Source organism: Erwinia sp. STN24 (genome assembly GCF_041320675.1).
Lineage (GTDB): Bacteria > Pseudomonadota > Gammaproteobacteria > Enterobacterales > Enterobacteriaceae > Erwinia > Erwinia aeris.
The window spans coordinates 688,671-1,604,134 of record NZ_JBGGPM010000001.1; the positions used below are offsets into that span (position 1 = coordinate 688,671).

Here is a 915,464-nt window from a genome sequence, read left to right on the forward strand (position 1 = left end):
ATTTTGGCGTCTGGCTGGGCCTGGTGAGCCTGCTGCCGCTGCTGATCCTGTGGCTCGCGCCGCTGCCGGAAGCGGCCCTGCGGCGGCGTAACGGTGGCGCTATCGCCCGGCGCATCGGCGTCATGCTGGCCGCAGGCCTCTGCTGCTGGCTGCCGCTGAAGGTGATGGGCGAGCACCAGGATAATCTGGATCGCCAGCATAACCGCATGATGGCCAGCTACGGCGGCGTGGTCGCCGGCACCTATTCGCCATCAAACTGGCTGTCGGGCATGGGGCTGCTGGCCTACAGCAGCTGGAGCCAGGCAGAAGACAGTCGTAAACTGTTCGATCCCGCCGCGCACTTTACCTATAAGCCGCCAAAAGATGCGGACAGCCTCTATATCGTGTTTGTGATTGGCGAAAGCGCGCGGCGCGATCATATGGGGGTTTACGGTTACCAGCGCGACAATACGCCTTACCTGGATAAAGAGCCTAATCTGGCTGCGCTCCAGGGTTACTCCTGCGACACCTCAACCAAACTCTCGCTGCGCTGCATGTTTGTGCGCGAGGGCGGCGCGTCGGAAGCGCCAGAGCGCACATTGAAAGAGATGAACGTGTTTTCCGTGCTGAAAAAGCAGGGCTTCTCCTCCGAGCTGTTTGCCATGCAGAGCGAGGCCTGGTTTTATAACAAAGCGCTGGCGGACGACTATGCGCTGCGGGAAACCATTCAGTCCGAAAAGCGCAACGTCGGCAAGCCTATCGACGATATGGCGCTGGTCAGCGAGCTGAAGGATTCTGTCGAGCGTCATCCGCAGGGCAAACACCTGGTTATTCTGCATACCAAAGGGTCGCACTATCTCTATACCGAGCGTTATCCGCGTAGCTTTGCGCGCTATCAGCCGGAATGCCTGGGCATTGACGACGACTGCACCACGCAGCAGATGGTTAACTCTTACGATAACAGCCTGCTTTATACCGATTACGTGCTGGAGCAGGTCTTTAACCAACTGCGCGATCGTAACGCTATTGTGTTTTATGCTTCCGATCACGGCGAGTCGATTTCGCAAAATATGCATTTCCACGGCACGCCGCGCAATCAGGCACCGATGGCGCAGCGCAGCGTGCCGATCATGGTCTGGGCATCCGACAAATTTTTACAGCACCCCGATCACGCGGCGGCCTTTAATCAGCTGAAAAAAATGGCGCAGGATAAAACGCCGGTATTCCACGAAAAGCTGTACGACAGCCTGTTAGGCTGCGCGGGCTTTACCTCGCCGGACGGCGGTATTAATCAGTTGCGTAACTGGTGTCACGTGCCCTGAGTCAGACTGTTAACAGGCAGACTCAGGACTGCCGTAAGATTGATGACAAACGCAATGGCCTGGCGGTGCACTGCCGTTTTTGGCAGCAATACCACCGCTTCATTACGGCAAAGGGCGAGCGGAAAGCAAACGCGCATGGACGCGCGCAACGAGCCGCCACGGATGGGTTCACGGCGTTTTCGGATTCCGCTGCCGCTTTTCACCCGCTCAGGCGCGAGCGGTTGTATAAAGACTGAATAAATAATATGCAAAGCGCTCGTGTTAAAAGCGTCTGTAGACGATAAGCTACTGTCAACTTTGCCTGAAACGCCACAAGCAGGTATTCTACGGGCCATATTTACTGAGACGGTTATTGAGGTCGACATGATTATTAAACCACGCATTCGTGGCTTCATCTGTGTTACCGCCCATCCGGCGGGTTGCAAAGCTAACGTTGAAAAACAAATTGATTACGTGACCCGCCAGGGCAAAATTGCCAACGGCCCTAAAAAGGTGCTGGTGATTGGCGCTTCTACGGGTTACGGCCTTGCTGCCCGCATCTCTGCCGCCTTTGGCTGCGAAGCCGATACGCTGGGCGTGTTCTTCGAGCGTCCGGGCGAAGAAAACAAACCGGCTACCGCTGGCTGGTATAACTCTGCGGCTTTTGAAGAGCTGGCGGAAGCGAAGGGCCTGTATGCAAAAAGCATCAACGGCGACGCTTACTCAGACGAAGTAAAGCAAAAGACCATTGAGCTGATTAAACAGGATCTGGGTCAGGTCGATCTGGTGGTATACAGCCTGGCTGCGCCGCGTCGTACCCATCCAAAAACCGGCGAAGTCTTTAACTCTACGCTGAAACCGGTTGGCAAAACGCTGCACACGCGCGGCTTGAACACCGATAAAGAAACCATTACCGATATCACGCTGGAACCGGCTTCTCAGGAAGAGATCGACGGCACCGTAGCGGTGATGGGCGGCGAAGACTGGCAGATGTGGATTGACGATCTGAACGCGGCCGGCGTGCTGGCTGAAGGCGCGAAAACCACCGCCTTTACCTATCTTGGCGAGCAGATCACCCACGATATCTACTGGAACGGTTCTATCGGCGAAGCCAAGAAAGACCTGGACAAGCGCGTCCTGACTATTCGCGACACGCTGGCGGAAAAGGGCGGCGACGCGCGTGTTTCCGTACTGAAAGCCGTGGTTACCCAGGCCAGCTCTGCTATTCCGGTGATGCCGCTTTACCTGTCGCTGCTGTTTAAAGTGATGAAGGAAAAGGGCACTCACGAAGGCTGCATCGAGCAGGTTTACGGCCTGTTCAAAGACAGCCTGTATAACGCCTCACCAATTCTTGACGATGTTGGCCGCCTGCGTGCCGACTACAAAGAGCTGCAGCCAGAAGTGCAGGATGAAGTGGTGAAGCTGTGGCCGACCGTCACTAACGAAAACCTGAACGAGCTGACCGACTTCGTTGGCTACAAAACAGAGTTTATGCACCTGTTCGGCTTTGGCCTGGACGGCGTGGATTACGACGCCGACGTCAACCCGGATGTGAAAATCAAAAATCTGGTGCAGATGTAAGCGTAAAGGCGTCCTGCGGGACGCCTTTCTTTCACGCCTGCTAAATTTTTAGCCGAATTTGCCAGAAAAAGTGATATAGCCTTTTTTAAGAAAAAACGGCGGAATATAATTATCCCATCCTTTACGCTGGCAATATTGAATAAGCGCGACTCCGTGCATTACGTTAGCTTTTTCACAGCAGCGGGCTATTCTGTTTCTTAACGTAAGTTTGCTAACGTTGAGCATAGCTGACATGCGATCTCTTTTCATCCCACATAAAAGCAGCAGGATAACTTCCCACTCCCGATTGGTAAAAAGCGGGGAAGGTGCCGTAAAAGTAAGAGGTTTACGAGAGTGCTGACACAGAAATGTTGAAAAGTAGACGTTTGTGATTTCAATATAATTACAAATTATGCCAGGTGATCCGTCAGGCAATCGCCAGAGCCGCTTTTCAACCAAATAAGCCTGTTTTCTGTTATTTCCTTCTTGATTAAATATCCTTAAAACTATGCTCATAGCGCCTGTGGCTATAATTTTTTTGTCATCCTTTGTGATTCTGTCGTGAAAATCACAGAGGTCGGGGAACAGGTCTTTATCCGTACAGCCTTTTATTTTTTCGAAAGGCTGGCTGAAATAACGGCAGGCTTTCTGATTGGCATATACGTAACGAGAAGAGGCGTCTTTTATCACCCACCCGAACAGGGAGTAGCTAAAGTAATAGTCCATTTTTATTATCCAGAAATAATAATGTGTCCTTTTTTCAAAAAGAAGGCAGGAACGTAGTTATCTATATTTTTCTCCCTACAAAATTCAATTAGCATGGAGGATGAGCTCACTTCCGCTTTGCGATAGCAGCTTCTCAGGCGTCCACTGACGGCATGGATAGAAATTCCCAGCACATGCGCTACTTCTTTCAGGCTTAAGTTACACTGTAACAGATAAACCACTTCCCACTCTTTTTCCGTAAAGACAGCCGAAGGCGGCTGAAGAGTGACATGCTGACAGAGTTTGCCGTTAAGCAGCGATCCCGGCGTGATAATATTGACATGCCTGACGCTTATCACCGTGCCGACGCACTGGCGCTGTTCGTTAAATAACGGCTCCTGGATATTATAAGCGGGCTGTAAAATTTTCTCTTTGCCCTGAATATGCGTGGTAATAGCACGTACCGCTTTGCCGGTTTGCTCAATCTCTCTTTCCTGCTGTGCAAATATATCAGCAAACTCGGCTACGGGAACAGGGACATCACGTATATTTAACCCTTCATAATCGAAGCGGGTTGAAATAGTTTGCCATATCTTAAAGGCATTGTTTACGTAAACAAAGTTGGAATTAATGTCTTTGACGGCCCATCCAGTAATCGGATCGTTTTCAAACATATTAATAAGATTTTTCGGAAGCGACTGAATTTTCATAGCGGTAACCCTACATAAAAAGAACCCTACATGAGATAAACCTTACATCAAACAGACCTTTTTTCACCTGCTATAAATAACGTAAAACAGGCTGGGGTGCCAATACCAGAGACACGATTAACAATATCAATTGATAAAAATTAAAAGCCTGAGCCGTATATCATCCGGATTATGCTATCCACTTAGCTCTACGGAAAGTAATGCGGCCTGCCCATTATAAGGGGATCCGATGAACAAAAATGATATCCACCCGGCAGATATTATTGCCTTATTGAAAAAGAAGGGCACAAACCTATCCGCTGTATCACGAGAAGCGGGGCTGGCCGCCTCTACTTTGGCTAATGCCTTACGAAGACCCTGGCCCAAAGGAGAGCGCCTGATAGCAAAGGCTCTGGAAATGCCGCCGGAAGACATATGGCCCTCAAGATATAAAAGCAGAAACGGGTGCGACCAGCGGCAACAGCTAACCAGGAAACGCTGACAGCCTGAAAAGAGCCGATGGCGCGAAGCGCATTGTCCTGTTGTTGAAAACAGTCTGATGGGATGAATAAAGGCTAATAAAAAAGCCGGTAACGGGCGTTACCGGCTTTGATCCGTACAGAACGGATAACTATGCGAGAGAAGCCGCCGTGCGCTCTACCAGCGCCAGCAGAAGCTTGATGTCTTCCAGCGTCACGGTTGGGTTCAGCAGCGTCATCTTCAGGCAGGTTACGCCGTTGTGTTCGGTCACGCCTACGTTGGCGCGCCCGGAATCCAGCAGCGCATCGCCGATCTTCTGGTTAAGCAGGGCGATTGCCGCATCGTCGCCCTGTTGCGGACGGAAGCGGAACAGCACGCTTGCCAGCTGTGGCTCCATCACCAGCTCCAGCGCAGGCTGTTCGGCAACCCAGGCCGCAACCTGCTGCGCCAGCGTTACGCCGTGATCGATGATCTCGGCATACTGCTTCTGGCCCAGCGCTTCCAGACCCATCCACATTTTCAGCGCGTCGAAACGGCGCGTGGTTTGCAGGGATTTGGAAACCAGATTCGGCACACCCTGAGCTTCATCGAACTCAGAGTTCAGGTAGGCCGCCTGGTAACGCATCAGCTCGTAGTGACGCGCTTCTTTCAGCAGAAACGCGCCGCAGCTGATGGTCTGGAAGAACTGCTTGTGGAAGTCCAGGGTGATGGAATCCACCAGCTCGATGCCGTCCAGATAATGACGATACTTTTCAGAAAGCAGCAGCGCGCCGCCCCATGCCGCATCAACGTGCAGCCAGGTCTCGTTTTCTGCCGCAATCTGCGCGATTTCACGCAAAGGATCGATAGCGCCCGCATCGGTGGTGCCCGCCGTTGCGACGATAGCCAGCACCTTCTCGCCGTTGGCTTTTGCCAGCGCCAGTTTGTCAGCCAGATCCGCCGTATCCATACGCGCAAAGCGATCGGTTTTCACCAGCGTCACGGAGCGGTAGCCCAGACCCATCAGCGCCATATTCTTCTGCACGGAGAAGTGGGCGTTTTCAGAGCAGAACACTTTGATCTTGCTGAGATCGCCCGGCAGACCATCCTGCTGGACAGAGTGGCCCTGACGCGCAAAGAACGCATCGCGCGCCAGCATCAGCCCCATCAGATTGCTCTGGGTGCCGCCGCTGGTAAAGACGCCCGCGTCGCCGGCCTGATAGCCGACCTGAGCGCGCAGCCATTCAATCAGCTTCATCTCAATGATGGTGGCTGAAGGGCTTTGATCCCAGGAGTCCATGCTCTGGTTGGTGGCGTTGATCAGCACTTCCGCCGCCTGGCTAATCACCAGGCTAGGGCAGTGCAGGTGCGCCACGCACTGCGGATGATGCACAGACAGACTGTCTTTCAGGAAGTACTCGATCGCACGCTCAATGGCGGCCTGGTTGCCCAGGCCCTCCGTGGTGAAATCCAGCGCGATACGCTCACGCAGCTCGGCTACGCTTTTGCCCTGATACATCTCAGGCTGTTGCAGCCACTGCACAACGGCCTGGCTGGTCTGGGCAATAGCCTGCTGGTAGGCTTCGGTGCTCTGCGCCGAAGCTGCCAGAATAGGGTTGGACCGGGACATCAACTTCACTCCGCAGAAACAGGTTTAACGCCGGCAGCAACCAGGGCGACTTCAAATTTATCCAGGAAAATACCCAGCTCTTCATTGCTAATCAGCAGCGAAGGCAGCAGGCGCAGCACGCAGCCGTGACGGCCGCCGCGCTCCAGGATCAGGCCAGCTTCAAAGCATTTCTTCTGCAACAGCGCGGAAAGCTCGCCATCGGCTGGGTAGCAACCCATATGATCCTGCGGCTCGTTCGGCTTGACGATCTCAATGCCCAGCATCAGGCCCAGGCCGCGCACGTGGCCGATGACCGGATAGCGCTTCTGCATCTCTGCCAGTTTCGCTTTCAGCCATTCGCCCTGTTCGGCAACTTTATCGGCGATATTGTTGTCTTTCAGGTGACGCAGGGTGGTCAGGCCGGTTGCCATCGCCAGCTGGTTGCCGCGGAAGGTGCCGGTGTGGTGGCCAGGTGCCCAGGCGTCGAACTGCTTTTTGATGCCCAGCACGGCCAGTGGCAGACCGCCGCCTACAGCTTTGGACATCACAATGATGTCCGGCTCGATGCCCGCGTGCTCGAAGGCGAAGAACTTACCGGTACGCGCGAAGCCAGCCTGCACTTCGTCCAGGATCAGCAGAATGCCGTGTTCCTGGGTCACTTTACGGATGCGCTGCAGCCACTCGACCGGAGCCGGGTTCACGCCGCCTTCGCCCTGAACCGCTTCCAGGATCACCGCCGCAGGTTTGCGCACGCCGCTTTCCACGTCGTTGATCAGGTTTTCAAAGTAGTAAGCCAGCGCCTGCTCGCCCGCCTTGCCGCCGATACCCAGCGGGCAGCGGTACAGATGCGGATAAGGCATAAACTGCACTTCCGGCATCATGCCGTTAACGGCTTCTTTCGGCGACAGGTTGCCCGTTACCGCCAGCGCGCCGTGGGTCATTCCGTGGTAGCCGCCGGAGAAGCTGATCACGCCGGTACGGCCGGTGTATTTTTTCGCCAGCTTCAGCGCGGCTTCAACGGCGTCAGCGCCGGAAGGGCCGGTAAACTGCAGGCAGTATTCTTTGCCCTGGCCCGGCAGTAAAGAGAGCAGGTAGGCAGAAAATTCATCTTTCAACGGCGTCGTCAAATCGAGCGTATGTAACGGCAAGCCACTGGTAATGACATTTTGGATGCTCTGCAGCATATCAGGATGGTTGTGGCCAAGCGCCAGCGTACCTGCACCGGCAAGACAATCAAGATATTGATTATTCTCAACATCTGTAATCCAGACTCCCTGTGCTTTAGCAATGGCGAACGGCAGCTTGCGCGGGTAGCTCCGCACGTTCGATTCATATTCAGCCTGACGGGCTAAAAACGCTTCATTGTTTCCTGATGAATTCGCACCAAAATTATCAATACGGACTTTATCCGTCATCATATCTCTCCTACAACCAGGGTTATAAATAACGCCGTAGTTGAAAAATAAATTAAAAGTGTGAGCGCTGTAAAAAAGCGCGGCCAATATAGGACTTTTCAGCCCCCGACTCAATCATTAATTTTGTTAAGATTACTTTAAGTTTTTCCTATAGTAATCAATATGTTGTTGGTTTTCTGACCCATTATCAGCCCGATGCGTTATTAACATCTCTACAACAAAGCACAAAAAAGGCCTTTTTGAACGCTTTGTGGCGCGCAAAAGGCGAGCAAGGCGTTGCTCTACCGAGGCAAAAACCGCTTTAACGGCCAACGAGCTGACATTTACCCGCGTGCTTAATAAGCGCAGCGGCAATAAAACCCCGCTTACCCCTGGGCTTATTAAGCGCAGCGGCCGTAACGCGCCGCTTCGTTTATAAATGCCCTGAGGAAAATCTTAAACAAAATAAAAGCAGACGGCTTAACCTGCTGTTTTTAATTATAGAGCAAGCAAAGCCTGCGCGATAATGAAACAATTTTCTCGCTCTGAGCTAAATCATAGGCTGTACTCAAATTAAATAACGCGGGCTTACAATTTGAAACGGGAGTGCGGAAATGAGCAATCTGTTAAATATCAACGCTGAGGAGATCCTTACCCTTTTCCGCAAACATTTTCCGCATCTGCCGGAGGATATGGAGAGCAGCGTTAACGCAATTTTAGTTACCGAGCCGCCTCAGGAGGTCAATGCCGAAGTCACGCTTTCAGGGCAGGGTGAAGAGCATCTTATTCACTGTCAGATCATTGAAGGCTATAGCAACACCTGCACCGGCAAGGCCGCTCCGGCTATTTTCCCCCTGCAGCTTGCCAGCACCGGCACGCTCAGCAGCGCGGACTATGCCTTGCTGTTCCGGGATACGGCCCATTTTTACCTGGCCGCCAGCCTGGCGCTCACCGGAATTTTGTTTTATGACGCCGAAAAACAGCAGCTGCTGGGACTTTATACGGGATCGGCCATCGCTTCTGACGACAGCGTATCGTTTCTGCTGGCAGGCGGCTGGCACTCGAAAACGATGGACTGACGAACGGGGCCGTGACGGCCGGATTGTGGAAGGAGACTGTCGTACATCTGCTTACAGGTAATTACGCAAATCTGACAAAATGCTGTAGCGCCGTGTCAATTTCTGTTAATTTGTGGCACTGCTTTTTACGATACAGGCATTATTACCGTGATTTACGACTGCTTTTTATACTATGACGAAGATATGCTGCTGGAAATCCGGCTTAATACGCTCCATAAACACGTAGATAAGTTTGTCGTCGTTGAGTCGCTTTATACGTTTACGGGCAAGAAACGTGAACGTCTGCATTTTGATATCGAAAAATTTGCGGCCTTCAGGGATCAAATTATTTATGTTGTTAACGATCGCGTGCCGGTTATTTATCAGCAGGCTTTTTATTCCAACAGTTCTCTGGTCAACGCAGGGGAGACCGATCCCTGGCAAAACGAAAGCCATGCGCGTAACGCAATTATGCAAGGCCTGACGGACGCGCGGGATGACGATATCATTATCATATCCGATGTGGATGAGATCCCCCATTCTCAGGCGCTGGCGCAGTTCAGCCACAGGCACCTTTGCACCACGCTCTATCAGCATTTCTATAATTTTAAATTTAATTTGCAGGTCATGAACGAAGACGGGACGCCGCGCCTGTGCAAGCTGCCTAAAATGGTGACCTATAAAAACCTGAAAGGCTTTTTTCACGGCCAGCCCGAGCTGCTGCGCAACGTGAAGCGTAAAGGTACGCCGATTAGGGACAGCTGGCTACGCTGGAACCTGCTGAAATTTCGCACCAAAATCGTTCAGCGGGGTGGCTGGCATTTCTCCTGGGTGATGACGGATGAACGCATCAGCGAAAAGATGTCGACTATTTCTCATATTGAGCACGATCGGCCGGAATTTAATAATCCCGACCATATTCGCCGCTGCGTCGAGAACAATATCGACATCTGGAACCGCCCGCGCAAAATGAAGATAGTGCCGGTCGATAACGAGCATTTGCCGGGCTGGCTGGTGGCTAACAAAGCGCGCTTTCAGGCGTTTTTGAAAGAGTAGCGCGCTCCGTGACCACCGGCGCTCTGCCTATGCTTCGCCGCCATATTGCTCATCGGTGACTTTTTCGAGCCACTCCACAACTTTGCCATCCTGCGCTTCCTGGATCGCGATATGGGTCAGCGCGGTTTTGGCGCTGGCGCCATGCCAGTGCTTCTCAAACGGTGGGATCCATACCACGTCGCCGGGACGGATTTCACGCGCCGGTTCGCCCCAGGTCTGCACATAGCCAAAGCCTGCGGTTACGATCAGCGTCTGGCCCAGCGGGTGCGTATGCCAGGCGGTACGGGCGCCTGGTTCAAAGGTGACGCTGCCGCCGCTGGCGCGTGCGGGTTCGTTGGCAGGAAAAAGCGGATCGACGCGCACGGTGCCGGTAAACCAATCTTCAGGGCCTGCATAAGAAGCCTGAGAACCGCATTGATAGATATCAGTCATTATTTTTTCCTTGCAGATGAAAGGCCGACTGCGCCGCAGAACAAGCGAAGAGGGCGGACGAAATGAGATTAACGATAAGCGTAGCGCAAAACGAAGGCGAGAATAAGCTGACTGAACCGAATAAGCTAATGAGTGGCGCTCATGAATAGAAATAATCAATTAATTATTAAGGCTTTATTCTTGTCCTGATCTTTATCGTAAAGCCAGATGCTGATTTTTGCAGTTATTTGCCACGAGAAGTTAAAGGTAACTATGGTTTACAACCTGAATATTATTTTTTAAAAACGCTGACGGGTAAAAACGGGATAAATAAATGCTCTGAATAATCAAAATCGGTGGGTAAAGTGTTCAGCGCTACGCAGCAAATAACCTGCTACAGCGCAAGAAATGTTCCATCAGCTGAACCATTAAGAGGCTTTTTTAGTACGTTACAGCGATCTGGCCTATAGCGTTTTGTCATTACTATAGTCTGTAGGGTAAAGCGTAAATTGAGATGCCGTATAATGCTTTATTATGAGAGGCTTATAAGGTAACAATACCTCGCTTAAAATAAGCCAAAGCAGAAAGGCTCTTCTTAAAACAGGGCAGCATCAAGGGCGGAACAGCCTGCCCGTGCCGCCCAACAAGAAACGCCGTTTAGCTATGCATCGCAAGGCCTTTAATCGCTTTATCGACCGCTTTCTTAGGGCCGCGAATCGCCAGCCCCACTAAATTAAGATTGTCCGGGTCTTCTGCCTGAAAAGCTTGTCGGTTGGCCTCGTCGTGACCGGTCGAAAACATCGCCTGGACATAAGGGATCAGGGTCAGCTCGCGCGCCAGTCCTTTGCAATGCGCAGCCTGTAAACCGGCGAGATCGGCGGCAAACACCAGCATCGGCTGCCCGGCCATACAACCGTAGCGCTGGCCTTTGGCGTCTATATAAGGTTCGCCCCTAATTTCCGGCGCGGCGTAAGCGATACCGCTGGCTAAAAAGGCCGTTACGTTCAGTCGCTGCCAGATGGCAAGATCCTCGCGCACAATCAGTGCGATTTTACTGTCAAACATGCTGCTCTCCGCTGAGTAAGTCAGCTTTTATCTTCAGCGGAGAGAGGACTGGCGGTATAGAACATTTGTGCACTGCTGCTGGTAAGCCGCAGGCGTAATGCGGTAAGCGCGACGGAACCAGCGGCCAAGATGACTTTGATCGGCGAAGCCCACCTGCGCGGCCGCCTGCGCCGGGTGGCATCCCTGCGCCAGCAGCGCGCGTGCGGTTTTCAGCCGTAGCCTGACCAGATAAGCGTGCGGCGACTGGCCGAACGCCTGCTTAAACTGGCGCGTCAGGCGAAAACGATCCAGGCCAACGGCAAGCGCTACATCGTCCAGTCCAATATCGCTGGTCATTGACTCATGCAGAAAATCCCTGACGCGCAGCATGCCGCACAGATCCTGCGCCGCAGAAGGGCGGCCGTGCAGATGACGCGACAGAAGATCCACCAGCCGATCGAGATTTTGATCGCGGGCGAGCCTGCCTTCGGCGCCATGAATAGTGCTGAAAGCCTGCTGGATCGTCAGGTTGAGCCGATCGTCCTGCATCAGGGTTGAGCGAAAAGCCGCTTCCAGCGCGGAAATCTCGCCCAGGCCGCGCCGCTGGAGCTGAGTATTCAGCCAGCTTTGCGGCAGATAAAGCATGCTGTAGGTAAAGCCTTCCGGATTTGGGGCGTGGCCGTCATGTACCGCGCCCGGCTCAATCAGCATAATCTGTCCCGGCGTGCTGGTATGCAGCCTGCGGTGACAGTTAAAACGCTGTACTCCCATATGCGTTACGCCGACCAGCATCTCGTCATGATCGTGCGGATCGTAGGCGTGCCCGCAAAAATGGGCGTGAACGCTTTCGATGCCGGTTTCATTATCCCGGCGCAAAGTCAGCCAGTCGCCGGTAAGAGAGTTTGACATGGATGCTTTTTCGCCTGTACACCGCTCAGCGGCTAAATAATTCAGGCGAGTAAACTAGCATCCACGCCAGCCGCGGCGCAAGGTGGCCTCAATAAGACGCAATCCTTATCGAAGCCGTTGCCGGGTGGCCGCAGAAAAAGTAAAACCGCACAAAAGGCGATAATTGATCTGGCGTAAATTTCGCCATTTTCCCGTTTTTTTCAGGTGATTTAAGCCGTTTTTGAACAGGTTTACTTGCTAAATCATTTAGTTAAGTCATTAATAATTTGTAGTACTAATTGACGGGCAGCGGCATCCGCCTTCTGGCAGGATACGCATCCACGCAATGTGCATCCGGTTCAATAATTTCCATGAAGTGGTTTACCCAAAACGCGGTACTCTTCTCCGCTAAAACCTGTCTGGCCGCCTTTCTGGCACTTTATATTTCGCTTGAACTTAATTTTGAAAAACCAGCCTGGTCGTTAACGACGGTCTTTGTGGCTTCACAGCTCTATTCCGCTGCCACTATCTCCAAGTCGATCTTTCGCCTGTTGGGCACGCTGCTGGGCGGGCTGTTTATTTTCCTGATTTACCCGGAAACCGTGCAGTATCCACTGCTGTTCAGCCTGTGCGTCTCGCTGTGGGTCGCCGTCTGCCTCTATCTCTCGCTGCACGACCGCACGCCAAAAAGCTATATCTTTATGCTGGCAGGCTACAGCGCCGCCATTATGGGATTTCCCGGCGTGGTGTCGCCGCTCTCCATCAGCGATATCGTTATTTCGCGCATTGAGGAGATTACGCTGGCGATTATCTGTAGCAGCCTGGTGCACCAGCTGATCCTGCCGGTTTCCATGCGCAGCCTGCTGGAGCAGAGCGTCAGCGTCTGGTATCTGAACGCGCAGAAGCTGTGCCACGAGCTGATTACGGTCAGGCCAAAAGATAAGTCGCTGGAGCGGGAGGATATTCTGATCCAGATGGCAAACTATCCGACCAATGTGGAAACGCTGATTGTACATTGCGTCTATGAAGGCGATGCGGCGCGCAAGCTGATCCGGCTGGTCAGCGTGCAGTACCAGCACCTGTCGTACCTGATCCCTACGCTGACCGCTATCGAAGCGCGGCTGAGCATTCTGGCCGAACAGCAAATCCGCTTTCCGCAGGAGGTCACGGACGTCTTTGCCGATTTTGTCGGCTGGCTTAATCGTGGCGAGATTGTAGAGACGGCGCAAATGCAGCAGCAGCTTGCCGCGACCCAGACGGCGCTGAAACAGCAGTGGCGGAGCGGGGCGCTCGCCACGGAGGAGAGCATTTTGCTGATGGGCCTGCTGGAACGGCTGGCGGATTTTGTACGCATCGCAGGCGCCTATCAGAGCGTCAGCGTGCTGGTCAGCGATCTCTCCGGCGACACCAGCCTGGCGAAGGAGACGCGAGCGGAGCGCCATATTGATAACGGCCTGCTGCTGCTTTCGGCCGCCACGGCTTTTCTGGCGACCTTTATTTCCAGCCTGTTCTGGATCGGCAGCGGCTGGGCCGACGGCGCGACGGCGCCGATGATGGCGGCGATTGTGGCGTCGTTCTTCGCCAGCATGGATACGCCGCTGGTGCCGATGAAAAGGTTTATCAAAGGCGTGTTTATCGCGCTGGCGATCAGCCTGTTCTACGTGGCCTTTTTGATCCCGCAGGCAACCACCTTCGAGGCGCTGCTGCTGATCCTGACGCCAGGGCTGCTGCTGCTGGGGCTGGTTATTGCCCGTCCCTCGACCAATCTGATCGGCATCAGCGTGGCGACGCAGATCCCGGCGTTTTTGGGCATGACTCACCACTTCACGCCAAATCTCACCGGCCTGATCAATACGGCCATCTCATCGATGGTCGGCATTATCGTGGCGGTGACCATTACGGCGCTGATCCGCAACAAGCGGCCTTCATGGACCGCCAAACGCACGCTGCGCAAAGGGCTGAGCGATTTGCTGCGGCTGGTGAAAGAGATTGAGCGCAACGGATCTTCGCTGCTGGCGCGGCAGCACTTTGTGGTGCGGATGCTGGATCGGGTCAATATTATCCTGCCGCGTATGCGTCTGGATCCGCATCCCGATCTGGTTTCCGGCGGCAATCTGCTGACGGAAGCCTGGCTGGGCGCTAACTGCTATGACTACTATGCCCGCCATCGCGAGCTGCTGGAAAGCTATCGCATTGACAGCGGCCAGATGTTTCACGAGCTGGCGCTGTTTTTAAAGCGGCGCATGAAATCGTTACAGACGCAGCCGCATCAGCATTTGCTGGAGGAGCTGGATCTGCTGTTGCTGAAGCTGGAAGCGTTGGCGGGCAAAGACGAGGCCGTGTTTGCGCCGCTGTTTTATCTGTTTAACGTTCGCCTGTCGCTTTTTCCGGGTCAGCGCTGGCCCGATATCGCCTTATTGAAAACTATCCGGCGCTGAGCGCGCGTTGGCCCGCCGCCAGATAAGCCTGCATCTCTTCTTCCGGCACCATGCCGCCGCCCGTGGCCCAGACCAGATGCGTGGCGCGGGCCATCGTCTCTGCATTAAGGCGATGCTGTGCCAGATAGTGGGCGCTCAGGCGTTGCGGCCCGGCCATTCCGGCCAGCGCGGAAGGTTCAAGGCGAAGATTTTCCGTGGCGGCCAGCGCGGCCAGCAGCTGGTACATCCTCTTATCGCTGAGCGTATAGCAGCCGTCGATCAGCTGCGCCATCGCCCGGCCGACAAAACCAGAAGGACGGCCGACCGCCAGGCCATCCGCCGCCGTTTTATTATCAAGCCCGATATCCGCGACGGCGACGGCCTCGTGCAGCCCGGTGCTCATCCCCAGCAGCATGCAGGGCGAATGCGTCGGTTCGGCAAAGAAGCAGTGCACGTCATCGCCAAAGGCAAGCTTCAGGCCAAAGGCCACGCCGCCCGGCCCGCCGCCCACGCCGCAGGGCAGATAAACAAACAGCGGGTGCGCGGCATCCACCGTTCTGCCTGCCGCCTCAAGCTGCGCGCGCAGGCGCAACCCCGCCACGGCGTAGCCCAGAAACAGCGTGCGGGAATTTTCATCATCGATAAAAAAACAGTGCGGATCCTGTTCCGCCTCGCGACGTCCCTGCGCCACGGCCACGCCGTAGTCTTCCGCGTATTCCACCACTTTTACGCCGTGCGAGCGCAACTTCTCTTTTTTCCACGCGCGGGCGTCGGCAGACATATGCACCGTGACGTCAAAACCCAGCGCGGCGCTGATAATGCCGATAGAAAGGCCGAGGTTGCCGGTTGAGCCTACGGCAATACGCTGCTGGCTGAAGAATGCCCGCAGGCGCGGCGACAGCAGGATGCGGTAATCCGCCTCGGTCGTCAGCAGGCCTGCGGTTATCGCCAGCCGTTCCGCGTGGGCAAGCACTTCATAAATACCGCCGCGTGCCTTAATAGAGCCGGAAACGGGCAGGTGGCTGTCTTTTTTCAGCCACAGCGCGCCGGGGATAGCGCCGTTTTCGGCCGCCAGCCATTGCTGCATGGCGGGGATAGCGATGACCGGCGATTCGATAATGCCGCCCGCCGTAGCGGTTTCCGGAAAGGCCTGCGCTAAAAGCGGCGCAAAGCGCTGGAGCCTGGCTTCGGCCTCTTGCGCATCCTGCCTGCTCAGGCCGACCTGCTTCAGGCCTTCTTCCACGCGGGCAAGATGGGGATTAAACCAGGTGGTGGCTTCCAGCGTCTGCAGCTGGCGGACAACGGGGTGTTGCAGAAGGCTATCTGACATGGCGGCTTGTCGCTCGGCAAAAAAAGAGGGCGCGCGACAGGCCGGACTCACCGACGCGCAGGGTGTCGGTGAGTGTAGCTTTCTCTTTCCTGATGGGAAAGGGCGACCGTTAGTATTCGTCTTCCTTGATATTGGCGACGGGCGCCAGAACCGTTTCCGCCAGCGGCCGCAGCGCCTGGCCCTGCTGGACGCGCTGCGGCCAGTCGTGGTTAGCCAGCGCGGCCTTGCCAATGGCGACAAAATCCGCATTAGCGAGCAGCTGCTCTTCAGCCCGTTCGCCGTCGTCCAGCCCGCCGTTGGCGATAATGACCGTATCCGGTGCGCCGACGCGTGCCAGCTCAACCAGCGAGCGATCGTTATTTTCAAATGCCGGCAGCCAGGCTTTGTATTCGGTGATATGGATATAATCGACGCCAGCTTCCTGCAACAGGGCAAATACTTTTAGCGCGCCCGCTTCGCCTTCCTGCCATTTGTGCTGGAAGTCGTTGACCTTACCCTGAGAAATACGCACGCCCAGCATCGCCTCGCGGCCAATTTTGTTGCGTACCGCGCGGATAACTTCCAGCGTCAGGCGCAGGCGATTTTCGATCGAACCGCCCCAGGCATCTTCACGCTGATTCTGATAGTCGGTAAAAAACTGATCGAGCAGGTAGCCGTTAGCGGCATGAATTTCCACGCCGTCGAAGCCGGCCCGCGTGATGGCACGTTCCGCGCTGTTGGCAAAGCTGGCGATGACCTCCTCAATTTGCTGTGCGGTCATCGCTTCCGGTACGGCGTAATCGCCTTTGCCGTGATAAAAAGCCAGCTGCTGGCCGCGCGGTTTGATAGCGGACGGGCCGATGGTGGTGGTGCGGTGAATATTCGCCTGGGAAAGCGCACCGCCGTGGATCAGCTGAGCGATAACCACCGAACCCGCTGCTTTTACCGCATCCGTAACCTTGCGCCATCCGGCTACCTGCTCGTCGCTGACGATGCCGGGCTGGTAAGCATAGGTCTGCGACCAGGCGCTATCGATATAGAGGCCTTCGGTGATGACGCCGCCGAAGCCGCCCTGCGCGAAGCTGGCGTAGTAGCGCTGTACAATCTCGCCGGGCACGCCCGTTTCAGAAGCGGAGATACGCGTCATCGGCGCGACGAGCGCCCGGTTTTTAAAAGCGATGCGGGCGATCTGACCCGCTTTAAACAGTAAAGGATGCATAATAGTTCCTGAAGATAAATGAATACAGGATCCAGTATAATGAACGCGATGCAACGGCAGAACCGCCGCAAACTGACTAGATGAATAACGGAAACCGTTATAATGAACCTGAAAGACGTTGAGGTTTTCTGCGCGATCGTAGCCGTGGGCAACCTGACCAGGGCCGCCCGAACGCTGGGATCGACCGCCATGACCGTTTCCCGCCGTCTGGCGCTGCTGGAAAGCGAGCTGGGCGTCAGGCTGCTGCAACGCACCACGCGCGCCGTCTCGTTGACCAGCGAGGGCGAAGAGTTTTTGCCCTATGCGCGGGCGATGGTTGAAGCAGAGCAGACGGCGAAAAATATGTTCAGCGCCGGGGCGACGGGCGCTTTCGGGTTGCTGCGCGTGACCGCGCCGTCCGGCTTTGGCAGGCGCAACGTTTTGCCACTGCTGCCTGAACTGATGGCCGCTAATCCGCAAATGAAGGTCGAGCTGAATTTAAGCGAAGATGCCGTCGATATCGTGGCGCAGGGCTATGACATCGCCATCCGCATCGCGCCGCTGCGGGATTCCCGGCTGGTGGCGCACAGGCTGGCGGATAACCCCAGAGTCCTTTGCGCCTCTCCGGCCTATTTGCAGCGTAACGGTACGCCAAAGCTGCTGGCGGATCTGAAAAACCACGCCTGCCTGCGGCTGTCCGCGCTGCCGTGGTGGCTGTTTGAAAATCAGGGCGGCGCGGTCAGCTACACGCCGGATGCCCGTTTCAGCTGTAGCAGCGTGGAAGGCGTGAGGGAAATGTGCGTGGCCGGGGCGGGCATTGCGCAGCTGACCGCGCTGGACATTCGGGAAGAAGCGGCGCGAGGCGAGCTGGTACCGCTGATGCTTGAGGATATGGCGATGCCCGCGCTGGCCGTCTGGGCGCTGCTGCCGACGCGGCGCTATACGCCGCGCAGAGTGACCGCCTTTCTGGCGGTGTTAAAACAATCGCTTGGCTGAGAACGGACTATGGTTAAGGTTCCGGATCGCAGGTCACAGAACGCAGGTGCAGGCCGTGCCGATCTGTCCCTTTATACGCTTTTTTGCGGAGAAAAAATGAAGCCAGTTCTGTTTGCTCTTTTGACGATCGTCACCGCCAGCGCATCGGCCAGCAACATAGTGATCAATCAGCGCGTTCCCGCTGCCGGCGTGGCCGTACAGGGTGAGCTAATCTGGCAGCAGCAGCAAATTTCTGCACGGCCCTGGAACAGCGCCCAGCTTGGTGGCAAAGTACGGGTGCTGCTGCATATGGCCGGAAGAATTTCGGCTAAAGATCAGAACGCCGCATTGATTGACGCGTTGAGCAAGGCGAACCTGCCGCACGATCGCTACCAGACCACCACCATTGTTAACACCGACGACGCCATTCCGGGCAGCGCGGTATTTGTCCGTGCCAGCCTGAAATCCGCAAAGGAGGCGTCGCCCTGGTCGCAGTTTATTATTGATGCTAACGGCGCGGTCAGGCGAGCCTGGCAGCTAAAAGCGGGCGGCTCGGCAGTCATGGTGCTGGACAGCGAAGGGCGGGTGCGTTTTGCCCGCGAGGGCGCACTGACGCCCGCCGAAAACCAGCAGGTGTTAGCGCTGCTGAAAAGTTTGCTGGAGCCGCAGACTTCCTGAGCCTTCTTGCCCGCTTTTGAGAGCGTTCGCGCAGAGTGAAAAACGGCCGCAACAGACAGCTTGAAGTAGCCTGTTAAGCGCGGTAGCCTGCCTGCATCGAATATAAATCTCTTTTTATGACAGGTAACATCGGCAATGGCTTTGATCCCCAAAAACTACGCGCGGCTGGAAAGCGGCTACCGCGAGAAAGCATTAAAAATCTACCCGTGGGTATGTGGACGCTGCTCGCGAGAGTTTGTTTACTCAAACCTGCGTGAACTCACCGTCCATCATATCGATCATGACCATACTAATAATCCGGCAGACGGCAGCAACTGGGAATTATTGTGCCTGTATTGTCACGATCACGAACACTCAAAATACACTGAGGCTGACCAGTACGGTACCAGCGTTGTGGCGGGGGAAGACGCGCAAGACGATGTGGGCGCCGCCACCTATAGCCCTTTCGCCGATTTAAAATCGCTGCTTAACAAGAAGAAATAGCGCCAGAAATAGCCGCTTCCTGCTCAGGGCAGCCGCTATGCGAGACGCCGGTCTGCTTTGCGCAATAAACGGATGTTGCAGTGCAGTTAAGCAGGGCAGGCCCGGCGCGCGGCCACCCGCAAGTCACCATAGCCAGCAACCACGGAAGACAGCACTTTTCCCCCGCCGTTGCTGGCTGCTCGCGCTTTACTTTATTTTTGCTGTTCGCTTTCGCCAATGACTTTGTTAATGGCTTCGGTTCCACACCGATCGTCGGACTCGGCGCCGCCGGTTCCCGCCATGCCGATAGCGCCAATCCACTGGCCGCGATATTTAATCGGTACGCCGCCGCCCAGCAGCAATAGCTCGTTAACGGTGTTCAGGTTAACGGTATCCGGCGAGGATTGAGCTTTACGGGTAAACTCTTTCGTTGGCGTTTTGGTAGACAGCGCCGTGAAGGCTTTGCGCCAGGCGGCCTGCGTATTATGCGGCCCCACGTTATCATCTCTCATCAGCGAAACCAGGTTTCCGCCACGATCCACGACGGCCACCACGCCCTGGCGATTCATACCGTGACATACGGACAGCGCTTCCGTGGCCAGCTTACTGCTGAGTTCCTGCGTCATGTCATAGACGGCTGCTGGCCCGGTAGCCAGAGCCATGCCTGGCGTCGTAGCGAGCGCAAGGGCAATCATAAAATGTTTCATTTGTGCTCAGCTCCCCCGATACCGCTTAACGGTTTTTTACTGGCAGCGAGAGGCAGGGCAGCGACAGACCTTTTCATGTTAATTCTCCTGTATTAATCACCCTGCTGTTATACCCGCGTGGCTGTCGTCATTACCTGTCAGAAAGATGACCATATTGTCATCTGGCGCGCCGCGGCCGCCTGGTGCTGGTGCTGGCGTAAGCCCCGGCAGAAGAGAGCGCAGGGTACGCGGACACCGGCAACGCCCGCAGTTTGCCGTTAACAGAAGACGCCGTTTTAACCATTAAAAATGGGTTTGCGCATAATGCGTATATAAGTCAATCAGTTGCAGAATAAAATATCCGCGCTACAGTTGATCTTTCCCGGTTTTGCCCTTATCGCACGCTGAGCGGTGCTGATAAGCCAGATGAACTCACGTTTAAGATGAAACCATCCACCTGAATGGAGAGAACAGATGAAGAAAAAATTGATGCTCACGGCTTTGCTTGCCGCACTAAGCAGCGGCGTCGCGGCCGCTGAAGGCGGATTTAAGGCGGGAGAAAAGGCTCCGCCGCCTGAAAAGGAAGATGCGGCACAGAAAGGCACAGAGGACACGCGCGCCACAAAAGCAAACCTGATCCGTGATTTCAGACAGGGCGGCTATACAACGCTTGAGGGATATATTGTCAAGGAGCAAAGACCGGGCAGCTATCTTTTTCGTGATGCCAGCGACGAGGTTCGGCTACAGGCTTCTGCCGATGCTTTTCTCGGCAAAACCTATCAGGCTGATGACAAGGTTCGCGTCAGCGGTCGCGTTTATGGCAGAGCGGATAACGCCTTTATGAAAGTGACCCGGATCGAAAAACCCTGAACGGCGCAACAGAGCCGGCGACCCTGTTTCTTTATAGCCTCGGCATCATTTTCCTTTATAAAAGCGGGAATGTATCAAGCCAGTTATGACGCCTGCTTTTTGAGCAGGGCGCAGTCATAACGTACGAGGAGCTGCATAACCGGCAGGCACAGGGCATAACGCGCTTTTTCAGGGCTGATCGCCACGCAAGCCTGCTACGCCCTGACGCGGGCGTCTGCTTCTGGCGCAAAACAGAAGCAGCGCGCGGCCGCAGGCGGCTTTCTACTTAAGTTGGGCTTTAACGGCGGCCGTCTTGACGTTTAAGGCATAGCGGGCGTCGGCGTCTTCTACCGCTTTGATGCGGGTAGAGATATCGTTCAGCACGATCCTGGCAGCACTCAGAGCGATCGCGCCGCTCCGGTAGTCCTGCAACAGCTTGTCCAGCTCGACGTCAAGCTGTTGAGCCAGGTCAGGCTGCGCCGCATCAGGCGCTTCGCCTACATAGAACTCATAGATGCGCAGTGCGGAGCGGTCGCCGGCAGGTTCTGTGTCAGCGCCCTGGTCGATCTGATTGTACACGCCAACATGCGGAACGTGTGGGCGAGCTAATCGTCCGGCAGTGAGCGTAAACTCTTTACGGCTGGCAGATTCGCCATGTCCACAAACCACGGTGAGCTTGTTCCCTCTGATGCGGTATTCCAGCTCCAGAAGCGCCGGGGTTGCGCCGACGTTGACGAGTTTGACTTTGTCGGGGTCTTTGGTTTCGTCATAGTCCCGCACGCCTACCTTGATCTCGCCATTGTCGTAGAAGCCCTTGATGGTAGGGTCATTGCCGTCGTCACAGTGTAGTTGCAGCACTACTACGTCACCGTCGTAGTTTACGGCCAGCAGCTCGCCCTTCAGGCGGATGAGCAGTTCGGTGTAGTCCTTCAGGAAGATCGGCGCCGGGAACTTGAACTCGGTGCGAGTGCGCTTCACGGAGCCGGTAGTGGCGCCAGTTGTAGGTGCGATCACGTCGAAGTAATCCGCACCGCGTCGGATCAGACCTTTGGCTTCCAGATCGGCCAGCACCGATTCGACAAGCTCAGCGGACTTGAAAGTCCGGGCGGTACTGGCGCCGGGCTTTTTCAAAGGGGTAGTCAGATCCAGTTTGAGCAGGGTATCCAGTGGTTCAGTCATGCTTACTCCGTGTTAACAAAATGCGTGAGGGATAAAAACGCTGTTTCTTATTTGGATAAATGAAATAGGTTAATTAAGCGCTTATCGGAATATAGCACCCTTTCTTCTTTTGCTCTGAGGGCAGGGATGTTTTGAGCGCAATCACCCATCGCTCGCGCCTGGGATCACGCCGTGTAAATTATTTTTTACGGGGGTTAAGCGTCTATCATTCGTCAGGAGGTGACAGTAAAGACTGGTCTTTAATAGAATGGCAGTAGTTAATGCTATTAAATTAATTTATGGCAATGAATTAATCTGGATTAAATACTACTAAGGACTTATAGAATGATCAGAACCCCTACGCTGGCTGTATGTTTGCTGATAACCGCCGGTTGCCTTTCAGCCAGCACTTTTGCTCAGCAACAGTCTTCAGATAATCTTGCCCCTTATCCCAAACCGGAAAAAGGCATAAGCCGACAAATAATACAGCTGCCAGAACGTAAACATGAAGAGTTATATAAAGTGGAACTGATGATTGGTCAGACACTGGAAGTTGACTGTAACCAGCATCTTCTCCTCGGCCAGCTGCACAGCAAGACAGTTGATGGTTGGGGCTATGATTATTATGTCTATGAGGCAGCGAAATCGCCAGACTCCGGCGCAATGCACATCTCGACCAGAATGGCCTGCCCGGCAGGTAAAAAGGAAAAGAAATTTGTGCCCGCCAACCTCGGGGCGGATGGCATGTTGAGGTATAACAGTAAACTTCCCGTCGTGGTTTATACGCCAGAGAATATTGAGGTTAAATATCGTATCTGGAAAGCCGATGATAAAATCAACGCTGCCGAAGTGAGATAATTGATTTACGGGTAAACTCTCTTGCTTGTATCTGACATTATGTGGTGATTAGCTACCACCACCGAAGCAGAGTGAGCCCGTCCTCGTCCTTCAGTTCATTACAACACTGAACCTTGATTTGCAGCACATGACCCTCCGCTTCACCTTCCACGCCAGCACATCAGGTGAGGGCTGGCAACCCGGCCGCGCAAGGGAACCGGAGGGCGCCTTCAGGATGTTGGCGTCTTTGATCTTCAGGAAGAGTAAAACAGTGTTGCACCAGCCGGATAGCTGAAGGAAACAGAGAGAATGTAAATCGCCATTTACAGCAGGAATTTTACTGCTGCTACTGTATTAACAATGAAAATTACCCTATGCAAAAAGGGCCTCATCTCCACACAGACGGGCCCTTTGCTTAATCATCGTTGGGGCTGATAATTACTTAGCCGCGTGCGGTCAGCCAGGCATATTCACTGCCAATCCAGGTGTAACCCTCTGCGTCCTGGCGCAGACGACCAATTCCCGGAAATGCCTGGTGCGCCGCGCCGATCCAGATACCCGTTGACGACGTTTCTTTCAGAGCCCACTCTCGTGAACTCACTGCTTTTTCCGGAATAATGTCCAGATTAATAGTCGCTTCAGCATGAGACAACTGCACTGCTGGTAAGTGAGTGATGTCACCCCAGAACAAAATAGTTTCACCAGCAGATTCAATACGGAAGCCGGAATGCCCTGGCGTGTGACCCGGCAGGCCAATCACTTTCACCAGACCATTTAGCAGGTCGTCTCCATTTTCAAAAGTCTGGAAACGGCCAGCTTTGATATAGGGCGCGGTAGCGTTTTGTGCAACATCGATGAACCAGTGCTGCATTTCCGGAATTTTTGCAGTCGTTGCTGAATCCAGCCAAAATTCAGCATCAGCTTCAGGCACCCAGACAGTTGCGTTCGGATAGGTTGCATTACCATTATCATCAGAAATGCCGCCAACGTGATCCGGATGCAGATGGGTAATCAGAACCGCATCAATGTCTTCAGGAGAATAACCAGAGGCTCTGATGCTACTTTCAAGACGGCCCATGGTCGGCCCGAATTTATTACCTGAGCCCGCGTCAATCAGAACGATTTTTGAACCGGTATCAACGATAAATGCATTAACCGAAGTATCAATTTCACCGGTTACAGGGTGCAACTGACGCTGCAGGGCGGCCTGGCGTTTATCATCAGTAACGCCTGCGAATGCTTCAGGATTAATTGCTACAATGCCGTCATAAACTGCGGTAATAGTGTAATCACCCAGAATACGACGCTGAAATCCAGCCGACTGCTCAAGGGAAGAAAAATCACGCGCAGGTTTTTTAATGATACTCATAATGTCTCTCTTATTTAGGGTCGGAATGATTTCCGTGCTGAGAAATATATCCGCTTGTCCTGAATGTCAGAAGACAGGATTTTGATTATACTAAGTTATTAAATTTAATACCAATCAACCCCGGAATGGGGTTGTGCATATCTTTTTGATTTAATTGGTTTTTTTCAGGAGAGGTTGGTTGGTTCCTGCCTGAGGTAAAGCTTAAAAAGCATTAGTGCTCTACGAATATTTGTCAAATAAAGGGAAGGGTCGATAAATAATAATGTTTAAGTGGTGATATTACTTTCATATCCCTTACCACATGTCATGTCTTTTATTAACTGGCGTGAATTTTTCATTTTCCTCTTGTATGATTTTTGAAACGATTTTTCCCACAAGTGCTGAAAGAAGTTAAAAACCTGTAGAATCGTTATGTTTTCATACTCTGAGGTTCCCTGTTAAATAATGGCTTTTCAAGCGTTGCTTTGGGGCTGCAATCAGTCATAATTTTACAGTCAGGAATTTGCAGGATCTCTGTCATCTGAGAGTATGCGGCGTCAGCCCGAAAAGAGAGTTAATCAGCATGCTGTTATTAGTCATTTTTAAAGTGAGGCAGCACATATTCAGCCAGTTCCTGAAGCACTTCTTCTGCTGGCCGCTGTAATGTTTTTAGGTTAAGTGCAACGTGGTTAACACCCGCTGACTCATGCTTTTTCCACATGGCAATTAACGCATTTCTGCCCGCACGGATCCCACCCCAGTTCTGGCGAACCGGCTCATTTGCATCTTCGGACAGATCAAAAAAAGTACCATATCCATAGGGCCGGAAATATTCATCCGGACGGTTCTGATGCCATGTATTTACAATTTCAGGTAACTGGTTAAAGCTTCCGCGATGCCATATCCATCCATCGCTATTCGCCGCCAGCCAGTCTATATCCTGCTGTGCACGACCAACAATCAGTGTAGGAATTCTTCCTGCCCGTGGGGAGGGAACAAGATTAAGCATGCCCTTTAATTTGCCGTAATGCTTCGTATCGATATGAGGGAAGCTTTCAGTCGTGACCCGATGTATGAGATTAACAGCCTCTCTGAACCTTTCAGCTCTGTTGTCAAAATCAGCGCCGAACGCCGGATATTCAGCGGGACGATCGCCGCTGGATAGCCCCAGGATTAGCCTGCCATGGCTCAATTGGTCTAATGACACTGCCTGCTTCGCTACAATCAGAGGCTCGCGCAACGGAAGGACTATGCCAGCAGTTCCTAACGCAATATTACGTGTGACAGCGGCAAGAAATCCAAGGTATACCATCGGGTCAAAAACCTGCCCGGTATCGCCGAAAGACGGATCATAGAAAGGAATATCTCGCATCCATAGCGCTGAAAATCCCAGTTTATCTGCCAGTTGAGCCATTTTCTGATGATCTTCCAGCAGCGGAAAGGGTGAGTCAGGATATCCCACAAGAGGCATGATAAAACCAAACGTGAGCTTGTCTGGCTGAAAGACCCGGCTAAACCCGGGATGTGTCTGGAGCTCAGGTTTCAATTTAAGACCGGAGACGTAATGCATTTTCATTTCCTTATCTGACAGGCTTTAAACGGAAGGTTTCCGGAGGCCAGCACCTGTTTCAGGTTTTTGAGTACCGCAGCATGGCGGCAGGAATGGCATTTTAATTCAGCAAATGAAGAGGAAAAATTACTCAAAGAGTACTTCACTTTTTCCTTAAAAATAACAATGCTGACTATGTTAAGGCCTGACAGCTTGTCGTATTAAAGCACAGGAGATCATGCCGTCTCTGACGCATGCCTTACACTACGCTCATGGAATAATCAGGTTTAAAATTCCGTGGATCAGTGAATATGACTGACGCAAGAACAACAATTTCAGGCGGTAATATGCGTTCAAAGATGATTGAATATATTAATATTTTTATGCAAGTCGTTGAGCAAGGGAGCTTCACCAAAGCGGCTGAATTTCTACAATTACATCGCCCTGCGGTGAGCAAAGCCATTCAACATCTTGAAGACGATCTTGGTGTTAAGTTAATCCACCGCACCACTCGAAAACTCAGCGTTACCGCAGAAGGCGAAGAATTCTACCATCGTTCAAAAACTATCCTTTCTGAAGTGAATGACATGATGGCCAGTTTTTCAACGACACTGCCTCCTCGTGGGCGTCTGAGGCTGGACGTGCCTCTTTCATTAGCGCATGCCATCCTGATTCCGCATCTGATAAAGTTCAAAGAAAAATACCCGGATATTGAAGTCGTTTTGCTTTCCTCCGACAAGAAAACGGACCTCATTACCGAAGGGGTGGATTGTGTGGTACGGCTGGGCGAGTTACAGGATTCGAGCTTTATCTCGAAACGACTCGGAGAGATCCGCATGGTGACCTGTGCTTCTCCGGCTTACCTTGAGGCCCATGGCAACCCTGAGTCATTAGACGATCTGCAAAACCATAAGGCAGTAAATTTCTTCAGTGACCATAGCCGTGAGGTTATGGAGTGGAAATTCATCGATAAAAATACCGTCGTTTCGCAACGTTCTGCCAGCAGTATGCTTGTAGACAACTCAGACATATTACTGAGCTGTGGCCTGTCCGGCCTGGGTATCATTCAGGCGACTTATCCTGCGCTTAAACCTCATATCGATGCGGGTGAGTTGGTCGAAATACTGACTCAGTATCCACCCGTCTCCAAGCCTGTCTCAGTCATGTATCCGGACAGGGAATATCTCTCTCCGAAGGTCAGGGTCTTCATCGATTGGTTCAGCGAACTGTTTTCTCAACAGGCCAGGTCAATGGTTGATTGTTACTGATTGGATAATACTGAAGTTCCTGAATACCTATTTTTATACGTTTTATAAGCGCGTAAATTATCGGCAGATGAAACGGGCGTGCTTTACCACACACGCCTGAAGCCGCCCCCCACTCACGAGGCCTGATTATGTCAAAAGTAGTAACGTTTAACCGTACAGGTGGACCGGAAGTTCTGGAAGTTGTCGATGTTCAGGTTCCGGCTCCGTCAGCCAATGAAGTCCAGATCCGCGTTAAGGCTATTGGCCTGAACCGGGCTGAGATCATGTATCGCAATGGTCAGTATGTTATCGAACCCGTGTTTCCAGCACGACTCGGTTATGAAGCAGCTGGTACCGTTGAGGCCGTAGGTGAAAATGTGAAAGACTTTGCCAAAGGCGATCCTGTCAGCGTGATCCCATCCTTTATGTTTAACGAATACGGTATGTATGGCGAGATCGTGAATGCGCCTGTTCATGCGGTTGTTAAGCACCCAGAAAATTTGTCATTTGAACAAGCCGCTGCAAGCTGGATGATGTATGTCACAGCGTTTGGCGCGCTGGTAGAATATGGCAACCTTCAGGCTGGTCAAAACGTGATCATTCGTGCTGCTTCCAGCAGCGTTGGCCTTGCAGCCATTCAGATTGCCAATATGTTGGGCGCTAAACCCATTGCACTGACCCGCACCAGCGAAAAACGCGATCTGCTTCTTAAGGCGGGCGCTGCAGCCGTCATTGCGACGGCTGAACAGGATATGGTCGCTGAGATTAATCGTGAGACAAATAACGTTGGTGCTCACATCGTCTTCGACCCCGTTGGTGGCCCGGACGTCGCTAAGCTGACCCAAGTGATGGCACCATTGGGGATGTTCTTCCAGTATGGCGCACTTGATAGCCGTGACATGCTTGTACCTGTTTTCGATATTCTGGGCAAACATCTCACCCTCCGTGGTTACGAACTTTTTGAGATCACCACAAACCCTGAAAAAATGGCTCGTGCTAAAGCATTTGTCACTGAAGGTTTGCGCTCAGGCAAACTTAAACCTGTCATCGATAAAACTTTTACTCTTGAAGATATTGCCGATGCACAGCGTTATATGGAAGCAAATGGTCAGGTAGGCAAAATTGTAGTAACTGTTAATTAATTTCCTCCACCCTGCATAAAAAAGAAGCGTATTATAACAAGTAAAGCAAGCGATAAATTGCCCGGAGACAGAAGGTCTTACGGGCTTTTTTTTAATATTAAAATCGATCAAAATTCGCGCCCGAAATCATTCAAATCAACACCAGGTTATAACTAACACAATCCGTAAGAATTTTAAAAGCCTATAAATACCGTTATCTTCATTCATTGTTTCTGAAACCCATAACTATGAATTTCTTTTTTACTTGTTTATATCATATGCATTACCTCATAAAATTATAACAACAAAAATAATTGAGGTAATACCATGAAACTCCGTAATTCAGTACTTGTATCACTGCTGGTCTCATCTGCATTTGCTACTGCTAATGCAGCAGAAAACATTAAAACTTCACCTGCTGGTCATGTATCTGCGTGGGGTACCACCCTTGATGAAATGACTGGCGCCCTTGAAACGGCAGCGACGAAAGCAGGCGCTAAGGATCTTAAAGTCACTTCTGCATACGGCGGAAATCGTTATTATGGAACGGCGATAATTTACAAATAGCATCTCCGGCCCGGCACAACTGCCGGGCTTTTTAATAATGTAAGCGCTTAACATAATTCCGCTATATTTAGCTGGGCGAAAGTTAATGCTCCTTAACCTGCTCTTAGCAGAGTACGGGTATTTTATTAAAGTTTTATTTTATTAATCCCTCAGTAAACCACCGCAATGACTTTTTGGCAGGACTGGTTTCCCCTGGCACGGACTTTCTGAATATCTGATGATTTATCCGCAGGATAAAAGGCTGGTAAGGGAATACCCTCAGTTGTCAATCAAAAGCAACTGACATTGCCAGGTAAAAATTAACAGGCAAAGGGACGAGTAATGGATATAAAGTCGCGCGCAGAGGGATCAGGACTGAGTAGTACAGAGGGAGTCTTTGCGACTCCCTGTTAAAATTTATTGTAAGCCCCGGAGCTTCAGTGCATCCAGGTCGCTTTTGATTTCTTCAGTACAGTGATGTGCATTAGCGCGGTTCCTCAGCTCTGTTGGCGTCATACCAAATGCCGAACGTATAACACGAGACATAGCCTGCTGACTGGTATATCCATAGTCACAGGCAATATCCATTAAGCGCCCAGCGGTATACATAATAGCCTCAGCGGCCCGGACCAAACGACGGATCCTGACATGCTCTGATATAGAGCGTCCTGTTATCTCTTTAAACTGACGCTGAAAATGCCAGCGGGTGTAGCCCGAGCGATCGGCCAGCTGAACTATATGAAGGTCATTATCAAGATTGGCTTCAATCCAGTTCAGCGTATCGCAGACAACTCCGCGCATTATGGCAGAGGAACGAAGGGAGTGAGGATTGGCGGTGGGCTTTAAGCCCTCTCTGCCACCCGTGGTACAAAATGCGTCAGGGTCACAATACAGAAGGTCAGAACCTATGCAGGATGAGTAGTTAACAGAATGAGCTGCAGTATGTAAGGACATTTAATCACCGTCTGAAATTAGCAGTAAATCAGGTTTACCTGCCACTGTGCCTTTCTGAGCAACGGGCAGTTTGATTTTTATTCTATTGATTCAGGCGGGACAGAAATATGCCTTTAAAGGAACCACTTTATTATCATTCTGGTACCAATAAACGCCAGGGCAGGCGTACAGGTTTTCCGCCCCGGCAACAGACTTTAACTGATGCTTACATGGATCACACCACGGATCATGATGCCAATCAGTGCGCCTGGCAAGGCGTAGCGGAATAACCGCACAAACCGGCTGGCAATCCCCAGGAAAATACCGATACCCGGTAAATCAAATGTCTGGATAAGAAATCCGGCAGAAGCATTAATTTGCTGTGTGGTCATCAGCCCCTTATGGATAATGTCAGTCATTACACCGTAATACGCCGTTCCGCCAGCAAGGAATTTCGTTAGCACAGGCATAACATAAATGTCAGATATGTTGAAAAGTGCCAGTACCGGCGCTACCAGCGTAGTTAACCCTTCAATAGCACCACTTGCTTTCAGTATGCCGACGACAGTCAAAGACAGAATAAGCATAGGTACAGAGCCCAGTGCCAATCTGATAGCATCTGATCCTGCGCTGTTAATCACGCCAATCAAACCCTGAGATGATTTTCTATGCTGAGTTTCAGCATCTTCACGTTTCACCTCCTTATCTGATAGCCTGCGGGCAGTCAGATGCCAGGTAAAGGCAGCAGCAGCAAGGCCCCCGACTACCGAAATAATCAGTGCTTGACCCCAGTGTAATCCTGCCGGGATAAGAGGATAAAATACGTTGCCCTGTCCCATAGCAAAAAGCATAGCCAGCGTGGCAGCAAGATGCCTGTCGGAAGTACCGCGTTTTTCCATGATAGCCAGGGCGGCCAGAGGGGCAGCGAAACTCACAAAGTTAAGCTGAATAAGCGCAAAGATTGCCAGCCCTGTTACACCAAATGGCTTAAGTATGGGAGTCATCAGGCGAACAATTGCGTCCAGTACTCCCTTCTGCTCCAGATACTTCATGATGATAAGCATCACCACCATGACAGGTATTAACGTATATAAAGCGACGTCAACGGAAGTTCTTCCCGCTGACATGATGATTCCGATGATGTCCATAACTGGCTCCGATAAAATAATAAAGGAACCTTACCTCAACTTACAGTGATGCATATTTCATAGTGTGCTGCGCTTTTAAAAACACCTCGATATTTTTACGTAAAATAATTATCTGGTGATTTTTATTATTAAAGGCAGGGGACTTGTCTTTTATTCATTTGTTAATAATCCCCTGAACCGATCAATGAGTAAAGAGATGAGCATTCAGAGCCTTTATCCGGCTAATAACTCTGTTAAACGCGGATGGTTCAAAAGGAGGTTGTTCTGCGTGAAGTGAATGCCCTCAGGCATGCTCCAGGCCTCCCCGTATGGAAACCAACGATAGCCTGCTTTTCGAAAGCATAATTTCAGCTTGTCATAATACTGGTTCCGGGCTCCACCTCGTGCAGGAAGCACTTTAGCTCACGTCAAAGACTACCTGATATCAACAGGCGTGAAACTTGCGCTTGTTCCTGAATCAACCCGGCCCCTCACTTCCCGCTGCCAATAGCGGCACCAGCACGTCGCTGATGGGCGTAGGAATACCATGGGTGCGGCCATAGCGCATTATCACGCCGTTGCGGATTTCCCATTCCAGCGGGCGGTTAGCCTGTCGGTCCGCAAGGATTGAGGTGCCTAAATCCGCAGGAGCATGATGAAAACCGTCCACAATTTCCTGGGGAACGCTGTCGTTCAGAATAGCTCCTTCCGCGCGAGCTACCTTCAGACATTCACGCAGATAAGCCAGCGCCAGCTCGGTGATATCTCTGCGCGAGAACATCCCGGCACGACGATTAGCAAGCACCATCAGACCGGCTACCGCGTTCTGTAGCAGCTTACGCCAGGCGATGGAAATAAAATCGCTAGACAGATCAACGACGCAGCGGGTTGCGCTCAGGCTGGCCGCTACTCTTTTTGCCTGTGGGCTATCCGGCAGCGTCAGGCGCGGTTTGGCTCGCAGCCAGACGGAGAAATCCGGCTCTCGCTGGGCCGGGAACCATACTACTGCAGGCACTACAGTGGCACCGTTGACCCAGGGCTCCAGAAGGGTTTTCTGTTCCACGCCGTTTTGCAATGCGCATACCACCGTGTTTTCATCACAGAGTGCGGCCAGCCAGTCCGCACAGTCGGCTACCTGGGTAGTTTTTACCGCCACGAACACCAAATCGAACGGCTGATGGACGGAGGCGCTATCAGTTAATACCGGCCCCGGTACGACAGTTTCTCTTTCATCATCACGAAGAATTAATTGCGCATGCGCGCTGCGCCCGCAAAGTACTGGCGTGCGGTTTGCCTCATGTAGTACCGCTGCGAGGGTCGTACCGATAGCGCCAGGGCCAAGCAGGGCAATGCCAGGACGGTCAGCCATTTTATCTTCTCCCTTGTTCGTCAACGATCGGCGCGCCGATTACCATCGCTACGCACGCCAGGGTTTTCTCAGCATACGCGCTTTGTCGGAAAATGGATCGCCCGAGCCAGCGCCAAACCAATAAAAGCCCGTTAAACAACACGGGCGTTTATTATCAGGCGGCGCTGTTATAGCTGGTGGAGGGGGGCAGGGTTTTACTTCCTTTTAGCGTAAACAGGGAAAGGACGGTAAAGCTTAAGGTGATTAACCCATGACTTAACCGTTATTGTTGAGTACGCAATATGAGCAGTCGCGATAAACTAAGCTTTATTTGAAATAACTTACCTGTAACTTCAATTCGGGGTGGCTGAATATTATTTCAGTCGGCAAGATTATTATCACATAGTATATCCTGGGCATTTAGTACGGTCTCCCGCTTATCGTTTAGCCGGGTTGCAGCATAAATATCGATGTTCAATTTCCGCGATTCATAGTCTGTTAGCGCGCGGTAGCAAAGCCCTTCCTGATTAAAGGTGCATTTGGACTGCGGCATCAGAGCAAACCCTTTTCCTCTTGCGATGTGAGTGAGCATAACGAGTGAATCGTCCGGCTCTTTCACTCTTTTTAATGGAGTTTTCAGTAGATCAAAATAACTTTCACATTTGTCGTAAAATGATGGGTTCGCGCTTCTTGCAAACCAGAAGAGCGGTAAATCACTGACGTCTTCGAGTGATACTTTTTGTTTCATACTGGCTGAGTGCATGGCTGGCATAGCCATCAGTAGGGGTTCACGGCAAACCCAGCGATACTGGACGGTATCTTCATGACCGATACCTTTTTCGCCCGTAAGCACGAGGTCAAGCGTATTTTTCGACAGGCACTGAAGCAGCTGCGCAGATGTCAGATTAGGCGTTTCAACGTCGTCTTTAGCATGCAGTTTAATAAGCTGCTTGCTGACGGGATCAATTAATTCAAAATTGAGCGTTCGGGTAAGGCCAATGCGCAGGCTCTCCTTCGAAGAAGGGGAATGTGTTTTCAGTTCATTAAGTTCCTGAAGGATCCTTTCTGCTTTTATTACCAATGCACGGCCAGCTTCCGTCAGGCTGACATCATGTGTACTGCGGCTGAATAGCTGCCTGTCCAGTACAGCTTCAAGGCGCTTAATCTGTCGGGTTAACGGCGGCTGGGTCATTTTGAGCCGTTCGGCAGCCCTGCGAAAGTTCAGCTCATGAGCAACAGCAAGAAAGCACTGGAGCTGTTTAACGCTGGGGAGGTTGTTGTTGATTAGGTGTCCTGCAGTGGCCATAGATTCCATCCTGTCAGTCAAAAAATTATTCTACACCCTTTTTATACAGCCAGATATAACACGAAACTCATATCACAAAAACGCGCCTTATAGCAATACAAAAACTATATTACACATTTAACAATTCCATTTGTGTCAAAGGCTGTTAGATTCCCCTCTAAATTAATCAAACATCATCAGGGAGATAAGAATGTCATCTAACTATGTGCTGGTGTCGCGCTTTCCGTTAAAAAATAATATTTATGATGATTTTTTCTCATCATTAAAAAGCACTAAAAGTACGCGCTATTTTCTTTGTGAAGAGCAGGGTGTGAATGAACTATTGGAACTCCGTTCGTTTAACGATATTAAAGAAAGCTCATGGACAGAAGAAGAAATGGAGTCAATGTTTTATCGCTTTGCTGACGTTCTTTCTGCAGATATTCGTAGGGAGCTTCTCAAGTTTGTTGAATCTCCTTTCGATAATAAAAAAGACCTCCCCGAAACAAAATATATTCAGCTGCGCCATGTTGAAGTTCCTGCGCATAATTATCAAAAATATCGGCAGTGGCGTGATGAAACCATTTTTAATGTCGTAAGGGATAATAAAGATAATTTACGTATCATTTTTCAATATCGCCATTGGTGTCGGAGCGTCTGCCAGTGCCTGGATGGTATCCGCTTTTTCAATCCAGCTACTTTGTATCGTAGCAGGTGCAGCTATCGGGCTTTCTGTTTTGCTCGTAGCCGCAATCCCAACGCGCGCTACGTCAGCACTAACCATCATGGAGAAACCTTATGAGTCAAATAAGTAATCTGACACATTATGGCAGAGATATTATGAACCGCCTTGAGCCCGGTCTTGCCGATAAAGTCACCGGACGACTGAATGAACTTGACGCCACCTTACCGGCTTTGATCACCGATTACGCTTTTGGCGCTGTGGTTGGCCGCCCCGGTCTGGAACTTAGAACAAGGGAAATGCTGACCGTTGCATCGCTTGTGACGCTGGGTAACGCTATGCCGCAGCTTGAGTTACACATGAGAGCCGCGCTTAACACTGGCGTCAGCCCTGAAGAGCTACTTGAAATTGTGATACAGATGGCCGTCTATGCCGGCGTACCGGCCTGTATGAACGGTTTGACGGCCTACCGCGCTGCTATGGCGGCGACAGGCCATACTTTGCCCGGCCTGAAAGAGGAAAACTCATAAGCGAAGTAGTCATTGTTTCTGCAAAACGCACGGCAACGGGCACGTTCCTGGGCTCCCTGTCGGATCATTCCGCCGCCGAGCCTGGAAGCCGCATCATTCGTGCGCTTCTTGAAGACCTGGACGTGAAAATTGGTGAAATTTCTCAGGTCATTATGGGGCAGGCCCTGACGGCTGGCTGCGGCCAGAATCCAGCACGTCAGGCCGCACTGAATGCCGGACTGCCTGTTACAACGCAATGCCTGACCATTAACAAAGAAGGTCTGTGGATCTACTGCTACGGCAAGAGGACTGCCGGTTCTGGCCTCACAGGGCGTGTTTGCTAACTCAGAAATTAAAACGGCATTTATGGTGGTGAAGGCATAGCGCTGAGCGTTTATCGCTAAAAATATCAGCTCTACAGCAGCTGCGCTGGTTAAGAACAAAAAACCGGCATGATCCGGTTTTTTGATTATAAGGGCTGATTTCAGGCGTTAACGCCTTTCATGCCTTCCTCTGAATACCGTTCGCCTTTGATCTCAATACGCTGGTGAATATTGTTCAGCAAGGCAATATCTGAGTTGTCCAGAACGATGTCGGCCGCGAGCGCATTTTCGGTCAGATAATTGATGTGCCTGGTGCCGGGAATCGGTACCAGCTTATCGTACTGCGCGAGCAGCCAGGCTAGCGCAATCTGACCTGTGGTGCAGCTGTATTTTTCAGCAAGCGGCTGCATAACGTCAAGAAGCTGGGCGTTATGATCGAGGCTGGACTGAATAAATCGCGCATTATTTTTACGGAAATCACCTTCCGCAAAATCGCTGTTTTTACGGTATTTCCCGGTCAGAAAGCCTCTGCCCAGCGGAGAATAAGGAACCAGACCAATACCCAGCTCTTTCACTGCCGGGAGAATTTCATCTTCAATATCGCGTGTCCACAATGAATATTCCGTCTGCAGGGCTGTGAGAGGATGTACAGCATGGGCGCGGCGCAGGGTTAAAGCGGAAACCTCGCAGAGTCCAATATGGTTGATCTTACCTTCTTTGACGAGACGGCTCAGGCATTCCATGCTCTCTTCAACAGGTGTAGCCTGACTGACCCTGTGAAGATAAAACAGATCGATCCGCTCAATGCCAAGTCTTTTAAGGGATTCATTACAGCAGCGGGTAATATAATTGGGTTGATTGTTAATGGTGCGGGCATAAGATTCGTCAGGGGAGCGATCGATCCCGCACTTTGTGGCAATTTTAAACTGCTGGCGTGTGGCCTTATCGAGCCCGGCAAGAAAGTGACCAATAAGTCGTTCATTGTGGCCTCGCCCGTACAGGTTAGCGGTATCAATTAACGTAATATTCAGGTCAATAAGGTTATAGAGCAGCTGTAGAGAAGCCTTGTCATCTGTCTGACCATAAAATTCGCTCAGGCCCATGGCCCCATAGCCGACAGCGCTGACTGTAAAATCCTGGGATAAATTTCGGGTATACATAATCTCTCCTTTTTCTGAATTTTTTAATTGTTCCACCTTGATTGCGGTTAATGAATTGTTATTTTGGTTATACAAAAAAAGTATCAGGTCAGAAGAACCACATGGCGGGTTAGCCACTGCAGTTAAATTCTCATAATCTGATTCTGTCTTTATTCGGATCGACAAGTTAAAAGCCCGTTAAACAACACGGGCGTTTATTATCAGGCGGCGCTGTTATAGCTGGTGGAGGGGAGCAGGGTTTTACTTCCTTTCAGCGTAAACAGGGAAAGGACGGTAAAGCTTAAGGTGAGACAGCCCAGCACAAGGTAAGCCTGATGGAAACCAACGGTGTCATACATCCGGCCTACCCATGCCGACAGCACCACGCCCGAGAGCTGTTTCGATAAATTAAAGCCTATCAGGAACAACGTTGCCGAAAGCTTTGGGTTAAATGCGGAGGAAATATATTTAAAAGTGCCCACCAGCAGGAACGGCAGTTCAAACATATGCAGCATTTTTAAGATAACAACTTCCACGGCCGATGAAGCAAAAGACGACCCCAGAATACGTGCCGACATAATAACGCCTGCGATCAGCAGGGCATTCTTCGCGCCAATGCGGTTCACAATGGCGGGGGCGAAGAACATAATCAAGGCGTTGAGCAATTCTCCACCGGTAGTCACGAAGCCAAACACTTCGGTGCCGCGTTGTGGGCTGGAGAAAAAGCCTTTGAAAAAATTGGCGAACTGCTGGTCGAAAACGTCATAGACGCTGGCGACGCCAACCACGTAAACAATAAAACCCCAGAAGCGCGGCATCCGCAGCAGCTCGGCGGCGGTGCGCAGCGAGAAGGCCTGGCGGTTGGCGCCCAGTGCCTCGATAACCCGCTCGCTGTTACTGCCTTCCGGGCGTGACACCCAGAGCAGTACGCCAAGCACCAGGGCAAAACCGGAGGCGATCCAGAAAGTAATATTAGGATCTATGCCAAAAAGAATGCCGGTGATGGAGGCACACAGCGCCCAGCCGATACAGCCGGAAACGCGAACTTTGCCGTACTCGAAACGGTTAGCGCGGCTGACGCGTTCAATATAGGCTTCTACCGCCCCGGAGCCACTGGAGAAAACAGCCCCCAAATAGATACCGCCAGCGAGCGCGCCGACGAAAATATTCATTTGCAGCAGAGGCGACAAAACAAAAATAAAGAAGGGCGCAAACAACACCAGTAAGACCGTGATTGTCCACAACAGGTGTTTACGTAACCCCAGCTTATCGGAAATCAGCCCAAATACCGGTTGGAAGACAATCGAAAACAGTGAAATAGAGGAAAAAACAATCCCCGTTTCTGTTTTGGTCAGATGGTTAACTTCCGCCAGCCAGACCGGAAAAAACGGGAAATACGCGGACATAATGAAATAGTAAAAGAAAAAGAACAGCATAAAGTAAATAAAATTATGACGTTCTCTTGGGGCGAGTGCAGAGAGTTTCATGGCGACTTTTCCATCTGGTTATACCGATAAGCCGGGGGCCTGCGCCCCCGATTATTATTGGAAATGCATCGTTAACTGGTAGTGCCATTTCGTTTCAAGCAACAGCCACTGCTGCAATACGCTGGGCGTCCAGGAGTCATCGCCGCCAACGCCCATATGCCGGCCGTCAAGGGTTATCCAGACGCCGTTTTCCGGCTGCATCCGGTGCCAGTGATCGGTCTTCATTAATTGCGCGGTGCTGTAGGGCTGTACGGAGAAGTGAAAATCGCCCGCCACATGCCAGCGCCCCCAGTCCAGGGCTTGGGTGTCGCAGCGCAGTCCGTTTTCGGTCGGGAAAATGTATGGCGTGCTCATCTCCTCCAGCGGCAGTTCCCAGCGAGAGAAGCAGGCGCTGGTACGACGATCCGGGTAGTTTTCATGCGGGCCGAATCCCAGCCATGAAACCGGTTTATTCTGATCCGACACCTGAAAAGTCAGCCCGACGCGCGGCAGCGGCGGCAGGGTGGCGGCACGTTCGCCGTCAATGGCCAGATGCAGCTTGCCCTGCGCATCAAAAGTCATCCGCCAATGGCTGATGATCACCACCTCGTTCCCGCTCAGGTAGTGCCAGTAGCTGTCGATGACCACCTCATGGGCCAGACGCTGCGCGTCACACTGTACGCAGCGAACGGTGAGATCGTACAGGCCAGCGCTTTTCCAGCGTTCAACCCAGGCGTTGGGATCGATACGCTCCACTTCGCTTACGCCAATATCGTTATCCAACGGCGCACGCACGAACTGGTCGCGCAGCGGAGTCAGCAGCTGCTCCACGCCGTTCACTTCCCAGTGCGTCAACAGTCCGCTTTGACGGTCAATCACCCACTGCTGTAAGCCGCTGCGCACCGTCCAGGCGCTGTCGCTGCGTGCAAGCTCTGGCGCATCGCCTGCTGGCTGAGGCGTACGCAACACCAGCGGGGCGGCGAGCGCAAACTGCTGCCAGGCAACGCGATGCCCGGCAGCGGACCAGGCGGTGGCCTGCGGCTGGATAACCTCCAGCGTCAGCCAGACCTCTTCGGCCCCGGCGGGCAACGTCAGTTCCTCCAGCAGCGTCAGCTCGCTCTGGCCTTCAGGCCGCAGCGCAAGCGTTGTGCTGCCCTGGCTAATAGTTTCACCGGCTGCCTGAACCTGCCAGTGCAGCTCCTCGTTATCCGTCGGACGGAACAGATACTCGCTGACAATGCTGATGCGCAGCGGATGTTGCGACAGCAGGGCAAACTGGAAGTATTGCTGCGCGTGTTTGGCCTCGATTAATGACGGGTGAGGGCGGCGGTCAGGGAACACCAGCCCGTTCATGCAAAACTGGCGATCGTTGGGCTTATCGCCAAAATCACCGCCGTAGGCCCAGCCGATGCTGCCGTCGTCAAAGGTTTTGCTAATCGCCTGATCGGCCCAGTCCCAGACAAAGCCGCCCTGCAGGCGTGGGTAATCACGAAACGCCTGCCAGTAGTCGGCATAGTTGCCCAGGCTGTTGCCCATGGCATGAGCGTATTCACAAAGGATTAGCGGGCGCTGCTCGCCGGGCAGACCGATCCACTTTTTAATGCCCCATTTCGGCACGGCCGGAATGAGCTGATCGTTTTCCACGCGGGCGTACATCGGGCAGATAATATCGGTGGTCGTGCTGTCCGCGCCGCCGCCTTCATACTGCACCGGGCGTGACGGATCGTTACGCTTGAGCCAGTGATACATGGCTTCGTGATTGCCGCCGCCGCCGGATTCGTTGCCCAGTGACCAGATAACGATCGACGGGTGGTGGCGATTGCTTTGCACCATCCGCGTGACGCGGGCGCTCCAGGCCGGCAGCCAGGCCGGATCGTCGGAAAGACGATTCATCGGCACCATGCCGTGGGTTTCGATATTGGCCTCGTCGACCACATACAGGCCATAGCGATTACAGAGTTCATACCAGTGCGGCGCGTTGGGATAGTGCGAGCAGCGAACGGCGTTAAAATTGTTCTGCTTCATCAGCAGAATGTCCTGCACCATATCCTCTTCTGTAACGACCTGGCCGCGCTGAGGGTGATGCTCGTGACGGTTAACGCCACGGATCAACAGCGGTTTACCGTTCAGCTTCAGCAGGCCATTGTCGATTTCAACCCGGCGAAAACCAATATCCCAGGCCTCGGCCTCGATCAGCTTATCGCCGTGCCACAGCGAGACGACGGCCCGATAGCAGTTCGGCGTTTCCGCGCTCCACAGGGCCGGACGCTCCACGGGAACGCGCATCATGGCGCGTTCCGCATAGTTGCCTCGCTCGTCAATGGCTGGCGAGCCGGGCTGCTGCTGGTGGCTGGCGACCCGCTGCGCGTCATGCCACAGCTCCACGTTGACCGTCAGTTTTTCAAGCAGCCGTTCCGGAGCAGCAACGGTGACATTCACCTCCAGCTCAGCGTCGCGATAAAGCGCATCAAGCTGCGGCGTAAGCTGAACATCGCTCAGGTGCAGCGACGGCTTATTCAGCAACCATACTGAACGGAAGATGCCGCTCATCCGCCACATATCCTGATCTTCAAGCCAGGTGCCCGCGCTCCAGCGCATCACCATAACGCAAAGGCGGTTCTCGCCCGGCTGAAGCGCGGCGCTGAGATCGAAGGCCGCAGGCAGGCGACTGTCCTGCGAGTAACCGATCCATTTGCCATTGCACCAAAGATGGAAGGCGGAGTTTACACCGTCGAAGATAATCTGCGTTTCACCTTCGTCCCGCCAGCTCTCCTCCACGTTAAACGTCAGCGAGTAGCAGCCGGTCGGATTCTCTTCCGGCACGCGCGGCGGCGTGGTATCGATGGGATAGCGCACGTTGGTATAGATTGGCGCGTCGTAACCCTCCATTTGCCAGTTCGAAGGCACGGGCGTAGGACGGCTCTCCGCCAGATCGCTTTCCAGCCAGCTGGCGTCCACCTCAAACGGGCTGCGCGCATAAGTGAATTGCCACTGGCCATCCAGCTGACGGCGGTGTGATGAGGTCTGGTTTTCCCTTGCAGCGCGAAGATCGCGCCAGCTGGAGAAAGGCGCATGGGCCGGTAAACGGTTCAGGTGCGTAATGGTCTGGTTTTGCCAGTCTTCACGTGCAAGCACGTCATGAAACGAAACGCTGTGGGGGGCATGGCCGTCGTGATTGCGCATAGGTCTACCTGATAGCTAAAAGTAAATGTCATTCGCCAGACAAGATGGAGTGTGTTATCAGATATTTTGTTAGTAGCCGCAATATTGTTGAGATTGAAACTCATTGGCGATCACGAAACAGAACAGAAACAGCCATTTTTTGTCGTATTTTAGACAATAAATGTTAGCGTAAGACATTGACGAGAGAGACCAAAGGAGAAGAAGATGCAGCGGCGTATGGCAACTCTGGAAGATGTGGCTCGTGAGGCCGGTGTATCACAACAGACGGTTTCGCGCGTGCTGAACAGGCCTGATGTGGTTTCTGAACGAACCCGTGACAAAGTCATCCACGCCATGCAGGCGTTGCATTACGTGCCTAACCGTTCGGCACAGTTGCTGGCGGGGAAATCGGCGCCGTCGATTGGGTTGATTACCGCGTCGTTAACGCTGCATGCTCCTTCGCAAATCGCCGCCGCGATAAAGAGTCACGCGGGCGCGCATCAGCTGGAGGTTGCTATCGCGATGCCGGTAACGGCCGATTACGCTTCTCTTCAGGCACGTTTGCATGAGTTTCGCGCGCAGAATATCCGTGGCGCCATCATCAATCTTCCCCTGGAAAGCAGCCTGGCGGAAAAGTTGGTCAGTGAGAACCCGGATATTAGCTGTCTGTTTTTAGATATTTCGCCGGAAACCGATGTCTGCTCGGTGCGGTTTAATCATCTGGACGGCTGCGGTGCCTGCGTCAACCATCTCTGGACGCTGGGGCATCGGGAGTTCGGTCTGCTTGCCGGGCCAGAGAGTTCCGTCTCGGCGCGAATGCGGTTAAGCAGCTGGCGCGAAGCCTTGCACCGGCTTGGGGTGAGCAACGCGGTGACGGTCTTTGGCGACTGGAGCGCGGCCAGCGGCTGGCACAAAGCCTTTGAGCTGTTGCATCAGCAGCCGCGCATTAGCGCGATCGTCGTCGCGAACGATCAAATGGCGCTCGGGGTGCTGAGCGCGCTGGCACAGCTTAATCGCACCGGCAGCAGGGCGGTTTCCGTTACCGGCTATGACGATACGGCGGACAGCCTCTATTTCCAGCCGCCGTTAACAACCGTTGCGCAGGATTTCGATAAGTTAGGGAAAAAAGCCGTTGAGCTGTTAGTTCAGAAGATGGCCGCACCGCAGATGCGCATCCGTGAGCTGCTGCCGACGCGTTTGATTGTCCGGCAGTCAACCTGGCCCTGCGGCGGAGAAAACGAGGATGAGAAGGGGGCAGTGATTGCCCAATTAAAAACGCTGGTGGAAAGGTTGTGAATTTTCCGCGTCTATTTAGCCTTGCAGCAGAAAGGCGTATTGGCCGGTTGCGGCAGCAAATTGTGCAAGAGCTGTATGGCGGCAAACTCCGAGCCGCCTGCAAAGTTCAGCCCCGTCATCAGCCCTGACTCAGGAGTGCTTAGCCCCTTTCGCGAGGCTTGAGCGCCCGGTATGACGGCATAAGGGGCGATAGCGAGTAGCAGGGGAATAAGAACGTTATGCCATCTGCGGGCGGGGTGTCCGAAATACCATCATGACACCAAGCAGAATAGCTCCCATGCCCACTACGGCAGACCACGGCAGAGTATTGCCCAGCAGCAGGTAATCCAGCACGGCCGTAATGACAGGTACCAGATAAAACAGGCTGGTGACGTTAACAATGCTCCCGGCGCTGAGCAGGCGGTAAAGCAGCAGCTGCGCAACCACGGAAATCAATACGCCCAAAAACAGCACTGAGGTGAAAAAGGCTGGCGTGAAGCTGACGTGAAAAATATCTGTGGGCAGCAGGCACACGCACAACACCAGGCTTACTCCATACTGCAGGGGAAGCACGTCGGCCGGAGACTGGCGGATTTTTTTCTGCATGATGGCACCAAACGTCATGAACAGCAGTGCAGCCAGGGCAAAGACAACGCCGGATACGGGCAGGTGTGACGCAGACAGGCTTCGCCAGACCAGCAGGATAAGCCCTGAAAGCGCCAGCATCAGTCCGGCCAGGCGGAGTCCCTGCATCCTGCGCTCAACGACGCAAAGCGTAAGGATAGGCTGAATACCCATAATGGTCGCAATCAGCCCGGGCGTGACGCCGTGCGCCATGGCCTGGAAGTAGCACACCGAATAGCCGCCAATGAGCATCAGGCCGGTCAGAACGACCTGCCGACAGGAGCCCTTTTCCGGCAACCAACGGCGGCGAAAAATGCCGATTATCAACAACGCGCCCAGTGCAATGGCAAAACGGAAAATAAGCAGTGCCAAGGGCGAGGCGTTATCCAGCCCCAGTCGGGTAAATATTGCGGCACAGCCCCAGAGCAGGACAAAGCCCGATGTTGCACCTTGTGAGGCGAAAGATGATTTACTCAGTTGCATTAACTTGTGTGTCCTTTATCAACCCCGGGCAGCGCCGGTTATGGCATTCACTTGCCGAAAAGTTATCACCTTAGTTGTTATTACAAAAACGAATGTTTAGCATGCAAAGCATGATGAATCCGGATGATGAAAACCGCTATGGATATAAATATTCAAAAGTACAAAGCCTTCCTGAAAGTAGTGGAGCTAGAGAGCTTTACCAGAGCGGCAGAAAAGCTTTTCTATTCACAGTCCGGTATCAGTCGGATGATTAGCGAGCTTGAAAAAGAGTGGGGCGTCACGCTGTTTGAACGCAGCCGGACGGGTGTGCGGCTGACTTCGGATGGCATCAAACTTCTGCCGTTTGCAAAAAAGGTCTGTGAGGCGTACCAGAAGCTCCAGGGTGAGGTCGATGCACTCAACGGGCTTCAGTCTGGGATTATTCGTATCGGTACTTTTTCCAGCGTGGCTACTCACTGGCTGCCTGGCATCTTAAAGGCCTTTCAGAAAGATTATCCCAACATCGATTTTGAGCTGCTGCTCGGGGACTATACAGAAATAGAAAGTTGGATAGCTGAAGGCCGGGTTGACTGCGGTTTCACCCGTTTACCTGCTTCGTCCGCATTAGAAACCCTTTTTCTGGAAAACGATGAGTATCTGGCTGTTCTCCCTGAAGGACATGCCTTATCAGAACATGATGTAATCCCACTTGCCTCATTATGTCAGGAGCCGTTCATACTGCTTGAAAAAGGGAAAAATAATGAAATATCGGAGGTATTCAGAGTGGCCGGTCTCATACCGCGCGTAAAATTTACCCTGTGGGATGACTACGCCGTTATGACCATGGTGGAGAAAAACCTTGGCGTTGGTATTCTGCCTTCACTTATTCTCAGAAAGATCCCCTACAGTATCATCACCAGAAAAATTGACGTATCGCCCTGTCGTGAGATTGGCCTCGCTTTCCGGAACAGAAAAAGCGCTTCACGGGCCGTGCAGCAATTCATTGAATATCTTGATTACAGACAGGAATAGTTTGTTCACGATGTCATTTTAAAAACAGCCTTATGGGCTAACGATTCTGGCGATTTGCTGACTGAAATTTTCCTGATTTTGCTGAAAAACAACGCAAGCTCACAGGCAAATCCGCAGTAAAGGCAATGATCTGTGGCTGCTCTGACACTGCGCCCAGTCAGCATACCCGCCATGATTTTCATCTGTTCCCGAGCTGAATTGTAATCCATTTCTAACCCCTTCTTTCTGCCGTTTTTCCATCTCTGTAAACAACACATTTCCCGCCCTCGCAGCAGAAAATGAAAGATTTTACCTTTCATTTTATCTTTTATTTTGAAAGATTTTATATTCACTTTGTGATGCGATCGTCTTTTATTGCTTCGTTTTCGATCTACCTTGTTGTCGCAGTGAATAAGAAAGTGAATCTGTTCTCTACACGAAGGGGTTTCTAAATGATTGAAAGCATCACGCACGGAGCCGAATGGTTTATCGGGCTCTTTCAGAAAGGGGGGGAGGTCTTTACCGGCATGGTAACCGGTATTCTTCCACTACTTATTAGCCTGCTGGTCGTCATGAATGCGCTGATTGTGTTCGTAGGGCAGCGACGTATTGAATCACTGGCGCAGCGCTGTGCCGGTAATCCGGTCTCACGCTATCTGTTACTTCCCGTTATCGGCACCTTTGTTTTCTGCAATCCCATGACGCATAGCCTGGGCAGGTTTATGCCGGAAAAATACAAGCCGAGCTATTACGCCGCCGCGTCCTACAGCTGTCACTCCATGAACGGGCTTTTTCCGCACATCAACCCGGGTGAACTCTTTGTCTATCTGGGCATAGCCAACGGCCTGACCACGCTTGGCCTGCCGCTGGGGCCGCTGGCTGTCAGTTATTTGCTGGTCGGCATGGTCACGAATTTCTTCAGGGGCTGGGTCACCGACCTCACCACGACCATCTTTGAAAAAAAGATGGGCGTGCAACTCGAACGTCAGGTTCGTTTATAAGAGCGGAGTAAAAGATGACTGACACCATTACCGTTAAAAAAGGCGAAAGTGGCTGGGGTGGCCCGCTCACCATCACCGTTACGCCCGGAAAAAAAATTGTTTACGTTACGGCTGGCACCCGGCCGGCGATTGTTGACCGTCTGAGAGAAGTCACCGGCTGGGAAGCCGTTGACGGCTTTAAAGAAGGCGAGCCACCGGCAGAAGAAATCGGCGTGGCGGTCATCGACTGCGGCGGTACGCTGCGCTGCGGCCTTTATCCCAAGCGACGTATACCCACCATCAACATTCATGCCACCGGAAAATCCGGCCCGCTGGCGCAGTACATCACGGAAGATATTTATGTATCCGGGGTACGCCCGCAGGACATTCAGGCCGGTAACGGTGCGTCTTCATCAGTGGTTGAACAGCAGCCTGATCCTGCATCCGCTGGCAAAGGCCGCGACTATGACACCAGTAAAAAAATCACCGAGCAGAGCGACGGACTGCTGGCGAAAGTCGGCATGGGGATGGGATCGGTCGTTGCAGTTTTCTTTCAGGCCGGTCGCGAAACCATTGACACAGTACTGAAAACCATTCTGCCCTTTATGGCATTTGTTTCAGCTCTCATCGGGATCATCATGGCCTCCGGGCTGGGCGATTTTATCGCGCACGGCCTGACGCCGCTGGCCAATAGCCCGATCGGACTGGTCACGCTGGCGCTTATCTGCTCTTTTCCGCTGCTTTCGCCGTTCCTCGGCCCCGGTGCCGTGATTGCGCAGGTTATTGGCGTGCTGGTAGGCGTACAGATTGGGCAGGGTACTATCCCGCCGCATCTGGCTTTGCCGGCACTGTTCGCCATTAACTCACAGGCCGCCTGTGACTTTATTCCCGTCGGACTGTCGATTGCGGAAGCCCGTCAGGAGACCGTTCGCGTAGGCGTGCCATCAGTGTTGGTTGGTCGCTTTCTTACCGGTGCGCCATCGGTTCTTCTTGCCTGGGCGGTGTCCGGGTTTATCTATCAGTAAAGGGTGGAGCAATTATGAAAACCGTTTATGAATCCACGTTTATTTCGGTCGGATCCAGTGCGAACGAATCCCTTGATGACAACTTCATCATCACCTTCGGAGAAGGGGCACCCCAGGACGTGGCGGAATACTGCTTTATTCACCGAACGGACGTGAACGACGGTGGGGCATTTGATACCGGCTCCGTGCTGGCTATCGGAGAGCAGGAATACCCGGTAACGGCCGTTGGCAGCGTGGCTCGTGAAAATTTGCGCGATCTCGGTCATATCACCGTGCGGTTTGACGGCGCCGGACAGGCTGAGTTTCCCGGCACGGTTCATGTTGCAGGCAGCGCGCCGGCCTCAATTGAACCGGGCCAGAAGTTTCGTATGTTGAGTGAATAATCAGGAGATAAAAATGGATCAGGTTGCTGTAGTCATCGGTGGTGGCCAGACGCTGGGTGCTTACCTGTGCGAAGGGCTGGCTGAAGCCGGCTATAAGGTGGCGGTTGCCGACCTCAATGAAGACAATGCGAAGAAGGTTGCGGACACAATCAATGAGCGTTATGGCGCTGGCTGTGCGATGCCCTTTCGTGTGGATGCTACAAACGAAGAGAGCGTCATCGCGTTGGCCCGTCAGGTTGATGCAGGTTTTGGCCGGGCTGATCTGCTGCTTTACAGCGCGGGCATTGCCAAAGCCGCACCGATTACGGAATTCGGGCTGAGTGATTTTGACCTGTCACTGCAGGTGAATCTGGTGGGATATTTCCTCTGCGCCCGCGAGTTTTCAAAGCTGATGATCAGGGAAGGGATCAAAGGCCGCATTATCCAGATCAACTCAAAGTCTGGCAAAGTGGGCAGTAAACACAATTCCGGTTACAGCGCGGCCAAGTTTGGCGGCGTAGGGCTAACGCAGTCACTGGCGCTGGATCTGGCCGAATACGGCATCACCGTTCATTCGCTGATGCTGGGTAATTTGCTGAAGTCCCCAATGTTTCAGTCGCTGCTGCCGCAGTATGCAGAAAAGCTGGGTATCCGTCCTGACGAAGTTGAACAGCATTATATCGACAAGGTGCCGCTGAAGCGGGGTTGTGACTATGAAGACGTGCTCAACGTAATGCTGTTCTATGCAAGCGATAAGGCAGCCTACTGCACCGGACAGTCCATCAACGTTACCGGCGGACAGGTAATGTTCTGACAGAAAAAGCCGGTGGCGCAGGCTGCCGGCTTCATGAGGAGAAAGTATGGATCCTGTAAATTCCCTGATATGTGTGGCCGCGCTGGCGTGGACGACACAAATAGTATTGGGCTGGCTGCAGATAAATCGGTTCAACCGGGCCCTGGCGTTGCTTTCCGAATGCGGCCGCGTTCGAATTGGCCGCTCGGCGGGGCGCTTTAAACCCCGGGTTGTTCTGGCACTGGCCATCGGTGATGAAGGCAGGATAACCGGTAATTTCGTTATAAAGGGATTGACCGTTTTTGCAAATCCTTATTCCGAGGAGCGACTGACCGGCGCTATGCTGGACGATATACGTCCTGAAGTCATATTTCCTGCAAATAAATCACTGCAGGAAGCCCTGGCATTAGCCATTTCAAATAAAAGATGATAGCTTTCATTCTGAAAGTTTATTCCTTTGCATCGCGAGTTAAGACGTCCGGGATGATGGGGAAGTTCAGAAACTGAAAGGATCTCTTTATGAAACCGATACAGCGTCAGGCACAAATCCTTGAATATCTGCAGCAAAACGGCCGTACCACTGTAGATGCGCTTATTGCCCACTTCAATACGACCGGGACCACTATTCGAAAAGATCTCACGCGGCTCCAGCAGGAAGGGGCAGTAATCCGGACTTACGGCGGCGTGATGCTAAACCGCGATGAAGGAGATCAGCCTATTGACAGAAAAACGCTCATCAACACGCAAAAGAAAAAGCGGATCGCCGCGTGCGCAGCGTCACTTATCAGCGAAGGTGACTCGCTTATCTTTGATGCCGGCAGTACGGTACTGCAGATGGTGCCGTATCTTACGCGCTTCAACAATATCACCGTGATGACAAACAGCCTGAGCATCGTGAATGAGCTGGTTGAGCTGGATAACGATCAGGTCATTCTTATGCCCGGTGGCACCTATCGCGGCACGTCAGCGTCATTCCATGGCAGCCTGGCAGAATCTGCCTTCAGTCACTTCAGTTTCGACACACTATTTATAGGCGCTGACGGCGTGGATATGACTGCTGGCGTGACGACGTTTAATGAGGTGTTTGCCGTCAGCCAGGCCATGTGCCGGGCCGCCAAGAAAATCGTATTGCTGGTGGATTCGTCCAAATTTGGCCGCCGCAGCCCGAACGTGGTGTGCAGCCTTGACGCTGTCGACGTGCTAATCACCGACAGCGATATTACTGATGACACCGTTGCGCAGCTTCAGGAAAAAGGCATCGAAGTTATCATCGCCGGAGAAGAGTAGTTCATGAATAACATAATACTGGATACTGCCCGCGAGACGATTGAAACGGAACTGCATGAAGCGTCCCGCCTGACAGAGCGACTGAATGATGACTTTTTGCAGGCCTGTGAGCGTATCCATGCCTGCAGCGGGAAAGTTATCGTCAGCGGGATGGGGAAGTCAGGGCATATCGGCCGTAAAATTGCGGCTACGCTGGCCAGCACGGGCACGCCGGCCTTTTATGTTCATCCCGCCGAGGCACTCTGCAGGCAGTCTTGGTACGCGGCTGCTGTGCCGGGTCGGCGATATTATGCGTACGGAGGCGAAGATCCCCCTGGTAAGTAAGTCTGCGACCGTTCATGACGCTCTGTTTGAGCTGACGCGTACCGGGCTGGGCCTTGTCGCTATAATAAACGAAGACCGCAGGCTGTCGGGAATATTTACTGACGGTGATTTGCGTCGATGGCTGCTGAAAGGCGGAACGCTCAGTGCGGCGGTTCAGGATGCAATGACCTCGCCCGGCTTTACATTATCGGCCGGTCAGTATGCGGCTGAAGCGCTGGCTTTATTTCAGGAACGTAAAATATCCGCTGCTCCTGTAATTTCTGCGACCGGCGAGGTTAATGGTGCAATCAACGCCCACGATATCAGGGATGCGGGCATCTGATTAAAAACAAAGCAAGTTGGCACCTGCCCAAACCTTCCCATCAAGCGCATCACACAAGTCAATAACGCAGTGCTCTCATCATTTCTATTATCGCTACGCTACCTTATAAAGGCTGCCGCACAGCCTTTATAATTTAACTGAAGCGCTTATTCCAGTGCAGCAAGGATCGCGGCTTCCATTTTCTCTGGGGTAGAGATCGGTGCAAAACGCTTAAGTGGTTTGCCGTCGCGTCCGATCAGGAACTTAGTAAAGTTCCATTTGATTCGCCCACCCAGCACGCCGGGCAATTCGGCTTTCAGGTAACGAAACACCGGGTGCGCCAGGGCGCCGTTGACCGCCACTTTCTCAAACATCGGAAAGCTCACGCCATAGTTGATGTGGCAGGTCTGCGCGATGTCGTCAGCACTGCCGGGTTCCTGCTTACCAAACTGATTGCAGGGAAAACCCAGCACCACCAGCCCTTGGGCGGCGTACCGCTTATAGAGCGATTCAAGGCCCGCGTACTGTGGCGTAAAGCCACAATGGCTGGCGGTATTGACCACGAGCACCAGCTTGCCAGCGTAGTCGGCCATAGGGATCGGCTGGCCACTCAGGCTGGTGGCGGTAAGTTGGTAAAACATGGTCATATCGACATCCTCAGAATACTCATATTGCAGATGGCTTGTGTAAGACAGGATAGTTGCCCGTCGAGCAGAATGGCATATTTTTCACGTCTGTTTCCGCCACGCAGGGGACGCAAGGCCCGCATCTGATATGCATATAGTGAACGCTGGGCGACACTATCCGCATTGATATCATGCTGCCCGCTGAACCCTCAGCCAGAGCCTGTCGGCAATATAAGCCCGGTTACGACAGAGCAGAAGTGGCAGCCAGCAGGCTGCCAGTATTGATTTACCAGTTCTGCTTCGTAGGGGAGACAATAAGATCGTTGACCGTGACATTCTCAGGCTGGTTAAGGGCGTAGACAACCGCATTTGCTACATCCTGCGGGCTGATAGCAATTTTGGTCAGTTCCTGTGCCGCCTTACGCCCCTGCGGATCGCTCACCTTGTCAGCCCATCCCGTGTTAATAACGCCCGGGCTGATGGTATTTACCCTGATGCCCTTATTCACGCCCAGATCCTTACGCATAGATTCCGTCATGGCGTGGACAAAGAATTTGGTCGAACTGTACACGCCCGCGCCGGCGTCAACCTGGTGGCCCGCGACAGAAGCCATGTTCAGGATCTGTCCGGCACTTTTGTCGAGCATAACCGGGAGGACGGACGCAATCGCGTTCAGATACCCTTTGATGTTTACGTCGACCATCTTGTTCCAGTCGTCCCACGCGATGTCGCTCCAGGCTGAAAACAGCATCAGTCCGGCGTTGTTAATCAGGATATCAACAGTACCGAAGGTTTCAGTAGCATGCTTGACCAGCGCCTTTGTATCTTCCAGACGTGTCACATCCGTCACCAGACCGGAAGCATGGCCGCCAGCGGACTCAATATCCTTTACCAGCTTATCAAGGCCGCTTTGATCCAGCGCGGCCGCAACAATATTCACGCCATGACGCGCAAGTTCCATCGCGGTTGCGGCGCCAATGCCCGATGACGCGCCAGTAATAACAGCCGTTTTGTTCTGCAAATAATTCATTTTCTTATCCTTCCCTGTCAGGAACAGGCAGCGGGAAGATCCCGCCGCTTTTATTGATCAGTAATTTCCTTGCGGCCAGTCGGTGTAACCTTTCGCGCCGCCGCCGTAATAGGCTTCTTTTGGCGCGATGGTCAGCCCGGCGCCATAACGCAGTCGCTTAACCAGGTCCGGGTTAGAAATGAACAGACGACCGAAAGCGACGGCATCGATAAGCCCGGCATTGCGGCGGCTGATGGCCATCTCCAGGTCATAGTTATTGTTCCCGATAAACAGACCGTCGAACTGCGCGCTCAGTGCATCCATATCCACGTCAGAAGGCACCTCGCGGGAGGTTGCCGTTGCACCTTCAACAAAGTGCAGATAGGCCAGCTTAAAGCGGTTCAGCTGCTGGATCAGATAGCCATACATTGCCATTACGTTACTGTCCGGCGGCGTGTTGCCTGCGTCAGGGGTAACCGGTGACAGGCGAATGCCCACGCGATCGTTGCCCCAGATATTAACAATCGCTTCAGTGACTTCCAGCGTCAGGCGCGCGCGGTTTTCAATCGAGCCGCCCCAGGCGTCGGTGCGATGATTAGTTGAATCACGCAGGAACTGATCGAGCAGGTAGCTGTTTGCAGAATGCACTTCCACGCCGTCAAACCCTGCGCGAAGGGCGTTTTTTGCGGCGTGTTTGTATTGCTCAATAATGCCCGGAATTTCGCTGGTTTCGAGCGCGCGCGGCGTCGAAACCGGCACGAAGCCATTGACGGTATACGTCTGGCCTTCAGCCTTGATAGCAGAAGGCGCAACCGGACGCTCGCCGTTGGGTTGCAGCTCAACGCTGGAAAAGCGGCCTACGTGCCAGAGCTGGCAGACAATTTTTCCACCTTCTGCATGAACGGCGTCAGTGACTTTTTTCCAGCCAGCCACCTGTTCTTCGCTCCAGATCCCTGGCGTTGCTGCATAGCCGCGGCCCTGAGCTGAGATGTTTGTGGCTTCTGAAATAATCAGTCCGGCACTGGCGCGCTGGGCGTAGTAGGTTGCATGTAACTCATTCGGTACGCCATCTTCACCGTAGCGGCTGCGGGTTACCGGCGCCATAATAATACGGTTAGCCAGCTGAAATTTCCCCATAGTCACGGGAGAGAAAAGATCGGTTCGGGTACTGTTGTCAGTCATGGTTACTCCTGAATAATTGACCGGTCGTCTAGTAAATTGGCAGAAAAAAAGGCGGCTACGCGAGCAGCCGCTTTGTTGCACTCATTGCTTTGTCGAACGCCTGTTCGGGCACGTGAATTTTTGCCATCAGCGAAGCGCCCAGCCAGAGCTGGTAAAGCTCTTCAGCAAGGGCCTCTGCATCCCTGTTGGCTGAGAGGGAGCCATCGTTTTGCCCCTGTTGTATGCACGCCGTAATCCTGCCGATAATTTCAAGGGTTCCTTTTGCCAGAACGCTTCGCATGCTGTCGTATTGATCGCAGACTTCTGCTCCAAGCTTGACGACAAGACATTTGCTTTCCGGCAGGTCAGCCCCCTGGGTCGCCTTCCAGAACGCAAAGTAGCGCAGCAGCCGTTCTCTGGCGGGTTCGCTGCCGCGTAGCTGCTCTTCAACCTGAACGAGATAATGGGTGAAGTAATGTTCCAGCAGGGCTTCAGCAAACTCTTCCTTGGACCGGAAGTAGTAATAGAACGAGCCTTTAGGAATGCCGGCGGCTTTGACGATCTCAGCCAGGCCGACGGCGCTGTAGCCTTTATGTGTGATAAGCGTCCGGGCAACATCAATGATGTGCTGACGCACGTTTGTCGCTTGTTTTTTCATAGTCCGATCAGCATAACGTTAAAATTGACCGGTCGTCTAGTGCGGCAGGGTACATTTTGTGCGATCGCTATTTTTGGCATGGCAACAAACGCGACGCATATTGCCCGGTCGCCCTGAGGCTTGCCGGTGTGGCACCGTCTTTCGCCTCGATCGACATGCCTTCCAGGAGCGTATTCAGGACAGTAGCCAGTGCAGCGGTGGCGGTATCGGTCGGCAGCTGTTGCTCACGTACGGCTCGGCGCAGTCGCTTTTCAAACAGGTCTTTCCCTTCCTGCCTGAGCACGCTCACGGCCTCTACAACGTCAGAGGATTCCTGAGAGACGTTGATGGCCGCAAGAACGACCATGCAGCCGCAGGGAGCGGAAGGCGAAAGCAGAATGTCAGCCGCTTCGCTGAAGAATTTATCAATTGCCTGCGTGATATCCGGCTCCTCTTCAAGCCGCTCCCAGGTTGCCTTCCAGTAAACCTTTTCATAATAGCTTACGGCCTCCAGAAAAAGTTTCGCCTTGTTACCAAAGGCGGAGTAAAGGCTGGGCGGATTGATTTCCATGGCAGCGCAGAGTTCGGCAACCGAGGCCGGCTCAAACCCTTTACGCCAGAAGATGTCCAGCGCCCTGAGCAGGGCCCTGTCACGATCGAAGCTGCGCGGGCGGCCTTTGGGCTTTTCACCACTGACACCTGCGTTTTTCGTTTTCACGTCGGGCATATAACCATTCTCTTGACATATTACATAGCGGTCACTATACAATAGGAATATTATATAGTGGTCACTACATAATTGTGTAGGGCCCATGTCAGAACTCGCTTTTGCAGCGACGCTGATTTTTTCCCGGCTTCCCGGCTGACCAGTAGGGCAGCTTCAGCGCCGAAGACTTTTTACAGCGCGGCGATGTGCTGACTGGCATGGCTATCATTGCTGCTGTTCGTCATAAAAAAGCGATTGAACCGAATCACGGGTATCCGTACGGATGACCGACACAACACTACCGGAGACAGATGCTATGACCGACGCAACCTACGTGCAGGAATATAACGCCATTGTGGACGTACTCAGCCAGTACAACGAAGGCGGAAAGCAGGCAAAAAGTGAGATCATGAAGCCCGCCTTCAGCGAGCGGGCCACGATTTTTGGCGTTGACGGCGATGCAAATCTTACAGGCGGGCCGATTCAGGGCCTTTTCGACACCATCGATAGCGCGTTCCGCCCTTCACCGGAGGCGAAGGCCGCCATCTTACGCGTTGACATCGTGGGCACGGCGGCAAGCGCGCGTATCGATACCGACGATATTTCAGGCTTTCGCTTCACGGACTTTTTCAACCTGCTGAAGGTCAACGGACGCTGGACGGTGGTGAGCAAAATTTACCATACCCACGCCGCTTCCTGATCTCAGCCAATCTTCCACATTCGTCGTGTCTGTCCGCCAGGCGCGGCGAAACCCATAAGGAAAAAACTGAGCCAGGATCTGTCGACAACCTCTATAAATTCGTCCGTGAAAACGGCAGTACGCCAGAGACAGAAAAGCATCTGAATGTGCTGACCATCCCCCCAACAGCTAATGTACTGCCGCATTAGTTTTCGCAGGTGACGCAGAACCTCAGGCTGCCTTACATAACGTAACGATGCCGGGAAAAGTCGAAAATCCCTACGCGTTGTATAATTCAGGCATAACGCGACAGTTGCAGGCTGTATGGCCGTTTAATCAAGCAATATTCATTAAAGGTTATGGGCGAATTAGCCGATAAACGCAGTCTACTGCTTCTGACCTTGAGTTTTGCCATAGATAATTTCCCGCTCCGGCAGGTGAAATGGCACCGTAGAAACTGCGGCATCAGCCAACAACGGATCCGACCACCATGAACACTGTGATCAAACCTACTCTTTCCGCCGTTTGGTCCACAGACGCCCAGGGCATTTGCATCACCAGTCAGGAAAGCCCTGCTGGCCTTATACCCACGCTGGAAGGCGTAACGCTAAGTGCATGGCTGAGGCTCGCACAGGCTGATGATGATGCGCAGATCGCGCTGCAGCTGACTGCGGCGTTGGAATGCGTCACGCCTTTTCATATCGAAGTGCCAATCCGTTGTCTGGATGGCACGACACGCTGTGTGATTGTTTCAGGCCTGCCTGACTGTCCACCCAATGTTCCTTGCCTGCAATATAGCGGCTTCATTTTTGATATAACCGGGCAGCGCAAAGCCCTGGAGGAAGCGCTGCGCACGGCGGCGGAATACCGTCTGTTAATTGAAAACAGCACTGACCTGATCGCCCATTGCGACGCAGACGGCAGGTACGTTTCAATCTCGCCTTCTTACAGCAAAATGATCGGTTGGTCAGCCGATGAGATGAAAGGTCAACCGGTGGTGGATTTCCTGCACCCCGATGACCGGGCATCCGCTACGGATGCACTGGTATTCCTTTTCAACGGTGGCGTGCGGTCGGATGTGGTCGAGGTGCGTAAGCGGCATCGCGACGGTCACTACATTACGCTTGGCACCAAGGCCTGCGGCGTCAGCGACCCTTCCACCGGCAAGAACATCGGTGCCGTGCTGGTTTCGCGGGATATTACTCATGATAAAGAGCGGATCCGCAAGCTCGAAAAACTGGCCACCCGCGACACGTTAACCGGGTTGCCTAATCGGGCCTGGATCAACGACCGGGTGAGCCACATGCTTGCGCAGGAAAAAGATCTGGCCTATACCACCGTCCTGTTTATCGATTTGAACGGGTTCAAGGCGGTCAATGATTCGATGGGGCATGCAGTAGGGGATGTTTTGCTACAGCTGGTAAGCGAGCGGCTACGGCGCTGTATGCGCCCTGGCGATGCGGTGGCGCGTCTGGGCGGGGATGAGTTTGTGGTAGCCGCGAAATGTACCAACCGCAAGGCGGCATCTGCCATCGCCCGGCGCATTATTAACAGCCTGAAAGAGCCATTTGCTATCAATAGCACAGAAGTACGCATTGGGGCGTCTGTTGGCATTAGCCTCGCACGGTTCGGGGCGGCATCGGCCAACATGCTGTTTGAAAATGCCGATAAAGCGATGTACCAGGCGAAAGCACGACAGGATGGGTCATATCAGTTTTTCGAGCCTGCGGCGCAGCCGTTACGTCATTAGCATAGCGTTGGCTCTGTTCTGCGATCTCTTGTGGTGTCTGCCTGGCATAAAGCCGGCGCCTGAAAGCGAGAAGCGGAAGCACAGCTGCCCGAATGCTTGTGCCGCGCCCTGACGGGCACTGTACGTCCAACTCTCTGTTTTCAGAAAAAAACGCAATTAGTTATCGACTTCCCGGGCCGTCAAGCAGCGGATCGGCCAGTGTTGCCCTGGTTTTAGGCAGGCACTGCGGATAGTTTTGCTGAATAAACTCAATCATCTTTTCCCGCACGTGGCAGCGTAAATCAAAGGCCATGGGGGAGTTTTGTGCCGTCATCAATAATCTGATGGTCATGGTTCTGTCATCAGTATCCGTTACCTGCAGCACCTGAGTTTCCTGATCCCAGAGCTTTGTTTCACTGAGGATTTTTTCGAAATGCTGACGCAGAGGTTCTAACGGCATGGAGTAGTCAAGGTAAAGGAAAACAGTGCCTAATATTTGGGCGTTGTTACGCGTCCAGTTCTGGAAGGCGTTTTCTGTAAAGTAGGTGATGGGCAGAACCAGCCGGCGCAGATCCCAGATACGCACCACCACATACGTCAGGTTTATCTCCTCAATCCAGCCCCATTCTTTTTCAACCACTACAGCATCATCAATTTTAATCGGTTGGGTGAAGGCTATCTGAATACCGGCAAACAGGTTAACGAGCGACTTTTGCAGGGCAAAGCCAATTATTATTCCGGCCACCCCGGCACCGGCCAGAATTGTGGTGCCGAATTTTCGCACGCCGGGGAAGCTGAGCAGGATCAGTGAAACACACAGCGTCACGAGCAGGACGATAGCGACCTTTTTTACATATATTATCTGCGTACGGATTTTACGGGCACGAAGATTATTAGAAAGATTAATGTCATAGCGGATAAAAAGCATATCCTGCACGACATTAGTCAAACGAATCAGGATAGAACAAAGCGAAAGTATAATGAAGGTATTAATAATCGTTGTAATAAGATCAAGATAGTGCGGGTGAATATTAATATAATTAAGCCCGACGTTGATTAACATCAGCGGGATGAAAAGAAAAATTGATCCGCGAAGATGCTTTTCAAGGGATTTAAATAATTTCCTGTCACGATTCTGCCAGTAGCGGATGAACCTGAGAATGATAAATCGCGCAACGGCCCCCGCAGCGAAAGAGAGCGTGACGAGCAATAAAGCAGGCACCCACGATGGCGCGCCAGATAACTCATCGAATAGTAATGGCATTCTTTTCCCTTATATCCAGCAACAACCACAGGCTGTCAGCGAAGTCATAAACATCCAGTAACCGCTGTCTTCACGGTTATCTGCAGCGTAAATGGTTTACGCAGATGAGTTTATGAAAAATTCTGTTAACTGACGCAGTAAACGTAAAAAAATCGGACAAAACCGATAATTCAGATGAGTTTTTTATTTAATTAATTGAAATTTATAATAATTTTTATTTATCAGCCAGTAAGCCGGGCGACCATGCCTGTATCGTATAGATCTTGAGCGGTGGCCTGACGGAAGGAGGCTCACCAGAAGCATAGCGTCAGATCGCCGCCGGATTCGATAAGCAAAACCAGCCTTCGCGATAATTCAGACGAGCGTGGCAGCCGTAGAGAAGGAAGAGCAGGTATGTCCGGGCAATACTGAAAGCGATGAAAGGGAATGATAATCAGCCGCTAGCATGTTCGGGCGTGAGCGTTCTCTGAATGTTCAGGCTTCGCTTTGCGCATAACCTGCCTGAACGCGCCGGGCGGCATACCGTACTGTCGGCTGAATGCCCGCGTAAACGTCTGCTGCGACTCAAAATCATAGCGCAGGGCGATAGTTATAATTCGCTGGTCGCCGCTGATAAGCTCATCAGCGGCGGCCTTCATCCTTTCCAGACGAATAAAAGCACCCAGGCTGATACCGGCGTAGCGCACAAAGCACCGGTTCAGATACCACTTTGAATAACCGTAGCGGGCCGCCACCTCCTGAACGGTGACTTTTCTGGTTAAGTTTTCTCTTATCCAACATACCAGCCCCGTAAAAAATACGTCGTCCGACAGCATATTGTTATTCCCGCTGGCTGCCCAGGTTTGATAAATATCGATACGAGCCTGCACGGGCAGGTACGCAATGAGGCACGGCATGGAAACGCTTATGCGCAGAAAGCATCAGAATGTATAGGTAAAGCCGACCGTGCCCGTTGCTTCATTGCGCCGGGAAACAACAGGGCTGTCGGCTACGCGATCGCCAAGCCAGGTATAGCCCGCGCTGATAAGCGTTCCCCAGTGAGGATCAAACTGGTGGCTCCAGATCAGAGAGGTTGCAATACCGTAAAAACCGCCCGGCGCGCGGTAGCGCGTAAACCTGCTGCGCTGGCTCTGCGCCTGACTGACGCCGTACCAGGTATTCATATAGCGGGCATCGCCAAATAATGCCGCGGTTTGCAACGCGACGGTATCGCTTTCACTCTGCACCGGCAGAAGGGTCAGGGATGCCTGATAATTGACGCCCTGATCGTCACTGAACGGCAGAACCGCTTTGCCCTCGGCGCTGAGCCATGGCGTGACCTGCCAGCCGATGGCCAGCGCTGTATTGACCGTGGGATCGATTTTGCCCATGCCCTTCAGCCTCTTACCGCCGTCACGCCAGTCTGAATTTTTGTCATCTCGTCCGAGGTTGTAGCCCAGCGTATGTTCCAGGTAGAGTCCACTGTTGCTTTGTAAATCGTAGCCAATGCCTTTTTGAGCATCCGCAAAGAAGGCACCGTGTCGGGCCTGGAAAACCGGAACCGGCTGAAGGCGGGTTTGATCCGAGCCGCTGTAGCGGGGCGCAGACTGTGCGCCGACGCCGACGGTCACGCTATTTTGGGCATCACCGCTGTCCGCGCGGGCCGTCGCTGAAGTTGTCAGGGCCAGACCGGCCATATACAGCAGTGCTTTTCTGGTTATCATCACCTTACCTCTTATGGGTTCATTCCACTTTGCCGATACACCCGTATCGACAACCCGGAGTATCCTGTGGGTGTGTCAATAAACGGCCAGGGAATTGTGAAGAAAGTGTCAAGGTGAACCATGCAAAACAAAAAAATTCTTATTATTGAGGACGACGCAGATGCGGTTGAGGTGCTTGAAGCCTATTTACGCCGCGAAAACTACGAAGTTCGCGCGGCCGGGGACGGGGTGTCGGGCCTGGAAATAGCCGGGCGCTGGCACCCTGATCTGATCCTGCTGGACGTGATGCTGCCGGGTCTTAACGGTACGGAGGTATTGGCAAAAATCAGGCGCAGCAGTGACGTTCCTGTGATTATGGTAACGGCCATCGGCGACATGCCCGATCGCATCGGCGCGCTGCGCTACGGTGCCGACGACTACGTGGTCAAGCCCTACCATCCCGGAGAGGTTGTGGCGCGCGTGCAGGCCGTGCTGCGGCGAAGTCAGCCAGCGGCTCAGCAAGAGGAGGTGCTGCGCTGGCAGGCGCTGGAGGTTCATACTTCGGCCATGACCGTAACCGTTACGCGCGGTATTGATGATCTAATCAACGTGGACGTGACCCCAACCGAGTTTTTATTACTGGTGACGATGATGCGCGCCCCGGTTCGTGCGCTCAGCCGTCAGTTTTTACTGGAGCGGTGCCTGCCTGAAAGCGACGCGCTTGAACGCGTGGTCGATACACATATCTACAACTTGCGCAAAAAACTTGAGGCGGCCGGCATGAAAGAGGTTCTTCTTAACGTACGCGGCGTCGGCTACAGGTTCCGGCAGCCATGAAAAATCCACAGCTGCAAACCCTGTGGCGTTGGATCTGCGTTCGCATTCTGACGCTTGCCATCGGTACCGTTGTCCTGATAGCGCTGTGCATGTGGCTGCGCTTTACGCTTCAGTATCTCTGGATCACCTGGCATATGCCCCACGCGATACTGCAGGAATTCCTGGTTCTGCGTGAAAACCCTAATCTTAATCCGGCGCGTTTTCATCAGATCATTGATAGCTGGTGGGGTATCGGCTATTCCGATCCCTCCATCGCCTCTTCGGACTGGATCACCGTCGGCGTCCTGGTGCTGGTGACGATTCCATTCATTGCCTGGTTCGGGCTGCGCCATGCCCGCCCGTTGTCGGCTCAGTTCAGCCAGCTCAGAGGCGCAGCTGAACAGGTAACGGAAGGTGACTTCGGTGCGCAGGCTGCGCTGACGCCGTCGGCACCAGCAGAACTGGTGCAGTTCGCACAAAACTTCAACGCCATGACGCGCCAGCTTGCGCGTTATGAAAAAGAGCTTCGCGCCTCACATGTCGCTATGGCGCATGAGCTGCGCTCCCCGCTGACCGCAGCCATGGTTCGGCTACAGGCGCTGCTTGACGGCGTGTTCAGCGCGGATGGGCGACAGCTTGCCATGATCATGGGCCAGCTGAACTGCCTGCGTAGGCTGATTGATGAACTGCAGCTGCTTTCACTGGCGGACGCCGGGCAGCTTAGCCTGGAAAGGGTTCGCTGCTGTCCGTCCGAGATCCTGCGCTATCGCCTGCAGTGGATAAAATCCCAGCTTGATGAAGCAGGCATTTATCCGGTTGCCGAACTGGCTGAAAAAACGCTGCTTAACGTCGATCCGTTTCGTCTGGGGCAGGTTTTTACCGTCCTGCTGGAAAATGCGCTGCGCTATGCGGGTTCCGGCACCAGCCTGTATCTGAGCAGCCGCAGCACAGACGGGCATTATGAGATTATTTTTCAGGACAAAGGGCCCGGCGTGCCGCCGGCGTTTCTTGAAGTCATGTTTGAGCGCTTTACGCGCGGAGAGGCCTCACGGGCACGGCATTCTGGCGGGAGCGGGCTGGGCCTTTCAATTGCACGCGCTATCTGTCAGGCGCACGGCGGAACGCTGGACGCCACGCTGCCGCCTGAGGGCGGATTAAGAATGCGGATCGTGCTGCCTCACGATGCATAACGGTTGCTGAGGGTCTTGACACTCCCTTGATGGAATGTGGCCGGGTTCTTGATAATGGCGAGGTTTAATGGCGCAAAACTCAATTGAGGAACTGCGCCATGTCAGACAACCTTCCAGGCCTGATAAAACAGGGGGCCTGGCAACTGCTGGATCTGCGACATCATAGTGTCTTACTGCTGCTCGGCCTTGTGCTGATGGCTGTTATGCTGACCGGCTGCGATCGGCAAAAACAACAAAATCCACCCGCACCGCGTCCGGTTGAATGGATGACGATCGGCCCGCGCACGGCTCCTGCTCAGCAGACGCTGACCGGTGAAGTCCGCGCGCATGATGAAACCTCCCTGAGTTTCAGGCTGGAGGGCCGCATACTGACGCGCAGTGCCGACGTCGGGAGCCGGTTCAGCCAGGGCGACACGCTGGCCGTGCTGGACAGTCCGGCGGCGCTGAACCAGGTTATCAGCGCGCAGGCTGATGTCAGCAGCAGCCGGGCCGCAGAAAAAGTGGCGCTGCTTAATCTGCATCGAATGCGTCTTCTGATGCCGTCCGGTGCTATCGCTCGTGCTCAGCTGGATACGGCCACGGCTGACTGGCAGGCGGCGCTTTCGCGCACGCAGAGCAGCGAGGCGGCGCTGAAAAATGCGAAGGAAAACCTGCGCTGGACGGCCCTTACCGCGCCTGCCAGCGGCGTAGTGACGGGCGTCAGCGCATCAGCAGGGCAGGTTGTCAGCGCCGGAGAGACGGTATTTACCGTTGCCGCTGGCAATGGCCGCGACGTCGTGTTTGACGTTGCCAGTCCCGCAATGGTATCCCGCCAGCCCGGTGCCGTTTTTCACCTTGCGCTGCTGCGGGATCCGACCGTAAGCGCGCTGGGGCATCTGCGCGATATCAGTCCGCAGGCCGATCCGCAAACGCGAAGCTGGCGAGTGCGGGTCACGCTGGATAATCCACCGCCCGATATGGCGATGGGCGCCAGCGTCACGGTCACGCTGCCAGCCGCAGAAACGGCAGCTGAGGCGGTTATGGTGCTTCCGGCGTCGGCCCTGACGCGCCAGGCAGGCGATCCCGCCGTATTTGTGCTGGATGCGGTTAACAACCGGGTCCGTCGGAGAGCCGTGCATATCGCAGGCTATTCGGCAGATTCCGTATTTATACGCGCCGGGATCGCGCCCGGGGAGCGGGTCGTTACGGCGGGCGTCAGAAGCCTGCGTGACGGCGAGCGCGTGGCCTGGAGCAAGGAGGATCAGGATGAAACAGAGCTTTAACCTTTCCGCCTGGGCGCTGAAGCAGCAGCAGTTAATTGCCTTCCTGATGCTGCTCATTATGGCTGCGGGCATCATAAGCTATGAGCAGCTTTCGCGGACTGAAGATCCCGCATTTACCATCAAAACGGCGGTGGTTTCTGCCCAATGGCCGGGCGCGAACCTCAGCGATACGGTCAGGCTGGTGACCGACACGCTGGAGAAAAAACTGCAGGAGATCCCCCGGCTTGACTACGTCCAGAGCGAGACGCACGCCGGGCGCAGCGTTATCTTTATAAACCTTCGCGATGATACGCCCCCTGCGCAGGTTGCCGACATCTGGTATCAGGTACGTAAAAAAATGCAGGATGCCGCCCCTTCTTTACCGCAGGGCGTGCAGGGGCCTGCCGTCAACGATGATTTTGAAGACACCTTCGGCACTATTTACGGGTTTACCGCAGAGGGTTTTTCCATGCGGGAATTAAGAGATCGGGTGGACAACATTCGCCGGGATCTGATGAGCCTGCCGGACGTGGGTAAAATTCAGCTGCTGGGCGAGCAGGAAGAGCAGCTGGTGGTGGCCTTTTCACCGCGTAAGCTGTCATCGATGGGGCTGGATTTACAGCAGGTCGCTGAGGCGCTTCGCGCGCAGAACGTGGTAGAGCCAGCGGGTACCGTGCGTACGGCCGATGACACTATAGCACTGCGAGTCAGCGGGGCTTTCAAAAACGAAGAGAGCCTGCGCACGGTGACGCTGCGGGTAAACGGACGCTATATCCCTCTTACAGCGATTGCCGCCGTCGTGCGCAGACCTACAGAGCCGCCTGCGCCGCTTTATCGCGTCAACGGACAGCCTGCGATCGGGCTCGCCGTCTCGATGGCGCAGACCGGGAATATGCTTGCTTTCGGCCAGGCGCTGCGCGCGCGCATGGCAGGCGAGGCCGAACGGCTGCCGCACGGTATTGAGATGACGCGTATTGCCGATCAGTCCGCCGTGGTGGATGAGGCCGTCAGCGGATTTATGCACGTGCTCGTAGAGGCAGTGATCATCGTGCTGGCCGTGTCTTTTGTTTCACTGGGCCTGCGTGCCGGCCTGGTGGTGGCGGCAGCAATCCCGCTGGTGCTGGCTATGACATTTATCTGTATGCACCTTGCCGGTATTGGGCTACAGCGGATCTCGCTCGGCGCGCTGATTATCGCCCTGGGGCTGCTGGTTGACGATGCAATGATAACGGTGGAAACCATGGTGGCCAGGCTTGAAGCCGGCGATTCACGCGCCAGCGCGGCAACCTATGCGTTCACCTCTACGGCGTTTCCGATGCTGACCGGTACGCTGGTCATGATTGCCGGTTTTATTCCGGTCGGCTTTGCCGCCTCAAGCGCGGGAGAATACTGCTATACCCTGTTTGCCGTGGTGCTGATTGCGCTTATCAGCTCATGGATAGTGGCCGTGCTGTTTTCACCGTTGACCGGCAGCTGGCTGCTGCCGGGCACCCGGCAGAAACACGCCGCCGGTCCTGGTCGCCTCGGCGGGCTTTATCGCCGCCTGCTCGCCCGCGTTCTGCAACACCGGCTTCTGACGCTTGGCCTCGCGCTACTGGCGCTGCTGCTGGCAGGTGCGGGTATGACCCGGATGCAGGGCGAGTTTTTCCCGGCCTCGGATCGGCCCGAGCTTCTGGTCAGCCTGTCTTTGCCAGCGAATGCCTCTCAGGAGGCGACCCTACGTCAGACAGAGCGGCTGGAACAAGCCGTATCAGCCAGCCGCGACGTTGACCACTACTCGTCTTACGTCGGCACCGGAGCAGTGCGCTTTTATCTGCCGATGGACGTTTTACTTGATGATGAAAATACCGCTCAGCTGGTGGTGGTGGCCAAAAGCCTGGCGGCCAGAGAAAGACTGCGGCGCTATCTTGATGGCGTGCTTGCGCGGGATTTTAGCGACATCACCACGCGGGTTGCTCCTCTTGAGCTGGGGCCGCCCATAGGCTGGCCCGTTCGCTACCGCGTCAGCGGGCCTGACTACCAGCAGGTCAGGGCGCAGGCAGAGCGACTGGCAGCAACGCTTGGCGCCTCTCCGCTGACGCGTGAGGTCAACCAGACGGCGGGCGAGCCTGAACGGGTTGTCACGCTGAAGGTGGATCAGTCGGCCGCGCGGGCAGCGGGCCTCTCTTCCGAGCTGATTGCCCGTTATCTGAACACGCTGTGGTCGGGAATGCTGATTACCACCGTGCGTGACAGGAACAGGCTGGTTGATGTCGTTCTCAAGGGCAACGATGAAGGGCGCCGTCTTGACAGCCTGTCCGGGTTGCTTCTGACAGCGCAAACGGGCGCGAAAATCCCGCTGGCGCAGGTGGCCACGCCGCAGTGGGGGCTTGAGGATCCCGTAATCTGGCGGCGTCAGCGCCTGCCGTTTATCACCGTGCAGACGGATCTTGCACCTGGTCTGCGCGCCGAAAGGGTATCGGCCGGGCTGAAGCCGGTTATTGACCGCTTCAGGGCCGGACTGCCGCTGGGTTACAGCCTCAGCGAGGACGGAGCCGTAGCCGAGTCCGACAAGGGCAACAGCTCTGTATTTGCTATTCTGCCGGTCACGCTGCTCTGTATGCTGGTGCTGCTGATGGTTCAGCTACAGCGCGTTTCCCGTATGCTTCTGGCGCTGCTGATGGCACCTTTTGGCCTGCCCGGAATCGTGCTGGCTATGCTGCCGACAGGCACGCCGATGGGCTTTGTGGCGCTGCTGGGCATCATTGCGCTTGCGGGCATGATTATCCGCAATGCGGTCATACTCATCACTGAGGCGGACAATAACCGGCGCTCAGGTATGCACTATAACGCCGCCATTCAGGCCGCTGCCTCTCACCGCGCCCGCCCAATCCTTCTGACGGCCAGCGCAGCCATCCTGGGCATGATCCCCATTTCCCGCCAGATTTTTTGGGGGCCAATGGCGCTGGCGATTATCGGCGGGCTGATCGTGGCGACGCTGGTGACGCTCACCGTTTTGCCGGCGGCCCTGAGTCTGGTGATGCAGACGGAAGCGCGCCGGGCCAGCCGGAAAAAATCTTCTGGCGCTGAAGCAGGATAGATAAAAGCTGGCCCTGTCCGGGCTTCTCTTTACGGACGGAGGCCAGCTTTCAGAACGGCGCTTTCCGGGAAACAGCGCTCTTCAGGGTCTGCAACTGACATCGGGTAATGCCCGAAACCCGATGGCGAATTTGGCTTATCGCAGCCTGTGCATGACGTACGCGCCACCGTTCAGGATCCCGATGCAGCTGAAGCCGGGCTTTTTGCCCGTTCGCTGTTCTTACCACTATGGCCGGGAGAAACGTCGACGACGGCATTCGCAGCGTTAGCGGGAAAGCGCAGCGTAAACCGATTGACGCCGTGCTCGCTGTTTACCTCACAGCTTCCCTGATGTAATCGCATAATGCTGCGCACGATAGACAATCCCAGCCCGCTGCTGCCCTGATGACGTGAGGTGTCAGCGCGCCAGAAACGGTCAAAAATGCGCGACTGGTACTCGGCGCTCAGCACCGGGCCATTGTTTTCCACTACCAGTTCGATGGCGTGCGGCTGCGCCTTGCTATAGACGTGGATTATGGTGTTACGCTCGCCATAGCTCAGCGCATTCGCTATCAGATTCGCCAGCGCGCGCTGCACCAGCAGCGGGTCGGCAGACAGTTCGCCATCCAGCCTTATCTCAAGCCGCATCGCCTTTTCTTCCGCCATATTGTCAAAATAGCTCTGCAATTTCTCACCAGGCTGCGCCAGATCGATGCGCTGAATAGCTATCGACTGGCTGGCATCCTCCGCCCTGGCAAGAAACAGCATGTTGTCGATCATCCTGGCGAGACGCTCCAGCTCTTCATAATTGGAGCCTAATAACGCCTGATAATCGCTGAGGCTGCGCGTCTGGCTCAGCGCCACTTCGGTCTGGCCGATCAGCGTACCGATCGGCGTGCGCAGCTCGTGCGCCATATCCGCAGCAACCTGGCTCAGCTGTTGGTAGCCGCCTTCAAGGCGACCGAGCATTTGGTTAAAAGCAGCGATAAGCGGCTGCAGTTCAGCCTGAGCCTGATCGGGCATACGGCGTGACAAATGACGCACATCGATCGCGTTCGCCTCGGTTGTCAGATGGCGGAGTGGGGATAAACCGCGCCGCACCAGCCAGACGCTTATGGCTGCCACCAGTAAAGCAGCCAACGATGTCGCCAGGATAATTTGATTACGGTAGCCGTGCAGCGTTTGCGTACGATTGCTCATCAGGCGACCGGTGACGATCTCAATCTGTCCGCTGCCGTCGCGCGTGGGCGTGAGTGCCGCCGCCGCGATAAAAGGCGTGCCGTCATCGCTGGCAAAGTGATGAACGGACGACAGCGTCAGCGGCTGGTCAGCGGCGACAGGCGTAATAACGGGAAGAGGACGCCGGCCGGGATTGACCGCAATCAGCGGTGGCTGGCCGGGAAAACGCAGCACCAGTAAAGACTCGGTGTTACCCAGCATATTGGCAAACAAACGCGGCTTCTGCTGGATTAGCGTAATGGCATCTTCATCGCGTAACAGCGTGCGGATCTGATCGATACGCGTCAGCAATGCGCCATCGTCGCGTAGCCCAATTTGTATGGCCAGCGAGTGATAAAGCGCAAGGCCAATAAGTGCAAAAATCGCCATCACCGTGGCGCTTAACATAAGCGACAGACGCGCCGCGAGAGAGTATTTTTTCACGGTTCTGCTTCGCAGCGATAGCCCACGCCGTGCACGGTATGGATCAACGGTTGGGCAAAGGGGCCATCAATTTTCTGCCGGAGGCGTTTTACCGCCACGTCCACCACGTTGGTATCGCTGTCAAAATTCATGTCCCACACGCGGGAAGCAATCAGGGTGCGGGTCAGCACTTCGCCAGGATGCAGCAGGAACAGATGCAGCAGGTTGAACTCCTTGTTGGTGAGATCGATACGCTGCCCGCCGCGCTCGACGCGGCGTTTAACAATATCGAGCTGCAAATCGGCCAGCGTCAGCACATCCGGCAGCTTTTGCAGGCTGCCGCGTCGCAGCTGCGTGCGGACGCGCGCCAGCAGCTCGGCGAACGAAAAGGGCTTGACCAGATAATCATCCGCGCCCAGCTCCAGTCCTTTAATACGGTCTTCCAACGTGCCTTTGGCCGTCAGGAAGATCACCGGCGTGTGGATCTGTTTATCGAGCGCCGTCATCACCTGCCAGCCATCCATACAGGGCATCATTACGTCGAGTAAAATCAAATCGTAATGATGCTCCTGCGCGTAAAACAGGCCGTCCTGGCCGTTTTCCGCCACGTCGACGATAAACCCCGCTTCCGTCAATCCTTTGCGCATGTATTCGCGTGCCTTGACTTCATCTTCAATCACTAAAATTTTCATGCGCTTCTCCCTGTGAACCCTGTTAAGGCAGTGCGTGCTGCGCGGCTTGCTCGATCAACCGCGCAACCTCATCAGGATGCGACTGATACACCGAGTGGCTGGCACCGGCAATTTCCACCGTATGGCTGTGTGCGCGTTTGGCGTACAGACGTTCCAGATCGGGGCTGATAATTTTGTCAGCTTTCGCCACCATGTACCAGCTGGGTCGCGTTTTCCATGCCGGATGGGGAATGTTGGCGGTGAACACTGCTGCGTTGGTCGGCATCTGCGCATGGGCTTCGAAATCGGCCTGGGCGGCAGGCAGGTCGGCAGCGAAATCGCCATGATAATATTCCGGGGCAATAGAGAGATAGCCATCGCTCGATTTTACAAACGGATGCGCGCTATTGGGGATTTTTTTGCCGTTATCGGCTTCGGTTTCGCCATTTTCCGGCACGTGCGCGGCAATATACACAAGACCAGCCACTTTATTGTCGTTGCCCACTTCACTGATAATCGCGCCGCCGTAGCTGTGGCCCACTAAAATCACCGGGCCGTTTTGCCGATCGAGAACGCGACGCGTCGCGGCCACGTCTTGCGCAAAGCTGGTCAGCGGTTCCTGCACCAGCGTCACGTTATAACCATCATGCGTCAGCCGATCGTACACCGCGCGCCAGCCCGCGCCGCCGACGAAAGCGCCGTGAACCAGCACAATATTCTTGACCGGCTGCGCCTGAGCCTGCGCCGTGCCGCCTGCGATTGCCACCAGCATACTCACTGCAAGAACAACTTTTTTCAGTTTCATGGTCGTGCTCCTGATTAGGAAAGTTCGTCTACAGGATAGGAAACCGGCGCTGACATCAGGGTGAGGGAGTGATGACAAAAAAATGACGCCGGAGGGAAGGGGATGTAGGTGATCTGGTACTGATTAACGGCAGAGGCAGATTCGCGCAAGGCTGAAATAGCGGTGACCTCTGACAGGCGTATGTCGCCGAAAGCCGTTGCGCTTATATAGCCTCGCGGGAAGCCGCATTTGCGGTGCGGCTCCCGTTAGCCTGCTGATAAAGACATAGCGAGTTTTCTTTGTCTGCTTTCATGCGACCCTTGGCCAGGTGAGGACGACTATCACTTAAAGCGGCCCCTTGACTTGCACACCAACGACCATCCTATAGAATTATTAATGATTCCTTTTAAAGTACATCCGTCTGATTAATTTTCATTCAAATATTTTCCGTATAACAATTAATTATTTAATACTTATCAATTGTTTATATCTCATCAGAGGATAGCCAGCCATGACTGAGCCAACCGCATCCGATCAATTGAAAAATCAGGACTTTGATACTTTCAGGGCAACCGTATTACCCCATCTCGATCAACTTCTTGCAGATAATCCGCCTCCCCCAGGGCAGACTTTTGACAGGGATAAAGCGGTGCATGACATGTACGATCTGGTAAATGGCCGCTATGACATTGAATCAGCAGAACCCGCCGCCGCCGCAGAGTTGGAACTTGACTCTGCACCAAATAAGACGGGCGTTAGTGAATGCACTATGTGGGAAATTACCGTCATCTGTGACGTCCTGTCTGTTGGGCTACAGTATTGCGGCATAGCGGGAGCACCGGCTCAACGGGCGGCGGCACAGATTGCCAGTCAGTTGAATGCAGCGCAGCTAAATGGCTTGCAGCTGTTACTTCAGGCGTTCCGTAATGCGCAGGGCGCGCGCGCGACAGGTCAGGCGGTTTTCAACCTGCTCAGCGCTATCTGGAAATTGACGGGTATTCGACAATTTCTCGGCGCGCTTGAAACAAATTTCGCCTGGTATAACTGGGTCATTATGGGCACTGTTATTTCAGCGCAGCTGGCCGCGCTTTTCTTAAGCGATGGGTTAGCATTTGTGGCAGAAATAGTCATCATGGGGGCATTTCTTACGCAGCTGGGACTGGATGTGGATCATATGTGTGAAGCTTGCGCCTGGGATTGATATAAAGCTGACGATGACATGCGCGCTTTAATCAGGTGGTGATGACCACTAAAGCGGCTTATACAGCCAATAAAACGACCGCCAGTATTAACCGGCGGTTCATCCCATTTATAGCCCGCAGGTTCAAGCCCACGATCCATACCGCTATGCACTTAACAGCACTTTACGGCTCGGCTGCCGCTAAACCTGTACGTACAGCACATATAACAAGCTCCGTGCCGATGGATTTTCCGCCAGCCCTGAGCACGGGGTTCCAATTTTTACCCATAAAGAACAATAGCCTTCGCTATCCTGTTAATTGAACTACACTAAAAAAGCCCGCCAGGCGGGTTTTTTTATGTCAACAGGCAGTAAAGAAGCTGTCTGTTTAGCTATTTTGTAGACATAAAAGCCAAAAATAGCGGGCCTTGCTGATTAATTACTTGTTTTTAAAAGTATTAATGCAATGTTTTTGTTTTTTCGCTAAGCATCATCCAGGCTTAACGGAAATAGCGTTAGCTCTTATGAGCATGACCGTCGTCGCCCCGACGACGAAAAAAGGGCGAGCGGGCCACGACGGTCTCTTAATTCACTCGTTATGACGGGAAAACCAGTGACGGCAACTATAACCAACGCGAAAGAATCACTGAGTCAGGAAAGCGAGCTGCGGGCGCTGCGCGACGCGCTGCATCAGCGTCTTGACCAGCTCCTGCCCGCGGGTGGCGAACGCGACCGGGTTGGCGCGGCGATGCGTGAAGGCGCACTGGCGCCAGGCAAACGTATTCGTCCTTTGCTGCTGCTGTTGGCGGCATACGACCTGGGCTGCGACAAAAATCATCCGGGACTGCTCGATCTCGCCTGTGCGGTGGAGATGGTTCATGCCGCTTCGCTGATGCTGGACGATATTCCCTGTATGGATAACGCGGCGCTGCGGCGCGGACGGCCCACTATCCATCGTCAGTTCGGCCAGGACGTGGCGATCCTCGCGGCAGTTGCGCTGCTCAGCAACGCTTTTGGCGTGGTGGCTGGCGCCGAAGGGCTGTCGGATGCCTGTCGTGCCCAGGCCGTGGCGGAGCTTTCCGCCGCCGTGGGTCTGCAAGGGCTGGTGCAGGGACAGTTCCGCGATCTTAACGAAGGCGCGACGGCGCGCAGCGAAGAAGCGATAGCCGATACCAACGACCTGAAAACCAGTATGCTATTTAGCGCCACGCTGCAAATAGCGGCGCTGGCGGCGGATGCAACGCCAGCCGTGCGCCAGAAGCTGGGCTGTTTCGCACGCGATCTGGGCCAGGCTTTTCAGCTGCTCGACGATCTGGCGGACGGCTGTAGCGGCACGGGGAAAGATATTAACAAGGACGCCGGAAAATCGACGCTGGTGGCGCTGCTGGGCGCCGAGGCGGTGCGCTCACGCCTGCACGAGCATCTGCACAGCGCCGATCAGCATCTCTCCGTCTGCCAGCATGGCCTGGCGACGCGGCGTTTTATGCATAGCTGGTTCAGCCAGCAGCTGGCGACCTTTAGCTAAGTATTCACAAACGGAGCGTGAATGAAGGACGCGAACCTTATACAGCGTAAGAACGATCATCTTGATATCGTACTCAACCCGGCTGCCGACGCCCGTAAAAGCCGCACCGGATTTGAACACTGGCACTTTGAGCACTGCGCGCTGCCCGAGCTGGATCTGGACAACATCGATCTCAGCACTACGCTGTTTGGCCGTCAGCTGCGCGCGCCGCTGCTGATCAGCTCGATGACCGGCGGCGCGGCCCGCGCCCGCGACATCAATCTTAATCTGGCTCGTACCGCGCAGACGCTGGGCCTGGCGATGGGCGTCGGCTCGCAGCGCGTGGCGCTGGAAAGCGACGTCAGCTTTGGCCTGACCAGCGAGCTGCGTGCGATAGCGCCGGATGTGCCGCTGTTGGCTAATCTTGGCGCGGCGCAGATCCACGGCCAGCGCGGGCTGGACTATGCCCGTCGCGCGGTGGATATGATCCAGGCGGATGCGCTGATTGTGCATCTTAACCCCTTGCAGGAAGCCCTACAGGAAGGCGGCGACCGCGACTGGCGCGGCGTGCTGGATGCTATCGCGCTGCTGGTGAAGCAGCTTGAGGTGCCGGTCGTGGTGAAAGAGGTCGGTGCGGGTATTTCACCCGCGGTGGCGCGCCGTCTGAGCGAGGCGGGCGTCGCGATGATTGACGTCGCGGGCGCTGGCGGCACCAGCTGGGCAGCGGTAGAGGCGGAAAGAGCGTCGCGCCCTGAAATGCGCGCCATGGCGATGGCGTTTGCCGACTGGGGCATTCCAACGGCCGACGCGCTGTGCAGCGTTCACGCCGCGCTGCCGACCCTGCCGCTGATCGCCTCCGGCGGTATCGCCAACGGTATCGACGTCGCAAAAGCGCTGGCGCTGGGCGCCGATCTGGTGGGGCAGGCAGCGGCGGTGCTCGCCAGCGCCAATGCCTCTTATGAGGCGACCGTCACGCACTTCCAGACCGTTATCGCCCAGCTCAGGATCGCCTGCTTCTGCACCGGCAGCGCCAGCCTGAGCGAACTGCGGCAGGCAAAGCTTTCCCGCAACAGGAGCGAAGCATGAGTCATTACGCCGTGGTTGCGCCGCCGCTGTACAGCCACTGGCAGGCTTTACAGGCGCTGGCGCAGGCGCTGATTGACCGGGGTCATCAGGTTACGTTTATTCATCAGGCGGAGGCGGGCGCGCTGCTCAACGATCCGCGCATCGCTTTTCAGCCCGTCGGTGAGGATTCCCATCCGCCCGGCAGCCTGGCCCGCACGCTCAGGCTGGCCGCTTCGCCTGCCGGCATGTCGCTGTTCGCGTTGATTAAAGATATGTCCCGCGCCACGGATATGCTGTGCCGCGAGCTGCCGCGCGTGTTAAAGCAGCTGCGGGTCGACGGGCTGATCGTCGATCAGATGGAGGCGGCTGGCGGACTGGTAGCGGAAGGCATGGCGCTGCCTTTTGTTTCCGTCGCCTGCGCGCTGCCGGTCAACCGCGAGCCGGGCATTCCGCTGCCGGTAATGTCGTTTGGCTACGGCACCGACCCGCGGGCGCAAAAGCTGTTTCGCACCAGCCAGCGCATCTATGACTGGATGATGCGCAGCCACGGCCGCGTGATTGCGCGCCACGCCGAGCGCTTTGGCCTGGCGCCGCGCACGGGGCTGCATGAATGTCTGTCGCCGCTGGCGCAGATTAGCCAGACCGTGCCCGCGCTGGATTTTCCGCGCCACGCGCTGCCGGCGCATTTTTACCAGGTCGGGCCGCTGCGTCCGACCACCACGGAACGGCGCTTCTGGCCGTTGCTCTCTTCGCGCCCCTTTGTTTTCGCCTCGCTGGGCACGTTACAGGGGCACCGCTTCCGCCTGTTCAAGACCATCGCTCGCGCCTGCCGTCGTCTGCATGTCCAGCTGCTGATCGCCCACTGCGGCGGCCTGACGCCCGGCCAGGAGGCGGAGCTGGAAGCCTGCGGCGCCTACTGGGTAACGGATTTTGCCGATCAGCTGAGCGTGTTGCAGCAGGCGCAGGCGGTGATCACTCACGGCGGCCTGAATACCGTGGCGGACGCCGTCAGCAGCTCGACGCCGATCCTGGCGGTGCCTGTCGCTTTCGATCAGCCCGGCGTTGCGTCTCGCGTTGTCTGGAATGGCCTGGGCCGTCGCGTTTCCCGTTTCGCCAGCAGCAAAACGATGGCGAAACAGCTGGCCGCGCTGCTGCAGGACAAAGGCTGTCACAGCAGGATGAAAGAGGCGCAGCGCCAGCTAAGTCAGGCAGGCGGCGCGCAAAGGGCGGCGGATATCGTAGAACAGGCGCTGGGTTCGCGTTCGGAAAGGATTAAGGCGACAGGATGACGAAATGGGATGTAATTCTGGTGGGCGGCGGGCTGGCCAACGGGCTGATAGCCTTGCGGCTGCGCCAGCGGCAGCCAGGGCTGAAGGTGCTGATGCTGGAGGCGGGCGCGCGCGCGGGCGGCAATCACACCTGGTCTTTTCATGAAGATGACTTAACGCCCGCGCAGCATGAATGGCTGCGTCCGCTGGTGGCGCACCGCTGGCAGGGCTACGAGGTGCGTTTTCCTCGCTACACGCGCACGCTGCCGGGCGACTACCTTAGCGTGACGGCGGAAAGCTTTGCGCAGGCGCTGGAAACGGCGCTGGGCGAAAATCTCTTAACGTCGTGCGAGGTAAGCGACATCACGCCACACGGCGTCACGCTGGCGGACGGCAGCACGCTGCACGCCGCTGCGGTGATTGACGGGCGCGGCTATCAGCCCAGCCCCTGGCTGACGGTAGGGCTACAGGCCTTTCTGGGACAGGAATGGCGGCTGGCGGCGCCGCACGGACTGACGCGGCCTGTGCTGATGGATGCCACCGTGGATCAGCAGCAGAGCTACCGTTTCGTCTATACGCTGCCGCTGTCGGCAGACACGCTGCTGATCGAGGACACACACTATCAGGACAGTACGGCGCTGGACGCCAACGAGGCGCGGCAGCGGATCGCCGACTATGCGCAGGATCAGGGCTGGACGCTGCAACATCTCCAGCGCGAAGAGCAGGGCGTTCTGCCGATCACGCTCCAGGGGCAGCCACGGGCTTTCCGTCAGGAACGGGAACAGCTTTGCAGCGGTCTGCGCGCGGGCCTCTTTCATGCCACTACCGGCTACTCGCTGCCGCTGGCGGCGACGCTGGCCGACCTGATTGCCGACAACGGCAGGCCGACGCACGAGCGGCTGCACCCGCTAATCGGGCAGTTTATGGCCCGGCAGTGGCGGCGTCAGCGCTTTTTTCGCATCCTCAACCGGATGCTGTTTCTGGCCGGACGGCCGGAGCGGCGTTGGCAGGTTATGCAGCGCTTCTATCAGTTAGACGATGGGCTGATCGCCAGATTTTACGCCGGTCGTCTCAAACCTTTAGATATGGCACGGATCCTTACAGGCAAGCCCCCGGTACCGGTCGGCGAGGCGTTGCTGGCCGTGTTAAAAAAATCTCCCCGGCTGCGAGCTTTCTGATGAAAAAAACACTTGTAATTGGCGCCGGTATTGGCGGCCTGGCTTTGGCTATCCGTTTACAGGCGGCGGGCGTGCCCGTGCTGCTGCTGGAAGCGCGTGATAAGCCCGGCGGCCGCGCTTATGTTTACGAAGATCAAGGATTTACTTTTGACGCCGGGCCAACGGTAATCACCGATCCTTCGGCGATTGAAGAGCTGTTTACGCTGGCCGGACGGCGCACCGCAGACTTTATCGATATGCTGCCGGTCAAGCCTTTTTACCGCCTCTGCTGGGAGTCGGGCGAGGTGATGGATTACGACAACGATCAGCAGCAGCTGGAAGAGGCGATCGCACGGTTCAATCCGGATGACGTAGAAGGCTATCGCCGCTTTCATGCCTACTCGCGCGAGGTCTTCAAAGAAGGCTACCTTAAGCTCGGCAGCGTGCCTTTTCTCTCGGTCGGCGACATGGTTAAAGTCTCGCCGCAGCTAATCCGCTTACAGGCGTGGCGCAGCGTTTACAGCATGGTGTCGAAGTTTATTAAAAACGAACATCTGCGCCAGGCGTTCTCTTTTCACTCGCTGCTGGTGGGCGGCAATCCTTTTGCGGCCTCGTCCATTTATACGCTGATCCACGCGCTGGAGCGCGAATGGGGCGTCTGGTTTGCGCGCGGCGGCACCGGCGCGATGATCCAGGGCCTGACCCGACTTTTTTGCGAGCTGGGCGGTCAACTTGAACTGAACACGCCGGTTAAAAAGCTGGAAACGGAAGGCGACCATATTACGGCGGCGATCACCGCCGACGGTCGACGGATTGAAGTCGCGGCCGTCGCTTCCAATGCCGATGTGGTGCAAACCTACGCCAAACTGCTTGGTCATCATCCTCACGGCGCTGCGCAGGCCGCCGCGCTGAAGAAAAAAAGCATGAGCAACTCGCTGTTTGTGATCTATTTTGGCCTGAACAATCCGCACAGCCAGCTGGCGCACCATACGGTCTGCTTCGGGCCGCGCTACAAAGAGCTGATTGAGGAGATTTTCCATCATGACAAGCTGGCGGATGACTTCTCTCTTTACCTGCACTCGCCGTGCGTAACCGATCCCTCGCTGGCGCCGCCGGGCTGCGGCAGCTTCTATGTGCTGGCGCCGGTGCCTAACTTAGGAACGGCAAACCTGGACTGGGACGTGGAGGGGCCGCGCCTGCGCGATCGCATCTTCGCCTATCTGGAGGAGCACTACATGCCAGGCCTGCGCGAGCAGCTGGTGACGCAGCGCATCTTTACGCCGTTTGATTTCCGCGACCAGCTGGACGCGCATCTGGGCTCCGCCTTCTCCGTAGAGCCGCTGCTGACGCAGAGCGCCTGGTTCCGGCCGCACAATCGCGACAGCAAAATCGATAACCTCTATGTGGTCGGCGCGGGCACTCATCCCGGCGCGGGCATTCCCGGCGTGATCGCTTCTGCGAAAGTGACCGCCAGCCTGATGCTGGAGGACAGGGCACGATGAATGAGGCGCTGCTCAGCCATGCCACGGAAACCATGGCGGCGGGATCGAAAAGCTTCGACACCGCCGCCAAACTGTTCGATCCGGCCACCCGGCGCAGCGCGCTGATGCTTTACGCGTGGTGCCGCCACTGCGACGACGTGATCGACGATCAGCAGCTGGGCTTTCAGGCCGCCGCCGCGCAAAGCACGCCGCTGCAAAGGCTGGAAACGCTGAAGGCGTTAACGCTGCGCGCCTGCGCGGGCGAGCCGATGAGCGATCCCGCTTTCGCCGCGTTTCAGGAGGTGGCGCTGGCCCATGCCATTCCGCAGCAGCAGGCGTTCGATCATCTGGAAGGCTACGCCATGGACGTGCGTGGCGATCTTTACCCCACGCTGGACGATACGCTGCGCTACTGCTATCACGTAGCGGGCGTGGTCGGCCTGATGATGGCGCGAGTGATGGGCGTGCGTGATGAAGCGGTGCTGGATCGGGCCTGCGATCTGGGGCTGGCTTTTCAGCTGACCAATATCGCCCGCGATATCGTTGAGGACGCCGGAAACGGCCGCTGCTATCTGCCAATTAACTGGCTGGCTGAAGAAGGACTCACGCTGGAGAACTATGCGCAACCGGCCAGTCGCGACCGGCTGGCGAAAGTGGCGCAGCGGCTGGTGGCGGCGGCTGAACCTTACTATGCGTCGGCCGAGGCGGGCCTGGCCGGTTTGCCGCTGCGCTCCGCCTGGGCTATCGCCACCGCGCGCGGCGTCTATCGGGAAATTGGCGTGAAGGTCGATCGCGCCGGCAGCAAAGCCTGGGATCGCCGCCAGGGCACCAGCAAGGCGGAAAAGCTGGGCCTGCTGGCGGGCGGGGCGGTCAGCGCGCTGGCTTCTCGCGGGAAGCAGGCTGCGCCGCCTCGTTCTGCGGCCCTGTGGCAGCGTCCCGGCGGCGGCGGCGACCGTGCCGCTGGCGCAGCGTAGCCTGAAGTTTATCTACCGGCGGCGCATAGAGAAAACCGAAAGAGACGCAGCCTTCCCGGCCGCGCACCGCGTGATGCAGACGATGCGCCATATACAGGCGTTTCAGATAGCCACGGCGGGGCACGTAGCGGAAAGGCCAGCGCTGGTGCACCAGACCGTCGTGCACCATAAAATAGAGCAGGCCATAGGCGGTCATGCCTGCGCCGATCCATTGCAGCGGCCAGTAGCCGATGCTGCCCAGATAGATCAGCACGATAGAGAGCACGGCGAACACCACGGCGTACAGATCGTTTACTTCAAACCAGCCCTTGCGCGGCTCGTGGTGGGAAAGGTGCCAGCCCCAGCCCCAGCCGTGCATAATATATTTGTGCGCCAGCGCCGCGATAATCTCCATCGCGGCGATAGTCGCCAGCACAATCAATGTGTTGTACAGCCACAACATAGTTTTTTCCATCCGGTATCAGGTGGGTTAAGCGTAGTTCAGCGCTATTACTCCTGCACGGCTTCTAACATCTTCACCATCGCCCGCAGATTGGCGGAGCCGCTGCCTTTGCGCCATACCAGCCAGATCGCCAGCTCGCCCATGCTGTCGCTCAGCGGCCAGGCGCTGACGCTGTCTCTGCCGGGCATATTCTCCAGCATACTTTTCGGGATCAGCGCCAGCCCGGCGCCCGCGCTGACGCAGGCAAGAATGCCATGATAGGACTCCATCTCGAAAATCTTGCCGGGCGACGCGTTTTCACGGGCGAACCAGTTCTCGAACAGACGGCGATAGGAGCAGTTGGCGCGGAAAGCGTAAATAGTGGCGCCTGAAATTTCCCTGGCGCAGGTGACCGGCGGATGGTTCAGCGAAGAGATCAGCACCATCTCCTCGTTAAAAACCGGGATCCCTTCCAGCTGCGGATGCTTCGGCGGCCCGTCGATAAACACCGCGCTGAACTCGCCCGCCAGCAGCCCGTCGGTCATCGCGCCGGACGGCCCGGTAGAGAGATCCAGCTCTACCTCCGGCCAGGCCTGATGATAGCGGGCAATCAGCGGCGGCAGCCGCACCGCGGCGGTGCTCTCAATCGCGCCAAGGGTAAAGACGCCGGCAGGATGCTGGCTGGAAACCTGAAGGCGCGCCTCCTCAGTCAGTGCCAGGATGCGGTTGGCGTAATCCAGCAGCGTGCGGCCCGCGTCGGTAATATGCAGGCGCAGCTTTTCGCGGCTGAACAGCGCCGTGCCCAGCTCGTCCTCCAGCTGGCGCAGGCGGGTAGAAATATTAGAAGGAACGCGGTGCAGTTTACCCGCTGCCGCCGTCACGCTGCCTTCTTCCGCGATGGCGCGGAACACTTCCAGCTGGGTCAGATCCATAAACATTCTCATTTTGAGCAGGATATTTTCATTATTATTCATTTTTCAGGAAGGATGCGCAAGGCTAAGATAGCGTCACTATCACCAACCGGCCTGAGAGGCCGACGGAGGATCTTATGACGACTTCATCAGCAGTTCAGGCGGGCGCCGTATCCCGTAACCCTTTTACCGGCGACATCATTCGCCAGACGCCTTTCGCTACCGCCGCCGAGGTGGAAACCGCGCTGGCGCAGGCCCACGGCGCGTTTCAGCACTGGCGTCACAGCGAGGTGGCGGAACGCAGCCAGCTGTTGCTGAACATGGCGGCCAGCCTGCGTAAACATGCTCGCGCGCTGGCGGAAATGATGACCGACGAAATGGGCAAGCCGATTACCCAGAGCCTGGCCGAAGTGGAAAAATGCGCGCGCCTGTGTGAATGGTATGCGGAACAGGGGCCAACAATCCTGGCGCCGGAAGCCACGCTGGTTGAAAACGAAAAAGCGCACGTCAACTATCTGCCGATTGGCCCGATCCTGGCCGTGATGCCGTGGAACTTCCCGGTATGGCAGGTGCTGCGCGGCGCGGTGCCGATTATTATGGCGGGCAACAGCTATCTGCTGAAACCGGCCCCGAGCATTATGGGCAGCGCGCTGCTGCTGCAATCCGTGCTGGCGGAAGCGGGTGTGCAGCAGGGACTGTTTAGCGTCCTGAATGCCGATAACGATGCCGTCGCTACTATTATCAAAGACTCACGCATCGCGGCCGTGACCCTGACCGGCAGCGTGCGCGCAGGCGCGGCTATTGCGGCGCTGGCGGGCGCGGCGGTGAAGAAAAGCGTGCTGGAGCTGGGCGGTTCCGATGCCTTTATCGTGCTGGCCGACGCCGATATCGATGCGGCGGTGAAAGGCGCGGTGGCGGGTCGCTTTATGAACGGCGGCCAGGTCTGTATGGCTGCTAAGCGGATTATCGTGGAGGAGGCCGTTTTTGCCGAGTTCCGCGACAAATTCGTGGCGGCGGTAAAAGAGCTGGTGGTGGGCGATCCGCGTGACGAGGCGACCTATATCGGCCCGATGGCCCGTTTCGATCTGCGCGACGAGCTGGATTCTCAGGTTCAGGCTACCATCGCCGAAGGCGCGGAGTGCCTGCTGGGTGGCCACGTGATGCAGGGCAAGGCGAACTTCTATGCGCCTACCGTACTGAGCAACGTCAAACCCGGCATGACCAGCTTTAAGCAGGAGCTGTTTGGCCCGGTTGCTTCGCTGATTGTGGCGAAGGACGCGGACGACGCGATTGCGCTGGCTAACGACTCCGAGTTCGGCCTGGGCGGCAGCCTGTGGAGCCGCGACGTCGCAAAAGCCCGCAAGCTTGCCGCGAAGGTGGAAACCGGCGGCATGTTTATCAATACGCCGAGCTTCTCCGACCCGCGCGTGCCGATTGGCGGCGTTAAGCACAGCGGCTACGGTCGCGAGCTGTCCCACTTTGGTATTCGGGAATTTACCAACGCGCAGACCGTCTGGGCAGAATCCTGATTGGATCCTTTGAGCAGGATGCTGAGCTGACCGTCTGCGCAGGCTCCTGATTTGACCCTTTGGGCTGCATCCTGAGCCGATCGTCTGCGCAGGCGCCTGATCTAAGGCGTTTTCCCGCTCTTAAGCCATTGCTCAACCCCTTCCGCCGGAAGGGGTTTACTGCAAAAGTAGCCCTGAATTTCATCACAGCCGAATCCGCGCAGCATCAGCAGCGTTTCCTCATCCTCCACGCCCTCCGCCAGCACAATATAGTTCAGCTCCTTAAGCATGGTTATCACGTGGCGCGCCACGATCTGGCTGCCGCCGTCGGCAGCAAGCGGCGCGATCAGCGAGCGATCCAGCTTGATGACGTCCATTGGAATGCGCTTCAGATAGTTAATATTGCTGTAGCCGCTGCCGAAATCGTCCAGTGCCAGCGTGAAGCCGCGCAGCTTGAGCTGATTCAGGCCGCGCATCGCATCCGGGCTTTCCAGCAGCTTTTCCGTTTCCAGGCACTCGATACTCAGCAAATCGCTGGAGAGGCCCGCCCGCAGCAGCATCCTTTCCAGCCAGTCGGCAAAGCCTTCACGGGCCAGATCGCTGACGCTGACGTTGACCGACACGGGCAGGTTAATGCCTTTTGCCCGCCAGAGCTTAAGCTGCGCCAGCACGCTGACGATCACCCAGTCGGTGACGCCAGCCATCAGGTTGGTTTGCTCCGCCAGCGGCAGAAACTGTAACGGCGGCAGGTTGCCGAGGCGGGGATGCTGCCAGCGCAGCAGCGCCTCCATGCCTACCGGCAGGCCGCTGTGCAACGAGATCTGCGGCTGATAAACCAGATAAAGCCCGCCTTCGCTGCGCAGCGCTTCCGCCAGATCGTGCAGCAGCAGAAAATCCAGCTTGCGGCGGTTATCGCTCTCCAGATCGAAAGCGGCGTAGGGCAGGCCCTGGCCGATAGCCTCATGCAGCGCGCTGACGCCGCGCCGCAGCGCTTCAACCGGCGGGCAGAGCGCAGGCGCAAAAGAGACTTCGCCCAGGTGAAGAGTCAGATCGATAGCAATCTCTTCGCCTATACGCGCGCGTACCTGACCCAGCTTTTCGCTCAGCTGTTTTGGCCAGCCGGACGTTTTACCGGCGGAAAGCAGCGCAAACCGGCCTTTCGACACGGTATAAAGCCGGTCATCGTCTCTGAGCTGCAGGCGCGTACGCAGCAGGGCGGCGATGTTTTGCAGCAGAGCTTCCAGCGCATACATCCCCAGCGCGCGGGCGATGTCGTAGGCGCGTGCCATATCAATGCAGTCAATCAGTACCAGGCTGTAGGGCTGAATAATGCCGCCATCCTCCAGCTGCTCCAAATCACGCAGCAGGCTCTGACGATTGGGCAAAAGAGTGACAACGTCACGCAGGCTGGTGTGATACCAGGCGTCCAGCCAGGCGGTCATGATCTCCGCCAGCAGCTCCAGCAGCTTCACCTGTTCCTCAGTGAAAATATGCGGCAGCACGTCCGTAACACACAGGGTGCCGACAATGGCGCCGTCGCGCATTTTCAGCGGCGCGCCCGCGTAAAAACGGATATAGGGCGAGTCTTTAATCAGCGGGTGCGCCTTAAACCGTTCGTCCAGATGGGTGTCGGGACAGACCATGACCTCGCCGCTGGCGAGCGTGTGCCGACAGAGCGCGTCTTCCAGCGAGCTTTGCTGTAGCGAGAAATTCCGCGCCGCCTTAATGTATTGCTGGTGCTCGTTCATAATCGACACGAAGCTACCGGGAATATTCAGCAGCTCGCTGGTGAGCCGGGTGAACTTGCTGAGAATTTCATCCCGTCCCGCGTCGTCTGCTGTCAGCATCTCTAACGCCAGCTGGTAGCGGGTTTCGCCTTGAGGAGTCGGCATTCTGGTGTTCCTGAAACGATTCAAAATGGATGTATGCCGCTTTTCAGGCCAGGCTTAAGGTCTGGTCGCATACAAGCGGCTTTTTATTTTTATCTGACTTTGGTGATGCTATGTCCGATACTGCTGAAACTCTGCCGTCGCAGGAGCGCATTGTGCTCTATGACGGCGTGTGCAAACTCTGTAACGGCTGGGTCAATTTTCTGCTGCGCTATGACAGGCGCCGCACCGTACGCCTGGCCGCGGTTCAGACTGAAAAAGGCAAATCCCTGCTGAAAGCCGCCGGTATGTCGCCTGACGAAATCAATACCATTGTGCTGCTTGAACGGGGGCAGGTTTATCTGCGCGCCGACGCTATTTTCCGCGTTATGCTTGGGCTGCCGTGGCCGTGGCGAGCGCTTTCGGTACTGCGCTTCTGTCCAAAGTTCATCAGCGACCGCTGCTACAATCTGATCGCACAAAACCGTTATCGGCTGTTTGGCCGATTTAATGAGCGACAAAAACCGCCGGCGGACTATCCGGGCCGGTTTATCGACAGGTAACAAACGCTACTGGCTTTCGTTGTGCGGCAGGTTATGCTGGAAAATCAACGTATTTATTGCCTGAGGTGAAAATTGTCCGTGCGATTAAATGAATTTCAACAGCCGGTTGGTGAACCGCTTCCCGAATGGACGCCGCGCCCTTTGCCTGAACGCATGGCGCTAGCGGGGCGCTTCTGCGTGCTGGAGCCGCTGGAAAGCGCCCGTCACTATGAGGATCTGCTGGCCGCGTGGCGCAGCGCCGAAGACGATCGGGACTGGACTTATTTGCCTGCCGGCCCTTTTAACGCGGAGGAGCTTCGTGACTATCTTGCCCGGGCCGAAGCCAGCCGCGATCCGCTGCATTTCGCCGTGATCGATCGACAAAGCGGCCGCGCGGTCGGCACGCTGGCGCTGATGAGAATTGAGCCAGCGCACGGCGTGATGGAGGTGGGGTACGTGACCTTTTCGCCCGCGCTGAAGCGCACGCCGCTCTCTACCGAAAGCCATTTTCTGTTGATGCGTTACGCCTTCGATCGGCTGGGCTATCGTCGATACGAATGGAAGTGCGACAGCCTCAACGCGCCTTCGCGGCGGGCAGCGGAGCGCCTCGGCTTTCGCTATGAAGGGCTGTTCCGTCAGGCCATCGTCTATAAGGGTCGCAGCCGCGATACCGCCTGGTTTTCCATTATTGATAAAGAATGGCCCGCGCTGCGCGAAGCCTTTGAGCGTTGGCTGGACGTCAGCAATTTTGACGCGGCAGGCGTGCAGCGGCATTCGCTGGCCGATTTACGCCAGCAGCGGGCATAATCCTAATTTTCTTCATATTATTAAACAAGAAGTCATTAACTTTACTAACCTTTTACAGTCTGCGCTGCCGCATTGCTTTCGGGCCGCGCGCATTTTCCCTGTTTAAGGAGCCGGTAAATGACTTCCCAGGTAACATCCCGCCATTCGACTTTTGCGGTGGCCGTCTATTCGCTGTTTCATCCTGTCCCGCTCGGCTTTTTTGTGGCGGGCTGGATCTTCGACATTATTTATCTCTACAGTACCGAAATCTTCTGGACGCAGGCGGCGAGCTGGCTGATCGCTATCGGGTTGATAATCGCGATTATTCCTCGCCTGATTAACCTTGTGCAGGTTTGGGTGGGCGTCTCTTATCCGCAGGGATCGGCGATAAAAGTGCATTTTTGGGCTTATCTTCTGGCTATTATCCTGGAAATCTTTAACGCCTTTATACACAGCCGCGACGCGTGGGCCGTGGTGCCTGCCGGCGTTATTCTCTCCACCCTGGCGGTGGTTCTGATGCTGTTCGCCAACGTGCAGCTCGCCGTGCGCGATCGCACCGCTTAAGGAGGAGTTATGAAAACGTCAACCACACTCTCACTGCTGGCCGTATCGGTTTCGCTGCTGCTCGCCGGCTGTGACGACGGCGCTAAAATCGATCCTGCAAAGCAAACCGGTGCAAATCCGGAGCTGCCGGCGGCAAAAAACTTCCTTGTCCCACCCATGAAGGTTCCGAACGGTACGCCATGGAAAGAGGGTGAAAAGCCCAAAGTCGCGGATGGCCTGAAGATAGAGAAAGTTGCGGACGGTTTTCAGCATCCGCGCCAGCTCTACACGTTGCCAAACGGCGATATCCTGGTGGTGGAAGGCAGCGCTCCGGCAGCGCCGACCAGCCAGCCGAAGCAGCTGGTGACCGGTCTGGTTCAAAAGGCCTCCGGCAAGGGCGGCGCCGGCGGCAATCGCATTACGCTGCTGCGCAGCAGCGACGGCAAAAGCTGGCAAAAATATCCTTTCCTGGAAAACCTGCGTTCGCCGTTTGGCGTGCAGCTGATCGGCGACACGCTGTATGTGGCGAATGCCGACTCGCTGATGAAATATCGGTATGAGAGCGGCGCGACGAAGATTACCGATCCCGGCACCGAGCTGACCGAGCTGCCGGGCGGGCCTATTAACCATCACTGGACCAAGTCGCTGCTGGCCAGCCCGGACGGCAGCAAACTCTATGTTGGCGTCGGCTCCAACAGTAATATCACTGAAAACGGCATCGGCGCGGAGTATCGTCGGGCCGACATCCTGGAAGTCGATGCGGCTAGCGGCGCCAGCCGGATCTACGCCAGCGGGCTGCGCAACCCCACCGGGATGCAGTGGGAGCCGCAAACCGGCAAGCTGTGGGCCATCGTTAACGAGCGCGATGAAATCGGTGCCGATCTGGTGCCGGACTACCTGACTTCGGTACAGGAAGGTGGCTTTTACGGCTGGCCTTACAGCTATTTCGGCCAGCACGTGGACGAACGCGTGCAGCCGCCGCGCCCGGATCTGGTGAAAAAAGCGATTAAGCCTGACTATGCGCTCAGCTCGCACGTGGCGCCGCTGGGACTGTGGTTCTATACCGGCACCAACCTGCCGGAGAAATACCGTGGCGGCGCTTTTGTCAGCGAGCACGGCAGCTGGAACCGCAAGCCGCTGAACGGCTATCAGGTGGTGTGGGTCGCCTTCCGCAACGGTATGCCGCAGGGTCAGCCAGAGCCGGTGGTCACCGGCTTCCTCACTGACGATCAAAAATCGGTTCGCGGCCTGCCGGTAGGCCTGACCATGGATAAACAGGGCGGCCTGATGATTGCCGACGATGCCGGAAACGTGGTCTGGCGCGTCACCGGCGCGACTGCGCCTTAACTTTATTATCAACCTCTGCCGCCGTGGCGGCGCTGTAAAAACGGCGGCGCGTCCTTTTAAATTTGTCATCACTATCAAGCCGCCCGGCATTCTGCCCGGCGGCTTTTTTTGCGCGGTTTTCCAGGGACTATTTGTGCGGGTGGTCAGACGCTGAGCAAATCTCCGCTTGCGGTTAAGATATATCATAGATATATTTTCCTCCGCTATTGAGAATAATTACGGTTTACTATTACGGGCCAGCCCCCGTCAGGAGAATTATTTTGACCGAAAAAACAGGTCGCGCTCCCCGTCGCGTAAGAAATGAACTGCGTTTTCGTCCGGTAGAAGTGATTGCGAAAACTTTCGTCGCCAACAGCTTTTACCGCATTGAGTTCGGCGGCGAAGCGCTGGCCGGTTTTAATTCGGCGGGCTTCGACGATCACGTTAAGGTCTTTTTCCCGGATCCCGCCACCGGCGAGCTTTATCTGCCCCAGGTCACGGAAGAGGGCATCGTCTGGAAAGACGGCATTCGTCCGCTGGCGCGCGACTACACGCCGCTGTACTTTAACGCGCAGAAAAACAGGCTGACGCTGGATTTTTATCTGCACGAGTCGGGCGTAGCCAGCGACTGGGCCGTTACGGCGCACCCTGGCGACAGGCTGGCCATCGGCGGCCCGCGCGGCTCGCTGATCGTGCCGGAGGATTACGCTTTCCAGCTTTACGTCTGCGATGAAACAGGGCTGCCCGCGTTCAAACGACGGCTGACCTCGCTTGGCGACAGGCCGGTAAGGCTTTATGCCTTTGTCGACGCAGCGCAGGGCAAAGCCTATCTTGGCGATCCGCCAAACGTGGAAATCGTCTGGCTGGGTAGCGGCAAAATGCAGGCTGGCGTCGGATCGCTTATCGCCGACCTGGATAAGGTTGCCTTACCGACGGACGACTACTTTATCTGGCTGACGGGCGAAGGCGCGGCGGTGAAGCAGCTCAGCGACTACTTTATCGGCAAGCGCGAGCGCGACGCCGATTTCGTCCGTGCAGTGGCTTACTGGCACGATAAGTAGGGTTGTTGTATTTTTCAGGGGGCTAACTTACTATCAATCCCCTTCAAACAGGCTCGGGCAGGCGATGAAATCACAGCGCAGTTCTCAATATGACTTATCCGGCGGCCCGGCCAGCGCCGCACGGAGAAAACGGCGTGAAAAGATGCTGGACGCCAGCGACGTTCGCCTGCTGCTTCTGCACTTTATCGCACAGGGCGCCGCACACGGCTATGAGCTAATCAAGACGATTGAAGAGCTATCCAAAGGCGAATACAGCCCCAGCCCCGGCATTATTTATCCCAACCTGACGCTGCTGGAGGAAATGGAATGCATTGAATCCCGCGATCCGCAGGCGGCGCGCAAGGCCTATAGCCTGACCCGGGAAGGAGAGCGCCAGCTGGCAGAAGGGCAGGAAACGCTGCATGATATCATTAACCGACTCAGCTCGATGGCGATCCTCGTCAATAACCGCAGCATTCCGGAAGTGGAGCGGGCCATCAACAATATGCGTATGGCGCTGAATATGCGCCTTTCCCAGTCGGCGTTGCCGCAGCAGACGCTGCACGACATCATTGATGCGCTGGATGAAGCCGCGCGTAAAATCGAGCGCAGCTGATACAGGGCCGTTTGGCTATCAACATAAATAATCACGTTTTTTTTCTAATGTTACCGGTAACTTTGCCGATATAAGTCGCTTCTGAAACAATAATCAGGTGTGGCTATGTCCGTTTTTTCCCGAATCAAAACCTCCTCGTTCTTGCTCAGCACGATCATTGCCTTCGGCACCCTACAGCTTGTCGCTGGCATCCTCTTCCTCAGCGCGCTGGATCACAATAAAGAGAGCTTCGAAACCGCCTCGACGGCCAGCGATCAGGTGACCGCGCTGACCAATGCCTGGTATGAACTTAACGCGGCGCGTGCGGACGTTAACCGCGTGGTGATCTGGCTGCAAAAAGAGGGGCCGACCAGCAGCGTAGTGGGCGGTATGGTCGCGCACGGCAAAGCGCAGCTGGCGCTGGCCGATCGCGATTTTAAAAACTACCAGAACGGGCCGGTTATTCCCGGACTCGATGCCACGCTTAACAGCAGGCTGGCGCAAAGCTACCAGGCGTACGCCGGACAGCTTAATCAGCTGATGGAAATCGCTTCACGCCGCGATTTAACCGGCCTGTTCAGCATTAACGTTGCGGGCAACCAGAAGATTATGCAGGGCGATTACGATCGCTGGCGCGCCGCCGTTGGCCAGCTGTCGAAGACCACCTCCGCTGAAAGCAAGCAGGTATTCACGCAGATGCTGTGGCTGATGGGCGCTATTTTGCTGGTGGTGCTGAGCGCTGTGATCGTGAGCTGGTCGGTGATCAAACGCGTGCTGATCCAGCCGCTGGCGCGCGCGCTGGGGCATATCAACGCTATTGAACAGGGCGATCTGACGGAGCAGATAGCGGTCGATCCGCGCGCCCGTAACGAGATGGGCCATCTGCTTTCCGGCCTGGCGGTAATGCAACAGTCGCTGGTGAAAACCGTGGGTAACGTGCGCAACGGCGCGGATACGATTTTAACCGGCGTCAGCGAAATTGCGGCGGGCAACAACGATCTCTCATCCCGTACGGAAGAGCAGGCAGCCTCGCTGGAGCAAACCGCCGCCAGCATGGAACAGATCACCGCCACGGTGAAGCAGAACGCGGACAATTCGCATCAGGCGGCGAAGCTGGCGCTTTCTGCCGCGCAAACGGCGGAGAAGGGCGGCGCTATCGTGGACGGTGTGATAAAAAGCATCTTTGGGCTACAGGAAAGCTCTAAAAAAATCGCGGAAATCACCGGCGTAATTGAAAGCATCGCTTTCCAGACCAATATTCTGGCGCTGAACGCGGCGGTAGAAGCCGCCCGCGCTGGCGAAAACGGCCGTGGCTTTGCGGTGGTGGCGGGAGAAGTGCGCAACCTGGCGCAGCGCAGCGCCGTAGCGGCGAAAGATATCAACGCGCTGATCGCTGAATCCTCGGCCCGCGTTGACAACGGTTCCCGGCTGGCCGGACAGGCGGAAGAGTCAATGAGCGGTATCCTTAGCTCGGTACAGCAGGTACGCGATATCATGGATGAAATTTCCTCCGCCTCTGAGGAGCAGAGCCGCGGCATCAGTCAGGTCGGCATCGCGGTGTCGGAACTCGATCAGGTGACGCAGCAGAACGCCGCGCTGGTAGAGCAATCTTCTTCAGCCGCCGCCTCGCTGGAAGAGCAGGCCGCTCGCCTGAACGAAGCGGTAGCCGTGTTTCGCCTGGCCGGCAGGAAAGAGGTAGCCCGTCGTTCTGGCGTGACAGCGCTGAAATCGCCGGTGCTGGCGACCGCCTCAACGGATAACTGGGAAGCCTTCTGACCGGCGTTTAAACGTTATTAATCAAAGGCCCGATCTGTCTTCGGGCCTTTGCGTTTGCCGTCAGATCTCGCTGTAGCGAACCGCCTCAACAAACTTCGCAAAGGCGGAGGTATGCTGGCGGCGGCTGGGGTAGTACAGGTAATAGCCCGGAAAAGGCGCGCACCACTCTTCCAGCACCTTTTCCAGCTGGCCTGCCTTAACCGCTTCCTCAACGGTATCCTCAGGCACCATCGCCAGGCCAATCCCTGCCACGGCAGCTTTAATTCGGGTTTGCAGATTATTCAGCGTCAGCTGGCCGTCCACCTTCACGCGGATTTCGCGCTGCGCTTTGGCAAACTCCCAGGCATAGATGCTGCCCATGGTCGGCAGGCGCATATTGATGCAGTTGTGCTGCTGCAGATCCTGTGGCGTAGCGGGCCTGCCGTAGCGAGCGAAATAAGCGGGCGAGCCCACTACAACCATCCGCCAGTCCGGCCCGATCCTGACGGCAATCATATCCTTTGCAACCTGTTCGCCCAGCCGTACGCCCGCGTCAAAACGGCCGCTGACGATATCCGTCAGGGAATTATCGGACATAATTTCGATATTCACTTCCGGCCACGCCTGTAAAAACTGTTCTACTGCGGGCCACAGGGCGAAGGTAAGGGCGTGCTCGCCCACGTTAAGGCGAATATTGCCTGAGGGCCTGTCGCGCAGTTCATGCAGGGCAGCCAGCTCGTTTTCAATCTCTTCAAGGTGCGGGCCAATGGTTTTTATCAGGCGTTCGCCCGCTTCGGTAGGGGCGACGCTGCGCGTGGTTCGGGTTAACAGACGCAGCTGCAGCCGCTCCTCCAGCCCGCGTATGGCATGGCTTAAAGCGGACTGGGAAACGCCCAGCCTGGCCGCCGCGCGGGTAAAGCTTCTCTCGCGAGCGATCACCATCAGCGAGATAAGGTCGTTAAAATTTTCTTTCAGCATGGCTATCTCAGAGGTGAACAAGGCAGGGAACCAAGTGTAACCTGGCTGGGGCCGGGGTGCGACGGCTTCCTGCCATTCACCTGAGTAATTCTAAATTAAATCAAAGCACTGCAAAAAAGGCAGGCTTATCTTTACGGCAAAAGCGGGCCAGGTTTTTGAATCCGTCGCGCGTGCGGCATTTTCGCTTTATTCTGGTCATTATTGGTACTTTTCAGGCGCTTTTTTCCGCTAATCTGAATGTTGCCCGGCGTTTTTTTAATCAGAAATTTCTTATTCAGTTACCTTGTTTTTTACCTCTCTTTTTGCCCGGGAAATTCGGCGCAATCCAGAAAGTGCTCTCGATGAAAACAGAACTATCTTAATTACAAAATCGCTACAAGCTATCTCAGGTGAGCAAATAAAAGCGGCAGTGGCGCAGATATTAACCGGACATCATTTTTACAAATACTAATACTTTAAATGTAGGGCAGAAGAAAAGTCCTGGTCCGGTTCGGGTCGACCAAATCTTATATAAGCGGCTGTTATATTTTTATTGATCTCACTCAATTTTGTTAACCTTTTGTTTACTTTTTTCTGATTAAGGCTGGCCTCTATTTTACGTGTCGGATAGAGTTGTTGTGTCAGAGAAGGAGGCCGCAATGCGCCAACAGGCCCGTGATGCCTGGCTTCTTACTTTTCAGAAAAAAATATGAGACGGTAAATGTAATATTTTATTTCATCTGGTGTCTTTATGTGTATATTGTTGCAGCCAGTATTAACCGGGGTGCTTCGCCAGATTGACGACAAATTTTAACTAAATATTAACTATTGCCTGCGTAAGCATCACCGCTTTTAGCAGCAACTATTTTGCCAGTTTTGATATTAAGAATATGCCTGTATTTACTTGCGACGGCCGATGTGATGGAGTACCGGGGCGTCATGGAATGAATACCAGGGCAAATTTGAATTCTAATAACATTACTCAGTGCGGTTAGCATTATTTTCTATGAGGTGGCGGTATGAGAGTCGGCGTATCTAACGATAACTACCCGGAGAAACGGACGATAATTGTTGATGCTGACGTGGAATATGTGAACTTCAAAAACAAGAATATTTATTCTTATATAAATCTTCTGAACATGAAGTTTCTTAAAAAAGACAAAATTTTCCTGTTTCGGCCGCTGGTCGGTTCGCAGAAAAAAAACATTGATGTCTTTCACGTTTTCAACGAGATAGCAATAACCGACCGTAAATGGGTGGCGACGTTTGAAACCGAGCTGCCACGCATCCTGCCGCCTAAAAACGGCAGCAAAGAGGACAATCGCGCAAAGCTGCAACGGCTCTCTTCAGCGCTGACAGCCAATAATTGTTTAGCGCTGATCGCGCTTTCCGGCGCGGCCTATAAGATGGAAATGAAGCTGTTCAACGACAGCCCGGAGCTGTCGCGCGTGCTGCGCGACAAGATGGTGGTTATGCATCCGCCGCAAAAGCTCTATATGACCGAGCGACCGGCGCGTAATGCCGCCGACCCGGTTCATTTTGTTTTTATTGGCAAAGACTTTTATCGCAAAGGCGGCGGCGAAATCGTGCAGGCCTTCGGCGAACTGCTGGCCACCAACGCTATCCAGCCGGAACAAATCAAAGTTACGCTGATAGGCGATCTTGAGAAAACGAACAACTACGCGTTCGGCCCTTATCAGGACGATCCGGCGTTTGCCCGTGAGACGGAAGCGACCATTGCCCGCTACGATCTTTTCGAGCATCACAGCGCCATGCCGAATGATAAAGTGATGCAGCTGTTGCAAAAAGCGGATGTCGGCCTGCTGCCAACCTGGGCTGAAACCTATGGGTTTTCCGTGCTGGAGATGCAGTCCTGCGGCTGTCCGGTGATCACCACTAACGTGCGTGCGCTGCCGGAAATCAATCCGCAAGAGGCGGGCTGGTTGATTAGTCATCCGCTGAACGACGATTGCGACTATGCCATTACTTCTCGGCAAGACCGCGATGCCCTGCGTCGTAAAACGGTCGACCGCATGAAAAACATTATTGAGGATATTATTCGCCATCCTGAACAGATCCACGATAAAGCCAATGCGGCTATCGCCAGGATCCAGTCTGAGCATAACGTAGAAGCGTATCAGGCCAGGCTGAAGAAGCTTTACAGCAAATAACCTCACCACGCTTAAACAACGCCGGGAGCATGCTCAGTCTCCCGGTCTGTACAACGCCGCCTTATCCCTTTTCAGCATGCGCAATAAACAAACGCTGACGATTTCCGCGCTTTAAATGCCTGCTTTATGCACTCAGTAATGCGTATCCGGAATGCCTGCTTTATGCACTCAGCAACGCATACCTGAATTGCCTGCTTTATGCACTCAGCAACGCATACCTGAATTGCCTGCTTTATGCACTCAATGATGCGTATCTGAAATGCCTGCTTTATGCACTGAGTAATGCGTACCCGGAATGCCCGCTTTATGCACTCAACAACGCATAACTGAACTACCCGCTTTATGCAGACAGCAATGCGTACGCGACATAATCCTTCCGCTCCTGAATTATCACCTAAAATACATTAATTAAATGGTATTTTCTTTTTGACTGAATTTGGTTAATTTTACGTTGCGTAATTGTAATTTGAAATCAACTATCCCTGTGGTTAATTCGAGAGACGAAAATGATAAAGCTAACGAGTATTGTTATAGCAATCGTCGGTATTGCTATGCTTTACATGGGTGGGAAATTGCTGCTGTTGGGCGGGTCGCCATTCTATGTGGTGATAGCGATTGGCCTGTTGCTGACGGCTATTGCGCTGTTCAAAAATAAAAAAATTGCGCTGTCGATTTATGCAATTTTAATGTGGCTGGTGGTCGCCTGGACCATTTATGAGGTTGGTTTTGATAAGTGGCAGTGGATCCCGCGCGGCGACATTATTGGCCTGCTCGGCGTCTGGCTGGCTTTACCCTGGATTGTACGCCCGCTGTCAAAAGCGCAGGGCGCAGCTAAACCTGCCGGCTTCCATCCTTTTCTCGGCACGACAGTTATCGTTATTATCGCTCTCGTTATCGGTCTGGCTTTCTATGACCCTTATCCGCAGGCAGGCAAGCTGACCAACAAACGCACCCCGGTTGATACCGCCGTGGCGAGCAATGACTGGACGGCCTACGGCGGCACCAGCAACGGCCTGCGCTTCTCCGATCTGAAGCAGATCACTAAGGATAACGTCAGTAATCTGGAAGTGGCCTGGACCTATCACACCGGCGATCTGCGCACCGAAAAGGATGCGACGGAGTACACTTTTGAAGCCACGCCGCTGAAGGTGAACAACACCGTTTATTTCTGTACGCCGCATAATGAAGTTCACGCGCTGAATCCGGAAACCGGCGAGCTGAAGTGGAAATATCAGCCTGCGAAAGATCGTTCTTATCTGCAGCAGCACCAGACCTGTCGCGGCGTCAGCTATTATGCGCCAGAAGCGCAGCCAGCGTCAGCAGCAGAAGCGCCGGCCATGTGCCGCAAGCGCATTTTTAACGCGACGACCGACGCTAAGCTGATCGCGCTGGATGCGGACAGCGGCAAGCCATGCGCTGACTTTGGCGAAAACGGCATCGTTGATTTGCGTGCGAATATGGGCAACATTCGTCCACACGCGCTGATGCAGACCGCTGCACCGCTGGTTGCAGGTAACCTGGTGATCGTTGGTGGCTCGGTGATGGATAACGGCTTTAACAGCGGTAACCCATCCGGCGTTATTCGTGCTTATGACGTCACCAGTGGTCGCCTGGTCTGGAACTTCGATCCGGCTAATCCGCAGCAGACGCAGCCGCTGCCGGCAGGCCAGACCTATCCTCAGGACACGCCGGTTGCGTGGGCTACGCTGAGCGCCGATTTGAAAAATGGCCTGGTGTACGTGCCGTTCGGCAACGCATCGCCAGACGAGCTGGGCAATCGCCGCGACGCTAACAGCAATACAGAGAAGTTCCGCGATACCCTGGTAGCGCTGGATTTAAAAACCGGTGCCTTTAAATGGCGCTTCCAGTCATCCAAAAACGACCTGTGGGATCGTGATAATCCTTCCCAGCCTTCGCTGCTGGATATCGACTATCAGGGCAGCCGTCAGCCAGTGGTGATCCTGCCAACCAAAACCGGCAACCTGTTTGTACTGAACCGGTTGACCGGTCAGGCCGTCTATCCTGTTAATCAGGTAGATGTTTCTACTACAGGCGGCGTGCAGGGCGAGAAGTTTTCGCCGACTCAGCCCGTTTCGGCGCTGAACTTTATCCCGGATCCGCTGAAAGAGAAGTCGATGTGGGGGCTGACGCCGTTCGATCAGATGGCCTGCCGCATCGAATTTAAATCTATGCGCTATGACGGCAACCCGTGGACGCCTTCTACCGAAGCGGGCACCATTGTCTTCCCCGGCAATATCGGCGTATTTAACTGGGGCTCGGTGGCCATCGATCCGGAACGTCAAATTCTGATCGCTTCGCCGGTACGTCTGGCTTACAAGTACAACCTGATCAAGCGTACCCCGGAAACGGAAAACAAACGTCTGTTTACTAAAGACGGCACGCCATACTGGAACGAGAACTTTGAAGGGGATTACGCGATCCATATTCAGCAGTTCGCCTCCAGCCTGGGGATCCCGTGCATTGCTCCGCCTTGGGGCCGTATGGTCGGTGTCGATCTGACTACCGGTAAAACCGAATGGCTGCGCCGCGTGGGCACTACCAAAAATCTGAAAACCACCTTCCTGCCGGGCCGCTTCCCGATTGGCTTCCCGATGGGCATGGTGGCGCACGGCGGGCCGCTGACTACGGCGGGCGATCTGGTGTTCCATGGCGCAACGGCGGATAACTTCTTCCGCGCTTACGACATCAATACGGGCGAGCTGCTGTGGCAAACCGAGCTGCCGGCAGGTGGTCAGGCGACGCCAGCCACCTATATGGGCGCGGATAACAAGCAGTATGTGATTATCGCCGCAGGCGGTCACGGTTCGCTGGGCACCAAAGCAGGGGACAGCGTTGTCGCCTGGCGCCTGAAGCAATAGTGGCGTAATAAAAACACGGACGGCAGGATGCCGTCCGTTATTCATTTGTTCATAACGATGTCGACATCACCGTCACACCAGCAAAAAACCGCAGCTTTACGTCCGCTCCGTCAGACAAAAATCAGCTTTGCAGCAGTCAGGCTCAGGATCGCTACCGTAAACATGCAGGCCGTCAGCCACTTAGTCTGTCCGGTTAGCGCTTTATACATCTCGACCCGCAACAGGTTCAGATCGTTCCTGACCTCAGCCAGCTCTTCACGCGTAGCCAGTCCGAGGATATCGCTTTTAGTGGCAAAGGTCTCCATACGTTCAGCCAGCACCTGCAGATCGCTCTTGGTAGCAAAGGTGTCGGCGCGTTTAGCCAGCACCTGCAGATCGCTTTTGGTGGCGAAGGTGTCGGCGCGTTCAGCCAGCACCTGCAGATCGCTTTTAGTGGCAAAGGTGTCGGCGCGTTCAGCCAGCACCTGCAGATCGCTCTTGGTAGCAAAGGTGTCGGCGCGTTTAGCCAGTACCTGCAGATCGCTTTTGACAGCGTGCATTTCGGCTCGCGTAGCCAGCTCGCGAATATCGCTTTTAGTCGCAAAGGTGTCGGCACGCGCAATCAGCGTCTGTAGGTCGCTTTTAATCGTATTCGTTTCGGCTTGCGAAGCCAGCTCGTGAATATCGCTTTTAGTGGCGAAGGTATCAGCACGCGAGGCCAGCGCGTTAAAATCGTTTTTAGTAACGAAAGTTTCGGCCCGCTCGGTTAATATCGCTAAATTGAGCTTTATCTGATGCGTATCCTGTTCCAGCCGGTCAAAACGGTTAACCTGCCTGCTCATCGGCTCTCCTCCCTGTGATTTTGCCCTTGCGCGCTCGTTTTTCCTTCCCGGACACGAGCGGCGATTTCCTTAACGCAACGCGATCGTAAAACATAGCAGAACTCCTTTTTCTGTCCCGCCGCTATATTATTGCGGCGAGAGGAGAATGAAAAAGGAATTTACTGCTGCCACGGAGTTTAACACTGGATATTCGAGATGGCTTCAGCTTTTTGCAACACTGCCATGAGATTTACATTTTTTTCTGAAGCAGCTTCATATTAATGCCCAAATGCCCAAACGCCCAAATGCTCAAATGGGCCGCACAGGAAATAACGGGCAGCCGGTATTAATGCTGCCCGTATAATAACGCTAACCCGTTAATTTAAACCTTAACGGTATTCAGCATATAGTCGGCCAGGCGCAGACTCAGCGCGGCGCCGGTCAGCGTCGGGTTCATGCAGGAGGCAGAAGGCATCACGCTGGTGCCGGCGATAAACAGGTTAGGGTGGTCGTGGCTCTGGCACTGTCTGTTAACCACGGAGTCAGCCGGATTATCGCCCATAATTGTGGTGCCCATAATATGCTGGCGATCCTGATAACCCGTATCAATTTTTGATATATCCGCATTTAGTAGCTGAGCAAATTTATCAAAATCCTTCAGGCCCTGTTCTTTTCCTGCGTGCCAGTAGTCGGTGACGCTGTAATATATTTCTGGTACAGGTATCCCTATTGCGTCCTTTTTGGTTTTGCTGGGGACGATACGATTTTCCGCCAGCGGCAGCGTCTCAAAGTCGATAGCGAAATTAAGCGAACGCGCCGACATCCTTTTTAATTCCTCATCCAGCTTTGAGCCGAGCACGCCTTTCTTAATCAGCGAGGCCGCATAGTCCGCCGTTGGCACCGTATTACGCACTTTTATTTTATAGCTGGGGAAATCCTTGCGAAAATCACCGTCGCGATTGTTGAGGTAAACCAGCAGTTCCGTTGGCCCCTGGCCTGGCCAGACATCCTCATTCATCATTACGTTCATGCTGATGCCGGTATGGCCCATCAAATTGCGACCCACCTGGTCGGAGCTGTTGGCAATGCCGTGCGGATAGCGTTCGGAAGCGGACATCAGCAGCAGCTTGGGCGACTCAATCCCGTAGGCGGCCAGCACAAAGTAGTTAGCGGTCAGGTGATGGTTGCTGCCATCGGGACGGCGATACCAGATGCCGCTGATGTTACCTTGCTCATCGGCTTCTATTTTATAAACGACCGAGTTATCCAGCAGCTTCGCGCCGTGACGCTCCGCCTCATCAATATGCATTGAGCCGTCATATTTTGCCGCGATTGGGCAAACCGGATTGCAGTTATTGTTGCCCGCGCAGGCCGGGCGCTGACCATAAGGCCGCGTGGCGCGACCGTTCGGCTCCATCACCGGATGATAGCCGCCTTTGCCCAGCAGGACGGAAAGCCGTTTAAAAAGATAGCTGGGCTCCAGCCCCTTCATCGGAAAAGGCGTGGAGCGCGGCGGCCAGGCTTCGCCGCCGTGTCCGCTCTCATCCTGGCCGTCCATGCCCGACACGCCCAGCTCTCGTTCGGCCTCGCCGTACCAGGGCTCCAGATCCTGATAGGCGATGGGCCAGTCGCGACCGCGGCCATACAGGCTTTGCAGTTTGAAATCGTTCGGGATCATGCGCCACAGCGCGGAGCCAAAATGCCAGGTGGTGCCGCCAACCACGCGCAGGTATTTGGTCGGGTATTTTACCGGGCCGGCCTGCTGTAAGTAGTCGCCATAGGTTGAAGGGACGTGGGGCAAATCGGGATAGGGTGAACCCACGCCCTGGAGTTTCATATTGGTGAGGGACATCTTAAAAGGCGAATTGCGAAAGCGCTCGACGATTTCCTGACGCTTAACGCGCGGGCCGGCTTCGACGATAATCACCGATTTTCCCGCCTTTGCCAGTTGGGTCGCGACCAGACCGCCCATGACGCCGGAGCCAATGACGATCACATCGGCATCGATATTTTTCATTGCTGACCTTCCATTTTAACCGTTTCGGGATTGCTGCCCCAGGAATCCGGGCCGCTGCCATAGGTCGGCACCACCAGAATGCCCTGCGTTGGCTGATACATCATGGCGTCGGCGTAGGCGATAAGTTCGCTTTTCGCACCTTCGCCGACCACGCCGGTGTACCAGCTGCCAATAATCAGCGAGGCGGTGCGAAAAAGCGGCGTATCGCTGGCCGTGGCCTGCAAAAAGTCATCAACGTGGGCAAAGCGCCGTTCGGCGAGATAATCCGCCAGCGCGGCGAAGCGGGACGGGAAATCCGCATAGTGACGCTCCAACGCGGCATAATAACGCTGGCTGAGAATGGCGCTGACCGGGCGGCTGACCAGAAAAGCGGACAGCGCGTTAAAATCGGCGGCAGCGGGCTGCGCGGCAAGCTGACGCGGAAAAAGAGTGGCGCAGCAGGCGCTGAGGGAGAGCGCGGCCATGCCTTTCAGCAGCCGGCGGCGGCCGGGATTAGTGGGCTGCATGTTGCCTCCTGTTTCGACGACGTAATACAAGGCCCGCGACGATAAGTACCACCACAAGCAGTAACCCCAGTAACGCGGCGGGACGGGTTAATTTGACCAGTAAAGGCGTATCGCCGCCTTCACGCAGCTGCTTCACCCGTTCAGGCGTAACGACTACCGCCGGATTGCCGAAGTTTTTCAGTACGTAGTTGCTGACGTCAGCAATCTGCCGATCGCTGAGGCGATTGGTAAATTCGGCATCAGGGCCGAAAGCGGGCATAGCGATATCATCCCGCCGAACGCCAAACAGGATGGCGGAAACCAGATTATCGGGCTGAGGCGCGCCGGTGGCCGTGTTGTGAAACAGGGAAGGGTAGCGATCGTTACCCTGACCCTGGGCCTGATGACAGTTGGCACAGCTGCCGCTGAAAACCTGCCAGCCGGCATCACTTTGCCCGCTCTGGCCGCGCAGCCGCTGTTCGGCATCCGAAGCCTGACCATAGCTGTCGCGCGCGCGGCCGGTGCCGCTGTTGACCGCCGGAACCTGGCGCAACCAGGCGGTAATCGCCTGGATGTCCCCATCGCTAAGATGCGCCAGACCGTGCTCAACCGCTTCCGCCATTGGCCCGGCGGCCTGGGCTTTGGCGATATGGCCGGTTTTCAGGTAGCGCGCCAGCTCGTCGTGGCTCCAGCTGCCGATGCCGGACTGCGCATCAGGCGTGATATTGGGCGCATACCAGCTACCCAGGCTGCTGCCGGAAAAGGCGCGATCGTTGTCCTGCGCCAGCAAAAAATTACGCGGCGTATGGCAGGTATCGCAGTGGGCCAGCGCGTTGACCAGATAGTCGCCGCGATTGATCTCCGGCGACTTATCCGGCTGCGGCACAAAGCGTTGGTTCTCCGCAAACAGCCAGTTCCAGACCAGCATTGACGCGCGGATGCTGAAGGGAAAAGGCAGGTGCGTCTGCGGCGCGGCGCGATCTACCGGCGCAACGCCGTGCATAAAATAGTGATACAGCGCGTGGATATCCTCGTCGCTGATTTTGTTGTAGGCGGTATAAGGCATAGCGGGATAGAGATGGCGCCCCTGTTTATCGATGCCTTCACGCACTGCCCGCGCAAACTCCGCCTCGCTGTATTCGCCGATGCCGTAACGGGTTGAAGGCGTAATATTACTGGCATAGATATCACCCAGCGGTGAGTGGATCGCATAGCCGCCCGCCATCGGCGCGCCCTGCTGTGGCGACGTGTGGCAGGCGCCGCAGTCGGCGGCCAGCGCAAGATATTTTCCCTTAGCGATAAGATCTTGATCACCCGAAGGCTGCACGGCGGCAGGCGTTATCCCGGTGAAAAGGATCAGGCTCATCGCCAAAGGCAGACTTAATCGTCTCACCTGACATGCTCCTGTAAAAAGAAAAATGCTGCCGCCCTGTAGCCGGGCGGTTCGTCATCATGGACAGGGGCAAACGGCCATGCCGCATGCCCTCAATCGGGTTAAAGCAGCTCGTAATCGTTAAAGATCAGCGGCGTTTCTCCGCCGTTGATCAGTTCTACCTGGCCTGGCTGGGTCAGGATGGCGTCGCCGCGATGCAGCCAGACCTCTTTATTGTGGTTAGGCTGACCGGGTACCGACTCCAGCAGGCGGCCTTCGGTAAAAAAGACGCGGACGCCCGGCCCGTGTTGGCTATAGAGCGTGGTGCTTTCGCCCGGTTGCAGAGTGACTTTCCAGCCCCTGACCGTTTTTTTATCCAGCACCTGCTGGAATTCGGGCAGCTCAGGCCGGGTCGCGCCGCCAAAGTTTTGCGGGCCGTTCTGTTTAATCTCAAAAGCCACCTGATGGTTCAGCGTGGTGCCGGTGTTGGTCACCTTATCGGTATCGGATTTGCCCTGATGCGCGCCGAACTTCACATTGCCGGTTTTCATCTCGGTATCTTTAGCCGGCTCGTTGGGATAGGAAATATGCACCAGGCTGCCGTTGATATGGGTGTTCACATAATCCAGGTGCTGTTCATGAAACAGCGTGGACTGGCCGGGGCGGATCATGACGCGCATCACGGTGACGTACTGATTTTCCAGGATCACGTGATGCAGCGGCTCCAGATCGGTGGCGACCACTTTTTCCGCAGCGTGTCCGGCTGGTACCGTCAGGGCGAACAGGCCCGTAGCGCACAGGGCGGAAAAGAAGGGATGTCTGCGTTTCATACTCTCTCCTGTTATGACTGCCATTCAGGCCCGTCCGGGCCCGTAGTAATTACTCTTCGACCAGCGATACCCAGTTGGCGCCTTTGCCCGTGGCATAACGGCCGTTCAGCGTCAGCGCGCCGGAGGTCGGATCGATAGAGTAGAGCGAAAGCTGGGTCGATTTTTGTCCGGACTCGATCAGAAAGCGCCCGCTGCTGTCGATAGCGAAGCCGCGCGGCTGCTGCTCGGTTTTAATGCTGGTGAGGTAAGTCAGATGCCCGTCATGGGGATCGACGGAAAAAGAGGACAGGGTGCTGCTGGTGCGCTCGGTGGAATAAAGAAAGCGACCGTCCGGCGTGATATGGATATCCGCCTGCCAGATGCGTGGCTTATGCGAAGGCGGCAGATCGTCGTCACCCGTTAGCGGTCGCGCTTCACCGCGCTGCATATCTTCTTTGGGCGAGACGGAATTTACCGTTGCAACCGGCGTCGTGGTGCCGTCGGCGTTCAGCGTCAGCTGGCTGATATTGCCCGCCATTTCGGTCAGCACGTAGAGGCTGCGCTTGCCCTGTTTGTCCACGTTGGGCGCAATAACAAAATGCCTTGGGCCGGTTGCCGCCTCGCTCTGAATATTGACGAAGGGCGGATCGTTGGGCGTTACCTTGCCGCTGGCGGCGTCAAAGCGGTATTGCAACAGCTGATCGGCACCCAGCAGCGTGACGAACAGGAAATGGTTGCCGGGATCGACCTGAATAGCGTGCGCGCGCTTGCCGGTGTGCACGACCTGTACCGGCTGCGCCTGCACCTGACCGTTGCTGTCGATGCGATTAATGCTGAACAAGTCGCCGCCGTAAGAGGCGCTCAGCAAAAAGCGCCCCTGCTTATCCAGCGAGATATAGGCCATGCTCTCCGGCAGCGGCGACTGGCTGGCCTTAACCAGCTGGCCATCGGGCTGGATATGATAAGCCACCACGCTGTAAGGCTTGCTGCGTACCGAGACATAAAGCATTTTCTTATCGGGTGAGACAACGGAAGACATCGCCTTTGCGCCCGCCGGGAAACTGCCGATCGGTACCAGCGCTTTTTTCGCTTTATCCAGCTGGTAGCCGGTAACGGTGCCGCTTTCGGCATTGGAAACATACACCAGGCTTTGCGCCTGAGCCGCGCCCGTCAGGGCTGCCAGAGAAAGCAGCACGCCTGCGTAAATTTTTTTCATTATTATTTCCTTGTAGGGTAAAAAGCCTTACCAGCGCGCGGCGAAAACTTCGCACAGTTCCGCGACGTCGCTGTCGCCGAGCGGCTGGGGTTTCACCGCTGCCTGCCGCCACAGGCGGGCGGTTTCTTCCAGCTCTTCCAGCGCGAAACAGGCGGAGAGCACCGAACGGCCCCAGACGACCGGGCCAAGCCGTTCCAGCATCACGCCGCGCACTTCGCAGGCGAGTTGAGCCACCTGTTCCGCCACCTGCGGCGCGCCGGGACGGCAGTAGCGGATCAGCGGAATGCGGCCGACCTTCATCACCTGGTAAGGCGTGATCGGCGGCAGAATGCATTCCGGCTGCCAGACCCCTTCCAGCGTCAGCCCGACCAGGTTAGTGGAATGCGTATGCACCACGCCCTGCACCTCCGGGTTACGGTCGTAAACCTGACGGTGCAGCAGCAGCGTTTTCGAAGGCTTATCGCCTGACAGCCATTCGCCTTCACGGCTGACCTTAGCGATCTGCTGCGGCACCAGGCGACCCAGGCAGGCATCGGTAGGGGTGATCAGCCAGCCATCTTCCAGACGAGCGCTGATATTTCCTGCGGTGCCGACGGTATAGCCGCGCTCGTAAAGGCTTCTGCCTGCCTGGCAGATCTCTTCGCGCAGCTGCTGTTCAGTAGTCATTGCTTCTCTCCGCATCCGGGTTAAATTTTGTGATCGGCCGTCATTACCTTACCGGCCGTTTCGTCTTTTTTTATCGCCAGCGGCTCCACTTTGCCCATGATGAACATAAAGTTAAGCGCGCCGAACAGGCAGATACCGCCCGCCACCAGCAGCGGCACCACGAAAGAGCCGTGGCTGAGGGTCAGCATCAGTCCGGTAAAGGAGGCGGTGACGATCCCGGCCAGATTGCCGGCAAAGTTTTGAATGCCGCCCAGGGTGCCGACATAGCCCGCGCTGGGCGCGACGTCGGCGGGCAGGGTCCAGATATTGGCGGCGGTAAAGGCCAGGCCTGCGTAGGTCAGTGAGAACAGCGTCAAAATCACAGGGATACTGTTGGTGAAAGCGGCGAAGGCGATCACCGAAGAAAGCAGCATGCCGCCAATCAGGCAGGATTTACGGGCGGTGGTCAGCGAAAAGCCCCGGCGATAGAGCCAGTCGGAGGTCAGGCCGCCCAGCAGGCTGCCGGGGATGCCCATCAGCGCCGGGATCGCGCCCAGCGTGCCCAGCTCCTTCAGCGAAAAGCCGTGCGCCATGGTCAGGTAGGTCGGAAACCAGGTGACGAAGAAGTAGGTAGCAAAGTTCATGCAGAAGAAACCGATCATCATTCCCCAGACGGTGCGGTAGCGGAACAGACCGGCGATATGCACTTTTTCGTTTTTCCCCAGCGTCTGTACGCTGCGGTCGGCCAGCAGATTCTGGCGCTCCTGCTCCTTCAGGCCTTTCATCTCCTCCGGTTCACGGTAGAAAACCAGCCAGATAGCTACCCAGATCAGCCCCAGCGCGCCGGTGACGATAAACGAGGTTTCCCAGTCCCAGGTGCTGATCAGCCAGGCGACCAGCGGCAGGGCGATGGCGCTGCCCGCGCGCGGGCCAGCATCGAAGATACCGCTGGCGGTGGCGCGCTCCTTTTTGGCGAACCAGGAGTAAACCACCTTGGCGCAGCCCGGATAGCCGCCCGATTCGCCCAGGCCCAGCATCAGACGCGAGGCGAAAATGGAGGTAAAGCCGCGGCCAAAAGCGGTAAACACGGTAAACAGCGACCACCAGCCTACGGCGATAGCCAGGCCGGTGCGCGCGCCCAGGCGGTCAATCAGTCGACCAGCCGGGATCTGCATCAGCGCATAGGTCCAGAAAAAAGCGCCAAGGATCAGCCCCATGCTGGTGTCGTCCAGCCCGAGATCTTTTTTGATATGTGGGGCGGCGATGGCTAAATTAATGCGATCTATGTAGTTGATGGCGATGGCGAAAAAGCAGAACGCGATCATCAGCCAGCGGATCCGCGGGTATCTACGCATGGTGAATTCCTTTATGATTTCGGGGCCGTAATGAACGAGCGCGCCCGCCTGAATGTTATGGTTAAGTAAAGTTCTTTCAGTATTTGATAATATGATGTTAAAAGTAAGCGATTACAAAATTCAGTCAAGCAAAAAGTAAGCGCTTTCAAATAGAGGTATTGGTTGTCTGTAAATTTTGTGGGCAACGTCACTAATTTCGCTCTGGAGTCTGAAGATGTCCGATAAGCCATCGCCATCCGCCCGCGTTTCGCTGGACGATGTCGCCCTGCGTGCGGGGGTATCCACCGCTACCGTTTCACGAGTGCTGAACGGCAGCGCCTCCGTCCGTCCGTCGCGCCGGGAGGCGGTTGAGCGCGCCTGCGAAGAGCTGGGCTATGTCATTAACCGCGCCGCCCGCACGCTGGCTTCTCGCCGCAGCATGACCATTGGTGCGGTAGTGCCGACGCTGGCGACGGAAACCTTTTCCCGGCCGCTGGCGGCTTTCCAGCAGCAGATCCACCAGTCCGGCTATACCATGTTGCTGGCCAGCTCCGATTTCGATCCCGATACCGAGCTGAAAGAGGTCAATAAGCTGGTGGAATACGGCATCGATGCGCTGATGCTGGTGGGCAACAGCCACCACCCGCGCCTGTGGGAGCGCATCACTCAACAGAATATTCCCTGTATCCAGACCTTTTCCGTGGACGCGCGCTATCCCAGCGTGGGCTACGACAACGAGCTGGCGGCAGGCGAGCTGACCGCGCACCTGCTGGCGCTGGGGCATAAAGTCTTTGCCGTGATCGTCGGGACGCCGCCGTCCAACGATCGCGTTTCCGATCGTATTACCGGCACGCGGCAGGCGCTGGCAGCGGCGGGGCTGACGCTGGACGAGGCCAATCTGATCAACAGTGCCTTTACCATGAACGAAGCGCGCGAGGCGATGTTCCGCCTGCTGGACGGGCCAAATCCGCCGACGGCGGTGATCTGCGGTAACGATCTGCTGGCCTTTGGCGCGATGCGGGCGGCCAGCGAGCGCTATCTGCGCATCCCGAACGATATTTCGATTACCGGCTTCAATGACTATGAATATGCCGAGCATCTGGAGCATCCGCTGACCACCATGCGCGTGGAGCTGGATCGCATCGGTGAGGTCGCGGCAGACTATCTGCTCGCCACGCTGAATGGCGAAACCGCGCCCGTGCAGACTCTGCTTAAACCCGAGCTGATCGTGCGCGGCAGCACCGGCTCCGCACCGCGCGCCGCCAAAGGCTAAACCGTGCGCCGCTTAGTTCCGCGCCGTCGGTGCGCAGGCCGAAAAAGTCTGCCAGGCGCCGCTCAGCCTCGTGCCGTTAGTGCGTAGACCGCTAAAGACTGCCAGGCGCCGCTTAGTTCCGCGCCGTCAGCCCATAGTCCGCAAAGGCCTGCATTGCCTCTTTTTCTCGTAAAAAATTGAGCAGGGCGGCGGCGGCCTCTGGCCTGGCCGCCCGGTTAAAAACGCCGCCGGAAAAGGAGAGCACCTTCTGCGCACCCGGCGGCAGCGGGCCAATGACCTTGATCCCTTTCACCATCAGCAGCTCGCTGATTTGCTGAACGGCGATATCCGCCGTGCCCTCCAGCAGCTGCGCGGCGGTAAAACCTTCTGCGATAGTGGTGGCGCGCGCGTTGATCGCCTCTTCAATCCCTAATTGTTTTAACAGCGCCTGAAAATAGATGCCGCTTGCGCCGCCCAGCGAATAAGCCACCGATTTCGCCGCCAGCAGCGCCCGGGTAAACGACGCCACGCTGCTGATATCGGGCGCAACGGCATCGGGCAGCATCGCCAGGCCAAGCGGCGAATCCACCAGCTCCACCCGGCTGTCGGCCGCCACCACGCCCTGGTCGATAAGCCTGTCCATCGCCTCTTTGGTCACGATGACCGCGTCCGCCGTTGCGCCGTCGGCAATATTTTTTTCAATAACCGAGGTTGGCTTCCAGTCAATAGTCAGCGGGTCGCCGTGGCTACGCAGCCAGGCCTGTTCCACGGCGGCGAAGGGCGCGCGAATAGCCAGCACGCTGAAAAGACGAAGTGTTCCGTTGCTCATAACCTGTTCCTTAGCCTGTTTTACGCAGATAGCTGCTGTCCAGCTCGCCGGGCGTGCGAACGCCGATCAGCGCCAGATCGCGATCAATTTCATCACGCAGAATATGCATGGCGTGCTCCACGCCCGCCTGGCCGCCGATGACGGCGCCGTAAAGGAACGGTCTGCCCAGGAAGACAAAATCCGCGCCCAGCGCCATCGCTTTCATTACGTCGGTGCCGCGCCGGATCCCGCTGTCGATAATGACCTTCATCGCGCCTTTTTTCGCCGCAATCTCCGGCAGAGTCAGCAGCGGCGGCACGGTATGATCCAGCTGGCGACCGCCGTGATTGGACAGGATCACCGCATCCGCGCCCAGATCGCGGGCGATAAAGGCGTCTTCCGGCGACATCAGGCCTTTGATTACCAGGTTGCCGCGCCATTTTTTGCGTATTGCCTCGACGTTTTTCCAGTTGAGTTTGTCGCGGGCGTGTGTATTGCGTACCTTGCTGGACATCATCGGCGGCCCGCGCTCGGCATCGGTATTTTCAAAATGCGGCGCGCCGTGGCGCAGAAAGGTTTGCGCAACCGTGCCCAGCAGCCAGCGTGGGTTCATGGCGCTTTGCAGCGCGACCTTCGGCGTAATTTTAATCGGCATACTGAAGCCGCTGCGCGTGTTGTGCTCGCGATTGCCCAGCATCGGCGTATCGCCGGTGACCACCAGTGTCTGGTAGCCCGCCGCGGCGACGCGATCCAGCAGCCTGTCGATACGTGGCTGATCGCCCGCCAGATAGGCCTGAAACCAGGCGTCCGGGTTGGCAGCGTGGACATCCTCCAGTTTGACTAGCGACGAGGCGCTAAGGATCATCGGCACGTTCATCGCCCTGGCCGCTTTCGCCAGCGCGATATCCGCCTGGTAAGCGACAAAAGAGGCGCCGCCAAGGGGCGCAACGCCGAAAGGATGGTGGTAGGTGTGGCCAAACAGGGTGGTGCGCTGATCGCGGCCGGAGACATCACGGAACATGCGCGGCACAAAAGTGTATTGACGGTAGGCCTCGAAATTACCGGCAATTCCACGGCCCGTTTCGACACCGCCCGCCACGTATTGATAAATCATATCCGGCAGGCGGCGCCGGGCGTGTCGTTCAAAATCATCCAGCGCCAGCAAATCGCGAAAATGACGGGGCACCTTCTTCAGCGCCGGATTGCCGACGGTAGGCGCCGCACCTGGCGGGACGACGGCGGCAGAAGGAGTATTAGCAGATGAAGTCATAAGCGTTCTCGGATCCAGGGGTTAGACGCACAGCGTCATAAACGGATAAAGGCAATTTATTTTGTAAGCGCTTTCAATTCTGGCTAATCATCTCTAACATTTCAATAACAGTCTGGCTGCATCATCGCCGATTTATGTGACGGAGTTCACTTTACAGCGACATTTGTAAGCCCTTACATTAAGTCATCGCCGTGCGCTCGGCCGACGCCTTCCAGGAGAAGCTCATGAACAGAATTGTTTTACTGCACGCCACACCGGTAGCGATGGCGCCTATTCATACCGCATTCAGCGAGGTCTGGCCGGAGGCGGAAACGGTCAACCTGCTTGATGACGGGCTTTCTCTCGATCGCGCCAGAGAAAGCGAGCTTTCCGCCGGGATGATCGACCGCTTTGTGCAGCTGGGAAAATATGGCTTTGCCCAGCAGGCGCAGGGCATTTTAATTACCTGTTCCGCGTTTGGCCCGGCCATCGACCGCTTAAGCGAAGAACTGCCGGTGCCGGTGCATAAACCTAATGAAGCAATGTTTATGGAGGCGGTGGCGCAGGGTAACCATATCGGCATGCTGGCGACTTTTGGCCCGGCGGTGAAAACCATGACCGATGAATTTACCGACTACGTGGCGCAGCAGGGCTCGAAAGCGAAGTTGACCACGGTGCTGGTGGAGGACGCCATCGACCTGCTGAAAAGAGGCGATGCGGAGAGTCATAACCGCCTGGTGGCGGCGCGAGCGAAAGAGCTGGCGCACTGCGACGTGATTATACTGGCGCATTTTTCCACTTCCCGCGCGGCCGAGAGCGTGCGTCAGCAGGTCACGATCCCGGTGCTGACCGCACCGCACGCCGCCGTTAAACGCATGAAGGCCAGCGTACTTGCTGCGGCTAAGGGGTAAAGGATGCTAATCGGCGTAATTGCAGATGATTTTACCGGCGCCAGCGATATCGCGGTAACGCTGGCGAAAGGGCTGGTCGGCGAGGGCGGACTTAACACCACGCAGTATTCCGGCGTACCGACGATGCCCGCCGACGCGGATGTAGAAGCGGGCGTGGTGGCGTTAAAAAGCCGCTCCGTTGCCGCCAACGAGGCCGTGGAGCAGTCGCTGGCGGCCTGTCGCTGGCTGCTGGATCAGGGCTGCGAACAGATCGTTTTCAAATATTGCTCTACTTTCGATTCTACGGATAGCGGCAACATCGGGCCGGTCACGGACGCGCTGGCGGCGCTGCTGGAAGTCCGCAGCGTGGTAATGTGCCCGGCTTTCCCGGCGCTGGGACGTACGGTTTATCAGGGGCATCTTTTTGTACAGGATAAGCTGCTGAACGAGTCCGGCATGGAGCATCATCCGCTGACGCCGATGACGGATGCGGATCTGCGGCGCGTGCTGCGGCGGCAAAGCGCCAACCCGGTTGCACATATTGCGTGGCAGACCGTAGTGCAGGGCAGCCAGGTTTTACAGCAGGCTATCAACGAGCCGCAGACGCGCACCCTACTGATTGTGGACGCGATTAGCGAGCACGATCTGACTACCCTCGGCCGCGCCTGCCAGGGCGCGAAACTCGTTACGGGCGGATCGGGGATTGCGCTGGCCTTGCCGCATAATTTCATCGCTCAGGGGCGGGCAAAAGGGAAACAGGCGCAGGCTCCCCTTATCGACGGGCCGGAAGCTATCCTGGTCGGCAGCTGTTCCGGCGCGACGCGTTTACAGATAGCCGAACATCAGAAAAACCATCCTGTAATGATGATTGAGGTCAAAGACGTGCTGAGCGGCGAAACGGGACCGGCGCAGCTGGTGGCCTTTATCACCGAGCATCAGGGCCGCGCGCCGTTGGTCTATTCCTCCGGCGATCCCGAGGCCGTAAAACGCGTGCAGGAGCAGTATGGTCGCGAGCGGGTAGCGGCCGCGCTGGACAGCCTGTTCGGCGAAACCGCGCAGCAGCTGGTGGCGGCCGGCACGCGACGGATTGTGGTCGGCGGCGGCGAGACGTCCGGGGCGGTGGTCAGCGCATTAGGGCTGGGCGCGTTGACTATCGGCGCAGAAATAGATACCGGCGTTCCATCAATGGTGTCGCGCGGCAGGCAGCCTGTAGCGCTGGTGCTGAAGTCGGGTAATTTTGGCGGCAGAGACTTCTTTGCCCGAGCCGTCGATGCGCTGCGGGGCGATGATTAGAGACAGATTTGCTATGTAAATATTGGCGGATGATTCTGGCGCTGGCGAAGAGGCCGATGGCGATATCTGTACGGGGGCCGTAGCTGGCCTAATCAGCGGTCGCCACGCACAAAAAAGCCGCCCGCAGGCGGCCATTATATCAGCTGTGACTATTACAGCGTGCCGGTACCGCCGTCGGAGCACCAGACCTGGCCGGACGTATAGCTGGTTTCCGTTGAGGCCAGCGTCACGTAAAGCGGGGCGATCTCCGCAGGCTGTCCCGGACGGCCCAGCGGCGCGCTGCCGCCAAACTGCTTCACTTTTTCCTGCGGCTGACCGCCGCTGGACTGCAACGGCGTCCAGTATGGACCAGGCGCAACCGCATTAACGCGGATGCCTTCTTCGCCCAGCTGCTGCGCCAGCGCTTTGGTAAAGGCGGCGATAGAGGCTTTGGTCTGCGCATAGTCCAGCAGGATAGCGCTTGGGCTATAGGCCTGCACGGAAGAGGTGTTAATAATGGCGCCACCGCGTGGAATATGATCCACCGCCGCTTTGGTGATCCAGAACATGGCGTAGACGTTGGTTTTGAACGTCGCATCAAAATCTTCGGTGCTCAGCGTGCGGATAGACTCGTTATACTGCTGGCGTCCGGCATTGTTCACCAGAATATCCAGGCCGCCCAGCTGGCTTACCGCGTCGCTGACCAGCTTTTTACAAAACTCTTCGGAACGAATATCGCCCGGCAGTGCAACCGCTTTACGGCCTTCCGCCTCGATAAGCTTAATCACTTCCGCCGCGTCGGATTCTTCTTCCGGCAGGTAACCGATGGCCACGTCTGCGCCTTCACGGGCATAGGCAATAGCAACGGCACGACCGATACCGGAATCACCGCCGGTAATAAGCGCTTTACGTCCCTGCAAACGGCCAGAGCCGCGATAGGTTTTTTCACCGTGATCGGGTTGTGGGATCATTTTGCTGGCAAGGCCTGGCGCCTGCTGAGGCTGTTCCGGGAATGGCGGGGTCGGATAGTCAACGGTCAGCAAGGACTTTTTAGTTTGTTCGCTCATGATGTACTCCTTCATCGGTGTTGATTCGAAAACATAAGCCTGGCACAAACGTGATGGTTGTCACGTTCAGCTGCAAAAATAATGGTAAAGGCGCGCGATTTTCGGGTTTGATTAAGAGGGTTTACGACAGTAAGTCATCTTTTTTGGTAAGGCATGATGTTGTATGAATTAAAAACAAAATTTTATTTTTAATTGCATTGAAATCTGCGCGGATGGGTTGTCAGGCCCGTTGTCAGAAGTACGCCTGCTGTCAAATGAGAGGATTATCCTTTAATAAAATTTATCATTGTATGTTTAATTTTACTTCATCTCCTCAGCTGAATATTGGAGTAAAGTAGGTGAATTCAGGTGCGTTTATTTTTCCTTTGATTTTTACAAATATCGCAGGGAAACCGAATGCTTTATCCTGCCATTTGCCATCATTAAGATTACGGTCGCTGTTGCGCTAATGCGGCTGGTATTTTTTCTGACCAATCTACAGCGGCCGGTAAAGCTACGGAGGATTATCCTTGCAGCTACGCCTTCCGTGCTGGTGGTTACTATTTTTATTTTATTACACGCCAGGGGTCAGTCTAATATTATATTTTACTGAACAATGTTAGCTGTGGCGGGTGAGTTTTTTTGTAGGATGGTAATTTTTTAATTTGATGTGCATATATATTATTTCATCGTGCTGAATATAAAATTACCGATAGCGTCGCTGGATATTCGGAATCATTGGCTATAGTTGCGCTGAGTTTTCAAAATTAAAGTATTTACATGCAGGCAAGAGCAGGGTGCAATATGTAACGCCAACGGTGAATGGCCCATCCAACGCCAGCCATCGGGCCAGCGTCAATAACCCGTGCAACGAAAACGAATAAGCCACTGGCAGCAGTCTGCCCAATAAAAACGCACAGGCCAATGAAAATACTCCGCTCAGCGTCAGTCTGTTCAATGGTAACAGGCAAGCCAGCGACGCTGCGGCCAGTGTCCCTGAAATGCTCTGACGACCTGTGGCGCAGCGTAAGCTGATGACCTGCCCAAAAATGAAATTGCCGATATAAGCGCCAAAAAGCGAGCAAAACCAGCACGACCTGTGCTTCTTTTGCTGCTAAAAACCATGCCTGTTTTTTTGACTACGGGGTACAACCGGGCCGGGTGCTTCACGCCAGTCCGGGTTTTCACCCGACATAATCGCGCCACGCTGTTGTTTAGTCGGTTTCGCCAGTGGTGAAGGCATAGTCGGTGCAGACGAGGGGTTTACCCCGTCAGGATTTAAGTTTTCGATGGCGCAGCCAGAAATAAAAAGAGTAACCAGTGTCAACGATATTAATAGCTTTCTCATTTACCATTCCCTGTTTAATTTTACGCTTTGTCATCAGTGACGATTACAGAAATATCGGCCTGAGCCAGTCCTTCGCTTATGCCTTCCGCCATTTTGCGCTCGATCGCCTGGCCGGCATTCAGTAGCAGCCTTGTAGATTCACTGGCCAGCAAAGAAGCGATTTCATCGTCGTTTAAATTGGTACATTGACGATAAATTTGCTCAAAAATAACATTGCCCTTGTTGCTTAACTGTTTTAACGATGCCAGCTCGTCAGGCTTGATATACTGGCGATTCAGGTTTTCTACCGCAGCCGGATGTAACAGGAAAGTCGCTAAAGGCATAGCCAGCCTTTTTTTTGCTGCGCAATACATCAGCGTAGCCGAAGAAGCGGTCATCGAAATATTAACGGCCGTAATGGGAATGGCCGCATTTTTTATCGCCTGATAAAGCAGGTAGCCGCTGTCCATATCACCGCCATAGCTGTTGATATACAGCGTAATCTCTTTCAGCCCTGGCGAGGCGTAATGCAGCTTGTCCAGAGCGTCGATAAACTCCAGCGATTTATTTGCCGTAATATCGCCGTTAAAAATAATGCGGGCGGATTTAAATTTTGCGGGCCTGATATCGGTGCGCTGGGTCACAGAAAGTGCCGCGTCGGCCGGAAGCATAAAAGCAGCCAGCCATCCGGCGAGGGTAACTGCCGTAGTAAATATCTTTTTCATCATTATCCTTAACAATGCATAACATCATTTAAGCGAATTGCTTTTGCAGGCTAACCTTCCTACGGATAATAAACTGTGAGGCAGGACGGATATTAATTTTCCGCCGCATAAAGGAATGTAACAAATTATGCTCAGAGCATAAATCGGTAGCCGACGCCGGTTTCCGTGCGCAGATGGCGAGGCCGGGCCGGATCTTCTTCCAGCTTCTGCCGAAGGTGGCCCATATAGATGCGCAGATAGTGACTGTGCTCCGAGGCGTTAGGCCCCCAAACCTGTACCAGCAGCTGCCGCTGCGTCATCACCTTGCCGTGATTGTTAAGCAGTACGGCAAGTAGCCTGAATTCGGTTGGCGTCAGATGGAGTTCCTCGCCCGCACGCGTAATGCGCCTTGCTGCCAGGTCGACCTGCACATCGGAAAAGGCGAAAACCGGATCGCTTTGCGTATCGTGCGTCGTGCGTCGCAGCGCTACCCGCAGGCGCGCCTCCAGCTCGCCGATGCCGAAAGGCTTGGTAAGATAGTCATCGGCTCCCGCATCCAGCGCGGCAATTTTATCTTCCTCTTCGCTGCGGGCGGAGAGCACAATTACCGGCTTCTGACTCCACTGGCGGAACTCTTTAAGAAAGGTCAGGCCGTCGCCGTCCGGCAGCCCTAAATCCAGGATCACCAGATCCGGTTTGCGGGTAGCGGCCTCCAGCAGGCCGCGCTGTAGCGTGCCGGCATCGAAGACGCGCAGGGCGCTGCCTTCCAGCGCGATGCGCAGAAAGCGGCTTATCTCTTTTTCATCTTCAATAATCAATACGGTTGTCACAGCGCTTCACCTGTTTCTGCTATGTCCGGCAGCGGCGCCTGCGGCAGGCTAATCCTGAAGCTCGCGCCGCCCTGCGGACGTTGATGGGCGGTAATCACGCCGTTATGCACCTCGACGATCGCCTGACAGATTGCCAGACCCAGCCCCACGCCGGGAATGGCCGATTCCCGATCGCCACGAGTGAATTTAGCAAAAAGCGCCTGCTCCTGACCAGCGGGCAAGCCGGGGCCGCTGTCCCAGACTTCGATCGTCAGCTCGCCCGGACGCGTCTGCGCCCTGATGCCGATTTGCGCCGCTGCGCCTGCATATTTCATGGCGTTTTCCAGCAGGTTGATCAGCACCCGTTCAAACAGCGGGCCGTCAACGTGAACCAGTGCCAGCGGATCGGCCATCTCCAGCGTAACGGGCTGCCTGCCGCCCGGATCCAGCGTCGCCAGCGCGCTGCCGATTACCTCTTCCAGCGTCAGCCATTCACGCTTCAGATGAAAGCCGCCGGTCTGTAGACGGGCCATATCCAGCAGATTATTCACCAGCCGCGTCAGCCGCAGCACATGCTGGCGGATTTCGCTTGCCTGGCGAGCCTGAGGCAGCCTGGCCGAGGCCAGATCCAGCGTCAGGATCTCCACCTGGCCGAAAAGCACGGTAAGCGGCGTGCGCAGATCGTGAGAAAGGGCGGCCAGCAGCGAATGGCGCAGCTGCTCACGCTCGCCGATTACGCGCGCCTGCTCTTCGCTGGCCGTCAGCTGTAAACGCTCCAGCGCGCTGGCGGTCAGTAGCAGCACCGTTTCCAGCAGCTGCTGCTGTTCAGGCAGCGCGGGCGGCGTTTGCTGCGCGATTACCATCACGCCAAGACTTTTCTCTGCGGCGCGCAGCGGCAGGATCTGATAAGGCACGCCGGGCAGCGTATCGGTTCCGGCGCCCGCCGGTTCACCCTGCACGAAACTCCAGCGGGCAATGCCTTCGTCCCAGCTCATTACGTTAGGTGCGGGCAGCTGCCGCACCAGCCTGTCGTTTTCGTCAGGCAGCAGCAGCGCGCTGTCGGCATGAAAAATAGTATAAACGGCGTGCTGGCTTGCCGCCGCTACTTCCTGCGCGCTGCGGGCCTTCGCCAGCGTGCTGGAAAGGGCGTAAAGCTGGCCGGTGCGTCTTTCACGATAGCGAGCAATGCGCGCCTGATAGCGCACGCCCGCCGTCAGGTTGCCAACCAGCAGCCCGACACTGAGCATCACGCCAAAGGTTAACAGATATTGCGCATCAGAAACCGCCAGCGTACCGCGCGGCGCGACAAAAAAGAGATCGAAGCTGACAACGTTGATTATTGTGGCGAACACCGAGGGCCAGCGTCCGGCCTGGAGCGCCACTACCACTACCCCCAGCAGATAGAGCATCACCAGGTTGGCGGGATCGAAAGCCAGCAGCCAGTGGCTGGCGATAAAAGTGATCAGCGCGCAGAGCGCCGTGGCGAGCAGACAGCCGCGTATGCCCTGACGCCAGCGTCGAGCCTGTCTTTGCGGCGGCGCGGCGGCGGCTGGCCTGTCGCCGGGCGCAACGATCACCAGGTCGAGTTCTGGCGCGCGGGCGGCAAGGCGATCGGCCAGCGAAGACGAGCGGAACAGATGACGACCCCTGCCGCGTCCCAGCACCACTTTGCCCAGATCGTGATCGCGAGCGTAGCGCGCAATCGCCTTATCCGCAGAGGCGTCGGCCAATACGGCGCTTTCCGCACCGAGCTGACGCGCCAGCCGCAGCGAAGCCAGCGCGGTGCGGCGCTGCTGCTGCGTCAGCCGCAGCCAGCCAGGCGTTTCCACGCAGACCGCGTGCCATTCGCTGCCCAGCCTGGCCGCCAGCCGCGCGGCGGTGCGCACCAGCTTTTCGCTGCCTTCGTCGTAGCCCACGCAAAGCAGCACCGCATCCCGCGTGTGCCACACTTTGTCCCGCCCGCGCCCGTCCCGCCAGGCCTGCATCTGGTTATCTACCCGATCGGCGGTGCGCCGCAGCGCCAGCTCGCGTAAAGCAATCAGGTTGCCCTTGCGGAAAAAGTGCTCGGCCGCCCGGTCAGCGCGGTCGCCGGTATACACCTTGCCCTGTTTAAGGCGCAGCAGCAGATCGTCCGGCGGCAAATCCACCAGGATTATCTCATCGGCGGCGTCGAAAAACGGGTCGGGCAGCGTCTCGCGCACCTGAATGCCGGTAACGCCGTTGACCACGTCGTTCAGGCTTTCCAGATGCTGCACGTTGACGGTGGTCAGCACGTCGATCCCGGCCGCCAGCAGCTCTTTCACATCCTGCCAGCGTTTGGGATGACGGGAGCCGGGCGCGTTACTGTGCGCCAGCTCGTCAATCAAAATCACGGCGGGATGACGCGCAAGCGCGGCGTCCAGATCGAACTCTTCAACCTGACGGCCCCGATGCTGGCGCTGCTGCGGCGGCAGGCGCGGCAGGCCCTGCAGCAGCGCCGCCGTCTCCTGCCTGCCGTGCGTTTCCACCACGCCTATCAGCACGTCCAGCTGGCGCGCATGCAGCCGCCGCGCCTCCTGAAGCATCGCCCAGGTTTTGCCTACCCCCGCGCAGGCGCCGAAGAAAATTTTCAGTTTGCCGCGCGGCCGCTCGCGGGTCTGTTGCAGTAAGCGATCGGGATCGGGGCGAAGCATATCGGCCATGCCGGTTCCTTATTTTGTGCGGAGCGCATCCAGAGCAAGATTCAGTTCGGGCACGTTAACATACGGCTGGCCGCTGAAGCTGAACAGCGGATAGCGGGTGTGCGCGGCGATAAGGCGGCTAATCGTTTCGGGCGACAGCTGGCGCGCTTTCGCCACGCGCGGCGTCTGCCAGCGCGCCGCCTCCGGTGAGATGCCGTTATCCAGTCCGCTGGCGGAGGCGGTCAGCAGATCGACCGGCACCCGACCGCTGGCGTCCGGGTTTTCTGCGCGGGCAGCCGCCAGCCGATCGGCAAACAGCTTATCCAGCGCGGGATTGCCGGGCGCGAGGTTGCTGCCGCCGCTCGCCAGCGGATTATAAGGGGTTTCCGCCGTCGCCGACGGTCGTCCCTGAAAATATTTTGCCTGGCTGAACGCCTGGCCCAGCAGCCGTGAGCCGCGAACCTCGCCGTCAAGCAACAGCAGCGAGCCGCCCGCCTGCTGCGGAAAGAGCCACTGGCCCAGCAGGGTGGTGACCATCGGGTAAACGCCGCCGGTCAGCAGCAGTAAAAAAGCCATCATAAAAAGCGCGGGACGCAGTTGCGACACGGTAAACCTCCTACAGCTGAAGAAGCAAATCGATAAGTTTGATGCCGATAAACGGCAGAGCCAGCCCGCCCAGGCCATACAGCCCCAGGTTGCGGCGCAGCAGCGCGGCGGCGCTGAGCGGCTTATAGCTGACGCCGCGCAGGGCCAGCGGGATCAGGAAGATAATGATCAGTGCGTTAAAGATCACCGCGCTTAAAATGGCCGACGAAGGCGAATGCAGATGCATCACGTTCAGCGCGCCGAACTGCGGGTAGCTGGCCGCAAACGCCGCCGGGATAATGGCAAAGTATTTCGCCACGTCGTTGGCGAGGCTGAAGGTAGTCAGCGAGCCGCGCGTCATCAGCATCTGTTTGCCGATATGCACGACCTCAATCAGCTTGGTCGGGCTGGAATCCAGATCCACCATGTTGCCCGCCTCTTTCGCCGCCTGGGTGCCGGAGTTCATCGCCACCGCCACGTCGGCCTGCGCCAGCGCGGGCGCGTCGTTGGTGCCGTCGCCGGTCATCGCCACCAGTCTGCCCTCGGCCTGATACTGGCGGATCAGCGCCAGCTTCGCTTCCGGCGTCGCTTCGGCAAGAAAGTCGTCCACGCCCGCCTCAGCGGCGATAGCGGCGGCGGTCAGCGGGTTATCGCCGGTGATCATCACGGTGCGGATGCCCATTTTGCGTAACTCGCCGAAGCGCTCTTTGATGCCGCCTTTAACGATATCCCGCAGCGCGATCACGCCCAGCACCTCAAGGTTTTCCGCCACTACCAGCGGCGTGCCGCCCTGGCGCGCGACTTCGTTGACCTTTTCATCCATCTCCGCCGGGAACTGACCGCCGCTGGCGACCACATGGCGACGGATCGCGTCGGCCGAGCCTTTGCGAATGCTGCGTTCCGGCAGGTTAATACCGCTCATTCGCGTCTGGGCGGTAAAGGGGATAAACGTCGCCTGTAGCTGCTGCAAATCGCGTTCACGCAGGTTAAAACGCTGCTTGGCGAGCACCACGATGCTGCGGCCTTCCGGCGTTTCATCGGCCAGCGAAGCCAGCTGCGCCGCATCCGCCAGCCGCTGCTCCGCAATGCCGCTGGCGGGCAGAAAGTCGGAAGCCTGACGGTTGCCGAGCGTAATAGTGCCGGTTTTGTCCAGCAGCAGGATATCGACGTCGCCCGCTGCCTCTACGGCGCGGCCGCTGGTGGCGATCACGTTGGCCGCCAGCATTCGGCTCATCCCGGCAACGCCAATGGCGGAGAGCAGGCCGCCGATGGTGGTGGGGATCAGGCAGACCAGCAGCGCAATCAGCACGGTCACGCTGACCGGCGTGCCGCTCCAGGCCGAGAAGGGCCAAAGGGTAGCGGTCGCCAGCAGAAAGACCAGCGTCAGCGCAATCAGCAGAATGGTCAGCGCGACCTCGTTAGGCGTTTTGCGGCGGCTGGCGCCTTCGACCATGGCGATCATGCTGTCGAGAAAGGTTTCGCCGGGATTGGCGGTACAGCGGATCACCAGCCAGTCGGAAAGCAGACGGGTGCCGCCGGTGACCGAAGCGAAATCGCCGCCCGACTCACGGATAACCGGCGCCGACTCGCCGGTAATGGCGCTTTCATCCACCGACGCGCCGCCCTCGATAACTTCGCCATCGCAGGGGATGATATCGCCCGCGCTGGCCAGCACGATGTCGCCTTTGCGCAGTTCGCTGGCGGCGATTTTTTCCGTTGGCGCATCGTGGCGGGCCTCTTTCAGCCGCAGAGCAAAAGCGGTTTTCTGCACGCTTTTCAGGCTGCTGGCCTGCGCCTTGCTGCGGCCTTCCGCCAGCGCCTCGGCAAAACAGGCGAACAGCACGGTAAACCAGAGCCACAGGCTGACGGCGGCGGTAAATCTGGCGTCGCCCGCCAGGCCGCAGGCCATCGCTATCGCCAGCAGCGTGGTCAGCACGCTGCCGATCCAGACCACAAACATCACCGGATTGCGCCACTGAGCCTGCGGCGACAGTTTTTTCACCGCGTCAACCAGCGCCTGGCGCAGCAGCGAAGGCTCAAACAGAGCCAATTGTTTACGGTTCATCGGGTACGCTCCATGTGCATCAGGTGGTCCGCTATCGGGCCGGAAGCCAGAGCGGGGATAAAGGTAAGCGCGCCGGTCAGCAGCACGGTGCCGATCAGCAGGCCGACAAACAGCGGGCCGTGCGTGGGCAGGGTGCCGCTGCTGACCGGCTGGATTTTTTTAGCTACCAGCGATCCGGCAATGGCCATGACCGGCACAATCACCAGAAAGCGGCCCGCCAACATGCAGAAGGCCAGCAGCAGGTTCCAGAACGGCGTATTGGCTGACAGACCGGCAAAGGCGCTGCCGTTGTTGTTGGCGGCGGACGAAAGGGCGTAAAGCACTTCGCTGAAGCCGTGCGCGCCGGGGTTCAGCATCGCCGCGCGTCCGGCGTCGCTCATCATCGCCAGCGCGCTGCCGAGCAGTACCAGCGCGGGCGTTACCAGGATCGCCAGCGCCGTCATTTTCATTTCGCGCACGTCGATCTTTTTGCCCAGGTATTCCGGCGTGCGGCCAATCATCAGCCCGGCGATAAACACCGCCAGCAGCACGAACAGCAGCATGCCGTAAAGCCCCGAACCCACGCCGCCGAAGATTACTTCGCCAATCTGCATCAGCCACATCGGGATCATGCCGCCCAGCGCGGTGAAAGAGTCGTGCATGGCGTTGACCGCGCCGCATGAGGCCGCCGTGGTGACCACCGCATACAGGCCGCTTGCCAACACGCCGAAACGGCTCTCTTTACCTTCCAGGTTGGTTCCGTCAACGCCCAGCGCCCGCAGCGTCGGGTTGCCCTGTAGCTCCGCCCAGAACATCGCGCTGGCGCAGAGCACAAAAATCAGCGTCATCGCTGCCAGGATCACCCGTCCCTGACGGGCGTCGCCGACCGCTTCGCCAAAGGCGAAACAGAGCGCCGCCGGGATCAGGAAAATAGCCAGCATCTGCGCAAAATTGCTGATATCGGTAGGGTTTTCAAACGGATGTGCCGAGTTGGCGTTAAAGAAACCGCCGCCGTTGGTGCCCAGCAGCTTGATCGCTTCCTGCGAGGCGACCGGCCCCATCGGCAGCAGCTGCTTCGCGCCTTCAAGGCTGGTGAAAGGCAGATAGGCGGAGAAGCTTTGCACCACGCCCTGTTGGATCAGCAGCAGCGCAAACAGCAGCGAAAGCGGCAGCAGCAGCCAGAGGACGATACGGCCGAGATCCTGCCAGGCGTTGCCCAACGTGGCCGAGGAGCGACGTGCAAACGCACGGATTAGAGCGAAAGCGACGGCCAGGCCGCTGGCGGCCGAGAGAAAGTTTTGCACCGTCAGCCCGGCCATCTGGCTGAAATAGCTCAGCGACGATTCGCCAGCGTAAGCCTGCCAGTCGGTATTGGTAACAAAAGAGACGGCGGTGTTTAACGCCAAATCCCAGCTCAGGCCGGGAAAATGCTGCGGATTTAAAGGCAGCGAGCCTTGTAACAGCAGGATCGCCAGCAGCAGGGCAAAGCCCATCGCATTAAACAGCAATATAGCCAGCAGATAGGTTTGCCAGCGCATTTCACCGCGCAGACCGGCCAGGCGCCAGAGGGCGGTTTCAACACCGCCGACAAAAGGTAAGGGACGGGGATCGATCAGGCGGGCTATCAGCCGACCCAGCGGCCAGGCCAGCAGCAGCAGCGCCGCCAGATAGCTCGCTATTAACAATGCGGAAGCCGCCATCAGAAGGCCTCCGCGTTAATCAGGGCATAAATCAGATAGCCCAGCAACAAAGCTACCAGCAGCACGCCGGTTATTACTGCAACACTCACGGTTCACCTCATTAAGAGAGTCATTTCGCCATGAGTGTAAAAAGTGGGCCGCAAAGATTTTGCAAAAATGCGGCGGGAAAATATAAAAAAAGTATAAAAATGCGCGAGGCCGCAGCGGGCCTCGCGCACAGGATCAGGAACGCACCAGTTCCTGGAGCACCGTCAGCTGCGCCACCGCTTTATGCATGGCGTCCAGACCGTCGGCAGCGTTTTTCAGCCGGTCGATATTCTCGACCATCCCGCTGCGCTCGGCGCTGTTTTGCTCGCTGAGGCTGGCGATCTGCCCACGTGCCGCGTGGCTTTTTTGCGCCATATCTTCCGTGGTGGCAACGGTTTTAGAAGCCGTCTTTTTAATCCGCGCGATGGTCGCTACCGTCTCGTTGATGCTTTCACGCGTGGCGTCGGCCTGTTCTTTAGAAGAGCGGGCCAGGCGGCGTACCTCTTCTGCTACCACGGCAAAGCCGCGACCGGCCGATCCGGCGCGGGCGGCTTCCACCGCGGCATTCAGCGCCAGCAGGTTGGTCTGGTCGGCAATGGTGCTGATGCCGCTGGTGATTTGCGTAATGCCCTGCGAAATTCTTTCCAGCTCGCCGATTTCAAGGCCCAGCTCATCCTGCGCCTGCAGCGTGACGGTTGCCGCCTCGCCGATCTCGCCGATATTCACGCCAGCCACATCCAGCGCTGCGCTCTGGCGGCTGGTGGCTTTTTCCAGCAGCGGGAAAGTTTGTACTACCGGCCCGATCTGCTGCTGATAGTCGATCACTTTATCAATAACGTCCGTTTGCAGCGTGTGCAGCGCTTCCCAACGACGCAGCGAGCGCTGGGCATAGTGGCCAGCGTAGTCGGCATATTCAATCGGGAAGCGGCTCATGGCTTTGACGTCGCGATCGAAAAAGGCGAGGGCGGACAGCGTCTGGTTGATCGGCACGCCGAATATTTCGCCAAAGCTGGAGAAGCCAGCGGCCGGCACGCCGTCGAACAGCTCCGCCGCAGGCAGGCTTTCCGGGTTGTTAAGGCGGCGCAGCAGGCAGTCGTTCAGCAGCAGCCCGGCCGGTTTGCCATGCGTGGCGACGAATCTGTCCCAGTCCTTACGCGTGGCGGAAACGAAATCGCCCGCCTCCAGCAGATAAAGACGGTCGCCAAACTCCAGATCGCAGAAGAACGTCAGGCTTTCCGCGTCGATTTTGGCTACGGAGCGAATAAAGTACTCATCCGCCACCTTCACGCCGAACGTTTTGCCCTTCAGCTTTTGCTCCAGCTGCTCAGGCTTACAGTGCAGCGCGTCGGCCAGCACTTTTACCGCAGGCTGCTGGCGACCCGTTGCGTCAAACAGCGAACTTACGGTGCGCGCGACGGGATCGGCTTCCGCCACCAGCCAGCTTTGCTGCGTGGGCTGGAAGTTCTGGCTTTTAAACGGCGCAAAGGATTTCCCTTTCGCCATGCGGCAGAACACGATCACCGCTTTGTTTTGCAGCAGCTGGCCGCTGGTGGCCATCCAGGTGTTCTGAAAATCGGTGCGGCCGCCCGCCGAGCCGCCGATAGCCAGGCAGGGGAAGCGTCCGCTGTCATACCAGGCCTGCATCATAAAGCCTTCGGCAGAGGAGAGGCCGTCGCAGTAGATCATCGCGAAGGTTTCTTCGGCAGAGAGCGACATATTGACCTGAAGGCGATCAAGCTGGGCGCGAATGCTGTCGATACGATCGGCAACGGTAGCGCCGCGTGGCACCTGCAGATCGATAGTGTGCACCTCATGACGGGCGACCGTCTGCTCGGGCAGCCACAGCCAGCTGCCCTGAGGGCCGTTGGTGGCACAGTAGGCGGAGCGGCCTTTCTGCGCGCACAGCGCGCCGGTAGAGGAGATAGCGAAGACGGTACGGCCCGGCGCGCTCATCTTTTGCCACGCGTCGTTCACGCGGGCGAAATCAGCTTCCGGCGGGACAAAAACCATCAGCAGGCCTTTGCCGCCGCCGGTACCCAGGCTGCCGAAAGCGGTCGGCAGGGCGCGACAGTCATAAGTGTTGCTGACCGGACGACCGGCCAGCGGATTAAGTTTTTTTGGAATCAGTGCGTTCCAGAATGCAGATAATTTTGCCATGGTGTTCTCATAAAAGTAGAGCGCCTGCGTGGGCGCATTAATGCTTATTGTTATAGTGAAACCCCGGCGGGATGCCGGGGGTAAGAAAATTACGCGTCGGACAGGCGGAAGGTAGAAACGGAGTGGTTAAGGAAGTGCACCTGCTCTTCCAGCGAGGCGGAAGCCGCTGCCGACTCCTGCACCAGCGCGGAGTTCTGCTGGGTCACGCTGTCCATCTCGGTTACCGCCTGTTCAATCTGGCTGATGCCGCGGCTCTGCTCGTCAGACGCGGTCGAGATATGATCCATCAGTACATCGACCTGGCTGACCGAGGCGATAATCGCGCCGATAGCGTCGCCGGTACGGCTGACCTGATCGGAACCGGCTTTGATATTGGCGACCGATTCGGCAATCAGGCTTTCAATCTCTTTTGCCGCTACCGCGCTGCGCTGCGCCAGGTTGCGAACTTCGCCCGCCACGACCGCGAAGCCGCGTCCCTGTTCACCCGCGCGCGCCGCTTCCACCGCGGCGTTCAGCGCCAGGATATTGGTCTGGAAAGCGATGCTGTTAATCACGCCGGTAATGTCTTCAATCTTCTTCGAGCTGCTGTTGATTTTGCCCATGGTGACGATGACTTCCTGCGAGACTTTTTCGCCGGTTTTCGCGTTCTTCACCGCTTCGCTGGTCAGACGGCTGGCTTCAAAGACGTTTTCGGTATTCTGTTTCACCGTGGCGCCCAGCTCTTCCATGCTGGCGGCAGTCTGCGTCAGCGCGGCGGCCTGCTGTTCGGTACGCGAAGCCAGGTCGACGTTACCGGCGGCAATTTCCTGCGAGGCGTGCGACACGGTTTGCGTGGAGTTACGCACCTGGCTGATGATATCGGTCAGCGAGCGGCGCATCTGCTCCATGGTGCCCATCAGATCCTGTATTTCGCTGCGGGAAGAGGCCACCACCGGCACCGGCGTATCCAGAATACCCTGAGCAATCTGGCTGCAATGCGCTTTGGCGCTGTCCAGCGGGCTAAGCACGTAGCGCTTCAGGAACATCAACACGCCTGCGATAACAACCAGGAACAGCACGCCGAAGGCGACAATCAGGCCGATACCAAAGGTGAAGTGATCCTGCGCGTCGCTGTTCAGGCGTTTCGCGTACTGCTCGTGCAGCGCAAGCACTTTGTCCAGCACCACTTCGTACTGGTGATCCAGACTGATGACGGTCGGCAGCTGCGCCTTAAAGCGCGCCTGGTCATTGGTTTTAGCCGCGTCCAGCAGCGGGTCGATACCCTGACGGCGGTAAGTTTCATAGGTGGTGCGATACTCATCGGCCAGGCTGGCTTCGCCATCCAGCTTCGGCGCGGCCAGATAGGCCTGGAAAGCCTTGTCCGCTTTGCCCAGCACTTCATTCAGCCCGCTAATCGTCTGCAGGCCGCCGCTGTTTTCCATCGTTTTCATATATTCCATCAGGCGCACGCGCAGGGTACGGCTGTGGTTAATAGGATCGATAATAGACAGCACTACACGGATCTCTCTATTCACCGCATCCAGCGACGTATTGCTGCGGGTCAGCAGCCAGACGTTAGCGATCATGCTGGTGAAAAAAATAATAAACAGGAACAGCAGAACCAAAAGCGACGATCTTTTCAGGGACATCTGATTAGCCTTAAAGGAAATAGGATGCTTTCTGTATCGGCAAATTGCGGTAAAGATTTAGTTTTATGGCCGGTAGGGTAGAGGAATATGTCGGCTATTATGCAAATCAAGGATTTATCTATGCGTGACGCTGTAACGCGAGGCTTTCGTATTCGTAGGGGGGGCATCTATAGCCTTCAAAAAGCAGGGTTATTACAGGACAACATTAAAAATTAGTGCTAATGCTGCTCGTTACGTTGTCACCTTTCAGGTTTGGATGCAATGCTATATTCACAGCCATCTGTTACGTTGTCACAAAAAAGGAACAGGCATCCAGGCGCTACGCAACACCAACGGTTTACCCTTTCTTCTCTTCCACTCTTTCAGGGCCACGGTTAGTTTGATCGCAATCACAATAACCCGTTTTCACGGCCGGTAAAGCCGATCGCCGTCACTCTTCTTTGTTAAAAAAATGATGATTTTTTATTACATATTATTATCAATATTCGGGTGGTACAGCCATAAAACAATAGCTTAACGCGACAGGCGGAAACGCCCGTCTTACTTTTTATACCCGCCCGGACCTGAACGATAACTTTTGCTGATGGCCGTCGTGCCGCAGCCTGCGATATGCATCCGAAAGAGGGGAAGTAATGTGCTGACCATACTGGGTTTTTCGATGGTGACCTGTTTCATGTACCTGATTATGACCAAAAGGATGTCGGCGCTGATCGCGCTGATTATCGTGCCGACGGTCTTTGCGCTGGCGGCGGGTTATTATCATGGGCTTGGCGAAATGATGTTGAATGGCGTAAAAGCGCTGGCGCCGACGGGCGTAATGCTGACCTTTTCCATTCTCTATTTTGGCCTGATGATCGACGCCGGGCTGTTTGACCCGCTGGTACGCTTTATCCTGAAAATCGTGCGCGGCGACCCGCTTAAGGTGCTGGTAGGCACGGCGGTACTGACGCTGCTGGTTTCACTGGACGGCGACAGCTCCACCACCTATATGATTGCCGTGGCGGCGTTTTTGCCGCTCTACCGCAAGCTGGGCATGAACGTGCTGGCAATGACCTGTCTGGTCAACCTTGCCAGCGGCATTATGAATCTGTCGCCGTGGGGCGGCCCAACGGCGCGCGCGGCGGCGGCCTTGCATATCGATGCGCTGGACATCTTTATTCCTATGCTGCCCGCCATGTTTCTGGGTTGCGTCACACTCGTTGGTATGGCGGTGCTGTTCGGCATCCGCGAGCGCAGAAGGCTGGGCGTGATGAAGCTCGATAACGATCATCTGGATAATATCGAGCTGGGTCTGGGCGACGCGCAGGAGTGCGCAGCGAACCGGCGGCCAAAAATGTTCTGGCCTAACTTTATTCTGACCACCGTGCTGCTGGTGCTGCTGGTGACCGGGCTGATGCCTATCCAGATCCTGTTTATGCTGGCTTTTGCCATTGCGGTAATGCTGAATTACCCTTCGCTGGAACAGCAAAAAGCGCGTATCAATACCCATGCAGGCAACGTGCTGGCGGTCACCTCGCTGATTTTCGCCGCCGGGGTGTTTACCGGCATTCTGTCCGGCACCGGCATGGTCGATGCAATGGCGAAAAGCCTGCTGGCGGTGATCCCGCATAGCTTTGGGCCTTATCTGGCGATCTTTACCGCGCTGGTCAGCCTGCCATTCACTTTCTTTATGTCTAACGATGCGTTCTATTTCGGCATCCTGCCGGTGATTGCCCAGACGGCCCTGAACTATGGTATCAGCGCAGAAGAAATCGCCAGGGCGTCAATCATCGGCCAGCCTTTCCATCTGCTCAGCCCGTTGGTGCCTTCGGTGTATCTGCTGGTTGGACTGGCGAAAGTGGATATCGGCGACCATCAGCGCTTTGCCATTAAGTGGGGGATCCTGGTCAGTATGGCGCTGCTGGTAGGCGGCCTGCTGTTTGGCGCCTTCCCGTTCTACAGCCGCTAACCCTCCGGGCACGTCGGCGATTTATTGTGATCGGTATCACAATAAGTCGCCCGCGCCAGGCGGCCCAATGGCGATACAACGTTTCAGGATTAATACTTTTGGTCGGCTTTTCCTTCAAGCCGGTTTAAAAAGTGAGGTCTTATGAAACGTGATGTATTGAGCGAAGAATATTATGACGAAGTCTGTCGGGTGATTGGCGACGCGGCCATTGTGCTGGCTGAAAGCGGACACAATACCAGCCGGGATATCCTGGCAAACCTGCTGGTCAGAACGCGCCATGAGCGAACGGATGCGGATCGGGACGAGCAGAAGGTGCTGGAACACGCGATTCGTCTGATAAAACCTGATTAATTCAGGTTTTTTTACACTTTGTACCTGAAAAGTAGCGGCTTTCTGCCAGGCTTAAGTTATGCAGAACCAAGATCGGACTTTTTAAACGAAAGGAGTGTTTATGAAAAAAGTGCTTACGCTGGCCGCGCTGCTTGCCCTTAGCCTGAACGTGATGGCCGAGGACAAAGGGGGATTTAAAGCGGGAGAAACGCCGCCACCGCCGCACAAGCAGGATGCAGGCTACAAAGGCTCGGAAGATACCAACGAGAGCCAGGTGAAGTCGGTCCGTACGCTGAAGGAAGGTTCCTGGGTGACGATGGAAGGGAATATCATCAAAAAGGTTTCTGGCAATATTTATACCTTCCAGGATAAATCAGGCAATATTAATCTGGTTATTCCCGAATCTGCCTGGGGCGGAGAGAAGTACGATGCCAAAGATCTGGTACGGGTGAGCGGTTTTGTAAAACATAAAAATAAGCAAACGGAAATCGCAGTAAAACAGATTGGCGATCCGTAACACTCTCAAGGGCGAACGCTAAGGTTCGCCCAATGCCGTTCAGCGTTGGCTTTGCAGCAGTTCAGTAAGGTGCTGCAGAGCAAACAGGGCGGCTTTTCTTACTACCTCTTCGCAATCCCCTGAAAAATGCTGCTTCAGCGCGCGTACCTCGCCATTTGGCAGGCCCCAGCCAAACCACACCGTACCCGCAGGCGTGCCATCCTCGCCGCCGTCCGGCCCGGCATAGCCGGTAACCGCAATGCTGGCTTTTTCGCCCGATACTTCTTTCGCGCCGGCTGCCATTTCGCGCGCGGTCGCCTCGCTTACCGCCGTGTGTTCCTGGAGCGTTTTTTCACTGACGTGCAGAATGCGGTGTTTGGCGCTGTCGGTATAGGTTACAAACCCGCTGGTGAAATAGCTGCTGCTGTCGCTTGCCGCGCCCAGTGCAGAGCTGACCAGACCTGACGTGCAGGATTCGGCGGCAGCCACTTTGGCCCCGGCCTGTAGTAAAACTTTGCCGAGTCTTTCGGCGGTATTAAGTAATTCCTTATCCATTGTGAGACTCCAGTTGCTGGTGGCCCCGCCGCGATGACGGGGCAGAGTTGTCAGCTTTGTGGCACGAGTTCGGTTTTAATCCAGCCTGGCTGGCGCTTGTCGAAGGCTTTATAAGCGTCAAGTACGTCGCTAAGCGGCTCTACTTTCGTTAATACCTTGACCGGATCGATGGCGCCGGTGCGTACCAGTTCCAGCAAGCCCGGAATAATAGTGTGATGGTTGCAGTTGCCCATCTTAAGGGTCAGATTCTTATTCATCGCCTTGCCGATAGGGAAAGTTTCCGCTTCCGGCGGATAAACGCCGATAATGCTTAAACGACCGGCCTTTTTCAGCGTGGCGATAGCCCATTCCAGCGCCTGAGTGGGCGCGTCGCCCGGCACCCAGTTGCCTGCCTGCGGGTGCGTTTCCGGTGCCACCTGATCCACTTCCGCCGCAAATTTTTCTGCTTTTTGCTGCGCCTCTTCCGCTGCCGGGCCGTGGTGCGCATGTTGGCTGTCTACGCCGACTGCATCAATAGCGCAGTCCGCGCCGACGCCGCCCGTCAGGCGATTAAGGGTTTCTACCGGATCTTCTTCTTCAAAATTTACCGTGAATGCACCCTGACAACGCGCCATAGCCAGGCGATCGACATGGCCGTCCACCGCAATCACGCGGGCGGCGCCCTTGAGGAAAGCGCTGGCGATAGCGAACTGGCCGACCGGCCCGCAGCCGAAGACCGCCACAACGTCGCCTTTTTTGATTTCGCCCGCTTCCGCGCCAAACCAGGCGGTGGGGAAAATATCGCTAACCATCAGCGCCTGCTCGTCGCTGACGTTATCGGGAATTTTTACCAGCGTATTGGCGGCATAGGGAATGCGCGCTTTTTCCGCCTGAAGCCCGTTTACCGGGCCGGTTGCGGCCGGGCCGCCGAAAAAGCAGGTGCCGGCGGCAGGCCCGTTGGGGTTGGCGTTGTCGCACTGGGCGGTATTGCCTTCCCGACAGGGCGGACAGGTGCCGCAGGAAACGGTCGAGCAAACCACCACGCGGTCGCCGACAGCGAAATTGCGAACATCGTCGCCGAGCGCTTCAATCACGCCGACGCCTTCGTGTCCCAGAATGGTGCCGGGCTGCATTTTACTGAAGGTGCCGCGAACAAAATGCAGATCGGTGCCGCAGATAGCGGAAGCCGTCAGGCGGATCACCGCATCGGTTGGTTTTTCTATCGCTGGCTCCGGGACGTCATCAAGACGAATGTCGCCGACAGCATGCCAGACTAGTGCTTTCATAGGCTCTCCCTTTTTTATCTACCGGGCCTGAGCGTCAGGCGTCCGCTGAAAAGTATAGATAAATTTTTACGGGAAGAAGGCGGCCACAGGCGTTTAACGTTCGGCGATAAGCGATGGCCGTAATGCAGCGCTATGCGGCGCGTCCGAAATTTCCGCTGGCAGCTCGTTCTCAAAAGCCCTGTCAAAGGGCGGCGGCAAACAGAAATCGGTGCCACGCTGTTGATGAAATTCCGCCAGCCATTGGCTGTAAATGGTCAGTAAGCCGTCATGGTTCTCGCTGCCGCCAAGGCGGCGGATAAACAGCCAGCGTGGTGGATCGGCGCGGTCACGCACGTAGAGTTCAGGCTGGATGCTGCCGCCGCAGGCGGTGATACACACTTCGGAAAACTGGATCTTCGGCCATTGTCCCAAACGGGTCAGAAAATGTTGTTTTTCCATGCTCCACCGTACTATGCACAGTTAAGGGGCTGATTGTGCGGCAGTCGTGCTGCGCGCTGAACCAGAATCGCTATTCCCTGAAGCCGTCCGGCCGTGGCCGAAGAAAAAAATGGTGTCCGCTCTTTACTGGCGCGGAGCCACTGGCGGTTCAACCGATTTTGTAAAAATTCGTTAATTAAGTCCATCTCTTTGTGTGGTTATTGGCATTATCAGGAATGCGCCTGGTCAGTATCCAGGCAGAAGCATCAGCAAAGCTGTTACGCAGAAGAAAGTAAAAAAAGAACGAAGCGGCAGTGGCTTATAACGAAGCGGCAGAAATTGATGAACGATTAATATTTATTTATTTGCTCAGTGGGTAAGCTAATAATTCCTGAAACGGGATAAGTATTTTTTAAATATAAAATTAAAATTGATTAAGATTTTTCCTGATTGTTGTTATTAATCAATGAGATAACCAGCCATAATTTTTACTTATTTTTATGCCTCCGTTTCCTTGCAATTATAAGCGTGGCTGCTAGATTTAACTACGTAGCACCTTCACTGATTTTTAATTCCCCCCGGGATTAAATAATTGAGAAAAAACCATTGAGTATTATTTAACACGAAGAGGACATTTGTATGACTCAGCATCGTGGTAATTCAAATTCGGGTAATTTCGCAGAAGATCGTGAAAAGGCGTCAGAAGCAGGCAAAAAAGGCGGACAGAGCAGTAGCGGCAGCGGCAGCTTTAAAAACGACCGTGAAAAAGCCTCTGAAGCCGGTAAAAAAGGTGGCGAGAAGAGCCGCCGCAGCTAAAAAGTAATGCGCCTGCCGCGCGCAGGCTCGCCGCCATCGGCCCTCCGGGCGGTGGCGGTTGTGCTTCCCCTCTGTTTCACTCCCTCTGATACTTCCGTCTCCTGATAACTCAGCCCTGAATATTCCTCTATACTGGTTAAAGAAGAAGAATAACCGCTATCGGCAGTAAGCTTGCAATAAGCGCTATCTGCAGATGCCCGCTCAGAAAAGGAGAGCCCGTGTTAAAAATGATCGCCAGCGTATTTACCAGCCCGGAAAGGTTGCTTAACGCCATGTCCCGCAATGATATGCAGGAAGCTAAAGATGACGGCGAACGTATTTTGATCGATGAAGACGGTGCGGCGTCGGTGAATTTACAAAGCAAAGAGGTTCATGAGGATTTCGCCCGCCACGTTGCCATGCTCAAACACACGCGCAAAACGCCGCCGGACGAGGAAGAACGCAAGAAAAAGCAAAGACATGTGCTGCTTCCGGAAGAGATATCCTGACCGCTAAAGCGCCTGGATGCAGGGACGAACTGAAAGAAACCCCACGATGCCGTGGGGTTTTTTATGCTTACTCTTTCGGTAGCGCGTACGCGACCAGCGCATCGCCGGAAGTGGTACCCAGTCCACCGTGCCCGCCTGCCGCAATCACCACATACTGACGACCGTCCTTACCGGTATAGGTCATTGGCGTCGCCTGGCCGCCCGCTGGCAGTTTGGCTTTCCACAGCTCGTGGCCCGTGGCTTCGTCAAAAGCGCGCAGGTAGTTATCCGCCGTAGCGCCCATAAATATCAGCCCGCTGCGGGTAATGATGTTGCCGCCCATCATAAAAATGCCGGTTGGCAACGGCGCGTTGGTATGAGTGCCGAAAATATTCATATTACGCGTGGTGCCCGCCGGTCTTTCCCAGGCGATTTTACGGGTGTTAAGATCGATGGCGATCAGCTTGCCCCACGGCGGCGCGCTGCAAGGTGCGCCCAGCGCCGTCAGCCAGGGTTTCACCACGGCCGCCCAGCCGGTGCCATACTGCGGCCCTACGGCGAACTCTTTCGGTTTCGGATAGGATTGCCCGCTGGCCCAGCCTGTCCACGGCTTCATCAGGCCCTGTTTGATCGCCTCGTCATGCTTCATCAGCTCCATGGTGAAAGGGATGTAGCTGGTGTTGGCAATCAGTAAATGCCGCTGCGGATCCACCGAAGCGCCGTACCAGTCCATCACGCCGTCAAACGCAGGATAGGCGATAGAGGTGCCTTCCGCAGGCGGCGTGTACTGGCCCTGATAGCGATAGCGGTGGAACTGAATGCGGCAGATCAGCTGATCGATCGGCGTCGCGCCCCACATATCGGTTTCTTTCAGATTCGGCGGTGCAAGGCTCGGCATGCCGACCGGATCCGGCTGCGTAGGCGACAAATGCTCGCCCGGCAGCGAGGGCGAGGTCGGCACCGGCTTCTCATCCACCTGCGCCAGCGGTTTGCCGTTGCGGCGATCCAGCAGGAACAGCTTGCCCATTTTGGTGGTCTGCACCAGCGCAGGCACGGTTTCGCCATTTTTGCCCGGCAGGTCAACCAGCGTTGGGCCAACCGGCACGTCGAAATCCCAGACGTCATGATGCACGGTCTGGAAATGCCAGCGCTCTTCACCCGTATGAATATCCAGTGCCACCAGCGCGCTGGAATACTTCTCGTCAAAAGGTCGCCGTTTGCCGCCGTAATAATCCGGCGTCGCGTTGCCCAGCGGAATATAAATCAGGCCCAGCTTTTCGTCCGCCGTATAGGTTCCCCAGCCGTTAGGCGTGCCGTGCGTATACTCTTCGCCAGGCTTCAGCGGCGCGTTCTGCGGCGTTCTGCCCAGGTCCCAGGCCCAGGAGAGCTGGCCGGTTTTTACGTCATAAGCGCGTACCACGCCGGAAGGTTCGCCGGTGGTCTGGTTATCGTATATCCAGCCGCCCAGCACGATGCGGCCTTCCATCACCATCGGCTGCGAGGTAATAAAATGGAAGCCCGGCGGCACCTGGCCCATATGGTCGGTCAGGCTGACATAGCCCTTGTTGCCAAACGAGGCGCAAGGTTCGCCGGTTTGCGCATTCAGCGCCACCATGCGGGCATCGCTGGTGGTGGTGATGATTTTTTCCGGGCAGGTGCTGTCATCCACCGCCTTGCTGTAAGCCACGCCGCGGCAGGCCAGATATTCATTGGCCGAGGTGTCTACTTTGGGATCAAACTTCCAGCGCTGTTTGCCGCTGGTGGCGTCAAGCGCAATCACCTGGCGATGCGGCGTACAGATAAAGAGCGTGTTGCCAACCTTAATCGGCGTCACTTCAAAGCTGAACTCGCGTCCCGCTTTATCTTCCCCTTTACGCAGGGTATCGCCGGTATGGAACTGCCAGGCGGGCTGCAGCTGGCTGACATTGGCGGGCGTAATCTGCGTCAGTGGCGAAAAGCGCTGGCCATCGCGCGTACGGCCATAATGCTGCCAGTCATTATCGTTATCGGTTGCGATCGCGGCCTGAGCTGCCGGCACGGGCTGATGATGCACAAAGCGCGTTGCCGTTACGTGCCAGCCTGACCAGAAGACCAGCACGATAGCGGCCAGATAGACCACGCCAACCAGCGTGCCCGCGCGGCGCTGCGTGTGCATCACCGGTCGGACGATCCACGGCAGGCTGCACCAGACGCCCAGTACGGCCAGCGCGAAAAGGCGCGGCATCAGCTTCCAGCCGTCCAGACCGACTTCATACAGCGACCAGGCTACGCAAATCAGAAAGGAGAGCAGGTAAAGCCAAAGACCGGCCGGACGGCGTTTAACGATAAAAATGCCGCTAAGGAAGAAACCGGCGCCGAAAATCAGGTACCAGGGCGTGCCGCCCAGCGTTGCCAGCCAGCCGCCGAGCACCAGGAAAGCCAGGCCGAACAGGCTAACGACGATCCCAGTGATGGCAGGTAGGGTGAACCAAAATTTTTTCTGCATAAGGTCTTGATAAGTGAGTAACAGGTAAGGCAAGCATAGAGGATGCAAAGTTTTGCAAAGATAGCGGGTGGAGAGAGCGGCGTGCTTGTCTTTAATAGTTCTATTTTTCAATTGATTAGCATGTAAAGATTATTGTCTCAAAATCTTACCGTTGGCTATTGGCAGCCAGGGAGGCTGCTTTTTGATCTGCGTTTCCCTCAAGAGGTGGTTGTTTATTGCGCGGTTGATAGCCATCCAGACGGCAATACCGGCAAATTGCATTAATAGCTGGTAACATTACGCTCCAGTTAATACTGTTAATAACCGGCTCGTTTGTTGAATAAAACCGCTGGAAAACGCCCTGACGGTAAAGTAGCTGTAACAATGATGATGAAACGGGCAGGCCGCCACGTTATGCCTTTTGGCTATATATCATGGTATTTGGGTCTTTGCTGACCCGCGACCGGCCTGACGCTATCCCGTATCATAAGCATCACCAATAACATATTAAAAATAGTCAGTTTATTGACCAGCCTGCGGGCTGCACAACACGGGATAAAACAGGCGACAAATGATAGTTTTGCGTAATGTTTCCAAAACCTTTCACGCCGCGGCTGGCCCGGTGACGGCGGTTGATGATGTGAATCTCAACGTCGAACAGGGGCAGATTTACGGCATTATCGGCTACAGCGGCGCGGGGAAAAGTACGCTGATCCGCCTGCTGAACGGACTGGAAAAACCGACTTCCGGCAGCGTCACTATTGCAGGTAAAGATATCGCGCAGGTGAAGGGCGAGGCGCTGCGTCAGGCGCGTCTGAAAATCAGCATGGTGTTTCAGCACTTCAACCTGCTCTGGTCGCGTACCGTCAGCGAAAATATTGCCTTTTCGCTGCAAATCGCCGGCGCGCCCAAAGCCGCCATCAAAACGCGCGTGCAGGAGCTGATCGAACTGGTCGGCCTGAAGGGTAAAGAGCACGCCTATCCTGCTCAGCTGAGCGGCGGGCAGAAGCAGCGCGTAGGTATCGCTCGCGCACTGGCCAATAATCCGGAAGTGTTGCTGTGCGATGAGGCGACTTCGGCGCTGGATCCACAGACAACCGACGCCATTCTCGATCTGCTGCTGGATATCAACCGCAAGCTAAAGCTGACTATCGTGCTGATTACGCATGAAATGCACGTAGTGCGTAAAATCTGTCACCGCGTGGCGGTGATGGAAGCGGGCAGAATCGTGGAAGAAGGCGAAGTGCTGTCGGTATTTACTCATCCGCAGCAGCCGATTACCCGACAGTTCGTCAAGCAAACGGCAGAGTACAGCAGCGCCGAGACGCCGTTTAACCCTGAACTGATTGACCGCACGGTGGGCAGCGTGCTGAAGCTGACCTTTGTCGGCCAGAACACGCAGCAGCCGATCGTAGGCGAACTGACGCTGAAATACGGCACGCCTTTTAATATTTTGCACGGCAAGATGACGCAAACCACCAACGGCACTTTCGGCGAGCTGTGGTTACAGGTTGCCGCCACCGGCAGCGCGCTGGAAAACATCCTGGCCGATTTACACGCCCACGCCATTACGACCGAGGTGGTTCATGACTGAGACTCTTTTCCCCCATCTGAAGCTTGATCAGCTTTGGGCGGCAACCTGTGAAACCCTGTATATGACCTCGCTGTCCGGCGTGGCGACCTTTGTGCTGGGCATTTTGTTCGGTCTGGCGCTGTTTCTGACCGCGCGCGGCGGCCTGTTTCAGAACCGCGCCGTTTATTCGGTGATTTCGGTACTGGTTAACGTCTTCCGCTCCATTCCTTTTATTATCCTGATTGTTTTGCTGATCCCGTTCACCAAAACGTTAATCGGCACCATTCTGGGCGCGGATGCGGCTTTGCCCGCGCTGATTGTTGGGGCGGCACCGTTCTATGCACGACTGGTCGAAATTGGCCTGCGCGAAGTGGATAAAGGCGTGATTGAGGCTTCCCGCTCAATGGGCGCGCGGCTGAGCACGCTGATCTTTCGCGTACTGCTGCCGGAATCTTCACCGGCGCTGGTTTCCGGTATGACGGTAACGCTGATTGCGCTGGTCAGCTACAGCGCGATGGCCGGGGTGATCGGCGCGGGCGGTTTAGGTAACCTGGCCTATCTGGAGGGCTTCCAGCGCAACCACAGCGATGTCACGCTGGTGGCGACGGTTATGATCCTGATTATCGTTTTTATTATTCAGTTTATTGGCGATTTCATCACAACACGGCTCGACAAACGCTAACTCACGAAGGAAGTAATAATGAAAAAGACACTGACGCTGCTGGCTGCGGCAACCCTGGGGGCGCTGAGCCTGAGCGCATGGGCAGACACCCTGACCATCGGCGCATCCAACGTGCCGCACGCGGAAATCCTGGAGCAGGCTAAGCCGATTCTGGCGAAGCAGGGCATCGATCTGGAAATCAAACCTTTCCAGGACTACATCCTGCCGAACACCGCGCTGGCCAGCCGCGATATCGATGCGAACTATTTCCAGCACGTACCTTATCTGAACAGCGTGCTGAAAGATCATGCCGACGACAAGAGCTATGATTTTGTCAGCGCGGGCGCAATCCATATCGAGCCGATTGGCATCTACTCTAAAAAGTACAAATCGCTGAAAGACCTGCCGCAGAACGGCAAAGTTATTATGCGCGACGCGGTATCGGAAGAAGGGCGTATCCTTTCTATCTTTGAGAAAGAAGGCGTCATCAAACTGAAGCCGGGCGTGAGCAAAGTTGACGCGCGCATCAGCGATATCGTGGAAAACCCGAAACATCTGAAGTTCCTGGCTAACGTGGAAGGCGCACTGCTGCCGCAAATGTATAATAACGACGAAGGCGATGCGGTAGTAATTAACGCTAACTACGCTATCGACGCAGGCCTGGATCCGGTAAAAGATCCGATTGCAGTTGAGAGCGGCGAAAATAACCCTTACGCCAATATTATTACCGTGCATCGCGGCGACGAAAACAAGCCGGATATTAAAGCGCTGGTGACGGTGCTGCATTCTAAGCAAATCCAGGACTGGATCCGCACCAAATATAAAGGCGCGGTTATTCCTGTTAATAACTGATTGCTGTTTAATAAAAAAGGCCGGGAAACCGGCCTTTTTTTGGCGCTCGCACACTTACAGAACCTCCATCAGTCAGCACAGAAAACGGGCAGTGCCTTTGTTGTATATGGCTAAAGGAACGACGATATTATAAATCAGGCTGCCGGATCTCCTGCAGCATAAAATTGCCTGCTTTATCTTTTTGCAGTCGGATAGTCTTGCTTAACCTGTATCTTTCAGCATCGTTATTCGTGGATATTCCCATAAGTATGGCGTAATCGCCCTCCTGCCAGTTAATGTCAGGATAAGAAACGCATTCGCCTGCCGGAATCACAGGCAAGGTAGACTGAGGTTCAGATTGCCAGAAGATTTGCCCTTTTTTTCCGGTGATTTTTGTTACGGATACGCCTCTGTTTTGGAGCAGGCGGCTTTTTTTTTGAATATTATAAGGCGCGGAAAAGCAAGGCATGTTTTCTTTTAGCGCGACATCCAGCGGGTAAAAGTAAGGCTTTTCAAGGTGACAGCCGCTTACCAGCAGCACGCAGGCTAGCGTTATTTTTATCATTGTAAATTCCTTTTAGCTGAAGGATCGCTCAGAAATCCCCGCATTACCCATTCATACTTAGCAAGAAGATCGGGCCCGATAAGACCCTCGAAGTTAGCTACCGCTTCAAAATTCGATCGGCCAAATGTTATTAGCCAGAAATAGTCGGCAATGATGCAGGCCTGAGCTTCTAACCTGAACTCAAGAGTATTGGCGGTGGCGAGGCAAGAATAAAGGAACAGCATAAAAACACCGTTTCAGGCAAAATACTCGCAACCTGGGGCGAGCAGTTTTGTGGTCTGTATTGATTTTTTGGATGTCACTGCTTTTTCTTTTATCTCCTTTTTTCTGATGGGGTTATAGCGTTTGCGACTACACCAGATCCGGCAAACGACGGGATTTATTTTATGATTTTATTAAAAAATACATCACATATTATATTTGAGGTGATGAAGAAAATAATTATTTTAATTAGTTCATAACCATCCCAAAAATTAAAAGCGATAAATGAAAATATAAAAGTCAAAAGTAACGGTAAGCGAAAGCAGAAAATATCCCATAAAATATCCTTCCATAGGAATTTAAATGCCTTTTTCATTTTATGAGCCTCACTATATCCGATGCGATTTGTTCGTCAGTTAATGCGTGCCGAAATTTATGATCTATTTTTGTGACAACGGGCTCTATCAGAAAATAGAGCATTTCTACTTCAGCATTATAAAATTTTGTGTACAGGATAGGGTTGATTAATTTTAGCCGGTCTGCAGCGTCAATAGCAATTTTTACGTAACCATAACCACCTAAAACGGTGATGCTTTTCCTGGATATGCTGGTCAATGTGCTTTCCAGCGTTGCCCTTAGTCCTGCGCTCATATAAATTGCAGACGCAATAGAGTAAGCAATAGAGCGATTTGTGAAATTCACAGTTGCATAATCGGCGCTAAGCTTTGTCAGGATTCTGTTTAAATTTAATCTCCTCTCATAATGAATCTCGCTAAATACGTCTTCAGTAAATATTTTTAGCATATATTTTATAACATTATCTTTGACCTGTACGTCGGAGTAATTATTTTTCTTTTCTCCGAATTCAAAGCCAATATGCGGTAATTTAAAATGAAAGGTCGGAATAATTTTCAAGATGGACCTAATAAACCTTACATCTTCTTTTCTGATTTTCTCACAAACATCCTGATAATTTTCTGTTAAACATGATGAATACCAACTTAGACGTTCGACTCCGTTGTATATCAATTCGCCTTGTTTTAACGCTTCTCTACCTACTTCCTTGACTCCTTTTTCCAGAACTAAAGCCAGATAGTTCTCGGCTTCCAGTTTATTTATTATTGCTGCGTTATAACTCATGCTCACTCCTGTGCGTTATCTCCTTTGAATGCCTCAGTTACTATGTGGTTTTTTGGTCATTATGTAAACATGGAACTCAGCGGCATTACTGTTTTGCTTGTCAGATTGCGATGGCAAAACTGCTGTGTATAAAAACAGTTCTTACAAGGGTGCAGCGTGGGCGGCAAAGAGAGCAATTAAGAAACCGGCGGCGGGTTCTGGCTCGGCCGAACTCGGACGGCTTCTGGCCGGAATTTGATGCGCCAGTGTCACTGTCGATGGGGATCCAGTATCTGATATAAGCTGAAGAACTCTATCATTCCCTGCTTTTACAGCAAAAGCAGAATCTTTCTTTTCGGGAGGGCGATCTCTCTTTTTTATGCACTGGTTTACGACTTATTTTTTGATAATTATGAAAAGTATCGTCGGCGGCTTTTATATGAAAGCGCAGCGCCATAATAATCTGGCGCTGCCGGCAACAAAATCAGATGCCGCTATTTAAACAGCCCGACCCAATCGTTTTTACCTCCGTCTGCACGCCCGGCATCATCAGCGTCAGGCCGCGGATCAGCTCATCACCCGCTTCCAGCAGCGCCTCATACGGCATTGACGGCAGGCTTTCCAGTACAAACCACATTTGCGTGGCCTGGGCATTCAGCCGGGTACGCACGCCCTGACGCCAGTTCCAGCGGCGACAGGTCACGCCCTGGTCGTCACGCCAGATAACTTCACCGACCTCCGGTGATTCCACGGCCGCGCTGCCTTCTTTAACTGTATCAAACAGCTCGCTGCCGTCGGCTATTACCAGGCGCGGCTGGCCCACATAGGCGGCAATATTCTCGCCGCCGACCGGAATGGCGTAGCGAAGGCTGATAGCGTTATACAGATCGACCACCGGATCGATGCCCGGCAGCGTGCCGTCGCGCTGCACGCGTTTCCTCAGCGCTTCCGCCGAACAGGGCGTGCGCTTGGGTTTGGCGCCGAACTTTTTAAACGTTTCCGCCCAGTCGGCCAGGTGCGCTGCCGCCCAGGCAGGCGAATCGGCAAGCACCGCCTCGCAGGCCTGGGTAAGAAACGCTTGTGCGATCGAGGGATCGGCCAGCGGCGCGGCTTTTACGGTGATACTCAGGGCGCGAAAGCCCGGTGCAAGGTCGGCAATAGCCGGGGCGATTGACGGGGTGACTGAAATCATTCCATAATCCTTCGGTGACTAATTTATCCTATAGTAATGACCGATGACCAAAAAAGTCAATAAAACGACCGAGGCAGGGGCCGATATCGACAGCGTCAGCGCTGCCGTCTCGCGCAGTATTAAAACCCATCGCAAGGCGCAAAAGCTTTCGCTGGACGAGCTCGCCCGCCGCGCGGGGGTCAGTAAAGGGATGCTGGTGGAAACCGAAAAGGGCACGGCGAACCCCAGTATCGGTATTTTATGTAAAATCGCCGCCGCGCTTGGCTTGTCGGTGGCGGATATCGTCAACGTTACCGATTCGCCTTCTGCATGGCTTATCACTCGCGAGGAGATCCCTACGCTATGGCAAGGTGAAAAGGGCGGTTCCGCGCGACTGCTGGCCGGCACGCGTGGGCCGGATATGATTGAGCTGTGGCGCTGGGAAATGCATCCGGGCGAAAGCTTTTCCTCTACGGGGCATCCGGCGGGCACGCTGGAGCTGCTGCATGTCGAAGAAGGCACGCTAAACCTGCAAACCGAAAGCGCCGCGCTGACGGTTAACGCGGGCTGCTCGGCCGTCGCCAGAACGGATATGGCGCACCGCTATGCCAACGAGACTCAGAACCTGCTGATCTTTACGATGACCGTGGCCGAGCTGCATCGGGGCTAAAAGAAAAAGGATATTTGCCTTTCGCCTACAGTACTTTTTCCAGAAAGCGGCGGGTACGCTGATGAACAGGGCGATTCAGCACCCGCTCGGCGCTGCCGCTTTCGACAATTTTGCCGTCCACCATAAACACCACGCGATCGGCGACCTGCCGCGCAAAGCCTATCTCATGCGTTACCACTACCAGGGTAACGCCCGAGCGTGCCAGCCTGTTAATCACTTCCAGCACTTCGCCCACCAGCTCAGGATCCAGCGCGGAAGTCGGCTCGTCAAACAGCATCACCTTTGGGTTCAGCGCCAGCGCGCGGGCAATGGCGATGCGCTGCTGCTGGCCGCCGGAAAGCTGTCGGGGCCAGGCGTGCGCCTTTTCGCGCAGGCCGACCGTATCCAGCAGCTCGTAAGCCCGCTCAATTGCCTCGCGGCGCTTCAGCAAACCATGCACGATGGGCGCTTCAATAATGTTGTCCAGCACGGTCATATGCGGAAACAGGTTAAAGTTCTGGAATACGTAACCGACCTGAATGCGTTGTTTCAGAATCGCTTTTTCCTTCAGCTCGTACAGCTTATCGCCCCTGCGGCGATAGCCTACGTAGTCGCCGTCGATCTGAATAAAGCCTTTATCGACGCGTTCCAGATGGTTAATGGTGCGCAAAAGCGTCGACTTACCGGAGCCGGATGGCCCGAGGATCACGGTGACGGTGCCGGGTTCGATAGTCAGGCTGACATCATCCAACGCTTTAAAGGCGCCGTAGCTTTTACTGATATTGGCGATCTCAATTTTTCCGGCCTGGGTTTGCGGGCGATCGCGCCAGCTGGCGGCGTTCTCGTCGCGATTTAGTTCAAGCGCTTCTGACATCAGAACTCTCCTTAAGCGTTGCCGAACGACGGAACAGCGTTAAGCGGGCGGGGCGCCTCTGCCGCACCACGCCGCGCGCAAAATAGTTTTCGACAAAGTGTTGCAGCACCGACAGGACGGTGGTGATGCACAGATACCAGACGCTCGCCACCATTAGCAGCGGGATGACCTGCTGCGTGCGGTTATAAATAACCTGCACGGTATAAAACAGTTCCGGCATCGACAGCACGTAAACGATAGAGGTGCCTTTCGCCAGGCTAATCACCTCGTTGAAGCCGGTTGGCAGAATAGCGCGCAGCGCCTGTGGCAAAATAATACGAAAGGTGCGGCGATACGGCGGCAGGCCCAGCGCGGCGGCGGCTTCGTGCTGGCCCTGATCGACGCCGACGATGCCGCCGCGAATGATCTCGGCGGTATAGGCGGCCTGCACCAGCGACAGCCCCAGCACCGCTACCGAAAACTGATCCAGCAGATCGGTGGTGGCGTGGGTAAAGAAGGTGATGGAGGTGAAAGGCACGCCCAGCGACAGGCTGTCATACAAATAAGCGAAGTTATAAAGAATAATCAGCACCAGCAGCAGGGGCAGCGAGCGGAACAGCCAGATATAGCTCCACGCCAGCGCGTTCAGCAGCCAGGACCTGGCGAGCCGCGCCAGCGCCAGGCCGGTGCCGAGAATCGAGCCGAACAGCGTGCCCAGCAGGGTCAGCAGCAGCGTTTTCCCCAGCCCGTTTAAAATGGCCGGATCGAAAAACCACTGCGCAAATACTCCCCACTCCCAGCGCGGATTGGTGGCAATGGACTGCACCACGCCGGTAATAATAAAGAGCGCGAACGCTGCGCCCGCCATGCGCCACGGGTAGCGGGCAGGCACAACTTTCAGGACGACATCGTTCGGCGCGTCGGCGTTGTCACGCCAGCCAGCATCCGGGTTTTTCATGGTAACTCCTCAGGCGCTGCGTCGGACAGGCTGGCTGAGCAGCGTTTTGGTAAAGGGCAGGCGGCCGTCAAAGGGCGGCAGCGCATAGCGTTCGGGATCGACCGCCGGATCGAACTGCGGCTGATAACCCTGCGACAGATAGAGCCTTACCGCTTCCGGCTGGCGAAAGCCGGTGGTCAGATACAGCGCGTCATATCCCTGCAGCGCCGCCAGCCGCTCCAGCTCCAGCAGAACCTTCTGCGCCAGGCCCTGACGCCGCATACTGCTGTGCGTCCAGATACGCTTCAGCTCTGCAGTCGTGACGTTGTAACGCTTGAAGGCCCCCATCGCTATCGGCGTTTCATGGCGCAGCAGTACGATAAACGCCCCGTCGGGCGGTGCATAAATTCCCGGCGGCTCTTCTTCCTGCTCGCCAAAATAGTCGCCGTAGCGGGCGCGGTATTCGGCGAACAGCCCGTCGATAATCGGCTCAATTCGCGGATCGTCCGGCGTGGTATGGATAAAGGTTTCTTCAATCATGGCGTGCTCCCGTACTCAGTCGCCTAAACCCGGCGGGTTAATCTCGGAATGGTCGATTTTTTCGATGCTCTCGCCCCAGCGATCCAGCACCTGTAAATAGCTGCCGCTGGCGATGGCGCCGTTGAGTGAAGCCTGTACGGCTTCCACCAGCCCGCTGCCTTTTTTCAGCGTCACGGCGATATTGGCGGTTTTAGGCCAGCCGCCGGCCACCACGCCGACCAGCCTGGTGGTGCCGGTCAGTTTGGCTTTATAGGCGCCGGTAACGTTAGGGCCGAAAGTGGCGTCGGCGCGGCCGGACTGGATCGCCAGCGTGGCGGCGGCATCGTCGGTCACGTAAAGCGGCTGCATAGCGGGCAAGCCTTTCGCCTGATTTTCTTTATCCCACTGCAGCAGGATGGCTTCCTGATTGGTGCCGGAGCCCACGATAATACGTTTGCCGGCAATATCCGGCGCGGCGTCAATTTTGCTGATTTTACTGCTGCTTTTGACGTAGAAGCCCAGCGTGTCCTGACGATAGGTCGCGAAGTCAAACCGCGCTTTGCGTTCTTTAGTCACGGTTATATTGTAAATCGCCGCGTCATATTTCCCGGAGGCGACGCCCAGCGGCCAGTCTTCCCAGGAAGCCGGAACGATTTTTAATTTTAATCCCAGCCCATCGGCAACCAGACGTGCTATATCCGCTTCGCTGCCGATAACCGTTTTATTATCGCGGGCAAACAGGCCGAACGGCGGCGCGCTGCCCAACACTGCCGTAGCCACCGTCAATGTGCCGGGCGTAACAAATTTATAATTAGCCGGGATCAGCGAAGCCGCCTGAGGGTTTAACGGCGTATGCACCGGCTTTTCATTAGCGATTAAATCTATTCCCGGCGCGGCCTGGGCGCTCAGGCTCAGGCCCAGCAGCAGCGCCAGCGCGCTTAAGCGGTTGCTATTCATCATTTTATCCCTGCGTTTTGTTTTTCTGCACTATTCAGGATGCGGCAGGGCAAGTAAAACAACAAAAACAAATAAAGATAGCGGGAAATAATCTTTTCCCGTGAGCCGTAATAATTTCATTGTTATGCAAAAGCTAAGCTGTAATTAATATTTAGCGTCGCCGTTTTTATATGGAATTCTCGCTGAAAGTATTAAGAGAGAATAAATTATGTCTTATCAGTTAAGTCTTTTAGATCAAAGCCCGGTGGACGAAGGGCAAACGCCGCAGGCCGCGCTGGCGGCGACGCTTGCCTTTGCCCGCACGGCGGAGCGGCTGGGCTACCACCGGCTGTGGGTGTCTGAACATCACGACAACGAGCGCCTGGCGGGCAGCTCGCCGGAAGTGCTGATAGCCTGGCTTCTGGCCCACACCAGCCGGTTACGCATCGGCTCCGGCGGCGTGATGCTGCAACACTACAGTCCTTACAAGGTGGCGGAAAATTTTCATTTGCTGGCTTCGCTGGCAACCGGGCGCGTCGATTTAGGCGTTGGCAAAGCGCCGGGCGGGTTGCCGCTTTCTACCAAAGCTTTGCAGGGTGAACTGGCAGGGCAAAAGGATTTTCCCGCGCTGCTGGCGCAGTTAACCCGCTATCTTGACGCCGTGACCGAACCGGCCAGCGGTGAAGCCGCCAGAGCGCTGCCGGCGCCATCACACTCGCCGTCGCGCTTTCTGCTGGGTGCCAGTGCGGAAAGCGCCCGGCTGGCCGCGCATCTGGGATGGAACTTTGTCTATGCCGGTTTTATTAACGCCTCTGAGCAGGCGATGCGGGAAGCGGTGCTGACCTTTCACGAGTACGCGCAGCAGGGTAAGGCGCTGATCAGCCTGGCGGCGCTGGCGGCCGACACCACTGAGGAAGCGGCTTCGCTACTGGCCGAACAGCATAACTATCGCGTCACGCTTGGCGAACGGCACGTGACCGTCGGCAGCGAAGCGCAGGCGCTGGCTTTTGTCCAGCAGGCGGGCGCGGCGGATTACCGTATTGAAAAGCAGGCGCTGAACGTGCTGCACGGCACCGCCGACGTTATCCACCAGCGGCTGGCCGCGTTACAGCAAAGCCTTAAGGTCGACGAATTTATTCTGCATACGCCGCTAAGCAATCCCGCGCGGCGTCTGCGTTCCATTACTCTGCTGGCGGGCCAGCATTAAGGAGATCGTATGAGCACCCACATCAAATTCGGCCTGATGCTGCACGGCGCGGGCGGCCATATGAATGCATGGCGTCATGCCAGCGCGCCGGCCGATGCCAGCGTAAACTTCCGCTACTTTACCGATCTGGCACAGCAGGCGGAGGCGGCAGGGTTCGATTTCCTTTTCGTCGCCGACGGGCTGCACATCAACGAGAAGTCGCTGCCGCATTTCCTTAATCGCTTCGAGCCCGTGGCGCTGCTGTCGGCGCTGGCCGCGGTCACGCAGCGAATTGGGCTGGCGGGCACGATTTCTACTTCGTACAGCGATCCTTTCACCGTTGCCCGTCAGCTGGCGACGCTGGATAATATCAGCGGCGGCCGGGCCGGCTGGAACGTGGTGACCTCGCCGCTGGAAGGCTCGGCGCAGAACTTCGGTAAAGCGCATCCGGCGCACTCGCTGCGCTACGAGATTGCCGAGGAATATATTAACGTGGTGCAGGGATTATGGGATTCCTGGGAGGACGACGCCTTCGTGCGCGATCGCGACAGCGGCGTTTTTTTTGACGCGGCCAAACTGCACAGGCTGAATCACCAGGGCAAATTTTTCTCGGTAGCCGGGCCGCTGAATATTCAGCGTTCGCCGCAGGGGCAGCCGGTGATTTTCCAGGCGGGCGCGTCCGATACCGGCATCGGCCTGGCCGGAAAATCCGCCGATGCGGTATTCACCAACGCGCGCACGCTTGCGGAAGCGCAGAGCTATTCGCGGAAGCTACAGGCCAGCGTTGCCGCTAACGGGCGCGATCCGGTAGCTATCTTTCCCGGCATCAGCCCCATTATTGGCAAAACGCCGGAAGAGGCCGAAGCGAAATATCAGCATTTGCTGTTGCTGCTTTCCCTTGACGATGCGCTGGCCTATCTGGGGCGCTTCTTCGAGCATCATGATTTCAGCCAGTACGATCCGGACGGACCTTTCCCGGACGTTGGCGAGCTGGGGCAGAACAGCTTCCGGTCCACTACCGACAGCATCAAGCATCGGGCGCGGGAAGAGCAACTGACGCTGCGTCAGGTAGCTTATGAAACCACGCTGCCGCGCGGCGAATTCTTCGGTACGCCGCAGCAGGTGGCCGACGCGCTGATTGCATGGGTAGAAAAGGGCGGCGCGAGCGGTTTTATCCTCAGCGGCCCGGTGCTGGTGGAGTCGCTACGCGATATCACGCGTGATGTGCTGCCGATACTGGCGGCACGCGGCTACTGGCAGCCTTCTGACGAAACCACGCTGCGCGGCAGGCTGGGGCTGCCGTTTAAAGTCAATCGTTACGCTGAGCCGGTGCCGGAGCTGGTTGAAAACCAATAAGATTGATGACGGGCGGCGTCGTGCCGCCCGTGTCCGGGCCTACTGTGGTTTCTTATCCAGCGTCCAGGTGGCGCTGCTGACTTCCACCTTCACCGGCAGCAGGCCAATCTGCGTGAATTTATCGGCCAGCGCCTGCTGCTGGCTGAACACTTCCGGCGTCATCCTTTGCGCGCCAAAAGGCATTCTGGCGAGGGCTTTTTGCCAGATCGGCTGCGGCAGGCCGGTTGAGGATGAGAGGATCTTCGCCGTTTCTTCGGGATGGCCGTTAGCCCAGTCGCTGAGCTTGCCCAATTCGCCCAGCACTTTTTCCGCCGTTTGCGGTTGCGCTTCCGCAAATTTACGGCTGGCCAGATAGAAGGTGTAATGCGGCACCAGTCCTTCCGCGTTTTGCACTATTCTGGCGCTGGCGTTAGTCTCTACTTCCGCCAGGTAAGGATCCCAGATAACCCAGGCGTCCACTGCGCCACGCTGGAAGGCGGCGCGGGCATCGGCAGGCGGCAGGTAAACCGGCTTGATATCCTTATAGCTCAGCCCGGCTTTTTCCAGCGCGGTAATCAGCAGATAGTTAACGTCCGAGCCCTTGTTCAGCGCCACGCGTTTGCCTTTCAGATCGGCGACATTTTTAATGGAAGAAGCCTGCGGCACCACAATGGCTTCGGTTTTAGGGTTAGCGAGCGAGTGGCCCAGATAGACCAGTTCGGCCTGTGCGGCCTGAGCAAAGGCGGGCGGCGCGTCGCCCGTTGCGGCCAGATCGATGCTGCCGACGTTCAGTCCTTCCAGCATTTGCGGCCCGGCCGGAAATTCCACCCAGCGTACCTGAATGCCCTGTTTTTTAAATTCGTCGTCCAGCGTGCCGCGATATTTCAGCAGCGCGAAAATATTCGCTTTCTGATAGCCGATATTGACCGTTTCCGGCTGGCTTGCCGCCAGCGCCTGCTGTGAAGTGGCCGCCAGAACCAGCGCGGCAAGGCTGCTAACAAGATAATTTTTCATGGTTTTCCCCGTAAAAGTCATCAGCGCACCATAGCAAATTGGTTACGCAGCGCTTAGCGAGTAAATCTGCTGTCCTTAGCATGAAAAAACATATTGGCATTGAAGGCGGCTGGGGTAAAAAATGGAAACAGGTCACAGCTTTCGATCGTGATGGCTTGCATGCCAGACACGGATTGTGCAAAATTTACCCGGCAATATTCAGGGAAATAGCAATCAGTTAAAACAGGGATGAAAAAGATGAAAAGATTAGTCAGCGCGCTGGCGCTGCTGCTTTGTGCCTGCGCGCCTCAGGGCAGCGTAGAACGCCATACCACCCATGCCGTCCATCAAATTGCGGACGCCAATTTCGATCCTAATACGCGTATGCTGCTGGCCGACTCCATCCGCGTGATGCGGCCCGGCTTTCAGGCTGTTTATCAGGCAGGCGTAAAGGACAGGGCTGCCGGCTTAAGTAAAGCGCAAATGGAAGAAAAAGCCGCCTGTCTGCTTAAGCCTGAAAACCTGCCGGATGAGGCCGTTACCCATACTTTTCTGGGTCAGACGTACCTGGCCGATCGGCCAGAAAAAGAGCGTAAGATCCTGGCCGATGCGCTGGCAGCAACCTATCGGGATGGCTATGAAGGGAGGCCTTAGCGCTGCGTCAATCAGGTAAGCCAGCGCATGGCGGCAAGGATGGCCACGGGCGAGCCATCCTTGCCTTAACCTTTTTTTATTCGCCTTTGGCTTCGGTTAATGCCTGGGCCGCGCAGACCAGCGCCAGATGGCTCAGACCCTGCGGCAGGTTGCCGCGCCAGCTGGCGGTTCTGACGTCAAACATCTCGTTAAAGATTTCTACGTTGCCTCTGTCGCACAGGCTTTCCAGAATTTCATGCATGGAAGCCTCCGCGCGTTTTGTATCCCCCATTGAAGCGCAGGCTTCCACCAGCCAGAAAGAGCAGGCCACAAAGGTGCTTTCTTCCTGCTCCACGCCGCTGTAGCGATACAGCATGGCGCTGTTGTGGCCCAGCTCACGGCGGATGGCGTCATAAGTTTTCAGCATGCGTTCGGGATTGACGCTGTTGCCATAATGGTGCATCAGCGCCAGCGAGGCGTCCAGCCTGTCTTCGCAGCCGACATAGAACATATAGGCCTGGCGGCTCTCCGACCAGCAGTGCTCTTCGATCCAGTCGCGAATACGATCGCGCTCGCGCTCCCAGCGGCCGACCCAGGTAGGTTCGATATGTTTGCCTTCGGCCATCGCGACGGCCTGATCCAGCGCCAGCCAGCAGGCCATTTTGGAGTGGGTGTAGTGCTGTTCGTCGGGCAGCTCCCAGATCCCCGAATCCTTTTGCCGCCAGCTGTCGGCACAGCAGTTGGCCAGTTCGCCAAGCATTCGTGAGGTAGCAATATCCAGCACGTGGCCCGCCTGGATAAACAGCCGGGCGGTAGAGAGCATATCGCCATACATGCTGAGCTGTACCTGATCGCGGGCATTATTACCCACGCGCACGGGTTGTGAATCTTCATAGCCCCTGAGCGGCAGGTAACGCTCTTCCGGCACCAGACTACCGTCCAGGGTATAGCAGGCGCGCAGCTTAACGCCGTGGCGAATAATGGTGTGCGTCAGCCAGGAGAAAGCGGCCTTACAATCTTCCAGCGCCCCCAGGTAGACGAAGGATTTAATGATCAGGCAGGCGTCGCGCACCCAGGCGTAGCGATAGTCGTAGTTCTTCTCGCCGCCAAAGCCTTCGGGTAAGGATGACGTCGCCGCAGCCGCCAGCGCGCCAGTTGGCGAGTACCAGAGAAATTTTAGCGACAGCGCGGAACGCTTAACGTGCGGTGAGAACAGCCCCTGATAAGAAAGGTGGTTGACCCAGTCGCGCCAGGCGGTATGACTGGTTTCAATCCTGTCGTCGATCGCCGCGAGATCCGGCACGGCTAACGGCTCTTTTTCACTCGCCAGCAGCGCTATCAGCGAATGCGAACCGGGAGAGGTGACCAGGCGTCCTTCGACCGCTTCATCGCACAGCCAGCTAATCGTTACGTCTTCGCTGGTGCGCAGCATGGTCATCAGATCGCCGATATGAAAAACCGCGCCGTGATGGGTATCCGCTACCCACGGCGAGCGGCTTTCCGCCATCGTGCCCAGCTTAAGGCGCAGGTTCAGCACGACTTCGCCTTCAATGCCTTCCACACGTCGCGCCAGCTCGCTCCACGGCAGACGGCCCGCCAGCGAGCTGTTCAGCGATTCGGTAAGGCGAACCGATCCGCTTTCTGTGCTGTATAGCGTTTCAAGGACGTTGCTCTCCTCGCGATAGCGCCGCTCGACGCGGTAGCTGCCTTCAGGCTCCAGCTGGAAAAAACCGCCGATACCGGGATCGAGGATGCGATCGAACAGCGGCGGCGAGTCCAGATTGGGCGCGCACCACCAGTCGATGGCGCCATCGGGCGCGATCAGCGCCACGGAGCGCCCCTCGCCGATAGCCGCATAGTCGCCGAGACCGGCAAAACCCTCTTTACGCACGGGAGAGCGGTAGGTTTTATTTTTCACTCGACGTCCCTTGTTCAGAATATATAGACGGCCTGAGCCATAAAACGATGATGGCTCACCGAATGACATCAGGCTCTGGATTGAAAAGTATAGATAAGTTTTCAGCTTGCGCAGGCAAAGCGCCCGGCATGACGGCGCCCGGGCGGCAACATTGGGGAAAATAGCGTAATAAGCGCGGCCGCAAATAGCATGGCGCAGGCGTGTTGGTTATTAAAGCGTCACTGGCGGGCGAGAAACCAGCATTTCAATCGGCACATCGAGCGCCAGAGCCAGATTATTCAGGGTAAGCAAACTGATATTACGCTTGCCGTTTTCAATATCGCTAAGATAAGTACGATCGATGCCGCTACGCTCGCTCAGGGCAATCTGACTTAGCTGCTTGCGTTTGCGGAACAGACGTACCCGTTCGCCGACGCTAATTAACAGACCGTCATGCAAAGTGTTTTCTCCGGCAAATTCAGGCTGGGATCCATCCTGAATCTATATAATAACATTCTGATTTAACAGCATTAAATTTCATTTAAGACTATTCCTGGTGTTCGCCATCTGCCTGGCCGGGCCGCTACTATTGCCTGTTCTCCGCCTTGATAATTTTTAATGCTGCTTGCCATTGCGGTCGAGATCCGGCTGACAGTCGGTTTCAGAATGCCGTAACAGTGAATCAGACGGCAGGTTGGGCAGCGACTTGCTTATTAATGCTCCTTCTGGCGTTCCTGCTTTCCTAATATTGTTGAAAAACCGCGCGGCTGGCAGCCTGCCGCCCCACAATTCTTCCTGAGTTGTTACACTCAGTTCTGGTGTCTCAACAGGAGTAATCATGAAACTGGGCTTTGCTTGTAAATATTTTAATGCTGAGGCAAAACAGCCTTTTCCATTAAGAGCCACCACGCGCACCCGATTTTTGAGCCTGGATAAAGCAGCGCGGCTGGCGCTAATCAGCGAAATATCGCAGCATAATCTCAGCAATCTTTACCTGACGCTGGAAGCGCTGGCGAAAGAGCCGGAAGCGCTACGTATGATGCGGCTGGGAAGCGATCTGCTGCCTCTGTTTACGGTGCCGGAAGCGAACGAGCTGTATCAGGACTATTTACCGGAACTGCATTCGGCGCTGGCGAAATGCGGCGATTTCGCCCGGGCCCATCATATCCGCCTCTCTTTTCATCCGGGACAATATTCCGTGCTGGCGTCAGATAATCCACTGGTGGTGGAACGCGCCATTGAAGACGTGGAATATCACACGCTGTGCGCGAAGCTGATGGGCTATGGCAAAACCTTCCAGGATTTTAAAATCAATATCCATATGAACGGCAAGGGCGGTTTTGAGGGATTTCAAACCGCGTTTCACCGCCTCAGCCCGGAAGCGAAAAACATGCTGACGGTGGAAAACGATGAGATTTCCTGTTCGCTGGATGACGTGCTTCAGGCGAAAGAGCTCTGTCCCATCGTGCTGGATATTCATCACCATTGGGTAAAAGAGAACGAATTTATCCAGCCCGACGATCCGCGTATCGCGCAGATTAAAGCCTCCTGGCGCGGCGTCAGGCCGGTGCTGCACTATTCGATTTCGCAGGAAGGTATCATTCCGCCACACGGCTGGCCAAATCAGGAAGAGTTAGGCGTGGCAAGAACTAAGCTGCGGGCGCACTCCGACTATTATTTTAACGATACGCTGAACGACTGGGCTTTATCGTTCAAAGAGTTCGATATCATGTGCGAAGTAAAAATGAAGAACCTGGCGAGGGATCGGCTGTTTAACTACGCAGGGCAGGACAAAGAACAGGATTAGCGAGCGCGGAACATGCGCGATGGCGCACATGTTCCGTTTCCCGCCTTGCCTAGAGCTTGCCGCTGCGGGTCTGCTCTGAGGTGGTAAAATGGGTTTCGCCATGAGCAATATCGCCGCCGCCCTTGACGCTTTTCAGCTGGACGGTATCGCCATGTTCCCAGGCGTTGGCGCCTGCCGCTGCCGGATGCGCAATGATATCTTTGCGTGACTCTCTGATTTTCTTCGTGTCCACGTCGAATCTTTTGTCGCGATCGATCAGCAAACGCGGATCCATCTGGCCGTCGGCGGTAAAGCCCATCATCAGCGCCGGAATGCCCAACGGCAGCGTTTTATCACGATCGGTATGCCAGGTATGCCAGGTTTTGCCGTAGGTGTTAACGATACGCGACATCAGCGCTTTTTCCGCCAGCGGCGGCAGGCCAGGCGCGATCAGCGTGCCGGATTTCACCTCATACTGATGGCTGTGCCAATACTTTTTCTCTTCCGGCGGCAGCGTTTTAAACAGTCTTTCGCTGATAATATATTCCACGCCCATCAGCTTGGCGTCGCGCGTGTTGCCGTCGTAAATTACCGCCTGCATCACGTCGTCGTTGAGAATGGTGACGTAATGGTGCGCCTCCATCTGTCCATTGTGGTCGCCGTTATAGAAATGAAAGCCGTCCAGATAAGCGTTAATAGCGTCAATGGGCGGGCGGGACTGCATCGCTGCCGCGCCGGTATCCAGCAGCTTTTTTTCCGTCGAGGTCGGGGCGCCAGGGCTGGTAACTTGCGAGGGCGAATTGTGCGCGCCGCAGCCGCACAGCAGTAGGGCGATCAGAGGCAGGGTTCCTTTCATTTTGTCTCCGTAACTTGAAAGTGTCTGAAATTGTTTAATGCTGATACAAAATGTCAGTAAAAGCCTGGCAGGTAACGGTCATTTCGCAACGTCGTTGTTCCGGCAATGTTTCTTCACCAGCGTGATGACCGGCGTCCTTTACCCGCCACTTTTCTGCCTGAAATCAGCGCGCGGCATCTCCTTTGTGACACGGCGGCCGATCTTCTACTAAGTTAAACAGGAGGACGCTATTTTATAAAGGAGGCCACCTTGACTGACCAAAAGAATGATTCAGCAACGATCCAGACGACCGAACTGCTTCAAACCAGCGAAGCCTGGAACGGTACGCCCTATACCGCTTATCCCGCCGGTAAACCCCAGCTTACGGTAATGAAGATGACTATTCCGCCGCATACGTCGCTGCCCTGGCATTCGCATCCGATGCCAAATATGGCTTATTTGCTCTCTGGCCAGCTGACCATTGAAGATAAAGAGAGCGGCAGAACGCATCAGGTAAAGGCTGGCGAAGCGCTGAATGAGGCAACGGGCGATATTCATCGCGGCTATACCACCGACGAAGCCGCTGAGCTGGTGATCTTCTACGCGGGCGCAGAGGGACAGCCGCTGTCGGAGCCGTTGCCCGGCGAGCCTGCGGAGTTTTAACCGGTTGACGGCAGACAAGCCCAGGCTTCAGCGTTAGTATGACGGTTTCAACGCGCCAGATGCGCGCCGCTAAAGGTCATTATGCTATGAAAAAAATTGGGTTTCTCTCTTTCGGTCACTGGACGCCCTCTGCACAGTCGGCCACCCGATCGGCAGCAGATGCGCTGCTGCAATCTATCGATCTGGCGGTAGCCGCAGAAGAGCTGGGCGCCGACGGCGCCTATTTTCGCGTGCACCACTTTGCCCGCCAGCTTAGCGCGCCGTTTCCGCTGCTGGCGGCCGTTGCGGCCCGTACCAATAAAATTGAAATTGGTACCGGCGTTATTGATATGCGCTACGAGAACCCGCTTTATATGGCGGAAGACGCCGGCGTGGCCGATTTAATCAGCGGCGGGCGTTTGCAGTTGGGCCTCAGCCGCGGCTCGCCGGAACAGGTCATTGAAGGCTGGCGCTACTTTGGCTATGGCCCGCAGGAGGGCGAAAGCGATGCTGATATGGGGCGGCGCCATACCGAGGCGCTGCTGGAAGTGTTGAAGGGCGAAGGGTTTGCAAAACCTAATCCGCAGCCGATGTTTCCTAATCCGCCGGGACTGCTGCGGCCTGAACCTTTTTCCTCCGGGCTGCGTGAACGGATCTGGTGGGGGTCGGGTTCGGACGCCACGGCGGTTTGGGCCGCGAAGCTGGGGATGAACCTGCAAAGCTCGACGCTAAAAGATGACGAAACCGGCGAGCCTTTCCATATTCAGCAGGCAAAACAGATCCGTGCCTATCGCGCCGCCTGGCGGGAAGCGGGTCATCAGCGCGAACCGCGCGTTTCGGTCAGCCGCAGTATTTTTGCGTTGATCAGCGAACAGGATCGTGCCTGGTTTGGCAGCAGCGGGCAGGGTGGCGATCAGATTGGCTACCTGGATGAAAAAACGCGTGCCATCTTCGGGCGCAGCTATGCCGCCGAACCGGAGAAGCTGATTGCCCAGCTGGCGAAGGATGAAGCGATTGCCGAGGCGGATACGTTGCTGCTGACCATCCCTAATCAGCTTGGCGTGGCATATTGCACGCACGTGCTGGAAGCAATCCTTAAATATGTCGCCCCGGAGCTGGGTTGGCGGTAGCACTGAGCCAGGGCAACCTGGCCGGTTAAAGGCAGCGCTGTTAGCGACGGAAAAGTAATCCTTTTAAGCGCAGAAAAGGTGCTGGCTGTGGCGACGGTCAGCACCTCCATTTAAACGTATTTCAGCTATGCCAATGGCTGTATCACAAAAATTTTTCGCTTAAACCTGGCAGGGAAGGTAATAGTTAAAGACAGATATCCAAAGAATAATAAATAGCCGGTGGCACATGAGCCGGGCAAAATAAAATCAACCCAATGCCGAACTTTCTCAGTAAACGATGGGCCATAACGTTTTCCCTTTTGTCTCGCCTGTATGGCACTTCTCTACCTTATTACGCGCAATACAACCTTGTTGCTAAGTGCTGTGCCGCATCCTTTTCGCTCTCATCCTTGCAAAGGCACGCTTTTTTCCATCGAAAACTGGCAATCCCGTCGTACGGCTTTTAGCCGCTACAGAGCGTGCCTTTCTGCTTTGCCGGTTCATCTTATGGTTTGTAAGCTGGCTGAGTTACCTAAAATAGTTACAACATACATTTATTTTCAATATCAATAACCCCAAATAGACACCGAGCAGCTGGCGCTTAGCAGAGGCTTAATGCGCTTCTTTTGCTTACCCATAAGCCTTCCTGGCAGACAAGCCTGAAGGATCCTTAAGGACAGGGCAGGGGAGAGAACGCGCGCGACAGCGAGATGTTAACCAGGTTTAGGTAGGTGATCGGAGGGGATGCCATCCAGCAAAAGAGGCTGTCTGACAGGGGATCGTAAATCATCGGAAAAATCATTTAGCGTCATTCACGGGAAATAATTTCTATAAGAAAAAGAGCGGCTACCGTAAAAGAAAACTATCTTAGCGGAGTATTTTAATTATGAGAAAAATTTTCGTAGTGAAAAACATATCACCTCATGCATAAACCATGCTGATTGATAAAGCGGTGGAATTTAAAGACGCTGCAATGAAGATCGCCACGTAGGTGGTAAATAAGAAACAGCGTTGCATTTGATTAAAATCAAAAGAATTTCCCTGCTGCGCTTATTTTATCTGGGTTTATAAGAGACTTTTCAAATTTTATTTTCATTAGCCTTTCTCAGTAAAATAAAATATTAACACCTTTTATTTAAAGATAATTCTTGCTGTAACATAGTCCGTAAAAAAACGGAATGATCATTTATTGGTAAGTAATGGTAGTTTTACAGCCTGCGGCCGGTTGGCTAATAAAACAAAGGGGGCCATTTTTAGCCGTATGCTGCGTTTTTATCAGGCTGAGCCAGGGACAACTTCAAGACGAACTACTGGATGGCCGCTGGCTACAGCGTTTTTTATTGCTGTAGATAAATCGCCCGAGCGTCAGGCACAGCGCCTGCATGGCCGCTTTCTCTTTCTCCCTGAACTTTTGCTGCCTGGCGATGCTCATTTTTTACGCCTGAGGCGGCGTTTCGCAAAAATTATCAACAGAATTAGGGCGTTTCACCGCAACGGTAGCGCTTTTCAGAGCGATTTATACTTTTTTATGCACAGGTAATCCCCATTTTCTGTGGATAAAAGTGGCCAGCAAGCGTATGGTGTGGTCGAAAATTCGACCAGTTGATAAGTATGGCCAGGCTTATAGTATCTTTTTGAATTTAATGGCTAAATACGCTTAAAGCCTTCTTGAGAAAGCTTTACTACTCCAAAACACCCCGTATATGGATAAAATAGCTATGGCTGACTTTTTACGATTTGTGCATACGCCCAGGATAAGCCTGGGGAGCGGCACCTTATCGTAGGTAAATTTTGATAAAAGTTATTATTCAGTAATGTAATGGAAGTATTGTTATAAGTTTCGGTCGGATTTATCAGGCAAAAAACAATAAGATGCTTTCATCTGAATCTGGCAGTGAGAATAAGATTTTTTGCGCGGCGTATCGGTACTCTGCGGGATTAATCTTATTTTGGCTTAGGTAAATACTTAGAACGATTTCTGACAGGGAAAAAGATGAGATGAAAAATTTAATAGTATTGCTGGCATTGGCCGTAAGCGGGTCGGTTTATGCTGATGGCGTGACTACATTAAGAATTGCCGATCAGAAAGGCAATATGCGCGCGCAGCTTGAGGCCTCCGGCTTGCTTAAAAACCTGCCTTTCCATATTGAATGGGCGGAATTCCCGGCCGCCGCGCCGCTGGCGGAAGCGCTTAATGCCGGCGCGGTAGATGCAGGTATTATCGGCGACGCGCCGCTGTTATTTTCCATAGCGGCTGGCTCGCAGGTAAAGGCTATCGCCGTAGATAAATCTGACCCAATTGGAACAGCTATCGTGGTTAATAAGGATTCTACGCTGCACAGCGCGGCCGATCTTAAAGGAAAAAGTATCGGAACGGGGCGAGGCTCTATTGGCCATTTCGTGGCGTTGAAAGCGCTGGCACAGGCAGGGATTAAGGCAGAAGACGTGCGCTTTCGTTATCTTACGCCTGGCGACGCGAAAATCGCCCTGGCCAGCGGCGCGATAGATGCCTGGGCAACGTGGGATCCTTATACCGCGCTGGCGGAAACCTCCGGCATCGGCCGCGTACTGGTTAATGGCCAGGGATTGATCGCAGGTAACAGTTTTCTGGCTGCTACCGACAGCGCGCTCGGCAATGCGGAAAAACGCCAGGCATTACAGCAGTATGTGAATCTTCTGGCCCATGCTGAGCAGCTGGCCTACAACAATATTGACGGCTATTCGGCAACGCTGGCCCATATTATCGGTTTTCCTCAGCAGGCGGTAAAACTCTCATTCAGCCGCAGGAAAGCACACTGGCAGGCTATCGATCCCCAAACGGTGGCTCAGCAGCAGGCAACGGCCGATTTTTATCAGCAGCAGGGGCTGATCGCCAGGCCGCTACGGGTTGAGCCGACCTTTTATCGGGGCATAACCGTAGAGGCCGGTCAGCGTTAAGCTTGCCGATATTTTTCGGCCGGTGCTTACTTCTGCCGTGGCATGGTGCGGAGCAGTAAACAGCGTAATAATCATAGTGCCTGAACGGGCGCTTTAATGGTTTCACGCTTATACTGATAAATTCCTGTCATCCGCGGTAAATCATCCTCCCTGATGCACATTGTGTCGGCTGCCAGCCCGCTGAGTACGCGATATTCTCCGGCGTTATGCCTTTTGACATGGTTTAACTGTCTGTTTCAGTAAAACGGTGCTAATAAGAAATCATTCCTTTCGGAAACTGTTACACTCTAATAACAACAAAAATTCCAGGGATTTATTATGAAAAGCTCCCCGATTTTCGATGGAAAAAAAAGGCGTGCCTTTGCAATGATGAGGGCGAAAGGGATGTGGCACAGCACTTACGCTCCGCCGTGCCATCGTCTTTTGTGGAACCTTGGCTTCGAGGTGGCGCCGCCGCCTTTATCGCCTTTCATGACTAATTTATTCAGCTTTACGATTGTCTATACGCCATTCTGGGGGATCGTGATGTGGTTTGTGTTCTGGAAAGCACAGTATGTGGATTTACTCTCTGCTTCTATAACCATACTGAGCGCAGGCCTGTTGTTTAGCCTTGTGATGTCCGTTTTTCAGCTGTGGCGAAAGAAAGCTAATCACCTGCCTGAATGGGAACAGATATAGCGGCGTGGGTGAGGGAAGCGTGATTGCGCCTTTCCGCCAAATCCAGGCGACAGGGCGCATCGCGTTCCCCCAGCATTTTTGCCCGGCTGAGCCTCATTTATTTTCCTCTGTCAGGCCGTACTCGCGAACGGCTCATCAAAAATCGCCTTCCTGAAAATGCTTTCCCAGCCGTCCTGTTCAAACGACACCGGCGGGGAAGCTTTGTTGCCCTGATTAAATTATCGGCGTTTCGATGACGGATCTGTCCTGAACCGTACATTTTTCCGGCAATTCTAATCTGGTTGCGCTACGTGAATTCTGTGGGATGTGCAGGGGTAATATGCTGCAGAATTTACATAGCGCGATCGTTTTTATCGATCCTGATGTTTATAAAATAGCCCGATCCCGATCGTCCTGGATCCCATTGTTCTTCTTCAGGCGGATCGCCTGCTTTTTCTGGATTCATATAATGCCCATTATATGAATTTAGTAAGAAAGGATCGCAGCTGTATGTGTTCAGAATGACGCCGTTAACGAATATCGCAGCGCTTTGGCTACACGTGAAAAGCGATTTTATTTTATGCGGCGATGCCCAGTCGATCGGCACTTTGCTCTGGTCGATCCCGAACAAAGCGCCGATCGATTCGTCCTGGCAACCGGCGGGAAGGTTGAGAAAGCCGCGCCGTTGCCGGTATTTATTACGGGCGAACCACCGACTGTCGACGCTGATTTTCGCGGAGAAATGCCAGTACCAGCCCCAGCCACAGCAGGCCGCAGGTAAGGTTTACCAGACTGAATCCTCGGCTGCCGACGCTGAAGTAAGAGGCCTTTGCGGCTTCAATTCCCAGAGCAAAAACCAGGATAGTGACCATGCCGACCATTGCCGCCACGCTCCCTTTTCCGGCGCTGCTGGAAAACAGCGTCATGCGGTAAAGCCCGGCGCTGACCAGACCAGTCCCGAAACCGTAAATGCTTAGCCCGGCCGTCAGCCACAGGTAGCTGTGCTCGTTAAGGGTGGTGGCGACCGCCGCCATGGCTAACCCGCTGACGACAGGCCAGGCACCCAGGCGCAGCGGCTGCGTAATAGATACACGGCTGGCAAGTCGGCTTAGCGTGAAATTGCCGGCAATCATGGCCATAAAGACCGGCAGTTGCAGCAGCGCATACCCCATGCGGCTAAGCCCGCTATCATGAATAAGGATCACTGGTGATAAAGCCACCCACGAAAGACAAGGGATAGTCACTAACCCTATTGCCAGGGATCCGCTCATCACCTGACGATCTTGCAGAAGCGCAAAATAGCCTTTACCAATCGACTTCAGCGAGAGCGGTGTTCCTTTGTCGCCAGCGGTTTCAGGCATAGCCTGCCACAGTCCGACCAGCGCAATCGCCGACAGGCCGCCAAACAGCCAGAACATAGTGCGCCAGTCGCCCACCGAGAGAAAAGCAGCGCCTGCCAGCGGCCCGGCTAACGGCGCCAGTAAAGCGACGTTTGCCATCAATGCCATTATCTTCACGCTGAGTGATTCATTAAACGCTTCCTGTACGGCGGCGTAGCCGACCGAGCCGATAAAACACAGGCTAATTCCCTGCAGAAAGCGCAGTAACACAAATTGTTCAATGCTTTGTACCCAATGCGTAGCCACACAGGTGAGCATAAAAAAAGCCACGCCGGAGAGTAATACCGGACGGCGCCCAACCCGATCGGAAAGCGGCCCGAGCAGCCATTGCAGCATCAGGCCTCCGATAAGATAGGCAGTCAGTGAGGTGGAGACCCACTCAGGGCCGACGGCAAATTCCTGGGTGACCAGCAGCATGCCGGGCTGGATCATGTCGTGGGCTATATAGGTTGCAAACTCAAATAACACCAGCGACAGCGGGAAAATCAGGTGTCGGCGAGTCAACTGCGATAGGGGGTGATAAAGAGCCATCTGTATACTGTCCCGGAATAAAAAAAGGAAAACGCGGCCGCCAGAGCGGTCGCGTCAGTAAAGCTTTTGTTAAGGCAAACAACGGGGTCGTTAACGCCAGCGCGCTATCGGGTTGATCAGCGTTCCGGCAAATTTAAGATTTTCAGCCGGATCGGAGAGATTGATCATCTGTTGATTATTTGCCAGCTGCAGACGATTCAGACAGGAGCGGGTAAACTCCGGCGCAAACATATCGTAGCGAGAAAATTTCTCTGCGAATTGAGGATGTGCCTGTTGATAGTCTTTAACGCACTGTGCCACTGCCTGCCAGAATTCTTCCTCCGGCAAGGTGCCCGATTCATGCAGGATCGCACTGATAAAGCGGAAGATGCAGTCAAAAACATCCGTAAAGATCGATAACAGTTTGAGGTTTTCCGGCACGTCCACCGCCAGTCGCTGTACCTTGTCAGGGAGAACCGCATCGGGATCCATTACGGCAATTTCTTCGCCGATATCTTTCATACAGGCGCTAACCGGAACATTGTTTTCTAACAGCATAATCAGGTTTTCGCCGTGCGGCATAAATACCAAATCGTACTGATAAAAGCAGTGCAGAAGGGGGCTGAGATAGCAGGTCAGATAGCGTGATACCCACTCTTTAGCCGGTAAACCGGAATCGGCTATCAGTGCCGGCAGCAGGGCTTGCTGATGATGGTCTCTGTGCAGGAAAGACGCCATAGTCATCAGACGCTGGCCGGGCTTCAGGCTGGCGGCCGGGTTATCCCTCCACAGCGCGGCAAACATCTTTTTATAAGCGGAATCGCCCTTGATAGCCTGCTCGTAATAGCGGTTGTGATAACCCACTGCCGCCACTTCACGCAGGATGCGAAAATCGCAGCGTTGCAGCCATGCATCACCGACAACCAGCTTTTCCAGCCACTCGTTAATCGCTGGCGTGGTAGCCATATAGTAAGGCGACAGGCCGCGCATAAAACCCATATTAAGCACGGACAAAGCCGTTTTAACATAACGTTTGCCGGGCTGGCTGCGATTAAAGAAAGTGCGAATAGACTGCTGGGCCTGATAGCTATCGTCGCCGCTGCCCAGATAGACAATATCGTTATTCGCAATATCTGCCGCAAAAACGGTCAGCAACTTGTTTTGCCACTGCCATGGATGAACGGGCATGAAAATGTATTCATCAGCCGACAGCCCTTTTTTAATCAGTTGCTGGGTAAAGTGCTCCACGGTTTTTTCCCCCAGCTCATCGCGCATCAGCTGCTCGTAGCTCAGGTTGCTCAGGCTGGAGAAATGGGCATTGCGTTGGTGAACCGCTACCCAGGTAAGCCTGACAGGCGTAGCGGCCTCTGGCGCAAAAGCAAGATAGTCACGGGCATCAAAGCCAATACGGCCATTGTTGGCAACAAAGCAGGGATGACCTTCGGTCATGGAGGCTTCAACAGTCTGGAAATCCGCTTTTACCAGCGCCTGACTGTCAGGCTGGTTTTTTTGTAGCTTGAAAACGCTGCTGCACAGCGTGCTGCTAATCTCTTCCATATACGTTGCCAGCAGCGCCTGTGGGATGCCAATCTGTTGGTTAAACTCAACGATAAACTGCAGCGCATCCAGCGGCAGAGCACGACCATTCTCCTGTTTGCTCAGCGACTCAACCTCAATTTCCCAATGATCCAGCGCAAGGCGCATCGCCCGGAAATGATAAGTTAATTCGCTTCCCGGTACGGACAACATATAGCGGCAATCACCCGTTTCAACAGGCGTTACGATTTTTTCATGAGCAAATTCGGCAATAGCTTTGCGGATCAGCAAACGGTTAGCCTGGGTCCAGTTATCGCACGTCAGATGAGCGCCGTTCAGCAGTGAGGTCGTTTCAGTGGTCATATTCAGCTGTTCCTGCAGTAGAGCGTGTTGGTAATCTTCCCGCTGGCAAAAGGCCAGCCAGGCCGTTTTGTGTCCCATATCAATGGTTTGCTGATAACGAAAACCCGCACGCTTGTTTAGCACATGAATTTTGTCGTTACGTACGTCTGGCTCAACCACTACGCGGTTCACTTCCGGTCGGCTGAACATGTAATCCATCACCAGGGTGAAAACCTGCCAGCTGAAATCCCTGACCGGCTGGCTGGCAGGGGCGATCAAAATATGCATGCCATAGTCGTCCGGCGCGGCAGGATAAAACTTACCTACCTCATCGTCGCTGGCGCGGTAGCATTCGATCAGGAACACAGGCCGATCGTCGCAACAGCCGATCAGCGCTGCGTGCGGATCGGAGGACGTTAAATCCTGGTAAAAAGCGGCAACCTGCTCAGGGCTATGTGTCTGCATCCCCCAGAAGCGCGCATATTCACGCGTAACCCAGCTATGGATCAACACAGCGTCTTCTGCGCGCATAGGCCGGAGGCTGAACGTGCCGGCCGGACGGTCGGCGCTAAAAATTGTAGGCGATGACATGTTATCGCTCCGTTTGTGCAGGAAAGGTCTGGAAGGCAATTTGCCGTTCGATCGGATAGACTTCTCGCCCGGTCAGCTCACGCAGCAAAACCGAGTTGCGATAGCAGGCCATACCCAGATCGGGCGTTACGAACCCATGGGTATGAAGCTCGGCGTTCTGCACAAAGATCTGGTTATGCTTATCGATACTGTAGTTGCGCTGAACATCATAACGACCCTTTTCATCCCAGCGCAGACGCTGAGTCACGCCTTCAAGAAACGCCGGCGGACGATACTGATAGCCGGTAGCCACAACCAACCCTTCGGTGCGCCGGGTAAATGTGCAATCCTGCTCCTGCTGATGCAGCGATAGTTCGAATTCTCCCTGCGGCAGCCAGCGCATATCCGTCAGCGCCGAGTGGGTAAACAGATTCACGTCCAGTTCGCCGTCAAGCTGCTTGATGTACAGCAGATCGTAAATGTCGTTGATAAGACTGCTGTTGATACCTTTATAGAGGTTCTTATGGCGGGCATTCAGTTCGTCGCGCTTGCCCGGCGGCAAATCATGGAAATAGTCCACCCATTCAGGCGAGGTCATCTCCAGCGTCAGTTTGGTATATTCCAGCGGATAAAAACGCGGCGCGCGGGTGATCCAGTTGAGCTGGTAACCAAAGCGATCGATTTCAGTGAGCAGATCGTAATAAATTTCTGCGGCGCTCTGTCCGCTGCCCAACACGGTTATCGAACGTTTTTTCTGCAGCTCTGCTTTGTTCAGCAGATATTCGCTGGAATGCGTAAGGCGCTGGCGGTGCGGAATACTACATTCGGGTAACCAGGCGGTAGGGCCCGTGCCAAGGATCAGACGGCGCGCGAACCATTCATGCCGTGTGCCGCTGCGGGTATCGGTGGCGGAAATACGGTAGGCGCCCGTTTCTTCGTCGTAGCTGACATAATCAACATGCGTATTCCAGCGCAGATTGCTGAGTCGCGAACAGGCCCACTGGCAGTACTGATTATACTCTTTGCGCATCAGGAAGAAGTCTTCCCGAATATAGAATGAGTATATCTTTCCTTTTTCCTTCATGTAGTTAAGCAAACTGTAAGGGCTGGTAGGATCGGCCAGGGTCACCAGATCGGCCATAAAGGGCGTTTGCAAATGCGCGTTTTCCAGCATCATGCCGGTGTGCCAGTCAAATCCCGGATTCCGATCGAGGAAGAAGCCGTTCAGGCCTTCAACCGGTTCACTAAGACAGGCCAGCCCCAGGTTGAAAGGGCCAATACCAATACCGATAAAATCGTAAACAGTCTTATTCATTTTAACGCTCTCACTGGTTTGCCGGGGTCAATAGAGAAAGCCGCATCTGCTCCCGCCCGTAATACGCAATCAGGCTGACCACGTCTTCGAGGTCAGCAGGGGTGGTGGTGGGATTTAACAGGGTAAATTTCAGATACTGACGTCCTTCTACTTTGGTACCGGCAACGACGGCATTTCCGGAACGGAACAGCGCCTTACGAATCGCTACATTAATGTCATCAATTTGTGCCTCGCTCATCGCTGACTCGGGAACGTAGCGGAAAATCTGCGTGGTCAACTCGGGCGCATGGAGCACCTCGATAGCGGGATGTTGGTTCAGCAGCTGATGGGCGATTTGCGTCAGGTTGATAATGCTGTCGAAAGCTTCGCCCAGCATGCGCGGCCCCATGATGCGCAGCGTCAGCCACATCTTCAGGGCATCGAAACGACGCGTAGTCTGAATGCTTTTATTGACCAGGTTTGGCGTGCCTTCCTGCTGGGCGCTTAACGGATTAAGGTAGTCAGCATGGTGGGTAACGTGCTTCAGATGTTTGCGGTTACGCACGAAGAAAGCGCCGCAGCTGACGCTTTGAAAGAACGATTTGTGATAGTCGACGGTCACCGAGTCGGCCTGTTCAATACCGTTCAGGCGGTGGCGATGATTTTCTGATACCAGCAGGCCGCAGCCATAGGCAGCGTCAACATGCATCCATAAGCCGTGATGTTGGCAAAGGCCCGCTATCTGCTGAAGCGGATCGATACTGCCAAAATCGGTGGTGCCGCTGGTGGCAACAACGGCGATCGGGATTAATCCCTGTTCATGGCAGCGCAGGATCTCCTGTTCAAGCTGTTTCGCGTCCATGCGGTAATGTGCATCGTAATCAACGGGGATAACGGCGTCATAACCCAATCCAAGGATCGCCATCGACTTTTGAATGCTGAAATGGCTGAGTTTTGAAGTGAATACTCGCCACTTAGCAGCATCTTCAGGCAGCCCCCGCTGTTTAATAAGGTGGCCGGGATGATGGGCTTCACACCAGCTGTCTCGTGCCAGAAGCATGGCCATCAAATTAGACTGGGTGCCGCCGCTGGTAAAAATCCCATCCGATTCAGCAGGCAGGCCAATACGGCCCAGGGTCCAGTCAATAACTTTTTGCTCAATCAGCGTGCCGCCTGCGCTTTGATCCCAGGTATCTACCGAGCTGTTTACGGCGGCCATGATCTGCTCAGCCATAAGAGAAGGCATGACCAGCGGACAGTTGAGATGCGCCAGGTATTTAGGATGATGGAACCAGACAGCGTCACGGAGGTAGAGCTGGCTAAGCTCTGCCAGCGCCTCTTCGTTACTGCCCAGCGGGCGATCCAAATCGACCTCGCTGAACGCTGTGGCCAGCTCATGGGGAAGGATGCCGCTAAATGGCTTCTCAACGGCCTCCAGTGTTCTGGACATTAGCGCCAGCACGTCCTGGGTTTGCTGATTCCAGGCAGGCAGCTGCTGGTTATTGAAAATGTATTTTTCAGGGCTGCTAACATCACCGACAGCAGAAGAGGGGACTGATTGAGCGAATGAGCGTAAGACCATATTTAGTTCCTGTACTTTAAGACGCAAAGACTCTGCCTACGTTAACCAGGCAGGATTACCAGCTCGAAAATTCCAATAAAAATCAAGAGATGCAAAAAGGAGAAACACCTTAAAAAACAGGGAGTCATGCTTACTCGTTGTAAAGACAATATCCCGCGTGCAACCCATAGGTTAAATTACTGTTAACAGCTTTTGTTTGAATGCGATTATAAATAACAATCATTATCATTCAACATTTTTGGTGGTACAAATCACCCGTCTCACTATCTGATGCTAAAAGTGTGATGCAAATCACATTAAGCGGCGGTAAAAGACGGTTTTTCTTAGGAATAATCTGAAGGAGAAGGGCCGGAAGGACGGTGAGGGATAAGGCCGTTTTGAACAATTCGGGCATAAGTGCACAGAGCATGCGACAAACGCGGCCTGGTACTGTCGAAATACACCAGGCAAAACGGCGTGTTAAACGATCGGGCGAAAACGGAAAAAACCAGCGGGTGATACGAAGTCGGTCAGCGCGTTCGCAGCCGCTGAGCTGAGTTCAGGAATGTTCATCTTTGCGGGAGAGGGGGCGCTTCGCGTGTTGGCGGCAGCGTTCAGAACAATATTGCACCTCGTCCCAGCACTTCTCCCATTTTTTACGCCATGTCATTGGCTTATTACAATATTTGCAGAAACGCACCGGCAACGTTTTTTTATTGCCTTTAAATACTTTCATTTTTTCATCCGCTTTTACCGGTTAAGACGACTTACCCAGATCGCGTAGCCGCCATTCCAGCCACTGATCCAGCTCTGCCTCTGGCAACGGCCTGGCATAAAAATAGTCCTGTTCCTGGTTACTGCCATATTCTGTTAACGCCGTATCCGCCTCCCCATTCTCCACCAGTACGGTGTAATCCAGCTCCTTCAGCATGGTTACAATACTGCGGGAAATGATCCGTGAAGAGGTATCCGAGGAAATATTTCGGATCAAAGATCGATCGATTTTTATTGCATCACGTGGCATACGTCGCAGATAGCTGATATTGCGGTAGCCTGTGACAAAATCATCCAGTGAAATACCAAACCCCCTGAGTTTTAACATTTCCATCCCACTCAGTGCCGCCGGGTTCTCAAGCATACGTTCGGTTTCGAGGCATTCAATCCCGAGCAGGGCATTAGGCAGTTTCTCTTTCAGCATTTTATTTTCCAGCATGGTAGCAAAGCCTTTATGCGAGAAGTCGCGTGCGCTGACATTAATGATTATCGGTAACTGAATATGGCTGTTTTTCAGTCTTGCCAGCCGGCTAATCACGCGATCTGTCATCCAGTTCGTCAGGACGGATAATAACTGCCCCTGTTCAGCCTGTGGGACAAAAAAAGCAGGAGAGAGCTCGCCCCGAGTGGGGTGGCGCCAGCGGATAAGCGCCTCCAGCCCGACAGGCTTACCGCTGTGCAGACAAATTCTGGGCTGCCAGGCCAGCCATAGCCCCTGGCCTTCCCGCAGCGCAGAAGCCAGATCGCTGATCAGCGCAGGATCCTGCGTATGCCGTTCATTGACCACCTCAACAAAATGGAGCGATGACAAACCGCGTGCGATAGCTTCATGCAGCGCGCTGACTGCGCGGCGGAGTATCTCCTGGGCAGCGACCTCCCCTGGAATAAAGTCCGTCTCGCCCGTAAAAATTGTTAGCGCGATAGCAAGACCGTCGCCCAGATCGACGCTAATTCCCTCCAGCTTTTCGACGACCCGCTCAGCGCTGAGGTGGCTGCCCTGACGTGTCAACAGGGCAATACGGCCGGTGGCAACCGTATAAAGCCTGTCACCTGCTGCCAGCCTCAGACGGAGTGGCAGCAGCGTCGCCACATCTTTAAGCAGATTTTCTACCGGCCCCATGCCCATTGAGCGTGCAAGTTCGCAGGCGCGAGGCATATCAATACAGTCAATAATGATTAACCGACGCGACGTCTGATTCTCTGCTGCGGTCAGGTTTTGCAGATCCTGGATAAGGCGCTGACGATTAGGCAGAGCGGTAACCGGATCGGTAAAACTGGCGGAATTTAATGCTTCAAGGAAAGAGATCACCAGGGCAGCCAGCATTCTGAGCGTGGTAATTTGGCTGGCGCTAAAAGGATGGGGCTTCGTGTCGGTTACGCACAGCGTGCCTACCACAATCCCTTCGCTATTTTTTAGCGGCACGCCAGCGTAAAAGCGGATATACGGCGCCCCGATGACCAGAGAATGAGTGGCAAACCGAATATCGAGCAGGGTATCAGGCACCACAACCGGATTATCGCTGTCTACCACGTGACGACACAGCGACTCTTCGCGAGAAGAGTGTGACAGGGAAAAATTGTGGGAAGCGCGAACGTACTGAGTATCATCATCCAGTACGGAGATAAAGCTACCCGGAATGCCCAGCGTCTGGCTGGAAAGCTGAACAAATTTCCTGAGCACCTCATCCCTGCTTTCATCAGCGCTAAGGAGAGCCTGTAATGCACGGAGACGAGGGCCGTTATTGCTGTCACTGTTTATAATCATTGGGGCCTCAGCGCCAGCCTGACTCTGGTGCAAATTAAGCATTAAAATAAAGCGGGGAAAATATAACGACTTAGAAGTATATTGCCGCAAAAAAAATAGATCTACTTTAAATCATAGCCCTGACAGGGGGTGTGTGTCACTTTTAATTTCTTTAATGAAAAAATCACGCCTTATCGATATAACAATTGAATCACAGGTGTCTTTTCCTTTTTTTCTCGGGCAATTGAAAAAAAAGAGATGCCGTTTGATTTAAAATCTGAGGCAGGCGCTTTTGCTCTGGGAAATGCCAGAATTACCGTGGTTTTAACATTACCGGCAATAAAATTCATTTTTAACACCGCGACTCCGGCTGGGTAATTTTTCTATTTTTTGTGGGTACATCCGGCAGGCCTTAGGGCACGCTAAGTCAGGCATAGCAGATGCGTACAATAACCAAGGAAAAAGGGAATTTTATCAATCAGGCTAATCAATAACCGGCCAGGCTGGGAGTATAAGGCCAAATTCTGATTACATCGTTATCGTTTTGGGACCAGTGTCGATCCCAGCGACGCCTACGCTGCGGCCAGCAAGGGCCCTGAACGCCAGAGGATTGGCAAAAGATCGGGCATTGTGTTTCGCCGTAAATTCAGAGACTATTCGCGCGCCGTTTTTATCAGATAAGATATCGCCTGCATGATAACTATTTCTCAAATAAAGCATTTTATAAAAAGATTCTGGCCGCGCCCGGTGGTAGTGGCACCCCGCCAGATAATCCTTTCCAGCCTGGGGGCTTTCACCGGTTTGCTGTTCGCCAGCCTGTTCAGCCACTGGACGCTGGGCGAAGTTAACGTCTGGTTTATTGCGCCAATGGGTGCCTCCGCCGTTCTGCTGTTTGCTGCATCTAACAGCCCGCTGGCTCAGCCATGGTCAGTAATAGGTGGTAATTTTGTATCAGCATTAACCGGCCTGACCGTCGCGCACTATATTGAACAGCCCGTGATTGGGGCTGCACTCGCTGCTGGCCTGTCCGTGGTGCTGATGTTTAAGCTGCGCTGTCTTCATCCCCCGGGCGGCGCAATAGCGTTGACTGCAGTGATGGGCAGCCACGCGGCAGGAATGAGTGGCTACCATTTCGCTTTTGTCCCGGTGCTGCTTAATTCAGTCTCGCTGACGTTTGTGGCCATCCTTTTCAATAATCTGATCGGTCGTCGTTACCCGCATACGCTTTCTGCCGCTGAAACCTTGCCAAAACCCGTACAGATGGATGTGGCCATTTCACGGCAGGATCTGCACGAAGCGTTAATGAAAGGGGAGTTCCTTGATATAGATGAAGAGGATCTACAGCAGGTGTTACAACAGGCCGAAAACATTGCGTTAGCTCGCCAGGCAGGAAAAATGGTGATCCACCAGGCTGCTTCAGAAAGAAAAAGCTAAGCATCGGCCATCCTCTTTGTTTGACAGGCTGAGCTGAATTCTCAGGCTGTCACTCCCGCTTCTGCCGCCAGCGTTTTGCCGGCCGTAAACGCCAGCCTGGCCAGATAACGAGCCGCCGGAAAGAGGGCGTTATCATCAACGCGAAATTCAGGATGATGCAGTGGCCAGGGGCCGCCGGAGCCGACCATCACAAAGGCGCCAGGGATCCGCTGCTGATAGAAAGCAAAATCTTCGCCTATCGGGCTGGCCGCAACGGTACGCGCTTCCAGCCCGCTGGCGCTGGCCTGTTCAAGCGCGAAAGCCGCCCAGCGCGCGTCGTTGCTAACCGAAGGCGGCCCCGGCTGCCAGTCCAGGCTGAGTTCTGCATTAAACGAGACGGCCAGGCCGCTAAGCAGCTGGCGCAAGCGGCGTTCGAGCAGGGCGCGGCTTTCGGCGTTAAAGGTGCGCACCGTGCCCTCCAGCCATGCCTCTGCCGGGATCACGTTCCAGGTCGTGCCGCTGTGGATCTGCGTTACGGAAACCACGGCGTTTTGCTCGGAGGGGAGATTGCGGGCGATCAGCGTTTGCAGAGCGGTAATCAGCTGGCCGGCAATCACGATCGGATCGTTGCCTTCATGCGGGCGCGCGGCGTGGCTGCCCGTGCCGGTAATGCGGATGGCGAAACGGTCAACGCCTGCGGTCAGCGCGCCCGCTTTGCAACCCACCACGCCGACCGGCAGGCCTGGGTCGTTGTGCAGGCCGAAAATGACGCTGGCTTTATCCAGCGCGCCGCTCGCCAGTACGGCTGGCGCGCCCTGGCCGGTTTCCTCGGCGGGCTGAAACAGAATACGCACGCTTCCTGCCAGCTGGTCGCACTGTTGCTGCAGCAGGATCGCCGCGCCCAGCACTGCCGAAGCGTGGAAATCATGGCCGCAGGCATGCATCACGCCCGGCGTTTGCGAGCGGAAAGCCAGGTCGGTCTGTTCCTCAATCGGCAAAGCATCGATATCGCCGCGTACCACCACCAGCGGGCCTGGCCGATCGCCGCGAATTTCCGCAACCAGGCCTGTCGCCAGCGGCAGATCCAGCACGGTAATATCGTGGTTAGCCAGCTGCTCGCGCAGATAAGCCGTGGTGGCGACTTCCTGACCCGAAAGTTCAGGGAATCGATGCAGATGGTGGCGTACCTGGTGCAGATAATTTACAAGTTGCGTCATAATGCTCTCCCGGTTAGCCAGCGACTCTGTAGGACGGGACTTCATTTATGGCGTTGCCCCTGGCGCGCCAGGCTGCGGCGCCGCTTATTTAGCGGCTAAAAATGCGCCGCGCCGGCTGAGATAACAGCCGCCCCGTCAGGCTGGCCAGAAAGCCTACCAGCCTTCAGGAGATTGCCATAGTTGGATTCCGGTAAAGCACACTCGCTATTCAGAAAATGCAGACCTCGGCACGATCCGTTTAAAGCGCCGCGTTATCAACGATCTGTCTGTCGCTGATGTTATACAGCGTGGCGGTGGCAGCCAGCACCGACTGCGTCTCCTGGCCCGGCTTATGGGATTCCACATGGGTAATATGGTAACCGACCGCGCCTGCGGCCAGCGCCTTTTGCACCAGCGCGTCGTGGAGAGCTTCCAGCGAGGTTGCCCAGCTGACTTCCGTTACGCCGAAAGGCGCGATCGAGGCTTTTTCCCGCTGAGACAGGCCTGAGCGAACCAGCACCGGCTCGATCGATTTCGCTGAAAAAATAGAGAGCACATCCTGAACTAACGCTTTCATAACTTCACTCCTCATTAAGGTCGCCCGTGGCGCACAGTGTTACGCATTTGGATTTATTGTTAATAAAAAGTAAACCTCAGGAGCTATACAACGCCTTTCCGCCACGTTGTATTTAGCTATTGCTGCTAATCAGGCGTGGAGAAATCTTCGTTCACATTTAAAGGCGATCCGCAGGAAGTTATTTGCATTCCATTACATGTGCCAGGGCGGAGAAGGGCTGACGCTGCCGGGGAAGGGGCTGCGCTAACCCTGAGGCGACCCGCTGGCAGGTCTACGCTTTCGGCTTACCCGAAGTGCATCGACTACCAGAGAGAAGGCGGGTGAAGGCTGTTTCCGGCTGGGATAATAGAGGTAGTAGCCGGGAAAAGGCCTGCACCACTGCTCCAGCACACGGATCAACCGTCCCTCTTCAATATGATTGCCGAACTCTTCTTCGGGTAAAAAAGCGATGCCAAGTCCTGCCAGCGCTGCGGCAACAATGTGTTCAGAAGTATTGAAAATAAGCTGGCCGCTGACGCGTACGTTCAAATCGCCGCCGTCCTGATCGAAGTCCCAGACGTATAGCCCGCCAGAGCGAACCATACGCTGGTTAATGCAGGCGTGCTGCGTGAGATCATGAGGCGTTTCGGGAAGAGGGTAACGTGTAAAATACTCCGGCGTTGCCACTGCGGCCATGCGTAGCTCAGGGCCGATGGGTACCGCGATCATATCTTTATCTATGGTATCGCCAAGCCGCACGCCCGCATCGAACCGATCTGTGACAATGTCACGAAATCCGTGATTGGCATCAAATTCGAGGGTGATGTCAGGATACTGGCGCAGCAGCGGCGTCAGCTTTGGCAGTAGCGTACTGTGCAAAACGTTGGGACCGCAGGTAATGCGAACCGTGCCTGCTGGCTTATCGCGCATCTCGGTAAGCATATCCAGTTCGGCTTCGATTTCATCGATACGGTTACCTATGGTCAGCAGTAAACGCTCGCCGGCCACCGTTGGCGAGACGCTACGGGTCGTACGCGTAAGCAGGCGAATTTGCATACGCTCCTCAAGTGCGGAAATCGCCTGGCTGAGAGCAGGCTGAGTCACGCCCAGTCTCGCGGCGGCGCGGGTAAAGCTCTTTTCACGCGCGACGGTAACAAAATAGAGTAGGTCGTTCAGGTTGCGTTTCATCAGGTGCAGATCTCAATCATTGATAAGCTGTAGTTATAAACCTATTAAGCATTCATTAGCTAGTAATGCTGTGCGCCACCTGTAAAATTTCCTCAGGCCAGCATTGAGAATGAATCAACGCCGCGTTTTTCTGTGCTATTCCCGCGAGTCGTTTTTAATCCTGATGACTATAAAGCGTTTTGGCGATAGCGGCTTGCTTCATGTAAATATTAATAAAAGCTATTGAGGACTCTCCAGTGAGAATATTAACCTTGTTATTAGGGCTGGCAATCAGCTCGTTTGCTGCAACCGGAGCCGATATGTCTGACGGCGCAGATAACTTTTATAAAAGCGATAAGGTTACCCGTCAAAAGGTGATTTTTAAAAATCAGTATCAAATGAACGTGGTCGGTAATTTATTTATGCCGAAAAGGATGAAGCAGGCAAGTAAAAATCCGGCTATCGTTATTGGTCATCCTATGGGCGCGGTAAAAGAACAAGGCTCAACTCTTTACGCCCAAAAACTGGCGGAGCAGGGATTCGTCACGCTGGCGATAGACCTCTCTTTTTGGGGCGAAAGCGAGGGGAAACCCGGCCATCTGATTTCTCCGGAAATCTATTCGGATGATTTTAGCGCCGCCGTCGATTATTTGAGTACGCAACCCTATATTGATGCAGAAAAAATTGGCGTGCTGGGGATTTGCGGCAGCGGCAGCTTTGTTATCAGCGCGGCCAAAATAGACCCGCGTATGAAGGCCATCGCGACGGTCAGCATGTATGACATGGGGGCCGCTTTCCGTAATGGATTGCAGCATTCCGTAACGCCTGAACAGCGCCAGGCATTTATCAAAACGGCAGCGGAACAGCGTCTTGCTGAATTTAAAGGCGGAGAAACGGTCTATATTCCAGGTACGGTGAACAAGCTTGACGATACAACATCTGCTATCCAACGGGAATTCTTCGATTTCTACCGCACATCACGCGGTGGTTATACGCCGCAGGGCGAGAAAGAAGCGCTGACGACAAAACCGATGCTGAGCAGTATCGGAAAGTTTATGAACTTCTATCCGTTCAATGATATTGACACCATTTCGCCACGTCCGATGCTGTTTATTACCGGCGATAAAGCGCATTCCAAAGAATTTAGCGAAGATGCCTACCAGCGTGCCGGAAAACCGAAAGAATTATATATTGTACCGGGCGCGGGCCATGTCGATCTGTATGACCGTACCGATCTTATCCCATTTGCTAAGCTGACCTCATTCTTTAAAAATGCCTTAAAATAATATCTGAAGCCGCATCCTGAAGGGTGCGGCCAGGCATCCCGCTAAGGTTAACCGCTAATTCAGCGCTGAAATCCGTAACGCGTTATCGTAACGTATTGAAAATTATAATAAAAATATCTTTATTTTGTTTTTATCCTGTGCCAGCATTTGCCTGAATTTTCATCATAACGGCACAGGATGGCCCCAATGCAAAACAGTACGCCTACACCGCACGACGCAATCTTTAAAACGTTTCTGTCCAACACGCTCCACGCTCAGGATTTTCTGGAGCTGCATCTGCCTGAGGAACTGCGTGAAATCTGCGATCTGGACACGCTCAGGCTGGAGTCGGGCAGTTTTGTTGAAGACGATCTGCGAGCCTGCTACAGCGATATCCTTTACTCACTTAAAACCACCCGTGGCGACGGCTACGCCTATATATTAATCGAACATCAAAGCTCGCCGGACAGAATGATGCCTTTTCGTCTGCTTCGCTACGCTATTGCGGCCATGCAGCGGCATATGGACGCCGGTCATAAAATGTTGCCGCTGGTAATACCGGTGCTGTTTTACCAGGGCGGCCGCTCGCCTTATCCTTACAGCATGAGCTGGCTGGATCTCTTTAGTGAACCCAGGCTGGCAGCAAAACTCTACGGCGGCCGTTTTCCGCTGGTGGATATTACCGTTATCCCGGATGATGAAATTTTAAAGCACCGCCGGGTGGCGCTGCTGACGCTGCTGCAAAAACATATTCGCATTCGCGACCTGCATGATTTGTTTAATGAAATAACCCAGCTGATGCAGAGCGACGAACTGAGCGGACAACAGCAGGCCGCACTGATAAACTATATGATTCAGGCAGGAGAGACGCCCGATGTAAAAGGATTTCTCCACGAACTGGCACAGGCACTGCCGCAGCATAAGGATGAACTGATGACCATAGCAAAAAGACTTGAAGAGATGGGCAGGGAACAGGGATTACAGGTGGGACTCGAACAGGGACTTGAACAAGGCCGCAGTCTGGGACATCAGGACGGCGAGCGCGAAGCCAGCCTGAAAATCGCCCGCACCATGCTGGAAAAAGGATTCGATCGCGCAGCCGTGATGGAAGTGACCGGACTGTCAGAGGACGATCTTCGGCAAATTAAGCACTAACTTTCCTGCTTCCAGCTCCGCCGCCGGCAGCTTACCGGCGGCGTTGTACTGTTCAGACAATAATAAACTCGCGATAGCCCGAAATAATCACGTAAACCGCGAAATAGCTGAAGATTATGGCAGAGGCCATATAGGAATATTTCAGCAGACGAGCACCCAGCAGCCTGCCGCCGAAGCTGCCTACCAGACATAAAACGCAGGTCCAGAAGACGCCCGCCAGGAAAAAACCGCTCAGAAACCAGCCCGAATCCGTTGTGCTGTGCTGCCCCATACGAGAAATCAGCGCGCCGCCGACGGTTGCGAACCACAGGATTGCCGTGGGGGAGGACATAGCCAGCAGCACGCCGCGGCCAAACTCGTTGCGTAGCGGCCTGGCCTGCTGCGGCTCGTCAGTACGCAGTTCACCCTGACGACGAAACGCGGCCAGCGCCATTTTCAGCGCGAACCACAGCAGCATCGCGCCGCCGCCAATCCACAGTACCCAGCGCACCGCGGCAAACTGTAACAGCACCGTCATACCGGCCAGCGCCAGCAGCGCGTACGCCAGGTCGCCCACACAGGTGCCGATCCCAAGCCAGAAGCCATGAAAATAGCCGCGCTGCATGGCCAGCGTGATCATAGCGATATTGGCGATGCCGATATCCAGGCAGAGCGACAGGCTGAGAAAAAAACCGCTGGAAAATTGCATCACGAAAGCGTTCCTTATAGCCGATCCGCGGCCGTCATCAGACGGTGTAAAGCATGATTGCTCAACAGAAACAAAGTATCCTGGTTATTCATAGCGTTAAAAGGAAAAGTTGCGCCGCGAAGGAAAGTCAATCAACCCTGCTTAAGCGCACGTTTCAGCGCGGAGAAGATGGCAGGATCATTACACTGTGAGACATTAAAGCGCAAAAAATCCGCTGCCGAACCGGATTGACTGAACGCGTTACCGGGCGCCAGCACGACGCCTTCTTTTAAGCAGGCGCGTGACGCCCGTGCGGCATCGGCACCTTCAGGTAGACGGCACCAGAGGAACATACCGGCCTGTGGCGTATGCCAGGGCAGGATATCCAGCGCCGCCAGCTTTTCCAGCGTGGTTTGCATCGCTACCGCCAGCCGTAACCGTACCGATTCCATATGGCGTCGATAGCCGCTGCCTGTCAGCGCGCTGTGCAGCAGCATTGAGGCAAGCTGACCGCCGCCGAAGCTGGTAGCAATTTTCAAATCGACAAGGCTGTCCGTCCAGTCTCGCCGGGCGACAATATAGCCGCAGCGCACCGCCGCCGAAACCGTTTTGGAAAAGCTGCCGATTTGAATAACGTTATGTAAACCGTCATACGCCGCCAGTCTTGGCGCGGGATGGGTTTCAAAATCGGCAAAGATATCATCTTCCACAATAATCAGCCCGGCCGCTTCCGCAAGCTTAAGCATCTGATGGGCAACCACTGGCGTAAGCGATACGCCAGTAGGATTATGGATACCTGCATTAGTGATATAAAGCCGGGGAGCGTGGTTTTGCAGGATTTGGGCAAACGCCGTCAGATCTGGCCCCTGCGGCGTGAACGGCACGCCGACGATCTTTACCGGGTGAGCGCGAAGCAGCGCGTGAAAATTGAAATAGCAGGGATCGTCAACCAGCACGCAGTCTCCCGGCTGGAGTAAAAAACGGCAGATCAAATCTACGGCCTGGGTGCCTGATTCGGTCAGCATGATCTGATCTGCCGTCGCGGTAATCCCCGTTTTCGCCAGCTTGCGGCCTAAAAACTGGCGTAGCTCTGCGTGCCCATAGGGCGAGGCGTAGTCGGTCAGTAGCGCGCTCTGCGCTCGTGCCGCCATGCGCATCGCTTTGCGTACGCCTTCTTCGTACAGCCATGAGGGTGGCAGCCAGCCGCAGCCGGGCTTAAGCAGCTGTGGATCCGCCTCCAGCGCCTGGCGCGATATCCATAAAGGATCGATATCGCGCTCTTTATCGGCCGTCAGCTGCGTTAAATCAAGCGGAGCCGCCGGGCCTGATACAAAAAAACCGGCGCCGGGCCGGGCCGCAATGAGGTTTTCAGCGGCCAGCCGTTCATAAGCTTCCACTACGGTAGAAACCGACACGCCAGAAAGGCGCGCCTGCTGGCGCACGGAGGGCAAGCGCGCGCCGGGAAGATAAGCGCGGGCGGCTATCTGTTTGCGCACCTGCTCCATTACCGAAGCGATACGTGTCTGGCTACGCGGCATGGCGTTCCTCACGCCTGTACTGCATTCACAGCCAGCACAGTTCAGATTAATTGTACTGGATTGTATCTGGCGTAAGCGATCCTGCCAATGCTTAACTGAGCGAAGTCCAACGGGAGAAAGCATGAAAAATAAAGCGAACGGCTGGCTTAGCGGGCTGGCGGGTGTGGTGATTTTTGCCGGATCGCTACCGGCAACGCGGCTGGCGGTGGCGGACTTCACGCCGCTGTTTTTAACTTCTGCGCGCGCCAGCCTTGCGGCGGTGGCGGCACTGCTGCTGCTGGCGCTCGGTCGTCAACGAATGCCGCAGCGTGCGGATCTGTTTTCGCTTATGGTGGTTGCTATGGGCGTAGTGATAGGTTTTCCGCTGCTGACGGCTTTTGCGCTGCAGGACGTTTCCGCCGCTCATTCGCTTATGTACCTTGGGCTGTTGCCGCTCTGTACTGCCGCCTTTGGCGTGGTTCGCGGCGAGCGCAGGCCGCAGCCCGCTTTCTGGCTATTTTCGCTGGCTGGCGGCGCTGTTGTGGCGAGCTACGCGCTGGCCGCTAAAGAAAGTCATGCTTCATGGCAGGATTTACTGACCATAGCGGCCGTGATCGTCTGCGGCGCGGGCTATGCGGAAGGCGCTCGTGTGGCGCGCGGACTGGGCGGTTGGCAAACTATTGCCTGGGCGTTAGCACTGGCTCTTCCGGTAGCGCTGCCCATTGCTGCGCTGACCTGGCCAGCTTCGTTCCAGGCGGTGACGTTTTCCGCATGGATGGGATTAGGCTACGTCTCGCTGTTCAGCATGCTGATCGGCTTTATTTTTTGGTATCACGGCCTGGCGAAGGGCGGCACGGCGGCGATAGGGCAGCTGCAGCTGCTGCAACCTTTTATCGGCTTTGGTTTTGCGGCACTGTTTCTGCACGAAAGCATCAGCGGCGTAATGCTGGCATGCGCTTTGGCCGCGCTGGGCTGCGTGGCGGGCGCAAAAAAATTTGCCTGAGGGTGAACGAACCGGCGGCATGGGCTGCCGGTTCGCAGGCCGAAGGTTAATCGTTTTCGAGTTTTTCCGGCCAGGCCACGACAGGGAAAGCGTTCAGCGTGGACGGCGCGAACAGCGCGCCCTGGAAGTTGCAAATGCCTGCCGACTCCAACCACATCCACTCTTCGGGCTTGTTAACGCCTTCGGCAATCACGGCGATCTGCAAAGAGGAGCAAAATTTCAAAATCGCCTGCACGATAGCCTGTTTCGGGCCGCTTTTATGCACGTCGGCAATGATGTTGCGATCGATTTTGATTTTGTCAGGCTGAAACTGGGTCAGCAGCACCAGCCCGGCAGAACCGGCGCCAAAGCCATCAATCGCCAGGCTGATACCGGAAGCCTTGAGTTTTTTAATCGCCGCCTCGAATTCGTCCGCGCGGAATACCGTGCCGTTCTCCGTGACCTCAACAACGATTTGCTCAGGCACCAGCCCGTTAGCATGGATCGCCTCCAGCAGGAAATCGACCGCATCAGGCACAATCGCCAGCGACATCGGCAGCAGGTTGATCGACAGCGTCAGGCCATTAATGCCCAGCTGCTTCGCCATCGCAAAAACGTGCTGTTTGGATTTAAGATCGACGCTATACCTTTCACTGCGCGGCAGCCCGGCGAGATAATCGGCCGCCGACATGCCCGACGTTGGGCGCATAACGGCCTCAAGCGACACGATCTGGCGGGAAAGCGGATCGATAATCGGCTGAAAAGCGAAGCTGTAGTCGGCCGTGGCCGAGGGAACGGCCTCGCGGGGCAGCGCTTCCTCGCGATCGACAACGAACTCCCAGGAGTCGCCCGGCGGGATCTCAAAATAGTTTTCCCGTTCGGTGGCGTCGACAAACACGCGCAGGAACTGCAATGCGCGATCGTCGTAAGTCAGCTGATACTTAGAGGTGCCTTTATCGAGCACGGCCTGCAGCACGTTTTCCGGGTCGTATTCACGCAGGTCGAACAGTTCCATGCCGACATTGCCAAAACGTCTGGCGGGCGCGTAATCGCGCATCAGTTCTACCAGATTATGGTGCCGGGGATCGTTGCAGATCTCCTCATAGATAGCGGTCACAGCGTCCTCCGGGCCCTCCAGCACCTGGAAAAAGTGGGTGCCGTTGAACAATAAAATGCCCGTCACACTGTGTGATTCGTTGACCTGATTGGCTTGTTCGGCCAGTTTCCCCAACGTCTTATACGCGACGTCATCGGAAATATGGCTACGATAGATGATGGTTGACAGCATGGGGGCTTCCAGATTTTTCGCTATTTTATGCATACCTTACCAGATGCCTTTGCGGTGTTGTCCAGCGCAATTTGAAATCGATTAAAATTCAGCTTGTGGCGTCAGCACGCGAGCTTACTGGATTTCGACGACGTAGTCGTTAACCGGCGTAATTTTTTTAATCAGTCCATGGTTAAAAAGAAAAGTTTCGTACTGCCGGTAGCGCTGGCGATCCAGGCGGGCCGGGTCGCGGGCAAACAGCGGCAGCGTTTTTACCCATGCCTGTCTGTTCAGCCCGGTGTTCAGCTCAGAATGCAATTTAGCGAATGCCCGCCAGCTTTCTTCAGGATGGGCCTGTAAGTAGTCATTGCCCTGCTTGAGCGCTATCAGGAACTTTTTGATAGCGGGTTTGTTCAGGCTATCGCGATTCGCCACCAGAATTAGCTCATCATAGGCCGGCACGCCGTAGTCCTCGACGTTGAACACCACGGGATCTTTGCCCTGAAGCTTCACTTCCAGCGCTTCAATATTACGGTAGCCGCCGATGACCGCATCAACTTTGCCGGTCAGCAACGCGCTGGTCAGCTGAAAATTGACGTTAACCAGCTTAACGTCGCTGAGTTGCCGCTGGTCGTGCTGCAGCATAGCGGCGAGCGTGGCCTGTTCGATGCCGCTGACGGAATACCCCACCGTTTTCCCTTGCAGGTCTGCCGGAGAATGCACGCTTTTATCAAGCGTAATCAGCGTGTTGAGCGGGGAATCAATCAGCGTGCCGACGCGTACCAGCGGTAAGCCCTGGTCGGCAAAAAAGTGCAGCTGTGGCTGATAGGTCACCGCCAGATCCACCTTACCGGCCGCGACCAGACGTGGCGGCAACGCCGGATCGGAAGGCGGAATAATCGTCACATCCAGCCCCTGAGCCTTAAACGCGCCAGTCTGCTGCGCCACCATAATCGGCGCGTGATCGGGATTAACATACCAGTCCAGCATCAGCGTCAGCTTTTGCGCCGCGCTGGTGAAAGGAGATAACGTTGCTACCACCAGCCCACAAACTAAAGCTTTTTTCATTATCTTGTCCTTACGGTGATTAACGCTCCGGCGACCAGCGGATCAGGCGGCGCAGCAGGATATCGGTACTCAGCCAGAGCGCAATCGTCATGGCTACCAGCACAAACAGGGCGGCGAAGCAGAGATCGCTCTGCATTCGCGCGTTAGCATTCAGCATTACAAACCCCAATCCTTCGGCGGAGCCCACCCATTCGCCGACAATCGCACCAATGGGCGCGACGGCGACCGCCATCCGCAGCCCTGAGCCAAAGGCCGGCAGCGCCGCCATCAGCCGCACATGCCGCAGCTGCGAAGCGGAAGAGGCACCCATCGTGCGCGCCAGATCCAGATAGTCCTGTTCGACCCGCCGTAAGCCATCAAAAAAAGCGGAGGCAACCGGGAAAAAAATCACCAGGATCGCCATCACAATTTTGGCGCTGATGCCGAAGCCAAACCAGAGCACCAGCAGCGGCGCCAGCGCAAACACGGGGATCGCCTGGCTGGTCAATACCAGCGGCATCAGCCAGCGTTGCAGGCCGGGCGAAAAGGTCATCAGCAGCGCCAGCAGGGCGCCGAGCAGCACGCCCGCGATAAGCCCGCCGGCGATTTCAGTAGCGGTAATAAGCGTGTGGTAAGCGAGATAGCCAGCGTTATCCCGCATAGCCGCAGCCACGGCGATGGGCGAGGGCAACAGAAAAGCCGGGATGCTGCCAGGCGTGGCCAGCTGCCACAGCGCCATCAGCCCGACAAATACCGTGACGCCACGGCGTATCGTTGCTGCATTCATGCCATGTCCTCTGTCAGCTGGCGCATAAGCTGCGCCTGGCTACGCAATAAATTGGGATCGTCGGGCGCTCGCGGCGGCTGACCAGCCAGCTCAGGAAGCTCGCTAAGCCCGGCAGCAGAAAGGATCAGCAGGCGATGACTGAGGCGACAGGCTTCTACTGGATCGTGCGTAATCAGCAGCACGGTGCAGTCGGCCAGCAGCTCTGCGGCCAGCGCCTGAATTTGGGCGCGGGTAATGGCATCAAGAGCGGAAAAGGGTTCATCCATTAGCACAATGGGCCGTCGCTCGTACAAGGTCCGGGCGAGCGCGACACGCTGACGCATCCCGCCCGACAGCGTGGCGGGCAGCGCGCCGGCATTGCCAGCCAGGCCCACGCGTTCAAGCAGATGTTCTGCCCATTGTCTGTCAGCTTTCTCGCCGCGCAAACGCGCACCCAGCGCGACATTGTCGATCGCGCTAAGCCACGGATAGAGCAGATCCCGTTGTCCCATCCAAGCGATGCGTCCGGCAACCGGCAGCCCATCGCTACCCAGCACCGATCCTGTCGAGGGTGCAAGCAGCCCCGCAATGATCTTCAGCAGGCTGCTTTTACCGACGCCGCTTGGGCCAAGCAGAGAAGTAAAGCGGCCGCCTGCCAGCGTAAAGCTCAGCTGCTTAAATAACGTACGATCGCTAAAATGCAGGCTGACCGCCTTCACCTCTATACCCGGCGTCATCGCGCTTCCGGCGTAGCGCAGGCAGCATCAAGCCCCATCTGCCAGAATGCCGTTTCCAGCCGTGTCGCGGTGGCGAATATTCCCGCCAGCGCCTCAAAGCGGCTCGCGCCGCCGCGCTGGGCGGCCAGGTTTTCAAACAGCGTCAGCGAAGCCTGCACGCCGCTCAGGTAAAGCGGAGCGCCATAGTTTTCAATCCACGGCGCGTAGGGATTGCCGGTCAATACGGTTTGCGTATCGTTCAGCAAGCCGACGCCGATCTCGGCATAGCCAGCCACGCAGGGCATCAGGGCGGTCAACAGATCGAGCGCGTCGCCCGCGTGACCAATATCCAGCACATAGCGGGTATAATTTAGCGTTTCTGGCGCCTCGGTTTCCGCCGCCATCGCCTTCCCGGTCAGGCCCCACTGCGCGCAGTAGCGCACGTGGAGCGGCAGTTCGTCGACGATGGCGTTCAGCGAGCGGATTGCCGCACGCATCTCCGGCAGCGTTTGAAATTTGCTGACCAGCAGCGCGTAGGCGCGGGCAAAATGGATAAGGAACAGATAGTCCTGGATAAGGTAACGGCGAAAAGCCGACGCAGGCAGGGTGCCGTCAGCCAGCTGGCGAACAAAAGGGTGATGGATATAGTGCAGCCAGCGATCGCCGGTCTGTTGACGCAGCCGTCCGTAGAAACCGTCAAACACGGAACCTCCTCAATACTTGAGATCCGGTCAGGCGCGGGAACGTGCGTTATCTGGCTCAGCCGTCCCTTCGCTGGCATGACCCAGATCAGGTTCAAAGGGTTCGGCTTGCGCCATCTCAGCCCGTAACAGGACACCCCTCGGTGCGTATTGTTATACGGTATTTACTTTCTGTTTACAATGCGCAGGCTCAGCACCATTGTGGATTCAGGTCGCTGGCCGCTATGGGTTATTAATAGCGCCATTCGGTAACATTCTGAAAGCAAAAAACCGATCGGAAGCCGCATGCTGTTCTAAGCTAAAAACTGGTTTGTAATGTGATGCGGAGTCGTATGAAACAACAAAATAAGACTATTGGAATAGCGCCTTACGGTGGTTCAGCGGGGGGTTGGGGAGCGTTAAAGGCCGTTGCCGACGCGATCCGCGGCCAGATGTCGGTCAAACAGGACGTGATCGCGTTGTTTAAAGTCAACCAGCCGCAGGGCTTCGATTGTCCCGGCTGCGCGTGGCCCGATCCTCAGCACGGTTCCTCCTTTGAATTTTGCGAAAATGGCGCCAAGGCCGTTTCCTGGGAAGCCACCAGCAAGCGCACCACGCCGGAATTTTTCTCTGCCCATACCGTCAGTGAGCTTTGGCAACGCAACGCTTTTGAGCTGGAAGGCGAAGGCCGTCTGACTCACCCGATGAAATACGATGCGGCCACCGATACCTATCAGCCTATAGAATGGGAAACCGCCTTCCGTGAAATCGGCGAAAAGCTGCAAAGCTACGAAGATCCGGATAGCGTGGAGTTCTATACCTCAGGCCGCGCTTCTAACGAAGCAGCGTTTCTCTGGCAGCTGTTCGCGCGCGAATACGGCACTAATAATTTCCCGGATTGCTCCAATATGTGCCATGAGCCGACCAGCGTCGGCCTGCCGCAGTCCATCGGCATAGGCAAAGGCACCATCGAACTGGAAGATTTCGATCACTGCGATCTGGTGCTGTGTATCGGCCATAACCCCGGCACTAATCATCCACGCATGCTGGGTACGCTACGTGAAGTCTCCAAACGCGGCGCAACCATCGTGGCGATCAATCCGCTGCGGGAAAGAGGGCTTGAACGCTTTACCTCTCCGCAAAGCCCGGTAGAAATGCTGTCGCTCAGCTCCACCACGCTCGCTTCTACCTATTACAAAGTGCGCGTTGGCGGCGATGCCGCCATGCTGAAAGGCGTGATGAAGTGTCTGCTGGTGATGCACGAGCGGGCGCTGGCGGCCGGAGAGCCCGGCGTGCTGGACGAAAGCTTTATCAGCGAACATACCGAAGGTTTTGACGCCCTGAAGGCGGACCTGGATGCCACCGACTGGCCGCATATTCTGAAAGTCTCCGGTATGACGTTTGAAGAGATCCAGAATATTGCCCACCTGTATGCCAAAGCAGAAAGAACCATTATCTGTTACGGCATGGGTATCACCCAGCACCAGTACGGCACGCAAAATGTACAGCAAATCGCTAACCTGCTGTTGATGCGTGGCAATATCGGCAAGAAAGGCGCGGGCATCTGCCCACTGCGCGGCCACTCTAACGTACAGGGCGATCGTACCGTCGGCATTACTGAAATCCCGCCGCAGTCGCTGCTGGACAACCTGGAAAAAGTGTTTGGCTTTAAGCCGCCGCAGAAACATGGACACGGTGCGGTGCAGGCTATTCAGGCGATCCGCGACGGCCACTCCAAAGCACTGCTTTGCCTGGGCGGCAACCTGGCGGAGGCGATCTCCGATCCGCAGCAAACCTTCGAGGCGATGCGCAAGCTGGATCTGGTGGTGCATATGGCGACCAAGCTGAACCGCTCGCATCTGCTGTTGGGCAAACATAACTATCTGCTGCCGGTGCTTGGCCGAACCGAAATCGACAGGCAGGCATCGGGCGAGCAGAGCGTGACCGTGGAAGATTCCATGTCGATGGTGCACGCCTCGCGCGGCTCGCTGAAGCCCGCTTCGGAATGGCTGAAGTCGGAGCCGGCCATCGTAGCGGGTCTGGCGAAAGCCACGCTGCCCAACACTAAGGTGAACTGGGACAGAATGATCGGCGACTACAGCTTTATCCGCCAGGCTATCGAAGCCGTTTTCCCGGCCTTTGAGGATTTTAACCGCAAGATCCTACAGCCGGGCGGCTTCCGTCTTTACAACGCCGCGTCGGAACGCAAATGGCTGACGCCGTCGGGTAAAGCGCAGTTTAAGATCATGCAGGGCATTAACGAGGATCCGCGTTCGCTGAAGTGCCACGATTTGGTGCTGACGACGCTGCGCAGTCACGATCAGTACAACACCACGCTGTACGGGCTGAACGATCGCTATCGCGGCGTGACGGGAAGGCGGGACGTGCTGTTTATCTCGGCAGATGAGGCAGAAAAACGCCGCCTGCGGGTCGGCGACAAGGTGCATATGGTGGCGCTCGATCCGGACGGCAAGCAGACCTCGCGACGCCTGGATAATCTGACGATAGTGGTTTACGACATGGCGCCTGGCTCGGTCGCGGCCTACTATCCGGAAGCCAACGTGCTGGTGCCGCTGGACAGCTTCGATACCGAAAGCGGTATTCCGGCTTATAAAAGCATTCCTGTCGCGCTGGAGCACGCAGAAGCGACCGAAACGTCGGGCACGCTGCGCTAAAAATGGGAAGGAGGGGGCGACCTCTCCTTTTCTTCCTGACCCCGCAAAAATAAACGTAATGGCTTTAAAATTGCTTCAGCTGAGCGTACCCTGAGCACGCAATCCTTTCTCCTGCGAGGTTACTGAGCTTCCCGAATATCCGCAGTAATAAAACGAGTAATCAGCACAGAGTAATAAAGAACATAACTCGGATAAAATCGCATAGATATCAAAACGGGAAATTACGGATAGCCTTTCGGAAAACTGACCTAAGTTGAGGTCAATAACATGTTAAAACCTCCTGATACTTTAATGGATAAATAGCGATATTAAGGAAATAAAATGCGACAGAGGATAATCGTATGTCCTGTGATTCAAAACGAAGGTGAGTATTTGCTTTGTAAAATGGCTGCGGATCGTGGTGTTTTTCCGGGGCAGTGGGCCTTGCCTGGTGGAGGGATGGAGGCGGGCGAAACACTGGAAGAAGCCCTGAGGCGCGAAATAAATGAAGAGTTAGGCGAGGAGCTAGGCATCACAGATATTCAGCCCTGGACTTTTCGTGATGACATCCGAACCAAAACGTACCCGGATGGCAAAACTGAAGAAATTTATATGATTTATCTTATATTTGACTGCATCAGTACTAATCGAAATATTACTTTTAACGAGGAGTTTCAGGAAATCGCATGGGTCCCCCCTGAAACCTTAAAAGCTATGGATCTGAATGAAGCGACTCGTATCACATTTGCCCACAAGGGGCTTATTTAGCGGCCTGCCCGGCCGCTAGCCCGGTTTATTAGGATGTGAGCCCCCTTATTTTTGATTAAAATCAAAATTATCTGTTAAATATTTCCTTAACTAAAATTTTTACTTTCGCTTGCTTCACAAACTGATTTTTCACCACTACTTTTTCTTTCAACAGGCTTTCTTAATTTCCCGATAGCCTGTGCTACAGGCGCTTTTGCGCGCAGACGCAGGGATAGTGTCTCTTTCGAACATTATACCTGCTGGTTGCCATCAGCCTGAAGGATACTTCTATGAGAGAACTTGATGCTTCAGAGTTAATTTACGTAAACGGAGGAAGCGATAGCATTACCAGTGGCCTGACTGAAACCGAAACAACGCTAACAACCCGCGGCGGAATTAAAGATTATGATGGCTGGCAAAGCGGTGCGATAGGCGCAGCGTTAGGAAACGCGCTGTACGTTTTGGGAAAATCATTAGGCTGGTGGAGTTAAAAGAGAAAATCCAGGTGTTTAATCGATACTATTGAAAATGGGATTCAGGGACGTTCGGCAAAATAATCAGAATAGTTTAAGGAGGCGATCAATCAGCATTTTTGTTAAACACATCATTGAAAAGATCCCCGCGCCATCCGGCGCGGGAAACAGGATTTACAGCGCCATATCGTGCTGGGCTGGCGTTTTCTCAGCCTGGCCAGTAATGGTGGACTGCGCAGGCTCCTGAGCAGGCATCTTGATAACCGGTGGCTTGGTCAGCTGCAGCGTGGCCGCGGTGTCATCCCAGACATGCTGCGTCAGCTCGGTGTTACCGTTCAGCGTCTGGCCGTAGGTTGGCACCACTTTATGGATCTTTTCCTGCCATTCCGGCGAGTTGAACTGCTCCGGGAACAGCTTCTTCATCACGTTGATAGCGATAGGTGCCGCAGTCGAAGCGCCTGGCGATGCGCCCAGCAGGGCCGCCACGGTTTTCTGCTGATCGGTCACAATTTCTGTACCCAGCTTCAGCACGCCGCCTTTATCCGCATCTTTCTTGATGATCTGCACGCGTTGACCCGCCTGGATCAGTTTCCAGTCTTCTTTCTTCGCGTCCGGATAGTACTCTTTCAGCGCGGCAAAACGGTCGTCGTCGCTCAGCATGACCTGACCAATCAGGTATTTCACCAGGTCAAAGTTATCCATGCCCACGTGGGTCATCGGCATAAAGTTGCTGGTGGTGGTGGTGCTCAGCAGATCGAACAGCGAACCGTTTTTCAGGAACTTGGTAGAGAAGGTCGCGAACGGCCCAAACAGTACCACACGCTTACCGTCCAGGTTACGCGCATCGATATGCGGAACGGACATTGGCGGTGCGCCTACGGAAGCCTGACCGTACACTTTTTGCAGGTGACGGCTGGTAATGGCCGGATTCTCGGTGACCAGGAAAGAGCCGCCAACCGGGAAGCCTGCATAGTTGTCCGCTTCCGGAATGCCGGTTTTTTGCAGCAGCTTCAGCGCGCCGCCGCCAGCACCGATAAAGACATATTTCGCGTCAATCGCGCGTTCGCCGCCGTTTTTCACGTCTTTGATGGTCACGTGCCAGGAGTTGTCGCTGTTACGCTTAAAGTCGGTCACTTCTGAAGAGGTTTCCAGCTTAAAGTTGCTGTTTTTCTTCAGGCTGGCGGTCAGCTGACGAGTGATCTCACCGTAGTTAACGTCGGTGCCTACCGGCGTCCAGGTGGCCGCGACTTTCTGCTTAGGATCGCGGCCTTCAATAACCAGCGGCGCCCACTGTTTGATCTGATCCTGATCGGTAGAGAACTTCATGCCCTGGAACAGGGTGGTTTTCTGCAGCGCAGCATAGCGCTTGCTCAGGAACTCAACGTTGTCGTCGCCCCAGACAAAGCTCATGTGCGGCGTAGAGTTGATAAAGGAGTGCGGGTTGTTCAGCACGCCGTTTTTCACCTGAGAAGTCCAGAACTGGCGAGAGATCATAAAGGCTTCGTTGATCTCCAGCGCCTTGCTGACGTCGATGGTGCCGTCGGCACGCTCAGGCGTATAGTTCAGCTCCATATTGGCGGAGTGGCCGGTACCGGCGTTGTTCCAGCCGTTGGAAGACTCAAGGGCGACGCCGTCGAGCTTCTCAACCATAATCTGTTTCCAGTCTGGCTGAACGTCTTCCAGCATCGTGCCCAGCGAGGCGCTCATGATGCCGCCGCCGATCAGCAGAACGTCGGTTTTCTCTGGTGCAGTTTCAGCATGGATCGCTGTAGAAATCAGTAACGCAGACAGCGAAACTGAGGTAATCAGTTTTTTTGATTTAATCATGGCAGGTGTCGATAGTCGGGATTTGACATTAGTTAAAAAGTGTCCATAAATATTAAAATATTGTTATGGCAGATTGTATGTGTTTTTAGTTACAAAACTAAAAAATGTCATATTTTAGTTAATTTAGTTACAAATGGGCAGGAAAAAGCGGAGCATCTGTTACGAGATGGTTCAGACATGCCGCTTTCGGCAAGCGTTAATGCAAATTAGCGGCAGCTTCCGTAATACCAGCGTTAACTATAGGGATAAGTTACAGCAGCACGTCCTTGTGCTGTAGAGTCAGCTTTACCGGCTAAGCAGAATAACCGGCATCCGCCGATCGCCTCCCGCCAGGCTAAAGCTTGTCTCCAGCGCAGATTCTGCGCCACTGATCAGATTGATATAGCGTCGGCCAGCCAGCGCCTCCGGCAGGGCGATTTCCGCCGGCGCCCAGTGCGCCTCCTGCAATCGGTTAAACACAAGGCGGGGCAGGATCACAATCAGCGCCGCCTCGTCGTTGGCTCGACCAAAAGCCAGCACGTTCTCCGCCTGCTGACCCGTGGCGCTCAGCGGCAGATAGTCGCCTTTACGAAACAGATCCGGCAGCTGCTGACGCAGGGGCAGCACTTTAGCAATCAGCTGCTGCTTCAGGCGACCGTCCAGCCAGTGCGCTTCATTAGCGGGATCGACCTGCTCAACCTGATTTAACAGCTGCTCCAGCGCGGCGAAATCCGGCTCGCGACGGTTGTCGGGATCCACCAGGCTCAGATCCAGCGTTTCGCTGCCCTGATAAATATCCGGCACGCCCGGTGCGGTCAGCTTGATGGCCGTCTGGGTCAGGCTGTTAACAAGGCCTGCGTGGATAAAGGGCTGGAGCGACGCGGTGAAGTCCTGCAAAAAAGCCTGATTATCGGGCGACAGCAGATGACGCACATAGTCGAGCACGGCATTTTCATAGGTTTCGTTGCTGTCGGCCCAGTCGGTGCGCAGCTTCGCCTCACGCAGCGCTTTTTCTACAAAGCCGGTAAAGCGCTCCTCCAGCGCCTTGAGGCCTTCAGCATCATCAGGCGCCAGATCGGTGGGCCATGCGCCCGCCAGCGACTGGTACAGCATCCACTCCACGGCGGGTTTTGGCGCAGGGCCGTCCTTAAGCTGCACCACCTGAGACTGGTTGCCTTGCCGCCAGCGAGAGACGCACTCCGCCCAGCGCTCCGGCGCTTCGCTCAGCGTATAGAGGCGCGCTCGCGCATCTTCGCCACGCTTGGTGTCGTGGGTAGAGGTGCCGGAAAGGGCGTCCGGCTGACGGGCCAGCCGCTCCTGCATCTCCTGGTGGAAACGTTCCGGCGAGAAGTCATCCGGCATCGGCTCCGCGCCGACCTCATTCAGCGCCAGCGCCATATGCAGGCGGAAAAACAGCGTGTCCTCGACCGATTTTGCCATCAGCGGCCCGGTCAGCTGCTGGAAGCGGGTGCGGAAGCTGGCGGCGTCGTCACTGGCGGCAGCGGAAACTTCGCCCGCCATAATCCGCGTTAAAAAGCCCAGCGCCTCGGGATCCGGTGCCTTAACGCCCTGGCGCACCTCGTCCGCTACTTTCAGCAGCAGGTCGGCATCTTCGGGCGGCAGCCCCTCTGTTGTGCCGTAAGTGCGGTAAACGGGGAAGGCGACCAGCAGCTCCCGCAGCGCCGTCAACAGCGCTTTCTCTTCCAGCGGCTCGTTATCGGCGGCGGCGATAGTGGTGGCAAGCTGCAAAAGCCTGGTCGCTTCACCGGCGAAGTTGCGGGTCGCCATCAGCATTTTGGCCGCGCGCAGCTCCGCCTGCACGTCAACCGGCTTGCCCAGCAGCGTTTCATAGGCCTGCCGCAGCTGACGAATATGTTTGCCGTCCACCAGCGCTTCGGACAGGGAAGCAATAAATTCATACCCAGTGGTGCCGGAGACAGGCCAGTCGGCAGGCAGATGCTCGCCCTTAGCCAGGATCTTTTCTACCGTGATATAGCAATCCGGTCCGGCTTCCTGACGCAGCCGTTCCAGATAGCTTTTAGGATCGGCCAGCCCGTCGACGTGGTCAACGCGCAGGCCCTGCACCGCGCCGCTGCGCACCAGCTCGAGGATCAGCTGGTGCGCATCATCGAACACCGCCTTATCCTCCACCCGCACGCCGGCCAGCCCCGTGATTTCAAAAAAGCGGCGGAAGGAGAGGTCGCGCGGCGCGTCCCGCCAGGACATCAGCCTGTAGGGCTGGCTGTCGTGCAGCGCAGCGATATCGGCTTTGTCGGTGAGTTGCAGCACCGCCTCCGCCCGATCCTGCCAGCTTGCAGGCGTCAGCGGATAGAAATGTTCGTAGTAAGCCAGCGCCGGTTTCCCGGTTTGCGGATCGGGTTTAACCGCGATAGCGCCGTTTTCAAGCTCCACCTCAAAATCATCGCCAAGGAAAGGCAGCGTCAGACGACGTGACCAGTCGATATCAAAATGGTGGGCGTAGCGGCTGTTTTCGCCGTGCTCTACCACGTCGCGCCACCAGGCGTTTTCCAGCGATGAGGCCATATGGTTCGGCACGATATCGATGATCAGCCCCAGGCCAGCCTGTTGCAGCGTTTTCACCAGACGATCGAAGCCCTCACGGCCGCCAATCGCCGGATCGATTTCATTGGCGTTGATAACATCGTAACCGTGGGTAGAGCCGGAAAGCGCGGTAAAAATGGGCGACGCGTAGAGATGACTAATGCCCAGCTGTTTCAGATAGGGAACAAGCGCGGCGGCCCGATCGAAAGTCATGCCGCTGCGGAACTGGATACGGTAGGTCGAGGCTGGAATAGTCACGCGGTTTCTCCCGGAGCAAGGCGAACAAGGATGGCATGCTGGGGCAGCTCGGTGATGGCCTGCGGCCAGCTAAAAATCGTCTCGCCCGGCATGTCCGGCACGGGCTGGGTTTTCTCGCCGATATTCAGCGCGATCGACAGCGTGCCCTGAGGGAACGTCCAGCTGACGGCGACGAAACCGGCGGCGGTTTGCAGCACTTTGCCGCTGTTGCCGCCCGCAGTGGCAAGCAGCGGCACGATATAGCGCTGCCGCACGGCCAGCAGCTCTTTGGTCAATGCCAGCCACGCCTGTCCCTGCGAGCTTTGCGTTTTTTGCCAGTCCAGCTTTGAAGCGTCAAACGTGCTTTTGGCATTAGGATCGGGCACGCTTTCGTCTTCATGTCCGGCATGGCCCTGGAATTCACGCGCGCGCCCTTCGCGCACCGCTTTAGCCAGATCGCCGTGGAAATCGGTAAAGAACAGGAAAGGCCGGGTTTCGCCGTACTCTTCGCCCATAAACAGCAGGGGAATATGCGGCGAGCAGAGCAGCGTGGCCAGCAGCACTTTGGTGCGATCGGCGCCCGCCAGCTGGATCAGCCTGTCGCCCTGGGCGCGGTTGCCCGTCTGGTCATGGTTCTGAATAAAATCGACAAAAGCGACCGGCGGCTGACCTGAACTTTTCACGCCGCGTTTTTCACCCGACTGCGCCGAGACTTCGCCCTGATAAGCGAAGCCTTCCGTCAGAATGCGCGCAATAAGCTTTTCCGGCTCGTTAGCGAAGTCGCGATAGTAGGCGTGGGTTTCGCCGGTGGCGAAAACGTGAATGGCGTTATGGAAATCATCGTTCCACTCGCCGGTAAACAGCGGCACGCTGCCGTCCTCTTCACGCGGGTGCAGGAAAATGACGTTACGGCTGTCCTCGGTGGTGAGGTGAACCGGCCGGTCGGTGATTTCTGCACGAATACGTTCGGCGATAGCGATCAGCGCATGTTTTTCCGAGGTGTCTTCAATCTGATCGATGGCGTCAAAACGCAGCCCGTCCAGATTGTACTCCTGTAGCCAGTACAGCGGCGCTTCCACCATATAGTCGCGAGCCGCCGCGACGTCATAAGCGATTCCGGCTCCCCAGGGAGTCATGCGCTCTTTATGAAAGAAGTCAGGCGCCAGCAGCGGCAGGTAGTTGCCTTCCGGGCCAAAATGGTTCAGGACGATATCAAGCACCACCGACAGGCCATGACCGTGCGCGGCGTCGATAAAGGCTTTGAAATCGTCCGGCGTGCCGTAAGCGGAGTGCGGCGCGTAAAGCAGCACGCCGTCGTAGCCCCAGCCGCGATTGCCGCCAAACTGCGAAACGGGCAGCACTTCCAGCATGGTGATACCCAGCTCCGCCAGGTGAGGCAGTTTCTCTATGGCGGCCCGAAAGGTGCCTTCCGGGGTAAAGGTGCCGATATGCATTTCGTACACCACCGTTTCAATCCACGGACGACCGCGCCATTCATGCTGCCAGCTATAGCTTGCGGGATCGATAACCACAGAGGGGCCGTTAACGTCCGCCTTTTGCGCACGCGATGCCGGATCCGGCACCACCATGCCGTCGGCAAGCACAAAGTTGTATTCCGCGCCGGGCGCTACCTCGCTAACCTCCGCCTCAAACCAGCCGTCGCCGCTGGCGGACATGGCCATATCTTTTCCGGCCAGCCTGAGCGTGACGCTTTTTTGCCCGGTAGCCCAAAGGCGAAAACGAATCTTACCGTCGGCCACATACTCGGCCCCCCAGCTCTTACTAAATGTTCCGGATCCCATTCAATAGCCTCTTTAAGCACAGCGGTGAGCGATAGACGACATCGCAAGGAGTGCGATGTAAGCTTTGAAGAAATCATAGACTATTGCGTAGAAAGTGAAGGGTATGCGGCAGGGCGCAAAAAGCAGGATGAGGTTGGGTTTTGCCGGGCCTGGCGACGGCCCGGACGTGCTTATTACAGGCCTGGTGGAAAAATCACGGGTAAAGCTGCGCCAGTTCAACCTTGCTCAGCCCGGTTAGCGTTGCCACGGCCTGAAGGTCAAATCCCTGCCGCAGCATCGCCCGGGCGATATTGCGCGCCTCCGCTTTTCGACCGAGCCGCATTCCTTTACGCATTCCTTTTTCGACGCCCATTTTCATCCCTTCCTGAACGCCTGTTTGCTTGAGCTGCTGTGCGATAGTCATCAGTTTCTCCTCGTGTTGCGGCACGCGCTGTGCCAGCTGCTGTACAAATACCTTTGCGTCTGAAGCTTCACCTGCAAGCAATAAATAGTTTACCAGTGAAATCAAATGCTGTTCTGTGAGATCTCCCGCTAAAATCAACGCGGTCAGCCTGTCCAACAGGTCCGTCATATCGCGCTGGTGAATATGCTTTTGTACCAGCGTCAGCGCCGCCATCTTCCGGTGATGCACAATCTCGTCATCGGGGATCGCCGTAACGTCGACAAGGGGGGAATGGGTGCCATAGATCCTGCCCGCCATATCGGGATCGGTAAAGCCATGAAGCCAGTGGGTCGAAAAAGGATAGGGCGACCGTTTGCCGTTATAAAACAGCACCGGGATCACCAGCGGCAGCTTAGTGTGACCGGCCTCCAGATGGCGCTGCATCACGGCAACCGCGTAGCGCAGCAGCCGGAAGGCCATATGACGATCGGGCGTCGACTGGTGTTCAATCAGCACATAAATATAGCCGTCGCCGCCGGCGGTTTTCAGGCTATAAAGCACATCGCTGAAGCAGGCGCGCAGGCTCTCTTCAACAAAGCTGCCGGACGCCAGCCGCAGAGTCGAAAAATCGCAGGCGGCCCGCACCGACTCGGACAGATGCTGCGCCATAAAATCTTTCGCGACAGCGGGATCGGTCAGAAATTGCTTAAAAACCGCATCGTGCGGCGTGCGGGTGATTTTTTTCCTTTTTCTGGCGGGCATACCAGCCTCCACTGCTGTCCGGCTTTCCTTTGGCCGCACTATAGCGGAACAACCGCCGCCTGACCGCCACGCAGGTTAATCCGCGAGAGCCAGCTTCCAGTTTCCTTCGCCCAGCGCTTCGCGCGCCTGAGCACTCAGGCGGCTATCGGTGACGATGGTGTCGAAGATCTCCAGCGGCAGCGCCATAAACGTGGCGATTTTATTGTATTTGGAGCTGTCGCTGAGCAGTACGCGCTTGCTGCTGACGTCGCACACCGCCTGCTTTACCGTGACCTTGTCCTCGTCCGGGGTAAAGAGGCCTCGCGGCCCCCAGCAGGATGCAGAGATAAAAGCGATATCAATAGCGAGATGGCGCAGGCTGCGCGCCGCGCTTTCCCCGACGCAGGAACGATTTTCGCGGCATACCGTGCCGCCGGTGTGGATCAGCCGACAGCGGCTTTTCTCCATCAGCAAGGCCGCCACCATAAAGTCGTTGGTCACCACCAGCAGGTCGTCGCGATCCAGCAGCTCGCCGGCCAGCGCCAGCGTGGTGGTGCCCGCATCAATATAAATACAGCTGTTGCGGGGAATATGCTGCGCGGCGCGGCGGCCAATCGCATTTTTCTCCGCATTATAGAGCGAGGTTTTGGTCTGGTGCGACGGTTCCGCCGCCAGCCGTTCCGCCGAACGCACGCCGCCGGATACCGCCAGCAGCGCGCCTTGTTCCTCCAGCTTCTGCACGTCGCGTCGAATGGTCATATGCGATACGCCCAGCCGTTCGCTCAGTTCCGAAAAGCTCACCACGCCGCGTTCGGCCACCATCGCCAGGATCTGCTGATGTCGTTCAACCGGGATCACGTCTGCTCCTGTGAAATTATCAATTTTTCACATTGTAATGGAAAGGGATGGCCGCGCGAATAGAAAATTTGCCGGTTTTGCGGTGTGGTTCCGCCTTTCCGCCTCAGGATTCAGGGCTGACAGCGCTTGTGAAGAAATGTTCTTTTTTGTTCGCCGCCTTCAATTTGTGATGCGCGGCACATTTATTCATCCGATAAGCTGGCACGATTAACAACATTGAACAAATAATCACTTAATTTAACAATGGAGGCCACGGTGCCAATTCAAAACGTTTGCGTAATCGGTTTAGGGTCGATGGGGATGGGCGCAGCCGCCTCCTGCATTCGTGCGGGGCTGAACACCTGGGGCGTCGATCTTAATCCAGCGGCGCTGGAAACGCTGCGCCAGACGGGCGCCCGCGATGCGCAAACCGCCGCCGACGGGTTCGTCGATCAGCTTGAGGCCGTGCTGCTGCTGGTGGTCAACGCTAAACAGGTTAACGCTATTTTATTCGGCGATAACGGCCTGGCCGCCAGGCTGAAGCCGGGCACGGTGGTGATGGTGTCGTCCACTATCTCTGCGCAGGACGCGCAGCAGATTGAACAGCGGCTGGCGCAGCATCAGCTGCTGATGCTGGACGCGCCCGTTTCCGGCGGCGCGGCCAAAGCGGCAACCGGTGAGATGACGGTGATGGCCTCCGGCAGCGATGCCGCGTTTGAACGTTTGCAGCCGGTGCTGGAGGCGGTGGCGGCAAAAGTCTACCGCGTCGGCAGCGAAATTGGCCTGGGATCCACCGTAAAAATTATTCATCAGCTGCTGGCTGGCGTGCATATCGCGGTGGGAGCGGAAGCGATGGCGATGGCCGCCCGCGCCGGTATCCCACTGGATACCATGTATGAGGTCGTCACCAATGCGGCGGGCAACTCATGGATGTTTGAGAACCGGATGCGCCACGTGGTCGACGGCGACTACAGCCCGAAATCCGCAGTCGATATCTTTGTGAAAGATCTCAACCTGGTGGCCGAGACGGCAAAAGCGCTGCAGTTTCCGCTGCCGCTGGCCTCTACCGCGCTGAACATGTTTACCGAAGCCAGCAACGCCGGCTATGGCCGTGAAGACGACAGCGCGGTGATCAAAATTTTCAGCGGTATCACGCTGCCTCAGGGCAAGGAGCAGGCATGACGCGTTTAGGAGTGATTGCCGACGACTTTACCGGCGCGACCGATATCGCCAGCTTTCTGACGCAGAACGGCCTGGCCACCATCCAGTTTAACGGCGTGCCTGAACAGCAGGAAAGCCTTGCCGCGCAGGCGATCGTTATCAGCCTGAAGTCGCGCTCCTGCCCGGTTGAGCAGGCGGTTGACCAGTCGCTGGCCGCGCTGCGCTGGCTCCGGGAGCAGGGCTGCGATCGTTTCTATTTTAAATACTGCTCCACCTTCGACAGTACGGAGAAAGGCAATATCGGCCCGGTCACCGACGCGCTGCTATATGAGCTTGGCGAAACGCAGACGGCGATCTGTCCGGCGCTGCCGGTGAACGGCCGCACCGTCTATCAGGGCCATCTGTTTGTCGGCGAACAGCTGCTGTCGGAGTCGGGGATGCGTCATCATCCGGTCACGCCGATGACGGACAGCAATCTGCTGCGCCTGATGGCGCGTCAGGCTAAGGGCAAAGCGGGCCTGATTGCCGCCGCCACGCTGGATCTCGGTGCCGAAGCGGTGCGCGAAAAACTAAGCGAGCTGAAGGCCGCCGGGGTGAATTATGTGGTGCTGGATGCGCTCAGCGAACAGCATTTACTGACCCAGGGCGAGGCGCTGCGCGAGATGCGCCTGGTCACCGGCGGCTCCGGCCTGGCTATCGGGCTGGCGCGCCAGTGGGCTACTACGCAAAACCTTGGTAACGAGGCCGAAACGGCAGGGCGTCCACGCGGCGAGCGCGCGGTGGTGATTTCCGGCTCCTGCTCGCAGATGACCAACCGGCAGGTCAACGCCTATCGTCAGCAGGCGCCCGCGCGTGAAGTAGAGGTCAGCCGCTGTCTGGACAATGTAGACGACTATGCCCGCGAGCTTGCCGACTGGGTTGCCGATCAAAACGCCCGGCCGCTGGCGCCGATGCTTTACGCCACGGCGGATGCGCAACAGCTACAGCTTATTCAGCAGCAATACGGTGCACAGCGCAGCAGCGAGGCGGTAGAAACCCTGTTCGCCGCCGTGACCCGCAACCTGAAGGCGCGCGGCTGGCAACGCTTTATCGTAGCGGGCGGCGAAACTTCCGGCGTGGTGGCGCAGAGCCTGGACGTGACCGCTTTCCATATCGGCCCGACCATTTCCCCCGGCGTGCCCTGGGTAAGGGATATTCATCAGCCGCTGTCGCTGGCGCTGAAGTCAGGCAATTTTGGCGACGAGCAGTTTTTCCGCCGCGCGCAAACGGAGTTTTCATCATGACAGAACAACAGGCCCGCCAGGAGATGGTGAAGCTGGGCGCCTCTTTTTTCCAGCGCGGCTACGCTACCGGCTCTGCCGGCAACCTTTCTGTGCTGCTGGAGGACGGTAATCTGCTGGCGACGCCGACCGGCTCCTGTCTGGGCGAACTGGACGGCGATCGCCTGTCTAAAGTGACGCCGCAGGGCGAATGGATCGCCGGCGACAAGCCCTCCAAAGAGATCGCCTTTCACCGGGCGCTTTATCTGAACGATCCCGACTGCAAAGCGGTGGTGCACCTGCACAGCCACTATCTGACCGCGCTCTCCTGTCTGGAAGATCTGGATCGGCAGAACTGTATCCGACCGTTTACGCCTTATGTGGTGATGCGCGTCGGCGATGTGCCTGTCGTGCCTTATTACCGGCCGGGCGATACGCGGCTGGCAGACGATCTCGCCGCGCTGGCGGGGCGCTATCGCGGCTTTCTACTGGCGAACCACGGCTCGGTAGTGGTAGGCAGCTCGCTGCGCGAGGCGGCGGATAATACGGAAGAGCTGGAAGAGACGGCGCGCCTGATTTTCACGCTGGGCGACCGCGCGATCCGCTACCTCAGCGAGGCCGAAGTTGACGAGTTAAGGAGCCGATAATGCCGAAGTTTGCAGCCAATATTTCCACCCAGTTTACCGAAGTGCCTTTCCTGGATCGCTTTGCCGCGGCGGCCGACGCCGGTTTCGAGGCCGTGGAATTTCTGTTTCCCTATGACTACCCGGCGCAACAGCTAAAAGCGCGGCTGGATGAACATAACCTTAAGCTGGTGCTGTTTAACACCGCGCCGCGCGACGTGCAGTCAGGAGAATGGGGCGTAACGGCGATCCCGGGGCGCGAAGCCGATGCCCGCGCCGATATCGACAGCGCGCTGGAGTATGCGCTGGCGCTGAACGTCTCGCAGGTGCATATCATGGCTGGCGTGGTGCAGGAAGGCATGGATCGCGCGGCCTGCGAGCAGACGTTTATCAGCAATATTCACTATGCGGCCGACCGTTTTGCGCCGCACGGCATCACCATCCTGCTGGAGGCGCTCGGCCCCAAAATCAAGCCCAACTATCTCTATGCCAGCCAGTATCAGACGCTGGCGATGATGGCGCGTATCGATCGGCCAAACGTCTTCACCCAGCTCGACCTGTTTCACGCGCAGATGGTGGACGGCAACCTGAGCCACCTGATCCGGGAAAACGCTGGGCGCTATCGTCACGTGCAGATCGCCTCTGCACCGGATCGCCACGAGCCGGACGAGGGCGAAATCAACTACCCGTGGCTGTTTACCCTGCTGGATGACGTGGGCTACGACGGCTGGGTAGGCTGCGAATATATTCCACGCAACGGCACGCTCGCCGGGCTTGGCTGGTTTAAACCCTGGGCGAAAAAACGCTAAGCCTGTGTTACCCGGCGCCTTCGCGCCGGTTTACCTCACCCTTTACCTGCACCGGGTCTGTTAAAACGATAAGAATAGAAGGATTACCATGTCCACCGCTATGCTGTTAGCCATCGCGACCGCCAGCGTCGTTGTTCTGCTGCTGCTGGTCATTAAAGCCAAAGTCCATCCTTTCGTTGCGCTGTTGATTGTGAGCCTGCTGGTCGCTATCGCCACCGGCATTCCGTCTGAAAAAATCATGGAAATCATTATGAGCGGCATGGGCGGGCTGCTCGGTCATATCGCTATTATCATCGTACTGGGCGCGATGCTCGGCGCGATTATTGAGGCATCGGGCGGCGCAGAGTCGCTTGCGCAGCGTTTCAGCAAGACGCTGGGCATCCGGCGCACCGTAGCGGCGCTGACCATGGCGGCGTTTATCCTGGGGATCCCGGTGTTTTTTGAAGTCGGCTTTATTATCGTGATCCCGCTGATCTACGGCTTCAGCAAAGTTGCGCGCGTCTCACCGATCAAGTTCGGTTTGCCGATGGCGGGCGTCATGCTGACGGTGCACGTGGCGCTGCCTACGCATCCTGGCCCGGCGGCGGCGGCCGGGATCCTGCACACTGATATGGGCTGGCTGATGCTGCTGGGCCTGGTAATTTCGATCCCGGTGGGTATCGTCGGCTACCTGGTGGCGAAGGCGATGAATCGCCAGCGCTTCCAGCTGTCGGTGGAGGTGCTGGAAAGCCTGCAAATGGCGAAGCCGGAAGGCGCAGAGAAAAAGAGCGAGACGCCGGGCGCGCTGATGATTTCCGGCCTGATCGTGGTGCCTATCGCGCTGATCGTGCTGGGTACGCTGGCGCATTCGCTGCTGGCGGAAGAGAGCCTGCTGCGTAAGGTGATGACGGTGATCGGCACGCCGCCGATAGCGTTACTTATCGCGCTGGCGCTGGCCGCGTGGCTGCTGGGATTGCGTCGCGGCTGGAGCAAAGACAAGCTGGAAGATCTGACCGGCCGCGCCATTCCGGGATCGGCCAGCGTGATCCTGGTGGCGGGCGCGGGCGGCGCATTTGGCAAAGTGCTGGTAGAGTCGGGCGTAGGTAAAGCGCTGGCGTTAACACTGGAAACGCTGCATCTGCCGCTGGTGCCGGCGGCGTTTATCCTGTCGCTGGCGCTGCGCGCCTCGCAGGGATCGGCCACGGTAGCGATCCTGACCACCAGCGGCTTGCTGACGTCGGCGGTGGGCGGCGCAAACGAGATGGACAGGGTGCTGGTGACGCTGGCCGCCTGCTTTGGCGGGCTGGGCCTGTCGCACGTGAACGATGCGGGCTTCTGGGTGGTAACGCGCTATCTGGGGCTGTCCGTGGTCGACGGTCTGAAAACCTGGACGGTGTTAACCACGGTGATGGGCCTGAGCGGCTTTGCGCTGACGTGGCTGGTGTGGGCGCTGGTCTGACCGGAGTGATAAAGGAGGAAGGGGTACTTTCCTTCCTCCTTTAAGGCTTACTGCGGATCGGCGGTTCTTTTTTCCAGCTTGCTGGCCAGATAAGGCGCGGTCAGGCTCTCAGCCGCCTGGCTGACCGTTTCAGGTGTTCCAGCCGCCACGACGCGGCCGCCGTTACTCCCGGAACCCGGCCCTAAATCGATCACCCAGTCCGCCTCGGCGGCGATGCGCATATCATGTTCGGCCATGATAACGGTATCGCCACGCTGCACCAGCCGATCCAGCACGCCCAGCAGTTTATCCGTATCGGAAGGATGGAGGCCCGAAGATGGCTCGTCCAGCAGATAAAGCGTTTTCCCCCGCTGCGCGCGCTGAAGCTCCCAGGCCAGCTTGATGCGCTGGCATTCGCCGCCGGATAATTCCGTGGCCGGCTGGCCTAATTTCAGGTATCCCAGCCCCAGGGCGGTAAGCGCCGTTAAAGAACGCTGAATGGTGTCATTGCCTTCAAAAACGGTAACGGCCTCATCCACGGTCAGATCGAGGACGTCAGCAACTGTTCGGTTTTGCCACCGTATCTTCAGCGTTTCCTCGTTGTAGCGGGCGCCGCCGCAGGCGGAACAGGGCGCGCTTACGCCCGGCATAAACATCAGTTCAATGGTGATTTGCCCCTGGCCTTCGCAGACCGGACAGCGCCCCTCGGGCAGATTGAAAGAGAACCGGCTCGCGGTAAAGCCTCGCCGTTTTGCCTCGTCGGTTTCTGCAAACAGCTTACGCACAGTGTCAAAAAAGCCGGTGTACGTTGCCAGGTTGGAACGAGGCGTGCGTCCGATAGGGCGCTGATCGATGCGGATCAGCCTTTTAAGGCTGTCGCCTCCGGCAACAATGTTCCCCTGCACATCTGACGTCTCGTCTTCTTCCCCGGCCTCTTCATCCCCCGGCGTGTTATCCAGCCGTGCCAGCAAGCCCGGCAGGACGCGGGTCAGCAACGTTGATTTCCCCGAACCCGATACGCCGGTGATCACGGTCATGCTTTCAAGGGGAATGGCCACATCAAGCGCGGAAATATTGTTGCAGCTAACCTGTTCCAGCCTGAGCCAGCTGGCCGGGGTGTTACGCTGGCGTAAACCCGGCTGCTGCTCGCTGAACAAATAAGGCGCCGTACGTGACGCTGTCACTTTCTCCAGCCCGTCCGGCACACCGTTATAGACGATTTCGCCTCCCTGGCGGCCCGGCCCTGGCCCCACCTCAATCAGCCAGTCGGCTTCGGCAATCACATCAAGATTGTGTTCTACAATCGCCAGCGAGTTGCCGGCCTCCAGCAGCGAACGCAGGGAATGCAGCAGCGCCTGCACATCGTCCGGATGCAGCCCGGCGGAAGGCTCATCCAGCACGTACAGCACCCCGAAAAGCTGTGAAATAAGCTGGGTCGCCAGCCGTATCCGCTGAAGCTCTCCGGAAGAGAGCATGGTGGTCTGCCGTCCCAGAGCAAGGTGGCCCAGCCCCAGCTTCTCAAGCTGATCAAGACGGCCGCAGATGTCCGACGCCATTCTTGTGGTGGCTTCCCGCAGCGCCGTTTCCTTTGGCAAAGAAGCAGCCTCGCCCTCGGCAAACGGCAGCAACAGCGTTTTCAGCTGTGTCAGGGTCAGCTCGCCCATCCCGGCGATATCGTAGCCGGCAAAGGTGACGGCCAGGGCGTTTGGGTTAAGCTTTTTCCCCTGACAGGCGGGACAAGGCGCCGTGGCGATAAAGGGGGAAAGCCGCTTTTTAACGGACTCTTTTCCGCCGGCATAGCTTTGCAGCAGATATCTTTTGGCGCTGGTGTAGGTGCCGGTATAGTCAGGTTTCATCCCGGCCGCGATCGCCGCTTTTTGCTGCTTAGCATTCATATCCGGAAACACGGGCACGGAGGGTTGCTCATCGGTAAACAGTATCCACTGCCGGTCCTTTGCCGATAAGGTTTTCCACGGCGCATCCACGTCGTAGTCGAGCATTTCAAGAATGGTGCGCAGGTTTTTTGCTCCCCAGCCGTTTGGCCACGCGGCTATCGCGCCTTCGCGAATACTTAACGACTCATCAGGCACCAGCGCATCGGCTTTCACTTCATGCGTCCTGCCCGTGCCCTGACACAGCGTACAGGCACCCTGCGGATTATTGGGCGAGAACGCCTCGGCAGGCATAAACGGGATCCCCTCAGGGTAATGCCCGGCACGGGAAAAAAGCAGGCGGAGCGTGACCGAAATACGGGTCAGGCTGCCTACCGTGGAGCGCTCCTGAGCGCCTGCGCGACTCTGCTGGAGCGCGACGGCCGGCGGCAACCCGTCGATGTTGTCCACGTCCGGCACCGGAGCCTGCTCAATCAGGTGGCGCACGTGTGGCGCGACGGATTCCAGATACCTTCGCTGCGCTTCCGCATAGAGCGTATCGAAAGCCAGTGAGGATTTGCCCGAGCCGGAGACGCCAGTAAAGATGACGATGGCATCGCGAGGGAAAGAGAGTGAGACATCTTTCAGATTGTGTGTTCTCGCTCCGTGTACGCTTACGTCAGTGCTGTCGACTTTCTGTTGAGCGGCGCGTTCAGTTCTGGTCGGCGTCATAGTATCCCTGTAAAAATTGATGTGGCTGACAGTATCGGGGCGTTCAAAGCAGGCCCGATCCTGAATGGCGTGCAGGAAAGGGTAGTTCTGTTAAGGCGATCACACAATTCGCCTCAGTCAGGCGAATTGCTAAAATTTTTTTTATCTCAGCGAAACTTTTCCCTGTTGTTCGACGAACCTCTGGTTAAGGAGATGGTTTCCTTTCACCTGTCGAATAATGGAGAGATGTTTATGCGTATGAACCTGAAAGCCCTGACCGCCGCCACGCTGCTGGCGCTTACCTTACCCATGACCAGCGCCTTTGCCGCCCTGCAGGTCGGTGAAAAAGCGCCGGACTTTAAGCTTGATGCCGCGCTGGCCGGTAAATCGACCACGTTCTCGCTGCAGCAGGCGCTGCAAAAAGGCCCGGTGGTGCTCTATTTCTTCCCGGCCGCGTTTAGCGCAGGCTGTACCCTGGAAGCGCATGACTTTGCCGAAGCGACCGATGAGTTTAACAAGCAGGGCGCGACGGTGATTGGCGTGACGGCAGGCAATACCGATCAGATTGCTAAATTTTCCCAGCTGGAATGCCGCGATAAATTTACCGTAGCCGCCGATCCGGGTGCGAAAGTCGCGACGGAATATAAAAATACGCTGGAGATGAAAGGGAAAACCTATTCCGACCGCACTTCCTATGTGATTGCGCCGGACGGCAAGATCCTGCTCAGCTATACCGACAAAAATCCGGACGCGCATATTCAAAAAGCGATGGACGCGGTGAAAAAATATCGCCAGGCCAACCCGGCATAACGGAGTAGGTTTATCATGCTGACTGCTATCGCTGCCGCCTTCCTGGGCGGCCTTATCCTGAATTTAATGCCGTGCGTGTTTCCGGTGATTTCGCTGAAGGCGCTGAGCCTGCTGCGCCATCATGACAGGCCTGCACAGGCTCGTGCCGAAGGCCTGGCGTTTCTGCTCGGCGTGGTGGTGACCATGGTGGCGCTGGTGGGCGTGCTGCTGCTGGCGCGGGCGGGCGGATCGTCGGTCGGCTGGGGATTTCAGCTTCAGTCGCCGCTGGTGATCGCGCTACTGATCCTGGTGATGCTTGGCTCGGCCCTCAATCTTTTTGGGCTTTTTGAGGTCGGGCTTTCGGTGCAGCGGGTAGGGGGAATAGGCGGCGATCGCGGCGGTCTGACCGGCTCTGCGCTGACCGGCGCGCTGGCAATTATTGTGGCGACGCCCTGTAGCGCGCCCTTTATGGCCAGCGCGGTCGGCTATGCACTGACTCAGCCACCGGTGGTCAGCCTGATTATCTTTATCTCGCTGGCGCTGGGATTTGCTGCACCTTTTACGCTGATTTCTTTTTTTCCGGTGCTGGCGAAAGTGCTGCCTGCGCCCGGCGCCTGGATGTCGACGCTGAAACAGGGGCTGGCGTTTCCGATGCTGGGCGCGGTCGGCTGGCTGATTTGGGTGCTGGAGCGGCAGGCCGGCTCGGCGGCGCTGGCGACTATCCTGGCCTGCTGTCTGCTGCTGAGCTTTGCCGCCTGGCTGTATGGCATGGCGCAAAAACGTCAGATGATGGGCAGGCGTCACTGGGCGCTGCATAGCGCAACCGTGGTATTTCTGCTGCTGGTGGCGGTGCCGCTGCTTAACCTTAACGCCACCGCCACGCCGCAAAACAGCGCCGAAACCGCACAGGCTGCGGCAGCCGTTGCCTGGACGCCGCAGAATGTCGAGGCGATTAAAGGGCAGGGCAAACCGATTCTGGTAAACTTTACGGCGTCCTGGTGTATTACCTGCCAGGTAAACGATCGCACGTCGCTTTCTACCCAGGCTGTTAAAGCAGCAATGGCGCGTACCGATACCATCTATATGGTTGCGGATTCCACTAAGTACAATCCGGATGTGGAACAGGCGCTGAGCGATTTCGGTCGGGGCGGACTGCCGCTTTATGTGGTTTATCCGGCAGACGGTGGCAAACCGGTCGTGCTGCCGCAGGTGCTGACGCCCAATATTGTTATCTCGGCGCTGGATCGCGCCACTGAACACGGGAAAAAATCGTGAGCAAGCGTAGTGACTACAAGCCCGGCAGATAACGTTTTGCAGGCGGGCAATGCCCATCACTGAGACGCAGCACTGGCCTGCGCTGATGGCGCGCGCGCAGGCCGGCGACCGCGAAGCCTATAACCGGCTGCTGAAAGCGATGGTACCTGCCATCCGCGCCTTTGCGCGTCAAAAAATCAGTGATGAAGCGCTGCTTGAAGATGTTATTCAGGAAACGCTGCTGGCGATCCATCGCGTCCGCCATACCTACGATCCGCAGCGTCCCGTTCTGCCCTGGGTAGCGGCGATTACCTCGGCCAGGGCGATTGACGCTCTGCGGCAGCGCGGCAGAAGTCAGGAAGTTCAGGACGAGGAGGCGGTAAACCGCCAGGCTGCTGTCCTGCCGGAAACGGATACCGATGGTCATGAACTGAATGGCTATCTGGACAGCCTGCCGGTAAGGCAGCGGGAAATTGTGGAATCCGTTCATCTGCGCGAACAGAGCCTTGCTCAGGCCGCGGCGGAAAGCAATCTGTCGATAGCCGCCGTAAAGTCGCTTTTGCATCGCGCAATGCTTAACCTTCGCAAATCAGGAAAAAGCAATCATGAGAAATCATGATCGGTTTATCGATCAACTTAGCGACTCGGCGCGGCCGGTTAAACGCCTCTGGCCTACGGGCTGGCGCGTGGCTGCCTGGATAGCGCTGGCCTTGCCCTGCGGCATGGTAAGCAGCTGGGCGCTGCACAGCAGATTCACCGACTGGTCACGGCCCGATGCGCTGCCTGCGCTGCTAAGCCTGCTGCTGTCTTTTATTCTTGGCAGCGGCGCTATGGCGGGCGCGTTTACGCTCAGTCTGGCCGGGCGACCACCTGTTCGTCTGAAATGGCTGGGCCTGCTGGCGCTCATCTGGCTGGCGCTTAATTTAGGTAATATGACGGCCACCTTACCGCCGGGCGGCGGACAGTTTGGCGAGGGCGTACACTGTTATCTGTTTATGCTGTCGGCCAGCCTGCCGATGATGGTGATTGCCGTAGCGGCGCTGCATCGTTCCCGCTCGCTTTATCCGGGCAAAAGTCTGGCGCTGGCGGGCGGCGGCATCGCCTTTATGTCATCCATGCTGCTGTCGCTGTGCCATCAAACGCATCTGCATATGCTGGATTTCATTATGCACCTGGCCGCGGGCATCACGATTATCGCCGTGACCGTGCTGGCGGGAAGGCGCTGGATCCGGCTGGATTAATCTTCAGGTCAAAGCCCGCGAGTTAAACACCGTATCGGACATCATCTAATGAACCTGCTTATTGACCGTATTACGCCTGCTACAGACGGCTTTTCGGCATTACTCAACGAGAGTATGCGTTTTCAACTCAATATGCTGAACAGGCTCCAGACTAACTGGCTCAGCGGGCATAATCGTTTTGAGGCGGCGGGAGAAAAGTTGCTGGGCGTTTTTTGCGATGGTCTGCTTATCGGGATCTGCGGTCTGAATCGGGATCCTTATGTGTTACAACCGCGAACGGGTAGAATTCGCCATTTGTACGTCAGCCTTAAATGGCGCCGCATGAATACAGGCCGACTTCTGCTTAACAGCATTATTCAGGATGCAGGGCGCTACTTTGATTGTCTGAATACCAACGCGCCCTGTTCCGCATTCGCTTTTTATGAACGAGCGGGATTTGTCCGGGCCGTGGGTATCAGTAACGTGACGCACCAACTTTTTTTGCAGGCGCCGGGTATATAAAACAGGCAAACAGGGGAGACGCAGCGCTCCCTCTGCCGTATGCCCAGACTAAGTATCGCGCTATAGCCAAAAACTATACCCAGTCCTTCTTACGGAATTCACGCAGCTTATCGGCGACCCACTGCATTTCTTCCGGTGTACCAAGCGAAATCCGGCACCAGCTGTCGGCTGGTGGAAAAGCGCGGCCGACCAGTACGCCAGACTCTGCCATCCGCTTTTGATACGTTTGCAGCGGCGTTCTGAGCTGGTGGAAAACAAAGTTTCCCTCAGACGGCAGGTAAGGGAGCTGTAGCTCGTCCAGCGCTTTCACTAAAATCTGACGGGAAAGATCGTTGCTCTTTTTGCTGTATGCGATAAACGCATGGTCATCCATAGAAGCCAACGCCGCATCAACGCCGCAGAAATTTATCTTTTCTCCGGCAACATGCTTTTCGAGCCGCGCAATTGCATCCGGGTGCGCCACCGCATAGCCGACGCGCATTCCGGCCATAGCGTGAATTTTAGAAAAGGTCTTCAGCAGGATAATATTATCCATGCCTTGCGCAATCAGCGGCGAGACGGAGCGGAAACGTTGGTCATTAACAAACTCGGCATAGGCTTCATCAACAATAAACATCGTATCGGCAGGCTTGCTGGTTATCCATGGTTCAATCAAGTCGGCTGGGGTGATAGTCGCCGTCGGGTTATTAGGGTTTACCAGATAAACCAGCGACGGGCCATGATGATTGGCTACGACCGCCTTCATTGCCGCAATATCAAATGCCCAGTTATCAAGCATCTTAACTTTAGCGATCTTCATACCGGCAATCTTTGCGAAATGTTCGCCATCGCCATAGGTCAATTCCGGGATAACCAGCTGCGATCCCTGTGGTGACCAGGCTTCCACCGCCGCCCGAATCCCTTCTGATGAGCCGGCGGTAAGCAATATGGCTGACGGGGAAACCTGGTGATGTTCAGCAACTTTTTGACGCAGCCCGATAATTTCCGCTTTGGCGTAGCGATTCGCTTTTAAGACGGCATCACGTGCGGCAGCCTGCGCTTTGGGCGACATGCCAAGCGGGTTTTCGTTGAAATTAATGCGGACAGGACGATCCGGCGTGGGCGGGGTAAAGGCTGATTTGCTGAGCGGTGCCGCGGCAAAGGTCGCAGCATTAAATCCGGCGGTTAGCGCCGCACCGCCCGCCACGATGCCGGAAAGCTTCAGTAAGGATCTGCGTTTTGCATCCACGGCCTCGTGATCATTCACCATTACATTCATCATACATTCTCCTTTTTAATCGATGACGAAAAGGAGAATGCAGTAATTATGCCAATTTCCACGGCAGATGACCGAGCGCCGTTTGTTAACATCATGTAATAGCTACGGAAGCTTGTTTTCCGGCGCAGGAGGAAGCTTGCTAAGCCCGAAGCCTAAAGATTGCAATCATAAGGCAGGTTTATTTATCACGCCCGTTAGCGCTTTAATGGTGCGCTTACGCACCAAAGGTTATCACTGCCCGTGAAAGCAGCAGAATAAGAAGAGCAGGGAGCCGCCTTGCTCCCTTTTCCTGTGCCTACACATCCAGCCGATGAATAACGCTGACAAACTGGTGCACGCCGCTGTTGATCTCCCGCAGGCTGCGCGAAAGCTCGCTGATTTTATCCTGCTCGGTGACCATAAACTGTTTGACCGAATCCAGCTCCTGATACATCTGCTTAATCAGCTGCGTATTAACGTCCACCACGGCGGTAATTTTTTGCGTGGCGCTGGCGGTTGAAGCGGCAAGACGGCGAACTTCCGCCGCTACCACGCTAAACCCGCGGCCAGCTTCACCGGCACGAGCGGATTCTATCGCGGCGTTCAGCGCGAGGATATTGGTCTGCGAGGCGATAACGTTAATCGTATCGACCACTTCGCTGATGCTTTTTGCCGATGCGTTCAGCTGGGTGCCAATTTCCGTGGCGGCGCTTACCTGCAACGCGACCTGGCCGGAGTTCCGCACGGTTTCGTCCAGCACTTCATTAGCGTTATGGGTGATTTGCGAGGTTTGTTCCGACGTGGTGACCGCTATATCCGCCACGCGCTTCGCCGCCTCAACGCGGGCCGTAATATCTGAAGCCAGCTTGATAACCTTGCAGACTTTGCCGTCGGCGTCATAGATGGGGTTGTAGCTTGCCTCAAGCCAGATACGTTCGCCGCTGGCGGTTTTACGCTCAAAGCGGCCGACAAAATGCTGGCCTTTGCTGATTTTTTGCCAGAAATCGGGGTTTTCCCGGTAAAAGCTGTCATAACAAAAAATACGATGGTGCTGGCCAACGATGTCCGACAGCGCATAGCCCATATGGGTAAGGAAGTTGCTGTTAGCGGTGATTATCTTGCCGTCAGTGGTAAATTCTATCACCGCCATAGAACGATCCAGCGCGGTGATCACCGCTTCTTTCTGCTCCAGCTCCTGATGGCGAGCGGTAATATCAGAGGCTATCTTGATGACCTTATAAACCTCACCCTTATCATCACAAACGGGGAAATAGGTGGCGCTAAGGTAAAAGCGCTGATGCTGTTTACTGAAACGTTCAAAGATACCCGTGACCGACTCGCCTGATGCCAGCGTTTGCCAGAAATGATGATATTCCGATGAGCGGACATAGTCCGTATCGCAAAAAATACGGTGATGCTTGCCCTGGATTTCGCTTAGCGAATAGCCGGTCATCTCCAGAAACTGCTGATTGGCGCTGAGAATTTCTCCATCGGGCAAAAACTCAATCCACGCCACATGCTGCTTAATCGCGTTAATGTCCTTAACAACGGCGCTGCCTTTAGATAAAGACAGGGAAAAACTCGATTTTTTTACACCAAACATAGACAACCCCAGGAAGTTTTCATGATCTCAATGATCCATTGCGGGCCTTTTATCCTCGCCAATGAATACTGTGCGCCGACCGCCAGCGCGGTGACGCATGATTTTCCCGGGTGGAACGTTTTATCCTTTGACTCTACAGAGCAAAGAACCGTGTCTCTTCTCGCACTTCGGTGCGGAGGCCGGGATTCTGTCTTGGTAAATTTCCTGATGTGTAGTAACGGGCCAATAAGCCTGTCTATAAACCACTATCGGCAGGCTGGAGAAAAATTTGAGTAAGATGTTTCAAAATGTGCGCTTTGAGCAAGGTTTTGCATAAAGCAGCGCCGCGTAATAAACACGCCCGGTTTGCACCTGACTATGACAGTCAGTATGGTAGCGGCATTATTTTCGCTGAGAGAACGCTATGACTAACCACACTTCAAAAGATCCGCTGCATGGCATGACGTTGGAAGCCATTATCAATGCGCTTGTCGCACGCTACGGTTGGGACGAAATGGGCAAACGCGTTAATATCAACTGCTTTAAAAGCGACCCCAGCGTTAAATCCAGCCTGAAGTTTCTGCGTCGTACGCCGTGGGCGCGGGCAGAGGTTGAGGCGTTATATATTGAATCGCTAAGCGATTCTGCCGAACCTGAACCGCCTGCCGACAGCCCGTGGGCCAACTGGAAAAGCAAAAAAGAAGAGTAGGCAGCGGCTGCCTTGTTTTGCCCTCCGCATTATCCTGCCGCCGGTCGTATCTGAAAATGTGACCGGTAACGCATCGACACTCCGCTTCTTTACATAAAGTTAACATTCTTGATGTAAATTGACTTAAGCGAGGGGGTACGGCATGAAGGCCAGTAAAGTTTCAGGGAATCGGTTTACCTGGTTTGTCTGCATGATGGCGGCGCTATCGGGCCTGCTGTTCGGGCTTGATATCGGCGTTATTGCAGGCGCGCTGCCTTTTTTAGCGAAAGATCTGCATATCAGCAATCACGAGCAGGAATGGGTGGTCAGCTCGATGATGTTTGGCGCAGCCATTGGCGCGCTGGCCGCCGGCTGGATGTCCTCGAAGCTGGGACGCAAAAAAAGCATGCTGGCCGGGGCCACGCTGTTTATTATCGGCTCGCTATGGTCGGCGCTTTCGCCGGATGTGGAATCGCTGATATTTTCCCGCGTTCTGCTTGGGCTGGCAGTGGGCGTGGCATCTTATACCGCGCCTCTGTATCTTGCTGAAATTGCGCCGGAACGCATTCGCGGCTCTATGATCTCCATGTATCAACTAATGCTGACCACCGGCATCGTGGTGGCTTATCTTTCCGATACCGCCTTTAGCTATAGCGGCAGCTGGCGCTGGATGCTGGGCGTTATCGCTATCCCGGCGGTGATCCTGTTTATCGGCGTGCTGTTTCTGCCTAACAGCCCACGCTGGCTGGCTTCGCACGGGCGTTTTAACGAGGCGCAGCGCGTGCTGGATCGTCTGCGTAATACCAGCGAGCAGGCGAAGCAGGAGCTGGACGACATCCGGGAAAGCCTGAAGGTTAAACAGCACGGCTGGTCGTTGTTCAGAAACAACGGCAATTTTCGCCGTGCAGTATGGCTGGGGATGCTGTTGCAGCTGATGCAGCAATTTACCGGCATGAACGTGGTGATGTACTACGCGCCGAAAATTTTCGGCATCGCCGGTTTTTCCAGCACCGGCGAGCAAATGTGGGGAACGGTGATCGTCGGCATGGTCAACGTGCTGGCAACCTTAATCGCTATTGGTCTGGTCGACCGTTGGGGACGCAAGCCGATGCTTACGACCAGCTTCCTGGTGATGGCCATCGGTATGGGCGTGCTGGGCACGCTGCTGCATCTGGGCGTTGAAACCGATTTTCGTAAGTACTTTGCAATTGCGATGCTGCTGATCTTTATCGTCGGCTTTGCGATGGCAGCCGGCCCGGTGGTGTGGCTGCTGTGTTCGGAAATCCAGCCGCTGAAAGGCCGCGACTTTGGCATTACCGCCTCCACGACCACTAACTGGGTAGGTAATATGATCGTCGGCGCGACGTTTCTGACCATGCTGGAGAAGTTTGGTAATGCCAATACGTTCTGGTTCTACGCCGCGCTTAACCTGGCGTTTATCCTGCTGACGATATGGCTGGTGCCGGAAACCAAACACGTTACGCTGGAGCATATTGAACGTAACCTGATGAAAGGCAAAGCGCTGCGGGATATCGGCGCCTGAAAAAGACGGTATCAAAGCCAGCTACGTGAATTCTGCAAGGCTCTGGCCCTGTAGATTTTACGTAGCGCGAGCGATTCAATGGGCAAATAAGCGTTTTTATGGATAAATAATGAGATATCAAGCCCGCTTTATGGAGCAAGCGATAACGGCCGGTGAAGTTAACATAGTTCATATCAATCCGTTTGCCGGACAGGGAAAAAAAGACAGAAGGGTGCTTATTAGTGATAATGGCGTGCCAGTCCTGGTTTTACAGCTTTATATCCGCGCTGATGAAGAAGGATTTTTGGTTTCCAGCGCGTTCTGCGACTTTCTGTGTAATGACCACTCTATAGCGATAATCTGCGGCGACCATCTACACATTATCCCAGGCCATTTCCGTAGTTTCCCGCTTGATGACTACGTTGGACACATTTATGCTGTTCCTGATATTAATTCTGTCAGGCTGCATGAGCATTTCCTTGTCGCTACCTACAGCTATGTTTTTCTGGTTCACCTGACTGAAGGCATTCTCTGGCAATCCGCACGATGCGCAATTGATGGCGTGACGCTGTCAGCAATTGAAAATGATGTGATTGAAGGCGAGGGCGACTGGGATCCGCCGGGAGGCTGGCAGCCGTTCCGGCTTTCACTTAAAACCGGTGAGCCGGTTTGCATGGACTAATAGCAAGGAGCGCACATTGAGAATTCATCACGACAATAAAGCCCAAAGACTTTACCGCCGGGTCAACACGACCACGCGGCATCGCTCGAACCACCCAGGCGCCGAGTATCGCCACGAAAGGAATAAAAAAAAGCTGCCTGCTGAAATGCTGCCGCAGCGCGAATCTATGCACGGCAGGCATCAGCGCGGGCTGGATTATTCCCCGTTGTTTTACTTTCTGCTCAGCAAGCTTGGGCAATGCTGGGATGAGGTGTACAGCGAGGCAAAAAGCCGGTTAGATAAACCCGAGCCCATATTCTGGATGGTGGCGCAGCATGAGCACCAGCAGCGCGAGTATGTTTGCTGCGGCGAGTTTAGCTTTTTCCCTGGCTTGTTTATTGATGAACAGGGAATGCTCCAACAGGTTAATCCGCAAATTTCAGCAGAGGATATCCCGGTAACGTGCCGTTGCTGCACGCATACTTTTCTTGGGGAAGTCGTGCCGTGGCGAGAAGAGTGAGCATTGAATTAAAACGGGTCAGCGTGAAGCGCCTTGCCCGGTAACGTAGCCCGTGTTGCCCCATGATGAAACGCTGCATACGGGCGGCGGATTTGCTCAAAGCCGCGCGGGAACGTCAACTGGGGAACAGGGTACAAAGAGCCGCCTTACGGCGACGATCCACATGACCAGTTTTGGATAAAAGCAGGGAATTGATTACGCGAGGAAAGGTAGCCGGACTGTCTGGTACGTCGTTAATTTAACATAATATACATTATGCGCACCAAAATAAAGCTACGTGAAAACTATGACTTACCGGCGGTTCATCCAATACGTTTTGGAAAAATACGATGAAAACCAGCTTGTCGCAAAGCTTAGCTCGCTGCATCAGCCCTGGCGGCTGAAGTCTATCAAATCGTTGCCGATAACCTCTACAGTGCTGTTTAACCCTTGATGGTGTTTGCATGAATAAAATTCTTCCACTGTTCGCTTTAGGCTTTTCCTTTTGCAGTTCCGCTGCTGTAGATTCCGGACCGGGAACATATGTGTGTGATATCCGCATAACCAGTTCCCGAACTGAAACGCTGGTATTACCGGAAGCGGCGCTTGTTCAGGATCATGGCAGTGACTATCAGGTGAAAATGCTTGGTAACGAAGTGGCGTCGCCAGAACTGGCAAGCGTGATGGGCGGAGTCAAACAGCAGGCCACCGTTAACGGGGTGACATTTTTCAGGCGAGCTAAATATGACGATCGCTTTATCATTGAAAACACCAACACGGGCTTCTTTTATCGCCTGAGGCACTGCAAAAAAATGTAGGGCGCCGCCAAAAACAGATAGCGGCGCCCTTTTCTTTCATTAATATCACCCCGTTCATGCCGGTAAACTGCTAGCCGCAACAACATTCCCGGCCATACCGCACGGCGAATGTTCAGGGAGCGAAAATCGCTCTGACGCAGCCGTCTTCCTTGTGCTTGAACATTTCATAGCCGCGCGGCGCGTCTTCCAGCGAGAAACGGTGCGTCGCCATAAACGCCGGATTCAGCTCGTTTTTCGCCACGTGATCCAGCAGCCGATGCATATAGCGCTGGCCATGCTGCTGCGCGGTGCGGATAGTCAGGCTTTTATTGATCATCAGCCCCAGCGGAAATTTATCCATCACGCCATATACGCCAAGAATGGCGATATTGCCGCCTTTGCGACAGGCATAGAGCGCCTGACGCAGCGCCGCGCCGACGTCCGTTTCCAGATGCAGCAGCTGTTTGGTTTTGTCGTATACCTGGCTTAAACCTTCACCTCGCGCCTCCATACCGACCGCATCGATGCAGCTGTCCGGGCCGCGTCCGCCGGTAAGTTCCAGCAGCGCCTCGTTGATATCCACCTGGGTATAATCCAGCGTGATGCTGCCGGCATAGTCGCGCGCCATCGCCAGCCGCTCCGGATAGCGATCGATGCCGATAACCTGATGCGCACCCATCAGCCATGCGCTCTGCTGCGCCATCAGGCCAACGCCGCCACAGCCCCAGACCACCACGGTGTCGCCAGGATGGATATTGCAGAAATCCGCGCCCATATAGCCCGTGGGCGCGGCGTCGGACAGAAACAGCGCCTGCTCATCGGTTACGCCATCCGGGATCACAAAGCAGTCGTTATCAGCAAAAGGTACGCGAACGTATTCGGCATGGGAACCTGCGTAGCCGCCAAAAGCGTGGCTGTAGGCATAAATGCCGCCGGTCGGATGGCCCAGCACCGTCTCGCCTTTTTCCCATTGGGGATGGGTGTTATCGCAGCAGGAAGGCAGCTCATGCTGGCAATACCAGCAGGAACCGCAGGAAATAAAGGAAGGAACCACCACCCGATCGCCACGGCGGATATTTTTCACCGCGCTGCCTACTTCAACCACCTCGCCCATAAATTCATGACCAAGGATATCGCCCTCGCGCATGCTGGGGATCAGCCCGTCGATAACATGCAAATCGGAGCCGCAGGTGGTGGTCAGGATAACGCGAATAATGGCATCGTGAGGATTAAGCAGACCGGGATCCGCCACTGTTTCAACGCTGAGATCGTTAACGCCATTCCAGCAGAGTGCGCGCATTTATTTCTCCTTATCCTAACGTTCGGCATGGCGGCCAGCGGGCTGACCGTTAATCGTAGGGATCTCTCCGGTTTCGGCGAGGCTTTTAAAGCGATGCAGCGCGATGCTGGCAATCTCTTTAGGCAGCAGATCGAAAAAGGTGGTCACTTTTTTACCCAGGGTGCCGCCAGGCGGCGTGAAAGTCAGGGTTAATGCCAGCTCGGTTCCCCATTCGCCGGGCGCCGGCGTCAGCACCAGCTTGCCCTCGTTAGGGATATCAGCGCCTTCCAGCGACTGCCAGGCAATAATCTCACCCGGCTGCGCCTCTACGATACGGCTTTCCCAGGCATATTTTTTCCCGAGCGGGCCATCGATCTGCCAGTGCGCATCGCTTTTATTGATCGGCGTGACCTTTGCGAAATGGCTCATAATGCGCGGCAAGGTATCCGGCGCCAGCCAGAGAGCAAAAAGATCGGTGGCGGGAAGTCCTATGGATATCCAGCGGCGGAGCGTCAGTTCTTTAGCGGATTCAGGTAGCGGTTTTCTGGCCAAATGTTCCCCCTGTAAGGTACAAAAAGCGGTGTTCGATGTAGTTGAGTTAAGTTCAGAAAGGCGAATACTGCGAGCGAAATTGCGCTGTGCAGACGCAACAGGCGCCGGGCTATCCCCGGCAGGATTTATTGCTGGCTATTTTGCCAGTGCTGCTCGCAGTGCTCCCTGGCTTCGGCAGGCAGATCGCGCAGGTCCGGCAGGCTGTCGCCAGAGCCGTAACCCATCGCTTCGGTGGCTTCTTTCTGTTCATCCTCTGCGGCAAAGCTGAGCGTCTCATCCAGCTTTTGCCAGCCGCCGTCGTCTTTGCGGTAAATTACCGCATGGGTTGGCGTGCTCTCGTCATCGCCATAAATTTCATATTTCTGCACCGGCGCGTCTTCCGGGCCAAACTGTAGCGTGTCGATCAGAACTGAATCAGCCATCTTGCTTCTCCTCTGTAATTGAAAAGTAAGGGTAGTCTAAAGATTCAGGTGCTGTCAGGCGGATAGCGAAGCGAGGATGGTGGCCAGGCCCTGAGGATAGATAATCTCAGCGGTGGTCTGTAACTCAGCCATGTGCCACCAGCGGTGGTCGCTGATAACACGCTTTTCATTACGACTCCAGCCGTGAGTGCTGATGGCGTGGCTTTGTACCCGCACCACGTAAAATTTTTCCAGCGCCCTGACCTTCTCGCCATCCGGCAGCGTCATGACAAAACTTTGTTGCGCGATGCTGCTGCCCATATCGGCACAAACAATCCCGGTTTCTTCACGCAGCTCTCTGATGGCAGCCTGAGCAAAAGATTCGCCCTGCTCAACGCCGCCGCCGGGCGTTGCCCAATAGGTCTGTCCCGCCAGCGCATCCGTTGTGTGGCGATATCTGAACAGCAATATCCGCTGGCCTTCATTAAGGATCAAAAGCCGGGCTGCCGGACGAACACGCATTTTTATTTCCTTTCAGATTGGTAAGTCAGGCCGTGGCTGTCCGCAAGTAATTCAAAGATTTCTGATGATGATAAAGGGCCGGCAAGGATCACGCTGATCCAGTGTCCTTTATTCATATGATAAGCGGGCAGAATGCCCTCTTTCAGACGCAGCGAACCGATGTGCTCCGGCCTGACTTTTACATTAAGGATATCTACCCTCTCTTCATGCTCCAGCCCCAGTTTTGTACCGGGCACATTCATAACGATAGCGAACCATTTCTTGCCATTGGCATGACGAAGTACGGCATAACCCGGCTGGTTGCGCCAAAGGTATTCCGGTTCTGACTGAAAGTTTTCCCGAACGTAGCTGAATAATGTCTCTCTTTCCATGACGTCTCCTGCCGCAAGAAAAATCGCCTTTGGATTATGCCCCTGCTGCGGCGGAATGGCGAAGAACTTTGCCATACAAAAGGCCGCTTTCGACACGACCTTGTCACTGATTTATGCAGTATTTTTAATGCCGAGCAGCACCAGGATGCCGCCGGCAACAAGCCCTGCCGCCGCCAGCAGCAGTGCCGGTTCCAACGAATGAAACAGCGTCACGCTTAACGACGACATCAGCGGGCCAATCAGCTGTCCCGTTGCGTAACCGGAAGTCAGTACCGCTACCGTCCGCGCCACGGCACCCTGCGTAACTTCACGCGCCAGCCGCATCGAAAGCTGCATGATGGAAAGAAAACCCAGCCCGGTTAACAGCGTGGCGATAAGCAGCCCTTTCGCGTCATGGAAAAAAACCACGCTGGCGACGCCCGCGCCCTGCACTATCATGGCCGTAGCCAGCGCAGGCTGCGTACGGATACGCGCGGCAAAGGCAATAACCAGCAGCACACCCGCTACCGCCGCCAGCCCGAACAGCGGCCAGAAAAAGGCGGCCTGGTTGCCGACCGTAAAAATAGCGTGCGCCATCTGCGATAAAAACGTTGCCGGCAGAATATAGCCGAAGCCCGCCAGGCTATAGGCCGCCAGCAAAAGCTTCAGGTTGCGGTTTAGCGGCTCGGGTTTTATTTTGCCGTTGGTGGTCGCCAGCGTCTTTGGCAGCCGGGTAAAAATCATCAGGGCGGCAATAGTCGCCACCACGCCGTAAACCAGCCAGGCCTGTGAGGCATGAAAGCCCAGACAGGCCATCGCCCAGGCCAGCACGCCGGTTAAGGTAATCCCCACGCCGGGGCCGGTAAATACCGCCGCCGACAGTTTTGGCGCCTGCTTGCCCGCCAGCACCAGCTGTGTCCAGGAAGTCACGATAATCAGCGCCCACGCGCCGCCCACGCCAGAAACAAAGCGGAACAGGCATTGCAGCATAAAGCTGGAGGTAGCGGCGGAGAGCAGCGTAACCAGCACCGTCGCCATCAGGCCCGTTTTTAAATAAAAGGTATGATGGCGTTTTAATTTACTGACGTGGATGGCGCCCAGCAAATAGCCGATGTAGTTCATCGCCGCCAGGATCCCCGCGCTGGAAAGCGTAAGAAAGCCATCCTCAATCATTAAAGGGATTTGTGGCGTTAAAGAAAAACGGCCAATGCCCATCACGGCGACAAGGGTAATGATCCCCGTAAGCATGACGCCGGGCGCGCCGGTATATTGCGAGGCCTGAGTAGACATAATTTTTGCTTTGCTCCTGCGAAATATCTTAATCTGGCGGCCATACTATTTCGCAATCGCTGAATGAAAAATGGGGCGAATTATCCTATGACAGGCAGTCATACCCGGGAACGCAACGAGGATATTAAAAACTTCCTGACGCATCACCGTTCACGGCTTAATCCTGAAGACTATGGTTTTACGCTGCAACAGCGGCGGGTAAAAGGCCTGCGACGAGAAGAAGTGGCGCAGCTCGCCGCCGTCAGCGTCAGCTGGTATACCTGGCTTGAGCAGGGACGCGATATCAGTATTTCGCCCGCCGCGCTGAAGCGGATCGGCAACGTGCTGCAGCTTTCCACCACCGAACAGGATTATCTGGACAGGCTGATTTTCGGCGCGAAAAATGCACCGAAACCGGGCGCAATACCGCATGAGGTTAAAGTGATGGCGGACGCGCTGGCGCCGCATCCCGCGTTTATCCGGCGCGCCAATATGGATATTCTCTACTGGAACGAAGCGGCCAGAAGCCAGATTTTTGACTGGTCGACTATCCCCGAAGACGATCGTAACTCGCTGAAGCTGATGTTTATCAGCGACGACTATAAGCAAAAAATCCATCACTGGGAGCTGGCCGCGCAGCATACTATTGCCGCCTTTCGCACCTATTACGCTGCCAGCAACTATGCAGAAGATTTCGGGCGGGTGATTGACGATCTTACCGCCCGCAGCGAGGCGTTCCGGGAGATGTGGCATCGTCAGGACGTCAGCAAGTTCGGCACGGGCAACAAGGCTATTATCGATAGCCAGGGAAAAATCAGTCATTACACCTATAGCGCGCTGGAAGTGGAAAGCGCGCCGGGTATCTTTCTTATCTTTTATCTTTGCCGCGCTTCAGAACAGCCATAACCCTTATTTACAGGGCGTACGCGCCCTCTTATTTTTCAGTTTTATTGATTAAGAATGACAAAACTATCGGCTTTCAAACCCGCACCAACGCGCTTATCATTCCTTACATCAAGGCGACATGCCTTTAAATCTGATAATTAAAGTAAGGAACCTTCCATGAAAGCCATCAAAAAATTAGTTGTTTTTACCGCCCTTTCACTGATCTCTTCCGTGAGCTTCGCCCAAAGCGTCACCGCCTGTGCTTCCACCCTGGACGCCGCCGAAGCGCAGATTTCAGCTCAGGCAAAAGCGGCCAACGCCTCTTACCGCATTACCGAAGCCAATTATAACAACGGCGTTCATATGACCGCGGTTCTTTCTGCTAAAGAGTAATAGCCAGCTATGGCCTCCGTTACTGGCGGCGCAACTTCATTGCTGTCCGCCCAAATGTTATGTTATAACATTTAAAAATTACGGGGCGGAGGATGGTATGTTGGCGGCAAAAGTAAAAAACGTGGGCCTGGCGCTAGGCGCCCTGCTGATGTGCGGACAGGTTTTTGCACATGGTGCCCACTCGCACGGTAAGCCATTGAGCGAAACCGAACAGAAAGCGGCGGAAGGCGTTTTTAATAACCAGGACGTTAAGGAAAGAAGCCTGACGGACTGGGACGGCGTCTGGCAGTCGGTCTACCCTCTGCTGGACAGCGGCGAGCTTGATCCCGTGCTGCAAAAGAAAGCCGAAAAAGATAAAAGCAAAACCGTTGAGCAGCTTAAAGCGTATTACCGCAAGGGCTATGCCACCGATATCGATACGCTGGCGATTGAAAACGATGTTATCGAGTTTCGTCGCGGCGACCAGGCCAGCAGCTGTCACTATCACTACAAGGGTCATCAGATCCTGACGTATGCTTCGGGAAAAAAAGGCGTTCGCTATCTGTTTGAATGCCGCGACGCCAACAGCAAGGCACCAAAATACGTGCAGTTCAGCGATCACACCATTGCGCCCCGCCAATCGGCTCACTTCCATATTTTTATGGGCAACACCTCTCAGGAAGCGTTGCTGAAGGAAATGGACAACTGGCCTACTTTTTATCCGTGGCAGCTGACCAACGCTCAGGTGGTTGATGAGATGCTGCATCACTAAAAAAACGGCCCGGTTAATACCGGGCCGGATAAATAGTTAGCCGCGAAAAACAGGCAGCCAGCCAAGCCAGCTCAGTGTCCACGCCAGCACGTTCAGCCCGCCAAACAGCATAACAATGACAATGGCTACATTTTGCCTGCCGGCGTGCGTGGTCGCTTCCGGAAACTTCTGCTGCGCTTTACGCGCCAGCAGCGCAGGTACAATCACCGCCCACAGCGTGGCGAACAGACCGGCAAAGCCAATCGCGGCGATAAAGCCGTTCGGAAACCACAGGGAAGCGCACAGCGCCGGTAAAAACGTCAGACAGGCCGTTTTTAATCTGCCCAACCGCGTATCCGCCATCTGCAATCGGTCGGCAATAAAATCAAACAGCCCTGCCGTCACGCCAAGAAACGAGCAGATCACCGCGAAGTGCGAGAAGACATCCATCAGCAGCGCCAGCGCGCTGACGTGCAGATAGCGCCGTAAGGCCGCCATCAGCGCCTCGATATCCCCGCCCGCATCGATAATGGCAGGGAAAGAGGCGCGCGGAAGATTGCCCATCGTGCCGGTCAGCCAGAACAGATAGATCACCAGCGACATTAAAGTCCCCAGCATCAGCGCTCGATTTACCTGTTTTTTATCGCCCGCATAGTAGCCGATCAGGCCGCTGATATTGCCGTGATAGCCGAAGGAGGCAAGGCAGAACGGCAGCACCGCCAGCGTATAAGGCCAGTAGGCCTGCCCGGAGGCGCCGCTGTTAGCCAGCGTGGCAATATCCAGCTGCGTCAACAGCCCGCCAAACAGCGTCACCAGCAGCAGGATTTTCGCCAGCACGCAGAAGGTCATCAGTCGGCTGACGCCTTTGGTGCCCAGCCAGACCACTGCCGCCACGCACAGCGTGAGCATGATTTTGGCGTCCGCCACGGAAAGATGCAGACCCGCGCGATTTAAAGAGCTCTGGTAGACCGGCCCGCTGGCGGAGATATAGGCATAGGTAAGAATGCCCAGCACAAACAGAATGCTCAGCCCGTTTACGGCCGCCCAGCCGCGTCCGAGCAAATCGCGCGTGATGGTATCAAAACCGGCGCCCAGCGGATAATGCTGGCTGGCCTGCACAAACAGTAATCCTGTCAACAACATGCAGACCCAGCTGACCATCAGGATCAGCAATGACCAGCCGTACCAGGCGCCGGCCATGACCACGGGAAGCGTAAACATACCGGCGCCAACCACGGTTCCGCAGATGATCATCGCGCCCCACCATACCGAAGGCCGATGGCGGGCTAACGAACTCTCCCTCATAAGTTTCCTGCTAAATAAATGACGTTAAGCCCGCAATTCTACTGCAAATGCCCCGCTATAACTGTACATAATTCCGCCCGACGGCGAAAAACCGCACGCGGCTGAATTGAGGGGACGGTTTTGCCGAGTTTCAGGAACGTTTTGCAAAGGGAGTTGTTATACTGCGGCGCACTATTTGCTTGTGGAAACGGGTTATGAAACGGAAAGAAACAAAGCGGTTTATCGCCGTGCTGGTTATCGCACTTACCGTGATGTCGAAAGTAATGATCGGCGGCGCGATTGACGAATACCATATTCCTTTACACGACTGGTCAGCGGGCATGCTGGCGCCACAGCTGTTTATGATCGCCGTCTATTCGCTGGTCTTTACCGGCCTGCTGGCTATTCCGCTCTGGTACTGGTTTTTGGGCGAAAATGTTGACTCAACGCGTCATTGAATCGCATTCAACAAAAATAAAATATTGATTTAAAATAGTTTATTTGAGAAGCCAGTGACAACGCGCCATTGAACGTGCGCAGGCTGCCCGCGTCCCGCTTTTTTGCTGCTACGGTTAAAAGACCGCTAACGCAGAATATAAAAAGAGGATCGGGCATGAATAAAATTGCATTGATTACCGGGGCTTCCAACGGGATCGGGCTGGAACTGGCCAGAATTTTTGCGAAAAATGGTTATGACATTGTGGCCGTAGCGCGCAATGAGGAAAAACTGCACAAGGCCTGCGAGGATCTGCGCGGCTACGGCACAAAGATCCACGCACTAAGCGTGGATTTAAGCCGCTATGATGAGATCGAAAAGCTGAAGCAGCGCATCGATAACGACGGGCTGGCGCTGGATGCGCTGGTTATTAATGCCGGTCAGGGGCTGGGCGGCCGCTTTATTGGCGGCACGGCGCTGGAAAAAGAGCTACAGCTAATCCGTCTTAACGTCGATTCTTACGTTCATATGGCTAAAATTTTCCTGCCTGCGATGATCGAACGTCAAAGCGGCCACGTCCTGATGACCTCTTCCATCTCCGGCACCTCGCCCATCCCTTTCGAGGCGATTTATGGCGCGAGCAAAGCCTTCGTCAATTCCTTCTTCTGGGCCATTCGCAACGAGCTGAAAGGCTCGGGCCTGAATATGACGCTGCTGATGCCCGGCGCGACGGAAACCAACTTCTTTAAGAACGCAGGCCAGGCCAATACCAAAGTTGGTGCCAGTCAGCCGACCAAACCGGCGGAAGTGGCCGAACGCGCCTGGTATGCACTGATGAGCGGTCATGAATATGTTTACGGCAGCGATGAGGCCGAACATGAGGGCGACGTGCTGAACCGCATTCAGAGCGAATCGCAAAAGGCGCAGCGCCACCGCATTATTTCAGAGCCGGATTCGGCGTCACGCTAATCCTTCTGCCTGCCGGTAAAATCGGCAGGCAATGCTTATTTAATAAGCTATGCCTTTGTCTTTGTTGAATAAAATTAAATTATGCCGTTATATATCCCCGGTAATTTTCTGACCAAGGGCTTTATCGTTTAATCCGTCTCAACATCAGTATTTCATTCACTTCCCACATTGATACGAGCCGGAAACGTCTCTGTTAACCAGTCGATAAAAACGCGCAGGCGGTGCGTGACGTGGCGATTTTGCGGGTAAACCACATGAAAAGGATAAGGCGCTGGCCGCCACGCCTGCAGGATTTCCTGGAGCTGGCCGGTTCTCAACGCTTCGCAGGCCGCGTAGGTAAACGTCTGTACGATACCCAAGCCGGCCAGCGCTGCCGCCAGATGCGCGTTGCTTTCGTTTACGCCGAGCCGGTACGGCGCTTTGATTTCCATTTTTTCTCCCTGCCGTGCGAAGCGAAACGGAAAAGCCCTGCCGCTGTCCGACGAGAGATAGCTAACCAGCCGATGGCCATTGTTCAGCTCCTGCGGGCTGGCAGGCACGCCGTAGCGCTTCAGATAGCCCGGCGTGGCGCAGGTAATCAGCGTGGCAAAACCAATCTGCCTGGCAACCAGCGATGAATCCGCAAGCGGGCCGCCGCGAATAACGCAGTCCACGCTGTCGCCGATGAGATCGACTGCGCGATCCGATACCCCCAGATCGATACGGATATCCGGATAGCGGGCCATAAATTCAGGCAACGCCGGGATCAGCACGTCACGGGCCGTAGAGCCGCCAATATCAATACGCAACTGCCCGTGCGGCTGGCCGCGAATAGCGGTAAAAGCGCCGTCAATATCTTCCAAATCCTTCAGGATCCGGGCGGTTTTTTCATAATACTCGCGTCCTTCGGGCGTGACGGTAACGCGACGGGTGGTGCGCTGTAACAGCCTGATACCCAGATGCGCCTCCAGCTGCTGCACCAGTTTACTTAGCGTCGCGTTGGGCATCGAAAGCGAATCCGCCGCGCGGGTAAAATTTCCCGTTTCCACTACGCGGGCAAAAGCCCGTATCGCCATAAGCTGATCCATCTCTTTTGTCCTGATTATTTCCGTGCAGGGATAGTTATTTTCATTTTACAGGATTTATCAACAAAAGGCGGAAGGCTACAGTGCCTTCTCACCCGGACAAGCCGGGCCACTATCTGTCCACAGCGGAGAAGAAGATGAACGCACTGAATGGCAAGATCGCGTTAGTTACCGGCGGCACATCGGGAATTGGCCTGGCGGCCGCGCATGAACTGGCGGCTCAGGGTGCACGCGTGTTTATTACCGGAAGGCGTCAACCCGAGCTGGACACGGCCGTCGCCGCCATCGGTACGGCGGCAACGGGCATTCGCGCCGATGCCGCCGTGCTGGCCGATCTGGATAGGGTTTACGCCACTATCGCGGAAAAAGCGGGCCGTCTGGATATTCTGTTCGCCAATGCGGGCGGCGGCGATATGCTGCCGCTGGGCGCCATCACCGAGGCGCATTTTGATCGGATATTTGGCACCAACGTGCGCGGCGTGCTGTTTACCGTGCAAAAAGCGCTGCCGCTGCTGAGCGATGGCGCTTCGGTGATCCTGACCGCCTCCACCACTTCCGTTCAGGGGACGGCCGGCTTCAGCGTCTACAGCGCCAGCAAAGCGGCGGTACGCAACTTTGCACGATCCTGGTCACTGGATCTGAAAGAACGCGGTATTCGGGTTAACGCCATCAGCCCCGGCCCGGTAAAAACGCCTGGCCTGGGTGGATTAGTCAGTGAAGAGGAGCGCCAGGGATTGTTTGATTATCTGGCGGCTCAGGTGCCGCTGGGGCGTCTGGGCGAAGCGGAAGAGATTGCTAAAGCGGTCGCTTTTCTGGCTTCCGATGCGGCCAGCTTTATCAACGCGAGCGAACTGTTTGTCGATGGCGGTATGGCGCAGGTGTGATAATCAGGCGGCCCGCAGGCCGCCTCTTTCTTATTTCAGCGCGATACGGACTACGCTGTCCTTGCCTTTAGTCGAATCATCTTTGTTGAAATCCTGCTTGAGCGTGACGTAAAGCGTCTGCCCGTCCGGCGAAACCAGCAGGCTGTTCGGGCTGCTGTCGAACGACCAGCTGTTTTTCACCGCATAGCTGGTGGCGTCCAGCTGCAACACCTTTCTGGATTCGCGCTGGCTGATATACAGCTCGTTGCGCTTCGCGTTGAACTTGATGCCCAGCGCGTCGCCTTCGATGCGTTTGATCACTTTGCCGCTGCGCTCGTCGAACACCAGCGTGGTTTTCGCCTTTGAGTTGTCGGTGACGAACAGGCGGCCGGTGGCCGGATCTTCCGCCTGGTTCAGCAGCAGATAAGCTTTGCCATCGCCCGCCGTCCAGCGTTTTTCAATTTTCTGCGTGCGCGGGTTGATCACCAGCACTTCGCCGCCGCCGTTAGCCGCATAAAGACGATCGGTCACCGGCGAATAAATAATGCCCGTCACCCACTTGCCGGCGTTCCTGATGGTCTTGCTTAGCTTCAGCGTTTTGGCATCCACCACCCAAATAACGCCCGGATCGCCCACGCCGCCCACGTAAAGCTTCCCTTCGTGCCAGAAAATTTCACGCGCACCGTAAGGCGAGCCGTCTTTGCCCTTCTCGCTGAATGCCAGACGTTTCAGCACTTTGCCGCTCTCTGCATCCACCTTAGAAATAGTACCGTCGAGCGAGTTAGTGGTGTAGAACACGCTGCCGTCCGGCTCGACCGCCATACCAAAGTTTTTCAGATCGGTGTGGGTTTCACCGGTGGTTGCCAGCGTGGCGGGATCCAGACGATACAGAATGCCGCCGTTAACGTTTTTAAAAGATTGCGCGCTGGCGACGTAAAGCGCTTTCGGCGTCCAGGCCATTTCATACAGTCCATCGCCCAGCGCGCGCTCGACAGGCTGCGCTTGCGCTTTGGCCGTTGCGGCAGAATTAACGGGCGCTTCTGGTTTTTTTGCCGGGGTCTGACAGGCGGCCAGACTGAATGCAGCAACGACCGCAAGGGCTGCTTTACGCGGGCTAAAAGATTTCATGCAGGACTCCATCAATGGATAAACGGCCTGATAGCCGATAAAAAGAATGAGAAGCATACGCATTAGCAAAGGAGATGTAAATCTGCGCCATGCGTCAGACGGGATGAAGCGGCACGGCTAATGAGTTTTCCCTGTAAAAATAACAAGTTGTTACACTTTGCCGACAGGTTGTTTAGAGACTACTTAAAAGCAAATACTTATCATTAACATTCTCACTGCGATCTCCCCGCTGCGTGGCGCAGCCGGAGCGCCGTGAACGCACGTCCCACCGGACAATAAAAAGCAGTGGCCTATTGTGAGAATTTTATGTCTTTAAACCTCAGGGGAAACGGTGCGCGAGCGCCGGTATTTACCGTCTCGTTGCTGGCGCTGGCTATCCACGCCCTGCTCACTCCGGCGCTGGCCGAAGAATCTGCTATGGTCGTTAACGCGGCTTCTGACGACGGCAGCGCCAGCGAACAGCAGGATTACAGCGTTAAAACCACGCGCGCCGGCACAAAAATGCTGATGACGCCGCGCGACGTGCCGCAGTCGCTCAGCGTGGTAACGAAGCAGCGTATGGCGGATCAAAATTTGCAGTCGGTCGGCGACGTACTGGATAACACCACCGGCATCGCCAGCGAGGTTATCGATAGCGAACGCTCCGCTTATTTTTCACGCGGCTTCCAGATCACTAATTTTACCTACGACGATATTCCGACCTCCGTCAGCGATACCTGGAACTTTGGCGATGCGGCGGAAGATACCGCCATCTATGAGCGTATTGAAGTGGTGCGCGGCGCGACTGGCCTGATGACGGGCGCAGGCAGCCCTGCCGCTTCGGTTAATATGGTGCGCAAACATGCCGACAGCAAAACCTTTACCGGCAACGTGTCGGCCAGCTACGGCAGCTGGAACAAGCAGCGCTACGTGGTTGACGCTTCCGGCCCGCTGAGCGAATCCGGCAACGTGCGTGGCCGCGTGGTGGCGGGCTATCAGGATGGCGACAGCTGGCTGGATCGCTACCATAAAACTAAAAAATTTATCTACGGGGTTATCGATGCCGATGTGACCGACAGCACCACGGTTTCGCTCGGCTATGACTATCAGCAGACCCATACCGGCAATCCAACCTGGGGCGGCCTGCCGACCTGGTATAGCAACGGCACGCGCACGCATTACGATCGCAGCACCAGTACGGCGGCGGACTGGACGCGCTATAGCGTAGACTCGCGCAAAGTGTTCGCTAATCTCAGCCATCAGTTCGACAACGGCTGGATCTTCCGCGCCGACGGCACCCATGCGGAAGAAACCTTTAACGACAAGCTGCTTTATTTGCAGCAGTGGCCGGATGAACAAACGGGCGAAGGCACGACTGGCTTCGGCAGCAAGGACAGAGGCAAGCGCAAGCTGGATGCTTTCGATACCTATGCCAGCGGCCCGTTCAGGCTGTTTGGCCGCCAGCACGAGCTGGTGGTGGGCGGAAGCTACAGCCGTCAGCATAATGCGACCTACAGCGCCGACGGCCCTTACGACGAAGGCCAGATCGGCAGCTTCCACGACGGCTGGAACGGCGATGCGAACGAGCCTGCCTGGGGCGACTGGTATCAGAACGCGGACGATATGGTCAGGCAGAAAGCGCTGTACAGCGCCGCCCGCTTCTCGCTGGCCGATCCGCTGTCGCTGATTGTCGGCGCGCGCTATACCCAGTGGAGCACCACCGGCAGCAGCGGCGATGTGAAAAAGAACAACATCACGCCGTACGGCGGGCTGGTGTATGACATTAATGATACCTGGTCAGCCTATGCCAGCTATACCTCGATCTTCCAGCCGCAAACGTATCGCAGCAAAGACGGCGGCTATCTTTCGCCTGTGACCGGTAAAAATTACGAAGCGGGCCTGAAATCCGCCTGGGACGATGGTCGCCTGACCGCCACTTTTGCCCTGTTCCGTATTGAACAGGAGAACGCTGCCGAAGCGGATGGCGACAATTATGTGAACGGCTCCAGCGAACAGGCTTATGTTGCGACCAAAGGCGCAGTGAGCAGAGGCGCGGAATTCGAGCTGAACGGCGCGGTAACGGATAATCTGCAAATGACGTTCGGCGCGACGCGCTTTGTCGCGACGGACTCCACCGGGCGCTACAACAGCCAGATGCCGCAAACCCAGCTGAAGCTGTTTACCCGCTACCGTTTGCCGATGCTGCAGCAGCTGACCGTCGGCGGCGGCGTAAACTGGCAGAACCGCACTTTCCAGGACGCAACCGGCCCGGACGGCGAAACCAAACGGCTTTATCAGGGCAGCTATCCGCTGGCTAACCTGTTTGCCCGCTACCAGGTAACGAAGCAGCTGGCCGTGCAGGCCAACGTCAATAATCTGTTTGATCGCACCGAGTATACCTGGCTAAGCGACTCCGCCGTTTACGGCCAGCCGCGCAACTATGAGGTTAATCTCTCTTATACGTTCTGATTTTTTGGCATATACCCGGCGCGAAGCCGGGTTTTCATAATATGCCCCACAAATTGTGGCGCTGTCCGGCCCTCACCCTTTTTCGACCAGCTCAAAGGTGGCCGTAAAGGAGGATCTGTTTAGCGGCAGCTTCTCAATGCTGTCCAACTGTCCCAGCGTCACAAGCCCGGCGGCATAGCCAGAATCCTTGTAGAAGATAGCCAGATTGCCCCAGGGCGCATAAAAAGCGATATCGCCTTTTAAGGCACGGGTGCCCTCAGGCGATCCCTCTACTGAGAGTTTTGCAGGAAGATCGCTGATTTTTTCAGTCGCTGCGTAGTCGTTTAATTCCAGCGTTAGCGGCAGCATAGCCGCAAAATCCCTGGCCGCCTCGCTGTCATTCAGCGAGGCCAACAGAATAACGTTATCAATAACCATATTTATTTTCATGTTTTTCTCCCTGAGCGCGCACGCAGCCTCAGATAGCGAAGGATCAGCCGTTCCCGACTAACGTGTAGCGGTTTTTAAAGGGAACTAGTTTTAGCAGAGGCGCCAGGAAGGTTGAATGACTGTTTTAAGCATGCAGTAATGAGGATCGTTCATTAATGACCATCGAGTATAAAGAGAAAGATCCCCGCATTGATTTACCGGCAAAAAAATAGCTCCCGCAGGAGCTATCTTTATCTGTGCCGCATCAGAACTTATAGCTGGCCGTTAATGAGAAATTACGCGGTTCGCCGTAAACGATATATTGGTTCACGCTGGTGTCATATTCTTTATCAAACAGGTTATTGATATTGGCCTGTAGCGTCAGCTGCTTAGTCACCTCATAGCGGCTGAACAGGTTCACCAGCGCATAGCTGCCCTGCTCCGCGTGCCAGGTGCCGTTGCCTTCCGGCGCGGGCACATCCTGCCAGACGTGCGTCTGCCAGTTTACGCCGCCGCCGACCGTCAGCGCCTGGAGCGACGGCAGACGATAGCTGGTGAACAGCTTCAGCGACGTGCGCGGCAGCTGAGGGTTAACCGCTTCGTCTTCGCTGTCTTCCGCTACATAACGGGTACCGCCCACGGTCATTTGCCAGTTATCGGTCAGCGCGCCGTTCACTTCAAATTCAATCCCGCGGCTCACGGTGCCCGATTTGCCTACGTAGGCGGTATCGGTCGATCCGGCAATGATCTGTCCGGTGCTCTGGGCTACGTTGTCCTGTTCGATGCGGAACACCGACAGCGAGGTCGTGAGGCGGCTGTTCATCCAGTCAGACTTCAGGCCTGCCTCGTAGTTTTTACCAACCACCGGCGACAGGTAGCTGCCGTTGATATCACGATAGGTCTGCGGCTGGAATACCGAGGTATAGCTGCCGTAGGCTGACCAGTTTTCGTTGATGTCATACACCAGGCCGCCGTACGGCGTGATATTGTTTTTCTCCATATCCTGGGTCAGCGTATTGGTGCTCCAGCGCGTATAGCGCGCGCCGAGGATCAAATGCAGCGGATCGGCCAGGGTAATACGGGTTGCCATATAGGCGGATTTCTGACGCGTCACGTCTTCCTGCGCGAGCGTTCGCTCGCTCCATTCTGTTTCCGGGTATTGGCCGTTATAACTGTTGAAATCGCCCAGCATCTCTGAGGAAATGTTGTCAAAAGCGCTGTAATAAGTGTTCTTCTGCTTGCTGTAGCTGACGCCCGCCATCAGCTCGTGCTGGCGACCAAACAGCTCATAAGGGCCGCTGGCGAAGGTATCGACCGAGTCGACCTTGCGTTTACCGGTGTTATAACCGGTGCCGCCTACGACCGGGTAATCCGCATAGGAAGAGACGCCCGCGCCGGTGTTCTTATCGAAGAAACCGTCGATATAGAGCTGACGGCTGTCAAGGAAGGTTTCGTTATGGGTGCCGTTTAGCGTCAGCATCCAGCCATTGTCAAAACGCTGCTTCAGGTTAACAAAAACCTTTTTGCTTTCTTTATCGTTATAGGCCCACTCTGGCGCCGTGTTATAGCCGCGACGATAGTCGGTGGGCGATCCATCGCTATGCCAGCGAGGCACGCCGCTCCAGGTTGGGCTGTCCGCGTTGGTTTGCTGGTATTCATAGCCAACGGAAAGCGTGGTGTAATCGGTCAGATCGGCATCCACCACGCCGTAGATAAATTTCTTTTCGGCGCCGTAGCGCTCAACGAAGCTGTTGTTGTCCTGATAACCGGCAACTACACGGCCTCGTACGTTGCCGGATTCGCTCAGCGGCGAAGAGAGATCGGCTACGTAACGCTGCTTGTCCCAGCTGCCGTAAGTGGCGGAAAGCTCGCCCGTCGCGGTTTTGCTGTCCGCATGTTTGCGCACCATATTGACCGCGGCGGAAGGGTTGCCCGCGCCGGTCATCAGGCCGGTTGCGCCACGTACGACTTCGATACGCTCGTACAGTGCCGTATCAGACTGGGCGTCGCCCAGATTCCAGCGCCCTTCAAATACGGTCGGGATGCCATCGACCATATAGTTGTCAATCAGGAAGCCACGCGAGTAATAGGTGCGGCGATCCATATCCGCTACGGACTGCATCACGCCCGTTGTATTGTTCAACACATCGCCCAGCGATTGCAGCTGCTGATCTTCCATGCGCTGCTTGCTGATAATACTGACTGACTGGGGAATATCGCGCGCAATCATCGGCATTTTGGTGCCCGAAGAGGTGACGGGAACGCTGTAATCGGTAGCGGAGGTATCGGTGACATTATCTGACGCGGCGCTCACCGTAAGCGTTTGTTCTGCGGTTTCCGCCGCTGCTGCTGCCTGAGGCATCTGTAACGCCACGGCGACCAGCGCGGCGACGATGGAGTAAGAAGTGGCTACGCCGCCGTGCCGGCGGATTTCCCTGTTAATGTGCTGAGCAAAAAACATCACTACCTCGATCTTGTCATTAACGGCCTGAGCCGTTTAGCCACTGTGATTTTTGTTTTATGGAACGCTTTTACCGACGCTGCTACCCCGGCGATCGCCGAATGATACGGCCATCTACAAATGCGAATGAGAACTATAATTTTTTTTATTTCTTATGTAAAAGACTATTAATGAACTTTTCAGGATTTTGTAAGACGTAAGCCATGACGGGTAAACCGGCTACATAAGGGCATTCTGAAAAGGTTTACAACGGCGCTTTTTAGCCGTTAACATAGCGCCCAGACAGCCGGGCCAGCTCGGTTGCGTAAGCGTTAACGTCAACCAACGCATAATCAGCGGGCCGCGCCTGCTCTTTTTGCGATGTCGATAATGTCCCCAATTTTTACCCGTTCCGGTTTTTTCCTTACTGTTTTACTGCTTACCGCAGCCTGTTTGCGCGCCCCCCTGACGTCGATTGGCCCGGTGCTGGAAGATATTCGCCTGACCTTTAGCCTGACGGCTACCGACGCTGGCCTGCTTAATTTTATTCCGCTGATGATGTTTGCCCTGCTCGCGCCACCTGCAGCGTGGTCAGGCAATCGCTTTGGACTGGAGAAAACGCTGTGGCTCGCGGTCTGGCTGATCTTATCCGGTTCCGCTCTGCGCATTGCCGGCAGCAGCGCTGCGCTATGGCTGGGCACGGCGATCCTGAGCGGTGGTATTGCCGCCGCCAACGTGCTGCTGCCGCCGCTGATTAAGCGTGATTTCGCCCGGCATTCCGCCCGCTATATCGGTCTTTATGCCTGTGTCATGTCGATTACCGCCAGCCTGGCTTCCGGTATCGCGGTGCCGCTGGCATCGTTAACGAATGCGGGCTGGTTTTTTTCGCTGGCCGTCTGGCTGATCCCGGCGGCCATCGCGCTGGCGGCCTGGCTACCGCTGCTGAAACGCGCCCGGCAACGACAAACGACGCGCACACCGCTGGCGGTTTCTACGCTGCGCTCGCCGTGGCGTGCCGCATTAGGCTGGCAGGTTTCGCTGTTTATGGGATTGCAGTCGCTGGCCTTTTACACGCTGATTGCGTGGTTTACGCCCTGGGCTGAGGCGCAAGGATTCAGCCAGTTTGCCGCCGGCTGGCTGCTGTTTCTCTATCAGATTGTGGCAATCGTCGCCAATCTTGCCTGTATGCGGGCGCTGAAACGCCTGGCCGATCAGCGCGCTATCGCCCTGCTGGCTTCGCTGGCAATTTTTACCGGGCTGTGCGGCCTTTATCTGTTCCCTGCCCTGGCCGTGTTTTGGTTGATTATTGCCGGACTGGGCGCGGGCGCCTCTTTGGTGATAAGCCTTTCTCTGTTTGGTCTGCGTTCGGGCGATCATCATCAGGCTTCGCGCTTATCAGGCATGGCACAATGCGTAGGTTACGGTCTGGCCGCGCTGGGCCCGCTGGTTTTCGGCGTGCTGCACGAGCATTTTGACAGCTGGTCGGCCCCGCTGCTGTTTATGATTGCGTTAAGCCTGTTACAGGTGGCGATTGCGCCGCTGGCGGGAAGAAATAAGGTGATAGGTTAAGCCATTTGCCGCTTCGTTCCTGATTCGAAGCGGCACTTTACCCGCAAAAAATGCCTTTCTTACTGATAGTCTGTATCTGATTTAGCTGCGTTTTAGCCTGTATGAATGCGTGTTATTTCTGGAGTTTAGGTATGGAATTATTATCACTACCTTTAGTATGATGTAACTAAAGTGCGATCATGACTCCCGTTAGCCGGTTTTTATCCATCACGATTATCGGAAAACTGAGATCTTGCCTGCTCAGGCGCGTCAGGTCTTTGTCTGCGCCGGTTAAAAAATGCGATAAGGCACATTTTAAGAAGAGACCTGACTGTTTTCAGACGCGGCCAGGCGCTAAAATAGCGCCTTAAAAGCCGTAGAGGATAGTGAGGTATAATGATCTGTCGTTTCACCCTGGCCGTAGCGATGGCCGCCATAACCCTGACCGGCTGCACCAGCCACAAGAAAGATGAACCGGCCACAACATCGATAACGGCATCGGCTAAAGATTTCTTTAAAGGCCCGGCCGTGGTTTCGGCCGAAGATTTCTCCACGGGGCCAACTCAGGTTGACGTTTCCCACGTGACCAGCCGTACCGATGACGGCTCTGCCGTTTATGTCACAGTGGACGGTAAAGATGCCGGCGCGCTGATCCGCGGTCAGAGCCTGCAACTGCATTTGCCCGCAGGCGAGCACCAGGTTGGCGGCTATGTCCCTACCCTGCTCGGCTTTGGGCGTGTCACTATCCCGGCGGTAAAAGTGACCACCACGCCGGAAAAAGTAAAAAAGGTAGCCTACTCCACCGGCCTGAAGACCCCTGCTTTTACTGAAACGGACGCAGGCCAGGGCTAAGTACACATCATGGTTGTATCCGGCCAGGGCAGGCTAAAAAAAACGGCGACCGCAGGGTCGCCGTTCAGCATATCAGCAGCTAAAAGACCGCATCAGAAATCCGCTTTCAGCACCACACGATAGTTCGCCTTACCGGCGCGCACGTGATCCAGCGCTTCATTGATTTTTGACATCGGGAAATACTCCACGCGCGGCGCGATATCGCGGCGTGACGCCAGCTTCAGCAGCGAGCGCAGCTGGCCCGGAGAACCGGTAGACGAGCCGGTCAACGCTTTATCGCCCATAATTAGCTGGAAAGCGGAGACTTCAAACGGTTTCAGCACGGCGCCCACGGTGTGGAATTTGCCCTGCGGCGCCAGCGCGTCGAAGTAAGGTTTCCAGTCCAGATCCACTGCTACAGTGCTGATAATCAGATCGAAACGGCCCGCCTGGCTTTTCAGCGCTTCCGGATCGCGGCTGTTGATGACCTCGTCAGCGCCCATTTCCAGGATGGACTGCTTTTTATCTGGCGTGGAGCTGAACGCCACCACTTCCGCGCCCATCGCGCGCAGGATCTTGATAGCGATATGGCCCAGGCCACCAATGCCGATGACGCCCACGCGGCTGGTCGCCGTGACGTTGCTCATCAGCAGCGGTTTAAAGACGGTGATGCCGCCGCACAGCAGCGGGCCAGCGGTCGCCGCGTCCAGGTTTTCCGGCAGCGGAATAACCCATTGCCAGTCGGCGCGAAGCTTCTCGGCAAAGCCGCCGTTGTTCAGAATGGTAGGGATTGAACCCTGCTCGCAGTTAACCTGCTCGCCATTGATACAGGCGTCGCAGTGCTGACAGCTTTTCGCCGTCCAGCCAATGCCCACGCGCTGGCCAACGGAAAGCCCTTTGGACTTCGCTGCTTCGCCCATGGCGGACACGCGACCAATCACTTCATGGCCGGCAATAGTCGGATAGCGTGAGATGCCCCACTCGTTATCGATCATTGAGAGATCGGAATGGCAGACGCCGCAATATTCCACTTCGACTTCCACTTCCTCGGCGCTCAGCTCCGGCGCATCATACTCATACAGCTCCAGGGCCTTACCGGCTTCCATCGCTGCATAGCTTTTGATTTTCATGCTCTCTTCCTCTGTTTCGTTAACGGACTGAGTTTAGCAAAGCTCGCCGGATGGTCAGGGAGCGAAACGAGTCATTAGCGGCAGGGAGTGTATCAGGATGTAAAAATTGACGATCTGCGCCGCAATATGTCCACTATTGCGGCAGCCCGCCGGAAGATGAAGCCGCTATTTGGTCAGATGCTGCGTCACGTTGCCGATGGCATCCACCACCTGCTCGGAGTTGTTCTGAATATTTACGATAACGTCGCCCGCTTCTTTTACCAGCGCCACGCCGCTGTCGGCCCGCGCCAGGTTTGCGGTAATATTTTTTTGCGCCAGCTGTGCCAGCTGCTGGTTACGATCGACCACGCTCGCGATCTCCTGGCTGGCGCTATTGATATTGGCCGCCAGGCTGCGCACCTCGTTAGCCACGACCGCAAAGCTGCGTCCATGCGTGCCCGCTCTGGCCGCTTCAACGGCGGCGTTTAACGCCAGCAGGTTGGTCTGATTGGCAATAGAACGGATCGTTTCCACTATCTCGCCAATTTGCGCGGACTGGGAGCTAAGGCCGTTGATGTCTCCTGAGACTTTATGCATCTCGCTGGCGACTTCGTTCATGCGCGCCACGCTGTTTTCAATCACGCTGACGCCGAGCCGCGTGTTTTGACTGGTTTCCACCGCCGCTTTATACGCGTGATCGACCGCTTCGCGCTCCTGCTGGTTTTTCTCTACCTGTGCCGTTACGTCGGTAGCGAATTTGACAACCTCATAAAGCTCGTTGTTAGCATCGAAAATCGGGTTATAGGTGGCGCGTAGCCAAATCGTTTCGCCCTTGCTGTTAACGCGGGGGAATTGCCCGGCGACAAAGTCGCCCTTTTGCAGCTTGTGCCAGAACTCGCTGTATTCACGGCTGTTATACACTTCCGGCGCGCAAAACATGCGGTGATGACGCCCGATAATTTGCTCATGGCTATAGCCGGTGGTTTTTAAAAAGTTCTGGTTGGCGCGTAATACTTCACCCTTCAGGTTAAAAGCAATCACCGCCATTGAGCGGCTGATAGCAGTCGTCATCGCCCGCTGCTCCTGCGCATCCTGAATATGGCGAGTAATATCGGAGGCTAGCTTAACGATTTTAATCACCCGGCCGTGGCGATCCTGTACCGGCACATAGTTAGCTTCAAGCCAGATCGGGCGCTGATGTTTTGCCAGCCGCAGGAACTTATCACTGAAGCTTTCGCCACGCGCAAGGCGCTGCCAGAACTGACCATATTCCGGCGAGTGGATCAGCTCGTCGGTACAGAAGAGCCGATGATGCTTGCCAACGATTTCGCTCAGTTTGTAGCCCATTGTCTCTAAAAAAAGTGCATTTGCCGTCAGGATATGACCCTGTGGCGTAAATTCGATCATGGCGATGGCGTTGTTCAGCGAGCTGAGCGTTGCGCGTAAATGGCTGGCGTTGGATTTCAGCCAGGATAATATCCCCGATTTGGTAGAGCCGATCATGTTGTAACCTTTTGTCATATTTATGGTATTCGTCACAAAATCGTTATCGGCACTTTGGGTAAAAAATTAACCTCGGCCGCGCCTGTTATTGCGATAGGCGCTGCTTTTTCCAGCTATTTTCCTTAAAAATTAACCTGTTCCTGACTTTTTTTTGCGTCATGAGCTGAGTAAAACACGCTTTACCCTCTTATTTCTGCATTTGATTTAAGTCCACTCGACTACAGTAAATAGAAATTTGGATTAAAACTTATTGAATCCTGACTAAAAAAGGTCTTTGCGTGGCTAAACTATTTTTACGCAGCGGAAGCCTGGACGCGGTTCTGCCTCTTGGCGAAAACGGTCAGCCCGTTTATTTATCAGCCCTGCAGCTGCGCGAGACGCTGCGCCTGCGGAAACAGCAGCAGATAGCTGACTGCCTGGCTATCCCTCAACCCAACGATGCCGGTGACCGTCTGGACTGGTATTCGCCCATTTCCGGCAAAGTTATCTCCTGGGCTGCGGCCAGCGACAGCGCACGCGCGCACGCGTTAAATCAGCTGGTTGCCTGTCAGCAAACGGTGGCCGACCTGTGCCAGCGTGCGCTGCAGTCGGATAAAAACAGTCAGAAACTTTTTGGCGCGCTGCTGGCTAAAGCGATTCAGTTTCCCGATCAAAACTTTGTCTATCTGGTCGGCGGCAAACCCGTTCTGACCTTCTGGGGATTTGTCAGCCTTGAGAAAAAAGGCCAGCTGGATCCGCTGGATTGTCTGCGCGCCGTCGAAGAAGAAGTGCCGTTGACGCTGTCGAAAATGACGGCGGCCGCGCCGGTGGTTGCCGTCGCGCCTGCGGTAAGCGCGCCGCCTGTCGCTGCCGCCGTCGCGCCTGTCGTTACGCCTGTCGTTACACCTGCCATTGCGGCTTATCAGACCTCCGCCGAGCCGGAAAATGCGCCTGAGCCGCCGCCCGCTGCATCAGCGCCCGTTAAACCCGAGCCTGTGAAAAATACGGCTAAGCAAAACCTGCTGCGCTATGGCTGGATACTGCCTGCTGCCGCGCTGCTGGTTGTGTTTGGCGTGCAGATGAAAAACTATTTTTCCGCCATGCGTCAGGAAGTGACAGCGTCACAAGCCGCGAACGTAAATGAGCCGAAACCTGCGGTTGCGCCCGAGAAAACCGCTGCTGATATCAAGCAATCTGCTGCCGAACCGGCTAAACAAACCGCTGAGACGAAGCCGGCTGCCGATGCGGCTAAACAACCTGCCGAAACGCAGCCTGCTGCTGATGCGGTTAAGCAGTCTGCCGTTGCGCTGCCGGTAGCACCCGCCAGCGTCGCGGCCGTTACGGTGACGCCGGCGCAGTCCGCTGCTGAGACCACGCCAGCCCCGGTTGAACAGCCGCCTGCCGTGCCTGCGGGTAAAGATGATTTAGTGCTGCCTGCGGACGCGGTCAAGCTAGGCTCTACCCGTTTCCTTAACGGCAACTGGCGCGTGATTGTCGGCATTAAAACCCCGCTCACCGGCAAGCCGCCCGTGCTGCGCTATCAGCTGCGCAACGGCAAAGGCCAGGCGCAGATGACCCAGGGCGACGGCACGGTTTGTCGCGTGGAGGTCTACGCGGGCGTGATGAAATCCGGCAACCTGGTAATTAATAGCCGCACCCGAGCAAAATGCAGCGACGGTTCGCGCTACCACATGCCCGAGCTGACCTGCGTACAGGGCGCCGAAGGCACCGCCGCCGCCTGTAGCGGCCAATATGATGCCGATACCGTATTACCGATGACGATGAAGCGCGAGAGTAAATAATGATGCTGGCGACCGCAGATTTTAAACCGAACATGACGCTGATTCAGAACAGCGGCATCCAGTTCCTGGATTTTGCCCTGACGCCGGATCCGGAAAACGATTTGCCGGGCAAATTTGTCCGCCAGACGGCCAACGGCCCGCTGCTGCGTCTGAACTTTAACGCGCAGAGCGGCAAATATTTGCTGCCGATCGCGGTGGGCGGCATGCCGGAAGTGGTGAAGCCCGAGTTTAGTTTCCCGCTGGCGCAGTCGCTGGCGCTGCTGGACGGCGTGTGGCTGCCGCTACCCTTCTTTCGCTTTAATCCGCCCCGCACTTTTATCGGCGGGCCTGATAACTGGGCGCGCGTGCAGATTGTCGCGCTGGATAAGCCCGATCAAAACGGCAAGACGCATCGCATTTGCCTGGCTTTCGAAACCCGCACCTGGCAGGAAGGCGAAGACGAGTCGCTGGCGCTGGTGGAGAGCGACGTCAAAAACGGCGTCAGCTTCGCGCTGGCTTATCGCAGCAACGAGCTGGGCGAGTTTCTGGATCATACCTGGATCGACGGCTGGCTGCGCGAGGTCTTCAGCCAGCAGGCCGCCGCCGTCGAGCAGCGTCCGCAGGTTAATATCCGCACAGCGCTGCGCGAATTCGAATACCAGGCCCATTACCTGAATATTCTGCATATGCTCGGCCACCAGCTGGCGATGCCGGAGCTGAAGATCAGCGCCGCCACGCTACAGGAGCCGGCCATCCCGGTCGATTTGATCCTGGACGTTGGCAACTCGCATACCTGCGGCATTATGGTGGAAGATCACGTTGACGATCATCACGGCCTCAAGCACACCTATGAGCTGCATCTGCGGGATCTGGGCACGCCGCACCGCGTCTATAACGAGCTGTTCGAGAGCCGCGTTGAATTTGCCCAGGCCAGCTTTGGCAAGCAGAACTTCTCGATGGAAAGCGGACGCGATGACGCCTTTATCTGGCCTTCGATTACCCGCGTAGGCCGCGAGGCGAGCAACCTGGCGCTGCAGCGTTTAGGCACGGAAGGCGCAACCGGCATTTCCAGCCCGCGCCGCTATCTTTGGGATGAGGATGCCTACACGCCAGGCTGGCGCTTCAGCCGCACGCCGGGCAACGCCGCGCTGGAGCCGCTGGCAACCGCCGCGCCGCTGACTAATCTGGTTAATGACGAAGGCGAGCCGCTGTTCAGCCAGCCGCTGGAGGAGCGCCTGCCGGTCTTTACGCCGCAGTACAGCCGTAGTTCCGTAATGACGTTTATGCTTGGCGAACTGCTGGCGCAGGCGCTGCTGCAAATGAACAGCGCGCTGCAGCGCCAGAAGATGCTGCACAGCAGCGCGCCGCGCCAGCTGCGTAATATTATCCTGACGCTGCCTTCCGCTATGCCTAAACCGGAGCGCGAGATTTTCCGTCGTCGGATGCAGGAAGCGATCGCGCTGATCTGGAAAGCGATGGGCTGGCATCCGGCGGATGACGACTTTACCAGCGCCAAAGACAAGGCAAAAAGCAGCGTGCCGGTGCCGGAAGTCCAGATGGAATGGGACGAAGCGACCTGCGGCCAGATGGTTTATCTCTATAACGAAACGCAGGTGAACTTCGGCGGTCGCGCCGAGGCGTTCTTTGTCAGCATGGCGCGCCCCGATCGCGTTCGCGCGCCCGACGAGCCGGTGGGCAAAACGCTGCGTATCGCCTCCATTGATATCGGCGGCGGCACCACCGATCTGGCGATCACCCAGTATCGCCTGGATGACGGCGTCGGCAACAACGTGAAGATTATGCCGCGCCTGCTGTTCCGTGAAGGCTTTAAGCAGGCCGGCGACGACATTCTGCTGGATGTGATCCAGCTTTACGTGCTGCCCGCCTTGCAGCACGCGTTCAAAGAAGCCGGTATGGTGAACCCGGAAGGCGTAATGACGCGGCTTTTCGGCCATGAAGGTCGTCTGGACGGACATTCCACGCTGCGTCAGCAGGTTACGCTGCAAATTTTCATTCCGGTAGGCCAGGCGATTCTGGAAGCCTATGAAAAATTCGATCCGCTGGAGCTGAACGCCGAGCTGGATGCCCGCTTTGGCGAGCTGCTGGCCCAGGCGCCGACGCAAAAGCTGCTCGACTATATCAACCGCGAGATCCAGCGCGAGCTGCCGAACGAGGCGGAAGCTTTCGATCTGCTGCGTGTCCCGCTGGTGGTCAGGCTGAGCAAACTTCATGCGGAGTTCCTGTCGCCGCGTATGAATATTACCCAGAGCCTGCGCTCGATGTCGGAAGTGGTCGCCGTGTATGACTGCGACGTGCTGCTGCTGACGGGTCGCCCTTCGCGCTTCCCTGGCGTGCAGGCGCTGTTCCGCCATCTCCAGCCGCTGCCGGTCAGCCGTATTCTGTCGCTGGACGGCTACCACACCAACGACTGGTATCCCTTTAACAAACAGGGCCGGATTGAGAACCCGAAATCCACGGCGGCGGTCGGCGCTATGCTGTGCCTGCTGTCGCTGGATTTAAGGCTGGCGAACTTCTGGTTTAAGGCAGGTGATTTTCAGCCGTACTCCACTATTCGCTATCTGGGCATGCTGGACGGTAACGGCAGCCTGAGCGCCGAGAACGTCTGGTATGCCGATATCGATCTGGATGACGATAATTTCCGGCTCGACCCACGCGAGCGTTTTCAGGTTCGCGGCGCGCTGACGCTGGGATTCCGGCAGCTGGATAACGATCGCTGGCCCGCTTCGCCGCTTTACACCCTGTCGATCGCCGATCCGCAGCTGGCCCGCAGCGTGGCAGGCGACAAGGTGCTGAAGATCAAGCTGGCGGTGGCGGAAACCAAAGGCGAATTCGGCCCGGAAAGATTTGCTATTGCCGAGGCAACGCTGGACGACGGCAGCCGCGTGCCGCTGGAACATCTGCGGCTCAGGCTGAATACGCTGGCCAGCAGCGGCTCAGGATTAACCCATTACTGGATTGACAGTGGGAGCGTATATAAAAAATGAAAGCGTTGACGCCTAAGCCATCGGGGCAGTTCGGCAAAAAACTGGAAAACGTGACCAAGGGTATCGATCGCGCGCTGATTTGGCTGGAAAGCGCCCGTACCACCGCCCCACGTCTTAATATGGAAGCGGATCGCCTTGGCGTCCGGCTGCGGCATCAGCATAACAAGGCAACCCGGCTGAATGAGGCCGCGAGCAACGAGTGCGCGGTCGGCTTTTTCGGCCTGGCGCAGGCGGGCAAAGCCTGGCTGATCGCCGCGCTGGCCGCCAGTGAAAAAGGCCGGATGGAGCTGGCGCTGGGCAATACCACCTTTGACTATGCGCAGCTTAATCCGCAGCAGCAGAGCGCCACCATGGTGATGCGCTTCAGCGGCCGGCAGACCAGCACCGATAACGAATGGCCGGTGCAGCTGTCGCTGATGAGCGAAGAAGAGATCGCCGGCGTGCTGGCGCAAATCTGGGCCAAACGCAGCGGCAGCGAAACCATCGCGCTGGATGAGCAGCAGATTGCCGAGCGCATGAAAAGCGTCGCCGTTTATCGCCAGGCGCAGAGCGTGGAAGGCATGAGCAGCAATAACGTGGTGGCGCTGTGGCACCGTCTGAACGCCGCCCAGATTTGCCGCAGCAAGGCGCTGGAAAGTCATTTCTGGCCGCAGGCCGTGGAGCTGGCGCCGATGCTGGGCGTGGACGATCGCGCCCGCCTCTTTTCCCTGCTGTGGAATGAAGACCGCGATCTTTCCGCGCTTTATCGCCAGCTGGCGCACGTGCTGCATCATCTTTCCGGCGCGCGACGCGTGCTGGCGCCCATCAGCACGGTGGACGATCCCGGCCTGAGCGTATTAAACAGCAGCGGCCTGCGCTATTTTAACGCCTCATCGGATCGCGTTATTCAGGTAGTGCCGCAGCATAACGGCCGCAGCCTGAGGCCGGTTAACCTGGCGCTGGGCGAGCTGAACCTGCTGAGCCGCGAAGTGCTGCTGCCGTTCTACAGCGCGCCGCGTGAAAACCTGTTTGAACAGGTCGATCTGCTGGACTTTCCCGGTTTTGAAGAACCGTCAGTTCTGCCGGATGACAGCGCGCACGAACTGGCGCTGGCCTTTACCACCGCCAAGCGTCCTTTCCTGTTAACCCGCGCCGCAGAACGGCAGGATGTCGACTTGCTGATGGTCTGTAACGCTTCCAGCCAGCGCGCGGATACCCGCATCGTGGGCCGTGTGCTGGACAACTGGGTGAAGCAGACCCAGGGCCAGCCGCACAGCGGCCGCAAACCTGCGCTAATCTGGGCGCTGACGCCTTTTGACCAGCGTATTACGCACGGTCAGAACCACGACGCCGCCGTACAGCGCTACGTGGGCAATCCCGGCGATGCCTGGGGCACCATGCTGACGATGGACGATAAGGGCGTGAAGCGGATGGCGGGCTGGCTGACCAGCGAAGTCAGCCGCGAAAACAAAATGACGCGCTTGCAGGAACAGCTCAGCGAGATCCGTCGCGAGCTGAGCGATAACCTGCTGGGCCGCTGGTATCTGGCGGCGGAAAAAGAGGAGCCGGAGGCCCGCCTGCGCGTTGCCGAAACGCTGCTGAAGGCGTTGCAAGCCAGAACCGGCGTGCACGGCGAGCTGCTGGAGCGGCTGCTGCCGACGCGCGAAACGCTGCGTCACCTGTTTATGCAGCAGCAACACCCCGCCGAGCGCCGCAGCAACGAAGAGTATGCCCTGACGGAAGAGGATCCCTTCGGCATTGGGATGAGTATCGATCTGTTGAGCAACGATCCTTTACCGCTGCCGCTGGATGCGCAGCAAACGGGCGAGGAGAGCGAAGCGGAAAATGGCTTTGCGCAACAGGTCTACCGTTACTGGATCAACCTGCTGGGACAGCTGCCCGAACAGGACGCGCTGCTGGAGCTGCTGGGCGTGACGCGCCCCACGCTGGAGATGCTGACTGAAGAGCTGACCACGGCCAGTATTCGTCTGGATATTGAAGGCGCGCTGGTGAAAATCCTGACGGATAAAGATGCGGCGAATACCCCGGCCGAGATGCTGGCCGATCGCCAGGTCTCCCGCGCGCTGAGCGTGCTGGGCGATTTCGTCGCCTGGCTCGGCTTCCAGCATCTGCCAGAGTCGGCGCGCCCCGACAGTAAAATCAATCGTGGCCAGAAGATCTTCGCCCGTCCGGAAACCCAGGCCGCCAGCCTGGGGCCGGGCCAGCGGCTGACAAAGCTGGCGCTGAAGCCTAATAACCATGCCGCCTACTATATCTATGACTGGCTGGTGGGGCTGAATGAAACCATTCTGCTGAACGCCGGTTATTCCGCCGCTCGGGAGATTGACGGCGAGCACCGCGCGCAGCTGGCTGAGATTTTGAAGCAGACAGGTAAGTAGCAGGCACGGGAGAAAGCCGTTGCAGGATGGCGGCGGTTTAGTTGAACCGCTGGTTACTTTCAATAAAGGTAAAAAACGCAGAGTACCCTTCCCATGTGCTCTGCGTTGCCATTTAACAGCAGCCCGAAATGAATACTTTTCAGGCTGCCTGACTCAGACCTGGGTTAGATCTCTGTCCATGGACGGCCGTCGCCGTCTGCCGCCCCGGTCGTGCTCTCCAGGCCGGGTTCGGTGCCCTGCCCAATCCACCATTTAGCCAGATAGTTTCGTCCTTTGTGCGTCACCCTGTCGCCTCCGACGTATATGCGACCGGCTTCCCAAAGCGGATAAAGCGGCGGAGCCGGCGCCACCGGTTCTTCAGGCACTTCAGGCACTTCAGGCACTTCAGGCACTTCAGGCACTTCAGGCACTTCAGGCACTTCAGGATGCTCCGTCAGCTCGTTATGCATAGAAAGATAAATATAATATTTTGCAAACAGGATATCACGCAGCGGACGGCTCAAAGCCATGACGGCCAGCCAGAGATCGTCTTTAGCCGCCGCATAATCCGCGCCCACAACCGCATGGTTAGCGGCAATCGCCAGCGAAGCGCTTTCCAGTCTCTCGGCCAGATCCGTTTCTGGGTTGTTGTTTAATTTTTCATTTTTCAGGCCGCTGGCCGTAATAACAAAATGATTGGTTTCGCCAGTAGCATCGATTATGCCGGATACGGCGGGCGACAAACGTAAACGAGAAGGTTCACGATGGTAGATTTCAATCCGATCCCCGTAAGAGAAAGCGATTTCGTCGTGAGCAATAAGGCGATCGTTGCCCAGAAAAGTTCTTTTATAGATTTCTCTGTTGCTGCCGTCGCGGATCGTAATCTGAGCATAGGTTTGATCCGGGAAATAAACGTGCGGACTGTTTCCACCCGCATTAATGCTGAGCAGGCCTTTGCTGTGGTCCAGCTCGACGCTGGCAAAGCTGGCATCGCCCAGCCCCAGCAGGTTAAATACCTGATTAAGTAACGGTGAGGCTATTTTACGCTGGTAATGAATAACCTGCGCTGACTGCCCGGTTTTAACTTTCAGATAGCCTGGCTGCACAGCATACTTTTGGCTTTTACCGGTGGGTAAATGCAGCGTGTAAACGCCAACAGGCAGATCCTCAAGCAGCACTTCCTGCCGGTTAATTTTTACCTGCCGTACGACCGTTGCGCCGTCAAGCAGCGTCAGGGTTTCATTTTCAATCTGACGGAAGTCATCGATATCCAGTTTCAGGCTGACGCTGCCGGTCAGACCGGTTATTTTCAGTTGCTGAACATCCACCAGCGCCAGCGGACTACGCAAATTCAGCTGCTGCTGCAACGCCGCCAGCCGTCCCTCTTCTACCAGCTGATTTAACGGATAAACCGCCTTACCCTGGCAAAACAGATTATTGTCGCGCTGCTGGCGAGTGAGTGGCGCGCCAACCAGCTGCATAAAAGGCGTAACGTCAATTTTGGCGCCCGCTTCGGCAAAGCTGACAGAAAGCATATCCAGCAGCGAATGTTCTTCAGCAATAAAGCCGTCGCGGTTACTGAGCAGACGGTACTGCTGATTAAAGTGGGTAAAGGCTTCCATGCCCGCCTTGTTGACCATCTGCATCATAAAGTAGAGTTTCGAGCGCAGATCCCACTGATTCACTGGCGTGCCGTTACGCACAAAATCATTAATAACTTTTTCCACCGCAGCCTGTCTGCCGTAGTCGTACAGCCAGCCTTCCTGATATTGCCTGTCGCCCATCGTAAGATGCTGGTAGCAGGCACAGTGAATATTGTTCCAGACCTCGCGCACGTCGATAAATCTGTCCGACATGAATTTGCCTTCATAACCATGGGCAATTTCGTGCAGGCAGCCCCAGCCGGGCTCTTTGCTGAACAGCCAGAAGTCGCTAACGGTCGGGCTGGTTTCGGCGGTCCAGCGATCGCTGTAATAAGCCGCGCCCGGGCCGCTTTTGTCCGCCTTGATAAAGTAGCGGTTGCGGATATTCCTATCGGTAATAACAGGCGTCTGGAAAGAAAGGCCAAGCAGCGTGTTATAAAAATTAAAGATATTGCTGTAGCCTTCGATTAAACGGTCGATGCTATTTTGCGCGTGGAGCGTACGCAGTTTTTGTTTATCGACTGCCGGAATTAAAATATTCACAAACTCGCTGCTGATTAATGCAAACTCAGCGTTCTGGCTGTCCCAGAGCTGAAAGAAAGCGCTTTCGCTGCCGCCTTGCTCATAGACAGGCAGCGTGTTAGCCCTGTCGTCATATTCATATTCCACAACGGCAGCGGAAAGATCGTAAGGGGTATCAATAAAAGGCACAGAGGCCGCGCCGGCACTCAACGTCACCCAGGCGGAGCCAAAGCTGACAGAAGCTTCAGTTTGATCATCATTATTCAGTAAACGCAGCGTCAATGAGCCGTTATTGGGCGATAGCTGGCGGACTTTGATCGCCTGCCCTGCAAACAGGATAATTCCCAGATGCTGACGGTCATGATTAATTCCCTTACTCAGACCGGCCGCATCCATCCATACCGGCCTTTCCAGGGAATATATGTTTTTACTTTACTCAGGGTTGCCATGATTATTTTCTCTTCAAGGTTTATGTCCAAAGAAAGATATCAGGCAAGCGTTATCGCCAGGCAGCAATTATTGATAACAGGTCAGCATTAAATGAAGGAGGCGGCTATATATTTAACTAATGAAAGGGTAAACGCCATGAAAAAAAGAATAGAAAAATATAATTACCCCGCTGGCTTAACAATAAAAGGTCACGTTCTTAACCCTGTCGCTAAATAATTTATTTTTTTAATAGTGAAATAATGGTTATTTAACAGGGTACTCTGTGGCAAAAATAGCAGAACGAAAAGGTACGTTGGGCAGGTCTTCCGCCTATTAATTTAATAAAGAGAGAATGCGACAGCAGCCGGGCCGCCGTCGCGTTTCTGTGTCCTATACAATAGCGGAAAGCTTAAACACGCTGACGCTACGCAGCAGATTTTCAGCCTGCTGCTGCAGGGACTGCGCCGCTACGGTCGATTCCTGCGACAATGAGGCGTTCTGCTGAGTGGCATCATCCATTTGCGTTACCGCGAGGTTAACCTGATCGATACCGACGCTTTGCTCATTACTTGCCAGCGAGATCTCTGCCACCAGCGAGCTGACGCGGTGCACGTTTTCCACAATATTTTCCATCGCCTGACCCGCGCGTTCGACCAGCGCGTTACCCGTATTGATACGGCTGACCGAGCTGTCAATTAAGGTTTTAATATCCCTGGCGGCAGCGGCAGAACGTTGCGACAGCGCCCGCACTTCAGCGGCCACCACGGCAAAGCCCCGCCCTTCGCTTCCTGCCCTTGCGGCTTCAACGGCGGCGTTCAGCGCCAGAATATTGGTCTGGAAGGCGATGCCATCAATCAGGCTGATAATATTGCTAATTTGGCTGGAAAAATGCTGAATCTCGCCCATCGTATGTACTACTTCCTTCACCACGCTGCCGCCCAGCTGCGCGGCTGACGTGGCATCCTGAGCGATATCGCTGGCATGACGTGCGTTGTCAGCATTTTTTCTGACTACGGATGTTAACTGCTCCATCGAGGCCGCCGTTTCTTCCAGCGCGCTGGCCTGTGCCTCATTACGACCGGAGAGATCCTGACTGCCCAGGGCAATCTGTGACGAAGCCGAGGCGATAGTTTCCGTGCCGTCACGCACGTCGGAAACGATACGCGTAAGATTGGTGTTCATCTCTTTCAGCGCGGCCATGAGTGAGGCCGTTTCATCACGGCCTTTCACCACGATTTGCGTCTGCAGATCGCCGGCCGCCACCGTCTGGGCGATTTTTACTGCCTGCGCCAGCGGCTGGGTGATGCTGCGTACCAGCCACCAGGTAATGATGCAGCCGGTCAACAGCGCTAACAGCATCGACAAGGCCAGGATCAGTCTGGTGTGCTGATAACTTTGCTGATTAGCAGCGGCGATCTGCTTATGTAGGCTTTGCGTGTGCGTCAGCACGTTGGCTACCACTTCGTCGATCATTTTTGTCGGCAGACGATCGACGCCGGTGACCAGACGATCGACGCGCTGCGCGCTGTCGGCATCACCCTGCTGGTAAGCCTGTAGCGCGCTGAGATAGCGCTCTTGCAGCTCGCCATGAAGCTTACGCGTCTCCCGCGCTTCACGGTTATCCATGCCTACCGTCGGCATCGTTTCGATCAGCGTGGCAAGCAGCTGCTGAGTCTTGTCGCCCTGTTCAATAAAAGCCGTCCTGTACTTAGCAAAAGCCTCCGGACTCTGGCCGCCGCGCAGCAGCGTATTTTTCCACTCCTGTACCTGAATCTTAAACTGCACTTGTGCATTTCGCGCGGTGTCGATAACCCGCTCAATCTGCATTTCCTGCTGCATGATCTGACTGCTTTGCTCAAGCGCGTTTTCGTTGATAGCGAGGCCGCGCAGGCCGATAAATAGCGTGGCGCAAAGCAATACTGCGGCCAGCAGGCCTAAACGCACGCCGATCTTATAATTAGAGAGTTTCATTTGATGCCCTGGTAGATGAAGCGGAAGCAATTTTCCGGTTCTTCAGGAGAAGTTATCGGCAGAAGAATAAAGAAGCTTTATAGCGGAGACTGGCCCCGAACGGGGCCAGTAAAGCAGCTTAAATCAGGCGGGCGTGGCGCAGTTCGCTTTTCAGATAGGCGTAAAACACCGGCGCGGCAACCACGCCCGCCAGGCCAAAGGCGGATTCAAACACCAGCATCGCCAGCAGGATTTCCCAGGTTTTGGCGTTGATACGGGTGCCAAAGATACGGGCATTGATGAAGTATTCCAGCTTGTGCACCAGAATCAGGAAAATCAGCGCGATCAGCGCTGCCTGCAAAGAGATGGAAAGCCCAATCAAAACAATAACCGTGTTGGAGATCAGATTGCCGATAACCGGCAGCATTCCGGCAATAAAGGTCAGGACGATAACGGTTTTGGCAAACGGAAAGTGCAGCCCGAACAGCGGCAGCACGCCGAACAGAAAGCCGCAGGTCAGCAGCGTGTTGACCAGCGAGACTTTGATTTGTGCGAAAACCACATCGTGAAAAGAAGCCGCAAGCAGCGTCAGACGTTTTAGCATTGCCTGAGTTAGTGGCGCGTTGCTGGTATCGCTGCCGCTGATGCGCAGCGAGATAATCGCGCCCAGCAGCATTCCGATAAGCATAGTGGCAAAGGTGTGCGCGGCGGTACGGCCCAGCGTTTGCACCACAACCAGATGCTCGCGCAGCCAGGCCATAACCTGATGCTGCAGTTCATCGATATCTGCGGGCAGATAGCGCGTGACCACCGGCGACAGCGTATCCTGCGCATCTTCAAGCAGCTTGCTGGCGGCGGCATGGAAAGCCGCCGGACTGTGGAAGTCGTGCAGCAGAAAGCCAATCAGTTTGGTGATACCGCCCGCCAGCGCTAACAGCACCACCACGGTAAGAAAGAAAATGGTGATCCAACGCGCCAGCGGCCCTTTGACCAGCCTCTCTATCCAGGGCGTCAGCGCCAGAATGGTTTCGTAAACGATAAATCCGGCCAGAAAACACGGCAGCAGGCGTAAAGGAAAAATCATCAGCAGCGCGATAAAGACCAGCAGATAGCTGGCGGCTTCGCAAAGCTGGCGTTTGGTGAGGTTCCGTATCTCCATAGGGATTCCTGTCTGTCTGAAGTCAAAAAGCATTACAATTCAGACAGTATACAATCCTCCGCGTTTTTTCAGGCCTGTTTTGATTTGGTCGAACCTATATTTATGCACTGCGGCAGGAGAACGAAACGGAGGCGGGACGGAAAAGTTAGTTTTGCCCTGGTCGAACTGATATTTATGCGATGCGGCGAGGAACGAAACGGAGGCGGAACGGAAAAGTCAAAGCGGGCCGCTACGCCCGCCATTGAAAAGCAATCAGGCGCTGATCTGCACCTGACGACGCCATGCGCCCGGCGACTGGCCGAACTGACGTTTGAAGCTGCGGTTAAAAGATTGCTGGGAATCGAAACCGAATGAAATCGCCACGTCCAGAATAGGCTCGCCGCCTTTAGCCAGGCGCTCGGCGGATTTTTTCAGACGACGCGCGCGGATATATTCGCCTAAAGCATGGCCGGTATGCTGCTTAAACATACGCTGCAGATGCCATTTGGAGTAGCCTGCCCGGCGGGCCACGGTATCCAAATCCATCTTGCCTTCAATATGCGTGTCGATCCACATTACCAGGTCGCTGATAAAATCATCATGGCTCATTGTCTTCCCCTTAGAATTATAACCTGTTTTTGCTGTTGACCTCCGCCGCCGGGCGGGGTAAAAGGTAACTGTCATTAGTGCATTTAGTAACGGTAAAACAGACGCGCGCTTAATGCAAGTATAATTGTTGCATTAAATGCGATCGCGAAGCGGCAAAAAGAGAGCGCACAACAAGCGGCGTAGTGCGTAAAGATTACGGCAGCCGTGGCGGCCCGACAGGATTTAAGACAATAAAAAAGCCGGGCATTGTCAGTGCCCGGCCATATTCAGGGTTATCTTGCCCTTCAGGTTTCAGCATTTTCACGGGTTTTCATCGCCTCGCAGCTGCCTTCGGGATAGCGGCGGTCGCGCTCATAGATTTCCCGTAGCGCGTCGGCAACCGTCCGCTTCGCCAGCACGTTGAGCGACGCCTGCTCGGCCTCGTGAGCCAGCTCTTTAAAGAACCAGCAGGTGTTGGCGCTAACCAGACAACGCGCCGGCACTTCCGGGCGGCCTGCCAGCAGCGGTTTATCCTCCAGCACGGAAGTATAGATATCGCAAAGCGTAATCTCCTCCGCCGGACGCCCCAGCCGGATAGTTCCGGTACGGCCCAGCGTAGAGACGATAATGCCATCGCGGGTCAGCGGCACCATCATTTTACGGACAAAACTGGGGTTGGCCTCAAGGCCCATTGCCAGAATTTTGCTGGTGCTGCGTTTACCTTCCCGCTCCGCCTGGGCTATGCAGAGCACCATTTGTAAAGCTGTAGGAAAACGAATATCAAGCATGTTCAGATCCTTGCTTTTAGCTGTGCCTCACCGTATCGGCGGTGATCTAAAAAAGCATTAAAATCAATCAACTAATAAAGATGATAGTAAATTAATATACCAAATAGTGTTGCACTTTAGAAGAAAGCCGTTAAGCAGTTCCTGCTATTTACGCTATAACCCTGAATAACAGAGGGATTATTCCCTCTGTTTTGACAAGAAAGTTATCTGTTTTCCTGCAAATAGCGATAGATGACCGACAGATCTTTTTCGCCATAGCCTGCATCCACGGCCTGCTGCCACAGTTCGGCGATGGTGGTTAATCCCGGCAGACGGCTTTCTTTTGCCGCCGCCAGCGCCAGGCGAGCATCTTTTAACGCCCAGGTCAGGTGCATTTGCGGTTCATAGCTGCCCTCTTTGATCATGCCCAGTTTCGCTTTGGCATAGGGAACCGCCAGCGGCCCGCCGTCCAGTACGTCCCAGAATTCATCCGGTGTAAAGCCAAACTCTTCCGCCATTTGGGTACTTTCCGCCAGCCCCTGCACCATAGAAATAAGCCAGGCGTTGACCACCAGCTTCATGCGCGACGCCGCGCCCGCCGCCCCCAACCACTTCACGCCTTTTGAGATGGCGGCAAAAACCGGCTCGACGGCCTGCGCTTTCTCCCGGTCGCCGCTGGCCAACACCAGTATTTGCGCGTTTTCTGCAGGTGCTTTAGTGCCCGAAACGGGCGCATCCAGAAAAATCACGTCCGGACGCTTCTCGTGCAGGGTTGCGAGCAGCTTTTCCGTCGCCTCTACGCCAATCGTGCCCATTTGCACCAGGATCGCGCCCTGTTTCAGGCTCGACAGCGTTTTTTGCAGCACTTCCTCGGTGATTTCCGCATTCGCCAACATGCTGATGACCACGTCGGCCTCTTTCACCGCCTGTTCCGGCGTTTCCGCCAGCCTCAGGCCGGCGCTTTGCAAATCTTCACCGCGCGCGCTGGTACGGTTCCAGCCGCTGGTGACAAAGCCGTTTTTCAGCAGGTTCGCGGCAAAAGCGTGCCCCATCGCGCCCAATCCCAATACGGCTACAGCGGAACGTTGATTCATTACAGACTCCTTATCGTAAGCGATAAATAACGGTATTCTCTTTCCAGGGTAGCGCAACCCCGTGCGAAATGCTGATTTTCCCGCAGCGGTTATGTAAGAAGGTGTTCCCTGCCTGGCGCATCCCGTAATTGTGGCTATACTCACCGGTCGACAGATTTTTCGCCGTTAAATCAAGAAACAAGGGTGAAAAGCGGTGAATGACCTTCGCCACGCGCCGATTATGCTGATTTACATAAAAACGGCGTTTTTCAATGTCATCTGTCGCACAAATCAAACACAATATGGACACTTTTCTGTTTTCGCGTAACGCGGAACTCACTTATCAACAAGTCGTTAAACCTGATGCAATCAATAACCGTTTCTCGCAAGACCGCATGGCTACGCGTCATTATGCTGGCCATCGCCGCATTTATTTTTAACACCACCGAGTTCGCGCCGGTTGGCCTGCTTTCCGATATCGCCAGCAGCTTCGCCATGCAGACTGCCCAGGTCGGCCTGATGCTGACGATTTATGCCTGGGTGGTGGCGCTGATGTCGCTGCCGATGATGCTGCTCACGCGGCAAATCGAACGGCGTTTTCTGCTCATTGCCATCTTCCTGCTCTTTATCGCCAGCCATGCGCTTTCGGCGTTCGCGTGGAGCTTCAACGTGCTGGTGGTTTCGCGCATTGGCATCGCGCTGTCACATGCTATTTTCTGGTCAATTACCGCCTCGCTGGCTATTCGCGTGGCGCCAGCCGGCAAGAAAACCCAGGCGCTGAGTATGCTGGCGACCGGTACGGCGCTGGCTATGGTGCTGGGCCTGCCGATTGGCCGCGTCATCGGACAGTATCTTGGCTGGCGTATCACTTTTGGCGTAATCGGCGTGGTGGCGCTGATGACTATGCTAACCCTGGCGAAACTGCTGCCGAAGCTACCAAGCGAACATACCGGCTCGCTAAAAAGCGTGCCGATGCTGTTCCGTCGCCCTGCCCTGGTCTCGCTGTACCTGCTGATCGTGCTGATTGTTACGGCGCACTATACGGCCTATAGCTATATCGAACCCTTTATTCAGGCCGTGGCGCAGATGGGCGGTAATTTCACCACCTTCCTGCTGCTGATTTTCGGCGCGGCGGGCATTATCGGTAGCGTGCTGTTCAGCGCGTTGGGCAACAAGTTTCCGGCGACGTTTCTGCTGGGCGCGATTACGCTGGTGTCGGTCTGTATGCTCGCGCTGTTAATCGCGGCAACGCATACCGTGGCGATCTCGACGCTGTGCGTCATCTGGGGGCTGTCGATGATGATTATCGGCCTGGCGGTTCAGGTCAGAGTTCTGACGCTGGCGCCGGACGCCACCGACGTGGCGATGTCGCTGATGTCAGGCATCTATAATCTGGGCATTGGCGGCGGCGCGCTGCTGGGCAATCAGGTGAGCCTGCATTTGGGCATGGCGCATATCGGCTATGCCGGCGGCGCAATCGGCCTCTTTTCGCTGGCCTGGTGCGCCTGGAGTATGAAACGCTATCCGCAGCTGCGGATTAACGGTTAATCAACATTTCGATTAACCGTCAGCTGTTTCCCTGGCCTGTGCATTTCCTGAACGTCAGATTTGCCCAGGAAAGCGGATTATCTTACCGTCGCCTTCCGTGGACTGAAGCAGGATGGCTTCAGTCCGCAAAGCGTGGCTGGGGGAAAATGGGATCAGGGATCTGCGCGCCACCTCCATCCTCTACCGGGGGAGGTAATTCATTGCCAGGTATTTGCTCACCAGGCGGGGTAAATTCAGGGCGATTCTCCACCATAACAAGGGAAATATCCAGGGTAGGACTGTCATGGCTGGTCACAATAGTCGGCTGAATAAATACTCTGTGCTTTCTGGTTGGAGAAACAAAACTGTAGACGCAGTTTGTGGCTGAGCCGGTTGTGCTATAGGCAGGATCGCGCTGAATCAATGCAGGACCGGATTGCATAACACGGCTGACTTTGATGGAGTTGCCAGCGCCATAATCTGAAAAATAAAGTACCAAATCAATAGCTTCACCATTGCCTTCAACAATGCGAATAAACAGCTCGGGTTCGGCAGGTCGGAATGAGCTAAATGCCAGAGGGATTACCGCTGTTTCACCATCAAGAACAATCCCGTTATCCATCCTCATCGAATTACTGTATTTCCTGCGCAGGATAAACATATTTTTCCCGGTCAGGTTTTTCATACTTACCGTAAGGTAAGTTCTGCTGTCCGTGCGGGTAGAAATACTGGAATAAATATCTTTAGCCGTTGACAACAGGCCAATCAGAGAACTTATAGCAGCAAAGGATTTCGTCTGAACCTGCGTTTTGGCACGGTACTTATGCAGGCATACCCGAAGGAAGTTTCTTATAGCCGCTTCGCTCCATACGCCTGTGCCGGGATTGTCTAACTGTCTGACAGGATCGCCAGAACGTTTTGCAGAGGGAGTGAAGACAAGCGTGGTCGAACCGGTCGCATTGCGTTCGTTAATTGTCGCTGCTCTGACATCGTTATAGGCCATCCCGAAAGAAGGCTCTCTGCTGTTCTCGGTACCCCGATAAGTCATATAGGTCATCACGTTATCGTTGCCACGGGGGTCAAGGCCTGAAGCATAAACAGGTTCCAGCGTTTCATTATTAACGGTGACGTCCCAGATGAATAACTTGCTAAACCTGTGAGAATAAAAATTAATTCTTAACATAGGGATTTCATGGATACTGGGGTAAGACTCCAGGCCGGTGAAATTCACATCTGCGCTAATAACCAGAAAGCTAAGGTGGAAGACGGCATTGCCATTATTGATCCCATAGGCCGTAGGCCGGTAGCTAAACTCAAACTCCCCTTCATCGCCAGGAAAAAGTACGCCAGGCGTACGACTAAAACGTGCTTCACCTTGAGGATTTGCCGATGCCCTGGTGTATTCCGGGCAAAGAATACATAAAGAGTTATTTTTAATCCTGATCTTCTCAACATTTCTTGAAGGCTGTGCCGCCGGGAAGTTGGCAAGTACCGCGCCCGTAGAAAGCCCTGCGGATAGCGTATCGATAATGCCTTGAGCAGCGTTATAATTTAATAAAACAGGATTATTTTTAACATATTCAAATCCATCATCGATATCATGAGCAGCCTCAAGATCGGTTAACGTGTGAAGTTTCATACATAGCCTCTTTGATCAGTACGCCAGAAATAAGGACGCCGCGATCGTATGCCGATGCCTGAAAGTTCACAATTTCAATTAATAACGGAGCGTGCTTAAAAAATGATGGGCTCTTTGTATTTCAAAATATATTCTCAGAACCCGTAATAATCTGTTGATAAACCTATGCTCAGCCATCAGTTCGCTATAAATCTGGTGAATAGCCGCAGGCTTTTAAGTGTGTCATCCAACTCGTAAAAAAAGCCTGATAATAATTATCAGGCTTTTTTAGCATTAACCGGTTAAGTCAGCCGGGCTTATGCCAGGTAGAATACCGGCTTAAGCTCTTCGCTGACCGGGCTGAAATCCGGGTTTGACGGCATCAGTTCACACATCGACCGCCACCAGCGCTGGCACACTTCCGTGCTGGCGACCGCGTTCCAGCGCGCTTCCGATTCGATCTCCACCACCGCAAACAGCAGATGGCGAGACTCGTCCAGAAAGATGCTGTAATGATGCGCGCCGTGCGCTTTCAGCGTCTGCGCCAGTTCTGGCCAGATGGGATTATGCCGCTGCTCGTACTCCTGATGCTTATCAGGATGCACCTGCATCACAAAAGCCTTACGCAACATGCGGATGCCTTGCTTCCAGCGCGGCGCGCCATGGCTGCACATTGAACCGTTCACCCAGCGCGACCAGCTGTTCCGTGGTAATGCTCTGGCGCATTCCGCCCATTGACAGCACTTTTACCACCACCTCGGAAGATTTCTCTGCCGTGTCGATCAGGCCAAAGGTTTCGTCCAGCGTCGGGCCTGCGCCGAAAATGCCGTGGAACGGCCACATCACCAGGCTGTGCGACGCCATCTGCTCCGCGGTTTTTTCGCCGATGCCGTCGGTGCCCGGCACCATCCACGGCACGATGCCCACGCCGTCCGGGAACACCACCAGACATTCGGTGCTGCCTTCCCAGAGCAGGCGGGTAAACAGCGCGGAGTCCAGCTCCACCACATAGCTCAGCGACATAAAGTTAGTGGCATGGCAGTGCATGATGACGCGATCGGCGCCGTTGGTCACTTTCATGCGCACGCTGTGCGACTGGAAATGGGAGGCCAGCTCGGAAGTGGGCAGGCCGCCGTTGCTCAATCCCCAATAAATGCTGTAGGCGCGGCCGTCTTCGCTGACGCGCAGCAGCACCAGGCAGTCCGCCGGATCCAGCTGCACGTTGCGGAAAAATTTGCCGGAGCCGGTGACGATAAACCAGCAGTTTGCCAGTTCCGGTACGGGCTGCGTCAGTTCAACCGTGCGCGGCTCACGGTAGAAATCCTGAGCAAACGGCCGGACTTCTTCATCAAGTAAGCGGTAGCTGACGTTGCCGCCGTTGCGTTCATCCCACCCTTTTAACCACATATCCGTAGTGGCTTTTACCATTCCCTGGACGAACCATGAAGTCAGAATGTGTTGCATGTTGCATCCTTAACGTTTGCTGAGAGTTTGTTGTTCATAATGGCGAACGCTGTCAAGCCAGCCTGCGCCCGCCGGGACGTCGTGGCGTACGCAGTACGCTTCCCACACCGCCTGCCACGGCAGCGATTTTTGTTCTTCCAGCAGGGCCAGACGCGCGGTGTAGTCGCCTTCCAGCTCCAGCTTTTTCAGTTTGTCCACCGGCTCCAGCAGCGCCCGCAGCAGCGCTTTTTTGGCGTTGCGCGTGCCGATAACCCAGGCGGCGATACGGTTGATGGAGGCGTCAAAGAAGTCGAGACCAATATGCACCTTGTCAAACAGGCGCTGACGCACGATTTCATGCGCGATGGCCTGGGTTTCGTCATCCAGCAGCACCACGTGATCGCTGTCCCAGCGCACCGGGCGGCTGACGTGCAGCAGCAGACGCGGCACGTAGAGCATGGCGGTTGAGATCTTGTCGGAGATAACTTCAGTCGGATGAAAATGACCGGCATCCAGCGTCAGCGCAGTCTGGCGGCTGGCGGCATAGCCCAGGCAGAATTCGTTTGAGCCAACGGTATAGCTTTCCGCGCCGATGCCGAAAAGTTTGCTCTCTACCGCATCGATATGGTGCGCCGGATCCAGCTTCTCGCTGATGATCTCGTCAAGCGAGTTCGCCAGGCGTTCGCGCGGCGCAAAGCGATCGATGGGCAGATCTTTCATGCCGTCCGGGATCCAGATATTCATAATCGACGGCGTGCCCAGCTGTTCGCCAAACGCGGCCGAAATTTTGCGGCTGGCTTTACAGTGTTCGATCCAGAATTCACGGATCTCTTTATTGGCGCTGGCCAGCGTAAAGCCGTTTTCGCTCAGCGGATGCGAAAAGCAGGACGGGTTGAAATCCAGACCCAGGCCGTTGGTTTTTGCCCATTCCACCCAGTTGGCAAAGTGCTGCGGTTTGATTTCGTTGCGTTCGATCCGGCTGTCGCTTTCCAGATAAATGGCGTGCAGGTTCAGCCTTTTGGGGCCAGGGATCAGCGACATCGCCTGTTCCAGATCGGCGCGAAGTTCGACCGCCGTTCTGGCTCTTCCCGGATAGTTGCCGGTCGCCTGGATGCCGCCGGTCAACGCGCCCTGAGGATTTTCAAAACCGCGGACGTCATCGCCCTGCCAGCAGTGCATTGAGATCGGCAGCTGATCCAGCTGCTTCAGTGCGGCGTCAACGTCCACGCCTTGCTCGGCAAAGCGTGATTTTGCCAGTTCAAACGCCTGCTCAATTGCTTGGGTCATACGCATAGCTCCTTAACCGAATGTGTCAGTGACTGAAAAAGCGCCCAGCTGCGGCTGTAAGCGTCACTGGCCTGTGGAATAAAAGTGTTCAGCGGGAAATTTTGGGTGACCAGCTGGCGGAAATGGGTGACATCCCTGACGCTGCCGTGGGCGATCAGCTGGCTGCCGATATTGCCAAGCGTGGAGGCTTCGACCGGCCCGGCAACCACCGGAATACCGCAGGCGTTGGCACAAAGCTGATTCAGCAGCGGATTCTGACAGCCGCCGCCAACGATGTGCAGCTGGCTGAAAGGCGCGCCCCGTACGGCGGCAAGCTCTTCCAGCACGAAGCGGTAATAGAGCGCCAGACTGTCAAAAATACAGCGAGCCAGCGCGGCGGCCGTGGCAGGCGTCGGCATTCCCTGTCCGGCGCAGGCGTCCTGAATTTCGCGCACCATATTGACCGGATTGATAAAACGATCGTCGTTGGGATTGATAAGCGACCGGCAGGCGGGCTGCGCTTCCGCTTCCCGCACCAGCGCCGGCAGATCGTCGATAGCCAGTTCGCGGCAGACGCGCTGCAGCAGCCAAAGGCCCATAATATTTTTCAGCACGCGGTAGCGCCCTTCCGCACCGCCCTCGTTGGTAATGTTGGCGGCCAGCGCGGCGGCATCGTTATAAGGTTGCAGGCTTTCAAAGCCCATCAGCGACCAGGTGCCGGAGCTGAGCCAGGCGACGTTGTCCGTGGTGAGCGGCGCCGCCAGCACGGCGCTGGCCGTATCGTGTGTAGCGACGGCGATGACCGGGACGGATAAGCCGGTGCTGGCCTTCCAGTCGCCAATTTTTACGCCGGGCGCGGTGGGCTTGCCGAACCAGGCGGGATTGGCACCCGTCCATTCCAGCAGCGCATTATCCCACTCGCCGCTCTGGCTATTCAGCAGCTGCGTGGTGGTGGCGTTGGTGTATTCCCAGTTAAGCTTGCCGGTCAGGCGATAGTGGAAATAGTCCGGGATCAGCAAAGCGTGACGCACGTCATTGAGCCATTCCGGCTGGCTCTCGCACAGCGCACGCAGCTGATAAAGGGTGTTGAAAGGCAGGAACTGGATTGCGGTGCGCTGGTAGATGGCTTGCCGTCCCAAATCGGCGCAGGCCTTCTGCATTACGCCCCAGGTCCGGTCGTCACGATAGGAAACCGGCAGCCCAATCCGCTCACCCTGCTTATTCAGCAGCACGTAATCCACGCCCCAGGTATCAATACCGATACTGTCCGGCGCAATGCCCTGCTGAATCAGCTTGTCCAGCGAAGCAAGGATAAATTTTTCCAGCGCATCCACATCCCAGCATTGCCGCTCTTCCCTGACGACCAGGCTATTGACGCAGCGGGCGACCTCTTCCAGCGCCAGCTTGCCGCTTTGCAGATCAAAGCGGCCCAGCATCACGCGTCCGCTGGAGGCGCCCATGTCGATGGCAACACAATTTTGTAGGCTCATGGCGATGGCTTCCTGTCTGTTTAGTGCCCCCTAGTCTAAAAGCCGCTGCTTTTGGCACCTTCCTGCCAGTGCCAGGCGTGATCCCTCGCTGGCAACAGGGCAAAGGTGAACGTGAAGCAGCTCACATTTCCTGCTGAGGCGCCGGCAAATTAACGGTGTGACGCGACGCGCACTTCCCAACTTGCCTGCGCACTTTCTTGAAAAACAAGCGGATTTGCCGATGTTTCCGGTCAAAAAATCAAGGCAGCAACGCAGGCGGCGGCGGTAAACTGACCCCAGAGTCGACCCAGGAGATGCACCATGACCCTACTACATAGCGTGGACTTTTTTCCCGGCGGCGGCCTGCCCGTTGCCATTGAACCTCGTATGCCGCAGAGCGCCTTTCCTGAACATCACCACGAGGATTTTCACGAAATTGTGCTGGTTGAACAGGGTGCGGGCGTGCACGTGTTCAACGGCGAACCCCGTACGCTTTGCGGCGGATGCGTTTGCTTTGTGCGCGATCATGATCGCCATCTTTATGAAAAAACGGATCGTCTGATCCTGACCAACGTGCTTTATCGTGGGCCGGAGGCGTTTCGCTTTATTACCAACTTCCAGCATCTTTTACCTCAGGAAAAAGAAGGACATTACCCCTCGCACTGGCGTATCAGCGGCCGGGTGATGGAACAGGCGAAAACGCTGATTAAAGAACTGGGCGCGCCGGTAGATCCGAAACAGCCCGAAGCGAGGGCCGAGCAGGAGCTGCGCTTTATGCAGCTGCTGGTGCTGTTGCGGCGCGGATGCAGCGAGCAGCCCGGTGACGATCAGAGCGGGAGAATGCGCGGTCTGCTGGACTGGCTGGCCGACCATTACAGCGAGGAAGTGGACTGGGACGCGCTGGCGGATAAGTTTTCACTTTCGCTGCGCACGCTGCATCGCCAGCTGAAACAACAGACGGGCAGCACGCCCCAGCGTTACCTTAACCGCCTGCGTCTGTTGCAGGCGCGGCATTTGTTACGCCACAGTGAAATGCGTATTACCGATATCGCCTACCACTGCGGATTTGGTGACAGCAATCACTTTTCTACCCTTTTTAAGCGTGAATTTGGCTTTTCTCCGCGTACCATCAGGCAAAATGACCTGTGAGGTGACACGTGAGCAAGCCGCTTTGTCTGGCGAAAGCCGACTATTTTCCGTCCGGGCTGATGCCGGTCGCTATTGCCGACCGCGCGCCCCAGCAAACTTTCCCGTCCCATATTCATGAGTTCTGCGAGCTGGTGATCGTCTGGCGCGGCAACGGGCTGCACGTGATGAACGATCGCCCCTGGCTTATTACCTGCGGCGATCTGTTCTACATCAGTCCTGAAGACTGCCACAGCTATGAGTCGGTCAACGAGCTGGTGCTGGACAACGTGATCTACTGCCCGGAGCGCTTTCGTCTTGGCCTGGACTGGTCGCAGTTTCTGCCGCAGGAAAAAAAGGCCTGGCGGCTGACGACGCGCGGCATGGCTTTGGCGAGAAGCGTGATCCAGCAGCTGGCGCAGGAGAGCGCCAAAAGCGATCGGCTGTCGCGTCAGCTGACGGAGGCGCTGTTTTTACAGCTGGTGTTGATCCTACAGCGTCACCGCTACGCGGCGGACGTTGCCTGGCAGCTGCCTGAGGGCGAACAGCTGGATCTGCTAATGTCGGCCATTCAGGGCCAGCTGGCCCATTTCGATCTCAGCGATTTTTGTCTTCAGCATCAGCTGTCGGAGCGCGCGCTCAAGCAGCTGTTTCGTCAGCAGACCGGCATGACGCCAGGCCAGTATCTGCGGCAGCTGCGCATGTGTAAGGCTAAATTTTTGCTGCGCAGCACGCCTTCGCTGATTGGCGACGTGGCCGCGCTGTGCGGCTTTGAGGACAGCAACTATTTTTCCGTCGTGTTTACCCGGGAAACCGGCATGACGCCCAGCGCCTTTCGCCAGCAGTTCGAACAGCACCGTCAGAAAAAAGCCGCCGCATGGTAAGCGCCACATCCCTGTGGCGTTCCGATCAGGAGATCATCCCCAGACCAACGATGTTGGCGGCAAGAATAATAACCAGACAGCCGCCGCACAGCACGCTGACCGGACGTTTGCCGACGTTCTTCCACTCTTTCAGCACCAGCCCGACCAGCCCTCCGCAGAGCACGTAGAAACTCATGTGCAGCATCCAGCTGATAAAGTCATACTGCGCGGGAATGCGGGCGTGGCCCCAGGCATAGAAGAAGAATTGCAGATACCACATGGTGCCGCCCAGCAGCGACAGCAGCAGATTGCTGACCAGCAGCGGTTTCGCTACCGAGAAATCCGCCTTTACCGACAGGCTGGACTGGGTAGCCAGACGGATAAAGCAGTAGCCCAGGTTAACCAGCGCGCCGCCGCCCATAATCACCACATAGCTGGGCAGCGCGGCATATAAAGGATTGATGCCCAGCTCCAGGGCGGCGTCTTGCATCGGTTTGGCGGCGTTCATCGCAAACGACATGCCGGCGGAGAAAATTCCGCAGAACACAGCCAGCACCAGCCCTTTTTTAAGGTTGAACTCTTCCGCCGTAATGCCCATTGCCCGCTCTTTCAGCAGCCCGGCGCGGGAAACAATCGCCACGCCGCACAGCGCCACCAGTACCCCCAGCAGCGTCAGCCGGCCGCCCGTGGAGCTGAACAGTTCGACAAATCGCCCCTGTAACAGCGGCGTCATCAGCGTGCCGACCACCAGCGTTACGCCGATAGCGATCCCTATTCCCATCGACATGCCCAGGTAGCGCATGGTTAAACCATAGTTAATATTGCCAATCCCCCACATGGCGCCGAACAGAAAAACAGGCAGCAGCTGCGCGAGCGAAAAAGAGCCGTAAAATTCCCAAAAATCAGGCAGCAGCGCGGCGCTGACGGCCCAGGGCAGAATAAGCCATGACATGATCCCGCCTACGGACCACATGGTTTCCCAGGACCAGTGACGCACTTTTTTAAATGGCGCATAGAAGCAGGCGGCGCTGGCCGCGCCCACCAGATGCCAGAAAATACCTGCAAAGATAAGGTGGCTCATGCTTTTTTTCCTTCATAGGAGGGTAAAATTCCCGGTAGGCTGAGTCTACGAAGGTTGCCTCTCTCCACACCTTTGGCTGGCTGCCTGCGCCGGCATGAAAATGGCAAAATCCATCGTCTTATCCCGTCTGCGATCACAGATACAGGTTATCTGTCTTTGCTCTGAAAAACATCCAAATATTTCCATTAACCTGCTGTTTATTCAGCACTCTTCGTCAAATCTCTTTGTCTTTTTGCCAGTTTCACGCGTGGCGTGGCGCTCAGAGAAAGGCATTAACCCTCTCAATGCGGCAGCATAACTGCAACATTACATTAACTAAAACGCAAAATATCATTTACGGAGACGACGCCTGTGACGCGCCTGCATCATTGTTTTATTAACGGCCAGTTTGTTGAGAATCGCAGCGATCGCTGGATTGACGTGATTAACCCCGCTACCGAAGTGCTGCTGTGCCGCATCCCGCAAAGCGATAAAGAAGAGGCCGATCGCGCCATCAGCGCGGCCAAAGCTGCCCAACCCGCCTGGGAAGCGTTACCGGCCGTTGAACGTGGACGCTGGCTGCGCCAGATTGCGGCAGGCATTCGTCGTCGTGAAGCGGAGCTGACCGCCACTATCGTGGCGGAAGGCGGCAAAACGCAGCAGCTGGCCCAGACGGAAGTGCTGTTTACCGCAGACTATCTGGACTATATGGCCGAATGGGCGCGCCGTTATGAAGGGGAGATTGTGCAAAGCGATCGCCCTGACGAAACCATCCTGATATTGAAAAAAGCGATTGGCGTGACCACGGGGATCCTGCCGTGGAACTTCCCTTTTTTCCTGATTGCCCGCAAAGCCGCTCCGGCATTGATAACCGGCAATACCATTGTGATCAAACCCAGCGAGCTGACGCCGGCCAACGCGATAATATTTGCTGAAATCGTTGAAGAGATTGGGCTGCCGCCGGGCGTGTTCAATCTGGTAACCGGCTATGGGCCGGAGGTAGGACAGGCTCTGGCCGCCAGCCCGGAAGTGGGAATGGTCAGCCTGACCGGTAGCGTAAACGCCGGGATCGCCACGCTGGAGGCGGCGGCAAAAAACGTCACCAAAGTCGCGCTGGAGCTGGGCGGCAAAGCGCCCGCCATCGTCATGAACGATGCGGATCTGGATCTGGCGGTAAAAGCCATCGTGGCTTCGCGCATGATTAATACCGGGCAGGTCTGCAACTGTACGGAGCGCCTTTATGTCCAGGAAGGCGTTTATGATGAGGTGGTGCGCCGCCTGACGGCGGCTTTTAATGCGGTCAGCTGCGGCGATCCCGCGCAGGACGACACGCTGGATATGGGCCCGCTGATTTCTGCCGACGCGCTGGCGCGGCTGGAGCACAAAGTGGCCCATGCTGTGGAACAGGGCGCGACTGTAGTGGCTGGCGGCAAACGCAAAGGCGATCGCGGGTTCTTCTTTGAGCCAACGCTGCTGACCAACGTACGCCAGGACATGGCTATCGTCCGGGAAGAGACTTTTGGCCCGGTGTTGCCGGTTATCCCCTTCGCAACGCTGGATGACGCGATCGCGCTGGCTAACGACAGCGAATATGGGCTGACCTCCTCCATTTTTACCGAAAACCTGAATACGGCGATGCAGGCGATGAAAAAGCTGCGGTTTGGCGAAACCTACGTTAACCGCGAAAATTTTGAAGCGATGCAGGGTTTCCATGCTGGCTGGCGTAAATCCGGCATTGGCGGCGCCGACGGTCGCCACGGCCTGGAAGAATATCTACAGACCCACGTCGTTTATTTACAGGCACGCTGAATAACCAGGGCCGATGGTAGTCGGCCTTTTTCTTCTCACTCAAAAGTTACCACGCGCTTATAATTCTGCGTGTTACCTCCGCTTAATTAATTTTTTTAAAATATAAAATATATTTTATTTCCAGCCTGATTTTTATCCCTCCTGATTATTAATCCTCAACAAACCCTCTCAGCAAAATAATAAAGTGCGCGTTAAGACTTTTTTAATATCCGATGCGAGATCCGGATCACTGTTTATCCGGCGCGTTCAGGTTAGTTTCCTTGCCGCCGCCTGAGTAGTTTAATATCTCGCTCCGAGCGGAATAACCCATACTAAATTTTGATAATTTGGCAGCTTTTTAGATTATTATTTTAACCGGAGAGTACAATGCATATTCCTCAGGCAGCCGCAGAACCGCTTGCCGCTACGACGTGGCGTAAAACCGATACCGTCTGGATGCTGGGACTATACGGCACCGCCATCGGCGCAGGGGTGCTTTTCCTGCCGATCAATGCCGGCGTTGGCGGGTTAATTCCGCTGATTATTATGACCCTTCTCGCCTTCCCTATGACCTATTACGCCCATCGCGGGCTGACTCGTTTTGTGCTGTCGGGTAAAAATCCCGGCGAAGATATAACGGAAGTGGTGGAAGAACATTTTGGTCGCGGCGCAGGCAAGCTGATAACCCTGCTCTATTTTTTAGCTATCTATCCTATTCTGCTGGTTTACAGCGTGGCGATAACCAATACGGTAGAGAGTTTTCTGACGCATCAGCTGGGTATGATCAGCCCACCGCGTATGGTGCTGTCGCTGCTGTTGATCGTGGCGATGATGGCTATCGTGCGGTTTGGCGAACAGATGATCGTAAAAGCGATGAGCGTGCTGGTTTTTCCATTTGTCGCCGCGCTGATGGTGCTGGCCGTTTATCTGATCCCTCGCTGGAACAGCGCCGCGCTGGATACGCTTTCTTTTACTACGACCAGCTCAGGCAGCCTGATGTTGACGCTCTGGCTGGCGATACCGGTGATGGTATTTTCTTTTAACCATTCGCCAATTATCTCTTCTTTTGCCGTCGCCAAACGCAAAGAGTATGGCGCGGACGCCGAGCCGAAATGTTCCCGCATTCTGGCACGCGCGCACGGCATGATGGTGCTGACGGTGATGTTTTTTGTTTTCAGCTGCGTCCTCAGCCTGACGCCGGCCGATCTGGCCGCGGCTAAAGCGCAAAATATCTCCATTCTTTCTTATCTGGCCAATCATTTTAACGCCCCGGTTATCGCCTGGATGGCGCCGATTATCGCCATGATCGCTATAACAAAATCTTTCCTGGGACACTATTTAGGCGCGCGCGAGGGGTTTAACGGCATCGTAGCAAAATCGTTGCGCTCCGTCGGAAAAGAGATCGGGCCGAAAAAGCTTAACCGCCTGACGGCGCTGTTTATGCTGCTGACCTGCTGGCTTGTCGCCACGCTGAATCCCAGCATTCTGGGCATTATCGAAACGCTCGGCGGCCCGGTGATCGCCATGATCCTGTTCCTGATGCCGATGTATGCGATCCGCAGGATCCCGGCGATGCAGCAGTATCGCGGCCACCTCAGCAACCTTTTCGTGGTGCTGGCAGGCCTGGTCGCCATTTCGGGCATTGTTTACTCACTGATGAATTGATCGGCCGGGCCTTCTCTTTTCGCGCGGAGTTTTTATGATTAGCGTTTTCGACATGTTTAAAATCGGTATCGGGCCTTCCAGCTCGCATACCGTCGGGCCAATGAAGGCCGGTAAAACTTTTATTGATGAATTAATTGCCCACCATCTGCTCCTTGACGCCACCTCGCTGGTTGTCGATTTATACGGCTCGCTTGCGGCGACGGGCAAAGGGCACAATACCGACACCGCTATTATTATGGGGCTGGCCGGCTGGCTGCCGGAAAGCGTCGATATTGATGCCATTGCGCCTTTTATGCAGCAGCTGGCCGCTACGGGTCATCTTCCCCTGGCTGAAGGCAAACACGAAGTCGCCTTTCCGCTTGAGCAGTGCATGGTTTTTCACAGCGTGAATTTGCCGCTTCATGAAAATGGGATGCGTATTACCGCCTTTGCCGGTTCCCGGCGCCTGTTGACCAGAGTCTACTATTCCGTGGGCGGCGGCTTTATCGTTGATGAAGCGCATTTTCATCAGCCACGGCAAAGCGCCGTTGCGGTGCCTTGGCCCTATAAAAATTCCGCCGACCTGCGCCAGCACTGCGCCGAAACCGGGCTGTCGCTTTCCGGGCTGATGATGCAAAACGAGCGGGCTTTACATTCTCCGCAGGAGTTGGATGCTTACCTGTTGCGGTTGTGGGAAGTCATGAGCAACGGCATTGCTCGCGGCATGACTACGGAAGGCATTATGCCAGGCCGTTTGCGGGTGCCGCGTCGTGCGGCAGCCCTGCGCCGCACGCTGGTCAGCAGCGATAAAACCACCAGCGATCCCCTGGCGGTAGTTGACTGGATCAATATGTTTGCGTTGGCGGTCAGCGAGGAAAACGCCACGGGCGGCCGCGTGGTAACCGCACCGACCAACGGCGCCTGCGGTATTATCCCGGCGGTGCTTGCCTATTACGATAAGTTTATTCGTGAAGTCAACGCCGGTTCGCTGGCTCGCTTTATCCTGGCCGCCAGCGCTATTGGCTCGCTGTATAAGATGAACGCCTCGATTTCGGGCGCGGAAGTAGGCTGCCAGGGAGAAGTGGGCGTCGCCTGCTCCATGGCCGCCGCCGGGCTGGCCGAACTGCTGGGCGGCAGCCCAGCCCAGGTTTGCATCGCGGCGGAGATTGCCATGGAGCATAACCTTGGGCTGACCTGCGATCCGGTGGCGGGCCAGGTGCAGGTACCCTGCATTGAGCGCAACGCCATCGCGGCCGTCAAAGCGGTTAACGCGGCACGGATGGCGCTTTATCGCGTCAGCGAGCCTCGGGTCTGTCTGGATAAGGTGATTGAAACCATGTATGAAACGGGAAAAGATATGAATGCTAAATATCGTGAGACTTCTCGTGGCGGCCTGGCAATTAAAGTGGTCACCGCCAGTTAAGCCAGGGTTGGCTTAGCCGTATCGATCGCCGCCCTGTTTGGCCCGCGTCATAACCACGCGGGCTTTTTATCGCTTTTAGAAAGGCGCGCGCCTGTCGCGTTTGGTTGCTGCACATAGCCTGAAAGGCGCATATCCGTGTTTCAGGCTGGTTTTATAAGGCCACGCATCTTTTGTTCCTGGCCGGTTGCCAGAGTTTTTAACAAAGGCTCGTTCCTGGCCGGTTGCCAGAGTTTTTACTAAAGGCATGAACCTTTCGTTTCGGGCTGCTTCTACAGCGCTTCCCCCCGCTCGCCCGTTTGTTCTTCTCCTGGCCTGGTTTGACTTTTCAGTAGCGCCCAGCCGCTGAGCAGCGTCAGTGCCATCAGGTAATAGCCCGGTGCCAGGCTGGTGCCGGTCGCGCTAATCAGCAACGTACAGATCAGCGGCGCAAAACCACCGAACAAGGTTACAGCGACGTTGTAACTAATCGCCATACCGCTGGCGCGCGTGGTCACCGGGAAGAGATCGGCCATCATTGACGGCACCACTGAGAAGTAGATCGATTTCAGCAGCGCCAACCAGCCGACCAGCAACAGCAGTCTGCCCGCCGTCGGCTGGTTCACCACCAGCGCGAAAGCCGGATAAATAGTTACCAGCAGCAGCGACAGCGAGCCCCACATCAGCGGCCTGCGCCCGATTTTTTCCGCCCACAGCCCCATCAGCGGCGTGACCACCGTCAGGATTATGCCCGCAAGCAGCGTGGCGCTGAAGGCCGTGGTCGCGGAAAGATGCAGGCTTTTGGTGGCGTAGGTCGGCACGTAGTTAAGCATGTAGTTGATGCCGGTTGAAATAATCATCAGGCCGATCGCCAGCAGCATCAGGCTTTTCTGCTGCCCTGCCAACAGCCGAAGCGGCGAGCGAATTTTCTCGCGGCGGCTGAAGCTTTCCGGCTCGTGCAAATGACGACGAATGTACAGCCCGACCGGGCCAATCAGCAGGCCGAAGGCAAAAGGAAGGCGCCAGCCCCAGCTTTCCATCTGCGCCTCGCTCAGAGAGTGTGCCAGCCCAAGACCAAACGCCGAAGCCATCAGCGTGCTGGCTCCCTGAGTGGCGAACTGCCAGCTGGCGATAAAAGCGCGGCGCTGCGGGAAGTGCTCAACCAGGAAAGCCGTCGAGCTGCCGAATTCGCCGCCGGCGGAAAAACCCTGGATCAGGCGAGCCAGCAGCACCAACACCGGCGCGGCCAGGCCGATAGTGGCGTAAGCGGGCATAAGAACAATGATAGCGCCGCCCAGCATCATCAGGGAAATGGACATCAGCAGCGCTTTTTTGCGCCCGACACGATCGGCATAGGCGCCCAGCACCACCGCGCCAAGCGGGCGGATCAGAAAAGAAACGCCAAAACTGCCGAAGGTCAGCAGCAGCGACACCGCCGGATCCGCCGTGGGGAAAAAAGCCTGCGCGATATAGCTGGCGAAGAAGCCATAAATCGCAATATCGAACCACTCCAGCGCGTTGCCGATACAGGTGGCGAACAGCGTTTTATACAGGTTGGGCGTGGCCGCTACAGAACGCTGCCGGTCGATTAAGGTACTCATTGCGCGCCTCCTTGCTGCTGCCTGAACCGCTGGTGGCTGGCAATCAGTTCGCTGCCCTTCTCGCCCAGATCCCACAGCAGCCGGGTCATTATCTGCAAACCCTCACGCGCAACAGATTGCAGCATGTGTTCATCCACGGCGTGTTGGCCGCAGGCCGGATAGGAGTGCGGGATCCAGAGCGTGGGCAGGTTCAGAATATGCGCGAAGACGTCATTCGGCAGTGAACCGCCCAGGTTTGGCAGCAGCGCGGGCTTTTTGCCGCTGACCTGCTGGATTGCCTCCAGCGCCCAGCCCACCAGCGGATTGCGCGGATCGAGCCGGGTTGCTGGCGAGCCGCGCAGCATCTTCACTTCTACCTGGCTGAATCCTGCTGCGGCCAGGTGCTCACGCAGGTGACGCTCAATGTTTTCCCAGTCGGTGCCCGGCACAAAACGCAGCTGGCAGACCGCCGTTGCGCTGCCGGGAATAGCGTTCATTGGCCGCGCCGGATTGCCCGTCAGAAAGGACAGCATCTCCAGAGTGTTCCAGCCATAGAGCCGTTCAGTGGGCGTCAGCCCCGCTTCGCCCCATTGCGCATCGATCTGCGGGCCGTTGACATCCTGTTGCAGGGTAATGTCGCTCAGGATCGCGCGGATCTCTTCCGTCAGCGCCGGCGGCTTCAGCGACGCAACCTGAAGCTGGCCGTGCTGGTTCACCAGAGAGGAAAAAGCGTTCGCCAGCTGGGTGCCAGGATTGCTGAGCAGGCCGCCCCAGTTGCCGGAATGGTAGTCGCGATCGCGGGCGTTGATGCTCAGCCGAACGTTTACCGCCCCGCGCGAGCCAAGAAACAGCGTGGGCCTTTCGGCGCTCAGCCTGGGGCCGTCAGAGGCGATAAAAATATCTGCGCCGAGCAGTTCCGGGTTTTCGCGACAGATTTGCGCCAGGCCGGGCGAGCTGATCTCTTCGCCCATTTCGAACAAAAATTTGCAGTTAAACCCCAGCCTGCCGCCGCGAGCCGCGTAGATCTGTTCGAGCGCGGCGATATTGACCGAGTGCTGGCCTTTGTTGTCCGCGCTGCCCCGCCCGTACCAGCGGTCGCCCTCTTCCGTCAGCCGCCACGGAGCCAGCCCTTCGCGCCAGTTTTCGTCGTCGCCGAACACTACGTCGCCGTGTCCGTAGCAGAGCAGCGTCGGCAGCGCGGCGTCTTCAATACGCGAGGCCAGCAGAAACGGGTAGCGCGGCGCCTGAGGATTATCGATTGCGATTAGCTCAAAGCCCATTGCCTGCATGGCCGGGGCGATTTCCTGCTGCAGGTAGCGCTGGATCTCCGCCTCGCGGTTCTCCCGCTGGCTTTCGGAACGAATGGCGATGCGTCTGGCCAGCACCTGTTTAAACTCACCGCGGTCAAACCATGCCATGGCCTGCGTCAGAAGCTGCTCGAGGGTCATAAGTCACCTGTGTTTGCTTTTATAGTGTTATGGCTTCCATCTAAGCTAAAATCTGGCTTTGCCACAATTATAAAAATATCAAACAAGCTTTGCTGCAAAAGCAAAGGTTCGCTGCACTACCAGGCAGCATGCACCATAAAGAGGCAGGTTTATGCTTAGTCCTGAAGTCCGCTATTTTCTGGCCGTCGCCAGTACAGGTTCGCTTAGCGCCGCCAGCCAGCAGCTGTTTGTGGCCGTTTCGGCTATCAGTCGTCAGATCCAGCGTCTGGAGGCGGATATTGGCGCGCCGCTGTTTGAGCGCCATGCGCGCGGTATGATCCTTAACGATGCGGGCAGAATTTTTGAGGGTCACGTCAGGCGAAGCCTGCTGGGCATGGAGCAGGCAAAAGCGGAAATCAAAGGCCTGAAGGCGGTACGGCGCACGGCGCTGCGCGTCGCCTGTACCGACGGCATGGCGTTCAGCCTGCTGCCGGGGCTGTGTTCGCGGTTCCGTCAGCTCAATCCGGCGGTCAGCTTTAACCTGACCGTAGGAAGCGTTGAGGAGGTGGCGGATATTTTGCGCCAGGGCGAATGCGATGTGGCTTTTCAGTTCAGCCTGCATCCGGAGCGCGGCGTCGAGGTGCTGGGCTCCTGGCCCGCGCCGGTGCTGATGGTGATGCGTAAAGACCATCCGCTGGCGGAAAAGTCGATCCGGCTGCAGGATTTATCCGCCTGGCCGATGGCGCTGCCCGATCGCGCTACCACGGTGCGCCAGCTGTTTGATCTCTCCTGTCAGATGAACGGCACCTTTATCGAGCCGGTACTCACCTGCAATAATTTCAGCACGCTCTATGCATTTTTACAGCAAAACCCGCTGGCGATCACGCTATGCAGCCCGTTCACGGTGCTGTTCCAGTACGCCGGGCTGGATCTGGCGCTGCGTTCTCTCGGGATCGATCAGCTGACCCAGCGTACATTGCAGGTTCAGACCGTGACCGGCCGTCAGCGTTCAGCGGCGCTGAATCTGTTCCTTGCCTATGCCTGCGAAGAATTAGGCAAGCACAGCGGGAACGGGCGCTGAAATGGCCCGCTCCCGCGCCGAATAGCCGCGGCTATTTAAGATCGACCTGCCAGAAAAGGTGTTTGCCAAAAGGATCAACCTGATAGCCCGTCACCTCTTTGCGTACCGGTTCAAAAATGGTGGAATGGGCAATCATCACCGCCGGCATTTGATCGTGCATCATCTGCTGCGCCTGGCGGTAAAGGACCACGCGCTTCTGATGATCCTGTTCCGAGCGCGCCTCAGTAATCAGCGCATCAAACGGCTTGTAACACCACTTAGCCGAATTCGATCCGCCTTTCGTCGCGGTACAGCTGAACAGCGGCCCGAAGAAATTATCCGGATCGCCTGTTGCGGTGGTCCAGCCCATCAGCGCCGCCTGATGCTCGCCGTTTTTAACGCGCTGCAGATACTCGCCCCATTCAAAGGTGACGATATGGGCGTTGATGCCCACTTTTTGCCAGTCGGCCTGGATCATCTCCGCCATACGGCGCGCGTTGGGGTTGTAAGGCCGCTGAACCGGCATCGCCCACAGCTCTATGGCGGTGCCCGGCGCCACGCCCGCCTCTTTTAACAGCGCTTTAGCGCGCTGCGGATCGTAAGGATAATCCTGTAAATCGCTGGCGGCGCTCCAGACGTCAGGCGGCAGCAAATTTTTTGCCGTCGTGCCCGTACCCTGAAAAATAGCGTCGATAATCGCAGGTTTGTTGATCGCCATCGCCAGCGCCTGGCGCACCCGGACGTTATCCGTCGGGGCTTTTTGCGTGTTAAACGCCAGAAAGCCCGTGTTGAGTCCGGGTTTTTGCATCACCACCAGATTGCTGTCCGCCCGTATTTTGGGCAAATCGGCCGGGTTGGGAAACGGCATCACCTGGCATTCATTTTTGGTCAGCTTGGCGAGACGTACCGAGGCATCCGGGGTAATAGAGAAAACCAGCCTGTCCAGCTTCGCTTTCCCCTGCCAGTATTCAGGGAAAGCGCGGTAAAGAATGCGCGAATCTTTCTGATACTGCGCGAGCACAAAAGGCCCGGTGCCGAGCGGATCGCTGTCGACCTTCTCCGGCGTGCCCGCTTTCAGCATGGCATCGGCATAGTCAGCCGAAAGAATAGAAGCAAAATACCAGGCCAGATCGGCCAGAAACGGCGCTTCGGCATGGGCCAGCGTAAAGCGCACGGTGTGCTCGTCCAGTTTCTCGATATTTTTAATCAGCGAGCCGAACTCCAGGCTTTCAAAGTTGGCGTAGGTGCCGCCGGAAACGTTGTGATAAGGGTGCTGCGGATCTTTCTGCCGCATAAAAGAAAAAATTACGTCGTCTGCGCCAAAATCGCGCGTGGGATGAAAATAGCGGTTGCTTTGAAATTTTACGCCTTTGCGTAAATGAAAGGTGTAAACGGTGCCGTCAGCACTGATATCCCAGCTTTCTGCCAGGCTTGGCATAAGTTCAGTGGTGCCGGGTTTAAAGTCCACCAGCCGGTTATAAACGGTCGCGGCGCTGGCATCTACGCTGGTGCCTGACGTATAAAGCTGCGGATTAAAATTTTCTGGCGATCCCTCCGAGCAGAATACCAGCGTATTGGCCGCCGCGCCCGTTGCCGCTGCCAGTAGCATAGCGGCTGTTACTCCTTTCAATACCGATTGCTTCATCCCCTTCTCCCCTGATTAACAGATTAAGTCAGTGCCGGATATCAATGCCGTGAAGCCTGAGTCGGAATCAAGCCGCAAACCACTATTAACCTTGTTTTATCCAAATAGCAAAGGGAATTCGGTTTGATATTTATCCATACAACTTACTGATGTTACGGTTAATCCTGAATGCGCGCCCCGGCAGAAGCGAAATAAAATAGCGCGTTGGAGATAACGCTGATTAAACAGACCTGCTGTTAAGATCGGCCAGGTTATTCAGAGGATGTTTACCGAGGGGATTTAATTAACGGGTAATTAGCAACACATTGCCAGTGCGCTATAAAGATATTTTCAGTAGAAAGAAGAAATAATACCCTGCCGGGCGGCAGGGTATCGGGGCCCGATTAGTTCAGCTTATAATCCAGCGTAATTTCCGCATTCATCAACTGGGAAACCGGACAGCCCGCTTTGGCCTGATTGATGATTTCATCAAACTTAGCGCTGTCGACGCCCGGCAGAGCGATCTGGCTCTGCAGCGCGATTTTGGTGATCTTAAAGCCTTCGCCAACTTTATCCAGCGAGACGTCCGCCGTGGTGTCAATGCTGTCCGGCACCAGACCTTCGTTACCCAGCATCAGCGAGAGCGCCATCGAGAAGCAGGCAGCGTGTGCCGCGCCGATCAGCTCTTCCGGGTTAGTGCCCGGCTTGCCTTCAAAGCGGGTGTTGAAACCGTAAGGCTGTTCTTTCAGCGCGCCGCTTTCGGTGCTGATAGTGCCCTTACCTTTCTTGATATCGCCTTCCCAGTGTGCCTGACCTTTCTTATGAATAGTCATCAATATCCTCCCGTTTGCTTTGCATGAAGGGTAAGTATAGTGACTTTTCAGCAGTTTGCTGACGAAGCACTTGCAAATGCTCATTTACTAACCGTTAATAGAAGGAGACCACAGGAGAAATACCATGTTTAAAACTGATGATATTGTGCAAAGTAAAACCGGCGGCCCAAAGATGGTGGTATTGCAGGTTAAAGGCGAGACGCTTTATTGTGCCAGAGTGGATGATGCCGACAAAAAAGAGATCGAGGTGCCTGCCAGCTCGGTCAATCTTTACCATGAAGACGGCGACTTTGGCGTTTGCTGATAAGCAGGGCCGCCCGGCCCTTTTCTTCTCTTAAGCACAGGATTGTCTATGTCTCAGCAACTGGCCAGCCAGTTAACCAGCCGTTTTTTCCGCTATCTTGCCGTCACCAGCCAGAGCGATGCCGCCGCGACAAGCCTGCCCAGCACGCCCGGTCAGCAGACGCTGGCTAACCTGCTGGCGGAAGAGCTGCGCGCCCTGCGGCTGGAAAATGTGCAGGTCGATGAATGCGCGACCGTTACCGCTGTCCTGCCCGGCAAGGCGCCGGGCGCGCCGCGTATCGGTTTTCTCACCCATATCGACACCGTCGATGTCGGCCTCTCGCCCCATATTCACCCGCAGATTTTGCGCTTTGAAGGCCAGGATCTCTGCCTCAACAGTGAACAGGAGATCTGGCTGCGGGTGGCTGAACACCCGGAGATCGTCCCTTATCAGCATGAGGAAATTATCTTTAGCGACGGCACCAGCGTGCTGGGCGCCGATAATAAGGCGGCCGTTACGGTCGTGATGACGCTCCTGGAAAACCTCCGCGACGCAGCGACGCACGGCGATATCGTGGTCGCCTTTGTGCCTGATGAAGAGATCGGCCTGCGCGGTGCCAAAGCGCTGGATCTGGAGAAACGCTTTAACGTCGATTTCGCTTATACCATTGACTGCTGCGAGCTGGGCGAAGTGGTCTATGAAAATTTCAACGCGGCGTCGGCGGATATCCGCTTCACCGGCGTGCCGGCGCATCCGATGTCAGGCAAAGGCGTACTGGTGAATCCCCTGCTGATGGCCTGGGATTTTATCAGCCATTTTGACCGCCGCCAGACGCCGGAGCACACGGCCGGACGCGAAGGCTATATCTGGTTTAACGAGATGACGGCAAACGCGAGCGAGGCAAGACTAAAAGCCTCTATCCGTGATTTCGGGCTGACGGGCTTTGCGCAACGCAAGCAGCAAATCAACGAGGTCGCCGCCTTGATTGCCGGACAGTATCCGACCGGCAAGGTGGAGGTCAGCATCAGCGAGATCTACAGCAATATCAGCAACGCTATCGGCGAAGATCGACGAGCGATAGATCTGCTGTTTGCCGCGCTGGAGACGCTGAACATTACCGCGAAGGTTACGCCGATGCGCGGCGGAACCGACGGCGCGGCGCTGTCGGCGAAGGGCCTGCTGACGCCAAACTTTTTTACCGGCGCGCACAACTTCCATTCCCGCTTTGAATTCCTGCCGGTCTCCTCCTTTGTGAAGTCTTATCAGGTGGCAGAGCAGCTTTGCCTGCTGGCCGCGCGGCAGGCATAAAAAAAGCGCCAGGTTACGGCGCTTCAGGCTAAGGCATAACGAGGATCAGAAAGAGACCCAGTCATCGGCGCTGGCTTTCGCCACGGCTGGCCGTGCGCTAATCGGCGCGGCCTTGACGTAAGGCGTCGGTGACGGCCTGGCGGCTGTAGCCGGTGAGAGACGGAACTTAGAAACGGAGAGCGTCAGCTCTTCGGTCTGGCGCTCCAGCGCGCTGGCCGCTGTAGAAACCTCTTCCACCAGCGAGGCATTTTGCTGCGTCACGCTGTCCATTTCGGTAATGGCGGTGCCAATCTGCGAAATGCCCTTGCTTTGCTCTTCCGAAGCGGAGGCGATCTGCTTCATGATCTCCACAACTTCCGCTACCGCCTGTAGCATGTCGTCCATGGTGCTACCGGCTTCGCCAACCAGTCGGGATCCCTGATTCACGCGAGTAACGGAATCCGCAATCAGCGTTTCAATCTCTTTCGCCGCCCCGGCGCTGCGCTGGGCAAGGTTGCGCACTTCGCTGGCTACCACGGCGAAACCACGGCCCTGCTCGCCTGCCCGCGCCGCCTCTACCGCTGCGTTCAGCGCCAGAATGTTGGTCTGGAAAGCGATGCTGTTAATCACGCTGGTGATTTCCGCAATCTTGCGAGAACTGCCGGAAATGCCCTGCATGGTATCCACCACGTCTTTTACCAGCTTGCCGCCCTTGCTGGCGGTGGTTGAGGCGCTCTGCGCCAGTTCGCTGGCCTGACGCGCGTTGTCGGCGTTGAATTTCACGGTGGCCGTTAATTGCTCCATGCTCGCGGCGGTTTCTTCCAGCGCGGCGGCCTGCTGCTCAGTGCGAGAGGAAAGATCGTTGTTACCGGAAGAGATTTCCGCCGCGCCACGGTAGATATTATCCGTGCCGCTGCGGATGGCGCTGACGGCTTCACGCAGGCTATCCTGCATGGCGCGCAGCAGCGGCATCAGTCGGCCAACGCAGTTGCGGCCGATATCTTCCAGCGGATGGCTCAAATCGCCCTCGGCGATGCGGCGGAAGTGCTCGCGCATTCCATCCAGCGGGCGCACCAGCATTTTTACCAGGTAGCGGTCGGTAAAAAGCAGGATCAGCAGGCCGGCAATCACCGCCATAACAATGATCATTTTAGTCATATCGGTCAGGTGATCGACGGTGACCCGCGTTACGTCCAGCTTTTCGCCAGCGGCAAGGTTGAATTTATCCACGCTGGCGCCAAAAGCGCGGCTGAGCGGCGGCGTCACGCTGGCGGCATGACGACGGAAATCGTCCAGCGACGCCTGCTGCGCCAGCTGCATCTGCGGCAGAACCCCTTCGTCCAGCAGTTTCTGCCAGCTGGCGATGACGGCAGCAGCGTAGCCTGGTGCCAGTGGGCCTGGCGCTTCGGCTTTGAAATCGGCCAGCAGCGTGGTCATATTATCCAGCGCTTTTTGTACCGAGGCCATATCCGCAGCCGCCGTTGGGCTTCCCGCCTGGCGGGATTCTACTGCGCGCGTCAGACGAGTAATAAAGCGAAAATATTGATCGTTGCCCTTGCTCAGGGTGGTCATCTGGTTCACCAGCTCACGGTCAACCTCGTTGCCCTGGCCCAGCGAATTCAGCGCGCAGACGCTGTAAATGCCCACCGCCGTCCATAGCAGGCAGAAAAGCCCGAGGATCGACAGCATTACGCTGCGGATGGAAAAATCTTTTAGCAAATTCATAACTACTCCGTAACGATGTTAAAACCCGAATGCTCGTCCTGCGTGGTGGACGCTTGACAGGAGTTATCGGCATCGCCAACAAAATCATGAGTAATTATTTCTTTCTTATTCAGGGCGTTACTGACCATAACGCAGCGTTAAGTCCTTGCTGCGCCTGTTATTTGTTTTTTAATCCGTTATAAATCGAGCGGGACGATGTTAAAAATTATCCCCGGAGTTTAACAATATTTTTCATCAGCAGGCGAAACAGCTGCATCCGTCTGCGCATAAAGTTTTTCTCCAGCCTGAGCGTCGGGCCCGTTTCGCCGAAGCGCATCATTACGTCTGCGCCAGGCTGCCAAACCGGCCAGTCGGGTTCGCCTTCGAGCCGGTGAGAAAAGAGGCTGGCGTGGCGGGCAAAATTCAGCCAGTAACCGCTAACCTTTTTAGCAAACTCGCGATCGCCTGCGGTAAAGGGGCGATCGCCCATTTGCGTGGTCAGCTCGTCGAGGGTATTGAGCGTATAGGGGATCTCATTGCCGTGCCAGGTTCCTTCAGGATAAAGGTCACGCGAATTTTCTGATACGTAATCGAAGTAGTAGCGCCAGACAGGGATACCTTTGCGAGCGTGGGAGAGCGCGGCGATATAGCCCATGGCGGTAAAAGTCATATCACGCGCCACCTGCCTGCCGAGCTTGTCGTCATCATACAGGCCGTCGTACAGCAGGCGGATCATTTTCATACGCAATCCCAGGCGCTGCGTGGCGCGCAGCTGCCGGATAATCAGCGCGGGATCGACCCCAAAATAGCTGAGAACGCTGGCCTCATCGCTGTTGCTGCCGATCATTAACGGCAGTTTGTGCTGGGCGGCGTTGTTAAAGACTTTCAGCATGGGTACGGGTAAAACCCGATCGCCCGCTATCGCCACCGGGCCGTTAGCCAGCGAACTCTCCAGCGGCCAGAAGGCGTCGGCAGGCAGCGCGCGCAGCTGCTCCGCCGTGGCGTGCGGCAAATCAAAATGGCGGGCCAGCTTTTCGCCGTTTGCCAGCGCCTTTTCGCGCGGCAGATCGGGCAGCGCATAGGGGCTTTGCGCGATGCCTTTATGGAACAATCCAACCGAAAGCGGCGAGGAAAAAAGCGAAAGCACGCTGCGCGCGCCGGATGATTCTCCGAAGATCGTTACGTTATGCGGATTGCCGCCGAAGGCAGCGATATTACGCTGTATCCATTGCAAAGCAGCGATTTGATCCAGCAGCGCAAAATTATTGACGACTTCGCCCGGCGCATACTCTTTATCCAGCGCCGGATGCGCAAAAAATCCCAGATGACCCAGCCGATAGTTAAGGGTAACCACCACCACGCCCTGCGAGGCCAGCGGCTGGCCGATATAGGGCGCCAGGCCCGCCGCGCCAATGGTAAAACCGCCGCCGTGGATCCAGACCATGACCGGCATTGGGCCCGCCGGCTCCGTTTCCGGCGTCCAGACGTTCAGATAGAGACAATCCTCACTGAACGCGCCCGGATCGCCGCCGCCCACCGCCATGCAATATTGCCGGTTCTGCCAGCTGGCCGCCCCCCATGCCGTGGCGTCACGCTCTCCCTGCCACGGCGTTACCGGCTTCGGCGATCTCCAGCGATACTCGCCGACAGGCGGCGCGGCATAAGGTATTCCCCTGAAAACAAAAACGTCCTTATCCAGACTGCCGCACAGGGTCCCTTCTGCCGTCCTTATCCTTATCAAGCGTTCGTTTTTCATTGCTGCGTCCTGAGTAATCTGCTGACTATTATTTGCAAGCGCCACGGCAAAGTCCAACAGGTGACCTCATTTACAGAAAATGCTTACGGTTCCTTAACATTTGGATCATGCTCTTCCAATTTTTCTGATTATTAATCAAATGATTATTATTTATCGAACCGTTCAGTTCATGCTGTAATTTGCAGCCTGCTAATCAACAGAACCGGGAAATCAACGTCGTTCTTTTGCAAGGCGTAAGGGGATATTTACAGCCAAAGTCAGCTCAAGCCGCATCGTTTCCGACACGGCTTTGATAACGAAATGGCGACGGCGGGCTGAAAGCTATTACCGCATCGTTTCCGACACGGTTTGATAACGAAATGACGCTGGCTGGCTGAAAGCTATTACCGCGCCGTTTCAGGCATGCGTTTGACGACGAAATGACGACGGCTGGCCGGAAACTATTCTTCGCTACGCTGGTGGCCGAAGCGGTATTTCGCCAGCAGCATCAGCGAGGTCAGCACAGCCGGAATAGCCAGGCTGGAGAAAACTTCCGTAATATGCCAGCCCATCGCCAGCATCTGCGCGCCGGCAAAGGCGCTGAGAATAGCGCCCATGCGCCCTACGCCGTGCATCCAGCTGGAGCCGGTCGCGCGGGCGTGGGTAGGATAATAGCTGGCCGACAGCGCGTTCATGCCGGTATTAGCCCCGTTAAGGCAGAAACCGCTGCAAAAAGCGACCAGGCTCAGGATTAGCGTATTTGCCGGCGCGTAGCCAATCGCTACCGTCGCGATAGCGCCGGTAAAGTAGATGGCGGCCAGCGCCAGGTTGGCGTTAAAGCGATCCATCATCCAGCCGGCAAACAGCGAGCCAACGGTGCCGCCGGCCTGATACATGGCGGTCACCAGCGCGGCCTGCGTAACCGTCATGCCCATATCTTTCACCAGCGAAGGTAGCCAGCTGCCGATCAGATAGACCAGAAACAGCCCCATAAAGTAGCTGCCCCACAGCAGCACGCTGCCGGAGAGATAAGGTCGCGTCAGCACCAGCTTCACCGCGCCCTCGCGCTGCGCTTTTTCCGCCATGGCGAACTGGCTTCCCTGCTGTACCTGGCCCGGCGCCATTTTTTCAACTATCTGCCGGATGCGCTCTACGGGCGCCTGCCGCGACAGCAAAAAGCGCACCGATTCCGGTAACCATTTCAGCAACAGCGGCACGATCAGCAGCGGCAGCAGCCCGCCCAGAATCAGCACGGCGTGCCAGCCGTAATGAGGGATTAGCCAGGACGCAGCAAAGCCGCCGCCCGCCGCGCCGAAGGTAAAGCCGCAGAACACCACGGTAATAATGAAAGCGCGCTTGCGCTCGGGAGAGTATTCCGCCACCAGTGTGCCCACGTTGGGCATGGCCGCGCCCAGCCCAAGGCCGGTAAGAAAGCGGAACAGCATCATCTGATCGGCGTTATGCGAAAAGGCGGTCGCCAGCGTCCACAGGCCAAAGAAAAAAACGCTGCTGATGATGATGACGCGACGGCCAAAGCGATCGGCTAGCGGGCCGGCAAACAGGGCGCCCAGCGCCAGACCGATCAGCGCGGCGCTGATGATAGCGCCCAGCTGCTGCGTGGTGACGCCCCAGGAAACCTTAAGCGCCGGCGCGATAAAGCCCATCAGGGCGATATCCATGCCGTCCATCGCCACTACCGCAAAGCAAAGGGCGATAATACGTTGCTGATAACGAGTGACGCCGCCTTCGTTGATCAGGGCGCGGACATCTGTCGCAACAATACTCTCCACGTTAACGCTCCATGGCCAGCAGTGTGCAAAGCGGCTGGCGTCGGTTCCGAAAAAAAGTGTTGGCTATCATAACGGATTGTTATCGATTTCACCCGGTGAATTACCCGTTTGCGTAGCAATCTCCCCGAAAAAAGCAAGCATCCGCAAGGAAAAAAGGGCTTTTATCAGTAAAGGTGATGAGGCTATTGCCTCCGGGCGGCGAAAAGTGATGGAAAAACGCCCTTATGTTAATGAAATTTTGCAATAAGGTTAACAGTATTCCAACGCGCCGCTTGCCTGCCCGCCACCTTGCTGACTACGCTGCAGTTATGGAAAAAAATTACCTGTTTAATCAGCGCATTCGTCTGCGCCATCTGCATACTTTTGTCGCCGTGGCGCAGCAAGGCACGCTGGGGCGCGCCGCCGAGGTGCTGTCGCTTAGCCAGCCTGCGCTGTCAAAGACACTGAACGAGCTGGAAGAGATGGCCGGGGCCAGACTGTTTGAGCGAGGCCGTCTTGGCGCGCAGCTGACCACGGCGGGCGAGCAGTTTCTGACCCATGCGGTGCGGATTCTGGATGCGCTTAACCATGCCGGTCAGTCGCTCAGCCCCGTGGCCGCGCGCGATCCGGCCGTGCTGCGCATCGGCGTGTTAACCACGGTAGCGCTGGGGATGCTGCCTTCAATTCTGGAACGCTTTCACCAGCAGCAGCCCAGAACGCTGGTTCAGGTCGCTACGCTGCACAACAACGTGCTGCTTGCCGGACTGAGAGCGGGCGAATTTGAAGTTGGTATTGGCCGCATGGCCGAAACGGAGATGATGACCGGGCTGACCTACGAGCTGTTGTTTCTGGAGTCTTTGCGGCTGGTGGTAAGGCCCGAACACCCGCTATTAAGTGACAACGTCACGCTGTCGCGGGCGCTTAACTGGCCCGTAGTGATTTCACCGGAGGGCACCGCGCCGCGCCGTATCGCCGATGCGATGCTGAAAGATCACGGCTGCCGCCTGCCGGACGCGGTAGTGGAAACCTCTGCGACCTCGCTCGCCCGTCAGCTGGCGCTTCGCTATAACTATGTCTGGTTCGTGCCTTCCGGCGCGATCAAAGACGACCTGCTGCATAATGCGCTGGCCGCGCTGCCCGTCGCCTCACATGGGCCGGGCGAACCGGTTGGCATCATTACCCGTACCGGCGCGCCCCTTAGCCGCAGCGCCGAAGTGCTGATGGCGACCATCCGTAAATCCCACTCCGGCTAGCGGCTGCGCTTGGCGTGCCGTTCGCGGTTGTCCAGGCGCGCCTGCTCGCTTTTACGTAGCCCCACATAGCAGGCGCCGTTGCCGCCGTGCTGCGGCTGAGCGCTGCAAAACGTCTGCACCTGATCAAACTGCTGTAGCCAGCGCGCCAGATAGCTGCGGACGATATTGGCGTGCGATTCATCCTCTTTGCCTTTGCCATGCACGATCAGCAGATTGCGGTAATTTTCGCGCTCCGCCTGCAGCATAAAGCTGTAAAGTGACTGACGGCAGATTTCCACCGGCTGACGCAGCAGATTAAGACTGGCATCGATCTGGTATTTGCCCAACCGCAGCTTATCCAGCACGCCCTGCTGGATCCCCTCCGCTTTGTATTCCAACGGCGTTTCCCGGGGGATAACGGTCAAAAAGCCGCTGGTCAGCGGATTATCCAGCTGCTGTTCTTCCTGGCGCTGGCGAGGCGATTTCGTCGAAGGGGATTTTAACCAAAGAATGTTGCTGCAATCCTTGAGCGGCGTAACGTCTTCCATCGCGTCTTTAAACAGGTCTTCATCATTAAAGCTCATGATACAGGTTCCCCGGTGGCCACGATTAAGGATAGTGTAATGGTATCCTCACCGGGCCGCTCTGGCAAAACTTCAGGCGGACGCCGCCAGCGCATAACGTGCGCTCGCCTCGTCGGTGACCAGCCCGCTGATCCAACCGCCCTTTAGCACGGCGGCTATCGCCCGATGCTTTTCGTTGCCTCCCGCAAAGGCGACGATATTGCGTTGGGTGTGAGCCGTCAGCCGCACGCTGGTCAAACGGCTGTCCAGAGCGGTTGCCGCCCTTTCGCCTTCCTCACCGATAAAATGGCCAAGCATCTCTGCGGCCACCCGATCCGCCAACAGCGTGGCCACTTCATCGTCGCTGATAAAGCCATCCGCATTCAGCGGGCAGCCCGGCGAAACCTGACCAATGCCGACAAACATAATATCCGCCTGGGCGGCCTTCTCCGTAACGGTGCGGTAGATGCGATGATTGCACCACAAATCGCGATCGTCGACGCTGTCGGCATACAGCGGCGCGGGCAGGATAAAATAGCGTCCCTGCGTTTTTTCCGCCATCCACAGCGGCACATCATAACGGGTACAGGAGCCGTCGCTGGCGATAGCGCCGATCAACGAAACGCAGCTGTGCTGCGGCCTGTCCAGCTCTGGCAGCTCGTTGATAGTGGCCCGCAGGGTTCTTCCCGATCCTACCGCGACAATTTGCGGCCGCTCGCTTTTCAGCGTTTGCGCCATCACTTCCGCACCCGCTACGGCAATCATCTGCTGTAAGCCGCTGCCTTCCACATTGCCAGACGGCACTACCTGACAAAACGCCAGGCTGAATTTTTCCTGTAGCTGCTGCGCCAGCGTCATGCAGTCGGCCACGGCATGATTGACGCTGACGCTCACCAGCCCCTGTTCTGACGCCAGCGCCACCAGCCGCTGCGCTACCTGACGCGATACGCCAAGTTTTTCAGCGATATCCTGCTGAGTTTCTCCCGCCACGTAATACATCCAGGCTGCTCTGGCCGCCAGATCCAGCTTTTTGTCGTGCTTGCTCATTGTGATATCCCACTCCTTAAGCCCAATCCGAATAATTGCCCGATTGACGGGCAAAAGCAAATTTTGTGATCGCTCCCGCAGACCGTTGGTAAAAAATTCACCAGGCTGTAACGCAACTAAGCAAAAGCTCAACACAAGAGCAAAAGCCCATTTACAGGAGAGAATGATGACCGCTGCTTCCCCCTCTGTCTGGTTACATATCGGCGCCGGTTCTTTTCATCGCGCCCATCAGGCCTGGTATCTGCATCGTCTGTTGCAGCAGGACGGCCCGCGCTGGGAAATCGCGCTCAGCAATATTCGCGATGATGCCGTGCCCTTGCTGAATGCCCTGACGCAGCAAAACGGCGAATACGTGCTGGAAACGGTCACCCCAACAGGCGAACGTCAGTATGAGAAAATTACCTCAATCAAACATATCGTTCCGTGGGACGCCGGGCTGACGGCTATGGTTGCGCGAGGCGCAGACGCCGCCACGAAAGTGATCGCCTTTACCGTCACCGAGAGCGGCTACTACCTGGACAGCGACCACCGTCTCGATCCGCGTCACCCTGATATTACCGCAGATTTGCAGGGCGAAGCGCGCACGCTTTATGGCGCGTTACGCCGCGTTTTGCAGGCGCGAATGCAGGTGCACGGTCAGCCGGTTACGCTGTTAAACTGCGATAATCTGCGGCATAACGGCGAGCGTTTCCGTGAGGGCTTTCTCGCTTTTCTGCGTTTATGTCACGACGATGCGCTGCTGGCGTGGGTAACGGAGCAGACGACCTCGCCCAATACGATGGTGGATCGCATTACTCCGCGCCCGACGGCGGATATCGCCCCGCGCGTGCTGGAAGCGACCGGTTTTGCCGACAGCGCACCGGTTATGGGCGAAGCCTTTATTCAATGGGTGGTTGAAGATAACTTTGCCGCCGGACGACCTGCACTGGAGAAGGTCGGCGTGACCCTGGTCGACTCCGTTCTGCCGTGGGAAGAGGCGAAAATCCGCATTCTTAACGCCAGCCACAGCTGCATCGCCTGGGCAGGGACGCTGGTCGGACAGGACTTTATTCACCAGAGCACGCAGACCCAGGCGATCAAAGAGATGGCCTGGGAGTATGTGACCCAGGACGTTATTCCCTCGCTGTCGCCCAGCCCGCTTGAGCTGGAAGCATACCGCGACGTAGTGTTGGCCCGCTTTGCCAATCCTTATATCCGCGATACCAACCAGCGAGTCGCGGCGGACGGCCTGTCAAAAATCCCGGGATTTATTACGCCGACCCTGACGGAATGCTACGCCCGTGGCGAGACGCCTCGCGCGACGGCGGTGCTGCCCGCGCTTTTTTTCCTGTTTTTACAGCGCTGGCATCGCGGCGAGCTTCCTTATGTCTATCAGGATGGCGCACTGGAAGCAGAAAGCTGGCACCGCATCATGGCAAGCCCGGACGCGCTCGCACGTTTTGCCGCCGACGAGGCGCTGTTTGGCCCGCTTGCCCACGATACCGCCTTTGCCACGCTGCTGGCGGAGACGGTTGCCACGCTCGATGAATGGGCCAAAGTCCCTCAACCGGTGAACGAGTAAGGAGTCGGTAATGTATCTCGGGATCGATCTTGGCACCTCTGAAATCAAAACGCTGGTTATCGATGCCGCAGGCGAAATCGTGGCCGCCAGCGGTGTAAAACTGGACGTACAGCGGCCGCAGCCCCACTACGCGGAGCAGGATCCGCACAGCTGGTGGCTGGCGCTGGAGCAGGCCATTGACGAGCTGCGCCAGCAGGCTGGTGCTCGCTGGCAGCAAATCCGCGCAATCGGGCTTTCCGGCCAGATGCATGGCGCGGTGCTGCTGGACAGGGAAAATCAGGTATTGCGCCCGTGCATATTATGGAACGACACGCGTAGCGCAGCCGAGTGCGAGGAGCTGACGCAACGGGCTACCGACCTGCACAGCGTGGCGGGCAATTTAGCGATGCCCGGTTTTACCGCGCCGAAGCTGCTGTGGGTCGCCCGCCATGAACCCGAGATTTTTTCTCGCATCGCCAGCGTTCTGCTGCCTAAGGACTATCTGCGCTGGCAGATGTGCGGTGAAAAGATCAGCGATATGTCCGATGCAGCCGGTACGCTGTGGCTGGATATCGCCAGGCGCGACTGGTCGGATGCCCTGCTGGCGGCCTGCGGGCTGAACCGCGACCAGATGCCGCGGCTGACGGAGGGATCGCAGCCCGGCGGCAGGCTACAGGCTGATGTCGCGCGGCGCTGGGGCTTGCAGGAAGGTATAGTGATTGCGGGCGGCGGTGGCGATAACGCGGCCAGCGCGGTCGGGCTGGGGGCGATTGAACCCGGCGACGCTTTTATTTCCCTTGGCACCTCCGGCGTGCTGTTTGCGGTCAACGATCGTTTTCGTCCCGCGCCGGCCTCGGCCGTACACGCTTTTTGCCATGCCTTGCCCGATCGCTGGCACCAGATGAGCGTCATGCTGACGGCGGCCTCCAGCCTGCGCTGGCTGTGCGATCTGCTGAACGCCACCGAAACCGATCTGCTGGCCGAGGTGGCGGCGCTAAGCGAGACGGTTCAGCGCAGCGCCCCGCTCTTTTTGCCCTACCTTTCCGGTGAACGCACGCCGCATAACGATCCGCAGGCCACCGGCGCTTTTCATGGTCTGACCCATGCCACTAACCGTGCAGCGCTGGCCTATAGCGTGTTGGAGGGCGTCGCCTTCGGCATTGCCGACGGCCTACAGGCGTTGCGGGCGGCGGGCACCGAGTTGGAAAGCTGTTCGTTGACCGGCGGCGGCGCGCGAAGCGGGTTCTGGGCGCAGCTGATTGCGGATACGCTGGATCTGCCGATAGTTACCCATCAGGGCGGCGAAGCGGGCGGCGCAGTGGGCGCGGCGCGTCTGGGCTGGCTGGCCGACGGCGGCGATCCGGCCGAGGTCTGCCGTAAACCTGCCGTGCTGCGGCGCTATCTGCCCAATGCGCTTCGTCATCATCATTTGCAAAGGCGGCTCGACCACTTCCGCCTGCTCTACCAACAGCAGCGCGATGCTCGCGCATCCGGTTTCTGAACACTGATGCGGACGCCTCAGGCGTCCGTCACCTGCACGCCTGAGAGGAAATATGATGAAATCAGCCAATAACTGGTTCGGCCTCCCCTTGTCGTTAATATGGGGTTATATCGCCATCGCCGTCTTTATGAGCGGGGACGGCTTTGAAATGGCTTTCCTGTCGAAGCACATTACCGATCTCGGCTTTTCGCCCGCGCAGTCTGCGCTGGTGTTCACGGTTTACGGCGGCGCAGCGGCGCTGGCGGCCTGGAGCTCCGGCGTAGTCGCGGAGATCATTACGCCGCAGCGCGCAATGCGTATCGGTTTTCTGCTGTGGGTAGTGATGCATATTCTGTTTATGACGCTGGGCCTGGGGCTGCGCAACTATCCGCTGATGCTGCTGTTCTACGGCATTCGCGGTCTTGCCTATCCGCTGTTCATTTATTCGTTTGTGATGCTGATTGTGCAGAACGTGCCTAAACACCAGCTCTCTTCCGCCATGGGCTGGTTTTGGGCGATGTATTCCATCGGCATCGGCTGCGTCGGCAGCTATCTGCCCAGCTTTACCATTCCCTGGCTCGGTGAAACCGGCACCCTGTGGTTTGCTATCGCCTGGGTAGCGGCTGGCGGGCTGATGGCGATGACTCTGCTGCGCAAGGTCGGCGGCGAGAGCGAGAAAGCCAATCTTTCCCCACGTGAAAAACTGACCGAGCTGTCGCGGGCCGTGACCATTCTCTTCACTAACCGCAACATCTTCCTGGCCTGCCTGATCCGCATTATCAATACGCTGTCGCTGTTTGGCTTTGCAGTGATTATGCCGATGCTGTTCGTCGGGCGCCTGGGCTTTACCATGTCGGAATGGCTGCAAATCTGGGCGGTATTCTTTTTCGTTACCATCTTCACCAATATTATGTGGGGTGTGCTGGGCGAATATATCGGCTGGATCCGTCAGGTGCGCTGGTTTGGCTGCCTGGGCTGCGCGATTTCCAGCCTGGCCTTCTATTACCTGCCGGTGACCTTTGGTCATAACTTCTGGATGGCGCTGGTGCCCGCCGTCATGCTGGGCATTACCGTCGCGGCGTTTGTGCCGATGACGGCGGTATTTCCCGTGCTGGAGCCGAAGCATAAAGGTGCGGCGATCTCCATCTACAACCTCTCCGCTGGCCTGAGCAATTTTCTTGCGCCCGCCATCGCCTCGCTGGTACTGCCCTTTTTTGATATCAAGGGCGTGGTCTGGACCTACACCGCGCTTTACCTGTTAGCCGGGGTGCTGACGTTGATTATTCAGGTAGAACAACCCTCCAGAAAAAGCGCCAAAAACAACCTTAATAACTACGGTTCAACGGCCGCGACGCCTGATAAAACGTAGGTTTGGCTTTTGGCACTTTTTTAAACGGGACGTCACCAAAAGTGACGTCCCTGTTTTTTATGTGGCTAAAAAGGCCTGGATGAGTTCCCTTTGCTGAGCAAAAAATGTTAAAATTGACCTCAATCAATAATCACTCGAGCCAACACTATGATCCCGGAAAAACGTGTTATCAACAGACGTATCCAGTCTGGCGGTTGTGCGATTCACTGTCAGGATTGCAGCATCAGCCAGCTCTGTATTCCTTTCACGCTGAACGAGCACGAACTCGATCAGCTGGATAACATCATCGAGCGCAAAAAGCCTATTCAGAAAGGGCAAACGCTGTTCAAAGCCGGTGACGAACTGAAGTCGCTGTACGCCATTCGTTCCGGGACCATCAAAAGCTATACCATTACCGAACAGGGCGACGAGCAGATCACCGGCTTTCACCTGGCGGGCGACCTGGTAGGCTTCGACGCCATCAGTGGCGGTCAGCACCCCAGCTTTTCTCAGGCGCTGGAAACCGCTATGGTCTGCGAAATTCCTTTTGAAACCCTGGACGATCTGTCTGGCAAAATGCCCAGCCTGCGTCAGCAGATGATGCGGCTGATGAGCGGCGAGATTAAGGGCGATCAGGAGATGATCCTGCTACTGTCGAAGAAAAATGCGGAAGAGCGTCTTGCCGCCTTTATCTATGGCCTTTCCCGCCGCTTCGGCGAGCGCGGCTTCTCCCAGCGCGAATTCCGTCTGACCATGACCCGTGGCGATATCGGCAACTACCTCGGCCTGACGGTTGAAACCATCAGCCGCCTGCTGGGCCGCTTTCAGAAAAGCGGTATGCTGGCGGTGAAAGGCAAATACATCACTATCGAAAATCATGAGGTGCTGTCGCAGCTGGCTGGTCAAAGCCGCGCGATTGCCTGATGCTATGCCGGACTGGTTCGCCAGTCCGGCTGTTTTTTTCGCCTGGTGACCCGGTGCGTTAATCCATCTGTTTTTCCATTCTCTGGCCCGGTACGTTAATCCGGCCGGTTTTTCATTCTCTGGCCTGGTGCGTTAATCCATCTGTTTTTCCATTCTCTGGCCCGGTACGTTAATCCGCCTGTTTTTCCATTCTCTGGCCCGGTGCGCTGACCTGGCAGTTTTGTCCATCCTGCCGCTTGATTTGCGTCTTTTCACTCGCCCTTCACTATGCTGTCATAGCCCCCGTTTAGCCGTTTTCGCGCAGTGGAAAAGCAGGCAGACGACCGTACCAGCCGCTTTTAGCGATCCTTTTGTTATAATATTGATCTGGCTATAACTTTTTCTTTCTTTCCCGACGTTGATTGGGCTATCTTTTAAGCTAACCAGCGTATGGAGGACCCGTTATGGCTAAGTACCAAAACATTCTCGTGGCGATCGACGCGCAACAGGACGACCAGCCAGCGCTGCGCCGTGCTGTCTATCTTAATCAGCGCCTCGGTGGTCAGATCACGGCTTTTCTGCCTATCTATGATTTTTCTTACGAAATGACGACGCTGCTGTCGCCCGACGAGCGCGTCACCATGCGCAAAGGGGTGATTAGCCAGCGCACCGAATGGATCCGCGAGCAGGCAAAAGCCTATCTGGCCGCGGGCGTGAACATTGATATCAAGGTGGTCTGGCATAACCGCCCCTACGAGGCGATTATTCAGGAAGTGCTGGACGGCGGCTACGATCTGCTGCTGAAGATGGCACATCAGCACGACCGACTTCAGTCGGTGGTGTTTACGCCTACCGACTGGCACCTGCTGCGCAAGTGTCCCTGCCCGGTATGGATGGTAAAAGACCAGCCCTGGCCGGAAGGCGGCAAGGCGGTAGTGGCGGTAAATCTCGCCAGCGAAGAGCCACATCACGACCCGTTGAATACTCAACTGGTCAAAGAGACGCTGGAGCTGGCGAAACAGGTCAACCATACCGAAGTCCATCTGGTTGGCGCCTATCCTGTTACCCCGGTAAATATCGCCATTGAGCTGCCCGACTTCGATCCCAGCGTTTACAACGATGCGATCCGTGGTCAGCACCTGCTGGCGATGAAGGCATTACGGCAAAGCTTCAGCATCGACGAAAAGTTTACTCATGTAGCAAAAGGCCTGCCGGAAGAAGTGATCCCGGACCTGGCGGATCGGCTGGACGCTGGCGTGGTGGTGCTTGGCACTATTGGCCGCACCGGACTGTCAGCGGCTTTCCTGGGCAATACGGCGGAGCAGGTTATCGATCATCTGCGTTGCGATCTGCTGGCGATCAAGCCGGAAGGCTTCGTATCGCCGATCGAACTGGATGATGACGAAGACGACTGATCGTTAGTCAAAAAAGAGGCCGGGGAACTCCCCGGCCTCTTACCTTCAGCGCCTGTTACAGCGCTTTCAGAATGGCATCCACCGTGGCTTTCGCATCACCAAACAGCATCTGGGTGTTGTCACGAAAGAACAGCGGGTTCTGCACGCCGGCATAGCCGGTGTTCATGGAACGCTTAAAGACCACCACGTTCTGCGCTTTCCACACTTCCAGCACCGGCATCCCCGCGATTGGGCTGCGCGGATCTTCCTGCGCCGCCGGGTTGACGGTATCGTTGGCGCCAATCACCAGCACGGTATCCGTTTCGCTGAAGTCGTCGTTGATTTCATCCATTTCCAGCACGATATCGTAAGGCACCCGCGCCTCGGCCAGCAGCACGTTCATATGGCCCGGCAGACGTCCGGCGACCGGATGAATGCCAAAGCGCACCTTAATGCCCTGTGCACGCAGCTTCTCGGTGATTTCCGCTACGGGATACTGCGCCTGCGCTACCGCCATCCCGTAGCCCGGGGTAATGATCACGCTGCGCGAGTTCTTCAGCAGTTCCGCCGTTCCCTGCACGTCGATTTCGCGGTACTCGCCCGCTTCCTCGCCTTCGCCGGTCGAGCTGCTGTCGGTGCCGAAACCGCCTGCGATAACGCTGATAAAGGAGCGGTTCATCGCCTTACACATAATGTAAGAGAGAATGGCGCCGCTTGAACCGACCAGCGCGCCGGTCACGATCAGCAGGTCGTTGCTGAGCATAAAGCCCGCCGCCGCCGCCGCCCAGCCCGAATAGGAGTTGAGCATAGATACCACGACCGGCATATCCGCGCCGCCGATGGAAGCCACCAGATGCCAGCCGAACGCCAGCGCAATGATGGTCATCAGCAATAGCGCAAAGCCCTGCCATCCCGTGCTGTCGGTGCGCACAAAGATAATCAGCAGGCAAAGCGATACCACCAGCGCCAGCAGGTTAAGCCGGTGCCGGTGCGGCAGCGCCAGCGGCCGGGAAGAGAGTTTCCCGCACAGCTTGCCCCAGGCGACCAGCGAACCGGTGAAGGTCACCGCGCCGATAAAGATACCGATAAAGACCTCAGTGAGATGAATGTTCTCTATCACCGCATCCATTCCGGGCGCGTGATAGAGATAGCTGTTAAAGCCCACCAGCACCGCAGCCAGGCCAACGAAGCTGTGCAGCACCGCCACCAGCTCCGGCATTTCGGTCATTTCGACCTTTTTTGCCAGCCGCACGCCAATCGCGCCGCCGATCACCATCGCCAACAGCACCCAGCCGACGCTGCTGCTGTCGGGGCCAAGCAGCGTCGCCAGCAGCGCAATCGCCATGCCGCTGATGCCAAACAGGTTGCCCTGCTTAGCGGTTTCATGCTTCGACAGCCCGGCCAGGCTGCAAATAAAAAGAATTGCGGCAACAATGTATGCTGCAGTCACTAATCCGCCAGACATTGATTACCCCTTAGTTCTTACGAAACATTTTCAGCATGCGCTGAGTCACGGTGAAGCCACCGAAGATATTGATGCTGGCAATCAGCACGGCAATAAAGGAGAAGAAGCTGACCCAGCCGCCGTGCCCCATTTGCAGTACCGCGCCGACCACGATGATGCCGGAGATAGCGTTAGTGACCGACATCAGCGGCGTATGCAGCGCGTGGCTGACGTTCCACACCACGTAGTAACCCACCACGCAGGCGAGCGCGAACACGGTAAAATGGGTCAGGAAGGCGGGCGGCGCAACGTTAGCGAGCCAGCCGAACAGCACGATAGCCAGCGCAAACAGCGCATATTTTCGGAAGGGTGAAGCGGGTTTCGCTTCTGGTTTCTCTGGCGCTTTGGCGGCCGCAGGCGCCGCTTTCGGCGCGGCGGAAACCTGAATCGGCGGCGCAGGCCAGGTGATTTCGCCCTGGCGCACCACGGTTACGCCCCGGATGACCACATCGTCGAAGTCGACAGTAATCTCGCCATTCTTCTCCTTGCAAAGCAGTTTAAGCAGGTTGACGAGGTTGGTGCCGTAAAGCTGTGAGGATTGACCAGGCAGGCGGCCCGGCAGATCGGTATAGCCGATAATTTTCACGCCGTTTTCAGTTGTGGTGACCTGGTCCGCTACGGTCAGCTCACAGTTGCCGCCGGTTTGCGCCGCAAGATCGACAATAACGCTGCCTGGCTTCATGGCAGCCACCATGTCGGCAGTGATCAGTTTCGGTGCAGGTTTGCCGGGGATTAGCGCAGTGGTGACAATGATATCCACTTCCTTCGCCTGCGCGGCGAACAGCGCCATTTCCGCTTTAATAAAGGCCTCTGACATCACTTTCGCATAGCCGTCGCCGCTGCCCGCCTCTTCCTCGAAATCGAGTTCAAGGAATTCCGCGCCCATGCTCTGCACCTGCTCTTTCACTTCCGGGCGGGTATCAAAAGCACGCACGATAGCGCCAAGGCTGCCTGCCGCACCGATGGCCGCCAGCCCGGCGACGCCTGCGCCGATAACCATCACCTTAGCCGGTGGCACTTTGCCTGCGGCGGTGATCTGGCCCGTAAAGAAGCGGCCAAACTCATGCGCGGCCTCGATGATCGCACGATAGCCGGCGATGTTAGCCATCGAGCTGAGCGCATCCAGCGACTGCGCGCGGGAAATACGCGGCACCGCATCCATCGACATCACGGTGACGTTGCGCGCCGCCAGCTTCTCCAGCAGCGCCGGATTTTGCGCGGGCCAGATAAAGCTGACCAGCGTACTGCCCTCACGGGTTTGCGTAATTTCTTCATCCCCGGGCGCGTTGACTTTGAGCACGATATCCGCCTGCCAGACGGCGTCGGTATCGACCAGCGTAGCGCCCGCTGCGGCATAAGCGTCGTCGTCAAAGCTGGCTAACCTGCCTGCGCCCCGCTCCACCGCCACGCTGAAGCCCAGCGCCAGCAGCTGCTCAACCGTTTTGGGCGTGGCGGCGACTCGCGTTTCATTGGGCAACCGCTCTTTGGTAATTCCAATCAGCATAGTATTCCCTTTCATCAGAGGTAAGACGATTTCTTACTGCGGCGGCGCGGCTTAAGCGCCACCTGTTTTACTGCGAACACCTTATAAACTACTGAAAACGGCACGGTCATACCAGCCGTTGCCGTACCGTTTGCCCTTTTTATATCTTAAAAATTCGGCGCAGGCGGCAAAAACGCGATTTTCAGCGCTTATTTCGCGATGTTCCTCGCATAATCTGCTAAGGAAAAGTAACAAAACGGTAAAGAAGCGGCGACAAAAGGTAATATTTAACAGCCAATTAACTGTAATAACGATAGTATTTAGTGGCTTAAGTGGTAAAGCCGTTGGCAAAGGTATTATTTAACATTTTTTTAATATGACCTGCCGCCGCTGCGCTTATCGCGGTGCCGCCTGACTCAAAATGGCTGAGACAGGACGCATTATTACATGCAATAATCGAGAGCTAATCTGTTACACATCAAGAGTCCAGCACGTTTTCGTACTCATTTTTTTTGCGCAAGGCGAAGGATTATTTTTATGAAGCTGAAGATTACTATTCTGGCATCAGCCCTGTTGTCGCTCACCTCACTTTCCGCTTATGCGGCCCAGGAACTGACGCCGGAAAAAGCGGCGGCGCTGAAGCCTTTCGATCGCATCAGCATTACCGGCCGTTTTAATGCCATTAACGAAGCCAACGAGGCGATTTCAAAACGTGCCGACGAGCTGGGCGCGAAAGCTTTTTACGTACAAAGTATTAACGACAGCAACAACAATGGCGGCAACTGGCGCGTGGTGGCGGATATCTATCGCGACGATGCGCAGCCGGCGCCGAAATCGCAGGATCGCGTGATCAATGGCGTGCGCGAGCTGACCAAGTCGGAAGCCTATAAGCTGGAACCTTTTGATACGGTTTCCGTCAGCGGCTTCTACCACAGCCAGCCGGACGTTAACGACGCTATTACCCGAAAAGCGAAAGAGAAAGGCGCGGCTTCGTTCTTTATTATCCGTCAGATCGACGCCAACAGCGGCGGCAATCAGTATATTACCGCCTATGTTTACAAAGCCGATGCGAAAGCGCGCCAGGTGCAGTCTCCGGATCTGATCCCGGCCGATTCTCAGGCAGGTAAAGCTGCCATCGCCGCAGGCGGTACTGCCGCGAAGGCTGTGCAGATCCCCGGCGTCGCCTCTTCCGAAACGCCAAGCAATAAAGTTGGCCGCTTCTTTGAAACGCAGTCCTCCACCGGCGAACGCTATACCGTGAGAACGCCGCAGGGCAAAAGCGTGCAGGAAGTCAACGCCATTACCGCAGCGCAGATGCAGCCGTTCGACAGCGTCACCTTTACCGGCCACTTCGGTACGCCTACGGAGATCTCCGACGCCGTGGGCCGGGCCGCGATTGAGAAAGGCGCCAAGTATTATCATATTACTCGCCAGTGGTCTAACCAGAGCGGCGGCAACCTGACCGTTTCTGCCGACCTGTTTAAGTAAGCGTCAGCAAAGGCGCGCCTGTACGTCTGGCGCGCCTCTCTCAGGCAAAACGCTACAGCGCTCACCGCCGCCCCGCTGCATAACTTCCCGCCATAATTTGCATACTCAATCACTTTTCGCCCTCTTTCGCATTGCATCTCGCTGGGCCACTCCGTAAAATCGCCGCCGGTTTCAGGGGATCTCTTCGGGTTTAGCCGTGCAAAGCGTATAAATTGCGAGCCATTCATCCTGTTATGGTTTTTTATTCTGGTTTTGGGATGCTTTTTTGGACAAAAAATTAGGTCTTACCGCGCTGACGGCGCTGGTACTGAGTTCCATGCTGGGCGCCGGCGTTTTTAGTCTGCCGCAAAATATGGCGTTAGTGGCCGGCCCGGCGGCGCTGCTGACGGGCTGGGCGATCACCGGCGTCGGCATTATTATGCTGTCGCTGGCGCTGCTGCTGCTGACCCGCCTTAAACCCGAGCTGGACGGCGGCATCTATACCTATGCCCGTGCCGGTTTTGGCGAGCTGGTCGGCTTCTGCTCGGCCTGGGGCTACTGGCTGTGCGCGGTTATCGCTAACGTCTCATATCTGGTGATTGTGTTCTCCGCCCTGAGCTTCTTTACCGACTCGCCGGGCCACGTGGTGTTTGGCGATGGCAATACCTGGCAGGCCATGCTGGGCGCTTCGGTGCTGCTCTGGCTGGTGCACTGGCTGGTGCTGCGCGGCGTGCAGACGGCAGCGAGTATTAACCTTGTCGCCACCCTGGGCAAACTGGTGCCGCTGGGGCTGTTTGTGGTGCTGGCGATAGCGGCCTTCAATCTCGATCGTTTCCGCTTTGATTTTTCAGGTATCGAGCTGGGCGTGCCGGTTTGGGAGCAGGTCAAAAACACCATGCTGATCACGCTGTGGGTGTTTATCGGCGTGGAAGGCGCGGTAGTGGTTTCCGCACGGGCGAGGAACAAAAAAGACGTAGGACGCGCCACGCTGCTGGCGGTAATTGCCGCGCTGGTGGTCTATCTGTTGGTTACGCTGCTTTCTCTTGGCATTGTGCCGCGAGCGGAACTGGCCCAGATGCGTAATCCTTCGATGGCGGGCCTGCTGAACCGCCTGATTGGCTCATGGGGCGATATGGTTATCGCGCTGGGGCTGATCGTCTCGGTTAGCGGCGCCTATCTCAGCTGGACGATTATGGCGGCGGAAGTGCCGATGCTGGCGGCCGGAAACGGCACCTTCCCGCGCTCGCTGGCGAAGCAGAACGCGCGCGGCGCGCCCTCTGCCTCGCTTTGGCTGACCAATCTGAGCGTTCAGGGCTGCCTGATCCTGATTTGGCTGACCGGTTCAGATTACAACACGCTGCTGACCATCGCTTCCGAAATGGTGCTGGTGCCCTATCTTCTGGTCGGTGCCTACCTGTTTAAAGTCGCTCGCGCGCAGCAGAAAACGGCGGCGCTGGTCGTCGCATTGGGTGCCAGCGCCTACGGTTTGTGGCTGCTGTACGCCTCCGGGCCGCTGCACCTGCTGCTTTCCGTGGTGCTTTATGCGCCCGGGATGCTGCTGTTTATCTGGGCGCGCCGCAACGGCCGGGGAAATGGCTATCTGAATAAACTGGAAAAAATAGCGATGGGCGTGCTGATTGCCGGTGCTGCACCGGCAACGTGGATGCTGCTGCGTTAGTGAGAAAAAGCGGGCATGGCGATCGTTAACCGATCGTCATGCTGTTCCAGCGAAAGTGGCTTGACGTACTCTTCGCGGATAGCCTCAAGCTGCTGTTCAGAAAGCGGATAAGGCAGCAGGATTTCAAAGCGTTCAATGTGCTGTTGTTCAGCCAGGGTTATCAATCGGGCGATATTTATCTCATCGCTTACCTGGGTAGAAATGATTTGCAGCGCCAGCGCTTTCAGCCTTTCCGATGGCGGACAGGACTGGTCGGGCGAGTTTTTGGTCACCATGCCGAAAATAGGCATGACGCCGTAAATAGCGTCGACAAAGCTCCAGCGTTTTTTACAGGAAGCCGCGAGAAAATCGATATAGTTCAGGCAGATATGGCAATCCCGTCCCGTTGAAGCCAGCTCTTTATCAGACACCCTTTTCTCCCCTTTCTCCGTTAATCAACGCACCGCGTCGTCAGGCAACAACCCTGTCGAATATAATGACATATTTTACGCCATTTATACTATACATCGAGAGTTATTTAGCCCTGACTTATAGTAGTCAGCGTAAACATTGGGTAATGTTGTTACTCCCAGGTAAAAAAATGTCGCTATGAATAAAATAGTATTCGTTGAGGACGATCGGGATGTGGGCGAACTTATCGCCGCCTACCTGAAGCGTCATGATATTGAAGTGATCGTAGAAAGCCGTGGCGACCGCGCCGAAGCCACCATTGAGGCCGCCATGCCGGATCTGGTGATGCTGGATATTATGCTGCCCGGCAAGGACGGCATGACGCTGTGCCGCGATCTGCGCGCCAGCCAAACATGGTCCGGCCCGATTGTGCTGCTGACCTCGCTGGACAGCGATATGAATCATATTTTATCGTTGGAGATGGGCGCCAACGACTATATCCTTAAAACCACGCCGCCTGCGGTGCTGCTGGCGCGCCTGCGGCTGCATCTGCGTCAGGCCGCGACGCACAGCGGCGACGAGGCGGTGATTGCTCCGGCCATGAGCGCACAGAAAACCCTGCGTTTCGGCACGTTGACCGTGGATGCCGTTAACCGCCAGGTCACGCTGGGCGGCGAAATCATCGCTCTTTCCACCGCTGACTTCGATCTGCTGTGGGAGCTGGCGACGCATGCCGGTTCGATTCTTAACCGTGATGCCCTGCTGAAAACGCTGCGCGGCGTGAGTTACGACGGCATGGACCGCAGCATCGACGTGGCGATCTCACGCCTGCGTAAAAAGCTGCTGGACAGCGCAACCGAGCCTTATCGCATTAAAACCATCCGTAATAAAGGCTATCTGTTTGCGCCACACGCCTGGGATACCGAATGAAGAAGCTGTTTATTCAGTTTTATCTGCTGCTGTTTGTCTGTTTTCTGGTCATGGCGATGCTGGTGGGGCTGGTGTATAAATTTACCGCCGAGCGTGCCGGGCGAGAGTCAATGGATGACCTGATGAAAAGCTCGCTCTACCTGATGCGCAGCGAGCTGCGGGAAATCCCGCCCCGCGACTGGAATAAAACCATCGATAATCTGGATCTTAACCTCTCCTTTAAGCTGCATATCGAGCCGATGAACAAGTATCAGCTGGATGCGCCTACCATGCGCCGCCTGCGCGCGGGCGGGATCGTCGCCCTTGATGACGAATACACTTTTTTACAGCACATTCCGCGCAGCCATTATGTGCTGGCCGTGGGGCCGATCCCTTACCTCTTTTTCCTGCACGAAATGCGCATTCTGGATATCGTGCTGCTGGCCTTTATCGGCATTTCGCTGGCGCTGCCGGTGTTTATCTGGATGCGGCCGCACTGGAAAGACATGCTGCGGCTGGAGTCGGCGGCGCAGCGCTTCGGCCAGGGCCATCTGGACGAGCGGATCCATTTTGATAACGCCTCCAGCCTGTTGCGGCTCGGCGTGGCCTTTAATCAGATGGCGGACAATATCAATACGCTGGTGGTCAGTAAAAAGCAGCTGATTGACGGCATCGCCCATGAGCTACGCACGCCGCTGGTGCGCCTGCGCTACCGGCTGGAGATGAGCGATAATCTTAGCGCCAGCGAAGCCGCCGCGCTGAATCGCGATATCGGCCAGCTGGAGTCGCTGATTGAAGAATTGCTGACCTACGCCCGCCTGGACAGGCCAAAGGTCGATCTGCATCTTCAGTCGCTCGATCTGGCTGCCTGGCTGAGCGAACGGCTGGACGATATCCGCATGGTGCATCCCGAATTTACCCTGGAGCTGGATACGCCGCAGCGTCAGAACCTGGGCGTGGCGGACACGCGGCTGATGGAGCGAGTGCTGGATAACCTGGTCAATAACGCGTTGCGCTATGCCCGGCAGCGCCTGCGCGTCGGGCTGTGGTTCGACGGCGATACCGCCTGCTTGCAGGTAGAGGATGACGGGCCGGGCATTCCACTGGCCGAGCGCGAACGGGTATTCGAGCCTTTCGTGCGTCTTGACCCCAGCCGCGACCGCGCGACCGGCGGCTGCGGGCTTGGGCTGGCGATTGTGCACTCGGTAGCGCAGGCCTTTGGCGGCACCGTGACTATCGACGCCAGCCCGCTTGGCGGCGCAAGCGTTCGCTTTTGCTGGCCGGTTGATTTACCCTTAACGCCTCCTCGCGCTGTCTGACAGCGCCATGACTAAAAGGATATCTATGTCATCCGCCTATGCAAATCTGACCCGAACCTTTACCCGTCTTTCCCGCTTCGGCCATCTGTCAGCCATCGCCGGCTGGGATATGATGACCATGATGCCGCCCGGCGGCAGTAGCGCACGCGGCGCGGCGCTGGCCGAACTGAGCGTGCTGCGTCATGAAATCCTGACCGATAAAGCCGTGGCGCAATGGCTGGATCAGGCTGCCAATGAAACCCTGAATGACGTGGAGCGCGCTAACCTGCGTGAGATGCGCCGCGCTTACGATCAGGCCGCCCTGCTGCCTGCCGCGCTGGTCGAGGAAAAATCTCTCGTCGGCGCCCGCTGCGAACACGCCTGGCGTCAGCAGCGCCCCGCCAATGACTGGCAGGGTTTTGCCGCTAATCTGAAGGAAGTAGTAAAGCTGAGCCGGGCGGAAGCCGAGCTGCGCGCGCAGGCGAACGGCTGCTCCCGTTACGATGCGTTACTGGATCTTTATGAGCCTGGCATGACCGCCGCCAAGCTGGACAGCACCTTCGGCGAGCTGAAGCAGTGGCTGCCTTCGCTGCTGGCGCGTATTGTCGAGAAGCAGTCACGCCAGCCGGTTGCCGTACCGGTTGGCCCTTTCGCGGTGGAGTCGCAGCAGCTGCTGGGCAACGCGCTGATGAAGCTGCTTAATTTTGACTTTAACGCCGGGCGACTGGACGTCAGCGCGCATCCGTTTTGCGGCGGCGTTCCGGAAGATGTACGCATTACTACCCGCTACAACGCTAACGAATTTATCAGCGCGATGATGGGCGTGATCCACGAAACTGGCCACGCCTGCTACGAGCAGAATCTGCCGAAGCAGTGGGCCGGTCAGCCCGTTGCACTGGCCCGCTCCACCGCGATTCACGAGTCGCAAAGCCTTTTCTTTGAAAAGCAGCTGGGCCGCAGCACGGAGTTTTTGAGCCTGCTGCTGCCGCAGGTTAAAACGCTGATGGGCGACCGTCCTGAGCTGGAAGAAGCTAACTTTATCGCCCTTAACCAGCGCGTTAAGCCTGGTTTGATCCGCGTGGATGCGGATGAAGTGAGCTATCCCGCGCATATCATTCTGCGTTATGAGATCGAGCGTGCGCTGATCGAAAGCGAGATTGAAGTGGACGACATCCCGACGCTGTGGCAGGAGAAGATGCAGGCGCTGCTGGGGCTGGACACGACCGGCAACTATCGCGACGGCTGTATGCAGGACATTCACTGGACGGACGGCTCGTTCGGCTATTTCCCTACCTACACGCTGGGTGCCATGTACGCGGCACAGCTTTTCAACAGCGTGAAAAAGGCGCTGCCGCAGGTGCACAGCGATATCCGCGAAGGAAATCTGCAACCGATCTTTGACTGGCTACAGCAGAATATCTGGCAGCACGGCAGTCGTTTCACCACCCGTCAGCTGATTGAAAACGCCACCGGCGAAGATCTTAATCCGCGCTTTTTCCGGCAGCATCTGGAAAACCGCTACCTGTAACCAGTCCGCAAGCCCGTCGCGCCGGCGGGCTTTGTACAATCGGTAACACGCCGATACCAATCACTCACGGAAAGCCCGCCGCCCTTCCCTTATAGTCTCTTCACCGGCCCCGCAGTGGGCTGAAAAATGAAATAACACTTTGAGGGTTGTGCAATGAAAAAATTATTCGCTCTGGTTGTAGCCGCTGCTATGGGTATCTCTTCAGTTGCTTTTGCTGCTGAAACCACCGCCGCGCCAGCCACTACCGCACCGGCTGCTTCTACTACCGCCGCGCCAGCTCATGCCGCTAAGCATCACAAAGCGCACAAGAAAGCCGTGCAGAAAGCGCAGGCAGCTAAAAAACACAAGAAAGCCGTTAAACAGCCGGTAGCCCAGAAAGCTCAGGCAGCCAAGAAGGCCCACAAGAAAGCCGTTAAGCCAGCTGCACAGAAAGCGCAGGCTGCCAAGAAAGTACACCACAAAAAAGCGGCTAAACCAGTAGCGCAGAAAGCGCAGGCCGCCAAGAAAGTGCACCATAAAAAAGCAACCAAGCCAGTAGCGCAGAAAGCGCAGGCTGCAAAAAAAGTGCATCACAAAAAAGCCGCTAAGCCAGTAGCGCAGAAAGCTCAGGCCGCCAAGAAAGTACACCACAAGAAAACCGCTAAGAAAGCCGCCGCGCCTAAAGCGTAATTGCCGAAGCAAGCCTTCAACTTAGTCTGTTCACTTAAACACCCGGTTCAGCCGGGTGTTTTTTTCCTGGAGTATCGGATGATGGTGCGCCGCTATTTATTCGAAATTATCCTGGCCTGTATGATTATCTGCGGCGCTATCGCCTTTAGCTTCTATCTTTAATACCCGTAGCCTGCTGATTTATAAATTAAACTTCCTTTTTACCGCCAGCCGACTATAGTTATTACCACCTGCGGTTTTTAATCTCCATTCAGAGAGAGACATGCGCCTGAAAGCTTTTTTTTTAATGGGATGTTTAGCCCTTTCATTTTGTAGCCACGCCGGTGACGACGACGCACAGGATGTCAGAACGCTGTTTTTCGGCAAAGACGATCGCCACCCTGTCAGCGATACCGCCAGCCAGCCGTGGGAAGCAATAGGCCAGCTGGAAACCGCCAGCGGCAACCTGTGTAGCGCCACCCTGATTTCGCCTCATTTAGCCCTGACTGCCGGCCACTGTCTGCTGGCGCCGCCGGGCAAAATCGATAAAGTCGTTGCGCTGCGTTTTATCGGGCATGATGGCGACTGGCGCTACGAAATTCACGATGTGGATACCCGGGTCGATCCCGCTTTAGGCAGAAAGCTTAAGGCCGACGGCGACGGCTGGATCGTGCCTTCATCGGCCGCACCTTACGATTACGGGCTGGTCGTACTGCATAACCCGCCTTCCGGCATAACGCCCGTGCCGCTGTTTGACGGCAGCCGCAGCGATCTGACCGCCGCGCTGAAAACGCAACAGCGTCGGGTAACTCAGGCGGGCTACCCGGAAGATCATCTTGATACGCTCTATTCACACAGCAACTGTCTGATTACCGGCTGGGCGCAGAAAAATGTGCTGTCGCATCAGTGCGACACCCTGCCTGGCGACAGCGGTTCGCCGCTCCTGCTAAAAAGCGACAGCGGCTGGCAGCTGATTGCGGTACAAAGCTCTGCACCGGCGGCAAAAGATCGTTACGAAGCGGATAACCGCGCCATTGCCGTCACCGCTTTCCGGGACGGCCTGGAAACGCTGGCGCAGGAATAAAGGGATAAATGAATGCCGTCGGTTTGCGGCATTCAGGCAGGTTTTTAAGCTGTACTAGTGAATATCCTTTTTGCCTTTTCTCCAGCCGGATGCAGCAGGCAAAGCCGCTCACCAATCCTTAACGCGTTTTTACTGCTAATTCTTTTAGCAACAGCTATTTAAGTTTAAGAGCGTCCGCTGGCCTGTATTGCCTGCGGACGAGTTAATCTCAGAGCACTATCTCATCCATCGCCTGCTGAATACGCTTTTCCGAAACCGGATAAGGCGTGCCCAGCTGCTGAGCGAAATAGCTGACGCGCAGCTCTTCAATCATCCAGCGGATCTCTTTTACATCCTCATCATCGCGGCGAACCGGCGGCAGCTTGTTAAACCACCCCTGCCAGGCCTGCTGAACTTTCTCTATCTTGACCATTCTGGCGCGGTCGCTGTGCGGATCGACCGGCAGCTTTTCCAGACGGCGCTCGATAGCCTGCAAATAGCGAAGGGTGTCGGCAAGCTTGTTCCAGCCGTTGCCGGTAACGAAACCGCGATATACCAGGCCGTTCATCTGCGCTTTGATATCGGAAAGCGCCAGCGCCATCGTCATATCCACGCGCCCTTTCAGCCGCTTGTTGATAGCAAACACCGCCGTCAGGATCTGCTCGACCTTTTTGGCTATTTCCACCACGGTTTCGTTCAGCTCCGCTCGCACTTTTTCATGCAGCTGGCGGAAGCCCTCTTCCTGCCAGGTCGGGCCGCCATATTCGGCAATCAGCTTGTCCACGCCGCAGGCGATGCAGTCATCTATCAAATCCAGCACTTTGCCATAAGGGTTAAAGTAAAGCCCTAGCTTGGCTTTGTTCGGCAGCTTTTCATGCAGATATTTAATCGGCGAAGGGATATTGAGCAGCAGCAGCCTGCGCTGACCGCGCCACATCGCTTTTTTCTGCTCGTGCTCGGAATCAAACAGCCGGATCGCCACGCTCTCTTTTTCATCCACCAGCGCGGGCCATGCCTTCACGCTGTAGCTGCCGCGCTTCTGCTCGAAATGGTCTGGCAGATCGCCGAAGCTCCAGATATGCAGGCCGCTCTGCTCCAGCCCGTCATCCGCCACCAGCGACAGCGTTTCCTGCACTTTGGCCTTCAGCTGCTCTTTCAGCGCGGCGAGATCGCGTCCTTCCGCCAGCTTGCGGTTATGTTCGTCCACCACGCGGAAAGTCATTTTAAGATGATCGGGCACCTGATCCCATTGCCAGGCCTCACGGTCGATAGTGACGCCGCTCATCCGACGGAATTCGCGCTCCAGCGCGTCCACCAGCGGCAGCTCCAGCGGCGTGGCGCGCGCCAGAAAAGCGTCGGCGTAATTCGGCGCGGGCACAAAGTTACGGCGTAACGGTTTTGGCAACGACTTAATCAGCGCGATAACCAGCTCCCGCCGTACGCCGGGGATCTGCCACTCGAAGCCTTTTTCCTCAACCTGATTCAGCAGCGGCAGCGGGATATGCACCGTGACGCCATCCGCATCGGTTCCCGGCTCGAACTGGTAGCTCAGCTTCAGCTTCAGGTTGCCCTGCTGCCAAAAGTTAGGGTAATCCAGCTTGCTGATGTTCTCAGCGCCTTCGCGGATCAGCATCTCTTTAGCAAAATTAAGCAGCTCGGGCTGCTCGCGGCTCGCCTTTTTCCACCAGCTGTCGAAATGGCGGGCTGAAATCACCTCGTGCGGAATACGCTGGTCATAAAAGGTAAACAGCGTCTCGTCATCCACCAGGATATCGCGTCGGCGCGATTTATGCTCCAGCTCTTCCACCTCTTCACGCAGTTTAAGATTGGCGCGGAAGAAGGCGTGACGCGTCTGCCAGTCGCCTTCCACCAGCGCGTGGCGGATAAACAGCTCGCGCGACAGCACCGGATCGATCGGGCCGTAGTTGACCTTGCGCGCCGCTACGATCGGCAGGCCGTACAGCGTGACTTTTTCACTGGCCATCACGGCGCCCTGGCCTTTCTCCCAGTGCGGCTCGCTGTAGCTGCGTTTAATCAGATGCTGCGCCAGCGGCTCGATCCATTCCGGCTCGATACGGGCGGCAATACGGCCCCAGAGACGGCTGGTTTCCACCAGTTCAGCGACCATCGTCCACTTCGGCGGCTTTTTAAACAGGCCGGAGCCGGGGAAAATCGAGAAGCGGGCGTTGCGCGCGCCGGAGTACTCCTGCTTCTCGACGTCTTTCTGACCAATATGGGAAAGCAGCCCGGTCAGCAGCGCGGTATGCACGCCCCGGAAATCCGCCGGTTCGCTGTTCAGCGGAATACCCAGCTCGCGCACCACCTGCCGCAGCTGGGTGTAGATATCCTGCCATTCGCGCACGCGCAGATAGTTCAGGTAGTCCGTTTTGCACAGGCGTCGGAACTGGCTGGACGACAGCGCTTTCTGCTGCTCCTGAAGGTAGTTCCACAGATTGACGAAAGAGAGGAAATCGGACTCTTTGTCGGCAAAACGGCGATGTTTCTCGTCGGATGCCTGCTGTTTCTCTACCGGGCGCTCGCGCGGATCCTGAATTGAAAGCGCGGCAGTGATAATCATCACTTCGCGGGTACAGGCGTATTTTTGCGCCTCCAGCACCATTTTCGCCAGGCGCGGATCGACCGGCAGCTGCGCCAGCGAACGGCCGGAAGGCGTCAGCTTATAGTGCTGGTCGTCCAGGGTTATCGCGCCCAGCTCTTCCAGCAGCTTGACGCCATCCTGAATATTGCGTTTGTCCGGCGCTTCCACAAAAGGAAACGCGCCGATATCGCCCAAGCCCAGCGCGGTCATTTGCAAGATGACCGAGGCCAGATTGGTGCGCAAAATTTCCGGATCGGTAAAGGCCGGACGGCTTAAAAAATCCTCTTCCGAATAAAGGCGGATACAGATGCCCTCGGAAACGCGGCCGCAGCGTCCTTTACGCTGGTTTGCCGACGCCTGGGAAATCGGCTCAATCGGCAAACGCTGAACCTTGGTGCGGAAGCTGTAGCGGCTGATACGCGCCGTGCCGGGATCGATAACGTACTTAATGCCGGGCACGGTCAGCGACGTTTCCGCCACGTTGGTCGCCAGCACGATGCGCCTGCCGCTGTGCGACTGGAAGACGCGGTTCTGCTCGGCGTTGGAAAGGCGCGCATAGAGCGGCAGGATCTCCGTATGCGGCAGATCGCGCCGGTTCAGCGCATCGGCGGTGTCGCGAATTTCCCTTTCGCCGCTCATAAAGATCAGGATATCGCCACGGCTTTCCTGACCCAGCTCGTCCACCGCGTCAAAAATCGCCTGTAGCTGATCGCGTTCGGTGTCGTCCGCTTCTTCCACAATCGGCCGGTAACGCACTTCGACCGGATAAGTGCGGCCGGAGACTTCAATCACCGGCGCATGGTGAAAGTGCCGGGAAAAGCGCTGCGGATCGATAGTGGCCGAGGTAATGATAATCTTTAAATCGGGACGGCGCGGCAGCAGCTCGCGCAGATAGCCCAGCAGGAAGTCGATATTCAGGCTGCGCTCGTGCGCCTCATCAATAATGATGGTGTCGTACTGCATCAGCAGGCGATCCTGCTGGATTTCCGCCAGCAGGATACCGTCGGTCATCAGCTTGACCTGCGTCGTTTCGCTGACCTGATCGTTGAAGCGCACCTTGTAGCCCACGCAGCCGCCGAGCGAGGTTTCCAGCTCGGCCGCAATGCGATCGGCCACCGTTCTCGCCGCCAGACGACGCGGCTGGGTGTGACCAATCAGCCCCGTGATGCCCCGGCCCAGTTCCATGCAGATCTTCGGCAGCTGGGTGGTTTTCCCCGAGCCGGTTTCGCCTGCCACAATCACCACCTGGTGATCGCGAATAGCCTCGGCGATTTCCTGTTTCTTCTGGCTGACCGGCAGGTTTTCCGGGTAGCGGATGGTCGGCGTGGCCGCTTTCCGCAGCGCCACGCGCTGTTCCGCCGCGGCGATTTCGCCGCTCAGCTCATCGGCTATCGCCTGCTGAGCCGCAGGGTTCTTCACTTTTTTTGCGCCGTGCAGGCGCTTTTGCAGCCGCTGACGATCTCTGAGCATCAGCGCTTCCAGGCGCGGCGCCAGCGTCGTTAAAGGCGTACGGGGAGTATCAGACATAAAAAAGCTCGCTAATCGCCAGCAGGCTGGCAAACAAAGTATGAATAAAAAATTTTGCGTATTGTAGCACAGACAACCACTTAGCTACGGCTGCGGCGCGCTAACCTTGTTCAGTAAATTCGAACACGGGCTTCAGAATATTGCACTATCCCTACGGCTGATTTGCCAATAGAGTGTAAGTCATTGAGCGGACACATCCGCATAACAAAGGAAATTCATTATGAGCAAAGTTTTAGTACTGAAATCGAGCATTCTCGCAGGCTACTCACAGTCCAACCAGCTGGCCGATCACTTTGTTGCAGAGTGGAAAGCGGCGCACAGCGGCGATGAGATCGTGATCCGCGATCTGGCTGCAAATCCGATTCCGGTACTGGACGGCGAACTGGTCGGCGCGCTGCGTCCTTCCGATGCTGCTCTGACGCCGCGTCAGCAGGAAGCCCTGGCGCTTTCCGACGAGCTGATTGCTGAAATTCAGTCTGTGGATACCGTTGTTATTACGGCGCCGATGTACAATTTCAACATCCCGACGCAATTAAAAAACTACTTTGACCTGATTGCCCGCGCCGGCGTAACTTTCCGCTACACCGAGAAAGGCCCGGAAGGTCTGATCGTCGGTAAAAAAGTAATTGTGATCACCAGCCGCGGCGGCATCCATAAAGATACGCCAGCCGATCTGCAAACGCCTTACCTGAAGCTGTTCCTGGGCTTCCTGGGTCTGAGCGACGTACAGTTCGTTTACGCTGAAGGCATGGCATACGGCCCGGAAGCGGCCACCAAAGCCAGCGAAGAAGCGAAAGCCACGCTGAACCAGCTGGTTAACGCCTGATCTTTTCCTCAGATCTCGCCTGAAAAAGCAGCCGCCCGGCTGCTTTTTTATTGCCGCAGCGGCGCATCTTCGCCGTTTTTCAGCAGCGTCTGCACGTCTTTGTCCGCTTTAATCACGATTTCATGCTCGATTTTCACGTTCATATTGATGGTAATCGGCTCTTTTGGGGCAGCGACCTCAATACGGGGCACGCAGCCGCTGAGCAGCATCCCCGCGAGGATCGGCAGAGCTGTTTTCATTCGGTTTTTCCTTGTGCTGACAGCGTGGCGTGCTGCTCTGTCCAGGATTGCAAATTGTCACCAAAGCGCAGGCTACGCCACAGCTGAAAAATATTTTCCTGCTGCGTGTAGTGCAGCGAGACGTGCTGATTTTTATCGCTGAAGCGGCTGGTGCCGTTGACCTGCGCCGTCATGGTCATCTCGCCTTTATTATCAATATTCAGCGTGGCCCGACTGCGGGAAATTTCCATATAGCGCAGCCAGTCCATCGCCGCGCCGGTGGCAATATTACCGGAAGCCAGCGCGTCGGCGAAATCTTTATCCAGCCGCAGCGTCAGCGGGCCGCTGTTGGTGATCCAGCCCTCTTTGACCAGCCAGGCAGAGTTTTGCAGCCACAGCGGCAGCGCGCCGTCAACGCGGCCGGACATGGCGATTTTTTTCGGCTGAATGGCCGTTACCAGCTCGCTCATGCTGATAGCTTTCAGCCGTAGCGTGGCCGCTTCGGTTTGCGGTAGCTGAAGGCTAAGCAAACTCAGCTCGCCGCCCAGCACCTCCACCCCGACGTTGCTCAGGCGCAGCGGCCGGGCGGCGCTCCACGGATACCAGCCCTGAAGATCGGCGCGAATATTTTTTAGCGCAAACTGGTTTTTAATTGCCTTGATGCGCAGCGAAACCGGGCCTTTGGCGCCAAAGTACCACTGGCCCGCTTGCAGCCTGAACGGCAAAGAGAAATCGATGCCGGTAAACTGGTTATCCGGCGTGCGCACGCTGCCGTCGCTGACCACCCAGTGGCCGCCTGCGGCAAATCCCTGATCCGCCGCCGCTGAAAAAGCGACCTGAGCTTTCAGCGTGCCGCCGCGTACAGACATTTTCAGATCGTCGTTCAACAGTGACTGGAAAACCCTTAGCGACTGCTGCGGCCACCAGGCCTGGCCACGCAGCCGCGTACCGTCCCAGCGGCCCTGTATCCGTACCGGGCCGACCGGATCGGCGGTCAGTTTGCCCTTATAGAGGAAACGAGCGGGATCGCTACCGTTGAGGTCAAGCATTAACTCTGCGGGCGGCAGATAGCCGCCGCTGTCGAGGCTGGTGCGCTGCGCGTTGAGCCGCAAGCTTGCGCTAAAAGCAGGGGTTTTCTCGTCGCGTAGCCAGCGAACCGGCCTGGCCAGCGTTAGCCTGGGCGCGGCCATTGTTACCCCGCCGTAGCGAATTTGATCGAATCCGGTGGACAAAGAAGCGAGTTCAATCTGCCGATCCTGCCAGCTTCCACGCCCTTTTACATCCCATTTGGCCGCCAGCGGCGCCATCAGCCCGTCGCCCCAATAGCGCCACAGCCAGCGGCCTTTGTCCGGCCAGAATCCCGTGGCGCGACCGTCCAGATGCAGGCGGAACCGTCCCATCTGGTTATCGTGCGCGCTAAGAATGGCCTGTAGCCGCCCCTCGATGCCCGCTGAAGAGACCGCCACGCCGGAAAGCGGCCAGCGCGCTTCGTCCACCTCCAGCGTAGAGAGCAGACGCCCGCGCATCCGCAACAGCGCGCCGGGCTGAAGGCGCAGCACGGGATCAGGCAGCGGGCCCTGTAGCTTGCCGGGAATGCCGGCGAAAAAAAGCAGCTGCGCCAGTTTGCTCTCGCCCGTCAGGCGAAACGGCAGCTCGCTCTGCGTCCAGTCCAGATGGCCCGGCCCGACTGACAGCACGACGTTGCCTTTGCCGCCGCGTCCCTGCGTCAGCACATTGAGTCTCCCTGTGACTTCCATCCCCGGCAGCCCTTGCCGCCAGTCTTTTAGCGTCAGGGCCACGCCGCCGGACACCGGTTGTGCGGCCCAGGGCCAGCGCCATTTGCCCTGGCTAATCGCAATTTGCTGCGCGGAAACCCGCCACGGCAGCAGCAGCAGCGGCTCCTCCAGATCCTGCGCCCTGAGGGTCAGCGTGCCGCTGTTCTGCTGCCAGTTGAGGCTGGCCCGCAGCGGCTGTGGAACGCTGGCCGTTTTCAGCGTGGCCGCCAGCTCGCCGCTATCCGGCAGCCGGTCAGGTATTTTCGGCAGCGTCAGCAAACCGTTCATGGTGATGGGATCGGTCGTGCCCGCTACGCTAAGCGCCAGCGACTGTACATCCAGCTGTTGGCCCGCCAGCACGGCCCGTAACGAAAGGTTTTCGCCCTGCCAGTGAATAAGCTGCCGTTGTGGATCGAGGTTGAGCCGTAGCGCTCCCGCCCAGCTTTGCCAGGGAAGCAGGCTGACGCGCTCAATGGCAACGTCTGCTTTTGGCAGCATTGACTGCCACTCCGCCAGCGAACGCGGCGCGGCAGGCTGATCGCTGCTTGTCGACAGCTTGCTGAAACAGGCGCTGTTGACTTCAAGTAGCGTCGCACCCAGCTTCCAGCGGCCTTCGGCGCTTCCCAGCGTCACATTGCTCGCCCTCGCCAGCTCGCAGTCGCCTGTGCGATAGCGAAGGCCGGGCAGCCACAAGGCGCCTGAACGCCAGCGGGGGTTGCCATCCAGCCTGACCGTGGTGGCAGCGGGCAGCCAGAAGCCCGCCAGCCGCGGCAGCCACCAGCTCAGCGTCAGCAGTCCGGCGCCGCTTAAAACCGCAGCGGCCGCGATGGCAATAATAAATAGCTTCCAGCCCCGGCCCATACTTCAATCCATTCCTTACGTTAAGGCGTAAATCATGGCACGTCCTGCGCGCCGCGAGAAGATTTTAGCGGGTAATTATTCACCTGCCGAACAAATATTGCCTGCCATTGGCTGACTAGCCGTCCAATGCGAAGTATTGTTAAGGGAGAGCTGTCTGACGGATACAGGAGATCATGCATGAAACTTGCGGTATACAGTACCAAACAGTACGACCGGAAATATCTTGAGCAGGTTAACGAAAGCTATGGATTTGAGCTGGAATATTTTGATTTTCTGCTGACCGCACGTACCGCGAAGACGGCGGCCGGCTGCGACGGCGTCTGCATTTTCGTTAACGACGATGGCGGCCGCGAGGTGCTGGAGGAGCTGGCGTCGCTGGGCGTCAAATATATCGCGCTGCGCTGCGCCGGATTCAATAACGTGGATCTGGAGGCGGCAAAAACGTTGGGATTGAAGGTGGTGCGCGTGCCGGCCTATTCGCCTGAAGCCGTAGCGGAACACGCCGTTGGTATGATGATGACGCTGAACCGCCGTATTCACCGGGCTTATCAGCGAACCCGCGACGCCAACTTCTCGCTGGAAGGCCTGATCGGCTTCAATATGCACGGTCGTACCGCCGGTATTATCGGTACGGGCAAAATCGGCCTTGCCACGCTGCGTATCCTGAAAGGATTTGGTATGCGGCTGCTGGCTTTCGATCCTTATCCCAATCCCCAGGCGCTGGAACTGGGTGCCACCTACGTCGATATCAAAACGCTGTTCAGGGAATCGGATGTGATTTCGCTCCACTGTCCGCTAACGCCCGAGAATAATCATCTGCTGAATATGGCGGCTTTCCAGCAGATGAAAGATGGCGTGATGATTATTAATACCAGCCGTGGCGGCCTGATTGATTCTCAGGCGGCGATTGACGCGCTAAAAATGCAGAAGATCGGCTCGCTGGGTATGGACGTTTACGAAAACGAACGCGATCTCTTTTTCGAAGATAAATCTAATGACGTTATTCAGGACGATATCTTCCGTCGCCTGTCCGCCTGCCATAATGTTCTGTTCACCGGCCATCAGGCTTTCCTGACGGCAGAAGCCCTGACCAGCATTGCCGAGACCACCTTGCAAAATCTGCAGCAGCTGGAAAAAGGCGATCTCTGCGATAACGAGCTGACGGGCTAACGCCGGTTTTTAGCGGGCGCAGCTGCCGCTGGCCAGCGCGCTTTCGCCGCAGCGACGCCCGTTGGCCAGCTGGCACATGCCTACAGCACTTCCATCCAGCTGGCGCGAAAGCGCCAGCGTTCCCCCGGCGTCTGAACAGGCGCTGGCGGCCAGGTCGGACATCACAACTTTAGGCGGCACGTGGGCGCTGGTAGCCTGCTGCGGCGGCTCGTTATCGTGGCTACAGCCGGTAAGCAGGACGCAACCAGCAAGCAGAAATATCGCTGCTCTCATCAGAAAACTCCGGAAGAAGGACTTGGGCGTGGGTCAGCATATGTCAGGATGCCGTCAGGGTCGAGCGCAGTCACGAATATTTACTAAATTAAAAATAATGAATGGCAATAGCCGCTGGTCTGATTTTACCAATAAGGTCATCAACGCAGACAGTAGTGACAGTGTCACCAGGATGAGCCTGGCGCCCGCCTGAAGCTGAGTATGAGCGTGACGTTGTCACCTTCATCGACTTTTAGCTGTTGGCATTACGTGCGTTGAAACTAAAGCCTGGCTGAATAAATAGCGTAACGACCTGAAGGCTTAAGCAATTTATGGCATGATAGCTTTCTCTCTTCGGCGGCTAATCCTGTCGAACGGAAACGGCCTTACACCGGGTTTTATCTAAGGAGAATAAAATGAGCGACAAACATGTGCGTATCGTGGCGAAGTTTACCGCCAGAGCAGGTAAAGCAGACGAACTGAAGAAAGTGCTAAACGCGGGCGTTAAGCCGGCACGCGCGGAAGAAGGCTGTATTCATTATGACTTGTACCGCAGCGTAGAAGACGGCAACGTGTTCCTTTTTCACGAAACCTGGCAGGACGCGCAGGCCGTAGAGACGCATGGCAATCAGCCGCACTTTAAAACGCTGATGGCCGATGCCGAACCTCTGGTGGCGCAGCCGCCGGAAGTGCTGAAGTTCTGAAGCAAGAACACCCTGTTCAGGGTGTTCCGGGCCTGCCGGCGCCGCTACTTCAAAAGTCGGGCGCGGCAGGTTTTCCCTTTGATTTTCACCTGCTGCAATTGCTTCATCACCTGGCGCGCGCTGCTCTGACGGATAGCGACATACGCCTGCGTTGGGCCAATATCGATTTTACCGATAGCGTCGCCGCTCAGCCCTGCCTCACCGGTTAACGCGCCCAGAATATCGCCAGGGCGGATTTTTGCCTTACGCCCGCCGTCCAGGCTCAGCGTCGCCATTTCCGCCGGTAGCGGACGAGGCGCCACGCTTTTCAGCTCCGACACGCTGCGCCAGCTCAGCTTCTGCTGTAAAAAGTCTTCCAGCGCGTGGGCGCGGATCATCTCGTCCGGCGCAACCAGACTGATCGCCAACCCTTCCGCACCCGCGCGGGCCGTACGGCCAATGCGGTGCACGTGCACTTCCGGATCGTACGAAAGCTGATAGTTGACCACCATTGCCAGCGCTTTAATATCCAGTCCGCGCGCGGCGACATCCGTAGCCACCAGCACGCGACAGCTGCCGTTGGCAAAACGGATCAGCACCTGGTCGCGGTCGCGCTGTTCCAAATCGCCATGCAGCGCCAGCGCGCTGATTTGCTGCCCTTCCAGCGCGGCGGCGATATCGTCGCATTCGCGTCGGGTGTTGCAGAACACCACGCAGGAAGACGGCTGCTTATCGCTAAGCAGGCCGATTAACGCCGGCAGTTTCTCTCGCGAGCCGGCTTCATAAAAAGTTTGCTCAACCGCTGGCAAATCGCTGACCACATCTGTTTCCACGCTCAGCGGATCGCGCTGAACACGCTGGCTAATCTTTGCGATATCCTGCGGCCAGGTCGCGGAGAACAGCAGCGTCTGACGCGCGGGCGGCGTGTAGCTGATAATGGCGTCGATATCATCGCGGAAGCCCATCTCTAACATGCGGTCGGCTTCGTCCAGCACCAGCGTACTTAGCTGGCCCAGCTGCAAGGTTTCACGCTTCAGATGATCCAGAATACGCCCCGGCGTGCCGACGACGATATGCGGCGCATGCACCAGCGAATCACGCTGGGCGCCCATCGGCTGGCCGCCGCACAGGGTCAGAATTTTGATATTGGCGGTAAAACGCGCCAGGCGACGCAGCTCTTTGGTGACCTGATCGGCCAGCTCGCGCGTCGGGCAAAGCACCAGCGATTGGGTAACAAACTGCGTGGCGTCGATGCGCTGCATCACGCCAAGGCCGAAAGCGGCCGTTTTGCCGCTGCCCGTTTTTGCCTGCGCGCGGACGTCGCGACCTTCCAGGATCGCCGGTAACGATGCGGCCTGAATGGGGGTCATGGTGTGGTAGCCCAGCTCGTTCAGATTGGCGATCTGGCTGGCTGGCAGGGAAGTCAGGGTTGAAAAAGCGCTCACAAATTACTCTCTGAAAAACCGGAGGGGAAATTGTCGCTGAGTGTAGCAGAAAAGCGCTGGCGGACGTTACTGCCGCGGAGGGAATTGTGTGCCGGGCCGACGAAGGGATGCACGGGCAGCAAAAGCAGCGGCTGAAAAAAGCAGGCGCGGCTTCCGCTGCACGGTTAACGACGGGGAGCGGCCTCCCCGGCTTACTCAGATATTGGTGACGTCGATAAACATCGCTTTATCAATGTTGGTAGAGGAAACCGTCGCTTCGGTAAAAGCGTACTCCTCTCTTTCGCCTTCGCGATCCAACGGCAGATTGACGAAATCGAACAGATTGCGATCCGCCAGCTGGCTTGGACTGACGTTTTGCAGCGATTTGAATACGCTTTCCACGCGTCCCGGCTCTTTTTTATCCCACTCGGCAAGCATTGCTTTAATCGCCTGACGCTGTAGGTTTTCCTGCGATCCGCAAAGGTTGCAGGGAATAATCGGGAAGTCTTTCTGCTCAGCATAGGCGATCAGATCTTTTTCGCGGCAGTAGGCCAGCGGCCGGATAACCACATTGCGGCCATCGTCAGAACGCAGCTTGGGCGGCATTGCCTTCATGCGCGCGCCGTGAAAAATATTCAGAAACAGGGTTTCCACAATATCATCAAGATGGTGGCCCAGCGCGATTTTGGTGGCGCCGATGCGTTCTGCAAAAGAATAGAGCGTGCCGCGGCGCAGTCTTGAACAAAGCCCACAGGTGGTTTTGCCTTCGGGGATTTTCTCTTTTACAACAGAGTAAGTGTCTTTATCCACGATATAGTAAGGGATATTCAGGCTCTCGAAGTACTCTGGCAAAATATGCTCGGGAAAACCAGGCTGCTTCTGGTCGAGATTCACGGCAACCACCTCAAACTTCACGGGCGCAACCTTTTGCAGACCCAGCAAAATATCCAGCATGGCAAAGGAATCTTTACCGCCGCTCATGCAGGCCATCACCACGTCGTTCTCTTCAATCATATTGTAATCAATGATGGCGTTGCCGACGTTTCTTCTGAGGCGCTTTTGCAACTTGTTGAATTCGAGCGTCTCTTTTCTTGTATCAGTCTGATTCATAAATACTTATTACGCCGAGCGGACAAACCGGCGGCGGGTTTCCTGGTTGAGCGTTGGACTGTCGCGGATTATACGGGTTTTTAACAGAGGTGGAAATATTCGGGAAGCGGTCGTCAGCTGCAAAAAAGGCCGGCGATGTTAACCGGCCTGGCCGTGCTACATATGCGGCGGCGGATCGGTGATGGGATCCGGCATATCAGGCGGCGGATCGGGCATCGGCTGCGGTGTTGGAATAGGATCGGGAATCGGTACGGGATCGGTCGGCACCGGATCGGAAGCTCTTGGTGTATCCATTACGTAGTCGGACAGCATATCTTCCTCCTCGAACATAAGGTGAACTGTAAGCATAGGCACCACCGCCAGCGCTGGCAAACGGGCAAAAAAAAGCCGGCTTACGCCGGCCTGTATGAATTAAAAATGCTATGCAGTAATTCAAAAAAGGAAGTAAGACAATATGGAGCGCAACGCCCATCGCTTGACGTTGCATTCACCTGCGAGAAAGAGTTTGCCCCAGCCGTCTGCTCCTTTTATTGATATCGATCAGCTTTATTGCCCCTTTTTGCGCTTTATCGCGGCAGAGTGGCGGTAAATTACAGCCATTTACGGCGACGTAACCACCAGGCAACGCCAAGCACTAGCGCCACTAACAAAAAGCAGAAGGTGGCAAAGCCGAAGCGCCACTCGCCGCCCGGGATGCCGCCAAGGTTGACGCCAAACAGGCCGGTGAGAAAGGTTGTCGGTAAAAAGACCATCGCCAGCAGCGACATGGTATAGGTGCGACGGTTCATCGCTTCCGCCATCACCGTGCTGATTTCATCCGACAAGACTGCCGTGCGCGCCACGCTGGCATCCAGGTCGTCCAGCCCACGACCCAGCCTGTCGGCGATATCCTGCATGCGTCGTCGATCGTCATCGCTCATCCACGGCAGCCTTTCACTGGCGATACGCGAAAATACGTCGCGCTGAGGCGCCATATAGCGCCGCATAATAATCAGCTGTTTACGGATCAGCGCCAGCTCGCCTCTGGGCGGCACCTGCTGATCGACTACCGCATCTTCCAGTTCGATAATTTTATCGTGTAGGTCCTCAATAAACTCGCTGGTGTGATCGGTTAAGGCGTCGCAAACGTCCACCAGCCAGCCGCCGCCGTTGGTGGGGCCGTTGCCGTTTTGCAGATCGGTCAGCACTTCATCAATAGCGAACACCTTACGCTGGCGGGTAGAAACAATGAGCCGGTCATTAATAAATACCCGCACAACCACCAGCTGATCGGGACGCGATTCGGTATTCAGGTTGACGCTGCGCAGCGTAATCATCGTTCCGTCGCCCAGACGATTGACTCTTGGGCGCATACTGTCGCCGCCCAGGGCGTCACGCACGGCATCCGGGAGCAGCGGCGTGGACATCAGCCATTCTGCGCTTTCCCGGTGGGTGTAATTCAGGTGCAGCCAGCAGGGCTTGTCACAGTGAATTACGTCTTTATCATCAATCGGGATCAGTCCGCCCTTTCCGTCCAGCTGGCAGGAAATAATGGCGTCCGATACCTGTAAGGCCTTGCCTGCTATGCTTTCCACAACCTTTCCTCGCAGCATAATCAATGCGATACAGTCTAGCCTGCGCGAATGCCAATGCAAAACCTCCTTTCTGAGCACACAGGTTAAAAAGCGTGTCAGTGTGCAAATAAAATTCGATCCGCCTCACGATTCAGTCATCAACCCATCGCCGATGCTTGTTATTTGTTCGCCTTTAAGAAACTATCCTGAATGCTAATCAGGGTTGTCACTGTCTACGCAGGCAAAACCTGAACCGCTTATTTTCATGCCCGTGGCGAAAATAAGCGGTTCAGGTTTTTTTTTGGTTTTTTTCAGTTAAGGCGAAGGTGCAGGGAGCGTTTTATGAACTATCAGCAGCTGGCCCAACAAATTCTGCAAGGCGTGGGCGGCCGGGAAAACATAGCGTCACTGGTACACTGCGCGACCCGACTGCGCTTCAGGCTTAAATCCGTAGCGCTGGCCGATACGGCCTCGCTAAAAAACAATCCGGGAATTATTACGATCGTCGAGAGCGGCGGTCAGTATCAGGTGGTGATAGGCAATCATGTCGGCGACGTCTATCAGGCGCTGTTGAGCGAAGGCGGCTTAAGTGAAGGCGAACAGGCTGCCGCTGCGCCCGTAAAACTGTCTCTCTTTAATCGTTTTATCGATATCGTTTCGGGCATTTTCACCCCGTTCCTTGGCGTAATGGCCGCTTCCGGCGTGCTGAAAGGCCTGCTGGCGCTGGCGCTGGCGATCGGGCTGCTGCAGGAGCAGAGCGGCAGCTATCGGGTTCTTTTCGTCGCCAGCGATGCGCTGTTTTATTTTTTCCCCCTCGTGCTCGGCTACTGTGCCGGTAAAAAATTCGGCGGCAACCCTTTTACGTCGATGGCGATTGGCGCTGCGCTGGTGCATCCCTTAATGCTGGAAGCCTTTAATCAGGCGCAAAGCGGCGAAGCGCCGCTCTCCTTTTTCGGCGTTCCTCTGATCCTTATCAATTACGCTTCGTCGGTGATCCCCATTTTACTCGCCGCCTGGGTCGCCAGCCTGCTGGAGAAAATGGTTAATTCGCGCCTGCCGGATGCCATCCGGAATTTTATTACGCCGCTGCTTTGTCTGGGGGTGGTGGTGCCGCTGAGCTTTTTAGTTATCGGTCCGGTCGCCACCTGGCTCAGTAACCAGCTGGCCGACGGCTATCTGTGGATTTACGCCCTGAGTCCGCTGATCGCCGGGCTTTTCCTCGGCGGTTTCTGGCAGGTGCTGGTTATTTTTGGCCTGCACTGGGGGCTGGTGCCGCTGATGATTAATAACCTCAGCATGCATAGCCAGGACTTTATGATGCCGCTGCTGTTCGCCGCCGTAATGGGCCAGAGCGGCGCAACGCTGGGCGTGCTGCTGCGAACCCGCGATCGCAGGCTGAAAGGCATTGCCGCTTCCGCCTTCAGCGCCACCATTTTTGGCATTACCGAGCCGGCGGTTTATGGCGTTACTCTGCCTAACCGCCGTCCCTTTATTTTTGGCTGTATCGGCGGTGCGCTGGGCGCGGCGCTGATCGGTTTTTACCATGCCAGCGTTTATTCGTTTGGACTGGCCAGCATCTTTACGATTTTTCAGAGCGTGCCTAAAACGGGCATTGATATCACCGTTTATGCCGTGCTGGCAGGGGCCCTGCTGTCGCTGATTTTTGCGGCCGTCGCCACTTACTTTTTCGGTCTTGCTCCACAGCAGGAAACCGAAACCCTCGTCGATGCGACGCCGGAGCCTCCCCCGGAAAAGCTGACGCACACCTTTACCCTGACCAGCCCGCTAAGCGGCAAAGTAGTGCCGCTGGAACAGATCGCCGACGAAACCTTTGCCAGCGGCCTGCTGGGGAAAGGCGTAGGGATTGTGCCCGACTGCGGTCGTGTCGTTTCCCCACTGGACGGTCGCGTGGCTTCGCTGTTTCGCACCGGACACGCGATTGGCCTGATCGCCGAAAACGGCGTGGAGCTGCTGATCCACGTCGGGCTGGATACGGTACAGCTGAACGGCAACTATTTCACCGTTCACGTGGCGCAGGATCAGCCGGTGCGCCGTGGGGAGCTGCTCATTGAGTTCGATCTTCCGGCCCTGCGTGAAGCCGGTTATGACCTGACCACGCCCGTCATCATCAGCAACAGCGACGACTATCTTGACGTGCTTCCCGCCAGCGATCGGGAACAGGTAGCGGAAAACGGCGCGTTGCTGAAGCTGATTATGTAACTGCTTAAGGAGCAATTATGCATACATTTCCACAAAACTTTCTTTGGGGCGGCGCGATGGCCGCTAATCAGGTTGAGGGAGCATGGCGGGAAGGTGGTAAAGGCCTGTCGACCTCCGATCTGCAACCGCACGGCATTTTTGGCGAACGCGTTGCGCGCCAGCCGGGCGATTTTAACATCAAGGATATTGCCATCGATTTTTATCATCGCTATCCGGAAGATATCCGGCTGTTCGCCGAAATGGGCTTCACGGTGTTACGCATCTCCATCGCCTGGACACGCATTTTCCCACAGGGCGACGAGGAGCAACCCTGCGAGGCCGGACTGGCTTTTTACGATCGCCTGTTTGACGAGATGGCTAAATATAATATTGCGCCGATGGTGACGCTTTCGCATTACGAAATGCCCTACGGCCTGGTCAGCAACTACGGCGGCTGGGGCAATCGTCAAACAATTGTTTTTTTTGAACGCTATGCCCGCACGGTATTTGAGCGCTACAGGCACAAAGTAAAATACTGGCTTACCTTTAATGAGATCAATATGTCACTGCATGCGCCTTTCACCGGCGTAGGCCTGCCGGAAAACAGCAGCAGGCAGGCGATATACCAGGCCATTCACCATCAGCTGGTGGCAAGCGCACGGGCAGTAAAAGCCTGCCATCAAATTGTGTCTGAAGGCAAAATCGGCAATATGCTGCTGGGCGGCCTGCTTTATCCTCTGACCTGCCGTCCTGAAGATATGCTCGAAGCGCTACAAAAAAATCGTGAATGGCTGTTCTTTGGCGATGTACAGGCGCGCGGCGCTTACCCACCCTATATGGCACGCTTTTTTAAACAGCAAGGTATCGAAATAGCTATCAGCGAGCAGGACAACATCGATCTGCGCGAACCCGTTGATTTTATCTCCTTCAGTTATTACATGAGCGGCTGCGCCACGGCGGATAAAACAGCGGCCCTGGCGCGTGGCAACGTGCTGGATATGGTGCCGAACCCACATCTTCCCGCCTCTGAATGGGGATGGCAGATCGACCCGCAGGGACTGCGGCTGCTGCTGAATATGCTTGCCGATCGCTATCAAAAGCCGCTGTTTATCGTGGAGAACGGCCTGGGCGCCAGGGATAAGGCAGAAGCGGATGGCGCAATCAACGACGATTATCGCATCGCTTATCTGAACGATCATCTGGTGCAGGTGCGTGAAGCCATTAAAGACGGCGTGGAGGTCTGGGGCTATACCAGCTGGGGGCCAATTGATTTAGTGAGCGCCTCGAAAGCCGAGTTTTCCAAACGCTACGGTTTTATCTATGTCGATCGCGACGACCAGGGAAACGGTACGCTGGCGCGCAGGCCCAAAAAGAGTTTTTGGTGGTATCGCGAGGTTATAAAAACCCAGGGTGCCTCTCTGAGCCAGCGGTGAATAAATCCAGGCCGGACATGCTCAATCCGGAGGGCAGTTAACGCCTTCCGGCAATGTCGTTAATAGCCTGCCTGAATCGGTTAAAGGAATAACGGATGAGAAAGATCGCTTACACCTTTAAATTCAGAACGCTCATTACGCCAATCGTTTTTGGCCTGATGGTTTCAGGCCCGCCCGCTTACGCCAGCGAAGCCTGGCAGGGAGAGGCCCTGGGCTTTGTTCCTTCCACGCCAGGGCTGCTCGGCGATATGGGTGGGGTAAGACCGGTTCTGGAGGCGGATGGTTTCCATTTCAACCTCGGCTATTTAAGTCAGGTTGCTTATAATGCTGCCGGTGGTTACAACCACGATCGTCATGCAGCCTATATCGATCAGTTTTCGCTGACGTTCGGGCAGGATCTTGAAGACCTGACGAATATTGCCGATGCCAAAATCGAGGGCAATATTGTTAATCGCAATCACGATGACAGCCTGACCTTTAAACGATTACAGGATCCCAGGGTCAGCGCTAACGATATTGCTCAGGAAAGCTCTGGCCGGGGTTCCATCACCCGTCTGGGCTGGTTAACTTTCGCCCGGACCTTTCACGATCGCCGTCTGCACTGGCGCATTGGTATGATGAACAAGGTGCAGGATTTCGATCAAATAATCCCCTGTGACTTTCAGCTACTTTCGCAGTGCGGCGGCAAATCAGCTAACTCTTTTACCTGGTATAACTGGAACGTGCATTACTGGGGAACCACGCTGCAATATAAGCTTAACAATGAGCTGACCTTAAAAAGCGGCATAATGGAGCAGAACCCAAATGCTGAGTCGCGCGGCCATGCCTGGAGCGGGTCAACCAGAGGCAGCAAAGGCGTGGTGCTGCCGTTGGAGCTGGAAATAAAAACTCGCATAAATAACCTGCCCGGAATTTATAACCTGGGCCTGCTGTTTACCAATGCGCCGCAAACCGATTTTTATGCCGGAAAGTCCCAGGCTACCGGCGCTGACGATGCGGAAGGTTATCGTAGCCATCATCGAACCTGGTTTCTGTACGGCGGCTTTAACCAGCAGCTTACCCGACACAAAGACGATGCCACCCGCGGGCTGAGCTCTTCATTCAGTATGAGTTTAAGCGATAGGCGCAGTAACCTGCTGCGTCGGGTCGCAGCCGTTTCGTTACGCTATCACGGCCTGGCCGATGCACGGCCCGATGACTGGCTGGGACTGGGCGCTACATGGATTGAAATAAGCAAGGATTACCGCCGGAACCAGCAATACCTTAACGAGCTACAGGGAACACACGACGATGTCGATGCGCTTTATCACCCTCTTCCTGGTCACACCGTCAACGCCGAGCTCTACTATCGCCTGCGTGCGACCTCGTGGTTGGAGGTTCAGCCAGTAGTGCAATACTGGCACCGTCCCGGTGCTTTACGGGAAACGCAGGACGCCTGGGTAACAGGAGTAAAAACGGTTATTACTTTCTGATTAAAAACATCGGCACGCCGCGATGAATTTTCCGCCGGTATGGGAGACTTCAGGCGGCGTTCTCTGATAGTGGATTTGTAAGCAGCCCTGATAAGGTTTGAAATCTGTAGCCTGTAATCCATAGCACGTAAGGCATAACTGATAATGCTTACTATAAGCCGCGGCCCGGTATCCCGATACCAGATTTCGTCGCCCTGCTCTTTGTCAGGCCTTCCCTGCGAGCTTACGCCTCATCCTCATGCTCTTCCAGGGCCAGCGTCTCTTTTCTGACCCGCTCAATATGAATGGTCAGAAACATGCGCTCTTCCGTTCCCAGCGTATAGGCATAATTTTTTACGATATGGCGGTCGATCTTCTCAACGCAGCGATAGGCTTGTGGGTAGCGGTTGCGCACCACGTCGTGCAGCGAGCGGTCATCGCTGACCACGCCGTTTTTCCCCAGCATCCGCTGGGCAAAGAACTTAAGATGGGTGACAAAGCGGTTATAGCTCAGCGAGTCGGGCTGATATTCGATCTGCAGATGGTATTTCACGATATCCAAAATTTGCTGCATAAACCGCGTGATGGCGTGTACCTCCGGCATCGCACTATGCAGCTGCGCGTTAACCAGATGCAGCGCAATGAAACCAGCTTCATCTTCTTCAAGACGCACGCCCAGCCGCTTCTCAATAATCGTCAGCGCCGCCAGGCCAAGCTCATATTCTTTAGGGTAAAGCGAGCGGATCTCCCAACGCAGTACGTTGCGCAAGGGAATTTGCTGCTGCTGGCGCTGAAGCGCGAAGTGGATATGATCGGTCAGACCAATCGCCACGCTTTCATGCAGAGCGGTGGTCAGCGCCTGCCTCGCCTGTGCGATAATGCATTCGCTGACGGCAAGCACCTCTGGCGGGATTTCCGTCAGCAGCTCGGCTAACCGCCCTGTCAGCTCGCTGCTTTGCAAGGCAAAGACTTTTTCCACCCGCGTGGGATCCAGCCGCTCGCCCGGTCGTTTCTGAAAGGCCAGCCCGCGCCCCATCACGACCTGCTCTTTGCCCTGTTTATCCAGCACTATCGCCACGTTGTTATTGAGTACTTTGATAATATCCATTTAGTTACCCACAAATAAAAAAACCTGACGGTCGGATCGCGCCGATGTCAGGTTTTGCCTGCAGCGAAGCAGTAGCAATCCAGCCGCTACCATAGATCATTGCGGGTGTAGCTCAAGCGCTGCGTGATGAAACTGTGAGATCTCTCGTAAATCGCGTTTTTCAGCCCGGCAGCGTGGCGGAACATTTGGTTTTTTCCAGTTGTTTCAACTGGATCATCCGCTGGTCAGCATGTTTTTGCGCCAGGCTTTTCGCCACGCCGTTGCCAATGCCGAAGTCACCGATAAAACCCAGCACGGTAAGCCCGCTGAACTCGCCGGTTTTATCAATCTGCTGCTGTACCTGCTGCTGGCTGGCAATTTCCTTTTGCACTGCCGGGCAGTCCAGAGTCGTTTTTTGTACTTCACTCACCGAGGGTGAAGAAGGATAGTGTTTCAACGCGCAGCCGGATAGCAGCACTATTAAAGAAAGCAGCGTAACGATTTTAGTCATAAAGCACCTGATAACGGGGAGTCACTGTCCGTTATTATCTCTCGTCAATCCGATAACGATGCGTAAAGCACCTGCACGATTAGCTGGTTTATTGAGCGTTAGCGAAGAGGCCGCCTGCTATGGCCGGAGCGACAGCTGCTCCGGCGCGTACTTAGTTATGCTTAACGATATAAAGCATCCGGCTGTACGCCACATCCTCCGGATTCGTTATCGGATAACCTTTGACCCAGGGCTTGATCAGGCGGCCGTTAGAGAGTTGATAAAGAGGCGCGATGGGCACCTGATCCGCGAGGATTTGTTCCGCCCGATTGTAATTCTCATTACGGATCCCGGCATTGGTTTCCCGGCTCGCTTTGGTCAGCAAGTCGTCATAGGCCGCATCTTTAAAGCGCGAAATATTGCCGCTGTGGCTGGCGGTCAGCAGGCTCAGAAAAGAGGAAGGCTCATTATAGTCGCCTACCCAGGAAGCGCGGATCACATCGAAACTGCCGCTGTTACGGCTGTCGATATAGGTTTTCCACTCCTGATTCTGTAGCTTCACGTTAACGCCCAGGTTTTTCTTCCACATAGACGCGACGGCGATGGCGACCTTCTGATTGTTTTCAGAGCTGTTATACAGCAGCGTCAGGCTGAGCGGGTGCGTCGGCCCATAGCCCGCCGCCGCCAGCAGCGTTTTAGCCTGAGCGTCCAGCTCTGCCTGAGAATGCTGCTGCAGGAAGCCCGGCTGCGGCTTAAAGCCGTTGGTAACGTCCGGCGTAAAATGCCAGGCGGGTTTCTCGCCGGTGCCCAGCACTTTTTCCGCAATAATACGGCGATCGATACTCCACGAAAGCGCTTTGCGCACGCGCACATCCGCCGTCGGCCCTTTCTGCGTGTTAAAAGCGTAGTAATAAGTGCCCAGCTGATCCGGCGTATACACCTCGTCAGGGATCTGCTTTTTCAGCAGGCCATACATGTTTTTAGGAAAAGATTCGGTAATATCGATATCACCCGCGCGATAGCGTTTGGTCGCGCTTGACTCCTCGTTGATGGGCACGAAAGTCACTTTATTAATGACGCTATGCGCGTTATCCCAATAGCGATCGTTGCGCACCAGCACCAGCTTTTCATTTACCACCCTTTCCTGCAATTTATAGGCGCCGTTGCCTGTCAGCCTGTCGGGCTGCGTCCAGGCAGAGCCCTGCTGCTCCACTACTTTTTGCGGCACCGGATAGAGGCTGAAGTTAGCGGTCAGGCTGACGAAGTAAGGCACGGGCTTGTCCAGCGTCACTTTCAGCCGATGGTCGTCCAGCGCGCTAACCCCCAGCTTATCGGGCGTCATCTCGCCTTTGGTGATAGCGGCGGCGTTAGCGATCCCGGCCAGATCGGCAAACCAGGCGAAGGTGGAGGCGGTTTTCGGGTCGACCAGCCGCCGCCAGCTGTAAACAAAATCGCTGGCGGTCACGGGATCGCCATTCGACCAGCGGGCATCCTTACGCAGCGTGAAAATCCAGGTTTTATTGTCGGTGGTTTGCCACTGGGTCGCCACGCCCGGCACGCTTTCGCCCTGCGCGTTTTGATTGGTCAATCCTTCAAAGAGATCGCGGATAACCTGGATTTCCGGCAGCCCTACCGCCTTAGCGGGATCGAGCGAGGCGGGTTCGTCTTTGATATGCCGAACGATTTCCTGGCGGGCGGCCAGTTCGGTGCCGGCCGGCACCTCTGCGGCGCAGAGAGAAGCGCTGACGCTCAGGGCCAGCAGCGTCAGCGTAAAACGAAAAGCGTTCCTCATCAGGATACCTCAGTCAGGGCAACGGAATTTAGAGGGAACTTTAGCGCAACTGATTGTGATAATTACAGCATTTTCCGGCTCGTCAGTTCACAACACGGAAAACATCCTCCTTTCAGCACGCCGGGTCTGCTATAAAAAGCTTTTAGACAAATCCTCTGGAGTCACTATGCCTCAGAATCATCCACGGCCCCGGCGCGGCAAGCTGGAGGCCGATCGCCTGCGCTATGGCAGCAGCGTGCTGGGCGCCCCCCTGCTCTGGTTTCCCGCACCGAATGCGGATGATGCCAGCGGGCTGATCCTGGCCGGGACACACGGCGACGAAACGGCGGCGGTGATCACCCTTTCCTGCGCCATGCGCACGCTGCACGAAAGGCATCGTCGCCATCACGTGGTGCTGGCGGTTAATCCCGACGGCTGCCAGCTTGGCCTACGGGCAAACGCGCGCGGCGTGGATTTGAACCGTAACTTTCCTGCGGCTAACTGGCAGCCGGGCGAGACAGTTTATCGCTGGAACAGCGCGGCGAATGAACGAGACGTGACGCTTTCCACAGGGGAAAGCGCCGGATCAGAACCGGAAACGCAGGCGCTGTGTGCGCTGATCCATCAGCTCAAACCGGCGTGGGTGGTGAGCTTTCATGAGCCGCTGGCCTGTATTGAGGATCCGCTCGACAGCGAGGCGGGCCGCTGGCTGGCCGAAAAGATGGGGCTGCCGCTGGTCACGTCTGTCGGCTACGCCACGCCAGGCTCGTTCGGCAGCTGGTGCGCCGATTTGGGGCTGCCGGTGATCACCGCCGAGCTGCCGCCCGTTTCGGCAGACGAGGCCAGCGAAAAATATCTGACCGCGCTGGTCGAGCTACTGAGTAAGACTTTCTGAAAGCGCGATTCTGCCGCAGCGGAACGGCAAGGCGGTCACGTCCTGCGCCAGCCAGGTAGGCCCGTCCAGATCGACAAAACGGGCCGTGCCGGCCAGCGGCAGCGCGGCGCGAATGGCTCTGGAGGTGCAAAGCATACAGCCCAGCATCACCTCCAGCCCGGCCGTTTTGGCGGCGGCGGCCAGCGCCAGCGCCTCGGTCAGCCCGCCCGTTTTATCCAGCTTGATGTTAATCATTTCATAACGTCCCGCCAGCTGAGGCAGGCTTTCGCGGGTGTGGCAGCTTTCATCGGCGCAGATCGGCAGCGGATGGATAAAGTTGGCCAGCAGCGCATCGTCCGCCGCCGGTAAGGGCTGCTCAAGCATCACCACGCCCAGATCCGCCAGCAGCTGACAGCGCGCCGCCAGGCCTTCGCTGTGCCAGGACTCATTGGCATCGACGATCAGCGTGGCGTCCGGCACGGCGGTGCGGATAGCCACCAGCCTTTCCGTGATCAGCGCGTTGTCCATTTTGATTTTCAACACCTTCGCGCCGTTCTGCCACAGCGCCAGCGCGCCGCTGGCCATGACTTCCGGCGAGTCGATACTGATGGTCTGAGCCATTTCCACCACATCGGGACGCACAACATGAGTCATCCGCCACAGATCGCTGTTTGCCCTGCGGGTTTCCAGATCCCACAGCGCGGAGTCGATAGCATTACGCGCCGCGCCAGCGGGTAACGCCTGCTGTAGCTGCTCACGCGTCATGCCCTGCTCCAGATCTTTGGTCAGCGCCGTGATTTGCGCCTGCACTGAAGCCGCCGTTTCACTATAGCGCGCATAGGGCGTGGCTTCGCCGGTGCCGACGATCCCCTCTTCCTCCAGTTCCACCACCAGCACGTCCGCTTCGTTGCGGCCGCCGCGTGCGATAACAAAAGGCGCGCGCAACGGCCAGGTTTCCGGCCAGACTTTGACACTTCTCATTAAAGGTTCCTTTTGGCAGAGCAATGATTCTTTCCACACCATAGCCATTCCACGGGGATTTTGACAATAAAGCGGGAAATGTTGTGTTTAGCGCTGTTGGAGTTTAGCCCCATAGCTTACACTCAGACATTCGTTTACCGCGTTAATAAGGAAAAGTTATGACTCAGACCGTACATTTTCAGGGCAATCCGGTCGCCGTGGCAGGCGAGCTGCCGACGCCGGGCCAGACCGCGAAACCATTTACGCTGGTAGCTAAAGATTTTTCTGATGTTTCGCTCTCGCACTATGCGGGCAAGCGCAAGGTGCTGAATATTTTCCCGAGCGTGGATACCGGCGTTTGCGCCGCCTCGGTGCGTAAATTTAATGAGCTTGCCGGAAAGGTAGAAAACACGGTAGTGCTGTGCATTTCTTCCGATCTGCCATTTGCCCAGTCGCGTTTTTGCGGCGCGGAAGGCCTGAATAACGTGGTTACGCTTTCCACCCTGCGTGGTGAGACGTTTAAAGAAGAGTATGGCGTGGCGCTTAACGACGGCGCGCTAAGAGGACTGACGGCGCGTGCCGTCGTCGTGCTGGACGAGCAGGATAAGGTGCTGCATAGCCAGCTGGTCGATGAAATCGCCACCGAGCCGGATTATGACGCCGCGCTGGCCGTGCTGAAGTAATTTAGTAAGCCGGTTAGTAACCGGCTTGTTATTTTTTAGGTTTTTTTATTAGCCACGTTTAATACCTTAGTTTTTCTTAAAAGAAAATACATCTCCGTAAAACCTTACGGTTATCAATTCAAAAATTTTTAAATCTCAATCCTTTTGATAACCGTTAAACTCCCCTGCCATGCAGAAAAATATCTGCACTTCGTCCTGCAACTTATTGTAAGAATGAAATCTTTTTTTCTACATCATAAATCACTCGCAAAAATGATAATTACCATTATCATTTTCAGGTCTCGGCGTCATCTCAGGAAATCAAATTGTGTTGCCGCATATAAACTCAAAATTTATACAGGTAGCATTATGTTTAATATTTATAGCATTAACTATGTAGATCTTTCTTCGAGGGCAAAAATTGATTTGTATACCCTAAGGAAAAGCACTTTTTATGACAGACTTGGATGGGCTGTGACATGTATAAATGGAATGGAAAACGATCAGTTTGATGATGTACAAACAAACTATATTCTTGGTGTTGTCGATCAAGAAATAATATGCGGAACAAGAATAATCCCTATGAGTAATGCTAATATGCTTGAAAAAACATTCTTTAGCTTTTTCAAAGATATCGAAATACCGGAAGGAAAGTATATTGAATCAACACGCTTTTTTGTGGATAAAATGCGCACCAGAAATCTATTAGAATATAACTTCCCCGTCACTAAAATTCTTTTTTTATCGCTAATTAATTTTGCACGGAAACACCAATATGAAGGCATCATTGCTGTAGCCAGTCATGCTATGATGCAAATCATTGAACAATCAGGCTGGAAAATCACAAAACTGAAAACAGGACAGTCAGAGAAGGGCGAGCCTGTCCATTTATTATTAGGACATATTGATGATGAAAGTTGTAGGAAATTAAAAGAGGAAATCCTTGATAAAGAAAAAAAACTTCCTCAAACTTTGTTAGAACAGTGGCCTTTTGTGCTTAATAAGCTTTAATTTTTATCTAACTGGCCTCACAAGTTGAAGTTCCACGCCGAGACGCACTGCGTGCCTTGCATTTGTTACGCCTAACTTTTTAACGATATTAGACATATGAAACTTCACTGTAGTAGTTTTAATACCTAAAATCATTCCCGTTTCAGGGTAAGTTTTCCCCACACTTGTCCAATACAATACTTCATTTTCTCTTTCTGTAAAAAGATCAGTTCCAGATACAGTTTCCTCTTCGTTATCTGGCAATGAATTAAGCGCTAAGTATTTCTCATGGACGGTGGCAAGCAATAAGTCGATGAGAGCTTTATTTTCATTGAGACAGGATTTTATTTCTTCTTTTTTTTCAGGATCAATAATAAAAGAGAGAGTGGCAAGGTTATTTTTATAATCATGCAAAACACAGGTAAAACCATTAATGACACTATGCTTTTTTGCTTTGGCGAATATTCCTGATAAATCAAAATCGTTTCCAACCTTGATTTTCTCGTCCCAGAAGAATGGTGTGAGACGATTCAAAGCCGTAATAACCACGGGATCGGTGTATTGCAGGCTATTTTCTTGATAGTATTTCACCCATTCAGCAGGGTAATTAGTAACATGAAATATACGTGACAGATTTTTTTTAGAAAGGATAACGTAAGCCCATTTTAGCTCACCAAGATGGTGTAGTGCCGCTTCAATAAATTCTTTAATAATATCATTGACTTGAAATTCCATCTTCATTTTCAACCTCCGGCAGTCAGTTTAGAAAATAATAATTTCGGTATTCTTTTTAATATGATACAGACATCCTTTAACATATCACTTTAAGGGCTTACAAATAAATCCTGGCAGCCACATTCACCATCTGTTGCTATTTTTAATCAACCATCTTAATAATAACCCTTGGTAAGGAAATTATGTTAATCATCACCAAGAGTTATACCATCCAGACGAGCTTATTTCTAGATGCCCCCCCTCATTTAGGGGGGCATCTGTTGCCTAACCCCAACACGAGAACCTTGTTACGGTCTTGCCTTAATTGATCAGATAAAATTTATCCGATGTCATTTTATTTTTCTTTAATGACTATGTGATCATATCAGCCATGACTCTTGCTGAACGATCATTAATCAATTATTTCCCTTCGCTGTCCGCTTTTTTACTCAGCCCATATTCCCTCAGCTTGTTGGCGATAGCGGTATGCGAGACGCCAAGCCGTTTCGCCAGCTTGCGCGTGCTGGGATAAGAGAGATAAAGTTTGGTCAGCACCGAACGCTCGAAGCGGCTGGTGATGTCGTCCAGCGATCCTTCCATTGCCTCTTCGCCAAGCTGAATATCCATCGAAAACTCCGGCAGAACGATATCCTGCGGCCGCAGCTCATAACCTTCCAGCTGGGTCAGCGCCCGATAAAGCGCGTTTTTCAGCTGGCGGACGTTGCCGGGCCAGGTATAGCGGCTAAGGAAGGCATTAAGCTGAGGAGAAAGCTTGGGTCTGGCGACGCCCTGCTCGTCGGCGAAACGCGCAACAAACATTTCCGTCAGCGGCAAAATATCCTGAGGGCGATCGCGCAGCGGCGGCAGGTTCAGCGTCAGCACGTTCAGTCGATAAAAGAGATCTTCGCGAAACTCGCCGCGCTGCACCATTTCCGTCAGGTTTTTCTGCGTGGCGCAGATTACCCGCACGTCTACGTGCACTTCATGCTCTTCGCCTACGCGGCGGAAAGTGCCGTCGTTAAGAAAACGCAGCAGCTTGGTTTGCATTCTTGGCGACATCTCGCCTATCTCGTCCAGCAGCACCGAGCCGCCGTTGGCCTGCTCAAAAAAGCCCTTTTTGCCTTCCAGCGCGTTGGGATAGGCGCCGGCGGCATGACCAAACAGCTCGCTTTCCGCCACGTCGTCCGGCAGCGAGGCGCAGTTCAGCGCCAGGAAAGGTTTTTTACCGCGCGCGCTGCGCAGATGGCAGGCGCGTGCCAGCATATCTTTGCCGGTGCCGGTATCGCCTACAATCAGCAGCGGCGCATCCAGCATCGCCAGCTTGCGCGCCTGGTCCACGACCTGACGCATTTTTGGCGTAACCGCCACGATATGCTGGAACTCGCTGTCGTCGTTAACCGCCAGGTTCTGTAGCTGTTGGCCCATTCGGGCGGTGGATTTAAGCATAACTACCGCGCCAGCTGGCCGGTCTGCCTGTTCGTGCTCGCCTGCGGTAAAAATAGGCGTGATTTCCATCAGAAAGTCGCGGCCCTGCAATACCACATGATGCGCCTGCGGCTCAATGCGCTCGTTTTCCAGCCAGCGCTGAAAATTAAAGCCGCCAATCAGCGCGCCTGCGCCGTAGTTACGCATTTTCTCTTCATTAAGCGAAAACAGCGCCTGAGCTGCCGGGTTCGCCAGCTCAATTTTGCTTTTCATATCGATGGAAAACACCGGCTCCGGCAGCGCAATCAGCAGCGCGCTCAGCGCCCGATGCTCGCGTTCGGACGGCAAAAACGCCACCGTGCGCACGTCGGTGACGCTGGGAATACGACGGATTTCCGCCATCAGCTGGCTGAACTGCTCGAAGGGCACAGCTGAAAAGTTAAGATAGATGCGGCCGATTGAGGCAATCTCAATGCCGCGCAGGTCGATGTTCCTTTCAACCAGCAGATCGAGCAGTTCGCGGGTCAGACCAAGTCGGTCGTGGCAAAAGACTTCCAGACGCATGTATAAACCTTTATCAATTCCGGGCGGACATTAATAATACCCCATTGCCGCAGGGGTCAGAAGCGTTCTGGAAGGAAAAGTTGACAGTTGCCTACTTCTGCAACGTCTCTTTCAATTTCACCACCAGGTCGCGGCGGAAATCGCCCAGCCTCGGCTTGTCGCCTTCCAGCCAGGGCAGCGGACGGCATAGCTCCATCGTCTTGATGCCCAGCCGCGCGGTGAGCAGGCCTGCGCCGATGCCCTGCGCGGCGCGAGCGGAGAAGCGCGCGGCAATGTCCTGCGACATCCAGTCCATACCCACTTCCCGCACCAGCTCGGAAGCGCCAGCGAACGCAATGTTTAACAGCACCAGCCGGAACAGACGAATGCGGCTGAAATAGCCCAGCTCGATGCCGTACAGCGCGGCGATACGGTTAACCAGCCGCAGGTTGCGCCAGGCGATAAACGCCATATCCACCAGCGCCAGCGGGCTGACGGCGATCATCAGCGTTGACTCGGCGGCGCTGCGGCCGATTTCGCGTCGCGCCTGGCTATCCAGCATCGGCTGCACTATCTGTGCATAGAGCGCCACGACTTCGCGATCGTTATGCGTTTCGTGCAGCGAGGCATGCCAGCGTTGCAGCGCCGGGTTAGTGCGATCCAGCCCGGCCTGGCGCGCCAGCCTTTCACAAAATTCGCGCCCTTTGCCCATGCTCTGGCTGTTTAACAGCTCGCGGCCGATATCTCGCTCTTCGGCCCGCTCGCGCAGCCGGTAAAGCCGTCGCCACTCGCCTACCAGGGAACCGGCGCCGGCCACGACGATCAGTCCGCCCGCCGCGCAGCCTCCCAGGGCGATCCAGTCCTGCGCCTGCCAGGCCTGATAAGTCCACTGCACACCCTGCGCCGCCACGCTCAGGCCAAACAGCGCCAGACCGGCTTTTACCAGCGTGCGCCACAGGCTACGTTTAGGCCGCAGCGCCGCCTCGACCGCCTTTTCCCCCGCGTCTTCCTCTTCCACATGCGCTTCCGGCTCCGCAGCGATAAAGCTCGCCTCCTGCGGGGTAAAATGTCTGGCGGATTTTATAGCGGCATCTTTTTCCGCGGTCAGCGGCTGCGCAAAGTCGATACGCGGTTTAAGCGGTGCGTTCATCGCAGTTTATCTCCCAGTAAAAATTCCAGCGCCGCGTCCAGACGGATATGCGGCAAAGGCCTGTCTGCGTCCAGCTGCTGCGGCCTGAACTGTTCAAAATGAAACCCCTGCTGCTGCCAGAATGCGTTGCCCGGCAGGCGCGGCGGCACCTCGCCCGGATAGACGGTTAGCGGCTCGTTGTCGGTCAGCCGGTGACCGCGCAGCGCCGGTATCTTTTCGCCCTGATGATCGACAAGCCCGCTTTGCGTAGCCTGCACCGACGCCAGGCCCAGGCACTCCATATCGATACCCTCAAAAGCAGCATTCTGCCATGCATCCTGTACCAGCTGCTGCAACAGTGACACCAGGTTGGCGTGCTGATCGCTGGTAACGTGATCGGATTTGGTGGCGGCAAACAGGAGCTTATCGATTACCGGTGAGAAAAGGCGGCGGAACAGCGTGCGCTGGCCGTAGGAAAAGCTTTGCATCAGCTGCGTCAGCGCCAGCCGCATATCGTTAAACGCCTGTGGCCCGCTGTTAAGCGGCTGCAAACAGTCCACCAGCACGATTTGGCGGTCAAAGCGCAGGAAGTGGTTTTTGTAGAAGTCTTTAACCACGTGCTGGCAATAGTAGTTATAGCGCGCGCGCAGCATCCCGATATTACTGTTGGCATCCGCCTGCGCCAGCCTGGAGGCGTCCGCCTCTTCCGCCTGCGGCCAGGGGAAAAACTGTAAGGCTGGCGCGCCGGCCATATCGCCCGGCAGCACAAAGCGGCCAGGCTGGATAAAGTGCAGCCCTTCCCGTTTACACTTATGCAGGTAGTCTGTCCACGCCGCCGCGATTGCCGCCAGCCGGTTTTCATCCGCAGGCGCAAACGGATCCAGATCGGCGCAAAGCTTGCGCCATGGCGCTGACCAGCTGGCGCGATCGCCATTCAACAGACCCGCCATCTGTCGCGACCAGCCAGGATAGTCCTGCGCCAGCATGGGCAGATCCAGCAGCCATTCGCCGGGGTAGTCGACAATTTCAAGATAAAGCGTGGAGGCATCTTTAAAATGGCGCAGCAAAGATTCCTGCGAGCGATAGCGCAGCGCCAGACGCATTTCGCTGACCCCGCGCGTCGGCGTCGGCCAGGCGGGTGGGTCGCCATACAGCTGCGCCAGGCCTTCATCATAGGTAAAGCGCTGAATACCCATATCGCGCTGTGGCACGCGCTTAACGCCCAGCAGGCGACCTTCACGCGCAGCGGAAAACATCGGCAGACGCGCGTCGGCGTTAACGTTAAGCAGTTGATTGACCAGCGAGGTGATAAAAGCCGTTTTGCCGCTGCGGCTCAGGCCGGTGACGGCGAGGCGCAAATGACGATCTGCGCCCCGGTTCATTAATGAAAGCAGTTCTGTCTGAAGTCGTTTCATTGGTCCATATCCTTAAGGCCGACGGCTCAGAATAGCATAGCCGCGACGTTCAGGGTTTGTTCCAGCGCGCCGTTGCGCCCCGCAGCGCGCGGCGGATAAGCGGCTCCAGCGCCCAGGCTAACAATATTTTCAGCGGCCGACGCGCGACGGATTTCACCGCCCAGCCGGTCAGGCCAGCCGGGCCGTAGCTTAACGCGCCCAGCAGCACGAACTTACCGGCCTTTTTCAGCGTGGGCGCGGCGTTGCGGTGTAAAGCAGATTGCCAGTTACGCATGGTGTTCTCCGGGCGCCTACAGCTGACGGAATCGGCTGCGCACGCTAAAGGTTTCAGAAGTGACGTAGCGTTCTATATCGCGTACGCCTGGCTCTCCGCCGCGCAGCTCCGCCTCCAGCTGGTCTAAAAGCATATGTGCCGTCGGGGCGTTTTCCTCCGCGCTTTGCGGCTTCTCGTCCAGCACAAAGGCCAGCAGAAAATAGGCGATCAGCGTGAGCATAAACAGACCAAAGATCATCGACAGCACGACGATAACCCGCACCAGCCGTACCGGGATATCCAGATAGTCGGCAATCCCGGCGCAGACGCCTTTTACCTTGCCGCGCGCGGGAATGCGGTAAAGTTTCCTGCTGCTCATGGCTGCCTCCAGTTAGGGTGCTCGGCGTCGAGGATCTCCTCCAGCGCCTTGATACGTTCGCGCATCCTGCGGGCATCCTGAGTCAGCTGCTGCAGCCTTTGTAGCTCGCCTTGCGACAGTGTGGCATCACTGTTTTGACGCTTGCTGTAGTGCAGCCATAGCCAGATGGGGGCCACAAACAGCATAAATATCGTCAGCGGGATCGCCAGAAATAACGCGCTCATTCATTCTCCTTGAATTGATATGCCGGGCATTCCGGGGAATGCCACCGGCAAAGATTATTCGCTACGGTTCATTTTTGCCTTCAGCGCCGCCAGCTGCTCAGAGATGGCATCGTCGGCCTGAAGATCGGCGAATTCCTGATCCAGCGTTTTCTTTTTGCCAAAGCTGTGGCTTTCCGCCTCGGCTTCCATATGGTCGATGCGGCGCTCAAAGGATTCAAAACGAGCCATCGCCTCGTCAATTTTACCGCTGTCCAGCTGGCGACGCACGTCGCGGGAAGAAGAAGCGGCCTGATGACGCAGCGTCAACGCCTGCTGACGAGCGCGCGTTTCGCTCAGCTTTTTCTCCAGCTCGCCGATTTCGCCCTTCATACGGGTCAGCGTTTCTTCAACCTGTTCGGCTTCGCGCGTCAGCGAGGCGGTCAGATCGTTCAGTCTTTGTTTCTCAATCAGCGCGGCGCGGGCCAGGTCGTCTTTATCTTTACGCAGCGCCAGCTCCGCTTTCTCCTGCCACTCGGCCTGCTGGATCTCCGCCTGTTCAATGCGGCGCTGCAGCTGCTTTTTCTCTGCCAGCGCGCGGGCTGAAGTGGAACGCACTTCCACCAGCGTATCTTCCATTTCCTGAATCATCAGGCGCACCAGCTTTTGCGGATCCTCTGCTTTTTCCAGCAGCGAATTAATGTTGGCGTTCACGATGTCGGCAAAGCGAGAAAAAATACCCATAATCTTCATCCTCTTAAATTGTTTTGGCGTTACGGGTATTACTATTCAAATCGCGTGCCAACTTTTATCTTATTGATTTTCCTTAATTACGCCGGTTTACAGCCGCGCCTTGTTTCTCTAAAGTGGCGTAATTAACCAATACCTGGTGAAAAAAATGGAAAAAGAAACCCTGCTTGGCGAGTCGAATAACTTTCTGGAGGTGCTGGAGCAGGTTTCACGTCTGGCACCGCTGAATAAGCCGGTGCTGGTTATCGGCGAGCGCGGTACCGGCAAAGAGCTGATCGCCAGCCGGCTGCACTATCTTTCCGAGCGCTGGCAGGGCCCTTTTATTTCATTAAACTGTGCGGCGCTGAACGAGAATCTGCTGGATTCCGAGCTTTTCGGCCACGAAGCCGGCGCGTTTACCGGCGCGCAGAAGCGTCATCTGGGTCGGTTCGAGCGCGCCGACGGCGGTACGCTGTTTCTGGACGAGCTGGCGACGGCGCCGATGCTGGTACAGGAGAAACTGCTGCGGGTGATTGAATATGGGCAGCTGGAACGCGTCGGCGGCAGTCAGCCTTTGCAGGTCAGCGTGCGGCTGGTCTGCGCCACCAACGCCGATTTGCCGCAGCTGGCCGAAGAGGGAAAATTCCGTGCCGATCTGCTGGACAGGCTTGCTTTTGACGTGGTGCAGCTGCCGCCGCTGCGCGAGCGTCGTAGCGATATCCTGGTGATGGCGGAGCATTTTGCTATTCAGATGTGTCGGGAGCTGGGCCTGGCTTTCTTCCCCGGCTTCTCGCCGGGGGCGCGGCAGGCTCTGCTGGACTATGGCTGGCCGGGTAACGTGCGGGAACTAAAAAACGTGGTGGAAAGGTCAGTCTATCGTCACAGCGAAACGGATCAGGAACTGGATACCATTATTATCAATCCTTTCCAGCGCCTGTACGCCGCCCCCACAGCGCCAGCGGCAGAGCGGCTGCCCGCGCTGCCGCTGGATCTCCGCCGCTGGCAGCATCAGCAGGAAAGGGATTTGCTGCAAAAGAGTTTAAAGCAGGCGCTCTACAACCAGCGCCGCGCGGCGGATTTGCTGGGCGTTACCTATCATCAGCTGCGCGCAATGATGAAAAAGCACAACGTGGAAATCGGCGCTGAAGACGGCGAGGTATAGGCCATTTTAGCCGCGCTGCTGGAGCAAATTGTGCCAGATAGCGTAACTCTCCTGCTCAAAGCAGACGATATTGACCTGTTCTACCGCCTCGTGCAGCCTGGCGGAGATTGCTTCAAAGGCAATTTCTGCCGCCAGCGTTTTGGGGAAACGATAGATGCCGGTGCTGATATTAGGAAATGAAACGGATTTAATTTTATGCTCGTCAATCAGGTCGAAGCAGCGGTGATAAGCGCTACGTAACAGGTCAGGCTCGCCGTTTTGCCCGCCGTTCCACACCGGCCCTACGGTATGGATAACGTAACGGGCAGGCAGGTTGCCCGCTCCCGTTATTACGGCATCGCCTTCTTTACAGCCGCCCTGTCGCGCGCGGATCGCCCTGCACTCTTCCAGAATCGATTTTCCCCCGGCGCGATGTATCGCGCCATCCACGCCGCCGCCGCCCAGCAGCGACGAGTTAGCCGCGTTGACCATCGCCTCGACGGGAATTTGCGTGATATCACCCTGTAATAATTTGATTTTATCAGACATAAGCGCCTCCTTTTAGCTACCAGTATAGTCGGCCGTGGCCTCTCTTTCACCGCGGCACGATCGTAGACCGCCGCAAAATGCGCAAAAAAAAGCCCGCGCAGGGCGGGCTAAAAATACTGGAAGCAATGTGAGCAATGTCGTGCCCTTCTCCGGTAGAGCCACCGTTGAAGCGCAGAAGAATAATAATCATTCTCATACATAGCTGTAAAGTATTTATTGAGAATAATTCTCATTACCACACTAAGATCGGGCGTATTTCGCCGACCTGCCCTTGCTTGCGGCCAGAAAACGCCTGGCGTTTTGACCAACGCTTCGCGACCTTTTATCAATAACAAAGGGGCATCAACCCCAAAGCACACAACGGCCCGCGTATGAAAAAACGTCAGTTGTCCCCGCAAACTTTGGGGGAGCACCAAGAGTGCGGTACACTGTGAGGATTGCCTGATATTTCAGATGACCTATGCGCAAACTACTCTGCACTTTTCTTGTCGGCCTTAGCCTGTTCAGCGCTATGGTTGCCGCCGCTCCGCCGGAAGACATCCGCCAGAGCGGCTTTGTCTATTGCGTGAACGGCGCGGCGACCACCTTTAATCCGCAGCTGGTCAGCGGCGGGCTGGTGGTTGATACGCTGGCTGCGCAGCTTTACGATCGCCTGCTGGATGTCGACCCCTACACCTATCGTCTGATCCCGGAACTGGCGGCAAGCTGGGAGACGCTGGATAACGGCGCGACCTACCGCTTTCATCTGCGGCACAACGTGCCTTTTCAGAAAACGGCATGGTTCACCCCTGGCCGACCTATGAACGCGGACGACGTGGTGTTCAGCTTTCAGCGTATTTTCGACCGCAAATCCGCCTGGCATGGCGTTAACGGCGGCAGTTATCCCTATTTCGACAGCCTGCAGTTCGCCGACAGCGTCGCCAGCGTGAAAAAGCTGAGCAGCGACACGGTCGAGATCCGGCTGAACGCGCCGGACGCTTCCTTTTTGTGGCACCTGGCTACCCACTATGCGCCGGTGCTTTCGGCGGAATATGCCGCGCAGTTGAGTAAAGTCGATCGGCAGGAGCAGCTGGATCGCCAGCCTGTCGGCACCGGGCCGTTTAAGCTTAGCGAATACCGCACCGGCCAGTATATCCGCCTCGCCCGCCATGCTAATTACTGGAAAGGCATGCCGCGCATGCCGATGGTGGTGATTGATATGGGCGCGGGCGGCACCGGACGCCTTTCCAAACTCCTGACCGGCGAATGCGACGTGCTGGCCTATCCTGCCGCCAGCCAGATTTCAGTGCTGCGCGACGATCCGCGCCTGCGGCTGACGCTGCGGCCCGGTATGAATATCGCCTATCTGGCGTTTAACACGCGCAAAGCGCCGCTGGATCGCGCCGAGGTGCGTCAGGCGCTGGCGCTGGCAATTAATAATGAGCGGCTGATGGAGTCCGTTTACTACGGCACGGCGGAAACGGCGGCTTCTATTTTGCCACGTGCTTCCTGGGCTTATGATAACAACGCGCGCGTCACCGAATACAATCCGCAAAAATCACGTGAGATGCTCAAGGCGCTGGGCGTGGAAGATCTCCAGCTGACGCTGTGGGTACCGGCCACCTCGCAGGCCTGGAACCCCAGCCCGTTGAAAACCGCCGAGCTGATCCAGGCCGATCTGGCGCAGGTTGGCGTTACGGTCAAAATTGTGCCCGTTGAGGGACGCTTTCAGGAAGCGCGCCTGATGGAGATGAATCACGATCTGACGCTAACGGGCTGGGCTACCGACAGTAACGATCCCGACAGCTTTTTCCGCCCGCTGTTAAGCTGCGCCGCTATCGGCTCGCAGACCAATTTTGCGCACTGGTGCGACGCCGCTTTTGACGAGACGCTACAAAAAGCACTGCTCTCGCAACAGCTGGCGTCGCGCATCGAGTACTACGGCAAGGCGCAGGCTATGCTGGCGCAGTCGCTGCCGGTGCTGCCGCTGGCCTATTCGCTGCGGCTTCAGGCCTATCGCCATGATATTCACGGCCTGGTGCTCAGCCCGTTCGGCAATGCCTCTTTTGCCGGCGTTTATCGCGACCCAAGGACGAAGCCATGATTATCTATACGCTGAGAAGGCTGGTGCTGTGGCTGGTGACGCTGTTTCTGCTGACGGTGGTCGGTTTCAGCCTGAGTTACTTTACGCCCCACGCGCCGCTACAGGGCGCTTCGTTTAGTGATGCAATCCTGTTCTGGTATCAGGGGCTGATGCAGTTTGACTTCGGCGTATCCAGCATTAACGGCGAGCCGGTTTCCCTGCAGCTGTTAGAAGTCTTCCCCGCTACGCTTGAGCTGTGCATTCTTGCTTTCGTACTGGCGATGGCCGTTGGCATCCCGTTCGGCATTGCCGCCGGCGTGATGCGCAACCGCTGGCAGGATAAAGCGATCAGCGCGCTGGCGCTGCTGGGCTTTTCAATGCCCGTGTTTTGGCTGGCGCTGCTGCTGACGCTGTTTTTCTCGCTGGATCTGGGCTGGCTGCCGGTTTCTGGCCGCGTCGATCTGCTTTATCCCATGAAAAACATCACCGGTTTTGCGCTGATTGACGCCTGGCTGAGCGATTCGCCCTGGCGGCACGAGATGTTGAAAAGCGTGCTGCTGCACCTGATATTGCCGGTAACAGCGCTGGCCGTAGCGCCTACTACGGAAGTGGTGCGTCTGCTGCGTATCAGCACGCGCGAAGTGATGGAGCAAAACTATATTAAAGCCGCCGCCACTCGCGGTCTTTCACGACTGACCATTATCCGCCGTCACGTGCTGCATAATGCGCTGCCGCCGGTTGTGCCTCGCCTGGGACTGCAATTTTCTACCATGCTGACGCTGGCGATGATCACTGAAGTGGTGTTCAGCTGGCCAGGTCTGGGACGCTGGCTGGTGGACGCCATCAGGCAGCAGGACTACGCGGCGATTTCCGCAGGCGTAATGATGGTTGGCGGTCTGGTGATTACCGTCAATGTGCTGGCCGATATTCTGGGCGCGCTGACAACGCCGCTGAAGCATAAGGAATGGTATGCCCTCCGATAACATTTACGCCGAAAAACGGCTGCCCAGCACTTTCCGCACCACGTGGCGGCTGTTTTATCATGACACCACCGCGATGGTCGGTTTCTACCTGTTTATCGCGCTGCTGCTGCTGTGCCTGTTTGGCCGCCTGCTTGCGCCTTACGGGCTGGCGCAGCAGTTTTTAGGTTATCAGCTGCTGCCGCCCTCGTGGTCGCGCTACGGCGATGTTTCATTTTTTCTCGGCACGGACGATTTGGGCCGCGATCTGCTGAGCCGCCTGCTGAGCGGCGCGGCGCCAACGGTAGGCTCGGCTATCGCCATTACCGTACTGGCCTCGCTTTGCGCCATGGTGCTGGGCGTTTTTGCCGGGCTGACCAGAGGATTGCGTTCGGCGGTGATGAACCACATTCTGGATACCTTTCTTTCCATTCCTTCGCTGCTGCTGGCGATCATCGTGGTGGCGTTTTTCGGCCCAGGTTTAAGTCATGCCTGGCTGGCGGTATTCCTGGCGATAATCCCTCGTCTGGTGCGCTCGGTCTATACTGCCGTGCACGACGAACTGGAAAAGGAGTATGTCACCGCCGCCCGTCTGGATGGTGCCTCCAGCATGAATATTCTTCGCTATGCAATTTTCCCCAATATCCTGGCGCTGCTGGTTTCGGAATTTACCCGCGCGCTGTCGATGGCTATCCTGGATATCGCCGCGCTGGGCTTTCTGGATCTGGGCGCGCAGTTGCCTTCTCCCGAATGGGGAGCCATGCTTGGTGATGCGCTGGAGCTGATTTACGTCGCACCCTGGACGGTGATGCTGCCCGGCGCGGCGATAATGCTCAGCGTGCTGATTGTCAATTTGCTGGGCGACGGTATTCGTCGCGCCATCGTTGCGGGAGTTGAATAATGCCGCTGCTCGATATTCGTAATCTGACCATTGAGTTTATGACCGCCGATGGCCCGGTCAAGGCGGTCGATCGCGTCAGTATTACGCTGACCGAAGGGGAAGTTCGCGGCCTGGTGGGCGAATCCGGCTCTGGCAAAAGCCTGATCGCCAAAGCGATCTGCGGCGTGACCAAAGATAACTGGCGGGTTACTGCCGACCGTATGCGCTTTGACGATATCGACCTGCTTAAGCTGTCGCCGCGCGAAAGGCGTAAACTTGTTGGTCATAACGTGTCGATGATTTTTCAGGAGCCGCAGTCCTGCCTCGATCCTTCTGAAAGCGTGGGTAAACAGCTAAAACAGGCTATTCCCCGCTGGACGTGGAAAGGCCGCTGGTACCAGCGTTTCGGCTGGCGGCATCGTCGCGCTATCGAGCTACTGCACCGCGTGGGCATCAAAGATCATAAAGATATTATGCGCAGTTTTCCCTATGAGCTGACCGAAGGCGAATGCCAGAAAGTGATGATCGCCATTGCGCTGGCCAACCAGCCGCGCCTGCTGATTGCCGATGAACCCACTAACGCGATGGAACCGACGACGCAGGCGCAGATTTTCCGTCTGCTTTCCCGGCTTAATCAGAACAACAACACCACGATTTTGCTGATCAGCCACGATTTGCAGATGCTGAGCCACTGGGCGAACCGCATCAACGTAATGTACTGTGGCCAGACGGTGGAAACCGCCACCAGCGAAGATTTGATCGTGCAGCCGCACCATCCTTATACGCAGGCGCTGATCAGGGCGATGCCAGATTTTGGGCGCTCGCTGCCGCATAAAAGCCGTCTGAACACGCTACCCGGCGCTATTCCTTCGCTGGAGCACCTGCCCATTGGCTGTCGTTTGGGGCCGCGCTGTCCCTACGCGCAGAAAAAATGTATCGAAACGCCCCGCCTGGCGGGCGGAAAATCGCACCTGTTCGCCTGTCATTTCCCGCTGAATATGGAGAGTCAGTAATGGTTGAAACGCTGCTGGAGGTGCGCAACCTCAGTAAAACCTACCGTTACCGAACCGGCCTGTTTCGGCGTCAGCATGTTGAGGCGGTCAAAGAGGTCAGCTTTACGCTACGTGAAAGACAGACGCTGGCGATCATCGGCGAAAACGGCTCCGGCAAGTCGACGCTGGCGAAAATGCTCAGCGGCATGATTGAGCCGAGCGCGGGCGAAATCCTGATTGACGATCGGCCGCTGCAATATGGCGATTACGGCTACCGCAGCCAGCGTATCCGTATGATCTTTCAGGATCCGTCCACTTCGCTGAATCCACGCCAGCGCATCGGCCAGATCCTGGATTTCCCGCTGCGTCTGAATACCGATCTGACCGCCGAAGCGCGGGAAAAGCGCATTATCGCCACCCTGCGCCAGGTCGGTTTGCTGCGCGATCACGCCGCTTATTATCCTCATATGCTGGCGCCGGGACAGAAGCAGCGCGTCGGTCTTGCCCGCGCGTTGATCCTGCAACCTAAGGTCATTGTCGCCGACGAGGCGCTGGCCTCGCTGGATATGTCTATGCGCTCGCAGCTGGTGAATCTGATGCTGGAACTACAGGACAAGCACGGCATCGCCTATATCTATGTGACGCAGCATCTGGGCATGATGAAGCATATCAGCGATCAGGTAATCGTCATGCATCACGGCGAAGTGGTAGAGCGCGGCAGCACCGCAGATGTCCTCGCCTGCCCGCTGCACGATCTGACGAAAAGACTGATTACCAGCCACTTTGGCGAAGCGCTGACGGCGGACGCCTGGCGTAAAGATCGTTAGTCCGGCTCTTTTAAACGCCCGTTCTGCCAGGAATGGGCGAATTTCCAGCCGGTTCCGCTGCTTCTTTCACCATTATGCTTTTCCGCTATTTATTAGCACCGATCGGTCTTTGCCGGTTATTCCGCTTGCGCGAGGATAGGCTTGCCCTCCGGTCCGTACTCAGGGCCAGCCAACTTGAAAAGGAATGACTATGGAACAGCGTCGGCTTAAAAGCCATAGCCACTGGTATCACGAAACTCAGGCCACGCTCGCCAGCCGGGCAGAGCCTCTGGTGCCCGAGGCCGCTGATATTGAAGACCGTTTTTTGCTGGGACTGGCCGCGCTTTGTGAAGGCGGGCTGCGGCAGACGCTACAGGAAGCGCAGCCGGCGCTGCTGGCTTCCAGGGATCTCTACTCGCTGCTGTTTCCTTCGTCGCTGACCGCCTCGCTGACGCATACGCTGACGTTATACGATCGTCTCAGCACCGCACTTACCGTGGCGCAGGTTACCGGCGTTCAGCGCCTGTGTAACCATTACGCCGCACGCCTCAACCCGCTAAGCGGGCCGGACTCTTCACGTGAGAGCAACCGTCGCCTGACGCAAATTACCGAATATGCCCGCCAGCTGGCGATGCAGCCGACGCTGATTGACGAGGCAGCATTGCAGCGGCTGGATGAGGCAGGCCTGACCGCGCCGGATATCATCACCTTTAGCCAGATTATCGGTTTTGTCTGTTATCAGGCGCGAGTGGCGGCTGGCGTGCATGCCCTGCTCGCCCTGCCGGTTCGCTGGATCCCTGGCGTAACCGTTCCGCCAGATGCGGACGAATGCGGCTTTACCGACCAGCATAGCTGGCAGCCCCGGCTGACGCCCGTTGAGCTGCGTTACGCCACGCACAGCCAGCTGGAAGCGCTGACCTTCTGCCAGCCTCAGCAGGCATTAAGCCGCAGCGCCTGGCTGCTGGCGCACGACGGAGATGCCCTGTACGGCTGGGGTCAGCTGATTAAGGTACTGGAAGAGCAAACGACGACGCCGGAAGGCCAGCTTGCCGCCGCAGTAGCCGCACGGATCAACGGCAGTGCAGCCTGCTTTAACCGGTACGCGCCGGAAGCGCTGCGTAGCGCGTTAAAAACAGGCATTGATGACGCGATCGGAAGCGCCAGCGCCGTCGATCGGGCAGTGATACAGACCGCCGCGCAGCTGACCCGCTCGCCGGAGCGCTTCAGCGCCGCGCATTTACAGCCGCTGAAAGAGGCGGGTTTTTCGCTGCAGAGAATGATGAACGTGATTTTCAGTACGGCGCTGGCAGGCTGGAATAACCGGCTGATGCAGTCGCTGGGGAGTTAGCGTTCGTCGCGGCTAACGTTCGCTAAGCCAGCGGCGTACCTCGTCAAAAAAGTGCTGGGACAGCGGCGTCGCTCTGCCCGGCTCGGCAATAACCACTGCGGCCTGGCGGCTCATCGGCGCAATGGCCAGCGGGCGCGACTGCAATTCCGGCGTCATGGCCGGCAGCAGATGGCCGCGAGGCGAAATCAGGCAGCCCAGCCCTACCTGAACGCCCTGCGCCAGTTGAAACACGGAGGTGGTTTCCAGTATCACCCGCAGATGGATATCGGCTTCCCGAAAGTGGGTATCCAGATAGCGTCGGAAATAGCGCGTCTGCTCCGCCAGACACAGCGGGATCTCTTTTAGTTCGTTCAGGCTCAGCGGCGCTTCGCCCACCAGCTGCGGAAAATGTTCGGGATGGAAAACCACTTCCACGCCGTTGTCCGCCAGCGGTTCGGCCTGGAAATGCAGCTCGCGCAGCGTGACCAGCTCAAAAAAGCCAATGCCGACGTCCACCGTATAGCTGTTCAATGCGTCAAGCAGCTGATCGGCGCTGAGCACCGAGACGCGATAGTTAAGCTGCGGATAACGTTCCTGGATGCCTTTCAGCACCAGCGGCAGCGAGATGCTGCACTGCGGCACCACGCCAATACGTAGCGTGCCCGCAACGCCATGTTTTAACGATTCGACTTCCAGCTTGAGGCCCTGATAGACGGAGACGATTTCCCGCGCCCACGTCAGCACCCTTTCGCCTTCTGGCGTAAAGCCGTCAAAGTTATTGCTGCGGTTGATCAGCGATAGCCCCAGCTCGCGCTCCAGGTTTTTCAGACGCATCGACAGCGTCGGCTGGCTGACGAAGCTCGCCTCCGCCGCACGGCCAAAATGGCGCTCGCGCTCAAGGTTACACAGGTAAATAAGTTGTTTTATATCCATTTTTCTTATTTTTCAGAAGGTTATGTCAGACAGGCTTTATTGACTGGTAAGCAGGCATCCGGGCGCAAAATCAGCCCGGTCGACAGGCATTGCTGACTAAAGAAGATCTTCAGCCAGCGCGCCTGAGATGTCAATTTAAAGAGCCCTAAAGGCTAATGTCGTGCTGCTGAACGTCAATAATGGCTGTTGTCCGCGCTCATTCAGCAAAAGCATTTGTATGCAAGGTTCTCTGATAAAATCCGTCGGAACAAATTTCAGGCTCAGGTACGTGCCTCCAGCCATTTTATAACATTGGGATTAATTTAGTGTGCCGGGTCAACCGGCTCTGATTATTTGCCTGCATCCCTTACAGGCTTTTTTTACCTTCAGGCCAGATAGCTCGTTAATAATGGATTTTTATTATTGCAGCCCGACAATTGCGGCATTTTTTTTGGTGCGTAATAAAGTTGCCCGGCATCTCTTTACTGAAATGGTTAACGGTAGCTTTAGTTTTACGACAGAAGCCGTACATAAATACCGGGCCGCTCACAAAGAGATAAAGCCCTGAAGAGATATGCCGATGAACAACAGGGTTTAATTTCAGGAGAAAGAGATGGAAAACAAGTTCACCACCGCTAAAGATTTTAACGATGACGGCTTTTGGTAAAAATTGTTAAGTACGTTAAAAAAGCGGGGCATGAAGTCATTGAAAAAGCGCTTTGGTTCTATTTTTCTGCGCAGAGACCAGACACGCCAATTTGGGCAAAATGACGATTTACGCTGCGCTTGCTTATTTCGTTTTGCCGATTGATGCTGTCCCTGATGCTTTGCCCGTTGTTGGCTTTACGGATGACCCTGGTGTCCCGGCTGGGGCGCTGGCTGCTGTGTCGATGTATATCAACGAAGATGTAAAAAACCAGGCTACAGAAAAAATGGCAGACTGGTTCGACTAAACGTTATTGCTGATGACCGGTGACGATATCAGCCCAACGAGCGCGCCCGAAAGGGCTATCGGCGCTGCATTGGCTGTGGATCAAGAGCGTGGAAAATGACTTTAACGCCAAAGCCCCCATTACTGGGGGCGAACCACATTAAAAACTTTCCCAATCCCCGGCTGATACAGCGGCCGCCTTCGCGGGCGTACGGCTCACGGATGGCTTAACAAAGGTCTCGGTTTTTTTGTACATCCGCGTATCTGAAGTTAACTTAAAGGCAGACACCAGTTGGCTGAGCGTCTCCGCCTGATCCTGTAGCGATCGGGACGCGGACGAGGCTTCCTCGACCAGCGCAGCATTTTGTTGCGTCACTTCGTCCATCTGCCCGATAGCCAAATGAACCTGCTCAATACCGCGGCTTTGTTCCGCTGCCGAAGTAGCAATCTCATTGACAATAGTCGCGACCTGGTTGATTGAGCTGGTCACTTTTGCTGAGTTTTCACCCACGCTGGCCGCCTGCAGCGCCCCGCTTTCGACGTGCATAACAGAGGCGTTGATCAGATCTTTAATCTCTTTTGCCGCAGAGGAAGAACGCTGCGCAAGATTACGCACTTCGCTTGCCACCACTGCAAAGCCTCTGCCATGCTCGCCAGCTCTTGCCGCCTCAACGGCAGCGTTCAGCGCCAGAATATTGGTCTGGAATGAAATCCCCTCGATCAGCCCCGTTATTTCGGAAATTTTTCCGGAGCTGGTGCGGATATCTTCCATCGTATTCAACATATTCCTCACGGACTGACCGTTTTCTGTCGACAGCTTATTAGCGCTATCGGCCAGCGTGCTCGCCTCGCTGGCACTGAAGGAGTTATTTTTTACCGTTTCACTCAGTGCAGCCATACTCGAAGAGGTCTCTTCAAGCGAAGCCGCCTGCTGCTCGGTACGAGAAGACAAATCTTCATTACCTGCGGCAATTTGTGAAGATCCTGAGCTTACGGATAACGATGCGCTATTAACAGCCGTTAACGTCTCTGAAAACTTAGTCAGTAATTTATTAAACGCTGAAGCGGTTTTTCCTATTTCATCAGCGTGGCTGTCGTCAGCCTGGCGAGTAAGGTCTAACGTGTTGCTGACTTCCAGCATTGTCTCTTCTATATTCAGAAGGCTTCTTCTGATATTCAGAATGGTTTTTATGGCAAAAAAGCTGAGCAGCACAATCACCAAAAGAACCGCAGTTGACATCATCCAGATTGTTTTTGAATAGATTTCTTTATTGATTTTTTTTAGCTCATTGCCAATCTGGATATTAAGTTCAATCTGCTTATTCAAATCTGATGCTAATTTTCTGCCTGCAGCACCTATACCTGATTCACCCTGAAGCAAGGCCAGCGTTACGCTCTCATTTTGCGCGCGGGAAGCGTTAAGGAACGCCGGTAAGTCAGCCCGTACTGCGTCGATGTCACGGTAGATCTGCTCTGTCATACTACGATCTTCAGCACTGGAGATATCATTAGCCATGTAGTAATCAGTCAGCTTTTTCAATTCATCCAGCGTGTCGTCGATATGGCGTTCAGCGGCAGGCAGCTTTGTATCATCGGTAAGCGCCTGGTGCTTGTATAAGGCCAGGCCCAAACCGCTGGAAGCACTAATGGATTTGTTAAGATCCTTAATGCTGGGGATAGCATTATTCTGCACATATTCGAAGCGGGATTGAAAACCCGATATAATTGAGAACGATACCGCTGCCAGCGTGCATAAAGCCAGCGCCAACAGGGTAAACGTCAGGAACAAACGCTGCGTAATATTCATACCTACCTCAAACCTGATAATTTAATAAGCCCTAAGAAGACCTTTTGTCCCCAGGGTAGGGTTATCGGTATGCCATTGAAAAAAATTAGCCCTTGTATCAAGTTTAAATTTTTTTTCGTGCAGGGCAATACAACCTATTATTAATATTGATTTTATTACTTAAGTTACATTTGTTCACGTAATACTGACGTGCAAAGGATCCGTATTGTGCTATCGGCTTTTTATCGTTTTGGTCACCCGGCCCTTTTAATCTTCAGCCTGTAAGCCAAAACTCACTGTATGTGTTAATTAATTTAGCAAGTTATGTTTCATGTTTTAAGGATAAATCATCTGGACGCCCCTGTTTCTGGCGCCGTAACAGCCATTCCTGGCGCGGTCAGTATTAAACACGCCGATAAAAACCGCCCGGAGGCGGCTTAGCTTTTCAGCACTATTTAACCGTGAATAACAAAAAGGGATTTGCAATGTGGGCAGAGCAATGCCTGCTCTCGAGAAATTTTTGCAACTGAATGCTTAGAGTTTTTTCCGCATATAGGGCATTTGGCGTCAGCGTTTATTCTGGCGATACGGTCCATCATCTGAGCGAAAAAGGACATGGTATTTGGCCTTGTGAGAAGTGAGCCTGATTATACCATCCCTGCGCAAATTTTACTCAACTAACCTGCATTTTCGATCTGGATTAGGCTGCCGCACTTTAACGCCTGGCTTTCTCTGTGGGGAAACCTTGATCATTTGACTGTCTCAATAGTTGAACCGTGCGAATTCATCACGTAGACCTTGTCTCCCGGATAGATGTATTGATACAGCGTTCCATCCGCTTCTTTAAGGCCAGGCATTTTCACGCTATCCACCTCGCTGATAAGCACAGCTACAGCGTCCCCGACCAGTACGCCATCCCTTTCACTGATCATAATGGCCTCTTGCTGTAAGACTTTGCTTTTCTCTTCATTTTCATAGATAGCAGGCATTACCTCAGCAAAATCGGGATTGGGATGCTCTTTGGTCAGCGTCAGAACATAGCCGAAGGTTTCCGAACCGCGTCTTGCAATAGTGATATTGTTCACCTCACAGATATGCGTCACACCCCCGATGATACTTTTAACGGTCAGCATAGTGTTCTCCTTCTTCCGGACGTAAAAAAGCCCCGCGTTGGCGAGGCTCAGGTTGTTTGCGCACCTTATTCCAATAACGGACAGACAACGCTCAAAACGTTATCTCTTACGCTGATCCCCCTATAATACCCTTTATATAAAAAGGTTAATAAAGCGCAGGCGTAAAAAAAGGCCACCCAGGGTGACCTTCAGAACAAGTACTGGACCGCCGTCAGGGATTCGAACCCCAAACCTTCAGCTCCGTGGCTGATGCTCTCTCCAGGTGAGCTAACGGCGGTTTAATCCTGATGCCGGTTACGTTCCGGTAACCTGATGCCGGTTACGTTCCGGTAACCTGATGCCGGTTACGTTCCGGTAACCTGATGCCAGTTGCGTTCCGGTAACCTGATTCCGGTTACGTTCCGGTAAAATCGTTAGCGCAGCTTGTTCACCCGTCTCCCTGAGGAGAAGCATGGTTGATACGTCCCTCGCGCAGGAGCATGTTCTGGTAGTGTAGTACACCGCAGACAGAAAAAAGGCCCTGCCTGAGCAGAGCCTGAAATTTGGTGCGCCTGTTTATCATCACTGATTAAGGGTCAGTCCGTCGGTCGGGCGGCGCATTGGCGACTACCTGATTAAGCATAGTTATGGTTCAGCAAATAGCAAATTAAGAGCCGATGGCCAGGCGCTGTGGTTCAGGCGAGATGACCAACCGCCGTGCCGGTAACAGCTGTTTAAAGTGGCCTGATGGCGGCACTTATGCTGCTAAACCTCTCTCCATACTTTGGCTCGCACGGCGGTATTGGCAGCATTTCAGGGTAAACATCCCTTAATAAGATTCGTCTCAGAACAAAATTTAACCACCGGGATGTGATTCGGATCACTTTATGGTCTGCGTATTACTTTAGGGTGGTGAGGCAAAACAGAGTTAACTTCGTTTTTTTGCCCGCGGCTCCCTGCGGGCTTTTTTTATATAAATAATCCTGAATAACGCCTTACCTGTCCGTGTCAGCACAGAGATGAGCATGATATAGCTGCTATTTTTACCAAAAGCGCGCACGGTTCAGGTTTAATAAGTGCTGATAAAAGCGCTAATATTTTCTATAGAGAGGTTACACTGAAAGCGAGCCAGAAAGCAGATAGTTAATTTAAAGCGAAGACAGATATTATAATAACCGTATTCAGTGGCACGAGGCCTTAACTATCTGTGTGCCATAAGATGGTTTCAGAATACAAGGTTTTTAGTGCCACTGTAAAATATAGAAAAGCTCATTAATTTCACCGCCTTTGTCTTTATTCCTTCACGGCGGCTAAGCCTTTAAAATTGATACCGGCACTGATATCCAGCTGCCTATTGAAGCGTGAACCACGGCGCGGTACACCGCCTCCGGTAAGGTTTTGCCCACGGAGGGCGCTCTTTCGTCCAGATAAGCGATAAACATCTGTTTATGGCCGCCGCTGCTCAGGAATATATTCAGATTGCTTATCAGATATCCAGCCTTGTCCCACGTCGTAGCCGCGCCTTTCGGCCAGGCGCCGCCTATAGCTTTAAGCACGGCCCATTCCAGGGCTTTGCCTTCCAGTTCGTCGGTTTGAATGGTTTCAGTCTGCATTATATTCCCCGTAAGCCTGCCTTGCCTGGCAGAAAAGCGTTAGCTGCTAAATTGTTGCCAGTTATTCCATACTTCGGTAACGAATGCACCCTGATAATGCTTTTGTCGCTTATATTCAGAATAGGACCATGTGTGTTTCGCCATCTTTTAATATTAACAACCCTCAGGCGAAACAGATTATTCTTATTTATAGACGCTTCCAGACTTATATTTATAACTCGGTGCCCAATATTAGTTTACATGCCAACACGATAAGGTTTATGTGACAACGTAACGATAGCGCCTGTTTCAGTTACTTCCCGCAGGCAGGATCGCCATGCCGCGATCGAAGACGACCGGTTTCCGTGTCTTTCAGATGAGATGCACCTGCGCGCCAGGCGCACGGGCAAAAACTTCAAAAGGGCCGGTAAGATCGAGCTGGGTTAAATCGGGGTAAAGCAAAAGGCCAATGGCAAGGGTTTGGGCAGACATGCTTTTCTCCTGAAAAAATGAAGTCCGTTTTTCGCATATTCACAGACAGGCGGCAAGCGTAAAAAAGCCGTCTTATACGGCGCACGCCCTTTCTCGCGATCTGAATTTTCTCCACCTGTTCCAAAAGAAGAATATAAACGAAGCGGCAAATCTGGAACCATGCAGATATAAAATTATCGGCAAAAGCGAAAATGAAGCTCCCACTTCTGAATAAGTTGTAGAAATTAATAATAATGCATAAAAAAACCCGCCACCCCTGAAACAGAGGGATGCGGGTTTTAGCCGGTTACGGGACAACCTTAAATTACTTTCTTCGGCCAACTTAATCAATCGGCTAATAGTTGAGCCAATTTAAACGGCCCGATACTACCTGTGGTCATCCCATACTACTTAGCTGCGGTGGCTGTTCTGCCCACCTTTTTTACCGGCTTCGGAGGCCTTATCACGGTCGTTTTTGAAAGAACCGCTGCTGCTCTGGCCGCCTTTCTTACCTGCTTCTGATGCTTTTTCACGATCCTCGGCGAAGTTGCCGGAATTTCCACGATGCTGAGTCATAATAGCTTCCTCTTCGTGTATTCAATTTCTCACCGGATAATATAGCTCGGCTACTGCTGTTTTTACCGAACGCCGGTGAACGTCGTGCATGAATAACTATAGCAACCTCTCATCAGCCTGCAAGAAAAAACCTTTATTTAATGGCGGATCGCCTGTTTCATTTTATATTCAACAGGCTTTCTCATACGCACCCTGAAAAAGCCAGCCAAATCAGTAAAATATATAGACGCGAAAAATATGACATAATTTTTCAGGATTATTAATAATGTTTTAAAATAACAGTTAATAAACCACAGCAGGCTTAAGCCTTTATCTCTGTAATGAAATATACCCATTGCAATAGCAAGACGGCAGAAGGGCCGTCTGTCCCTGTCTGATTACGGCTCATCGCTGAACAGAGCGGTAAACAAGGCTCGCAGCCAGCGGTGCCCGGCGTCACGATGCGTGCGGTCGTGCCACGCCAGGATTTTGGTAAAGCCGGGAATGACCAGCGGCGGCGCCTGTATCGCCATTTTCTCGACGCCCACGGTCAGTCGATAAGGCGTTACCGCAATCAGATCGCTGAGCTGCAAAATTTCCGGCAGCATCAGAAAGCTGTTGATCGCCATGACCACCCTTCTTTCGCGTCCCAACGCCGCTAAAGCGCGATCGGTCACGCCGGAAAATCTGTCCCCGGTAAAAGAAACCAGAACCTGGTCAAGCTGGCAGAAACGGTCCAACGTCAGCGGCCGGGGGCCGGCATCAGGATGATCTTTGCGCATCATGCAGACATAGCGTTCATCAAAAAGGTGGCGGGCGTGCAGCTCCTGCGGCGTGGTTTCAGGCGTGACCAGGGCGAAATCGATTTCGCCCCGCGCCAGCTGATCTGCGAGCTGGCCGGCCTCAACCGGCACCACAGCCACGCGAATGCCCGGTGCCTGTCGACGCAGCGCGGTCACAAACGGCACGATAACCGCTTTTAAAGCATAATCCGTGGCGGCGACGGTGATCGTCATCTCTGCGCTGGCCGGGTTAAACACTTTTCTTTGTAATAACGCTTCCGTTTCGCTGAGGATCCTTTTCACCGGCGCAGCCAGCTCCAGCGCGCGTGGCGTGGGCACTATCCCTCTTTGCGTTCGGCTGAACAGCGGATCGTCAAAACAGTCGCGCAGCCGCGTCAGCATTCCGCTGACGGCTGGCTGAGTAAGCGACAGCCTGGCTGCCGCACGCGTAACGCTGCGTTCATCCAACAATGCATCCAGGGTTTTCAACAGATTCAAATCCATTGTGCGGATATCCGTTTTCATCTCGCTTCGCTTCCCCTTTAGATATCATTCTTCATGATATCAGTAATAACAAACCCTGATTAGCCTTATATCAGCACTCTCCGCATACTCGCTTTACCAACAGCGACTGGCGCTGTGCTCTGTTTTTATGGGTGACTAATGAACGCTATTATCTGGCCTGAAGGCTATATTCCGGGTTTTTGTGATAACTTCGCCTCGAACGAGGTTATTGTGGCAGGTCTGTCCACGGCGGAAGTCTGGCCGCTGTTGAATACCCCAGCGCTGTGGCCAACCTATTATGAAAATGTTGCTGATATTCGTTTCTGTCACGGTAAAGGTCCGCAGCTGGCGCAGGAGGTGCGTTTCTACTTCACGACTTTTGGTTTTCCTGTCGAGGCGCAGGTAACTGAATGCGTAGCGCCATCCACCGGCGAACCGGCGCGCGTGGCGTGGCATGGCTGGTCCGGCGAAGGCGAAACGCGGCTGGATGTGCATCATGCCTGGCTGCTGGAAGATTTGGCCGGCGGACGCGTACGTATCCTGACCCAGGAAACCCAGAACGGCCATCCGGCTAAAGCACTGGCGAAAACCACGCCAAACCCGATGATTAACGGCCATCAGGCATGGCTGGATGGCCTGGTCGCCGCCGCCCTCGCCCGGAAAGCCTGACACGGCGAACGTTCTGTAAATGCGGCCTGCCAGGGACGGCAGCAGTCAGGCCACGCCCAGGGCAGCTTTCACCTCGCTGGCGATTTTTTCAACCTGCGGCCCGTAAATGACCTGGATATCGTGGTCGCTGACGCGGTTGATGCCGTTGGCGCCCGTGGTCATCAGCGTTTGATCGACGACCTCTTTCATCTCTTTTACCCGCACCCGCAGTCGGGTAAAGCAGCAATCGACGTCCTCTATATTGCCTTCGCCGCCCAGTCCGCTAATGATCACCCGAATACGCTGATCGGCCGCGACCGTTTTGCTTTCCGGCTCCGTCTCTTCCGCTTCCCTGCCCGGCGTTTCTACCCGCATACGCAGGATAACAAAGCGAAAACCGTAGTAGTAAACCGGCACGTAGATGGCGCCAAGCACCAGCGTCCACCACCATTGAGTTTTGCTGCCGCCAAGAATACCAAACACCACGAGATCGATAGCGCCGCCCTGAATATTGCCGATCATCAGGTGCAGCATCGACATCAGCATAAAAGACAGGCCGCTAAGGAGCGCGTGCAGCAGATAAAGAATGGGCGAAACAAAGATAAAGCAGAATTCCAGCGGCTCGGTGATGCCGGTCGTAAACGAAGTGAGCGCGCCCGCCAGCATCAGCGCTTTGACCCGCTGCTTGTGCTCCGGCCTCGCACAGTGATAGATCGCCAGCGCGGCCGCCGGCAGGCCAAACATCATCACCGGGATTTTTCCCTGCGCCAGGAACTGCGTGGCGTTTCTGATAATGTCATCCGGTACGGAGCCGGGATGGGTCAGCGCGGTATTAAAGATATTCAGCGCGCCCACGATGGTCTGATTATCCACGGTAGCGACGCCACCAATAGGCGTGAAGCGCACCGTTTCGTTAAGGATATGATGCAGGCCGGTAGGGATAAGCAGGCGTTCGCTGGTGCCATATAAGAAAGCCCCATACTGCCCGCTTTTGCCGATTAGCTCGCCAACCCAGGCGATACCGGCGCCGATAGTGGGCCAGATCGCCGCCAGCAGCACGCCCACCAGCGGCAGCACCAGCACGGTCACGATCGGCACAAAACGTCGCCCGCCGAAGAAGCTGATAGCGGTAGGCAGCTGCGTGGTATAGAAGCGGTTATGAATGGTCGCGGTCAGCAAACCGGCAATAACGCCGCCCAGCACGCTCATGTTATAGGTAAAGATACCCAGCATCGGGATATATTCCGCCGAGGTCATCATGGCGGCCGTTTGCTCCATGCCTTTCGCCTGCAGCGCTTCCGGCGTGGTCGTAGCCGCCGTCAATCCCTGCGCCGCAAGCGTGGCGCTGACGCCGACATGCATGGCGATAAAGCCGATAACGGCAGCAAAGGCGGCGGTCGGCTTTTCCGCTTTCGCCAGGCCAATCGCGCTGGCAACGGCAAAAAAGAGCGGCAGATTGGCAAACAGCGCGCCCGCCACCTTGCGGATAAAGCCAATAATCAGCTGTGGAACGTGCAGGCTGGCAAACGCATCGCCGGTTATCGCCGGGTTTTGCAGCGCGGCCGCCACGCCCAGAAAGATACCGGCGGCGGCGATAACGGAGATCGGCATCATCAGCGCTTTGCCGAAAGCATGAATTTTACTGGCAAATTCTTTCACAGGCCCCTCGTCTTTCCGGCTGAAAGCCTGAGTATGATCCAGCGCAAGACGGGACGCGGAGAAATGCATATGCTTCCGTATGATTCTTTGATATGTCTCACGCTTTAGCGATAAACCCCACCTATCGCATGATTAAAGCAATCAATTAGACAATTTTGTTAAGAAGTCACAGACTGTGCCGATAAAAGAAGTAATAACTTCTTAACAAGACAAAAACATTGTAACCACCTGCGAAGCACTATGAAATTTAAAACTGCAATAAAACCCTACCAGGCGGCGGCGGGCGGCTGGGGATCACTGGAAGCGACAACCCGTTTCGTTTTTGACAGCAAACAAGTTCTGAAAAATATGCGCAACCTGATGCGCATGAACAAAGCCAAAGGCTTTGACTGTCCCGGCTGCGCCTGGGGCGACGATAACAAAAGCACCTTCAGCTTTTGTGAAAACGGCGCCAAGGCCGTGACCTGGGAAGCGACGCGCCGCTTTATCGACGCCAGCTTCTTTGCTCAACACAGCGTTTCCGCCCTCTATAAGCAGAGCGACTACTTCCTGGAATATCAGGGTCGCCTGACCGAGCCGCTACGCTACAATCGTGAAACCGACCATTACGAGCCCATCAGCTGGGACGACGCGTTTGCCCTCATCGCCCGCCATATCAAGGCGATGGACAATCCTGACCAGATGGAGCTTTACACCTCTGGCCGCGCCAGCAACGAAGCCTCCTGGCTTTATCAGCTGTTTGGCCGTATGAACGGCAGCAATAACTTCCCGGACTGCTCAAATATGTGCCACGAGGCCAGCGGCACCGGCCTGAAGCGCAGCATCGGCGTGGGCAAAGGCACTATTCGCCTGGATGATTTCGATCATGCGGACGCTATTTTTGTTTTCGGCCAGAACCCCGGCACCAACCACCCGCGTATGCTGCACAGCCTGCGTCACGCCGCCGATCACGGTGCAAAAATCGTGACCTTCAACACGCTGCGCGAACGTGGCCTGGAGCGCTTTGCGGATCCGCAGAAGCCGCTGGAAGTGGTAACCAGTAAAGCGGGCACCATCAGCTCTACCTATTATCAGCCGAACCTCGGCGGTGATATGGCAGCGGTGCGCGGCATGGTGAAAGCGCTGGCGGAAACGCATTATGCCCGTCTGGCTGCTGGCGAACCTGGCCTGTTTGATGAAGTCTTTATCAATGCCAAAACCGAAGGCATGGAAGCTTACCTGGCTGCCGTCGAGGCGACGGAATGGTCGCATATCGTTCAGCAGTCCGGCCTGACCGAACAGCAGATCCGTGAAGCGGCCGCTATCTACCAGAGCGCCGAGCGCGTGATCTGTACCTGGGCGATGGGCATCACGCAGCACAAGCATTCTGTGGATACGGTGCGCGAGATCGTTAACCTGCAGCTGCTGTTTGGCCAGCTGGGCAAAAAAGGCGCAGGCCTTTGCCCGGTTCGCGGCCACAGCAACGTGCAGGGCAACCGCACCATGGGCATTGACGAGAAGCCTTCTCAGGCCTTCCTCGACAGCCTGGGCAAACACTTTGGCTTTGAGCCACCGCGCGAAATCGGTCACAACACGGTTGAAGCGCTGGAAGCGATGCTGCGTGACGAGATCAAAGTGCTGATCGCGCTGGGCGGCAACCTGGCCGCCGCCGCGCCGGACAGCCCGCGCACCGAAGAGGCGCTGCGTCGCTGCGGCCTGACCGTGCAGATCAGCACCAAGCTGAACCGCAGCCACCTGTGTCCTGGTGCCGTTGACGCGCTGATCCTGCCGACGCTGGGGCGTACCGAGCAGGATATCCAGGCGACCGGCCCGCAGTTTATCACCGTGGAAGACTCCTTCAGCATGGTTCACGCCTCTGAAGGCGTGGGCAAGCCTATCGCCGAGACGCAGCGTTCCGAAACGGCGATCGTTGCCGGTATCGCGCACGCCGTGCTGGGTTCGGAAAAAGTGGACTGGCTGGGCCTGGCAGCGGATTACAATCTGATCCGCGACCATATCGCCGCTACCATTCCGGGCTTTACGGATTTCAACGCTAAGTGCGATATCAAGGGCGGTTTCTATCTGGGCAACGCCGCGGCAGAGTTCCGTTTCAATACGCTGAACAATAAAGCGCAGTTCAGCGCCGCCAGCCTGCCGGACTCGCTGTTCCCGCAGCTGGATGTGGAAGTGCCGTTTACGCTGCAAACGCTGCGCTCGCACGACCAGTACAACACCACGATTTACGGCCTTGATGACCGCTACCGTGGCGTGTATGGCCAGCGCGAAGTGTTGTTTATCCATCCGGAAGATATGGCGCGTCTGGGCTTTGCGGCGGGCGACAAGGTGGATATCGAAACGCTGTGGAACGACGGGATCACCCGTAAAGTCAGTGAGTTCAAGCTGGTGCCTTACAACATTCCAAAAGGCAACCTGGCGGCCTACTATCCGGAAACCAACCCGCTGGTGCCGCTTTCCAGCTTTGGCGACGGCAGCGGCACGCCAACGTCTAAATCGGTGCCGGTGAAAATCACCCTGTCCGAAGTGAAGCCAGGCTTGCGTATCGCCTGAGTCACAATGCGCTAACACCAGGCCGGGATTTTCCCGGCTTTTTTATTTCTTACGGCTGGCGACAGGCATTCGCGGCTGGAAAATTCTTCCGCCCTTTTGCCGCCGCCAGCCCGTGCCAAAAAAAGCGCGACAATTCAGCGCACAGCCTCGCAAAGCCCGCGATTTTCCGGGCTTTTTACTTGCCGCGGGGCGGTTAATCGCGTAAAACTGTCTGCCGCTCTTAGGCCACGAAAACGTTGAGATTATGTTCCAGGATAACCCGCTGCTCGCGCAGCTCAAAGAGAAACTCCACTCCCAGACGCCGCGTGTTGAAGGGGTGGTAAAAGGCACCGAAAAAGGCTTCGGCTTTCTGGAAGTTGATGCCCAGAAAAGCTATTTCATTCCGCCGCCGTTCATGAAAAAAGTGATGCACGGTGACCGCATTGTTGCCGTGCTGCAAACCGATAAGGATCGTGAAGTCGCCGATCCGGAAAAACTTGTTGAGCCTTTCCTGACGCGTTTTGTCGGCCGCGTGCAGAAGAAAGACGATCGCCTTTCTATCGTGCCCGATCATCCACTGCTCAAAGACGCTATTCAGTGCCGTCCCGACCGCAACCTGAATCATGAATTCCAGGCTGGCGACTGGGCCGTGGCCGAGATGAAGCGCCATCCGCTGAAAGGCGATCGCACTTTCTACGCCGAGCTGACCGCTTTTATCACCACCGCTGACGACCATCTGGCGCCGTGGTGGGTGACGCTTTCCCGCCACAATCTGGAGCGCGAAGCGCCGGAAGCCGTGGCTGGCGAGATGCTTGACGAGCAGCTTGAGCGCGAAGATCTGACCGCGATGGATTTTGTTACCATCGACAGCGCCAGCACGGAAGATATGGACGATGCGCTGTACGTAGAAGCATTACCGGAAGGCCAGCTGCGCCTGACTATCGCTATCGCCGATCCGACCGCTTACGTGGCGGCGAACAGCGAGCTGGATGCTATTGCCGCCGAGCGCGCGTTCACCAACTACCTGCCGGGCTTTAACATTCCGATGCTGCCGCGCCAGCTTTCCGATGACGTCTGCTCGCTGCGTCCCAACGAGCGCCGTCCGGTGCTTGCCTGCCGCGTAACGGTAGCGGCCGACGGCACGCTGGGCGAAGATATCCACTTCTTCGCGGCCTGGATTGAATCCAAAGCCAAGCTGGTTTACGACCAGGTTTCCGACTGGCTGGAAAACAGCGGCGACTGGCAGCCGGAAAACGACGCGATCGCTACCCAGATCCGTCTGCTGCACAAGCTGTGCCTGGCGCGCGGCGAGTGGCGTAAAACCCACGCGCTGGTGTTTAAAGATCGCCCTGACTTCCGCTTCCTGCTGGGCGAAAAAGGCGAAGTGCTGGATATCGTTGCTGAACATCGCCGCATCGCTAACCGCATCGTGGAAGAAGCGATGATCACCGCCAACATCTGCGCTGCCACCGTGCTGCGCGAGAAGCTGGGCTTCGGGATCTACAACATTCACCTCGGTTTTGACCTGGTGAACGCCGAGCAGGCCGCCAGCGTGCTGGAAAACCACGGCGTGAAGGTCGATCCGCAGGCTATCGCCACGCTGGAAGGTTTCCGCGTGCTGCGTCGCGAACTGGACGCGCAGCCGACCCAGTTCCTGGACAGCCGCATCCGTCGTTTCCAGTCGTTCGCCGAAATCGGCATCGAGCCTGGTCCGCACTTCGGGCTGGGACTGGAAGCCTATGCGACCTGGACGTCGCCTATTCGTAAGTACGGCGATATGATCAACCATCGCCTGCTGAAAGCGATGATCAAAGGCGAAGCGGCTTCCCGTCCGCAGGATGAGATTACCGTGAAGATGAGCGAGCGCCGCCGCCTGAACCGTATGGCAGAGCGTGACGTGGGCGACTGGCTCTATTCCCGTTTCCTGCAGAAAGCGGCGGGCACCGACGAGCGCTTTGCGGCGGAGATTATCGATGTGTCTCGCGGCGGCATGCGCGTGCGCCTGACCGCTAACGGCGCCGTTGCCTTTATCCCTGCGCCGTTTATTCACGCGGTACGTGATGAGATGGTATGCAGCCAGGAAAGCGGCACGGTGCAGATCAAAGGCGAAGTGGTTTATCGCGTGACCGATCTGATCGAAGTGACCATCGCAGAAGTGCGGATGGAAACCCGTAGCATCGTGGCTCGTCCGGCAGCCTGATGCTCTGTCAGGCGGGACGCCCTGTCCCGCCTGCTTCTGTCGCCCTTGCTCTCTGAGGTCGCGCGGAGAAAAAAACCTCTTGCCTCACACTTCTTATTCCCCCTGCTTTCACTAACAAAATATCAACATTACTTTAGCGTTATCTCGCTGGGAGATAACAAGGAGTATTGTGATGATCAAGGTAAAATCGGCCATTGTCTGGGCCGGCGTGGCGATAGTCGGCGCGATCGCCTTCGCCATGCTGGCGCTCAGCCGCGGTGAACAGGTTAACGCGCTCTGGCTGGTGGTGGCCGCCGTGGCCTGCTACAGCATCGCATGGCGGTTCTACAGCCGCTTTATCGCCAAAAACGTGTTCGAACTGGACGACCGTCGGCTCACTCCCGCCGAAAGGCTCAACGACGGGCTGGACTACGTGCCCACCAATAAATGGGTACTATTCGGCCACCATTTTGCCGCTATCGCCGGCGCCGGCCCGCTGGTCGGCCCGATTCTGGCGGCGCAAATGGGCTTTTTGCCCGGCACGCTGTGGATCCTGATCGGCGTAATGCTTGCGGGTGCGGTACAGGATTTCCTGATCCTGTTTATCTCCACCCGCCGCGACGGCCGCTCGCTGGGCGAAATGGCGAAACAGGAGCTGGGCGCGTTCGCGGGCGTTGTAACCATGCTGGGCGCGCTGGGCGTAATGATCATTATTCTTTCCGCGCTGGCGCTGGTGGTGGTCAAAGCGCTGGCCAACAGCCCCTGGGGATTGTTTACTATCGCGGCCACCATCCCTATTGCCCTGTTTATGGGGATTTATATGCGCTTTCTGCGTCCGGGAAAAATCGCAGAAGTATCGCTGATTGGTTTTGTGCTGATGATGGCGGCAATTATCTACGGCGGCAACATCGCGCAACACGAGTTTTGGGGGCCGTTTTTTACCCTCAAAGGCACTACGCTGACCTGGGTGTTAGTTATTTACGGTTTTGTCGCTTCCGTGCTGCCGGTGTGGCTGCTGCTGGCGCCGCGCGATTACCTTTCCACCTTCCTGAAAATCGGCGTGATTGTTGGTCTGGCTATCGGCATTTTGTTTGCCATGCCGGAGATGAAAATGCCCGCCGTGACGCGTTTTATTGACGGCAGCGGCCCGGTGTTCGCCGGCAGCCTGTTTCCTTTCCTGTTTATCACTATCGCCTGCGGCGCTATCTCCGGCTTTCACGCGCTGGTCTCCAGCGGCACCACGCCCAAGCTGATTGAACGTGAGAGCCATATCCGCATGATTGGCTACGGCGCGATGCTGATGGAATCGTTTGTCGCGATTATGGCGCTGATCTGCGCTTCGGTCATTGAGCCTGGCGTCTATTTCGCCATGAACTCGCCTGCCGCACTAATCGGCACTACGGTAGAATCCGCCTCGCAGGCTATTAACGGCTGGGGCTTTGTGGTGACGCCGGAAATGCTGAGCGGCATCGCCAGAGATGTTGGCGAAGGCACTATCCTTTCTCGTGCCGGCGGCGCGCCTACTTTTGCCGTAGGCATGGCGCATATCATTACCGAAGTGTTTAACAGCCGCGCCATGATGGCGTTCTGGTATCACTTTGCCATTCTGTTTGAGGCGCTGTTTATTCTGACCGCCGTGGATGCGGGCACCCGCGCCTGCCGGTTTATGGTGCAGGATCTGGTGGGCACCGTGGTGCCGTCGCTGGCGAACAACCGTTCCTGGCTGGGCAATATGGCGGGCACCACCGTGGCGGTAGCGGGCTGGGGGTTCTTTGTCTATCAGGGCGTGGTCGATCCGCTTGGCGGCATCAACACGCTGTGGCCGCTGTTCGGCATCGGTAATCAGATGCTGGCCTCAATGGCGCTGATCCTCGGCACCGTTGTCCTGTTTAAGATGAAAAAACAGCGTTACGCCTGGGTGACCATCCTGCCGACGGCGTGGCTTTTTATCACCTCAATGTATGCAGGCTGGCAGAAGATTTTCCACGAAAAACCGGCCATTGGCTTTCTTGCTCAGGCCAGAAAGTTTTCTAAAGGCATTGAGGACGGCGTGATTATCGCACCAGCCAAAACTGTAGCAGATATGCAGACTATCGTGTTCAGCAATCAGATCAACGCCGCACTCTGCGCCTTTTTTATGCTGGTTGCCGTTACCATGCTTATCGCGGCTTTTTTCGTCATTCGTCGCGCATTAAACAGTCAAAGTCCGACGGTGCACGAAGCCGATATTACCCTGCGAAGCGAGGCGCGTCATGGCTAGAGCGATTTTTTCCCGACCTGCAAGAAACCGGCTTCAGGTGATCCGCTGTCGACCTTTAGCCACAACGGTATTAAAAGAATCACTAACGTTACGTTTGTTAATGTCGCGGCTGGCGCAGTGTTTTCGCCTGATGGTTGGCGTTCAGGACTATCAAACCTACCTGCGACATATGCAGCAGCATCATCCCGCTAATAAGGCCATGACGGAGAAAGAGTTTCACCGCTACTGCCTGGAAGCCCGCTTTCCTTCCGTGGCGGGAAAAGTTGGAAAATGTCCCTGCTGATCTCCGCCCCGATCGCGCGGTCGGGGCTTTTTTCGCCATAGTTAATTTCCGACATAAAAAATATCTTAAACATTGCGCTTGTGATTATCCTGTTTGCCGAATACTGTTGCTAAAATAAGAAGATACAGCCTGTATTGCATCCTCCAGGGAGAAATCTGATGACCGATGAGCAAGGGCAATCACTACTTTATACCTGGTTTGGTACTAACAGCCCTCATTGGCGTTTAAAGTCCGACAGCGATGCGCTTTTATTTGCAGAGGATGAATCGGCCGATACGCACGTCGTTATCCCCTTAACGCCTACGCAGGCGAGCCTGCTGCGCGCGATGACCGTGATCACCTCCAGCGTGAACCTGACGGTGTCGCTGTATGGCGAGCCGCTTTCCATGCATCTGGTTGGCCGCCGCGTTAACCAGACCGAATGGGCGGGCAGCGCCTCCGCCTGGGGCGATACCGCAAGCGTGGCGCGCGATCTGGCGCTGGGCCTTTCGTTTGCCGAACAGGTGGTGTCGGAAGCCAACTCGGTGATCGTTATCCTGGACCAGCGCGGCAATATTCAGCGCTTTAACCGCAAAAGCGAGGAGTATACCGGGCTGAAAGAGCAGGAAGTTATCGGCCGCAACGTCTTCCAACTATTTATGACCCGCCAGGAGGCGGCTTCGTCACGTCGCAACATCAGCGGTTTTTTCCGCGACGGCAACTCTTACGAAGTGGAAAGATGGGTGAAAACCCGTCAGGGACAGCGTTTGTTTCTTTTCCGAAACAAGTTTGTCCACAGCGGCAGCGGGAAAAATGAAATCTTCCTGATCTGCTCCGGCACCGATATTACCGAAGAGCGACGGGCGCAGGAGCGTCTGCGGGTACTGGCGAACACCGACGGCATTACTGGCCTGCCCAATCGTAATGCGATCAATAACGCTATCGCAGAAGCGCTGGCGGAAGAGGTGCAGCAGCAGATCGGTATCGTCTATCTCGACCTGGATAATTTCAAGAAGGTTAACGACGCCTATGGCCATATGTTCGGCGATCAGCTGTTAAAAGCGGTGTCGCTGGCTATCTTAAGCTGCCTGGCAAAGAACCAGACGCTGGCGCGCCTGGGCGGCGACGAATTCCTGGTGCTGGCGGTCGGCGCGACGCAGCAAGAGCTGGAAGCGATGGCTACGCGCATTCTCGACAGGCTCAGACAGCCCTTCCGCATCGGGCTGATTGAAGTCTATTCCGGCTGCTCTATCGGCATCGCGCTGAGTCCGCAGCATGGCGAAGATCGCGAGAGCCTGATCCGCAATGCGGATACGGCCATGTATACGGCAAAAGAGAACGGGCGCGGCAAGTACTGCATTTTTGCGGCTGAAATGAATCAGCGGGTATTTGAATATCTCTGGCTGGATACCAATCTTCGCAAGGCGCTGGAGCAGGATCAGCTGATTATCCACTATCAGCCCAAGCTGGATCGGGCCGGTGAAGTGCATAGCGTAGAGGCGCTGGTACGCTGGGTGTCGCCGGAACGCGGGCTGGTTTCACCGGCGGACTTTATCTCCTATGCCGAAGAGTCGGGGCTGATCGTGCCGCTGGGCCGCTGGGTCATGCTGACCGCGCTTGAACAGATCCTGGCCTGGCGCAAAAAAGGCATCAACCTGCGCGTGGCCGTTAACGTCTCGCCGCGCCAGCTGCTTGATGAAAGCATCTATATCGATCTGAAGCGCGCGCTGGGCAAAGCGAACCTGGCGAGCTGCCCGCTGGATATTGAGCTGACCGAAAGCTGCCTGATTGAAAACGAGCAGCAGGCGTTGACGCTGATGAATCAGTTCCAGGCGCTGGGAGCGGAAGTGCATCTGGACGATTTCGGCACCGGTTACTCCTCCCTTTCGCAGCTGGCGCGCGTGCCGATTAACGCCATCAAGCTGGATCAAAGCTTTATTCGCGGCGTTAACAGTCAGCCGGTTTCACAATCGCTGGTGCGGGCGATTGTCGCGGTCGCGAAGGCGTTGAATTTGCAGGTTATCGCGGAAGGTATCGAAACGACAGAGGAAGAGACATTTATAATGGCGAGCGGTGTGGACGCTCGCCAGGGATTTTTATATGCCAGGCCTATGCCCGCAGACGCGCTGGAGCAATGGCTGGCAAAACGTTACGCCGGTGCTTAACCCGCTTTACGCATAACCTGCGCGCTGTGGCGGTTCTGCAGCTGTACCAGCCTTTCCATATAGGCTATATCCTTGGGTTCGATAGAAAAGGCGAATTCCACCCAATCTTCGGTGATATCCATCAGCTCTGCCCGCGTCAGCTGCAATACTCGCTGACGCGCCTTTAACATCGCTCTGACGCCGTTGAGTTTCGGTTTCATCGTGTCGATAAAGGTGCGGGTAGTCTGGTAGCCCTCGCCCGGCTGGAACAGCCGATCGACCAACCCTCGCGTTTCGAACCATTCCGCCGAATGCGACTCTCCTTCGCAGATCAGCTCTTCCGCCAGCTTCATGCCCGAACGCCGGGCCACCAGCGAATAGCCGCCCATGCCCGGAAACAGGTTGAACGCGATTTCCGGGAAGCCCATGCGCGCCGTGTCCTGCGCCAGGATAAAGTGGTGCGCCAGCGCGGCCTCAAAGCCGCCGCCCAGCGCGCTGCCCTCGATCATGGCGATGGTCACCGCGCCGGTATCAAACCCGCGCGCCGCCGCATGAATGCAGTCCACGCAGGCGCGCGCGTAGGCCCGCAGCGCTTCACGACGCCCGTTTTTAATGCATTCCACAAAAAATCCGAGGTCGCCGCCCGCATTAAACATCGTCGGCACCAGCGAGCCGGTTACCCAAAAGTCGATGGGCAAGCCGGAACGCTGCGCGGCATAGCTAAGGTTCATTATCTCTTCGATAAGCTCATGGTTAAAGCTGGGGCGCGGCTGCGCGCGTAGCATCATCCATAATGTGCGTCGTCCTTCTTCGTAGTAGGCGGAAAGCTGAGTGGTTTGTCCAGCTTCGCTAAACAGCCGGCAGGTGGTCTGATTAATTACGGTCATATTCTCATCCTCTGTTTATGGGTGCGCTTAAGCGCGCTCCAAGCGTAATGCAGAGTGCGAGACGGCTGTACTTTCGTTTGATTTTAAAGGTAAATTATTTTCACCCCGCCGGCCTGAAAGCCAGCGAGGCGCTAATAACTGACGGTTTTTACCGCAAAGACCGGTGGAGGGAAATAACGTTATGATTTCTGATTAAATTATTTTATCTGACCATACCAGGCATTGCTGCCGTGCTTGCGTAAATAATGGCAGTCCAGCAGCGGTTGCTGAATGGCGGGCAGCGACGGCGTTAACAGCTGGCTGTAAATGCCCATATAGGCGACTTCTTCCAGCACGACCGCCGAATGCACGGCTTTTTCCGGCGTTTTTCCCCAGCAAAACGGGCCGTGGGAATTGACCAGAACGGCCGGCACAGCCAGCGGATCCAGATCTTTTTCACGGAAAGTTTCGATAATCACCTGCCCCGTTTCCCACTCATAGCGGGAGCCGATTTCTTCCGGCGTCATTTGGCGACTACAGGGAATGGCGCCGTAAAAATCATCGGCGTGGGTAGTGCCCCAGGCGGGGATCTCTCTGCCCGCCTGCGCCCAAATGGTGGCATGGCGGGAATGCGTATGGACAATGCTGCCTACCTCAGGCCAGGCCAGATAGAGCGCGCGGTGCGTGTCGGTATCGGAAGAAGGCCGCATATTGCCTTCCCGCACCTCGCCGCTGTGCAGATCGACCACGACCATATCTTCGCGTTTCATCGCCTCATAGCTGACCCCGGAAGGTTTAATCACTATCAGGCCCTGCTCACGATCGACCGCGCTTACGTTACCCCAGGTGAACACCACCAGACCGTGGCGAGGCAGCGCCAGATTGGCTTCCAACACCTGTTGTTTCAGTTCTTCCAGCATTTGGTTTCTCCCACTTTTTTCTACATTGTCCCCGCTGGCCAGCCATCAGGGTATGGAGGCAATCGCTGGATGCGTGGCAGAAATTAGCTGGGTGACGGTAAAAAGCGTGGGAAATTAAGATTTTTTACCTGTGAAGACGATCGTCTATGCTTAGAATACGTGCCAGCAATACCTTTACAGAAATAAGTCTGAAACTTAACAAATGTGTAAGTGTTGCTTCACGAGTACGGTAAGAACGACGTGATATATGATGGCAATGTTTTATTTACGTGAGATAAATCGCTAAGAAACGGGCGTATCCGGGCCAAAAGGCAAGGTAAACCTCTATACTTATAGCGTTATTCCTGCAGCAGCAATGATGGAGAAGTGACTATGTCAGTAACAATTAAACGTATTACCGCTGGCCTGCTGGCCGCCACTCTGGTGCTTTCCTTAAGCGGATGCTCAAACTGGTCGAAACGCGATCGCAATACCGCTATCGGCGCGGGCGCGGGTGCTATCGGCGGGTCTATTCTTTCTAACGGCAGCGGTCTGGGCACCGTCGGCGGTGCCGCTGTGGGCGGGATCATCGGTCATCAGATCAGCCGTTAACGGCTGACCGTTAAGCAAAGAAAGCACAAGGCCGCGACAAAACGCGGCCTTTTTGCTTCAGCCGCCCGCCAGCTTCACTTTCAGTCCTTTAGCTTCCAGCAGCGTTTTCAGCAGATCGCGCTTGTCGCCCTGAATTTCAATCACGCCCTCTTTAACCGATCCGCCGCAGCCGCATTTTTTCTTCAGCTCGGCCGCCAGCTTTTCCAGCCCGGCATCCGGCAGATCGACGCCCGTGACCAGGCATACGCCCTTGCCTTTACGGCCGCTGGTTTGCCGCTGTATGCGCACGATGCCGTCACCTTTTGGCCGCTGTACCGCCGCTTTGGGTTCATCGATGCGTCCGGTTTCGGTGGAATAGACCAGACGGCTGTTGTTATCGCCCATTATGCCTCCTGAAGTGATGCGATGATGTTATTTAACGCGGCTGCCGGGTCAGCGGCCTGGGTGACGGGACGACCAATCACCATATAATCCACCCCGGCCTGTAGCGCCTGCTGCGGAGTCATAATGCGCCGCTGATCGCCCGCCTCGCTGCCCGCAGGACGAATGCCCGGCGTGACCAATTTAAAATCGCTGCCCAGCGTCTGTTTGAAGCGCGCCGCTTCCTGCGCTGAGCATACCACCCCGTCCAGGCCGCACTGCTGCGTGAGCCGCGCCAGCCTTTCAGCATGCTCCGCTGGCGAAAGCTCGATGCCAATCCCGCGCAGATCCTCCGCTTCCATACTGGTCAGTACGGTCACGGCGATCAGCAACGGCGCGTCTTTACCAAAGGGCTTTAGCGCCTCACGAGCGGCCGTCATCATCCGCGCGCCACCGCTGGCGTGGACGTTAACCATCCAGACGCCCAGATCGGCCGCCGCCGCAACGGCATGTGCGGTGGTATTGGGGATGTCATGGAATTTCAGGTCCAGAAACACCTCAAAGCCGCGCTGCTGTAAATCCCGCACCAGCTGGGGGCCAAACAGCGTAAACATCTCTTTGCCGACTTTCAGGCGGCAGCTGCGCGGATCGATACGGTCAACAAAGGCCATGGCGCTGGCGTGATTAGCGTAGTCCAGCGCCACCAGGATCCGGGAGCCGTGAGATGATTGCATGTTGAAACCCTCTGAAATAGCGCACCGCAGGGTGCAGGAGATAAACGGCAAGCATTCTACCTGCGACGTCGTTAAATTCACAGTTTAGCGGCAAGTTTTCCCTTTTCGCCTGCCAGACCATGCGGCTCTCATTGCTGCTGAAACCCTGATATGAAGTTTACTCATTAGTATGTTGTAACTATTTTTGACCTGTTAAAAAAGCCAGCGCTCCACAACAGGAGCCGCTGGCCGGTTTATTGCCCGTCCAGGCCGCGGATAGGTTTAACCGAGGACCAGGCGCGACAGGAAGGACAGTGCCAGTAAAGCGCATGGGCGGTAAAGCCGCACTTGTGGCAGCGGTAGCGCGGCTTGGTGCGGATCTGTTCGCCGACCATATCCCGCAGCACCATCAGGCTCTCTTTTGCCCTACCGTCTTCCGCTTCATGCAGGTGGTAATCCATCAGGCGATGGAAAACGCGCATGGTAGGATGGCGCTGCAGCTGGCGATTAATATAGATCTGCGCCACTTCGCCGCCCTCGTCTTTTTCAATGACGTCAGAGAGGTAAAGCTCGGCCGCCGCGCCGGTATTTTCCTCAACGCAGCGCTTCAGATACTCGGCCCAGGCGTTGGGCTGTTGCAGCTGTTGATAGCAGGTTTCCAGCATCGCCAGCGTTTCGCTGACCAGCTCTTTATCCTGTTCTATCACGCGCTGTAAAAACCCAACCGCTTTTGCATAGTCGCCTTTCGCCATGTGGATACGCCCCATCATGATCGAGACGCGGGCGCTCTGCCTGTCGGCGGATTCGCCTTTTTTCAGCAGGCCCATAGCGCGATCCAGATCGTCGCTGCCCATCGCCTGGAGCGCCAGCTCGCAGTAGAAATGCGCAATTTCCATACGCTGCTTTTCTTTGCCCAGCTTTACCAGCCGTTCGGCCACCTCGATGGCTTTTGGCCAGTCGCTGGTCGCCTGATGAATAAGCAGCAGCTGCTGCAGCGCGCCGACGCGGAAGTCCGTCTCATCGGTCAGCTGGCTGAACATTTCTTCCGCCCGATCGTAAAAACCCGCGGCCATATAGTCGCGGCCCAGCTGCTGCACGGCCAGCAGGCGCTGATCGTAGGTCAGCGAAGCGCTTTCCATCAGGGCCTGATGAATGCGGATAGCCCGGTCAACCTCGCCTCGCGAGCGAAACAGGTTACCCAACGTCAGATGCGCCTCTACCGTGCCGCTGTCTTCCTTCAGCATATCCAGAAAGAGATCGACCGCTTTATCCTGCTGATTGGACAGCAGGAAATTGACGCCGGCGACGTAATCGCGCGACAGGCGGCTCGCTTCCTGTTGCTTATCCTGCTGCGCGCTCCTGCGCCCCATATACCAACCATAGGCAGCGGCAACAGGCAGCAACAGAAACAGCAGTTCCAACATAGGGGATTATTCCTTAACGGCAGGCACGGCTGGCTGAGCCGCCGCTTCTTCTGCCTGCCCCAGCTTCTGCTGGAGACGTTTCAGTTTACGCTGGGAATTAGCCAGCGCCACGCGCAGACGAAGCCAGAACAGACCGCAAATCGCCCAGCCGATTAAAAAACCCGCAGCGAACAGCGTAGCCAGCAGCGTCGAAACGCGATATTCGCCCTGCGCCAGCAGATAGTTAAAGGTAACCACCTGATCGTTATGCGCGCCAAGCGTAATAGAGATAATGAAAATCACTAAAACCAGTAAAAAAATCAGCAAGTATTTCACAGTCCGTCCCATAGTCTGGTGATAACCAGATGAATTATGCCAAAAAATTAGCCCTGTTGCTTGCCTGATGCGCGCAGGGCGCATGAAATGCCTGCCCAATCCTCAGGTTATGGGGGCAAACGGCGCGAACACAATCACGCCTCGTCGCGTTCGCTTATTTCCTGCTCTTCCGCCGGCGGAACGGTGAGCGGCCCGCTGTAGCGCTGCACCAGCCAGGTCGCCAGCGTGACCAGCACCCAGCTGATAAGCGTTGAGGTAATCAGGTCGCGCGGCCAGTGCATTCCCAGCACCAGACGGCTTGCCATCACGCCAATCGCCCAGGCCACCAGCACGCACAGCGTGACGATACGGCGGCGAGGCCATAACAGCCCTACCGCCAGCAGCGCCCAGCTGGCTGCAAACATGGTATGACCAGAAGGGAAAGCATAGCCGGTTTCAAATTCCCAGTGCGCCTTCAGCCAGTCAGGCAGGCGAGGATCTTCCGCAATCGCTTCCCGCACCATTACGCTGCGCTGCTTGCGGGTCTGCTCGTAAAAGTATTTTTCATCAAGCCCGTGGTTTTGCTCCAGCCACAGCACATAAGGGCGCGGCTCGCGTACCTGATCTTTAATAAACGTTTTGGTGTACTGCCCGAGCAGGATTGCCGACACCACGATCAGCAACAGAATAATTGCCGACTTAAGGCGATAGCGCAGGCACCACAGGAACCACGCGCAGAGGATCACGCTGGTTAAGGTTCCCCATGGACTGGTCACGGTTTCGGTCAGCCAGAACAGCAGCTGATGGCCCCACCCTGTTTCCACCGGCTGCCAGCGCCAGCCGGACAGCAGCACGCCGAATGGCATAATCAACAGCAACAGAGCACCCAGCGTGGTGCGTTTGGCGATCTCAAACATGGCTTTCCCCGGCGATTCAGTAAGGCATTGATTTATTTCTGATGACAACGTGATAAAAAATAATAACATATTGATTGAGATGGCGATAATTGTGCGGTATTAAAACAATCGCTCGAAGAGGTTAACCGCCCGACGCCCGATTGTGGCAAAATAGCTATTATGAATGGTCGGCGCAAAGGTTAGCGCAGCCCCTGATGTATCTGGAGAGTCACATGCAGCTTAAACGGGTAGCAGAAGCCAAACTGCCCACGCCGTGGGGAGATTTCCTCATGGTTGGTTTTGAAGAACTGGCAACCGGTCACGATCATGTGGCGCTGGTTTATGGCGATATAACGAACAGCGAGGCGGTGCTGGCGCGCGTGCATTCCGAGTGCCTGACAGGCGATGCTCTGTTCAGCCTGCGCTGCGACTGCGGTTTCCAGCTGGAGGCGGCGCTGAACCATATCGCGGAAGAAGGCCGCGGCGTTCTGCTTTATCACCGTCAGGAAGGCCGCAATATCGGTCTGCTGAATAAAATCCGCGCCTATGCCCTGCAGGATAAAGGCTACGATACCGTTGAGGCTAACCACCAGCTTGGCTTTGCGGCCGACGAGCGCGATTTTACCCTTTGCGCGGACATGTTTAAGCTGCTGGGCGTTAATGAAGTGCGTTTGCTGACCAACAATCCGCGTAAGGTCGAGATCCTTAGCGAGGCGGGGATTAATATCATCGAGCGCGTGCCGCTGATTGTCGGGCGCAATCCTGAAAACGCGCACTACCTTGATACCAAAGCCGAGAAGATGGGTCATCTCTTGCCAAAAGAGTAACGGATACGGGGCCGACAGCGTCCCGTTTTGTTTTTCCGCGCGGCGCTTTCCCCCTTCCGCGCAAAAAAATGCCCCTTATCAGGGGCATTTTTATTTTAGCTCTCGACCAGCATGTTACGTATAACGTAGTGCAGGATGCCGTCGTTGCGGTAGTAGGTCAGCTCATTGCCGGTATCGATACGGCAGCGCGTTTGCAGCGTTTCCTGACTGCCGTCCGCACGGGTCAGCGTGACTTTCACCGTGCCGCCGGGCTTCAGCTGGCTCAGGTTTTCCACGTCGATCTGCTCGTCACCGGTCAGCCCCAGCGTTTTACGCGTTACGCCTTCCGGGAACTCCAGCGGCAGTATGCCCATCCCAATCAGATTTGAACGGTGGATACGCTCAAAAGATTCGGCGATGACCACGCGCACCCCCAGCAGGCGCGGGCCTTTAGCCGCCCAGTCGCGGCTGGAGCCGGAGCCATATTCTTTCCCGGCGATCACCGCCAGCGGCGTCCCCTGCTGCTGATATTTCATCGCCGCATCGTAGATCGCCAGCTGCTCGTCGCCGGGCACGAAACGCGTCATGCCGCCTTCCACGCCCGGCACCATTTCGTTGCGGATGCGAATGTTGGCAAAGGTACCGCGCATCATCACTTCATGGTTGCCGCGTCGCGAGCCGTAAGAGTTAAAATCGCCCCGCTCGACGCCATGCGCAAGCAGATAGCGCCCGGCCGGGCTTTCCGCTTTGATACTGCCGGCAGGCGAAATATGGTCGGTAGTGACCGAGTCGCCCAGCATCGCGAGGATCCTGGCGCCCTTGATATCAAAAACCGGCTTCGGCTCTTTTTCCATATCATCAAAGAACGGTGAAAGGCGAATATAGGTAGATCCTTCGTCCCAGTCGTAGGTGGCCGCTTCGCTAACGCTGATGGCCTGCCAGTCCGGCGTGCCTTCAAACACTTCCGCGTACTCTTTATGGAACATATCGGTGGAAACCAGCTGTACCGCTTCCGCAATCGCTTCTGGTGACGGCCAGATATCTTTCAGATATACCGGCTTGCCGGTCTTGTCAGTACCAAGCGGATCCGTTTCCAGATTAACATTCATATTGCCGGCCAGCGCATAGGCCACCACCAACGGCGGCGAAGCAAGCCAGTTGGTTTTGACATAAGGATGGATTCGGCCTTCAAAGTTGCGGTTGCCGGAAAGCACCGCGCCAACCGTCAGGTCGCCTTTTTTAATCGCGCTCTCGATAGCGTCAGGCAGCGGGCCGGAGTTACCGATACAGGTAGTACAGCCGTAGCCAACAAGGTTAAAGCCCAGCTTGTCCAGATAAGGCGTCAGTCGCGCCGCCGCCAGATAGTCGGAAACCACTTTGGATCCCGGCGCCAGCGACGCTTTTACCCACGGCTTGCGGTCCAGGCCAAGCATTACCGCGTTTTTCGCCAGCAGGCCCGCCGCCATCAGGATACTGGCATTGGAGGTATTGGTGCAGGAAGTAATGGCTGAAATCACTACTGCGCCATCTTCCAGCTGATGCTCCTTGCCCGTGGCGCTGTCGCGATAGCTGACCGACTGGTGCTGTTTCTGCGCCCGATTGACTTCCAGCTCGTTACTGGCCTGGAAAGCCTGCGGCACTTCGCCCAGCGAAACGCGATCCTGCGGCCGTTTCGGTCCGGCCACACTCGCTTCAACGGTAGCCATATCCAGCGCCAGTGAACTGGTAAATACCGGCTCATCGCCGGGATTACGCCACAGCCCCTGCGCTTTGGCGTAGGCTTCCACCAGCGCCACCTGTTCGCTGCTGCGGCCGGTAAGTTTCATATAGCCCAGCGTGACGTCGTCCAGGGGGAAAAAGCCGCAGGTTGCGCCATATTCCGGCGCCATATTGGCGATGGTAGCGCGATCCGCCAGCGGCAGGTCAGCCAGGCCATCACCATAGAATTCAACGAATTTACCTACCACGCCGTGTTTACGCAGCATCTGGGTCACGGTCAGCACTAAATCCGTGGCGGTAATGCCAGGATTGAGTTTACCGTTAAGCTTGAAGCCAACCACGTCAGGGATAAGCATTGACACCGGCTGCCCCAGCATAGCGGCTTCCGCCTCGATACCGCCCACGCCCCAGCCCAACACGCCCAGCGCGTTAATCATGGTAGTGTGCGAGTCCGTGCCAACAAGCGTGTCGGGATAGGCAACTTCCTCACCGTCCTGCATTTCATGCCATACCGCCTGGCCGAGATATTCCAGGTTGACCTGGTGGCAAATCCCGGTGCCCGGCGGCACCACGCTAAAACGGTTAAAGGCTTTCTGCCCCCAGCGCAAAAAGACGTAGCGCTCATGGTTACGCTCCATCTCCAGACGCACGTTTTCTTCAAAGGCGTCGTCGTCGCCGAAACGGTCAACGGTAACCGAGTGGTCGATAACCAGATCGACTGGCGAAAGCGGATTCACTTTAGCCACGTCCCCGCCCAGTCTTTTCACCGCTTCGCGCATAGCGGCCAGATCGACCACCGCGGGCACGCCGGTAAAGTCCTGCATCAGCACGCGGGCGGGCCGATAGGCGATCTCGCGGTCGGCATGCGCCTGAGCCAGCCAGCCTGCCAGCGCGCGGATGTCCTCATCGGTAACGGAATCTTCATCCTGCCAGCGCAGCAAGTTTTCCAGCAGCACTTTCAGGGATTTGGGCATACGGGAGAGATCGCCAAGCTGCCCGGCGGCTTTGGCCAGGCTGTAATAGTGATAACGTTGACCTTTAACTTCCAGCGCGTCTTTTGTTATTTCACGTAGGGTAGACGACATTACTCCTCCTTCGTTTATCTTCACATAACCTGAATAAAAGCAGGGTTTGATTTAAAGATAGTACAAAGTTGGCGTAACGTTTTGATAACATCGATGAAGCATAAAAGAAAAACGCCCCGCTGATTGCTCAGCGAGGCGTCGTTAATATCTGTTTAAATATGCTTTATTAATGCATGACCATGCTCAGCCAGAGCAGGCTAGCCCAGAATAAGGCTGAAAACGTCCAGGCACTGAACCATGTCATTTGAGTTAAATTCATTTTTGCCCTCACTCAGGTCTTATAAGACCAAACGTATTACTTCAAAACCTCACGCCTTTGCGAGCAGGTTTTACCGTTTATCAATGGGTTGCCATTGTGGTTTCCCATCGTTGGGCCGACAGCGTGCCCTGACCAGAAATAGCTGGTCCGTTAAATAATGTTAATATTTATATTTGTCATGGTTAAAACAAAGAGTGAATATAAGCGTAAGGCTTAAGCTTTATTCGTTTTATCCGTCATAAAATCAATAAAGTTACGTTGCACTTCGCTCAGCCCCCAGCTTTCCGGGATGATGCTCTCTCTCGCTTTGCTTTTACACTCTACTTTTTTCAACTTAACAGCTTGCTGTGGTTTTTGATCCGAATACTGCAGGTGCATCGCTACCCCCATATCTGCCAAATCACGACTGCAACAGCTCCCCAAAACAGCGCCGATGCGGCGAATACCGCTAACCAGGCCTTACGTCTCAGATTGCTGTTACGCTGAACCTTCAGAGCTTTGTGACCGAAGTCGGTTTCTACAGAAATTCTGCTAGCCATAGTTTTTGATAATCACTCTCATTGAAACGATTGTTTTGAGCAATCAGAAATTAGGAGGAATCCTAAACATTTTATGGCGTGAAATCCAGCTATTTTTATTACGCCGAACGATTAATAGTATTCATTAAAGTTTATGAAATCTATTGATCGTACTTAACCAAACTCGCGTTAACAAATTACCCTTTAAGCCAAATTTACTGACAATAGCTGTTTTTTCGCACCATTGATAAATCAGCATTTATTGAAACCTCCTTGCCGTTCGCGCCCTGTCGCGCCTTGATAACCAGAGTATGAGAATCATCCTGGAGGTGCGCAAAGATGCCCGCTGAAAAATGTGTACTGTTTCTCATTTAATGAATAACTTTGGAAAAACATGTGATGTGGGCGGCATTTACGTAAAAAGAATAAAAAGATTTTATCAATTGCAGTAACAGGCAGGACCAATGATTATCGCAGAGCCGCGTCGCGGCTCTGAATAGGGATGCAGGGGCAAAAAATTATTTGGCGGGTAATTTAATATCTTTAAACATTGCTTCAATATCTTCGTTCGAGCGCAGCCCCACGGCCGTATCGACGACGTCACGGGTCAGATGCGGCGCGAAACGCTGAATAAAATCATACATGTAACTGCGCAAAAAGGTGCTGCGGCGGAAGCCGATTTTGGTGGTGCTGAAGCTAAAGACGTCCGTAGCTTCTATTCTGACCAGATCCGGATCCGAGACCGGATCGACCGCCATGCTGGCGATGACACCCACGCCCAATCCTAAACGTACGTAGGTTTTAATCACGTCCGCATCCGTCGCGGTGAAAACGATACGCGGCGTCAGGCCAGCCCGATTAAACGCCGTATCCAGCTCTGAACGTCCGGTAAAGCCGAAGGTATAGGTAACCAGCGGATACTCGGCTAACTCTTCGATAGAGACTTTTTCTTTGCCTGCCAGCGGATGATCCGGCGTCACCACGATGGCGCGATTCCAGTGATAGCAAGGCAGCATAACCAGATCGTCATAAAGATGCAGCGCTTCGGTAGCGATAGCAAAATCCGCGTTGCCTTTAGACACCGCTTCTGCAATTTGCGTAGGCGAGCCCTGATGCATATGCAGCGAAACGCGAGGATAGCGTTCGATAAAGCCTTTAATCACGTTGGGCAGCGCGTAGCGGGCCTGCGTGTGCGTTGTAGCAACATACAGCGAGCCTTTATCCGGCCAGGTATGTTCCCCGGCGACTGATTTGATGGCTTCGACTTTTGACAGCACTTCGCGGGCGATACGGATAATTTCCTGGCCTGCGGGCGTGACCTGCGTCAGATGCTTGCCGCTGCGGGCAAAGATCTGGATACCCAACTCGTCTTCCAGCATACGTACTTGCTTACTGATCCCGGGTTGCGATGTATAAAGCCCCTCAGCCGTTGAAGAGACGTTCAGATTGTGATTGACCACTTCAACGATGTAACGCAGCTGCTGCAATTTCATGTTTGATCCGTCCAGTTTGGCGCCGCGCGCCGACGGGCTGTGCTGACAGAGCACAACGTATCGGCCTAATGCGATTTTATAATAAGGAAAGGTATATCTATAACAATCATATCAAAGATGGGTGGAATGTATAGCAGGGCTGAAGCCGCAGGAGAAAAACGGGCCAGCTGAAACGCCGGCCCGACAGGTTATTTCTTACTGGCTTTCGCCGCTTTTTCGGTGACGGCCCATTTGCCGTCGACGTAGAACGCCGTCCAGCCTGTAGCCTTACCTTCTTTTTCCGTACTGACGTACTGCTGCTTCGTTTTACGGCTGAAGCGCACTACCGTCTTGTTGCCTTCATCATCGGCAACCGGCGCGTCGGCCAGATAGCGCAGCTTTTCCGGCAGGCGATCGCGGAAGCGTTGCAGCTCTTCCACCAGCGGCGCGCGCGTTTCCCTGGATTTAGGGAAGGTGTTAGCCGCCAGGAAAACGCCTGCCGCGCCGTCGCGCAGTACAAAGTAAGCATCCGATTTTTCGCACTGCAGCTCCGGCAGCGGAACCGGATCTTCTTTCGGCGGCGCAACGTCGCCGTTACGCAGGATCTTACGGGTATTTTTACAGTCGTCGTTGGTGCAGGCCATGTACTTGCCGAAACGCCCCATTTTCAGGTGCATCTCCGAGCCACACTTTTCGCACTCTACGATCGGCCCGTCATAGCCTTTGATACGGAATTCGCCCTGCTCGATTTCGTAACCGTCGCAGCTTGGGTTGTTGCCGCACACGTGCAGTTTGCGCTGGTTGTCGATCAGATAGCTGTCCATCGCCGTGCCGCATTTGCCGCAGCGACGGCGCGCGCGCAGCGCGTTGGTTTCCGCATCTTCTCCTTCGAGAATATTCAGTACTTCATTCTCTGGGATCAGATTGATGGTTTGTTTACAGCGCTCTTTCGGCGGCAGCGCATAGCCCGAGCAGCCGAGGAACACGCCGGTGCTGGCGGTACGGATACCCATCTTACGCCCGCAGGTTGGGCAATCGATGGTGGTCAGCACCATCTGGTTCGGCTGCATGCCGCCCTCTTCCGGATCTTTATCCGCCTTTTCCAGCTGCTGGCTGAAGTCGGCGAAAAATTTATCCAGCACGCCTTTCCACTGCGCTTCGTTGTTGGCAACCTGATCCAGGCTGTTTTCCATATGCGCGGTGAAGTCGTAGTTCATCAGCTCGCGGAAGTTTTCTTCCAGCCGGTCGGTAACGATTTCGCCCATCTTTTCCGCATAGAAGCGACGGCTTTCCACGCGCACGTAGCCGCGATCCTGAATGGTCGAGATAATCGAGGCGTAGGTAGAAGGACGACCGATGCCGCGTTTTTCCAGCTCGCGCACCAGCGAGGCTTCGCTGAAGCGTGCCGGCGGTTTGGTAAAGTGCTGGCTTGGCTTCAGCTGCTGCAGCGCCAGCTCTTTACCCACTTCAACCGGCGGCAGCGTGCGATCTTCATCGCCCTTGCGCAGCACAGGCATCACGCGGGTCCAGCCGTCAAAGCGCAGCGTGCGCCCTTTCGCCTTGAGTTTAAACTCGCCGGCGCTGACGGTCAGCGTCGTGGAGTCATACTGCGCCGGCATCATCTGACAGGCAACGAACTGACGCCAGATTAGCTGATACAGCTTCTGCGCGTCGGCTTCCATATCCTTCAGCTGCTCGGCCAGGACGGCGACGTCCGAAGGACGGATCGCTTCGTGCGCTTCCTGCGAGTTATCTTTGCTGGCATAGGCATTGGCGGCCTTCGGCAAATATTTTTCGCCAAATTCGTTTTCAATGTAGCCGCGCACCATGCTGACCGCATCCTGACTCAGATTGGTCGAGTCGGTACGCATATAGGTAATGTGGCCCGCTTCATAGAGGCGCTGTGCCATCATCATGGTTTTTTTCACGCCGTAGCCCAGACGGGTACTGGCCGCCTGTTGCAGCGTTGAGGTAATAAACGGCGCGCCGGGCTTGCTGCTGGTCGGCTTATCTTCACGGTCGGTAACCTGATAGCGCGCTTTTTCCAGCAGGCTGACGGCGGCCTGGGTCTGCTCGCCGTTAACCGGACGGAAAGGCTTGTCGTGCTGATGAGTCACTTCCATCGGCAGCAGCGTGCCTTCCGGCGTATTCAGATCGGCATGCAGTTCCCAATACTCTTCCGGCACGAACGCTTTGATTTCGCGCTCGCGCTCCACCACCAGCCGCACGGCGACCGACTGCACGCGCCCGGCGGACAGTCCGCGAGCGATTTTCTTCCACAGCAGCGGCGAAACCATATAGCCCACCACGCGGTCCATAAAGCGGCGCGCCTGCTGAGCGTTAACCCGATTGATATTCAGTTCGCCCGGCTTGTCGAAAGCCTGACGAATAGCATTTTTGGTGATTTCGTTAAACACCACGCGGCTGAAGCGCGAATCATCACCGCCGATCACTTCCCGCAGGTGCCAGGCAATGGCTTCCCCTTCGCGGTCAAGGTCGGTTGCGAGATAGATGTGGTCGGCATTTTGCGCCAGCGCTTTCAGCTCGGAGACCACTTTCTCCTTGCCGGGAAGGATCTGATAGTTCGCTTCCCAGCCGTGATAAGGATCGACGCCCATCCGGCTGACCAGCGCGGCCTTCTCGTCCTTTTTCACCTTTTTGGTGGTCTTACTGGTTGTAGAGTCAGCGCTCTTTTTAACTGTTGATCCACTGGTCGGCAAATCGCGGATATGACCGACGCTGGATTTCACCACGTAGTCGTTTCCGAGATATTTATTGATTGTTTTGGCTTTTGCCGGGGACTCAACTATTACGAGAGCTTTGCCCATATTTACCTTTACCTGATTAAAACATCCGAGAGTAAATTGTGCCGAAAGCCTGCGGGCAATCCAGCGCGTTAAAACCTTCATGGCCGACGGCAGAATCCGGCACTTTCCCTGTTAACGCTTCCCGCTCAGGAAGCCAACTCACTGATTAACGACACCTTTTACAAACTGTTAAGCGCATCACTAACAAAGCGTAAAGCCAGTTTTACGCCCGGAACCCGAAACGCCCACACTCTACCTGATAAAATCTGTTACGCAACTTAATTAGCATCCACAACGGATTTACGCCAGAAAGTCATAAAAAAGCGTGTGGGCAGGCAAGCGCCCATCGGCATTGAGTTTTTGCGGCAGCGCGGCGTAATATACTGCTCATCTGCCGTCTCTATAAAGGAGAGAATTCTGTGAAGCATACCCAGGCTATTGATAAATCCGCACTCCTGCAAAAGGCGAACGAGCTCATCGCGGAGCACAAGGATTTTTTTCCCGGACTGAGCGCCACCGACGTGGAGCAGAAAGGCGACGTGCTGGTTTTTTGCGGCGACTATTTTCTGGACGAGCAAGGCTTGCCCGGCAGTAAAAGCACGGTGGTGTTTAACGTTTTTAAGTTTCTGGCCACGGAGCTGTCGCCGCTTTATCACTTGCAGGAATAGCGCCCGCCAGGCAGGCGCTAACAGGACTACAGCAGCGGCTTCTCGCCACGCTGCCACAGGCGCAGCAGCAGGCGTTCGACGCTGACGCTGGCGCTTTGCGTAAAGCGATCCATCATTTTTTTGCGCTTCACGTAGTGCACCGCAACCACTTCCCGCGCCTGCATCTGGTCGATAATCAGATCGTCGCTGGTGCCGATAGCGTCAACCAGGCCTTTTTCCAGCGCCTGGGTGCCGAACCAGTGTTCGCCCGTCGCCACGCTGTCGATGTCCAGCGTCGGACGCATCTGATGCACAAACTCTTTAAACAGCTGATGCGTCTCGTTGAGATCCTCGCGGAATTTTTCGCGGCCCTGCTCGGTGTTTTCGCCAAACAGCGTCAGCGTGCGCTTGTACTCTCCGGCCGTATGCAGCTCTACGTCAATTTCATTGCGCTTCAGCAGGCGGTTGAAGTTAGGGATCTGGGCAACCACGCCGATCGAGCCAATGATAGAAAACGGTGCAGCCACGATGCGATCGGCCACGCAGGCCATCATATAGCCGCCGCTCGCCGCTACCTTATCCACCGCCACGGTCAAACGGATGTTCTTATCGCGCAGCCGCTGAAGCTGGGAAGAGGCCAGCCCGTAGCCGTGCACCACGCCACCCGGACTTTCCAGACGCAGCAGCACTTCATCCTGCGGTCTGGCGACGGCCATAACCGCCGAGATCTCTTCACGCAGCGAGGCGACCTCGTGCGCGTCCATGCTGCCTTTAAAATCCATCACGTACAGCGTGGGCTTGCTTTCGGCTGGCTTAATACCTTGTTTCGCCTCGGCTTTAGCGGTTTTCGCCTCCAGCTTGTCCTTTTTTTTCTGCTCTTTATACCAGCGTTTTTTGTCATGCGGCTTCATGCTCGCCAGGCGCATTTCATCCTTTATCTCCTGATACGCCTCATTCAGCCGCGTCAGGCGCAGCTGGCCGCCCTGAGCGCGTTTACGCATGGCCAGATGCGTAATCAAAATAGCAATGGCCGCGATCGCCACGACCACCGTGACCGTCTTGGCCAGAAAAAGTCCGTAGTAAGAGAGTAGTTCCACGCATTCCGCCTTATTTAACATCCAATTAGATCAGCAGCTAGTGTAGCCGAGTCGCTGCCCGTCGTCGCCCGGATCCGTTGAGTACGCAAAGATAGCGCTGCGCAGAGACCAGGCATTCGGGCGGTTTACTGTTGCGGTCAATGGATTAGCGGCGTTACCCTGTTTCCCTTCCGCACTAAGCATCGCCAGAGGCGCATCAATGAATTATCAACCTGCCAGTCAATTGCTCAACGATCGTATTATTCTTGTTACCGGCGCCAGCGACGGCATTGGCCGCGAGGCTGCTGTCACCTACGCTCGCTATGGCGCGCAGGTTATTTTGCTGGGACGCAACGCGCAGAAGCTGCAAAATGTGGCGGATGAAATCGCCGCTGTCGGCAAGCCTTCGCCGCTTTTCTTTACGCTGGATTTGGACAGCGCCACGCCCGAAGCGTGCCGTCAGCTGGCCGATGAAATTTCCCGTCATGTCTCCAGGCTGGACGGCGTGCTGCATAACGCGGGCCTGCTGGGCGACGTGGTGCCCATGACCGAGCAGGATCCCGCCGTCTGGCAGCAGGTGATGCGCGTAAACGTTGACGCCACTTTCTTCCTGACTCAGGCGCTGCTGCCGCTGCTGCTGAAGTCACAGGCCGGCTCGCTGGTGTTTACCTCTTCCAGCGTGGGCCGCCAGGGACGCGCGGGCTGGGGCGCCTACTCCGTCTCTAAATTCGCCACCGAAGGCATGATGCAGGTGCTGGCTGAAGAGTATCGCGGCCAGCTGCGCGTCAACTGCATTAACCCCGGCGGCACACGCACCAAAATGCGCGCCAGCGCCTTCCCGCAGGAGAACGCAGGCAAGCTGAAAACCCCGGCGGATATTATGCCCACTTACCTTTACGTGATGGGCGATGACTGCACGGAAAGCGGCGTCAGCTTCGATGCGCAGCCAGGACGCAAACCGGGAGCAGCGGAATAATGGCCGACGATCGCCACCAGCAGCGTCAACAAAAGCTGAAGGAAAAAGTTGACGCGCGCATTGCCGCCGCGACCGAAACGCGCGGCATTCTGATGGTGTTTACCGGTAACGGCAAAGGCAAGACCACGGCCGCTTTCGGCACTGCCGCCCGTGCGGTGGGCCATCAAAAGCGCGTGGGCGTCATTCAGTTTATTAAGGGCGAATGGCCAAACGGCGAACGCAATTTGCTGGAGCCGCACGGCGTGGAGTTTCAGGTGATGGCCACCGGCTTCACCTGGGATACGCAGAACCGCGAAACTGATACCGCCGCCTGCCTTGAAGTCTGGCAGCACGGCAAACGGATGTTGCAGGATGCGTCGCTGGATCTGGTGGTGATGGATGAGCTGACCTATATGGTGAGCTTTGACTATCTGCCGCTGGAAGAGGTCATGGCGGCGCTGCGCGCCCGTCCGCCTCAGCAGAGCGTTATCATTACCGGCCGGGGCTGTCATCGCGATTTGCTGGCGCTGGCGGATACCGTAACCGAAATGCGTCCGGTTAAACACGCTTTTGATGCGGGGATCCAGGCGCAGCAGGGTATCGACTGGTAACAGGCCAAAAAAAAGGGCGAATCGCTTCGCCCTTTTCTGTTAACGCTTGCTGGTCGTACGGCGGTTGCCGCTGACCTGAGTGTGGCGCTTGACGGCGCGACGGATCTGATTGGCCTTGGTACGGCGACGATCTTTTTCCAACGCCACTTTGCTGGTGGTTTCCGGCGGCAGCCCAACCAGCTCGCGCAGATAGTTGGTCGGCGGCAGATCCAGCTCCGTCCAGCCGCCGCGCGGCAGCCCTTTCGGCAGCGTGATGTCGCCGTAGCGGGTACGGATCAGACGGCTGACCTGCACGCCTACCGATTCCCACAGGCGACGCACTTCGCGGTTGCGGCCTTCGGTCAGCGTAACGCTATACCACTGGTTGATGCCTTCGCCGCCGGTAAACTTCAGCGTTTTAAACGACGCCGGGCCATCTTCCAGCTGTACGCCACGGCTCAGCTGCTTCAGCTTATCGTCATCGACCTGCCCAAACACGCGTACGGCGTATTCCCTTTCCACTTCCCGGCTTGGGTGCATCAAACGGTTAGCCAGCTCGCCATCCGTTGTGAACAGCAGCAGGCCGCAGGTGTTAACGTCCAGACGCCCTACGGCGATCCAGCGTGCGCCACGCAGCTTGGGTAAACGGTCGAATACGGTAGGACGGCCTTCGGGATCGTTACGGGTGCAGAGTTCGCCTTCCGGTTTGTAATAGGCCAGCACGCGGCAAACTTCATTAGTGGATTCCGCTACCGAAACCAGATGGCCGTCGATACGGATTTTTAATGCTTTACTCGGCTCTACGCGGTCGCCCAGCGTGGCCATTTTGCCGTCCACGCTAACGCGTCCGGCAGAAATCATGGTTTCAATTTCGCGGCGGGAACCATGCCCGGCGCGCGCTAAGACTTTCTGTAATTTTTCGCTCATGGCGCTGCCTCTTTGTCGCCTTCCCAGGCGTCATAAAATGAATGGGCCGTTACTCAGGAGGCGGGGCTTTTTGCGGCTGAATGCACGCGACGCCCGCCCCATTTTCAGGGGAAGCGCATTCTACACTAAGTTATCGGCTATTGATAACGCTACCGGGCCGTTTGCCAGGGAAAAGATGCGCCATCCTGAAAAGCGGCGGCGTCGCCCGCTATCGACGGACGGTCACTCATTCCCTGCGCTTACCAAAGCGGCCGCCCTAAGCCAATTTAACGCCGGGCCGCGCCGCGTTATTTAAGGCAAATGTTATCGCCTTGTTGATATATATTCACTTATTTTAAGTTAAATTAAAGTTAATGTATTTTCTGCCGATACTGCGCCGCGCCTGAATTTCACCTTAATTAAACCCAAATAGCCACCTCAGCAGAGGGTGAATCCATTAAGCAAAATGTTTCTCCGATGTTAAAACCACTTTTTTACGCCACGCCAGTGATTCAAACTGACTTAACACAAATGACCCACACAAATGCTAAAGCCCTCTCCAAAGAAATAGCTTATCGCCATTTTAGATTGAGTTAATTCATCGTAATTGCGGTTTTAATTATTTTCGGCTGTTTATTTATTTGATCCACTAATTAGTTTGTGTAGAATTCACTCAGGCCAAAAAGAGCCTGCACAGTGAACTGTTAAACAGTCACAATAAAAATTTTAGTTAAGTCGTAAATTATTTTTGCAGTAAACGTCAGTTAAAAAACAGAGGGGAGCACGACTCCCTGTATAACGCCGATTTCAATCGGCATCGGCCTTGCACGTCGTCAATCTTCACCAGGGATTTACTGACGTGTCCGACAAAGTGTAACTATTATGAAAAGAATAATGCCCCTCGCGGCGTTGGCTTTGCTGACGCTGACCGGCTGCTCTGTAGGTAAATATGAGTACAGCAGAGAAGCACTGAAACGTGTCGATATGAACTTTACCGGCATTCCTACCGTGCTGGGCGTCGGCTCGCTGGGTACCAGCATTCCGATTACGCCCGAGTACAGCCTGACTGCCGCTCACGTGGCTAAACTCTCCGTACAGCGCGTTAAGGCTTATCATCCTTACTGCGACCTGGCGATTATCTATCATAAAAACGACATGAAAACCCTGCCGAAATTCCGCGAAGGTGAAATTGGCGCGCCGGTGAAAATGTACGGCTACAGCTTTATTACCGCCATGCCGGTGGAATCTTCCGGCGTGAACCTGGCATTGACCGGTATTCGCAATGAGTGGAATAAACGTCCCTGCGTAGCGATGGCTTCCAATGCGGGCGTGGTGAAAGGCATGTCGGGCGGCGCGGTCTATAACGGCGATGATACAATCGGCGGCGTGATAGTCGGTTTTACCAATCAGATTAAGAGGCATAAGGCCGGTAGCGGACCGTTGAAAGATGTGTCACTTTATATTCCTTATGCGGACTTTAAAGACTGGCTGCAAAAAACAACGTCGTGAGAATAATATGCTCGCGTATTAATATCTGAAAAGTAATTATCTATGTTTATTTATTAAGGCTCGCCTTTTTGACGAGCCTGATATTATTCAGAGAAAAGGTTTAACGTCGCCTGCGCCTTCGCGCACGACCTGCGGCGTACTTTCGGTTAAATCGATAACCGTAGTAGGTTGCTGTCCCAGATAGCCGCCGTGAATAATTAAATCAACCTGCTTGCCGATCGTCTCCTGAATCGCTTCCGGATCGGATTCGGTAAAATCGTTGCCCGGCAGCATCAGCGAAGTGGACATTAAGGGTTCGTTCAGCGCCTCCAGCAGCGCCAGCGCCACCGGATTGGAAGGCACACGCAGACCAATCGTCTTACGCTTATCGCTCATCAGACGGCGCGGCACCTCTTTGGTCGCTTTCAAAATAAACGTGTAGTTGCCTGGCGTATTATTTTTAATCAGGCGAAACGCGGTATTGTCCACGTACGCATAGGTAGACAGCTCTGAAAGATCGCGGCAGACCAGCGTAAAGTTATGGTCGCTGTCCAGCTGCCTGATGCGACAGATGCGCTCCATCGCGTTTTTATCTTCCAGCCTGCAGCCCAGCGCATAGCCCGAGTCCGTAGGATAAACGATGACCGACCCTTTATGCAGCAGCTCTACGGCCTGTTTGATCAGCCGGGGCTGGGGGTTTTCCGGGTGTATATAAAAGAACTGACTCATAATCGACCTCATGCCTGTCGCGCGACGGGCGAACAGGATCAAATTTCAGGAAAGCGCAGCCAGACGGCTTCCACACCGGCCGGAAGCCATAATTTTTTTCCCAGCTCTATCCACGGACAGGGCTGATGGAAATCAGATCCCTGCGACGCGGCCAGCTGGTAGTCCTGCGCGTAACGCGCCAGCTGCGTGCGCTCGTTGGGCGCCTGCTGGCACTGTGCGACCTCCATTGCATCCCCCCCTTCTTCTTTAAAGTGGGCGATTAAACGCTTCAACCATTTTGCGGAAAGGCCGTAGCGGCCCGGATGAGCCAACACGGCACGCCCGCCAGAATGATGAATAGCATCAATGGCTTGTTTAATTGTACACCACTGTGGCGGCACGTAGCCGGTTTTGCCGCGCGCCAGGTAATTTTTAAAGACCTGCGCCATATTATCGGCCTTGCCCTGCGCAATTAAGAAGCGGGCAAAATGGCCTCGGGTGATCGCGCCGCCGTCGGCCAGCGCCAGCGCGCCTTCCAGCGCACCGGGAATGCGCGCTTTCTCCAGCCGTTCAGCTATCAGCTGCGCGCGAACCATTCGACGATCGCTCTGTGCCTGCAGAAACTGCTTCAGCACGGGATGCTCTTCTTCCACGCCCAGTCCGACAATATGAATTTCGTGATTTTCCCATAGCGAAGAAACTTCGACGCCCGCTATCAGCCGCAGCGGCAGCTGGTGTCTGGCGATGGCTTCGCGGGCGGGCTGCACGCCGTCAACCGAATCGTGATCGGTGATAGCAAGGACACCGACGCGTTGCTCCACGGCTCTGAGCACCAGTTCTTCAGGCGTTAACAGGCCGTCAGAGGCGCGGGTGTGGCTGTGTAAATCGTAGATGGGCCAGGGATTAAGCGGGGTTGCAGACAAAACGACTCCGGAAAGCGCTAAAAAGGTCGCTGCATGATACCCGCAATTGCGGGCAAGAGAAAAAGAGTATTGACATTTCCGCCACGAACCAGTTAACTAGTACGCAAGTTCACACACAAGGTAGCGAAAAATGAAAAACACAATGACAACGAACGGCTGGTGGCGTACTTCTTCCTGAACGGGCGGAGAAGTCGTGCACGCAGCTGTCGCTGTAACGCTACCCAGGCCCGCCGCAAGCGGGCCTTTTTTTTAGCCAAATTTGAGAACTGACCTTATGCAAACGCAAACTACAGTGAAGTTGATTACCGGCGCCGCGCCCTACCGTGAGGATCCGGCCGCGCTCTTCCACCAGCTCTGCGGCGCGCGTCCCGCTACGCTGCTGCTGGAGTCGGCGGACATTGACAGCAAACGCAACCTGAAAAGCCTGCTGATTATCGACAGCGCGCTGCGCATTAAGGCGCTGGACGATACCGTTACCGTCCAGGCGCTGTCGGAGAATGGCCGCGCGCTGCTGCCGCTGCTGGATGCCGCGCTGCCGGAGCCGGTTATCAATACCGTACGTCCCGACGGCCGCGAGCTGCGTTTTCCGCAGGATAATGCGGTGCAGGATGAGGATTCCCGTCTGAAGACGCTGTCGGTGTTCGACGCGCTGCGCCTGATCCCGCATTTGCTGAAAAGCCCGGCGGACGAGCGCGAGGCGATGCTGCTTGGCGGCCTGTTCGCTTACGACCTGGTGGCAGGATTTGAAGATCTGCCCGGGCTGGACAACGACCAGCGCTGTCCCGATTACTGCTTTTATCTGGCCGAAACGTTACTGGTGATCGACCATCAGAGCCAGAGCGCACGCTTACAGGCCAGCCTGTTTACGGCAGCGCCCGGCGAATTTTTACGCCTGCAGCGCCGTATCGAACAGCTGCACGGCCAGATGCTGCAGCCCGCGTCCGCTATTCCGGTGCAGCCGCTGGAGACAATGTCGCTTGCCGTCAGCCAGAACGACGAAGAGTATTGCGCCGTGGTGCGCAAGATGCAGGAAGCCATCCGCAGCGGCGAAATCTTCCAGGTGGTGCCGTCGCGCCGCTTCTCGCTGCCCTGCCCGTCGCCGCTGGCCGCCTACGACACGCTGAAGAACAGCAACCCCAGCCCCTATATGTTTTTTATGCAGGATCAGGATTTCAGCCTGTTCGGCGCCTCGCCGGAAAGCTCGCTGAAGTATTCGGCCGACAGCCGCCAGATCGAAATTTATCCGATTGCCGGAACCCGCCCGCGCGGTCGTCATGCCGACGGCTCGCTGGATCGCGATCTCGACAGCCGTATCGAGCTGGAAATGCGTACCGACCATAAAGAACTGGCCGAGCACCTGATGCTGGTCGACCTGGCGCGTAACGATCTGGCGCGCATCTGCGAGCCGGGCAGCCGCTACGTGGCCGATTTAACCAAGGTCGACCGCTACTCTTTTGTGATGCACCTGGTTTCCCGCGTGGTAGGCAAACTGCGTGAGGATCTGGATGTGCTGCATGCCTACCGCGCCTGTATGAATATGGGCACGCTGAGCGGCGCGCCGAAAGTTCGCGCCATGCGCCTGATCGCCGAGGCGGAAGGCACCCGGCGCGGTAGCTACGGCGGCGCGGTCGGCTACTTTACCGCCAGCGGCGATCTGGATACCTGCATCGTGATCCGCTCAGCCTACGTCGAGGACGGCGTCGCTACCGTTCAGGCCGGCGCGGGCGTGGTGCTGGATTCCAACCCGCAGGCGGAAGCCGATGAGAGCCGCAATAAAGCCCGCGCGGTGCTGCGCGCCATCGCCACTGCCCATCATTGCAAGGAGATTTTCTGATGGCTGATATTCTGCTGCTCGACAATATCGACTCTTTTACCTGGAACCTCGTCGACCAGGTGCGCGCTTTCGGTCATAACGTAGTGATCTACCGCAATAACGTGCCTGCCGACACGCTGATCGCCCGTTTGCAGGAGATGGACAATCCGGTGCTGCTGCTGTCGCCAGGCCCTGGCGCGCCGTCCGATGCGGGCTGTATGCCGGAACTGCTGCGGCGCCTGCGCGGACAGCTGCCGATTATCGGGATCTGCCTGGGCCATCAGGCAATTGTGGAAGCCTACGGCGGCCACGTCGGCCAGGCGGGCGAGATCCTGCACGGTAAAGCCTCAGCCATCGCCCATGACGAGTCGGCCATGTTCGCCGGGCTGAGCAATCCGCTGCCCGTGGCACGCTACCACTCGCTGGTCGGCAGCAACGTACCGATTGAGCTAACAATTAACGCGACTTTTAACGGCATGGTGATGGCGGTGCGTCACGACGCCGACCGCGTCTGCGGTTTCCAGTTTCACCCGGAATCGATTCTGACCAGTCAGGGCGCACGCCTGCTGGAGCAGACCCTGGCCTGGGCGCTGGCGAAATAAGGAGAGCATGATGAACGCAATACTGGAAAAACTGTACCAGGCGCAGACCCTGACCCGCGACGAGAGCCACCAGCTGTTCTCCGCCATTGTCACCGGACAGCTGGAGCCAACCCAGCTGGCCGGCGCGCTGATCGCCATGAAGATCCGCGGCGAACGGCCTGAAGAGATCGCCGGGGCCGCCACGGCGCTGCTGGCGGACGCCAAACCCTTTCCGCGCCCGGAGTACGCCTTTGCCGATATCGTTGGCACCGGCGGCGACGGCAGCAACAGCATCAATATTTCTACCGCCAGCGCCTTTGTGGCGGCGGCCTGCGGGCTGAAGGTGGCAAAACATGGCAACCGCAGCGTCTCCAGCAAATCCGGATCTTCCGATCTGCTGGCAGCATTCGGCATCAATCTGGCTATGCCAGCCGAACAGGCGCGCCAGGCGCTGGACGATCTTAACGTCTGCTTCCTGTTTGCGCCGCAGTACCATACCGGGTTCCGCCACGCGATGCCGGTGCGCCAGCAGCTGAAGACCCGCACGCTGTTCAACGTGCTTGGCCCGCTAATCAACCCGGCGCGGCCGCCGCTGGCGGTGATCGGCGTTTACAGCCCGGAGCTGGTGCTGCCGATTGCCCAGACGCTGAAAGTGCTGGGCTATCAGCGCGCGGCGGTGGTGCACGGCGGCGGCATGGACGAGGTGGCGCTGCACAGCGCGACGCAGGTGGCGGAGCTGCGTGACGGCGAAATCACCAGCTATCAGCTGACGCCAGAAGATTTTGGCCTGAGCTATCATCCCCAGGAGGCGCTGGCGGGCGGCTCGCCGGAAGAAAACCGTGACATTCTGACGCGATTGCTCCAGGGTAAAGGCGAGCAGGCGCACGAAGAGGCCGTGGCCGTTAACGTCGCGCTGCTGCTGAAGATTTTCGGCCAGGAAGACTTACGGGAAAATGCGCAAAAGGCGCTGAAAGCGATCCGCAGCGGCCAGGCCTATGAGCGCGTGGTCGCGCTGGCAGCAAGAGGATAATATGGAAACCGTACTGAACAAAATTGTGCAGGATAAGGCGATTTGGCTGGCCGAGCGCCAGCAGCGCCAGCCGCTGGCCTCGTTTCAGAACGAGATCGAACCGGCGACCCGCAGCTTTTATCATGCGCTGTCAGGCGCCAGAACCGTTTTTATTCTGGAATGCAAAAAGGCCTCGCCCTCAAAAGGCGTGATCCGGGAAGATTTCGATCCGGCCGCCATTGCGGGCGTTTATAAAGATCACGCTTCGGCCGTTTCGGTACTGACCGACGAAAAATATTTCCAGGGCAGCTTCGATTTTCTGCCGGTGGTCAGCGCCGCCATTACCCAGCCCGTGCTGTGCAAAGATTTTATTATCGATCCGTATCAAATTTATCTGGCGCGCTACTACCAGGCAGACGCGATCCTGCTGATGCTTTCCGTAGTGAATGACGAGCAGTATCGCCAGCTGGCCGCCGTGGCGCACAGCCTGAATATGGGCGTACTGACTGAGGTGATCAGCGACGAAGAGCTGGCTCGCGCCACCGCGCTGGGCGCCAAAGTGGTTGGCATCAATAACCGCGACCTGCGCGATCTCTCTATCGATCTCGACCGCACGCGTCGTCTTGCGCCTAAAGTTGCCCATGGCGTAACGGTGATCAGCGAATCAGGCATCAATAACTATGCTCAGGTTCGCGAGCTGAGCCACTTCGCCAACGGCTTTTTAATCGGCTCCGCCCTGATGTCGGAGGCGGATCTTTCCGCCGCCGTGCGTCGGGTCATTATTGGCGATAACAAAGTGTGCGGCCTGACCCGCGCCGGGGATGCGCGGAGCGCGCTGGAAGCCGGGGCGGTCTACGGCGGCCTGATTTTCGCCGAAGGCTCGCCACGCAAAGTGACGCCGGAGCAGGCGAAAACGGTGATGGCGGGCGGCGCGCTGAAATACGTCGGCGTGTTCCGTAACAACTCCCTTAGTGACGTTGTCACTATCAGCCGCGAGCTGGGCCTTTCTGCCGTACAGCTGCATGGTGATGAAGATCGGGATTTTGTCGCCGAGCTACGCCGTCAGCTGCCGGATGAGGTAAAAATCTGGAAGGCGTTCAGCATTCGTTCCGCGCTGCCTGCCCGCGACTGGCCGCACGTCGATCGCTACGTCTTTGACAACGGCAGCGGCGGCACCGGCAACCGTTTCGACTGGGCACTGCTGGAAGGCGAAAAGCTGGATAACGTGCTGCTGGCGGGCGGCCTGGGCGCCGACAACTGCGTCAGCGCCGCCCGACTTGGCTGCGCCGGCCTGGATTTTAACTCCGGCGTCGAAAGTGCACCCGGCCTGAAGGATGCGGACAAAATCGCCTCGGTGTTTCAAACGCTGAGAGCCTACTGACCGTCTGGCGTCGCTACGGCGGCGCAACTGCGAATAAGGAAGCGAAATGACTTTATTAAATCCCTGGTTTGGCGAGTTCGGCGGTATGTACGTGCCGCAGATCCTGATGCCCGCGCTGCAACAGCTGGAAGAGGCCTTTGTCAGCGCCCAGCGCGATCCTGAGTTTCAGGCGGAATTCCTCGGCCTGCTGAAAAATTACGCCGGTCGCCCCACTGCGCTGACGCTGTGTAAGAACCTGACCAAAGGCACCAAAACCCGTCTTTACCTGAAGCGTGAAGATCTGCTGCACGGCGGCGCGCACAAAACCAATCAGGTGCTGGGCCAGGCGCTGCTTGCGAAGCGCATGGGCAAAACCGAAATTATCGCGGAAACCGGTGCGGGCCAGCACGGCGTCGCTTCGGCGCTCGCCAGCGCCCTGCTGGGTCTGAAGTGCCGCATCTATATGGGCGCCAAGGATATTGAGCGCCAGTCGCCCAACGTGTTCCGCATGAAGCTGATGGGCGCAGAGGTGATCCCAGTGCACAGCGGCTCCGCCACGCTGAAAGATGCCTGTAACGAGGCGCTGCGCGACTGGTCGGGCAGCTATGAAAACGCCCACTATATGTTAGGCACGGCGGCGGGCCCGCATCCTTTCCCGACTATAGTGCGCGAATTCCAGCGCATGATCGGTGAAGAAACTAAAGTGCAGATTCAGGAGCAGGAAGGCCGCCTGCCGGATGCGATTATCGCCTGCGTGGGCGGCGGCTCCAACGCTATCGGCATGTTCGCGGACTTTATCGACGAGGCTTCCGTCGGGCTGATTGGCGTGGAGCCTGCCGGTCACGGTATTGAAACCGGCGAGCACGGCGCGCCGCTGAAGCATGGCCGCGTCGGCATCTATTTCGGCATGAAAGCGCCGATGATGCAGACGGAAGAGGGTCAGATTGAGGAGTCCTATTCGATTTCCGCCGGTCTGGATTTCCCTTCCGTGGGGCCGCAGCACGCGCATCTGAACAGCATCGGCCGCGCCGACTACGTTTCCATTACCGATGACGAAGCGCTGGACGCGTTTAAAACCCTTTGCCGCAGCGAAGGCATTATTCCCGCGCTGGAGTCTTCCCACGCGCTGGCTCACGCCCTGAAAATGATGCGTGAAGCGCCGGAAAAAGAGCAGCTGCTGGTGGTGAACCTGTCCGGCCGCGGCGATAAAGATATTTTCACCGTGCACGAGATTCTGACAGCGAAGGGAGAGATCTGATGGAACGTTATGACCAGCTTTTTCAGCGGCTGAACGCGCGTAAGGAAGGCGCCTTTGTGCCTTTCGTCACCCTGGGCGATCCCACGCCCGAGCTGTCGCTGCAAATTATCGATGCGCTGATCGCGGGCGGTGCCGACGCGCTGGAGCTGGGGATCCCCTTCTCCGATCCGCTGGCCGACGGCCCGACCATCCAGAACGCCACGCTGCGCGCCTTTGCCGCCGGCGTGACGCCCAGCCACTGCTTTGAGCTGCTGGCCGCCGTCCGCCAGAAGCATCCGACCCTCCCGATCGGGCTGCTGATGTACGCCAACCTGGTCTTCGCCAACGGCATCGACAACTTTTATGCGCGCTGCCAGCAGGCGGGCGTGGATTCCGTGCTGATTGCAGACGTGCCGGTCGAAGAGTCCGCGCCGTTCCGCCAGTCGGCGATGCGGCATAATGTTGCGCCGATCTTTATTTGCCCGCCGAACGCCAGCGACGATCTGCTGCGCGAGATCGCTTCACACGGGCGCGGCTATACCTATCTGCTTTCCCGCGCGGGCGTAACCGGCACGGAAAGCCGTGGCGTCAGCCAGTCGTTGCATCATCTGGTGGACAAGCTGACCGAATACCACGCCGCGCCGCCGCTACAGGGCTTCGGGATTTCTGAACCGTCTCAGGTGAAGGAAGCGCTTGCCGCTGGCGCAGCGGGTGCGATTTCCGGCTCCGCTATCGTCAAAATCATCGAGCGTCATCACAATGAACCGGCCACGATGCTGGCCGAGCTGGAAGCTTTCGTCGCGAAGCTGAAGGCCGCCACGCGCTAACCGTCCGCCCTGTCGCTCTGGCAGGGCTTTGCCCCTCCTGTACTTTTATTATTTTTGCGGCTCAGTCGTGATTGCTGAGCCGTTACGCCCGCCCGATCGAGAGCAGGCCAGCCGCGTAGCCTCAGGCAGCCGCTTTACCGCCCCGTAAACAAGTAACACGCTCTTTTTGCGCTGTTTTGTGGAAAATTCGCCGCCCAGGTCTACGCTTCTTTTACAGAGCGAATCTGTAATCACGGCCCAGGCCATTCGGAAATAACAGGGAGATTTACCATGAAGCTGTTTAAAATGTTGACGGGTATGGTTATCGCAGCCGTTGTGGCTGTTTCAGTTAGCGCCTGCGCGCCAACGGCAAAGCAGGAAGGCACAGGCGGCTATATTGACGACACCGTCATCACCACCAAAGTTAAAACGCAGCTGCTGAACGATGAAGCGCTGAAGTCCCGTGAAATCAACGTGGAAACCTTTAAGGGCCGCGTACAGCTCAGCGGTTTCGTCAGCTCGGCCCAGATGGCCAGCCGTGCCGTGCAGGTGACCCGCAGCGTGAAAGGCGTGAAGTCCGTAGTAAATAATATGCAGATCAAATAACGCTTTTCGGGCGTAACAGGATCGACAAAAGGCGCAGCGTATGCGCCTTTTTGCTGTCTGACGGCGGCGATCAGAAGCGGTAACCCGCGCCAAAGAAGAACACGAACGGGTTGATATGGGTGTCGATACTCTGGCGGCCTGCGCCCGCCGCGTCAAAGCGCACTTTGGTATTAATATCCATGTACCACAGCGAGGCGTTCAGCATCCACTGCGGCGTTAGCTGATAGTCCAGGCCGACCTGGCCCGCCACGCCCCAGCTGTTTTTTACGCTCAGGTTGCTCAGGCCCGCATCGCGGCCGGTCTGGTTAAAATCGGTGTCATAAAACATGGTGTAGTTCACGCCGATACCGGCATAGGGCTGCAGCTTGCTGTTGTTATCCATGAAATACCACTGCGCCATCAGCGTTGGCGGCAGCTGATGCACGGTAGCCAGCGTGCCGGTAGAGGCCAGCCCGACCTTGTGACGGAACGGCGTGGCGCCCAGCAGCTCAACGCCGACATGATCGGTCAGCATATAGGTAAACGTCAGGCCCAGCTGGGTATTGTTGCTGATGTCGAATTCGCCCAGTCCCAGGACGTTATCCGAGCCGCCGGTTGGACGCACGGTCGCGGAACCCGCACGCATAAAGAAATCGCCGGCCTGATGTGCCGAAGCGGCTACCGGCGCGCAGGCCGCGACCAACAAGGCCAATACTGAAATTTTCATAATCACTCCTGTGTACATAGAAAAAAGCGCAAATTGTCACCCTTATTTTTAATGCGCTGATTTTATCTTTATTTTCAGAAAGATCACCCTCACAGAAAGACAATAAACGGCAAATCCACTAAAAATTGATCTGGATCAAAACCACCTTTATTTCATAAAGAAAAATTAAGTTAAAAAGTGATCTGATGCGGGTTTATTGGCCAGATAGTGTTATATGAAGCGTGCAGGCGGTGTGCGTCAGACGGCACGAGAAATCGCCAAAGCGAAAGTTGTGTAAGCCAGGGTGCCAGGTTGGCTTAAGACCATGTACAATCGCCGGATCGCTAAATTCGGCTCTCAAGGAGTGTACATGTCATTCACGGCGGCTTCGTTATACCGTGACACGGGAAATTTCTTTCGCCATCAGTTTGTTACCATCGTACTGATCGCGCTGTTAACCTCTTTTATTACGGTACTGATCGGCCATGCGCTGACGCCTGATATTTCCGGGCTGGCGGATGGCAACAGCGGCTCAATGAGCCTGATGGAGTGGATCCGTACCATGACGCCAGAACAGCAGCAGCTGCTGCTGCACGCTTCCGCTGCGGGTACGCTTGCCTCGCTGGTCGGCAATACGCTGCTGCTGGGCGCGATGCTCTGCCTGATCCCTATGGTTACCGCCGGCGAGCGCGTCAGCGCCCTGCGCGCCATGGGCGCTTCCGCGCCGATGCTGCTGCGACTGCTGCCGCTGGTGTTTTTTATGACGCTGATTATTCAGCTCGGCTTTATGGCGTTGATGGTGCCCGGCATTATTTTCGCTATCATCCTGTCGCTGTCGCCGATGATCATGACGGCGGAAAAAGTCGGCATTTTCGCCGCGATGCGCGCCAGCACTCGGCTGGTGTGGGGACATGTTAAGGTGGTGGCGCCCGCTATCCTGGGCTGGCTGCTGGCGAAGGTGCTGGTGCTGCTGATGGCCTCGTCGCTGACCGTGCTGCCGGCCAACGTCACCTCGGTGCTGCTGAACGCGCTAAGCAATCTCGTTTCGGCGCTGCTGATCATTTACCTCAGCCGCCTGTATATGCTGTTACGTTAATCAGTCGCTGCGCGCTTCACCGGCGCGCAGCCGATGTGTTGATCTGATAACCGGAAGCCCTTATGAAGCAGTTACTCGATTTTCTTCCTCTCGTGGTCTTTTTCGTTTTTTATAAGCTCTACGATATTTTCGTCGCCTCGGGCGCGCTGATCGTCGCCACCGCGCTGGCGCTGGTGGCCAGCTGGCTGCTTTATCGCAGGCTGGAGAAGATGACCATCGTCACTTTTGTGCTGGTCGCCGTTTTCGGCACGCTGACGCTGGTTTTTCATAACGACGAATTTATTAAATGGAAAGTCACGGTCATCTACACGCTGTTCTCCGCCGCGCTGCTCTACAGCCAGTTCTGGATGAAACAGACGCTGATCCAGAGCATGTTGGGTAAAGAGCTGACGTTACCGCAGGCCGCGTGGCGCAGGCTGAACGTGGCCTGGGCGATATTCTTTCTGGCCTGTGGCCTGGCCAATATCTACGTCGCCTTTTGGCTACCACAGGATTTCTGGGTTAACTTTAAAGTGTTTGGCCTGACCGGCCTGACTCTGCTCTTCACCCTGCTCAGCGGCGTCTATATCTATCGCCTGATGCCGCAGGAAGAAAAATAATTCAGCGCCGGATACGGCGTTTTTATGCGGAAGCAAGATAATGAGTGACGAACAACGACAGCCTGAGGGCGAAATGGTGCTGCGCACGCTGGCTATGCCTGCGGATACTAACGCCAACGGCGATATTTTCGGCGGCTGGTTGATGTCGCAAATGGATATGGGCGGCGCCATTCTGGCAAAAGAGATCGCGGGCGGCCGCGTGGTGACGGTGCGGGCTGACGGCATGACCTTTCTGAAGCCGGTTGCGGTAGGTGACGTGGTCAGCTGTTATGCGCGCTGCATTCGTACCGGCAGCAGCTCGATTACAATTAACGTAGAAGTCTGGATTAAGAAGGTGTCTTCAGAACCGATTGGCCAGCGCTACTGTACCACCGAAGCGGTATTTATCTACGTTGCCGTTGACGGCGAAGGCAAATCGCGACCGCTGCCACCGGAAAAAAGCCATTTTAGCGAAGCGTAACGGCATAAAAAACGGGAGCAAAATTTGCTCCCGTTTTTTATTATGGGCAACATCACCCGTTACTCAATGCTGCTGCCGCCGTTGATTTTAAAGACAACGTTCATTTTCAAATCCTTGCCCGGCTTGCCCGCCTCATAGCGCCACTTACGCATGGCGTTTTTCACTTCACGCTCGAACATATTGCGCGGCTCGGCCTCGAGAATGCGGATATTTCCCACCTGCCCCGAGCTGTCCACGTCAAATTGCACGCGAACATGCCCTTCCAGACGCAGCGCAAAGGCGCGTGACGGATAGGCCGGTTTGCCAATGCTCATCGCTTTCGGGCCGGAAGAGACGGCCGTTGAAGGCGCTGCCGATGTTTTCGGCGCGGTAGAAGGTTTGGTCGCGGTAGCCGTACGATCGTTATTCAACGGCGCGGCCTGGCGAGGCTCCTCGCGCGGCTTCACCTCTTTCTTCGGCTTCACCACTTCCTTTTTAGGCTTAGGTTTGGGTTTAGGCCTGGGAACGGGTTTCGGGATCGGCACCGGTTCCGCTTTAGGCGGCTCCGGCTCCGGCACGGGTTCAGGTTCGGGTTCAGGCTCCGCTACCGGCTGCGGCGCAGGCTGGGGCGCTGGCTGTGGCTCCGGCTGCACTTCCGGCGCGACCAGAGAGACGCTGATAGGCTGAGACGCTTTTGGCACTTCCACGGTCTGGTGAAAAGAAGCATAAAGTATTCCGCCAATCACCACGGCGTGCAGACCCACGGAAAGCAGGGTCGGTAGCGAAAGTCGGCGAGGAAATGAAGTTTCTGTCAGCGTCGTCATAATCTTTCTGCTGTAAAAGTTGAGGCGTAAGTTTAAATGCAAATAGCAATCAGTTTCAACAACTCGCCTCTTTTCAGGCGTGAATTTGTCAGAAAATCGGTTAGCCTTACGCGCCGCGCCTGCAAGAGCATCTTTCATTTGCAGAATAGCGAACGATGCCTTAACGTGATCGCCAATCATTAGCGATGGACAGGAGTTAACGTGCTCTACGTAATTTATGCAGAAGATAATGCGGATTCACTGACAAAGCGGCAGGCGGTTCGCCCCGCGCATGTGGCACGTTTGCAGCTGTTACAGGATGAGGGACGCCTGATTATCGCCGGGCCGATGCCGGCGGTGGACAGCAACGAACCTGGCGTGGCGGGCTTTACCGGCTCTACCGTGATCGCCGAGTTCTCGTCGCTGGAAGAGGCGCAATCCTGGGCGCAGGACGATCCTTATATCGCCGCGGGCGTTTATAAGCAGGTTGCCGTTAAACCATTTAAGCGCACGTTTTAACGCCTTCCGCCTGGAACCCTGATGAAAATTGGCTATCTTTTCCCGGCCGCGGTCGGTATAGCAGGCGCGGCGCTGCTGATATGGTTTATCGCCAGCGGCGCCTGGATGCCGGGCGCCTGAGGCGCAGGCAGTAAAAGAAACCCGGCGCAAGGCCGGGTATTTACGCTCAGACCAGCTGGGTAATAAACAGAATAGAACGACGCTGCTGTTGGCTTAGCTGATGGCGAATGGCGTGCATCCGTCCGTAGCGTCTCGACTGCCCTTCCAGCCAGCGCGCCCGTCGGCGCTGAATTTGACGCGACATGCGCCAGCGTGCGACTTCATTTCTACTCCGTCTCATATTACCCTCTTCGCTTGCAAAAACTCGCGCCGCATTATAAAGACTTCTGTCTCTACGCCAAGTCCGATGACTTGAGGAAAAGGTTTCGTCCGCTCCGATCTGCACGTAAACTCCTGTAATCAGAGGTGAACAGGACTTCCGCTTTTATGACGACTTTTTATACTTTAATGAGCTGGCTGCTGCTGTTTGGTTACTGGCTGCTGATTGCCGGGGTCACGCTGCGCATTCTGATGAAGCGCCGCGCGGTGCCTTCGGCGATGGCCTGGCTGCTGATTATTTATATTCTCCCTCTGGTAGGCATCGTCGCCTATCTTTCCTTTGGCGAGCTGCATCTGGGGAAGCGTCGTGCCGAACGCGCCCGCACCATGTGGCCTTCCACCGCCAAATGGCTGAACGATCTGAAATCCTGTCACCATATTTTTGCCCGTGATAACAGCGACGTGGCGCGCTCGCTGTTTCAGCTTTGTGAAAACCGTCAGGGTATCGCCGGGGTAAAAGGTAACCAGCTACAGCTGCTCACCTCTACGGACGATACGATGCAGGCACTGATCCGCGATATCCAGCTGGCTCGCCATAATATCGAGATGGTGTTTTATATCTGGCAGCCCGGCGGCATGGCGGATGAAGTGGCGGAAGTACTGATGGCGGCGGCGCGGCGCGGCGTTCACTGTCGGCTGATGCTGGACTCCGCCGGCAGCGTGCAGTTTTTCCGCAGCGACTGGCCCGCGATGATGCGCAACGCGGGCATTGATGTCGTGGAGTCGTTGAAAGTCAGCCTGCTGCGCGTCTTTTTACGCCGCATGGATCTGCGCCAGCATCGCAAAGTGGTGCTGATCGATAACTATATTGCCTATACCGGCAGCATGAACCTGGTCGATCCGCGCTTTTTTAAACAGGATGCGGGCGTGGGCCAGTGGATTGACCTGATGGCGCGCATGGAAGGCCCGGTGGCAACCACCATGGGCATCATCTACTCCTGCGACTGGGAGATTGAAACCGGCAAGCGCATTCTGCCGCCGCCGCCGGACGGCACTATTATGCCTTTCGAGCAGGAAAGCGGCCACACCATTCAGGTTATCGCCTCCGGGCCGGGCTTTCCTGAAGATCTGATTCACCAGGCGCTGCTGACCGCCGTCTATTCGGCGCGCGAGCAGCTGATTATGACCACGCCCTATTTCGTGCCCAGCGACGATTTGCTGCACGCTATCTGTACCGCCGCGCAGCGCGGCGTCGAGGTGAGCATTATCGTGCCAAGACATAATGATTCACTGCTGGTAGGCTGGGCGAGCCGCGCTTTTTTTGCGGAACTGCTGGAAGCGGGCGTCAGAATTTATCAGTTTGAAGAAGGCCTGCTGCATACCAAGAGCGTGCTGGTTGACGGGCAGCTGAGCCTCATCGGCACGGTTAACCTGGATATGCGCAGCCTGTGGCTCAATTTCGAGATTACGCTGGTGATTGATGATGACGGTTTCGGCGGCGATCTGGCGCGCGTACAGGATGATTATATCGCCCGTTCGCGGCTGCTGGATGCAAAACAGTGGACGCGGCGCGCCTGGTGGCAGAGGATTGTCGAACGACTGTTTTATTTCTTCAGCCCGCTGTTGTAAAACGAGCGGCATTGCACAGCCCTGACGGGCATTATGGGAAATTTTATGGATTTAAATAACCGCCTTACCGAAGATGAAACCCTGGAACAGGCCTACGATATTTTTCTGGAGCTGGCGGGCGATAATCTCGATCCGGCCGATATCCTGCTCTTTAATCTTCAGTTTGAAGAGCGCGGCGGTGCAGAGCTGCACGATCCCGCCGAGGACTGGGCCGAGCATGTGGATTTCGATCTGAACCCGGACTTTTTTGCCGAGGTGGTGATTGGCCTGGGAGAAAACGACGGCGACCCGGTGACCGATATCTTCGCTCGCGTCCTGCTGTGCCGCGAAAAAGACCACAAGCTCTGCCATATTCTGTGGCGTGAATAAACCGCAGCCGCATCCCGTCGCCGGGATGCGGTCTGGTTTTTATAACGGATCGACCTTCAGGCAGGAGACCGCATGACGGAAGCTGCCTTCCAGCAGCGGACGCGTTTTGGCACACTCCGGCCCGGCTATCGGACAGCGGGTGCGAAATACGCAGCCCGATGGCGGATCGATCGGCGAAGGCAGCTCCCCTTCCAGCAGCTGGATAACCTTGTTTTTCTCCAGGTCGGGATCGGGGATCGGCACGGCGGACATTAAAGCCCTGGTGTAAGGATGCTGCGGGTTCTGATAAACCTCATCATAGGTGCCCAGCTCCACCGCATGGCCCAGATACATCACCAGCACGCGATCGGAGATATGTTTTACCACCGCCAGATCGTGGGCGATAAAGATCAGCGACAGCCCCATCTCGCGCTGTAGCTGCTGGAGCAGGTTGACCACCTGCGCCTGAATAGAAACATCCAGCGCGGAAACCGGCTCGTCGCAGATAATCAGTTTGGGCTCCAGAATTAACGCCCGGGCAATGCCGATGCGCTGGCACTGGCCGCCTGAAAATTCGTGCGGGTAGCGGTTAATCAGGTTCGGCAGCAGCCCCACCTTCATCATCATTGTTTTGACCCGCTCTTTGACTTCCTGACGCGCCATTTTGGGATGATAGGTACGCAGCGGTTCAGCAATAATATCGCCGATGGTCATACGCGGATTCAGCGAGGCCAGCGGATCCTGAAATATCATCTGGATATCGCTACGCGCCCTGCGCCACTCCTCTTCGCTTTGCCCCAGCAGGTCGCGGCCCAGCCAGGCGACGCGCCCTTCCGTGGCCTTGACCAGCCCGATGATGGCGCGGGCCAGCGTTGATTTCCCGCAGCCGGACTCGCCCACCACGCCCAGGGTTTCGCCTTCGTACAGGCGCAGGCTGACGCCGTCCACGGCCTTCAGCGTTTTCGGCGGCTGCCAGAACCACTGCCCGCTGTCTTTGATCGCGAAATGCACTTTCAGATCGGCGATTTCCAGCAGAACGTTCTTTTCTGTCGTGCTCATACCAGCTCCTCCGCAGGTTTAAAGCAGGCGCGCAGCCGCTCCTGTCCAAACGGCTCCAGCGGCGGCATCGTGGCGCAAATTTCCATCGCGTGCGGACAGCGAGGCTGAAACGGACAGCCTTTTGGCAGCCGCAGCAGGTTGGGCGGATTGCCGGGAATGGTGGTCAGGGATTCGCCCTCCGCGTCGAGGCGCGGCACGGCGTTGAGCAAACCAATCGAATAAGGGTGCGTTGGCTGATAGAAGATATCGCGCGCTTTGCCGTACTCCATCGTACGTCCGGCATACATCACCAGCACGCGATCGCAGATGCCCGCCACCACGCCCAAATCATGGGTGATCATAATAATCGCGGTGTTGAACTCTCTTTTCAGATCGTTGAGCAGCGTCATAATTTGCGCCTGCACGGTGACGTCCAGCGCCGTGGTCGGTTCGTCGGCAATCAGCAGCTTAGGCCGACACAGCAGCGCCATCGCGATCATCACGCGCTGCCGCATCCCGCCGGAGAACTCGTGCGGATACATCTTCATGCGCTTGCGCGCCTCGGGCATTTTCACCGCATCCAGCATCCGCACCGATTCTTCAAAAGCCTGCGCGCTGCTCAAGCCTTTATGCAGCTGCAACACTTCCATCAGCTGCTCGCCCACCCGCATATAGGGATTTAACGAGGTCATGGGATCCTGAAAAATCATCGCGATCTGTTCCGCCCGCAGCCGGTTAAGCTGCTTTTCCGGCAGGTTGAGGATCTCATTGCCGCGAAAACGCGCCGAGCCGCCGATGCGCCCGTTGCCCGCCAGCAGCCCCATCAGTGCAAAAGCCGTCTGCGACTTGCCGGAGCCGGACTCGCCGACGATGCCCAGCGTTTCGCCCGCCCGCAGGTCAAAATTAAGGTCGTTAACGGCGGTCACATCGCCGTCCGGCGTGGTGAAAGTCACGCGCAAATCTTTTACCGACAGCAGCAGTTCGCTTCCCGCCTGCGTGGCCATCGCTGGCTGTAGTTGTGTAACGTTCATCGGGAAACTCCTTAGCGATCTTTCGGGTCGAGGGCATCACGCAGACCATCGCCGATAAAGTTGAAACAGAACAGCGTCACCACCAGAAAACCGGCCGGGAACAGCAGCAGCCACGGCGAGACTTCCATCGAGTTGGCGCCGTCGCTGAGCAGCGCGCCCCAGCTGCTCAGTGGCTCCTGCGTGCCCAGGCCTAAGAAGCTGAGGAAGGATTCAAACAGGATCATGCTCGGCACCAGCAGCGAGGCATAAACCACCACCACGCCCAGCACGTTAGGCACGATATGGCGCAGCACGATGCTGGCGGTAGAGACGCCGCCGACATGCGCCGCCTCGATAAACTCTTTGCGCTTCAGGCTCAGCGTCTGGCCGCGCACGATACGCGCCATATCCAGCCAGGAAACCAGCCCGATCGCCACGAAAATCAGCAGGATATTACGGCCAAAAAAGGTCACCAGCAGGATCACGAAGAACATAAACGGAAAGGAGTTAAGGATTTCCAGCAGGCGCATCATCACCGAATCGACTTTGCCGCCCAGGTAACCGGCCAGCGAGCCGTAAAGCGTGCCCACCAGCACCGCCACCAGCGCGGAAGCGATGCCGACCATCAGCGAGATCCGTCCGCCGATCGCCACGCGCACCAGCAGATCGCGTCCCGACGAGTCCGTGCCGAAGTAATGCTTAGACACCATATCCGGCGCGCTGGACATCATGCCCCAGTCGGTATCATCGTAGGTGAACGAGGAGAGCATGGGCGCGAAGATCACAAAGAGCGCAATCAGCACCAGCACGCTCAGGCTGGCCAGCGCCGCCCGGTTATGAATAAAGCGACGGCGGGCGTCCTGCCACAGGCTGCGGCCTTCGATCTCCAGCTTTTCGCTAAAGGCGTCGAGAGCTTCGCTGTTTTTCTTACTCAGTATCATGGCGAACTCCGCGATTAATAACGAATTTTTGGATCGATAACCGCATAAAGCACGTCAACGATCGCGTTAAAAAGAATGGTCAACACGCCGACCAGAATGGTCAGGCTGAGCACCAGCGAGTAGTCGCGGTTCAGCGCGCCATTCACGAACAGCTGCCCAATACCCGGCAGGCCGTAAATGGTTTCGATAACCATTGAACCGGTAATAATGCCGACAAACGCCGGGCCAAGGTAGGAAAGCACCGGCAGCATCGCAGGCTTCAACGCGTGGCGCAGAATAATGCGGCGCATCGGCAACCCTTTAGCGCGCGCCGTGCGGATAAAGTTGGCGTGAAGCACCTCGATCATCGATCCGCGCGTGATGCGGGCGATACTGGCGATATAGGCCAGCGACAGCGCCACCATCGGCAAAATCATGTACTGGATAGCCCCGCCGTTCCAGCCGCCGCCCGGCAGCCATTTCAGCACGATGGCGAACACCAGCACCAGCAGCGGCGCCACCACAAAGCTGGGGATCACCACGCCGGTCATCGCCACGCCCATCACCAGGAAATCCCATTTGCTGTTCTGCTTCAGCGCGGCTATTACGCCCGCCGTCACGCCCAGCACAATCGCCAGGATAAAAGCAGCAAAACCCAGTTTGGCCGATACCGGAAAGGCGTGTCCGACCAGGTAGTTGACCGAATAGTCTTTGTATTTAAACGACGGCCCAAAGTCGCCGCGCGCCAGCTGGATCAAATAGTCCAGATACTGTTTCCAGATGGGATCGTTTAAATGATATTTGGCTTCAATGTTCGCCATCACTTCGGGCGACAGCGTACGCTCGCCGGTAAAAGGGCTGCCGGGTGCGAGGCGCATCATAAAGAAAGAGATAGTAATCAGGATCAGTAACGTCGGAATCGCTTCCAGAAAACGACGAAAAATAAATTTTAACATTGCCCGTACCTGCTGGCCTGTGCTTCAGCACTGCTCAAAAGAATTACATGGGGGAAGCGTTCCTTCCCCCGATTTTTTTAGTGTTTGATGATGTAGAGATTTTTATCGTAGAGATAGTTCAACGGATCTTTGCCGGTATAGCCGCCGACGTAAGGCTTAACCAGGCGCGTATTGGCGTAGTAGAACACCGGCGCGATGGTCGAATCTTTATCCAGCTGCTGCTCCGCCTGGGTATAAGCTTTGCTGCGGGCCGCTTCGTCGCTGGCCGCCATGGCCGACGCCATAATTTTGTCGAAGGCTGGCGATTTATAGTGCGAGGTATTGTTGCTGCTGTCGGAGAGCATGGTGTTCAGGAACGAGGTCGGCTCGTTATAGTCCGCACACCAGGCGGCGCGCGCCACGTCAAAATTGCCCTGATGACGGGTATCCAGGAAGGTTTTCCACTCCTGGTTATTCAGCTTGATATTGACGCCCAGGTTTTTCTTCCAGATCGACGAGACGGCGATAGCCAACTTCTTATGCAGATCGGAAGTGTTATAAAGCAGCTCGAAGGTCAGCGGCTTATCGGCAGTGTAGCCCGCTTCCGCCAGCAGTTTTTTCGCCTCTTCGTTACGCTTCTCTTGCGTCCAGCTCATCCATTCCGGCTTGACTAAATCGGCGCCGTCAATGGCCGGCGGTGTATAGCTCCAGGCGGGCTGCTGACCCTGCGCCAGCACTTTATTGACCATGATATCGCGGTCCAGCCCCAGCTTCAGCGCGGTGCGGACTCGAGGATCGTTAAAAGGCGCTTTCTGATTGTTGAGTTCGTAATAATAGGTGCAGAGATAAGGATCGACGCGCAATTCCTTCGGATTCTCTTTTTGCAACTTTTTAAACAGCTCGATCGGCAGGTTGGTGTAGGTCATATCGCTGCCGTTGCTGCTGAAGTAGCGGTTAACGTCGTTAACTTCAGAAGGGATCGGCAGGAAGGTAACCTTATCGAGCACGGTATGCGCGTTGTCCCAATACTGCGGGTTGCGCACCACGACGATGCGCTCGTTAATAATGTGTTCCTGTAGCTTATAGGCGCCGTTGCCGACCCAGTTTTCCGGCTGCGTCCACTTTTCGCCAGCCTTGTCGATAGCGGGTTTATAAACCGGCGACATGGATGGATGGATCAGCAGCTTATAAAAATAAGGCACCGATTCGGTCAAAGTGACCTGAAGCGTGTGCGCATCAAGCGCCTTTACGCCCAGCTGGTCGGGCTTCTGCTTGCCCGCGATAATATCGTCGATATTGGCCAGATGCCCGTATTGCAGGTAGCTGGCGTAAGGCGATGCCGTTTTAGGATCGGCCAGGCGCTGCCAGCTGTAGACGAAATCCTGTGCGGTGACCGGCTCGCCGTTAGACCATTTAGCGTTGTTGCGCAGATGGAAAGTCCAGACCTTGCCGTCCTTGTTTTCCCAGCTTTCCGCCACGCCCGGAATGGGATGGCCGTTGGTGTCGTTGATCAGCAGCCCTTCCAGCAGGTCGTAGCTGACGTTAGATTCCGGCACGCCTTCAATTTTATGGGGATCCAGCGACTGCACTTCGTCGCCGTTACCTTTAATCAGCTCCTGCTTAGCGGCAAGCTGCACGCCTGCGGGCACCGTAGCGGCCGATGCCATGCCGGTCAGCGCGCTCAGAATACCCAGCGCCAGCAGGCGCTTTTTCGTGATGTTGGTCATTTTGCTACTCCAGTTTTTATTATTACCGGGACGCTTTAGCTATCCCTCTTTGCCGGGCCACGGCTCATGACGGGGAACGAATACGTCACGGCCGTTTTTTATTTGCCCTGGCTGCTGTCATCACTAGCTATTACCTTCCTTACAAATCAATGTTTTATAATATATAAATATTTTATATCCGGCTGATCCTGCGGATCTTTACCGGTAAAACCGCCAACCCAGGGCTTGATCAACCTTGCGCTGACGCGGTAATAGACGGGAACGATAGCGGAATCGCGATCGAGCTGCTGCTCGGCCTGCTGATAAAGCGAGGCGCGCTGTGCGGCATCGTCAGCCGACAGCGTTTTTGCCAACAGCTCGTCGAATTTATCGCTTTTATAGAACGCCGTGTTGTTGGAAGACTGGCTCTGCATGGCGTTAAGAAAGGTGGAGGGTTCGTTGTAGTCGGCGCACCAGGTAGCGCGAGCCACCTCAAAATCGCCCTGATGCCGGGTATCCAGCATGGTTTTCCACTCCTGATTATCCAGCGTGACTTGCGCGCCCAGGTTTTTCTGCCACATTGAAGCCGCAGCGATAGCCTGCTTTTTATTTAAATCGGAAGTGTTATAAAGCAGCCGGAAACGCAGCGGTTTTTCCGCGCTGTAGCCTGCCTCGCTCAGCAAGGCCTTCGCCTGTTCGTTGCGCTGTTGCTGCGTCAGCTTCATCCAGGCCGGTGGAGGTAAATCCGCGCCGTCAATAAAAGGCGGCGTAAACCCGCCCGCCGGGATCTGCCCCTGCCCCATAATCTTGTTGGCGATAATATCGCGATCCAGGGTCAGCTTGACCGCTGTACGCACGCGCGGATCGTTAAACGGCGGTCGCTTATTATTCAGTTCATAATAGAAGGTGCACAGCAGCGGGCTGACGCGCACCTGAGTGCCCAGCGTTTTCTTCAGCATGGGGAAAAGCTCGGGCGGCAGCACGCTGTTGGTCATATCGATTTCGCCGCTGCGATAGCGGTTAACATCGGTCGCTTCAGACGTTATGGGCAGAAAGGTGGCCGTTTCGATAGTGGTCTGCGCATTGTTCCAGTAGTGAGGATTGCGCTTCAGCACGATTTTTTCGTTGATTACCCAGTCGCTGAGGGTATAAGCGCCGTTGCCGACGTAGTGCGCAGGCTGCGTCCACTTCTCGCCCCACTGTTCGACGGCTTTACGGTTTACCGGCTTTAGTGCCGCGTAGGCCGCCAGCGCGATAAAATAAGGTACCGGCTCGCTCAGCACTATCTGTAGATGAGTGTCGTCAACCGCGCGGATGCCAAGACTTGTCGGTGGTTTTTTTCCGGCCAGGATCTCGTCAATGTTTTCAATATGCGCGTATTGCAGATAGCTGGCATAGGGTGAAGCCGTATGCGGATCGGCCAGGCGCTGCCAGCTGTAAACGAAATCCTGTGCGGTTACCGGCTCGCCGTTGCTCCACGTGGCCTTACGCAGCGTAAAATTCCAGACCTTGCCCGCCTCGCTGTGCCAGCTCTCGGCCATACCCGGCACGATATGGCCATTGTTGTCGGTCGCCACCAGCCCTTCCAGCAGGTTGATCACCACGTTGCTTTCCGGCACGCCCTCAATTTTTTGCGGGTCGAGCGTGGAGACTTCGCCGCCGTTATTAATCGTGATGCTTTGCTGCGGGGCCAGTGCAATGCCTGCGGGCGCAGCGCTCAGGGAGGAAGCGGTCAACGCGCTACAGACAGCGACGGCCAGCTTCAGAGGCTTCAGCAATAATCTCATTAAACGATTTCTACCTCTGTACGAAAATTTCTGACGTAAACGTTGCCTGACAGGCTTTGCACATCTGATGCCAGTTTTGTCCGCTGCAGCAAAACCTATCAGATGCCGACTTTTCGCGCCAAGGTAAAATAACGAAAATGTTAACCAATTCGCTTTTATTACGCAGAAGTTAACGAATACATAACTTATTTTGAATAAAAAACAAAAGGCAACCCTTTGATTTGGAAATAATTTCTTTAAAAATCCGCTATTTCTTGCCGTTATTTGTATGTTGCAGCAGAGATGAGGCTTTAACCCCTATTTCTCAGCATAAAATAATAGATGAAACCTTTATCATGACATTTACTGTGTGATGCACGCATCATAACAGCGATAAAATTTGTTATTGAAATAACATTTTCTGATGAGCTTCTGAAAAAAGGTTATTTTTCAGTAATTACATTAATAATCTGCGCAGCTGGTTAAGCCAGAAGAATACTCGCACCAAAAAAGGGCAGCGCGGCACTCTTTTGCACAATTTTGGGGCGCCATTTTATTGCATCGGTGAATTAAGCGCAGATTATGCCTCTACAGGCCCGTTTTATAGTGAGGAGTTTTATCCCACCAGCCCCGGAAACAGCGCCCTGACGCCGGTGACGATAAATTCGATACCCAACGCCATCAGCAACAGCCCCATAATACGGGTGATAACGTTGATTCCTGTCTGCCCCAGCGCCCTGACCATCAGCGGTGCCGCGCGAAACAGCAGCCAGCAGCAGACGGCGAAAAGCGCAATCGCCACGCTAAAGCCAAGCAGGTTTACCCAGCTGTGATAGCGGGTGCTCCAGACAATGGTCGAGCTGATGGCGCCAGGCCCCGCCATTAAAGGCAGCGCCAGCGGCACTACGCCCACGCTTTCGCGCACGGCGGTTTCTGTTTTTTCCTGCTTGTTCTGTTTATCCTCGCCCAGCTTGCCGCTGATCATCGACATCGCGATAGTCACCACCAGTATTCCGCCCGCAATGCGGAAAGAATCAATCGAGATACCGAACAGATGCAGAATAGCGTCGCCTAAAAATAGCGAGGTCCAGAGAATAATGGCGACGGAAAGGCTGGCCGTCAGGTTGGTTTTGTTACGGGCTGCCGGCAGCTGATAGCTGGTCATACTGATAAAGACGGGAATAATGCCGACCGGGTTTACCAGCGCAAAAAGCCCGACGAAAAATTTTATATAGCCTGAAAGATCGAGGATGGTCGGGTTCACGCTTTACTCCAGTAAGGGGGATGTCGCTTAACGCGTCGGTCAAGCCCGGGCTGCCGTAGATTTGCTCCCTCCGACAGCTGTTTAAGCAGTTAATTACTCTAATAATTCATATATTAGCAAACTATAGCGCTAATAATTTAGCCTGTTCGGCAAATGTAGCCTATTGAAAATTCAGGTAACAGGCCGCAAGGCTGATGCTGAAAGGTGTCAGCATGAATGCTTCTTGATCTACATCAAAATCATCGGCCAGACCTGTGCGTACTATTGTACTCAGTAAACGGAATTACCCGCAGATTCACCGCCTGTAACGGTAATGATGCGTAGACTCTTTTAGTAAACCTGTAGAACCTGGAAACCAAAAAGCCAGCACGTTTCGGTAACAACCAGGCGCCCTTGTCTATAATTGACAGTTCTGACTTGTTTACTAACAGAGTTTAACTTTCATCAGGAGAGCATTATGACCGTTACTAACGTTGCTGAGCTTAACGCACTGGTCGAACGTGTAAAGAAAGCCCAGCGAGAGTACGCGAATTTCACTCAGGAACAGGTCGACAAGATTTTCCGCGCTGCCGCTCTGGCCGCTGCCGACGCCCGCATTCCTCTGGCTAAAATGGCCGTAGCGGAATCCGGAATGGGGATTGTTGAAGATAAAGTCATCAAAAACCATTTTGCCTCTGAATATATCTATAACGCTTATAAAGATGAGAAAACCTGCGGTATTCTCGACACTGATGACACCTTCGGCACCATCACTATCGCCGAACCTACCGGCCTGATCTGCGGCATTGTACCCACCACTAACCCAACGTCCACCGCTATTTTTAAAGCGCTGATTAGCCTTAAAACCCGCAACGGTATTATCTTTTCTCCGCACCCGCGCGCTAAAGACGCCACCAACAAAGCGGCGGACATCGTGCTGCAGGCAGCTATTGCCGCCGGTGCACCAAAAGATATTATCGGCTGGATTGACGCGCCTTCCGTGGAGCTTTCCAATCAGCTGATGCACCATCCGGATATTAACCTGATCCTTGCGACCGGCGGGCCAGGCATGGTGAAAGCGGCCTATAGCTCCGGTAAACCGGCTATCGGCGTCGGTGCCGGTAATACTCCGGTCGTGATTGACGAGACGGCGGATATCAAACGCGCCGTAGCTTCCATCCTGATGTCTAAAACCTTCGATAACGGCGTAATCTGCGCCTCTGAACAATCTGTTATCGTGGTGGATTCCGCCTACGACGCCGTACGCGAACGCTTCGCCAGCCACGGCGGCTATCTGCTGCAGGGCAAAGAGCTGAAAGCGGTACAGGATATCATCCTGAAAAACGGCGGTCTGAACGCGGCGATTGTGGGCCAGCCAGCGGTGAAAATTGCCGAAATGGCAGGTATCAGCGTACCGTCCAGCACTAAGATCCTGATTGGCGAAGTGAAGCTGGTCGATGAGTCCGAACCTTTCGCGCATGAAAAACTTTCCCCTACGCTTGCCATGTACCGTGCAAAAGATTTTGAAGACGCGGTCAGCAAAGCGGAGAAACTGGTGGCGATGGGCGGTATCGGTCACACCTCCTGCCTGTACACCGATCAGGATAACGAGCGTGAGCGCGTTAACTACTTCGGCGACAGAATGAAAACCGCGCGTATTCTGATTAATACCCCGGCTTCGCAGGGCGGCATCGGCGACCTGTATAACTTTAAACTTGCTCCGTCACTGACGCTCGGCTGCGGCTCCTGGGGCGGCAACTCTATCTCCGAGAACGTAGGACCTAAACATCTGATCAACAAGAAAACCGTGGCCAAGCGAGCAGAAAATATGTTGTGGCATAAACTTCCTAAGTCTATCTACTTCCGCCGCGGTTCCCTGCCTATCGCCATGGAAGAAGTGGCGACCGACGGTGCCAAACGCGCCTTTATCGTTACCGACCGTTACCTGTTTAACAACGGCTATGCGGATCAGGTGGTATCGGTATTGAAATCTCACGGCCTTGAAACCGAAGTGTTCTTTGAAGTCGAAGCGGATCCGACACTGAGCATCGTGCGTAAGGGCGCGGAGCAGATGAACTCCTTCAAACCAGACGTGATTATTGCTCTCGGCGGCGGTTCGCCAATGGATGCGGCAAAAATTATGTGGGTGATGTACGAGCATCCCGAAACCCATTTCGAAGAGCTGGCGCTGCGCTTTATGGATATCCGTAAACGTATCTATAAGTTCCCGAAAATGGGCGTGAAGGCGAAGATGATTGCCATTACCACTACGTCCGGCACCGGTTCAGAAGTTACGCCTTTTGCGGTGGTGACCGATGACGCGACCGGCCAGAAATATCCGCTGGCTGACTATGCGCTGACGCCGGATATGGCTATCGTTGACGCCAACCTGGTGATGAACATGCCGAAGTCGCTGTGCGCTTTTGGCGGTCTGGATGCCGTGACCCACGCGCTGGAAGCCTATGTTTCAGTGCTTGCTAACGAATATTCCGACGGCCAGGCGCTCCAGGCGCTGAAGCTGCTGCAGGAAAATTTACCGGCGAGCTATCGTGACGGCGCGAAAAACCCTGTTGCTCGTGAGCGCGTCCATAACGCCGCGACCATCGCCGGTATCGCTTTTGCCAACGCCTTCCTTGGCGTCTGCCACTCCATGGCGCACAAGTTAGGCTCTGAGTTCCATATTCCACACGGTCTGGCTAACGCCCTGCTGATCAGCAACGTTATCCGCTACAACGCTAACGATAACCCAACCAAGCAGACGGCGTTCAGCCAGTACGATCGTCCGCAGGCTCGCCGCCGCTATGCTGAAATAGCCGACCATTTGCGTCTTAGCGCGCCTGGCGACCGCACCGCGCAGAAAATTGAAAAACTGCTTGCGTGGCTCGAAGGAATGAAAGCGGAACTGGGTATTCCTAAATCGATTCGCGAGGCTGGCGTACAGGAAGCGGACTTCCTGGCAAAAGTGGATAAGCTGGCGGAAGATGCCTTTGACGATCAGTGTACCGGTGCTAACCCGCGCTATCCGCTGATTGCCGAGCTGAAGCAAATTATGATGGATACCTTCTACGGTCGTGAATACGTAGAGCCTTTCGATTCCGTAGCCGAAGCCCTGGTGGCGCAGCCGGTCGAAATGCGCAAGAAAGTGAAAAAATAATCTAACCTGACTGAAACCCGCCGCAAGGCGGGTTTTTTTTATCCTTAAGCCGGGCTAATCATCCTGCGCACATCAGGCGTTAAGAACCGCTCTGGTTTTGTCGCATCGCCTTTCCCCTTTTCAGGCTGGCTTGCGGCCTTTTTCCCCGTAAACCGCCTCCAGCGAGTGCTGCTCAAGCGCCGCCTTATAATGCTTACGGCAGACCGAGACGTAGCGCTCGTTGCCGCCGATCACTACCTGCTCGCCCTCATCGTAAGGCTCGCCGTTTTCATCGACTCTTAATACCATTCCCGCTTTTCTTCCGCAGTGGCAAACTGTTTTCAGCTCGACAAGCTTGTCGGCCCAGGCAAGAAGATAGTGGCTGCCGCTAAATAACTCCCCGCGAAAATCGGTTCGTAAACCATAACAGAGAACCGGGATATCCAGATTATCCACCACGTCAGATAACGCTTTTACCTGCTCTCTGGTCAGAAATTGCGATTCATCTATCAGCACGCAGTGAACCGGTTCCATTTGCTGTTCTGCTTTTATCTCATCAAAAAGTGCCGTGTCGTTATTATACAATTTTGCTGGAGAAGAAAGGCCAATACGCGAACTCACTTTGCCCGATCCAAAACGATTATCAATTTCTGCTGTATAGACCAGCGTGCGCATCCCGCGCTCATGATAGTTATATGAGGACTGCAATAGCGCAGTCGATTTACCTGCATTCATTACGGAATAATAAAAATAAAGCTGAGCCATCTGGCCTTGCTCCGAATTAAAGTTTAACGGGTTAAGATTATTGTATCACACTCATCAAAGACCAGGATGACCCTGCGGCGCGCCTTTTTCGTGCAGTATTGCGTAGCCGCTGGCGTAAAGACTGTACTAATGGACAGGCGAAATCGCCGGCCCCTTTTCGCAACGGGTTTTACCGCGGCTATTTTTATCGCATTTAACGATTAAAAAAAGGATTGTGTTCTTGCTATTATTCACTGCGTTTTCTGTGGGTTAGCTTTGAACACCATTTAGCAAAACAAGCCTACAACTTTGATTATAATTCCAGGCGTTGGGGTAAGCTGAAGTGGTTATCTGTTGCAACAATCAATCTTTTATTCATCTTAAGCCTATTTGTCCAGGGCTTAATAAGGGATTGTCAGCGTCGAAAGATAAACACATTTCTTTCCCTTACAAAATTAGCTATTGCAGTTCATTATGACGCACTCTATTATTATCAGGCAGAACATTCCCCCATTATAATTTTTGAGATTAGAACAATGAGCGAAGCACTTAAAATTTTGAACAACATCCGTACTCTGCGTGCACAGGCCAGAGAATGCTCGCTGGAAACTTTAGAAGAGATGCTGGAGAAGCTGGAAGTTGTTGTGCACGAACGCCGTGATGAAGAGAGCCACGCTCAGGCTGAAATCGAAGAGCGCACCCGTAAACTGCAGCAATATCGTGAAATGCTGATTGCCGACGGCATCGATCCTAATGAACTGCTTGCTACGCAGAACGCTGCAAAAAGCGTGGGTAAAGCCAAGCGCGCTGCCCGTCCTGCCAAGTATAAATATGTGGATGAAAATGGCGAAACGAAAACCTGGACCGGCCAGGGTCGTACGCCAGCCGTAATCAAAAAAGCTATCGAAGAACAGGGTAAAAAACTCGAAGATTTCATGCTGTAAATTTCTTCAGCGGATGAATTTTCATCCGGGCTACATAAAAAAAGGAAGCCGAAGCTTCCTTTTTTTATTACCGTTATACCTGATAGAAAGTGCGATACCAGTTAACAAATCGACTTACGCCTTCCTCTACACCAGTCTGTGGCTTAAATCCAATCGCCTTATAAAGCGCCGTGGTATCCGCGCTGGTCTCCAGCACGTCGCCTGGCTGCATAGGCAGCATGTTTTTCTCGGCGGTCATGCCTAACGCTTTCTCCAGCGCCTCGATATAAGCCATTAACGTCACCGGGCTGCTGTTGCCGATATTATAGACGCGATACGGCGCCGAACTGGTCGCCGGGCTGCCGCTTTCTACTGTCCAGCTGGCGTCTGGCTGAGGAATAACGTCCTGCAGACGTACGATGGCCTCGGCAATATCGTCGATATAGGTGAAGTCGCGGCGCATCTGGCCATTGTTATATACGTCAATCTTTTCACCCGCAATCATGGCGCGGGTAAACTTAAACAAGGCCATATCAGGGCGTCCCCACGGGCCGTAGACGGTGAAAAACCGCAGGCCAGTAGTTGGGATGCCATAAAGATGAGAATAGGTATGAGACATCAGCTCATTGGCTTTTTTAGTCGCCGCATACAGGGAAACCGGATGGTCTACCGTATCGTCGGTTGAGAACGGCATTTTGCGGTTCAGGCCATATACGGAGCTGGAAGAAGCATAAAGCAGATGACCGACTTTATTATGGCGGCATCCTTCCAGAATATTTAAATGTCCGATGAGATTGGCATCGGCATAGGCCAGCGGGTTTTCCAGCGAATAACGAACGCCTGCCTGTGCGGCCAGGTGAATAACGCGGTCAAAACCTTCGGCGGCAAAAAGCGCGGCCATCCCTTCCCTGTCGGCAAGGTCAAGCTCAATAAAAGTGAAGTTTGAAAAAGGTTTGAGTAAATCCAGGCGGGCGAGTTTGAGTTTTACATCATAATAGTCATTCAGGTTGTCGAGACCGACAACCTGGTGACCGGCGCCTGACAGGCGTTGTGCGACATGAAAACCGATAAAGCCTGCTGCGCCGGTAACCAGATATTTCATACTTCCCTCGTTAATTATGCAATTTGGATAGAAGCTCCGCGGCCGATTGCATAATAAACGAAACCGCGTTTGCTGACTCTTTCTGGATCATACAGGTTACGACCATCAAAAATCACGGGTTCTTTCAGCGCATTTTTAATGACATCAAAATCCGGCGCGCGGAAGTTTTGCCATTCGGTGCAGATAACCAGGCCATCTGCGCCCTGCAATGCCGCTTCTTTGGTGCCCATCAGCTTAAGATCGCTGCGGTGACCATAGATGCGCTGCGCTTCGTCCATCGCTTCCGGATCGAAAGCCTGAACGGAAGCCCCGGCCTGCCACAGTGCTTCCATCAGCACGCGGCTTGACGCTTCACGCATATCGTCGGTGTTTGGCTTAAAGGAGAGTCCCCACAGCGCAAAGGTTTTGCCCTGAAGGTTGTCGCCAAAGTGACGCTTGATAAAGTCCGGCAGCTTGTGCTTCTGCGAGTCGTTAACGTCTTCCACAGCCTGCAGCAGACGCGGCTTATAGCCAATCTGCTCGGCGGTGCGGATCAGCGCCTGCACGTCTTTCGGGAAGCAGGAGCCGCCGTAGCCGCAGCCAGGGTAAATAAAGGAGTAGCCGATACGGGAATCGGAACCAATACCCTGACGCACTTTCTCGACGTCCGCACCCAGGCGTTCAGCCAGGTTGGAGATCTCGTTCATAAAGCTGATTTTTGTTGCCAGCATGCAGTTAGCTGCATACTTGGTCAGCTCGGCGCTGCGGATATCCATCAGGATCATACGATCGTGATTGCGGTTGAATGGCTCATACAGCTCGCGCAGCAGGTCTACTACCGCTTCGTTGTCGGTACCTACCACAATACGCTCAGGACGCATACAGTCGTTGACCGCCGCACCTTCCTTCAGGAATTCCGGGTTAGATACCACATCGAAAGCGATCTCTTTGCCACGCGCCTTCAGCGTTTCTTCCATCACGCCGCGCACGCGGTCAGCCGTTCCTACCGGTACGGTTGACTTGTCGATAACCACTTTATGATCGTTCATATGTTGGGCAATCGTACGCGCTACCGCGGTGACATATTTCAGATCCGCAGAGCCATCCTCATCCGGAGGCGTGCCCACAGCGATAAACTGCATAATGCCGTGGTTAACACCCTCTTCCGCATTGGTGGAGAACTTAAGGCGACCTGCCTCATAGTTCTGCATCACCAGCGGCGTCAGGCCTGGTTCAAAAATTGGAATGATCCCTTTCTTCAGATTCTCGACTTTGTTTGCGTCGACATCGATACAAAGAACGTCATGTCCGACTTCGGCCAAAACCGCAGCCTGAACCAGACCCACATAGCCGATACCAAATACGGTGACTTTCATTGAATTGTCCCGGTTAAAAAATTAATCTTATTTCTCGTTGCCAACGGTGCTTTCAAGCCATGCTTTGAAATCTGCACCCAGCGTATTATGACGCACGCCGTATTCGACGAATGCCTGCATGTAGCCCAGTTTGTTACCGCAGTCGTGGCTGATGCCTTTCAGGTGGTAAGCTTCAACGGTTTCTTTGTCCATCAGCATAGCGATAGAGTCAGTCAGCTGGATTTCATCACCTGCGCCTGGAGGCGTTTTCGCCAGCAGAGGCCAGATATCCGCAGACAGCACGTAACGACCCACAACCGCCAGGTTAGATGGCGCTTTATCTGCTTTAGGCTTCTCTACCACACCGACCATCGGCGCGCTTTCGCCCGCTTTCAGCTCTGCGCCCTGGCAGTCAACCACGCCGTATGCGGTCACGTCTTCTACAGGCTCTACCATGATCTGGCTGTGGCCGGTTCCATCGAAGCGACGCATCATGTCGGCCAGGTTGTCCTGAGCCAGGTTAGATTCGTACTCGTCGATGATAACGTCAGGCAGGATAACCGCTACCGGCTCGTTACCGACAACCGGATAAGCGCACATTACCGCGTGGCCCAGGCCTTTCGCCAGACCCTGACGTACCTGCATGATGGTCACGTGAGGCGGGCAGATAGACTGGATTTCTTCCAGCAGCTGACGCTTAACGCGTTTTTCCAGCATCGCTTCCAGCTCAAAGCTGGTATCAAAATGGTTTTCGATAGAGTTTTTAGATGAGTGCGTTACCAGCACGATCTCGGTGATACCAGCAGCGATACACTCGTTAACGACATACTGAATTAACGGCTTATCAACCAGCGGCAGCATCTCTTTAGGAATTGCTTTGGTGGCAGGTAACATACGGGTTCCCAGACCAGCAACAGGGATAACCGCTTTTTTTACTTTGGACTTATAGGCAGACATCTAAGTACCTCTCTTTAGGCCGTTCAAGTTATTACTTGATATGTCGAGTTAAAAAACGAAGTGAGTATATCAGCTGAACCCGGATGGATTTATCCTGGTTCATTCATTTCCACGCAATTTAAGACTATTACCTAAGTGTAAAGCTTATCGCTGGTCCTGTCCCTGGCACGCAGCGATAAAAAGGAAAGGGACGTTTAATCAGTGGACAACATCAAGCGCAGCCTGCCGCCGGCGCCCCACACCTGACACTGCCAGGCATCGCAGCGCTGGCTGATTTGATTAAGATGCGTACTGCCCAGCGTGCCAAGCGGAACGCCATTACTCAGCTGTATTTGATGAGAATGAATATTCAGAGTGGCGTTTAAACCAGCAGAAACCAGGATAAGGTTTTTTAATCCCTGGTGATAATAGCCGACCAGCAATGGAAATTGCCCCTGAAGGTTGGCCTGGCGTAAAAGTAAATTAACCTGTTTCAGCAAACTATTTAGCTCGGGCAGACGTTGCGCCTGACCAGAAAGCTGATCCTGAAGCAGGCCGTTAAATAATGCCCTTAATAATAACGCGGCCAACACGCCGTTATCGCCCGCGCGCGTAACGTCCAGACAATAAAAAGCCAGGTCTTTATCAGAAAGTGCCGCGACGTCGAGCACCAGGCCCGGCTGTTCCGCCATCGTCAGCTGACGATAGTTAATGCGGCAGTTAGCGATTTCCTGCTGTACCGGCGGCTGCAGCTGCTTTAACAACTTTGCCGCCGCCTGGGGATCGCGCACCAGGGCGTCCCAGTCCTGAAAGAGCTGCTCGTCCTCTTCGACTTTGGAAGTGAACATAGAGGGATAGAGGCATTCGTAAACCGCCTCGCGCAGCCTTTCCAGATCTTTTAACGGCTTCAGCAGCACATCCTGCACGCCAAGGCGCAGTACGTGTGCGATATCAGACATGTTTTCAGTGGCGGAAATCACCAGGATCGGCACGGGGTTGCCCCGGGTGCGCAGATGTTCAACCAGCTTGATACCGTTCATGCGCGGCATAGCCAGGTCGCATATCATCAGGTCAAAGACCTGGTGCTGCATACTTTCCAGAGCCTGAACGCCATCATCGGCAAGCGAGGTAGTGGCGCCCAGCGCGCTCAGAAAATTATCCAGCAGAGAACGGAAAACCACTTCGTCTTCAACTATCAGGATCTGTTTTCCGCTTAATGGCTTCTCCATTGTCCCCCCTTGTGCGCCAGATAAGTCAATAGTGGCTCAAAAACCACAATTGCGCCTCTCAGATTTGCCCGAAGTCTGTTCATTTCTCTTCCGGCATTGCGTACTGACGGACCAGCGGAAGCAATTCATCCATCTTTTTCTCTACGGCAAGCCTGCCTGCCTCAATGGCCTCTTCCGCCCGATGAAAATCCAGGGTGGAAATCTGCGGGCAGAAAGGCTGTATCAGCACATCCGGCGGATCGCCGGCCATCCGGTTGCGCTTGACTCTGTTTTCGAGCACCTGAATCGAGGTAGTCATAATTTCCATCGCTCCCGGCGTTTGATTAACTTTTTTCTGGGCTATCTCGCTCAGTTTTTGTCGCAGCTTGCCGCGCCAGCCATCGGCAGCAGCGGGCAGCTTCACGGTTTGTGGCGTAACGGAGAGTAAGTTTTGCTGCATCAGATGCGCGTCGTGCTGTAAATCGACGGCGATAACGATATCGGCGCCCAGCGCACGGGTTAAAGAAATGGGCACGGGATTGACGACGGCACCGTCCACCAGCCAGTAGCCGTTCCAGGCGACCGGCGAAAGCAGACCCGGCATACTGCATGAGGCGCGAATGGCCTGATGAAGATCCCCTTCCGTCAGCCAGAGTTCGCGTCCGGTACTGAGATTGGTGGTGACGGCGCCAAACGGCAGGCTGCAAGCCTCAATATGCGTATGCGGCAGCAGGCGACGTACATGGCTGAACACGCGCTCGCCGCGCAGCAGGCCGCCACGCTGCCAGGAGAAGTCCATCAGGCGCAGCACTTCCCAATAGCTGAAACCCTGCACCCAACCGGCGAGAAGAGGAAGACGTTGACTGGCATAAGCGGCGCCGACAAGCGCTCCCACGGAGCAACCTGCCACCACATCAATCCTGATGCCGGCTCGTTCCAGCGCCTCAATCACGCCGATATGAGCCCACCCTTTGGCTGCACCCGATCCCAGTGCCAGCCCAATCTTAACCTGTCTCATTCCACCTCTGGTGTTTGCTTAACGAACCAATGGCGCCACTCACACAGCTCGGTTACCATGACGCCCAAAACTCACTCTGCTTTTTATTATCCTCTGGAGACAACGTGTCTGAATCCTGCCCATGCTGTAGCGGATTGGAGTATAGCTTATGTTGCCAGCCCTGGCTCAATGGTGACGGCATTCCCCCTACGCCGCAAGCATTGATGCGCTCGCGCTATACCGCTTACGCCAAAGGCGATGCCGATTACCTGATTGCCACCTGGCATCCTGACTGCGATGCCGCGCGCTTCCGCGAGAGCCTGGAAGAGAGCTTTGCCGTGACCAGATGGCTTAGTTTACATATAGTTGAGGCACAAGCACCAGGGGATAATGCAGAAGGCTACGTCACCTTCTTCGCCCGTTTCTCTGAAAATCAGCGCAACAGCTTTATTCATGAGCGTTCGCGCTTTCTTCGTCTGGCGCAACGCTGGTATTATGTTGACGGAACCTTCCCCGAAACAGGGCGAAACGACCGATGCCCGTGCGGCTCCGGAAAAAAATTTAAAAAATGTTGTGGCCAGTAATGGTCCCCCGCATTCCCTCAGAATTGCTTTGACAGGATTACCATCGCAATGCAAGCGCAAACACTACAACGAAAAGTTTTACGAACCATTTGCCCTGATGCCAAAGGCCTGATCGCCAAAATTACCAGCATTTGTTACCAGCACGAGCTGAACATCGTGCAGAACAATGAGTTTGTTGATCATCGCACCGGCCGCTTTTTTATGCGCACCGAGCTGGAAGGCGTTTTTAACGATGCCACACTGCTGGCCGAGCTGGACAACGCCCTGCCTGCCGGATCGTTCAGAGAGCTGAACGCTGCGGGCCGTCGCCGCGTGGTGATCCTGGTGACGAAAGAAGCGCATTGCCTGGGCGATCTGTTAATGAAGAGCACCTATGGCGGTCTGGATGTTGAAATCGCGGCGGTTATCGGCAACCACGAAACGCTGCGGACGCTGGTCGAACGCTTTGATATTCCGTTTATTCTGGTGAGCCATGAAGGCCTGACGCGGGAAGATCACGACAATAACATGGCGGCGGAGATTGACCGTTTCCAGCCTGATTATGTGGTGCTGGCCAAGTATATGCGCGTGCTGACGCCTGCTTTTGTGCAGCGCTATCCTAATCAGATTATCAATATCCACCACTCGTTCCTGCCTGCCTTTATCGGCGCGCGGCCTTATCACCAGGCCTACGAGCGTGGTGTGAAGATTATCGGGGCTACCGCGCACTACGTTAATGACAATCTGGACGAAGGCCCGATTATCATGCAGGACGTCATCCATGTGGATCACACCTACACGGCGGAAGATATGATGCGTGCGGGACGTGACGTAGAGAAAAATGTGCTGAGCCGCGCGCTTTATCAAGTGCTGGCGCAGCGCGTATTTGTCTACGGCAATCGCACTATCATTCTGTAAAGGTTAAAGACTGCTGTTTTGTCGGACAAAGCAGCAGTCAGAATAAAAAAGCGGCAAACGCGTTATAATCGCTGAATCCGGGCTTTACAGCGGGCCAGCATTTGATATGATGCGCCCCGCTTCAGCAAGCAGGAAGCAAGGCCAGTGGTGGGGTTCCCGAGCGGCCAAAGGGAGCAGACTGTAAATCTGCCGTCATCGACTTCGAAGGTTCGAATCCTTCCCCCACCACCATTTCCAACTTATGTTGGTTCGGCGTTTAAGCACGCTCTGTCATATTCCCCGCGGGGAAGGATGAGAAGCTTCGACCTCGAAGGTTTGACCCGAAGGGCACGGAACGCAGTGACGTGAATCCTTCCTGCACAGCAGCACAAGTTAGTTTGCACCATTTCCAACTTATGTTGGTTCGGCGTTTAAAGCCAACAAGTAGTACGCTTCCCCGGGTGGGGTTCCCGAGCGGCCAAAGGGAGCAGACTGTAAATCTGCCGTCATCGACTTCGAAGGTTCGAATCCTTCCCCCACCACCATTTCAGACCTCTTTGAATCCCAATGTTTAAGCACATTCTTCCAGATCCCCCACGGGGAAGGATGAGAAGCTTCGACCTCGAAGGTTTGACCCGAAGGGCACGGAACGCAGTGACGTGAATCCTTCCCGCACGATGCCATCCTCAGCACCACCATTTCAGACCTCTTTGAATCCCAATGTTTAAGCACATTCTTCCAGATCCCCCACGGGGAAGGATGAGAAGCTTCGGCCTCGAAGGTTTGACCCGCAGGGCACGGAACGCAGTGACGTGAATCCTTCCCGCACGATGCCAACCTCAGCACCACCATTTCAGACCTCTTTGAATCCCAATGTTTAAGCACAATCTTCCAGATCCCCCACGGGGAAGGATGAGAAGCTTCGGCCTAATCCTGTAAAGATGTATCAATAAAGTCACGGCGCGCGTTTTTTAAATGCCTTTGGCAAGCGGGATTGATGAAGAATGCCGACCACGGTCACCCCTTCAGGGTTCGGCACGAAAAAGATATAGTGTCTCTCATAAGGCCAGCTACGCACTCCCGGCCAGGTATTATCACTGGCGTCTTCGCCAATGCCGGGATTATCCGCAAGCCTTTGTATAGCAAGACGCATCCCTGTCAAATACGCCTTTGCAGTTTCACGGTTCCAGGTCTCCATTGAATAAGCTTTAATCTCTTCCACGTCCTGCTTTGCATCATCCGTAAGCGTATACTTTCCCATTACAAATCCTTCATGAGCTCATCAAATACGGCTTCGCCATCCTGAACCTGGCCGGCTTCCATCTGCGCAATCGAATGGGCCAACCTTGTGCGTAAGGCTTCCAGTTTCAGCTGTTCGATGACCTCATAATCTGCGGCAGAAACAACAACAACGGCAGGACGACCGTTACGGGTTATGCTGACTGGCTCGCGCTGTGCTTTGGTCATCAAATCACCAAACTGCGTTTTAGCCTGATTGGCGGTAAAACTTAACATAGACGTTCCTCATGGGATAAATGGTGCGGATCGAACGATTCGAGTGAAGATAGAATAACCGAAAACACGACGCCACTCTTTTTTTTGACAAACTCGCCTCTGCTCTGAAGATAAGCCTGTCTGTCGATAGAGTAAAAGCGCGTTAATGACAGCCCGCGCCCGATTCTGCTACCATCCGCACATCTTTTTTCCCGCCACCGGGTGCAGTTATGAAATTCGTCTCTTTTAATATCAATGGGCTGCGCGCCCGCCCTCATCAGCTTGCCGCCCTCGTCGAGCAGCACCAGCCGGACGTCATCGGGCTACAGGAAACCAAAGTCCACGATGACATGTTTCCGCTCGAAGAAGTCGCCAGCCTGGGCTACAACGTGTTTTACCACGGACAGAAAGGCCACTACGGCGTCGCGCTGCTGACTAAAAGCGAGCCGGTAGCGGTACGTCGCGGTTTTCCCGGTGACGATGAGGATGCGCAGCGCCGCCTGATTATGGCGGATATCGCCAGCCCAATCGGCAATATTACCGTGATCAACGGCTACTTCCCTCAGGGCGAGAGCCGCGATCATGCGACAAAATTCCCGGCAAAAGAGAAGTTTTACCGCGATCTGCAAAGCTATCTGGAGCAGGAGCACCAGCCCGGTAATCCTGTACTGATTATGGGCGATATGAATATCAGCACGACCGATCTGGATATCGGTATCGGCGAAGAGAGCCGCAAGCGCTGGCTGCGCACCGGCAAATGTTCCTTCCTGCCGGAAGAGCGGGAATGGATGGATCGCCTGCTGAACTGGGGCCTGGTCGACACCTGGCGCGCGCAGAATTCTGACATCAACGATCGCTTCTCGTGGTTCGATTACCGTTCTAAGGGCTTCGATGACAACCGGGGCCTGCGTATCGATCTGCTGCTGGCAAGCCAGCCGCTGGCCGAGCGCTGCGTAGCAACCGGCATTGATTACGATATCCGCAGCATGGAAAAGCCTTCCGACCACGCGCCCGTCTGGGCCGAATTCCGCTTCTGATGGCGGCTGAACGGCTTGACGTAGTGGCCGCGCTGATTGTACGTCAGGGGAAAATTTTGCTGGCGCAGCGCGGCCCGCATGGCGATCAGGCCGGCCTGTGGGAGTTTCCGGGCGGCAAAGTGGAGGCAGGCGAAAGCCAGCCTCAGGCGCTGCAAAGGGAACTGAAAGAGGAGCTGGGCATTGAGGCCGCTATCGGTGGCTATATCGCCAGCGAAAGCCGGGAAGTCAGCGGGCGGCAGATCCATCTGCACGCCTGGCTGGTAGAAGCCTTTACCGGTGAACCCGGGCTTAACTGTCATCAGGCGCTCGCCTGGTGTTTGCCGCAGGAAGCAATGCGTTACGAGCTGGCGCCAGCGGATATTCCCTTGCTGGCCGCCTGGCTCGCACAGATTACTTAATGGTCTGCCAAATCAGATTATTGGTGCCGTAAGATTTTTCATCGCGGCTGCACTGCAACAGCACCCCTTCCATCTTCACTACCGAACCTTCCGTATAGCTGCGATTTTGATAGGTACAGCAGCGCAGGCACGGCGGCTGATTGTTCTGCCCCTGCGTCCACGCTTCCGGCGGCATATCCACCATCACATCGGCATTGCCGCCGCCGCCCTGCGGTGGTTCCTGCTCATAATCGCCGTGGCCGGTGCTGAGATGCATGCCGCCTGCCGCATACAGCGGAGCACAAAACAGCAGCGCGACCGTGACTAAAATGCTTTTCATCGCTTAATTCCCCTTCGCTTTCGCCGCCTTACGCTGCGGCTTTTTACGGTTACCCGCCGGTGATGGAAGGCCACGGAACGCGTGCGCAGCGGGCTGCTGTCGCGCCTGATCGATCAGAGTATAGAGCGTCCCCACCAGCGGCTGCATAAAGTCCTGGTAGCGACACTGCTTCTCACTGATTTTGGTCAGCGTGGATTCCCACTGGGCGGTCATATCCGGACGCGCCGCCATTTCCGGCAGCGAGTGGATCAGCGCGCGCCCGGCGGGAGTCGCATTGATGTAACGCCCTTTCTTAATCAGGAAAGCGCGTTTAAACAGCAGTTCGATAATCCCGGCGCGCGTCGCCTCTGTTCCTAAACCATCGGTCGCACGCAGCACTTTCTTTAGATCTTTGTCCTGAACAAATCGCGCGATGCCGGTCATGGCCGATAACAGCGTGGCATCGGTAAAGGCACGAGGCGGCTGAGTCTGCTTGCTGACCACCTCTCCGCTTTCGCACAATAGCTCATCGCCTTTCGCCACTACGGGCAGCGGCGTGCCGTCGTTTTCCTCGTCCCGCTCTTTGCTGCCCAGCAGCGCGCGCCAGCCCGCTTCGGCAAGAAAGCGCGCTTTGGCGATAAATTTCCCGCCCGCGATGTCCAGCTCGATCACGCATTTACGGTAAATGGCATCGGGACAGAACTGCATCAGATACTGCGTGGCGATCAGGCGATAGATATTCGCTTCGTTTTCCGTCAGCCTGACCTGCCCGCTGCGCGCCGTAGGAATAATAGCGTGGTGCGCATCCACCTTCTTATCATCCCAGCAGCGGTTGCGGCGATCGCTGTCAAAATCGGCTGGCGGCGTGAGTTCTGGCTGATGCGCATTGATGGCGTTGAGCACCGCATGCCTGCCGGCAAAATGCTCATCGGGCAGATAGCGGCTGTCCGAACGCGGATAGGTGATGAGCTTATGCGTTTCATAAAGCTTCTGACAGGTATCCAGCACCGTTTGCGCGCTCAGGCCAAAGCGCCTGGCCGCTTCTATCTGTAAAGAAGAAAGCGAGAAAGGCAGCGGCGCGGTGTCGTTCTCGCGCTTGTCGTTATAGCTGGTCACGTGCGCTGGCTGGCCGCCGATACGCGCGACTACGTGCTCGGCGAGCTGGCGATTAAGCAGCCGTCCCTCTTCATCCTGATGCGGCTCGCAGGCTTCGCTCGGCTGCCAGGTAGCGACAAAGCGCTCATCCTTCGGCGTGACGATATGCGCCTTTACCTCGAAGAAATCTTTCGGCACGAAATTCTCGATCTCTTCATCGCGCCGTACCACCAGCCCAAGCACCGGCGTCTGCACGCGCCCGACCGACAGCACGCCATCGTAACCGGCATTACGGCCCAGCAGCGTATAGGCGCGGGTCATATTGATGCCGTAAAGCCAGTCCGCCCGCGCCCGCGCCAGCGCCGATACGCACAGAGGGATAAATTCGCGGTTCTCCCGCAGACGATCTATCGCCCTTGAAACGGCCTGTGGGTTCAGATCGTTGATCAGGCAGCGCTGTACCCGCTCGCGCTTCTGCGGCGGCAGCGCCAGATAGTCCAGTACTTCGTCCACCAGCAGCTGCCCTTCTCTGTCCGGGTCGCCCGCGTGTACCACGTCGCTGGCTTTCTCCAACAGCGTTTTAATGACGTTAAGCTGCTTTGCTACGGAAGGACGCGGCTGGAGGCGCCATTTTTCCGGCACGATAGGCAGGTCGGCCAGCGACCAGCGCGCATAGCGGCTATCGTAGCTGTCGGGCTGCGCCTGCTCCAGCAGGTGACCGACGCACCAGGTCACTACATCATCGCTGCCGCAGGCGATATAGCCGTCGCCCCGACGATGCGGCTTGGGTAGAACGTCCGCAATCGCGCGAGCGAGGCTGGGTTTTTCGGCAATAAACAAACGCATCCGGCGATGGCTTCCTTCAGGGGATAACAGTGGGTAGATGGTAGCGTTTTCAACAGACGGTGATAAGCGTTTCACCGTCCGTTCGCTTATTATCCCGGCAAAATGACGGTCAGGCGACTATTCTGCCTTTTTTGAAGGTGACAATCTGTCAGAAATAGCTGACAAAAGGCGTTGTATCGGGCGGAACAAGCGTGGTGGAGGATTTCAACTGCGGCGTGCCTAAATAAAGAAAGCCGACGATGGCGTCCTGCTCGCGGCAGTTAAACGCCTCGCGCACGGCCTGATGCTCGGTCCAGGCGCCGCTGCGCCAGATGCCGTTAAAACCTTGCGCCACGGCCGCCATCTGCATCGCCATCACCGCGCAGCCGGCGGACACCACCTGTTCCCAACGCGGCACCTTATGGTGCTCTTCACAATGGGCCACCACGGTGATAATCATCGGCGCGCGAAACGGCGACTGCTTAGCCTTCTCAATCGCTTTCGGCTCCATATTGTCGTCACGCGCGGCTTTTTCCAGCAGCTGGCTGAAGCGGTCGCGTCCTTCGTTCTCTACAACAATAAAACGCCACGGTTGCAGCGTGCCGTGATCGGGCGCGCGCATCCCGGCGCGGATGATATTTTCCAGCGCTTCTCCGGCGGGCGCAGGTTCGCTTAAACGTGAGGCGGAACGACGGTTGACTACCAGATCCAGTGCGTCCATAACTTACTCCTGATAAGAATGCTGAGCAGCTGAAGCTAGCACAGGATGATGATTTGTTACAGCATTCCGCTTTTTCCTGCTGACAAGTTTGCCCCTGCTCTTTAGGATGTCACCATCCCGACCCGGCACGGGCTGGTTTCCGTCGATTTTCCGGGTTTATTATCGCGATTATGGAGAGACTATGCGCACTTTGTGGCGAGCGATCGCTGGCGTTTTTAAATGGGCCTGGCGCCTGCTGAATTTTATTCGGGAATTTATTCTTAATCTTTTCCTGGTGCTGCTGATTTTGATCTGCGCCGTGGTCTATTTTCAGTTCACCAAATCTTCCGCGCCTGTGGAAACGCAGAAAGGCGCGCTGGTGGTCGACCTTGCCGGTGTGATTGTCGACAAGCCTTCGGTCAGCAATAAGCTCAGCAAGATTGGCCGCCAGCTGCTTGGCACCAGCAGCGATCGGCTGAAAGAGAATTCGCTGTTTGACGTCGTGGACGCGATTCGCCAGGCGAAAAGCGATGCCAATATTACCGGCATGGTGCTCGATCTGCGCGATTTCGCCGGGGCCGATCAGCCCTCGCTGAGCTATATGGGCAAAGCGCTGCGCGAATTCCGCGACAGCGGCAAACAGATTTACGCCACGGGCGACAGCTACAGCCAGGCGCAATACTACCTCGCCAGCTTCGCCAATAAGATCTATCTGTCGCCGCAGGGCACGGTCGATTTACACGGTTTCGCCACCAACGGGCTTTACTACAAAACGCTGCTGGACAAGCTGAAGGTCAGCTCGCATGTTTTCCGCGTCGGCACCTATAAGTCGGCGGTAGAGCCTTTCCTGCGCGATGATATGTCGCCTGCCGCGCGTGATGCGGACAGCCGCTGGATTGGCGAGCTGTGGCAAAACTATCTTAATACTGTCGCTGCCAATCGCCAGGTAACGCCGCAGCAGCTGTTCCCGGGCGCACAGGGCGTGCTTGATGGCCTGCAGAAAGTAGGCGGCGATACCGCGCGCTATGCAAAAGATAACAAACTGGTGGATGAACTGGCTTCTCGTTCAGTCGTGGATGCGCAGCTGGGCAAAGTTTTCGGCTGGGACAAGCAGGCGCAGGACTTTAACGGCACCAGCATCTACGATTACCCGCTGAAGGACAAACCGGTGGCCAACGGCAATATTGCCGTCATCATGGCTAACGGCGCGATCATGGACGGCGAGGAAACGCCGGGCAACGTCGGCGGCGATACCACCGCGCTGGCTATTCGCAAGGCGCGCCTGGATGACAAGGTCAAGGCGATTATTCTGCGCGTCAACAGCCCTGGCGGCAGCGTCAGCGCGTCTGAAACCATTCGTGAGGAGCTGGCGGCGGCCAAAGCGGCAGGCAAGCCGGTGGTGGTGTCGATGGGCGGTATGGCGGCTTCCGGCGGCTACTGGATCTCTACGCCGGCGAATTACATTATTGCCAGCCCGAGCACGCTGACCGGCTCTATCGGTATCTTCGGGGTGATCAATACGGTTGAAAACTCGCTGGATGCGATTGGCGTCCATACCGACGGCGTGGCGACTTCGCCGCTGGCGGACGTGACGACGACCAAAGCACTGCCGTCGGAAGTGCAGCAGCTGATGCAGCTGAGCATTGAAAACGGCTATAAAAACTTCCTGGGTCTGGTAGCCAGCTCGCGGGGCAAAACGCCGGAGCAGATCGATCAAATCGCTCAGGGCCACGTCTGGACAGGCAGCGACGCCAAAAGCAATGGCCTGGTCGACGCGTTGGGCGACTTCGACGACGCGGTGGCGAAGGCGGCGGAGCTGGCGCATCTCAAGCAATACCAGCTGAACTGGTATCAGGATGAGCCTGGCTTTATGGATCTGCTGTTCAGCCAGATGGACGCATCCGCACGTGCGGCGCTGCCCGAGGCGCTGCAAGCGTATCTGCCTGCGCCAATGTATGACGTAATGGCCGCGATGAAAAATCAGCCGGGCCTGCTCGACAACCTGAACGACCCGCAGAATCGCTATGCATTCTGCCTGACCTGTAGCCAGGTCAAATAAGCCGAAAGCAGCCCGCTGGTCGGGCTGCTTTTCCCGGTTTTTCCCCTTATACTGCCCTCTTTTTCAAGCCTGAGTAATCACATGCAAAAAAAATCCATCTATGTAGCCTATACCGGCGGCACCATCGGGATGCAGCGTTCCGAGCATGGCTATGTGCCCGTTTCTGGTCATCTGCAAAATCAGCTGGCGAAGATGCCGGAATTCCATCGTGCCGAAATGCCGGATTTTACTATTCACGAGTACCAGCCGCTGATCGACTCTTCCGATATGACGCCGCAGGACTGGCAAACGATTGCGGATGATATTCAGGCTAATTATGACAACTACGACGGTTTCGTGATCCTGCACGGCACCGATACCATGGCGTTTACCGCCTCCGCGCTCTCTTTTATGCTGGAAAACCTAGCCAAGCCGGTAATTGTGACAGGGTCACAGATCCCGCTGGCGGAACTGCGTTCCGACGGTCAGCAAAACCTGCTTAATTCGCTGTTTGTCGCGGCTAACTATCCTATTAATGAAGTCGCCCTTTTCTTCAATAATCAGCTTTATCGCGGTAACCGCACTACTAAAGCCCATGCCGACGGCTTTAACGCTTTTGCCTCGCCTAACCTGGCGCCCCTGCTGGAAGCGGGTATCCATATTCGTCGTCTAAACACGCCTCCGGCTCCTGGCGGCCAGGGACCGCTCATTGTGCGCTCGATTACGCCTCAGCCTGTCGGCGTTGTCACGATCTATCCGGGAATTTCTGCTGACGTGGTGAGCAACTTCCTGCGCCAGCCGGTAAAAGCGCTGATCCTGCGCTCCTATGGGGTTGGCAATGCGCCGCAGAATCCGGCTTTCCTGAAAGAGCTGCAAGAAGCTTCCGATCGCGGCATTGTCGTGGTGAACCTGACGCAATGTATGTCCGGCAAGGTAAACATGGGCGGCTATGCGACGGGGAACGCGCTGGCGCTGGCGGGCGTGGTAAGCGGCTACGATATGACCGTGGAGGCAACGCTGACCAAGCTGCACTTCCTGCTCAGCCAGAACCTTTCCAGCGATGAAGTTCGCCAGCAAATGCAGGTGAATTTGCGCGGTGAGCTGACTCCTGACGAAAAGTGAGATAAGCATGAACCAGGCCCTGATCCTGATCGATCTGCAAAATGATTTTTGCCCCGGCGGCGCGCTGGCCGTGAAGGACGGCGACAGCACACTCGCCGTCGCTAACCAATATGCGGCAGAATTTCATCGGCTTCAGCGGCCGGTGGTGGCAACGCTGGACTGGCATCCGGCTAACCACGGCAGCTTTGCGTCAGTGTCGGGGCAATCGGTGGGCACGCTGGGCGAACTGGACGGCCTACCGCAAATAGGGTGGCCGGATCATTGCGTGCAGCATAGCGCAGGCGCAGAGCTGCACCCTGAGCTGGATCGGCGCTATCTGACCACACAGATTTATAAAGGCGAGCAGCCGCTTATCGACAGCTATAGCGCATTTTTCGATAACGGCCACCGCAACAAAACAAGGCTGGATAGCTGGCTGAAAAGTCGGGGCGTCACCAGCCTGACGATGATGGGCCTGGCGACGGACTACTGTGTAAAATACAGCGTGCTGGACGCGCTGGCGCTCGGTTATCAGGTTCAGGTCGTCGCCGCAGGCTGTCGGGGCGTAAACCTGTCACCGCAGGACAGTGAAATCGCGCTGGCAGAAATGGCGGCTAAAGGCGCAGTCATTATTTAAACCGCGCCGCAGACGCTGCCTCGTTCGGCGTCGCATCCATGCAGCTTTTAGTTACCAGGCTAAGAGGGCCTGCTCGCCCGGTTATCAATACGTAGCCGAGCTTTATCACGATATCAAACGATGTTAGTGCAGCCTGATAGGCGTGATGTCGTCATCGATGCCAAATTCCTCTTTCAGCTGTTTCTTGCTTTTGGTCACCATCTCGCCGCCCTTGCCCACGCTCATATGCTGCGGCTCGTCGTTGTGACGCGCCTGCCATAGCATCACCAGCTGCAGGCTATTCTCTTTCTGCTCCGGTGTCAGGGCCACGCCGTCGGCCCATTTACCGGTTTCTACCGCCGTAGCCAGGCGCTGATAAACCTCGGGCGTCATGGCAGCAATGATCTCATCCAGCTCCATAACGTCTATCCTTTAATCTGAGTGCCATCTTCATCGGTGAAACTTAATGAAGCGGAGTTGACGCAGTAGCGCTCGCCTGTCGGCTGAGGGCCGTCGGGAAAAACGTGCCCCAGATGGGCATCGCAGGTACCGCAACGGATCTCGATTCGCTGCATCCCGTGCGAGTCATCTTCCAGATAGCGGATGGCGTCATCGCTGTAGGGCTGATAAAAACTCGGCCAGCCGCAGCCGGAATCATACTTGGTGCCGGACAGAAACAGCGGCGAGTTGCAAACGAGGCAGTGATAAATCCCTTCGTGCTTGTTATGCAGCAGCTTGCCGGAGTACGGCGGCTCTGTCCCGCGCTGCTGAGTGACGTAGCGCTGCATTTCGTTTAGATCGGTTTCAGGTTTCAGTGGGCGTTCGGCCATATCAGGTATCTCTGGCAAAGTGGTCTGAAGATTTCTACATTCTAACAAATGCATAACAACGTCAGGGGATTTTTCATGCTCAGGCGGAGTCTGAAAGTAAGCAGGCAATGAAATTGTGACCTGGATCACCCTTTAAAATCCCGACCCCTTTATATTCGGGCCGAATGCCCCAAACTAAAGGTAAGACGCTCGTCGCGGAAGGCGTTTTCAGGCGATTATTCCTGCTCCAGGGTTTGATTTGTCGCAACTATTGAAGCGATTCCGCTTGACGCCTGATAAGGTTTTTGTAATTTTACAGCCAACCTTTTATTCACTAACAACAGCTGGTGGAATATATGACTATCAAAGTAGGTATCAACGGTTTTGGCCGCATCGGTCGCATCGTTTTCCGTGCTGCTCAGCAGCGTTCTGACGTAGAAATCGTTGCAATCAACGATCTGCTGGACGCCGAGTACATGGCTTACATGCTGAAGTATGACTCTACTCACGGTCGTTTCGACGGCACCGTAGAAGTTAAAGATGGCCATCTGGTTGTTAACGGCAAAACCATCCGTGTTACCGCTGAAAGAGATCCAGCTAACCTGAAGTGGGACGAAGTCGGTGTTGACGTGGTTGCCGAAGCAACAGGTATCTTCCTGACCGACGAAACCGCTCGTAAACACATCCAGGCTGGCGCGAAGAAAGTTGTTCTGACCGGTCCTTCCAAAGATGACACCCCAATGTTCGTTATGGGTGTTAACCACAAGGCGTATGCTGGCCAGGAAATCGTGTCTAACGCATCCTGCACCACCAACTGCCTGGCACCGCTGGCAAAAGTTATCAACGACAAGTTCGGCATCGTTGAAGCGCTGATGACCACCGTTCACGCTACCACCGCTACCCAGAAAACCGTTGACGGCCCGTCTCACAAAGACTGGCGCGGCGGCCGTGGCGCATCTCAGAACATCATCCCATCTTCTACCGGCGCAGCTAAAGCGGTAGGTAAAGTGATCCCTGAGCTGAACGGCAAACTGACCGGTATGGCTTTCCGCGTACCTACTCCTAACGTTTCCGTGGTTGACCTGACCGCGCGTCTGGCTAAGCCTGCTTCTTACAAAGAAATTTGTGAAGCTATCAAGGCAGCGGCTGAAGGCGAGCTGAAAGGCATCCTGGGCTATACCGAAGACGAAGTGGTTTCTACCGATTTCAACGGCGAAACCCTGACTTCCGTATTCGATGCTAAAGCCGGTATCGCACTGAGCGACACCTTTGTTAAGCTGGTTTCCTGGTACGATAACGAAACCGGTTACTCTAACAAGGTTCTGGATCTGATCGCACATATCGCAAAATAATCGCGATTAGCTGATTCTGAGGGCGACTGCGGTCGCCCTTTTTTTTCGCTGAATAACAGGAGCTCCGATGAACGAAAAACTTTTTTCGCTGCCCGTAGCCGACCAAATCACGCCCTATATTTCACTGCGCTTAATGGGCGAGCTGCCCGTAGTAGTTATCGCGCATCCGAAGGTGCGCGCGGCGGTGACGCTGCAGGGCGCGCAGCTGGTTGCCTGGCAGCCCAGCGGCGAGAAACCGGTTATCTGGCTGAGTGAGAAAACGGCGTGGACGTCCGGCAAAGCCATTCGCGGCGGCGTGCCCGTCTGCTGGCCATGGTTTGGCCCGGCCGGCGAACCGGCGCACGGCTTTGCCCGCTCGCTGCCCTGGACGCTGTCGGCGCACGACGAGAACGAAGAAAGCGTGATGCTGACGCTGACGCTGGAAAGCAGCGAGCAGACGAAAAAATTCTGGCCGCACGATTTTATGCTGTTTGCCCGTTTCCGCTTCAGCGATCGCTGTGAAATTGAGCTGGAAGCGCACGGCGACTTTGAGGCCACCGGTGCCCTGCACACTTACTTTGCCGTTGAGGATATCGCGGGCGTAGAGGTGAGTGGCCTGGGTCAGCCTTATATCGATAAGGTAAAAGAGAATGCTGAAGGCCGTGCCGAAAACGGCAGGCAAACCTATCCTGACCGCGTCGATCGCATATTTACCCAGCCGGAAGATTGCAGCACTATCCACGATACGGCGGGTAACAGGCTCATAGAGGTTTATCATCACTATCATAGTGACGTTGTCACCTGGAATCCCGGCCCGGCGCTTTCGTGCAGCATGAGCGATATGGCAAACGAAGGCTATAAAAGCATGGTATGCGTGGAAACGGCTCACGTGACGCAGCCCATGGTCAGCGCGGGCGAGTCTCCGGCCCGGCTGGCAACCACGATTAAAGTGCGTAAACGCGCTTAGTGAAGACGGCGGGCCCAATGCCCGCCTGCGGTTCTACACCACGTCCAGCGGCATTTTGCGATTGGGCGGCGGGAAAGCTTCGTTGATTAACGCCAGCTCCTCATTGCTTAACACAACTTCCAGCGCGGCGGCGTTTTCAGCCACGTGCTGCAGCGAACTGGCTTTAGGGATCGCCATCACGCCTTCTTTGCGAATAACCCAGGCCAGCAGCAGCTGCGCCGTCGTAATGCCCTTTTGTTGTGCAATATTGTTCAGAACAGGATGGGTCAGCAAATCGTGCCGCAGTCGGCCAGCCTGCGCCAAAGGGCAATAGGCCATTACCGGGATCGCATGCTGCTGGCAGTCCGGCAATAAATCATACTCAATGCCGCGCGAAGCCAGATGGTAAAGCACCTGATTAGCCGCGCAGGCGTTGCCCCCCTTTTCGGCCAGCAGTTCTTTTAAGTCGCTACTGTCAAAATTTGACACGCCCCAGCGTCGAATTTTGCCTGCCTGCTGTAGCTTTTCCATCGCCGTGATGGTTTCTTCCAGCGGAACAGTGCCGCGCCAGTGGAGAAGATAAAGATCGAGATAGTCAGTTTGCAGACGACGTAAGCTGCGTTCGCAGGCTTCTACGGCATCCACTACGCCCGCGTTCCACGGATAAACTTTTGAAACCAGCCAGGCGCTGTCGCGACGGCCGCGCAGCGCTTCGCCTACCACCTCTTCCGCGCCGCCGTCCGCATACATTTCAGCGGTATCAATCAGCTTCAGCCCGTGCTCAAGGCCGGCCTGCAATGCCGCGACTTCCTGGCCTCGCTTGCTGCTTTCCTCGCCCATATACCAGGTTCCCTGGCCGATAGCCGGTACGCTCTGGTCGGAGAAAGTTACGGTTTTGGTCATCATGCCCTCCTGCACTGTTTCAGATCGCCATCATGATGCAAAAGGGCGCTGAGCGCCCTTTTATGATGCAGCCTTAATTAAAAGGTGTAGCTGATGCCGGTCCAGACGCTGACCTGAGAATCTTTGTCCACCATCGGGCTGTCTTTGACCTCGTCGCTCAGGCGCGTATAGCGACCGGCAACCGTGGCGTTCCAGCTCTGATTAATCGACCAGGCAGCCGTCAGCTCCAGGTAAGGGTTCCAGCTGTCGTCGGCCTCGTAGCTGCGCAATCCGCTACGGCGCGATTCATTCTTAGAAACGCCATAATAGTAATCGTTCTGGTTTTCGCTGCTGTAGAGCGCGCCGATGCCCGGCGTCAGGCTGAAATCGCCGAAGTGGAAGCTGTAGAGATAAGTCAGATCCCAGATATAGCCGTCGCTGTTATCCAGCATATCGCCAGCCAGCACCGTCCTGATCGTACCCCAGTCAGCCGTATGGCGATAAGCCAGGCCGCCCATCAGCGTCATATGACGCTTATCCAGCGCTTTCAGCTGTTTATTGTCGGTATCATCGGGATCGAAGTTCTGCGGCGAGCCCAACACCGTCAGCGACAGCTGATCCTGTGAATCTTTCCAGAGGTAGTAGCCCGCCGTCAGGCTGCGCACATAAAAGCTGTCGCCTTCATAGTTAATGACCGGTACCGGGTAATAACGATCGTCACCACCTTTGTAAGGGCTTTGGCTGTAAATCACCGAGGCGCCAAGCGTTAACGGATTAGCATGAGCTACGCCAGCGGTAAAACAAACGGGTAAAAGCACGGCAAGCGCGCTAAGTTTGAAATAGTTCACAATTAATTCATTCCATAAATATAACAATCAGCAGAGTGAGTTTATCAGTGTTACATCATTTGTTTAAAATTTTAAAGATTCTGCCGCACGCAGAATCAACTTTAACGCTGCCAGCGCCTGAAGATACCAGGCGTGCTTATTTACAAAATCCCGCCAGCCCGCATCAGGCAAGGGGCAGCGCTAAGATCAATTCTGACTTTGTTATTGAAATTGCATCAGAAATGCGAGGAGGTTCAGGAAATTTCCTGAATGCCAACTAAGCTTTAATCAAAGACGCTAAGTTTGAAGAGCAGAGTAACCATCTTTGTTGTGTATCCCGATTAGAAGTCAGGTTGGCATAAGGGTTGCTGTACTCATTATAAGTTCCTTCAGGGGCTTTCCCTCATTAGGCTCCTGGTACCTGTGCTAAAAACGAAAGGACGGGCATCGCTATGAATATATTCGATCACTATCGTCAGCGTTATGAAGCTGCCAAGGACGAAGAGTTCACACTGCAGGAATTTCTTACCGTTTGCCGGCAAGATCGTAGTGCATACGCCAACGCGGCAGAAAGGCTATTAATGGCTATTGGTGAGCCAATAATGGTCGATACTGCTCAGGAGCCACGCCTTTCCCGACTGTTTTCCAATCGCGTCATTGCACGCTATCCCGCCTTTGAGGAGTTTTACGGCATGGAGGAAGCGATTGAGCAAATCGTTTCTTATCTGAAGCATGCCGCGCAGGGGCTGGAAGAGAAGAAACAGATCCTCTATCTGCTGGGCCCGGTGGGCGGCGGTAAATCTTCGCTTGCCGAGCGTCTGAAATCTTTGATGCAGCGCGTACCCATTTACGTGCTCAGCGCCGACGGCGAACGTAGCCCGGTCAACGATCATCCGCTGTGCCTGTTTAACCCGCAGGAAGACGCCAATATCCTTGAAAAAGAGTACGGCGTGCCGCGGCGTTACCTCGGCACCATTATGTCGCCCTGGGCGGCCAAACGGCTGCATGAGTTTGGCGGCGATATCTCCCGCTTTAAAGTTGTAAAAGTCTGGCCGTCGATTCTGGAACAGCTCGCTATTGCCAAAACCGAACCGGGCGATGAAAACAACCAGGATATTTCCGCGCTGGTAGGTAAAGTAGATATCCGCAAACTGGAGAACCACGCACAGAACGATCCGGACGCCTATGGTTACTCTGGCGCGCTGTGCCGAGCTAACCAGGGGATTATGGAATTCGTAGAGATGTTTAAAGCGCCAATCAAGGTGCTGCATCCTTTACTGACGGCGACCCAGGAAGGTAACTATAACGGTACCGAAGGGATTTCCGCCCTGCCTTTCAACGGCATCATTCTGGCGCACTCCAACGAATCAGAATGGGTGACCTTCCGTAATAACAAAAACAACGAGGCGTTTCTTGACCGTGTTTATATCGTCAAGGTGCCTTACTGCCTGCGCGTGTCGGAAGAGATCAAGATCTACGACAAGCTGCTTGACCACAGTGAGCTGACGCACGCGCCATGCGCGCCCGGCACGCTGGAAACGCTGGCGCGCTTCTCCATTCTTTCTCGCCTGAAAGAGCCGGAAAACTCCAGCACCTACTCGAAAATGCGCGTCTATGACGGCGAAAGCCTGAAAGATACCGATCCAAAAGCTAAATCCTACCAGGAATACCGTGATTACGCCGGGGTCGATGAAGGGATGAACGGTTTATCCACCCGCTTCGCCTTTAAAATCCTGTCCCGCGTGTTTAACTTCGATCATACCGAAGTTGCCGCCAACCCGGTGCATCTGTTCTACGTGCTGGAGCAGCAGATTGAACGCGAACAGTTCCCGCAGGATTTAGCCGAAAAATACCTTGAGCACCTGAAAGGCTATCTGATCCCGAAATATGCCGAGTTTATTGGCAAAGAGATCCAGACCGCCTACCTGGAATCTTATTCAGAGTACGGTCAGAATATCTTTGACCGCTACGTAACCTATGCCGATTTCTGGATCCAGGATCAGGAATACCGCGACCCGGATACCGGCCAGCTGTTCGACCGTGAATCGCTGAATGCGGAGCTGGAAAAAATCGAGAAGCCTGCCGGGATCAGCAATCCGAAAGACTTCCGTAACGAAATCGTCAACTTTGTGCTGCGTGCCCGTGCCCACAACAGCGGGCGTAATCCAAACTGGACCAGCTATGAAAAACTGCGCACGGTAATCGAGAAGAAAATGTTCTCGAATACCGAGGAACTGCTGCCGGTTATTTCGTTCAATGCCAAAACGTCCACGGATGAACAGAAAAAACATGATGATTTCGTCGACCGTATGATGGAAAAAGGCTATACCCGCAAGCAGGTTCGTCTGCTGTGCGAATGGTATCTGCGCGTGAGAAAATCATCCTAAACCCGACTTCATAAATGCATTCCCGTGGGTCAGCAAACCTGGCCCAACGGCAACGTTGTTTGGGGGAATTATGGCCTATTTTATCGATCGGCGTCTTAACGGTAAAAACAAAAGCGCGGTGAACCGTCAGCGCTTTTTACGCCGCTATAAGTCGCAAATCAAACAGTCGATCTCCGAGGCCATTAATAAGCGTTCGGTAACCGACATTGAGAGCGGCGAGTCAGTTTCTATCCCCGTTGATGATATCAACGAACCGGTATTTCATCAGGGCCGTGGCGGCCAGCGCCATCGCGTGCATCCCGGCAATGACCATTTTGTGCAAAACGATCGTGTTGAACGCCCTCAGGGAGGCGGCGGCGGCGGTAGCGGACAGGGCAATGCCAGTAAGGATGGCGAGGGCAAAGATGAATTCGTCTTTAATATCTCTAAAGATGAGTATCTGGATCTGTTATTTGAAGATCTGGCCCTGCCGAACCTGAAAAAGAATCAGCATCGTCAGCTGAACGAGTACAAGGTGCATCGCGCCGGCTTCACCTCTAACGGCGTGCCGGCAAATATCAGCGTGGTGCGTTCGCTTCAGAACTCGCTGGCGCGGCGTACGGCCATGACCGCCGGGAAGCGGCGAATGCTGGGCGAGCTGGAGGCCGCGCTGGAAGCCGTGCAGAAAGCCGAACCGGCCCAGCTGCTGGAAGAAGAACGCCTGCGCCAGGAGATTGCCGACCTGCGCGCCCGTATTAAACGCGTGCCCTTTATCGATACCTTTGACCTGCGCTATAAAAACTTTGAGAAGCGTCCCGAACCGTCCAGCCAGGCCGTGATGTTCTGCCTGATGGACGTTTCCGGCTCCATGGATCAGGCCACCAAAGATATGGCTAAACGCTTTTATATTCTGCTCTATCTGTTCCTGAGCAGAACCTATAAAAACGTTGAGGTGGTCTATATTCGCCACCATACGCAGGCGAAAGAAGTGGACGAGCAGGAGTTCTTCTACTCGCAGGAAACGGGGGGCACTATTGTTTCCAGCGCCCTGAAGCTGATGGATGAAGTGGTGAAAGAGCGTTACGATCCGGCGCAGTGGAATATTTATGCTGCTCAGGCTTCCGATGGCGATAACTGGGCGGACGATTCACCGCTCTGTCATGAAATCCTGGCTAAGCATATTTTGCCGGTAGTGCGTTATTACAGCTACATCGAAATTACCCGCCGCGCCCATCAGACGCTGTGGCGCGAGTACGAGCATTTACAGGCGATGTTCGACAACTTTGCTATCCAACATATTCGTGAGCCGGAAGATATTTATCCGGTATTCCGTGAGCTTTTCCACAAGCAGGCGGAAAACGCCTGAAAGTAGTGATAAATCAGTCAGCATTTCGGGCTGGCTGATTTTCTTACCCGCTTAGCAACATTCAGCGCTGCCTGAAGCCGCCTTTCAACCCCGGGCTATTTACAGCTTTGGCAAAATGACGTGCCGGGCCGGGCAACGTACTTATGCCTGGGTCAGGCAGCAGCCTTCTGAAAAAACCTTGCTCCTGAAGAGTGCATTGCGTTTCGCTTTCGATGCTTAAGCGTTTATACCCTTCCCTTAGCCTTCGCTGCCGTCAGGCCAGGCTTACGCTAAAAACGACGTCCGATGCAACGCTTACCGCTGCTGATTATGCAGTAAATACCTCTTCTTTCTCCCGTTTCGCTCCCATCCTTCCCGCCAGTCCCTCTCAAGCTAACGACATTAATCGTATTCTGATGTCAAAAGCACAGGCTATTTGTTACTATTATTCCCGCGATCGTTCCAGAATTTCTAAATTATCATACACTTGTTAGCTGCAGCAGCAGAAAACACGCCAAAACAGCCGTGGCGAAACAAAATTGCCCCTATTCCCATATTCAGGGTATGCTTACGCCTCGCCATCGACGCAGTTTTTTTATCAGATACAGGAGATTGCCCCATTGGAAGCCAGTGCTATCTATAGTCTGTTTATCATCGGTTCAGTGCTGGTGGCGGCAAGCATCTTGCTCAGTTCCTTCTCTTCAAAGCTCGGCATCCCTATTCTGGTTATTTTCCTCGCGCTGGGCATGTTGGCCGGCGTGGACGGCATTGGCGGCATCGCTTTTGATAATTATCCTGCCGCTTACCTTATCAGTAACCTGGCGCTGGCGGTGATCCTGCTGGATGGCGGAATGCGCACCCAGGCCAGCTCGTTCAAAGTCGCGCTGGGCCCGGCGCTCTCGCTGTCGACCATCGGCGTGCTGATTACGGCCGGGCTGACCGGCATGGCGGCCGCCTGGCTGTTTAACCTGAGCATGATTGAGGGCTTCCTGGTCGGGGCGATTATCGGTTCGACCGACGCGGCGGCCGTATTTTCGCTGCTCGGCGGTAAAGGGCTGAATGAACGCGTCAGCGCCACGCTGGAAATGGAATCCGGCAGCAACGATCCTATGGCGGTGTTCCTGACCATTACGCTGATCGAAATGCTGGAACAGGGTCAGACCGGCCTGAGCTGGATGTTTATCGTGCATCTTATTCAGCAGTTTGGTTTGGGTATCGTGTTGGGCCTGGGCGGCGGCTGGGGGCTGTTGCAGCTGATTAATCGCGTCTCGCTGCCCAGCGGGCTTTATCCGCTGCTGGCCGTCAGCGGCGGCATTCTGGTGTTTGCGCTGACCACCGTGCTGGAAGGCAGCGGCATTCTGGCGGTCTATCTTTGCGGCTTCTGGCTGGGCAATAACCCAATCCGCAACCGGCACGGCATTCTGCAAACCTTTGACGGCATGGCCTGGCTGAGCCAGATCGGTATGTTCCTGGTGCTGGGGCTGCTGGTGAATCCTACCGATCTCTGGAATATCGCCTTACCGGCCATGCTGCTGTCGCTGTGGCTGATCCTGTTTGCCCGTCCGCTCTCCGTTTTTGTCGGCCTGCTGCCGTTTCGTGGGTTTACCACGCGTGAGCGCTTCTTTATCAGCTGGGTTGGTCTGCGCGGTGCGGTGCCTATTATCCTGGCGGTTTTCCCGATGATGGCCGGACTGCCGCATGCCTCGCTGTTCTTTAACATCGCATTCTTTGTGGTGCTGGTTTCGCTGATGGTACAGGGAACCTCTCTCGGCTATGCTGCCCGCAAAGCCAGGGTGATCGTGCCGCCTACCGCCTCGCCTGTTTCCCGCGTGGGCCTGGATATCCACCCTGAGAATCCCTGGGAGCAGTTTGTCTACCAGCTGGGCGCTGATAAATGGTGTATCGGCGCCGCGCTACGCGAGCTGAAAATGCCGCGCGAGACGCGTATCGCCGCGCTTTTCCGCGATAATCTGCTGCTGCATCCAACCGGCAATACCCGTCTGCGCGAAGGCGACGTGCTGTGCGTGATTGGCCGCGAAAAGGATCTGCCGGAACTGGGCAAACTGTTCAGCCAGTCGCCGCCCGTTTCGCTCGATCAGCGCTTCTTTGGCGACTTTATTCTTCAGGCCGATGCTCGCCTGCATGACGTTTCAGAAATTTACGGCATCGAGCTGGATGAAGAGATGAATATGCAGCAGACGCTCGGGCATCTGGTCGCCAGCATGATCGGCGGCGCGCCGGTGGTCGGCGATCAGGTGGAATGGAAAAACATGATTTGGACCGTGGCGGAAAAGCAGGATAACGAAATAGTGAAAATCGGCGTGCGGATGGCGGAAGAGCGAGAATAATCCTGGGGCCGACTGGCAAATAACGACTACGCTTAAAGTTCGTGTCTAATCCGGAAGGGAGAAAATCATGGGTCATGTCGTAAAGATTGGTCGCTATGAAATTATCGACGCAGAGCTGGATGCGCAAAATGTCGATACGGTCATTATTCCCTGCAAGACCAACCCGGCGCTGAGCTATCAGCTCGACGGGTGGGATAATGAGACCAGCGTGCCCGCCTGGATTGATGGCGAACCTGTCGATCTGGCTATCGGTCACTACGATACCGAGCAGGATCAGTGGGTACTGAAAAAGCCAGCCTGAATCTGAACCAAAGCCGCTTATCTTGCCGCCGCGTTATTTCGCGGCGGTGAGCTATAATAATGTCTTATATTTGTTATACGCCTGTCATAAATTATCTTTTGCAATTTAATTTCCCGCTTCGTTTACTTTCCATTTCCTTTCAAAAAGCATTTTTCCCATTTTAGGAATTACCCGTATTAACTAACTCTCTGCTCTCCTGCATACTCTGTCACTGCTTCATGATGAAACAACGCCGACGTGTTTCATTTATTTAATCTCCTGAAACATACGGCCGTTAACTATTTAATACGCTGAAATTAAAACACTTAATTTCAGTATGATAACCCCTGAACGCGTGCTTGATCCTCGTCAGGTCAGCAATCCCTTATGAAAAGAGAGCAGGCATTATGGCAAGTACTCTGGTACTGAATGACCGTCGCCGCGCATTTAGCGGCACCCGGAAAAACATTATCGCCAAGCTGGCATTAAGTCTTAGCGACTTAATCTCCATTAACCTGGCGCTGTTTTTATCCACGGCAACCGTACGAGGTATTTGGGGGAACCTGGATATATTTCTTCCCCCGCAGGAAGTGCAAATACGCTTTACCGCCCAGTTTGTGATGTCCGTGGTCTGTACGGCCTGGTTCTGGATGCGGCTTCGTCACTATACCTACCGCAAGCCTTTCTGGTTTGAGCTGAAAGAGATCATTAAAACCCTGGTGATTTTCTCCCTGCTCGACCTGGCGCTGATTGCGTTTTCAAAATGGGATTTCTCCCGTCTGCTGTGGAGCTTCACCTGGATCTATGCGCTGGTCCTGGTGCCGCTGCTGCGCTCCAGCGTCAAGCACGCCATTCTGAAAGCGGGACAGTGGCAGAAGCAAACTATCATCATCGGCTCCGGTAAAAACGCCCGCGAAGCCTATGCGGCGCTGCAAAGCGAAGAGATCCTGGGCTATGAGGTAAAAGCTTTTGTCGCCTCTAACGGCCATACCGGCGCGGAAAGCCTGAACGGCGTGCCGGTTATTACCGCGAAGGACATCGTCTGGGACACGGTCGATCTGGAAAACACCCAGTTTATCGTTGCCATGGAGTACGAGCAGCAGGCGATGCGCGATAAGTGGCTCAAGCTGCTGTCGAAAAAGAAATGCCGCAGCGTTTCGGTCGTCCCGACGCTGCGCGGTGTGCCGCTCTACGGCACCGATATGTCTTTTATCTTCAGTCATGAAGTGATGATCCTGCGCGTCAGCAATAACCTGGCCAAACGCTCTTCACGCTTCCTGAAGCGCGTGTTCGACGTGGTGGTCGCCTCGCTGCTGCTGCTGTTCCTGGCCCCGGCTTTCGGCCTGATCTGCTGGCTGGTGGGCCGGGACGGCGGTAACAAAATTTACGGTCACGAACGCGTCGGTCAGGACGGCAAGAAGTTTAAATGCCTGAAGTTCCGCTCAATGGTCACCAACTCGAAAGAGGTGCTGGAAGAGCTGCTGGCAACCAGCGCCGAAGCGCGCGCCGAATGGGATAAAGACTTCAAGCTGAAAAACGATCCGCGCGTAACCAAAATCGGTGCTTTCCTGCGTAAAACCAGCCTGGACGAGCTGCCGCAGCTGTGGAACGTGATCCGTGGCGAGATGAGCCTGGTCGGGCCGCGTCCGGTGATTGAAGCGGAGCTGGAGCGCTACGCGGGCGACGTTGACTATTATCTGATGGCGAAACCGGGGATGACCGGCCTGTGGCAGGTTAGCGGCCGTAACGATATCGACTACGATACCCGCGTCTATTTCGACTCCTGGTATGTGAAAAACTGGGCGCTGTGGACGGATATCGCCATCCTGTTTAAAACGGCTGGCGTGGTGCTGCGTCGCGACGGCGCTTACTGAGTTCCGGGGCGGCTGCTGCGGCACCGCCCCATAAGTTTTCCTTTTCTTTTCTCCCCGTTATCACTACTCTGTGCGGCTTGCTTTTTTTACTGGACGCCGCCGCCTCGATGCAAAAATTCACCTTACTTCTTCTCAGCCTGGTTCTGTTAGCACCGCTTGGCATCGATCTTTATTTGCCTACGCTGCCCGATATCGCGCTTGGGCTGAATACGCCGGTCAGCACCGTGCAAACGACTATTCCTCTGTTTCTGCTGGTGATGGGCCTGGGGCAGATTGTCGCCGGCCCGCTGGTGGATAACCTGGGCAGAAAGCCCGTGGCGCTGGCCGGGCTGCTGCTGTATATCGTTGGCAGCGTGCTGGCCGCCACCGCTTCCGGCTGGCCGCAGTTCCTCTGCGCGCGCGTGGTGCAGGGCTGCGCCGTTTGCTGTACTGCCGTGGTCGCCTTCAGCGGCGTGCGCGACAGGCTTGACGGCGACGATGCCGCCCGCGCCTATGGCTTTCTGAACGGTGCGCTGAATATCGTGCCCGCGCTGGCGCCAATGCTGGGCGGCTTTCTTGCCGAGGCCTTTGGCTGGCGCGCGCCCTTCTGGTTTTTAACCGCCTATGCGGTCGTCATCGGTCTGCTGGTGATTTTCTTTTTACCGGAGACCCGCCCGGCAGGCACGCTGGCCGTAAAAGGCATTCCGCTACGTCAGTACTGGCAGATCCTGCGTCAGCCTCGCTTCCTGGCTTTCGCCTTTGCCAACGCGGGCGCGCTGGGGATGGTATTAACTTACGTCTCGCTGGCGCCGCAGGTGCTGATGACCGAGGGCCAGCTCTCTGCGCTGCAGTTCTCCATCGCCTTTGGCGCCAACGGCTTCTGGATCATGCTGGTCAGCGTGCTGGTGAATAAGATGATCCGCAAGGTGGGTCGCCCGATTTGTCTGGCGACGGGCAGCGTGGCGATGACGCTGGGCGCGGTGATGCTGTTGGGCGGCGTGCTGCTGTTACCGCTGGCATGGCAGCATCACTGGGCGCTCTATATGCTGCCGGTGGCGGTATCCGTCGCCGGGCTGGCTTTTACCGTCGGCCCGGCCACCAGCTACGCGCTGGAGCCCTATCAGAAACAGGCGGGCGTCGCTTCCGCGCTGGCGGGCTTTATCCAGATGGCCGGCGGCGCGTCGGGTGGGCTGTTGGCGATGGCGCTGCCGCTGGCGGAAAAATCCGCGCTGGCGCTGATGATGGTGGTGGGCGCGATACTGACGGGAACGGCCTGGTACTACAGTAAAAAAGTGCGCGGCACGCTGACCGCGCTTTAACCTTAAACGACGTTTACCGGTACGCGAGGCGCGAGCGCGCACATCAGCTCATAGCCTACCGTACCGGCCGCTTTTGCCACCTCGTCGATTTTGATGTTGTTACCCCACAGCTCCACCTGAGTACCGATGCCCGCCTGCTGGCAGGGCGTCAAATCCACCGTGATCATATCCATGGAAACCGCGCCGACAATCTGCGTTCTGACGCCATCAACCCAAACCGGCGTGCCGGTTGGCGCATGGCGCGGATAGCCGTCGGCATAGCCGCAGGCAACGATGCCGATACGCTGCTCGTCGCTGGCGCGGTAGCGTGCGCCATACCCTACGCCATCGCCGCGCCTGAGCGACTGGACGCCGATGATTTCACCGTTCAGCGTCATGGCCGGCCGTAGCCCGCTGCTGGCGACATCCTGCCAGTCGCCGCTTGGCGAAGCGCCATAGAGGATAATGCCCGGACGCACCCAGTCGTAATGGGTGTGGCTGTGCCACAGCGTCGCCGCCGAATTCGCCAGCGAGCGCGGGCAGTTCAGCCCTTCCGCCGCCTGATTGATGCGCGCCATCGGCGCCGTCACGCCTTCATTGCTTTCCGCTTCGGCAAAATGCGCCATCAGCGTGATCTCGCCAACGTTCGGCAGCGTTTTAAGCTTGTGCCACACCTGCTGTACCAGCGCGGGCTGAAAGCCAAGACGGTTCATGCCGCTGTTCATTTTCAGGTAAATATCCAGCGGCGCGGAAAGCTTCGCCTTCGCCAGCGCCTGGATCTGCCAGTTGCTGTGCACGCTGGTGGTCAGCCGGTAGCGATCCAGAATCGGCAGCTCGTCCGCATGGAAAAAACCTTCCAGCAGCAGGATGGGCTTATTCCAGCCGCTTTCGCGCAGCAGAATAGCCTCTTCAAGATTCAGCAGCGCAAAACCGTCGGTCTCTGACAGGCTTTGCCAGACGCGAGCGATACCGTGTCCGTAGGCGTTGGCTTTTACCACCGACCAGACGTGGGAGCGAGGAGCAGCCTGGCGGGCGACGGCCAGGTTATGCCGCAACGCGCTGGTGTCGATAGTTGCGACAATAGGACGAGACATAACTTCTCCTGTTATAAGCGGAAACTAGCGCGCGCCGTGCAGTATTGGGCCTGTAGTGGGCAGAAATCCCGGCAGATAGCGCATAACCGATAAATCGTCAGCGGCAATCGCCGGAGCGCGTCCTGAGATAATATCAGAAAGCAGCTGTCCGGAGCCGCAGGCCATGGTCCAACCGAGCGTTCCGTGACCGGTATTCAGATAAAGATTTTTAAACGGCGTGCGGCCGACAATCGGCGTGCCGTCCGGGGTCATCGGACGCAGCCCGGTCCAGAACGTCGCCTGGGCGAGATCGCCGCCCTGCGGATAGAGATCCCGCACCACCATCTCCAGCGTTTCGCGTCTGGCGGGCAGCAGTTTGGTATTGAAGCCGACGATCTCCGCCATGCCGCCCACGCGGATCCGGTTATCAAAACGCGTAATCGCCACTTTATAGGTTTCGTCCAGCACCGTGGAAACGGGCGCTGCCTCCGGATTGGTAATCGGGATAGTCAGCGAATAGCCTTTCAGCGGATAAACAGGGATAGCGATAATGTCGCGGAGCAGCGAAGTGGAATAAGAGCCGAACGCCACTACGTACGCGTCCGCCGTCACGATCTCAGCGCCGCATTTCACGCCAACAATCTGGTTATGCTCCTGCAGCAGCGCGTCGACGGGCGTATTAAAGCGGAAAGTCACGCCTGCCGCCTTCGCCATCTCCGCCAGCCGACGAGTAAACAGCTGACAGTCGCCGGTTTCGTCGTTAGGCAGGCGCAGACCGCCGGTCAGCAGATGCCTGGTCGTCGCCAGCGCGGGTTCCGCTTCGGCCAGCTGGCTGGCTTCCAGCAGTTCATAGGGCACGCCCGCTTCTTTTAATACCGCAATATCCTTGGTGGCGCTTTCAAACTGCTGCGCGGTGCGGAAAAGCTGCAGCGTTCCACCCTGGCGTCCCTCATAGGCAATACCCGTCTCATGGCGCAGTGCCTTCATGCAGTCGCGGCTGTACTCGGCGATGCGCACCATGCGGCTTTTATTTTCCTGATAGTGGCGCATATCGCAGTTACGCAGCATTTGCCACATCCAGGCCAGCTGGAAACGGCTGCCGTCCGGGCGGATAGCCAGCGGCGCATGACGCTGAAACATCCATTTTATCGCCTTCAGCGGCACGCCGGGCGCCGCCCACGGTGCCGCATAGCCGGGCGAAATTTGTCCCGCGTTGCCCGCGCTGGTTTCCAGCGCCACGTCGGGCTGACGGTCGATAACCGTCACCTCATGCCCGCTTTGGGCCAGATACCAGGCGCTGGCCACGCCCACCACGCCACTTCCCAGAATGACAACTCGCATCGCTACTCCACCGCCGATTTCTTAAAGATGAATACACTGGATACAGGCGGCCGCTGCGGTGAAAAAAGCTGCGGGATGACAGCGGACGCCCTGTAAAAATATTGCCCTTCTTTTTTACCCTGGGCGGGAATAAAAACAAGATGCCGATGATAAATCGGAGTTTAATATTGCAATAGTTGCGACGGCAGCAGCAAATAATCATGAAGGCGCTATTTATTCCTTTCCGCAGCAGAATATGATTACGCCATATTTTCCGCTTATATACAGGATATTATCCTGTCCGGATTATTATTTTTTGCGCTTTGCCTGACGTTAAAATGATTTTCCGGCTTCCGCTCTATTTTCTGCCGAAGATTTCCATTGTATTCCCCTGAGCGATCGGAGAGAGTGAACTATCATTGAGTTACTGGCTTCAATTCCAGGCCTGTTCCGATGGCGGCAGCGTCATGGCAGGTCGTAATGAAAACGGATGTTTGTCGCTACTGATGTAACGTCGAAAACCGGTTTTAAAAAAGGGGTGCGCTATGACGACTATCTTTGATGAGTCCATTACGAACAGCCAACGACTCAGCGACGGTCCCGACTGGACGTTCGATCTACTGGACGTCTACCTTGCAGAAATTGACCGCGTCGCCAAACTCTATCGCCTTGATACCTATCCGCATCAAATCGAAGTCATCACTTCTGAACAGATGATGGACGCTTATTCCAGCGTCGGGATGCCCATCAACTACGCGCACTGGTCATTCGGTAAAAAATTTATCGAAACCGAACAGCGCTATAAGCACGGTCAGCAGGGCCTGGCTTATGAAATCGTCATTAACTCCAATCCGTGTATCGCCTATCTGATGGAGGAAAATACCATCACTATGCAGGCGCTGGTGATGGCGCACGCCTGCTATGGCCATAACTCCTTTTTTAAAAATAACTACCTGTTCCGCAGCTGGACGGATGCCAGCTCTATCGTTGACTACCTGATTTTCGCCCGTAACTATATCAGCGAGTGTGAAGAGCGCTACGGCGTGGAGGAAGTCGAACGGCTGCTGGATTCCTGCCATGCGCTGATGAACTATGGCGTCGATCGCTACAAGCGCCCGCAAAAGATCTCCTTGCAGGAGGAGAAGGCCCGTCAGCGCAGCCGCGAAGAGTATCTGCAAAGCCAGGTGAACATGCTGTGGCGCACGCTGCCGCGTCGCGAAGCGGAGGCGACCCATACCGAAGCAGCACGCTATCCCAACGAGCCGCAGGAAAACCTGCTCTATTTTATGGAAAAAAACGCGCCTCTGCTGGAGTCGTGGCAGCGAGAAATCCTGCGTATCGTGCGTAAAGTCAGCCAGTATTTTTATCCGCAGAAGCAGACGCAGGTGATGAACGAGGGCTGGGCGACCTTCTGGCACTACACCATCCTTAATCATCTGTATGACGAGGGCAAAGTCAGCGAGCGCTTTATGCTGGAGTTTCTGCACAGCCATACCAACGTGGTTTATCAGCCGCCCTATAACAGCCAGTGGTATAACGGTATTAACCCTTACGCGCTGGGCTTCGCCATGTTTCAGGATATCAAGCGCATCTGTCAGGAGCCGACGGAAGAAGATCGTTACTGGTTCCCGGATATTGCCGGTTCAGACTGGCTGGAAACGCTGCACTTCGCGATGCGCGAGTTCAAGGACGAGAGCTTTATCAGCCAGTTCCTGTCGCCCAAAATCATGCGGGATTTCCGCCTGTTTACGGTGATGGATGACGATCGCAATAACTTCCTGGAAATTGCCGCTATCCATGACGAGGCGGGCTATCGGGCGATCCGTCAGCAGCTTTCCGCGCAGTATAATTTAAGCAACCTGGAGCCTAATATTCAGGTTTATGATGTCGATCTGCGCGGCGATCGCTCATTAACGCTGCGCTACGTGCCGCATAGCCGCGCGCCGCTGGATAAGAGCCGCCGCGAAGTGTTGAAGCACGTGCATCGCCTGTGGGGCTTTGATGTCCATCTGGAGCAGCAAAATGACGACGGCAGCACGGAAATCCTCGACCGCTGTCCGCCCCGCCCCACTTCCCTGTAATAACCTGAAAAGCCGGTGCTGAAGACCGGCTTTTTTACGGCTTATCCAGAGATTTTACAGGAATACTAACGACGTATGCCGGATTCAGCGGGCATGGTGTTTTGCATGCCGTGCCAGATTTCACCGCTGCGATGGCCGTAATCGCGCACCGTTTCCACAATCTTGTCCAGCTGCTGGGCCTGACAAATCGTCAGCAGCTGCTGATAGAATTCACGCGCCACGCGACGCGCTTCCGGATTTGAAAAATAGTGACGGCCTACGCGGGTGTACAGCCCTTTCAGCCCGTTAAGGATCAGGCCGTAGATAGGATTACCGGAGGCAAAAGCCAGCCCGCGAAAGATATTGTAATCCAGCTCGGTATAGGCTTCCGCCTTGTCTTCTACCTGCTGCGCGGTGACCAGAACCGCCTCAGCTTTATCCGGATGAATACGGATAGCGCGGCGAATAAATACGGAGGAAATATCGGTGCGAACCGAAAGCAGGCTGTCGATAAGCTGCGGCACGCTGTCATGATCGAGACGCGCCAGCGTTTCAAGGATGCTTAAGCCCGAGGTTTCCCAGAAATTATTTACCCGGGTCGGCTTGCCGTGTTGAATGGTCAGCCAGCCGTCGCGCGCCAGGCGCTGCAGCACCTCACGCAGCGTGGTGCGGGTCACGCCGATCAGCTCTGACAGCTCGCGCTCAGCAGGCAGAATTGACCCCGGCGGGAAGCGGCTGTTCCAGATACTTTCGATAATATATTCTTCAGCGAAGCCCGCAGGGCTCTGGGCCTTAATAACCATAGCGTATTGTTTCCGTTGCGTTCAGGGCTGCAAAAATTCGGCTCATCATACCAGATGGCTTAGCCGTCACCTAGACTGACGAAAGCGTAAAACGCTGCCGAAATCGCATTTCTCCTGAAATTAAGCCCTTGATTTACGTTATTAAGCCGTGGCCGCTTTCAGCGCGCCGTCGAAGCGATACATTTTTTTACACAGCGGCTAAGCCGCGCCGTATTTAGCAGCGTAAATTTACCGCATAGTGGCTGGCACGGCAGCCCTTTTGGTTTACACTGCCGGTTCAACGCTTATTACAGGGATTGATTATGTTGCACTATTTTAATAGCCGTTCTCGTGGTCGCGGCGCCTGGTTGCTGATGGCGCTGACGGCTTTTGCTCTGGAGATGGTTGCGCTCTATTTCCAGCACGTGATGCTGCTAAAGCCCTGCGTGATGTGTATTTACGAACGCTGCGCCCTGTTCGGTATTCTTGGCGCTGCGCTGGTGGGCGCTATTGCCCCCAAAACGCCGTTGCGCTGGGTGGCGATCCTGATTTGGATCTATAGCGCCGTGGAAGGCGTGCGTCTGGCATGGGAGCATACGATGATCCAGCTGCATCCGAATCCTTTTACCACCTGTGATTTCGCCGCCCGCTTCCCGCAGTGGCTGCCTCTTGATAAGTGGCTGCCGTCGGTATTCGTTGCGACGGGCGACTGTGCGGAAAATCAGTGGTCGCTGTTTTCGCTGGGTATGCCGCAGTGGATGACGATTATCTTTGCCGCCTACCTCGTTGTCGCCCTGCTGGTGCTGCTTGCGCAGTTTTTCACGCCGAAAAAACGCGATCTTTTTTCCCGCTAAACGCACTCCTCCTCCCGGTCGTGCCCGTTGTCTGCGGGCGGCCGGGCTTTGCCTTTTCCCGCAGGCCGCGTTGTCAGCCCTTAACAAGGCGGCTACGCTTTAGGCATACTTCGATGCGAAAAGGGAAACTATGAAAAACATTGCGTTAGCCCTCTCCTTTGCTTTTTCCGTTACGCTACTCTCCGGCTGCGCCCACTGGGGCGCCAATGATACGCACAGCCCGCCGCCGGCGCCGCCGAGTGGACAGCAGCCTCCGGGCGCACCGGGCGGCAGCGGCCCTGTCGGTCAGCCTCAGTCCTGAACCCGCCTCCCCTGAAGTCACGCGCTCAGGGGATTTTTTTGTCTTTCTCCCTCCGGCACCTTAAAGCCAGGCCGGGTTCAGAACGTCATTTCACCGTTTACCTCCCCTTTTTTAACCTGCTTAAAACATAAGAAATATTGTTAAGTTAATATCACGCCGCTTATTAAATCGTAACGAGTTAATCGCGTAAATATATGAAATAAATAATAAAAAACACTATTGCCAATTCTTCACCAAAGGAATACAGTGCAGTTACTGTATAAACATACAGTTAAAAACTCACTAACAAAGGATGGAAACATTATGGCTGATACACTGATTTTTAATGAAGTTGCTTCATTCGCCGCGCTGCGTGCTCGCAAACCTGCCGCTGAAGGCGAACGCGTTTTCCTGAGCTCCTGGAATGCCCGCGCTGCCGGCGACCGCTCTGTCACCTTCGGCGAAGGTTGGTTTACCGGTTATCTGGTCGCGGCGGCGGACGACGGCGGCTTTATCGCCAGCAACGGCGGCGCGTACCACTGGCGTCGCGACAGCGATATTGAAGCGTTAACCGTTCATGACTTCGGCGCCGTACCGGGCGGCAAGGTTGACTGCGCGCCTGCCGTTAAGGCGATGTATGAATTTATGACCGGCAGCTTCGCCCGCGGCTTTACCGACGGCCTTTCCAGCAAAGTCGGTATCCGTTTCGGCACGGGCACCTACCTGGTTAAGCCGCTCGACTTGCGCACCTATGGCGACAAAATCCCGGCCAACCATTCGGAACTGCCTTATAACCCAAGCGGCTACTTCGCCGCCGGCGATTTCGTGATGCGCGGCGTGACCACCAGCTTCGGCAAGCAGATCGGCACGCGTATTATCTCTGACAAATCCGCTTCGGCCGTGCTGGCGCTGAACCACCGCTACTTTTCCATCTACGGCATTGAGTGGGAAGGCCAGCAAACGGTGAAGCAGGACGAAAAAACCAATATGCTGATTGGCGCAACGGTGGGCGTGTTTAACGATACCGCCTCCAATAAACAGCCGTTTATCACTAACGAATGCGTGGGCGGCACCTTTGCCAACGTCTCCTACTTTAAAGCCAGCAATACCGGTGAAGCGGCGATTTACTACCTCGACAGTCTTGACAGTAAATTCACCCAGATTTACTGCAGCCGCGTGGCGGGCCCGGTGATTAAGGTAGGCTGGAGCAACCGTCCGTCCGGCGCCTGGGATCACTCCACGGCGATTGAGCTTACGGAATTTAACTTCCAGTACTGCTACGCGCCAGCTATTTGGATCCCTCGTCATGGTCAGGGCCTGATCCGTAACGGCTGGATCGAACACAGCGCCGTTCCGATGGATATCAACAACGGCCAGTGGCTGATTGAAGCGCTGAGCATTGAGTCCTCTACCTACGATGCCGTGTTCTTTAATTCACGCGTTATTATGTCGCAATGGTCAAATCCGACCGGCGTGGAGTACGACCGCACTTCTGCGCCAGGCAGCGCAACCTGGTTCAGCTATCCGAAAAACCCGGACGGCAGCGATATTGTCGCCAGACTCTCCGGGTATGAAATGGGCATGTCGCTGTTTCAAAACAGCGGCACCTATCTGGACCATCCGCTGCGCGCGCAGTGGCTGAGCGGCGTGCTGCGCGGCACCATTGACAGCAGCCAGCGCTGGTTGAATATCGGTACGTTTCGGATGCCGAAAACCGGCAGCCACTGGAAAATTGAGGTGGACTGCCGCAGTACCTACGGCGGCATCGGTGGCGACACCGCCATGCCGATCCAGAACGACCGTGCAGCCGGTACGCTGCATATCCACGTAGCGCGTGGCGCGGGCTCGGTTCCGGCAGTAAGCTACTGGATGGAAGGCACGCCGGGTATTAGCGAAGTGCAGTATATCCCTCAGGATTTTAACGATATCCTGCCGGGCCTGTGGGTCAAGCTGCCTGATACCATTGCCGAATATGGCGTGCACGTTCGCGGCACTGGTGAAATGCGCGAAGATAACGGCAGCTGGGCAAGGTTTACGCCAAGCGGCGTGACGCAGAGCGCAGCGCCGGAAGGCGGCGTGGCGGCGCAGGCGCGGATGTCGATGAACAACGGCCTGGCCGGTTTTGGCGCACAGGATGATGTTGCCGGGATCAGTACTCGCTCCCAGGCCTCGACTACCGTGCCGGTTGAGCAATCTAAACCGCGGCAGTGGATGCGCATTAACATCAACGGAATTGAATACGCGATGCCTTATTACGCCTTTACGCCGCAGATTGACACCCAGCCGGCAGCCACGGTTTCCGTCGCGGCGGGCGGCACGTTAAATCTGACCGTTGCGGCTAAGGATGCCGCAACCTGGCAGTGGCAGAAGTCGACCAACGGCACTACCTGGACGAATATCGCCAATGCGAAAAGCGCCACCTGGAGCAAAGCAGCCGTGACTACCGCCGATGCCGGCCAGTATCGCTGCGTGATCAAGGGACAGGTCGGTGCCGTGGACGCCACCGTGACCACCAACCAGGTAACCACGAACGTCTCAGTGGTCACCGTCACCGCTTAATGCAGTACGGGGTGGCGACGCTTTGCGTCCCGCCCCCAGGCTACAGGCCGCATCGGAAACGATCTGCTCAGAACGTCAGGATGTGCCTGTAGCTGCCTTATGAACGCATTCCTTTATGTACCACCTCCAACACCTTTCCCAGATCCTGCACGTCAACCTGCCCCGACGCCGAAGCGTCGCCAAACATAGCGAAAGTCAGCGCCGAACCGGACAGTTCTCCGCTCATGCGTGACAGCACGCCCGTTTCACCCATCGACATCGTTAACAGCGGGCGCTGCGCATAGTGCTGATGCATATCCAGCGTAGCGTTAAGCAGGGTCAGCACGTCTTCCGGGCCTTTCGGCATCGCCGCCAGCTTCAACACATCCGCGCCGCGCCGCTGCTGCTCGCTCAGGCGGGCGATAATTTCCTGAGCGGAAGGCGTAGCGTGCAGCTCATGGCTGGAGAGAATGATATGTTTACCCTGTTGATGCGCCAGCCCGATCAGCGGATCGGTCAGCGTGCTGTCGCGGTACATTTCAATATCCAGCAGATCGAACTGGCCAGCCGTCAGTAAGGCGTGATACAGCGCGGCATACTTCCGATCGCTGATGGCTTTCTTGCCGCCTTCGGCTTTGGTGCGAAACGTCAGCAGCAATAGCTTGTCGCCAAGACGCGAGAACACCTGCCGCGTTAAAGCCGCCATCGCGTCGGTATCGTCAACGTTGTCCAGCGGATCGAGCCTTAGCTCCAGCATATGAAAATCGCTTCTGTCCGCAATCTTATCAACGAAGGCTAAAACCGCCTTTTCGCTGCTGTCAGTGGTTGGGATAATTACTTTGGGCTGACCTTCGCCAATAGCGATCCCTTTCAGTTTCAGAACGGGTTTATCAAGCTGAGGCGGTGTCGAAGCTTCGGAGGCCGCTGCGGCGGCAGGTGTGGAAGACATAAGCGAAAGGGCGACCAGTGCGCCTCCGCAACCGATAAACTCTCTGCGATGCATAACGCTTTACCTCCCGGTTAAGGGTAAAGATTTTAAGCATAGCAAAGGAAATCAAGCCGGTAGCGCACTGCCCTTGACGGATGCCAGACGCTAATCGATCTTACGACAGTCGTACGAACCGGAAATTTTTATCTGGCTGCGGCTGCTGCGCAATACCTCAACGTCAAGCGTGGCGCTACCCGCCTTATTCAGGTATGTCATCCCGTAATCGCCCTGAAATTTGGTAGCAGCCACGGTCCAGTGCATTTTCACATTGTCGACATCGCCTTTCTGCTGCAGCCAGCTGACCTGCTGCCTGCGGGTTTTTACGCCGTCCACGGTCGCCCAACTGCCGTTCGCCGTCTGCCCGGCCAGACGAAAAGGCCCGCATTTAATATCCGCCAAAGCAAGCTGTGGCAAAGCAAGTGCCACGGCAAGCATGGAAAGAAGGATCGGTTTCATTTTTACCTTGCGAATATAACTATCCATTGTAGAAGTGAGCATCTGGTGTTCCTTATTGAGTAAACTGCGGGCAATACCTGGAGCGGCATCAACATCTACTGAATAATAGCTTACTTAACGTTTAGCGCGGCGCACCCTGAGTTTAATTAGCCGACTTTTCTGCCCTACCTCAGAAATAATGCAAACCTGTCATTACTCCGGAAACAGCGCATTATTCTGGCATCTCTGTTTTGTATGGCTATGCTTTATGCATTCTTACACCGATGAGCCGTCGCCATGCAAAATTTTGATCCGCAGATGATGGTGCTGCTTTATTTTGTGCTGCCCGTCTGGCTTATTGCCGGTTTCGCCGACTATTTATGCCACAGAGCCACAAACATAGAGACTACCGCCGGGCTGAAAGAAACCTTTATTCATCTTCTGATGTTTCTGGAGATGGGCGCCCCGCTTCTCGCTGCGCTTTTCCTGGATATCAATGCGCTGGTGATTGGCTTTATGATCGTGATGTTCTTCTGCCACGAAGCGACAGCATTGTGGGATGTCAGCTATGCCGTAACCACCCGGCGCGTATCGCCCGTAGAGCAGCATATCCACAGTTTTCTGGAGATGGTGCCGTTAATGGCGCTGTTGCTGGTGATTTCGCGACACTGGTCGCAGTTTCTGGCGCTGTTTGGCCTGGGCGCAGAGCCTGCCCGCTTCGATCTTCATCAGCGAGCCGATCCTTTACCTGACGCATATATTGCCTGTGTTCTGGCCGGGATCCTGTTTTTTGAACTTATACCTTATCTGGAAGAATACTGGCGGGGTAAGCAGGCTCAAAAGAAAGTCTATAAAAAGACTAATAACTTCATTTTTTATAAAGTTCAGATAGAGAATTTACCTGTATAAATAAATTTAACCCCGGCATTAAATGCCGGGGCTGGCATATTAAGAGATAAATTTCCGTTCGCTTTTATTCAGACTTGCGTCCGCCGCCGTGGCTATGCTCACCCCCTTTCTTGCCTGCTTCTGATGCTTTTTCACGGTCGTTAGCAAAATTACCTGTGCTATTTTGACCGCCTTTTTTACCTGCCTCAGAGGCTTTTTCACGGTCTTCTGCAAAGTTTCCAGAACCGCCACGATGTTCAGCCATAATCTCCTCCTGAATACAAACTTCATTAGTTAATTGGCAACCGGCTTTTACGCCGGGAATTTCGTGTTGCATAATTAAGAGTAGATAAAAGCTTTGTATTTGCAAAAGTGTTAACCGCTTCGCTTAATAAAAAATTATACAAGCACACCGACGTGTACAAATTTAAATATAGGGCGCGTGATTTTTTCCGTTCAGGGATAATAATTTATCTAATGGAATAAGAATAACCCCAAAGGTGCAAGAAACAAAAAATTACATTTTGATATTTAAGAAAACACCAATGAAACAGACGAATTACCCTACCTCGCTGGTTACCTTGTCGTTCTTTGCGAATATCTGTGGACAGACTGCTCACTAACAAGCTGTTTTCGTTTAACTTTCTTGGGCGAAACTATGCGAACGGCTGATTTGCACTGCAACAACGTATTGCCGTCGTCTGGCTGTATTGGGCACAAATGTGCGGTCAGGCCAGACGGCGAGCTGATTTTGGCAGCTAACAACGTATTGCCGTCTACCATACACCCCAATCAGTCCATGGAAAGGTCAGAAATGGCCTGAAGACAGACCCTGAAGCAGTGAAAAGGCCAAATGACGAAGCGCAACGCTAATGCGTCGTGGGCTTGTTTTAAGCGTGCTAAAAAGCAAGCCGGCTCATCTTACGGAATGGGGATAACAGCCGGGCTTAGAAACAGAGCGGGACAACTGTCCCGCAGTCAGTCTGCGCTCTTATCGTTAGAGTGCGCAGCAGGACAGCTATTGCTGCATGTCAGCAAGCGTTTTTTCCTCGCTCGTCTCCTCGACGACCATGACCAAAGGGCATTTTTTAACCTTACAGGCCTGGGAGTAGGCGAGTTCACAAACCTCACACAGATCGCGTACCTCTGATTCGTATTCATATTCCATAAAATAACGAAACGTAGCGCTGCGCGATGCTGTTCTCCAGAACCTCTGCTGTTCCAATATTTCATCAAGCTGCCTGAAAGTCAGGGCTGAAGGGTTATGGAAACCCACTCTCACACGGTATGTAGTCATACCCTGATTATTTGCAGAGTGACGTAACTTATCCAGGCGGTGCTGATTCTCATTGAGATAGGCAAAACCTAAACTGCGTAGTCAGGTAGCGGCAGCCGGAACTGAAGACATCTGTCAGCCCGTTAGTCTATTTACCGTACCAGCGCGGCTTATTGATGATGTGATCTTCCCAGTCCTGCACTTCGCTTTCGCGCACGGCAATATGGCGAACAGAAATACGTACCGCGTGCATCGCCGCCTTGCTGCCGCTGCGCAACGGATGCCAGACGGGCAGATTCTTACCTTCGGCCAGCACCCGGTAAGCACAGCTCGGCGGCAGCCAGGAAAACGTCGGCAGGTTATCGCGCGTCAGCTTGATACAGTCTTCTTCCAGCTCAAAGCGGCGTTCGTAGTTACGGCACTGGCAGGTTTTAATATTCAGCTGATTGCAGGCGACGTTAGTGAAGTAGATTTCATCCGTATCGGCATCCTGCAGCTTGTTCAGACAGCACTGGCCACAGCCGTCGCACAGGGATTCCCATTCCTCATCGCTCATTTGCTCCAGCGTCTTTTGCTGCCAGAAAGGGGTATCACTCATTTTGCTGTCCTGTTTAGTTAAAAGCCCGCACCTTATAAACAGTTCGGGCCTGAGTTGCAAGTCTTACAGCACGCGCGTCGCCACGCCGCGTCCGCCCAGCGACACTTCCAGCGTATCGCCAGAGGTCATCGGGCCAACGCCTTCAGGCGTGCCGGTCAGGATAATATCGCCCGCGCGCAGCGTGAAGAACTTACTCATATAGGCAATCAGCGGCAGGATTTTATGGATCATATCCGCAGTGGAACCCTGCTGACGCACTTCGCCATTGACGATCAGCTTTAGCTCGATATCCTGCGGATCGGCGCCCAGCTCGCTGGCGGCAATAAAACCGGAAACCGGGCAGGAATTGTCGAAGCCTTTCGCTTTTTCCCACGGCTGTCCCGCTTTTTTACAGCCGGCCTGCACGTCACGCAGCGTTAAATCCAGCGCCACGCCGTAGCCTGCAATAGCTTTCGCCACGTGCTCTTCCGTTGCCTGTTTCAGCGTGGCGCCAATCAACACTGCCAGCTCAACTTCATGATGCACCGCGCCCAGATCTTTCGGGATCGACAGCGGCTGACGAAGATCGCACAGCGCGGTTTCCGGCTTGATAAACAGGACAGGCTCAGCAGGCGTCGCGCTGCCCATCTCTTTAATATGTTTTGCATAGTTGCTGCCTACGCAGACCACTTTGCTCACCGGGTAATCTAATAAAGCGCCCTGCCAGTTATGATGCTGATACATACTGTTCCCCTGCCTGTTTGCGTGAGTGGTCAGTGGACCACATCCTGTTGAGAAATGGCGTCGGCCATCATGCCGATACTGATGGCGAAATAATATGATCGGTTCCAGTGCATAATGACGCGGAAGTTGTCGTAAACCATAAAGGCCCGGCCCGGCGCGTCGTCGGGCAAAATAATCCAGCTGCGCTGCGCATTATCCGGCAGCGGCGCATCATCGCTGAAGCGTACGCCCAGTTTTTGCCAGTCGCCAACCGATTTCGCCTGGTCGGTTTTCAGCCCTGCCTGCGCTTTAGCAAAATCGACCGGCAGGATCACCTCCTGGCCCCAGCGCCCGCCGGGCTTCCAGCCTTCCGTTGCCAGATAGTTGGCCGTAGAAGCAAACACATCCTCCACGTTATTCCAGATATCGATTTGCCCGTCGCCGTCGCCGTCCGCGCCGTAGCGCAGGAAAGAAGAAGGCATAAACTGATTCTGCCCCATCGCGCCAGCCCAGGAGCCCTTCATCTGCGCCGCGCTGATATGCTGCTGCTGAATAATCCGCAGCGCCGCCATCAGCTCTTTAGTGAAGAAGGCTTCGCGGCGTCCTTCAAAAGCCAGCGTAGAGAGCGCAGAGACGATCTCTTCTTTTCCCTGGATTTTGCCGAAGCTGCTTTCCATCGCCCAAAGCGCCACTATATATTCCGGCTGCACGCCATAACGCTGGCTGGCCGTTTGCAGCTGCGGCAAATACTGCTGGAAGTTTTCGCGCGCACGCTGCTTTTTCCATTCCGGCAGCACGCGCGTCAGATAGTCGTCCAGCGTGACTTTCTTTTCTAACTGGTTACGGTCGGCAGAAATAGCGCGGTCGACGAAATGAATATTGCTGAAGGCAGTGTCGATAGTGGCGGCATCTATGCCCTGCTCCCGCGCCTGGCGCTTAAGCTCCTCGACATAGGCGGGAAACTCCGCCGGATCGCGCCCGGTTGCGGCCAGCGTGGTTTTCTGCTGCGCCGGCGCGGCGTTTTTTTTCTCAAGGGCTTTACTGTTCTTGCTGGCACAGCCGGCCAGCAGCAGGGAAAAAATAAGCGTGGTGAAGAGAGGTTGCTTCATAAAAGGCCCTTTTTACGTGCTTCCCGCCGTCAATAATATCCGGCGGGAAGAAAAGCGGTGGGAAAATAGCTTGCAGATGATTCCTAATTAATCTTTTTTACCTTTTTCCAGATGCATCTTAAGCAGACTTTCCATCGGCGGCGGCACCTGTAAATAATAACCTTGCTCCAGCAGCGCCGTTTTCACTTTTGCCTGGTCCGCATTGGCCAGGCGTTTACTGCCGTCCAGCGGCAGGACCATCGCCAGCTGGGGTTTACCAAATCCCTGAAGCAGTTCAGCAGGCACGCGCGAGAAATCGTCTTTTTTTTCAACATAAAGATAAGTCTGGTCACGTTTAGGACTTCTGTAGATCACACAAAACATATTTTTTACTCGAATTAACCTGGTCGGTGGCTTGCCTGAATATAGCAGTAACTATAACATGCTTGCTGAACTTCGGAATATCGTCCGGGCGCGATTAACCGTCACTCTGACGGAGATTTCGCCGGGATTTGAAATAACAGGACTGAGCGGGACAGATGTCACAAACGCCAATCGAGTTAAAGGGCAGCAGTTTTACTCTGTCTGTAGTTCACTTACACCACCACGATGCGGATGTGGTGCGCCAGGCGCTTCAGGATAAAGTCAGCCAGGCTCCCGCTTTCCTGAAAAACGCGCCGGTTGTGCTGAATGTTTCCACCTTAACCAGCGAGGTTAACTGGCGGCAGATGCAGCAGGCTATCGCGTCGACCGGCCTGCATATTGTCGGCGTCAGCGGCTGCAAAGACGAGGCGCTCAAGCGCATGATTGTGCGCGCCGGCCTGCCGCTGCTGTCTGAAGGCAAAGAACAAAAGCCCGCGCCTGAAGCGCCGGAGCCGGCTAAGCCCGTTGAGATCCCGGCGGCCAGAACGCGCGTCATCAACGCGCCCGTTCGCTCTGGCCAGCAAATATACGCGAAAAACAGCGACCTGATCGTCACCAGCAGCGTCAGCGCGGGTGCCGAACTGATAGCCGACGGCAATATCCATATCTATGGCATGATGCGCGGCCGGGCCTTAGCCGGGGCCGGCGGCGATCGCGACTGCCAGATTTTTTGCACGAATTTATCCGCAGAGTTAGTGTCCATTGCCGGTGAGTACTGGATTATGGACCAAATCCCTGCTGAATTTTTTGGAAAAGCGTCACGTCTTTGCTTAAAAGATGGCGCCCTGACTATACAGACACTGAACTGAGCCAGGCTCACGAGCCCTTTCTTTTCTTAAGGAAAATTATTATATGGCACGCATTATTGTTGTTACATCGGGTAAAGGAGGCGTGGGCAAAACCACGTCCAGCGCGGCCATCGCTACCGGTTTAGCCCAGAAAGGTAAAAAAACCGTCGTGATCGATTTCGATATCGGTCTGCGAAATCTCGACCTGATCATGGGCTGTGAGCGCCGGGTAGTCTACGATTTCGTTAACGTCATCCAGGGTGACGCCACGCTTAATCAGGCGCTGATTAAAGATAAGCGTACTGAAAATCTGTTTATCCTGCCTGCTTCACAGACGCGTGACAAAGATGCCCTGACCCGCGAAGGCGTGGAAAAAGTGCTTAACGATTTAGCCACGATGGCGTTTGATTTCATCGTATGCGATTCACCGGCGGGTATTGAAACCGGCGCGCTGATGGCGCTCTATTTCGCTGACGAAGCGATTATCACCACCAACCCGGAAGTCTCCTCTGTCCGCGACTCCGACCGTATTCTCGGCATTCTCTCTTCCAAGTCTCGCCGCGCGGAAAACGGTCAGGATCCGATTAAAGAACATCTGCTGCTCACCCGTTACAATCCGGGGCGCGTTAGCCGCGGCGATATGCTGAGCATGGAAGACGTGCTGGAGATCCTGCGCATTCCGCTGGCGGGCGTGATCCCTGAAGATCAGTCCGTGCTGCGCGCATCTAACCAGGGCGAACCGGTCATTCTGGATATCGATTCCGACGCGGGCAAAGCCTATGCCGATACCGTCGATCGTCTTCTGGGTGAAGAACGTCCCTTCCGCTTCATTGAAGAAGAGAAGAAGGGTTTCCTGAAACGCCTGTTTGGGGGATAAAACATGGCCTTACTTGATTTCTTTTTATCCCGTAAAAAAAGCACAGCCAATATAGCCAAGGAACGGCTGCAGATTATCGTGGCGGAGCGCAGGAGGGGCGACGCCGAGCCTCACTATCTGCCGCAGCTGAAAAGAGACATTCTGGAAGTTATCTGCAAATACGTGAAGATCGATCCGGAAATGCTGAGCGTTAAACTGGATCAGAAAGATGACGATATCTCCATTCTGGAGCTTAACGTGACGCTGCCTGAGGCAGAAGAAACCCCGAAATGAGCCTTTGCCACGCCTGACTTTCCCCTGCCTGTTTGCAGGGGAAAAGGGCTGCGGGCAGCCCGCGTCGTTAGTAGTCTGCCAGCAACGCCAGAATGTCGTCGCGCAGCAGATCGCCCCGCCAGCCGTCGAGCAGCTCCGGCGTCCCCATCGGTTTCAGCTTCCAGTGCCAGTTCAGCAGCTGATTAATCTGCCGCCGCGAGGCCAGCAGTTCCTGACTGACGCCGTTTTTCTCCGCCGCTTCCGCCATTAGTGCCTTCAGCGCTTTAAAGACTTTTTTATAGGCGGGATTGTCGATCAGGTTAGCGACCGGCTCTGGCAGTTCGCTTTCCGGCAACGCATTGGCCTGCGCCACCATCGCCACCAGCGCCTTGCCGTGGAATCGTATTTCCTGGCCGCCCAGGCCAAGGTGATCCAGTTCGCCCAGCGAACCCGGCATATACCGCGCCACCTTCCAGAGGTTCTCTTCCCGCACCACAAAATTCACGGCCATGTCTTTTTCACGCGCCAGCTCCAGACGCCATGCGGCCATCAGGCGCAGCGCGGCAAGCTGGCGAGGACGCAGCTGCCAGGCATTGGCGATGTCGCGCCAGGCCTCTTCCGGCACCACAACGGTACGGCGACGCTGACACAGCAGGCCACACTCGTTCAGCGCGGCGTTGAGCCGACCGGCCGCTTCGGCTTCCGCCATCAGTTTCTGCGCAATCGGCAGCAGATACCAGACGTCCGCGGCGGCATAGTGGCACTGCTTTTCCGTCAGCGGACGCGCCAGCCAGTCGGTGCGCGATTCGCTCTTATCCAGCGCGATGCCGGTAAAAGATTCCACAATGGTGGCAAAACCGCAGGAGAGCGGCCGGCCGGTGAAAGCAGCCAGGATTTGCGTATCAATCATCGGTTCCGGCAGCACGCCATACTCATGCAGGAAAACTTCCAAATCCTCGCTGCCCGCGTGCAGATATTTAATGACGTTTTGATCGAGGAGCAGCTCACGAAACGGCGTCCATTCGCTGATGGGCAGCGGATCGATCAGTGAAACCCGCTCGCCGTCAAACAGCTGAATCAGTCCAAGGCCGGGATAATAGGTGCGGGTGCGAACAAACTCGGTGTCCAGCGCCACGGCGGGAACCTGACGGGCGGCCTGGCACACTTCGGCCAGCGCCTCGTTGGTGGTTATCATGGTGTAATTCAAGGTGATCCTCTCGCTGCGGCTTCTTGTGCCTCAGTGTGGTTCAATAAAAACGCCGGCTTAACCGGCGTAGAAGTTACTGGCGTGCGCCTGACTACGGCTACGGCGTCGTTTTTGCCGACGCGTCGCGCAGCTCGCGGCGCAAAATTTTGCCGACGTTGGTTTTCGGCAGCTCGTCGCGGAATTCGACAATCTTAGGAATTTTATATCCGGTCAGATGCTTCTTACAGTGGGCGATTAACTCTTCTTTGGTCAGCGAGGCGTCTTTTTTTACCACGCAGATCTTCACCGTCTCGCCTGCTACCGCATCAGGAACGCCTACCGCCGCCGCCTCGCGCACTTTGGGATGCAGCATAGCCACATCTTCGATCTCATTAGGATAAACGTTAAAACCGGAAACCAGAATCATATCTTTTTTCCGATCGACGATGCGAATAAATCCTTCCGCATCGACGGTAACAATGTCGCCGCTGTGCAGCCAGCCGTTTTTCAGCACCTCGCCGGTGGCCTGCGGATGATTCCAGTAGCCCGGCATAACCTGCGGCCCTTTAATGCAAAGCTCGCCCGGTTCGCCCGGCGCTACCTCGTTACCCTCGCCGTCCACGATGCGGATATCGGTCGACGGCACCGGCAGGCCGATGCTGCCGCTGTGGTAACGGATATCGTAAGGATTCACCGAAACCAGCGGCGAACACTCCGTCAGGCCGTAACCTTCCAGCAGATAATGACCGGTAAGCTTCTCCCAGCGTTCGGCAACGGCTTTCTGCACGGCCATGCCGCCGCCCGCCGATAGCGACAGGCTGGAAAAATCCAGCTGCTGGAAGTCTTTGTCGTTCAACAGCGCGTTAAAAAGCGTGTTGACGCCGGTAATGGCGGTAAAGCGGTTTTTCGCCAGCTCTTTCACCAGCCCCGGAATATCGCGCGGATTGGTGATCAGCAGGTTCGCCCCGCCCAGATCGATAAACAGCAGGCAGTTCACCGTCAGCGCGAAAATATGATAAAGCGGCAAGGCGGTCACTACCGTTTCTTCGCCCGCTTTCAGCAGCGAGCCATAGGTCGCCTTGGTCTGCTCCAGGTTGGCCTGCATATTGCGATGGGTCAGCATCGCCCCTTTCGCCACGCCTGTCGTCCCGCCCGTATACTGCAAAAAAGCCAGATCGTCGTTCACGATCGCAGGCCGGACATACTGCATCCGGTAGCCTTCTTGCAGCACGCGACGGAAGGAGATAGCGCCCGGCAGATGGTATTTCGGCACCATCCGCTTGATATAGCGCACCACAAAATTAACCAGCGTGCCCTTAGCCGGGGAAAGCTGGTCGCCCAACCGGGTCAGGATCACGTGCTTAAGCTGCGTTTTCGCTACCACTTTTTCCAGCGTATGGGCGAAGTTTGACACGATGACGATGGCGCTGGCGCCGCTGTCGTTAAGCTGGTGCTCCAGCTCGCGCGGCGTATAGAGTGGATTGACGTTAACAACTATCATGCCTGCACGCAGAACGCCAAACAGCGCAATCGGATACTGCAACAGGTTGGGCATCATCAGCGCGACGCGATCGCCCTTTTTCAGTCCCAGTCCCTGCTGGAGATAGGCGGCGAAAGCCCGGCTGCGCTCTTCCAGTTTACGATAGGTCATCGCCTGGCCCATGTTCATAAAGGCGGGCCTGTCGGCATAACGGTTAGCGGCGTGTTCGAAAAGATCGATCAGGGAAGGATAACGATCGGCATCGATTTCTGCGGGAACATCTGCAGGGTAGCGGTTCAGCCAAACCTTATTCAAGGAAACACCTCGGAAACTCAACGTTGTCGTCATCACAACCTCTTAACTGCTCCATCTGTTAACATTATATTAACTCAGCGTACCAGTTTGCTGGCCCGTTCCGTTTTGAGGTTGCGAAGCATATCACTAATTTCTTCTCGTTTTGAGAAGCCAAAAAATAACCCGACGGCCGGAAACCAGCCGTCGGGTCTGTAACGCTCGGTCTGAGCGCTATTCGGTCAGGATAGTTTGCACTTCCGCTGGCCCTGGATTATAGAACATCATTCCCGGCGGCGGGCCCCAGTAGCCGCCACGATGGCGACCGCGCGGCGGGCCATACCAGATCCAGGGATCCATCGGCGGCTGCGGTGAAACAACCTGCTGCGTCAGGCGCCAGCGCTGATAGCCCGTCACGGCGACCGTGACAAACTGGTAGCTCGCCTGGCCGATTTCGCCCTTTTCCGTGCCTTTGATCGTACCGACAACCGTCACCATCTGATTATTGAGGTCGACAGGATCGACAAAGCCGTTGATATCCGCATAAATACGGCCAATCGACGGACTGCCCAGCAGCGGACGCGCAAAATCGTCCAGCCGCATGGCGGCAATCTCCAGCCGGGTCGAGCCGTTCTGATTGGTGACCTTCACCACCTTGCCGCCAAAGCGCGACTCCTGGCCGACATACAGCTGCGGCGCATTCAGCACCCGCGCCAAATCCTGCTGCGGCGTAGGCGAATGCCCTTTGACGGAATCCGGCACGCTGGCGCAGCCCGCCAGCAGCAGGGAAATTAACAGCAAACTACCTGACCGCAATAACCGTTTATTACGCATAAAAACTCTCCAGGGATACTAGTCACTTTGACTCCTTTCGGGCCAATTAGTTGCTGAGTTTTTCTCTGCCCGGCTCGTTTCACGCAGCTTAAGGCGCGGCGCGGCCAGACTTATTCCCTGCCCGGCAGCTTTCTCCAGGTGACTTCGTTGCGCAGGTAGGTCGGTTCCGCCTCTTCCGGCAGCACCGTATTGCCTGCCGCCAGCTCAAGCGCCGCCAACGGGATCATATCTTCCGCACAGGGCAGCGTTACCTCGGTCGCCTGTAAGGTCAGCGTACTCTCCGCGCTCAGCTGCGGATACGCCTGCCAGCCGGTTCCCACCATCGTCCAGCTACCGTTCAGCTGCGTCATACGCGCCAGCGCGTCCTCTGGTTTGAGCACCGCTTCGGTCTCTTCTCCCTGCCAGACGCCCTGCTCGTCGCGCTGATACTGTGCCCAGTACACTTCGCCCATGCGCGCATCTATCGCGGCCAGCACGCGATCGGCGCCCTGTAAACGCCAGGCGCTCTGCGCCATGGTCTTCAGCGTCGACACGCCGATTAACGGCAGCGCCGCGCCCAAAGCCAGCCCCTGCGCGATGCCGGTTCCGATACGGACGCCGGTAAAGCTGCCCGGCCCTTTACCGAAGGCCAGCCCGTCCAGCTCGTTCAGGGTCAACGCTTCCTGTTGAAGCTGCGCCTGCACCAGCGGCAGGATACGTTGCGTATGTTCGCGGGCGCACAGCTCAAAATGCGCCGTGACCTTGCCGTTATTCAGCAAAGCGACCGAACAGGCCTCGGTGGCCGTATCAATAGCTAAAATTCGCATGGATTTTTACCTCAGGCGGGACAAAATTTTCGGCGCGCAGCATAGCATACTGCGCGGGTAATTACTGCGGGCGCAGGAAATCCACCGCCTGTTGAATATCCCGCGTACGCGGCGTGGGCGGCAGGCTGTTCAGAAACACCGCGCCGTAGGGACGCATCACCAGGCGGTTATCGCAGATCACCAGCACGCCGCGATCGTCAACGTCGCGGATCAGGCGGCCGACGCCCTGTTTAAGCGTGATAACCGCGTCCGGCAGCTGCACCTCGTCAAACGGATCGCCGCCGCGCAGCTTACAGTCTTCCATGCGCGCTTTCAGCAAGGGATCGTCAGGCGAGGTAAACGGCAGCTTGTCGATAATGACCAGCGACAGCGCATCGCCGCGCACGTCCACCCCTTCCCAGAAGCTACTGGTCGCCACCAGCACCGCGTTGCCTGCCGCGATAAACTGTTTTAACAGCTCGCCTTTGCTGGTTTCTCCCTGTAGTAATACGGGCAGCGTCAGCATGGCGCGGAACTGCTCGGCCAGCTCGCGCATCATCTGATGCGAGGTACAAAGGAAGAAGCAGCGGCCGTTGTTAGCCTCGATCAGCGGCAGCAACATGCGCGCCAGCTGTCTGGCGCCACCGGGCTGATTGGGCGAAGGCAGATTGCGCGGCACGCACAGCAGCGCCTGGCTGGCGAAATCGAACGGGCTATTAAGGATCAGCGTTTCTGCGCCAGCGACGCCCAGCCTTTCAACAAAGTGGGTCATCTGCTCATTTACCGCCAGCGTGGCGGAGGTGAAAATCCAGCTGGCTGGGCGCTCGTCCATTACTTCCCGGAAGCGATCCGATACCGACAGCGGCGTCAGCGCCAGCACAAAATGGCGGCTGTTGCACTCATACCAGTAGCTGAAACCGGGCTGCGAGACATCTTTCAGCCGCTTCAGCCTGCCGCGATAGAGCGCCGCCCGTTCAAAGGCCGCATCCAGCAGCGCCGAACGGCCCAGCGACAGCTTCGCGACGTCATAACAAAGCTCCAGCGCATCGTCCAGCAGCAACAGCGCGCGCTGAATATTGGCGTTATTAAGGACTTCCCGCAGATTGCCGCGAAAGCCGGGATCGCCCAGCGCCAGGCGGAAATCCTGCGCGCTTTGCGCCAGCCGATCTGCAGATTTTTGCAGCTGCTGGGCGTCACGCACTTCGGTGCGATAGGCGATGGTGATGTCTTTGGCGAGATCCAGCAGCTGCTTGCTGGAAAGCTGCTGGCCGAAGTACTGGCTGGCGATATCCGGCACCTGATGCGCTTCATCAAAGATCATCACGTCCGCCTCCGGGATCAGCTCCGCAAAACCGCTCTCTTTTACCACCATATCGGCCAGAAAGAGATGATGGTTCACCACCACCACATCCGCGTCCATCGCTTTGCGGCGCGCTTTCACCACGAAACAGTCCTGATAGAGAGGACAGTCGCTGCCCAGGCAGTTGTCATTGGTGCTGGTGACCAGCGGCCAGACCGGGCTGTCTTCCGCCACGCCGCCGCAGGTGCTGATATCACCGTCCACCGTTTCGCTCGACCAGCCGCGCAGGTGCACCAGATCGCTCATCGCCTGCGCCGCCAGCTCGCCGCCCGCCATCGACTGCTGCTCCAGCCGCTCCAGGCAGAGGTAGTTCGAGCGCCCTTTCAGCAGCGCCAGTTTCCCTTTAAATGCTAATGCACGGGCGACCGTAGGCAAATCGCGGCTGTAAAGCTGATCCTGAAGCGCTTTAGATCCGGTAGAAATAATGACTTTTTTACCCGAGCGCAGCGCCGGTGCCAGGTAGGCATAGGTTTTGCCGGTTCCGGTGCCCGCTTCTACTACCAGCTCGCGCTTGTTATCGATGGCCGTTGTGACCGCCTCCGCCATCAGGCGCTGAGGTTCGCGTGGCTTAAAGCCTGGAATGGCCTGCGCCAGCGCGCCGTCTGCTGCAAAATCGTTTACCACGTATCCTCACCGCCCGTTAAAAAAAGCAGGCTATTATGGCAGTATTACCGTAAGGATACAAACCAATGCAAATCAAAAGGTTATAGCTGAATCAGGCATGTTATGCCGCGAACGGACACAAAGAAAGGGGGTCAGAAAAGGAGGAGGCTGCGCCACTGTAGCGAGGCGCTTATAGTATTAACACTGCTTTATTTTCCCTGGTGAAAGAATCATCTTTAGCGGTGTGGGTAAGGCCAGCTATGATCCCAGCCCGACGCCGAAAGCAAGCCGGTCGCGATAAAATAGACCAGCAAAACCGCAAAAGCGGCTATGGCTATTTTTTCAATTAAAACAATAATCTTAGAAGATTGCATACGAATACCCCTTATTTTACCAGTGGATTTGCCTGCCAGAGCAAAACTAGAATGTTACCGGTAAAATCGCAAGCCTTTCCCTTTATCAATTCAATTAACTTTGTTAATACATATTTCGTTTTTATAGCCACATCCCGCCACGGGCCTTACAGCAGCCTGAGCTGTTTATCCTTTGTCGGATCTTTTTTGCGGCGCGGCGCGGGAGGCTGCGGCCGCTGCATCTCCAGCCGCAGCCAGTGCAGGATCGCCTGCACAACCCACGCCTGCTGCGCTGCCGTTAGCGGCTGGTGCGCAGGTATCTGGTGCCATTTGCTCAGGCAGCCGCGACAGCAGGTGGCCGTGGCATGCTGGGCAATAAATACCGGATGACCGCGCATCGGCGTTTGCTTGCCGTCATTAACCGGCTCTGCGGGAGCAAGGCGCTCACGAATAAAGTCAGCAGCATGCGCGACGATCTCCTCTTCGCCCTTGTCCAGGCAATAGCGGTATTCGCGGTGGCCTAAATGGAATTTTTGCCGAAACGGCGAGCGCGACAGGCGCAGAAAAAGATCGTCAATGGCGGGCATAATCAATCCAGGCAGAAAAAGTAAGGCAGAGCGCCAGCATAGCATTCTCCTGCCGCCGACAGGAATGCTGAGGGATGACAACCACGCAGGCATTATGCCAGGCTATCGGCCACTAAAGTGATAACAAGAGAGAACCTGATGCCTATTGATCGTCTTGACCCGGAACACCGCATGTCGGAAGCGACAATTCATATTTTAAATCAATAGATTACCGCATCCTGCCGCGCTCACACGTCCCATGATGACAAAACATGCAAAGGCTTGGAAAAGGTCACAAACCTTTGCGTGTCCCAGATCTGTCCCATCAAAATGGCAACCGGTCATCCCAGCCTTTCATCACCTGCACCACAACGACGCCTCGGATCAGCATGTCGTCCAACATAACTCTCCTACCGCAATCCAGCTTGATGATAATCAATACCAGATTGGCTTGAGCGTTTACCCTATGAGCTACAAGAAACGATATCCGCTACCATTTTGCCTGCAGCTTTCTGCGGGCTTTTTTTGCCATAAACTGTCATTTTTCTTTATGTTAAGACTTGTCCTGGTCTGACCTGTCACACAATTCATGTGACCCTCATCACATAAATATATTAGTAATACTGTACCGTAGGCCACGTTCATCATAAGTGGTTAAATCATTTGCCCGCATATCCCCCGCGGGCTTTTTTACTTTCTCTATAACGCGGCAGTTAGCCGCCTTTTAAAGACGATCGCCACCAATTTTGTAATAAGTCTGAAAAAGAAAATCATTTTCCCCTTACGTACTACTATTAAATAACCTGAGAAATTATAAGGGATTGTGTCAATGAAAAAAGATCTGGATTTTGAGCGCAAAAAAAATCGTGCCTTCGCCCTTATGAAACAGAAAAGGATGTGGGAATGCCTTTATGCTCCTCCGTGTCACCTATTTTTATGGAAAATGGGCATCAATGTTGCTCCGCCCCCTCTTAGCCCTTTTTGGACAAACTTCCTATGCATTACAAGCGTAAACACTACATTTTGGGGCATCGTGATGTGGTTTGTCTTTTGGAAGGGAGAGCAAGAGCATCTCTTTTCTGCGTTAGTGACAATCATCACTGTTGGGATAGCGGCTGGCCTTTTCATGTCAGCTCTGGAGGCATGGCGGGGGAAAGTCAATCATCTTCCGGCATGGAGCGAGATCTAGCCCGTGCTGCTCCTGCCAGTTACTGCTTAGCCCACAGCCTACTGTGGGCTTTTCAATTTATCCGATTTTGAAACCATGCAATTGCGGCTTTTATTTTTGCCGTTTCATCCATACTCCGTGAAGGAAATTGCGTATTCAATTCCGCGATAATGTTTGATGGGATTATTGCCGCATCTCGTGCAAGCAGGCTACGCACTGCTAAGCCAATAGCCCATTCGATTTCTGGCACATCTCCATCATCCTTAAAGTTCATTCTTACCCTCCTCATCGTCTAAAAAACTAGCATCCATATAATAACTTAGGGAACTTTCGAGAGGAAGGGTGGTCTTTCATTGCAAGGATATTACTCCTGTAACGAATTTCGCCCACTATAGTGGGCATTTTTTTGTCTGAAGAAATCCAATTCATTCTGTGTCAGTCGCAGGAAAAAATATTAGTACCCGCCATTATTGTGGTTGAACAGCTGAAACGTCCGCCGCTCGCCTTCTTCGGTGGAAACGTCCTTAAAGCTGCACTGGTAGATTTCTATCCACTCGTTTGCCTGGCGTAGCGTGAAATGGTGATTGTACTTTGCCAGGTTCTGTACAAAATCCACTGTAGTGACCGTGCGGCGGCCCTGTGGGCTTATTTTGATGCTTTCTCTGTATGCCGTCCCGATATCGTCATAGCGTGCCATATGCCCTCCTTTATTTACTGTTTTTATATACAGTAGTTCAGACCTGGGCAGCATGGCAACTGGCTGAACGGTCAGGCGTCGAGTCCGTCGATGGCTTTCATACGCTTCAGCAGTTCAGAAATATTCGCTTCAGTAGCTTCAGCTTTTGACTCCAGGGCTTCAACTTTATCCTGTAAAACTTGCACAGTGCCGATTAGATATCCACAAAGCGCTAACGGGTCGACCTGAAGATAAGATAATTTATCTGTAATAACTGAGCCTTTTAGATGCTCACGCGCTTCTTGCGCAATGAATCCAAACTCCCATTTATCGCCATCCCCCTCCGTTTCTGCAAATGTTTTAAGGTTGAAAGAACGCAGCCTTACGTTTTTTACTGCTTCATATGCGACCTGCTTATCTGCATCTTTGATATTATTTTTTAATCTTTCGTCAGATGCGAAAATATTAATACCGTAAGAGCCGCCGTCTATATTTAGCTCAAGATATCCTGTAGCTACTGCCGTGAACATTTTAACCCTGCCGCTCAAAGACCACAGCTGATTTGGAGACATAATATAGTCAGAGGCTTGTATTCCTCCTGTGCGTGTAAAGCTGACAATTCCGGTATTTGCAGTATTCTCCTTGTTAATAAAACGCATTCTGAAACCGCCATTCCCCAGCCCCGGATTGACAATCAAGGAACCTGCCCCTGAAAAAGTTGAATCTTCATTCCATCTGAAATGTAAACCTTGACTGGCCCCGTTGCTTCCGCCCAGGTAGGTGTTAGATGCTGGATAGTACGTGTAGCCTCTTACTGTCTGAGCTGCGACAGTCTGTACGCCATCAATATTTACCCCATCATCTACTTGCAAGCTTGTGCCAATGCGCAAGCCATTAGATATCGTAAGCCGTGTGGCCGAGTCCGCATAGATACGAGAACTGAAGTCATCAGTTGATTTATTAAAATGAAAGTCAATGTAGGGTATTGCGGCATTTATCTCCATCCCGGGCAACTCAACCTTACCTGTGAGCGTGCCGCCGCTTCTGTCCAGTTTTCCGGATAACGTATTAACCATTGCAGGCCAGCTTGGTCCAGTTACTGACGTACCATCTGGGAGCTCAATCGTGGTGTTTCCGGTACCTGTATAAAACCCCTGCCAGTTGGCCTTATCAAGATTAAGCCCTCGAATGGCGCGCGCTGTATCCGCAGCTATTTGCGCTGTAATGCCCACCAGCGTCTGATTTGCAACCGCCGACCACGCCGCACCGGATGCTGTAGGCCCGGTGTATGCAGCGTTAAGCGTCAAGGCGGTATCTGATTCGATTGATTTAATGCCAAGGGTATAAGTCACACCACCGACTACCGCAACGATGAAATCATTGACAGCTGAGGCTGCTTTAAACGCAGTGCTGGTTCCCGTTACTGCTGTTGAGTTGTTCGTTAATACAATAGTACCTGCTGCCATGTTATCTCCGGGAATAAAAAACCCAGCTCGGCGACCGGGTTTATAAGGTTAATTAAATTTTAAAAATACTGACTACCATCAAGTATGTTTATCGGTAATTTTGAGCCAGGGAAACTTATTCCATAATTACCTATGTTATATTTCGCCGTATTTTTTCCGCGCGCCGCACGAACGCTTTGACCTGACATCATTATTCCTTTATTGAAAATCTGGATAATACTCCCTCCCGTTTTTTCAAAGTCGACTCCGGTTACGCACAAAGGAACCATTGGCTTTGCGATACCCGTACCCTGCCAGTTATCGTTAACAGACAATGAGCCTTTGATAAAAAATGGTATGTACAGTGAATTAAATGTACACACGCCCTGAGCGTTATAAATGAACAAGCCGTAATCCGGCATCCTTAAATTAAAACCGTTAGAAAATACTGCAACGTTTATCGTGGCTGGTCCGCCTGTTACGGTCATTACCTTGCGGCTGTTATCAAACTCTACCACCGCGCTGGGGTGATCCCAGTTTGCGCAAACGCAGCAATTACCATAGCCATCAATCCCGGAAGGGACAGCCCACTCACCATTAACAGTTACTGTTGTCCTGTACACGCACAGCCCGGATGTCATCACATCAGTAATTGACGTGAAGCTAGTCAGGTCATTCAGAAAATAGAGTCCGTAATTATCACCTGCATCAATGCTCTGATAAACATCGAAATAAAACCACGGGTTTCCATCAATCGATCCCTGACCCTCCAATTTTGTATCACTGAAATTTATTGTGACCTGGTTGCCATTAATACCAATCCCGGCAATGCCTACCCCACGCGGTAGAGCAGAAACACCGCCCTGATAGACCTTCCCGCCTGTTATAGGAACGACAAACAATGTGCTTTTTGCCTGCTTATTGCTGATGGTATAAGTGTATGAGGTTTTATCTGGGGCGGACTGAATACGTTGTAAAAAACTGATAGCTCTGCCGCCACCGCCATTCAGATTATAATAGGTTGCCCCATTATCATTTGTTATCCAGCATCCCACTTCCGCCATTAGGGTTTGGCTCCTAATTTAACCATTATCAGCCCATTGCTATTTTTTACACCAAATCCTGATGCATCCATAAATGCGCCACTTGATGACGATCGGAAATTAAGCTGGTTGTTTTCTTTACCAAATTGCCAGCCATTCCCTGAGGTATAGCCAACGGATTCTAGCGTACCTGCAATTTTTGCATTAGTGATGGCTGCATCCTGTATTTTTGCGCTGGTTATTGAAGCATCCTGAATGAGGGCCGAGCGCAGAAAGGTCTGACCGTTTACTGCAGCAAAGGCCAGTTGGTAGCTGCCATTGTTGGTATTATATATGGCGAAATTGTCCGCACTGAATAATGCATATGACTGAGTACCGCCGTTATTACCCTCTACGCCGAGCTGCATACCTGCCACATATTTATTGCCATTACTGTCAATCTGAACTTTTACACCCCACTGAGCAGAAAGTTTGCCGCTTAGGTCAGCATAGGCGCTTGATATCTGCTGTACTGCTGCCGTATTAGTTTCTGTTGAGGCCTGTATCTGCTCAAACTTCTGAGCATAAGCATGGTCATTGTCAGCCACTGTTTGCTTCACTGTGATGATATCAGCACGGTTGCGTCCATAGGCTTCAAACTGATGATCAACTGAGGCGTCAAGGTTCAACGCATTTTGCAGAATTGCGTCTATATTGGTGTCGATGACAGATGAAAGTCGGTCGAATGTTTCCGATTTCCTAACTGCTTCATCTATATAGTCGAGCATACCAGGGATATCAGCTGAAGCTTGTCCGCTTGCTTCAACAAATGGCGATACACCAAAAGCGTTTTTTGTGCGCACGTACATGTAATACGTTTTGTCTGCTTTCAGCCCATGCAGCGTCCACTGTGATGCCCTTCCAAGGAATTGGGCTTCGTTTTCAACATTGCCGATGCTGGTCGCTGGGACTTCTCCCCTATACCAGAATTCAAACGAGGTATCAGTCGTGGCCGTTACGCTCATAACCGGCACGATATCGGCCGAAAATATGCCGGGCGTCCACTGAATGAATGTTGGTGCACCGGGAGCGCCGATCACTAAGCTGACCTGTGTCTCTGCCCCCTTCATGCCATTCTCATTGCGCCCGCGCACGCCGAGTGTATAACTGCCAGCATCCAATCCGTAAAAATCATAACGGAACTGGTCGGTTTCATACTGCGTAACTACGGCGCCCGCCGCGTTATAGACGTACAGTTCAAACACGATTTTTTTTGTGAGCGTTGCTGTTTCCCACGTCGCTGTTACCTGCACAGTCTCGCTGTTGGTGTTGATGATCCGAAGGTTTTCAATATTCGGAACACGATAGCCGTTTAGCGTGTCATTAGAGATGTCGAAAACAGCACCCTCATCTACGATTGCCTGTTTGTTAGGGTCGTAAAGTGTTGCTGAGATGGAGTAGACCGAGTTGTTATCGTCTTCAGAAACGCCCATCACACGGAACAAACGCGTCGCTACAGTGCTGGTAGAGATAACAAAAATGGTGCCGTTCTTCACCCAGGCTGGCGTACTGCGGAGCGTGATCACTTTGCCATTGACGCTGGCGATGGTGAATTTGGTGAACTTCCCATCGGAACCCATGACAGACATGGTATCGCCGCCACCAGCCTGCTCTGATACGTCGGCATCAACAGTAATCGTTGCGCCGCTGTGCGAAATGATGCGGCCGCCAAGGCGAGTCGCAGCGTAGTTATTGTCTGCAACTTCAATCACGTCGCCAGGCATAAAAGCGATCGCGTCACGCGCCATTTTGAATGTTACTTTTTTCGTTTCCCGCTTCGCTGTTTCCAGCAGCCATTTCCCAGCCCGGAAAGCCTGCCCCCGCGACGTGCAACCGAACGCCTCCAGAGTTGTTTCGTTGTACTGGTAGCGATCTATCATCGCATCATCGGAAACGTACTCTTTGACCTGCTCCCAACCGTTATTTGGATCGGTCCAGGACACCACTACCGCATTATAACGATCGGAGCGCTTCATTGAGCTGTATGTGAACAGGCCATCAACGACGCTGGCGTTCGTCACAGCTGCGACCGGGTCTTGTGGGTTATCAAGCATGATAGAGAAGCGTAGGCCGTCCCACAGCGCAATGCCACGGAACATCCCGGCGATATCATCAAGCAGGTCACGCGCACTTTTCTGCTCAGTGACGTAGGCATTGAGTGTGAAGCGCGGTTCTTTACCGCCGTACCCATCGTCTACCAGCTGGTCGCAAAATTGCGAAAGCACATACAGGCTGCCGTCATCAACATCGATATAGCCTGCCCTTTTCGCCAGGCCGTAGCGGGTATTCTTCACCAGTGCGCGAAAAATCCAAGCCGGGTTATTTGTCCAGGCGGATTTAAAGCCACCGGTCCATAAACCTGAGTAGGTACGGTTGTTCGCATCGTAGTTGTCGGGAACATCGACAATGAGACCTCGCAGATGGTAGGTTCGCGTCGGAGTGTCGGTGTATTGGTCACGGTCAACAACGCAGCCGGCAACCGCGGCGTAAGGGTATGAAAGGTTATCGTCCGTAATCTCCGTGAAACTATTCCAGACGGTGCCATTAGATAGCAGATCACTGGTGCTGTCGGCTGTCACGCGACGCAGTCGGATATCAAATGGCTTTGTGTCCGGCGCGTCAATCAGATGCGCCTCCAGATACTCGCCAGATATTTTTCCGGTTATCGTGACGGTTTTTGCCGTCTGCCATGAGCTGTTGCCGGTTCGTGTCTCAATCACCATCGTTACCGATGCATTTTTCTGATTCCCTTTCGAATCCTGCTCTACTAAACCTGTTACACCAATATTCATGCGCACACGCGTTACGTCCGTGTCAGTAACCGTCCTGACAAGCGGCGTGCTCTGCGTTACAGCAGCATTAACGATGGTCGTTGACTCGATAGCAGAAAAACCGGTTATTGGCGCCTGTGTAGCAGAGCCAGGCCGCCAGGCCACACTCACACCGTTGATGCTCACGTTTCCGGAGGCGTCAGTGACAGATGTTTTGTTCAGCATGAATGATGAAAGGTGGCTCTGGTCTACCGGCCCGTAAATTGGCCCTTCACTGATCAGGTCGAGAACTTTGAGAAACTGCTTTGATTTGAGGTTATCGTCGAGAAGTTTTGCAGTGCTGCCACCGCCGCCGCCTGAGCTCATGTGTCACCTTATCTGATGGAGATCGACCAATCCTGATTGTTCGAAGTGTCGATACCGAGGGAAATAACGTTAGAACCCACTACCATCTCACCGAGAAGAAGTGGCACCGGGCGCCCTTGGCCGATCCGGTTATCCACGCTGGTAAATGAGTTGTTCGTGATTGAGTTGGATTGCGCCGAATCTGCGCTTGTTTTCGTCTTCATGTGCGATGTCATGTAGAGCGAGTACGCTAACGAGGCCACCGTAACGGCCACCAGAGCCCACACCGCAAACCCCGCTGCTGCAAATGCTCCCTCTACGATCGGCACGAAAAGAACCGTTGCACCATCCCGCAGATGCCTGTCCATATGGAGCGCCAGAGTATTGCTTGATACGTCAGTGCCATCGACACGCATCCTGATCCGTGTGCGATAGAAGTCGCGCTTGAACGCCGGGCATTGGGCCAGCAACAGGCGCAGCCCCTGTGAAGGCGTATCAACGTTTAAAGCGATCTGGCGGAAATGTCGTCGAAGACTCCCCGCAAATCTAAATTTGAGCATTGCTCGTGCCTCCATATGGAGTGGGTGAGTTTTATGTATGCTTGCCGGTAAGGCTCGCGGCAGCTAAGGCGTCCGGCCTGCTCATGATGCAGGACAGTGTTATCGCCCAGCCAGATCATTGCGTGGCACGGGTCAGACTCAGGAAACGCACGCCGGATGATGACGTCGCCAGGCTGGATATCTGCCGCTGATATCTCACGAAAGCCATTGGCCGCCAGGTTGTTGAGATACAGGTTCTCGCCTCGAACCCACCAGCCGTTTGAGCGCTCGAAATCGGGTAAATCGATACCGCAAAGGTGGTATGCATCCCTGAAAAGCGTGTAGCAATCAGTAACGCCGTGCTCAAAGCTGCGGCCAAGCAGATGTGGGACAGGTCGAAATTTACGGATCCTGCCGCCGCTGGCTAGCCACCAGTCAACACCAGTAGCGCTCTGCGCCTGCCGGTCAGCACCGGAAAGCACCAATTTATCCATTGGGTGAGAATGAAAAACGGCGGTGATTTCTCCCGCCGCTTCTGCTTCTAACCAGTCATCATCACTTATCCGAAAATGCCGATCCGGCTCAGGATGCGTATTTCTGCATCGCATCAGGCGTTCGCCATCGATAATCAGGCCGCAGACTTCATCGACAGATGCCGCGGCAAACTCCAGGCATTCTTGTTCTATGCTCATCAGGACACCTTGCTAGATCCGGGGAAACCGCCGAACGGCTTCGGGTTAGGCTTCGGATAGCGGAACTCGCAGCCGCGCAGGTGCTTTGAGCATTTGTCTTTTGACAGGTCAGAGGTCGGATTGTCTTTCTCGTCCGCTACCGCCGGGCCGGAATAGCCGCAGCCGTCGCCGCGATAAACCCACTGGCATACATCAGCCAGAATGGTACGCGCCGGGATAATGGCGTTGTCGCAGTCAACCGGCGTGGCCAGGTTATATGTCACCGTCTCGAACGTCTCTTCTGCCATTTCTTCAATGACGTAGCGGGACACGGCTTCCATCGTCGGATCAGCATCGGCGTTACCGTTCGGGAAGTTGACCGCATCAAGATGCTTTACAAGCACCTGCCGGCGCGTTACTACCGCACCAAGCGCATCATCAAAATCGTGGTTGATGCCGGTAATCAGGCCCGAGATGTTCGCCACCTTCATCGTCGGGCGAGAATAGGTTCCCTCTGACTTGGTTTCAAAACCTTCAACCGCGATTGGATAGGCTGAGTACTGTCGGCCCTGCCAGATGACGTTACCGTAATAGCCGTTCGTGCCTGCATGGAAGCGGATGACATCGCCGCCGAACGCCTGTAGATCGACTTCGAACAAGTCGAGCATCGCGCCTACGCCAGCATCGGTGCTTTCGATGATTAGTTCTGCTGGGATATCTCTCATATTCAGCTCATAAAAAAGGCCACACTATGGCGACCGCTGGTTAGTTACTGATCGAATATCAGGATTTCGCTGATAGACCGTTAAGGATATGTTGAGTATTCAGCCCGTCCATGTTCGGGGCATGGGCGCACACAGCAATGAGGAATGGCTGATTACCTCTCAAAGGAATAATGCATGTCACATATACACAGTAGAGAATACATGGACGGCGGAAGCACTGTCTCCGTTCAGTGTTCTCATCAAATAAATGTGTTGGTTATGGACGATACAAATTACTCCAATTATAAAAGTGGCAGGAGTTGCCGCTATTATGGGGGGGTTTATAAAATGCTACCGGCAAACATAACAGTTCCGAGTACCGGTTACTGGAATGTGGTTTTAGCTTTACCCGCTGGTCACAGGGCTAATATTCGCTACTCCATCAACATCATAGGATAAATCCTTTTGGGCTCTCGCCTGTGTAAGTGATTCTTCAAGGGCGGCAATGATTTGCTGCTGTGTGCCGTCCTTTAAAAAGCTTAGTGATAGGCGGTTTTCCTTTGACAGAGTATCTCGCGCCCATATTTCTGTACCTTTTGCAAAAATAATTACCTTCATTTTTTTCTCCGTGATTATCGTGGCACCTGCTCAAATATTGCTGTCAGCTGACTCAGACTTCCGGTTGTTTGTAATGACCATGAGCGGCACACATATAGCCCTTGAACTCCAGTGTCGGTCGGCGTCCAGTTAAACGATTCCACCGCCATGCGCGCCTTCAGGAATGCATCAGCGGCTTTAGCCACGTTTGGCCGGCTACACTTCGAATCGTCATAGCCAATAAACGTCATCGAGTATTTGCCCATCAATGGGTTGATTCCCTTAACCTGGCGCTGTTCGTAGCCATCGCCCAACTTAACGACAGTTACATCAGGTGTACGCTCGCCCGTAAAGCCTTTCTGAGGGCTCCATGTGAAAGTTTCTGGCATGAAGTACTCCAAATAAAAAACCCGCCGAAGCGGGTCTGATTGAGTGGTGCTGGTTCAGAATGTAGCAACTAAGTCTCGCAGTTGGTGCTTGGCTTTTTCGAGCACTCGACCTTCAATTTCAGCAAGCGAAGCATCTTTATCCAGAGGTATACATACTTCAACTCGGATGCCTTCATGACGGACGTCGTAATCTTTGAATTCTACAGTCGCCAGAACGCCTTGTCCGTGAACATTATCAAAGGCAGTGATTCTTCCTACTTCAATTTCCATACCCATTTTTTAAATCTCCTGTGTGTGGCTTTCATACTCATAATATCAAACAGATGTTCATTTTCTAGGCTGAATCATCCCTTTTGGACGCGAGCTCTGGTCTTTGATTTGATAAAGCGCCACTTGCTTCATCATGCCAGCCATTTTATTCATGGTGGCGTCGTCAATGCCGTTTGTGGTCTGGATATGGAAATGCACCTCCTGTTGAATTGTGCTCCCACCTCCTCCCATCCCACCCAAATCGCTATTGCTGATCACCTTGCCGTTATCGCCGGGGATCATGTACTGCTTACCGGTGCTGGCCTGATAGATTTCAGGCTTACCACCCTCGCCTACCTGGTACATTGAGCCAGCACTGACCGGGCCGCCGTTTTTGCGAGCCCCAGCGATAGCCAGTCCCTTGGAAGCGACTAATGCTGTGCTGTAAGCCGTGGTCCCTGCTGTAGATGCAGCCCCCATCGTGGCGATTGATGCGCTGATTGCTGCTGGCGCCCATGCTGCAGCAGCAGCTGTAGCCTGAGCTGTAGTTGACGCTAAAGCTGCAGTTGCGGCAGCCTGCCCCATAATCATGTTTTTGACGTACTGGAGGCCCATTTCAACCAAACCACTGACGACGCTATTCAGGATTGTGGTGCCGATGTTAGCGAAGGATTCCGCAAGGCTCTGAGTGCCATTAAGAAGACCGGTAATCGCATTGGTCGCCCCACCTTGCAGAGAGTCGATAGCATCGCCCAGCATCTGGTTGGCGTGGCTCTGGTTCTCCCATATCTTCCAGGCTGCATCAATGCGGGCCTGCTCATACTCAGTACTTGCAGCATTTCTGAGCGCAATACCTTGCTGCTCAGTGATGGTTTTGTTGGCTTCAAACTGCTGAATAAGGGCAAGCTTCTGTGCATTTTCATTAGCAAGCTGTTGAACAGGATCGACAGTTCCGGCGGCTGCCTGCTGAGGCGTTACAGCCTGATCGGCGCGAATTTTAGCGAGGTTTACCTGGTGCTCTTGCTCCAGCTTCTCAGAGATGGCATTGAACTGCTGCTGACTGATTTTTTTCGCTGAGAACGCCGTTTGAAGATCTTCAACATCCTGCTTATAGCTGGCGCTCTCTTTGGCTTCAGGAAGGAACTTCTCAGCCGCAGCCTGAGCGCGAATGGCATTACCTGTGTCCCACTTTGCAGCAGCGTATTGCCCAGCGAGCTTGATATCGCTTTGAGTAGCCGCACTACCAAGCGACTGCTGAGCAGTCAGAATGGCCTGATCGCGACTGAGTTCGCGTGTAGAGTCGCCGGCCAGCTCAGATTGCTGCTTAAGGTTTGCCAGTTTTTGAGAAATATTCTCAGCCTGAGTTGCTGCTTTTTTCCCTTCTGCGATACCAGCTTTGGTTTCTTTATTACGGGCTATCTCCGCCTGTTGCAGATCATACTGAGCGCCTGCCAGTTGTCCTGCAGCATTTACCTGATTCTGATTGCCACCCTTATCGGCTGCCTCCATTCTTGCTTTGGTTACTGCCCGCAACCGCTTATCAGTAATAGCGAGCAAGGTATTTTCATCAGCCAGATCTTTGTTATAGGCATCAGCTTTGTCACTGCGCGGCAACTGCAGACTGGTAGAGTTAAATTTATCTTTCGCCTTGCTCGCAAAATCTATAGCGTTACCAAATTGATTCATCAGCCCAGCAGCCACACCAGCCTGATCGCCATCCCTTTTCAGCAGGTCTATTCCCTGTGCCAGAGTGCCATTAAGTTGCGCACGCATTAGCCCTGTCTTGCTCACGGTCTGGCTGAGCTTGCCTTCTGCAGAGTCAACTTTTCCGGCCTGAATCGCTATGTCTCGCTGCACCTGCTGATAATCCTCAGCAACGGCGGCGGCACCGCGAATACTTGCGGCCTGCTCAATAAACGTTTTTTTCTCTTCAAGCGCAGACAATTCGCCGCGCAGTCCTGTGATGGCATTTTTCTGATCAATAATCGATTGCTCAGCCTTGGCAATTTCTGCCCCCAATTGCGTCTGGCTCATCTCCTTCATTTTGGAAATAACGCCATCCAGCTTGTCGGCAAAATCAATACTTTCCTGCTTTGCCTGCTGAGCTTTTTGGTAGAAATAGAATATTGCTGCCCCAGCCAGCATCGCGGCACCTGCCGGGCCACCGACAAGTGCCAGTGCGCCACGTAGTGTGGCCGTCCCTGTAGAGGCGGCGGTTGCAGCCGCAGCCGCTCTGGTTGTTGCAGCGGCCTGAGCTAATTCAGCCTCGGCTAGTGAAAGCGAAGCCAGGCGAGATGCTGATTTCTTAGCAGTCAGGTTATCGAGCGCCAAACCTTCTGCCGAGCTTCCTCTCGCAACGTTATATTCTGCCTGGGCCAAATTCATAGCCGAAATTGCAGCTTCCTTGTCTGCAAAAGATCGCCGGGTGGTGGCTGCCGCCGAAGACAGCGCCGCCTGTGCCGCCTGATTTTCTGCAATGGTCTGTTGTCTTGACGCGGCCACAGCACTTATTTTTGCTGCCGTAGCCATCGTCAGAGCACCAACAAATCGGCTTCCCATAATACCGGCCAGAACGGTAACAACGCCGGAAACCGCGTTCAGGTTTTCACTGAGGGAAATAACGCCGCTGTTAAACACATTAATCGTCGATTGTACGCTTGAACTTTCCCCGACGAATTTAGTGATGTTGTTAGTGGCAACCGTAAACGCCTGACCCATAGTCAACGCTGTATTACTGAACTCTTTCGCAATGGCGTCACTTTGTTTCAGCAGCCCGTTAACCACAACCTCTGTGGTTAACTTACCTTGGGCAGCCATCCCGCGAAGCTGTCCAATAGTCACTCCAAGTGAATCAGCCAGCGCAACGACTAGCCTGCTACCGTTTTCTGAGATGGAGTTGAACTCTTCACCACGCAGGACGCCTGACGCCAGTGCCTGAGAAAGTTGCGTCATGGTCGAGCTGGCTTCCTCCGTTGTTGCCCCTGATACGGCAAGTCCTTTGTTGATCGTCGTAGTAAGCTTTATCAAATCAGCAGTGCTTGTTCCTGCCGCTCTTGTAGAACGCTCAAGCCTGCCGTAAAGGGTTGCAGTCGCCTCCAGGCTGGAACGGGTGTCCTGGGATATATCAAAGACGCGCTGTGTTACATCAGCCAGTTGTTCAGTTGCGCGTAATGAGTTGGCAAGCTTATTGTTGACTGTTACCCATGCATTACCATACTCAGCAACCTGAGTTACTGAGATTGCGGCAGATAACGCTATGGCTACCCGGCTAAGTGAAGAAAATGATTTTTCAGCGCTATCAACTGCCTTGCCAGTTTTCTGAAAACCGCTCTCCATCTTATCGAGGCGATCATTAACCTGACGCTGACCTTCAAGCAGTCGCGCCACGTTCATTTCTACCTCATAAACAAGGTTGCCAACCTGATTGTCGCTCGCCATTCACTTTTCTCCGGACATAAAAAAACCTCGCCGGAGCGAGGTGTGGTTACAAAATTTTATAAGCGTTTATATAGCAATATAGAAAAAAAGGTTTATAACGAGCTTTTCTTAGCTTCTTCAATTTCTGCGTTGCAAGCATCTATGTTGTCAAAGTCATACTGAAGGAAAACATATCCCTCGCTAGAGCCATTGGCTCTTGCTTCCATAGATACTGATGCAAGCTTGTTTTTAAGAGGTATTGCGGGCGATCCTTCCCATTGGGCTGAGAGGAAACGTTCCTTTTTGTTCAGCGCCATCATCCAGTCTTGAGGTTCTTTCCAGATTGAGCCTGAAAGTAAAAAATCGGTACTTTTAGGTTTGCCATAGATTGAAGATAGAGAATCTAAGAGCTCTTTGAATTTTGACTGGAGCGCAAGTCCATAGCTGTCTGTATCAATGTTTTTACCTAACGCTCTAATTTGGCATAGGCCAGATTTTGGAGAAATGAGTAGACCAAAACCCTCAAATTCAGCGTTCTTTTTCGGTGGCGACTTTACCGTATAGAGATTCGGCACGCCATCATAAGGCTTAAGCTCTTCACCGGTCATATCTCCGATATTCTTTTTGCTTAAACCTGACTCCAGGCCAAATGGCCCATCTCCCGGCGGAAGCAATGGCTGACTATTGCTAGCCTGGGCTGGCTTCTCGATTTGCTTTGCTTCAGCAACGTTGCTCTGCTTCAAATCAGATGGCATAGCGTTAGCAAGTCCATACTTGGCTGACAAATATCGTTGTTGAAGCATCGCCATGGTTTGCTCCTGAGTTGCGATTGCTGCCAATTTCATCGCAAGAACCAGGCCACCGCTATATTGGTTGGCTTCTGCTTTAGCCTGAGAAATCTGAACATTTAACGCACCTATTTCGCTCTTAACTGACTCAGCCGCCGCCTCATCCGGTTTTGTTCCGGGTACATCCATTGTTATTTTTGCGCCTGACTCAATAGCATCAATTCGCTGCTTAATCAGAGCCTGGTTTGTTTTGAGAATCTCAACTCTGGCGCTGATTAAATTCTTGATCAGCCCGCCAGAGTAGTTCTGATTGGTGGCATTTGCAGACGAAATTTCACTTTCTGTTTGTGATAATTCCACCTTAAGTTGTTCTACTTTTTGTTTCTCTTCCGGAGAAAGCTCTTTTGGACCACATCCTGTCAAAATGAACACAGATATAAAACATGCCAGAATAGACTTTTTCATTTCCTTGCCCCCTAGAAAAAAGCCACCAGAAGGTGGCTTGCTATCAGATGTGGTTTTCACATCCCATCTGTGACTTGTCGATAATCTGTGTTCCTTCCACACGGAAACCATAGGTGCCGAACAGGAAAGCGTGATTTAACTGATAGATGACTACGTCACTTAGGCCAACTGCACATTTATCTTTCTCGATAGCATGATCCATGGCCGTTTTGACGTTAGGAATGCCCAGCGGGAAGATAACAATCGGCGCTTTGTCTTCACCAGTAACACGAGCGCCCTTTTCAAATTTGGCGGCATTCAGATTATAGTTTTTAGTGCTACCTACAGTCATATCAGCCACGCGAACGGTACAACCAGAAAGTAAAAGCGCTCCGAGCGCCACTGCAAAAACCTTTTTCATTTTATGTTTCCTGTGATTGCAATCGGAAACATCCTAACACTCAAAATTTACAGTTCAATGAAAAATCAATGCAGTAACCCTTAACCTACTAATTTTAGTAGGTATCAGAGTGTACAAACCCATAAGCACTGATCATCTGTCAGGATGGGCATTAAAGTTATTACGGGGTAATCTAGGTTGACAGACTCTTGCCTTGGAATACTTGAGATACACACTTTATGGAAATTTTTTGGATAGTAGTAGGTGTTGTTATAGTGCTGATTTACCTAATTAATCAGAATAAAAATAAAACAACTGATAAAACAGTTATAAGGCAGAGAGACACTTATAAAACAGAAACTGGCGAAGTCACTATTGAGCGTACTAAGGTTGTAGATAATTCTCAGGCAACATTTACCTCACCTCAACCTGCGCAGCCCAGTTCAGCTGAGGTTCACAATCAGGCATTAGCACATGGTCGCTCTCAGCAGGCTATAGTTGTGGATAGGAAGCCTACTACAAGCCCGGCTCCATCCATTAAGAGCAAGCCTGCTTTACCAAATTCAGATCATGGTATTGAACTGAAGGCTGTGACTGAAAAGGTAAAACAATGTACACGTTGCCGGGTGAATCTTCCATTCAGTAAATTCAGCAAATCCAGTAAAAACCCTGATGGCGTTACTATATGGTGTACGGAATGTCTTAAAGGTGATAAAAACACTAAATTCATGAAATGGTGCCCCAAATGCAAGACTCGCCGTAAAAGAACAAGCTTCTATCCCAACAATCAAAATGCCGACAAATTGATGGCTTGGTGTAAGACCTGTTGGGATAAGCATAAAAGTCGATAATACTCAAAAGGCCGCTCGAGTTAAGTTGGAGGACAGAATGCTAAGCATGGGAAAATTCGATCGTAAAATACAAAAGGAACTGCTCCAAAAGCTTTATGAAACCTCTCCAGAGGGTCTCGATTTTCTTACCAATCAAGATTTTGAATCGAGATTTGGCGGGCAGCAAAACTATATGGCCAATCTTAAATATTTACTTGGTCATGAGCTTATTGTTTTTGAAAGCACATCATATATCAATGGCCCTGAAAAGATTCACCCAAACACACTGCAAATAACAAGTAAAGGTATTGATTTTATTCGCGATGACGGTGGCCTTGGGGCCATTTTGAATGTCCAAACCATCAAGTTTCATCGCGATGCTGTCGTGGTTCTCGAAGACCTTATAGCGCTGTCGAACATGACAGATCCAGAGAAAGAAAGAGCTAAATCCAAGCTCTTTGAGATGACTACTGAGTCTCTTAAAACTGTTGTTCAGACAGTAACCACAGCTGGTTTAGCCATTCTTATGAAGTAACCCTCCAAATAGCAAAAACCCGCCGATTGGCGGGTTATTAATAGTTTGCTTTAGGGTAGCGAGGTAACTGTACCTGATGCATTGACCGCTATACCCATCATAAATGTTGATGCTGCTTCGAAAAATGATAGTACGGTTAATTGAAGTGTATTCATATGACCTCCTTGATTATCTTGTTGTTTGAAAAGCAAATAATTTTCAGTAAGAAAAAATAAAAATGCAGTTCCAAGATATAGAAGCCAAAGCATCAGTGCTGGAGTTGCACCAGCCCCCACCACCGCTATCCTAAAGCATCTTAAATATACAAAAATGCAACATAAAGATCAATAATAAATTAACATTTATGAGAGCCATAAGCACTGATCAGCTGTCAGGATGGGCGAAGCGATGTTACTAGGGTAGTCTCAACTGACACAGCAGAGGATGCCCAAATGGAAAAGGCAAAATTTAACGATCATTTCATTCGCTTCCCTTACAGAAAGGAAGTTCGTGAGAATGGTGATATCAATAACGGTGGCATAGACCTCACATCAGAACCAGAGCGAATTGGCGAGATACATGAGATACAGAGTTGGCCTTGGCTAAGGCGACTAATCGAAGAAGTTAATCTCAAGCCAGGACACTTCATGACCTTTGGATGCGATTTTGGCCCGCATGAAACCTACTATGCAGGTTACATCGAATTCTCTCACCGACCAGATATGAGGCAAACTACAACAGATGATTTACGCATCTTGGATGAGCACTTTTACCATTGGGTTGGTGATTTATACTCGGATGATAAGTCGGAACCCCATCCATTAGCTTATTCTTACAGCAGTTTACGCTGGGAATACACAACTCTTGAGTATCAGGGAATCTATGAAAAAGTCTCTGTTTGGTATCGAGTGACAGAGCCTGCGGCCGCTGAGTGGTTGGTAAATCACCTTCGCCATTTTCTTGTAGAAGTTTATCCATCGTTACCTCATATAAAACCTTGAATACGGCGGCTTATGTCGCCTTAGCTAGTCGCCGCGCCTTCTTCGCCAGATAATCATCAGCCACCGAGTCGTACTCTTCCCTTGTGAAGCCTTTCTGATCCGGGTACTTGGCGTTTAGCAGCATCTGAAACTCAGTCATCGTTAGCTGCTCGGCGTCGGTGCGGCTCATGTTGAAATGGTTACGGGCAGCACTGATGTAGTCGAACGCCCGAAACTCCGTAGTAGCCTGGCCGCTTTCGTGACGCTGTAGCTGGCGCACCTTTGCTTTGCCGATAATGCCGTGGGTTATGAGCGACTGAGCGATCAGCACCATGTCACCAGGCGGCATCGCCCCTTTGCGATAAACGAATGCCCATCGCCCCGAGCGCCCAAGGATAATTTCGCCGGTCAGCGGCGCCGGGTCACGGTCGCAGCATGCTGTGAGCACGGCCATAGCAGCCATCATGGCTGGCTTGGCTATCTGCTGACGACTCACGTACTCCACGAGCCAGGCCGGTATCTTTCCATATGCGTTCAGCGCCTGCTGAAGCAATGGTGTGATTTCATCGTTGTGCAGGTCATAAAATGCCTTAACTATCTCGGCCGGCTCTCCAATGCGCGACATGGCAGAAAATGAAGGCCTAAAAAAGTAATCATTTTCGCCCAGCGTTATCAGGCACTCGCCAATCTCTTTCTGTGGTGTCATGAGTTAATCCGGTAACAGACATTTTCGGGGCCACCAGTTGGAAGCCCCTGAAATGGCAATTACGACGCGGTGACCGTAACAGCCGTAGTGCCGGTAAAGGCGCCGTCATTTGTGGTGAAGGTGACGTTAGTCGATCCAGCAGCAACACCGGTAACCAAGCCGGTAGAGCTCACAGTTGCTTTACTTGCATCGGTAGTTTTCCAGGTTCCTGATTTGTCTGTCGCGTCAGCTGGCGCAACAGCAGCCGTCAACTGGCGAGTGGCACCAACAGCGATCGAGGTCGTGGCCGGGGTAACGGTTACGCCGGTAGCCGGCACGGTTTCATCGGTGTCCAGAACCTGAATTGTGTCAGCTGCTGCCACCTTAAACTCAGTGGAGAATGTGATGATATCGTTTGTGCCGCCGTCTGAGCTGAGGGCGTTGATCAGCATGTAGCCCGTGAACGTGACCGGACCGAACTCCATGCGCACCCACAAAGTAGGCTGTCGGGCCGCCTGAATCTCGGTGTTGAAATACTTAATCAGGCGACCAACACCGTACTGGTCGAGCTTGTCATTCCGGCGAACCTCACCTTCAAACGAGATAGTGAAATCGGCATTGGTCACGATGTTTTCGACATAACCTTTAGTGTCGTCGGCGTCAGACGTCACGCTATTAGGTGAGAAGTCGAAACCTTTACTTGTTCCGGCTGCCAGAGCTTTCCACTCTGATTCCTGCGGGACGGTGTCGGCGCAGCCATCGGCAACTTCAAGCACGATCGCGCGACCGAACAACTTGGAGTTGTCGGTTTGGCAAATTGCCATAGTTCATTCCTCTTTGGATTTTCGGCTATTCGCCGTATTTGATTGCAAACTGAAGCCGGTAAACCAGGCGGCCTTCGGCGGTTAGTACGGGAGCGGGTATCCCGCCGAAGTTTTCGATGTAGCCGATACAGTCATTGGGTAGCGGATTATCCTGGATGCGCTGAATAATGGCCTGAACCGCACTATCTGCCGCGCCGTTGCTGCCTTTTGAGCCTATCACGTCAACCATCACGTAATACTCTGCGCCCAGCTCATTTCGAATGTTAGAGCCGCCATTTGGCCGGAAAACAATGAACGCCTCTGACAGGTCGCCGCTGTCATTCCATATCAGCAGCTGAGTTGTGAAGCCATCCGCCAGGCCGTTATCAACGAAATGGTTGCGTAGCCGAACATGCATAGGAGGATTCAAAGCGACATCTCCTTTTTGATTGTCCTGTCTATTAGCTCACGCGTATCTTCGAAGCCTTTTGTCAGGAACTCTTTCTGCGCCGTGGCTCTCCTGAATGTCTGTGGAACGTTAGGATCGTGAACGTAGACGGCATAATTAGCGGAATAACCAACGCGCCCGGTTAGCCGGCTACCGTTTAAATTAAGTTCCCGGTACTGGCTATTGATGAGCGTGGACGTGTCTATAGGCGTGTAGAGCGCAGCCTGGGAAGAGCCGATAATCAGCGCACTCTGCAGCGCCCGCACTGCTTTGCGCCCCTGAATATCACCAATAATCGCGTTCAGATTCTGCTGGGCTTCACGAACGCCTTTGATTTTCACACCCATATCATGTTCCCGTGATAATGGCGTAATCGTCCGATGAACGCTCGAAAGTGTCTGCATAGCGAACGACCTGCATAATTTCATCGGCTCCCGCCTTGCGCGGGTCAACTGCCAGAGATTCGCCAATAAGGATGTAATCCCCGGTTTTGGCCTTTCCATACTCTGTCCAGAATGTATTTTTAACTACCTTCTCAGTTCCGATATCGCCAAGGCGCTTTGACAAGCCACCTTGATAGTCACACATGATTGTTTCCGGAGCGGCGTACCCAATGGTGTCGCCATATTCGTCCCTGTCCTGATATCGCCGCCAAATCGTGCATGCAGCGGTGTATGACCAGTTGGCAGTGGTTGTCATACTATCGCCTCCATTCCGTTACAGCAGGTCTCTCAGCGGCTATTTTCGGGCCGTTAATGATCCACTGACCGCTGCTGTTAACATAGCCCGTAGACTGCCGGCCAGATGAAGTTTTAAGCCAGACGCGATCAAATGGCTTGGGTAGTTTTTGGTTTGCAGATACCCATTCCATCAGCAGCCCCCAACAACATCGAAAAATCCAACCGAAACGCCAGAGATAGGCAGATCGCCGAGGCAGCCGTTCTTGTCCCACAAAAGCAACTGCCGATAAAGATAATCTGTTCCGGCGCTGTCGTAGGTGAAAGAGCGTGATGCACCAGATGGTGCTGATTGAGAAGCAATCTTTCTGGCACCGGACAGGGCGGCCAGTCTCGCCGCTGCATAGATAAGCATGAGCTTCTGCAGGCTTTCGGAGTAGCCCGCCCCGTCCATACAGGCAGAAGTGACGTTAACCTGGTCGATGAGCAACTGCAGGACAGCATCAGGAACCGTGAAGCCCAGCTCAGCCATCAGCGGCTTTACGTCATCCAGCATGATTTGGGCTGCCATGGTTACTTATCCTTTTTGGTTGCTGCGGCCAGCGCTGCTTCTGCGTCGTCAGCGCGCTTATTAGCGGCTTCCAGTGTATCGGCGTGCTCTTTGTCTTTTGCTTCTGCTGCATCCTGAGCGACTTTCAGCTGCTCCAGCACGTCATCCAGTTTGGACTGCAATACCGATGCGTCGGTGCTGACCGGTGCGGATGGCGTAGCCACTTCGAAAACCAGTTTTTCGCTTGCTTTCTCTTTAGATGTTTCAGCCTTACCCTGCTCGACCCACTTATCCGCGATCGCGCTGTCAACGTCATAAACCTTACCAACCTCCAGTTTCTGGAAGTTGGCACCGGCAAAGAGGTTTGAAGCCAGAATCTTTACGAGTGCCATTAGCTGCTCCTTAAGAGGCGTGGATGACGGAGTATTTGTTGTTGATGTCCTGCTTAACCATCAGGCCCATAGCACCCCATGTGCGCCAGATGTAATCGCTGTTGTAGAACGGACGCGGATCCGCAACGGTGCCGATAGCCTGTCCGACGATCGGAGCAATGACACCTGCAGTCAGTGGCACAATCAGGATTTCGTTACCTGACAACTGCGCATCTTCTTTGATGGCCGCAATACCAGACAGCTTCAGAATCTCTTCCATCACGGTACGGGTTGCGTTCACGTCGAAGTAACGCTCAAGGTTCGACATGATCTCTGCCGACACGTACCACGTCTGCGGTGCGTACTGGCTGTTGGTCACGCGGACCACATCACGCAGGGCGATCGCATTGGTGCGCAGAGCTACCGGATCAGTGCTGGTTACGAAGTTAAAGGTCAGAGTTACCTGAGCAACGCGCTCGTCTGCCTTCAGGCCTTTCCAGGTCAGGCCGTCAAACTTAACGTAGTTGCCTTCTGGATCGCGGAAGCCGTTGAACATGTAGTCAACGTACTGACGCTGCACATCTTCAACAGAGCCGCTTTGCGCATCAGCCTGAGACTGGAGTGCTGAAGGGCTGTTGAAGATTGGGTCGCGCCAGGTGAACTTGAAGCCTGAGTCATGCACCGGAACCATGGTGCCGTCAAAGGTGTAGCTCTTCGCATCCAGCGCCGCGCCAATCTGACCGGACATGGATGTGTGGGCCCAGCCACGGCCACCGGTACGAGCGTAATCGTAGCGTGACTGTTCAATGCGCACTGATCGAGACAGCGGCATCAGGTCATTCAGTAGGGTGAACTGGGTGGTTGGCTCGAACTGAGCCAGAACGGTGGTATCGAAGGCGCGGTAAAGGCGGCGGATATCGTCAACAGCATTGACGGCATCCAGACCGCCGGCATCTTCACGAATGCCACGCACGCGACCGAGGAAATCGGCAGCAGCCTGAGCACCCGCATTACGCGCCATTTGCAGTTCGGCAAACTGAGACTGGTTAACCTCGAGGTTTCCAGTGCGTTCGCCCAAGGAACGGGAAAATACAAACATTCAGGTGCTCCTTACTTGATCACAACGCGCAGCAGGTCACCTGCGGCGGCGGTATAGGCTTTGTCTTCTTCTACAAAGCAGCGAATGGACTCGTCAGCGGCTTGCGCTTTAACCTGCCCATTAGCGATTGAAAGCGGCTGACCTTTTTTGTAGGTGCCGGCCGCCGCGCGTACGTTCAGGAACATGCCCTGCATTGGCTGAATACCCACGACCAGTTCGCCTGCAGGAATGCTGTCATCAACAGTCAGGCAGCGCAGATAGTCGTAGTTGGCGACATAAAGAATCGCTTCTTCATTACCATCAACCGATGCAGTGAACTTGCCCGCATCAAAGAAGCCGATAGTGCCTGGCTTGGTGTCTGCTGCCGCGGCACCTTCACGATTCAGGAGCGGATTAGGGAATACGCCGCCCGCGTGAATTACATGCTTTCCATCTTTAGCCATCATTTACTCCGGCATTTCGCTGAGGGATTGAGTGTTTACCTGATGACGCGTGCCGCCATTCAGGCCAACAGATGATTGGCACTGTGCGTACAGGCCATCAAGTGCCGCGCCATCCAGAGCATTGACAGCCAAATCATCCAGGCCAAACTTCGCCTTAACCGCAGCGCGTTTTTCGCCTTTCTCTTTGTCGGCGTTAACCGCCAGGCCGCTTTCAATGGTGGTCAGTTTGTCGGCAAACGGCTTGAACCATGCCGGGGCCTGCTCGCTGTTAGTCGCAGTCTCTTTTGCCTTTTTGTCGTCCGCCTCTTTCTTCTCACGGGCGGCCTTCTCTTCTGGCGTCTCTTGTTTTGCAGCTGCCTTTTCCGCAGCCATCTGGTTATATGCGTCCATCAGCTCTGCATCGGTTTTGCCTTCGGTCGGCTTACCAGCTGCTTTTAGCGCATTTACGATCAGGTCTTTCATCGGATCTGTTTCTCCGTTGGTTTTAATTTCGTACTCAGTGGGTTTGCGCACGACCTCTACAGGTTCGCCGACGAATTGAGCGGTGCCGTCATCGTCGATGAGGTACTTCTGTTTGAAATAGCGGGTGTCATCGCGGTAAATAAAACTGTCCGGCCAGACCGTTTCGGGCCACAGCCAGTTATCGCCATCACGGCCTTCACGCAGCCGATCGCTGATAGCGCGCTGAATGTCGTCAAAGCTGAAATTGGAAGCGTTGGTGAAGAAGAACTTCGTTTTGTTAACGAGGCCTTCTTTGGTGCAGTTGGACGCCTCTGAAAGGCTGGCCACTTCAATTTGCTGGTCTTCACCATCAGAGTTAACGAAGATGCCTACGCCTTCATCAGGGGTTCCTGCTCCGGGCTCATCAAGCAGCACCGCCACATGGTCGAACATCATATTGGTAGCGATTTCGTTGTACTTTTTGCCCTTCGACTCACCATTGGCAGCGATACCTGAATACAACAGGCCGGTTGAGATGTGAATGGGTTCTGAGTTGGTGCCGGCGGTCATTTCATCCAGGCGGTTAATCAGGCGCTTTCCCTTCTCGCTGGATTCGGCGTATCGACGGTCAACGTACATGTCTCCGGTCACCTTGCCGTCGGTATGACTGACATTCTGCAGCCATGCGCCGACGTGGTAGTTGTTGACTGCGCGAACATCCCGGGCCGATACGTGCTTGCCGTCCACTTTAGGGTGCCCCAACGGCATCGGGTTACGCTCCAGCGTGTTATACGCCTTGCCAATTTCTGCTGCCGGGTACAACTTCCGGTTCATCACGATATCGTCGACAACGGGCGTAATGCCGCGAACCACGATATGTGGCTTGCCGTCGATGGTTTCAGTGGTGATGTTTGAAGCGGAGTTGACGACGGTCAGCACGTTAACGCGATTGCGCTTCATGCTGTGTCCTCATTGGGTAAGTGGTTAAGCAGCTTGCTGCCAATCCTTTCGCTCTTTTGCCAGTCGTTCAACGAGGCCGGGGTTAACGATCTTGCCGTTCTCGTCCAGTAAGCACGGGACATTCGCACAGTAGCAGTGGTACCTGTTCCCGCGCTCGGCATAGAACGCTTCAACTTCTTCGGTGGCGTAGGTGCGCCCGTGGCGGGAAGCATGCCATTGCCTGGTTGTTGGCTTTAGCGCTGACAGCCAGAGGATTGCGGTATTAAGTCCCAGCCTTTCTCTCGCCCAGTCTGTTTCCTGCCATTGGGCCTTACGCAGTGCCCCAACTTGCTCGGTCTGAGCAATGTTTTTGGCCTGAGCCATGCTCGCATTGAGGCGCTTACTGATGACCTGTGCCGTCTCTCGAGGGTTGACACCTCTGCCAATCGCATCTGATATCACATTAGCCAGGTCGGCTCTGGTAGCATCACTGATACCCTTCCATTCGCTGTAGGTGGAGACGTATGCAGCAGCGATCTGATTCTGGTATGCCGGGGTGCTCAACAGCTGCGCCAGCGTGGTTTGCTGCGCATATACCGGCGACTGTACTGAAAGATTAGTGAATGCCTGATGCGTGCCACGCTCATACTCTGTGACAACATATTCCAGCGCCCACAAGTTCTGGCTACCACCGTCAAGCAGGACATCATCCAGAATCAGCTGAACGCGTTGTAACAGATCAGCAAGTTGCGCCGCAGTCATGTCGTAAACGTAGGTGCCAGCGTTGACCTGATAAATCACATTGCCGTACACAGCATGTGAGACGTTACCAATTCGCTCCGTGCCGGTAAGTCGCTCATCAAATAGCTGCTTCAGTGCGACTTTTATGTCGTAATAACGCATTTCGATGTCGCGAATCATCCTGCTAACTGGCCGGGCGGATTGAGTCGGGTCAGCTTTGTTGCGAGGTATCAGTGGCGTTCGGATTAGCTGAAGGTTCGTCACTTAGCGGGTCTCCCGGTGGAACTGGCGGCAACTCATTATCTGGCAGCGGCTCCAGCTCCCCAGCTGAACGAATTTCATTAGGATCGATAGCAGGTGTACCGTATGCAGCCTGAGTTTTCTGCGCTACGTCTGCCAGTGCCTGCATGTTAGCTATCTTCTCTTTCTCACTCGGGGCGAGTAGGTCAGACCATGCCAGTGTGACTTCACCAGACTGAGGCACATCAATGACACCAAGCTTCCAGAATCGCTCCAGAATCGCTTTAACCACTGCAGTCATGAAGCCCCAGCGGCGACCGTTACAGCGCTTAGCCCAGTCCGCTTTATCCTCATCAGATGCCAGGCGGCCGGTCTGCTGTCCAAACAGAATGGTGAATGGGCACTGAATTGATGAGGAGAACTCGTTGGCAGTAACCGTCCATGATGGTGACGGGTCAGCGGCTGCTACAGACAGCACTGAAGGTGTCCCGGCCTGCATGACCAGAGCCGCATCGGTGCCGCGGTTCATCTTGGCAATTTTATCGTTCATCGCCTCGCCAATGTTGGCGTACCCAGCCTCTTTCGCCTGAGCGGCTATCCCCGCCATATCTGTCGTTGAGTCGAAAGCGATCCCCAACTGGCGGCTGGCGTTCTTCAGAAAGCCCTCAGCACTGCCGCCGGAAATCTTCTCAAGGTCGAGAAGTTTGTTGTAGCCAGCCCGGAGATAAGGCACGCCGGAAAGCATATTCTCATCCTCAGAGCCTTCACACAGGATGATGACGCGGTCCGGATGCACTGTAACGCTGCGAACTGGTCCGTATGTGCCATCATCGCCAACAGGCTGCTCGTTGAACTGGTAATTGACCGGCTCGCCGTACGTTTCCGAAATGGTATCGGTGTCGAAGTTGCCAGGCTTAATCTGCGATTCCCACGCTGGGATAAGCTTAACAACTGCCCGGTCACCCAGCCGCTTAATCACGGCGCTGTCTACGGGCTCTTTCCACTCGCGTCCGTCACGGAACTGAATCAGCAGAGCCGAGTACTTGCCAACCAGATTGCGGCGGTCAGCATCCTTAATCTTCGGCCAGTGTCGAGCCAGCAGCTTGGTCGCCGCAGCTTCCCATGGCGTCGAGGTAGTCGATTCCTTGTTTTCATCACCATCGATGATGGTCGGCTTATCAACCCAGCATGAGTCCAGCAGTTTGTGCACGGCGGCATAAGCCACCGGGTTACGCTCATAGGCGCGGTAGTATCGGTCAAAATCTAGATCGTTGGGATAACCAAACTCTTCATAGAGCTTCGTTCGCTTGGTGTTGCCCTGATGACCACCGTACAGCATGCGCTGACGGCCCATAGCATCAGCAAGGGCATTAACGAGGAATGTGACCTCGTTGCTTTGTTCACTCACTGATGAGCTCCTTAAAAGAAGATTGCGCCGGTCTGTTTATGGTTCGTCTTCGCTACAGCAAAGTAACGGAAAGCATCAGCACCGTGCGATGTGAAGTCGTGTAGAGGTTTATCTTTCCAGCAGCCGCGCTTGTCATCCCACTCCTTGCGGTAGCCCTCAAGGTGAGAGATACCCTGCTCACACTTAGCGGCATCAAAAGCGCATTTGGGGAGGATTTCACGTACTGAGTCGATGCCGGTGTCAACACCTAGCTTTGGTGCAACTTTGAAGCGGATTGAGTAAACCTTTCCGTCGATTTCGAAACCTTCTGCTGCTATCTGCTTTCTGCTTTTGCCATCACCAGCAAACTCCCGGTTATCGATGTCATGAGGAGCCCAGTGATCGCCGTATTCATAGCCGCGGTCTTTCAGCACCTTCATGTAATGACGCAAGCCTTCACCGCTGTTTTCGTAGTAGTCGATGACGTGATACTCCTCGCCAACGATGCGTACGAACCAGATGGCCGTGGAGTCGCCTACGCCGATATCCCAGAAGGTATGAACCGGCGAATGTGAGTTATCCGGCAGCACGCCGATCCGCTTCTGCTCGTAAAGCTTGCGGAACTGCTTCGCATAGTAGGCACCCTCGACCGACTGCTGAAACGCCTCCGCCGGTATCGACGGATATTCGCGCTTCATGTCATCGCCGAGCGTTTTCTCTTTGGCGTAATACCAGGCACGCTGCCGTTCGTTAGTCACCACCCCATGCTTTGCCTCAAGCTCAGCAAAATAATCGTTCAGGCGCTGCGGCAGCGGTTCTACCGGATCAATTGCATAGAGGGGGTTCTTCCACCAGCTGAAGAAAAAGAATTTCCAGTCAAGACTGCTTAACTGCTTACCCTGAAGAAGAGCTTTTTCAGCAGACTGGCAGTAATCGAAGAAGTAGCCAGCGCGGCCCTCTGCCGTGCTTTCAATCGTCGTGAAACAGTCGCTTGATACTGCTTCAAACGCACCAGTGACAATCTCCCGTGCCTTGTCCGGGTATTTGGCGCATATCTTGCCGAACTCCGAAACGTGGAGATAACGAAGCGTGCCGCCGCGAAAAGAGGTGCTGATATAAAGCGAGCCGCCTTTCTTAAATACCAGCTCGCCCGCCGCATCGTTGCTCGCAGGGTTGGCTGCTTTGATTTCATCAGGGATGCGATCGTAGGCATATTTAATCTTCTCTCGGAAAAGGCGCTTGGCATCGTTCAGGGTGTGAGCAATCAGGGCACACTTGGCGGCTTCAAACAGTGCAGCGTCCAGTTGGATAATGCAGACTTCTGTCGTAAAGCCAAGCTGGCGAGCCTTCAGAATGATGTTGCGGGTGTGCATCCCCTCGAAGTATTCGAGCTGCTCCGCCGTCATTTTAAAGCGTATCGGCTTGCCTTCTTTATCGGTTATCCAGTAGAGGTGATTCAGCCGCCAGAGCTTGTCACGCAGAAGCGCGAGATGTTCAGGCTTCATGCTCACCCCTTAGCGAGATCGTCCATCAGATCGGAAAGCGATTCGACAGTAACCTCTGACTTAACTTGCTCCCGGAATGCCTGAACAGAAACGTGTTTGCCCAGCAATTCAAGATTCTTAACCTTGTCAGGCCATTTAATTTTCTTAAGGATGCCGACCATTTCGCGGTCTTCTCCTCGCCCCTCAAACATGTCTGCCAGGTCGAAGCCACTAAGATAGCGACGCCATACAGCAGGCCATTGCGACACAGGTTTGATGCTCATGTCATCGGTCATGATGTCGAGTACATCCATCTGGTCGATTTCCAGTAAACGACGTAAAACATAAGAAGCATCAATATTTATTTGATCGCACCGTTGCGCTTTGAGATCTGCGATACGGTTTTGGATGTCAGGTTTTGTTAGGTTTTCACAGCCAGCTGCGCGGGCGGTCTTTTCGCTGTACCCCGCCCGAATGGCCGCTTGCGTGGCGTTCAAATCGATGAGGTACTCGCGACAGAACATTTCTTGTTTGTCGGTGAGTGCCATTTACTTTTCCAAGGGATGATATGCCTGAAATGATTAAAAGGTCTGCCAAAAACGCAGGTGATGCCGGAGAGTATTACGTTGCTTATATGCTATCCCGACTGGGTATCAGTGCCGCTTTAACTACAAGCGGTTCAAGTGCTGTCGATATCATTGCTACCATTGATGGTTCAAAAAGCATCAGTATTCAGGTTAAAGGATCGTGGGCCAGAAGTGCCCCACGCCAATGGATGGTAGGCAAGCATATTCCAGCCGTATCACCTGATTTCTTTTATGTGTTCTGTAACATGTCTGAAGACATTAACAACAATAATGTTCCTGAGATTTTTATCGTCCCAAGCTTAACCGTTGCAAACAATTCCACTTGGCACCATAGTGCGCCGCTTTTCAAAATAGCTAAAGGTGAGGATGAGCAGTACCTAGACCGCTGGGACCTTATTCAATCGGCTCTGGTACAGAGCCCAGTTTGATTACATAATCAGGCGCAAGTATCCCCGAGTTCCACCTTCATAAGCGTCTTATTCACCCCAATAAAAAACCGCCCGTAGGCGGCTTATTCAATAAGATGCAGTTGCTACTTACTCAGTGCTTTTTGAATTGCATCTGCAAGTGTTTCAATTTTTTCTGCTGCATGCTTCAAGTCTTCTTCAACTTTATCGGTCCTGGTGTTTGCTCCGCTTGCACCAGCAGATGCCTTAGCCAATTCTAAAGCAGCCTGAACAGCAAGAAGCCGCTGTTTCTGCTCTTGCGTAACACCAACTGGGGTATTTTTGCTGAAGTAATCTTCTAACATCACAACCTCCTTTCATAATGAAGGCTACACATTAGCGTTAAGAATGTTCTTAGTGAAGCAAAATTAATCATCATCAGGCCACTCGTAAATGCGCCTTGTGATGGTCACTTCGGTAGTCCAGGTATCGTTATCTGCCCGTGCTGCTCAATTTGCTCAATGCGGGCCAGAAGCTGGGGTTTCTTAACGCGTCCCCAGCGATTAAGCAGGCGACCAGACATGCTTGCTACGTCCTTCTCTTTCATGTACTCAAGCATGACGGCGTTACGCTCTGCCTCATAGCTTTCGCTGTGTTTGCGTAGCTCTGCCGTCATCCAGTTGAAGGCGTTGATGTACGCCTCTTTGACGCGCGCGGCAGCCGGGCCACTGAATCCCATTACCACCATCACAAAGCCACTGAAATCCATTCGGTAGAACTTCTGCTTTTTGTCGAAAATGCCTAACTCATTGATTTTCTCGGAGGCCCAAAAATGGGCCGTCGAGAACTCAGGGGAGCACTGCAAGTTTTCGATAGCTCTTATGACATGCTGATGTCGCTTACCGAATGCCTTAGCGATCTGGAATGTGTCCGTTACCGGCTCGCCATCAGCAGCGCCAACCAGCTGGCGAAAGTCAAAATCAGGAACAACCTGTAAATTTTTCATCGCGATTACCTTTTAGAAAGATGAGCCTGTTCGCACAGAAGAGCCGCCCCCGAGATGGTCGCCACCATATAACGGCAATTCTCAGGCTCAGCTTTCTGAAAGGCTCGGGGTTGAGTTGCGCTGCGACGCGCATAAAAAAGCCCCGCAGATGCGAGGCTGATAGTGCTTTGATGCGAGGATCAATTCTTCTTGGGATTTGTCATGCGGGTTGATTCAAGCTGGCGGATTGCCGCCCGGTCAATATTGGCCTGCCCCAGCAATCCGTACAGCTCTGCTGATAGCTCAACCGCCTGGCCGAACGTCATATTTTCCGGCACCGGCGGCACGTCAATCGGGCCGGTTAACTCAGCGGGAAGCGGCAGGTTTGGCTGGCTGATTGTCCGGTACTCCACCAGCGGTTTTTGCTGCGTCGCGCAACCGGTCAGCAGCGCCAGCGGGAACAGGAGCAACAGCGCACTTGTCCGCCGCAAGGTAACGTTTAATTTCACTCTGGAGCTTCCTGTTTTGCTGTGCTGTTTCTGCCCGTTGCTCAACTACCTGAGACATGACGGCGTTTTGCTTATTCACTGCTGTGGCCAGGTCATTCACTGAAGATGCCAGGCCATCGTTTTTAGAGCGCAGATCGTTAATCTGATCGTCTTTACTGTTTGCCAGCTGCTCAAGGCGCTGGTTAGTTGCCTCAAGCTGTGAACTCCTGGCATTGAGCATCCAGAGCGCCAGGCAGATCAGGCCGATAACGATGGCCGGGCCAAAGTTTTTAATTAGCGTTAAAGGATTCATGAGTTAAAGAGCTCCCTTTCTCGCTTTCGGCGCGGCAGAAGCAGATCTGCGATTGTGCCGGCGCGTTTCCACTGTAAGAGCTGGTCAGCGGCGCCCGCATAGTCCTTCGCGTTGAGCTTTTTCAGCAGCGTGGAATTGACGAATGCTGTCCGACCAACGTTGAAAACGAAGCTGCACAGCGCGTCGTACTGGCTCTGCGTCATCGGCACTTTCACATTGCCGTTAATCGCCGATTCAACCCAGGCCAGATCGCTTAACAGCAGGCTGGTTGACTGGGCTGGCGTGATTGTCATCCCTTTTGCGATCGGTTTACCGTCTACTGTGCCGGTATGGCCTACACCGATAGTTAGAACGCCAACCGAATCCGGATAGGCCAGCAGCCGCTCGCCCTCTTCACGCTTGATAAATGCAATGCCGTTATTGCTGATTTTCATTCGTGCCTCCCGTCTTCGTGGCTATCCAGCTGTGAAGCCTGGCGCTGATGTAGTCGTTGCCGACATAGCCGATATAGATCGCGAACACCTGCGCGGCCGCGTCCGGTACGTTCCAGTTGAGTAATGCGCCTATTACCTGAAGCGTGGGCGCGGCGAAAAATGCCAGGGCGCTGCATGAAACAGCATCCAGCACGCGTTTACTCCAAGGGCTTTTTGCATATGCACTGCGTAATAGTGAAAACATGCCCGCTACTCCGGCATATCCCCATTCTGTTTTGTGGCTGTAGAGCCACAGCAGTACGCTGGCCCAAAAGCCCGGATCCTTTTCTGGCGGCATACATTTGATTCCGGCCGTCAGCAGGATGGCGGCTTATAGTTAATTTTTTGAAAGTAGGAGGAAAACCTTAAGGCTGGTTTTGAAGGTACAAATCGCAGGCACAAAAAAGCCCGCAAAAGCGGGCTCTGTGTATCAAAAAAATTATTATTTTTGCTTTTTCTAGATTATTCTTATGGGTATTCCCTGGTGTTGGCCGTATTGGCACCCCCACTTCACCAAATTTGTCTCCAACGACTAATGAAGTGGGGTTATTTTTTTGCCTTTTGATTCTCTCATCTGTGGCAGAAAAGAGATAAATGTTCCAGGCAATTTGTAGCATTGATTAAAACATCTAATCTGTGGGCATTGTGCCTGGCATCTGAGATAACTTCAACTGGACTAAAGTAGGGGCTGAAAACTGCTCTGATTGAACCCTGCAAAATGACAGGCGCCCGCCCAACTCGGTATTATTGTCAGTTCAGTTGATAGATGTGGTGCCGGGTGCCTCCCGGTAAACTCCCCAGTTCAGAAGCTTGCGTGACTTGTTTACTGACATCATTCAGAAGAATGTTAACTGATACGCCCCGCCGCAAAGGGGGATTCACCACAACTATCATTGTAGTACACCAAAAAAGCCCCAGAAAGAAAAAGCCCCGGCGGTCAGGCCAGGGCTTTCTTTAAATAATACGTTTAACAATGCACGCAACTTCAACTGTTAGGAAACATACCCCCAGCTTACTGAAAAGTAAATAGCTCGCGATAAAATAACAAGCTACTTCATACCACTCTATACAATAAACTTAGCTAATGTGGTATTAGCCCATGATTCTTCAACCTCGAGCTTTCCGATTAGCCGATCGTAAAACGGCTTCCCGCTCCTGTCCCATGTTGCCAGGCTGATATTTTCAGTTATCGTGCAGATAGCCCTGTATGCTTCTATTGCCGGAATGCGTTCATAACCACGACCACAGCAGCGCTTACAGTCACCCATTACCGGAACACCCTGCCTTTCAGTTTCTTTTCGCATAACTACGCGACCACGTCCGCTGCAATCCCGGCACGCTGAGGAGATTACACCTTTGCCAGTACATGCTTTACAACGCACCCGAATTTGCTCGCGTACCTCACGACGGCCGTGACCGGAAAGCATGGATTTCATCGTCACGACTTTCGCCGCTATAAAGCCGGTAGCACCGCAGCACTCGCACGGCCTCAAGCTGGCCGCGCTGCGGCAATAGTCCAGGTAAGCATAACTTGCGAGCACTTGCATAACTGCTGGTTTAATCTTGCTGTTGAGTTTGCGTAAGGCGGCAACCTTATCGCAGGTTTGAAGTGCATATTCAGTTAACAGGGAAACGGCGCGCCGTGCGTCGTTCTTGCTTACCCCTACTTTTCCCATAAATGCGCTGTACCCCAGTGGGGCGCGAGCCATTGCCATTCCCATCCCGGCAATGTAATCAGTACCTGTAAGCTTATCCGGAGAAGTATTTGGCGCTGTATCGCTGAAACTCTGGCCTTTCGGGAAATGGTATTTTACAGTTGATTCAAGACTCATGCCGCTTTGCTCCTTTGTTTAATCAGTTCTCTGGTTCTCCGCCGATAGTGAGTTGCCAGCTCATGCAATTCTTCCCGTGTCCACTTCTTCAGCTCGTGCGGCCCTATAAGGCGATCGAAAGCAGCCCGCCCAATCTTCGCTATGAGCCTTGGCTTGTATTCACCAATATTGCCGGAGAGATACGAGTTGCAGTGCTCGCACTGGATGTGGCAGTTGCTTTCGTCGTAACGGGTTTCTTTACTGGCGCCTACCGTGCGGTAGTGACCGGCATTCATCTTCGCGCCTGTGTTGCGATCGCAACTGATACAGGGCTGCCCGGCGTCTCGGGTGCGGATGAATTCGTTGAAGGCTTTTTGAGCTTGCTTATGGAAGTAACTGAGGGGTTGTACTGCTAACTTGCGGATTTTAATGCTTCGTCTTTCCTGCTGCGCTTCGTCTTTTCTTTTTTTCTCTCGGTCTGCCTCCCTTTTCTGAAGAGCGAATCGCGCTCCATGTTCAGGGCAACACCACCACGTTCGGAAATCCTGGTAGTGGAACCATTCACGGCATATTTTACAGCGCCGTCGCTTTGGCTTATTAGCGGTTGCCTTCATCATGCGACCTGTCTTTTTCTGAGTTGATTGTATTCGCTATCAGCCGGAACGGACAGCCTGCAGCCGACATTCAGCGCCCATGCTTCCACCTGCGTGAGATAGTGATGCATATCGCCTGTGTCGAGGTCTGCCGTATGCCGCAGCGTCTGTACCTGAGTTCTTTCACCTGTAACCACGTCGACCATCTCGCGCGTTTCGTAGCCCAGATAGGTGTGCTTCATCGCTTCCTTGACCCATGCCGGAGACGCAAAGGGCTTTCCGCGCCTGATGAGATAAGCGCTTAGCTCTGCGTACCACATGTGCTGTAAGGAGTTCTGAGGGATGCTGCGTTGGTCACGCCATTCTGTGATTTTGATGCGCCAGCGTTTGCCGGAAGAGACGAGGTCGAAGATGTGTTTGGTAAACTGCCCCAGGGTGGATTTGTGCAAACAAAAATCCTGCACGCTTCACCTCCGGTTGATGGTCTCCTGCACCTTAGCCAGGTCATCTTCCATCTTCGCCATAATTAGCTCGATAGTTTGATGGTTGTGGCCGCCGGTTTTGTGGAACATTTTTAAAAGAGCCAGACCTGCGCTTACTTCAGACAGATGATCTGGGCGGGTCTTAATTGAGATAATTTCAGCTGTCATATTTTCCTCCTGATAAATTTTGGTTTGAATCGTCCTGAAAAACTGAACCGGGTATGAAAACTATGTTACCCATTACTGACTGAACAACGGCTCTGAAAACGGCTTCTGGCAAATCAAACCCTACAGAGGGAGAACGTTCATCAATAAAAGCTATGAACATGTTTTCCCGTCCTCCCGCGCTGACATAAATATGCAAATTCTCTATCAAGTAACCTGCTTTATCCCAGCGTCCCGGTGTGTGCTCAGGCCATTTGCCACCAATAGATTTTAACGCTGCCCATTCAAGAGCTTTACCTTCAAGAGCAATAACCGCTATGAATCTACTGTCCATGACACCCTCATATGTTCAGGAAGCCAGTAACTTTAACAACAATGTAATCATTATGTTGCATAAAAAGAATAGCGTTACTTATGCAAAAATAAACTAATTAGTAATAAATGATAACAACACGTCCACATAGCTATTCTTTTAAATCACCTTCCTCCTTTGCTTTCTGGTTTACTCCGTCCGAATTCAGCATCAACGATGTAATCGTGAGCTTCGCGTGCAAGCATGCCCATTGCATGGATCGTATCCTGGGCCTGTACCTGCGTCAGGTTCTGCTTTTCGCTAAGGTTAACGATCGATAGCGCCAGCTTCCGCGCCGAGCTCAGTAGCGGCGGCTCTATTATCAGCTGCGTTACGTTACTCATGATTTCACCTTCCGCATTCCCAACCGCTGCCGAATTTCCGCGATTTTATCCAGGCCCTTCTCGTTGCTGACCGGGCAATGCAGCTTCGGTATCTGCGCGACCGGCGCGCCGATCTTCTCGCCTGAGTCCAGGCGCTTTGCCATCGAACGCAGTTCCTTCATGCACTTCTGCCGCAGCTCTGCCGGAGTGAGATTCATGGAGCGCATCTGAGAGTAAAGGGCCGGAACCATCAGCCAGCACTCATTGCTTTTCCACGGATACTTCTCCGGGCTGTCGTAGAAACCACGGCGCGCGCTGTACTGCATTACCATGTCGTAAAGCTCGTCGGCATCCGGCAGACCATAGCGGCTAGCTTCACCCTGGCGGCACCAGGCGACAAACTGGCCGGGCGACGGGAGGAACGGCGTTTCCTGCTGGCGGGCCAGCTTCATACCGGCGTTAACCTGGTCAATGCTGGTAATTCCGTTTTCGGCAAACGCCAGCACCCACTGTCGCCGCAGCTCGTTCAGCTCGTCCTGAGTTTTGATATTCGCCATCAGTGCCGGGAAAGCCGCTTTAAGCTGGCGGAAAAGCTCGTTGAAAATGTGGATCGCCTGCTCAGGTACCTGCTGCTTTGGCTTTTCAGCAGCGTACATCTGCTGCAGAGCCTGGCCGTCGCGGTTCTGGATGGCGGTAACGATGTTTCTCATAGTTGTAACCCCTCTGCCCAGTCAGTATTGTTGAAGTCCAGCGCCTGTTTGCCGCCGGAACCGGATTTAGCCTTGTCGCGCTTAATCGCCAGCTGCGACCACTTCTCACGGAGCTTTGCAGGACACAACACGTTGCCGCACCAAAAACTGTCCTGGCTGGCCCAGCGGAACAGGCTGCACATATCTCGGTGGTCGCGCCCGTCTTTTTCACGCATCAGCCGTATGTCGTTTGCCCAGCCTGCGAAGGCAGGCTTTCTGGCAGACGGCTCGATTGACTTCACCACGTCGAACATCCACTCAGCCGCCTTGAGGTCGTCAGCAGTCCCCCATTTGTCCCCTTTCGGTGACTGAATGGCTGCTTCAGGTCGTTGCGGTTTTGGTTGCCGGACAGCAGGAGGGAGATTTCTTTGACGAGAATCTAATACGTTAGTATTAGATGTTATATTGTTTGTGGCACTTTGATGGCAATCTGTTGGCACAACCTCCCCGCCAGCCCTTGCTGTATGCGGGTTTGTGATGGCACTTTGATGGCAATCTGTTGGCACAAATTTTTGCTGATAATCGTCGTATTTTGTGACCAGAATCTTCGAAAATTTCTTGTTCGATTCCTTGCTGATCATCCCCAGTTTTTCGAACTTCAGCAGCAGGTATTTTATCCGGTTCGGGTCGATACCGGTTTCCTGTGCCAGGGTGTGACGCCCGGTGATGAACTCTCCTCGTCTGCACAGCAGCTCGCCAAATTCGGTAGATACCGCTCCGGCGGCATGGTTAGCAGAGAGGATGAAGTGTATCCACAGGTGAACAGCGTCAGAATCCGTCCTGTAGAAAGGCAGCTCCATTATTTTTCTGTGCAGCAAGGCAAACCCCTTACCGGTTGCCTCCGGTCTGTCAGCGGCCTGCTTATCAGGCCGTAATGGTGTTACATTGGAATAAGCGAGGTTCATGCAGCCTCCCCGCCGGTCGTTGGAATGCCTGAGCGGTATTCAGCCAGGATGCGCTGAATTTCTTCGGCCGTGCCAGAAGCAAGAACGAGTAATTCGATAACCTCTTCGTTCACGTACAGCGCATCCACCAGCAGCTCAACCAAGCGCCGCGCTTTCTTCGCGCTGAACTGCGGCATGGCGTCGCTTTTTGTCAGCTTCTTCTTTCCTGCTGCGCGGGCTTTATCCATCTGCGCCAGCGCCACCGATTCAGCTTTGGCGCCGTGCAGCTGAGAAAGAGCAACCGCCGTTGTCGGGGCCACCTCGCCGGATTTGACCATTGCGATCAGGCCGTCTCCACACTCCAGCAGTTGCAGGTGATAATTAACGTCAGCCACGGAGCGCTTTACCTTCTTTGCTATCTCCGCAGCTTCCCAACCCTGATTGCTGAGGCGCTGATATGCCGCTGCGCGTTCCAGCGGGGCCAGCGCCTTACCCTGCGAACTGGTGACCATGAAAGCAATACGATCGGCTTCGGTTCCCACGAAGTCCTTGCATTCCAGCCTGGCGACTTCATGCCCGGCATCGGTAGCCATCATGGCGCCGTAATAGCGGTGATGGCCGTCGATAACCTTCACGCCCTGCTCCGTTACCTGCACCGCCAGCGGCGGCACAAACTCGCCAGCGATAAACGCATCACGGAATTCTGTAACGTGCTCCTGGTCGATTTCACGGACGTTATAGCCCGGCTCGACGTACAACTCGCTCAGTGGAACCAGAAACGTTTTTTTAACGGTCGTTTCGGTGCCGTTTTTGTCTTTTGTCTTGTAAAGCAGTGATAAAGAACTCATAATTACTCCTGTGAATTGATCCAGTCTTTTCGCATCAGGCCTCGAAACTGTTCCTGCAGTTCGGGGCTTTTTCTTTTCCTATCACCGCCTCAACTGCCTGCCTGGCAACCTCAGCGATCAGGCTTGTCTCCCATACCTTTTCCAGCAGCACGAAAACCGTCGCCATATCGCGCAAGTTTAAGCGACTCACCTTCGATTCATGCCATCCGGCTTCAGCAGCGAGAACGCGCTGGCCCTTGTGCGTTAGTCGGGAACGGAGTTCAGTCTCCACCTGGTTAATCAACTTGCTATTACTTGCGTTTTCCATTTCGTATGATTTCTATGTTGAAGAGTTAGTTACGTGCGAAGGCTGTAAGCCTCCACGTTGTTGTTTGGGGTGAAACACCCGCAGCCAGATTGTTTAAAGAGCGGTAGAGATTACGCGGCCTGGGTATCACGCTTACTGCTGGGGAATGGCTTAAGTTCCTCAGCGATCACCTTTCCGTTCTCGAAAATGGTGACCGTGATATTTCTCCCTGATGAAAGAGCTTTACTGATAGCGCTTTGACGGACTTTGAAAATCTCAGCAGCCTTCTCTTGACCATTCAGGGAGACGAACACTGACAAAGGCAGTTTTTCCATAATTGTCTCCTAAAAAACTAAAAGTATTATCACCAATAGTAATGATTTAGTCAACACTAACGGTGATTGGTGTTTATTCCTTGCGGTTATAAAATGGCAGTATGAAAAAGAAACCCCTAACACCAGAGCAGCTCGCTGATGCCAACCGGCTAAAGGCGATATTTGAAAACAAAAAGAAAGTACTTGGCTTGTCTCAAGAGACGCTGGCTGAGCGGATGGGTATGGGCCAAAGTGGCATAGCGCAGTTGCTGAATGGCTCGAATGCTATAGGTCCGGCTCATGCAGCCAAGCTAGCTAAAATACTTGGTGTTTCGGTAGAAGAATTTAGCCCCAGTATTGCGACGGAAATTGCAGATATGTACGCGTCCTTGCAGGGTTCGCCAACTGCGAAAGCGCAATATGAGTACCCGCTCTTTGCGCATGTTCAAGCTGGCCCTTTTGCTGAGGTTGGCAGCTATACGGCAAGCGATGCAAAAGCGTGGGTGCCGACTACCACGAAAGCCAGCGCAAAAGCGTTCTGGCTTGAGGTAAAGGGGCATTCGATGACCGCACCGCAGGGCGTCCGTCCGAGCTTTCCGGAAGGCATGCTGATTCTTATCGACCCGGCTGTAAGCGTTGAGCCTGGCGATTTCTGTGTAGCTGCTGCCAACGGCGATTCAGAGGCAACCTTCAAGAAGTACGATAAGGATTCGGGCGTAAGTTACTTGGTGCCACTAAATCCGGCATACAGGACGATCGACTGCGACCACTGCATCCGCATCATTGGTAAGGTGGTTAAGGCCCAATGGCCAGAAGAAACGTTTGGTTAAATGGGCCAGCATTTGTCGAATCATTGGCATGCCGCTTGAGGTGAACATAGGGCTGGTTTAGGCAGCTACGTTAAAGGATATAGGTTACACAGCTAATTTCAGGAGTATCAAAGTGCAGATCTGCATGATGGATTATGGAAAGCTTTCTAAAGATGGTAAAATCTTAAAGCTAAATTGTTATGGTGTTGGCTCTTTTGACGTTCTGTCAGGCATTGAGAGGTTTGTTAACAAACCCAACTGTTCAGACATAGAAAAGGCTGCAATTCCACCCGGCACTTATTGGATTGTCGACAGGCCAACGGGGAGCCTCCTCAATCAGTTACGCGCAGAAGCGATTGATCTATATCACCTTTACAAAAATCACCATTCCGAATGGTTTGGACTGTATAGTGCGGAAACAATGAGCGACTATGTTTTTGTAAACGGTGTTCGACGCGGGAGCTTCCGATTGCATCCTCTCAATACCGATGGCTCCGGCGTATCATGGGGATGCGTTACTTTTTACAAATCGTCTGAATTTCAAGTCTTAAGAAAATCATTGCTCAACCGTAAAAAAATTCATGTCCCGGGTGGCAAAGGTCTTATGGCTTATGGTCGGATTGATGTTCGGGGTGTGCCGGACTTTTCTAAGTGTGAAGTAAGATGAAAATTATCATTTTTTTTATCGTTTTTGTCGCCGCGATGTTTTTTATCCCGGATAGCTTATTGAGCAGCTTAGTTGAGCATCATGTTCACATCAGTGGTGATGGCGAAGAGGCTATGGACAGCTTTGAGTTTACGGTCATTGCTGCTAAAGCTGCAATCTCTACCGTGGCCGCTCTGGTAGCCATATGGCTGTATCGAAAACGCAAAGTCTGAAGCTTAGGCTCAGTGGCCGGAAGAGACGTTTGCGTGAAATGAGGCCGCAGAGATGCGGTTTTCAAAACAATACGCATTGACGACAGATCTTTGATGAACAACAATGAAAGTGTGTAACAGGCATATTTTTAATAGCTAGGAAAAAACTTCCGATGGGCAAGAACAACCGCCTGACCCTGAAACTTGATGGTACTAGCCCAGATCAGCTTCCTATGGCTCGTCTAAGCAAGTATCTATCTGCACTATCCGATCTTTATGGATCGGTAGATGCTGTTCACTTCAAAGAAGTGAGCGAAGGGTCTGCTTGCCTAAACACGTGGGTGGATAGCGATACGGCGTACAATCAGGTTGTTGAACGCTCATTATTACAAGCAAAAAATAATGGCAAACATTATCAAAAACTAGTTAGTTTACTAGCTCAAGATGGCTATCGCGGTAGTATAATTAATAGTGATGAGTTGACAATAGTAAACTTCCCCGTTGCCGATGAGGCCCCTTTATTTTCTGTAAAAAAAAGAGCAAAGGTACAGGGGCGCTTATATAACGTTGGTGGTAAAGATGAATCTGCTCCTGTTAAACTAGAAGGCGCTAATGGTGAGACATATAATTGTGAAGCAACTCCTGCTATGGCTGCCAAACTAGGGTCTGTACTTTTTAAGCAAATTCGGGTTGAAGGCGATAGTGAGTGGGAGAAAAAAGATGGCATATGGAAACTAAAAAAACTTAAAATTTCATCTTTTGATGTGCTAGATAAATCTTCTCTTAGATCTGCGCTTGCTTCATTAAATGAAGCTACTGGGAACGCATGGAAGGAAGAAGATAATCCTCATGTTGTTCTTAAGGCGTTAAGGGAGTTCAATTGCGAATAGTCTTTGATACTAATGTCTTAGTGCAAGCTATCACAGGAACTAAAGCTGGATGTACTCTTACTAATCCAGCTGACGGCAAACCTGTGTCTGATTTGGACAGAAGAGCAGATGCCCTCATTGATTACATCGAATCAATAAACGGTAAGATTATCATTCCAACGCCTGTATTAGCTGAGTATCTAGTTGGTATAAATAAAGCAGATCATCAAACGCATTTGAGATTAATTCAAGCGCAGGCATGTTTTGAAATTATTCCTTTTGACGAAATAGCCGCTATTGAATGTGCTCAAATGCCTAGTATTCAAGAATTGAAGGCGATGATGGCTTCCGATACGGCTAACAAAGTTAAGTTTGATAGACAAATTATATCCATTGCCATCGCCGTCAATGCGGATGAAGTATGGACACACGACAAAGGTGTTTATAAAAGATGTAAGGAACTCAACATCACGGTGAAGTCACTTGCGGACATAAATCCGAATCCTAAACAAGGACAATTAGATATGCCGCACGATCCACCGTCCAGCTTGCATTAATATTATACTTGGCTGTAGCGCCAACATTATACTTACCCCGTAGCCCGCCCCGAGCGGGCTTTTTTGTGTCCTTTTGGCGCCTTTGTGAATCCGCTTGACGCAAATCAATGCCCGCTCGGCTAGAACGCTTATCATGCGACCTACAAAACAACGATGACAGCTACCGTTTGCCCGCTTTGCGCGGGCTTTTTTGTGCCTGCAATTTGAAGCCCCCTTCCCCTGAGAGCCAAAGCCTGTAAAAAATAAATTTCCTTTAAATTCAGGAATATCAACACCGCTCGTGATAATTTATCACCAATAGTGTTGACTATAAAATTACTAATAGTGATACTAACTCCATCAGCAAGACGCTGACAGATACGAAACGGACTTACCGCTCTTTAACAATCAGAACTGAGGGTGATACACCCCACCAAAGTGAAGTTGGCTTTGGGGTTCAACTGACCAACAAAACGCCAACACCAGGGCGGGTCGGTTGAACCACCTAAGCCAATTACAGGAGGCAGCCATGCCACGCAACAAGCAAAAGAATCTGGCCCGCGCTACTGCGCACCGAGCAGAGAAGTCGAAAGATATGCGGTTAGGCCGCAGCGTTGAAGCAGCGCTTACTGGCTGCTCTAACCGCGTTTTAAAAGCAGTAACCCAGGCCCCAAACTGGCGTGTGAAAGCTGATAAAGAAGTCGAGTTCGTCAGCCGCGAGAATCCAGAGTACCGGAAGGTGAATAACCCTTACGGGCAAATTACAAATGCCCGCCAGAAGATGCGCGGAAAATGCATACCTTTATTATGAATAATCTGCCTCTATATTGATCGTCTCTCATAAGAGTGGTAAATATATTTTATCATATCAAGAGGGAAGCCGATGGAAGGTCATAATTTCGAAAGGTTAAAAAATCATATACTTACCCTGTCTGAATCTTCAGAATTTGAATCTGCAGTAAAAGAATGGAGTCTACATTCCATTGAAATATCTGAAGAAATGGATAAGTGCCCTTGCGGTCAAGATATAAAAGAACATTGTTACATTGAGAATAGTATAAATGGTCGCATTACCCATGTAGGAAATGTATGCATTAACAGGTTTATGGGCATCTCAACTGGAACACTGTTTGATGGGCTGAAGAGGATAAAATCAGACGCCTCAGCGAACCCAAACGAAGCCTTAATTGAATATGCCCAAAAAAGTGGATATCTATACAAAGACGAGTACAAGTTCCTGATAACGACCATGCGCAAGAGAAGCCTTTCAGAAAAGCAGAAAGCTTGGAAACAAAAAATAAATCGGCGAATCCTCGAAGCTATAGTTGTCGTAAAAAGAACGCACAAAAAATGAGCTACTAGATCAGCCATTTTTTTGTCCCACCTCTTCCGCTTACCTAATTTGCCCGCCAGCGAGCGGGCTTTTTTTCGCCCATAACAAAGCGGCTTCAGTCGAGGCCTCTCCGTTATGTAACCCACTAACTAAGGAAATCACCCATGCAAATCGCTATTGCAGGGGCGGCATGCGGTCGCCCTTTCCACGCTATCAACAGCATTCAGTTTCAGCGTTCGAACATTCTGACCAGTGCGTCATTCACCCCGCCGCCGCGCAAAAGCTGGCTGCAAAAGCTTTGGGAAATTCTCCGCGCGGAGGGTCGGCCATGAATGCCTACATTCAGCAGGAGCGCTACAAAGACCTACAGGACGCCGCAGAGCAGCAGGAAGCGCAGCGCGTCTCACGCGTCGACGTTATCGCCCTGAGCCTCGCTAACCAGTACCCGGAAAACATCACCGATTTTACGGCAATGCTGAGTCTGCCGGTTGAGATACGCATATTCCTTCGTGGAGCAGCAGCCCAGGACTTGTACGCGGAATTTGTCGACAGGCTGGCTCGCCTGCAGGCTGAAGAGCACGACCAGCTGATAGAGATCGGTTTCATGGAGGAGCACTGATGGAGCCGGGCCTCTACCTCGATATCAGCAACGAGGACTATCACGCCGGGGCTGGCGTCAGCAAATCGCAGCTGGACGATATCCTGATTAACCCTGCGATCTTCAAATGGCGTCAGAGTGCGCCGGTCGATACCGAAAAGCTGAAAGCCCTGGACATGGGCACCGCCCTGCACTGCCTGTTGCTGGAGCCGGACGAATTCGATAAGCGCCTCATCGTGGCGCCAGATTTTAACCGACGCACCACTGCCGGAAAGGAAGAGGAAAAGCAGTTTTTAAGGGGCTGCGAGCGTAGCGGTATGACGGTTATGGATGCCGAACAGGGCCGGAAATTAAAGCTGATGCGTGAGAGCGCGCTGGCACACCCGGCGGCACGCTGGCTGCTGGAGGCTGACGGCCACTGTGAAGCGTCGATTTACTGGAGCGACGAGGAGACTGGCGAGCTGTGCCGGTTCCGGCCGGACAAATTCCTCAACGGGCAGCCGGTCGTTGTCGATGTGAAGAAAGTCGCGGATATGGATCGGTTCCCGCGCCACGTCGAAGAGTTCCGCTACCACATGCAGGATGCCATGTACCGCGAGGGCTTTTACCGGCACTTCAGCGAATACCCCATGTTTATCTTCATCGCCGTCAGCGAAACCATCGACTGTGGCCGCTATCCCACGCGCGTTTTCCAGCTTGCCGAAGAAGACACCGCCGCCGGATTTGAGTTGTTCCGCCGCAGCCTGGATACCTATCACGAATGCCGCACGACAAACAGCTGGGGCGGCATTGAAGAAATCACCCGCCCGGCCTGGGCGAAGAAAAAGGACAATGTATGAGCAACGAAATCATCCACGCCCCGGTTAACGAGGCTGACACCAAAGCAGCCATTTTCAGCCCGTCGGGCCTGCAGAAGCTGCAGGCGTTCGCATCGGTCATGGCAGAGGGCAAATCGACGGTTCCGGCCCATCTGGCCGGTAAGCCTGCCGACTGTCTGGCTGTGGCGCTGCAGGCGGCACAGTGGGGAATGAACCCGTTCGCCGTGGCGCAGAAAACGCATCTGGTAAACGGCACACTGGGCTATGAGGCGCAGTTGGTTAACGCCGTGGTGACCAGTTCTACCGCAGTTCAGGGGCGCTTTAAATATGAATATGGTGGCAACTGGGAAAACTTCCGCCCTGGACCGGCCAACGCGGCGAACGAGAAAGGCCTGTGCGTTCGTGTCGGCGCAGTGCTGCGCGGTGAAGCGGAAATCACCTGGGGCGAGCCGCTCTATATGGAGTTCGTCACTACCCGTAACTCCCCGCTCTGGAAGACGGCACCAAAGCAACAGCTGGCTTATCTGGCCGTGAAGTACTGGGCGCGCCTCTACTGCCCGGACGTTATCCTGGGTGTTTATACTCCGGACGAGTTCGAGCAGAAAGAACGCGTTGAGCGCGACGTTACCCCGGCCCGCACCCGGCAGGATTTGAATAACCTGATCAACCAGAAGCCAGTCGATGCAGTACCGCAGGAAACTAGCCAGACGCCATCCCGGTCGCTGGAAGAACTTTTGAAAGACTTTACCGAAGCGGCCAGCAAGGCTGCCAGTGTTGAAGAGCTGGACAAATTCTACAAATACGCCGCCCGCAAGCTGGCCGCCGATACAGGAAAGCTTGATATGGCGACCGACGTTTACAGTATCCGCCGCGACGAACTGGCTGAATTTGCCGGAAAAAATTAATGAAAGAGTACCTGGTAATTTTAACGTAGAAATGGGGCGTGTCGTGCTAAGCGGCATTAAGATGCAAACTAAGCGGATTTCAAAGGCGTCCCCTCGACGCATAACTTTCACGGATGGTTCATCAACAGCACCATCTTAAAGGATGAAGGGAGGTCTTACTAGGCAATCGGCAAACCCCGCACTTAATAAACCGATCTGTGCACGCTATTCTCAATGCTAATACATGCGCTATGTCTCAATATTGACATGGCTTTTGGCGAAAAGCATAAGTAATGGTAAAGTTTTTTTGTTTGTTTCCGATAGGCACTCTTATAACTAATATTTAAAGAGGTAAAAATGTCAAAAGCAATCAACGAAAGTAAAAATCCACCGCCTGCTATGGGTCAGGATAGTAAAAACCCTCCGCCTCCAAAGGTGTTTGTTCGCCCAGCGCCTCCACCAACTCCCCCACAACCCACAAAAAAGTAATAAGTGAGGAAAGTTTATGGAAGCAGTAAGCGGGGATTTGTTTAAAATCTTGATGCTACTTCTACCGGGTTTTTTGACGGCATGGATTTTCCATGCCTTCACTGCTTATCCTAAGCCATCTCAATTTGAGAGAGTTGTTCAGGCTTTAATCTTTACTGTCTTCATACAAGCTTCTTTATACATAATAAAACCAACCTTATTATGGTTAGGAAATTATCATAGCTTTGGGCATTGGAATGTAGAAGCTAAAACACTCTGGTCGTATATTAGCGCATTTACAATCGGAATAGTATTTAGCACGCTAGCAAATAATGATAAATTTCACGCATTTATGAGATTTATCGGAGTTACAAAACAAACATCTTATCATTGTGAATGGTTTGGAACCTTCAATGCGAATGTCACACATGTGATACTGCACCTTACCGACGATAGAAGGATTTTTGGATGGCCAGAAGAGTGGCCTGCCGATCCTGAAAGAGGCCAGTTTATACTTCGAAATCCTTCTTGGGTAACTGAAAAAGGGTATGAAGACATGCCTACCGTAAAATATATTATGTTTAAATCTTCAGACATAAAATGGGTCGAATTTATACAGGATAATCCAGAGGTAATATATGTCGAGAAAAGTGCCGACCCCTCCACCATACAAAACTCCGGATCGTAATGGGGTAAGAGGAGGGAAAAACCCGCCGCCGCCAACTATATATGAGCGACCTGCACCTCCGCCGTCCCCGCCACCGGGAAGAAAATAAACAGTACGGCCCCGCCCCTGCGGGGTTTTTTTACGCCCAAATTTCAGGAGTTACCCATGTGTGATATCGCAGATGAAGCCTTTGAACGTGAAGAGTGGGAGCGCACTTTAGCGCTGAAGAATCGCAAGCTGCCGGATCCGCCGTCGCCGGTATGTCGCAACGGAGATTGTGGCGAGAAGTCGCAGCCAGGCACCAGCTATTGTTCTCCGGAGTGCCGCGAAGATGCAGAACGGCTGGCGCGGGCAGAACAGCAAAGGAGAGTGGCATGAAAATAAAGCAGTCTGAAATCACACAGCTTGTCATTACTGACATTACAAGTCTTGACCCTGTAAAGGTAATGATCGAGAACATTCAGCCAGGCGTCGGGAATATCACGATCACCTGCTTCGGCAAATCGTGGACGTCATTTTGGGGCGCCATGTCAGGAATGACAATTCAGGACTTTTTCCTCTCATGCGATAATCCCTACCTCATTAACTGCCTCGACCGTGGTATCAGCAGCACGATAGACAGTGAAGATAACGATGCAAATATCGAATTTGTGAAATCGCAAATTTGTAAGCTGCGCCGCGAGCAAGAAATTACCGCCGATGAAGCCCGTGAATATTGGGATGAAGCCGAAGGTAGCGACGACGTGAAAGATAAATGCTGCAACTGGCAATACGGCTCAGCGCTTCGGACGCTACTGGGTGACGACCCTTGGTGCCGTGACTGGCCCACTGTGCCAAACCCTGATTACGAATACCTGAAGCGCATCGTTCAGGCAGTCCGTGAAGCGCTACAGGAAATTAAGGAGCCAGCATGAATGACACCGGAAGCTGACAATGCCATTAAAAGCACCGCCCGCATCGCACTGAAAGAATACTCAAACCCAAACAATACCCTCACGTACCGCCAGATACTCGACAAGCACTCCCCGAAAATAGCCGCGCTGATCCCCGCAAAGCATCGCGGGCGGGCCTGGCTATGGCTGAACTGTGTCTGTCATCAGGTGGCGCGTAGAGGGTAATCATCCTCCCCCACATCATCGCAAAAATAATCGAGGTCAATATGGAAGCGTACTCACTTACGCTCGATGAGGCCTGCGCGTTTCTCGGCATCTCCCGCCCGACGGCCAGCAACTGGATCCGGTCCGGGCGCCTTACCGCGACACGCAAAGACCCGAGCAAAAACAAATCGCCATACCTGGTCACGCGGCAGGCGTGTATTGCCGCGCTGAATAATCCGTTGCACACTGTCGCCGTGAGCGCGGCGGATGCACATGAGGAGAAATCACCATGTCGATCTTCCGTAGGGGTGAAATTTGGTACGCCAGTTTCACAACAGCGGGCGGCAAAAGAGTTAAGCAATCTCTTGGCACGTCCGACAAGCAGCAGGCGCAGGAACTCCACGACAGGATAAAAGCTGAGTCATGGAGGATCGTTAAGCTAGGAGAGCCGGTCTCTATGACATTTGAAGAGGCCTGCGTTCGCTGGATACACGAGAAGTCAGAAAAGAAAAGCCTTAGCGACGACAAGCACATCATCAAATTTTGGCTTTTATCGATGGCAGGCAAACAGCTGAGGGATATCACTGAAAGGGAGATCTACGCAGCGGTAGCGAAAATCGAGAATCGCAACCACTTTAACCGATGGAAGCAGAAGGCAGAGGCTTGCGCAAGAAGGGGAAAACCAGCTCCAGAATACAAGCCTAAGCTTGCTTCCCAGGGTACAAGGATAAAGCGCCTCTCCTTCATTAGGTCTTTGCTGCGGGCTGCTGAAAGGGACTGGAAAGCGCTTGAGAGGGCGCCGGTTGTAAAAGTCCCTGTAGCAAAGGAACGGCGGATCAGATGGCTGAAGCCTGAAGAAGCGCAGCGTTTGATTAAGGAGTGCTCCGAGCCACTCAAATCTACGGTAGAGTTTGCGCTATGTACCGGCCTGAGGCGCTCAAATATCACTAACCTGAAATGGGAGCAGATTGACCTGCAGAAGAGGATGGCGTGGATTTATGCGGATGAGAGTAAATCAGGCAGGGCAATTGGCGTTGCCCTGAATGATACAGCCTGCACGGTATTGAGAAAGAATATCGGCAGGAATGACGAATACGTTTTCGCATACGTAGATACAGTTAAACACGATAACGGTGAAGTGACAAAATCTACACGGCCCGTAAGAAGCAATACCAATACCGGGTGGAGGGCTGCTTTAAAGCGGGCTGGGATAGAAGATTTCAGATTTCACGATCTGAGACATACCTGGGCATCGTGGTTGATTATGGCTGGAGTTCCCATCTCCGTTCTGCAGGAAATGGGTGGCTGGCAAAATATCAACATGGTAAGGCGATACGCTCACTTTTCATCAGGCCATTTGTCTCTGCACGCCAGGCGTATTGATGATATTTTTAACCAGAATGTCCCAAATCTGTCCCACGCTGATTTTAAGAGTGGAACAAACAACAATTAAGGTATTGATATGTCTAAGGAAATAATCAGGGTTGAACCGGTTGAACACCGCATGTCGGAAGCGGTTGTGCATAACGATACGATTTATTACACCAGCGTGCCGGAAAACCTGGACGAGGACGCCGAAGCGCAGACGGCTAACGCGCTGGCCGTAATCGACCGCATCCTGACCCGCCTGGGCTCGGATAAAAGCCGTATTCTGGACGCCACGATTTTTCTGGTACACAAAGAGGATTTTCCGGCGATGAACCGCGCCTGGGACGCCTGGGTGTCGCCAGGCAACGCGCCGGTGCGCTGCACCGTGCAGGCCGGCCTGATGAACCCGAAATATCTGGTTGAGATCAAGATCGTCGCCGCCAGATAAACTTATGGCGCACCGGGTGGTGCGCCATTTACTTACTCTTCTTCTTCGTCGTCAGCGTGGTGAGCGTCGTGGTAGTTAGCCCGCTCGCGCGCCTCGTCTTCATCCTCTTCATCTTCATCGTCAAAACGAACGGCAATCATCTCGCCCGTGTGCGTTTCGCGAATTTCAGCCGCCACCAGCTGGATAGCCTGTCCGCTGCTCATGCCGTCGGCCATCAGCTCCTGGATACGCTCCACTGCCTGCTGTTGCTGCTCAAGCGACAGCGCCGGTAAACCACTAATCATAATTGCTCCTGTTTCAGTCGCGGGAATTATTCCACGCGTAACAAACAGATGCCAGCAGCAGAAAAATATGTCAGGCTTGCTGCCTGTTTTAGTTCTAATCTGCCTTAATCATGCCACCTGTTTATTATCCTCTGGAGTATACGCCCGAATCGCTCGGGGATCTGTTTACTGTTGTCGCCCATCAGCCCTGGGCGATGCTGCTGGACTCCGGCTTTGCGGAACACAGCGACAATCGCTTCGATATTATGGTCGCCGACCCCGTCGCCACGCTGACCACCTGCGGCGGTCTGACCTGCGTAGTACGTGACGGCCTGGTGACGGAAAGCGAACAGGATCCGCTCGTTCTGCTGCATCAGACGTTGCAGGAGAGCAATTTGCAGGCGGCTGAAAGCAGCGACTACCCTTTTCAGGGCGGCGCGCTGGGGCTGTTCGGCTACGATCTGGGGCGGCGGTTCGAGAAGCTGCCGCAGCGGGCGAAGCCGGATTTAACCACGCCGGATATGGCCGTGGGCATTTACGACTGGGCGCTGATTGCCGATCACCATCGCCAGACCCTGACGCTGATCACGCATGGCGACGCCGCGCAACGGCTGCGCTGGCTTGATGAACAAACGCCGCAGGTGCCCGAGCCTTTTCGCCTGACCAGCGCCTGGGCTTCCAATATGAGTCGTGAAGCCTACGGCGAGAAGTTCCGTCAGGTGCAGGCGTGGCTGCGCAGCGGCGACTGCTATCAAATCAATCTGGCCCAGCGCTTTCAGGCCAGCTACAGCGGCGATGAATGGCAGGCATACAGATCGCTGACCCGCCAGAACCGCGCGCCCTTCAGCGCCTTTCTTCGCCTGCCGGACAGCGCCATCTTAAGCCTTTCGCCCGAACGCTTTCTGCATATGGCGGCGGGCGAAATCGAAACCCGCCCAATTAAGGGCACGCTGCCGCGCCTGAGCGATCCCCAGGCCGATCGCCGTCAGGCGGAGAAGCTGGCGCAGTCGCCTAAGGATCGGGCGGAAAACCTGATGATTGTCGACCTGCTGCGCAACGATATTGGCCGCGTAGCCGTACCCGGCACGGTAAAAGTGCCGGAGCTGTTTGTCGTAGAGCCTTTCCCGGCGGTGCATCATCTGGTCAGTACCATTACCGGCACGCTGAAACCCGGGCTTACGGCCTGCGATCTGCTGCGCGCCTGTTTCCCTGGCGGATCTATCACCGGTGCGCCTAAAGTACGGGCAATGGCTATTATCGATGAGCTTGAACCGCACCGCCGCAACGCCTGGTGCGGCAGCATCGGTTATCTCAGCGTCTGCGGTCGCATGGATACCAGCATCACCATCCGCACCCTGACGGCGGAAAACGGCCAGCTTTACTGTACCGCTGGCGGCGGTATCGTGGCCGACAGCGACGAGCAGTCGGAATATCAGGAAACGTTCGATAAGGTAAACCGCATTCTTCCCTGTCTGGAGCACTATCATGCCTGACGCGTCACCGGCGCTGGAGCGTTTTATCACCCGTTTTCAGCTACAGCGGCCCGAGCCTGCCGTGCCTCAGCTGCCCACGCGCCAGGCGGCGGTGCTGGTGCCGATTATTAACCGTCCGCGTCCTGCGCTGCTGCTGACCCGACGCGCCGCCACGCTACGCAAGCATGCCGGGCAGGTCGCCTTCCCCGGCGGGATGCGGGATAATGAAGATCGGTCACTGATTTACACCGCGCTGCGCGAAGCGCAGGAAGAGGTCGCTATTCCGCCTGAAAGCGTAAAGGTGATCGGCGTGCTGCCGCCCGTGACCAGCAGCACCGGTTTTCAGGTTACGCCGGTAGTAGGCATTCTGCCTGATAATCTTGCCTGGCACGCCAATGAAGCGGAGGTGGAATCGGTTTTTGAGATGCCGCTTCAGGAAGCACTCCGGCTGGGGCGCTATGCACCGCTGGATATCCAGCGCCACGGCATAACACACCGGATCTGGCTTTCCTGGTTTGACGACTATTTTATCTGGGGCATGACTGCGGGCATTATCCGCCAGCTCAGCCTGCAGGTAACAGAGTAGCGGTTTCGCACAAAATAGCGTCGCTTGCCCGCTTTGCCAGAGCTTTACAGCAAAACGGCAAAGAAATTCCCTCTTTTAGTTTGCCTTACCCCTTCACAATTAGCGTAAATCCTTTATATTGCAGCGCAAAAGACCGGCCCCGAATCATAGCGGGCCGGTTTTTGTTTGCCTTAGTTCAGGTCAGGCAGAAAAAAGCAGCGGACGCCAGTGTGATGCAGCCCGCAATAACTTTTCTGTCTGCAGAAGATTAGTTTATTTCATGCGACTATCGTTCACATGATGATTACCATTAAATATTATCCAGCGATTAACTGCGGACCCGGGAGCAGAATGTGATTAGCGTTTTCGACATGTTTAAGATCGGCATAGGCCCATCCAGTTCCCATACGGTGGGGCCGATGAAAGCCGGCAAACAGTTTGTTGACGATCTGGTCAGCCTGGGCAAATTAACCGATGTGACGCGCATCGCCGTCGACGTTTACGGTTCGCTTTCTCTGACCGGTAAAGGGCACCACACCGATATCGCGATTATTATGGGCCTGTCGGGCGCCTCGCCGGAAAGTGTGGATATCGACGGCATTCCGGCCTTTATTCGTGATGTAGAGGCGCGACAGCGTCTGCTGCTGGCCGGCGGCGCGCACGAAGTCGATTTTCCACGCGAAGGCGGCATGGTGTTTCGCAGCGATAATCTCTCCCTGCATGAAAACGGTATGCGCATTCATGCCTTCTCGGGCGACGAGCTGATTTACAGCAAAACCTACTATTCCATCGGCGGCGGCTTTATCGTCGATGAAGAGCATTTCGGCCAGTCCACGCTGAACGAAGTGTCGGTGCCCTATCCGTTCAACTCAGCGAAAGAGATGCTGGCCCACTGTCATGAAACCGGCCTGTCGCTTTCCGGTATGGTGATGAAGAACGAACTGGCGCTGCACAGCCGGGCGGAGATCGAACACTATTTCGCGGACGTCTGGCAGAGCATGCGCGACTGTATCGATCGCGGCCTGAATACCGAAGGCGTTCTGCCTGGCCCGCTGCGCGTACCGCGCCGCGCCGCCGCGCTGCGCCGTTTGCTGGTTTCCTCCGACAAACTTTCCAGCGATCCTATGAACGTGATCGACTGGGTAAACATGTTTGCGCTGGCCGTTAACGAAGAGAACGCGGCGGGCGGCCGGGTGGTGACGGCCCCAACCAACGGCGCCTGCGGCATCGTGCCGGCCGTGCTGGCCTATTACGATCACTTTATCGCTTCGGTCAGTCCCGATATTTTTATCCGCTATTTTATGGCGGCGGGCGCTGTCGGCATCCTGTACAAGATGAACGCCTCGATTTCCGGCGCGGAAGTGGGCTGCCAGGGCGAGGTCGGCGTGGCCTGTTCAATGGCGGCGGCGGGTCTGGCCGAGCTGCTGGGCGCCAGCCCGGAGCAGGTTTGCGTGGCGGCGGAAATCGGCATGGAGCACAACCTGGGCCTGACCTGCGATCCGGTTGCGGGTCAGGTGCAGGTTCCCTGCATCGAACGTAACGCCATTGCTTCGGTAAAAGCGATTAACTCCGCGCGCATGGCGATGCGGCGTACCAGCGAGGCACGCGTTTCGCTGGATAAAGTGATCGAAACGATGTATGAAACCGGCAAGGATATGAACGCCAAATACCGTGAAACTTCTCGCGGCGGCCTGGCGATAAAAGTACAGTGTGACTGATTTTCCGCCAGCGCCTTCTGCGGCGCTGGCACTTTCCTTTTCCCTCTATTTCTGCTGTTGGCAACCCGCTGTTTAACCCCGTTTTTCATTTCTCAGGACTAAACTTAATCTTACTTTTGCCGATAACAGGCTGGTTCGCGTTTCGCTTTAAGGATGGTCATTAATGCAAGTGTCACAGGAAGCCACTGGGGCGTTTCGCCGCAGACGCTTGTTAATTGCTGTGGTAGTCGCCGCGCTGGTGCTTATCCTTACCCTGGCTTTACGCTTTATCGTCGAAAAAAATCATATCGAAAAGCTGTCGCACACTTTTGCCAGCAAAGCGATCCAGCGTTTCGATCGCCTTTTTTCGCCGCTTGACGTGGCGGCTAATAATACGCAGGGGCTGGTGGGCCTGCCGTGCGATCAGGTTCGTTTTCCGCTGGTAGAAAAGCTGGCCTCGCTGCAAACCGTGCGATCAATTATCCTGGTCGATCGGGACAATATGTACTGTTCCAGCATTTATGGCAGTACTAATCTTGCCTTCAGCGCCACCTATCCCGAACTGGCCGTAAACAATCAGCGAATGTTGCTAAGCACCGACGATCATCTGCTTAAGGGATCACCGGTACTGCTGCTGTGGACGCCGCTGGAAGCAGGCAACAGGGCCGGGATCCTGCAACTCGTTAATATCGAGCTGATGAGCAACTACCTGCTTGAGCCTGAGTTGCCGTGGGTGGAACGCGTTATTTTCAACGTAGGCGAACACAGCCTGGAATACGGCAATCCCCTGATTGAAAAAGCGCTGCCGTCCGAGGATGAAGTCAGCTATCAGGACGCCTCGCTGCGCTATCCTTTTTCCGTCACGCTGTATGGGCCGGCGCCCGCCAGGCTGGCGCTGCTGGCGCTGCCTGAACAGCTGCCGCTGGCGCTGCTGCTGAGCCTGCTGTCCGGCTACATTGTCTGGCTGGCGACCGCGAACCGCATGAGCCTTGCCTGGCAGATCAGCTACGGCATTAACGCGCGTGAATTTATGGTGTACTGCCAGCCGCTGATTAACGCCCGCAGCGGCGAATGCGAAGGCATCGAGCTGCTGCTGCGCTGGCATAACGACCGCCAGGGCTGGGTATCGCCGGATCTTTTTATTCCGCTGGCCGAGCGGCATAATTTAATCGCGCCGCTGACGCGTTATGTGTTAACCGAGGTGGTCAGCCAGCTGCCGCTGCTGCCGGCCCGCTCCGATTTCCATATTGCCATCAACGTCGCTTCCAGCCATTTTCATGACCGGCAAATCGTGACGGATTTGAAGCAGCTCTGGTGGCCGGCGAACCCGGCTCCGCAGCTGATTGTGGAACTGACCGAGCGCGATGCGCTGCCGGAGGTTGACCAGCGCGTAGTGGCTCAGCTGCGCCAGAACGGCGTGAAGCTGGCGATTGACGATTTCGGCACCGGCCACAGTTCGCTCTCCTATCTGAAAACGCTTAGCCCGGACGTGCTGAAAATCGATAAGGTTTTTACCGCGGCGATAGGGACAGACGCGATTAACGCGACCGTTACGGATATGGTGATTTCCCTGGCGCAGCGGCTGAATATCAGCCTGGTTGCGGAAGGCGTGGAAACGGCAGCTCAGGCGGCCTACCTGCGTGAGAAAGGCGTGGATGTGTTGCAGGGATATCTGTTTGCCCGACCGATGCCGCTGGAAAGTTTCCCTCAGTGGCTTAGCGAACATCAGCCGCCCGGCGGCGGCTGATGTTTCGTCAGGTTTAGCCTTCTTCCACCGGGGCTTTTTCCCGCGTCACGCGGACCAGATCAATACGATAGTCGGTAGCAGAGACAATCTGGAAGGCGAACGGCGGCAGTGCTATTACCTCGCCCGCCTGGGGCAGCTGGCCTTTCTGGGCAATCAGCAGTCCCGCCAGCGAAGCATGATCGTCTGCCGGCTTCACCAGCATCTGGGTATCCAGCAGCTGCTGCAAAGAATGCAGATCGGTGCCGCCCTTCACCAGCCAGCCTTCGCCATCAGCGACGATATCAGGCGTTTCATCCTCATCCGGGAACTCGCCCGCAATCGCCTCCAGCACGTCCAGCGGCGTTATCAGACCCTGCACCACGCCGAACTCATTGCTTACCACCACAAAGCTGCCCCTGGCGCGACGCAGCACGCCCAGCAGATTGATCGGATCCAGCGTTTCCGGCACGATCACCGGCGGCATAGCGGCAGCGTAGGTGGCAACATCAATGCCCTGCTCCAGGGCCACCAGCAGCTCTTTTGCCCGCACGACGCCGACAATCTCATCCAGCTCTCCCCGGCAGACGGGGAACAGGCTGTGCGGCGTATCCAGCAGCTGCACGCGGATTTCATCCGCCGGACGCTCGGCGTTGACCCAGGAAATATCGCCGCGCGGCGTCATAATGCTGCGTACCGAGCGCGAGGCCAGCGTCAGCACGCCGTTAATCATATAGCGCTCTTCATCTTTAAAGGTTTCCTGCGGCATCAGCTTGAGGGTTTCGCTCTCCTGTTCGCCGTTATCCGTATGGCCGCCGCGTCGTCCCCCCATAAGCCGCTGAATAGCTTCGGCGGTACGCTCACGCATCGGTCTTTTGGACTGATGGCGAAGAAAATTCACCCGCGCAATCTGGTTAAACAGCTCGATCAGAATAGAGAAGCCGATAGCCGCGTAGAGGTAGCCTTTTGGAATATGGAAGCCAAAGCCTTCCGCCACCAGGCTAAGCCCGATCATCAACAGGAAGCTGAGGCAGAGCACCACGACCGTAGGATGCGCGTTGACAAACCGGGTCAGCGGTTTTGAGGCCAGCAGCATCACGCCCATCGCGATCACCACCGCCGTCATCATAATCGCCAGGTTGTTGACCATGCCAACGGCAGTGATTACCGCATCCAGCGAGAAGACGGCATCCAGCACTACAATCTGGATAACCACGGACCAAAAGCTGGCATAGCCCTTAGCGCCTCCGCCCATGTGCTCACGGTTTTCCAGCCTTTCATGCAGCTCCATCGTCGCTTTGAACAGCAGAAAGAAACCGCCGACCAGCAGGATCAGATCGCGCCCCGAAAAGCTGAAATCCGCGACGCTGAACAACGGACGCGTCAGGGTCACCATCCAGGAGATCAGAGAAAGCAGACCCAGGCGCATAATCAGCGCCAGAGACAGGCCTATCAGACGGGCTTTATCACGCTGCTTTGGCGGCAGCTTATCGGCCAGGATGGCGATAAAAACCAGGTTATCTATTCCCAACACGATTTCAAGGACGACCAGCGTCAGCAGACCGGCCCAGATTGACGGGTCTAAGAGAAATTCCATGACAGGCTCCGAACAGAGATAGGGGAAAAAGAAACTGGCAACACCATCGCGCAGCTTATGGCTGGAGACAAGGAAAGATAAGCGCCATCAAAAGGCAAAGTCAGAGTGGCCGCGTAGGCCGGTGGCTTAGTTAAACAACTTCGGTGACGATCCATAGGGAGGGCGCAGGCCCGTGGCTCCTGTAAAAATTAAGGAGTTCTACTGTAAACAGCGCACGGGACAACGTCAAAATATTTGCTTACATTTACAGAAGACCGTTCTGTAACAAACGGCCCTGCTCCGCTATACGCCAGAAGAAGGCGCCTCTGCCTGCTGCGCAGCCTCAGGCTTTTCCTTTTGCCACAGGCGCAGCGTAAAGTCCGTTTCAACCTCAAACGACGTCGTGGTAGCCAGCACGCCCCAGACTTCAGGACGGGCGCGCCACGCAAAAGGCGTCATCTGCAAGAGTGCGGCGGACGTCTCACTGTTAAGGCTCATTAAATAATTAAGCGAATGCTGCTCTACCAGCGTAAAGCCCGGCAACGCTTCGGGCGTTTCATCATGCAGGCGTGCTTCCTGATAGATTAGCTCTTTGAACTGCAGCAGGTGACGCGGCCCCGGCGTAACGGTCAGGACGTAGCCGTGGGGCTTTACTACCCGCGCCAGCTCCTCCGCCTTGCAGGGCGCATAGATCCGCAGCACGGCATCAAACTGTTCGCTGGCAAACGGCAGCCGGTGGCTGGACGCCACGCAAAAACGAACGTTGCGATAGCGTTTAGCGCCAGCACGCACCGCGACTCTGGATACATCCAGCGCGTGGACTTCCGCCTCGCCGTTTTTTTGCAGCATATCGGCCACCGCGTGGGTGTAGTAGCCTTCGCCACAGCCAATATCGAGCACGCTGGCGTTTTCGGGCGGCAGGATGCGCTGGAAAATATCGCAGACGCTGGACTGGAGAGGCTGATAGTGCCCGGCATCCAGAAATTCACGTCGCGCCTGCATCATCTCGGCGCTGTCGCCCGGCTGCTTAGATCGCTTGTGCTGCACCGGCAGCAGATTGACGTAGCCCTCTTTTGCCCGATCGAACTGATGCCGGTTTTCACATCGCCAGCCGGAAGCATCGGGCAGCAAGGGATGATGGCAAAGCGGGCAAAGATAAGACATAACAACTCTCCGGTAACGTTAAGAGCGGCAGTTTACCGGAAATATGCAGGCCAGGGCAGGTTTTCATGGCCGGAAAGGAAAAAGCCCCGCCGATACCGGCAGGGCTTTATTATTCTGATGCTTGCCTGAACCGTCGCGCGGGCAACGGCAAGATCGAAAATTAGATAGCGGTGACGTTCACAGCAGCAGGGCCTTTCTGGCCGTCCTGAATTTCGAACTCAACGTTCTGGCCTTCAGCCAGAGTTTTGAAGCCATTGCCCTGGATAGCAGAGAAGTGTACGAACACGTCTTTGCTGCCGTCTGCAGGGGTAATGAAGCCAAAACCTTTAGACTCGTTGAACCACTTAACCTGACCTTTAATCTTTGCCATTTTGCAAATTCCTTAGAGTGTTAATTCGCCCGGGGGCGTGACGTACAGAAAAATCAGAGACACAACTGCATGAGGCATAAATTAAGGCTCGGCAAGGAAGCGGTATTCAACGTAACGTCTTTACTCAGAACTTCTTTACTGAAGATGCCATACATAAACAGAACTGTACCCCGTTTTACCAAAAGCGTTATCACATATTCGATTATTAATGGCAAGTCATTTTTATAAGGTCGTCGGACTGTCGCACATATTTGAAACGTCTGCGGCACTTATTGCACATCAACAAAGGAATTATTGAACGTCGCCAGAGTAAAACCGAATGGCACAGGCCCGTCGGTCATGCAATTTTCTAAGCACATCTTAGCCTGCCGCTGCGGCCAAGTCTACGGCTTCTCGCTGCGCTCCGGGCGATTTTCCATCTGGCTTATTGCAGAAATATGACATTGCTTACTCAAAAATCTTCATTTAAAGATGGCTCCGCGCCACGCAAAATTAGAATGGCATTGGGGTATCAAAAGGAGCATATGGTTCATATTTAAATTTAAACTGCACCAAAATCAGGAAAATGTATTTTTGCCTGCCCCATTTAAATGCAGCCCCTTTCCCGATTAATTGCCATTAGTACCATCAATCTATTTGGATTAACCGGCATTGATATCAGCGCGTACGCATTTTAAATTCCCTTACCAGGATTATTCTTAATTTATATTTTTAAGGGGCATCCTCGCGCCAATTTTCCACGCGCTGAAACGGTGCTCGTCCAGCTTTGCTGCCTGCATCTTTTCGCTCAGCACGCGCGGCGGCTCGTCCAGCGATTCGTCCGCCAGCTCGAATACGCCCCAATGAATGGGAATGGTGACGGGCTGGCCCAGCGCCTGATGTAGCGAAATGGCCTCGTCCGGATCCATATGCTGTCCGCGCATAAACCACTGCGGCGCATAAGCGCCCGTTGGCAAAGCAGCCAGGTTGAAAGGCCCCAGCCTGCGCGGGATCTCCAGCAGGCTTTCGGAATAGCCGCTGTCGCCGCTGAACCAGAAATTTACGCCCTGACTCTTCACTACCCAACCGCACCATAAAGAGCGGTTGCGATCCCAGGGCGTACGCATACTCCAGTGACGCGCCGGAACGGCAAAGATCTGCATTTCGCGATCGGTGACGCTTTCCCACCAGTCCAGCTGCGTGACCTTTTTCGCCCCGCGTTTTTTAAACCAGGGCGCCAGCCCCAGCGGCACCACAAAATGCACGTCCGGAAAATGACGCAGGATCAGTTTGATGGTAGGCCAGTCAAGATGGTCGTAATGGCTGTGCGAAATCAGTACGCGATCCAACGCGGGCAGGTCTTCGACTTTCAGCGCGGCAGGCGTTTTGCGCTGCGGCCCGTAAAATTGGAGCGGCGACGCGCGCGACGCCAGCGCGGGATCGATCAGCGTGTATTTGCCCGAGGTGCGCAGCAGCAGGCAGGCATGGCCCAGCCACCAGACGGCATCCTCCTCGCCGCTTAAATCGGCAGGCTGCCACCACTGACGAATAAACGCATCGTAGCCCTGCGCCGGTGGAAAAGGCAGCCCCTGCGCCTTGCGCTCTTTGCGCCAGCGCTGTAAATCACCGGGCTGGCGGAGATCCTGTTCAGGGTTACGGAAGCCTTCCGGCGTGTGGTGCGCTTTTTGCGGATCGTACCAGGGGTTTTGCCAGGCCATGCGGTGCTCCTTGTGCCGGAGCGATTAGCGCTCCGGAATTAAACGAATAAAATCAGTCTCATTGTTATCTTCAGCCGGCACCTGCCGCGCGCCGACAAGCTTTATCAGCAGCTGGTTCTGCCGTTTCTGCTCGTCAAGCAGCGCCTCCAGCAGGCGGATCTGTTCATTAGCTCTGACGCTGGCGCGAGTGATAAAAAACCAGGCGACCAGCCCGACAAGCATAATGCCGATAAGCAAACCGGCTCCCGCCGCGCCGTTGGCGACCTCGTTTAACATACCTATACTCCTGATGTTACATATAATTATAATGAGCCGAATTTTACCTGCTCATCAACGAATTGATAGCGCGCTGATGGAAATTTAGGAACCTTCGCGCAGGCTTTATGGCGGCACTGCTGTATGCTGACAATGTTTTGCGTATCTGCTCACAATGTACTGGCGTCGGCGACTACGGGAAAGGCCGACGCATAAAGGAGAAAGCATGAAATTTTTTGTTCGTCTTGTTGGCCTGCTGGTCGTGATTTGGCTGGCTCTGCTGGTCACCGGCTATGGCGTACTGGCCGGAAGCCATAAGAATGTCGCAGGGATGGGGCTGCAATGCCAGTATCTTACCGCTCGCGGCATGACTACCGCCCAGTATCTGCACAGCGACAGCGGCATTGTCGGCGTCACCGACTGCCCTTTACTGAAAAAAAGCAGTGAAGTGATCGATAACTGAAACCGCGACGGGCCGAGTGCTGTCGGCCCGTCGGTTCAGAAAGGATAGTCCCGATAGCCCATCTGTTCCGATATCAGCCTGCCCGCACGGTGCAGCATCGCAACATAGTTGCCCTTCTCTTCTTCCGTAAAACGGATGGTCGGGAAGGAGATGCTCAGTCCGGCAATCACCACGCCAAAGCGATCGAATATCGGCACGGCAATGCAGCGCAATCCCTCTTCCTGTTCTTCGTTGTCTTCGCCAAAGCCCTGTGCGCGTACCCGTTCCAGCTGGGTTATCAGCGCGTCCGTAGACGTAAGCGTGCGGGAGGTATTCTTCTGAAAGCTGACCTCTGCCAGGATGCTTTTCACCTCTTCCGGATCGCGCCAGGCCAGCAGCACTTTACCAATAGCGGTGCTGTAAAGCGGATTGCGTCGGCCAATGCGCGAGTACATGCGCAGATTGTAAAGCGAGTCGATTTTGTGAATATAAACAATACTGTCTTCTTCCAGCGCGCCCAGGTGGATCGTCTCGCGGGTGAGGCGGGAAAGTTCGCGCATCTGGATATCGGCGCTGCGTATCAGATCGACATTCTGTAACGCCTTTGCGCCCAGCTCAAACAGCTTCAGGGTCAGGCTATATTTTTCCGTGTCGCCTTCCTGCGCAACGTAGCCCAGCGACTTCATGGTCTGTAAAAAACGATAAACGGTGCTTTTCGACATCATCACCCGCTGTGACAGCTCGGTAATGCCGTGCGCTCGCTCTTCGCCTAACGCCTGTAAAATGCCAAACACTTTCAGTACGGAAGAGACCGAATCGGGCTGTTTATCCACCTCATCCTTCGCCATAACGCTTTTGCCTTATTGTTTTATAAAAAATGGAACACTATTCCCAGTATACTTTTTGCCGCAGCGGCAGCGCAACGCTAACCTGTCGGCAGCACAGACACATTTGCTGATGGTTGAGCGCGCTGAATAAATGGCAAGGCAAGGAAAAAATCATTAGCATTATGATATTCACTCTCCTGACTATTTTCTCTATGCCGCAAACTCTTCCATCGGATGGCCTGCCCGTTCCGCAGCGCTATGGCGCGATTTTAGCTATCGCACTGGGTATTACCGTTGCCGTGCTGGACGGCGCTATCGCCAACGTGGCGCTGCCAACCATTGCCCGCGATCTTCAGGCCAGTCCGGCGGCCTCAATCTGGATCGTCAACGCCTATCAGCTGGCGATTATCGTCTCGCTGCTGTCGCTCTCTTTTCTGGGCGATATCCTGGGCTACCGCCGCGTCTATCAGTGTGGACTGGTGGTGTTTACCTGTACCTCGCTGTTCTGCGCGTTTTCCGACTCGCTGGGCATGTTGACCTTCGCCAGGGTGCTGCAGGGTTTTGGCGGCGCGGCACTGATGAGCGTGAACACCGCGCTGATCCGCATCATTTATCCGCAGCGCTACCTGGGGCGCGGAATGGGCATTAACTCCCTCATCGTCGCCGTCTCAACCGCCGCTGGCCCGACCGTGGCCGCTGCCGTGCTCTCTGTCGCCTCCTGGAAATGGCTGTTCCTGATTAACGTGCCGGTAGGCCTCGGCGCGCTATTTCTCGCCTTCCGCTTTCTACCCGATAATCCGCAAAAAGCCAGCGAACAGCGCTTTGATATTCCCAGCGCCATCATGAACGCGCTGACGTTTGGCCTGTTAATCTCTGCGCTGAGCGGTTTCGCCCAGGGTCAGAGCGGCAAACTGGTTGCGGCGGAACTGGTCGCGCTGGTAGTTATTGGCGTGGTGTTTATTCGTCGGCAGCTGCGGCTGCCGGTGCCGCTGCTGCCGGTCGACCTGCTGCGTATCCCGGTATTCTCGCTGTCGCTCGGCACCTCGGTATGCTCCTTTTGCGCGCAGATGCTGGCGATGGTGTCGCTGCCGTTTTTTCTGCAAACCGTGCTGCATCGCGACGAGGTAGCGACAGGCCTGCTGCTGACGCCGTGGCCGCTGGCAACGATGGTGATGGCACCGATAGCGGGCAGACTCATCGAGCGCTACCATGCCGGGCTGTTGGGCGCTATAGGGCTGGGATGCTTTGCGATCGGCCTGTTTTCGCTGGCGCTGCTGCCAGCTTCGCCGGATAACTGGAGCATTATCTGGCGCATGATGATCTGCGGCGCGGGCTTTGGCCTGTTTCAGTCGCCCAACAACCACACTATTATCAGTTCGGCGCCACGTCATCGCAGCGGTGGCGCGAGCGGCATGTTGGGCACGGCGCGCCTGCTGGGTCAAACCAGCGGCGCGGCGCTGGTCGCGTTAATGTTTAATCTGTTCAGCGATCAGGGCACGCACGCCTCGCTGCTGCTGGCAGGAGGATTTTCTACGCTGGCCGCCATCGTCAGCGCGCTTCGGCTGACGCAGCCGGGGCCGCAACAGAAAGCGGGCTGATCGACAGGCAAAAAAATGCCGGTCAGCGACCGGCATTTATCATCTTAATGACTATTTCAGGTACTGGCCGCTGCGCAGCGCCTCGATACGCTTATCCAGCGGTGGATGCGACATAAACAGCTCGCTCAGCGACTTCGATTTGCCGTTAATGCAGAACGCCATCATGGTGCTTGCTTCCTGCGGCTCATAGCTGGTTTTCAGACGTTGCAGCGCGGCGATCATTTTCTCGCGGCCAACCAGACGCGCCGAACCGGCATCGGCATGGTACTCACGATGGCGCGAGAACCACATAGTGATAATGCTGGCCAGAATACCGAACACCAGCTCCAGCACCATCGACACCGCAAAATAGACCAGCGGGTTGCCGTTGCTGCTTTCGCCTTCTTCGCGATCGCCCGACATAAAGCCTGCGGCTATCTGCGCGATAATACGCGAGATAAAGATCACAAAGGTGTTTACCACGCCCTGGATCAGCGTCATCGTCACCATGTCGCCGTTGGCGATATGGCTGATCTCATGCGCCAGCACCGCCTCGGCCTCATCGCGGTTCATGTTTTGCAGCAGCCCGGTAGAAACCGCAACCAGTGAGGCATCGCGGCGCGCGCCGGTAGCAAAGGCATTAATGTCCGGCGCATGATAAATAGCGACCTGCGGCATAGCAATGCCCGCCTGCTGCGCCTGTCCGGCAATGGTCTGCATCAGCCAGCGCTCGGTTTCGTTACGTGGCTGCTCAATGACCTCACCGCCTACGGAGCGCAGCGCCATCCATTTAGACATCAGCAGTGAGACAAACGCACCGCCAAAGCCAAACAGACCCGCCATGATCATCAGGCCCTGAACACTGCTTGACTGAATTCCCGTCAGACTGAGGATCAGTCCAAAAACCAACATTACGCCCAGGTTGGTTAACAGGAAAAGCGCAATACGCATCATAAAATTTCTTCTTCCTCAGTTAAAAAATCGCTTATAGCGGATAACTATCCTATGGGCGCGGCAAAACATTTCAAGCGGCAAAGGGCATTAAGTGTCTAAAAAGACATAACTTTACATTTTGTCTTAACTTTTAACGTTCAGGAAAACATTGACTGTCAGGAAAGGCAAAGTTACCGCGTGGATTGGGAAAGTTCAGGTAAAAATAAGGCACAGCTTGCGCTGTGCCCTGGGGGTTATTTGGTGCTCTGGCTTTTTTCCAGCTGCGCCATATCATTGGCGATACTGACCGTTTCGTCCAGGTAAGGATCCGGCTCTTTGTAATCCTTCGGCAGATCCTCAAGCTTCGCCAGCGGCTTTTTGCCTTCCACTTTAAAGCGGGCGTTGATCCGCTCCAGCCGCAGCGCGTCATCCTCGTGATTTTCTTTCTCGCGCTCGGCAAGATTCAGCGAGATGATATTGCGCTTATCCTTCATCGCGTTGAAGCGGGCAATATCTTTCAGGATGTACTGGAACTCCATATCCTTCGCGATACGATCCTGATGCGTCTTGAGCAGCTGCGGGATCAGCGGTTTAACATCGCCGGTTTTGGTATAGGCCGCCGCATCAATGCTGTCCCACGGCAGCGCGTTATCCTCGAATTTCTCACCGGTTTCCACCGCTTCCACGCCGGTCGGCATCAGCAGATCCGGCGTAACGCCTTTACGCTGGGTACTGCCGCCGTTAACGCGGTAGAACTTCTGGATGGTGTAGGTGATGGATCCCAACGCGGGCCATTCGGGACGCAGCATCTGATCGTAGATACGGTTCAGCGAGCGATACTGCTGCACGGTGCCTTTACCAAAGGTCGGTTCACCGACGATCAGCGCGCGACCATAATCCTGCATGGCGGCGGCAAAGATCTCGGAAGCCGAGGCGCTGAAACGGTCTACCAGCACCACCAGCGGGCCTTTATAGTAAACCATGCTGTCGGTATCGCTGTCCTGACGCACCTTGCCGTTGTTATCGCGCACCTGCACCACCGGGCCGCCCGGAATAAACAGGCCGGAAAGCGATACCGCCTCCGTCAGCGCCCCGCCGCCGTTGGTACGCAGGTCGATCACTACGCTGTCGACATTCTGCTTCTGCAGCTTTTGCAGCTGCACTTTAACATCGTCGGTCAGACCCACGTAGAAGCCCGGAATATCCAGTACGCCGACCTTCTCTTTGCCGACGTTATGCACGCTCATTTTCACCGCGCGATCTTCCAGACGGATTTTTTCACGGGTCAGCGTAATAATACGGGTTTTGGTGCCCTTGCCGGCCGGCAGGATCTCCAGACGCACTTTGCTGCCTTTCGGGCCTTTAATCTGCGCCACGACGTCATCCAGACGCCAGCCGATCACGTCCTGAACCGGTTTGCCGGGCTGGCCGACGCCTACGATACGATCGCCCACGGTAATCGCTTTGCTTTTGGCTGCCGGGCCGCCTGCAACCATGGAGTTGATCACGGTGTAATCATCATCCATTTGCAGTACGGCGCCGATGCCTTCCAGCGACAGGCTCATTTCAGTATTGAACTGATCGGTATTGCGCGGAGACAGGTAGCTGGTATGCGGATCGATTTCACGCGCGAAAGCGGTCATCGCCAGCTGGAAAACGTCCTCGCTGTTGCTCTGCGCCAGACGGCGGATAGCAAACTGATAGCGCTTGGTGAGAACCTCGCGGATCTCCTTTTCCTCTTTGCCCGTCAGCTTCAGGCTCAGCTCGTCATATTTGACTTTGGCATCCCAAAGCTGGTTCAGCTCCGCAGTGGTTTGCGGCCAGGGTGCCTTGCTGCGGTCGATATCAATAGTATCGTGACCGCTAAAATTCATCGGCTTGTTCAGCACCGTCAGCGCGTATTGATAGCGCTCAAAACGGCGTTTCTGCGCCAGGTTATATAAATCGTAAAAAACATCCAGCTGACCCGATTTCAGTTCATCGCCCAGCGTGGTTTTTTTGGTGTTGTACTGCGCCACGTCAGAAGCCAGCAGCACATTGTGGTTGTAGTCCAACAGATTCAGATAGCGGGCGAAAATTTTCGCGGAGAAATCTTTATCCAGGTCGAACTGACGATAGTGGGAACGCGTAAAGCGCGACGTCACGCGCTCGCTGACGGTCGCGTGCTGCGGTTCCTGATGAAGCTGCGGAATTTGCTCGGCGCGCGTAATAGCATCGGCGGCGAAAACATGTCCGGTAAACAACAGTGCAGCAATAACGGTGGTTTTAAAAAAGTTGTTCATGCCCTGATTGGCCTCCGTATCAGAACTGCAAGTGTTCTGCGCGCACTATCATTGCCAGGCCGGAAGCCAGCTGTACCCGGACGCCATCTTTTGTAATCTCAAGAATGGTTGCATCCATCGCACTTTTGCCTGCCGTGACTTTGATGTTTTGACCCACCTGCAATGCTGCGGTATCCGTAACGGGTGTCGTGCGTTGCGGTTGGCGTTCTGCGGAAGGCGCGCGGCCAGGATTACGCTGCGGCTTGCTGCGTGCGGCCCGAGGCTGCTCGCCTTCAGCAGAAGGTTTACGAACCGGCTTGCGTGGACGACGAGGGGCAGTTTCTTCACCCGCTTCGCGTTTTTTCGCTTGCTGCTGCTCGCGCTGCGCCTGAACGCGCGCCTTGGCCTCTTCGAGCTGCTTACGGGCGTGTTCCACGTGCTGCTCGTCCAGAACGCCGCAGGCGTTGCCGTCCAGGTCAACGCGGGTGGCACCAGCTTTGATGCCGTATAAATAGCGCCAGCTTGAAGTATAAAGGCGCAGCGCGGAACGAAGCTGAGTTTTACTCAGGCCCATTTCGCCCTGCACGCGGTCGACTAAATCCTGAAAGATGCCGATTTTTAGCGGTCGCGCTTCGCCTTCGGCACTGAAGCACTGTGGGAACCGCTCCGCCAGAAAGGCGATTACTTCTTTACTGCTATTCAACTTAGGTTGATTTTCCATGAAATTTCCTGATTACAACGGGTTTGCCAACCAGCGCAGGCATGAACAGGCGTCATTATAATGACACCATCAGCAAATGCTACGTGATCCAGCACTTTAGCTGCGTTTCATGTGAATAAATTTTTCCACGTCCGTGCCGGCAAGCACTTCACACAGCCCGTCAACCAGCGTAATCAGCCCGTTTTCGTCTTCCTGATCGAAGCGATTATATTCCACGCTGTCGATATCCAGTACGCCGATCGTCTCGCCGTTTACCACCAGCGGCAGCACGATTTCGGCATTGCTGGCCGCGTCGCAGGCAATATGCCCGGGGAAGGCATGGACGTCGTCCACGCGCTGTACGGCGCTCTCCGCCACCGCCGTTCCGCAGACGCCGCGGCCTACCGGAATGCGTACGCAGGCGATTTTGCCCTGAAACGGTGCCAGCACCAGGGTCTTCTCTTCCGTCAGCAGATAAAACCCGGCCCAGTTAACGCCTTCCAGGCGCTCAAACAGCAGCGCGCTGCAGTTGCCCATCGCGGCCAGAAAACTGGTTTCGCCGGCGATAAGCGCGCGTAAATCACGATTGAGATCCGAGTAAAATTCTTTTTTAGTCATTTTTTAACCATTATTAAAACTGTTACGAAGCCCGGAATGGCTTCGCCTGATAAAATAAGCATTAAATGTCCAGACGGACAAGGTGAATGATTCCGTTAGTTAATATACCCTTGTTGGTCTGAAGCTTTAAAAACAAACGTAAGAGTGGTTCGCCGGGGCGATTTTGCCTGACCGTACCCTGCAAATCCGGATAATTCGTGAAAATATACGCTATCAGCCAAATTCTGCCTCAGGAACGTTATCAGCGTTGTCCGCAATGCGATACCCTTTTTTCCTTACCAGATGTTAAATCGAACCAGTCGGCGCACTGCCCGCGCTGCAACGCCCGTATCCTTAACGGACGCGACTGGTCGATGACGCGGCTGGCGGCAATGGCCGTCACTATGCTGCTGCTGATGCCGTTTGCCTTTAGCGAACCGCTGCTGACTATCCGGCTGCTGGGCACCACTATCCGCGCCAGCCTGCTGGAAGGCATTATCCAGATGGCGCAGCAGGGCAACGTGATTACCGCCTCTATGGTGGCCTTTTGCACTATCGGTGCGCCCGCCACGCTGGTGGCGTCAATCGGCTGGCTTTTTTTTGGTGACCGGCTGGGTTTAAATTTGCGGCCGGTGCTGCTGATGCTCGATCGGCTCAAAGAGTGGGTCATGCTGGATATCTATCTGGTCGGTATCGCCGTCGCTTCTATCAAGGTGCAGGACTATGCGGATATCAATCCCGGCACCGGCCTGCTCGCCTTCCTGTCGCTGGCCGCGCTGAGCCTGGTGACGCTTATTCATATCAACGTTGAACAGCTGTGGCATCGCTTTTATCCGCAGCCGCAGCCGCATATCGCCCCCGAGCAGCTGCGCGTTTGCCTGAACTGCCATCATACCTGCCTGCCTGACGAACGGGGCCGCTGCCCGCGCTGCCATACGCCGCTACGCCTGCGTCGTCGCCACAGCCTGCAAAAATCCTGGGCGGCGCTGATCTCTGCGGTGGTATTGCTGATCCCGGCCAATCTGCTGCCGATTTCCGTTATTTATCTCAACGGCGCGCGCCAGGAAGATACTATTCTTTCCGGTATTCTTTCCCTCGCTTCCGGCAATATTCCGGTAGCGATCGTGGTCTTTATCGCCAGTATCCTGGTGCCTTTCACCAAGGTTATCGTGCTGCTGACGCTGCTGCTCAGCATCCATTTTAAATGTGAACAGGGTCTGAAAACGCGCGTTCGTCTGCTGCGGGTAGTTACCTGGGTCGGACGCTGGTCTATGCTGGACCTGTTTGTTATTGCCTTAACCATGTCGCTGGTGAATCGCGACCAGCTTCTGGCTTTTACTATGGGACCGGCTGCCTTCTATTTTGGCTCAGCGGTTATTCTTACTATCCTTGCCGTCGAGTGGCTGGATAGCCGTTTACTTTGGGATGCACATGCAACAGGAAACGCCGACTACACCGACTAGCGCACGCGTGAAAAGCCGCCGCAAAATTTCGCCGTTCTGGCTGCTGCCTTTGATTGCGCTGTTGATAGCGGGCTGGCTCGTCTGGAACAATTACCAGGAGCGCGGCACCACGGTTACCATCGATTTCGCCACCGCTGACGGCATTGTGCCTGGCCGAACGCCGGTGCGCTATCAGGGCGTCGAGGTGGGTCTGGTGCAAGGCATCAGCATGACTGACGATCTGCGCACCATTAAGATCAAGGCCAGCATCAAGAGCGATATGAAAGACGCGCTGCGCGATAAAACGCAGTTCTGGCTGGTGACGCCGAAAGCGTCACTGGCGGGCGTGTCGGGCCTGGATGCGCTGGTGGGCGGCAACTATATCGGCATGATGCCGGGCAAAGGCAAGCCGCAGGAGCATTTTGTGGCGCTGGATACGCAGCCAAAATATCGCATGAACACGGGCGAGATGATGATCCATCTGCACGCCGCCGATTTAAGCTCGCTGAATACCGGCTCGCTGGTCTATTTCCGTAAAATCCCGGTTGGCCGCGTCTATGACTACAGCATCAACCCTGGCAATCAGGGCGTAACCGTCGACGTGCTGATCGAGCGCCGCTTCACCAACCTCGTGAAAAAAGAGAGCCGCTTCTGGAACGTCTCCGGGGTGAAGGCCGATGTGGGCCTGAGCGGCGCCAAAGTGCAGCTGGAGAGCCTGGCGGCGCTGGTCAACGGTGCAATTGCGTTTGACTCGCCAGCCGACTCCGCGCAGGCAAAAAGCGATGACAGCTATCAGCTCTACCCGGATTTGGCGCACAGCCATCGCGGCGTGATTATCACGCTTGACCTGCCCGGCGGCAAAAACCTGAAGGCGGGCAGCACGCCGCTGATGTATCAGGGACTGGAGGTCGGCACGCTAACCGCGCTGAACTTACAGCCCGACGGCAAGGTAAAAGGCGAACTGACCATCGATCCGTCGGTAACCGGCCTGATGCGTACCGGCACCCGCATTGAGATGCGCAGCCCCAAAATCACCCTCGCCGATACCAGCCTCAGCAGTCTGTTAACCGGCAGCACGCTCGAACTGGTGCCTGGCGAAGGCGAACCGCAGGATCGCTTTACCGTGCTGCAAAGCAACGAGTCGCTGCTGCAGCGGCCTGACACGCTGGAAGTGAAGCTGACCGCGCCGGAAAGCTACGGTATCGATGCGGGCCAGCCCGTGATGCTGCACGGGATGCAGATTGGCCAGGTGGTCAGCCGCAAGCTCAATGAAAAAGGCGTGAATTTTATTATCGCTGTTACGCCTGAGTATCGCGAACTGGTGCACGGCGACAGCAAGTTTATTATCAACAGTCGGCTGGACGTTAAGCTGGGGCTGGACGGCATGGAAGTGCTGGGCGCCAGCGCGCGCGAATGGATCGACGGCGGCATTCGCCTGGATCCCGGCAGCAAGGGCGCGCCAAAAGAGAGCTATCCGCTGTTTGCTAATGCGGAAAAAGCCGCCGAAGGCATTACCACCAACCAGCTGCCTACCACCCTGACGCTGACCGCCAACAGCCTGCCGGATATTCAGGCCGGTTCAGTGGTGCTCTATCGTAAGTTTCAGGTCGGCGAGATCGTGGAGGTCACGCCAAGAGCTAACGAGTTCGACGTGCGCGTGCATATCAAGCCGGAATACCGCAAGCTGCTGACGCCGAACAGCGTGTTCTGGTCGGAAGGCGGCGCGCGCGTGCAGCTTAACGGCAGCGGCCTGACCGTGCAGGCTTCGCCGCTTAACCGCGCGCTGAAGGGCGCGATCAGCTTTGATAACCTCAGCGGCGCCGGTGCGGGCCTGACGAGTAAAGACAAGCGCACGCTGTTTGAATCAGAAACGGCGGCCAGAGCGGTCGGCAGTCAGATTACGCTGCATACCTACGACGCCAGCAAGCTCTCCTCAGGGATGCCTATCCGCTATCTCGGCATCACCATCGGCCAGCTGGAATCTCTGGCGCTCAATAACGACAAGAATCAGGTGATTGCCAAAGCCGTGCTTTATCCGGAATACGTACAGGATTTCGCGCGGCTGGGCAGCCGGTTCTCGGTAGTGTCGCCGGAGATTTCCGCAGCGGGCGTTAATCATCTGGATACCCTGCTCCAGCCTTATATCAATGTCGATCCCGGCAAAGGCCGCGCGCAGCGCACCTTTGAACTACAGGAATCAACCATTACCGACGCACGCTATCTGGATGGCCTGAACGTGGTGCTGGACGCGCCTGAAGGCGGCTCGCTGTCTGTCGGTACGCCGGTACTGTTCCGGGGAATCGAGGTCGGTACGGTAACGGGCACCTCGCTGGGATCGATGGCCGATCGCGTGCAGATTACGCTACGCATCAGCAAAAAATACCAGCATCTGGTGCGCAATAACTCGGTGTTCTGGCTGGCCTCCGGCTACAACTTCAAGTTTGGCCTGATTGGCGGCGTGGTGAAAACCGGCACCTTCCAACAGTTTATTCAGGGCGGCATTCAGTTTGCCACCCCGCCGACCGTGCCGCTGGCACCGCAGGCCACCAGCGGCAAGCATTATCTGCTGGAGGACGAGGAGCCGAGAGACTGGCGTAAATGGGGCACGGCACTGCCGGCAAAATAATCGAAACGGGCAGCCTGGCTGCCCGTTTTTTTTGCAGCCGCAGAGTGTGATAAACTCGCCCCACTTTATTGCCAGCGGAATCTTTCAGTGTCTTCTTCTTCACGCGTGTACTTCCCGGATCTTTTCTTAAATCAGATGCGCGAGCTGCTGCCCGACAGCGCCGGGTTCGAGCAGTTTATTGCCTTCAGCCAGCAGCCGCTGCGCCGCAGCCTGCGCGTTAATACCTTGAAAATCAGCGTTGAGGCGTTTCTGGCGCTGGTCGAGCCTTATCAATGGGCGCTGACGCCCGTCCCCTGGTGTAAGGAAGGGTTCTGGATCAGCCGTAACGATGCCGACACGCTGCCTTTAGGCAGTACGGCGGAACATCTGGCGGGGCTGTTTTATATTCAGGAAGCCAGTTCCATGCTGCCGGTAACCGCGCTGTTTGCCGGTTCGCCCGCGCCGGAACGCGTAATGGACATGGCCGCCGCGCCGGGATCTAAAACCACCCAGATTGCCGCCTTGATGAATAACAAGGGCGCGCTTCTCGCCAACGAATACTCCGCCAGCCGGGTCAAGGTGCTGCACGCCAACATCAGCCGCTGCGGCGTCAGCAATACGGCGATCGCCCATTTCGACGGCCGCGTCTTCGGGCCGGCGCTGCCGGAAACCTTCGACGCCATTTTGCTGGATGCGCCCTGCTCTGGCGAAGGCGTAATCCGTAAGGACGCCGACGCGCTGCGCAACTGGTCGCCGGAAAGCACCGAGGCGATTGCCGCCACTCAGCACGATTTAATCGATAGCGCCTTTCATGCCCTTAAACCCGGCGGGACGCTGGTCTATTCCACCTGCACCCTGAACCGCAGCGAAAATCAGCAGGTCATCGCCTGGCTGCTGGCGCGCTATCCGGACGCCGTTGCCATCGAACCTTTAGACGACCTGTTTGCCGGCGCCGAACGGGCCAGCACCCCGGAAGGCTTTTTGCACGTTTTCCCACATATCTTTGACAGTGAAGGCTTCTTTGTCGCGCGACTGCGCAAAACAGCGGGCGTGCCGCCCATGCCCGCGCCGGGTTATAAACTGGGTAAGCTGCCTTTTACGCCGGTAAAACGTAAAGATGAGCAGGAAATTACGGCCGCTGCCGCTAAATCAGGGCTGGCGTGGGACAGCGCTGCCCATGCGCTTTGGCAGCGTGATAAGGAGCTCTGGCTGTTTCCGCGCGCCGTGGAGCCGCTGCTGGGCCGGGTTCGCTTTTCGCGTATCGGCCTGAAGCTGGCTGAAACCTTTGCCAAAGGCTATCGCTGGCAGCACGAAGCGGTTATCGCTCTGACGCAGCCGCAGGCGTCAAATCGTTTTGAGCTGACGCTGGCGGAAGCCGAAGAGTGGTATCGCGGACGGGACATTTATCCTGAGCGTGCGCTGCCCGCCGACGAAGTGATTGTCACCTGTCAACAGCAGCCGATTGGCCTGGCAAAGAAAGTATCGAGCCGGATTAAAAACAGCTACCCGCGGGAGCTGGTGCGGGACGGCAAGCTGTTCTCCTGAGCATTACTGTACCTGCACCATTGTGAGCCGGTTGCCGAATACGGCGCCGGTATCGATAAAGTGCAAATTCGCCGCACTCAGCGGCTTGCTTAGCGGCGTGTGGCCAAAATAGAAAGCGTCCGCGCCGCTGATGGCCTTGCCCTTTCCTTGCTGTACCTGTTCAACGCGGCTGCGGCTCCAGACGACCTTAAAAGGATCGACTGCTGCCTCCCACGCATAGCGTTCGGCCGGATAGTCGGCATGAGCGACCACCACCACGCTATTTTCCAGTTCCAGATGAATAATTAAGGGCATCAGGCGACAACGGCTGAGCGCATGTTTCGCCTCAATCATTTTCATGCCTTCCAGCTTATAGAACCAGTCGCCGCCGTTGCCGATCCACTGCTGATGATCGCCCCGCGTCAGCGCCCCGATAGCCATCTCTTCATGATTGCCGCGCACGCTGCGAAACCAGGGCTTATTCAACAGCGCCACGCAGCCAGGGCTGTCCGGGCCACGATCGATCAAATCGCCTACGGCTATCAGCAGATCCTGCCCGGCATCGAATCGCTGAGCCTCTAACTCTTCGTGCAGCATGGCGAGACAGCCATGAATATCACCCACAATATAGATATGCCGCCACGCCGTGCCGTTAAGGTATTGATACACCATAGTTGCATCCTGAAGGAAAAATGACTGGAATGTTTACGAAATGTTCAGTTAACAGGCTCTAAAGTATAGTCTGTTAACTTATCAGGGAGCGGCAATAACATGGAAACAGATCAACAGTTCAGTCTGATGCTGGCACTGGTTATCATCGGCGGCGCCTTGCTGCTGGAAGTCTTATTCAGGGCGCTGCATTTAGTGTTTATCGGCTAGCTGCCTTTTAGCGCCCGTGGATTTTTGCGCAGGGAGGCAGACCAGTTAAACTCTTTGACTTCGCTTTCTTTGGCGGCGGCGGGCTTGCGTGGTTTTTTAGCCACGACGGCTTTGCTGGTCTCTTTGATGACGCGATCCTTCATTACCAGCCGTTTGGCCTCTTTCAGGATCTCTTTTTCTTCTTTTTGCGAAGGAACATGGCCTTTTTTCAGCGTGAGGGCTTTCACTTTAGCGTCAATCAGCTCTTTTTCGCTGTCGGTAAACTGATCGATCGAAATCTCTTTGCTACTTTTCATCAGGCTTGCTCCTGCCAGTACGCCAGACGCGTAAATCGCGTGGCGTGGAAACGGCAGCGTAGAGCTTTCATCTCTGATAAACAAGCCTGAAAGGTAAAGTATCGTGTTGAAAAGCACTTTACCCGGCACCAGAAGAATAAACGTTCGGCGTTTATTCACCCTTATCCAGGGCTTTTTCATAATAACGCGCTAGCGGGCCCGGAGTCAGTACCGATCCTACTCCAGCCAGAATCGTTACCAGGCGGCAGATTTATTTGCTTAAGCGCGCGTCAGCCGTTAAACCACTGCCAAAAACGTACAGCATCCTGCCACAGCGCGACTATACCCCGAATAATAAAAATCCAGGTAAGCAGCAGAAAAGGATGGAAGATGAGATCGTGGGCTGGCAGGCAAGTATGCGACAGAAAAAAGAAAATGGTTATCAGGCTGCCGTAGTAACAGACCCGATATTTGCGGCTATGTTTCATTGCACTCTCCTTTGCAAGGCGCTTTTCCTTTTTTCAGAAGCTAAAGAATAGCGCTGTCCACAACCCTAAAGCAATCGTATAACCTGCGGGCATCAGGCCCGCAGCGGGCCTGAGTAAACCTTATTTTTCCTGATAAGGATCTTTTTTATCTGCCTGGCTATCATCGCGAGTCCGCGGCACTTCACCGTGTTCATCAGGCGCATCCTTGGCCGGATAATCGTCTTCCTCGTAAGCATTACCAGCCGAAGGCGCGGCTTCCGGCAGACCTTTATGCACGTCGCCTTCATCTTTACGTTCTTTATTCGTTTCATGTTTAAACATAACTGCCTCCTTTAGTTTGCAGTTAGTTAAGTGTAGTAGAGGATTTTTCTGTCACCGTCCGATAAAGAAGCAGGAAAATTTTTCCGCTCTGTTTTTGTCAGGCCGCTGCTGGCAATCAACAAACGCCAGGCTACGCTTAAGGCTCTGAATCTTTTTCAACCCACGGAAAATATTATGAAAAATTGCACTAAAGGTCTTATCGCTCTGCTGGCCGTTTTATCCCTGGCGGGTTGTATGAATCGCAGCAGCGCGGTAGGTAACGACGGCCGTCCTCATGCACCAAGCGCGCAGTCCGTGCCGGGCGGTACGCTGGGCGCAGGCCCGGTAGGTCAGCCGCAGTCGTAATCAAGGCCGTTACGCTTTTCGATACCGGCTTCCCGCCGGTATTATTTTGCAGCAGCGTCTCTCCTTTCCCTGTTTGATGAGTTAAAACAGGCCGATAATCCAGACCGCTTAATACGGGATGCGGCCCTTATTTCCGGGATAGTTTGACCCTGTTAAATTGATAGCTTACTTTGCGCCTGCTGCGGCAAAAATAAGCCCCGGCTCGGTGGCCAGGGCGTTCACGCTATTTTAAGCCAGCCGGAAGCCGGGCTGTGTTTCAGAAATAGTCCGTGCGCACGTTAATTAAATACGCAGCGACGGCCAGAAGGCGTGCCGATAACGCGTGACATGCGCTGACAAACCACCTCAACCTGACTGCCCTTCTTGAGCGTTAAAGCCGTGTTTTTCTCAGAATCCTGCATCTCCATACTGGCGGCCATAAACTGATTCGGGGTTTTCAGTCTGATAATAATGGCATTGGTAAAATCTTTATCGATAGACTGTACCGTGCCCGTTACGGCAATAAGTTTCCCTTTCATCGCCTCATCTGTGGCAACTTCGTTTGCTTCATAATCTTTAAAAAGTTTAGTGGCGGAAACATGGTAAACCTCTTTTTGCGGTGAAGAGGATGCTGTCGCGCCACCCTGCTGCGCCTGGCCGGTATTTGCCGCGTTTTTACTCTGCTCGCTGGGGCCGGTAAGCGCGCGAACCACAATTAGCGCAACGATAATGAAGAACACCCATTTTACTACTTTTTTCATTTTTTATTCCTTGTTAAAAAACACCATGTGTTTAAAAAACAGACCAGCCGTTACTCATATTGGCAGGCTGAAACTACAATAGTCAGAGGCTCTTATCGGCAACAGAATTGAAAAAATTAGGTTAAGTAGCAAAAAAATGCGTATGGCGATTGCACTAACGGATGGTGCCAGTACCGCAAACGATTAATTTGTACTCGTAGACGCTTTGTTTAAATTATCAGCATTACTATGGAAACTGGCATTATTAAAAGGAACTTAAAATATTAATGAAATATATTGCGCTGGTGAGCCTTTCCCTTACCCTTGCGGCATGCTCAAACCCACAGCCTCAGGACAAGACGCCTTCCCTGAAAATTTGCAAAGGGTTTGGCTGTGATAGCCTTCCGGGGAAAACCCCCAGCAGGGCCGATACACACAGGCCGACAAAAGATGAAAAAATTCGGGCAAGACGAGGAGAATCACCTGATTTTGGTTCGGAGGAGTTAAACGTAGGGGGCCGTTTTCCCTGGTAATAATTGTACGGAAGACCCACTTCTTTGCTTAACGCGATGTCCTTTTTACCCGCTGTGTTATCCCGAAAGTACATCATAAATACTTTTTCAGGCAGCCGACGCATAAAGCAAGCCCGGCAGATAGCTGAGGCTTGCTTCTGCCAGGCAACTAACTGCATTTTTCCTGACGCTGCCGCGAGGGATGGATGAGCTGCCATCACGCCATCACGCCAGTCGACAAAAAAAAAGCTTTCGGGCATTATTCAATATGGTAGCCGAATATACAGCTACCACTATGCATTAAACAATGCAGCATTACAGTCTTCAGCCGATAAAAAACCCAGCGCTTCGGCTGGGTTAGACTGTACGTGCTGCGCGATTACTTCACGTCATTCTCTTCCTGTAGCTCAAAAAAACGGCGCCTGAACGCCATAGGATCCTTTATATATTTTATAGGGGCACGGGATGCACCTACATCGCAAATAATTAAAGAACCATAGCCGAGAATACGGCCTGCGATACTTTGTTTTATTTGCAGACTGGAAACCTTATTCAACCCTATCTCGATTGTATCTCGCTTGATAATACCAGTTTTAGCAATTACGCGCCTGTCCGTTATCCCGGCTTCGTTAGAACGTATTACAAAATAGCCAAAAGGTATCAACAACAATCCTAAACCTGCCGTAATAGCGCCTAAAAGAACACCCCAAATCACCCAGGGCAGTAAGGCCCATAATGTTACCTCACCGCGATAAAGCAGCGTTTCGTTTTTGATAAGATTAGCATCGATGTAAGCCATGGCTTTATAAGTCCCTTATGAGTCATTGCAGAATAGCATCCTATCACCCCCGCTATAAACTGGATAATTTATTTCTTTTTTTCCTTTAAAAAATAATTAAGTTATACATTTAAAAAAAAGTCCGGCAACCTTAATTCAACGTAATTCTGGCACGCGAGAGTGGCCGGGCTGAATCACGTTGCCGTACTACGCTCAAATTAAGGCATTACTGACCGCGTGCATGAAGTACGTGCAGACCGTTGATACCGGCACGCCGGATATTGTCTGACCGTGAAAGCCAGCATGATACCAATCCCCGCCCGGCGGGGATTATCTGATAAACATACCTGATGCCGGGATGTTTAATTCTGCCACGTAATCATTTCATCCAGCCTTTTCAGTATCTCAGGAAAATAACTTTCGTTGATACTGAAATCTCCTTTAACCCGGACACTGTCAGCATGTGCTTCTGGTCTAAGAACATACTCAATAATCACACTATCAACATCATTCAGTTTCCTGAGTACCAGATCTAATTGATGGCGTTCACTACGAAATTCAAAAGGCTTTATATCACTTTGCGCGATTAATGCTTCGTAATGTGTAGAGAAAATATCGCGTAATATTTTTAGTTCTCCGATAGTGAACTCAGTCTGAAATTGCGATTTCAAACCCTCTACTGAGAACTCAATCCAACATTGGATCCAGTCCCATAAATGTTCAATTGGATCTGCCTCCCTGTCAGGTACGCGCTCAAAGGGAGAAATTGTGAAAGTGAAATTATCGTTTCTGAAGTCAAACATATAAACGTTCCTGTCAGTTTGTTAAAAATACATAAAATGAAAAATTGTCTAGTCTGATTCCCGAACGATAATTTCAAGCTTGTATTTTTTGTATATATTCCCCGGTAGTTTTATCAAGACGCAGTTAACATTTCTGTTTCGTATCTGAACATGCCTTTTCCCTTGCGAGGATCGGCCATGTGAGTGCCATAGCGAATGGCTCTCTCCTGAATCTGCAAAGGCACATACCGGCCCGGTTCATACATGTGCTTTGCCGCAGTTTCGGTCATTTTAAGGTTACGAGCGTGCAGCCCAATTTTTAGCCTGCCACGTAACAGGGATACCGTACTCTGACTAATTGTTGCTGAAATCGCCGCGCGCGTACCCGATTCAAATAAAACACGACCTGTTCGGAAAATGCCAAATGCAACCAGTGCAATCTCTATCGGATCAATTAGCGGTGATTCAAGCGGAGCCTCTTCCAGGCGCACAAAATCCCCCTGTACGTCATAAATTTTACATAGCCCAGGTGCCTGAGCCACCGTATATCCGATACACATGCCGCTTGCTTCGTCCGTAATCGGTTTTGCATTACGGGGTAAATTATTGGGGCGAAGCTCAAAAAATTCTCCCTGAGGCAATCTTGACTCAAAGATGTAATACCGTCCTGGTTCCTGTCTTTCTGCCATTGCTGAAATCATCTTCGTTCCCTCTTTTCAATGATGGCTTTTTATAGTGCCACAGGAAGATAAAACGATCATTCCCCGTTAATTGTCCGCCCATCAACCAGCAAACCCTAATCGAATGCACCGCCCCGCCCGAGCGCCCCCATTTAACGGAGTGTGCCAAATGTCCGATTACCATTACGGTGTCCGCCTCGTTGAAATCAATGACGGCATGCGCACTATTTCCACCGTCTCCACGGCGTTTGACGGGCAGGTCTGTACCGCCGACGACGCCGACTCTACTGCTCAACACGTCGGTACTGTTAATCAACGTGCAGGCCGGTATCGTAAAAGCCGGTAAAACAAGCACTCTGGCCGCGCCCCTCCAGGCGATTAACGACCGGTCAAAAGCCGTTACCAGAAGGCCAAATGAGCCACGTTTTGCGTCATAGCTTTGCCAGCCACTTTATGATGGCCGGTGGCAATATTGTAGTACTGCAGCGCATCCTGGGGCATTTCGATATCAGGGTAACTATGCGTAATGCACACTTTGCGCCTGACCATTTGGAAGAGGCCATAACCAATATTCCACTGGCAAGAATGGCGCTAAAAAGTGACTACAAAGTGGCTTCATAGGTTCTTACAAGGGGTAATAGGGTACAACAGGGCTGGGCATAAATGATTGATTTATCTATAAGTTACTGTTTCAAAATCCTAAACAAAAAAAGACCAAATACTAAACTAAACATTTAAAATCAATAGTTTAATGAAGACAGTGGCGATAAAAAGGCTACTATCTTCACTATAACCAGTACTATATCACTGCATATTTTCTGAATACGATAAATGATGTCACAGCTTACTGCTTGCATGCATAGCAATAGTCCTCATTTCAAATAGCCAATTATAAAACGCAAATGTATTTGACCCTCTAAGAAAAGACCATGCAAGATCAGAGGGTTTTTTCAAATGTGATATACTATAGTGAAGTACCATTTCATTAGAAAGTTCACTGATAGTTTCGACATTCTTATGAGCACATGCATTTCTTGCTTTTTGTAAATGATTAATAGATGTTAGCCCCATACCAAAAGCTGTTAATAATTGATTTTGATTAACAGTACCTATCGCTTGTATGATATCAAGCATGACATTTAAATCCCCCCAAGTTGGTTCGTAGCGCATCAGAAAACCATGATGCCCATTAATTTTTGCACTACCAATATTTTTCCTAGATTTGGCCTCATATCCTATTCGCTTCCAAGTATTATCATTTGAGGAGTTTCTCTTGGCTATGATTGCACCATCGAGGCACTCCCCACCTCGACAAGAGGTATGAGCAACATTTCTACAATATAAGCACCATGTTTGCCAAATATCAGACATCAGGCTCTCAGTTAACCTATCAAAAGTCCAGTTATCTAATGATGGCCTTAAAGATCGCAGTTCATCAATTCTTGTTTCATGAACTGCACAGCGCGATATTAAAGCTTGATATATTTTTTTCATTTATCATCCTTAAATGATGGCCTTAATAATCTCCTCAGTTCTCACATTTCGCTGATGTTGCTTAGTAGTAGTTGATAGGCATGCTTCAACATATTCTTTCAAATTACCGCTAACATCTTGTGTTTCATGTGCATCTGAGAGCACCTGCAATTTAGGGATGATTGCCTGCACATCCGGCCTATAATTAACGTTTGGACTAAACCCAATTTTTTTCTCGAAGACATCACTTCCTGGGAAACCATATTTGACGGAGATATAGGCACAAAAAAGAGAATGCACGACATAAGATTTCATCATGAAGCTTTCGCTTAGATCAGATAAGTCATGTTTTAAGAAATTGAAAAATGCATCAAGCATATCACTGAACCTTGGTTCCTCAATGAAGTGTTCATCAAAAGCTTTGTACATCCGCTCAACATCGGATGTATTCCTGCTTACAATGCCTCTTTCGAATACAATTGCTAGTTCAGATATAAAATCTGCATCTCCCATTCTCGATAGTACTTTTGGAGTAAGAATATTATATTTTTCAAGCAGCTCTGAATAAAGCCCAGCTTTTTCTACAATAAACCACTTATAAACGCCTTGATAAGTAGCATGCCTTTTTTCCGCTGAGGTCAGAGGTGAAGTGTAAGCATTCATACGCCTAAACATTTCAAGAAGCTCTCCTCTGGTCGCAGCATAAATTGTCGATGTTTCTATTTGAAAACTTATAAATTTCTGTTTTACAACTTCAGGTAAATCGTCAAACCTCATACCAGAGTAGCGTTTTGATGAACTTGTAAGCTGGAATTTATTTTTATAAAAATCCTGTATTGTTGTTACGCGCTGCTGGCCATCAACAACTTCTTTAATAGGTCTATTTGTTTTCCCATCAAAAACTTGATACAGGTAAATCTTAGGAAACGGATATTCTTCCAATATAGTGTCAATAAAATAACTTTTGGCAGAAGCGGGCCAAATTCCGTTACCCCTTTGATAATCTTTATTGATTACAAGCTCCTTGCGTTCAATTGAACTAATTAAGTCAATTAAAGTTACTTGTCCAACGCTAGTATTCATTTTTCGCCTCTAACTTATTGATAAAATAAAATGATGTAAAAAAACCTGAAACGACATATCTACAAGAATTGTACCATCGCATACTTCCCTCTAAGGGTTATAGTCAATTGTCAAAATCACCTTCCCTGTAGTTGTTACTTCATCCGCACCACAAGTAAAGTTAGAACCTTTGCTTAAAACAGTGATTCTCTTGCCAGGTAGTAGCGTAATATCATAAACATCATACTTGTTGTCGATACCCAGTAACCATCGCCCGTTACTAATATCAACCATAGCTAAATCAACGATCCACGAAGAGGAATTACTAAACAGAAATATTGGCTCGTCTATAGAGTGAGGGATAAATCTCAGATCAATATTCCATTGGCCTGCATCGTGCAATACACCCGCCGCAAGATTTTTACGCGGAATTAGAGTGTTACCCGGGAGTGATGAATTCTCAGCGAACTGCATCCCCTTTCCCGTAGCCAGCCACTGTAACGACACCCCCGTATCTAGAGCACATGCAACAACTACATCGCCGGGGAAGTAATCTCTGCGAATCCATGTACTCACTGTACCCGAAGAAATTTGCAAGAGATCACAAAGTTGCTTTTGGAGAGTAAATCCATAGGCGTCTAGGATTCTCCGTAGTACCGGCTTACCACCATTGGACATAATCTCGTCATATAAGGCCTTACCCTTACCAAGCGTTTGAGGCACTTCATAACTTGCTTTTGCAAGCTCACCTGTCACAAGCCAATTAACATCACTTCCTGTGTCAAGTGCACATTGCACGATGACATTACCTGGAACCTGCCCACGCTGTAACCAGCTGGCGACATTGCTCTTAGCAATCCCAAGCTTTTCGCTAAGGTCTTTCTGCATAGTAAAGCCATAAGCAGAGAGAATCCGTTCCAATACATCCGCCGCGACGGCGCTTTCAAGACGCATATATTTACCTGAAATCGCAAATTTACGTTTACAGTTAAAATAAAGCGATCTAAAGTAGCTACACACCACATGCAACACGATAGAACACGTTATACCAACTGGAGATACTGCAATATGCATACTGAAAATGCAAACAGCCAAAACGCATTTGACCCTGAGCAGTCACAAGAATTCATTGCTCAGATTACGACTGCTCTGATGCCTGCACTTAGCGTAGCCGTTTACGCTGCCGTAGACCGTGCCATAACCCTTAACACCTCGCCTACCATGTCTAAGGAAGATTTCGCAGCAGCTAATGGCATCAGCAAATCCGTGCTGGAAAAATGGATTGCCAACGGCGTCATACTCTTAGCCCCTACCCCTACCAGTACTGTCACACGCATTATCAAATGTAAAAAGACTGGCAGGACACGCACTGACGTAATGGAAAAGCACGGCAATGCTCTGGTTAATGTTGCCGCATGGCGTGAAAAGAACCGTCAGCAAGCCCTCAATTGTCGCTATATCAAACCATAACTTGATTATGCAAGCTCAAGGATCGGTAGCCATGTTTGATTTTCAAGTTTCTCAACAATCCCATTTCGAAAATGCGTGCCGTGCTTTTGCTGCGCGCCACAACATTCGTGAGCTGGCGGACAAAGTTGGTATGAACCAGCAGACCCTCCGCAATAAGCTTAACCCTGACCAGATGCATCAGCTAACAGCACCAGAAATCGCTGTACTTACTGATGTCACTGAAGACGCAACGCTGATTGATGGTTTGCTGGCACAAATGAAGTGCTTACCGGCAATACCAATGAATGAAGCTAAGGCCGAACGAATGACCCATTACGTAATGCAGGCTACGGCTGAATTAGGAAAAGTTGCCGCAGCGGCAGTATCAGGCGAACGCATGACGGCGTCGCGTACCAGCGCATTCATGGAAAACGTAAATGCCGGCATTCGCTGTCTCTCGCTAATCGGTCTGAGCGTCCACGCCCGCGTGCACTCAAATCCTGCTCTTGCTACTACCGTAGATGCGATCAGCGGCATTAACGCTTCGATGGGGCTGAGCTAACGCTATGACAACAGTATCTATGGCTTCATTTCTGAAGCGTCAAAGCCCTTCAGTGTCCTACGGCCATGGCTGGATCATGGGTGAGGACGGGAAACGCTGGCACCCTGTGTTTTGTACTAAGAATTCTGCTGTAAACAGTACAAAGTTGAAAAAGGTAAATCATGGCTATCGAAGCTGAAGCAGCACTGGCTGAAATAAAAACGGGTACGAGAGTGGCCGGACTGAATCACGTTGCCGAACTGCGTTCAAAATTTTGGGGCAACGACTGCGGAAAAGATATCACCCGCTTTTTTGATGAAATGCGCGATACCACTGACCGGAACTATCAGGAAAACAAGCGGGCATTAAGCGCCATTTTCTATCTGGCGAATATTCGGACTGAGCGGCATGAGCTTGATTTCAGTGAGCTGACCACTGATGAAAGAAGCGCGCTTATCCGTGCGATGAACCATTTTCGTGCAGTTGTGAGCTTATTTCCCAAGAGAATGACTCTGCCCAACTAATCACCCTTTTTAAAAAAATGACGTCAACCCGTCGGGCATCGCTTTGCCCTAATACAGGAAATCGAGAATGAAAAATTATTCAGAAGAAGTGAAAATTGAAAGTTACGATCTACCGTTAAATACGATGCTAAACGATGCCCGAATGGAAGAGCGTCGTGCCCGTGCCGAAGTAATGGTTTCCCGCCTGGTTGTACTTGCCTGGAAAATCCGTAGTGGTGAATTACATCATACGGAAGCTGCTGAACTCCTGACCCAGGAGGCCGAAAAGTATCAAAATCAGGCGCAGGAGCTGCACTGATGGCCGACTCTATGGATCTGGTACAGCTACGCACTGAAGAAATGCTGGCGCGTAATATCGCCCAGGTAATTTATCGACCGGTAACGGTCAGTGCCTCTTTTTGCGAAGACTGCGATGCGCCCATTCCTGAAGCGCGTCGTCGCGCCGTCCAGGGCGTTACACGTTGCGTGGCCTGTCAGGAAATGGACGAGCTGCAAAGCAGGTATCGCCAGGGCAGCGCGCAATGATGCAGGAATACGCTTACCCGTGGAACGCTCCACGGGAAGCAATTGCCAGCCCTTACCGCACCTATGAAGAGGAGCACAGCCGCAGTCGAATGATTGCGGCTTTGTCACATGCGCAGAACTTACTCGAAAAGCAGCCGACGCTTGTACAGCTTGACATAAAGCGCCGCACCGGTGAGCTGGAGAAAATACATGGTACAGCCCGTGCCAATGCGTACTTAACGAAAACATTCGTTGAGCGCACATTGCCACGCGTTGAAAGCGTCAGCGCGCAGTATCGCCTCGGTGAAATGAATACCGGCACCTTTACGCTGCTGACCGGCAACGCCGATGATAAAACAGGCGCAGCCGGTGCGGCCGGGATGCTATGGGAGCTGATGAACCGTTTTAATCGCCTGCCGGATTTAGCCCGCGCCGACGTGGATTTGCTGGCCGGTGATATTGCCAGCTTTATCCTGGCGGAAATGGTGCAGGCGCACGGCCAGTCTGAGGATGAATCTGATTACAAATACACGCACCGGGTTTACATAACGGCCGCCTCCATCACGCGCGAACTGAAGCAGACCCCGCCGCTGTGGGAGAAAGTCACCTCGCGTATTTTCTGCCCGGAAGATGTGACGCCTGCGATCATGCGTATGCAGACTGAAAAATGGTGGAAAGGACGCCTGCGCCGAGTGGCTGCCTCATGGCGTGAACATTTGCAGATCGCACTCGCCAACGTCAGCAAAAAGCATACGCCTTACGCCAGCACAATGACCGTAAACGAGTGGCGCGAGCAGAAAAGCCGCACGCGTGAATTTCTGAAAGGCATGGAGCTGGAAGACGAGGAAGGCAACCGTATCAGCCTGATTGAAAAATACGACGGCAGCGTGGCAAACCCGGCGATCCGTCGCTGCGAGCTGATGACCCGCATCCGCGGCTTTGAAAATATCTGCAACGATATGGGCTTTGTCGGGGATTTCTACACGCTGACCGCGCCCGCACGGTATCACGCCACAATCAAGACCGGCTACCGCAACCGCAAATGGAGCGGGGCCAGCCCGGCGGAAACGCAGCGCTATCTCTGCAACGTCTGGCAGAAAGTCCGCGCCAAACTGCACCGGGAAGAGATCCGCATTTTCGGCATTCGCGTGGCCGAGCCGCATCACGACGGTACGCCACACTGGCATATGCTGATGTTCATGCGCCCGGAAGACGTGCAGCGTGTCCGGCAAGTAATCCGCGATTATGCGTATCAGCAGGACAGCTACGAACTGACCACGGACAAAGCCAGAAAGGCCCGCTTTCATGCTGAGGCTATCGATCCTGAGAAAGGCAGCGCGACGGGCTACGTGGCTAAATACATCTCCAAAAACATCGACGGCTACGCGCTTGACGGCGAGCTGGACGACGAAAGCGGCAAAGAGCTGAAAGATACCGCGCCCGCAGTGTCTGCCTGGGCGGCGCGTTGGCATATCCGCCAGTTCCAGTTTGTCGGCGGTGCGCCGGTAACGGTTTATCGTGAGCTGCGACGCATGGCCGACAGCGAAACGGCTCAGGGCTTAAGCGTTGAGTTTGCTGCCGCGCACGATGCTGCAGACGCGGGCAACTGGGCGGAATACGTCAACGCCCAGGGCGGCCCGTTCGTGAAGCGTGACGAGCTGGCCGTGCGCACCTGGTATCAGACGAGCGAGGACTGCAACGAGTACGGCGAGGAAACCGTGCGCATCAAGGGCGTTTACGCCACGTCAGTTGGTGAAGATATCCCGATCTTAACCCGCCTCGCACAGTGGAAGATTGTGCCAAAGCGCGCCGTTGACCGGGCCGTTGATTTTAAGGACGCGTCCGCGTCCTCTCGGAGTTCTGTCAATAACTGTACGGAAGGTTTGAGATCGCAGGATTCGAAACGGCCAGAAAGTGTTGGTGATCGTGACCTTTCAGCGTTAAGCCGCAAGGAACGTCGGCGGCTGTTAGCCAGAATAAGGGCTGATATACCGGAAAAGAGGCATCTTCAGCTACGCCGCTCTGACAAAACAGAGGCAGCGTGCGACAACGTGATCGGCCAGATACGCGATATTACCCGCGAAACCATCAGCCGGGCGGTCGCCGTGCGCCTTATTAGCGGTACAGAAACCAAAATCGACGGGCAGTGGTTCCGCAGTTCTGCCAGCGGTGAGCTTTTCAGGCCGAAAAAGCGCATAGAAGCGGAAAGTTTGTTAAGTAGGTTTGAGCGTCTCGCGTGCAGCGTAAAAGGTTGCGCAGAAACAGACTAAGCTGCCTGATAGCTCATAATAAGAGCAACAAATTTTAGTACCGAACGCTACTAAAGAAACTGAGGAAAATCCTTTTCAATCAGCCAGATGAAAGTTTGGTTTTTGCAGAATAATTTTCTTTCGCTACGCTTAAGTGTTTGCTACTGTATAAATACACAGTACTTATAAAGGGGGGGATTATGGAACCTGATGAGATCAAAGCTATGCAAAAAAAAATTTCTGGCATGCGGTTTATCGCTGAGCTGTCTTTGATAGCTAACTGCAAGCCTTGCGATCTTGAGCTGGCTCTTACTTTGATTGCCGATTTGGCAAACTCTGAGCCTTACAGTGAGGCCGACGAGAAAATTTTTTACGCTGCTAATTGAATTGTTATGAGAGTCGAAGTACATGGAGATCTCTGAATCGAGCTATGCATGCATAGAGTGCATGGATCTGCATTCGGATCTTTACGCACGATCTCCTCAACGGCACCAGTTATGGTGCCCTTCCCCGCTCTGTATGCAACTGCATTAAAAGCGATGAACAAAGCGGGCAGGCGTGGCGGGGATAGCATTGCGCGTGGAGGAGGTAAACATGTGTGCTGCAGGCTGCGTCAGCGCCTCGGAGGCGCGCGCAATGGTTTGGAAGTAACAAGAGAGGCGGCGAGGTATGACGGCCTCGTAAAATGCATCTGAGGCTTCTGCTAGCGTCTGGCATCGACCGGATTTGATGTGATACAGTTTTGACCAATAATGTGAACCATTTAAGGGAATGATATGGATACAACTGAGCAGCTAAACGGGACTTACTTTTATGGCGGACTTACCAACCTTTCCGCCGGAGAGCTTTACTTCTGGATTATGATTGATGTTACAGCTGAGCACTTCAGTAGTGTGAAAGATATCATGGCAATAGCAGCTATTTTTTCCGGGCAAAACGTTATTGACGTATCCGGTAAGCTAGGAGGAGCGTGGAAAGGTACGTCTTATGCTTCCATGTATTCCCGCAAGCTGTTACGTAATTATCGTCTTCCATTCAGGCTGCCCACATGGATTCAGAACCCTAAAAATCCTCTTCAAATAAAAAGGCTAATGACGCATAAATTGGGTACATTTGTCGGTCGTACAATCCCGGTTCTTGGATGGGTGATTATGGCTGCCGATGTAGCAATAATTGGCTGGAAAGCAACAGCAAAATACAACTGTATTGTTAATAAGGATGATAAAATATGGTAACTGACGATATTGAAAAGGCAGTTTTTGATTTAGTAGAAAGCTATAACGGAAGAAGCATTTTTACGTTTAAGCGGTATAAGCTTCAACTGGATACCGACCTGAATGAGGATTTCCGGATTGACCCGGAAGATGCTTATGAGCTGTTAGAACGCTACGCTGAAAAATTCAGTATCGAACCCGGCACGATTACCTTCACTGATTACTTTCCCGAAGATTTCAGGAAAACACACGATCCTTTGACCATTCGTCTGATGGTCGAATCTGCACGGGCTGGTCGCTGGCTTGGGAAATGAAAAACGCCTGCGAAAGTGGACATCTGAGTCAGTTTAGATATTAATCTTATAATGCAGAGACATTCCAGAAGGGAACTTTAAAATGGCAGCATATTTAGTAAGCAATTGCCCTAGGTGCGATGCTAATAAAATAACTTTCACTATTTTTGGGGGTACTCCTTATAAAGTACACATGGACTCTAAGCTGAATGCTGATGCTGAGGTGTTAGGTATGTGTGGCGCATGCTATGGTTCTTCAATTTTTGAAGTTCTTCCGAAAAATAGTTCTACTTCACCACCTGCTGCAGTTGAATGGCGAAATGCAAATTATAATATCGAAAGTAGATATTATATCGTAGGGGTCGTTACTCCTGCTGATTTGGCAATCAGCTCGCCCCCGGAATCACTCCCTGCCCATATAGAAATTGCTTTCATTGAAGGCTTAAAATGCCTGAGCATTAATTGTTATAATGCGGCAGCCACAATGTTTCGCCTTTGCCTGGACTTTGCTACTAAAGAACTTTTACCAGAGGAAGGCGAGCCCTCAAGTAAAATACGCCGGAGTTTGGGGCTACGTATGCAATGGCTATTTAGTAATGGCAAGATCGCTGCTTCGCTACAGGATTTGGCAGCGTGCATAAAAGATGATGGCAATGATGGAGCCCATGAAGGAATTCTAGATAAAGAATCTGCCTTAGATTTAGAAGACTTTACGCGAGTTCTTTTAACTCGGCTTTACACTGAGCCCGCTCAAGTCAATGAGGCTAGAAGAAGAATAGAACTTCGACACAGTAATAAATAGGAAAATCGGCTCAAGTAGCCGATTTTTAGTTTATTTATCTTTTTCCAAAGTATAAGTCCGAAAAGCGATTACCTCTTTCCCCATCCAGTCGTTAATCTCCTTCAGCCGCTCCTGCAATGGCGTTAACTCATTCCTGACGAACACCTGCGACGCCTTCACCGCATCCCCGAACCCGCCGGAGTTGTCCGGGATAATCCCCATCATCTGCGGCGGCACACGGTGCGCGCTTAACAGGTCGTCGCGGCTGGCCTTTTTGATGTTAAAGAAATCGTCTTTTGTCGCCACCTCGCTGAGAGGCAAAATTTTAATCCCGTCCGGCTTGCCGTTCGGCGCGTACATAAACAGGTTACGGAAGTTACCCAGGCCTTTGGTGTCGCGCATTGCCTGACGCATCCGGTCGACGTCGCTGGAACTCTGCGCCGCATCGGTCATATAGAGGATATAGCCCGCGTGCGCGCCGTTCTGATAATACTTGCGGCGAAACAGCGTGGCCGCCTCGTTCAGCCAGGCGGAGTTAAGCGCGCTGAGGTATTCCGGCAGGCCGTAAAGCTCCTGATTAACGTCCGGCTCAAGCAGGTGAAACACGCTGCCGGCTGCAAAATGGTGCGGCTCTTTCCAGTCGTTCACAAACCAGTATTCGCCGTCCTTCACGCCCTTGCGCGTGAATTTGGCCGGAGTGGTTTCCAGCCTCAAAGGCTCGCCGAGGCTGTTGCGACGCAGCTCGGCAAACGCATTTCCGAACACCAGATAATCCAGCGCAAACTTGCTGAACTCCTGCTGGCTTAACATCGGATGCGGAATACAGGTCGAGGCCAGAATGTTGCGCTTAACGTAAATGGGCGAGCTGTGATGCACCGCCGAACGCAGGCTTTTCGCCAGCCCGTGAAAGCTGACCGGCGGCTCGTACCAGCGCCCGTTTCCGATGCACTCCGCGTAATCCAGAATGTCGCGCTTATCCATTACCGGCGTCGGTTCACCAAAAGTGAATGCCTCAACCTGTTGGGGCGCTGCCGGTGCAGGCTGCGATTTTACTGAATATGACTTACGGCCGCTGCGCTTAGCCATGATTGCCACCTTTGATATCACTATCACTAAATACCGGCGCGCACTGGTAAAGCCAGCGGAATGCTTCTGCTCTGATCATGCCTTTATCTCGCATAGTTTCGGTAATTAAATCCCAGTCTGAAATTTGTTTCCAGCAAGCAGGATTGGTGTTGTGGTCGGACGCGATTTTTAACATCAGTAAAATTCCAGAATTGAAGGGTTAGCGCCGCCGCTGGCGGCGGTCAGCGGTTCGTTTAACAGCGCGTGCATGATTGCCCAGGCGACGTCCGCGTGGCTGGCGTCCTCGCTGCGGCTCGCCTCATAGGTTGAGCGGTTTCCGCTGGCGGTCATGGTCTTACGGATCGCCATAAAGGATTGAGTTATGTCGGTGCTTCCGGCGTCGTACTCCAGGCGGCCGCTGCCGATGGTGTCTTTGGCTTTGAGTACCATCCCGGTTTTGACTTCCGGCGAGTAACGGATCTCGCGGGCCGCCGGGTAAAACTGGCGGACGAGCTGAAAAACGCCCTGGCCGATGCCGGTGGCGTCCACGCCGATATATTCCACGGTGTATTTTTTGGTTAAGTCCTCAATAGATTTCGCCTGCGCGGCAAAGTCCATCCCGCGCCACTGATGATGCTCCAGCACGCGGAACTTGCCGCCCGCAACCAGCGGCGGCGCAATCACGGCACAGCCCGCGCTGTCGCCGGTGTGCGACGGGTCGTAGCCAATCCATACCGGGCGATAATCGAACGGGCGCAGCGCGTAGGGGTTAAAGTCCGTCCATTCTTCCAGACTGTCGATCATGCAGGTCTGCAGCTCGGCGAACGGGAACACGCTGGCCTCGTCGTCGACAAACTCGCACATTAAAAGGTTCTGATATTCCGACGGGCTGTATTCCAGAGAAAGCTGGTCCAGGTCAAACAGGTTACAGCCGCCGGTCAGCGCGTCCTCAACGGTGACAATCTGCCGCCACTGGCCATCGCCGCACAGCGCGCCTTTTGCCAGATGCGAGTGCGACAAATCCAGCTCGATGCGGTCATCCTTGCTGCGGCGGCCCTTATTGAATAATTCTCCTGACCAGAACGGATAGGCGCTGTGCGACAGGCTCGACGGCGTGGAGAAATACGTGGTGCGCCATTTCTTGTGCAGCGACATGCCGCTGGCGACCTTGCGCAGCTCCTGAAACTTCGGTATCCAGAAATATTCATCCAGATAGAGGTTGCCGGTGTAGCTCTGCGCGGTGCGCACGTTCGTCCCCAGGAAAATCAGGCGCGCGCCGTTCGGCAGCACAATCGGATCGCCCTTCAGGTCAACGTCAACCTGCCGGGCAAAGTCGATGATGTAATTTTTGAAAACGTGCGCCTGCGCCTTGCTGGCGGATAAAAATATCTGGTTGCGCCCGGTGGTCAGCGCATCAATCAGCGCCTCGCGGGCAAAGTAGAACGTTGCGCCGATCTGGCGGGACTTCAGGATATTGCGGATGCGATGATCCAGCCCGGCCTTATGCCAGTTGAGCTGGTACTGAAAGCAGTTATCCATAAACAGGCCGGTAAGTTTACTGGTCTGCTCGTCGCTGAAGACGTTTTTAATCACCGGCTGGCGCTCGCCCTTGTTGCGGTTGCGCACGTTCGGATTAAGGTCGGCCTCGTTACCTGAACTGCGGTAGCGCTCCACGCGGGCCAGCCGTTCTATCTGGCGGCCCAGCGCGTCTATCTCCTTGTAGTCCCCGTTGCCCTTTACCTCTTTCATGATGAGTTGAATTAACCGCGCCTCCATGCTGGCCTCGACGCGACTGATGGGCGCGATATCTTCCCACGCGTCGCGCAGCTTCCAGCTTTGCACGGTCGGTGTTTTCTGGCCGAGCGTCTCCGCAATCTGGCGCACGGAATAACCCTGCCAGTAAAGCAGCGCAGCCTGACGGCGCGGATCGCTGATGGTGGTTTGTATGTTCATGCCGACAAGGCTACCGGGGCGCAAAAAGGCGCGCCCGCTGTGCCTGTTTGCTGGTCGCTGAGCGGGCTGGCTTTCGTTGAGCGGATGGCCCGTGGCGGTGAAACTGGCCCCGACCTGAACCAATCCACTGACCGGAGCCTGATTAATGGCAACTAAAGCAAAGCGTTTTCGTATCGCAGTTGAAGGCGCAACCACCGACGGCCGCGTGATTTCCCGCGACTGGATCGCACAGATGGCGGCGAACTATGACCCGGCGATGTACGGCGCGCGCATCAACATGGAGCACATCAAGGGTTATACCCCTGATAGTCCTTTCCGCCGCTATGGCGATGTTACCGCCCTGAGCGCGGAAGAAATCGCAGACGGCCCGCTGAAAGGCAAACTGGCGCTTTATGGCGAAATCAGCCCGACGCCGGAGTTGGTCGAACTCACCAAAGCCCGCCAGAAAATCTACACCTCCATTGAGGTTAACCCGAAGTTTGCCGACATCGGCGAAGCATACCTGATTGGCCTGGCTGTCACCGACGACCCGGCGAGCCTTGGCACCGAAATCCTGAGCTTCAGCGCCAGCGCCGCAGCGAACCCGCTGGCATCCCGCAAGCAGCACAAGGACAACCTGTTTACCGCCGCCGAAGAAACGCTGATCGAATTCACCGAAGAGGCCGACCCGACGCCGTCGCTGCTGGCCCGCGTGACCGCGATGTTCTCCACGAAGAAGAAAAGCGCCGATTTGCAGTTTGCCGACGTCAGCGCGGCCGTTACTGCCGTGGCCGAGCAGGTGCAGCAGAACGGCGAGGCGCAGGCGCAAAACCTGTCGGCGCTGGAAACCGCCTTAACCGAGAGGCTCAACGCGCTGGAAGTGCACGCCGGAGAAGACCGCACCGCCTTTAACGCGCTGCAGGCGCAGCTTGCGAAAACAGACGGCGGCTTTTCACGTCGCCCGGCCTCGACCGGCGGCGATAACACCGCCAACGTGCAGACCGACTGCTGATTTAAAAATTTAACTGAATACAGGAGCGCAAATGCGCCAGAACACCCGCTTTAAATTTAACGCCTTTATGTCCCGCCTGGCCGAGCTGAACGGCGTCGAAACCGGCGACATGAACAAGAAATTCACCGTTGAGCCAGCGGTGACGCAGACGCTGATGAACCGCGTGCAGGAGTCGTCGGACTTTTTGACCCGCATTAACATTGTGCCGGTGTCCGAAATGAAGGGCGAGAAAATCGGGATCGGCGTGTCCGGCTCGATTGCCAGCACCACCGACACCGCTGGCGGCGACGAACGTGAAACCGCCGACTTCTCCGCGCTGGACAGCACCGGCTACGAGTGCGTGCAGGTTAACTACGACTTCCATATCCGCTACAACACGCTTGACCTGTGGGCGCGCTATGAAGATTTTCAGGCCCGCCTGCGTGACGCCATCATCAAGCGCCAGAGCCTTGACCGCATCATGATCGGCTTTAACGGCGTGTCGCGCGCCAAAACCTCCAATCGCGCCAAAAATCCGATGCTGCAGGACGTGGCGGTTGGCTGGCTGCAGAAGTACCGCAACGACGCGCCGGAGCGCGTGATGAACAAAACCACAGCGGAAGACGGCACCGTGACCGACGGCGTACTGATTGGTAAAGGCCGCACCTACGCCAATCTTGACGCCGTGGTGATGGATGCGACCAATACCCTGATCGAGCCGTGGTATCAGGAAGACCCGGAGCTGGTTGTTGTCTGCGGTCGCCAGCTGCTGGCCGACAAGTATTTCCCGCTGGTTAACCAGGTGCAGGCCAATACCGAGGCGCTGGCGGGCGATCTGATTGTGAGCCAGAAGCGTATCGGCAACCTGCCTGCCGTGCGCGTGCCGTACTTCCCGGCGGACGCGATGCTGATTACCCGCCTGGACAACCTGTCGATTTATTTTCAGGAAGGCACGCACCGCCGCATGATCGACGAGGTAGCGAAGCGCGACCGCATCGAAAACTACGAGTCAATTAACGAGGACTATGTGGTGGAGGATTACGCGGCGGGCTGCCTGATTGAGAAAATCACCCTGTCCGACGCGCCTGCAGCAGCGGCAACGCCGGAGGCATAACGCATGTTAAGCCCTGCCCGACGTCACCTTATGCGCCAGCAGGCGGAAGCGGCCTCGCAGCAGACCAGCAACCCGCTGCGCCACGCCAACGGCTACGAGCTGATGCTGTTGAAGCTCAACGACGACAAGCGCCGCCTGAAGAAAGTGCGCTCGCAGGAGCGAAAAGCAGAACTCAAGCGCAACATGCTGCCGGAGTATCTGCCCTGGGTGGCGGGCGTGCTGGCGAAAGGCACCGGCACGCAGGACGCCGTACTGATGACCGTCATGATCTGGCGGCTGGATGCGGGCGACGTGCCGGGCGCGCTGGATATAGCCCGCTACGCGCTTACACACGGGTTAGTGCCGCCGTCGGGCTTTAAGCGCGACGCAACCGCCTACCTTCTGGCCGAAGAGGTTGCCGACGCGGCAACCCGCGCCCGGACGCTGGGCGAGGCGGTTGATTTTGCCCCGCTGCTGGCAACGCTTGAGCTGACGAAATCCGAAGATATGCCCGACCAGGTGCGCGCAAAGCTGCACAAAATCACCGGGTACGTCTTACGCGATGCGGGCAGGGCTTTGGATGCGATGGAACATTTAAAAAGGGCGCTGCAGCTGCATGAGGGCTGCGGCGTCAAAAAAGACATTGAGCGGCTGGCAACCGAGCTGAAGAAACAGGCTGTTGCCCGCCGCTGACCGAACGCGCCCCGCGCCGGGCGGCAGAGTCGCAACGCATTTTTAATGTCTGCGCGACTCTCCACCGCCCACCTATTTTAAGGCCGACTATGAACACGATTGTTATTCCTGCCCCGCGACCGACAGACGATGCCGAGCCGCCGGTAAAGAACACCTTTTTCTGGCCTGACGTGAACCTGCAGCAGCTGCGCAACACGCTGCGCTATGAAGGCACCGTGACCGCGCAGCGCCTGCGCCTTGCGGTAAAAACGGCGATTTCCGAAGTCAACGCCGAGCTGTACGACTGGCGTGCCGAACAAATGGCGGCGGGCTTTAACCGGCTTTCCGACGTTCCGGCGGAAACGTTCGACGGCGAGAGCGAAAAAGCCGCGCACTACTTTGCCGCCGTCAGCGCCCTGACCGGTGCCGCGATTGTTGAGCGCTATCGCGGCTATGACGCCAGCGGCAAAAAAGGCGCAGAGGTGGAGGCAAGCGCGGATGAGTACTGGCGCGACGCGCGTTTCAGTATCAGCCGCATCGCCGGGCGTTCCGGCTGCATCGTGAGCCTGCTGTGATTATTTACGCGCAGCAGGACGACACCGTAGACCAGATTTGCTGGCGGTACTACGGGCGCACGGCGCAGGCCGTTGAACGGGTCTACGCCGCCAATCCGGGGCTTGCCGAAAGTGGGCCGGTGCTGATGCACGGCTGCGAGGTGACGCTGCCGGATCTGCCTGACGCCGCTGCGGATGAAACCATCAATCTGTGGGACTGAAAACGATGGAGAAAATCAATTCGCTGGTTAACTACCTGATCGGCCTGGTGCTGATGTGGTTCGGTCGCCACACGCCGCAGGATATCGCCTTTATGGTCGGTTCCGGCGTGGCCGTGGTGACGCTGGTGATTAACGTGGCGACGTTTTTTATCAACTGGCACTATCGCCGCAAAACCTACGAGCTGCAGCGGCAGGGGGTAAACCATGAAGGCCGCTAAACACTGCGCGGTGATTGCCGTACTGGCAATTGCAACGCTGCTGCCGCAGTTTAAAACGCTGAAAATATCCGACGGCGGACTGGCCCTGATTGCCGATGCCGAAGGCTGCCGCACCTCGCCTTATCAGTGCAGCGCCGGAGTCTGGACAAACGGGATCGGACACACTGCAGGCGTGACGCCGAAAAGCCACGTCAGCGAGCGGCAGGCCGCCGTTAATCTGGTGTACGACGTGATGCGCGTGGAGCGCCAGCTTGCCGTGTGCGTGCCGGTTGATATGCCGCAGCCGGTGTATGACGCACTGGTGAGCTTCTCGTTTAACGTCGGCACCGGCGCGGCCTGTGGGTCAACGCTGGCCGGTTATCTGAAGCGCCAGCAGTGGCGGCAGGCGTGCGGCCAGCTCGACCGCTGGGTCTACGTGAACGGCGTCAGAAATGCCGGGCTGGCAAACCGCCGCCAGCGTGAAAAAGCCTGGTGCTTAAAGGGGACGTCATGATCCGCCTGTTAACAGCATTACTGGCTGTGGCGCTCGTCGCGCTGGGGCTGACCGGCTGGCGGCTGAATGCGGCAAATGGCCACCTTACCGACGCGCAGCGCATTATCGGCACGCTGTCCGCCGGAATTGAAAGCCGCGACAAGGCCATCAGTCGTTTAAATGACGAGGCAAAAGCGGGCCAGAAACGCGAGGCCGCGCTGCGCCTGCTGCAGGGCCGCGCCGGGATGGCGGCCCTTAACCGTGAACTGACCATGCAGAGAGAAACCGATGCCAACCCGACATTACGCAGCTGGTCTGCTGCTGCTCTGCCTGCTGACGTTATCCGGCTGCAGTCGCGGCCCGCATTCAGCAACGCCCGAGATTATCTGGACTGGCTGTCCGCGCGTGACAAGCTGCCCGCTGCCGGGCAACAGCCTGCAGACCCAGGGCGATTTAGCGGCGGATAACCGCCAGTTAGAGGCTGCGCTTGCATCGTGCGGGCTGCAGGTGGAAATCATCAAAGAATGCCAGGAGCAGCACGATGGAGAAACCGAAACAGCTACGCCGGGCGCTGACCGACAGCGTGCCGCTGCTGCAAAGAAACCCTGACGGGCTGAATATGTTTATCGACGGCGGGCGCATTGCCTCCACGCTCGGCCCGTCATTGTCGTTTGAATATCAGTATCAGCTTAATCTTGTGATCACCGATTACGGCGACGATATCGATCTGGTTATGGTGCCGCTGCTGGCGTGGCTGCGTGAAAATCAGCCGGATATTATGGCGACCGAAGAGAAGCGCCGCACCGGCTTCACTTTTAAGGTGGACGTGCTGAGCGACACGCTGTGCGATATCAGCATCGATCTGCAGCTGACCGAGCGCGTGATTGTGAAGCAGGAAGGCGACGCGCTGCACGTTACCCACGCGGGCGAAAATCCGCTGCCGGATAACGTGGCGCGGCCAACGCAGCTTTACGCGGGCGGCGAGTTGGTCAGCGGGCTGCAGTTATGAACGGGCTGGAGGCGTTCGACGTAAGACTAAACGCGCTTATTGGCAACCTGTCGCCTGCTGCCCGTAAGAAAATGGCGCGCACCATCGCACAGCGCCTGCGCGCCTATCAGCAGCAGAATATCAGGCGCCAGCAGGCGCCGGACGGCACGGCGTTCAAACCACGCAAGGCACCGGCACGCAAAAAGAAAGGACGGATAAAACGCGAGATGTTTGCAAAACTGCGTACGGCTAAATACATGAAGGCAAAAGGCACCGCCAACGACGCCGTGGTGGAGTTTGCCGGAAACGTGCAGCGTATGGCCCGCGTGCATCATTACGGGCTGCGCGACCGGCCAGCCCGTGGGGGAAAAGAGGTGCAGTATGAAGCTCGGCAATTATTGGGCTTTGACGAAGCAGCTAAAAAAGCCACTCGAAAAAGCATATCCTCAGCTTTACTTCTCTAAGATATTTACTTTTTTGACTTAATGATTGTCTCTGTATATTCGATCGTCATGCTTTTAATGTCGAGCTTATGAGGTTTTAAAAAACGATGTATGGTTGTTTCATCTAAAGAATGGATATCATAGTCTCTTAATTCTTTAAAAAATGATCTTACGTTGTTTTTTAATGATTTTAACTTTGAGTTACGCATCACTTCAACATCGTAGTTAAGGTCACCGTAGTAAGAAAGTATTTTTGAATTTATTATTATTATCCTTTTGCAGCTTGCATCTCCATATTCATCATAAAACCAGCCGCAATGATTGTTCATTTGCCCTGCTTCATGTTTGTTTATTTCCTTTCTGTCTTCGCTAACTTCATTTTTACATTCGATAAGGAAGTACTGATCATCAACGCCTCCCCACAAATTATCAGGCCCCTTTCCTATTTCTTTGTCTGGGCGTTGGCACATAAATCCTAGTGATAATCCTAAATCATGGACAGCCTGTTCAAACTTCTCTGACTGCATTCCGAAAGAGAGATTTTGTAAAATACCATCTACGTTTATCATTAATGCTTGATAACTGTCATGGCTATTAATCCATTGTATTATCCTGTTAGAGCGGGATGAGTTGATTACCTCTATTTTTTTATAGGTTACGCCGTCCTTGGGCTTTAAAAGATTAACATTGCGTTGAAAAGCAGACTTTTGTATTTTATCTGAATCGACTTTGCTTAATCCGTATCTATAACGAGCTTGAAGCTGTAAATACCATCCTTTTTCCATGTCATCAGTAACATAATTGTCGCATATTTCTTGAATTATCTCACAAGCTTTATCAACCTCACCTTTAAGCAAGTTTTTTTCTGCCAAGTATTCCATATGGATCAGTTCGTATAGAGAGTGGTCTGGTGTAGTCTTTTCTATTTCATCCATGTTCTGATTGTAAAAAAGCTTCCAGCCGTCATCTCTCAATAGAGAATTATTCAGTAAGCCTACAAAGAGTTTCTCTATATTTGCTCCATCCTCTAATTCCTCCTTGGCAAACTCAACGATTTGACTGCCTATTTCTATTTGTTTTTTTGTTTGCTGTGAGAAATACTTTGTAGTGAGGGGGCTTTTTAAAAACTGCACCAAGTCCCCTCCAGTAATAATTATTATACTATAATCTTTTTCCCCCCTTACACTTCTACCAAGTCCTTGCTCAACCTTTTGTGCAGTAAGTATATTAATGATATCACTGCTTGGTCTGCACTCCTCTTCGTATCTATCAGATAAACTCTCAGAATAAGGTTTTGAATCTATAACAAGAATGCGACAGGAGTTATCCGGCAAATCTATACCATCGTAGCGATTTGCAAAAACTACAGCTTGTGTATAATAACCATTTTTGAGTGATTCTATATTATTATAAATGGTTTCAGTAGATGATACTATTGCCCCTATCTTTTCAAACTGTTTTTTGTTGTTAAAGCTAGGAGTTAAACAAACAGTTCCAAACTTATGGTTTTCATGGGGTTTCAGGATTAAATTAACAATCTTCTCTCTATCCAGTGATTCATCTATTAATGATGGTATAAGAATCATTTTTTCACCAGACCAAATTAAATCATCATTTACTAGGGGGTGCCTTACAGAATCAATGTTAAAACCTAAACCTTTTATAAAAAATGAATCATTTTGCGTTGTGGCAGACATTAGGAAACGATGGCTTGCCTTACTAAAAGTGCCGAATACATCTATTAGGGATATGGCAGGTGAAATTTCTAAATATTCACCGGAAATAAAAGCCTGGCAGTTATGCAATTCGTTCTTTATTAAGGGCCAAGTATATGAAATGAGCTTGTCCTCAATGTGTTTTATCATTTCCTGAGCTACCTGCTCTTTTTTGTCTATCCATGACCAGTATGGTATTGGTAATACTGATGAATAACCAACTCCACTTTCAATTTCCAAGAAAGAACCTTCCCCTTGTTCTTTTAATGCGTCACTAAATATATTTAATGTAGATTTATATAAAGCATGATTCTTATCAACTTTAATAGTAAAACAATTTTTTATTGCATCAATACAAGCCTGGGAATCATCAATAATAATCGAATTCGGCACTATGGATTTTGAACCAATCCCAAACTTCGTCCTTCCATTAAATATTTTTTGAACATGTGTTATTAATATTTTCTTTCCGGCAAGGAAATCATCAGGTATCTCCTTGCTTTTATCGATTATACAATAGGGAACCCCAAACTTTTCTGCGTCTTTTACGGCCTGCTTTGCAAGGTAAATGTTAGGGCAAACATATAGGCATGGCTGATTACTTTCGTTTATCTTTGACTGTAGTATAAGCAAACCTATCAGGGTCTTACCCTCACCAGTATGTAATTTAATAATATTATCTCTTTTTTCTCTCGTATTGTTATACCAACTTTCTAAGATTTTACTTTGTGAGGGACGTAACGGGCCGGCCTCGCTTTTCCTATCCAAATATTCATATATTTCAACCGGGTTCGTGCGCTTAGGTATTTCTCTTTGCTTTAGTTTCTTTTTAAAATCAACCATTTGATTGCTAACCCTCTTGCTGAGTGAAAGGAAATCTTTAGATTTGCTAATCTATTGTTGATTTGCCCGGTGAGCAATAGCTAAAAGCAAAAAAATATTCATCAGCTAAATTTTCATGCACATTTGAAACATGCAAAATAATATTCACATTCCAGAAATCCTGCGCCTCTTGCGCAATCTGATCCGCATCGGCACCGTGTCCGCCGTCAATCTCGACGACGGGCTGTGCCGCGTGGATACCGGCAACAACACAACCAACTGGCTGCACTGGCTGGCCGCCCGTGCGGGTCGTACCCGTTCATGGAATGCGCCATCGGTCGGCGAGCAGGTGCTTGTTTTGTGCCTGGGCGGCGAGCTGGATACCGGCTTTATCTTGCCGGGCGTATTTTCCGACGATCATCCTGCGCCGTCGGCCTCGGCTGATGCGCTGCACTGGTCGTTTCCCGACGGCGCGGTAATTGAGTACGAGCCTGCCAGCGGCGCGCTGAAGGCAACCGGCATCCAGACCGCGACCATACAGGCCGCCGTCAAAATCATGCTGGACTCGCCCGAAGTTGAATGCTCGGCGCTGCTCAAAACCGCCACGCTGGAAGTCACCGGTGGCGGCACGATGAAAGGCGACGTTCAGCACAGCGGCGGCAGCTTCAGCTCTAACGGTGTGATCGTGCATTCCCATAAGCACGGCGGCGTGAAGTCCGGCGGCGACACGTCCGGAGGGCCGCAATAATGACCGTACGATATTCCGGCATGAGCCGCGACACCGGCGGGGCGCTGACCGACCTTGATCATATTCGCCAGTCGGTGCGCGACATTCTGTTAACGCCGGTCGGTTCCCGCGTGATGCGCCGCAGCTACGGCTCGCTTTTATCCGCGCTGATTGACCAGCCACGGAACGAGGCGCTGCGCCTGCAGATTATGTCGGCCTGCTACATGGCGATTTTGCATTGGGAGCCGCGCATCAGGCTGACCGGCATCTCTTACGAATCCGCGTTCGATGGCGGCATGGTGGTTGAAATCACCGGCAGCCGCACCGATACCGCGCAGGATTTTTCCTTAACCGTTCCCGTGAGCTGATATGGCAACTATCGACCTGAGCCAGCTACCCGCGCCCGACGTGGTGGAAGCGCTGGACTATGAAACGTTACTCAACGAGCGCAAGGCCACGCTGGTATCGCTGTACCCGGCGGAGCAGCAGGACGCTATCGCGCGCACGCTGTCGCTGGAGTCCGAGCCGGTGGTGAAGCTGCTGCAGGAAAACGCGTACCGCGAGGTGATCCTGCGTCAGCGCGTCAACGAGGCGGCAAAGGCCGTGATGGTGGCATATGCCCTGGCGGATGATTTAGACCAGCTCGGTGCCAACAACGGCGTCGCCCGCCTGACGCGAACGGCTGCCGACGATACCACGACCCCGCCGACCGCCGCCGTGATGGAAAGCGACGACGATTACCGCGTGCGCATCGCCGCCGCCTTTGAGGGACTGAGCGTGGCCGGGCCGTCCGGCGCCTATGAGTACCACGCGAAAAGCGCCGACGGACGCGTGGCCGATGCGTCAGCGGTCAGCCCGTCGCCCGCCTGCGTGACCATCACCGTGCTGTCGCGCGAGGGCAACGGCGAGGCGGCCGACGACCTGCTGGTCGTGGTGGATGCCGCCTTAAACGATGAGGACGTGCGCCCGGTGGCCGACCGGGTAACGGTGCAGTCGGCGGCAATCGTGGATTATGCCGTTGAAGCCGTGCTGTACCTCTATCCGGGGCCGGAAGCCGAACCCATACGCGCCGCTGCCGGGGCAAAGCTTGCCGCCTTTGTCAGCGCGCAGGCGCGCCTCGGCCGGGATATCCGCAAATCGGCGCTTTACGCTGCCCTGCACGTTGAGGGCGTGCAGCGGGTTGAGCTGGCGCAGCCCGCCGCCGACGTGGTGCTGGACAAAACGCAGGCCGCGTACTGCACCGGCTGGTCGATTACGGTCGGGGGTTCGGATGAGTGATCGCCTGCTGCCCTCCGGCTCGTCGGTGCTGGAGGTGGCCGCCGCCGAAGCCTGCGCCACGATTGAAAGCATTCCGGCACCGCTGCGTCGGTTGTGGAACCCGGACACCTGCCCGGCGGAGCTGCTGCCGTATCTCGCCTGGGCGTGGTCGGTTGACCGCTGGGACACCGGCTGGAGCGAGTCCACAAAGCGCGCCGTCGTTAAAGCCTCGCAGTACGTGCACAAGCATAAAGGCACGCTCGGCTCGATCCGGCGCGTGGTGGAGCCGCTCGGCTACCTGATCCGCATCGTTGAATGGTGGAAAACCGGCGGCGAGCCGGGCACGTTCCGGCTGGACGTGGGCGTGCTGGATACCGGCATTACGGAGGAAATGTATAACGAGCTGGAGCGCCTGATCGCCGACGCGAAGCCGTGCAGCCGCCACCTTATCGGGCTGTCGATTAACCTCGACGCCAGCGGCGCGCTGCCGGTTGCCGCCGCCTGCTACAGCGGCGACGAGCTGACCGTTTACCCCTATACCCCTGAACTTATCAGCGTCGGCGGGCCGGGTTATTCCGGCGCGGCGGTGCATCTTATTGACCTGACGGAAGTGAGCACATGACCACGAAATATTTTGCCCTGCTGACCAGCCAGGGCGCGGCGAAGCTAGCGAACGCTGCGGCGCTCGGCACAAAGCTGCAGATTACCGAAATGGCCGTGGGCGACGGCGGCGGCTCGCTGCCCACGCCCGACGCGGCGCAGACAAAGCTTATCGGCGAAAAGCGCCGGGCCTCGCTTAACGCGCTGACGGTTGACGCGGCCAACAGCAGCCAGATCATTGCCGAGCAGATTATCCCCGAAAGCGAGGGCGGTTTCTGGATCCGGGAAATCGGGCTGTTTGACGCCGACGGCGTGCTGATCGCCGTGGCTAACTGCGCGGAAACCTACAAGCCGCAGCTCGCCGAGGGCAGCGGCCGCACGCAGACGGTGCGCATAATTTTAATCGTCAACAGCACAAGCGCGGTCACGCTGAAAATCGATCCGTCCGTGGTGCTGGCGACGCGGCAGTATGTGGACAGCGTGGTGATTGAGGTAAAGGCATACGCCGACAAGGCGCTGGCCGCGCACGTTGCCGCCGCCAATCCCCATAAGCAGTATCTGCAAACGGCCAACGCGTTGGCGGAAATTAAGGACGCCGGGCTGGTGACAAAAGCGCTGGCCGCGCTGGGCCTGGGCGACGGGTCGGCGGTGCCGGTCGGCGTGCCGCTGCCTTACCCGGCCGCAACCGCGCCGGACGGCTGGCTGAAGTGCAACGGCGCATCGTTCAGCGCCACCGCTTACCCGCTGCTGGCGAAGGTGTATCCGTCGCTGAAGCTGCCTGACCTACGCGGCGAGTTTATCCGAGGCTGGGACGACGGGCGCGGCGTGGATACCGGGCGGGGCATAGGTACCGCGCAGGGCGCAACCAGCATCCGCACGGCGGCGCTGGACTACTACGGCACTGACGACACCATGTCCTCGGCCACCGTGGGTACGGCCTTCAGCCAGGCTGAAGGCATCACCAACAGCCAGCCGTCCGGCGCAAGGTCGCCGGGCAATGGCGCGCTGGGCGCAACGCTGACTGATAACACCATGTCGTGTGCGCAGAACACGGCAGGCGTGACGCCCGGCAGCGTCTGGATTTCAGTGCGCCCGCGAAACGTCGCCTTTAACTACATCGTGAGGGCCGCATAATGGCAAAGATTAACCTGGATAAAAACGGCCTGGCGAAATCGGCCGGCACGCTGACGGTTTACAACTACGACAGCCTGAGCGGCGAATTTACCGGGGCGACGGATGAATATTTGCCGCAGGGCGTGGGCGTTCCGGCCTGCGCCTGCAGCAGCGCACCGCCGTCGGCAGGGTCGGGCCTTGTAGCGGTTTACCGGGACGGCGGCTGGCAGACCGTGGCCGATCACCGGGGCGAAACGGTTTATTCCACGGCGGACGGCTCGGCGACAGCAATGACCGCGCCGGGCGATTACCCGGCAGGCACCACCACGCAGGCACCGGCAACCACGTTTGATAAATGGGACGGCGAAAAATGGGTAACGGACGGCGACGCACAGCAGGCTGCAGCAGTGAGCGAGGCCGAAGCGGAAAAGGCCGCGCGCATCAGCGAGGCCAACAGCACGACGCAGGCGTGGCAGACGCAGCTGCGGCTCGACATTATCACCGATGCGGATAAGGCATCGCTTACCGCGTGGATGAAGTACGTGCAGGCCGTGCAGGCCGTTGATACCGCCGCGCCAGATATTGTCTGGCCGATAAAGCCAATTTGATTTTTATTAATGTTTTTGAAAGAGTGCGTAGATGATATATTTACGCACTTCCTACCTAATTTATAAAAAGCGCCAATCCCCTTATAAAACAGAAGCTACCCCCAGCCAACGTAAAAATATCCGCTAACAACCAATGCTACGATCAGATATACTGGAGGGATAAGGTGTTCACTCCCTTTGAATATAGTAGAAAATATTGTTTTCCCGTCACTGCGAATGAACAAATAGCAAGCTCCACAGGATATTGAGAGCATGACAAGCAAAGCTAACAGTCTGATAAAAGATGCAGAACCCGAAATTTCACTTATGCCGTTTTTGTATATCAGCACACCGGCAGTTATTAAAGTCAAGCAGATAAGGTTGTAAGCTAAACCATAAGACCACAAAAGTACATCCGAAAGAACTTTCCTAATAAAGACCCCAATCGCTCCTAAGTATCCAGGGTACTTCCAGACCCCTACTCCTTGCCCATCCATATCTTTGAAAATGACTGCAATTACTGTGGTAATTATTAATACCGGAAGTACAACACCAAAAATATTAATCTGGCGTATCATATACGATACGTAATAGCTAGAAGCAGAGAAATCTTTTTCTGATGATATTACTAAATATATAACAATAGATATTACCGACCAAGGGATGAGTCGATAAAGCATTTCACGAAAAAGGCTTTCCTTCATCCACTTATCCAAAGGCGTTGATTCTGATTTCACAACGTAGTCTCCTTGCCTGCCAGGTTCGAATTTGCATAAAGTACATTAATAGTTAGGTCGCTTATTAATAGTGCTTTTCCTTAAAAATAACAATTGTTTGTTCATCGGTCACCAGACCCCAATCGAATGCACCGCCCCGCCTGAACGGGCAATCTGAGCGCACCCATTTAACGGAGTGCATCAGATGTCTGATTATCATCACGGTGTCCGCGTCGTCGAAATCAACGACGGCACGCGCACCATTTCCACCGTCTCCACGGCAATTGTCGGGCTGGTCTGTACCGCCGACGACGCCAATGCGACGACGTTCCCGCTGAACACGCCGGTACTCTTAACCAACGTGCAGGCCGGTATCGCCAAGGCCGGTAAAAAAGGCACGCTGGCCGCGTCCCTTCAGGCGATTGCCGACCAGTCCAAACCGATCACGGTCGTGGTGCGCGTGGCCGAAGGCGCAACCGAAGCGGAAACCATTTCCAATATCATCGGCACCACCGACGAAAACGGCCAGTACACCGGCATGAAGGCGCTGTTAAGCGCGCAGACCCAGCTTGACGTCAAGCCGCGCATTCTCGGCGTGCCGGGCCTCGACTCGCCGGAGGTGGCGACCGCGCTTGCCAGCATCGCGCAGCAGCTGCGCGCCTTCTGCTACGTCTCGGCGTGGAACTGCAAAACCGTCTCTGACGCGAGGAAGTACCGCGAAAACTTCAGCCAGCGCGAAATCATGGTTATCTGGCCGGATTTCATTGCCTGGAACACCACGGCCAACGCATCTGAAACCGCGTACGCCACGGCACGCGCGCTGGGCCTGCGCGCCAGAATCGACAACGACACCGGCTGGCACAAAACGCTTTCCAACGTTGGCGTGAACGGCGTCACCGGGATTTCTGCGGGCGTCTTCTGGGACTTGCAGCAGACCGGCACCGATGCCGACCTGCTCAATGAGGCCTGCGTGACCACGCTTATCCGCAAGGACGGCTTTCGCTTCTGGGGCAACCGCACCTGCAGCGACGATCCGCTGTTTGCGTTTGAGAACTACACCCGCACCGCGCAGGTGCTGGCCGACACGATGGCCGAGGCGCATATGTGGGCCAACGATAAGCCGCTGACGCCGGTACTGGTGCGCGAAATTATCGCGGGTATCAATGCCAAATTCCGCGAGCTGGTGAACGCCGGTTATCTGCTGGGCGCTAACTGCTGGTATGACGAGGCGGCCAACAACAAGGACACCCTGAAGGCGGGCAAGCTGTCGATTGACTACAACTACACGCCGGTGCCGCCGCTGGAAGATTTAACCCTGCGCCAGCGCATCACCGACTCCTATCTGGCGAACTTCGCCGCGTCCGTTAACGGCTGAGGACTGAAAAATGGCACTGCCAAGAAAACTCAAGGGGATGAACCTTTTTAACGACTCAAACAGCTATCAGGGCGTCGTGACCAGCGTCACGCTGCCGAAGCTGAGCCGCAAGCTTGACCCGTTCCGGGGCGGCGGCATGAGCGGCGCGGCGCATATCGATATGGGCCTGGACGACGACGCGCTGGATATCGAATGGAGCATCGGCGGTATTGACGAGCTGGTGCTGACGCAGTGGGGCGCAACATCTGTGCCGCTGCGCTTTACCGGCTCGTACCAGCGCGACGACACCGGCGAGGAAATTGCGGTAGAGATTGAGGTGCGCGGCAGGCATCAGGCGTTTGATTTTGGCGAGGCCAAACAGGGCGAGGACACCGAAACCAAAATCACCACCAAGTGCACCTATTACAAGATGACCTTCAACGGCAAGGAGCTGATCGAAATCGACACCATCAACATGGTGGAGAAGGTCAACGGCACCGACCGACTGGAGCAGCGCCGTAAAAATATCGGCCTCGTTTAACTGACCGCCAGCGCCCGGCGCTGGCCTTATCCCCTTTTTGCAGAGAGAACAATCATGGAAACTAAAGAAAACACCGTTACCCTGGAAACCCCGGTAATGCGCGGCGAGCAGGCAATTAATACCGTTGAGGTAATTAAGCCCAATTCTGGCGCGCTGCGCGGCACCCGCCTTGCAGACCTTGCAGGCTCGGACGTGGACGCGCTGATCACCGTGCTGCCGCGCATTACGCTGCCCACCCTGACAAAAGCGGAATGCCTGAACCTCGATCCGGCCGACCTGATTGCCCTGGCCGGTAAGGTGATCGGTTTTTTGTCGCCGAAGTCGGACGCGTAAGCTGGCCCAGAGCGCTGACCGTTAACGACCTGATGGCGGACATTGCGACGGTGTTTCACTGGCCGCCGTCTGAAATGTACGCCATGTCGCTGGGCGAGCTTATCGACTGGCGGCACAAGGCCATCATTCGCAGCGGAGTAAAAACCGATGAATAACCTCAGGTTGCAGGTGCTGCTGAAGGCGGTGGATCAGGCGACGCGGCCTTTTAAGGCTATCCAGAACCAGACCAAGGCGCTGGCAGGCGGCATCCGCGACGCGCAGAGCAGCCTGAAGGCGCTGGACGCGCAGGCGGCGAAGATTGACGGCTTTCGCAAGACAAGCTCGCAGCTTGCCGTCACGCAGCAGAGCCTGAAGGATGCCAAAGCCGAAGCGGCCGCGCTGGCCGTCGCCTTTAAGAGCACGGAAAAGCCCACCACGGCGCAGGCCCGCGCGCTGGAAAAAGCCCGGCAGGCGGCAGGCGAACTGCAGATCAAAGCCAACGGTCTGCGCCTCTCGGTGCAGCAGCAGCGCGAAGCGCTGTACGCCGCCGGGATCTCCACGAAAAGCCTCGGCAGCGAGCAGCAGCGGCTGAAAACCGCCGCCGCCCAGGCGACCGTCAGCCTGAGCCGTCAGAAAATGGAGCTGCAGCGCCTGAACCAGCAGCAGGAGCGGCTGAACCAGACCGGCGAGCGCTACCGTAAAGGCCAGGAACTTTCGGCGAAAATGCGCAACGTGGGCGCGGCCGGTGTCGGCGCCGCCACGGTCGGCGCGGTCGCGGCCTCTTCCGTCCTGCGTCCCGGCTACGACTTCGCGCTGGCAAACTCCACGCTGCAGGCGACGCTCGGCCTTGATAAAAACTCCGCCGACTTTCAGTCACTGCGCACCCAGGCGCGCAGCATCGGCGACAACACGGCGGCTTCGGCCAACGACGCCGCGCAGGCGCAAATCGTTATCGCCAAATCGGGCGCGAACGTTGACGACATTAAGGCGGCCACGCCGGTTACGCTGAATATGTCGCTGGCAAATAACCGCACGATGGAGGAAAGCGCCGGGCTTTTAATGAGTACCAAAAATGCCTTTGGGCTGGCTAACAGCGAGGTCGCGCACCTGGGCGACGTGATATCCGCGACGCTCAACAGAACCGCGACCAAATTTGAAGACCTGAGCGACGCCATGCCCTACGTCGCATCGGTGGCTAAAAATGCAAAGGTAAGCGCCGAGCAGACGGCGGCCATGATTGGCGCGCTGGCAAATAACGGCACTACCGGCAGCATGGCCGGTACGGGCATTCGTGCCATGCTGCTGCGCGTGCAGGGGCCGACCGGCGAGGCGTTCAAGGCAATAAAAGAGCTGGGCGTAAAGACCGCCGACGGCAAGGGCAACCTGCGGCCGTTTTTCACCATCCTGAAGGAGATGCAAAAGTCCTTTGATAAAAACAGGCTCGGCGATACCCAGCAGGCGGAATACCTGAAGACCATCTTCGGCGAGGAAGCCGCGTCGGCAGCCGTCACGCTGATGAAATCCGCCGCCAGCGGTGAGCTGGACAAACTGACGAAAACCTTTCAGGGATCGGACGGCAGCACGGCGAAGCTGGTCAACGTGCAGCAGGACAACCTCGGTGGCGATCTTAAAGAACTGCAGTCTGCCAAAGAGGCTATCGGCACCGACCTGTTTGACGGCCTTGATAAGACCCTGCGCTCGCTGACAAAGCAGACCACAAAGTTTTTGCTGAACGTGGACGGCTGGATCCAGAAAAACCCAATGCTGGCAAAGGGGATGGCCCTGGCCGCCACGGCGGGGCTGGTTTTAGTGGGCGCGATTGGTGCAATTGGCCTTGTCGCCTGGCCGGTGATTACCGGCGTTAATGCGCTTATCGGCGGCGCGGGCCTGCTGCGCACTGCCTTTACCAGGGCGGGCGAAGCCATTGTGACGGAAATGGGGCTGATTTCATGGCCGGTCGTGGCCGTGGTGGCCGCCGTGGTCGCCGGGGCGCTGCTGATCCGTAAGTACTGGCAGCCGATTAAGGCATTTATGGGCGGCGTGGCCGAGGGCTTTAAGGCCGCGATAGGCCCGATTAGCGAGGCTTTCGGCCCGCTGAAGCCCGTCTTTGACTGGGTAACGGAAAAAATTAAGGCCGCATGGAACTGGTTTAAAAAGCTGCTGGAGCCGGTGAAATCCACGCAGGCGGAGCTGAAAAGCGCGGGCGATATGGGCAAGAAGTTCGGCAACGCGCTGGCCGAGGGGCTGAAGATACCCGGCAAGGCGCTTGACCGGCTTACAAACGGTATCAGCTGGATGCTGGAAAAGCTGCACCTTATCGACAGCAAGTCCGACGACCTGAAGGACAAGGTGCCGGGAGGCGATCCGAACAATCCGAAGGATAAACACGACCCGGTCGCGCCGAACGGCCTGCCGTGGAGCCTGGCCGATACCGGCCCGGCCTATAAGCCGGTAACGTCTCCGGCGGCGGGCGGCTACAGCGACCAGAGCCAGAACAACTACCAGTACGATATCCACATGCATCCGGGTATGACCAAAGACGACGCGCTGGCGCTGATTGCGCAGCAGCAGGCGCGCAACGACCGCAACCGCCAGGCGCAGCAGCGCAGCAAAATGGGATGGGAATAACATGATGATGATTTACGGGCTGCTGCCGTTTATGCGCCAGACGCTGCCCTATTCGGACATGCAGCAGAATATCGACTACCGCTGGCCCACAAACAGCCGCGTCGGGCAGCGGGCGTCGGCGCAGTTCCTCGGCGTGGGCGATGAAAAAATCACCCTGACCGGCGAGCTGCGTCCGGAGGTGACCGGCGGCGCCGTGTCGCTGCTGAGCTTTAAGCTGCTGGCCGACGAGGGCCGGGCGTGGCCGCTGATTGGCGGCAACGGCACTATTTACGGGATGTACGTCACGGAGAACTTTTCCGCCTCGCACAGCGAGTTTTTAAGCAACGGCAGCGCGCTGAAAATCACCTTTACGCTGAGCCTGAAGCGCGTTGACGAGTCGTTAACGTCGATGTTTGGCGACTTACAGAAGCAGGCCGACGGGCTGATAAGCGGCGCGGGCAGCCTGCCGGGCCAGGTCACGTCCGTTATCAGCCAGGCGAAAACCGCCGCCGCCAGCGTGAGCGCAACCGTGGGCGGGCTGCTGTCATGAGTATCAGCAGCATGGCAATACAGGCGGGCGCGCAGATGGCCCCGGACTTTATGCTGTCGGTCAACTCTAAGGACGTCACGGCCAATATCCGCGACCGGCTTATCTCGCTGACGCTGACCGACAACCGGGGCTTTGAGGCCGACCAGCTCGACCTTGAGCTGGACGACGCCGACGGGCTGCTGGCGATGCCGGTACGCGGCGCGGTGATTAAGCTGTTTCTCGGCTGGAAGGGCCAGGCGCTGATCGGCAAAGGCGAGTTTACGGTGGATGAGGTTGAACACCACGGCGCGCCGGACACCATGACCATCCGGGCGCGCAGCGCGGACTTTCGCGGGACGCTTAATTCGCGGCGCGAGGCGTCGTATCACGATACCACCCTGGGCGAGGTCGTGAAGCAGGTAGCGGAGCGCAACAAGCTAAGCCCCGTGCTGGCCGACGGTTTCGCCGCGCAGGCGGTGAGCCATATCGACCAGACGCAGGAAACCGATGCGGCGTTCCTGACGCGCCTTGCCACGCTGTACGGCGCGGTGGCCGCCGTGAAAGCAGGAAAGCTGCTGTTCCTGCGTCCAGGCAGCGGCGTGACGGCCAGCGGCAAACCGATCCCGCAACTGACCATTACCCGGCAGGACGGCGACCGGCACAGCTTCAGCATTGCCGACCGTGGCGCATATACCGGCGTGTCGGCAAGCTGGCTGCACACCAAAGACTCGAAGCCGAAAAAGGTCAAGGTGAAGCGCAAGCCGAAAGAGAAGCACCTGCGCGCGCTGGAGCATCCGGCGGCCAGAAAGAAAAAGACCACGGCCGCCAAAACCCCGGAGGCAAAGGAGGGCGCCTATCTGGCCGGCACGGAAGATAACGTGTTTGCGCTGACCACGGTTTACGCCACTAAGGCCGCCGCGATGCGGGCCGCAAAGGCGAAGTGGGACAAGCTGCAGCGTGGCGTTGCTGAGTTCTCGCTGACGCTGGCAATGGGGCGGGCGGATCTCTTCCCGGAAACGCCGGTAAAGGTCAGGGGATTTAAGGCGGTGATCGACGCGCAGCCGTGGCTAATCAGCAAGGTAACGCACAGCCTGAGTGGGAGCGGGTATACGACGGCGCTGGATTTTGAAGTGCTTTTATCTGATGTTGACTACGAAACAGAAGACGGTGAAACAGGGTGATATAACCGCAAATTAAAATTTGCAAGTTAAAGTTTGATTATGCAAAATTCAAACAACCCCTACCCCGCTTCGCTTTTACAGGTTAAAACAACAATGATGCATTGCCCCCTTTGCCAGACCGCTGCCCATGCCAAAAGCAGCCGCTATATCTCACGCGAGACTAAAGAACGCTATCACCAGTGCCAGAACATCAATTGCAGCTGCACTTTCAAAACGCATGAAAGCATAACGGGAATGATTGTTTCGCCAGGCCAGACTAACAAGGTACCGATCTTTACTCATAACGCACAACAGCCTTCCCTGCTCCATTGATTAAGCCCGCGAAAGCGGGTTTTTTTATACTCGTGTCTACGCTAAATCCCTGCCTTCTTATTGATTTCCAGAATATTCTTCATTAAACCCGTTTGTATGAAAACCAGAAATCAAACATTGAATACTGTTTTTATATACAGTATTTTTAAGCTTTTATTTTCAGGCGGCTCTATGGCAATCAGAAAACAGAAAGATGGGAAATGGCTTTGTGAATGTTATCCACATGGACGCGAAGGCAAGCGTATCAGGAAACAATTTAAAACTCGTACGGAAGCCGTCGCTTATGAAAATTTCCAAATGGAAGAAGCCAAAACCAGGCCTTGGTTAGGCGATAAAGAAGACCGCCGTAAACTAAGTGAGCTTATTAGTTTGTGGTACAAGCTGCATGGATGCTCACTTGGAGATAAAAAAGGCCGCTTGGGCAAATTGCATATCATTTGTCGGGGATTAGGGGATCCGGTTGCCAGATCTATAACTGCTAAAGACTGGGCACACTATCGCGAACGCCGTCTAAGCGGTTTGATTGAAAATGGTTATAAAACCAGTGAGAAGTCTTTGAAAGTGAAAGTCGGTACAGTCAATCGTGAACATTGCTTTTTACGAGCCGTGTTTAACGAACTAGAACGGCTGGGAGAAATAAACTATCCCAATCCACTTAAAAATATTCGCGAATTTGACGATCCTGAAAAAGAGATGGCGTGGCTTAGCGATGCTCAAATCTTACGCTTGCTTGCAGCCTGTGAACTACACGGCAACCCAGAGTTAACACTGATAGTCAGAATTTGTTTGTCTACAGGCGCACGCTGGAGCGAAGCCGCAGGGTTGAAAGCGAGCCAGATATCGCCTAATAAAATCACGTTCATTAACACTAAAGGCAAGAAAAATCGTACGGTTCCTATCGGGGATGATTTGTATAACGAGCTTAAAGATAAGGAAGGAACGTTTTTCTCAGAGTGCTATCGGCAGTTTTACCGCGTAATACGTCTGGCCAAAATAACCTTACCAGAAGGCCAGATGAGCCACGTTTTGCGTCATAGCTTTGCCAGCCACTTTATGATGGCCGGTGGCAATATCGTAGTACTGCAGCGCATCCTGGGGCATTCAGATATCCGCGTGACCATGCGCTATGCGCACTTTGCGCCTGATCATCTGGAAGAGGCCGTGACCAACAATCCGCTGGCAAGAATGGCTCGCCAAAATGGCGACAAAATGGCGGCACAGAATCCTACAGGGAGTAATACGGTACAACTGGGCGAGGATTAAATGATTGATTTAGCTGTAAGTTACTGTTTCAAAATCCTAAACAAAAAAAGACCAAAGACGATTCCTGTCTTTGGTCCAGGGGAATGGCTCTGGTAGGAGCCGTGCGCTAAAAGTTGGCATTTATGCAGGCTATGACGCCTTGCTCTTTATAAGGTAGTTCAGGCGCGGAGATTTTCCAGCTGTATGGTTCAGGGCCAGCTAAAATATGACAGCTCTGTGATCGTAACGGCAGAAACAGTGACAAGATGGCAGGAGTGGACAATTACTGCTACCGCGCTGGCCGGGAAGCCAGCGCGGCAAAACGTTTAATCACACAGCTTTTGCGCACGCTCAATAATTGGCGTCAGGCTCTTTTTCTGGCCCGGCTGCGCAGGGTCATCAATCTGAATAACGTCGATCGGCTGGCCTTTCACCTGCCCGCTTTTCAGCTGCTGCTTTGCGATATCGTTCAGCGGATACTGCATCAGCGTGCTGGGATTAATTGCGTACAGCGCGCCGTCTTTAGTACAGGTCAGCATCACCTCTTCGCGGTTAAAGGCCCATTTGTCCTTGCCCACTTCAAAGCGGCTGACGGTAATCACCTCTGACGCCATCGCGCTGGAACAAAAACTTAAAGCTAGCATCAGGCCGACTAATTTTTTCATGATGTTGCACTACCTCTTGTAGAAACGCCCAACAGCAGGCGGTAAAAATTCAGGCTGGCTCCAGAGTAGCAAAGACGCTCACCAGCGCTATTACCAGCGCGGCAAGCAGCAGCTCGGCCAGCGTGGTCAGGATAAAAAGGTGCCGGGCGCGCTCCCCGTCGGGCTGAAAGCGCGGCACCAGCCAGTAACGATTAAACAGCGCGACGCCGCACATCACCGCTACCAATAGCGCCTTCAGCATTAACAGCTGGCTGTAGCGTCCAAATGCCGGCGGCCAGCCAGGCAGCAGGATAAAAGCGTCAATCGTGCCGCTGATAATAACCAATGCCACAGCCAGATGACCGTAACGGGAAAAGCGCATCAGCGTACGGATAGCGTCATAGCCCGCCGGGAAACGCGCCATATCGCGCATCAAAATCACTACCGGGAGCAGGCCGCCCGCCCAGAAGGCAGCCGACAGCAGATGTACGCTATGATTCAGACGCTGTAGCCAACCGGCCGTGCCATCCAGCATGGTCGCATGGCCCACAAAGGCCAGCCCAACCAGCTGCCCCGCCCCACTCAGTAATAACAGCCACTGCCGCAGCTGTCCCCTGGCTGATAAGGCGACGACGCCCAACAGCGCGGCGAGCAGCTGCCATTGCCAGGCCTGCCCGAAACGCGTTTGCAGCACCGCCTGCCATATGGCGCTATCGCCAATATCGCGCCAGCCGTCGGCCATCAGACCGGTTTGCGCCACCAGCAGCATTATCGCCGTTGCCAGCGCAAGCAGCGAAGCCGCCACCAGCAGCCGGTGAAGACGCCGTGCCAGTTGCGGCCGGAAACGCGCGGGCGCCAACAGCGTGGTGTAGATTGCGCCGCCCGTCAGCGTCATCAACGCGGCAAAATGCAGCCAGCGAGAAAGCAGATAAAACAGGCTGAGGGACATATTACTGCACGCTAAAGGTGTAGGTTCCTTTAGTTTTATGACCATCAACCGACAGCACATGCCAGTTGACCTGATACTGTCCGCTGCTCAGCGGCTTCGCCAGCGGCACGATTAGCTGATTATGCTGCTTTGGCGCACGCTCGGCTTCGGAGAGCGGCATGGCCTGCTGCTGACCGTTCGTGACCTCAACGCCGCTGAAAGCCGGTTCGATATCTTCCGAAAACGTCAGCGTCAGCGCCTGCGGCGAAGCTTCCACATTGGCATTCGCTGCCGGGTACTGGCTTTTAAGGTGGGCGTGAGCAGAAACCTGCTGTGAAAAAGCGGCGGCACTCAGCGCCAGCGCGAAAATCATTGACCTACGCATTGAATCCATCCCGTTTGGTGCAGCCCGGGGCTGCGACAAGGCCGAAAGAATACTCCGCTACCAATAAAGTGTCGAGTCGTTAAGGGCTTTACCCCGCCGTCAGGCTTGCGAAACGCGGCCGTCTGCTTTATTTTTGCCGCGAGTCAATGGAGGCCATCATGAACTACAATCTGGCGGTGCTGCCGCAGGAAGAAAAAGACAAAATCAATGTTGATATAGCTGCCGCAGGCGTGGCGTTTAAAGAGCGCTACAATATGCCGGTCGTGGCGGAGATGGTGGAGCGCGAGCAGCCGGAGGCCCTGCGCGACTGGTTTCGTCAGCGGCTGACGCATTATCGACAGGCGTCGCTCAGCCTTTCCCGCCTGCCGTATGAGCCGAAGCAAAAATAGTTACGCGAATAACTTGTGTTTCCTGGTCGCTTCGGTTGAGATAACGTCTCAAAAACCGTATCGCGAGTATATTTATGTCCGTCTGGAGCATCGCCGCTGCGCAATCAGGGTCTCGTCCCGGAGAAATCGAGTGGAATATAGAACGCCATCTGGCTTTTGTTCGTCAGGCCGCTGAACATCAGGTTGATTTACTGCTGTTCCCGGAGCTTTCCATCACCGGCTATGAGCTTGCGCTTGCCAGCCAGCTGGCGATGTCGATAGACGATGTGCGCCTTAACGCTTTTGCCGAAGCGGCGACAGAATACCGTATGAGTATTGTTACCGGCGTTCCTTTGCAGGATGGCGATAAAATACGCCTTTGCGCGCTGGCTTTTTTGCCTGACGGCACGCGCCTGGCCTATTTTAAACGCAATCTGGTAGAGGCGGAAAAACCCTTCTTCCATCCCGGACAAAGCGTTCCCGTGTTTGGCTACCAACATCATCATGTGGCGATGGCGGTCTGCGCCGATATCAGCGTGGAAGACTACGCTCGCGATGCCGCGCATCGTGGCGCTAATCTTTATGCCACCAGCGTGCTCCTTTCTGAAAAAGGTTATCACAAGGATTGCGAATACCTGGCGCGCTGGTCGCGTAAGTTCAATATTGCCGTGCTGATGGCTAACCACGCTCTGCCCACGGGCGGTTTTGACAGCGCGGGGAAAAGCGCCGTCTGGGATGAAAATGGCCGTCAGATTATCGCTGGCGGTAGCGGCGAGCAGCTGGTTATTGCCCGGCGTCAGGACAGCAAATGGCAGGGCGAAGTGCACGATTTACGCACGGCTACCGCCCTCTGAAAGAGAGAAATTATGTTACGCGTAATAGATACCGAAACCTGTGGCTTGCAGGGCGGCGTAGTGGAAGTCGCCTCCGTTGACGTTATCGACGGCAGGATCGTGAACCCTATGAGCGATCTGATCAGTCCGGATCGGCCCATCAGCCGTCAGGCTATGGCCATCCACCGCATCACTGAAACGATGGTGCTGGGCAAGCCCACCATTGAAGAAGCGATTGGCCGCTACCACGGCAGCCCTTACTACGTCGCTCACAATGCCAGCTTTGACCGTCGGATGCTGCCGGAAATGCCGGGCGAATGGATTTGTACTATGACGCTGGCGAGAGGCCTGTGGCCCGGAAAAAAATACGGTAACCAGGCGCTGCGTGAAGCTTTACAGCTGGACGTGACGCCGCCAGCGGATCTCCACGCTCACCGGGCACTGTACGACTGCTACGTTACGGCGGCTTTGCTGATCCGTATTATGGAATTTTCCGGCTGGGATGCGCCAGAAATGGTGCGCCGGATGCAGGTTCGCGGCTCCAGCGCCACTTTCCCGTTCGGCAAATATCGCGGTAGCCGTATTGATGATGTGGTGAAGCGCGATCCGGGATACCTGAAGTGGATGCTAAAAAATATCCCGGATCTGAAGCCCGATCTCAAAAGCGCAATGGAACGGGCTCTGTCGGCGGATTAACGGGCGCTGGCGGCGCTTAGCGTCTCCTGCGCCAGGCCAATCAGGAAAGCGTATTCCAGCGCCACGCCCTCATAAGATTTAAAACGGCCTGATTTACCGCCGTGCCCGGCATCCATATCGGTACAAAGCAGCAGCAGATTATCGTCTGTTTTAAACTCACGCAGTTTCGCGACCCATTTCGCCGGTTCCCAATACTGAACCTGGGAATCATGCAGCCCGGTGGTCACCAACATATGCGGATAGTGCTGCGCGGTGACGCAGTCATAAGGGCTGTACTGACGCATATAGCGATAGTAACGCTCGTCCGCCGGATTGCCCCACTCATCATATTCTCCCGTGGTCAGCGGGATAGATTCGTCCAGCATCGTGGTGACCACATCCACAAACGGCACCTGCGCCACCACGCCGTGAAAGCGCGTCGGCGCCATATTGATAACTGCGCCCATCAGCAGGCCGCCAGCGCTGCCGCCCATGGCATAGAGCTTTTCCGGGTTACCATAGCCTTTTTCCACCAGCGTATTGGTCACGTCGATAAAATCATGGAAGGTATTGAGCTTGTTCAGCAATTTGCCATCTTCGTACCACTGCTGGCCCAGCTCGCCGCCGCCGCGAATGTGCGCCAGCGCGAAGACGAAGCCGCGATCCAACAGGCTCAGGCGGCTGGAGCTGAAGTCCGCATCCATACAGCTGCCGTAAGAGCCATAGCCGTAAACCAGCATCGGGCTCTTACCAGGTCGATAGTGCTGACGGTGATAGACCAGCGAAACGGGCACTTCCACGCCGTCACGGGCCTTGATCCAGTGATGTTCGCTGCGGTAGTCGTTGGCGTCAAAACCCTTAACTTCCGTCTGCTTGAGGATTTTCCGCTCGCCGCTGTCCATATCCAGCTCGAACAGCGTATCCGGCGTGGTCATTGAGGAGTAGCCATAGCGCAGCTTGCTGGTATTCGCCGTGGGATTGACGGAAAGCCAGGTGACATAGGCCGGATCGTCAAAAGCGATACCGTAATCTTCTCCGCTCTGCCAGTTAATCTGCCGCAGGCTGGTCAGGCCGCGCTGACGCTCTTCCACCACCAGCCAGTCGCGAAACAGCGCAAAATCCTCCAGCATAACGTGATCGCGCGGCGCAATCAGCGTTTGCCATTTTTCCTCTTTCACATGATCGGTGAGATACAGGCCGAAATTTTTGCCTTCGCGGTTGGATCGCACGTAAAAATGGTGATCGTAATGATCCAGGCTGTATTCGTGATCCTTACGGCGCGGGCAGAAAATTTGCGGCTGTGCATCGGCAAATTCGGCGTCCAGCAGCCGGATTTCGCTGGTAGTGGTGCTATTGAGCACAATCAGAATAAAGTGCTCGGACATCGTTTTATGCAGGCTGACGTAAAAAGTCTCATCCTGCTCTTCATAGACCAGTTCGTCATCCCGCTGTGGGGTGCCCAGCCGGTGACGCCATACCTGCCAGGGCAGCAGCGTCTGTTTATCCTTCAGCACATAGTAAAAAGTGCGGCTGTCGCTGGCCCAGACGAAGCTGGAAGAGACGTGATCCAACACCTCCGGATACCAGTTGCCGGTTTTAAGGTTGCGGAAGCGGATGCCGTACTGACGGCGTGACAGAAAATCCTCCGCCAACGCCATCACTTCATTGTTTGGGCTGATGCCGAGGCCGCCCAGCGTATAAAATTCGCTGTGGGCGGCGCGCTGGTTGCCGTCAACGAGCACCTCCCACTCTTCCGGCGTGGCGGTTTCTTCCGGCTGGCGGGTGTAGACGGCATATTCGTTGCCCTCATCATAGCGTCGCTGGTAGCGATAGCCGTTTTTGACGTAGGGAACGGAACTGTCGCGCTGCGGCACGCGATCGACCATCTCTTTCAGTAATTTTTCCTGCAGCGCCTGCTGCGTCTGCATTACGGCCTGCCCGTAGTCGTTTTCCGCATGCAGGTAGTCCAGCACGGCCGTATCTTCACGCTTGTCGTCACGCAGCCAATAGTAATTGTCTATGCGCGTCTCGCCGTGCGCGCTCATCTCGTAAGGTATTTTTTTAGCGACTGGTGGTTTTATCATTTGCTGCCCCGCTGAATCAGTTATACAGAGTAAGGGTGGCAGCTACGGCGGTGATTGCCAAGCGCAGCGCGTTGACAAGAGTTGATAAACAACGTTAAAAAAGCTTTCCGGGCCGGGTAAGGCGCCCGGAAAGAGTCAGGCGACCAGCTTTTGCTTCTCCTGCTGGATATCTTTCGCCATGCTCTCGCGGACGTCCTGCGGAATTTTCAGCTCGTCGCCCAGCGCCTGCAGATAGCTGCGCTCCATAAAGTGATCGACATCAATGACCAGATTACTGAGGAAGTAGAGTTCCAGCGCTTCCTCTTCGTTTTTCACATCCTGCGCCAGCATTTTAGGATCCAGCGGCATATCGATAGCGCGCTGCAACAGCTGCTCGCCTTCCGCGCCCAGCCCCGCCTGATGAATATGCTCATTGATGGCCTTACGTTCTTCGCCGTCAATATGCCCGTCGCTTTTTGCCGCAAACACCAGCGCCTGCACCAGCCGCTCCGCGCGTCTGCCCACTGCGGTGGCCTGCTGCCCAAACTGCGGCTCTTCACGATGCGTTTCGCTGACGCGCTGCTTGTACTTGTTCCAGAGCAGCGCGCCCGCCGCCGCGCTGCCGCCAATAATCAGCGCGTTTTTACCGTATTTGCTCAGCAGGTTACGGGAAGATTTATTGGCGATCAGCAGCCCGGCCAGGCCGCCTAAAGCGCCCGGCGCCAGCATTTTACTCAGGCCCTCGCCGCCGCCCTTGCCTTTCCCTAACACGGTTTGAATTTGTTGCAGCCAGTTAGTCATATGCTCTCCTTATTGTAAAAAAACCAGCATAGAGCGGCTAACGTCAGGAAGCGTCAAGTCAGGCAAAGCCTGGAAAACCTTTAGCGCGCTGATGAGGCTGGCGAATCGGCACAGGTCGCTATACTTGTCAGCAGGCGAGAGTCAAAAGGTCGGACCGTTTACCGGCTCTCTGTCCATTTTTTTGCTATTGAGCTTTAAGGGGAACAGGATGCGTTTTCAACATAATCCACTTTTTATTAATACGGTTTTACTGAGCGGCACAACGGAAGAGAAAATTATCGCCGCCGCTCAGGCTGGCTTCAGCCAGCTGGAATTGTGGCGGCAGGATGTGGACTCGGCTGAAGGTACGCCTCAGGCTGTAGCCAGCCTGCTTGAGGAACAGCGGCTTGCCCTGACGGATTACCAGGTGCTGCTGGATTTTGACGGCGCACCGGACGATCAGCGCGAGGAAAAACGCCGCGACGCGCTGAAAATGATGGAGACAGCGGCGGCGCTGGGCGCCACCACCCTGCTGACGCCAGCCTCTACGCAAAAAGAGTGTATCGCCGGGCGTGAAGAAGAGGATATTCGCTGGCTGGCGCAGGAAGCGGGAAAGCGTGGGCTGCGGGTCGCCTTTGAGGCGATGGCATGGAGCACCCATATCAATACTACGGCCGCCGCCTGGCAGCTGGTACAGCGTATTAACGAGCCTAATCTGGGCCTGGTCGTGGATGCCTTCCATATTTTTGTACGCAACCGAACCGTGGCCGACTTAAACGGCATCCCGATGGACAAAATTTTCCTGGTACAGCTTTCCGATTTAGCCACGCTGCCTTCCGGCAGCGAACTGGTGGAAACGGCAAGGCACCATCGGCTGTTGCCGGGCCAGGGCAACTTCCCGCTCTATACGCTGCTGGACTATCTGGAAGCGGAAGGCTACAGCGGGCCGGTTGGGCTGGAAGTCTTTAATGATGAGATTAAACAGCGCTCGCCTTCCGATGCGGCGAAAGAAGCCATGCACGCGCTGAAACGCTGCTGTGCGCAGGCGACAATCGCCTGAACCTGAAAAGCTGTGGTCTGTAAACGCTAAACAGAAAGATAAAAAGCCTGTCCGAGGACAGGCTGCTACTGATAACGCCCTCTTATCAGGGCATCTGGTAGCGACAGGGCTGGTAAACAAGCCACAACGTCACATACTACAGACGAGACCGCCTCAGGCTGCTTTAATGCGCCCCGCTTTGGGCTTCTTCTCTTCCGCATCGGCATCGGCATCCTCAGCGGTTAACGCAGCGACTGACGCAACGGGACGGGAGGACTCCGCTTCCGGCATTTTGCTGGTACGCAGGATATGCTGCACGGCATCTTTGTTTTCCGACAGGAACATCCCCAACGCCTCGCGCTGATTTTCATCCATATCCAATGGCGCAGCGCTCAGCCAGTCGCAGAACACTTCGGCCATATCCAGCATTTTGTCATAAGCGTCGGCTTCTTTCTTACTGGCGAAAGTCATCTTTTCCTCACCTTTTCTGACGACAACATATTTGATTTCAACAGCCATAGTGCCCACCTCGTTTAACTGTATTTTTATACAGTATATCAGGCCGGGGATTTTTCTCAAGCCCGGAAATCGGATGAAGACGCAATCGTTTTCGTTTATACTGCGCCCGCATTTTTTCCTCTAATCAGGTAGAGATTTATGACAACTCTTGGTACTGCGCTGCGTCCTGCGGCAACGCGTGTAATGCTGCTTGGCTCTGGCGAGCTGGGTAAAGAAGTGGCGCTGGAATGTCAGCGTCTGGGCGTTGAAGTCATTGCGGTGGATCGCTATGCCGATGCACCGGCGATGCATGTCGCCCATCGCAGTCACGTAATCAATATGCTGGATGGCGAGGCGCTGAAAGCGCTGGTGGCGCAGGAGCGTCCGGACTATATCGTGCCGGAAATCGAAGCCATCGCTACCGATATGCTGATTGAGCTGGAAAAACAGGGGCAGCGCGTGGTGCCGACGGCTCGCGCCGCTCGTCTGACCATGAACCGCGAAGGTATCCGCCGCCTGGCTGCAGAAGAGCTGGCGCTGCCGACCTCTTCTTATCGCTTTGCCGACAACGTGGCGGACTTTAATCAGGCCGCGCAGGAAATTGGCTTTCCCTGCATCGTGAAGCCGGTCATGAGCTCTTCCGGCAAGGGGCAAAGTTTTATCCGCGAGGCCGCAGGGCTTGCTGCCGCATGGGAATATGCCCAACAGGGCGGACGCGCCGGTGCAGGCCGGGTGATAGTGGAAGGCGTAGTGAAGTTCGATTTTGAGATCACGCTGCTGACCGTCAGCGCTGCCGATGGGATCCACTTCTGTGCGCCGATTGGCCACCGCCAGGAAGATGGCGACTACCGCGAATCCTGGCAGCCGCAGCAGATGAGCGAGCTGGCTTTACAGCGCGCGCAGCAGATTGCCGAGAAAGTGGTTATCGCACTGGGCGGGCACGGGCTGTTTGGCGTGGAGCTGTTCGTTTGCGGGGATGAAGTGGTGTTTAGCGAGGTTTCCCCTCGCCCGCACGACACCGGCATGGTAACGCTGATTTCTCAGGATCTTTCGGAATTTGCGCTGCATGTCCGCGCTTTTCTTGGCCTGCCCGTTGGCGGCATCCGCCAGTATGGCCCGGCGGCCTCGGCGGTGATCCTGCCGGAACTGAGCAGCGATAACGTGCAGTTCGCCAATCTGGATACGGTACTTGGCGCGGGCTTGCAGCTTCGTCTGTTCGGCAAGCCGGAAGTTCAGGGCAAACGTCGCATGGGCGTTGCGCTGGCAACCGGTGACGATATTGATGAGGCCGTGCAGCGTGCTGTCGCCTGCGCCGCTGGCGTAAAAGTCAGCGGTTGACGCCGTGCGCGCTACTGCATAATTAGCGTAAAATCTGCGGCTGATGCTGCCCCGCTTCTGCGCTGCTGGCGTAAAAGTCAGCGGTTGACGCTGTGCGCGCTTCTGCATCGTTAGCGTAAAATCAGCGGCTGATGCGCTCCCGCCTCTGTAAAGCTGGCGGCCGGCGCTGTACCCGCCTCAGCAAAAAGGATGGCCGCCAGCCATCCTTTTTTAGTTTTACGCTCTGAACGGCATTAGCGCGCGCCTGCTACCGCCTCTTTAGCCAGCTGCGTAATGCGATCGTAATCCCCTGCTTCCAGCGCATCCGCCGGCACCAGCCACGAACCGCCGATGCACAGCACGCTTTTCAGCGCCAGATAGTCCCGGTAGTTGGCCGGAGAGATGCCGCCGGTCGGACAGAAGCGAACCTGTGGGAAAGGTCCGCTGATGGCCTGGAGCGCTTTCACGCCGCCGTTGGCTTCCGCCGGGAAAAATTTAAACTCGCGCAGGCCGTGATCCATGCCGGCCATCAGCTCAGATACGGTACTGATCCCCGGAATTAGCGGGATTGGCCCTTCCACGGCAGCCTGTAGCAGCGGCTCGGTGATGCCGGGACTGATAACAAATTTCGCGCCCGCCTGGGTCACTTCCCGCAGCTGCTGCACGTTCAGCACCGTGCCCGCGCCGACGATGGCTTCAGGCACTTCTGCGATCATCGCTTTTATCGCATCCATTGCGCAGGCCGTTCTCAAGGTTACCTCAAGCACTTTCACCCCGCCCGCGACCAGCGCTTTCGCCATCGGCACCGCATGTTCCAGCTTGTTGACTACGATGACCGGTACGACCGGCCCGGTGGTAAGAATTTTTTCAGCGCTTGTTTCCCAGTTACTCATCGTCCTGCTTCTCCTGTCAGGCCTGCCTGCTTCAATAAGGCGGGCAAAAACGACGCGCGCGGCGTCCGAAAAGTGATCGTCTGCTACCATACAGGATTATGAGCGGGTGCGTCCATGCGCCAAAGATATTTTTGAAACTGCGGTTCAATTTTTTACAGGCCGACGCCAGGCGTAAAAAAACCCGCCGAAGCGGGTTAGTCGAGCGTTTTATTCGAACTCGTTCCAGGAACGGCCGTCGCGGGTAATCATCGCGACTGAGGCAACCGGCCCCCAGGTCCCGGCCTGATACGGTTTAGGCGCTTCGTTATCGGCCGCCCAGGCTTCCATGATGGAATCGACCCACTTCCAGGCCTCTTCCACCTCGTCGCGACGTACAAACAGCGCCTGGATGCCGCGCATCGTCTCCAGCAGCAGACGCTCGTAGGCGTCGGCCAGGTGCGACTGGTTAAAGGTTTCCGAGAAGCTTAGATCCAGTTTGGTGGTTTGCAGATTGTGCTTGTGATCCAGCCCCGGTACTTTATTCAGGATCTGGATATCCACCCCTTCATCCGGCTGCAGACGAATGGTCAGCTTGTTCTGCGGCAGTTCCTGCCAGGAATCTTTAAACAGATTCAGCGCCGGGTTTTTAAAATAAACCACGACTTCCGAACACTTGGTCGGCAGACGCTTGCCGGTACGCAGGTAGAACGGCACGCCAGCCCAGCGCCAGTCGTCGATATCGACACGAATAGAGACGAAGGTTTCGGTATTGCTGGATTTGTTGGCGTCTTCTTCCTCAAGATAGCCAGGGACTTTTTTGCCCTGCACAAAGCCGGAGGTGTACTGTCCGCGCACGGTTTTATCGCGCACGTTAGTGTGGTCGATACGGCGCAGCGAGCGCAGCACTTTGACTTTTTCATCGCGGATACGGTCAGCGGTCAGATCGGCCGGCGGCGACATCGCAATCATGGTCAGAACCTGTAACAGGTGGTTCTGGATCATATCGCGCATCTGGCCCGCTTTATCGAAGTAACCCCAGCGTCCTTCGATACCCACCTCTTCCGCCACGGTAATCTGCACGTGATCGATGGTGCGGTTATCCCAGTTAGAGGCAAACAGCGAGTTGGCGAAGCGCAGCGCCAGCAGGTTCAGTACCGTCTCTTTTCCCAAATAATGGTCGATACGGAAAACCTGGTTCTCTTCGAAGTATTCGCCCACCTGATCGTTGATCTCGCGCGAGGTTTCCAGCGAGGTGCCCAGCGGCTTCTCCATCACGACGCGTGCAGGCTGCGCGTTCAGTTTAGCGGTGCCCAGACCTTTACAGATAGCGCCGAACGTTCCCGGCGGCATAGCAAAGTAGTTGATGGTGACGCGCTTTTTCTGGTCAAGCATTTTGCCCAGTTTGGTAAAGTGGGCCGCGTCATTAACGTCCAGATTACAGAAGTCGAGTCGGCTGCTCAGCTTATCCCAAAGCGCCTCGTCGATGGTTTCCTTCATAAAGGTTTCCAGCGCTTCACGAACGACTTTGGTATAAGCCGCTTTATCCCATTCCGCGCGGCCCACGCCAATAATACGTGACTCTTCATGGATTTGTCCGGCTTTTTCCAGCTGGTACAGGGAAGGCAACAGTTTCCGGCGTGCAAGGTCGCCTTTGGCACCAAAAATCACCAGATCGCATGCCTGGGCTGTTTGTGTAACCGCCATTCTATTCTCCTCGTTGCAGGATAAACCCGACCGGCGGATCCCAGCGCGGTCAGGCTTTTAATTTTCTTTCAATACAATGTACTGCTTTTGCCGGGTCGGCGTAAACCTGGCGACGCCCCGCCAGCACAGAGTAGCCAGTCTCAAAGCTTTTTGCCGCCCAATACACAGGCAGTTTGTGCTTAAAATTTCCGCTCGCTTACTAAGCGTTCCGACCAGAAGCACACGGAATATAACGAGGATAATGCGTTAAAATCAGCGAAAAGCAGCTCAACGACAGTTAACTAACGCTTTTTACCGCAGCAAAAAATCATCGATTTCGCCTTTAAAAGAAATCGACGAAACAGATAGTAAAAAAGCACTGTCACTGTTTAAAGTTACAACAGAAGTTGCGCCAGTCTTTTCATAATCCGCCATGCAGCAGTATCCAGAATGTCGCGAAGAGAGCTAAACCTTCCCCCTTGCAGAACGCGAGCATCAGCGATGGCAAAATATCAGCTCGCCTCTTTTGGCACCTGAGGGAAATATTTTTTATAGCCAAACTTTAGTCGACCAACAAAAAGCAGGACTATGGTCAGTACAAACGAGAGCGCAAAGGCCAGTAGAATGATGTTCTGCAGCGTGGTCTTTTCAGAGAGCAGGCTTACGGCGAGGCCGCCTACTGGAATAGAAAGCAAATTCAACATGCCGACCACGCCGATTACCCTGGACAAAATTGCAGCAGGAATAATCGTGCTACGCATAATTCTGATATAAACGCTGAAGCCTCCGTCAAAGGCGCTCAGAAGCGCATAAAGCGCCACGTAAGCATAATAATTACCTGCCAGTCCAAGAAACAGGCCGCTCGCTAATATGATTAACAGTGAAAGTTGCCCAATCAGCGTCACGCTGAAGCGAAGCGTCAACCGAGGAATAAGGTAAAAAAGCAGCACTGACGCTAAAGCCGCAACGCTTTGCATCAGGCCTAACGCTCCCGACTCCAGCTTAAAATGCTTAAGGATAACGGCCGGAGAGATAGCTAAAACCACGCCATAAATGATATTGACAATCCATGTCATAGTGCACAGATAAATAATTTTCTTGTCTTCGAAAAGATAAACAAAGGCTTCGCGATTAGAGCGCAGGATATCTTTGACCTTAGTCACTCCTGCGGATTCAGGCGAGGCAATAGATAATGTTAAAAGGTTCGCGGCCGACAGCAAAAACAGCGCGGCCGAGATCAAAAGAATGCCATTTACGTGTGCGTGGCTATAAATAACAATGGCGATGGCTGGCCCAAGGATCTGTGAAAATTGCTCTACCGTCTGTATCCTGGAATGCACTCTGGCATACTCTTCACGTGGAACATTGGCCGGTATAATGGACTCGATCGAGACAAAATTCAGGACGTAACACAGAGACATGATGGCCATCAGCGTGGTCAGCGTGGCAAATATGCCGGTGATGTTAACCAGTAAAAAAGCAGCCGCCAGGGCTGCGCATCTGAAGACATCTAACGACAAAAATATTTTTTTGAAGTTTTTCCCCTGCAGTAAACTTCCGGCAATCGGAAAAAACAGCACTCGGGGTATCCACTCGATAACAAATGATAAAGCAGACAGGCTGGTCGAACCGGTTGATTTAAGGATAGCCAAAGGAACGGCGAACATCAGAAACTGATCGCAAAGGGCGCCCAGTCCTCTGCTAATGATGAATTTATGAAAATTAAAAGCGCCCAAAACGACTCCTTTACTCTGTTACACAGATTCCGTTATAAAAGTTTGCGCTGAAAGCGTTTTTGCCATTTCAAGATGTTGGGTAAACAGCGTTTCACTTTGCGTTTCGCCCGGCCAGAAAAATTCGATAATACCTTCCCGGTTACGCCACGAGTCCAGCGGAAAAATCTGTTGGCCCTGTACGGCCATGACATTGAGATGCAGGATTTCTTCAGGCAACGAGGCAGGCACGTTTATCTGCGTAAGCCTCCCCGTTTCCGCTTTCATAAAAGCAATAGCGGCAATGCCTTTGGCGGAGTCGAGGCGGGAAGCGAAAACCATTTCAGGATTAATATAGGATGAGACATGCAGCTGATAAGGGTTATAGCCATAAACCTTTTCAACCAGACTCATGATGCTATCACCGCCCGTCCTGGCGGCTACTTCAATAATTTTAATCTCGCCCTTAGCGCTGACTTTGGCTTCGAAATGAGCAATACCGTATTTAATCCCTAACGTACGACAGGTTCTTTCAGCAAGTTCAATAAGATCGCGATGGGAGGTAAATCGGGAAGGTACTACATGCCCCAGTTCAACGAAATGCGGCGGCGCGCCAAGGTATTTATCCGTCACGCCAATAACACGGCTAAAATCAGGGGTATTCAAGACTTCCACACTGACTTCAAACTCATATGCGATAAATTCTTCGACAATAAATAAACTTTCGTCGGCATTGGCTTCGCCATTGATGCTTTTGACATCGGCAATGCTTTTTTCGAAAGCGCGCACCAGCTCTTCTTCCGAAGAAACTTTTATTACGCCCAGGCTGCCCGCCATCAGGCGTGGTTTAATAATGGCCGGATAACCTGTCTGCGCAACGGCGCTACGTAGCTCGTCAAGTTTGGCAACCTGATAATATTTTGGCACCGGCAGGCCCGCATTTTGCAAACATTCCCGCATGATAAATTTATCTCTGCATCTTTCGACAACGGAGAGATCGTTGTGGGGTAATCCGTAATGTTTAGCAACGAAGGCAGCAGTAACTACGGTAAAATCATTGGTAGGAATAACCGCCCTCGGCGTTCTTCCGGTTAATTCCTCGTACCGTATAACTTCCTGTAGAACTTTCTCATGATCCGAGATGGGTGCACAAATATAGCCATCAAAATATTTAAGCGTATGAGAAAAAATAGTATTACTGACGGTAAAAACATCCATTCCTTCAGAAGCGCGTAAAGCGCCGGCAAAGGCACGTTCGCGGAAAGGGACTTCTGCCCCTACCAGAAGGATATAATCGCCATGCTTATTCATAAACTTCCCTCTAAATAATCTTATGTTTTACTGTCTGCCGCTGCATTTTTTACATACGTAACCTGCCCCGTTCATTAACAGCAGGCACGATTAAGGGCGGCAAAAGCCGCGCTGCGATCGAGAACCATTAGCCGTAAAGCTAACGATCCTTATTGGACTATTTTATTTTTTTCAGCGCCCTGGAAATTCGTATCACTGCTTCCCGCGCCGTTTCTGCGGTAAGCATGGAATAAGAGAGCCGCAGTGAATTTTTTTGCGGATCCCGCGCAAAAAACACTTCTCCGGGTACGAACACGACATTTTCTTTAATACATTCCTGCAAAAGCTGCGAGGCGTCGATACCCTCCGCGAGGTGACACCACAGGAACATTCCCCCATCAGGCGTATTCCACGTGATATCGCCGCCTGAATATTCATGTAAGGATCCAATCAGGTAATCGCGTCGGTCTTTGTAGGTGGCCTTTAATATCTCCACTCTTTCATTGATTCTACCGGACTCAATATAATGTGCGGCTATGCTTTGATTTAAAGTAGAAGTATGCAAATCTAATGCCTGCTTGGCGACAACCGTTGCCATGTGGAAATGTTCGGGCACGGCCAGCCAGCCCAATCGTAATCCTGGTGAGAAGATTTTTGAGAAGCTGGACATATAGCAGACGTTATGATTTTTACCGAACAGACTTTGCGCGACAGAAAATATTGAGGGAACGGGGTCACCGCTGAAGCGCAGATGCCCATAAGGATCGTCTTCAATAATAACCACCTGGTATTGTTGCGACAGCTTAGCAATTTTCACGCGCTGTTCATAACTGATGGTATTACCGGTAGGGTTGGCGAAGTTTGGCGTAAGGTAAACCATTTTCACCCCGCCTGCCGCCATCTCTTTTTCCAGCAGGTTCAGTTCAATACCTTCAGAATCATATTCCAGCTCAACGACCGTGGCGTCGGTATAGCCAAAAATTTGCAGCGCCGCCAGATAAGTTGGCCGTTCAACAAATACTTTGTCACCCTTTTCAAGGAAAACGCGACTTAAAAGATCGATAGCCTGTTGCGACCCGTTAGTAATAATAATGCTTTCCGCATCCACATTCAGATTATGCCCGCTGTTCCAGCGAGAAAGCTGCTCACGCAGGTGTTCCTCGCCTTCGGTAACGCTATACTGGAATAAACCTCTGTGCTCACGAGATAAAATATCTTTGAGAACGGTATCGATACCTTCAACATCGATAAGATCGGTGGCAGGAATTCCTCCTGCAAGCGATATAACACCGGGAATTTTGCTGAATTTCAGCAATTCTCTGACAGCAGAGGATTTGATACCAGCGGACTTTTTAGAAAGCATTGCTCACTCCCAATGAAAATTATTTTTTTAATCGCCGTTTTATCTTACTGTTAAAATTCTGTAACTACAATAATGTGAGGAGCCTAATTGCGCGGTAATCATTACTTTTTCCATGTAAAAAAGCCGCCCGCAGCAAAGCCAGGCAGCGTTTGTTAGCTTCTATTTTTTTGCAACATAAACCGGGGAAATGGCTACCTGAATCAGACCTTATTTATAAATACAAGGTTTTTTGAGGTTAAAAATTGCGTATAGATTTTTAACTTCTCTTGATCGAGGGCGGTATAGTTGAAAATTTTAGTTTCTTCCGAAATTCTGGTAAGAATCCCTGCTAATCCCAGTAATATGTTGTCCCACTTATCTTCCTCGAGTGAAATAACAATATTTTCACTGTCGGCTACAGCTTCATGTAGACTGGAGCCGATGGCAACAAAGGGAGAAGTATCCGCTTCTTCCGGATAGTAACCTTTCACTACGCAAGCGTTATCGGTCAGCGCCGCATCGATTTTACTCAGGTTGACGACTGAATCACTGATGATAAGATTTTTCATAATATTAATAAGTTAACCCAAGGTATCTTTTTGATTCATCTGCCGCGTGATGGCGGGCCATGTTTGCACTACCGTACAGGCGCACCATCCAGCGATCCAGCCCGTTATATCGGGCTACAAACTTCTGTCGGGAATGCAGGGTACGCTGATTTTTAAACAGCAACATATCGCCTGGTGGAAGCTGAAGGCGGTGATAATGCTTAACCTTCTTGGTGGCTTCCATAAAAATGTTTAAGCTGACCAGCGCAGGATAGTCAACAGGAATAACCGTATCCATATCTGTCCTGTTGTAGTACATCCCGTCTTTGATGCCAAGGATAGCTAGCGGCCCTTTCAACTCATCGCCATTAAATGACGATGGCATCCGAAAGTAGTATTTTTTCTCACATAGCTCGTCAATAACGCGTTGTTCAAGCTGTTGCAACACCTCATCCAGCTCCACGACTTCTGTGAAGACGTCCGGATCCGGGCGTATACCATAGAAAGATAAAATTTCCGGCGAACCTGATACATTATTGGTTTCCTCCGGGATTATCGGCAGGATCGGATTTGAAACATGCATATCCAACGTTAATGCGCTGCCGTGAGAGCTGACTCTTTTTGCCCTTTTTCGCGTCGGCACCACGTGACGGAACAGGAGCCCTTTGTTCTCACGCAGATAAGATATCGGGAAAATACCGCAGGCTGCGAAAACAGCAAACTGCATGACGCTGGCTATCGGCAGATCGGCGTTATCAACATAGCCGGTATAAGGTGTCTCTTTAACGTTATAGTCAAAAGGCAGACCGTTGACGCGCAGAATATTTCCTTCACCAGGCATAAAACCAATTAGAGCGGCGAACGTCTCCGGGCTAAGGATATTTTTAACTTGTTCTTTCAGACTTGAGAGCGAGGAAAAAAGCATCTCATCATCAAACTCTTTAAAACTTTCAGCCAGTCTTTTCAGGCCCTGCTGTTCTTCCCATGAAATCCATACGGTTTCGATCACTGATATTCTCCAGTAATTATTTAACGCAGCTGTTAACAGACCGCTATTACAAATCTTTGCCGCAGGTCCATCCGCCATCAATAACAAAATTCGCGCCGTTGATAAATTGCGAATTTCTGTCGGAGAGCAGATTAACCACGGCGGCAATATCCTGGGGTTCGCCTGTTCGGGTTGAATACATTCCACTGTATATTTTTTTCATGGTGGCTTCTTCATGAAAATAGTGTTCAGTCATTCCCGTACGGGTAATAGCCGGTGATACTGAGTTACACCTTATTCCTTGACGACCAAACTCCAGAGCGAACTGTTTTGTCAGGCCAATTAAAGCATGTTTCGACGAGACATAGGCGGTTCTGTCAGGTTCAGCCAGAATCCCGCTTACAGAAGCAATGTTAACAATACTTCCCTCTTTGTTTTGTGCGACCAGCTTTCTGCAAAAGTTTCTCGAAATTAGAAAAGGCGCGGTGGTATTGATTGCATATACAGCCGACCAGTTTTCAAGACTCAGGTCCAGCAAGGGTACGATCTCCCTGATACCGGCAGCGTTGATCAGAAGGTTGTATTCGCCGAACGGTAAGTCATTGAATGAATTTTCATTCAGAGCATTCAGGTCCATCAAATCCGTTCTGATAAATTTAAAGCCATCACGAACTATATCGTTTTCAAGATCCAGTCCGAATACCTGATAGTTCCTCTCGAGCAGGGAGTAAACGATTTCTTTGCCAATACCGCCATTACTTCCGGTAACAATTGCTATATTTTCATTCAATACCTTCACCCGTTTCCCTTTTTTGGAAAGTTACCAGGATGATATCCCTGTGCAAAAATGCATTATCGTCATATTCCTCTGGCACACTCATTGGCGTGACCGCATGAAAACAGCGATGATTAACCACTAACGTATCAAAGGTTTTTTTCATCCTTAATACACGGTCAATCCTCTTAGGATGCTTAGCTATTATGCTTTCTCCGCCGACAAGATCTTCCGAAACATCCACCAGATGCATAAAAACGACGTCCTCATCATCTTTGTGTAGCCATGCAGGAGAACTGTACGCCGGTTCTTTTCCCGCGTTATAGCGAAACAGATGTACACCAATCATTAACTCTTCAACGGGCGGCATGTCTTCGATATTTTTTACAATGTCGATATCTGTTTTCACTATCTTATTGAACAGCGCTGTTTTGAGGATTTCCGCACCGATATTTTGATAGTCTCTGACCACGCCACCTGTTACGGGATTATATCTTTTAGTTTGCTGATAAGGTTCAAACTTTCCATAAGTTACCTCGTTGTTCTGCCAGGCAACCTGAATATAATTTCTTAATCGATTTCCTTCAGAATAGGTATCCAAAGGCATATCGGCAAAATTAGCCTTTAAAATTTTAAGCTCATCTTCAGCAATGGTGAAATCTGTGAAGTTCTTAAGATTAAACTTAGCGTAACCCTGCCCTTGTAAATCCTGAACAATATTATCTATTTCCATTTTTCTACGTCCACCAGACCACTTTATTATCGATATAACCGATAAAGCGACCGGAGCTGATCCTCTCGTTCTCTACCGAACTGGTCACGCCATGGAGATAGGAAGCATTGAGAAAATAAAGATCGCCAGGTTTTAAACGCACTGTGAAACTTTCAAAGCTATCAGCGAACGCCAATGGATAAGGATAACCTGTGTCCAGAACATCAAATTCTTTACGGATATTGTCATCCGGCCTACAGTTCCACACCTTCAGTTCCCCGCCGTTAGCAGCATCGCAAACGCACAGATTGGAAGAAATAACGTTTTTAGCCGCTGCAATTTCATAACCGTCTTGCTCAGCAAATTTTAACTGGGCGCTGTCATCATGTGGCCATAACGACATATTACCGTTGTCCAGCCATCGTCTGGTGGTGGCAAAATTGGCATTATGGCTTTTAAACGCCGACGGTCGATAAGAAATTTTTTCCTGAGAAAAGAAATTTTCCAGCTGTTTATCCATATAAAGCGTTCTCACTACATCATCAGACATACCCTGATATAAATTCAGAACGTCCGCATCCGACTCCAGGGTGGCATTGATGTATTCCATTCCGGTTTTATGGAATTGTGAAGAACCTATCTGTTCTGTTTTCACAAAGCCGTCATCCGGGCGGTGATTGCCTTTTATCCGCATAATTTCATAAAAATTACTTTTTATTTTTTCACAGACCGCCGGGTCTACCGCATTACGAATGATATAAAGCACTCTGCCATCAGCATTTCCTTCCAGGATGATTTTTGATATTTTATATAAGTCCAGGTCTTCGATAACGTCTTCATAGTATTGGAACGGCATACACCCTCACAAAAGTTATTATTGTTATTCCCCTGATACAAAATAATAAATCAATTGTTATAATATGGTTATGTTTTAACACCTGGTTTTTTTAACGTCAACATTATTACTCATTGGGCATTGTCATCGGCGACCAAATTCCACTTTTGTTTTAAGCGTGAAAGTCCTCTCTGTGGATAATAAACTTAAGTGATAATTATTTCGCGAGCGTTGTGAATGATTACTGTTGATAAATTAGTCGCTACTATCCGTTGGTTTGCGGCTTCGCTCTGGCATTAAATGCTGCGCCCGTGAGAATAGCGGCGTACAGAGTGGCTACAGTCTGTCGGAAAACACGGCTAATTTAAGGCATTTTCTCGGCGGTTTTTTTCTTCAGAATCGGAATAATCGCTTAAGCTTTTTGCTCCCTTTTTGCTACCGGATCGTCTGGTGAGATTACGCCGCCTGTTAAAATTGCGGCGGCGGACGGAGACAAGGTGGTGACTTCAGCCACGCGTCCCAGTATTGTATCCATTGAGGGCTTTGCCGCCCGTCTGCAGAACCAATACTAAAAGAAACAGAACGGTTCCCGCTTTGTTTCATCAGTATAGATGTGCACAGATGCACCGCGGGTGACGGCCTGACCTTTCATCCGTGGTTTTTAAACACAAGGAACTCCCCATGACTCGACGTTTAAGAAGAACCAAGATCGTTACCACCCTGGGTCCGGCTACCGATCGCGACAATAATCTCGAAAAAATTATCGCTGCCGGGGCCAACGTGGTTCGACTTAACTTCTCACACGGGACGCCAGAAGATCATATGCAGCGCGCCAGCAACGTGCGCGCAATTGCGGCAAAGCTGGGCCGTCATGTGGCCATTCTGGGCGATCTTCAGGGCCCTAAAATTCGCGTATCCACCTTTAAAGAAGGCAAAGTCTTCCTTAACCAGGGCGACCGCTTTTTGCTGGATGCCAGCCTGAGTAAAGGCGAAGGCGATAAAGAAAAGGTAGGTATCGACTATAAAGGCCTGCCGGCCGACGTTGTGCCGGGCGATATCCTGCTGCTGGACGACGGCCGCGTACAGTTGAAAGTACTGGAAGTCCAGGGCATGAAAGTCTTTACCGAAGTCACCGTCGGCGGCCCGCTTTCCAATAATAAAGGCATCAATAAGCTGGGCGGCGGGCTGTCTGCCGACGCGCTGACGGAAAAAGATAAAGCGGACATTATCACCGCCGCTAAAATCGACGTGGATTATCTGGCCGTCTCCTTCCCACGCTGCGGCGAAGATCTGAATTACGCTCGCCGTCTGGCTCGCGAAGCAGGCTGCGAGGCGAAAATCGTTTCTAAAGTTGAACGTGCGGAAGCCGTAGCGTCGCAGGAAGCCATGGATGACATTATCCTGGCGTCGGACGTGGTGATGGTCGCCAGGGGCGATTTGGGCGTTGAAATTGGCGATCCGGAACTGGTCGGCATCCAGAAAGCGCTGATCCGCCGCGCTCGCCAGCTGAACCGTTCGGTTATCACCGCAACCCAAATGATGGAGTCGATGATCACCAATCCTATGCCGACGCGCGCAGAAGTTATGGACGTGGCGAATGCCGTGCTGGACGGAACCGATGCCGTTATGCTGTCGGCGGAAACCGCAGCGGGCCAGTATCCGGCGGAAACCGTCACAGCCATGGCTAAGGTCTGCCTTGGCGCGGAGAAAATCCCGAGTATCAACGTCTCCAAGCACCGTCTGGACGTGCAGTTCGACAATATCGAAGAGGCCATCGCCATGTCCGCGATGTACGCCGCCAACCATCTTCAGGGCGTTACCGCGATTATCACCATGACGGAGTCCGGCCGCACCGCGCTGATGACCTCACGCATCACTTCCGGCCTGCCGATTTTTGCGATGTCGCGCCATGAGCACACGTTAAACCTCACCGCGCTGTATCGCGGCGTGACGCCGGTCTATTTCGACAGCAACAATGACGGCGTGGTTGCGGCGCATGATGCGATTAATCTGCTGCGTGATAAAGGCTTCCTGATGTCTGGCGATCTGGTCATCGTCACCCAGGGCGACGTTATGAGCACCACCGGCACCACCAATACCAGCCGCGTGCTGCGGGTAGAATAACGCTTACGGTTATCGGGCCTTCGCGCCCGATAACTTTTTCCACCCTGCTGTTCCCTTTTCCGCTATTTTTTCAGCAACTTTTTATCCGCCCGTCATACAACTCCCGTATGCTGTCGCGATTTAGATCCTGTTTACTCTGGAAGGAGCCTTAATGCCCGCTTTTGTTCCGGTGACGGCCATCACTCGTCGCCATTTGATTTTTCCCCTTTCGCTGGTGCTGTTTGAGTTCGCCAGCTATATCGCCCATGACATGATCCAGCCCGGAATGCTGCTGGTGACCAACGAGTTCGGCGTCGGCCCGGAATGGGTTTCCGCCTCGCTAACCGCCTATCTGGCCGGCGGCATCGTGCTGCAATGGCTGCTGGGGCCGCTTTCCGACAAGCTTGGCCGCAGGCCGGTGATGCTCGCAGGCGTGGCCTTTTTTACCCTGGCCTGCGTTGGGACACATTGGGTCGGCTCCGTCGGGCAGTTTATCCTGATGCGCTTCCTGCAGGGCACCAGCCTCTGTTTTATTGGCGCGGTCGGCTATGCCGCCATCCAGGAAGCCTTTAACGAAGCCCTGAGCGTGAAAATGATGGCGCTGATGGCTAACGTAGCGCTACTGGCACCGTTGGCAGGCCCGCTGGCCGGTGCCGCCTTTCTCTCGGTGGGCGACTGGCGCACGATGTTCTGGCTGTTCGGCGCCGTCAGCGCGGTAGCGCTGGTCGGCCTGTGGCGAACGATGCCGGAAACCGCGGGCGACCGCAGCACCTCCGTTTCAGTTAAGTCGCTGGGCAAAGGCTATCTTAGCCTGGTGCGGGATCGCCAGGTGATGAGCGGTTCGCTGGCTATCGGCCTGGTCAGTATCCCCTGCCTGGGCTGGGTAGCGCTGTCGCCGGTGATCCTGATCCATGACGAGCATCTTTCCCGTATGACCTACGCGCTGCTCCAGCTGCCGGTGTTTGTGGCGATGATTATCGGCAATCTGACCCTGGGCCGTCTGTCCGGCCGCGTACCGATTGAGCAGCCGCTGAAGCTGGCCACGTGGCCGATCCTGATTGGCCTGGCGGTAGCAACGCTTGCCAGCGCGCTGAACGCCCACAGCTACCTCTGGCTTACCGCAGGCCTGAGCCTGTACGGTTTTGGCACGGGGCTGGTTAACGCCGGCCTTTACCGCCTGACGCTGTTTTCCAGCTCGTCGGGCAAAGGCAGCGTCGCCGCGATGCTGGGCATGGTAAGTATTCTGGTCTTTACGTTAGGGATCGAAGCGGTGAAAAGCGCCTATTTCAGCGGCGGCAGCTTCTGGTTCAGCCTGGTCAATCTGGCCTGCGGACTGCTCTGGTTCTGGCTGGTGAAAGCCTTTCTGCGCGAGCGTAACCGACGGATAGCGCTGGCACAGTAAAAAAGCCCCGCCAGACGGCGGGGCTTTTTTTATTTTTTAGGGAAAAGATCTTTGCGGCGGTAAGGCTCAGTCTCACCCTCTTTGCGGGTCTTCAGCAGCTTCAAAATCCAGGCGTACTGCTCAGGATTAGGCCGCACCAGAAGCTCCACTTCCTCATTCATTCTGCGCGCCAGCGTTTTATCATCCGCTGCCAGCAGATCGTCCATTGGCGAGCGCAAATAGATATCCAGCCGATGCGTTTTGCTGTTGTAAACCGGGAACAGCGGCACCACGCGGGCACGGCAGACCTTCATCAGCCTGCCTAACGCAGGCAGCGTGGCCTTGTAGGTGGTGAAGAAATCCACGAATTCGCTGTGCTCTGCGCCATGATCCTCATCCGGTAAGTAATAGCCACAGTATCCCTGGCGCACCGAGCTGATAAACGGCTTGATGCCGTTATCCCGGGAGTGCATACGGCCGCCAAAACGGCGGCGCACCGCGTTCCAGATATAGTCCATTACCGGGTTCCGCTGGTGATGGAACATGGCCGCCATTTTATGCCCTTCCGAAGCCAGCGCCATTGCCGGGATATCCACCGCCCAGCCGTGCGGTACCAGAAAGATGATGTTCTGATTTTGCGCGCCGATCTGCTCAATAATTTCTTTATTATGCCAGGTGATACGCTGCACTGCATGGGCCGGACGCAGAGCCAGCTCGGCCATCATCACTATAGACTGCGGCGCCGTGGCGAACATTTCATCAATGATTTTTTCGCGATCGGCTTCTGCTACCTCAGGCATACAGTAAAACAAATTGATTTGCGCACGACGTCGCGCGCTCTTCGCGTATTTTCCGGCGAAGCGCCCCAGCGCGCCCAGTAACGGATCCCGCATTTTTGCCGGGAGCCAGGCCATTCCGGCGCAAAGCCCAATCGCCAGCCAGCTTCCCCAATAGCGCGGCAGCAGAAAGGATTTCCGAAAGGTGGGAATAAATTCATTATTGCTTTTCTTGTTTTCCATGCACTCGCCTCAAATTCTGAGCGGCTAATGATAGTGCCGACGCACAATTTTGCAATGCCCGCCTCATTTTACCCATAAAGAAAAGCCGACGGCTAAAGCGTCGGCTTTTTTGGCGGGAAAGTTAATGCTTACTTAAAGCGCAGCTGTGGCGTGACTTCGCGAACCTGCGCCAGATAATCGCTGCGGTCTTTACCGGTCAGCCCTTCCATACGCGGCAGCTTCGCCGTAAGCGGATTGACGGCCTGGTTGTTGATCCAGACTTCAAAGTGCAGATGCGGCCCCGTTGAGCGACCGGTATTGCCGCTCAAACCAACGCGCTCGCCGCGCTTCACTTTATCGCCTGGCTTCACCAGCAGCTTTTTCATATGCATATAGCGCGTCATATACTGACGGCCATGACGAATGGCAACATAGTTGCCCGCGCCGCCGCTGCGTTTCGCCACGATCACTTCACCGTCGCCTACCGCCAGCACCGGCGTGCCCAGCGGGATAGCGAAGTCCACGCCCTTATGCGGCGCGACACGACCGGTCACCGGATTCAGGCGATGCGGGTTGAAGTTGGACGACACGCGATACTGTCTGGCCGTCGGGAAGCGCATAAAGCCGTGCGCCAGTCCGGCGCCGCTGCGATCGTAGAATTTGCCGTCGGCAGCGCGAATCGCATAGTAGTCTTTGCCGCCGGTTTGCAGACGAACGCCGGCAAGGCGGCTCTGCTGGCTCTTGCCATCCATCATCTCGCGCGACATCAGCACGGAGAAACGGTCGCCGTTACGCAACTTACGGAAGTCCATCTGCCACTGCAACGCTTTGATCACGGCGCTGATTTCGCCGCTGCTCAGCCCGGCGTTTCGCGCGCTGGTCACGAAACTGCCCTCCACCGTGCCGGAGAGCACGTTGTTTTGCCACTCGCCCTGCTGAACCGCAGCGGAGGATTTAAAGGTGTTGCCGGAACGATCGTAGGTGCGGGTTTCGCGGCGCGACGCTTCCCATGTCAGCCGCTGCAGCTGGCCGTCGTCGGTTAACGTCCAGGAGAGCTGCTGACCAATTTGCAGGTTACGCAGATCCTTATCCACCTTGACCAGCTGGTTGATATCTCCCATATCGATGCCATACTGATTAAGAACGCTGCTTAACGTATCTCCCGATGACACCACGTAATCATGCGTGCCGGTTTCGCTGGGCACATCCTGGTCTATCTCATCTTTCGGCACGTCGTCATCAGGCGAAGGCATATCCTGATCGATTGGCTCGCTGGCTTCCGGCAACAGCGTACGCAGCTGCTCTTTATCCAGCTCTATGCTTTTGACGATCGGATTTTCACCGCTGACGGTGGGATGGTAAACGAAAGGCCGCCATACGGAGACGGCCAGCGTAACAACGGTGAGCGAACCCAGCATAACGCGGTGGGTTCGCGGCAATGTATTAAACGCCATAGCGACAGCGCGGGCAATTTGCTGCACGTATTAGTTCCTCTAAGCTCCTTTCAGGCAGCTCGCGTACTGGCTGGACAGCTGTGAGAGGAATTTCACATAGCTGTCTCTTCCCGGAGTGATGTCCGTTCCCAGCGGATCCAGCGTTCCTGTACGCACTTTGGTTCCTCTGGCAACAGCATCGATCACGGCCGGCCTGAATTGTGGCTCAGCAAAGACGCAGACGGCCTTTTGCTCAACCAACTCTGTTCGAATTTGATGTAAACGCTGAGCGCCGGGCTGGATTTCAGGGTTGACGGTAAAATGACCCGCAGGAGTCAGACCGAAATGTTTTTCAAAGTAGGTGTAAGCATCGTGAAAAACGAAATAACCCTTCCCTTTTACCGGCTCAAGCTGAGCGGCTATTTGCGTATCAGCCGTGGCCAATTCTGCCTCAAAATGCTGCAGGTTCGCGTCTAGTTTGTCTCTGCTCTGCGGCATAAGTTCCAATAATTTTGCATGGATTGCAACCGCAGATTGCCTTGCGATTTCCGGGGACATCCACAAGTGCATATTATATTCGCCGTGGTGGTGCGCATGGGCATGTTCATCCGCTGCTTCAGCGCCCTCCTCATGCTCGTGCGCATCGTCATCCGCCCCACGAACCAGCAGGGGTTTAACCGCCGTTAACTCAGCCAGTTCGAGGTTTTTTTGCGCGGGCAGCGCGGCGACCGCCTTCGGCAAGAAAGCCTCCATTTCCGGCCCGATCCAGACCACAAGATCCGCGCTCTGCAGGCGTTTAATGTCCGAAGGACGCAGCGCGTAATCATGCTCTGAAGCCCCATCCGGCAGTAAAATTTCCACCGGCGTAACGCCATCGGCAATAGCGGCAGCGATAAAGCCCAACGGTTTAACAGAGGCCACTACCGCAGCCTGGGCGGTAGAGGTCAGCGAAGCGGCAAATCCCAGGGCAGAAAGCAGCGTTAACAAGGGCTTGGTTTTATGTAACATAATGATTCAGTCCATCGTGACAGGTCGAAGAATTGTGATATTATAACATTCGATAACTTCTGCAACCCGTAATCACTATGACCTCACTGATTAGCCTTGAAAAAATTTCCGTCAGCTTTGGTCAGCGCGCCGTGCTTTCTAACGTTTCGCTGACGCTGGAGCCGGGCAAAATATTAACGCTGCTCGGGCCTAACGGTGCCGGTAAGTCTACGCTGGTGCGCGTGGTACTGGGACTGATTTCGCCAACGCGAGGCAGCGTGGTGCGCCACGAACAGCTGCGTATTGGCTACGTGCCGCAAAAAATTCATCTGGACGCTACGCTGCCGCTGACCGTCGAGCGCTTTATGCTGCTGCGCGGCGGCGTCAAGCGCGGCGATATCCTGCCCGCGCTGAAAAGGGTGCAGGCCGCACAGCTGGTGGACGCGCCGCTGCAAAAGCTCTCCGGCGGGGAAATGCAGCGCGTGCTGCTGGCCCGCGCCCTGCTCAACCAGCCGCAGCTGCTGGTGCTGGACGAGCCGACGCAGGGCGTTGACGTGAACGGCCAGGTGGCGCTTTACGATCTGATCGATCAGCTACGGCGCGAGCTGAACTGTGGCGTGCTGATGGTTTCCCATGATTTGCATCTGGTAATGGCAAAGACCGACGAGGTGCTGTGCCTGAATCAGCATATCTGCTGTTCCGGTACGCCGGAGGCGGTCTCTCAGCATCCGGAATTTATCTCTATGTTTGGCCCGCGCGGCGCCGAGCAGCTGGCTATCTATCGCCATCAGCATAACCATCGTCACGACCTTCAGGGACGTATCGTTTTACGCAGAGGACAAACCAAGTGATTGAACTGTTGCTGCCCGGCTGGCTGGCGGGTTTCTTTCTGGCGCTGGCGGCTGGCCCGCTCGGCTCGTTTGTGGTCTGGCGCCGCATGTCCTATTTTGGCGATACGCTGGCGCACGCTTCACTGCTTGGCGTGGCTTTTGGACTGTTGCTGAACGTCAGCCCGTTTTATGCGGTGATCGCCGTTACGCTGCTGCTGGCGCTGCTGCTGGTCTGGCTGGAGCGTCGGCCGCATCTGGCTATCGATACGCTGCTGGGCATTATGGCGCACAGCGCGCTGTCGCTGGGCCTGGTGGTGGTCAGCCTGATGTCCGGCGTGCGTGTGGATCTGATGGCCTATCTGTTCGGCGATCTGCTGGCCGTAACGCCGACCGATCTTTATACCATCGCCGCTGGCGTGGTCGTGGTGCTGGCGGTGCTGGCGGCTAACTGGCGCTCGCTGCTTTCCATGACCATCAGCCCGGAGCTGGCGCAGGTAGACGGCGTCAATATTCAGCGGACTAAGATGGTGTTGATGCTGGTAACGGCGCTAACCATCGGCGTGGCGATGAAGTTCGTTGGGGCACTGATTATCACCTCGCTGCTGATCATTCCTGCCGCAACGGCACGACGGTTTGCGCGCTCGCCAGAGCAGATGGCTGGGGTCGCGGTGCTGGTGGGGATTCTGGCGGTGACTGCCGGCCTGACCTTCTCCGCCTTTTACGATACGCCGGCCGGGCCGTCGGTGGTGCTGGGCGCGTCGCTGATGTTTATGCTCAGCATGGTAAAAAAACCGGCGGTCTGAAACGTCCGTCAGGGAAAGAAAAAACCGGTCGTCGCTGACCGGTTTTTTTATGGCTTACTCTTCCCGCGTGATGCCGAAGTGCTTATAGGCATGCTGCGTCGCCATCCGGCCGCGCGGCGTGCGCTGAATAAAGCCCTGCTGGATCAGATAAGGCTCCAGCACGTCCTCAATGGTTTCGCGCTCTTCGCCGATCGCCGCCGCCAGGTTGTCCAGCCCGACCGGGCCGCCGGTAAACTTATCGATGATCGCCAGCAGCAGCTTGCGGTCCATGTAATCAAAGCCTTCCGTGTCCACGTTCAGCATATCCAGCGCTCTGGCGGCCACATCGCCGCTCAGGCTGCCCTGCGCTTTGACCTCGGAGAAATCCCTGACGCGGCGCAGCAGCCGGTTGGCGATACGCGGCGTGCCGCGCGAGCGGCGGGCGATTTCCAGCGCGCCCTCTTCGCTCAGCGGCAGGCCCAGACAGCTGGCGCTGCGGCCGACGATATGCTGAAGGTCTTTCACCTGATAAAACTCCAGACGCTGCACGATACCGAAACGGTCACGCAGCGGCGACGTTAGCGAGCCGGCCCGCGTCGTCGCGCCAATCAGGGTAAACGGCGGCAGATCCAGTTTGATGGAGCGCGCGGCCGGACCTTCACCGATCATAATATCCAGCTGATAGTCTTCCATCGCCGGATAAAGCACCTCTTCCACCACCGGCGAAAGACGATGGATCTCATCGATAAAGAGCACGTCGTGCGGTTCAAGGTTGGTCAGCATGGCGGCCAGGTCGCCCGCTTTCTCCAGCACCGGCCCGGAGGTGGTGCGCAGGTTGACGCCCAGCTCGTTGGCGACGATCCCGGCCAGCGTGGTTTTCCCCAGCCCCGGCGGGCCGAAGACCAGCAGATGATCCAGCGCGTCGCCGCGCATTTTGGCGGCCTGGATAAAGATCTCCATCTGCTCGCGCACTACCGGCTGGCCGACATACTCTTCCAGCAGCTTCGGCCGGATGGCGCGATCAATGACTTCTTCTTCGCTGAAGGTTCCCGGCGATACCAGGCGATCGGCTTCAATCATGCTTTACCTCAAATAGCTGCGCGCAGGGCTTCACGGATCAGCGTTTCACAATCTGCATCCGGGCGGCCGACTTTGCCGATCATCCGGCTGGCTTCCTGAGGTTTATACCCCAGCGACACCAGTGCGGCAACGGCTTCCTCTTCCGCGCTGTTGCCTGCGGCAGGCGCCTGCACTTCGCTGGTCAGCGCGAAAGGCGCATCGGCGGCAAACAGGTCGCCATGCATCCCTTTAAAGCGGTCTTTCATTTCGACCACCAGACGCTCGGCGGTCTTTTTGCCCACGCCCGGCAGCTTCACCAGCGAGGCGATCTCTTCGCGCTCTACGGCCGTAACAAACTGCTGCGCCGACATGCCGGACAGGATCGCCAGCGCCAGCTTTGGCCCAACGCCGTTAACCTTGATCAGCTCGCGAAACAGCGCTCTCTCCTGACGGCTGTTGAAACCGAACAGCAGCTGCGCGTCCTCGCGCACCACAAAGTGGGTGAACAGCGTTGCTTCGTGATCCAGCTCGGGAAGCTCATAAAAACAGGTCATCGGCATATGCACTTCATAACCCACGCCGCCGACTTCCAACAGCACCAGCGGCGGCTGTTTTTCCAGAATCTTGCCTCTCAGACGACCTATCACCGTAAGCTTCCTTCAGAAATGTGTTAATGCGGGGATTTATATCATAAAAAAAGCTGGATAGATATCCAGCTTATCAGGAACGCAGGCGACCGCGCGCCAGGTTGAGTTTGCCTTCGCCCAGCCGGTTAATATTCTGGCTGAGATGGCAGTGGGTGATGGCGATAGCCAGCGCATCTGCCGCATCCGCCTGCGGGCTGGCGGAGAGCTTCAGCAGCGTTTTCACCATATGCTGCACCTGGCTTTTCTCTGCGCTGCCGATGCCGACCACGGTTTGCTTGACCTGACGCGCCGCGTATTCGAACACCGGCAGATCGTGATTGACCGCCGCCACGATGGCCGCGCCGCGAGCCTGGCCCAGCTTCAGCGCCGAATCGGCGTTTTTCGCCATAAAGACCTGCTCAATGGCGAAGTATTCCGGCTGAAACTGGGTAATGATCTCGCTGACGCCCGCATAAATCAGCTTCAGGCGGGACGGCAGATCGGTCGAATTGGTGCGGATGCAGCCGCTGCCCAGGTAGGTCAACTGGCGACCTACCTGACGGATAATACCGTAGCCGGTTATCCGCGAGCCGGGATCGATACCTAAAATGATCGCCATTACGCCTCTCCCGGCCGTTGCGTGAAGTGCGCCATTACAGCGTTGCCGCGACCTCGTCGGAGATCTCGCCGTTATGGTAAACTTCCTGCACGTCGTCGCAATCTTCCAGCATATCGATCAGGCGCAGCAGCTTCGGCGCCGTTTCCGCATCCATATCCGCTTTGGTGGAAGGGATCATGGTGACTTCGGCGCTGTCGGCAGTCAGGCCCGCTGCGGCCAGCGCGTCTTTCACTTCGCCCAGCGATTCCCACGCGGTAAAGACATCCATCGCGCCGTCGTCATAGGTCACCACGTCGTCCGCACCCGCTTCCAGCGCGGCATCCATCAGGGCGTCTTCTTCCAGACCCGGAGCGAAAGAGATCACGCCTTTGCGGGTAAACAGATAGGCCACGGAGCCGTCGGTGCCCAGGTTGCCGCCGGTTTTGGTGAAGGCGTGACGCACTTCGGAAACGGTACGGTTGCGGTTGTCGCTCAGGCATTCCACCATCACCGCCGTGCCGCCAGGACCATAGCCTTCATAGATGATGGTTTCCATGTTGCTGTCGTCTTCGCCGCCCACGCCGCGCGCGATAGCACGGTTCATGGTATCGCGCGTCATGTTGTTGGACAGCGCCTTATCCATTGCCGCGCGCAGGCGCGGGTTAGAACCCGGATCGCCGCCGCCCAGCTTAGCTGCCGTAACCAGCTCGCGGATAATTTTGGTGAAAATTTTACCGCGTTTGGCATCCTGAGCCGCTTTACGGTGCTTGGTGTTAGCCCATTTACTGTGACCAGCCATTAACTCTTTCTCCAGATATAGATCGGACAGGCTATCCTGCGCGTGATGTTGTCCGCTGGCAGTGTCCGCAGTCCTCACGGACGCATGCCGGCAGCGAACAAACTCACCGCGCCGATAAAAGCCTGAACATTTAACTAATTCCATCCCTTTACCCGGCCATTAGCCAGAAGCCAGGGAGCTAAACTACAAATTCTTCAATGGCCTGGCGGTTGCTCCAGGACTTGCACAGCGCCGCACCTTCTGCGGCCGCCATCCAGCGCCAGGCCAGATGCTCGCTTAGCGTGACCGGCTGTTCGGCAGGCAGCGCCAGATAAAACCAGTGTTCGCTGTTATGCGTGACCTCCGGCGCGTAGCGGTGGCGAAAATGCGCAAAGATTTCGAATTCTATCCGACGCCGGCAGTCCACTAATGTGAGCTGCCCGGCGTTGATATCAATCCCTGTTTCTTCCAGCACTTCCCGCCGCGCGGTTTCCGCCAGGCTTTCGCCCTCTTCCTGACTGCCGGTAACGGATTGCCAGAAATCCGGATCGTCGCGCCGTTGCAGCATCAGCACCCGCCCGGTATCGCGGGCGAAGATCACCACCAGAACCGATACGGGCCGCTTGAAAGCCATCTTAGTTGCTCTCAGGCTTATCCTTTTTTATCACCTGGATCCCCAGCTCCGTCAGCGAAGCCGGATTGGCGAAGCTTGGCGCTTCGGTCATCAGGCAGGCCGCCGCCGTGGTTTTCGGGAAGGCGATAACGTCGCGGATGTTGTCGGTGCCGGTTAACAGCATAACCAGGCGATCCAGACCAAAGGCTAAACCAGCGTGCGGCGGCGTACCGAACTTCAGCGCATCCAGCAGGAAGCCGAACTTCTCACGCTGCTCCTGCTCGGTGATGCCCAGAATGCCGAATACCGTCTGCTGCATGTCGCCACGGTGAATACGCACCGAGCCGCCGCCCACTTCGTAGCCGTTGATCACCATGTCATAGGCGTTGGCGATCGCCGTTTCCGGCGCGTTTTTCAGATCGATTGGTGTCATGTCGCGCGGCGCGGTGAACGGATGGTGCATCGCAGTCAGCCCGCCTTCGCCGTCGTCTTCAAACATTGGGAAGTCAACGACCCACAGCGGCGCCCAGGCGTTGCCGTTGGTAATATCCAGGTCGCGACCCAGCTTCAGGCGCAGCGCGCCCAGCGCGTCGGCCACGATTTTCTCGCTGTCCGCGCCAAAGAAGATCGCGTCGCCGTCAGCGGCCTCGGTACGGCTCAGGATCGCTTCCACGATGTCCGCGTTCAGGAACTTGGCGACCGGGCTGCTGACGCCTTCCAGACCTTTGGCGCGTTCGTTGACTTTCATCCACGCCAGGCCTTTCGCGCCGTAGATTTCGACAAACTTGCCGTATTCATCAATCTGCTTGCGGCTGAGCTGAGCACCGCCCGGCACGCGCAGCGCGGCGACGCGGCCTTTGGCATTGTTGGCCGGGCCGGAGAAGACCTTGAACTCTACATCTTTCAGCAGATCGGCCACGTCCACCAGCTCCATCGGGTTACGCAGATCCGGCTTGTCGGAACCGTAACGGCGCATTGCTTCGGCGAAGGTCATCATCGGGAAATCGCCCAGTTCGACGCCTTTCACGTCCTGCCACAGCTCGCGCACCATTTTCTCCATGATTTCCCGCACCTGTGGCGCGGTCATAAAGGAGGTTTCGACGTCGATCTGGGTAAATTCAGGCTGGCGGTCGGCGCGCAGATCTTCATCGCGGAAGCATTTGACGATCTGATAGTAGCGGTCGAAGCCGGACATCATCAGCAGCTGCTTGAACAGCTGAGGCGACTGCGGCAGCGCATAGAATTTGCCTTTGTGCACGCGGCTCGGCACCAGATAGTCGCGCGCGCCTTCCGGCGTGGCTTTGGTCAGCATCGGCGTTTCGATATCCAGAAAGCCGTTGTCGTCCATAAAGCGGCGCACGAAGCTGGTGATTTTCGCGCGGGCCTTCAGGCGCTGCGCCATATCCGGACGACGCAGATCCAGATAGCGATATTTCAGGCGCGCTTCTTCGCTGTTGGTCTGATTGGGATCCAGCGGCAGCGGCTCGGCGCGGTTGATAATGGTCAGATCGGTGGCGAACACTTCTACTTCGCCCGTCGCCATCTCGCTGTTTTTGTTTTTTTCGTCACGCGCACGCACGGTGCCGGTCAGCTGGATACAGAACTCGTTACGCAGTTCAGAGGCCAGCTGAAAGGCTTCCTGGCGATCGGGATCGAAAAAGACCTGCACGATGCCTTCACGGTCGCGCATATCGATGAAGATCAGGCTGCCCAGATCGCGGCGGCGGTTAACCCATCCGCAAAGTGTCACCTGTTGGCCTACGTGAGACAGGTTGATCTGTCCGCAATACTCGGTACGCATAACGCTATCCTTTTAACTTCGCCGCTCGCGGGCAGCATCTTTAGTTATCTGTTCGGGGCGATGCCGCCGCGAAAAAGGCGGCTATTATAATGGAAAAAGCCCGGCGCGATAAGAGTCGCTTCCTGCAAGCTATGCCGAAAGTCGCTACAATTAGCCTGCGCCTCACAAAAGCTAACAAATTTCCCGCGTCTCTGACATTGTTGTTATCGCGCATTAAGGCTGACTGCCTGTATTCTCAACGGTTTTCCCCAAACACCCGGAGCAAGTATGTTGGAATTAAACGCTGCAACCACCGCGCTGGTGCTGATCGATTTGCAGGAAGGCATTCTGCCTTTCGCTGGCGGCCCTTATAAGGCAGAAGACGTGGTGGCCCGTTCGGCAAAGCTGGCCGATAAATTCCGCGCCGTCAATGCGCCCGTCGTGCTGGTGCGCGTGGGCTGGGCGAAAGATTTCGGCGACGCGCCGAAGCAGGTAGTTGATAACAGCCACGGCGGCCCGCTGCCGGAAAACTGGTGGGACTGGCCGACAGCCCTGGGCAAACAGGACAGCGATATTGAAGTGATCAAACATCAGTGGGGCGCGTTTTACGGCACCGATCTGGAGCTGCAGCTGCGTCGTCGCGGTATTGATACTATTGTGCTGGGCGGCATCTCGACCAATATCGGCGTGGAATCTACCGCCCGTAACGCCTGGGAGCTGGGCTTTAACCTGATCGTCGCGGAAGATATCTGTAGCGCGGGCAGCAGCGAAGAGCACAACGGCAGCTTTAAGCATATTTTCCCCCGTCTGGGTCGTGTACGCACCTCAGACGAGATTATGGCCGCGCTGTAATTTTCCCCGCGATCGCAGGGAAGCGATCGTTATCGTCGGCATGATAAGAGAGGAGCGATGAAACCTTTTTATCTGGGTCTGCCGCAGTGGCAGCATCCGCAATGGAAAAAGTTGGGCATGGAAACCCTTGCCGACTACGCGCGTTATTTTAACTGTGTGGAAGGCAATACAACGCTCTACGCGCTGCCGCGCCCTGAGATCGTCCAGCGCTGGTACGATATGACCCATGACGATTTCCGCTTCTGCTTTAAGTTTCCTGCCACCATCAGCCACAAGGCCGCGCTGCGCGACAGCGGCGATCTGACCGCCGAATTTTTCAGCCTGCTGACGCCGCTCGCCTCCCGCATCGGTCAGTACTGGCTGCAATTGCCCTCCGCGTTTTCGCCGGCGGATCTCCCGGCGCTTTGGGCCTTTCTTGACGGCCTGCCGAAAAGCTTCAGCTACGGCGTGGAAGTGCGTCATCCGGAATTTTTTGCCAAGGGCGAGGCTGAAAAAGCCCTGAACGCGGGGCTGCATCAGCGCGGCGTGAATCGGGTGATCCTGGATACGCGCGGCGTCCATTCCGCCATACCCAGCAATCCGGCCATTATTGACGCGCAGCGCAAAAAACCGCACCTGCCGGTGCATGCGGTGATGACAGCCGACCAGCCAATGATCCGTTTTATCGGCGGCGACGAGGTAAGCGCCAACCTGAAATGGTTTGCAGCCTGGCAAAACAAGCTGCCGCAGTGGTGCGAACAGGGCCAGCCGTGGCTGTTTATTCATACGCCTGACGTGGCCTTTGCGCCGGCGATGGTGCAGAGCCTGTGGGGGGCGTTGCGCCAGGCGGTGCCCGATATCGGCGAGCCGCCGGACTGGCCGCAGCAGGACAGTCTGTTCTGATCCCGGGCGACGCTGCACATATGCTGACAGCTGCTCTTTTCACCGCTATGATGGCGCCAGAAATTTTCGACCGGGTGGAGTAAGGATGGTCAGCGCGCTGTATGTAGTGCTGGGAGCACTGTTTATTATCAAGTTTTCTTTTGACGTAGTGCGGCTGCGTCGCCAGTATCACGTGGCGCACGGCGACGGCGGCTTTTATGAATTGCAGACCGCCATTCGTATTCACGGCAACGCCGTAGAGTATATTCCGCTCGCCCTGCTGCTGCTGGTGATTATGGAAATGAACGGCGCGGAAATGTGGATGCTGCACCTGACCGGCCTCTTCTTTTTCCTGGGCCGCGCGCTGCACAGCTACGGTATGCGCACCAGCACGCTGCTGTGGCGGAAAAACGGTATGATCCTGACGCTGGCATCGCTGCTGGGCATGATCGTGCTTAACCTTGTTTTTCTGCCCTGGGATTTGGTTTTCACACTGGGCTGAGGCGGAAAAGGTGCAGCCCGCGCCGCTTTCTGCCAGAATACGCCCTTTCCGTTTTTGTTCCGGACTTACCACTATGTCTAACCGCGATACGCTGTTCTCCGCGCCGATTGCCAAACTGGGCGACTGGACGTTTGACGAGCGCGTGGCCGAAGTTTTTCCCGATATGATCCAGCGCTCCGTGCCTGGCTATTCCAATATTATTTCGATGATCGGGATGCTGGCCGAGCGTTTTGTACAGCCGCACAGCCAGGTTTACGATCTGGGCTGCTCGCTGGGCGCCGCCACCCTTTCGGTGCGCCGCAATATCAAAGCCGAAGGCTGCAAAATTATCTCCGTTGATAACTCGCCCGCGATGGTGGAGCGCTGCCGTCGCCATATTGACGCTTTCCGCGCCGACACGCCGGTCGAGGTGATTGAGGCCGATATTCGCGCCGTTCCGATTGAAAACGCCTCGCTGGTGGTGCTGAACTTTACGCTGCAGTTTTTAGAGCCTGCCGAGCGGCAGAGCCTGCTGAATACCATCTGGCAAGGCCTGCGTCCCGGCGGCGCACTGGTGCTTTCCGAAAAATTCAGCTTCGCCGACGCCAGCGTGGGCGAACTGCTGTTCAATATGCATCATGACTTCAAGCGGGCTAACGGCTACAGCGAACTGGAGATCAGCCAGAAGCGCAGTATGCTGGAAAACGTTATGCTGACCGACAGCGTGGAAACGCACAAAGAGCGCCTGCGCCTGGCCGGTTTTGAGCATGCCGAACTCTGGTTCCAGTGCTTTAATTTTGGCTCGTTAATTGCGCTTAAGGCTGGGACGGACTGATGGATTTCGGTAATTTTTATCAGCTGATCGCCAAAAGCCCGCTGTCGCACTGGCTGGAAACGCTGCCTGCACAGATTGCCGCCTGGCAGCGCGAACAGCTGCACGGGCATTTTAAAAACTGGGATCGCTCGGTTGAGCATCTGCCGACCATCGTGCCGGAAACGTTGGATCTGCTGCACGGTGTCACCGCCGACAGCAGCCAGCTCAGCGAGCGCCAGCGCGGCGGTATCGAAAGCCTGCTGCGTAATCTGATGCCGTGGCGCAAAGGCCCCTACTCGCTGTATGGCGTGCATATTAATACCGAATGGCGCTCCGACTGGAAATGGGACCGCGTGCTGCCGCATATTTCCCCGCTGGCGGGCCGAACCGTGCTGGACGTCGGCTGCGGCAGCGGCTATCACATGTGGCGCATGGTTGGTGCGGGCGCAAATCTGGTGGTGGGCATCGATCCGATGCAGCTGTTTATCTGCCAGTTCGAGGCCGTGCGCAAGCTGCTGGGCAACGATCAGCGCGCGCACGTGCTGCCGCTCGGCATCGAGCAGCTGCCGGAGCTGAAAGCGTTTGATACGGTTTTTTCGATGGGCGTGCTCTATCATCGCCGCTCGCCGCTGGATCACCTTTATCAGCTGAAGAACCAGCTGGTCAGCGGCGGCGAGCTGGTGCTGGAAACCCTGGTGGTCGAAGGCGACGAGCACGCGGTGCTGGTGCCGGGCGAACGCTATGCGCAGATGCGCAACGTCTATTTTATTCCCTCTACCGGCGCGCTGAAAAACTGGCTGGAGAAATGCGGCTTTGTTGATGTGAAGATCGCGGACTATTCCGTGACGTCGACGGAAGAGCAGCGCCGCACCGACTGGATGACCAGCGAATCGCTGGCGGAGTTTTTGGATCCCAACGACAGCAGCAAAACCGTCGAAGGCTATCCGGCGCCGCTGCGTGCCGTACTGGTGGCGCGCAAGCCTTAGCACGACCGGCGTCGCCGTGGGCGTAAAGCCTTAGCTTTACTCGTGGCTCATAACTGCCAGCTTTAGCTACCCGTGCGGCTGACGCGGTGCGCAAGCTTCGGGCATAAGCGGCCTGACTGATAGCCAGCCTTAGTTCGTCCGGCGCGGGTGGCTGCTGGTTTTAGCCTCGCTGTAGTAAATAAAGCCGGACGACCATTTTCGCGCAGGGACGCGCGAAAAGTGCGTTCATTATCCGTGCTTTCCCCCTTCCCCGGCAGGTCTTAACGCTTCGCCAGCGCCAGCTTTGCGGCAAAGCCGATAAAGACGCAGCCGGTCAGGCGATCCATGATTTTTATCACCGCCGGCTTACGCAGCTTTTCCGCAAAGTAATGCGTGCAGGCGATCAGCATCCCGTTCCACAACGTGCCGACGACCACGTGGGTAAAGGCCATGCCGATACTCCAGAGCGCCACCGAGCCACCAGCAGGAATAAATTGCGGCAAAAACGAGACGTAGAAGATGCCGACCTTAGGGTTAAGCAAATTGCCTAAAAAACCACGCATAAATACGCGGCGATAGCCGTCCTGCTTAGCCTGCGGCAGAGCCTCCTGGAAGGCGCTGCGCGGTTTTAACAGCAGCCCCACGCCGAGCCATAGCAGATACGCCGCGCCCGCCAGCCTTAAAATGTTATAGGCCACTTCCGATGCCAGAAGCAGTGCGCCAAGCCCCACGCCCACCGCAGTGCCCCACGTCATACAGCCGGCATTGACGCCCATGCTGGTCGCCAGCGCTTTTTTCCAGCCGCTGGCGGCGGACGTACGCAGGATCAATGCCGTATCGAAACCCGGCGTCATGGTCAGCAGCGTAATGGCGAACAGAAAGGTTAATAACGAGGTCATACTGATTTCCCTGGAAAGGAAAAAAAGTTTAGCGATTACGCGGCTGATTGCCTACTACCAATTTTCGTTATGTCACATTTCCATCCCCCTTTTTGCGTTAAAAGGTCTACGGTTGAACCTGTACGACTTTTATTTCACCAAAAGGAGTTCCCATGAGTAAGTTCGTATTCTCTTCACCGCGCAAGTACGTTCAGGGCGCTGGCGTCATGGCTCAGCTGGGCGACTACGTAGCGGAACTGGGCAATAAAGCTTTTGTGGTGGCGGATGAAATCGTCTGGAAACTGACGGGCAAGACGGTGCAGGATGCTTTGCAGCAGCGCAACGTCGAGTTTCATTATCAGCAGTTCAACGGTGAGGCTTCCGGCAATGAGATCGCTCGCCTTACGGCGCTGGCGAAAGAGGCCGATGCGCAGCTGGTGATCGGCGTAGGCGGCGGCAAAACGTTGGATACGGTTAAAGCAGTGGCCGACGAGCTGAAGCGGCCGGTGGTGATTGTACCGACTATCGCCTCGACGGATGCGCCGTGCAGCGCGCTTTCCGTGATCTACTCCGACAGCGGCGTATTCGAAAGCTACCGCTTCTATAACAAAAACCCGGATCTGGTGCTGGTGGATACGCAGGTCTGCGCCCAGGCGCCGGTCAGGCTGTTCGCTTCCGGCATCGCTGATGGTCTGGCGACTTTTGTCGAAGCGCAGGCGGTCAAACGTTCGCACAGCAAATCGATGGTGGATGGCGATCCGACGATTGCAGGTATGGCGATTGCCGAAGCCTGCGAAAAAACGTTGCTGACCTGGGGATACAGCGCTTATCAGGCGGTAGAGAAAAAAGTGGTTACGCCAGCCGTAGAGGCGGTAGTGGAAGCCAATACGCTGCTTTCCGGCCTGGGCTTTGAAAACGCAGGTTTAGCGGGCGCGCACGCTATCCATAACGGCTTTACCGCTATCGACGGCGACATCCACCATCTGACGCACGGTGAAAAGGTCGCCTACGGCACGCTGACGCAAATGGTGCTGGAGCAGCGGCCCGATGAAGAGATTGCACGCTATGTCCGCTTTTATCGCGCGATAAAAATGCCGACCACGCTAAAAGAGATGCATCTGGAAAACGAAAGCTGGGAGAACCTGCTGAAAGTGGGCGAACTGGCTAACAGCGAAGGCGATACGCTGAAGAACCTTAACCCTAACCTTAGCGCGCAGGATATCGCCAGCGCTATCCTGGCAGTAGACGCTTTCAGCCAGACCGTGAAATAACAGCGTTTGGCGCGGGCCGCTTATTTGTCCGCGCCTTCCGCTTTATCCCAGTATTCAAAGCGATAGGCCGCGCTGATATTGCGCAGCACTTCACCGTGCGCAAAGACTTCTCTCTCATGCGAGTAGCTTAGCGTGCAGTTGCCCCGCTCGTCCCACAGCTGGCATTCATCCTGCGTGGTCAGCTCGCTATCGGGGTTATGCGTTTGCATCAGTAGCCCCTTTTCCCGCTTTTTATCGTCATAGCTCCACTGCATTTCGCTGTTGCCCGAACGGCTGGCGATCAGCAGATTTTCCGCATTCCAGCTATAGTGAAACTCGCCGTTGGCCTGCGCGTCCGATCCTCTCGCCACGCTTTTTATCAGCCGCTGACGGCTGTCGTAGCTGTTAGTGGTTTCCGTAAAGCCCTTTTTGCCCTGCAACAGAAACGCCTCGGACGAGCTGGTAATGGTGCCCGTTTTACCGGTCAGATAGTTGACGGTTCCCTGTTTATTGCTGACTTCCACCAGCTTGCCCTTTTGCAGCACGAAGACCGACAGAACGTAGTCGGCCTGCCAGCCGGTGGCGACGCGCGTGACGCTTTGCACCATTCTGAGCGCGACGTTACCTTCGTTCTTGTCAAAGCTGATATCCGCCCGCAGCAGCGCGCCACAGCGATCGAACTCACCGAGAATGCGTTTTTGCTGGTCGACATCCTTACCAAACTCGCCCATTACAACCTGTTTTATCGGCCCTTTCGCGGTACCGCCCAGCAGCAGCAGGCTGTTGCTGTCGTTAACCCGTGCGGCGTTGGCGGGACAGGTATCTGCGCCCTGTGCCGCGCCCGCCAGTAGCATGAGCGGCAGCAGAAAAACGTTGGCGGTCATTATGACTTTCATCAGTGAACTCGCAGCAGCCAGAGATGTGTTCAGTGTAAGAGGAATTTCGGTTCTGCGGCAGAAAAAAAGCCTCACCAAAATGATGAGGCCTGGTACTTGCAAACATCACGTCGTTAACCTGGCGTGCTGTGCGGCAAAATCGGGGTCAGGCTACGCTTGCCGACGAGCCAAACGAGAGCGAGAGCGAGGCTTTCATGGCTTCCACCATATCGCCGTCAACGCAGGCGCGGCTGAACTCGTCCGTTTCCGCGACGGAAGTCATGGAAACACCGGCTTTACGGTAGCGCATTGCAGAGGCGATTCGCTGGCTGGCGGAGCTGTGTAGCTCACGCAATCCGGCTTCCACAAACTTATGCAGGTTGCTCATGCGGACGCCAGCGCCGGCCATAATGATTGGACCCTGGGTAAGCTGATTAAGTTCCCTTAATAAAGGTAAACCGCTTTCGGCGCTTTGTTGCTGGCCGGAAGTCAGGATGCGCGCCACGCCCAGGTCGGTAAGCTGCCGCAGCGCCGTCAGCGGGTTGTGACAGAGATCGAAAGCGCGGTGAAAGGTCACCTCCATGCCTGCGCAAAGCGCCATGACCTGCTTCATCCTGGCGATATCAATATGCCCGTCCACATCCAGTATGCCGACCACCACGCCCGGAAAACCAAGCTCGCGGATCCAGGCGACATCGTCTTTAATCTGACGAAACTCGTTGTCACTGAAGCAGAAATCACCGCCGCGCGGACGCACCAGGGGATGAACGGGTATGGACACGGTTTCGCGAGCCTGCAACAGGCTGCCAGCCGAAGGCGTTAATCCGCCTTCCGAAGGCGCAGCGCAAAGCTCCACCCGATCGGCGCCAGCGGTTTGCGCGGCCAGCGCGCAATCAATCCCATAGCAGCATACTTCCAGTTTTAACATTTCATTCTCCTGTTAATGACTGCCGGCTGGTTGTGTAAATCTGTTTCGCTGTTTAGTCTGCTTTCGAACATTAAAAATAATAGTAACGGGAATCACCAACATGACATGCACTTTCGACCAGCGTATCGATCGCCGTCACAGCGATAGTCTGAAATGGCAGAAATATGGCGGTCAGGATATTTTGCCGCTCTGGGTAGCAGATACCGATTTCCGCTCGCCGCAATGTGTGATTGACGCGCTTCAGCAGCGCGTGGCCCATGGTATTTTCGGCTATGGCACCACGCCGGATGAGCTGATTGCCGTCACCACGGCGCGAATGCTGGCGCGCTATCAGTGGAAAATCGATCCTGAATGGCTGGTTTTACTGCCGGGCGTGGTCAGCGGGCTGAATTTAGCGGTACGCGCTTTTACCGAGCCGCATCAAGGCACCGTCGCGCCCACGCCGATTTATCCGCCGTTCCGCTCTGCGGCGAAGCTGGCCGACCGCGCGCAGCTTAACGTGCCGTTAAAACTGCATGAGGGACGCTGGCTGGCGGATTTTGACGAGCTGTCAACCGCCATGACCGGCAACGAAAAACTGTTAATGCTGTGCAATCCGCAAAATCCCGGCGGCACGGTTTATCGTCGCGAGGAGCTGGAGGCACAGCTGCGCTTTGCGCAACGTCACGATCTGATCGTCTGCTCTGATGAAATTCACTGCGACCTGCTGCTGGAAGACGGCGTGCAGCATATTCCTTTTGGCAGTCTTAACGAAGACGCGCAGCGACGCTCCGTGACGCTGATTTCGCCCTCAAAGACGTTCAATATTGCCGGGCTGGGCGCTTCGCTGGCCATTATTCCCGATAAAGCGTTGCGCGCGCGTTTCAACAAAGCACGCCTGGGTATTGTGCCGCAACCGGATATCCTGGCGCTGGTCGCCGCGACGGCCGCCTGGCGAGACGGGCAGCCGTGGCTGGACGAGCAGCTGGCCTATCTTAAAACCTCAAGGGACTGGCTGACCGAGCGTGTCAACGCTATTGAGGGGCTTTCGCTGGCCCGCCCGGAGGCGACCTATCTGGCGTGGATTGACGCCAGCCAGCTTAATGTTGCCAGCCCGGCGCTGTTTTTTGAACGGCACGGGCTGGGCTTTTCCGCCGGGCGCGATTTTGGCGACGATAGCTTTGTACGCTTTAACTTTGGCTGCCCGCGCGATCTGATTGTGGAAGCGGTGCGACGGATGGAAAAAGCCGTGCGGACGTTACGACGCTAGCTCGCTCTCTACAATCTCTTTCAGGCTCCAGGGATGGAACTTGATCGTCACCTGGCCGTCGCTGACCGCGAGCGTCGGATTAGGCAGCCTTTCGCCCTCTCCTTTCGGCGCGCTATTTTTAATGGCTATCCCTGGTTTAGAGAGGCTCTCATCCGACAACAGCGCCAGCGCACGCACGCTCAGCTGCGCTTCATCGCCCGGCAGCACGATCTCAACGTGCTCCCAGCCTTCATGCCGATAGACTTTTTCACCGGGCCAGGGCAGCTCCACCATGCTGATTTGCCATGGCCCGACCCGTAATGGTTCATGCAGCTCAAACAGCGCGACCGGCCGTCCGCCTATCATCTTTTCTGAAAACAGCACGCCGTGCTGCAAAAAACCTTTTTTCCAGCGTTCCGCCGTCGCGACCTGATGGCAGCGTACGGCGATGTGATCGGCATGATGCGCAGCCAGATCCAGCCCGAGCCGCGTCGCCAGATGGTTAATTTTGTATAGAAACTCTCCAGAATCCTTAACTAAATCGTTTAATTCTTCCGCTACTTTACCTGAAAACATGCCTTCCTCGTTAAATTACTTTAAAAATATTAATCATTTTTATGCCATCACACCCCGTTTTCGGGCCAGCTTTCCTGATGAAGAAAAACGTAACAGCCCAGGATAGCTCGATAATTGCGGATTATTATCCTTTTCTTTAGTTAAATTTGGTTTAGTCCCAGCATATTATTTAGAAAATTTGGCTTAACTTAATGTTTTAATTTAGTTAAATTTATACAATGCGACTATTCTTAAATCCCGTTCGTCGACTCCAGGGTATTCTTATTTCTTATAGATTCGTTTCGCTTCTCACACAAGGAATAGCAAATGCTGATGTTAATACTTATTGCAGCGCTTATCGTTATGACGGGCTTTGCTCTGGTGAGGCACTGGAAGCTTCGTAACGAAAAGACGACTATCGCCAGCCCGCATCGCCCTCACCGTCGTCGCACCTGACCAGACAACCAGGAAGCAGCGCCCGCTGTTTCCTGTGCCCTCTCCTGTTTACACGCCTGGATAACTACAGCCTAAATGCAGTATACTTTTTCCCTTCTTTTTTAGCGGTAGCGAACAGCCACTCTGCTGTCCGACTCCGTTTAGTATGACGGCCTGGCCTCAGCGCGCAGGCGTTTTTGCATATAAAGGTAATCCGGTGAATATTCAGGCTCTTCTCTCAGATAAAGTCAGTCAGGCGATGATCGCGGCAGGGGCTCCGGCCGACTGCGAGCCGCAGGTGCGTCAGTCCGCTAAGGCACAGTTCGGCGATTACCAGGCAAACGGTATTATGGCCGTTGCGAAAAAACTGGGCAAGGCGCCGCGCCAGCTTGCTGAAGAGGTGCTGACCCATCTCGATCTACAGGGGATCGCCAGCAAGGTTGAAATCGCCGGACCGGGTTTTATCAATCTGTTTCTTGACGCCGACTGGCTTGCCGCCCAGGTAGACCGCGTTGTCGACGCGCCGCGCCTGGGCGTGTCGCCGGTCGAACCGCAGACTATCGTTATCGACTACTCTGCGCCTAACGTCGCCAAAGAGATGCACGTTGGTCACGTTCGCTCCACCATCATTGGTGATGCGGCGGTGCGCACGCTCTCCTTCCTGGGCCACAACGTGATCCGCGCCAACCATGTGGGCGACTGGGGCACGCAGTTCGGGATGCTGATCGCTTACCTGGAAAAACAGCAGAACGAAGCCCATGAAGAGATCGCTTTATCCGATCTGGAAGCCTTCTACCGCGAAGCCAAGCGTACCTATGACGAAGATCCGGCTTTTGCCGAACGCGCGCGCGGCTACGTGGTAAAACTTCAGGGCGGCGATGAATACTGCCGTAAAATGTGGAAGCGTCTGGTGGACATCACCATGTCGCAGAACCAGAAAGTCTACGACCGCATGAACGTGACGCTGAGCCGCAAAGACGTCATGGGCGAAAGCCTGTACAACGATATGCTGCCGGGCATCGTTGCCGATCTGAAAGCCAAAGGCCTGGCGGTAGAAAGCGAAGGCGCTACCGTGGTTTTCCTGGACGAGTACAAAAATAAAGATGGCGAGCCGATGGGCGTTATCATCCAGAAAAAGGATGGCGGCTATCTTTATACCACCACCGATATCGCCTGCGCGAAATACCGTTATGAAACGCTTCATGCCGATCGCGTGCTCTACTATATCGATTCACGTCAGCACCAGCATCTACAGCAGGCGTGGACCATCGTGCGTAAAGCCGGTTATGTGCCGACGTCCGTGCCTTTAGAACACCATGCGTTTGGCATGATGCTGGGCAAGGACGGCAAGCCATTTAAAACCCGCGCGGGCGGCACCATCAAGCTTTCCGATCTGCTGGACGAAGCGGTCGAGCGCGCCACGAAGCTGGTTAGCGAGAAAAACCCGGATATGCCAGCCGACGAACTGGCGAAGCTTGCCAACACGGTGGGTATCGGCGCGGTCAAATATGCGGATCTTTCTAAAAGCCGCACCACGGATTATGTGTTTGACTGGGACAACATGCTGGCCTTTGAAGGCAACACCGCGCCGTATATGCAGTATGCCTATACGCGTGTGCTTTCCGTGTTCCGCAAGGCGGGCATTGAAGAATCCGCCGTCACGGGCAAAACCGTGATTGCTGAAGATCGCGAAGCGGCGCTGGCCGTACGCCTGCTGCAATTTGAAGAAACCATCACCCAGGTCGCGCGCGACGGCACGCCGCACGTGATGTGTGCTTACCTCTACGATCTGGCCGGTCTGTTCTCTGGTTTCTACGAGCACTGCCCGATCCTGTCTGCCGAAGACGAAGCGACGAAGCAGAGCCGCCTGAAGCTGGCGCTGCTGACCGCGAGAACCCTGAAGCAGGGTCTGGATACGCTGGGTATCGAAACCGTCGAAAGAATGTAACAGGCAATCTGCAAAGGGACGAGCTTTCGTCCCTTTTTATCGCTAAAGATTTAGTCTGTTTTATTCTGCCTGGAAAATTTACCCGGAAGCCCGTACCGGATTAAAGCTTTTATTTCCCCATTTCATCTCGCCTCGCTCATCCTCCTGCTGAATTTCCGCCATAGCTGCCTGCATAATATTCAGGCACTCTGCGGCTGGTTTACCTGCTTTTTTAAGCGCTTCCGTTGCCAGAGCGTAATATTTCAGCACAGAAGATTTCGTGTAAGACATGATGGCAGGTACAGAGCAAATGCTGCCGGAATCAAATCGCTGAACAAGCGTATCAGCGGATGTCCCTATTTCTTCCGTTGCCTGAAGCGTTGCCAACGGCTTATTGATCAATGCAAAACTTATTGCCTCAACGAGCTCAATAGCCTGTGGGTCGGTAATTGAATGACTTATCGCTTTTATTTTTCCAGGTAATACAGCAATCGTCTGGCTATTCCCTTTTGCAATATTGCTAATAAATTGCCCCCAGTTTTCTTCGACCATCACTGAGCTACAGGCTGCGGAAGTGGAAAACAGACATAACGTCATCAACAAGAAAGATAAATTTCTCATCTTATTACCTCCAGCTCTCTGTCATGGGAAGACCAGATACGATCCCGGGTCGCAGACCTCAGGATAATACATCCCTGGGAAGCAAAGCCTGCTGGTTTGCCTATACGTTCGCCATGAATACGAAACTCCGTGCGCCCAAAGGTTTCACCAGTGATTTGCCTGAGCACGATCGTCATTGGCCCTTTTGTGTGGGTACGCTGCGTGATACGCCATTTACCACGCGGGATCGGCCCCATTCCTCTTACCTGCTGTCGGTCGGGATTATTCTTATTGGTCAGCATACCTGAATAACCACGGTCGATATACTCGCTATCGTGATAAAGATTTCCCGTAGATTGCTGATAAATCCATGCCATGTGCATTATCCTTATACAAATCTGTGCGGTTCCAGGTGGCCTGATTAGGTGATTTAGCCACCAGGATATGCCAAAATTATTCTGGTTTAGCTGAAGCGGACTGCCCCTTATACGCTCTATCCTTTTCGAAAATAAGTAGCATAATGAGTGGAATACCCGCCGTTATTCCCCCCTCTTCCTGAAAAGCGGGCAACGTATTTTCATCACACATTGCGCCGCAAAAAAATGATTAAGTTCACCTTATTGCACTATTTACGTTTTGTCTGTTATGACAAACCGCTCCCTGATGCCGTCGCCTGCCCTACAATGACTTCTGTAACCTGCCGCCCATGCCGCAACGACCTTTTCCGCAGACTTGCGTAACCCATCGCCAATCCCGCACCATCCTTACCGCCACGCCGCTGCCTGACCGCAGTAAGAGGCCATGCGGATAAGCGGACTGATTCAGCCTGTTTATCAGGAACTGCACAAAATATTTGAAAATAACACCGTTATATAATAATACTCCCGAGCTACTTTCGTCCCCCACCTTCTGACCGCATTGTTATTTAATTATCGGAAGTTAAACAGGATTAATGCTGAGTTCTTTGCAGACAATAAATAGCCGTGCGATCTCACGCCCCTTGCTTGCGGCCTGCCTCACAAAAAACAAGCAACACCTGTTTATTTTCATCTTATTTTACGAGCAGCTTTCCATAACTAAATAAAGGCATAATCCTTTGAAAGAAAACGATCCATGGAGTATTGACGGCGTAAAGAAAAAGCATAGAGTTGATGGGCGGCGCCTGAAGCGACGCAGAAATAGCGAGACCCGCCAGTGGTGGAACACTGACGAGCCTCTGACCACAATGTTAAAAGGAGTAACATGATGGCTGTAAAACAGTGTACCCAAACTCGCCCTGAGTTTACAAATTTTTCCTCGCTACCCGCGGGAATGGACTTTATCGTTCTGGCGGAATATAACGAGCGTCTGGTTGCCGCCTTAATGGAAACGGATAATGATATGGAGCGTCTTTCTCTTTATAAAAAATGGCCGCCAGCCTTGAACAGCTGGCGACGACTTATGAAGAACCGGTGCCTGACGAGCGCCTTCCACAGCTAACGGCGTCGAATACTACGGCTTTTCATCCTGTCACTTTTATTGCGGAACCGGAAAGAGTCACCCAATATTGCCAGGCTTTAACCCGGCTATTAATTCACAACCTGATTGATGCGGAAGCCAGACTGACGCTCAACGATCTGCTGTTTGATCTGGTCAATTATCAGGTGGACGATCTGAAAGCCCCGCGCTATATGGAAACCTGGAACGGTTTAGTCCAGGTTCGCTAAATTCGCCGGGAAAGACAGGCCGCATTCAATCCGCAGCGGTCTGTTCTTTTGCTTTTCTTTAGTGCCGCAGCGACCTTTGCAACCTATCGCCCTTCTCGCCTGCTCCACAGCGACCTTTGTAACCCGCCCCTTACTGCCTGCCATTCACCCCGCAGCGACTTCTGTAACCTGCCTCTAATCGCAACGACCTTTTCCCGCAGACTTACGTAACCTATCGCCAATCCCGCCTTTGCAACCTATTGCCGATCTCACCGCCGTTCTTACCGCCACACCGCTGCCAGACCGCAGTAAGGGGCAGTGCGGATAAGCGGACCGTTTGGCGCAGGGAAGCGCCAACCGAGCCTCCACGGATGGATTTACGGCGCGCCCGTGTTCCGCACCGTCCCTTGCTGCCTGCCACTTGCCCCGCAGCGACTTCTGTAACCTGCCCCAAGTCACAGCGGCTTTTCTCCGGCTTCAGAACGCAAAAAAGGGGCGAATCGCTTCGCCCCTTTCTGCACTGCCTGCTTTTGCCCTGCACTGCCTGGCTTTGCCCGCCAGGCTACCGGTAATTCACCATCACTTCATTACTCAGCACGCGCAGCGTCTGAGGCAGCCGACCTTGTCCCTGCACGCCATAGACAAAGTGCAGCGTTTCTCCGGCATGAATATTGGTTAACCCTCGCGTCGCGCCGCTCGCGCCGTCAAGCGGCACGCAACGCCTTTCGGCACAAAGCCAGGCGGCAAAACCGGAAGGCATTGGGCCGGTCAGCTCATAACGCCAGCTGATCTCCGTTATCGCGCCGGTCACCGTCTCCGACGCCTTCAGCGCGGGCGACGTTAACTGCATCCCGCGATTCAGCAATCCCGGCCCCGGCGCGGAGGCGTGCCAGGCGCCGCCGGCAGCCAACGCCAGCTGTGGCAGACAGCACAAAAACAGCAGCGCCTTTTTCATCAATGACCACCGATAGTCGACGTCATGCGGATCTGACGATTATCGGTCAGCTCCAGGTTAGAAATCACCATCAGCTGCGGCAGGTTGCGACGCAGGAAGCGGGCCAGCAGCGCGCGCAACGGATGGTTAACCAACAGCACCGGCGGCGCGCCCAGCGACTCCTGATGCGCCAGCGCGCCCTGCGCCTGCGCCAGCAAACGATCTGCCAGGCCCGGCTCCAGACCGCCGCCGCCCTGCAACGCCTGCAGCAGCAGACGTTCCAGCGTGGTATCCAGTCCGATAACCTGCACTTCGCCGTTGCCCGGATACCACTGCTGGGTAATCGCCCGGCCCAGCGCCACGCGCACTACGGAAGTCAGCTCGTGCGGATCGGTCTGCACGGTCGCGTGCTCCGCCAGCGTTTCAATAATGGTGCGCATATCGCGGATGGAAACGCGCTCCGACAGCAAATTCTGCAACACCTTATGCAGCGTGGTCAGCGTAATCACGCCAGGGATTAAATCTTCCGTCAGCTTCGGCATATCCTGGGTAACGCGATCCAGCAGCTGCTGCGCTTCCTGACGGCCAAACAGCTCGCTGGCGTACTGGCCAATCAAATGGTTCAGGTGCGTAGCGACTACGGTACTCGCTTCCACTACGGTATAACCCTGGATCTGCGCCTGCTCTTTCAGCGCGCTGTCGATCCAGATAGCGGCCAGACCAAAGGCTGGATCCACCGTCACTTCGCCCGGCAGCGTGCCTGCGGCGGTGCCGGGGTTGATCGCCATCCAGCGGCCCGGATAGGCGTCGCCGCTGCCGATTTCTACGCCCTTCATCAGAATACGGTAGCGCGCTGGCGGCAGCTCCATATTGTCGCGGATATGCACCACCGGCGGCAGAAAGCCCATCTCCTGCGCGAATTTCTTACGAATGCTGCGGATACGACCCAGCAACTCGCCATCCTGCGTATTGTCCACCATGGGGATCAGTCGATAGCCGACTTCCATGCCCAGCGTGTCTTCCAGCTGCACATCGGTCCAGGACGCTTCTACATTCACCGGCGTTTCCGCGCTTTTCACCATGCTGCTCTGCGGCATGGCTTTCGGTTTGGTCTCCTGACCGCGCATATACCACGCAAGGCCCAGCAGCGCGGCGGTAAACAGCAGGAACACCAGGTTCGGCATTCCCGGGATCAGACCCAGTAAACCCAGCACGCCTGCGCTCAGCATCATCACGCGTGGATTTTTGAACAGCTGGGTAACCATCTGCTCGCCAACGTCCTGATCGGTCGCCACGCGGGTCACGATAACGCCGGCTGCGGTTGAGATAACCAGCGCCGGGATCTGAGCAACCAGACCGTCACCGATGGTCAGCAGCGTATAGGTTTCACCTGCGTGGCCCACGTCCATACCATGCTGCACCACGCCCACCAGCAGACCGCCGATAACGTTGATGACCATGATCATAATGCCTGCGACGGCGTCGCCGCGAACGAACTTACTCGCACCGTCCATTGACCCGTAGAAGTCCGCTTCCTGGGTGACTTCCGCACGGCGTTTTTTCGCTTCGTCTTCACCAATCAGGCCGGCGTTCAGGTCGGCGTCGATCGCCATCTGCTTACCGGGCATCCCGTCCAGCACAAAGCGCGCGCCCACTTCGGCGATACGGCCAGCACCCTTGGTGATAACCATAAAGTTGATGATAACGAGGATGATAAAGACCACGATACCGATGGCGAAGTTGCCGCCCACCAGAAAGTGCCCGAAGGCCTCAACCACCTGTCCGGCCGCCGCCGCGCCCGTATGCCCTTCCATCAGGATGATACGGGTTGAGGCGACGTTCAGCGCCAGGCGCAACAGGGTGGAGAAAAGCAGAATGGTCGGAAACGCAGCGAACTCCAGCGTTTTCTGGGTAAACATCGCTACCAGCAGCACCATTATCGACAGCGCGATATTAAAGGTGAACAGCAGATCGAGGATGAACGGCGGCAACGGCAGCACCATCATCGCCAGGATCATCATAATCAATACCGGCCCGGCCATAATCTGCCATTGGGTATCTTTCATATTCGGTAAGCGCAACAATGTGGCCAGATTCGCCATCAGTCTTTCTCTCCAGAGCCAAAGTCCAGCGCTTCCGGCACCGGTAAATTAGCAGGTTTTTTCGGGGCCAGGCCGCCTTCCAGCTTCCAGCGACGGAGCTGCCAGACCCAGGCCAACACTTCTGCAACAGCCGCATATAACGTACCGGGAATATGCTGACCAATTTCACTGTGTCGATAGAGCGCGCGCGCCAGCGGCGGCGCCTCCAGGACAGGAATACGGTGTTCTTTACCTAATTCGCGAATACGCAGCGCCACTTCGCCTGCGCCTTTCGCCACCACTTTCGGCGCGCTCATTTTCCGTTCGTCATACTGCAAGGCGACGGAATAGTGCGTCGGGTTGGTCACGATAACGTCCGCTTTCGGTACATCCGCCATCATGCGTCGACGGGCCGCCGCGCGCATCTGCTGACGAATACGCCCCTTAACGTGCGGATCGCCTTCCTGCTGTTTATATTCGTCACGGATTTCCTGGCGAGTCATGCGCAGCCCTTTGTAGTAGCTGTACAACTGCCAGAAAACGTCAAATCCCACCATCGGCGACAGGCCCAGCACCACCAGCACGCAGCACATGGCAATCATGTTCAGCGAGCTGGCCAGCGCGGTATAGGGCGATTCGCTGATCAGGCGCATCATTTCCGGCCAGTTATGGCTGACATACAGCCAGGTCACGCAGCCGACCAGCACCGCTTTCAGAATCGATTTCACCAGTTCCGTCGCGGTCTGCGCGGAGACCAGCTTGGCTAAGCCTTTAATTGGATTCATCTTGCCAACGTCGAACTTAATCGCTTTGCCGCTGATCAGCACGCCGCCCAGCAGCATCGGCGCGGCAATCGCTACCAGCACCAGCCCCGCCATCATCGGCAGCAGCGTATACACCGCCTGCACAAAAAGTCTGCCGATCAGGTGCAGCATCTGGCTGGTATCGCTGACCACCGAGTGGTTGAACACTAATCCCTGAGCCAGCAGCTGACCGATTTTGCGGGCCATGCTTTCGCCGCCCATCCACAAAATACCCAACCCCGCCACCAGCATCAGCACCGAGGTCAGCTCGCGCGAGCGCGGAACCTGCCCTTCTTCTCGTGCTTTTTCAAGTCGGTGGGGGGTTGCGGATTCGGTCTTTTCCTCTTCGCTGTCACCAGACACAGGCTATCCTCAGGGAATTTCTGGAGTACGGAATGAATGCGGTTAGGATGCCAAAAAGGCGCAGGGATGATGCCGCGAGTAAACGCGTAAAAAGGGGGTTATTCAGGTAATAGCAAAAAAGGGCCGATAAGGATCGGCCCTGAGCGGAAGGACAAGCTTAAAACCCGAGGCTGTCGAGCAGGTCGTCGACCTGATCCTGGTTAGCCACCACGCCGGGCGCTTCACCGTTAATCTGCGGGCCGTTTTTCAGGCTGTCCGCATCTTTCTTCGGACGGGCAGGCTGTTCCGGCATGTTTTCCAACAGCACCATCAACAGCTGACGCTCGATTTCCTGGATCACATCCATCATGCGCTTGATGACCTGACCGGTCAGATCCTGGAAATCCTGCGCCATCATGATTTCCATCAGCTGCGCGTTGGTGAAGCTCGTATGCTGCGGCACCGATTCCAGATAACCACGGGTATCCGAAACCAGCGAGCGGGCATCTGCCAGTTCGATAGGATTCTCAAACCACTCATCCCAACGGCCTTTCAGCGCTTTAGCTCCATTCTCCATCTCTGTCTGACGTGGCTGCGCGGCTTCCACACAGTTCAGCGCGCGTTCAGCCGCCTGAGCGGTCATTTGCACTACGTAGTCCAGGCGATCGCGGGCGTCGGGAATGGCTTCCGCCGCTTCAGCAATGGCCTGATCCAGTCCCAGCTCACGCAGGCTGTCGCGCAGCATCCGCGTCAACGAACCAATTCGGGAGATAATGTCGTTCGCGGAAGCCGCGTCGACACTTGGTTTCGGAAGTTCGCTCATCTCGGCTCCTTACATACCCAGCTTTTCGAAGATCTTGCCTAACTTCTCTTCAAGGGTCGCTGCGGTAAAAGGTTTAACGACATAGCCGCTGGCACCCGCCTGAGCAGCCGCAATAATGTTCTCTTTTTTGGCTTCGGCCGTGACCATCAGCACCGGCAGCTTGCCGAGCGTGCCGTCTGCACGAATGGTTTGCAGCAGCTGCAGACCGTCCATGTTTGGCATGTTCCAGTCAGAAATCACGAAGTCAAAGCCGCCGGCACGCAGCTTAGCCAGCGCGTCAACGCCGTCTTCTGCTTCTTCAACGTTATTGAAGCCGAGCTCTTTCAGCAGGTTACGGACGATACGACGCATCGTGTTGAAATCGTCGACCACCAGAAACCGCATATTTTTGTCAGCCATAATTACTCCTGTTTGTGTAGCCCCGCGGGACGGGCGCTGCGTTAGATACGTAATGCCTGTCCGGCGCTAATTTTTGCCAGCATGTGCTGGCTGATTTGGTGGAGATCCACCACTTCACTGGCGCCCCCGAGCGCAATTGCTTCGCGGGGCATACCAAATACGACACAGCTCGCTTCGTTCTGGGCGATGGTCCACGCGCCTGCTTTGTTCATGGTCAGCAGGCCTGCGGCGCCGTCGTTGCCCATTCCGGTCAGGATCACGCCAACGGCGTTGCGACCGGCATACTGCGCGACTGATTTAAATAACACGTCTACCGAAGGCTTATGCCGATTGACCGGCGGGCCGTCGTGCAGTTTCACCTGATAGTTTGCGCCGCTGCGTGCCAGCTCCATGTGCATCGCGCCCGGCGCGATATAGGCATGGCCCGGCAGCACGCGCTCGCCGTCTTCTGCCTCTTTTACCGTGATCTGACACAGCTTGTTCAGCCGTTCGGCAAAAGAGCGGGTAAAACCTGGCGGCATATGCTGCGTAATCATCAGCGCCGGACTGGTGGCCGGCAGCGGCTGCAACACATGCCTGATCGCTTCCGTACCGCCCGTAGAGGCGCCGATTGCGATCAGCTTTTCACTGCTCAGCATTGGCCCGGCTTTCAGCATCACCGGCGCTGGCTGCGACCGACGCACGTGCAGCTTCGCCCTTGAAGCGGCGCGTACCTTATCGGCAATCATCTGGCTGTAGGCCAGCATGCCTTCGCGGATACCCAGCGACGGCTTGGTGACAAAATCCACCGCGCCCAGCTCCAGCGCGCGCAGCGTCACTTCGGAACCCTGGCCGGTCAGCGAAGAGACCATCACCACCGGCATCGGCCGCAGGCGCATCAGCTTTTCCAGAAAATCCAGTCCGTCCATGCGCGGCATTTCCACGTCCAGCGTCAGCACGTCGGGATTGAATTCTTTAATTAAATCGCGAGCCACCAACGGATCGGGCGCCGTCGCCACCATCTCCATGTCCGAATGACTGTTAATAATCTCCGTCATCAGCTGACGCATCAGCGAAGAGTCATCAACACATAACACTTTGATTTTGCCCATTATCTTTCCTTAGTCAGCCCGTAAACCGTCTGGCCTCGCAGGTAAAACTCTTTGCTGATCTGGCTGAAGTTTTCAGAGTGTCCGGCAAAAAGAATGCCGCCAGGTTTCAGCATCGGGACAAAACGCCGCAGGATCTTTTCCTGCGTCTCTTTGTCGAAATAGATCATTACGTTGCGGCAAAAAATCGCGTCGAACGGGCCGGGAACGGCCCACTCGTTGCCCAGCAGGTTGAGCTGGGAAAATGTAATGGTGTTAGCCAGTTCAGGCCGAACGCGCACCATGCCAGCGTGCGGGCCGGTACCGCGAAAGAAGAAGCGTTGCAGCTGCTGAGGCGACAGCGTGCGCAGCTCTTCCTGGCGATAGACGCCCGACAGCGCTTTTTCCAGCACCTGGGTATCGATATCGCTGGCGTGAACCTGGAACTTGCCTGCGCCTAACGTTTCCGCCAGCGTCATGGCGATGGAGTAAGGCTCCTCGCCCGTCGACGCCGCCGCGCACCAGACGTTGAAACTGCCGCCGCGCCGCCTGGCGTGATCGGCCAGAATCGGAAAGTGATGCGCCTCGCGAAAGAACGCCGTCAGGTTAGTGGTCAGCGAGTTGATAAAGGCCTGCCACTCTGCACTGCCGGAATCACTCTCCAGCAGCGCCAGGTAACGACCAAAATCGTCGATGCCTAACGTCCGTAACCGGCGCACCAGGCGGTTATAAACCATCTCGCGCTTATGGTCGGCGAGAACAATGCCGGCCCGCTGATAAATAAGCTGGCTGATGCGCTTAAAGTGCGCATCGGATAACGGCAGGCGCTGTACCATCTGTGACAACAGCGTTGCGTTCTCCGGCGGTGCTACCAACGTCGATTTTTTCATCCAGATCCACCCTGCAAAGTACAGATTAAGGGGTTAAAACAGTGTGTTCCCTGTGGGTCAGTATCCGAGGCGGTTTGCCTTCTCCTGAACCAACCCGAGCGTGCCTGGGCTGCTGCCGCTTCCACTACCAGCGCGGCGTTCTGTTGCTCTGCTTTGCATCGTCCGGTGGCTATGACACTGGCTAACTACAAATTCAGATTGCTTAACTGTTTATCGGCAGCAATTCGATCTTCCTGAGGCCAAATTGCGTTAAAGCCTTATTTTTTACTGCCTGCCGTCTTAATAACCAGCCTCGCGCCGCCCTCCACAGACGGCGGCGCGGGGTTCAGGGATTAGAACGTTTCCCAGTTATCGTTGGAAACCGGGGCGGCCTGCGCTTTCTTCGGCGCGGCGGCAACGGCCATCGGCTTGCTGGTAGCCTGCACGACGCTGTCCTTACGAATGCGGAACACGGCGACGGCCTGGGTCAGACGGCTGGCCTGCACTTCCAGCGCGGCGGCGGCGGCGGCAGATTCCTCAACCAGCGAGGCGTTCTGCTGCGTCACGCGATCCATCTCGGTTACGGCGATGCCGACCTGATCGATACCGCGACTCTGCTCGCCCGATGCGGAAGCGATTTCGCCCATGATGTCGGTTACGCGGGTAACGGCGTTCACAATATCCGCCATCGTTTCACCCGCGCTTTCCACCAGCTGCGATCCGGTATCGACACGCGCCACGGAATCTTCAATCAGACCTTTGATTTCTTTGGCGGCCTGCGCGCTGCGCTGCGCCAGGTTACGGACTTCACCGGCCACGACCGCAAAGCCACGGCCCTGCTCACCGGCACGCGCTGCCTCTACCGCGGCGTTCAGCGCCAGGATATTGGTCTGGAAAGCGATGCCGTCGATCACGCTGGTAATATCGGCGATTTTCTTCGAGCTGCCCGCGATGTCACTCATGGTTTTCACCACGCCGTCCACCACCTTGCCGCCCTTCTGCGCCGTTTCCGACGCGCTCAGCGCCAGCTGCGAAGCCTGACGGGCGTTCTCGGCGTTCTGCTTCACGGTAGCGGTCAGCTGCTCCATGCTCGCGGCGGTTTCTTCCAGCGAGGCGGCCTGCTGCTCGGTACGCGAAGAGAGATCGTTGTTGCCCGCAGAAATTTCGCTTGCGCCGGTATAGATAGCGTCGGAGCCGTCGCGCACGTCGCTGACGGTACGCACCAGCGACTGCTGCATATCGCGCAGGCTTTCCGCCAGCAGAGTCATTTCGCTACGGCCTTCCACTTCGATGGTCTGCGTCAGGTCGCCGCTGGCGATGTGACGAATGTGCTCGATATTGCTGTTCAGCGGCAGCAGCAGCAGTTTACGGATGCCGCTCCACGCCAGCGCGATGACCGCAGCGGAAACCAGCAGCACGCCCAGCAGCAGCCAGATAGTCTGGTGGTAAGCGTCTTCATTGGTTTTAATACCCTGCGCCGTCAGCTGATTAACCACTTCCAGCCAGTGGTTATAAGCCTGCTGGAACTGTTCCTGATAGCTTTGGGTCGGCTGCGCGACGAAGTCGTCAAAACGGCCGGTTTCCATCATCACAATCAGCTCGGAAAGCGCGGTGTGGAACTGCTTGTAGTTAGCCAGCAGCGTCTGCACGTCCTCCGCTTTTTTCCCGTCTTCGGTCAGCGTGGCGTTGAACACCGCCAGGGATTTATCGGCAGCGGCCAGGTCGGCCTTTGCCTGCGTCATCAGATCGGTGGCAGAGGTGCCCGCGCCCGATTTGCTGACATCCTGCAGGTAACGAATACCGGCGCGGTTCAGCGTGTTGCGTGCCTGCACCAGCGACACCCATGAGTTGCCCATGGACTGTTGCAGGATGCGCATCTGCTGACTTAATTCAAAATTCTGTTTGTCGCTGTGCACGGCTTTGAAGAACAAACCGCCGGTCCCCAGCTGCAATACAGCAAACAACACCAGCACGCTCACCAGGCCGGTCACTACTTTTATACTCTTGAACATAACTACCTCAGTTGGGGGCTATTTGTTTTAGTTATCGGCAGACGCGGGGGGATCTTTATTGAGCTGTAGGGCGCTTTCCGGAAAGCACTACAGGGCTGTGCCGATGTGTCTGGTTCATGCAGAACGGCTGGTTAATTGTTTTGGAAAACCTCTGCCAGGCACGATTTCCTGCCGGTATCGGCAGCCAGAAAGGTGGCTTGTGGCGACGGCTTCCTTCTACCCGCCTCGCGACGGCTAAAAAGAAGCCCGCTCGGGCACGGTGCCGGAGCGGGCTGATTAACATGCTGTTAAGGATTAAGCGCTTGTGCTCTTTACTTAAAACGTTTCCCAGTTGCCTTCTTCAGCGCCTGGCGCGGCGGCTTTACGCAGCGCGGGCTTCAGCGTACGCGGCGCAGGTGCAGCGGCACGAGCGGCCTGTTCTTTGCGTACGCGGAACACGGCAACGGCCTGAGTCAGACGGCTGGCCTGATCTTCCAGCGCTGCGGCGGCCGTGGCGGACTCTTCCACCAGCGAGGCGTTCTGCTGCGTCACGCGATCCATCTCGGTTACGGCGGTGCCAACCTGGTCGATACCGCGGCTCTGCTCGTCGGAAGCAGAGGCGATTTCACCCATGATGTCGGTCACGCGGGTAACGGCGTTGACGATATCGTTCATGGTTTCACCGGCGGTGCCCACCAGGACGGAACCGCTGTCCACGCGCGCCACGGAATCTTCAATCAGGCCTTTGATTTCTTTGGCGGCCTGCGCGCTGCGCTGCGCCAGATTACGGACTTCACCGGCCACAACCGCAAAGCCACGGCCCTGTTCGCCGGCACGCGCTGCCTCTACCGCGGCGTTCAGCGCCAGAATATTGGTCTGGAAGGCGATGCCGTCGATCACGCTGGTAATATCGGCGATCTTCTTCGAGCTGCCCGCGATGTCGCTCATGGTTTTCACCACGCCGTCCACCACCTTGCCGCCCTTCTGCGCCGTTTCCGACGCGCTCAGCGCCAGCTGCGAAGCCTGACGGGCGTTTTCGGCGTTCTGCTTCACGGTAGCGGTCAGCTGCTCCATGCTCGCGGCGGTTTCTTCCAGCGAGGCGGCCTGCTGCTCGGTACGGGCAGAAAGATCGTTGTTGCCCGCCGCGATTTCGCTTGCGCCGGTATAGATAGCGTCGGAGCCGTCGCGCACGTCGCTGACGGTACGCACCAGCGCCTGCTGCATCTCTTTCAGGCTGTTGGCCAGCTGCGCCATTTCGTTACGGCCTTCCACTTCAATCGTGTGGGTCAGGTCGCCGCCGGCGATATGGCTGATGTGCGCGATATTTTCCTGCAGCGGCTTGATCAGCACGGAACGCAGACCGACCCAGCACAGCGCGATCAGCGCGACAACCAGCGCCATGACCGTGCCAATCACCCACAGCATTTTGGTATAGGCGCTTTCGTTATCCGCCACGCCTTTCGTGGTCAGCACGTTCTGCGCGTTACGCCAGGCCTGGTAGGCATCCTGCATATCGTTCTGCTTCTGCTCGATATTCATCTTGAACATCTCGGCCAGCTGCCTGTTTTCCATCAGCGTCACCATCTGGCCCAGCGCTTTGGAATAGGTTTCGTAATTTTTTTCTAACGCTTCGGTGATCAGCGGATCCATCCCTTTGGTATTGGGAATGCCCTGGTAGCGCGCATAAGATTTATCAGCATCAGCCAGCAGCGATTTGCTCTGGTTGCTGATATCGGTCAGCGAGGCGCTGTTAATGCTGTTGGCCGTTTCGCTTTGCAGGCGCAACATGCCGCGGTTAATGCTAATACGGGTCTGATTTAGCGCAACCCAGGCGTCAGTAAAAGCGGCGACGTTCTCACTGGAGTTCTGAGCAATAGAAAAGTTAGTTTTATCGCTGGTCAGCGCGTTAATAAATAATCCGCCCGCCAACAATTGGAGTGAGCCGAATACCAGCAGCACTAACAGCAGGCTGGTGACGACCTTAATGCGTTTAAACATAGGGTACCCTTGGTAGAAGTAAAATGAATCAACACCGAATATATCGGCGTAAATTAATGGAACTTTATGTGCGCCCGAAACAGATTTACTGAAGTGATACTTTAATAACTAAATTAATTATCCAGCCGCAAGACTTTATTCAAACCATAAAAAACACCCTGCCAGCATAATACCAACAGGGTGCCTGATACTTTATTTAAGGCGGCAATTACGCGCTGCGCAGCGTATCCATCAGCGCCATCTCTTCGCTGTTCAACAGCTTCTCGATGTCGACCAAAATCAGCATGCGTTCGCCCAGCGCGCCCAGGCCGGTCAGGTATTCGGTCGACATGGTGACCGCAAACTCTGGCGAAGGACGGATCTGATCGGTGGTCAGCGACAGCACGTCGGACACGCCGTCAACCACGATACCAACCACGCGCTGCTCAAGATTCAGTACGATCACCACGGTATTATCGTTATAAACCACATCCGGCTGCGCGAATTTAATACGCAGGTCGATAATAGGCACGATAACGCCGCGCAAATTAGTGACGCCTTTAATAAAAGCAGGCGTGTTGGCGATGCGGGTTACCTGATCGTAACCACGGATCTCCTGCACTTTCAAAATATCAATGCCGTATTCTTCGTCACCCAGCGTAAATACCAGGAACTCCTGGCCTACGGTTTCGCCAGCGAGTTTAGTGACAGTTGCCATTCCAGTCATAGTTCTACCCTTAATCGGTTAAAGTCAGGCTGCGGCTCCCGCCACACGCTTTTCACGGTTGAGAGACTGCAGAGCCGACACGTCGACAATCAGCGCCACGCTGCCATCACCCAGGATGGTCGCTGCCGAAATGCCCGGTACTTTGCGATAGTTGCTTTCAAGGTTTTTGACCACCACCTGGTGCTGGCCAATCAGCTGGTCCACCAGCAGCGCATAGCGTTTGCCCGCGCTTTGCAGGATCACCACGATGCCCTGAGTCGCCTCGGTTTTCGCGCCCTGCACATCAAAGACATTCCACAGCTCAACCAGCGGCAGGTATTCGCCACGGACTTCCAGCACGCGCTCGCCACCGGCCAGCGGGTGCAGATCGTCAGCCAGCGGCTGCAGAGATTCCATTACCGCGTTCAGCGGCAGAATAAAGACTTCGTCAGCGACGCGAACGGACATGCCGTCCAGGATCGCCAGCGTCAGCGGCAGCAGGATACGAATGGTCGTGCCCTTGCCCTGCTTAGAGGCAATTTCTACGTGGCCGCCCATCTCCTGGATGTTACGTTTCACCACGTCCATGCCCACGCCACGCCCGGAGACGTCGGTAACCTGCTCGGCGGTGGAGAAGCCCGGCGCGAAAATCAACATGCCTACTTCTTCATCGCTCATCGCGTCGCTCACCGGCAGGCCGGAAGAAAGCGCTTTCGCCAGGATACGTTCGCGGTTCAGACCGGCGCCGTCATCGATCACTTCGATACAGATATTGCCGCCCTGGTGCTCTGCAGAGAGCGTCAGGTTGCCGACGCCCGATTTCCCGGCCGCCACGCGTTTTTCCGGCGATTCGATGCCGTGATCCAGACTGTTACGCACCAGGTGCGTTAACGGGTCGATAATGCGTTCGATCAGGCTCTTGTCCAGCTCGGTGGAGCTGCCCAACAGCGTCAGTTCAACTTCTTTACCCAGCTTGCTGGCCAGATCGCGCACCAGGCGTGGGAAGCGGCTGAAGACATATTCCATCGGCATCATACGGATGGACATCACCGATTCCTGCAGGTCACGGGCGTTACGCTCCAGCTGGCCCATGCTGTTCAGCAGGTCGCCATGCGCTACCGGATCCAGCTCGTTGGAACGCTGGGCCAGCATGGACTGCGTGATCACCAGTTCGCCGACCAGGTTAATCAGCTGATCGACCTTTTCAACCGCTACGCGGATGCTGGTGGATTCGCTGGCTTTGGCCGCCGCCGGTTTTTTGGCCGCTTCACGTTTGGCCGGAGCCGCCGCTTCTGCTACCGCAACGGGCTGAGGAGCTGGCGCATGCGCTTCTTCCACGGCAGCCGGCGCGGCTTCTGTCACGGCAGGAGCCGACGACGCATCCAGGAATTTGATCTGCGATTCTTCAATCACAAAGCAAAGCACGGCGACGATATCGTCCTGACCGACCGAGGAATCCAGCGTGACCTCTACCGAGGTTTCGCCTTTGATCACGTCGGTGACGGTGCCCAGATTGCCCAGCTCTTCCAGCATCAGCGGGATTTCAGTGGGTTTCAGGTTCACCAGCGCCATCCGCAGGCCGGCCGGAGCCGGAGCAGCGGCAGACGCGGCCGGCGCCGCTACGGCTACGGGCGCGCTTTCGCCTTTGGCTTCCAGCGCCAGCTGACGCAGCGCCTGACAGATATATTCAAAGGTTGCAGCGTCCGGCTCGGTCGCGGTTTTATAGGCATCCAGCTGTTCCTGCATAATATCTTTGGTTTCCAAAAACAGGTTGATGATAGGCGTGCTTAGCTGCATTTCGCCGCGTCGCGCACCGTCAAGAATGTTCTCCAGGATGTGCGTGGTTTCCTGTAATACAGTAAAACCAAAGGTGCCCGCGCCGCCTTTAATGGAGTGGGCCGCACGGAAAATAGCGTTAAGCTGCTCCGCATCCGGTTCCTGCGGGTCTAACCCCAACAGGTGTTGTTCCATGTCGGCTAACAATTCGTCAGCCTCATCGAAAAACGTCTGATAAAAATCGCTGATATCCATGCTCACGGTATCACCTCTGCTGTGAGTCGCGATCGGTCTGGGCCGCTGGCACAGGCGATGCTGGTGTTAAAGTTGGTGCTGCCTGTTCGCCTGGCGGCTCGGCCGGGTTTGGTTTTTTTGCGGCATCGCCCGGAACGGACGGTGCCACGATTTGCTGTAATGCTGCCGGCTCGCTGTCGCTGATCTGTACCGCGTCGCTTTCCGAGTTCTCTTTCTCAATCTGCGCTTCGGTGTCATGGTTCAGCACCAGCAGGCTGATACGGCGGTTGACGGCGGCGTCGCCGCCACGGTTCTTCAGCTTCATGGTGTCGGCCATGCCCACCACGCGCAGCATTTTGTCGCTGGCCAGCCCGCCGATAATCAGCTCCCGCCGCGAGGCGTTGGCCCGGTCGGCCGACAGTTCCCAGTTGCTGTAGCCGCGCAGGCCGTTAGCGTACTGAATATCGTCCGTATGGCCTGCCAGGCTGATCCTGTTCGGAATATCGTTCAGGATCGGCGCAATGGCCCGCAGGATATCGCGCATATAAGGCTCGACGTCCGCGCTGCCGGTTTTAAACATCGGTCGATTCTGGCTGTCGATAATCTGAATGCGCAGGCCCTCTTCCACCATGTTGATGATCAGGTGCGGGCGCAGCGCCTTCAGACGCGGATCGGCTTCAATCAGCTGATCCAGCTTTTCGCGCAGACGGTTTAAGCGGATATCGTCCAGCTTGCGTTTCTCCGCGTCCATATCGATAACCTTGTGCACTTCGCCTTTCTGCTGGCTGGGATCCATACCGCCGCCAGGAATAACGCTGGTGCTTTCGCTGGTTTTGGTGCCGCCGGTGATAGCCACTCGCAGCGGCGTCTTAAAGTAATCGGCAATCCCCGCTAATTCCTGAGGCTTGGCGATCGCAATCAGCCACATCACCATGAAAAAGGCCATCATCGCGGTCATAAAGTCGGCATAGGCAATCTTCCAGGAGCCGTGGCCGCCCGCGTGCGCGGAATGCTTTTTCTTCTTAACCAGGATAATCGGGTGATTGTCGTTCTTCATGCGTCCTGACCTTTCGCCGGCGATTTCGCGTTACGAACGTGCTCTTCCAGCTCAGAGAAGGATGGCCGCTCGGTGGAGTACAGCGTTTTACGGCCAAACTCAACGGCGATCTGCGGCGCATAGCCATTCAGGCTGGAAAGCAGCGTGACCTTGATACACTGCATCATCTTGGTGGTTTCAGCACATTTCTGACGCAGCAGTCCGGCCAGCGGGGAAATAAACCCGTACGCCAGCAAAATACCCAGGAAGGTACCGACCATCGCGTGAGCGATCAGCTCGCCCAACTCGGCTGGCGGACGATCTGCCGACGCCAGGGTGTGCACCACGCCCATCACCGCCGCCACGATACCAAACGCGGGTAAAGAGTCGCCTACCGTACCGATAGCCGTAGCCGGTACGTCACATTCGTGTTCGTAGGTTTCAATCTCTTCATCCATCAGGGCTTCGATTTCAAATGCGTTCATATTGCCGCTCACCATCAGTCGCAGATAATCGGTGATAAAGTCCACCAGTCTTTTATCGGCAAGGATGCGCGGGTAATTAGCAAAAATTTCACTTTCCTGCGGACTTTCAATATCGGCTTCCAGCGAGAGCATCCCCTGCTGGCGCGATTTGGCCATCAGGCGATAAAGTAACGCCATCAGATCCATATAAACCGCTTTATTGTATTTCGAGCCTTTCATCAGCAGCGGCATCGCTTTTAACGTTGCTTTAATTGCCTTGCCGTTATTGCCCGCTAAAAATGCGCCAATGCCCGCTCCGCCGATAATTAACAGCTCGGAAGGTTGATAAAGCGCGCCCAGATGTCCGCCTACCATTGCGTAGCCGCCCAACACCGACCCGAGAACCAGGATATACCCCAAAATAACTAACACAATAAATCCTTACGTCTGGCGACGTGTGGGTTAAAGATGAACCGGATTAGGTCAGGTTTATTCCGTCGCGTGGGCAAAAAAAAAGCAGCGGTATTTAACCGCTGCTGGATTCACTCCACGTGGCGAACATTAAACGGCAAGTTTTACCTGTTCATCCAGCAGTTGTGAAATGTTATCGGCAGGTTCTGCGATAAGTTTACGTCTTTTTACCGCACGAGAAGGCGGCTGGCACAGGCTGCAAACAAAGCTGCCGACCGGCTGGTGCGCGTGGTTAATAAAGCTTCCGCCGCAGCATTTGCAGTCGGAAAGCTCCAGCATGCCGCTCTCAACAAACCGGACTAAGGTCCAGGCGCGGGTGAGCGCCAACAGCGGGCCTTCGTCCTGTTGCGGGCATTGCTCCAGGTAGAGACGGTAGGCTTTAATCACCGCGTCCACACCGGTGCTCAAACCGCTTTTGAGTAAAAACTGCCAGGCGTTACAGAACATAGAAGAGTGAATGTTCTGTTCCCAGGTCATAAACCAGTCGGTAGAAAAAGGCAGCATGCCTTTTGGCGGCGGGCTGCCGCGCAGTTCTTTATAAAGTTTAATTAAGCGGCCGCGACTTAGCTGCGTTTCGCTTTCTAACATTTGCAGGCGAGCGCCTAAAGTAATTAATTCAATCGCCAGCTGAATATCACGCGCTTCCTGAACAATACTTTTTTCACTCATTAACTCGCCCTCTTTTTCGGCAGTTCGTCATTTTTAGCTGATGCATTACGCAATAAACGGCTGGATAACAAAATGCCGGTGTGGATTTGCTGCAAATCATCCACGCGAGATTCCTGAGTTAAGCGATTAATCGTTACGTGATCGGTAAAGCGAAACTGGCATATCAGCTGATTTGTCTCGGCCAGCTTCACCATTTCTGGCAGCGTTAAGTGAGCGAGCGCATCGGCCATCTGCTCATCAATGCCCAGACGAAACATTGCTGAGGCTTTTTCCTGATTAATAAGGCGTTGAGCAAGTAATAAATAAGACAAGTTGATATCGTAAATATTTTTTAGTAATTCTGATGTACCCATTTTTATCCGTCCTGACTGACACGACTTAAACGTTGGCGGATTGCGCCGCTACCTTTGTTGCTGCTGGTAAATCTTATTGTGGCAAAAAATTAAGTGGCAAAAGCCAAACGTTCGCGAAGCTCCAGGCGGCCCTGAAAGCGGCCTGCAGAAAGTAGTCATTAACTCATTTTGCCGGTTACTGCTCCCTTGTTTTCGTCCGCTTCCCTGACGTTCTCCCTGACTGAAAGTTGCTCTGGTTTAGGACTATTCCGAAAACAACGCAACTTTATCTGCTCTAATTTCCGGATACAACGGAGGCCAGCTAAAATTTTAGATAAAGTGTGATCCAGATCACACTTTTGGGGGTAATTTGACAAAATTATCCTTCAGAAACGCTGTTGATTAGTTCACTAACTAAGCAAATTTGGACTTTTTTGTTAAATTTTAACCCTACGCGATCATTTACCGATGAAAATGGTTCCTTTTACGTCGATTGAATGGAGGAATGATGTGTTTACGCGCACAACTGGATGTAAAAACGCATAAAAGACAAATATGCAGAGGAATGTGCTGATTTTTGTATGTTAAGCATGTGTAAATCGTAATCACTAAAGGTAACTATCGACAGGGGCAATGATGCGTGCAGAGTAAGATATTGCAGGTTTGCGACAGGAAGTGTTTAGGGAGTGTAAGCCGCGTCAGTCCTGTGTTTAGCGGGTGCCAGCGGATGTAACCAGGGGTAACATTAGCAACGCGAATGTTTGTGCCAAAAATTTAACCTCAGGCAGTAGGTATCGGCACGCGCCTTGTTTTCTTTAGTAAAAAGTGATTTTTTTCCTTTTTTTTCTTTCCGGTGGTCCTTTTAAGGCGCTTTTTTGAGCAGTACGGACTTAAAAAATTAAAAAAAAAGGGCAACCCACGGTCGCCCCTAAATTAACTGGCATGACTTATGCTAGACGGAGAGCGTCGCCGCTTTATCCGCCCCGCCCTGTGCCTGGCTACGTACCGGCAATGCCTGGAGATCTTTCAGATAGGATTTGCGCCAGTGCGTAATATCGTTCTTACGCAGCACGTCCATCATGTCGTTGTAGCGTGAGATACGCTCGTCCAGCGGCATGGTTAACGCCTGGTTCAGCGCGGCAGCCACTTCATCACGATCGTAAGGGTTAACGATAAGCGCGGAGGTCAGCTCGTTGGCCGCCCCGGCAAAGCGTGACAGCACCAGTACGCCAGGATCTTCCGGATTCTGCGCGGCCACATACTCTTTTGCCACCAGGTTCATCCCGTCACGCAGCGGCGTCACCAGACCAATATCGGTCAGGCGGAAGATTTTCATCAGCAGGCGGCGATCGAAATGCTGGTTCAGGTAGTAAAGCGGCGTCCAGCCCAGCGTGCCGTATTTACCGTTAATGCGGCCTGCTTCCGTTTCCAGCTGATGACGAATATCCTGATAGGCCTGCACGTCGCCGCGCGAGGTTGGCGCAATTTGCGAATAGCGGATTTTCCCACGATGCTCGGGGAAGTTTTCCAGCAGCGCTTCATAGGCAAGGAAACGCTCCGGCAGCCCTTTCGAGTAGTCCAGGCGCTCACAGGCAATAATGTTTTTGGCGTCGCCGAGGTCGCGTTTCATCGCGGCCATCTTCGGCGGCAGCGGCCCTTCAGCCATCTCTTTAATGCTGTCCGGCTCGATGCCTATCGGATACACCTCGGTAGAGAACTGATTGCCGAACGCCACGTGCGTTTTGCCGTTGGTCTGCACATTGGTCAATAGCGCCAGTGACTCCAGGAACGCCATACGGTCGCTCTCTGTCTGGAAGCCCAGCAGATCGTAATCGCACATCATCTCCAGCAGCTCATTGTGCGGCGGCAGCGCGTTGAAGATTTCCGGCGTCGGGAAAGGAATATGCAGGAAGAAGCCGATGCGGTTTTTCACGCCCAGCTTGCGCAATGCGGCGGCGAACGGCAGCAGATGATAATCGTGGATCCACAGCACGTCGTCCGGCTCAATCAGCGGCAGCAGGCGTTTCGCCAGCATGGTGTTGACGTGACAGTAGCCATCCCAGGCCTCGCGCTGGAAGTTTACCAGGTCAAGGCGGTAGTGGAAGGCTGGCCAGACGACCGCATTGGAAAATTGCAGGTAATAAAGGTCGTAATCGTTTTGATTAAGGCCAAAAGAAGCGTAGGTGACGTTATCTTTTTCAAACAGATCCATCTCCTTGTCTTCTTCGCCGATCTCGTTGATTTCCCCATTCCAACCAAACCACAGGCCGCCGGTGGTTTTCAGCGCATCCATAATGCCAACGGTCAGTCCGCCCGCGCTGGTTTTTGACCCATCCGGTACGGCGATGCGGTTAGATACGACTACTAAGCGACTCATAACCTTGACTCCTTAATGACTTATCGTCTTGATCTAGTTTTAATAATGTTTGCTCAAGCCAGTGATAAACGGCCTCGACGTCAGCCAGGCGATAGCCCGCTTTTGTCTCACCTTCACCTACCTTGATTGCGATGCCGTCCAGGGCATTGACCGCTTCAAAACCTGCCTCATCGGTCAAATCATCACCTAAAAATACCGGCGTTCTGCCGGCAAAAGGGGCCTGCTGCATAAAATCGGCAATGGCGGCACCTTTACTGACGCCTTTCGGCTTTAGCTCCACCACGCATTTGCCTGGCTGTAGCGCCAGCTCGGGAAAGCGTTGGGTCATCGTTTCCGCCAGCGTCAGGATAGCCTGCTGATAGTGCGGTGCGCGGCGGTAGTGCAGCGCAAATGCCATGCCCTTCGTTTCCAGCTGCGTATCCGGCATCTTCGCCACGGCTTCGCTCAGCAGCGACGTCAATGAGGCAGAGACGTCGTCCGGCAGGGAAAGCCGCTCGGTATGCCCGGCTGCATCGCGACGCTCCGCGCCGTGCACGCCGGCCAGCGGAAAGCGCAAAGGCGCCACCAGCGCATCCAGCTCGCGCGTCGGACGGCCGGAAACCAGCGCCAGCGCGCCGTCGCTCAGTTCGGCCAGGCGGGAAAGCGCGGTTTTGGCCGCAGCAGGGATAAAAACCTCTTCCGGGCGTGACTGGATAGCGGCGAGCGTGCCGTCCACATCAAAGAAAAAAGCGTAACGTCCTTCAGGCACTAAAGGGGGTACGGATTCCAGCGTATTCACAAATATTCCTCCTGATTATGTGTGCCACGGCGCTACGTCGGCCCAATGTCTGGACTGACGTTGGCGGAAACAGACGTCAGGTCTGCTTTGCCCACAACGCACGAGGAAAAAATTTTTGTCAGCGGATGTGGCGGAGCGAGAAAGAGGATGCGTTAGAGAGGGTATTCGGCGCTGATTCCTTCTGCATAATCTCTGCACGCCTCGTGCAGTCTGTCTCATCTCGTTGCCACATACGTAACAACATCAGCTATCAGTATAGTCACTGATAGCGGCTCTGCCAGACGTGCTGGCTCCGGGGCCGCTTGTTACGCCTCTAACATGGCAAATAATCGCGACAAAAACCCCAGGAGTAATACGAAATTGTGAAATTTTTGGTAGAAACAGGAAAGTTGGTGTTGAAATGTTAGCGTGCTGTTGTTCCTGCCCGTCAGGCGACGGGCGACATCCACAGCGTATTCAGGTTGTAATGGCTCCAGGTCTCCGCCTCTTCCGGCCCGGCAATACTGTCCCAACAGTAGCGATCGGCCAGATCGATCACTTCCGGCCGCAGCATATGATTGGCAGAAAGCGAATAGAACACGCAAACCCTGGGCAGCAGCAGCGAGCTTTCGCCCGGCTCAATCACCACGGCCACGCGACCGGAAGCCAGACGCACGATTGAGCCGACCGGATAGATGCCGACGGCTTTCACAAAGGCGTAAAAGATTTTGCGATCGAAATGCCCTTCCCAGCTGGCCATCTGGTGCATCGCGCTGGCCGGATTCCAGCCCGCTTTATAAGGACGATTGGAGGTGACGGCGTCATAGACGTCGCAAATCGCCGCCATGCGCGCCAGCTGGGAGATATCTTTGCCTTTCAGGCCGTGCGGGTAGCCGCTGCCGTTGATTTTTTCATGATGATGCAGCGCCACGTCCAGCACCGCTTCGTTTTCACCGCTGCGGCGCAGCAGATCCTCGCCCATGACCGGATGCTGTTTCATCACGTCGAACTCATCGTCCGTGAGCTTGCCGGGCTTGTTGAGGATCTCCAGCGATACGCCCGCCTTGCCGACATCGTGCAGCAGGCCGGCCGTGCCTGCCAGGCGCGTCTGTTCATCATTGAGGTTAAGCTGGCGGGCGAGCGATACCATCAGCGCGCAGACCGCCACGGAGTGCAGGTAGGTATAATCATCGTGCGTTTTCAGCCGCACTACGCTCAGCAGCGCGGCCGGATGGCGGCTGAGGGAACCGCCGATTTCGTCCACCAGCGGCAGCGTGCTGCGGGTATCAATCGTTTTACCGAGGCGCGCATCGTTGAACATGCTCATCACTTCGCCTTTGGCATGCAAGCAGATCGCCTGCGCCTGCGCGATCTCTTCATGGATACCCGATACCCTGGGCAGGGCAAGCTGTTCGTGAAGCGGATCCTGACTGTCCGGGCCACGCCCTTTCTCCAGATCGATCCAGACTTCTTTTATGCCGCTTTCCACGATGACGTCAATCTGCTGCTGCGTGGTAAGCAGCATATGGTTACGCACGAGGGGATGCTTCAGCCAGAAAACTTCCAGCTTGTGCACGTACATGCCGGTGCGCAACTCGTGTATCTGAATTCTTATTATCATTTCCCCCCTCCTGCCCCTCCTGCCTTTTCCTCCAATCTGCACAGGTATCGGCGGCACGAAAAAAACCTTCAGCCATTGTCGCCGCTTATTTTGCTTTTTTCGATTTATTTACATTGCCCGGGGCAGGCTGTTCGCCAGCCTGAAAAGGTAAGTCGTTTTCAGGCTGGAAGGCGAAGAGGGCATTACGCCGTACGGAGGTCGGCTTCGGGAAGATTAGTGAATAACGTTGTCGTCGCTGGCGGAACGGCGATTCAGGGCTTCACCGGCGCTGACCTGAGCATGGCGAAGCTCTCTGATAGCGGCAAGGCAGGCTTTGCGGTGCTCTTCATCCGTTTGTCGGGCCGCCAGCGCGCGTAGTTCATTAATAAGCGAGGCAAGATTAAGCGGGCGCTGCTGCTCAAGAAGCGCCAGCGTGGCTTCTCCCAGCATCAGATCCCGTAATTTTTCAGAATGGCGATGGTCCATGGAAACTTCTCTGGCTTGTCTGCCGCGTGGATCGCTTTCCGCGTGGCAGGACGGAACGCCTGAACCCACGCGCAAAGAAAAAGCAGGTCGAACGAGCGGTGGGCTACGCGGGCGTTTAGCTTTCGCGACCGAACAGCATAGCAATTAGTTCGTGATGATGTTTTTCGAGGTCGGGCTCGCTGACATCGGCCAGGCGGCTCAGCAGCTTTGCACAGATTGACTGGCGATTAACCGTCATGCCGGATTTTAAAATCTCCATCACTACCTCACCCAGCGTTTCCTGATGAGAAGGTACAGCAGCGTCATGGGCGCCGAAGTAGAGGCTCATGTCCGCAGTTTGTGTGTTGAAATTATCCTGACGCATAATGGATCCTCTTAAGCAGGTGAAAGAATGCCCGAAGGGGGTAACGTTTCTACCCTGTACAGCTTTTCAATTAATGTACAGTATCTTAAAAGTCTGGGGCGGATTTTTTTTGCAGAAAATGCTTTTTTGAGACATAAAAGGCGTTATTTGGTCACATTTTAGTTAATAACTAACAACCTTTTCTCAAAATATTTAGCCGGTTATAACAAAAACAGGAAATGACAGGCTTAAGCACAAACTTGTACAACCGCGAGTAAAAACGGGGGAGAACGGCTGTCTCCCCGCGATGACGCCTTATTTTTTCGGTACGTTTACTGCAGATTTGCCTACGGTTTCGTTTTCGATTGGCCCTGATGCGCCAAGATCGGTGCCGGTGACCGGATTCACCGTGGTATCGGAAGCGGTACGCAACGCCAGATTATCCAGCTCGGTTTTCTGATCGGACGGCAGCGTGATGCTGGCATAACCGTCGCCGCCATCTACCGCCGGTGCCGGATCGGCTACGTAAGTGAAGTTTTCGTCCGAGTTCCAGCTTCCACGCACCTCGCCGCCTTCTGACATATTGTAATAAACGTTCGAGTACTGCTCGATAGGCGGCAGCTTGCCGACCGGAAAGTTATTACGAATGGAATAAAGCGCCTTTTCAAAAGAGATCTGATGCGCAACTTCGCGGGTCATCAGAAAGCCTAACGCATCCTTAACGCCCGGATCGTCCGTTACGTTAATCAGGCGCTCATAGAGGATTTTAGCGCGCGCTTCGGCGGCGATATTAGAGCGCAGATCGGCTGTAGGTTCGCCGATGGTATCAATATAGGCTGCCGTCCACGGCACGCCGCCGGAGTTGGTCAGCGCCGGGCCGCCGCCGTAAAGAATCGACGTCAGGTGGCTGTCGTTACCATTGCCGGTGATGGAGCGGTACAGCTCGCCCTCTTCTTCCGTGCCTTCGGCCAGCTTGCCTTTGGCGCCTTTGTTCAGCATCCCGACCAGCGAACCGATAATTTCCAGGTGGCTCAGCTCTTCGGTGGCAATATCCATCAGCATATCGCGACGGCCTTCGTCTTCGTCCGACAGGCCCTGGGTAAAGTAGCGGCAGGCCGCGGCCAGCTCGCCCTGTGGCCCGCCGAACTGTTCCAGCAGCAGGTTAGCCAGTCCGGGATTTGGCTCGGCAACGCGAACGGTATACTGCAATTTTTTTACGTGTCTGAACATAGCTCACTCCAGTCAGAAAAGGCTTCCGGCAATCTGCTCTGCGGCAGATCTCTCCGCTCTTTATTGCTGGTTTTCATACCTGAGTTATGGCGGCAGAAATAGATTACATGGGGTATTTCTGCTTGAGGATATTCAACGTCACTATTCAGGTTTAAAAACCTCGTTTAAAGCATAGTTTACTTTTTTCCCCTGCAAGGTATCTGAGCGGAAAGTAAAACGAATAAGATTAGTCCTGGGGCGTTAATTACGACCAGGGAAAAACAGAATTGCGTCCTGCCAGGCTAAATAGCTGTTTTAACCCGCCGTCTTAGCGAAATAATTATCATTAAGATTGCCATGCGAATTACGCAGCGATGATTGCTGCCGTATGGGATTTCTTATTTCGTGTTTGCCGGAATAAAACACCTGAATAATCTGCATTTGTACCCGCGCGGCCTGGTCTGGTTTTTTGTGGTCTATGCTTGCCCTCGGGTTTTCATAGTGAGGAGAAAGCAATGAAGTACAGAAAACTGGGCCATTCCGGCCTGATGGTTTCTGAGCTGACGCTCGGGACGTTAACCTTTAACGGCCAGGCCGGCTTTGAAAAAACCGGCAACGTCGATGTTCGCCAGGCCCGCCGTTTTATTGAGATAGCGCTGGAACGAGGCGTCAATACCGTGGACACGGCCGACCTTTATTCCAAAGGCGGGGCGGAAGAAACGCTGGGCGAGGCGCTGGGCGGCAATCGTCAGCGCGTTATCCTGGCCACGAAAGCCCGCAGCCCGATGAGCGACGATCCTAACGACAGCGGCGCCACACGCTTTCATCTGATTAAGTCCTGCGAGAACAGCTTAAAGCGTCTGAAAACGGATCATATCGATCTCTATCAGATCCATAACTGGGACGGCGTGACGCCGGTAGAAGAGACGCTGCGCGCGCTGGAAGATCTGGTGAAAAGCGGCAAAATCCGCTATTTCGGCACCTCGAACTATACCGGCTGGCAGATGATGAAAACGCTGGGCTGCGCCGAAGTGAATCATCTGCTGAAGCCGGTAAGCCAGCAGATTTACTATACGCCGGAGTCGCGCGAGGCGGAGTTCGAGCTGCTGCCGATGGCGCTGGATCAGAATATCGGCACGCTAATCTGGGGGCCGATGGGCGAAGGTCTGCTGACCGGCACCGTACAGCGCAATGTGAAAACGCCAGCGACCTCCCGTCAGGGCAACGGCTGGCCGGAACCCTACGTGCACGATATGGAGCACGCTTACCGGGTTATCGACGTGCTGACCGAAGTGGGCAAAGAGCATAATGTATCGACCGCGCGGGTCTGCCTGGCCTGGCTGCTGACGCGTCCGGGCATCACGTCGCTGATTGTTGGCAACCGCACCGAACAGCATTTACAGGACAACCTGGCCGCAGCGGAGCTGACGCTGAGCGAAGCGCAGATCAAACGTATTGAGCAGGCGACGCGTCCTGCGCCGCGCTATCCGTACTGGCACCGTTTCACCAGCGGCATGGACAGACTGGATCCTGCGGAAAAAGTTTTTCTGGATGAGTATCAGCAAACGCTGGAAGAACGGAAAGATCTCGACCGTAAATAATCTTTTTGTGGCTAACGAACCCGGCTGACGGGTTCGTTTTCGCGTTTATCGTTGGCCCTTTTATATCTTGTTCACCTGCCTTTATATTCCGCCTTAATTCGTAGCCCCGCCCGTAATAAAAAACAGGCCGCCGCACTTTTGTTATCGCTGTCCGCACAACGCAACGGCGCAATTGGTCTGCGGCTATACTGATAAAAAAACAAAAGGAGAAGGATATGAAACTTGCCGTATTTGATATTGGCGGTACCTCGTTAAAAATGGGCGTTGTAACGGATAAAGGCGACATTCAGGCCAGTGATAAAGCGGATAACGAAGGATCGCGCGAGGCTATTCTGGGCGCTATCCTGGACTGGCTGGAAAAAAACCCCGGCTGCGAAGGCATTGCCGTTAGCGTGCCGGGCTATGTCGATCCGCACAACGGGTTTGTGTCGATGGGCGGCACGGTCAGGGCGTTTGATGATTTCCACCTGAGTAAATGGCTGACGGAAAAAACCTCCCTGCCCGCCACCGTGGAAAACGATGCGCACTGCGCCCTGCTGGCCGAACGCTGGCTGGGTAAAGCACGCAATATGTCCGATTTTTTGATGATCACCATCGGCACCGGGCTGGGCGGCGCGGCCTTCTGCAACGACGCGCTGGTACGCGGCAAGCAGGATCGCGCCGGCGAGTTCGGCTGCCTGCTGGTGGCGCGTCCCGCTGGCGGCAGCGTCAGCCACTATACGATGGGCGACAACTGTACGATGACCGCGCTGCGCAAAAGCTATGCGCTGCACAGCGGGCGTGATGTGGACGAGATCAGCGGCAAAGACGTTTTCTCCGGCTGGGATAATAAAGAGCCGGTCGCCACCAGGCTGGTCACCACCTTTTATCAGGATCTGTGCGCCGGCATTTATAACCTGGCGAACGTATTCGATCCCGAATGCATTTTTCTGGGCGGCGGCATCACCGAGCGCGAGGATTTTCTGGAGGAGGTGAAGTTTCATCTGGCCTGGTTCGGCAAAACCATCCCGGTGGATACGGCCACCTTCGGCAACGATTCCGGGATGTTAGGCGCGGCCTGGCACTTCCTGCAAAGTAACCAGCGCGATACCCACGGCTGACAGGCGTATCAACGCGCACGGGCGCCATTGGCAAGGCTAAGCCCAGCAACATCGCTGGCGCGCTTGTCAGGCAATCCACAGGCGCCAACGGCAAGGCTAAGCCCAGCAACATCGCTGACGCGCTTGTCAGGCGGCCCGCGGGCGCCATTGGCAAGGCTATACCAATAACCCTGTCAGCGCTCGTTGGGCAGCCTGCCGTTATGCTGGCTACGCCAGCCTCGCTAGCGCGCCCGTTGGGTGGTCAGCGCCAGCGACCAGAGATTGCGCTGGCAGCGGGGGCAACTCAGCTGCTGCTGCGCCTGTAGCCGCTGCGTTTCTCCGCAATGGTTGCAGGCGTAGAGGCCATCTGCGGGCACGCAGGTATAATCCTGCCGATGTTGAGGCGGCAGCACGGAAAGGCCCGGCCGCACCTCGTGCCGATCGTAGTAGTAAGCGCTGATATCGCCGTCCAGCTCGATCAGCGCCAGCCGGATCTGACCCAGATGCTCCACGCCCTCCTGCCGCAGCTCCATAAAGAATTCGTCCTCAGAAATGTTCAGCCCGTCCAGGCTGTCCAGCACATACAGGCCGTCCTGAATCAGTGTGATCACTTCGCCCTCCACCCATCGGGCGACCCGTGAGCTGCGTGCGGTCAGAAAAGTCGTAAAACGATAAAGTACCAGCAGCACCAGGAAGACCATCGCGACCGGCAGCACAGGCACATCATCATAAAAAGTGACGTCTCCTGAGGCCGATCCCAACGTCAGGATAATCACCAGCTCAAACAGCGACAGCTGGCGAATGCCGCGCCTGCCGGAAACTTTCAGAAAGAGAAAAACAACGATGTAGGCGAAGAGTACCCGAACCGCGACCTCGCCTAAAAAAGTAATGGAAAGATCGTTCAAGAAAAAGCGGTGCCAGTCGAAAGAAAACATAAGCGTGCGTGATTATCCCAAAGAAAAAAATGATAAGGCGTCAGTGGAAAAGTTGATATTTTATGACATTTTCCTGCGCAGAAAGCCATTATTAAGATGCATAAAACGAGGCTGGTGGCCCTGCGTCCACGCTGTATTTTACTTAGCGCAAAAAAGAAATAAGCGGCTCTTATCCTTCTGCTCCGGCGCAACTATTATTCCCGCTGCAGTATAAGCTGCTTTATTAACCGGGGACGCACCTTTAAGAAAAAGCGAATAAATTCCTGTTATTACAATCTGTTGCCGGAAAGTTCCGATCAATGCCTTGCCTGCCGCCCGCATTCAGCGATACTGTATATAAACACAGTTAAACCGGAATAAGCATTATGCAGCCGATTTCCCCTGCTGAAATTATGGAAGATCTTTTTTTACCGCTGTTTATTGAGCGCGTACCCTGCGGCTTTCCCAGTCCGGCCCAGGATTATATTGAGGACCGTCTGGATTTGAATAAGCTGGTGCTGCGTCATCCCAGCGCCACCTATTTTATCAAAGTAAGCGGCGACTCGATGATTGAGGCCGGGATCGGCCATGACGATCTGCTGGTGGTGGATCGTTCGCTGACCGCAGAGCATGGCGATATCGTGGTAGCGGCCGTGGCCGGTGAATTTACCGTTAAAGAGCTACGCCTCCGCCCTTTTTTACAGCTGATGCCGCGCAATCGTCACTATTCTCCGATTACGTTTCACGATGCGGAAGAGCTGGAAATTTTTGGCGTGGTCACTTTTATTCTGAAATCCACCAAAAATGTTCGCGCTGGTTGACGTCAACAGCTTTTATACCTCCTGCGAAACGGTGTTCCGTCCCGATTTGCGCGGCAGGCCGGTGGTGGTCGTTTCCAACAACGACGGCTGTATTATTTCCCGATCGGCCGAGGCAAAAGCGCTGGGCATTAAAATGGGCGAACCTTATTTTAAAATTAAACAGGATCTCCAGCGTCAGCAGGTGCAGGTTTTCAGCTCAAACTATGCGCTGTATGCCGATCTCAGCCATCGGGTGATGACCCTGCTTGGCGAGCTGGCGCCTGCGAGCGAAATTTACTCTATTGACGAGGCTTTTCTGGATCTGACCGGCGTCAGCAACTGTCTCTCGCTGGAGGATTTTGGCCGCGACATCCGGCAGCAGGTGCTGAAAGCTACCGGCCTGACGGTCGGCGTCGGCATCGCGCCAACCAAAACGCTGGCCAAGCTTGCTAACTATGCGGCGAAGAAGTGGAGCAAAACCGGCGGCGTGGTCGATCTCTCCGATCCGGCGCGCCAGCGCAGGCTGCTGCCGCTGGTGCCGGTTGAAGAAGTCTGGGGCATTGGCCGTCGCGTCGGCAAGCGTTTGCAGCTGATGGGCATTAAAAACGCGCTGGATCTGGCCGACAGTCCCGTCCCCACCCTCCGCAAGCACTTCAGCGTGGTGATGGAGAGAACGGTGCGCGAGCTGCGCGGCGAATCCTGCCTGGCGTTAGAGGAAATGGCACCCGCTAAACAGCAGATCGTCTGTAGCCGCTCTTTCGGGCACCGCGTCACCGACTATCAGGATATGCATCAGGCGATCTGCGCCTGGGCCGAACGCGCGGCGGAAAAGCTGCGCGGCGAGAAACAGTATTGCCGCTTTATCAGCGTTTTTATCCGCACCAGCCCGCACGATGACAACGGCACCGGCTATAACAACCAGGCCTCCGGCAGGCTGCTGCTGCCCTCGAACGATACGCGCGATATTATTCGGGTGGCGACCGAGGCGCTGGACCGTATCTGGCGCGAAGGCGAACGCTATATCAAAGCGGGCGTGATGCTGAGCGATTTTTACAGCGAAGGCGTGGCGCAGCTGGATCTGTTTGCCGAAACGCAGCCGAAGGCCAACAGCGCGGCGTTAATGACCGCCATTGATACGCTGAACCGCTCCGGCAAGGGGAAAGTCTGGTTTGCCGGCCAGGGCATTGAGAAAAGCTGGTCGATGAAGCGGGAGATGCTCTCTCCCGCCTGGACCACGCGCTACAGCGATTTGCCGACGGCGAAGTAAAACGAGCGACGGGCCAGCCCGGCAAACAGCGCCGACAGCACCAGCAGCGCCAGGCCGAAGGCGAACGGACTCCACCAGCCGGCCGCGTCAAACAGCAGGCCGCCCAGCCCCGCGCCAAGCGTGATCGCCATCTGGATCACCGCCACCATCAGGCCGCCGCCCGCTTCGGCATCGTCGGGCAGCGCGCGGCTTAGCCACAGCCCCCACGCCACCGGCGCAGGCGTCGCTACCAGCCCCCAAAGCGCCAGCAGCACGCCGGTCAGCAGCAGAGAATGCCCCAGCGCGATCAGCAAGGCGGCCAGCAGCGCCATGCCGAGCGGAATGGCGATCAGATAAGCGTAGAGGCGGCGCTCAAGCAGCGTACCGATAAGCCAGGTGCCGATGAGTCCCGCCCCGCCCAGCAACAGCAGCAGCAAAGAGAGCTGGTTGACGTTGGCGCCGGTAACGGTTTCCATAAACGGGCGCAGATAGGTAAAAATGCCAAACTGCCCCATAAACAGAAACATAATGCCCGCCATGCCCAGCGCCACGGGCGGCCGAACAAGCAGGCGCAGCGGGTTGGCGGCTTTGTTGCGGCCGTTGCCGGGCAATGATGGAATGCTGCGCCATTGCCAGATAAAGGCGATAACGGCCAGCGGCACCACCATAAAGAACGCCCCGCGCCAGCCAATATACTGCCCAAGAAAACTGCCCAACGGCGCGGCGACGGTAGCGGCCAGCGCGTTACCGCCGTTGATCAGCGCCAGGCCCTTCGCTACCGCGTGAGCAGGCACAAGGCGCATCACCGTCGCCGTCGACATCGACCAGAAGCCGCCAATGGCGATCCCCAACAGCGCCCTGCCGACCATAAACATCAGGCCATTGGTCGAAAAGGTTACCGTCAGCCCGGAAAGCGTCAGCAGCAGCGTAAAGGCGATCAGCACTTTTTTACGATCGAAACGCCCGGTCAGCGGCGTGTTAAGCAGGCTGGTGAGCACGGCAAAAAAACCGCTGACGGAAATTGCCTGTCCGGCATGGCCCTGACTGATCCCTAACCCCTGCGCGATGGGCGTCAGCAGGCTGACCGGCATAAATTCTGAGGCGATCAGCACCACTACGCCAAGCGCCATCGAAAAGACGGCGCCCCAGGCAGGGTGATGACGAGATTGTTCCGCTACAGCACTATTCATGAACGATTCCGATATTATTAACACTTGCGCTATTTTGCACGCTGGCCGGGTTAATGATTAGACGGGCGTAATCGCATGTAATTGTGAATTTTTTGCATCAATCAACGAACGCAAATCCTCAGAGCCCCGTGAGCACGCATAAAGAGCGGCACTGCAGGGCTTTGGAGTTTTGTGCGCCGCAGGCAGGCGAAGCGGTAAAAGAGATAGAGTAATGCGATCGGATAGGGTAATTTTTACGCGTTTGTGAAATTTAATCAGCAATTCTGCGTGGATACTATGAACGATATCGTGGCCTTTCTGGCCGTTGCCCGGGCGCAAAGCTTTACCAAAGCCGCCGCCGGTCTTGGCGTCAGCCCTTCGGCGCTGAGCCATACCATTCGCAATCTGGAAGAACGGCTGGGCGTGCGCCTGCTGGCGCGCACCACGCGCAACGTTGCGCCTACCGAAGCCGGCGAGCGTCTGTTGCAGTCGGTTGGGCCGCTTTTCGATCAGATTAACAGCGAAATTGACAGCATTGGCGAGCTGCGCCATACGCCTGCCGGTAATATTCGCATCACCTGCTCAGACGACGCGGCGGAAAATTTGCTGCGGCCGATACTGCCCGCGTTTTTCAACACCTATCCTGATATCAGCGTAGAGATCTGCATTGATTACGGCTTTACCAATATTGTCAGCGAGCGTTTTGATGCCGGTATTCGTTTAGGCGAATCGATCAGCCGGGATATGATCGCCGTGCGCCTCGGGCCGGACTGGCGTCTGTCCGTGGTCGGCGCGCCGGACTATTTCCGCCGCAATCCACACCCTGTCGTTCCGCAGGATCTGACCGCCCATCGCTGTATTAATATCCGGCATTCGGTCGGCGGCAGTATTTACGCCTGGGAATTTGAAAAAGACGGGAAAAAACTGAATATCAAGGCCAACGGCCCGCTGTTGTGCAACAGCAATATTCATATCCTGAACGGCGCGCTGGACGGTATCGGCCTGGCCTGCATCCCGGATTTTATGGCGAAACCCCATATTGAGGCGGGTCGGCTGGTAGAGGTTCTGGCGGACTGGTGCCCGACGTTTGAAGGATTTCATCTTTATTATCCCAACCGTCGCAACACTTCTTCGGCGTTTTCCGCCTTTGTGGAAGCGGTCAGGTATCGCGGGCCGCGCTGAGATGCGGTTATCCGGGCAGAACAGGCAAAACCCGTCCTGCCCGGTGATTAACCCTGGTGGCTAAAATGAAGCGCTACGGTTACAGCAGGTTTTTCTCGGCCAGATCCAGCGCAAAGTAGCTGAAGATCAGATCGGCGCCCGCACGCTTGATGGCGCCCAGGCTTTCCAGCACCACTTCGCGCTCGTTGATCGCCCCCGCCTGCGCGGCGAACTTCAGCATCGCGTACTCGCCGCTGACCTGGTAGGCCGCCAGCGGCAGCTCGGTACGTTCGCGCACGTCACGGATGATATCCAGATAGGCACCCGCTGGTTTTACCATCAGCGCGTCCGCGCCTTCAGCCTGGTCGATTAACGACTCGCGGATCGCTTCGCGGCGGTTCATCGGGTTCATCTGATAGGTTTTGCGATCGCCCTTCAGCGAGGTGCCTGCCGCTTCACGGAACGGGCCATAGAAGGAAGAGGCGAACTTGGTGGAGTAGGACATGATAGCCGTATCGGTAAAGCCCGCTTCATCCAGCGCGTGGCGGATAGCCGCGACCTGTCCATCCATCGCGGCGGAAGGCGCGATAAAGTCGGCACCCGCGCGCGCGGCGGCAACCGCCTGCTTGCCAAGGTTAATCAGCGTGGCGTCGTTGTCCACGCCATGATCGTGCAGCACGCCGCAGTGCCCGTGCGAGGTGTATTCGCAAAAACAGGTATCGGACATAACGATCATTTCCGGGACGGTCTCTTTACAGATACGGGACATGCGCGAAACCAGCCCGTTTTCCTGCCAGGTATCGCTGCCGTCGGCGTCGGTATGATGAGAGATGCCGAAGGTCATTACCGAACGGATGCCCGCTTTCGCGATGCGCTCGATCTCATAGGCCAGACGTTTTTCCGGAATACGCATCACGCCAGGCATGGCCTGAATCGCTTTATAGTCGTCCAGACCCTCTTCAACAAAGATCGGCAGCGCCAGATCGTTAATGCTGAGCGATGTTTCCTGAAACAGCGAGCGGAAGGAAGGCGTTTGACGCAGGCGTCGTGGACGAAGAATTGGGGATAGAGTCGACAAAACAACCTCGGTTTAGCAGATAGTCAGCGGCAGAGAGGCGCCGCAGGGATAAAAAGAAAGTCCGTTAACAGTATACCCACAGGCGCTTTCTGACAATGTCTGTCGCTTTTCTTCACTGGCGAACGGCACAGAATGCCTGGGTTGTTATCCGCGACGCCGCCTCTGTTGGCCGCGCTGAAATAAGTAACAGACAGGCGGTAATCCTGGTGAGAATTTTCATGATCGGACGCCATGACATCCTGAAATTATGCCCGGCCTTGTAAAGCCTCTGGCCACTAACGCTAATCGTTTTTCGGGTGTGGTTCAGCACTCAGTCATTTTGTGGGCTTATCAGTTCAGGCACGGCAAATGAAGGCGGACAAAAAGCAGTCCCATCCCTGAGCCGTAACGCTCATTCCGTAAATTGCAGTTCCAGACGGACGTTGCGCAGAACTGGCGCTAAAGACGTTTCGCCACGGACGGGTTTCGGCCTGACGGCCCATTTGCGCAAGCGTCCCTTTTTTTAGGTCTATACTCAGTGAGCCAGGTATATGATTTAAGTAGACAATTTGCTGTCACCGGGAAAAGGGAAACCTTAAATTTATAATATATAAGCTTGTTTTTGTTGTATTTTTTTCTGTGGCGCTTTGCATGATAAGTCAGCGTCCATATCACCCCTGACGACTATGGAGGCGTATCGATGGATTTTCTTGGCTGGACAGCCGCAACGGGCGGGCTTTTATTACTGATGTCGCTGGCATCAGGCTGGATCAATCGCGGCCCGATCACCACGTTTTCTCTCTACCTGATCGCCGGTGTAATTTGTGGCCCCTGGGTGCTGGATCTGCTGCATATCGATATTGCCGCTCATGCCGAACTGACCGCTCACCTTACCGAGATCGCAATGGCGGCCTCGCTGTTTATCACCGGCCTGAAACTCAGGCTGCCGTTCCGGCATCAGGGCTGGCGGCTGGGGATGCGGCTGGCTTTCCCCGGCATGCTGCTGACCGTGCTGGGTATGTCGCTGGCGGCACACTATCTGGTCGGGCTTTCGTGGCCGTTTGCCATCGCCTTTAGCGCCATCGTCGCGCCGACCGATCCCGTGCTGGCCAGCCTGATTTCCGTCAACGACGCCCGCGATGACGACAACCTGCGCGTGTCGCTCTCCAGCGAGGCCGGGATGAACGACGGCACCGCCCTGCCGCTGCTGATGCTGGCGGTGACGCTGCTGACCACGCAGCAGGAAATGACGCTGGATCTTTTCCGCCACTGGGCGTTAAAAGACGTGCTCTGGGGGATCACCGGCGGGCTGGGCATCGGCTTTGTGTTTGGTCGCTTTGTCGGCCAGTACGTCACGCATCTGCGCTACGCGCATAAAGATGTCGCCCCGAATGATTTCCTGGCGCTGGCGCTGATTGCGCTGAGCTATGCGGCGGCTCAGGCGCTGGACGCCTCCGGCTTCCTGGCCGCTTTTGCCGCTGGCGTGGGTCTGCGTCGGGCGGAAGTCAACGTTATCCGCCGCCAGCCTGCCGATGCGTTTGACGACAGCGACCATCGTCCACCGGCGGAGGTGCTGGTCAATCCGCATATCCGTCATGAGTCTCTTGATCCGGATCCGGCGCGCTCGGTAGGCCTGGTCGTCGGCGATGCGCTGTCGTTCGGGGATACCGTGGAACGCCTGTTTGCGGCCGGCATTATTATCGTGCTGGGCGTGACGCTGGCGCATCACTGGGATCCGGACGGGCTGCTGATGGCGCTGGTGCTGTTTGTATTTATCCGCCCTGCGGCAGTATGGCTCGGCACGACAGGCATTAAAGTGCCGTGGCAGCAGAAGATGATTATCGGCTGGCTGGGGATCAGGGGGATTGGCAGTATCAACTATATTGCCTGGGCCTATACGCACGGCGTGGCGGGCGAAGAGATGACGCGCATGGCGAATATCGCCTTTACGTTAATCGTTGCCAGCGTCATCGTGCATGGGATTTCGGTCACGCCGCTGCTCAACTGGCGGCAGGCCAAAATAGCCGCCGCCAAAGAGCAGGACGAATAAGCGTTATAACGCGCTGGAGAGTTTTTTCTTACAGTAGACCAGGCTGCTGTAAAGCGGGTTCAGATACCAGATAACCATCAGTTTGATATTGTTTCGCGTCAGTTGGCGTACCAGCGCGTTTACCCTGGGCTGGTACTCCTTCGGCACGGTCATATCATGCTCGCGCAACATTTTCAGGCAGCCGCTCATCACCGGAAAATAGTAATCATCCACCAGCGAACGTTCCACCGGCACGTTGGCGGCGCGGATAGCCTCTTCGGTACCTTCACGAGCGATAAAGTAGTTCTTCACCCAGGAAAAATCGCGCGTACGGACGGAAAGCGACGTCGTGGTATAGCGCTTAAAGTAGTAGGCTTCTGGCGTCACGAAAACCTGTTTTGCCTGCAAATAGAGGGTAAACATAAAAGGCGCGTCTTCGTGATTCTGGATCGGCAGAAAGCGGCTTTTGGTCCGGACAATCAGCTCGCGAGAGATAATGCTGGACCAGAGCACGCGATGCGCGGAGCCGCTGCCGTTCAGCTGCTCAATAAAGGCCGTGCCGCCGCTGTACACCCCTTTCAGGTTACGGGCGTGCGTGATCTCAGGCTTGCGCTCTGCCACCGGCACGTCCATAAACATTTTGGCGGCGAAGCAGAACATCTCCAGCTCCGGACAGGCGCGCTTTTCACGCAGGAAGTCGGCAAACAGCGTCGGGCCGGTGAGATCGTCGGCATCCATAAAGTAGATGAAGTCGCCGGTGGCCAGCTCCAGCCCTTTATTCCTGGCGGCGCTGACGCCGCCGTGCGCGTTACGCACCAGCTGAATACGCGGATCGCGCTGGCAATACTCTTCAATCAGCCGATCGGTACCGTCGGTCGAGCCATCGTCGATAATAATAATCTGCTGCGGTACTACCGTTTGTTGCAGCAGCGAATCAACAGCCTCGCTCAGATCGGCCCGGCCATTATAGACGGGCATAATCACGGACAGCGTAGGCTGCGCCAGATCGTCCTGGTTACTCATCTTTCACCTCGCAGGTTCAGCCGACGGAAAGTTACATTTTTAAGGTAGTCGCCTACTTTACTGTGCAGCAGGCAGCAGATAACCAGGTTCACAAAACCGATCAGCCCCAGGTAGAGCAGGTTCAGCCAGCGGTTATCGTTCCACTCGAAAGGGATCGACAGCGTAAGGAAGGTCACGCAGGCGGAAACGGCCCAGATCAGCAGCACGTCGCGGGTCAGCCACTGCATATGGATCGTCGGCGCAAACTTCCTGTGCACAATCCATGACCAGACCAGCAGGTAGAAAATGTTTTGCGCAACCCACACGATGCCGGTACCCAGCGCGCCATAGTGGATGGCCGCAAAAATATTCAGCGGGATCAGGATAATGGCAAACAGCGTAAAGCCTTTCATATGCAGCGACAGGTTGCCGTTCACATACTGCAAATTATAAAGCAGGCCGACAATCGCCTGCACGCCGCTGCCCAGCGCATACAGCGTCATTACCAGCGACATCTGCTCGCCAATCTGCGCGTTCTGCGTCCAGGCCCAAATCAGCTGGGTTGGATAGAAAGCGATGGTCAGGCTGAGCGGCGCCATAAAGATGCTTACCGCCTGGGTTGTCCAGCGATACAGCTTCAGCGTTTCCTGCTCGCCGTTCTCGCTCTTGGTACGCATCCCCGTCATGCGCGGCACAATCGCCTGCATAATCGGGCTGCTGAGCATCACGATGCCGGTTGCCGCCGTCGCCACCACGGTAAAGGAACCGTAGGTCGCCAGCGGCAGCGTTTTGGACAGCACCAGACGGTCAATCTGCGAAATAAACGTCCAGATGGCGCTGGAAAAAGCCGCGCCGACGGCAAAGCGCAGGAAAGGCTTCAGCACGCCTTTCAGGTTATCCACCCTGGTGTTGCGATCGCTTTTAGGCACCAGCTGGTAGGATTTGCGAATGCAGAAGAAGGCCTCGCCCAGTGAAATCAACAGCTGCCAGCAGAAGAAGAAGATGACCGGGTTCGACGCGAAACGAATAACGAACACCGCGCCAAAGGTGCGCAGCGTAATCACCACCAGGTTCAGCGCGTTCAGCCAGACCTGATGTTCATAGCCGACAATTACGCTGCGATAAGGCCCGATACGCCAGCGGATAGCGGCGGTCAGCACCATGATGCCGACGGCAATCACCAAATCCTGATGCGGGATAGTTTTCGCATGCAGCCAGTGCGAGGCGACATAAGGCGAGGCGAACCAGCCCATCACCACCAGCACGGCGGAAGAGATCAGAAAGAACTTACCCAGCGTAGCGAACAGCGAGGGAAACCACGGGTTTTGCTCCCGATCGGCGCGATAGCGGGCCGCCTCACGCAACAGCGTGGTGGAAATCCCCACGTCCAGCAGCTGTAGCCAGGTCAACAGGATCGAGAAAAAGCCGATAAGGCCGTAAATCTCCATGCCCAGTTGATGAATATATAAGGGTACGACCAGTATCCCGGCAAGCGTGATATAAATCTGACCGACATAATTCGCAACCGCATTACGCTTAATCGACATAATCTCTTCTATCGTGCTCGGTTTATCATTTATCAATAACGCAGACTAACAAATCGCTGCCCGAACTACATCCGGGAAATAGTCTTAAAAGCGCGATGCGCGGTGCCCGAAGCCACGCCTGAATAGTACCGCCCGGCAACAGGTTGTTATAAAAGAATGCGGCAAGCTTGTATCTTTAACGTCCAATACAGGCTATTAAAAAAATAGTAAATCTGAGATAAAAAAGGCTGAACAATCATTATCCGCTTTTTACATTCTGCCGGGCCATTTTTATCTGGAGCGATGTCGTGAGCATGGCGAAAGTCATGGCCGACAAGGTTTAGCGGGTGGCCCTGATGCTGAGACAGGCTTTTAGTTTCTTCTGGCCCTTGCCGGCTGCCCGACGCGGCGGCCTCGTCCGGCAACAGAAAAAGGCGGCTTATGGATAGCGAAAAGCTGCGCGGAGTGAAGCCTGAAGCCAACCGGCAGCGCGCGCAAATTCAGCCTCTGGCGAAAAATCCCCCCAATCGGCCCTGATGGGGATCCCGACCTGTCATAAGCGCGGACAGTTAACCCGTTTTCAGCTCACGCTTCCACCGGCTTATTTTCAATTCGGACCAATGAATGCTGAGCGCTTTAAGGCACAGAAAAACCGATGCTAACTCAATCGTTATTTTTTATGCCTCGTTTTATTAATTAGTTTAAAAAAACCTGGACGACCGTGATAAAAAAACACACCAATACGATTAAAGATAAAAATAAATATCATCTTCTTTACTATTTTACCCGCATAAAATAAAAATGACCTGAATAAGAAAATAAAAATGTGAATCAGCTTGTTGTAGGATAGCGATAATAAAAATCACTACTCTTTTAGTTTAAGCGCCGTATCCGTGCTTTTCCCTGCCGTTCCCGAGGGTGTTTGCCCGCCATGCGGAAATTTTCAACCTGCTGTTTTTACTGTGATTTTATCAAAATAACGGTTTTATCCCTGCCAGGAGCTGGCCTGGCGCAACCGTGATGGGGCGCATAAAGCGCGCGGCCGGCCGTCTCTTTTTCCGCTGTTTCTGCCACAGATAGGCAGGCTGCCACGACTAACGTGACAGAGATCACATTCAATCTTCTGACGCATAATTCCGCCTCTGCCACCTCAGCCAACCGCGGCCGGGATTTATGCTAGCCTCAAAGTAGAGGGAGTGTTGCCGTCCTGAGAGTGGGTTGATAAAAAACATGAAAATATCAGAGAGTTTTCGCAGCCATTTTATCCGCGAAGTGCTTATACCTTTGGTGCTGGTGTTATTAATTATTTTTACTGCGGCAACGTTTACGGTCTGGTGGGCCACCGCGAAAACCAATCGCGACGCCGCTCACCAGCAGCAGCAGATTATCGAGACTTCGCTGACGCAAAGCCTGACGGAAATGATCAAACAGAATCGCAGCCTGGCGCTGTGGCAGCCGCTTGGCCGTCGTCTGGATCGCGCGCTACAGGATACGCCCTGGCTGAACCAGAACGTCGGCACCTGGCTGTCGACCATGTTCGGCCACCAGCTTATCTATATTCTTGATGAGGAAGATCGTCCGGTGTATCGCTGGGAGTGGGATAAAAACGTCCCTGTGGCGCAGTTCGAACATCTGCGTCAGCCGATCAATGAGCTATCGGCCCGGCTTAAAACCCCTTTTGCCAGCGGCGGACACGCCGAAGCGATCGACTTTACCCTGATCGATAAACGGCCCGCTGCGCTCGCCATCAGCATTATTGACGACGGCTACGGCGGCAGCGGGCGTTTTCGGCTGGTGAGCGTAAAATATCTGGACGCCAGCTATCTCAATTCCCTCTCTCAACGCAGCCTGCTGCACGATCTGCACTACGCCGACGGCAAGCCGATGAAAACGGGCGCTAACTATTTATTAAAAAATCACCTCGGCGACGCGCTGGGCTATATCAGCTGGCGCCCGGCCGCGCCCGGCACGCAAATGTTTCAGGTTATCGGCCCGGTCGGGCTGGCAATGGTGCTGATTATCACGCTGATCTGCGGAGTGATGATCCGCCGCCTGTGGCTGTCCTCGCTCAAGCTCTCACAGTCGCTGCTTCAGCTGAGCGCCAGCGAGGCGCAGGCGCAGCATCTGGCTTTCCACGACGTGCTGACCGGCCTGCCTAATCGCGCGCTGGTTGAGGAACGGCTGACGCAGGCGCTGGGCAAGCTGAACCGCAGTCCTGAACATGTCGCGCTGCTGCTGCTGGATCTCGACCGTTTTAAACAGGTTAATGACACCTATGGGCACCATGCGGGAGACGAGCTGATTATCGACGTGGGGCATCGCCTTAGTCAGGAGGTCAGAGAAGCCGATACCGTAGGCCGGCTTGGCGGCGACGAATTTGTGGTTATCGTGGAAGGGATCACCGCGTTCAGCGATATTCAGAAGCTGTGCGAGCGGATCATTGCCTCGCTGGCGCGGCCTTTTACGCTGCTGGGCAGTGAAACCTGGATAGGCGTCAGTATTGGCGTGGCGATGGCGCCTCAGGATGCGAGCGATCGGCTGGAAATGATGCGTAAAGCGGATATCGCGCTGTACGAGGCCAAAAGCCAGGGGCGCGGTCAGTATCGCGTGTTTGATAACTCGATGGATGAACAGGTCAAAACGCGCCAGCTGATTGCGGCTGATTTACGCGCCGCGCTGCAAAACAAGCGCGATCTGGCCGTTTACTATCAGCCGCTGATGGATATTTCCGGGCAGCAAGTCGTGGGTCTGGAAGCGCTGATGCGCTGGCATCATCCGCAGCGCGGCGTGATTTCGCCCGGCGAATTTATTCCGCTGGCGGAGGAAATGGGCCTGATTATCCAGATTGGCGAATGGGTGCTGCGTGAAGCCTGCCGCGTGTCGCTGGCGTGGCCCGATATCTCCATGGCCATTAATGTCTCCCCTTTACAGTTTCGTTCAGCGGGCTTTGTGGAGCGGTTTAAAGCCATCGTCCAGCAGGAAAAAACGCTGCCTTCCCGTATTGAGCTGGAAATTACCGAAGGCGTGCTGATTGAGGATGAGAAAGGCGCGCAGGAGATTATGCGCGCGCTGCGTGAAGCGGGTTTCCGTATCGCGCTGGATGATTTCGGCACGGGCTACTCCAGTCTGAATTACCTGAGTCATTTCTCGGTGGATAAAATCAAAATCGACCGCTCCTTTACCCAGTCGCTGGGCGTGACGGAGAACTCAACCGCCATCATCGAATCGGTGGTAAGACTGGGCCAGGCAATGGGGCTGACCGTAACCGCAGAAGGCGTGGAAACCAACAGCCAGATGGCGGCGCTGGCGGAGGCGGGTTGTAATGAGCTACAGGGCTACCTTTTTTCGCAGGCCGTATCGGAACAGGAAATTGCTGCGCTGCTGGCTCCCGATAAAGCCAGCTAACGCAGCGTGACAACGTCACCTTCTTATTGACGCCGCGCCCGTTCATTAACGACGCGCGGCGCAGGATGTTAAAAGAAACCCAGCGGTTCGGTGCTGTAGCTGACCAGCAGGTTTTTGGTTTGCTGATAGTGATCGAGCATCATTTTATGCGTTTCCCGCCCGATGCCGGACTTTTTGTAGCCGCCAAACGCCGCGTGTGCCGGATACAGATGATAGCAGTTGGTCCAGACGCGCCCTGCCCTAATCGCCCTGCCAACCCGATAAGCGCGGTTGATATCGCGCGTCCAGACGCCCGCGCCCAGCCCATAGATCGAGTCGTTGGCAATGGCGATAGCTTCCGCCTCATCTTTAAAGGTCGTGATGCCTACAACAGGCCCGAAAATCTCCTCCTGGAACACGCGCATACTGTTGTTGCCCTTGAGCAGCGTGGGCTGAATGTAATAGCCGCCGGCCAGATCGTCGTCCAGCTTCTCCACGCCGCCGCCGGTCAGCACCTCTGCGCCTTCCTGCCGCGCAATGTCCAGATAAGAGAGAATTTTATCAAACTGCTGCTGCGAAGCCTGCGCGCCGATCATGGTGTCGGTATCCATAGGATCGCCGCGCCTGATGGTTTTAATTCTTTTTAATACCGCTTCCATAAAGGGCGCATAAATGGATTCCTGCACCAGCGCGCGCGAAGGACAGGTGCATACCTCGCCCTGATTCAGAAAGCCCAGCACCACGCCTTCCGCCGCTTTCTCTATAAAAGAAGGCTCGGCCTGCATGATGTCCTCAAAGAAGATGTTCGGTGACTTGCCGCCCAGCTCAACCGTTGAAGGAATAAGGTTTTTCGCCGCCAGCTCCAGGATATGGCCGCCGGTAGCGGTAGAGCCGGTAAAGGCGATTTTGGCGATGCGCGGATTGCCCGCCAGCGCCTCGCCCGCTTCACGACCAAAGCCATGCACTACGTTCAGCACGCCTTTCGGCAGCAGGTCGGCGATCAGCTCGACAAACAGCGTGATTGACAGCGGCGTCTGCTCCGCCGGTTTCAGCACCACACAGTTGCCCGCGCCGAGCGCCGGTGCCAGCTTCCAGGCCGCCATCAGCAGTGGAAAGTTCCACGGGATAATCTGGCCGACTACGCCCAGCGGTTCGTGAAAATGGTAGGCGGCGGTAAACTCGTCGATTTCCGCCGCCGTGCCTTCCTGCGCGCGCAGGCAGCCCGCGAAATAGCGAAAATGATCGACCGCCAGCGGCAGATCCGCCGCCAGCGTCTCGCGTACCGGTTTGCCATTGTCCCAGCTTTCGTTGACGGCCAGATATTCCAGCTTCTCTTCCAGCCGATCGGCGATTTTCAGCAGCGTCAGCGAACGCGACTGGACGGAAGTTTTGCCCCAGGCTTCTGCCGCCGCGTGCGCCGCATCGATGGCGTTTTCAACATCCACCTTATCTGAACGAGGGAACTCGCCGATGGTCGAGCCGTTAACCGGTGACGTATTGGTAAAGTAATTACCGTTTACCGGCGCAACAAACTCGCCGTTGATAAAATTGCCGTAGTGCGATTTCAGCACGATTAAGGAATCCTGACTGCCCGGATATGCGTAGCGCATGATCGTCTCTCCGCGATAATTAACAATTAAACAACTTGAAATTAACATTAACAGAACAGGAGAAATTGACAGCCGGGCCGGGCGGAAAGTGTGACCGCGCCGAAAGGAAAGCGCTAAAGCGAGGAAAGAGGACGGCAGAGCCGCCCCGTTGCGTCAGGCGAGGCGCGCTATCGCGCGCGGCTGCTGACAAAAATTCTGCAAAAGCCGCAGCGGCCAGCTGGGTTCGGGGAGCGCTTCGCCAGCGGCTTCGCGCCTTGAGCTGTTTTGCTGACAGGCCGCCATAATCGCCGCCGTAAACTCGGGATGGAACTGCACCGAGAGCGCCTGTGGGCTGTAGCGAACGATCTGACACGGATCCATCACGGAAGAGGCCAGCACCCGCGCACCGGTCGGCGGTCGCAGCACCGACTGACGATGAGAAAGCCACGCGGAAAACTGCCCCGGCAGCGCGCCCAGCAATGCATCTTCAGCGCCCTCTTCGTGACGGGTGATCTGCTGCACGCCCCCTTCCCAGCCACGCGGATTATCGCCCACCTTGCCGCCCAGCGCATAAGCCATGAGCTGATGACCATAGCAGACGCCCAGCAGCGGCAGCTGATGATCCATAGCGCTGCGTATCCAGGCGGCCGTACGCTCGCTCCACTCCGCATGATCGGTGACCATCGCCCAGGAGCCGGAGAGAATGGCCCCCGACAGCAAAGCGGGATCGGGCAGCGCTTCGCCCAGATCGGGACGCACGATCAGCCAGGCATCCGGCTGTAAACCCGCAGCGGCGATAAACCAGTGCTGCTGCTCGCCCACCCGGGCCATAACGCCCGCAGGCGGCGTTTCAAACTGGATAATAGCGAAAGGAAGCGCGTTCATTGTCTGGCAATCTCCTTATGCGGCTGATTCGGAATCTTACAAGAAAAAAGGGCCTTCACGCTTAACATCATGGCGATTCGTGCCATCATAGGCTAATGATTAAACACACTAAAGGATTGCGTTGTGGCTGTACGTCATTTTTTCCTGATTTTGCTGGTGGTCACCACCTGGGCTTTCAATAACATTGCGGTAAAATGGGGGCTTGGCGAGGTGCCGCCGCTGTTTCTGACGCTGATGCGCTTTGTGGTGGTGGCGCTGATCCTGGTTCCTTTTACCCGCGTTACGCGTGAACAGCTGCGCTATCTGGTGCCGCTGGCCTTTACCTTTGGCTTTATGCACTTCTCGCTGCTGTTTCTCAGCCTGAAATATACCGACGCGGGCACAGGCGCCATCGTGGTGCAGCTGGGTACGCCTTTCGCGATGATCCTGGCGATGATTTTTTTGCAGGAAAAACTGTCGCTGGTACAGATGTTGGGCATCGCCATTTCGCTGAGCGGCGTGGTGGTACTGGCGGGCAGCCCGACCATTCCAACATGGTGGGTGCTGTGCCTGCTGCTTTGCAGCGCGGTGGGCTGGGCCGTCAGCAACCTTATCGTGAAGAAATCCCCGTCGATCAAGCCGCTTACCATGACCGGCTGGCTCTCTTTTCTGGCGATCCCCATCGTGGGCCTCTCGTCCTTCTTTATGGAAAGCGGTCAGCTGACCAGCCTGGTTAACGCTTCATGGCGAGGCTGGTTCGCGATTTTGTACAGCGCAATCTGCTCTTCCATCGTCGCCTATTCGCTGTGGTATGGCCTGCTGCGCACCTATAACGTCAATCTGATTATGCCCTATTCCCTGCTGACACCGGTGCTGTCGGTGATTATGGGCGTGCTGGTGCTGGGCGACAGCATGAATATCTTTAAGGTTTTCGGCTCGCTGCTGGTGGTGGCCGGCACGGCGATTGCGGTGATCAACCTGCGCAACCTGAGGATGCACGCCCGCCTGCCAAAGCTGAAGCGGCTGCGCTAGCGACCGCCGATCTTCATTGCTATGGTTAAATTAAAGGAGGAAGCAATGACGACCCGGTTAACCGCACAATGCTGGCAACAGCTCTGGCAGGCATTACGCAATGACGACGCGCCCGATGTCCATTTTATCGGCGAGCAGCGTCTCCCTTCCGCCTTTCCGGTCACCGAGCTGGCGGCCACCAGCATGGCGCTGGCGATGCAGGCGGCCGCAGCCCTGACCGGCAATCCCGCCCGTCAGCGCGTCGATATGCGCCTGGCGTCCCGCTGGTTTCAACACAGCTTTCAGCCCGTAAACCGCTCTGCGCCCTCGCTGTGGGATGCCTTTGCCGGAGACTACGCCGCCGCAAACGGCTGGATCCGCCTGCACACCAACGCGCCGCATCACCGGGCGGCGATGGAAAACGTGCTGGGCACGCACGCCAGCCGCGCCGATTTGGCGCAGGCCGTCAGCCGCTGGGACAAAACCGCGCTTGAACAGGCGGTGATTGACGCGGGCGGCTGTGCGGCAGAGATGCGCAGCGTGGAAGCCTGGCGGCAGCACCCACAGGGGCAAAGCGTACGGCACGAGCCGCTGATAGCGCAAAGCGTACAGCCGCAGGCCGCCGCGCCGGGCTGGGCGCTGCCAGGGCTGCGGCCGCTGCAAGGCGTCAGGGTGCTGGATCTGACCCGAATTATCGCCGGGCCGGTCGCCACGCGCTTTCTGGCCGGGCTGGGCGCCGACGTGCTGCGGCTCGATCCGCCGGGCTGGCAGGAGCCGACGCTGGAGGAGGAAGTCACGCTGGGCAAACGCTGCGCGCGCCTCGATTTAAAGTCGGCGGCAGGCAGGCAGATTTTTGCACAGCTGCTGGGCCAGGCGGATATTCTGATCCACGGCTATCGTGCCGATGCGCTGAGCGCGCTGGGGTATGATACGGAGGCACGACAAAAGCTTTCTCCTGGCCTGATCGACGTCAGCCTGAACGCCTGGGGCTGGACGGGGCCGTGGCGCAACCGGCGCGGTTTTGACAGCCTGGTGCAGATGGGCTGCGGCATAGCGGAAACCGGCCGTCAGTGGCAGCACAGCGAGAAACCGGTGCCTCTGCCGGTACAGGCGCTCGACCATGCTACCGGCTATCTGATGGCCGCCGCCGCACTGGAAGGTATGCGGCTCAGGCTGCAAAACGGCACGGGCTTCAGCGCCAGGCTGTCGCTGGCCCGCACTGCCTGCCTGCTGACCGATAATCCTTATCCCGAGGCGATGCAGCCCAAAAGGCTGGTTAGCGCACAACCGCATGATAACAATGTCGAAACGGAGATAAACGCCTGGGGGATCGGCCTGCGCCTTAAACCGCCGGTGGAGCTGCCCGGCACGCCGCTGGTTTGGTCTGCTTCCGCCTCGCCGTTGGGTTCTGCGCGCGCAGCGTGGCGGGATTAACCCGCTGGCTACGCGCCTGTTAGCTAATAAAGTAAAGCCAGATGACCGGGCCGTTTCGCGCACCTGTTAACTGACAAAGTACAGCAAGACGATCGGCCCGCTTTGCGCACCTGTTAACTGATAAAGTAAAGCCAGTATCGCCGGGCGCGGTACTGGCTTTACTCAGTGACTACCGGCAGAAACCAGGTCAGCCGGATTGTCCGCAGCTTTACGCTTCGTCTTCTTCCGCCAGCTCGTCGCGCATCGCCTGAATCGCTTCGCGACTTAGCGCGGCCAGCGTACGGTAAAACGGCGTATCGGCCCAGGCTTCCACCTTGCCCAGGAACTGACCGCACCACGGCAGCAGATAGTCGTCGAACAGCGTAATTTGCGCCTGTACCTCATCCTCCTGCGACTGATCCTCCAGCCAGGAAGCGGCCAGCAGCAGCGAGCCAAACCGATCGGCCGGGCCTTCGCCAAGCGGCATGCCACGGCTCTGCAAAAACGCCCGCACTTCGCTCTCCTGCGGGCCGTTTTCCCACTTTGAACCCTCCGGCGACACCTTGCAGTCGCTGCCGACAAACAGCGCGTTATAGTCAGCGGCCAGCGCCTGCGGATCGCTGTTCTGCTGCAAACGCGTCAGCAACTCGTCCTGCTCCAGCGGCCACTGCTGCTGCAGCTTGCCCTCGCGCAACAGCGTAAACAGCGGCACCAGCAGCGGATCCTGCGGCTGGCGGTTATAGAGCGAGCCAAGGATGCGGCAGATAATCGAAAATTCATTCATCGGGATGGGTCCATAGCGTTAAGCGTGACAACGTCACAGGTCAGCAAATTCTGTAATGGTCGTGCCGGTTCTGCGCTGTAAAAAATCCAGCAGGCGGCGCGGCGTGACATTTAATACGCGTTCTTCAGGAAAATCCACTTCCTTCATGATCCGCAGACAATGCTCAAAATTGCCCAGCGTAAAGGCAGTATGGGAATCCGAGCCGCAGGCAATCCAGCCGCCGGCATCGCGTACTGCGGCTGCAATAGCACGACAGTTAGGCTCGCTACCCTTGCGCGAGTGGGTAAAAGAGGAGTTGTTCAGCTCCAGCGCCACCTCATATTTTGCGGCGGCCTCGGCAATAGCAGGAATATCAACAGGGTACTTCGGGTTGCCCGGATGGCTGATGATATGCACGTTGCCGCTGGCCATGGCGGCGATCATCGCTTCGGTATTGGTCGCCTTGTCGCGCGGTGCGAAAACCGGCTCGTGAAAGCCTGCCACCACGATATCCATGGCCTCCATCATCGGCCCGGTGCAGTCGATATCGCCCGCCAGGTTTTTAATATTGGCTTCAATACCGCGCAGGATGCCAATGCCGTCCACCACGCGCGGCCAGACTCGCATATTGATAAAATGCCAGTGGTGCGGCGCATCGGCCATATCGGGGCCGTGATCGGTGATCGCCAGCAGTTTGACGCCGCAGGTTTGCGCCTGCTGGACGTAGTCACGCAGCGTGCTATAGGCATGGGTGCTGGCAACGGTGTGCATATGAAGATCGACAGGGTACATAATTTCTCCTTGTTGACGGGCACTCGGCCCGGACGAGTTAGTAGCCTCGCGCCAGATCGACCTGACCGGCGGGCATATCACCCGCTTCACGCTGGCGGATGGCGTCAGCAATGTAGTCCATAGCTTCCTCCGGCAAGGTGACAGCCGCATTATGCGGCGTGATGGCGATAGCCGGATGCGTCCAGAAAGGATGATCCTGCGCCAGCGGCTCCTGCGCGAAGACATCCAGCGCCGCCGCCTTGATTTCGCCCGCCGCCAGCGCCGCCAGCAGATCTTCTTCCACCAGATGCGCGCCGCGCGCCAGATTAATCAGATAAGCCTCCGGCTGAAGCTGACTCAGTAAACCACGGTTCAGAATGCCGACGGTTTGCGGCGTGTTCGGCAACAGGTTAATCACCACGCGGGTGCCGGAAAGAAACTCGCTCAGCTGCGCTTCGCCGTGGAAACTGGTGACGCCCGGCAGCGTTTTCGGCGTACGGCTCCAGCAGCGCACCGGAAAACCCCAGTAGCGCAGGCTTTCCGCCACGCTGCGCCCCAACACGCCCGCGCCCAGAATGCCGATGGTAAAGGCGTCCCGGCCAGGGTTGCGCAGCGGCTGCCACAGCGCCTGGCTTTTCTGCTGCTGATAGTCGTTAAAGCGGCGGAACCAGCCCAGCACGTGCCAGACCGCATATTCCTGCATCTGGCGCCCCATGCCGGTATCCTCCAGACGAAACAGCGGCACGCCAGCCGCCAGCATCTGCGGATGTTCGCGCAGCTGGTTGAGAATATCATCCACGCCCGCGCCCAGCGCAAAAACGCCTTTTAAATCCGTACGGCCCTGCAGCATCGCTACCGGCGGCTGGCGCACCAGCGCGTAATCTGCAGGAGCCCGATCGCCCGGTGTCCATTCACGCACGCGGGCCTGCGGCAAACGCTGCTCTAATCCGGCCTGCCATTTTTTTGCATTAAAGGAAGGATGATAAAAAATGATATCCACGCGGCTTCTCCTGTTTTTCCTTCAGGCTCGGGGAAAATGCAGCCCGTGGCAAGCAAAAAATAAGGGGGCCGTTATGGCCCCCCTGGCTAGCGTGTCGTCTGGATAAGCCTGCGCAGCAGCGGCATCAACAGCAGCAGGATCAGACCTGTGGCGACGCTGCCGCAGCCCAGCAGCATAAAGATATGGCTGTAGCCAGGGTTGGTCAGCGCAGGCGAACTGCCGCTGTTCTCCGGCATCATGCCGGAAACGTGACCGGCCAGCACCGACGCGACGCCTGTTACCATCATCCAGCAGCCCATCATCACGCCCTGATAACGTAGCGGCGCCAGTCTGCCGATCATCGCGTAGCCAACCGGCGAAATCAGCAGCTCGGCCAGGCTTTGCAGAATGTAGCTGATCGCGATCCATTTGAACGCCACCATGCCGTCGCCGCCGGCCAGCATAATACCCACGGGCAAGACCAGCATCCCCAGCCCGATACAGAACAGCGAAGAAGCGAACTGCAAAGGAATATCGATGCGCCAGCCACGCTCGCGCATGTTACGAAAGCCCATTGCCAACAGCGGCCCGCCGAAAACAATCACCAGCGTATTGATGTTTTGCACCCACTGCGGCGCAACCCGGATGCCCCAAACGTTCAGCATAATATTGTGTTCGGTAAACAGCATCAGCCCCATCGGCGCCAGCTGGTAAAGCGTCCAGAACACCAGCGCGCCCAATGCCAGGATCAAGTAGGCGGCCATTCGGCGCTGTTCTTCCCGTGGGCGATGTCGCAGCGTAGTGGCGGCAAGCAACAGGAAAACAACCGCGCCAAGGATCAGGACAAAAGTGCCGGTAAAATCAGCATGGGTCAGCATCAGGCGGATAATCGGCACCAGCACCACCAGGATCAGCAGGCCCGCCAGCATCCGCAGCCGCAGCTGCGATTTGTTGACGTGCAGCAGCGGCGTATCGATATCCGCCAGCGTTTTCCAGCGCAGCAGAGAAATAACGATGGCGACGGCGTTGCCCAGCGTGGCGAACAGGAACAGCGCCTGGTAATGCTCCTGTAGCTGGAAATAGCCCGCGCCAGTGAAGCCGATAAAGAAGCCCAGGTTCATCCCGGCATAGTTCCACAGGAAGGCGCTTTCGCGACGGCTGTCTTCCGGCGTAAAACGCTGGGTCAGCATCATATTGATACAGGTTACGTTCAGGCCGCTGCCGGTCAGAAACATCGCCAGCCCCCAGTACAGCCCGTCCGCGCTTTGCCCGGAGAGGATCCAACAACCAATGACCTGCAACACCATACCCAGCACAAACAGGTTACGGTTGCTGAGGTAGCGTCCGCCGAGGTAGCCGCCAAACAGATGCAGCCCGTAGTTGAAAGCGCCGAACACGCCCATCATGGCGTTGGCCTGCGCCTCGCTGAAGCCGAGTCGTTTGGTGGCATAAAGCACCAGGGTGGAATAGAGCACGGCAAAGCCAAGGGTGGCGAAAATCTGGATAAAGAAAAGCGCGCGCGTACCTTCCTGCCCTGTCGCTCCACCGTTTTTAGTCTGGATAGTCACTGTGGCCTCGTGATTTTTTAGCCTGATAAAGCGAATCATTATGCACATTGTTCGGCCAATTGCGCTGATACCGTTGCGTTTTACTTAAGTAAAGGGTTCTTTTGCCGAATTTAGCAGCAGCCTGCTGCAAAAATGAGTAAACGAGCGGAAAAGTGCAGAAAGGGTGTTGACCCGCGCACGACTTTTCCCTACATTACCGGCCACGCAGCAAGCTTGCGTAACAATATGGTGAGGTGTCCGAGTGGCTGAAGGAGCACGCCTGGAAAGTGTGTATACGGCAACGTATCAAGGGTTCGAATCCCTTCCTCACCGCCATATTTAAAGAAAGAGCCTGAACTCACGTTCAGGCTTTTTTTTATGCATGTTCCCCACGAGGAAGGGTGAGAACCCTTGACCGGGTTCGACAACCGGCTTCAGCCGGTTGGACAGTTCGGACGTCCCGCGGCCGAACTGCCCGCAGGGCGAGCAAAGCGAGTCAATCCCTTCCTCACCGCCTTATTTAAAGAAAGAGCCTGAACTCACGTTCAGGCTTTTTTTTATGCCCAACTTATTTATTGATGTCTGACGGCAGTTGCCACAGCTCGCCAAGCCGGTAATCCCATATTCTTGGCGAAAACTTTATCTTGCCTCTCTCTGGCGTAAAGGTCATTTCACTAAACCAGATATTTTCTTTATGCATAAAGAAATCCACCCGGCAGTAATCAATACCCTCTGCGAGCGTTTCCGCCAGTTCAAGCAGCCTGGCATAGCCAGCGGGCCGGGGAATGTCGCGCGGATTATTGCTCTGCCCCATAGTAAAAGGCTGCAGGCGCCAGCCTTCATCATAAATATTGGTGAGCTTATTTCCGGCGGCATCCGTAAAATCCGCCTCTGTAAATTTCGCTTTTTGATGAAAGCAGTGAACGCGGTAAAGTTCCGGCGTAATATCCGGATTGGCGTTCGCAAAAATATCTATATACTGCTCGGCCAGGATAAAGGGTGGGATGTTTTTGTATTGCCATTCCAGCGAGACATAGTAAAAGTTACGATTAAGAAAAAAATCGAGCTTTTTATTATAGCGCGCTATTGCTGCCGCATCTTTGGCAAACACCATCTGGCAGCTGCCGCTATCATGGTTGCATTTGAGTACAAATTTATCGGGTAATGCAGCATAGTCAATATCCGCCGTGCGCCGCCACACGCCCAGCAATGGGATCAAATAGTTTTCGCCGATTTTCTTTGCAACGTAGTCACGGGCCAGGTATTTATCAGCCAGTTGGGTATAAAGATCGTTGCTGGTGTAGAGCATACGGTGGATAATTTTTTCATTCAACGACTCAGGATTGCGGAAAACATCTGCTCCACAGTGTCTTTTGCGGTAGGTCGTTAGCAAATATTTTTCTTCTTTCTGTAACAAGTGACGAAAAATTTTACCCTGATGCTCAATCTTCTTAAATAAATACACTTCCCCGGCCCCTTATTAACAACCTGTCCTGATACAGGAATAACGGAGCCAGACTGGGCATTATTGCGCCAGGAAGAAATAAACCCTAAGTAAACAAGGCAAATAAAAAAGCACCGTTACCTTTCAGCAACAGTGCTTTTATATAATCAATCAGTTTTTATAAAGACTACTTAATTTCCATCGCGGCCTTCATGGTATAAAACAGATCGGTCTGATCGGTCAGCCCGACCACGTTAGCGGCGTGTGGCCCATAAGCGGCGATGCGCAGCTGCGTGCCGGTATGCTCCTGCGAGTCCTCTTCCGAGTTACCGTAGCTGATAGTCATCAGGCCGCCCTCTTTAGTTGCCAGCTTTTGCGTCAGGCCGGGAGCCTTACTGTCATTAGGGATAATCTGGCTGGAATGCGCATGGTCCGCCGTGACAATAACCAGCGTGTTGCCGTCTTTACGGGCAAACTCCAGCGCTTTCTGTACTGCCTCATCCAAATCTACCGTTTCGCCAATCTGGCCGCAGGGGTTTGCTGCATGATCCTGCTTATCGATCGACGCGCCTTCCACCTGTAAGAAGAAACCGTTCTGATTTTTGCTCAGCAGCTGGATAGCCTTATCGGTCATCTGCGCCAGCGTTGGCGTGGAAGCAGGACGATCGCTGTTTACCTCGCAGCTGATGGGGTTGCCTTCCAGATTACCGTGCAGGGTCGCTTTCGGCCCTTTCCAGCGCACCGGCATATTGCCATCCGCGAACAGGCCCAGCACGGGTTTATCCTGCGTGGCTTCGGTAATAGCGTTCATGCCGTCAAGGTTATCAATCAGCTGGTAGCCGCGCAGCTTCGCCTGCTCGCTCAGCGTCTTGCCCTGCCACTCGCCTGCCTTAGCGCTTTCGGCAAAGGTTTTGCCGCCGCCGCCGAAAGTGACGTCAACACGGGCGTTCAACAATTGTTCGGCAATAGATCCTTTGCCGCCCTTTTCCAGCGCGTTGCCTGCGCACAGCTCGCTGGTTTTCTCCGGGCCATAGCATTTACGGGAGGTCACATGCGCCATCTGCGCGGCGGGCGTAGCGTCTTCCAGCTCTGCGGTAGAGACGTTGCCGGTCGCTTTACCTGCTGCCTTTGCCCTTTCCATAATCGTCTGATGATCTTTACCGTTCACATCCACGCCGATCGCCCCGTTATAAGATTTTACGCCGGTGCTCCACGCCATTGCCGAAGCGGCGGAATCCGTAACGTAATCGGGCTTATGCGTTTTTTTGTCCAGCGAGTAATGCGTATACTGACCGGTCAGCGGCAGCGCATCGATGCCTTTGAAAAAGCCACCTGCGCCTTCAGCATAGTTACGCGCGGCGGTAATTTCGGAGTCGCCCATACCGTCACCGATCAGCAGGATAACGTTTTTAGCTGTTTTACTGCTCAGTGAAGCTTTCAGCGCTTCGGTCTGATCCTCGCTTAAACGGCGAGCGCCGCCGGGCTGTGTAATATCTCCCTGTGCGGCACGCTGATAATCGGCGGCCTGGGCGCAAAGCGTGATGGATAACAGCGTGGCGGTAAAGGAAAGCGTAAACAGGCTTTTTTTCATCAGACGGCTCCATGAGAAAACGTTTCTAAAAATTTCAGGCGTTTAGTTTGCGACACAATCGTGACGCTTTTGTGTCGGCCGCATGGCAACTTGATGACTACACCTGTGCGTTTCTCAATCGACAGCGAGCGCGGCCTGCTTACCGCTTAACCTGCCAGAATAAAAAGAGAAAATTCCCTTGACCGTTCGGCCCGGACTCCCTATAGTAGCGCCCCGTCGCCCGAGAGGGGGATGAAGTTTACAATATGGTGAGGTGTCCGAGTGGCTGAAGGAGCACGCCTGGAAAGTGTGTATACGGCAACGTATCAAGGGTTCGAATCCCTTCCTCACCGCCATATTTAAAGAAAGAGCCTGAACTCACGTTCAGGCTTTTTTTTATGCATATTCCCCACGAGGAAGGGTGAGAACCCTTGACCGGGTTCGACAACCGGCTTCAGCCGGTTGGACAGTTCGGACGTCCCGCGGCCGAACTGCCCGCAGGGCGAGCAAAGCGAGTCAATCCCTTCCTCACCGCCATATTCAAAGAAAAAGCCTGAACTCACGTTCAGGCTTTTTTTATGGCCAATCTCTTTTTTACCGCCTGGCCATATGGCATCAGGCAACTTTAAATACGGCAATAGCACGAGTCAGCTGCGCAGCCTGATCTTCCAGCGAAGCGGCCGCAGCGGCGGCTTCCTGCACCAGCGCGGCGTTCTGCTGGGTCACTTCGTCCATCTGGCTGACCGCAATGCTTACGTGCTCAATACCGTTGACCTGCTCGCCCGACGCTGAAAAAATCTCCGACATAATGCCGGAAACATTGCCGATGGAAGCAACGATGTCATCCATAGTTTTTCCGGCATTGGCCACCAGCTGGCTACCTTCTGTAATACGCAGGCTTGATGTTTCGATCAGTGTTTTAATTTCTTTAGCGGCTACCGCGCTTCGCTGAGCCAGCGCCCTGACTTCCGAAGCCACGACGGCAAAGCCCCGGCCCTGTTCACCAGCGCGAGCAGCTTCCACCGCGGCATTAAGCGCCAGAATGTTCGTCTGGAACGCGATGCTTTCTATCGTGCTGATGATTTCAGCCACGCTGTTCGAGCTGTCATGAATAGCGGACATGGTGGACACGACTTTTCCTACCACTGCGCCACCATGCTCCGCCACGCGTGACGCGTCAGAAGCAAGGCTGCTGGCATGTTGTGCGTTAGAAGAGTTCTGGCGCACCGTGGCGGTCAGCTGTTCCATACTGGCTGACGTTTCTTCAAGCGACGCGGCCTGCTGTTCAGTTCGGCTGGACAGATCGGTATTGCCCAGAGAAACCTCTTTTGCGGCGCTATCGATAGAAGCGGCGGCGTTCTGGATCTCCGAAACGACTTTTCTTAGCTGCTCCTGCATCTCTGCAAAAGTAGCAATCAGCACGCCGGTTTCATCTTTTGACTGCGGGATCAGTACCGAGGTTAAATCGCCATCCGCGATAGAGCGCGCCGCTTTGACAGCCTGGCGCAGAGGGACGGTAATCGCACGCGACAGCAGATAGCCCAGCAGAGAGGCGATAGCCAGCCCGGCAAGCGCGCCAACGATCAGGGTCAGCTTGGTTTGCGCTTCGGTGGCATCAACGGTGAGTTGCCTTTCCGCCAGTAAGCCCTTCTCTTCGGCAGCAAGTTCATCGATGATCTTCCGCATTCCGTCCATCTGCGCTTTGCCCGTGTTGGCATTAAAAGCCGCCAGAAACGTTTCATAAGAGAGTGCGCCGGTGTTCAGCGCCTGGCGATTTTTTATCAGCGGCGTAACAAAAGAGGCTTCCCACGCCTGTTCCTGCGCGGTCAGTTTGCTCAGCCTATCCTGCTGTCTTTCATTATCCGACGTCAAAGAGCGCGCCTTCTGCACGTGCTGAGAAAAGGCTTTCTGACCTTCCTGCCACGGCGCCAGCATCTCTTCTTTACCGTTTACTGCATAGCCGCGCAGCCCGGTTTCCATATTCACCAGGCTTTGGGTCAGCGATCGGCTTTCATCGATGACACGCCAGGTATGCACGTTCCAGTTATTGGAGTTTACAATGCGCGAAAAGTTAACGTAAAAAGTGCCGCACAGCAGCAGTAATAAGGCCGCCACGACGCCAAAAGCCGCTATAAATTTCGTACTGACCGAAAAGTTTTTAAACATCTTTTCCACGCTCTCAGAAGATTAAAGGTGCAAACATCGTTTCTGTTATACCCGTGCTTTATCGGCCTGCCTTTCGTAAGCTTTAGTAAATCTGCTTATTTTTTGCTGTTGAATACGCAGACATTCATATAAGTGATTAATAAAACAGTTAAAAAACAAGAAGGCCGTTAAAAACAGAAAAAAAGAAAGTAAAAAATCCTTTTTAATTATGATGATAGCGATTTAATTCATAAAAAAACCGTTTCCGGTGCAAGGTGAAAAGCTTGAGCCACGCTAAGGTATTTGCAGGAATTTTGAAAAAAACATCAAGCATAAGGATATAAAACAAAAAGGAGCCGGCTGATAAGGCTGTATCCCGACCTTAGCTTTTACCCTTCAGTAAGCCTGTCGCTTAGCCATGGTCATGCAGTCGATCGCAGGCAGCACCACTCCACCAGCGTGGTGCTGCCTGCGATCAGCTGCCTCCAGGGATAAAACCCGATGCCGTCATCAGCAAAGCAGCAGCCTGCCTGTACGTTAATAAAATTTTACAGTTGGCGATAAGCCAAATTCAACAGGCTATATAATAAAAGTCGCGGCGGAGTTTTCCGCCCGATATCTTTATTTTAAAAACAGCAGACCTGACACAAAATATTAACTCGATTTTTACCCGGCAAATTCTGCCATCCGCATGTCAATTTTTAACCTTGAAGAAATACGTCACCTGTAACACTATAAAACAGTCATCTTAATAGTTTAAATTTAAATTCCGCTGACCATAAGATAACCCGGAAATATTCTGGCGTAGTACCATGGGAATTTTCAGCTGACAATAAATAACGACCACCTTATAAAGGTTCTAAACGACTAATAAATAAGACCATCCGTATATAAAGCCAATAATAACTCCTTTGACTAATAGCAGGAAAACATGAAGCGAATTTTATCGCACCTTGTCAGGTGCATCACTCTTATATTATTTATGTGCGGCAGCGCCTCGCATGCAGCAGTGCTTAAGCTTGCTGTCTTACATAACACCAACGAAAAATCGATTGTATCGCACAACCGTTATTTACGTAATTTATCCGCCTCCCCCATTACGGAAAAAATGGCGCTGCTTAAGAGTACGGACAATATCCCCCCGCAGGATATTGACAGCGTCAGCCTGACGCTGCCGGATGGCGGGCACGTCACTTTTCAACGCTGGTCTGAAAAGAAAGACGAAGACGGCAGCCTCACCTGGACAGGTGAAATTGCCGCCCCTATTACCAATCGGTTATCCAACGGCAATCCCGATCCGGAAAATACGGCGATCCTGATTATCAAACAGGGCAAAATCTATGGTTCGCTAACGTTCAAAGGTGACACCTTTCAGATCCTGCCGCTGGCTCAGGAAAAAAATTCACTGGTTATTATTAAAGTGGATGCAAATAAAGTCGCTGAAAAAGAAAAGCATGACGAGGTCTTCAGCGCCCCGGAAACCAGGGTTAACTGCCCGGCACCGGGAAATTATGAGGATCCGGCCCCTTCGCAACAGGTGGTTATCCGGGTGGGTCTGGTGACCACCAATCAGTCCCGTGCGGCTTTCTCTTCATTAGATTTTGATGCGCTGGCCAAACTTGCTTTTGAAAAAGTAAATCAGGGTGCCTTAAACAGTAACGTTCGCATCACTTTTGTTAACGCTGGCGTACTGAATCCTGATTACAACGAGAAAAGTACCCAGAGCCAAATGCTGCGAGATATGAATGGCGAATTGCGCAACGCTATCCTTGCCTTCAGACAACAGCACGAGGCCGATCTGGTAGTTCTGTTGGCAGTTCGTAGAGATCTCAACGGCATAGCCTGGGTCAATGCGACCAGAGAAAGCGCTCATGCCGTAGTCAACTATCTTGCCTTCACCGAAACCAATACGTTTGCCCATGAAATGGGTCACAATATCGGGCTGCAACACGACAGAGCCCAGAATGGCGGTAACCCTTATGGTTCCCCTTGCTATCAACATGGCTACCGGCGTCTGGGCACAGGGATGGACAGATGGCGCACCATCATGGCCTACAACTGCTCCCCTAACTGTAGCCAGGTCAATATGTTTTCCAACCCGCGCGTTCTCTTCCGCAATACGCCTACCGGAACTGCACAGTATGAGGACAACGCTCGTCGGCTCAATGAACGGCGTGGAATGATCTCAAGGTTTTACAGCAACGTAACGCCGAAAGCCGTGGTGCCGGGTAATTTCAGCATCCTTTCGCGTAGCAATACTACGTTAATCCGCGAGCTGGACGGCAGATCCAGTGACGGTTACGGCCACGTCTGGAAAGTATTAAGCGACGGCCCCATGGGCTTGCAGGAAGTCCCTTCTGGTCCTGTCGTCAGAGAAATCCACAACGTCGCGAACGTCAGAGCCGCCTTCCCTGCCAACTCTTCCGGCCAGGCTGTTTATGAACTGACGGTGCATGGCTCCAACGGCCGGGTGGATAAAAAAATTGTTACCGTTACCGTTACCGCTCCACGTGCGCAAATTCAGGGTGCGGCCAGCGTTAAACAGGGCGATTCCGTTACCCTGAACGGCCAGGTAAACTTTACCGCTACCCGCTGGCAGTGGCGCCTGATAAACGGCAGCCAGACGATTGCTCAAAGTACATCGCGCCAGTTTACTCTGAATACACGGGGCTATGCGCCTGGGAAATATGAGGTCGAGCTGGAAGCGACCAGCGCAGACGGTATGCATACCGGCAGAAGCACCCATGTGTTAGAGATCACCTCTACCACACCAGTCGTGAAGCCGGTTGCCGTAGTACCTGACGATTTCAGCCTTATCTCCCGTTCCACCACCGCCGCCATCCACCAGCTGGACGGCAGCAGGAGCACAGGTAAAAGTTTTGTCTGGCGGGTAACCAGCGACGGCCCTGCCGGCCTGCAGGAAGTGGCGTCAGGCCCGATCGTAAGAGAAGTACAGGGTGCCGTGGCCCGCGCCGCTTTTCCTCGCAATACCTCAGGCATAGTCACCTATGAGCTGACGGCAACCGGTTCAGACGGCTCGGTGGATAAAAAAACCGTGACCGTCACCGTAACTGCGCCGCACGCGCAGATCCAGGGCCCGGCCAGCGTTAAGCATGGCGACAGCGTAACGCTGACAGGCCAGGACAACTTTACCGCCACACACTGGCAGTGGAGCCTGAAGCAGGGTGAAAAAACCGTGGCGGAAAGCAATGCGCGCGAGTTTGTCCTTGCGACAAATAACCATGCCGCCGGTCACTATCAGGTGGTGCTTGAAGCCACCAGCGCAGACGGCCTGCGTACGGCAACCAGCACCCATGCTTTAGAGATTATCGCTCCCGAGCCTGCTGTTGTGCCGGTAGCCGTGGTGCCTGAAGACTTCAGCTTCGTATCTCGTTCTACTACCGCCACCATCCATATACTGGACGGCAGCGGAAGTACCGGGAAAAGTTTTGTCTGGCGGGTGACCAGCGACGGCGCTGCCGGTTTGCAGGAAGTGGCGTCAGGGCCGATCGTAAAAGAAGTACAGGGTGCCGTGGCCCGCGCCGCTTTTCCCCGCAACACCTCAGGCATCGTCACCTATGAGCTGACGGCAACCGGTTCAGACGGCTCGGTGGATAAAAAAACCGTGACCGTCACCGTGACTGCGCCGCACGCGCAGATCCAGGGCCCGGCCAGCGTTAAGCATGGCGACAGCGTAACGCTGACAGGCCAGGACAACTTTACCGCCACGCACTGGCAGTGGAGCCTGAAGCAGGGTGAAGAAACCGTGGCGCAGAGCAATGCGCGCGAGTTTGTGCTGGCAACAAATAACCATGCCGCCGGTCACTATCAGGTGGTGCTTGAAGCCACCAGCGCAGACGGCCTGCGTACGGCAACCAGCACCCATGCTTTAGAAATCGTTGCTCCCGAGCCTGCCGTTGTACCGGTAGCCGTGGTGCCTGAAGACTTCAGCCTTGTGTCCCGCTCTACGACCGCCACTATTCACCAGCTGGACGGCAGCAGCAGCACCGGTAAAGGCTTTATCTGGCGGGTAACCAGCGACGGCCCTTCCGGCCTGCAGGAAGTGGCGTCAGGCCCGATCGTGAGAGAAGTGCACCAGCAGAAGATAGTCAGGGCCGCTTTCCCTCGTAATGCCTCAGGAAAAGTGACCTATGAGCTTCTGGCTACCGGTACGGGCGGCGTTGTGGACAGAAAAACCGTCACCGTAACCGTGAGCGCCCCGCACGCGCAGATCCAGGGTGCGGCCAGCGTTAAACAAGGTGAAAGCATCACGTTGACGAGCCAGAGCAACTTTACCGCCAGCCACCGGCAGTGGAGCCTGAAGCAGAACGGCAAAACGCTGGCGCAGAGCACGGCGCGCGAGTTTACAATCGCGGCGCAAAATTATGCAGGCGGTCATTACCTGGTCGACCTGGAAGCAGCCAGCGCGGACGGAACGCGTTCAGCCATCAGCACTCATGCTCTGGAAATTATTTCCGTTACGCCGCCGCCGGCACCGCCAGCACCGCCAGCACCGCCAGTCTATCCGGCCTATGTGGAAGGCACAGCCTATAAAGCAGGCGAACGGGTAAGCGCAGCGGGCGGCATCTATGCCTGTAAATCGGCACCTTACACCGGCTGGTGTGCGGGCGCGGCCTGGGCCTATGCGCCGGGCACGGGCCTGCACTGGCAGCAAGCCTGGGATAAGGTGGAATAAGGCATGATACTCAGGCGTTTTTCGCCCGGGACATCCCTCTGAAAAGGGAAAAACCGGCCTCGCAGGAGGCCGGTTTTTTATTATCAAAATGAGCGGTTAATTAACTGCGTTGTCTTCAGACGATATTTACATGCACCCATTTTAGCCGTAGGCCATCAGCGTATGCTGGCACAGCTCCGAGCGCACGCAGTCTTGTTTACCAAAACGCACCACCCCAATCATCTCGTCCTCTTTAAAGCGGGCCAGCGCGTCGCTAAGGCCGGACTGAACATGCGATGGCAAATCACATTGCGTGATATCGCCATTGACGATGACGGTGACGTTTTCCCCGAGGCGGGTCAGAAACATTTTCATCTGGGCGGCGGTGACGTTTTGCGCCTCATCAAGGATCACCACGGCGTTTTCAAAGGTACGTCCGCGCATATAGGCGAAAGGCGCAATCTCCACCTTGCCGATTTCGGGACGCAGGCAGTACTGCATAAAGGAAGAACCAAGACGTTTAACCAGAACGTCATAGACGGGTCGGAAATAAGGAGCGAACTTTTCTGCGATATTACCGGGTAAAAAGCCCAGATCTTCATCTGCCTGTAGTACCGGCCTGGTGACGATGATCCTGTCGACATCCTTATTGATCAGGGCTTCGGCCGCTTTGGCGGCGCTAATCCAGGTTTTTCCGCAGCCCGCTTCGCCGGTAGCGAAAATCAGCTGTTTACTCTCTATGGCTTTAAGATAGTGCGCCTGAGCTTCATTACGGGCCTCAATGGGCGAATGGTCGCGGGTATCGCGCGCCATGCCGATTGCGTCCAGCCCACCCATCTGCACCAGCGAGGTGACCGATTCTTCTTCACGCTGACGATGACTGCGTGAATCGCTACGAAGCACGCGCTTGGCTTCACGACGAGCTTTGATCACTGCTTTCTGTCTTCCCATAGTGGCACCTTACAGTTGGTTTCATTTCCCGCACCTGGAACGGCAGTGCGATTACGTGAACGCTTTAGAGGTTTTGCTGGCTTCCTTGTAAGCCTTGTCTGGCCGTAGAAATGGTACGCGGAGTGACGATGCCGGGCACCGGAGGGTGTTAATAAACTGGCTGAAATGGCAAAGGGAAGAGGAAGTCATTGGGGCGATAAAGCCCTCGCGCCGGGAAGCTGTCACGCTATTTGTCTGACGCTTATGTCCGTAAAAGGACTTGTCCATTCGCGATCTCCGTGTTGCACACTGGAAACAACTGACGCCTGATAATTAAATTTCAACAGATTCCTGGAATAATGCAACATTAATTTTACCTGACGGCAAGCGAAAAGTACCAAATAAGCGAACGCGTACGCGGCAGGTTAATTAGGATCCTAACAGGATCAAAGAGATAACAATTTATTTTATGCTGAGTGCGGTAATCTGAAATGTTTAACAGCCGGCTGAACGCCTCTGGTTAAAAAACAACCTCCCGCACGAGGCGCGGGCGGGAGGCTGAAGAAAGGCTCAGGCCTGAAGTAAAGCCTGCCCGAGATAATGTTTTTCGTCAATGACGCCAGGCAGCACAAAGAAATATCCGCCGCCGACGGGTTTGATATATTCCTCCAGCGCCTCGCCGTTGAGTCTTTTTTGTACGGTAAGAAAACCCTTTTCCAGGTCGTGCTGATAGCAGACAAATAACAGGCCCATCTCCAGCTGACCGGCATTGGATACGCCCAGCGAGTAGCTGTAGCCACGGCGGAGCATCAGGCTGTCCTGCGTTTGTGACGTGCGCGGGTTAGCCAGGCGAATATGCGCGTCTAACGGCGTAACGAGGCCATCGGGATCGCTGGCATAGTCCGGTACATCATGTTCGTGCGTCATTCCCAGCGGCGCGCCGCTCTGCTTCACCCGGCCAAAGATCGTTTCCTGCTCGCGCAGCGGCGTTCTGTCCCAAAACTCTACGTGGAACTGAATGATGCGCGCAGCCTGATAGCTGCCGCCGATCGCCCAGGCAGGTTCATCCTGTTCCGCCGTGACCCACAGGATTTTATCCATCATCGCCGCGTCGGCCGTATCGGGATTGGCCGTGCCGTCCTTAAAGCCCAACAGATTGACTGGCGTCTCCCTGCCCTGACTGCGCGCTGCATGATCGGAGATAAAGCCTTCCCGCCGCCAGCGCACGCTCAGCAAATCCGGCGAATGCTTGATGATATCGCGCAGCGCGTGGATCACCGTATCGTTGGTATTGGCGCAGATTTGCAGCAGCAGATCGCCGTGGCACAGCCCGGCATCCAGCGCATCATTGGGAAAGCGCGTCATGGTTTGCAGCCTGCGCGGCTTTTGCGCCTGCAATCCGTAGCGATCGTCAAACAAGGCGCGGCCGACCGATACCGTAATGGTCAGATTATCCGGGTAGATATGACCGCCCAGAATGCCGGAATCCATCGGCGGCAGACGCGGATTAACCGTTTGCGGCGCTTCTCCTCCCCTGGTCAGAAAAGCGATACGGTCGGTCAGCAAACGAAATAACCGCTCCAGATCGGCCTTGTCCGTTGCCAGTACGTCAAAAGCCACCAGCATCATCGACGCCTGCTGTGGCGTGACGATCCCCGCCTGGTGCGGCCCGTAAAAAGGCTGTCTCTGCTGGCGGGCATTGGGCGACAGCGCGCCGGGCGAAAAGGCCGCCGGCGCGCCATGCGCCGGACAGCCTCCTGCTAACGCCAGCGCGCCGCCAAGGAGGCCCATCCCCTTCAGCAGACGGCGGCGTGAAGGCTGCGCCGCCTCGTCATCAGCTTGCTTCATAACTCAATCCAGCCCCAGCGTTCCGCGCAGCAGAGCGAGATCTTCCGCCAGCGCCGTGATCGGGCCTTTCATCGCAGTGCGATCGGCATCGGTAAGCTTGTCATAGGAGGCAAAGCCGTCGCCGCTGCGGTATTTCTTCAGGATAGCGTCTACCTTTCTGAAATTACGGTCGATTTTTGCCAGCAGCGCCGGATCGGCCTGTTGCAGCATCGGACGCAGCAAATTCACGATCTTCTGCGCGCCATCAACGTTGGCCTGAAAATCCCACAAATCGGTGCGGCTGTAGCGGTCTTCTTCGCCGGAGATTTTGCTGGAAGCCACTTCTTCAATCAGACCGGCCGCGCCGCCGACCACTTTACCCGGTGGAAATGCCAGTTCGCTGACCCGCTTTTGCAGCGCCTGCACGTCTGCATAAAGCCTGTCGGCATAGGTTTCCACACCTTTGGTCGAGCCGTCGCCCCACAGCGCTTTTTCCAGACGATGGAAGCCGGTGAACTTAGGATCGGCGGCTTTCTGCTCATAATCATCTTCGCGAGCGTCAATGCTGCCGTCCAGATCGGAGAACAGTTCCGCTATCGGTTCGATACGCTCATAGTGAGCGCGCGTCGGCGCATAGAGGGCTTTCGCCTTATCGATATCGCCCGCTTTTACCGCCCCGGTAAAGGCTTGCGTGCTGGTAACCAGCGCGGCGACTTCCTGCATCACGTAAGCTTTGTAGTCGGTAACAGGGCCGGTCAGCTGCATCAGCGTTGGCTGCGCGCCTGCTGCATCCTCTGCGCCCTGCACAATCAGCTTACCTTTGGGATTGCTCAACAGGCCGCAGGTCATCTCATACTCGCCCGGTTGCAGACTGGCCGTCAGCTTTTGCGTGAAGCCCGGCGCGATATTTTCGCGCTCCTCCACTACCATCACCCCTTTCAGGATCTCCCACTCCAGCCCTTTCTGGCTGTGGTTCTGGATCACAAACTGCGTTTTACCGGCTTTAACGGTAACGCTCATCGGCTCGCACTGTTTGTCGTTAACGACAATTTTTACCTGCGGCACGTCGGCAGCCTGCACGGCAGAAAAGCTGGCCAGTAACGCCGCCGCCAGCGGTAACATTGAAAAACCACGAATCATGATAAATCCCTTAAATAAGAAAGCGGAAAAGCGTTAAAGACGGACTGCCGTCGTTGGCGGGCGTCCGGGCAGGAAAAACAGGATCAGCGCAGGAATGAGATAGCAGAACCAGACCACCACTTCACTGACGCTGGGCGCTTCCTGATAGCCGAAAAGGCCTTCCAGCAGCGTGCCCATCAGCGTGCTGGTGGAGAGCACCTCGCTGAAATCGAACGCCTGGCTCTGGAAGGCGTTCCACAGTCCGGCCTCATGGAAAGCACGGATGGCGCCAGCCGCCAGGCCCGCTGCGACCAGCAGAATAAACAGGCTGGTCCAACGGAAGAAGAGCGCCATATTCAGCCGCACGCCGCCCCAGTAGATCAGCATACCCAGCACGATAGCGGTAGCGAGGCCCAGGATGGCGCCGACCGGCGGCGCAATGCCCACGTCCTGCTGGAAGGCCGCCAGCAGGAAGAACACGGACTCCAGCCCTTCCCGCGCGACGGCCAGGAAGACCATAAAAATCAGCGCCCAGCCGCCGCCTTTGCCGCGCTGCAGCGCGTTATCCACCGCGCCTTCCAGCTGCGCTTTAATATTGCGCGAGACTTTGCGCATCCAGAACACCATCCAGGTCAGAATACAAACGGCCACCACCGCCACCATGCCTTCGAACAGCTCCTGCTCTCTTTGCGGGAATTCGCCGGTGGTTTCATTAATCACATAGCCCAGCACCAGGCAGAGCGCGGCGGCGATGAAGACGCCAAGCCACATTGCGCCGAACCACTCGCTGCGCTGCGTGCGCTGTAAATAGCTGGCAATCAGGCTGACGATCAGCGCGGCTTCCAGTCCTTCGCGTAACATAATCAGGAACGGCACAAACATAGGCACCTTCAGACATATAAGGCGTTTTCACGCGGGTAAAGAAGTGTAAATCTAAACGATACCGATTATCATTATCGCCGGAAGAAATACAAGAGGCTGGACGGTTATTTTCATCGGGCGTGGCAAGGGATTAAAGGAAAATGCGCTATCAAAGGGCGTCGGAAACTTCCCTACCTGTTTATTTCTGTACCCGAAGACTATCCGAAAGGAAAGGAGCTGGTTTTGGCAGAAAGCCCCGCCTGGACGGGGCTTTTATTATGCGTGTCTGATTCGCTCTTCCAGCGTTTCAATGATGAAAGTATTTACTGACATATCGTTTTCAGCTGCCACATGACTTAATTTTTCAGCAAGCGTCTCGTTATAGCGTAAAGTAAATGTCTTCGTTTTTTCCTGTCGGGCATAAGGATCTATCCCCTCTTCCCGACAATCTTTCAGATATTCCTTTAAGGAAATTTCGCCTTCTCTCCGCAGCCCTTCTACGCTGTCAGCAACAAAATCACAATAACCACTGAGCCCCAGGAATTTGCCGCGAAACGCGTTCAGTTCAGGTACGAAGCTGACAACAACCGGCTGCCCGGCTATCTCATATTTGTTGGGTTTTGCTTTGCTCATGGTTCAATCCCTATACTTTCTAACCATTCTTTAACGCTGTTAACTGCGCCTTTGTCGGTATCAGGGGCAGGATGTGGGCGGTGGAATCTTGCGATACTGCCATTGAGTTTGAATCGGCACCGGGATCCGCTACCTTCGGTAACTTCACCACCTAAAGCCCGGATAAGCGACTCGATTTCTGCCCACTTAATGTTGGCAGGAACAGGCAGCGCAAAAATTTTAGTCAGTATGAGTTTATGCTTCTTCCTTAATGCAACCATAGCTTTATCCCTGCCATAGCTTCACTCTATGAAGTCATTTTATTAACCCTGGTTTTCGAAGTCAATTTATGAAGTCATCGAGAAGATTATTTGTAATCACGTTATTGGCCGATGACGACAGACAGTTTGGGGCTCAATCACCAACTAAAACCAATTGTCCGATCGCCTGTCTGGACGTTCGTCCGGCCCCGAAACTGATGCGTGCCGCATGTCAGGACGTTCGCCTCCCATTGATGCGTAACACGTTTATTGCAACGGCTCAGCCAGCGTATCGTCCCAGGGCCCAGGCGGTGCGCTCAGATCCGCCTTATCGCCACTGGTAGCAACTCACGTCCCGTTTTTATTCCTGTTGCGGTTTGTTTGCCGTGGGGACAGTAATTGCCACGAATCGAACAGCAGAAAATTTAAGATAACCAAATATGCGCGCCGTTGTACCGGGGCCAACTCAGGCAGCGTCGCTGGCTTTTTTGGCCGGGAAATGTGCGGTGTGGATAACGAACTCGGTGTAAAGCGCCACCGGTTTCATACAGTTTTTCCCTTTTACTTTTTTCACGAAGCCGTGTTTTTCCAGCGTCGACAGCGTGGCGGAAAGATTGCTCACCGCCCGCCCGGCCAGCCGGGCCAGCTGAGAGATGCTTTCCGGTTTCTCCCGATCCATCATATCCAGCAGCGCCAGATTTTCAGGGCTTAAAATCTGCGCGACCGCGTTTAGCGAGGAGAACCAGATTTTGGGTTCGTTTTCTTCAGGAAGGTACTCATTGCTGACAATCGCCATGACCCGCTGGCGAAACTCATTTTCTGGCATTACGCCGATCAGTGCTTTCATCATCATCCCTTTTTATCTGGTTGCTTCAGCCACGATTTTATCTACCGCGGTGAAAAAATGATCCATAATTTCATACCAGTAGCCGCAGGCATAAATATAGCGGGTGCCGTGCAGGCTCAGCAGGGTCGCTAATCCATAATCCATTTAACTCATCCTTGATTTATGAGCGGTTCATAACCTTATCGCAAGAGGATGACAAGCCATGATGGCTTTATGCCGTCCTCCCTGACCAGGTTTTCCGTTCTTAAAAAAAAGGCCCGCCGAAGCGAGCCTGTCGTAGTTATCAGCGTGATTAACGCGAATGGAACTCGGCTTCGGCTGCCTCAAATCGTTTTACGGCCGCAGTGGAAGGCTTGCTGCCCACCAGGCTGAACAGCACGATGGCGATGCTGGCAAACAGGAAGCCCGGAATAATTTCATACAGATCCAGCCAGGCGTACTGTTTCCAGATCAGCACGGTAGCCGCGCCTACGATAATCCCGGCCAGCGCGCCGTTACGGGTCATACGCTTCCACACCAGCGAGAAGATCACTACAGGCCCGAACGCCGCACCAAAGCCGGCCCAGGCGTAGCTTACCAGCCCCAGTACGCGGTTGTTCGGATCGGAAGCCAGCGCGATAGCTACGACCGCCACCAGCAACACCATCAGACGCCCTACCCATACCAGCTCACGTTGGCTGGCACCTTTACGCAGGAAGTTTTTATAGAGATCTTCCGTCAGCGCGCTGGAGCAAACCAGCAGCTGGCAGCTCAGCGTCGACATCACCGCCGCCAGGATAGCAGAAAGCAGGATACCGGCGATCCACGGATTAAACAGAATACGAGCCAGCTCGATAAAAATACGTTCGCTGTTGTCGGTGACGCCTGTTGCCTGCTCGGGATGGTTCTGGAAGTAGGCGATACCAAAGAAGCCGACCGCTACCGCACCGCCCAGGCACAGGATCATCCACGTCATGCCGATACGGCGCGCGCTGCGGATAGAGTGGTGCGAATCCGCCGCCATAAAACGCGCCAGGATATGCGGCTGACCAAAGTAGCCCAGTCCCCAGCCGAGCAGCGAGATCACCGCGACAAAGTTCAGGTTTTTCAGCATATCCATATTTTCAATGCTCTTCGCCTGGATAACCGCCAGGGAATCGCTCAGGCCGCCTACTGCAATAATAACCATCACCGGCGTCAGGATCAGAGCGAAGATCATCAGGCTCGCCTGCACGGTATCGGTCCAGCTTACGGCCAGAAAACCGCCGACAAAGGTATAGATAATAGTGGCGGCTGCGCCAGCCCACAGCGCCGTTTCGTAGCTCATGCCGAAGGTGCTTTCAAACAGGCGGGCGCCGGCTACGATGCCGGAAGCGCAATAGATAGTGAAGAAAACCAGGATGACGACCGCAGAGATAACGCGCAGGATTTTGCTTCTGTCTTCAAAACGGCTGGCGAAAAAATCGGGCAGCGTCAGCGCATTATCATGGTGTTCAGTCTGCACGCGCAGGCGTCCGGCGACGATTTTCCAGTTAAGGTAAGCGCCCAGCGTCAGGCCGATAGCAATCCAGCTTTCGGAGATGCCGGAGATGAAAATGGCGCCCGGCAGGCCCATCAGCAGCCAGCCGCTCATATCAGATGCACCGGCGGAAAGCGCGGTGACCACGCTGCCCAGACTGCGTCCTCCCAGGATATAGTCATCAAAATTTTTGGTTGAGCGCCAGGCCAAAAAGCCGATAAACACCATGCCAAGAATGTAAACGCAAAAGGTCACCATCATAGGTGTGCTTACTGTCATTCAGGTTCTCCACTTATTATTGTTAATGCGCAACCCTGCCCCGCCGCCGGAACGTTGCGGCGCCACTTTTAACCACCCAGGGCGGGGTATCCTGCCGCAAAGCACTGACGGGCACAATACTCGCCAATGGTTTAACACAATCGTTACATTAATTTCACCTTGCATCTGGAAAGAAGATTCGACAGGTTGCACTGGATCACAGTGTCACCGGTTACACCTCTCAAAAAACCTTTTCAGAACCCAGTTTTACTGCAATCTGTAAAGCTGGCCGGATTTTTGCAGCAATATCCATGCCGCTTTTTAAAAAAGCGTTTTTACACTCTGCAATCAGCCTCACATTTAACAAGGTTGCACAAAGTTGCAACTTAAGTGATATTGCTTGCCAGATCTGTTTTGACTATTTGCAAGGAGTTTTAAGGCATGGGCACAACCACTATGGGCGTTAAGCTGGACGAGGCCACGCGTGACCGCATTCGTCAGGCTGCGGGCCAGATCGATCGCACACCTCACTGGCTGATCAAACAGGCTATTTTTAACTATCTGGAACAGCTGGAGAGAGGCGACGCCCTGCCGGAATTCCCCTTGCAGGCTACGGCTCAGGAGAGCGAAGACGCGCCGGTCGAGGAGCTGCATCAGCCTTTTCTGGAGTTTGCCGAACATATTCTGCCGCAATCGGTAACCCGCTCCGCCATTACCGCCGCGTGGCGTCGCCCGGAGACGGAAGCAGTGCCGATGCTCCTTGAACAGGCACGTCTGCCGCAGCCGCTGGCGCAGCAAACCCAACGTCTTGCCCACAAGCTGGCTTCGGCGCTCAGGCACCAAAAAGGGGCAGGCGGCCGCGCCGGTATGGTGCAATCGCTGCTTCAGGAGTTTTCACTTTCTTCACAGGAAGGCGTTGCGCTGATGTGCCTGGCGGAAGCGCTGCTGCGTATTCCAGATAAGCCAACCCGTGACGCGCTGATCCGCGATAAAATCAGCAACGGCAACTGGCAGTCGCATCTGGGCCGCAGCCCTTCGATGTTTGTTAACGCCGCCACCTGGGGCCTGCTGTTTACCGGCCGCCTGGTCGCCACGCACAACGAGGCGAATTTGTCGCGCTCGCTGAACCGCATCATCGGTAAAAGCGGCGAGCCGCTGATCCGCAAAGGCGTGGATATGGCGATGCGCCTGATGGGCGAGCAGTTTGTCACTGGCGAAACCATCGCGGAAGCGCTGGCGAACGCCCGCAAGCTGGAAGAGAAAGGCTTCCGCTACTCTTACGATATGCTGGGCGAGGCCGCGCTGACGGCGAAAGACGCTGAAGCCTATCTGGTTTCCTATCAGCAGGCGATCCACGCTATCGGTAAAGCCTCCAACGGTCGCGGCATCTATGAAGGGCCGGGCATTTCCATCAAGCTTTCCGCGCTGCATCCGCGCTACAGCCGCGCGCAGTACGAGCGCGTGATGAACGAACTTTACCCCATTTTGAAATCGCTGACGCTGCTGGCACGCTCTTACGACATTGGCATCAACATCGATGCGGAAGAAGCGGATCGCCTGGAGCTGTCGCTGGATCTGCTGGAAAAACTCTGCTTTGAGCCGGAGCTGGAAGGCTGGAACGGCATCGGCTTTGTTATCCAGGCCTATCAGAAGCGCTGCCCGTTTGTGATCGACGCGCTGATCGACATGGCCCAGCGCAGCCGTCGCCGCCTGATGATCCGCCTGGTGAAAGGTGCCTACTGGGACAGCGAGATCAAGCGCGCCCAGATGGACGGCCTGGAAGGCTATCCGGTGTTCACCCGTAAGGTTTACACCGACATCTCTTATCTGGCCTGCGCCCGTAAACTGCTGGCCGTACCGAACCTGATCTATCCGCAGTTCGCGACGCACAACGCGCATACGCTGGCGGTTATCTATCAGATGGCGGGCAATAACTACTACCCTGGTCAGTACGAGTTCCAGTGCCTGCACGGCATGGGCGAACCGCTGTACGAGCAGGTGGTCGGCAAAGTGGCGGATGGCAAGCTTAACCGCCCGTGCCGGATCTATGCACCGGTCGGCACGCACGAAACGCTGCTGGCCTACCTGGTGCGCCGCCTGCTGGAAAACGGTGCCAACACGTCGTTTGTGAACCGCATTGCCGATAACACGCTCCAGATTGAAGATCTGGTCGCCGATCCGGTCGATGAAGTGGAAAAACTGGCCCGCACCGAAGGGGCGATTGGTCTGCCGCATCCGAAGATCCCGCTGCCGCGCGATCTCTATGGCGCAACGCGTCAGAACTCCGCCGGTCTGGATCTGGCTAACGAACACCGCCTGGCTTCGCTCTCCAGCGCCCTGCTGAACAGCGCTATCCAGCCGTGGTACGCCGCGCCGGTTATCGATGGCGAAACGGAAGCCAGCGAACAGCTGCCGGTGCTCAATCCGGCGGAGCCTGCCGATATCGTGGGCTATGTGCGCCACGCTACCGGGAAAGATGTTTCGACCGCGCTGGACGCCGCCGTCAATGCCGGCCCGATTTGGTTCGCCACGCCGCCTGCCGCCCGTGCGGAGATCCTGACCCGTGCCGCCGAGCTGATGGAAGCTCAGCTACAGCGCCTGTTGGGGATCCTGGTGCGTGAGGCCGGAAAGACCTTTAACAACGCTATCGCCGAGGTACGCGAAGCGGTCGACTTCCTGCACTACTATGCAGGCCAGGTTCGCGACGATTTCGATAACGAAACGCACCGTCCGCTTGGCCCGGTGGTTTGCATCAGCCCGTGGAACTTCCCGCTGGCAATCTTCACCGGTCAAATTGCCGCAGCGCTGGCAGCAGGCAACAGCGTGCTGGCCAAGCCTGCCGAGCAGACGCCGCTGGTGGCCGCTGCCGCCGTCGCTATTCTGCATGAAGCGGGCGTGCCGGTTGGTGCCCTACAGCTGCTGCCGGGCCTGGGTGAAACCGTCGGCGCTCAGCTGACCGGCGACGACCGCGTACGCGGCGTGATGTTTACCGGGTCGACTGCCGTAGCAACGCTACTGCAACGTAATCTGGCCGGTCGTCTGGATCCGCAAGGCAGACCGACGCCGCTGATTGCGGAAACCGGCGGCATGAACACCATGATCGTGGACTCCTCCGCGCTGACGGAACAGGTCGTGGTCGATATCGTGGCTTCTGCCTTTGACAGCGCCGGTCAACGCTGCTCTGCCCTGCGTCTGCTCTGTATTCAGGATGATGTTGCCGACCACACGCTGCAAATGCTGCGCGGCGCGATGGCCGAATGCCGTATGGGCAACCCGGAGCGCCTGTCTACCGATATCGGGCCGGTGATCGACAGCGAAGCGAAAGAAAATATCGAACGCCATATTCAGGCGATGCGCAGCAAAGGCATGAAAGTGTATCAGGCGGCGTTTAACGATAAGCACGACAGCAAAGAGTGGCAGACCGGCACCTTTATTCCGCCAACGCTGATTGAGCTGGAAAACGTCGCCGATCTGGATAAGGAAATTTTCGGGCCGGTGCTGCACGTGGTGCGCTACAACCGCAGCACGCTGCCGAAAATTATTGAGCAGATCAACGCTTCCGGCTACGGCCTGACGCTGGGCGTGCATACCCGTATTGATGAAACCATCAATCAGGTCACCAGCCGCGCCAAAGTCGGCAACCTGTACGTCAACCGCAATATGGTAGGGGCCGTCGTAGGCGTCCAGCCGTTCGGTGGCGAAGGCCTGTCCGGCACCGGTCCGAAAGCGGGCGGCCCGCTCTATCTCTATCGTCTGCTCTCGCATCGCCCGGAAGGCGCGCTGAAGGTTACGCTGGATCGCCAGGACGTCGAGCGTCCGGTTGATGCGGCGCTGCGTCCGGTGCTGCTGACCACTCATCAGGCGCTGACGGAGTGGGCGAAAGACAAGCCGGAGCTGGCTGCGGTCTGCAAACAGTTTGCCGAGCTGGGCCAGAGCGGCACCGTTCGCCTGCTGCCCGGCCCGACGGGCGAACGCAACACCTTTACCCTGCTGCCGCGCGAGCGCGTGGTCTGCCTGGCGGATAACGAGCAGGATGCGCTGGTGCAGCTGGCGGCGGTCACCGCCGTGGGCAGCCGCGCGCTGTGGCAGGATGATGAACTGCATCGCGCGCTGGCGAAGAAACTGCCCACAGCCGTGCAGAGCCGTATCGACTTTGCGGTCGAACCGCTGGCGCAGCATAACGAGTTTGAGGCGGTGATTTACCACGGCGATGCCGATCAGCTCAGAACAGTTTGCGAAACGGTGGCCGCTCGTGAAGGCGCGATTGTTTCCGTCCAGGGCTTTGCCCGCGGCGAAACCAATCTGCTGCTGGAACGCCTGCTGATTGAGCGCTCGCTGAGCGTCAATACCGCAGCGGCAGGCGGCAACGCCAGCCTGATGACCATCGGCTAACGCGCCCGTCGGCCTGCCCGACAGGCTTAAAGCAGCGGATTCCGTACAAGGGGCGAAGCAGTTCGCCCCTTTTTTGGTTTAGCCGCGCGGCTGACCGGAAAAAGTAGCCACCTGATGCGTTTAAAGTCATAAGAAAAAGGCCGCTAATAAGCGGCCTTCTTACGCCTGGTGTTTTCTGTCAGGCATCAACTTTGACGCGCAGCAGCCGTGGATAGATAAACAGATTTTTGCCGATGCCCCGATTAAGCAACGTCCACACGCCTACCGAACAGCCCGCGCACAGCGCCACCATTACCACCGGGAAAGCTGTCGCCCACAGCATGGAGAACGCTTTGTTAGCGAACAGCTGATGGTGTTCCGCGAACAAAATGGCGGACATGCCAAAGAATTCGATAAAGATGCGGTGCAGCACGTAAATTTGCAGCGTGTTTCTGCCCAGCCAGTTTAGCCAGCCCAGCGTAAAGTAGCGATTCAGCGTCCGGCAGGCGGCGACGGAGATTAAAACAGCGAGCGCACACAGGAACAGGCTATGGGGAATACCGAGCTTAGCGTGGATCAGCGACAGCGCTATCAGCGCGGCCCAGGGCACCAGATTGCTGCGACGCCATTCGCTCCAGCGCAGCAAAGTGCTGCTGTAAAAGGTACCCAGCAGGAAGAAGATCAGATACTGCGCGACGCTTTCCGGCCCCCAGCCTGGAATAACTTTAGTGACGGCGGCGTAATTCAGCAAAACCGCAATGGTCATCATCGCAAGCCGCTGCTCGCGGAACAGTTTAGCGAACACAAAAAACAGGCCAAGCGCATAAAGATACCAGGAGGAGCTCATCGCCAGCAGCATTAATTTAACCGACTCCAGCGGCGTGGCCGCCCAGGCCGCGTTGGTGTTTTTGGAGAGCTGTTCGCCCATCACCTCATTGGAGACGCCCCGGATCATCAGCCATTGGATCACGCCCCAAAGGAAATAGAGATAGAAAAGATTGGTAACGCGACTGGTAAAAACCTGCTTCCATGGACGGTTAATAATGCCGTTGGTCGCCAGCAGGCCAGAGACAAAGAAAAAGGCGGGCATCCTCAGCGGCGAAAGATAATTATTAAAGGCCAGCCATAATTTAGCAGGCATAAAGCCAGCAACCAGATGGCCAATCATTTCGGCATAGCCTGGCAGGACAACATGATATAAAACCACGAGTAAAATGCAGAGGCCTTTTAAACTGTTTATCCAGGCAATATCCTGCTTTTGAGTCGTATTCATTATATTACTCCGACCGTCATAAACTGGGATAACATGAGGTAGCGATACCTCCCCGTAGCCGAGATATTTAATATTATCTGGCCCTGACCGTACGCTGACAAATATATACAATGTGGCTGCTGCTGGCCCTGAATACTTAGTCATGCCCGGCATCATGCATATTCAGAACATTCCTCTTCTCGCGAAGCGAATTTACCTTACCCTGGAAATTTGCAATAAGTTAATAAATTATTCCTCTTTTAAGAGACTGACGTCTTAAGGAAATTCTCCAAAACGAAGGCGGGTAAGGGAAAGCACAGGCGGGAGAGCTGTTTACGCAGGAAGAACGGCTATTTTATAACGAAGCGGCATGAAAGATATTTAAGAAAAAGCTTATTCAGCTGGCGCGCTGAAAATTGCCGGAATTAACCGGCAATTTTACAGGGTTATTGCGAAAGAAACTTTTCCAGGAACTGACGGGTGCGCGGGTGTTCGGGATGGCTGAACAGTGCTTTTGCGCTGCCCTGCTCCACGATGCGACCCTGATCCATAAAGATGGCGCGATCGGCAACGTCACGCGCAAAGCTCATCTCATGCGTGACGATAACCATAGTGCGCTTCTCCTGCGCCAGCGCCCTGATGGTATTGAGCACTTCGCCTACCAGCTCGGGATCCAGCGCGGAGGTCGGCTCATCGAACAGGATCACCTCCGGGCGCATCGCCAGCGCACGGGCGATAGCCACGCGCTGCTGCTGGCCGCCGGAAAGCCGACGCGGATAGCTCTCTTCCCTGCCCGCCAGCCCAACCTTCTCCAGCAGCTGACGCGCACGCGCCACCGCTTCGGCTTTTGGTTCGCCTTTCACGATGGTTGGCCCTTCAATGATGTTTTCCAGCACCGAACGATGGGGAAACAGATTAAAGTTCTGGAAAACAAAGCCTACCTGCTGGCGCAGACGGCGTACCTGCTCTTTCTGACGGTTCATGCCGGCGGCGGCATCAATACGGATATTGCCCACTTTAATGGTGCCGCTGTCCGGGGTTTCCAGCAGATTGATGCTGCGCAGCAGCGTGGTTTTGCCCGAGCCGCTTGGGCCGATTATCGCCACCACTTCGCCCGAAGCGACCTCCAGATCGATATCGTGCAGCACCGTGTGGCCGTTAAATTTCTTCACCAGCCCGCTGACTTCAATGGCGCTCATTTTGCCTCCCGATCCTGGCGGTTAACGTGGTTTTCCAGCCTGCTTTGCAGCATGGAGAGTAAAGTCGCCATCACCCAGTAAATCAGCGAAGCCGCCAGATACATGGTAAAAACTTCCAGCGTGCGCGAGGTGATCAGCTGCGCCTGGCGGAACAGCTCCGGCACCTGAATGGTGGCGGCCAGCGAGGTATCTTTCACCAGGCTGATAAAGCTGTTGCCTAACGGCGGCAGCGCGGTACGGGCGGCCTGCGGCAGAATAACCCGGCGCAGCGTCTGCCAGCGCGTCATGCCGATACTGGCCGCCGCTTCCCACTGGCCGCGCTCGATGGCGGCGATAGCACCGCGCAGCGATTCGGAAGCGTAGGCCGCCGTATTCAGCGACAGGCCAATCATGGCGGAAGGGATTGGATCCAGCTCAATGCCGAACTGCGGCAGGCCGTAGTAGATCATAAACAGCTGGGCGATCAGCGGCGTGCCGCGAAATATCGACACGTAGAAACGCGACAGCCAGGCTATGGGCCAGAAGTGGGAAAGACGCATCATCGCCAGCACAAAGCCCAGCAGCAGCCCGAAGAACATGCCGCCGATGCTGAGCTGGAGGGTGAAAAGCGCGCCTTTCAGTAAAAATGGTGCTGAATCCAGCACCAGTTGTAAACTTTCCTGCATTATTTAGTTACGTCCACGCCAAACCATTTGTCGGAAATCTTAGCCAGCGAACCGTCTTTCTGCATGTCCGCAATGGCTTTATCGACCGCCGCCAGCATTTCCGGGTTGTCTTTGCGCAGCGCCACGCCCGCTTCCTGACGAGAGAAGGCCGGGCCGGCTACCGCCAGCGTTTTACCGGTTTTCTTCACCAGATCCAGCGCGGCCAGACGGTCAACCAGAATCGCATCGATACGGCCAACGCGCAGATCCTGATATTTAGTTGGATCGTCATCATAAGTACGGATATCGACGTTCTTCACGTTTTCACGCAGCCACTGCTCGTAGTTGGTGCCCAGTCCCAGCCCCACTTTTTTGCCGCTAAGATCGGCAGGCTTAGTGATGCTGTCGGCCTTATCGGCTTTGGTCAGCGCCTGGATACCGGAGACGGTATAAGGCGTAGAGAAGTCATACTTCTTTTTGCGCTCGTCGGAGATGGTGACCTGGTTGATCACCACATCGATGCGCTTTGAGTCCAGCGAGGCCAACATGCCGTCCCACTTGGTCGGTTTCAGGCTGGCCTTGACGCCCAGATGCTGTGCCAGGGCGTTGGCGAAATCGACCTCAAAACCGGCCAGTTTGCCGTTTTCGTCCTGGAAGCTGAATGGCGGATAGGTTCCTTCCAGGCCCACCAGCAGCGTGCCGCGTTCTTTTACTTTATTCAGCAGGTTTTCCGGGGCAGCAGTAGCCTTGGTGGCAACGCCAGCCACCAGCGCCAGCGACATCATTCCCGTTACCAGTTGGCGACGAACCAGAGAAAAATTCATAAGCGCTCCATGTTGAGATGCAGATTAATAGTGTGTAGTCAGCTTTCTTTCCGAAGGCCTGCGGATCACCGCAGAGGATGATAAGCAAACAGCGCCGGCGAACCACCCGTGTGAACGAACAGTAGCGGGCCTTCGCGGCGAAAACGCTTTTGTGCGATGCCGTCAATCAATCCGGCCATTACCTTGCCAGTATAGACCGGGTCCAGAAATATCCCTTCAAGCCTGGCCAACAGTTTGATCGCCTCCGTGCCCTCTTCGCTCGGCATCCCGTAGCCCGGCGCGAAATAGTCGTCCCAGAGCGTCACGGGCGCCTGCGCTGTTAGCTCAAGCTGCGCGGCGAGCGCCTGTTGAATAGCGACCACTTTAGGCTGCTGTTCAGCAACGCTGCGCGAAACGGTTACGCCAACCAGCTCGGTGTCCGGCAGCAGCTGCTCCAGTCCTACGGCGAGACCGGCATGCGTTCCGGCACTGCCGGAGGCAACAACGACAGCGGCAAAATCTACCACGCCTTCGCTCTGATGAGCAATTTCCTGAGCACATTCTACGTATCCCAGCGCGCCCAGCGCGTTGGAGCCGCCAACCGGCACCACATAAGGCCGAAAGCCCTGCGCTTCCAGCCGCGTACACTGTTCAGCCAGCTGCGCGGCGGGATCGTGCAGCGCATCGACCATCACCACTTCCACATCCATCAGATCCAGCAGCAGGCGATTGCCGTTAGTGGCGTAATTTTCAAGATGGGTAATGCCCGGATTTTCCAGCAGCGCCACGCACTTCAGGCCCAGCTTTGCGGCCACGGCGGCGGTTTGACGGACATGGTTAGACTGGATAGCGCCGGCGGTCAGCAGCACGTCCGCGCCCTGGCGCAGCGCATCCGCCGCCAGGAACTCAAGCTTGCGCAGTTTGTTGCCGCCCAGGGCTACGGGCGTGAAGTCGTCGCGTTTGATAAAAATATCGCGCCCCAGATAGTCGGAAAGACGAGGCAGATGCTCAAGCGGCGTCGGTGCGCCAAGCAGTTCCAGACGGGGAAATGAGTGTAAAAGATGTAAGGACAACGTAGCCTCCACAGCAGCAAAAAGTCATCCTTACTGTTGCGAAGGCAAGGATAACATATTGAAAAAAATGGTTTTAAGCCAATACCACACACTGACTATATAAAAAAAACCCGCTTCCAGGCGGGCTTGTATATTATAAGCTATCAGGGATCGCAAAGCGCTAACGCTCTCCTCTCAACAGTCCAGGTCCAGGTGAAAGCAAAGCGCTAACGCTCTCCTCTCAGCAGTCCGAGTCCAAGTGAAAGCAGGTATCCCAAAACAAAGAAGCCGACAAAGCCAACTGTTTTCATTACACCACCCTCCAGCAGAAACAACGACAAAAAAGCAGCTATTGAGCAAAGTCCGGTAATCATGGCCTCAAGAAAATGAGAAGCGCCCCAGCTGGCAATTTTGCCCAATTTACTTAGCGAGGATTTTGCAGAGTTCATGCTGAACCGCCTTACAAATCATTGGGCTACTGTTGATATATTTCAGATAAGGTTCAAGCGCAGGCTCGACCAAAAAATAAACCATATCAAGATTTTCATCAGATGCCAGGTTCTGATTACGCCGTCATACATCCCAGAAGGTACTGACGAGATACCCTCAACTACCCCACGGGCAATAGATTTTGCATCCATACATTTTCCCTTTCGTCCAATAAACCGTGTCAAGAATAACTAACAGGGATAGCTATTTCTATCCGTAAGGTATTTCAGCTCCTTAAAGAATAATAATTCTTTTAACGTATAGTTTTAATTTAAAAAACTAATCGCCCCTGCATATTCTCCCTCTTGAAATTTCATTCAAATTGCGAAAAACAGCAATAACTGTATTCTTTTCCGTATGTTGCATTTTATACGATACTTCCCCAATATTTTCTGGAAAAAAGTGAAACTGGCTTCAACTTTTCACTTTGCGATCGGTACAGTAGCCCTTGGGCGCGAGTTGTCAGTGCGTTGGTTGATGAATGAGTATGGCTATGCGCGTACTAAAAATTATTTTCCCGCAATGCAATGCCAAAGCAATCATACGGAAGACTAACCGCAAGCATCCCGAACCGTCAGATATTTATTGCCAGTGCTCTGACGTGGAATGCGACCACACTTTCGTGACGAATCAGTCGTTTTCGCATACGCTCAGCCCAGCGCGCGCCGGTAACGACCTGCTGAAAAAAAACTGATTGGGCTGATTACGCCGGAAGAACGGCAGATGGCGTTAGATTTGTTACAAGCCAGATAGCGGACACCCCGCAAACGCGGGGTTTTTTATGCGCTTATGCAGGCTGCAATCTGTGCAGCACTGACAGATCGATACGCTGCCGTGCACGCCATAAATCGTGATCGCGCTGCATTGCCAACCACACGTCAGCAGAACCACCCAGGACGGCTGCAAGTCTTAGCGCCATCTCAGGAGATATGTCAGACTTACTCACAATTAACCGCTGAACCGTTGAGGGTGCAACGTGCAGCGCCGATGCAAGCTGACGTGCGCTCAGCCCGAGCGATTCCATAGACTCGCGGATTAGCCCCCCAGGATGAGGGGGATTAAACATTCTGCCCATCAGTGGTAGTCCTCCATATTAATGATAAATACATCACCGTCTGTAAATTCAAAGGTTATTCGCCAGTTGCCTGTTACCGTCACAGACCAGATCCCCGCCCGATCCCCTCGCAGGGGATGCAGGTTAAAACCGGCAATATCAACGTCATCAATGATTTTAGCGTTATCCAGTGCAGACAAGCGAAACGCGATTTTGTCAGCGTTGCGTGAATCAATCCCAGCCGTTGAGCCAGTTTCAAAAAATTTCTTCAGCCCCTTATGCTTAAAACTCCTGATCACGTTAATCACTCCCTGTGTTGCGTTATGCGCATAATAACACCGCCGATGCGCGGTGCGCAACACGCATTGCTTTTAGGGAGCAATTTTCAGATGTTCAACTGATGTTGCATCAGGCATTGGTTCACAGTTGTTTAGCCCGGCGCGAATAATCGTGAGATCTACCCACTGCCAGGCATGTTCACACGGCTGGCGGAGATTAGCGAATGCTCGAGTGAGGATCCGATTAGAGGATCTGGCTCACTGCCTGTACTGATCCAGGAGATGTCATTTAGCAAAGATGAAATCGCCGCCCTGTTCAATACGCTGGCCGGTGATGCGCGCCTGGTGGCTCTGGTAGCACTCAGTGCAGTCGGGCGCCGGACAGAAGTTGTCACTTTAAAACGGTCGCAGATTGTTAACTGTCGCGTCATGTATTTGAAAACCAAAAACGGTAAACGGCGTGCGGTTCCGATTTCGGCAGAGCCAGAACACAACATGATGTCGACAGCCAGCACCAGCTTGTTTAATGTCGATTGCAGAAAATTCTGTGGGGTGCGCAAACAAATTAAACCCGATATCCCGCCAGGCCAATCACTCCACATATTGCGGCATATATTTACTGGTCACGTCATGATGAACGAGGGAAATATCATGTTTTACAGCAAATGTGTGGGCTCGCAAGCATAGCGCTGACGATGAGTTATGCGCATATAGCTTTGAGATCGGGAAAATACCATCGCGCTGGGGCCGTTGGCTGGCAGATTAACAGTTCAGGACTGCTGATACTGTAAATTCAGGGCAGCGATATTGCGCTGCCCTGATGTCCACGTCATGCCCACATTCAGACATGTCAGAAACCGTTACAAACCGCTGTAACTTTTTCAGAGGTATATTTTTTATAAGTTTATCTTGTAAGCCTTTACTTAACCAATCCCTTAACAACGCAGGAAAAGTTATTACAGTTTTACAAAACATAGCTAAAAGGTAACGTAAAAGAGGCTGTCGTCCCAATCTAATTGCGCTGCCAGCCTAAAAACTGATCGTATTTGCGCAGGGCGATGCGGTAATTATTGTTGCCCGCATCGGGAAGATCGTTTTCCAGACATTCGTGCCAGCTGTTGCCGGCCAGTCTTTCCGCCGGAAAATTACGGGCCGACAGCATCCCGTCAAGGCGACGCAGGCGAACAACATATTCGCGGATCGTGCTGTGGCTCATCTCGGTCTGCTCAAACAGATACTGTTTAAACGCCATGATGTCAAAATAGGTAGGATTCGTATTGCAGTAAATATCACTGCAAAAACGACACAGCGCGGTCAGCTCAAGCTGGAGCTTTGACCAGACCTGGTCGTCAATCGGCTGGTCCATGCGGGCGATCGCCTCTTTATTGATGATCTGCCCGCGGAAAACCAACGCCATACGGTCGAGAACTTTACTACAGTGTGAACAGTTAGTCTGGCTGTGCTTAAAATCTTTCAAATAGCGGCTCAGCGGCCTCATTTTAATTTTGGATCCCATTTGGAGTCCCCGGTTGGTGTTGAGAGTGCAAAACTGACTCCGTCAGCGCGCTCCCGTTAACCGGGCGCGCAGGCGTTTTATCGCCTGACTGTGCAGCTGGCTGACACGGGATTCCCCGACCTCCAGCACTGCGCCAATCTCTTTCAGATTCAGCTCTTCCTGGTAATAAAGCGTCAGCACCATTTTTTCGCGTTCGGGCAGCGCCTCGATCGCTTCAATGACGCGTTCGCGCAGATTCCCTTCCATTAACTGGTGTAGCGGGTTAGCCTCTTCGTGGCCTTCCGTCACCAGCTCCGCGCTGTCGCCATGTTCCTCACGATATTCGTCGTAAGAGAACAGCTGGCTATTATTGGTATCCAGCAGGATCTGCCGGTACTCTTCTAATGACACGTCAAGCTGTGCCGCGACTTCCTGCTCGCTGGCCGGCCTTCCAAGACTTTGTTCGACGCGATGCATGGCGGTGGCGACTTCGCGCGCGTTACGACGCACGCTGCGAGGCGCCCAGTCACGGCTACGTAATTCATCCAGCATCGCGCCACGTATGCGCTGTACGGCATAGGTAGTAAATGCCGTGCCCTGCAGCGCATCGTAACGTTCGACGGCATTCAGCAGCCCAATGCCACCCGCCTGCAGGAGGTCGTCCAGTTCAACACTGGCTGGCAACCTGACCTGTAAGCGCAGCGCCTCATGACGCACCAGCGGCACATAGCGCTGCCACAGCGAGTTTTTATCCATCACGCCACCGACGGTATATAGATCGTTCACTATGACTATCCTGCGTTAGTTAAGTTATCGGCATGATTATCTGTTTCTGTAGTGCGGATTGATTGGAGGAATAGCGGTAAAAAAGGCGGGTTATTTCATTTTTGTGGAAAAAAGCGGCGTCGGGCACCGCTTTTTACGGAAAGCTAACGCAACCTTAGCAGTCTCTGCCGTGTCGCTGTGGGCACCTGCTCCCATAATGCACAGGTTTTACCGGCAAGATCCTGATAAGCAGAGCTTAACTCTTCATCGGCTGGCAGGCTGTGTCGAAAAGAGATCCTGCCCGTCTCGCCATCAATCAACAGCAGATGGCTGGCGAACAGCCGTTGCAGGTCGCTACGCAGAAAAAGCCCGTTATCCACGTTATTGTCTTTCAGAAAACCGCTTTCGTTCTCTTCCGTCACAATATGGCAGGCCTCTACCCACGGGTAGCTGGCATTTTCATGCACTTTGGTGCCGGTGATCACGCAGGCGCCGTAGCGTTCACGCACCGCCGTGCTGAAAGACTGCTGGCTGATGCGCTGCCAGAGACGCGCTTTGACGCGGCGCCCTACCTGCGTGCCGGGCATTACGCCTGCCGTAGGCGGCAGCAGCGGCGAGCTGAGCACCACCAGGAACTGGAGCTGTCTCGCATATTCAAAACAGGGCCGCGTCTGGCTGTCGTACAGCTGCCAGTACTCGTCTTCCTCATCGGTGCGCAGCAGGCTGAGCGTAAAACCACGCTGTGCCATCAGGCTTTGCGCCATAATCGAGGCCGGATCCAGCATCGCCACCACCTTGCTCTCGCCCATCACCTTCCAGACGTTCCACGGCGCGGGTGCGGGCGGGCGACGAAAATAGAGAAAGCTCTCCTGTTTTTGCAGGTAGTGCTCAAAGCGCTGCAAATAGTTTTTACGTTCGTTGTCGTTAGAGATAAAAAGCACATCCTCCAGCGCGCCGTGGATATCCCTGCTGGCGAAAATCGCCCGGATAATCCAGTTCTTGCTGGAGGTAGAAGGACTGAGTAATCCATGAGGGGTTAGCGATTTATCCTCAGGGTATTTCTGGCCGTAGCGTTCGGCAATTTCATCGAACGGCAACAGTTCGCCAGGCAGCAGGTCGTAATTGAAGCGCATGTCACACTCCGCAAGAGGATCAAAATGAATTGTTATAAAAAAGAGTTATCGGCCTGGCGCATTTTTTCTCCAGTGCCGCAAGGGCAAAACCTGAGTGTGATAACAAAATAAGCGGCTTTTGGATACGGGCCAGACGGCAAGTTTCAGGCAAAAAAAACAGGCGAGATAAAAAGACACGCTTCGCCAGAAAAGCGAAGCTTGTCAGAGAAGCAGAAGTGAATAAAGCAGAAAACGGTTAGCTAACCAGGCTGGCGCTAATGGCATAACGCTTTTTCAGCGTAGCCAGCTCTTTTTTCAATGCCTCGGTCGATACCGCAGGAATTTTCGGCGGCAGGCAGCCATGCTTTTCCTGGAAGTACGTTGCGGCGACCAGGCTTATGGCCCGGGAAGAGAGCTTGCCGGAAATCGTTGACTGCTGCGGGCTCCAGCCTTCATCGCCCAGATACTGGCCTGAATTATCCAAATCCGGGAAATAGTGATAGGACGGATGCAGTCCCGCTTTAATAACGGCATAGGTGTGGTCGAGATGCTCCACGGCGTTATAGTAAATTTCATCCATCAGCCCGACTTTTTCCAGGCAGGCTCTGGAGTAATAGCAGAATGCGCCCACGCAGGCCGGATACAGCGGCATAACAAAATCGCCGTAATCCATAATATAGCAAGGACGCGGCGTACCGTCCGGCTGCACATTTTTATCGCCATGCTGGCTAAAATTAAAATGTTGAATGCCGGTGCGGGCAGATAATTCGATATAACGGGCAAAAACGGACGGATCCTTAACGAAAATATCATCTTCGATCAGAAAGAAATGGTCGACTTCCTGAGCCTGAAGATAGCGCAGCGCAATATTTTTGCTGCGGCCAACGCCCTGATTCACTTCGTTATGGTGAAGATGGCAATCCAGCTCGCCGAGTTCGGGATAATAAGCGCCGTCGTTAACCACGACTAACGCGTCGATAATATCGCGAGGCAGCGACTGATAAAGTTTTATCAGTCCGGCTTTGCGATTATAGGTCACGATGCCTACGCCAATTTTTTTTCCGCCAATCATCCTGCCCCCTTGCGAGCCGTACTTTTTAATTAGAGCGGGCTGACCAGGCGCTCCCGGTCAGCCATAAAAATCACCTGAAACTAGCCTCGCGGCAGCCAGGCGTTCTGCCAGTCCGTCAGGCCTTCGTCACGCAGCATCCAGTCGCGGAATACGCCGGCGCGCAGCGCGTCGCCCCTGGCCGCCAGCGCGTCCATATCGGCCAGATGTTCGCGAATGGCGTTCATCCAGTCTTTGTAGCGGTTGGTTACGCGGGTGACCGGCAGATCGCAGCGGTAAGGCTCAATATCGGTACAGATCACCGGCACACCGCAGGCGCCAAGCTCCAGCAGACGCAGGTTACTTTTACACTCGTTAAAGAAGTTCATCTCCAGCGGCACCAGCGCCAAATCCAGGTTCAGCGTCGCCAGCTTTTCGGGATAAAACTCGAACGGCACGCCGTAGTGGAATTCGCACTTCACGTTCTGCGGCTTCATGCCCATAAAGACCCACTCGACCTCGTTCTCCAGCTCTTTCATAAAGGGCAGAAGGATTTCCAGGTCGCCGGTATGGCTGCTGCCGCCCGCCCAGCCGACGCGCGGCTTTTTCCCCTGACGACGCAGGCTGTTAAGCGCGGCCCACTGATCGTCCAGGCGGTTCTGCGCCACGCGAATATCGTGATGGAACGGCGCATAGGCTTCGGCCAGCGGCACGGTGGAGACCACCAGCCAGTCCGCCTGCTCTACCGAACGGCGCAGCTGGCGCACGATATCCTTCGGCAGCTGCTTGCGGAAGACGCTTTTCAGCGGCAGGTTTGGAATGTAGTCATCGTATTCCATAATGATTTTGGTATTGCTGACCTGACGATACTGCTTCACGCGCTCGGGGATGGAGACGTCGGTCACCAGCTCCAGCAGCAGCGTATCGGGCTGTATTTCCGCCACCTCCATCACCGCAGGCAGGCCGTGCGTCAGGCCGCCTTCCAGTATCAGATTGCCTTCCAGCGCCTTGAACGGCTTGATCACGCGATAGTTGCCGCAGCCGGTCAGGTTTTTATGACAGGCCATCATTACCGGCAGCGGTCGGCCCGGCAGCGGCTGCTGATAGCGCGACTGACGCGTGCCCAGCTGGAAGTTGCCGCCAACCTTGGTGAGCTGACGGTTATAGCTGACATCCACGCTGAGCTGCCCGCGCCATTTTTCACGCAGCGTATCAAACATCTCCGGCCCGACATGGGACGCAATGCCGACTTCTTCGCCCAGCACGCGGGTTGCGCCGCCCATATGCAGCAGACGCGCATAAGGCGTCCATACGGTGAGATAGCCGCTGGCACGCGCCTTCAGCGCAAAATCCACGTCGCCCAGGTAGACCGGGAACTCATCGACGCTGAAGCCGCCCAGCTCGACAAAGACCTCTTTCGGCACCATCATGCAGGCCGCGCTGACGGCGGTCACGTTCAGGATCGATTGCAGGCGCTGCATATAGCCGGTGTTATCCACGCTGACGCCGTCGTAAACCGGCGAGACGCCGAGGCCCACGCCCGCGACGATGCCGGCATGCTGGATGCGCCCGTCGTGGTATTCCAGCCGCGCGCCCACAATGCCCACTTCGGGACGCGTGGCGTGTTCGACCATCGCCGACAGCCACTCGCCCTCGACGATTTCGGTATCGTTATTTAAAAACAGCAGCAGATCGCCGCGCGCCTGCTCGGCGGCAAAATTATTGATCGCGGAGAAGCTGAACGCCTGCGGCCAGCGCAGCACGCGCAGCTGAGCGATATTCAGCGCCTCAAGCTGCGCCAGATAGTCACAGGTCGCCTCGTCCTGAGAATTGTTGTCCACGATCAGCAGTTCATAATGTGGCCACTGCGTTTTTTCCATCAGGCTTTCGATGCAGCGGCGCAGCAGCGGCAGGCGATCGCGCGTCGGGATGACAATGGAAACCAGCGGCTGCTGCTGATGAGTAAAGCGTACGCGATGCAACCCCGGTAGCAGGCCCGGCTCGACCACGGCGGGCAGATTGCAGCGCGCCAGATGCGCAGCGGTCACGGCCGCGCTTTCCGCCACGATTTCCGGCAGCTGTAGCCAGCTTTCCGCCGTTTCCGGCACCAGCATCAGCGCGTCGGCGATATGGCCGATGGACTGCGCGCCGCGGGTTTCAATAAATTTCCACGCCAGATCGATGCCGCCCAGGCGCGTAAAACCAGCGTCGAAACCGCCCGCCTCACGCGCGGCCGCGACGTTAATCAGCATCTGTTCGCCAATATAGGGCTGGCTGCGCAGTAGATCGATATTCAGATCGGGTTTAAACAGGCTTTCGGCGGCCAGCAGGGTTTCGCCCGTGACGCTGTCGCAGTACCAGAGCGCGGCGTCAGGCTGGCGCAGACGGTGCTCGGCAAAGACCAGCAGCGCCCACGGCATCAGCTCGCTGCCGGCGGTGACCAGCAGCAAGGAATCGGCCTGCGTCTGGCTGAACAGCCCGGCCAGCTGCTGGCTGTCGCGCACTTTTTCCACCAGGGCCGGCTGTAGATACTGAGCCTCCAGCGAGGCAAGCGTCTTCTCAACCGCGGCGCTGTCGCCGTGCGGATCGAGGATCGCCAGGCCGATATTGCCGGTTTCCGGCATCTGGTTAATAAAGGAGAGCAGCACGCTGATGCGCGCTTCGGAAGGCTGGCGCGTTTTCAGCCAGCTTTCCAGCACGCGGGATTTTTCGGCGTCGTCGGCAATCACCTTGCGGTGCAGCGTCAGGCTGGCGGCTTCGGCTTCGGTAACCTGCAGCCTGTCCGCTTTCGGCAAGCGGGCCAGCACGGCTTCGATCTGCGCGCTGAGCGACCACTGCCGGAAAGCTTCTTCGCGGAAGTCCTGCGTCCACTGCCAGGCATCGGCATAAGGCTCAACGATATCCTGTACCCACTCTTCAGGGCTTTGATGCGGTGCACTGCCGTAATCGGCAAGGAAATGCGCATCCAGCCCCGCTTCCAGCGTTTCGCCGTTTACATAGCCCGCGCCGGAAACCGTATCGGTAAGATAAACAGGGACACCGGCAGCCAGCGCCTGGACCACCGGACGAGTCTGTGCCATCACCAGCTGATAGGTGGAAAGGAACTCAGGCGTCAGCTCAACCTCGCGACGTCGGGCGTTGATATGGTCAAGGCTGATGCCCTTCGCGGCCAGCAGCGTCCGCAGCTCGCCAATGGCGTCATTTTGTTCTTCAGAGATCAGCAAAATGCGCGACAGCGGCGGCATAGCCTGCGGCTGTACCTGAGCGAAGCTGTCGCTAACGGAAAGAGGAAATATATGGAGTTTGCGTTGATCGATGCCTTTCAGCGCGAGTTTCGCATAGGAGATGGCGGAAACGGCCAGGCTGTAGGCCGCCAGTTTGTTTTCCAGCGCCGCGCCATAGGGCAGGTCCTGGTCCGCATAGGCGTAGTAGTGCTGAAAAACGCAAACGCCAGATATTTCGCCTTTCTGCAGAGCCGAGATCATTTTCAGACTCATGTAGCCCTGGCAAATCCAGATCAAATCGTAGTGGGCCGCCAGCGGATGCTCATCTTCCATAAAGCACTGTACGTTGCCGCTTTGCTGCAACGCCCTCAGCCGCCGTAAATAGGTGCCTTCCACCAGCCGCGTGACCAGGTCAATCTGCCAGCCCTGCGCGTGAAAATGCTCGACCACATCCATCAGGGTCGTTTCTGTATCAGTTAACCGGTTAAGTTGATCAATAGTAATTAAAAGACGATTCATACTTTTTCTCCGCGCCATCTTATGTGGGCAAGACAGAAAAAACCCGGCCGTAGCCGGGTCGACGAAACGTGTCGTGCGAGATTACTGCAGCAGAGACAGAACGCCCTGTGGAACCTGGTTGGCTTTTGACAGCACGGAGGTACCAGCCTGCTGAAGGATCTGCGCCTTCGACATGTTAGAAACTTCAGTTGCGTAGTCAGCATCCTGGATACGTGACTGTGACGCGGTCAGGTTGGTCACAGAGGTGTTCAGGTTGTTGATGGTGGATTCAAAACGGTTCTGAATCGCACCCAGGCCGCTACGTGCGGTATCGACGCTCTTGATACGCGCGTCCAGGTCAGACAGGTTGTCGGTGGTCACGTTGAACGTTGCGCCCAGGCCAGAAGTCTGGAAGCCAGCGCCTGACAGGTCGATGTTGATGACGTTAGCGTCGGTTGCGTCGTTGGCGCCAACCTGGATTTTTACGCTGCCGGTCGTATCAAAGATCGCCGTGCCGTTGAAGGTAGAAGCTTTACCGATACGGTTGATTTCAGACAGACGCGCGTCAACTTCTTTCTGGATTGAGTCGATGTCGTCGGCGCTGTTGGTGCCGTTTTTCGCCTGAACAGTCAGTTCACGGATACGCTGTAAGTTGGTGTTCATCTCGTTCAGAGAGCCTTCAGCCGTCTGAGTCAGAGAGATACCGTCGTTGGCGTTACGTGCCGCCTGAGTCAGACCTTTGATCTGAGAGTTCATGCGGTTAGCAATAGCTTCACCCGCGGCGTCGTCTTTTGCGCTGTTGATACGCAGACCGGAAGAAAGACGCTCGATAGCGGTGCTCAGAGAAGCCTGTGATTTGTTCAGGTTGTTCTGAGTAGTCAGCGACATGATGTTAGTGTTAATAACGGACATAATAGTTTCCTTCAAAATCAGTTAGTTTGTTAGGCTGAGCTTTTAACGCTCACGGCGTCTGCCACCGTTACTGAAGTTATCGGTTGGGTTAATCTGAACTTTAGAAAAAAAGTGAAAAACCCATTAGCCCGTTGAATCAACATTAAAAATCGTGACTATTCTACCCTTCCCAACCGCCGTTTCGCGGCCGATACGTACTCTGCAACTCTCATTATAGTAACCCCGGCCTGAAGAAACGATCTGGCTAATTACCTGCGGATACCCCTCTTATTCTGCCCATTAAATTTTTTTCTGCGGCGTAAACTTTTTATCTCTGCGGCCGATATGTGTTTTGCACCTATCTCATTCTTAAGGATCTCTCATGGCAAGTGTAAGCTCGCTCGGAGTCGGTACCAGCCTTGATCTGGATACCCTTTACACCAGTTTAGAAACCGCTGAGAAGACAAAACTGACCGCGATTACTAAACAACAGACGACCTATAATTCCCAGCTCAGCTCTTATAGCAAGCTGCAGAGTTCTATGGCCGCGCTGCAAACGGCGGCGGCGGCGCTGACCAAGACGTCTGCTTTCAGCGCGACGGCCGTAACCAGCACCAATACTTCCTTTACCGCTACTACCGACGCAACGGCCTCAACCGGCGATTACAGCGTTGACGTTGATCAAATAGCGAAAGCGCAGACGCTGATGTCCGGCTCGTTTAGCAGCAACAGCACGGCGCTGGGCGGCACCACCAGCGGCAACAGCCGTACGCTGACCATCGCCCAGGGCGGCAGCACTACGCCGCTGACGATTACGCTGACCGACAGCCAGACGTCGCTGTCCGGCATTGCCGACGCCATTAACAAAAGCGCCGGCAACGTCAGCGCCAGCATTATTAAAGCCAGCAGCGGCGATTACCGTCTGATGCTCAGCTCGAAGACTACCGGCACCGACAGTGATATGACCGTCAGCGTGACCGGCGACGATACGCTGCAAAGCGCGATTGGCTATAGCGCCAGCGCGACCGGCACGCAAAATATGTCGGTGCAGACCGCCTCTCAAAACGCCAAACTCAACATTAACGGCGTGGCGATTGAGCGCAGCAGCAACAATATTACCGATGCGTTAACCGGCGTTACGCTGAACCTGAACGCTGCCAGCACCGACGCCTCCGGCGAGAAGCTGACGGTTTCACGCTCTATTGATGACAGCAAAAAAACCATCAATGCTTTTGTTACGGCCTATAACTCGCTGAAGTCGACTATTGCTTCGGTTACCAAGTATACCGCCGTTTCAGCTGGCGAAACGCAGGCAAGCAGCAACGGCGCGCTGCTGGGCGACAGTACGGTTCGTGCGGTAGAAAACAGCATGAACTCGATCCTGACCACCGTGCAGGGCGGTTCCTACTCGATTCTGGCGCAGCTGGGCATCACTATCGATCCGGCCGTGCAGAGCGACGGTTCTACCGGCGCACTGACCGTAGACGACACCAAGCTGACCGCCGCGCTGACCAATAACCCGCAGGCTGTCAGCCAGTTCTTTATCGGCGACGGCAGCACCACTGGTTTCGCGACCAAGCTGAACAGCACCTTAACCGCGATGCTGAGCACCACGGTCGGTAAAGAAGGCATCATCAAGAACGCAGAGGATGGCATCAATACCACGCTGAAAACGCTGAGCAATCGCTATGATCAAATGAGCGATTCGATTGACGCGACGATGGCCCGGTACAAGACGCAGTTTACGAACCTGAGTACGCTCGTAAACTCCCTGACCAACACGTCGACCTACCTGACGTCGCAGTTCACTTCAACTTCATCCAGCTAATTAAGCCGGGGACGATATGTATAAAGATTCAGGAGCACAGCTCTACCGCAAAGTAGGTTTGGAAAGCAGCGTGCTGGGCGCCAGCCAGCAGCAGCTGACCACGCTGTTGTTCGACGGGGCGCTTAGCGCCCTGGTTCGCGCACGGTTGTTTATGCTGGATGGCCAGATTGAAGGCAAAGGCAACGCCATCTCCAAAGCCATCAACATTATTGAAAATGGGTTAAAAGTGGGCCTGGTGGATGAAAGCGGCGACGAGCTGGCTGCCAATCTGCTCGCGCTCTATGACTACATGATAAGACGCCTTCTCCAGGGTAATTTGCAGAATGATGTCGCTGCCGTTCAGGAAGTAGAAGATCTGCTGCGCAACATTGCCGATGCCTGGAAAGAAGTCACTGTTAATACTGTTCTTCAGGACGCCGTTTAATGAATATTGCACCGCATCTGCTCTCGATTTACCAACAGCTTTTAGTGCTCAGCCAGTCAATGTTGCGTCTGGCAACAGAAGGCGAGTGGGATAAATTGATCGAAATGGAAGTCGATTATGTCAGTGCGGTGGGAAAACTGGCGGAGTGTACGCAGCAAACACCCGTCTCGGCTCAGACTCAGGACCAGTTACGTCCTGTACTGCGCCATATCCTTGCCAACGAAGCGGAAGTGAAAAACCTGCTGCAGGCGCGCAAGGCAGAGCTGGCGCAGCTGATTAGCCAGACCAGCCGTCAGAAAACCGTCAATAAAGCCTATGGCGGCATGGCGGGCGTGATCCTGTTCCCGCAAAACGCCCAGGGCGTTTAATTCCACTCGGGCAATCGTCCCGAATGAAGCCAGTAAGCGCAGCGGAAAATATTTCTGCGCTTACCGCGCTTTTCCCGCCGCCTCTTCCATACTTCAGTTTCCCGCTGATGACTATTGGAGCAATGGCATGCGTAACCCCACATTATTACAGTTCTTTCACTGGTATTACCCCGAAGGAAGCAGGCTGTGGCCAGAAGTGGCTGAACGCGCCGAATGGCTGGCGCAGGCGGGGATCACCGATGTCTGGCTGCCACCAGCCTATAAAAGCTCCGAAGGCGCAACAGGCGTAGGCTACGCCACTTACGATCTTTTTGACCTTGGGGAATTTGAACAGAAAGGCAGCCGCGCCACCAAATATGGCGATAAAGAGCAGCTGATCGCGGCGGCAAACGCGCTGAGAGAGCATGAGGTCGGCGTCATTATGGACGTGGTCTTCAACCATAAAATGGGCGCGGACGAAAAAGAGAAGGTGCAGGTCAATCGCGTTAACCCTGAAAACCGGGAAGAGATCGATGACGAAGTGATTGAGGCGGAAGCCTGGACCCGTTTTACGTTTCCGGGCCGTGGCGGCCAGTACTCAAAATTTACCTGGGATTATAAATGCTTTAACGGCGTGGACTGCATTGATAACCCGGAGGAGTACGGCGTCTTTAAGATCATCAATGCCTATACCGGCGACGGCTGGAACGAACAGGTTGACGACGAGCTGGGCAATTTTGATTATCTTATGGGCGCCAATATCGATTTCCGCAATCGCGCGGTTACCGAAGAACTGAAGTTCTGGGCGCGCTGGATGATGCAGCAGCTGCCCTGCACCGGCTTTCGTCTGGATGCCGTCAAGCACATTCCCGCCTGGTTCTATAAGCAGTGGATCGATCATATTCAGGAAGTGGCAGAGCAGCCGATGTTTATCGTGGCGGAATACTGGTCGCACGAGGTCGAGAAGCTGCAAAACTATATTCATCAGGTCGAAGGCAAAACCATGCTGTTCGACGCGCCGCTCCAGATGAGATTCCACAATGCCTCCCGCGAGGGCGCCAACTTCGACCTCAGCCAGATTTTCAGCGGGACGCTGGTCGAACACGATCACTGGCATGCTGTAACTATTGTCGCTAACCATGATACCCAGCCGCTCCAGTCGCTGGAGGCGCCGGTAGAGCCCTGGTTTAAACCGCTGGCCTATGCGCTGATCCTGCTGCGCGAACAGGGCGTACCCTGCGTCTTCTATCCTGACCTGTTTGGTACCAGCTACAAAGACACGGGCGGCGATGGCGAAGAGTATCAGATTGATATGCCGGCAATCCCGGAGCTGCCTGCATTGCTGCGCGCGCGCCAGGAACATGCGCACGGCATCCAGACCGAATGGTTCGATCATCCGAACTGTGTGGCTTTCGCGCGCAGCGGCACGGATGAACACGCGGGCTGCGTGGTGATTATGTCAAACGGCGAACAGGGCGAGAAAACGCTGCCGCTGGGCATGGATTTTGCCGGTAAAACATGGCACGACTACCTGGGCCATCGTGAAGAACAGGTGACCTCGGACGAAGAAGGCAACGCGACCTTCTTCTGCAATGCGGGCAGCGTCAGCGTTTGGGTGCTGGATATTTAAAAAAATGCGCGCGCGGCGGGCCGCGCGCGGCTTGTACAGGATCAGGATTTACCGTTTTTCATCATCACTTTATGATGCGACCGGCCGTTGCTATGTGCTTTGGCGACTTTTTGCGCCTGCGCCTGCTCTGTAGCCTGTTTTAACGCTTCCTGACACTCGGCGGTTGGCTGCTGCACCTTCTGCATCACCAGCTTGTCGTAGTGCAGCGCCTGTCCTTCCAGCACCAGCGGCATGACGCGCACTTCATTATTTACATTCACCCAGTCGCCGGAGAACAGGGTAATCTTGCCCGGCTTGGCGATAACGCGCTGCCACTGGCGACAGTCCAGCGTATCGCCTTCGGCGGTAACGATCAGGCTGGCTTTTGCCTCTTTGCTGACCAGCCCCTTCTGCGGCCCCATCGTCTGCCAGTTACCGACCAGGTTTGCAGGCGGCGGCGTTTTAATCGCGCTCTGGTAATTAGGTATTTGCGCACAGCCAGTCATCGCGACGGCAGCGGCCGCTAAAATCCACTTTTTCATGTTCAGTTCCTGATTCTTCAGCCAGGCGCTACGTTATAATTTTTTACCCGTACAATTCAAGCTGTCTCGCCCTGCCCTACGCGCTTTTCAACAGCAGATGCTGAAAAGACGCCGGACGTGTAAACTGGCGCATCATTTTTTTGCCGGACCCCGCTATGAAAACCATTGAAGAGTATTACGCCGCCGCCACCGCGCTTTTTCTGGAAGCGCACCCGGAAATCAAAGCCGGTATCGCCGCGCTGAGCCAGCAGGACGCAGAGACGCTCGGCATGTCGTTACCGGCCTTACAGCGTATGCAAACCGATCGCGCCTATGCTGCGTTTACGCGTGAAAAAAAGCTGGATGGCATGTTGTTCGCCATCCAGCTGGCCGAGCCGGATAAAGCCGTAGCGGCTCAGGCTATCGAAGCCTACCTGCGCCAGCACGCCGAAGCGCTCGGCATGAGCTGGGAAGAATTCTGCATCAAAAACGAGCTGTAGCCGTTTATCCTGCTTTTTTCCGGCGTAATCCCTCTGTTGCGCCGGATAAACGCAACTTCAGGACCGACCCCGGTGAGAATGCTCTCAAACAGAAAAGCGCAGTGAATAATAATGCGTAAAGCGCACTTTTTTACGGTATATATAGCCTTAACGCCTGTATCTCGTGATAGATCGCGACAGGATGATTAATTTTTCAGGAGATTGAAAACAGCAAATTATAAGGATATTCTTTACGCGCTTTTCCGCCTGGATAAATAAGCCTGACTTTATTGCCTTGTCGCGACCAGGGGCATTATCTGCTTTACCTGTTTGAATCATAAGAAATTATTAAGAATACTAAAGTCAGAAAACCAACTGTGATAGCTGGAAGTATAAGCGCAGGCCACGTTTGCGGCATTGCCTTAAATAAAATTTGAGCCACCGAAATGCCATTAAGTAAATATAAAATCAACCTGGTTATTCTGCTATTTTTTATCACTCTTTGTATGGCAATGCTGGGGCTTTACTGCCGCACTAACGCCGCGCTTTCTCTTTTCTGGCCCTGCAACGCGATGCTGCTGGGTCTGCTGGTCCGTTTTCCCCAGCTTAGCTCGGCCCTGACTTTTCCGGCTATTTACGTTGGGCTGGTGACTGCGGATATCGCTTTTGGCACGCATGTCGCTGCCTCAATGGGCATGGACGCGGCCAACCTCTCTTTTATCGTCACCGGCCTTGGCGTCCTGCTAACCGGCAGCACTACGTCACGCCGCCTGCAGGCGCTGAACCGCGTTTTTCCGGCTTCTGTCGTGGGCGCAGCGGTATGCGCGGTTATCGGCTCGGTCGCCAGCCAGCACTATTTTCATGACGATTTGGTGCAGGGCTGGATTTCCTGGTTTTGCGAGCAGGTATCCACTTCTATTCTGCTGTTGCCGGTCATGATTACCTTGCCCCGCAGCGATGAAATCAACGAGCTGCTGAGGGAGTGCCGTCAGGTTTCGCCGCTGCCGCTGATTTCGCTGGGCGTATCCATCGCCGCCGGCATTAGCGTGGGCGGCGGCGGCAGCCTGATTTTTCCCCTCCCGGCGCTGATGTGGTGCGCGGTCAGCTATCCGCTTTTTATCACCTGTCTGCTGACGCTTATCACGGGCATCACTGAAATTATCCTGGTCGCCAGCAACGTATTAACGATTCAGGGCAGAGACGATTTCTTTCTGATCGATAGTCTTGCTTCGGCGCGGCTGGGCGTAGCGGCGATGACGGTCAGTCCGCTGATCGTCGCCCTTAGCGCTACCGCCAATAAAAAGCTGGTGGCGCGCATTACCCGACGGGCCGATTACGATCTGCTTACCGGCGCGCTGACCCGCAGCGGTCTGGCCGCCAGGCTCGACGCTTTGATGGCGCGCAGGGATCATAACTTTAACGGCGCGGCTTTTGTGGTGGATATCGATCGCTTTAAAAATATCAACGACACTTTTGGACATGCGGCGGGAGATTATGTGCTGGCGCAAACCGTCGAGCGTATTCGTCAGACGCTACAGCAAACGGCGATTATCAGTCGGATGGGGGGTGAGGAGTTTTTAATTTTAATTGAGGATATTTCGCTGCCTCGCGCTTTTCTGCTCGCCAACCGGCTGCGGCAGAGCATTGAGCAGCATACGATCATTCTTAACGACGACGATTTAAGCGTGACGATCAGCATCGGTATCAGCTCGCTGGAGCGGGTTGATGCTAAAACGCTGGATGAAGCGATTAAGAGCGCGGATAAACAGCTCTATCTGGCCAAAAGCAGCGGCCGCAATCGGGTCTGTCCGGAAGTTGTGCTGTAAAAAAAAAGGCCGCCATCACTGGCGGCCAAAGCCTTAACGGCTAATAGTAAGCAATTTTACGGTCTGTACCGTTAATATTGACCGTGACATAGCCTGCTACTGTCGTGGTCGAAGGTGCTGTAGCGGTAGCGGTAGCTATCGTCAGCACGCCTTTTTCATTGGCGCCAATCCCTGCCAGTCCGTTGTGCAGGCTCATCCTGGCGTTAACCACCGTTGTCCCTACGACGCTGGCATCGGCTTCTGCCAGACTGGGTCGGTAGTAACAGCACTCGCCGGAATCAAAGCGGCTTGGGCCCGTCGCCCGCAGGCTGAACGAGGTATCGCCGCTGTTGGCTTTCACCTTGATAAAGACTTCCGCAACGGTCATCCCAACACGGTTGATTTTGGCCTCCAGCACGGACGGCAAGCCTTTGTGCTGCATATCGCCATAAATACCGTTCCAGCAGCGCGAAATATTCAGCCAGGTCATACAGGAGTTGGTTGAGGTGATCGGATTGCCCAGCGTTTTATCCAACGCTTCCGTACTTAGCTTGCCGATAATCTCAAAAACCCATTGCAGGTTATCTTTCGGGAAGTTAATTAATCCCAGATTGAACCACTTATCGGTGCTGGTATTGTTCGTCACCCGATAGCCGGAGTACCAGCCGGGACGAATCGAACCGTTGAGCGAGATACCGTAGTTTTCATCGCGGCGCCAGCCGTACTCAAAGGCGGACAGCCAGCGGCTTTTATCATCAAAGGTCAGGTCCAGCGCGCTGCCGCTTTGCAGGTTAAGCTGACGCATCTGCACGCGGCTGTTGGTCATATTCAGCTTGTTGGCGCAATCCTCCACGCTCAGCGCATCGACAATCCACTGCCCGTCACTTAAGTTGCCGGGGAAGCGGGTATGTTCGATCCAGACGTTGTTGATCAACCCCTGGGTCACGCGCGGCATCCACAGCGTCGCTTCGCCATAGCCGTACTGGAAGTTCGCATTCGTCAGCTCAATTGCCGTTGAGTGATCCCACGAACCCGCCGCCGTGCCGGAATAGTTGACGTCAAAAATCCGGCCGTAGGTGGTGGTGGTATAAACCTGGTTAAACTTGGTATCCAACGTATCCAGCAGCTTGATAACCGTACCGCCGCAGTACTGCGCGCGGAAACCGTCAATCAGTACGGATTCGCCCGCCACGATGGTATTTTCAAAGAACGGCTGCGTGTTGGAACACATCGCCGCCGTAATCGCCCCCGTATTGGTTTTAACATCAGCCGCTGTCTGACCATCCCAGCAGATACCTTCAATGGTGACACGCCGCGATTTAACCTTGAATACCGGCGATGATGACTTATCGGAAATAATGGTGGTACGGGGGATGGCGCCGTGCGGGTTATGATCCCCGTAGAGATAGAAGAACGCCGTCTCACTTGCTGAAATATCAATGGGCTTAACCAGAAATTTACCCGCCGGGAAGCGCACGGCGATATCACGCATACTGGTGTTATACGTCTGTGCCCAGTTCAGCATGTTTTTAACCGGCGTAGTATCGTCGTTAGCGCCATCACCGCGTGCGCCGAAATGGAACAGGTTTACCTCATCCGGATCGTCCACCACGCGGCGCCAGTAGAAGCCGTTTCCGACCGCAATGGTACCGCCATTATCTGCCGGCAAAGAAGTGGTAACGTAGCCCACGAAATTACCGCCGCCCCGATAGTAGTTGTCGTTATTATAATAACGACGCAGGATAGCCAGCTCGCCGGTTTTGGATGGCGCAGTTGTTTTCAGTTCAGCAAAAGAGTTAACTTCAATCATAATAACCTCCGCGACAATAAGCAGGTGCAAATTGCCTGTAGTGAATAAAAGAATAGTTAAACAGATTTAGCCTTTATTATTTCCCGCCTGCTCCTTCCCCTGGAGGGCGATTAGTGTCCTTTTTATTTGTGCAGAGTTTATTCCACATATCATTGTGCACATTTATTTCCTTCACTGTCCTGATGTCCATGAGTTTCCAGTCTTCCCCGTATGTTTTAATAGGTGAGAAAAACGTACAGGATGAATCCACAATTAGCCTAGGGCTGTTTGTCGTTGTATTGCGACTCGCGCAGCTTGCGACGAGCGTCGTCGTCATTAAGAGCATTATTAGCGGCCTGAACATTTTTGGCTTCCTCGCTATTTTTTGCCTGCTTTTCAGCAACGGCGGAAATTTGCGCGCTTTCAACCTTTGCGGCCTGAACGTCCGCTTTCGCTTTCTCCTGCACCTTGCCGGTTTTTTTACCGCCGAACCAGCTGGCCACGACTGCCGCGATTACTACGCCGATCCCGGCAAGGACATGCCAGCTCCCGTTAAATAAGGCGAGGAAACTTGTCATGATTTCTCTCCCGGTTTAGGCTGCGTTTCCGGTGCCACAGGGGCTGAAGCAGGTGCTGCCGCCGTATGCGAACCGCCTGGCCTGCCGGCTACGGCAGTTTGATCCGACGTTACTACCGAAACTTCAGGCGCTACGGGCGTTGATACCGGTGCTACGGGCGTTGCGTCAGAGTCCGCAGGTGCCGGGTCAGATGGCGTCGTTGCGTCAGGTGCCGTCGTTTCCGGCGTGACCGGCCTGCCGGGTACCGCGGTTTGCTCCGACGTCACGACTGACACCTCAGGCGCCACGGGCGTTGATACCGGCGCTGCAGGCGTTGAGTCAGATTCCGCAGGCGCTGCGTCAGGCGGCGTCGTTGTGTCAGATTCCGCAGGTGCTGCGTCAGGCGTCGTTGTCGTTTCCGGCGTAACCGGTCTGCCGGGCACCGGAGTTTGCTCCGATGTCACGACTGAAACCTCAGGTGCCACGGGCGTTGATATCGGCGCGGCGGGCGCTGAATCAGAGTCCGCAGGCGCTGCGTCAGGCGGCGTCGTTGCGTCAGGCGTCGTTGTCGTTTCCGGCGTAACCGGCCTGCCGGGCACCGGGGTTTGCTCCGATGTCACGACTGAAACCTCAGGTGCCACGGGCGTTGATACCGGCGCTGCGGGCGTTGAATCAGATTCCGCAGGTGCTGCGTCAGGCGGCGTCGTTGCGTCAGATTCCGCAGGCGCTGCGTCAGGCGTCGTTGTGTCAGGCTGCGTCGTCGTTTCCGGCGTAACCGGTCTGCCGGGCACCGGAGTTTGCTCCGACGTCACGACCGACACCTCAGGCGCCACGGGCGTTGATACCGGCGCTGCGGGCGTTGAATCAGATTCCGCAGGCGCTGCGTCAGACGGCGTCGTTGCGTCAGGCGGCGTCGTCGTTTCCGGCGTAACCGGCCTGCCGGGCACGGGGGTTTGCTCTGACGTCACGACCGACATCATGGCCGAGGAGGATCCCATCCCCGATGCTGCTGCCATTGGCATTGCTAATATCTCTGGCATCACCGAGCCGGAAGCCATAGCCGGCGCCGTAACCGCGGTTAGCGGGTTAGCGACCGGCACCCGAATTGGCCTTATTTCCGCCGTTGGCCCGGCGGCCAGCTGCCCTTTTTCCGCCGCTAATTTTTTCTGTCGGATAAACTGGGCGATTACCGCCATCGCGACCATAAAAGAGGCCAGGAAGCCCAGAAAATGCTGCGGAATAACCGTTTTTACATCCTCAGGCAGGCCGTTCCACGCGCTGGAAGCGGAATCCGGGAAGGACTGCACCCAGGCGCCGATGGCCGAGCCGGCGGAGGCCAGCCAGACAGACCAGGTTTTGAACAGGAGCTTAGCGTGGGCTACCAGCTGGATGTTGCCGTGTTTACTGCTCCACCAGACGATAAACCCGATCGCCATCACAATAAGAATAAAGAGGATAAATTTCATAACGCCCCCTGCCACGCATCATAAGTTCCGCTGCGCATAGCCTCTGCATGACGCTTCGCTCGGGCAGGCGTCTGTTTTGCCCAGAGGCTGCTCAGCATTCCTTCCGCCGCGCCTGAAAAGTTTTTATTGGAAATCATGACCAGCGTATTTTTAAACGCGGCCAGCCCGTCGATGCCAAGCTGATAAGCCATACTGTAAAGCACATCAGCGCGAGCTTCGTTGCACTCTTTGAGCGCGGCTACTAATACCGGTCTGTTATTCATTTCCTTTATTTTGTCGTTAATTATTTTTTGCATCCATACATCGCCGACCTCACGCGGAACGGTGAATGAATAATATTTCAGCGGCGCCTCTTTGGGGCCAATGAGAATACCGCACCCCACCGTTGGGTAGCCTTCAGTATCGATATATGGCTTCTCTTTATAGCCTTCTTCATAGGCCAAAATTTGAATTATCTTACTCATTTTTCACCCCTTCATCGAATAAGCCGCCGTAGCGGAATGGATAAGGACCTTTCCCCGGTGAAAATGAATTTTATATTTATGCAGGCGGTTTAAATTGCCTTTCTAACACACTAGAACCGAAATTGCGTACGCAACCAATTTTTCTTAAAAAAATTTTCAAGCTATAGGAAAAGATATTTAAAGTTAAAGGAATTTTTTAAAGGAAATAAAATATTTAGGCCCGTAACGAGGCGAAAATTATTTTTCGCACTCCAGCTCTACCTCCAGCGCGCTCAGCACGCCTTCAACAAAGCCCTCGGCGGTTTGCAGCTGTTTACGAATGGTGCCGTCCGCACAGCGACGACGGCGCGCAATAGAGCGCAGTGAGATCCGATAGTGATAGTGCGCCACCAGCAGCGCATGTTCGTCAGGATGATTAATTTTCAGTCTGCTGATGCAGCTATCAAGGATCATGCCGTCGTTATCACTACAGGTAGGACGATCGGAAGGCGCGGCGGTAATCAATCCGCGGAATCCGGCGGCGATGTGTGAATAGCTGACGCCGCTCTGTTCCGTCGCCGCCCAGCCTCCCCATTTTTCCAGCAAGCGTTTCATGTCTCGCATCTTGACCCCCTCAGAGTGAGTAAAGCAGAAGAAAAAATGAAGTTTCCCACACTTTCTCTTAACACCTGCTAATTTCAAAACGGTACTGTTTTTTTGCGTGCGGCGCTGCCGCTTCGCTTGTTTTCCCTGGGTCAAATGGGTTGCCAGCGGTTAGGCTGGACGGCCTGATTGTCAAAGAGCGGGCGTGCTGAAACTGATAGCCTGAAGGAAGAACTTTTATCCGCTTAAGTATCAACACACCTTAATTAATAGCATAGGTTATTAAACCTGCCAATAGCAAAGCGTGTTTGACGAAAAATACGCGTCGCTATAAATTCTGGTATATGAAACCGAATACACTCGCCTACCGACTGAACATGGCTATGACCATGATGGGGATCACCCAGGGTGCTTTAGCTAAAGCATCGGGCGTATCACAACCTACGATCTGGCGTCTGACCAAGGGAGAGGCCGAAGGGTCGCGCAAACTGGTCGATATTGCCAGAGCGCTGGATGTTAATGTGCAATGGCTGGCCAGCGGCGAAGGAGAGATGCGCGGCAACGCTGGGCTGAGCGCTATTGATAAAGTAAAAAGTGGATCGACGATTCCGGTCTGGGGACCGGAAGGGAAAACAGGGGAAATAGTCTCTTCGCCCAATGGAGTAAAGGCGAAGAAGACCTGGCGCGCCTACATTCTTGACAGGAACAGTGGCTGCGCGGAAGCCACTACCGGCAGCATCGTTATTGTCGATACCGACGTACCACCCGAATCTGGAGATTTGGTCATGGCCAGGGTGAGTTCACGCATCTCGGTTTATCGCTATCTGGAAGGCCCCTCCAATGGTTTTTTAACCGTGGACGATCCCCGATTGCCCGCCGTAGAACTCTCCGATGAGTCAGAACTGATTGGCGTAGCGATCTTTCTAATCCGTGATTTAAGGCGATAGTTACTGACATCCTGCCCTGGCAGAATGGTTTCTTTGTAACGCCCCCCAGACACTCTGTGCAGCACAGATATCATCAGCTTATCCTCGCGAAAACCCATCCTCTGTAACAGTTAATCTGCGCAGAGGCTTTGGCGCATTGATTCAACTGAATAGATTAGTAAAGCTTTTAATAACATCGCCAGAATAATACGTAAAAAAAGCGTTAAGAAAATAATTAAGCAAACAAAAACAACAACTTAAGCCAATAACAAAAGTTATACTTGCAATACCTATTGATATTAATAATAACTATGGCTATTGTTTTTTAAGGTGGACAAATTCCCCCCACTTAACATTCCTCATCGCCTTGTTTAAGTCGCTGGGAAATCGACTAATTTGCCCGTAACCGGAGGGTTGTTTATGACCATTATCATCTGGAAAAAGTCCCGTCCTGCCGGCACCAGCAAGAGCCGTTATAAGGCCAGACGTGCCGAGATGCAGAAGGTGTTGGCGCAGGAAGAACAGCTTGCCCGGCGGATAACGCGAACGTTGGCGGGCTGCAGTTTGAGGGTGCTGAAGGCGGTACACAAGTGACACAATTGCCTGCTCCTGTAATTTATACTGGTTTTATATACAGTATTATTTCTTTTACCGGGCAGGCAAGTTTTTTTCATAGCGGCTGGTACGGTTTTAAAGGTCGTTCTCCCCTTCCCACCGTTCCCCCGTACTGTCGCAGGGCGCAACAGTGCAGGTCTGCGCAGTAAAATGCGCGCAGGCCGAAGGAAAATCAGGCCCGATCGGCGTTAGCAGCGTGACAGGCCGGAAAAAACTTTTTTGGGGCGATAGACTAGCTGGCGAAAGCTTTGTAGCTAACCGTCATGGTGGCTTTGCAGAAGATGCAGTTAGCGCCGTGAGGATTTTTAGGCGTGATACTGTGGAGCGAGAAGCGGTACTGACATCCGTGGCATGTCGGACATCTGAATTTGATAGGAGGAATAAGTAGCCTTAGTTTTACGAAATTGAAGCTCCAGCCTAACACTCCCTGCCGTCTCTGTCGAATCTAACACCCGTTCCACATCAATAAATGCGATTATTTATTCCGTCAAACTGCTTCGTTGACGTTGGTGAAGTTCTTAAAGCCGCTTCTGATATGGATACGCCTGCTAAAACGCCATCACAGCGCTGTCACAGCATTTTTATCCATTAACGTCCTGTCACCCTGGTAGCGTGCCGTAACGGTGTCAGTCGCTCGACAGCGGCTCTGAAGCGGGCTGCCGTCATAGCAGCCCGGATCCTGCGGATCCTTGATATATTCACTGCCTTTAAGGCCTTTTGCCGACATTAAGACTAAACTCAAGAGGCATTTACCCCGGTAGACATAATCCGGATAGCGTAGTCGTACCACCCCCTTGTCAAGCCTTACGCCTTTCACACTCAGAAACAGTCAAATCTTGTTTATCAATTCTTTGCGGGGGATTTTACCGTGGTGTTTTTTGCGACCCGTTTCCGGCTACCGTACGTAACCAGAAGCAGGGTAAAAAAAATCAGAGCTGAGCCAATCAACGTTTCCATTAAAAGCCTGCCTTAATGATTTGATGAAGTCCCTATTTTTGCCCGACGCCGCTAAACGCTTTGCCAACATGCTGCATAAATGTCCTGTTCTGCCCTTCTGGTAAGCGCTATCTGACGCCGCTATAACGATTTTTTGCTCCCGTTTTGCGAAGGGTTATGCATTCTTCTGCAAGTCGGCTGTAAGAGATTTTATTTTTTGGAATAAACGTCAGATCTGAAAGAAGTTGTCGGTGACAGCCTTTCGGCAACAGGCTTAGGATACAAAACGAAGTCAGAGAAAAGTCAGGACAGACCGTTACAACGGATGCCAAAAGCAGTATGGCAAGGGAGCGTAACTTATGCGAAGGCAAGTAAAGAAAACAGTCAGCTTGCCGTTCCCGGCGTTAAACCAGCCTCATGACGGCCAGATCAGCGGAGAAGAAAGGATGCTTAACCGAATCAAAAAACTGGAAGAAGATATGTACATCGTCCGGACAGACGTGGCGGTCATCAAGGCCAGCTATGCCACACGGGCAGACGTCAGCGAAGCGAAACAAAGCATTATTTTATGGGTGGTAAGTGCCATTTTTCTGGTGCAGCTTTTACCTGCTTTTATTCACTACTTCAGCCCTTAAGCCGGCAGGCCACGGCATTCGCCCGGCAAAGCTGCTGCTGGCATCCGTAAGCCAGCCAGATGCGCAATGGCGCGATGGCCCTACCCCAGAAACGTTGGCGCCCAGGCCTGCGTATGGCCCTGGCGCGAAATACGGCGGTAATAAGCGGTTTTAAACCAGAAGGCTGGCGGACTATACCTGCATATTCATCACTTCGGAGTAGGCATTGACCAGCTTGTTGCGCACCTGAATGCCCATCTGCATAGAAAGCGATGCCTTCTGCATATCGATCATAACGTCATTCAGGTTCACGCCGGGTTTACCCAACTCAAAATCCTGCGCCTGCGTACGTGCTTCAGTTTGCGTATCGCTGATTTTGTTCAGCGCAACTTTCATCGCGTCTGCGAAATCTGCGTGGCTGACCGCATCGGTCTGCTTACCGCTTGCCTGAATCGCTGCGGTCTGCAGCTGCTGCATTACGCTCTCAATACCCTGAATTGCCATGACTTACCTCGGTTAGAAAAGGGAGAAGATTTTTGCTGTGTGAAAACTTACCACAATGTCAATAAGACAAAGCCCGTAAATAAGAGCAAAAGTCATAGCTTATCCAGCCATCGAATTTTTCATTTCAGAAAATAATGGCACCCCATAAGAGGTGGATTAATTTGTTTAGCCAGCACATCAGGGAGTCAGATTTGTTACGACACTACACGAAACAGTCCGGTCAACTGTCAGGCGGGAAAGAGTCATGAATGCAACTGTCACGCAGGATCAACCAGAGAAGAAAGGTTTGAACGACCTTTTTGCTCGTTTAAAGGCAAATCCTCGCATCCCGATTATCATCGCTGCGGCGGCTGCCGTTGCCATTGTAATCGCCATGGTGCTGTGGGCCAAACAGCCTGAGTACCGTGTGCTTTACAACAACCTCAGCGATGAAGATGGCGGCGCCATCGTCACTCAGCTGACCCAGATGAACATTCCTTATCAGTTCGATGATAAGGGCGGCGCGCTGATGGTGCCCGCTGAGAAAGTGCACGAGCTGCGTCTGCGCCTGGCCCAACAGGGCCTGCCGAAAGGCGGTGCGGTCGGCTTCGAACTGCTGGATCAGGAAAAGTTCGGCATCAGCCAGTTTAGCGAGCAGGTTAACTACCAGCGCGCGCTGGAAGGCGAACTGTCCCGTACTATCGAAACGTTAGGCCCGGTCAAGAACGTACGCGTACATCTTGCCATGCCAAAACCGTCGCTGTTTGTGCGTGAACAGAAAGCGCCAACCGCATCGGTTACCCTGACGCTGCAGCCCGGCCGTGCGCTGGACCAGGGTCAAATCAGCGCCATCGTGCATATGGTATCCAGCAGCGTTGCCGGCCTGCCGCCGGGCAACGTGACCGTGGTCGACCAGGCCGGTCATCTGCTGACGCAGTCCGATAATGCCGACCGCGATCTGAATGACGCGCAGCTGAAATACGCCAGCGATGTGGAAACCCGCTACCAGCAGCGTATCGAAGCGATCCTGAACCCGATTTTGGGTAACGGCAACGTACACGCTCAGGTAACGGCGCAGATTGATTTTAATGCTCGTGAGCAGACCGACGAGAAGTATCAGCCCAACACCGATCCTTCTAAACAGGCGATCCGCTCACGGCAGAGCAGCAACAGCGAGCAGTCCGGCGGTCAGTCCGGCGGCGTGCCCGGCGCACTCTCTAACCAGCCTGCGCCTGCCAACAGCGCGCCGGTGACGACGCCAGCTAATGGCGCAAACGGTGCGAACGGTGCGAACGGTGCAAACAGCACCACGGCGAACAACGCCACGGCAAACCAGAACAGCAGCACGACAAAAACCGGGCCGTTAAGTAGCCGTAATGATGACACCACGAACTACGAAGTAGACCGCACCATCCTGCATACCAAGATGAATGTAGGTGAAGTACAGCGTCTTTCTGTAGCCGTAGTGGTGAACTACAAAACCGACGCGGCCGGCAAGCCGATAGCGCTGACCGATGCGCAGCTGAAGCAGATTGACAACCTGACGCGTGAAGCGATGGGCTATTCAGAGCAGCGCGGCGATACGCTGAACGTGGTGAACTCCCAGTTCAACGATACGCAGGAAATCGGTGGCGACCTGCCATTCTGGCAGCAGCAGTCCTTTATCGACCAGATAATGGAAGCCGGACGCTGGTTGCTGGTACTGATTGTGGCCTGGATCCTTTACCGCAAGCTGGTTCGTCCACAGCTGCAGCGTAAAGCGCTTCAGGAGAAAGCGATGGTGGATGCCGCGACCCAGGCAAGAGCGGGCAGCGATGACGATGCCGTCTCCGTGAAGCTGTCGAAAGACGAGCTTGATCAAGAACGTAAGTCTCAGCACCGCATGAGTGCTGAGGTAATGAGCCAGCGTATTCGTGAGATGTCGGAAAACGACCCACGCGTGGTGGCTCTGGTCATTCGCCAGTGGATGAAGGACGAACTATGAGTCTCACCGGTACCGAAAAAAGCGCCATTCTGATGATGACGATTGGCGAAGACCGCGCGGCCGAGGTGTTCAAACACCTTGGCGCCCGCGAGGTGCAGCACCTGAGCGCCGCGATCTCTAACATGCGTCAGGTTTCTCACAAGCAACTGACCGAAGTACTGCATGAGTTTGAAAACGATGCCGAACAGTTTGCGGCGCTGAGCGTTAACTCTAACGACTACCTGCGCTCCGTACTGACTAAAGCGCTGGGCGAAGAGCGCGCAGCCAGCCTGCTGGAAGATATTCTGGAAACCCGCGAAACCACTACGGGCATGGAAACGCTCAACTTTATGGAGCCACAGGCGGCGGCAGACCTGATCCGCGACGAGCATCCGCAGATCATTGCTACCATTATGGTACACCTGAAGCGTTCGCAGGCGGCCGATATCCTGGCCCAGTTCGACGAGCGTCTGCGTCACGACGTGATGCTGCGTATCGCCACCTTCGGCGGCGTGCAGCCAGCGGCGCTGGCCGAGCTGACCGAGGTACTGAACGGCCTGCTCGATGGTCAGAACCTCAAGCGTGCGAAGATGGGCGGCGTGAGAACCGCAGCGGAAATCATCAACCTGATGAAGACGCAGCAGGAAGAAGCGGTTATCGAAGCGGTACGCGACTTCGACGGCGAACTGGCGCAGAAAATTATCGACGAAATGTTCCTGTTCGAAAACCTGGTGGAGGTCGACGACCGCAGCATCCAGCGTCTGTTGCAGGAAGTGGAATCGGAATCGCTGCTGGTGGCGCTGAAAGGCTCCGAACAGCCGCTGCGCGAGAAGTTCCTGCGCAACATGTCGCAGCGTGCGGCAGATATTCTGCGCGACGACCTGGCGAACCGTGGCCCGATGCGTATGTCGGCAGTGGAAAGCGAACAGAAAGCCATCCTGCTTATCGTTCGTCGTCTGGCGGAAAGCGGCGAGATGGTGATTGGCGGCGGCGAGGAACAGTATGTCTGATAAATCTTCACTTCCCTGGCAGCGCTGGCAGCCCAACGATCTTGGGCAGCCGAATAAGCCGCTGATGGCCTCGTTCGACGAGCCGGAAGCGCCGCTGGCGGATCTGACAGACGATCCGTTCAGCCAGCAGCAGTCTGAGCTGGAGCAGATGCAAAACCAGGCGCGCAGCGAAGCGCAGGGCCAGGGCTATGCCGAAGGGCATCAGCAGGGGTTCAGTGAAGGACAGAAAGCAGGCTATGAAGCCGGCTTTCAGCAGGGGCTGGCCGAGGCGCAGCAGCAGCAGGCGCCGCTTCAGGCCCGTATGCAGCAGCTGGTCTCTGAGTTTTCCCACACGCTGGAAGCGTTGGACAGCGTGATCGCCGCCCGTCTGATGCAGCTGGCGCTGGAGGCCGCTCGCCAGGTGATTGGCCAGGCGCCGCACGTCGACGGCACCGCCCTGCTTCGTCAAATCCAGGGCATGATCCAGCAGGAGCCGATGTTCAGCGGTAAACCCACGCTGCGCGTGCATCCGGATGATTTACAGCGTATTGAGCAGTCGCTGGGCGCCACGCTCAGCCTGCACGGCTGGCGCCTGATGGCGGACAGCACTATCCATCCCGGCGGCTGTAAAGTCAGCGCCGAAGATGGCGACCTTGACGCCAGCATCGCTACCCGCTGGCACGAACTCTGCCGCCTTGCCGCGCCGGGAGAACTGTAATGACCACCTCTCGCCTGTCGCGCTGGCTTGGCGCGCTTGACTCTTTCGAACAGCGTCTGGCCAATGTGCCGGACGTTCGCCGCTATGGTCGCCTGACCCGCGCCACCGGCCTGGTGCTGGAAGCGACCGGCCTGCAGCTGCCGCTGGGCGCGACCTGCGTGATCGAGCGCATGGACGGCAACGGCGTCAGCGAAGTCGAGAGCGAAGTCGTCGGTTTTAACGGCCAGAGGCTGTTTTTGATGCCGCTGGAAGAAGTAGAAGGCATTTTGCCTGGCGCGCGCGTGTATGCCCGCGTGGCCGGCGACAGCCAGCACAGCGGCAAACAGCTGATGCTTGGCCCGGAGCTGCTGGGACGCGTGCTCGACGGCAGCGGTCGGCCGCTGGACGGGCTGCCTTCGCCGGAAACCGGCTATCGCGCGCCCTTGATTACGCCGCCGTTTAACCCGCTGCAGCGTACGCCGATTACCGACGTGCTGGACACCGGCGTGCGGGCCATTAACGCCCTGCTGACCGTGGGTCGCGGCCAGCGTATGGGCCTGTTCGCCGGGTCCGGCGTGGGTAAAAGCGTACTGCTGGGCATGATGGCGCGCTACACCAAAGCCGACGTAATTGTGGTTGGGCTGATTGGCGAGCGTGGCCGTGAAGTAAAAGACTTTATTGAAAATATTCTGGGCGCCGAGGGCCGCGCGCGCTCTGTAGTGATCGCGGCGCCAGCGGATGTTTCTCCGCTGCTGCGTATGCAGGGCGCGGCCTACGCCACGCGCATCGCGGAAGATTTTCGCGATCGCGGCCAGCACGTGCTGTTGATTATGGATTCCCTGACTCGTTACGCCATGGCCCAGCGTGAAATCGCCCTGGCTATCGGTGAGCCGCCTGCCACCAAAGGCTATCCGCCTTCCGTTTTCGCCAAGCTGCCCGCGCTGGTGGAACGTGCCGGTAACGGCATTGACGGCGGCGGCTCCATCACCGCTTTTTATACGGTGCTGACCGAAGGCGATGACCAGCAGGATCCCATTGCGGACTCCGCGCGCGCCATTCTTGACGGTCACATCGTGCTGTCGCGTCGCCTGGCGGAGTCGGGCCACTATCCGGCCATTGATATTGAAGCGTCGATCAGCCGCGTGATGTCGCATCTGATCGACGATACGCACTATGCGCGGGTTCGCCAGTTCAAACAGCTGCTTTCCAGCTATCAGCGCAACCGCGATCTGGTAAGCGTGGGCGCCTATGCCGCCGGCAGCGATCCGACGCTGGATAAAGCGATCAAGCTCTATCCGGAGCTGGAAACCTTCTTACAGCAGGGCATGTTTGAGCGCAGTACGTTTGACGACGCCTGTCTGCATCTGCAGGCAATTTTTGGTTAAGGGCTGACTGATGGCAAAACACGCATCGCCAATTGAAACCTTGTGCGGCCTGGCGCAGAAAGATCTGGAAAAGGCCGCCATCCAGCTGGGCGACGTTCGTCGCGGTCAGAAACAGGCTGATGAGCAGCTACATATGCTGCTGAACTATCAGGACGAATATCGCAAAACGCTGAACACCACCATGGCGGAAGGGATTAACAGCACCCGCTGGTACAACTACCACCAGTTTATCGAGACGCTGGAAAAAGCGATCGAACAGCATCGCCAGCAGCTGGCGAACTGGAACGGCCGGGTAGAAAACGCATTGCGCCTGTGGCGCGACAAGCAGCAGCGGCTTCATGCTTATGAAACCCTACAGGCTCGCGCGGCAGCAACCGCACTATTACAGGAAAACCGTCTCGATCAGAAACGGATGGATGAATTTGCCCAACGGGCATCATTGAGGAAAGGCGAATGATGACTTTGCCACTGGTTAACACGGCGGCGAAAACCGCGACCGCTTCCACTAACGGCGCGGCGGCGGATGCTACCGATATCGGCACGGATATTGGCGGTGCGGCTACGGCCGACGGCGCGCAAACCGGCAACGCGGGCTTTCTGTCGCTGCTTGGCAATAAGCTGCTGACGCTGGCGCAGCAGGGGCAAACAGCCCTGCCCGCCTCGGCGACGGCGGCCGTTGCCGCTGCCGACGATAAAAATGCCGCCTCGCCGAAGGCGAAACTGAACGCGCTGCTGGCCGCGCTGGATAAACCGGAAACGCTGAACTCGCTGCTACAGTCCGCGAAAACGCCGTCGGAAGACAACGCGATCGCGCTGACTAAAACCCAGGACGACAGCGAAACCGCCGCCGCCGCGACGCCCCTGAGCAGCAGCGATATGCAGGCGCTTCAGGCGCTGTTCGCCATGCTGCCGCAGGCGCAGCAGCAGCCGACCGCAGCCCTTGCCAAAGGCGGCGATAGCCTGACCGAAGGCAATATCAAAGGCAGCAACGCTAACGCTACCCTTGCCTCGCTGTTAGCCAGCGCGGGCGGAGCTAAGACGACAGCCGTCGACGGCGATGAAACCGCAAAAGACAGCGACAGCAGCATGCCGCTGAGCAGCACTAACACCCTGAGCGCAGCGGCCGGCACGCAGAAAGGCGATATCGCTACGCTGAACAGCGCCTTCCAGCAGGTGCTGGGCCAGGTGACTAAAGACAGCGATAAAGACAGTGCTGCCAGCCAGACAACGATTACACCTGGTGTTATCAGCGCTGCTTCCGCCGCCGTGACGCCAGCTACAACCTCGCTGGTTAGCGCACCGGCTACGCCGCAGCTGAGCTCTCAGCTGGGCAGCCCGGAATGGCAGCAGGCGCTGGGCCAGCAGATTGTGATGTTCAGCCGCAACGGTCAGCAGACCGCCGAGCTGCATCTGCATCCGCTGGATCTGGGCAGCATCCAGATTAGCCTGAAGCTGGACAGCGATCAGGCGCAGCTGAGCATGGTGTCGAACCACAGCCAGGTGCGCGCCGCGCTGGAGGCCGCCATGCCGCAGCTGAAGGAAGCGCTGGCGCAGAGCGGCATCAACCTTGGGCAGACCAACGTCAGCAGCGATGCCCAGGCGCAGAGCCAGAGCTTTAGCGGCCAGCAGGAGCAGCGTAATAACAGCCGTGGCAACACCTTTAGTCTTGCTGCCGACGCCGACAGCGAGATCACCCCTATCGCCGTTCCTGCCTCCCTCCAGGCGCGCGCTTCGGGCAGTAATGCCGTTGATATCTTCGCCTGACGATCACAAACGCCAAAGCTAACGGCAAAACCCGCGTCTTTTCGCCCTATTGTTTAGCGAGCGATGCGGGATAATCTGCCCATAACGTCGTCAGAGAGCAGGCACTCCCGGCTCTTGAACATACTCACAGGAATTATCGCCCGTATGACTGAGAAGAAAGCCAAAAGCGGCAAACGTAAACTCTTGATTATCCTGATAGCGCTGGTGGTTCTGGCCGCTTGTGGCGCAGGAGGCTATCTGGTCTGGCATAAAATGCACGGGTCTGCCGACACGGCAAAAGCTGAAAAGCCTGCGCCGCCGCCTGCACCGGTATTCTTGGCGCTGGATACGTTTACCGTTAACCTGATCAACCCGGATAACGATCCCGATCGCGTGCTTTACGTTGGCTTCACGCTGCGTCTGCCCGATCAGGAAACGCTGCAGCGCGTAAATGATTATCTGCCGGAAGTTCGCAGCCGCCTGCTGCTGCTGCTCTCTAACCAGAACGCCGCGTCGCTGGGCAACGAACAGGGCAAGCAAGAGCTGGTCAAACAGATTAAAGCCACGCTTGCGCCGCCGCTGGTGCCGGGACAACCTCCGCAAAAGGTGACGGACGTTCTGTTCACCGCCTTTATCCTGAGGTAGGGCAAAATGGCCGACAGCATTCTCTCACAAGCGGAAATTGACGCGCTGCTTAACGGCGACAGCGACAGCGCGGCGGAAGAAAACGTCAGCAGCGCGGGCGACAGTGATATTCGTCCTTACGATCCCAATACCCAGCGTCGCATGGTTCGCGAACGTCTGCAGGCGCTGGAGATCATTAACGAACGCTTTGCGCGTTCATACAGGATGGCGCTGTTTAACCTGCTGCGTCGTAGCCCGGATATCACGGTAGGCGCGATTAAAATTCAGCCGTATCATGAATTTGCTCGCAACCTGCCGGTACCGACGAACCTGAACCTGATCCACCTGAAGCCGCTGCGCGGTACGGCGCTGGTGGTGTTTTCGCCAAGCCTGGTGTTTATCGCCGTGGATAACCTGTTTGGCGGAGACGGTCGCTTCCCTACTAAAGTAGAAGGACGCGAGTTTACGGCAACCGAACAGCGCGTCATTCGCAAGATGCTAAAACTGGCGCTGGAAGGCTACAGCGAAGCGTGGAAACCGATTTATCCGCTGGACGTGGAGTATGTTCGCTCCGAAATGCAGGTAAAGTTTACTAATATTACTACTTCACCTAACGATATCGTGATTACCACGCCGTTCCAGGTGGAGATTGGCAACCTGATTGGCGAGTTCAATATCTGCATTCCGTTCAGCATGATTGAACCGCTGCGTGAAACCCTGGTCAACCCGCCGCTGGAGAACTCGCGTCAGGAAGATCACAACTGGCGCGAGACGCTGGTGAAGCAGGTTCAGCACTCCGAACTGGAGCTGATTGCGAACTTTGCCGACGTCTCGATGCGGATTTCACGCCTGCTGGCCCTGAAGCCCGGCGATGTATTACCGATAGAAAAACCGGATCGCATTATCGCTCATGTCGATGGCGTGCCGGTCTTAACCAGCCAGTACGGCACCCTGAATGGGCAGTACGCGCTGCGTGTGGAACATCTGATTAACCCGATTTTGAACTCGATGAATGAGGAACAGCCCCATGAGTGACACCAATAAGCCGTCCGTTGACGACCTCTCTGCGGACGACCTTTGGGCTGACGCGCTGAACGAGCAGTCAAACTCAACCAGCACCGCGTCCGAAGGGGTGTTTAAATCTCTGGAAAGTAATGATATCGCCGGTTCGCTCCAGGATATCGACCTGATTATGGATATCCCGGTCAAGCTGACCGTGGAACTGGGCCGCACCAAGATGACCATTAAAGAGCTGCTGCGTCTGACGCAGGGTTCCGTGGTGGCGCTGGAAGGCCTGGCCGGCGAGCCGCTGGATATTCTGATCAACGGTTATCTGATTGCCCAGGGCGAAGTCGTGGTGGTTGCCGATAAATACGGCGTGCGCATCACCGACATCATTACGCCATCTGAACGTATGCGTCGACTGAGCCGTTAATGACGACCGTCAGCCAAACGCAGCAGGAGCAAGCGCCAATGAGCACGGGCCAGCAGCAACCGGCGGCGCATTCGCCGGTCAACGTCGGACAAACGCAACAGCCGCCAGGCCAGCCGGCCGCTTCCACCGGTTCAGTGTTGACGCAGGTCAGCAGCGTGTTGGCCGTGATTATTCTGTTGATTCTGGCCTGCGCCTGGCTGGCGAAACGATTTGGCTTCGCGCCCAAAACGGGCAAGCGCGGCCAGCGGGATATCTCGATCAGCGCCAGCTGCCAGGTTGGGCAGCGCGAGCGCGTGGTTATCGTTGACGTGCAGGATGCCCGGCTGGTGCTGGGCGTGACCGCACAGCAGATCACCCATCTGCATACCCTGCCGCCCTCACCGGTGCAGGAAAATCCGGAAGAGCCGCAGCCCGCTGGCGATTTCCGTCAGGTGTTAGAGCTTATTAAACGCGCCGGAAAACCAAAATGAAACGCATTCTTCCTTTCTTAGCGCTGCTGCTGCTGCTGGCGCCTGAAGTTCACGCCCAGCTGCCGGGCCTGGTCAGCCGTCCGACGGCTAACGGCGGTCAGAGCTGGTCGCTGCCGGTGCAGACGCTGGTGTTTATCACCTCGCTGACTTTCCTGCCCGCTATTTTGCTGATGATGACCAGCTTTACGCGCATCATCATTGTTTTCGGCCTGCTGCGTAACGCGCTGGGCACGCCGTCCGCGCCGCCAAACCAGGTGCTGCTCGGCCTGGCGCTGTTTCTGACCTTCTTTATTATGAGTCCGGTATTGGACAAGATTTATCAGAACGCCTATCTGCCGTTCAGCGAAGACAAGATCAGTATGCAGGACGCGCTGGATAAAGGCGCGCAGCCGCTGCGTGAATTTATGCTGCGGCAGACTCGCGAAGCGGATCTGGCCCTGTTTGCTCGCCTGGCCAACTCCCCGCCTTTGCAAGGCCCGGAAGCGGTGCCGATGCGCATTCTGCTGCCGGCCTACGTGACCAGCGAGCTGAAAACGGCGTTCCAGATTGGCTTTACCGTGTTTATCCCGTTTCTGATTATCGACCTTGTCGTCGCCAGCGTGCTGATGGCGCTGGGGATGATGATGGTGCCGCCCGCGACCATCGCGCTGCCCTTTAAGCTGATGCTGTTCGTGCTGGTAGACGGCTGGCAGCTGCTGATTAGCTCGCTGGCGCAAAGCTTCTATTCATAATAATCGGGCGACGACGTCGCCCGGCAAAAATCGCGGCGCTGCCTGTCGCGACGATATAGGCCCTCAATTTTCCCGGAGTCGTGATGACACCAGAATCGGTTATGTCAATTGGTCATGATGCGCTGCACGTTGGGCTGATCCTGGCTGCACCTCTGCTGCTGGCGGCGCTGGTCAGCGGTCTACTGATTAGCCTGCTGCAGGCGGCGACGCAAATCAACGAACAAACGCTCTCTTTTATTCCAAAAATCCTCGCCGTCGTTGCGACCATCGTCGTGGCTGGCCCGTGGATGCTGAGCCTGGTGCTGGACTATATGCGCACCCTGTTTACCAACCTGCCTAATATGATCGGTTAAATGATTAACTTCGACAGCAGCCAGCTGATGTTATGGATGGGGCAACTTTTTTGGCCCCTCGCCCGCGTGCTGGCGTTAATCATGACCGCCCCGATCCTCAGTGAAAAATCGATTAGCAAAAAGGTTAAGCTCGGCTTAGGCCTGATGATTACCTGGGTTTTGATCCCCACGCTGCCGCCGGTTAATGTGACCTTATTCTCAATTGGCGGCTTCTGGCTGCTGATTCAGCAGATTCTGATTGGCGTGGCTATCGGTTTTACGATGCAATTTGCCTTTGCGGCAGTCAGAACCGCAGGTGAAGTCATTGGTTTGCAGATGGGTATCTCTTTTGCCACCTTTTTCGATCCTTCAAGCCGACTGAATATGCCGGTGCTGGCCCGCTTTATGGATATGCTGGCCATGCTGCTGTTTTTATCTTTTAACGGTCACCTGTGGTTAATTTCTATGGTCGCCGACAGCTTTCATACGCTGCCTGTTGGCGGAGAGCTGATTAACGGCAACGCGTTTCTGGCGTTAACGAAAGCAGCCAGTCTGATTTTCCTTAATGGAATGCGATTAGCGTTACCCCTGATAACGCTGCTGCTCATCATTAACCTGGCACTGGGTTTGTTAAACCGTGTTTCACCTCAGCTGTCGGTTTTTGCCATCGGCTTTCCTATCACCTTATCAATCGGTCTTATCTTCCTGAGCCTGATGATGCCGCTCCTGGCCCCGTTTTGTGAGCATTTATTCAGCGAAGTATTTGATTTACTCTCACAGATCCTTAGCGAACTTCCTGCCAAATAAACTTAAGTATTCAGAACCACCTTAAGAGAGGCCCTGGGTGCATTGTTAAGCGTGTAGAATGTTTTTGCACATTTTTCAAACCGCCGATACCAGAAAATTCTTAAGGAAAATCTGATTAATCGCTTCACCCAATGAAAATTATTCTTATTAAATGCCAGTTAGCGTATTTTGTTTAACGAAACGGATGCAATGTTGCTTAAATGTTAAGCATCGGAGTGAATAAAAACGTCTGTTTTTACTGGAAATTTTATTTTTTGCCGTTATTCTTGTAGCAAATCGTATTTCACAGCAGGTTTAGTGCCCTATACAGCGGCACACATTCGCGTGATGAATGTTTTTTAGGATTCGTCCTATCAGATTTCTCTGCGTTCTGCGCGATAGTGGCGAAGTTCACAAAGCAGTGCGGCAAACTTCTGTCAGATCCTCCATCTGTCTACGGATGTTTTACCGCGTTGGTAGTGGGTGGTTTGCCTAAACTAAACGGTTACATCGAGCATGGACAGGTTTGTTCAGCGTCCGCTAACAGACTTAATGCTGAGTACAAATAATAAAATTGAAAACAGAACATATTACTCTCGTAACTTACACAACGCGTAATTCATCGTTAGTTTAAACGAATAACAATTTGGTGAGGGTCGCAGTTATGCCAACAATTATAATGGATTCATGCAGCTACACACGCTTAGGTCTTACTGATTATATGTCCGTCAAGGGAGTTAAAAAGAAAAACATAACTTCCGTTACCGACATCGATCAGCTTCAAATTAAATGCCAGCAGCTCCAACCGGGCGTTGTATTTATTAACGAAGATTGTTTTATTTATGAAGCAGATGCCAGCCAGCGTATAAGAGACATTATTACGCAGCATCCTGACACGCTGTTTTTCATCTTTATGGCTATCTCTAACATCCATTTTGAGGAATACCTCTACGTTCGTAAGAACCTGATTATTACGTCAAAATCGATTAAGCCTGCTACACTCGATAACTTACTTCTGTCCTATTTCCAGAAGAAACTCAACGTGTCGCCTCGCTATTCCGCTGGCTTCGATGTTCATCCATTGACGCTAAGCCAAACCGAGTCGAACATGCTTAAAATGTGGATGTCCGGTCACGATACCATTCAGATCTCGGACAAAATGCAAATTAAAGCCAAAACGGTTTCTTCGCATAAAGGCAATATTAAACGCAAGATTAAGACTCATAATAAACAGGTCATCTATCATGTGGTGCGCCTGACTGATAACGTCACCAGCGGTATCTACGTCAACGTACGCTAAGCGTTAAAGAAGCCGGCTTATGCCGGCTTTATTTTATCCACTAATGTTAACAGGATCACACTTTTCCGTTAACCTTTCGCCTCTCTCTGCCGATGAGTTGTAAACAAAGCGAAGCCTGTCGCTTCGTTTACCCAGACAGAGAGCAAAAGGACATGACACCACTCCCCCAACCCGAAGGTTCTTCTCACTTAAGTTTCTGGCAGCATCTGCGCCTCGTTCCCCTGTTCACCACTATTCTCGGTGCCATCCTGTTTCTGTTCGCCCTTTGCATCGGCCTGGCGAGCTATTATCTGATCCAGAGTAACCAGTCGCTCAAGGACGTTACCGAAGAGATCCAGGTACGTATGGCTATCTCTAACAGCTCCAATCACCTGCGTACGGCCCGGCTGAATATTATTCACGCGGGCGCGGCGGTGCGCATTGGCGATATGGATCTGTTTAACGAGAATCTTAAACAGGCGGAAAAGCGTATTCAGCTGGCTGGCGAGAATTTTAAAGCCTACACGCAACGGCGCATTAAAACCCCGGCGGACGAAGCGCTGGATGGTGAATTGACCGCCCGCTTTACGGCCTATGTCAGCGAGGGCCTGCTGCCAATGGTAAAAAGCGCCAAAGACGGCAGCTTTGAAAATGTGATAACGCGAGAAACAGATTTCACGCGCGGCCTGGATAATGACTATAACGCCGTACTGCTGAAAGCCATCGCCATTCGTACCCAGCGCGCCACCGCCATTAACGCGGGCGCGGAGGCGCAAACCCGCATGGGCTTTATTATGATGGCCGGCGCTTTCGCCGCCGCGCTGCTGCTGACGCTGGCTACCTTTATCTTCCTGCGTCGCGTGATCATTGCCCCGCTACGCCAGGCGGTGCAGCGAATTGAGCGTATTTCGCATGGCGATCTGACCGCGCCGCCGCAGGCCTGGGGCCGCAGTGAAATCGGCGCGTTGGGCAGCAATCTGCAAACGATGCAGCAGGCGCTGGTGAAAACGGTCGGCACGGTGCGTGAAGGTGCGGTAGCTATCTATCAGGGCTCGACCGAAATTTCGGCGGGCAATACCGATCTATCCTCCCGTACCGAGCAGCAGGCGGCGGCGCTGGAAGAAACGGCGGCCAGCATGGAACAGCTGACCGCAACCGTGAAGCAGAATGCGGAAAATGCGCACCATGCCAGCCAGCTGGCGGGCGACGCCTCCGGGAAAGCCCGCCAGGGCGGGGATATCGTTTCCGGCGTGATCGGCACCATGAATAATATTTCCGCCAGCTCAAAGAAAATTGCTGAAATTACCACGGTTATCAACAGCATCGCATTCCAGACCAATATTCTGGCGCTGAATGCCGCCGTTGAAGCGGCGCGGGCGGGCGAACAGGGTCGCGGTTTCGCCGTGGTGGCCAGCGAGGTGCGGAATCTGGCGCAGCGCAGTGCGGGCGCGGCGAAGGAAATTGAAGGGTTGATTGCCGAATCGGTCAGCCTGATCGATCGGGGATCGACTCAGGTCAGCCATGCAGGCGAGAGAATGACGGATATCGTCCAGGCCGTACACAGCGTTACGGAGATTATGGCCGAGATTGCTTCTGCTTCTGATGAACAAAGCCGGGGCATCCAGCAGGTGAGCCAGGCCGTATCGGAAATGGATAACGTTACCCAGCAGAACGCCTCGCTGGTGGAACAGGCCTCCGCCGCCGCCTCATCGCTGGAAGAGCAGGCCTCACGTCTGACGCAGGCCGTAGCGGCCTTTAATCTTAGCGGCACGCCGCAGCCGACTGCGCCAGTGCTGAAAACCAAAGCGGCGCCGTTGCGTCCGGCGCTGGCGGACGGCGATAACTGGGAAAAATTTTAGAACGGGCGTAAAAAAGGGCGAATTGCTTCGCCCTTTTTCATCCTGCGCGGCTATTCGGTATGCGGTTCTACAAAAATGCCGTCCCGCTGCCCCAGCTCGTTAAAAAACCAGATCCCCTGCGGATAATCCTCCAGCGAGACCAGATACATGGTGCCTTCGCTAAAGTCCTCTACCGCCAGTACCGTGCCGGCGCGGCGCGGCCCGCCGTCGGTCTTTACCGTGACCCGATCGTTTACCTTCATTTTTTTCTCCTGGTAGGTGCGCTACAAATAAGATAGCGCATCTTACCCGGAAACCGGCGCGCTTAACGACGGGCAATGACCCAAACGGCGTGCACAATACCCGGAATGTAGCCGCAGAGCGTCAGCAGGATATTCAGCCAGAAGGCGCCGCCAAAACCGACCTGCATAAAAACACCCAGCGGGGGCAGAAGAATAGCAATAATAATACGTAAAAGATCCATGTCGCCTCCATAGCGCGGATAACAGCTTGTTTTGTAATCGTTTGTTCAGTATAGCCCGAATCTGCCGTTGCGCCTGCCGCCGCATGTAAAACAACGTAATGAACGTATATTTTTCACTTTTTTAACGTTTTACGGTGAGACTTCTGACAACGGCCCGGCATACACTGTTCCCACTGCACCAACCCCAAAGGCGCAGTCAACCTAAAAAGTAACAAGGATTTTTGCCCGCGCAGCGCGGGCTTTTTTTTGCCTTTTTTTCAGGCATTGCGTCAGTTATGCGCAAAAAAAACCCGGCCAGCGGCCGGGAAAAAATTAAAATTCGCTACAGAGAAAAATCTCTGACCCGCGTAGCCTACCGATTGGCCTTATTAAGAATTTTCTTAACTTCATAGCACATTATTTTTTTTCCTGTGAATTTATCCACCTTTTTTGTCTGAAGCCCTGTCGCCTCGCCTGCTCGCCTGTAAGTAGTTACTTACGTGAGTTATTGCTGTTTTTTAAGAGAATTCCTGGGCGAACCGCTTCGTTTGTTTGCCTGCCTTTTCTGCGCCTTCGATGGATACCGCTATACTTGAGTCACTTGCCTCAGGCTATGGAGAAACAACGATGCCGGCGCTGCATGATCCCCTGATGATAGTTACGGATTTAGATGGTTCCCTGCTGGATCATCATACCTACAGCTGGGAGGCTGCCGAGGCCTGGCTGGCGCGTCTGAAGGCGGCCGATATTCCCATCGTGATCTGTTCAAGCAAGACGGCGGCGGAAATTGAGCCTCTGCAGCGGGCGCTGGATATCGTCGGCGCGCCTTTTATTGCGGAAAACGGGGCCATTGTGAAATGGCAGCAGCAAACGCCTGTCGCTGCCGATCGGCCTTCCGCAAAAGATTATGCGGCGATCTGCAAGACGCTGCGGCAATTGCGTGAGCAGGATGGCTTTAAATTTACCGGGTTCGCCGACGTGACGGAAAAAGAGGTGGCGGACTGGACAGGCCTGACGCCGCGCGACGCCGCCCTGGCGAAAACGCGGGAAGGGTCGGAAAGTTTGATCTGGCGAGATACCAGCGAGCAGTTTACCGCTTTCCAACAGGCGCTGGCGGCGCAACAGCTGGAGCTGGTTCAGGGCGGGCGTTTCTGGCACGTCATGAATCAGGGACGCGGTAAGGGCGCGGCGCTTGACTGGCTGCTGACGCACTACCCGCCTCCCGGCAGCGGCCGCTGGATCACTATCGGTCTGGGCGACGGTCCCAACGATGCGCCCATGCTGGAGAAAGTAGATTATGCCGTCGTGATCAAAGGCTATAGCAAAACCGGCGTGACGCTGAAGCGTCAGCAACATGTTTTTTACAGCGCAGGCTTTGGCCCGGAGGGCTGGAGCGAGGGCCTGACGCACTACATTACCTGATAACAGATTTCCCATGCAGCCCAACTACGGGCCCGGCTTAAGGAACACGCGATGAGTGATTTTTTCCAGAACGGCGTTATCACCAACTTTCATAATCTCACCGCACGTCCAGTTGAGGAACTGGAGCAGGAGCTGGTGCAGTTCGCCACGCGGCGCAAGATGGGACTGATCCTGCCTTCGCTTTTTTCCGAACTGGAAGGCCCGGCGCTCGGCCATATCGTTGACGAGCTGGCTAAGGTGCCCTATCTCGAAGAGATAGTTATCGGCCTGGATCGCGCCGATCGCGAGCAGTTTCTTTACGCCCGCGACTTTTTTTCCCGCCTGCCGCAGCGCCATCGTATTTTGTGGAACGACGGGCCGCGCCTGAAGGCGATTGATGCCGAGCTGGATAAAGAAGGACTTTCCCCTTCTCAACCGGGCAAGGGTCGTAATGTCTGGTTCTGTACCGGCTATACGCTCTCTTCGGAAAGTACCAGCTGCGTGGCGCTGCACGACTGCGATATCGTAACGTATGAACGCGGCATGCTGGCAAGGCTGCTCTATCCGCTGGCGAACCCGTCTTTTCAGTATGAGTTCTGTAAGGGTTTTTACGCCCGCGTGGCCGACAACAAGCTGAACGGTCGCGTTGGCCGACTGCTGGTTGGGCCGCTGCTGCGTTCGCTGCAGAAAGTGTACGGCCATTCGGAATACCTGGACTATCTGACCAGCTTCCGCTATCCGCTTTCCGGCGAGTTCGCAATGCGCACGCACGTGCTGAACAATATAAAAATCCCCGGCGACTGGGGGCTGGAAATCGGCGTGCTGTCTGAAATCTATCGCAACTACACCACGCGCCAGAGCTGCCAGGTTGAGATCGCGCATAATTACGATCACAAACACCAGCCGCTGTCGGAAGAGGACGGCACCGGCGGCCTGCGCCGGATGAGTAACGATATCGTCCAGTCTTTGCTGCGCAAGATGGCGACAATGGGCGTGGATTTGACCAGCGACTCGTTCCGCGTGTTGAAAGCGACCTATTACCGCAACGCGCTGGATATGATGGAGATCTACAGCCATGAAGCGGCGATGAACGGGCTGAAGTTCGATCAGCACGCGGAAGAGGCGGCGGTGGAAATGTTTACTCAGTCGATTCTGGAAGCCGGACAGTCCTTTATCGAGCGGCCGAACGAAAAACCGTTTATTCCAAGCTGGAGCCGCGTGCAGTCCGCTTTCCCTGACATTATGCAGCGTATCTATCAGGCGGTGGAAGAGGATAACAAGGGCAACGTTTAGTCCCGGTCGCAGACGCGATTGCGTCCTGACGTTTTGGCTATATAGAGCCTGCGGTCGGCAATCGAGCGCAGGCTTTCAAAATGGTAGTCGCCCGACGCCTCGCTGGAGGCGACTCCCAGCGAGGCCGTTACCCTCAGCCATGCTGAATTCCCGGCAAACACCTGCTTTTGCGCCAGCGCGACGCGAACTTTCTCCGCTATTGTCACGGCCTGGGCGGCAGTAACGGCCAGCGCAATGCAAAACTCTTCACCGCCAACGCGCCCGGCGATCGCCGACGGGTCAATGGTGTCATCTATCACGGCGGCGGCATAGGCCAGCACGCGATCGCCTGCCTCATGACCATAGCCGTCGTTTACCTGTTTAAAGCGGTCAAGATCCAGCTGGATCACCGAAAAAGGCCTCTGCCTGAGCTGGCTCTCGTACGCCAGCGCGTTAGCCCGTTCGAAAAACGCGCTGCGGTTCAGCATCTTCGTCAGTCCGTCATGGCTGGCGCGCCAGCGGAGTTTTTCCTGCATTGCCAGCAGGCGCCTGACCAGACGAATAATGAGCTAGTGCGACAGCAGCAGCGCCAGCGTAAACAGCAGCCACATCCCCAGCAACGCCAGCGCTACCTGACCGGTGCTGCCCGTCAGACTCTGCCGCAGCGTATCCACATTAATCAACACGCCTCGGGCATAACGGGTTTTGACCCAGCTGATATAGCGCGTATCAAGCCGCAGCGCGCCGCGATCGCTATGGGCGATGGCCCGTTGCAGCCGGGCGATCTGCTCAGCGGTAAAATGTGCGGTCGCTGGCCCGTCTACGGCGCTGGCCAGCGGCCTCAGGTTGATATCATAAAAAAGTATGCTGCCCATTGGCCGTTCAGGCAGCGACAGCAGAAGCTGTTGGCGAATGTTGGCGGCCGAAAAATCCATTGCCAGCACGCCATACCAGTAGCCGTCCAGATCGACAGGCAGACTGAGCGTCAACGCGCTGCGGCCTGCGGCAGTCGCGTCCGGGCCGCTCCAGCGCGGCTGCCTGGACAGATTGCTTTCAGGCCGCATAGCGGTAAACCAGGGCGCGTTCACCACGCGGGTAAGATAGCGCAGCGTATCCTCGCCCTGCGGCAACGGCGTGGAGCTGAGCCAGAATCCCGCCCGCGAGAGGTACCAGAGCCGCGAATGAAAATCTCTGTTGGCGTCGTTAAGCTGCAAAATCAGGCTCATCATCAGCGTTGCCGCCAGCTCCGGCTTTAGCCTGGCGTCGTCGCGCCTGAACAGCGGATAGGCGGCAACCGCGTCGTCGGCAATACCGGATAGCGGCAGGCTGTGGGTCATGCTGGCGTAGAGATGCCAGACCGGCTGGCTACCCAGCAGCGAAAAATAGTCCAGCTGTCGCCGCATCTGGCTGTTTTCGGCAGGCGCGCGCATAACCTGTTGCAGCATATTGCGGCAGAACAACAGCTGGTCAAGGCTGAACTGAAACTGGCGATCGAGATCGTCGGCAATATCTTTCAGGCTGGCGCGCTGGCTAAGCTCATAGGTTGCTTTTAACACGCTGCCTTCTCGCCAGGTCAGTACCGAGGAGAAAAGAAAGACCAGCAGAAAACAGACATGAATAACCGCCTCAGGATGGGAATGGGCCAGCTTCACACGGCAACGCTCCTGCCAGCGGGAAAGAGCTTTTCAGTTTAGCTGCGGCAGGAAGGTTGCGCCAGCAGCGGCGCGGCGGGAAGTAAATGATAACAGGACGAAATTTCTCGTCCCGTTCGGTCAACGCTAGCTGGCAAGCCGGTTTTGCCCCGCGCTCAGCGCGCAAAGCTCCTCTTCCCGAAACGCTTCGCGCCGCACGCTGTAGCCGTCATACCAGCGACACTCCACCATACCGCTGGCATAGCCGGTAACCACCATTGCCGGACCGCCTTCTTTAAGCTGCACTGCCTCACTGACCATGATCATGCCGTTTCTCCTGAGCTGGAAACTTCGGGGGAAATTCAGGTATAGCAGGCAATCGCGCGGCGCGCCGTTAACGGTAGGTAAAAGTTTTGTTAAAAAGGAATAAGCAGTTAAAAAGGCGAAAATTAAAAAAAGCGAGTAAGGATTACTCGCTTCAAAGAAGGGTCGAACTCAGATTTTGCAGCCTTCGCAGTCCGCTTCGTCGCTCAGGTCAGTCGGGACTTCGCTGGCTTTTTTCTCGGCGTTGGCTTCTGCCTGTTCCAGCTCGGCATCAATATCAAATTCAAAAATATCGTCTTTCATCGTCGCTCCCGGTTTGGTGAAGGGGTGTCTTTATACTGATTATGCCCGCAGTTTGCCAGCCAGATTTACCCCGCACAGCACGATCGATCCGACGATAAAACCAATCACCAGATTTGCGCCGTTGCTGATAAGCGAGCTGATAAAACCGCTGTGGCCCGCGGCCAGATGCTCAATAAAGTGATGGATGAAGGGCACGCCGTGCGTAATGATGCCGCCGCCGACCAGAAACATCGCTATTGTGCCGACTACCGTCAGCACTTTCATCATTTTTGGCGCCAGGGTCAGCAGCACGCTGCCGATACCTTTGGCCAGCGATGAGGTTTTCTGTTGCAGCCACAGGCCCAGATCGTCGATTTTCACGATACAGGCGACAATGCCGTACACGCCGACGGTAACCAGAATGGCGATACCCGCCAGGATCATCACCTGGCTCAGCAGCGGCGCTTCGGAAACGATACCCAGCGTAATGGCCACAATTTCTGCCGACAGAATAAAGTCCGTGCGCACTGCGCCTTTGACCTTTTTCTTCTCGAAGGCAGCGGCTTCCTGCTGCGAGAGATTGCGCAGCCGCTGTTCGCGCGCCGCATCGCTGTTTTTCTCTTTGCCGTGCAGGCTATGCAGCACCTTTTCCACGCCTTCATAGCTAAGGTAAGCACCGCCCAGCATCAGCAGCGGCGTGATCGCCCAGGGGATCCACGCGCTGATGGCCAGCGCCAGCGGCACCAGGATCAGCTTGTTAAGAAAAGAGCCTTTCGCCACGCCCCAGACCACAGGCAGTTCCCGGTTGGCTTTGACGCCGCTGACCTGCTGCGCGTTCAGCGACAGATCGTCGCCCAGCACGCCGACGGTCTTCTTTGCCGCCACCTTGCCCATGATCGAGATATCGTCCATCAACGTGGCGATATCATCCAGTAAAGTCAGTAAGCTACTACCCGCCAAAATTTCCTTCCTTATTTAATGTTCATCATGCTGACAGCAGGGACAGACGTTGACTTCCGCTACCGTCATATCGGCTATGCCTTCGCAATCCCACTCAACCCGCACCGGCTGGCCCGCGTCCAGGTTGTGATGCACAAATTTGCTGACCGGGCTTTCGGTCATCCCGGCGATCTCCTCCGTCGCCACCAGCTGCTCGCCTACAAAAATGCGCGCGGTAGCCTGCGTGTTGACCATGCGCTCGCCGCTGATTTTGTACAGCCGTCTGACTGTGAGTTTGATACTGGCCATCGTCTGTCCTGCTACAGGATGTTAAAGAGTGTGATCTAAGCAAGTATGCACGAGAGATGCAAATTATGTGGACTGAATCGCTTTCCGGCCGTTAAAAAGACGCTATTTCATCTGGTTGAAATCTTTTTTTAACGGTAACTTAACGACCCCAACCCGCTGTGAGAAACCTTATGTTACGTCGTGCGCCCGCTCTGCTTCCGCTTCTGGCCGCTTTGTTCGCCCTTTACTTTATCTGGGGATCGACCTATTTCGTTATTCGTATTGGGGTAGAAAGCTGGCCGCCGATGATGCTGGCTGGCGTGCGCTTCGTGCTGGCGGGCGTCGTCCTGCTGGTGTTTCTGCTGCTGCGCGGCGAGCGGCTTCCCGGCTGGCGAGCGGCAGGTAACGCCGCGCTGGTGGGGATTATGCTGCTGACCATTGGCAACGGCGCGGTGACGATTGCCGAGCATCAGCAGGTGCCTTCCGGTATCGCTGCCGTGATGGTCGCTACCGTCCCGCTGTTTGCAATGTGCTTCAGCCGCCTGTTCGGCATGGCAACCCGCTGGATAGAGTGGCTGGGCATTGCGGTTGGCCTGGTCGGCATTATTCTGCTGAACAGCGGCGGCCACCTGGGCGGTAATCCCTGGGGCGCATTGATCATTCTGATCGGCTCGATCAGCTGGGCGTTTGGCTCGGTATGGGGATCGCGCATCACGCTCCCGACAGGCATGATGGCGGGCGCAATAGAAATGCTGGCGGCGGGTGCGGTTCTGCTGGCGGGCAGCCAGCTTAGCGGCGAAAAGCTGGTTGCCGCGCCGGGCCTGTCCGGCCTGCTGGCGCTGGGCTACCTGACGCTGTTCGGTTCGATTATCGCCATCAATGCCTATATGTTTTTGATCCGCAACGTCAGCCCGGCGGTCGCCACCAGCTACGCCTACGTTAATCCGGTGGTGGCGGTGCTGCTGGGGATTAGCTTCGCCGGTGAAAGCCTGTCGCCGCGCGAATGGCTGGCGCTGGGGGTGATCCTTTTTGCAGTGGTGCTGGTCACACTGGGCAAACATCTTTTTCCCGGCAGGCCGGTGATTAAATCGGTATCTCGTCCAGACTAAGGCGCTATGCGGGGCTTTTATCCATTAGTGGATGCCCTCAGTCATCAATGGCCAGAGCACTATGCAGGGCGTTCGCGCATCAGGTGAATGCCCTGCCAGTCGATTTCGGCGTTACCCTCGCCGGCAAAAAGCCACTCTTCCAGCCTGGCGCTTATCGCCTCGTCAGCCAGCTTGTGCTTACCGCGCAGCGCGCATTCCCAAACCACCAGCACCCGCCAGCCGCTGGCGCTCAGCTGATCGATAAAACGCTTATCGCGCGTCACGTTGCCGCTGATTTTATTCATCCAGAATTCGGTGCGGGTTGCCGGCACTTTAAACAGATAGCAGTCGTGATGATGCCAGAAGCAGCCGTGCACAAAAATAATGGCCTGGGGGTTCTCCAGCACGAAGTCCGGCTTTCCCGGCAGCGTCTTATCCTGCACGCGATAGCTGAACCCGCGCTCGGCCAACAGCTCGGCCAGGCGGGTTTCAATGGCGGTATCCTGGGTACGGATAGCGCGCATATTTTTACTGCGAATTGCGGAAGTGTGAACATCGGCCATAGCATCCTCCTTGAGGTGGCTTAAGTATAGACGCCTCCGGGCCTACTTCTCCGCCTGCTTAACCGCCTGCGCTATCCAGGGCTGCAACAGTCTGGCGACGGCGGCAAAGGCGGGCACCACCACTGAATTGCCAAACTGGCGATAGGCCTGACTGTCTGAAACCGGAATGCGGAAACGCGTTTCGCCCGGCGCCTCAAAGCCCATCAGGCGGGCGCACTCTCTTGGCGTCAGGCGGCGCGGACGGCGCTGCTGGTTTTGCGGATGGTCGAAATCCACCTCGCCCTGCTCTTTGTCCCAGCCGCGATCGATCAGGATTTCCGAGCCGTCTTTGTAGTAGCGCGCGGAGAGCGTGCGCACCACGCCGTGCTCTTTATCCGGGTCGACCAGCCCGTAGCCAAAGCCGTTGCCCTTCGCCTGATGCTTTTTCGCGTAGTTATAGAGATATTTCCACAGCGACGGCGTCAGAATATATTTGGCCTCGACCTGGCTGTCCAGCAGCTGGCGCAGCGGGATCCTTTGCTGCGGATAGTGCTGAGCGAGCGCGGAAAGCGTGAATTTGGGCAGATTTAAATCGCGCCGAAACCCGACCAGCACGATACGTTCACGGTGCTGCGGCAGAAAATGCCTGCCGTCGACGATTTTCGGATCGGCGGCGCCGTTGAGATCCGCATCGGCCACGTCGTAGCCCAGCTCGTCCAGCGTTTCCATAATGATGCGGAAGGTTTTGCCTTTGTCGTGGCTCTTCAGGTTTTTGACGTTTTCCAGCACGAAGATCGCCGGTTTCTTCGCGGTGATAATGCGCGCCACGTCGAAAAACAGCGTGCCCTGCGCTTCGCACTCAAAGCCATGAGCGCGGCCCAGCGCATTTTTTTTCGATACGCCCGCCAGCGAAAACGGCTGGCAGGGAAAACCGGCCAGCAGCACGTCGTGATCCGGTACCTGCTGGTCAATATGTCGATAGGCTTCCTGCTCGCTGACCGGCTGCGCGCTTAGCGTCACGTCGCGGATATCCTGATTGAAAACGTGCGCCTGCGGATCGCAGTACCAGTTCGCCTTATAGGTTCTGACCGAGTATTTATTCCATTCGCTGGTAAACACGCACTGCCCGCCAATCGCCTCAAAGCCGCTGCGGATACCGCCGATACCGGCAAACAGATCGATAAAGCGGAAAGCGTAATGCGGATGGTGCGCGGGCGGCTGAGGCAACAGGCGCGCCAGCGCGTCCGCTTCCGCCTGGCTTAACGTCCCGCCCGTGCCTTTCAGCCAGCGGCTTAACGATTCCCGCGTCCACTTAGCGTGACCAACCTGCTGCAGCGTAGCCAGAAGGGTTTTGATATCGTAAACGGCCTGCAGGCGGGCGGCCAGCTGGCGATCTTCCAGTCCAGGCTGCGCCTCTGCAATAGTGTCGAACTCGCTCATAGTCTCTCCGGAAATAAACGCCTGCCAGTCTACCACTTCATCACGCTAAAACCAGGGGCAACCGCCTTTTACTGCGGGCCGCGATCCGTGACATCGGGCGGCCATCAGCCTAAACTTGCCGTGTTTAAAACAATGGAGCTGAAATGATGAGCGATATTACGCGACCGCCGTTAACTCTGCCGAACGGCGCGAACAAACTGCTGCTGCACTCCTGCTGCGCGCCCTGCTCTGGCGAGGTTATGGAAGCCATCGCGGCGGCCGGCATCGATTACACCATCTTTTTCTATAACCCCAACATTCATCCACAAAAAGAGTATCTGCTGCGCAAAGAGGAGAATATTCGCTTTGCCGAGAAGCACGGCGTGCCTTTTATCGATGCCGATTACGATACCGATAACTGGTTTGAGCGGGCTAAGGGCATGGAATGGGAGCCGGAGCGCGGCGCGCGCTGCACGATGTGTTTTGATATGCGTTTTGAACGCACCGCGCTTTATGCGCACGAAAACGGCTTTCCCGTTATCACCAGCTGCCTGGGCATCTCGCGCTGGAAAAATATGCAGCAAATTAACGAGTGCGGCGAGCGGGCCGCGGCGCCCTATCCGGGGCTGGTCTATTGGGATTACAACTGGCGGAAAAAAGGCGGATCGGCGCGCATGATTGAAATCAGCAAGCGCGAACGTTTTTATCAGCAGGAATATTGCGGCTGCGTTTATTCACTGCGCGACAGCAACCTGCATCGTAAAAGCCAGGGGCGTCCGTTGATTAAGCTTGGCGTACTCTATTATGGTGATGAAGACGAGTAGCGGCTGACAGGCGTCCCTGACCGGGCAGTCAGGGACGGAAAGGCCTTTTTACTTCTTCTTTTTCGTTTTTTTCAGCAAGGCGCGTACCTGTTTCAGCTCGCTGGCGTTCAGCTGGGGATCGACGTCTTCGAGCACGCTCTGGTTGTCCACGGCCGGATGCTGCTGGGTGGTCAGACTGAGCTGTAAACGCTGGCTGACTTCCTGGCTGAGCGAAATCTGGTTTTCCTGCGCCAGGTTTTTCAGCGTTTCTTTCAAAGCGGGGTCAATTTTTAACGTTAAGCTAACAGCGTCGGTCATGCCTGAATCTCCTGATAAATGTTAGCAACACGGTAGCCTGAAAAGATCTGCTTAACCATACTGTCACAAAAATTTAATATTTCCCCCGCGCCGCGACAAATTCACGCAGCACATCCGGATCCAGCTCGCAAAACTCTCCTTTCAGTTCGGCGCAGAGTTTGGCCATATAGGTAATCAGGAAATCCGCATTATGCTCGGCAAGCCGACGCCCTTCCGCCGTCTGCATGGTTTGCGGCAGCTTAAGCAGCTTCTTCTGGAAGTGATCGAGCGCCCATTCAGCATCATTTAGCGGGCGATCGCGACCCAGCGGATCGGCGCTGTCGAACAGCGAGCGGCCCAGCGCGCCGGAAACATAAAACACCCGAGCCAGCCCGATCGCGCCCAGCGATTCCAGCCGGTCGGCGTCCTGAACAATTTTTGCCTCCAGCGTTTCCGCCGTTACGTTGGCGCTAAAGCTGTGGGCATGTACCGCATGCGCTACCGCCTCACGCTTATCGGCAGGAAAATCAGGAAACACTTCCGACAAAATTCGCCGCGTTTCAACCGCCGCCTTTGCTGAAGCCAGGTGTCTTTCAGGATGGTTCTTAGGCAGGTTGACGATATCGTGGAAATAACAGCTAGTGAGCACAACCAGTTCATCCACCGCCATCCCTTTCATAATACGCTGTGCAGTCAGCCAGACGCGCCGTAAATGGGCGATGTCGTGCGCTTTATCATCCTGCGGCCAGGTCTCAAACAGCCAGCTTTCAAAGCGGGTTTGCCAGTGGGTTAGTGTCATAGCCTTCTCCCTGTAATGTAAAATTGCAGAGACGTCAGCGGCCTTGCTTCACCGCGGCGCCACCGGCGATAAAAATGCGATCTACTTCATGTTTATAACGTTTGTCTTAACACTTCCACAACCCCTTTCCCGTTACCTTCGTCGCCCGCCATTATCAGGTGGCGCGTTTTTAACCAAAAAGATAAACGCTTATAATGTTGTTTTTGCAATAAGTTACCAGCATTTTGTTGCACAGTAAGTTAGAATCAATGCCGGTCGGTCGTTGTTTTTAGCTCATGCCATCATCAGAAAGCTCCGATAATACACCCTTGCGGCTACTGTAAGGGATTGTAAAGGCGGCATATGTCAAATTTATGATGGCCCGGATAATCCGGCGCTAACCGGCCTTCCGAACCCGATCCTGGCCACCCGTCGCACACAGAAAGCGAGAGCGCAGAACGGGTTCAAAAATAAACAAGCACGGCTAATGATTGCATACTTTTTGTATACACTTTTCACTACAGGCTAACAGCATATGCCGGATCCCTTTTCGCCTGACGGCGGCGAGCGGGTCTTAACTAATAAGAAACAGGGGTCAAACCATGAAAGAACGCCCGATTTTGTTTAGCGATCAACGGGTGCGAGCACTGCTCTCAGGCCAGCAGCGCCAGACCCGACGCATTATGAAGTCACAACTTTTTGGTCCAGGCCAGGATAACCATGAAGGATGCTACGGGATTGATGTTCTGAACAATCACTTGCAGGGCAACCGCGTGATGGGCATGGAGAACTTGAGCTACCACTGCCCTTACGGTCAGCCTGGCGATCGCCTGTGGGTAAGAGAGACCTGGCGCGGCCCGGTGGTTCCCGTAGAAGAGATGGCTAACTACGAGCGCAATCCGGCCCAGTTTAAATCTTCCGCCTGGTGCCGCTATCGTGCCGATACCAGCGAGTTCTCCAGCGCAGGCGAAGAAGACGAGCATTTTGGCTGGCAGGCCGGCATCCATATGCCACGCTGGGCAAGCCGCATTGATTTAATGGTGACCGCCGTTCGGGCAGAGAAAATTCAGGATATCAGCGACGATGATGTGCTGGCCGAAGGCGTGCAGACAGACTCCCATTTTCTGAATAACTTCTTCACCATGCACAACGAGGTCGTTTCGCCCAAGGATGCCTACCGCAAGCAGTGGGCATTGCAGTATGGCGGCACCAGCTGGGAAGTGAACCCCTGGGTGTGGGTTATTGAATTCGAGCGTATATAACGCTGCCCGCAGGCTCCGGCTGGTCTGGGCCGCCGGGGCCTGAATATCTCGCTTCGTCACAGAAAATCGCTGAAAAGCTTGCTTAAGTTCGCTCTGCTGTTCCATGCTGCTGTGCCCTTTTATATGGCCTGCTCGCCGGAGACTGCGCCAAGCGATCCGCCGAGGCAGGGTGAGGTTTTTCTGCTGTGGGTTGCATCATGATTAAATGGTTCCGGAAATCCAACGATGCTGTGTTCGACGCGCTGCCCTGGCAGCAGGCGTTAGCTATTCCGCTGCTTGGCGCGCTGAATGACGCCGAGCGGCAACAGCTTATCCAGCTGGCCACGCGCTTCCTACAGCAGAAACGGCTGGTGGCGCTACAGGATTTCGCGCTGGATGAGCTGAAGTCGGCCCGGCTGGCCCTGCTGTTCTGTCTGCCGGTACTTAATCTGGGTTACGACTGGCTGGACGGGTTTCACGAGGTGCTAATCTATCCCGCGCCTTTTATCGTTGACGACGAATGGCAGGATGAGTTTGGGCTGGTGCATCGCGAGAGTATGGTGCAGTCGGGCCAGAGCTGGCAGCAGGGTCCGGTGGTGCTCAACTGGCTGGACGTGCAGGATTCGTTCGATCTTTCCGGCTATAACCTGATCGTTCACGAGGTTGCCCACAAGCTCGACAGCCGGGGCAGCGACCATGCCAACGGCGTGCCGGCTATGCCGCTGCGTCACGTCGCGGCGTGGGAGCACGAGCTGAATGCCGCGATGACCAGTATTGCAGAAGAAATCGAACTGGTCGGCGAAAATGCCGCAACGATTGATGCCTATGCGGCCAGCGATCCGGCGGAGTGCTTTGCGGTCCTGTCGGAATATTTCTTCAGCGCCCCTGAGCTGCTGAACGACCGCTTTCCTGCGCTTTATCCGCATTTTTGCCGCTTCTATCGCCAGGATCCGCTTTTGCGCAACGGCGCGGGCGCAGTACATTAGCTGCGCGCCCTGTTTTAAAGATAGCCAGTTGAAAGGGCTGGACTTTTTTCCTGTTGACACGCCGGTCCGCCCTCGCTACTATGCGCCCCATCGAAACCGATTCCTCTGTAGTTCAGTCGGTAGAACGGCGGACTGTTAATCCGTATGTCACTGGTTCGAGTCCAGTCAGAGGAGCCATATTAAAGAAGCCCGCTCAAGGAAACTTGAGCGGGCTTTTTGCTTTTTTATAATCTGATCGGTTTCCGTCACTAATGTCTAAAGTCCCTCTTGAGCGATAAGCGATCCTGCATTGCGCCGGGTGCCAGGACAATTGGCTCCCAAGCTGAGACCTGACAACAGCGTAAAGATATCCGCACGGTGCTGGCGCTGAACATTACCTCGGTACAGCAGCGGGCCACTGAGCACAGTACACATACGCCGAATAACATGTTTATTACCATGTACTGGCATGGCATAAAATCAATAAAAAATAGCCGCTGAAACCACTGGCCGTCTGCCTCGTGACATCAGCGAATAACCTGTTGCCATTCCTGTCACTAAGGATTAATGTGTAATATTGAAAATTAAAAGAGTAAGGAGTTAATAATTTGGACAATAAATTACTGAAATCATTTATTGTACTGGCGAAAAGTAAAAGCTATCGCGAAGCCGCAGAAAAACTTTTTATTACACAGCCTGCGCTAACGAAACAGATAAAATCCCTGGAGCAGGGACTACATTTATCCCTTTTTGTGCGTGATAACCATGGGACTAAACTGAGCATAGAAGGGGAAATGCTATATCGTAGTGCCCTTGTGCTGGATGAACAGATAAATCACTTTACATGTGTCGCCAAAAAGATCCGTACCGGAAAAACGGGAAGTATTAATATAGGTTACACCTCATCCTTTCTCAATATTTTCCCTGATATAGTCAGTGCATTTAACAGACAATATCCAAATATTAATATCAATCTTATTGAGATGTCTTCTGCACAGCAGGAAGAGGAGTTACTAAAAGGAAGTATTGACTTGGGGTTTATGCGAAAATCAGAAAATGAATCGCTCTCTTTTATGCTGCTCGGTAGAGACTATTTATGTGTTGTAGCACATCCTGACAATAGAGACAGGAAAATGAACATTGATGAACTTGTCGATGCAAATAACCTAATTTTACTGAACGAGACAAGTAATCCGGAACTTTACCATATTGTCAAAGTCTACCTTAAGAAACGTGACCTTCGCAAGAAACCCGCTCAGTATCTGACAAACATATATAGTATACTGGCTCTGGTCGGTTCAAGGACAGGAGTCTCAATCCTTCCATACAGTATTGTTTCTTTTTTAAAATCAGGATTTAGCTGCCAAGCTTTATCCGGATATGAGAGTCAATGGTTGCTAAGCCTTGCATGGAACAAACAACTTGAAATCCTTCCATGTATGGAATTTATCAAAAGCGTGGCCGAAAACAACCACAATGATGATACATAATACAGAATTTAAATAACCATAAATTTGGCAATTTAATCAACCTGTTATATTAAGAAAAGTTAACATCAGTGTAAGTGAAGAATTAATAATTATTTCTGATGGAACCTGCTGCTCTTCAAGAAGAGTTACAGCGTGATCAAGATTTCCGGTCCGAGTACAGAAATGTGAATCTGAGCCGACAGAAATATATCCTCCGGCATTCATTACTTCTGCGATAATTTTACGACAGTTCGGTAAACTCCCTTTACGTGCAACAGCGGAGCCGCTGTTTACCTCAAGGGCTACATTGTTTCTGGCTGCTTCAATAGCAATTTCCCGGTAATCTAACGGGAAATGTGGATTACCGGGATGGACAATGATTTTTATTGACGGATGGTTTATTACTTTCATCAGGCAATCCGTATTCTTGACAATATCATTACACGGTGGATAAACCGGGGAATGGAATCCTGCCATAACGTAATCCAGTTTATCAGCCATAATAGCATCGCAATCAATCTTGCCATCTTCAAATATGTTGGCTTCTATTCCTTTCAGAATACGCATCCCATCGATCTGTTTGGGAATGGCATTCATATTAAGGAAATGCCACCGGTGAGGAGAATCGTCAAGCGCAGGTCCATGATCTGTGATACCCAACGCCAACATATTTTTACGTTTTGCTTCCACTATATGCTCATATACTGAACTATAAGCATGTGCGCTTGCATGGGTATGGATATGCAAATCAATCAATAAATTCATAGACTCACCTTTTATTGTTACCTATATAAAACCTTTTGCTTTACTTGCTTTAACTAATAACAGGCATAATACCAGCAGAACGATCAATACCACTGGTAGTGAGAGTACTCCAGCCCATGCCAGCAATATACCTCCGACAAGACCACCTGCGGCAATAGCTATATTCCAGACGGTTACCATGAGAGACTGAGCTATATCAGCGGCTATACCCGATGTGCGTGCAGATGCGGTCTGAAATAAAGTTGCCCCGCCGCCAAACCCCAAACCCCATAAAAAAGCACCACTCATGACAAAATAAATATTGTGGTAAAAAAAAGATAAAAGTAACGAAGATAGCAAAAATATAGATAACCCACTTAGTACAAGAGACCGAAGATGTCTATCTATAAATATCCCTGTGATAACAATGCTGATAACAGCCATTACCCCAAATATAAGGAGGAATGTACTAATATAACGAACACCCAGTAATTCAGTCAGATAAGGTGATATGTACGTGTACATCATATTATGGCCAAGTGAGAAAATAAACGTTGCCAGTAATATGGTTTTGATACCAGGTATAGATACCACTTTCCCAACTGAAAAGCGCTCTGAAGGGGTTGCACCCGGTTGTTCAGGTAAGGTAAGCAAGCCGGCCAAAAATAATAGTCCCGCTAGCAGCGTCATAGCGTAAAACACGGTACGCCAGCCATAAAGACTTTCCAGAAACGTTCCTGCCGGAACTCCCAAAGAAAGCGCCAGCGGAACGCCCAGCATGACAATGGTTATGGCTCGTCCTTGGCGGGACGGCGTTACCATTCTACCCGCATACCCGGCAGCCAGTGCCCATAAGAGCCCAGCGAAGATCCCGGCCATAAATCGTGCTATCAGCGTGATGACAAAAGAATCAACCGCAGCGGTAATGCCGTTTGATACGGCAAATCCAGCCAGGGTCAATAAGAACATTTTTTTTCTTGAGCAGCGCTGCGTTGCAAGCGTTAACGGAACAGCAGAGAGTAGAGAGCCAACGGCATACAGTGTTACCCACTGACCTGCTTCGGAAGCGCTTATGTAGAAAGACTGCTCCAGAGAGTGGAGAAATCCGGCGGGAAGCGCCTCCGTCAGTATGGAAAGGAAGAGCGCCGCGCCAAGAATACCGAGCTGAAATACAGGTAATCCCGGTTTTTCCTCAGTCATATCTGTAAAACCCTTCATCCAGTTTTTACCTGTTTATTTAATCATGCCGTATGCTTTCATGAACTCCTCAGGATAACGTGTTCCCGAAGTTTCATGGCCTGAGAGTATTTCAGTAATCGTGACTATCTGATCTGGCGTTAACGTTATTTCAGCTGCCCGAATATTTTCATCCAGATATTGTGGTGTACGGGTCCCAGGGATAGGGATAATTTCGGCGTCGTTATTTATGATCCATGCCAGCGCAAGCTGCGCAGGAGTCATTCCATTGGCTGTAGAAAATATCATTAATTCATTAACGATATTATTATTTGCTTCGAGGTTATCTCCCATAAAACGCGGGAGATAGCGACGTGAGTCATTTTGGGAAAGTGCATTCAGATTCTGTAGCTTACCACTAAGCAATCCCCTGCTCACAGGACTGTAAGCTACAACCGAAATACCGAGGTCTTTGCATGTATCAAGGACGCCATTACATTCAATATCACGTGACATTAGAGAATACTCGGTCTGGATTGCACTCAGGCCAAACTGATTTCCGGACAATTCCATCAATAGTTCGTGCGCAAACCGTATAGTTTCAGCATTGACTTCTGATAAGCCTATTGCACTAATTTTGCTATCAGATCTTAACTCATACATGGTTGTCATTGCTTCTCTGAGTGAGTCCGGATTCTGAATCACCCTATGTAAATAATATAAATCAATCTTTCTGTTCAAACGCTCCGAACTCTTCTCAAAACAGTGCAGAATATAGTCGCAACTGTTATTAACCTCCCGATAAAGAGGATTATTAACATCCCTAACAACCCCGCATTTAGTTGCAATAACAACCTCATCCTCCGGGTAGTTTTGCAGAACTTTCCCGAGAAGTTTTTCATTGTTTCCGTAACCATAAATATCAGCGGTATCCAGAAAGTTAATCCCATTCTCAATAACACTATGAAGAATTTTCTCTGCATCATATTCTGATGTCGGACCGTAAAATTCTGACAGTCCCATGCAGCCATAACCTTCTGCTGTAACGCTGAGCGCAGAATGCCCAACTTTGTTTTTTTTCATAATCAGGAACTCTCTTTATTGTTTACATTCATAACCAGAGGTTATCTGATGCCAGCTCGCTGTCTATTTTAGTCAGCATATCTCTGGTAATTTCAGCTACTGAGGGTACTAGATGTTTCACGCCGGTATCCTGCATTTGCTCTTTCTGATACTTCGTTACCGGTGTACCGATAAAACCGGTTCTGTAATACCTGGAAACCTCAGCCATGCGGTTTATGTCATCAATGAATAACACTTCATTAAAATCCAGTTTAAATATGTCCTTGGTAATTTCCAACAAACCCGGTCTAATTGAATTGGTATCTATATAAGGATTATCCTCATCGAAAAATTTTTCAAGAGAAGGCATATACTTGTCAAATATGTACGCCTTTGTTCGGCCACCGTAACAAGTTACCCTGACATTAAAATCCTGTAACAATCCCAGGAAATTTTCTGCACCCGCAATAATCTCTATTGGATGCTCTTTTATATATTCAGCATGATGAAGAAAAAATTTATCAATAGTTTTTTGTGCTGACCAGGGCAGTTTACAGGCCAATGACATGTTGTGACCACCTGCAATATGAGGTGATCCCCACACTAGTCGTTCAAGCTCAGATGTGTAAACACCTCCATGTTTCTCAACAAATGATTTGATTGCCGGACTATATGTATCAGTTAAAAGTACACCATCGACGTCAATAGCAACAAGTTTTATTTTACTTAAAGTAGTCATATTTTACCTAATTATTAGAAGAAATAATAAGCGCACCATTATGACCACCAAACCCCATTGACAGTTTTAATGCATGGCGGATATTAAGTTCTCGCGGCTTACCAAAAACAATATCAAGGTTAATATCAGGATCAAGATTTATCAGATTTGCAGTGGGAGGGATAATACCATGTTTAACAGAAAGGATGGTTAACACAGTTTCCACCGCTCCGGCTGCTGCTAATGTGTGCCCTATTGCACCCTTTAATGAACTAACCGGAGCATGTCTACCAATTTCTTTTTCAATGACTCTACTCTCAGTGATATCATTGAGTGGTGTTGACGTTCCATGAGCATTAACATACTGGATATCTTTTCCTTTTAATCCAGCATTTTCTAACGCCTGCTGAATGGCCTCAGACAGACCCCGTCCCTGAGGTTGTGGCGTTGTGACATGATATGCATCTGTTGAAGTACCGACCCCACTGATAAGCGCCAGAATTTCCTGCCCTCTGGCAGAGGCATGTTCTTCTGATTCCAGAATCATAAAACCGGCGCCTTCGGAAATAACAAAACCATCCCGATCGCGGTCAAATGGCTTACTCGCATGCTTAATATCAGAATTTTTCGACAATGCCCCAAGCCGATTCATGCTACTAACAATTAAAGGAACAATGGGTGCTTCTGTAGCACCTGCAATTACCACATCACATCGTCCTTCTTTGATCAAGTTGCAGGCTGTATCAACGGCAGTAATACCGGAAGCGCATGCTGTACTTACTAATAAACTGGGACCGGTAGCATGGCAGTCAATAGCTATCTGGCCTGCGACCATATTCATCATTGCACCTGGAATAGTTGAAGGTGATACCATTCGCTCACCTTCAGACTCAAGAACATGCTGCTCAGACAGAAATCGTTCTATACCCGCCAGCGAATTTCCTACCACAACACCAATACGTTTACCATTCCATTTAGCTGGATCCAGCCCGGCTTCTGCTACAGCTTGACGATAAGAAACCAGTGCCAACTGGATAAATCGATCAATACGCCTTGCAAGACTTCGTCCAAGCAACTTATCCGGATCGAAATCAGTGAGGCTGCATGCATAATCAATTTCAAGCCCTTCAAGCTGCCTGCATTTAGCTGCTGATGACTTACCGCTAAGAACGAAATCCCAGCTTGTAGGCACATTCATTCCGGCAGGGCATACCAAACCAGTCCCGGTAACCGCAATACGAAGTCTATTTTCAGCCATGACGTCATACCCTTTTGTGAATATACTCTGAAATGTCATTGACGGTAAAGCCAGGCAGAATATCACCGTCTGGAATTTTAATGCCGAACTCCCTTTCCAGATCTAGCTGAATCTCAATCACTATGATTGAATCAACGCCCAGTGTTTCGAGACTTTCGTTAGTTTTGACATTCTGTTTATTAAGTCCGAAATTATCAACAAGAATATTTGTCACTTTGTCTGCTACAACTGTCATATAATAACCTTTTTTTATATATCAATCATTTTGAATAAATACACCATTTCGGCAATACTTTTCCCTTTCCGTACCAATAATACATTAAATTCTATTTCATCCCGCTGCATGCCGGGTATTTCCTCCGAAATGATTTGAATGTCCTTATCAAGTTCTGCATAATGGAAAAACTTGCTTTTCATTGTAGTTAATATCGGAGTCGAATTTAATTTAGTTATGTAAATCAAGATTTGGCAGTTCTGCTTTCCAGCTTCCATTAAAACCATCGCAGGATAATGATCCTGGGGATGGTCAAAATAGGCCGTATTATTCATGTTCACTGTAAGCGAGGATATTACTTTATGATTTTTAAATTGTGGCGCTTTGATAACAATATTATTAACATTACTGCGATATACATACTCCGGTGATACATTCATGCTTTGGTTAAAAATAAACTCGCTTTGATTCTGCGCATTTTTATTTATTATGTTACGTATTTTACGGTATGCTTCATCCGTCATATACTTAACAGACATATAAATTGTTGCCATATCAACATGGCCTAGACGCGCGTCAACCTTGTATTGTTGCGAAAGAATTTTATTCTTGGCACGGCGTGAATTATATGTATTTATAGTAAGATTAATATTTTCATCCAGTAAATCAACAGTCGGCGTAAAATACCCAGAAATACTACTTGACCATTCAGTTAAAATAAACCTGGTATCAGCTGATTGATGTTCATACTTGTGTAAAATATAAGTTTCAGCTTGCCTGGCGCATTCCAGTATAAACATTAGATCGGTTAGTGGCTTAATATGATCGCAAAAGTAGGAATGTTTAGATAACCGTGCATTAGCTTTGTATCCTGAATCAAAAGGAATACAATTCAACAAAAACATTTCATCCTTATGTAATTTATGAACTAAAGAAATATCAACTGTTGATTTTGCGTTTACTTTGTTGTTATTCAGGTTCATTACTTTATGCTCTTAACATCAGTAGTGCTTTAAATTACCCCTGTTATTATCACTCTGTGAAATGAAAAATTTCTATGGCATGATAACCAAAAGATATCGCAGAACCTTTTCATTAAATTATTTTAAAACGAAATTAAATATATATTTCTGTTAAACGATGTCAGTTTCATCAGAATAATCACCCTGTACGCTAAATGCAGGTGTTGTCAATTTAGTATTAATTATCGTGTACTGAAAGATCAGAAGAAAGCGAATTCATGGAAGTAAAACACTATTAACAGAGGGTATTTACATACATCAAGGATGTCATCATATGCCTTAAAATAATTACAAATAAATGGGCGTCAGGTTTGCCTTTTTCAACAGATTACCTCCTGCCCCTCCATCAAAATGCTTTCCTGTCTGTTGGCTTCACGTTACGCCCGCTGAAAATCCAACAACTTTAGCCGCCAAAATTTAACAAAGGCATCATACTTGCTGTCAGAGCACAGATGCGTTCACCAGTCGCTCAGATCGCGATAGCAGGACGCTTTTTTAGCGGCAGCGGGCTGACAGGATGGCTTTTTGCGCCCCTTGCATCGAGAATAGCGCCCTGAAACAGTCATTCACGGAATAAAAAGAGGTTATAACATGCAACAAGGACCCTTAACGGCTGAAGAGCTGGAATGGCTCGATAATATTCTGGCGCAGTACGGCACCGATGACGCGGTGCTTGATGCCTCAGAACTGGATGGATTGTTAACCGCCCTGCTCTCTTCGCCGGAACCTGTCTCCGACGAGCGTTTGCAGGCCATTATTTGGGGCGGCGAAAACAATCTTCCGCTTTGGAATGAAACAGACCAGCAGCGTTTCACCGAACTGGTGACGCAGCATCAGAACGATATCGCCGAGCGGCTGAAAGAGTATCCCGAGCAGTTCGAGCCGCTGTTCGGCACCAGCAGCGAGGAAGATCTGGAAGTCACTATCGTGGAAGAGTGGTGCATTGGCTATATGAAAGGCGTAGCGTTAAGCGACTGGTCGGCGCTGCCGGATCACCTTAAGCCTGCGCTCCATGCCATTGCACTACATGGCAAGGAAGAGCACTTTAGCGAGCTGGAAAAAATGACGGCGGAAGAGTTTGAGCAAAGCGTGGAGGCTATTAGTCACGCCGCGCTGGAGCTGGCCGGCAACTGGCCGCTGCACTAAAAGCGAAGACGTGCCGCGTTGCTGAAGACGCGGCACGCTAAAGCGCACAGTTCATTCCAGTAGCTGTAGCGCAGCGTCAGGCGGTAGCGATTATTTTTCACCGTAGCCCCTTGCGCGCAGCCAGCTCATCTCAAAGCCGTACAGCTGGCCGATCGGCAGCAGCGATTCACTCAGCCTTGACGGATCGATGCTCTCTTCGGGTGTAACCGATGGCGTAAACCAGCCGGAAAAGGCGGCAAAATACTTTTTCAGACGAGACATAAATTTCTCCTGCAAAGCGGATAGATGCGTTAAGCGGATTTAACCGCAGGTGCGCCTGGCAGGGAAATATCCACTTCTTCCAACCTTTCCCAAAAATCAGCTTAGGGTTTTTATGGTATTCTTGTCCGCTTCAGCCGCTCAGGCTCTGGATCACGGATTAACTGATTTGCTATGCCCGCACTTGCCAAACGAAAAAACGACCCGGAAGGGTTAAAGAAACGTATTCTTGCCGGCGCGCTGGCTACTTTTGCCGAATTTGGTTTACAGGGCGCGCGCATGGAGCAGATCGCCGACCACGCCGACACCACTAAACGTATGGTGGTCTACCACTTTACCAATAAAGAAAACCTGTACATGGCGGTGCTGGAACAGGTCTACCAGGCTATTCGCCAGCACGAAACCGAGCTGAACCTGACCGAACTGCCGCCGCAGCTGGCGATGCAAAGGCTGGCGGAAGCGAGTTTTGACTATCATCTCTCCCATCCCGACTTTATGCGCCTGGTATGCAGCGAAAACCTGATGCGCGGCCGCTATATCAGCCAGTCTGCGCGCATTAAGACGTTAAATCAGAGCGCGCTTAACGTGCTGGAAGAGATCTTAACGCGGGGCAAAGCCGACGGCGTTTTCGACCCCAACGTCAATACGGTGGACGTGCACCGCCTGATTAGCAGCATCTGTACGCATAATGTCTCTAACCGCTACACCTTCAATACGCTGTTTGGCGATAACGAAAGCGAACAGCAAAGTATTGCCCGCAATCGCCAGCTGGTAGTGGATGCCACGCTGCGCTATCTGCGGCCCGGTGCCGCATAAGGTTGTACAACTTACAAATATGTTGTACAACTTTTTTACCCTGAACCGCTGTTGTTCCAGGGTGATTCAGCTACGCTTACTGAGGTTAACCCCTTTAGTTCGTCCCGCATTTTATCTATTGAAAGGCCTCACGCCAGGAGTTGCCAATGGCAAGCGAAAATTCCGGTTACCCACGCCGTAAGCCGGATGCCGAAGAAGGCAAAATAATGAACTGGGCGCAGAACGCGACGCTGGCCGACAGCCACGCCGTCAGCGCCCCCAAAACGGAAGAAGAGCTGTGCCGCCTGATTGCTGCCAGCCGCGGTAAAATCCGCGTAATGGGCAATAAAATGTCGCCTGGCCGCGTGCTGAAACTGGCCGCCGCAGGCGATACGCTGCTGGATTTGCGCCATCTGCGAGGATTAATCGCGATGGATGAGAACAGCGCGACCTTTGCGGGCAGCACGCCCATGCATGAGATTTATGAAATCCTCAGCGCCGAAGGCAAAATGCTGCCCTCCTCGCCCGGTGTTATCGCCGCGCAAACGCTGGCGGGCGCGCTGGCGACCGGCACGCACGGTCAGGGTCTGCAGCAAAGCTCTATCGCCGACGAGGCGCTGAGCATTCGCATGGTGCTGGCCGACGGCACGGTGGCGGATTTCAATCGCGATCATCCGTTCTTTCACGCCGTGCAGCTGGGCGTGGGCGCGCTGGGCATTGTGACCCAGGTAACGTTGCGCACGCGATCTTCGCTGATCTACACCTGTTATAAAAATGCGGTCAGCGGCGATACCCTGGAGCAGGATATCTATGACTGGAACCATAACTATGCGCTGAGCAAAGCCTGGTGGTTCCCTAACGAAAATCAGGTGCACGTCTGGACGGCTCGCGAAGCCGATAGCGAAGAGATTGCGCAGTATCGCGCCAATAATAACGATCTGGTGAAGCAGGAACAAACCAGCGATGCGATGAACGAAACCATCGACCAGACGCTGGAACATATGCGCAGCGATACCAAAATCGTGGATGAAAACGGCAAGCCGTTCCGCACCGTCACGCGTTTTAAAGATTTCTCCGACGTAACCGGCGACGTTTACCAGGTGTTCTGTCGCGGTATCGCTACGCCGCAGATCAACGTTGAAATCGGTATTCCCATGTCGCGCGTGGGCGAGGTCATCCGTAAGATTAAAGACTGGCACAGCGAAACGCAGCCGCATATGCACTACCCGATTATCTTGCGCTGTACCGGCCCTTCCGCCAGCTGGCTCAGCCCGGCTTACGGCGTAGATACCTGTTTCTTTGGCTTTGTGGTTTATTACGCCGAAGACGGCTCGCTTTCTGAAGAGGGCGTCAGCTTTTTGCAGGCCATCGAGCGGGTGCTGGCGGCGGAAGGCGGCAGACCGCACTGGGGCAAATACTTTGACGAGTCGCTTTACCACTGGCCGGAAATTTACCCGCAGTGGCAGGCGTTTCGGCAGGTTCGCGAGACGCTGGATCCGCAGCATAAATTTGATAATGCGTTTACCGCAGCACTGTTTGATTAATTAAGGAGAATGCCAATGAAGGCATGGGCAACCCTGCTGACGCAGCCGGGCTATCTGGTGGGCGTCAGCGCGTTGAATCGCTCGCTGAAAAAAAGCGGCAGCCGCTATCCGCTGGTGGTAATGGTCACGGAAAATATCGACGCCCAAAGCCGGCAGATCCTGGAGCAGGAAGGCTGCCTGGTGCGGGAAGTGCAGCCGATCAGCCCCGACAGCAGCCTGGAGCAGCACTACGCCAACGCGCGCTTCTCCGAAGTGTGGACCAAGCTGGCCGCCTGGCAGCTGACGGAATTTAAGCGTATCGTTTTCTTAGATGCGGACATGCTGGTGGTGCAGAACATGGATGAACTCTTTGCCCTGACGCTGGCAAAAGAGAGTATCGCCGCGTGCCACGCCTGCCGCTGCAATCCTAACAAGATCCCGAGCTACCCGAAAAACTGGACGCCGGAAAACTGCTTCTATAGCTACTGCCGGGGCGTGGATCATACGGAGCAGCCTGACGAAGTGGATAATTATCTGAACGGAGGTTTTCTGGTGCTGACGCCGGATCGCGCCGTCTATGACGATATGCTGCAAAAGCTGGCGGAGGTGAAGGATTTGTCGCGCTATCTGTTTGCCGAGCAGGATTTTCTTAACGACTACTATCATCAACGCTGGCGGCCGCTGCCCTATATCTATAATGCGCTGAAAACCCTTCCCTTCCAGCACAGCGCCATGTGGCACCTGCCTGAAGTGAAGAATATTCATTACATTATCGATAAGCCGTGGGAGCGTCAGCCTAATCCTGACGATCGCTACTACTCGCTGAATAAAATGTGGTGGGAGATTGCCGGTTAACAGACCACAACGTTGGTGGTGTGCGGCAGCGCCATCATCTGATCGCCGCAGGTAAAAATCAGGTCGATCGGCTGAGGGAAAGAGTGTACCCGCTCACGCAGGTAATGCAGAACCGCTTTCGGCAGCTTTGGCGCAACGGCGCGAGACTCACGCAGGGCCGGGCCGCTTAAGCGCAGCGTCAGGCCGCCGCTTAGCGCAGGCACCTCAATAATCACGGTGGCGGGCGCGTCGCCTGGCGAAAATTCCGCAATGGCCATGTCGGAAGCGGCATGAAGCAGCGCCACCGACGCTTCCGCTTTGGCCGTGGTTCTGGCGCCAAAACGCTGTAGATTTTCCAGCATCGCCTCGTCGCCGAGCGAGCTGTCCAGCCAGAACGGCGTTTCCCGATCCACCAGCGTCATTAAAATAGCCGTTGCCGCAGGCGAAGCGTTGCCCCATACCGGGATTTGCGGCAGCGTCACTTTTACACCGGGTTCGCTTATCGCTTTCAGAATAAGGCGGAAGGCGCGCTGCGAATCGGCAAAAGAGTGGCTGAAGCTGGCAATCAAAGTCATAAATTTTCCTGTGAGATAATAGGCTGGTTGGTCGGCCCGCAGAACGGACGGCAACGGAATAGCCGTTAAGTTTTTAAGCATGGCAGAAAAAAATGACAGCGACGTTAAAAATGCGTGGCGTTCTGATGAAAATCAGACTGGGCCGTCCCGTCAGCCTTCAGCGCTGCGCATCCGGCGTCAAAAACAGCATTCTTTCGCGCTTTCTGCGCGGCAGCAGGAGATTGACCAGTTTGCCCGCTCTTTTCCACAGCAGAAAAGCCTCTGCGGCTTCCTGATAGTGTTTTTCATTCAGTTTTTTTCTGACCGTGGAATTAACGAAAGCCGTTACGCCAATATTAAAAATCAGGCTGCAAAGCGCGTCATATTGATTCTGGCTAAGCGGCACGGCGACATGCTTTGCAATAGCCTGCTCGACGACCGCTAAATCTTTGCGCAGCAGCTCGGTGGATTTTTCCGCGCTGATCATCATCTCTTTGCTGACGGCAACGCCATCGACGTGGCCGGTATGCCCTACGCCAATCGTCGCTATCCCGACCGAATCCAGATAGCCGCTCAGCTTCTCGCCCTCTTCCTCTTTAATAAAGCGGATACCTTTTTCGCTAATGTTCATTCTGCTTTCCGTTCTCTGTTTGCTGATTAACGCTGTTGCCCATATGCAGCGCTCGGCTGGCTGATTAATGACGGACAAACCGACGTGATTTTTAATACGCGCGGCTGTTAAACGGCGAAGGCGTATTAAAAATCACGCTGTAGTAGCCGTTAACGACTTAACAACGTGATTTGATTTAATTTATGTCAGGCGAACGGGCCGCGTCCCTTTGGCCCGCAAGGATAAATTAACGTGCCTGACGCCACAGGGTTTCTGCCAGACCCGGCGCCCAGTCAACGGCGTGGGCAACATGCGTCTGGATACAAACCCAGTTTTTACCTTGATGGGTAACGATATCGCCAGCGGTGTAAGATCCGCCCAGCACCCATGCCGGATACTGGCCGTTATCGCCGTTGTCGTCGTTGCCGTTGTCGTCGTTGCAGTTAGCCAGAGTGGTGATGCTCAGTACGTTGCTCGGAACGGAAAGCAGATCCTGAGAATCCACAGCGGCAACAAAGTAACGGTAAGTGGTTTCTGCACGCAGGCCGCTGTCGGTATAGCTGAGCTGAGAAGCCGCCACGCGAGCGATTTCATCACCTTCGCGGTAAACGATGTAGCCGGCAATGGCGTTGCTGCCTTGAGAAGAACCCCACATCAGCGCAACGCTGTCTGCGGTCACGCCCATGCTGTGCAGCTGTGCTGGCGCAGTTGGTGGCGTGGTGGAGGCGGCAGGATTTTTAGTGGTCACGATAACAGCTTCGCTGCGAACGGATTCTCTGCCTGTAGCGCTGACCGCGCTGATGGTGTAGCGGTAAGCGGTGTTTGCCTCCAGGCCGTTATCCACAAAGCTCAGCTGGGTACCGTTGAAGATCATATTGTTGTCACGATACAGACGGTAAGAAACGCCTGCGGTTGAAGAAGCGTTCCACGCCAGCGCGATGCTGCTGGTGGTGATATCGGTCGCGTGCAGGCTGGCTGGCACCGCAGGCGCAGTTTCGCCGCCGTTGCCGTTGCCCACGAAATCCAGATCGATAACCTGGTAGAACGCGTTACCGGTATCGGCAACTTCCCATACCGCCAGCAGCACATGGTAGCCGCGACGCTGTGGCAGCTGGATTTCATGCGTGGTTGGGCCGGTCGGACGCAGCGTGGCGCCGTGGCTCCAGTAAGGCTGCTCGGTAAATTCCGCTTTAAAGAACGGCGTGGATTCAAACTGCGCGCGGCTCAGCGGCTGGTTTGGATTCCAGTCTTCGCGGGTAATAAAGTAGTTATAGCGACGAGTGGTGTGGGCTGCGGTATAGGTCCAGACGAATTTCATGATTTCGCCTGGGGTTACCGTGTGTTTTTTCCAGTGGGTGCCTGGCTCATCCAGGAAGCGACCGTCGCCCTGGTTGGCGCTGGCGATTTCGCCGTCACGTGGTGGCACAGCATTCGGGCTGTCGTCCGGCGCTACAGCGTCACGCAGACCGCTCTGCGCAGCCGGGAAGAATTTACCCGCTTCGCGCTGGTTCAGCTGACCGGCGTTCAGTTTGCCTTCCTGCCATGCAAAGAAAGCACGTGAAGCTGGCGTGGCGATATGACCGTGGCGCAGCGCCGGAGCGATGTTATTTGACATTGTTTTAAATTCCGTAGTGGTTTTGTTGGTGGAAATTGGCTGCCAGAGCGATGTAGCCAGTTCAGGCGTCCAGAAAAGGTTAGAGTCATGCTGCATAACGCAGATATAGTTACGTGACAGCCAGCTCACGCGGGCACCATCGATATAACGCACGCCCGCGCGCCACTGTTCAAACTGCGATTCAGGCGTGGGTTCAGGCGTTGGCTCTGGGGTTGGTTCCGGAGTTGGCTCAGGCGTTGGTTCCGGGGTTGGGTCCGGAGTTGGCGTCGGCCCAGGCACCACACCATCACCGGCCAGGTAGCCGTAGCGACGGATAAATTCCCAGTTGTAAGGCACGTTATCGCTGGTAAAACCGGCATCCCAGTTAACGGACCAGGTCATCAGACCCGCAACAGGCAGACCAGCGGCCTCAAGGCGAGCCAGGGCATTTTTCACATCCTGTGGATTAATGACATAACCGGTCGCTGCCGCATCGTTATTGGTTGGCAGGCCGATAATGAATTTTTCGCTTGGGATCTTCAGGAAATTACGGGTACCGGTGACCAGGCTTTCAGTCAGGTAATAGAGAAAATCTTCTTTAATCGCGTCGTTGCTTTGCGACACCCATTGGTTAATTTCATCAACCCAGACGCCGTCGCCGCCCTGGTTATAGAACTGTGGCGCAACGTAATCGTAGTAGCCTTCCAGGCCGATGATATAAGGGCTGTAATGGCCGCCATTGGTCAGGTAAGGGAATTCTGGCGCCATGCTGATGATGAAGTTCTTACCGAACTTGCGGTAGTGATCTTTCACCACGCGCAGCGCAGCAGGGATCACCGTCTGGTTATCGGCAGCGGTAATCGCAGACTGCTCCAGATCGATATCCAGGCCGTCAAAGCCATATTTATCGCTCAGCGCGATAATACGCTCGGCCAGCGCCACTTCGTCCCCGGCGTGCATTTCGATATGCGCATCGGCACCGCCCATGGAAATCAGAACTTTACGGCCCTGAGCCTGCACTTTCGCGATTTCGCTGCGGAATTCAGCATCCGTTCCTTTATACGGTTTGAAATCAGGGATGCGGTCGCTGTCATCCAGCACTTTCATAAAAGCGACGGCGATAATGTTATATTGCACAGGAATTTCGGACAGGGTCATTTCCGTGAAGCGGCCCTGTTTATAACCCTGAGCGCCTACGGCTGGCCAGTTGTGCCAGAAGCCCATAACGATTTTATTTTGCGCGGAGCGGTTTCCGGCAATCTGACCTGCCGATAAATTTTTAGAAGCTGGCATAATTCCTCCATATGCATCTGCCATGATGCATATTCCATTATGTAAAATGTTCTTTTGTTATGCAGCCAGCAAGCAAAATAATGCGCTTACTGCATGCGTTCTATTTTATTCAGCCAGGCAAAACAGACAAACTCAATAATTGCATTTAGCTATTAATAATTGAAAAGCCTTTGTTTTATATGAATTATCTATAGAAGCGCCTCGTCATTTAGTTTTATTTAAACCCTGAATAAACACCTTTGATTATTCTATTTACTTTTTAAATTACAGTATAAGAATTTATATGTTTAGCTGTTATTTAATTTTATAACCTTGTGCAAACACCAGCAAAGGCATTCCATTACATCGTCATTTCATTTTGGTAATTAATCAGGGAAAGGAGCAGTAGATGCGGCCAGAGATTCAAGTGGGCAAATAAAATAAAAATAAATATTGCGTTATTTTATGCAAGAGTAACATGAAAAAAAACCGGCCATATCAAGGCCGGTTTTTTACTAATGGGCATTAGCTGTTTATGGGTTTTAGTTCAATCGCGTAATCAAGACCGTTTACCCTTACCCGCAGGCATTCTCTGGCCGTACCAACCGACGCGGTGCTGACCACGCGGCCACGCATAATCAGGTCGTTATTATTGTTGTAACCATAGCCGACCCGATCCGTTCCTTCCCAGTGCTGCAAAAATGCCGTTACCGGCTCGGCATCCAGCACGGCCGCTTCCGCAGCAGAAACCTGCGTATAAGACTTGATAAAACGGAAATGAACGCCGCGCGAGAAACGATCGTGGCAGTTAGTGGTGATCAGAGCGATACAGAAGCCGGTGTATTTAGCCAGCTTAACAAATATTTCCCCTCTGCTGCTGCCCAGCGATCTCACCCTGACCCGCGTCACCGGGCACGATCCTTCCGCTGCCCAGGAGGCGTTAAAGCTGCCGTTCACGTTCTGAATAGAGATTATCGCTTCGCCTTCCGGCGTGCGTGACGTGAAGTCGATTTGCGTTTCCGGCATCGCATTAAACTGAGAGGAACCGATAATGCGCATCTGCATCTGCGTGGTCCATTCCGGCATCTCAATCTCGCCCACTTTAAACCAGGTTTCCCGATCCTGACGGTTATCCATACGTTCCTGGGAAGTGATGTACTCGTAGTTCAGCGAACCTTCAATACGCGCGCCGTGGTTTTCAAGGAATATCTGCCCTTCTTCATATACAGGCAGCCAGCGCTCGCCGCTGTCAGAGAGATCCAGCCCCTCGCCGTTATGCACATTCAGCATGGTAGAAATAAGGCGCGTATGATGGCACTTGAGCGGATTTTTATTGCCTTCCAGATTCAGCGCATTGACCTTCCACTGGCCGTTGGAAAGGTCGCCGGGGAATTCGGTATGCTCAATCCAGCCGTTATGCAGCACGCACTGCGTCGCGCGCGGCAGATCGATCATTTCAGACTTCACGCCGTACTGGATATTAAAGTTGCTGAGCTCGATAGCGGTAAGGTGATCCCAGGAGCCAGCGGCGCGATCGGACCAGCGGCCATAGATAACGCTGCCGGCGCAGCGGGTGGCGTACCACTGATCGATCTTACAATCCAGCGTATCGAGCAGATCCAGCGCGCGGCCGCCCAAATCCTGGAAATGCACCCCGGTCACGCGCAGATACTGACCGCCGGGGATGATATTTTTAAAGAACCCTTTGGTTTTAGTGTTGTCCTGCCCATTAACGATAATGCCGCTGATATAGGTCCAACGGGCGTTGACGGTAAACATGTATTCGCCGTCTTTCTGGTCAGAGAAAAGACGGGTGTTAGGGAAGTAGCCGAAGTTGACGTGGGCGCCAGAGAGACGGAAACGGTTTACCTCCTGGCCGGAGAAATCAAATTTAGAGATAAAGAAGTTACCTGCCGGAAAGCGGATGCCGACGTTTTCATGGGTACGTACATTGTTTTGACGATCCATGATGCGTGACCAGTGCCACATGCGGGTAACGGCTTCCAGACAGTCCGTTTTGCCATCCGGGATAGCGCCGAAATCGACCACGGTTACGCCCGCGTTATCGGTAATATAACGTTTCCAGCGCATATTTCGGGGAGTAACGATAGTCATGCCGCCATCTTCCGGCGCCGTCTTGTCGTTAAAGTCACTGATAAAAATACCGCCGCCGTAGCCGGTTCCTGCACTATAAGAAAGCACAATAGCCAGTTCGCCGTGGGCGGCAGGCTCGTGCGCCCGTAATTCATCAATAGAGTTCAGCATAGAAAAGTTATTTTCTTCATTAGCTGAATGCGCAAGATATACAATTCTGTCGAAGTCAATAGCTTTGCCATCTTTATCAAGTACGTTTAAGTTCCTGACCATTTCATTTAACTTAACCTGTTGTGATGTTAAATTATCCTGGTTGTTGTCACCAATGACACTCATTTAAAGCCTCTTTATTAAATATATATTATACGATGGTTGCATTTTCTGATGGGTTGCAGGCTTGCATTTAATGTTGGTTTAGGTTTCCACCAAAAAACGCGGTTTAAACCATATTTCTTGCTTTAGTTTTTAGAATTGACAGGATAATAATTGAAGGCCATTCATACAATTTTAAAAAATGATGCTCACGCGTAGAAATTAGCATCTCTATGATTAGCAAAATAAAAACAGTCTTATTTTGTAAATACCCCCCATCCAGAGCTTTCGTAAGTATGCTATATTTTTCATAAATTTACGCTAAGTTAACAGTTGTTAAACGATCTGGAGGTTTTATGTTTCTGTCATCTAATCTGAAATGCTTTATTGTGCTGGCGAAAGAGAAGTCATTAAAGAAGGCTTCTGAGATATTATTCGTTACCTCTTCCCCTATTTCTCGCCGGATAAAAATATTAGAAGACGAGCTGGGATTTAAATTATTTTCACGCACGGACCATGATTTCACCCTGACCAAAAAAGGGCTGGAACTCTACGATAAAATAATGCCGCATTACGATAAGATGACGGAACTGGAAGACTATTTTTCACGAAAAAGAACCAACGTTAATATTCGCCGTGGCCTGATGATTGGTGTAGAAAATCTCAATCCCTTTTTATTCAACCTGCTGGTAAAAACCCGCAAGAAGACCGAAAGCGTCTCTTATTGTTCCTGCGATACCAAAACTTCGGTGGAATCGCTGCTTTCCGGCGAGATCCACGGCGTTATTTCCCATCGGGAAATCAACGATAACGGGATCCTGTCGATGAATTTTTTCAGCGAGCCCGCCTGCTATCTCTATTCTAAAAAGTTCCCCGATTCGCAGCTTAGCGATATAAAAAACACGCCCGTCATCATTCCTACCAATGGCTTTTACGAACACTATGTGAAAAACGCGCACGCCAAAATCCTGACTATGTGTCCTACGGCGCAGGTTATTATCGTGGATGATATTTATGATTATATTTCGCTGATTGCCAATGGCGAAGCCGTTGGGCTAATCAGTGAATCAATGGTGTCATTTTATCAAAGCAAAATAAGCAATTTCAGTGAGTTAAGTTACAGAGTCGAAAAATCATTCCCGGAGCTTAAAACCTATATCTACTATCTGAAAGAACGTGAGTTCTCTTTGAAATATGCGTTAGACACCGTTGACGCCGCACAGGTAAATGCGTGATAACAGAGACAGGATGTCTCTTTTTTAACATTCTTACAGGCTGAGGGACAACGGGAAACGCATCGGGAAAAAACTTTTTCCTGATCTGGCGGGTAAAGCATGGCGCCAGAATTAATGACTGGTATCATCCGCGACGGTGAAAAGCGAACTATCCCTGGCGTATCGCCAACCAGGGAAAATAAGAAAGGATAACGCCCTTCATAACATTTTTGCCGTCATTATGTCCGACAGCCATCAGAACTCCATCGTTTGACGAAAGATAAGCGAACGCAGCGGCACGCTGCTTTTCAGGATCGGCGATTTAATAACAATGTAGCTAAAGTATTTATCTATCCCGATTTTAGCGTCCAGAACGCTTTCAATGACTTCCTGGTAATGTTCGATGCTGCGGGTAATAAAACGCAGCAGATAATCGTATCCACCGGTAATCAAATGACACGCCATCAGTTCGTCCACCTCCCGGAGCGCGTTTTCAAAACGCATAAAGTCTTCGCGCCGGTGTCCGGCCAGCGTAACCCCGGTGAAGACGGTAACGGAATCGGTAATTTTAGGTAAATTAACGTGCGCCTCGTAACCGGTAATAAACCCTGCCGTTTCCAGACGTTTTACCCGCTGTAGACAGGGACTGGGTGAAAGCCCGACAGCGTTGGCAAGGTTTACATGACTGATGCGACCGGCCTTTTGCAGCTGTACCAGAGCAGGGATATGTAACGCCTCGCCGATATCCGGCCACTGGCGAAACACCGCTTACGCCGCCGGCTCCGCCACCAATGCCGCCCGGATAAGGCCGCGCTCCGGCTCTGATTGCTGGAGGATATTTATGCCATTGCCTGGCTCACCAGCGCGAACGCCCGCACGTCCTGCGGCTGCCAGGGGGTGCCTTTATACATGGTGATGGGCTCGTCAACCTGAACCATACCCAGGGCGACGAGCCATTCGCCCAGCCCGCAGGCGCTGTCGGTATCGATACGGACGAAGGCGCCTTCCAGACCGGCAAGCAGTTCGCTGACCAGTACTTTCGCCTGCTGTAGACTGGCACAGATAATAGGGCCGATAGCGAAGCCGTGCCCGAAGCGGCGCAGGCAGGCGAATCCCGCCGTTTGATCCTGCTCTTCCAGTACCAGAAAGCGGTCTGCGCTGGCAAAAAGCTCGGCGATCAGTGCCGGACGATGCTGCCCGTGAGCCCTGGTTTCCAGCTTGCTCAGCGCCGTCAGCTCTTCGCGGCGAGCGGGGCGCAAGCTTTGCGACGCCTGCGGTAGAACGCGTTCGCCCGGTGCCAGCGCGCGACATTGATGCTGAGCGATCGTTCCCGTGACCACAAACCCCAGCTTTTCATACAGCCCTTTGCCCATTTCCGTGGCGTGCAGGCGCAGCTGATGCCCTTCCAGCGCGGCCAGCGCCGTCTGCATAAGCTGTTTACCGATACCTTTGCCCTGCGCGCTGCCGGCGACGTTCACCAGACCAAGGGTGGCGTAGTCGCCCCAGCGCCAGTAAAGCACGGTGCCAATCAGCTCGCCGTTTTCCATCGCCGCCAGGCCTTCACCCAGCGCCAGCGCCTGCTGCCAGTCTTCACGGCGGTGCGGCCAATGTAACCGCTGCGTCAGGGCATAAGCGGCATCAAGATGCTGCTCGTTCATCGTTACTATGTTCATCCTTTTCTCCTTAAATCATGCCTGGCTGTTGCTGGCCGCTGCCGTCTGTCAGCCTGCCATAGCGGGACGGCGTGGGATCAACCACCGGCGCAGAATCGGTCGCTAAATTAGCGGCCAGCCGCCCGGCACCCGGTTCTCGCAGGAAAGGCATCAGGCCCCGTTCCAGCCTGAGGTTTTTGCGCCTGGTTTTCAACATGGGATAAAACTACCGCGCATAGCGCAGCCTTTGTACGGCACAGGTTAGGACGCTCAGCCATGTGCAACAGGAATTTATACTGTGGACGCGCAGCCATGTACAACAGAGGTTTATATTGTGGACGCGCGGCCATGTGCAACAGAGGTTTATACTGTGGACGCGCAGCCGTGCGCGGCGCAGGTTTATGCTGCGGGCGGAGATAACAGGGCTTAAGCGAGCCCAGAAAAATTATGATGTGGCCGGATAATGTCAGATATTGCACAACTACATTTTATGCGCTGAATAAGGGAAAGCTTATTTGGGGGCGATTATCGGGCCGCATCATGGCCCGATAATTTTCTCCGTTCATTTTTATAAATTTTCAAACATACTTTCCGACAGCGGTCAGGCCGTTGGCGCTTTACCGCCGCAAGCCTGGCTATGGCGTTGAGAACGTCGCCACATCCTTCACCATATCGTCAATAGCGCCCTTCACGTCCGCCGGGGTAATTGGCACAGTGCCGTTCGCCACGCTTTTACCGTATCCTTTACGGATAATTTTAATAACCGGCTTGCCGGTAGCAATATCAATCGCTTCCGCCTCGATAAATAGCTCGGCGTTCTGGCTGCGATGCCCGGTGGCGGCCATCGTGCCTGCTACCACGGCGGCGACCGGCACCACCTCATAAAACTGGAGATCTTTGTTTTCAGCGGTTACGGCAGTAATGGCCGTTTTCACTATCAGACCGCCAGGCTGAGGGGTGTCGACAATCTTCTTACGCCCGGCCAGCGCGCTTTTAAGACTGGATTCGGTATAGCTACGGATTTGCTCCAGCGTGGCGGCAGAGACCCGACTGTTGGGTAACGCGCGAGGATAATAAGTAACAGGCGCAAAATAGAGGCTGGTATAACGATCTGACTGATAATCGGGCGCAATCCAGCGCAGCGTTTCATGCCCGCTTGCTGTGTTTACCGGTTTTATCTCTGCATAGTTTCCTAAAAAGCCGGAATATTGCGACTGCTCGGCGGTTTTACTGGCACAGCCGGTCAATAAAATAGCGAGGAGAGCAAAAGGCAGCGTTCTTTTAGCAACAACCATACAACCCCCTGAGTGGATAAACCTGCTTTACAGCATAGTCGTTCGCCGTTGATTTACTTGCTGGCAGTGTTAACTATGCGATCGCCCCGCCGCTTTGCTTTCAATAACATGCTGTACGGCGATAGCGCGCCTGGCCAGGCGCGCTAAAGGCTATTACCACTATGGATCGCATCCAATGAATAAAACCCCACCATAAAATTTTTTTGCTGCACGACACCGTACGCAAGCTACCCAGGCCCAGGGGCAAAAACAAGGCAATATTGCCGGGCGAACGGCTTTCTTTGCTGTTCTTCGGGACGCCTCTGAAATTTTAAATCTGAAAATCCAGCACCGGTTCTACCGCGTCATGCGTGGAAAGCGCCTTGCGCTTGATCTCTTCCAGCGACAGGTTGGCGTTGCACAGTTCCAGAAACTGCCAGACGTAGTTGCGCTGTAGCTGCCCACGCTTCAGGCCCAGCCAGACGGTATTGGATTCAAACAGGTGTTTGGCTTCCAGCCGGGTCAGCGCGGCCTGCGCATCCAGCTGGCAGGCCTGATCCGCCAGCACGCCCACGCCCAGCCCAAGTTCGACATAGGTTTTTACCACGTCGGAATCCTGCGCGCTGAGCACGATATCCGGCGTCAGCCCGGCGGCATGAAAGGCGCGGTCAACGCGGGAACGGCCGGTAATGCCCTGGCGATAGGTAATTAAGGGATAGCGGCTAAGCGCCGCCAGCGAAACCGGCTGCTCCTGCTCCAGTGGATGCCCCTTTGGCACCAGCAGCGCATGATGCCAGCTGAACCAGGGAAAAGCCGCCAGCGACGGATTATTGACGACCTGTTCGCTGGCAATACCGATATCGGCTTCGCCCGCCATCAGCATGGCGACAATCTCCTGCGGCGTGCCCTGATTTAACTCCAGGCGAACACCGGGATAGAGCGCGCGAAACGCTTTGATCACCTTTGGCAGACTATAGCGCGCCTGGGTATGCGTGGTGGCGATGGTCAGCACGCCGCTGGATTCGTTGGTAAAGACATCGGCCAGACGGCGCACCTTTCCGGCTTCATCCAGGATGCGTTCGGCAATAGTCAGCAACGCCTTGCCTGGCTCGGTCATTCCGAGCAGCCGCTTGCCGCGACGGATAAAGATCTCCACGCCCAGCTCATCTTCCAGATCGCGTATATGGCGGCTGACCCCTGACTGGGAGGTAAAGAGCGCATTAGCCACTTCGGTCAGGTTAAACTCGCAGCGTGCCGCTTCCCGGATGATTTTAAGTTGCTGAAAATTCACGTGCGCCTCTCCCTCTGTTATCTGTTGGTTTCAGCCATGTTAATAAGGCACATTGATAGCAACAAATAATAAAAAGAGGTTTTATATGCTTTTTAGCGATATAGGAGTGAGGCGCGCCGACGCGCGCCCGCAGAAAGGCATTAGCTCACCAGCATCAGTTCACGCTCTTCAATCGTCGGTTTGTTGAGCAGCGACAGCAGGATATTTTTTACCGCCTGCGCAGAAGGAGAAAGCGGCGAGCGCGCCGAAACGTTCAGCGACAGCGGCAGGTTCAGCGTTGGGCTGTTGATGCGCGCCATCCAGGCATCGGTGGAGCTGACCAGCGCGCGCGCTGCGGATTCCGGCAGTACGGTCACACCCATGCCGCTGGAGACGGCGGCGGTCAGCGTGGCGATCGATTCAATTTCGCCGATAATGCGGGCGCTCAGGCGGCGCAGCGAAAACGCTTCGTCGACGCGTTTGCGCACGGCGCTGTAGTCGCGCGGCAGAAACAGGTTCATTTTGGCCACGTCGGCTAAATCGATGTTTTGTCCAGGGCAGTCGGTTGCGCCAACCAGATAAAGTTCTTCTTTCATCAACGGCAGGCTGGTGATGCCGGCGGACGGCGCGCGGTCGTAAAGTACGGCCATATCAAGCTGCCCATCCATCACTTTTTCGTTTAGCGATGCGCCGCTGTTTTCGTGCAGGTAAACCAGCACTTCCGGAAACTGTTCGCGCACGGTTTGCAATAAAGGCATGGTCAGCGAAGAGGCGGCGGTGCCCGGCGCCAGACCGATTGAAACCTGGCCGGTCAGCGTCTGCCCGGCGTTGATCACCGCCGTTTGCGCCTGTTCGCACTGCCGTAAAATGGTACGGGCGTGGGCGTATAAAATCTTCCCGGCTTCCGTAGGCGTCACGCCGCGCTTGGTACGGATAAGCAGCTGCTGGTCCAGCTCGTTCTCCAGCGTGGCAACCTGCTGACTGAGCGCAGGCTGCGCAATATGCAGCACCTCTGCGGCCTGGGTCAGGCTGCCAATATCGACGATTTTTACAAAATATTTCAGTCGTCTTAAGTTCATTTTGCCTCCGTCACGGGACGCCATTGTTACTGGCGCTAAAAAATAAGTTTTCACTCTGGTGCGGGTTAAGAATTGCAAGTGACGTGCCAGAAACTTCCGGCTGCGCTTTCAGCCCATTTGTTTCAGGCTAAGCGCCGGTAAAATAAGAGAATCTGATTACCTCTAAAGGAGTAACGCTTTTTTTTAATGCTTTCACCAACCGCTTGCCTGCACCGATGAGGTGCAAAATATGCTGTCAGGCTGTGCATGGTAACGTTTACATGGCATAAAAAAGCGGCGGCTGAGAGGAATACAGGGGCCGGCCTGGCCCCTGCCCGCTAGCGCTTTTTACGATTGCGGTACATATCCACTGAAACGGCGCTGACGATAATAATGCCTTTGATAATGTCCTGAACGTAGGCGTCCACGCCAACAAAGGTAAAGCCGCTCTTAATCAGCCCTAAAATCACCGCGCCGATCAGCGTACCTGTAATCCTCCCTACGCCACCCATCAGGCTGCTGCCGCCGATGACGGCGGCGGCAATCGCATCCAGCTCATAGGACATGCCCATGCTGGACTGGCCGCTGCTGACGCGCGCCGCCAGGACTACGCCAGCCAGGCCGGAAAGCCCGCCCGCGATGGTATAAACAATCACCAGGTATTTATTGACGTTAATCCCGGAAACTTTCGCCGAGGTCATATTGCCGCCAATGGCGTAAACGTACTTGCCATAACGGGTGTGTTTCAGCGCGATATGGAAAATGACCGCGACGACCAGGAAGATGACTACCGGCATTGCGCCCTGGCCGATGGCGGTAAAACTGTCGGAAAGGAAGCTGATCGGGTTGCCCTGCGTGTAGTATTGCGCCAGCCCGCGCGCGGAAACCATCATGCCCAGCGTGGCGATAAAGGGCGGAATACCGGTTTTAGTGATCAGCACGCCGTTCACCACCCCGCAAAGCAACCCCACGCCGACCCCGGCTACGATCGGCACCGCCGCAGGCATGTTGACCAGCGACGGGAACATCGGGGAAAGGCTGTCGGAGGTTTGCGCCAGGCTGGCCGCCACCACGGCGGTTAAAGCAATCACCGAGCCGGATGAGAGATCAATCCCCGTGGTAATAATCACCTGGGTCACGCCGACCGCAATAATGCCGATAATGGCAACCTGCAAAATAATCAGCACCAGCCGGTTTGGATTAAGCAAAAACGATTGATCGCGCACGTACCAGCCTGCCGCTTCAAAAATCAGCGCGATGGCGACCATCACGATAAAAATGCCGGTATCCTTCGGCATCTTTCCCTTAAAACTGCTTAAAAACGTTGCCGAAGACGGCTGTTGGCCACTCATTTTTACGTCGCTCATGGTTTCAGCCCTTATTCAGACGCCAGTGACAAAATGGATTCCTGATCGGCCTCTTCTTTATTGAGGATGCCGGTGATGCGGCCGCCGTGCATGACCATCACCCGATCGCTCATGCCGAGTATTTCCGGCAGTTCAGAAGAAACCATGATGATGGCGACGCCGCGATTCGCCAGTTCGCTGATTAGCCGGTAAATTTCCGCTTTCGCGCCCACGTCGATGCCGCGCGTCGGCTCGTCCAGGATCAGGACTTTGGGCTGTGCCAGCAGCCAGCGGGCGATCAGCACCTTTTGCTGGTTGCCGCCGCTGAGGTTATTGATGATTTGATCCATAGTGGGCGTTTTGATGTTCAGCCGACGGATCTGCTCCATGCAGTCCTTCGCCATCTGGATATGACTGACAAAGCCCGCGCGGCTGCTGTATTCCGGCATGTTGACGATGCTCATGTTTTCCATCACCGACAGCACCAGAAACAGCCCGGACTTTTTCCGATCTTCAGTAAGAAAAGCCAGCCCCTTTTCTATCGCCGTGGCAGGCGAATCTATTTTTACCGGCACGCCGTCTATCAGAATTTCGCCGCCGTCGGGGCTGGTCATGCCAAACAGGCTTTCCATCACCTCGCTGCGGCCCGCGCCGACCAGCCCCGCCACGCCCAGAATTTCACCACGGCGCACGCCGAAGCTGATGTCATCAAACACGCCTTTACGCTGCAAATGACGTACCGTCAGCACCTCTTCGCCAATGGCCGTGTTGAACTTGGGAAAAAGCTGGGTCAGCTCGCGCCCGACCATCTGGGTAATCAGCGACTGCCGCGTATAGTCCGCCGTCGCGCTGCTGCCGACCCAGGCACCGTCGCGAAATACGCTGACCTCATCGGTAATCGTAAAGATTTCATCCATTTTGTGGCTGATATAGATGATGGCTTTACCCTGCTCTCTGAGATCGCGAATGATAGCGAAAAGATGCGAAACCTCGGTTTCAGTCAGCGCGGAGGTTGGCTCATCCATGATCACCACATCCGCATTCCAGGATACGGCTTTAGCGATCTCTACCATTTGCTGCGAGGCGATGCTCAAATCGCCCACCAGATCGTCCGGCGCAAGGCGAATGTTCAGCTTGTTTAACAACTCGCGGGTCTGGCGATGAAGGCTGCCGTGATCGACAAAGCCATATTTCATCGGCTCGCGGCCCAGCCAGATGTTTTCCGCCACCGTCATATGAGGCACCAGGTTAAGCTCCTGGTGGATCATCGAAATGCCTGCGCGCAGCGCGTCCAGCGTGTCCTGAAACGCTACCGCCTCGCCCCTGACGCGGATTAAGCCTTCATCCGGGCGATAAATTCCTATCAGGCATTTCATCAGCGTGGATTTTCCCGCGCCGTTTTCGCCCATCAGCGCGTGTACGCTGCCGGGCCTGACCCGTAAAGAGACGTTGTTCAGTGCCTTTACGCCAGGAAAAAACTTGCTGATGCCTTCGGCTTCAAGCGCATATGCGGTCATGATGCACCCCGGCTATTTCTGGTTCAGGCTGGTAAACTTCGCCATGTTTTCTTTGGTGATCAGCTGGAAAGGGATATCGACGTTCGATTCCACGTTTTCACCTTTTGCCAGCTTCACCGCCGCCTGTACCGCCCCCTCGCCCTGGCCTTTTGCGTCCTGAAAAACGGTAGCGACCATTTTGCCGTTTTTGATCATTTGCAGCGCGTCCGGCGTGCCGTCAACCCCCGCCACCAGCACGTGGTCGCTGTTTTTTCCCAGCGCCTGAAGCGCGCCAATCGCCATTTCGTCATTATTGGCAGCGATCGCCTGAATATCGTCGCCAGCGGTGAGCCAGTTACTGACCACATCTACCGCATCGTTACGCATAAACTTCGCGGTCTGCTCCTGAACGATTTTTAAACCAGGATATTTCGCAACAATCTCTTTCACGCCTTTGGTACGTTCACGCGTCGATTCATTGGCCAGATCGCCTAATAGGATGGCGACGTTGCCTTTGTAATTCATTTGTTTAGCCAGCGCTTCCATCTGCAAACGCCCCGCCAGCTGCGAGTTGGAGCCAACATAGGCCATTTTGCCCGTCAGTTCGGCTGCGGGACGGCGGTTAATAAAAATCAGCGGGATGCCCGCCTTGCTGGCCTGATCCATAATCGGTTTAACCGCGTTGGTGTCGACCGGATTGACGATAATGGCGTCCACGCCCTGCCCGATAAAGTTCTGCACCTGCTGTAGCTGCTGGGAAACATCGTTTTTGGCATCTTCTACCTGCCCTTTAACGTTTTCTTTTTGAAGTTCTTTTTGCATAGAATTGCGAACGATGGTGAGGAAGTTGTCGTCAAACAGCGCCATTGAGACACCCATCTGGAGATCTTTTGCCAGCGCGACAGCAGGCAGCGAACAGACTAACAGTAACCCTGCAACGAATTTTTTCATGATAGAGCCCTTATGTGATTAGCTTGTGCGGCTGGCTGGACCTCGAATGAAAGATATTTTTTACATTCACACAACTTCACCGGTGCCTGGATAACATTTTTAAGTGGTGAAAAAGCAATGTCTTAGTCAGATTGCTCCTGGTTATTAACAATATTTATCAAAAGCTTAATTTAGTTTTTCAGTCTTTATCGCTTCGACATATAGCGGCCGACTGACTGATCAGTGCAATTATTCCATAATTAACATTTTTGAAACTTTTTACATAAAAGCACCGAAACGCACGTTTTAAAAACGGCAAACAACAAAATTTTGACACACCTCTAACATCAGCAAGGCATTCGCCGTAAAGTGCGATCTGGCGCAAGAGATTGAGTTTTGCCCGAACGGGCGAGAAACAGAGCGGGTTGCTGATTTTGCGGCCGAACGCGCGGCAAAATGGCATTCGACCTTTGACACGCCCGGACGCGGCCGTTACTATGCGCCCCATCGAAACCGATTCCTCTGTAGTTCAGTCGGTAGAACGGCGGACTGTTAATCCGTATGTCACTGGTTCGAGTCCAGTCAGAGGAGCCATATTTATGTTGTCATGCATCTTCACGAATCTTTATGTTATTTAGATTCAACAAGCTAGCGTGAAAACCTACCCAATGCATTTTCATTCCCCCTCTGCATTGGGCAAGATTTGGGGTCATTTCAGTTTTACTATGGAGTGACCGCCCAGTGTTTCTGAACGTCACTAAAATCCACAGCTTTAAGCCTTCTGAAAATCCCTTTACGCTGACCGATTCTCATCTCCTGTATTTGCTTGTCGATTCAGGCGGTTAAAACCTCTGGTATTTCAAATATCGCTTTAACCGAAAGGATCTTCCCTTGCTCTGGATGCATATTCGCAAGCCTCGCAAAAACGAGGGCGCTGTATGTGACAGCGCCCTCGTTCAGGTGGCCTAAAAAACATTAGCTCAACATGGCCTCCAGGCGGGCCAGCACTTCATTCACAACGACGTCAGGTATACGTTCCAGCCGCTTACCATTTCGGGCCGCCATATCAATGGTTCTGGGCTGGTCGCAGCGGATCACGCCCGTCGTTTTTGTTCCCGCCTCGTCCAGTGAAACGGTAAAACCGGCTGTTCGGGCAACGTTTCCGCCGTGGGTAACGGGAACAATAACGGGTAGCCGGGTCAGCTTGTTAAACGATGCCTTCGATACGATCAGTACCGGACGTTGTCCACTTTGCTCGTGGCCGGCAATCGGATCCAGTGAAACAAGCCAGATTTCCCCTCTGTCCATTTACAGGATCTCCTTGCCCATCGCAGGCGCATCAATCCATTCACGATCCTCTTCGCTCATTTCGGCGTGCGGATCGCACTGCGCCAGCAGCTCCTCAAGCGAATAACGGGGCCGTTTTTGGGGTTCAATAATCAGGCAGCCATTATCAATGGTCATACCTACTTCGCTGTCCGTCGACAGCGCCAGCGTTTTCAACACGGCAGGAGGAACCGCCAACATGACGGATCCGCCGACCTTTTTCAGGCGAGTGGTATACATAGAGCACCTCCGGATATTATATTTTAATATAACATCCAGGGCAGGCGATGCACAATTATTCATCAGATTCATTGTGATTTCCTTAGCGTAAGAAAGCCTTAACCCATCGAAGGACAGAGCCGGTAGTCTTCAAAGCGGCATTGCCGGTAAAACGGCAAGCATCCTGATACATCAGGCGTTTCTTTCAGATCCTAAAGCATGCCATGCAGAGAGGAGCTTAATGCGCGACAAAGAGGGCCGATAATAGAAAACTGTTTTTTCGGTGCAAAGATTTATTACGAATCGGATAAACAAAATGCGGCATATCTTCCGTATTCAGGCTGCGCCGGAGGGTTATCAGTGATAGCGCGAAGGCCCGTTTTTTCAGGCGCAGGCCCAGCACTTCCGCTATCAGCTTTTCGCCGTGGGCCAGCGCTGGTTAAGAGCGTTGGACAGCGTGGAGGACGCCAGCCCAGCGTTACGGGAAACGGCCGCCAGCGACCTCTCCCTTTTTTCAGCGACGCAATAATGTCGGCAGGATAGCAGTCGGTTGCGTCATGCGGTCACCTTATTGATAAACATCACACCGTCGGCAATGCGTATCTAACGCGTTGATTTAAGTTCGGCGGCAAAAAACCAAAGCAGCTCACCGAAAACCCGTTCTGCTACATAGTAATTTATCAATTTTAGACAACCCTGAGGTTGGCACCTTAGCTGCGCCGTCTTTTTACGCGCTGCGTTTTTTCAGCAAGGTCTGATAATTAAACATGCGGCACCCCAGGCGCCCTCGCTGCCTTCATCATGGATATCGGAAATAATCTGTTCGACCCGATAATGATCGGAGATATTCTCGCTGACATACGTTTCTACGCGTTCGAATTTATTAAGCACTTTCTGCGCCCCGCTGAGCAATTCGCCATCCGCTGCCGAATAATAGTAAGCAAATACGCCAAATTTTATGGATGAGGCGTCGCGGTTAATAGAAAGCACTGAGGTTATCCTTTCAATATCGTGATACCAGCCCGACGGGCCGCCCGGCTGGTTTTTGACTTCGATTACCGCTCGCGGCTGGGCTTTCCCCCACCACAGCAGGAGATCGAAACGGCCGCTCAAACGCGCCTTAACCGGCTTTGGCCCCGGCGCTATCGCGCCCGCGTGATCCATTGAGCTAAGCCCATTGCTTTCAAGCGTCACGAATTTAGCGCCCGGCATGTCGCTTAGCGCTTTGGCAATATAGGTAGTGAGCATATATTCCGCAGCCGTCCAGACCCAGTATCCGCCGGACATTTGACGATAATCTTTATGCGCTTTTTCTATACCTGAAATGATAGCGCCACTAATTGTTTCAGTTGAAACGGCAGCCATTTGGTGATCCTTATAAAAAAAGGATAAGCCTATACCGCAGGGCCGTTTTCTATGGCCTTAATAACGTTAATTATTAACCTTATTTCGGAGCTTAAAGATAAACCTTCACAGGGAATTTTGTCATAACGCTTGTTCTTTAGCCAGGCGCTGTGTTTTTTTATTCATTTTTGGCGCCCCAAGCGGTGAACTTATTTTTTTGCCTATATTTGAATCAGTCGCATCCAAAAATCACATTTCCCCTTTGATAGTCTGCTGCGTCCTCGTTATAATTCGCCCCGTTTCAACAATTCCTCTGTAGTTCAGTCGGTAGAACGGCGGACTGTTAATCCGTATGTCACTGGTTCGAGTCCAGTCAGAGGAGCCATATTAGAGAAGCCCGCTTAAGGAAACTTAAGCGGGCTTCTTGCTTATCGACCTTGTTCTGCCTTTTACTCTTTATCTGTCGGCGTTGCGTTTTCATCGATCCTGGTCTCGCCCTGATTACGCAGTGCTTCGGATAAACACTCTGCGCCCTGGCTCAGCAGGGTGCCGTGCCAAAAGGGTGCCGGTAAAGTGCTGACTGCATGGCGCTGCCGCCAAAGATTAAGCATTCTCTCGTTAGCCGATTGGTAGCTGGTTTGCAGACTGGATAATTTATAAACCTGGTTTTGCGCGCAGTATGCCGCTTTTAAATGAATTTATACTGTTCAGTGTTATTCATCCCAATATCCTTCTGGCAAGTGGCCGTTCATGGGACTGTATCCGGCAGTGAAGCCACCAGAGATTTAACCGGCAAACGGGCAGAGACAGGCCAGATAATTCCCCTTTATCAACTCGACTATTTTAACCCCATCACATCTGCTCGCAATTGTTCCACAGCGTAAGGAACCAGGCGGTTTTTCTGTTCACTTACTCTTCCTTACTTTGCAGTGAAGTCGGATCGGCCTGCCCTTGCCGTGCCGGTTTGCTACCTGAGACAAATAAAAAGGAAGATTTATGTCAACAACCTTTAGTCGTGCTCTTATTCCCTTGTTCAATTACCTCAAGCTAACGCCTGAGATGCGGGGCGATGAAGAAGCCTTTGAGTTAGTGATGTGGTCAGATTTATCGCTGCGGCTTTTGCATTATCCCGGTAACCACATCACCTTTAGCTGCCTGCTTCCTTTCAGGACGGCTAATGACATTACCACTGAGCTTCTCTGGGAACTCCTGCAGGCAAATTTGATGAACGAAGAGTTCCCTCCCATTGTGCTGGCGGCTTCGGCAAACAGTGACGAACTAGTGATATGGTCGCGTTTGCCGATGAACACGGCAGATCCTCAGGCCCTGATTGCCCTGTACGAAAATATGGCTTTTTATACTCATACGCTGGGACAGCGTCTGGGCATCATCAGCCAGCACCTTCCTGATGAAGTCGGAGTCGGATTATGATGCGTATATTTTCTTCTGGCAGCAGCCGCCAGACCCAGCAGAGCCAGCCCGCTCATCAGAGCCTCAGCGCGACACAAATGCAGGCATCCGGCCCCTTTCAGCATCAGGTCAGGGTGGTTTCACCACAAACGCTGCAAAGCATGGATCTGGCGGCGCAAGTCCAACAGGAAGTGCGTACGCAATTAGGGCGTGGTGGTAATCAGTGGTTGCCGCTTGTGGCCGATAAGGGAGAGAGTGCGATGCGCGGTATCATGGCCGTGCGCGCTGCGGATCGCTTTAGTCATGAAGCCAGTGAACGCTTTACACAACGGTTTCCTGACGCGGCGACCGGCCTGGATCGTGCTTATGCGAGTGGACACAGCGCCCTGAGAGTGCAAGGAGGACATTGTCAGGAATTTGCCGATCTGGCCTACACGCAAGTGGCGGCCAGAGGAGCCAATAAGCCCGTGTTTAATACTCTCTACAATAATGACCACGTCCTGGTGCTGTTAGGAGACAAACGTCAGGAAGATCCGGTAGTGCTTGATGCCTGGCAACATCTGCCGATTGTGACCACGCTGGAGAACAGCAGGCTCGATCCGGGCAGGCTTGACGTTATCCAGCAGCGAAACGATCCCCGCCCCGATCCGCACGCCCAGTGGGCGCTGCGCCATGTACGTACCATGCCAATGGCGGAGATCGAGGATATATTAACCTCGACTACCTATCCGCCAGTGGGGAAAAAATTTGTCAAACATATGGTAGAAAGTGCGCGGGCGAAGGAACCCGGACGTTATGACGTACGCTCGCTGGCGAAAGATCCCAGTACCCGCTTCACTGACGATCCCGCCCGGGCGGCGAAACCTTTTGACGTCATGTCTGCCTCATCCCTATCCAGTACCCGACGAACTATTGAAAAATATGAACAGGCTGCAGCCGCCGATCCCGGGGGCTATGGCAAGGCAAAGCGTTTCTGAATACAGCATCGGTGATCGGCGCTTTGCGCCTGCGTAAGTGCGCCTGAACCCAACCTCTTCTGAATAAAAAATTTACTGGTCAGCCAATAGATTACGACACAGGTTGGGCTCATTCCTGTAACAGGCGGAGTGTGCAACCGGCTAAGGGTTGCAGCAATCTTACGCAGGATCATTCGTGCTTTTGCAAGATTGGGTGTATGCCGATCCAGGGTGGACGCTGCAATAGTTTTCGCTGCAAGCTATGGGCCTTTTCTTTCTCTCGCTCAGGTTTCATACCTGAACGCCATCGCTTTTTCTTATGGAAAATCGTCAATAATCGAGATGAAAATCTCAAAAAGGTTAATATATAACCATAAGAAATTATGAACTGTAACAATTCAACATTTCTACACCTTTAGCAGTTCAGAAGAAAAATAAAATCCTGACCAACAAAAAACAACATAATTATCAATTAGTTGAAAAGAGCACATTCTCTCCATAAAAGATACACACCAGTTTTACTAATCAATAATCAATGATTTATTGTGATAACACTCACACTTACATAAAAATGTATTAACATAAAATTATCAAATTACATTACTTTTAAATCTCCGGTGACATTTACTTAATTTTCCTTACATTAATTAAAGATCACTGCGTTTACATTTTTGTTTAACAACAATCCAAGTCAAATTACAGGAGCAATAACCATGAATGATTTCGAAAGCAAAGAGTTTCGTTCTTATGTATCTCCAACTGAGACTCAAGATTTTGATGTTGAATTCAAAATTGAAAATGTACAGCTGGCTGAGATTGAACTGGATAACGAACTGTTATTAGCAACTCACCGCTGCTAATAAGATCGTCGGGTTCTGGGGGCAACCCCAGAACTTAAATTTATAACTTATCGTGAGAATTCTCTATGAGCGTATTCCGGCCACATGTTGAAGATGTCGCAAGTGTTGAAAACCACCAGTTTGAAGAAACATTTTTCAATAAGACCCAGCCCGTGCAGTATGCAAATTTGAACAGCGACATGCCTGCCTATAAAAAATGGAGTTTTGAATTTTTTAAAGCGCGCTGTAGCGAGATATTATGTCAGGTAAGTGATAACTTAGAGGATCCGGCAAACATCACCAGAAAGATTTCAATATCAGAATACATTGATCTGATGAAAAATGGCGAGCAATGCCCCTATATGACAGGCTGGAGTTATCAAAAAAGCTTGCCTGAGCTGGACGAAGATATCTTTTTTCCAAAATTCCACCCGGATGATTTCATCGATCGTTTGCCAAAAAGAATGCAATTCCGCAGACGATGGGTGTTTTTTGGAAAAAAAGGAATAAATTGCGATCTTCACATTGACTGTTTTTCAACCAGCGCATGGTTAATGATGATTGAAGGTCAAAAAACATTCCGCGCTATATCTCCACTTCATCGTCACCATATTGAAATGGGGACTTCATTATTTAATGAGGAAGTCGTAGCACATCTGGATGAATTGAACGTTGAGATCGTTGAATTCACTCTTACTCCCGGGACTATTCTCTACGTGCCGACTGGATGGGTACATGAAATCCGTAATGACACGGATAATATCATGGTGACAGGTGGTTTTACCTCCAGACAGCATGCCATAAGATTTTATAAAAATTATCACTCCTATATCTCCCGAGATTCAAATGAGAGTGACATTGCTTTCAATGATTACCTCGAAGTGCTTACAGAAAATAAATTAAAAATATCGGATGAAGTCAGGAATTCTATTATAGAGGAGGTCTCTTACACTAAAGAAAAAATAGAGATCTTGCTTAGAAAACAAAAAATGTATGAAGAGATGATTAAGACAACCGCTTAGGTAAACGGCCTGAATATCATGAATAATTTAAATATCGCTGTTGATGTTTTCCCTTATAAAGAAGATATCTGGTCGATCTGTGATTACAGCGGAGAGCAAATTTACAGCAAGCTTGCGCTCCCGTTGTTCTCTTTGGAAAAGGGCGAAGTCGAGCTCTTAGGTGCCGAATCCTTCCAACAGACGGCTGACTCCCTCAGAATAACTATCAGAAAAGATTTATTCTGGAGTAATGGCGATAACGTGAAAGCTGCGGATTATGTGCGGGCGATCAGACATATCTGTTATGATGAGAATAATCGTTATAATAAGATCCTTGCATCTGTAGCGAAACTGGGTTCAGAAACAGAAATCCATAATGACCACAGCTTCACTATTCAAACCTCATGGTATGACCCCTTTATTATTCAGTATTTATCTTTATTGAATTTCTCTCCCAAACACGAGCATAGTGATGACGTTTCTGCCGGACCTTATGTTCTTTTGAAAAAACAGGATAACGTTTATCAGCTGGTTGCTAATAAATATTTTACACTTGATAAGCACCTGCCTAATGTGGAAAAAATCAATTATCTTCTGGTTGAAAAAGATCCGAACGGCGAGGCCTTTTTTGACGGTAAAGTGCATGTCAGTTGCAACACTGCCGTTAACCTGAAAAATTACCGTACCTTCACGGCTAAGCAAAATTTTGTGGCTGCTGAAGGGAACTTAATGATGATACTTTCTCCCGGAAGAAAATTTGATAAACTGCCAGACTACGTCAAAGAAATTTTAACTTGTAAAATTAATCGCAGCTCAATTGCAGCACGTTACGACAATATATTAAAGCCGGTTACGTCATGGATGTCTGTGTATTTTGATGGTTCTTATCATCCGCTCAGGGATACTATCACCTACTCAAAAAACAGCTTTGTTATCGACATATCTTACGAAGATTTCTATCCAAATGATGAAATTCTTGAAGATATTGCTGAACAACTCTCTTGCTTTAATATTGAGGTCCGCAAACATCAGGACAAATATGGCTACTGGCGTTCCGAATCCCATTTACGCTTTGAAATTCGTAAAATTCCTCAGCGAAATCCTGTACAAATCATTCGATCTGATTTGAGTCATGTATCTACGAGTCATGTAAAATTTGAGAAAATAAAAAAGCTGTATTCCTTGCTTTTTACTGAAGCGCTATCATCTCAACAACCAGAAATATTCAAAGCTATTGATTTTTATTTGCGGGAGCAGTGTCTTAGCCTTCCGTTATTTATCTTTCCCACTGGTTTTTTTTGTCACAGTTCAATTCTGGAAAACACCTTATATGCTCCGGGACGTAAGGTTCTCATAAAGGAAACCGTGAGTGAAAATTAAACTGAATGCCTCGATCATAAGATCCGATGATAAAATCATATTTTTGGGTAAAAAAAATTACCAGATGACCGACATTATTGGGCCTGAGGTGGAATATTTTTTAACCAGGCTTGAAACAGGCCTGGACGAGACAGAATTACAGTCGTGGCTTAAAGATGATTGCTGCTATGCACTTTATAAAACAATGTGCAGCTTGAATTTGCTGGTACTGTCGGAAAATAAATATAGTGGCACCGTTTTAGAGAAAACCTATGATTTCCTTAATTTTCATTTAGGAACGTTACACTCACCGTTTAGCTTCAAGAATGATATCCATATAGCCCTGATTGGATGCGGTGGAACAGGATCAAATGTAGGGCTGTGTCTGGCCTCATCGGGGATCAAAAAATTCACGCTGATCGACTATGATAAAGTTCAGATAAGTAATCTGAACCGCCAGTTTGCTTATGATTCTGCCGATATTGGCAAAAGCAAGGTGCAGTGCTTAAAAGATAAATTGCTCAGAATAAATGCTGAGGTCAACGTTTCTTTATACGAGCGTAAAATTACCTGCTCAGAAGATCTGCATTGTCTCCCTGATGATGTTAATTTACTGGTATCCGCTATCGATACGCCTGCCATTAAGTCATCCCTCTACATCGTTGAATATGCTATGCGCCACAAAGTCCCGGTTATCTTTGGATCTGCAGGATACGATACTATTACAGCAGGCCCTCTGTTAACCACTGAAGCGGCCAAAACCGAATTCCTTAGCCTTTTGCAGAAGAGTTCACACGCAGTAACAAAACCTATAACAGGATCTATCGCATCCACTAATTTACTGCTGAGTGCAATATTGGCTAACAATATTACCAGCCTTTTTTATCCTTTTAGCAAACCCGACTTGATTAATGTGAGAAAAATATATAATCCCGTCAGCATGATTACAATGGGGGAAATAAGCTATGACAATAACTAAAAGAGATATTTTTTCCATATATTTAAACCGGGAAGTTGTTGAACAAGAGTGTACACTCTGGCGTCAATTTGTTGCCTGTAATAAAAAACAAACCATTCTTAATTTCCTTACAGAAAACCACGCCTACGCTCCCTGGCCCGAAAAGGTTGTTTGCTATCAGGCAGCCAATCGTGACGATTATCAGGCAGTTCTGAAATCAGTTGCTGCGGAAATGCAACGTCAAAATGAAAAATTCTCGGCAATACATTACTCTGCAATGAACAGTTACAGAGAAAATATTCTGGCAGCGATTGAATTGCTCTCTACCAACAGTGCCGTGATGGATTATACCTTGAGGAATCTTATTGGTCGTGTTGTTGTTGTCAGTTGCGACTCACTTGTAGCAACCAGTTCCGTGCTTTTTTTAGGTCTTATTGTTATCTCGCCTAAAGAAGACTGGACGCTATCTGATTATGTCGAAAATATTATTCACGAGATGTCTCATATTGAACTCTATATTAAGCAACTGCTCGATCCCCTTGTATCGACAGGAACTTACCTGAAAAGTCCTTTTCGTGATCAACCCCGTCCTGCCAACGGGGTCTTTCATGCTGCATTTGTTTTAACTCGCATTATTTTTTATATGCGAAACCTTACCTTCCCAGGAGCACATAAGCAGTCTGCCGCCGTCAATATTAACAAAGCATCGCTGTTATTGCAGGAGACACTGGCGCAGTTTGACCATAAGAATTTCCTTACGGCACAAGGCAGTAGCATAGCAGAAGAAATGTGTTTGGTCTTATCTCAATTTCAGAAAGAGGATGCAGCCAGTGCAATTATTTAAAAATGAGCAAGCATTTTTGGAAAACTGCCGCATTAATGATTTGACAGGTACATGTTTTCTTATTCATGAGTATTGTTTTCACTGGCCATTGTTTACGCAGGGCAATTTTTCTTTTATTGAGAAAAATTACGGTAGCGATAAGATATTTATTGAGGAAGGAATAAATAAATCGGGCAGAGTGGAAATTACGGTAAGTGATTATATCAAGCGTATTCAATCTGGCGTTAAAGGCATGGGTAACTGGTCATGGCAGCCACATCTTTCCCACGCAAAATCACTTAACGACAGTTTCACCGTGCCCAAAGCCATTACATTAAATAATATTGAGAAATCGTTAGTAGGCGAGCTGGTTCTTGCACCCTGGATTTTGATGTCTGCGCCTGAAACAGTCACCAGCATGCATCAGGATATGCTCAGCGTGAACGGCATTGTCGGACAGTTGCAGGGCGTAAAAGAATTTACGTTAGTGGCACCGCAGTATGCGCTTGAAGAGGGTAAATTTTACAGCACATACGAGCTCGAAGCGTTGGGTATTCCTTTTGAGTGCGTAGTGCTTCATCCCGGTGATTTTCTTTACTTTCCTGCGCACTGGTGGCATCAGGCAAAAACGATTGAATGCTCGGTGACCTTCATTCATAGTACAGTAAATCTGTACAATATGACCGCCTTTTTGGATGATGCCATCTCTCAAATGCCGGCCTTGATACAAAGAGTGCAGTCAGCAGCGAAAAAACGTGGCTATTTCGGCGACAGAATTAACTGGTTGTGTAATGGATTCCGGTCATTGGGGTAAGAGAATGTTTAGAGCAGAAGTAAAGGAACGGCTGGCACTGTTTGAAAACAAGAATTTTTTGTTTTTCACCGTGAGCGGCCTTTTTGCCACTTTTGGCAACGGATTAAATTATATTGCGCTTTCCTGGCTGGCCTATAACAAAACCAACTCTGTTAAAGGCGTGGCGATAATGATGTTTTGCATCTGGATGCCCAGTATCCTTTTCGCCCCTTTATTTGGCCTGCTTGCCGATCGTTACAATCGTAAAGCACAAATCATTATCTCAAATCTGGTCAGGGGGATGGTTATCGTTGCATGGGTCCTGATGTGGGAAATGAATATTGAGCCAGATCTGATGATTTTGTGCTCTCTGCTGGGGGTGTTTATCTCATTTTACATGCCTTCCGCGGTGCCTTTTATTCAAAGTATCGTGCCTGAAAAGGAGCTTGTTAGCGCTAATGCGACCATTGATATGGTTTACGAATTCGGCACTATTATGGGAATGGGTTTAAGTGGCTTCATACTGGCTGTAGCAGGCATCAAAGGCACGCTGCTTATCGGTGGTATACTTTTTATTATCGCCGGCCTTTTCAACCTTGCCATGCGTACGGTAGCAACGGCAGAAAGCGCAAATAAACAAAGTGAAGGCTGGTGGTATAGCTATACCTCTTCGCTGAGATACTTTAAAAGTAAGCCTGCGCTTTTTATGCCTTATATGAGCCAGATGATAATAATGGTTCTTTTGATGACTATTCCTATTATTTTAGTTCCTTATACTCGTGAAGTGCTGCATGCGAGCACACGAGTATTTGCCCTTTATGAAGCGCTCTATTCGCTGGGAGTTTTGGCCGGCGGCTTTTTATCACCTGTGCTTTGTAAAAAAACCAGCATCAGGAAAACGCTGGCCTTGCTTTTATTGGTCATGGCTGGCGGTTTATATATTCTCTCTGTAAATGATGCTGTTATTTTGGTATTCCCGGTTTATTTCCTTATTGGTTTTGGGATTTCCAGCTGGGCCCTGTCGATATCTCTTTCACAACTTCACTGTGAGCCTGAGTATCAGGGGAGACTTCAGGCTACTTTTAACGGTCTGTCGGGAATACTTATTCTTGCCATGTATCTTCTTATGGCAAAAGAAGGGAATGGCTTATCCTCGCAGGGGGTTTACCTGACTCAGTCGGTTCTTGCGCTAGCGGGCATTGTGATTGTGCTTTTTTATCGTAAAGGGGATCTTCGTGAATCGTAAAGAACAAGTTTTCCTCTCAACTAATCAGTTGAGTTACCATAATACAACCCATCTGTTGTTTAGCGATGTCTCTCTTTCATTAAACTCCGCTGAAAAGGTGGGCTTAGTTGGATTCAACGGTGCCGGTAAGTCTACCCTGCTACAGCTGTTGACTAAGAAGCTGGAGCCGAGTTCAGGCCAGGTTACTCACGCCAAATCGTTACGTTATTATCTGGTGGAACAGCGTTTTCCAGAGCACTTATTATCTTTGACGCCAGAAGAGGCTCTTCTTGATGTTTTAGAAACTGATGAGCGCATAAGTGAAAGCTGGCGCGCTGAAGTTATTCTTGAAAATATTGGTATGGGGCTTACCCAGCGTGACACGCCGTGTTCAGAACTTAGCGGTGGCCAGCAGACGCGCCTGTTACTGGGTAGAGCGCAGCTCTCTGCTCCCAATGTTCTTTTACTTGATGAGCCTTCAAACCATCTTGATTTGCCGACGTTAATCTGGCTTGAAACCTTTTTAGCAGACTGGCGTGGAAGCTTAATTCTGGTTTCCCATGATACCCGCATGCTTGATACTGTCACCAACAGTACCTGGATTATCGCTAATGGCGGCGTGCATCAATATCGACTCCCCTGCACGCAAGCTTTAGTGCAGCACGAACAAAGCGATCTTGCCTGCCAGCAGCAATATCAGGATCAGGCAAACGAAATTGAGCGCATTGAAGCCAGCGCGCGTCAGCTGGCGGTGTGGGGTAAAGAGCAGCACAGTAAAAGCTCGGCAAGAAAAGCGCAGTCCATGTTCAAACGTGTCGACAAACTCAAGCTTGAGCAAAATACTTTACCAGAGCCTTATCCCTGGAATCTCTCCTTTCCCGGACAAATGCTGCCGGCAAAACGACTCCTGTTTTGCAATGAGGTCATGGTCAGAGCGCCAGGGCAGACTACAATCCTGTACGCAATAGATGAGCTGTTGATTCAGCCAGGAGAAAAAATTGCTTTAATCGGTGCCAATGGCATGGGTAAGTCGACTCTGCTGCAGCTTATCTGGAAGAGTTATCTGGAACGGGATCGGGCCATTACGCTGCATGACTCGACGGTGATGGCCTATTACGATCAGCTGCAAAATGGCGTGGATAGCGAGCTGGATATGATGAATGCATTATTCAGTTTCTGCAGTACGTCGCGCGTGAATGCCAATAATGAGCAGCTGAAGCAGGCGTTACTTAAAGCCGGATTCCCCTGGGAACGTCTGCAGAGTAAAGTCAGAACATTGAGTGGGGGAGAAAGAGCAAGATTATTATTTGCAGGTATATCCCTTATCAACAGTCATCTGCTTTTGCTGGATGAGCCCACTAACCATCTGGATATTTCAGGTAAAGAGGCCCTTGAACGTCAGTTAGCAGAGTTTAACGGCACTGTGCTTCTGGTCTCGCACGATCGTAGTCTTATTGAAAAGGTCTGCAAACGCTTTTTAGTGATAAGCGATGGAAAGCTGCACTCTTTCAACGACTACCACAAGGCTTACAGCGCCTCACAAATGACAGTTGAAGGTTATCTACTGAGTAATGCGTCATGATCTGTTGCTGAACAGAGCCTGTCTCATTCGATATTGGGGCTTTACCCGCCCCTCGTCTGTAAAGATCATATTTCACCCGGTATTGTGGCTTTACCTGTCCCTCCCACCAGCATTTTTACTCCTGCCGCCTCTGCTGCCCGGGTCATCTCTTCGGCATCAGCCACATCAGCGCCAGCGGTTTTTCTGAGAAGACGTGCTTACCGTGGCGAATCGCTTCCAGCGCCATCTCCTTGTGCAGGCAGTTGGGCGCGCAAATATCCACCCCATCTCTCTCAGGCTCGGCAACCCGTTCACGCCAGTCGCCTGTTGACCGTTTGAACCCCAGCAATGCAGCCCGCGGTTTCGCCACCTCAAGGTTCACTTCCGCCACCATTTCCCCCCTTTAACGAAAAAACGGTGGAAACCTGTGCATAAGCAATTGCGTGGCAGCGTCCGATATAGCCGCTACCAATCAGTCCAACTCTGACCTTTTCCATTCTTGTTCCTTGCCGGTGAGCGAAGCGCGTGCATGGAATGCATATTTCAAAATAAGAGGCGGCAACCACGAAATGAAATAAACGTAATTATTCTGACGTAAACGGCTGTTATGCTTGTTGCCATTTGTCAGAGACCTGCGGAGCATTCCGCAAAGAACAGAGATGAGGAACACCTTCTAACCTGAGGAAATTTCAACAAAATGCTGATTTATTCAGCAGCCGGTTAAAAAGGTGCAATCAGGCTTTGACATCCCTCTGCCCTCTGGATATTATGCGCCCGTTCCAACAATTCCTCTGTAGTTCAGTCGGTAGAACGGCGGACTGTTAATCCGTATGTCACTGGTTCGAGTCCAGTCAGAGGAGCCAGATTAGAGAAGCCCGCTTAAAGAAATTTAAGCGGGTTTTTTGCGTTTGTGCCGTCAGGTATTCTGCGCGAAGGGAATGGACTGGCGGCTGCCCTTGTTCATTCTTTAACGGCCAGCCGCTGGCTCGATATCTGAAGGCGCCTGCATCGTAACCACCACCTTCCCTTTTGCATGTCCCTGGCCAAGCCAGGCCAGCGCCTTCTTTGTTTCAGCAAAGGAAAATACTTTGTCGATAGTTGGTTTGATTTGTTCAGCCTCTATTAGCTTGCCAATTTGGCTCAGCTGCTCCCCCTCCGGGCGAACAAAAAGAAAAGAATAGGTCAGGCGCCGTTTTTTGGTGAGGCGCGTGATTTTTCGACTCATCATTTTCATCACCAAAGTCAGAAAAAAGTTTACCCCTCTGTCCCGTGCGAAGGCGGCATCTAAAGGCCCGACGAGAGAAATAATCTGTCCTCCAGGCTTGAGGATCTGCACGGATTTTTCAATCGTATCGCCTTTGAGGGTGCCCAGAACGATATCGTAGCTGCTTAAAACGTTTTCAAACTTTTCTTGTTTATAATCTATCACTTTATCGGCGCCGAGCTGACTAACCCACCCGACGTTAGCCGTGCTGGTAGTCGTGGCCGTCGTGGCGCCCAGGTGCTTAGCCAGCTGGATAGCAAAGGTGCCAATGCCTCCCGAGCCTGCCGGAATGAAAATCTTCTGGCCCGGCCGCAGTCTCCCCCGCTCCGTCAGCGCCTGCCAGGCCGTGAGGCTTACCATCGGCAGCGACGCCGCCTGCACGAAATCGAGATTGGCGGGTTTTAAGGCGGCAGCACTTTCAGGCACGGCTGCAAATTCGGCAAGAGAGCCTGTTCCACTGTCGAACAGGCTGGCAAAAACTTCATCGCCTGGCCTGAAGCGAGTGACCTGCTTGCCCACCGCAATAACTACGCCAGACAAGTCGCTCCCCAATATTCCCGAAAGTTTAAAATGCAGAACCGGCTTAAATATTCCAGTGGGGATCATATTATCAATGGGGTTCAGCCCCACCGCGTAAATTTTTACCAGAATTTCATTGGCATTGATCGCTGGATAATCGACTTTTTCGAACCCCAGCTCAGGATGTTTGCCATAGCGTTTAAACGTGAAGGCTTTCATCGTGTTATTCATTTATTATTTACCTGCAACGGCCGGTTGCGAAAATATTCTTTCCTGGCAAGCTAAGGCTATTTCGGCTTTGCCGGGTAATTTCGCCGGCGCACGGCTTTTCCGTGAAAAGAAAAAGACCCTGCGCCGACAAAACAACTCAAGGGATATTGCCTCGTCCTGCTGGCTCCCTCGCTTTGGCTAAAGCGCTTTATATCGCTCCGCCGCTTCCGCCTGTCTGATATCCGCCATCAGAGCCTGACGGGCAGCATCAAGAGCGTCCCAGCGCGCCGCATTATGTAAAGGCGGAATGGTGACAAGTTCCCGACGGTCAAAGCCAACCAGCGCGGCATCGACCAGCTCGCCCACTTCCATCATTTGGGGCAAAGTGCGGGTATCAATGCCTGTCCGCTGCCAGATTTCCGTATAGGTTCCGGCAGGAAGCACCGCCTGCACGTAAATGCCTTTGGAAGAGAGCTCGTGATCCATCCCCTGCGATAAAAAGAGAACAAAGGCTTTGGTCGCGCCATAAACCGACATGCCAAATTCAGGGGCCAGGCCGACAACGGAGCCGATGTTGACGATCGCGCCTTCACCAGCTTCAACAAAGCGTGCCGCTGCCGCCCTCGCCAGTCGCGTCAGCGCCGTTATGTTAAGCGCGATAAGCCGCTCGATCGCATCAGGCTGCTGGCCGATAAAGTTACCCGACTGGCCGACGCCCGCGTTATTGATAAGAATACCGATCCGCGCGTCATCACGCAGACGAGCTTCGACAGCCGTTAAATCCTCTGCCTGGGTGAGATCGGCAGGCAGAACGTCGACGGAAATCCCCCTTTCATGACGCAAACGTTCTGCAAGGCTATCCAGTTTTGTCTTGTCGCGAGCGACCAGCACAAGGTTGTGGCCCCGTGAGGCGAACCGTTCCGCGTATACAGCACCAATCCCTGTAGAAGCGCCGGTAATAAGAACTGTCGATTGGGTCATAAGTTATTCTTCTCTGTTAAAAAATAAATGAGAGCGGCGCCAGGCGATACAGACAGAATCGGGCGCTGGCAAGGTTATGCGTTAACGGCGCCATCGAGGCCCACAGGGGGGAAACAGGTGCTGGCGCTTCCCCTGCCAATGAACGTCCGATGACGCAAATTAATGATGGTGATCGTAATCTAAAAAGTCAATCAGTTTGATTACGACCATCATCAATGTATACTGAGCGTGGAAATGACAGGTGGAAAGGGTAAACCGATGAAGGTGTCGAAAGAGCAGGTTCGTGAAAACCGCAGGCGCATTGTCGAAACGGCTTCGGAGCTGTTTCGCGAGCGGGGCTACGACGGTGTGGGCGTTGCGGAGCTGATGTCAGCCGCCGGTTTAACCCACGGTGGGTTCTACAAGCACTTTGGTTCCAAAGCTGATTTGATGGCAGAGGCGCTGGGCTGCGGTTTTGCGCGCTCCGCCGAGAATGCTTCAGGCGCTGGTCGGGAACAATTTGTTGAACACTATCTGTCACGGCAGCATCGGGATGCGATGGGAAAAGGGTGTGCGATTTCGGCGCTGGCGGCCGATACGGCGCGTCAGCCTGAATCAATTAAGGCTGTATTTGCGGCGGGTATTGAAAACCATCTGGCCCGTTTAGCGCATGAAGAGCAGGCAAGCGCCGAAACCCGTGCCGACCTGCTTGCTACCCTTGCACAGCTTGTCGGCGCGCTGGTGCTGTCACGTGCCTGCCCTGATGATTCTGCTCTGGCCGATGAGATTCTGGCTGTTAGCCGCTCGCGTATTCTCGTTCAGGAAGACGAGGCGAAATAAGGTTTCGATTTAAAAAAGCCCGCTTTTACAGCGGGCTTTTTGCCTTGCGGCAAGTGGCATCAGCTACAGTAGATCCCGCCACGTCATAATCAGCTTCGCCGGTAACGGCTCCGCCAGCAGCGCCGCGTCCGGCTGCCAGCTGTCCCAGGCGCGGAAAGCGCTGAAATCAAGCCCGGTCAGGGTTTCCAGCGCGCTGACGGCAACCCGGTATTCATCCACATTGGGCACCGCTTCCGGCTGCGCCTGCGGCAATACGCGGCGCGGTTCGTCCAGCAATTTATCCTGGCTCACCAGCAGTGCCGTAGCCTGTGGCTTGCCCTGCGGCCCGATGCGCAAAACGACCTTCCAGAACATCAGCGGCACCGCTAAATCCGCATATTGCCTGCTTTGCTCGTTAAGCACCGGCCCGGTCAGCACGCTGATCCGCTGCTTTGACTGCAGGACGCCAGACTCAAGGATGTAGCGCTCAACGCCCTGCCAGTACTGCAAACTCTGATTAAAGCGGAAATGCTGCGGTGAGCAGTTGGTAAAGTGAAAAGTATCTTTATTGGCGCGCACCGCTTCGGCCGCGCTGCCCCAGGTGGGATCGCTGCGGCGGGTCAGATGGCCCCGATCGAACCAGCGGCTGAACTCGCTGTAAAACGCCTGACCGGTGACGAAACGGCTGTCGATGCGGCTGTCTTCATACCAGCGGTCGCCCTCCGGCAGCAGCGAAGGCTGTCCGCTGTCGCGATCGATATTGATATAGCTCGCGCCATCAATGTTGGTGGCGGTAAAAAAGGCCAGCCGCCGCTCACCGCTCATCAGCAGAGAAAAGTGCTGATAGTCGAGCCTGGCCTCTGCGCCTTTGCTGCCGTCGCGCAATGGGGCGACTTCCGCCGCGCGCGGAGCGATAATCTCCGCCATATCAATATGCGTACCGGCAAGAAAGTCGGCCTGATAACCATCACGATTACCATAATTGCTCTCCGGCGCGGCGGCGCTGGCGACGGGACGCAGCGGCGTGGCGTCCGAAGTTAACGCCTGCATCAGCTGTGCCTGCATATCGGCGGACAGCTGCGGCAGCTCGCCTTTCAGCCAGTCGGTTAAGGCGCTGAGGCGTATGCCTTCATTAACCCATTTTTCGCCGTCCTCAACGGCACCGTGGTGCAGCGCCACCAGCTGCCAGCCGTCGTTGAACACGGGCGCGCCGGACGATCCGCCCTCGCTGTCGGCTTCGTAATGCAGAAACTGCTCGTGCCGCGCCAGCAGCGCATTATTACGCAGCGTGAGCTGCTGTGGCGCGCCGCCCGGATGGTGGATAAGGTTCAGGCTGATGCCCAGCGCATGTTTATCGTTGCGATCGTTAAGCGCCAGCGGCAACGGCGTCTCCCCGCTGCCGCTAAGGGCTTCGCCCAGCGCAATCAGCGTGCAGTCGAACGCCTCTGTCGGGCTGGTCAGCCAGAAACGCTCTGCATCCAGCGTGTAAAGCCGCCCGTCGCTAATTTCGCCAGTCTCGCTCTGACGGAAGCCGAACTGTACCGTCACCGTGCCTGAAGCAGGCGGTTCAGGCAGCACGTGATGGTTGGTGATAAACAGGCCGCCGTGGGTCAGAAAGCCGCTGCCCTCAGGAATGCCGTCTTTGCGGATCAGCCCTACCGCCCGCGCCGAACTCAGGCCCTGCTGCAAAAAAGAAACCGGCAGCAGATCGCGCTCGCCAATAATCAGGCTCTGCCGGGTTCGCTGCTGAAAAGCATAGCGCTGTGCGCGTCGCCGATCCGGCTCGGCCTGCTCACCCTGCGCCAGGGCCGCGCGGGTTTGTTCTCGTTGCTCTGCGGTCAGCGCCAGTCTTGCAGCAATCAGCTCGTTAATTTTCATTCGCCTCTCCATGCCAGGGATATGTGCCTTTTAACCATAGCTGCTGCCTGTGACGGAACAAGCGCTACGCTGTTACGCCCTCGTCATGCCGTTCCGGCTGCTGCGATATTTTATCGGCGTCATAGCCAGGTTTTGCCGTGAAACGGTGCAAAAATATTGCGGCGTGCTGTAACCGCACAGACGGCTGATTTCGGCCACCGGCAGCGAGGTGGTTTCCAGCAGCTCCTTCGCTCTGGCAAATTTCTCATCCTGGATCACCTTATGGATCGTGGTGCCCAGCTCAGTCATAAATTTTTTATCCAGATTGGAACGAGAGGTGCCGACCGCTTCCAGAACCTGTTCAACGGTGGCGCCCCGGCAGGCGTTTTTACGGATAAACCCCATCGCCTTCACCACCATAGCGTCGATAATCGATCGGTAATCGGTAGACTGCCGGGCAATTACGCTTTCCGGGGCGATTATCACCGGTTCGCTACTTACGCGACGGCCTGAAAGCAGATTGTCCAGCAGCCTGGCCGCTTCGAATCCCATTCTGCGCGTGCCCTGCACTACCGAAGAGAGCGAAATTCGCGACAGATATCGAGTTAATTCTTCATTATCAATGCCGATCACGCACAGGCTTTCCGGCACCGCAATGCCGATATGCTCACAGGTTTGCAGGATGTGCCTGGCGCGGGCATCCGTGACGGCGACGATGCCGGTATGGGCGGGCAGCGAATGCAGCCATTCGGCCAGCTTCTGCTGGGCCGTTTCCCAGGTGTTGCTGTCCGTGACCATGCCTTCATAAAGCATGCCGGGAAAGGCCATATCGCAGGTCAAACGCCGGAACGCCGCGGCCCGCTCCTGCGCCCAGCGTTTTCCTGCCTCGGCGGGCAGGCCGAAAAAAGCGAAGCGCTCAATGCCTTTCTCGGTAAGATGATGCAAAGCCGCAGCCACCAGCGCCTCGTTGTCCGTGGCGACATAGCTGACGCCGGGATAGTCTTCCCGATTACTGTAGGAGCCGCCCACGCCCACAACAGGCATAGCGATCTGGCTAAGCTGTGCGGCCAGCTGCGCGTCGTCAAAGTCCGCAATAATACCGCTGCCGGAAAGAATGTTCTCGTTCAGGTGATGAACGCTGAAATCTTCTTCTATATAGATATCCCAGTCGCACTGCGAGGCGTAAAAATACTCGCCTATCCCCTCAATGATCTGGCGGTCATAGGCTTTGTTAGCGTTGAACAGCAGCGAAATCCTGGCGTGCCTGGCGGGAGCCTCATTTTTCTTCATATTCAGACCCTGAAACTAAAGCGACCGCTTCAATATGAAGAGTTTTTTTGTAAAGACAAGGGATTGGGGGGAGCAACCGTCAGGTCTGCTCGGGCGATCAAAAAAATGCGGCGCGGCTTCCTCCCGTTACCGCGAAGAAGCCGCTGGCTACCGCTTAAAGCAAAGCGGTGGCGTTGCTGCCAAAACGCCAGGCTTGTTGATAAGCTGTGGCCGCGCCTTAAAGCGAGGCGGTTTGTTGATAAAGCGCGCTGAACAGCCTTTGTCGCTGGCGGTAGAAGTCATGGCGATCGGCGCGGGGCGTATAGCGGGACTCCAGCGGCAGCACCGGCAACAGCTCCGCCGGCGAAACGCCCGGATGACAGCTCATGCGGGCAAGCCTGGCGGCGCCCAGCGCCGGGCCGACATCGCCGCCCGTGCGGTATTCCATGGTTACGCCGGAGATATCCGCCAGCAGCTGCCGCCAGAACGCGCTGCGCGCCCCGCCGCCAATCAGCGTGACGGCCGCCGGCCTGACGCCCGTCGCCTGTAGCGCGGCCATTCCTTCCGCCAGCCCCAGGCTGACGCCTTCCAGCACCGCCATCGCCAGATCTTCCGGACCGTGCTGATGGGTGAAGCCCCAGAACACGCCGGTAGCGTCAGGATTATTATGCGGCGTACGCTCACCGGACAGATAAGGCAGAAAACAGGGCGATCTATCTCCCGGTTGCGCCTTTTCGGCCAGCGCCAGTAGCGCCGCTACCGAAGGCTGCCCGGTCAGCCGCGCCGCCCAGTCCAGACAGGAAGCGGCGCTGAGCATCACCGACATCAGGTGCCAGGTGTCGGGCAACGCATGGCAGAAGCTGTGCACCGCCTGGTCGGGATTGCTGAGAAAGCGCTCGCTGACCGCAAAACAGACGCCGGAAGTGCCCAGCGACAGCATCGCCTGGCCCGGCTGCCAGATCCCGGCACCAATCGCGCCGGCGGCGTTATCTCCCCCGCCCGCCACCACCGGCAGCTCAGAGGGCAGCGACCAGCGCTGACTCAGCTCTGCGGTTATCTGTCCCGTGACTTCGTTGCCTTCAAACAGCGTCGGCATCTGGTCGCGCGTCAGTCCACAGGCGGCCAGCAGCTTATCGCTCCAGGCGCGCTTGCCGACATCCAGCCACATCGTGCCCGCCGCGTCGGACATATCGCTGGCGAAATCGCCGGTCATCCGCCAGCGTAGATAATCCTTCGGCAGCAGAACATGCGCTATCTGATTAAAGATCGCCGGCTCATGCTCTTTTACCCACAGCAGCTTTGGCGCGGTGAAGCCCGGCATCATCAGATTGCCCGTGATCTTTCGCGCATCCGGCACGCTTGCCTCCAGCTGCTGGCAGGCCCGCGCGCTGCGGCCGTCATTCCACAAAATAGCGGGCCGCAGCACCTCCTGCTGTCGTCCCATCAGCACGGCGCCGTGCATTTGCCCGGTCAGCCCGACAGCCCGAACCGCCTTCAGCGACCGCTGTGCGGCCAGCGCCAGCATCACCCGATCGGTGGCCTGCCACCATGCCTGCGGATCCTGCTCCGACCACAAAGGATGCGGCCGTGAGACGGTCAGCTTCTCCGTGTGGCTGGCCAATACCGCGTTGTTTTCGTCCAGCAATACGGCTTTTACGCCGGACGTACCCAGATCGATTCCTATATACATGCGTCGCTTCCTCTGGCGTGAGGCTAAAAGACACTAGCGGTAGAGCGCCTGGTTGACAATATTTTCCAGCCGCTCCTGATGGCCGCTGCGGTGCTCCGGAAAGAACGCTGATTTTTCCGTATAGCGCGCCAGCTCCTGCAAAGAGAATTTCCCGGCAAGAATGTCCTGGCCCAGCGGGCCCTTCCAGCCCGCGTAGCGTGCTTCGCGAGCCTGTTCAAGCCGTCCTTCTTCGATCAGACGAGCGGCAATCCGCAGGCCCTGTGCCATCACATCCATCCCGCCAATATGGCCGTAGAACAGATCGTAAGGATCGGTGCTCTGCCGACGAACTTTGGCATCGAAGTTCAGTCCGCCGGTGGTGAAGCCGCCCGCTTTCAGGATCTCATACATAATCAGCGCGTTTTCCTCCACGCTGTTCGGGAACTGATCGGTATCCCAGCCCAGCTGCAAATCACCCCGATTGGCATCCACAGAGCCAAAAATGCCCAGCGCTGCCGCTGTGGCAATTTCATGCTGGAAGGAGTGCCCGGCCAGCGTCGCGTGGTTAGCCTCTACGTTGACCTTGATTTCGTTTTCCAGCCCGAACTCCTTCAGGAAGCCATAAACGGTTGCCACATCATAATCATACTGGTGTTTGGTTGGCTCCTGCGGCTTTGGCTCGATGAGCAAAGTGCCGGTAAAACCGATGCGGTGCTTGTTCTCCACCACCATCTGCATAAACCGGCCAATCTGCGCACGTTCCTGTTTAAGATCGGTATTTAACAGGGTTTCATACCCTTCACGACCGCCCCACAACACATAATTTTCACCGCCCAGCTTTTGCGTGGCGGCCATTGCCGCATTAACCTGCAAAGCGGCCCAGGCAAAGATTTCCGGGTCCGGACTGGTCGCCGCGCCCGCACCGTAGCGTGGATGGGTAAAACAGTTCGCCGTGCCCCACAGCAATTTCACCCCGGTCTGCTGCTGTTTTTCCGCCAGGATATCCGTCATCACCGCAAAGTTATGCAGGTAGTCTTTGACGGAGTGGCCCTGAGGCGCCACGTCGGCATCGTGAAAGCAGTAAAACGGCACGTTGAGCTTATCGAAAAACTCAAAGGCGATGTCCGCTTTCGCTTTCGCCTGTTCCAGCTCGTCACCGCCCTTAAACCAGGGACGATCGAAAGCGCCCGTGCCGAACATATCGGTGCCGGCCCAGCAGAAGGTGTGCCAGTAGCAGGCGGCAAACCGCAGGTGTTCTTTCATGGTTTTACCCAGAATGACTTCATCCGGATTATAAAAATGAAAGGCCAGATCGTTCTGGCTGTCGCTGCCTTCATAAGCAATTTTGGTAATGCGATCGAAATAGTCTGCCATGGTCATTATCCTTAAAGATATGTTCAGGAATTAGCGGGAACCCCATCACTATGCAAACAACAAAGCGCGACACTCAATTATAAAATTTCACAAAGCAGCGCTGTAATATCCCAACCATGACCTTAGTCACAAAGTTGCTACCGGCGTGAACGAAGACACCCGTGATCCCTCTCATAAAAAGCAAAACGAGCATAGCGATTACAAAAAATTGTAATTTCTTTGGCGAGTCAGGAAGATTATGTTTACCTCGCGACATAGGGAGTTCAAAAAATAAACGCGTGGAAGTTTATAAAAAGCATCCGTCTTACCTCCAAATATAAACGCGTTTTATCCTGTTCCTTTCTACCCAAGAGGTTTGTTATGGCAATAGCATCCGAGATGAAAGCCAACAATCGTTATATAATCTCTGTCACGCTGGTGGCGACATTAGGCGGGTTATTATTTGGTTATGATACGGCGGTGATCTCCGGCACCGTTTCCTCCCTGGATAAAGTTTTTATTTCGCCCAGAGGATTAAGCGAGTCGGCGGCCAATTCCCTGCTGGGCTTTTGCGTCGCCAGCGCGCTGATCGGCTGTATTATCGGCGGCGTGCTGGGCGGCCCGTTAAGCGCCCGCTTTGGCAGAAAGAAAACGCTGCTGGTGGCTGCCGTGCTGTTCTTTTTATCGGCGCTGGGTTCAGCTTTCCCTGAAATCGGCCACCGCGCCGTCGGTACTGACAGCGGCGTGCCTTATTACCTGTCGGGCTATCTCAGCGAATTTGTGATCTACCGTATCGTCGGCGGGATTGGCGTAGGCCTGGCCTCTATGGTTTCCCCTATGTATATCGCGGAAATTACGCCGGCGAAAATTCGTGGCCGTATGGTTGCCTGTAATCAGTTCGCTATTATTTTAGGGCAGCTGTTAGTTTATTGCGTGAATTACAGCATTGCGCTGTCCGGCAATGCCGACTGGCTGGATACGATGGGATGGCGGCTAATGTTTCTTTCCGGCGCCATTCCTTCTTTATTATTTTTCATTTTATTATTTGCCGTCCCGGAAAGTCCGCGCTGGCTGGCAGCCAAAGGTATGAATGATAAAGCCGCCGCCATTCTGGAGAAGCTTTTTGGTAAAGCGCAAAGCCAGAAAGAGCTACAGAATATTTTACAGTCGGTTAATACCCGTACCAGCAAAAGCGCTCCGCTGTTTTCTTTTGGCGCTGGCGTCATTGTTATTGGCATTATGCTTTCCGTTTTTCAGCAGTTCGTTGGTATTAATGTGGTTTTATATTATGCGCCGGAGGTCTTTCGCTCTGTTGGCTCCAGTACGGATGTTGCTCTGTTACAAACTATCATTGTTGGCGTCATTAATTTAATTTTTACCACTATTGCCATTATGACGGTGGATAATTTTGGCCGTAAGCCGCTACAAATTATCGGCGCGCTGGGCATGGCGATCGGCATGTTTACGCTCGGCACCGCTTTCTACAGCAAAATGTCCGGCGTGGTGGCGCTGGGCGCAATGCTGTTTTACGTGGCGTCCTTTGCCATCTCGTGGGGGCCGGTCTGCTGGGTGCTGCTGGCGGAAATTTTCCCCAACCGCATCCGCAGTAAAGCGATGTCGCTGGCCGTGGCGGCGCAGTGGGTGGCAAACTATCTGGTTTCCTGGACCTTCCCGATGATGGATAAAAACAGCACGCTCAATGCGCATTTCAACAACGGTTTCGCCTACTGGCTGTATGGCGTGATGGGGCTGTTGGCGGCGCTGTTTATGTGGAAGTTCGTGCCGGAAACCAAAGGCAGGTCGCTGGAGGAGCTGGAATCCCAATGGAAAAAACCCGCTTCAGCCGGACTGAGTGAGAAACTGGCGGACTGACCGGTTCGTGCACGGGAGGCGGCCCATCTTCCCGAGCGGAGTGATTACGACAGCCAGCCCTGGCTAAAAAGAATATCAGCTTTGCCATAAAAAACTGCACTTTACTCGGTTGGGTGACCAACTTTTAGGGTGCAGCCCATTTACAACGGGCCTGTGGTTTCTCTTACCGGCGTTTTGTCAAAGGCACAGGCATCGGCTGCTATTTAACCGATGCATTACTTTTCAGCTGCCTTATTGCCGGAACCAGGCTGGTTGCAACGGTAGCGATAACCACGGCAGCAGCGCAACACAGCAGCACGGCGCTATTGCCGTAGCGGATCGCCAGCGGCCCGGCGGCCAGCTCGCCTACGGGAATAGCAACAAAAGACCCCATAGCGTCATAAGCGTAAACGCGCGCCAGCCTGTCACGGGGAATATGCGTTTGTAGCGCATGCGCCCAGACCACGCCAAACTGCCCGAATCCTGCGCCCGCCAGGCAAAACCCGCCCATCAGTGCCAGCGCCGTCGCGCCGGTCGCCAGCTGCAAAACAGGAACGGCACAAAGCGCCACCAGCATGACGCCGATAAACATCGCGCGCTGCGGTCGCCAGCGCAGCGCGACGCAGGAGCCGAGGATCAGCCCGACGCTTTGCGCGGCAATCATCATGCCCCAGCGGGTGCGGCCAAAAGAGGCATCGGCGATCACCGGCCCTAACACCATTACCATGCCGGTAAAAGCGGCGTTCACCACTGCAAACTGCGCCACCACCGCCCAGACCCAGGCACGCGCCGTAAACTCGCGCCAGCCGTCGCGCAGATCCAGCCAGAGATTACCCGGCGCATCGACAGGCTGATAGCTAATACGGATGCACCGATAGAGCGGCGCGGCGGCAGCGAACCCCAGCGCATCAACGGCAAGCCCCCAGCCCGGCCCAACCGCGCTGGTCAACACGCCGCCGAACGACGCGCCAAACACCGTCCCGATATAGATGCCGACCTGAATAAAGGCGTTAGCCTGACGCAGCGTTGGCGAGGGGACGGTTTGCGGTACAAGCGCTGAGGAGGCAGGCAGCGCAATACCGGCCGCTGCGCCGTTCACCGTGCCGAGCAGAACCAGCAGCGGGATAGTCGCCATCCCTTCCAGCACCAGCCATGCCACCACGCCCTGCGACAAAGCAGCCACGGCGGAGGAGGAAAAAAGCACCAGGCTGCGCGAATAGCGATCCGCCAGCACGCCGCCGAACAGCAGAAAGGCAACGTTGAAAATGGAGCGCGCCGCCACCACCAGCCCCAAATCCGCTGCGGATCCGCCCATATCCAGCACGGCGAAAGCCAGCGCAACGGGCGCAATGCTGTTGCCCAGCACCGTAAGGAAACGGGCCAGAAAAAGGTTTCTGAATGGCGCATAGCGGAACGCATGTTGTCGGTGCGGGAGTGCGGCTTTAGCGTTCAAACCTGCCTCCCTGCGCACCGCCTTGAGAGCGATTCCGGCTCAGGCAGGGACTGGTGCGATCCCCGCCTCCCCCTGCGCAGCCTTGATACGGGCTGTGGTTTGACGCCGCGCGCCCTGTGATTTTTCTGCTCATGCCGCCAGCTATCGCCTCCCTGCTTTTGCCTTTAACCCTGAAAAAAAGAGGGTGAAATAATAACGGCTGGCTGGCCCGTTGCCTATGCCCTTTTGCCTGCGGTTTTACACCTTGAACCCATAGTGCGAGCCGTCCGGCAGCTCTATGTTCAGCTGCAGCTTGCCGCCCGCCGCTTCGATATAGCGTTTTAGCGTGGAAAGTTTGATATCGCGCCCCGGCTTTTCCATGCCCGCCACGGTAGGCTGTTTTACACCCAGCGCCTGCGCCATCTCGCTCTGGGTTTTCTGCACCCGCTCACGCAGTTCAGCAAGCTGAATATCCAGCTGTATCTCTGCGGCCAGCTTTTCCGCTTCTGCCACGACATGCGGTGCTTCTTCCGCCAGCATCTGTTCTAATGTACGCATACGTTACCTCTGGTCCTGTTCAGATAGTCAGTAAACTCCCGATCGGCTATCGGGATCATCACGCGATAAAAACGTTTTTCATTGCCTGTTTTGCCGCCTGCGCAAAGCAGCACGCCGGTTCTCTGTGGGTCAAAAGCGAAAAAGATCCGTATCGGTTTGCCACGGCACTGCACGCGAAGCTCTTTCATATTGCTGTAGCGCGAACCCTGAATGCTGTCGGCCCTGGGACGTGGCAGCTCCGGCCCTCTTGCGCGCAGTACCAGCAGCGAACCCAGCACGGCTGCCCGTTCGTGATCCTGAAGCGTGCTGAACCACCAGTCGAACCTGTCCGTTGTTTTGAGCAACCACATATGCGGCCTCCGTTAATATAGCTCCAGACCTATATAGGTGTAAAACTATAATGACGGCTTTTTTTGTAAGATGCCGCTGCCTGTTTGCTAAAACCAGAAGCGCTTTCCTGAGAAAACGTGCACGTATGCCTTGCTTGCAGTGTGAATGCAGCGCCGCTCGCAAAACTGTGCCTCGGAAAGCGCAGTTTTCTGCCTGTAACGAATTCTTTTGCGGCCGATCAATAAGCGTTAGAAAGTAACTTATTAGCCTTGAGCAGCGGCTATGTTGGCTGCGCGCGATGCCAAACAGGCTAAGGGTTAAGATGACAACTTTTGAAAAACGCATTCAGGTTAATTTCAGCCAGAGCCAGATGTATAACCTTGTCGCCGACGTCGCCGCTTATCCCGACTTCTTGCCCTGGTGTCGGCAGGTCGAGATCCTTGCCAGCCAACCGGAAGCAAAAATGGTGCGCATCGGGTTGCGCTTTCAACAGTTTCCTGAACTTAGCCTGACAACCCGCGCCACTTTCCATCCCCCCTCCTCGCTGCATCTGCGGCTGGTAAGCGGTTCCTTTCTGTCGCAGTTTGAGGGCGACTGGTTTTTTGAGGCTACGGGAGAAAAAACCTGTACCGTGACTTTCGCGGTGAAATATCGCTTCGCTAACGGCCTGCTGCGATTGACCCTCGCGCCTTTTTTCAGCCTGATGGTCAGAATGCTGCCGGGCGTATTTATTCAGCGGGCGGAGGAAATTTATTCGCACGCCTGAAGCCAGGATGCGGCATCTGCGCCTGCAAACTGCCGCGCGCCCTTTTTCCCAAATCTGACTATCCTTATCTTTCCGATACGCTCCTCTAAAAAGAGCGATCGCATTCACCTTTTCAGGCGTGCCTGTATTTCGAGCAATGAGGCAGTGTCGACATGAGTAAGCGCTGCGCACACTGTCAGTGACCTCCCCAATCTGGAGACGACAATGACTCAACTTTATCCTTTGCAGCTCACCGTCAACGGTGAAAGCTGTCAGCTGATGGTCGATCCGCGCACTACCCTGCTGGATGCGCTGCGGGAGCACATTGGTTTAACCGGCTCGAAAAAGGGCTGCGACCAGGGGCAGTGCGGCGCCTGTACCGTGCATATCGACGGCGAACGCGTGCTGAGCTGCCTGACGCTGGCGGCCCAGGCGGCGGGCAGAGATATTACCACCATTGAAGGTCTGGCCGCGCCGGACGGGACGCTGCATGCGGTGCAGGCCGCTTTCCTGCGCCACGATGCCTTCCAGTGCGGTTATTGTACCTCCGGCCAAATCATGTCGGCCGTCGCCTGCATCAAAGAAGGCCATGCCCGTTCCGATGACGAAATCCGCGAATATATGAGCGGGAATTTATGCCGCTGCGGCGCCTATCCCAATATCGTCAAAGCCGTGAAGGACGCGGCGGCCAGCCTGAGCCAGGAGGCCACATCATGAGATCGTTCAACTATCAACGCGCGACCGACCTCAGCCAGGCCACGACGCTGGCCAGCCAGCCAGAGGCGCGCATTCTCGCCGGCGGCACGACGCAGCTGGATCTGATGAAGTGCGGCGTCGAGCGTCCCGCCACGCTGGTGGATATTACGCATTTGCAGGATCTGCATGATATTACGCTCAGCGACGGTGAGCTGACGCTCGGCACCCTGGTAAAGATGAGCCAGGCGGCCGACAGCAAAACGGTAAAAACTTTTGCGCCCGCGCTGGCGGAAAGCCTTTCGCTCGCCGCCTCGGCGCAGCTGCGCAATATGGCCTCGCTGGGCGGCAATATTCTACAGCGCACCCGCTGCAGCTATTTTCGCGATCCGCAGGCCTGGTCCGCCTGCAACAAGCGCAACCCCGGCTCCGGCTGCGCCGCGCTGAACGGCCTGAATCATAATCATGCGGTGCTGGGCACCAGCGACAGCTGCATCGCGCTCTATCCCGGCGATTTTGCGGTGGCGCTGACCGCTTTCGACGCGGTGCTGAACCTGCAAAACAGCGCGGGCGAACTGCGTTCCGTTCCCGTTACCGATTTTTTCCGCCTGCCGTCCGATCGTCCCGATCTTGAACACCAGCTCGCGCCTGGCGAGATGATCGTCAGCCTGACGGTGCCGCGTAGCGCCGCGCTGGCCCGCTCGCACTACCTTAAAGTGCGCGATCGTAGCTCCTACGAATTCGCCGCTGCCAGCGCGGCCGTAGGGCTGGAGATGGAAGAAGATAACCTGACCATCAAAGAGGTACGCGTCGCGCTGGGCGGCGTGGCAACCAAACCCTGGCGCGCTTACCAGGTAGAGCAGGCGCTGAAAGGCCAGCGGCTGGAGGAGAAAACTCTGCGCAAAGCGGCGGAAAAAGTGACGGAAGGCGCCATTGCCCGCCAGCATAACGGGCACAAAATTATTCTTGCGCCTCGCGTTATCGCCAGGGCTTTGATGACCGTGGGAGGTCTGGTATGAGCACGCTCGAAACGTCATCGATCGGTCGTCAGCAGGCTTTAGGCAGCCCGCTGGATCGCGCCGACGGCAGGCTGAAAATTCAGGGGCTGGCGACCTACGCTGTCGAAAAATCGCTGGATAATCTCGCTTACGCGGTAGTGGTTCAGTCAACTATCGCCTATGGACGTATTACCGCGATGCATACCGAGCGAGCGCGCCAGTCGCCCGGCGTGTTGGCGGTGTATAACCACGAAAGCGGATTAACCATTCATTCAGCCAAAACCTTTGGCGAAGGCGGCGCGGCGGCGCAGGCTTTTCTGCCGTTGCAGGACGATAAGGTTTTGTGGAACGGTCAGCATATTGCGCTGGTCGTGGCCGAAACGCTGGAGCAGGCCACCGAGGCCGCCGCGCTAATCGAGACGGAATATGAACAACAGCCGCCTGTGGTGCATCCGACCCACCCCAACGCTAAACCAGAAACGGTGGATGCGTTAACGATTGACTGGGGCGACGCCATCCCCGCGCTGACCCAGGCGGAGGTGCAGGTAGGCGGCATCTATACCACGCCCAGAGAATATAACTCGCCCATTGAGCCGCACGGCTGTATCGCGCACTGGCAAAACGGCAGCCTGACGCTGTGGGAACCGAGCCAGTGGCCGGGCGGCGCGCGTCAGGTAGTATCGGAATGGCTGGCGATAGATCACGACAAGGTGCGCGTGATTTCACCCTTTGTCGGCGGCGGCTTCGGTTGCAAAGGCGGGATACAGCCGCATAGCGCGCTGGCCTGCGTGGCCTCGCGCGAGCTTAACCGGCCGATTAAACTGGCGCTGACCCGGCCGCAGACCTTTACCGCTTTCGGCGGCAGGCCGCGCACGCATCAGCAGCTGGCGCTGGGCGCCAACCGTGACGGGCTGTTACAGGCTATCGTGCACGACAGCTGGAACGAAACCGCGCTGAACGATGTGCACAAGGAGCCTTGTAATTCCGTAACGGCGCTGATGTACGCCTCGCCAAACTTTTTATCGCACCACAAGCTGATCCACCTGAATACCGTCAATCCAAGCTGGATGCGCGCGCCGGGCGAAAACCCGAGCGCCTTTGCGCTGGAAGTGGCAATGGACGAGCTGGCGTGGGCGCTAAAAATGGATCCGCTGGCGCTGCGCCTGAAAAACTATGCGGAGCAGGATCCGCAGGCCAATATCCCCTGGAGCTCTCGCCAGCTGCGCGAGGCTTATCAACAGGGCGCCGACGCATTTGGCTGGAGTAAACGTCCTCTTGAGCCGCGCAGCCTGCGCGAAGGCCGCCAGCTGATCGGTTGGGGAATGGCTTCCGGTACCTATCCGGTACGCCGTACGCCCGGCGAGGCGCAGATTGTTTTGTCCGCTGACGGCAGTATTGAGGTGCAGAGCAGCGGGGTGGATATCGGCACGGGCACCTACACTATTCTGGCGCAGACGGCGGCGGACGTGCTGCTGGTTGCGCCGGAAAGCATCACCGTGTCGCTTGGCGATACGCTGCTGCCCCGTGCGCCGGTTGCGGGCGGTTCGCAGCTGGCGAATTTGCTGACTGGCGCGGTGCATAAGACCGCGCAGGCGCTGCGCGATAGGCTGATAACGCTGGCGACTGCCACGGAGAAATCGCCGCTGTGGCAGCAGCCGCCTTCCGCTCTCTCGCTGGCCGACGGTTATCTCTGGCTGAGCAACAGCCCGGGATTACGGATTAGCTTTGCCGAGCTGCTGAAGCTTAGCGGCCGCGAAAAGCTGGTAGCGCATCAGGACACTTTCGATAAAACCGCCAGCGAGGAAGATCGCAACAAAGCGGATCGTACTTCCACTATGATGCTGCCGCCTACCGATGGCGGCGTGTCGGCTCACAGCTGGAGCGCTATCTTTGTCGAAGTCGCAGTAGATGAAGACTTCGGCACGGTGCGGGTTAAAAGAATGGTCGGCGCCTTTGATTCCGGCCGGGTTTACAATCCTAAGCTGGCAGAAAGCCAGTGGATTGGCGGCATGGTGATGGGCATTGGCCAGGCGCTGCTGGAGCAGGGACATATAGACGATCGCGACGGCTGGATAGCCAACGCCAACCTGGCCGACTATCTGATAGCGGTCAACGCGGATATCCCTGAACTGACCACGATTGACGTTGGCAAGCCGGATTACCTGGCTACCGTGCTGGGCGGCAAAGCGGTCGGCGAGCTGGGGATCGTCGGCGTGGCGGCCGCCATATCCAATGCGGTCTGGCACGCCACCGGCAAACGCATCCGCGATTTACCCATCACTCAGGACAAGCTGTTATAACCGCAGGCGGGCTGGCAAACGGCCCGCGATTTTTATGCGGCGCCAGCGCTGTTTCGGCTGGCGTTTTGCTGCCGATCGCCAGCCCTACCGGCGCAAACCGCACCGCCCCCGTCAACGATCGGCAGCGATCCCACTGCCCAAGGCGACGATCCCCAGGTTTTGATGACGATACAGAGCCAGACGGGCCGATCTTTAGTCCAGCTCAGCGCCTGGCGCATAACCCGATCGTTGAGCGACAGCAGGGCTCTCTCCTGCTGGCAGCTGTGAAGGCAGATCGATATCCTGCAAAATTGACGTATCCTGTAGCTCAATCGTATACAGGGGAAACTGCACCAGCAGGCTGCGTGCGCCCTGCTCATCGGTCAAGGCGCTGAGCGCCCTGAAAGCGCAGCGGCCAAACCCCACCGGATGCCCCGGACTGGCGCGAAAAACGGGGCGCACGATCCCCTCCTCAACCACTTTACTGGCTACCAGCCGCAGCGTGGCCGCAGAAATAAAGGGCATATCGGCCAGATGGATCAGCCAGCCGTCCCATGCCGCCGTCTGGCGAACGCCGGCGGCGATCGATTCGCCCATGTGGGTATTTTCCACCAGCACCGTCGGAATGCCCTGCTGCTCGCAGTAGTCCCGGATGGCCTGCTGCGCGGGCCGCGTCACCACGCATACCGGCAGGCCGCTCTGCTGCGCCGCCTGGCAGCTGTGAACAAACACCGATTTTACCTGCCCTGACGCATCGGCGAACGCCGCTTGGAGCTTATCGGTTGCGCCACCCGCTTCGGTAAACCGCTGTCCCTGACCGGCCGCGATAACCAGAACGCCGATCGTTTTTTCCCTGTGCTCATGCTTATCCATATCCCATTCCCCTTATTAACGTTCGGGGCTACCAGCGTAGCGCAAATTATCCCCTGTGGGGATGAATTCAGACTGCGCCTGAGCGCGCACGCTTTATTTCAGCTAACATGCTGTTAAGAAAACAATAACCGCCCAGGAGAGACTTATGACGCGGCCACCATCAGGATTAACCGTAGACGAGGCGCTGGATAAGCTGGATGCCCTGTACGAAGCAGCGGTCAGCGCGCTGCGCCAGGCGATTACCACCTATGTCAGCGAAGGCACCTTGCCGGATGCGGCCAGCCGCGCCGCCGGCCTGTTTGTTTACCCGGAGCTGCGCGTCAGCTGGCAGGGTGATGCGGCGGGCCACAAGCTGTCGCGCGCCTTTGGCCGTTTTACCCGCCCCGGCAGCTATGCCACCACCATCACCCGCCCCGCGCTGTTTCGCCACTATCTTTCCGAACAGCTTTCCATGCTTTGCAGCGAGTATCCGGTAACGCTGGAAGTCAGGCCTTCGCAGCAGGAGATCCCTTTCCCTTACGTTATCGACGGCTCCAACCTGGGGCTGGATCGCAGCATGAGCGCCGGGCTGGCGCAGCATTTTCCGACTACCGAGCTGGCGCAAATTGGCGATGAGAACGCGGACGGCCTTTACCAGCCGGGCGAAAAGTTCCCTTTGTCGCATTTTGACGCGCTGCGCACCGACTTTTCACTGGCGCGACTGCGTCACTATACCGGCACGCCGGTCGAGCATTTTCAGTCGTGGGTGCTGTTTACCAACTACACCCGCTACGTTGACGAATTCGTGCGCTGGAGCTGCGAGCAGATAGCAGATCCGGATTCGCCTTACGAAGCTCTTTCCTGCGCGGGCAATATCTGCGTGACTGCCGAAACGCCGGATCCCCAGACCACTATTTCCGGCCTGGCGTGGAAAAACCACCAGATGCCGGCTTGGCATTTAATTGCCAAAGAGGGCCAGGGCATTACGCTGATTAATATCGGTGTTGGCCCCTCCAATGCGAAAACCATCTGCGATCATCTGGCGGTACTGCGTCCGCATGCCTGGCTGATGATTGGCCACTGCGGCGGCCTGCGTGAAAGCCAGACGATTGGCGACTACGTGCTGGCTCACGCTTACCTGCGCGACGATCACGTGCTGGACGCGGTACTGCCGCCCGATATTCCGGTACCGAGCATTGCCGAAGTGCAGCGCGCCCTGTTTGACGCCACCAAACAGGTTAGCGGCATGCCGGGCGAAGAAGTTAAACAGCGCCTGCGTACCGGCACGGTGGTGACGACGGACGATCGCAACTGGGAGCTGCGCTATTCCGCCTCCGCTCTGCGGTTTAACCTCAGCCGCGCGGTAGCGGTGGATATGGAAAGCGCCACCATCGCGGCCCAGGGCTATCGCTTTCGAGTGCCTTACGGCACGCTGCTCTGCGTCTCCGATAAGCCGATCCACGGTGAGATCAAGCTGCCCGGCCAGGCTAACCGTTTTTACGAAGGCGCGATCTCTGAACATCTACAGATTGGCATCTGCGCGATAGATCTGCTGCGCGCGGAGGGCGATAAGCTGCATTCGCGTAAGCTTCGCACCTTTAACGAGCCGCCGTTCCGCTGAGCAACAGGGCGGAGGTAGAAGCCTCCGCCTGTCAGAGACTGATGTCGCCAAAGCCAGCAGCTGGTATCGCTAAAGTGGTCATTCTTATCTCCGGCGAAAAAGCATAAAAACGCCGCATTAAAACCGGGACGTGCCCTGCACCTCGATCCAGCGACGCTCCAGCGCAGAAACGGCTATCGCCTCCAGCACTTTCGATACCTGTAGCCCTTCGGCAAAGTCTGGCCACATCGGATCGCCCGCCGCGATACCGTTGATTAGATCCCGGATTTCCACCGTTTTTTGATCGTTAAAGCCGATGCCGTGTCCGGCAGAAATGCAAAAGGCAGCATAATCAGGATGCGCCGGGCCGGTCAGAATGGTTTTAAACCCCTGTCGTCCGGCGGCGTCCTCATGCTGATAAAGCGCCAGTTCCGCCATTCTCTCCTGGCTGTAGCGGATCGCTCCTTTCGTGCCGGTCACCACGTAGGTCAGCCCCATTTTGCTGCCGCAGGCGATACGCGACGTTTCAATCACGCCGTGCGCGCCGTTGGCAAAGCGCAGCAGCGCGCTGGCCTGATCTTCGTTTTCTACCTCGCGCAGCACGGCGGGATTTTTTGCATCGGGACGTTGCCCGATCACCGTCTGCATATCGCCAGAAACCTCGCGGATTTCGCCTACCAGATAATGCGCCATATTAACGATATGCGCGCCCAGGTCGCCAAGCGCGCCCAGCCCGGCCAGCGCCTTCTGACAGTGCCAGTCCAGCGGCGCCTGCGGGCTGGCGAGATAATCTTCATTATGCGTGCCGTAAAAATGCACCACCTCGCCTATCTCGCCGCTGGCGATAATCTCTTTCGCCAGCTGGCTGGTAGGGTTTTTCATATAATTAAAGCCCACCAGCGTTTTCACCCCGGCCTGCGCGGCGGCCCGCGTCATCTCCTCGGCATCCGCCACGCTCAGCGCCAGCGGCTTTTCAGAATAGACATGCTTGCCGTGGCGGATAGCCTCCAGCGCCATTTCTTTGTGCAGAAAATTGGGCGCGCAGATATCCACCACGTCGATCGCCGGGTCTGCCGCCAGCTCGCGCCAGTCCCCTGTCCAGCGGGCAAAACCCAGCGCCGCGGCCTGCGCTTTGGCGACCGCCGGGCTGACCTCCGCCACCATCTCGCGCACGATCTCGCCTTTCAGCGCAAAGACGGTGGCCGCCTGCGCATAAGCAATCGCGTGACAGCGTCCGATATAGCCGGTGCCGATCAAACCTATCCTGACTTTTTTCATTGGGGTTCCTTACGGGTGAACGAGGCGCGTCGATGGAATGTATATTTCAAAATCCGTCTGAACAATGTGAAAATGAAATAAACGTGATCATGCTGACGAAAATTGCTGCGTTATTCAGTGGTTACATTCACGGATTGCGAGGCGCTACGCAAAGCCTGGCCGACGGCGTTTTTCGCGTCGGGCGATGCCCGCCGCTTAATTGCCGATTAATGCAGCAGTCAGCGAAAAAAGTGCAAACAGGCTTTGACATCGCAAATCGCTATAGATATTATGCGCCCCGTTCCAACAATTCCTCTGTAGTTCAGTCGGTAGAACGGCGGACTGTTAATCCGTATGTCACTGGTTCGAGTCCAGTCAGAGGAGCCAGATTTGAAAAGCCCGCTCAGGTAACCCTGAGCGGGCTTTTTACTGTTTCGCATTTTCATTTGGGCCGTTATCGTCAAGCCTGCTGCTGCATTCGCCTGAGAGGTCAGCACGCCCGGATTCTATATCCGTCGGCCTAAGCCGTGGTCTGCCAGAATGCCGCCAATCATTCACTATCGATAACGACGCTTTTCATCCTTGTGAGTAAGCGTTTTCGTAGCAACAATCCGACATAGCGTGAATGTAAGCCTTACTCCAAGCTTTGCTTATATTTCAGCCCGCAGAACAATGAATTCTTGTATCGTCGGGTCGGGTTCAGGCAGAGGGTTTGATTTGAAAATCCTGCGTGAAAAACGTAAGCAGGCTTTTTGCTTTTGCTTGCTGCGATAGCGTGGCTTCTCTGCACGCTTGTATAAATCCCCCTTACCTTTTAGCTATAAAGCCGCAGCGCGCTAAAAAAAATTGCGGGCTGAAAGCCGCTGTTATTTTGTGATATTCTGCCTGAAATGCAATTTGACAGGACAAAGACCTACAAGGATTTGCCTCTTCTAATGAATAATACTTCTAACCTTATCCTTACTGCCTGGCAAGACTATGTCCAGCATAGTGGCGCAGAAAAAAGTAAAATACCTGCGAGTAAGGTGCACGAATATCAACAGCTTTTTATTACCAGACAGCACTGCCGCGACGAAGAGTCCGGCGTCCGCCTGACTATCCCTGCGGAAATGGCCGAAAGCTGGCGTCGACGCTTCGTTAAGTATGATGATAAAGGTTATATCAGTCATATCGAACCCATTAGCTTTCTTTTCCCCATCATACGCTGCGTTGATGCAGAAAATGGTAACGCTAATGCGAAATATCTGCCGCTTTTCTCTTTCCCTGTTCCTAAATCCTTTTTTACCTCGCAAGACAATACGCTGCTGATCCCGGTAAATGATGGTCAGCAGGTCAGCGCCTTCCCTTTTGCGTTCCGCAATACGTTTTCTATTGAGCTGGCAGAGCTGGGAGAAAACCGGCATATGATGAGCATCGTCAGCGCGCTGACCGGCCATAAGTATGAGGGTTTTTACGCTGCTTTTGAGGGATTGCTACAGTGGATTAGTCAACAGCGCCAGACGCCTGAAACGGCTTTCAATGCTCTTATCGCGCCGTTACATAATGAAGATTTTACTACCCAACGCGACGGTAAGGATTATCAGTGGCTCTGCGATAAGCCCGAGGGGACTTTTCCTCTGCTGGAACAGTATTTGACTTATGAGCATTCAGCGAATGAAGCTCCCGCCTGTTTTGATTTGCCTACCCATGGCTTGTTTGAGCAAAAGTATCCTCTGGGCCATGGCCAGATGCAGGCGATACAGGCGATAAATCAGGAGGAGCGGCTGATCGCAGTTCAGGGCGCCCCAGGCACCGGTAAAACCACGCTTTTTAAATCACTGATTGCACAAAAGCTCGTAGAGCGGGCTCTCGCCATCGCCGATGGTCAGGATCGCAACTGCGGTATGCTGGTGACCTCAACGGCTATCAAAGCCGTAGAAAATATTATCGACGATCTTCGTAAAGATCCGGTTACTCAGAATCTTGACTGGCTATGGTTTCAGGGCGGCTCAAATAAACAGATACAACAAGAATTTTCTCGCCTGGAAAGATTAATAGACCGCTGGCGACAGGGAAGCTATGAGCCGGAACGTCAGCAGGCCTTTCTGGAAAGTTTAAACCAGCACCGCCAGCAAATTAACGCGTGTTATCAAGAATATATTAACCATAAGGCCTGCACGTTACAGAGTATAAGCGACTGTGGATTCCCGACGACCGATATCACGGAAGTAAAGGCTGCTTTAGCAACGAAAGTAGCGAACTTTTTCGTCAAGGCAGCCAATTTCCCTCCTCTGCTGGTCACGCAGTCTGACGATCTCTTTTCGCTTGATTTGGCTATTGAGCTACAAAAAGAGGCGTTTATTGAAGCAAAACGGCGGCGTAAGCAGGCATGGCAGTTGGCCATGGAGATTGAGTCAACCTGGCCACTGCCGCATAACTGGCAATCTATCGTCGCCTGGCTGGACGACCCGCTGCGCCCAGTGCTGGAAAAAAATTACCATGATTATCCACGCCAGGGCATCCGACATTTACTGGCGCGTGTTTTAACAGGCAAATATCAGACTCGCTGCGATAAGATGCGCGCACGCTATGCTGATAGCTATCAGCGAATGATGCTTATTGAGTTTTCCCACCAGCAGCTAGTCGAACTGGCAGACGCTGGCGCAAACCTATCGGCAGACAAAGAAGCCGTTCAGTTACTAAAGCTGTTGCTGACGCCTGAACCGGATCCTGAAGAACTGATAACCCTGGACGCGCTGGAAAAAGAAATTGCTGAATTAATGACGTTACAGCGCAGAGTTGAATTGGCGCAGCACTACATCGACGAACATGCGCAGCGTTATCCTGAAGGCAGCTGGTGCGACATTTTACGTAAACGCTTTATCCGACAACACCGTGAAATGTTTGCAGATGCTACAGGTTATCTCTGGCAGGAACAGCTGAAACGTAAACACGATCTGGAAGAGGTAGTCACGCACTGGCGCGCGCTTATATCTCGTCAGAAAACAGGCGCAGGCTACTACCGCTGGCTGGAGAGGCTGGATGATTTTTATAGCGCGCTGTCGCTGGTTTATCCGATCATGGCGACCACGCTGGTCTCCGCTTACAAAATGGCGGGATACGCTAAACTCAGCGAACTGAAAGGCCATAAGCCTTGGGCACTGGCGCTTTGTGATGAGGCGGGCATGATTTCGGCAGAGTCGCTGGTACCGTTACTGAGCCGCAGCGAAAAAGCGATGATTGTAGGTGATCCTTTGCAAATCGAACCTATCCGTACGCTTTCTGAAGGAACGCAACAGCTGTTACGCCAGCGTCATTTCGCTACCAATAATCTCCTTTATGAGCGAGTCTCGCCTGCCACCGTCACCGCCTATCATCGGGCAGCTGGCAGCGCTACCGGCCGTGCTGGCGATATAGGCAATGGTATAATTCTGGACGAGCATCGCCGCTGTCAGTTACCTATCGCCAGGCTGTTCACGCGCGTGGCGGGCTATCAAGGCGTCACGGTAGAAACGGCGCCACCTGATAAAAGAATAGCCCAGGCTTTTGAAAAGGCGGGCGGTCATCATCTGATGTTTTACAGCGTGGAAGGCCAGAAAGGCCGCGTCGCCAATACCAATCTCGATGAGGCGGAAGCCATTGGCCAGCTGCTGGATAAACTTGAAGACGCAGGTTACGACCTGTGCGCCGACGTAGGCATTGTGACGCCTTACAGCAATCAAAAGTCTTTACTGGTCCAACGTTTTGCTAAAAGAATGAACCACTGGGAAAAAAACTGTATCGGGACAGTTCATCAGTTTCAGGGCGTAGGTTTTGAAGTCATTATTTATAGTCCGGTCATTTTTCATCCTCTGGATAAAGAAGGTTTTCAGAACGATGCGCCCAATATGCTGAACGTAGTCGTATCCCGAGCCAGGCAACAATTTATCGTAGTGGGAAATTACCGCCGCCTGAAGCAGGCTGGTGGCTATCTGGCAATAGTGGCGCAAACGCTGGCCGATGATTTTCTCCTTGAACAAGGTAGCCAACACCCCGATTTCGAACGGATAAGCCAGACGCCACGGCTACAGCGATACTATAAAGATTGTGAGCATATTGCGGCTTTTGCCGCTAAGGCGGCCACTTGCGAACAGGAACTGCTGGTAGTAACGCCATGGATAAGACGCGGCGGCCTTTGGCAGCGGCCGGAATTAGCGATGCTGGTGGCCGCACAGCGTCGCGGCATAACGGTAAAAGTCTGTTATGGCTATCATCATCAGCGGCTGGATCGGGGCGAAGATAACGATAACGATTTGGTTGCAGAGTATTGCGACCAGTTGGGTAAAGAGAATGTCATCCGCCTGCCGGAAGGGACGCACGAAAAACTGCTGGTTGTTGACGGACGCTACATCACCCTGGGTAGCTGGAACTGGCTGTCACATGGTTATCATCACAGCTGCGAGGGTTCAGGTAATTTCAGCAATGCTATTCGTCATGAACTGAGCGCAGAACTGGATGATGTCTCTTTCGTTAACGAGCTAAAAGAGCGGCTATCGTTCTGACGCCGGCGGCGTTGGGCCGTACAGAACAGATCTTGTACGGCCCATACCCTACTCCAGATCGCTGCCGTTGCTGGCAATCACCTGCTGATACCAGTAGAAGGATTTTTTCTTATAGCGGTTGCCGGTGCCGGAGATAGTGTCGTCCAGATCGACATAGATAAAGCCGTAGCGCTTGCTCATTTCGCCGGTGGACATGCTGACCAGGTCGATGCAGCCCCACGGCGTGTAGCCCATCAGCTCGACGCCGTCGTCAATCGCTTCCGCCATCGCTTCAATATGCTGGCGCAGATAGTTGATGCGGTAGTCGTCTTCCACCCGGAAGTTTTCATCCGGCTTATCAATGGCGCCCAGGCCGTTTTCGACAATAAACAGCGGCTTCTGGTAACGATCGTAGAGCTGATTCAGCCCGATGCGCAGGCCAACAGGATCGATTTCCCAGCCCCAGTCGCTGGCCTCCAGGAACGGGTTGCGCGCGCCGCCCAGCAGATTGCCCTGAGCGGATTCCGCTTCCGCGGTTTTATTGATGGTGGTGGACATGTAGTAGCTGAAGCCGATGTAATCCACGGTATGCGCTTTGATTAACGCCATGTCGCCCGGCTGGATATCCAGCGTCACGCCCAGCGATTTCCACAGGCTTTTGGCGTAATAAGGGTAGTCGCCCTTTGCCTGCACGTCGGCGCAGTAGAAGTTAAACGACTGCATCTCTTTCAGCGTGGCCAGCTGGTTAAGCGGGTTACAGTCAAAGGCATAGGCGGTAGCGTAGATAATCATGCAGCCAATCTGAATGGCGGGATTGGTTTCGTGCGCGATTTTCACCGCCATGCTGCTGGCGACAAACTGGTTATGCCACGCCTGGAACTTCGCCTGCGGATCCAGCGCGCCGGTTTTTACCGTCAGGCTCTGGCTCATCATCGGGAAATGTACCGCGCTGTTGATCTCGTTAAAGGTCATCCAGTACTTTACTTTCTGGCCGTAGCGTTCCAGCACCGTCCGGGCAAAGCGTTCAAAATGCTCAATGACTTCACGATTTTTCCAGCCGCCGAATTCGGTGGCGAGATGCAGCGGCATTTCATAATGGGAAAGAGTGATAACCGGCTCGATGCCGTGCGCAAGACAGGTAGCAATCACCTCATCATAATGACGCAGGCCCGCTTCGTTGGGCTGCTGCTCAACGCCGTTTGGATAGATGCGGGTCCAGGCAATGGAGAAGCGATAGCACTTAAAGCCCATCTCCTTAAACAGCGCGATATCCTCGCGGAAGCGGTGATAGTGATCGATGCCTTTATGGTTGGGATAGGTGTAGCGGGAAGGGTCGAGGGTGAAATCAAAATCAGGCGAGGAAACGATAGCCAGGCGGGACTTGCCGCCGGGAATGGCGTCCACGATGGAAAGCCCTTTGCCATCCTCGTTGTAGGCGCCTTCTACCTGATTCGCGGCGGTCGCGCCGCCCCACATAAAGCCTTGCGGAAATCTTTCTTTCATTGCATTCATCCTTTTTAAAACGGCAAGTTTTAACGGCAATTGATGACAAGATTTGTACCAGCGACGATTTTAAAGCAAAAGCAGGATGGCAGACAGGAAAGAAGCCGATTAATGCCGTGCGGGCACAATGGTCAGCGCTATGCGTTCTGCCAGCTCCAGCACTTTAAACCAGGTGCCGTGATCCTGTAGCAGAGAACGGGAAACGCCCGTGGGCCGTAGCGTTTTTACGCCGAGGCGATCGCCAAAAAGCACGATGGCGCGCGCCGCGTCATCCTGTCTGGATATCCAGAGCAATCCCTGCGCCTGCGGACACTGGCAATAAATAGCTTCGGCCCATTTTCGGGTGGCCGGATAGCAATCTTTTTCGGTATCGATTAGCTGGCTACGCTTCAGGCCGAGCTTGTGTAAAGCCAGGCTGCGTAAATCCACCAGCCTCAGCGCTTCCGTTACCTCAATAACCGAGTGCTGCTGGCCGGTAAACTTTGCCTTGTCCATGCTTTTGAACCCGGCGGTATGCGGAACGTCGTGAAACAGCGTTTCCATCAGCGCGCAGGAAAACGTCGTACCGGCATACAGCGTGGGAATAGCGCGATCTTTCTCATCTTTAATGGGGCTGAATCGCGCGTTGCCTTTAAGGCCCGGATTAAACTGCGTCGCTTGATATTTATCCAGATGGATACGGTGTAGCTTTTCACCGGCGTTAAGGAGCGTCAGGGTAACAGCAAGCTCTGCCGTGGGAGCGGGAAGCAGTAAAGCATCGGCAGAGCTAGCCATGTTCAACGCCTTCTACCTCATCTTTCGCTGCTTCTATTACCTGTTCCGGGCTGCTGAGCAGCAAATCCTGCGGACGCCTGCCGCCCAGGGCGCTGTTGTCGGCCCGAAACCAGTAGGCCATTCCCCAACCGTCCTTGCTATCGGTGAAGATTTTTATGATTTCCGCCAGCGCCTTACAGGGCCGGAACCCGGTGTCCGCCGCCAGGGCCCAGGCAGGATAGTAATCAATACCGTGATGCTGAATGGTAAAAATCTGCTGCTGTTTTTTCCACTTATGCGGCTGCGCGCTGGGGTTGCGCGCGCTGAACCCGGCCAGCCCGGCCACTTCTGCCGCCGTCAGCCAGTCTCCGCTTTCCAGTACGGCCTTACGGGCCTGGATCAGCATAGCGGCTTCTTTCAGCAACGTTGGCGAGACCGGCGCCGACGGCAGCATGATTTCCGCCAGCCGCTCCAGCGATGACTGCTCCTGACGCTCCCGCAGCACCTCAAGCAAAGAAACGGTCATGTTCATAATGTTTTCCGTTAACGTCTCGACCACGCCCGGTTGTTGATGAACAAAGGTCATGGCCAATACGCGATCGGCCTGAGACTTATTTAAACGGGCCTGGATCTCTTTCGGAGTGCCCACCAGCGTCGCGATACCTGAAGAACCCGGAATGGCGCTCATAGCTTTATCCTTGGTGATGGTAGTTATGAGCAATATAACATAACCATCATTACTGACAAGGTCGCTTTTTGAACGGAAACGTAAAGATAAAGCCCCGACGTCAGCGATCGGGGCAACGGATTACAGCGCGACGCGCATCACCTCGTCAGGCGCGGCGGCTTCCTGTTTGCGGGAAGAAGCCTGCTTAACGGAGATATACAACGTCTGACCATCCGGCGACAGCGCAAGGCTGTTTGGATGGGTCGGCGCCTTAAGGGCTTTGACAACTTTATAGGTTTTGCCGTCAATAATGCTGACTTCGCCCGCCTCACGGTGGGTCACATAAATTTCATTGCGCTGCGGATTAAACAGCACCGCCAGCGATTTTGGCACGGCGACCTTCTGTATGACCTTGCCGTCTTCGGTGTTCACCACCAGCAGCTCAGGCTGCTTAGAGTCGGTGATAAAGGCGCGATGCGTGGCCGGATCCAGGCTGATATTCAGAAAGAAGTGCTCGCCCTCTGCCAGCTTCACTTTGCCAAGCAGCTTGTTGCTGGCGGTGTCGAAAGTGAAGAGTTCGTTATCGCCGCCGGTGGCGTAAAGGCGGTGCGCGGCGGTATCCAGCGTCAGGCCGGTAGCGTGCTTGCCTAAGCCCTCCAGCGTATGGCGCAGCGTCAGCTTATCGCCATCCACCACCCAGATGCGGCTCTCTTCGCCCACGCCGCCGATATAAACCGTATTGGTATTTTCATCTACCGCCAGCTCACGCGGCGCCAGCGGACGGAAATTTTCGCTGCGCGGACGCGCATCCAGCACCAGACGTCCTTTTACCTGACCGTTTTTTACATCGATCGCAGTGACCGTGCTGTCCAGCGTGTTGCCGACAAAAAGCGTGTCGGTTTTATTGTTGATTGCCGTACCAAAGGGCTTGAGGTCGTTGTGGATCGCCTGAGTAATGGCCAGGGTCTGCGGATCGAGGCGGTAAACCATGCCGCCCTTATCCAGCTGGCGGCTGCCGGAAGTGGCCACATACAGCGCCTGCTGCGACGGGCTGTAAGCCATTTCATAAGCGCCTTTGGCAACGGGCTGGCGCAGCGGTTCAGCGGTTTCACTGTGGGCGGGGATCGCGGCGGCAAACAGCGCCAGCGTTAACAGGTAGCCTTTTCCACGGCTGAAGGTAGCGTTCATATTCTCTCCATGTAACTGAATGATCAGAGGTAAAGCGGCCCGACGTGCTGTCTTGCGGCGGCGGGCCAAAAATTAGCCCAGCAGCGCCGTGGTCAATCTTGCGGTACAGCAGCGCCTGTCCCTGTCGTCATAGATAGCGATTTCCCAGACCTGCTGGCTTCTGCCCAGATGCAGCGGCTGACACACGCCGCGCACCAGGCCGCCGGTCACGGCGCGATGGTGGCTGGCGTTAATCTCCGTGCCGACCACGCACTGCCCTTCCTGGCTGGTCAAAAAGCCGGCCATCGATCCTAACGTTTCCGCCAGCGCGACCGACGCGCCGCCGTGCAGCAGGCCAAAAGGCTGCTGCGTACGGGCATCGACCGGCATGGTCGCCTCCAGCCTGGCCTCTTCCAGCAGCGTAAAGGTCATGCCCAGATGGGCGACCATCGATCCGTCGCCCATGCGGTTAAGCTCATCCAGACTCAGCTGGCGCTTCCAGATAGATTTTGTCATTACGCCCCCAGCGTGCTGCCACCGTCGATCACAATATCCTGCATCGTGATATGGCTGGCTTGATCGGACGCAAGGAACAGGATGGTGCTGGCGACCTCCTCTGGCCGGGCGATTTTGCCCAGCGGAATACCGACTTTAAACTGCTCCGCAAAGCCGCGAATGCGCTGCTGTTCGGCATCCGGGCTTTTCCACAGCGTGCGCTGCATATCGGTATCGGTCGAGCCTGGCGACACCAGGTTGCAGCGCACGCCGAAAGAGGCCAGCTCCAGGCCAACCGTCAGGCTGAGGCTGCGCAGCGCCGCTTTCGACGCGCCGTAGGCCGACATGCCGATGCGCGGACAGTGCGCAGCGTCCGACGCCACGGTGACGATAGCGCCGCCGCGCTGTTCACGGAACCACGGCATAGTCTGCTGAAACAGGTTAAACGCGCCGCCGACGTTAACGGCCATCACGGCTTCCCAGTCCGCCACGTCCAGCTCATCCGTCGCGCCCATCCGCAGAATGCCCGCACCGTTGACCAGCACGTCCAGTCGCGGCGTTTCCGGCCGCAGCCGCTGGCATACCGCTTTTACCTGCTGCGCGTCGGCCACGTTCAGCTCCACGGTTTGAAACGGGTAATCGGCCTGCGGGAAAGCGAGATCCAGCCCGACTACCGTCGCGCCCGCCTCGTGAAAGGCCAGCGCGGTGGCATAGCCAATGCCTTTACCGGCACCGGTTACCCAAATATGTTTATTGGTAAAATCGAGGCTCATGCGCGCTCCCGCGACAGCAGACGCCACCAGGCCGCCAGCGTCGGCTCTTTCGCCAGCATCACAAAATCGATATCGCCGTAAACTTTACGCCAGCGCGCCGCCAGCGCCATCATGCGCACCGAATCCAGGCCGTAATCGATCAGGTTCTCATCCTCTTCCGGCGTTTCGTCCTCATCCAGCATCGGTTGCACCAGCGCGCGCAGCTGCGCCATGCTCAGCGGCACCGGCAGCAGATCTTCCGTCAGCACCACTTTCCCGGCGCGACCGGCGGTGTATTTCAGCGCCATCAGGTGCTCGTCGCGGCTGAAGTCAGCCAGCGCATCCGCCACCATAAAGGGCTGGATATCCCGCATAAAGGCATCGATAGCGGTGGTCAGGCAGCCGATATGCGCGTACACGCCGCAGATAATCAGCTGGTCGCGGCCGGTCTCTTTCAGGTGCTGCTCCAGCGGCGAGCGATGGAAGGCGCTGTAGCGCCATTTCACCAGCACTTCGTCACCCTCTTCCGGCGCCAGTTCGGCTACGACTTTCTGCTGCTCCGGATGTTTATTCAGCCCCGGCCCCCACATATCGTTCAGCAGCGCGCGGTCTTTATCGCTTTGATGATTAGGCTGCGCCGTGTAGTAAACCGGAATACCGTTCTGGCGGCAGTATTCACGCAGCGCGGCGATATTGCTGATGACCTGTTTGATCATCGGGCAGTCTTCGCCCCAGAAATTAATAAAATAGTTCTGCATATCGTGGATCAGCAGCGCGCCCCTGGCGGGTTCAAACGTCCATTTGACCTTGTTTTCTGGCAGGTCGGCGGCGGCAGGCAGCGCATAGGCTTTTAGTGCAGGGATAGTCATTTTTTCTCCGGAATTCAGTTGGTCTGGCTGGCGGCCAGCTGTTGACGCAGGCGTTTTTTATCCACTTTACCGACGGGCGTCAGCGGCAGTTCGTCAACGGTTTCAATACGATCGGGCAGCTTGTAGTCCGCCACGCCAAGCTCGCGCAGATAGCGGCGGATCTCTACGGCGCGCACGGGACGTTTGCCCACGATAAAGGCGCAGCTTTTTTCGCCCAGCAGGCTGTCCTCCATCGAAACCAGCGCAACGTGCAGAATGGCCTCGTGGCGTAACAGCAGGTTTTCGATCTCTTCAGCGGCAATTTTCTCGCCGCCGCGATTGATCTGATCTTTTTCGCGGCCCTGCACGCAGATATAGCCGTCCGGCGTAATGGAGACCAGGTCGCCGGAACAATAGAAGCCGTTGGCGTCAAAGGCCTGCGCGTTGTGCTCCGGGCTGCGGTAATAGCCGCGGAAGGTGTACGGGCCGCGCGTCATCAGCCGTCCGGTTTCGCCCTGCGGCAGCGGATTGCCCTGCTCGTCCGCGACCCAGACCTCATCGTCCGGGCTCATCGGCGTGCCCTGCGTCGAGAAGATGTGCCACTCGTCGTCGGTCAGCTGCGTATAGTTGACCAGCCCTTCCGCCATGCCGAAGACCTGTTGCAGCCGGCAGCCAATTTCTGCCGGAATGCGTGCCGCCAGCGCTTCGCTTAAGCGCGCGCCGCCCACCTGCAACAGCTGGAGCGAGCCAAGCGCCCGATTGCTGCCCCACTCCTGAATCGCCTGTAGCCAGAGGCTGACCGCTGGCGGCACCAGCGCCGTCGCCGTAATCTGGTGTTTTTCAATCAGCGGGAAACAAAGGTTGGCGCTCGGATCGCCTGCCAGCACCACCAGGCCGCCGCCATAAAACACGCCGAAGGCGCCCGGCGAACTGAGCGGATAGTTGTGCGCGGCGGGCAAAGCGCAGAGATAGCGGGTTTTTTCGTTAAAGCAACAGACTTCCACGCTGCGGCGGATGCTGTAGTAGTAGTCGTTATGGGTACGCGGGATCAGCTTGGGCGTGCCGGTACTGCCGCCGGAAAGCTGGAAAAACGCGACTTCGTCAGCGGCGGAAGGCGCAGCGACAAACTCGCCTTGCGCCTCGTCAATTAAGGCCGCAAGCGAGGTATCGTCCTCACGAGCGTTGCGCAGCACCACCTCACGCAGCGACGGATAGCGCTGGCGCAGCGGTTGCAGATAGTCGTCGGTGGCGAACAGCGCGTGCTGACGATCGGCGATCAGCAAAGCAGGCTCAATCTGGCTGGCGTAGGCGTCCAGCTCCTGGCGCTGATGGCTGAACAGCGCGTTGACCGGCGCTACGCCGAGCTTAAGCAGTGCAAACAGCACGATATAGAATTCAGCCACGTTGCCCAGCTGCACCAGCGCGGTATCGCCGCACTTCAGGCCGCGACGCTGTAAGGCCGCCGCCAGACGGGTGCTGGCGCTCTCCAGCTGCCGGTAGCTGTATGCGCGGTCGCCGTCGATCAGCGCCGTTTCCGTGCTGTCGGCATGGCGAGTTAAAATATCCGTTAGCGGCAGATCCAGCCAGTAGCCTTTTTCACGGTAGCGGGCCGCAAAATCGTCGGGCCAGCGGGAATAGGAAATCGTCATAAAATAGCCTTATTGCAGTCCAAATACGTGCAGCATGGTGCTGAGCTTGACGCCGGTTTCGCGCCATTCCGATTCCGGCGAAGAGGCCGGAACGATGCCCGCGCCGGCGAACAGGCGAATGTTTTTTCCGGCCAGCGTGCCGCAGCGAATGGTCACTACCCATTCGCCGTTGCCTTCGTCGTCGCACCAGCCGACGATGCCGCCGAACAGCTCGCGGTTAAACGGCTCCAGCTTTTCAATCCACTCGCAAGCGGCAACGTGCGGATAACCGCTCAGCGCGGGTGTAGGATGCAGCAGGCAGGCGAGCGACAGCGCCGTTTCCTCAGCCGCTGCGGCTTTGCCTTCAATCGCGGTAGCAAGGTGCCACAGCGTCGAAGTAGTGATCAACTCCGGCTTGTCCGGCACCGCCAGAGAGCGGCTGCGCGGTTTCAGCACGTCGTACATGGCGCTGGTCACCAGGCGGTGCTCGTAGCGATCTTTTTGCGAGTACATCAGCTTTTCGCCTACCGCAAGATCGCGCGCTTTGTCGCTGCGATCGCGTCTGGCCGAGCCCGCCAGCGGCAGCGAAGTGTAGGTTTCGCCCGACTTACGCAGCAGCAGCTCCGGGCTGGCGCCCAGCAGCGTGCTGCCGTCGGCCAGCGGAACATGGAAGTGATAGCTGCCAGGGTTGAGCGCAATCAGGCGATCCATTAACGCCGTAGCCTGCACCGGCTCGGCGGTAGTGATATCGATCAGACGCGAGAGCACCACTTTATCCAGGCCAGGCTGGGCGGTCGCTTCCGCTGCTTTCGCCACCATCTCCATAAATTCAGCCTGTTCAGGAATGTTCTGGCGCGCGGTAATTACCGGCTCTACGGCAGAGCTCGCCTGCTGCGCCGACTCTGGCTGCTGCTGGCGGGAGAATGCCTCATGACGCTCAGGAATAAATAGCGCGGAAGGCTGGCGCGTATCAAAGGGGATGGCGCCAACCATCACCGGGCGCGTAATCCCTTTGGCCCTGGCCGCGGCAAAGGCGCTGTGTACCTGCTGCTGGAAAGCGCCCTGCAGGTTGTCGCCGTCGGCGGCGGGACAGGTAATTTCGGCAAAGCGACCAGTGGTGATAAAGCTTTTCCACGGCGATGCGAAGAAAAAGCTCTCAGATGAGAGAGAAACTGATGGTTTAACTGCATCAGCGCAAAGCGTCTCCATAACGGCCTCCAGCCACAACGATAAAAAGTATAATAATGATTATCATTTGCATTATTACCGCGTAACTTTAAGTAAATTCTTTGTGATGTCAAGCAACGTTTCGCAGTTTAAAACAGTGCAAAACACCACGCCGCGACCGGGCGCAACGTTTGCGCCGTTATTAGCATCATTTGGCAGCATTACCTGCCGCCAGGGCAGGCAAGGAAGGACTAAAACCCGATGTTATTCAGTTACGCTTTCTCCCGGCGAAGCGGGCGCGGGCTGGCGATAGCGTCGGAGCGAACCGAAGGCGGCGGCCAGCACCAGGCTGACGATGGCCAGCCCCAGGCCGCTGCTGCTGGCGGCGGTGGCGGGCAGCATCACCGTGGTCATCGCGCCCAGCAGCAGCGCGCCCAGCGAGTCACCCATCACGTTTTGCGCCGTCCACAGGCCGTTGATACGGCCCAGCATCGCGTCCGGCGTCAGCGTCTGGATCAGCGTGTATTGCAGCAGCGCGCTCAGGGCGCTCAGGTAGCCGAACAGCATCAGACAGAGCGCGCCCGCCTCCCAGTAAGGCATCAGGCCGCACAGCCCTACCGCGACGAAAGCGGCGACGGCGGTGAAAAGCATCACCTTGCCCGGACGCGGATGCTGTGCCAGATTGCCGCTGGTCAGCGCGCCTGCGGCCGCGCCGAGCGGTACGGCAGCATAGAGAAAGCCGATCTGCTGCGCGCTCAGCTCCCAGCGAATGGCCAGCGCCGGATAAAGCACGCGTACCGCCGTCGCCATGGTCAGCAGCGCGCCCACCAGCGCCACGCCGCCGATCAGACGATGGCCGAGCAGAAAGGTAAAGCCTTCCGCCAGCGACCGTAGCGGCCTGGCGTGCGACTGCGGCGGCGGCGGCAACGACGGCAGACGCAGCAGCGGGATCAGCGTAATAAAGGTGCCCGCCGCCGCCAGCGCGAAGTTCCAGAATACGCCGCCCGCCGCGAGCAGCACGCCGCCCACCATCGGCGAGATCACCGCACCCAGCCTGACCGTGAGCATGGTGATCGCCCCGGCCTGCATCAGGTTTTCACGGCCCACCAGCGCGGGCGTGGCGGCAAGCAGCGCCGTCACGCCGATGGCGCCGAAAAAGCCGTCCCAGATGCCCAGCAGGTAGATGGCGGTCAGCGACGGGGACGGCATGGCGGCATTGACGCACAGGCCGATAAAGCCCAGCCCGCAGGTCGATCGCGCGAACAGGATCAGCCGCCGACGCTCGTGGCGATCCGCCAGCACGCCGCCCAGCATCAAACCGGTAAACAGGGCCGCGCCGGTCAGCGTGACCGCCAGGCTTACCTGCCAGGCAGAACCGGTCAGCTGCTGGATCTGCACCGGCACGCCGACGCCAAGCAGGCCCAGCGCCAGGATAGAGATAAAGCGGGCGATAAACACCGCCCGAAAATCAGGGTGCGTCTTCAGCAGGCTGAGGCTGAGCATAAAGGTCTGTTTTTTCATTGTGTTGCCCGATCCAGCAGTTGGTTAAGGCGTGGGCCGATATGGGTAAACGCCTCTGCCGAAATAATATCCACATGCGCGCATTCCACCGGGAAGGTTTGCAGCGCGTCGAGCCATGGCGCCCACGCGGTGTGCGCATCCTGCCCCGGCTTCAGCGTTTTCTGCGCGACGAACAGCGTGGCTTCCCCGACGAAGCGGCGGCTTTTCGCGGTCGCCAGCAGCCTGACCGCATCGCCGTAGTTGCCTTCGATAGCGCCAAACAGCGCCTGGCTGGCCGAGGCCGCCAGCGACTCGCGCAGCGACGCCTGGGCGGCCATAAAGGCTTCACGCTCGCGGTCGATTTCCGCCAGCACTTCGGCATCCAGCTGGTTATTCTGTGACCAGTTTTGCGTTTCCGGCGGCCAGGTATCCAGCAGCCCTAGGAAGGCGACTTTTTCGCCCTGCGCCTGCAGGCGCGCCGCGATAGCGTGCGCCAGCGTGCCGCCCAGCGAATAGCCCAGCAGATAGTAAGGGCCGTGCGGCTGCTGCTCGCGCAGCGTGGCCAGATGCCGCTCGCAAAGCTCATCAAGATTTTCCGCCTGCCGCATTGGCCCGTGCGGGCGCGGCGACTGAATGCCGATCAGCGACCAGCGCGCGTCCAGATAGCGTTGCAGAATGCTGAACTGCCAGGCGAAGCCGGAGGCCGGATGGAAGCAAAACAGCGTGGGGCCGTGCGAACGCCGCAGCGGCAGGATGGTTTCCATGCCCGCGCGGCTCGCCTCTTCTTCGCTCTGCCGCGTCAGCTTTTCCGCCAGCGCGCCGACGGTGGACGCCACCATAATCAGCCCCGGCGTCACCGGTCTGTCGAGACGGCGACGCAGATCGACCGCCAGCCGCATCGCCAGCAGCGAATGGCCGCCGAGGGCAAAGAAGTCATCATTAACCGAGCGGATCTCGCAGTCCAGCAGGCGGGCAAAGGCTTCGGCCACCACGGTTTCCACACCCTCTGCCGGCGCGCGACCTGCGGCGTGGGCCAGCTGTGGCAGCGGCAGCGCCTTGCGATCCAGCTTGCCGTTGGCGCTTAGCGGGAAAGCCGCCAGCTGCACCAGCACCACCGGCACCATGTGCGCGGGCAGGCGATCGCTAAGCTGCTCGCGTAGCGCGGCCGTATCCAGTTCGCCGGACGCGGCTACCACGTAGCCCACCAGCTGCCGTTGATCGCCGCCGCCCGCGCTGGCGTTGCCGAGCACGCAGGCATGGGTAACCGCCTGCGCCACGTTATCCAGCGACAGCAGCGCCTGATCGATCTCGCCCAGCTCGATCCTCTGTCCACGGATCTTAAGCTGATCGTCGCTGCGGCCCAGATATTCCACTGCGCCGTTCTCCAGCCAGCGCGCCACGTCGCCGGTGCGGTACATTCTTGCGCCCTCGCCTTCCGGATCGGCAATAAAACGGCTGGCGGTCAAATCGGCTCGCGCCAGATAGCCCTGCGCCAGCTGCACGCCGGTCAGATAGAGATCGCCCGCAATACCCGGCGGTACCGGCTGCATATTGCCATCCAGGATGCGCAGCCCGGTGTTCCAGACCGGAAAACCGATCGGCACGCTTGCGCCCGTCACCTTTGCCAGCGCCTCGCCGTAGGCCGGATGCCAGCTCACATCCACCGCCGCTTCGGTCGGGCCATAAAGATTGTGCAGCGGCACGGCCGTTTTGTCCTGCCACTGGCGACAGAGATCGGTCGGCAGCGCCTCGCCGCTACAGAATACCCGCCGTAAAGAAGCACAGTGGGCCACGGCCTCGTCATCGGTTAACGCGGTGACAAACGCCGCCAGCATGGAAGGAACGAAGTGCGTAGTTGTGACACCGTAACGGCTGAACAGCGCCTGGAGCGCCTGCGGATCGCGATGCGCTTCCGGTGGCGCCATCACCAGCTGCGCGCCAGTCAGAAACGGCCAGAAAAATTCCCAGACCGAGACGTCAAAACTGCACGGCGTCTTTTGCAGCACTACATCGTCGGTAGTCAATCGATAGTGGTCCTGCATCCACAGCAGGCGGTTTACGATCGCCTGCTGGCCGACCATGACGCCTTTTGGCCGTCCGGTTGAGCCGGAGGTATAAATCACATAGGCGGTATGGTACGGGCGTGACAGATCCTGAGCAGGCGCAAGATCCACTGTCGGCAACGGCTGGTGGTAGCAGAAGCTTTGCAGATTTTCGAGCTGCGCAAAGCGGCCCAGCTGTTCTTCGGTGGTGATTAACAGACGCGGGTTAGCGTCTTCCAGCATCATGCTCAGCCGATCGGTCGGATAGCCGGTATCCAGCGGCAGCCAGGCGGCGCCCAGCTCCACAATGGCCTGTAGGGCAAGCGACAAAAATACCGAACGCGGCAGCGCCACGGCCACGATGTCGCCCGCCTGCACGCCTCGCTTTTGCAGCGCCTGAGCCAGCGCCGTTACCTGCTGACGCATCTCGCGGTAGGTAAAACTATGCTGGTCATCCGCCAGCGCGTCCGCGTCCGGGGTGCGCTGCGCCTGCGCCATAATCAGGCTGCTCAGCGTGGTTTGCGGCACCTCGATCGCCGTATCGTTAATCTGCCGCAGCCGCTTTTCCTCACGCGGGTGCAGCAGCGTCGCCTGCGCGCAGGACAGCGTCGGATGGCCCGCGAACTGGCTAAGCAGCAGCGGCAGGCGGGCAAGATGCTCACGCAGCGTTTCCGCCTGATAGCGCTCCGCGTTCGCCAGGATTTCCAGCGAGACGTTGCCCTCTTCGTCCGGGTAGAGCGCGATTTCCAGATCGCGTACCGGGCCGGAAGCCAGCTGGTGGGTCACGCCTTCGATACCGGCAAAATCCAGCCGGTAGTCAAACATTTTCAGGTTAATGACCGGGCCGAACAGCGGCTCGCTCAGCTGGCCGATATCCCTTTGGATTTGCTCCGCGTCGTAGCGCTGATAACGACGCGCTTTTTTTAACTGCTGCTGCAGCGCCTCCGCCAGCTGTGGCAACGTGGCCTGAGGATCGAGCCGTATCGCCATCGGCAGCACGTTGAGCACCGGCCCGGTGGCGCTCAGCGCGGCCGATCCCAGGCGGCGCATAAAGATAAAGCCCGCGCTGTATTCCGCCCGCGCGCTGAGGCGGCCCAGCCACACCGCAACCAGCGCCAGCGCCAGTTCCGACGCGCTGAGCTGGCTTTGCGCCCGCAGCTCGCGGAAATCTTCGCGGCTCAGCTGCAAATGCTGACGAATAAGATGCGTGGTGGCGCTTTGTCCGTTCAGCGGCAGCGGCGACAGGCTGGCGGGCATCGGCAGCTGGCTCGCCTGCTCTTTCCAGAAGGCGGCATCGCGCTGGCGGGTCGCGGAGGCGCTATAGCGATCGTACTCCTCCACCACGTCGCTGAAAGGGACGAAAGGCGAAGGCTTCGGCTCGCTGCCGGTGCAAAGCGCAGTATAAATCTCCGCAATGCGACGAGTGATGGCGGTAAAGCTGAAGCCGTCCACCACCAGATGATGAAAACGCTGATACCAGTACCAGCGGCTTTCGCTCAGGCGAAAAAGAATATGACGGTAGATCGGACTGCCGCTGCTGATGCGCAAATCCTCATCCAGATCCTGCTGCATACGCGCCAGCGCCGCCGCTGCGGGATCGGCCTCGTGGCGCAGATCGACGCACTCCGGCAGGGTAAAGTCAGCGTCGGCATCGACCCACTGCATCGGCACGCCGTCCCTTTCGGTAAAGCGCATCCGCAGCGTGTCCGCCTCCTGCATCCCGCACACCACGGCCTTGCGCAGCAGCGGCTCATTCAACGCGCCGTTCAGCTCCACATAGTGCGCCACGCTCCAGGCGTTTACCTGTGACGAAAGCTGTTCCGCCATCCAGATACCGGACTGCGCCGCTACCAGCGGCATCATTTGCTGCTGCACTTTATGCATCAGCGCCTCGCTCATTTCACTTTTCACGCTGTGACTCCCGCCGCAAAATGGGCCGGGGTCAGCGTTTGCCAGCGCGCCAGCCAGTCGTTGCATTCGTGCTGCGTCGCCGGGCCATACGCCGGCTGCCAGCCAGCGGGCCGGGCGCAGTGGGCTGGCCACAGGCTGTAGCCCAGATGATTTTGCAGCACGAAAAACGGCCCCTCAGGGCGATCGAAAGGATTACTCTGTTCCATCGGAAACTCCGGATTTAGCAGGGACAGACTGCCACAGCGTGGTCAGCCCGTTAATCAGGCCGCCTCGCCAGCACAGCGCGTCGTGGCCGCCGTCAACAAGGCGATAGTGCAGCGTCGGGCAGGCCCGTTGCAGCAGCGGATAAATGCGCTGGTTAGCCTGCAAAACGACAGGTTCGCGCAGGCCCGCTTCCAGATAAATGCGCAGCGGCGCAACGCTGAGCCGGCCCTGCATCAGCTGCTCTGTCAGCCAGCCGTCCTCGCCGGTGCGCTGGCGATGCGGCCACCAGAAAGAGCCGGACTGGCTGAGCGCGCAGCCGAAACGCTGCGGCCAGTGCAGCGCGGCATAGAGGGCGGAAAGACCGCCGAAGCTCTGTCCGGCCACCACGGTGGTCACCGGATCGTCGCGCCAGCGCGCGTGCTGCGCAAGCAGCGGCAGCAGCTCTTCCTGGACCGCCAGCCAGAAGTCGGGATTGCAGGTCAGCTCCTCGCCGCGATGCTGCGTGTCGATGGCATCAATCAGCAGATAAACCGCCTGTGGCAGCTGACCGCGATCGGTTTGCGCCTGCAGTGCAGACCAGACCGGCATCTGCTCCGCCCAGAACTGGCCATCCAGCAGCACGGCCAGCGGGCGCTGTTCCGGCTGGCTTTCGCCAGTGGTGAAAAGCCATACCCGCCGCTGATTGCCCAGCCTTTTGCTTTCCCACGTCAGGCAGCACGGCGCAGCGAACTCAACGCGCTCTGTCCAACCCGGCTGCACAGGCGCCTGCGGCAGATGCAGCGCGGAGACGGGATGGCCGCGTCCGCCTCGCCAGCTGGTATGGGGATTAAGCGGATCGGCTATCGCCTGCGGCAGCAGCCTGCGCCAGCCTTCGCGCAGCGCCGCGCGGTCCGGCGGACTTTGCAGCGCCTCGGGGGGAAAATCATTTTCGTTTACGGAAGGGATAAAGCAGTAGCTGCCTCGCCAGCCCGCATTTAGCCGAACCTGCCACTGCCAGATAGCCGTGCCGCTGATGCGTTGCAGGCTTTGCGGCGCGCGCTGCTGGTGATGATCGGTGACGCCGGTGATATAAATCCATACCCGGCGCACCGGCGAAGTCTGTTCCGTTCCGGCGGGATCCCGCCAGTAAAAGGTGACGGTGCAGATGTCACCTTCCGTCACGACCGCTGGCGACCCCAGGCTCAGCTTGTGCTGCCAGCTCGCCTGCGCGTCGCTATCCCAACCGCCTGTCATATCATCATCTTCCATCATTAGTGCCATGAAAACAGGAACTGCAAGGCGTCGATTTTATTGATAATGGTTTTCATTTGCAATAAGAAATCATCACGTTTTTCAGACCGTCGAGACGTACCGCCTGGTCTTAACCCGCAGAAAAGATAAGGAAAAAAGGAAGCGACCACGGAAAAAACAGGCTGTCGATAACCTATCGGCGCGGCCAGCCTGGCGAAAAAAACGAGGGGGAGAAAAGCGGTAACGGCGCCGTTAATCATTAACGGCGCTTATTAAGGGTGGGATCAGGAAGAAGAAACGGGATCGTGCAGCCGCTGGCGCTTGCGAAGGCTCGGGAACCAGGCCATCCACAGGCCGACCACGATCAGCGTGCCAATACCGCCGACTGCCGCCGCCGGCGCCGCGCCCAGCCAGGCTGCCAGCATCCCCGACTCAAATTCACCAAGCTGATTAGAGGTATTAATAAAAATAGAGTTAACCGCGCTGACGCGTCCGCGCATCTCATCCGGCGTATCCAGCTGCACCAGCGAGCCGCGGATCACCATACTGACCATATCGAACCCGCCCAGCGCAAACAGCGCCAGCAGCGACAGCCACAGCTCTTCAGAGAGCGCAAACACCAGCGTCGCCACGCCGAAACCGGCTACGGAGGCAAACATGATTTTACCGACGTTGCGCTCCAGCGAACGACGGCTGAGCCAGAAGCCGACCAGCAGGCCGCCAACCGCTGGCGCGCCGCGCAGCAGGCCCAGCCCCCACGGCCCGGTATGCAGAATATCTTTGGCGAAAATGGGCAGCAGCGCCGTCGCCCCGCCCAGCAGTACCGCAAACAGATCCAGCGAAATGACGCCCAGCACGTCCGGCCGGTTACGGATAAATTTCACCCCGGCAAAGACGCTGGCGAAGGTGGCGGGCGTGCGCGGCGGCGGCGCATGGTCGTAGCGCAGGCGGCTGACCATCACGACGGAGATAAGATAGAGTACGCCAGTGGTGATATAGACCGCCTGCGGCCCGGCAACGTATAAAAAGCCGCCGAGCGCCGGGCCAAGCATGGAAGCCGTTTGCATCGATGCGGCGTTGGCGGCCGTCGCCCGCGCCAGTATTGAGGGCGGCACCAGCGCGGGCAGCATGGACTGCAGCGACGGCGCCTCTAACGTTTTGGCGATGGAAAGCACGAAAATCAGCGCCAGGATCACCAGCTCGTTGGTCAGGTGCATCAGCGTCAGCACCGCCAGCGCGGCAATCGCCAGCAGTTCGGTAAACTGCCCCAGTAATACGACGCGACGACGGTCAAACTGATCGGCAACGTGCCCTGCCGGCAAGGCCAGCACCACCGCCGGCAGAAACTGCGCCAGCCCGATTAAGCCTAAATCGAAGGCGCGGCCGGTAAGCGCATAAATCTGCCAGCCGACCGCGATAGAGAGCATCTGAAAACCGAAACTGGAGCTGGTGCGGGCCAGCCAGAAAGCGACAAAAGAGCGATGGTGAAACAGCGATTCCGACCCGGCGGAAGTAGGCGATTGCATGGTGATTTCCGGTTATTTTTTTGACAGCGCCAAATCCTGAGCGGCCGGCTCCTGCCGGGGCGCATATTTCCACAGCCAGCGTCCGCTGGTCATGCGGCGGTAGAAGAAGATACCACGGACAATCCAGTCCAGAAACATGCCCAGCCAGATCCCCACCACGCCAAAGCCGAGTACCACGCCCAGTCCGTAGCCCGCCACAATGCGGCATCCCCACATGCCCAACAGCGAAACCCACATGGTAAACCTGGCGTCGCGCGCGCCCTTCAGCCCCGCCGGTAAAACCCAGGATGCGGCCCAGAACGGCATAAACAGCGCGTTCAGCCAGATCAGGATTTTGACCACGTGGATAACCTCCTCGTCGCGGGTATAAAACGAAGCCAGAATGCCCGCAAAAGGCACCGTCAACGCCGCCAGCGCGCACAGCCCGATGGTTGAAAGCCAAAAAATATGCCGCAGCTGCCTTTCCGGCTGCTTCAGCTGTCCTTTGCCCAGGCGGGTGCCGACAATAATGGTTGAGGCGGAGCCAAGGGAGTTGCCCGGCAGGTTGATCATCGAGGCAATGGAAAAGGCGATAAAGTTACCGGCGATCACGTCGGTGCCCATTCCCGCGACAAAAACCTGCGTCAGCAGCTTGCCGCCGTTGAACAGCACCGATTCAATACTGGCGGGCACGCCGATGCTCAGCACCTCCATCAGGATATTGGTGTTGAGCCGGGTGAAATAGCTTTTCAGCGTGATTTTCAGGCGCGGATTGAAGCCGATAGCCAGCACATAAATTACCGCCGCCGCGCCGATATAGCGGGCGATAGTCAGCCCCAGTCCGGCACCGACAAAGCCCATCCCTTTCCAGGAGAAACAGCCGTAGATCAGCACCGTACTGAAAATAATATTCAGGATATTCATGCCGCCGTTAATCAGCATGGGGATCTTGGTATTGCCCGCGCCACGCAGCGCGCCGCAGCCAATCAGCGCAATCGCGGCGGCCGGATAGCTCCATGCGGTGATATTGAGATAGATCAGCGCCATCTCTTTTACCCGCGGTTCTGCGTTACCGGCGATAAGATTGATGATCCACTCGCCGTAAAACTCAATGCCTATTGCCAGCAGCACGGCGAAAATAGTCATCAGCACCAGCGACTGGCGGGCGGCCGCCTGGGCCCGTTCACGGTTAAGCTTGCCCAGGCTGAAGGCGACCACCACCGTGGTACCCAGATCGATAGCGGCAAAAAAAGCGATGATGACCATATTAAAACTGTCGGCCAGCCCGACGCCCGCCATCGCCTCCTTGCCCAGCCAGCTCACCAGGAAAGTGCTCAGCACGCCCATCAACAGCACGCAAAGGTTCTCAAAAAAGATCGGTACCGCCAGCGGCGTGATTTCTCGCCAGAACAGAACCCGATAAGAACGTCTTTTGGGATACCAGGGCGTACGCCTGATGGCCTCTAACGGAGAAATACGGAATATTTGCAAAGTGCTGCCTGCCAGAAATGGAGAAGACTCTACTGATGATGGTAAAAGGCGCTCTGATATGCAAAGTCTTTTCCGGAGAAAAGTGATTTTCCCCTGCGGATAGCGCCGTGCCCTGTACGATCGAAAAAGGCGATCGTCGATCGCCTTTTTTGGTTCTCCAGCCCTGGCTACTGCGCTTTAGGCTCGCCCAGCGCCTTGAGCCTTTTGGAAAGCTCACGACGCTCTTTGGAAAGATCGGCGTTTTTGATGATGTAATCGTCAACGCGATCTTCGTAATCGCTGCGCATGCTGCTGATAATTTCCTGAATGGCTTCGACGCTCATGCCGGGCTTGATATATTCACTCAGGTTATCCAGCAGCAGCACGCGTTTCTGGTTGTCGCGGATTTTCTTTTCAATATCGTGGATTTCACGCTGCAGCTTGTTCTTACGACGGAACATCCGCACAAACTCCAGTACGTCCTGAAAGGATTGCTTTGCATTTTCCATGGAAACACCTTCTGTTCAGGCCTGCAAGGCAGGCATTATTATCATTGCGCTCAGCGTAGCGGCGAACCGCTGTCGAGGCGATTAGTTGTAGAGTCGGACTGGCGTTATCTTAGCGCGAACCGGCGCTTTTCGCAGTAAGTTGTTATTAATCGTTTATTTACGCAGCACCAGACGCATCAGATCCGACAGCCTTTCCAGCTGCGCGGCCATCTCCAGACTCAGCCAGACGTAGCCGTGGATCGGCGTTTCCACCAGCTCGTCGCTGTTGGAGGCTTTGATCAGCTGCCGCAGCTCGCGGGTGATTTCCGCCAGCTCCGCGCTGTTGGCGGAGATTTGGTCCGTGCTGCCCGCCACTATCGCATTTGACAGCGCGCGCAGCGTATTTTCCGTCATCTGCTGGGTGCGCCTCAGCGTAGGCGCGTTCAGCATTATCAGGTGGCTTTCGCGAGAGGACCACCAGGCGTTCAGCTGCAGCTCCAGCGTGCAGACCATATTGCGGTTCAGCGTCTGAATACCTTCAAAAACCGAACGCGGAATACGCGTTTCCTTGCTGGCGGGATCGATCAGCGACCGCATTTTCACCACGCCGGTCAGCAGCCGCTGCAGGGGGCGCGTCAGCCGGGGCTTGTCCACCAGGTTAGGTGAACAGCCGGCATGGTAAATTTTAGCGGTTTCCAGCAGGGAATCGGAAAGCTTGATGCGCCAGTGGGTATAGGCCTTTTGCGGATAAATGCTGGTAAAAAACAGCGCCAGCACCGAACCCAGGATCACGTCGCCGCCTCGCCACAGCGCCATGGTCATATCGCCCGGCGCGCCGCCGCAGATCACCGCCAGCGTAATGCCGATCAGCAGCGCCATATAAGGGTGCTTGCCCAGCGTCAGAAAACCGCATAAAAACATCACCAGCGTGCACCAGGCCAGCATTACCGGCAGCGACCACAGCTCCAGCCAGAGCGCAATCAGCCCCGAAACCGAGCCGAATATCGTACCGCCGATGCGCTGGATCGCACGCGGAAAGACGTTACCCCAGGAGGAAATCGGCCCCATCACCACCACCAGCGTAATCAGCGGCCAGCTGCCTTCCGGGATAGAGAACAGGCGGATCAGCAGAAACGTCAGCACGAACGCCAGCGCGATGCGAATGCCGTGCACCGTGCGATAGTTACGATAGAGGGTGAATTCAAAGGCCGATAGCGGCTTGTCGGGACGCAAAACTTTCTCCAGGGGCGGGCTATTTTCCGGCATCATACCCTGCCCTGCGGGGCTTCGCCCGCTTTTTTGCGTATTGCCGTCTCACGATAACAGTGGTGCAACAGCAGCTCAACAAACAGGCAAAATGGCGACCCGTTGCGGATCGCCATCAGGGGTTACAGCTTGCGTTTGATGTAGTCAGTAATGCGAGTGATCACGCCCGCTTTTTCCACCGGTTTCAGCGTCACCAACGGGTAAGAGGCCAGCTCTTTGTCGCCATCCACCAGCTGGATAGTCCCGACCTGCTCATGCAGCTTCAGCGGCGCCTCAAGATCCTTGCGGTCAATGACGTACCTGGCCTTGATTTTTTTGACGTCTTCACGAGGCAAGGAGAGATAAACATCCTTATCGCTGCCTACGGCTACCTGATGCGGATTGCCGTACCAGACATTCTCATGGCCGATCTCTTTACCAGCATGGAACAGCTGCACGGTATCAAAATTGTTCTGTCCCCAGATCAGCAGCTTGCGCGCCTGCTCTTCGCGCCCTTTAGGGCTTTTGCCGCCCATGATCACGGCGATCAGTCGGCGCTGGCCGTCCACGCTGGAAGCAATGATATTGAAACCCGCGCTTTCGGTGTGGCCGGTCTTCAGGCCGTCGACGTGCAGCGTTTTATCCCATAACAAACCGTTACGATTCTGCTGGGTAATGCCGTTCCACGTCAGCGATTTCTCGCTGTACATCTGATAAAAATCCGGCTCGCCGGAGATAATGGCGCGCGACAGCTTAGCCAGATCGCCAGCCGTGGTGTACTGTCCCGGCGCATCCAGGCCGTGAACCGTTTCAAAATGGGTGTTTTTAAGGCCAAGCTTAACCACATACTGATTCATCTGCTCGACAAAAGCGGCCTGGCTGCCCGCCACATAATCCGCCAGCGCCACGCAGGCGTCGTTGCCGGAATCGATAATGACGCCGCGGCTCAGATCGCGTACCGAGACTTTCTCGCCGGGCTTAAGAAACATCAGCGAAGACCCTTTAAACACGGGATTACCGGCGGCCCAGGCATCTTTACCCACGGTGACCATGTCGTCGCGGCTGATGTGCTTGCTGTCGATAGCACGATCCACCACGTAGCCCGTCATCAGCTTGGTCAGGCTGGCCGGGTTGCGGCGTTCGTCGGCATTGCCCTGCGTCAGCACCTGACCGGTCGTGGCGTCCATCAGCACCCAGGAAGCGGCGTCGATAGCGGGCGCGGTCAGGGGAAAAGCTAAGGGGTTATCTTCAGCATGGGCTACGGCGACCACGGCCAGAACCAGGCTGATACTTGCAAGCTGACGCTTCTTCAACGGTAAATCCTCAATAGACTGGAAAAAAACAGCCTGTTGTACGGGATCTGCCGTCGTAACGTATTAAAAAAGTGCAAGAAAATATTAAGATTAGGGAGGGTAAACCGCCTCCTGATCTCTATAAGAAAGTGGCTACGCTTTGCAGAAAAAGAACCGGAAGGAGCGCGTAACCTCCTGCCGCTTTTTGGCAGCCGCAATATGGTTTACCATTAAAGGCGTCAGGACAGGCATCGCTACGGGCGCGGTTCTGCACGCATGGGTGTGAAGATTATCTTCATTGAAGAGTTTGAGGTTATTTCAACCAATATGACTGAACGTATAAGACCGCAAGCATCAGATTGAGCGCTGCGTTTTCAGGAAGTTAACAAACAGAAGTGGACAGAGATAAACAGTGAAAAACGAAAGCAATCAACCTACGTTCCTTTTCCACGACTACGAAACTTTCGGGAAAAGCCCATCGCTGGACCGCCCTGCGCAGTTTGCCGGCATCCGCACCGATATGGATTTTAACATTATTGGCGAACCGGAAGTGTTCTACTGCCAGCCTGCGGACGACTATCTGCCGCAGCCGGAAGCCGTGATGATCACCGGCATTACGCCGCAGCTGGCGAAAGCCAAAGGCATGAACGAGGCCGCTTTCACCCAGCGTATTCACCAGCTGTTTAGCGAGCCCAATACCTGCATCGTCGGCTATAACAATATCCGTTTCGACGACGAGGTCACGCGCAATCTGCTCTACCGCAACTTTTACGATCCTTACGGCTGGAGCTGGCAGAACGGCAACAGCCGCTGGGATTTGCTGGACGTGATGCGCGCCTGCTACGCGCTGAGGCCGGAAGGTATCGAGTGGCCGGAAAATGACGACGGCTTTCCCAGCTTTCGCCTGGAACATCTGACCAAAGCCAACGGCGTGGCGCACGAAAACGCGCACGATGCGATGTCCGATGTTTACGCAACCATCGCTATGGCAAAGCTGGTAAAAGAGAAGCAGCCGCGCCTGTATGATTTTCTGTTCAGCCATCGTAATAAGCAGAAAATTATGACGCTTATCGATATTCCGCAGATGAAGCCGCTGATGCACATCTCCGGCATGTTTGGCGCCCAGCGCGGTAATACCAGCTGGATCGCCCCGCTCGCCTGGCATCCCACCAATAAAAACGCGCTGATTACCTGCGATCTGGCCCAGGATATTTCTCCGCTCCTGGCGCTGGATGCCGATGCGCTGCGTGAGAGACTCTACACGCGCCGGGAAGATTTGGGCGATGCCGCACCCGTACCGATCAAGCTGGTGCATATCAATAAATGTCCGGTCGTCGCACCGGCCAATACGTTACGCCCGGAAGATGCGGAGCGTCTGGGGATCGATCGTCAGCGCTGCCTGGATAATCTGGCGCTGCTGCGTCAGCACCCGGAGGCGCGTGAAAAAGTGGTGGCGCTCTATGCGGAAGCGGAGCCGTTTGTGGCTTCTGACGATGTGGACGCCCAGCTCTACGACGGCTTTTTCAGCGACGCCGATCGCAGCGCCATGAATATTATCCGGCAAACGACGCCGGAAAACCTGCCCGCGCTGGATCTGACCTTTAACGATAAGCGTATTGAGAAGCTGCTGTTCCGCTTTCGGGCGCGCAACTTCCCCGGCACGCTGGATGAGGCCGAGCAAAAGCGCTGGTTGCAGCATCGCCGTGAGGCGCTCAGCCCGGAACGCGTGCAGAACTATGTGCAGGAGCTGGAGATGCTGTTTAATCAGTACGACGGCGATAAGGCGAAGATGACGCAGCTGAAAGCGCTGTTTGATTACGCTCGCGAACTGGTTTCCTGATTTTTCGGCTACGGGCAGCGGCAATTAAAAAGGGCGCGGTTCACAGAACCGCGCCCTTCTTTTTAGCCCATCACCACGCTAAATGCGGGCTGGGTTACATCGGCTCTTCGGTGTACTGCGGCACCGGTTTGCGGAAGCGCTGCGTCACCACGGCCAGATAGACCAGGCCAATTGCGCCCCAGACCAGGCCGAGGATCATCGAGCTTTCTTCCAGATTGATCCACAGCGCGCCCACCGTCAGCGCGCCGCACAGCGGCAGCAGCAGGAAGTTAATGTTGTCCATCAGCGTCTTGTTGCGCCCTTCACGGATCCAGAACTGCGAGATCACCGAAAGGTTAACAAAGGTGAAGGCCACCAGCGCACCGAAGTTGATCAACGCCGTCGCCGTCACCAGGTCGAAGGTAATGGCGGAAAGCGCGATAGCGCCTACCAACAATACGTTCAGCGCTGGCGTATGCAGCTTCGGATGAATATAGCCGAAGAAACGCTCCGGGAACACGCCGTCACGCCCCATCACATACATCAGGCGGGAAACGCCCGCGTGCGCCGCCATGCCGGAAGCCAGCACGGTGATGCAGGAGAAAATCAGAATGCCGAACTGGAAGGTTTTACCCGCCACGTAGAGCATGATTTCCGGCTGCGACGCGTCCGGATCTTTAAAGCGCGAGATATCCGGGAAATAAAGCTGCAGGAAGTAAGAAACCACGATAAAGATCACGCCGCCAATCAGGGCGGTCAAAAAGATCGCTTTCGGGATCACTCGACCCGCATCCTTGGTTTCTTCCGACAGCGAACTGATGCCGTCAAAGCCCAGGAACGAGAAGCACAGAATGGTCGCGCCGGTGATCATAGGCACCACGTGCGCCTGCTCAGACCAGAACGGCTTGCTGCTGGTCAGGGTGCCGGCCCCTTCGCCATGGGACACGCCGTAAATTACCATACCGGTAATCGCCACCATGACCGCCATTTGCAGCACCACGATAATGCTGTTGAAATTGGCGACGGTTTTAATGCCCTTGAGGTTAGAAAGGGTCATAAAACCAACCAGCAGCACCACGAATATCCATGACGGGACACCCGGCACCAGCGCTTCAAAATAGATTTTCGCCAGCAGGATATTGATCATCGGCATGATCAGGTAATCCAGCAGCGAGGACCAGCCCACCATAAAGCCGACGTGCGGGCTGATGGCTTTTTGGGCATAGGTATAGGCCGAGCCGGCAGACGGGAAGCGGCGAACCAGCTTGCCGTAGCTCAGCGCAGTAAACAGGATCGCGATTAACGCGAAGGCGTAGGCGGTTGCTACGTGACCGTCTGTGAGGCCGGAAACGATGCCGAACGTATCGAACAGGGTCATTGGCTGCATATAAGCCAGGCCCATCATCACTACAGGCATCAGAGTCAGCGTTTTTTTCAGGTGCGCGCGCGGCGCGGCGGTCTGGGAATTATGCGACATGATTCAGCCTCCCCATAGCATCAACCTTTCTGGGTTGAACCACAGGGAAACTTCGCTTTATGCGAGCGTTGTTCTGATTTGGGAAGGTAAAGCAGGCAGGCGTGAAGGTGACGGCTGCCGCTGCGCCGTAGTCGTCGCGCAGATGTTTACCGGCTGCGGCCGGCGTAATGAAGTGTTGCCCCATCTTTATTTCCTCAAAAACACTGTCAGTGTGTATCAGTCCGGCTGAGCCGGCCTCTTTGGCTTCGTTTTTTTGTGCAAAAAAAATAACCGGCGCGTTAAGCGTCGGTTATTCATTTACAGTCCGTATATTTTGCCAGGCTGTAAGACAGAATACAAGTTTTTAAAGCCTTTCTGCGCCATTTCTTTACAGGAAACGTCAGGCATTTTTCAACATCCAGTCGATTTCTGTGGCGGTGATCAGCCGTTCAAAATGCATCAGTTCATGATGTTTGCAGCTGTGCCAGACAAACCCAAAGCGCTCGCCCAGCAGCTTTTGCAGCGGAGAGCTTTGGGCAAATTCGTCCAGCGCATCGCTTTGCCTGATCGGCAACGGTCTGCCGTCGGCTTCATGGCCGTTGCCGGTAATGGCCGACGGCAGCGGCAGCTGATTATCGATGCCGTGCAGAATGCCCGCCAGCACCGCGGCGACCACCAGATAAGGATTGGCATCCGCGCCTGCCACGCGGTACTCCACGCGATGGTTTTCCGCTTCGCCACAGGGAATACGCAACGCTACCGTACGGTTGTTGTGCCCCCAGGATGCCTGTAGAGGCACAAAGGCTTCCGGTAAAAAGCGACGATAGGCATTAACGTTAGGCGCCAGCAGCGCCATGGAGGCGGGCATCAGATCGATCATCCCGGCCAGCGCTCGCTTCAGCAGGGGCGAATCGCTGCCGTCATCGGTGATAAAGGCGTTATGATCGGCGGCGTCCAGCAGGCTGATATGAACGTGCATTCCGCTACCGGCCCAGGCCTCGTAGGGTTTTGCCATAAAGGTAGCGTTCATCCCGTGATTTTCTGCCACCTGACGGATTAGCCGCTTCAGCTGCACGGCATGATCGCAGGCGCTGAGCACGTTGCGGGTATGGCGCAGATTGATTTCAAACTGGCCTGGCGAGGCTTCCGCCAGCGCGCCGTCGGCCGGAATACCCTGCAGTCTGGCCAGCCTGTCGATATCATTGAGCACGGCGGCAAAACAGTCGAGATTATCAACCGAATAAACCTGGCTTTGCCGGTTACGATCGTCGCTGCCCGGCGAGCACGGCGGCTGAATGGCGCCTTCCGCATCGCGTTTTTTATCGACGAGATAGAACTCCAGCTCTACCGCTACCACCGGAAATAACCCCCGATTGCGCAACTGCTGCCAAAGGTGATTCAGGACATTCCGGGGTTCAACGTCAAAGGGAGTACCATCTTGATTACGCATGGTCAGCAAAAGCTGCGCCAGGCGCTGCGGATCGGTTGCGGAGGGAGTCAGCGTGCCTTCGACGGGAAAGCAGATATTATCCGGTTCACCCAGCGCCTGGCCAAGTCCGGCCTCTTCCACCGTGTTGCCGAGAATATCCATGGCATAGACGGAAGCGGGAAAATAACAGCCTTTTTCCAGCCTGAGCAAACTGCCGATCGGGAGGCGTTTGCCGCGAAAAACACCGTTTAAATCATTAAGCAGAACATCAACATGCTGTGTTTCAGGATAGCGTTCCAGATAAGTTTCTACTTCAAGCTGGAACGCGCTGGTTCGCTCGCCATGCCGCGTAAAATCTTCCACTTCGACGATATTGGTCATGATGCCACCCGCCTTCGCTCAGTCTGATGTTTGCGCGCCGCTCAAAATAAGCGCCGCCTTCTTAACATAGCGTCAACTATTCAGCGCGGCAAATGTTATGACAGAGTTTATTTTCCAGGCAAAATCTTTTGCATATTGCCTTGCAGAGTGCCAGATTGGCTGGATAAGGCACGGATCCGTCCTGCCTTTCCGCGCTCACTAAAACCGGACGGAGAGTTGGGATGGGCATTATTTCGAACAACCCCTTGATTGACGTAATAATGTATCAGGCAAGCCTCAGCAAACAGGCCCTGACGACGGCGCTTCCCGATGCCTGCCCGGCATGGCAAAACCCAACCGGGTATGCTGGCTTTGACCTTAAGGAAGACTATTTATTAACGCCTTTACGTGCGTTTTTTCGGCAGCAAAAGGAAACCCGTCGATGAGCGATATTTCTCTGGCCCCCGGCCGCCGCCTGGCTGAAATCCGCCAGCAGCAGGGCCTGTCGCAGCGGCGCGTGGCCGAGCTTTCCGGCCTGACGCACAGCGCCATCAGCACTATCGAGCAGGACAAGGTCAGTCCCGCCGTCGGTACATTACAGAAGCTGTTAAAAGTTTATGGCCTCTCCCTTTCCGAATTCTTTTCCGAGCCGGTCCAGCCTGCCAGGCCGAAGGTGGTAATAGAGGCAAATGAGCTGATTGATATTGGCAGCCAGGGGGTCTCGCTGCGGTTGATCCATAACGGCAGCCCCGAGCGGACGCTGGCTATGATGTTAGAAACCTATGAACCCGGCGCGACAACCGAAAAAATTCGTCATCAGGGCGAAGAGATCGGTACGCTGCTGGAAGGCGAAATCACCTTAACCGTCGACGGCCAGCGCTATCAGCTTCGGGCTGGCCAAAGCTACGTTATCGATACCGGCCATCCCCACAGCTTTAATAACACCTCTGCGCAGCCCTGCCGGATCGTCAGCGCGCATACCCCAACCACCTTTTGATCGCCAGTTGACGCCGCTTCGCGCTTTTTGTTGGAGAAAGCTATGGAACATGTGCAGAGCTATTACGCCGCTACGGCCAATCCTCATGACCGCTGGCCGCGGCTGACGGATGATATTCTCTGCGACGTCTGCATCATCGGCGGCGGTTTTACCGGCCTTTCCTCGGCGCTCTACCTTACCGAAGCGGGTTATGACGTGGTGGTGTTGGAAGCGGCCAGGGTTGGCTTTGGTGCCAGCGGCCGTAACGGCGGGCAGGTGGTTAACTCCTACAGCCGTGATATTGACGTTATTGAGCGCCGCTACGGCAAAGAAAGCGCACGACTGCTGGGCAGCATGATGTTTGAAGGCGCAGCGGCGATCCGCGACCGTATCGATCGCTACGCCATTAGCTGCGACTACCGGCCCGGCGGCGTTTTTGCCGCGCTTAACAGCCGTCAGTTTAGCCATTTAAAGCAGCAGCACCAACGCTGGCAGCACTATGGCAATCATCAGCTGGAGCTGCTGGACGAGCTGGGCATCCGGCGTAAAATCGCCAGCGAACGCTATGTCGGCGGCCTGCTGGATCGCAGCGGCGGTCATCTGCATCCTCTGAATCTTGCGCTGGGCGAAGCGGAGGCGATTCGCCGTCACGGCGGCAGGATTTATGAAGAGTCAGAGGCGACCGCCGTGACCTACGGCACGCCGCATCGCGTCAGGACGGCTCAGGGTAGCGTATTGGCTAAATACGTTATTTTTGCCGGTAATGCCTATCTGGCGCCGCAGCTGGAACCCAGACTGGCGAGCAAGAGCCTGCCCTGTAGCTCGCAGATCGTCGTCACGGAACCGCTCTCACGCGATAAGGCGCTGGCGCTGCTGCCGGACAACTACTGTGTAGAAGACCGTAACTATCTGTTGGATTACTATCGCCTGACGGCCGACAACCGCCTGCTGTATGGCGGCGGCGTGAGCTATGGCGCTCGCGAGCCGGGCAACATCCACGAGCTGATCCGGCCCAGGCTGCTAAAGACCTTTCCACAGCTGGAGGGAATAAAATTTGATTATGCCTGGAGCGGGAACTTTTTGCTGACGCTGTCCCGTATGCCGCAGATCGGCAGGCTGGAAAACGGCGTTTACTATATGCAGGGCGACAGCGGGCACGGCGTGACCTGGACGCATCTGGCGGGCAAGCTGGTTTGTGAAGCGTTGCAGGGCGAGCCAAAACGCTTTGATGCGTTCGCCCGCCTGCCGCATCTGCCTTTCCCGGGCGGTCGCCGTCTGCGCGCGCCTCTGACGGCGCTGGGCGCCGCCTGGTATGCGCTGAGGGACCGATTGGGGGTTTGATTACCGTAACGGCATTTTCAATGGATCGGGATAGCGGTAGCTGAAACCCAGCTCCTTGCAGATACGCTCGCCGTTGATAATCTTGCCCGTGGCGGCGTTTGCTTCTGCAAGAAACGTCGGCGGCGTCAGCCCCAGCTGGCGGGCAACCGCCGGATAAAAATCTTTACGGGCAGGATGATGCGGCGCGCTCAGGTTATAAGTTCTTCCACCTTCGCCGTTTTCCAGCAGCAGGATAATAGCGGCAACCACATCTTCCAGGTGCACCAGGTTAACGCCGTGTGAACCGTCGCCTAAATCGATTTTACCCGCCAGGAAGCGGCCCGGATGCCGCTGCGGCCCCACCAGGCCGGACAGCCGCAGAATATCTACCGAGGTGCCCGGCAGATTATGTAGCCAGGTTTCCAGCTCTTTCAGCGTCTTACCCGCTACCGTAACCGGCTCAAGCGGGCTGTCTTCATTCATCTCGCCGTTTCCACTGCCGTAAACAGAGGTGGAACTGGTAAAAACAATGCGCGGCACGTTTGCCGCCAGCGCGCTGTCCACGATTTGCTGAACCGCCAGCAGATAATTTTCGCCGCCCTCCGCCGTGCGGCTGGCAGGTAAGGTGATGACCAACGCCTCCACGTCCAGCAGCGCGTCAAGATCGTCGGGATCGCACTCCAGTTCCGGCGTCAGCGTCAGCAGCACGCTTTCCAGCCCGCACATGCGCGCCGCCTCCACGCCGTCAGCCGTAGTTTTGCTGCCGGTGACCTGCCAGCCTCGCGCCGTCATCGCCAGCCCCAGCGGCATCCCCAGCCAGCCCAGTCCTACAATCGCCACTTTTTTCATCTTTGTTCCCTGCTTTCTCAACCATGCCCTAAAACTACGCCAGCCTTTCGTCAACAACAATCGGTTAAGCCTTTTTATCTGTCATCAATGATAAAAAAGTGTTGCGCCCGACATTTGTCCTGAGTTAGGTTATTGGTCACGAAATGAATAATCATTCACCCCTATTTGAGAAGACTATGACACGCGTTCAGTTCAACCACCATCATCACCATCATCCTGACTAGTCTTTCAGGCGATGTGTGCTGGGAGACATTCAGATCTTCCAGCGGTGCAGAACGCAAAAAAAGCCCCCGGAAGATCGCCTTCCGGGGGCTTTTTTTATGGGCGCAGGCCCGGGCCTGAAAGGACGAACGACGCTGGCAGTTAAATCGAGCAGACAGGAAAAGAGGATAAGCACCGATGTTAGATAACAAACGTTTACGCATAGCTATGCAGAAATCAGGCCGTTTAAGCGATGAATCACGCGAGCTGCTGGCCCGCTGCGGCATCAAAATTAATCTGCAACAGCAGCGCCTGATCGCTTTCGCCGAGAACATGCCGATCGATATCCTGCGCGTGCGTGATGACGATATTCCGGGGCTGGTAATGGATGGCGTTGTCGATTTAGGCATTATCGGCGAAAACGTGCTGGAAGAAGAGCTGCTGACTCGTCGCGCTCAGGGCGAAGATCCTCGTTACGCCCTGCTGCGCCGTCTCGATTTCGGCGGCTGCCGCCTGTCGCTGGCGATGTCGGTTGATGATGAATATACCGGCCCGCAGTGTTTGCAAAATGCCCGTATCGCCACCTCTTATCCTCACCTGCTGAAAAAGTATCTCGACAAACAGGGCGTCGCTTTTAAATCCTGCCTGCTGAACGGCTCCGTCGAAGTGGCCCCTCGCGCCGGCCTGGCCGACGCCATTTGCGACCTGGTTTCCACCGGCGCGACGCTGGAAGCCAACGGCCTGCGTGAAGTCGAAGTTATTTACCGCTCTAAAGCCTGTCTGATCCAGCGCGACGGCGAAATGCCTGCCGCCAAGCAGGAGCTAATCGACAAGCTGATGACCCGCATTCAGGGTGTCATCCAGGCACGTGAATCCAAGTACATCATGCTGCACGCGCCGAGCGAGCGTCTGGAAGATATCATCGCTCTGCTGCCGGGCGCGGAGCGTCCAACCGTTCTGCCGCTGGCGGGCGACAAGAGCCGCGTCGCCATGCACATGGTGAGCAGCGAAACGCTGTTCTGGGAAACGATGGAGAAACTGAAAGCTCTGGGCGCCAGCTCCATCCTTGTGCTGCCTATTGAGAAGATGATGGAGTAAGCGATGATGACCCCGATTGACTGGCAGGCGTGCAGCGCCGAAGAACAGCAGGTGCTGCTGACTCGTCCGGCTATCTCCGCTTCTGAAAACATTACCGCCAGCGTGCGCGCTATCCTGGAAAAGGTAAAAGCGGAAGGCGACGAGGCGTTGCGCTACTACAGCGCCGCTTTTGACAAAACTGAAGTTGAGGCGCTGCGCGTCACCAGCGAAGAGATAGAGGCGGCGTCAGCGCGGCTTGGCGATGAGGTCAAACAGGCGATGGCGGTGGCGGTCGCTAATATCGATAAATTTCACCAGGCACAAAAGCTGCCGGAAGTGGATATTGAAACCCAGCCCGGCGTGCGCTGTCAGCAGATCACCCGCCCCGTGGCGTCCGTCGGCCTCTATATTCCCGGCGGCTCTGCCCCGCTCTTCTCTACCGTGCTGATGCTGGCGACTCCCGCCCGCATTGCCGGCTGCAAGCGCGTGGTGCTCTGCTCGCCGCCGCCGATCGCCGATGAGATTTTATATGCCGCTAAGCTGTGTGGCGTGCAGGAGGTGTTTCAGGTCGGCGGCGCGCAGGCTATCGCCGCCATGGCGCTGGGCACCGCATCCGTGCCGAAGGTCGATAAAATTTTCGGGCCGGGGAACGCCTGGGTGACCGAAGCGAAACGTCAGGTCAGCCAGCGTCTTGACGGCGCGGCGATCGACATGCCTGCCGGCCCTTCCGAGGTGCTGGTGATTGCGGATGGTGCAGCCACGCCGGATTTTGTCGCCTCCGATCTGCTTTCTCAGGCGGAGCACGGCCCCGATTCGCAGGTGATCCTGCTGACGCCCGATCGCCAGATGGCCGAAGCGGTCGCCGACGCGGTAGAAAAGCAGCTGGCCAGCCTGCCGCGCGCCGAAACGGCTCGTCAGGCGCTGGCCGCCAGCCGCCTGATCGTGGCGAAAGATTTGGCGCAGTGCGTTGAAATCAGCAACCGCTACGGGCCGGAACACCTGATTATCCAGACGCGCCAGGCGCGCGATCTGGTTGCAGACATCACCAGCGCCGGTTCCGTGTTTCTGGGCGACTGGTCGCCGGAATCCGCCGGCGATTACGCCTCCGGCACCAATCACGTGCTGCCGACCTACGGCTTTACGGCGACCTGTTCAAGCCTGGGCCTGGCCGATTTTCAGAAGCGAATGACGGTGCAGGAGCTGACGCCGCAGGGCTTTTTGAACCTGGCGCCGACTATTGAAACCCTGGCCGCCGCCGAGCAGCTGACCGCCCACAGAAACGCCGTGACGCTGCGCGTCGCCGCGCTGAAGGAGAAGCAATGAGCAAGATTGAAGATCTCGCCCGCGCCAACGTGCGCCAGCTGACGCCCTATCAGTCCGCTCGACGTCTTGGCGGCAACGGCGACGTCTGGCTCAACGCCAACGAATATCCGCTGGCGGTGCCGTTCGACCTCCGTCAGCAGACGCTGAACCGCTATCCGGAGTGCCAGCCGAAACAGGTTATTGAACGCTATGCAACCTATGCGGGTCTGTCGCCCGACCAGGTGCTGGTCAGTCGTGGCGCGGACGAAGGCATCGAGCTGCTGATGCGCGCATTTTGCGAGCCGGGCAAAGACGCCGTGCTGTTCTGCCCGCCGACCTACGGCATGTACAGCGTCAGCGCCGAAACGCTGGGCGTGGAATACCGCACCGTGCCCGCGCAGGATGGCTGGCAGCTTAACCTGTCCGCCATTGCTGAAAAACTTGACGGCGTGAAGCTGGTTTACGTGTGCAGCCCAAACAATCCTACCGGCAACCTGGTGAAGCCGGAGGCCATCCGCCAGCTGCTGGAGATGACGCGCGGCAAGGCGCTGGTAATAGCAGACGAAGCCTATATAGAGTTCTGCCCGACGGCGACGCTGACCGGCTGGCTGAAGGAATATCCGCACCTGGTGATCCTGCGTACGCTCTCCAAAGCGTTTGCGCTGGCCGGATTGCGCTGCGGCTTTACGCTGGCCAACGCTGACGTTATTGCGCTGCTATTAAAAGTTATCGCGCCTTACCCGCTCTCCACGCCGGTAGCGGATATCGCTGCCCAGGCGCTGAGCGAACAGGGCGTCGCCCTGATGAAGGAGCACGTCGACGAGCTGCTGGCGACGCGTAACAAGCTGATTAGCGATCTGCGTGACTGCCGCTGCGTGGAAAAAGTTTTCCCCAGCGAGACCAACTACGTGCTGGCCCGCTTCACTGACTCCGCATTGGTCTTTAAAACCTTGTGGGATCAGGGCATTATTCTGCGTGACCAGAACAAACAGCCGGGACTGGCGGGCTGCCTGCGCATCTCCGTCGGCACGGCTGAAGAGTGTGACCGCGTTATCTCCGCGCTGCAAAAGTTATCCGGCGCGTCCGCATCCATGGAGCAAGCATGAGCCAGAAAGTTCTTTTTATCGATCGCGACGGAACGATTATCGCCGAACCGCCGGAAGATTATCAGGTTGACCGCATGGAGAAACTGGCTTTCGAGCCGGACGTGATCCCTGCCCTGCTGGCGCTGCAAAATGCCGGTTATCGACTGGTGATGATCACCAATCAGGACGGGCTGGGCACCGCCAGCTTCCCGCAGGCGGATTTCGACGGCCCGCACCAGCTGATGATGCAGGTTTTAAGCTCGCAGGGCATCCGCTTTGACGAGGTACTGATCTGTCCGCATCTGCCGGAAGACGGCTGCGCCTGCCGTAAACCGAAAACCAAACTGGTCACGGCGTGGCTGGCGGAAGGCGTGCTGGATACCGCTAACAGCTATGTTATCGGCGATCGCACCACCGACCTGCAGCTGGCAGGTAATATGGGTATTCAGGGGCTGCACTACTCTAAGGAAGGTCTTAACTGGCAGGGTATTCAGCAGCAGCTGACCAAACGCGATCGTCACGCGCTGGTGAACCGCAACACCAAAGAGACGCAGATTAAAGTAGAGGTCTGGCTGGATCGCGAAGGCAACAGCCAGTTCAATACCGGCGTGGGCTTCTTTGACCATATGCTGGATCAGATCGCCACCCACGGCGGCTTCCGCATGAATATTGAGGTGAAAGGCGATCTCTATATCGACGATCACCACACGGTGGAAGACACCGGCCTGGCGCTGGGCGAGGCGCTGCTGAAAGCGCTGGGCGACAAGCGCGGCATCGGCCGTTTCGGCTTTGTGCTGCCGATGGACGAGTGCCTGGCGCGCTGCGCGCTGGATATCTCCGGCCGTCCGCACCTGGAATATAAAGCCGAGTTCAGCTATCAGCGCGTGGGCGATCTCAGCACCGAGATGGTGGAACACTTCTTCCGCTCGCTTTCCTATACCATGGCCAGCACGCTGCACCTGAAAACCAAAGGCAAGAACGATCACCACCGCGTGGAGAGCCTGTTTAAAGCCTTTGGCCGCACGCTGCGCCAGGCGATCCGCGTGGAAGGCAATACCCTGCCCAGCTCGAAAGGAGTGCTGTAATGAACGTGGTGATCCTGGATACCGGCTGCGCCAACCTTTCCTCCGTTAAATGGGCGATCCAGCGCCTGGGCTATGAGCCAGTGGTCAGCCGCGAGGCCGACGTCGTGCTGCAGGCCGACAAGCTGCTGCTGCCGGGCGTCGGTACGGCGCAGGCGGCGATGGATCAGCTGCGCGAGCGCGAGCTGATCGAGCTGATTAAAGCCTGTACCCAGCCGGTGCTGGGGATCTGCCTGGGGATGCAGCTGCTTGGCTCGCACAGCGAGGAGAGCAACGGCGTCACCACGCTGGGGATTATCGATCAGGCGGTTGAGCAGATGAACGACTGCGGGCTGCCGCTGCCGCATATGGGCTGGAACCAGATTACTGCTCAGGCAGGCAACCATCTGTTTCGCGGCATTCCCGACGGCGCGTACTTCTATTTTGTGCACAGCTACGCTATGCCGGTGAATGCCTGCACCATCGCGCAGTGCAACTACGGCGAGCCTTTTACCGCCGCAGTACAGAAAGATAACTTCTTCGGCGTCCAGTTCCATCCGGAACGTTCCGGCGCGGCTGGCGCGCAGCTGCTGAAAAACTTCCTGGAGATGTAAGTGATTATTCCCGCATTGGATTTAATTGAAGGAAAAGTGGTGCGGCTGCATCAGGGCGATTACGGTCAGCAGCGCGACTACGGCAGCGATCCCCTGCCGCGCCTGCAGGAATACGAGGCCCAGGGCGCGCAGGTGCTGCATCTGGTCGACCTGACCGGCGCGAAAGATCCGGCGGCGCGGCAGATCCCGCTGCTGAAAACCCTGCTGGCGGGCGTCGGCGTGCCGGTGCAGGTTGGCGGCGGCATCCGCACGCGGGAAGATGTGGAGGCGCTGCTGGAGGCGGGCGCCACGCGCGTGGTGGTTGGCTCTACGGCGGTAAAAAACCCTGAAGAAGTGCAGCGCTGGTTTAAGCAGTACGGCGCGGAGGCGATCGTGCTGGCGCTGGATGTGCGTATCGACGCGGCTAACCGCAAGGAAGTGGCGATCAGCGGCTGGCAGGAAGCGGCTGGCGTGACGCTGGAAGAAGTTATCGAACAGTTCCGGCCTTATGGCCTGAAACATGTGCTTTGCACCGATATCTCCCGCGACGGCACGCTCGGCGGCTCTAACGTGGCGCTGTATCGTGAAGTCTCGGCCCGCTATCCGCAGATCGCCTTTCAATCTTCCGGCGGCATCGGCTCGCTGGAGGATATTCGTGCCCTGCGCGGCTGTGGCGCTGCGGGCGTGATTGTCGGCCGTGCTCTGCTGGAAGGTAAATTCAACGTATCGGAGGCGATAACATGCTGGCAAAACGGATAATCCCCTGCCTGGACGTGCGTGACGGCCAGGTGGTCAAAGGCGTGCAGTTCCGCAATCATGAGATCATCGGCGATATCGTGCCGCTGGCGCAGCGCTACGCGCAGGAAGGCGCGGACGAGCTGGTATTTTACGATATTACCGCCTCTTCGGCCGGTCGCGTGGTGGATAAAAGCTGGGTAGCTCGCGTAGCGGAAGTGATCGATATTCCTTTTTGCGTGGCGGGCGGTATTAAATCGGCGGAAGACGCGGCGCAGATCCTCTCTTTCGGTGCCGACAAAATCTCGATTAACTCACCGGCGCTGGCCGATCCTGAGCTGATCACGCGGCTGGCCGATCGTTTTGGCGTGCAGTGCATCGTGGTTGGTATCGATACCTGGTACGACAGCGAAAGCGGCAAATACCATGTGAATCAGTATACCGGCGACGAAGCGCGTACCCAGGTCACAACCTGGGAAACGCTGGACTGGGTACAGGAAGTACAGCAGCGCGGCGCGGGCGAAATCGTGCTGAATATGATGAATCAGGACGGCGTGCGTAACGGCTACGATCTGACCCAGCTGCAAAAAGTCCGCGAGGTCTGCAAGGTGCCATTAATTGCTTCCGGCGGCGCGGGCACCATGGAGCATTTCCTTGAGGCTTTCCGCGACGCCAACGTCGATGGTGCGCTGGCAGCCAGCGTTTTCCATAAGCAAATTATTAATATCGGCGAGCTGAAGGCTTTTCTGCTCGACCAGGGTGTGGAGATCCGCGCGTGTTAACAGAACAACAGCTTGCCCAACTTGACTGGGCAAAAACCGACGGCATGATGCCGGCTATCGTGCAGCACGCCGTCTCCGGCGAAGTATTGATGCACGGCTATATGAATCAGGAAGCGCTGGCGAAAACGCTGGAGACCGGTAAAGTGACCTTCTGGTCGCGTACCAAACAGCGTTTGTGGACCAAGGGCGAAACCTCGGCGCATTTTCTTAACGTCGTCAGCATCACGCCTGACTGCGATAACGATACGCTGCTGCTGCTGGTCAACCCGGTTGGGCCAACCTGTCATCGCGGCACCAGCAGCTGCTTCTCGCCTGCCGCCGCCGACTGGACTTTCCTGTATCAGCTGGAACAGCTGCTGGCCGAACGCAAGCACGCCGATCCAGCCAGTTCCTATACCGCCAGCCTGTACGCCAGCGGCACCAAGCGCATCGCGCAGAAGGTCGGTGAAGAAGGCGTGGAAACCGCGCTGGCGGCCACCGTTAACGATCGCGATGAGCTGACTAACGAGGCTTCCGACCTGGTGTATCACCTGCTGGTGCTGCTTCAGGATCAGGATCTTAATCTGAGTGTGGTAATCGAAAACCTGCGCCAGCGGCATAAGTAACAGAGCCGGGGTATAGCAACAAATAGCAAGGTCGGGAAACCGGCCTTTTTTATTAAGGGAGCAAGATGAGCACGTTTGACAAGTTAATCACTCTGCTGGACGGCCAGCAGGCACGTTATAAGATCATGACGCATGAGCCGACCGGCAAATGTGAAGAGGTCGCGGCCATCCGCGGAACTGCGGTTGGTCAGGGTGCCAAGGCGCTGGTGTGCCATGTCAAAGGCAACGGCGTTAAGCAATATGTTCTGGCGGTATTACCTGCCGACCAGCAGGCCGATTTAAGCAAGGTGGCAAAAGCGGTCGGTGGCCTGCGCGCCTCGCTGGCCAGCCCGGCGGAAGTTGACCGGCTGACCGGCTGCGTGTTTGGTGCGATCCCGCCCTTCAGCTTTCATGATGAGCTGAAAGTCGTCGTCGATCCTACGCTGTGCGAGCGTAACAGCGAGATTGCGTTTAACGCCGGACTGCTGGAGAAATCAGTGGTGCTGAACGCGCAGGATTATCAGCGTATCGCGCCGTCGCTCCCGGCTGATATTTTAAAAGCATAGCGGCAACGGGCAAAAAAAAACCCCACCGCAGAGCGTGGGGTTTTACTTTATGCTGTTTCAGCCTGCGGAGAAACTTAATCCAGCCACTCGGTGTGGAACACACCTTCTTTATCGGTACGCTTGTAGGTATGCGCGCCGAAGTAGTCACGCTGCGCCTGGATCAGGTTCGCTGGCAGCACCGCTGAACGGTAGCTGTCGTAGTAAGCGATAGCAGCGGAGAAGGTTGGTGTTGGGATACCGTTCTGTACGGCATAGGCCACAACGTCACGCAGCGCCTGCTGGTATTCGTCCGCGATGTTTTTGAAGTACGGTGCCAGCAGCAGGTTAGCGATGTCGGCGTTATCCGCATAGGCATCGGTAATTTTCTGCAGGAACTGCGCGCGGATGATGCAGCCAGCGCGGAAGATTTTAGCAATCTCGCCGTAGTTCAGATCCCAGTTGTTTTCGGTGGAAGCCGCTTTCAGCTGAGAGAAGCCCTGTGCATAGGAAACAATTTTGCCCAGGTAAAGCGCGCGGCGCACTTTCTCAACGAACTCTGCTTTATCGCCGGAAACGGTCTGCACGGTCGGGCCGCTCAGAACTTTGGAAGCCGCTACGCGCTGAGTTTTCAGCGAGGAGAGGTAGCGTGCGAACACGGATTCGGTGATCAGCGACAGCGGCTCGCCCAGATCCAGAGAGCTCTGGCTGGTCCATTTACCGGTGCCTTTGTTGGCCGCTTCATCCAGAATCACATCAACCAGGTAGTTACCCTCTTCGTCTTTCTTGGTGAAGATGTCTTTGGTGATGTCGATCAGGTAGCTGCTTAGCTCGCCTTCGTTCCATTCGCTGAAGGTCTTAGCCAGATCTTCGTTGCTCAGGTTCAGGGCATTTTTCAGCAGGGAGTAGGCTTCTGCAATCAGCTGCATATCGCCGTATTCGATACCGTTGTGCACCATTTTCACATAGTGACCAGCGCCGTCCGGACCGATGTAGGCAACACAGGCTTCGCCTTCGGCGCGCGCGGCAATTTTATCCAGAATAGGTGCAACCAGCTCGTAAGCTTCTTTCTGGCCGCCAGGCATGATGGATGGGCCTTTCAGTGCGCCCTCTTCACCGCCGGAAACGCCGGTACCGATAAAGTTGAAGCCCTGCTCAGACAGTTCGCGGTTACGGCGAATGGTGTCTTTATAGAAAGTGTTGCCGCCGTCGATCAGGATATCGCCTTTATCGAGGTGTGGCGTGAGAGAAGCGATAGTTTTGTCAGTCGCTTCGCCTGCCTGCACCATCAGCAGTATACGGCGAGGTTTCTCAAGGGATTCAACAAACTCTTCGATGGTATAGTAAGGCGCCAGCTTTTTGCCTTCGTTCTCGGCGATGACTTCGTCAGTCTTTTCGCGAGAGCGGTTAAAGATGGATACGGTATAGCCGCGGCTTTCGATGTTAAGAGCCAGGTTACGACCCATTACCGCCATACCTACAACGCCGATCTGTTGCTTGGACATTACATACTCCTGTCTGAAGGTCACTCACGGCGCCATATAAGCGCCATGAACAAATGCGTGATTTATGTTAACTCAGCTATTCATATTAGGGTAGTTATGATTAATCCGGAATTAGTAATCGCTGCGATTGGCACGATCGGATAACAACCGAGTTAAAGATATTCTGGGCTGGTTTTCGATATCAGCCTGAATAAAAGAGAGCAAAAGTTGAACGCCCAGTATTATAGGAAGAGCCGCTAACATAACCGTACCGCTGGTAGCAGGTAAACCGCTCGATACAGATTCACTCCAACAGCTAATCCCATAGATCATGCCAAACAAAAACAACAATGTTCCAAGAACAAGTTCAACCGAGGCAATGGAAAAACCCCGCAAAAAGTAGTTGTAAAAGATACGTTTGAAAAGATTTTTTACATTCCCTTTCAGGAACGGCACCATGATTTTCTTAATATTAAGATTAGATTCTTCATCACCATAAACGGCCCCCATAGGGATATCGCATATTTTAGCGCCAACTATATTCAGCCGAAAAAGTATGTCAGATTCGAAAAAGTATCTTTTGCTGATTTTTTCAAGTGGTAACTTTTTAAGCGCCACGGCAGAAATTGCAGTATACCCATTTGTTGGATCAAATAAATGATAATAACCAGACGAAAATTTAGTCATAAACGAGAGAACAGCATTTCCAAAGAGCCTGATTTTTGGCATAGGCTTTAGCGTATCAATATCGTGGAAACGATTACCTTTCGTATAATCAACATCCATATTAATAATTGGATTAATAAAATATTTGACTAACCCTGGATCCATTTGACCATCGCCATCTACCTTAACGAAGATATCCATTCCATCGTCAAGCCCAACACGGTAACCGTGAAGAACTGCTCCGCCGACTCCCTGATTTTCTTCATTGAATAGTACTTTAACCCGAGTATCCTGACAGTGCTCAATAACATATTCACCAGAATTATGCGGGCATTTGTCATCGACAGCATAAATAGTATCAACTTCAGGGCCTATCTTCTCAATAACGCTTAAAATATGCTCTTTAACCTTATAGCATGGAATTACCACTGCTACCTTAAATTTTTCATCTCGAATATTCATTTTTTGTACACCCAGACTTTTGCAATAACATAGCTTATGAAAAATAAAATGAACTCAACAACAATCTTTGATAAAGCCGCGACATAAGACTCAGGCGCTACTGCAGCGATAAAACCATGGATAAACATGAGAAGCAATGAGCTTAAGGCGGTCATTATTGACCAGTAAATCCAGAATTTGATAAATACTTTTAGTGACAACCTCTTCCGGAAAGTGAGCCTGCCATTAAGAATAAAACCTGTAATCGCTGCAATCGCTCTGGATATAAAATTGGCAACGACATAATCAGTGCCAAACCTCACCATCAAGCTAAATAGCATCGTATCAACTGCCAGCTGAGTTATGCCGACTGCAAAAAAGATAAATATATTTCTCAATTTTTAAAATCCACGCCTTTGCATTCAGTAGAGAGACCATTTAAGAAACAGCGCTCAGGAACCCTAATGACATCTGCAGAGGGCGTTGATATATGTTGTTCAGAATATAATTGAATATGAGCATAACGATTAAATATCCCATTTAACAAAGGCGCTGGGATTTCCGGGAACTTTTTCCTCCAGAAAAGAAGCTGTGGCGTCGTATTAACGTGTGCTACAGATTTAAACCCAAGCCCATTTGCAATCGCGCCTGGCAATCCCGCTCCCAAAACATAGCCATTTTGTAGTTGTTCTTTCGTCAGCTGACGCGTAACTGCAGTATCATGTTTGGCAAATATTGGCCGGGAATCTTGCAAGGGATTGAATAATGCGAAGGTGCAAAGACTAAACACAAAACATCCGCCAGTTAATACTAATGATGAAGACTGACGACACTTCATTAATACCAGCATAGTAGCTAAAGTTGCTATTGCAGCAATGACGTCCATTTTTATGGCAATCAATGACTGCTTAATTACAGCGCAGACTAAAACATATATTACCCAGTATGCTATTACCTTCCTCATCGATAAGTTAAGTGGAATTTTCTTTAACTTGATAACGCAGAGTATGGAGATTAGCAGTGCGAATCCCAGCATCAATCGGTTAGCGACGACTTTGTTCAGGAAAAGATATTTACCAGCTTCAGCTGGAATATCACAAACGATCCATAGCAGCATAAGTAATGCCACAATGAAAGTAACACTATTATTTTTAATCGAAGCAACAACTAATGAAGGCTGAAAGCGCCAGCTTGAAAAAGTAAAGAAAAGAAGAAAAGAAGGCAACAGCGTTGAAAAAGTAGAGATCTCACAGATATTTGTTATACCTTTATCAATCAATACTTCGAAATTTGCATCATACCACGCAGTGGGGATGATTAAAGAAAACAGCATAGGAGCACTTATCGCAGAGCCGCCGCCAACATTTCTTAAGCCAGGATAAACGGTATCTTTCATCATATGTATATAGTCAGAAAAATAGATCCACACCGTCAGAACTGCTATCCCACCTGCTACCGCTGCGCATAAGAAGTGTCTGACATTAACCTCTTTTCGATCCACTACTTTCCATAACCATACCAATCCAGCCAGCCCTAAAGCATAAGAAAAAGCAGGGTAGAGATTTCCAAATTGCCAGACAACCAGAAAATAATAGAATACTATGCAATATAACAGATTACCTCTTATTGCAACTAGCGATAACATAACCCATGGGAAAAATGAAAAAGTTGATGCGTTAACTGTCCACCATGCCTGGATGGCACCGGAAAAATAGAGAGAGATGCTGAAAAGGAATGCGCTCTTCCTTTCTAATCCTAGTTTTTCAAAGAAAAGTTGATAACCTAAGATAAAGAAAACGAAAAGTGAGAAATAGTAGACAGAAAAAGCATAAGGAGCAGATAAGAAAACATAGCTCCACTGTGTCGGTTTAAATAGCACCCCCCAATCAAATATGGGCAATCCATAGTTTATTCTTAAATCTTCATTGTACAATGAAGTATTATTAAACCGGTTAAAGCCATTATTTACTAAAGCTTGAGTTAACGGAGTCTGAACCCAATACTCATCAGTCCTTATTTGGCGAGCATGACCAAAATCCGGTTGCGCCTCTACGCCAATTGCATTCAGGGCCAGGCTATATGAGGAAGGAGACCACGCATTACCTATATAAAAGAAAGCACACACGGTAATGATGAAAATGATGGCCGCATTGTTCCTTACTGAAGATTTCGTGAACATACTTAACCTTATAATATAGGGATAGTGAAGCCAGGAATTATTGAAAAACAAGAGCTTTTATAAAAATTCATTTTGCATCTACCCCAAGAAAATCCCGACAACGTGATTTATATTTATTTCTTAAATGATAGAAATATCTTTATAACAGTCATCGGGATCGCTTAATTACTTTCGCTCTAAATTTAAAGGAGAAATAATAAAGTCTTACAGATTTTGTACATCTTTTAGACTATAACCTTCTTTAGATATAACTGAACCAATGATTCTTTCTACAGCATGGGCTAACGTGCCATCGAGTTGTCCTGCCTCAAGCTCGAATTCATCTTCGTCAATGAGTTTGTTAGTAAGCGGTTCAAGAGCGCTCATTCTGAACCAGAACATAGAGCCAGCTGGGAAATAAGTTTTATAATCGTTGGATAATTCAGCCGCACCCAATCTACTAAAAAGCTTATCTAACCATAATCTATTTCCTAAATTTATTTCAGGAATGGAAAGGTCGGTAATAGAATTTGCTGGAGCAACAACGCCTAATTTACCATCAGATTTAAATGCATTTAATACAGAATCTAACTTTTGATGAGAAGCTAATAAGTCATCAAATAAGCTTTCACGCCACTTTTGTCCATCAACGCGATGCGGTGATTTTTTAGTGTGCACCTTACAAATATATTCATAGCCAAAGCCTTCAGCGACTTTCAGAGCTTGAATAAATGGGCGGATATCGCGCCCGCGATTGTCAACAAGAATGAAGAAAACGTTGTTAAACGAGCTCTTAATATTCTCTAATGTTGAGGCTTTGACATCGCTACGGATCGTGACAATCAGGTCAAGTTTGCCCTGATGCTGCGCAATATATTTTTCTACGAGTTCGCATGCCAGATCTTCATAGTAAGCATGTAAAATCACTGCTGCATCATGCTGGGGAACAAAAGACTGATTAATTTCAGAAATTAGCTTATGATCGCAATCATACTTCGAAAGAGAATTACGTAAAATATTTGCTGTAGCATGAAGGTAAGCATAGCCATTATAACGATCTGGTTCCATATGTGCTCCTTCTGCCCACTCATTCCAGGCATTAACAAACACTAAACGTTCTTCGGGACGACGTTTCATTGTTGTCTTAATGGCACTGTCCAACCAGCGAGCATAGAGCTCTGGTTTAGCATTATGGAAAGAGTATCCCTGCCCCGGTTTGCGTGCCTCATTATCCCAGGAAGGCATTACCGCCTTAAAGTAAGGGAAGCGCTCATCGCTAACAGAACCCGCCCTTAAGGCTAATTCTTCGTAATCATAGACACGACCGGTGAACTTTTTATTAAGCATAGTCACTTTGTCAGTAATGTCCTGCGCATTCATGTGATGTGGCGGGAATTCAACGATAGCATCAAAACCAAAGGGTTCAGGGCTGTTTACTTCAAATGCCTTAACAACGACCAGATACAGGCCCGGCAGGCCATTTTTGATAGCATGTTCTCGCCAGCGCTGACCCGTCTCCTTCGCATTTGGCAAGGACGCGGCTCGATAGAGAATCAGTAACGGTTTGCCGTCAACGCGGATATAACGCTCATCTTTCAGTGCTGGCATAATATCATCAAGAAAAGCAATATCATCTTCAGGTGAATGCTTCTGAGAAATTAACACGTCATTTTCAAGTCCATCCCAACGTCGCGTCCAGTTTTCATTCGCCCAACAGAGACAGAAATTAATATCCAGCGATTTATCTTTCAGGAAATTATTAACCGGTGTTTCCATAAGTCTTTTACCACCAAACCAGTAATGATGGAAGCAAAAACCCTGAACACCGTATTGTTTAGCCAAGTTTATCTGCTGGCGCATTACTTCGGGTAAACGCAGGTCGTAAAATCCCAACTCACCCGGTAATCGTGGCTGTTGCTGCCCCAAATATTGTGGTCTGGCTTTAGTGACGTTAGTCCACTCCGTAAAGCCTTCACCCCACCACTCATTGTTTTCTTTGAAAGGGTGATACTGTGGCAGATAATAAGCGATAACTTTCACAGGCAATTCTACGCCTTCAAGTGAATCAAGCGCTTTAGGAACATAATGGCTTTGCTCATTAACTTTGAGCGAATTACGCTTATATTCACTTTCCAGCCAGGCTTCCAGCAAAGAATCCCGGTTTCCGGAGTCAATATACTCAGCATTTGCTCCAGCGATAGCGCTATGCGGACTTGATAAACTGTTGCTATAAGCCTGTTTGACTCGCTGATAAGCAGCTTTAACGCCTTCTCGCTTGATGATATCGGTAATCAGCTTTACACGATATTTAACTAAACCCCTGTCTTCAGAGTTTATCATTTTCTTTGCGAAGGAATAAAGTTTCAAATTTGACACCTTATAAAATTTAAAAATAAAACTACCTCTTGAACCGTGAGGTTAATTTCCTGTAGGAAGTAAGTATTTTCCATCCTTTAGATCCAAGGATATTCATTAACTGCGCGTTTGTATCCTGCAACTTCCCTTTTATTATTAAATTTTCATCCCTGCACTGTGACAATTCTCTTTCCTTGCTCTCCCATCCAGCAGCGCTTATTGCATACTCCCCTTCTTTTATCCCATGCTCTTTAGCCTTTAACTCATACTCTCTTTCTTTGTCTTTATATAATGCAATATTGTGATCATACTCCATTATTTTAGCGTTGAACTCGTTTTCCTGCTCTAATCTCTTATGATTGCACTGAGTAATTTCGTTATTTAAGTTGGCAAGCGCTACACGATAATCATTCAGAAAATTACGTACAAGAAAAGAGGCGCGTTGATAGTTTTCATAAAGCGCCGTTGTATCAACAGTGGCTATCTGACGCATTAGTTCAACTTCCTCTCGTAGGCAGCGCTCACACAGATTTTCGTCAGCATCCGGGAAAACATCAGCAATAATATCTTTAGTCAGTTGGTAAATATTATAGTCTGTTATTTCGTATGTAGGCGATACGGATGTAATACGCAAAAATGAATGTAGCAGCCCCCTGAAAATAAGGCTTGAGAGATTCAAAGGCTTGTCTGAATTTATCTCCAGATCGAATATTTTGTAACCTTCGTCTGTTTTAATAATGTTAAACGGTGTAGCATCAAGATATTCCGAGGCAAGCTTATGGTCCCAGGACCAGGAAGATTGGATCTCTTCTGCAGGTATAAGGATACTAATCCAGTGTTTAACCCATGCAACGATTTGCTGACGTTGCCACCCATGTTTGTTCATAATGCCGACCAAAGTCAGCCATAAGCTTTCACCCTGGTGATAATCTTCGCTCAGAACGAACCTGCCATCCATTTTAAAAACATTAGCTCGGATTTTTTCCGCTTCTTTAGAAAACTGGATAGCCTTTTGCTTATTATCCTTACGTGATTCTGAATAGTACCACGCTAAAGTTTGGTTATCGGTTAGGAAACGCTCAACCGGTGAAACAATCATCAGGAAGGAGTTCGCCAGATCTGCAGATAAATTATTTTTCCATACGCTTAAGGCTGCCTGTTCCAGCGAGAATGCATAATCGCTTGGCGGCTGAGCTTCTTTATGGAATATTTCACTTACCAGAGGATAGAGTATTTTACTATTTTCTGATTGGTGCCCGGAAGGTGTGAAAATTAGTGAAGGTAATTTATAATCCGGGAACGGCAAATATTCTTCAATATGATTATAACCTGCCGATTTTATCAAATCCTTAAGCTCTTCACGCCCTAAAGTACATACACCTGTGTCAGAGTAAGCATTATTGATGCCCAACATAGGAACGCCAAGATGATCTTCTTTGGCACCAGCTAAATATTTTAAACCAAGTTTATTTTCAATAGCAATAAACAAAGCGCCTTCCTGCGTCAGCCTGGCACGACAGGACTGCAGGAGCTTTTTCTGCCCGCCTGCTCCAAGAAAGCTATTGGCGTATTCCAGCACGCCAATCAGCATCACATAATCAAACTCCCCCAGATCGGGAACCTTTTCACTGGAAGCGCAGATCACCGTAACATTATCCATCCCGGCACATCTTTTACGCGCTATAGTTGCTCTTCTTAAACTGCCTTCGATAGCCGTAACCTGCGCGCCTGACTCAGCAAGGAAACGGGTTATCGCACCGCAACCGCAGCCAATTTCCAGAATTCTCTTGCCAGCAAATTTATTCGCAAAAGGCCTGAGCAGATTTGAACGTTTCGGCGTCAGATGATAAAGCGACGGCCAGTCCTTGATTTTTCCAACCAGTTCTGGCGACATAACCGAGCGGTCGCTGGTGTTACTCACTACGTCAAGGATATAGTTTTCGAACTCATCGCCATCATTATAATTAAATTTTTCCCTGTTTAATTCAGTCCAGAGATTGAGCTCCGAATCAAAGAAAAAGCCAGCCTCATTGAGCCTGGAAATTATTTTTTCATTAATCACAATTAATCGACGCCTCTAAGTTTACCAAACCGAAAAATTCCGAGGTTGGCTCTGTAGTAATATGTATTGAGTCGTAACGCCGGTCATGTGGAACTACTTGACCAGTTATGTCATAACTGGCCAGCCCCACGGAAAGGAAGTAGTCTCCCTGGAAAAGTTTAGCGGGCAACCGCATTGTTACCGTATATTCTTTTCCGGCCTCACCTCGTTCAATAAAAGGTGATTCCTGGATTTTAGAGTTCGTATTGTAGATAGTGATACCATCTTTTGTTTTAACAGCAAATCCAAAGATAGGCTTATCAATATCCTCATTGAACTTAAGTAAGAAATGGAGTATTAGTTCTTTGCCAGAAGTAATCGTGACCGGATAATCCTTATCACCCTGAGCAAAATAAAAATCTTGAATTTCAGCTTGCCGATCGCCCCATCTGTATTCAGAAGGATTATAATTCACTCTTTTTTCAAAGCCGTCTGAAGTTAATTTGACTTTCAAAGAGTTATCATCTGCCTGATTTTGCGTAAATCTTTTCAGACTTTCCGCTTCTTGCTTACTGGCAGCACTGATTTTTTTCTCATGCTCGGCGCGTTGTGACTTACTGGTTGTAGGTTTGCCGAAAAGTAGATCAAGATATTGGTTAATAATATTTTTGGGCGCGCCATTATCAACCATCAAGCCGTCATTTAATAAAATCGCCCGATCGCAATGCGTGATAATTTGCTCAGTGGCATGTGAGACGAAGAGGATTGAAGTGCCGTTGTTTTTTAACTGCTTAAGTCTGGCAAAGCATTTAGCCTGAAATTTAGCATCTCCTACCGCTAATGCTTCATCGACAATAAGAATTTCCGGATCGATTTGCGCCTGTACTGCAAATGCCAGCCTGACCATCATCCCACTCGAGTAAGACTTGACGGGAGCATCGATAAAATGGCCAATATCCGCAAATGAAAGAATATCATCCAGCTTTTTATCAATATCATCTTTTGACAAACCAAGAAGTGCGCCATTAAGATAGACGTTCTCCCGCCCGGTAAACTCACCGTTAAAGCCGGCGCCTAACTCCAGTAAAGCCGCTACGCGACCGTTGATGTTGACCGCTCCCTGGGTAGGAGTTAGCGTTCCGGCAATGATCTGCAATAAAGTTGATTTACCAGAGCCGTTACGCCCAACGATACCAACGGTTTCTCCTTTCGGCAAATTGAAGCTAATATCCTGTAGTGCCCAAAATTCCTGGTGATAAACGCGAGGTACCTTCCCCAGTTTACGTTCAAGATTAGGAATAATAAACTGTTTCAGACGCCGAACCGGGTTATCATATACCTGATAACATTTACTGACATCGATTATTTCCAAAGCATTGTCGTTAGATAACATCGGCAAATCCTTTACGGGTCTTTTGGAACCAAAAATAACCAAGCCATAGCAGTATTAGTGAACCAAGGCTGTATAACATAAGGCCGGTAAAATCAGGTAACTTGCCCCAAATCAATACATTACGAGCCTGTTCGATAATAAAGGTAAGAGGGTTAAGCAAAATTATTGACTGGAACTTTTCCGGCACGGCTGATAGCGGATAAAAGATAGGCGACAGAAACATTACAACCGTTACTAATAGCGTTATAAACTGTCCTAAATCCCGAATAAAAACACCAAGCGATGAAATAAAATAGCTTAACGCCAGTGATAATAAAAACATAGGTAATAAAACGACAGGGAGTATTATTGCTGTCCAGTGGACAAAACCATTATAGATAAGAAAAGCCAGTATCAGTACGGCAACATTTATGCAAGTCTGGAAAGCAACAGAACATAATGTTATTACTGAAAGTGTTTCCAGAGGGAAGACAACTTTCTTAACGTAATTCACATTATTCAGTATCAGCATGGGGGCTTTAGTCAGGATCTCGCTAAATATACCGTGAACAATAAGTCCTGCAAACAGGATGATGGCGAACTGTGCTTTAGATTCGTTTCCCGCCGCGTTTCCCCAGCGCGCATTGAAAACTTCAGAAAACACCAGCGTATATACACCCAGCATAAAGATAGGATTAATGAAAGACCATAACAGCCCCATAACAGAGCCCTTATAGCGACTAACAATATCCCTTTTAGTCATTTCATAAATGATCTGTCTGTTTTTAAACGTGCTTTTACATAGTGACACAAGTGAAGTACTATGCTCTGTTTGCTGCTGCAAAATTTCACCTCACGTAAAAAATAATATTAGATCTTTTTCAACAGAATGGCGATAAAAAGTCCTAGCGTACCTGGAAAAGTTTGTCTATACAGGCCCAGTTTAGCGAATATTTTCACTCTTGAAAATAACCCACTTTTTCTTGCCTGAACAAAATTTGCCAAAATGACTTTATTTTCAGCGTTAACTTCAGATGTCATTTTATTCAAGGCAAGTAAGTTTACATCAATCCATTCTTTGAAATGCCCATCAAGCAAACCAAAAATGCGTTTAAATCTGGCCATCCAGCCAGTATTAGAACCGACTAAATTGCCGTTATGCTGACGATATTTTATAGTTGGCGTGGGATCGTAAATTATTTCGCCGCCGACAGCCGTGATAATGATATAAATCCACCAGTCATGAGAAACGATTGCTACATCCTGTGGCGTTTTAACAACTAAACCTCTGGCGGCATGATTCATCAGCATCGTATTGCCTCCTGCAATGCTTTGAACCAGTGCATTTCTGAAAGAAGGCTTTTTTTCAAACAAGGGTGATTCGCCCAGATAATGGTCATTTTCGTCAACCAGCCGCGTTCTACCGCAGTAAACTGCAGGTACTAATGTATTACTGTTACTCAGCAAACTTATTCCGGCAGCCAGTTTTTCTGGCATCCATTCATCGTCCTGATCGCAAAAAGCGTACCAGGGGTATTTGTCCCCGCTTTTTTGCAGTAACGATATGAAGTTCCAGGCAAAACCTTTGCCTGGCCCCGTAACGATATTAAATCTTTCTGCTCCAATTTTACGCTGGTATTCTTTAAGAATATCCAGAGTACCATCAGTTGAACCATCATCTGAAGCATATATCACCCAGTCCTTCCAGGATTGGGTGATAATAGAATCAAGCTGTCTGCGTATATATTGACTACCGTTATATGTGCATAAAAGTACCGCAACTGTTTGCTTTGTATCCATGGTTAGTCAAATAGCTCTGCTGCGTTAAGAAGCAATCCCTTTTCATCTTTACCAGAGAGCATAATGTTACCCGCTTCTGGCCATTGGATATTGATATCAGGGTCGTTCCACATAATGCTGCGCTCAGATTGCGGAGCATAGTAATTAGTGGTTTTGTAAATAAACTGAACTCGCTCGCTAAGCGTAACAAACCCGTGAGCAAAACCTTCTGGTATCCACAGCTGACGATGGTTTTTTGCGCTAAGATTAACGCCAACCCACTGTCCGAAAGTTGGAGAGGATTTTCTGATATCAACCGCTACATCAAACACTTCACCTTCAACGCAGCGCACCAGTTTTCCTTGTGCATGTGGCGCTAATTGGTAATGGAGTCCGCGAAGCACGCCCTTTTTTGACATTGAGTGGTTGTCCTGTACGAACGCCACGCTTCGCCCTACGGCTTCATTAAAAATCGCCTGATTAAAACTTTCATAGAAGAAACCGCGATCGTCGCCAAAAACTTTGGGTTCGATGATCTTAACGTCAGCAATTGCCGTATCTGTAATTTTCATTATTAAATCCTTCCCTCTACCAGCGCCATTAAGTACCGACCATAATCGTTTTTCAGATAAGGCTTCGCTAACTCGCGTAGCTGCTTATTGTTAATAAAGCCCATACGAAAGGCGATCTCTTCCGGGCAAGCTACTTTTAGCCCCTGTCGGGATTCAATAGTATGGATAAAGTTATTGGCTTCCATCAGACTCTGATGCGTTCCGGTATCCAGCCAGGCATGTCCACGTCCCATAATTGAAACAGACAGCTCACCTTTTTCCAGGTAAAGGTTATTGATATCGGTGATTTCCAGCTCACCACGTGGGGATGGCTGAAGATTTTTTGCCATTTCCACCACCTGGTTATCGTAGAAATAAAGGCCAGTAACGGCATAGTTGCTGCGAGGCTCTTTTGGTTTTTCCACCAGTGAAATTGCCTTGCCCGCCTCATCGAATTCTACTACGCCATAGCGTTCCGGATCGTGTACATGATAGGCGAATACCGTTGCGCCGCTACATCTCTTACGAGTTTCTTCCAGCTGCTTATAGAGATCGTGGCCATAAAAGATATTGTCGCCAAGAATAAGCGCTACCGGATCGTTGCCGATAAATTCTTCGCCGATAATAAAAGCCTGAGCTAACCCATCAGGGCTTTCCTGCACTTTATATTCAATTGACAGACCCCACTGCGAACCATCACCCAAAAGGCTTTCAAAACGAGGTGTATCCTGCGGCGTGCTGATAATCAAGATATCGCGGATCCCTGCCAGCATGAGTGTACTGAGCGGATAATAGATCATCGGTTTATCATAAATTGGCAACAATTGTTTGCTGACCGCCATTGTTACCGGATAAAGTCTGGTCCCGGAACCGCCTGCTAAAATAATACCTTTATTTTTTGTCATAATTCCTTGCACCCGTTGCGCAGCATCTTTTTATGCTAACTATGAAATTTTATCCAATAAACTCGGAAAGCATTCTGTCTACACCAACCCGCCAGTCTGGCAGCGTCAATGCAAAGCTACGCTGGAATTTCGTTGTATCCAGACGCGAATTTGCCGGCCGCTTAGCCGGGGTTGGAAAGGCCGAGGTCGCTACAGGGTTGATTTTTTTCACCTGCAATGCCATTCCTTGTTTACGTCCCGTTTCAATGACGTAAGAGGCATATTCATGCCAGGTCGTGGTGCCACCAGCAATAAGATGATAAATACCGGATAGCTCAGGCTGGTTTTTCGCGCTTTGAATTGCATGCGCTGTACAATCTGCAATCAGCTCGGCGCCCGTAGGCGCGCCGAACTGATCGTTGATCACAGACAGTTCATCACGGTCTTTAGCCAGCTTTAGCATGGTTTTCGCAAAATTGTTGCCTTTCGCCGCATAGACCCAGCTGGTACGGAATATCAGATAGCTGCTGCACGTGGCTGTAATGGCCTCTTCCCCTGCGCATTTCGTTTTGCCGTATACGCTTAACGGCTCCGTAGCGTCGGTTTCGGTCCAGGGTTTATCCCCCTGACCGTTGAATACATAGTCAGTGGAATAATGAACAAGCAGCGCGCCCGCTTTTTCAGCGGCATCAGCCATTTTCGCGACGGCTTCGGTATTTAATAAGGCAGCAACTTCAGGTTCGGATTCCGCTTTATCGACGGCCGTATGGGCCGCAGCATTAACAATAACGTCTGGTTTGAGAGCAGCAATAGTAGCGGCAATGCCCTCAGGGTTTGACAGATCGCCGCAGTGTTCCGTGGAATGACGATCCAGCGCAGTCAGGTTGCCTAAAGGAGCCAGCGCACGCTGCAGCTCCCAGCCAACCTGGCCATTTTTACCAAAAAGAAGAATGTTCATTAGTTACGTTTCTCGTAATTTTGCTCAATCCAGCTTTGGTAGGCGCCGCTTTTTACATTGCTGACCCACTCATCATTGCTAAGATACCATTCCACGGTTTTACGCATCCCGGTTTCAAAGGTCTCTTCCGGTTTCCAGCCCAGCTCATTTTGAATTTTAGTTGAGTCGATGGCATAGCGACGATCGTGGCCTGGACGGTCATTAACGTAGGTGATCAGATCCGCATAGTGGCCCTCGGAAGGCTTCAGCTCATCCAGCAGCGCGCAAACGGTTTTTACCACATCCAGATTTTTCTTTTCATTGTGGCCGCCAATATTATAAGTGCTGCCCGGCTTAGCCTCTGTAACCACTTTATACAGCGCGCGGGCGTGATCCTCGACATAGAGCCAGTCGCGGATTTGATCCCCTTTGCCATAGACAGGCAGCGGCTTTTTCTCCAGCGCATTAATAATGATGAGCGGGATCAGCTTTTCCGGGAAGTGATAAGGGCCGTAGTTGTTGGAACAGTTAGTAATGATCACCGGCAGCTTATAGGTGCGTCCCCATGCGCGGACCAGATGATCGCTGGCAGCCTTGGTTGAAGAATAAGGGCTGCTTGGCGCGTAAGGCGTGGTTTCGGTAAACAATGGAAGCTCGCCGCTCATCTCATCGGGATGGGGCAGATCGCCATAGACTTCATCGGTGGAAATATGATGAAAGCGGAAAGCCTGCTTTTTCTCTTCACCCAGCGAGTTCCAGTACTGGCGCGTGGCCTCTAACAGGCTGTAAGTTCCGACTACGTTAGTCTGCACAAAATCTGCAGGGCCGGTAATGGAGCGATCGACATGGCTTTCTGCCGCAAGGTGCATAATGGCATCCGGCGCGCATTCGTTCATGACCTTGATCAGCCCTTCCGTATCGCAAATATCAAGTTTGAAAAACTGATAGCGGTCGCTGTCGCTGACGTCCTTGACTGATTCCAGGTTGCCCGCATAGGTCAACTTGTCAACGTTGATTACGGCATCTTGCGTATTGTTGATGATATGTCTTACGACTGCTGAACCAATAAAACCAGCGCCACCAGTGATCAAAATCTTCATAACAAGTCTCTAAACGGAGTGATTTGGAACAATAACCGTAGATTATTGATATTTATGTCAGTTACATTGCCAGTCTGAAATTTAGCCACGCTACCGCCCCTGGGTATACATCCCCAGTACGTCAACGTCTATCCTGCTATGACCTTGCTTAAGCCCTGTCAACGCGCCCCGCTGTCTAACGGTTTGAATACACGCTATATTTTTAGCTAAAATTGACAACTTAACCCGTACATACTGTCAAGAATTGTATCATTCAGCAATTATGAAAACTAACTAAAATAAGAATTTTTCCTTGTTTATGCGGTGCAACTTAGGAAATTTCTTAGAGAAAGTTAAATCGCCCACTTTATATACGCGCCTGAGCTTTTTAGCTTATTTTATGAACATGAATTTTGACCTACATTGCATTTCCACTGTGTGGAACCAGCATCAAACCAAATTAAATCTTGTTTCAGATACGCAAAAGCCCGGCATAAGCCGGGCTTTTTCACGTAAACACTTAACGGCTACTTATAACCGTTAGGGTTATTGCTCTGCCAGTTCCAGGTGTCGCGCATCATCTCGTCGATGCCGCGTGAAACGCGCCAGTCCAGCTCTTTGTCCGCCAGCGAGGCGTCGGCCCAGAACGCTGCCAGATCGCCATCGCGACGAGGCGAGACCTGGTAAGGCACCGGACGACCGGAAGCCTTCTCGAACGCCTTCACCATTTCCAGGACGGAATAGCCTTCGCCCGCGCCCAGGTTATAGGCTTTATAACCGCTGATAGCCGACAGATGATCCAGCGCTTTCAGGTGGCCTTCTGCCAGATCCATTACGTGAATATAGTCACGTACGCCGGTGCCGTCTTTAGTCGGATAGTCGTCGCCGAAGATACCCAGCTTTTCGAGGCGGCCAATCGCAACCTGCGCAATATAAGGCAGCAGATTGTTAGGGATACCGTTTGGATCCTCGCCAATCTGGCCGGATTCATGCGCGCCTACCGGGTTAAAGTAGCGCAGCGCGATGGCTTTCAGCTCCGGATTGGCTTTGGCATAGTCACGCAGGATCAGCTCAACCATCAGCTTAGAGGTGCCGTAAGGGCTGGTCGTGCCGCCGATTGGCGTAGTCTCAACGTAAGGTACCGGCGCATCCGCGCCGTAAACGGTGGCGGAGGAGCTGAAAATAAACTGATTCACGCCGGCCGCGCGCATCTCTTCCAGCAGCACCAGCGTGCCGGTCACGTTATTCTGATAGTATTCCAGCGGCATACGGGTAGATTCCCCAACCGCCTTCAAACCAGCAAAGTGAATAACCGCAGTGATATTGTGCTGAGCGAAAAGGTCGCGCAGGCAGGCGCGATCCAGGATATCACCTTCGCAAAAAACGGCCTTTTTATCGGTCAGCTTTTCTACCCGAACGATAGATTCGCGGGAAGCGTTGCTCAGGTTATCCAGAACCACCACGTCGTCGCCACGTTCCAGAAGCGTCAGCACCGTGTGCGAACCGATGTAGCCCGCTCCGCCCGTTACCAAAATAGCCATATTGACTCCTTTATGGCCGCGCTGGCGCGACCTTAAATAATGGGAAATTACTTAGCGAGGATCTTTTTGATTTCTTCGCGGAACTCGCGGCCCTGCGCGTTATTTCTCAGTCCCCAGGAGACAAAAGCTTTCATGTAGCCTAATTTACGACCGCAGTCGAAGCTGGTACCGGTCAGCTGCTGCGCGTCAACACGCTGCTTTTTCGCCAGGCTGGCGATAGCGTCGGTCAGCTGGTAGCGGCCCCAGGCGCCCGGCTCCAGATTTTCCAGCTCGGCCCAGATATCGGCGGAGAGCACGTAGCGGCCTACCGCAGCCAGATCGGATTGCAGCGTCTGCGGCTGCTCGGGCTTCTCGACGAATTCCAGGATCTGGCTGGTCTGACCCGGGTTATCCATGACTTCTTTCGTTTTAATCACGGAGTATTCGGAAAGGTCGGCTTCAGGCATATGGTGCGCCAGCACCTGGCTGTGGCCGGTTTCTTCGAAACGCGCAACCATCGCGGCCAGGTTATAGCGCAGCGGATCGGCAGTAGAGTCGTCCAGCAGCACGTCCGGCAGGACGACCACGAAAGCTTCATCGTGCAGCATAGGACGAGCGCACAGAATAGAGTTAGCCAGGCCCAGCGGCTGTGGCTGACGCACGTTCATGATGGTCACGCCTGGCGGACAGATTGACTGCACTTCGCTCAGCAGCGAACGCTTCACGCGCGCTTCCAGCAGGGCTTCCAGCTCATAAGAGGTATCGAAATGGTTTTCAACCGCATTCTTGGACGCGTGGGTGACCAGAACAATTTCCTTGATGCCTGCCGCTACGCACTCGTCGATGATGTACTGGATCATCGGCTTGTCGACAACGGGCAGCATCTCTTTAGGAATGGCTTTTGTAGCAGGGAGCATGTGCATACCCAGACCCGCAACGGGGATAACTGCTTTAAGCTTGGTCATATTTTTTCCATATAAATGAAGTAAAAAACGTTCAGCAATTATGCATTAAAGTGATATTCAGCAAGTATAATCTTAATCTGAAAATTTAGCTGCGGCTGGCCCATATAAGGACCGGCATTTTAATGCTTAGCCCATGAATTTTCATAAATGCACGCGGCAAACGGCCCTTGAGCTGCGAGCCTGCAAACGCAGGCGGCGCGGCTTTGCCAGACTTTGCCGTGAACCTCGTTCAGTTTCGATAACTTATCGGGCTTAAATAAAAAAAGGCCATTGCCACAGCAATCGCCTTTACCTGTCTTAGCTTAGCGCTGAATTAATTGTCGGGTATTCGATAAGTCCGCACAAAAATATAATTACGCTGCACTCAGCGGCAAATTTACTCTGCCGCTTTAATAAAGATTATCTGAAATTAATAGTACGATTTATTAACGCTTAGCCAGCTTTTCCAGCGTTTCCGCCAGTTCCTGATAGGCAATATGCTGGTTAAACTCCGTTTCCACTTTTTGGCGAGCGGCGGCGACCACGGGCGCGACGTCCACATCGCCTTTGGACAGCCGGAACAGGATATCGCTCAGCGCCTGCGCATCGCCTTCCGGGGCCAGCCAGCCGGAAACGTTGTTTTCAATCAGCTCCGGAATGCCGCTGTGATCGCTGGAAACCACCGGTAGTCCTACGGCCATCGCTTCCATCAGCGCAACGGGAATGCCTTCCATATCGCCATCGGCGGCGGTCAGCGAAGGCAGCAGGAAGATGTCGGCTTCGTCCAGGTAACGCTTAATCTCTTCCTGAGGCTTAAAGCCGACCATCTGCACGCAGTCTTCCAGATGGGCCTGACGAATAGTGTCGCGCATCTGCTCTTCCATATCGCCGTTGCCGATAATGGTGTACTGGAAATTAGCGCCTTTCTCTTTCAGATATTTGCAGGCTTCCACCGCCACACCCAGGCCTTTTTTCTCGGTCAGGCGCGCCACGGTAAGGATACGTAACGGCTGATGCAGCGCTTCACGCGCTTTCATATTGAATTTTTCAGGTTCAATACCCATCCGCGTGACCTGGATTTTCTCCGGCGGGCAGCCCATGGCAATCAGCTTTCTTTCCCACAGATGGCTGATAGGCAGCAGCAGCTCGGTATCGCGGAAAAGGATGGGATAATCTTTACGGTGCTCGTTGAGGATAAAGCGACGGGAAATATCCGCGCCGTGAAAAACCGTTGCCTGCTTGCCGCGCAGCACTTTCAGCTCACGCAGCTTGTTGGCCAGCGCGCCCGCGTAGCCGAAATGCACCAGAAACACATCTGAAGTAATAGGTTTCTTAGCCCAGGCGACGATAGCCGGCAGCAGCAGCTTCATGGACTGATCGCCATAGCGACCCACGTTCATGGCCTTAATAACCTCAGGCTTGAAGAGCTTCGGCAGGATCATTTTCAGGCGCTGCTTTAGCTTTTCCGCGTTGCTTTTTTGCTCTTCCGGCAACAGATAATGAATACGTTCCGCCAGATTGTAGCGATCGAAAGCCGCATGCCGGTTAACGTGATCGCCCGGAAATACCGAAATGATCTCTACGTCATATCCACTGTCAATGAAGTGGGTTACCTGGTTGAGCACAAAGGTTTCTGACGCTACCGGAAAACGCATGGTGAAAAAAGTTAGTTTCATCGATTTACCCTAAAATACTGACGACGTCTTCGGTAGTAAGTCCCGGGAACGCGCTCCTGCGCAGACTGGCGGATCGCCCGGGGCGAAAGACATAATATTCGCAGCGTCGTATCCACCAAGAGGCGGTTTTAGCAACAGGGCAGGAACGTCTCGCCCTGCCCCGAACAGCTTGATCAATTTTATCTAATACTAGCAGCTAACCTGTGCAGCCAGGCAAGCGTAATTATCCTAAAAATCAACCGGCTAGCCTGCTTTTTTACGATTAAAAGCAGGCTGACCGCCGAAAGCAGCCGTTAACCCTGATTTTTTAGCGCATACCAGGGCACCGCAACCTGCTGGCCGTTGATCACCATGGAAACAAAACCGCCGGGTTTAGTGGTATCGACCTCGGCCGCATCCAGCTGCCGCGACTGCACCAGCAGATCGCCCTGCTCGTTGGCGCCTATCCCTGCTTTGCCATTGTGCAGCGAGAAGCGACGCACGGCCTGACGCGCGCCCTGCGGCGGATTTTTGAAGTCCATCTCCGCATCGAAGCGGGCGCACTGGCCGGTCAGGAAGCGATCGCGCGCCGTGGTTTTCATCATCACGCCGGACGAGCCGACCCAGCCTGCCAGCTTCACAAAGACCTGCGTATCGGCATCGTGCGTAGTGGTATACATCACGTCGACAATCGGGCTGCTGCCCTCGATGTGCCAGCTTCCTTCAAAACCGTGAACCTTACGTTGCAAGGTGATAACGGCTTTACCGCCGGTGTTGCGATCGTTCAACAGATTATGCAGCGGCTCCGACGTGGTGCCATTGCTGAACTGCGACTGCCCGAGGATCTCAATTTCCCAGCTGTCGCCCACATCCGGCGTATGGATGTTGCCCAACAGATACCATTTTTCCTGGTTGCTGTTGTTCTGAATACGAAAGCGTGAAGTCAGATAGTTGTACTTCATGCTGCCGTCGGCGGCGATGCCGTAAGACTCTACGCGAGTAGAACCGCGTTCGTAAGGGCCAAGCCACTCATCGCCCTGCAGCGAGTTATCAATCCAGCTTTTCGCCTGCAGGTTGATTTGCCGCATATTCAGCCGCGAGTGGTGGGCAATCAGCGGGTTCGGGCAGGTTTCAATGCTTAACGCATCCACGATCCACTGACCGTTAGAGAGATCGCCCGGAAACTCGGTGTGCTCAATCCAGCCGTTGTGAATAATCGACTGCGTACAGCGCGGCAGGTTCAGCGCCATGCCTTTAGAGCAGTGCTGCACGTTGAAGTTCGACAGTTCGATAGCGGTGCTGTGGTCCCAGTTGCCTTTTTTGGTATAGGACCAGGTCGCTTTGATCACATCGCCGGTACAGTTATTGGCATACCACTGGTCGATTTTACAATCCAGCGTATCAACCAGGCTCAGCGACGTGCCGCCAACGCCAATAAAGCGCAGACAGGAACCGCGGAAGTACTGCCCCGCCGGACACGAGTTGTGATAGAAGCCCTGCGTGTTCGGCAGTTCTTTATTGCGGCCTTCAAAGCTCAGGTTACTGATCTCTACCCAACGCGCGTTCACCTTAAAGGCAAAGTCCGATTTGCCATCGGAGACAATCGTGGTCGAGGGGAAATAGCCGAAGTTGATTGGCGCGCCCGATACGCGGAAGTAGCTGACGTAGTTAGCGGAAATATCAAACGAGGAGACGAAAAAGCGCCCGGCCGGGAACTGCACGGACAACATTCTGTTGTTATCCTGCGCCCAGTGGAACATTGCCTGAATGGCGGGCAGCGAGTCGGTGCGGCCGTCGGCCACCGCGCCAAAGTCAAAGATGGTCAGCGCGTTCAGATCGTCAGAGATGCGACGCCAGTGGTAATCCTGACCGGACGAGGCGATATAGCCACCGTCATCCTGTGCTTTGCTCAGCTCGCCGACAAAGGCACCGCCGCCCGTTTCCGTTCCGGCATGCCAGCCCTTAAGCCGCACTTTTGCGCCGTTGAACAGCGGTCGGGTCTGGCGTAATTCATCGTAAGAGCCGATTTCGCCAATCAGCTGGTAGCCGGAAGGCTGCGCCAGACGGCGGCTGAATTCGGAAGCGCCGCTGTTTTTCACATCCGGCACGTAGAACAGCTGCTCGTCGCGATCGTTATAGAGCGCCATCGAATATTCGCTGTTTGACCACAGCGCGCCTTTGGCTGCCACAAAACGTTTTAAAGTATCGCTGTTCAACGACACGGGCTGCGACAGCAGCGAAACTTCGCCGTTGGCGCTTTTAACAAAAACGTCGATCGGGTGCTGAGCGGGATCGGTGCCCGCCTTGCCGATATAGAGCTTGCCGTTAAAGTCATGCCAGAATTCGGCGGGCATGGTGAAGACGTCGTCAGGTGAAAAAATCGGCACGTCATTTTTGGGAATGGCATCGGCCGGCACTTTCTTCAGCTTCAGACCCGCTTCTTCACTGCGGGCGGCTGCGGGTAGCGAACTCAGTGCTGCGGTTGCCACGATAGAGGAAAATGCTGTTCGGATTAATTCTCTGCGCTTCATACAAAATTCCGTTAATCAGGTAAGTGTCGATGCTGTTTCATCCAGAGGTATAGTCCGGTGCAGGCTTTTTTATCCTTTGCGATCCCGCTCGTACAGGAACTTCATTACGCTTACCGGCATCACCCGCGTTGAGGTGCGGATCAGAAAATAGAGCGTGCCGTTCACGAAGTTAGTCTGGCGCAGGCGATTCTTTAACGACCACAGCTGCACCTCGCTTTTGATATAGGTCATGCCGCGGCGCTTGCTGACCATCTCGCTGCCCGAGCGCACACGCATCAGCACATCGTGCAGGTTGGCGACGTCATAGCCCTGCGAGAGCATACGCAGCCACAAATTGTAATCTTCCATAAACAGGTGGTGCTGGTAGCTGCCCGCCGCCAATACCTTATCCTTACGGAACACCACGCACATATGGTTGAACGGGTTTTTCATACGGGCGAAATGGCGGATCTCTGCGTTGTTCAGCGGCAGACGCTTCAGACGCTCGTTGCCGAATTCATCAAATTCAATTACCGCCGCGCCCAGCAGCGCCATATCAGGATGCGCTTCCATATAGGGGATCTGTTTTTCAAAGCGTTCCGGCAGGCAGATGTCGTCGGTGTCCATGCGCGCGACGATATTATGCGAGCAGCGATCCAGACCCGCGTTAAGCGCCTTGCCCAGACCGACGTTTTTTTCCAGCGGCACGATGACAAGCGGCAGCTTGTCCATCCAGTTGTTGACCGCCGCTTTCAGATCGTCGCCCAGCGGGCCGTCGTAGACCAGCACGATCTCGTCAGCTGGCAGCGTCTGCTCGTACAGGCTCTGCATGCACTGCTCAACATTTTCCGGTTTCTCTCTGTGATAGAGAGACATAAGAACTGAAAACATAACATCACCCGTTAATTCAGAAGTTCATTCCACTTTTGTAAGATCAGCGTCGGCCCGTAGTTTTCGGCGTTGCGCCAGGCCGCGTGGGCAAAGGTTTTGCGCTTTTGCTCGTCGGCGATCAGCATGTTCAGCTGCGCCACAAAGGCGTCGTCGTTGTCGTAATCGATAACGAACCCGTCGTCTTTGATAATTTCCGCCGGGCCGGTTTTGCAGTCGAAGGCGACGGCGGGCAGCGCAAAGTTTTTCGCCTCGATCAGCACCATCGGCAGGCCTTCATAACGGGAGGTCATGATGATGATGCCGGCGGCGCGGTAGTAATCGTTGATCTTTTTGCTGGGCGTAATGATTTCCGTGCTCGCTTCCATGCCGTAGCTTTTAATTTTCGCCAGCAGCGCGGGTTTGTCTTCGCCGTCGCCGACGATTTGCAGCGTCCAGCCCTGCTTATCCACGCGTTGCCAGACGTCGAGCATCCGGTCGAAATTTTTCTGGTAAGTGAGACGGCCCACCGCCAACACCCGATCCTGCTTGCCGGCGAAAACGTCATCAAAGCTGCTGGCGCTGCTTTCAGCATGGAAAGGCGAGATGTTTCTCATCACGTGCACGTTTTTCACGCCGTAATTTTTTTCCAGATAGCTTTTATCGTGATCGGTAAGCACGGCGATTTTGTCCGCCAGGCCGTAGCAGAACACTTTCAGGCGACGGATCGGCGTTTTAAAGGTTTCAATCGAGACGTGATCGCAGCAGATGATTTTTGACTTCACGCCGAACAGCTTCATGGCCAGCAGCGCCTGCACGGAAAGCTTGCCCATGGAGATAATCATAATGCCGTCAAAGGGCTGCGATTTCGCAAAGCGGATAAACTCGCGGATCTTAAGCAGGCGCGCGGTCGCTTCGGGATAGCGAATTTTCACTTTCGCATCGGTCGGATAGTAAGGATCGCCTTTGTTCAACGAATAGAGCGTGACGTCGTAATCATTATTGCTGAGCAGGCTGGATAAGGTGCTGGCAACGCGATCCGTACCGCCGCTGTTGGAAATGCCGTCAATAAGGATCAGCAATTTGTACATATTCAATCATCCTGTTGAAATTGAGCAAAAAGCGCGGCTCAGGGCCGCCTAGCCGCTGAACATACGGAACAGCGGCGCTACGCTATAGCCGGTAATCGACTGCGCGGAAAGTATCGTGTTATAGGCGAGGTAGTAAGAACAGATCCCCGCTAACAAGGCGACGTTTACCAGCAGATTGCGTATTCGCAGCAGCAAGAAAGAGAAAAGTATCGGTTCGGCGTGAAGGAACAGGTTGCCCACCCTGCCGCCAAAGATACTGAAGTCGGAGAACGTAATACGCACGCCCGCGCCCACCGCATACGAGACCAGCAGGATATAAACCAGACGATCGCCTTTCTGGATGCCGTTACGGAAGTAGTAAAGGGTAAAGGCGGCAATAAAGAAGATGTTTTTCAGGTTGGCCAGGCCAAACACCGGCGAGGCGGTATCGAAGTCGGTGCCGCTATAGCCCGCCGCTCGTTCGCCCAGGCCAGGCACGATGCCCAACGAGTCGAGAAAGAGCTTTTTCCCGCCGATAATTCCCAGCGGAATACAGGCGAAGACGATAATCAGCGGCAGATACTTGCGCTCGCGCAGGAAGAAGAACGGCACCGCCAGCAGGATGGTATAACCCGTGGCGTGCGACTGTGTACTGAGCACCAGGAATACCAGCGCCAGCACGTTTCTCTTTGTCGCCAGCGAGCAGATAAAGGCGATAGCAAAGGCGCTGGATAAGCCAAAGCGGATCTGGTTCATGTCTTTGTTGATAAACAGGTGAGTTGAATATAAACAAAGCGAACAGAGGATCAGCGGAGAATACTTTTTGTAGCAGTAAGCGTTAGTCGAAACCGCAATAAAGCAGATAAAAAAGAGAAAATAGTAGCTCTGGCTGGTGACCAGTGAAAACAGCCAGGCCAGCAGCATAAAGAGTTTTTCATAGCGATAGGTGTCGGTGATCGCGTCATAGGTGTTGACGTGAAGCTGTGCCGAAAAATCCGCGAAAAAGTCCAGGTACTGGCTGTCATCCATGCCGGAGTGCAGACCGCGCGAGCCGCCGAAACAGATCAGCGCCATCGTGCAGATAAACGCCAGCCACATGATGACGCGTTTGATCCTGGGGTCGTTAAGCTGGTTGATTGCTGCCAACTCAAAAATACAGCACGCCAGAATGCTGTAACTGATTATCCAATATATGGCCATTGTTGTTCCGCCGTCTTATTATTTTAATCAGGGCTATTTTTTTGCAATACGTTCTGAGAACTTCTGTTTTAAACGGCCGAGAAAATAATCGCGATTGCCTTTGTTGGTTAAAAAGAAATATTGCGCGAAGCTCAGGCTGGCGTGCAGCACCTTGCCATCCATTTTATAGCGGATCGGCAGCTTATACGCTTTATAGGTATAAACATCCCGCTTGCTCAGATACGGGCTCATGCTTTTCAGCCAGAAGGTGGAGTACTTTACGGACTCGCCTTTATGGCTGGAGTTGAATTTGCTCACCATATGGTAGTTAGCCAGTGGTTTTGCAATCATCACGAATTCAAAATCGTTTTTATCCGCGCGGATGCAGAAGTCGTAGTCCTGATGACGGATAAACCGCTCATCAAACTTAATTTCCGCCGCGTGCTCGCGCTTCAGCACAATAGTACTGGTCTGGATAAAGCCGTAGCAGCCAAACAGATATTCGGCGATGCTTTCATTGTGCGCAGGCAAATTGATCGGCATCACCTTTAAAAAGGCGCCGTCCTGCATAATGTTCACCTGGCTGTAGATCACAAAGCGGTCTTTGCCTCTGGCAGTCAGCTCCTGGATTTTTTTGACGTTTTCCAGCAGCTTGTCTTCATGCCATTCATCGTCGGCGTCCAGGAAGCAGACATAGTCGCCCGTCGCCAGGTCAATGCCCCGGTTGCGCGCGCCCGCGCCGTTGAGTTTGACCTCTGACAGCACCAGATTAATTTTCAGGTCGCTGTAGCGATCGCTGTTAACGACCTCGGCCAGCTTTGCCGCATCGGCCGACTTGTCGTCGACGATAATCACTTCAAAATGCTTATAGCTTTGCGCTTTAACGCAGTCCAGCGTGGTGACGATCGATTCGGAGGCGTTATAGGCAGGGATAACGATCGAGAAGAAAATATCCTTCATCACAAGGCACCTTTTAAACGTTATACATAAAACAGCCGGAAACAGGCCTGATTCCAGAGGCGAAAGGATCCGCCTTGCGGCGGATCCTTTTAAGCATTAGCTTTTTGCATTGCCTTTGTAGCTGTAATCGTAATAGTCGTAGCCGTAGCCGTACGCATTGGCGGCTTTCCGCACGACGGCGTTAAGAATGACGCCTTTAATATCGATACCGTTTTGCGCAAAGCGCTTGTAGCTGAACTCTACTTCTTTCAGCGTGTTGGTTTCAAAGCGCGCTACCATCAGCGCGGTGCCTGCCAGCTTGCCGATAATAGTTGCATCGGTCACGGCCAGCACCGGCGGCGTATCGATCAGTACCAGATCGTAATTTTTGCTCGCCCACTCCAGCAGCTCGTTCATGCGGCTGTGCATCAACAGCTCGGAAGGGTTTGGCGGCACCTGTCCGCGCGGAATAAAGTCAAAGCCGTATTCACCGTGCTGGATCAGATCCTGCGTGAAGGCGGTTTTGCCCGACAGGATGGTGGACAGTCCGGACTTATTGGCCGCGCCCAGCAGCTCGTGCGTATAGCCACGGCGCATATCGCCATCGATAAACAGCACTTTCTGCCCCGCCTGTGCAACCAGCGCCGCCAGGTTGGCGCTGATAAAGGTTTTACCAATGCCAGGGCTGGCGCCGGTGATCATCAGCACGTTGTTACGGGCTTCCATCATCGCGAAGTGCAGGCTGGTACGCAGGCTACGGATCGCTTCGATAGAGAGGTCGGTCGGGTTGCCCAACGCCAGCAGGCTGTTGTGCGGATCGACCTTCACGCCGCGCTTGTTCAGCGCCTCGACGTCTTTCTTACGCTGCCATTCGGAAAGCGGCACGCTGGCATAAACGTTCATACCGGCTTCTTCCAGCTGGTCCGGCGCGGTGATGCCGTGGTGGAACAGCGCTTTCAGCAGGATGATGCCCACGGAGATCACCAGGCCTGCAATCAGGCTGGCCAGCATAATCAGCATTTTCTTCGGCGCAACCGGCTTGGATGCGGTTTCCGCATGGTCGATGATGCGCACGTCGCCAACCGTACTGGCTTTGCTGATGCTCAGCTCCTGCTGACGGTTAAGCAGCTGCATGTAGATTTCCTGACCGGCCTGCACGTCGCGGGTCAGACGTAAAATTTCCTGCTGGGTCTGCGGCATCTGACCGATTTTCTGGTTCAGTTTTTTCTGCTCGTCTTCCAGCGTTTTACGTTTTTCCAGCAATGCGCGATAGGTCGGGTGATCCTTGGTGAACAGCTGGGAAACTTCCGCTTCACGGAAGGTCAGCTCGTTTAGCTGGCTCTGTACGCTAACAGAGGAGTCCAGCGCCGATTTGGCTTCCAGCGACATATCCACCGAATCGTTATTACGACGATAGGTGTTAAGCTTGTCTTCCGCTTCGTCCAGCTTGCTGCGCACCTGCGGCAGCTGATGCTGCAGGAACTCCAGGCTCTTTTGCGCTTCGGCGGATTTACGCTCCACGTTCTGCATCAGGTAGTTGCTCATCACCCGATCCAGCACCTGGCTAATCAGCTCCGGATCTTCACCGGTATAGGTCAGACCCATCACGCCGGTATCTTTGCCTTTGTCGGCCACGGCAAGGTTGTTAGTGACCATGCCGATCGCCGCCAGCGTGGACAGCTTAGAGACGGTAAAAGTGGTGCCCGGTTCAGCGTCAATGCCGCTAACCAGCATCGACACGCCATGCTGCTGCTGGAACTGGCCGATTTTACCTTTGAACAGATCGTCGCCGTCTTTCGAAACGGTGTAGCTGTCGGCGCCGGTGATCTCAACCTTTACGCTGGCATCTTTCCAGCTTTTCGGCATCTCAAGACGGGATACGGCGATTTTGGCCGGCTTTTCGCCCAGCAGGCGGGCAAAGCCTTTGCCCACTACGGGGAAGTGATTTTGCTCAACCTGTATGTTCAGGCCCAAATCGTCTACCGTTTTGCCAATCACCATACGAGACTGGATGATCTGGATTTCCGTGGCGGAAGCGGGTTCCACCGGCGCCTCGGTCAGATCGGTCAGCACGGTGTTAGGGCTTTTCTGCTCTACCTGTACCAGCGCGTCCGCACTATAGATAGGCGTGGCGAACAGCGAATAGAGCGTGCCGAGCAGCAGGAAGAAGGCCGTAACGGCCACGATAATCCAGCGATGATCAACCAGCTGTCCGACAAGGTGCGCTAAATCCCACCCGCCAGCTTCCTCTTTCGACGCGGTCGGCGCCTTACTTTTTATATTCATCGAGTATCCCAACTATCGGCTTAATGCGGTGACCCATTTCTGGGCAGCTTTTTCGAGTAATCCGTACACGGCTTCAAAGGCATCGCGGCTTTTCTTATAGGGATCCGCTATTTCCTGCTGGTTGAGCCAGTGGCCAAATAACATGGTCTTGCCACGTACGGAGGGGTTAATGCGGTTGACCAGATCGACATGCCTTTTTTCCATCACCAGGATGAGATCGTAATCCCGGCACATGCCGGAGGTCAGCTGCCGTGCCTGATGGCCCGCCAGCGAAACCCCATGTTCGCTGGCGACGCTGCTGGCGGTTTCGTCGGCCGGATGGTCGACCAGCGCGCTCAGCCCCGCCGAGGCGATCTTTTTATCCGGTAGCGCCTGTTTCAGCAGCCGCTCCCCCGTAGGAGAGCGGCAGATATTGCCGACGCAGACCACTAAGATTGAATTAATCATCATGCCCCGCCGTTACCATCTGTGAATGATCTGTGCGTTTTCGCTCGCGTTATAGATACCGGTGATAGTTGGGGTCAGCTGCGAAATAACACGGTTCCAACGCGTCAGCGGCGTTGAGGTGACATAAACGATGTCATACGGTTCCAGCTGGAATTCGGAGCCCATCACCATCGCCGACGCATCCTTCAGGTTCAGCTGATAGATATTGGCGATCTTGGTGCGGTTTTTCCCTTTGATTGGACGGATAACAAATACGCCCGTCGCGTCAGAGGCGGTCTGATCCATGCCCTGGGCGCTGCCCAGCGCTTCGGAAAGCGTCATACCGCTGCGATCCATTTTCAGCGTGGTCTGCTGTCTGACTTCGCCCATTACAAAGACTTTCAGATCGTCGTTGCGCGGCACAAACAGGATATCGCCCGGATAAAGCAGATGGTTCTGCGACAGATCGCCGTTTTGCATCAGCGCCTGCAGAGAAACCGGCACTTCGCTGCCGTTGTGGGTCAGCACCACGTTGCGCCAGTCGGCATTGGCGGTCAGGCCGCCTGCGGCGTTGATCGCATCCAGAATAGTCAGCGGCACGTTGGTAATCGGCTGCTGGCCAGACGTGGTCACTTCGCCCGTCACGTACGCTTTCTGCGACTTGAACGAGGCGACGCTGACGTCAACCTGCGGGCTTTCGATATACTGCGCCAGGCGGCCGGCGACTTCGGTACGCACTTCCTGCACGGTACGACCGGCTACGCGAACGCGGCCGATATAAGGGTAAAAGATGGTGCCGTCTGAGTGAACCCAGTTACCGGTGTCGCTCGCGCTGCGGTACTGGCCCGCTGGCGTGGTCAGCTCCGGGTGGTCCCAGACGATAACGGTCAGCACATCGCCGACGCCGATACGATACTCATAGTTTTGCAGTTCATTTTGCAGCTGAACGTTCTGTCGCGCCACAACGGGCGCCGGACGCATACGGTCAACCAGGCTTGGGGTCATCGGGAAGACATTAACGTATTTATCAATGTCAAAATCGTTGTCCTGCTGCTTAATTACGTCTTTTCCGCTGGTGGAAAGCTTTGAACCCGGAACTACCGTACATCCGGAAAGGAGGGTAGCCGATATCAACAAGGGCAGTAACTTCGTTTTGATTGTAATCATCTGTTTCATCGCTATCAGTAATTTGATTGATAGTGGCGGATCCGCCGCTGTGTAGCGTCTTGCAAAAGTAAAGATAAGCGTTTCAATCGCTATAACTGTCAGTCATTATCGTCCGATCCCTATCCTTTTTTAATGCCTTGCCGACTCGCTGTGAACCGACGCTTAACAAAGAAAGTGGTGAGCGCGTAAGTCCATGACGGTTACAGTCAAACTACGCTATAACAGCGACGCGCTCCGAAGAGCGCGTCGAAAGCTCAAATTAATAGGCGCCGTCGCGCTTAAGCACCACCCCGATGGTTTTGAACAGGATGGCGATATCGTTCCACAATGACCAGTTTTTTACGTACCAGGAGTCAAAATAAACGCGGGTTTCATAATCGACATCGTTACGTCCGCTTACCTGCCACAGGCCGGTCATACCAGGCTTAGCCATAAAGTAGTAGTCAACGTCGCCCGCATAGCGCTCCAGCTCGTCTTCAATCACCGGACGCGGGCCGACCAGGCTCATCTCGCCGCGAACCACGTTCCACAGCTGCGGCAGCTCATCAAGGCTGGTTTTACGAATAAAGTGACCGATGCGGGTGATGCGGGGATCGTTCTTCAGCTTAAAGTCTTTATCCCATTCCGCACGCGCTACAGGATCGGTGCGCAGCACTTCTTCCAGTACCTCTTTGGAATTCACCACCATTGAACGGAACTTAAGGCATTTAAATTTGCGTCCGTTGCGCCCTACTCGCTCATGCCCATAAATAGGATTGCCGCCGTCGCGAGCGACCATAAAGATCAGGAAGGCCAGCGCAGGCATCAGCATGGTGATAATACTTAAGGCACCGACAATATCGAAGGTACGCTTAAGGAAACGCGAGGTGCGCTTCGCCAAATTATTGCTGACGCGCAGGATCATAACTTCATGGCTGAAGATATAAGCCATATCAGTACCGTATAGCGGTACGCCACGCAGTGAAGGAATAACGGAAACGGAACGGCAATTATGTTTCGCCAGATTTTTCAGCCAGAGATCACGATACTGACTCTGTTCATATTCTACGGCGACAATAAATTGCGTTTCGCTGTTGACCAGCTGCCAGAGCGAGGTTTCATCGCGAATGACCGGAATGCCGAACAGCGCAGGCGCGGGCGTAGTGCCATCCACATCGTAGAAAGCCACCACGTCAAAGCCCATTACCTCTTCGCTTTGCAGCGCCAGATAGGCTTCTTCCGCATTTTTACCGCTGCCGATAATAATGGACTGCTTTTTCCACAGGCCGTTACGGTTCAGCACACGCTTAACGATGGCGCGGCCGACAGGAATAAGGATCAGCGCCAGCAGCCAGGTAATAATCCACACCCAGCGGGACATTTCCCATTTTGACAATGCCGTAATCGACAGGTCAATAACGGAGAAGATCAGCACGCTGCGGAAGACTTCTTTTAATTCAAACCAGAACGGTTTGCGATAGGTATAGTGGCGCAGGCGAACCCAGAACCAGCCGATACAAATCACAGAGAGAATGATGTGTGTGCTTATTTTTAATTGCAGATCCTGCTCTGACATATTTTCCAACAAACTGTTTGGAAAAGTTTTCATCAGCAGAACAGCAATAAATAAGGAGGCGTTAAAGAAAATAAGATCTGAAAGTGCCAGTGATATTTTTATTAACAGTCCTTTAAATGTAAATTCTATATCGCGCATAGTTAACTCTTATTTTTTCTTCAAAAGCCTGTGATTTAATAATTCCCACCGCTAAGGATTGCGTATCTTATCGACACGCTCTTTATTACACAGGAGACGTATTCAGAAATTGTGTAAAAGCTCATGGTAACTGGCAGTACAATCAGAGAATGACATGTAAAATCAACAACTGCGGTGATTTTATCGCCAAAAGGCGTGGTCTTTTCACCGCTTCGGACACGCTACCGCCCCTGGCTTGTAGCTGCCAATGCGCTGTATTTTGTCCTGAAGTGTTGGTTTTATCCTGCCATCTAAAGGCACTAACTGGCGCGTCTACATAAAGCCGAACATAAAAAAGAACGTTAAGACGCGACCGTGCTAATTGCTACATTAACGCAGCCATTTACTAACACATTGCTATACTAGTTATTACTGGCCTGTTTACAAGAGCCTGCCGCTACCCATGCGCGCTTTTAGGATTAAGACTACCTTCAGCGCCATGCTAAACCATACCTTTCATCTTTATCCTCACGATAAATTCAGATTAGCTTTACTGTCACAGTCAGAATATTCCTGTCTGACTTTACTTCATTGCTTAAGTATCCCTTATTTCAACAGGCAGACCTATGCGAATATTCCTGAAAACCTTTTAATCAGATGCCAAATTTTGCGCGGGCAATTCCAGGAATGAGTGGCGATTTATTCGGCTGTTTATCGACCTTGCGGCGACTTTCAGGGGATTATTTGTTGAATCAGGCGGCGTTCACTATCATCATGGCATTTCCTTAATCTGTATGAGTGAACTTCTGATGTTTGAATGGATCGTCGATCCGTCAATCTGGGCTGGCCTTGTCACCCTGATCGTGCTGGAACTGGTGCTGGGCATTGATAATCTTGTCTTCATCGCTATCCTGGCGGAAAAGCTGCCGCCCGCGCAGCGCGACCGCGCCCGCGTCACGGGCCTGATGCTGGCGCTGATTATGCGTCTGCTGCTGCTGGCCTCTATCTCCTGGCTCTCTTCGCTGACCTCTGCCCTCTTCTCGGTCGGCGGACACGCCTTCAGCGCGCGCGATTTAATCATGCTGCTGGGCGGCGTTTTTCTGCTGTTTAAAGCGACAGTGGAGCTGAACGAACGGCTGGAAGGCAAAGATGAGGATGAAAATCCACAAAAGCGTGGGGCTAAATTCTGGCCAGTGGTAGCGCAAATTGTGGTGCTGGACGCCGTTTTTTCCCTGGATTCCGTGATCACGGCCGTAGGGATGGTGGACCATCTGGCCGTGATGATGGCGGCCGTTATTATCGCAATTTGCTTAATGTTGCTGGCCAGCAAGCCGCTGACGCGTTTTGTTAATCAACACCCGACGATCGTTATCCTCTGCCTGAGCTTCCTGCTGATGATTGGTTTCAGCCTGGTGGCGGACGGCTTTGGCTATCATATTCCTAAAGGCTACCTTTACGCCGCTATCGGTTTCTCGGTGATTATCGAAGCGCTGAATCAGCTGGCGCATTTCAACCGTCGCCGCTTCCTCTCTTCCAAGGCGCCCCTGCGTAAACGTACCGCCGAAGCCGTGCTGCGCCTGCTGCGCGGCAGCCACGAGCAGGCGGAGCTGGATGCGGAAACCTCTTCGCTGGTTGCCGACAGCAGCAGCCAGGCGATATTTAACAAGCAGGAGCGCATGATGATTGCGCGCGTGCTTGGCATGGGGCAGCGCACGGTCAGCAGCATTATGACCTCCCGTCAGGATATCGCTTCTGTGGATCTCAGCGAGTCGCCGGCAGAAATTATGGCGATGCTTGACCAGAACCAGCATACGCGGCTGGTGGTCACGGAAAACAGCGAGGATCCGCTCGGCGTGGTGCACGTTATTGACCTGCTGAAGCAGGCGCTGCACGGCGACAGTCTGGATATCCGCGCGCTGATCCGTCAGCCGCTGGTGTTCCCCGAGCAGCTGTCGCTGTTGCCGGCGCTGGAGCAGTTTCGCAATGCGCGCACGCATTTTGCCTTTGTGGTGGATGAGTTTGGGTCGGTAGAGGGCGTGGTCACGCTCAGCGACGTGATGGAAACCATCGCGGGCAACCTGCCTAACGAAGGCGAAGCTATCGATCCCCGCTACGATATCCAGCAAAACGCAGACGGCAGCTGGACGGCCAACGGGCATATGCCGCTGGACGACCTGATTATGTACGTGCCGCTGCCGCTGGATGAAAAAAGGGAGTATCACACGCTGGCGGGACTGCTGATGGAGCATATGCAGCGGGTGCCGCAGGAAGGCGAAGAGATCCAGATTAACGACTGCCTGTTCCGCACGCTTAAAGTAGAAAGCCACCGCGTGCAGAAAGTCCAAATAATCCCTCTGGTGACGGAAGAAGAAGACTGGTAACACCGGCGCTGATAAAGCGATGCTGCTTTATCAGCGCTGCCCATCAAAGGTCGTTAATCAGTTTCTGTACCGAGCTGCTTTTGCCGCTTTGCGGATTTTTCTCCGACCACGCTTTCAGACGCTTCTTCGCTTCATCCTGTAGCTGCTGGCGCAGTACCTGATCGATTTGCAGCGAATAGTTCAGGCCATCCCACGGGCCGTAGATCCTTAACGGCACCGGCGTCTGCTGAAGCCGTCCAATCAGCTCGCTGTCGCCCTGCCAGCCCTCGGTGACCGTTACGCCAAAGTTCATATCCGCCTGTTTGTCTGCCATATTCACCGTGCCCTTGCCGCTATAGTTAAGCATGGAGGCGCGTCCGTGCAGGTCGACGAAAGCCAGCAGCCCTTTTTGCAGCGACATCTTACCCGTGATTTGCTGGAAGTCGTTCTCCGGCCCGGCGGCGGCGTGAACGCGGCTGCTGCTACGCTCTACGGCGCGCTGGATCATACGCTGGAAGTTCAGTCCGGAGAGCAGCGCGTTGTTCAGGCTGATTTCGGCACTGCCCTGCCAGGCATGTTTAAAGGCGGGCACGCTCAGGCCCGCGCCGCTGAAGCTGCCGTTCAGCGTCAGATCGCCGCTCAGCGAAGCCGGCAGCTCAAACGCTTTAAGCAGCGGCGCCACGGCGATATTCTGCAAGGAAGGCGTCAGCGCGATCTGCGTCTGTGCATGGCGGAAATCGAGGCTGCCCGGCAGGGAAAACTGCCCGTTGCCCGTTTTGCCGGTCAGTGTCGCCAGCGTCACCAGGCCATTACTGCTGTTGCCCTGTAGCGTCACCCCGTCAAACGTCATACCGCGCCAGTTAAGCTTATCTGCCGACAGCGCCAGCTGTCCGTCCATCTGGTTAAACGGCGAGCTGGCGTTATCCTGCACGGGTTGAGCAATAACGGGCGCAGGGCCGCCGCGCTGAGTCTGGATATTTTGGCCTTCGCTGTTGACCTCGGTTTCCAGCCCTAACAGCGGATCCAGATTCAGCACGGAGGCATGCAGATCCAGCGCGATTTGCGGGCGGTCGCCCAGCGTCCCGCTGGCGCTGCCGTTGAGCTGGCTGTCGTTAAGGCTTAGCGCCAGATTTTTCAGGCTGAAAGCATCGCTGTCGCGCCACTCCGCCTGCAGGGTCGCCTGCCCTTTGACGCCTTCACGCGGCAGATCGGCCCCGCTCAGCTGGTAGTCCAGCTGGTTTACCGTGGCTGCAAGATGCTGTGGATAGTGGCTGAGATCCACATCCGCATTCAGATTCACCAACAGCTCACGCTGGTCACGGCTGACGCGGCTGCCAAATTCAATATGGGCATGGCGCTGCGCGTTCTGCGACAGCTGCAGGTTCAGATCGCGAACGTTAAGCTGCTCGCCGCTGTTCTGTTGCCAGATCAGCAGGCTGTCGGCAACCTGCAAATTGTCGATATCGAACGTCCAGCGCTGAGTCAGCGGCGGCGGCGGTGCGGTATCCGCCGGGCCCTGCGGCGCATTGGCCGGACGCTGCGCGGCGCTGTCGGGCGTCAGGCGGATCACCGCCCCTTTCAGCAGAACCTGTTTGACCGCCAGCTGATGAGAAAGCAAAGGAAGGAGCTTGACGTCAAGCCGCATATTGCTGGCGCTGACAAAAGGCTGCTGCGCGCCGGGCGCGGTCAGGGTCATCGGGCCGGAGAGAATGCTGAGCTGCGGCCAGACGTGCCAGCGCAAATCGCCGTTCAGCGCCAGCTGATAGCCGCTGCGCTGTTCGACCTGTCTGGCCATATAGGCGCGAAAATCATTGGGATTGACCAGCAAAACCAGCGCCGTCATGCCGGCCACGATAACCACCAGCAAAATGGCCAACGTGGTGATAAACCTTTTCATGCCTTCCCCTTATAGCTTCCACTTCCTGACGCATGCCGCCGGCTCAGGCCCTGCCCCGCCGCCGCTATACGTCGTCCTGATCTTTATCGATACGGCTGGCGTCCGCGCCCTGTTGCCCTTTGTATTTTGCATCCTGACGACGGTTATAAGGACGAGCCGCCGGCCCGGAAAGCGGTTCAAAGCTCAGCGCGCCAATCAGCATCCCCGGCCGTAACGCCAGCGGCAGCTTACCAGAATTATAGAACTCCAGCACGATACGTCCCTGCCAGCCCGGATCGATACGGTGGGCGGTAACGTGCACCATCAGTCCCAGCCGGGCCAGCGATGAACGCCCGTCCAGCCAGCCGACCAGGTTATCAGGAAGGGTCACGGATTCAAACGTCACCGCCAGGGCCAGTTCGCCAGGGTGTAAAAAGAACGCTTCGCCTTCCGGCAGCACGATTTCGTCGCTCATCACGCGGTCAAGCGCCGCGCTGACCTCGTCTTTCGGGCCGCTGAGATCGATAAAGGCAGCGGTGTGACCGCGGAAAGTGCGGAACTGATTGCCGAGGCGGACGTCAACGGTAGCGCCGTTAATACGCTCTACCGGCGGACGCGGAGAGATATCAAGCTGGCCGCTGTCGAGCCAGGCTTCTATATCACGGTCGCATAAACGCATGGACAGATACTCCCAAATTAATAACAGGCTGAGCGGCGGGAGCATGAGCGCTCCCTGCGCGGGCTACCCGGTCGGCCCTTTCGGCCGCCGGGACAGGTTTACTCGAAGAACTGATTGATCTTCGCCTTCAGGATATCGATCGCGATGCGGTTTTTACCGCCGCGAGGCACGATAATGTCAGCGTACTGTTTGGAAGGTTCGATAAACTGCAGGAACATCGGACGCACGGTTTTCTGATACTGCGCCATCACGGAGTCCATTGAGCGGCCTCGTTCGTTGACGTCGCGCTTCATGCGGCGCATCAGGCAGATATCCAGCGGCGTATCCACGAAGATCGAAAAGTTCATTTCGGCGCGCAGCCGCGCGTCCGTCAGCAGCAGGATCCCTTCCAGAATAATGACTTTCTTCGGTTTCAGCTCAATAGTCTGCGCGGTACGGGTATGTTCTACATAGCTGTAAACCGGCAGATCGATCGCTTCCCCTGCTTTCAGCATCTGCAAATGTTGCAGCAGCAGGTTGTGATCCATGGCGCTGGGGTGGTCATAGTTTGTTTTAACCCGTTCATCCATGGTCAGATGGCTTTGGTCTTTGTAATAAGCATCCTCAGGGATAACACCAATATTTTCATCGCCGACCCGATCGCGAACTTCACGATAGAGCGTACTGGCGATAAGACTTTTTCCCGAGGCAGATGCGCCGGCGATACCTACGATGACGCACTGATGCGACTTGTCAGTCATAAATTAAAGACCTGATTTGTGTCTGAGACAGATGGAGAGGATGAATTCGCGCGTAATTATAGGGATTTCGGGGTGTTGATGCCAGAAAAAACCGGCGGAAGGCTTTTAAGACTTTCCCGTTATACCTCTGCTGCCCCTCTCGCTAAACTGTTGGCTGTCAGATTCACAATGTCGGCCCGGCCGTTGCAGGCACCCTGTTGCAACAGCGTAGCGGGTTATCACAGCATAATAAGGAAACACCGTGTACTGGCGTACATTGCATTTTTTGACCTATTTTGGCGACAGCATGTTGCTTATCCCTACCGCTATCGTGATGGCCGGGCTGATTAGCTGGAAAAACAGCGATCGGCGCGCGGCCTGGTATTGGGCACTGGCGTTCTGCACCGCCGGTGCCGTGGTCAGCCTCTCTAAAGTGGCTTTTATGGGCTTTGGCCTTGGCAGCGCGCACCTGAACTTTACCGGCTTCAGCGGCCACACCGCTATGTCGGCAACGCTGTGGCCGGTGATGCTGTGGCTGCTCAGCGGACGCCTGTCGGACAAGGGCCGCCTGTTTGCCGTTGGTATCGGCTACCTGATCCCCATCCTGGTCGGCGTCTCGCGGCTGCTGCTTAGCTACCACTCCACCAGCGAAGTGATTACCGGTCTGATCCTGGGCTTTACCCTGAGTACGGCTTTCCTGGTCAGCCAGCGGCGCGCCAGAGTGCAGGGCTTTTCCACGCTGCAGCTTTGCATTGCGCTCCTGCTGCCTCTGCTGCTGCTGAGCCACGGTCGTCTTGCCACCACGCAACAGTTTTTACAGCGTCTTTCCGTGCAGATTGCCGGCATTGACCATCCCTGGACACGTGACGATTTGCTGAAGCTTCGGCAGTAATTCCCGTCCACCAGCGGCGCGCGGCGGTCAATCGCCCGAATAAAGCGATCTTTTGAATTAGCGCAGGCATTCAAAAACGAATGTGTTAGCATGCCTTAAGTTACCTGGTTCGAGCTGACCGTTCCCCGTTGCCTCGCTGGATTTTTATGACGACTGATACGTTTTCCCCCGCTGACCGCTCCTCTCACCCCTGGCTCAGGGGAGCGATGTTTGGCGTGCTTTCCTTTGTCCTGACGCTGTTTTGTCTGGAACTGATTAAAGTCAGCATTCAAATCTCTTCGCTTTGGCTGCCCACCGCCCTGATGACCCTGCTGGTGTTCCACTATCCGCCGCGCAGACTGCCGGGACTGCTGGGCGGCTGTATGGTCGGCATTATCGCCGCCAACGCGCTGATGGTAGGCACAGCCGTCGTCGTATTGACGTTTCCGCTAATCAATTTACTTCAGGCGCTGCTGGGCGGCGCGCTGTTGCGCAGGCTGCTGGACAGAGAAGCGCCGCTGGATTCGCTGCTCGGCTGGAGCAAGATGGTGGTGTCGGTCGGCATCTTTACGCCGCTGCTCGGCGCGCTGCTCGCCTGCTGGTCACTGAACTTTACCGGGCGGGCCAACTTCCACTTTTTTACCACCTGGGCGGTGTCGGAAACCATCGGGATGCTGGCGATCGGCCCGGTTTGCCTGCTATGGCGACCCGAAGAGCTGCGCAAATCTCTTAGCCAGCACGCGCTGGTGGAAACGTTGTTGACGCTGATCGTGACGCTGGCGCTGAGCTACTGCGCGTTACGCTATCTGCCGTGGTCTTTTACCTTTGTGATGGTGGTGCTGTTCTACAGCGCCGTACGCCTGCCACGCCTGTCTGCCTTTATTGTTTTCTTCGCCACGCTGCTGATGATGAGCCTGCTGCTGGCGCTAAACCAGCTGGTGCAATATACCAACGCGGTGACTATCGTGAACAGCGCGCCCTGGCTGCCGTTTTTGCTGGCGATCATTCCCAGCCATATTATGGCGCAGGTGATGCACTCGTTCCGGGAGGAAAAAAAGCATATCTCCCAGAGCGAGGCCAGATTCCGTCATGCCATGGAGTATTCGGTGATCGGTATGGCGCTGGTGTCGCCGGAAGGCCGCTTTCTACAGGTGAATCAATCGCTTTGTCGGCTGCTGGGCTACGCTCAAACCGAGCTGGTCACGATGACCTTTCAGATGCTGACGCACCCTGATGACCTGGCGGTTGATGAAAGCAAGTTTCACGAGCTGCTGGCAGGCGAGATCGAAACCTACAGTCATGAAAAACGCTATCTGCGTAAAGACGGGGGGATTGTTTGGGCGCTGCTGGCAACCTCGCTGGTGCGCGACAGCGAGCAGCGGCCGCTCTACTTTATTTCTCAAATTGAAGATATTTCCGACCTGAAGCAGACCGAAGCCGCCAACCGCCGCCTGATGCAACGTATTACGCTGGCTAATGAGGCGGGCGGCATCGGCGTCTGGGATCTGAGCCTGAAGACCGGCAAAATGAACTGGGACAAGCGCATGTTTCAGCTCTATGGATTGAAGGAAGAAGGCCAGGCGACCTATCTGACGTGGGTTAACAGCCTGCTGCCTGCCGATCGTCAAATGGCTATCGACGCTTTTGATAAGGGCATCAAAGAATCCCTGCCGGTAGATATCGTGTTCCGTATCGCTACGGATGACGGCATCCGCTTTATTCACAGCCAGTCGACGCTGGTTTTTGGCGACGACGGCAACGTTGAAAGAATGCTTGGCATCAATCAGGACGTGACAGCGATGCGTCAGCTGACCGACGCGCTCTACCAGGAAAAAGAGCGAATGCACATTACGCTGGACGCCATCGGCGAGGCGGTGATCAGCACGGATGAAGAGATGCGGGTGACGTTTATGAACCCGGTAGCGGAAGTGATGAGCGGCTGGACGCAGGAAGAGGCGGCAGGAAAACGGCTCAGCGATCTGCTGCGCATCACTCACGGCAGCGACGGCCCGGAAATGGAAAACCTGCTGTTATGCGGGCTGCCGCACAGCAAATCGGTGCCGGAACTGGCCGAAGAGCTGGTGCTGCATACTCGTTCCGGCGACTGTTTTGATATTCACTACAGCATTACGCCGCTGAAAACGCTGGAAGGCGGCTATATCGGCAGCGTGATGGTGATCCAGGACGTCAGCGAATCGCGGGAGATGATGCGGCGGCTGAGCTACGGCGCCTCGCACGATATGCTGACCCGCCTGCCTAACCGCGTCAGCTTCGAGCAGCGTCTGAAACAGCTGCTGCACAGCGCCAGCCAGCAGCAGCGTCAGCACGCGCTGATCTTTATCGATCTCGATCGCTTTAAGGCGGTCAACGACAGCGCCGGTCATGCCGCCGGCGATGCGCTGCTGCGGGAGATATCGGGCCAGATGAAACAGCATTTGCGCAGCGGCGACTTTCTGGCGCGCCTGGGCGGCGATGAGTTTGGCGTGCTGCTGCCGGACTGCGCGCTTGGTGAGGCTCGCGATATCGCAGAGTGCCTGGTGGTGGCGGTAAATCATTATCCTTTTCTGTGGGAAGGCCAGCTGCACCGCATTGGCGCCAGCGCGGGCATCACCCAGCTCAGCAAGGACAACGCTCACGCCAGCGACGTGATGGCTCAGGCCGATCTGGCCTGCTACAACGCCAAGCACAACGGTCGCGGCCAGTTTTCCATTTATGAAGCAAAGCTGATAGATACGCTTAAACCCGTGCTGTCACAGCGCGAAAACGAACAAATTTTACCGCAGCAGCTCTCTTCTCAAGGCAATAACAGCAGCCCGCTGCGGTAGCCTTTGCTCGCCCTGGCACACAACCAGCGCCGCGCGCGTCAATTAAAGCTTACCCGGCGCTTGCTCTCCTGCCGCCCCTGGGCTAAAGTCGCCCCCTTTTTTTATTAGCGGAGGGAAGGAATGTTTATCGGCTTTGATTACGGGACGGCAAACTGCTCGGTCGCCATCATGAAAGAGGGCGTGCCCGCGCTGCTGCCGCTGGAAAACGGTTCCAGCCTGCTACCCTCAATGCTCTGCGCGCCGACGCGCGATACGGTCAGCGAATGGCTGTTTCGCCATCACCAGGTGCCAACGCCCGAAGCCGAAAATCAGGCGATTTTACGGCGCGCCATCGCGTTCAACCGTGAAGAAGATATCGAAGTCACGCCCGCCAGCGTGCAGTTCGGTCTGGCTTCGCTGGCGCAGTATATGGCCGAGCCGGAAGATACCTGGTTCGTTAAATCGCCAAAATCCTTCCTGGGCGCGAGCGGCCTGAAGCCGCAGCAGGTCGCCTTCTTTGAAGATCTGGTGTGCGCGATGATGCTGCATATCCGCCAGCAGGCCGAAGCGCAGACGCAGGAAAGCATTACCCAGGCGGTGATTGGCCGTCCGGTCAACTTCCAGGGGCTGGGCGGCGAAGAAGCCAACCGCCAGGCGCAGGGCATCCTGGCGCGCGCCGCCAGCCGCGCCGGGTTTAAAGAAGTTGAGTTCCAGTTCGAGCCGGTCGCGGCCGGTCTGGAATTTGAAGCGACGCTGAAAAAAGAGACGCGCGTGCTGATTGTGGATATCGGCGGCGGTACCACCGACTGCTCCGTGCTGCTGATGGGCCCGCAATGGCACGACAGGGCCGAGCGACAGGAGAGCCTGCTGGGCCACAGCGGCTGCCGCGTCGGCGGTAACGACCTGGACATCATGCTGGCCTTTAAAGAGCTGATGCCGCTGCTGGGCAGCGGCGGCCAGACGCACAAAGGCATCGCGCTGCCTGCGCTGCCGTGGTGGAACGCTATCGCTATCAACGACGTGCCTGCGCAAAGCGACTTTTACGCCACGGCCAGCCGCAAACAGCTTCAGGATTTGATCCGCGACGCCCGCGAGCCGGAAAAAGTGCAGCGCCTGCTGAAAGTCTGGCAGCAGCGGCTGGGCTATCGCCTGGTGCGCGCGGCGGAAGAGAGCAAGATCGCCCTTTCCGATCGGCCTTCGGCCACCTCGACGCTGGATTTTATTGAGCAGTCGCTGGCGACCGATATCAGCGTGGACGCGCTGAAAAGCGCTATCGCCCAGCCGCTGGAGCGCATTCAGGAACAGGTAAAGCTGGCGCTGGACGGCAGCGGCACCCGACCGGACGTGATCTATCTGACGGGCGGCAGCGCCCGCTCGCCGGTGCTGCGCGAGGCGCTGCAAAAGCAGCTGCCGGACATCCCGCTCGCCAGCGGCGATGACTTCGGTTCCGTCACCGCCGGTCTGGCGCGCTGGGCGCAGGTGCTGTTTCGCTAATTAATAGCGGCTCGCTTCGGTAAGCTTGCGGATCGCTTCCTCGCTAAGCTGAAGACTGGCAGCCTTGCTCAGCTCTTCCAGCTGAGGAAGCGAGGTCACGCTGACAATCGGCGCGGTGATGCCCGGACGGGCAATCTGCCACGCCAGCGCAACCTGCGTTGGCGTGGCCTGGCTCTCTTCCGCCACCTCGTCTAACGCTTTCAGGATGCGCAGGCCGCGATCGTTCAGGTACTTCTCGACCACGCCTTCGCCGCGCTTGCTTTTGTTCGCGTCGGCCTTGCTGCGATATTTGCCGCTTAAAAAGCCGCTGGCCAGCGAATAGTAGTTGATCACGCCCAGACCATGTTCCCGTGCTACCTGCTCCAGGCCGCTTTCGTAACCCTGGCGGTCATAAAGATTGTATTCCGGCTGTAGCGTTTCATAGCGGGCCAGGCCCTGCTGTTTGCTGATATTCAGCGCTTCCTGCAGCCTTTCCGCGCTGTAGTTAGAGGCGCCAATGGCCCGCCCCTTGCCTTCTTTAATCAGCGCGTCGAAGGTCGCCAGCGTCTCCTGCAAAGGGGTGTCGCTATCGTCGCGGTGCGCCTGATAGAGATCGATATAGTCGGTTTGCAAACGTTTTAGCGAGGCCTCTACCGCCTGGCGAATATAGGCGGGCGACAGGCCGGTTTTGCCTTCGCCCATCTCCATGCCGACCTTGGTGGCCAGCACGATTTGATTGCGCTTGCCGGTTTTCTTCAGCCAGTCGCCGATGATGGTTTCTGATTCGCCGCCCTCGTTGCCCGGCGCCCAGCGCGAATAGCAGTCGGCGGTATCAATAAAGAAGAGGCCTTTTTCCACCAGCGCGTCCAGCAGAGAAAAAGAAGTTTGCCGATCGACCGTCCAGCCGAAAACGTTGCCGCCAAAAGTCAGCGTGGGAACCTGAATACCGGTACGGCCCAGCTCGCGATGCGTTTGGATCATCTTTATACTCCTGTATTGGAAGGGTTTCTGAAGTGACTATTAGCGTAGCAAATATCCACACGAGCCGTTTGTTGATTGACGGTACAGGCACGCCGGGGCAGGAATACTTACACTTGCTGAACGGTTATTCTTAATTCCTTCATTTTTATAATCGATAAATCCGTTAAAATTGAAATATTAAGCGTCTTCAGTCTCGGCCGGCCCCGAAAAACAGCCAGGCTTTTCGACCGGCGAGATTGCTTTACCGACGCTAACTTTTGCCTTTGGAGAGCTGATAACAGGATGAACACCCGGCGCCGTTTTAAAATCATACTTGTGGTGCTCGCGGCTATCGCAGCGGGCGGACTTTACTGGTGGCACAGCCACGGCGAGCCGCAAAAAACAGCCGAACGCCCGCACGCTTCCGGCGGCGGTCGTAAAGCCGCAGGCGGCCCGCTGGCGCCGGTGCAGGCCGCCGCCGCCGCGCGTCAGAGCGTGCCGCAATACCTGACCGGGCTGGGCACCGTGGCCGCCGCCAATACCGTTACGCTGCGCAGCCGCGTCGATGGCGATCTGATGGCGCTTCACTTTACCGAAGGCCAGGAAGTTAAAGCGGGCCAGCTGCTGGCGGAAATCGATCCTCGCCCCTTCCAGGTCGCGCTGACGCAGGCGCAGGGCCAGCTGGCAAGAGATCAGGCGACGCTTGCCAACGCGCGTCGCGATCTGGCGCGGCTGGAGAAGCTGGTGAAAACCAACCTGGTTTCGCAGCAGGAGCTGGATACGCAGCGCGCGCTGGTCAGTGAAACCCTGGGCACGATCAAAGCGGACGAGGGCAGCGTTGCCAGCGCGCAGCTGAACCTGACCTACAGCCGCATCACCTCGCCCATTTCCGGCCGCGTCGGGCTGCGTCAGGTAGATATTGGCAACTATATCAGCAGCGGCGATACCAACGGCATCGTGGTGATCACCCAAACGCATCCTGTCGAGCTGGTGTTCAGCCTGCCTGAAAACCAGATCGAAACCCTGCTGAACGCGCAAAAAGCCGGGCAGCCGGTGCCGGTAGAAGCCTGGGACCGCAGCAACAAAACGCTGCTGGCGACCGGTTCGCTGCTGAGCATGGATAATCAGATCGACGTCACGACCGGTACGATTAAAGTCAAAGCGCAGTTCACTAATCAGGACGACCGCCTGTTTCCTAATCAGTTTGTCAACGCGCGTTTGCAGGTCAACACGCTGCACGACGCCATTCTTATCCCGGTAGCGGCGCTGCAAATGGGCAATGAGGGGCATTTTGTCTGGGTGGTTAACAGCGACGGCAAGGTCAGTAAAAAGACTATCACCGTCAGCGTGCAGGACAGCGAAAAAGCGATTGTGGATGCCGGACTGGATGAAGGCGAAAAAGTGGTGACCGACGGTATCGATCGCCTGACGGAAGGCGCCACGGTAGAAGTGGTCGCGCCGCAGGCCACGCCGCTGCCGGGCACCGGCACGCCGCCCGCTAAGGGAGCGCGCCAGTAATGCAGGTGATGCCTTCCAACCCCGGCGGCGGCCCTTCCCGCCAGTTTATTATGCGTCCGGTGGCGACCACGCTGCTGATGGTCGCTATCCTGCTGGCCGGTATTCTGGGCTACCGCTCGCTGCCCGTTTCGGCGCTGCCGGAGGTCGACTACCCCACCATTCAGGTGGTGACGCTCTATCCCGGCGCCAGCCCGGACGTGATGACCTCGGCCGTTACCGCGCCGCTGGAGCGTCAGTTCGGCCAGATGTCGGGCTTAAAGCAGATGGCTTCGCAGAGTTCCGGCGGCGCGTCGGTCGTGACGCTACAGTTTCAGCTAACGCTGCCGCTGGACGTGGCCGAGCAGGAGGTGCAGGCCGCCATCAACGCCGCGACCAATCTGCTGCCGTCCGATCTGCCAAACCCGCCGGTTTACAGCAAGGTGAACCCCGCCGATCCGCCGATCATGACGCTGGCCGTAACCACCACCAGTATGCCGATGACCCAGGTGCAGGATATGGTGGAGACGCGCGTGGCGCAGAAGATTTCGCAGGTTTCCGGCGTGGGTCTGGTGACGCTCGCGGGCGGCCAGCGGCCAGCGGTGCGGGTGAAGCTCAACGCGCAGGCGCTGGCCTCGCTGGGCTTAACCAGCGAAACGGTGCGCACCGCCATCAGCAGCGCCAACGTTAATTCGGCTAAAGGCAGCCTGGACGGCCCGGAGCGCTCGATTACGCTTTCCGCCAACGATCAGATGAAGTCGGCGGAAGATTATCGGCAGCTGATTATCAGCTGGCAGAACGGTGCGCCGGTGCGCCTGCGCGACGTCGCTACCGTGGAACAGGGAGCGGAAAACAGCTGGCTGGGCGCCTGGGCTAACCGCCAGCAGGCTATCGTGCTTAATATTCAGCGGCAGCCGGGCGCAAACATTATCACCACCGCCGACAGCATTCGCCAGATGCTGCCCGCGCTGACCGCTTCGCTGCCGAAGTCGGTCGAGGTCAAAGTGCTGACCGACCGCACCACCAATATTCGCGCCTCGGTCAACGACGTGCAGTTCGAGCTGATGCTGGCAATCGCGCTGGTGGTGATGATCATCTATCTGTTTCTGCGCAACGTGCCGGCGACGATTATTCCGGCGGTCGCGGTGCCGCTGTCGCTGGTCGGCACCTTTGCCGTGATCTACTTCCTTGGCTTCTCCGTCAATAACCTGACGCTGATGGCGTTGACCATCGCCACCGGCTTTGTGGTCGATGACGCTATCGTGGTAATTGAAAATATCTCCCGCTATATCGAAAAAGGCGAAAAGCCGCTGGACGCAGCGCTGAAGGGCGCGGGCGAGATCGGCTTTACCATTATCTCGCTGACCTTCTCGCTGATAGCGGTGCTGATCCCACTGCTGTTTATGGGCGATATCGTCGGCAGGCTGTTCCGCGAGTTTGCCGTTACGCTGGCGGTGTCGATCCTGATTTCCGCCGTGGTATCGCTGACGCTGACGCCGATGATGTGCGCGCGGATGCTCAGCGTGGAATCCTTGCGCAAGCAGAACCGCTTTTCGCGCGCCAGCGAGGCGATGTTCGATCGCGTCATTGCCGCCTATGGCCGCTTTCTCAAGCGCGTGCTGGATCACCAGTGGCTGACGCTTGGCGTGGCGCTCGGCACGCTGGCCATCACCGTGCTGCTGTGGATAGCTATCCCGAAAGGCTTTTTCCCCTTGCAGGATAACGGCATTATTCAGGGCACGGTGCAGGCGCCGCAGTCGGTTTCCTGGGCCAGCATGGCGCAGCGCCAGCAGCAGGTCGCGTCGATTATTATGAAAGATCCGGCGGTACAGAGCCTGACCTCGTTTGTCGGCGTGGACGGCACCAATCCGGCGCTGAACAGCGGACGGCTGCAAATCAACCTTAAGCCGCTGGACGAGCGTGAGGATCGCATTCCGGCGGTGATTGCCCGTTTACAGCAGGCGGTCGCCGCCCTGCCCGGCATTAATCTTTATCTTCAGCCGGTGCAGGATCTCACCATCGATACCCAGCTCAGCCGCACGCAGTATCAGTTTACGCTGCAAACCGGCTCGCTGGATTCGCTGAGCCTGTGGGTGCCGAAGCTCACCGAGGCGCTGAACCAGCTGCCACAGCTAAAGGATGTCAGCAGCGACTGGCAGGATCGCGGGCTGGAAGCCTATATCAAGGTGGATCGCGATAACGCCAGCCGTCTTGGCATCAGCATGGCGGACGTCGACAACGCGCTCTATAACGCCTTTGGTCAGCGGCTGATCTCCACTATCTATACCCAGGCCAGCCAGTATCGCGTGGTGTTGGAAAACGATATTTCCGCCACGCCGGGCCTGGCCGCGCTGGAATCGATTCGCCTGACCAGCACCGACGGCGGCAGCGTGCCGCTCAGCGCTATTGCCAGCGTGGAGCAGCGTCACGGCGCGTTAAGCATCAATCATCTGGATCAGTTCCCTTCCACCACCTTCTCGTTTAACGTCCGCGACGGCTATTCGCTGGAGGAGGCGGTGAACGCCATTACTCAGGCTGAACAGACGATGGCAATGCCCGCCGAGATCGTCACGAAGTTCCAGGGCAGCACGCTGGCGTTTCAGGCGGCGCTCTCCAGCACCGTCTGGCTGATCGTGGCCGCCGTGGTGGCGATGTATATCGTGCTGGGCGTGCTGTATGAAAGTTTTATCCATCCGATCACCATTCTTTCCACGCTGCCGACGGCGGGCGTCGGCGCGCTGCTGGCGCTGATGCTCAGCGGCAACGAGCTGGATGTGATCGCCATTATCGGCATCATTCTGCTGATCGGCATCGTGAAGAAAAACGCCATTATGATGATTGACTTCGCGCTGGCGGCGGAGCGCGAACAGGGCATGACGCCTTATGACGCGATCTATCAGGCCTGCCTGCTGCGCTTCCGGCCGATCCTGATGACCACGCTGGCGGCGCTGCTGGGCGCGCTGCCGCTGATGCTGAGCACCGGCGTCGGCGCCGAGCTGCGGCATCCGCTGGGCGTGGCGATGGTGGGCGGCCTGATCGTCAGCCAGGTGCTGACGCTGTTCACCACGCCGGTCATCTATCTGCTGTTCGATCGCCTGGCGCAGGCCGCCCGTCGTCGTCTGCCGTCGGAGGAGGCGCAGTGAAATTTTTTGCGCTGTTTATTCACCGTCCGGTCGCCACTATTCTTCTGACCATCGCCATCGCGCTGGCGGGCGCGCTGAGCTTTCGCCTGCTGCCGGTCGCGCCGCTGCCGCAGGTCGATTTCCCGGTGATTTTAATCTCCGCTTCGCTGCCCGGCGCATCGCCGGAGACGATGGCTTCGTCAGTGGCCACGCCGCTGGAGCGGTCGCTGGGCCGCATCGCGGGCGTCAGCGAGATGACCTCCACCAGCTCGCTGGGCAGCACGCGCATCATTCTGGTTTTTGATTACGATCGCGATATCAACGGCGCGGCGCGCGACGTGCAGGGCGCGATCAACGCGGCGCAAAGCCTGCTGCCGACGGGGATGCCGAGCCGGCCGACCTGGCGCAAAATCAACCCTTCCGACGCGCCGATTATGATTATGACGCTGACGTCGGATGCCTGGTCGCAGGGCGATCTGTACGACTACGCCTCTACCCAGCTGGCGCAGAAGCTGGCGCAGATCGAGGGCGTGGGCGACGTCTCCGTAGGCGGCAGCTCGCTGCCAGCGGTGCGCGTGGATCTGAATCCGCAGGCGCTGTTTAACCAGGGCGTGTCGCTGGACGCGGTGCGCACGGCTATCAGCAACGCCAACCAGCGCAGGCCGCAGGGCGCGATTGAAGACAGCCATCAACGCTGGCAGATCAAAACCAACGACGAGCTGAAAACGGCGGCGGAGTATCAGCCGCTGATCGTGCACTACAGCAACGGCGCGGCGGTGCGGCTCCAGGATGTCGCCAACGTCACCGACTCGGTGCAGGACGTGCGCAACGCCGGGATGGCCAACGCTAAACCGGCGATTTTGCTGCTGATCCGCAAGCTGCCCGAAGCCAATATTATCGATACCGTCGATCGTATTCGCGCGGCGGTGCCGGAGCTGCGCAACAGCATTCCCGCCTCCATTCAGCTGGATGTCGCGCAGGATCGCTCACCAACTATCCGCGCGTCGCTGGCCGAAGTGGAACAGTCGCTGGTTATTTCCGTCGGGCTGGTAATCCTGGTGGTGTTCGCCTTCTTGCGTTCGGGCCGCGCCACGCTGATCCCTGCCGTTGCCGTGCCGGTATCGCTGATCGGCACCTTTGCCGCCATGTATCTCTGCGGCTTCAGCCTCAACAACCTGTCGCTGATGGCGCTGACGGTGGCGACGGGGTTTGTGGTGGATGACGCCATCGTGGTGCTGGAAAATATTTCCCGCCACGTGGAGGCGGGCATGAAGCCGATTCAGGCCGCGCTGCAGGGAACGCGCGAGGTCGGCTTTACCGTGCTGTCGATGAGCCTGTCGCTGGTGGCGGTGTTCCTGCCGTTGCTGATGCTCGGCGGGCTGATTGGCCGCTTTTTCCGCGAGTTCGCCGTGACGCTCTCCGTCTCCATTATCATTTCGCTGCTGATCTCGGTGACGCTGACGCCGATGATGTGCGGCCGCCTGCTGAAAGCGCATCCCCGCCGCGAGCAGCCGCGCCTGCGCGGTTTCGGCCGCGTGCTGACGGGCATTCAGCAGGGCTACGGCCGCTCGCTGAACTGGGTGCTGAACCATTCGCGCTGGACGCTGCTGGTGTTTATCGCCACCATCGGCCTGACCATGTACCTGTACGTCGTGGTGCCGAAAACCTTTATGCCAGAGCAGGATACCGGGCGGCTGATGGGCTTTATCCAGGCGGATCAGAGCATCTCTTTCCAGTCGATGCGCGGCAAGCTGGAAGATTTTATGAAAATCGTCCGTGACGATCCGGCGGTGGAAAGCGTGGTCGGCTTTACCGGCGGCTCGCGCACCAACAGCGGCTCAATGTTTATTTCGCTTAAACCGCTCAGCGAACGCAGCGACA

863 protein-coding genes, 10 tRNA genes, 10 pseudogenes, 1 riboswitch and 1 other annotated feature (2 of these 885 cut by a window edge) are annotated in these 915,464 nt (G+C 54.8%); of the genes and pseudogenes, 383 read left to right on the forward strand and 500 right to left on the reverse strand.

Translation table 11 applies throughout. From position 1 onward, the window contains the following. Both eptB and fabV read left to right on the forward strand, forming a co-directional pair. A protein-coding gene (gene eptB, locus ACA373_RS03285; RefSeq protein ID WP_253454326.1) for a kdo(2)-lipid A phosphoethanolamine 7''-transferase crosses the window boundary here: on the forward strand, window positions 1-1,301 show its 3' portion. The gene continues 355 nt to the left of window position 1, outside the view; the window shows 1,301 of its 1,656 coding nt (coding positions 356-1,656); its start codon lies beyond the left edge, outside the window; the stop codon is at window positions 1,299-1,301. A gap of 363 nt (window positions 1,302-1,664) precedes the next feature. Continuing rightward, window positions 1,665-2,861, forward strand: coding sequence for an enoyl-ACP reductase FabV (fabV, locus tag ACA373_RS03290; protein ID WP_253454325.1), 1,197 nt, complete (start codon window positions 1,665-1,667; stop codon window positions 2,859-2,861). A gap of 48 nt (window positions 2,862-2,909) precedes the next feature. On the opposite strand, the gene ACA373_RS03295 is transcribed toward fabV, so the two are convergent. Together ACA373_RS03295 and ACA373_RS03300 are read right to left on the reverse strand one after the other, a co-directional pair. Continuing rightward, window positions 2,910-3,566, reverse strand: coding sequence for a PAS domain-containing protein (locus ACA373_RS03295; RefSeq protein ID WP_369894786.1), 657 nt, complete (start codon window positions 3,564-3,566; stop codon window positions 2,910-2,912). A gap of 5 nt (window positions 3,567-3,571) precedes the next feature. Beyond that, window positions 3,572-4,255 carry a helix-turn-helix transcriptional regulator gene (locus ACA373_RS03300; RefSeq protein WP_301250935.1) on the reverse strand — a complete coding sequence of 228 codons (684 nt, stop codon included), beginning with the start codon at window positions 4,253-4,255 and terminating at the stop codon, window positions 3,572-3,574. A 229-nt stretch (window positions 4,256-4,484) separates the two neighbouring features. Between ACA373_RS03300 and ACA373_RS03305 the strand changes: the two genes are divergently transcribed. Further along, a complete protein-coding gene (locus tag ACA373_RS03305; protein WP_301250934.1) occupies window positions 4,485-4,736 on the forward strand; it encodes a helix-turn-helix transcriptional regulator in 252 nt (83 codons plus the stop codon). A 129-nt stretch (window positions 4,737-4,865) separates the two neighbouring features. Here the strand turns inward: ACA373_RS03305 and ACA373_RS03310 are convergent, their stop codons facing one another. Then, complete coding sequence (locus ACA373_RS03310) at window positions 4,866-6,323, reverse strand: aspartate aminotransferase family protein (protein WP_370734003.1); 1,458 nt, start codon at window positions 6,321-6,323, stop codon at window positions 4,866-4,868. Between the two features lie 5 nt (window positions 6,324-6,328). Next, window positions 6,329-7,720: a diaminobutyrate--2-oxoglutarate transaminase gene (locus tag ACA373_RS03315; RefSeq protein ID WP_253454320.1), complete on the reverse strand. Its 1,392-nt coding sequence runs from the start codon at window positions 7,718-7,720 to the stop codon at window positions 6,329-6,331. A gap of 590 nt (window positions 7,721-8,310) precedes the next feature. Here ACA373_RS03315 and ACA373_RS03320 point away from each other — a divergent pair. Both ACA373_RS03320 and ACA373_RS03325 read left to right on the forward strand, forming a co-directional pair. After that, a complete protein-coding gene (locus tag ACA373_RS03320; protein WP_253454319.1) occupies window positions 8,311-8,775 on the forward strand; it encodes a hypothetical protein in 465 nt (154 codons plus the stop codon). Window positions 8,776-8,922: 147 nt separating this feature from the next. Then, complete coding sequence (locus tag ACA373_RS03325) at window positions 8,923-9,810, forward strand: benzoate transporter (protein WP_370734004.1); 888 nt, start codon at window positions 8,923-8,925, stop codon at window positions 9,808-9,810. Window positions 9,811-9,837: 27 nt separating this feature from the next. Here ACA373_RS03325 and ACA373_RS03330 read toward each other — a convergent pair whose 3' ends face one another. From ACA373_RS03330 to ACA373_RS03340, 3 genes are all read right to left on the reverse strand, one after another. Further along, a complete protein-coding gene (locus ACA373_RS03330; protein WP_253454317.1) occupies window positions 9,838-10,242 on the reverse strand; it encodes a cupin domain-containing protein in 405 nt (134 codons plus the stop codon). A 636-nt stretch (window positions 10,243-10,878) separates the two neighbouring features. Continuing rightward, on the reverse strand, window positions 10,879-11,286 hold the full coding sequence (locus ACA373_RS03335; RefSeq protein WP_125290061.1) for a DUF2000 family protein: 408 nt from the start codon (window positions 11,284-11,286) through the stop codon (window positions 10,879-10,881). A 33-nt stretch (window positions 11,287-11,319) separates the two neighbouring features. Continuing rightward, window positions 11,320-12,174, reverse strand: coding sequence for an AraC family transcriptional regulator (locus ACA373_RS03340; RefSeq protein ID WP_125290060.1), 855 nt, complete (start codon window positions 12,172-12,174; stop codon window positions 11,320-11,322). 350 nt (window positions 12,175-12,524) lie between these two features. Here ACA373_RS03340 and ACA373_RS03345 point away from each other — a divergent pair, with 350 nt between their 5' ends. Continuing rightward, complete coding sequence (locus tag ACA373_RS03345) at window positions 12,525-14,591, forward strand: FUSC family protein (RefSeq protein WP_370734005.1); 2,067 nt, start codon at window positions 12,525-12,527, stop codon at window positions 14,589-14,591. Here ACA373_RS03345 and ACA373_RS03350 read toward each other — a convergent pair. Continuing rightward, a complete protein-coding gene (locus ACA373_RS03350; protein ID WP_369894783.1) occupies window positions 14,578-15,900 on the reverse strand; it encodes a D-serine ammonia-lyase in 1,323 nt (440 codons plus the stop codon). The two genes, ACA373_RS03345 and ACA373_RS03350, sit on opposite strands and share 14 nt — an antisense overlap. A gap of 109 nt (window positions 15,901-16,009) precedes the next feature. Continuing rightward, window positions 16,010-17,098, reverse strand: coding sequence for an NADH:flavin oxidoreductase (locus ACA373_RS03355; protein ID WP_253454314.1), 1,089 nt, complete (start codon window positions 17,096-17,098; stop codon window positions 16,010-16,012). Window positions 17,099-17,200: 102 nt separating this feature from the next. Here ACA373_RS03355 and ACA373_RS03360 point away from each other — a divergent pair, with 102 nt between their 5' ends. From ACA373_RS03360 to yajD, 3 genes are all read left to right on the forward strand, one after another. After that, the gene (locus ACA373_RS03360; protein WP_370734006.1) at window positions 17,201-18,073 is read left to right on the forward strand and encodes a LysR family transcriptional regulator; all 873 of its coding nucleotides are present in this window, start codon (window positions 17,201-17,203) and stop codon (window positions 18,071-18,073) included. 96 nt (window positions 18,074-18,169) lie between these two features. Next, window positions 18,170-18,730 (forward strand): YtfJ family protein, encoded by a 561-nt coding sequence (locus ACA373_RS03365; RefSeq protein WP_253454312.1) that lies wholly within the window; start codon window positions 18,170-18,172, stop codon window positions 18,728-18,730. A gap of 135 nt (window positions 18,731-18,865) precedes the next feature. Then, window positions 18,866-19,213 (forward strand): HNH nuclease YajD, encoded by a 348-nt coding sequence (gene yajD, locus ACA373_RS03370; protein WP_253454311.1) that lies wholly within the window; start codon window positions 18,866-18,868, stop codon window positions 19,211-19,213. Between the two features lie 191 nt (window positions 19,214-19,404). Here yajD and ACA373_RS03375 read toward each other — a convergent pair whose 3' ends face one another. Next, window positions 19,405-19,899 carry a heme-binding protein gene (locus tag ACA373_RS03375; RefSeq protein ID WP_253454310.1) on the reverse strand — a complete coding sequence of 165 codons (495 nt, stop codon included), beginning with the start codon at window positions 19,897-19,899 and terminating at the stop codon, window positions 19,405-19,407. Between the two features lie 453 nt (window positions 19,900-20,352). Here ACA373_RS03375 and ACA373_RS03380 point away from each other — a divergent pair, with 453 nt between their 5' ends. Beyond that, window positions 20,353-20,748 carry a YgiW/YdeI family stress tolerance OB fold protein gene (locus tag ACA373_RS03380; protein ID WP_301250928.1) on the forward strand — a complete coding sequence of 132 codons (396 nt, stop codon included), beginning with the start codon at window positions 20,353-20,355 and terminating at the stop codon, window positions 20,746-20,748. A gap of 261 nt (window positions 20,749-21,009) precedes the next feature. Here ACA373_RS03380 and ACA373_RS03385 read toward each other — a convergent pair whose 3' ends face one another. Next, window positions 21,010-21,906, reverse strand: a complete 897-nt coding sequence (locus tag ACA373_RS03385; RefSeq protein WP_253454308.1) for a polysaccharide lyase family 7 protein — start codon at window positions 21,904-21,906, stop codon at window positions 21,010-21,012. Between the two features lie 324 nt (window positions 21,907-22,230). Between ACA373_RS03385 and eco the strand changes: the two genes are divergently transcribed. Next, complete coding sequence (gene eco, locus ACA373_RS03390) at window positions 22,231-22,743, forward strand: serine protease inhibitor ecotin (protein WP_301250925.1); 513 nt, start codon at window positions 22,231-22,233, stop codon at window positions 22,741-22,743. Between the two features lie 421 nt (window positions 22,744-23,164). Here eco and ACA373_RS03395 read toward each other — a convergent pair whose 3' ends face one another. Next, window positions 23,165-24,091 (reverse strand): MBL fold metallo-hydrolase, encoded by a 927-nt coding sequence (locus ACA373_RS03395; protein WP_301250923.1) that lies wholly within the window; start codon window positions 24,089-24,091, stop codon window positions 23,165-23,167. A gap of 571 nt (window positions 24,092-24,662) precedes the next feature. Further along, complete coding sequence (locus tag ACA373_RS03400; RefSeq protein WP_370734007.1) at window positions 24,663-25,640, reverse strand: LLM class oxidoreductase; 978 nt, start codon at window positions 25,638-25,640, stop codon at window positions 24,663-24,665. Between the two features lie 326 nt (window positions 25,641-25,966). Between ACA373_RS03400 and ACA373_RS03405 the strand changes: the two genes are divergently transcribed. The 3 genes from ACA373_RS03405 to ACA373_RS03415 all read left to right on the forward strand — a co-directional run bounded on the left by ACA373_RS03405 (window position 25,967) and on the right by ACA373_RS03415 (window position 28,554). After that, window positions 25,967-26,887 carry a LysR substrate-binding domain-containing protein gene (locus ACA373_RS03405; protein ID WP_369894830.1) on the forward strand — a complete coding sequence of 307 codons (921 nt, stop codon included), beginning with the start codon at window positions 25,967-25,969 and terminating at the stop codon, window positions 26,885-26,887. 128 nt (window positions 26,888-27,015) lie between these two features. Next, window positions 27,016-28,008, forward strand: coding sequence for a zinc-dependent alcohol dehydrogenase family protein (locus ACA373_RS03410; protein ID WP_301250919.1), 993 nt, complete (start codon window positions 27,016-27,018; stop codon window positions 28,006-28,008). A gap of 306 nt (window positions 28,009-28,314) precedes the next feature. Next, entirely contained in the window at window positions 28,315-28,554 is a 240-nt protein-coding gene (locus ACA373_RS03415; RefSeq protein ID WP_301250917.1) for a YdgH/BhsA/McbA-like domain containing protein, read from the forward strand. A gap of 396 nt (window positions 28,555-28,950) precedes the next feature. Here ACA373_RS03415 and ACA373_RS03420 read toward each other — a convergent pair whose 3' ends face one another. The 4 genes from ACA373_RS03420 to ACA373_RS03435 all read right to left on the reverse strand — a co-directional run bounded on the left by ACA373_RS03420 (window position 28,951) and on the right by ACA373_RS03435 (window position 33,247). Further along, window positions 28,951-29,487: a helix-turn-helix domain-containing protein gene (locus ACA373_RS03420; RefSeq protein WP_301250915.1), complete on the reverse strand. Its 537-nt coding sequence runs from the start codon at window positions 29,485-29,487 to the stop codon at window positions 28,951-28,953. Between the two features lie 194 nt (window positions 29,488-29,681). Next, window positions 29,682-30,614: a nucleoside recognition domain-containing protein gene (locus ACA373_RS03425; protein ID WP_301250914.1), complete on the reverse strand. Its 933-nt coding sequence runs from the start codon at window positions 30,612-30,614 to the stop codon at window positions 29,682-29,684. 457 nt (window positions 30,615-31,071) lie between these two features. After that, a complete protein-coding gene (locus ACA373_RS03430) occupies window positions 31,072-31,962 on the reverse strand; it encodes an oxidoreductase (RefSeq protein WP_370734008.1) in 891 nt (296 codons plus the stop codon). A gap of 358 nt (window positions 31,963-32,320) precedes the next feature. Then, window positions 32,321-33,247, reverse strand: coding sequence for a LysR family transcriptional regulator (locus ACA373_RS03435; RefSeq protein ID WP_370734009.1), 927 nt, complete (start codon window positions 33,245-33,247; stop codon window positions 32,321-32,323). Between the two features lie 190 nt (window positions 33,248-33,437). Between ACA373_RS03435 and ACA373_RS03440 the strand changes: the two genes are divergently transcribed. The 3 genes and pseudogenes from ACA373_RS03440 to ACA373_RS03450 all read left to right on the forward strand — a co-directional run. After that, window positions 33,438-34,028: a hypothetical protein gene (locus ACA373_RS03440; RefSeq protein WP_370734010.1), complete on the forward strand. Its 591-nt coding sequence runs from the start codon at window positions 33,438-33,440 to the stop codon at window positions 34,026-34,028. Next, complete coding sequence (locus tag ACA373_RS03445) at window positions 34,025-34,438, forward strand: carboxymuconolactone decarboxylase family protein (protein ID WP_253454298.1); 414 nt, start codon at window positions 34,025-34,027, stop codon at window positions 34,436-34,438. Before ACA373_RS03440 ends, ACA373_RS03445 begins: the two co-directional genes overlap by 4 nt. Beyond that, a pseudogene (locus ACA373_RS03450) lies at window positions 34,435-34,692 on the forward strand (acetyl-CoA C-acetyltransferase); the annotation flags it as partial. The gene ACA373_RS03445 and the pseudogene ACA373_RS03450, both read left to right, overlap by 4 nt. 209 nt (window positions 34,693-34,901) lie before the next feature. On the opposite strand, the gene ACA373_RS03455 reads toward ACA373_RS03450, so the two are convergent. The 3 genes from ACA373_RS03455 to ACA373_RS03465 form a co-directional block, all read right to left on the reverse strand. Then, window positions 34,902-35,900: an aldo/keto reductase gene (locus tag ACA373_RS03455; RefSeq protein WP_253454296.1), complete on the reverse strand. Its 999-nt coding sequence runs from the start codon at window positions 35,898-35,900 to the stop codon at window positions 34,902-34,904. 200 nt (window positions 35,901-36,100) lie between these two features. Next, a complete protein-coding gene (locus ACA373_RS03460; RefSeq protein ID WP_253454295.1) occupies window positions 36,101-37,366 on the reverse strand; it encodes an MFS transporter in 1,266 nt (421 codons plus the stop codon). Window positions 37,367-37,420: 54 nt separating this feature from the next. After that, window positions 37,421-40,528 carry a beta-galactosidase gene (locus tag ACA373_RS03465; protein ID WP_370734012.1) on the reverse strand — a complete coding sequence of 1,036 codons (3,108 nt, stop codon included), beginning with the start codon at window positions 40,526-40,528 and terminating at the stop codon, window positions 37,421-37,423. 204 nt (window positions 40,529-40,732) lie between these two features. Between ACA373_RS03465 and ACA373_RS03470 the strand changes: the two genes are divergently transcribed. Next, complete coding sequence (locus ACA373_RS03470) at window positions 40,733-41,803, forward strand: LacI family DNA-binding transcriptional regulator (protein ID WP_253454293.1); 1,071 nt, start codon at window positions 40,733-40,735, stop codon at window positions 41,801-41,803. A gap of 11 nt (window positions 41,804-41,814) precedes the next feature. Here the strand turns inward: ACA373_RS03470 and ACA373_RS03475 are convergent, their stop codons facing one another. Both ACA373_RS03475 and ACA373_RS03480 read right to left on the reverse strand, forming a co-directional pair. Continuing rightward, window positions 41,815-42,012 carry an AzlC family ABC transporter permease gene (locus ACA373_RS03475; RefSeq protein WP_370734444.1) on the reverse strand — a complete coding sequence of 66 codons (198 nt, stop codon included), beginning with the start codon at window positions 42,010-42,012 and terminating at the stop codon, window positions 41,815-41,817. Window positions 42,013-42,019: 7 nt separating this feature from the next. Beyond that, window positions 42,020-42,889, reverse strand: coding sequence for a DMT family transporter (locus ACA373_RS03480; RefSeq protein WP_370734013.1), 870 nt, complete (start codon window positions 42,887-42,889; stop codon window positions 42,020-42,022). Between the two features lie 123 nt (window positions 42,890-43,012). On the opposite strand from ACA373_RS03480, the gene ACA373_RS03485 reads away from it, so the two are divergent. Then, window positions 43,013-43,900 carry a LysR family transcriptional regulator gene (locus tag ACA373_RS03485; RefSeq protein ID WP_370734014.1) on the forward strand — a complete coding sequence of 296 codons (888 nt, stop codon included), beginning with the start codon at window positions 43,013-43,015 and terminating at the stop codon, window positions 43,898-43,900. Between the two features lie 5 nt (window positions 43,901-43,905). On the opposite strand, the gene ACA373_RS03490 is transcribed toward ACA373_RS03485, so the two are convergent. Then, window positions 43,906-44,109, reverse strand: a complete 204-nt coding sequence (locus ACA373_RS03490; RefSeq protein ID WP_369894770.1) for a hypothetical protein — start codon at window positions 44,107-44,109, stop codon at window positions 43,906-43,908. A 222-nt stretch (window positions 44,110-44,331) separates the two neighbouring features. Between ACA373_RS03490 and ACA373_RS03495 the strand changes: the two genes are divergently transcribed. The 7 genes and pseudogenes from ACA373_RS03495 (at window position 44,332) to ACA373_RS03525 (ending at window position 48,972) form a co-directional block, all read left to right on the forward strand. Beyond that, entirely contained in the window at window positions 44,332-44,880 is a 549-nt protein-coding gene (locus ACA373_RS03495) for a PTS glucitol/sorbitol transporter subunit IIC (RefSeq protein ID WP_370734015.1), read from the forward strand. Between the two features lie 14 nt (window positions 44,881-44,894). Further along, on the forward strand, window positions 44,895-45,884 hold the full coding sequence (locus ACA373_RS03500) for a PTS glucitol/sorbitol transporter subunit IIB (protein ID WP_369894768.1): 990 nt from the start codon (window positions 44,895-44,897) through the stop codon (window positions 45,882-45,884). 14 nt (window positions 45,885-45,898) lie between these two features. After that, complete coding sequence (locus ACA373_RS03505; RefSeq protein ID WP_369894767.1) at window positions 45,899-46,267, forward strand: PTS glucitol/sorbitol transporter subunit IIA; 369 nt, start codon at window positions 45,899-45,901, stop codon at window positions 46,265-46,267. A 13-nt stretch (window positions 46,268-46,280) separates the two neighbouring features. Beyond that, window positions 46,281-47,060 (forward strand): sorbitol-6-phosphate dehydrogenase, encoded by a 780-nt coding sequence (gene srlD, locus ACA373_RS03510; RefSeq protein ID WP_369894766.1) that lies wholly within the window; start codon window positions 46,281-46,283, stop codon window positions 47,058-47,060. Between the two features lie 46 nt (window positions 47,061-47,106). Next, a complete protein-coding gene (gene gutM, locus ACA373_RS03515; RefSeq protein WP_369894765.1) occupies window positions 47,107-47,469 on the forward strand; it encodes a transcriptional regulator GutM in 363 nt (120 codons plus the stop codon). An 89-nt stretch (window positions 47,470-47,558) separates the two neighbouring features. Continuing rightward, the gene (locus tag ACA373_RS03520) at window positions 47,559-48,326 is read left to right on the forward strand and encodes a DNA-binding transcriptional repressor (protein WP_369894764.1); all 768 of its coding nucleotides are present in this window, start codon (window positions 47,559-47,561) and stop codon (window positions 48,324-48,326) included. Between the two features lie 3 nt (window positions 48,327-48,329). Continuing rightward, window positions 48,330-48,972: pseudogene (locus ACA373_RS03525) on the forward strand (CBS domain-containing protein). A 146-nt stretch (window positions 48,973-49,118) separates the two neighbouring features. Here the strand turns inward: ACA373_RS03525 and ACA373_RS03530 are convergent. The 5 genes from ACA373_RS03530 to ACA373_RS03550 form a co-directional block, all read right to left on the reverse strand. Then, window positions 49,119-49,598: a glutathione peroxidase gene (locus ACA373_RS03530; RefSeq protein ID WP_301729587.1), complete on the reverse strand. Its 480-nt coding sequence runs from the start codon at window positions 49,596-49,598 to the stop codon at window positions 49,119-49,121. 265 nt (window positions 49,599-49,863) lie between these two features. Continuing rightward, window positions 49,864-50,607 carry an SDR family oxidoreductase gene (locus ACA373_RS03535; RefSeq protein ID WP_369894762.1) on the reverse strand — a complete coding sequence of 248 codons (744 nt, stop codon included), beginning with the start codon at window positions 50,605-50,607 and terminating at the stop codon, window positions 49,864-49,866. A 57-nt stretch (window positions 50,608-50,664) separates the two neighbouring features. Next, entirely contained in the window at window positions 50,665-51,768 is a 1,104-nt protein-coding gene (locus tag ACA373_RS03540; RefSeq protein ID WP_370734016.1) for an alkene reductase, read from the reverse strand. Between the two features lie 55 nt (window positions 51,769-51,823). After that, a complete protein-coding gene (locus ACA373_RS03545; RefSeq protein WP_301250901.1) occupies window positions 51,824-52,405 on the reverse strand; it encodes a TetR/AcrR family transcriptional regulator in 582 nt (193 codons plus the stop codon). Window positions 52,406-52,472: 67 nt separating this feature from the next. After that, window positions 52,473-53,111, reverse strand: coding sequence for a TetR/AcrR family transcriptional regulator (locus ACA373_RS03550; RefSeq protein WP_301250900.1), 639 nt, complete (start codon window positions 53,109-53,111; stop codon window positions 52,473-52,475). Between the two features lie 295 nt (window positions 53,112-53,406). Between ACA373_RS03550 and ACA373_RS03555 the strand changes: the two genes are divergently transcribed. Together ACA373_RS03555 and ACA373_RS03560 are read left to right on the forward strand one after the other, a co-directional pair. Next, complete coding sequence (locus ACA373_RS03555) at window positions 53,407-53,790, forward strand: nuclear transport factor 2 family protein (protein WP_370734017.1); 384 nt, start codon at window positions 53,407-53,409, stop codon at window positions 53,788-53,790. A 469-nt stretch (window positions 53,791-54,259) separates the two neighbouring features. Continuing rightward, window positions 54,260-55,519, forward strand: a complete 1,260-nt coding sequence (locus ACA373_RS03560; protein ID WP_301729586.1) for a sensor domain-containing diguanylate cyclase — start codon at window positions 54,260-54,262, stop codon at window positions 55,517-55,519. 160 nt (window positions 55,520-55,679) lie between these two features. Here the strand turns inward: ACA373_RS03560 and ACA373_RS03565 are convergent, their stop codons facing one another. The 3 genes from ACA373_RS03565 to ACA373_RS03575 form a co-directional block, all read right to left on the reverse strand. Continuing rightward, window positions 55,680-56,762 carry a mechanosensitive ion channel family protein gene (locus ACA373_RS03565; protein WP_253454289.1) on the reverse strand — a complete coding sequence of 361 codons (1,083 nt, stop codon included), beginning with the start codon at window positions 56,760-56,762 and terminating at the stop codon, window positions 55,680-55,682. Between the two features lie 440 nt (window positions 56,763-57,202). Then, the gene (locus ACA373_RS03570) at window positions 57,203-57,658 is read right to left on the reverse strand and encodes a helix-turn-helix domain-containing protein (RefSeq protein WP_370734018.1); all 456 of its coding nucleotides are present in this window, start codon (window positions 57,656-57,658) and stop codon (window positions 57,203-57,205) included. A gap of 24 nt (window positions 57,659-57,682) precedes the next feature. Next, window positions 57,683-58,465 carry a MipA/OmpV family protein gene (locus tag ACA373_RS03575; RefSeq protein WP_125290026.1) on the reverse strand — a complete coding sequence of 261 codons (783 nt, stop codon included), beginning with the start codon at window positions 58,463-58,465 and terminating at the stop codon, window positions 57,683-57,685. A 120-nt stretch (window positions 58,466-58,585) separates the two neighbouring features. On the opposite strand from ACA373_RS03575, the gene ACA373_RS03580 reads away from it, so the two are divergent. The 4 genes from ACA373_RS03580 to ACA373_RS03595 all read left to right on the forward strand — a co-directional run bounded on the left by ACA373_RS03580 (window position 58,586) and on the right by ACA373_RS03595 (window position 64,770). Beyond that, window positions 58,586-59,281 (forward strand): response regulator, encoded by a 696-nt coding sequence (locus ACA373_RS03580; protein WP_370734019.1) that lies wholly within the window; start codon window positions 58,586-58,588, stop codon window positions 59,279-59,281. Next, window positions 59,278-60,450, forward strand: coding sequence for a cell wall metabolism sensor histidine kinase WalK (locus ACA373_RS03585; protein WP_253454287.1), 1,173 nt, complete (start codon window positions 59,278-59,280; stop codon window positions 60,448-60,450). Before ACA373_RS03580 ends, ACA373_RS03585 begins: the two co-directional genes overlap by 4 nt. Before the next feature lie 98 nt (window positions 60,451-60,548). Further along, window positions 60,549-61,712: an efflux RND transporter periplasmic adaptor subunit gene (locus ACA373_RS03590; protein WP_370734020.1), complete on the forward strand. Its 1,164-nt coding sequence runs from the start codon at window positions 60,549-60,551 to the stop codon at window positions 61,710-61,712. Further along, entirely contained in the window at window positions 61,696-64,770 is a 3,075-nt protein-coding gene (locus ACA373_RS03595) for an efflux RND transporter permease subunit (protein WP_370734021.1), read from the forward strand. The genes ACA373_RS03590 and ACA373_RS03595 overlap by 17 nt, the downstream gene beginning before the upstream one ends. 170 nt (window positions 64,771-64,940) lie before the next feature. On the opposite strand, the gene ACA373_RS03600 is transcribed toward ACA373_RS03595, so the two are convergent. The 3 genes from ACA373_RS03600 to ACA373_RS03610 are packed head-to-tail and all read right to left on the reverse strand — an operon-like array spanning window position 64,941 to window position 67,865. Continuing rightward, the gene (locus ACA373_RS03600) at window positions 64,941-66,410 is read right to left on the reverse strand and encodes a heavy metal sensor histidine kinase (protein ID WP_370734022.1); all 1,470 of its coding nucleotides are present in this window, start codon (window positions 66,408-66,410) and stop codon (window positions 64,941-64,943) included. Further along, complete coding sequence (locus ACA373_RS03605) at window positions 66,407-67,081, reverse strand: heavy metal response regulator transcription factor (RefSeq protein ID WP_370734023.1); 675 nt, start codon at window positions 67,079-67,081, stop codon at window positions 66,407-66,409. The genes ACA373_RS03600 and ACA373_RS03605 overlap by 4 nt, the downstream gene beginning before the upstream one ends. A 22-nt stretch (window positions 67,082-67,103) precedes the next feature. Further along, window positions 67,104-67,865 carry an alpha/beta fold hydrolase gene (locus ACA373_RS03610; protein ID WP_301250888.1) on the reverse strand — a complete coding sequence of 254 codons (762 nt, stop codon included), beginning with the start codon at window positions 67,863-67,865 and terminating at the stop codon, window positions 67,104-67,106. Between the two features lie 490 nt (window positions 67,866-68,355). On the opposite strand from ACA373_RS03610, the gene ACA373_RS03615 reads away from it, so the two are divergent. The 7 genes from ACA373_RS03615 (at window position 68,356) to crtB (ending at window position 76,473) form a co-directional block, all read left to right on the forward strand. Beyond that, on the forward strand, window positions 68,356-69,045 hold the full coding sequence (locus tag ACA373_RS03615; protein ID WP_301250886.1) for a hypothetical protein: 690 nt from the start codon (window positions 68,356-68,358) through the stop codon (window positions 69,043-69,045). Window positions 69,046-69,637: 592 nt separating this feature from the next. Continuing rightward, on the forward strand, window positions 69,638-70,549 hold the full coding sequence (locus ACA373_RS03620) for a polyprenyl synthetase family protein (protein ID WP_253454280.1): 912 nt from the start codon (window positions 69,638-69,640) through the stop codon (window positions 70,547-70,549). A gap of 21 nt (window positions 70,550-70,570) precedes the next feature. Continuing rightward, a complete protein-coding gene (gene fni, locus ACA373_RS03625) occupies window positions 70,571-71,614 on the forward strand; it encodes a type 2 isopentenyl-diphosphate Delta-isomerase (RefSeq protein WP_301250884.1) in 1,044 nt (347 codons plus the stop codon). Then, on the forward strand, window positions 71,611-72,882 hold the full coding sequence (locus tag ACA373_RS03630; RefSeq protein ID WP_370734024.1) for a glycosyltransferase: 1,272 nt from the start codon (window positions 71,611-71,613) through the stop codon (window positions 72,880-72,882). The genes fni and ACA373_RS03630 overlap by 4 nt, the downstream gene beginning before the upstream one ends. Next, window positions 72,879-74,039: a lycopene beta-cyclase CrtY gene (crtY, locus tag ACA373_RS03635; RefSeq protein ID WP_301250881.1), complete on the forward strand. Its 1,161-nt coding sequence runs from the start codon at window positions 72,879-72,881 to the stop codon at window positions 74,037-74,039. The genes ACA373_RS03630 and crtY overlap by 4 nt, the downstream gene beginning before the upstream one ends. Further along, window positions 74,039-75,520 carry a phytoene desaturase gene (locus ACA373_RS03640; RefSeq protein WP_301250880.1) on the forward strand — a complete coding sequence of 494 codons (1,482 nt, stop codon included), beginning with the start codon at window positions 74,039-74,041 and terminating at the stop codon, window positions 75,518-75,520. Before crtY ends, ACA373_RS03640 begins: the two co-directional genes overlap by 1 nt. Continuing rightward, window positions 75,517-76,473 (forward strand): 15-cis-phytoene synthase CrtB, encoded by a 957-nt coding sequence (crtB, locus tag ACA373_RS03645; RefSeq protein ID WP_370734025.1) that lies wholly within the window; start codon window positions 75,517-75,519, stop codon window positions 76,471-76,473. Before ACA373_RS03640 ends, crtB begins: the two co-directional genes overlap by 4 nt. Here the strand turns inward: crtB and ACA373_RS03650 are convergent. Together ACA373_RS03650 and ACA373_RS03655 are read right to left on the reverse strand one after the other, a co-directional pair. Then, a complete protein-coding gene (locus ACA373_RS03650) occupies window positions 76,370-76,915 on the reverse strand; it encodes a sterol desaturase family protein (protein ID WP_369894751.1) in 546 nt (181 codons plus the stop codon). The two genes, crtB and ACA373_RS03650, sit on opposite strands and share 104 nt — an antisense overlap. A 47-nt stretch (window positions 76,916-76,962) precedes the next feature. After that, window positions 76,963-77,826 (reverse strand): LysR family transcriptional regulator, encoded by an 864-nt coding sequence (locus tag ACA373_RS03655; protein ID WP_370734027.1) that lies wholly within the window; start codon window positions 77,824-77,826, stop codon window positions 76,963-76,965. A gap of 116 nt (window positions 77,827-77,942) precedes the next feature. Between ACA373_RS03655 and ACA373_RS03660 the strand changes: the two genes are divergently transcribed. Further along, window positions 77,943-79,334 carry an NAD-dependent succinate-semialdehyde dehydrogenase gene (locus tag ACA373_RS03660; RefSeq protein WP_301729576.1) on the forward strand — a complete coding sequence of 464 codons (1,392 nt, stop codon included), beginning with the start codon at window positions 77,943-77,945 and terminating at the stop codon, window positions 79,332-79,334. Between the two features lie 101 nt (window positions 79,335-79,435). Here ACA373_RS03660 and ACA373_RS03665 read toward each other — a convergent pair whose 3' ends face one another. Further along, window positions 79,436-81,205 carry a sensor domain-containing phosphodiesterase gene (locus ACA373_RS03665; protein WP_253454271.1) on the reverse strand — a complete coding sequence of 590 codons (1,770 nt, stop codon included), beginning with the start codon at window positions 81,203-81,205 and terminating at the stop codon, window positions 79,436-79,438. 110 nt (window positions 81,206-81,315) lie between these two features. Here ACA373_RS03665 and ACA373_RS03670 point away from each other — a divergent pair, with 110 nt between their 5' ends. The 7 genes from ACA373_RS03670 (at window position 81,316) to ACA373_RS03700 (ending at window position 87,789) form a co-directional block, all read left to right on the forward strand. Further along, complete coding sequence (locus ACA373_RS03670) at window positions 81,316-81,744, forward strand: thiol-disulfide oxidoreductase DCC family protein (RefSeq protein ID WP_253454270.1); 429 nt, start codon at window positions 81,316-81,318, stop codon at window positions 81,742-81,744. A gap of 72 nt (window positions 81,745-81,816) precedes the next feature. Continuing rightward, window positions 81,817-82,530, forward strand: a complete 714-nt coding sequence (locus ACA373_RS03675) for a GNAT family N-acetyltransferase (protein ID WP_301729575.1) — start codon at window positions 81,817-81,819, stop codon at window positions 82,528-82,530. Between the two features lie 117 nt (window positions 82,531-82,647). Continuing rightward, window positions 82,648-83,073 carry a DUF2231 domain-containing protein gene (locus ACA373_RS03680; RefSeq protein ID WP_253454268.1) on the forward strand — a complete coding sequence of 142 codons (426 nt, stop codon included), beginning with the start codon at window positions 82,648-82,650 and terminating at the stop codon, window positions 83,071-83,073. A gap of 9 nt (window positions 83,074-83,082) precedes the next feature. Next, window positions 83,083-84,399: a sorbosone dehydrogenase family protein gene (locus ACA373_RS03685; protein ID WP_301250874.1), complete on the forward strand. Its 1,317-nt coding sequence runs from the start codon at window positions 83,083-83,085 to the stop codon at window positions 84,397-84,399. Between the two features lie 257 nt (window positions 84,400-84,656). Then, window positions 84,657-85,439 carry a siderophore-interacting protein gene (locus ACA373_RS03690; RefSeq protein WP_253460984.1) on the forward strand — a complete coding sequence of 261 codons (783 nt, stop codon included), beginning with the start codon at window positions 84,657-84,659 and terminating at the stop codon, window positions 85,437-85,439. A gap of 64 nt (window positions 85,440-85,503) precedes the next feature. Then, window positions 85,504-86,034: a PadR family transcriptional regulator gene (locus ACA373_RS03695; protein ID WP_301250873.1), complete on the forward strand. Its 531-nt coding sequence runs from the start codon at window positions 85,504-85,506 to the stop codon at window positions 86,032-86,034. Window positions 86,035-86,139: 105 nt separating this feature from the next. Then, window positions 86,140-87,789: a methyl-accepting chemotaxis protein gene (locus ACA373_RS03700; RefSeq protein WP_253454265.1), complete on the forward strand. Its 1,650-nt coding sequence runs from the start codon at window positions 86,140-86,142 to the stop codon at window positions 87,787-87,789. Window positions 87,790-87,849: 60 nt separating this feature from the next. Here ACA373_RS03700 and ACA373_RS03705 read toward each other — a convergent pair whose 3' ends face one another. Then, on the reverse strand, window positions 87,850-88,746 hold the full coding sequence (locus ACA373_RS03705; protein ID WP_253454264.1) for a LysR family transcriptional regulator: 897 nt from the start codon (window positions 88,744-88,746) through the stop codon (window positions 87,850-87,852). A gap of 998 nt (window positions 88,747-89,744) precedes the next feature. On the opposite strand from ACA373_RS03705, the gene ACA373_RS03710 reads away from it, so the two are divergent. Continuing rightward, the gene (locus tag ACA373_RS03710) at window positions 89,745-90,896 is read left to right on the forward strand and encodes a glycosyltransferase family 4 protein (protein WP_301729574.1); all 1,152 of its coding nucleotides are present in this window, start codon (window positions 89,745-89,747) and stop codon (window positions 90,894-90,896) included. Between the two features lie 506 nt (window positions 90,897-91,402). Beyond that, window positions 91,403-93,775, forward strand: a complete 2,373-nt coding sequence (locus tag ACA373_RS03715; RefSeq protein ID WP_301250871.1) for a membrane-bound PQQ-dependent dehydrogenase, glucose/quinate/shikimate family — start codon at window positions 91,403-91,405, stop codon at window positions 93,773-93,775. Between the two features lie 110 nt (window positions 93,776-93,885). Here the strand turns inward: ACA373_RS03715 and ACA373_RS03720 are convergent, their stop codons facing one another. The 8 genes from ACA373_RS03720 to ACA373_RS03755 all read right to left on the reverse strand — a co-directional run bounded on the left by ACA373_RS03720 (window position 93,886) and on the right by ACA373_RS03755 (window position 102,474). Beyond that, window positions 93,886-94,596, reverse strand: a complete 711-nt coding sequence (locus tag ACA373_RS03720) for a hypothetical protein (protein ID WP_370734028.1) — start codon at window positions 94,594-94,596, stop codon at window positions 93,886-93,888. A 361-nt stretch (window positions 94,597-94,957) separates the two neighbouring features. Continuing rightward, entirely contained in the window at window positions 94,958-96,592 is a 1,635-nt protein-coding gene (locus tag ACA373_RS03725; protein ID WP_301729572.1) for a GMC family oxidoreductase, read from the reverse strand. Beyond that, window positions 96,589-97,098, reverse strand: coding sequence for a sorbitol dehydrogenase family protein (locus ACA373_RS03730; RefSeq protein WP_253454258.1), 510 nt, complete (start codon window positions 97,096-97,098; stop codon window positions 96,589-96,591). The genes ACA373_RS03725 and ACA373_RS03730 overlap by 4 nt, the downstream gene beginning before the upstream one ends. Beyond that, the gene (locus ACA373_RS03735) at window positions 97,085-98,443 is read right to left on the reverse strand and encodes a cytochrome c (protein ID WP_370734445.1); all 1,359 of its coding nucleotides are present in this window, start codon (window positions 98,441-98,443) and stop codon (window positions 97,085-97,087) included. The genes ACA373_RS03730 and ACA373_RS03735 overlap by 14 nt, the downstream gene beginning before the upstream one ends. A 128-nt stretch (window positions 98,444-98,571) precedes the next feature. Continuing rightward, window positions 98,572-99,279, reverse strand: coding sequence for a hypothetical protein (locus tag ACA373_RS03740; RefSeq protein ID WP_370734029.1), 708 nt, complete (start codon window positions 99,277-99,279; stop codon window positions 98,572-98,574). A 49-nt stretch (window positions 99,280-99,328) separates the two neighbouring features. After that, complete coding sequence (locus tag ACA373_RS03745) at window positions 99,329-100,474, reverse strand: beta-propeller fold lactonase family protein (protein ID WP_253454253.1); 1,146 nt, start codon at window positions 100,472-100,474, stop codon at window positions 99,329-99,331. A gap of 27 nt (window positions 100,475-100,501) precedes the next feature. Then, window positions 100,502-101,140, reverse strand: coding sequence for an aldolase (locus tag ACA373_RS03750; RefSeq protein ID WP_253454251.1), 639 nt, complete (start codon window positions 101,138-101,140; stop codon window positions 100,502-100,504). Window positions 101,141-101,160: 20 nt separating this feature from the next. Continuing rightward, a complete protein-coding gene (locus ACA373_RS03755; RefSeq protein WP_301729569.1) occupies window positions 101,161-102,474 on the reverse strand; it encodes an MFS transporter in 1,314 nt (437 codons plus the stop codon). 214 nt (window positions 102,475-102,688) lie between these two features. Between ACA373_RS03755 and ACA373_RS03760 the strand changes: the two genes are divergently transcribed. After that, entirely contained in the window at window positions 102,689-103,726 is a 1,038-nt protein-coding gene (locus ACA373_RS03760) for a LacI family DNA-binding transcriptional regulator (RefSeq protein ID WP_370734030.1), read from the forward strand. A 112-nt stretch (window positions 103,727-103,838) separates the two neighbouring features. Here ACA373_RS03760 and ACA373_RS03765 read toward each other — a convergent pair whose 3' ends face one another. Together ACA373_RS03765 and ACA373_RS03770 are read right to left on the reverse strand one after the other, a co-directional pair. Next, a complete protein-coding gene (locus ACA373_RS03765) occupies window positions 103,839-104,534 on the reverse strand; it encodes a substrate-binding domain-containing protein (protein ID WP_301250862.1) in 696 nt (231 codons plus the stop codon). Between the two features lie 10 nt (window positions 104,535-104,544). Continuing rightward, window positions 104,545-105,783: an alpha-hydroxy acid oxidase gene (locus ACA373_RS03770; protein WP_370734031.1), complete on the reverse strand. Its 1,239-nt coding sequence runs from the start codon at window positions 105,781-105,783 to the stop codon at window positions 104,545-104,547. A gap of 224 nt (window positions 105,784-106,007) precedes the next feature. On the opposite strand from ACA373_RS03770, the gene ACA373_RS03775 reads away from it, so the two are divergent. Together ACA373_RS03775 and otnK (ACA373_RS03780) are read left to right on the forward strand one after the other, a co-directional pair. Beyond that, window positions 106,008-106,673 (forward strand): aspartate/glutamate racemase family protein, encoded by a 666-nt coding sequence (locus ACA373_RS03775; protein ID WP_370734032.1) that lies wholly within the window; start codon window positions 106,008-106,010, stop codon window positions 106,671-106,673. Between the two features lie 3 nt (window positions 106,674-106,676). Continuing rightward, window positions 106,677-107,945, forward strand: a complete 1,269-nt coding sequence (gene otnK, locus ACA373_RS03780) for a 3-oxo-tetronate kinase (RefSeq protein ID WP_370734033.1) — start codon at window positions 106,677-106,679, stop codon at window positions 107,943-107,945. 152 nt (window positions 107,946-108,097) lie between these two features. On the opposite strand, the gene ACA373_RS03785 is transcribed toward otnK (ACA373_RS03780), so the two are convergent. The 11 genes from ACA373_RS03785 to ACA373_RS03835 all read right to left on the reverse strand — a co-directional run bounded on the left by ACA373_RS03785 (window position 108,098) and on the right by ACA373_RS03835 (window position 122,611). Continuing rightward, complete coding sequence (locus tag ACA373_RS03785) at window positions 108,098-108,991, reverse strand: SDR family oxidoreductase (protein WP_253454237.1); 894 nt, start codon at window positions 108,989-108,991, stop codon at window positions 108,098-108,100. Between the two features lie 1,093 nt (window positions 108,992-110,084). Then, the gene (locus tag ACA373_RS03790; RefSeq protein WP_253454235.1) at window positions 110,085-110,318 is read right to left on the reverse strand and encodes a hypothetical protein; all 234 of its coding nucleotides are present in this window, start codon (window positions 110,316-110,318) and stop codon (window positions 110,085-110,087) included. Window positions 110,319-110,338: 20 nt separating this feature from the next. Then, window positions 110,339-111,022, reverse strand: coding sequence for an ATP-dependent Clp protease proteolytic subunit (locus ACA373_RS03795; protein WP_253454234.1), 684 nt, complete (start codon window positions 111,020-111,022; stop codon window positions 110,339-110,341). Window positions 111,023-111,153: 131 nt separating this feature from the next. Continuing rightward, a complete protein-coding gene (gene kdpE, locus ACA373_RS03800; protein WP_253454232.1) occupies window positions 111,154-111,831 on the reverse strand; it encodes a two-component system response regulator KdpE in 678 nt (225 codons plus the stop codon). Beyond that, window positions 111,828-114,491: a two-component system sensor histidine kinase KdpD gene (gene kdpD, locus ACA373_RS03805; protein ID WP_369894737.1), complete on the reverse strand. Its 2,664-nt coding sequence runs from the start codon at window positions 114,489-114,491 to the stop codon at window positions 111,828-111,830. The genes kdpE and kdpD overlap by 4 nt, the downstream gene beginning before the upstream one ends. 9 nt (window positions 114,492-114,500) lie before the next feature. Beyond that, window positions 114,501-115,076 carry a potassium-transporting ATPase subunit KdpC gene (gene kdpC / locus ACA373_RS03810; RefSeq protein ID WP_301250849.1) on the reverse strand — a complete coding sequence of 192 codons (576 nt, stop codon included), beginning with the start codon at window positions 115,074-115,076 and terminating at the stop codon, window positions 114,501-114,503. A 10-nt stretch (window positions 115,077-115,086) separates the two neighbouring features. Then, a complete protein-coding gene (kdpB, locus tag ACA373_RS03815) occupies window positions 115,087-117,120 on the reverse strand; it encodes a potassium-transporting ATPase subunit KdpB (protein WP_253454226.1) in 2,034 nt (677 codons plus the stop codon). Next, window positions 117,117-118,799 (reverse strand): potassium-transporting ATPase subunit KdpA, encoded by a 1,683-nt coding sequence (gene kdpA, locus ACA373_RS03820; RefSeq protein ID WP_301729563.1) that lies wholly within the window; start codon window positions 118,797-118,799, stop codon window positions 117,117-117,119. The genes kdpB and kdpA overlap by 4 nt, the downstream gene beginning before the upstream one ends. Continuing rightward, window positions 118,799-118,888, reverse strand: a complete 90-nt coding sequence (gene kdpF / locus ACA373_RS03825) for a K(+)-transporting ATPase subunit F (protein ID WP_125287524.1) — start codon at window positions 118,886-118,888, stop codon at window positions 118,799-118,801. The genes kdpA and kdpF overlap by 1 nt, the downstream gene beginning before the upstream one ends. A gap of 133 nt (window positions 118,889-119,021) precedes the next feature. Next, the gene (locus tag ACA373_RS03830) at window positions 119,022-120,983 is read right to left on the reverse strand and encodes a methyl-accepting chemotaxis protein (protein ID WP_369894735.1); all 1,962 of its coding nucleotides are present in this window, start codon (window positions 120,981-120,983) and stop codon (window positions 119,022-119,024) included. 89 nt (window positions 120,984-121,072) lie between these two features. Then, entirely contained in the window at window positions 121,073-122,611 is a 1,539-nt protein-coding gene (locus ACA373_RS03835) for a methyl-accepting chemotaxis protein (RefSeq protein ID WP_369894734.1), read from the reverse strand. 634 nt (window positions 122,612-123,245) lie between these two features. Between ACA373_RS03835 and ACA373_RS03840 the strand changes: the two genes are divergently transcribed. The 3 genes from ACA373_RS03840 (at window position 123,246) to ACA373_RS03850 (ending at window position 125,406) form a co-directional block, all read left to right on the forward strand. Continuing rightward, window positions 123,246-124,559, forward strand: a complete 1,314-nt coding sequence (locus tag ACA373_RS03840; RefSeq protein WP_253454220.1) for a CitMHS family transporter — start codon at window positions 123,246-123,248, stop codon at window positions 124,557-124,559. A 141-nt stretch (window positions 124,560-124,700) separates the two neighbouring features. Then, window positions 124,701-124,910, forward strand: coding sequence for a DUF2767 family protein (locus tag ACA373_RS03845; protein WP_125287527.1), 210 nt, complete (start codon window positions 124,701-124,703; stop codon window positions 124,908-124,910). 100 nt (window positions 124,911-125,010) lie between these two features. Then, a complete protein-coding gene (locus ACA373_RS03850) occupies window positions 125,011-125,406 on the forward strand; it encodes a YgiW/YdeI family stress tolerance OB fold protein (RefSeq protein ID WP_253454219.1) in 396 nt (131 codons plus the stop codon). A 39-nt stretch (window positions 125,407-125,445) separates the two neighbouring features. Here the strand turns inward: ACA373_RS03850 and ACA373_RS03855 are convergent, their stop codons facing one another. The 3 genes from ACA373_RS03855 to ACA373_RS03865 all read right to left on the reverse strand — a co-directional run bounded on the left by ACA373_RS03855 (window position 125,446) and on the right by ACA373_RS03865 (window position 127,643). After that, window positions 125,446-125,940, reverse strand: coding sequence for a CinA family protein (locus ACA373_RS03855; protein WP_370734034.1), 495 nt, complete (start codon window positions 125,938-125,940; stop codon window positions 125,446-125,448). Window positions 125,941-125,990: 50 nt separating this feature from the next. Continuing rightward, the gene (locus ACA373_RS03860) at window positions 125,991-127,205 is read right to left on the reverse strand and encodes a zinc-dependent alcohol dehydrogenase (protein ID WP_370734035.1); all 1,215 of its coding nucleotides are present in this window, start codon (window positions 127,203-127,205) and stop codon (window positions 125,991-125,993) included. Between the two features lie 93 nt (window positions 127,206-127,298). Next, window positions 127,299-127,643: a hypothetical protein gene (locus tag ACA373_RS03865; protein ID WP_253454213.1), complete on the reverse strand. Its 345-nt coding sequence runs from the start codon at window positions 127,641-127,643 to the stop codon at window positions 127,299-127,301. A gap of 618 nt (window positions 127,644-128,261) precedes the next feature. Here ACA373_RS03865 and ACA373_RS03870 point away from each other — a divergent pair. After that, window positions 128,262-128,438 (forward strand): general stress protein, encoded by a 177-nt coding sequence (locus tag ACA373_RS03870; protein ID WP_125287532.1) that lies wholly within the window; start codon window positions 128,262-128,264, stop codon window positions 128,436-128,438. 218 nt (window positions 128,439-128,656) lie between these two features. Next, window positions 128,657-128,845: pseudogene (locus ACA373_RS03875) on the forward strand (hypothetical protein); the annotation flags it as partial. 148 nt (window positions 128,846-128,993) lie between these two features. Here ACA373_RS03875 and ACA373_RS03880 read toward each other — a convergent pair. Beyond that, the gene (locus ACA373_RS03880; protein ID WP_370734036.1) at window positions 128,994-131,390 is read right to left on the reverse strand and encodes a membrane-bound PQQ-dependent dehydrogenase, glucose/quinate/shikimate family; all 2,397 of its coding nucleotides are present in this window, start codon (window positions 131,388-131,390) and stop codon (window positions 128,994-128,996) included. A 550-nt stretch (window positions 131,391-131,940) separates the two neighbouring features. Here ACA373_RS03880 and ACA373_RS03885 point away from each other — a divergent pair. Genes ACA373_RS03885 through ACA373_RS03895 form a run of 3 tightly spaced genes read left to right on the forward strand, consistent with a single transcriptional unit; the run spans window position 131,941 to window position 134,455 of the window. After that, window positions 131,941-132,963 (forward strand): methionine ABC transporter ATP-binding protein, encoded by a 1,023-nt coding sequence (locus ACA373_RS03885; RefSeq protein WP_370734037.1) that lies wholly within the window; start codon window positions 131,941-131,943, stop codon window positions 132,961-132,963. Next, window positions 132,956-133,624, forward strand: coding sequence for a methionine ABC transporter permease (locus ACA373_RS03890; RefSeq protein WP_370734038.1), 669 nt, complete (start codon window positions 132,956-132,958; stop codon window positions 133,622-133,624). Before ACA373_RS03885 ends, ACA373_RS03890 begins: the two co-directional genes overlap by 8 nt. 18 nt (window positions 133,625-133,642) lie before the next feature. Then, window positions 133,643-134,455, forward strand: coding sequence for a MetQ/NlpA family ABC transporter substrate-binding protein (locus tag ACA373_RS03895; RefSeq protein ID WP_253454205.1), 813 nt, complete (start codon window positions 133,643-133,645; stop codon window positions 134,453-134,455). A gap of 127 nt (window positions 134,456-134,582) precedes the next feature. Here ACA373_RS03895 and ACA373_RS03900 read toward each other — a convergent pair whose 3' ends face one another. The 4 genes from ACA373_RS03900 to ACA373_RS03915 form a co-directional block, all read right to left on the reverse strand. Beyond that, a complete protein-coding gene (locus ACA373_RS03900) occupies window positions 134,583-134,999 on the reverse strand; it encodes a putative T6SS immunity periplasmic lipoprotein (RefSeq protein ID WP_370734039.1) in 417 nt (138 codons plus the stop codon). Next, window positions 134,996-135,223 carry a hypothetical protein gene (locus ACA373_RS03905; RefSeq protein WP_370734040.1) on the reverse strand — a complete coding sequence of 76 codons (228 nt, stop codon included), beginning with the start codon at window positions 135,221-135,223 and terminating at the stop codon, window positions 134,996-134,998. Before ACA373_RS03905 ends, ACA373_RS03900 begins: the two co-directional genes overlap by 4 nt. Before the next feature lie 349 nt (window positions 135,224-135,572). Then, entirely contained in the window at window positions 135,573-136,340 is a 768-nt protein-coding gene (locus tag ACA373_RS03910) for a hypothetical protein (RefSeq protein ID WP_301729556.1), read from the reverse strand. Window positions 136,341-136,803: 463 nt separating this feature from the next. Further along, complete coding sequence (locus ACA373_RS03915; RefSeq protein ID WP_301729555.1) at window positions 136,804-137,511, reverse strand: B3/4 domain-containing protein; 708 nt, start codon at window positions 137,509-137,511, stop codon at window positions 136,804-136,806. A 43-nt stretch (window positions 137,512-137,554) separates the two neighbouring features. On the opposite strand from ACA373_RS03915, the gene ACA373_RS03920 reads away from it, so the two are divergent. Then, window positions 137,555-138,160 (forward strand): helix-turn-helix domain-containing protein, encoded by a 606-nt coding sequence (locus tag ACA373_RS03920; protein WP_301729554.1) that lies wholly within the window; start codon window positions 137,555-137,557, stop codon window positions 138,158-138,160. Between the two features lie 25 nt (window positions 138,161-138,185). Here ACA373_RS03920 and ACA373_RS03925 read toward each other — a convergent pair whose 3' ends face one another. The 4 genes from ACA373_RS03925 to ACA373_RS03940 are packed head-to-tail and all read right to left on the reverse strand — an operon-like array spanning window position 138,186 to window position 141,408. Then, complete coding sequence (locus ACA373_RS03925) at window positions 138,186-139,013, reverse strand: amino acid ABC transporter ATP-binding protein (protein ID WP_253454190.1); 828 nt, start codon at window positions 139,011-139,013, stop codon at window positions 138,186-138,188. Beyond that, complete coding sequence (locus tag ACA373_RS03930; protein WP_253454189.1) at window positions 138,997-139,950, reverse strand: amino acid ABC transporter permease; 954 nt, start codon at window positions 139,948-139,950, stop codon at window positions 138,997-138,999. The genes ACA373_RS03925 and ACA373_RS03930 overlap by 17 nt, the downstream gene beginning before the upstream one ends. A 9-nt stretch (window positions 139,951-139,959) precedes the next feature. Beyond that, window positions 139,960-140,469 (reverse strand): GNAT family N-acetyltransferase, encoded by a 510-nt coding sequence (locus tag ACA373_RS03935; protein WP_301250834.1) that lies wholly within the window; start codon window positions 140,467-140,469, stop codon window positions 139,960-139,962. Between the two features lie 15 nt (window positions 140,470-140,484). After that, entirely contained in the window at window positions 140,485-141,408 is a 924-nt protein-coding gene (locus ACA373_RS03940; protein WP_301250832.1) for an ABC transporter substrate-binding protein, read from the reverse strand. 205 nt (window positions 141,409-141,613) lie between these two features. Here ACA373_RS03940 and ACA373_RS03945 point away from each other — a divergent pair, with 205 nt between their 5' ends. Continuing rightward, complete coding sequence (locus tag ACA373_RS03945; RefSeq protein WP_301250830.1) at window positions 141,614-142,591, forward strand: MsnO8 family LLM class oxidoreductase; 978 nt, start codon at window positions 141,614-141,616, stop codon at window positions 142,589-142,591. A 9-nt stretch (window positions 142,592-142,600) separates the two neighbouring features. Further along, window positions 142,601-143,926, forward strand: coding sequence for an LLM class flavin-dependent oxidoreductase (locus tag ACA373_RS03950; RefSeq protein WP_253454181.1), 1,326 nt, complete (start codon window positions 142,601-142,603; stop codon window positions 143,924-143,926). 39 nt (window positions 143,927-143,965) lie between these two features. Here the strand turns inward: ACA373_RS03950 and ACA373_RS03955 are convergent, their stop codons facing one another. After that, window positions 143,966-144,919, reverse strand: a complete 954-nt coding sequence (locus ACA373_RS03955) for an aliphatic sulfonate ABC transporter substrate-binding protein (protein WP_370734041.1) — start codon at window positions 144,917-144,919, stop codon at window positions 143,966-143,968. A gap of 237 nt (window positions 144,920-145,156) precedes the next feature. Here ACA373_RS03955 and ACA373_RS03960 point away from each other — a divergent pair, with 237 nt between their 5' ends. Then, the gene (locus ACA373_RS03960) at window positions 145,157-145,552 is read left to right on the forward strand and encodes an Exc2 family lipoprotein (RefSeq protein WP_301250826.1); all 396 of its coding nucleotides are present in this window, start codon (window positions 145,157-145,159) and stop codon (window positions 145,550-145,552) included. 76 nt (window positions 145,553-145,628) lie between these two features. Here ACA373_RS03960 and ACA373_RS03965 read toward each other — a convergent pair whose 3' ends face one another. From ACA373_RS03965 to ACA373_RS03975, 3 genes are all read right to left on the reverse strand, one after another. After that, on the reverse strand, window positions 145,629-147,449 hold the full coding sequence (locus ACA373_RS03965) for a glycoside hydrolase family 15 protein (RefSeq protein WP_370734042.1): 1,821 nt from the start codon (window positions 147,447-147,449) through the stop codon (window positions 145,629-145,631). A gap of 210 nt (window positions 147,450-147,659) precedes the next feature. Continuing rightward, on the reverse strand, window positions 147,660-147,887 hold the full coding sequence (locus ACA373_RS03970; RefSeq protein ID WP_253454173.1) for a helix-turn-helix domain-containing protein: 228 nt from the start codon (window positions 147,885-147,887) through the stop codon (window positions 147,660-147,662). Between the two features lie 156 nt (window positions 147,888-148,043). Then, window positions 148,044-148,334, reverse strand: a complete 291-nt coding sequence (locus ACA373_RS03975; protein ID WP_253461307.1) for a hypothetical protein — start codon at window positions 148,332-148,334, stop codon at window positions 148,044-148,046. On the opposite strand from ACA373_RS03975, the gene ACA373_RS03980 reads away from it, so the two are divergent. Further along, a complete protein-coding gene (locus ACA373_RS03980) occupies window positions 148,267-149,235 on the forward strand; it encodes a UV damage endonuclease UvsE (protein ID WP_253454171.1) in 969 nt (322 codons plus the stop codon). The genes ACA373_RS03975 and ACA373_RS03980 overlap by 68 nt on opposite strands. Window positions 149,236-149,284: 49 nt before the next feature. On the opposite strand, the gene ACA373_RS03985 is transcribed toward ACA373_RS03980, so the two are convergent. Next, entirely contained in the window at window positions 149,285-150,070 is a 786-nt protein-coding gene (locus ACA373_RS03985) for an OBAP family protein (protein ID WP_301250824.1), read from the reverse strand. 249 nt (window positions 150,071-150,319) lie between these two features. Between ACA373_RS03985 and ACA373_RS03990 the strand changes: the two genes are divergently transcribed. Together ACA373_RS03990 and ACA373_RS03995 are read left to right on the forward strand one after the other, a co-directional pair. Then, a complete protein-coding gene (locus tag ACA373_RS03990) occupies window positions 150,320-150,712 on the forward strand; it encodes a cupin domain-containing protein (RefSeq protein ID WP_253454168.1) in 393 nt (130 codons plus the stop codon). 86 nt (window positions 150,713-150,798) lie between these two features. Then, a complete protein-coding gene (locus ACA373_RS03995) occupies window positions 150,799-151,821 on the forward strand; it encodes an LLM class flavin-dependent oxidoreductase (protein ID WP_370734043.1) in 1,023 nt (340 codons plus the stop codon). A 1,276-nt stretch (window positions 151,822-153,097) separates the two neighbouring features. On the opposite strand, the gene ACA373_RS04000 is transcribed toward ACA373_RS03995, so the two are convergent. Then, window positions 153,098-153,232: a hypothetical protein gene (locus ACA373_RS04000; protein WP_301250822.1), complete on the reverse strand. Its 135-nt coding sequence runs from the start codon at window positions 153,230-153,232 to the stop codon at window positions 153,098-153,100. Window positions 153,233-153,798: 566 nt separating this feature from the next. Here ACA373_RS04000 and ACA373_RS04005 point away from each other — a divergent pair. Together ACA373_RS04005 and ACA373_RS04010 are read left to right on the forward strand one after the other, a co-directional pair. Then, window positions 153,799-154,737 (forward strand): ABC transporter substrate-binding protein, encoded by a 939-nt coding sequence (locus ACA373_RS04005; protein ID WP_253454164.1) that lies wholly within the window; start codon window positions 153,799-153,801, stop codon window positions 154,735-154,737. A 318-nt stretch (window positions 154,738-155,055) separates the two neighbouring features. Continuing rightward, a complete protein-coding gene (locus tag ACA373_RS04010) occupies window positions 155,056-155,415 on the forward strand; it encodes a DUF6404 family protein (RefSeq protein ID WP_253454162.1) in 360 nt (119 codons plus the stop codon). 677 nt (window positions 155,416-156,092) lie between these two features. Here ACA373_RS04010 and ACA373_RS04015 read toward each other — a convergent pair. From ACA373_RS04015 to ACA373_RS04045, 7 genes are all read right to left on the reverse strand, one after another. Next, a complete protein-coding gene (locus tag ACA373_RS04015; RefSeq protein WP_370734044.1) occupies window positions 156,093-157,325 on the reverse strand; it encodes an MFS transporter in 1,233 nt (410 codons plus the stop codon). Between the two features lie 90 nt (window positions 157,326-157,415). Continuing rightward, complete coding sequence (locus tag ACA373_RS04020; RefSeq protein ID WP_370734045.1) at window positions 157,416-159,773, reverse strand: GNAT family N-acetyltransferase; 2,358 nt, start codon at window positions 159,771-159,773, stop codon at window positions 157,416-157,418. Between the two features lies 1 nt (window position 159,774). After that, window positions 159,775-161,067 (reverse strand): lysine N(6)-hydroxylase/L-ornithine N(5)-oxygenase family protein, encoded by a 1,293-nt coding sequence (locus ACA373_RS04025; protein ID WP_253454157.1) that lies wholly within the window; start codon window positions 161,065-161,067, stop codon window positions 159,775-159,777. Window positions 161,068-161,077: 10 nt separating this feature from the next. Next, window positions 161,078-162,628, reverse strand: a complete 1,551-nt coding sequence (locus ACA373_RS04030; protein ID WP_301250819.1) for an aspartate aminotransferase family protein — start codon at window positions 162,626-162,628, stop codon at window positions 161,078-161,080. Window positions 162,629-163,166: 538 nt separating this feature from the next. Beyond that, a complete protein-coding gene (locus ACA373_RS04035) occupies window positions 163,167-163,343 on the reverse strand; it encodes a DUF2256 domain-containing protein (RefSeq protein ID WP_253454153.1) in 177 nt (58 codons plus the stop codon). A 21-nt stretch (window positions 163,344-163,364) separates the two neighbouring features. Further along, a complete protein-coding gene (locus tag ACA373_RS04040) occupies window positions 163,365-165,146 on the reverse strand; it encodes an EAL domain-containing protein (RefSeq protein WP_301250818.1) in 1,782 nt (593 codons plus the stop codon). A 170-nt stretch (window positions 165,147-165,316) separates the two neighbouring features. After that, entirely contained in the window at window positions 165,317-165,484 is a 168-nt protein-coding gene (locus ACA373_RS04045; protein WP_301250817.1) for a hypothetical protein, read from the reverse strand. Between the two features lie 334 nt (window positions 165,485-165,818). Here ACA373_RS04045 and ACA373_RS04050 point away from each other — a divergent pair, with 334 nt between their 5' ends. Next, the gene (locus tag ACA373_RS04050; RefSeq protein WP_253454148.1) at window positions 165,819-166,559 is read left to right on the forward strand and encodes an HPP family protein; all 741 of its coding nucleotides are present in this window, start codon (window positions 165,819-165,821) and stop codon (window positions 166,557-166,559) included. 41 nt (window positions 166,560-166,600) lie between these two features. Here the strand turns inward: ACA373_RS04050 and ACA373_RS04055 are convergent, their stop codons facing one another. The 3 genes from ACA373_RS04055 to ACA373_RS04065 form a co-directional block, all read right to left on the reverse strand. Then, window positions 166,601-167,755 carry an amidohydrolase gene (locus ACA373_RS04055; protein ID WP_253454146.1) on the reverse strand — a complete coding sequence of 385 codons (1,155 nt, stop codon included), beginning with the start codon at window positions 167,753-167,755 and terminating at the stop codon, window positions 166,601-166,603. Window positions 167,756-167,993: 238 nt separating this feature from the next. Then, window positions 167,994-168,311, reverse strand: a complete 318-nt coding sequence (locus ACA373_RS04060; RefSeq protein WP_370734046.1) for a DUF1471 domain-containing protein — start codon at window positions 168,309-168,311, stop codon at window positions 167,994-167,996. Between the two features lie 243 nt (window positions 168,312-168,554). Then, window positions 168,555-169,478, reverse strand: a complete 924-nt coding sequence (locus tag ACA373_RS04065) for a LysR family transcriptional regulator (RefSeq protein ID WP_253454142.1) — start codon at window positions 169,476-169,478, stop codon at window positions 168,555-168,557. A 299-nt stretch (window positions 169,479-169,777) separates the two neighbouring features. Between ACA373_RS04065 and ACA373_RS04070 the strand changes: the two genes are divergently transcribed. Both ACA373_RS04070 and ACA373_RS04075 read left to right on the forward strand, forming a co-directional pair. Beyond that, entirely contained in the window at window positions 169,778-170,743 is a 966-nt protein-coding gene (locus ACA373_RS04070) for an alpha/beta hydrolase (protein WP_370734047.1), read from the forward strand. 186 nt (window positions 170,744-170,929) lie between these two features. After that, a complete protein-coding gene (locus ACA373_RS04075; protein ID WP_253454138.1) occupies window positions 170,930-171,877 on the forward strand; it encodes an Rpn family recombination-promoting nuclease/putative transposase in 948 nt (315 codons plus the stop codon). 52 nt (window positions 171,878-171,929) lie between these two features. Here the strand turns inward: ACA373_RS04075 and ACA373_RS04080 are convergent, their stop codons facing one another. Together ACA373_RS04080 and ACA373_RS04085 are read right to left on the reverse strand one after the other, a co-directional pair. Beyond that, window positions 171,930-172,568: a LysE family transporter gene (locus ACA373_RS04080; RefSeq protein WP_253454136.1), complete on the reverse strand. Its 639-nt coding sequence runs from the start codon at window positions 172,566-172,568 to the stop codon at window positions 171,930-171,932. A gap of 128 nt (window positions 172,569-172,696) precedes the next feature. Next, window positions 172,697-174,082: a PLP-dependent aminotransferase family protein gene (locus ACA373_RS04085; RefSeq protein ID WP_253454134.1), complete on the reverse strand. Its 1,386-nt coding sequence runs from the start codon at window positions 174,080-174,082 to the stop codon at window positions 172,697-172,699. A gap of 121 nt (window positions 174,083-174,203) precedes the next feature. On the opposite strand from ACA373_RS04085, the gene ACA373_RS04090 reads away from it, so the two are divergent. Then, complete coding sequence (locus ACA373_RS04090) at window positions 174,204-175,064, forward strand: DMT family transporter (RefSeq protein ID WP_253454132.1); 861 nt, start codon at window positions 174,204-174,206, stop codon at window positions 175,062-175,064. Window positions 175,065-175,110: 46 nt separating this feature from the next. Here the strand turns inward: ACA373_RS04090 and ACA373_RS04095 are convergent, their stop codons facing one another. The 5 genes from ACA373_RS04095 to ACA373_RS04115 form a co-directional block, all read right to left on the reverse strand. After that, window positions 175,111-176,331, reverse strand: a complete 1,221-nt coding sequence (locus tag ACA373_RS04095; protein WP_253454130.1) for a diguanylate phosphodiesterase — start codon at window positions 176,329-176,331, stop codon at window positions 175,111-175,113. A gap of 114 nt (window positions 176,332-176,445) precedes the next feature. Continuing rightward, window positions 176,446-177,378, reverse strand: a complete 933-nt coding sequence (locus ACA373_RS04100) for an ABC transporter substrate-binding protein (RefSeq protein WP_370734049.1) — start codon at window positions 177,376-177,378, stop codon at window positions 176,446-176,448. 19 nt (window positions 177,379-177,397) lie between these two features. After that, window positions 177,398-178,144 (reverse strand): ABC transporter permease, encoded by a 747-nt coding sequence (locus ACA373_RS04105; protein WP_253454127.1) that lies wholly within the window; start codon window positions 178,142-178,144, stop codon window positions 177,398-177,400. Then, window positions 178,141-178,860: an ABC transporter ATP-binding protein gene (locus ACA373_RS04110; RefSeq protein ID WP_301250808.1), complete on the reverse strand. Its 720-nt coding sequence runs from the start codon at window positions 178,858-178,860 to the stop codon at window positions 178,141-178,143. The genes ACA373_RS04105 and ACA373_RS04110 overlap by 4 nt, the downstream gene beginning before the upstream one ends. Further along, entirely contained in the window at window positions 178,857-179,543 is a 687-nt protein-coding gene (locus ACA373_RS04115) for a TenA family protein (RefSeq protein ID WP_253454123.1), read from the reverse strand. Before ACA373_RS04115 ends, ACA373_RS04110 begins: the two co-directional genes overlap by 4 nt. A 44-nt stretch (window positions 179,544-179,587) precedes the next feature. Next, window positions 179,588-179,691: riboswitch (TPP riboswitch) on the reverse strand. Between the two features lie 181 nt (window positions 179,692-179,872). On the opposite strand from ACA373_RS04115, the gene ACA373_RS04120 reads away from it, so the two are divergent. The 3 genes from ACA373_RS04120 (at window position 179,873) to ACA373_RS04130 (ending at window position 183,411) form a co-directional block, all read left to right on the forward strand. Next, window positions 179,873-182,194, forward strand: a complete 2,322-nt coding sequence (locus tag ACA373_RS04120; protein ID WP_253454121.1) for an FdhF/YdeP family oxidoreductase — start codon at window positions 179,873-179,875, stop codon at window positions 182,192-182,194. Between the two features lie 321 nt (window positions 182,195-182,515). Beyond that, window positions 182,516-182,941: a nucleoside triphosphatase NudI gene (gene nudI / locus ACA373_RS04125; protein WP_370734050.1), complete on the forward strand. Its 426-nt coding sequence runs from the start codon at window positions 182,516-182,518 to the stop codon at window positions 182,939-182,941. A gap of 269 nt (window positions 182,942-183,210) precedes the next feature. Then, entirely contained in the window at window positions 183,211-183,411 is a 201-nt protein-coding gene (locus tag ACA373_RS04130) for a hypothetical protein (protein WP_253454117.1), read from the forward strand. A 156-nt stretch (window positions 183,412-183,567) separates the two neighbouring features. On the opposite strand, the gene mqo is transcribed toward ACA373_RS04130, so the two are convergent. From mqo to ygbI, 5 genes are all read right to left on the reverse strand, one after another. Further along, window positions 183,568-185,220 (reverse strand): malate dehydrogenase (quinone), encoded by a 1,653-nt coding sequence (mqo, locus tag ACA373_RS04135; RefSeq protein ID WP_253454115.1) that lies wholly within the window; start codon window positions 185,218-185,220, stop codon window positions 183,568-183,570. A gap of 285 nt (window positions 185,221-185,505) precedes the next feature. Beyond that, the gene (gene treY, locus ACA373_RS04140) at window positions 185,506-188,019 is read right to left on the reverse strand and encodes a malto-oligosyltrehalose synthase (protein WP_301729542.1); all 2,514 of its coding nucleotides are present in this window, start codon (window positions 188,017-188,019) and stop codon (window positions 185,506-185,508) included. After that, a complete protein-coding gene (gene treZ, locus ACA373_RS04145; protein ID WP_370734051.1) occupies window positions 188,016-189,800 on the reverse strand; it encodes a malto-oligosyltrehalose trehalohydrolase in 1,785 nt (594 codons plus the stop codon). Before treZ ends, treY begins: the two co-directional genes overlap by 4 nt. A gap of 193 nt (window positions 189,801-189,993) precedes the next feature. Then, window positions 189,994-190,944 (reverse strand): Rpn family recombination-promoting nuclease/putative transposase, encoded by a 951-nt coding sequence (locus ACA373_RS04150; RefSeq protein WP_370734052.1) that lies wholly within the window; start codon window positions 190,942-190,944, stop codon window positions 189,994-189,996. 75 nt (window positions 190,945-191,019) lie between these two features. Further along, on the reverse strand, window positions 191,020-191,781 hold the full coding sequence (gene ygbI / locus ACA373_RS04155) for a DNA-binding transcriptional repressor YgbI (RefSeq protein WP_301250800.1): 762 nt from the start codon (window positions 191,779-191,781) through the stop codon (window positions 191,020-191,022). Window positions 191,782-191,791: 10 nt separating this feature from the next. Between ygbI and ACA373_RS04160 the strand changes: the two genes are divergently transcribed. The 6 genes from ACA373_RS04160 to ACA373_RS04185 all read left to right on the forward strand — a co-directional run bounded on the left by ACA373_RS04160 (window position 191,792) and on the right by ACA373_RS04185 (window position 197,050). Continuing rightward, window positions 191,792-191,992 (forward strand): hypothetical protein, encoded by a 201-nt coding sequence (locus tag ACA373_RS04160; protein WP_370734053.1) that lies wholly within the window; start codon window positions 191,792-191,794, stop codon window positions 191,990-191,992. A gap of 32 nt (window positions 191,993-192,024) precedes the next feature. Further along, window positions 192,025-192,942: an L-threonate dehydrogenase gene (ltnD, locus tag ACA373_RS04165; RefSeq protein WP_370734054.1), complete on the forward strand. Its 918-nt coding sequence runs from the start codon at window positions 192,025-192,027 to the stop codon at window positions 192,940-192,942. Then, a complete protein-coding gene (gene otnK / locus ACA373_RS04170) occupies window positions 192,939-194,204 on the forward strand; it encodes a 3-oxo-tetronate kinase (protein ID WP_253454103.1) in 1,266 nt (421 codons plus the stop codon). The genes ltnD and otnK (ACA373_RS04170) overlap by 4 nt, the downstream gene beginning before the upstream one ends. Then, a complete protein-coding gene (locus tag ACA373_RS04175) occupies window positions 194,201-194,827 on the forward strand; it encodes an aldolase (RefSeq protein WP_253454101.1) in 627 nt (208 codons plus the stop codon). The genes otnK (ACA373_RS04170) and ACA373_RS04175 overlap by 4 nt, the downstream gene beginning before the upstream one ends. Continuing rightward, window positions 194,827-195,612, forward strand: a complete 786-nt coding sequence (locus ACA373_RS04180; protein WP_253454099.1) for an HPr family phosphocarrier protein — start codon at window positions 194,827-194,829, stop codon at window positions 195,610-195,612. Before ACA373_RS04175 ends, ACA373_RS04180 begins: the two co-directional genes overlap by 1 nt. Window positions 195,613-195,700: 88 nt before the next feature. Next, window positions 195,701-197,050 carry a GntP family transporter gene (locus tag ACA373_RS04185; RefSeq protein ID WP_253454097.1) on the forward strand — a complete coding sequence of 450 codons (1,350 nt, stop codon included), beginning with the start codon at window positions 195,701-195,703 and terminating at the stop codon, window positions 197,048-197,050. Window positions 197,051-197,097: 47 nt separating this feature from the next. Here ACA373_RS04185 and ACA373_RS04190 read toward each other — a convergent pair whose 3' ends face one another. Further along, window positions 197,098-199,632: an excinuclease ABC subunit UvrA gene (locus ACA373_RS04190; protein ID WP_301729538.1), complete on the reverse strand. Its 2,535-nt coding sequence runs from the start codon at window positions 199,630-199,632 to the stop codon at window positions 197,098-197,100. Window positions 199,633-199,857: 225 nt separating this feature from the next. Between ACA373_RS04190 and ACA373_RS04195 the strand changes: the two genes are divergently transcribed. The 5 genes from ACA373_RS04195 (at window position 199,858) to ACA373_RS04215 (ending at window position 203,396) form a co-directional block, all read left to right on the forward strand. Beyond that, window positions 199,858-200,421, forward strand: a complete 564-nt coding sequence (locus ACA373_RS04195; protein ID WP_253460979.1) for a peroxiredoxin — start codon at window positions 199,858-199,860, stop codon at window positions 200,419-200,421. A 15-nt stretch (window positions 200,422-200,436) separates the two neighbouring features. Beyond that, the gene (locus ACA373_RS04200) at window positions 200,437-201,675 is read left to right on the forward strand and encodes a protein-disulfide reductase DsbD family protein (RefSeq protein ID WP_370734055.1); all 1,239 of its coding nucleotides are present in this window, start codon (window positions 200,437-200,439) and stop codon (window positions 201,673-201,675) included. A 49-nt stretch (window positions 201,676-201,724) separates the two neighbouring features. Beyond that, the gene (locus ACA373_RS04205) at window positions 201,725-202,273 is read left to right on the forward strand and encodes a sigma-70 family RNA polymerase sigma factor (RefSeq protein ID WP_125287580.1); all 549 of its coding nucleotides are present in this window, start codon (window positions 201,725-201,727) and stop codon (window positions 202,271-202,273) included. After that, a complete protein-coding gene (locus ACA373_RS04210; RefSeq protein ID WP_301250791.1) occupies window positions 202,260-202,895 on the forward strand; it encodes a DUF1109 domain-containing protein in 636 nt (211 codons plus the stop codon). Before ACA373_RS04205 ends, ACA373_RS04210 begins: the two co-directional genes overlap by 14 nt. 132 nt (window positions 202,896-203,027) lie before the next feature. Next, window positions 203,028-203,396, forward strand: a complete 369-nt coding sequence (locus ACA373_RS04215) for a GNAT family N-acetyltransferase (protein ID WP_370734446.1) — start codon at window positions 203,028-203,030, stop codon at window positions 203,394-203,396. 73 nt (window positions 203,397-203,469) lie between these two features. Here ACA373_RS04215 and ACA373_RS04220 read toward each other — a convergent pair whose 3' ends face one another. Both ACA373_RS04220 and ACA373_RS04225 read right to left on the reverse strand, forming a co-directional pair. After that, window positions 203,470-204,657 (reverse strand): histidinol-phosphate transaminase, encoded by a 1,188-nt coding sequence (locus tag ACA373_RS04220; protein WP_370734056.1) that lies wholly within the window; start codon window positions 204,655-204,657, stop codon window positions 203,470-203,472. Between the two features lie 292 nt (window positions 204,658-204,949). Beyond that, entirely contained in the window at window positions 204,950-206,236 is a 1,287-nt protein-coding gene (locus tag ACA373_RS04225) for a PAS domain-containing methyl-accepting chemotaxis protein (protein WP_253454087.1), read from the reverse strand. Window positions 206,237-206,639: 403 nt separating this feature from the next. On the opposite strand from ACA373_RS04225, the gene ACA373_RS04230 reads away from it, so the two are divergent. The 5 genes from ACA373_RS04230 (at window position 206,640) to ACA373_RS04250 (ending at window position 210,403) form a co-directional block, all read left to right on the forward strand. Beyond that, entirely contained in the window at window positions 206,640-206,924 is a 285-nt protein-coding gene (locus ACA373_RS04230) for a VF530 family DNA-binding protein (protein ID WP_253454085.1), read from the forward strand. A gap of 142 nt (window positions 206,925-207,066) precedes the next feature. Continuing rightward, the gene (locus tag ACA373_RS04235; RefSeq protein ID WP_253454083.1) at window positions 207,067-208,446 is read left to right on the forward strand and encodes a sugar porter family MFS transporter; all 1,380 of its coding nucleotides are present in this window, start codon (window positions 207,067-207,069) and stop codon (window positions 208,444-208,446) included. 109 nt (window positions 208,447-208,555) lie between these two features. After that, entirely contained in the window at window positions 208,556-209,107 is a 552-nt protein-coding gene (locus ACA373_RS04240) for a hypothetical protein (protein ID WP_253454081.1), read from the forward strand. Window positions 209,108-209,123: 16 nt separating this feature from the next. Next, the gene (locus ACA373_RS04245; RefSeq protein ID WP_253460976.1) at window positions 209,124-209,606 is read left to right on the forward strand and encodes a hypothetical protein; all 483 of its coding nucleotides are present in this window, start codon (window positions 209,124-209,126) and stop codon (window positions 209,604-209,606) included. A gap of 443 nt (window positions 209,607-210,049) precedes the next feature. Further along, a complete protein-coding gene (locus ACA373_RS04250) occupies window positions 210,050-210,403 on the forward strand; it encodes a hypothetical protein (protein WP_369894703.1) in 354 nt (117 codons plus the stop codon). A gap of 112 nt (window positions 210,404-210,515) precedes the next feature. On the opposite strand, the gene ACA373_RS04255 is transcribed toward ACA373_RS04250, so the two are convergent. The 6 genes from ACA373_RS04255 to ACA373_RS04280 form a co-directional block, all read right to left on the reverse strand. Then, window positions 210,516-211,682, reverse strand: a complete 1,167-nt coding sequence (locus ACA373_RS04255; protein WP_253454077.1) for a zinc-dependent alcohol dehydrogenase — start codon at window positions 211,680-211,682, stop codon at window positions 210,516-210,518. A 15-nt stretch (window positions 211,683-211,697) separates the two neighbouring features. Beyond that, window positions 211,698-212,213, reverse strand: a complete 516-nt coding sequence (locus tag ACA373_RS04260) for an SRPBCC family protein (RefSeq protein ID WP_370734057.1) — start codon at window positions 212,211-212,213, stop codon at window positions 211,698-211,700. A 125-nt stretch (window positions 212,214-212,338) separates the two neighbouring features. Beyond that, window positions 212,339-212,635, reverse strand: a complete 297-nt coding sequence (locus ACA373_RS04265) for a hypothetical protein (RefSeq protein ID WP_253454074.1) — start codon at window positions 212,633-212,635, stop codon at window positions 212,339-212,341. Between the two features lie 54 nt (window positions 212,636-212,689). After that, complete coding sequence (locus ACA373_RS04270) at window positions 212,690-213,136, reverse strand: NUDIX hydrolase (RefSeq protein ID WP_253454072.1); 447 nt, start codon at window positions 213,134-213,136, stop codon at window positions 212,690-212,692. Window positions 213,137-213,138: 2 nt separating this feature from the next. Beyond that, window positions 213,139-213,507 (reverse strand): MmcQ/YjbR family DNA-binding protein, encoded by a 369-nt coding sequence (locus tag ACA373_RS04275; RefSeq protein ID WP_370734447.1) that lies wholly within the window; start codon window positions 213,505-213,507, stop codon window positions 213,139-213,141. 111 nt (window positions 213,508-213,618) lie between these two features. Further along, a complete protein-coding gene (locus ACA373_RS04280) occupies window positions 213,619-214,776 on the reverse strand; it encodes a YbfB/YjiJ family MFS transporter (RefSeq protein WP_370734058.1) in 1,158 nt (385 codons plus the stop codon). Between the two features lie 87 nt (window positions 214,777-214,863). On the opposite strand from ACA373_RS04280, the gene ACA373_RS04285 reads away from it, so the two are divergent. From ACA373_RS04285 to zinT, 3 genes are all read left to right on the forward strand, one after another. Beyond that, window positions 214,864-215,661 (forward strand): helix-turn-helix transcriptional regulator, encoded by a 798-nt coding sequence (locus ACA373_RS04285; protein WP_301729528.1) that lies wholly within the window; start codon window positions 214,864-214,866, stop codon window positions 215,659-215,661. Window positions 215,662-215,817: 156 nt separating this feature from the next. Beyond that, the gene (locus ACA373_RS04290) at window positions 215,818-216,033 is read left to right on the forward strand and encodes a DUF1471 domain-containing protein (RefSeq protein ID WP_253454060.1); all 216 of its coding nucleotides are present in this window, start codon (window positions 215,818-215,820) and stop codon (window positions 216,031-216,033) included. 97 nt (window positions 216,034-216,130) lie between these two features. Next, window positions 216,131-216,784 carry a metal-binding protein ZinT gene (zinT, locus tag ACA373_RS04295; protein WP_370734059.1) on the forward strand — a complete coding sequence of 218 codons (654 nt, stop codon included), beginning with the start codon at window positions 216,131-216,133 and terminating at the stop codon, window positions 216,782-216,784. A 36-nt stretch (window positions 216,785-216,820) separates the two neighbouring features. Here the strand turns inward: zinT and ACA373_RS04300 are convergent, their stop codons facing one another. After that, window positions 216,821-218,068, reverse strand: coding sequence for an aromatic amino acid transporter (locus tag ACA373_RS04300; protein WP_370734060.1), 1,248 nt, complete (start codon window positions 218,066-218,068; stop codon window positions 216,821-216,823). A 194-nt stretch (window positions 218,069-218,262) separates the two neighbouring features. Here ACA373_RS04300 and ACA373_RS04305 point away from each other — a divergent pair, with 194 nt between their 5' ends. Continuing rightward, window positions 218,263-218,505, forward strand: a complete 243-nt coding sequence (locus ACA373_RS04305) for a DUF2534 family protein (protein WP_370734061.1) — start codon at window positions 218,263-218,265, stop codon at window positions 218,503-218,505. Between the two features lie 155 nt (window positions 218,506-218,660). Continuing rightward, window positions 218,661-219,452 carry an SDR family oxidoreductase gene (locus tag ACA373_RS04310; protein WP_253454054.1) on the forward strand — a complete coding sequence of 264 codons (792 nt, stop codon included), beginning with the start codon at window positions 218,661-218,663 and terminating at the stop codon, window positions 219,450-219,452. A gap of 152 nt (window positions 219,453-219,604) precedes the next feature. Here ACA373_RS04310 and ACA373_RS04315 read toward each other — a convergent pair whose 3' ends face one another. Beyond that, window positions 219,605-220,519 (reverse strand): LysR family transcriptional regulator, encoded by a 915-nt coding sequence (locus ACA373_RS04315; protein WP_301250768.1) that lies wholly within the window; start codon window positions 220,517-220,519, stop codon window positions 219,605-219,607. Window positions 220,520-220,653: 134 nt separating this feature from the next. On the opposite strand from ACA373_RS04315, the gene ACA373_RS04320 reads away from it, so the two are divergent. Continuing rightward, entirely contained in the window at window positions 220,654-221,400 is a 747-nt protein-coding gene (locus ACA373_RS04320; protein ID WP_370734062.1) for an SDR family oxidoreductase, read from the forward strand. Between the two features lie 30 nt (window positions 221,401-221,430). Here ACA373_RS04320 and ACA373_RS04325 read toward each other — a convergent pair whose 3' ends face one another. After that, window positions 221,431-222,507, reverse strand: coding sequence for a YncE family protein (locus ACA373_RS04325; protein WP_370734063.1), 1,077 nt, complete (start codon window positions 222,505-222,507; stop codon window positions 221,431-221,433). 306 nt (window positions 222,508-222,813) lie between these two features. Between ACA373_RS04325 and fhuE (ACA373_RS04330) the strand changes: the two genes are divergently transcribed. Then, window positions 222,814-224,955, forward strand: a complete 2,142-nt coding sequence (gene fhuE, locus ACA373_RS04330; protein WP_370734064.1) for a ferric-rhodotorulic acid/ferric-coprogen receptor FhuE — start codon at window positions 222,814-222,816, stop codon at window positions 224,953-224,955. A gap of 72 nt (window positions 224,956-225,027) precedes the next feature. Here fhuE (ACA373_RS04330) and ACA373_RS04335 read toward each other — a convergent pair whose 3' ends face one another. Both ACA373_RS04335 and fhuE (ACA373_RS04340) read right to left on the reverse strand, forming a co-directional pair. Continuing rightward, the gene (locus ACA373_RS04335; RefSeq protein ID WP_253454044.1) at window positions 225,028-225,384 is read right to left on the reverse strand and encodes a cyclophilin-like fold protein; all 357 of its coding nucleotides are present in this window, start codon (window positions 225,382-225,384) and stop codon (window positions 225,028-225,030) included. Window positions 225,385-225,628: 244 nt separating this feature from the next. After that, complete coding sequence (fhuE, locus tag ACA373_RS04340) at window positions 225,629-227,824, reverse strand: ferric-rhodotorulic acid/ferric-coprogen receptor FhuE (RefSeq protein ID WP_370734448.1); 2,196 nt, start codon at window positions 227,822-227,824, stop codon at window positions 225,629-225,631. A gap of 360 nt (window positions 227,825-228,184) precedes the next feature. Here fhuE (ACA373_RS04340) and ACA373_RS04345 point away from each other — a divergent pair, with 360 nt between their 5' ends. Together ACA373_RS04345 and ACA373_RS04350 are read left to right on the forward strand one after the other, a co-directional pair. Continuing rightward, window positions 228,185-229,372 carry an MFS transporter gene (locus tag ACA373_RS04345; protein ID WP_253454042.1) on the forward strand — a complete coding sequence of 396 codons (1,188 nt, stop codon included), beginning with the start codon at window positions 228,185-228,187 and terminating at the stop codon, window positions 229,370-229,372. A 375-nt stretch (window positions 229,373-229,747) separates the two neighbouring features. Continuing rightward, window positions 229,748-230,203: a hypothetical protein gene (locus ACA373_RS04350; protein WP_253454040.1), complete on the forward strand. Its 456-nt coding sequence runs from the start codon at window positions 229,748-229,750 to the stop codon at window positions 230,201-230,203. Window positions 230,204-230,295: 92 nt separating this feature from the next. Here ACA373_RS04350 and ACA373_RS04355 read toward each other — a convergent pair whose 3' ends face one another. Then, complete coding sequence (locus tag ACA373_RS04355) at window positions 230,296-231,312, reverse strand: NAD(P)-dependent alcohol dehydrogenase (protein ID WP_253454038.1); 1,017 nt, start codon at window positions 231,310-231,312, stop codon at window positions 230,296-230,298. 165 nt (window positions 231,313-231,477) lie between these two features. After that, complete coding sequence (locus tag ACA373_RS04360) at window positions 231,478-232,794, reverse strand: methyl-accepting chemotaxis protein (RefSeq protein WP_370734449.1); 1,317 nt, start codon at window positions 232,792-232,794, stop codon at window positions 231,478-231,480. Window positions 232,795-233,072: 278 nt separating this feature from the next. Here ACA373_RS04360 and ACA373_RS04365 point away from each other — a divergent pair, with 278 nt between their 5' ends. The 3 genes from ACA373_RS04365 to ACA373_RS04375 are packed head-to-tail and all read left to right on the forward strand — an operon-like array spanning window position 233,073 to window position 239,937. After that, on the forward strand, window positions 233,073-234,575 hold the full coding sequence (locus tag ACA373_RS04365; protein WP_301250764.1) for an SrfA family protein: 1,503 nt from the start codon (window positions 233,073-233,075) through the stop codon (window positions 234,573-234,575). A 2-nt stretch (window positions 234,576-234,577) separates the two neighbouring features. Continuing rightward, window positions 234,578-237,559 (forward strand): virulence factor SrfB, encoded by a 2,982-nt coding sequence (locus ACA373_RS04370; RefSeq protein WP_253460964.1) that lies wholly within the window; start codon window positions 234,578-234,580, stop codon window positions 237,557-237,559. Beyond that, complete coding sequence (locus ACA373_RS04375; RefSeq protein ID WP_370734066.1) at window positions 237,556-239,937, forward strand: virulence factor SrfC family protein; 2,382 nt, start codon at window positions 237,556-237,558, stop codon at window positions 239,935-239,937. Before ACA373_RS04370 ends, ACA373_RS04375 begins: the two co-directional genes overlap by 4 nt. A gap of 164 nt (window positions 239,938-240,101) precedes the next feature. Here ACA373_RS04375 and ACA373_RS04380 read toward each other — a convergent pair whose 3' ends face one another. From ACA373_RS04380 to ACA373_RS04405, 6 genes are all read right to left on the reverse strand, one after another. Next, entirely contained in the window at window positions 240,102-242,477 is a 2,376-nt protein-coding gene (locus tag ACA373_RS04380; RefSeq protein ID WP_370734067.1) for a putative mucin/carbohydrate-binding domain-containing protein, read from the reverse strand. 423 nt (window positions 242,478-242,900) lie between these two features. Next, entirely contained in the window at window positions 242,901-244,481 is a 1,581-nt protein-coding gene (locus ACA373_RS04385) for a methyl-accepting chemotaxis protein (protein WP_253454029.1), read from the reverse strand. 118 nt (window positions 244,482-244,599) lie between these two features. Beyond that, window positions 244,600-245,619 carry an AI-2E family transporter gene (locus ACA373_RS04390; protein WP_253454027.1) on the reverse strand — a complete coding sequence of 340 codons (1,020 nt, stop codon included), beginning with the start codon at window positions 245,617-245,619 and terminating at the stop codon, window positions 244,600-244,602. 252 nt (window positions 245,620-245,871) lie between these two features. Then, a complete protein-coding gene (locus ACA373_RS04395; protein ID WP_301251713.1) occupies window positions 245,872-246,207 on the reverse strand; it encodes a helix-turn-helix domain-containing protein in 336 nt (111 codons plus the stop codon). A 284-nt stretch (window positions 246,208-246,491) separates the two neighbouring features. After that, window positions 246,492-246,974 carry an Rrf2 family transcriptional regulator gene (locus ACA373_RS04400; protein WP_253454025.1) on the reverse strand — a complete coding sequence of 161 codons (483 nt, stop codon included), beginning with the start codon at window positions 246,972-246,974 and terminating at the stop codon, window positions 246,492-246,494. Window positions 246,975-247,177: 203 nt separating this feature from the next. Beyond that, complete coding sequence (locus tag ACA373_RS04405) at window positions 247,178-248,047, reverse strand: NAD(P)-dependent oxidoreductase (RefSeq protein WP_253454023.1); 870 nt, start codon at window positions 248,045-248,047, stop codon at window positions 247,178-247,180. A 342-nt stretch (window positions 248,048-248,389) separates the two neighbouring features. Here ACA373_RS04405 and ACA373_RS04410 point away from each other — a divergent pair, with 342 nt between their 5' ends. Further along, on the forward strand, window positions 248,390-249,574 hold the full coding sequence (locus ACA373_RS04410) for a sugar transporter (protein ID WP_301251711.1): 1,185 nt from the start codon (window positions 248,390-248,392) through the stop codon (window positions 249,572-249,574). A 118-nt stretch (window positions 249,575-249,692) separates the two neighbouring features. Here the strand turns inward: ACA373_RS04410 and ACA373_RS04415 are convergent, their stop codons facing one another. From ACA373_RS04415 to rhaB, 5 genes are all read right to left on the reverse strand, one after another. Further along, entirely contained in the window at window positions 249,693-251,192 is a 1,500-nt protein-coding gene (locus ACA373_RS04415; RefSeq protein WP_301251709.1) for a hypothetical protein, read from the reverse strand. A gap of 296 nt (window positions 251,193-251,488) precedes the next feature. After that, window positions 251,489-251,803, reverse strand: coding sequence for an L-rhamnose mutarotase (gene rhaM / locus ACA373_RS04420; RefSeq protein WP_253454018.1), 315 nt, complete (start codon window positions 251,801-251,803; stop codon window positions 251,489-251,491). Further along, complete coding sequence (gene rhaD / locus ACA373_RS04425; protein ID WP_301251707.1) at window positions 251,793-252,635, reverse strand: rhamnulose-1-phosphate aldolase; 843 nt, start codon at window positions 252,633-252,635, stop codon at window positions 251,793-251,795. Before rhaD ends, rhaM begins: the two co-directional genes overlap by 11 nt. A gap of 9 nt (window positions 252,636-252,644) precedes the next feature. After that, the gene (locus tag ACA373_RS04430) at window positions 252,645-253,901 is read right to left on the reverse strand and encodes an L-rhamnose isomerase (protein WP_370734068.1); all 1,257 of its coding nucleotides are present in this window, start codon (window positions 253,899-253,901) and stop codon (window positions 252,645-252,647) included. Then, the gene (gene rhaB, locus ACA373_RS04435; RefSeq protein WP_370734069.1) at window positions 253,898-255,370 is read right to left on the reverse strand and encodes a rhamnulokinase; all 1,473 of its coding nucleotides are present in this window, start codon (window positions 255,368-255,370) and stop codon (window positions 253,898-253,900) included. The genes ACA373_RS04430 and rhaB overlap by 4 nt, the downstream gene beginning before the upstream one ends. A 300-nt stretch (window positions 255,371-255,670) precedes the next feature. Between rhaB and rhaS the strand changes: the two genes are divergently transcribed. Both rhaS and rhaR read left to right on the forward strand, forming a co-directional pair. Beyond that, entirely contained in the window at window positions 255,671-256,498 is an 828-nt protein-coding gene (gene rhaS, locus ACA373_RS04440) for an HTH-type transcriptional activator RhaS (protein ID WP_253454013.1), read from the forward strand. Between the two features lie 8 nt (window positions 256,499-256,506). Further along, complete coding sequence (gene rhaR, locus ACA373_RS04445; protein ID WP_253454011.1) at window positions 256,507-257,358, forward strand: HTH-type transcriptional activator RhaR; 852 nt, start codon at window positions 256,507-256,509, stop codon at window positions 257,356-257,358. Window positions 257,359-257,383: 25 nt separating this feature from the next. On the opposite strand, the gene rhaT is transcribed toward rhaR, so the two are convergent. After that, on the reverse strand, window positions 257,384-258,418 hold the full coding sequence (rhaT, locus tag ACA373_RS04450; RefSeq protein ID WP_253454009.1) for an L-rhamnose/proton symporter RhaT: 1,035 nt from the start codon (window positions 258,416-258,418) through the stop codon (window positions 257,384-257,386). A 351-nt stretch (window positions 258,419-258,769) separates the two neighbouring features. On the opposite strand from rhaT, the gene aldA reads away from it, so the two are divergent. The 3 genes from aldA (at window position 258,770) to ACA373_RS04465 (ending at window position 263,252) form a co-directional block, all read left to right on the forward strand. Beyond that, window positions 258,770-260,206: an aldehyde dehydrogenase gene (gene aldA / locus ACA373_RS04455; protein ID WP_253454007.1), complete on the forward strand. Its 1,437-nt coding sequence runs from the start codon at window positions 258,770-258,772 to the stop codon at window positions 260,204-260,206. A gap of 366 nt (window positions 260,207-260,572) precedes the next feature. Beyond that, window positions 260,573-261,850: an HAAAP family serine/threonine permease gene (locus tag ACA373_RS04460; protein ID WP_301729516.1), complete on the forward strand. Its 1,278-nt coding sequence runs from the start codon at window positions 260,573-260,575 to the stop codon at window positions 261,848-261,850. 34 nt (window positions 261,851-261,884) lie between these two features. After that, window positions 261,885-263,252: an L-serine ammonia-lyase gene (locus ACA373_RS04465; RefSeq protein WP_301251702.1), complete on the forward strand. Its 1,368-nt coding sequence runs from the start codon at window positions 261,885-261,887 to the stop codon at window positions 263,250-263,252. Window positions 263,253-263,521: 269 nt separating this feature from the next. Here ACA373_RS04465 and ACA373_RS04470 read toward each other — a convergent pair whose 3' ends face one another. Together ACA373_RS04470 and ACA373_RS04475 are read right to left on the reverse strand one after the other, a co-directional pair. Next, window positions 263,522-264,829 (reverse strand): MFS transporter, encoded by a 1,308-nt coding sequence (locus ACA373_RS04470; protein ID WP_370734070.1) that lies wholly within the window; start codon window positions 264,827-264,829, stop codon window positions 263,522-263,524. Further along, entirely contained in the window at window positions 264,826-266,256 is a 1,431-nt protein-coding gene (locus ACA373_RS04475) for a M20 family metallopeptidase (protein WP_253453999.1), read from the reverse strand. The genes ACA373_RS04470 and ACA373_RS04475 overlap by 4 nt, the downstream gene beginning before the upstream one ends. 151 nt (window positions 266,257-266,407) lie before the next feature. Here ACA373_RS04475 and ACA373_RS04480 point away from each other — a divergent pair, with 151 nt between their 5' ends. Further along, window positions 266,408-267,316: a LysR family transcriptional regulator gene (locus tag ACA373_RS04480; RefSeq protein ID WP_301251701.1), complete on the forward strand. Its 909-nt coding sequence runs from the start codon at window positions 266,408-266,410 to the stop codon at window positions 267,314-267,316. 31 nt (window positions 267,317-267,347) lie between these two features. On the opposite strand, the gene ACA373_RS04485 is transcribed toward ACA373_RS04480, so the two are convergent. After that, entirely contained in the window at window positions 267,348-268,904 is a 1,557-nt protein-coding gene (locus ACA373_RS04485; RefSeq protein WP_370734071.1) for an ABC transporter substrate-binding protein, read from the reverse strand. 419 nt (window positions 268,905-269,323) lie between these two features. Continuing rightward, window positions 269,324-269,752: an OsmC family protein gene (locus tag ACA373_RS04490; RefSeq protein WP_125287630.1), complete on the reverse strand. Its 429-nt coding sequence runs from the start codon at window positions 269,750-269,752 to the stop codon at window positions 269,324-269,326. A gap of 124 nt (window positions 269,753-269,876) precedes the next feature. Here ACA373_RS04490 and ACA373_RS04495 point away from each other — a divergent pair, with 124 nt between their 5' ends. Both ACA373_RS04495 and pepT read left to right on the forward strand, forming a co-directional pair. Beyond that, window positions 269,877-270,056, forward strand: a complete 180-nt coding sequence (locus ACA373_RS04495; RefSeq protein ID WP_125287631.1) for a DUF2158 domain-containing protein — start codon at window positions 269,877-269,879, stop codon at window positions 270,054-270,056. A 48-nt stretch (window positions 270,057-270,104) separates the two neighbouring features. Beyond that, complete coding sequence (gene pepT / locus ACA373_RS04500) at window positions 270,105-271,343, forward strand: peptidase T (protein ID WP_370734072.1); 1,239 nt, start codon at window positions 270,105-270,107, stop codon at window positions 271,341-271,343. 45 nt (window positions 271,344-271,388) lie between these two features. On the opposite strand, the gene ACA373_RS04505 is transcribed toward pepT, so the two are convergent. From ACA373_RS04505 to ACA373_RS04515, 3 genes are all read right to left on the reverse strand, one after another. Next, a complete protein-coding gene (locus ACA373_RS04505; protein WP_370734073.1) occupies window positions 271,389-273,047 on the reverse strand; it encodes a methyl-accepting chemotaxis protein in 1,659 nt (552 codons plus the stop codon). A gap of 205 nt (window positions 273,048-273,252) precedes the next feature. Further along, the gene (locus tag ACA373_RS04510) at window positions 273,253-274,782 is read right to left on the reverse strand and encodes a carboxylesterase/lipase family protein (RefSeq protein ID WP_370734074.1); all 1,530 of its coding nucleotides are present in this window, start codon (window positions 274,780-274,782) and stop codon (window positions 273,253-273,255) included. Between the two features lie 440 nt (window positions 274,783-275,222). Beyond that, the gene (locus tag ACA373_RS04515; protein WP_301251694.1) at window positions 275,223-276,551 is read right to left on the reverse strand and encodes an aromatic acid/H+ symport family MFS transporter; all 1,329 of its coding nucleotides are present in this window, start codon (window positions 276,549-276,551) and stop codon (window positions 275,223-275,225) included. 308 nt (window positions 276,552-276,859) lie between these two features. On the opposite strand from ACA373_RS04515, the gene ACA373_RS04520 reads away from it, so the two are divergent. Beyond that, the gene (locus ACA373_RS04520; RefSeq protein ID WP_253453985.1) at window positions 276,860-277,783 is read left to right on the forward strand and encodes a LysR substrate-binding domain-containing protein; all 924 of its coding nucleotides are present in this window, start codon (window positions 276,860-276,862) and stop codon (window positions 277,781-277,783) included. Here the strand turns inward: ACA373_RS04520 and smrA are convergent. Together smrA and ACA373_RS04530 are read right to left on the reverse strand one after the other, a co-directional pair. Next, window positions 277,780-278,346: a DNA endonuclease SmrA gene (gene smrA, locus ACA373_RS04525; protein WP_253453983.1), complete on the reverse strand. Its 567-nt coding sequence runs from the start codon at window positions 278,344-278,346 to the stop codon at window positions 277,780-277,782. The two genes, ACA373_RS04520 and smrA, sit on opposite strands and share 4 nt — an antisense overlap. 72 nt (window positions 278,347-278,418) lie before the next feature. After that, complete coding sequence (locus ACA373_RS04530) at window positions 278,419-279,372, reverse strand: sugar-binding transcriptional regulator (RefSeq protein ID WP_370734075.1); 954 nt, start codon at window positions 279,370-279,372, stop codon at window positions 278,419-278,421. A 166-nt stretch (window positions 279,373-279,538) separates the two neighbouring features. Here ACA373_RS04530 and dalD point away from each other — a divergent pair, with 166 nt between their 5' ends. The 5 genes from dalD (at window position 279,539) to uspE (ending at window position 286,058) form a co-directional block, all read left to right on the forward strand. Further along, a complete protein-coding gene (gene dalD, locus ACA373_RS04535; RefSeq protein WP_370734450.1) occupies window positions 279,539-280,933 on the forward strand; it encodes a D-arabinitol 4-dehydrogenase in 1,395 nt (464 codons plus the stop codon). 10 nt (window positions 280,934-280,943) lie between these two features. Continuing rightward, entirely contained in the window at window positions 280,944-282,413 is a 1,470-nt protein-coding gene (gene xylB / locus ACA373_RS04540; RefSeq protein ID WP_370734076.1) for a xylulokinase, read from the forward strand. Between the two features lie 55 nt (window positions 282,414-282,468). Beyond that, window positions 282,469-283,761 (forward strand): MFS transporter, encoded by a 1,293-nt coding sequence (locus ACA373_RS04545; RefSeq protein WP_253453976.1) that lies wholly within the window; start codon window positions 282,469-282,471, stop codon window positions 283,759-283,761. Between the two features lie 147 nt (window positions 283,762-283,908). Next, on the forward strand, window positions 283,909-284,664 hold the full coding sequence (locus ACA373_RS04550) for an FNR family transcription factor (protein ID WP_125287641.1): 756 nt from the start codon (window positions 283,909-283,911) through the stop codon (window positions 284,662-284,664). Between the two features lie 443 nt (window positions 284,665-285,107). After that, window positions 285,108-286,058: a universal stress protein UspE gene (gene uspE / locus ACA373_RS04555; RefSeq protein WP_253453971.1), complete on the forward strand. Its 951-nt coding sequence runs from the start codon at window positions 285,108-285,110 to the stop codon at window positions 286,056-286,058. Between the two features lie 55 nt (window positions 286,059-286,113). Here the strand turns inward: uspE and pntB are convergent, their stop codons facing one another. Together pntB and pntA are read right to left on the reverse strand one after the other, a co-directional pair. Next, entirely contained in the window at window positions 286,114-287,502 is a 1,389-nt protein-coding gene (gene pntB, locus ACA373_RS04560; RefSeq protein ID WP_301251688.1) for a Re/Si-specific NAD(P)(+) transhydrogenase subunit beta, read from the reverse strand. 10 nt (window positions 287,503-287,512) lie between these two features. Next, window positions 287,513-289,045, reverse strand: a complete 1,533-nt coding sequence (pntA, locus tag ACA373_RS04565) for a Re/Si-specific NAD(P)(+) transhydrogenase subunit alpha (protein WP_253453967.1) — start codon at window positions 289,043-289,045, stop codon at window positions 287,513-287,515. A gap of 516 nt (window positions 289,046-289,561) precedes the next feature. Between pntA and ydgH the strand changes: the two genes are divergently transcribed. After that, window positions 289,562-290,512: a DUF1471 family protein YdgH gene (gene ydgH, locus ACA373_RS04570; RefSeq protein ID WP_253453965.1), complete on the forward strand. Its 951-nt coding sequence runs from the start codon at window positions 289,562-289,564 to the stop codon at window positions 290,510-290,512. A 265-nt stretch (window positions 290,513-290,777) separates the two neighbouring features. Then, the gene (locus ACA373_RS04575; protein ID WP_369894681.1) at window positions 290,778-292,169 is read left to right on the forward strand and encodes a basic amino acid/polyamine antiporter; all 1,392 of its coding nucleotides are present in this window, start codon (window positions 290,778-290,780) and stop codon (window positions 292,167-292,169) included. Here the strand turns inward: ACA373_RS04575 and ACA373_RS04580 are convergent. Then, a complete protein-coding gene (locus ACA373_RS04580) occupies window positions 292,166-292,579 on the reverse strand; it encodes a hypothetical protein (protein ID WP_125287647.1) in 414 nt (137 codons plus the stop codon). The two genes, ACA373_RS04575 and ACA373_RS04580, sit on opposite strands and share 4 nt — an antisense overlap. Before the next feature lie 178 nt (window positions 292,580-292,757). Here ACA373_RS04580 and rstA point away from each other — a divergent pair, with 178 nt between their 5' ends. From rstA to ACA373_RS04605, 5 genes are all read left to right on the forward strand, one after another. Further along, window positions 292,758-293,489: a two-component system response regulator RstA gene (rstA, locus tag ACA373_RS04585; protein ID WP_370734078.1), complete on the forward strand. Its 732-nt coding sequence runs from the start codon at window positions 292,758-292,760 to the stop codon at window positions 293,487-293,489. Continuing rightward, window positions 293,486-294,787, forward strand: a complete 1,302-nt coding sequence (gene rstB / locus ACA373_RS04590) for a two-component system sensor histidine kinase RstB (protein ID WP_253453955.1) — start codon at window positions 293,486-293,488, stop codon at window positions 294,785-294,787. Before rstA ends, rstB begins: the two co-directional genes overlap by 4 nt. 25 nt (window positions 294,788-294,812) lie before the next feature. Beyond that, window positions 294,813-296,294 carry a carboxypeptidase M32 gene (locus ACA373_RS04595; protein ID WP_301251684.1) on the forward strand — a complete coding sequence of 494 codons (1,482 nt, stop codon included), beginning with the start codon at window positions 294,813-294,815 and terminating at the stop codon, window positions 296,292-296,294. 153 nt (window positions 296,295-296,447) lie between these two features. After that, complete coding sequence (gene asr / locus ACA373_RS04600) at window positions 296,448-296,963, forward strand: acid resistance repetitive basic protein Asr (protein ID WP_253453951.1); 516 nt, start codon at window positions 296,448-296,450, stop codon at window positions 296,961-296,963. Between the two features lie 262 nt (window positions 296,964-297,225). Next, window positions 297,226-298,026: a serine protease gene (locus tag ACA373_RS04605; protein ID WP_253453949.1), complete on the forward strand. Its 801-nt coding sequence runs from the start codon at window positions 297,226-297,228 to the stop codon at window positions 298,024-298,026. Between the two features lie 208 nt (window positions 298,027-298,234). Here ACA373_RS04605 and hrpA read toward each other — a convergent pair whose 3' ends face one another. After that, window positions 298,235-302,131, reverse strand: coding sequence for an ATP-dependent RNA helicase HrpA (hrpA, locus tag ACA373_RS04610; protein WP_370734079.1), 3,897 nt, complete (start codon window positions 302,129-302,131; stop codon window positions 298,235-298,237). 220 nt (window positions 302,132-302,351) lie between these two features. Here hrpA and ACA373_RS04615 point away from each other — a divergent pair, with 220 nt between their 5' ends. Beyond that, window positions 302,352-302,957: an FMN-dependent NADH-azoreductase gene (locus ACA373_RS04615; RefSeq protein WP_253453945.1), complete on the forward strand. Its 606-nt coding sequence runs from the start codon at window positions 302,352-302,354 to the stop codon at window positions 302,955-302,957. A 47-nt stretch (window positions 302,958-303,004) separates the two neighbouring features. Here the strand turns inward: ACA373_RS04615 and ACA373_RS04620 are convergent, their stop codons facing one another. Then, the gene (locus ACA373_RS04620) at window positions 303,005-303,196 is read right to left on the reverse strand and encodes a YnbE family lipoprotein (protein ID WP_253453943.1); all 192 of its coding nucleotides are present in this window, start codon (window positions 303,194-303,196) and stop codon (window positions 303,005-303,007) included. Next, a complete protein-coding gene (locus tag ACA373_RS04625) occupies window positions 303,193-305,811 on the reverse strand; it encodes a YdbH family protein (RefSeq protein ID WP_370734080.1) in 2,619 nt (872 codons plus the stop codon). The genes ACA373_RS04620 and ACA373_RS04625 overlap by 4 nt, the downstream gene beginning before the upstream one ends. Before the next feature lie 177 nt (window positions 305,812-305,988). Between ACA373_RS04625 and ACA373_RS04630 the strand changes: the two genes are divergently transcribed. After that, entirely contained in the window at window positions 305,989-306,981 is a 993-nt protein-coding gene (locus ACA373_RS04630; RefSeq protein ID WP_253453939.1) for a 2-hydroxyacid dehydrogenase, read from the forward strand. Window positions 306,982-306,990: 9 nt separating this feature from the next. On the opposite strand, the gene ACA373_RS04635 is transcribed toward ACA373_RS04630, so the two are convergent. Beyond that, window positions 306,991-307,254, reverse strand: a complete 264-nt coding sequence (locus tag ACA373_RS04635; RefSeq protein WP_125287660.1) for a DUF333 domain-containing protein — start codon at window positions 307,252-307,254, stop codon at window positions 306,991-306,993. 395 nt (window positions 307,255-307,649) lie between these two features. Between ACA373_RS04635 and ACA373_RS04640 the strand changes: the two genes are divergently transcribed. Continuing rightward, window positions 307,650-307,937 carry a putative quinol monooxygenase gene (locus tag ACA373_RS04640; RefSeq protein ID WP_253453937.1) on the forward strand — a complete coding sequence of 96 codons (288 nt, stop codon included), beginning with the start codon at window positions 307,650-307,652 and terminating at the stop codon, window positions 307,935-307,937. 44 nt (window positions 307,938-307,981) lie between these two features. Here the strand turns inward: ACA373_RS04640 and dbpA are convergent, their stop codons facing one another. From dbpA to zntB, 4 genes are all read right to left on the reverse strand, one after another. Then, window positions 307,982-309,361 (reverse strand): ATP-dependent RNA helicase DbpA, encoded by a 1,380-nt coding sequence (gene dbpA / locus ACA373_RS04645; RefSeq protein ID WP_301251679.1) that lies wholly within the window; start codon window positions 309,359-309,361, stop codon window positions 307,982-307,984. A gap of 195 nt (window positions 309,362-309,556) precedes the next feature. Further along, entirely contained in the window at window positions 309,557-310,450 is an 894-nt protein-coding gene (gene ttcA / locus ACA373_RS04650; RefSeq protein WP_253453932.1) for a tRNA 2-thiocytidine(32) synthetase TtcA, read from the reverse strand. Window positions 310,451-310,606: 156 nt separating this feature from the next. After that, window positions 310,607-310,798 carry a hypothetical protein gene (locus ACA373_RS04655; protein WP_301251677.1) on the reverse strand — a complete coding sequence of 64 codons (192 nt, stop codon included), beginning with the start codon at window positions 310,796-310,798 and terminating at the stop codon, window positions 310,607-310,609. 242 nt (window positions 310,799-311,040) lie between these two features. After that, window positions 311,041-312,024: a zinc transporter ZntB gene (gene zntB / locus ACA373_RS04660; RefSeq protein WP_253453929.1), complete on the reverse strand. Its 984-nt coding sequence runs from the start codon at window positions 312,022-312,024 to the stop codon at window positions 311,041-311,043. Between the two features lie 321 nt (window positions 312,025-312,345). Here zntB and bglF point away from each other — a divergent pair, with 321 nt between their 5' ends. The 3 genes from bglF to ACA373_RS04675 all read left to right on the forward strand — a co-directional run bounded on the left by bglF (window position 312,346) and on the right by ACA373_RS04675 (window position 317,107). After that, complete coding sequence (gene bglF / locus ACA373_RS04665; protein ID WP_253453927.1) at window positions 312,346-314,223, forward strand: PTS beta-glucoside transporter subunit IIABC; 1,878 nt, start codon at window positions 312,346-312,348, stop codon at window positions 314,221-314,223. Window positions 314,224-314,240: 17 nt separating this feature from the next. Then, window positions 314,241-315,635, forward strand: a complete 1,395-nt coding sequence (gene ascB / locus ACA373_RS04670; protein ID WP_369894672.1) for a 6-phospho-beta-glucosidase — start codon at window positions 314,241-314,243, stop codon at window positions 315,633-315,635. 95 nt (window positions 315,636-315,730) lie between these two features. Beyond that, window positions 315,731-317,107, forward strand: a complete 1,377-nt coding sequence (locus tag ACA373_RS04675) for a carbohydrate porin (protein ID WP_370734081.1) — start codon at window positions 315,731-315,733, stop codon at window positions 317,105-317,107. Between the two features lie 223 nt (window positions 317,108-317,330). Here the strand turns inward: ACA373_RS04675 and licT are convergent, their stop codons facing one another. The 3 genes from licT to ACA373_RS04690 form a co-directional block, all read right to left on the reverse strand. After that, window positions 317,331-318,194: a BglG family transcription antiterminator LicT gene (gene licT / locus ACA373_RS04680; protein WP_301251672.1), complete on the reverse strand. Its 864-nt coding sequence runs from the start codon at window positions 318,192-318,194 to the stop codon at window positions 317,331-317,333. Between the two features lie 160 nt (window positions 318,195-318,354). Continuing rightward, the gene (locus tag ACA373_RS04685) at window positions 318,355-318,684 is read right to left on the reverse strand and encodes a hypothetical protein (RefSeq protein ID WP_301251670.1); all 330 of its coding nucleotides are present in this window, start codon (window positions 318,682-318,684) and stop codon (window positions 318,355-318,357) included. Between the two features lie 151 nt (window positions 318,685-318,835). Continuing rightward, window positions 318,836-320,455: an ABC transporter substrate-binding protein gene (locus ACA373_RS04690; protein ID WP_370734082.1), complete on the reverse strand. Its 1,620-nt coding sequence runs from the start codon at window positions 320,453-320,455 to the stop codon at window positions 318,836-318,838. Between the two features lie 166 nt (window positions 320,456-320,621). Here ACA373_RS04690 and mpaA point away from each other — a divergent pair, with 166 nt between their 5' ends. After that, window positions 320,622-321,329: a murein tripeptide amidase MpaA gene (gene mpaA / locus ACA373_RS04695; protein WP_125287670.1), complete on the forward strand. Its 708-nt coding sequence runs from the start codon at window positions 320,622-320,624 to the stop codon at window positions 321,327-321,329. On the opposite strand, the gene ycjG is transcribed toward mpaA, so the two are convergent. After that, entirely contained in the window at window positions 321,309-322,289 is a 981-nt protein-coding gene (gene ycjG / locus ACA373_RS04700; RefSeq protein ID WP_370734083.1) for an L-Ala-D/L-Glu epimerase, read from the reverse strand. The two genes, mpaA and ycjG, sit on opposite strands and share 21 nt — an antisense overlap. A gap of 158 nt (window positions 322,290-322,447) precedes the next feature. On the opposite strand from ycjG, the gene tpx reads away from it, so the two are divergent. Next, the gene (gene tpx / locus ACA373_RS04705) at window positions 322,448-322,951 is read left to right on the forward strand and encodes a thiol peroxidase (protein WP_253453915.1); all 504 of its coding nucleotides are present in this window, start codon (window positions 322,448-322,450) and stop codon (window positions 322,949-322,951) included. 348 nt (window positions 322,952-323,299) lie between these two features. Continuing rightward, complete coding sequence (locus ACA373_RS04710) at window positions 323,300-323,941, forward strand: acyl-homoserine-lactone synthase (protein ID WP_253453913.1); 642 nt, start codon at window positions 323,300-323,302, stop codon at window positions 323,939-323,941. A 3-nt stretch (window positions 323,942-323,944) separates the two neighbouring features. On the opposite strand, the gene ACA373_RS04715 is transcribed toward ACA373_RS04710, so the two are convergent. The 8 genes from ACA373_RS04715 to pspA form a co-directional block, all read right to left on the reverse strand. Beyond that, the gene (locus ACA373_RS04715) at window positions 323,945-324,661 is read right to left on the reverse strand and encodes a LuxR family transcriptional regulator (RefSeq protein ID WP_253453911.1); all 717 of its coding nucleotides are present in this window, start codon (window positions 324,659-324,661) and stop codon (window positions 323,945-323,947) included. Between the two features lie 393 nt (window positions 324,662-325,054). Continuing rightward, on the reverse strand, window positions 325,055-326,623 hold the full coding sequence (gene tyrR, locus ACA373_RS04720; protein WP_253453909.1) for a transcriptional regulator TyrR: 1,569 nt from the start codon (window positions 326,621-326,623) through the stop codon (window positions 325,055-325,057). Window positions 326,624-326,714: 91 nt separating this feature from the next. Beyond that, window positions 326,715-327,752: a TIGR01620 family protein gene (locus tag ACA373_RS04725; RefSeq protein WP_370734084.1), complete on the reverse strand. Its 1,038-nt coding sequence runs from the start codon at window positions 327,750-327,752 to the stop codon at window positions 326,715-326,717. Continuing rightward, on the reverse strand, window positions 327,749-329,146 hold the full coding sequence (locus tag ACA373_RS04730) for a YcjX family protein (RefSeq protein ID WP_370734085.1): 1,398 nt from the start codon (window positions 329,144-329,146) through the stop codon (window positions 327,749-327,751). Before ACA373_RS04730 ends, ACA373_RS04725 begins: the two co-directional genes overlap by 4 nt. Window positions 329,147-329,195: 49 nt before the next feature. Beyond that, window positions 329,196-329,420, reverse strand: a complete 225-nt coding sequence (gene pspD / locus ACA373_RS04735; RefSeq protein ID WP_253453899.1) for a phage shock protein PspD — start codon at window positions 329,418-329,420, stop codon at window positions 329,196-329,198. Window positions 329,421-329,436: 16 nt separating this feature from the next. Continuing rightward, on the reverse strand, window positions 329,437-329,778 hold the full coding sequence (pspC, locus tag ACA373_RS04740; RefSeq protein WP_253453896.1) for an envelope stress response membrane protein PspC: 342 nt from the start codon (window positions 329,776-329,778) through the stop codon (window positions 329,437-329,439). Beyond that, window positions 329,775-330,002, reverse strand: a complete 228-nt coding sequence (gene pspB, locus ACA373_RS04745; RefSeq protein ID WP_253453894.1) for an envelope stress response membrane protein PspB — start codon at window positions 330,000-330,002, stop codon at window positions 329,775-329,777. The genes pspC and pspB overlap by 4 nt, the downstream gene beginning before the upstream one ends. 54 nt (window positions 330,003-330,056) lie before the next feature. Continuing rightward, window positions 330,057-330,722, reverse strand: coding sequence for a phage shock protein PspA (pspA, locus tag ACA373_RS04750; protein ID WP_253453892.1), 666 nt, complete (start codon window positions 330,720-330,722; stop codon window positions 330,057-330,059). 154 nt (window positions 330,723-330,876) lie between these two features. Between pspA and pspF the strand changes: the two genes are divergently transcribed. Beyond that, window positions 330,877-331,869, forward strand: a complete 993-nt coding sequence (gene pspF, locus ACA373_RS04755; protein WP_253453890.1) for a phage shock protein operon transcriptional activator — start codon at window positions 330,877-330,879, stop codon at window positions 331,867-331,869. Between the two features lie 6 nt (window positions 331,870-331,875). Here the strand turns inward: pspF and ACA373_RS04760 are convergent, their stop codons facing one another. Further along, the gene (locus ACA373_RS04760; RefSeq protein ID WP_253453888.1) at window positions 331,876-332,397 is read right to left on the reverse strand and encodes an O-acetyl-ADP-ribose deacetylase; all 522 of its coding nucleotides are present in this window, start codon (window positions 332,395-332,397) and stop codon (window positions 331,876-331,878) included. Window positions 332,398-332,857: 460 nt separating this feature from the next. Here ACA373_RS04760 and sapA point away from each other — a divergent pair, with 460 nt between their 5' ends. From sapA to ACA373_RS04790, 6 genes are all read left to right on the forward strand, one after another. Further along, the gene (gene sapA, locus ACA373_RS04765; RefSeq protein ID WP_301251662.1) at window positions 332,858-334,480 is read left to right on the forward strand and encodes an ABC transporter substrate-binding protein SapA; all 1,623 of its coding nucleotides are present in this window, start codon (window positions 332,858-332,860) and stop codon (window positions 334,478-334,480) included. Continuing rightward, window positions 334,477-335,442, forward strand: a complete 966-nt coding sequence (sapB, locus tag ACA373_RS04770; protein ID WP_125287685.1) for a putrescine export ABC transporter permease SapB — start codon at window positions 334,477-334,479, stop codon at window positions 335,440-335,442. Before sapA ends, sapB begins: the two co-directional genes overlap by 4 nt. Continuing rightward, window positions 335,429-336,319, forward strand: a complete 891-nt coding sequence (gene sapC / locus ACA373_RS04775; protein WP_253453884.1) for a putrescine export ABC transporter permease SapC — start codon at window positions 335,429-335,431, stop codon at window positions 336,317-336,319. The genes sapB and sapC overlap by 14 nt, the downstream gene beginning before the upstream one ends. Beyond that, window positions 336,319-337,311, forward strand: coding sequence for a putrescine export ABC transporter ATP-binding protein SapD (gene sapD / locus ACA373_RS04780; protein ID WP_253453882.1), 993 nt, complete (start codon window positions 336,319-336,321; stop codon window positions 337,309-337,311). The genes sapC and sapD overlap by 1 nt, the downstream gene beginning before the upstream one ends. Then, window positions 337,311-338,117: a putrescine export ABC transporter ATP-binding protein SapF gene (gene sapF / locus ACA373_RS04785; protein WP_253453880.1), complete on the forward strand. Its 807-nt coding sequence runs from the start codon at window positions 337,311-337,313 to the stop codon at window positions 338,115-338,117. The genes sapD and sapF overlap by 1 nt, the downstream gene beginning before the upstream one ends. A gap of 190 nt (window positions 338,118-338,307) precedes the next feature. Beyond that, on the forward strand, window positions 338,308-339,444 hold the full coding sequence (locus ACA373_RS04790) for a CMD domain-containing protein (RefSeq protein ID WP_370734086.1): 1,137 nt from the start codon (window positions 338,308-338,310) through the stop codon (window positions 339,442-339,444). Window positions 339,445-339,456: 12 nt separating this feature from the next. On the opposite strand, the gene ACA373_RS04795 is transcribed toward ACA373_RS04790, so the two are convergent. Beyond that, the gene (locus ACA373_RS04795) at window positions 339,457-340,356 is read right to left on the reverse strand and encodes a LysR family transcriptional regulator (protein ID WP_253453876.1); all 900 of its coding nucleotides are present in this window, start codon (window positions 340,354-340,356) and stop codon (window positions 339,457-339,459) included. Window positions 340,357-341,102: 746 nt separating this feature from the next. Between ACA373_RS04795 and ACA373_RS04800 the strand changes: the two genes are divergently transcribed. Beyond that, window positions 341,103-341,288 (forward strand): YkvA family protein, encoded by a 186-nt coding sequence (locus ACA373_RS04800; protein ID WP_301729719.1) that lies wholly within the window; start codon window positions 341,103-341,105, stop codon window positions 341,286-341,288. A 138-nt stretch (window positions 341,289-341,426) separates the two neighbouring features. Here ACA373_RS04800 and ACA373_RS04805 read toward each other — a convergent pair whose 3' ends face one another. From ACA373_RS04805 to ACA373_RS04840, 8 genes and pseudogenes are all read right to left on the reverse strand, one after another. Then, on the reverse strand, window positions 341,427-343,073 hold the full coding sequence (locus ACA373_RS04805) for a methyl-accepting chemotaxis protein (protein ID WP_370734087.1): 1,647 nt from the start codon (window positions 343,071-343,073) through the stop codon (window positions 341,427-341,429). Window positions 343,074-343,507: 434 nt separating this feature from the next. Beyond that, window positions 343,508-343,669 (reverse strand): YnfU family zinc-binding protein, encoded by a 162-nt coding sequence (locus ACA373_RS04810; RefSeq protein ID WP_370734088.1) that lies wholly within the window; start codon window positions 343,667-343,669, stop codon window positions 343,508-343,510. Between the two features lie 132 nt (window positions 343,670-343,801). Beyond that, window positions 343,802-344,185 (reverse strand): hypothetical protein, encoded by a 384-nt coding sequence (locus ACA373_RS04815; RefSeq protein ID WP_253453872.1) that lies wholly within the window; start codon window positions 344,183-344,185, stop codon window positions 343,802-343,804. Window positions 344,186-344,386: 201 nt separating this feature from the next. Continuing rightward, window positions 344,387-344,462, reverse strand: a tRNA-OTHER gene (locus tag ACA373_RS04820). Between the two features lie 1,012 nt (window positions 344,463-345,474). After that, window positions 345,475-345,777: a hypothetical protein gene (locus ACA373_RS04825; RefSeq protein WP_370734089.1), complete on the reverse strand. Its 303-nt coding sequence runs from the start codon at window positions 345,775-345,777 to the stop codon at window positions 345,475-345,477. A gap of 354 nt (window positions 345,778-346,131) precedes the next feature. Next, window positions 346,132-346,248 (reverse strand): annotated as a pseudogene (locus tag ACA373_RS04830) (DJ-1/PfpI family protein); the annotation flags it as partial. A 390-nt stretch (window positions 346,249-346,638) separates the two neighbouring features. Then, window positions 346,639-346,803: a general stress protein gene (locus tag ACA373_RS04835; protein ID WP_301251651.1), complete on the reverse strand. Its 165-nt coding sequence runs from the start codon at window positions 346,801-346,803 to the stop codon at window positions 346,639-346,641. 377 nt (window positions 346,804-347,180) lie between these two features. After that, complete coding sequence (locus ACA373_RS04840) at window positions 347,181-348,089, reverse strand: LysR family transcriptional regulator (RefSeq protein WP_370734090.1); 909 nt, start codon at window positions 348,087-348,089, stop codon at window positions 347,181-347,183. 138 nt (window positions 348,090-348,227) lie between these two features. Between ACA373_RS04840 and ACA373_RS04845 the strand changes: the two genes are divergently transcribed. After that, window positions 348,228-348,737, forward strand: coding sequence for an SRPBCC domain-containing protein (locus ACA373_RS04845; RefSeq protein ID WP_253453863.1), 510 nt, complete (start codon window positions 348,228-348,230; stop codon window positions 348,735-348,737). 45 nt (window positions 348,738-348,782) lie between these two features. Here ACA373_RS04845 and ACA373_RS04850 read toward each other — a convergent pair whose 3' ends face one another. Further along, window positions 348,783-350,330, reverse strand: coding sequence for a PTS transporter subunit EIIC (locus ACA373_RS04850; RefSeq protein ID WP_369894825.1), 1,548 nt, complete (start codon window positions 350,328-350,330; stop codon window positions 348,783-348,785). A gap of 285 nt (window positions 350,331-350,615) precedes the next feature. Here ACA373_RS04850 and ACA373_RS04855 point away from each other — a divergent pair, with 285 nt between their 5' ends. The 5 genes from ACA373_RS04855 to pdeR all read left to right on the forward strand — a co-directional run bounded on the left by ACA373_RS04855 (window position 350,616) and on the right by pdeR (window position 359,767). Beyond that, window positions 350,616-352,922 (forward strand): FdhF/YdeP family oxidoreductase, encoded by a 2,307-nt coding sequence (locus ACA373_RS04855; protein ID WP_253453861.1) that lies wholly within the window; start codon window positions 350,616-350,618, stop codon window positions 352,920-352,922. Between the two features lie 244 nt (window positions 352,923-353,166). Continuing rightward, a complete protein-coding gene (locus ACA373_RS04860; RefSeq protein WP_370734091.1) occupies window positions 353,167-355,101 on the forward strand; it encodes an exoribonuclease II in 1,935 nt (644 codons plus the stop codon). Window positions 355,102-355,273: 172 nt separating this feature from the next. Next, a complete protein-coding gene (locus ACA373_RS04865) occupies window positions 355,274-357,340 on the forward strand; it encodes a carbon starvation CstA family protein (protein ID WP_370734093.1) in 2,067 nt (688 codons plus the stop codon). Next, entirely contained in the window at window positions 357,333-357,623 is a 291-nt protein-coding gene (locus tag ACA373_RS04870; protein WP_253453855.1) for a YbdD/YjiX family protein, read from the forward strand. Before ACA373_RS04865 ends, ACA373_RS04870 begins: the two co-directional genes overlap by 8 nt. A 158-nt stretch (window positions 357,624-357,781) precedes the next feature. After that, window positions 357,782-359,767 (forward strand): cyclic di-GMP phosphodiesterase, encoded by a 1,986-nt coding sequence (gene pdeR / locus ACA373_RS04875; protein WP_253453853.1) that lies wholly within the window; start codon window positions 357,782-357,784, stop codon window positions 359,765-359,767. Here the strand turns inward: pdeR and ACA373_RS04880 are convergent. Further along, window positions 359,764-360,633 carry a crotonase/enoyl-CoA hydratase family protein gene (locus ACA373_RS04880; protein ID WP_253453851.1) on the reverse strand — a complete coding sequence of 290 codons (870 nt, stop codon included), beginning with the start codon at window positions 360,631-360,633 and terminating at the stop codon, window positions 359,764-359,766. The two genes, pdeR and ACA373_RS04880, sit on opposite strands and share 4 nt — an antisense overlap. A gap of 197 nt (window positions 360,634-360,830) precedes the next feature. Beyond that, window positions 360,831-361,532 carry an L-ribulose-5-phosphate 4-epimerase gene (locus tag ACA373_RS04885; RefSeq protein ID WP_253453849.1) on the reverse strand — a complete coding sequence of 234 codons (702 nt, stop codon included), beginning with the start codon at window positions 361,530-361,532 and terminating at the stop codon, window positions 360,831-360,833. Window positions 361,533-361,904: 372 nt separating this feature from the next. Between ACA373_RS04885 and osmB the strand changes: the two genes are divergently transcribed. After that, window positions 361,905-362,123 (forward strand): osmotically-inducible lipoprotein OsmB, encoded by a 219-nt coding sequence (osmB, locus tag ACA373_RS04890; RefSeq protein WP_125287704.1) that lies wholly within the window; start codon window positions 361,905-361,907, stop codon window positions 362,121-362,123. A 57-nt stretch (window positions 362,124-362,180) separates the two neighbouring features. Here osmB and yciH read toward each other — a convergent pair whose 3' ends face one another. From yciH to pgpB, 5 genes are all read right to left on the reverse strand, one after another. After that, a complete protein-coding gene (gene yciH, locus ACA373_RS04895; RefSeq protein WP_370734094.1) occupies window positions 362,181-362,507 on the reverse strand; it encodes a stress response translation initiation inhibitor YciH in 327 nt (108 codons plus the stop codon). Then, window positions 362,507-363,268, reverse strand: coding sequence for an orotidine-5'-phosphate decarboxylase (gene pyrF / locus ACA373_RS04900; RefSeq protein ID WP_370734095.1), 762 nt, complete (start codon window positions 363,266-363,268; stop codon window positions 362,507-362,509). Before pyrF ends, yciH begins: the two co-directional genes overlap by 1 nt. Before the next feature lie 182 nt (window positions 363,269-363,450). Then, a complete protein-coding gene (lapB, locus tag ACA373_RS04905) occupies window positions 363,451-364,620 on the reverse strand; it encodes a lipopolysaccharide assembly protein LapB (protein ID WP_253453843.1) in 1,170 nt (389 codons plus the stop codon). 6 nt (window positions 364,621-364,626) lie between these two features. After that, entirely contained in the window at window positions 364,627-364,935 is a 309-nt protein-coding gene (locus ACA373_RS04910) for a LapA family protein (RefSeq protein WP_253453841.1), read from the reverse strand. Window positions 364,936-365,069: 134 nt separating this feature from the next. Beyond that, window positions 365,070-365,831, reverse strand: a complete 762-nt coding sequence (gene pgpB, locus ACA373_RS04915) for a phosphatidylglycerophosphatase B (protein WP_253453839.1) — start codon at window positions 365,829-365,831, stop codon at window positions 365,070-365,072. Window positions 365,832-366,043: 212 nt separating this feature from the next. On the opposite strand from pgpB, the gene ribA reads away from it, so the two are divergent. Then, entirely contained in the window at window positions 366,044-366,637 is a 594-nt protein-coding gene (gene ribA / locus ACA373_RS04920; RefSeq protein ID WP_125287710.1) for a GTP cyclohydrolase II, read from the forward strand. Between the two features lie 95 nt (window positions 366,638-366,732). Here the strand turns inward: ribA and acnA are convergent, their stop codons facing one another. From acnA to topA, 5 genes are all read right to left on the reverse strand, one after another. Beyond that, a complete protein-coding gene (acnA, locus tag ACA373_RS04925) occupies window positions 366,733-369,420 on the reverse strand; it encodes an aconitate hydratase AcnA (RefSeq protein WP_370734096.1) in 2,688 nt (895 codons plus the stop codon). Window positions 369,421-369,892: 472 nt separating this feature from the next. Continuing rightward, the gene (locus ACA373_RS04930; RefSeq protein ID WP_253453836.1) at window positions 369,893-370,057 is read right to left on the reverse strand and encodes a hypothetical protein; all 165 of its coding nucleotides are present in this window, start codon (window positions 370,055-370,057) and stop codon (window positions 369,893-369,895) included. 2 nt (window positions 370,058-370,059) lie between these two features. After that, window positions 370,060-370,218, reverse strand: coding sequence for a YmiA family putative membrane protein (locus ACA373_RS04935; protein ID WP_125287712.1), 159 nt, complete (start codon window positions 370,216-370,218; stop codon window positions 370,060-370,062). 497 nt (window positions 370,219-370,715) lie between these two features. Next, on the reverse strand, window positions 370,716-371,690 hold the full coding sequence (cysB, locus tag ACA373_RS04940; RefSeq protein ID WP_253453834.1) for an HTH-type transcriptional regulator CysB: 975 nt from the start codon (window positions 371,688-371,690) through the stop codon (window positions 370,716-370,718). 188 nt (window positions 371,691-371,878) lie between these two features. Further along, the gene (topA, locus tag ACA373_RS04945) at window positions 371,879-374,497 is read right to left on the reverse strand and encodes a type I DNA topoisomerase (RefSeq protein ID WP_370734097.1); all 2,619 of its coding nucleotides are present in this window, start codon (window positions 374,495-374,497) and stop codon (window positions 371,879-371,881) included. Between the two features lie 398 nt (window positions 374,498-374,895). On the opposite strand from topA, the gene ACA373_RS04950 reads away from it, so the two are divergent. Then, window positions 374,896-375,144: a DUF2498 family protein gene (locus tag ACA373_RS04950; RefSeq protein ID WP_253453830.1), complete on the forward strand. Its 249-nt coding sequence runs from the start codon at window positions 374,896-374,898 to the stop codon at window positions 375,142-375,144. A gap of 26 nt (window positions 375,145-375,170) precedes the next feature. Here the strand turns inward: ACA373_RS04950 and sohB are convergent, their stop codons facing one another. Beyond that, window positions 375,171-376,220 (reverse strand): protease SohB, encoded by a 1,050-nt coding sequence (gene sohB, locus ACA373_RS04955; protein WP_125287716.1) that lies wholly within the window; start codon window positions 376,218-376,220, stop codon window positions 375,171-375,173. A gap of 199 nt (window positions 376,221-376,419) precedes the next feature. Here sohB and ACA373_RS04960 point away from each other — a divergent pair, with 199 nt between their 5' ends. Further along, window positions 376,420-377,175 carry a YciK family oxidoreductase gene (locus ACA373_RS04960; protein WP_253453828.1) on the forward strand — a complete coding sequence of 252 codons (756 nt, stop codon included), beginning with the start codon at window positions 376,420-376,422 and terminating at the stop codon, window positions 377,173-377,175. Next, entirely contained in the window at window positions 377,175-377,765 is a 591-nt protein-coding gene (gene cobO / locus ACA373_RS04965; RefSeq protein ID WP_253453826.1) for a cob(I)yrinic acid a,c-diamide adenosyltransferase, read from the forward strand. The genes ACA373_RS04960 and cobO overlap by 1 nt, the downstream gene beginning before the upstream one ends. 39 nt (window positions 377,766-377,804) lie before the next feature. On the opposite strand, the gene rluB is transcribed toward cobO, so the two are convergent. Continuing rightward, complete coding sequence (gene rluB, locus ACA373_RS04970; RefSeq protein WP_253453824.1) at window positions 377,805-378,671, reverse strand: 23S rRNA pseudouridine(2605) synthase RluB; 867 nt, start codon at window positions 378,669-378,671, stop codon at window positions 377,805-377,807. 861 nt (window positions 378,672-379,532) lie between these two features. Between rluB and ACA373_RS04975 the strand changes: the two genes are divergently transcribed. Beyond that, window positions 379,533-380,159 carry a serine protease gene (locus tag ACA373_RS04975; RefSeq protein WP_253453822.1) on the forward strand — a complete coding sequence of 209 codons (627 nt, stop codon included), beginning with the start codon at window positions 379,533-379,535 and terminating at the stop codon, window positions 380,157-380,159. 87 nt (window positions 380,160-380,246) lie between these two features. Here ACA373_RS04975 and ACA373_RS04980 read toward each other — a convergent pair whose 3' ends face one another. Together ACA373_RS04980 and ACA373_RS04985 are read right to left on the reverse strand one after the other, a co-directional pair. After that, window positions 380,247-380,867 (reverse strand): L-threonylcarbamoyladenylate synthase, encoded by a 621-nt coding sequence (locus ACA373_RS04980; RefSeq protein WP_253453820.1) that lies wholly within the window; start codon window positions 380,865-380,867, stop codon window positions 380,247-380,249. Window positions 380,868-380,905: 38 nt separating this feature from the next. Further along, a complete protein-coding gene (locus tag ACA373_RS04985) occupies window positions 380,906-381,769 on the reverse strand; it encodes a PHP domain-containing protein (protein ID WP_301251638.1) in 864 nt (287 codons plus the stop codon). A gap of 274 nt (window positions 381,770-382,043) precedes the next feature. Here ACA373_RS04985 and ACA373_RS04990 point away from each other — a divergent pair, with 274 nt between their 5' ends. The 6 genes and pseudogenes from ACA373_RS04990 to ACA373_RS05015 all read left to right on the forward strand — a co-directional run bounded on the left by ACA373_RS04990 (window position 382,044) and on the right by ACA373_RS05015 (window position 389,181). Then, complete coding sequence (locus ACA373_RS04990; RefSeq protein ID WP_370734098.1) at window positions 382,044-383,603, forward strand: anthranilate synthase component 1; 1,560 nt, start codon at window positions 382,044-382,046, stop codon at window positions 383,601-383,603. Beyond that, window positions 383,603-385,193, forward strand: a pseudogene (gene trpD, locus ACA373_RS04995) (bifunctional anthranilate synthase glutamate amidotransferase component TrpG/anthranilate phosphoribosyltransferase TrpD). The gene ACA373_RS04990 and the pseudogene trpD overlap by 1 nt, the downstream one beginning before the upstream one ends. 1 nt (window position 385,194) lies before the next feature. Beyond that, on the forward strand, window positions 385,195-386,553 hold the full coding sequence (gene trpCF / locus ACA373_RS05000) for a bifunctional indole-3-glycerol-phosphate synthase TrpC/phosphoribosylanthranilate isomerase TrpF (RefSeq protein ID WP_253453814.1): 1,359 nt from the start codon (window positions 385,195-385,197) through the stop codon (window positions 386,551-386,553). Between the two features lie 46 nt (window positions 386,554-386,599). Further along, entirely contained in the window at window positions 386,600-387,790 is a 1,191-nt protein-coding gene (trpB, locus tag ACA373_RS05005) for a tryptophan synthase subunit beta (RefSeq protein WP_253453812.1), read from the forward strand. Continuing rightward, window positions 387,790-388,596, forward strand: coding sequence for a tryptophan synthase subunit alpha (trpA, locus tag ACA373_RS05010; RefSeq protein ID WP_370734099.1), 807 nt, complete (start codon window positions 387,790-387,792; stop codon window positions 388,594-388,596). The genes trpB and trpA overlap by 1 nt, the downstream gene beginning before the upstream one ends. A 270-nt stretch (window positions 388,597-388,866) precedes the next feature. Continuing rightward, window positions 388,867-389,181, forward strand: coding sequence for a BON domain-containing protein (locus ACA373_RS05015; protein WP_125287728.1), 315 nt, complete (start codon window positions 388,867-388,869; stop codon window positions 389,179-389,181). Window positions 389,182-389,251: 70 nt separating this feature from the next. Here ACA373_RS05015 and ompW read toward each other — a convergent pair whose 3' ends face one another. Further along, complete coding sequence (gene ompW, locus ACA373_RS05020; RefSeq protein ID WP_125287729.1) at window positions 389,252-389,887, reverse strand: outer membrane protein OmpW; 636 nt, start codon at window positions 389,885-389,887, stop codon at window positions 389,252-389,254. Between the two features lie 349 nt (window positions 389,888-390,236). Between ompW and ACA373_RS05025 the strand changes: the two genes are divergently transcribed. The 3 genes from ACA373_RS05025 (at window position 390,237) to yciA (ending at window position 392,021) form a co-directional block, all read left to right on the forward strand. Continuing rightward, window positions 390,237-390,962 carry a YciC family protein gene (locus ACA373_RS05025; RefSeq protein ID WP_253453807.1) on the forward strand — a complete coding sequence of 242 codons (726 nt, stop codon included), beginning with the start codon at window positions 390,237-390,239 and terminating at the stop codon, window positions 390,960-390,962. A gap of 62 nt (window positions 390,963-391,024) precedes the next feature. Further along, window positions 391,025-391,561, forward strand: coding sequence for a septation protein A (locus ACA373_RS05030; protein WP_253453805.1), 537 nt, complete (start codon window positions 391,025-391,027; stop codon window positions 391,559-391,561). A 40-nt stretch (window positions 391,562-391,601) separates the two neighbouring features. Next, window positions 391,602-392,021 carry an acyl-CoA thioester hydrolase YciA gene (yciA, locus tag ACA373_RS05035; RefSeq protein ID WP_370734100.1) on the forward strand — a complete coding sequence of 140 codons (420 nt, stop codon included), beginning with the start codon at window positions 391,602-391,604 and terminating at the stop codon, window positions 392,019-392,021. 59 nt (window positions 392,022-392,080) lie between these two features. On the opposite strand, the gene tonB is transcribed toward yciA, so the two are convergent. Then, entirely contained in the window at window positions 392,081-392,824 is a 744-nt protein-coding gene (gene tonB / locus ACA373_RS05040; RefSeq protein WP_301251630.1) for a TonB system transport protein TonB, read from the reverse strand. A 201-nt stretch (window positions 392,825-393,025) separates the two neighbouring features. Between tonB and ACA373_RS05045 the strand changes: the two genes are divergently transcribed. Together ACA373_RS05045 and ACA373_RS05050 are read left to right on the forward strand one after the other, a co-directional pair. Beyond that, the gene (locus ACA373_RS05045; protein ID WP_253453799.1) at window positions 393,026-393,322 is read left to right on the forward strand and encodes a YciI family protein; all 297 of its coding nucleotides are present in this window, start codon (window positions 393,026-393,028) and stop codon (window positions 393,320-393,322) included. A 21-nt stretch (window positions 393,323-393,343) separates the two neighbouring features. Then, window positions 393,344-393,442 carry a YoaK family small membrane protein gene (locus ACA373_RS05050; protein ID WP_148101246.1) on the forward strand — a complete coding sequence of 33 codons (99 nt, stop codon included), beginning with the start codon at window positions 393,344-393,346 and terminating at the stop codon, window positions 393,440-393,442. A 46-nt stretch (window positions 393,443-393,488) separates the two neighbouring features. On the opposite strand, the gene ACA373_RS05055 is transcribed toward ACA373_RS05050, so the two are convergent. After that, the gene (locus tag ACA373_RS05055) at window positions 393,489-393,662 is read right to left on the reverse strand and encodes a YciY family protein (RefSeq protein WP_125287735.1); all 174 of its coding nucleotides are present in this window, start codon (window positions 393,660-393,662) and stop codon (window positions 393,489-393,491) included. 146 nt (window positions 393,663-393,808) lie between these two features. Between ACA373_RS05055 and cls the strand changes: the two genes are divergently transcribed. Then, window positions 393,809-395,269, forward strand: a complete 1,461-nt coding sequence (cls, locus tag ACA373_RS05060) for a cardiolipin synthase (RefSeq protein WP_253453797.1) — start codon at window positions 393,809-393,811, stop codon at window positions 395,267-395,269. A 45-nt stretch (window positions 395,270-395,314) separates the two neighbouring features. Further along, entirely contained in the window at window positions 395,315-395,638 is a 324-nt protein-coding gene (locus ACA373_RS05065; RefSeq protein ID WP_125287737.1) for an HI1450 family dsDNA-mimic protein, read from the forward strand. 39 nt (window positions 395,639-395,677) lie between these two features. Here the strand turns inward: ACA373_RS05065 and oppF are convergent, their stop codons facing one another. The 7 genes from oppF to ACA373_RS05100 all read right to left on the reverse strand — a co-directional run bounded on the left by oppF (window position 395,678) and on the right by ACA373_RS05100 (window position 404,256). Continuing rightward, window positions 395,678-396,676, reverse strand: a complete 999-nt coding sequence (gene oppF, locus ACA373_RS05070) for a murein tripeptide/oligopeptide ABC transporter ATP binding protein OppF (RefSeq protein WP_253453794.1) — start codon at window positions 396,674-396,676, stop codon at window positions 395,678-395,680. Further along, window positions 396,673-397,686, reverse strand: coding sequence for an ABC transporter ATP-binding protein (locus ACA373_RS05075; protein ID WP_253453792.1), 1,014 nt, complete (start codon window positions 397,684-397,686; stop codon window positions 396,673-396,675). Before ACA373_RS05075 ends, oppF begins: the two co-directional genes overlap by 4 nt. A gap of 11 nt (window positions 397,687-397,697) precedes the next feature. Continuing rightward, complete coding sequence (gene oppC, locus ACA373_RS05080) at window positions 397,698-398,606, reverse strand: oligopeptide ABC transporter permease OppC (RefSeq protein WP_125287740.1); 909 nt, start codon at window positions 398,604-398,606, stop codon at window positions 397,698-397,700. 14 nt (window positions 398,607-398,620) lie between these two features. After that, entirely contained in the window at window positions 398,621-399,541 is a 921-nt protein-coding gene (oppB, locus tag ACA373_RS05085) for an oligopeptide ABC transporter permease OppB (RefSeq protein ID WP_253453790.1), read from the reverse strand. Between the two features lie 77 nt (window positions 399,542-399,618). Then, window positions 399,619-401,247 (reverse strand): oligopeptide ABC transporter substrate-binding protein OppA, encoded by a 1,629-nt coding sequence (oppA, locus tag ACA373_RS05090; protein ID WP_253453788.1) that lies wholly within the window; start codon window positions 401,245-401,247, stop codon window positions 399,619-399,621. Between the two features lie 146 nt (window positions 401,248-401,393). After that, the gene (locus ACA373_RS05095; RefSeq protein ID WP_301729475.1) at window positions 401,394-403,013 is read right to left on the reverse strand and encodes an ABC transporter substrate-binding protein; all 1,620 of its coding nucleotides are present in this window, start codon (window positions 403,011-403,013) and stop codon (window positions 401,394-401,396) included. Between the two features lie 595 nt (window positions 403,014-403,608). Beyond that, the gene (locus tag ACA373_RS05100; protein ID WP_125287744.1) at window positions 403,609-404,256 is read right to left on the reverse strand and encodes a YchE family NAAT transporter; all 648 of its coding nucleotides are present in this window, start codon (window positions 404,254-404,256) and stop codon (window positions 403,609-403,611) included. Between the two features lie 457 nt (window positions 404,257-404,713). On the opposite strand from ACA373_RS05100, the gene adhE reads away from it, so the two are divergent. After that, a complete protein-coding gene (adhE, locus tag ACA373_RS05105) occupies window positions 404,714-407,389 on the forward strand; it encodes a bifunctional acetaldehyde-CoA/alcohol dehydrogenase (protein WP_301251624.1) in 2,676 nt (891 codons plus the stop codon). A gap of 120 nt (window positions 407,390-407,509) precedes the next feature. Here the strand turns inward: adhE and tdk are convergent, their stop codons facing one another. Continuing rightward, entirely contained in the window at window positions 407,510-408,133 is a 624-nt protein-coding gene (gene tdk, locus ACA373_RS05110; protein WP_125287746.1) for a thymidine kinase, read from the reverse strand. A gap of 515 nt (window positions 408,134-408,648) precedes the next feature. Between tdk and hns the strand changes: the two genes are divergently transcribed. Continuing rightward, window positions 408,649-409,056, forward strand: coding sequence for a histone-like nucleoid-structuring protein H-NS (hns, locus tag ACA373_RS05115; RefSeq protein WP_253453780.1), 408 nt, complete (start codon window positions 408,649-408,651; stop codon window positions 409,054-409,056). A 73-nt stretch (window positions 409,057-409,129) separates the two neighbouring features. Here the strand turns inward: hns and ACA373_RS05120 are convergent, their stop codons facing one another. The 5 genes from ACA373_RS05120 to rssA form a co-directional block, all read right to left on the reverse strand. Then, the gene (locus ACA373_RS05120) at window positions 409,130-410,137 is read right to left on the reverse strand and encodes an NAD-dependent epimerase (protein ID WP_253453778.1); all 1,008 of its coding nucleotides are present in this window, start codon (window positions 410,135-410,137) and stop codon (window positions 409,130-409,132) included. A 14-nt stretch (window positions 410,138-410,151) separates the two neighbouring features. Beyond that, complete coding sequence (locus ACA373_RS05125) at window positions 410,152-411,492, reverse strand: UDP-glucose/GDP-mannose dehydrogenase family protein (protein WP_253453776.1); 1,341 nt, start codon at window positions 411,490-411,492, stop codon at window positions 410,152-410,154. Window positions 411,493-411,519: 27 nt separating this feature from the next. Continuing rightward, window positions 411,520-412,428, reverse strand: a complete 909-nt coding sequence (gene galU, locus ACA373_RS05130) for a UTP--glucose-1-phosphate uridylyltransferase GalU (protein WP_370734101.1) — start codon at window positions 412,426-412,428, stop codon at window positions 411,520-411,522. Window positions 412,429-412,622: 194 nt separating this feature from the next. Beyond that, window positions 412,623-413,636: a two-component system response regulator RssB gene (gene rssB, locus ACA373_RS05135; protein ID WP_301251621.1), complete on the reverse strand. Its 1,014-nt coding sequence runs from the start codon at window positions 413,634-413,636 to the stop codon at window positions 412,623-412,625. 79 nt (window positions 413,637-413,715) lie between these two features. Continuing rightward, entirely contained in the window at window positions 413,716-414,633 is a 918-nt protein-coding gene (gene rssA / locus ACA373_RS05140) for a patatin-like phospholipase RssA (RefSeq protein ID WP_253453773.1), read from the reverse strand. A 104-nt stretch (window positions 414,634-414,737) separates the two neighbouring features. Between rssA and ACA373_RS05145 the strand changes: the two genes are divergently transcribed. From ACA373_RS05145 to ACA373_RS05160, 4 genes are all read left to right on the forward strand, one after another. Next, window positions 414,738-415,196, forward strand: coding sequence for a YchJ family protein (locus ACA373_RS05145; protein ID WP_253453771.1), 459 nt, complete (start codon window positions 414,738-414,740; stop codon window positions 415,194-415,196). Between the two features lie 48 nt (window positions 415,197-415,244). Next, a complete protein-coding gene (gene purU, locus ACA373_RS05150; protein WP_125287754.1) occupies window positions 415,245-416,093 on the forward strand; it encodes a formyltetrahydrofolate deformylase in 849 nt (282 codons plus the stop codon). A 146-nt stretch (window positions 416,094-416,239) separates the two neighbouring features. Beyond that, window positions 416,240-416,324, forward strand: a tRNA-Tyr gene (locus ACA373_RS05155). Window positions 416,325-416,532: 208 nt separating this feature from the next. Continuing rightward, a tRNA-Tyr gene (locus tag ACA373_RS05160) sits at window positions 416,533-416,617 on the forward strand. Between the two features lie 410 nt (window positions 416,618-417,027). Here the strand turns inward: ACA373_RS05160 and ACA373_RS05165 are convergent. Together ACA373_RS05165 and ACA373_RS05170 are read right to left on the reverse strand one after the other, a co-directional pair. Continuing rightward, window positions 417,028-417,333 carry a type II toxin-antitoxin system RelE/ParE family toxin gene (locus ACA373_RS05165; protein ID WP_253453769.1) on the reverse strand — a complete coding sequence of 102 codons (306 nt, stop codon included), beginning with the start codon at window positions 417,331-417,333 and terminating at the stop codon, window positions 417,028-417,030. Continuing rightward, window positions 417,333-417,587 (reverse strand): type II toxin-antitoxin system Phd/YefM family antitoxin, encoded by a 255-nt coding sequence (locus ACA373_RS05170; RefSeq protein WP_253453767.1) that lies wholly within the window; start codon window positions 417,585-417,587, stop codon window positions 417,333-417,335. The genes ACA373_RS05165 and ACA373_RS05170 overlap by 1 nt, the downstream gene beginning before the upstream one ends. 209 nt (window positions 417,588-417,796) lie before the next feature. Here ACA373_RS05170 and xthA point away from each other — a divergent pair, with 209 nt between their 5' ends. Then, on the forward strand, window positions 417,797-418,603 hold the full coding sequence (gene xthA / locus ACA373_RS05175) for an exodeoxyribonuclease III (protein WP_253453765.1): 807 nt from the start codon (window positions 417,797-417,799) through the stop codon (window positions 418,601-418,603). Further along, a complete protein-coding gene (locus ACA373_RS05180) occupies window positions 418,603-419,001 on the forward strand; it encodes a pyrimidine (deoxy)nucleoside triphosphate diphosphatase (RefSeq protein ID WP_253453763.1) in 399 nt (132 codons plus the stop codon). Before xthA ends, ACA373_RS05180 begins: the two co-directional genes overlap by 1 nt. Here the strand turns inward: ACA373_RS05180 and ACA373_RS05185 are convergent. The 3 genes from ACA373_RS05185 to ACA373_RS05195 form a co-directional block, all read right to left on the reverse strand. Then, the gene (locus ACA373_RS05185) at window positions 418,994-419,257 is read right to left on the reverse strand and encodes a YnjH family protein (protein ID WP_370734451.1); all 264 of its coding nucleotides are present in this window, start codon (window positions 419,255-419,257) and stop codon (window positions 418,994-418,996) included. The genes ACA373_RS05180 and ACA373_RS05185 overlap by 8 nt on opposite strands. A gap of 66 nt (window positions 419,258-419,323) precedes the next feature. Beyond that, window positions 419,324-421,240 (reverse strand): DNA topoisomerase III, encoded by a 1,917-nt coding sequence (locus ACA373_RS05190; protein WP_253453760.1) that lies wholly within the window; start codon window positions 421,238-421,240, stop codon window positions 419,324-419,326. Window positions 421,241-421,388: 148 nt separating this feature from the next. Further along, entirely contained in the window at window positions 421,389-421,940 is a 552-nt protein-coding gene (locus ACA373_RS05195; RefSeq protein ID WP_301252746.1) for an NAD(P)H nitroreductase, read from the reverse strand. A gap of 181 nt (window positions 421,941-422,121) precedes the next feature. Here ACA373_RS05195 and sppA point away from each other — a divergent pair, with 181 nt between their 5' ends. The 3 genes from sppA (at window position 422,122) to pncA (ending at window position 425,695) form a co-directional block, all read left to right on the forward strand. Beyond that, window positions 422,122-423,978 (forward strand): signal peptide peptidase SppA, encoded by a 1,857-nt coding sequence (gene sppA, locus ACA373_RS05200; protein ID WP_301252748.1) that lies wholly within the window; start codon window positions 422,122-422,124, stop codon window positions 423,976-423,978. Window positions 423,979-424,059: 81 nt separating this feature from the next. Next, on the forward strand, window positions 424,060-425,079 hold the full coding sequence (ansA, locus tag ACA373_RS05205) for an asparaginase (protein ID WP_253453753.1): 1,020 nt from the start codon (window positions 424,060-424,062) through the stop codon (window positions 425,077-425,079). 7 nt (window positions 425,080-425,086) lie between these two features. Next, window positions 425,087-425,695 carry a bifunctional nicotinamidase/pyrazinamidase gene (gene pncA, locus ACA373_RS05210; RefSeq protein ID WP_253453750.1) on the forward strand — a complete coding sequence of 203 codons (609 nt, stop codon included), beginning with the start codon at window positions 425,087-425,089 and terminating at the stop codon, window positions 425,693-425,695. A 123-nt stretch (window positions 425,696-425,818) separates the two neighbouring features. On the opposite strand, the gene ACA373_RS05215 is transcribed toward pncA, so the two are convergent. Together ACA373_RS05215 and msrB are read right to left on the reverse strand one after the other, a co-directional pair. Next, window positions 425,819-426,094 carry a YeaC family protein gene (locus ACA373_RS05215; protein WP_253453748.1) on the reverse strand — a complete coding sequence of 92 codons (276 nt, stop codon included), beginning with the start codon at window positions 426,092-426,094 and terminating at the stop codon, window positions 425,819-425,821. Between the two features lie 5 nt (window positions 426,095-426,099). Beyond that, the gene (msrB, locus tag ACA373_RS05220) at window positions 426,100-426,504 is read right to left on the reverse strand and encodes a peptide-methionine (R)-S-oxide reductase MsrB (RefSeq protein ID WP_125287764.1); all 405 of its coding nucleotides are present in this window, start codon (window positions 426,502-426,504) and stop codon (window positions 426,100-426,102) included. A gap of 335 nt (window positions 426,505-426,839) precedes the next feature. On the opposite strand from msrB, the gene gapA reads away from it, so the two are divergent. Both gapA and ACA373_RS05230 read left to right on the forward strand, forming a co-directional pair. Then, entirely contained in the window at window positions 426,840-427,835 is a 996-nt protein-coding gene (gene gapA / locus ACA373_RS05225; RefSeq protein ID WP_199746355.1) for a glyceraldehyde-3-phosphate dehydrogenase, read from the forward strand. A 67-nt stretch (window positions 427,836-427,902) separates the two neighbouring features. After that, entirely contained in the window at window positions 427,903-428,781 is an 879-nt protein-coding gene (locus ACA373_RS05230) for a D-hexose-6-phosphate mutarotase (protein WP_370734102.1), read from the forward strand. Between the two features lie 33 nt (window positions 428,782-428,814). Here the strand turns inward: ACA373_RS05230 and ACA373_RS05235 are convergent, their stop codons facing one another. Both ACA373_RS05235 and ACA373_RS05240 read right to left on the reverse strand, forming a co-directional pair. Further along, window positions 428,815-429,663, reverse strand: coding sequence for an aldo/keto reductase (locus tag ACA373_RS05235; RefSeq protein WP_370734452.1), 849 nt, complete (start codon window positions 429,661-429,663; stop codon window positions 428,815-428,817). 77 nt (window positions 429,664-429,740) lie between these two features. Beyond that, window positions 429,741-430,490, reverse strand: coding sequence for a MipA/OmpV family protein (locus ACA373_RS05240; protein ID WP_370734103.1), 750 nt, complete (start codon window positions 430,488-430,490; stop codon window positions 429,741-429,743). 47 nt (window positions 430,491-430,537) lie between these two features. On the opposite strand from ACA373_RS05240, the gene ACA373_RS05245 reads away from it, so the two are divergent. The 7 genes from ACA373_RS05245 to ACA373_RS05275 all read left to right on the forward strand — a co-directional run bounded on the left by ACA373_RS05245 (window position 430,538) and on the right by ACA373_RS05275 (window position 439,980). Continuing rightward, window positions 430,538-430,750, forward strand: a complete 213-nt coding sequence (locus ACA373_RS05245) for a hypothetical protein (RefSeq protein ID WP_253453740.1) — start codon at window positions 430,538-430,540, stop codon at window positions 430,748-430,750. Between the two features lie 171 nt (window positions 430,751-430,921). Continuing rightward, window positions 430,922-432,856, forward strand: coding sequence for a protein kinase YeaG (gene yeaG, locus ACA373_RS05250; RefSeq protein ID WP_125287770.1), 1,935 nt, complete (start codon window positions 430,922-430,924; stop codon window positions 432,854-432,856). Between the two features lie 70 nt (window positions 432,857-432,926). Further along, complete coding sequence (locus ACA373_RS05255) at window positions 432,927-434,201, forward strand: YeaH/YhbH family protein (protein WP_370734104.1); 1,275 nt, start codon at window positions 432,927-432,929, stop codon at window positions 434,199-434,201. A 599-nt stretch (window positions 434,202-434,800) separates the two neighbouring features. Further along, the gene (locus ACA373_RS05260; RefSeq protein ID WP_253453737.1) at window positions 434,801-436,528 is read left to right on the forward strand and encodes a potassium/proton antiporter; all 1,728 of its coding nucleotides are present in this window, start codon (window positions 434,801-434,803) and stop codon (window positions 436,526-436,528) included. Between the two features lie 67 nt (window positions 436,529-436,595). Beyond that, on the forward strand, window positions 436,596-436,829 hold the full coding sequence (locus tag ACA373_RS05265; protein WP_253453735.1) for a DUF1480 family protein: 234 nt from the start codon (window positions 436,596-436,598) through the stop codon (window positions 436,827-436,829). A gap of 386 nt (window positions 436,830-437,215) precedes the next feature. After that, entirely contained in the window at window positions 437,216-438,682 is a 1,467-nt protein-coding gene (gene wbaP / locus ACA373_RS05270) for an undecaprenyl-phosphate galactose phosphotransferase WbaP (protein ID WP_253453732.1), read from the forward strand. Window positions 438,683-438,789: 107 nt separating this feature from the next. Then, window positions 438,790-439,980, forward strand: coding sequence for a multidrug effflux MFS transporter (locus tag ACA373_RS05275; protein WP_301252775.1), 1,191 nt, complete (start codon window positions 438,790-438,792; stop codon window positions 439,978-439,980). Between the two features lie 2 nt (window positions 439,981-439,982). On the opposite strand, the gene dadX is transcribed toward ACA373_RS05275, so the two are convergent. Both dadX and ACA373_RS05285 read right to left on the reverse strand, forming a co-directional pair. After that, window positions 439,983-441,053 (reverse strand): catabolic alanine racemase DadX, encoded by a 1,071-nt coding sequence (dadX, locus tag ACA373_RS05280; RefSeq protein WP_301252776.1) that lies wholly within the window; start codon window positions 441,051-441,053, stop codon window positions 439,983-439,985. A gap of 24 nt (window positions 441,054-441,077) precedes the next feature. Continuing rightward, complete coding sequence (locus ACA373_RS05285; protein ID WP_253453724.1) at window positions 441,078-442,373, reverse strand: D-amino acid dehydrogenase; 1,296 nt, start codon at window positions 442,371-442,373, stop codon at window positions 441,078-441,080. A 524-nt stretch (window positions 442,374-442,897) separates the two neighbouring features. On the opposite strand from ACA373_RS05285, the gene ACA373_RS05290 reads away from it, so the two are divergent. After that, window positions 442,898-444,433, forward strand: a complete 1,536-nt coding sequence (locus ACA373_RS05290; RefSeq protein ID WP_253453721.1) for a SpoVR family protein — start codon at window positions 442,898-442,900, stop codon at window positions 444,431-444,433. Window positions 444,434-444,498: 65 nt separating this feature from the next. Here the strand turns inward: ACA373_RS05290 and fadR are convergent, their stop codons facing one another. After that, on the reverse strand, window positions 444,499-445,215 hold the full coding sequence (gene fadR / locus ACA373_RS05295) for a fatty acid metabolism transcriptional regulator FadR (protein WP_253453719.1): 717 nt from the start codon (window positions 445,213-445,215) through the stop codon (window positions 444,499-444,501). Window positions 445,216-445,517: 302 nt separating this feature from the next. Here fadR and dsbB point away from each other — a divergent pair, with 302 nt between their 5' ends. From dsbB to ACA373_RS05310, 3 genes are all read left to right on the forward strand, one after another. After that, window positions 445,518-446,048 carry a disulfide bond formation protein DsbB gene (gene dsbB / locus ACA373_RS05300; RefSeq protein WP_253453716.1) on the forward strand — a complete coding sequence of 177 codons (531 nt, stop codon included), beginning with the start codon at window positions 445,518-445,520 and terminating at the stop codon, window positions 446,046-446,048. A 130-nt stretch (window positions 446,049-446,178) separates the two neighbouring features. Then, window positions 446,179-446,349, forward strand: a complete 171-nt coding sequence (locus ACA373_RS05305; RefSeq protein ID WP_253453713.1) for a hypothetical protein — start codon at window positions 446,179-446,181, stop codon at window positions 446,347-446,349. Between the two features lie 303 nt (window positions 446,350-446,652). Then, entirely contained in the window at window positions 446,653-448,887 is a 2,235-nt protein-coding gene (locus ACA373_RS05310) for a hypothetical protein (protein ID WP_301252779.1), read from the forward strand. Window positions 448,888-448,984: 97 nt separating this feature from the next. On the opposite strand, the gene aroD is transcribed toward ACA373_RS05310, so the two are convergent. Both aroD and ACA373_RS05320 read right to left on the reverse strand, forming a co-directional pair. Further along, window positions 448,985-449,869 carry a type I 3-dehydroquinate dehydratase gene (gene aroD / locus ACA373_RS05315; protein WP_301252780.1) on the reverse strand — a complete coding sequence of 295 codons (885 nt, stop codon included), beginning with the start codon at window positions 449,867-449,869 and terminating at the stop codon, window positions 448,985-448,987. A gap of 90 nt (window positions 449,870-449,959) precedes the next feature. Then, window positions 449,960-450,352: a hypothetical protein gene (locus ACA373_RS05320; RefSeq protein ID WP_253453704.1), complete on the reverse strand. Its 393-nt coding sequence runs from the start codon at window positions 450,350-450,352 to the stop codon at window positions 449,960-449,962. A 234-nt stretch (window positions 450,353-450,586) separates the two neighbouring features. Here ACA373_RS05320 and ACA373_RS05325 point away from each other — a divergent pair, with 234 nt between their 5' ends. Next, a complete protein-coding gene (locus ACA373_RS05325; protein WP_370734105.1) occupies window positions 450,587-451,198 on the forward strand; it encodes a diguanylate cyclase in 612 nt (203 codons plus the stop codon). Window positions 451,199-451,262: 64 nt separating this feature from the next. Here the strand turns inward: ACA373_RS05325 and ACA373_RS05330 are convergent, their stop codons facing one another. From ACA373_RS05330 to ACA373_RS05355, 6 genes are all read right to left on the reverse strand, one after another. Continuing rightward, window positions 451,263-451,442, reverse strand: coding sequence for a general stress protein (locus ACA373_RS05330; RefSeq protein WP_370734106.1), 180 nt, complete (start codon window positions 451,440-451,442; stop codon window positions 451,263-451,265). Between the two features lie 753 nt (window positions 451,443-452,195). Then, complete coding sequence (locus ACA373_RS05335) at window positions 452,196-452,474, reverse strand: hypothetical protein (protein WP_253460951.1); 279 nt, start codon at window positions 452,472-452,474, stop codon at window positions 452,196-452,198. A gap of 127 nt (window positions 452,475-452,601) precedes the next feature. Next, on the reverse strand, window positions 452,602-453,051 hold the full coding sequence (locus ACA373_RS05340; RefSeq protein ID WP_370734107.1) for a YcgN family cysteine cluster protein: 450 nt from the start codon (window positions 453,049-453,051) through the stop codon (window positions 452,602-452,604). Window positions 453,052-453,114: 63 nt separating this feature from the next. Next, window positions 453,115-453,774 carry a fumarylacetoacetate hydrolase family protein gene (locus tag ACA373_RS05345; protein WP_370734108.1) on the reverse strand — a complete coding sequence of 220 codons (660 nt, stop codon included), beginning with the start codon at window positions 453,772-453,774 and terminating at the stop codon, window positions 453,115-453,117. Between the two features lie 29 nt (window positions 453,775-453,803). Further along, window positions 453,804-454,862: a lytic transglycosylase domain-containing protein gene (locus ACA373_RS05350; protein WP_253453691.1), complete on the reverse strand. Its 1,059-nt coding sequence runs from the start codon at window positions 454,860-454,862 to the stop codon at window positions 453,804-453,806. 87 nt (window positions 454,863-454,949) lie between these two features. After that, window positions 454,950-455,225 carry a YcgL domain-containing protein gene (locus ACA373_RS05355; RefSeq protein ID WP_253453688.1) on the reverse strand — a complete coding sequence of 92 codons (276 nt, stop codon included), beginning with the start codon at window positions 455,223-455,225 and terminating at the stop codon, window positions 454,950-454,952. A 155-nt stretch (window positions 455,226-455,380) separates the two neighbouring features. On the opposite strand from ACA373_RS05355, the gene minC reads away from it, so the two are divergent. The 3 genes from minC to minE are packed head-to-tail and all read left to right on the forward strand — an operon-like array spanning window position 455,381 to window position 457,202. Further along, window positions 455,381-456,073, forward strand: coding sequence for a septum site-determining protein MinC (gene minC / locus ACA373_RS05360; protein WP_253453685.1), 693 nt, complete (start codon window positions 455,381-455,383; stop codon window positions 456,071-456,073). Between the two features lie 43 nt (window positions 456,074-456,116). Further along, entirely contained in the window at window positions 456,117-456,929 is an 813-nt protein-coding gene (gene minD, locus ACA373_RS05365) for a septum site-determining protein MinD (protein ID WP_125287791.1), read from the forward strand. Window positions 456,930-456,932: 3 nt separating this feature from the next. Next, window positions 456,933-457,202: a cell division topological specificity factor MinE gene (gene minE, locus ACA373_RS05370; protein WP_253453681.1), complete on the forward strand. Its 270-nt coding sequence runs from the start codon at window positions 456,933-456,935 to the stop codon at window positions 457,200-457,202. 67 nt (window positions 457,203-457,269) lie between these two features. Here minE and rnd read toward each other — a convergent pair whose 3' ends face one another. From rnd to ACA373_RS05405, 7 genes are all read right to left on the reverse strand, one after another. Then, a complete protein-coding gene (gene rnd, locus ACA373_RS05375) occupies window positions 457,270-458,376 on the reverse strand; it encodes a ribonuclease D (protein ID WP_253460948.1) in 1,107 nt (368 codons plus the stop codon). Window positions 458,377-458,485: 109 nt separating this feature from the next. Beyond that, window positions 458,486-460,162 (reverse strand): long-chain-fatty-acid--CoA ligase FadD, encoded by a 1,677-nt coding sequence (gene fadD / locus ACA373_RS05380; protein ID WP_253453677.1) that lies wholly within the window; start codon window positions 460,160-460,162, stop codon window positions 458,486-458,488. 210 nt (window positions 460,163-460,372) lie between these two features. Next, window positions 460,373-460,972 (reverse strand): Slp family lipoprotein, encoded by a 600-nt coding sequence (locus ACA373_RS05385; RefSeq protein ID WP_253453674.1) that lies wholly within the window; start codon window positions 460,970-460,972, stop codon window positions 460,373-460,375. 110 nt (window positions 460,973-461,082) lie between these two features. Further along, the gene (gene tsaB, locus ACA373_RS05390) at window positions 461,083-461,778 is read right to left on the reverse strand and encodes a tRNA (adenosine(37)-N6)-threonylcarbamoyltransferase complex dimerization subunit type 1 TsaB (RefSeq protein ID WP_370734109.1); all 696 of its coding nucleotides are present in this window, start codon (window positions 461,776-461,778) and stop codon (window positions 461,083-461,085) included. Window positions 461,779-461,839: 61 nt separating this feature from the next. After that, complete coding sequence (locus ACA373_RS05395; RefSeq protein WP_253453668.1) at window positions 461,840-463,741, reverse strand: ATP-dependent DNA helicase; 1,902 nt, start codon at window positions 463,739-463,741, stop codon at window positions 461,840-461,842. Between the two features lie 215 nt (window positions 463,742-463,956). Next, complete coding sequence (locus ACA373_RS05400) at window positions 463,957-464,094, reverse strand: hypothetical protein (protein WP_370734110.1); 138 nt, start codon at window positions 464,092-464,094, stop codon at window positions 463,957-463,959. Between the two features lie 146 nt (window positions 464,095-464,240). Further along, a complete protein-coding gene (locus ACA373_RS05405; RefSeq protein ID WP_253453664.1) occupies window positions 464,241-464,660 on the reverse strand; it encodes a DUF4186 domain-containing protein in 420 nt (139 codons plus the stop codon). 808 nt (window positions 464,661-465,468) lie between these two features. Between ACA373_RS05405 and ACA373_RS05410 the strand changes: the two genes are divergently transcribed. Beyond that, window positions 465,469-465,828, forward strand: a complete 360-nt coding sequence (locus ACA373_RS05410; RefSeq protein WP_370734111.1) for a DUF6404 family protein — start codon at window positions 465,469-465,471, stop codon at window positions 465,826-465,828. Between the two features lie 52 nt (window positions 465,829-465,880). On the opposite strand, the gene ACA373_RS05415 is transcribed toward ACA373_RS05410, so the two are convergent. From ACA373_RS05415 to ACA373_RS05450, 8 genes are all read right to left on the reverse strand, one after another. After that, window positions 465,881-466,081 (reverse strand): hypothetical protein, encoded by a 201-nt coding sequence (locus ACA373_RS05415; RefSeq protein ID WP_370734112.1) that lies wholly within the window; start codon window positions 466,079-466,081, stop codon window positions 465,881-465,883. A 180-nt stretch (window positions 466,082-466,261) separates the two neighbouring features. Then, window positions 466,262-466,504 (reverse strand): DNA polymerase V, encoded by a 243-nt coding sequence (locus ACA373_RS05420; protein ID WP_370734113.1) that lies wholly within the window; start codon window positions 466,502-466,504, stop codon window positions 466,262-466,264. Between the two features lie 71 nt (window positions 466,505-466,575). After that, a complete protein-coding gene (locus ACA373_RS05425; RefSeq protein WP_370734114.1) occupies window positions 466,576-467,949 on the reverse strand; it encodes a tail fiber domain-containing protein in 1,374 nt (457 codons plus the stop codon). Between the two features lie 59 nt (window positions 467,950-468,008). Next, the gene (locus ACA373_RS05430) at window positions 468,009-468,992 is read right to left on the reverse strand and encodes a DUF6453 family protein (RefSeq protein ID WP_370734115.1); all 984 of its coding nucleotides are present in this window, start codon (window positions 468,990-468,992) and stop codon (window positions 468,009-468,011) included. Further along, a complete protein-coding gene (locus tag ACA373_RS05435) occupies window positions 468,992-472,147 on the reverse strand; it encodes a host specificity protein J (RefSeq protein ID WP_370734116.1) in 3,156 nt (1,051 codons plus the stop codon). Before ACA373_RS05435 ends, ACA373_RS05430 begins: the two co-directional genes overlap by 1 nt. 8 nt (window positions 472,148-472,155) lie before the next feature. Further along, window positions 472,156-472,686, reverse strand: a complete 531-nt coding sequence (locus ACA373_RS05440; protein WP_370734117.1) for a tail assembly protein — start codon at window positions 472,684-472,686, stop codon at window positions 472,156-472,158. Next, window positions 472,629-473,357: a C40 family peptidase gene (locus ACA373_RS05445; protein WP_369894638.1), complete on the reverse strand. Its 729-nt coding sequence runs from the start codon at window positions 473,355-473,357 to the stop codon at window positions 472,629-472,631. Before ACA373_RS05445 ends, ACA373_RS05440 begins: the two co-directional genes overlap by 58 nt. Beyond that, window positions 473,357-474,061: a phage minor tail protein L gene (locus ACA373_RS05450; protein WP_369894637.1), complete on the reverse strand. Its 705-nt coding sequence runs from the start codon at window positions 474,059-474,061 to the stop codon at window positions 473,357-473,359. The genes ACA373_RS05445 and ACA373_RS05450 overlap by 1 nt, the downstream gene beginning before the upstream one ends. 201 nt (window positions 474,062-474,262) lie before the next feature. On the opposite strand from ACA373_RS05450, the gene ACA373_RS05455 reads away from it, so the two are divergent. Beyond that, window positions 474,263-474,499 carry a DUF1883 domain-containing protein gene (locus ACA373_RS05455; protein WP_370734453.1) on the forward strand — a complete coding sequence of 79 codons (237 nt, stop codon included), beginning with the start codon at window positions 474,263-474,265 and terminating at the stop codon, window positions 474,497-474,499. On the opposite strand, the gene ACA373_RS05460 is transcribed toward ACA373_RS05455, so the two are convergent. The 6 genes from ACA373_RS05460 to ACA373_RS05485 form a co-directional block, all read right to left on the reverse strand. Then, a complete protein-coding gene (locus ACA373_RS05460) occupies window positions 474,446-474,658 on the reverse strand; it encodes an Rrf2 family transcriptional regulator (RefSeq protein ID WP_369894635.1) in 213 nt (70 codons plus the stop codon). The genes ACA373_RS05455 and ACA373_RS05460 overlap by 54 nt on opposite strands. Before the next feature lie 14 nt (window positions 474,659-474,672). Continuing rightward, window positions 474,673-475,026: a phage tail protein gene (locus ACA373_RS05465; protein WP_370734118.1), complete on the reverse strand. Its 354-nt coding sequence runs from the start codon at window positions 475,024-475,026 to the stop codon at window positions 474,673-474,675. 54 nt (window positions 475,027-475,080) lie between these two features. After that, entirely contained in the window at window positions 475,081-475,302 is a 222-nt protein-coding gene (locus ACA373_RS05470; RefSeq protein ID WP_370734119.1) for a hypothetical protein, read from the reverse strand. A 51-nt stretch (window positions 475,303-475,353) separates the two neighbouring features. Beyond that, window positions 475,354-478,713: a tape measure protein gene (locus tag ACA373_RS05475; RefSeq protein ID WP_370734120.1), complete on the reverse strand. Its 3,360-nt coding sequence runs from the start codon at window positions 478,711-478,713 to the stop codon at window positions 475,354-475,356. A 92-nt stretch (window positions 478,714-478,805) separates the two neighbouring features. After that, a complete protein-coding gene (locus tag ACA373_RS05480) occupies window positions 478,806-479,945 on the reverse strand; it encodes a hypothetical protein (RefSeq protein ID WP_370734121.1) in 1,140 nt (379 codons plus the stop codon). 43 nt (window positions 479,946-479,988) lie between these two features. Then, complete coding sequence (locus ACA373_RS05485) at window positions 479,989-480,345, reverse strand: hypothetical protein (protein ID WP_370734122.1); 357 nt, start codon at window positions 480,343-480,345, stop codon at window positions 479,989-479,991. 218 nt (window positions 480,346-480,563) lie between these two features. Here ACA373_RS05485 and ACA373_RS05490 point away from each other — a divergent pair, with 218 nt between their 5' ends. From ACA373_RS05490 to ACA373_RS05500, 3 genes are all read left to right on the forward strand, one after another. Beyond that, window positions 480,564-481,175, forward strand: a complete 612-nt coding sequence (locus ACA373_RS05490; protein WP_370734123.1) for a hypothetical protein — start codon at window positions 480,564-480,566, stop codon at window positions 481,173-481,175. Window positions 481,176-481,221: 46 nt separating this feature from the next. Beyond that, window positions 481,222-481,689 (forward strand): hypothetical protein, encoded by a 468-nt coding sequence (locus ACA373_RS05495; protein ID WP_370734124.1) that lies wholly within the window; start codon window positions 481,222-481,224, stop codon window positions 481,687-481,689. Between the two features lie 431 nt (window positions 481,690-482,120). Then, window positions 482,121-482,669 (forward strand): hypothetical protein, encoded by a 549-nt coding sequence (locus ACA373_RS05500; RefSeq protein ID WP_370734125.1) that lies wholly within the window; start codon window positions 482,121-482,123, stop codon window positions 482,667-482,669. Window positions 482,670-482,679: 10 nt separating this feature from the next. Here ACA373_RS05500 and ACA373_RS05505 read toward each other — a convergent pair whose 3' ends face one another. From ACA373_RS05505 to ACA373_RS05570, 14 genes are all read right to left on the reverse strand, one after another. After that, window positions 482,680-483,354 (reverse strand): DUF6246 family protein, encoded by a 675-nt coding sequence (locus tag ACA373_RS05505; protein ID WP_370734126.1) that lies wholly within the window; start codon window positions 483,352-483,354, stop codon window positions 482,680-482,682. 59 nt (window positions 483,355-483,413) lie between these two features. Then, window positions 483,414-484,157 carry an Ig-like domain-containing protein gene (locus tag ACA373_RS05510; protein WP_370734127.1) on the reverse strand — a complete coding sequence of 248 codons (744 nt, stop codon included), beginning with the start codon at window positions 484,155-484,157 and terminating at the stop codon, window positions 483,414-483,416. Between the two features lie 25 nt (window positions 484,158-484,182). Beyond that, window positions 484,183-484,566, reverse strand: a complete 384-nt coding sequence (locus tag ACA373_RS05515) for a hypothetical protein (RefSeq protein WP_370734128.1) — start codon at window positions 484,564-484,566, stop codon at window positions 484,183-484,185. Next, window positions 484,563-484,931 carry an HK97 gp10 family phage protein gene (locus ACA373_RS05520; RefSeq protein ID WP_370734129.1) on the reverse strand — a complete coding sequence of 123 codons (369 nt, stop codon included), beginning with the start codon at window positions 484,929-484,931 and terminating at the stop codon, window positions 484,563-484,565. Before ACA373_RS05520 ends, ACA373_RS05515 begins: the two co-directional genes overlap by 4 nt. Before the next feature lies 1 nt (window position 484,932). After that, a complete protein-coding gene (locus tag ACA373_RS05525; RefSeq protein ID WP_370734130.1) occupies window positions 484,933-485,283 on the reverse strand; it encodes a hypothetical protein in 351 nt (116 codons plus the stop codon). Between the two features lie 171 nt (window positions 485,284-485,454). Continuing rightward, complete coding sequence (locus ACA373_RS05530; RefSeq protein WP_370734131.1) at window positions 485,455-485,832, reverse strand: hypothetical protein; 378 nt, start codon at window positions 485,830-485,832, stop codon at window positions 485,455-485,457. 2 nt (window positions 485,833-485,834) lie between these two features. Then, entirely contained in the window at window positions 485,835-486,203 is a 369-nt protein-coding gene (locus ACA373_RS05535; RefSeq protein WP_370734132.1) for a hypothetical protein, read from the reverse strand. Window positions 486,204-486,213: 10 nt separating this feature from the next. Beyond that, the gene (locus ACA373_RS05540; protein WP_370734133.1) at window positions 486,214-487,281 is read right to left on the reverse strand and encodes a major capsid protein; all 1,068 of its coding nucleotides are present in this window, start codon (window positions 487,279-487,281) and stop codon (window positions 486,214-486,216) included. Window positions 487,282-487,292: 11 nt separating this feature from the next. Next, window positions 487,293-487,724 carry a hypothetical protein gene (locus ACA373_RS05545; protein WP_312759705.1) on the reverse strand — a complete coding sequence of 144 codons (432 nt, stop codon included), beginning with the start codon at window positions 487,722-487,724 and terminating at the stop codon, window positions 487,293-487,295. Between the two features lie 3 nt (window positions 487,725-487,727). Next, window positions 487,728-489,125, reverse strand: coding sequence for a DUF2213 domain-containing protein (locus tag ACA373_RS05550; protein ID WP_370734134.1), 1,398 nt, complete (start codon window positions 489,123-489,125; stop codon window positions 487,728-487,730). Between the two features lie 24 nt (window positions 489,126-489,149). Next, window positions 489,150-490,025 (reverse strand): phage minor head protein, encoded by an 876-nt coding sequence (locus ACA373_RS05555; RefSeq protein WP_370734135.1) that lies wholly within the window; start codon window positions 490,023-490,025, stop codon window positions 489,150-489,152. Between the two features lie 31 nt (window positions 490,026-490,056). Next, window positions 490,057-491,493, reverse strand: coding sequence for a DUF1073 domain-containing protein (locus tag ACA373_RS05560; protein ID WP_370734136.1), 1,437 nt, complete (start codon window positions 491,491-491,493; stop codon window positions 490,057-490,059). Between the two features lie 11 nt (window positions 491,494-491,504). Next, window positions 491,505-492,977, reverse strand: a complete 1,473-nt coding sequence (locus tag ACA373_RS05565) for a terminase (protein WP_370734137.1) — start codon at window positions 492,975-492,977, stop codon at window positions 491,505-491,507. Window positions 492,978-492,979: 2 nt separating this feature from the next. Then, window positions 492,980-493,504 (reverse strand): terminase small subunit, encoded by a 525-nt coding sequence (locus ACA373_RS05570; RefSeq protein WP_370734138.1) that lies wholly within the window; start codon window positions 493,502-493,504, stop codon window positions 492,980-492,982. Window positions 493,505-493,524: 20 nt separating this feature from the next. On the opposite strand from ACA373_RS05570, the gene ACA373_RS05575 reads away from it, so the two are divergent. Further along, window positions 493,525-493,971 carry a hypothetical protein gene (locus ACA373_RS05575; RefSeq protein WP_369894613.1) on the forward strand — a complete coding sequence of 149 codons (447 nt, stop codon included), beginning with the start codon at window positions 493,525-493,527 and terminating at the stop codon, window positions 493,969-493,971. 104 nt (window positions 493,972-494,075) lie between these two features. Here ACA373_RS05575 and ACA373_RS05580 read toward each other — a convergent pair whose 3' ends face one another. The 17 genes from ACA373_RS05580 to ACA373_RS05660 form a co-directional block, all read right to left on the reverse strand. After that, entirely contained in the window at window positions 494,076-494,294 is a 219-nt protein-coding gene (locus tag ACA373_RS05580) for a hypothetical protein (RefSeq protein ID WP_369894612.1), read from the reverse strand. A gap of 104 nt (window positions 494,295-494,398) precedes the next feature. Continuing rightward, window positions 494,399-494,935, reverse strand: a complete 537-nt coding sequence (locus ACA373_RS05585; RefSeq protein WP_370734139.1) for a Rha family transcriptional regulator — start codon at window positions 494,933-494,935, stop codon at window positions 494,399-494,401. A 179-nt stretch (window positions 494,936-495,114) separates the two neighbouring features. Beyond that, entirely contained in the window at window positions 495,115-495,240 is a 126-nt protein-coding gene (locus ACA373_RS05590) for a hypothetical protein (RefSeq protein ID WP_370734140.1), read from the reverse strand. A 40-nt stretch (window positions 495,241-495,280) separates the two neighbouring features. Beyond that, complete coding sequence (locus tag ACA373_RS05595; protein ID WP_370734141.1) at window positions 495,281-495,715, reverse strand: Rz lytic protein; 435 nt, start codon at window positions 495,713-495,715, stop codon at window positions 495,281-495,283. Continuing rightward, the gene (locus ACA373_RS05600) at window positions 495,712-496,149 is read right to left on the reverse strand and encodes a lysozyme (RefSeq protein WP_370734142.1); all 438 of its coding nucleotides are present in this window, start codon (window positions 496,147-496,149) and stop codon (window positions 495,712-495,714) included. Before ACA373_RS05600 ends, ACA373_RS05595 begins: the two co-directional genes overlap by 4 nt. Continuing rightward, on the reverse strand, window positions 496,133-496,486 hold the full coding sequence (locus ACA373_RS05605) for a phage holin, lambda family (RefSeq protein WP_370734143.1): 354 nt from the start codon (window positions 496,484-496,486) through the stop codon (window positions 496,133-496,135). The genes ACA373_RS05600 and ACA373_RS05605 overlap by 17 nt, the downstream gene beginning before the upstream one ends. A 766-nt stretch (window positions 496,487-497,252) precedes the next feature. Continuing rightward, a complete protein-coding gene (locus ACA373_RS05610) occupies window positions 497,253-498,020 on the reverse strand; it encodes an antitermination protein (protein WP_370734144.1) in 768 nt (255 codons plus the stop codon). Further along, the gene (locus tag ACA373_RS05615) at window positions 498,017-498,616 is read right to left on the reverse strand and encodes a recombination protein NinG (RefSeq protein WP_370734145.1); all 600 of its coding nucleotides are present in this window, start codon (window positions 498,614-498,616) and stop codon (window positions 498,017-498,019) included. The genes ACA373_RS05610 and ACA373_RS05615 overlap by 4 nt, the downstream gene beginning before the upstream one ends. After that, window positions 498,613-499,041, reverse strand: a complete 429-nt coding sequence (locus ACA373_RS05620) for a YbcN family protein (RefSeq protein WP_370734146.1) — start codon at window positions 499,039-499,041, stop codon at window positions 498,613-498,615. Before ACA373_RS05620 ends, ACA373_RS05615 begins: the two co-directional genes overlap by 4 nt. Before the next feature lie 18 nt (window positions 499,042-499,059). Further along, window positions 499,060-499,242 (reverse strand): hypothetical protein, encoded by a 183-nt coding sequence (locus tag ACA373_RS05625; RefSeq protein ID WP_370734147.1) that lies wholly within the window; start codon window positions 499,240-499,242, stop codon window positions 499,060-499,062. Beyond that, window positions 499,232-499,573, reverse strand: coding sequence for a hypothetical protein (locus ACA373_RS05630; protein ID WP_370734148.1), 342 nt, complete (start codon window positions 499,571-499,573; stop codon window positions 499,232-499,234). Before ACA373_RS05630 ends, ACA373_RS05625 begins: the two co-directional genes overlap by 11 nt. A 143-nt stretch (window positions 499,574-499,716) precedes the next feature. Continuing rightward, window positions 499,717-499,935, reverse strand: coding sequence for a hypothetical protein (locus ACA373_RS05635; RefSeq protein WP_370734149.1), 219 nt, complete (start codon window positions 499,933-499,935; stop codon window positions 499,717-499,719). Beyond that, window positions 499,932-500,624 (reverse strand): replication protein P, encoded by a 693-nt coding sequence (locus ACA373_RS05640; RefSeq protein WP_370734150.1) that lies wholly within the window; start codon window positions 500,622-500,624, stop codon window positions 499,932-499,934. Before ACA373_RS05640 ends, ACA373_RS05635 begins: the two co-directional genes overlap by 4 nt. Next, window positions 500,621-501,568 carry a Replication protein O gene (locus ACA373_RS05645; protein WP_370734151.1) on the reverse strand — a complete coding sequence of 316 codons (948 nt, stop codon included), beginning with the start codon at window positions 501,566-501,568 and terminating at the stop codon, window positions 500,621-500,623. The genes ACA373_RS05640 and ACA373_RS05645 overlap by 4 nt, the downstream gene beginning before the upstream one ends. After that, window positions 501,565-502,395: a ParB/RepB/Spo0J family partition protein gene (locus tag ACA373_RS05650; protein WP_370734152.1), complete on the reverse strand. Its 831-nt coding sequence runs from the start codon at window positions 502,393-502,395 to the stop codon at window positions 501,565-501,567. Before ACA373_RS05650 ends, ACA373_RS05645 begins: the two co-directional genes overlap by 4 nt. Window positions 502,396-502,429: 34 nt before the next feature. Then, window positions 502,430-502,702: a CII family transcriptional regulator gene (locus ACA373_RS05655; RefSeq protein WP_370734153.1), complete on the reverse strand. Its 273-nt coding sequence runs from the start codon at window positions 502,700-502,702 to the stop codon at window positions 502,430-502,432. Between the two features lie 110 nt (window positions 502,703-502,812). Further along, window positions 502,813-503,016 (reverse strand): Cro/CI family transcriptional regulator, encoded by a 204-nt coding sequence (locus ACA373_RS05660; protein ID WP_370734154.1) that lies wholly within the window; start codon window positions 503,014-503,016, stop codon window positions 502,813-502,815. Between the two features lie 101 nt (window positions 503,017-503,117). On the opposite strand from ACA373_RS05660, the gene ACA373_RS05665 reads away from it, so the two are divergent. From ACA373_RS05665 to ACA373_RS05745, 17 genes are all read left to right on the forward strand, one after another. After that, the gene (locus ACA373_RS05665; RefSeq protein WP_370734155.1) at window positions 503,118-503,825 is read left to right on the forward strand and encodes a LexA family protein; all 708 of its coding nucleotides are present in this window, start codon (window positions 503,118-503,120) and stop codon (window positions 503,823-503,825) included. Between the two features lie 124 nt (window positions 503,826-503,949). After that, a complete protein-coding gene (locus tag ACA373_RS05670) occupies window positions 503,950-504,471 on the forward strand; it encodes a DUF2778 domain-containing protein (RefSeq protein WP_370734156.1) in 522 nt (173 codons plus the stop codon). Further along, window positions 504,468-504,683, forward strand: a complete 216-nt coding sequence (locus tag ACA373_RS05675) for a hypothetical protein (RefSeq protein ID WP_370734157.1) — start codon at window positions 504,468-504,470, stop codon at window positions 504,681-504,683. Before ACA373_RS05670 ends, ACA373_RS05675 begins: the two co-directional genes overlap by 4 nt. A 152-nt stretch (window positions 504,684-504,835) precedes the next feature. Continuing rightward, on the forward strand, window positions 504,836-505,552 hold the full coding sequence (locus ACA373_RS05680) for a hypothetical protein (RefSeq protein WP_370734158.1): 717 nt from the start codon (window positions 504,836-504,838) through the stop codon (window positions 505,550-505,552). Continuing rightward, the gene (locus tag ACA373_RS05685) at window positions 505,543-506,088 is read left to right on the forward strand and encodes a type II toxin-antitoxin system VapC family toxin (RefSeq protein WP_370734159.1); all 546 of its coding nucleotides are present in this window, start codon (window positions 505,543-505,545) and stop codon (window positions 506,086-506,088) included. The genes ACA373_RS05680 and ACA373_RS05685 overlap by 10 nt, the downstream gene beginning before the upstream one ends. 508 nt (window positions 506,089-506,596) lie before the next feature. Beyond that, on the forward strand, window positions 506,597-506,878 hold the full coding sequence (locus ACA373_RS05690; protein ID WP_370734160.1) for a hypothetical protein: 282 nt from the start codon (window positions 506,597-506,599) through the stop codon (window positions 506,876-506,878). Between the two features lie 72 nt (window positions 506,879-506,950). Continuing rightward, window positions 506,951-507,421: a hypothetical protein gene (locus ACA373_RS05695; RefSeq protein ID WP_370734161.1), complete on the forward strand. Its 471-nt coding sequence runs from the start codon at window positions 506,951-506,953 to the stop codon at window positions 507,419-507,421. A 307-nt stretch (window positions 507,422-507,728) separates the two neighbouring features. Beyond that, window positions 507,729-508,019, forward strand: a complete 291-nt coding sequence (locus ACA373_RS05700; RefSeq protein WP_370734162.1) for a hypothetical protein — start codon at window positions 507,729-507,731, stop codon at window positions 508,017-508,019. Next, entirely contained in the window at window positions 508,019-508,837 is an 819-nt protein-coding gene (locus ACA373_RS05705) for a PD-(D/E)XK nuclease-like domain-containing protein (protein WP_370734163.1), read from the forward strand. The genes ACA373_RS05700 and ACA373_RS05705 overlap by 1 nt, the downstream gene beginning before the upstream one ends. Continuing rightward, window positions 508,834-509,721, forward strand: a complete 888-nt coding sequence (locus tag ACA373_RS05710) for a recombinase RecT (protein WP_370734164.1) — start codon at window positions 508,834-508,836, stop codon at window positions 509,719-509,721. The genes ACA373_RS05705 and ACA373_RS05710 overlap by 4 nt, the downstream gene beginning before the upstream one ends. A gap of 484 nt (window positions 509,722-510,205) precedes the next feature. Then, window positions 510,206-510,856 (forward strand): DUF6338 family protein, encoded by a 651-nt coding sequence (locus ACA373_RS05715; protein WP_370734165.1) that lies wholly within the window; start codon window positions 510,206-510,208, stop codon window positions 510,854-510,856. Window positions 510,857-511,000: 144 nt separating this feature from the next. Continuing rightward, window positions 511,001-511,213: a hypothetical protein gene (locus ACA373_RS05720; RefSeq protein WP_370734166.1), complete on the forward strand. Its 213-nt coding sequence runs from the start codon at window positions 511,001-511,003 to the stop codon at window positions 511,211-511,213. After that, window positions 511,210-511,749 carry a hypothetical protein gene (locus ACA373_RS05725; RefSeq protein ID WP_370734167.1) on the forward strand — a complete coding sequence of 180 codons (540 nt, stop codon included), beginning with the start codon at window positions 511,210-511,212 and terminating at the stop codon, window positions 511,747-511,749. The genes ACA373_RS05720 and ACA373_RS05725 overlap by 4 nt, the downstream gene beginning before the upstream one ends. Further along, a complete protein-coding gene (locus tag ACA373_RS05730; RefSeq protein WP_370734168.1) occupies window positions 511,750-511,953 on the forward strand; it encodes a hypothetical protein in 204 nt (67 codons plus the stop codon). It abuts the gene before it with no gap. A gap of 41 nt (window positions 511,954-511,994) precedes the next feature. Then, window positions 511,995-512,345 carry a helix-turn-helix domain-containing protein gene (locus ACA373_RS05735; RefSeq protein WP_370734169.1) on the forward strand — a complete coding sequence of 117 codons (351 nt, stop codon included), beginning with the start codon at window positions 511,995-511,997 and terminating at the stop codon, window positions 512,343-512,345. Next, window positions 512,228-513,385, forward strand: coding sequence for a site-specific integrase (locus ACA373_RS05740; RefSeq protein WP_370734454.1), 1,158 nt, complete (start codon window positions 512,228-512,230; stop codon window positions 513,383-513,385). The genes ACA373_RS05735 and ACA373_RS05740 overlap by 118 nt, the downstream gene beginning before the upstream one ends. 9 nt (window positions 513,386-513,394) lie before the next feature. Then, window positions 513,395-513,748: a RidA family protein gene (locus ACA373_RS05745; RefSeq protein WP_369894580.1), complete on the forward strand. Its 354-nt coding sequence runs from the start codon at window positions 513,395-513,397 to the stop codon at window positions 513,746-513,748. 32 nt (window positions 513,749-513,780) lie between these two features. Here ACA373_RS05745 and ACA373_RS05750 read toward each other — a convergent pair whose 3' ends face one another. Then, window positions 513,781-514,032, reverse strand: a complete 252-nt coding sequence (locus tag ACA373_RS05750) for a YoaH family protein (RefSeq protein WP_253460853.1) — start codon at window positions 514,030-514,032, stop codon at window positions 513,781-513,783. 110 nt (window positions 514,033-514,142) lie between these two features. Here ACA373_RS05750 and pabB point away from each other — a divergent pair, with 110 nt between their 5' ends. From pabB to ACA373_RS05770, 4 genes are all read left to right on the forward strand, one after another. After that, a complete protein-coding gene (gene pabB / locus ACA373_RS05755) occupies window positions 514,143-515,504 on the forward strand; it encodes an aminodeoxychorismate synthase component 1 (RefSeq protein WP_301252792.1) in 1,362 nt (453 codons plus the stop codon). After that, window positions 515,497-516,069, forward strand: coding sequence for a CoA pyrophosphatase (locus tag ACA373_RS05760; RefSeq protein WP_253460847.1), 573 nt, complete (start codon window positions 515,497-515,499; stop codon window positions 516,067-516,069). Before pabB ends, ACA373_RS05760 begins: the two co-directional genes overlap by 8 nt. A 332-nt stretch (window positions 516,070-516,401) precedes the next feature. Continuing rightward, entirely contained in the window at window positions 516,402-517,766 is a 1,365-nt protein-coding gene (gene sdaA, locus ACA373_RS05765; RefSeq protein WP_253460844.1) for an L-serine ammonia-lyase, read from the forward strand. A 163-nt stretch (window positions 517,767-517,929) separates the two neighbouring features. Then, window positions 517,930-519,492, forward strand: coding sequence for an EAL domain-containing protein (locus ACA373_RS05770; protein ID WP_253460841.1), 1,563 nt, complete (start codon window positions 517,930-517,932; stop codon window positions 519,490-519,492). Between the two features lie 13 nt (window positions 519,493-519,505). Here ACA373_RS05770 and ACA373_RS05775 read toward each other — a convergent pair whose 3' ends face one another. The 6 genes from ACA373_RS05775 to ACA373_RS05800 all read right to left on the reverse strand — a co-directional run bounded on the left by ACA373_RS05775 (window position 519,506) and on the right by ACA373_RS05800 (window position 524,551). After that, window positions 519,506-521,065 carry a TerC family protein gene (locus tag ACA373_RS05775; RefSeq protein WP_301729456.1) on the reverse strand — a complete coding sequence of 520 codons (1,560 nt, stop codon included), beginning with the start codon at window positions 521,063-521,065 and terminating at the stop codon, window positions 519,506-519,508. A 282-nt stretch (window positions 521,066-521,347) separates the two neighbouring features. After that, window positions 521,348-522,208: a 23S rRNA (guanine(745)-N(1))-methyltransferase gene (gene rlmA, locus ACA373_RS05780; RefSeq protein WP_370734170.1), complete on the reverse strand. Its 861-nt coding sequence runs from the start codon at window positions 522,206-522,208 to the stop codon at window positions 521,348-521,350. A gap of 160 nt (window positions 522,209-522,368) precedes the next feature. Next, on the reverse strand, window positions 522,369-522,578 hold the full coding sequence (gene cspE / locus ACA373_RS05785) for a transcription antiterminator/RNA stability regulator CspE (RefSeq protein WP_001062678.1): 210 nt from the start codon (window positions 522,576-522,578) through the stop codon (window positions 522,369-522,371). A gap of 53 nt (window positions 522,579-522,631) precedes the next feature. Next, window positions 522,632-522,733 carry a DUF2627 domain-containing protein gene (locus ACA373_RS05790; protein ID WP_253461303.1) on the reverse strand — a complete coding sequence of 34 codons (102 nt, stop codon included), beginning with the start codon at window positions 522,731-522,733 and terminating at the stop codon, window positions 522,632-522,634. Window positions 522,734-523,276: 543 nt separating this feature from the next. Continuing rightward, window positions 523,277-524,275 carry an MBL fold metallo-hydrolase gene (locus ACA373_RS05795; protein ID WP_301252797.1) on the reverse strand — a complete coding sequence of 333 codons (999 nt, stop codon included), beginning with the start codon at window positions 524,273-524,275 and terminating at the stop codon, window positions 523,277-523,279. A gap of 24 nt (window positions 524,276-524,299) precedes the next feature. After that, the gene (locus ACA373_RS05800; protein ID WP_253460829.1) at window positions 524,300-524,551 is read right to left on the reverse strand and encodes a YebO family protein; all 252 of its coding nucleotides are present in this window, start codon (window positions 524,549-524,551) and stop codon (window positions 524,300-524,302) included. A 205-nt stretch (window positions 524,552-524,756) separates the two neighbouring features. Here ACA373_RS05800 and ACA373_RS05805 point away from each other — a divergent pair, with 205 nt between their 5' ends. Continuing rightward, entirely contained in the window at window positions 524,757-524,993 is a 237-nt protein-coding gene (locus ACA373_RS05805) for a YobH family protein (RefSeq protein WP_253460826.1), read from the forward strand. A 35-nt stretch (window positions 524,994-525,028) separates the two neighbouring features. On the opposite strand, the gene kdgR is transcribed toward ACA373_RS05805, so the two are convergent. After that, on the reverse strand, window positions 525,029-525,820 hold the full coding sequence (gene kdgR, locus ACA373_RS05810) for a DNA-binding transcriptional regulator KdgR (RefSeq protein ID WP_253460823.1): 792 nt from the start codon (window positions 525,818-525,820) through the stop codon (window positions 525,029-525,031). Between the two features lie 191 nt (window positions 525,821-526,011). On the opposite strand from kdgR, the gene ACA373_RS05815 reads away from it, so the two are divergent. Beyond that, window positions 526,012-527,397 (forward strand): MFS transporter, encoded by a 1,386-nt coding sequence (locus ACA373_RS05815; protein WP_370734455.1) that lies wholly within the window; start codon window positions 526,012-526,014, stop codon window positions 527,395-527,397. A gap of 51 nt (window positions 527,398-527,448) precedes the next feature. Here ACA373_RS05815 and htpX read toward each other — a convergent pair whose 3' ends face one another. The 4 genes from htpX to ACA373_RS05835 all read right to left on the reverse strand — a co-directional run bounded on the left by htpX (window position 527,449) and on the right by ACA373_RS05835 (window position 531,888). Continuing rightward, entirely contained in the window at window positions 527,449-528,330 is an 882-nt protein-coding gene (htpX, locus tag ACA373_RS05820) for a protease HtpX (protein ID WP_125287812.1), read from the reverse strand. 233 nt (window positions 528,331-528,563) lie between these two features. Further along, window positions 528,564-530,591, reverse strand: coding sequence for a carboxy terminal-processing peptidase (gene prc, locus ACA373_RS05825; protein ID WP_370734171.1), 2,028 nt, complete (start codon window positions 530,589-530,591; stop codon window positions 528,564-528,566). 19 nt (window positions 530,592-530,610) lie between these two features. Then, window positions 530,611-531,291: an RNA chaperone ProQ gene (gene proQ / locus ACA373_RS05830; protein ID WP_125287814.1), complete on the reverse strand. Its 681-nt coding sequence runs from the start codon at window positions 531,289-531,291 to the stop codon at window positions 530,611-530,613. A gap of 96 nt (window positions 531,292-531,387) precedes the next feature. Further along, on the reverse strand, window positions 531,388-531,888 hold the full coding sequence (locus ACA373_RS05835; protein ID WP_370734172.1) for a GAF domain-containing protein: 501 nt from the start codon (window positions 531,886-531,888) through the stop codon (window positions 531,388-531,390). 197 nt (window positions 531,889-532,085) lie between these two features. Here ACA373_RS05835 and yebS point away from each other — a divergent pair, with 197 nt between their 5' ends. The 3 genes from yebS (at window position 532,086) to rsmF (ending at window position 537,459) form a co-directional block, all read left to right on the forward strand. Then, window positions 532,086-533,330: a membrane integrity lipid transport subunit YebS gene (gene yebS, locus ACA373_RS05840; protein ID WP_370734173.1), complete on the forward strand. Its 1,245-nt coding sequence runs from the start codon at window positions 532,086-532,088 to the stop codon at window positions 533,328-533,330. After that, a complete protein-coding gene (locus tag ACA373_RS05845) occupies window positions 533,299-535,935 on the forward strand; it encodes an MlaD family protein (protein ID WP_370734175.1) in 2,637 nt (878 codons plus the stop codon). Before yebS ends, ACA373_RS05845 begins: the two co-directional genes overlap by 32 nt. A gap of 87 nt (window positions 535,936-536,022) precedes the next feature. After that, entirely contained in the window at window positions 536,023-537,459 is a 1,437-nt protein-coding gene (gene rsmF, locus ACA373_RS05850; RefSeq protein ID WP_370734176.1) for a 16S rRNA (cytosine(1407)-C(5))-methyltransferase RsmF, read from the forward strand. 3 nt (window positions 537,460-537,462) lie between these two features. Here the strand turns inward: rsmF and ACA373_RS05855 are convergent, their stop codons facing one another. The 4 genes from ACA373_RS05855 to ACA373_RS05870 form a co-directional block, all read right to left on the reverse strand. Further along, window positions 537,463-538,110, reverse strand: coding sequence for a metallophosphoesterase (locus ACA373_RS05855; protein WP_253460810.1), 648 nt, complete (start codon window positions 538,108-538,110; stop codon window positions 537,463-537,465). Between the two features lie 203 nt (window positions 538,111-538,313). Next, a complete protein-coding gene (gene yjbD, locus ACA373_RS05860; RefSeq protein ID WP_125287823.1) occupies window positions 538,314-538,613 on the reverse strand; it encodes a DUF3811 domain-containing protein in 300 nt (99 codons plus the stop codon). 269 nt (window positions 538,614-538,882) lie between these two features. Beyond that, entirely contained in the window at window positions 538,883-539,080 is a 198-nt protein-coding gene (locus tag ACA373_RS05865; protein ID WP_253460807.1) for a hypothetical protein, read from the reverse strand. A gap of 120 nt (window positions 539,081-539,200) precedes the next feature. Beyond that, window positions 539,201-539,401, reverse strand: a complete 201-nt coding sequence (locus tag ACA373_RS05870) for a hypothetical protein (RefSeq protein WP_253460804.1) — start codon at window positions 539,399-539,401, stop codon at window positions 539,201-539,203. A gap of 174 nt (window positions 539,402-539,575) precedes the next feature. Here ACA373_RS05870 and ACA373_RS05875 point away from each other — a divergent pair, with 174 nt between their 5' ends. Beyond that, window positions 539,576-539,746 (forward strand): hypothetical protein, encoded by a 171-nt coding sequence (locus ACA373_RS05875; RefSeq protein WP_253460801.1) that lies wholly within the window; start codon window positions 539,576-539,578, stop codon window positions 539,744-539,746. A 278-nt stretch (window positions 539,747-540,024) separates the two neighbouring features. Here the strand turns inward: ACA373_RS05875 and ACA373_RS05880 are convergent, their stop codons facing one another. The 5 genes from ACA373_RS05880 to ACA373_RS05900 all read right to left on the reverse strand — a co-directional run bounded on the left by ACA373_RS05880 (window position 540,025) and on the right by ACA373_RS05900 (window position 543,238). Next, a complete protein-coding gene (locus tag ACA373_RS05880; protein WP_370734178.1) occupies window positions 540,025-540,486 on the reverse strand; it encodes a hypothetical protein in 462 nt (153 codons plus the stop codon). Window positions 540,487-540,814: 328 nt separating this feature from the next. Further along, the gene (locus tag ACA373_RS05885; protein WP_370734179.1) at window positions 540,815-541,237 is read right to left on the reverse strand and encodes a hypothetical protein; all 423 of its coding nucleotides are present in this window, start codon (window positions 541,235-541,237) and stop codon (window positions 540,815-540,817) included. 119 nt (window positions 541,238-541,356) lie between these two features. Beyond that, window positions 541,357-541,776, reverse strand: a complete 420-nt coding sequence (locus tag ACA373_RS05890; protein ID WP_253460792.1) for a PH domain-containing protein — start codon at window positions 541,774-541,776, stop codon at window positions 541,357-541,359. Window positions 541,777-542,117: 341 nt separating this feature from the next. Beyond that, window positions 542,118-542,558 (reverse strand): hypothetical protein, encoded by a 441-nt coding sequence (locus ACA373_RS05895; protein WP_370734180.1) that lies wholly within the window; start codon window positions 542,556-542,558, stop codon window positions 542,118-542,120. Between the two features lie 113 nt (window positions 542,559-542,671). Next, window positions 542,672-543,238 (reverse strand): hypothetical protein, encoded by a 567-nt coding sequence (locus tag ACA373_RS05900; RefSeq protein WP_370734181.1) that lies wholly within the window; start codon window positions 543,236-543,238, stop codon window positions 542,672-542,674. A gap of 148 nt (window positions 543,239-543,386) precedes the next feature. Between ACA373_RS05900 and ACA373_RS05905 the strand changes: the two genes are divergently transcribed. Together ACA373_RS05905 and ACA373_RS05910 are read left to right on the forward strand one after the other, a co-directional pair. Further along, window positions 543,387-543,563, forward strand: coding sequence for a hypothetical protein (locus ACA373_RS05905; protein WP_370734182.1), 177 nt, complete (start codon window positions 543,387-543,389; stop codon window positions 543,561-543,563). A 53-nt stretch (window positions 543,564-543,616) separates the two neighbouring features. Next, window positions 543,617-543,838: pseudogene (locus ACA373_RS05910) on the forward strand (tyrosine-type recombinase/integrase); the annotation flags it as partial. A gap of 216 nt (window positions 543,839-544,054) precedes the next feature. On the opposite strand, the gene ACA373_RS05915 reads toward ACA373_RS05910, so the two are convergent. From ACA373_RS05915 to ACA373_RS05925, 3 genes are all read right to left on the reverse strand, one after another. Then, window positions 544,055-544,711: a hypothetical protein gene (locus ACA373_RS05915; protein ID WP_370734183.1), complete on the reverse strand. Its 657-nt coding sequence runs from the start codon at window positions 544,709-544,711 to the stop codon at window positions 544,055-544,057. Between the two features lie 9 nt (window positions 544,712-544,720). Next, entirely contained in the window at window positions 544,721-545,773 is a 1,053-nt protein-coding gene (locus ACA373_RS05920; RefSeq protein ID WP_370734184.1) for a DUF262 domain-containing protein, read from the reverse strand. Window positions 545,774-545,863: 90 nt separating this feature from the next. Beyond that, complete coding sequence (locus ACA373_RS05925) at window positions 545,864-546,706, reverse strand: phage repressor protein CI (RefSeq protein WP_370734185.1); 843 nt, start codon at window positions 546,704-546,706, stop codon at window positions 545,864-545,866. 114 nt (window positions 546,707-546,820) lie between these two features. Here ACA373_RS05925 and ACA373_RS05930 point away from each other — a divergent pair, with 114 nt between their 5' ends. The 11 genes from ACA373_RS05930 to ACA373_RS05980 all read left to right on the forward strand — a co-directional run bounded on the left by ACA373_RS05930 (window position 546,821) and on the right by ACA373_RS05980 (window position 553,328). After that, on the forward strand, window positions 546,821-547,222 hold the full coding sequence (locus ACA373_RS05930; protein WP_370734186.1) for a hypothetical protein: 402 nt from the start codon (window positions 546,821-546,823) through the stop codon (window positions 547,220-547,222). A gap of 31 nt (window positions 547,223-547,253) precedes the next feature. Continuing rightward, on the forward strand, window positions 547,254-547,763 hold the full coding sequence (locus ACA373_RS05935) for a phage regulatory CII family protein (RefSeq protein WP_370734187.1): 510 nt from the start codon (window positions 547,254-547,256) through the stop codon (window positions 547,761-547,763). 4 nt (window positions 547,764-547,767) lie between these two features. After that, window positions 547,768-547,941 (forward strand): phage filamentation protein Fil family protein, encoded by a 174-nt coding sequence (locus ACA373_RS05940; RefSeq protein WP_370734188.1) that lies wholly within the window; start codon window positions 547,768-547,770, stop codon window positions 547,939-547,941. After that, complete coding sequence (locus ACA373_RS05945; protein WP_370734189.1) at window positions 547,925-548,266, forward strand: DUF5347 domain-containing protein; 342 nt, start codon at window positions 547,925-547,927, stop codon at window positions 548,264-548,266. Before ACA373_RS05940 ends, ACA373_RS05945 begins: the two co-directional genes overlap by 17 nt. A 67-nt stretch (window positions 548,267-548,333) precedes the next feature. Next, window positions 548,334-548,564, forward strand: a complete 231-nt coding sequence (locus tag ACA373_RS05950) for a DUF2732 family protein (RefSeq protein WP_370734190.1) — start codon at window positions 548,334-548,336, stop codon at window positions 548,562-548,564. Beyond that, complete coding sequence (locus tag ACA373_RS05955; RefSeq protein ID WP_370734191.1) at window positions 548,564-548,791, forward strand: TraR/DksA family transcriptional regulator; 228 nt, start codon at window positions 548,564-548,566, stop codon at window positions 548,789-548,791. The genes ACA373_RS05950 and ACA373_RS05955 overlap by 1 nt, the downstream gene beginning before the upstream one ends. Then, a complete protein-coding gene (locus ACA373_RS05960; protein ID WP_370734456.1) occupies window positions 548,791-551,040 on the forward strand; it encodes a replication endonuclease in 2,250 nt (749 codons plus the stop codon). The genes ACA373_RS05955 and ACA373_RS05960 overlap by 1 nt, the downstream gene beginning before the upstream one ends. A gap of 203 nt (window positions 551,041-551,243) precedes the next feature. Next, window positions 551,244-551,405 (forward strand): hypothetical protein, encoded by a 162-nt coding sequence (locus tag ACA373_RS05965; protein ID WP_370255992.1) that lies wholly within the window; start codon window positions 551,244-551,246, stop codon window positions 551,403-551,405. A 390-nt stretch (window positions 551,406-551,795) separates the two neighbouring features. Then, window positions 551,796-552,254 (forward strand): STM2901 family protein, encoded by a 459-nt coding sequence (locus ACA373_RS05970; protein WP_370734192.1) that lies wholly within the window; start codon window positions 551,796-551,798, stop codon window positions 552,252-552,254. Then, window positions 552,248-552,547 (forward strand): DUF1493 family protein, encoded by a 300-nt coding sequence (locus ACA373_RS05975; protein WP_370734193.1) that lies wholly within the window; start codon window positions 552,248-552,250, stop codon window positions 552,545-552,547. The genes ACA373_RS05970 and ACA373_RS05975 overlap by 7 nt, the downstream gene beginning before the upstream one ends. 82 nt (window positions 552,548-552,629) lie before the next feature. Further along, window positions 552,630-553,328, forward strand: a complete 699-nt coding sequence (locus ACA373_RS05980) for a DUF4145 domain-containing protein (RefSeq protein ID WP_370734194.1) — start codon at window positions 552,630-552,632, stop codon at window positions 553,326-553,328. A gap of 30 nt (window positions 553,329-553,358) precedes the next feature. On the opposite strand, the gene ACA373_RS05985 is transcribed toward ACA373_RS05980, so the two are convergent. Genes ACA373_RS05985 through ACA373_RS05995 form a run of 3 tightly spaced genes read right to left on the reverse strand, consistent with a single transcriptional unit; the run spans window position 553,359 to window position 556,325 of the window. Next, on the reverse strand, window positions 553,359-554,393 hold the full coding sequence (locus tag ACA373_RS05985; RefSeq protein ID WP_370734195.1) for a phage portal protein: 1,035 nt from the start codon (window positions 554,391-554,393) through the stop codon (window positions 553,359-553,361). Further along, window positions 554,386-554,568, reverse strand: coding sequence for a hypothetical protein (locus ACA373_RS05990; RefSeq protein ID WP_370734196.1), 183 nt, complete (start codon window positions 554,566-554,568; stop codon window positions 554,386-554,388). Before ACA373_RS05990 ends, ACA373_RS05985 begins: the two co-directional genes overlap by 8 nt. Continuing rightward, window positions 554,568-556,325: a terminase ATPase subunit family protein gene (locus tag ACA373_RS05995; protein WP_370734197.1), complete on the reverse strand. Its 1,758-nt coding sequence runs from the start codon at window positions 556,323-556,325 to the stop codon at window positions 554,568-554,570. The genes ACA373_RS05990 and ACA373_RS05995 overlap by 1 nt, the downstream gene beginning before the upstream one ends. Window positions 556,326-556,470: 145 nt before the next feature. Between ACA373_RS05995 and ACA373_RS06000 the strand changes: the two genes are divergently transcribed. The 11 genes and pseudogenes from ACA373_RS06000 to ACA373_RS06050 all read left to right on the forward strand — a co-directional run bounded on the left by ACA373_RS06000 (window position 556,471) and on the right by ACA373_RS06050 (window position 561,977). Next, on the forward strand, window positions 556,471-557,316 hold the full coding sequence (locus ACA373_RS06000) for a GPO family capsid scaffolding protein (RefSeq protein ID WP_370734198.1): 846 nt from the start codon (window positions 556,471-556,473) through the stop codon (window positions 557,314-557,316). A gap of 31 nt (window positions 557,317-557,347) precedes the next feature. After that, window positions 557,348-558,409, forward strand: a complete 1,062-nt coding sequence (locus ACA373_RS06005; RefSeq protein ID WP_370734199.1) for a phage major capsid protein, P2 family — start codon at window positions 557,348-557,350, stop codon at window positions 558,407-558,409. 3 nt (window positions 558,410-558,412) lie between these two features. Continuing rightward, entirely contained in the window at window positions 558,413-559,081 is a 669-nt protein-coding gene (locus ACA373_RS06010; RefSeq protein WP_370734200.1) for a terminase endonuclease subunit, read from the forward strand. 89 nt (window positions 559,082-559,170) lie between these two features. Next, window positions 559,171-559,635, forward strand: a complete 465-nt coding sequence (locus ACA373_RS06015; protein WP_370734201.1) for a head completion/stabilization protein — start codon at window positions 559,171-559,173, stop codon at window positions 559,633-559,635. Then, window positions 559,632-559,835: a tail protein X gene (locus ACA373_RS06020; protein WP_370734202.1), complete on the forward strand. Its 204-nt coding sequence runs from the start codon at window positions 559,632-559,634 to the stop codon at window positions 559,833-559,835. Before ACA373_RS06015 ends, ACA373_RS06020 begins: the two co-directional genes overlap by 4 nt. Before the next feature lie 5 nt (window positions 559,836-559,840). Continuing rightward, window positions 559,841-560,053 carry an HP1 family phage holin gene (locus tag ACA373_RS06025; protein ID WP_301730256.1) on the forward strand — a complete coding sequence of 71 codons (213 nt, stop codon included), beginning with the start codon at window positions 559,841-559,843 and terminating at the stop codon, window positions 560,051-560,053. Beyond that, window positions 560,040-560,546 carry a lysozyme gene (locus ACA373_RS06030; protein WP_370734203.1) on the forward strand — a complete coding sequence of 169 codons (507 nt, stop codon included), beginning with the start codon at window positions 560,040-560,042 and terminating at the stop codon, window positions 560,544-560,546. Before ACA373_RS06025 ends, ACA373_RS06030 begins: the two co-directional genes overlap by 14 nt. Then, window positions 560,543-560,893: pseudogene (locus ACA373_RS06035) on the forward strand (LysB family phage lysis regulatory protein); the annotation flags it as partial. The gene ACA373_RS06030 and the pseudogene ACA373_RS06035, both read left to right, overlap by 4 nt. Beyond that, on the forward strand, window positions 560,814-561,134 hold the full coding sequence (gene lysC, locus ACA373_RS06040; protein WP_370734204.1) for an Rz1-like lysis system protein LysC: 321 nt from the start codon (window positions 560,814-560,816) through the stop codon (window positions 561,132-561,134). The pseudogene ACA373_RS06035 and the gene lysC, both read left to right, overlap by 80 nt. Beyond that, window positions 561,067-561,534, forward strand: a complete 468-nt coding sequence (locus ACA373_RS06045; protein WP_370734205.1) for a phage tail protein — start codon at window positions 561,067-561,069, stop codon at window positions 561,532-561,534. Before lysC ends, ACA373_RS06045 begins: the two co-directional genes overlap by 68 nt. After that, the gene (locus tag ACA373_RS06050; RefSeq protein ID WP_370734206.1) at window positions 561,531-561,977 is read left to right on the forward strand and encodes a phage virion morphogenesis protein; all 447 of its coding nucleotides are present in this window, start codon (window positions 561,531-561,533) and stop codon (window positions 561,975-561,977) included. The genes ACA373_RS06045 and ACA373_RS06050 overlap by 4 nt, the downstream gene beginning before the upstream one ends. A gap of 5 nt (window positions 561,978-561,982) precedes the next feature. Here the strand turns inward: ACA373_RS06050 and ACA373_RS06055 are convergent, their stop codons facing one another. Next, complete coding sequence (locus tag ACA373_RS06055) at window positions 561,983-564,514, reverse strand: DEAD/DEAH box helicase family protein (RefSeq protein WP_370734207.1); 2,532 nt, start codon at window positions 564,512-564,514, stop codon at window positions 561,983-561,985. Between the two features lie 130 nt (window positions 564,515-564,644). Here ACA373_RS06055 and ACA373_RS06060 point away from each other — a divergent pair, with 130 nt between their 5' ends. The 6 genes from ACA373_RS06060 to ACA373_RS06085 are packed head-to-tail and all read left to right on the forward strand — an operon-like array spanning window position 564,645 to window position 568,798. Then, window positions 564,645-565,241: a phage baseplate assembly protein V gene (locus ACA373_RS06060; RefSeq protein WP_370734208.1), complete on the forward strand. Its 597-nt coding sequence runs from the start codon at window positions 564,645-564,647 to the stop codon at window positions 565,239-565,241. Continuing rightward, complete coding sequence (locus tag ACA373_RS06065) at window positions 565,241-565,588, forward strand: GPW/gp25 family protein (RefSeq protein ID WP_370734209.1); 348 nt, start codon at window positions 565,241-565,243, stop codon at window positions 565,586-565,588. The genes ACA373_RS06060 and ACA373_RS06065 overlap by 1 nt, the downstream gene beginning before the upstream one ends. Before the next feature lies 1 nt (window position 565,589). After that, window positions 565,590-566,498, forward strand: coding sequence for a baseplate J/gp47 family protein (locus tag ACA373_RS06070; RefSeq protein WP_370734210.1), 909 nt, complete (start codon window positions 565,590-565,592; stop codon window positions 566,496-566,498). Next, window positions 566,491-567,099, forward strand: coding sequence for a phage tail protein I (locus ACA373_RS06075; protein WP_370734211.1), 609 nt, complete (start codon window positions 566,491-566,493; stop codon window positions 567,097-567,099). The genes ACA373_RS06070 and ACA373_RS06075 overlap by 8 nt, the downstream gene beginning before the upstream one ends. Beyond that, entirely contained in the window at window positions 567,096-568,211 is a 1,116-nt protein-coding gene (locus tag ACA373_RS06080) for a phage tail protein (protein WP_370734212.1), read from the forward strand. The genes ACA373_RS06075 and ACA373_RS06080 overlap by 4 nt, the downstream gene beginning before the upstream one ends. Continuing rightward, complete coding sequence (locus tag ACA373_RS06085) at window positions 568,211-568,798, forward strand: tail fiber assembly protein (RefSeq protein WP_370734213.1); 588 nt, start codon at window positions 568,211-568,213, stop codon at window positions 568,796-568,798. The genes ACA373_RS06080 and ACA373_RS06085 overlap by 1 nt, the downstream gene beginning before the upstream one ends. A gap of 95 nt (window positions 568,799-568,893) precedes the next feature. Here ACA373_RS06085 and ACA373_RS06090 read toward each other — a convergent pair whose 3' ends face one another. Further along, window positions 568,894-569,514, reverse strand: coding sequence for a hypothetical protein (locus ACA373_RS06090; RefSeq protein ID WP_370734214.1), 621 nt, complete (start codon window positions 569,512-569,514; stop codon window positions 568,894-568,896). A gap of 184 nt (window positions 569,515-569,698) precedes the next feature. Between ACA373_RS06090 and ACA373_RS06095 the strand changes: the two genes are divergently transcribed. The 9 genes from ACA373_RS06095 to ACA373_RS06135 all read left to right on the forward strand — a co-directional run bounded on the left by ACA373_RS06095 (window position 569,699) and on the right by ACA373_RS06135 (window position 577,592). Next, on the forward strand, window positions 569,699-570,868 hold the full coding sequence (locus ACA373_RS06095) for a phage tail sheath protein (protein ID WP_370734215.1): 1,170 nt from the start codon (window positions 569,699-569,701) through the stop codon (window positions 570,866-570,868). A gap of 10 nt (window positions 570,869-570,878) precedes the next feature. Continuing rightward, a complete protein-coding gene (locus ACA373_RS06100) occupies window positions 570,879-571,388 on the forward strand; it encodes a phage major tail tube protein (protein WP_370734216.1) in 510 nt (169 codons plus the stop codon). A gap of 54 nt (window positions 571,389-571,442) precedes the next feature. Continuing rightward, complete coding sequence (locus ACA373_RS06105) at window positions 571,443-571,721, forward strand: phage tail assembly protein (RefSeq protein ID WP_370734217.1); 279 nt, start codon at window positions 571,443-571,445, stop codon at window positions 571,719-571,721. Window positions 571,722-571,753: 32 nt separating this feature from the next. Beyond that, a complete protein-coding gene (locus tag ACA373_RS06110; RefSeq protein ID WP_370734218.1) occupies window positions 571,754-571,876 on the forward strand; it encodes a GpE family phage tail protein in 123 nt (40 codons plus the stop codon). Continuing rightward, entirely contained in the window at window positions 571,869-574,328 is a 2,460-nt protein-coding gene (locus ACA373_RS06115; RefSeq protein WP_370734219.1) for a phage tail tape measure protein, read from the forward strand. The genes ACA373_RS06110 and ACA373_RS06115 overlap by 8 nt, the downstream gene beginning before the upstream one ends. Window position 574,329: 1 nt before the next feature. Next, a complete protein-coding gene (locus tag ACA373_RS06120; RefSeq protein ID WP_370734220.1) occupies window positions 574,330-574,857 on the forward strand; it encodes a phage tail protein in 528 nt (175 codons plus the stop codon). Then, complete coding sequence (locus ACA373_RS06125) at window positions 574,854-576,017, forward strand: phage late control D family protein (RefSeq protein WP_370734221.1); 1,164 nt, start codon at window positions 574,854-574,856, stop codon at window positions 576,015-576,017. The genes ACA373_RS06120 and ACA373_RS06125 overlap by 4 nt, the downstream gene beginning before the upstream one ends. A 93-nt stretch (window positions 576,018-576,110) precedes the next feature. Then, window positions 576,111-576,329 (forward strand): ogr/Delta-like zinc finger family protein, encoded by a 219-nt coding sequence (locus tag ACA373_RS06130; RefSeq protein WP_370734222.1) that lies wholly within the window; start codon window positions 576,111-576,113, stop codon window positions 576,327-576,329. 171 nt (window positions 576,330-576,500) lie between these two features. Continuing rightward, entirely contained in the window at window positions 576,501-577,592 is a 1,092-nt protein-coding gene (locus ACA373_RS06135; protein ID WP_370734457.1) for a tyrosine-type recombinase/integrase, read from the forward strand. 305 nt (window positions 577,593-577,897) lie between these two features. Here the strand turns inward: ACA373_RS06135 and ACA373_RS06140 are convergent, their stop codons facing one another. Genes ACA373_RS06140 through yobA form a run of 3 tightly spaced genes read right to left on the reverse strand, consistent with a single transcriptional unit; the run spans window position 577,898 to window position 579,537 of the window. Then, a complete protein-coding gene (locus ACA373_RS06140; protein WP_125287886.1) occupies window positions 577,898-578,236 on the reverse strand; it encodes a YebY family protein in 339 nt (112 codons plus the stop codon). A gap of 49 nt (window positions 578,237-578,285) precedes the next feature. Next, window positions 578,286-579,164: a copper homeostasis membrane protein CopD gene (gene copD / locus ACA373_RS06145; RefSeq protein ID WP_370734223.1), complete on the reverse strand. Its 879-nt coding sequence runs from the start codon at window positions 579,162-579,164 to the stop codon at window positions 578,286-578,288. Window position 579,165: 1 nt separating this feature from the next. Beyond that, window positions 579,166-579,537: a CopC domain-containing protein YobA gene (gene yobA / locus ACA373_RS06150; protein WP_370734224.1), complete on the reverse strand. Its 372-nt coding sequence runs from the start codon at window positions 579,535-579,537 to the stop codon at window positions 579,166-579,168. A 149-nt stretch (window positions 579,538-579,686) separates the two neighbouring features. Here yobA and ACA373_RS06155 point away from each other — a divergent pair, with 149 nt between their 5' ends. The 3 genes from ACA373_RS06155 to exoX all read left to right on the forward strand — a co-directional run bounded on the left by ACA373_RS06155 (window position 579,687) and on the right by exoX (window position 581,425). Beyond that, entirely contained in the window at window positions 579,687-579,917 is a 231-nt protein-coding gene (locus tag ACA373_RS06155; RefSeq protein WP_125287889.1) for a DNA polymerase III subunit theta, read from the forward strand. Window positions 579,918-579,991: 74 nt separating this feature from the next. Next, window positions 579,992-580,750 carry a carbon-nitrogen hydrolase family protein gene (locus ACA373_RS06160; protein WP_301252183.1) on the forward strand — a complete coding sequence of 253 codons (759 nt, stop codon included), beginning with the start codon at window positions 579,992-579,994 and terminating at the stop codon, window positions 580,748-580,750. Between the two features lie 12 nt (window positions 580,751-580,762). Then, window positions 580,763-581,425 carry an exodeoxyribonuclease X gene (gene exoX, locus ACA373_RS06165; RefSeq protein ID WP_253460780.1) on the forward strand — a complete coding sequence of 221 codons (663 nt, stop codon included), beginning with the start codon at window positions 580,763-580,765 and terminating at the stop codon, window positions 581,423-581,425. On the opposite strand, the gene ACA373_RS06170 is transcribed toward exoX, so the two are convergent. Continuing rightward, window positions 581,422-583,485 carry a prolyl oligopeptidase family serine peptidase gene (locus ACA373_RS06170; RefSeq protein WP_369894818.1) on the reverse strand — a complete coding sequence of 688 codons (2,064 nt, stop codon included), beginning with the start codon at window positions 583,483-583,485 and terminating at the stop codon, window positions 581,422-581,424. The two genes, exoX and ACA373_RS06170, sit on opposite strands and share 4 nt — an antisense overlap. Window positions 583,486-583,623: 138 nt before the next feature. Next, window positions 583,624-584,268 carry a tellurite resistance TerB family protein gene (locus ACA373_RS06175; protein ID WP_301729449.1) on the reverse strand — a complete coding sequence of 215 codons (645 nt, stop codon included), beginning with the start codon at window positions 584,266-584,268 and terminating at the stop codon, window positions 583,624-583,626. A 208-nt stretch (window positions 584,269-584,476) separates the two neighbouring features. On the opposite strand from ACA373_RS06175, the gene ACA373_RS06180 reads away from it, so the two are divergent. Beyond that, a complete protein-coding gene (locus tag ACA373_RS06180; RefSeq protein WP_301729448.1) occupies window positions 584,477-585,307 on the forward strand; it encodes a sugar phosphate isomerase/epimerase in 831 nt (276 codons plus the stop codon). A 153-nt stretch (window positions 585,308-585,460) separates the two neighbouring features. Here the strand turns inward: ACA373_RS06180 and ACA373_RS06185 are convergent, their stop codons facing one another. Continuing rightward, window positions 585,461-585,805: a YebG family protein gene (locus ACA373_RS06185; protein WP_125287894.1), complete on the reverse strand. Its 345-nt coding sequence runs from the start codon at window positions 585,803-585,805 to the stop codon at window positions 585,461-585,463. Window positions 585,806-585,943: 138 nt separating this feature from the next. Between ACA373_RS06185 and purT the strand changes: the two genes are divergently transcribed. After that, window positions 585,944-587,122 (forward strand): formate-dependent phosphoribosylglycinamide formyltransferase, encoded by a 1,179-nt coding sequence (purT, locus tag ACA373_RS06190; protein WP_301729447.1) that lies wholly within the window; start codon window positions 585,944-585,946, stop codon window positions 587,120-587,122. Between the two features lie 233 nt (window positions 587,123-587,355). On the opposite strand, the gene ACA373_RS06195 is transcribed toward purT, so the two are convergent. The 10 genes from ACA373_RS06195 to ACA373_RS06240 form a co-directional block, all read right to left on the reverse strand. Then, complete coding sequence (locus ACA373_RS06195) at window positions 587,356-587,994, reverse strand: bifunctional 4-hydroxy-2-oxoglutarate aldolase/2-dehydro-3-deoxy-phosphogluconate aldolase (RefSeq protein WP_253460768.1); 639 nt, start codon at window positions 587,992-587,994, stop codon at window positions 587,356-587,358. A 207-nt stretch (window positions 587,995-588,201) separates the two neighbouring features. Beyond that, window positions 588,202-589,677 carry a glucose-6-phosphate dehydrogenase gene (gene zwf / locus ACA373_RS06200; RefSeq protein WP_301252187.1) on the reverse strand — a complete coding sequence of 492 codons (1,476 nt, stop codon included), beginning with the start codon at window positions 589,675-589,677 and terminating at the stop codon, window positions 588,202-588,204. Between the two features lie 491 nt (window positions 589,678-590,168). Further along, window positions 590,169-591,392, reverse strand: a complete 1,224-nt coding sequence (locus ACA373_RS06205; RefSeq protein ID WP_253460762.1) for an MFS transporter — start codon at window positions 591,390-591,392, stop codon at window positions 590,169-590,171. An 18-nt stretch (window positions 591,393-591,410) separates the two neighbouring features. Then, window positions 591,411-592,679 carry an acetyl-CoA carboxylase biotin carboxylase subunit family protein gene (locus tag ACA373_RS06210; protein WP_370734225.1) on the reverse strand — a complete coding sequence of 423 codons (1,269 nt, stop codon included), beginning with the start codon at window positions 592,677-592,679 and terminating at the stop codon, window positions 591,411-591,413. 157 nt (window positions 592,680-592,836) lie between these two features. Beyond that, the gene (locus tag ACA373_RS06215; RefSeq protein WP_253460755.1) at window positions 592,837-594,021 is read right to left on the reverse strand and encodes a PLP-dependent aminotransferase family protein; all 1,185 of its coding nucleotides are present in this window, start codon (window positions 594,019-594,021) and stop codon (window positions 592,837-592,839) included. A 200-nt stretch (window positions 594,022-594,221) separates the two neighbouring features. Further along, a complete protein-coding gene (locus ACA373_RS06220; RefSeq protein WP_253460752.1) occupies window positions 594,222-594,569 on the reverse strand; it encodes a hypothetical protein in 348 nt (115 codons plus the stop codon). A 4-nt stretch (window positions 594,570-594,573) separates the two neighbouring features. Next, window positions 594,574-595,557 carry a TauD/TfdA family dioxygenase gene (locus ACA373_RS06225; protein WP_253460749.1) on the reverse strand — a complete coding sequence of 328 codons (984 nt, stop codon included), beginning with the start codon at window positions 595,555-595,557 and terminating at the stop codon, window positions 594,574-594,576. 46 nt (window positions 595,558-595,603) lie between these two features. After that, a complete protein-coding gene (locus ACA373_RS06230; protein WP_253460746.1) occupies window positions 595,604-596,335 on the reverse strand; it encodes an SDR family NAD(P)-dependent oxidoreductase in 732 nt (243 codons plus the stop codon). After that, on the reverse strand, window positions 596,319-597,044 hold the full coding sequence (locus tag ACA373_RS06235; RefSeq protein ID WP_301252192.1) for a 2OG-Fe dioxygenase family protein: 726 nt from the start codon (window positions 597,042-597,044) through the stop codon (window positions 596,319-596,321). The genes ACA373_RS06230 and ACA373_RS06235 overlap by 17 nt, the downstream gene beginning before the upstream one ends. A 4-nt stretch (window positions 597,045-597,048) precedes the next feature. Next, window positions 597,049-597,879, reverse strand: a complete 831-nt coding sequence (locus ACA373_RS06240) for a hypothetical protein (RefSeq protein ID WP_253460740.1) — start codon at window positions 597,877-597,879, stop codon at window positions 597,049-597,051. A gap of 660 nt (window positions 597,880-598,539) precedes the next feature. Between ACA373_RS06240 and pyk the strand changes: the two genes are divergently transcribed. Both pyk and ACA373_RS06250 read left to right on the forward strand, forming a co-directional pair. After that, a complete protein-coding gene (gene pyk / locus ACA373_RS06245; protein WP_125287906.1) occupies window positions 598,540-599,982 on the forward strand; it encodes a pyruvate kinase in 1,443 nt (480 codons plus the stop codon). A 151-nt stretch (window positions 599,983-600,133) separates the two neighbouring features. Beyond that, entirely contained in the window at window positions 600,134-601,363 is a 1,230-nt protein-coding gene (locus tag ACA373_RS06250; protein WP_301729444.1) for an MFS transporter, read from the forward strand. Between the two features lie 29 nt (window positions 601,364-601,392). Here the strand turns inward: ACA373_RS06250 and lpxM are convergent, their stop codons facing one another. The 3 genes from lpxM to znuA form a co-directional block, all read right to left on the reverse strand. After that, window positions 601,393-602,361: a lauroyl-Kdo(2)-lipid IV(A) myristoyltransferase gene (gene lpxM / locus ACA373_RS06255; protein WP_370734226.1), complete on the reverse strand. Its 969-nt coding sequence runs from the start codon at window positions 602,359-602,361 to the stop codon at window positions 601,393-601,395. Window positions 602,362-602,489: 128 nt separating this feature from the next. Continuing rightward, a complete protein-coding gene (gene mepM / locus ACA373_RS06260; protein ID WP_253460731.1) occupies window positions 602,490-603,821 on the reverse strand; it encodes a murein DD-endopeptidase MepM in 1,332 nt (443 codons plus the stop codon). A 12-nt stretch (window positions 603,822-603,833) separates the two neighbouring features. Next, window positions 603,834-604,781, reverse strand: coding sequence for a zinc ABC transporter substrate-binding protein ZnuA (gene znuA, locus ACA373_RS06265; protein ID WP_253460729.1), 948 nt, complete (start codon window positions 604,779-604,781; stop codon window positions 603,834-603,836). 77 nt (window positions 604,782-604,858) lie between these two features. On the opposite strand from znuA, the gene znuC reads away from it, so the two are divergent. Both znuC and znuB read left to right on the forward strand, forming a co-directional pair. After that, entirely contained in the window at window positions 604,859-605,611 is a 753-nt protein-coding gene (gene znuC / locus ACA373_RS06270) for a zinc ABC transporter ATP-binding protein ZnuC (RefSeq protein WP_253460726.1), read from the forward strand. After that, window positions 605,608-606,393 (forward strand): zinc ABC transporter permease subunit ZnuB, encoded by a 786-nt coding sequence (znuB, locus tag ACA373_RS06275; protein WP_301729442.1) that lies wholly within the window; start codon window positions 605,608-605,610, stop codon window positions 606,391-606,393. The genes znuC and znuB overlap by 4 nt, the downstream gene beginning before the upstream one ends. A gap of 54 nt (window positions 606,394-606,447) precedes the next feature. Here the strand turns inward: znuB and ruvB are convergent, their stop codons facing one another. The 6 genes from ruvB to aspS all read right to left on the reverse strand — a co-directional run bounded on the left by ruvB (window position 606,448) and on the right by aspS (window position 611,847). Next, on the reverse strand, window positions 606,448-607,452 hold the full coding sequence (ruvB, locus tag ACA373_RS06280) for a Holliday junction branch migration DNA helicase RuvB (protein ID WP_125287913.1): 1,005 nt from the start codon (window positions 607,450-607,452) through the stop codon (window positions 606,448-606,450). Window positions 607,453-607,460: 8 nt separating this feature from the next. Beyond that, complete coding sequence (gene ruvA / locus ACA373_RS06285) at window positions 607,461-608,078, reverse strand: Holliday junction branch migration protein RuvA (RefSeq protein WP_125287914.1); 618 nt, start codon at window positions 608,076-608,078, stop codon at window positions 607,461-607,463. A gap of 73 nt (window positions 608,079-608,151) precedes the next feature. After that, the gene (gene ruvC, locus ACA373_RS06290) at window positions 608,152-608,676 is read right to left on the reverse strand and encodes a crossover junction endodeoxyribonuclease RuvC (protein ID WP_253460721.1); all 525 of its coding nucleotides are present in this window, start codon (window positions 608,674-608,676) and stop codon (window positions 608,152-608,154) included. Window positions 608,677-608,710: 34 nt separating this feature from the next. Beyond that, on the reverse strand, window positions 608,711-609,454 hold the full coding sequence (locus tag ACA373_RS06295) for a YebC/PmpR family DNA-binding transcriptional regulator (protein ID WP_125287916.1): 744 nt from the start codon (window positions 609,452-609,454) through the stop codon (window positions 608,711-608,713). A gap of 178 nt (window positions 609,455-609,632) precedes the next feature. Next, on the reverse strand, window positions 609,633-610,067 hold the full coding sequence (nudB, locus tag ACA373_RS06300; protein WP_253460715.1) for a dihydroneopterin triphosphate diphosphatase: 435 nt from the start codon (window positions 610,065-610,067) through the stop codon (window positions 609,633-609,635). 1 nt (window position 610,068) lies between these two features. Continuing rightward, window positions 610,069-611,847: an aspartate--tRNA ligase gene (aspS, locus tag ACA373_RS06305; protein ID WP_370734227.1), complete on the reverse strand. Its 1,779-nt coding sequence runs from the start codon at window positions 611,845-611,847 to the stop codon at window positions 610,069-610,071. 267 nt (window positions 611,848-612,114) lie between these two features. Between aspS and ACA373_RS06310 the strand changes: the two genes are divergently transcribed. The 5 genes from ACA373_RS06310 (at window position 612,115) to cmoB (ending at window position 615,820) form a co-directional block, all read left to right on the forward strand. Further along, window positions 612,115-612,678 (forward strand): hydrolase, encoded by a 564-nt coding sequence (locus ACA373_RS06310; RefSeq protein WP_301252217.1) that lies wholly within the window; start codon window positions 612,115-612,117, stop codon window positions 612,676-612,678. Window positions 612,679-612,735: 57 nt separating this feature from the next. Further along, window positions 612,736-613,560, forward strand: coding sequence for a DUF72 domain-containing protein (locus ACA373_RS06315; RefSeq protein WP_301252219.1), 825 nt, complete (start codon window positions 612,736-612,738; stop codon window positions 613,558-613,560). 85 nt (window positions 613,561-613,645) lie between these two features. Then, entirely contained in the window at window positions 613,646-614,041 is a 396-nt protein-coding gene (locus ACA373_RS06320) for an MAPEG family protein (RefSeq protein ID WP_253460703.1), read from the forward strand. A gap of 73 nt (window positions 614,042-614,114) precedes the next feature. Next, a complete protein-coding gene (cmoA, locus tag ACA373_RS06325; RefSeq protein WP_125287922.1) occupies window positions 614,115-614,855 on the forward strand; it encodes a carboxy-S-adenosyl-L-methionine synthase CmoA in 741 nt (246 codons plus the stop codon). Further along, the gene (gene cmoB / locus ACA373_RS06330) at window positions 614,852-615,820 is read left to right on the forward strand and encodes a tRNA 5-methoxyuridine(34)/uridine 5-oxyacetic acid(34) synthase CmoB (RefSeq protein ID WP_253461296.1); all 969 of its coding nucleotides are present in this window, start codon (window positions 614,852-614,854) and stop codon (window positions 615,818-615,820) included. Before cmoA ends, cmoB begins: the two co-directional genes overlap by 4 nt. A gap of 260 nt (window positions 615,821-616,080) precedes the next feature. Here cmoB and ACA373_RS06335 read toward each other — a convergent pair whose 3' ends face one another. Further along, complete coding sequence (locus ACA373_RS06335; RefSeq protein WP_370734228.1) at window positions 616,081-616,698, reverse strand: LysE family translocator; 618 nt, start codon at window positions 616,696-616,698, stop codon at window positions 616,081-616,083. Between the two features lie 152 nt (window positions 616,699-616,850). On the opposite strand from ACA373_RS06335, the gene ACA373_RS06340 reads away from it, so the two are divergent. Further along, window positions 616,851-617,948 (forward strand): glycerol dehydrogenase, encoded by a 1,098-nt coding sequence (locus tag ACA373_RS06340; protein ID WP_301252222.1) that lies wholly within the window; start codon window positions 616,851-616,853, stop codon window positions 617,946-617,948. A 20-nt stretch (window positions 617,949-617,968) separates the two neighbouring features. On the opposite strand, the gene ACA373_RS06345 is transcribed toward ACA373_RS06340, so the two are convergent. Further along, the gene (locus ACA373_RS06345) at window positions 617,969-618,811 is read right to left on the reverse strand and encodes a hypothetical protein (RefSeq protein WP_301252223.1); all 843 of its coding nucleotides are present in this window, start codon (window positions 618,809-618,811) and stop codon (window positions 617,969-617,971) included. 157 nt (window positions 618,812-618,968) lie between these two features. Continuing rightward, entirely contained in the window at window positions 618,969-619,730 is a 762-nt protein-coding gene (cutC, locus tag ACA373_RS06350; RefSeq protein ID WP_253460691.1) for a copper homeostasis protein CutC, read from the reverse strand. A gap of 100 nt (window positions 619,731-619,830) precedes the next feature. Between cutC and ACA373_RS06355 the strand changes: the two genes are divergently transcribed. Continuing rightward, entirely contained in the window at window positions 619,831-620,979 is a 1,149-nt protein-coding gene (locus ACA373_RS06355; RefSeq protein WP_370734229.1) for a MalY/PatB family protein, read from the forward strand. Here ACA373_RS06355 and ACA373_RS06360 read toward each other — a convergent pair. Then, the gene (locus tag ACA373_RS06360; RefSeq protein ID WP_253460685.1) at window positions 620,968-621,534 is read right to left on the reverse strand and encodes a VOC family protein; all 567 of its coding nucleotides are present in this window, start codon (window positions 621,532-621,534) and stop codon (window positions 620,968-620,970) included. The genes ACA373_RS06355 and ACA373_RS06360 overlap by 12 nt on opposite strands. Before the next feature lie 306 nt (window positions 621,535-621,840). Between ACA373_RS06360 and ACA373_RS06365 the strand changes: the two genes are divergently transcribed. Next, window positions 621,841-621,969 carry a hypothetical protein gene (locus tag ACA373_RS06365; protein ID WP_301252226.1) on the forward strand — a complete coding sequence of 43 codons (129 nt, stop codon included), beginning with the start codon at window positions 621,841-621,843 and terminating at the stop codon, window positions 621,967-621,969. A gap of 196 nt (window positions 621,970-622,165) precedes the next feature. Further along, window positions 622,166-623,896: an arginine--tRNA ligase gene (gene argS / locus ACA373_RS06370; protein ID WP_301729436.1), complete on the forward strand. Its 1,731-nt coding sequence runs from the start codon at window positions 622,166-622,168 to the stop codon at window positions 623,894-623,896. A 78-nt stretch (window positions 623,897-623,974) separates the two neighbouring features. Here argS and ACA373_RS06375 read toward each other — a convergent pair whose 3' ends face one another. Both ACA373_RS06375 and ACA373_RS06380 read right to left on the reverse strand, forming a co-directional pair. Further along, on the reverse strand, window positions 623,975-624,496 hold the full coding sequence (locus ACA373_RS06375; protein WP_370734230.1) for a hypothetical protein: 522 nt from the start codon (window positions 624,494-624,496) through the stop codon (window positions 623,975-623,977). Next, entirely contained in the window at window positions 624,493-624,852 is a 360-nt protein-coding gene (locus ACA373_RS06380) for a tlde1 domain-containing protein (protein WP_253460676.1), read from the reverse strand. The genes ACA373_RS06375 and ACA373_RS06380 overlap by 4 nt, the downstream gene beginning before the upstream one ends. Before the next feature lie 1,029 nt (window positions 624,853-625,881). Here ACA373_RS06380 and ACA373_RS06385 point away from each other — a divergent pair. Then, window positions 625,882-626,181 (forward strand): hypothetical protein, encoded by a 300-nt coding sequence (locus ACA373_RS06385; protein WP_370734231.1) that lies wholly within the window; start codon window positions 625,882-625,884, stop codon window positions 626,179-626,181. A 541-nt stretch (window positions 626,182-626,722) separates the two neighbouring features. Here ACA373_RS06385 and ACA373_RS06390 read toward each other — a convergent pair. The 21 genes from ACA373_RS06390 to ACA373_RS06490 form a co-directional block, all read right to left on the reverse strand. Continuing rightward, window positions 626,723-627,115 carry a flagellar protein FlhE gene (locus tag ACA373_RS06390; protein WP_301252233.1) on the reverse strand — a complete coding sequence of 131 codons (393 nt, stop codon included), beginning with the start codon at window positions 627,113-627,115 and terminating at the stop codon, window positions 626,723-626,725. After that, window positions 627,115-629,196, reverse strand: a complete 2,082-nt coding sequence (gene flhA, locus ACA373_RS06395) for a flagellar biosynthesis protein FlhA (protein ID WP_369894558.1) — start codon at window positions 629,194-629,196, stop codon at window positions 627,115-627,117. Before flhA ends, ACA373_RS06390 begins: the two co-directional genes overlap by 1 nt. Continuing rightward, window positions 629,196-630,341: a flagellar biosynthesis protein FlhB gene (gene flhB / locus ACA373_RS06400; protein ID WP_253460665.1), complete on the reverse strand. Its 1,146-nt coding sequence runs from the start codon at window positions 630,339-630,341 to the stop codon at window positions 629,196-629,198. Before flhB ends, flhA begins: the two co-directional genes overlap by 1 nt. 157 nt (window positions 630,342-630,498) lie before the next feature. After that, a complete protein-coding gene (gene cheZ / locus ACA373_RS06405; RefSeq protein WP_125287937.1) occupies window positions 630,499-631,143 on the reverse strand; it encodes a protein phosphatase CheZ in 645 nt (214 codons plus the stop codon). 9 nt (window positions 631,144-631,152) lie between these two features. Then, the gene (gene cheY / locus ACA373_RS06410) at window positions 631,153-631,542 is read right to left on the reverse strand and encodes a chemotaxis response regulator CheY (RefSeq protein ID WP_034935773.1); all 390 of its coding nucleotides are present in this window, start codon (window positions 631,540-631,542) and stop codon (window positions 631,153-631,155) included. 41 nt (window positions 631,543-631,583) lie between these two features. Continuing rightward, window positions 631,584-632,633, reverse strand: coding sequence for a chemotaxis response regulator protein-glutamate methylesterase (locus ACA373_RS06415; protein ID WP_253460662.1), 1,050 nt, complete (start codon window positions 632,631-632,633; stop codon window positions 631,584-631,586). After that, window positions 632,633-633,499, reverse strand: coding sequence for a protein-glutamate O-methyltransferase CheR (gene cheR / locus ACA373_RS06420; protein WP_253460659.1), 867 nt, complete (start codon window positions 633,497-633,499; stop codon window positions 632,633-632,635). Before cheR ends, ACA373_RS06415 begins: the two co-directional genes overlap by 1 nt. Before the next feature lie 332 nt (window positions 633,500-633,831). Beyond that, window positions 633,832-635,490 carry a methyl-accepting chemotaxis protein gene (locus tag ACA373_RS06425; RefSeq protein WP_253460655.1) on the reverse strand — a complete coding sequence of 553 codons (1,659 nt, stop codon included), beginning with the start codon at window positions 635,488-635,490 and terminating at the stop codon, window positions 633,832-633,834. A 315-nt stretch (window positions 635,491-635,805) separates the two neighbouring features. Continuing rightward, window positions 635,806-637,467, reverse strand: coding sequence for a methyl-accepting chemotaxis protein (locus ACA373_RS06430; protein ID WP_253460652.1), 1,662 nt, complete (start codon window positions 637,465-637,467; stop codon window positions 635,806-635,808). A gap of 208 nt (window positions 637,468-637,675) precedes the next feature. Further along, on the reverse strand, window positions 637,676-638,173 hold the full coding sequence (gene cheW / locus ACA373_RS06435; protein WP_125287941.1) for a chemotaxis protein CheW: 498 nt from the start codon (window positions 638,171-638,173) through the stop codon (window positions 637,676-637,678). A gap of 24 nt (window positions 638,174-638,197) precedes the next feature. After that, on the reverse strand, window positions 638,198-640,183 hold the full coding sequence (gene cheA / locus ACA373_RS06440; protein ID WP_370734458.1) for a chemotaxis protein CheA: 1,986 nt from the start codon (window positions 640,181-640,183) through the stop codon (window positions 638,198-638,200). A 10-nt stretch (window positions 640,184-640,193) separates the two neighbouring features. Next, complete coding sequence (gene motB, locus ACA373_RS06445; protein WP_253460650.1) at window positions 640,194-641,219, reverse strand: flagellar motor protein MotB; 1,026 nt, start codon at window positions 641,217-641,219, stop codon at window positions 640,194-640,196. Then, window positions 641,216-642,094, reverse strand: a complete 879-nt coding sequence (gene motA, locus ACA373_RS06450; protein ID WP_125287943.1) for a flagellar motor stator protein MotA — start codon at window positions 642,092-642,094, stop codon at window positions 641,216-641,218. The genes motB and motA overlap by 4 nt, the downstream gene beginning before the upstream one ends. 129 nt (window positions 642,095-642,223) lie before the next feature. After that, window positions 642,224-642,802 carry a flagellar transcriptional regulator FlhC gene (gene flhC, locus ACA373_RS06455; RefSeq protein WP_125287944.1) on the reverse strand — a complete coding sequence of 193 codons (579 nt, stop codon included), beginning with the start codon at window positions 642,800-642,802 and terminating at the stop codon, window positions 642,224-642,226. Beyond that, a complete protein-coding gene (gene flhD / locus ACA373_RS06460) occupies window positions 642,802-643,155 on the reverse strand; it encodes a flagellar transcriptional regulator FlhD (protein WP_253460647.1) in 354 nt (117 codons plus the stop codon). Before flhD ends, flhC begins: the two co-directional genes overlap by 1 nt. Before the next feature lie 931 nt (window positions 643,156-644,086). Next, window positions 644,087-645,511: an alpha,alpha-trehalose-phosphate synthase gene (gene otsA, locus ACA373_RS06465; RefSeq protein WP_253460644.1), complete on the reverse strand. Its 1,425-nt coding sequence runs from the start codon at window positions 645,509-645,511 to the stop codon at window positions 644,087-644,089. Then, window positions 645,486-646,289, reverse strand: a complete 804-nt coding sequence (gene otsB, locus ACA373_RS06470; RefSeq protein WP_370734232.1) for a trehalose-phosphatase — start codon at window positions 646,287-646,289, stop codon at window positions 645,486-645,488. The genes otsA and otsB overlap by 26 nt, the downstream gene beginning before the upstream one ends. A gap of 427 nt (window positions 646,290-646,716) precedes the next feature. Further along, entirely contained in the window at window positions 646,717-647,889 is a 1,173-nt protein-coding gene (locus ACA373_RS06475; protein ID WP_253460637.1) for an HD-GYP domain-containing protein, read from the reverse strand. A gap of 213 nt (window positions 647,890-648,102) precedes the next feature. Next, on the reverse strand, window positions 648,103-648,354 hold the full coding sequence (locus ACA373_RS06480) for a hypothetical protein (protein ID WP_253460634.1): 252 nt from the start codon (window positions 648,352-648,354) through the stop codon (window positions 648,103-648,105). A gap of 115 nt (window positions 648,355-648,469) precedes the next feature. Continuing rightward, a complete protein-coding gene (gene ycgZ / locus ACA373_RS06485) occupies window positions 648,470-648,718 on the reverse strand; it encodes a regulatory protein YcgZ (protein WP_253460631.1) in 249 nt (82 codons plus the stop codon). A gap of 294 nt (window positions 648,719-649,012) precedes the next feature. Further along, window positions 649,013-649,927 carry a manganese catalase family protein gene (locus tag ACA373_RS06490; RefSeq protein ID WP_253460628.1) on the reverse strand — a complete coding sequence of 305 codons (915 nt, stop codon included), beginning with the start codon at window positions 649,925-649,927 and terminating at the stop codon, window positions 649,013-649,015. A 494-nt stretch (window positions 649,928-650,421) separates the two neighbouring features. On the opposite strand from ACA373_RS06490, the gene ACA373_RS06495 reads away from it, so the two are divergent. Next, window positions 650,422-651,507 carry an aldo/keto reductase gene (locus ACA373_RS06495; RefSeq protein ID WP_253460625.1) on the forward strand — a complete coding sequence of 362 codons (1,086 nt, stop codon included), beginning with the start codon at window positions 650,422-650,424 and terminating at the stop codon, window positions 651,505-651,507. 215 nt (window positions 651,508-651,722) lie between these two features. Further along, entirely contained in the window at window positions 651,723-652,607 is an 885-nt protein-coding gene (locus ACA373_RS06500) for an ROK family protein (protein WP_370734233.1), read from the forward strand. Between the two features lie 221 nt (window positions 652,608-652,828). On the opposite strand, the gene ACA373_RS06505 is transcribed toward ACA373_RS06500, so the two are convergent. Next, window positions 652,829-653,521, reverse strand: a complete 693-nt coding sequence (locus tag ACA373_RS06505; protein WP_370734234.1) for a DUF421 domain-containing protein — start codon at window positions 653,519-653,521, stop codon at window positions 652,829-652,831. 365 nt (window positions 653,522-653,886) lie between these two features. Here ACA373_RS06505 and umuD point away from each other — a divergent pair, with 365 nt between their 5' ends. Further along, the gene (umuD, locus tag ACA373_RS06510) at window positions 653,887-654,321 is read left to right on the forward strand and encodes a translesion error-prone DNA polymerase V autoproteolytic subunit (RefSeq protein ID WP_253460616.1); all 435 of its coding nucleotides are present in this window, start codon (window positions 653,887-653,889) and stop codon (window positions 654,319-654,321) included. Continuing rightward, window positions 654,305-655,567, forward strand: coding sequence for a translesion error-prone DNA polymerase V subunit UmuC (gene umuC, locus ACA373_RS06515; protein WP_253460613.1), 1,263 nt, complete (start codon window positions 654,305-654,307; stop codon window positions 655,565-655,567). The genes umuD and umuC overlap by 17 nt, the downstream gene beginning before the upstream one ends. On the opposite strand, the gene ACA373_RS06520 is transcribed toward umuC, so the two are convergent. Next, a complete protein-coding gene (locus tag ACA373_RS06520; protein WP_370734235.1) occupies window positions 655,540-656,736 on the reverse strand; it encodes an MFS transporter in 1,197 nt (398 codons plus the stop codon). The two genes, umuC and ACA373_RS06520, sit on opposite strands and share 28 nt — an antisense overlap. 276 nt (window positions 656,737-657,012) lie before the next feature. Between ACA373_RS06520 and ACA373_RS06525 the strand changes: the two genes are divergently transcribed. Further along, on the forward strand, window positions 657,013-657,897 hold the full coding sequence (locus tag ACA373_RS06525) for a LysR family transcriptional regulator (protein ID WP_253461292.1): 885 nt from the start codon (window positions 657,013-657,015) through the stop codon (window positions 657,895-657,897). 79 nt (window positions 657,898-657,976) lie between these two features. Here ACA373_RS06525 and hemB read toward each other — a convergent pair whose 3' ends face one another. After that, on the reverse strand, window positions 657,977-658,954 hold the full coding sequence (gene hemB / locus ACA373_RS06530; protein WP_253460606.1) for a porphobilinogen synthase: 978 nt from the start codon (window positions 658,952-658,954) through the stop codon (window positions 657,977-657,979). 679 nt (window positions 658,955-659,633) lie between these two features. On the opposite strand from hemB, the gene ACA373_RS06535 reads away from it, so the two are divergent. Then, window positions 659,634-660,983, forward strand: a complete 1,350-nt coding sequence (locus ACA373_RS06535; RefSeq protein WP_253460603.1) for a sodium:proton antiporter — start codon at window positions 659,634-659,636, stop codon at window positions 660,981-660,983. A gap of 3 nt (window positions 660,984-660,986) precedes the next feature. On the opposite strand, the gene ACA373_RS06540 is transcribed toward ACA373_RS06535, so the two are convergent. Next, a complete protein-coding gene (locus tag ACA373_RS06540; protein WP_253460600.1) occupies window positions 660,987-661,985 on the reverse strand; it encodes a glycosyltransferase in 999 nt (332 codons plus the stop codon). Beyond that, entirely contained in the window at window positions 661,982-663,511 is a 1,530-nt protein-coding gene (locus tag ACA373_RS06545) for a lipopolysaccharide biosynthesis protein (protein ID WP_253460597.1), read from the reverse strand. Before ACA373_RS06545 ends, ACA373_RS06540 begins: the two co-directional genes overlap by 4 nt. Window positions 663,512-664,720: 1,209 nt before the next feature. Here ACA373_RS06545 and ACA373_RS06550 point away from each other — a divergent pair. Next, window positions 664,721-666,895, forward strand: coding sequence for a putative bifunctional diguanylate cyclase/phosphodiesterase (locus ACA373_RS06550; protein WP_370734236.1), 2,175 nt, complete (start codon window positions 664,721-664,723; stop codon window positions 666,893-666,895). Window positions 666,896-666,963: 68 nt separating this feature from the next. On the opposite strand, the gene ACA373_RS06555 is transcribed toward ACA373_RS06550, so the two are convergent. Then, window positions 666,964-668,484: an aldehyde dehydrogenase family protein gene (locus ACA373_RS06555; RefSeq protein ID WP_253460591.1), complete on the reverse strand. Its 1,521-nt coding sequence runs from the start codon at window positions 668,482-668,484 to the stop codon at window positions 666,964-666,966. Window positions 668,485-668,637: 153 nt separating this feature from the next. Continuing rightward, the gene (locus ACA373_RS06560; RefSeq protein WP_370734237.1) at window positions 668,638-669,348 is read right to left on the reverse strand and encodes a glutamine amidotransferase; all 711 of its coding nucleotides are present in this window, start codon (window positions 669,346-669,348) and stop codon (window positions 668,638-668,640) included. Window positions 669,349-669,471: 123 nt separating this feature from the next. Between ACA373_RS06560 and ACA373_RS06565 the strand changes: the two genes are divergently transcribed. Next, a complete protein-coding gene (locus ACA373_RS06565; protein WP_370734238.1) occupies window positions 669,472-670,359 on the forward strand; it encodes a DMT family transporter in 888 nt (295 codons plus the stop codon). A 45-nt stretch (window positions 670,360-670,404) separates the two neighbouring features. Beyond that, window positions 670,405-671,772 carry a CoA transferase gene (locus ACA373_RS06570; protein WP_370734239.1) on the forward strand — a complete coding sequence of 456 codons (1,368 nt, stop codon included), beginning with the start codon at window positions 670,405-670,407 and terminating at the stop codon, window positions 671,770-671,772. A gap of 208 nt (window positions 671,773-671,980) precedes the next feature. On the opposite strand, the gene ACA373_RS06575 is transcribed toward ACA373_RS06570, so the two are convergent. The 4 genes from ACA373_RS06575 to ACA373_RS06590 all read right to left on the reverse strand — a co-directional run bounded on the left by ACA373_RS06575 (window position 671,981) and on the right by ACA373_RS06590 (window position 675,832). After that, on the reverse strand, window positions 671,981-672,535 hold the full coding sequence (locus ACA373_RS06575) for a molecular chaperone (RefSeq protein ID WP_253460579.1): 555 nt from the start codon (window positions 672,533-672,535) through the stop codon (window positions 671,981-671,983). A 33-nt stretch (window positions 672,536-672,568) separates the two neighbouring features. Beyond that, entirely contained in the window at window positions 672,569-673,306 is a 738-nt protein-coding gene (locus ACA373_RS06580) for a phosphatase (protein WP_253460576.1), read from the reverse strand. A 37-nt stretch (window positions 673,307-673,343) separates the two neighbouring features. Next, window positions 673,344-674,285 carry a glyoxylate/hydroxypyruvate reductase GhrA gene (ghrA, locus tag ACA373_RS06585; protein ID WP_370734240.1) on the reverse strand — a complete coding sequence of 314 codons (942 nt, stop codon included), beginning with the start codon at window positions 674,283-674,285 and terminating at the stop codon, window positions 673,344-673,346. Window positions 674,286-674,371: 86 nt separating this feature from the next. Further along, complete coding sequence (locus tag ACA373_RS06590) at window positions 674,372-675,832, reverse strand: peptide MFS transporter (protein WP_301252253.1); 1,461 nt, start codon at window positions 675,830-675,832, stop codon at window positions 674,372-674,374. Between the two features lie 227 nt (window positions 675,833-676,059). On the opposite strand from ACA373_RS06590, the gene ACA373_RS06595 reads away from it, so the two are divergent. Continuing rightward, window positions 676,060-676,147 (forward strand) — tRNA-Ser (locus ACA373_RS06595). A 232-nt stretch (window positions 676,148-676,379) separates the two neighbouring features. Here ACA373_RS06595 and ACA373_RS06600 read toward each other — a convergent pair. Together ACA373_RS06600 and phoA are read right to left on the reverse strand one after the other, a co-directional pair. Further along, on the reverse strand, window positions 676,380-677,276 hold the full coding sequence (locus ACA373_RS06600; protein WP_301729420.1) for an ATP-grasp fold amidoligase family protein: 897 nt from the start codon (window positions 677,274-677,276) through the stop codon (window positions 676,380-676,382). A gap of 166 nt (window positions 677,277-677,442) precedes the next feature. Continuing rightward, window positions 677,443-678,846 (reverse strand): alkaline phosphatase, encoded by a 1,404-nt coding sequence (phoA, locus tag ACA373_RS06605; protein ID WP_370734241.1) that lies wholly within the window; start codon window positions 678,844-678,846, stop codon window positions 677,443-677,445. A 247-nt stretch (window positions 678,847-679,093) separates the two neighbouring features. Between phoA and ACA373_RS06610 the strand changes: the two genes are divergently transcribed. Continuing rightward, window positions 679,094-679,181 (forward strand) — tRNA-Ser (locus tag ACA373_RS06610). 259 nt (window positions 679,182-679,440) lie between these two features. Here ACA373_RS06610 and ACA373_RS06615 read toward each other — a convergent pair. Further along, complete coding sequence (locus ACA373_RS06615; RefSeq protein WP_370734242.1) at window positions 679,441-680,991, reverse strand: methyl-accepting chemotaxis protein; 1,551 nt, start codon at window positions 680,989-680,991, stop codon at window positions 679,441-679,443. Window positions 680,992-682,078: 1,087 nt separating this feature from the next. Here ACA373_RS06615 and ACA373_RS06620 point away from each other — a divergent pair. Next, entirely contained in the window at window positions 682,079-685,666 is a 3,588-nt protein-coding gene (locus ACA373_RS06620) for a M12 family metallo-peptidase (RefSeq protein WP_370734243.1), read from the forward strand. 141 nt (window positions 685,667-685,807) lie between these two features. Here the strand turns inward: ACA373_RS06620 and phoH are convergent, their stop codons facing one another. The 9 genes from phoH to putP form a co-directional block, all read right to left on the reverse strand. Further along, window positions 685,808-686,596, reverse strand: coding sequence for a phosphate starvation-inducible protein PhoH (gene phoH, locus ACA373_RS06625; protein WP_125290939.1), 789 nt, complete (start codon window positions 686,594-686,596; stop codon window positions 685,808-685,810). Window positions 686,597-687,145: 549 nt separating this feature from the next. Then, the gene (efeB, locus tag ACA373_RS06630) at window positions 687,146-688,423 is read right to left on the reverse strand and encodes an iron uptake transporter deferrochelatase/peroxidase subunit (protein WP_253460559.1); all 1,278 of its coding nucleotides are present in this window, start codon (window positions 688,421-688,423) and stop codon (window positions 687,146-687,148) included. Window positions 688,424-688,426: 3 nt separating this feature from the next. Next, window positions 688,427-689,542 carry an iron uptake system protein EfeO gene (efeO, locus tag ACA373_RS06635; protein ID WP_370734244.1) on the reverse strand — a complete coding sequence of 372 codons (1,116 nt, stop codon included), beginning with the start codon at window positions 689,540-689,542 and terminating at the stop codon, window positions 688,427-688,429. Window positions 689,543-689,575: 33 nt separating this feature from the next. Next, window positions 689,576-690,403, reverse strand: coding sequence for an iron uptake transporter permease EfeU (gene efeU / locus ACA373_RS06640; RefSeq protein WP_253460556.1), 828 nt, complete (start codon window positions 690,401-690,403; stop codon window positions 689,576-689,578). A 255-nt stretch (window positions 690,404-690,658) separates the two neighbouring features. Continuing rightward, window positions 690,659-691,015, reverse strand: a complete 357-nt coding sequence (locus ACA373_RS06645; protein WP_253460553.1) for a type II toxin-antitoxin system HicB family antitoxin — start codon at window positions 691,013-691,015, stop codon at window positions 690,659-690,661. Then, complete coding sequence (locus tag ACA373_RS06650; protein WP_125290934.1) at window positions 691,012-691,275, reverse strand: type II toxin-antitoxin system HicA family toxin; 264 nt, start codon at window positions 691,273-691,275, stop codon at window positions 691,012-691,014. The genes ACA373_RS06645 and ACA373_RS06650 overlap by 4 nt, the downstream gene beginning before the upstream one ends. A gap of 445 nt (window positions 691,276-691,720) precedes the next feature. Then, the gene (locus tag ACA373_RS06655; protein ID WP_125290933.1) at window positions 691,721-692,101 is read right to left on the reverse strand and encodes a helix-turn-helix domain-containing protein; all 381 of its coding nucleotides are present in this window, start codon (window positions 692,099-692,101) and stop codon (window positions 691,721-691,723) included. A gap of 12 nt (window positions 692,102-692,113) precedes the next feature. After that, window positions 692,114-692,245: a hypothetical protein gene (locus tag ACA373_RS06660; RefSeq protein WP_255416553.1), complete on the reverse strand. Its 132-nt coding sequence runs from the start codon at window positions 692,243-692,245 to the stop codon at window positions 692,114-692,116. Between the two features lie 148 nt (window positions 692,246-692,393). Then, complete coding sequence (putP, locus tag ACA373_RS06665; RefSeq protein ID WP_253460546.1) at window positions 692,394-693,878, reverse strand: sodium/proline symporter PutP; 1,485 nt, start codon at window positions 693,876-693,878, stop codon at window positions 692,394-692,396. A gap of 420 nt (window positions 693,879-694,298) precedes the next feature. Between putP and putA the strand changes: the two genes are divergently transcribed. Beyond that, window positions 694,299-698,249, forward strand: a complete 3,951-nt coding sequence (gene putA, locus ACA373_RS06670; RefSeq protein ID WP_253460544.1) for a trifunctional transcriptional regulator/proline dehydrogenase/L-glutamate gamma-semialdehyde dehydrogenase — start codon at window positions 694,299-694,301, stop codon at window positions 698,247-698,249. Window positions 698,250-698,427: 178 nt separating this feature from the next. On the opposite strand, the gene ACA373_RS06675 is transcribed toward putA, so the two are convergent. The 6 genes from ACA373_RS06675 to ACA373_RS06700 form a co-directional block, all read right to left on the reverse strand. Further along, window positions 698,428-699,501 carry an acyltransferase family protein gene (locus ACA373_RS06675; RefSeq protein ID WP_370734245.1) on the reverse strand — a complete coding sequence of 358 codons (1,074 nt, stop codon included), beginning with the start codon at window positions 699,499-699,501 and terminating at the stop codon, window positions 698,428-698,430. Between the two features lie 425 nt (window positions 699,502-699,926). Further along, window positions 699,927-700,679, reverse strand: a complete 753-nt coding sequence (gene tcyN / locus ACA373_RS06680) for an L-cystine ABC transporter ATP-binding protein TcyN (RefSeq protein WP_253460538.1) — start codon at window positions 700,677-700,679, stop codon at window positions 699,927-699,929. Further along, window positions 700,676-701,344 (reverse strand): cystine ABC transporter permease, encoded by a 669-nt coding sequence (gene tcyL, locus ACA373_RS06685; RefSeq protein WP_253460535.1) that lies wholly within the window; start codon window positions 701,342-701,344, stop codon window positions 700,676-700,678. The genes tcyN and tcyL overlap by 4 nt, the downstream gene beginning before the upstream one ends. Next, entirely contained in the window at window positions 701,344-702,147 is an 804-nt protein-coding gene (gene tcyJ, locus ACA373_RS06690) for a cystine ABC transporter substrate-binding protein (protein WP_125290927.1), read from the reverse strand. The genes tcyL and tcyJ overlap by 1 nt, the downstream gene beginning before the upstream one ends. A gap of 65 nt (window positions 702,148-702,212) precedes the next feature. Continuing rightward, on the reverse strand, window positions 702,213-703,199 hold the full coding sequence (locus ACA373_RS06695) for a D-cysteine desulfhydrase (RefSeq protein ID WP_253460532.1): 987 nt from the start codon (window positions 703,197-703,199) through the stop codon (window positions 702,213-702,215). 206 nt (window positions 703,200-703,405) lie between these two features. Then, window positions 703,406-703,627 (reverse strand): hypothetical protein, encoded by a 222-nt coding sequence (locus ACA373_RS06700; RefSeq protein ID WP_301253397.1) that lies wholly within the window; start codon window positions 703,625-703,627, stop codon window positions 703,406-703,408. A gap of 533 nt (window positions 703,628-704,160) precedes the next feature. On the opposite strand from ACA373_RS06700, the pseudogene ACA373_RS06705 reads away from it, so the two are divergent. Beyond that, window positions 704,161-704,420, forward strand: a pseudogene (locus ACA373_RS06705) (ogr/Delta-like zinc finger family protein). 34 nt (window positions 704,421-704,454) lie between these two features. On the opposite strand, the gene ACA373_RS06710 reads toward ACA373_RS06705, so the two are convergent. Further along, the gene (locus ACA373_RS06710; protein WP_253460526.1) at window positions 704,455-704,742 is read right to left on the reverse strand and encodes a HigA family addiction module antitoxin; all 288 of its coding nucleotides are present in this window, start codon (window positions 704,740-704,742) and stop codon (window positions 704,455-704,457) included. Then, a complete protein-coding gene (locus tag ACA373_RS06715; RefSeq protein WP_253460523.1) occupies window positions 704,742-705,020 on the reverse strand; it encodes a type II toxin-antitoxin system RelE/ParE family toxin in 279 nt (92 codons plus the stop codon). Before ACA373_RS06715 ends, ACA373_RS06710 begins: the two co-directional genes overlap by 1 nt. A 261-nt stretch (window positions 705,021-705,281) precedes the next feature. Between ACA373_RS06715 and ACA373_RS06720 the strand changes: the two genes are divergently transcribed. Then, a complete protein-coding gene (locus ACA373_RS06720; RefSeq protein WP_301253398.1) occupies window positions 705,282-705,686 on the forward strand; it encodes a hypothetical protein in 405 nt (134 codons plus the stop codon). A 325-nt stretch (window positions 705,687-706,011) separates the two neighbouring features. Here ACA373_RS06720 and fliZ read toward each other — a convergent pair whose 3' ends face one another. From fliZ to ACA373_RS06750, 6 genes are all read right to left on the reverse strand, one after another. Continuing rightward, window positions 706,012-706,515, reverse strand: a complete 504-nt coding sequence (fliZ, locus tag ACA373_RS06725; protein ID WP_253460520.1) for a flagella biosynthesis regulatory protein FliZ — start codon at window positions 706,513-706,515, stop codon at window positions 706,012-706,014. A gap of 42 nt (window positions 706,516-706,557) precedes the next feature. Then, window positions 706,558-707,280 carry an RNA polymerase sigma factor FliA gene (locus tag ACA373_RS06730; RefSeq protein ID WP_253460517.1) on the reverse strand — a complete coding sequence of 241 codons (723 nt, stop codon included), beginning with the start codon at window positions 707,278-707,280 and terminating at the stop codon, window positions 706,558-706,560. A gap of 143 nt (window positions 707,281-707,423) precedes the next feature. Further along, window positions 707,424-708,392 carry an HNH endonuclease signature motif containing protein gene (locus ACA373_RS06735; protein ID WP_301729413.1) on the reverse strand — a complete coding sequence of 323 codons (969 nt, stop codon included), beginning with the start codon at window positions 708,390-708,392 and terminating at the stop codon, window positions 707,424-707,426. A 235-nt stretch (window positions 708,393-708,627) separates the two neighbouring features. Further along, window positions 708,628-709,443, reverse strand: a complete 816-nt coding sequence (locus tag ACA373_RS06740) for a glycosyltransferase family 2 protein (protein WP_301729412.1) — start codon at window positions 709,441-709,443, stop codon at window positions 708,628-708,630. Between the two features lie 80 nt (window positions 709,444-709,523). Further along, on the reverse strand, window positions 709,524-713,162 hold the full coding sequence (locus tag ACA373_RS06745; protein WP_370734246.1) for a glycosyltransferase: 3,639 nt from the start codon (window positions 713,160-713,162) through the stop codon (window positions 709,524-709,526). Between the two features lie 81 nt (window positions 713,163-713,243). After that, window positions 713,244-714,053, reverse strand: a complete 810-nt coding sequence (locus tag ACA373_RS06750; protein WP_301289687.1) for a flagellin — start codon at window positions 714,051-714,053, stop codon at window positions 713,244-713,246. Between the two features lie 361 nt (window positions 714,054-714,414). On the opposite strand from ACA373_RS06750, the gene fliD reads away from it, so the two are divergent. From fliD to amyA, 4 genes are all read left to right on the forward strand, one after another. Then, on the forward strand, window positions 714,415-715,860 hold the full coding sequence (gene fliD / locus ACA373_RS06755; RefSeq protein WP_253460506.1) for a flagellar filament capping protein FliD: 1,446 nt from the start codon (window positions 714,415-714,417) through the stop codon (window positions 715,858-715,860). Window positions 715,861-715,876: 16 nt separating this feature from the next. Continuing rightward, complete coding sequence (gene fliS, locus ACA373_RS06760) at window positions 715,877-716,284, forward strand: flagellar export chaperone FliS (RefSeq protein ID WP_125287994.1); 408 nt, start codon at window positions 715,877-715,879, stop codon at window positions 716,282-716,284. Further along, window positions 716,284-716,652 carry a flagella biosynthesis regulatory protein FliT gene (gene fliT, locus ACA373_RS06765; protein WP_125287995.1) on the forward strand — a complete coding sequence of 123 codons (369 nt, stop codon included), beginning with the start codon at window positions 716,284-716,286 and terminating at the stop codon, window positions 716,650-716,652. Before fliS ends, fliT begins: the two co-directional genes overlap by 1 nt. A 127-nt stretch (window positions 716,653-716,779) precedes the next feature. After that, entirely contained in the window at window positions 716,780-718,261 is a 1,482-nt protein-coding gene (gene amyA / locus ACA373_RS06770; protein WP_253460503.1) for an alpha-amylase, read from the forward strand. A 41-nt stretch (window positions 718,262-718,302) separates the two neighbouring features. On the opposite strand, the gene yedD is transcribed toward amyA, so the two are convergent. Then, entirely contained in the window at window positions 718,303-718,782 is a 480-nt protein-coding gene (gene yedD, locus ACA373_RS06775) for a lipoprotein YedD (RefSeq protein ID WP_253460501.1), read from the reverse strand. A 155-nt stretch (window positions 718,783-718,937) separates the two neighbouring features. Between yedD and ACA373_RS06780 the strand changes: the two genes are divergently transcribed. Together ACA373_RS06780 and ACA373_RS06785 are read left to right on the forward strand one after the other, a co-directional pair. Beyond that, a complete protein-coding gene (locus tag ACA373_RS06780; protein ID WP_253460498.1) occupies window positions 718,938-719,261 on the forward strand; it encodes a DUF6388 family protein in 324 nt (107 codons plus the stop codon). A 425-nt stretch (window positions 719,262-719,686) separates the two neighbouring features. After that, window positions 719,687-721,066 carry a sensor domain-containing diguanylate cyclase gene (locus ACA373_RS06785; RefSeq protein WP_253460495.1) on the forward strand — a complete coding sequence of 460 codons (1,380 nt, stop codon included), beginning with the start codon at window positions 719,687-719,689 and terminating at the stop codon, window positions 721,064-721,066. 40 nt (window positions 721,067-721,106) lie between these two features. Here ACA373_RS06785 and ACA373_RS06790 read toward each other — a convergent pair whose 3' ends face one another. The 5 genes from ACA373_RS06790 to ACA373_RS06810 form a co-directional block, all read right to left on the reverse strand. Beyond that, window positions 721,107-722,855, reverse strand: a complete 1,749-nt coding sequence (locus ACA373_RS06790) for an amylovoran biosynthesis protein AmsF (RefSeq protein ID WP_253460491.1) — start codon at window positions 722,853-722,855, stop codon at window positions 721,107-721,109. A gap of 257 nt (window positions 722,856-723,112) precedes the next feature. Beyond that, window positions 723,113-723,412 carry a hypothetical protein gene (locus ACA373_RS06795; RefSeq protein WP_253460489.1) on the reverse strand — a complete coding sequence of 100 codons (300 nt, stop codon included), beginning with the start codon at window positions 723,410-723,412 and terminating at the stop codon, window positions 723,113-723,115. Continuing rightward, window positions 723,409-724,857 carry a hypothetical protein gene (locus ACA373_RS06800; RefSeq protein WP_370734247.1) on the reverse strand — a complete coding sequence of 483 codons (1,449 nt, stop codon included), beginning with the start codon at window positions 724,855-724,857 and terminating at the stop codon, window positions 723,409-723,411. The genes ACA373_RS06795 and ACA373_RS06800 overlap by 4 nt, the downstream gene beginning before the upstream one ends. Continuing rightward, window positions 724,854-725,321, reverse strand: coding sequence for a glycoside hydrolase family protein (locus ACA373_RS06805; protein WP_125288002.1), 468 nt, complete (start codon window positions 725,319-725,321; stop codon window positions 724,854-724,856). Before ACA373_RS06805 ends, ACA373_RS06800 begins: the two co-directional genes overlap by 4 nt. A 237-nt stretch (window positions 725,322-725,558) precedes the next feature. Continuing rightward, the gene (locus ACA373_RS06810) at window positions 725,559-725,924 is read right to left on the reverse strand and encodes an antiterminator Q family protein (protein ID WP_253460486.1); all 366 of its coding nucleotides are present in this window, start codon (window positions 725,922-725,924) and stop codon (window positions 725,559-725,561) included. Window positions 725,925-726,280: 356 nt separating this feature from the next. On the opposite strand from ACA373_RS06810, the gene ACA373_RS06815 reads away from it, so the two are divergent. The 3 genes from ACA373_RS06815 (at window position 726,281) to ACA373_RS06825 (ending at window position 729,015) form a co-directional block, all read left to right on the forward strand. Continuing rightward, window positions 726,281-726,850 carry a helix-turn-helix domain-containing protein gene (locus tag ACA373_RS06815; protein ID WP_369895705.1) on the forward strand — a complete coding sequence of 190 codons (570 nt, stop codon included), beginning with the start codon at window positions 726,281-726,283 and terminating at the stop codon, window positions 726,848-726,850. Window positions 726,851-727,249: 399 nt separating this feature from the next. Beyond that, a complete protein-coding gene (locus tag ACA373_RS06820) occupies window positions 727,250-727,423 on the forward strand; it encodes a hypothetical protein (protein WP_253460480.1) in 174 nt (57 codons plus the stop codon). Between the two features lie 1,403 nt (window positions 727,424-728,826). After that, on the forward strand, window positions 728,827-729,015 hold the full coding sequence (locus ACA373_RS06825) for a hypothetical protein (protein WP_253460476.1): 189 nt from the start codon (window positions 728,827-728,829) through the stop codon (window positions 729,013-729,015). A 171-nt stretch (window positions 729,016-729,186) separates the two neighbouring features. On the opposite strand, the gene fliE is transcribed toward ACA373_RS06825, so the two are convergent. Then, window positions 729,187-729,498, reverse strand: a complete 312-nt coding sequence (gene fliE, locus ACA373_RS06830) for a flagellar hook-basal body complex protein FliE (RefSeq protein WP_253460474.1) — start codon at window positions 729,496-729,498, stop codon at window positions 729,187-729,189. A 244-nt stretch (window positions 729,499-729,742) separates the two neighbouring features. On the opposite strand from fliE, the gene fliF reads away from it, so the two are divergent. The 15 genes from fliF to ACA373_RS06905 all read left to right on the forward strand — a co-directional run bounded on the left by fliF (window position 729,743) and on the right by ACA373_RS06905 (window position 743,770). Next, window positions 729,743-731,461, forward strand: a complete 1,719-nt coding sequence (fliF, locus tag ACA373_RS06835) for a flagellar basal-body MS-ring/collar protein FliF (RefSeq protein WP_253460472.1) — start codon at window positions 729,743-729,745, stop codon at window positions 731,459-731,461. Next, window positions 731,458-732,450, forward strand: a complete 993-nt coding sequence (fliG, locus tag ACA373_RS06840; protein ID WP_253460469.1) for a flagellar motor switch protein FliG — start codon at window positions 731,458-731,460, stop codon at window positions 732,448-732,450. Before fliF ends, fliG begins: the two co-directional genes overlap by 4 nt. Next, entirely contained in the window at window positions 732,443-733,147 is a 705-nt protein-coding gene (gene fliH / locus ACA373_RS06845; RefSeq protein ID WP_253460466.1) for a flagellar assembly protein FliH, read from the forward strand. Before fliG ends, fliH begins: the two co-directional genes overlap by 8 nt. Beyond that, a complete protein-coding gene (fliI, locus tag ACA373_RS06850) occupies window positions 733,147-734,511 on the forward strand; it encodes a flagellar protein export ATPase FliI (protein ID WP_125288010.1) in 1,365 nt (454 codons plus the stop codon). The genes fliH and fliI overlap by 1 nt, the downstream gene beginning before the upstream one ends. 10 nt (window positions 734,512-734,521) lie before the next feature. Next, window positions 734,522-734,968, forward strand: a complete 447-nt coding sequence (gene fliJ, locus ACA373_RS06855; protein WP_125288011.1) for a flagellar export protein FliJ — start codon at window positions 734,522-734,524, stop codon at window positions 734,966-734,968. Then, a complete protein-coding gene (locus tag ACA373_RS06860) occupies window positions 734,965-736,275 on the forward strand; it encodes a flagellar hook-length control protein FliK (protein ID WP_253460464.1) in 1,311 nt (436 codons plus the stop codon). Before fliJ ends, ACA373_RS06860 begins: the two co-directional genes overlap by 4 nt. 144 nt (window positions 736,276-736,419) lie before the next feature. After that, complete coding sequence (gene fliL / locus ACA373_RS06865) at window positions 736,420-736,899, forward strand: flagellar basal body-associated protein FliL (protein ID WP_125288013.1); 480 nt, start codon at window positions 736,420-736,422, stop codon at window positions 736,897-736,899. 6 nt (window positions 736,900-736,905) lie between these two features. Continuing rightward, window positions 736,906-737,913, forward strand: coding sequence for a flagellar motor switch protein FliM (gene fliM / locus ACA373_RS06870; RefSeq protein WP_253460461.1), 1,008 nt, complete (start codon window positions 736,906-736,908; stop codon window positions 737,911-737,913). After that, on the forward strand, window positions 737,906-738,313 hold the full coding sequence (gene fliN, locus ACA373_RS06875; protein WP_125288015.1) for a flagellar motor switch protein FliN: 408 nt from the start codon (window positions 737,906-737,908) through the stop codon (window positions 738,311-738,313). Before fliM ends, fliN begins: the two co-directional genes overlap by 8 nt. A gap of 38 nt (window positions 738,314-738,351) precedes the next feature. Continuing rightward, window positions 738,352-738,783 (forward strand): flagellar biosynthetic protein FliO, encoded by a 432-nt coding sequence (gene fliO, locus ACA373_RS06880; protein WP_125288318.1) that lies wholly within the window; start codon window positions 738,352-738,354, stop codon window positions 738,781-738,783. Further along, on the forward strand, window positions 738,780-739,514 hold the full coding sequence (gene fliP / locus ACA373_RS06885) for a flagellar type III secretion system pore protein FliP (RefSeq protein ID WP_125288016.1): 735 nt from the start codon (window positions 738,780-738,782) through the stop codon (window positions 739,512-739,514). The genes fliO and fliP overlap by 4 nt, the downstream gene beginning before the upstream one ends. Window positions 739,515-739,597: 83 nt before the next feature. Beyond that, the gene (gene fliQ / locus ACA373_RS06890; protein WP_125288017.1) at window positions 739,598-739,867 is read left to right on the forward strand and encodes a flagellar biosynthesis protein FliQ; all 270 of its coding nucleotides are present in this window, start codon (window positions 739,598-739,600) and stop codon (window positions 739,865-739,867) included. After that, a complete protein-coding gene (fliR, locus tag ACA373_RS06895) occupies window positions 739,868-740,653 on the forward strand; it encodes a flagellar biosynthetic protein FliR (protein ID WP_253460458.1) in 786 nt (261 codons plus the stop codon). It abuts the gene before it with no gap. Between the two features lie 643 nt (window positions 740,654-741,296). Next, window positions 741,297-741,932, forward strand: a complete 636-nt coding sequence (rcsA, locus tag ACA373_RS06900) for a transcriptional regulator RcsA (protein ID WP_253460455.1) — start codon at window positions 741,297-741,299, stop codon at window positions 741,930-741,932. A 152-nt stretch (window positions 741,933-742,084) separates the two neighbouring features. Then, on the forward strand, window positions 742,085-743,770 hold the full coding sequence (locus tag ACA373_RS06905) for a methyl-accepting chemotaxis protein (RefSeq protein WP_370734248.1): 1,686 nt from the start codon (window positions 742,085-742,087) through the stop codon (window positions 743,768-743,770). Window positions 743,771-743,820: 50 nt separating this feature from the next. On the opposite strand, the gene dsrB is transcribed toward ACA373_RS06905, so the two are convergent. Next, window positions 743,821-744,012 carry a protein DsrB gene (gene dsrB, locus ACA373_RS06910; RefSeq protein ID WP_253460447.1) on the reverse strand — a complete coding sequence of 64 codons (192 nt, stop codon included), beginning with the start codon at window positions 744,010-744,012 and terminating at the stop codon, window positions 743,821-743,823. Between the two features lie 62 nt (window positions 744,013-744,074). Then, entirely contained in the window at window positions 744,075-744,233 is a 159-nt protein-coding gene (locus tag ACA373_RS06915; protein ID WP_039385165.1) for a YqaE/Pmp3 family membrane protein, read from the reverse strand. A gap of 606 nt (window positions 744,234-744,839) precedes the next feature. Between ACA373_RS06915 and ACA373_RS06920 the strand changes: the two genes are divergently transcribed. Both ACA373_RS06920 and ACA373_RS06925 read left to right on the forward strand, forming a co-directional pair. Beyond that, entirely contained in the window at window positions 744,840-745,634 is a 795-nt protein-coding gene (locus tag ACA373_RS06920) for a mannosyl-3-phosphoglycerate phosphatase-related protein (protein ID WP_253460445.1), read from the forward strand. A gap of 51 nt (window positions 745,635-745,685) precedes the next feature. Next, on the forward strand, window positions 745,686-746,906 hold the full coding sequence (locus ACA373_RS06925) for a glycosyl transferase (protein WP_253460442.1): 1,221 nt from the start codon (window positions 745,686-745,688) through the stop codon (window positions 746,904-746,906). Here the strand turns inward: ACA373_RS06925 and ACA373_RS06930 are convergent. From ACA373_RS06930 to ACA373_RS06955, 6 genes are all read right to left on the reverse strand, one after another. Beyond that, window positions 746,903-747,421 carry a diguanylate cyclase gene (locus ACA373_RS06930; protein ID WP_370734249.1) on the reverse strand — a complete coding sequence of 173 codons (519 nt, stop codon included), beginning with the start codon at window positions 747,419-747,421 and terminating at the stop codon, window positions 746,903-746,905. The genes ACA373_RS06925 and ACA373_RS06930 overlap by 4 nt on opposite strands. Window positions 747,422-747,454: 33 nt before the next feature. Continuing rightward, window positions 747,455-748,537 carry a hypothetical protein gene (locus ACA373_RS06935; RefSeq protein WP_370734250.1) on the reverse strand — a complete coding sequence of 361 codons (1,083 nt, stop codon included), beginning with the start codon at window positions 748,535-748,537 and terminating at the stop codon, window positions 747,455-747,457. A 126-nt stretch (window positions 748,538-748,663) separates the two neighbouring features. After that, window positions 748,664-748,843: a YodC family protein gene (locus ACA373_RS06940; RefSeq protein WP_125288024.1), complete on the reverse strand. Its 180-nt coding sequence runs from the start codon at window positions 748,841-748,843 to the stop codon at window positions 748,664-748,666. 168 nt (window positions 748,844-749,011) lie between these two features. Further along, window positions 749,012-749,143: a hypothetical protein gene (locus tag ACA373_RS06945; protein WP_255416512.1), complete on the reverse strand. Its 132-nt coding sequence runs from the start codon at window positions 749,141-749,143 to the stop codon at window positions 749,012-749,014. A 39-nt stretch (window positions 749,144-749,182) separates the two neighbouring features. Continuing rightward, on the reverse strand, window positions 749,183-750,082 hold the full coding sequence (locus tag ACA373_RS06950; RefSeq protein WP_370734251.1) for a DUF808 family protein: 900 nt from the start codon (window positions 750,080-750,082) through the stop codon (window positions 749,183-749,185). Between the two features lie 15 nt (window positions 750,083-750,097). Further along, window positions 750,098-750,370 carry a hypothetical protein gene (locus tag ACA373_RS06955; protein WP_125288026.1) on the reverse strand — a complete coding sequence of 91 codons (273 nt, stop codon included), beginning with the start codon at window positions 750,368-750,370 and terminating at the stop codon, window positions 750,098-750,100. 170 nt (window positions 750,371-750,540) lie between these two features. Here ACA373_RS06955 and yedA point away from each other — a divergent pair, with 170 nt between their 5' ends. Beyond that, window positions 750,541-751,458, forward strand: coding sequence for a drug/metabolite exporter YedA (yedA, locus tag ACA373_RS06960; protein WP_370734252.1), 918 nt, complete (start codon window positions 750,541-750,543; stop codon window positions 751,456-751,458). A 59-nt stretch (window positions 751,459-751,517) separates the two neighbouring features. On the opposite strand, the gene ACA373_RS06965 is transcribed toward yedA, so the two are convergent. Next, window positions 751,518-752,000 carry a very short patch repair endonuclease gene (locus ACA373_RS06965; protein WP_253460429.1) on the reverse strand — a complete coding sequence of 161 codons (483 nt, stop codon included), beginning with the start codon at window positions 751,998-752,000 and terminating at the stop codon, window positions 751,518-751,520. A 42-nt stretch (window positions 752,001-752,042) separates the two neighbouring features. Beyond that, window positions 752,043-753,419 carry a DNA cytosine methyltransferase gene (locus ACA373_RS06970; RefSeq protein ID WP_253460425.1) on the reverse strand — a complete coding sequence of 459 codons (1,377 nt, stop codon included), beginning with the start codon at window positions 753,417-753,419 and terminating at the stop codon, window positions 752,043-752,045. Between the two features lie 146 nt (window positions 753,420-753,565). Here ACA373_RS06970 and ACA373_RS06975 point away from each other — a divergent pair, with 146 nt between their 5' ends. Further along, entirely contained in the window at window positions 753,566-754,222 is a 657-nt protein-coding gene (locus ACA373_RS06975) for an epoxyqueuosine reductase QueH (RefSeq protein WP_301251156.1), read from the forward strand. Between the two features lie 48 nt (window positions 754,223-754,270). Here the strand turns inward: ACA373_RS06975 and ACA373_RS06980 are convergent, their stop codons facing one another. Together ACA373_RS06980 and ACA373_RS06985 are read right to left on the reverse strand one after the other, a co-directional pair. Next, the gene (locus ACA373_RS06980; RefSeq protein ID WP_125288030.1) at window positions 754,271-754,519 is read right to left on the reverse strand and encodes a hypothetical protein; all 249 of its coding nucleotides are present in this window, start codon (window positions 754,517-754,519) and stop codon (window positions 754,271-754,273) included. A gap of 73 nt (window positions 754,520-754,592) precedes the next feature. Continuing rightward, complete coding sequence (locus ACA373_RS06985) at window positions 754,593-755,297, reverse strand: phosphohydrolase (protein WP_253460422.1); 705 nt, start codon at window positions 755,295-755,297, stop codon at window positions 754,593-754,595. 581 nt (window positions 755,298-755,878) lie between these two features. Between ACA373_RS06985 and ACA373_RS06990 the strand changes: the two genes are divergently transcribed. From ACA373_RS06990 to ACA373_RS07005, 4 genes are all read left to right on the forward strand, one after another. Then, entirely contained in the window at window positions 755,879-756,538 is a 660-nt protein-coding gene (locus ACA373_RS06990; protein WP_253460419.1) for a hypothetical protein, read from the forward strand. Between the two features lie 197 nt (window positions 756,539-756,735). Then, complete coding sequence (gene mtfA, locus ACA373_RS06995; RefSeq protein ID WP_253460415.1) at window positions 756,736-757,503, forward strand: DgsA anti-repressor MtfA; 768 nt, start codon at window positions 756,736-756,738, stop codon at window positions 757,501-757,503. A 101-nt stretch (window positions 757,504-757,604) separates the two neighbouring features. Beyond that, a tRNA-Asn gene (locus tag ACA373_RS07000) sits at window positions 757,605-757,680 on the forward strand. A 410-nt stretch (window positions 757,681-758,090) separates the two neighbouring features. After that, a complete protein-coding gene (locus ACA373_RS07005) occupies window positions 758,091-758,972 on the forward strand; it encodes a LysR family transcriptional regulator (protein WP_301250994.1) in 882 nt (293 codons plus the stop codon). A 36-nt stretch (window positions 758,973-759,008) separates the two neighbouring features. Here the strand turns inward: ACA373_RS07005 and ACA373_RS07010 are convergent, their stop codons facing one another. From ACA373_RS07010 to ACA373_RS07040, 7 genes are read right to left on the reverse strand one after another with little or no spacing between them, the layout of a single operon-like run. Next, the gene (locus ACA373_RS07010; RefSeq protein WP_301250995.1) at window positions 759,009-759,716 is read right to left on the reverse strand and encodes a PHP domain-containing protein; all 708 of its coding nucleotides are present in this window, start codon (window positions 759,714-759,716) and stop codon (window positions 759,009-759,011) included. Between the two features lie 21 nt (window positions 759,717-759,737). Then, window positions 759,738-760,895 carry an MFS transporter gene (locus tag ACA373_RS07015; RefSeq protein WP_370734253.1) on the reverse strand — a complete coding sequence of 386 codons (1,158 nt, stop codon included), beginning with the start codon at window positions 760,893-760,895 and terminating at the stop codon, window positions 759,738-759,740. A 33-nt stretch (window positions 760,896-760,928) separates the two neighbouring features. Beyond that, window positions 760,929-761,954 (reverse strand): aldo/keto reductase, encoded by a 1,026-nt coding sequence (locus ACA373_RS07020; RefSeq protein WP_370734254.1) that lies wholly within the window; start codon window positions 761,952-761,954, stop codon window positions 760,929-760,931. Between the two features lie 28 nt (window positions 761,955-761,982). Further along, on the reverse strand, window positions 761,983-762,672 hold the full coding sequence (locus tag ACA373_RS07025) for a hypothetical protein (RefSeq protein ID WP_301250998.1): 690 nt from the start codon (window positions 762,670-762,672) through the stop codon (window positions 761,983-761,985). A 7-nt stretch (window positions 762,673-762,679) separates the two neighbouring features. Further along, window positions 762,680-763,909, reverse strand: coding sequence for a beta-ketoacyl synthase (locus ACA373_RS07030; RefSeq protein ID WP_301250999.1), 1,230 nt, complete (start codon window positions 763,907-763,909; stop codon window positions 762,680-762,682). A gap of 4 nt (window positions 763,910-763,913) precedes the next feature. Continuing rightward, window positions 763,914-764,144 carry an acyl carrier protein gene (locus tag ACA373_RS07035; RefSeq protein ID WP_301251000.1) on the reverse strand — a complete coding sequence of 77 codons (231 nt, stop codon included), beginning with the start codon at window positions 764,142-764,144 and terminating at the stop codon, window positions 763,914-763,916. A 14-nt stretch (window positions 764,145-764,158) separates the two neighbouring features. Next, complete coding sequence (locus ACA373_RS07040) at window positions 764,159-765,106, reverse strand: AfsA-related hotdog domain-containing protein (protein ID WP_370734255.1); 948 nt, start codon at window positions 765,104-765,106, stop codon at window positions 764,159-764,161. 630 nt (window positions 765,107-765,736) lie between these two features. On the opposite strand from ACA373_RS07040, the gene ACA373_RS07045 reads away from it, so the two are divergent. Continuing rightward, complete coding sequence (locus tag ACA373_RS07045; RefSeq protein ID WP_253460397.1) at window positions 765,737-766,291, forward strand: UPF0149 family protein; 555 nt, start codon at window positions 765,737-765,739, stop codon at window positions 766,289-766,291. Between the two features lie 90 nt (window positions 766,292-766,381). Here ACA373_RS07045 and ACA373_RS07050 read toward each other — a convergent pair whose 3' ends face one another. Beyond that, window positions 766,382-766,552, reverse strand: coding sequence for a hypothetical protein (locus tag ACA373_RS07050; RefSeq protein WP_253460394.1), 171 nt, complete (start codon window positions 766,550-766,552; stop codon window positions 766,382-766,384). A gap of 171 nt (window positions 766,553-766,723) precedes the next feature. Here ACA373_RS07050 and ACA373_RS07055 point away from each other — a divergent pair, with 171 nt between their 5' ends. The 3 genes from ACA373_RS07055 to ACA373_RS07065 all read left to right on the forward strand — a co-directional run bounded on the left by ACA373_RS07055 (window position 766,724) and on the right by ACA373_RS07065 (window position 769,722). Beyond that, the gene (locus tag ACA373_RS07055) at window positions 766,724-767,365 is read left to right on the forward strand and encodes a TetR family transcriptional regulator (protein ID WP_253460391.1); all 642 of its coding nucleotides are present in this window, start codon (window positions 766,724-766,726) and stop codon (window positions 767,363-767,365) included. Between the two features lie 146 nt (window positions 767,366-767,511). Beyond that, window positions 767,512-768,888: a D-arabinono-1,4-lactone oxidase gene (locus ACA373_RS07060; protein WP_253460389.1), complete on the forward strand. Its 1,377-nt coding sequence runs from the start codon at window positions 767,512-767,514 to the stop codon at window positions 768,886-768,888. A 15-nt stretch (window positions 768,889-768,903) separates the two neighbouring features. Further along, window positions 768,904-769,722 (forward strand): glycosyltransferase family 8 protein, encoded by an 819-nt coding sequence (locus tag ACA373_RS07065; protein ID WP_253460386.1) that lies wholly within the window; start codon window positions 768,904-768,906, stop codon window positions 769,720-769,722. Here ACA373_RS07065 and phnH read toward each other — a convergent pair. The 4 genes from phnH to ACA373_RS07085 all read right to left on the reverse strand — a co-directional run bounded on the left by phnH (window position 769,719) and on the right by ACA373_RS07085 (window position 775,996). Next, a complete protein-coding gene (gene phnH, locus ACA373_RS07070) occupies window positions 769,719-770,276 on the reverse strand; it encodes a phosphonate C-P lyase system protein PhnH (RefSeq protein WP_253460383.1) in 558 nt (185 codons plus the stop codon). The two genes, ACA373_RS07065 and phnH, sit on opposite strands and share 4 nt — an antisense overlap. A 157-nt stretch (window positions 770,277-770,433) precedes the next feature. Further along, window positions 770,434-770,886: a lysozyme gene (locus ACA373_RS07075; protein ID WP_253460380.1), complete on the reverse strand. Its 453-nt coding sequence runs from the start codon at window positions 770,884-770,886 to the stop codon at window positions 770,434-770,436. Between the two features lie 226 nt (window positions 770,887-771,112). After that, a complete protein-coding gene (locus tag ACA373_RS07080) occupies window positions 771,113-773,752 on the reverse strand; it encodes a lytic polysaccharide monooxygenase (protein WP_370734256.1) in 2,640 nt (879 codons plus the stop codon). 504 nt (window positions 773,753-774,256) lie between these two features. Continuing rightward, window positions 774,257-775,996 (reverse strand): hypothetical protein, encoded by a 1,740-nt coding sequence (locus tag ACA373_RS07085; protein ID WP_253460374.1) that lies wholly within the window; start codon window positions 775,994-775,996, stop codon window positions 774,257-774,259. A 497-nt stretch (window positions 775,997-776,493) separates the two neighbouring features. Between ACA373_RS07085 and ACA373_RS07090 the strand changes: the two genes are divergently transcribed. Continuing rightward, entirely contained in the window at window positions 776,494-777,372 is an 879-nt protein-coding gene (locus ACA373_RS07090; protein WP_253460371.1) for a LysR family transcriptional regulator, read from the forward strand. Window positions 777,373-777,606: 234 nt separating this feature from the next. Here the strand turns inward: ACA373_RS07090 and ACA373_RS07095 are convergent, their stop codons facing one another. From ACA373_RS07095 to ACA373_RS07135, 9 genes are all read right to left on the reverse strand, one after another. Continuing rightward, entirely contained in the window at window positions 777,607-778,116 is a 510-nt protein-coding gene (locus ACA373_RS07095; protein WP_253460368.1) for an Lrp/AsnC family transcriptional regulator, read from the reverse strand. 74 nt (window positions 778,117-778,190) lie between these two features. Continuing rightward, window positions 778,191-779,024 carry a GNAT family N-acetyltransferase gene (locus ACA373_RS07100; protein WP_301730401.1) on the reverse strand — a complete coding sequence of 278 codons (834 nt, stop codon included), beginning with the start codon at window positions 779,022-779,024 and terminating at the stop codon, window positions 778,191-778,193. A gap of 10 nt (window positions 779,025-779,034) precedes the next feature. Further along, entirely contained in the window at window positions 779,035-779,220 is a 186-nt protein-coding gene (locus tag ACA373_RS07105) for a hypothetical protein (protein WP_370734470.1), read from the reverse strand. Window positions 779,221-779,638: 418 nt separating this feature from the next. Next, window positions 779,639-780,298, reverse strand: coding sequence for a DUF3313 domain-containing protein (locus ACA373_RS07110; RefSeq protein WP_301251012.1), 660 nt, complete (start codon window positions 780,296-780,298; stop codon window positions 779,639-779,641). A 310-nt stretch (window positions 780,299-780,608) separates the two neighbouring features. Next, on the reverse strand, window positions 780,609-781,568 hold the full coding sequence (cbl, locus tag ACA373_RS07115) for an HTH-type transcriptional regulator Cbl (protein WP_253460357.1): 960 nt from the start codon (window positions 781,566-781,568) through the stop codon (window positions 780,609-780,611). Between the two features lie 140 nt (window positions 781,569-781,708). Then, on the reverse strand, window positions 781,709-782,626 hold the full coding sequence (gene nac, locus ACA373_RS07120; RefSeq protein ID WP_253460354.1) for a nitrogen assimilation transcriptional regulator NAC: 918 nt from the start codon (window positions 782,624-782,626) through the stop codon (window positions 781,709-781,711). A 317-nt stretch (window positions 782,627-782,943) separates the two neighbouring features. Then, window positions 782,944-783,957, reverse strand: a complete 1,014-nt coding sequence (locus ACA373_RS07125) for an ABC transporter permease (protein ID WP_370734459.1) — start codon at window positions 783,955-783,957, stop codon at window positions 782,944-782,946. A gap of 26 nt (window positions 783,958-783,983) precedes the next feature. After that, window positions 783,984-785,468 carry a sugar ABC transporter ATP-binding protein gene (locus ACA373_RS07130; RefSeq protein WP_301251014.1) on the reverse strand — a complete coding sequence of 495 codons (1,485 nt, stop codon included), beginning with the start codon at window positions 785,466-785,468 and terminating at the stop codon, window positions 783,984-783,986. Window positions 785,469-785,480: 12 nt separating this feature from the next. Next, window positions 785,481-786,398, reverse strand: a complete 918-nt coding sequence (locus ACA373_RS07135; RefSeq protein WP_253460345.1) for a sugar ABC transporter substrate-binding protein — start codon at window positions 786,396-786,398, stop codon at window positions 785,481-785,483. Window positions 786,399-786,895: 497 nt separating this feature from the next. Here ACA373_RS07135 and ACA373_RS07140 point away from each other — a divergent pair. Then, a tRNA-Asn gene (locus ACA373_RS07140) sits at window positions 786,896-786,971 on the forward strand. A gap of 381 nt (window positions 786,972-787,352) precedes the next feature. Here ACA373_RS07140 and ACA373_RS07145 read toward each other — a convergent pair. The 4 genes and pseudogenes from ACA373_RS07145 to ACA373_RS07160 form a co-directional block, all read right to left on the reverse strand. Next, window positions 787,353-787,685 (reverse strand): type II toxin-antitoxin system PemK/MazF family toxin, encoded by a 333-nt coding sequence (locus tag ACA373_RS07145; RefSeq protein WP_301251018.1) that lies wholly within the window; start codon window positions 787,683-787,685, stop codon window positions 787,353-787,355. Then, complete coding sequence (locus ACA373_RS07150; protein WP_253460339.1) at window positions 787,686-787,943, reverse strand: antitoxin; 258 nt, start codon at window positions 787,941-787,943, stop codon at window positions 787,686-787,688. A 336-nt stretch (window positions 787,944-788,279) separates the two neighbouring features. Further along, a pseudogene (locus ACA373_RS07155) lies at window positions 788,280-788,452 on the reverse strand (helix-turn-helix domain-containing protein). A gap of 214 nt (window positions 788,453-788,666) precedes the next feature. Further along, window positions 788,667-789,287 (reverse strand): hypothetical protein, encoded by a 621-nt coding sequence (locus ACA373_RS07160; protein ID WP_370734257.1) that lies wholly within the window; start codon window positions 789,285-789,287, stop codon window positions 788,667-788,669. A 288-nt stretch (window positions 789,288-789,575) separates the two neighbouring features. Here ACA373_RS07160 and ACA373_RS07165 point away from each other — a divergent pair. The 11 genes from ACA373_RS07165 to ACA373_RS07215 all read left to right on the forward strand — a co-directional run bounded on the left by ACA373_RS07165 (window position 789,576) and on the right by ACA373_RS07215 (window position 800,212). Then, window positions 789,576-789,651: transfer RNA gene (locus ACA373_RS07165), tRNA-Asn, on the forward strand. A gap of 611 nt (window positions 789,652-790,262) precedes the next feature. Further along, the gene (locus ACA373_RS07170) at window positions 790,263-790,697 is read left to right on the forward strand and encodes a CesT family type III secretion system chaperone (protein WP_370734258.1); all 435 of its coding nucleotides are present in this window, start codon (window positions 790,263-790,265) and stop codon (window positions 790,695-790,697) included. Next, window positions 790,694-791,653 carry a hypothetical protein gene (locus tag ACA373_RS07175; protein ID WP_301251024.1) on the forward strand — a complete coding sequence of 320 codons (960 nt, stop codon included), beginning with the start codon at window positions 790,694-790,696 and terminating at the stop codon, window positions 791,651-791,653. Before ACA373_RS07170 ends, ACA373_RS07175 begins: the two co-directional genes overlap by 4 nt. Window positions 791,654-792,345: 692 nt before the next feature. After that, the gene (locus ACA373_RS07180; RefSeq protein WP_153810780.1) at window positions 792,346-792,492 is read left to right on the forward strand and encodes a hypothetical protein; all 147 of its coding nucleotides are present in this window, start codon (window positions 792,346-792,348) and stop codon (window positions 792,490-792,492) included. A 65-nt stretch (window positions 792,493-792,557) separates the two neighbouring features. Then, the gene (locus ACA373_RS07185; protein ID WP_253460326.1) at window positions 792,558-793,493 is read left to right on the forward strand and encodes a cupin-like domain-containing protein; all 936 of its coding nucleotides are present in this window, start codon (window positions 792,558-792,560) and stop codon (window positions 793,491-793,493) included. An 18-nt stretch (window positions 793,494-793,511) separates the two neighbouring features. After that, entirely contained in the window at window positions 793,512-794,852 is a 1,341-nt protein-coding gene (locus ACA373_RS07190) for an ABC transporter substrate-binding protein (RefSeq protein WP_370734259.1), read from the forward strand. Beyond that, on the forward strand, window positions 794,842-795,810 hold the full coding sequence (locus tag ACA373_RS07195; RefSeq protein WP_253460320.1) for a ThiF family adenylyltransferase: 969 nt from the start codon (window positions 794,842-794,844) through the stop codon (window positions 795,808-795,810). The genes ACA373_RS07190 and ACA373_RS07195 overlap by 11 nt, the downstream gene beginning before the upstream one ends. Then, window positions 795,797-796,633 carry an HEXXH motif-containing putative peptide modification protein gene (locus ACA373_RS07200; protein WP_253460317.1) on the forward strand — a complete coding sequence of 279 codons (837 nt, stop codon included), beginning with the start codon at window positions 795,797-795,799 and terminating at the stop codon, window positions 796,631-796,633. The genes ACA373_RS07195 and ACA373_RS07200 overlap by 14 nt, the downstream gene beginning before the upstream one ends. Then, on the forward strand, window positions 796,620-797,426 hold the full coding sequence (locus ACA373_RS07205; protein ID WP_253460314.1) for a JmjC domain-containing protein: 807 nt from the start codon (window positions 796,620-796,622) through the stop codon (window positions 797,424-797,426). The genes ACA373_RS07200 and ACA373_RS07205 overlap by 14 nt, the downstream gene beginning before the upstream one ends. Continuing rightward, window positions 797,404-798,651, forward strand: coding sequence for an MFS transporter (locus ACA373_RS07210; protein ID WP_253460311.1), 1,248 nt, complete (start codon window positions 797,404-797,406; stop codon window positions 798,649-798,651). Before ACA373_RS07205 ends, ACA373_RS07210 begins: the two co-directional genes overlap by 23 nt. Next, window positions 798,641-800,212: an ABC-F family ATP-binding cassette domain-containing protein gene (locus tag ACA373_RS07215; protein ID WP_253460308.1), complete on the forward strand. Its 1,572-nt coding sequence runs from the start codon at window positions 798,641-798,643 to the stop codon at window positions 800,210-800,212. The genes ACA373_RS07210 and ACA373_RS07215 overlap by 11 nt, the downstream gene beginning before the upstream one ends. Before the next feature lie 101 nt (window positions 800,213-800,313). Here the strand turns inward: ACA373_RS07215 and ACA373_RS07220 are convergent. Further along, window positions 800,314-800,688, reverse strand: a pseudogene (locus tag ACA373_RS07220) (Gfo/Idh/MocA family protein); the annotation flags it as partial. A 290-nt stretch (window positions 800,689-800,978) separates the two neighbouring features. On the opposite strand from ACA373_RS07220, the gene ACA373_RS07225 reads away from it, so the two are divergent. Next, a tRNA-Asn gene (locus ACA373_RS07225) sits at window positions 800,979-801,054 on the forward strand. Between the two features lie 104 nt (window positions 801,055-801,158). Here ACA373_RS07225 and ACA373_RS07230 read toward each other — a convergent pair. Beyond that, window positions 801,159-802,193, reverse strand: a complete 1,035-nt coding sequence (locus ACA373_RS07230; RefSeq protein WP_370734460.1) for an NADP-dependent oxidoreductase — start codon at window positions 802,191-802,193, stop codon at window positions 801,159-801,161. A 1-nt stretch (window position 802,194) separates the two neighbouring features. Here ACA373_RS07230 and ACA373_RS07235 point away from each other — a divergent pair, with 1 nt between their 5' ends. Further along, window positions 802,195-802,386, forward strand: coding sequence for a hypothetical protein (locus tag ACA373_RS07235; protein WP_370734260.1), 192 nt, complete (start codon window positions 802,195-802,197; stop codon window positions 802,384-802,386). Here the strand turns inward: ACA373_RS07235 and ACA373_RS07240 are convergent. Continuing rightward, on the reverse strand, window positions 802,383-803,165 hold the full coding sequence (locus ACA373_RS07240) for an SDR family oxidoreductase (protein WP_253460305.1): 783 nt from the start codon (window positions 803,163-803,165) through the stop codon (window positions 802,383-802,385). The two genes, ACA373_RS07235 and ACA373_RS07240, sit on opposite strands and share 4 nt — an antisense overlap. A 258-nt stretch (window positions 803,166-803,423) precedes the next feature. Here ACA373_RS07240 and ACA373_RS07245 point away from each other — a divergent pair, with 258 nt between their 5' ends. After that, entirely contained in the window at window positions 803,424-803,984 is a 561-nt protein-coding gene (locus ACA373_RS07245; RefSeq protein WP_369895673.1) for a TetR/AcrR family transcriptional regulator, read from the forward strand. A gap of 63 nt (window positions 803,985-804,047) precedes the next feature. Here ACA373_RS07245 and ACA373_RS07250 read toward each other — a convergent pair whose 3' ends face one another. The 4 genes from ACA373_RS07250 to xylA all read right to left on the reverse strand — a co-directional run bounded on the left by ACA373_RS07250 (window position 804,048) and on the right by xylA (window position 810,132). Then, window positions 804,048-805,841 (reverse strand): DNA/RNA non-specific endonuclease, encoded by a 1,794-nt coding sequence (locus ACA373_RS07250; protein WP_301251030.1) that lies wholly within the window; start codon window positions 805,839-805,841, stop codon window positions 804,048-804,050. 72 nt (window positions 805,842-805,913) lie between these two features. Then, window positions 805,914-807,110: a XylR family transcriptional regulator gene (locus tag ACA373_RS07255; RefSeq protein ID WP_301251031.1), complete on the reverse strand. Its 1,197-nt coding sequence runs from the start codon at window positions 807,108-807,110 to the stop codon at window positions 805,914-805,916. Window positions 807,111-807,327: 217 nt separating this feature from the next. Then, the gene (xylB, locus tag ACA373_RS07260) at window positions 807,328-808,779 is read right to left on the reverse strand and encodes a xylulokinase (protein WP_370734261.1); all 1,452 of its coding nucleotides are present in this window, start codon (window positions 808,777-808,779) and stop codon (window positions 807,328-807,330) included. A 33-nt stretch (window positions 808,780-808,812) separates the two neighbouring features. Further along, window positions 808,813-810,132: a xylose isomerase gene (gene xylA, locus ACA373_RS07265; protein WP_301730419.1), complete on the reverse strand. Its 1,320-nt coding sequence runs from the start codon at window positions 810,130-810,132 to the stop codon at window positions 808,813-808,815. 360 nt (window positions 810,133-810,492) lie between these two features. Between xylA and xylE the strand changes: the two genes are divergently transcribed. Beyond that, window positions 810,493-811,983 carry a D-xylose transporter XylE gene (xylE, locus tag ACA373_RS07270; RefSeq protein WP_370734262.1) on the forward strand — a complete coding sequence of 497 codons (1,491 nt, stop codon included), beginning with the start codon at window positions 810,493-810,495 and terminating at the stop codon, window positions 811,981-811,983. Between the two features lie 199 nt (window positions 811,984-812,182). On the opposite strand, the gene ACA373_RS07275 is transcribed toward xylE, so the two are convergent. The 3 genes from ACA373_RS07275 to ACA373_RS07285 form a co-directional block, all read right to left on the reverse strand. Beyond that, entirely contained in the window at window positions 812,183-813,415 is a 1,233-nt protein-coding gene (locus ACA373_RS07275) for an MFS transporter (protein ID WP_253460287.1), read from the reverse strand. A gap of 237 nt (window positions 813,416-813,652) precedes the next feature. Further along, window positions 813,653-813,952 carry an XRE family transcriptional regulator gene (locus ACA373_RS07280; protein WP_253460284.1) on the reverse strand — a complete coding sequence of 100 codons (300 nt, stop codon included), beginning with the start codon at window positions 813,950-813,952 and terminating at the stop codon, window positions 813,653-813,655. Then, the gene (locus ACA373_RS07285; RefSeq protein ID WP_253460281.1) at window positions 813,940-814,302 is read right to left on the reverse strand and encodes a type II toxin-antitoxin system RelE/ParE family toxin; all 363 of its coding nucleotides are present in this window, start codon (window positions 814,300-814,302) and stop codon (window positions 813,940-813,942) included. Before ACA373_RS07285 ends, ACA373_RS07280 begins: the two co-directional genes overlap by 13 nt. Before the next feature lie 302 nt (window positions 814,303-814,604). On the opposite strand from ACA373_RS07285, the gene ACA373_RS07290 reads away from it, so the two are divergent. The 4 genes from ACA373_RS07290 (at window position 814,605) to ACA373_RS07305 (ending at window position 819,018) form a co-directional block, all read left to right on the forward strand. Beyond that, window positions 814,605-815,048, forward strand: coding sequence for a type II toxin-antitoxin system RatA family toxin (locus tag ACA373_RS07290; protein WP_253460278.1), 444 nt, complete (start codon window positions 814,605-814,607; stop codon window positions 815,046-815,048). A gap of 204 nt (window positions 815,049-815,252) precedes the next feature. Next, window positions 815,253-815,744, forward strand: a complete 492-nt coding sequence (locus ACA373_RS07295; RefSeq protein ID WP_125288063.1) for a (2Fe-2S)-binding protein — start codon at window positions 815,253-815,255, stop codon at window positions 815,742-815,744. Next, window positions 815,741-816,739 (forward strand): xanthine dehydrogenase family protein subunit M, encoded by a 999-nt coding sequence (locus tag ACA373_RS07300; RefSeq protein WP_370734264.1) that lies wholly within the window; start codon window positions 815,741-815,743, stop codon window positions 816,737-816,739. The genes ACA373_RS07295 and ACA373_RS07300 overlap by 4 nt, the downstream gene beginning before the upstream one ends. Then, window positions 816,736-819,018 (forward strand): xanthine dehydrogenase family protein molybdopterin-binding subunit, encoded by a 2,283-nt coding sequence (locus ACA373_RS07305; RefSeq protein WP_370734265.1) that lies wholly within the window; start codon window positions 816,736-816,738, stop codon window positions 819,016-819,018. The genes ACA373_RS07300 and ACA373_RS07305 overlap by 4 nt, the downstream gene beginning before the upstream one ends. 32 nt (window positions 819,019-819,050) lie before the next feature. On the opposite strand, the gene ACA373_RS07310 is transcribed toward ACA373_RS07305, so the two are convergent. Continuing rightward, a complete protein-coding gene (locus tag ACA373_RS07310; protein WP_253460269.1) occupies window positions 819,051-819,236 on the reverse strand; it encodes an XdhC family protein in 186 nt (61 codons plus the stop codon). Continuing rightward, complete coding sequence (locus ACA373_RS07315; RefSeq protein WP_370734266.1) at window positions 819,211-819,870, reverse strand: NTP transferase domain-containing protein; 660 nt, start codon at window positions 819,868-819,870, stop codon at window positions 819,211-819,213. The genes ACA373_RS07310 and ACA373_RS07315 overlap by 26 nt, the downstream gene beginning before the upstream one ends. 145 nt (window positions 819,871-820,015) lie before the next feature. Between ACA373_RS07315 and ACA373_RS07320 the strand changes: the two genes are divergently transcribed. Next, window positions 820,016-821,470: an AMP nucleosidase gene (locus ACA373_RS07320; protein WP_301251040.1), complete on the forward strand. Its 1,455-nt coding sequence runs from the start codon at window positions 820,016-820,018 to the stop codon at window positions 821,468-821,470. 117 nt (window positions 821,471-821,587) lie between these two features. Here ACA373_RS07320 and ACA373_RS07325 read toward each other — a convergent pair whose 3' ends face one another. After that, entirely contained in the window at window positions 821,588-822,727 is a 1,140-nt protein-coding gene (locus tag ACA373_RS07325) for a Gfo/Idh/MocA family protein (RefSeq protein ID WP_253460258.1), read from the reverse strand. A gap of 290 nt (window positions 822,728-823,017) precedes the next feature. Here ACA373_RS07325 and ACA373_RS07330 point away from each other — a divergent pair. Together ACA373_RS07330 and ACA373_RS07335 are read left to right on the forward strand one after the other, a co-directional pair. Beyond that, window positions 823,018-823,093 (forward strand) — tRNA-Asn (locus ACA373_RS07330). Window positions 823,094-823,641: 548 nt separating this feature from the next. Beyond that, window positions 823,642-827,226 (forward strand): AAA domain-containing protein, encoded by a 3,585-nt coding sequence (locus ACA373_RS07335; RefSeq protein ID WP_370734267.1) that lies wholly within the window; start codon window positions 823,642-823,644, stop codon window positions 827,224-827,226. A gap of 48 nt (window positions 827,227-827,274) precedes the next feature. Here the strand turns inward: ACA373_RS07335 and ACA373_RS07340 are convergent, their stop codons facing one another. The 19 genes from ACA373_RS07340 to dacD all read right to left on the reverse strand — a co-directional run bounded on the left by ACA373_RS07340 (window position 827,275) and on the right by dacD (window position 849,093). Further along, window positions 827,275-828,708 carry a glycoside hydrolase family 1 protein gene (locus tag ACA373_RS07340; protein ID WP_370734268.1) on the reverse strand — a complete coding sequence of 478 codons (1,434 nt, stop codon included), beginning with the start codon at window positions 828,706-828,708 and terminating at the stop codon, window positions 827,275-827,277. A gap of 108 nt (window positions 828,709-828,816) precedes the next feature. Continuing rightward, a complete protein-coding gene (locus ACA373_RS07345; protein WP_253460248.1) occupies window positions 828,817-829,482 on the reverse strand; it encodes an RES family NAD+ phosphorylase in 666 nt (221 codons plus the stop codon). Beyond that, a complete protein-coding gene (locus ACA373_RS07350; protein ID WP_301730432.1) occupies window positions 829,475-830,149 on the reverse strand; it encodes an antitoxin Xre/MbcA/ParS toxin-binding domain-containing protein in 675 nt (224 codons plus the stop codon). Before ACA373_RS07350 ends, ACA373_RS07345 begins: the two co-directional genes overlap by 8 nt. 120 nt (window positions 830,150-830,269) lie before the next feature. Further along, window positions 830,270-831,316, reverse strand: coding sequence for a YncE family protein (locus tag ACA373_RS07355; RefSeq protein ID WP_370734269.1), 1,047 nt, complete (start codon window positions 831,314-831,316; stop codon window positions 830,270-830,272). 72 nt (window positions 831,317-831,388) lie between these two features. Then, entirely contained in the window at window positions 831,389-831,811 is a 423-nt protein-coding gene (locus ACA373_RS07360) for a hotdog fold thioesterase (protein ID WP_253460240.1), read from the reverse strand. Further along, window positions 831,811-832,563, reverse strand: a complete 753-nt coding sequence (gene dhbA / locus ACA373_RS07365; protein WP_253460237.1) for a 2,3-dihydro-2,3-dihydroxybenzoate dehydrogenase — start codon at window positions 832,561-832,563, stop codon at window positions 831,811-831,813. The genes ACA373_RS07360 and dhbA overlap by 1 nt, the downstream gene beginning before the upstream one ends. Continuing rightward, entirely contained in the window at window positions 832,560-833,411 is an 852-nt protein-coding gene (locus tag ACA373_RS07370) for an isochorismatase (RefSeq protein ID WP_253460234.1), read from the reverse strand. Before ACA373_RS07370 ends, dhbA begins: the two co-directional genes overlap by 4 nt. 14 nt (window positions 833,412-833,425) lie before the next feature. Beyond that, the gene (locus ACA373_RS07375) at window positions 833,426-835,039 is read right to left on the reverse strand and encodes a (2,3-dihydroxybenzoyl)adenylate synthase (RefSeq protein WP_301251064.1); all 1,614 of its coding nucleotides are present in this window, start codon (window positions 835,037-835,039) and stop codon (window positions 833,426-833,428) included. A gap of 9 nt (window positions 835,040-835,048) precedes the next feature. Then, window positions 835,049-836,227 carry an isochorismate synthase gene (locus tag ACA373_RS07380; protein ID WP_370734270.1) on the reverse strand — a complete coding sequence of 393 codons (1,179 nt, stop codon included), beginning with the start codon at window positions 836,225-836,227 and terminating at the stop codon, window positions 835,049-835,051. 222 nt (window positions 836,228-836,449) lie between these two features. Next, the gene (entS, locus tag ACA373_RS07385) at window positions 836,450-837,706 is read right to left on the reverse strand and encodes an enterobactin transporter EntS (RefSeq protein WP_253460226.1); all 1,257 of its coding nucleotides are present in this window, start codon (window positions 837,704-837,706) and stop codon (window positions 836,450-836,452) included. Next, the gene (locus ACA373_RS07390; protein WP_370734461.1) at window positions 837,703-841,626 is read right to left on the reverse strand and encodes an enterobactin synthase subunit F; all 3,924 of its coding nucleotides are present in this window, start codon (window positions 841,624-841,626) and stop codon (window positions 837,703-837,705) included. Before ACA373_RS07390 ends, entS begins: the two co-directional genes overlap by 4 nt. 8 nt (window positions 841,627-841,634) lie before the next feature. Further along, window positions 841,635-841,844 (reverse strand): MbtH family protein, encoded by a 210-nt coding sequence (locus tag ACA373_RS07395; RefSeq protein WP_125288080.1) that lies wholly within the window; start codon window positions 841,842-841,844, stop codon window positions 841,635-841,637. Beyond that, on the reverse strand, window positions 841,831-843,093 hold the full coding sequence (fes, locus tag ACA373_RS07400; RefSeq protein WP_369895654.1) for an enterochelin esterase: 1,263 nt from the start codon (window positions 843,091-843,093) through the stop codon (window positions 841,831-841,833). The genes ACA373_RS07395 and fes overlap by 14 nt, the downstream gene beginning before the upstream one ends. Next, on the reverse strand, window positions 843,093-843,332 hold the full coding sequence (locus ACA373_RS07405) for a hypothetical protein (RefSeq protein ID WP_369895653.1): 240 nt from the start codon (window positions 843,330-843,332) through the stop codon (window positions 843,093-843,095). The genes fes and ACA373_RS07405 overlap by 1 nt, the downstream gene beginning before the upstream one ends. A gap of 24 nt (window positions 843,333-843,356) precedes the next feature. After that, window positions 843,357-844,598, reverse strand: a complete 1,242-nt coding sequence (locus tag ACA373_RS07410; protein ID WP_253460220.1) for an MFS transporter — start codon at window positions 844,596-844,598, stop codon at window positions 843,357-843,359. A 12-nt stretch (window positions 844,599-844,610) separates the two neighbouring features. Further along, a complete protein-coding gene (locus ACA373_RS07415; RefSeq protein WP_253460217.1) occupies window positions 844,611-846,068 on the reverse strand; it encodes an EmmdR/YeeO family multidrug/toxin efflux MATE transporter in 1,458 nt (485 codons plus the stop codon). A gap of 167 nt (window positions 846,069-846,235) precedes the next feature. Beyond that, window positions 846,236-846,556 (reverse strand): DUF496 family protein, encoded by a 321-nt coding sequence (locus ACA373_RS07420; RefSeq protein ID WP_253460215.1) that lies wholly within the window; start codon window positions 846,554-846,556, stop codon window positions 846,236-846,238. Between the two features lie 153 nt (window positions 846,557-846,709). Next, complete coding sequence (locus tag ACA373_RS07425) at window positions 846,710-847,768, reverse strand: FUSC family protein (protein WP_370734462.1); 1,059 nt, start codon at window positions 847,766-847,768, stop codon at window positions 846,710-846,712. A 155-nt stretch (window positions 847,769-847,923) separates the two neighbouring features. Then, window positions 847,924-849,093 carry a serine-type D-Ala-D-Ala carboxypeptidase DacD gene (gene dacD / locus ACA373_RS07430; protein WP_301251073.1) on the reverse strand — a complete coding sequence of 390 codons (1,170 nt, stop codon included), beginning with the start codon at window positions 849,091-849,093 and terminating at the stop codon, window positions 847,924-847,926. Between the two features lie 391 nt (window positions 849,094-849,484). Between dacD and sbcB the strand changes: the two genes are divergently transcribed. After that, complete coding sequence (sbcB, locus tag ACA373_RS07435; protein WP_253460158.1) at window positions 849,485-850,912, forward strand: exodeoxyribonuclease I; 1,428 nt, start codon at window positions 849,485-849,487, stop codon at window positions 850,910-850,912. A gap of 94 nt (window positions 850,913-851,006) precedes the next feature. Here the strand turns inward: sbcB and ACA373_RS07440 are convergent, their stop codons facing one another. Both ACA373_RS07440 and ACA373_RS07445 read right to left on the reverse strand, forming a co-directional pair. Further along, window positions 851,007-852,368, reverse strand: a complete 1,362-nt coding sequence (locus tag ACA373_RS07440; protein ID WP_301730440.1) for an APC family permease — start codon at window positions 852,366-852,368, stop codon at window positions 851,007-851,009. A 379-nt stretch (window positions 852,369-852,747) separates the two neighbouring features. Next, the gene (locus tag ACA373_RS07445) at window positions 852,748-854,160 is read right to left on the reverse strand and encodes a glutamine synthetase family protein (protein WP_253461276.1); all 1,413 of its coding nucleotides are present in this window, start codon (window positions 854,158-854,160) and stop codon (window positions 852,748-852,750) included. Between the two features lie 218 nt (window positions 854,161-854,378). Between ACA373_RS07445 and ACA373_RS07450 the strand changes: the two genes are divergently transcribed. Genes ACA373_RS07450 through ACA373_RS07460 form a run of 3 tightly spaced genes read left to right on the forward strand, consistent with a single transcriptional unit; the run spans window position 854,379 to window position 856,453 of the window. Next, a complete protein-coding gene (locus tag ACA373_RS07450; RefSeq protein ID WP_253460152.1) occupies window positions 854,379-854,582 on the forward strand; it encodes a hypothetical protein in 204 nt (67 codons plus the stop codon). Then, window positions 854,579-855,133, forward strand: a complete 555-nt coding sequence (gene puuR, locus ACA373_RS07455; protein WP_301251083.1) for an HTH-type transcriptional regulator PuuR — start codon at window positions 854,579-854,581, stop codon at window positions 855,131-855,133. The genes ACA373_RS07450 and puuR overlap by 4 nt, the downstream gene beginning before the upstream one ends. Before the next feature lie 42 nt (window positions 855,134-855,175). After that, window positions 855,176-856,453, forward strand: coding sequence for an NAD(P)/FAD-dependent oxidoreductase (locus tag ACA373_RS07460; RefSeq protein WP_370734271.1), 1,278 nt, complete (start codon window positions 855,176-855,178; stop codon window positions 856,451-856,453). Here ACA373_RS07460 and ACA373_RS07465 read toward each other — a convergent pair whose 3' ends face one another. Further along, window positions 856,454-857,281: an SDR family oxidoreductase gene (locus ACA373_RS07465; RefSeq protein WP_370734272.1), complete on the reverse strand. Its 828-nt coding sequence runs from the start codon at window positions 857,279-857,281 to the stop codon at window positions 856,454-856,456. Window positions 857,282-857,457: 176 nt separating this feature from the next. Between ACA373_RS07465 and hisL the strand changes: the two genes are divergently transcribed. The 10 genes from hisL to ACA373_RS07515 all read left to right on the forward strand — a co-directional run bounded on the left by hisL (window position 857,458) and on the right by ACA373_RS07515 (window position 865,267). After that, window positions 857,458-857,505, forward strand: a complete 48-nt coding sequence (gene hisL / locus ACA373_RS07470; RefSeq protein WP_100396937.1) for a his operon leader peptide — start codon at window positions 857,458-857,460, stop codon at window positions 857,503-857,505. After that, window positions 857,481-857,602 (forward strand) — a sequence feature (His leader region). Its footprint overlaps the gene before it by 25 nt. Before the next feature lie 78 nt (window positions 857,603-857,680). Further along, complete coding sequence (gene hisG / locus ACA373_RS07475; RefSeq protein ID WP_125288103.1) at window positions 857,681-858,580, forward strand: ATP phosphoribosyltransferase; 900 nt, start codon at window positions 857,681-857,683, stop codon at window positions 858,578-858,580. Between the two features lie 6 nt (window positions 858,581-858,586). Then, complete coding sequence (hisD, locus tag ACA373_RS07480) at window positions 858,587-859,882, forward strand: histidinol dehydrogenase (RefSeq protein WP_370734463.1); 1,296 nt, start codon at window positions 858,587-858,589, stop codon at window positions 859,880-859,882. After that, window positions 859,879-860,967: a histidinol-phosphate transaminase gene (gene hisC, locus ACA373_RS07485; protein ID WP_370734273.1), complete on the forward strand. Its 1,089-nt coding sequence runs from the start codon at window positions 859,879-859,881 to the stop codon at window positions 860,965-860,967. Before hisD ends, hisC begins: the two co-directional genes overlap by 4 nt. Then, window positions 860,964-862,031 carry a bifunctional histidinol-phosphatase/imidazoleglycerol-phosphate dehydratase HisB gene (hisB, locus tag ACA373_RS07490; RefSeq protein WP_370734274.1) on the forward strand — a complete coding sequence of 356 codons (1,068 nt, stop codon included), beginning with the start codon at window positions 860,964-860,966 and terminating at the stop codon, window positions 862,029-862,031. The genes hisC and hisB overlap by 4 nt, the downstream gene beginning before the upstream one ends. Continuing rightward, window positions 862,031-862,621, forward strand: coding sequence for an imidazole glycerol phosphate synthase subunit HisH (hisH, locus tag ACA373_RS07495; RefSeq protein ID WP_253460124.1), 591 nt, complete (start codon window positions 862,031-862,033; stop codon window positions 862,619-862,621). Before hisB ends, hisH begins: the two co-directional genes overlap by 1 nt. Beyond that, window positions 862,622-863,359: a 1-(5-phosphoribosyl)-5-[(5-phosphoribosylamino)methylideneamino]imidazole-4-carboxamide isomerase gene (gene hisA, locus ACA373_RS07500; protein ID WP_253460121.1), complete on the forward strand. Its 738-nt coding sequence runs from the start codon at window positions 862,622-862,624 to the stop codon at window positions 863,357-863,359. Continuing rightward, window positions 863,341-864,117: an imidazole glycerol phosphate synthase subunit HisF gene (gene hisF / locus ACA373_RS07505; RefSeq protein ID WP_301251098.1), complete on the forward strand. Its 777-nt coding sequence runs from the start codon at window positions 863,341-863,343 to the stop codon at window positions 864,115-864,117. Before hisA ends, hisF begins: the two co-directional genes overlap by 19 nt. Continuing rightward, window positions 864,111-864,722, forward strand: coding sequence for a bifunctional phosphoribosyl-AMP cyclohydrolase/phosphoribosyl-ATP diphosphatase HisIE (gene hisIE, locus ACA373_RS07510; protein WP_301730451.1), 612 nt, complete (start codon window positions 864,111-864,113; stop codon window positions 864,720-864,722). Before hisF ends, hisIE begins: the two co-directional genes overlap by 7 nt. Window positions 864,723-864,787: 65 nt before the next feature. Next, window positions 864,788-865,267, forward strand: a complete 480-nt coding sequence (locus ACA373_RS07515) for a YbaK/prolyl-tRNA synthetase associated domain-containing protein (RefSeq protein WP_253460112.1) — start codon at window positions 864,788-864,790, stop codon at window positions 865,265-865,267. Between the two features lie 74 nt (window positions 865,268-865,341). On the opposite strand, the gene gndA is transcribed toward ACA373_RS07515, so the two are convergent. The 25 genes from gndA to wbaP (ACA373_RS07640) all read right to left on the reverse strand — a co-directional run bounded on the left by gndA (window position 865,342) and on the right by wbaP (ACA373_RS07640) (window position 897,246). After that, on the reverse strand, window positions 865,342-866,748 hold the full coding sequence (gndA, locus tag ACA373_RS07520) for an NADP-dependent phosphogluconate dehydrogenase (RefSeq protein WP_253460110.1): 1,407 nt from the start codon (window positions 866,746-866,748) through the stop codon (window positions 865,342-865,344). A 111-nt stretch (window positions 866,749-866,859) separates the two neighbouring features. Then, window positions 866,860-867,855: a glycosyltransferase family 2 protein gene (locus ACA373_RS07525; protein WP_370734276.1), complete on the reverse strand. Its 996-nt coding sequence runs from the start codon at window positions 867,853-867,855 to the stop codon at window positions 866,860-866,862. Further along, window positions 867,852-868,232 (reverse strand): GtrA family protein, encoded by a 381-nt coding sequence (locus ACA373_RS07530; RefSeq protein ID WP_370734277.1) that lies wholly within the window; start codon window positions 868,230-868,232, stop codon window positions 867,852-867,854. Before ACA373_RS07530 ends, ACA373_RS07525 begins: the two co-directional genes overlap by 4 nt. Next, entirely contained in the window at window positions 868,229-870,013 is a 1,785-nt protein-coding gene (locus tag ACA373_RS07535) for a hypothetical protein (RefSeq protein WP_370734278.1), read from the reverse strand. The genes ACA373_RS07530 and ACA373_RS07535 overlap by 4 nt, the downstream gene beginning before the upstream one ends. 204 nt (window positions 870,014-870,217) lie before the next feature. Then, window positions 870,218-872,359: a glycoside hydrolase family 99-like domain-containing protein gene (locus ACA373_RS07540; protein WP_370734279.1), complete on the reverse strand. Its 2,142-nt coding sequence runs from the start codon at window positions 872,357-872,359 to the stop codon at window positions 870,218-870,220. Window positions 872,360-872,390: 31 nt separating this feature from the next. Then, window positions 872,391-874,409: a class I SAM-dependent methyltransferase gene (locus tag ACA373_RS07545; RefSeq protein WP_370734280.1), complete on the reverse strand. Its 2,019-nt coding sequence runs from the start codon at window positions 874,407-874,409 to the stop codon at window positions 872,391-872,393. Next, window positions 874,402-875,781: an ABC transporter ATP-binding protein gene (locus ACA373_RS07550; protein ID WP_370734281.1), complete on the reverse strand. Its 1,380-nt coding sequence runs from the start codon at window positions 875,779-875,781 to the stop codon at window positions 874,402-874,404. Before ACA373_RS07550 ends, ACA373_RS07545 begins: the two co-directional genes overlap by 8 nt. Then, window positions 875,771-876,604: an ABC transporter permease gene (locus ACA373_RS07555; RefSeq protein ID WP_370734282.1), complete on the reverse strand. Its 834-nt coding sequence runs from the start codon at window positions 876,602-876,604 to the stop codon at window positions 875,771-875,773. Before ACA373_RS07555 ends, ACA373_RS07550 begins: the two co-directional genes overlap by 11 nt. A 26-nt stretch (window positions 876,605-876,630) precedes the next feature. After that, window positions 876,631-877,560 carry a glycosyltransferase family 2 protein gene (locus tag ACA373_RS07560; RefSeq protein WP_370734283.1) on the reverse strand — a complete coding sequence of 310 codons (930 nt, stop codon included), beginning with the start codon at window positions 877,558-877,560 and terminating at the stop codon, window positions 876,631-876,633. 2 nt (window positions 877,561-877,562) lie between these two features. Continuing rightward, window positions 877,563-878,111 carry a dTDP-4-dehydrorhamnose 3,5-epimerase gene (gene rfbC, locus ACA373_RS07565; protein ID WP_370734284.1) on the reverse strand — a complete coding sequence of 183 codons (549 nt, stop codon included), beginning with the start codon at window positions 878,109-878,111 and terminating at the stop codon, window positions 877,563-877,565. A 2-nt stretch (window positions 878,112-878,113) separates the two neighbouring features. Continuing rightward, a complete protein-coding gene (gene rfbA / locus ACA373_RS07570; protein ID WP_370734285.1) occupies window positions 878,114-878,995 on the reverse strand; it encodes a glucose-1-phosphate thymidylyltransferase RfbA in 882 nt (293 codons plus the stop codon). Window positions 878,996-879,044: 49 nt separating this feature from the next. Then, window positions 879,045-879,932: a dTDP-4-dehydrorhamnose reductase gene (gene rfbD / locus ACA373_RS07575; RefSeq protein WP_370734286.1), complete on the reverse strand. Its 888-nt coding sequence runs from the start codon at window positions 879,930-879,932 to the stop codon at window positions 879,045-879,047. After that, a complete protein-coding gene (rfbB, locus tag ACA373_RS07580) occupies window positions 879,932-881,011 on the reverse strand; it encodes a dTDP-glucose 4,6-dehydratase (RefSeq protein ID WP_301730471.1) in 1,080 nt (359 codons plus the stop codon). The genes rfbD and rfbB overlap by 1 nt, the downstream gene beginning before the upstream one ends. Window positions 881,012-881,517: 506 nt before the next feature. After that, the gene (gene galE / locus ACA373_RS07585) at window positions 881,518-882,531 is read right to left on the reverse strand and encodes a UDP-glucose 4-epimerase GalE (protein ID WP_370734287.1); all 1,014 of its coding nucleotides are present in this window, start codon (window positions 882,529-882,531) and stop codon (window positions 881,518-881,520) included. A gap of 47 nt (window positions 882,532-882,578) precedes the next feature. Then, entirely contained in the window at window positions 882,579-883,475 is an 897-nt protein-coding gene (galF, locus tag ACA373_RS07590) for a UTP--glucose-1-phosphate uridylyltransferase GalF (RefSeq protein ID WP_301251110.1), read from the reverse strand. A gap of 425 nt (window positions 883,476-883,900) precedes the next feature. Further along, the gene (locus ACA373_RS07595; RefSeq protein ID WP_370734288.1) at window positions 883,901-885,130 is read right to left on the reverse strand and encodes a glycosyltransferase; all 1,230 of its coding nucleotides are present in this window, start codon (window positions 885,128-885,130) and stop codon (window positions 883,901-883,903) included. Window positions 885,131-885,423: 293 nt separating this feature from the next. Next, window positions 885,424-887,640, reverse strand: a complete 2,217-nt coding sequence (locus ACA373_RS07600; protein WP_253460074.1) for a phage tailspike protein — start codon at window positions 887,638-887,640, stop codon at window positions 885,424-885,426. Between the two features lie 69 nt (window positions 887,641-887,709). After that, window positions 887,710-888,510 carry a glycosyltransferase gene (locus tag ACA373_RS07605; protein ID WP_301251112.1) on the reverse strand — a complete coding sequence of 267 codons (801 nt, stop codon included), beginning with the start codon at window positions 888,508-888,510 and terminating at the stop codon, window positions 887,710-887,712. 11 nt (window positions 888,511-888,521) lie between these two features. Beyond that, window positions 888,522-889,577, reverse strand: coding sequence for a glycosyltransferase family 4 protein (locus ACA373_RS07610; protein WP_253460068.1), 1,056 nt, complete (start codon window positions 889,575-889,577; stop codon window positions 888,522-888,524). A 48-nt stretch (window positions 889,578-889,625) separates the two neighbouring features. Further along, on the reverse strand, window positions 889,626-890,756 hold the full coding sequence (locus ACA373_RS07615) for an EpsG family protein (protein ID WP_125288128.1): 1,131 nt from the start codon (window positions 890,754-890,756) through the stop codon (window positions 889,626-889,628). Between the two features lie 33 nt (window positions 890,757-890,789). Continuing rightward, window positions 890,790-891,695 (reverse strand): glycosyltransferase family 2 protein, encoded by a 906-nt coding sequence (locus tag ACA373_RS07620; RefSeq protein ID WP_253460065.1) that lies wholly within the window; start codon window positions 891,693-891,695, stop codon window positions 890,790-890,792. A gap of 96 nt (window positions 891,696-891,791) precedes the next feature. Next, on the reverse strand, window positions 891,792-893,960 hold the full coding sequence (wzc, locus tag ACA373_RS07625; RefSeq protein WP_253460062.1) for a tyrosine-protein kinase Wzc: 2,169 nt from the start codon (window positions 893,958-893,960) through the stop codon (window positions 891,792-891,794). Window positions 893,961-893,972: 12 nt separating this feature from the next. After that, on the reverse strand, window positions 893,973-894,407 hold the full coding sequence (locus ACA373_RS07630; RefSeq protein WP_253460058.1) for a protein tyrosine phosphatase: 435 nt from the start codon (window positions 894,405-894,407) through the stop codon (window positions 893,973-893,975). Between the two features lie 12 nt (window positions 894,408-894,419). Then, window positions 894,420-895,562: a polysaccharide export protein gene (locus ACA373_RS07635; RefSeq protein WP_125288131.1), complete on the reverse strand. Its 1,143-nt coding sequence runs from the start codon at window positions 895,560-895,562 to the stop codon at window positions 894,420-894,422. Window positions 895,563-895,812: 250 nt separating this feature from the next. Beyond that, window positions 895,813-897,246, reverse strand: coding sequence for an undecaprenyl-phosphate galactose phosphotransferase WbaP (gene wbaP / locus ACA373_RS07640; protein WP_253460055.1), 1,434 nt, complete (start codon window positions 897,244-897,246; stop codon window positions 895,813-895,815). Window positions 897,247-898,034: 788 nt separating this feature from the next. Here wbaP (ACA373_RS07640) and ACA373_RS07645 point away from each other — a divergent pair. Next, window positions 898,035-899,606: a TerC family protein gene (locus ACA373_RS07645; protein WP_253460052.1), complete on the forward strand. Its 1,572-nt coding sequence runs from the start codon at window positions 898,035-898,037 to the stop codon at window positions 899,604-899,606. Between the two features lie 43 nt (window positions 899,607-899,649). Here the strand turns inward: ACA373_RS07645 and asmA are convergent, their stop codons facing one another. The 3 genes from asmA to udk form a co-directional block, all read right to left on the reverse strand. Next, window positions 899,650-901,482, reverse strand: a complete 1,833-nt coding sequence (gene asmA, locus ACA373_RS07650) for an outer membrane assembly protein AsmA (RefSeq protein ID WP_370734289.1) — start codon at window positions 901,480-901,482, stop codon at window positions 899,650-899,652. Window positions 901,483-901,546: 64 nt separating this feature from the next. After that, window positions 901,547-902,140, reverse strand: coding sequence for a dCTP deaminase (gene dcd, locus ACA373_RS07655; protein ID WP_253461273.1), 594 nt, complete (start codon window positions 902,138-902,140; stop codon window positions 901,547-901,549). A gap of 98 nt (window positions 902,141-902,238) precedes the next feature. Beyond that, a complete protein-coding gene (udk, locus tag ACA373_RS07660) occupies window positions 902,239-902,880 on the reverse strand; it encodes a uridine kinase (RefSeq protein WP_125288134.1) in 642 nt (213 codons plus the stop codon). A gap of 241 nt (window positions 902,881-903,121) precedes the next feature. On the opposite strand from udk, the gene ACA373_RS07665 reads away from it, so the two are divergent. The 3 genes from ACA373_RS07665 (at window position 903,122) to yegD (ending at window position 908,028) form a co-directional block, all read left to right on the forward strand. Then, the gene (locus tag ACA373_RS07665; RefSeq protein WP_253460046.1) at window positions 903,122-903,751 is read left to right on the forward strand and encodes a phosphatase PAP2 family protein; all 630 of its coding nucleotides are present in this window, start codon (window positions 903,122-903,124) and stop codon (window positions 903,749-903,751) included. Window positions 903,752-903,897: 146 nt separating this feature from the next. Continuing rightward, entirely contained in the window at window positions 903,898-906,555 is a 2,658-nt protein-coding gene (locus tag ACA373_RS07670) for a diguanylate cyclase (protein WP_370734290.1), read from the forward strand. A gap of 120 nt (window positions 906,556-906,675) precedes the next feature. Next, window positions 906,676-908,028, forward strand: coding sequence for a molecular chaperone (gene yegD / locus ACA373_RS07675; protein WP_253460040.1), 1,353 nt, complete (start codon window positions 906,676-906,678; stop codon window positions 908,026-908,028). Here the strand turns inward: yegD and ACA373_RS07680 are convergent, their stop codons facing one another. Beyond that, window positions 908,029-908,988 carry an aldo/keto reductase gene (locus ACA373_RS07680; protein WP_370734291.1) on the reverse strand — a complete coding sequence of 320 codons (960 nt, stop codon included), beginning with the start codon at window positions 908,986-908,988 and terminating at the stop codon, window positions 908,029-908,031. It lies immediately after the preceding gene. A gap of 282 nt (window positions 908,989-909,270) precedes the next feature. Between ACA373_RS07680 and ACA373_RS07685 the strand changes: the two genes are divergently transcribed. The 3 genes in view from ACA373_RS07685 to mdtC are tightly spaced (each overlapping or abutting the next) and all read left to right on the forward strand, a layout consistent with a single transcriptional unit that may run on beyond the window. After that, window positions 909,271-910,485: an MdtA/MuxA family multidrug efflux RND transporter periplasmic adaptor subunit gene (locus ACA373_RS07685; protein WP_370734292.1), complete on the forward strand. Its 1,215-nt coding sequence runs from the start codon at window positions 909,271-909,273 to the stop codon at window positions 910,483-910,485. After that, on the forward strand, window positions 910,485-913,604 hold the full coding sequence (locus ACA373_RS07690; protein WP_370734293.1) for an MdtB/MuxB family multidrug efflux RND transporter permease subunit: 3,120 nt from the start codon (window positions 910,485-910,487) through the stop codon (window positions 913,602-913,604). The genes ACA373_RS07685 and ACA373_RS07690 overlap by 1 nt, the downstream gene beginning before the upstream one ends. Continuing rightward, window positions 913,601-915,464, forward strand: the 5' portion of a protein-coding gene (gene mdtC, locus ACA373_RS07695) for a multidrug efflux RND transporter permease subunit MdtC (protein WP_253460028.1). It continues 1,214 nt past the right edge of the window; the window shows 1,864 of its 3,078 coding nt (coding positions 1-1,864); its start codon is at window positions 913,601-913,603; the stop codon falls past the right edge of the window. The genes ACA373_RS07690 and mdtC overlap by 4 nt, the downstream gene beginning before the upstream one ends.

Bases quoted from the DNA above. Each gene is read 5' to 3' on its own strand.
- fabV (WP_253454325.1), top strand. From the start codon at position 1,665: ATGATTATTAAACCACGCATTCGTGGCTTCATCTGTGTTACCGCCCAT.
- ACA373_RS03295 (WP_369894786.1), bottom strand. From the start codon at position 3,566: ATGGACTATTACTTTAGCTACTCCCTGTTCGGGTGGGTGATAAAAGAC.
- ACA373_RS03300 (WP_301250935.1), bottom strand. From the start codon at position 4,255: ATGAAAATTCAGTCGCTTCCGAAAAATCTTATTAATATGTTTGAAAAC.
- ACA373_RS03305 (WP_301250934.1), top strand. From the start codon at position 4,485: ATGAACAAAAATGATATCCACCCGGCAGATATTATTGCCTTATTGAAA.
- ACA373_RS03310 (WP_370734003.1), bottom strand. From the start codon at position 6,323: ATGTCCCGGTCCAACCCTATTCTGGCAGCTTCGGCGCAGAGCACCGAA.
- ACA373_RS03315 (WP_253454320.1), bottom strand. From the start codon at position 7,720: ATGATGACGGATAAAGTCCGTATTGATAATTTTGGTGCGAATTCATCA.
- ACA373_RS03320 (WP_253454319.1), top strand. From the start codon at position 8,311: ATGAGCAATCTGTTAAATATCAACGCTGAGGAGATCCTTACCCTTTTC.
- ACA373_RS03330 (WP_253454317.1), bottom strand. From the start codon at position 10,242: ATGACTGATATCTATCAATGCGGTTCTCAGGCTTCTTATGCAGGCCCT.
- ACA373_RS03335 (WP_125290061.1), bottom strand. From the start codon at position 11,286: ATGTTTGACAGTAAAATCGCACTGATTGTGCGCGAGGATCTTGCCATC.
- ACA373_RS03340 (WP_125290060.1), bottom strand. From the start codon at position 12,174: ATGTCAAACTCTCTTACCGGCGACTGGCTGACTTTGCGCCGGGATAAT.
- ACA373_RS03345 (WP_370734005.1), top strand. From the start codon at position 12,525: ATGAAGTGGTTTACCCAAAACGCGGTACTCTTCTCCGCTAAAACCTGT.
- ACA373_RS03350 (WP_369894783.1), bottom strand. From the start codon at position 15,900: ATGTCAGATAGCCTTCTGCAACACCCCGTTGTCCGCCAGCTGCAGACG.
- ACA373_RS03355 (WP_253454314.1), bottom strand. From the start codon at position 17,098: ATGCATCCTTTACTGTTTAAAGCGGGTCAGATCGCCCGCATCGCTTTT.
- ACA373_RS03360 (WP_370734006.1), top strand. From the start codon at position 17,201: ATGAACCTGAAAGACGTTGAGGTTTTCTGCGCGATCGTAGCCGTGGGC.
- ACA373_RS03365 (WP_253454312.1), top strand. From the start codon at position 18,170: ATGAAGCCAGTTCTGTTTGCTCTTTTGACGATCGTCACCGCCAGCGCA.
- yajD (WP_253454311.1), top strand. From the start codon at position 18,866: ATGGCTTTGATCCCCAAAAACTACGCGCGGCTGGAAAGCGGCTACCGC.
- ACA373_RS03375 (WP_253454310.1), bottom strand. From the start codon at position 19,899: ATGAAACATTTTATGATTGCCCTTGCGCTCGCTACGACGCCAGGCATG.
- ACA373_RS03380 (WP_301250928.1), top strand. From the start codon at position 20,353: ATGAAGAAAAAATTGATGCTCACGGCTTTGCTTGCCGCACTAAGCAGC.
- ACA373_RS03385 (WP_253454308.1), bottom strand. From the start codon at position 21,906: ATGACTGAACCACTGGATACCCTGCTCAAACTGGATCTGACTACCCCT.
- eco (WP_301250925.1), top strand. From the start codon at position 22,231: ATGATCAGAACCCCTACGCTGGCTGTATGTTTGCTGATAACCGCCGGT.
- ACA373_RS03395 (WP_301250923.1), bottom strand. From the start codon at position 24,091: ATGAGTATCATTAAAAAACCTGCGCGTGATTTTTCTTCCCTTGAGCAG.
- ACA373_RS03400 (WP_370734007.1), bottom strand. From the start codon at position 25,640: ATGCATTACGTCTCCGGTCTTAAATTGAAACCTGAGCTCCAGACACAT.
- ACA373_RS03405 (WP_369894830.1), top strand. From the start codon at position 25,967: ATGCGTTCAAAGATGATTGAATATATTAATATTTTTATGCAAGTCGTT.
- ACA373_RS03410 (WP_301250919.1), top strand. From the start codon at position 27,016: ATGTCAAAAGTAGTAACGTTTAACCGTACAGGTGGACCGGAAGTTCTG.
- ACA373_RS03415 (WP_301250917.1), top strand. From the start codon at position 28,315: ATGAAACTCCGTAATTCAGTACTTGTATCACTGCTGGTCTCATCTGCA.
- ACA373_RS03420 (WP_301250915.1), bottom strand. From the start codon at position 29,487: ATGTCCTTACATACTGCAGCTCATTCTGTTAACTACTCATCCTGCATA.
- ACA373_RS03425 (WP_301250914.1), bottom strand. From the start codon at position 30,614: ATGGACATCATCGGAATCATCATGTCAGCGGGAAGAACTTCCGTTGAC.
- ACA373_RS03430 (WP_370734008.1), bottom strand. From the start codon at position 31,962: ATGGCTGACCGTCCTGGCATTGCCCTGCTTGGCCCTGGCGCTATCGGT.
- ACA373_RS03435 (WP_370734009.1), bottom strand. From the start codon at position 33,247: ATGGCCACTGCAGGACACCTAATCAACAACAACCTCCCCAGCGTTAAA.
- ACA373_RS03440 (WP_370734010.1), top strand. From the start codon at position 33,438: ATGTCATCTAACTATGTGCTGGTGTCGCGCTTTCCGTTAAAAAATAAT.
- ACA373_RS03445 (WP_253454298.1), top strand. From the start codon at position 34,025: ATGAGTCAAATAAGTAATCTGACACATTATGGCAGAGATATTATGAAC.
- ACA373_RS03455 (WP_253454296.1), bottom strand. From the start codon at position 35,900: ATGTATACCCGAAATTTATCCCAGGATTTTACAGTCAGCGCTGTCGGC.
- ACA373_RS03460 (WP_253454295.1), bottom strand. From the start codon at position 37,366: ATGAAACTCTCTGCACTCGCCCCAAGAGAACGTCATAATTTTATTTAC.
- ACA373_RS03465 (WP_370734012.1), bottom strand. From the start codon at position 40,528: ATGCGCAATCACGACGGCCATGCCCCCCACAGCGTTTCGTTTCATGAC.
- ACA373_RS03470 (WP_253454293.1), top strand. From the start codon at position 40,733: ATGCAGCGGCGTATGGCAACTCTGGAAGATGTGGCTCGTGAGGCCGGT.
- ACA373_RS03480 (WP_370734013.1), bottom strand. From the start codon at position 42,889: ATGCAACTGAGTAAATCATCTTTCGCCTCACAAGGTGCAACATCGGGC.
- ACA373_RS03485 (WP_370734014.1), top strand. From the start codon at position 43,013: ATGATGAAAACCGCTATGGATATAAATATTCAAAAGTACAAAGCCTTC.
- ACA373_RS03490 (WP_369894770.1), bottom strand. From the start codon at position 44,109: ATGGATTACAATTCAGCTCGGGAACAGATGAAAATCATGGCGGGTATG.
- ACA373_RS03495 (WP_370734015.1), top strand. From the start codon at position 44,332: ATGATTGAAAGCATCACGCACGGAGCCGAATGGTTTATCGGGCTCTTT.
- ACA373_RS03500 (WP_369894768.1), top strand. From the start codon at position 44,895: ATGACTGACACCATTACCGTTAAAAAAGGCGAAAGTGGCTGGGGTGGC.
- ACA373_RS03505 (WP_369894767.1), top strand. From the start codon at position 45,899: ATGAAAACCGTTTATGAATCCACGTTTATTTCGGTCGGATCCAGTGCG.
- srlD (WP_369894766.1), top strand. From the start codon at position 46,281: ATGGATCAGGTTGCTGTAGTCATCGGTGGTGGCCAGACGCTGGGTGCT.
- gutM (WP_369894765.1), top strand. From the start codon at position 47,107: ATGGATCCTGTAAATTCCCTGATATGTGTGGCCGCGCTGGCGTGGACG.
- ACA373_RS03520 (WP_369894764.1), top strand. From the start codon at position 47,559: ATGAAACCGATACAGCGTCAGGCACAAATCCTTGAATATCTGCAGCAA.
- ACA373_RS03530 (WP_301729587.1), bottom strand. From the start codon at position 49,598: ATGACCATGTTTTACCAACTTACCGCCACCAGCCTGAGTGGCCAGCCG.
- ACA373_RS03535 (WP_369894762.1), bottom strand. From the start codon at position 50,607: ATGAATTATTTGCAGAACAAAACGGCTGTTATTACTGGCGCGTCATCG.
- ACA373_RS03540 (WP_370734016.1), bottom strand. From the start codon at position 51,768: ATGACTGACAACAGTACCCGAACCGATCTTTTCTCTCCCGTGACTATG.
- ACA373_RS03545 (WP_301250901.1), bottom strand. From the start codon at position 52,405: ATGAAAAAACAAGCGACAAACGTGCGTCAGCACATCATTGATGTTGCC.
- ACA373_RS03550 (WP_301250900.1), bottom strand. From the start codon at position 53,111: ATGCCCGACGTGAAAACGAAAAACGCAGGTGTCAGTGGTGAAAAGCCC.
- ACA373_RS03555 (WP_370734017.1), top strand. From the start codon at position 53,407: ATGACCGACGCAACCTACGTGCAGGAATATAACGCCATTGTGGACGTA.
- ACA373_RS03560 (WP_301729586.1), top strand. From the start codon at position 54,260: ATGAACACTGTGATCAAACCTACTCTTTCCGCCGTTTGGTCCACAGAC.
- ACA373_RS03565 (WP_253454289.1), bottom strand. From the start codon at position 56,762: ATGCCATTACTATTCGATGAGTTATCTGGCGCGCCATCGTGGGTGCCT.
- ACA373_RS03570 (WP_370734018.1), bottom strand. From the start codon at position 57,658: ATGCCGTGCCTCATTGCGTACCTGCCCGTGCAGGCTCGTATCGATATT.
- ACA373_RS03575 (WP_125290026.1), bottom strand. From the start codon at position 58,465: ATGATAACCAGAAAAGCACTGCTGTATATGGCCGGTCTGGCCCTGACA.
- ACA373_RS03580 (WP_370734019.1), top strand. From the start codon at position 58,586: ATGCAAAACAAAAAAATTCTTATTATTGAGGACGACGCAGATGCGGTT.
- ACA373_RS03585 (WP_253454287.1), top strand. From the start codon at position 59,278: ATGAAAAATCCACAGCTGCAAACCCTGTGGCGTTGGATCTGCGTTCGC.
- ACA373_RS03590 (WP_370734020.1), top strand. From the start codon at position 60,549: ATGTCAGACAACCTTCCAGGCCTGATAAAACAGGGGGCCTGGCAACTG.
- ACA373_RS03595 (WP_370734021.1), top strand. From the start codon at position 61,696: ATGAAACAGAGCTTTAACCTTTCCGCCTGGGCGCTGAAGCAGCAGCAG.
- ACA373_RS03605 (WP_370734023.1), bottom strand. From the start codon at position 67,081: ATGAAAATTTTAGTGATTGAAGATGAAGTCAAGGCACGCGAATACATG.
- ACA373_RS03610 (WP_301250888.1), bottom strand. From the start codon at position 67,865: ATGAAACTGAAAAAAGTTGTTCTTGCAGTGAGTATGCTGGTGGCAATC.
- ACA373_RS03615 (WP_301250886.1), top strand. From the start codon at position 68,356: ATGACTGAGCCAACCGCATCCGATCAATTGAAAAATCAGGACTTTGAT.
- fni (WP_301250884.1), top strand. From the start codon at position 70,571: ATGAAGGACGCGAACCTTATACAGCGTAAGAACGATCATCTTGATATC.
- ACA373_RS03630 (WP_370734024.1), top strand. From the start codon at position 71,611: ATGAGTCATTACGCCGTGGTTGCGCCGCCGCTGTACAGCCACTGGCAG.
- crtY (WP_301250881.1), top strand. From the start codon at position 72,879: ATGACGAAATGGGATGTAATTCTGGTGGGCGGCGGGCTGGCCAACGGG.
- ACA373_RS03640 (WP_301250880.1), top strand. From the start codon at position 74,039: ATGAAAAAAACACTTGTAATTGGCGCCGGTATTGGCGGCCTGGCTTTG.
- crtB (WP_370734025.1), top strand. From the start codon at position 75,517: ATGAATGAGGCGCTGCTCAGCCATGCCACGGAAACCATGGCGGCGGGA.
- ACA373_RS03650 (WP_369894751.1), bottom strand. From the start codon at position 76,915: ATGTTGTGGCTGTACAACACATTGATTGTGCTGGCGACTATCGCCGCG.
- ACA373_RS03655 (WP_370734027.1), bottom strand. From the start codon at position 77,826: ATGGATCTGACCCAGCTGGAAGTGTTCCGCGCCATCGCGGAAGAAGGC.
- ACA373_RS03660 (WP_301729576.1), top strand. From the start codon at position 77,943: ATGACGACTTCATCAGCAGTTCAGGCGGGCGCCGTATCCCGTAACCCT.
- ACA373_RS03665 (WP_253454271.1), bottom strand. From the start codon at position 81,205: ATGCCGACTCCTCAAGGCGAAACCCGCTACCAGCTGGCGTTAGAGATG.
- ACA373_RS03670 (WP_253454270.1), top strand. From the start codon at position 81,316: ATGTCCGATACTGCTGAAACTCTGCCGTCGCAGGAGCGCATTGTGCTC.
- ACA373_RS03680 (WP_253454268.1), top strand. From the start codon at position 82,648: ATGACTTCCCAGGTAACATCCCGCCATTCGACTTTTGCGGTGGCCGTC.
- ACA373_RS03685 (WP_301250874.1), top strand. From the start codon at position 83,083: ATGAAAACGTCAACCACACTCTCACTGCTGGCCGTATCGGTTTCGCTG.
- ACA373_RS03695 (WP_301250873.1), top strand. From the start codon at position 85,504: ATGAAATCACAGCGCAGTTCTCAATATGACTTATCCGGCGGCCCGGCC.
- ACA373_RS03700 (WP_253454265.1), top strand. From the start codon at position 86,140: ATGTCCGTTTTTTCCCGAATCAAAACCTCCTCGTTCTTGCTCAGCACG.
- ACA373_RS03705 (WP_253454264.1), bottom strand. From the start codon at position 88,746: ATGCTGAAAGAAAATTTTAACGACCTTATCTCGCTGATGGTGATCGCT.
- ACA373_RS03710 (WP_301729574.1), top strand. From the start codon at position 89,745: ATGAGAGTCGGCGTATCTAACGATAACTACCCGGAGAAACGGACGATA.
- ACA373_RS03715 (WP_301250871.1), top strand. From the start codon at position 91,403: ATGATAAAGCTAACGAGTATTGTTATAGCAATCGTCGGTATTGCTATG.
- ACA373_RS03720 (WP_370734028.1), bottom strand. From the start codon at position 94,596: ATGAGCAGGCAGGTTAACCGTTTTGACCGGCTGGAACAGGATACGCAT.
- ACA373_RS03725 (WP_301729572.1), bottom strand. From the start codon at position 96,592: ATGAAAAATATCGATGCCGATGTGATCGTCATTGGCTCCGGCGTCATG.
- ACA373_RS03730 (WP_253454258.1), bottom strand. From the start codon at position 97,098: ATGCAGCCCACTAATCCCGGCCGCCGCCGGCTGCTGAAAGGCATGGCC.
- ACA373_RS03735 (WP_370734445.1), bottom strand. From the start codon at position 98,443: ATGAGCCTGATCCTTTTCACCGGGATAACGCCTGCCGCCGTGCAGCCT.
- ACA373_RS03740 (WP_370734029.1), bottom strand. From the start codon at position 99,279: ATGAAACGCAGACATCCCTTCTTTTCCGCCCTGTGCGCTACGGGCCTG.
- ACA373_RS03745 (WP_253454253.1), bottom strand. From the start codon at position 100,474: ATGAAAAAAATTTACGCAGGCGTGCTGCTTTCTCTGGCAGCCCTGACG.
- ACA373_RS03750 (WP_253454251.1), bottom strand. From the start codon at position 101,140: ATGACTACTGAACAGCAGCTGCGCGAAGAGATCTGCCAGGCAGGCAGA.
- ACA373_RS03755 (WP_301729569.1), bottom strand. From the start codon at position 102,474: ATGCGTAGATACCCGCGGATCCGCTGGCTGATGATCGCGTTCTGCTTT.
- ACA373_RS03760 (WP_370734030.1), top strand. From the start codon at position 102,689: ATGTCCGATAAGCCATCGCCATCCGCCCGCGTTTCGCTGGACGATGTC.
- ACA373_RS03765 (WP_301250862.1), bottom strand. From the start codon at position 104,534: ATGAGCAACGGAACACTTCGTCTTTTCAGCGTGCTGGCTATTCGCGCG.
- ACA373_RS03770 (WP_370734031.1), bottom strand. From the start codon at position 105,783: ATGACTTCATCTGCTAATACTCCTTCTGCCGCCGTCGTCCCGCCAGGT.
- ACA373_RS03775 (WP_370734032.1), top strand. From the start codon at position 106,008: ATGAACAGAATTGTTTTACTGCACGCCACACCGGTAGCGATGGCGCCT.
- otnK (WP_370734033.1), top strand. From the start codon at position 106,677: ATGCTAATCGGCGTAATTGCAGATGATTTTACCGGCGCCAGCGATATC.
- ACA373_RS03785 (WP_253454237.1), bottom strand. From the start codon at position 108,991: ATGAGCGAACAAACTAAAAAGTCCTTGCTGACCGTTGACTATCCGACC.
- ACA373_RS03790 (WP_253454235.1), bottom strand. From the start codon at position 110,318: ATGAGAAAGCTATTAATATCGTTGACACTGGTTACTCTTTTTATTTCT.
- ACA373_RS03795 (WP_253454234.1), bottom strand. From the start codon at position 111,022: ATGAAAAAGATATTTACTACGGCAGTTACCCTCGCCGGATGGCTGGCT.
- kdpD (WP_369894737.1), bottom strand. From the start codon at position 114,491: ATGGCCGATATGCTTCGCCCCGATCCCGATCGCTTACTGCAACAGACC.
- kdpB (WP_253454226.1), bottom strand. From the start codon at position 117,120: ATGAACCGTAAACAATTGGCTCTGTTTGAGCCTTCGCTGCTGCGCCAG.
- kdpA (WP_301729563.1), bottom strand. From the start codon at position 118,799: ATGGCGGCTTCCGCATTGTTAATAGCGAGCTATCTGGCGGCGCTGCTG.
- ACA373_RS03830 (WP_369894735.1), bottom strand. From the start codon at position 120,983: ATGGCAAAATTATCTGCATTCTGGAACGCACTGATTCCAAAAAAACTT.
- ACA373_RS03835 (WP_369894734.1), bottom strand. From the start codon at position 122,611: ATGTCCCTGAAAAGATCGTCGCTTTTGGTTCTGCTGTTCCTGTTTATT.
- ACA373_RS03845 (WP_125287527.1), top strand. From the start codon at position 124,701: ATGAAACGTGATGTATTGAGCGAAGAATATTATGACGAAGTCTGTCGG.
- ACA373_RS03850 (WP_253454219.1), top strand. From the start codon at position 125,011: ATGAAAAAAGTGCTTACGCTGGCCGCGCTGCTTGCCCTTAGCCTGAAC.
- ACA373_RS03855 (WP_370734034.1), bottom strand. From the start codon at position 125,940: ATGGATAAGGAATTACTTAATACCGCCGAAAGACTCGGCAAAGTTTTA.
- ACA373_RS03860 (WP_370734035.1), bottom strand. From the start codon at position 127,205: ATGAAAGCACTAGTCTGGCATGCTGTCGGCGACATTCGTCTTGATGAC.
- ACA373_RS03865 (WP_253454213.1), bottom strand. From the start codon at position 127,643: ATGGAAAAACAACATTTTCTGACCCGTTTGGGACAATGGCCGAAGATC.
- ACA373_RS03870 (WP_125287532.1), top strand. From the start codon at position 128,262: ATGACTCAGCATCGTGGTAATTCAAATTCGGGTAATTTCGCAGAAGAT.
- ACA373_RS03880 (WP_370734036.1), bottom strand. From the start codon at position 131,390: ATGCAGAAAAAATTTTGGTTCACCCTACCTGCCATCACTGGGATCGTC.
- ACA373_RS03885 (WP_370734037.1), top strand. From the start codon at position 131,941: ATGATAGTTTTGCGTAATGTTTCCAAAACCTTTCACGCCGCGGCTGGC.
- ACA373_RS03890 (WP_370734038.1), top strand. From the start codon at position 132,956: ATGACTGAGACTCTTTTCCCCCATCTGAAGCTTGATCAGCTTTGGGCG.
- ACA373_RS03895 (WP_253454205.1), top strand. From the start codon at position 133,643: ATGAAAAAGACACTGACGCTGCTGGCTGCGGCAACCCTGGGGGCGCTG.
- ACA373_RS03900 (WP_370734039.1), bottom strand. From the start codon at position 134,999: ATGATAAAAATAACGCTAGCCTGCGTGCTGCTGGTAAGCGGCTGTCAC.
- ACA373_RS03905 (WP_370734040.1), bottom strand. From the start codon at position 135,223: ATGCTGTTCCTTTATTCTTGCCTCGCCACCGCCAATACTCTTGAGTTC.
- ACA373_RS03910 (WP_301729556.1), bottom strand. From the start codon at position 136,340: ATGAGTTATAACGCAGCAATAATAAATAAACTGGAAGCCGAGAACTAT.
- ACA373_RS03915 (WP_301729555.1), bottom strand. From the start codon at position 137,511: ATGATTTCAGTCACCCCGTCAATCGCCCCGGCTATTGCCGACCTTGCA.
- ACA373_RS03920 (WP_301729554.1), top strand. From the start codon at position 137,555: ATGACCAAAAAAGTCAATAAAACGACCGAGGCAGGGGCCGATATCGAC.
- ACA373_RS03925 (WP_253454190.1), bottom strand. From the start codon at position 139,013: ATGTCAGAAGCGCTTGAACTAAATCGCGACGAGAACGCCGCCAGCTGG.
- ACA373_RS03930 (WP_253454189.1), bottom strand. From the start codon at position 139,950: ATGAAAAACCCGGATGCTGGCTGGCGTGACAACGCCGACGCGCCGAAC.
- ACA373_RS03935 (WP_301250834.1), bottom strand. From the start codon at position 140,469: ATGATTGAAGAAACCTTTATCCATACCACGCCGGACGATCCGCGAATT.
- ACA373_RS03940 (WP_301250832.1), bottom strand. From the start codon at position 141,408: ATGATGAATAGCAACCGCTTAAGCGCGCTGGCGCTGCTGCTGGGCCTG.
- ACA373_RS03945 (WP_301250830.1), top strand. From the start codon at position 141,614: ATGTCTTATCAGTTAAGTCTTTTAGATCAAAGCCCGGTGGACGAAGGG.
- ACA373_RS03950 (WP_253454181.1), top strand. From the start codon at position 142,601: ATGAGCACCCACATCAAATTCGGCCTGATGCTGCACGGCGCGGGCGGC.
- ACA373_RS03955 (WP_370734041.1), bottom strand. From the start codon at position 144,919: ATGAAAAATTATCTTGTTAGCAGCCTTGCCGCGCTGGTTCTGGCGGCC.
- ACA373_RS03960 (WP_301250826.1), top strand. From the start codon at position 145,157: ATGAAAAGATTAGTCAGCGCGCTGGCGCTGCTGCTTTGTGCCTGCGCG.
- ACA373_RS03980 (WP_253454171.1), top strand. From the start codon at position 148,267: ATGAAACTGGGCTTTGCTTGTAAATATTTTAATGCTGAGGCAAAACAG.
- ACA373_RS03985 (WP_301250824.1), bottom strand. From the start codon at position 150,070: ATGAAAGGAACCCTGCCTCTGATCGCCCTACTGCTGTGCGGCTGCGGC.
- ACA373_RS03995 (WP_370734043.1), top strand. From the start codon at position 150,799: ATGAAAAAAATTGGGTTTCTCTCTTTCGGTCACTGGACGCCCTCTGCA.
- ACA373_RS04000 (WP_301250822.1), bottom strand. From the start codon at position 153,232: ATGAGCATCGCCAGGCAGCAAAAGTTCAGGGAGAAAGAGAAAGCGGCC.
- ACA373_RS04005 (WP_253454164.1), top strand. From the start codon at position 153,799: ATGAAAAATTTAATAGTATTGCTGGCATTGGCCGTAAGCGGGTCGGTT.
- ACA373_RS04010 (WP_253454162.1), top strand. From the start codon at position 155,056: ATGAAAAGCTCCCCGATTTTCGATGGAAAAAAAAGGCGTGCCTTTGCA.
- ACA373_RS04015 (WP_370734044.1), bottom strand. From the start codon at position 157,325: ATGGCTCTTTATCACCCCCTATCGCAGTTGACTCGCCGACACCTGATT.
- ACA373_RS04020 (WP_370734045.1), bottom strand. From the start codon at position 159,773: ATGTCATCGCCTACAATTTTTAGCGCCGACCGTCCGGCCGGCACGTTC.
- ACA373_RS04025 (WP_253454157.1), bottom strand. From the start codon at position 161,067: ATGAATAAGACTGTTTACGATTTTATCGGTATTGGTATTGGCCCTTTC.
- ACA373_RS04030 (WP_301250819.1), bottom strand. From the start codon at position 162,628: ATGGTCTTACGCTCATTCGCTCAATCAGTCCCCTCTTCTGCTGTCGGT.
- ACA373_RS04035 (WP_253454153.1), bottom strand. From the start codon at position 163,343: ATGAAAGTATTTAAAGGCAATAAAAAAACGTTGCCGGTGCGTTTCTGC.
- ACA373_RS04040 (WP_301250818.1), bottom strand. From the start codon at position 165,146: ATGATTATAAACAGTGACAGCAATAACGGCCCTCGTCTCCGTGCATTA.
- ACA373_RS04050 (WP_253454148.1), top strand. From the start codon at position 165,819: ATGATAACTATTTCTCAAATAAAGCATTTTATAAAAAGATTCTGGCCG.
- ACA373_RS04055 (WP_253454146.1), bottom strand. From the start codon at position 167,755: ATGACGCAACTTGTAAATTATCTGCACCAGGTACGCCACCATCTGCAT.
- ACA373_RS04060 (WP_370734046.1), bottom strand. From the start codon at position 168,311: ATGAAAGCGTTAGTTCAGGATGTGCTCTCTATTTTTTCAGCGAAATCG.
- ACA373_RS04065 (WP_253454142.1), bottom strand. From the start codon at position 169,478: ATGAAACGCAACCTGAACGACCTACTCTATTTTGTTACCGTCGCGCGT.
- ACA373_RS04070 (WP_370734047.1), top strand. From the start codon at position 169,778: ATGTCTGACGGCGCAGATAACTTTTATAAAAGCGATAAGGTTACCCGT.
- ACA373_RS04075 (WP_253454138.1), top strand. From the start codon at position 170,930: ATGCAAAACAGTACGCCTACACCGCACGACGCAATCTTTAAAACGTTT.
- ACA373_RS04085 (WP_253454134.1), bottom strand. From the start codon at position 174,082: ATGCCGCGTAGCCAGACACGTATCGCTTCGGTAATGGAGCAGGTGCGC.
- ACA373_RS04090 (WP_253454132.1), top strand. From the start codon at position 174,204: ATGAAAAATAAAGCGAACGGCTGGCTTAGCGGGCTGGCGGGTGTGGTG.
- ACA373_RS04095 (WP_253454130.1), bottom strand. From the start codon at position 176,331: ATGCTGTCAACCATCATCTATCGTAGCCATATTTCCGATGACGTCGCG.
- ACA373_RS04100 (WP_370734049.1), bottom strand. From the start codon at position 177,378: ATGAAAAAAGCTTTAGTTTGTGGGCTGGTGGTAGCAACGTTATCTCCT.
- ACA373_RS04105 (WP_253454127.1), bottom strand. From the start codon at position 178,144: ATGAATGCAGCAACGATACGCCGTGGCGTCACGGTATTTGTCGGGCTG.
- ACA373_RS04110 (WP_301250808.1), bottom strand. From the start codon at position 178,860: ATGACGCCGGGTATAGAGGTGAAGGCGGTCAGCCTGCATTTTAGCGAT.
- ACA373_RS04120 (WP_253454121.1), top strand. From the start codon at position 179,873: ATGAAACAACAAAATAAGACTATTGGAATAGCGCCTTACGGTGGTTCA.
- nudI (WP_370734050.1), top strand. From the start codon at position 182,516: ATGCGACAGAGGATAATCGTATGTCCTGTGATTCAAAACGAAGGTGAG.
- ACA373_RS04130 (WP_253454117.1), top strand. From the start codon at position 183,211: ATGAGAGAACTTGATGCTTCAGAGTTAATTTACGTAAACGGAGGAAGC.
- mqo (WP_253454115.1), bottom strand. From the start codon at position 185,220: ATGATTAAATCAAAAAAACTGATTACCTCAGTTTCGCTGTCTGCGTTA.
- treZ (WP_370734051.1), bottom strand. From the start codon at position 189,800: ATGGGATCCGGAACATTTAGTAAGAGCTGGGGGGCCGAGTATGTGGCC.
- ACA373_RS04150 (WP_370734052.1), bottom strand. From the start codon at position 190,944: ATGCCCGCCAGAAAAAGGAAAAAAATCACCCGCACGCCGCACGATGCG.
- ltnD (WP_370734054.1), top strand. From the start codon at position 192,025: ATGGAGGCCACGGTGCCAATTCAAAACGTTTGCGTAATCGGTTTAGGG.
- otnK (WP_253454103.1), top strand. From the start codon at position 192,939: ATGACGCGTTTAGGAGTGATTGCCGACGACTTTACCGGCGCGACCGAT.
- ACA373_RS04175 (WP_253454101.1), top strand. From the start codon at position 194,201: ATGACAGAACAACAGGCCCGCCAGGAGATGGTGAAGCTGGGCGCCTCT.
- ACA373_RS04180 (WP_253454099.1), top strand. From the start codon at position 194,827: ATGCCGAAGTTTGCAGCCAATATTTCCACCCAGTTTACCGAAGTGCCT.
- ACA373_RS04185 (WP_253454097.1), top strand. From the start codon at position 195,701: ATGTCCACCGCTATGCTGTTAGCCATCGCGACCGCCAGCGTCGTTGTT.
- ACA373_RS04190 (WP_301729538.1), bottom strand. From the start codon at position 199,632: ATGACGCCGACCAGAACTGAACGCGCCGCTCAACAGAAAGTCGACAGC.
- ACA373_RS04195 (WP_253460979.1), top strand. From the start codon at position 199,858: ATGTTTATGCGTATGAACCTGAAAGCCCTGACCGCCGCCACGCTGCTG.
- ACA373_RS04200 (WP_370734055.1), top strand. From the start codon at position 200,437: ATGCTGACTGCTATCGCTGCCGCCTTCCTGGGCGGCCTTATCCTGAAT.
- ACA373_RS04205 (WP_125287580.1), top strand. From the start codon at position 201,725: ATGCCCATCACTGAGACGCAGCACTGGCCTGCGCTGATGGCGCGCGCG.
- ACA373_RS04210 (WP_301250791.1), top strand. From the start codon at position 202,260: ATGAGAAATCATGATCGGTTTATCGATCAACTTAGCGACTCGGCGCGG.
- ACA373_RS04215 (WP_370734446.1), top strand. From the start codon at position 203,028: ATGCTGAACAGGCTCCAGACTAACTGGCTCAGCGGGCATAATCGTTTT.
- ACA373_RS04220 (WP_370734056.1), bottom strand. From the start codon at position 204,657: ATGATGAATGTAATGGTGAATGATCACGAGGCCGTGGATGCAAAACGC.
- ACA373_RS04225 (WP_253454087.1), bottom strand. From the start codon at position 206,236: ATGTTTGGTGTAAAAAAATCGAGTTTTTCCCTGTCTTTATCTAAAGGC.
- ACA373_RS04230 (WP_253454085.1), top strand. From the start codon at position 206,640: ATGACTAACCACACTTCAAAAGATCCGCTGCATGGCATGACGTTGGAA.
- ACA373_RS04235 (WP_253454083.1), top strand. From the start codon at position 207,067: ATGAAGGCCAGTAAAGTTTCAGGGAATCGGTTTACCTGGTTTGTCTGC.
- ACA373_RS04240 (WP_253454081.1), top strand. From the start codon at position 208,556: ATGAGATATCAAGCCCGCTTTATGGAGCAAGCGATAACGGCCGGTGAA.
- ACA373_RS04250 (WP_369894703.1), top strand. From the start codon at position 210,050: ATGAATAAAATTCTTCCACTGTTCGCTTTAGGCTTTTCCTTTTGCAGT.
- ACA373_RS04255 (WP_253454077.1), bottom strand. From the start codon at position 211,682: ATGCGCGCACTCTGCTGGAATGGCGTTAACGATCTCAGCGTTGAAACA.
- ACA373_RS04265 (WP_253454074.1), bottom strand. From the start codon at position 212,635: ATGGCTGATTCAGTTCTGATCGACACGCTACAGTTTGGCCCGGAAGAC.
- ACA373_RS04270 (WP_253454072.1), bottom strand. From the start codon at position 213,136: ATGCGTGTTCGTCCGGCAGCCCGGCTTTTGATCCTTAATGAAGGCCAG.
- ACA373_RS04275 (WP_370734447.1), bottom strand. From the start codon at position 213,507: ATGGAAAGAGAGACATTATTCAGCTACGTTCGGGAAAACTTTCAGTCA.
- ACA373_RS04280 (WP_370734058.1), bottom strand. From the start codon at position 214,776: ATGTCTACTCAGGCCTCGCAATATACCGGCGCGCCCGGCGTCATGCTT.
- ACA373_RS04285 (WP_301729528.1), top strand. From the start codon at position 214,864: ATGACAGGCAGTCATACCCGGGAACGCAACGAGGATATTAAAAACTTC.
- ACA373_RS04290 (WP_253454060.1), top strand. From the start codon at position 215,818: ATGAAAGCCATCAAAAAATTAGTTGTTTTTACCGCCCTTTCACTGATC.
- zinT (WP_370734059.1), top strand. From the start codon at position 216,131: ATGTTGGCGGCAAAAGTAAAAAACGTGGGCCTGGCGCTAGGCGCCCTG.
- ACA373_RS04300 (WP_370734060.1), bottom strand. From the start codon at position 218,068: ATGAGGGAGAGTTCGTTAGCCCGCCATCGGCCTTCGGTATGGTGGGGC.
- ACA373_RS04305 (WP_370734061.1), top strand. From the start codon at position 218,263: ATGAAACGGAAAGAAACAAAGCGGTTTATCGCCGTGCTGGTTATCGCA.
- ACA373_RS04310 (WP_253454054.1), top strand. From the start codon at position 218,661: ATGAATAAAATTGCATTGATTACCGGGGCTTCCAACGGGATCGGGCTG.
- ACA373_RS04315 (WP_301250768.1), bottom strand. From the start codon at position 220,519: ATGGATCAGCTTATGGCGATACGGGCTTTTGCCCGCGTAGTGGAAACG.
- ACA373_RS04320 (WP_370734062.1), top strand. From the start codon at position 220,654: ATGAACGCACTGAATGGCAAGATCGCGTTAGTTACCGGCGGCACATCG.
- ACA373_RS04325 (WP_370734063.1), bottom strand. From the start codon at position 222,507: ATGAAATCTTTTAGCCCGCGTAAAGCAGCCCTTGCGGTCGTTGCTGCA.
- fhuE (WP_370734064.1), top strand. From the start codon at position 222,814: ATGTCTTTAAACCTCAGGGGAAACGGTGCGCGAGCGCCGGTATTTACC.
- ACA373_RS04335 (WP_253454044.1), bottom strand. From the start codon at position 225,384: ATGAAAATAAATATGGTTATTGATAACGTTATTCTGTTGGCCTCGCTG.
- fhuE (WP_370734448.1), bottom strand. From the start codon at position 227,824: ATGTTTTTTGCTCAGCACATTAACAGGGAAATCCGCCGGCACGGCGGC.
- ACA373_RS04345 (WP_253454042.1), top strand. From the start codon at position 228,185: ATGTCGATAATGTCCCCAATTTTTACCCGTTCCGGTTTTTTCCTTACT.
- ACA373_RS04350 (WP_253454040.1), top strand. From the start codon at position 229,748: ATGATCTGTCGTTTCACCCTGGCCGTAGCGATGGCCGCCATAACCCTG.
- ACA373_RS04355 (WP_253454038.1), bottom strand. From the start codon at position 231,312: ATGAAAATCAAAAGCTATGCAGCGATGGAAGCCGGTAAGGCCCTGGAG.
- ACA373_RS04360 (WP_370734449.1), bottom strand. From the start codon at position 232,794: ATGATCGGCTCTACCAAATCGGGGATATTATCCTGGCTGAAATCCAAC.
- ACA373_RS04370 (WP_253460964.1), top strand. From the start codon at position 234,578: ATGCTGGCGACCGCAGATTTTAAACCGAACATGACGCTGATTCAGAAC.
- ACA373_RS04375 (WP_370734066.1), top strand. From the start codon at position 237,556: ATGAAAGCGTTGACGCCTAAGCCATCGGGGCAGTTCGGCAAAAAACTG.
- ACA373_RS04380 (WP_370734067.1), bottom strand. From the start codon at position 242,477: ATGGATGCGGCCGGTCTGAGTAAGGGAATTAATCATGACCGTCAGCAT.
- ACA373_RS04385 (WP_253454029.1), bottom strand. From the start codon at position 244,481: ATGAAACTCTCTAATTATAAGATCGGCGTGCGTTTAGGCCTGCTGGCC.
- ACA373_RS04390 (WP_253454027.1), bottom strand. From the start codon at position 245,619: ATGGAGATACGGAACCTCACCAAACGCCAGCTTTGCGAAGCCGCCAGC.
- ACA373_RS04395 (WP_301251713.1), bottom strand. From the start codon at position 246,207: ATGAGCCATGATGATTTTATCAGCGACCTGGTAATGTGGATCGACACG.
- ACA373_RS04400 (WP_253454025.1), bottom strand. From the start codon at position 246,974: ATGCTTGATATTCGTTTTCCTACAGCTTTACAAATGGTGCTCTGCATA.
- ACA373_RS04405 (WP_253454023.1), bottom strand. From the start codon at position 248,047: ATGAATCAACGTTCCGCTGTAGCCGTATTGGGATTGGGCGCGATGGGG.
- ACA373_RS04410 (WP_301251711.1), top strand. From the start codon at position 248,390: ATGCAATCAATAACCGTTTCTCGCAAGACCGCATGGCTACGCGTCATT.
- ACA373_RS04415 (WP_301251709.1), bottom strand. From the start codon at position 251,192: ATGAAACTTCACACGTTAACCGATCTTGAGGCTGCTCATGATATCGAT.
- rhaM (WP_253454018.1), bottom strand. From the start codon at position 251,803: ATGTTGCGTAAGGCTTTTGTGATGCAGGTGCATCCTGATAAGCATCAG.
- rhaD (WP_301251707.1), bottom strand. From the start codon at position 252,635: ATGCAACACATTCTGACTTCATGGTTCGTCCAGGGAATGGTAAAAGCC.
- ACA373_RS04430 (WP_370734068.1), bottom strand. From the start codon at position 253,901: ATGACCCAAGCAATTGAGCAGGCGTTTGAACTGGCAAAATCACGCTTT.
- rhaB (WP_370734069.1), bottom strand. From the start codon at position 255,370: ATGAGCCTACAAAATTGTGTTGCCATCGACATGGGCGCCTCCAGCGGA.
- rhaS (WP_253454013.1), top strand. From the start codon at position 255,671: ATGACCCTACTACATAGCGTGGACTTTTTTCCCGGCGGCGGCCTGCCC.
- rhaT (WP_253454009.1), bottom strand. From the start codon at position 258,418: ATGAGCCACCTTATCTTTGCAGGTATTTTCTGGCATCTGGTGGGCGCG.
- ACA373_RS04460 (WP_301729516.1), top strand. From the start codon at position 260,573: ATGCATATTCCTCAGGCAGCCGCAGAACCGCTTGCCGCTACGACGTGG.
- ACA373_RS04465 (WP_301251702.1), top strand. From the start codon at position 261,885: ATGATTAGCGTTTTCGACATGTTTAAAATCGGTATCGGGCCTTCCAGC.
- ACA373_RS04470 (WP_370734070.1), bottom strand. From the start codon at position 264,829: ATGAGTACCTTAATCGACCGGCAGCGTTCTGTAGCGGCCACGCCCAAC.
- ACA373_RS04475 (WP_253453999.1), bottom strand. From the start codon at position 266,256: ATGACCCTCGAGCAGCTTCTGACGCAGGCCATGGCATGGTTTGACCGC.
- ACA373_RS04480 (WP_301251701.1), top strand. From the start codon at position 266,408: ATGCTTAGTCCTGAAGTCCGCTATTTTCTGGCCGTCGCCAGTACAGGT.
- ACA373_RS04485 (WP_370734071.1), bottom strand. From the start codon at position 268,904: ATGCTACTGGCAGCGGCAACGGGCGCGGCGGCCAATACGCTGGTATTC.
- ACA373_RS04490 (WP_125287630.1), bottom strand. From the start codon at position 269,752: ATGACTATTCATAAGAAAGGTCAGGCACACTGGGAAGGCGATATCAAG.
- ACA373_RS04495 (WP_125287631.1), top strand. From the start codon at position 269,877: ATGTTTAAAACTGATGATATTGTGCAAAGTAAAACCGGCGGCCCAAAG.
- pepT (WP_370734072.1), top strand. From the start codon at position 270,105: ATGTCTCAGCAACTGGCCAGCCAGTTAACCAGCCGTTTTTTCCGCTAT.
- ACA373_RS04505 (WP_370734073.1), bottom strand. From the start codon at position 273,047: ATGAATTTGCTAAAAGATTTTTCCATCCGCAGCGTAATGCTGTCGATC.
- ACA373_RS04510 (WP_370734074.1), bottom strand. From the start codon at position 274,782: ATGAAAAACGAACGCTTGATAAGGATAAGGACGGCAGAAGGGACCCTG.
- ACA373_RS04520 (WP_253453985.1), top strand. From the start codon at position 276,860: ATGGAAAAAAATTACCTGTTTAATCAGCGCATTCGTCTGCGCCATCTG.
- smrA (WP_253453983.1), bottom strand. From the start codon at position 278,346: ATGAGCTTTAATGATGAAGACCTGTTTAAAGACGCGATGGAAGACGTT.
- ACA373_RS04530 (WP_370734075.1), bottom strand. From the start codon at position 279,372: ATGAGCAAGCACGACAAAAAGCTGGATCTGGCGGCCAGAGCAGCCTGG.
- dalD (WP_370734450.1), top strand. From the start codon at position 279,539: ATGACCGCTGCTTCCCCCTCTGTCTGGTTACATATCGGCGCCGGTTCT.
- xylB (WP_370734076.1), top strand. From the start codon at position 280,944: ATGTATCTCGGGATCGATCTTGGCACCTCTGAAATCAAAACGCTGGTT.
- ACA373_RS04545 (WP_253453976.1), top strand. From the start codon at position 282,469: ATGAAATCAGCCAATAACTGGTTCGGCCTCCCCTTGTCGTTAATATGG.
- ACA373_RS04550 (WP_125287641.1), top strand. From the start codon at position 283,909: ATGATCCCGGAAAAACGTGTTATCAACAGACGTATCCAGTCTGGCGGT.
- uspE (WP_253453971.1), top strand. From the start codon at position 285,108: ATGGCTAAGTACCAAAACATTCTCGTGGCGATCGACGCGCAACAGGAC.
- pntB (WP_301251688.1), bottom strand. From the start codon at position 287,502: ATGTCTGGCGGATTAGTGACTGCAGCATACATTGTTGCCGCAATTCTT.
- pntA (WP_253453967.1), bottom strand. From the start codon at position 289,045: ATGCTGATTGGAATTACCAAAGAGCGGTTGCCCAATGAAACGCGAGTC.
- ydgH (WP_253453965.1), top strand. From the start codon at position 289,562: ATGAAGCTGAAGATTACTATTCTGGCATCAGCCCTGTTGTCGCTCACC.
- rstA (WP_370734078.1), top strand. From the start codon at position 292,758: ATGAATAAAATAGTATTCGTTGAGGACGATCGGGATGTGGGCGAACTT.
- rstB (WP_253453955.1), top strand. From the start codon at position 293,486: ATGAAGAAGCTGTTTATTCAGTTTTATCTGCTGCTGTTTGTCTGTTTT.
- ACA373_RS04595 (WP_301251684.1), top strand. From the start codon at position 294,813: ATGTCATCCGCCTATGCAAATCTGACCCGAACCTTTACCCGTCTTTCC.
- asr (WP_253453951.1), top strand. From the start codon at position 296,448: ATGAAAAAATTATTCGCTCTGGTTGTAGCCGCTGCTATGGGTATCTCT.
- ACA373_RS04605 (WP_253453949.1), top strand. From the start codon at position 297,226: ATGCGCCTGAAAGCTTTTTTTTTAATGGGATGTTTAGCCCTTTCATTT.
- hrpA (WP_370734079.1), bottom strand. From the start codon at position 302,131: ATGTCTGATACTCCCCGTACGCCTTTAACGACGCTGGCGCCGCGCCTG.
- ACA373_RS04615 (WP_253453945.1), top strand. From the start codon at position 302,352: ATGAGCAAAGTTTTAGTACTGAAATCGAGCATTCTCGCAGGCTACTCA.
- ACA373_RS04620 (WP_253453943.1), bottom strand. From the start codon at position 303,196: ATGAAAACAGCTCTGCCGATCCTCGCGGGGATGCTGCTCAGCGGCTGC.
- ACA373_RS04625 (WP_370734080.1), bottom strand. From the start codon at position 305,811: ATGGGCCGGGGCTGGAAGCTATTTATTATTGCCATCGCGGCCGCTGCG.
- ACA373_RS04630 (WP_253453939.1), top strand. From the start codon at position 305,989: ATGAAACTTGCGGTATACAGTACCAAACAGTACGACCGGAAATATCTT.
- ACA373_RS04635 (WP_125287660.1), bottom strand. From the start codon at position 307,254: ATGAGAGCAGCGATATTTCTGCTTGCTGGTTGCGTCCTGCTTACCGGC.
- ACA373_RS04640 (WP_253453937.1), top strand. From the start codon at position 307,650: ATGAGCGACAAACATGTGCGTATCGTGGCGAAGTTTACCGCCAGAGCA.
- ttcA (WP_253453932.1), bottom strand. From the start codon at position 310,450: ATGAATCAGACTGATACAAGAAAAGAGACGCTCGAATTCAACAAGTTG.
- ACA373_RS04655 (WP_301251677.1), bottom strand. From the start codon at position 310,798: ATGCTTACAGTTCACCTTATGTTCGAGGAGGAAGATATGCTGTCCGAC.
- bglF (WP_253453927.1), top strand. From the start codon at position 312,346: ATGAACTATCAGCAGCTGGCCCAACAAATTCTGCAAGGCGTGGGCGGC.
- ascB (WP_369894672.1), top strand. From the start codon at position 314,241: ATGCATACATTTCCACAAAACTTTCTTTGGGGCGGCGCGATGGCCGCT.
- ACA373_RS04675 (WP_370734081.1), top strand. From the start codon at position 315,731: ATGAGAAAGATCGCTTACACCTTTAAATTCAGAACGCTCATTACGCCA.
- licT (WP_301251672.1), bottom strand. From the start codon at position 318,194: ATGGATATTATCAAAGTACTCAATAACAACGTGGCGATAGTGCTGGAT.
- ACA373_RS04685 (WP_301251670.1), bottom strand. From the start codon at position 318,684: ATGACTAAAATCGTTACGCTGCTTTCTTTAATAGTGCTGCTATCCGGC.
- ACA373_RS04690 (WP_370734082.1), bottom strand. From the start codon at position 320,455: ATGAGGAACGCTTTTCGTTTTACGCTGACGCTGCTGGCCCTGAGCGTC.
- mpaA (WP_125287670.1), top strand. From the start codon at position 320,622: ATGCCTCAGAATCATCCACGGCCCCGGCGCGGCAAGCTGGAGGCCGAT.
- ycjG (WP_370734083.1), bottom strand. From the start codon at position 322,289: ATGAGAAGTGTCAAAGTCTGGCCGGAAACCTGGCCGTTGCGCGCGCCT.
- tpx (WP_253453915.1), top strand. From the start codon at position 322,448: ATGACTCAGACCGTACATTTTCAGGGCAATCCGGTCGCCGTGGCAGGC.
- ACA373_RS04710 (WP_253453913.1), top strand. From the start codon at position 323,300: ATGTTTAATATTTATAGCATTAACTATGTAGATCTTTCTTCGAGGGCA.
- ACA373_RS04715 (WP_253453911.1), bottom strand. From the start codon at position 324,661: ATGAAGATGGAATTTCAAGTCAATGATATTATTAAAGAATTTATTGAA.
- tyrR (WP_253453909.1), bottom strand. From the start codon at position 326,623: ATGCGTCTGGAAGTCTTTTGCCACGACCGACTTGGTCTGACCCGCGAA.
- ACA373_RS04725 (WP_370734084.1), bottom strand. From the start codon at position 327,752: ATGAACGCACCGCTTAAACCGCGTATCGACTTTGCGCAGCCGCTGACC.
- ACA373_RS04730 (WP_370734085.1), bottom strand. From the start codon at position 329,146: ATGAAACGACTTCAGACAGAACTGCTTTCATTAATGAACCGGGGCGCA.
- pspD (WP_253453899.1), bottom strand. From the start codon at position 329,420: ATGCGTAACTGGCAATCTGCTTTACACCGCAACGCCGCGCCCACGCTG.
- pspC (WP_253453896.1), bottom strand. From the start codon at position 329,778: ATGAGCAGCAGGAAACTTTACCGCATTCCCGCGCGCGGCAAGGTAAAA.
- pspB (WP_253453894.1), bottom strand. From the start codon at position 330,002: ATGAGCGCGTTATTTCTGGCGATCCCGCTGACGATATTTATGCTGTTT.
- pspA (WP_253453892.1), bottom strand. From the start codon at position 330,722: ATGGGTATTTTTTCTCGCTTTGCCGACATCGTGAACGCCAACATTAAT.
- pspF (WP_253453890.1), top strand. From the start codon at position 330,877: ATGGAAAAAGAAACCCTGCTTGGCGAGTCGAATAACTTTCTGGAGGTG.
- ACA373_RS04760 (WP_253453888.1), bottom strand. From the start codon at position 332,397: ATGTCTGATAAAATCAAATTATTACAGGGTGATATCACGCAAATTCCC.
- sapA (WP_301251662.1), top strand. From the start codon at position 332,858: ATGCGCAAACTACTCTGCACTTTTCTTGTCGGCCTTAGCCTGTTCAGC.
- sapB (WP_125287685.1), top strand. From the start codon at position 334,477: ATGATTATCTATACGCTGAGAAGGCTGGTGCTGTGGCTGGTGACGCTG.
- sapC (WP_253453884.1), top strand. From the start codon at position 335,429: ATGCCCTCCGATAACATTTACGCCGAAAAACGGCTGCCCAGCACTTTC.
- sapD (WP_253453882.1), top strand. From the start codon at position 336,319: ATGCCGCTGCTCGATATTCGTAATCTGACCATTGAGTTTATGACCGCC.
- sapF (WP_253453880.1), top strand. From the start codon at position 337,311: ATGGTTGAAACGCTGCTGGAGGTGCGCAACCTCAGTAAAACCTACCGT.
- ACA373_RS04790 (WP_370734086.1), top strand. From the start codon at position 338,308: ATGGAACAGCGTCGGCTTAAAAGCCATAGCCACTGGTATCACGAAACT.
- ACA373_RS04795 (WP_253453876.1), bottom strand. From the start codon at position 340,356: ATGGATATAAAACAACTTATTTACCTGTGTAACCTTGAGCGCGAGCGC.
- ACA373_RS04800 (WP_301729719.1), top strand. From the start codon at position 341,103: ATGACGATTTACGCTGCGCTTGCTTATTTCGTTTTGCCGATTGATGCT.
- ACA373_RS04805 (WP_370734087.1), bottom strand. From the start codon at position 343,073: ATGAATATTACGCAGCGTTTGTTCCTGACGTTTACCCTGTTGGCGCTG.
- ACA373_RS04810 (WP_370734088.1), bottom strand. From the start codon at position 343,669: ATGTCCTTTTTCGCTCAGATGATGGACCGTATCGCCAGAATAAACGCT.
- ACA373_RS04815 (WP_253453872.1), bottom strand. From the start codon at position 344,185: ATGCTGACCGTTAAAAGTATCATCGGGGGTGTGACGCATATCTGTGAG.
- ACA373_RS04825 (WP_370734089.1), bottom strand. From the start codon at position 345,777: ATGCAGACTGAAACCATTCAAACCGACGAACTGGAAGGCAAAGCCCTG.
- ACA373_RS04835 (WP_301251651.1), bottom strand. From the start codon at position 346,803: ATGACTCAGCATCGTGGAAATTCCGGCAACTTCGCCGAGGATCGTGAA.
- ACA373_RS04840 (WP_370734090.1), bottom strand. From the start codon at position 348,089: ATGAAAACGGATATCCGCACAATGGATTTGAATCTGTTGAAAACCCTG.
- ACA373_RS04845 (WP_253453863.1), top strand. From the start codon at position 348,228: ATGAACGCTATTATCTGGCCTGAAGGCTATATTCCGGGTTTTTGTGAT.
- ACA373_RS04850 (WP_369894825.1), bottom strand. From the start codon at position 350,330: ATGATGCCGATCTCCGTTATCGCCGCCGCCGGTATCTTTCTGGGCGTG.
- ACA373_RS04855 (WP_253453861.1), top strand. From the start codon at position 350,616: ATGAAATTTAAAACTGCAATAAAACCCTACCAGGCGGCGGCGGGCGGC.
- ACA373_RS04860 (WP_370734091.1), top strand. From the start codon at position 353,167: ATGTTCCAGGATAACCCGCTGCTCGCGCAGCTCAAAGAGAAACTCCAC.
- ACA373_RS04865 (WP_370734093.1), top strand. From the start codon at position 355,274: ATGATCAAGGTAAAATCGGCCATTGTCTGGGCCGGCGTGGCGATAGTC.
- ACA373_RS04870 (WP_253453855.1), top strand. From the start codon at position 357,333: ATGGCTAGAGCGATTTTTTCCCGACCTGCAAGAAACCGGCTTCAGGTG.
- pdeR (WP_253453853.1), top strand. From the start codon at position 357,782: ATGACCGATGAGCAAGGGCAATCACTACTTTATACCTGGTTTGGTACT.
- ACA373_RS04880 (WP_253453851.1), bottom strand. From the start codon at position 360,633: ATGACCGTAATTAATCAGACCACCTGCCGGCTGTTTAGCGAAGCTGGA.
- ACA373_RS04885 (WP_253453849.1), bottom strand. From the start codon at position 361,532: ATGCTGGAAGAACTGAAACAACAGGTGTTGGAAGCCAATCTGGCGCTG.
- osmB (WP_125287704.1), top strand. From the start codon at position 361,905: ATGTCAGTAACAATTAAACGTATTACCGCTGGCCTGCTGGCCGCCACT.
- yciH (WP_370734094.1), bottom strand. From the start codon at position 362,507: ATGGGCGATAACAACAGCCGTCTGGTCTATTCCACCGAAACCGGACGC.
- lapB (WP_253453843.1), bottom strand. From the start codon at position 364,620: ATGTTGGAACTGCTGTTTCTGTTGCTGCCTGTTGCCGCTGCCTATGGT.
- pgpB (WP_253453839.1), bottom strand. From the start codon at position 365,831: ATGTTTGAGATCGCCAAACGCACCACGCTGGGTGCTCTGTTGCTGTTG.
- ribA (WP_125287710.1), top strand. From the start codon at position 366,044: ATGCAGCTTAAACGGGTAGCAGAAGCCAAACTGCCCACGCCGTGGGGA.
- acnA (WP_370734096.1), bottom strand. From the start codon at position 369,420: ATGTCGTCTACCCTACGTGAAATAACAAAAGACGCGCTGGAAGTTAAA.
- ACA373_RS04930 (WP_253453836.1), bottom strand. From the start codon at position 370,057: ATGCACCTGCAGTATTCGGATCAAAAACCACAGCAAGCTGTTAAGTTG.
- ACA373_RS04935 (WP_125287712.1), bottom strand. From the start codon at position 370,218: ATGGCTAGCAGAATTTCTGTAGAAACCGACTTCGGTCACAAAGCTCTG.
- cysB (WP_253453834.1), bottom strand. From the start codon at position 371,690: ATGAAATTGCAGCAGCTGCGTTACATCGTTGAAGTGGTCAATCACAAT.
- topA (WP_370734097.1), bottom strand. From the start codon at position 374,497: ATGGGCAAAGCTCTCGTAATAGTTGAGTCCCCGGCAAAAGCCAAAACA.
- ACA373_RS04960 (WP_253453828.1), top strand. From the start codon at position 376,420: ATGAATTATCAACCTGCCAGTCAATTGCTCAACGATCGTATTATTCTT.
- cobO (WP_253453826.1), top strand. From the start codon at position 377,175: ATGGCCGACGATCGCCACCAGCAGCGTCAACAAAAGCTGAAGGAAAAA.
- rluB (WP_253453824.1), bottom strand. From the start codon at position 378,671: ATGAGCGAAAAATTACAGAAAGTCTTAGCGCGCGCCGGGCATGGTTCC.
- ACA373_RS04975 (WP_253453822.1), top strand. From the start codon at position 379,533: ATGAAAAGAATAATGCCCCTCGCGGCGTTGGCTTTGCTGACGCTGACC.
- ACA373_RS04980 (WP_253453820.1), bottom strand. From the start codon at position 380,867: ATGAGTCAGTTCTTTTATATACACCCGGAAAACCCCCAGCCCCGGCTG.
- ACA373_RS04990 (WP_370734098.1), top strand. From the start codon at position 382,044: ATGCAAACGCAAACTACAGTGAAGTTGATTACCGGCGCCGCGCCCTAC.
- trpCF (WP_253453814.1), top strand. From the start codon at position 385,195: ATGGAAACCGTACTGAACAAAATTGTGCAGGATAAGGCGATTTGGCTG.
- trpB (WP_253453812.1), top strand. From the start codon at position 386,600: ATGACTTTATTAAATCCCTGGTTTGGCGAGTTCGGCGGTATGTACGTG.
- trpA (WP_370734099.1), top strand. From the start codon at position 387,790: ATGGAACGTTATGACCAGCTTTTTCAGCGGCTGAACGCGCGTAAGGAA.
- ACA373_RS05015 (WP_125287728.1), top strand. From the start codon at position 388,867: ATGAAGCTGTTTAAAATGTTGACGGGTATGGTTATCGCAGCCGTTGTG.
- ompW (WP_125287729.1), bottom strand. From the start codon at position 389,887: ATGAAAATTTCAGTATTGGCCTTGTTGGTCGCGGCCTGCGCGCCGGTA.
- ACA373_RS05025 (WP_253453807.1), top strand. From the start codon at position 390,237: ATGTCATTCACGGCGGCTTCGTTATACCGTGACACGGGAAATTTCTTT.
- ACA373_RS05030 (WP_253453805.1), top strand. From the start codon at position 391,025: ATGAAGCAGTTACTCGATTTTCTTCCTCTCGTGGTCTTTTTCGTTTTT.
- yciA (WP_370734100.1), top strand. From the start codon at position 391,602: ATGAGTGACGAACAACGACAGCCTGAGGGCGAAATGGTGCTGCGCACG.
- tonB (WP_301251630.1), bottom strand. From the start codon at position 392,824: ATGACGACGCTGACAGAAACTTCATTTCCTCGCCGACTTTCGCTACCG.
- ACA373_RS05050 (WP_148101246.1), top strand. From the start codon at position 393,344: ATGAAAATTGGCTATCTTTTCCCGGCCGCGGTCGGTATAGCAGGCGCG.
- ACA373_RS05055 (WP_125287735.1), bottom strand. From the start codon at position 393,662: ATGAGACGGAGTAGAAATGAAGTCGCACGCTGGCGCATGTCGCGTCAA.
- cls (WP_253453797.1), top strand. From the start codon at position 393,809: ATGACGACTTTTTATACTTTAATGAGCTGGCTGCTGCTGTTTGGTTAC.
- ACA373_RS05065 (WP_125287737.1), top strand. From the start codon at position 395,315: ATGGATTTAAATAACCGCCTTACCGAAGATGAAACCCTGGAACAGGCC.
- oppF (WP_253453794.1), bottom strand. From the start codon at position 396,676: ATGAGCACGACAGAAAAGAACGTTCTGCTGGAAATCGCCGATCTGAAA.
- ACA373_RS05075 (WP_253453792.1), bottom strand. From the start codon at position 397,686: ATGAACGTTACACAACTACAGCCAGCGATGGCCACGCAGGCGGGAAGC.
- oppC (WP_125287740.1), bottom strand. From the start codon at position 398,606: ATGATACTGAGTAAGAAAAACAGCGAAGCTCTCGACGCCTTTAGCGAA.
- oppB (WP_253453790.1), bottom strand. From the start codon at position 399,541: ATGTTAAAATTTATTTTTCGTCGTTTTCTGGAAGCGATTCCGACGTTA.
- oppA (WP_253453788.1), bottom strand. From the start codon at position 401,247: ATGACCAACATCACGAAAAAGCGCCTGCTGGCGCTGGGTATTCTGAGC.
- ACA373_RS05095 (WP_301729475.1), bottom strand. From the start codon at position 403,013: ATGAGATTATTGCTGAAGCCTCTGAAGCTGGCCGTCGCTGTCTGTAGC.
- adhE (WP_301251624.1), top strand. From the start codon at position 404,714: ATGACCGTTACTAACGTTGCTGAGCTTAACGCACTGGTCGAACGTGTA.
- tdk (WP_125287746.1), bottom strand. From the start codon at position 408,133: ATGGCTCAGCTTTATTTTTATTATTCCGTAATGAATGCAGGTAAATCG.
- hns (WP_253453780.1), top strand. From the start codon at position 408,649: ATGAGCGAAGCACTTAAAATTTTGAACAACATCCGTACTCTGCGTGCA.
- ACA373_RS05120 (WP_253453778.1), bottom strand. From the start codon at position 410,137: ATGAAATATCTGGTTACCGGCGCAGCAGGCTTTATCGGTTTTCATGTC.
- ACA373_RS05125 (WP_253453776.1), bottom strand. From the start codon at position 411,492: ATGAAAGTCACCGTATTTGGTATCGGCTATGTGGGTCTGGTTCAGGCT.
- galU (WP_370734101.1), bottom strand. From the start codon at position 412,428: ATGTCTGCCTATAAGTCCAAAGTAAAAAAAGCGGTTATCCCTGTTGCT.
- rssB (WP_301251621.1), bottom strand. From the start codon at position 413,636: ATGGAGAAGCCATTAAGCGGAAAACAGATCCTGATAGTTGAAGACGAA.
- rssA (WP_253453773.1), bottom strand. From the start codon at position 414,633: ATGAGACAGGTTAAGATTGGGCTGGCACTGGGATCGGGTGCAGCCAAA.
- purU (WP_125287754.1), top strand. From the start codon at position 415,245: ATGCAAGCGCAAACACTACAACGAAAAGTTTTACGAACCATTTGCCCT.
- ACA373_RS05165 (WP_253453769.1), bottom strand. From the start codon at position 417,333: ATGGGAAAGTATACGCTTACGGATGATGCAAAGCAGGACGTGGAAGAG.
- ACA373_RS05170 (WP_253453767.1), bottom strand. From the start codon at position 417,587: ATGTTAAGTTTTACCGCCAATCAGGCTAAAACGCAGTTTGGTGATTTG.
- xthA (WP_253453765.1), top strand. From the start codon at position 417,797: ATGAAATTCGTCTCTTTTAATATCAATGGGCTGCGCGCCCGCCCTCAT.
- ACA373_RS05180 (WP_253453763.1), top strand. From the start codon at position 418,603: ATGGCGGCTGAACGGCTTGACGTAGTGGCCGCGCTGATTGTACGTCAG.
- ACA373_RS05185 (WP_370734451.1), bottom strand. From the start codon at position 419,257: ATGCATCTCAGCACCGGCCACGGCGATTATGAGCAGGAACCACCGCAG.
- ACA373_RS05190 (WP_253453760.1), bottom strand. From the start codon at position 421,240: ATGCGTTTGTTTATTGCCGAAAAACCCAGCCTCGCTCGCGCGATTGCG.
- ACA373_RS05195 (WP_301252746.1), bottom strand. From the start codon at position 421,940: ATGGACGCACTGGATCTGGTAGTCAACCGTCGTTCCGCCTCACGTTTA.
- sppA (WP_301252748.1), top strand. From the start codon at position 422,122: ATGCGCACTTTGTGGCGAGCGATCGCTGGCGTTTTTAAATGGGCCTGG.
- ansA (WP_253453753.1), top strand. From the start codon at position 424,060: ATGCAAAAAAAATCCATCTATGTAGCCTATACCGGCGGCACCATCGGG.
- pncA (WP_253453750.1), top strand. From the start codon at position 425,087: ATGAACCAGGCCCTGATCCTGATCGATCTGCAAAATGATTTTTGCCCC.
- ACA373_RS05215 (WP_253453748.1), bottom strand. From the start codon at position 426,094: ATGGAGCTGGATGAGATCATTGCTGCCATGACGCCCGAGGTTTATCAG.
- msrB (WP_125287764.1), bottom strand. From the start codon at position 426,504: ATGGCCGAACGCCCACTGAAACCTGAAACCGATCTAAACGAAATGCAG.
- gapA (WP_199746355.1), top strand. From the start codon at position 426,840: ATGACTATCAAAGTAGGTATCAACGGTTTTGGCCGCATCGGTCGCATC.
- ACA373_RS05230 (WP_370734102.1), top strand. From the start codon at position 427,903: ATGAACGAAAAACTTTTTTCGCTGCCCGTAGCCGACCAAATCACGCCC.
- ACA373_RS05235 (WP_370734452.1), bottom strand. From the start codon at position 429,663: ATGACCAAAACCGTAACTTTCTCCGACCAGAGCGTACCGGCTATCGGC.
- yeaG (WP_125287770.1), top strand. From the start codon at position 430,922: ATGAATATATTCGATCACTATCGTCAGCGTTATGAAGCTGCCAAGGAC.
- ACA373_RS05255 (WP_370734104.1), top strand. From the start codon at position 432,927: ATGGCCTATTTTATCGATCGGCGTCTTAACGGTAAAAACAAAAGCGCG.
- ACA373_RS05265 (WP_253453735.1), top strand. From the start codon at position 436,596: ATGGGTCATGTCGTAAAGATTGGTCGCTATGAAATTATCGACGCAGAG.
- wbaP (WP_253453732.1), top strand. From the start codon at position 437,216: ATGGCAAGTACTCTGGTACTGAATGACCGTCGCCGCGCATTTAGCGGC.
- ACA373_RS05275 (WP_301252775.1), top strand. From the start codon at position 438,790: ATGCAAAAATTCACCTTACTTCTTCTCAGCCTGGTTCTGTTAGCACCG.
- dadX (WP_301252776.1), bottom strand. From the start codon at position 441,053: ATGTCTCGTCCTATTGTCGCAACTATCGACACCAGCGCGTTGCGGCAT.
- ACA373_RS05285 (WP_253453724.1), bottom strand. From the start codon at position 442,373: ATGCGAGTTGTCATTCTGGGAAGTGGCGTGGTGGGCGTGGCCAGCGCC.
- ACA373_RS05290 (WP_253453721.1), top strand. From the start codon at position 442,898: ATGACGACTATCTTTGATGAGTCCATTACGAACAGCCAACGACTCAGC.
- fadR (WP_253453719.1), bottom strand. From the start codon at position 445,215: ATGGTTATTAAGGCCCAGAGCCCTGCGGGCTTCGCTGAAGAATATATT.
- dsbB (WP_253453716.1), top strand. From the start codon at position 445,518: ATGTTGCACTATTTTAATAGCCGTTCTCGTGGTCGCGGCGCCTGGTTG.
- ACA373_RS05305 (WP_253453713.1), top strand. From the start codon at position 446,179: ATGAAAAACATTGCGTTAGCCCTCTCCTTTGCTTTTTCCGTTACGCTA.
- ACA373_RS05310 (WP_301252779.1), top strand. From the start codon at position 446,653: ATGGCTGATACACTGATTTTTAATGAAGTTGCTTCATTCGCCGCGCTG.
- aroD (WP_301252780.1), bottom strand. From the start codon at position 449,869: ATGCATCGCAGAGAGTTTATCGGTTGCGGAGGCGCACTGGTCGCCCTT.
- ACA373_RS05320 (WP_253453704.1), bottom strand. From the start codon at position 450,352: ATGCTCACTTCTACAATGGATAGTTATATTCGCAAGGTAAAAATGAAA.
- ACA373_RS05325 (WP_370734105.1), top strand. From the start codon at position 450,587: ATGCAAAATTTTGATCCGCAGATGATGGTGCTGCTTTATTTTGTGCTG.
- ACA373_RS05330 (WP_370734106.1), bottom strand. From the start codon at position 451,442: ATGGCTGAACATCGTGGCGGTTCTGGAAACTTTGCAGAAGACCGTGAA.
- ACA373_RS05335 (WP_253460951.1), bottom strand. From the start codon at position 452,474: ATGACTACATACCGTGTGAGAGTGGGTTTCCATAACCCTTCAGCCCTG.
- ACA373_RS05340 (WP_370734107.1), bottom strand. From the start codon at position 453,051: ATGAGTGATACCCCTTTCTGGCAGCAAAAGACGCTGGAGCAAATGAGC.
- ACA373_RS05345 (WP_370734108.1), bottom strand. From the start codon at position 453,774: ATGTATCAGCATCATAACTGGCAGGGCGCTTTATTAGATTACCCGGTG.
- ACA373_RS05350 (WP_253453691.1), bottom strand. From the start codon at position 454,862: ATGAAGCAACCTCTCTTCACCACGCTTATTTTTTCCCTGCTGCTGGCC.
- ACA373_RS05355 (WP_253453688.1), bottom strand. From the start codon at position 455,225: ATGTTTTGTGTGATCTACAGAAGTCCTAAACGTGACCAGACTTATCTT.
- minC (WP_253453685.1), top strand. From the start codon at position 455,381: ATGTCACAAACGCCAATCGAGTTAAAGGGCAGCAGTTTTACTCTGTCT.
- minD (WP_125287791.1), top strand. From the start codon at position 456,117: ATGGCACGCATTATTGTTGTTACATCGGGTAAAGGAGGCGTGGGCAAA.
- minE (WP_253453681.1), top strand. From the start codon at position 456,933: ATGGCCTTACTTGATTTCTTTTTATCCCGTAAAAAAAGCACAGCCAAT.
- rnd (WP_253460948.1), bottom strand. From the start codon at position 458,376: ATGATAACCACCAACGAGGCGCTGGCCGAAGTGTGCCAGGCCGCCCGT.
- ACA373_RS05385 (WP_253453674.1), bottom strand. From the start codon at position 460,972: ATGCGTAATAAACGGTTATTGCGGTCAGGTAGTTTGCTGTTAATTTCC.
- tsaB (WP_370734109.1), bottom strand. From the start codon at position 461,778: ATGCGAATTTTAGCTATTGATACGGCCACCGAGGCCTGTTCGGTCGCT.
- ACA373_RS05400 (WP_370734110.1), bottom strand. From the start codon at position 464,094: ATGCAATCTTCTAAGATTATTGTTTTAATTGAAAAAATAGCCATAGCC.
- ACA373_RS05405 (WP_253453664.1), bottom strand. From the start codon at position 464,660: ATGCCCGCCATTGACGATCTTTTTCTGCGCCTGTCGCGCTCGCCGTTT.
- ACA373_RS05410 (WP_370734111.1), top strand. From the start codon at position 465,469: ATGAAAAAAGATCTGGATTTTGAGCGCAAAAAAAATCGTGCCTTCGCC.
- ACA373_RS05415 (WP_370734112.1), bottom strand. From the start codon at position 466,081: ATGAACTTTAAGGATGATGGAGATGTGCCAGAAATCGAATGGGCTATT.
- ACA373_RS05420 (WP_370734113.1), bottom strand. From the start codon at position 466,504: ATGGCACGCTATGACGATATCGGGACGGCATACAGAGAAAGCATCAAA.
- ACA373_RS05425 (WP_370734114.1), bottom strand. From the start codon at position 467,949: ATGGCAGCAGGTACTATTGTATTAACGAACAACTCAACAGCAGTAACG.
- ACA373_RS05430 (WP_370734115.1), bottom strand. From the start codon at position 468,992: ATGGCGGAAGTGGGATGCTGGATAACAAATGATAATGGGGCAACCTAT.
- ACA373_RS05435 (WP_370734116.1), bottom strand. From the start codon at position 472,147: ATGAGCTCAGGCGGCGGCGGTGGCAGCACTGCAAAACTTCTCGACGAT.
- ACA373_RS05440 (WP_370734117.1), bottom strand. From the start codon at position 472,686: ATGCTCAAATTTAGATTTGCGGGGAGTCTTCGACGACATTTCCGCCAG.
- ACA373_RS05445 (WP_369894638.1), bottom strand. From the start codon at position 473,357: ATGAGCATAGAACAAGAATGCCTGGAGTTTGCCGCGGCATCTGTCGAT.
- ACA373_RS05450 (WP_369894637.1), bottom strand. From the start codon at position 474,061: ATGAGAGATATCCCAGCAGAACTAATCATCGAAAGCACCGATGCTGGC.
- ACA373_RS05455 (WP_370734453.1), top strand. From the start codon at position 474,263: ATGGACGGCGGAAGCACTGTCTCCGTTCAGTGTTCTCATCAAATAAAT.
- ACA373_RS05460 (WP_369894635.1), bottom strand. From the start codon at position 474,658: ATGAAGGTAATTATTTTTGCAAAAGGTACAGAAATATGGGCGCGAGAT.
- ACA373_RS05465 (WP_370734118.1), bottom strand. From the start codon at position 475,026: ATGCCAGAAACTTTCACATGGAGCCCTCAGAAAGGCTTTACGGGCGAG.
- ACA373_RS05470 (WP_370734119.1), bottom strand. From the start codon at position 475,302: ATGGGTATGGAAATTGAAGTAGGAAGAATCACTGCCTTTGATAATGTT.
- ACA373_RS05475 (WP_370734120.1), bottom strand. From the start codon at position 478,713: ATGGCGAGCGACAATCAGGTTGGCAACCTTGTTTATGAGGTAGAAATG.
- ACA373_RS05480 (WP_370734121.1), bottom strand. From the start codon at position 479,945: ATGAAAAAGTCTATTCTGGCATGTTTTATATCTGTGTTCATTTTGACA.
- ACA373_RS05485 (WP_370734122.1), bottom strand. From the start codon at position 480,345: ATGAAAAAGGTTTTTGCAGTGGCGCTCGGAGCGCTTTTACTTTCTGGT.
- ACA373_RS05490 (WP_370734123.1), top strand. From the start codon at position 480,564: ATGGAAATTTTTTGGATAGTAGTAGGTGTTGTTATAGTGCTGATTTAC.
- ACA373_RS05495 (WP_370734124.1), top strand. From the start codon at position 481,222: ATGGGAAAATTCGATCGTAAAATACAAAAGGAACTGCTCCAAAAGCTT.
- ACA373_RS05500 (WP_370734125.1), top strand. From the start codon at position 482,121: ATGGAAAAGGCAAAATTTAACGATCATTTCATTCGCTTCCCTTACAGA.
- ACA373_RS05505 (WP_370734126.1), bottom strand. From the start codon at position 483,354: ATGACACCACAGAAAGAGATTGGCGAGTGCCTGATAACGCTGGGCGAA.
- ACA373_RS05510 (WP_370734127.1), bottom strand. From the start codon at position 484,157: ATGGCAATTTGCCAAACCGACAACTCCAAGTTGTTCGGTCGCGCGATC.
- ACA373_RS05520 (WP_370734129.1), bottom strand. From the start codon at position 484,931: ATGGGTGTGAAAATCAAAGGCGTTCGTGAAGCCCAGCAGAATCTGAAC.
- ACA373_RS05525 (WP_370734130.1), bottom strand. From the start codon at position 485,283: ATGACAACCACTGCCAACTGGTCATACACCGCTGCATGCACGATTTGG.
- ACA373_RS05530 (WP_370734131.1), bottom strand. From the start codon at position 485,832: ATGGCAGCCCAAATCATGCTGGATGACGTAAAGCCGCTGATGGCTGAG.
- ACA373_RS05535 (WP_370734132.1), bottom strand. From the start codon at position 486,203: ATGGCACTCGTAAAGATTCTGGCTTCAAACCTCTTTGCCGGTGCCAAC.
- ACA373_RS05540 (WP_370734133.1), bottom strand. From the start codon at position 487,281: ATGTTTGTATTTTCCCGTTCCTTGGGCGAACGCACTGGAAACCTCGAG.
- ACA373_RS05545 (WP_312759705.1), bottom strand. From the start codon at position 487,724: ATGGCTAAAGATGGAAAGCATGTAATTCACGCGGGCGGCGTATTCCCT.
- ACA373_RS05550 (WP_370734134.1), bottom strand. From the start codon at position 489,125: ATGAAGCGCAATCGCGTTAACGTGCTGACCGTCGTCAACTCCGCTTCA.
- ACA373_RS05555 (WP_370734135.1), bottom strand. From the start codon at position 490,025: ATGATTCGCGACATCGAAATGCGTTATTACGACATAAAAGTCGCACTG.
- ACA373_RS05565 (WP_370734137.1), bottom strand. From the start codon at position 492,977: ATGAAGCCTGAACATCTCGCGCTTCTGCGTGACAAGCTCTGGCGGCTG.
- ACA373_RS05570 (WP_370734138.1), bottom strand. From the start codon at position 493,504: ATGGCACTCACCGACAAACAAGAAATGTTCTGTCGCGAGTACCTCATC.
- ACA373_RS05575 (WP_369894613.1), top strand. From the start codon at position 493,525: ATGCCTGAAATGATTAAAAGGTCTGCCAAAAACGCAGGTGATGCCGGA.
- ACA373_RS05580 (WP_369894612.1), bottom strand. From the start codon at position 494,294: ATGTTAGAAGATTACTTCAGCAAAAATACCCCAGTTGGTGTTACGCAA.
- ACA373_RS05585 (WP_370734139.1), bottom strand. From the start codon at position 494,935: ATGAAAAATTTACAGGTTGTTCCTGATTTTGACTTTCGCCAGCTGGTT.
- ACA373_RS05590 (WP_370734140.1), bottom strand. From the start codon at position 495,240: ATGACGTTCGGCCAGGCGGTTGAGCTATCAGCAGAGCTGTACGGATTG.
- ACA373_RS05595 (WP_370734141.1), bottom strand. From the start codon at position 495,715: ATGAATCCTTTAACGCTAATTAAAAACTTTGGCCCGGCCATCGTTATC.
- ACA373_RS05600 (WP_370734142.1), bottom strand. From the start codon at position 496,149: ATGAAAATCAGCAATAACGGCATTGCATTTATCAAGCGTGAAGAGGGC.
- ACA373_RS05605 (WP_370734143.1), bottom strand. From the start codon at position 496,486: ATGCCGCCAGAAAAGGATCCGGGCTTTTGGGCCAGCGTACTGCTGTGG.
- ACA373_RS05610 (WP_370734144.1), bottom strand. From the start codon at position 498,020: ATGAGTCTTGAATCAACTGTAAAATACCATTTCCCGAAAGGCCAGAGT.
- ACA373_RS05615 (WP_370734145.1), bottom strand. From the start codon at position 498,616: ATGATGAAGGCAACCGCTAATAAGCCAAAGCGACGGCGCTGTAAAATA.
- ACA373_RS05625 (WP_370734147.1), bottom strand. From the start codon at position 499,242: ATGACAGCTGAAATTATCTCAATTAAGACCCGCCCAGATCATCTGTCT.
- ACA373_RS05630 (WP_370734148.1), bottom strand. From the start codon at position 499,573: ATGGACAGTAGATTCATAGCGGTTATTGCTCTTGAAGGTAAAGCTCTT.
- ACA373_RS05635 (WP_370734149.1), bottom strand. From the start codon at position 499,935: ATGAGTAACGTAACGCAGCTGATAATAGAGCCGCCGCTACTGAGCTCG.
- ACA373_RS05640 (WP_370734150.1), bottom strand. From the start codon at position 500,624: ATGAGAAACATCGTTACCGCCATCCAGAACCGCGACGGCCAGGCTCTG.
- ACA373_RS05645 (WP_370734151.1), bottom strand. From the start codon at position 501,568: ATGAACCTCGCTTATTCCAATGTAACACCATTACGGCCTGATAAGCAG.
- ACA373_RS05650 (WP_370734152.1), bottom strand. From the start codon at position 502,395: ATGAGTTCTTTATCACTGCTTTACAAGACAAAAGACAAAAACGGCACC.
- ACA373_RS05655 (WP_370734153.1), bottom strand. From the start codon at position 502,702: ATGGAAAACGCAAGTAATAGCAAGTTGATTAACCAGGTGGAGACTGAA.
- ACA373_RS05660 (WP_370734154.1), bottom strand. From the start codon at position 503,016: ATGGAAAAACTGCCTTTGTCAGTGTTCGTCTCCCTGAATGGTCAAGAG.
- ACA373_RS05665 (WP_370734155.1), top strand. From the start codon at position 503,118: ATGAAAAAGAAACCCCTAACACCAGAGCAGCTCGCTGATGCCAACCGG.
- ACA373_RS05670 (WP_370734156.1), top strand. From the start codon at position 503,950: ATGATGGATTATGGAAAGCTTTCTAAAGATGGTAAAATCTTAAAGCTA.
- ACA373_RS05675 (WP_370734157.1), top strand. From the start codon at position 504,468: ATGAAAATTATCATTTTTTTTATCGTTTTTGTCGCCGCGATGTTTTTT.
- ACA373_RS05680 (WP_370734158.1), top strand. From the start codon at position 504,836: ATGGGCAAGAACAACCGCCTGACCCTGAAACTTGATGGTACTAGCCCA.
- ACA373_RS05690 (WP_370734160.1), top strand. From the start codon at position 506,597: ATGCCACGCAACAAGCAAAAGAATCTGGCCCGCGCTACTGCGCACCGA.
- ACA373_RS05695 (WP_370734161.1), top strand. From the start codon at position 506,951: ATGGAAGGTCATAATTTCGAAAGGTTAAAAAATCATATACTTACCCTG.
- ACA373_RS05700 (WP_370734162.1), top strand. From the start codon at position 507,729: ATGAATGCCTACATTCAGCAGGAGCGCTACAAAGACCTACAGGACGCC.
- ACA373_RS05705 (WP_370734163.1), top strand. From the start codon at position 508,019: ATGGAGCCGGGCCTCTACCTCGATATCAGCAACGAGGACTATCACGCC.
- ACA373_RS05710 (WP_370734164.1), top strand. From the start codon at position 508,834: ATGAGCAACGAAATCATCCACGCCCCGGTTAACGAGGCTGACACCAAA.
- ACA373_RS05715 (WP_370734165.1), top strand. From the start codon at position 510,206: ATGGAAGCAGTAAGCGGGGATTTGTTTAAAATCTTGATGCTACTTCTA.
- ACA373_RS05720 (WP_370734166.1), top strand. From the start codon at position 511,001: ATGTGTGATATCGCAGATGAAGCCTTTGAACGTGAAGAGTGGGAGCGC.
- ACA373_RS05725 (WP_370734167.1), top strand. From the start codon at position 511,210: ATGAAAATAAAGCAGTCTGAAATCACACAGCTTGTCATTACTGACATT.
- ACA373_RS05730 (WP_370734168.1), top strand. From the start codon at position 511,750: ATGACACCGGAAGCTGACAATGCCATTAAAAGCACCGCCCGCATCGCA.
- ACA373_RS05735 (WP_370734169.1), top strand. From the start codon at position 511,995: ATGGAAGCGTACTCACTTACGCTCGATGAGGCCTGCGCGTTTCTCGGC.
- ACA373_RS05745 (WP_369894580.1), top strand. From the start codon at position 513,395: ATGTCTAAGGAAATAATCAGGGTTGAACCGGTTGAACACCGCATGTCG.
- ACA373_RS05750 (WP_253460853.1), bottom strand. From the start codon at position 514,032: ATGATTAGTGGTTTACCGGCGCTGTCGCTTGAGCAGCAACAGCAGGCA.
- pabB (WP_301252792.1), top strand. From the start codon at position 514,143: ATGCCACCTGTTTATTATCCTCTGGAGTATACGCCCGAATCGCTCGGG.
- ACA373_RS05760 (WP_253460847.1), top strand. From the start codon at position 515,497: ATGCCTGACGCGTCACCGGCGCTGGAGCGTTTTATCACCCGTTTTCAG.
- ACA373_RS05770 (WP_253460841.1), top strand. From the start codon at position 517,930: ATGCAAGTGTCACAGGAAGCCACTGGGGCGTTTCGCCGCAGACGCTTG.
- ACA373_RS05775 (WP_301729456.1), bottom strand. From the start codon at position 521,065: ATGGAATTTCTCTTAGACCCGTCAATCTGGGCCGGTCTGCTGACGCTG.
- rlmA (WP_370734170.1), bottom strand. From the start codon at position 522,208: ATGTCTTATCTTTGCCCGCTTTGCCATCATCCCTTGCTGCCCGATGCT.
- cspE (WP_001062678.1), bottom strand. From the start codon at position 522,578: ATGGCAAAGATTAAAGGTCAGGTTAAGTGGTTCAACGAGTCTAAAGGT.
- ACA373_RS05790 (WP_253461303.1), bottom strand. From the start codon at position 522,733: ATGTATGGCATCTTCAGTAAAGAAGTTCTGAGTAAAGACGTTACGTTG.
- ACA373_RS05795 (WP_301252797.1), bottom strand. From the start codon at position 524,275: ATGGCCTGGCAAAACCCCTGGTACGATCCGCAAAAAGCGCACCACACG.
- ACA373_RS05800 (WP_253460829.1), bottom strand. From the start codon at position 524,551: ATGTTAAACGAGGTCGCCAACGGCGCGGCGGGAGCCGGTTTGCTTATC.
- ACA373_RS05805 (WP_253460826.1), top strand. From the start codon at position 524,757: ATGAAATTTTTTGTTCGTCTTGTTGGCCTGCTGGTCGTGATTTGGCTG.
- kdgR (WP_253460823.1), bottom strand. From the start codon at position 525,820: ATGGCGAAGGATGAGGTGGATAAACAGCCCGATTCGGTCTCTTCCGTA.
- ACA373_RS05815 (WP_370734455.1), top strand. From the start codon at position 526,012: ATGCCGCAAACTCTTCCATCGGATGGCCTGCCCGTTCCGCAGCGCTAT.
- htpX (WP_125287812.1), bottom strand. From the start codon at position 528,330: ATGATGCGTATTGCGCTTTTCCTGTTAACCAACCTGGGCGTAATGTTG.
- prc (WP_370734171.1), bottom strand. From the start codon at position 530,591: ATGAACAACTTTTTTAAAACCACCGTTATTGCTGCACTGTTGTTTACC.
- proQ (WP_125287814.1), bottom strand. From the start codon at position 531,291: ATGGAAAATCAACCTAAGTTGAATAGCAGTAAAGAAGTAATCGCCTTT.
- ACA373_RS05835 (WP_370734172.1), bottom strand. From the start codon at position 531,888: ATGACTAAAAAAGAATTTTACTCGGATCTCAATCGTGATTTACGCGCG.
- ACA373_RS05845 (WP_370734175.1), top strand. From the start codon at position 533,299: ATGCAACAGGAAACGCCGACTACACCGACTAGCGCACGCGTGAAAAGC.
- ACA373_RS05855 (WP_253460810.1), bottom strand. From the start codon at position 538,110: ATGGTGTATCAATACCTTAACGGCACGGCGTGGCGGCATATCTATATT.
- yjbD (WP_125287823.1), bottom strand. From the start codon at position 538,613: ATGAAAAGTAGCAAAGAGATTTCGATCGATCAGTTTACCGACAGCGAA.
- ACA373_RS05865 (WP_253460807.1), bottom strand. From the start codon at position 539,080: ATGAAACATAGCCGCAAATATCGGGTCTGTTACTACGGCAGCCTGATA.
- ACA373_RS05870 (WP_253460804.1), bottom strand. From the start codon at position 539,401: ATGTTTAAACATGAAACGAATAAAGAACGTAAAGATGAAGGCGACGTG.
- ACA373_RS05875 (WP_253460801.1), top strand. From the start codon at position 539,576: ATGAAAAATTGCACTAAAGGTCTTATCGCTCTGCTGGCCGTTTTATCC.
- ACA373_RS05880 (WP_370734178.1), bottom strand. From the start codon at position 540,486: ATGAAAAAAGTAGTAAAATGGGTGTTCTTCATTATCGTTGCGCTAATT.
- ACA373_RS05885 (WP_370734179.1), bottom strand. From the start codon at position 541,237: ATGCCCGAAAGCTTTTTTTTTGTCGACTGGCGTGATGGCGTGATGGCA.
- ACA373_RS05890 (WP_253460792.1), bottom strand. From the start codon at position 541,776: ATGGCTTACATCGATGCTAATCTTATCAAAAACGAAACGCTGCTTTAT.
- ACA373_RS05895 (WP_370734180.1), bottom strand. From the start codon at position 542,558: ATGTTTGACTTCAGAAACGATAATTTCACTTTCACAATTTCTCCCTTT.
- ACA373_RS05900 (WP_370734181.1), bottom strand. From the start codon at position 543,238: ATGATTTCAGCAATGGCAGAAAGACAGGAACCAGGACGGTATTACATC.
- ACA373_RS05905 (WP_370734182.1), top strand. From the start codon at position 543,387: ATGTCCGATTACCATTACGGTGTCCGCCTCGTTGAAATCAATGACGGC.
- ACA373_RS05915 (WP_370734183.1), bottom strand. From the start codon at position 544,711: ATGAAAAAAATATATCAAGCTTTAATATCGCGCTGTGCAGTTCATGAA.
- ACA373_RS05920 (WP_370734184.1), bottom strand. From the start codon at position 545,773: ATGAATACTAGCGTTGGACAAGTAACTTTAATTGACTTAATTAGTTCA.
- ACA373_RS05925 (WP_370734185.1), bottom strand. From the start codon at position 546,706: ATGCGTCTTGAAAGCGCCGTCGCGGCGGATGTATTGGAACGGATTCTC.
- ACA373_RS05930 (WP_370734186.1), top strand. From the start codon at position 546,821: ATGCATACTGAAAATGCAAACAGCCAAAACGCATTTGACCCTGAGCAG.
- ACA373_RS05935 (WP_370734187.1), top strand. From the start codon at position 547,254: ATGTTTGATTTTCAAGTTTCTCAACAATCCCATTTCGAAAATGCGTGC.
- ACA373_RS05940 (WP_370734188.1), top strand. From the start codon at position 547,768: ATGACAACAGTATCTATGGCTTCATTTCTGAAGCGTCAAAGCCCTTCA.
- ACA373_RS05945 (WP_370734189.1), top strand. From the start codon at position 547,925: ATGGCTATCGAAGCTGAAGCAGCACTGGCTGAAATAAAAACGGGTACG.
- ACA373_RS05950 (WP_370734190.1), top strand. From the start codon at position 548,334: ATGAAAAATTATTCAGAAGAAGTGAAAATTGAAAGTTACGATCTACCG.
- ACA373_RS05955 (WP_370734191.1), top strand. From the start codon at position 548,564: ATGGCCGACTCTATGGATCTGGTACAGCTACGCACTGAAGAAATGCTG.
- ACA373_RS05960 (WP_370734456.1), top strand. From the start codon at position 548,791: ATGCAGGAATACGCTTACCCGTGGAACGCTCCACGGGAAGCAATTGCC.
- ACA373_RS05965 (WP_370255992.1), top strand. From the start codon at position 551,244: ATGCAAAAAAAAATTTCTGGCATGCGGTTTATCGCTGAGCTGTCTTTG.
- ACA373_RS05970 (WP_370734192.1), top strand. From the start codon at position 551,796: ATGGATACAACTGAGCAGCTAAACGGGACTTACTTTTATGGCGGACTT.
- ACA373_RS05975 (WP_370734193.1), top strand. From the start codon at position 552,248: ATGGTAACTGACGATATTGAAAAGGCAGTTTTTGATTTAGTAGAAAGC.
- ACA373_RS05980 (WP_370734194.1), top strand. From the start codon at position 552,630: ATGGCAGCATATTTAGTAAGCAATTGCCCTAGGTGCGATGCTAATAAA.
- ACA373_RS05985 (WP_370734195.1), bottom strand. From the start codon at position 554,393: ATGGCTAAGCGCAGCGGCCGTAAGTCATATTCAGTAAAATCGCAGCCT.
- ACA373_RS05990 (WP_370734196.1), bottom strand. From the start codon at position 554,568: ATGTTAAAAATCGCGTCCGACCACAACACCAATCCTGCTTGCTGGAAA.
- ACA373_RS05995 (WP_370734197.1), bottom strand. From the start codon at position 556,325: ATGAACATACAAACCACCATCAGCGATCCGCGCCGTCAGGCTGCGCTG.
- ACA373_RS06000 (WP_370734198.1), top strand. From the start codon at position 556,471: ATGGCAACTAAAGCAAAGCGTTTTCGTATCGCAGTTGAAGGCGCAACC.
- ACA373_RS06005 (WP_370734199.1), top strand. From the start codon at position 557,348: ATGCGCCAGAACACCCGCTTTAAATTTAACGCCTTTATGTCCCGCCTG.
- ACA373_RS06010 (WP_370734200.1), top strand. From the start codon at position 558,413: ATGTTAAGCCCTGCCCGACGTCACCTTATGCGCCAGCAGGCGGAAGCG.
- ACA373_RS06015 (WP_370734201.1), top strand. From the start codon at position 559,171: ATGAACACGATTGTTATTCCTGCCCCGCGACCGACAGACGATGCCGAG.
- ACA373_RS06025 (WP_301730256.1), top strand. From the start codon at position 559,841: ATGGAGAAAATCAATTCGCTGGTTAACTACCTGATCGGCCTGGTGCTG.
- ACA373_RS06030 (WP_370734203.1), top strand. From the start codon at position 560,040: ATGAAGGCCGCTAAACACTGCGCGGTGATTGCCGTACTGGCAATTGCA.
- lysC (WP_370734204.1), top strand. From the start codon at position 560,814: ATGCCAACCCGACATTACGCAGCTGGTCTGCTGCTGCTCTGCCTGCTG.
- ACA373_RS06045 (WP_370734205.1), top strand. From the start codon at position 561,067: ATGGAGAAACCGAAACAGCTACGCCGGGCGCTGACCGACAGCGTGCCG.
- ACA373_RS06050 (WP_370734206.1), top strand. From the start codon at position 561,531: ATGAACGGGCTGGAGGCGTTCGACGTAAGACTAAACGCGCTTATTGGC.
- ACA373_RS06055 (WP_370734207.1), bottom strand. From the start codon at position 564,514: ATGGTTGATTTTAAAAAGAAACTAAAGCAAAGAGAAATACCTAAGCGC.
- ACA373_RS06060 (WP_370734208.1), top strand. From the start codon at position 564,645: ATGCAAAATAATATTCACATTCCAGAAATCCTGCGCCTCTTGCGCAAT.
- ACA373_RS06065 (WP_370734209.1), top strand. From the start codon at position 565,241: ATGACCGTACGATATTCCGGCATGAGCCGCGACACCGGCGGGGCGCTG.
- ACA373_RS06070 (WP_370734210.1), top strand. From the start codon at position 565,590: ATGGCAACTATCGACCTGAGCCAGCTACCCGCGCCCGACGTGGTGGAA.
- ACA373_RS06075 (WP_370734211.1), top strand. From the start codon at position 566,491: ATGAGTGATCGCCTGCTGCCCTCCGGCTCGTCGGTGCTGGAGGTGGCC.
- ACA373_RS06080 (WP_370734212.1), top strand. From the start codon at position 567,096: ATGACCACGAAATATTTTGCCCTGCTGACCAGCCAGGGCGCGGCGAAG.
- ACA373_RS06085 (WP_370734213.1), top strand. From the start codon at position 568,211: ATGGCAAAGATTAACCTGGATAAAAACGGCCTGGCGAAATCGGCCGGC.
- ACA373_RS06095 (WP_370734215.1), top strand. From the start codon at position 569,699: ATGTCTGATTATCATCACGGTGTCCGCGTCGTCGAAATCAACGACGGC.
- ACA373_RS06100 (WP_370734216.1), top strand. From the start codon at position 570,879: ATGGCACTGCCAAGAAAACTCAAGGGGATGAACCTTTTTAACGACTCA.
- ACA373_RS06105 (WP_370734217.1), top strand. From the start codon at position 571,443: ATGGAAACTAAAGAAAACACCGTTACCCTGGAAACCCCGGTAATGCGC.
- ACA373_RS06110 (WP_370734218.1), top strand. From the start codon at position 571,754: ATGGCGGACATTGCGACGGTGTTTCACTGGCCGCCGTCTGAAATGTAC.
- ACA373_RS06115 (WP_370734219.1), top strand. From the start codon at position 571,869: ATGAATAACCTCAGGTTGCAGGTGCTGCTGAAGGCGGTGGATCAGGCG.
- ACA373_RS06120 (WP_370734220.1), top strand. From the start codon at position 574,330: ATGATGATGATTTACGGGCTGCTGCCGTTTATGCGCCAGACGCTGCCC.
- ACA373_RS06125 (WP_370734221.1), top strand. From the start codon at position 574,854: ATGAGTATCAGCAGCATGGCAATACAGGCGGGCGCGCAGATGGCCCCG.
- ACA373_RS06130 (WP_370734222.1), top strand. From the start codon at position 576,111: ATGATGCATTGCCCCCTTTGCCAGACCGCTGCCCATGCCAAAAGCAGC.
- ACA373_RS06135 (WP_370734457.1), top strand. From the start codon at position 576,501: ATGGCAATCAGAAAACAGAAAGATGGGAAATGGCTTTGTGAATGTTAT.
- ACA373_RS06140 (WP_125287886.1), bottom strand. From the start codon at position 578,236: ATGAAAAAATTAGTCGGCCTGATGCTAGCTTTAAGTTTTTGTTCCAGC.
- copD (WP_370734223.1), bottom strand. From the start codon at position 579,164: ATGTCCCTCAGCCTGTTTTATCTGCTTTCTCGCTGGCTGCATTTTGCC.
- yobA (WP_370734224.1), bottom strand. From the start codon at position 579,537: ATGGATTCAATGCGTAGGTCAATGATTTTCGCGCTGGCGCTGAGTGCC.
- ACA373_RS06155 (WP_125287889.1), top strand. From the start codon at position 579,687: ATGAACTACAATCTGGCGGTGCTGCCGCAGGAAGAAAAAGACAAAATC.
- ACA373_RS06160 (WP_301252183.1), top strand. From the start codon at position 579,992: ATGTCCGTCTGGAGCATCGCCGCTGCGCAATCAGGGTCTCGTCCCGGA.
- exoX (WP_253460780.1), top strand. From the start codon at position 580,763: ATGTTACGCGTAATAGATACCGAAACCTGTGGCTTGCAGGGCGGCGTA.
- ACA373_RS06175 (WP_301729449.1), bottom strand. From the start codon at position 584,268: ATGACTAACTGGCTGCAACAAATTCAAACCGTGTTAGGGAAAGGCAAG.
- ACA373_RS06180 (WP_301729448.1), top strand. From the start codon at position 584,477: ATGCGTTTTCAACATAATCCACTTTTTATTAATACGGTTTTACTGAGC.
- ACA373_RS06185 (WP_125287894.1), bottom strand. From the start codon at position 585,805: ATGGCTGTTGAAATCAAATATGTTGTCGTCAGAAAAGGTGAGGAAAAG.
- purT (WP_301729447.1), top strand. From the start codon at position 585,944: ATGACAACTCTTGGTACTGCGCTGCGTCCTGCGGCAACGCGTGTAATG.
- ACA373_RS06195 (WP_253460768.1), bottom strand. From the start codon at position 587,994: ATGAGTAACTGGGAAACAAGCGCTGAAAAAATTCTTACCACCGGGCCG.
- zwf (WP_301252187.1), bottom strand. From the start codon at position 589,677: ATGGCGGTTACACAAACAGCCCAGGCATGCGATCTGGTGATTTTTGGT.
- ACA373_RS06210 (WP_370734225.1), bottom strand. From the start codon at position 592,679: ATGAATAAGCATGGCGATTATATCCTTCTGGTAGGGGCAGAAGTCCCT.
- ACA373_RS06215 (WP_253460755.1), bottom strand. From the start codon at position 594,021: ATGCTTTCTAAAAAGTCCGCTGGTATCAAATCCTCTGCTGTCAGAGAA.
- ACA373_RS06220 (WP_253460752.1), bottom strand. From the start codon at position 594,569: ATGAAAAATCTTATCATCAGTGATTCAGTCGTCAACCTGAGTAAAATC.
- ACA373_RS06235 (WP_301252192.1), bottom strand. From the start codon at position 597,044: ATGGAAATAGATAATATTGTTCAGGATTTACAAGGGCAGGGTTACGCT.
- ACA373_RS06240 (WP_253460740.1), bottom strand. From the start codon at position 597,879: ATGCCGTTCCAATACTATGAAGACGTTATCGAAGACCTGGACTTATAT.
- pyk (WP_125287906.1), top strand. From the start codon at position 598,540: ATGACTCGACGTTTAAGAAGAACCAAGATCGTTACCACCCTGGGTCCG.
- ACA373_RS06250 (WP_301729444.1), top strand. From the start codon at position 600,134: ATGCCCGCTTTTGTTCCGGTGACGGCCATCACTCGTCGCCATTTGATT.
- lpxM (WP_370734226.1), bottom strand. From the start codon at position 602,361: ATGGAAAACAAGAAAAGCAATAATGAATTTATTCCCACCTTTCGGAAA.
- znuA (WP_253460729.1), bottom strand. From the start codon at position 604,781: ATGTTACATAAAACCAAGCCCTTGTTAACGCTGCTTTCTGCCCTGGGA.
- znuC (WP_253460726.1), top strand. From the start codon at position 604,859: ATGACCTCACTGATTAGCCTTGAAAAAATTTCCGTCAGCTTTGGTCAG.
- ruvB (WP_125287913.1), bottom strand. From the start codon at position 607,452: ATGATTGAAGCCGATCGCCTGGTATCGCCGGGAACCTTCAGCGAAGAA.
- ruvC (WP_253460721.1), bottom strand. From the start codon at position 608,676: ATGGCGATCATTTTAGGTATCGATCCCGGCTCGCGGATAACCGGCTAC.
- ACA373_RS06295 (WP_125287916.1), bottom strand. From the start codon at position 609,454: ATGGCTGGTCACAGTAAATGGGCTAACACCAAGCACCGTAAAGCGGCT.
- nudB (WP_253460715.1), bottom strand. From the start codon at position 610,067: ATGGCTTTCAAGCGGCCCGTATCGGTTCTGGTGGTGATCTTCGCCCGC.
- aspS (WP_370734227.1), bottom strand. From the start codon at position 611,847: ATGCGTACCGAGTATTGCGGACAGATCAACCTGTCTCACGTAGGCCAA.
- ACA373_RS06310 (WP_301252217.1), top strand. From the start codon at position 612,115: ATGTTGGAATTAAACGCTGCAACCACCGCGCTGGTGCTGATCGATTTG.
- ACA373_RS06315 (WP_301252219.1), top strand. From the start codon at position 612,736: ATGAAACCTTTTTATCTGGGTCTGCCGCAGTGGCAGCATCCGCAATGG.
- ACA373_RS06320 (WP_253460703.1), top strand. From the start codon at position 613,646: ATGGTCAGCGCGCTGTATGTAGTGCTGGGAGCACTGTTTATTATCAAG.
- cmoA (WP_125287922.1), top strand. From the start codon at position 614,115: ATGTCTAACCGCGATACGCTGTTCTCCGCGCCGATTGCCAAACTGGGC.
- ACA373_RS06335 (WP_370734228.1), bottom strand. From the start codon at position 616,698: ATGACCTCGTTATTAACCTTTCTGTTCGCCATTACGCTGCTGACCATG.
- ACA373_RS06340 (WP_301252222.1), top strand. From the start codon at position 616,851: ATGAGTAAGTTCGTATTCTCTTCACCGCGCAAGTACGTTCAGGGCGCT.
- ACA373_RS06345 (WP_301252223.1), bottom strand. From the start codon at position 618,811: ATGACCGCCAACGTTTTTCTGCTGCCGCTCATGCTACTGGCGGGCGCG.
- cutC (WP_253460691.1), bottom strand. From the start codon at position 619,730: ATGTTAAAACTGGAAGTATGCTGCTATGGGATTGATTGCGCGCTGGCC.
- ACA373_RS06355 (WP_370734229.1), top strand. From the start codon at position 619,831: ATGACATGCACTTTCGACCAGCGTATCGATCGCCGTCACAGCGATAGT.
- ACA373_RS06360 (WP_253460685.1), bottom strand. From the start codon at position 621,534: ATGTTTTCAGGTAAAGTAGCGGAAGAATTAAACGATTTAGTTAAGGAT.
- ACA373_RS06365 (WP_301252226.1), top strand. From the start codon at position 621,841: ATGCTGATGTTAATACTTATTGCAGCGCTTATCGTTATGACGGGCTTT.
- ACA373_RS06375 (WP_370734230.1), bottom strand. From the start codon at position 624,496: ATGAGAAATTTATCTTTCTTGTTGATGACGTTATGTCTGTTTTCCACT.
- ACA373_RS06380 (WP_253460676.1), bottom strand. From the start codon at position 624,852: ATGGCATGGATTTATCAGCAATCTACGGGAAATCTTTATCACGATAGC.
- ACA373_RS06385 (WP_370734231.1), top strand. From the start codon at position 625,882: ATGGCCGCCAGCCTTGAACAGCTGGCGACGACTTATGAAGAACCGGTG.
- ACA373_RS06390 (WP_301252233.1), bottom strand. From the start codon at position 627,115: ATGAAAAAGGCGCTGCTGTTTTTGTGCTGTCTGCCACAGCTGGCGTTG.
- flhA (WP_369894558.1), bottom strand. From the start codon at position 629,196: ATGGCGAATCTGGCCACATTGTTGCGCTTACCGAATATGAAAGATACC.
- cheZ (WP_125287937.1), bottom strand. From the start codon at position 631,143: ATGAGCGAACTTCCGAAACCAAGTGTCGACGCGGCTTCCGCGAACGAC.
- cheY (WP_034935773.1), bottom strand. From the start codon at position 631,542: ATGGCTGACAAAAATATGCGGTTTCTGGTGGTCGACGATTTCAACACG.
- ACA373_RS06415 (WP_253460662.1), bottom strand. From the start codon at position 632,633: ATGGGCAAAATCAAAGTGTTATGTGTTGATGACTCTTCGCTGATGCGT.
- cheR (WP_253460659.1), bottom strand. From the start codon at position 633,499: ATGAAAAAATCGACGTTGGTAGCACCGCCGGAGAACGCAACGCTGTTG.
- ACA373_RS06425 (WP_253460655.1), bottom strand. From the start codon at position 635,490: ATGTTCAAGAGTATAAAAGTAGTGACCGGCCTGGTGAGCGTGCTGGTG.
- ACA373_RS06430 (WP_253460652.1), bottom strand. From the start codon at position 637,467: ATGTTTAAACGCATTAAGGTCGTCACCAGCCTGCTGTTAGTGCTGCTG.
- cheW (WP_125287941.1), bottom strand. From the start codon at position 638,173: ATGACTGGAATGGCAACTGTCACTAAACTCGCTGGCGAAACCGTAGGC.
- cheA (WP_370734458.1), bottom strand. From the start codon at position 640,183: ATGGATATCAGCGATTTTTATCAGACGTTTTTCGATGAGGCTGACGAA.
- motB (WP_253460650.1), bottom strand. From the start codon at position 641,219: ATGAAGAACGACAATCACCCGATTATCCTGGTTAAGAAGAAAAAGCAT.
- flhC (WP_125287944.1), bottom strand. From the start codon at position 642,802: ATGAGTGAAAAAAGTATTGTTCAGGAAGCGCGTGATATTCAGCTGGCG.
- flhD (WP_253460647.1), bottom strand. From the start codon at position 643,155: ATGGGTACATCAGAATTACTAAAAAATATTTACGATATCAACTTGTCT.
- otsA (WP_253460644.1), bottom strand. From the start codon at position 645,511: ATGAGTCGCTTAGTAGTCGTATCTAACCGCATCGCCGTACCGGATGGG.
- ACA373_RS06475 (WP_253460637.1), bottom strand. From the start codon at position 647,889: ATGATAATAAGAATTCAGATACACGAGTTGCGCACCGGCATGTACGTG.
- ACA373_RS06480 (WP_253460634.1), bottom strand. From the start codon at position 648,354: ATGGACCATCGCCATTCTGAAAAATTACGGGATCTGATGCTGGGAGAA.
- ycgZ (WP_253460631.1), bottom strand. From the start codon at position 648,718: ATGCGTCAGGATAATTTCAACACACAAACTGCGGACATGAGCCTCTAC.
- ACA373_RS06490 (WP_253460628.1), bottom strand. From the start codon at position 649,927: ATGTTCAGACACGTAAAAAAATTGCAGTATACCGTTCGCGTTGCCGAG.
- ACA373_RS06495 (WP_253460625.1), top strand. From the start codon at position 650,422: ATGAAGTACAGAAAACTGGGCCATTCCGGCCTGATGGTTTCTGAGCTG.
- ACA373_RS06500 (WP_370734233.1), top strand. From the start codon at position 651,723: ATGAAACTTGCCGTATTTGATATTGGCGGTACCTCGTTAAAAATGGGC.
- ACA373_RS06505 (WP_370734234.1), bottom strand. From the start codon at position 653,521: ATGTTTTCTTTCGACTGGCACCGCTTTTTCTTGAACGATCTTTCCATT.
- umuD (WP_253460616.1), top strand. From the start codon at position 653,887: ATGCAGCCGATTTCCCCTGCTGAAATTATGGAAGATCTTTTTTTACCG.
- umuC (WP_253460613.1), top strand. From the start codon at position 654,305: ATGTTCGCGCTGGTTGACGTCAACAGCTTTTATACCTCCTGCGAAACG.
- ACA373_RS06520 (WP_370734235.1), bottom strand. From the start codon at position 656,736: ATGAATAGTGCTGTAGCGGAACAATCTCGTCATCACCCTGCCTGGGGC.
- ACA373_RS06525 (WP_253461292.1), top strand. From the start codon at position 657,013: ATGAACGATATCGTGGCCTTTCTGGCCGTTGCCCGGGCGCAAAGCTTT.
- ACA373_RS06535 (WP_253460603.1), top strand. From the start codon at position 659,634: ATGGATTTTCTTGGCTGGACAGCCGCAACGGGCGGGCTTTTATTACTG.
- ACA373_RS06540 (WP_253460600.1), bottom strand. From the start codon at position 661,985: ATGAGTAACCAGGACGATCTGGCGCAGCCTACGCTGTCCGTGATTATG.
- ACA373_RS06545 (WP_253460597.1), bottom strand. From the start codon at position 663,511: ATGTCGATTAAGCGTAATGCGGTTGCGAATTATGTCGGTCAGATTTAT.
- ACA373_RS06550 (WP_370734236.1), top strand. From the start codon at position 664,721: ATGAAAATATCAGAGAGTTTTCGCAGCCATTTTATCCGCGAAGTGCTT.
- ACA373_RS06555 (WP_253460591.1), bottom strand. From the start codon at position 668,484: ATGCGCTACGCATATCCGGGCAGTCAGGATTCCTTAATCGTGCTGAAA.
- ACA373_RS06560 (WP_370734237.1), bottom strand. From the start codon at position 669,348: ATGAACGCGCTTCCTTTCGCTATTATCCAGTTTGAAACGCCGCCTGCG.
- ACA373_RS06570 (WP_370734239.1), top strand. From the start codon at position 670,405: ATGACGACCCGGTTAACCGCACAATGCTGGCAACAGCTCTGGCAGGCA.
- ACA373_RS06575 (WP_253460579.1), bottom strand. From the start codon at position 672,535: ATGAATGAATTTTCGATTATCTGCCGCATCCTTGGCTCGCTCTATAAC.
- ACA373_RS06580 (WP_253460576.1), bottom strand. From the start codon at position 673,306: ATGTACCCTGTCGATCTTCATATGCACACCGTTGCCAGCACCCATGCC.
- phoA (WP_370734241.1), bottom strand. From the start codon at position 678,846: ATGAAAAAAAGCCTGTTTACGCTTTCCTTTACCGCCACGCTGTTATCC.
- ACA373_RS06615 (WP_370734242.1), bottom strand. From the start codon at position 680,991: ATGTTTAAAAACTTTTCGGTCAGTACGAAATTTATAGCGGCTTTTGGC.
- ACA373_RS06620 (WP_370734243.1), top strand. From the start codon at position 682,079: ATGGCGCTGCTTAAGAGTACGGACAATATCCCCCCGCAGGATATTGAC.
- phoH (WP_125290939.1), bottom strand. From the start codon at position 686,596: ATGGGAAGACAGAAAGCAGTGATCAAAGCTCGTCGTGAAGCCAAGCGC.
- efeB (WP_253460559.1), bottom strand. From the start codon at position 688,423: ATGAAGCAAGCTGATGACGAGGCGGCGCAGCCTTCACGCCGCCGTCTG.
- efeO (WP_370734244.1), bottom strand. From the start codon at position 689,542: ATGATTCGTGGTTTTTCAATGTTACCGCTGGCGGCGGCGTTACTGGCC.
- efeU (WP_253460556.1), bottom strand. From the start codon at position 690,403: ATGTTTGTGCCGTTCCTGATTATGTTACGCGAAGGACTGGAAGCCGCG.
- ACA373_RS06645 (WP_253460553.1), bottom strand. From the start codon at position 691,015: ATGAGCAAAGCAAAACCCAACAAATATGAGATAGCCGGGCAGCCGGTT.
- ACA373_RS06650 (WP_125290934.1), bottom strand. From the start codon at position 691,275: ATGGTTGCATTAAGGAAGAAGCATAAACTCATACTGACTAAAATTTTT.
- ACA373_RS06655 (WP_125290933.1), bottom strand. From the start codon at position 692,101: ATGAAAGCACTGATCGGCGTAATGCCAGAAAATGAGTTTCGCCAGCGG.
- ACA373_RS06660 (WP_255416553.1), bottom strand. From the start codon at position 692,245: ATGGATTATGGATTAGCGACCCTGCTGAGCCTGCACGGCACCCGCTAT.
- putP (WP_253460546.1), bottom strand. From the start codon at position 693,878: ATGACAGTAAGCACACCTATGATGGTGACCTTTTGCGTTTACATTCTT.
- putA (WP_253460544.1), top strand. From the start codon at position 694,299: ATGGGCACAACCACTATGGGCGTTAAGCTGGACGAGGCCACGCGTGAC.
- ACA373_RS06675 (WP_370734245.1), bottom strand. From the start codon at position 699,501: ATGAATACGACTCAAAAGCAGGATATTGCCTGGATAAACAGTTTAAAA.
- tcyN (WP_253460538.1), bottom strand. From the start codon at position 700,679: ATGAGCGCCATTGAAGTCAGCGGGCTGGTGAAGAAATTTAACGGCCAC.
- tcyL (WP_253460535.1), bottom strand. From the start codon at position 701,344: ATGCAGGAAAGTTTACAACTGGTGCTGGATTCAGCACCATTTTTACTG.
- tcyJ (WP_125290927.1), bottom strand. From the start codon at position 702,147: ATGAATTTTTCTCTGGTTCGTCGCCAACTGGTAACGGGAATGATGTCG.
- ACA373_RS06700 (WP_301253397.1), bottom strand. From the start codon at position 703,627: ATGAACTCTGCAAAATCCTCGCTAAGTAAATTGGGCAAAATTGCCAGC.
- ACA373_RS06710 (WP_253460526.1), bottom strand. From the start codon at position 704,742: ATGGGCAGAATGTTTAATCCCCCTCATCCTGGGGGGCTAATCCGCGAG.
- ACA373_RS06720 (WP_301253398.1), top strand. From the start codon at position 705,282: ATGTCATTTAGCAAAGATGAAATCGCCGCCCTGTTCAATACGCTGGCC.
- fliZ (WP_253460520.1), bottom strand. From the start codon at position 706,515: ATGGGATCCAAAATTAAAATGAGGCCGCTGAGCCGCTATTTGAAAGAT.
- ACA373_RS06735 (WP_301729413.1), bottom strand. From the start codon at position 708,392: ATGCGCTTCAATTACGACCTGCTGCCTGGCGAACTGTTGCCGTTCGAT.
- ACA373_RS06740 (WP_301729412.1), bottom strand. From the start codon at position 709,443: ATGATTGGCGGAAAAAAAATTGGCGTAGGCATCGTGACCTATAATCGC.
- ACA373_RS06745 (WP_370734246.1), bottom strand. From the start codon at position 713,162: ATGAATCGTCTTTTAATTACTATTGATCAACTTAACCGGTTAACTGAT.
- ACA373_RS06750 (WP_301289687.1), bottom strand. From the start codon at position 714,053: ATGTCCGTTATTAACACTAACATCATGTCGCTGACTACTCAGAACAAC.
- fliD (WP_253460506.1), top strand. From the start codon at position 714,415: ATGGCAAGTGTAAGCTCGCTCGGAGTCGGTACCAGCCTTGATCTGGAT.
- fliS (WP_125287994.1), top strand. From the start codon at position 715,877: ATGTATAAAGATTCAGGAGCACAGCTCTACCGCAAAGTAGGTTTGGAA.
- fliT (WP_125287995.1), top strand. From the start codon at position 716,284: ATGAATATTGCACCGCATCTGCTCTCGATTTACCAACAGCTTTTAGTG.
- amyA (WP_253460503.1), top strand. From the start codon at position 716,780: ATGCGTAACCCCACATTATTACAGTTCTTTCACTGGTATTACCCCGAA.
- yedD (WP_253460501.1), bottom strand. From the start codon at position 718,782: ATGAAAAAGTGGATTTTAGCGGCCGCTGCCGTCGCGATGACTGGCTGT.
- ACA373_RS06780 (WP_253460498.1), top strand. From the start codon at position 718,938: ATGAAAACCATTGAAGAGTATTACGCCGCCGCCACCGCGCTTTTTCTG.
- ACA373_RS06785 (WP_253460495.1), top strand. From the start codon at position 719,687: ATGCCATTAAGTAAATATAAAATCAACCTGGTTATTCTGCTATTTTTT.
- ACA373_RS06790 (WP_253460491.1), bottom strand. From the start codon at position 722,855: ATGATTGAAGTTAACTCTTTTGCTGAACTGAAAACAACTGCGCCATCC.
- ACA373_RS06795 (WP_253460489.1), bottom strand. From the start codon at position 723,412: ATGACAAGTTTCCTCGCCTTATTTAACGGGAGCTGGCATGTCCTTGCC.
- ACA373_RS06800 (WP_370734247.1), bottom strand. From the start codon at position 724,857: ATGAAATTTATCCTCTTTATTCTTATTGTGATGGCGATCGGGTTTATC.
- ACA373_RS06805 (WP_125288002.1), bottom strand. From the start codon at position 725,321: ATGAGTAAGATAATTCAAATTTTGGCCTATGAAGAAGGCTATAAAGAG.
- ACA373_RS06810 (WP_253460486.1), bottom strand. From the start codon at position 725,924: ATGCGAGACATGAAACGCTTGCTGGAAAAATGGGGAGGCTGGGCGGCG.
- ACA373_RS06815 (WP_369895705.1), top strand. From the start codon at position 726,281: ATGGCTATGACCATGATGGGGATCACCCAGGGTGCTTTAGCTAAAGCA.
- ACA373_RS06820 (WP_253460480.1), top strand. From the start codon at position 727,250: ATGACCATTATCATCTGGAAAAAGTCCCGTCCTGCCGGCACCAGCAAG.
- ACA373_RS06825 (WP_253460476.1), top strand. From the start codon at position 728,827: ATGCTTAACCGAATCAAAAAACTGGAAGAAGATATGTACATCGTCCGG.
- fliE (WP_253460474.1), bottom strand. From the start codon at position 729,498: ATGGCAATTCAGGGTATTGAGAGCGTAATGCAGCAGCTGCAGACCGCA.
- fliF (WP_253460472.1), top strand. From the start codon at position 729,743: ATGAATGCAACTGTCACGCAGGATCAACCAGAGAAGAAAGGTTTGAAC.
- fliG (WP_253460469.1), top strand. From the start codon at position 731,458: ATGAGTCTCACCGGTACCGAAAAAAGCGCCATTCTGATGATGACGATT.
- fliH (WP_253460466.1), top strand. From the start codon at position 732,443: ATGTCTGATAAATCTTCACTTCCCTGGCAGCGCTGGCAGCCCAACGAT.
- fliI (WP_125288010.1), top strand. From the start codon at position 733,147: ATGACCACCTCTCGCCTGTCGCGCTGGCTTGGCGCGCTTGACTCTTTC.
- fliJ (WP_125288011.1), top strand. From the start codon at position 734,522: ATGGCAAAACACGCATCGCCAATTGAAACCTTGTGCGGCCTGGCGCAG.
- ACA373_RS06860 (WP_253460464.1), top strand. From the start codon at position 734,965: ATGATGACTTTGCCACTGGTTAACACGGCGGCGAAAACCGCGACCGCT.
- fliL (WP_125288013.1), top strand. From the start codon at position 736,420: ATGACTGAGAAGAAAGCCAAAAGCGGCAAACGTAAACTCTTGATTATC.
- fliM (WP_253460461.1), top strand. From the start codon at position 736,906: ATGGCCGACAGCATTCTCTCACAAGCGGAAATTGACGCGCTGCTTAAC.
- fliN (WP_125288015.1), top strand. From the start codon at position 737,906: ATGAGTGACACCAATAAGCCGTCCGTTGACGACCTCTCTGCGGACGAC.
- fliO (WP_125288318.1), top strand. From the start codon at position 738,352: ATGAGCACGGGCCAGCAGCAACCGGCGGCGCATTCGCCGGTCAACGTC.
- fliP (WP_125288016.1), top strand. From the start codon at position 738,780: ATGAAACGCATTCTTCCTTTCTTAGCGCTGCTGCTGCTGCTGGCGCCT.
- fliQ (WP_125288017.1), top strand. From the start codon at position 739,598: ATGACACCAGAATCGGTTATGTCAATTGGTCATGATGCGCTGCACGTT.
- fliR (WP_253460458.1), top strand. From the start codon at position 739,868: ATGATTAACTTCGACAGCAGCCAGCTGATGTTATGGATGGGGCAACTT.
- rcsA (WP_253460455.1), top strand. From the start codon at position 741,297: ATGCCAACAATTATAATGGATTCATGCAGCTACACACGCTTAGGTCTT.
- ACA373_RS06905 (WP_370734248.1), top strand. From the start codon at position 742,085: ATGACACCACTCCCCCAACCCGAAGGTTCTTCTCACTTAAGTTTCTGG.
- dsrB (WP_253460447.1), bottom strand. From the start codon at position 744,012: ATGAAGGTAAACGATCGGGTCACGGTAAAGACCGACGGCGGGCCGCGC.
- ACA373_RS06915 (WP_039385165.1), bottom strand. From the start codon at position 744,233: ATGGATCTTTTACGTATTATTATTGCTATTCTTCTGCCCCCGCTGGGT.
- ACA373_RS06920 (WP_253460445.1), top strand. From the start codon at position 744,840: ATGCCGGCGCTGCATGATCCCCTGATGATAGTTACGGATTTAGATGGT.
- ACA373_RS06925 (WP_253460442.1), top strand. From the start codon at position 745,686: ATGAGTGATTTTTTCCAGAACGGCGTTATCACCAACTTTCATAATCTC.
- ACA373_RS06930 (WP_370734249.1), bottom strand. From the start codon at position 747,421: ATGCAGGAAAAACTCCGCTGGCGCGCCAGCCATGACGGACTGACGAAG.
- ACA373_RS06940 (WP_125288024.1), bottom strand. From the start codon at position 748,843: ATGATCATGGTCAGTGAGGCAGTGCAGCTTAAAGAAGGCGGTCCGGCA.
- ACA373_RS06945 (WP_255416512.1), bottom strand. From the start codon at position 749,143: ATGAAAGACGATATTTTTGAATTTGATATTGATGCCGAGCTGGAACAG.
- ACA373_RS06955 (WP_125288026.1), bottom strand. From the start codon at position 750,370: ATGGCCAGTATCAAACTCACAGTCAGACGGCTGTACAAAATCAGCGGC.
- yedA (WP_370734252.1), top strand. From the start codon at position 750,541: ATGTTACGTCGTGCGCCCGCTCTGCTTCCGCTTCTGGCCGCTTTGTTC.
- ACA373_RS06965 (WP_253460429.1), bottom strand. From the start codon at position 752,000: ATGGCCGATGTTCACACTTCCGCAATTCGCAGTAAAAATATGCGCGCT.
- ACA373_RS06970 (WP_253460425.1), bottom strand. From the start codon at position 753,419: ATGAGCGAGTTCGACACTATTGCAGAGGCGCAGCCTGGACTGGAAGAT.
- ACA373_RS06975 (WP_301251156.1), top strand. From the start codon at position 753,566: ATGAGCGATATTACGCGACCGCCGTTAACTCTGCCGAACGGCGCGAAC.
- ACA373_RS06980 (WP_125288030.1), bottom strand. From the start codon at position 754,519: ATGACCGACGCTGTTAGCTTAACGTTAAAAATTGACCCCGCTTTGAAA.
- ACA373_RS06985 (WP_253460422.1), bottom strand. From the start codon at position 755,297: ATGACACTAACCCACTGGCAAACCCGCTTTGAAAGCTGGCTGTTTGAG.
- ACA373_RS06990 (WP_253460419.1), top strand. From the start codon at position 755,879: ATGAAAGAACGCCCGATTTTGTTTAGCGATCAACGGGTGCGAGCACTG.
- mtfA (WP_253460415.1), top strand. From the start codon at position 756,736: ATGATTAAATGGTTCCGGAAATCCAACGATGCTGTGTTCGACGCGCTG.
- ACA373_RS07010 (WP_301250995.1), bottom strand. From the start codon at position 759,716: ATGAATTTATTGATTGATTTGCATATCCATACCCATGCAAGCGCACAT.
- ACA373_RS07015 (WP_370734253.1), bottom strand. From the start codon at position 760,895: ATGACTGAGGAAAAACCGGGATTACCTGTATTTCAGCTCGGTATTCTT.
- ACA373_RS07020 (WP_370734254.1), bottom strand. From the start codon at position 761,954: ATGAAAAAAAACAAAGTTGGGCATTCTGCGCTCAGCGTTACAGCAGAA.
- ACA373_RS07025 (WP_301250998.1), bottom strand. From the start codon at position 762,672: ATGACTACTTTAAGTAAAATAAAACTTGTTGCTATTGACGTCGATGGT.
- ACA373_RS07030 (WP_301250999.1), bottom strand. From the start codon at position 763,909: ATGGCTGAAAATAGACTTCGTATTGCGGTTACCGGGACTGGTTTGGTA.
- ACA373_RS07035 (WP_301251000.1), bottom strand. From the start codon at position 764,144: ATGACAGTTGTAGCAGACAAAGTGACAAATATTCTTGTTGATAATTTC.
- ACA373_RS07040 (WP_370734255.1), bottom strand. From the start codon at position 765,106: ATGAACCTGAATAACAACAAAGTAAACGCAAAATCAACAGTTGATATT.
- ACA373_RS07045 (WP_253460397.1), top strand. From the start codon at position 765,737: ATGCAACAAGGACCCTTAACGGCTGAAGAGCTGGAATGGCTCGATAAT.
- ACA373_RS07050 (WP_253460394.1), bottom strand. From the start codon at position 766,552: ATGTCTCGTCTGAAAAAGTATTTTGCCGCCTTTTCCGGCTGGTTTACG.
- ACA373_RS07055 (WP_253460391.1), top strand. From the start codon at position 766,724: ATGCCCGCACTTGCCAAACGAAAAAACGACCCGGAAGGGTTAAAGAAA.
- ACA373_RS07060 (WP_253460389.1), top strand. From the start codon at position 767,512: ATGGCAAGCGAAAATTCCGGTTACCCACGCCGTAAGCCGGATGCCGAA.
- ACA373_RS07065 (WP_253460386.1), top strand. From the start codon at position 768,904: ATGAAGGCATGGGCAACCCTGCTGACGCAGCCGGGCTATCTGGTGGGC.
- phnH (WP_253460383.1), bottom strand. From the start codon at position 770,276: ATGACTTTGATTGCCAGCTTCAGCCACTCTTTTGCCGATTCGCAGCGC.
- ACA373_RS07075 (WP_253460380.1), bottom strand. From the start codon at position 770,886: ATGAACATTAGCGAAAAAGGTATCCGCTTTATTAAAGAGGAAGAGGGC.
- ACA373_RS07080 (WP_370734256.1), bottom strand. From the start codon at position 773,752: ATGCCAGCTTCTAAAAATTTATCGGCAGGTCAGATTGCCGGAAACCGC.
- ACA373_RS07085 (WP_253460374.1), bottom strand. From the start codon at position 775,996: ATGCTGAACTCTATTGATGAATTACGGGCGCACGAGCCTGCCGCCCAC.
- ACA373_RS07090 (WP_253460371.1), top strand. From the start codon at position 776,494: ATGTTTCTGTCATCTAATCTGAAATGCTTTATTGTGCTGGCGAAAGAG.
- ACA373_RS07100 (WP_301730401.1), bottom strand. From the start codon at position 779,024: ATGAACATAGTAACGATGAACGAGCAGCATCTTGATGCCGCTTATGCC.
- ACA373_RS07105 (WP_370734470.1), bottom strand. From the start codon at position 779,220: ATGTTGAAAACCAGGCGCAAAAACCTCAGGCTGGAACGGGGCCTGATG.
- ACA373_RS07110 (WP_301251012.1), bottom strand. From the start codon at position 780,298: ATGGTTGTTGCTAAAAGAACGCTGCCTTTTGCTCTCCTCGCTATTTTA.
- nac (WP_253460354.1), bottom strand. From the start codon at position 782,626: ATGAACTTAAGACGACTGAAATATTTTGTAAAAATCGTCGATATTGGC.
- ACA373_RS07125 (WP_370734459.1), bottom strand. From the start codon at position 783,957: ATGAGTGGCCAACAGCCGTCTTCGGCAACGTTTTTAAGCAGTTTTAAG.
- ACA373_RS07130 (WP_301251014.1), bottom strand. From the start codon at position 785,468: ATGACCGCATATGCGCTTGAAGCCGAAGGCATCAGCAAGTTTTTTCCT.
- ACA373_RS07135 (WP_253460345.1), bottom strand. From the start codon at position 786,398: ATGAAAAAATTCGTTGCAGGGTTACTGTTAGTCTGTTCGCTGCCTGCT.
- ACA373_RS07145 (WP_301251018.1), bottom strand. From the start codon at position 787,685: ATGGACAGAGGGGAAATCTGGCTTGTTTCACTGGATCCGATTGCCGGC.
- ACA373_RS07150 (WP_253460339.1), bottom strand. From the start codon at position 787,943: ATGTATACCACTCGCCTGAAAAAGGTCGGCGGATCCGTCATGTTGGCG.
- ACA373_RS07160 (WP_370734257.1), bottom strand. From the start codon at position 789,287: ATGGCTGCCGTTTCAACTGAAACAATTAGTGGCGCTATCATTTCAGGT.
- ACA373_RS07170 (WP_370734258.1), top strand. From the start codon at position 790,263: ATGTCAACAACCTTTAGTCGTGCTCTTATTCCCTTGTTCAATTACCTC.
- ACA373_RS07175 (WP_301251024.1), top strand. From the start codon at position 790,694: ATGATGCGTATATTTTCTTCTGGCAGCAGCCGCCAGACCCAGCAGAGC.
- ACA373_RS07180 (WP_153810780.1), top strand. From the start codon at position 792,346: ATGAATGATTTCGAAAGCAAAGAGTTTCGTTCTTATGTATCTCCAACT.
- ACA373_RS07185 (WP_253460326.1), top strand. From the start codon at position 792,558: ATGAGCGTATTCCGGCCACATGTTGAAGATGTCGCAAGTGTTGAAAAC.
- ACA373_RS07190 (WP_370734259.1), top strand. From the start codon at position 793,512: ATGAATAATTTAAATATCGCTGTTGATGTTTTCCCTTATAAAGAAGAT.
- ACA373_RS07200 (WP_253460317.1), top strand. From the start codon at position 795,797: ATGACAATAACTAAAAGAGATATTTTTTCCATATATTTAAACCGGGAA.
- ACA373_RS07210 (WP_253460311.1), top strand. From the start codon at position 797,404: ATGGATTCCGGTCATTGGGGTAAGAGAATGTTTAGAGCAGAAGTAAAG.
- ACA373_RS07230 (WP_370734460.1), bottom strand. From the start codon at position 802,193: ATGAAAGCCTTCACGTTTAAACGCTATGGCAAACATCCTGAGCTGGGG.
- ACA373_RS07240 (WP_253460305.1), bottom strand. From the start codon at position 803,165: ATGACCCAATCGACAGTTCTTATTACCGGCGCTTCTACAGGGATTGGT.
- ACA373_RS07245 (WP_369895673.1), top strand. From the start codon at position 803,424: ATGAAGGTGTCGAAAGAGCAGGTTCGTGAAAACCGCAGGCGCATTGTC.
- ACA373_RS07250 (WP_301251030.1), bottom strand. From the start codon at position 805,841: ATGAAAATTAACGAGCTGATTGCTGCAAGACTGGCGCTGACCGCAGAG.
- ACA373_RS07255 (WP_301251031.1), bottom strand. From the start codon at position 807,110: ATGAAGAAAAATGAGGCTCCCGCCAGGCACGCCAGGATTTCGCTGCTG.
- xylB (WP_370734261.1), bottom strand. From the start codon at position 808,779: ATGTATATAGGAATCGATCTGGGTACGTCCGGCGTAAAAGCCGTATTG.
- xylA (WP_301730419.1), bottom strand. From the start codon at position 810,132: ATGGCAGACTATTTCGATCGCATTACCAAAATTGCTTATGAAGGCAGC.
- xylE (WP_370734262.1), top strand. From the start codon at position 810,493: ATGGCAATAGCATCCGAGATGAAAGCCAACAATCGTTATATAATCTCT.
- ACA373_RS07280 (WP_253460284.1), bottom strand. From the start codon at position 813,952: ATGCGTACATTAGAACAGATGCTGGCGGAAGAAGCACCGCATGTCGTG.
- ACA373_RS07285 (WP_253460281.1), bottom strand. From the start codon at position 814,302: ATGTGGTTGCTCAAAACAACGGACAGGTTCGACTGGTGGTTCAGCACG.
- ACA373_RS07290 (WP_253460278.1), top strand. From the start codon at position 814,605: ATGACAACTTTTGAAAAACGCATTCAGGTTAATTTCAGCCAGAGCCAG.
- ACA373_RS07295 (WP_125288063.1), top strand. From the start codon at position 815,253: ATGACTCAACTTTATCCTTTGCAGCTCACCGTCAACGGTGAAAGCTGT.
- ACA373_RS07300 (WP_370734264.1), top strand. From the start codon at position 815,741: ATGAGATCGTTCAACTATCAACGCGCGACCGACCTCAGCCAGGCCACG.
- ACA373_RS07305 (WP_370734265.1), top strand. From the start codon at position 816,736: ATGAGCACGCTCGAAACGTCATCGATCGGTCGTCAGCAGGCTTTAGGC.
- ACA373_RS07310 (WP_253460269.1), bottom strand. From the start codon at position 819,236: ATGCGCCAGGCGCTGAGCTGGACTAAAGATCGGCCCGTCTGGCTCTGT.
- ACA373_RS07315 (WP_370734266.1), bottom strand. From the start codon at position 819,870: ATGGATAAGCATGAGCACAGGGAAAAAACGATCGGCGTTCTGGTTATC.
- ACA373_RS07320 (WP_301251040.1), top strand. From the start codon at position 820,016: ATGACGCGGCCACCATCAGGATTAACCGTAGACGAGGCGCTGGATAAG.
- ACA373_RS07325 (WP_253460258.1), bottom strand. From the start codon at position 822,727: ATGAAAAAAGTCAGGATAGGTTTGATCGGCACCGGCTATATCGGACGC.
- ACA373_RS07335 (WP_370734267.1), top strand. From the start codon at position 823,642: ATGAATAATACTTCTAACCTTATCCTTACTGCCTGGCAAGACTATGTC.
- ACA373_RS07340 (WP_370734268.1), bottom strand. From the start codon at position 828,708: ATGAAAGAAAGATTTCCGCAAGGCTTTATGTGGGGCGGCGCGACCGCC.
- ACA373_RS07345 (WP_253460248.1), bottom strand. From the start codon at position 829,482: ATGGCTAGCTCTGCCGATGCTTTACTGCTTCCCGCTCCCACGGCAGAG.
- ACA373_RS07350 (WP_301730432.1), bottom strand. From the start codon at position 830,149: ATGAGCGCCATTCCGGGTTCTTCAGGTATCGCGACGCTGGTGGGCACT.
- ACA373_RS07355 (WP_370734269.1), bottom strand. From the start codon at position 831,316: ATGAACGCTACCTTCAGCCGTGGAAAAGGCTACCTGTTAACGCTGGCG.
- ACA373_RS07360 (WP_253460240.1), bottom strand. From the start codon at position 831,811: ATGACAAAATCTATCTGGAAGCGCCAGCTGAGTCTGGATGAGCTTAAC.
- dhbA (WP_253460237.1), bottom strand. From the start codon at position 832,563: ATGAGCCTCGATTTTACCAATAAACATATTTGGGTAACCGGTGCCGGT.
- ACA373_RS07370 (WP_253460234.1), bottom strand. From the start codon at position 833,411: ATGACTATCCCTGCACTAAAAGCCTATGCGCTGCCTGCCGCCGCCGAC.
- ACA373_RS07375 (WP_301251064.1), bottom strand. From the start codon at position 835,039: ATGACGATTTCCTATTCCCGCTGGCCCGACGATTTTGCGGCCCGCTAC.
- ACA373_RS07380 (WP_370734270.1), bottom strand. From the start codon at position 836,227: ATGGAGACGCTTTGCGCTGATGCAGTTAAACCATCAGTTTCTCTCTCA.
- entS (WP_253460226.1), bottom strand. From the start codon at position 837,706: ATGAAAAAACAGACCTTTATGCTCAGCCTCAGCCTGCTGAAGACGCAC.
- ACA373_RS07390 (WP_370734461.1), bottom strand. From the start codon at position 841,626: ATGAGCGAGGCGCTGATGCATAAAGTGCAGCAGCAAATGATGCCGCTG.
- ACA373_RS07395 (WP_125288080.1), bottom strand. From the start codon at position 841,844: ATGGAACAGAGTAATCCTTTCGATCGCCCTGAGGGGCCGTTTTTCGTG.
- fes (WP_369895654.1), bottom strand. From the start codon at position 843,093: ATGATGGAAGATGATGATATGACAGGCGGTTGGGATAGCGACGCGCAG.
- ACA373_RS07405 (WP_369895653.1), bottom strand. From the start codon at position 843,332: ATGATTAACGGCGCCGTTACCGCTTTTCTCCCCCTCGTTTTTTTCGCC.
- ACA373_RS07410 (WP_253460220.1), bottom strand. From the start codon at position 844,598: ATGCAATCGCCTACTTCCGCCGGGTCGGAATCGCTGTTTCACCATCGC.
- ACA373_RS07420 (WP_253460215.1), bottom strand. From the start codon at position 846,556: ATGGAAAATGCAAAGCAATCCTTTCAGGACGTACTGGAGTTTGTGCGG.
- ACA373_RS07440 (WP_301730440.1), bottom strand. From the start codon at position 852,368: ATGTCGCATAATTCCCAGACCGCCGCGCCGCGCGCGCACCTGAAAAAA.
- ACA373_RS07450 (WP_253460152.1), top strand. From the start codon at position 854,379: ATGGGCATTATTTCGAACAACCCCTTGATTGACGTAATAATGTATCAG.
- puuR (WP_301251083.1), top strand. From the start codon at position 854,579: ATGAGCGATATTTCTCTGGCCCCCGGCCGCCGCCTGGCTGAAATCCGC.
- ACA373_RS07460 (WP_370734271.1), top strand. From the start codon at position 855,176: ATGGAACATGTGCAGAGCTATTACGCCGCTACGGCCAATCCTCATGAC.
- ACA373_RS07465 (WP_370734272.1), bottom strand. From the start codon at position 857,281: ATGAAAAAAGTGGCGATTGTAGGACTGGGCTGGCTGGGGATGCCGCTG.
- hisG (WP_125288103.1), top strand. From the start codon at position 857,681: ATGTTAGATAACAAACGTTTACGCATAGCTATGCAGAAATCAGGCCGT.
- hisD (WP_370734463.1), top strand. From the start codon at position 858,587: ATGACCCCGATTGACTGGCAGGCGTGCAGCGCCGAAGAACAGCAGGTG.
- hisC (WP_370734273.1), top strand. From the start codon at position 859,879: ATGAGCAAGATTGAAGATCTCGCCCGCGCCAACGTGCGCCAGCTGACG.
- hisB (WP_370734274.1), top strand. From the start codon at position 860,964: ATGAGCCAGAAAGTTCTTTTTATCGATCGCGACGGAACGATTATCGCC.
- hisH (WP_253460124.1), top strand. From the start codon at position 862,031: ATGAACGTGGTGATCCTGGATACCGGCTGCGCCAACCTTTCCTCCGTT.
- hisF (WP_301251098.1), top strand. From the start codon at position 863,341: ATGCTGGCAAAACGGATAATCCCCTGCCTGGACGTGCGTGACGGCCAG.
- ACA373_RS07515 (WP_253460112.1), top strand. From the start codon at position 864,788: ATGAGCACGTTTGACAAGTTAATCACTCTGCTGGACGGCCAGCAGGCA.
- gndA (WP_253460110.1), bottom strand. From the start codon at position 866,748: ATGTCCAAGCAACAGATCGGCGTTGTAGGTATGGCGGTAATGGGTCGT.
- ACA373_RS07525 (WP_370734276.1), bottom strand. From the start codon at position 867,855: ATGAATATTCGAGATGAAAAATTTAAGGTAGCAGTGGTAATTCCATGC.
- ACA373_RS07535 (WP_370734278.1), bottom strand. From the start codon at position 870,013: ATGTTCACGAAATCTTCAGTAAGGAACAATGCGGCCATCATTTTCATC.
- ACA373_RS07550 (WP_370734281.1), bottom strand. From the start codon at position 875,781: ATGTTATCTAACGACAATGCTTTGGAAATAATCGATGTCAGTAAATGT.
- ACA373_RS07560 (WP_370734283.1), bottom strand. From the start codon at position 877,560: ATGGATACAAAGCAAACAGTTGCGGTACTTTTATGCACATATAACGGT.
- rfbC (WP_370734284.1), bottom strand. From the start codon at position 878,111: ATGAAAATTACAGATACGGCAATTGCTGACGTTAAGATCATCGAACCC.
- rfbA (WP_370734285.1), bottom strand. From the start codon at position 878,995: ATGACAAAAAATAAAGGTATTATTTTAGCAGGCGGTTCCGGGACCAGA.
- rfbD (WP_370734286.1), bottom strand. From the start codon at position 879,932: ATGAACATTCTTCTTTTTGGTAAAAATGGCCAGGTTGGCTGGGAGCTG.
- rfbB (WP_301730471.1), bottom strand. From the start codon at position 881,011: ATGAAGATTTTGATCACTGGTGGCGCTGGTTTTATTGGTTCAGCAGTC.
- galE (WP_370734287.1), bottom strand. From the start codon at position 882,531: ATGGCTATTTTGGTAACGGGCGGAGCGGGCTACATCGGTTCGCACACG.
- galF (WP_301251110.1), bottom strand. From the start codon at position 883,475: ATGACCAAGCTTAAAGCAGTTATCCCCGTTGCGGGTCTGGGTATGCAC.
- ACA373_RS07595 (WP_370734288.1), bottom strand. From the start codon at position 885,130: ATGAAACTAACTTTTTTCACCATGCGTTTTCCGGTAGCGTCAGAAACC.
- ACA373_RS07600 (WP_253460074.1), bottom strand. From the start codon at position 887,640: ATGAAGCGCAGAGAATTAATCCGAACAGCATTTTCCTCTATCGTGGCA.
- ACA373_RS07605 (WP_301251112.1), bottom strand. From the start codon at position 888,510: ATGTTTTCAGTTCTTATGTCTCTCTATCACAGAGAGAAACCGGAAAAT.
- ACA373_RS07610 (WP_253460068.1), bottom strand. From the start codon at position 889,577: ATGTACAAATTGCTGATCCTTATTGACGGCATTTCCAACAGCGGCGGT.
- ACA373_RS07615 (WP_125288128.1), bottom strand. From the start codon at position 890,756: ATGGCCATATATTGGATAATCAGTTACAGCATTCTGGCGTGCTGTATT.
- ACA373_RS07620 (WP_253460065.1), bottom strand. From the start codon at position 891,695: ATGAAGGATATTTTCTTCTCGATCGTTATCCCTGCCTATAACGCCTCC.
- wzc (WP_253460062.1), bottom strand. From the start codon at position 893,960: ATGAATATAAAAAGTAAGGCGCCGACCGCGTCGAAAGAGGAAGCTGGC.
- ACA373_RS07630 (WP_253460058.1), bottom strand. From the start codon at position 894,407: ATGATTAATTCAATCTTAGTGGTCTGCGTCGGCAATATCTGCCGCTCT.
- ACA373_RS07635 (WP_125288131.1), bottom strand. From the start codon at position 895,562: ATGAAACAGATGATTACAATCAAAACGAAGTTACTGCCCTTGTTGATA.
- wbaP (WP_253460055.1), bottom strand. From the start codon at position 897,246: ATGCGCGATATAGAATTTACATTTAAAGGACTGTTAATAAAAATATCA.
- ACA373_RS07645 (WP_253460052.1), top strand. From the start codon at position 898,035: ATGTTTGAATGGATCGTCGATCCGTCAATCTGGGCTGGCCTTGTCACC.
- asmA (WP_370734289.1), bottom strand. From the start codon at position 901,482: ATGAAAAGGTTTATCACCACGTTGGCCATTTTGCTGGTGGTTATCGTG.
- dcd (WP_253461273.1), bottom strand. From the start codon at position 902,140: ATGCGTTTATGCGACCGTGATATAGAAGCCTGGCTCGACAGCGGCCAG.
- udk (WP_125288134.1), bottom strand. From the start codon at position 902,880: ATGACTGACAAGTCGCATCAGTGCGTCATCGTAGGTATCGCCGGCGCA.
- ACA373_RS07670 (WP_370734290.1), top strand. From the start codon at position 903,898: ATGACGACTGATACGTTTTCCCCCGCTGACCGCTCCTCTCACCCCTGG.
- yegD (WP_253460040.1), top strand. From the start codon at position 906,676: ATGTTTATCGGCTTTGATTACGGGACGGCAAACTGCTCGGTCGCCATC.
- ACA373_RS07680 (WP_370734291.1), bottom strand. From the start codon at position 908,988: ATGATCCAAACGCATCGCGAGCTGGGCCGTACCGGTATTCAGGTTCCC.
- ACA373_RS07685 (WP_370734292.1), top strand. From the start codon at position 909,271: ATGAACACCCGGCGCCGTTTTAAAATCATACTTGTGGTGCTCGCGGCT.
- ACA373_RS07690 (WP_370734293.1), top strand. From the start codon at position 910,485: ATGCAGGTGATGCCTTCCAACCCCGGCGGCGGCCCTTCCCGCCAGTTT.